The organism is Sporolactobacillus sp. BBK16-2 (genome assembly GCF_059878335.1).
Genome location: NZ_CM187611.1, coordinates 1,898,571 through 2,821,316, shown reverse-complemented (window position 1 = coordinate 2,821,316; position 922,746 = coordinate 1,898,571). Strand labels below are relative to the sequence as shown.

The window sequence follows — 922,746 nt, the reverse complement described above, 5'->3', positions numbered from 1 at the left end:
ATCTTTATTAAAGAAGAAACAGGATCATATTTTATACAAGTAATCCGCCTAGGAGTGACTTTCTATTTGTTTTGCAAAAAATTCGTATTTACCCGTTGTCACAAAATCACAATCTGGTGGCATTGGATTTTCTCTAAGAAGCAGTGCAAGTTTATTTAATAACTGAGAAAAAATGATGCGCTTCTTCTCTTCAATCAAAAGTTTGAACCCATACTGGAATACCTCGGATTTCAGTTCATTCACCCAAACGACGGAACCCAAAAGTGTAATTTTTTCTCCAAGAATGGTTGTTTCAATCTTTAAGACCAGGGATGAATCAATTCCAAAACGTAGGTCAGAAAGAAAGCGCAGTCCACCAGAACCAATATTTTCAATAAGGATGCGCGTGTTGCCCAGTTTAACATGCTGCCCATGAAATTGCACAAGGGTTATCATTGCGACTAGAGGATAATCAAGATCCACTCTGAAATGCTCTCTTCGGTTTTCATAGACTCCACGATTTCGTGAGACAGGTACAGCAGGAGCTCCCTCTTTTTCCTTTCGCAACAGCTTAGCGAACGTAGCGGCTGGAACCGGTTTGGAGAAAAAGTAGCCTTGTATGATATTGCAGTGATAATTTTGTAACAGCTGCAATTGTTCCTGAGTTTCTACCCCTTCAGCAACCACATTCATGTTTAAATAATGGGCCAATTCAATGATTGATTGGGTGATATATTTTGAGCTTTCATCGGTGGTGTCATCTAACGCATCAATAAAAGACTTATCAATTTTCAACGTATCAATTCGTCCTTTGAAACGCTTAAGGTAGGATAGTGATGAATAACCTGTTCCAAAATCATCCAAGTTAATCTTAATTCCTTTGCGTCTAAGACTGTCGATAATTGTAAAAATTGTTTTTTCATTCTCCAGAAGAGATGTTTCAACGATTTCGACCTCTAAGTATTTCGGATCCAAATGTGCCTGTTCCAACACATCCAAAAGATCCACAGTCAGATCATGATCCAAAAAACGGTTTGCAGAAAAATTGATTGAGATCGGAATCGCGGGCAGACCGTCATCTTGCCATGCTTTGTTTTGGAAACAAGCAGTGTGTTCGATCCATTGGTCGATTTTACGCATGATGCCGACTTCTTCGGCTAAAGGAATAAACTCTGCTGGTGAGACCAGTCCCCACTTCGGATGATTCCATCGAATCAGTGCTTCAGCGCCTATAATACGTTTGGTGCCGATGTCTACCTTAGGCTGATAGTATAATTCGAACTGATTTAATTCAAGCCAATTCTGTAAATCCGCCTCTAAAGTAAAACGCTTATAGCCGACGATATCCATTGTGGAGGTGTAGCGTTGATATTTGCTGTTCTTCTTCCCTTTTGCTTTATGAAGAGCTGAATCGGCATGCTTGATTAACGTCGCCGAATGATCACCGTTGTCCGGATAGATGCTGATGCCGATGCTGAGTGAAATCTGCAATCGGTAATTGCTAATAATAAATGGGTGATCGAATGCATTGATGATTGCTTCTGCTTGGCTGATTACGGTGTGATCAAAGACATTTGGGCAAAGAACCAGAAACTCGTCGGCACCAATTCGAGCAGCTAATTGATGAGGCCCAAGGACCTTAGTCAATTTTGTTGCGAACTGCTTCAACAGTTCATCGCCAACCAGATGACTTAGCGTATCGTTAATGTATTTAAAGCGATCTAAGTCCAAATACATGACGGCCAATTTCTGCCCTAAAGTGTTGCTGATAACCATTTCCTGTTCCAATTTTTCTCGAAAGAATCTGCTGTTCGGGAGACCGGTAAGTTCGTCGTGATTCGCAAGAAATTTTGTTAGCGACTGTGCTTTTTTATACTTGGTTACATCTTGGACCGAGCCAACAATCGTTAATTGGTTTTGGTAGATAATTTTTTTCATATGACATTCATAATAATGTGTGCCGTCCTCTTTAATGACTCGTAAGGGCACGTCTTTGCCGGCTCCACCAACGGTTAATTCATCCATTATTAATTGAGTTGTTGATTGATCATCAGGATGCAGAGTGTTTAGGAGACAGGTGCCATTCGTAAAATTCGGACCAACAGATGCATAAAAGTTAGGGTTTCCATAGATCAGCTTATCGCATTGAAGAATAAAAATGCCAAAGGATGCCTCATCTGCAAGACTCTTGAATATCAGTTCAGATTCGATTAAGGATTTTTGTAATCGATTTTTGTTTGTTAGATCCTGGAGAAGCCCAAATGCGCCAATAATTTGTCCCGCTGAACGTGCCGGCATTAGGGCTAATTGACACTCGATTTGTGTACCGTTTTTGTGTGTCAGTGTCGTGTTGATGTACTGTTTTTTGCCGCTCATCACTTTTTTAAACGTTTCTTTGTAGGATGGTACTTCCTTTTCCGTCAGGAACTTTTCAAATTTATTTAAAATGATTTCATCATTAATATAGCCAAAACATTCAGAAAAACGTTTATTTGGTAATACAATCACCCCGTTAACATCCATATAAAAAGTTACGTCCGGGTTTCCTTCAAATAATGATCGAAAAAACAGATCCGGATATTCGATTACATGGTCTGTTGAAGGATCTGTATTTTTTTTAGATTTATGATCAAGCATGGTTTATGCCTCCCTAATTCGAACTGGGGGAAATACAATCGATTCATGTGCGCAAAGACATCTTTGTGATATAAATAATAGTACATTCGTATGACTTTGACTATATGATTTTAAGTTGTGTTTGCATCATTAGCAAATCTTAATTTTGTTATTATGATTTGAAAAAAATTCCTTTAAAAATCACAAACTATTTAAAATATGGTTGATTCAGTAAAAACGTATTGTGCTAAGATAGACTTGGGATGTACATAATCAATAAAAGAGAAGGGTGGAGACAGATATGAGAAAGTACGCAATTATTGGTCTCGGTCACGTTGGCGCAGCCGTTGCGTTCACTTTGGTTTCAAAGGGAATTGCGGATGAACTGATATTAATTGATACGAATGAGGGCCTGGCACGCGCCGAACAACTCGACTTACAGGATATGCAAGGACGAATCGACACGCGAACGATTATTAAAATTAATGACTACAGTGAGCTTGCCGATACGGACATCTTGTTCATTACTGCCGGCAATATTCTCGCCTATAAAGAAAAACAGGCGGAAGGCAACCGCTGGGCTGAATTCAAATACACGAAGTATATTGTGCAGGACATAGCGCCGAAGGTCAAAGCATCCGGTTTTCACGGTGTAGCCATCGATACGATGAACCCATGTGATGCGATTACGCAATATTTCCAGGAAAATACCGGACTTAGCCGGCAGCAAGTCTTTGCGACGGGCACGTTCCTTGACACGGCCCGGATGCAAAAAGTAGTTTCAGATCAATTTGATTGTGATCCGAAAAACGTTTCCGGATATGTTTACGGCGAACATGGGGAATCCCAATTCAGTGCATGGTCAACGGTTCGTGTGAACGGATTGGACATCACTGAGCTTGCCAAAGAGCGGAACCTAAACCTGGATGATCTGGAAGAGGCAGCTCGTCGCGGCGGCTGGGAAGTCTATTCCGGCAAAGGCTATACGAGCTGGGCGATCTCAACTTGTGCTGTTAAGCTCAGTCAAGCAGTGCTTTCGGATGCCAAGGCTGCATACATTTGCTCTTGCTATAATGAAAAGTACGGCACCTATGTGGGTCAGCCGGCGATCATCGGTAAGAACGGAGTGGAAGAAGTCATCACCCTGCCGTTAACCGCTGAAGAGGAAGCAAAATTCAAACACTCTGCGGTTACGATTAAGGAGAAATTTCAGGCTTTTGATAAACAGCCTAATTGATTAGTAATGCAAAACTAAAACTTTTCATATACTCGGTGGTTAAGATCCGATACACTCGGAATTCGGCCACCGTTTTTCTATGAAATTCAAAAAAAGGAGTTCAATTAATGACAACTGAAAAAGAAAAAATGATTCATGGTGAGCTGTATGATGCGTCGGATCCGGTATTAAAAAGCGATCGTTTGAACGCGCGGAGGTTGACACGATTATATAATGAAACGCTTGAGACCGATCGCGAAAAAAGGGCTGAGTTATTAAAACAGCTCTTCGGTTCGACAGGAGAAAAGTTATACATTGAACCAATTTTTCACTGCGATTATGGGTACAACATTCATGTTGGCGAGCATTTTTATGCGAATTTTGATTGTGTGTTTTTAGATATTTGCGAGATTCACATAGGCGATAACTGCATGTTCGCTCCTGGTGTTCACATTTATACTGCGGCTCATCCGCTCAACGCGAAGCTGCGTATATCGGGTGCGGAATTTGGGAAACCGGTGACGATTGGCGACAATGTTTGGATCGGCGGGCGCGCGGTGATTAATCCTGGGGTTACGATTGGCAATAATGTCGTCATCGGTTCAGGTTCAGTCGTCACCAAGGATGTTCCGGATAACGTAGTTGTCGCTGGCAATCCTGCAAAAATTTTGAAGAAAATAGAAGAGTAAAAGGCCTGCTCCATTCATGGATACTTGGTCACTCAAAGGTAGCTCCTTATTTTGGCAAGTCGTCACTCCGACATAATGGTGCACGAATTGTCGGATTTGCTCACTCTGCTTTTGTTACATTTAGTTCAAGGAGGTCATGACTATGGATTCGCTGAGGCAGATGAATTGTGCCATGGATTATATTGAGTCGCATCTGACGGAATCCATCGATTACAAAGAAGCAGCAAAGCGCGCTTGCTGTTCGGAATATCATTTTAAGCGGATGTTTTCCTTTCTTGCCGGTGTTCCGCTTTCTGAGTATATCCGCCGCAGACGGCTGACTCTTGCGGCATTTGAACTCAAAGACAACCGCAAAGTGATTGATGTCGCCGTTAACTATGGATACAATTCTGCTGATGCATTTACTCGAGCTTTTCAGGCATTGCACGGCATCACGCCTTCAGAAGTAAGAAGCACGGCGAAAACACTTAAAGCGTTTCCCCCCATGACCTTCCAATTGACGATTCAAGGAGTTGGAGAAATGAACTATAGACTTGTCGAAAAAGAAGCCTTTCGAGTTGTCGGTTTGAAAAAAAGAGTGCCGATCATTTTCAGTGGTGTCAATCCGGAAATTGAGGCCATGTGGAAGCGTTTAGACGAACAAAAAATTAAGGAACTGAAGGCACTCACAAATGTCGAGCCATCCGGAATTATCAGTGCGTCGACCAACTTTTCTGAAGGCAGAATGGAAGAAAAGGGGGCTCTTGATCACTACATCGGAACAGCAACAACAAAGGAATGCCCAGATCAATTTGCAGTCCTTGAGGTTGCGGCATCTACATGGGCGGTTTTCGAGGCGGTTGGGCCGTTTCCAAGTGCGCTGCAAAACGTGTGGGGCCGCATTTATTCCGAATGGTTCCCTTCGTCCAATTATGAAGCGGTTGAAGGACCGGAGATACTGTGGAATGAAAACAAAGACACAACGTCACCAAATTTCAGAAGTGAAATCTGGATACCGGTAAAACGTATTTCCAAATGATTGCTGCAGCTTTATTGAAAATAAGGTATTCATTCAGCATCATTTCCCAGGGAGAACAGTTCGTGTTTTCACCTGGGATTTTGTTCATTGGAAATGATTCCAATGCTTGAAAGAAAAGGCAAATTGTGATGAAATGTTATGGAATGAGACGGAGCGGCATTTTCATCAGATGTTTGCATTATCATGTAAACGATTACAATTTTATATGTAAAACTGCCTGAAGCATTTAATGTTTTATTAGGCACTTTGCAGGATTTGAGACGTTCTGTTTTGAAAGATAAGGTAGGATGAACGAATTATGGAGGTGCACTATGTTTGGTGAAATCATCGGCTACGCACGGAAACAAAACCGAATAACGGTTGAATTTGAAAAGAATAAAGTCACGATTGCAGTGATCACGCCTTCGATCATTAACTTCTTTGCACCGATCGCAGGTGAGCGGCGTCCGTCAAAGGCGATTGAACATCTTGAAGAAGAGCCGGGAGCACTCATTGTTGATTTTACTGGGGAAACGCTGACCATTCGTACAGAACAATTAATTGTTAAAGTAACGAGCGACTTTAGAGTCAACATCTCGGATCCTTCCGGTACGATTCTCAGTGAGGACTATCGCGGAACGGGCACAGCCTTTATTCGGAGGGGGGCAGGAGAAGGAATTGCCATGGCGGCTGAGGAAGGTCATAAACTTGCTTCGGAAGAAGAGAAAATAAGCTATCGATTAAAAAAGAAATTGGATCCGAACACCTTCTTTTATGGACTTGGCGAGAAGACGGGTCACTTAAATAAAAAAGGGTACCATTACAAAATGTGGAATACAGATGATCCGTCCCCGCATGTTGAGAGCTTTGAAACTTTGTACAAATCAATTCCGTTTCTTATTGCATTGAAGGACAATCAAGCGTTCGGTTATTTCTTTGATACCACCTTTGAATCGCAATTTGATTTAGGTAAGGAGAACAGCGATTACTACAGTTTTGCATCAGCTGGCGGTAATCTTGATTACTTTTTTATTTACGGACCTTCGGTTAAAGAAGTCGTCACCGGCTATACAAAGCTAACCGGGACAACGCCGCTTCCGCAGCTTTGGACACTGGGCTATCAGCAAAGCCGCTGGGCCTATGCTCCTGAAGAGCGGCTTAATGAGGTTGCTGATACGTTCCGTGAAAAAGAGATTCCATGCGATGTCCTGCATCTCGACATTGATTACATGGACGGTTATCGTGTGTTCACATGGGATCACAAGAAGTTTCCCAATCCGGAAGAATTGCTGAAGAAATTGAAAGCAGAGGGGTTCAAGGTGGTTACCATTATTGATCCGGGGGTCAAGAAGGATCGAGGCTATGCCATTTATGATCAAGGGCTCGCCAATCACTACTTTGCGACGGATAAGGATCATCTCCCTTATGTGAATCAGGTTTGGCCTGGCGATGCTCTATTCCCAGACTTTTCAAATGGCAAGGTGAGGGCATGGTGGGCGGACAATCAGAAGATCATGACTGATCTCGGTGTTTCCGGTATTTGGAATGATATGAATGAGCCGGCTAGTTTTAAAGGACCGCTTCCGGATGATGTTCAATTCAACAATGATGGAATTCAAACCGATCATCGCGAAATTCATAACGTCTACGGACATTATATGGCGAAAGCAACGTATGAGGGGATCAAGCAGTCTACTGGTAAACGTCCGTTTGTCATTACACGTGCGTGCTATGCCGGAACTCAGAAGTATTCCACCGTTTGGACCGGGGACAATCAGAGCCTTTGGGAACATTTGCGGATGGCACTGCCGATGCTGATGAATCTCGGACTCAGCGGTGTTGCGTTTTGCGGGACGGATGTCGGCGGTTTCGGTTTTGACTGCACATCTGAACTGTTGTCGCGCTGGGTTCAGGTTGGCGCCTTTACACCGCTGTTCCGCAATCACTCCAGCATTTTCACGCGTGATCAGGAACCGTGGGCGTTTGATGAACAAACTGAATCCATTAATCGAAAATACATCGGTTTGAGGTATCAGCTGCTTCCTTATTTATACGATCTGCTGCATGATGAAGAGACAACCGGATTGCCGATCATGCGGCCGCTGCTGCTCGATTATCAAAACGATTCGGCAACCTATGAAATCAACGATCAGATTCTTTGCGGGGAAGCGATTCTTGTCGCGCCTGTAGTCGAGCAAGGTGCCAAAACGCGGCTTGTTTACTTGCCGAAAGGAAGCCGTTGGATTGATTTTTGGACGAAGGAAAGCTATGAAGGCGGTCAATACATTGTGAAGGCAGCGCCGCTTGATGTATGTCCGATCTATATAAAAGAGGGGAGCATCATCCCGCTCTATCCTGTTCAGAACTACGTTGGAGAAAAAGCCATTGACCAATTGACCTTGGATCTGTATCCGCCTGAAAATGGAGAAACAAGCAGCTATACGCATTATCAGGATGACGGAGAAAGCTTCGAGTACCGCAATGGCAGCTACAACCTTTACGAATTTTCCGCTCAATTGAGCGAGTCGAGCAAGGAACTTTATGTATCGATTAACGCGACACATCACGGTTACGAGAAAAGCTATGATTCCTTTAAACTTATTCTGAACAATATCAAAGCAACATCAGTGGCGCAGAATGATGCGCCAATACCTTTCAAAGTCATGGGGAACAAAACGGTCCTCGTTGTTAAAGAAGGAGAGCTGCACATTAAGCTGTGACCGGATCAGATGAATGACTAAAACAGAACTTAATCATTTTGCCGCGATCAGCACAGACGAAACCCCAGAGAAAGCTTTTTTCTCCGGGGTTTTCATTTTAGCAGCATGTTCGATCACGTTGACTTATTAGCAGCTTTCATAAGACAATAGATCAATACCGGAGGGAGATTAAATGAGTAAAGAACTAGAAAAAGCAATAAGTTTAAGGGAAAGTGGAAGCTATAAAGAATCTAATGATGTATTAAGGATGCTTGTAAAGAAGGAACCGCAAAACGCTTTGATTAACTATCATTGTGCATGGAGTTTTGATAATCTAGGCGAAGAAACAAAAGCGGTCCCCTATTATGAATGTGCGATTGAGTTAGGATTGCCTTCTGATGAAATGCAAGGAGCACTACTAGGATTAGGGAGTACCTATAGAACATTGGGCGAATACGAAAAATCAAAGCGCACCTTTCTTAAGGGGATTGAATTATTTCCTAATAATAGAGCGATTCAAGTGTTCTATGCGATGACCTTATACAACTTAAAAGAACATACAGAAGCTATGGAACGATTACTTAAATGTTTGATCGAAACCACTGCGGATACTGAAATTCTGAGTTATAAAAAAGCAATCGAATTTTATACCAATAAATTAGACGATGTATGGTGAACTGCTTTAACTTGATGTGGCGTACTTCTGACCTTGCTTCTTTTTATCTTACTTTTCGGACTTGGTTCTATATGTCTAAGGACAAATACATGGAGCAACAAACATGTTTAAAGGGAGCATCAAGTGAATCGAATTTCGATTGTAAAGCAATATGTAGCATACATCATTAACGACGGCATAAACAGATGGACTAAATATAAGGGTTGCCTGATAAGTCATTTTGACTTTGAGGCAGCTCTTTTTTTACACAAATAAGTATAAAGATTTAGAGAAACTTAGTATAAGTGGTCCGATAAGTTAAGGAGCTTCGGCTCATGACACTCATTTCCTGTGAGCGACGCCGAAGTCATCGCATCGTGCGGAAGTACGTCCTGTGGCGAACCGGACACTAGGTCATCCGTTAAGCGATTTGTGGAAATTGAACCATGGCAAAGATAACAAGTGAGACCAATGCATGAACATGGATCAGATAAATTTTGAAAAAATAGATGTTCATTTTTCGTATGTGCCATCATGAGATTGCAGATATAATTTGATTAATGATACAGCTAGAGAACTAAGACCTTTCTCCATATCGAAATGAGGTGCGTGGCAGTGATTAAAGATGAGTCGATGAAAAAAGAATATTATCACGCTCTGGTTGAGCGAAATTCAACATATGATGGGATCTTTTTTGCAGGTATTAAAACAACCGGTGTGTTTTGTCATGCGACTTGTCCCGCAAGAAAGCCGCATTATGAAAATTGTTTGTTTTATGAGACGGCGGAGGAAGCACTATTAGCGGGCTTTCGCCCATGCAAGCGATGCAATCCTTTATCGTTTCCACAAAAGCAATCGCCGCTCATTCAAAAAATGGTAGCTCTCGTTGAAGAAAATCCTGAAAAGAGATGGAAGGATTCTGATTTCAATGAACTGGGAATCCATGCTGCGACCGCTCGAAGACAGTTCAAGAAAAACTACAACATGACCTTTGTACAATATGCCAGGGCGAGAAGAATGGGGATTGCGATGAAATCAATACGCACAGGAGAAAAAGTGATCAATACGCAAATTGATATAGGCTACATATCGTCAAGCGGATTTCATGATGCGTTTTCCAAAATTATGGGCAGAACACCGAATCGATCTAAGCAGATAAAAATGCTCTACGCAGATTGGATTGATACGCCACTCGGTCCCATGGTAAGTATCGTGGACGAAAATTTTCTCTATCTACTCGAATTTGCCGACAGACGAGGGTTGGAACGAGAAATTGAACGATTAAGAAATCGATTAAATGCCTCGATTATACCAGGAAAGACTGATCGATCAGATCAAATAAGAAATGAACTTAATGACTATTTTAATAAAGGTCTTAACACGTTTAAAACGCCAATTATGTTCTTTGGATCCGATTTTCAGAAAAGCGTCTGGGAACAATTATTGAAGATACGGATGGGCGAGACGGCAACGTACAAGGATCTAGCCGGATTAATCGGGAACCCAAAAGCAGTTCGTGCAATCGGAAATGCGAACGGCGCAAATCAACTGGCAATCATTATCCCATGTCATCGTGTGATTCAATCGGATGGAGCACTTGGAGGATATGGCGGCGGATTGGAAAGAAAAAAATGGCTGCTGGAACATGAAAAGTCTATACAATAGGCGCGGTGATCAATTGGGTGGAGGCTAACCCATTGTCTGAGGCCCTTACCTTTGTTAAAATTAAATCAATGACAAAAGAGCTTGGAGGTTTTCCGTTTGACAGCATCAATAAGATTAAGAATTTCTGCTTTCAATCGCTAACTAAATACGTTTGAGAGCTCTGACTGCGCTTAGAGCAGCGGGATTGGTCTGTCTGTTTTTGGAAACCTTATAGTATAGGTGATGAAAAAGAGGGGATAGGTCTCCCCTCTTTTTTGCTGCCGGAAGGGGGAAATTTGCGCGTCAGCAATGCAGAGCTAATTTGAAAAATTAAAGAGAAATGAGTGATTCACTGTGACGACACTAAAGCCTCCTGCGAATGAAAATTGGCTAAGAACGATTATCCTCTTTTTAAGCAGCCAGACGGTATCACTTTTTGGATCATCCCTCGTTCAATATGCGATGATGTGGTATGTCACGCTGCGGACAGGATCCGGGTTGATGATGACGGTATACATTATTTGCGGGTTTATTCCGACTTTTCTTTTGTCCCCAGTTGCGGGCGTTTGGGCAGATCGATTTAATAGAAAGAACCTTATTATGTTATCAGATGGGCTTGTGGCCACGGCAACGCTCATTCTAGCCATTTTCTTTTTGGCCGGATTTGATTCGATTTGGCTGCTCTTTCTCATGGCGGCAATCCGCGCCTTTGGAACAGGGATCCAGACACCTGCGGTCGGTGCGGTCCTCCCACAAATTGTGCCCAAGGATAAATTGACAAAAGTGAACGGCACGAACGGCAGCATCCAAGCGGTGATCATGTTTGTCTCGCCGATTGTCAGTGCCGCTTTGCTGACCATGGCATCCATTGAAGTGATCTTTTTTATTGACGTCATTACAGCGGCAATCGCAATCAGCACAATGCTTGCCTTTGTTAAGATATCCATTCATAAAAAAGCAATGACGAAGCAGACAACAAGCTATCTCAGTGATTTTAAAGAAGGATTGCGCTACATTAATAACCATGGTTTTCTGAAAATTTTCTTCCTGTACTTTGCCGTCTTTTTTGTGCTGATGGCTCCGGCAGCTTTTCTGACTCCACTGCAGGTAACGCGTACATTCGGCAGCGACGTATGGCGCCTAACTGCGATTGAGATCGCTTTTTCCGTCGGCATGATGAGCGGAGGTGGGATTATCGCGTCATGGGGCGGCTTCCAAAATAAAGTGAAGACAATGACCTTTTCGGCTATATTGATGGGATTCTGTACCTTTGCGTTGGGGGCGTTTGTTTTCAACTTTTGGGTCTACCTTGCATTTATGGCTTTGTTCGGTGTGGCTATGCCGATCTTAAATACTCCGACGACCGTGCTTCTGCAGGAAAAAGTCGAAGAAGATTATTTGGGACGTGTTTTCGGGGTGATGGGAATGATTTCAACATCAATGATGCCGATTGGAATGCTGATTTTTGGGCCGATCGCAGACCTCATCCGGATCGAATGGCTGCTCCTCGGAACAGGTGCCATCATGCTGATGCTGGCTCTCGGCATGGGCAGGAATAAAGTACTGATCGAGGCGGGCAAACCTGCCGAATCTGAGAATGGATGAAGGTCATGCCTGTAATAAAAGCGCGCGATATCTTAGGATATTGTGCGCTTTTGCATTTCACTTATATCGTTGGGATGAACACAATCCGTTTCCCGGTTTCAGCGGGAGCATTCCAAACGTCTTTCAACTTGGAAAGCGGGACAGGTGCTGCGTTTACCTTCAGCTGACCAGCGGTAATTGCTTGAGTGAGTGCCGGAAGTTCGGAAAGATACCCGGCAGTCGTGACAGAGCCTTGACCGCTGCCGAGTACTTGAAAGTTGGCAGAGCGAAGGGCAACGGAAGGTACAGCGGCAGTAGGGCCGGCAACGGAACCAATTTGAATCCAGGACAACAGTTTGCTGCGATCTGACCGTTTCATCAGGATCGGGAGCATCGCAAGCTCAGCTGGCTTTCCCCAAAGATAGTCGATCACGAGATCAACCTCAGATGCAGCTTGACCAAGACGTTTGGCAGCTGCCTCCAGATCACCCGCCAGAGAGACAGTCTCATTTGCGCCTAACGCAGGCAGGGATTCGAGACGTTCCGGATCACGACCGGCACCGATGACCTGACTTGCACCGAGAAGCTTGGCAATTTGGACGGCCATCTGTCCGGAATTTCCGGTCGCGCCAAGGACCAGAACCTTTTGCCCCGGCTGAATAGCTACCCGTCGACGGAGTGCTACCCATGAAGACATTGCCGGGTTCATTGCTGCGGCGATTTCAACCGGATCGGCATCTTCAGACAAAGGGATACTGCGCCGCACATCTATGACTGCCTTTTCTGCGAATGTTCCCAGCGCTGTATCGGGTGCAATAAAATAGACCAACTGACCATCAGGCAGTCGTCCGACACCATCAATACCGGGGATTAGCGGCAGCTCATCAGTACTGGTATAGTGGGAACCGTTAGCCTGAGAACGTACTCGAGGATGTAATCCTGCGGCAAGAACATCGACAAGCACCTCATTTTTGCCTGAAGGTTGCGGTGTATCAAATATTTCATAATTTGGATCAGAATCAAACGAACGTACAACAGCAGCGTACATAATAGAGACCTCCATTCGTCAATTGCATAAATAATTAGTTTGCTTTACAAACAATATAGTTTGTAAAACAAACTAAGTCAAGCATGTGGTACACTATGAGAAGAAAATGTCCAAATTAAAAAGGTGAAAAACATGAACAATAATCCATTACAAAATCAGAACGATCTGTCAATCGTGGACGGCTTGGTTCAACTCTCGTTTCTTGTCCAGGAAATCCTCGGACGAGTCGGTGCAGAGCATGGACTCTCAATCATTCAGCTTCGACTGCTTGGAATCCTCCGCGATCGAGAGCCAAGCATGCTGCAGCTTGCAAAGCACCTCAACCTCGATAAATCCAGCATTACCGGACTTGTCGATCGAGCGGAACGTCGCGGTCTCGTCGAACGTAACGTTTCTCCAAACGACCGGCGCGGATACAATGTGAGTGTGACTTCAGCGGGACGGGAATTGATTCAGATAGGCAGTGAGGAGGTCGAGCGTCAACTGAGTGCTGCTGTCGAAGGGCTTTCCGAGACGGAGCGTTCACAACTGGCTGCCCTTGCTGCCAAAATTTTGGGGAGTTCTGTGTCTTCAAATGAATGACCAAGGGACTAAAATCTTGTTTCATCTTGTAAACAGTAAAACTGGCCATTGGACGATGCAAAAGAGCTCCCAACTGGAATAAAGTGTGGGAGCTCTTGCTTATTTAAGAGATTTCATATATCGCTTATTTACTTTTTGCTAGTTTCTCCAGCTTCCAGTAGTTCGGTTTTCCACTGCCAAGAAGTGGAATTTCATCAATGGTTTCGATGCTGGCCGGCATATAGAGCATTGACATTTTCTTACTCTTGATAAACTTTTTAAGATCTCGCGACGAAACCTTGGACTTCGTTGTGAACATGACGATTTGTTCGCCTTTTCGTTTGTCAGGAATACACACAGCATAGAAGTTAGACTCGCCAAAGCACTCCAGTGCCAATTCCTCGACCTTGTTCAGGGGAATCATTTCGCCGGCAATTTTTGCAAATCGCTTGAGTCGGCCGATGATGTGAATAAAGCCATCCTCATCAATCTCGGCGATATCGCCAGTGTTATACCACTCTCCGCATGGAATAAAGCCTTGTCCGTGAATGAGATAACCTTTCATTACATTCGGGCCTTTAAGCAGCAGGTTTCCACCTTCGTTCACCCCTTCAACCTTAGCAATCTTCGCTTCCATAAGGGGAATTAACGGACCAACCGTGCCTGCCTTATAACGCTCATGCGTATTCAGTGAGATAATCGGCGAGGTTTCCGTGGCCCCGTAACCCTCCAAGATGGTGATCCCAAACTTATCCTGGTAGGTTTTCCTGACATCATTTTGCAGTTTCTCCGCACCGGCAACCACAATTCGCAGTGTTTGGAATTGTTCCTTCGTCGCAAATTTGGCGTAGTTCTCAAAAAAGGTGTTTGTGGCGACAAAAAGCGTACTTTTATCTTTTTCAATTGCCTTTGGAATGTCTTTGTAGCGCAGCGGTGATGGATAAAGGTATGCTTTTACGTTAGTGACAAGCGGCAGAATGGAACCGACCGTCATTCCGAATGAATGAAAGAGCGGCAGCGGATTGAAAATGCGATCCGTTTCCCTGACTTCGATATGCGCAAAGGTCTGCTTGATATTTGCAAAAATGTTGCGATGGGTCAGGATAACTCCTTTTGGCTTCGACTCGGTTCCTGATGTGAAGAGAATCACTTCGCCAGGTGCCTTTTTCTTTAATCGGGATGTTCTTGATTCGATCAGACCAGTAATTTTATTAAAGGCAGTAATCCCGTGCGCTAAATCTTCGAGATAAATCACCTTAACCTGTTTCTCCATTTCTTCAACGACGAAACCGAGATCCGCCTTTTTAACAAATTCTCTTGATGTAATCACAGTTCCAAGGGAAGCTGTTTCGATACAGTCAATGATGTTTGTCGTGCCCATCGTAAAATTTAACAGGCAAGGCGTCTGTTCATTCTTAAACAGACCGAAGAGCACAATGACCTGACCGACCACATTAGGCAAATAGAGACCAACCCTTTGATCGTTTCCAACCGTCTGTTCTAGCTTCTTGCTCATGATATTAACTGCAATTAAGAACTTTTTGTAGGTGTAGGAACTGCTTGTATCCTCAATGATTACTTTCTTCGGATGTGCTTTCGCCTGTTTGACCATTTCATCAAATAAGTTCACATCTTCAGGTATTTGCAACGTCAAAATAGTCACTCCCATGTCAAAACATTCAGTTTCTGTTTCTATCACTAGATAATTACGAAAAGCAAGGCAGAATGTTTCAAATCACTGCCGGTACTCTTATTATGGACATAACTACTACTATATTAAAACTATTGTGCTTATCTATTTCCTAATTTTCCGATTGCAAAACAAATAAGTTAAAGAGTTTTCATTTCTTTCATGAGATCGAATGATTTACTTTTAATTACCCTATTCTGGGAAATTTCTTAGCAAATGATCATTGATTCAATAATGGAGGCACTTTCCCTGAATGATCAAGTACCATTGTACATCAGAAAATACCGTGTAACATAAAAGTAAAAACAAGTTTAAGTTTTGCCGACGTGTTTCACAGACGTCACATAAGGACTCTGGTGAATAAGAAGAAAATGAGTTCAAAATAAGTTGATCACAAAGAAGAACAGGGGATGACGACATGACACTTGGTTATATAGGTACTTATACCAATGGAGAAAGTAAGGGCATTTATTCTTTTTCTCTGGATGAGGACAAGGCACAGTTGAGCAAGCCGGATGTTGCAGCACAGTTAGACAATCCTACTTATCTAGCAATCAACAAGGATCAAACGCGATTGTACTCAGTGGTAAAAGAAGGAGACAAAGGTGGAGTTTGTTCTTTTACGCTTCATCAGGATGGAACACTGAAGAAAATAAACCAGCATCTCACAGAAGGTGCTCCTCCATGTTATCTCGATATGAACAGCGACGATACGATTCTAGTGGCAGCAAATTATCATAAAGGTGCGGCTGTCGCTTACCAATGGAATACAGAAAATGAATTAAATGAGATTACAGCTGTCTATCACAAAGGGAAGGGTGCAAATCCGGAGCGTCAAGAGCACACACATGTCCATTTTGCTGACTTCACCCCGGATCAGCGTTTTGTCGTGACTATAGATCTTGGAACAGATCAACTGATTACTTATGAATTGAAAAATGAACAATTCCAACAGCGCAGCGTTTGCACATTGGCTCCTGGAACCGGACCGAGACATCTTGTGTTTCATCCAAGTGCTCCGTTTACCTATGTATTGTCTGAACTAAGCTCAGAAATCATTGTACTTCAGTTTGATTCTGAAACAGGCAGCTTCACTCAAGTACAAACCGTTAGTTCATTGCCGGACAGCTTTCAAGGTCATAATCAAGGAGGCGCAATCAAAATTTCAGCAGACGGACGTTTTATTTACGTGTCCAATCGCGGTCATAACAGCATTGGTATTTATCAGGTGCATGAAGGAGGAGCGGCGTTAAAGCCGGTAGGATTCTGCTCATCAGGTGGTGAGTGGCCAAGGGATTTTGAATTGGATCCATCGGGGAACTTTGTAATTGCTGCCAATCAAAACTCAAGCAATCTTGTGCTCTTCAAGCGCAACACGGAAACCGGTTTATTAACGAATCTCCAGAGTTCGTTATCTGTTCCGAATCCGGTTTGTATAAAATGTTTAAACCATAGATGAGTCCTTGCTGATTGTGTATAGGAATCAGATCTAGATCTAAAATTGTCCTTCGTCTTGGGTTGTCTGCCAAAGATGGGGACATTTTTACTGCTTTAAAAGTTGAGAAGAAAAGTGAGTAGAAAATGAGCGCAATAAAAAAAGATCATTCACTGAGTCAGCGAATGATCTTTTTGACTATGAACTAGAATAGTTGCAGCTGATTTTTCAAGCTGTATGCGACGCCATTGTGATTGCAGTCGAGCGTGACATAGGAGCTTATTTCCTTGATCGAAGGAATGGCATTGCCCATGGCAACTTGTGTTGCGGCCGTGCGAAACATGGGCAGATCGTTATGGCCGTCGCCGATGACAATGGTATCTTTTTGATGGACACTGTAATGTTTGGCTAACTGACGGATTGCTTTACCTTTGTCGATTTTACTTGAGTTGAATTCCACTGTATAGCCTACTGAGTTGGTGCAAGTAATATCCGTTCGATCAGCGAAATGCTCCTTGAAATCAGCAAGGGTATGCATATTAAAAGAAAATATGAGCAGTTTGTATATGGCACGGCCGTTGCGGATGAGCGTACCTATCTCTGAACGAGGCAGCCAACCTGCCTGATTAAACTGGACTTCTGCGCGTTCCCAAGCCTTTTGCGCTGTTTCTTTTGTCAGATTATTTTCTAATTGGTCAAGTTCTTTCCGAAGAATGATCTTGCCGTCTGGCGGAGCAAGCAGATCATGCTCCACCGTTACCTCATAGTAGAGATGGTGGTATTCTGCGTATGCAATCAATTGTTCAGCAGCATCCTGTGGAATCGATTCTTTACTTAGAAGCTGACCGCTGCGATCAAAAATTGTCGCACCGTTTGAAGCGATCACAGGCAGCTGCACTTCGTTCCTAAGCATCGCTTGAACATCCATGATTGCCCGTCCTGTAGCAATCGCAACCAGATGATGCTTTGATGCTGCGGAAACTGCGTTCATATTTTCAGAACTGATTATATGATCCTTGTTCAATAGTGTTCCGTCCAGATCAATGGCGACTAGTTTCAAAGTCAACACTCCTCGTTACTTTGTCTGTGGAAGGGTTCAGTCCTTTTATTTAAGTGTTGATGTAAATAGTACGGATTCCCCGGCTTTGACTTGGGTCAATTCTGACCAATTAAAGGAAAATTTATCTTCCGCAGTATTCGTGATCACAATGGGGACAACGATGCCTTTCCCTTTTTCGCTAATGAAATCAAAATCCACCTTCATCACGGGTTGACCAGCTTTGACTTTATCGCCGACATGAACGAGGTTTTCAAAGCCTTCGCCTTTGAGCTCTACGGTATCCAGTCCGATATGGACGAGAATTTCTTCGCCTAATTTCGAACGGATGCCGAATGCATGCTTCGTAGAAGCGAGTTGAATCACTTCGCCATCCACGGGAGCAACGATGGTATGCGTCCGGATATCCGGTGTGATTGCCATTCCTTCACCCATCATTTTCTCAGAGAAAACCGGATCCGGAACATCTGTAACCATCAGCGATGTACCTGATATTGGTGCATAGACCTTTTCTTCTTTCAGTGCTTGTTTTTGAAATAGTTTGCCGAACATATCGATCGCCTCTTTCAATTTTTATTCACTCATTTTCAAGTAAAGAATGTCAGTCGTACTAATGCGAAGCTGCACAGCAATGAGAAAAGAACTAGGGCGGTTGCAATTGCTGAAAACAGACGATAGTGCAGCAAATGACGAATCGAAAAGCTGTCTTTCAATTGTGCGTCTGCGTGCATCATGACAAAAATCGACATGATAGCGGTTACAACATTACCTACTAAAAACTGACAAATAGACAGTAGGGCTAAGACGCCGTAGCTAAAATTTCTTCCTTCCGTGTTGTCAAGGTCATGAGATAATTGAAACAGAAGGTAGCCCCAAAACAAGTTCAGCATGACGCCCATGAACATAACGGAATAGAGTGGGTGCGAGAGCAGCAGTGTATGAAAATCGGTTTTTTCCCGCATCATGGTCAAAAAAAGATAGACAGCGTAAAGGAACGGGAGAATCAGTGTGAAAGCAGTCAGATATCCATATAGCTTTTTAAAAGAGATCTGAATCATAAGCAAGTTTCGGATTCGTTGTTTCATTGTCTATCACCTTCTCTATTTGAAATTTGTTTGATGTAGCCAAAAAAGAATGCTTCGCATAAGACGGATAATGCAGCCAGAGCTGTCGGATCTTCTGAGACGTGCATCGTCTTATGAATGGGGTATTCTGTTGCAAGAAAATAGAGATTGTACGGCACGAGATTGGCCAGCTCATTATGATCAAAACGTGTATTGGTAATCGAAAGTATGGGAACGTTCTTCATACTGAGAAAACGAATGTTATCAATAATATTTGAGATATCGCCGCTCAACGAAACAATAATCAAGAGGTCCTCTTCATTGAGATACGGAATGATCATCTCAAGTTCTCGTTTGGCAACCAGATTGTGAATCATTTTTCCGCTGTTAAGAAAATTACGTTCCAATTCATTAATGGCATTGCGCTGAGCCCAACCCGTTCCGTATGCGAAAATATTTTTTGCCGAATGTATTTTCTCATAAATCGGTGCAAGATCGGTTTTATGAAATAAATCCATCGTTTTGTTAATGTCTGCTATCGTCTGCTGAATATAGTCCATGCTGTGTTCCACTTCAGGTTCCAGGTCATTTTTCAGTGAATACTTAAACTCACTGAACCCGGAAAAGCCAAGTTTCTGAGCAGTACGCAAAATAGATGACTTTGAAATTTTGCAGCTTTTAGCCAATTCTGTAATGCTTTGCTCCGCGCACTCTTTTTTATGATCAATGATGTAATGCAGAGTGGACAGATCTGTTTCATTCAATTGGTCGTAATTTTTATTAATCAGCATCTCAAGTTTCATTAGGATGATCCTGTCTCCTTGAAACAATTAACTTTTTCAAGTTAAGTTTCGATTAATGAGCAGAAATTAAAGGGGCAGGTACTCAGATGTTAAACGTTTTCAGAAATGGAAAACATGAGAAGCCCTAATGCTCCAATACCCTGCTATAAAAAGCATAGCAGGGTATTAGAAAATTGGCAACGATCAATCAGCTTAAGCTGAGTTCCAACGCTTTTGCTTTATCGTCTTTTTTCAGTTCCGGCCAGAATTCTTTATTGGCTTCAACCAAGTCATCAAGGATCTTCTTGGCTACCGCTGCATCTGGAACTGTGTGCGACAAGGTCAGTGCCTGCCAAAGCTTGAGATAAGAATGTTCAACCCAAGCATCAACTGCCAATTTTTCCACAGCCACCTGTTGTTCCAACAAGCCTTTTTGGAAACGCGGAATGGTCCCCATAGCCAAACGTTCCGGACCGTTCGCTCCAACGATGCAAGGGACCTCGACCATAGCCGTTGGTTCGAAATTAGAGACAGCACCGTTATTTTCAACAATCACCAGCATGCGTTCGTGTGTGTTGTAAGCGATCGCACGGGAGAGATCAACGATGTAGTTCGAATGATCGTCCGGTTCGAATTTCAAGTCTTCAATTGATTGTGATGCTGCAATTCTTCGGCATTCACTGAATACGAATTTTTCACGACCGGCGCGAACTTCATCCGTACGTGTATGATGCGGATCCATGTGTTCTGCTTCATATTTGGTGTACAGATAGTATTGTAAATATGTGTTTGGAAAACGCTCCGGATCAAGAGCAAAGGTGTTCTTAGCCATGCCAAAGGTTGCTTCCCAGCTGGCTTCGGTACCCTGTTCATGTGGAAGAAGATAGCCGTGTTCTGCTACATAGTCGCGAATTTTCGGCATCAAATCGTTTCCTTGTTTGTCACAAACCGAGGTCCACCAGCCGAAGTGATTCAATCCGAAATAGCGAACTTCCAAATCGTTGTAGTATTTCAGACCGGCAACCTGAGCCATACGTTCTTGAATGCCGACTGGCATATCGCAGATATTGAGAATTTTCGAATTCGGTCTCAGACGGCGAGTAGCTTCGGCAACGATTGAAGCCGGGTTTGAGTAGTTGAGCATCCAAGCATTCGGTGAATATTTTTCCATGTAATCAGCGATTTCCAGCACACCGCCAATGGAGCGGAGGCCATAAGCAATACCACCAGGTCCACAAGTTTCTTGACCAATAACACCGTATTTCAGAGGAATTTTTTCATCTTTATCACGCATTGCATATTTTCCGACACGAATCTGAGCCATAACAAAGTCAACGTCTGTGAAACCTTCCTCTGGATCAGTTGTTGCAACAAAATTGATTTCAGGTGCCTTTTCTCTAAGGATAACTTCGCATGCATCGCCAATGACTTTCTGACGTTCGCCGTCATTATCGTAAAGTTTTAATTGACGGATCGGGAAGCGGTCCAAGTGTTTGAGTAGTGTCATGACAATGCCGGGAGTATAGGTACTTCCGCCGCCGGCAATAACAATGGAAAATTTCTTCATAATGAATCCCTCCATTTGAGTTTTTGACTGATTTTTTTATTTCGTTATCGTTTACACCCCTCATGTTACTCATTTTTGAAACGGTTACAATAGTTTCAAAAGCATTAGGGAAAGCGTTTTCTTTATTGGATAAAGTCACGTTTCTTGGGAATTTTCTCAAATACCAATCTAGAAGATGTCTTGCATTGGATAAAGAGTTGCGTACCTAACATGCATCATTTCTATAAAAATGCCACTACGAATACATCGTTTTTTTGGTTGATGTTTGAGAAAGATAGATGAGAGAGAATAATTTTGGTGCATTTCATTTTTTATAGTAAATCTAATAATGGATTGATTACCCGAAAGGATCGGTGCGAATGAAAAAACGAGCAGATATCGGTAAGAAAGCAGTAAGATGTTGCCTGAGTTGAATAGAAAAAATAAACAACAAGGTTAAATAAGAATTTTAGGTTTCTCTGAGCTCATTAGAAAGCTTGTGACAATTCCCAGTTCTTGAAACCTTTCTCTTTAGGCATGACTTATTCCCGTTTTATCACAAACGTATTGTAAACGCTTTTATTTAACATAAAATTAATACGTAAGCGTTTACATTACTATGTCGTTCAAATGGTTCATATCAGATATTATGTAGGAGGCGGTTCAGATGATGCAAAAGTTTCAACGCTTTGGCGGAGCAATGTTTACACCGGTTTTATTGTTTGCTTTTTCCGGATTAATTCTGGCAATATCCATTATGCTGACGAATCCATTGATTGTCGGCGGAATCGCGGATACCAGTACTTTTTGGTATAAGTTCTGGATGATTATTCAGAATGGCGGATGGACAGTGTTTAATCAAATGGAATTGCTGTTTGTCGTCGGTCTGCCTATTGGTCTCGCCAAAGAAGCCAATGGACGGGCGGCGATGGAATCCATTATTGTTTATCTTACGTTTAATTATTATGTGAATACGATCTTAGGATTCTGGGGAAAAACATTCGGCATCAATTTCAATGTTGATCCGACCCAGGTGCAGGGAACAGGCTTAAAGCTAATTGCCGGAATTAAGACGCTGGATACAAGCGTTCTCGGCGCAATCGTCCTTTCTGCAATTGTTGTCTGGCTGCACAACAAGTACTTTAATACAAAATTGCCAGAATGGCTTGGGGTTTTCCAAGGGTCAGCATTTGTCGTTATTCTTGGCTTTTTCACCATGCTGCCCGTTGCCTTTTTAGCTTGCTGGCTTTGGCCGATGGTGCAACATGGAATTTCGTCGTTGCAGGTGTTCATGGCTTCATCTGGAGTTCTCGGTGTGTTCATTTACAGTTTTCTTGAACGTGTACTGATTCCGACAGGACTTCATCATTTTATTTATCTTCCTTTCTTGTACGGACCGGCAGTGACTCCAGATGGCATTGTTAAGAGCTGGCTTGCCAATATGCAAAGCTTTTCCGAATCAACGAAATCGTTAAAAACGTTGTTCCCAGCTGGCGGATTTTCTTTATTTGGCAACGATAAAATTTGGCCGCCTATTGGCATTGCCGCCGCATTCTATGTGACAGCGAAACCCGAGAAAAGAAAAAAGCTACTCGCACTGCTCATTCCGGCTGTTCTGACAGCCGTTGCGGCAGGAATCACGGAGCCGTTTGAATTCACCTTTTTGTTTGCAGCTCCAGTGCTGTTTGTGGTTCACGCACTGCTTTGCGGCCTCATGGATGCGACGATGTACTTTTTCGGTGTTGTCGGCAGTATGGATAGCGGCATCATTGATATGGCGACCAAGAACTGGATTCCACTGTTTGCAAATCATTGGATGACCTATGTAGCTCAATGGATTATCGGAATAATTTTTATTGCTATCTATTTCTTCTTGTTCCGCTTCTTAATTCTGAAATTCAACTTTGCGACTCCTGGACGTGAAGCGGATGAGGAAGAGACTCAACTGTATACCAAAGCGGATTACAAAAATAAAGTAGCAGGCGGAAAAAATGGAGCATCAGGCAATCAATTTACGGAATCGGCAGCTGTGTACCTCGATGCACTTGGAGGCTATGACAACATTCAAGATGTCACTAACTGTGCAACACGACTTCGGGTCACGGTCAAAGACGATAGCATCGTTCTGCCTGACGGAGCGTTCAAAGCAGGAGGTGCTCACGGTGTTGTGCGGCGTGGTAAAGCATTCCAAGTCATTGTCGGGTTGTCTGTTCCTCAGGTTCGTGAAGAATTTGAGAAACTCATAAAAAAAGGTATTCAATAAAGAAAAAATAATCAAGTCGAGTCAGATCTATTATTCTTGTCAAACACCTTGCCGTGATTCATGGGTAAGGTGTTTTGGTTTGAAAATGAATAAGGAGGCAGCAAAAATGGAACATGAAGCTATGAAAAGCGTGCATTTGATGGTTTCCGGTCGCGTTCAAGGTGTGGGTTTTCGATATTTTATTAAACAAATCGCAAGTCAGTACCATATAAAAGGATGGATCAGAAACAGAGACGATGGACGAGTGGAACTAGCGGCCGAAGGAACAGATCGGCAAGTGGATTTATTTATTCGAAAGATGAGACGAGGGACCTTTCTTGCTCGAGTTGAAGGCGTTGAAATTCAACTTCGTGAACCCCAAAATTATTCTGCGTTTGATCTTAAAGCAACACTATAATGGTAGATTTATGCCATAAGCAGTTGTCTAGGATTTGTTATAATAATTATAAAAATTAGTGAAAAGTAAAATTAGAGATCAATACATGCAGCAAAAAATGATTTGAGGACGTGGAAGCGATGACCGCAAATAAACAATCAAACACAACAAAACGACTCGATGTACCTTTAATCAAACAAAGGCCGGAGCTGCCTACCGGATGTGAAGGCGTAGCCTTAACAATGGCGCTCCACTACTACGGAATAGACGTCGACAAGCAAACGATCGTTGACCAAATGCCGCTCGACACAACCCCAGCAACAAGAAATGCAGATGGCTCGATTAAATCATGGGGCGATCCGGAAGACGGTTTTGTCGGCGATCCCCGCGGTGATGGCATTACGATTAATCCTACCCCGTTAAAACAAGTGCTTGATCGATACCGTAGCGGAGGCATTGCCCTGTATGGAAAAGATTTCAGCGTCGTTCAGAATTATGTGGCGAGCGGCAAGCCCGTCCTCATCTGGTTCACCATTTCACATGAGATGCCCATTTTGAGATACTGGCATACACCGGCAGGCAAAGAAGTATTCGCTCCGAGACCGCTGCACTGCATCGTTATTACCGGCGCTGATGAGGACTATGTTTACTTCAATGATTGTGAATCCACCGAACTAAGCGGAAAAGATGTCAAAGTGGAGAGAGAAAAGTTTATCAAAATCTATGATGCGATGGGGAGAAGAGCATTGGTTGTAGGTTGAAACAGAGAATGTTGAGTGTGAACGCTCATTTTTTTCATCAATATTATATTATTTGATGAAGCATTTAACTTTTTTGATATAAATATGGAAAAATAAGTTAATTGAATTAGGGGTTATACCGATATAAAGAACAGAGAGGTGTATTATGAAAAAATCTGTTCTTTTTATTATTCTATTACTCTGTTCATTTAGCATTATTTTAACTGCGTGTGGAAATACTGTGGAGGCAGATTCATCATCTGCTTTACCCCCGAATCATAAATATGTAAGTGAAAAACAAGAAAATACTCAACCGATAGTGATCGAGAACGATTCATCAAGAAAATCTTCGTCATCAACAATGAACGCCAACTTAACTAAAACAACATCAAGCCACACGTTAAAGTTGCTTGATGTTCCTTTAATTAAACAAAGACCAGAGCTGCCCTCCGGATGTGAAGCGGTCGCTCTGACGATGGCGCTTCGCTATTATGGTATCAACATTGATAAGGCCAAGATTGCCAGCCAAATGCCGCGAGACAATACGCCCCTTACCAAAAATGCTGACGGCACCGTGAAAACCTGGGGCGATCCCGAAGTAGGCTTCATCGGTGATCCTTATGGCGCAGGCATCACGATCAATCCCAATCCATTAAAACAAGTCCTTGACCGCTACCGCAGCGACGGCCTAGCCTTATACGGAAAAGATTTCAGCGTCATTCAAGACTATGTAGCGAAAGGAAAACCCGTCCTCGTTTGGTTCACCATTACTCATGAACTACCGACACCCAGAGTTTGGGTAACGCCGGATGGGAAACGGATTAGCTCACCAAGACCATTGCACTGTATTGTGGTTACCGGAGCCGACAACGACTGGGTGTACTTTAATGATAGTGAATCTACTCCACTAAGTGGCAAAAATGTTAAAGTGAAAAAGGATAAATTCATCCAGATCTACAATGCGATGGGGCGGAGGGCATTGGTTGTGAACTAAGTTGGCGACAGGTTTGTTTTAGAAGCCCTTATTGAGAATTAGGATCTATCATGCTATGCTACGTTGAAGACGCTTCAATTCAGAGGTGAGGCTAATTGAAAAAGCCACTCGGTATCTCGTTAATTAGCTACTTTTATATTCTGGGCTCCCTTGTCCTGATATTCACGGCAATTTTTTATGATGCTGATGCCAACCCAATAAATATAACGATACGATTTGCGCTACCAAGTTCATATGATCGCCTATTCAGAGTAGTGCTTGCTCTTGCCACACTGATCATGATTTATGGATATATGAAGCTTAGAAAATGGGGCTTCTGGGCGATGATCAGCTATTCTTTTCTCTTCGGAGCAATAAGTCTGGCACTATCGCTGGCGCACTATCAACAGCCCTTCATTGGCAATATGATATGGTCAATTCTGGTTTTGCTTTATACGATTCATACTAGGGAAGCTTTTTTTCAAAAGCAGCTATTTAGCTGAGATACTATTGATGCTGGGAGGATGAACAATGCTCGAAAAAGAGAAGAAGCCCTTCAACGATGTCATTGATCACATTGACAAAATCTCCGGAAGACCAGAGAAAATCGAGATGAAAAAGCTCCCGAAGCCGATTAGGATTCTTGGCTATGTGCTGATCACCTGTGTTGTCGTTAGTACACTATTTATCATCTTTATGAGTTTATTGAGTAATTAATAAAGATAATGAAGGTAGGAAAAATCATGTCCACTAATGGGGATGATCTTTCGAATCATGATGTTAGACATAGCGCAGAACACCTTGAGGCTTGTGGCGCCATATATTGAAGATGTCTCTCGCTTCTTCTATTCGCCTCCATAGAATATATCTTCCGGCGATCTTTTTTAAACTTACAGACTCTTACCATGATATAATGATCTGATCTTAAAAAAGTTATGGCATATTTTGCAGTTAAGCTTTTTTTTCCGCGTTCCGATATAGAAACAAAGGGATTGATTAAGCGGTTACAATGTAGAGGATGAGTTAGTGATGAGGGCGCTATTGGCCAAAGAGGTTCAAAATGCTCACTCGAGTAGTAGTGATCGTGATCGGAAGTTTTCCATATTTTGCAATACTATGTTTATCTTTGCCTGTGTCGCACATATCCTGTTTATTCCGATTTTCTACTTCTTAGGAAATCCAATAACATTCATAAATAATTGTCTTGCTGTTGTTCTTGATCTCTTGTGTTTCGTGCTCAATCGTAGGGGCTATGCGCGCGTTGCGAGCTTTGTCTGGATTTGTGAGATCGCGCTTCATTCTGTTTTTTGTATTCTGGTTTTTGGCTGGGATCAAGGGTATTACTATTATTTTTTTGCTCTGGTGCCGATTGTTTTCTTCGCAAGATGGTCTATTTCACTACGCTTCATCGTCACGTTTTTTCTTTTCGCTGCCACGCTCTTTCTGTTTTATTATTCACATTTGTATCCGCCAATGACGAAAACAAACCTATATATGACGCAGTTTATGTACGTATCTAGTGTAGTGGCTAACTTTGTTGGCCTTGCGTACGCTGCCTTTTACTATCGAAGGCATTCGGAACAAATGGAAGCTAAACTGTCGATTCTTGCACATATCGATGTGCTGACAGGCATTTATAATCGAGGGGCCTTTGAACGTGCTGCTCAAAATGAACTGAAGAAACAGGGCACTTATAACGAAGCGCGTGCGTTACTATTTTTTGATATCGATCATTTTAAGAAAATCAATGATTTGTTTGGTCATACTGTCGGAGACATGGCTTTGCAGAAAGCCGCTGAGGCCGTCCGGTACGTGTTAAGCGACCATGATCTGTTTGGCCGTATTGGTGGCGAAGAGTTTGCGATCTTGCTTGTGAATACGAACAATGCAAAAGCGATGTGTATTGCGGAACAGATTCGAAGGTCTATTGAAGATGCGAAAATAATACTGAATGACGGATCAGAGGTACTGCTGACTGCAAGTATCGGAGTGACGCTGTCTCAATCAAACAGTGTTGCGCTTTCTCAGTTGATGATCCGTGCAGATCGGGCGCTTTATCAGGCGAAAGGTGAGGGACGGAATCAAGTGGCATGCGTGGACGCACAGGAAGAGGTTACTCAATGACAACGATCTATTTTGTACGTCATGCTGAATCGGATTTTCGGATCCATAACGATCGACTGCGTCCTTTAACAGAAAAGGGAATGCGCGACCGAGTAATGGTGACGAATTATCTGTGCAACCAACCTATTGATCAGGTCTTATCCAGTCCCTATAAGCGGGCGGTGGACACCGTGAAGCAACTTGCGAATCTGAAGAATCTTCCTATATATAAGGATGAAGATTTCCGTGAGCGGAGTGTAGGTGAATGGGTCGAAGATTTTCGTGCATATGCCGAGCGGCAGTGGAACGACTTTCGTTTTAAATTGGAAGGCGGCGAAAGTCTCAGCGAAGTTCAAGAACGCGTGACCCGCGCATTGAACCAGATCCTGAACGAACGCAATCATCAAGTGTTGGTCATTGGCTGCCATGGCACCGCACTCAGTATGATCATCAACTATTATGATTCTACCTATGAATTTGCGAATTTTGAGCAAATGAAGCAGCTCATGCCGTGGATCGTGAAAATGACGTTTGATGATCAAACATGCAAACAGATTGAGACGATTGATCTTTTTCAGAATAAGGTTGAATTACGATGGATTCACACAAGCACCTCGAATGGTGGTGTCTGAACACCGCCCTGCTTAAATTTTTGATTGCTGTACTTGCTCGATCCGGAAAACTGAACGATCCATCAATAAGGTAATGATCAACCATCTCGACGGGCAATACTGAGCTTTTGAATAACGAACTGTTGATGAATCGTACCTTGATGTTGAGGGTGGATACGTGAATGAATTGAATCAGGGAATGAATAATCGGGCGGATTGCAGCTTGTTTTTTTTGAATTTCTTTTGATTGGTTCGGTATGTTCGGCAGTAGAAAGAACGTGAATCGTGAAGCCGATATCCCGTGACGGGCATCGGACGATGAAAGATTTCGTTTCTCTAGGGTATACTACCGTCGGAAAGTGAAGAAGCGCAGAACGAAAGGGCAGAAATGAAGCACGTATTTTTTTGCTCCCGTTGCTTTTCGCAGAAACGAGTGAAACAAAGCGGCCTCCGACAACATCGCGGAACAGATTGACTAAAAGCCATGTGAGATACATTTGAACGTTTGGTTTCGTACAGTATTGGTCGTTCACAGAAAACCCTCCTTGTTTTAATCAAAATAAAAAGCCGCCCATTCGATTGTGAATGGGCGGCTTTGCCTGAACCCATCCAACGCGAAGCTGGGTCCAAGCATTCGTTAAGTTGTCAACGGATGCCGGGACCCTAGCTAATAATAATAATGGCTTTAACCATGCGTTGTAATGGGCGATTCATAGCAAATTGCTCCTTACCTGAATTGTCGAATTTTTTAGTACCGCAACTATAGCACTGCTGGAAATCGGTGTCAATAATAAATTTGCACAAATTACTGATTGTGCTGATTGCAGCCGGTTTGCCTGCAGTTCAAAAAATTTTTTTGAGTTATTTTCTTCCATAAGAGCGCTTGAAAAATGGTGGGAAAAATACAAAAAGAGGGGTTGACTGAATTTTTTAAAGTGATTAACATTTGTGCCAACCCAAAAATTTCCGCTTGCAGATATGAAAAATCGGAGGTGGATTTCGAGGGCTTGAGGCAGAAAAATACAGAAAAGGATGAAGTGCCTCAGAGACAAAGGCTTATACAGAAAAAGAGAGGAGGAACCTTAAGTGACCGAAAGAACGGAACAACGCACAGAAACAGGCGCAGATTTACTGATCCGTTTGATCAGACAATCGGGAGCGGAAGTGCTTTTTGGTTATCCGGGAGGTGCGGTATTGCCGCTCTATGATGCGGTTTATCGTCACCACATGCGCCATGTGCTTGCTCGGCATGAACAGGGGGCGGTGCATGCCGCCGAAGGCTATGCCCGCGTTTCGGGTAAGCCCGGTGTTGTGTTTGCAACGAGCGGTCCTGGTGCGACGAATCTTGTTACAGGATTGATGGATGCGCTGATCGATTCACTGCCGCTCGTTGTTTTTACCGGACAGGTGACGAGGCAGGCGATTAATACCGATGCGTTTCAGGAGGCGGATGTGATCGGAATTACCGGATCGGTAACGAAGCATAATTTCCGCGTCCGCAATGCGAACGAGCTTCCTGAGGTGGTTGCCAAAGCATTTTTCTTGGCGACAAGCGGGCGTCCGGGACCGGTTTTGGTTGATCTGCCGAAGGACATTTGCGCGGGACGGCTGGAAAATGCACCGGATTTAGTTCGTGATTTTCAGCTTCCCGGCTATTGTGTGCCGAACAAGGCAGATGCCCGTGTGGTGAATCAACTCGTTCAAGCGTTGAAGAAGGCTGAGCGGCCGGTGCTGCTTTCCGGAGCAGGTGTGCTTCATGCTCATGCAGCGAGAAAATTGCGGGTATTTGCTGAAACATGTCATTTGCCGGTGGTTACGACATTTCTAGGCCTCGGAAGTATGCCCGCATCGCACCCGCTGTTTCTTGGAATGGGCGGAATGCATGGAACGTTTGCTGCTAATATGGCACTTTCCGAATGCGATCTGCTGCTGAATATCGGTTCACGCTTTGATGACCGACTGACCGGGAATCTTGAAAAATTTGCCCCGAATGCTGAAGTGGCGCATGTCGATATTGATGCTTCAGAAATTGGAAAAGTGGTGCACACCGACTATGGTTTAGTTGGTGATGCTGGGGCGGTCCTTGATCAATTGCAGAGTGCTTTAAAAGAGCCGATGCCGGGGCACCGCGCCTGGTTGAATCATCTGTATGGCTATGCAGATGCGCATCCGATACATTACGATCACGTGCTGGCAAGCCGGGAATTGCTGCCGCAATACGTCATTGAACAGATTTGCCGCTTTGCCGGACCTGATGCTGTTGTAGCGACCGATGTCGGGCAGCACCAAATGTGGACGGCTCAGTATTATCATTTTGAACAGCCAAACCGCTTTGTTAGCTCGGGCGGACTGGGGACCATGGGCTTCGGTCTTCCGGCTGCCATTGGCGCTCAGATTGCTTGTCCGCAGAAAAAGGTTGTGGCGATTATAGGCGATGGCGGCTTTCAGATGACGCTTCAAGAACTTGCGGTCATTACAGAGCGCAAGCTTCCAGTAAAAATTTTTATTCTGAACAATCATACGTTAGGCATGGTTCGACAATGGCAGGAAGCGTTTTACGGGGAACGCTATGCCGAATCAATTCCCGAAATGCAGCCCGATTTCGTCCGGCTTGCGGAAAGCTATGGTATTGCTGCTCAGCGGCTGACTGATCCTTCCTGTGCAGCAGAGGTGATCGAATCAGTATTTGCAACCGATGGACCGTTTCTTGTCGACTGTACTGTCAAACAAATGGAAAATGTTGCGCCGATGGTTCCTCCCGGCAAGGGCCTTATGGAAATGACGGGGGTGTGAGTCAATGAAACGGACGGTAATGGTTGAAACCGCGGCGAGTCCTGATGTGCTTGCACGGGTAACTATGCTGCTTGCACGCGGAAATCTGTCGGTTGCTGATCTGCATGCTGAGCGAGAAGGGGATCGGTTTCAGATGGCGATGACACTGGCTGCGGATTGCGAACGTCAGTTGAATCGTTTTGTCAGGCAAGCAGAAAAGTTGGTTGATGTGTATTCAGTTGCCTCATCTGGTGAAAATGGATACGCGGCTGAACACGCTTAGTTAAAAATATTTCACTATTGGCAATAAATTAAAAATAGATAAGGGGATACGAAAATGACAGCGAAAGTTTACTATGACAAAGATATCAATGAAAATGTATTGCGCGGAAAGAACATAGCGGTTCTTGGTTACGGTTCACAAGGACATTCTCAGGCTCAGAACCTGCGCGACAGCGGCTTTTCTGTAACAATCGGCGTGAGGCCGGGCAAGTCTTGGGATAAGGCGCAGCGCGATGGTTTTCCGGTGAAAAGTGTCAAGGAGGCTGCTGCTGAGGCAGATATTGTCATGATGCTGCTCCCTGACGAACGTCAGCCGGAGGTCTATTACAGTGAAGTTCAAGAAGGGCTTGAACCAGGAAACGCACTCGCTTTCTCACATGGCTTCAACATCCATTTCACTCAGATCCTTCCTCCAAAAGACGTCGATGTATTCATGGTCGCTCCAAAAGGTCCAGGTCACTTCTGCCGTCGTGAATATCTGAATGGAGGCGGTGTTCCGGCTTTCTACGCTGTTGAGCAGAACCCGTCCGGTGAAGCAGAGGAACTCGCACTCGCTTGGGCCAAGGCTCTCGGCGCGGCTCGTGCCGGTGTACTGAAAACCACGTTCAAAGAAGAGACGGAGACAGATCTTTTTGGTGAACAAGCGGTACTGATGGGCGGATTGACACACTTGATTGAGGCTGCATTTGAGACGCTCGTTGAAGCGGGCTATCAGCCGGAAAATGCCTATTTTGAAACTTGTCACGAAATGAAAATGCTCACTGATCTGATCTATGAAAACGGCCTTACTGGTATGCGCTACTCCTGCTCCGATACTTCTAAATTCGGTGACTTCACCGTCGGACGTTATGTCATCGATGACGGTGTAAAAGCCCGTATGAAAAAAGTTCTGGAAAATATTCAGTCTGGTAAATTTGCCCGTGACTGGGTACTTGAAAACAAAGTCGGCCGTCCGATTTTCAACGCACTTCAGCAGAAAGAAAACAATTCGGAGCTTGAACGTGTTGGACGAGAATTGCGCAAACTGATGCCTTTTGTTAAAGAAGGTAAGCAGGACAGCGAAGATATCACAGCAAATGTTGCACAATAAACCGTCCTACCAATCCGAATCACAACAGATGAAGGGGTGAAGACCATTGGGGATTATGTGTCAGCAGCGGATATCGCAGAGGCCCGTGAAATACTGACGCCTGTTGTTCATCGGACACCGATGCTTGAGTCGGCAACCTTGAACCGAATCAGCGGAGCACATCTGCATTTGAAACTGGAAAATATGCAGCGGACCGGATCATTTAAGCTTCGTGGGGCGTTTAATAAAATGGCTCATTTACCAGTAAAAGAACTGGACCGCGGTATTGTGACCGCGTCTGCGGGCAACCATGCCCAAGGGATTGCTTATGCAGCATCCAAACGAGGTGCATTGGCAAAAATCTTTATGCCGGAGCGTACCCCGCAGGCGAAAATTCAAGCAACTGCCGCTTATGGTGCTGAGGTTGTGCTGGTGGGCGCATCTTATCAGGAAGCCTATGAAGCGGCGCTTGCCGAATGTCAAGCTAATCATTCTGTTTTTGTTCATGCTTTCGATGATAATCAAGTGATCGCCGGCCAAGGGACAGTCGCCGCAGAAATGTTCACACAATGTTCGGAGCTTGACACCGTTCTCGTACCGATAGGCGGCGGGGGACTGGCAGCCGGAACGGTCTGTTATTTAAAAAGTGCTAAGCCAAGCATACGTGTGATTGGCGTTCAATCCGATCATGCACCAGCGGCGTATAACCTTTTTCATCATGCTAAGAAACAGGCAAATCGCCAATCGCCAGGCATAGCCGAAGGGATTCTCGTTGATAAACCAGGCGAACGTACCGTTCCTGTCCTGAGACATTATCTTGATGATTTGGTAACCGTCACAGATTCGGAAATTGCCCAGGCAATGCTTCTGATGCTTGAACGAAGCAAGATGCTGGTCGAAGGTGCCGGGGCTGCTTCGCTTGCGGCAGTGCTTTTCGACCGTGTGCCTGTGAAAGAAAAGCACGTCGGCTTAATTGTCAGCGGCGGCAATGCTGATCTGGAAGAACTAGCCCTGCTCAAACAAATGGTTTCGGTTGAAAATCGGAATGTCTGCAATCTCTGAAAGGTGGGACTATTTATGATCATTGATGCTCGAAAGATCAGCTGGGTGCGTTCGGATCATACAGTTCTCAAGAACGTGGACTGGCAGGTCCGCACGGGTGAACACTGGTCGCTTGTCGGGCTGAATGGCTCGGGGAAAACGACTTTGCTGAAAATGATTAATGGTTATATCTGGCCGACGAACGGCACACTGTCTGTATTGAATCGGCCGTTCGGGACATGCGATCTGCGCGAATTGCGCAAGAAAATCGGCTGGGTCAGTTCTGCACTCTCTGAGAAATTCAGATCGGGCGAACGTCCGGAAGCGATTGTGCTCAGCGGCAAATTCGCCTCGATTGGTTTATACGAGCAAACGTCGCCCGCCGAACGAGAAAAGGCACACGCCTTGTTAAACCAACTCGGCTGTGAATCATTTGAAAACCGAGCGTTCGGGCTTCTGTCGCAAGGCGAAAAGCAAAGGGTGCTGATCGCCCGTGCGTTAATGGCGGATCCCGAGCTGCTGATTCTGGATGAACCTTGCAATGGGCTGGATCTGTTCGCAAGAGAACAGATGCTGTCGATGATTGCCGAACTGGCAAAATCGGCAGATACACCGTCTATGATTTTCGTGACGCACCATGTCGAAGAACTTCTGCCATGTTTTGACCATACGCTTCTGCTCAAAGCCGGAACTGTATTCAAATCCGGACATGCGAGCGAGGTCATGACGCCTGAAATCATGACCGCTTTCTACGATCACCGTGTTTCAGTTCAGCGGCGAGGCGGACGTCTTTCCGTTGAACTGAATGAAGACGCGGCTATGGAATCAAGATTTTAATTCTGTTTTTCATTCTTTAAAACTCCAATAATAGAACTTTGCTTTTCTGCTCTTCTACTGTCATTTGACACATAAGAGACGAGCAGGAGAGCTTTTTTAGCTTTTTTGAAGCTGCCCCATTTGTCTTGGGCCATTATATTTTTTGTAGGATTAACATGAAGCAAGCTCAAGATAATATCGAATTAAGCATGCCCCGATAAGTTATATTGCTGTTGTTCTTGATGTGTTATTTTACGTCAAATTAACGTATAATAAGAACAACTATTAAAGGAGTGAGCCAATGCCGAATATTAAACCTGTTTCGGATTTAAGAAACTACAATGAAGTGTTGCGTGATGTTGCTGAAGGTGAGCCGGTCTTTCTTACTAAGAATGGAAGAGGGAGATACGCGATCATTGATCTTGCCGATTACGAGAAAACGCAAGCAACCATGAAGTTGATGGCACAGCTCGCTGAAGGCGAAAAAGCCGGACGTGATAAAGGCTGGTTAACGCTTAATGAAGTAGAAAAGTCATTGGGATTGTAACATGATCATTTCTATATCTCCCATGGCGCAAGTCGATTTAAAAGAGATCAAGAAATATATTGAGTCGGAGCTTGAAAACTCAGAAGCAGCGATTAATACGATTACCAAAATCACAAAATCCATCCACAGACTTTCTGAATTTCCTGATTCAGGAGCTCTTTTATCTTCAAAAGCGAGCATACAAATTGATTGTCGTTTCTTAATAGTCGGAAGTTATTTTGTTTTTTATCGTCATGAGCATGATCATATCTATGTCTTGCGTGTGCTTTATGGTAGACGCGATTACATGAAAATTTTATTTGGAGATCCGAATAATAATAATAGCTGAAAAGTTGATCACACGTACCTATTTCTCCATATTGGAGATTTTTTTGCTAAGAATAACTTTATGAGGAGCAGCACATGAAGTCTGAACTTGATTTTCGCACGAAGCCTGTTTTAGAAGGCGTCAAGGTTATTTTAAGACCTTTTGAAGCAAATGATTGGGAAAAAATGATTGACATAATATCTGAGCCGGAGCTTAGGCGTTTGACTGGATCGGTTGACAGTGATGAGCAAGCGAATGCTCCTTTCCCTCCTGAAGAAGTGGAACGAATCAAAGAATGGTACAAATTGCGTAGCGAGCAGGCCGATCGTCTGGATCTTGGAATTGTTCGAAGAGACAATGGAGAATTAGTCGGAGAGGTTGTTTTCAACGAATTTGATGAAAGCACACTCAATGTGAATTTTCGCATCTTGATCGGCGCAGCGGGTTGCGATCAAGGATTTGGTACGGAAGCTATTAAACTGTTTTTGGATTACGGGTTCATAGTGCTTGGTCTTCATAAAGTAGAGCTAGGCGTTTACAGCTTTAACCCCCGGGCGGAAAAAGTCTACCGTAAGAATGGGTTTGTGCTTGAAGGGATTCAACGTGAGGCGATTTGCTACAATAACGACTATTTTGATACAAAGATTTTTGGCATGCTGAAAGAGGATTATCTTCGGGCAAAATCTACTGAGAGGATTTCCAAATGACCATTATTTATTTTGTGCGACATGCTGAATCGGATATCCGTGTGCATAATGACAAGCTCCGGCCGCTCACCGACAAAGGAATGAAGGACAGAGAATTGGTGACGGGCTATCTGCAAGATAAGAATGTGGATGTTGTCTTATCCAGCCCTTATAGGCGAGCGGTGGACACAGTCAAGCAATTCGCAGATCAACAAAACTTTCATGTACATCTTGTTAAAGATTTCCGTGAGCGAAAAGTGGGCGGTGAATGGATTGATGATTTTCATGCGTTTTCAAAGAGGCAATGGGAAGACTTTAGCTTTAAACTGCAGGATGGAGGGAGCCTGAGCGAGGTTCAGGAGCGAACGATTGGCAAGCTGAATCATTTGCTGAATGAACACAGTGGTAAAATTTTGGCTGTCGGAAGTCACGGTACGGCACTTAGCACGATCATCAATTATTATGATCCTACATACGGATTCGAGGATTTTGAACGAATGAAGCACTTAATGCCGTGGATTGTGAAATTTACTTTTGAAGGGCAAGTATGTCAGCAGATCGAGACAATTGATCTTTTTAAGAATGAGGTAGAAACACGTTGGTCTATAGTTGATGAATGAAGGGGAAAATAATGCCGGACAAAATGTTATACGTGCTCGCTCAATTTGACCGCGAAACACAGAGCAAAATGAATCACATTCAGCAATTGCTTAAGGAACAAGGGATTAGTGGACAACAAACCTCCAATCTACTCTATCATTTGACGTTAGCTTCCTTTGATTCGAATCAAGAATCAGAGATTAAGGAACGGTTGCAAACTGTATGTCATGAGACCAGCAGTTTTAATTTGACACTCAGTCATATTGGCTTATTTGGCTTAACTGTTTTGTTTCTTGCACCTAATGTGACTCATGACTTGCTTGATCTCCAAAGTCATTTTATTCAGGGCAACCGAGATGAGCATGAATGGGCGGCGCATGCCACGTTGTTAATCGATGAGTCTGAAGCAGTGCAGAAAGCACTTCCGATTGTTGCAGAACACTTTAAACCGTTTCGCGCAACCATCGATTCCATCAGTCTTTATGAATTCAGACCGGCGCGGTGTATTGAAAATCAATATTTGAGGTGAAGGACATGATCGATGAACAAGGGTTATGGGAACTGATTAAAGACTCTCTTTCCTATTGTAAGTACTTTTTCTTGTCAAGAGAGCAGAAAAGAGCATTCAATGTCCGTTCCGTTCAAGAGCGATACTGGTTTCAGCAATTGGTAAAGGAGCATCCTTCGATTAGCACGTTCATTGAAGAAGATCAAGAGTTCAGGGCTTACTTTTCATCACGGAAAAGGGTGAGAAAGCTACTGAGAAATAAAGACGAGCGAACGCGTTTCATTAAGCGGATCAAGTCGATATGCGGATAAATCTGCTGTTGCGAGAAAGGATAGGTCAGTGCGCCTTTTTGAACGAGGCGCTTCAACATTGTCTGGATGTCTTCCCTTTCCATTTGGTCGTCCGTTTCAATTTTTCTGTGCCTTCGTTGGTGCTGATAGGGGCATGGTTCCAGATCACTTTCATGACTTCATATTCGGCCGTGCAAATCTTAGGTAACTCCTTCATGAGCAACCTTCTTAATTCTTACACGTGTAGTACATAAGTTATAGCTGAATTTTCGATGATGGGGTAGAAACTGATCAATAATGATATATGATGAATTTGACGTTTATAGTATACTATTCATAAATGTGACGAAAATGTATAGTATGATATATAAATATGGAGGGATAATCATGATTTCATTTACTGATGAGAAATTACTGAATTTGTTAATTCAATATAATCCCTGGTGGAAAGGCATACCCGTCTCTGAGAAAACGGCACCGCCGCACCATCGGTTTGCTTATTATGAATCGAAAAAGCTGCTCTTTCATAGAGATGTGCGCAGATTTGTGATTTTATCAGGCGCAAGACGAGTTGGTAAGACAACCATTATGTATCAGCTCATTCAGGATCTCTTGGAAAAAGGAGTCTCCGCTAGAAATATCGTTTACTTATCTTTTGATAATCCGATCCTAAAGCTGGGTGGCTTTGACGGAGTACTAAGGGTATATGAGAATGCTTATCCTACAGAAGGAGAACTTTATTTTTTCTTTGATGAAGTTCAGTATGCGGAGGATTGGGAAGTATGGATCAAGACCTTATATGATACACATCTCAATTTGCGCCTTGTTGCAACAGGTTCGGCGAGCCCGGCTCTAGAAAAGGGTTCGGCCGATAGCGGCGTAGGCCGATGGAGTGTGCTCAAAATTCCTACCTTGTCTTTCTATGAATACTGCGATCTTTTACAGGTACCTTCAAGACCGCAACTCGGGTCAGGAATACGTCCAACGCAGCTTTATCGAATGCCTCAGACTGATTTAACTGATCTCATGACCAAACTCTCTCCATTGCAACAGCACTTTAGTCGTTATCTTACCGTAGGCGGGTTTCCAGAACTTGCTCTGTCGCATGATGATGCATTTTCACAAAGAATGCTTCGTGAAGATGTAGTCGATAAAGTAATCAAGCGAGATATTTTAACACTCTTTAATGTACGAAATCCCTTGCAGCTCGAAAAAGTCTTTTTGTACCTATGTATGAATTCATCAAATATCATCAATATATCAGCGATGGCTAAAGAGCTTGATAGCATGAACAAGATCACTTTATCAAATTATATACGCTTTTTGAAAGAAGCAAATTTAATCTATATAAGTGATCCAATAGGGGTTGACGGCAAAGGGATTTTAAAAGGCAGATCAAAAATCTATGTCGCTGATGCTGCCATACGTAATGCTGTACTGATGTTGGAAGATGTCATCACTGACCCGAATGAAATGGGCGTTATGGTTGAAACGACAGTATATAAGCATATTGCTGCTTTTTACTACACAACAAATGCGCAGGTGGGTTATTATCGTAAGCTTAAAGAGAACGAAAAAGAAGTCGATGTTGTGGTCGAACTTCCTGCCGCCAGAATTTTATGCGAAGTTAAGTATCGGGAAAATTCGCGTATTCCGGAAACAGATGCAATTATTGAGCTTGCTAATGATAACAGCAAGAAGACACAAGGTGCTCTTGTCATCACGAAGCGGGCGGAGGATTATGGTGTGACCGCCCATCATACAAGAATCCCAGTCGTGCGAATCCCTGCTCCGGCATTTTTATATCTGCTTGGTTATGCGGAAAAAGAGGGCTATGCAGCAAAAATGTAGGCAGTGTAAGGACCGAATCGGGGAACAATTGCAGCAGGTTACAGAAATTGAGTAAAGGATTAGGGAGTGCTATGAACCCAACCATCAAAATCATCGACTATGATCCGCGCTACGCCAAGAAAACTGTGACAATGTGGCGGAAAAGCAAGGAGCAGGCGATTGGTCGGAAGGAAGGCCATTCGTTTGAAAATCACGTCTATTTTCTTAATCACATGTTGAATAAAGACAACGACATTAAGCTTGCCATTGAGAGCCAATCAGATCGTGTTGCCGGGCTGCTTGCTTTTAATCGGCAGGAAATTAATCAACTGTACGTATATCCAGACTATCAAAATTGCGGGATTGGACGGACTTTTGTAGACCTGGCAAAAAAAGAATCCTGTGGGCGGCTTCGGCTGTATACATTCGAGGTCAATCATAAGGCGCAGCGTTTTTATGAACGGAATGGATTTGTGATTATTGCGCGGGGTCATGAAAATGAGGAGGGATTGGATGACCTTTTGTATGAATGGGTTGCATCACCGCCAAGGAATTGATGACATGGTTTTTCTGAGACAATTAGCTGCTAAATTGATCAAAGGCAGCTTCAAACGCATCCGCATGCTCAAGAAATACGTCAACCAGCTTCGGATCGAAATGTGAACTGCGGTATTCCTTAATAATCTGAGTAGCTTTTTCATGGGAATAAGCCGATTTATAGACGCGCTTGGATCGCAGTGCCTCATAGACATCAGCTATGGCAACGATTCGTGCGGAAAGCGGGATCTTTTCACCTTTCAGTCCGTCGGGATATCCGGTTCCATCCCATCTTTCATGGTGCCAACGTGTGAGCTCAATACCGAGCTCGAGAAATTTATTTCCCGAATACTTATCTTGCACTTGTGTGAGTGTATTTGCGCCAATCGTTGTATGTGTCTTCATCACCTCAAATTCCTCTACAGTAAGCTTACCTGGCTTAAGCAGAATTTTATCCGGTATGCCGACTTTTCCGATATCATGCAAGGGACTTGATTTATACAGGTTATCAATGAATACATCATTAATTATGGTTTTGTATTTAGGCAAACGCTGCAGATATTCAGCGAGCAGCTTGCACAGTGTGGAAACGCGTTCAACATGAAAACCGGATGTCACATCTCTTGATTCTAATAAGCGCACCAATGAGTAGATCGTAGCAATTTGAGATTCATAGAGTTCTTTTTCGTGTCTGAGGTTTCGATCAAATTCTTGTTTATAATAATCCGCAAAGAAGCCGATAACAAATGCAATAATCACATATAAGGTAAGGCGGATCATCCAGTTTTCGAGTGGCTGGCTTTGATGCAGGGAGACATCTAAGGGCATAAAGGGGCCGATGAGCAGCGCGCTGACAGCAGCATGAATCATGCCTGGCTTCTTGCCCTGTGATGCGGAAACAATGGCAATGGGCAAGTACATAAAATTGGAATAGACGTTCGACGTCCCATCTGTAAGATACACAATGAGCGTAATGAAGCAAGACAAGAAATAGCAGCTGATCAGAATAAGAGGAGGAATGCAGGCAGCATCATGATCAGCTGTTTTTAGGTTCGTGTCCATGGTTAGTCTTCCCTTTGATGTATTTTTAGCGCGCGAACATTCAATTTGTTTGCTATTCATAATATAACAAATTTTTTGCTAATAGAACAAAAATTGGCAAAAAAAATCACATAAAAAAAGCATCTCTCATGTCAAGCGACACGAGAAATGTTGGATTCACTCATTATTTTTAATGGCATCTTCATTAATATTGTGCGGTGGTACGTGTGTGAGCTGTTTTAATCGCTGCGTTCCCCACTCGTACATCAAATCAATGATCGGAATCAGGCTAAGTCCAAGCTCTGTAATTTGATAGTCAACACGTACCGGAACTTCAGGGTATACGGTGCGCGTGATCAGCTCGTCTTGTTCCAATTCGCGCAGCTGCTGTGTCAACACTTTATTGGAAGCATTCGGCAACAATTTTTTTAATTCACCGAAACGATAGATACCGTCTTTACCTAAATGATAGAGAATGACGATTTTCCATTTTCCGCTGAACATGGATAGTGTCAGTTCCTTCGCACAGCTGTAGTCTCCGGAGAGCAATTTTTCCTGGACATCTGTGCGTACTTCATCAGTCATTTTACTGCCCCATTTCAGATTCTTAGTTACCGTTAAGTTACCGAATAACAAAAAAGTGCGTACTTTAAGGAAATACAGCCCTAGTATATCATGATCTTGTAGGCATTAAAAAGAAACTAAGGAGGAACCGTTCGATGAGCAAGATTGCAATTATTGTTACCAATGATGTTGAGGACATTGAATTTACGTCACCAAAGCAAGCACTAGAAGCTGCAGGTCACGAAGTTACAGTGATCGAAAAAGAAGCCGGCAGCGAAGTGACAGGCAAGCATGGGACTAAGATTCATATTGATAAAAGTATTGACGAAGTAAAACCGGAAGACTTCGATGCTTTGTTTATTCCCGGCGGTTTTTCACCGGATCAATTACGCGTGGATCCTCGCTTCGTGGCATTCACAAAATATTTTTTGGGCTATGACAAGCCGCTTTTTGCCATCTGCCATGGTCCGCAACTCTTTATCCAGACCGGTTTGGTAAAGGGCCGTACGCTCACTGCTTATGAATCGATTCAGCCTGATCTGTATTACGCAGGAGCAGTAGTTAAGAACCAGCCGGTTGTCGTTGATCATGCATTGGTGACAAGTCGTGTTCCCGATGATCTGCCTGAATTTAATGAGGCGATTGTCAAAGCGCTTGATTGATCCGTTCTCTATGGACCAATCTGTATAAAATAAGTGCTAATACCTTTAGAGTGTCCGCTGACATCTAAAGGTGTTTTTTTTGTTATAGTGAAGGACAAGACGTCAAAACGAAAAGAACAGTTGCCTCAGCGAATTACTCAATGGCGACTGATGCATATGATCCGTTTCGAAAGGGTATGACAAGAGCAGAGTACATAGTTTTTAGAGGGGGCAATCTATGGAAACTAAATCGACTTACCAAACCATTGATGAATACATCGCGCAATTCCCTGCTGAGGTACAGGAAACACTTCAAACGTTACGAAAAGTGATCTGTGAGACAGCGCCGGAGGCAACTGAGAAGATCAGTTATCAAATGCCGACCTTCGTGCTGCACGGAAATTTGGTGCATTTTGCTGCATACGCGAATCATATTGGCTTTTATCCGACGCCGAGCGGAGTTGCCGCTTTTCAAAGTGAGCTCACCGGCCTCAAAACTTCAAAGGGAGCCATTCAGTTTCCCATTGATCAGCCGCTTCCCTATGAATTGATTCACCGTATCGTTGCGTTTCGCATGGACGAAAACGTGAAAAAGGCGGAAAGCAAAGTAAAAAGGAAGAAATGAAGCATGTGCTTCGATTACAGTTGCGGGAGGAATTTTGATGCAGAAAATTGTGCCATATCTATGGTTTGATCATCAGGCAGAAGAAGCAGCGATTTTTTACACGTCACTTTTTAAACAGTCAACGATCATGAACACATCTCGCTATGGTGATGCAGCTCCGGATTCCTCACAAAATGGGAAAATCATGAGCGTCACGTTCCAACTTGAAGGTCAGACCTTTATCGCTTTGAACGGCGGTCCGCATTTTACCTTCACACCTGCAATTTCCTTCTTCGTAAATTGTGATTCACCCGAAGAAGTGGACAGCTATTGGGCGAAACTCTCGGAAGGCGGAATCGTTCTGATGGAGCTTGGCAGCTATCCGTTCAGCAAGAAATTCGGTTGGATTCAGGATCAATTCGGTATCTCATGGCAGATGAATCTGGGTCATCGCGATCAGATGATCACCCCGTCGCTGATGTTCGTCGGGAAGCAGCATGGAAAAGCGGAACAAGCGATGAGTGACTATATCTCCCTTTTTGATCATTCGGCGATTGATCAAATCGAGCGTTATGGGTATGACGCAGGGGAGATGGCGGGAACCGTCCTGCACGCATTGTTTCACCTTGCCGGGCAGGAATTCAAGGCAATGGACAGCGGATTGGATCACGCATTTACTTTCAACGAAGCCATTTCATTGTTTGTGAACTGCGAGACTCAGGAAGAAGTCGACACCTTGTGGGACAAGCTGTCCGAGGGCGGTGTGATCGAGCAATGCGGCTGGCTCAAAGATAAATACGGCGTATCCTGGCAAATCATCCCGACTATTTTAGGTGAACTGTTGCAAGATCCTGATCCGGAAAAAGCACAACGTGTGATGCAGGCGATGCTTCAAATGAAAAAAATAGATATTGCCACTTTGAAACAAGATTAGTTTCTTTTTCTTTTCTTTCTTAGCGTTGAGGCGCTGATAAAAACGGGAATTAATGCAAGAGCACAGAATAATGCGAGATGACTAAAGCCGCGTATGATTGCCGTTTGAGCGATAGGTGCTGCGGCTGAATCTTTTACAACAATAAATTGTGTTGCCAATTCCTTTACCTTTAATAAGGTGCTTCCAGAGAATCCCCTGGAAAGAGCTGAAATCGTATGACCGGTATCAGATGTAAAGAGTTGCCCTAGAACAGCCACTCCCAATGAAGTGCCAACATTCTTACTCATGTTCAGTATTCCGGCGGCTAATCCGGATTTGTCGGGTGGAACAGAATTCATCATCATTAATGAGGTGGAAGAGACAAGAAAGGGAATACCAATTCCGCGAATCAACAAGGATGGCAGAAGCACGGTTGAGTATGAGCTTTCAGTATTTATACCGGCTGCATATATGAAACTTATACCGGTCATTAGCGCGCCAAACATGACGACAAAACGCAGTCTATCTCCGCTCTTCTGACCGATAATCCCGGCAATCGGTGTGAGGGCTGCAATTAAGCAGGTAGCAGGTAAAAAGGCAAGGCCGCCGTATAAAGGTGAGAAGCCCCAGAAATTTTGGAAGAACATGCTCCAATAGGGCTGAGAACCAAATAATGAGGCCGAAAAGAGCAGCATACTGATACAAGGCAGAGTAAAATGAATCGATTTAAATAGTGCAAAGTCAATCAACGGTTCACGTGTTCGACGTTCAAGCCGTATAAAGAAATACAAGATGACTAAGCCTGCTGTTAGGTAAAAGGCACTTTCCGACTGGAACCCTCTTTTTTCGGCTTGAGTAAAAGATAATAGGATAGAAAGTAATCCGATGGATAGAACGATGAGACCCTTCCAATCTATTTTTTTTGATGCCTTATTGTTCTGTTTCTCATGTACAAACAGAAGCGTTAAGAGGACGGTCGCAATTCCAAAGGGTACATTTATCAAGAATATCCATCGCCAATTATCTCCATGTACCAACAATCCTCCAAGCACCGGGCCGGCAACAATACCAATTCCGCCGATTCCACCGTTTAATCCTATAGCTAGACCGCGCTGCTTTTAGAAAAAGCCTACAAGAGTAAAAACAAGCACGGTACTTTTCGATGAGAAAAGTACCGTGCTTTTAATTTTCACGCCGATTAACGAGCTGTTTTCTGTTATTGAAAAACCCTCTGTAGGACAGATAACACGAAATGAATGAAGAAATCGCGGTTGTCGAGAGCAGCATGAAGGTAACCATAATTTGATATTTGATGGCTTCCATCGGTGATGTACCGGCAAGAATTAAACCGGTCATCATTCCGGGAAGCGATACGATGCCGAGTGTTTTGGCTGAATCAATGGTCGGAAGCATCCCGGTTTTTATTGAGTCGCGGATGATTTCTTTGGATGAAAGAAGAATATCTGCGCCGAGTGCGAGCTTTGTTTCGATTTCGTCTCGCTTATTTTTAAAATCGGATGCCATTTGTTTGTAGCATAGTCCAAGCGCAACCATTGAGTTGCTGATGATCATGCCGCCGATCGGAATCATCTGATAGGGCTCATAGCGGATGATTCCCGACAGAATCAGGATCAATAACGTCACAAGTGTGCCGACGGCGATGGACAAGAAGGAGATCAACAAACCTCTTTTGATGGCTCGGCCTCTTTTTGCGGCATTGTAGGAAGCATTAAAGGTCATGAACAGCAGCAAAAGAGTTGTAAATGCCGGGTTTTTATAACCGAATACAAAGTTTAAGACATAACCAACTGCGACGAGCTGGATGACCGCACGAACCACACTAATAATGGTTTCTTTTTCAAGCTTCAGCTTTTGCCAATAAGAGAAGAAAAGGGTGACAAAGACCAGTGATGAAGCGATCATCAGCGATGTGACATGGATAGTTGTTGAACCGTTCATTGGATCGCCTCCAAAGTGTGAATCTCGCCATTTTCAATAGTGAGCAGCTTATTGGCATGTTTCCTGCTTTGCTCCGTGTTATGTGTGATCCACAGAATGGTTGTCCCCTTTTGATTGAGTGATTTGACAGCCTGCTCAACGATTTCGGTATTTGCTGTATCTAAGGCAGAGGTCACTTCATCGAGAAGCAGAATTTCCGGCTTGAATAGCAAGCTGCGGATCAATGCAATCCGCTGCTTTTCGCCTCCTGAAAGGTTTTTCACTTCTTTATGTAAATAATCGTTTGCCATATGGAAGACGGAAAAAAGTTCATCGACTCGCTCTTGTTCAAAGGGAACATTTCTGACTACAAAAGGAAATTCAAGATTTTCCTTGACGTGATCACCGAATAAATAGGGCATTTGAAAGCAATAAGCAATCTGTTTCCTTAATTCCATCGGATTATAATCGTTCAGATTTTTCCCCTTAAATGAAATTGCTCCATCGGTCGGGCTGATTAAATGGCAGCAAAGCTTGAGGAAGGTACTTTTGCCGCTTCCTGACGGGCCAACAATTGAAAGAAAATCCCCAGCATCAATGCTGACGGATACGTCTTTAAGAATAGATTGATTGTCGTTGGTGAAGAACACATGAGAAAAGTCAAGAGATGACACAGAAATGCACCGCCGTTTCTAAAAGATAAATGCTTGTTTATGCACTTATCATTTTAAACTTTTTTTATGCGATGCGCTTATGCAATGTTCGGCTGTGATGCTCTAATTAGTCGCTGCCGTATCTTTCTGCGGCTTCTGCAATGGCTTTTGTTTCTTGAACGGTACCATATGGATGCTGAGGCGGTGCATAGATCGAATATAATTTGATTGGCCGATCACCAGTATTAATTAAGTTGTGCCATTTTCCGGCGGGAATAATGAACGCAAAGTCCTTGTATACTTGTCTTTGAAAATTAAGTTGATCTTGTTGATCGCCCATTGCGACAAGCCCTTGGCCATCTTCGATCCGTATGAACTGATCAAGGTGAGGATGAACTTCAAGACCGATGTCTTCGCCGACATTGATACTCATCAAGGTAAGCTGCAAATGGGATCCCGTCCATAAAGCTCTTCGAAAAGCAGTGTTTTGTTTCGTCGCTTGCTCAATATTAACGACAAACGGCTCCTGTCCGTAATCCTTCAGATTAATTGCAGTCGGTGATACATCAGATCGTGATTGATACCCCGCTCCATAGGGAAAAGGAACATACTGATTTGAAAAGTACGTATTTAGTCTCGGCACGTTTACGTAGTAAGGGTAGGGACAAGCATTGTACATGATGTTTCTTGGCGCATGTCTTAAATTAGGACTAAAGCATGTTTGATAAGGATACATCTAGGTCAATCCTTTCATAGGCTGATAACAATAATTTATGCGCTGCATGTAAAGATTGTGCGGATCAGAGGGATGCTCAATCATTTGGGCAAGATCCACAATCATTAGGTGACCCTTGATGGAGTTCGTGCGGGCACCCCTCTTCCATGGAGCATCGTAACAGGCACCCTCTACGTGCATTCCGAATGTACAAATCTACCATCTAGTTAACCCACTCGTTTTTCATGGTAATAAATTCCTAATATTTTTCTCCAAGAAGGCATAAACCGAGTGACAAAGGTGATGTAATGCTGATTTTGTTAAAAATTTAGAATTCTATAAATCTACTGAAAATAGGGAGCGAGACACAAGTCTCGTTCTTTTTTACGGGCTATGGTAGAGATTGTTGGTTGTCTATTGCTTTATTTAATAATCTATCAAATAATGGTTGGCAGGAAGCATCTCGTAAATATGTTTAGAGTGGCTATGGTTTTCGTGGCGGCCTTTATGCTGGCGATTGTGCCTGCACCGTCATTTCGGCACATGCCAAAGGTCAGGTTATGAGAAAGAGAGTGATCATACGTACATCACCAGCTCAGCGACAATCCGCGTGTGGCACCGACCGTTCGGCTGCTTGGTACTTCGACCGAACTGGGCTGGAACTCGACCAGCAAACATCCGAGCACGATCACGCTGAATAAAGATATTGATACACCTGCCTATTCGCAAATGATTCGTGATCCGAAGATTGCTAACTCGATCTGCAGTCTGACAACGATTACGATGGCGATGAATCGCATGGGAGAAAATTTACTGCTCGAAGAAACGGCTTATTATGACTATGACGGCTTTGACAAATGGGTATTCAGCTCAGCACTTGCAGGATGCTACGGCTATAAATCGTATTCCGTGTTCACCGACATCGATGGATTGAAGAAGAAAATTGCCAAAGGATATCCGGCGGCGGTCAGTGTTAAATATACAAATGATCCAACCAACACACGCTATCATTATGTGAAAGGTGCGCCTGGGACAATACCTGGTCATTTGATTCTCGTCAGAGGGCTTAGACGATTGACGGTCAGGACTATGTCATTGTCAACGATTCATTCGCATCATCCGATGATACAGCTGTTCGAAAATATAAGATCGATCAGTTCTAAAAAGCATGGGCAAACGGTGTCGCTTATATTGTTCATGACAAGGAAAAAGGTGCAGGGTACGCCGCAGCGAAACGTGTGCGTGCGTCTTCGCTGCTAACGAAACAGGAAAGCGAATACGCACTTTACGTTGGCAAGAAAAAGATCACTATTCCAGCAAACGTTACCGCAAATGTCAGCCCTCTGACTGAGCAATCTGGTACATTGGCTACACGATTTCCGATGGAAAAAAATACGAAACAGACGCGCAAAAGAAATTTTATTATACGCATGAAACAGTGGACGGCAACATTGCCCTCGATGTTAAAAAGCTGGAAGCAGATCTGAACGGAAAGCATGCGACGCTAACCTTTTATGTGCTCGGCACAGAAGGAAATAATTACGTTGCAAAAATTGAACTGAACAAAAAACATAATAGTCAATAAAACAGATGCATATCACGAATGTGTTGAACCCTCCCATTTTCAAAAAGGAGGGTTTTGTTTTTCTCAATAATTTATTCTTCCCAAGCTCAACCTGATATAACATAGGAGTCTCGAGCTAGACGAAGGGCAAATGATTATTTCAAATAACCGACAACGGTAAGTGATGAGAGCACAGACGTCCCATGTGGCGCACTCTCAATCGCCGCAGTTAGATCTTGTCCGGCTTGAACACCATGATGGCGGCCGTTATGCCAGCCGGGTGCATGCGTCACATCATAGACCTTCCCTTTGACGGCCACATAAGCAGGTTGCCCATTTTGTCCGTTGTATTTTTTCAATTCGGCTAATGTGAATGTTCGCTTATTACTCTGGTTGGAATTTGATTGACTGCTTTGATTTGTACTGTAATTTTTCTTTGTCGCAGTATTCTTATTTTTCGTCAGATAGCCAATGACCGGGACAGCAGATAAAACAGATGTCCCATGCGGCGCACTTTCAATCGCCGCAGTTAGATCCTGTCCGGCTTGAACACCGTGGTGGCGACCATTATGCCAGCCTGATGCGTGGGTTACATCGTAAACTTTTCCCTTAACGGCTACATAAGCAGGCTGCCCATTTTGTCCGTTATATTTCTTCAGCTCAACTAATGTGAATGTTCGTCTATTATTCTTGCTGGAATTCGATTGACTGCTATTCGTTGTGCTGTTATTTGTTTTTGTCACCGCGTTCTTATCTTTCGTCAAATAGCCAACTATTGGAACGGCTGCGAGAACGGATGCCCCATGCGGCGCGCTCTCAATCGCCGCAGTTAGATCCTGTCCGGCTTGAACACCATGGTGACTGCCGTTATGCCAGTCAGGTGCGTGGGTCACATCATAAACCATTCCCTTAACCGCGATGTAAGCGGGTCGTCCGTTTCTCCCGTTATATTTATTTAATTCTGTGAGTGTGAATTTCTGCTTTTTATTTAAACTGAGTTTTCCTGATTGTGACTTGTTCGCCGATTTATTCTGTGGCTGTGCGTCGAGATTTCCGCAGCCAGCTAATAAAAGCATGGCTGTGAGTAGTATATAAACTGTATATTTTTTAATAAATAGCATAATTAGAAACGCTCCTTTTACATTGAAAAATTTTCATAATGAATTTTCTTTTTTTGCACATTCAGCCTACGTAACGTTTCAATAGCCGAATCCATCATCTTCGACGGGCCGCAAATGATATAATGTGTCCGTTTCATTCGATAGTGATGGGCGGCTAAATAACGAATGATTTTTTCTCGATTCAGGTGCCCGGTTTCACCATAATCATTTGCTTCCCTTGATAAAATAGGAACAAAGGTGAAGTTAGGCATTTGTTCGGTTAAAGAAGTAAATAAATTTGGGGAAATCAGATCGCTTTTATTCGGAACGTTCCAAAAAAGAATAACGCGCCGCTTTCTGTTTCTATAGCTTAAGTCTTTTAATATGCTGAGCATAGGTGTAATGCCAATTCCTCCAGCGATGAGTACGAGATCGGATTTGGTGCGGTATGCGCTGTTTCCAAGTATCCCGTAAGGTCCCTCAATTGTCGCGTGCGTTCCAGGAGATAATTTTGGAATCGAAGAGGTGTAGTTTCCAATTGATTTGACCGTGACAGACAGATAACGCCGATCATTTGGATTGGAAGTAATAGAAAAAGGATGTTCTTCTTCTGAAATACCACCATCAAGAATTCGGATAAAAACAAACTGACCTGCTCTATATGGAGGTACATAACCTCGTTCGCGTTTGAAAACAAGAGTATGGATACTTGGCGACTCAGTTGTGATTTGTACAAGAGTATAGGGCTGACGTTTTGCAAGCTTGATTTTAATTATTTTATGGTATAGATAGCAGCCAAAGGCGATTAGAAAATAAACGGTATAAACGCCGCATATCCAGAAATTTTGCCGGTAAAAGGCACTGAATATGAAAACGTGAAGGAAAACTAAAATAATTGCGATGACGTTAGCATTGTGAATCCACACATTATATTTAAAATCAAGAATATGCTTTTTTTCAAGCCAATGTCGAATAAACCCGAGGATCCTAATTCGCCGAGTAATGAAACCGGTCATGAAAATCAGTGAGAGACCAGCGAGAACAAGGAATAGTGTGAGCGCCAGGTCGCCAAATTGACGTACCGTATGCAGATAACCGGACCATATGGCCTCCTCGAGCTGTTTGTGGAGCATCGAGAGCGTGATCGCCACAATTGCGGCGGCACCATGAAATTGGTAGAAATGATTCAACCCAAAAAATCGTTCAATAAATTTGGGACGAGCGCTGATGACAAGCTCAGCCAGCAGCCATGTGTAGGAGATGGATCCAAGGACCATAGGTAATAAATTTCTTAGTGTTTGATAGGCCGGCGGATTCGCTGCATAGACGATCCAAATTGCCGGGAGAGGGCTCAATAAATAGATAAGCAAAATCATCGCTCTCATTAGTTTTAACATGTCCTTTGTCCTCCAGTGCAGAAGGTTTGATAGATTACAATAGTAATTATAATAATTATTAAATGAAAAAATCTTTAAAGATAGATGAGAAGTTGCACAGAAAATAAAAGAAACAAGGATTAAGTTAGAAGTTTATTTTTGAGTGGGTTCAATAGAGGAAAAGATTTGTCTTTAAGTGAAAAGGAATAGATAAGAGAAACTTTGTGAGGTAAGAAGATGGGGGATGGCAGCGATGAAAGCATTATAGTTAAAAATAAAGGACAATGGAAAAAGATGAGTATTGAGGATGTTCCAAATCCTCAACCAAAACAGGGGGAAGTCTTGGTTCACACTGTTGGTTTGAATCCTGTAGACTATAAAAACTGCAACAGCAGGACATCTGCGATGGTCCTAAAGACCCTTTTGTTTCATTTTTCAATCTATGGACACATTTTCATCTTGTATCTCCATTGATGAGGGTTAATATACGTATTATTAAATAATAAGATGAAAATAAGCAGGTTCGAAGAGATGACGCTTGGTAGTGAAAGCTTGAACAGAACTGTATTTTTAACCGTCTTGTCAGGTAGCCTGCCGGAGCAAAAGTAAGTGGATGCTCTTTTGCTACGTTTCTTTGATCCAGCACAATAGGGAGATATATTAATAATATGAAGCCAAACGATAAAATCTATTGCGATTACTTGAAAATCCTGAAAGAAGAATTGATTCCTGCCACGGGTTGTACCGAGCCGATTGCTGTTGCCTATGCAGCGGCGAAAGCGCGGGAGCTGCTGGGAACTTTGCCTGAAAGCTGCACCATAACGGTGAGCGGAAATATCATTAAAAATGTTAAGAGCGTCGTTGTTCCCAATACGAATGGTTTGAGAGGCATCAGTGCGGCGGTTGCGGCCGGGGTTATCGCGGGTAACGCTTCGCGGAAGTTGGAAGTGCTGGCAGACATCAAAGAAACGGACAAAACACGTATGCTTGAATATATGGAGACCCATCCGATCACAGTTGTTCCTGCTGATAACGACATTGTTTTTTATATTGCTGCTACGCTCAAAAATGGTACGGATGAAGCAACCGTTGTGATCGAACAGTATCATACAAATATCGTCCATATGACACGAAGTGGAAAAACATTGTATGACTCGGGCTCTGGATCAAAGGAAAAGACCCGATTGACTGATCGAAGCTGTCTCAACGTTCAGGATATCGTTGATTTTTCCGACAGTGTGCGCATTGAAGACATATCAGAAGTGATTGGGCAGCAGATCGATTATAATGCTGCAATCTCTGTCGACGGTCTGAAAAATAATTGGGGGGCGAATATCGGCAAGGTGCTGCTGAGTGCTTATGGTAACGACGTGAGAACACGTGCCCGGGCTGCAGCGGCAGCAGGATCGGACGCTCGGATGGGCGGATGCGAAAAGCCAGTCGTTATCGTCTCAGGGAGCGGCAACCAGGGGATGACTGCGTCCCTTCCAGTGATTGAGTATGCAAAGGAGTTGCACGTATCCCGTGACAAGCTTTACCGTGCTGTTGTACTGTCCGATCTTGTCACAATCTATCAGAAGACGGGAATAGGCCGCCTCTCTGCTTTCTGCGGGGCGGTCAGTGCGGGCTGCGGAGCAGGTGCGGGAATCGCTTATCTTTATGGCGGAGATTATGATGTGATTGCTCACACCATCGTGAACACCCTCGCTATCACTTCGGGCATTGTCTGTGACGGGGCTAAGCCTTCGTGCGCAGCCAAAATATCAGCGGCGGTGGATGCAGGTATCCTCGGATATAATATGTACAAAAATGATCAGCAGTTTTTAAGCGGAGACGGCATCGTCACAAAAGGAGTCGACAACACAATCCATAATGTCGGCGTTCTGGCAAAAAAAGGGATGCGGCAGACCGATCGTGAAATTATAAAAATTATGCTTGGACAGACGCAGGAATGTACGAACGCGTCTGTTGATTGAAACACAAACAAAAACTTACTACACACATGAAACATCAGACGGCAACATTGCGCTTGATGTCAAGCAGCTGGAAACAGATTTGAACGGAAAAAGTGCAAAGCTAACCATTTATGTGCTTGGCACGGAAGGGAACAACTACATCGCAAAGCTTGAATTGAACAAAAATAATCACGGCCATTAAAATAAACGCATTTCACAATATTTTGCCCTCCTGGTTAAACTACCGGGAGGGTCTTGTTTTCCTTCAATACTGATTCAAGTTTTAGGGGATACAGATGCTAAAATAATAATTGAATACACTAGAGTTTGTGCAGCTTGTTCCCTAATTTCAATTAAATGATATATTAGATGTAGTAAGTAAAACAGAATGAAAGGAGCTGTTAAAATTGAAATGGGAGCAAATTCGTGAACACTATCCAGAACAATGGGTACTTGTTCAAGCAATCTCTGCCTACTCAAAAAATTCAATCCGCTATCTTGAAGAACTATCAGTCATAGCAAATTTCCCCGAATCCACTTTGGCCTGGAAAGCATACAAAAAACTACATTTAGCCGACCCTACTCAAGAATATTATATTTTTCATACAGATCATGAAACTCTAGAGGTAAAAGAACAGAAATTTATTGGAATTAGGAAACAGCTCCAATGAATATTCTTATAAAAGATGGACTGCCAATCGTATCTGTGTCACTTGCCTATAAGAGAGCTATGATTCAATTAGATGACGTACTTTTAGATACAGGATGTTCAAACACAATCTTTGATACGGATGAAGTTGAAAAAGTTGGACTTATCATAGACAGCAAAAATGGCAGACCGAAAAGAATGTATGGCGGTTGGTGGTGAAAGTGAATTGTGCTACGAGCAAATCGTAACAGATTTAGCTATCGAAAATTTTTCAATGGGTTCATTTCAGATTCAATTAGGATTGACCAAGGAGACGTATGGGTTTAAAGGAATTCTTGGAGTTGATTTTATGATGAAATCCGGCTTAATTATCGATTTTCATAAAAACGTGGCATTTAGAGAATAGAAAAAAATAGCTAACCTCACTTAGGTACGTAATGGTGAGCCTATAATAAATGACAATATCTAAACACGATGACAGGATACCAGCTTTTTTAGATGGTATTTTTTCTTTGTGAAATTGAACTAATGGTGATTATGTAAGGGGGCTTAAAAACTTTTGAACGATAGGAACTAAATTAAAAATAGTGGAAATGTCATCTGAACATTGTCGCTGTATCACAGCGTAAGTTCGTATGGTAAAATGGTTCTAAAAACCCTAAGGGGAGTTAGAACATGGGATCCGAATTAAACTCAAAATTATTTAGTGCTGCGGACCATTTACGTAGTAAGATGGATGCATCAGAGTACAAGGACTACTTATTAGGACTGATTTTCTATAAATATCTTTCGGATAAATTGCTAGAGAAAGTTGTTGAATTGGCAGATGAATCGTTAGAAAAATATGATACTCAGGATAAACAAACAGATTTGTATCATGAACTTCTGGCCGATAAAGACACGAAAAGTGATTTGATTGAAACTTTAGTTGATACGTTAGGTTATGATATTGAACCAAAATATCTATTTAACAAATTGACAGATCAAGCAAAACAAAATGTTTTTCAGTTGAATGACTTAAATAAAGCATTTATCGATTTGTCTACCAAATATGATCAGTTTAATGGTTTATTTGACGATGTCGATTTGAATTCAAAAAAACTAGGGTCAGATGATCAACAACGTAACATTACGATTACAGAGGTATTGAAGAAGCTTAATGATGTTGATGTAATTGGTCATAATGGTGACGTCATAGGTGATGCTTATGAGTTCCTCATCTCTCAGTTTGCTTCTGAAGCTGGGAAGAAGGCAGGGGAATTTTACACACCGCACGAAGTATCGGATATGATGGCTCGGATCGTGACCATTGGACAAGAATCTAAAAATTTGTTTAGTGTATTCGATCCAACCATGGGGTCAGGTTCCTTAATGTTAAATGTCCGGAATTATTTGAACTATCCGGACAGTGTGAAATATCATGGGCAGGAGCTTAATACAACTACATATAATCTAGCTAAGATGAACCTCATTCTGCATGGGGTTGATAAAGAAGATATGCGCTTGCGTAATGGCGATACGTTGAATAAAGATTGGCCAACGGATGAACCGTATACGTTTGACGCGGTTTTAATGAACCCGCCGTATTCTGCTAAATGGTCGGCGGATACAACATTCTTAGATGATTCTCGTTTTAACCGTTACGGACGATTAGCGCCAAAATCAAAAGCGGATTTTGCCTTCTTATTGCATGGATATTATCACTTAAAAGATTCCGGGACGATGGCGATTGTTTTGCCACATGGTGTGCTCTTCCGTGGTGCTGCCGAAGGAGTGATACGAAAGAAATTATTAGAGGATGGCAGTATTGACACTATTATTGGTATGCCTGCAAACCTTTTCTTCGGAACGTCCATTCCGACAACCGTCATCATCTTAAAGAAAAACCGTACAAGCCGAGACGTTTTATTTATCGATGCGAGTAAGGAGTTTACGAAGGGCAAGAACCAAAACAAACTTACAAAAGAAAATATAAATAAGATTGTTGATACATATAAAAAACGTGAAGATATTGAGAAATACGCCCATGTTGCTAGCTTTGATGAAATAAAAGAGAATGAATTCAATTTGAACATTCCTCGTTATGTCGATACATTTGAAGAAGAGGAACCTATTAACATTATTGAGTTGAGTAAAGAAATAGTCTCCTTAAATGAAGAAATTGCTCAGTCTGAAAAAGAATTTTTGAAACTACTGGACGAGTTAAAAGTAACAGACGAGTCCAAAGATATCATCGCAGCAACAAAGGCGGTGTTTCAATAATGGAGAAAAGGAGGGTAACACCTCAGATACGATTTGATGGCTTTTTTGACGATTGGGAACAGCGTAAGCTGGGGAATGTGACCGATGTTTTTGATGGAACGCATCAAACTCCTGATTATAAGGAGGAAGGAGTTATGTTTTTATCTGTTGAAAATATCAAGACATTACATTCCGAAAAATACATTTCCGAAGAAGCATTTGAAAAAGAATTTAAGTTTAGACCTGAAAAAGGTGACGTGCTTATGACTCGTATTGGGGATATCGGAACTGCAAATGTTGTTGAAACAGATGGACCAATTGCTTATTATGTAAGCCTTGCACTGCTAAAGCAGAAACAACTTAACCCATATTTTTTGCAAGCGAGTATTCATTCGCCATCAATGCAAAAAGAAATCTGGAGACGAACGTTGCACATTGCGTTCCCGAAAAAGATTAATAAAAACGAAGTAGCAAATGTGCCTATCAAAATTCCTAGTCATAAAGAACAAGAGGACATTGGCACTTTTTTTCAGAACCTCGACCACACTATCACCCTTCATCTGGAAAAGCTTTACAAGCTGAGGCGCATAAAAAAAGGCCTTCTGCAGCTCATGTTCCCGCAAAATGGTGAAACAGAGCCTCGGCTAAGATTTACTGGTTTTGTGTCGTCATGGGAGCAGCGTAAGTTGGGGGAACTGATAGAAGAACACGTTGAAGTTGTTCCAGGAACGACTGACATTCCTGTTGCTACATCATCACGAAAAGGGTTATTTTTGCAGAATGAGTATTTTAAAGGGGACAGAACAGGAATAGATGAATCAGTCGATTTTCATCTTGTACCTAAAGAATACATTACATATCGGCACATGTCAGACGACTCGATTTTCCACTTTAATCAAAATGACTTAGGGACTGATGTATTGGTCTCTCAAGAATACCCAGTGTTCAAGTCAAATGACTTATCGGATCAACGTTTTATTCTTGCTCATCTTAACAATGCACCATTATTTTTGAACTTCTCAAGAATGCAAAAGAAAGGTGGAACACGTGTCCGTTTGTATATCAAAGTATTGAAAGAATATGGGCTAAAGGTTCCGTCAATTGAAGAACAACAGAAAATTGGAACAATTTTCCAAAATATCGACCATCTCATTGCTCTTCATCATGAAAGAATTGACAAACTAAAAAAATTAAAAAAGGCCTATTTACAACTCATGTTCATATAAAAAATTATTGGCGGGAATTAGAAAACTTCTAAATAATTAAAGTGATGATTCATTCATCGACTATTATTTAGGAGGTTTTATTTTGGCAAGAAAGAAAAAATCAGATCAATTGTTTCATGAGTACTTCGAAGAATGGATTGAATTATACAAAGTTGGTGCCATTCGATCTGTTACACTCCAGAAATATTACATGAGTCAACAAAGGATTGTTGAATTAGCTCCCCATTTAAAAATTGGTGAACTAAATCGAAAACAGTACCAGCAATTATTGAATGATTATGCATTGACCCACGAAAAGCAAACAACTATGGATTTTCATCATCAATTGAAAGGCGCAATTCTCGATGCCGTGGATGAAGGCTTAATTGAGAAAAATCCAACCAGAAAAATAATCATAAAAGGAAAGAAGCCTGGCGAAAAGAAAATAAAATTTCTAAACCAGTTTGAGGTTCAGGCGCTACTAAGGCAATTGAATCTCACAGAAGAAATAAATTGGGATTGGTTTATCCTCCTGGTTACAAAAACAGGGCTACGATTTTCAGAAGCATTAGCGCTTACTCCGGATGACTTTGATTTCTCAAAGCAAAAAATAATAGTGAGCAAGACTTGGAACTATAAAGGAACAATGGGAGAGTTTCAACCTACTAAAAACGAATCGTCTAAGCGTAAGGTTCAAATTGATTGGCAAACAGCAATGCAATTTTCTCAACTAATAAAGAATGCGGACAAAAATAAACCGATTTTCGTGAAGAGCAGAGTTTTTAATTCTACCGTAAATAATCACTTAAGAACATTATGTATGAAAGCCGATATACCAATAATCACCATTCACGGACTACGGCATACGCATGCATCACTTCTGCTTTTTGCCGGTGTGTCAATTGCGAGCGTAGCAACAAGATTAGGTCATTCAAGCATGACAACCACACAAGAAACTTATCTTCACATTATTCACGAATTAGAAAATCAAGATAATGACAAAATCATGCGACATTTATCTCTGTTAATGTAAGTAAGCATTTAAAAAGGTACATTGTATGTGCCTTTTTAAATAAACATTTTTTGTAAGTAAGCTTTTTTAAGTGATTGTAGCTTTTCAAGCTTAGTTTGATGAAGAGCGATAGTGTGGTCGAGATCCTTGAAAAAAACACCTATTTTTGTTTGTTCTTCATGATTTAATGGTAGCCACACTTTCGTTTCATTTAGAATTTCTGTGTTAATTGATGGCATTGTCTGTCCAACAGCACGTGAAATTACGTCATTACGAACTCTTTCAGTTGATAACTCGTAGTGCATGTACTCACTGCTTAAATCATAATTCGTCCTCACACGCAAAACCCGACCGGAGAATAGCCAACCATGATGATATTCAGTCACAACTGCATTTATATCAACTGATCCCACTCGTGAAAAAACAATATCACCAGTGTGGAGCACGTATCCTTGAAGACGTATTACGTCTTCCTTGGAAACTTGCGGAATGGACACTTTGTTTGTTGGCAGTAACCCATTTTTAAAATGTTCAGTTGTAATGATTGGAGTACCATTTTCTACGTAGTCATCCGCATGCAACGTACTTCCGAATGGTCCGGTTCGAACTTCTGAGATATCCCCCAACTTACGCTGTTCCCATGGAGACACAAAGTTAGCGAATCTGAGCTGAGGCTCAGTTTCACCACTTTTGGGGAATATTAGCTGCAGAAAAGCTTTTTTTAAGCGCCGTAGCTTGTCTCGCTTCTCCTGATGAAGGGTGATAGTGTTGTCTAGCTGTTTGAAGAAAGAGCCGATTTTTGTTTGTTCTTGTTCTTTAGGTATACTGATAAGTGCTTCTTTTAAGTCATTTGAATTGATTGATTCAAATGTAGAACCTGTACTATATCTCGTCCAAAATCCATTAGATTTCATTTTATTTAACGTTTGAAAAACAAACTCATTCCCTTTAATCCCTGCAACACCTCGTCCAATAACCACATCGTATTGAGTTCTCCCAACATCTCCAACAGGTGCACGAACACTAAGGATGATATCTCCTTTATCCGCAGTTTTGGTAACTTGCTTAGTCCAAACACGTGGTACAACCCTACCATTTTTAATGTCTGCATTACCTTGAACTAAAATATGATCATCGGGATTTTCTGTATAATTTTCTCCATTAGGTGATTGTCCCATAGTAATATTAACAACTTCCCCCAACTTCCGCTGTTCCCATGTTTTAGAATCAGCTTAAAAACGCAACTGGGAGCACTGTCATGATATAATTTAATAGTGCTTATCCGAAAAACTTAGGTTGCAACGAAGATGGGGAAGTAATAATGAAAAATCCACTGTATGATGAAGCAGAAGTAGAGCGTTGGATGATTGTCATATTGAATGAAGGTCATAATAAGAGGAAGATACTGAATTAAAAAATTTCTTAGACTCAAAGATAATATACGAGGGTGAGTAAGATGCTGCAAAATAAATTAGGGATTACTAATTCAGTGGAGCTTGCGCGAGCGGAAGAAAAAATCAGTAAAACAAAGGCGATTGCGTTATTTGAAACAGGTGTTTTAAATCGTTTGACTCCAGGAACTTTTGCAACGTTGGCAAAAATTCACGCCTATCTTTTTGATGAGATTTATCATTTTGCGGGCAAGGTTCGTGATGTCAATATCGCCAAGGGAAATTTCCGCTTTGCATCTGTAATGTATTTAGATGCTGCACTAAAGCATATTGATGAGATGCCGCAGTTTACTTTTGATGAAATTATTGAAAAGTATGTGGAGATGAATATTGCTCACCCATTTCGTGAAGGAAACGGGCGAAGCACGCGCATCTGGCTTGATTTGATACTAAAAAAAGAGTTGAAACAGGTTGTGGACTGGAGTCAGGTTGATAAGGATGACTACTTGTTGGCAATGGAACGCAGTCCGATTAAGGATATTGAAATCAAACATTTGTTAAAAGAGGCTTTGACGAGCAAGGTGAATGACCGTGACGTGTATATGAAAGGCATTGACGCCAGTTATTATTACGAAGGGTATATCGTTTATAAAACAGATAAGTTAAGGGAGGGCAAAAATGATAAGTGAAAAGGCAGATATAATACAATGTTTGTTAATTGATCTGGAACAAATAGTTGTACACTTGAATGAGTACACGGCTAACTGCGTCATTCATTAATTACTTGTTCCCAGGTATCAACACTCGCTTAATGACACAACAGATAGCACTATCATGATATAATTTGGGAGAATTTATCTAGGAAAAATGCATGCTGTAACGAAGGTGGGGAAGTAATAATAATGAAAAATCCACTCCATGACGAAGCAGAAGTAGAGCGTCGGCTGATTGAAGTGCTCGGTGAAGGTCATAACCAATGGAATTATTGTCCGGATTTAAAGTCGGAAGACGACTTATGGCAGAACTTACGTAAAAAAATAACTCAAAATAATTTATCAGAACTTGGTGATTACCCAATTACTGATAAAGAATTTGATAGCATAAAGACTGAATTATTATTACATACTCAAACTCCTTTTGACGCTGCAAAATGGCTAAAAGGGGAGAATGGAATTGCTCGTATTCACATAGAACGGGAAGATGTTTCGCTTGGTTCGCTATCATTAATCTTGTATTCTAATCAAGACATAGGTGGAGGAATTTCTACCTATGAAGTGGTTCATCAAATTGCGAAACAAAAGATCGAGATGGAAGGTCGAAATCGACGTTTTGATGTCACCCTATTAATTAATGGGCTACCGATTGTTCAAATTGAATTGAAACAGGTTAGTGCAAAAGATGGGGTATTTCAGGCGTTCAATCAAATAAAAAAATATGCTGAAGAAGGAATGTTTCGAAATAATATATTTTCTACTTTGCAGCTGTTTGTCATTTCCAATGAACAGACAACGCGTTATTTTGCCAATGCCTCACCAAAAGATATGTATAAGAAGTCTGTCTTTAGTTGGCGAACTAAAGATAATCGTAAAGTAGACAATCTCTATGAATTTGTCAAACAAGTTCTGAATATTCCGGATGCTCATCGGTTGATTGCTAATTATATGATTGTCAGCGAAGACCAAGACAACAAAGCATTAATGGTTTTACATCCATATCAAATCCATGCGATTGAAGCTTTGTTTACCTCTGCGATGAAACATGAGTCAGGTTACGTTTGGCATGCGACAGGATCAGGGAAGACATTAACGAGCTTTGTTTCAACGAAGTTATTAGCACGTAAACCAGGCGTTGATCGCACGATTATGTTGATTGACCGAAAAGACTTGGACAATCAAACCACCACGGAATTCACAAAATTTGCTTCAGAATTCAATACGGGTATTTCTTCAGGCAGTGCAAAGTCGAATAGCCTGATTGTAGGTACAGGTAGTGCGAAGGAGTTAAGTGCAACGCTCTTAACTGATGCGAATTCCAATACGGTGATCATTACCACACGTCAAAAACTAGAAGCCGCGTTGCGCTATGCGCAAAGACAAGAAGAGCGAAATGGAACACAACGATTTAAGAAATTACTTGGCCGACATATTGTCTTTGTTGTTGATGAATGCCATCGAGCGTTAAGTGCGGAAGGTATGGAAGCCATTAAAAAATTTTTTCCCAATTCAACCTGGTTTGGCTTTACAGGCACGCCCATATTTGATGAAAACAAAAAACAAGCTCAAGGTCAATTGGCTCGAACAACCTGTGATCAATACGGCGAAGTGCTCCATACCTATACAATTAAAAATGCCTTAGATGATGGCGCTGTCTTAGGTTTTCAGGTCGAACATGAAGATACGATTGACTCTAATTCTTTGAATAATTACATTTATAAACAATTGAAAGTAAACGAAAAGTACGCGAGCTATAGTGTGGATGGAATTAATGATCTGATTGATCAAAAGGATGGGATCAAAAAAGAACAGTACCTGGAACCTACTGTTTTTGAACGTGACGAACATATTCAAAAGGTGTTGCATAAGATTTTCCGCCCGGATAATGCCTATATCAAATTTGATTTTCAAAATGGTCACCCGCAAAAATCTGCTATTTTGACGACCAGCTCGATTGATATGGCAAAACGTTATTATTATGCGATCAAGGAACTAACTAAAGATCCAGAGTGGTTAACTAAAGAATTTTCCGATCATCCCATGCGAACAGGACGTATCATTGAAGATCCTGACTTTCCACGAATCGCGATTACATATTCGGTTCAAGAAAATGAAGATCATGCGAAACAAATTCAAGATGAAATGGAAAAAATCATCAAACAATATAATACGTATTACCATACTGCTTGGTCTATAGAGGATCTTGAACGTTACAATGGCGACATCAATAATCGACTGGCTCGTAAGAAGGCAGAGTTTAAAGAATTTGGGAAACAAATTGATCTTGTGATTGTTGTGGACCGCTTACTGACTGGCTTTGATGCACCGACAATCCAAACGCTGTTTGTGGATCGCAACCTAAGTTATGCAAACCTGATCCAAGCGTTCTCTCGTACCAACCGAACCTATCCGGGAAAGAGCAAGGGATTGATTGTCACCTTCCGTAAGCCTTATACAATGGAGAAGAATGTGGCAGAAGCGATAAAGCTATACTCATCGGAACAAAAAGAAACTAACCTCGTGTATCCAACCTATGACGAATCGAAGAAGCGATTCATCAAAGCACATAAAGTATTAACATCAATACCTAACTTAGCAGATATTGACGAGCATTCGCCAGTTAATATGCGAATTGATTTTGTGAAAGCATTCCAGGAACTGAATCATTCTTATGAAGCGCTTGTCACCTATGATGACTATAATGATGAAATGGAAAAATCAAAAGTACTTCAAGAACAAGTCCAAACATTAGACGAATATAGGGGTGTCTATAATACGGTGAAAGGATCATTGCCAATTGGTCCGGTTGGTATAGGACCGGACTTATCAGAAATTGAATTCTTTGGAGAAAATGCGAAAAAGGCGTACGATATTGATTCTGCGTATATTGATCGACTATTAGACACTTATACTGCACATAATCAAGATATCCGTGATGAAATTGAAAAGGCACTTCAAAAATTGAATAAAGCGGAAAATGTCAAACAAATCTATCGGAAAATATTGAATGCGATTGATAACAAGGAGATTGATCCGGGTGAAGATGTTCTTGTTGTGAAGCGTCGGTATTTCACACAAGCTCGTAATCATGTGATCGAGGTGTTTGCGAATACCTGGTTTGTGGATAAAAATGAGCTCTATTCATCAGCAATTCAATATGTAGTGGGGGCAGACCCCATACCGAATATCGGAAGTATCATTGACAGTAAACGATTTGATCAATACAAAGTTGTTCATTCAGATGCCAAACCACTGAAATATGGTCCAGAGATGAAACGTCAATGGAGAAAAACACTGGATGAATTTGTTGTTCCGCTGGATGATGAATTGAAATAAAAATAATTTTTTCGATTACGTTATTTTATCTTCTCATGATCCTCATCAATTATCTTGAGTTGCTTACAGGGAGGGACTTACGTTGGCGGAATCTGTACAGGAACATGCGAGGCGGCTGCATGAGCAGTATATTGCGCTCGATGCTCATTTTGATCTTTTAATGGAAGTAGACCTGCGAAGGAAGCTCGGTTATCGAAAAGTCATTGAAACAGAGTTTCTGCCGATACTTCGTGCAGGCGGAGTGAGCGCTCTGGTGTGCTCATTGTTCATTTCCAGTGAGTATTTGCCGGAAATGGGGTTGAAAATGGCGCTTGATCAGGTGAGCGCTTTGTATTCGGAGATTGAGGAATCACCTGATGAAATTCAGCTATGTACGACTTATGATGACATTTTAGATGCGCATGCTCATCGTAAACTCGCAATCTTACTTTCTCTCGAAGGTGTGGATCCGTTAACGAATGATCTAGGACTCTTACAGATTTTTTATAAATTAGGTGTGCGTTTTGTCGGACTGACATGGAGCAGACGTAATTTTGCTGCTGACGGAAGCCATTTTCATGCTGTAGATGAGGGACATCAGGGTGGGTTGACAGAGTTCGGCATTCAGCTGGTTAAAGAGGCAGAGAAGCTGAATATGATTATTGATGTCAGTCATTTGAACGATGTCGGCCTGATCGATGTCCTGGAACGGACAAGTACGCCGATTATCGCCTCACATTCCAACGCGCGTTTTATTGCCTCATCGATGCGCAATCTGACCGATGAACAAATATGTGACTTGGCGATTAGGGGTGGCGTGATCGGTATGAACGGGTTTAATGCATTTGTATCCGATACTTATGAAGATGGCGATGTCGGTCATTTAATCGATCACCTTGATTACATTGTCAATCTTGTGGGGATCGAGCATGTTGGAATCGGCTTGGATATTTGCAACTTCCTGAGTGAAATTCCGCTTAAGCCTGCGGGGCACACGCGCGACTCATATGACGTGATTGCCAGCCATAAAGATCTTCCTCTTTTCACGGAAGAATTGATTCGCCGCGGCTACAGCGATAATGAAATCGGCTTGATAATCGGCGGCAATTTTTTGAACTTATATAAGAAAATTTTTAAATAATCACTAGGCGAGCGGCACGATTCTAGTACCATGCACTTCTTGAATTGGTAACTTTTTTGCCACTTCAACAATATTTTCTGTAGAAATGCCTCCGCCGGGCAAAAGGATTAATCGGCCGTCCGCATACTGAATGAGTTGCTGCAAATGATCAAAATGGCGCTCAATTGGTTCGTCCATCGTTCCTCCATGGGTCAGAATACGTTTAACACGATGGGCAGCCAGCCAATCAATGGCAGTATGCTGTGCCTTGTTATCTAATTGGTCGAACGCCATGTGAAAAGTGATGTCCAGATTGCCGGCTGCCTCAATCAATTTATTTGTTGCTGTTTTATCCAGTTGATACTGTTCGGTCAGGCAACCGAAGACAATGCCGTCGGCTTTAAGCCGACGCGCCTGCTCGATGTCCGCGCACATCATACGGACTTCATCATGAGAATAGACAAAATTTCCGCACCGCGGTCGGATCATCACCATCACCGGTACGTTGCGGGAGTGGCAGTAAGGAATAGTATGCGCCGCCACACCATAGCTGACAGTGGTGCCACCAACAGCCAGATTGTCACAAAGTTCAATGCGATCGGCACCATGATCAATGGCCGCAGGAATTTGTGTGAAGTTTTCTGCGCAAAACTCTTTTATAAGTATTGTCCGCACCCCGTTTCCTTATGAAGATAGAGTACCATGAATGAGGAAGTTGTGCTTCAAATAAAAGTGGTTAGGGAGATGGCATTGTGTATAGCAATTGGTCCGATTATGTACAAACTTCAGAAGAACTTTACCGATCCAGAGCATTGCGTTTTCATGATGGGAACAAAACAAAATGGTTGGACTTGTTGCGGATTCAAGACGGTATGTCCGTACTTGAAGTCGGGTGCGGCAGCGGTTTGTTCGCTCATCGAGTCAAAACCTATTTACCGCACACGACAGTCACCGGACTTGATTTTGACTCGGGGCATATTGCTTTTGCGAAAGCAAAATCTCATGAACTTGGACTGGATTGCATGTTTGCTAATGGCGATGCTACTGCTATGCCTTTCACTGATCAAACCTTTGATTTGTGCTATTCATTCACGGTCATGGAACATATTGAACCTAACGCTTTTTTACATGAACAATACCGTGTCTTAAAACCTGGGGGAACAATAGCCGTGCTTACAGTATTGCCAGGGCTGAATCTGAGTGGTGAAAATTGGCAACCGACCGCCGGAGAAGAACAAAAACTATTTGAGAAGGCATTCCAGGCCGCGCCCGAGGCACCAATTCAGATTCGGAAGTATCCGCTATCAGTGTCAGAGTATGCACCAATAATGGAGAAAAACGGATTTCGAGACATTAATGTCAACGTGATGTCACTGGTGAGCTATGCACCAGATAGTGCTGATGTGCCGGTTGAACGCGCAATTGAGTGCATCAATGTGAATCGTTTGTTCATGTTAAATAGCATGAGCAAGGCGCTTAATTTGAATCCTGCTGCATTAACCAAGCAAGAACGAAGCCGTTTGAACGAGTTAATCAATCACCGGTTTGATGAACGTATCCATTGCTATGAAAATGGGGAAAAAATGTGGGATATTGCAACGATAAATGTTGTGGCACTGACCGGAAGAAAAAACTGAACGTGTTTTTTTTATGAAGTATATAGGCTATATGTAACGAAAGGATGCGTTGACATGCTTGAAATTATGAAAGCGGTTTTGGCAAATGCTGAGGACCTCAGGTTCGTGCATGCGACATCATGGAAACAGGCATATCGAGGTATTGTCCCGCAAACGTTTCTAGATCAGTTGACGTCAGAATCGCGAGCGACTTTTTTTAGAAAAGCGATTTCCATCAGTCAACATGAATTTTATGGTGCCTATTTAAAAGGAAAGCCTGTAGGAATGATGTCGATTGGCCATTCAAGGGACAAAGATGCGTCTGAAGATACTGCGGAAATCAGTGCAATTTATTGCATTGCTGATGTATGGGGAACGGGTTGTGGCAGACAGCTTATGGATTTTGCCGTAAACCATTTGAAGAAGCACGCCTATCATACGATCTCTTTATGGGTGTTTGAAGAGAACCGACGGGCGAGAAAATTCTACGAAAAATACGGCTATACGTTTGATGGGACGAAGGAACAATCGGATATTAGCGGGAAGCAGATGACTGAAATGCGTTATATTTATCAGCTATAGGATCGAAAAGGATTTTCTGTTAATAGTCATTAAATTAAATGAGATTGTAGTTTATTGATAGAGCAGTTTTTTGCAGTATCCGTCTATATTTTAAAGAAACTAAGAGACAGTGGTTAAAATCATAGAAAGTGGGGGTGTGGTCATGAGTGATGACAAAGAAACACCTGAAAAAAGAAGAGAAAGACTGAGACAAGAAGAATTAAAAAGAAATCCAACCGGAACTTTGAACGATGCGTTTAATAGGGCAAAAAATGGCAGTCTTGTTGATTTAGTGGGCAGCTTAGGCTGGAAGGGGATTGGACTACTTATCCTTGTCATCACAATAGGTTTTATTGTCGTATCAATATTTTTAAAGTAAAGAGCCATTGCTCAATGAATGTGAGAAATGATTGAAGGATAAAAGGTATAATGAATACAATCGTATTCACATCCAGAAATGACGAAATGGAAGGCTTTTATCATTGCAGAGGTTTTCATTCAATTGATGGTATGGTCAAGATGTGAAAAAAACTTGAATCGAAGGTAATGAGAGAATGACTACTGCAAATGAAAAATGGTTAGCTATTCCTAAACAAACTCGAGAACAATTGAAGCGAAATGTCTTTTGCACAAATTGCGGCAAAGCAGTTGAAATTGTAGGTTATACGATTAATAGGGATCGTTTCGGTATTATCTTAAAGGGAAAATGTGCGGAATGTGGCCATGATGTTGCACGTGTAATTGAAAATGATTAACAGTGTTCTTGAGAACCTGTGCATTGTCGAAAGGAAAACACATATATGCTGAATTTAATCAAGCCACCGATGCTTAAGCCTGGTGACACGGTGGCAACGGTCAGCTCGTCGTGGGGCGGAGCTGGGGACGAAGCAATTAACTGGCGTTACTTGCAAGGGAAGCAACGCTTGGAACAAGTTTTCGGATTAAAAGTAGTTGAAATGCCAAACACTTTGAAAGGCACGGAGTATGTTTACAAACATCCGGAAAAACGGGCAGAGGATTTGATGCAGGCTTTTGCCGATTCATCGATTAAGGCTATTATTTCCTGCATTGGCGGCAGCGACAGCATCCGCATGCTCCCTTATATTGATTTTGATGTGATCCGCAACAATCCGAAAATCGTGACCGGCTATTCGGACAGTACAGTTACTCACTTTCTCTGTCTTAAAGCGGGGATCTCAAGTTTTTACGGCTTGTCGCTGCTGAATGATTTTGCTGAGAACGTCAAAATGTCCGACTATACTTTGGAGTGGGCGAATAAAGTGCTCTTCAGTAGTGCGCCAATTGGTGAGATTCCGGTTTCTAAGGAATATACAGCGCAGCGCCTTGAATGGGTGATCGGAAATAAAAATGTACTAAGAAAATTCGAGAAAAATACGGATTACGAACTCATACAGGGAACGGGAATAATAACCGGGCGCCTGATCGGAGGTTGTCTGGAAGTCATTGACATGATCAAAGGTACCTCACTTTTCCCGGAATTAAACGACTTCGATGATGCCATACTTTTTCTTGAAACATCTGAGGAAATGCCTCCGGTTTGGCTGCTTGAAGACAGTTTGAGAAGCTATGGCATGATGGGCATTTTTGATCGAATTAATGGCCTGGTTTTCGGCAAACCGTTCAGAGGAACGTTTTACGAAGAATATAAGGAAATTATTAAAAGAATTCTGGCGGAATTTAGCAAAGAAGAACTGCCGGTTTTATATAACGGCAGTTTCGGTCACAACGAACCAAAATGTCTCCTGCCATACGGAGCACTCGCTGAGATTCGTTGCGATGAACCCGGTTTTGCTATTTTGGAATCTGGTGTTGTTAAACTGTGAACCTATGTTCTGAGGTGAGTCGATGAATATAAGACAAATGGAGCTTGAGGACCTGCCACAACTCGCAATCTTGTATCGCCAGTTTTGGAATGAAGATTCCAATATCGATCAAATGAAGGCACAATTTAGAAAAATAAATCAGCGTAAGACACACATATTATTAAGTGCTGTTTCAGAGGATCGATTGGTCGGTTCTGTTATGGGTGTGGTGTGTGACGAGCTATACGGAGACTGTCTGCCTTTCTTGGTCATTGAGAACATGATTGTTGATCGTGGTGCTCGACGAATGGGTGTAGGCAAGGCTCTTCTCAATGAATTGGAAAAACGGGCACGGGAAAGACAGTGTTCGCAGATGATTCTTGTGACTGAAAGAAACAGAACGGATGCCTGCGGGTTTTATGAATCCTATGGATTTTTAAAAGATCACAAGGGTTATAAGAAAAAGCTATAGTCCGATATTCAGAAATGTGCTGTCAACCGGAGGAACCTTTTGAACTACTTACCGAATATTTTGAGCATAAGCCGGATCATTTTTGTAATCTTGCTTCTTTTTACATATAAAAACAGCTGGATATTTGTCGTGCTGTACGTATTGACAGGCCTGACCGATATCCTTGACGGCGTCATTGCACGGAAAACTAACAGTCAGAGCAGGTTTGGTACACGTCTGGATTCATTTGCGGATGTCATGATGTATGGCGTTCTATGTGTTTTATTCTTTTATTGGGCCGGGAATCTTCTTGTACCATTTGCTCTATTCATTGTCTTGATCGCCTCTGTCAGAATAATAAGCTTACTCATTGCGGCATATAAATACCATGCGTTTGTCAGCGTGCATACATGGGGAAATAAGCTGGCGGGTCTGCTTATTTTCATGGCTCCCGTTGTATATATTAGTGGATGCTGAATTAGGCTGGTAGAAATTCAGTCTCTTTCCGTATTTTGTAGCTAATCGTTAGGTAGGTATCCTTGATTTTTATGACCAGTAAAAGGGCCAAAGAAAAAAGGCGTAAGACCGTATCGATATTCGCCATCGTGATCCCCATATCAATGGTGACCGCAATCGTTTCAGCGGTTTTGGCGCGTACTAAACCTAGACCGCACTTTTGCTTGATAAAAGCAAAACGACGTTCAATTTCCCCTCGACGATTCTCAGCATCACGTGCTGCTGCGTTGTCGGCGCGCCGTTGCTTTTCATCAACGTTCTTGGGTTTGCGACCGAGCTTGGGTCCTATAATCGTAATGCCTCGCTCTTTGGCAAACGCGATGTTTTCACGATTGCGGTACAGTTTGTCGGCCAACACTTCGTCGGGGTAATGATCGTGCTGTTCTTTATAGCGCTCAATGGCCTTTTGGAAGTCGGTACTTTCATTAAACGCGTTGAAATCGACACGTTCGATTTCGATGATCCCGTCTTGAATCGAGACATCGATTTTCGGACCAAACTCAGTGTTTTGTTTCGCCTTGCCCCGCTTGATTGGGCGCACGTATGGCTGGGACAGACTGACAATCCGATGCTCCACTCGATGTGTCTTATTTCGGTACATGAACTCCTGCTGCGTAAACAGCTGCTGGATCGTGGTCAATCGGCTGCGTTGCTTCTCTGTTAATTCACCGCCTTTTGCGCGCAGCTCGTCGACATAACGCAAGTCACGTCGCACGTATTGCAGTTGCGCTTTGACTTGGTGGCGCGTTTCCTTAGCTGGGCGACAAGGCTTCTTGGTAAAGGTGACATAGGCTTTATGTGCTTCTCGTTTGTACGTCCGTGGAATGGGGACGTTGAGCTGATGAGCCAGTTCCGTAATCATTTTTTCAAGGAAGGTGCGGGCCTGATTGAGTAAGGAATGGTCTTGTGGAAAGCGGATGTTGACTGGCGTGACCGTGGCATCAAGGATCATCGTCCCATCGCTGCCCACACTGCCTTGAAGCCGGTCTTTACACCAAGCGCCCATGATTTGGCGCAACTGGGTACTGATGGGGGCGATCCGTTTTCGAAAATGCGTGAGGGCAGAAGGGTCAAAGGGTCGGCTGACCACGTAAGTGGGACAACCGATGAAGTACTGATAAGCGGGCGTATCCCGAATAGCCTTGACCACATCAGCATCAGAAAGGCCCGTGGACTGCTTAATGAGCTGGGCGCCAAAAAGAAGCCGAAAGGGTTTGCCCGCTCGGCCAAGTGAGGACGGAAAAACGACACGATAAACATCCTCCATCTGGGTCCACGGCAACTGATCCGCGAGCTGAACCCATTTATTCTCCGGGCTTAAGGAGACACCCAATTCCTGACCGAAAGACTCGATCGAAAGTTGAACCGTTTTTGTCCGATAAACCATTCCAAGCACCCCATCTATTAAAAAATGCACAGAAAATCGCATCACAGTGCGTTATTCCATGCATTTATTATACACCAAATAGGAGATTAATGCTTTAAATATAAAGCGTTTTATAATTATTCAGTATCCACTATATTACGTTCAAGAGCGTGGAATTTTTATGGATTGTCGGGTTGGTCGCATTGCTGAGCGCTGTTGAAGAAATGCTCATTCATTTAAAAAGCAAGTCAGCAAATGAAAATAGGCGCAGTATTTTTTTTAAATAGGTGTCTTCAACTTTGACGTAAGCATTGTGAGGGTATAGACTAAATATATTATAGCGCTTACAAAAATGGAGTGATGCACTTGGGTATTGCCTTGGGATTACTCGCGTTATTATTTTCTACGGCGGCTGCAGTCTATTGGTACAATGAGGCTAAAGGAAGAGAAAGTAAAAAATAACTGAATTCGTTTATACTGGCGCATGATGCCGTGACAAATAGGGATACTACTTACAATGAAAGCGCATGATCTTAATGTGCTGTTCACTCTAATCTTTACAGAAATGAGCGATGAATCATTGATGAAATCCGTTGTCATTGCCATGTGCTTTCTTTTGTTGCCCTTTTCCGCATCGGCTGCTGAGAGCAAGATCGATGACGGTACAGCGCCAAGAACTGAGTCGGGGACCTTGTTTATTGGTATGGATGGACAGTTTAAGCGATTTCCAGTTCATGTCCAAGGTACGCTGACTCCTGAAAAACAAATTCAGGAAATCGCACGTCTGACCGGATGGGATCTCTCCCTTGCCGAACCGGTATCAGTTGGACGATTGGGAATGACAGTCGTTTTCAGCGATCAAGCCTCATTTTTCAAATGGCCGCTGTATGATCAGAAAGCTGAATTTGCCGTTCCGGATCTGAGAACCTTGACGTACACAATTTTAGACAGTGTCAGGCATACCTTGCAGTATAATGACTTTTACAATCCCGAGGAGATGGATATCAGCAAACTGAACATTTACTTCGGCCTTTCCGGAGAACGACCGTTTGAAGTGCCGGCGGCCGGTATCAAGCTACCGCTTGATAAACCGTACCCCGGATCCTCAAAACTGCTACATCACTGATCACAAAAGGAGCACATCGCATGTGCTCCTTTTACTTGGTAAGCTGAATTTAAAACAAAAGTCAATTAAACTTCTTCGGTTTCTACTGATTTCTGCGTACTCATGTGAACCTTGCTCAACGTCAGTGAGCCAAAACCGACAGCAAAAATGATGAGCAGACTAAGAATGCCGAAGGATGACCTTCCGGTAAGAGCGGCGCTGAACGCATAAAGTGCCGGTCCGATTACAGCGGCGAATTTGCCGAAAATATCATAAAAACCAAAGAACTCGTTTGAGCGGTTAGCCGGGATCAACTTGGCGAAAAAGGAGCGGCTGAGCGCCTGAATGCCACCTTGGCTTGTACTCACAAGAATCGCAACGACCCAAAACAGCAGTGTCGAGAAGTGAAGCGCGTTTGTATATTCGCTTGATCGATTCGTGTCGGATAAAAAGCTGTCGACATCCGTTTTCATTTTCTGAAGCTCCGCTTTTTCTGTGCTGTTCATGGATTGTGAAAGTTCGTCCATTTGTTTATTAAATGCTTCTGTGCGGTCGGAACTCGCTAGAATGGAACGACCGTTTTTTTCTACAGTATTAATGGTTTGCTGATCCAGCTGAGCATTGGATTGATTAACGACATGAATAAACTCATTCTCATATGCTTTTTGATGCGGTTCTAAAGAAAAACCAAGATAAAAACCAAGCAGACAGATCAGCATGTAAATCAACACGCCTCCTTGAAGCATGCGATGCGTGCCGAAGTGTTCGGAAAGCCGACCGAACAGAATGGAAAAAGGGACGGCGAGAATCTGTGTCAGAAGCAGAGCCAGAATCATTAGACTGCTGCTTAGGCCCAGCGTGCTTCCATATGAAGTGGACATGGAAATCACTGTACCCACACCGTCGATATAGAAAAAGTAGGCAATCATAAAAAATAAAAGCTTTCGATTGTGAATAATTGCAAGAACAGTTTCCTTGATGTTTACAAAGGTGTTTCTGAACATTTTTGATTTCGGCATGCTGATGTAATGCGTCTGATGGACATGACGCAGGATAGGCAAGCTGAAGATGAGCCACCAAAGTACAGTCAGCACAACAGACAGTTTGACTGCAAGCGTTCCATCGACGCCGATTGAACTGCCGAACAGGATCAGTGCGATTGAGATGAGGAAAGGGATTGTGCTTCCGCCTAAATAACCCATGGCATAGCCATACGCCGACACTTTATTCATCCGATCTCGAGTGGTCACATCGGTCAGAAAGCTGTCATAAAAGAGCGAAGTGCCTTCAAAACCGATGAACGAAAAGCTGTAGCCGAGCAGCATAAGCAGTGGTTGATCCGTGAAGGCCATGAACGCGGTGAAAAATGCGCCGAAGAGGAGCGAACAAGTAAACAGCTTTTTTTTCATCCCTTTGAAGTCGCCAAGTGCACCAAGAAAGGGAGCAGTCAGTGCGATGAGCAGAGAAGAAGCTGATGTCGCATAGCCCCACCAGACGTCACCGGCAATACCGTTGGACCTGGCGATGGAAGCGAAATAGATGGGAAAGACCGCGGACATAATGATGGTCGCATATACCGAATTCGCCCAGTCATACATAATCCAGCTTTTTTCTGTTTTAGTGAATTTCGGCAAATTGATCGCTCCCTGACAATCTGTTTTTTCCATCCATCGACCATAGCGGTACTCCGAGTAAATCAGCGGCTAACGGGCATATGTCGATAATACATCCGCCTTCGGTCACCTTATTTTTACCGATTCTTGGTCCGACTGCAAGATAGAAAGGCTGATATTCATCGTGAGCCAGACTGTAGCCATGTGATCCTTTTACCGGTTCACCGAAACTGTATCCATCGGCGGCTTCTATGCCGCAGAGAAATTCTCGATCGAGACCGCTGATATCCATTTCTTCATCTGACAGCTTTCGTTTTACTGAAGAGTGGGACAGGTAATCGGAAAAATGCTGAAGCACCGTTTCTTTTACTGATGAATTCAAGATTTTCAGAAATGATGTACCGCCGCCGTTGTGGAAAAAGGCATCATAGTGTTCGATGCCGTCCTCTGTTCTGTGAATCAGCCCATTTTCTCTAAGCCAGTCATTAGGATCAACCGAGGTATGAACGTTGAGACATCCGTGATCACTGAATACGATAATGGCCGTGTGTTCTTCTCCCCATGCTTGAAATGCAGCATCCATTAATTGCCCTAGTCGATCATCAAGGCGAGTGAGTGCGTTAGCAGCCTCTTGACTTCTCGGTCCGAATCGATGCTTGTGATCATCCACATCAAGAAGATGAAGGAGCAGGAGGTCGGGCTTTTTCTGTATCAATGCATCAAGAGCAATATGGGTTGTAAATTCATCAAGGCAAGGCTCGGAGATTTTCTTCAAATAGTTTCTATTTCGCCATAGTGAGGAGAGGATGAACCACGAGCTTCCGCCTTTCAGCAGTGCAGAAGCACGTTCGAGGATTCCCATTTTTCCAGGTACTTCAGGGAAATTCCATTTTATTTTTGCTCCGCAAGTCACTGGATAGAAGATTGAACAGACGTCCAATCCAATCTCGGCAGCTTTATCATAAAGCTTAGGGGCTTTTACTAAATGAGCTTCCCGTCGCCAATCAGGTGCATCATTGCCCGGCTGGCTCATAATATTTTCAACCAAGCCATGTCTGTCGGGATGGACGCCTGTGATAATGGAACTATGGCAAGGATACGTATTCGAGATGAAAACGGATTGCACATTTCGAACAAGTGTGCCTTGAGATGAGAGCTGCGAAAAGTTGGGCAGCTTCATGAGCGTGTTGGTATCAGTTGTACTCACTGCGTCAAGTGAGATCATGAGCAAATGAGTGGTTTCATCCTTCATTGTAATCCCCTCCCGAAAAATGGGCTTTTGCTGTACATGGACTGCATAAGACGATTTAACTAAATGAGCAGTCTGCTTCTACCAATATATCAGTAGAGTTTGAAGTCGCCAGCAGGGTTTATGTAAAATATAAGTAAAAATAAGCAATGCTAAAATGATATATCTTGAGAGAAGGTAAGAAAATGATCTATATTGCACTGCTGCGCGGCATTAATGTCGGAGGAAGAAATAAGATCAAAATGGCAGATTTACGGGGAGCGCTTGAAATCGCCGGATTCCAAAAGGTACGCACATATATTCAGAGTGGTAACATACTGCTTGAGTCTGAGGAGACTGAGCATGAGCTCGAAGGACAGATTGAGCACATCATTGATGAACAGTTCGGTCTGACCGTTCATGTTGTTGTGAGAGACAAAAGTGAACTGGAAACGATCATTCGGAATTGTCCGTTTCGTAAAGATGAAATTGCCCGTGCACGGGAAACCGCAGTAGGTGAATGTCTCTACGTAACGATGCTCAGTACTGCACCTGATCCTGAAAAAGTACGGCTTCAATCAGAGTCTGACTTCGGCATGGATCGCTATCAAATTGCCGGTCGGAATGTCTATCTTCTCTTCCATCACAGTATCCGCAATTCGAAACTGGCACTGCGTGTCGAAAAATTGAGCCCTTATTGCACAACGCGAAATTGGAAAACAATTGACAAACTCTTTGTGCTCGCAAACCAATTTGAGTGATTATAATAGAGTTGATCCTCAAAAAGGATACATAATCGGAGGGATTCAAACGATGGAGAGCTACGATGCCGTATTAGCCTATTTTGAAAAAGCCGCAGAACCTGCAAACGCAGGCAAAGTTGCTGATGCAACTGGACTGGACAAAAAAGAAGTCAACAAAGTAATGACTAAGTTGAAGAAAGAAGAGAAAATCGTTTCACCAAAACGCTGCTATTGGGAAATTAAAAAATAAGTCTTTAAAAAACGGAATCAGTTAAAAACGGAGTAAGTGGTTTGCCACTTGCTCCGTTTTTTTTTACAGGTAATGAGAGTTTATCGCTTTTTGCCTTGCCAGTATGATGATAAGGTCATATAAGATTCGGTTAGGCGATCAGGTAAGCGCCAGATCTGAGAAATAAAAGAAAAAATTCCGCATAATTAGAAAATGAACGAAAAAAATGCTTAAATAGACGGAGAACTTCCCCTTATCGAATCGAAAAATGTGAAAATGATAGGTTTTTCTGTGCATAGGCGGAAAAATTACCCTTATGTACCTGTGAACCAAGCGCCATGATGCATATAACCGGAAAATCTCCGCTTATTTTACGGTATATGGTAATGAACTTTCGAATGTAATGAACTTTCGCTAATGACACATACGCTGTTTGCAACGCGAAAGTCACCGCATCCTGCGGAAGTACGTCATGTATGCAATGCGAAAGTCATCACATCCTGTGAAAGTAAGGACCGGGCACTTTTTGCTCCGCTTTGTTTTTTTTGTCGCTGCAAATGGGGTATAAGATTGTTCGCTGGTTGCCATCCTAATCCTGACTAAACTTTGTCTGGATGGTGATTGAAGTAATGGAAACGGTTACGAATTTTTTGGAACAATTGGAGTATCTCAATCGATTTAATCATCAACAAAAATTATGGCTGTACGCGATGGTGTCCTTTATGCGTGGTGCATTCCCGAATTGGGATGAGACGATTTTTTGTCGGATGCCTGCTTATCGATGGCACCAAAAATACATAGCTTTCTCTGCAACGAGGGATTACTTTTCGTTCCACACCAATGATACGGCACAAATACTTTATCTTAGGAAGCAGCTGGTGAATGCTTTATTTGGCAAACGCTGTGTTCGCGTATCACTCAATTGCACAGAAGATTTGCCTGCTTTTTTTGAAGCATGCCGGCGAGCGGCACACTGGGAACGTCAGGATAAATTGCAAACAGTCAGGTCAAGATCAACTAATAGTTTGAATAATGATTCTGTTGCTAAAAGATTATTACAGTGATATAATTTTTATTAAGAAAGATGTCGAAATAAATCGAATTACATACAATGTGAAACCATATAACTCTGCAAATAAGGTGTAGAAGTCTCTACGCGGCAACCGTAAATTGCCTGCACTATGGTGTTCTTGTTCCGTTTTAGCCTGACTGATCGGGTATTTTATGCTTTTTTACGGCATGATTGCTTTTTTTGTCATGGCGCACGGGACTTGTCGCAAGGCAGAGGACACCCGTTCCCTGCTTTTTTCTATTTCGAGCAGTGCATATAAATTTGAAAGAAATCAGGTGAACCGAATGGATGAATTTATACTCAAAGTCGCGGGAGTTGAACGAAAACTGCCGGTTGTCCGGATCGCAGATAATATTAAGATTGCAAGTTTTGTTATTTTAGGTGATACAGAGCTCGTTTCCGCGTCTGCCGAGGCACTCAAGGAACGCATACCCGAAGCCGACTATTTCATTACTGCGGAAGCGAAAGGAATTCCGTTGATCCATGAATTGTCACGGATATGTGGAAAGAAGCGTTACTTTGTTGCACGAAAAAGTATCAAACCTTATATGAGTGATCCGTTTGTTACAGAAGTCTACTCAATAACCACTCAAAGAAAACAGCTGCTCTGCATTGAAAAAGAAGAGAGCGAAATGATCAAAGGCAAGCGGATTCTGATTGTAGACGATGTGATCAGTACCGGTGAATCTGTACGGGCACTGGAAAAATTGATTAAGAGAGCCGGAGGTACCTTGGTCGGCAAGGCGGCAATTCTCGCCGAAGGTGATGACGCCATGAAACGTGATGATATTATCTATCTGGAAGAACTGCCATTATTCCCTATTGATCCGTCCGATGCAATCCAATAAAGCGGGGAGTCCATAACGTTGAGCTTCAAAATTGAGCATGTCAGCTATAAATATAGTGCGGATACACCGCAAATTTTAAAAAATATTAATATGGAAATCAGAGAAGCTGAGGTTACGGCGATTGTCGGACCGAGCGGATGCGGCAAGTCGACACTGGTCAGCATTCTTAGCGGAGTGATCCCAACCTTGATGAATAAAGGCGAACTGTCAGGCTCCTTTCAGGCAGGCGGAGAGGTCATGATCTCCGTAGTCAGTCAGACACCGGAGAATCAGCTGTTTGGTTATGGTGTTGAAGATGCACTTGCTTTTGGTGTGGAGAACATGGGGCTTGATAGCCGTGAGATCCATGAACGCGTCGAGTCCGTTCTTGATTTGCTGCATATTCAGCATTTGAGAAAACGGGCTGTGTCGACGCTTTCCGGCGGACAGAGGCAAGCCGTGTGCATTGCATCTGTTCTCGCCATGCGTCCGAATTTGGTGATCATGGACGAACCGGTCAGCTCACTGGATCCGCAGGGAAAGCATTTGATTCAGTCGGTGCTTAATCAGCTGCGCGCAACTGGGCAAACGACTGTTATTGTCGATAATAACCTGGATTGGTTTTCGGGAATCGTCGATCATGTTGTCGGAATCGACAACGGTGAAGTAGTTTTTGACGGGAGCAGGGATGAGTTCTTCGCCAAGTTTGATGTTCAGCATCAGCTCGGTGTCATCATTCCTCAAGAGGTTGAAATCTATCGAGAGCTTTCAAAAAGAATTAAAGGATTGCAGCCTTTTTCCACATTAGATGAAGCATATGATGCGCTTCATGATCGCTTCGAAAAACCGGAGGCGGCAGCTGCATTGGATCCATCTGAAGAACATGCAGAAAATGTGCTTGAGGTAACAGATCTCAGCAAGAGTTTTCAAGACGGGTTTCAGGCATTGAACCATATTGATGCCGGGTTTGAAAAAGGAAAAATCATATCCATATTGGGGCAAAACGGCTCTGGAAAAACAACCTTAGTGAAGCATCTGAATGGACTGTACCGCCCGACTGAAGGCAGGGTTGCCTACCTGGGTGCGGAAACCTCAGACAAATCTGTAGCCGAAATCAGTCGCGATATTATTCTCGTATTTCAGCATCCTGAACACATGCTTTTTGAAGAAAATGTTTATCAGGAATTAACCTTTTGTGCACGTGCTCAAGGCGTTCCATTCAGTGAAGAAGAGGCACTATCTGTTCTTGAAAAATATGATTTGCTCAAGGATAAGGAAGAGCTTCCGGTCAATCTGTCCATGGGCAAGAAGCATTTATTGACGATTCTGTCGGTCCTGTTTTCAAGTGCCAATGTGATCATACTGGATGAACCGACCTTAGGGATGGATCTTCATTTGCGCAATCAATTGGAGGGCATCATAAAGCATCTGAAGGACAAGGGCAAGACGGTAATCTTGATCAGCCATGAAATTCCGCTCGTCTTTAAACTGTCCGATGAATTACTCGTACTTGACCATGCTTCGAAGCTGGAAGAAGGCAGCGTGCAGCAGTTAGCGGACAATGAAGCGCTCTTTGAGAAGATCCATATTGATTTGCCTCCAGTGGTTCGTTTATCTAAGAAGCTTGGATTTAAAACCCTTGCTTGCGACGCGGAACGTTTCGCAGATGCCATTGCAGCAGGAATAAAGAATGACGGCTTTACAGGAGGTGCGAGCAATGGGTGACTTTTTGCAATACGTGGAATTGAATTCGTTTCTGCACCGACTTGATCCGAGAACAAAGTTTGTCTTTTTCATTATCATGTCCGTTCTGACTTCTTTTGTGAAAAGTGGCGTCGCGCTCTTGTTCCTGTTTCTCGTATTTCTGGCGATTTGGCTGATTGGCCGCATCGGCAAGTATATGCTTGTGCTGGCAAACAAAGTCAAGGTGCTTCTGTTATTTATCTTTTTGTTATGGCTGGTGCTCGGAGCGTTCACCATTAACGAGGGACCGACCATATACCGGGCAGCATTCACAATTTTCAGCAATCATTATGTATTCAGCTTGGATTGGTTCGACTTTTATAAAGGTGCCGTATATGCCTTGCGCATTTTCTTAATGATTTCGGCCTTTTACACAGTGATTCTGACGACGAACTTCAGCCAGATTATTCTCGGCTTGCAATCGTGGCGCGTACCCTATGCCGTCGCTTTCGGGGTCGGTCTCGTTTTTCAGATCATTCCAATGATTGTTCAGGAGTTTGCGACGATCATGGAAGCACAGAAATCACGTGGGCTTGAAGTCGATAAATGCAGTGCATTTGCGAAGATGAAAAATTATGTGATCATCTCACTGCCGCTGCTGTTCCGAGTGCTCAGTAAGGGCCATGCGATCTCGCTTGCCATGCATTACTACAAATTGAATTTTAAAGTGAAGCGTACCTCTTACAAAATGATCAAGGCAACGTATTCCGATGCACTCTTTGCATCGGTGACTGTTATTGCCACAGTGCTGACGATCATCTTGCAGATCAACTATTATATTCAGATTTAGTCAGGAACTGTTTATTTCCTTGACTGCAGTCAATAATATTTGAAGATTGTGAATTTATCACAAGGGACAGGGGGATTCATGCAATGATTTCAAAATGGGAAAACTTAACGAGAGATGAGATTGCGGCCATTGACAAAGATTCGGCGATTGTATTCCTGCCGACAGCGGCGACCGAGCAGCATGGTCCGCATCTGCCGGTTGGGACAGATGCTATTATTTTGTCCACACTCATTGACCATTTTATTGAGACACAGGAATTCGATGAAGGTTCGCTGCTTTTTGCTCCGCTGCTGAATGTTGGCAAGAGCAATGAACATATGGGTTTTGCCGGTACGCTCACTTATGGCACGCAGACTTATTATGCGGTGCTGCATGATATTGCCGGTGCCATCGCCAAAAGTGGATTTAAGAAGCTTGTGCTTTTTAACAGCCATGGCGGGAATACGGACATGCTCAACATGATCAGCCGCGACCTGAGAATTGATTTCGGCATGGATGTCTTTGTCTTCGATTGGTGGTTCACTTCATTCTGGGACAAGGGGCTCAAAGGGTTAAAGCAATCCGGGAAATACGGCGTTTTCCATGCTTGCGAGCTGGAAACCTCACTGATGCTGCACGCGGCACCGGAAACAGTGCACATGGAGCTTGCAGTCGATGAAGATCCGATTGAGGCCCTGCGTGACAACGATTTTGTGACCTTGTTCGGGCCATACAATGCCGGCTGGAAAACAAGTGATGTCACCAAAAGCGGCGTGATTGGTGCGCCAACCTATGCAACTGCTGAAAAAGGCAAAAGGCTGTTTGACTATGCGGTCAAAGAGCTCAAAGATATACTATCTACTTTTGCAAAAACAAATTATTGAGGAGGCGTTACGTAGTGAAAAAATTCACCTTTGTCAACATCATTTTCTTTGTTATCTTCGGTGTATTTACCGGCGTGCTTTGGGCTTACGGCAGTCCAATTCCGCTGATCCCGGGTGCCGTTCATTTCAGAACTTTTGCGTTTATTATTCCTGCTATTGGATTCCTTTTCGGCCCGGTTTCCGGATTTTTCGCCGGCTATATCGGCACCTTGGTTTGGTCACTTCTTGGCGGATATTTCATCGCGCCGCATACATTGATTGCCGATGGAATCACGGTAGCGCTCAGTGCCGCGCTTCCTGCTTATGTCATGACACGGAAAAAGTCGCTTGACGAATTGCTCGTGAACAAGACATCGTTTATTTGGAAATCATTGTTCTGGTCACTGTTGTTCGGTTGCCTGATGATTCTTGCAACCAGCCTGTCGCTTTCGTTCTTCACAGGTCTCGGCTACTGGTACTGCGTTGTATGGATCGGCATTGCAGACGTTGTTCCGATCGCGCTGACACCATTCGTGGTTGTTCTGCTCGCGCCAAGACTCAAACGCATTCAGACAATTATTCCACGTGTATAATACTAAAGCAACCAAACAAACCGCAGGCAAATGCCTGTGGTTTGTTTTTGAATATCTGGATCTAAACAAATTGTAATTCTATAATTTGTAGATTAGTAGAGGGATATGTTTCGGAAAAAGCCGGATGCACGAAAGGAGCAGGAGAAGTTGGCAGAACTATTTGATGTGCATATTGTGCCCATTTTGCCTTCTGATTGGGAAGAAGTACGTTCTGTTTACATTGAAGGAATCAAAACAGGAAGAGCAACCTTTCAGAATGAGGCCCCAAGTTGGGAGGATTGGAATGAGGCTCATTTAGAGACATGTCGATTTGCAGCAAAGGCAGATGGGCGTTTTTTTGGATGGATCGCTTTGAGTCCCGTTTCCAGCCGCTGCTGCTATAAGGGCGTTGCCGAGGTGAGTATATACATCCGTTCGGAGGGCAGAGGGCATGGCATAGGAACTGCTTTGATGAACGCGGTGATTGCGGCTTCTGAAAAACAAGGCTTTTGGACGCTTCAATCCGCGATTATTGCGGAAAATAAGGCTAGCCGCGCATTGCATAAAAAATGTGGGTTTCGCGAAATTGGTTACCGTGAGAAAATCGCACAGATGCCTGATGGAACTTGGCATGACACTATTCTTGTTGAGCGGAGAAGCACTGCTGCCGGTCGTTGATGGAAGGATCCATGCTGATCAGTAAAGAATCCGTAATACGTAAAAAAGTGAGCGAAATCATGTTAAGATTTCGCTCGCTTTTTTGAATTGCTTCATAAATTTCTTTTAGCGCAAAGTCACTTTTTTCTCTGTACTTTTTCAAATGCCATGAAAGACATTATCGAGATATTGTCAAACAAGAGGTTCAGAGGATCCTGCGGGATCAAATGTCCCGAGAATTCGGCCGACTCGGGTACTTGTCCCACTGATCAGCAGTTCGATCACCGGTCCGGCTGATTTTATTTTCTGTACCGTTCCTTTGGAGTCAGAGGAGAAATTGCTGTAGCTGATCACAACAAAGCGTCCGTTTTCTGCAGGAACGACGAGCCATGAGTAGACATACTGCTCGTTATTTTCCTGTCCGACATATGGATCGCCGGGTGATTTTTGCGTAATGACCAGCCCTGTTTTATTAAGTGGTACGTAGGGGCCAAACAGCTCGCTGGACACAAAACCAATCATAAAATCACGGTTGACTAAGTCGTTACCGTCAACAGTCATTTTATTTCCATGAGTTACGACAAACAAGTAATAGAGATCACCGCGAACGATGACATTAATCCGTTCAATTTCATCTGTGACTAGGTTAGAGGTGAGCAGCGGCGGCAGAAAATCTGCTTTTGTCCGTTCGCTGCTCAGCTTCAGCACGCCAACACATCCGTTTGCTTTTAGGTCGTCTGCAGACGGCTGATAGCCTTCCGGAAAAGCACCGATAAATTGATCACGGACCGTCCCTTCAGCATTCAATGCTTCGCCGGTGTTGGCTTCGAACAGAAGGTATTCGGTTCCGTCCGCCGGATCTTTAAAGTAATGCGGATCGCGGAATGTAAAATTATTCACCTGGTCGCTTCCGAGATCAGCGCGATGCTGTACGGGGAACCGCTGTTCTTGGCGCGACGCTTGCTCTACGCTCTGATACAAATAACCGTCCGGCTCGATCAGAAGTTCATGGTAGGTCGGGTCAAGCAGCTGTAATTTATCGCTGTCTGCCGCAACAGGAACTTTTGCAGTCGCAAAACGCTGGTTGGTTTGGTAGATTCCTGTTTCAGGATCTTGATAGGATGAGGCAATGGTATAGAAGAACTGCAAGTAGCCATCTTCGGTGAAAATGGTTGATCCTGACCATTCTTGAGTATCTTCAATTAATCGATCGGCGAATACATAGCCGCCCGGTGCCCAGCTGTTTTCATCTTGTTTAGAATAAAAATACATCAGTCGTGCCTGACTGAGATCTCCTACTGGCGCGCCTAGGGCAATCAGGATGTTGTATCCATTCACGTCAGCCGTTTTTCCTTCTTCATCCACAACAAGCCAGTTATCCCAGATATCGCGCTCCGGATCAAGCGACTTCACCTTGCTGATATCAAATACTGGAAATGTATTGCTGCTGTTATAACCCATCGATGATGCGTCTTCCCGTGTCCAACTGGTTACCTGCCAGTCTGCTGGGATATTTGGTTGATCATAAAACATAAAATCGAGCTCCTTTTCTTTGGTGAATTTGCAGATGATCTACTTCATCTACTTTGATACCTTATGAAAAAGTTGACTTGGGCGAGTAAGCGAACAGCATGAATGGAGAAAAAAGCAACATTTGTACGCGCCTTTCCTATTAAAAAATCGGTATCTTGTCTCAAAAATAAATTAAAGATTAGGGAAGGTATACGATTTGCTTTATAATGAATATATGGCAAAAATGTGAACACAAACAGAGAAGGGAAGTAAGCAAATTGGATCCGAAAACGAAAAAAACAGCACTTCGCAGTATCACCTATGGTTTGTACCTCATTGGGACAAAAGATGAAAGCGGTGTGAATGCTTTTGCAGGCAACTTTTTAACTCAGACCTCCTTCGAACCACCGCTAGTCACTATAGCCGTTAAAGCGGGTACTCGTTCGCAACAGCAAATCGCCTCAAGTGGAGTCTTCAGTGTGAATGTACTGGAAAGTGGACAAAAGGATATGGTCACCGCCTTTTTTCGACCGCTTGAAGTTGAAGATAATAAACTCGCAGGTTATGAATTCACTACAGAAGAGACCGGTTGTCCGATTTTTAAAGACGGGTTGAATTTTTTCGAATGTAAGGTTGTTGATCGATTAGAAATCGGTGACCACTATATTTATGTTGGTGAAGTAATCAACGTCGGCGTTCATCGCGAGGGTGATCCGCTCACGATGAAGGAAACCGGCTTTTATTATGGCGGTTAATGGAAATGGGTTCCGCTGTCCGCGTGACTGTGCTATAGTCCAAGTAATGAGTTGAAAAATCAGACAGCTGAGGTGATTCATCGCAATGTACAGCTTTAAAAATGATTATAGTGAAGGCGCGCATCCGCAAATCTTGAACGCGTTGATCGAAACGAATCTTGTTCAGGAAGAGGGCTACGGTGAAGATCAGTATTCATTGAAGGCCGCTGAACTGCTTAAGGAAAAAATGAATAATACAGACGTCGACATTCATTTCCTGACCGGCGGCACGCAGACCAATATGACGGCAATTGCCGCCTTCTTACGTCCTTATGAAGCGGCAGTCGCCGCTGTAACCGGACATATCAATGTTCATGAAACGGGTGCAATTGAAGCAACCGGTCATAAGGTTCTGGCTGTTCCATGTGCGAAAGACGGCAAGCTGACGCCTGAGGGGATCGAATCGATGCTTGACGCGCATCCCGATGAACATATGGTCAAGCCGAAACTCGTGTACATATCCGATACGACCGAAAATGGCGCTGTCTATACAAAAAGCGAGCTTGAAGCGATCCACGCATTTTGCAAGAGCCGTAAGCTTCTCCTCTATTTGGACGGCGCACGTCTCGGGTCTGCACTTACATCGAAGGCAAACGATCTGGAGCTCAGCGATCTGCCGCAACTTGTCGATGCCTTTTATGTCGGCGGTACAAAGAACGGCGCGCTGCTTGGTGAAGCACTCGTGATCTGCAATGACGTACTTAAGGAAAATTTCCGATATATGATGAAGCAGCGGGGAGCCATGCTTGCCAAAGGAAGGCTAACCGGCATTCAGTTTCTCGAATTATTCCGTGAAAACCTGTTCTTTGATCTCGCTGCCCATGCTAATGCGATGGCACTGAAACTCGCCGAAGCGATTAAAGAGGCCGGATATGAATTCTTGACACCGCCTGTTTCCAATCAGATTTTCCCAATCCTGCCTAATGAATTGCTTAACGAGCTTCACCAGCAGTTCCATTTTTTCGATTGGGAAAGAGTTGATGAACGCTATTCTGCCGCTCGTCTTGTTACCTCATGGGCGACAAAAGAAGAGGCAGTCGATGCTTTTATTAGCAGCTTGAAAGAGACGATTACTAAATAAAAAAATGCGAATTCTGTAGAGCCGGGTAATGATCCCCGGCTCTTTTGCATTTGTACGCAAAAAAGAAAGAGACTTTCCTTCCTGAACAGTAATATCTAAGGCGAAACAAGGTCTGATTTAAATCCGATCAAGTTCAACCGAAGAATAGAAGTTCTACCTAACAAATGAAAAGTTCAACCCAATTCCTAGAAAGTTCAACCCAATCTCCGGAAAATTCAACCGAACGGGGTAAAAGTTCAACCGAAGAATAGAAGTTTAACCAAACGAATGAAAAGTTCAACCCAATCTCTGGAAAGTTCAACCGAATTGTCAGAATCTGAACAGATGAAAATATATATACTTCGTAGTCCGTCTTTTATATGCACTCAACTTAAAATCCTAATCTTCTTGTAATTTTCAAAAAGAGCCGTAAAAGTGTCCGGCTCTGTCAATGATCATCCGATTGTGTGTGGGGCACATGGAGGGAAGGGGTTAATGTCTTGAATCATCTGTTCATCGTAGTGTTTGAGCGCAAATTGAGATTGGTAGAGATATTCGACCACAAAAATTTGTCCTCCGGATGCGCCGCATAAAATGCCTGATACGCCTTGCCCATTGGTCAAAGAAATACCCACAGGCTGACCGATCAAATTACTTAGTTTTTGCTGCCATGGCATTTGCCTCACTCCTTTTCATAGCAACGTATTCATCGACAAGTGATTGGTGAATGGGACGGCAAACAACTCACGATGAACCTGTGTTATATTAAATGAAACATGTGAAACAGCGGGGGAATGAGCATGGATAATTCAAGCATTCTAATCAGAGAAGCGAGAAGGCAGGATGCCGCAGATGTGATCGATTTTTTACAAAAAATTGCCGGCGAATCTGATTTTTTGACTTTTGGTTCTATTGAGGAACTGCATCTGACGATTGAAAAAGAAGAAGCAATCTTTGAGGATTATGCAAAAAGAGAAAATGCATTGTACTTGGTCGCCGAATATGGTGGACAAATTGCCGGAACCTTAAATTTTGCAGGGGGAACGAAGAAGCGAACGGCGCACACCGGCGAGTTCGGGATTAGTGTGCGTAAGGATTACTGGGGCAACGGAATTGGCAGAGCGCTCATTGCGAGATTGATTGAATGGAGCAAAGAAACCGGGATCATCCGTAAGATCAATCTGCGTGTACGTTCAGATAATGCGCGTGCCATCCATCTTTATCAATCATTTGGATTTGAAGAAGAAGGTGTCATTTCACGCGATTTTCTTATTGACGGCGTGTTCTATGACTCAATCCATATGGGTCTTTTCATTGATTGACAGATTAAGGAGAAAACACAATGACTGCTTTTCTTGGCATACCGGGATCAACGGATTGGGGACAGCTGCATCCGCTCAATGCGGGCTGGTCGCACGATCACAAATATACGTTTCGATTACAAAATCAGAATTATTTGCTGCGCTTGTCTGAAGGAGCACTCTATGAACGCAGAAAGAGAGAATTTAAGGCGTTAAATGGTTTAAACGATTTAACCTGCAACGTGACAAAGCCGATCGCCTTTGGATGGTGCGATGAACGAAGAAAATGTTATACGATCATGACGTGGATCGGTGGTGAGCAGGCTGCAATCGTTTTGCCGAAGCTGAACTTTGAAGAACAGTACAAGCTTGGCTATTCTGCGGGACAAATCATGAGACAGATTCATAGACTTGCCGCTCCTGCCACACGACCGTCATGGCCTGATTTTTATAATGAAAAAATTGACCGCAAGCTTGCCGCTTACAAGACTTGTGGAATCAGAGTTGATCATGACGAGTCGATCATAAATGTTATAGAAGCAAACAGAGCGCTTCTAAAGGATCGGCCACAAACCTTCCAGCATGGCGATTTTCATTGCGGGAATATGGTGATTTCAAAAGAACATGAAATCGGTGTAATTGATTTCGATCGAATGGATTACGGCGATCCCTGGGAAGAGTTTAACCGCATCACGTGGTGTGCCAATATAAGTCCTGCATTTGCAACCGGACGAATTAACGGATATTTTGAAAATAAAGTGCCGGATACTTTTTTCCCATTAATGGCAATGTACATAGCGACAAACATGCTGAGTTCAATTCCATGGGCGATCGACTATGGGGAGCATGAAGTGAAAGTCATGAAACGCGAAATTAAGCAAACGCTCGATGCATATGACCATTTTCAAACAATGATTCCAAAATGGTATCAGCCGCAAGAATAAGTTTTAGATAATCCTCCAAGCTGGATAATCTGTTGAAACACAATGACATACTGGGAGTGAAAACCATGGATCGTCTACAATGGACAGTTAAAAACTTTCATCAATTGACTGGAAAGGAAGTATATGAGATTTACAAAGCGCGGGTCGATGTCTTTGTGGTTGAGCAGGAATGTCCTTACCATGAAGTAGATCCTTATGACTTATTTAGTCTGCATGTCTTCACGACGGATGAGGACGGCGCAATCATAGCTTATGCTCGTATTTTTGAGATGGATGACGGGGTATCGTTCGGCCGGGTGCTTGTCCGCGAAGATTGCCGTGGCAAGGGTCTTGCCCAATTGCTTGTCGCCAAAGTACTAAGGGTAATTAAGAAACGATTTGCTAATATGCCGGTTGCCATTGAGGCACAGGAATATATTCAGTCTTTATATACTCCTTTTGGTTTTGAGCCAGCATCTGAAATTTTCGTGCTTGACGGTATTCCTCATGTCCGCATGGAAAAAAAGTGAAACTGTTGATGAAAATAGCAATCAAGGTGTTTCATGGAAATCAGCTCAGAGAATAAAAAAATGACCGCAATTCATTTATTTCTCTTTTAAAGTGCGTGCTTGCTGCGGCGATAGACCTCTTTTTTTCCTGAATACGCGACTAAAATAGTTTGCGTCGTTGAAACCGACCGAGAAGGCGATTTCTGTGATGGTCAACGGCGTGTTCTGCAGTAATTGTTCTGCTTTGTCGATGCGTAATTCATTCATATGGGCGATAACGGATCGACCATATAATTTTTTGAATGTGCGGCAAAAATGCGCTTCACTCATGTGCGCGCGTGCTGCCAGATCGTGAACAGTAATGGCCTCTTTATAATGGTCATTTAAATAGGTAAATGCTGATTTTAATTGGTTCAAACTGTTAAGCTTCAAGTCAAAACGTTTCTTCGTGTACACTTTTTGAATGTGATTGCGGATCAGAATGAGCAGAATTTGAAGCATATCCGATTTCACGGCGAGTTCGAACCCCGGCCGCCGAGCCGTTTGCTCGCGAATTAATCGGCGCAGTAAGGGAGTAATCGGTTCCTTTTTATCAATAAAACGGTTGAACACAATGCGCTGCTGCATAAGCAGTTCAACATAGTTTACCTTGTGCAGATCGGGCATGTCCTGAAACATAGACGTAAGATCAATGCGAATGGAATAGAAGGTTAATTTTGTTGAAAGACTCTCAATCACGTGCAGTTCATTGCAGTTGACGAGAAGTGTCTCATCTGCATGTAAATCAAATACGTCCGATTCGCATCGGATGCGTCCCTGACCGCTCACAACATAGTAAAACTGCATTTCCTCGTGCCAATTTTCCTGATATCTCCAACCATACCCCAATCCTTCTCTTAAATTTATGTCCAAGTAGGCATGACGGTTGCCATTTCGTTTCGGTGAATAATTCGTTTCATTTTTCATTGAGAAATCCCTTTCAGTCAAAATTGTGCTAAAGGTGAGCAGGATACTGCAGGCTTTATTGTCGTTTCCTTGTTAGTCTAAGAGTGTTCGAAAAAAATGTAAATGATTTTGCAGTGGTCAAGGAGGATGAACGTAATGAATCTTGCATTAAAAAATGAGAATCAGACGGCCGTCAAACCAAGGCTGGCAGCGAGGCGGGAATTGTTCAGTCTCAGCGGTGTCCATTTTATTAATGACTTAATGACGACCGGACTTGTGCCTGCACTTTTGCCTTTATACAAAGATGCCTTTAATCTGAACTATTTTCAAGCCGGCATTATTTTGTTCGTGTCCATGCTGACATCATCTGTGGCGCAACCCATATTCGGTGTCATCACAGATAAGAATCCGAAAACGTGGTTTATGCCGGTGGGGATTTGTTTAACGGGATTTGGTCTCACGGCTTCAGGTTATGCTCCTGCTTATTGGGTCCTTCTTATCCTCGTTGGATTATCCGGAATCGGTTCGGGAATTTTTCATCCGGAAGCGATGCGCGGCGCCTATATGGCGGCGGGCACAGCGAGAGGAACTGCACAAGCGATTATTCAGGTCGGCGGCAATTTCGGCCAATCCGTAGGACCGCTGCTTCTTCCCCTATTCCTGATTGCGACCGGGCTTCATGGACTGGGCTGGTTTGTTTTGGCCACGGTTGCCGGTTTAGCATTAGTGCTTTCCGTCATGCCATGGTATAAACGCAGTCTTGCAGAAAATAAAGCACGACAGAAAAAGATTAAAGGCCGCAATCATGTTGCCGGACTCTGTTTGCTGACCGTTGTTGTTATTCTCCGGTCATGGACACAGATTGGTGTCGCTGGATTTTTGCCGTTTCTTTATCTGCACCAGGGGATTGCGCTCAAATACGGTGATCTGTTGACCTTCCTGTTTCTTGGCGCCGGTGCACTCGGAACCTTCATCGGCGGCCGTGTTTCGGATCGGATCAGTCGTAAATGGCTGCTGTTTATTTCCATGGCCGTAACGGTTCCCTTTGCATGGCTGCTTCCGCATGTTCACGGTGTACTATCAATCATTGTTCTTTTTCTATTCGGTTTCTTTGTCCTCTCATCATTTGCCGTTACGGTTGTTTACGGGCAAATGATGTTCCCGAAGAATATCGGCTTGGTTTCCGGGCTGATGGTTGGATTCGGGATTGGTGCCGGCGGAATTGGTGCGACGATGATTGGCTGGCTGTCCGATCTCTATGGTGTCAATGCCATTTTTGCCTTTCTTGCGCTTTTACCGCTGGTCGCCGCCTTGCTCTCACTGTTGCTGCCGAGCGAGCGGAGCCTTCTCAGCGGTAGCGAAAAGGTTTGAGCTAGAAATTCAGATCCGTCACTACACCAATCGGTGCGGAAGAGAAGTATTCATTAATTTGGATGAATTGGATATCACAAAAAAGCCCCCTGCAAAAACATTTGCGAGGGGCTGCTGTGTTTCTTATTCTTGTGTTAATTTTTCCTGCTCCATCAATTCTTTTCTTTTTCGTGCGTTGTTTCTGCCGATAATTGCGGTCATAATCAGTGCGGCAACGGCCAAAATTAATGAAATGATATGAATGACTAGTTGAACGGGACTTGCTTGCGCTCCTGAGCGTGCGCTCATTCCGGATGGACGCTGTCCGCTTTTTTGCGATCCCGAACCGCCGCCGAACTGTGGAGCGCCGTTGGAACCACTGGAAGGACTTGCTGACCCGTTTCCTCCATTAAAATTCGGCATGTTTTGTGAAGCATTACTTTGAAAGGATTGTGCCTGCTGTTTACTTTGTATAAAGCTGTAAATCCCAAATGCGGACTCGAGCAGCAGCGCAGCGGCGATAACAATTCCTAACCAATAATTGATTTTGCTCATACGTTCCATAGACCATTCTCCCTTTAGTTGTTCAAAATTCCATACATCTACTGTAAAGATATTTTCTTAAGAAAAGCTTAATATGGAGGTAGAGGAAGAATAAGTAGGGGGAATTTGTTATTGATGACAGAAATTCAAGCCGTGTTTATTGATCGTGACGGAACGATTGGCGGAACGGGTCACTTTATTCATCCTTGTGATTTTCAACCGTATGCTTACAGCAAAGACGCAATTCATCTGCTGAAAGCTCAAGGAATCCCGCTCTTTGCTTGCACGAATCAGTGGAGGATCAGTAAAGGTCAGGCCACAATGGATGATTTTTACGAGGAATTCAAATCCGATGATCTTGATGATGCCTTCATCTGCCCACATGGTCCTGATGACGAGTGTACATGTCGAAAACCGAAGCCGGGCTTGCTGTTCGAAGCGGCGGAAAAATATCATTTAGATTTATCAAAAACCATGTTTATCGGGGATACGGGCACGGATATGCAGGCAGCTGATGCAGCCGGAGCCAAGAAAATTTTGGTTCGAACCGGATGAGGCGAGAGCTCACTGCATGACTATCGACATACATGGGCTGAGGTTGAACCTGATTATATCGCAGACAATTTTCTCACAGCGGCGCAATGGATTGTGGCGCAACTGTAACGTAAAAATGGAGGAAACCATGACAAACTATATATTTAGGCCAATGAATGATCAAGACGCACTGGTCATTGCGGATTGGCACTATGAGGAGCCGTATTCTTTCTATGATTTCAAAAATGACGAAGAAGATTTAGAAGAATTACTGGATTCAAAGGCGAGACAGGGCGTCTATTACTCTGTTTATGATGATCAAAATAGATTAATTGGCTTTTTTTGTTATTTTAATGATTCAGGAACAATTGAAATGGGTCTAGGGTTGAGACCGGACTTGACAGGAAAGGGACTAGGTCGGGCGTTTATCCAAGCAGGTTTGAACTTTGCTGAAGAAAAATTCAACCCATCTATGTTTTCATTGTCGGTAGCCGTTTTCAATGAACGAGCACTGAAAGTCTATGAACGTGTGGGATTCAAAATAGAAAAAACGATGATGGTCAAGTCAAATGGAAGCGTGTATCCCTTTTATTCAATGGTGTTAACAGAGGACAAGGTTTAATAGTCAATAATGTGAGGTGATGGTTCTGATTCGCGTTTGACGGAAGAGGCGCAGCAAGGGCTGATTTAAACCAGCTAAAAGTTTCAACCTAACGAACGAAAAGATGAACCGAATTTCTGGAAATTTCAACCGAAGAGAAGGAGTTAGACCGAACGCCCAAAAAGTTAGGTCGAATCCGATAAAAATTAGACCAAACCCGTGAAAAGTTAGTCCGAACCCGATAAAAGTTAGACCGAACCTGGTGAAAGTTAGACCGAATGAAGCAGAGTAACGCAATTGTCTCATACATTTTGTGAATTTAGTAATTTTGCTTTAACTTTTGGAGGATTGGCTTTAAGTTTTCCATTGTTGGCTTTCACTTTTCTCAAATTAGCTTTAACTTTTGAGGTTAGCTTTCACTTTTCACGGATTAGCTTTAACTTTTGTATTTCACCACTTTTCTCATTAACTTCACTGCATACTGCGCAGTACGTCTTTACTGCGTAGTAAAAGCATATGTATGAAACGAAAGCAGTACCGCCTTCAAATTGAAATTGTGTCGGCGGTTTTTTTTCAGGTTCAATGGACTTTAATCGAGCAGTACTTCAGAATTAAACGCAGGGTTTAATGGAACACTGATCAGGCTCGCTCATGCTTCATTCACTTGGGTTAATGCATGGTCATAGGCTTGTTTTGTGCCGGCATCGAAGCACACCATTTGGACCTGCTCAACAAATTTAGCGCTTTGTAAAAAATCATGAATGGACTGAATCGCGATCGGGGCGGCAAGTTCGAGCGGAAAATGGTAGACGCCTGTGCTGATCGAGGGAAAGGCAACTGTTCTGCAGTCATGGGCTTCCGCAAGCTTGAGACTGTTTACGTAGCTGTTTCTCAATAATTCCCGTTCATGATGAGTGCCGCCTTGCCAGATGGGACCTGGGGTGTGAATGACACACTTGGCTGGTAACCGATAACCTTTTGTGATTTTTGCTTCACCAGTTCGGCAGCCATTCAGCGTCCTGCATTCGGCCAGAAGCTGAGGACCTGCCGCACGGTGAATCGCGCCGTCGACGCCTCCGCCGCCAAGCAGGGAGGTGTTTGCCGCGTTGACAATGGCATCGACTTTCACCGTTGTAATGTCACCAAGTGTGATCGTTATTTCTTTCATAAAAATAACCTCCAGTGCGTATCATTGCCTCTATTATAACGCGAACAAGAGACTTTGATGACAACATTGAAGGTTATCCTCTTCTTACATTTTTCGGTCTAACAACGACTTGGTCAGCTTTTCAAGAGTTGATTTGTATATGCCGTCAGGAAGCTGCCGTAGTTCATTAAGTGCTTTTTGTGTAAATCTCTGAGCGACAAGCAAGGATTTTGTTACTCCATCGTGCTTCTGAATCAGTCCTAAAAGAGCATGAATATCATCGTCATTTAGTTCTTTTCCCTTATTCAGATACGGTCGAAGGGAGTCAGGATCAGCTTTGATGGCATAAATGAGTGGTAAGGTGTAAATTCCTTGCCGAATATCACTCATCACCGGTTTTCCAAGTGTTTGACTATTCCCCTGGTAGTCGAGCAAGTCGTCAATGATCTGAAAAGCCATGCCAATATGATGCCCCATTCGCCAGGCGTGTGCAGAAGCTTTTTCATCCGCTCTGCTTGCTAATGCACCGGCATAGCAGCTGATCGCAAATAATTGCGCCGTTTTTCCGGAAATCTGAGAAAGATACCGTTTGACAGAAACGGACGCGCGGTATTGTCCGTGTAATTGCGCCAGCTCACCGGCCAGAATTTTATCTGCTTCAAAGCCGCGGAAGTTCACCTGAGGAACGGAATCCGCGTATTTGGAAAGAATAGAAAAGGCGAGTGTAAGCAAATAATCTCCAGTATAAACGGCGAGTTTATTTCCATAATCCACATGCACGGTTGTCTGGCCGTGACGCGTGTCCGCTTTATCAATGACATCATCATGAACCAAGGTCGCCATGTGCAGACATTCGAGTGCTGCCGCCACTGCTTTGGGCCGCGCACGTTCCGATTCCGGGCCAATATGTGCGCATAAAAGCGAGTAAGCAGGGCGCAGCATCTTTCCTCCCGATCGAATCATGGCGAGTATTTTATCCTGAATAGCCGTGTCTCGTACACGAATATAGGATTCGATCAGTTTAAGCACATCCGCAAGCTCTTCATTAAGTTCCGGATACGATTTCCACATTTTATGAATGCCCATCTGTTTCACCACCAATCTTGCACCTTATTCATTCAATTCCCGCAAACTTCGGTAATTGTGTAATTTCTCGACATGATTTAACAAATAATTAGCCATGACACCGATCGCAATTCCTGCTAAAATGCCGGCAAAGGACAGTACCGGAAGATAAAGAAGCACCGTCCATGTTTGTGCGATCCAGCTTGCGACAATGAGTTGTCCGATATTATGCAAAATAGCTCCTGTCGCACTCACTCCTATCAAGCTGACACGATCAGGACCAAGTTTTTTGACAAGCCACATTCCTAAAAAACTCAGCACGATACCGGCTGCGCTGTACATGAATGTGGAAATTGTACCGCCGAGCAATGTTGCCAGAATCAGCCGAATGGTGAGTACTTTAAGTGTATCCTTCGTTGAAAGGGTATAGAGTGCCATACATGTTATGATGTTCGCAAGCCCAAGCTTAGCGCCGGGCGCCACAGCAAAAGGAAAAGGTATGGCGTTCTCGAACAAGCTGATGACCACCGCTTGGGCGGCAAGCAGCGCAATATAAGCATTCAACTGATTTTTTGTCATGAGTATCAGATTCCTTTGCCGCCTCATGAACTGACAATGATATCCTGTGACGGTTCATGATCGCTTTTAATCTCAATAACGAGACGATGAGGCAGGCAGACAATTGTTTGACCAGGTTTTTCAATAAAACCCGTCAGTACACAGTTTTGATCAGGACAGTTCGCGCTTTTAATCCGAATGCGCTCCTTCTTGACCTCAATGGTATTTTCGTCACCATCACCGCTGTACACCGTAAATTGAAAGGTACGATTGTTTCCGGTCAGTTTTATCGTTCGAATTTGTTTCTTATCTAAAGTGACAATCGCAACGCGGTCTTTTGTATTATCCTTCAAAGATTTTGCTTGGACAGCGCTGAAAATGGTGAAGGGAAGAAATGAGATCAGAACAAGTATCGTTACAATGATAATATCCCAGCGTTTGATCATTTTAAAGTAGCTGCTCACTGCTGATCTTCCCTCCTTTTGGTTTATTGATTTAAATGATTTGTATTTGACGCCTTAATGAGAGCGGGACTTTCATTGTCTGCGGCATCGTTATAGATTGCCTGTTCTTTGCCATACCACCATCTGCTCAATGTCTTTTGCAGGAAAGGGACAACCCAATAATCGAATCCGACGGATCGTCCGGAACCGTTCATTAAAGCAATTGAAGCAGGCAGTGCCCATAAATTATTCCAGCCGAGCATAGCACTTAGCGTAAACATAACGATAAATCCTGCGCTTGCTGCACTGCTAATCCACGTGAACAGGCCGGCAAGAAGTGCAAGACCAATGGCGAGCTCGATAAACACCATGCTTTTTTGCATAAATACGGCCACATCGGCGTTCGGGAGCATGAGCTTCATAATCCATTCAAACCAGAATGGCATCTTGCTCAGAATAGGTGTGGCATACTGACTTGCTGTGTCGCCTGCACCACTGCTGGACGCTTGGCTCGCACCGGTTGTCGCTGTCTGCAGCCAGTCAAATGGCATTTTTACAGATGATCCGACTAGCCAGGAATCCTTACCAAGTCCATTAAACAGCAGATGGAAATTCGACCAGTGTGACGTGACCTTGTTCCAAATACTCTCACCCCATATCTTGCCGAACGCTTCATTAAGCCAGAAACCGCCGACAAAAACGCGAAGAGGCAGGCTCCAGAGTACATTGCCGTACCGTGTGGAAAAGTTGCGGAAGATATTCCGTTTATCCTTCGTTTGGAAAAATTCATGCATAATGTAATGGAACATATAATGTGCGCTGCGAAGGCCAAAGAAATAGTACAGGTTGACCATATGCTTCATTAAAATGGCAAAAAATCCGCTTAAATGCATACTCCCTAAATGGGCAACTCCGTATCTGGCGCCGATCGAAACCATCACACCATGGTAATTGCCTTTAAATGTCGATTTTTCGCCACCGCTAATTGCAGATGCAATATTTTTAACTGCCGTTCCGGCTGTTTGCTCGGCCGCTTCGACAATTTGAGGTACGGGTTTTCCGCCGTCTTCATAATAGGAGAGATCACCAACGACGTAAACGTGATCCAAGCCCTCAGCTTCCATATATTTGTTGACCGTCAGACGTCCGGCACGTGCCGATTTCATGCCGAAACTGCTTGCTTGGGAATTCGCTTTTACTCCTGCTGTCCAAATCAAGGTGTGCGTTGGAAGTTCATCTCCCGATTTTAGGACGATACGGTCTGCTTTAACCTCTACAATGGGCGAACTGGTTAAGATAGTTACGCCTTTTTTGCGCATATAATTTTCTGCTTTGCCTGCATCCTTTCGCTCAAGCATATTTAAAATTGTTGGGACCGCTTCCACTAAATACAAAGAAATATCGTTTTCTGCCAATTTATTGACCTTGGCAAGCCGCGTTTTCCATTCGATCAGTTCGCCGATCATTTCAACACCTGTAAAGCCTGAGCCGCAGATAGCGAAGGTAAGCATTGCACGCCGCTTATCGGGGTCATGTTCCGTTGCTGCTTTGCGAACAATGTGTTCAATATGTTCACGCAGCTTCATTGCGTCTTCCCAAGACATAAGTGTAAAGCCATGCTCGCGTACCCCCGGCGTGCCGAAATCATTGGGTTCACCGCCCATACCGAGAATCAAATAATCATAGCTGTATGCAGCATGTTCAGTGGTCACTGTTTTATTCTCATGGTCGACGTTCTTGACCCGATCTGTGACTAGATTCACTTTTGTGTGTTTGAAGAGTTTACGTAAATCGAATTTGATGGCTTCAGGTTCCACGCGATGCGCGGCAACCTCATGAAGCTCTGTCATCATCGTATGGTATGAGTGCTGATCAATCAAAGTAATGGTGACAGAAGCATCTTTCTTATACTTTTTCGCCAATTTTTTCGCAGCATGGACGCCGGCGTACCCGGCTCCGATAATTACAATGTTCTTAATCCCCATTTTTCTTCCCCCTTCGAAAAAACGAATTAAAGCGCTGTCATAATTGTATGAAACAATTTGTGAAATAAATAACAATTACCTAAATTAAATTTTACACTCTGAATATCTATGTGTCTACAAGTGAGACTCGAACAACAGAATAAACAATGAAAACGTTCACAATTTTGATGTAGCAAATGAATCATAGACATGGTAAAATGAAAGAGCAAGATAATGTGATAGATTTCACAAATTGTCGATTTAAGGGGGAAGTGTTAGCTATGCATATTAAAAAATTATTGTTACCGTTGGGGTTGTTAATCATCATGATGCTTGCTGCCTGCGGATCAAATGAAAACGCTACCAAATCAAACACAGAAAAAAAGGCTTCCGGGTCAAGTGAACCTGCAACCGCAAAATTAATTGCAGGAGCACCTTTGAAAGATGGAACTTATTCATTAAAAGAAAAGGAATTGGACAGTCACGGATGGAAAGCTACAATGTCCATAACAGTTAAAGGCGGAAAAATTACTAAATCTGATTATAATTACGTGGATAAGGATGGAAAATTGAAGTCAGATAATGCAGCTTATGAAAAAGCGATGAAGGCGAAAAACGGAATCGGACCAAAGGAATACATCCCTAAGCTGAATAAAGCACTTGTTGCCAGTCAAGATGCACAGCAGGTCGAAGCCGTATCCGGCGCAACCGAATCATCCGATCATTTCATTAATTATGCGCAGCAATTGATTCAGGCGGCACAAAAAGGCGACACAACACCAATTGTCGTTGATGCACAAGCAAAACTGAAAGACGGCGTCTATAAGTTGGCAGAAAAGAATCTCACGACCAACGGCTGGAAAACATTTATCGATATGACAGTTAAAGGCGGTAAGATCACAAAAGTTAATTATGATTTTCTGGACAAAAATGGAAAACTAAAATCAGAAAATGCCGCATATGAAAAGGCGATGAAGGCAAAATCCGGCACAGGACCTAAAGAATATATTCCAGCGCTCAGCAAATCGTTACTTGACAAACAAAATGCTGAAGAATTGGATGTTGTCTCTGGCGCGACACACTCCAGTCATTCGTTCCGTATTTATGCGGCACAGTTGATTAACGCAGCTCAAAAGGGCGATACAACGCCAATCGAAGTCGATAATCTTGTTTTCCAAGAGAAATAATGAATGGAAGCAGTGCCATCAAAGGCTTTAGAGCACGGAATTGCTCTAAAGCCTTTCTTAAATAATAAGATAGGGATCATTTGATCGCTTGGAAGGATTGAGACTGATGAAAAAAACCGGCATTATGTTTATGGTCATCGTGTGCCTGCTGATTACGACAGGATGTGGGCATAAAGCGCAGCCTGTTAAGGCGGAGATTCTCAGCAGCCCATACAGCAGGACCGAATTTATAATGGGCACGGTAGTTACGGTGAAAATTTTTGATAAAGGGAAAGCAGATGTACTCAAGCCGGTTTTTAAACGGATCGAAGAGTTGGCGGACGCGACGACTGTTGAAGATAAGCATGATTCGTCTGAGATTGATCAGGTGAATGAAGAGGCAGGAATTAAGCCGGTTAAGGTATCTAATGACATTTACCGCATGATCAAGATTGGGAAGAAGTACAGCGGACGCTCAAATGGCGGTTTTGATCTGACCATTGGACCGCTCTCGAAGCTGTGGCATATCGGCTATTCCGATGCAAGAAAACCGAAGCAGAGCGAGATTGACCATGTGCTTCCGTTAATCGGATACAAACGAATGATCCTCAATGATTCAAAGCACACGATCTTTCTCAAAAATAAAGGCATGCGGTTGGACTTAGGCGCCATTGCTAAAGGTTTTATCACGGATGAAGTGGTAACTGTGTTGAAGAAATACCATGTTCAGTCTGCGATTGTTGACCTTGGCGGAAATATTTACGTACTGGGGAAGAATGCCTCAGATGAAAAGTGGAACGTTGGTATCCAGAATCCTTTTGAACCGCGCGGGGCGATTGTCGGGAAAATCGAGGAGTCCAATCAGTCCATTGTCACATCTGGAATCTATGAACGATTCATTAAGGTGAATGGTAAGACCTATCATCATTTGTTGAACCCATTTGACGGCTATCCATTTATGAATGACATTGCAGGGGTATCAGTAATTACAGATGCTTCGACTGACGGAGATGCGCTTTCCACCGTCCTGTTTGCGGGCGGGCTTAAAGGCGGAATGAGCGATGCGAAAAAATGGGGGATTAAGGCCGTATTTGTGACGCGCGATAAGAAAGTCTATATAACACCTAATCTAAAAAATAATTTTGTGCTGACGAATAAAGCTTTTAAACTTATAGAATAAAAAGGACTGTATTTTTTTCAGAAGGTGTCGAAGGGGTTAAATTGAAGAAGGGGTGAAAAAGATGTCGCTGGGCGCGTTCCTTAAACTCGTTGAAATTCAGACCAAATTAGCCAGTCTCTTTCCTTTTATTGTTGGCTGTCTCTTTGTTTCATACCGGTTCCATCTACTGGATCCAATCAACACAACGATTTTCTTTGCTTCCATGCTCTTTTTTGATATGACAGCAACGGCGATTAATAACTACATGGATTATCGAAAAGCAACGAGTGAGGAGTATCGCAGAAGAGAAAACATCATTGGACAGGAGCATATTTCGGAACCTTTGGTCGCGTTTACCATCGTCATCCTTTTGGCGATTGCGACGGTGCTGGGACTGGTACTTGTGGTACGTACTGATCTAATTGTTTTACTCGTAGGCATGGCTTGCTTTGGAATTGGCATCCTTTATTCGTTCGGACCAATTCCACTGTCACGAATGCCGATCGGTGAAATTTTTTCAGGGATCACGGAAGGGCTCGGTGTTTTATTTTTAACCGTTTATGTCAACGCAACGGACCAAGGCATTGTCCATTTGATTTGGGAAGGACGGACAATAACCGTGCAGGCCGATCTGCTCCTGCTCTTTGAAATCGTGCTCGTCTCGCTGCCGTGCATGTTCACCATAGCGAATATCATGCTGGCGAATAACATTTGCGATCTGGATGATGACATTAAGAATCATCGCTTTACGCTGCCCTATTACATTGGCAAACGTTACGCAATTTGGCTTTTTAATGGACTCTATGCTGCGACCTTTGCTGCAATTGTTGTCTGTGTCCTGTTTAAAATACTGCCGATGATTATGCTGCTTGCACTGCTGGCCATCATTCCTGTATCTAAACAGGTGAAACAGTTCAATCAAATTCAAGTCAAATCGAAAACCTTTGTGGTTGCTGTGAAAAATCTGGTGCTTGTGAATGGAACCGTTGCGTTATTACTGTTCGTTGCCGTTGTCTTGTGAAAAGAGGGTATGTCCGATGAACGAGCAAATAATCCAAGTTAAAGATCTGACATTTAAATATGAACCTGCAAAAAACAATACATTATCTTCTGTTTCCTTTGCCGTTAATAAAGGTGAATGGCTGTCTGTTATCGGTAATAATGGTGCGGGTAAGTCTACCTTGGCATTGCTGCTGATTGGGCTGTTGAAACCACAGAGCGGATCCGTTTTCGTATGCGGTATGCCCTTGAATGAGGAAACAAAGTGGACGATTCGTCGTCATGCAGGTATTGTTTTTCAAAATCCTGATAATCAATTCATCGGAGCAACCGTGCAGGATGATGTTGCATTCGGCATGGAAAACCTCAACATGCCGGTTGAAGACATGCGGCAGCGTGTAACAGAAGCCTTGGAGCTCGTCGGTATGCTGGAGCATCGTGAGGCAGATCCCTCCCGTTTATCTGGTGGTCAGAAACAGCGCGTCGCGATTGCCGGTGTGCTTGCCCTTCATCCTGATCTGCTTATTTTGGACGAAGCCTTTGTTATGCTGGATCCTCGAAGCAGGAGAGAGCTATTGGCAACTTTAAAACAGTTGAGGGCTGAACAAGGATTAACCATTTTGTCCATCACCCATGACATGAATGAGGCAGCAGCAAGTGACCGTATCCTTGTGTTGAAAAACGGCAGCGTGGCGAACAGTGGATTGCCTGCGGATATTTTTAGCGAGGAAATGGACGTAGAGGCACCGTTCAGCGAACGATTGCGGCGTCTGCTTATGAGCAAAGAGCGACGCACTCCGGAATCCTATCTGACGGAAAGTGAATGGATCCAATGGCTATGCAAATAAGACTGAATCAAGTGAGCGCAGATTATCAGCTTGGCCCGGTGCACAGCCCTCGTGTTCTTCAGGACGTCAGCCTGCAAATAGCTCCGGGAACGTTTACGGCAGTCGTTGGTCCTACTGGAGCCGGTAAGTCGAGTCTGCTAAAAGTGCTGAACGGCTTGCTGCTTCCAAAATCCGGTTGGGCAGAGGTTGGTGACATTAAGATTGACAGTAAAACGAGCAAAAAAGCGTTGAAAGCAGTCCGGAAGCATATCGGGATGGTGTTCCAATTTCCTGAATCGCAGCTGTTCGCTGAAACTGTGGAACAAGACATCAGCTTCGGTCCGCTGAACTTCGGTGCGAGTCCGGAAGCAGCACATGATCTGGCAATCAAGATGATTCGCCAAGTTGGGCTGGATGAATCTATTCTTCAACAGTCGCCGTTCTCACTTTCCGGCGGACAGAAAAGGAGAGTGGCGATTGCCGGCGTTCTCGCTCAGGAACCTGAAGTGATTGCACTGGACGAACCAACCGCAGGCCTTGACCCTTCAGGAAAAGCGGAATTGATGTCGCTGTTTAAGCAATGGAACAAATGTAAACGATTGACTGTTATTCTTGTTACTCATGATATGGAGACAGCGGCACGCTACGCAGATGATGCGGTCGTCATGGATCAAGGAAAAGTTGTCTATCATGGAAGCGTGCGCAGCCTATTTGCGGACAGCGAAAAGTTGAACAGATGGCAGCTGGATGTTCCTGAAGCGAGGCGGTTCCAGTTGGCATTTGAGACTTATTCAGGTATTCGATTGCCAAATGTCTGCCTGACAGAGGAAGAACTGGCAGAGGCTTTGATCGGGGTGGGACGTGTATGAATAAACTGATTCTCGGACGTTATTTTCCAGGTGATTCACCAATTCACAAGCTTGATCCACGTGCCAAAATGATCGCAGGTATTGCTTTTATTTTTATTTCTTTTATGGCGAAAAACGGACAGGGGCTCATTTTATTGTGGCTGTTTACTTTTTTTGTGATGAGCTTGACGAAAATCGGTTTCCGAGTTTTCTTTCGCGGCGTTCGGCCATTAATTTGGTTGATTTTATTCACGGTATTCCTTCAGATTCTTTTTACTGCCGGCGGAATCATTTATTTCACTTGGGGGCCAATCAAAATCTCCGAATTCGGTTTAATTAATGCACTGTTTATTTTTTCCCGTTTCGTAACAATCATTTTCGTTACGACTGCCGTTACCTTAACAACGAAGCCTATGGAACTTACGGACGGCTTGAACTTTCTTATGCGTCCGCTTCGTTTTCTGCATGTTCCGGTCGATGAATTATCGATCATGCTGTCCATCTCACTTCGTTTTATCCCTAATCTGCTCGATGAAACGCAACGGATTATGGATGCGCAAAAGGCGCGAGGTGCAGTGTTTGGTGAAGGTTCCCTTTTTCGCCAGATGAAGGCACTGGTTCCGATCTTCTTGCCGCTATTTTCGGGATCGTTGAATCGTGGGGAGGAGCTTGCCAACGTCATGGACGTTCGCGGCTATCGCTCCGAGCTGCCGCGTTCTTCGTTTCGTCAGTTGACTTGGAAAATAAAAGATACGGTCTGCATACTTGTCATTTTGCTGCTTATCGCTGCTTTTGCAGTTCTTAATCTTGTTATTGATTAACGTTGATCCATTCTCATCGGAGAGTGGATCATTTTTTTGAATAATAAAGGTACTGTAACGGTGAAGCGAATCGAATACTATTAAGTGAAATTGACTATGGATTTGCTGCCATGCGGAGGAACCATGAATGAGTGTTTTAGATCAATTACTGAATGAATACGGATATTTGACACTTTTTTTTGCGTTAATGCTTGAACTGGTTTGTGTTCCTATTCCAAATGAAGCCTTGCTGAGCTATGTGGGCATCTTATCCTTTCATGGACAGATGAATCTTTTCTTGTCTTTGTGCTCCTCGGGAGCTGGGGGCATGATCGGCGCGACGATCTCCTATTGGATCGGCTACAAGCTTGGCGTACCTTTCTTTCGTAAATATGGTCGGTACATTCATATGGGGCAGGAAAAGATGGAACACATATCTAAATGGTACCAAAAGTATGGGAAGGTTCTGCTCATTTTTTCGTTCTTCGTTCCCGGCATCAGGCATATCGCGAGCATTATATCCGGAGTGATCCGCTTGCCCTTTAAGTCCTTTAGTGTGTTTGCCTATATCGGTGTTTTTCTTTGGACCGGAACCTTTATATCACTTGGGTATGTATTAGGACCGGAATGGGACAAGTATCAGGTGGAAATCAAGAAATGGCTGGTGCTGGCAAGCGTTTTGCTTGCCCTCGTATTGCTATGTTATATCGTGATTAGAACGAATCGAAGATATATCAAGGAATCGCTTTTGCTCCTCTTTCAAGCAACCTTTAAACGGTATAAAAGCTTTTTGAAGATCAAACTATTTATTTTCTTGATTCTGGCTGCATTTATTTCACTCATCACTTTGATGGCAGGAATGATCCAGGATTTTCTCAGCAATGAATTTGTGCCGTTCGACAAGGTTTCCAGACGAATTGTTTCATTCATTGTGGATAATCAATGGCAGCAGGCGCTGCAGCATGTTTATGGATTGTCTTCCTGGTCAACACTCTCTGTAATCATCATTCTTACAGCGGTCACAATTCTTCTTAATAACAGGGACAAATGGCTTGAACTGCTTTTTCTTGGGCTGACATTATCCGGGGGATTTATCTTCGCAAACGGCGTGCGCTGGCTGTTTCACTTTATTCTGACTGGAACCTACATGAGTCTGGATTTTCCAAATAAGAAGTCGATGATGCTGCTGATTCTCTTAGGGTATTTTTTGATGATGCTGGTACGCCATCAAAAAAAGTACATGATCAGTATGTCCGAATTATTTTTCTTCTTAATCGTTTTGCTTGCTTACACAGCAAGCGCAATCAGCGCCTTCGGCATTACCCCAAGTGATCTCGTGGCAGGATATGTTTTCGGAGCAGTATGGGTCAGTGGTTTAATCCTTTCATTGGAACTGTTTCGTTTTCTGTCGCTATTAAAGAAAAATTTTAGCAATGACGAGGTGCATCATTAATGATCTAAAAGGCAGATGCCTTCAGTAGTGTGTTTAAAAACAATGCTAGGTGACTGTTTGAATGACAATGTTAGGGGCAGAATAGGCCATAAGCATTCTAATATAAAACGATCACTCGGAGAGACTTACGATGCCGTATATCAACACGACAAAGGACATTTGCTTGTATTACGAAAAAAGTGGAAAAGGGAGACCCATTATCTTCATTCATCCCCCTTTAATGGGCCATGTCGTTTTTCATTATCAAAAGATTTTATCCGAACATGCACAGATTATTTTATATGACCAAAGAGGACATGGACGGAGCAGTTATCAACCTTCTCGTTCCCTTGAACGTGTGATTCCGGATCATGTCGCTGATCTTAGAACACTCATTCAAGAACTTCAATTGAAGCAGCCAATCCTTTCCAGTTACTCAAGCGGCGGTTTAATAGCTCTTTCTTATGCACTGACTTTCCCCAATGAGGTTGGTGGAATGATTCTCTCCGGCGGATTTCCTTGTGTCGGCTCAGCAATGCTGTTCATGGAATATCAGCTCGGCGTTCTAATCATGAAAGCGAGCGGCGGTCAAAAGGCTTTGAGTAACCTATTAGCGAATGCCCATAAAATGACCCAAGAAGACAAAAAAATGTTTTACACATATTGTAAAAAAGCTAATGTTCACGCGGTGCTCGATCTATATAAAGCAGGACTGAAAACGGATTTTTCCGCTCAACTTAAGCAATTGGATTTGCTTCCCATGTGGATTGTTTATGGAACACGCGATAAATTTATCAGTAAACACAAAAAGTATTTTGATTTTCTTACAAAAACAGAAATTATTTTTATTGATAAAGCCTTCCATCAAATTCCGACGCACCAACATGAGCAGTTCAATCAGGTCATTCAGCGATTTTTGCTCGACATGAATCAGAAGGCGTGAAAAAGAACAAAGGCAAATCGAGCATTGAAAACGCAATGCAATAATTAGTGCTGCGCGTTTCCTTCGTCATCACTATCGATCCTTTTCTTGTGAGGAGGGATCAAGCAGAATTAAAATAGGTCGAGCTGACTGCTCGACCTATTATTGCTCAGCTTCTCGTTTTCTAAGGTTAAGGCAGCTTGTTGCCCGCCGCTTGATAAATATCGTACCATTCTTGACGAGTGAGCGTAATGTCCGCACCCTTTGCCGATGCAGCAATACGTGATACGTTCGTTGTTCCGAGGATGACTTGCATTTCTGCCGGATGGCGCAGGATCCAGGCAACCGCAATCGCATTGTTACTGACACCATACTTCGTTGCGACCTTATCAATTTCTTTGTTTAATTCAGGAAATTTTGGATTATCGAGGAACACGCCTTCGAAGAATCCATATTGGAATGGAGACCATGCCTGAATGGTTACGTCATTCAGCCGGCAATAATCGAGAATACTGCCATCGCGAACGGAAGCACCGCCAACTGTCATATTCACATTCAATCCCTCGTCTATCATTCCGGTGAACTTGATACTGAGCTGCAACTGGTTAATTTCCAGCGGCTGACGCACTGATTTTTTCAACAGTTCTATTTGATATGGATTCTGGTTGCTGACGCCAAAATGAAGAACTTTCCCTTCAGAGTGGAGCTGATCAAATGCAGCAGCCACTTCTTCAGGTTCAACTAGGGCATCAGGGCGGTGCAGAAGCAGATAATCCACATGATCCGTCTGCAGACGTTGCAGACTAGCGTTTACCGTCTCAAGCAAATGTTCTTTTGAGAAGTCAAACGCTTTATTGTGATCGCCATTGCCGCGAACAATGCCGCACTTCGTCTGCAAAGTGATTTTGTCGCGCAAGCCGGGCTGCTTTGCCAGTACCTTGCCAAACAATGCTTCACATGCGCCGTCCGTGTAAACATCCGCATGATCGAAGAATGTAACACCGTTCTCTAGGTCGGTCTTGATTAGGCGATCTACCGCTTCCTCAGGCATATCTGCGATGCGCATGCATCCCTGAACAACCGCCGATCCCAATTTCTTTTCAGATCCAATTGCGATTTGTTTCAAGATAATTCCCTCCACTATACCGATTATTGAAAAGCCTTTCGCTATTAATCATAGAACGGATAAGCGAGAATTTAAAGTAATAGGACTTGATGAATGAGGCATTGAATGAATCATGATAATTTACATGGCCAAGCTTACCCGGAAAATTGCCATGAAACACAGAAATGGCATGAAAAAAAGGTCGCGGCCTGATGGAGGATATACTGGATCAGACGGTGCAGGGAAAAATAATCCAGAAGAAAATACACGTGCAAAATGATTTACAAAGGATTTCGTGGCTAAAGAATGAAAGGCTCACCAAGCAAGACACAGCACCTTCATACCCAACAATCGATTTGCCATTGATCTTGGGTTAAGACTCAATATATAAATAGTGCTGATCTTTTTGCTTCTTAGATTTCTTTTTTAACTTCGCCAGCTTCTTTGTCAACTCAAATAAGTTCAAAAAATGATCACATGGGACACAGGTACCGGCTATGGATATGGAAACAATGGAAAACGCTTCAACGATTCCTAAACGATTTTCAGTGATGATAAAGCCCCGTTCTCGGTCTTGCTCATTATAATGGTAAAGTACTTTTTCTTGAAAACGTTCACTGACTTTTTCACAGTAATTATCAATAGCTCCTTTATCCATGATGGTGATAAAATCATCGCCGCCAACATGTCCGACGAACTGCCCGCGAGGCAAGTAGAGCATGAGAATGTCGGCAAGCAATTTAATGATCGAATCACCGTTTTCAAAGCCATAGACGTCGTTATATTCCTTGAAATGATTGATATCGATATATAAAACGTTGAACGTCTCGTTTTTTTCGAGTGTTTGCTTCATCTTCTGTTCAATCACCAGATTCCCGGGAAGACCGGTCAACGGGTTCTCGTATTTTGCTTTTATAACCTCTATTTCTGTTGATTTAAGCAGCAGATTTTTAATGGTCACCGTTCCGAAATAGCGATTTTCTTTAGTCACGACAATGAAATCATAGAGCTTGTCCTGAGGTCGCGACATGGCCAGCTTCGAGACTTCGTTAATTGGCGTTCGATAGTCAACCGAAATGAAATCTCGATCCATGAGAACTGAAATCGGCTGATTTTGATAAAGGCTGAATCCGAAGCGCCCGCTTACCTGCATCGTTAATTGAGATCGGGTAATAATACCGACCACTCTATGATTATCAATGACGCAGAGACCGGGAATCGTTCCATCCTTTTTGAATTTTTCCAGCACATGTTCAATCTTCATTTGCATGGTTATGGTTTCAGTGGGATTGCAAATATTTAAAATATAGCCATTGGCATTAGGTTGACCGAATACATTATTTTTCATCTTATGATGGTCAATAATTTCTTTTTTTATGGTTTCATCGATCTCCATAAGCCGTTCGGACGGTCTTTGAAGATAGAACCCTTGTCCATAAGAGACACCGAGATCAATTAAGCTTGTTAATTCAGATAAAGTCTCAATACCTTCGGCAACCAAATGAATGTTAGAAATTCTGCAAAATTCGACGAGTCCCTTGACGAGTGCAAAATTTATACGACCAAGATCAATGTTCTCAATGAGACGTCGATCAAGTTTAACATAGTGCGGGTGGGTGTCCGTAATCAAATTTAGTCCGGAATACATAGCTCCCGCGTCATCAATGGCAACCTGAAAGTGATGCGACTTAAGATCCTGTATCGAAACAGCGAACTGATCCGGATGATTAATGGAACTCCGTTCGGTGACCTCAAAGACAATTTGGCTCGGCTCGAAGGGATAGGAATTCAAAGAATGAGAACTAAATGTCTGAATGAACCGCGGGTCTTGAAGAATAACAGGACTGACGTTCAAAAACAGTTTCTTTATTGGTGGTGAGCCTGCGCATAGATCATAAAATGAGCGCAACGACGTGGAGCGGCACAACGAATCAAGTACGTGTAACCGATTGTGTTCTGCCGCTGCTAAAAACAGCTTTTCCGGATTCGCCAATTCTGTTTCATATGTCACGCGGCTTAATGCCTCATAGCCATGAATCTCACCATTACGCAGAGAGACGATTGGCTGAAAAACAGCTTTTATTTTCTGTTCATTGATAATCTTGTCCAAGTCAGTTACTACTGTATTGTTCATAGACCATCGTACCCGTTCTTTCCCAGTATCTTCTAAATAATTATAACTGAGCAGAAAAGGGATACGTAGGCCATAGAGGTAAAGAATTTGTAAATTTTGTTGTTGTGGTGGGCAGAAGATTTATGTACAGATCATTGCAGATCAAAGAAAAGAGGGATGCAGGTGCCATGGCGTGGAGGCAGATTTTTAGGGGGAAGTCTATATCTCAGAATCTTATGAGAAACGCAATAAAAACAAAAAGAAGCCAATAAGGGAACCAGAGCACGGCGTATAAAGCGATGCCCAGTGCCTCTTTCCAGTTTTTCGGTCTCTGACGGGCAAAGCGATTCATAAACATCATGTAGATTACTGCAGCCAAAATAGCGACCCAAAAGAATCCACCGGAGATTTCTTCCGGCGTAACATGCACAATAGCCGCGACCTGGTATGGACGGAATAACATCATAGTCAGGGCGAACAGCAGAAACCCGTACAGACAGCTGAAGAGATTGAGCTTCAAGAAAGAATGTTGATTCATAAGGTCGCCTCCTAGGTTTCAAGATATCTAATTCCTATTATAAGCAAATAAGATGGATTTACCGCTTGATGTGCTTATGATAGTTCGAAACTTTGATATATAACCTTTACTTGTTAACGTAGTAGCTTTCATGGCGTCACTAATTGGATTTAGGAGAAATAATTATACGAATCATATTGCGAACGCATGATCTTATTCGATATACTTTAATTATGGCAATAAGGCATATGAGCGGATGGCAGTGACACCTTCAGATTGGAGGTGCTGCCCATGACAGTGTATCAAGCACTAATGCTCGCAATTTCTTTTGCGGGACTTATTATAGCGATACTGTCGTTTAAAGAAAGAAAATGATCCGCCTCATATGCCATTGCAGTGGCTGAAGTGGATCAATTTTCATCTTTGATTTACTTATCATGCACTGCTGCCCGCTCAATGCGGACGTTGCCATGCTTGCCATCAGTGTAACAGCACTGACGGCTTTATTAGTGTATGCCAAGGGACACATCACTAAACCATTTAAATACATTATACAATGCAGTCAATTTTATGTCTATTTCCTGGTATAATGTTGTCAAAACAGTCTAATAGTTGCAAGGAAGATAGTCAATGACCCCCAAACTCATCACAAATTCAAATGGACAGACCTTTTTATATGAACTGCAGCAGGCGTTTTCAACCTGCGAGGAGTTCTACTTTAGTGTTGCCTTTATTAACTACAGCGGATTGCAACTGCTGCTTGATAATTTGAAAGAGCTGCGTGATCGTGGCGTTCGTGGAAAGATCATGACATCCACTTATTTGAATTTTACAGAACCCAAAGCACTCAAGAAGATTAAAGCCTTCAATAATATCGACCTGAGAGTTTTTGAGGCTGACAAGGTTCAAGGCTTTCATAGCAAGGTTTATATTTTTAAGAATAAAGATATGTATACAGTTATGATCGGCTCATCGAACATTACGCAGAGTGCTCTGAAGAGCAATGTTGAGTGGAATGTGTCGACAGTGTCCACGAGGCAGAACCCATTTCTGGAAAAAGCCATTAAGGAATACAAAGAGTTGTGGGCGCAATGTACCGTTGCAGATGATCTGTTCTTGCAGAAATACGAGAAGTTTATTGAAGGATTGAAAGCTCAGGTTGCGGTTGCTCGTGAGCCATCCTTTAACAGCTACGGGAATGCTGAGATGCAGCGGATCGTTCCGAATATGATGCAACAGCAGGCGATTGATAATCTTGAGCGGCTAAGAAGCCATGGCGAAACGCGAGCACTCGTCATTTCTGCGACGGGTACAGGGAAAACGTACATGTCAGCGTTTGACGTTCAAAAGGTTCAGCCCAAGACAATGCTTTTCATCGTGCACCGTGAAGAGATTCTAACGAAGGCAAAAGAGACTTTTGAACGACTGCTCGGTCGCGGCAATCAAATGGGCATGTACACTGGAAATAGCAAAGACTACCAAGAGAAGAATTATCTTTTTACAACGATCCAAACCATCAAGGATCATTATAGCGAGTTTCCTGCTGATTACTTCGACTATATTATTATTGACGAGGCGCACCATGCAACAGCTTCAACGTATACACGCGTACTGGATTATTTTGAACCGAAATTTTTACTGGGAATGACGGCTACTCCGGAACGCTGTGACCGTGGTGATATCTTCGGTTTATTTGATAACAATATTGCGCTTGAAGTTCGACTCAATGAAGCATTAGAGGAAGATTTGGTTCTGCCTTTTCATTACTTCGGCATTTCAGATGTGGATGGTGTGGATCTTTCTGATGTCTCCATCGATGATGTGGCGGAGGTTGCAAAGCGGCTCAAAGTGAATGAGCGCGTCGATTTTATTATCGACAAAATGAATTTTTACGGCTATGACGGAGAAAAGTGTAAGTGTCTGGGTTATTGTGTAACCAAGGATCATGCCCAATATATGGCCGATGAATTCAATAAACGCGGTATTGTCAGCACCTATTTAACTGGGGATGACAAGCAGTCTAAGCGCCAAGAAATGGTCCGCAGACTTGAAAATGATGACGATCCGTTGCAAGTCATTTTTACGGTCAACATTTTTAACGAAGGCATCGATATTCCGTCTGTAAATTTAGTTTTGATGCTACGCCCAACCAATTCACCGATTATCTTCATGCAGCAGCTTGGTCGTGGCTTGCGAAAATATGAAGGACAATCCTTTTTAACAGTTCTCGATTTTATCGGCAATCACAGCAAGACGTTTCTTATTGCGATTGCATTAAGCGGTAAACGCTTCTATGACAAGGACAGCTTAAAGGTTGCAGTTCATCGCGGTTTCCCGGATCTCCCAGGCGCGACTCATATTCAGATGGATCGAATTTCGCAGCAACGAATCATTGACCAATTAAATCAAGAGAATTTCCGTGCGATGAAATATTTGAAGGAAGAGTATCTTGAATTTAAGAAACAATTTGTTGCTGGGGCAGAAGATCGAACCATTCCCTACTACTTATTAGACTATGCAAAATTCGAAAATGCCCCTGATCCAATTAAGTTTATTAATAATAAGAAAACCTATCTTGCTTTTCTTGCGGCTGTTGAAAAAACGGATGAGCTAAAAAAATTGGCGAATGAAGAGCCATTCAACACTGTGCTGCGACAGCTATCTTCTGATCTTCCTATAAAACGTCCCTATGAATTTTGTATTTTACGTTCATTGATGACTCATAAAACCGTGTCGTGGGAACAGGCAAAAAATGAAGTTCAGAAATTATTAGAATCCATAAATGAAGAGACGCTTGATCATGCGTTTGAACATCTGAATCAAACCTATGATGATCAGGGGCAGAAATCACGAGAAGTAAAATTGGGAAGCTATGACCGCGAAGGTAAGTTTTTGAAACGGTCGGAAACTTTGGATAGGATCTGTGAAAATGAGGAGCACACGGCTTACATTCTTGATGTGCTTAATTATGGAATTTATCGTTATGAGAAGATGTTTGGACATGAGAATTATAAAATCCCATTTCTAAAACTATATGAGCAGTATTCAATGGTGGAATCTGCTTTACTATCTAATTATAGAAAAATACTCAGTTCATTCCGAGGATCCGGCACAATCAAAAATGGAAATGACTACTATCTGTTTATTGATCTTCACAAAGATGAGGGGATTAAGGAGAGCATCAACTATCAAGATCATTTTATTAGCCCCTCGCTTTTTCAGTGGGAGACGCCTAATACAAATAGTCAGGATACAACTCAAGGTCATCGAATTATAAATAATAAAAAATATGGAATAAATCTGTACCTATTTGTGCGGAAATTCAAGACTATAGAGAAAAATATCTCTGAACCCTATATTTATATCGGAACAGGAGATGTGGTTAAATATAGCGGGAACAAACCAATTACTACTGAGATTGCTTTGCATCATGAAGTGCCGATGCCGCTGTATCAAGAATTTACGACGAAGGTATAAAAGGATTCTATTAATCTGTTATAATTTGGTAAGGTAATAGATGAAGTATGTGAGTGGATCGGTGACGCCCTGATGATTGGGGGTGGCGCTTATGACAACATTTCAAGTACTGACACTCATGATTTCCTTTGGAATGTTAGTGCTGATGTTGTCAAGAAACAAAAAATGATCCGTCTCATATCTCTCCACAGATAGCTGAAACGGATCATTTCAATTGATTCAGTTCATGCACTGATTCCGCTCAATGCGGATATTGCCTAGCTCAAGCCGTCCGAGGTGATTGCGTCACTTCGGACGGTATTATTTTACGTATTTCCTGTCTTTATTATACACATTTTTCGAATAAAATAAAAAGACTATTACATGCTCTCTTTTACAAGTCGTTCCACTGTTGCGACATCGGCCGGTGCCCATTTTAGCGAATCAAGATTTTCTCTTTTTAACCAAATGAGCTTGGAATGTTCATGTGCGGTTGGGAACCCCTCTACAAGTTTGCATGTAATGGCAGTCAAATCAATGGAGAATGTATCGTAGTCGTGATGACTGGTGAGGAAAATTTCTTTAGCCTCGATGGAGCATTTCAGTTCTTCTCTGATTTCGCGTTCAATAGCTTCTGCAGGTGTTTCGCCATCTTGGATCTTGCCGCCGGGAAATTCCCAGTGGTTTGAGATCGACATTTTTGGCGAACGCAGAGCACACAGAATTTCCTTATTCGCGTTTTCTAGTATTGCGGCAACAACAGATAAAGTCTTGCGCATCAAATCACCTCAAATCAAATTCGTACATGTGCGATTATACACCTTTCTCATCATGAAAATGAATGGTGCAACGAAAAGCGATGCAACGTTACCCCGATTAAATGACGCATTTCTCATTGAACAGACGCAGTGATACTTTTCAAAATCGTACGGACGATTTCTGACGGCTCTTTATGATCGGTAGTCAACTTAATTGTTGATGACTGCTCATAGGCATTTTCTCTTTCGTGATGAAGCTCAATCAGCTTCTTCTGGTCCAGTGATTGAAAAAGCGGTCTGCTTTGATCCCCTTGTAGGCGATTGTTAATCACTTCTGGAGATGCTTTTAAATACACGACAGGGATGCATGAATTTATTAATAAACGGCGATTGATGGAGCGCACCGGAGTACCTCCGCCGGTGGAAAGAATGCCTTCACGTTTGAACGCTTCGGCAAGCATTTCCGATTCCAATGAACGAAAGTATGCTTCACCATGGTCCGCAAAAATTTGATTAATTGTTTTTCCCTCATGCGCGACAATGAGTGCATCTAAATCGAGATGGGGGCAGTTCAGACGCTCTGCCAAGAGTTGTCCGATGGTTGTTTTGCCGCTTCCCATAAAACCGACGAGTATGCTGTGTACCATTTCTTATTCACCCCTTACTACGGACAGTCCATGCTGCTTAAGTTCACATGTCGCATCCGCAAGATCATTTTGGTTGGAAAAGGACAACTGAAGAATGCCATTAATTTCTTCTCTGATTTCCAAAATATGAATGTTGATTAAGTTAATTTTTGCTTCTGCCAAAACCCGTGTCACTTCGGCGACTGAACCCACCCGGTCGGGAATGTTGACAAATAAATCATAGAAATTAGGTGCATAGCTGGAAGCTTGGGCATTGATGCTGTCTCTAGTAATTTTGGCACGTTGAAAGTAGTTTTGAATGGCATGGCGATCTGATGAATGGAGCGCTTCTTTGACATGTTTCAAAAGCTTGCTGAACGTGTCGATTTTGTCAATGAGTGTCTGACGATTGCTTAAGAGTATGTCTGTCCACATGTCCGGATCGGAGGACGCGATCCGTGTGATGCTTCGAAAACCGCCGGCAGCTAGTTTTAAAGATAAAGTTGAGCTGCTGAATTCCTTTTGCGCCATGTTGACTAATCCTGAAGCGATAATATGCGGCAAATGGCTGATCTGAGCGACAATTTGGTCATGCTGCTGCGCCGAAACAAGTTGCCATTTGACATTCAATTCTGAGAGTAATGCCTGCAGTTCACCCACTGCTTTTTGTGCATGTTGATCGGTGAGCGTATCGGAAATTAAGAAGTAGTAAGCGCTCTGAAAAAGATCAGCCCTCGCTGCCGTAATGTTTGTTTTATGTGAACCGGCCATTGGGTGTCCGCCGATAAAAAGAATACCCTGATCAACAAATACGGATGCTTTAGCCATGATCTTCTTTTTTGTACTGCCGACATCAGTAATGATGACTTCCGGCTTCAGCTGCATCTGTGCCAGCTGCTCCATGTGTTTTAGGATGATGGAGACCGGTGCTGCTAAAAGAATGATGTCTGCTTTTTCGGCACAGCCTTGCAGCTGTGTAAAGCCGTCATCAATGATCCCTTTTTCTTTTGCGTGCGTCAATGAACGGTGATTGATGTCGACACCGATGATTTTATGCTCCGGCCACTGCTGCCTAATCGCTAAGGCGATGGAGCCGCCGATGAGCCCCAAGCCGTCGATGACAATTGTTTTCATCATAAAGCAGCCCTGCTTGATGGAATGAGTTGATTCAGATCAGCGAAGAAATCGGGATAGGAGATATTGATTGCTGATTCATTGGCGAGGGTCAGATCGCTTTTAACAAGTAAGGCAGCTACTGCCAGCATCATGCCAATTCGATGATCTCCGTGCGAGTCCACCTGATCGGTTTCCTGCGGAGCAAGTCGTGTTCCGCCTTGAATGATCATCCCGTCAGGAAGTTCCGTAATTTCTGCGCCAAGCGTTCGTAGTTCGGCAGCCACAACGGTGATACGATCTGTTTCTTTAACGCGCAGTTCTTCAGCTCCGGTTATTTTCGTTGTTCCCTCAGCCTGAGTCGCCAAGAGAGCGATCAGAGGCAGTTCATCAATGACGCTTGGAATGTCATCGCTCGTAATCTCAATCGCACGCAGAGACGCACTCCGTATGTGCAGGTCACCTGAAGGTTCTGCATGAGTTGAACGATTCTGAATGGTGATATTCGCTCCCATTCGCTTCAGGACACGAAGAAAACCGGTACGGGTCGGGTTCAGTCCGACATTATGGAGCGTAATCGCACTGTGCGGCACGAGGGTGCCAGCAGCAATGAAAAATGCGGCCGATGACAGATCTCCAGGTACCCTAATGGGCTGACCGATAAGCTTCGGTTTTCCAGCTACCTTTAGTGTCAGCCCTTGCTTTTCAATTTGTCCGCCGAATGCGCTTAGCATAAGTTCGGTATGATCGCGAGTTTGCTGCTTTTCAATAATGGTTGATGTCTTGTTTGCACACAGTCCTGCTAAGATCAGCGCACTTTTTACCTGAGCGCTGGCGACCGGCAGGCGGTAGTCAACGGGATTGAGATTCGGTGAACCGTAAACCGTGATTGGCAATCTTCCGTCCTCCGTCACTTTGAACCGCGCGCCTAGTTGGCTGAGCGGTTCGGTGACCCGTTTCATGGGTCGCCTGCTTAGTGACTGGTCGCCAAATAATTCTGTGGTGAAGGGCTGCCCACTCAATAATCCGAGCATCAGCCGCGTTGTGGTTCCTGAGTTGCCCATATTCAACGCATGGTTTGGCTGCCGAAGTCCATTTAATCCGACGCCATGCACGAGAACATGATCTTTTGTCCGTTCAATCGATACGCCCATATCCCCAAATGCCTGCATGGTTCTCAGGCAGTCCTCAGAGGAAAGAAAATGAGTGATTTCCGTGTCGCCGGTGCTGATTGCACCGAAAATGATGCTTCGATGGGAAATACTTTTATCTCCCGGAACCTCAAGTGCGCCTTGAAGTCCTTGCTTCTGATTTGTTCTTAGGGTTTTCATATGATCACCTGTTTTTTTTCAAGATTTGATAGAGACACCAGACCATGTCCGGCGTGTAGGTGCGTTCAATACGTTCATCGTTGCCCAATTGGACATTTTTTTGGTTGGTAATGACATAGCGAGCCTGAGCAGTCCTGTAGTTCTGATACGCCAAATACTTACTGTCGGTATAATGAATCACAGCTTCATCTTGAATGGAGCATAAATAATTCTTCATCAAGGCTGCGGTTGACGGATGCGTATAGGCAGCATCCATAGTTGATCTTAAGCGCCGAATCAGGACGAGCGGATCAAGTGCATAACGAAAGCAGGTGACAAGCTTCATTTGATCCAAGTAGGTATAGTGAATGTCCGCCCAATCAAGATGTTCATGACATGACTTAAAAGCAGTGGGGATCATAAAATAATCGCCCTGATAGTCATTGAAATGTTCAATAATACGTTCGAAACAATCATGGAGTTCAATCCGGATGTCGCCAGGATGCGTGCTTTGATAGTGCTGCGCGGCACGGTAACTGTCCGTTGCTTCAGGTCCCAGAGTATGAATAATCACCGGCATGGTCTCCTCAATATTTTTTCAACTCATCGCAATAATCGCGATATTGTTTTTTTAAACGTTCCATGCTCGCGCAATCAAAGGTTTCCAAAATGATTTTGCACAGCTCGATTGCGACAACGGCTTCAATGACAAGCGATGCCGGAACAATGGCTGTAACATCAGAGCGTTCGATACTGGCTTTATGTTTTTCTTTTGTATCAATCGCGACACTGTGCAACGGCTTGTAAAGCGTAGGGATCGGCTTCATGGCTGCGTTAATAATCAGTGGCATTCCATTTGTCATACCGCCTTCAAATCCGCCGAGATGATCGCTGCTTCGGTACCAGCCTTGATCTTGATCCCAATAGATAGGATCCATCACTTGACTGCCTGGTTTTGTACCCAAGTCAAAACCGTCGCCAAAGCTCACATCTTTGAACGCATTAATACCGATAACTGCCGCCGCAATTTTGGCATCCAGTTTCTCGTTCCATGAAGTATAGCTCCCCAGTCCGGCCGGGACATTTTTGGCAATGACACGGACGATTCCTCCCAACGTGTCTCCTGCCTTTTTGGCTTGATCAATAAACGTATGAATCGGCTCAACCTTATCTTGATTGACGATACGAAGATCATTGCGGCTGATTTCCTGTTCAATTTGATCAGGAGTTAAAAGCTGGTCACTATCAGCTTCAATGGGACCAATTTGTCGAACATAACCGGCGATTTGGATGCCCAGCTCATTCAGAAGCTGCGTACAGACAGCGCCAATGGCAACGCGCATCGCTGTTTCGCGGGCGGATGAGCGCTCAAGCACATTGCGCAGATCCCGGTGTCCGTATTTCATGCCGCCAACCAGATCAGCATGACCGGGACGCGGGTTTTTCACTTCACGCAGGTTCGTTTCCGGATCGGGCTTATTGACCGGATTCATAATTTCACTCCAGTGTTTGTGATCAATGTTGGTTATGGTTAATGTGATCGGTGAACCCAAGGTGATACTGTGGCGCACGCCGGAGGTGATCTTGACTTGGTCTTTTTCGATCTTCTGGCGATAACCGCGCCCGTAGCCTTTTTGCCGTTCACTTAGTTTCTGATTAATCTTCTCAATGGATAAGTGAAGTCCGGCTGGGAACCCTTCAATAATTCCGGTTAATTGCGGACCATGCGACTCTCCTGCTGTAAAATAAATCATTTAACTCTTCCTTTCTCCTGCAAGTTCGTTTGACATTGCTTTGAATTTGTTAAGATGGTTTGGAAAATTTCCTGGTAATGGTCACGATTCTCATGATCTTTTACGCGCTGATCAATCCTCGAGATAATTTCTTTTTCCCGAAAAGGATCTAAGACTTGCTGGCCTTGATTCATCTTTTTCATTCCGATTGATTTGGCAAGTTTGAATCGCCATTGAAGTAGTTTAAGAATCCAGTAATCGATAAAATTGATTTGGCTGCGCTCCGTCTCATAACCCGTTTGGTCATTTGAAAGAGAGAGTAGTCGATGACCGATGATCCAGAGAACTAAAGAAAACGACGCGATCACAAGGTCGCTGCGCAAGGCGTAGGCTGTTCCACTCGTAGACAGCATGCCGGTAAAAATGGGCACTGTGAATGATGCGATACTTCCGAAAGAAAAAAAGATGGCCGTAACACGCCCTTTAGCGTGAGGAAACATGGAGCTGAATATAGTCAAACCGACCTGCATAATGCCTCCCGCTGCCGTGACACCGAAGAAAAAAGATGCGACGGTGACCGCTAAATGGTTGAGTGAAAAAGAAACGGTTAAAAGAAAGAGCAGCGAGAGACCGTTCATAATGACCATTAGTGTGCCCTCTTTGATCAGCGCGCTTTTTAAAATAGTGAAGACCAGCAAAACGCCGACAATCGATCCAATGCTGTAAAGCGACAGCAGAAAGTGCGCCTGCATATTGCTCATATGCAATACATCAATTCCGTAGAGCGTGATCCATTGGGTAAAGAGAATCATCAAGGCCATTGAGGTGTAACCATATAAAGATAAAATGGTGACTAAACCGATCTTTGCTTTTGACAGCTTCCCATTAGAAAATAAATGATGCTGTTCGGTTTTCTCAGGCTTTGCTTGCAGTGGAAATTGCGATTGGCTGATCAGCACGGCATTGATCAGTAGGAGTGCAGCCGCAAAGATAAAGCTTAATCCGTACCAGCCGCCCAGATTTTCATTCAGGCCGATGTATAGAGGCAGAACAAACTCTCCAATTGACATCGCAGCTTTAATGAGGATGCTCGCCGCTCCATTGTTGCGGTTCATTTCCAAGAAGGTTGGATAGGTTCCCGAATCGAGTGCCGAGTTCGCCACTCCGGCGAGGATTGCAAGCAGGTAAGCGACTTTAAAATCTTTGGTCAAAAGGATTCCGATGAAAAAGATGGAGTAGCTGATCATCCCGAAGAGAATAATTTTTTTTCGACCGTAGCGGTCTGACAAGCTGCCAAGAAAATAGTAGGCGAGCAGTCGACCAACTCCGACTCCGGAAATAACGTAGGATACGGTTGCGATCGATGTGCCCCATTCGCTGCTGAGCGGCCTCATATTTTGCGTTAAAATTAATAGTCCGATACCATGAACGAAATAGTTCAGGTACAAAGAAATACTTAGTCTGAGTTTGTTTGATTTCGTCATTGTGTTCATGCCCCATTTCCTCCCAAAAAAGTGTAAAAAAATAACCAGTCAGATGATTAATCTAACTGGTTACGAATTTCCGTCAGGAAAATAAAAAGGTCCGGATTGTAATGGCAACCAATTAGATTTAATCTTGCGCATCTAGTTGGTCAGACCAAAACAGCTTCCCAACTCTAGATACTTACGCGTTTGCGTTCGTATCCAGAGCGGATACGAACTATCTAAAGTAGTAATAGAAGCCATTAAAGTATGATTGAGCCAATTGCAACTTTTTCATTTTATTTTTCCTCTCGATTAGGTTAGATACCATTTAATCACTGTCATCTGCTTTTGTCAAATACTGTTTTTAATTGCTAAATCTTTTTTCAAATTGGGGATTGTGATTGACCACTTGTAAGAAATGAAAAGGTAATGTATTATCTAAATGGATAATACATTACCTTTTTTTGTATAGGAGAAGAAAAATGCAGTTTAAAAAAATTGATTCTATGCCTGATCAGCAGTTCTTGTTTGGCTTTATTTTTGTCGCGGCGAACCGGATTGATACGCTGCTTCAACATGAATTTAAACGATTTGATGTGACGACAAAGCAATGGTTTTTGTCCGTTGTCATTGACAACCTGTTTGACGAGGCGCCGACCATTAAAGAGGCGGCAAGGGGAATGGGAAGTTCACATCAAAATGTGAAACAGATTGCTCTGAAACTGGAGGAGAAGGGGCTGCTTGTTCTTGAAAAAGATCAAAATGACGCGCGCGTGACTCGTCTTAAGCTGACTAAGCACAGCATGGATTTTTGGAGTGATTTGAGAAATGAGGGACTCGTATTTACTCAAGCATTATTCAAAGGAGTAATTGATGAAGATATACACACAGCAAGAAGAGTCATGAGACAAGTATTCAAGAATTTGTTCGAGATGGAACAGGGGGAACAATAATGAAACAAACGGATAAAGGCATTTTGTTCTTCACAGTGCCTGTAGTTATTTTAATGGTGATCACCTCGTGCTTCGGCATCTTGCATTCAGCTACTTATGCAAAAGAGACCAGTGCTTGGTATGCGCAGACAATTGGCCAAGATTTTTCGAATCTGTTTGTTGTAGCTCCATTGTTATTCTTTTCCTCTTTTTTTGCTTCGAAAGGGAGCAGAGTCGGCATTCTTATCTGGCTTGGAGCAATGATTACCAATATTTATTCTTTTGTGATCTACTGCTTTGCGCTTCACTTTAATTCCTTGTTTCTTTTTTATTGTGTAATCCTTGGTTTGTCCATCTATTCTGTCTTGTATTTCTTTTACAGGAATATAAAGGTTTCTTTTAAGTCTTGGTTTGGAAAACTTGTCCCTGTAAAATCAGTTGGAATTTTTCTTATTATGATTGCTTTGGTATTTGCAATGGTGTGGCTGTCGGATGCACTGCCGGCAATACTGACGGACAAGACGCCTGAGAGTATCACAAAAGCAGGACTTTTATCAAATCCGGTGCACGCACTTGATTTTTCGTTTTATTTACCGCTTATGATTCTGGCCGGAGTCCTTCTCATTAAGAAGAGATCGATTGGGTACATCTTAGCTCCGCCAATGATTCTTTTCGCGGCAATGACGGCAATGAATATCGTTTCGCTTATGATTGTCTCCATGTGGTTTCTAAAAGTGAATACTTTGCCACCGATTATCATTTTCTCTGGCTTGACCTTGACTTGTCTCTTTTTCTTTTCGGCGATGCTGCGACAGTTAGAGAAGGAAGAACAGCGTACGCTTAGTTAGGCTGCAGGATCACCATATGCTGTCTAGGCATAAAGTTTCTGTAGCGTTACTTGTACCACTTCAAGGCTTGCTTGAATGCAGGCTTTCTTTTTCCAAGTGAACTTCTTTAGGGAGATGCGTGGAGGCGCTCGGTACTTTGCGCGGCGCGACATTGATCATGTCGGATGAATACAGCGCGAAGGAGATGCTGCCGCCATATTTATGTGCGCGGATCAGGATTGGCTGGTTGTATGTATTCTTAAAGCGAAAATCCGGCCCATACCAGCTGACAGTGGCGTCACGTCCGGATGGAACATATGGGACACGGCGGCTGTGGGAATAACGTTCCACAATCTTGAGCCTTGCACGATCGGCAGCATTAAAAAGGGTGGAGGATACTTGGCAGATCCCGCCACCTACTCCCTCGGAAAATTCCCCGCGGACGATGATCGGTGCGGAGCGATAGCCCTTCTGTTTTGTTCGCATGCCGACCGTCTGATTGAACGAGAATATCTCGTTAGGGAAGACGACATGGTTGTCGAGGGCCTTCGCTGCCAAATCAATATTGTGCGCACGACTTTCATTCCCTGCATTAAAAAAGGTGGCATAGCTGCTGATTCGCTGCACGCGAATGTGGGCGAGCAGTTCCGCATCTACCTTTGGATAATCCTTAATTAACGGGGCGTGCATTGTTGCATGGCCATGGCCATAATAATAGCGATAAAAATGGTTTTTGAATGCGGAACGATACAGCTTATGTCCATTTTTCCCCGGAACAATGGCACCTTGCTCATTAATTTTAGCGTTCACCGGTGCCTGATCGACCTTTTGAGCAATGTGATCGATTAAATGATCGTATTTGTCTTGATTTAGAAGAGAAGCAAATGGATAGGTAAACTCTGTTCGATTAACCGTGGCAATCGTGTCTCCGTGGTACATAATTGATAAATTGCCATTAATGTTTTGTGGTTGAGACAAGAGCAGAATACCCGCCAAGATCAGTAGTCGCATAGTGAACGCACCTCCCGAGGTTAGTATGAACGCTTTTCTGCTTTTTAGCCTCAATCATCTGCCGGAGAGGACTGCTTAATCGCTTTAATAAAGCGCAGGACTCCTTCGGTTATATTTTCCACTTGATTGCAGGCAAAGCTCAGGCGCACAAATCGAGGATGGGCACCATACACGGTTCTGGGCACAATGAGCACGCCTTCCTTGATACATGCCTCAAGAAGCTTTGTGTCGGAAATATGCGGCATGCAGCGACACCACAAATGATAACCGCCTTTTGGCACCGTGAAGTTGAGTATTTCCCCACAATGGGTAGACAAGACGTCAACCATTGCTCTTCTTCGCTGCTCAAGCAAATGCCTCAGCCGTTCAACCTGCCTCTCCCACGTGTTCGAGCACAGATAATGTTCAGCGATTTGTTGCGTTATGATGTCTGAACCATGATCCATTTGATACTTGGCTTCACGAAGCCGTTTCAGCACAGGTTCGGGTGCGACGATCCATCCGATACGCAGTCCTGGTGCAACGGTTTTTGACAAACTCCCGATATAGATAACACGTTCGTGTGAGACGTCTAGAGAAAATAATGGTTGCGGACTTTGAGTTTCATCACTCAGCTCGAGCGAACGATAAGCATCGTCTTCAACAATGGGCACACGCCACTTTTCACAAATGGCGAGCACTTCTTTTCTTCGGCTTTCAGTTAACGTTCGTCCGGTCGGATTTTGATACGTTGGATTTAAAAAAAGCATCTTAATCGAACGCTTACTGAGCAAATGCTCCAGTTCACCAGGAATGAGTCCCTCTTCATCCATCTGCACCCCGTACATACGTAGTCCGGCCGAATGGAACAGGGGCAATGAATAAAAATAAGAAGGACTTTCAACAGCGATTGCCTCGCCGGGATTTAAGAGGCATTGGGTAATGAGCAGCAGCGCCTGCTGCGCACCTGAAGTTACCAGGATACCATCCGGATCGGTGTTCATTTTAAATTGTGTGTCCATGAATTGATGAAGCGCTGTTCTAAGCGGTTCATAGCCGTTAGGATCGGGATAACCAAGCGAACCGTTGAATGGAAGCTCTTTGCAGATCTGTTTAAGTATTGAAATGGGGTAATCCTCTTGAGTCAGTTCGCTGGATGACAAATTGATCCCCAATTTTTGCTGCTTTGCTTCAGCGAGCCGTTGCACAATTGGCAGTGTCGGAAGAAAGGTTCCGCCATTCGCATAGTCCTGCCAGTTTGGGAGATGAAGTGGACGCACGCCCCATTGTTCCTGAGTGACACAAGTCCCGCTTCCCTTAATTGATGTCACAATGCCGCAAGAACGCAAAAGGTCGTAGGCATGAACCACTGTCGTACGATTGACACCGATCTGTATGGCCAACTTTCGTTCTGCAGGGAGTTTATCCCCTGGGCGAAGGATTCCTTTCAGTATGTCCTGCTCAAAATGACGGGCAATTTGCTGATAAACAGGCAGTCGATTTGTGTTGTCCGGATGAAAGGTCATAACAGTCTCCTCGTTAAATTGGATGGCCTTTTAAGGATCCAATTGGATGTTTTCATTAGAATAGCATAGTTCTATTCTTTCTGTAAGAGGTGATTGATGATGTATCGTCCAAAGCATTTTACGATGACTGATGAAAACGCTATGTTCTCAGTCGTTGAGAAAAACAGTTTTGCCACTTTGATTTCCGTGCAGGAAGGTGGGCTGTGCGCCACACATTTACCCTTGATTTTGGACCGGAAGGCAGGTGTGCTGTACGGACATTTTGCGCGAGCAAATACACAATGGAAAAGCATTGCCGCACAGGAGGCACTTGCCATATTTCATGGACCGCATTGCTACATATCTCCTTCATGGTATGAAACTGAGCAGGCGGTGCCGACTTGGAACTATGTGGCGGTGCACGTTTATGGGAAGGTAGAGATCATCAGTGATCCTACTGAAATCATGACTGTGATGAAACTAATGACGATGAACTATGAAGATGAGCACCGGCCATATCGTGTTGATGAAGTTTCACCTGCGATGATCAGCGGACTTTTAAGAGGAATCGTTGCTTTCAAAGTGTCTATTGATCGAATGGAAGGAAAATGCAAGCTGAGCCAAAATCATTCTCAAGAGAGGAGAAAACGAGTGGTCGACCACTTAAAAAAGAGTCCTCATGAAGCAGAACATTTGATTGCTGAGTTGATGGAAGAAGATTTGAACTAAGTCCCAGGTCTCAAATTATGTCTCAGGAACGTATTGACGAAGTCATAATGGTTCAAGAGACTAATTTTTTCACCCATGTGCTGTGCATATCGGGTGCTTTTTTTGTTTGGGCAGAAGTTGATCATGTTTTAATTTACATTAAATAAATTTTATCGTAAGCTTACTAATAAAATGAACTATTGCTATTTTCTGAAAATAACGGAATATACGTCATTAGATGTGCTGCTTATGCCTAGCATAGCGATCAACATGGAATGGATCAGGCGGTTGGTCCGATAGTTTCTCTCACATCATCCCATTAAAATGATAGTGTTCATCCTTTTGTGCGTGAAAGATTCACACGGCCCTGAATAGATCAACATGTGTACAGTTTAGCCAAAATTAAATGAAAAAGAGGAGACATTTATGGAAAACAAGTCTGAAAGCTCTATGGCAGTAGATGTCGCAATTGATGACGAATCAAGGCTGTCTATTTCGGTGCAGGTTGCAAGTACATTAACAAGCTGGAGACAAAGGCGTCATCGTGTGATTAACATTCAACTTTTTCAAAATCCGGGAAACCTGCCTTTGCACGCGGCTGATCAACCGGAAAGTTCGGAATTTCGAAATGAAGATGGGGAGCTGGACTTTTCCTTACCGCTTCGTCAAGAAAAGCAATCCATAAGTATTCCACAGGCGGCAATGCCATCATTCACGTATGGCGATTTGATCAATCTCAGAATTAGTTTGGAAAATAAAGTAACCGGAGAAGTGCTCAGTTATGAATCCGTAGATTTTCTGGTAACGAAAAGCGGTTTGCTTGATTTTTTTTCGCATCAGCGTATGCGTGATTATCTCAAAACCGAGCAGCGGACAGAGGTTCAATTGGCTAAAATTGATTATTGGATCAGCAGGAATGCGGATAATGATAAAGTGGTGAACATGGGAGTCGCTCTTCTAAAAGAGCTGGGAACGCACGGTTCCTATGAAGCGGCAGATAGGCTTGCAGAACTGTACAGCGACAGTCGCTTTACGATCCATAATAAAAGTGAAGCTGAAAAATGGAAGAATCATTCAATAAAAAACCTGCCAAAAAAAAGCGAGACGCAAGCACAGTCTGACACGACTAAGAAATTGCCTGCTCAAATCAGTGATGAGTCTTCGTTAAAAACATGTGAAAAATGGGCGGAAAACGGCGACAAGGAAGCTCAGTTTATGATTTATGCATACAGCTGCCTGCCTGAAGGATCTTCGTACAATGGCAGCCGTGCTTTTACCTATGTGAAAGCAGCAGCGGAAAGCGGATTTGATAAGGCGGTCAGAGCTTTGGCAGGCGCGTACGAGAAGAATTTGATCTTTATTTCAATTGAGGACGCGCAAGAATATTTAGGCATTCTGAAGATGGCAGCAAAGAAAAAGCAGTCTCTTGCGGAGTATTTACTTTTTCGTATTTCATACGAAGGCCAATGCTTAGGTCAACCGGTGGAGGGAAACAGAAAGGATGCTTATGCATGGCTGCTTTCCTCCGCGGAGCATGGCGGTATTAATGCTGCCTTTGATCTATGGCACTATTTTGAACAGGGAAATGAGTTTTTAATGGACCAAGAAAAAGCGCTAAAATGGCTGATCTTTGCCGCGGATCATGGCCTTGCAAAAGCAAAGACGCGACTTGGGGATCTTTACATAGATGGACATTATTTGGACAAGGATGATCATAAAGGAATTGCTTATCTAAAAGAAGCATCTGATCAGAAAGATTGGGAAGCTCAGATGAAGCAATATGAAGGCTTTTATGAGGGACGCTACAAAGATATTCTATGCGAAAAGAATCAGACAAAGGCACTTAAACTGTTAAAGTCCTTTGCTCAGTCAGGAAATCCAAGAGCATGTGTTTTGATTATGGATAAATATGAACAGGGCAATGAGATGATGATGGACCACCGTGAAGCAGTAACTTACTTAAGAGCTGCTGCTAAGAGTGGCGATGCACCAGCAATGTACAGGTACGCTAATGTGCTGCTCGACGGATTTTATGTTTCTGCTGATTTGGCCGAAGCAAAGCACTTAATTGAAACATCGGCAGCGCTGAATTATCCAGAAGCACAATTTGCGCTGTATCACTACTATTTTTCCGGATATAAGTCATTACGTAATGATAAAATCAATAAAGAACGCGCCTATCAATGGCTGTTAAAGGCTGCAAGAACATTGCCTTCTGCACAATACGAGCTATGGGTGCTCAGCAAAAAGGACAGTGCAGAAGATCGGATCATTACAGACAAGCGCGCAGTTGAATATCTCTTCCGCAGCGCCGCACAAAAATACAGCCCTGCTCTATTTCAGATTGGTATGGCATTCGGATCCGGTTCTGATATCGAACCCAATCCGGAGCGCGGCTTGTGTCTTATTGAAGAGGCAGCAGGTCTTCATCATCCGGAAGCAGTCTACGAACTTGCACAGATTCGTCTGCGCGGTTCGTTCGGTGGACAAGAAGTAGCAAAGGACGAAAATCAAGGCCTGCATCTTCTTTTATTATCCGCAGAACTCGGCTATCCGCTCGCTTGTAAACAAGTAGGAGAATGGTATGCGAAGGGACTGCTTTCAAACGAATCCGAATTGTGGGTTCGGCAGATTGTTCAAGCAGCGATTGATGCCGGACTTACTTTGGATGAGCACGCATCGCCTCTATTGAAGCAGGAGGCTGCGAGTACTGAATGAAACAGTGCGAAGATGCCATTAAAAAAGCCATTTAAACAGGTTTCCTATATGGGAACCTGTATTTTTTTGCAGTAAATGAAATCTTACTCACTGATCTTTGGTTAAGTGAAGGCAGGTTTGCACAAAATTGATAAGAGAAAAGGATATGGTTTCATTGATTTACTTTGATTGAAACATCAATAAATGAATTTTGTTGTCCGCTTTCTAGGGGTCAATTCACTTCTTTTTTTAAATTCCTGTCAATTTATATAATAATTCGACTAGATTTGATAAAATAAGTGCACAACCTTGATGCAACGGATGAGGATGATCGGTCGTGAATATATTGCTTGATATGAAAATGTATTTATCATTCATTATTAGTGGGAATTTAGTCACTGTGGCGTTGATTGGTGCCTATTTGTGGCACCATCGCGATGATGAGACGTTAAATACATTCTTCTTTGGAAAATGTATCCAATTGGTGGCGTGGATTGTTGCTGTTTTTCGCAGCGGCACATTTGACCTTGTCGCTATTTCACTTGCGAACAGTCTCTTGTTCGTCGGTTATGCACTGGACGCAGTTGCTTTACTCAAACTGACACGATCCTATGGAAAAAGTTCTTATCGAACTTGTCTTTGGATTACAATCTTAAGCATCCTTGGATTCAATTTGATCTTGATTTTTTATAATCAATTTAATCTGCGGGTAGTTTTTGCTTCCTTGAGTCTGGCAGCGTTACTCGTTCTCCCCATATATCGTATGGTTCAAGGTAAGAATCATTCACTGCTGATGCATTTGATGGGCTACCTTTATCTTGCACTTCTGGGCTCTTTTCTAGGAAGAGCAATGATGGTGCTATTTATGTATCATGCACTTGAACCAGGCACTTTAAGTGCGTCTTTTATTTACGGTTTCACTTTTATTATGCTTAATTTGTCAATGATTTTAGGCGGTACCGGTTTCATCTTACTCCTAAAGGAAATGACAGACAGAGAACTTGTGCGTCTCGCTAATTATGATGATTTGACACAGACGCTCAATCGTCGCGCTTTTTTTGCACGGACAAAACAGTATCTTGAACAATACACAAAGAAACAGCAGAAGCTTTCTTTCTTGCTATTTGATGTCGACCAATTTAAATGCATCAACGATACTCACGGGCATGATGTCGGTGACCGTGTACTTCGCGATCTGTCGCGACGTATTTATGGATTAATGGAGACGGACCAGCTGTTGAGCAGGTTTGGCGGCGATGAATTCGCCATATTAATGCCCGGAATGGATGAGGAACAGTCTGCAGTCTCGGCTGAGCGGATAAGGTCAGAAATCGCAAACGCTGAAATTGATCTTCTTGATAAAACGCTGCGCTATACTATCAGTATTGGTCTGCTTACGATTCGCCCCAATCGTTTTACAGACGTAGAAAATCTTTATATTTCCTGTGATAATGCTTTATATGACGCCAAGAAAAATGGGAAAAACAGTGTGCACCGTGGGCAATATCAGGATGAACTTTAATTAAATTTTACTTTTTTCCGAATGAAAAATTGCTGCACTTCTGATACTAGTCATAAATGTTTAGTTGAAGGAGTGTTTTTTCTATGTCTTTAATTTTGGGAAGATTGGATTTAGAGGCAAGAGGAGTGTGGTATCCAATTTCATTTTCAGCATTTGTCGTTCTATTTATTTTGTTCATGAAAAAAAGGCACGTAACCTGGAGGCAGATTTACGCGACATTTGGTGTAATTTGTTCTCTTTCTTGGATTATGGATATTACCTCAGCAATTTATTTTGATGCCTTTCGTTACGGGACGGATCATGGTATCGGTATTGCCGATCTAATATCAATAACATTCATTCCCTCGGGGCTCGCGATTATCTACCTTAATTATCGGACGCAGTCAAATAAATGGTTGTTGCTTATTCTGTTTACACTGTTGTCGCTAGGTATTGAGTTCATTACGATTCAAGTTAATTATTTTCATCTTATTCATTGGAAACTATATTATTCAGTAATCATGTACCTTATCGTTTACGGGTGTTTGCTGCCGTTACATAAACGCGTGATTGAAAATGGATTTTCTTCTTACCCGCATTTATGATCTTCTTTTTTTGATCCAATAAATAAGTACTGCTGCAACAGCAATTAAGATCAGCACATACGTCACGTGCGAATACACATCCATCCATTCAAGGACCTTGTCCCATGATTTTCCGAGCGAAGAGCCGAGCAGGACTAAGATGGTATTCCAAATAAGTGTACCGGATGCCGTGATCAGGAGGAAATACAGCAGATTCATTTTCGCCATACCAGCAGGAATGGAAATCAGACTTCGGATCAAGGGAATCATCCGACAAAAGAACACTGCCGGGTAGCCGTGACGCTCGAACCAGCTGCTCGCTTTTGTGAGATCCCCCGATTTAAGACGCAGAACATGCCCCCAACGTGCAACGATTCGTTCCAATCGCTCAATGCTCAAGAAACGTCCTATGGCATATAGTACGGCCGCACCGGTAACTGAACCAAGAGTCGCAAAAAAAATGACTAGAGGTGCGGTCAAGCGCGAATGAGTGGTCATAAAACCACCAAACGTAAGAATGACTTCTGAAGGGATTGGAGGAAAAACATTCTCCAAAAAAATCATAAAAAAGATTCCTGCATAGCCATGCTGTTCCATAAATTGTACGATCCAATCCTGCATGAATGCTCCTCACTTCCATTGATGGATGGGGTAATCTAAAAAAGTTAACATCTCTCAACACAATGCCCTAAACTGTGTGACACTATACCGTTTGCGGCGTTTCACCAAAACGCAATGAATCAAAGAATACTGCTATTTATCGGCAGTAATTTTATGATAACATACTGATAAGAACAACATTAATGATACGAGGTAACTATGAATCCGAAAACATTGAATTATAAAATGCCTGCGGAGTGGGCGACTCACGAGCGCACGTTTCTATCATGGCCGGTACGGGAGTCGATGTGCTTTCCAAACGACTACGAGCGTGTCTGCCTTGGCTATGCAGGCTTCATTGAGGCGATCGCTGATTTTGAACCGGTTACTGTACTGGTCAATCCCAATGAACAGAATTTCGTAAATACGTTTGTCAATCAATCTCGCTTTCAGTTCGAGCAATTTGTTTTGCCGCATAATGATTCGTGGCTGCGCGACAACGGTCCGACATTTGTTCAGGATACACAGGGGAATTTAGCAGGAATTAATTGGCATTTTAATGCCTGGGGTGAAAAATATCAGCCTTGGGACTTAGACGATAAGGTGGCTCATGTGCTCCTTGACGACTTACAGGTGCGTCGATTTGATGCACCGCTCGTCATGGAAGGCGGATCCTTCCATGTGGATGGGGAGGGAACCTTGCTGACGACGGAGCAATGCCTGCTCAATGCGAATCGAAATCCTGCGATGAATCGTGATCAGATTGAGCAGAGTCTGCAGGAGTATTTAAATATAAGTAAGGTCATTTGGTTGAAAAATGGTTTGTCCGGTGATGAGACGGATGGACATGTAGACAACATCGCTTGTTTTGCGGCACCAGGAAAAGTTCTGATCCAATGCTGCGATGATCCGGAAGATGATAATTATCTGATTACAAAAGAAAATATCGCACGTCTAGAAAAGGCGGTTGATGCCCAGGGAAGACGGCTTGAAATTATTCGCATACCGCAGCCGCCGGCTCGTTTTTACCAAGGTATGCGATTAACTCTGAGTTATCTTAACTTTTATTTTGTAAATAACGGCATTATCCTTCCTGTATTCGGAGGGAATGCGGATAAAACAGATAGACAGGCAGCATCGATTCTTGCGGAGATGTTTCCTGACCGAACCATCCGAACGGTTGACGGTATGGCGATTATCCGTGAAGGCGGCAATGTTCATTGCAGCACGCAGCAAATGCCGAAAACGAAAGAAGCAGGTGAAGTGAAGTTATGAGAAAAGTTAAGGTTGCAGCAACGCAAATGAGCTGCTCTTGGACGATTGATGAGAACCTCAGTAAGGCTGAAAAATTGGTACGCCGAGCAGCAGCACAAGGTGCGCAAGTCATTCTGCTTCAGGAGCTTTTTGAAACACCATACTTCTGCCAAAAAGAGAAGACTGAGTATTATTCGCTGGCGAAATCACTTGGCGAAAGCCGTGCAGTGGCACACTTCAAGAAGTTAGCTCAGGAACTCGGAGTGGTACTCCCGATCAGCTTTTATGAACGGAAAAATAATGCATTGTACAATGCGCTGGCAATGATCGATGCAGATGGAACCGTGCTCGGCACTTATCGAAAAAGTCATATTCCCGATGGACCGGGTTACGAAGAAAAGTTTTATTTTAATCCGGGCGATACCGGGTTCAAGGTGTGGGACACGCGTTTCGGAAAAATCGGTGTGGGTATTTGCTGGGATCAGTGGTTTCCGGAATCTGCACGTTGCATGACTTTAATGGGTGCGGAGCTGCTTTTTTATCCGACGGCAATCGGAACAGAGCCGTATGATGCGACTATTGATTCTAAGGATCATTGGCAAGCGTGTATGCTTGGCCACGCAGCGTCAAACCTGGTCCCGGTCATCGCATCCAATCGAGTTGGCACCGAAACAGATGAAGACTCCAAGATCACTTTTTACGGCTCCTCTTTTATTGCCGGACCGCAAGGCAACAAGATTTGTGAAGCAGATCGAGCAAGCGAAACGACCTTGGTCGCTGAATTTGATTTGGACAAGCTTCAGGAGCAAAGGTTTGAATGGGGCATTTTTCGTGATCGCAGACCGGAGCTGTACCGGATTCTGACATCGAATGACGGGGATCAGAGCATTTAGTGGAGATGAAGAGATAAACGAGGAAGGGTTCAAATGGCAGGCAAACTCTAAATAAAAGGCTTTCGAATCGACCATCATGCACCGGAATATGCAGACAGTTATCTATCGAAAATTGCAGCTTTGCGCCATCTTTATGACTTCTCTTTTCATCGCCCGGTAACCTTTTTTGTAGGGGAAAACGGATCGGGAAAATCAACAATTTTGGAAGCATTGGCCGTTAACTTGGGATTTAATGCTGAAGGCGGATCGAAGAATTTCACTTTTTCTACCAGCATGACACACTCAGATTTATATAAAGCCGTGCGTGTCATCAAGGGGCCGGATCATCCTAAGGACGGTTTTTTCTTGAGAGCGGAGAGCTTTTACAATCTTGCATCTAACGTTGATGAAATAGGTGATCCGATTTTTTTAGAACAGTACGGTGGGAAATCGTTGCATCAGCAATCCCATGGAGAAAGCTTTCTTTCACTCATGCTGCATCGATTTCGCGGTCACGGTGTTTATATACTAGACGAGCCTGAAGCGGCTTTATCTCCTACAAAATTGATGACAATGCTCGTAAGAATTAAGGAATTGGTGAATCAGCAATCACAGCTGATCATTGCCACTCATTCACCTATGTTGATGGCTTATCCCAATGCGGATATCTATTTTATATCAAATGAGGGTGTTAAGAAGACTCGTTATGAGGATACGGAGCACTATAATGTGATGCGTCATTTTTTGGAGGATCCGCAGAAAATGCTGCATTATTTGCTGGATTAGAAATGGAAAATTGAATCTTATTCAAGTTGGCCTGCTTAAAGGTTGAGCAGGCCCTTTTTAATTGCATTGACAACGGCGCCAACACGAGAATCAGCGCCTAATTTTTGGATTATAGATGATATATGGTATTCAACGGTCCGTTTGCTGACGGACAGTTTTTGACTGATTTCATTAGTTGTCATATCTTCAGCAATTAGTTTTAATATATCAAGCTCTTTGGAGGTTAACGATTCACATGGAGTTTCCGGCTTAAGCCTTGGAAATACCTTTTCCCCGTGAAAGACTTGGCGGATAACCTTTGCAAGTCGTGAATTCGATTCTTCTTTGGTGACATAGGCATCCGCTCCCGCCTGTTTTGCTGCTTCAATATACTCGTCATATTGATAACCGGAGAGGATGATAATCTTAAGCGGCGTACCCTTTTTCCTAATATTTTTCGTCACGTCAATGCCGTTCGTGTTCTTAAGACGTACATCAAGTACAAGAACATCGGACGGTTTTGTATTGATTGTCGCTATTAGATTCATCGGATCAGGCAGCGTGTCAACGACGTGAAAATCTGGCTCCTTCTCAAGTAATTCCTTGAGGCCCATAAGCATAAGCAGATGATCATCCACTAAGATGATGTTGATTGTCACGTTCATCATTCCAATCTAGGGGCAGTGTGATATTGATTGTTGTTCCATTTCCCGATGACGATTGTATGTCGAAAAGTCCATGCATCAAATCGACGCTTTTCTGTACCGAGAGCAATCCGATATGGCCGGAGGCAGTGCTTAACATGTTGGTCAGATTAAACCCTTTTCCATGGTCGCTTACTATGATCAGCAGGTAATAATCCGTACACTTAAGGGAAACTGAGACAACAGGAATCGACGCATGTTTGATCGAATTGTGGAGCAGCTCCTTAACCATGCGAAAGGCTGCAAGCTCAATTCTCTTCGGAATTATTTTCATTCCGAGATCAAAACTTGTATCAACGATTACATTATAGTTGTTTTGCAGTCTCTTTTTCAGCGCCTGAACACTTTGCTGCAATCCGAGATCTTCTACAATGAATGGATGCAATTCGCGCGACTTTTCCCTAATTTCATAAATGGTGTTTAAGAGTGATTCCTTGATTTCTCTGTAGGCAGCCTGATCAATTTTATGCGAATGATGCAGACCATCGATCCTATTTTCTAATAGTATAACATTTTGAAGAATCTCGTCGTGCAGAAAAATGGATAAATCCCGTCTGCTTTCGTCAATGGAATTCATGAGCAATTGATTAAAATGCTCATGAGAGTATGACAGACTTCTTGTTTTCTCAAGCTCAGTATCCATCTGAGAAAGCACTTCAGAGCTGTTTAACAGATTAAGAGCATCGGCACAAATTCCATCAATCAATGCAAACTCATTTTTTTCAAAGCGTGTTCCGTTCTTTTTCTGACCAAGAAAAATCCATCCTTTGATGCTTTCTTGATCCGATAACGAAAGGATGGTTACATCCATTTTTTTCTGAATCGTCTCTTTTGTATCTGAGTTTAGGCTGTTCAAAATTTTAAGTGTCAACGATCCTTTTGAAAAAATCCCGGTTTGATAATAAATCTTTGGAATTTGGTTTTGCTTCCACACGAGGCAGGCACCATTAATTACGATTGTTTGCTGAATGAGATTAACAATTAACCGTGCGCAGGAGGTTAGATGCTGCCCGTTTAAAACCTGCTGCATGATTCGATGCGTTTCTCTTTTAATTTCTTGGGTTTTATCAACCTTGTGACGATAGGAGCGTGAACTGAAAAATTGATTGAATCCAATGAAAATGATGATGGCAGCAGACATTAACAGATTGATGCGAAAAAATAGATCCAGATGATCCTGAAAAAATAAAAACAATAAGTTGTTTGTTAAAATTAAAGAAAGGATAATGATGCCTGTTTTCGATAGAAGCGTCATAAATTTTATACGAATATCGATGATCTCTTGACGCGTCAGCATGTAGGTAACTGAGATTGGGAAAATGATGACACTTATTAAACTATAATAAAAAGGAATATGATTTTCTGAAGCAAAGAAGATATACGGGATCAGACTCAAGAAAATAACCGGAAAAAAGGAAAGACAGAAAGAAGCAATGAGAATATAGAGCTGATTCTTGACCTTTGCAGAATTGGATTTCAGCATTAAGCTGATTAAAACAATACAGAGTACAAGTGATGTACAAATAACAAGGATAAATAAATATCGAGACAGTCTTGCAAATGAATTATGAAATTGCTGAAAAATTGTAGTGAAAAAATAGATTATTGAAAAGCAGAAAACAATATTTTTTAAAGTTACAAAAAGCAACCTGAACAGCTTAGGCTTTGTTGTTGAGGGGAAAAAAAGAAAAAATTGTAAGAGACAAATGGGCGTAAAGAGCCCGGAGATCACCTCTAGCGGCTGGGCAACCATGTTATTGACGCCGGAAGGAATTGCAGAAGTGACTGCAATTCCGGCCACATACATTAAATAGAAGAATTGCTTTGTAATGACTGAATGAGGTTTTAATCTATAACAATAGATACCGCTGCATACAAAAAAGAATCCAATAGAGGAAAGAATAATGAGCTGATCTAGTTGAGGAATCGGATCTGCATCAATTTTACTGAAATTAGTTTGGAATTGAAACGAATATACGTAATACACAGTGAGAAAAATGAATAACACAAATAATGAATAAGAAATTAGTTTCGCCTTAATGATCATCATCTCCGAGAAACTTTATCAGGTCTATATAGTGCATTTTATTAGTACTTGTTTCTTGTTTTTTCTTCAAAAGAAGTAAGGCTTTGTTTAAATAAAATTCAGAAAGAATATCGCAATATTTAATTGCGCCCGTCTTTTTTATATAGGAACGAATAATTGGCAGCAAATCTCGGCTTTCTCTTAAATTCTTGGTTGTCAGCATCATTAAAAGCCATCCGTCATCCTTTGTTTGACTAGCTTCAATCGCTTTAATCAAAGGTAATGTGGCTTTTTTATCCACAAGATCATTTTTCGTATCGTCAAAGAGATCTCGCGCGTCATTACTGATTTGTCCCGAAAACCCTATGCAATCTGCAATCTTAGTCCAAAATGCGAGTTCTTCATGTGGCACATTTAAATGAAAAACTAAACGAGTCAATGATACCGATTTGCGACTGATTTGCGCAAAGTATTCTTTCTCAGTCGGTACGTGTTTCCTGCTAATACAGAAGGACAAATCCCTGATCTGTCCTTGAGCCGCTTCTCGTAATTGCTCTACCACATTTAAAAATAATTGAGGATTTTTATACTGACTGACGATGTGCAATCCTTCCATTAAAAGCACGCTCGATAAGCTTACGGCTTGGGGAGCAGTAAGTTTTGTCAAAATCTCCCCATTGGAATCCTGGTCTGCTAAATCATCAAGAATATCGGTAGCAAGAACAATAAGTTCAATGGCAGCGGAACAAGCAATCTTGGAATCATTTTGCTTATCGGTTGATTCAAAAAGTGAGGCAGTATAATAATAGAACTCTGCCCAAGTGAAACTTGATCTAACATTAAAAATCTTCCCTTTTAGACGCAAAAGAGAAGAAATCAGATCCTTCGTGGCACTATTAAGTTCACACTCTGAGAAATGGTTGATTAAAAAATTTTTTATGCTTTCTCTGTTTTGCATTTTACATCCATTCAATCGGTCCGCTCGCAGGTAACTCGCTTATTTGACTCATATGCTTGGTAAAAATTGAGGATACATCCGAATCCAAATCTGCACCTGCAACTGCCAACTCTGCATTGCCTACATGCGCCTTATCGACAAATTCCTGTACTAATGCCCACAATTTTTCATTCATTGCTCAAACACCTCCAAAATTTGTCTTACATATAGTGATAATTCGACTTATGAAGCACAACTCCTTTAAAAAATTTAAAATAATAATTTGAAATAATTGCGGAAAATACGGATTCCAAAATAATATGAATTGGGTATATTAGGCATAGGGGAGAAATATATCAATGGGTATGTTCAAGTAGAAAAAGAACAATTTGGTAAAAAGAAAAAGAATTTACTTATTCGAGTTAATAATTAGGTTTCACATGCGGGGGGACATAAAATGAGTTCATATGATCAGTATTCAACCACTTATTTAACAGAATTATATTATGTGATCAAAAAGAATATTGAAAACGGTTTCCTGTCAAGCGCAATGCGACAGGAACTGGCACTCATTGCTGAAGCAGTAAGTAAACAGGGTGTTGCAATTATCGAGGATAAACGTATGATACAATTCCGTCATCAAATCTGCGATCAAAAATAAGTGAATCTAATTCCTAGGTGACAGTCGTCGGCTGTCACCTATTTGGCGTGCTTAAATTTATGATGGTAAATAATTGGAATCCAAAAAATAAATGTTGAAAAATTTGGAAAAACAAAAGAAAATAAACAATATATTGATAAAACAAAGAGAATCGGAGGTTAGTGATGGACACTGAATGGATTCATGACTACTGTTTAACGAAAATCGGCACGGAATGTGATTTTAAAGAGGAATGGCAAGCGACCAGATACATGATACGCGGCAAAATGTTTGCGATGCGCGGTGGAGACAAAAAGGGCAGCCCAATTATCACGGTTAAATTGTCTCCTGAATTTGGCGCACATTTGCGTGAAGAATACGATGCAATCGTTCCGGGGTATTACATGAACAAGACGCATTGGAATTCACTGTATCTTGAAGCGGATATTCCAGTGAGTGTATTAAAGACGATGTTGGATCAGGCACACATGCTTGTGCTGTCGTCGCTCAGCAAGAAGGTGCGTCAAGAAATAGAAAAAGAAGATGCATATTAAACATGTAATCTCAGTGATGTGATGCTACTGAAGCTTAAATATATACTTTTTACTCAAATATGTGCTTTTTGTGTCGGTTTAGAGAAAAGATGAACAGATTATAGAGGATTATTATTCTTGTCTTTTCTCCGCATCCATTTATAATTAATAGTAGTGATATCTATATTTTTTTTGGAATTTCAAAGGTAAAAAGACCTAGTCAATAGTGCTTATCGAATTGATGGATTGTTCGCACAATCCCTTTGTTGATGCTATGATCAGTGACCAAAACGGAGAAAGGGTGGTATTTTTGACAAAAATACTTATTGTGGATGATTCAAAGTTTTCACAGAAGATTACATATTCATTTTTAAACCAATACTTAAAAAATATAGAGTTTGTTTTTGCAAATGACGGACAGGAGGGCCTTGAGAAATTCACGGAGACTCAGCCTGATTTTATGATTGTTGATCTGTTAATGCCGAAATTGCGCGGACAGGATTTGATTGAAAAGGCGAAACAAATTGATCGAAATGCCAATGTTATTGTTTTGTCCGCTGATGTTCAGAATCGGGTACGTGATGTTGTAGAAAAAATGGGTGTGCTCTCTTTTATTAATAAGCCTTTAGATGAAAAAAAGGCGAAAGAGATCTGTGACATCATAGGGACGGGTAGCCGTGGCCGATAATATAAGCAGAGAAGATATCCTAACTGAATTGTTCAATGTTGGTGTGGGTCAGGCTGCAAGCACGCTTTCGGACATCATTGACAAACAAATTGGACTGACGATTCCTAATGTCCGTATTTTGGACGCTGCTAATGGGAAGATTGAACTTAACAAGTATCTTCAGAATGTTGCTGAGGGAGCAGTCATGGTCTCTTCTATTTCGTTTGACAGTCAGCTGGAAGGCAAAGTCAGCCTGCTCTTCCCAGCAGATAAAATGCATCATTTTATTGATCTCTGCCTTCATGAAACACGTAATGAATTTGAGAATAGTTTGGAATTCACGGATATTGATTTTGATACAATTAAAGAGATCGGCAATATTGTCATTAATTCAATTATTGGGGAACTGAGCAATACGGTAAACATACCGGTTGAATACACTTTGCCAGACATAGATGTGTTAAATGATGCCAATGCGGAACACTTTGTTGATTGTGAAGATTATCGGCTTGTACTGATGATGTTTCTTGCTTTTGACATTGAAGGAACTGAGATCGCCGGAGCGATTGTCATTAATATGACGTTGAATTCGCTCGACGATATCCTGAATAAGATCGATAAACTGTACAACGGAAGATGAGTGATTATGGATTCTATTATTCCTGGTATTCTAAACTGCATAAATGAGGGAATCGTTATGATTACTGAAGACCTCGAGATTACCTACTGGAATCCTTTTATGGAGCGATTATCAGGTAAGAAGAGCAGAGAGGTTCTCCGGAAAAAGGTGGATCAGGTGCTTCCTGCGCTTGAACGTCCGTTCTTTTATAGTGCAGTGAAGCGGTTGACTTCCGGAGGAAACCCTGTCTTCTTCTCAGCTGCCATGCATCGAAAATTGGTGAACCCGGATCATCGGGTGAACTTGAAAATGAATCGTGTGATGCTAGAAGGCCGAAGCGCTCTTCTCCTTGAATTTATCGATGTCACGAATCAGTTTCAAAGAATCAGTCAATTAAGGGATTATGTCAGTCAACTTTCCCATCTAAACAATCAGTTGAAACAGAAGGAAAAGGTGATCGAAAAGCTCGCCTATTATGACAAACTGACGGGTGTTGCAAATCGAGCATTGTTCGACAAATTCGCAGACAAATATTTAAGCATGGCCCGAGATCATGGCACAATGCTCGGCCTGATGTTTGTCGATGTTAATGAGTTTAAACTGATTAATGATACCTATGGGCATAATACAGGTGATAAAGTCATGACGCGCGTGGCAAGTCTACTGACAGAATCCACGCGTAAAAATGATATTGTTTGCAGATATGGAGGCGATGAATTCCTGGTTCTGCTCCCTGACATTCGAACCGTTCGAGATTATCAGGCGATCGCTGAACGCATTGAAGTGAATAAAAAAAGACATATCGTTCAGGACGGTTATGATATTTGGCTGTCTCTGAGCATCGGAATCAGTTTTTATCCCGATGACGGTACGACGATTGGTGATTTGATTGAAAAAGCTGATGAATACATGTATTTCAACAAGCATCGATTGAGAGCGCAGCAAAAAGATATGTTTTCAGAATAAACGTCGGGCGGATGAGTCATAAATCCGCTCGATTTTTGGTTAATCAGCCGCCATCTGCATGTTACGGAACAGGCTGATCATGTATTTATTTGCCGACTTCTGATTGAAATTCATCGAATGAAAAAAAGTGACGGTTGACATACCTGCCGGGCAATGGCATAAATAATAAAGCAGGAAGTTGGCGAAAAAGCCGAGAGGGAATGGTCATTGCGATGGATAAACAAGAAGTGCGCTCTAATTTATTGAACATCATGTCAAATGAAGAACAAGTAAAAATAGATGAAAATTTAAGTACATATACCTTTACTCACACTGGCGGAGAAGCTGATCTTTTTGTAAAGCCGCAAACGTATGAAGAAGTAGGAAAGACTGTTGCTTATGCCAATAAGCATCAGCTGCCGCTGACAATCCTCGGACGGGGATCCAATCTTATTATACGGGATGGCGGAATTAGAGGAATTGTCATTCACTGCGGCTGTCTAAATCAAATCAAATGCGAAGGTGAGACGCTGATCGCACAAAGCGGTGCATCGATCATTGATGTTTCTCGTTTCGCTTTGGCACATGCACTTACAGGTCTGGAGTTTGCTTGCGGCATTCCCGGATCAGTCGGTGGTGCATTATATATGAATGCCGGTGCCTATGGGGGAGAAACAGCCGATGTGCTGCGCGGAGCGGTTGTCGTCGACACAAATGGATCTATTTTGAAGCTTGAAGATCATGAACTTGAAATGGGCTATCGACACAGCGCATTTTCTCAAAAAGGTTATTTAGCCCTTGAAGGGACCTTTGTCCTTAAAAAGGGCAATCCAGTTGAAATAAAACAAGAGATGGACCGATTGACCGAATTGCGTGAGTTGAAGCAACCGTTGGAGTATCCATCATGCGGCAGCGTATTTAAAAGACCCACAGGTTATTTCGCCGGGAAACTGATTCAGGACAGTGGATTGCAAGGAACGAGAATTGGCGGCGTTGAAGTGTCGATGAAGCATGCCGGGTTCATGGTTAATGTTGATCACGGCACCGCTTCAGATTACATACGCCTTATCAGGCATGTACAGGAGACAGTCAAGAAGAAGTTTGGTGTGAATTTGGAAACAGAAGTAAAGATCATCGGTGAAGAACCGAAAAAATAACAGGCCGCGCAGCTGCGGCCTGTTATTTTTAAGTTATAGTGTTATTAAAAATTGACTTATTCTGCGATTCGCTTGCCCATGATGACTAAATCGCGTTCGATCCCATCCAATTCGGCGACTTTCGGAAACGTTCCCCAGCGCTCAAAATCGAAATGTTCAAATAGGCGAAGGCTTGGCATGTTTTGAGCAAAAATAAATGCGAGTATGGTCTTGATTCCAAATTCGCCACAGTGGTCAACAGCGTAACGAATGAGAAATGAACCGATTCCGTTTCCTCGAAAGCGTTCATCAAGATAAATACTGATTTCTGCAGTTGCACGATAAGCAGGTCGTCCGTAAAAACTGCTGAGGCTGAGCCATCCGCAAACTTCACCCTCATATTCAGCAATCCAAAGTGGTCGATTTGGATCTGACTGATGGGCATCAAACCACGGACGTCGGTCATTAATGGTGACTGGTTCCGTGTCAGCGGTGACCATGCGGCCGGGTATCGTTGAATTGTAAATCGACACAATAGCCTCCAAATCCGTCTCAACGGCGTCTCGGACACAAATTGAATGGCACATAATACTCCTCTATTCTTTCAATTTTTTGTTCTGAATCTTTGGCGATCAATCGGATAATAAATTGACCATTGCGTGCGCATCGGCTAAAAGGCTGGTGCGCACTTTTTCAGGAGCGGTCACTTTATAAATAAATGAGTTAATCAATTGAACATAGGTTTGCATGTAATAAACAGATGACGAAAGATTCCCACTCATATAAGCCGTTTGCGCTTTGTTCAACGTGTTAGAAAGTGACGCTGTTTCCGACTCATTCAAATTTTTCAACCCGAATTGATGGATGATCTCGTTGCGCATCGTATCAAAGCCGTCACGTATTCCTGAATAGCCAAGCAGCTGAAGCTCGCTGATCGACAGAGGGTTACTGCTGTTGTTTTTCGTTATGGTTATTTTGTAATAAGAGTATATCTTTGGATTTTTTATCGAGAACGCACGTGTCATGGAGCGCCATTTGAATTTCTGGTTAGTTCTTGTATCAAGAAGATCCCAGATTGTCCCATCATTTGATCCCCACACTGTCCAGCTCTCCGGATCGCTTGAATCCCGGCTGTTTGTCGAGGTTAAGGTATACATTTTTATCCTGCGATTCTCTGCTTTAAAATGAAAGATAACTGACGGATGATCTTTTTCGAATTTAACAGAAGTCTGCCACTTGTTGTCGACCAAATCGGTCAGACTGCCTTTCCCGTTTTGAGGATTGATTGTTGCTTTCTCAGTAAGATCATTCAACGCTTTCGGATAAAGAAATGAACCATTTGTCGATTGTGCGGTAAGTGATTCAGGTACAGTATCTGCGGATGTTCCCCAGCTGGATGGCTGAGCACCCATATTAAAGACGAGTGTTCCGCCGTTTGCCAGATCGCTTGCTGATAACGTCGTTTGTTGCAACGAACGGCCATTGAGTGAAACACTTTGGACGTATTTGTTCTTATTGCTTACCTTAGGAGCGCTGATGATCAGCTCTTTTCCGTTCTCCAAATGCAGCGTCATTTTCTTGAAATACGGAGCGCCGATTACATAATTCTGTGTTCCTTTCTGCAGCGGATAGATACCCGCTGCGCCAAATAGATAATAGCCTGAAAGCATCGCTCCTGTATCGGAGCCTAAATAGCCTTGACCGATTGATCCGCCTGTATAGAAACGGTTCAAGAGTGCCCGAGTCATGTTTTGTGTCTTCCAAGGAGCGGAAGCGAATAAATACATGTAGGGAAGTGAAGGCGATGAAGTATTGTCAAGGGTGAACATCCCCATCTTGCTGCCTAAAGCAAGACGCGCTTTTGCTTGTTTTTTAATTGATTGAGCAGAGGGCTCTGTGCTGAGATACTGATCGAGCTTATCAATCAGTCCAGCCTTTCCTCCATACAAATTAATAAGGCCTTGACCATCCTGGGGAACGTTAAAGGCGTTCGCCCAGTCCTCTACAGTTTGATTGCTCAACTGGCTGCTCTTCAATGAACTGATCGCCCATTTTCCGTTCTCTTTCCGCGGTGTGAAGGCATCGAGTGAGCGGTTAAAAAGATTAAGATAATCTTTCGAACGGCTTAAATAATAGCTGCTGTCCTCTGAAAGAGAAGAAGTATTCGGCTGTTTGTTTGCCAAAGTCTTGCCAAAATTCCCTAGGGCAAAATCGTTGATCGATCGGTTTAATGTTTGACTGATGCTGTTTTTTTGACTGGACGATGTATATCCGGTAAGTAACTGTTCCTGTTCATTTTCAGGTACAGAAGCGGCTTGCAGCATAGCAGTATACAGCAGCGACGTATTGATACCAGGAACTCCTTTTGCAACAGCATCAGCAAAGGCGGTCCCTGCATCAGCGTCGAAACGTCCGCCATTTTTATAAACCGTAAGAAATCCGTTTATTAAGCGGGCGGTCAGTTTCGGTTCAAGAAGTGCATAGGCAGGCCAAGCAGTTTGTGCACTATAAGCGAACGTGCTGTTGACATAAATATGCCCATTTTTGATTGACGCTCCCGTGTGATCGGCTGTATTCGCAGAACTCGCCGGAACGCTGAGGTCCGCATATCGGTACTTCGGGTTTTTCTTTGTTCCAATATTTTCAGAACCATCGTTCGGCGATTGATAGAGTCGATAGAGGTTCGAATACAGAGTCGCTTGCTGATCTGTTTCTGCACCATCGACCGTAATTCGGCTGAGTCGCTCATTCCATTCTTTTTTTGCTTTCTTTTCAACATCTTTAATGGAGGTCTTCTTGCCGATTTCCTGGTTCAAATTTTTCTTCGCCTGCCCTATGCTGATCAAAGAACTTCCCACTTTTAAGGTAACTGCGCGGTTCTTTGAGGTATCGAATTTGAAGAAGGCGGTCACAGAATCACGATCTTCTCCGGACAAATGCTGTGCATCGGTAACCGGCTGATCTACGGTTGCGTAGAAGAACATTCTGTTCATGTTGCCGGTGGTTTTATCTTTGATGTCGGAGTAACCTTCAATTGATTGTGTCTTGGGATGCAACGTCAGGCTGCCTTGCCGATCCAGATTGTCAAAGAGCAGATTGCCTTGGCTTCCCGTAAAGGTGTAACGCATGACTGCAGCGTGGCTGGTTGCGGCAAGCTCAGCGCTCATGCCATCAGTAAACGTGACTGAATAGCGATAAGGGCTGGCCGACTCGTCCGATCGATTGAACGCCTTGCTTCGTCCAAGCCGATTGGCGCTTGGTGTACCGGAAAAGCTTGAGGGCATCACCTGCAACGTTTGCCTAATGCCGCTCTGATCATTTGCTGATTGGCTGAGTGAAAAGGACTGAAGTTCAGGCAAATTACTCGGATCATTATTTTGGCTATATGGATAAATCTGTTTCTTCGCACTGCTGTCAATTGCCGGTGACCAATAATTGAATCCGTTGGGCACGCCAATTGCCGGAACCGTATCCCCACGCGCAAATTGTGAATCGGAAGCTGTGCCGCGGAGCACGTTTACCTGATCAACGGGCTGCACCTTTGCAGCAGATGCCGCGGAGACATTGCTGATGCGCAGGTCGTCAACTGCTCCTTTAAATGTGCTTTCTGTCCTTGATGATTTATAGGCGAGAAGAATGCGGACAATTGTTTTTCCTTTTGCAGCTTTACCGAGCGAGATCGTTTTATTATTCCATTGATTCATGAGCATCGTGCCGGATTTTCCCTGAGCTTCCGGGGTTATGGCCACACCATTCTGATCCACTGCTTTCAGCTGATGAAGATAGCTACCATCCGAAAACTTAAGATCGACGGATACATAGCTTGCTGTCTGTGCATTGGGATCCTTTTTTGTCGCTTCAGGAGCGATAAGATAGGAGAGCTGTGTATCTTTTGTTACCGGAATATGTACGTTGAAGAGCTTATTATAGGCATAACTGTCCTTCTTTTTGGCAGTTGAACCTGCATAAGTGAGGACATGACTGCCTGTCCATCCTAACTTTGAGGGAGCATTATACAAATCGCTTGGTCCGCGTGAGATATAAGTAGCCATAGTTTTGCCGCTGCCATCGAACGCCTTGACACCATTGGACGATATTTCTCCGTTTTTACCGTTTTCAGCTGTGTTCTTCCAAGTCAGTGCCGGATTGCCGTTCTCAAAGGAAGTGAAAAAGAGGTGCTGCTTAGTCTGTGCCTTTACTTCGTGACCAGGTAATAATGGAGCGGTCAAGCTCAGACAAATACAGCTGATGAAAATTTTAAAACTAGTACTTAAACTCATGATGCTGCCCCTCTTCTTTTTATACGGCGTACCCTGTCATTCATTATTCGCAAAGAAGTTGATAGCCGTGCCGGCCGATCAATTATTCTATGGTATGTAAAAAATTTCACAGCAAAATAACAGCCAGTAATTCAGTGACTTAATCATTTTATTATAACGGAACGCAGCTTATCTATAAAGAAGGCTCTGCAATGACATTGATTTTTTTACAGCACGTTGATGATGCGGATCAGACAGCATATTGCCCACAAAAAATGAACAGACGTCGCTCGAATCAAAGCTGAACGCAAAAAAAATATGCGACAAGAATGCCGGTCAGCATCTCATCGCAAAACGAGTAAATGATGGTTTCCTAAATCAAGATCAAACATCTTAACTTAAGGTTAACTGCAACAGAAGGTGTGTTAAAGCTTACAAGAACATAATAGCACCGTTTGACCACCATTCAATAAAACGTGTCATGAAATCTGACATATTATTTTGTTTTTATAAATTGTCGATACATCTGTGTTGCAAGATCTGACAGAACTTACTTTGTAAAAGGCGTGCTCATTTCCTTAGCACGTACGATTGCCTGATGAACACAGTCAATGACGTCTTGTTTTACATCTTGTTTGTCTAACGTGTCGATGCCTGCCTGAGTTGTTCCTCCGGGGGTTGCAACAGCCTTCAACAGGTCGGAGGCTGACTTTCCGGATTGATTCAGAAGATGTGTTGCGCCAAGTAGCGTCTGCATGACAAGCTGTGCTGATGAAGCCGCAGGGATTCCTTCACGCATTCCTGCTTCCTGCATTGCCTGAGCAAGATAGTATAAATAGGCGGGTCCGCTTCCTGCAAGCCCTGCGATGACATCAATCTCGCTTTCCTTAACGACGGTAACGGTGCCGACGGTTTCGAACAGCTGTTTGGCGAGTTTCAGCTGCGCATCCGTGACAAAAGAACCTGCTGCTATTCCGGTTGCAGAGAGACCTATGGATGCGGATGTGTTCGGCATCGCTCGAACTATCGAGAGATCGATTCCGGACGCCGATTGAATGAATGAGGTAGGTACGCCTACCATTAACGATATGACCAGTTGTTCCGGACGCAGATAGGCTTTCATTTCCTCCACTGCACTCTTTGTGTCTGCGGGTCTGAATGCAAAGATAACAATCTCAGCATTCTTCAGCGCCAATTCTTTATTCTGAGTTGTGTGGACATGAAACTCCTGTTCAAGTTCTACGAGGCGTTCCTTGTTTGCATGATTGTTCATCCAAACATGATCTGCTGTTACGAACTTTTTATTCAGAAAGCCTTTTAATAAAGATTCCGCTAATTCGCCGGAACCGATAAATGCTATTTTTTCAACCAAGCTCTTCACCCTTTCACTTTAAAGATGGGCACCTCGAGTCAAGGTGCCCACCAAAAAATATCAACGTTATCATATCATTAATTGATCTTACCTGCCAGATGCTCCTTTGAATGTCTGCAGCATCGCTGGTTTTTGCCGCCTTCTGTTTCCTAAGTGAACTCTATTGCCTAAAACCAGTTTTATGGTCTTGTGCAGGCGCGCGAATTGATTCATGCGTGCCGAATATCTTACCCAATAGGAGAGAAGCACAAGGACCATAATCATAACTTGAGGCGAGGACAAGGTGAAGTCCATAATGCCATACAGAATGATGGTCGGCAATGAAAAGAGAAACAGTGCTGCTGAATAGTTGGTCTTAGCACTCATTCGCTGCGCCTTGAACAGCTGGAACGCATTAATGACAATGACAGCGAGAAAAAACAGACCGCAGAAAATGCCCGATGAAGAAAGAACGGACAGAAACAGATCATGGGCATGCGGAATCATCTCACCATTAAGCGCTGCGTAATCTCTGCCGAAACCAAACGTAGTGGCACCGAAGAACGGATTGTCCGTAAAAATATGCCAGCTGTTCCCCCAAATTTCAATCCGTTTTGCCATTGATGATTCTGTACCGCCAGATCTTGGCATCCAATGGTAGAGAAATGGAGCACTGATCATAACAAGAGCAGCAACGGGAATGAATGCCCGAATGCTCAACTTATAAAGGAACAAAAGGTGAATCAAGAACATAATGGCGAATCCGGCTCTCGATCCCGTTTGATAGATACCTAGATCAAGAATCGGAAAAATCAAAAGTGACAGAACAATAATCTGTTTGTTTTTTAGCTGCAAGGCTCGCAACAGTTCAACAGAAAGAAAAGCGAGTGCGAGTATTAACAGGTAACAGGCATAGTTCGGATTAAATGTTGGTCCGTATAATCGCGGTATACCCCTGTAACCAAATAAAAAGTGTCCGGTCAGGAAGGAAACCGCTGTTCCGACAATGGAATCATGAGGAATCAGATTCAGTACTTTTTCCGAAAAGAAAATATAGACTCCGCCCCAGATAGTGATCCACACAAATTGTCTTATATGAAGATGTTCGGGATGACGCAGCCAATACATGTAGATCCCAAGGTAACCAATCAGAATGAGCGTGGAAAGAAGATCAGTGACTTGCCAGTTAATCAGTACAGAACCGATGGACGCCATGGCCATTAAGGCAAGCAATAGGCTGATCAGATCTGTAGGCAGCGCATGTTTTTTCGAAATTTGACTGCGCCATTCCAGGATGGCGCAGCCGACAAACCAAGCCATTCCGATAGGCGGGAGCACATATAATAGGATAAACCCTAAAATAAAAGGCTTTTGTTTGACTTTATCAAGTCCGTTCATCATAAATTCGTCCTCCGAATTGTGTTTTCGTTATCTATGCATCATTACTTATACTTTAAATTGATCATCTATATTAAGTTTGTGGGGAAATTTATATATTTGTGGGTTTATCGATGTAAGGGCTACCAAAATTATACATCGATCGTTATAATTAGTGTAATAAAAATGATCAAGCAGGGGGAAGACAATGAAACTTGCCACTATAGGAACAAGCAGCATTACGCAACAATTTGTGAAAGCGGTTAAGAAGACAGGGCGGTTCGATTACGTCGGTGCCTATTCCAGATCGGAGGAAAAAGCAAAGCAGTTTTCAGAAGAATTTGGTGGGAGCCGGTGGTTCACGACACTCGAAGACCTGGCTGCAAGTAATGAGGTGGACGCCATTTATTGCGCGTCTCCGAACGGGCTGCATTTTCAGCAAGTGTCAGTCCTGTTGCGCGGCGGAAAACATGTTATATGTGAGAAACCGATTTTTGCTAATTTAGAAGAATTTGATGAGGCAGTGAAACTTGCAGATGAGCATCACGTGTATTTATTTGAAGCCATCCGCAACATTCAGACGCCGGTTTTTAAAAAATTACAGCAGGAGCTTCCACGAGCGGGACAGCTTCGTTCCGCTGTTCTGCAGCTCATTCAATATTCCTCGCGCTATGATAAATTTCTGGACGGAGAGATTACAAACATCTTCTCACCGAAGTTTGCAGCGGGAGCACTGCAAGATCTTGGCGTTTACCCGACCTATGTAGCGGTCGCTCTTTTCGGCGAACCGGAGCGATCCGTCTATTATCCGGTCAAATTATCCAATGGAATTGACGGCGGAGGTACCTTGGTGCTCACCTATCCCGGCTTCGTCTGTACGATACTCTGCTCGAAGATCGCCTATTCCGATGCACCGTCGGAAATTCATGGTGAAAAAGGAACGTTCCGGATCAATAATTCATCCAATATCGCACGCCTTGAGTGGATTGATGCCCATAATAAAGAGGTACAGCCGATTGCAACCCATTTTGAAGAAGACGATAAGATCTATGAAATCAGCAATTTTGCGGATATCCTTGAACAGAACAATAAACAAGAGTATTTACGTCTACGCGCACTTAGTCGGAGCGTTGTCAAAACCATGAGTTCGGCACGGAAGCAGAGTGGAATCATTTTTCCAAATGATTAATGAGGCACGTTGTACGATCCGGACCTCGGAAGGTATTAAATTCAGACCTGCGACTGATCACGTCCACTTGATTAACAGCTAAAGTAAAGACATCAAAGATTTAATCGTTTGAAAGGCGTGAACAGTATGCGGAATGTATTGGAAGAAACTGTTGATATGGATGGAATTGATGATCTTATTGTCAACACCTCATCAACGGATGTTGAATTGATTCAGACGGAAGAGACGGTTTTAAAAGCTCAGGTTTGGACGGGAGATCTGGATGAGCAGAATTGCCCTGTTGAACTGGTGATGAATAAAAAAGATGACAAATTAGAAATTCATATTATCCGCAACAGACAGGATTGGCTGACTCGCCTCAAGACGTTAAGCTTTGCAAACGTAAAAGTCGTTATCGAGTTACCGACACGACTCTATGACCACATTGTGATTGACGGGCAATCAAGTGATATAAGTGCGTTTGAACTTGTAACCAATCGGATGAATTTCTCATGCCGCTCAGGTGATATTGAACTGATGCATTGCGCCGCAAATCAAGAACTAAATGCGACGACATCAAGCGGTGATCTGACTATTTGCGATACACATGTAAAGGAAAGATTGAATGCGAACACGTCGAGTGGTGATGTTCGTCTGAACAAATCGTCTGCAGATGATCTGAGACTGCTCACGCATTCGGGTAACATAACAGTAACGGACTGTTGCGGCGATCTGGATGCTTCGGCCAGTTCCGGTGATATTGACTTGACTTGTGACGAGCTTATCGGCAATTTGAACTTTGAAACAAGTAGTGGTGATGTCACGGTTACTTTCAGGGATGAGCCCGATTCAGTTTCCGTTTATTATCATGGAGCTTCAGGTGATGGTTCTGTACAGTTTAAAGATATGCTTTATGAAGAGAAAAGCGATCATCATATCATTGGTAAAAAGGGAGACGGCAAATATAAGATCAAGACTCGGACAAGTTCAGGAGATTTCAGTCTAAAATAAGCAATCAAAAGCTTCGACGGGTGATAGACCCGACGAAGCTTCTTTTGTAAGATAAGGAAGTTTATCGTTCTGTCTTGCTGGTACAATGATCAGCGCCTTAAGATTTGGTTGGGCGATCAGGTAACTGCCCAATCTGATAAATAAACGGAAAAATTACCCTTATTTACCCGCGAAACAAGCGTCATGATGCATATAACCAGAAAATTTCCGCTTATTTTACTCGTTACTTAATGAAGGACCAAAATACTTTATGAAATAGAAATGTCTGTTCAAGCACATGGTTGATGATTAAAAACCGTATTTGGAGCAAAGGAACTTTCGCTAACTACGCATACGTCCTGTATGCAACGCGAAAGCCATCACATCCTGTGAAAGTAAGGACCGGGCGCTTTTTGCCCGGTTTTTCTAACAAGTAAAGAAAGTATATCGTTCTGCCTTGCTGGTACAATGATCAGCGTCATAAGATTCAGGTGGACGATCAGGCAAGCGCCCAATCTGAGAAATAGACGGAAAAATTCCGCTTAAATTGAAAATGAATGGTAAAATCGCTTAAATAGACGGAGAAATTACCCTTATTGAATCGAAAAACGTAAAAATAGAGGTTTTTTCTCTGAATAAGCGGAAAAATTACCCTTATTTACAGGCAAAACTAACGCCATGGTGCATATAACCGGAAAATCTCCACTTATTTTACTCGTTACTTAATGAAGGACCGGGCGCTTTTTGCTCGGTTTTTCTTATGAACGGAACGGATACATTTAGTCATTAAGTACGATGATGTTCATGGAGCGATATCAAACATGATGTGTATTTGTGACTGATACGCATATTTTCTTGCACTTAGGAGAGAATGTCTTTGATGATTCTGAACGGAAAAAGAAAGGTGGATGATCCGCATGGAGCAGCAGAACAAGAATTTTTCAGACGACACCTCATCCTTGTGGCGGGATACGGTACATCTGCCGGTATTCAGCTCATTGAAAGAAAATAAAACAACCGACACACTGGTTGTCGGTGCCGGTATTACCGGAATTACAGCAGCGTACATGCTCGCAAAAAGCGGTGTTCCGGTTATGTTAATTGATGCTGATCGTATTGCCGGAGGTACAAGCGGCAATACGACCGCGAAGATCACAGCGCAGCATGGATTAATTTATGATCATCTCATTCGTACCATTGGCGAAGAAAAAGCGGGGCTCTATTACCAAGCAAATAAAGAGGCACTTCATTGGATGGGAAAGCATGTGAGCGACCGCGGTATTCAATGCGATTATGAAATCCAGCCGGCAGTTGTTTACGCGACGACAGAACAGGAAGAAAAACAAATTGAGAAAGAAAAGGAGGCTTACGATCGGCTTGGAATTTTGGGATCAATGGCGCATTCAATTGATCTCCCCTTAGAAATCAAAAACGCGATCATCATGCCTGGACAGGCGCAGTTTCATCCGCTGATGTATCTGCATGAACTGCTTGCAGATCTTGTGAAATTAAATGTACCCATTTTTGAAGAAACATTGGCAACGGATATACAAGACCCGAAATCTGAGCCGCTTGTAATGACCAAGCAAGGGTTCGGAATACGCTGTCAGCATGTGCTGACCTGCTCTCATTTTCCTTTCTACGACAACCGTTTTTATTTTTCTCGTATGTTCCCGGAACGCTCCTACTTGATTGCTTGCGAGACAGCCGGTGATCCTCCTGATGGAATGTATATTAGTGCTGGCGCGCCGAAGCGTTCCATTCGCGGCTTGCGTCTTAACCACAAGAACTATCTTTTAATCGGCGGTGAAAATCATAAAACAGGGCGCGGCGAATCAATGGCTGTCCATTACCAGCGACTAGCAGAGTTTGCCTCCGTGCATTTTGGATTGGAGACGGCGGCAGCACATTGGTCTGCCCAAGATTTCACGACATTGGATCAAGTCCCTTATATAGGAAGACTTGCAAATAATAATCCGCGTATTTTGGTTGCCGCAGGTTTTCATAAGTGGGGAATGACCACAGGTACGTTAGCTGCCCAACTCATGACCGACTTGGTTTTGGAACGTGTTAATTCCTATGCGGAGCTGTTCAGCCCCGCTCGGTTTGAAGCGGCTCCAATGCTCGCAAGCTTCCTCGTTGAAAATATGAAAACCGCCGGACAGTTGATTAAGGGAAAGGTCAGCAAACCTGCGCCTCTTGACGATCACTTGCAACGGGATTGTGGCATGATCGCATCGCTTCATGGACGAAAGGTCGGCGCGTACCGCGACAAGCACGGGGACTTAACTGTAGTTGATGCGACTTGCCCCCACATGGGCTGCGAAGTAAACTGGAATCAAGACGAGCGGACATGGGATTGCCCTTGCCACGGCTCGCGCTTCAAAGCCAATGGAGAAGTGCTCGACGGTCCGGCGAAAGAATCATTAGCATTGCTTTTTTCGGAGTCTGATCATCAAAGCAAAACACAGAATACCTAAAAATGGGAGTGTTAACTATGGGCATTATCGAAATCATGGCTGAAGAGAAAATTCAGGAAGGCTTAAAAGCAGGTGCGTTCGACCATCTTCCGGGTAAAGGAAAGCCGCTTGTGCTTGAAGATCTGTCGGCGGTGCCGAAAGATCTGCGTGCCGGTTACAAAGTGTTGAAAAATGCCGGCATGCTTCCTGAAGAATTGCAAATTAAAAAAGATATGGTCACACTGAATGACTTGCTCCAGTGCTGTGAAGATGATAAGGAGCGCGACCGCCTGAATAAGCAGCTGCGCTATAAACAATTAAAATTCAACCAATTGATGGAAAAACGTTCGATCGCCCATTCATCAGCTTTTCAGAGCTATCGTACGCGCATTTTCAATCGGCTTCATTTCTTCTGAAATACTTATTTTTTCTTCCAGATTGTCAGAAGCGGTCCACGATTCCCATAAACAGGATCCTGTTTTGGTTTTCCAACCTTGCTGATATTTTCCTTGAATGTCGGAGTTTCTTTAGTTTGTGTATCATAATCCTGTCCGTTCGGGTATCCGCCGGCAATGGAAAAATCGCTGCTTGCAGAGAGCCTTTTATGCCCAGTTCCTGCGGGAAGAACAAGTACATCACCAGCCGACACTTTGAGTTTTTTGCCCTTCTCTCCGCCAATCATCAGTGTTGCATGTCCTGAAATAACACCGAGTACTTCATGAGATGTGCTGTGAAAGTGATGAAAAGGAAAGACACCGTCGACCCAGTTATTGCCCCAATTGTTTTTCTTGAAAGTGTTCACAATCTGCCCGGTCCTTCCTTTAAATGCACCGGGATAAACCAAGACCTGAAAATACGGATTGTTGGGAATGGTTCCGTCATCTTTAAATGTGTAAGTTTTCACTTTGACGAAGTTGTTTTGTCCTTGTGGTTCGTGCTGCTCAGAAACTGATGTCTTCGCTTTGTCTGCTGAATGAGTGTTTGAGGCTGAATTGCTTCCGCAGGCGGAAAGAATCAGGAGCGGAGCAATACCGGCTATTTGAACCCATTTCTGCATGATGAATTCCTCCTTCGATAGGATTTACCAATTAGTATAACACCCCGAATATTTTGATAATAATGATCTGCTTGCAAGCACTTTTTAAATATCTTCAGTTTAGTAGCTTTCTAAGATTGGTGATAGATTGACGATTTTATTGGTCAGAGTGTGAATGTTTGCGTTCATCTCAGCGTCCATCAAAAAAAAACATGAACTTTTGTCAAGTATTCTATTAAAGAAGCAAATCTAATATTGTAATAAAAAATAGATTGCTGTATAGTTAAATTAACCTAATACTTTAGAAAGAAATCTTTTTTCTAAAGGGCAAAGCTACTGAAAAGTAGTGACGCAAAGTCACAGATCTAAGGCGAATATTCGCTAGGATGGCTGGGCCGCCGTATTTGATTATCAAACGTAAATGAGAGGAGATTTTTTTATTATGCGTTTTTTTAAGCATACTTTAGTAGGTTTATTGATTATTATTCTATCCCTGACAACCGCCTCCATATCAAACGCGGATCAGTCGAAGTCAACTGCCGGCTCAACGAAACAATCCCAACCAGTTGTTCAACAGAACGAGTCGATTACAAGCGGTGTTGAAGCAAAAACGGTCAAGAAGCATGCAAAGAAAAAGGCGAAAAAGCCTGCAGTTAAGAAAAGTATTAAAAAGAGCGTAAAGAAAAAATCGATAAAGAAGACCGTAAAGAAAGCAAAGAAGTCAGTTAAGAAGAAAAAGACGGTTAAAAAAGCAGTAAAGAAAGCAGTTAAGAAGACAGCAACGGTACATAAGGCTGCTGTAAAAAAAGCACCGAAAAAGACAGTAGCAAAAGCACCGGTTAAGGCTGCTGCGCCAAAGGCTCAGACAACTGCTCCCGGTCAATATAATGCATCAGTGGAACAACAGATTGTCTCGCTTGTAAATAATGTTCGCGCACAAAATGGACTGCAGGCACTTCAAGTAAAGCCGGAACTTCAAAGCTTTGCCCGTCAATGGAGTCAGCAGCAGTTTAGCAAAAGTGCAATGAGCCACGGCATGATGAATTTCTCACGGAATACAATAGCAGGACAGAACGTGGCCTATGCTAAAGGTGATGTAAACTATTTCGGATGGGATCAGATTTGGAGTGCTCAAGCGACGATGAATGATTGGATGAATTCTCCGGATCATCGTGCAAATATCCTAAAGCCTCAATATAAATATATTGGTGTCGGAGTTGTCTATGGACAAAAGAACGGCAGCTCAGACGGTTGGGCTTTCTTTACACAAGATTTCTCTGATTAAAGTTCATGAATAGAAAAAAGCTCTGACATTGTCAGGGCTCTTTTCGTTTCGGTTACGGTTTCGCAGTGTAGATCTGTATGGCATCACGGAGCATTTCCGCAGCTCCTTTTGCGACATTGTTTTCGTAATACTTTGTAAAACGCGGATCATCGACGTACATTTGGGCAAGTCCTGCATGGGCTTTTTTTGAATAGGTTCCCTTTGGCCAAAAGAAGCTGAGCCATTGCCGGTGAAGATCCGCTGCTTTCTGAGCACAACTGCTCTCCGGATCATTCAAACTGAGTGCTTCTCTTAGATTTTCAAACATCTCATTTTGGATCATTACCGTTTTTTCATAATCTTCCTTGCTTATATTGGCGAATTGTTGATTGGACTTCTTCACTGTTTCTTCTCCGTATTTTTCACGAATCTCTTTACCGTATTTCTGTTCATTCTGATCGAGCATCTTCTTTTTAAAGCCTACAAATTTTTCTTGATCACTCATAACGGTCTCTCCTTTTTGCGAAGCGAGCGTTTTTTCAATCGTCGCGATCAGTTGATCAAGGCGCTTTTTCTCCGCAATTAATTTCTTACGCTGTTCAGTCAGGGCGTCCACTCGATTAAAATCGTCCGCAGATAAAATGTCAGATATTTCTTTGAGGCTAAATTTTAATTCACGAAAAAAGAGAATCTGCTGCAGACGATCCACTTGTTTTGGTCCGTAAATCCGATATCCGGAAGTGTTAATGGACTCCGGTTTCAGCAAATTGATCTTGTCATAGAATCGCAGTGTGCGTCCGCTTACGCCGGCTAAATCACTGAGCTGTTTGATTGTATAGTTCATGGAACCCCTCCTGACACCTTTACTTTACACCTTGACGCAGCGTCAACCTCAAGACTTTTGTTAGAAATTAATCTGATATTCATTTTGAATTAAATCTTACAAAATAAAACATAGTTTTGTCATCATCAGCATGCAGTGGTAGACTTGGGAGTGTTTTTATTGATGCGTATAAAGGAAGGTATTGGTGACATTCTTCAATCAGTTCCCTTGAACGGAGTGATCTTAGTGTTCAGTCATTCATTTCTCCAATTAAACACAATCTTTATCAGTATTATTATTGAAGCAGTCCCCTTCATCATTATCGGGGTGTTTATTTCTGCAATCATTCAGATGTTTGTTACCGATTCTTTGCTTGCGCGCATTGTACCGAAGAACAGAATAGGATCGGTCGTTTTCGGAACATGCATGGGTTCTCTTTTTCCTGCTTGTGAGTGTGGGATTGTCCCAATCACCGAGCGACTAGTGAAGAAGAAGGTTCCGCTGCATGCAGCAATCGCATTCATGCTTGCCGGTCCGATTATTAATCCAGTGGTGCTGTTTGCGACGTATATCGCTTTCGGAAGCAGCTGGCAGATGGTATTCTACCGAGCTGGTCTGGCGATTGCGGTATCCATCGCCGTCGGAATTCTAGTTTCCTATTTATTTCCCGAAAATCAATTGAGAGACTATGTGGATAAAAAAATAGAAAAGTACCATCTTCACCATGATGAAGCCGCAGCTTCAGAACGAATTTCGTTTATAGAAAAATTCAAAGGTACAATGGATCATGCTATTGACGAATTTTTTTCCGTTGGTAAATATCTAGTATTTGGTGCATTTATAGCCGCAGCGATGCAGACCTATATCAAACAAAGTATTTTGCTCTCATTTGCCAATACACCCTTTACAGCTATTCTCGTCATGATGATACTTGCCTTTATTATGTCGCTTTGTTCTGAGGCTGATGCCTTTGTTGCCTCATCATTCCGAAGCACCTTTCCTCCGGGACCATTGACTGCATTTCTTGTGTTCGGTGCAATGGTTGATATTAAGAACTTGATTATGATGCTCTCGACATTTAAAAAGAAATTCGTCGCTGTGCTAATCACGCTGATTTTTGTCTGCGTGTTTGCAGGCGCGTTGCTCATTTAAGGAGGGGCCGGTCATGATTCGTTTTATCATTCTGTTTGGATTTGCCTACCTGTTTTTGCATCTGCATCTTACCGGAGACATCAGCAAATACATTAATATGCGCTATGGCTATCTTTCTTTTTCAATGATTTTCATCATTGGTTTTATGGCTGTCTATCAAATAGTGAAATGGAATGTCGAAGGTGGCAAGGCACATGCCGAAGTGGAAGAAAGGCTGTTTGGTCACGATCACAGTCATGAGAATAATACATGGTGGAAGAAAGGGTTAACCTATGCCTTAGTTATCTTTCCACTCATTACCGGGTTGTTTTTGCCGATCGCAACATTGGATTCAACGATTGTCCGCGCAAAGGGATTTCATTTCGCAGAAATCGACAATGACAAGGATCAGTATGCAAATCACCAAATTCTGAAACCGGACACAAGCCAATATTATGAGAGCAGCACGTACAAAAAAATGCTGAAGTCAGATATGGTAAAATACAGCAAGTCGGACTATTTGTATCTCAATGACGATAATTTTCTTCGTGCGCTTGAAGCGGTTTACAATTATCCTGGTGATTTTTCAAATAAGAAAATTTCCATAATGGGATTCGTCTACCATGGTGATTCATTGGAAAAGAATCAATTATTTCTTTTTCGCTTCGGCATTATTCATTGTATTGCTGATGCAGGGGTTTTCGGCTTGATGGTTCAATTCCCGCATAATGTTGATTACAAGGACGACACATGGATGCGCGCTGAGGGAACGTTGACCGAAACCTATTATCAACCGTTTAAACAGACCATTCCTGTAATTAAGGTGACCAAATGGAAGCAGGTTGAGAAGCCAAAATCACCTTATGCCTATCGGAAGTATTAATGGCTAAGCAGATTTCTTGAATGAACTGCCTAATATTACCTATAATAAAAGCTGTGAACTTGGAATTACCTGTTTGTTCGCTCCATATTTTGGACAGGTTCATTCCAAATGATAGTGAGGAGGATTTACATGGCAAAGAAAATTGCTGCAGTACTTGCAAATGATTTTGAGGATGTTGAATTCACGGGACCGGCAAAGGCATATGAGGAAGCAGGTCACACAGTCACTGTTATTGGAAAATCTAAAGGCGAGGTAATTACCGGCAAACACGGTGCGAAAGTGACAGCTGATGCTTCGATTGATGAAGTAAAGCCAAGCGATTTTGATGCTTTATTAATCGCCGGGGGCTATTCACCGGATAATCTGCGCGACGATGATCGCTTTGTTGCATTCACAAAGGCATTTATGAACGAAGATAAAGGTGTTTTCGCAATCTGTCACGGTCCGCAGCTGCTGATTACAGCAGAAGCCATTAAAGACCGCAACATTACCGGTTACAAATCAATTGCGGTTGATTTGAAGAATGCCGGTGCAAAGTACAAAGATGAGGAAGTCGTCGTTTGCCACAATCTTGTGACGAGCAGGACTCCTGATGACATTCCCGCATTTAATCGCGAAAGCTTGAAGGTTCTCGCATAATACGGGTGAATTAAAAACCGCTGCTTCTTCGATTTTTCTGAAGAGCAGCGGTTTTTTCATTACTAATTTTTATGAAAGATAGCGACTGTTAATCAATTAAATGACATGCTTCGATTGTTTTCCGCGATTTTGAACTTGACGCATAAATGCACGGGCGATACTTAGATTACTGTACTCATTTTTGCTGATCCAGGTTCGTGTTTGATGATCAAATTGTTGATGGAGCCGAATCGGCCACTCACCGCATACATCCAATCCTTCCACACATTTTTCTTCTATTAATACACCAAGTAGGGGTATGAGGCTGTCTATGGAAACGGTTCCTTGATTCCAATTTGTTTTCGCATCGTTTTCGGACAGAATATCCTTGTCGATACTGACATAAATATGATCGGTCGTAAGAGCGTTCAATAACTGTTCCGGTGTGGGAAATCGTTCTTCCGGGAAGATGACAATCCGAGATCGTTCGGTTATATGTCCCATCAATGCTTCGTTCGAATCGGGACCAATGATGACGACTTTTTGGAGATTTGCAAGCTGGGAAAGTGCATGGCGCACCCATGAGCCGCATGAGAGCAGTGAGCCGATTCGTCCTTCCTGCAGATCCGTGTGATGATCAAACAGAACCAGTGAGAAAGGACGACGGATATTCTTTAATAATGCGAGTGTTGCATAGTGATAGTTTCCGCTGCCCCAGAAGGTCAAACCATGATCAGGAACAGTGCTTAATTTGTCGCGGATGTGAGTAAATGCTTCGGGAGAGCAATAGAGATGCGTACCGCGAAGCTGAGTGAAATCAATCCAATGATGCGGCGATGCCGCAAGCAGCTGCGGTTGTGATTTATATGAGTTGTCAAAATTGCAGAATGTGATATCATGATGCAACAAAGTCATGCGCGAACACTTCTTTCTCGAATCAATTAAGATCACAATAAATAAAACGTTTCCATTTTCTATTTTAATGCAATCTATGAAAAAATGAAACTGAGAAAGGCAAGTGTTCCGCACGAAATGGTATAAGAAAAGACGGGGGCAAGAAAATGCGTGCGTTGCTGGTTATTGATGTTCAGCAAGGATTCGTTGATTCAGGAGACTTCGAGAAGGTTATTGACCGTATTGACTATTTGGTACATAGATTTAAACATAGTCATGAACCGATTTTCTTCATTCGTCATAAAGTTGAAAATACGCACAGTCTAATACAAGATGAATCGCCCGGCAGTGCCATTTGCCGCAAACTTGCTCCTTATGCTGCAGAAATCATTGAAAAAAGTCTGCCTAGTGCTTTTTATCACACAGATTTAAAGGAAAAATTGCAAAAAGCAGGTGTTGATGAAGTGGTGCTGTGCGGATTTAATGCGGAATATTGTATTTTCTTTAATTCTGCTGCAGCTTTTGAACATGGGTTCAAGGTGCGTGTGATTGAGGATGCGTGTGCCAGCGTTAATACAGGGAAAACTTATGAAATGAATGATCTCGATATTCCCGATTTCATCTGTACGGTTCTGTACAACTCTGGTGAGGTCACTGTGAATGAACTTCAGGAGTTTTTCGCTGAGATGGATGCAGAGCACAGTTAAAGGCAATTATTCACTAACAGTGCCTTCAATAAAATTTCGTTCGGTAAACCTGTTGTAGAAAAATTATAATTGACAAAAAGTTGGCAATTAGATAGATGTTCTTCCATTTTTTATCAATTTGATTTATTATGACAGATACAGGTCATATAGACCTGAGTAAGAAAACGCTTTGTGCCTGAGTTTAGGAACAAGCGGCTCTTTTTTGTTTTTCTTGGCAGTCACTAAATCTGATCGTCATCCACTTGGGATGCTGATCGGACATGTGACTGTTTTTTGTAATGATTTAATGCAGTAATAATGAAAATTAAGTTTATAGGCAGCAATCCATTTTAGCTCTTTTGAACGATAGGATTACAGGTTCATTTATTAGAAAACTTGGCTTCGCCAAGCCTCTGACGAAGGCGAAGACTTAGTTGCACTTATACTATTTTCCTTAAAATTTATATACTTTCTTATAGTACAAGGTAAAATTGTCGAATTATGAAGAAATTGTTATTTTTTTTGTTCAGAAAATTAATGCTTTTTTTTCGCCCATTCTTGCTATACTTAGTTCATTAGGAGGCGAATCATAATGAAAACTTTGTGGTCGGGAATCGCTGTCGCCTTTTTATTACTGCTTCTAGGCATTTTTACACCTTATCACAGTGCAATTTTAACAATAGCATTTAGTATTGCGGTTGTTTGCCTCATTCTATCCGGAATGTTTGTGGGTGCGATCATTAGCGGGGATCGCACCCAGGCAGATGTTGCAAGTGAAAATAAAGAGGATTCGAAACATCGGTTAAAGAGAGGCTGGCTGCTCTTTTCATTCGGCATACCACAGTTTGCAGTGTGCATTTTATTATTTTTTATTTTTCCTTAAAAGTCTGATTTAATAAATTGACACCGTGTGTCGCACTGCGATATCTTCCTTCATAGAATTGATCAGTTGATCCGCATCGATACGGAGAAGTACTGTTTTGGTTTTGCCACATTCAATGTTTGCTAATCCCTCGCCTTTTTTATCTTTTTGCCACATAGTCTTTTCTTAATCAAGAATATCTTTCATGTATATCAAGTGACCTTAGAAATTCCTTCATCTTACTGTCTGGTTTCAACAAACCTCATGGGCAAACCGATCGGCAGGGAGTGGGCATCTTCACCGTGACCAAGCAGCTTGGTCTTTGCTACCGGCAAGTGACAGGGTTCAGTGATTTCAAGCACGAGCTGTTCAATTGAAGGCTCAGATGATTTTGCCTGCATTGCAGAGAATGTGCCAAGTAATATGCCCGAGCATTTGGTAAAGAATGATAATTGATCGAGCTGAGCAAGAAGTGAAGCCATACGTGCAGAACCGCCTCCGAGCGCTTCCAGAAAAATGATTTTGCCGGCAGGGTCAGGAAGAAAGTTCGTACCTGCAAGCTTTAGAAAACAACGAATGTTGCCGCCAATAACAATGCCCGACATCTGATTGCCGCGCAGCCATCGCATGTTAAAGGTTGGAGCAGATGCATCACCCATAAAGGTGTGCTCAAAGATTGTGCGCTGCGTTTCGGCAAATCCGCCGGCAAGGTTTTTAATGCGATAATGATAGGCTGGCAATCCCGTTCTGGCATAAATCGCATTATTGATCACGGATAAATCGCTGATACCTACAAACGGAACAGCTGTTTCGCGAATGGTATCGAAATCAAGAAAGGGCAAAATCTGATTGGCACTGTCGCCTCCCGACACGTCAAATACAGCTTTGATTTCTGAATCGCGAAATAGGCGAAGAAGTTCAGAAGCACGAAGCTGAGGAGATCCGCTGAAGGGTGAATGTGCACCGCGATAAATAGTTTCAGCAATCTTGACTTTTAGACCCAGTTGATTCAATTGTTGTTCTATTTTGTTTAAGACTGAATGATCATCACGGCAGATTCCATCCGAACACGAAATCAAACCAACCGTATCTCCGCTTTTTAATACAGACAAATCGTTCAACCCCTTACACAGTTATTATTTCAATCCTCTTCGGCGCAAGCCTTTCGGGTAGAAATTTTTCAAGGTTCCTGCAGCTGCTTTTCCCCAGCCCAGTGGAAATCCGTCAATCGTTACAACAGTCCAGCCCTTGCGGCTGTCATTTAAGGGCAATGTTTCACCGCGAAGATATTGATCCCACTCTTTACCCGAATAAGTTAACGGCATTTGGTTGTTAAATGATTCTACAGACAGTGCGAGCGCAAGCGCGTGATTGGGCTCAAAACGATTCTTCTTCTGCTCGCCTAAATGCAGGCCAGCTCGAACAATTTTCAACTTGTCAATGTTTGGACAGCCATCAGGAAGTAAAAAGAGCTGGTTGCCGATAAAATGAAAAAGTCCGGTTAATTTCTTGGTCAACGTGCTGTTCTCGAATACTCGGTAGTCCTTTAACAAATTCTCTTTGACAGATGAGGCTGTCGACTGTTTGCACGTTGAAGCATCCCCACGCTTGCATAGCTTAGCGGCAAAATGACCTTCACCGCGCAGCTTATGCGGCCACAACCTGGCCGTTCTGGATAGTTCAGATCTTTTGGTATCCGACCATTCCGGACGGCCGTCAGCTACACCAGCTGTTTTATCAATCGGTAAAAGTTCAAGATCAGGATGCTTTTCAAGAAAGGCATCAATCATTTGTTCATCCTCTTCTGGTGAAAAGGTGCAGGTTGAATAAACGAGAATGCCATCAGTACGCAGCATGACATAGGCTTGTTCCAGAATCTGTGCTTGTAGACTCGCACATTCTGCGACATGCTGCGGACTCCAATACTGCATGGCTTCCGGATCTTTTCGAAACATTCCTTCACCGGAGCACGGAGCATCAACGAGAATTTTGTCAAAATAGCCCGGGAAATAATGAGCCAAACGCTCAGGCATTTCATTCGTAATTATGGCGTTGGCAACGCCCATTCGTTCAATATTCTCAGAAAGTATTCTTGCTCTCTTCGGATAGGGTTCATTCGAGATCAATAGACCCGTATTGTTCATTATGCCAGCCAGCTGCGTTGATTTTCCGCCGGGAGCGGCACATAGATCGAGCACACGTTCTCCGGGTTGGGGATTGAGTGTCTGTGCAACAAACATTGCACTTGGTTCCTGAATGTAGTAAACACCGGCTTGATGAAAGGGGTGCTTTCCGGGTGCGTCCGATTCTTTATAATAAAAACCATTCGGGCAAAACGGAATCTGCTCGAGCAGGAATGGTGTGCTTTTTGCTAGTACATTCGAACTGATTTTTAATGGGTTGGCGCGCAAGCCGAACGCTCGATGATGATTATAGGTTTCAAAAAAGGCGTGCGCTTCATTCGTTCCCAATAGCTCGCTCATTTTGTTTGTAAAATTTTCCGGTAAATCAATCAAGAAAAATCCTCCTTGTTAGAAACGTCTCTCCGTTATTCTGCAGATACGGGAATATGCTGAAACGAGCGCACATCAAACAATCCCGTATCTGTAAGCTTCAAATCCGGAATAACAGGCAGACTGAGAAATGAAAGGGTCAGAAAAGGGTTGAACGATTCGGAAACGCCAAGTGAGGTTGCTGCTTGTCTTAAGTTTTTTAAAGTCTGAGCTACCTTTGCTGCCGGCGTATCAGTCATTAATCCCGCGATCGGCAGGGCGAGTTCGGCAAGCACTTTGCCGTCATTTACGACGACCATACCTCCGTCTATTTCTCTCAATCGTTCCGCTGCAACAATCATGTCCGCGTCGCTGCATCCGGTGACGACTAAGTTATGTGAATCGTGTGCGATCGTTGTTGCCATGGCACCGGATTTCATCTCAAATCCTTTAACAATCGCCAAACCAATGGTACCTAGGCCATTGTGCCGTTCGATAACGGCCAATTTTAAATGATCGCTGTCCGGTGAACATGCGAAGCAGCCGTTTTTGACCGATACCTTTTCAACCAGATCGCGAGTCACAAGGCTGTTCGGAATAATCTCAATGACGTGCGCTTTTTGTGCAGATCCGAGTGGAATAGCAAAATTATTTGGTGAAAGCTTAGGCCATGTGAGCGGATGCTTCTCTGCTCCTATGGAAGAATTTGTATGTTCTTGAATAGTATGTCCTTGTTCAGCGACAAGCTTCCCATGGGCATAGACCTGCTGAATGGAAAACTGATTTAAGTCGTCAAGAAGCAGAAAATTAGCCTCATAACCTGGAGCAATGGCGCCTTTTTCACGGAATCCATAGCATTCGGCCGCGTTTAACGAGGCCATCTTGATACAGGTGATCGGGTCCAAGCCATGTTTAATTGCCAGACGCACATTATAATCAACGCTGCCTTCTTGTATCAGGTCGTCTGGATATTTATCATCCGTGCAGAAGAGGAAGCGGCGGCTGTTGGTTTCATTGACAAGCGAAATCAACTGCGGCAAGTCTTTGGCGACCGTGCCTTGGCGAATCATAACGTAAAGCCCGCGTGAGAGTCGATCCTTTGCCTCATCAACGTTGACACACTCATGATCGGTACGAATACCGGCGGCTTTATATACGTTAATGTCCTGCGCATTCAGACCTGCAGCGTGACCGTCTATGCGCCAGCTGTGTTTCTGCGTCATGGCAAGTTTAGCAACCATTCGCTCATCGGCATTCAAGACCGCAGGAAAATCCATGACTTCGGCAAGGCCAAGCACATTGTCATACTGAAAAAGCGGTTCCAGATCATCAGCTTCGAGTGTTGCACCGTTGTGTTCAAATGAGGTTGCCGGTACTGAAGAGGGCAGCATGAAGTAGAGATCAATGCTGCTTTCTTGCGCACGTTCCAGCATGAACCGGATGCCGTTTGCACCGAGTACGTTGGCAATTTCATGCGGATCAGTGATCGCGGCTGTGACGCCATGTGCGGCAAGAACATCGGAAAAAGCGCCCGGTGTCAGTAGTGATGACTCAATGTGTACATGAGCATCAATAAGAGCGGGGCTGATAAACCTTCCCTGGGCATCGATTATTTCTTTCCCTTCGTAGTCGCCAAGCCCGATAATCATTCCGTCTGTAATCGCAACATCTGTTTCTAATAGTTCGCCGCTGAATACATCAATCACTTTTCCATTTTTTATGACTAAATCCGCAGGTTCCTTCTTTGAGGCCGTACGGATCTGATGAATTAACTGATCTTTATTTAATTGCAACATTCATGATCCCCTCTCTATATGTTCCGTCCCGATATATATAGAACATTATAACTGAAATACTTAGAATCGGCGAAGCGGATTCCAGGTTCACACATTGATACCGGCCACATGGGGTAATGCGTTTCACAAAAGATTGCCGACAGTATAGGTGATGGCCATTGTCATTGCTCCGACTAAGATGTTTCGAATGACGGCCGGACGCTTCGGAGCACCGCCTAATTGTGCGCTGACAAAGCCGGTCAAGCCAAGTGCAAGAAGCACCGTGATAAACGTAAAGAGAACACGCACGGATTCAGGTAAGAGCAAAATAGACAATAAGGGAAGAAATGCACCGATGGAGAACGAAATCATCGATGAAAAAGCAGCCTGCCACGGATTGACATATTCATTCGGATTTACGCCAAGTTCGGCAGCGGCGTGGGCACCGATCGCATCCTTGGTCATGAGTTCAACAGCTACTTTCTTCGATAAATCGACAGACAATCCATTTTTTATATAGATTTGAGCGAGTTCATCGACTTCACCGTCATAGTTGTCCCTGATCTTGATTTTTTCGGCCTCGACCACTGCTTTTTCCGTATCCTTTTGCGTGCTTACCGAAACATACTCACCTCCGCCCATGGACAGCGCGCCGGCAACCATGCCTGCTAGTCCGGAGATCATTAGTGTCATGGTATCCGTCGTCGCGCCTGCGACACCGATGACGATGCCGGCGGTCGATACAATACCGTCATTCGCACCGAGAACACCGGCACGAAGCACATTCAATTTCTGATTCATTCCTTTTGCTGTATGATTCATCATTATAGCCCTCACCTCATGAAGTAAAATGAAAAAATTGATTGCAATTGAGAATAGTAATCATCTTCATAACCCTGAAAACGGAACATGCTGCCATCCGAAAGGGGATGACAGCATGCTTGAAAATTAAAATGATTATTATTTGTCGTTGCTTTTATTTTACATTCAAAAGGCTATTCTGTCTATGATTAACCTTTTATCAGCTGCTTGAGGGTGGGTGGCGATTATTTTGTCAGTTCCAAAAATTCATCAACATCGCGCATGAGGTAGTCCAGTGCTGATGACCAGAAGTCCGGTTCCGTTAAATCAACCCCAAGGTAGCGCTCGGCAAGCTGTTCCGTCGTCATTCTGCCGGTATCACGCAAAAGAGCATCATATTTTCCTGCGAATGACGGACCTTCCCGGAGTGCTTGAACATAGATTCCTGTACTGAATAGGAAGCCAAAGGTATATGGGAAATTGTAAAACGGCCAGTTGGTGATATAGAAGTGAAGCTTGGACGCCCAAAAAGTCGGATGGTAAACGTCCAATGTATCATGATAGGCTTCACGCTCTGCATCACTCATCAGCTGATTCAAGCGTTCCACTGAGACTGTTCCTTTTTTACGTTCATCATAAAATCGTGTTTCAAACAGAAAACGTGCATGGATATTCATGAGCAGCGCGACGCAGCGCTCTAATTTGTCGGATAAGAATGTAATTTTTTCTTCTTTTGTTTTGGCAGCAGCTTGTGCAGCGTCGCTGACGATCATTTCGGAAAAGGTGGAGGCTGTTTCGGCAACGTTCATTGCGTAGTCCTGTGACAAATAGGGCAGTTCATTCATTAAGGATTGATGGTAGGCATGCCCTAATTCGTGTGCGAGCGTCGATCGGTTTGAGGCGGTTCCGCTGAATGTCATGAAGATGCGCGACTGCCCTGCAATTGGAAAATTGGTGCAGAAACCGCCAGGACGCTTATTTGCTCGATTTTCTGCTTCAATCCAGCGATTTTCCAAGGCTTTTTTTGCGAACGATGCCATGTTCGGATTAAATGAGCCAAAATGCTTGATGATAAAATCCGCTGCATCCTCATAGGTCAATTTTTCACTATTTTTATTGAGCGGAGCGTCGACATCAAACCATGACAGCTTCTCAAGGTTAAGCAATTCGGCTTTGCGCTGCATAAATTGTGCAAGCTTCGGCTTATAGCGATCAATGACCGACCACATCGTTGACAGCGTCTGTGCCTGCATTCGATTGTAGTCGAGCGGTTCATCAAGAACGGATTCCCAGCCGCGCGCTTTATAAGCGGCAATCCGGAATCCTGCGATATGGTTTAAGGCGGCAGCGAAAAGATCGGCATGTTCAGACCATGCCGACTCCAATGCATTGAATGCCGCTTGTCTTACCGTTCGATCCGGATCATCCAGCAGATTGTTTGCCTGGCTGACGGACAAGGTTTCTTCTTTCCCATTGCGGATGAGCTTGATTTCCATTTTTCCAACCAGACTGTAATAGAGATCTTCCCATGCGTGATAGCCGTCAACGGCAAGGCCGCTAATCAGCTGCTCTTGATCTGATCCTAGCTTCTTCCGAGAAAGTTCACGTTTTTCCCGGAGTGCAAATTGCATTTCTTTTAGGACTCCATTTTCAATAAGTCCGTTAAAATTACTGTCTGAAATTTGGCGCAGCAAATTTTCCAGAATGCTGCTAGAGGCATCTAATTCAGCCCCGAGGCTTTGCATCCGATTATTTGCTTGGGCAGCCTTGGCATCTTTAATGTTTTGAGCAGTTAAACATTCTACATAAGCAGAACCTTCATTAAATTGTTTACACAATGTCTCGTATTTTTTGATCATTGCAGTGAATGCTTCGGCATCTTGAACCGTATAGGGTTCTTTTCTTGCCTCCAATTCATTTTTAAATGAAGAAATGGCTTGTTGAAGATCATCTAAAAAAGTGCGGAATGGAGCAGATGATGCACCGCCTTTAAAAATGGTGTCAAGCTCCCACTTTTGATTCAATGTGTTCATTTTTTCCCCTCTTTCTCATACTGCAACCAATTGTAGCATAATGATGTGCACTCAAATTTTGTTGTTTCCTGACTTTATTGATATGATTATAAATAGGAATTCATTAAGGAGAAAAGACCAATGCGTGTGCTCTTTGTTTGTCTTGGCAATATTTGCCGTTCACCAATGGCTGAAGCCATATTACGAATGAAGGTTAACAAAGCAGGATTGTCCGAAAAAATTAGCGTTGATTCTGCGGGAACCGGCAACTGGCATATTGGTGATCCGCCGCACCGCGGAACACAAAAACAATTGGAGGCAGCGGCCATTCCCTTTGATCAAATCAAGGCAAGGCAAATAAATCAAGCAGATTTTCAACGATTTGACCGAATTATCGCCATGGATCGAAATAATGAGCAGGATCTGATTCAAATGGCTGATTCTCGAAACAGATCTAAAGTGAGCCGATTTATGACCCTGCTTCATGATCAGCCTCAAGCGGATGTTCCAGATCCTTATTATACCGGCCGCTTTGATGAAGTATACGATCTGATTGATCGGGGAACGGATCAGTTAATTAAAGAGCTTGCCCGGCAAATCAGATAAAGCCCCACTATTTAGCAGCAGGCAATAAGCAATGCCCCTCATATTAATGAACAGGTGTGTGCAGACTATTCACGTGATCCTTTTAAGGATTACCTACTTTGAGGGGGCAGAATCTGATGAGTGTTTATGGCAAAAGCCAAATGGGCAAATTCATGCTGATCGGCGGCTTGGTCGGCTGCGGTTTGTCAATGATGAGCCGCGAGACACGATCGGTCTGGGGTCACCATCTATCGAATGCGGCGACCGGCGGAGGCAATTTGATTCGGACTATTTATCAGCATCCGGATCAAGTCGGCAAATATATGCAGGTTACAGGCACACGCCTTAAAGGCCTGGCACGAGAAGTTTCCGACGACTTCCAGCAAATGATCGACCGTGTGGAAAAGGCAAGAACGAGTACGAGCGACACCTACCAGTACGTGATGGAGATTGGAAGTGAGCTTGCCGAGATGGCTGGTAAAATCAAGCAATCCGGAAAAAACATGGCCAATTACCAAGAACCTGTACTGATTGATAATGAAGCAGATGCGCTGCAGAGATTGGAAAATGAAGCACCAGTACCAAATCCGGGTACAATGCCCAACAATCAGAGCAAATCGATTCATCAGTATGGTCAGAAGGACAAGACCGGAAGGAATACGCGTCCAAATCGGCATTCATAACAGAATTCCGTTGAGGACAGAGAGACCGGGGATGGGGAAAAGTGGGAAAAGTGAAGCTCAGAGATATTCTTCTCTTCGCCAAACTTCTGGGTAGACGTTTTATTGATGATCATACGGCGGATTTAGCGGCAACATTGGCATATTATTTCTTGTTGTCGCTTTTTCCGCTGTTTATTTTTTTATTTGCAATCATTCCGTATTTAGGTCTTGATCAGGACCAGCTGTTTTCTCTTTTTGGCGCTTATCTGCCCAAAGAGGTGCTTTCGCTGATCCATCAAAACTTAGACAGTGTATTTACGAAACGCGGCGGATTGCTCTCAGTCGGTGTCATTGCCACGCTTTGGCCTGCCTCGAGCGCAATTAACGCGCTCATGCGTACGTTGAATCGCGCTTATCAAGTTGAAGAAACACGTTCTTTTTTTCTCATCCGGCTGCTTGCCATGTGCTTTACCGTAGCGATGATTTTTGCAATAGCGATGACCCTAGCAGTCAACGTCATTTCTGCTGGGGTCGCGAGAACTTTATTTAACCATATCGGTCTTTCCCACACGTTTGCCGATATGTGGTCGGTCATCAGCACACTGGTCACGTTCTGCGTGATTATCATTATTTTTGCTTTTTTGTACCGGCTCGGACCGAATATGAAGCTGAAAATGGACGAAGTGATGATCGGCGCGGTGATTGCCGGAGTCAGCTGGCAAGTTGTTTCTTATGGCTTTTCCTTCTATGTTCGCTATTTCGGCAATTATGCCTCCACGTACGGTACCCTTGGAGGAATTATTGTTCTCATGCTTTGGTTTTATTTAACCGCAATTACGATTATTGTCGGCGGTCAAATTAATGCAATTATTCATGAACTAACGAAGACAGAAAAGAACGACCTTTTTGATTAGCACTTGTTCTGCTGCATGGTAATGACATTCTGTGTCTGCCCAAGAGAGCTTCGATCTGCAAATTATCCGCGCAAGAGTCTGAGACCGTTAAGAATAACCAGAATTGTGCTCCCTTCATGCCCGACGACACCAAAAGGCATGGTCAGAAACTGCAAAAAGTTGGTGGCGATGAGAAATGCAATCATAGCCATGGCAAAAATAATATTCATCTTAACAATCCGACTCATTCTTTTTGACAGTCGCACCGCTTCTGCTATTTTTGTCAGGTCGTTTTTCATCAGAACAATATCGGCAGTTTCAAGGGCTGCATCATTTCCCGCTCCCATCGCAATCCCGACTGAAGCTTGAGCAAGTGCAGGAGTATCGTTAATCCCATCGCCGCACATGGCAACATGGCCGTATTTCTGATTTAATCGCTTGATTTCCATTGCTTTGTTCTCAGGAAGGCAATTAGCAATGTAGCTGCTGACCCCGGAATCTCTCTGTACCGCGGCAGCGGTCTGCTCATTGTCACCGGTAATCATGACGGTTTTAATTCCGTACTTATTAAGTGAGCGGATTGCGTCTGCTGCTGAATCTCTGATTTGGTCCCTTAAGGCGAAGCGGCCGATTATTTTTTCCTCAGAAGCGATGTACACCAAGGTTTCATCACGGTTTGGACGGGCAAAATCGCTAATCTGCAGAAACTCATTTAATGCTTCGGGCTGCATCATCGCTTCTTTACCGATCATGTATTGCGTGTCACCAACAGAGCCGATGATACCAAATCCTGGCTTGACTTTAATTTTGCCTATCTTTGGCAAAGCGGCAGTTCCGCAAACCTCGTAGGCATACGTGACGATCGCTTTCCCAAGCGGATGCGACGATTGATTTTCGATTGCGGCCATGTAACTGAGAAGTGTGGCATCACTTAGTGTGCTGTTATTAATAAACTGCGTGACTTCAGGAGTTCCGTTTGTAATCGTTCCGGTTTTATCGAAAGCGATGATTTTAATCATAGCCAACTGTTCCAAATGAACGCCGCCTTTGATCAGTATGCCGTGACGGGCACCCGATGCAACGGCTGATAGAACGGCAGGTGTTGTTGAAGCAACCAGAGCACAAGGCGAGGCGACAACAAGCAAAACCATAGCTCGATAAATGGTTTCGCTCCACGACCAGCCTAATAGAACATGCGGCGCGAAGAGCATCAGTACGGTGGCAATCAGGACGACTTTGACATACGTGCGTTCAAAACGTTCAATAAATAGCTGAGTCGGAGCTTTCTCTTTTTGAGCTGATTGGACAAGGTCCAAGATCTTACTAAACAAAGAGTCATTGCTTCGCTTCGTGACACGTGCGAAGACACTGCCGTCCAAATTCATTGTGCCCGCCATCAAATCAGCACCGGATTTCTTGAAAACCGGTACGGATTCGCCGGTCATCGTCGCTTCATTAACCGTCGTTTCTCCATCGGTAATGACAGCGTCAGCAGGAATTCGTTCTCCCGGCTTAATAAGAATGATGTCGCCGGGGGTGATTTGCTTTACTGAGATCATCGTTTCGCAGCCATTTGTGACGAGACGAGCGACTTCAGGCTGCAGATCCATGAGTGCAGAAAGCGCATGGGTACTTTTGGCTGTTGAATAAGTCTCCAAAGCGCCGCTGAGTGCAAAAATAAAGATTAACACAGCCCCTTCGAGCCAATGGTTGATGCAGGCTGCGCCGATTGCAGCTGTAATCATTAAAAGTTCAACATTCAGCTCGCGTGTTCGAAACGTATCTGATAGTCCTTGCTTTGTTTTAAAATAACCGCCGATCAGGTAGGCAGCTGGGTAGAGAAGCCATGAGTATGGAATATGAGCGAGCCCGAGAAGATAGGCAATGAGCGTCAGTGCTCCCCCGGTAAGGGCGGCGATTAGCTCACCGTGCTGTTTCCATAGAGCACTGATCGGTTGATTGGGATTAGGATTACTTGGGAATTTGACGAGCTTTGCCTCTGGTATCATAAAAATCCGACCCTTCGTTTAATAAATTATTGATCAGTAAAAAGTTATAAAAGATAATAAATATAATTTAATATATATTATTATTAGAAAATTAGTGATTAGAAATAAATTCTTTAATTGAGAATAATAATCATCATCGAAACCCCTAAGAGCACTCAATGCTGCCGCTATAATAAGCGACAGCATTGATCAGATAAATTATAATTATTTTAATTTATGTTAGTTTTATAGTAATACACTTTTTCACATATGTCCATTCGATGGTCAATGCTTTATAAGTAAAAAAAGGCCAAGCATACATCTTTTTTGAAAAAAGCACATAGTTATCTACAAAGGAGGAGAGCGGTTATGCTCAAAAGATTGAACAAAAAACATATGGCCGCCGTGCTCTTTATTGGTTATCTTGCTATTCTCATTTTCGCAACCCTTCTAACGCATAATTACTATACATACGGAAAGTCAAGCAATCTTATCCTTTTCAGCAGCATACGGCTTATGCTGCGCAGTGGCAGTTTACTGCTTATATTAAAGAACATTGGCGGGAATGTGCTGCTGTTTTTCCCACTTGGCTTTTTATTACCAATACTCATTCAGCCTAAACGGCATTTTGTTATCCGGCAGCTGCTTGTCGGATGTTGTATCAGTTTGCTTATTGAGTTATGTCAATATTTTTTTGCTGAACGCATTTTTGATATTGATGATGTTTTATTAAATACGATCGGTGCGATGATGGGTTGGGGCTGCTATGTTATCATTCGATTCTGCAAACATAAGTTGATCATCTTTTATACTAGGTGAATATTCAAAGGCCTTCGCAAACCGATCTTATTTTTAATAAGGTGTGAAGTTTGAACTAGTTAATGAAAGAGAAGACGATCTGCTGCTTTGTGAATGCGCATCGCGCCGCGCTCTCCCATATGGTATTCGATCAGTTCGCCGCCGGCATTAAATAGATAATAGGCGGGGACAAAACGATTTCCGAACGCATCAGCCAGTCGATGAGTATTGTCGATGAGGACGGGCTCCGTAATTGAGTGCATTGCAGCAACTCGCGCAACTTCGTTTACGTCCAGATCAGCCTCAGACAACGGCATATGGATGGCGACGACATTGAGTTCCTCTTTGTATTTTTCACGAATGGATTGTACGACCGGCATTGCGTCCTTGCATTTTGAGCAGCTTATCGACCAGAAATGGATTAACGTTGGCGTGCCAAGAAGACGCTCGCGCGTGACTTTTTGATTCATCCAATGGGTCGCAACGCTTAGATCGGGCATAAATAATTTTTTCTTCACGAGCAATTCCCCCTATAAGGGCCTTCAACGCACTTGAAGGTCTTGTTGCACTGTTATGTTATGCTTTGTTGCGGCGGGTGGTTCTAGTGCTTCGATGAAATGAAAAAAGAGCCTCAATGATTTGAGACTCTTTGCTTCGGTGCTGAATAATTGAGAGAAGATTTTCGTGCAATAATGAATTGATGAATAAAGCAGCTCATTGAGGCAAGGAAAATAAAAACCGCTATTCCGTAAAATAACCCGCCTTTCGGTATCCAACTGATCAGCGAGCTTCCGGCTACCGGACCGACCATACATCCGGCACTGTAACATACGGTCATCAAGATGTTGCCGAGCGGTATTTGCTCTCTGTCGAGCAAATCGCTGACGTAGCCCATACTCATTGAATAAAGTGATCCGATCAGCATGCCGGCACCGAGTAGTGTGAAATAGATGCCGTAGAAATAAGCGGAGAGCAGGCCAGTGCATGCGATGAACATGGCTCCGAATAAGCAAATGAGCGGAAGAAGCCGCCTACGGCCGAATCGGTCTCCAAGCATACCAAGCGGTACCTGCGTCAGCAGAGCACCGGTAACAAAAGATGGAAGCAGAATTGAAATTTGGTCAAGATTATAGCCTTGCCGCACTGCAAAAATTGGGAAGCTATTGTTCAGTGAAGTTTCCAGATAACCGAAGGCAAGTGTTACTGCTAAACCGGACCAAGTTGCGGCAATGACTTTTTTATAGCGTGCAAAGACTTGTCGCAGAGTTGAACCACCGGAAGTGCTCAACTCGGGATATTCATTTTTAAGAAGAAATAAAAGCAGGAGGACTGCAAGGCAAAAGAAGCCGCTGGTAATGAACGGAACATTCGTACCGAATGCAATCAATCGGACAAGCAGTGGTCCCGCTGCTATGCCTAACCCAAAGGACAATCCGTAGAAGGCAATGTTTCGTCCACGCTTGTTCATCGGACTGTCAATCGTAATCCATGTTTGTGCGGCAAGATGCAGAATGCTGTCGCCAAAACCAACACACAGCCTGAGTGCAAACCAAAACCATAGATTCATCGAAATTGGAAAAAGAAACAGAGGTACTGTAATCAGGGCAAGTCCGATGATGAGAAAGAGCTTGTAGCCGAGCTTTCGCATCGGTTTCTCCAGAAGAGGAACAGAGATAAGCATACCTATGTAAAGTGAGGTAGATCCCAGCCCGTTTAAAAGAGCGGAGACACCGTTTTTTTCTAGAAGCAAAGCAACGAGCGGAAGCAGCATCCCCTCTGCGGCGCCGCAAATGAAAACTGAGCCGATTAACAATAAAAATTGGAAACGTTGATATGCCGCGCTGTTCATCGGAGATGTCCTTTCTGTGCTGTAAATTTAAGCTTTAATGCCCAGCAGAAACTAGTATACCTGTTTTTATTTATTTCGTCCTTAACAATTTGCGGAAGTAAGGACCGGGCGCTTTTTGCCCGGTTCTTCTAACAAGTAAAGTTTAAGATTTTGCCTCGCTGGTCCGACGATCAACATCATAAGATTTGGTTGGGTAATCAGGTAAGCGCCTAATCTGATAAATAGACGGAAAATTTCCGCTTAATTAGAAAATGAATGAAAAAATAGCTTGAATAGACGGAGAAATTCCGCTTATCGAATCGAAAAACGTGAAAATGGAGGGTTTTGCTTTGCATAACCGGAAAAATTACCCTTATGTGCCCGCGAAACAAGTGCCATGATACATATAACGGGAATATCTCCGCTTATTTTAGTAGTCTCACCGCATCCTGCCGAAGTGCGTATCGGGCTGTGGCCGGTTTTTCTAATAAAAATTCAGACTTCAGGCTAAGATTCCTTTACAAATGAGCACTTATCCACGAAAATATAGATACTGTCACGATAAATTAAAAACTAACTTATAGAGTTGGAAGTGGAATTGATGGTTAACTTTGCAAAATCAGACGCGCTGAATCGTTTGCCGAAACAGTTTTTCGCTGATCTCGTTGTTAAAACAAATGCGGAAATAGCCAAGGGGTACGACGTCATTAATTTAGGTCAGGGAAATCCGGATCAGCCGACTCCGCCGCATATTGTCAAAGCGCTGCAGGAAGCGGCAGCCAACCCGCTCTACCATAAGTACTCGCCGTTCAGAGGCTATGATTTTCTGAAAGAAGCGATTGCAACTTTTTACAAACGCGAATATGATGTTGATCTTGATCCGAAGACTGAAGTCGCTGTTTTGTTCGGATCAAAGACCGGACTGGTTGAGATCGGTGAGTGCTTACTGAACAGCGGTGATACGGTCCTTATGCCGGATCCCGGCTATCCGGATTATTTGTCCGGTTTTGCGCTTGCAAATCTAAAGATGGAAACGATGCCTCTCCTTGAAGAGAACGCGTTTCTTCCCGATTATGCAGTAATGCCGGAAGGACTTCTTGATAAGGCGAAACTAATGTTCTTAAATTATCCAAACAACCCGACATCGGCGACTGCTCCTGCTGATTTCTTTGAGGAAACGGTGAAGGTTGCGGAAGAACATAATATTTGTGTCTTGCATGATTTTGCCTATGGCGCGCTTGGTTTCGACGGTGAAAAACCGCGCAGCTTCCTCCAGACGCCAGGCGCTAAAGAGGTCGGCATCGAAACGTACACTTTATCAAAGACCTATAATATGGCTGGCTGGAGAGTCGGCTTCGCGCTCGGAAACAAGAGTGTTATTGAAGCGATCGAATTATTTCAGGATCACTATTTTGTCAGCTTATTCGGCGGAATACAGGAAGCAAGCGCGAAAGCATTGCTTGGCCCGCAAGACTGTGTCCGCGCACTTGTGCAACGCTACGAAGCACGACGCAATGCATTTTTTGATGCGGCTAGCAAAATCGGCTGGAATGCAACACCTTCCAAAGGATCCTTTTTCGGCTGGCTTCCAGTTCCTAAGGGCTATACTTCCGAATCATTCTTTGAATATGTTTTGGAAAAAGCACATGTCGTGCTGGCACCGGGAGTCGGATTCGGGTCCGGTGGCGAAAAATACGTGCGCATCGGCCTTCTGAGCGAACCGGAACGGCTGACCGAAGCAGTAGAGCGCATCGGCAAGCTTCACTTATTTGATTAACATCTATAATTAATGATGAAAGCCAGTTGCGGCGCTTCCATGCTGTAACTGGTTTTTTCTATGCCTTCTTTTGGATAATTTTGCAGTTCTGGGCAGAAGATAAGGAAAAAAGGAGTTTTCTGCCTTGAAAAAAATAATGTCTTTACTTGTGTGCGCTGCGTTGTTATTTTGTATATCCTCTGAGGCAGCTGCAAAAAGCGTGATGCCCAATGCATTGCCGAAATCAGTGATCGACATCTCTAAAGAAAATACCTATCCGAATCCGACACATGATGCTTCTGAACTTGTGCCGAGTCAACGCACCAAAGCCCTGCTCAAGACAGCGAACGTCCCAGTGGAAAATCCAGTGTTGATCAAACTGCTCAACGAATCATACATTCATCCGTCAAAATGGTCGATCGGTTATTCGGCACGTATTTATCTTGGAGAATGGCCGCTTAATTACAAGTCGAAAGAAACATCCGTCAACTGGGAGTATAAACGGATTAATGATAATGCCGCCGATGCTCGCGGCAGCAAGAGTGCTCAGCAAATCGGCTACCTTCAGAAAATCCAGGCAACTGTTAAGGGAGGATTGACCTCTGAAGTTCCGAAAAAAGAAGAAGCGAGCCAATTGATTTTGGCAAAAACAATGGAAAAAACACATCTATCAATTTCATTCTCAACAATTGTTGGGGCGGGAACAAAAATTGACCGCCCGTATCAAGTACCTTCCAAACAAGTCGGACATTTGTACGGTTATGTGCCGGCGGTTAATGAACGCGGAAAAATTACTTATGGTGAAGTTTTTCTTGTCTTAAAGGGAGGTAAAGCGCATCTTGATGTTAAAAATGTGATGCAGCAGGGCATCGGCGCATGGATGCCGATTACCGATCACCTTTCGCTTCGGTACATTGCTCAGTAAATCCATCTGCTCAACCTTTCACTCAGATCTGTGCTAAAGTGAAAGAAGAAGCTGTAATGGAGGTGCTGGAAATGGGAAGAGCGACGAATTCAAAAGCAGATCAAGTGATTTATTTAAAGAATCGATTTAAGCTGCTTGCTCAGGTTGCTTGCGCGCTTAACGAAGAGACTGCAGCTCATGAAGATCTGGAGAATATCTTAGCAATGATGGATAATCTTGAGGTGAAAATACGTAGATTTCGGGATGATTGGGCAGACGGGCTTGTAGAAAAATAAGGAAACATAATTCAAACGGAAACGGTCCACCCTAAAATCGGAGGGTGATCGTGTGAAAAAAATAGTGTTAGTACTCTTGATTGCCATGTGCGGAACTTTTGTCCATCCCTTTTCTTCATACGGAAAGGACTGGTATTTCAAACCCGCAAAGAATAACCAGCCGGCGACGACAGAGCCTGAATATGAAGCATTACTTAAGAAATATGACGGAATTTTTATCGGAGATACGTCAAAAAAAGAACTGTATCTGACCTTCGATAACGGATATGAGGCAGGATACACTTCAGGAATGCTTGATACCTTGAAAAAGGAAAAGGTTCCTGCCACATTTTTTATCACCGGACACTATATTTCGGATCAGCCGGAGCTTGTCAAAAGGATGGTTAAAGAAGGCCACATTGTCGGAAATCATTCGTGGAGCCATCCGGATCTATCGAAAATAAGTGACGCAAAGTATAAAAAAGAATTGGCAAAACTTAAAGGACGTTATATGAAACTGACCGGCGATAAACAAATGACCTATCTGCGCCCGCCAAGAGGTACGTTCAGCGAACGTTCATTGAAGTTGGGTCATGACGCTGGCTACACCAATGTATTCTGGTCGGCTGCGTATCGCGATTGGCTACGAGACGATCAACACGGCGCCGATTATGCGTACGATCATATCATGAAACGTATTCATCCAGGTGCAGTAATTCTGCTTCATACCGTTTCCAAGGATAATGCTCAAGCGCTGCCGCGTGTGATACATGATTTAAAGAAACAGGGCTATCAATTTCGCAGCTTGGACGATCTGATGGCGAAGCGTGTTCTGCCTTCTGAATTTTGGTGAGTTTTGTGCATACCTCAATCCTATTTGGGATCCGAGGTATTTTTTTTGAAAAAAAGCTCGAAAAAAGTTAAGAACAGTATCCACAAGTTTATCCACAGACTTGACAATAAAAAAACCACAATAGTAAGCATTTAAACATGATTGTCCACATAATCCACAAAAAAGAGGATAAATATTAACAAAATCATGCACATTTTTACTTAGCGTTAATAAAGGGTAAATTATAGTTATCCACATATCCACAAAGTTATTGACATTTTCACTTCTTGTGTTCTCACAAAGTCTGAAAAATAGAACTTAAACAGTCTTGATTTCGACAAATTACGATCTTCAAGAAATACATTGTATTTTTTTAGGAAACATTTATAATAAATTTGTTTTATTAAACTCAGTGTATATAAATAGTAAACTTACGAAAGTGGGGGCTGTCGGTGCTGATCGGCGGGAAGATCAAAAATCTGCGCCTTAAGAGCGGCCTGACGCAAGAAGAACTTGCGGAACGGACGGATCTGACGAAAGGCTACATATCACAAATTGAAAATGATTTAAGTTCACCTTCTATAGAAACCTTTTTTGATCTCTTGGAAGTGCTTGGTTGCGATCCGAAATCTTTTTTTGATGATCAGACCTTTGCGCAAAAAGTGATCTATCAGCAGCAGGATCAAACTGAATTTTCCGATGCACAACTGGGTTATCAGCTTCGCTGGCTTGTTCCCGAATCTAATGAGAAAGAGATGGAGCCGATCCTTTTGAGGTTGGAGAGACGCGGGGCATTTAAAACATTCGAGCCGTCTCCCGCAGAAACCTTTCTCTATGTACTGTCCGGGTCGATTATCGTCCGTCTTGGAAAGAAACGCTACCATGCGAAATCAGGCGATTCGGTTTATTATCATGCATCTGAAGAACATCAACTGATTAATGAAGGCGATAAGCCTGCAAAAGTGCTTTTGGTCGCGACTGAATCTTATTTATAAGAGGAGCCGAGTTAAGAGATCGTGCTGCTTAACAGCATGTAACATCAACATAAGAAAAAAGACATGGAGTGGGAAGGATGTGGCAAGGCAGGTGCCATAGCAGGTACAGCGCCGAAGATCCGATGACAGAAAAGACAATCATTCAGTTTGACCATGTTGCCAAACGATTTGACGGGGAAACCATTTTAAGAGACATTAATTTTGAAATTGAACGGGGTAAATTCTATACGTTGCTTGGTCCGTCCGGGTGTGGAAAAACAACCATTTTACGCTTAATTGCCGGATTTCTGGAGCCGAGTGAAGGAACCATTACCTTTGACGGGCAGTTGGTCAATAAAATTCCACCAAATAAGCGTCAAGTTAATACTGTATTTCAGGATTACGCACTGTTCCCGCATCTGAACGTTTTTGAAAATGTGGCGTTTGGCTTGCGAATAAATAAATTAGCAAATAAAGAAATTGAGCCGAGGGTGAAAGAAGCACTGCATTTCGTCAATCTGGATGGTTACCAGAATCGTGAGATTTCCGATTTGTCCGGCGGACAGAAACAACGGATTGCGATTGCACGTGCCATTGTCAATCGTCCTCAGGTGCTTCTGCTGGACGAGCCCTTGTCCGCTCTGGATTTAAAGCTGCGGACCGCGATGCAGGTTGAACTCCGCCAGCTGCAGCGTAGGCTTGGCATTACGTTTATTTTCGTAACCCATGATCAAGAGGAAGCGCTGGCCATGTCTGATGAGATCTTTGTCCTGAATCAGGGGAAAATTGAGCAGAGTGGTTCGCCGCGTTCGATTTATGACGAACCGATCAACCGTTTTGTTGCCGACTTTATCGGCGAATCCAACATCATTCCCGGCACGATGCTGAGGGACCGTGTCGTCTCCTTTGCAGGTAAAGCCTTTGATTGCGTCGATCAGGGCTTTGATGAAATGGAGTCTGTAGAAATCGTGATCCGACCTGAAGATTTGGAGCTGAAGCCTCAGGGAGAAGGGATGCTGCAGGTACGGGTAGAATCTCAGTTGTTCCGTGGTGTACATTATGAAATGATCGGCAAGGATGCGGATGGAAATTCGTGGATGATTCATTCGACGAAGAGCGCGCAAATCGGTGAAGCAATCGGTCTTTTTTTTGAACCTGAAGCGATTCACGTCATGCGTCATGGCGAGACCGAAGAGGACTTTGATCGACGCCTGGAAAGCTATGAGGGTGCCGATCATGACTAAAAAACTGACGAACACCTATCTTATCCCTTACGTTTTGTGGATCGGTCTTTTTGTCATTGCGCCTTTGGCGATGGTCTTATACTATTCTTTTTTTGACATACAGGGACATTTTTCTTTTGAAAATTATGTGCGGTTCTTTACACCAATTTATTTAAGGATGACAGTCAGCTCGATTGGCTATGCATGTTTAATCACCTTCTTTACTTTATTGATTGCCTATCCGACTGCTTATTTGCTAACAAAAATGAAAAATCGCAGGCTGTGGCTTATGCTCATCATCCTGCCCACTTGGATTAATGTCCTTTTGAAAGCATACGCCTTCATCGGATTGCTCAGTACCTATGGCCCCGTGGATACACTGCTGGCATTGTCAGGCATCGGGCGTAAGCAGATTCTGTTTACGGGCTTCAGTTTTGTTTTTGTTTCGGTGTATTTATTTATTCCTTTTATGATTCTGCCTATATACAACAGCCTCGAAAAGCTGAACAACAGCTTTGTTGAAGCAGCTTATGATTTAGGCGCATCTGCTTGGGCAACCTTTCGGCGTGTCATTTTTCCTCTTACACTTGAAGGCGTCAAATCCGGCGTCCAAGCTGTATTTATCCCTGCGCTGTCTCTGTTTATGCTGACGCGTCTGATTGCCGGTAATCGTGTGATTACACTTGGGACGGCGATTGAGGAACATTTTCTTGTCACGCAGGACTGGGGAATGGGCGCGACGATTGCTGTCTTTTTGATTCTAGCCATGATCGTCGTTATGGCACTGATGGGAAAGGGGTGGCTGAAGCGGTGGTGAAAAAAAGAACTTGGTCAACCATTTACCTCCTTTGCGTCTTTGCTGTGCTCTATCTGCCCATTTTTTATCTTATGTTTTACTCGTTCAATAAGGCCGGGAACATGACACATTTTACAGGCTTCACTTTTGATTGGTATAAAGAAGTGTTCTCCGATAAACGGTTAATTGTGATTGTCATCGATACGGTGATCGTAGCTCTGCTGTCCTCAGTGCTTTCGACCGTGCTCGGTGTTTTCGGTGCCTTGGCGATCTATTTGACGAAGCGACGTCAATACAAGAACATGCTGCTTTCATTAAATAATATTTTGATGGTGAGTCCGGACGTTATTATTGGCGCTTCATTCCTTATCCTTTTTACACTGATCGGCATCAAGCTTGGCTTTATCTCGGTGCTGCTCGCGCATATCGCCTTCAGTGTACCCATCGTTGTGCTGATGGTTCTACCTAAGCTTCAGGAAATGAGTCCCACACTGATTGATGCTGCGCGTGATCTCGGTGCGAAAAGGCTGGATGTGTTGTTAAAGGTGGTTATTCCGTTTATTACGCCGGGCATCTTCGCCGGATTCTTTATGGCACTCACGTATTCTCTCGATGATTTTGCCGTTACATTCTTTGTCACCGGCAATGGATTTTCAACATTGTCTGTTGAAATCTATTCACGAGCGCGTCAAGGCATCTCAATGTCGATCAATGCGCTCTCGACACTCATTTTTCTGATTACCCTTGCCATTGTGCTGGTTTATTATTTCTCAAGCCGCGGGATGGGAAAAGTGAAGCATCTTCCCGGAGGTGAGGACGCATGAAAAAGCTGGTTGTTATGCTTACCGCGGTCCTAGTCATGGTTCTCGCTCTGGCGCTTGTTTCTGCGCGGCTGACCGGGTCGACAACGAAGGCCGATTCCAAGACGTTGACGATCTATAACTGGGGCGATTATATTGATCCGACGCTGATCACGAAATTTGAAAAACAGTACGGCTATCGCGTCATCTATCAAACCTTTGATTCTAATGAAGCGATGCTGACGAAAATTCAACAAGGCGGCACTTCATTTGATCTTATTGTTCCGTCTGATTACATGATCAGCAAAATGCGTGATGAGCATCTACTTCTGCCGATTAATGCCAAAAATGTGCCGAATTTAAAAAATATTGATTCGCGTTTTTTAAATCTGTCTTTTGATCCAAACAATCATTATTCAGTCCCTTATTTCTGGGGTACGGTGGGGATTGTCTACAATCCCAAAATGCTTGGCGGCAGCAAGATCACGAGCTGGAACGATCTGTGGGATAAAAAGTATAAAAATCAAATTTTGCTCGTCGACAGCGCGCGGGAAATCGTGGGAATGGGATTAAACAGTCTGCATTATTCATTGAATGATACCAATAAAAAGCATTTGGAACAGACGTTGCAAAAGCTGAAAAAATTGAAGCCGAACATTAAAGCAATTGTCGGCGATGAGAATAAATTGCTTTTGCCGAGACGAGAAGCAGCCATCGGGGTCCTCTGGTCCGGAGATGCCGTAGAGATTATGGATGAAAATCCGGAATTGACCTATGTTATTCCAAAGGAAGGATCTAATGTATGGTTTGACAACATGGCCATTCCGAAGGGTGCGACGAATAAGAAGGGTGCCGAGCAGTTTATTAATTTCATGCTTGACCCCAAAAACGCTGCTAAGAATGCGGAATACGTCGGCTATGCCACCCCAAACCGTGCGGCAATGCGTTATCTTCCCAAAGAAATAAAGGATGATAAACGCTTCTACCCTGATAAGAAGCTGACGGACCGTCTTGAGGTGTATGAAAATTTCAGCAAGACGGTTAACGCGCGCTTCAACGAATTATTTCTTGAATTTAAAATGAGCCATTAAATATAATGGATCTAAGGATGCATCCTTCCATTTGCTTTTTAACGTGACCGTCGGTAAATTTTTAGAAGGTATGAGGCGATTTATATTGCACAGAAAGTTGTTTATGCTATTATTTTAATAAAAGTGCTGGAGGATTGATCGATCGATGGCGATTATCACCAGGATACGAACGAACGAAAAAGAGCGCGGCTTTTTTTCTGTGGATGTTGCAGAAGAGGACGGAAGCGAGAAAAGCCTGAACATTCATGAAGACGTACTCGTACGCGAGGAATTGCGCAAGGGGCTGGAATTAACGCCGGAGCAGTTGGGACGCCTTCATAGCGAGGCATCGGGTGTTCTAGCCTATAACGCAGCACTCCGCTACCTGTCTTATCGTATGCACAGTGTGTTTGAAATGAAGCAATACTTGGAGAAAAAGGAGTTTGGTGCGCCGCAGATCAACTATGCGGTTCAGCGTTTGAAAAATGAGAAGCTGCTTGACGATGAGGTTTTTGCTGCTTCATTTGTACGCACGCGCATTCAAACATCCACGAAGGGACCGCAGCTTATCTATAGGGAGCTGCTTCAGGCCGGGGTTCCGCAAGAGATTGCCTCGAGGTCTGAAGATCTGTTTCCGCTTGAAGATCAGGTCGAGCATGCGCGAAAATACTTGGCAAAGCAGACGTCTTCGGTCAAGAATAAGAAGTCGAAAGTGGAAGCACGTTTGGTACTTGCCAGACTGTTGATGCAGCGAGGCTATGCTCGAGAAATCAGCGATCAGGTGCTTAGTGAAATCACGGAATTTCTTGAGGAAAATGAAAAAAATGCCTTGGCTCATCAAGCGGAGAAAGCAATGCAGAAATACAAGAAATTCTCCGGAAGAGAGTTTGCTCAGAAAGTAAAGAACTATTTATATCATAAAGGCTATCCGCTTGACGCAATTAATTTGTTCTTAAGCGAACGTATCCATGGCATTAATGAGTAATAATGAAATGCAATAAAAAAAGGGCATCCTGTTATCGAGGATGTCCTTTTCGTTTCATTTGCTCAAATATAGATTTGAATTACGAATTCATACGTGCTAATACAAGCTTCTTACGCAGCTTTTGTTCGCTGAATACCCAACCTGTATATGAGCTTTGCACAGATAAATGTTTATCGAGCCATACCGTTGCAGTAAATGGGTACGTACCTTTTGAATAATATCTCAGATCAGTAAACTGAATGACGTATCTACCGTTTCTACGCGCCATTGACCAGTGATAGATCGGAGAGAAAGAAAGGAAAGCACGCACATTTTTATCTTCAGCTGCCGCTTTAATCATTTGATTGTCAAAGTCGATCGGCGTCCGTTCAAAGCGATCAATCAGATGCAGCTTTTTACCGTTCACTTTGCCGACATAAAAGTAATCTTCGCTTTCCGCCGCCAAATGATAATGAGACCAGCGCATGGTCGGCGATAAATAAACTTTAGTTAATCCGGGCAATTGGCTTTTCACATACTTAATGATGTGCTTGTGGTAAAAGCCTCGCAGGACATAGTAAACAGAGATCGTCGCGTATATGATCACGAACGTGATTCCCGGATGTCCAAGGGTCTGCCAAATGGCAAAACCGATGAGATGCATGATGAAAATGAATGGGTCAAATATGTTGATTGTTCCTAACGCTACCCATTTTTCCGTAAACGGCCGCGCCGCCTGAGTTCCATACGCATTGAAAATATCAACAAAGACGTGAATGGAAACTGCAGCAAGCGTCCATATCAGCAATTGGCTCGCGTTTGAACCGGGAACAAGTGCAAGGATAATGGCTGCTAAAATGAATGGCCAAAGCAATGTTGCTGGAAGCGAGTGTGTCATGCCGCGATGATTGCGAATATACGCAGCATTATCTTTTAATTTCAGAACCGTATCAATGTCGGGAATTACTGAACCTGCTACAACGCCGATCATTACCGCCTGATAAGTCAGCGGACTTTGGGCGACGAGCGAATCGAGTGTTGCCAATCCGGCTAACCCGAATCCCATAACAATATGTGTCGCTGTATCCATGAAAAAGATTGTCCTCCCTTTTGAACAAAGCTTCTTTTTTCAATGGCACCAAAGATCAAGTGAATCTGCTTTCATTGTCACACAAAATCAAGGATAATGAAAGGGATATTTATGGCAATTTTGATTGAAAATGACATAAGAAAGGTTGAACCATAGTGAATGCCCAAGAAATTAAGCACTTTAATCATGACTTGCTGGATTGGTTTCACAGTCAAGGGCGCAGGCTGCCCTGGCGAGAAACAAACAATCCTTACTATATTTGGATTTCAGAAGTGATGCTTCAACAAACACAGGTGAACACGGTCATTCCTTATTATAACCAATTTATCAGCCGTTTTCCGACGCCGGATGCACTTGCCGAAGCACCGGAGCAGGAGGTTCTGAAATGCTGGGAAGGACTTGGCTATTATTCACGTGCGCGCAATCTTCAGCACGGCGTCCGTGAGGTGGTTGAGAAATATAACGGCACGCTCCCAAACAAAAAAGACGAATTATTATCCATTACCGGTATCGGACCCTACACAGCCGCGGCTCTGCTCAGTATTGCATACAATGAACCTGAGCCCGCAATCGACGGAAATTTGATGCGTGTTCTTTCTCGAGTATTCTTAATTGATGATGATATCGCCAAGCAAAAGACAAGAAAGAAATTCGAAAAATTGGCGAGTGAATTAATTATTGAAACTGAGCCTGCGGCATTTAATCAAGCGCTTATGGATATTGGTGCAACGATCTGTCGGCCGAAAAACACGGATTGCCCCGAATGTCCGATTCACCGCTATTGTCTGGCTTATGATGAAGGTGCACAACTGGAATATCCGGTGAAAAGCGGAAAAGCCAAGCCAAGATTGCTGCATTATGCTGTTCTGCTGATTCAAGATGAGCAGGGACGCTACCTGATTGAACGCAGACCTGATAAAGGATTGCTGGCCGGTTTATGGCAATTTCCAATGATGGCGCTTGACGAGTATGAAGACAGCGAGCAGCAAGAAAGCTATGTTCAGGATCGATACGGCTGCGAGGTATCGCCTGCTGAACAGACTTTTTCATATATGCATCGTTTCTCACATCTAATATGGGATTTGACTCTTCGCATAGGAAAAAGTTCTGCTCATAATCAATTGAGGGAACGGCAGCGTTGGGCAGGCTTGGACGAGCTTGAAAGTTACCCGTTTCCGGTTTCTCACCAAAAAGTGATTGAGTGGATAAAAAATAATCGACACGTTCATACATAATATTTAACCTTTTTGGTTAGAGTAGTGTGGTGGAGGTGATACTCAATGGCTAAGAAGATGAATGCGGGCACAGATGCGGAACAAGTAAAGAAACAAAATGCCCAATCTCAAAACGGACAGTTCAGCGGTGAATATGGCAGTGAAACAAATGCACAAGAAGTTCGCCAGCAAAACCAGAAGTCGCAGCAAAATAAGCAGTAATCACCTTACGCACGGAAAACGCCTTGTCCAGACAATGGACAAGGCGTTTTGCTTTGCTGGTGCGACGATATGATCATAAGATGCAGATTCCCAATCCGCACTTATCGGTTGGGCGATCAGGTTAAGAGACTAATCTGATTAATAGACGGAAAATCTCCGCTTAATTGGAAAATGAACGAAAAAATAGCTTAAATAGACGGAGAAATTCCGCTTATCGAATCGAAAAAAGTGAAAATGAAGGGTTTTTCTTTACATAAGCGGATAAATTACCCTTATTTACCCGCCAAACAAGCCCCATGGTGCATATAAGCGGAAAAATTCCGCTTATTTTGCTCATTACTTAATGAAGGACCAGAATGTTTAATGAAACTGAAGTGAGATGAGGGAACCTTCGCACGTGTAAAGGAGCTTTCGCTAAATACGCATACGTCCTGTATGCAACGCGAAAGCCATCACGTCCTGCGGGAGTAATGAACGGGCGCTTTGCTCGGTTTTTCACGAATGAGCCAATCCATGTTATTGACACAGCTTATGCTGGAATGCATAAATAACTGCCTGCGTACGGTCCTGCACTTCAAGTTTGCTTAAAATATTGCTGACATGCACTTTGACGGTTTTCAAAGCAATAAAAAGGTCATCAGCAATTTCCTGATTGCTTTTACCACTGGCCATGAGCAGCAGAACTTCCATTTCACGGTTGGTTAAGTCGTCATGCAGTGCTTTATTTTGGTTCTTTTTCATCCGAGACATTACTTTCTCCGTAACCTCAGGTTCGAGTACGGAATGACCATTGTACGTTGAACGGATCGCTTTGGCGATGTCACTTGCTTTGGATGTTTTAAGAAGATAACTCGTAGCTCCGGCTTCAATCGCAGGATAGACCTTATCATCATCAAGGAAACTTGTAACAATGATAATTTTTGCCTCCGGCCATTTTTCCACAATCTGTTTTGTTGCTTCGATGCCGTCCATTTCCTCCATGACCAGATCCATCAAAATAATATCCGGCTTCAATTTCAAAACTAAGTCAATAGCTTCACGACCGTTATCAGCCTCTCCAACCACCTGGATATCCGGCTGTGCTGATAAATAAGCGGATACGCCGATGCGTACCATTTCATGATCATCAACAAAAACAACGTTAATCATTGTTTTCATCCCTTTCGATTATGGGCACTTTAATTTCCAAACTCGTTCCTTTATCGGGAACGCTCACTAATTTAATTTGACCGCCGATCTGTGCAGCACGCTCTTTCATATTCTGCAGACCGTATGAACCTGGTTTTGTCGCTTGTGCTTTAAAGCCGACCCCGTCATCAGTAACGCGCAGAATGACGAATCCTTCACGTCGAATGAACAGCACGTCCAGATTCTGTGCCTTGGCATGGCGCAGGGTATTCGACACCGTCTCCTGCAGAATACGGAACAGTTGATCTTCGATACCGCGTTCCAGTTTAATCGGTTCGATCGTTGCATTGATGTTGAGCAGAACTTTTTGCTTGAGTTCGAGAAGTAATTCCTCCACTCCTTGTTTAAATGCTTTTCCATGAAGTTGTACCGGCCGTAGATGGAGGAAGAGTGCCCTCATCTCGAGCTGGGACTGATGAATCGTCTGTTCAACTAGCTTCAATTGACGACTTTCCATATCATCCGATACTGGCCGCAACTCGTTAATTGTCGACATAAGCATCGATGCAGCAAACAATTGCTGACTCACAGAGTCGTGCAGTTCGCGGGCAAGACGATTGCGTTCTTCAGAAACAATTTTCTGGATCGCCTTCTCCTCAATTTCCGATTTATCATTTGCAGCCTGCTGCGCCAGCTGTGTCAATTCATTGATTTTGGAACTGATCTGCTGCGTACGGTTAATAATCGGCTGCACGTCACAGGAATAGACGTTGTCACCGCCTGCCTCTTTTCCTTGCATGGCGCCATCGAGTGTATCGCTGACAATGACGAGTTGCCTGCGCCAGTACAAACCGGAAATCAGGCCGGCGACACCTCCGATAAAGAGCGCCAGAATCGGCACGATAAAAGCAAAGGGCAGATGCCACACCTGCTGATTCCAGAGCAATGACCACTTAGAAGGAGGGAAGGCAATAAAGAATACTGAAGAAAAGAGGATTAAGCAAACAAGTGAAAAACAGATGCCGACGATCATTTGCCTTTTGACTGCGGTCATACGCGCAGCACCTCCAGACTTCCGGCAACTGCAGAAATCATCAGTTTAACTTTTTGCTCTGCTTGATCATAACCGTCAGATTGTATGATTCTCGATTCATGAATCAACTGACTTTCATGATGATCGAAGAAATCGACTTGCCCAAGCACAATTGAGTAGTGCATGGCAACCTCAACACCGTAAGGAACGAGGATACGCACTCTCCCTGCAAGATGGCGTATAAAGATAATCGATTCCTTTTTCGGGAGGATCGTTTGGCTGAGATCAATGATTGTGTCACCGGCACCAGTTTGGATGTTGATATCCTGCCATTCATAGCCTTGGTCAGGGGTTTCTTGGTGGCCGAACCATTTATTTTTGAGCAGCCCTGAGAGAATCGTTACTTTGTCTTCAAAAGCAGAAGGATGATCAAAGTCGGGTGTAATCTGCTTTGGACTTTTTTTCCTTTGAATGAAATCGATAACAAAGCAGATAAATAAAGCGATGATAATGAATTTAAAAACAAGCAGATTAAAAATGGTGAATACAAGTCCGATCACGCCGATCCAGAACAGAATTTTTCCTTTTCGCGAGTGCTTGTTGTTTCGTCCATAGTAAAGCATTGCACCGAATAGTACAGCAGGGAATAGGAAACCCCATCCGTCGAACAGCGTTTGGAGAATAATGAGAAACAGGCAGACAATAATGAGCCAGCTGTATTTATCATTTTTCAGTTGCTCAAACATGTTGGATCATCTGCCTTTCGTGTTGCAGTTCAGCTGAATTATGTAGATAAGAAAAAGGCGTTCATCGCACCTTTTTCCATTTTAGCATCGTTATGTGGGACAAGCTAGACCGTACTGTTTCCTCAATTGGTTTTGCCTTTTTCAAGTTCGCGCTCGATTTCGCGAATTCGGGCATCAATCGTATTCTGATGATAATTGGTGTTCACCTTTTGTTCAAGCTGTTCGAGATACATTTCGCTTTCCTCAAATTTGGAAAACGATTGCCCAAATGCCCGCTCTGGCTGAATGATTGAGTTCATGCGGTGATTCGCATTGGCAATGTTCTCACGGCTCATCAGCTCCATGCGTTTTAAATACATATCCTTTAATTTTCGTTTCATTTCTGCGTAATTCTGTTCCAGCTGATCAAGCTGTTTGACGGTCGTTTCGTAGGCATTTTTCAGTTGCTCTGTTTTCTGTGCATAATCCTCATGTTCTTTTAATGCAAAAGTGTACAATTCTGTCTCCGCGGCGCGTTCGGCGATGTCAGCCTGATGCTTTCTTTTCGCAGCCATCTCAGAGGCTTCATGATACTCCTTAATAAACTGATCCTTGAGCAGATACTGTCGGTCAATTAATTGGCGTACCCGCTTAACTTCAGCCTCACAGCGGCGCAAGTGCTGATTTAGTGTTGCAATTGGATTTTTTTGCTCTTTTTGGTCGAGCATGTCGTTCAGATCAGCAGAGATTGAGTCTTTCAGACGAGTAAATAGATTGCTCATTATGGGTTGCTCCTTTTATTTGATGTATTTGTTACACAATCACAAGCTAAGATCGTATAAAAATTTAGCGGAATTCCTTCCATTCTTTCTCGAAGTGATCAAATGGGTCGCGCGGTTCGACAATCACTGGTTTTTCATTCTTCCACGTTTTGTATACAAAGTAGAGACCGGCAAGTGCGATGATGCCGATGATGGCAGGAACATTGCCAATTGAGAAGCACAGGGCAATAATCCCCACGATCGCCCAAAGCACTTTTCCTCCGGTGGAAGCGGCTTTGTTGAACTTCTTAAATGCAAAGTACAGGACAGCCAGACTGACAATTAAACCAACCATGGATCCCAACTGAGTAAGCAGGACGATCAAGCTGACGGCTCCAAGCAGAAACAAGGCAAATTTTTTCATGTATGTGATCCTCCTTTCTATGTCCTAATCATATAAAAAAGGCGATGTGCAGATAATGAGCCGAAGCTGTATCTTGAGCTAAGTCTTTGGACTTAGTCATGCTACAACTTGAAAGCAAAACAAGGCTGCAACCCCATTTGCGCACTTGCGAACCGTTATTCCAGGCAAAGATCAGTAAATATCTGGAAAAAATCAATAGAATCTGAGAAAAGTTCAGACCAATCCAGGTGAATTAAAGTCCAATGTGAGAAAAGAAAAAGGAACGGTCCTTGGAGCCGTTCCTTTTTTGCATAATATGAGTATGAAGATTTAGATGAATTTATCGAATCTGATTCGACTTTTTATGAAACGACTGATAGCTGTTGACGAGAAGGTCGAGATGTTCAACATGCTGACTGTAATCAATGATTGTTGACAAAAGTGGAAGAATGTCGAGCCATTCATCGTTGTTAGTTTGCGAGAAGAAGGAAAAAAAGGAATTGGCAAGATCGATGCGATGCTGATAATCTTTTTTTGCCTGCTCCTCATGTCGTTTTCCCCTAATTTTGCCGTCAAATTTGAGCAGCACGCGCTCGTGAAACGTCATCAATCCGCTTAACTGAATTCTGAGTGTTTCCCGAAATTGATCCGGTAGGAGCCGAAAAGCATTTTCATTGCGGTCCAGCTCATTCAAGGCTTGATGGAGCAATCGCGTTGCGGTGATCATTTCACGAAAGATAACCGTACGCCGCAGTTTCACCGGCATCGCTTTTTTCCTGAAAACACGTTCTTCCTTATACCAGTGGTAATAATTTTCGATTTTCAGCTTTCTGCTGTCGAAAGCCGCTAGTTCGCTTTTGATCTTCGTATTATCTGAAGCACCTCCGCTGAGCAGCCGCGTCCATTTAAAAAGCTGCGTGGTTTGATCAAGAATCTGCTCATAGAGTGTCTTTTCATAATGAGGCGGGAAGATCAGCAAATTAACCAGTGTCGCAGAAACAACACCAATGCAAATCATGGAGAAACGGCGAACCCCTTCAAGAAGGAACTCGTTGCCGCCGCTCATACCGCTCGACATGATGAAAATGACCGTCACCATCGTCAAGGTGAGTGTCCGATGCAATCCGAACTTAAGATGGATCGCGATGACAAAGACGACGGTCAGTCCGACGACAATTGATGTGTCGCCGAAAATGATGACCGCGGCAACCGCAATGAGCGCACCGATGAAATTGCCGTAGATGTTCTGGACCATCGCCCGAATGGAGCGTTGGACCGATGGTCGTGTCGTCATGGCAGCAGCGACTCCGGCCATGATCGGTGGAGTCATCCCAAATGCTAAAGCGGTCATTAATGCAACAGTTACGGCAACGCCGGTTTTCAGACTGCGGGCACCCAGATGCATGGTGTTCCTCCTCCTTATCTTAAGAAAAAAAGAGCGGCTCAGGCCGCTCTCCTCTTATAAATACATTAAGACTTGGCGAGCTGAGCGAAAGCATAATCAACAGCTTCCAGTGTATCGTCAATATCTTGTTCACTGTGTTCGGTCGTCAAGAACCATGCTTCATATTTCGAAGGTGCTAAATTAATGCCCTTCTCCAGCATGTATTTGAAGAAACGTCCGAACATTTCGCTGTCGGTTGCTTTTGCTTCTTCGTAGTTTGTGATTTCATGATCGGAAAAATACAACGTCATCGCTCCGCCAATACGATTGATCGCAATTGGGAGACGGTATTTTTCGTTGATCGTGTGCATTCCGTCTTCCAGCTTCTTTCCGAGACGGTCCATTCGTTCATAAATCCCCGGTGTTTGAAGTACTTCCAAACATGCGATGCCACTCGCCATGGAAAGCGGATTTCCTGCCATAGTTCCTGCCTGATAGGCCGGACCAAGCGGTGCAACTTCATCCATAATTTCTTTTTTGCCGCCGTAAGCACCGATTGGCAGTCCGCCGCCGATAATCTTGCCCATTGCCGTGAGATCCGGGGTCACACCGAGATAGTTTTGTGCGCCGCCGTACATGAATCGGAAGTTCGTAATGACTTCATCGTAGATCACGACTGAACCGAACTGATGGGCGATTTCATTAACCGCTTCAAGGAAGCCTGGCTGAGGCATAACCATCCCGAAGTTGCCGACGATTGGTTCAACAAGCACGCCTGCGATATCCGAGCCCCATTTGTCGAACGCTTGCTGGAGTGTGTCCACATTATTAAATGGAACTGTGATGACTTCATGAGCCGTACTTTCCGTTACACCGGCCGAATCTGGAGAGCCAAGGGTGGAAGGGCCTGAGCCTGCTGCAACAAGAACGAGGTCAAAATGTCCGTGATAGCTTCCTGAAAATTTTAAAATAATCTTTCTTCCTGTGTATGCACGAGCCACACGGACAGTTGTCATCACCGATTCCGTACCTGAATTGGTGAAGCGCACCTTGTCTAAGGAAGGAATGGCCTTCTTCAGCATAACGGCAAGTTCAGTTTCCAATTTCGTCGGTGTGCCGTACAGAACGCCGAGTTCAGCTTGCTTTTTGATTGCTTCGGTGATGTGCGGGTGAGCGAATCCGGTAATAATTGGTCCGTAAGCAGCTAAATAGTCTATGTAACGATTCCCGTCTTCGTCCCAGAAATATGCACCTTTTCCTTTTTTCATGAACACCGCGGCACCCCCGCCGACCGCGGCATAAGAACGCGAAGGACTGTTAACGCCTCCGACAATATGCTCAAGCGCTTCTGCATAGAGTTTTTCTGAAGTAGTAATATTCATTGTACCGATCTCTCCTCTAACCAATAAAGTGACATTTCTCACTCAAGTATCCAATACAAGTAAATAAATGACAAGCAATGAACCTTAATGAGAAATTAATCAAACATGCGATGGTTCATCAAAAACACAAAATGTTCGAGGATGCGTGCGGTGAGTCCCCAAATTGTTTTTCCTTGATAGTCGTAAAAAGGTTCAGTAATTTGCATATTACGAAATGCATAATTTTTTCCTGATACAATCCGTTCGAACGGAAATTCTGCATTTTTATCCACGGAAAAAATGAGCGAGTGTTTTTCGGGGATCTGTTTCATGAGCCATGGGAGCGGTATTGTAAATAGTTCCTGAACCTCACCAGGGTTGGGATTAAGTGTTTCAGACGAGTCAATGACACCGACAAATGGATAAATGAATAATTCAGAGGTCGCGATGCATGTGCCCATTTGACCGATGACGTTAATGGATTCTTTTTGGATTCCTAATTCTTCGCATGTTTCACGTATGGCAGTAGCATGCATGGAACCATCAATTTTTTCACTGCGTCCTCCGGGAAAACAAATATCTCCAGGCTGCCGCTTTAATTGCGCAGCACGAATTTCCAAAAGAATATGCCATGTATTGTCCTTATGAATCAGTGGCAGAATGACCGCCGATTTTTTCGCCGTATCTTCGCCGATAATTGAACCGTCGTTTTCTATTCTCCGTGTAATACTTCTTATATCCATATGATCACCTACATTTAGACGATTTTACCTTCTTATTCTACCATTTTTAGTGAGTGACCGCCTGATTGCGGTGATTGCAGAAGCGCATAAGTTCACTTTACTGTCTGATCGGGGTATGATTTAACTGGTACAAGTATCTTCTCTATTGAAATAAAGCGGATCATTTCGTGCATCTTTAAGAAATGAACGGACTTTGACCTTCGCAAACGAATTGACTGAAAGGAATTGATCACAATGTTGGAAGCAGGAACGAAAGCACCTGACTTTACATTACAAGAGACAAATGGAATGGAAGTATCTCTATCTGATTTTAAGGGAAAAAATGTTGTCCTGTATTTTTATCCGAAAGACATGACTCCAGGGTGCACAACGGAAGCGTGTGATTTCCGTGATCAAAACAGCCGTTTTGAAAAACTCAATACCGTCGTTCTCGGAATCAGCCCTGATCCAATCGAAAAACACCAAAAATTTGCCGAAAAGCATATGCTGCCCTTCACACTTTTATCTGATCCTGATCATCAAATTGCCGAAACGTACGGAAGCTGGCAACTGAAGAACATGTTTGGGAAAAAAGCAATGGGGATTGTTCGTTCCACCTTTGTTATTGATAAAGAAGGGACCATCAGTAGAGTCTGGCCGAAGGTAAAAGTTGCGGGACATGTTGAAGAAGTGTATCAGTACATTAAAGAACAGCTCATATAATGAAGTAAAGTAATTCTCAAACAGAATACTTAAATGAAAAAATCAGGTGTTTCAAGATCCTGATTTTTTTGCTTAATATCGGCTGAATGGCGTGCGGTCATCAAAGCAGGTCATTCGAGCACTTTCAAACACCATTTAATCGGTAAATGTTCTTCCGTAATCTAGAAGCGGATCTCATTGCCCGCTTAATTTTTTCGATTAGATGCATGTAACAGAGTGAATGTGGCAAAATATAAGGTGAATGCTCTCTAGACTTTAGCAAGTACTGAACATTGACAGGACAAGCTTTAACCATGTAAACTAAAAATATAATTATAACCATTGTAATCTGATAATTGATTTTAATAATCACTATCTTTGAAAGTGAGGTGCATGACGATGAGCGATAATATGTTAAAAGTAGATCACGCGATTGAGATGCTAAAGAGCTCTGGTGTACGCATTACACCGCAGCGTCATGCGATTCTTGAATATCTAGTCTTTTCAGATTCACATCCTACAGCGGATGAAATCTATAAAGCGCTTGAACACAAATTTCCTAATATGAGTGTTGCGACTGTATATAATAATTTACGCGTATTTAAAAAAACCGGCTTAGTCAAAGAACTTACCTATGGCGATGCTTCCAGCCGCTTCGATTTTTCAACCAAGCGCCACTATCATGTGATCTGCAGTAAATGCGGGAAAATCGTCGATTTCTTTTACCCGGCACTTGATGAAGTAGAAGCACTGGCTGCACAGGTTACCGGATTCAAAGTGGACCATCATCGTCTTGAAATTTACGGCGTTTGTCCGGAGTGTCAAGCTAAAGAATCAGCTACTCCTTCAAAGCCACAGCAAGAATCAAGCATTAGCTGATTCAATCATTAAAAAAATATGTCTAAAAAAACCAGAAGCGAGCCGTTTTGTGTTGACGGATTCGCTTCTGGTTTTTTTTGCAAGTAAAGAAAGTATAAGAATTTGCCCCGTATTTAAACGAATAAACCAGTGTCTTGGCCGAGAATCAAAGCAGAGGTGCGAGACGCCTGCAGGATCAGGTGCCAGCGAGACCCCGCAGATTTCTGCTTGTCTGAGGAGGCTCGCGGTGCGCCCGCGGCAAGCGAGCAACCGAAGCGATGATTCAACACTGTAAAGACACAAACCAATCACACATGGCTGGAGATTAAAGACCGGGCGCTTTTTGCTCGGTTTTTCTTACAAGTAAAGAAAGTATAGAGCGACCGAGCAAGGTCGTGCCTTATAGCGGGTGGGAAGCCCGTCGGAAAAGAGCTAGCCACTCATCCGTAGCGAGTCTTGGAGAACGAAAGGCAACTTTGGTTTTTAAGCGTAGACAGCGAGCCAGTGGGCCGTAAGCCAAGTGGTTGAAGGGATTGAGCCTCGAAAACTTATGAAATGGGAATGCCGATGGCGTTATACTTCCAGAAGGCAACACGCCAGACATCGTTAAGGCAAGAGGTCTGGGGGTTCCCCGGGGTCAGAGACCATGGCACGCTGAGCATCAATAAGGTACGGCAACTCGGGAGATCCCAGCGGGTCTTTCGAAAGAAAGTATAGCGAACCAAGCAATCAAATGTAAGGACGTTAAATGTCTGCTGGGAAGTCGGAGGAAGCACATAGTACCCATGATATCGGGTAATGCCGGTTGAGGGAAGGTGTTTTCCCTTGTTTATGAATCTTATCTGGGACACATCGGCACACACAGAGGTGACAGTAGAGATGACTACAAAACAGGTAAGAATAGCAGAGCTAGCGAAGGAAAATCCGAAGATGGCCTTCACCTCTCTGGCTCATTTATTGAGCGTAGAGGAATTGAGGGTCTGTCACCGGGAACTGCAGGGAAACAAAGCAGCGGGCATCGATCAGATGACGAAGGCAAGCTATCAAGAACATCTTGATGAACACCTTGCCGATCTGGATAAGCGCCTGAAGCAGAAAAGCTATCGGCCGCTCCCTGTCCGGCGGACATATATTGATAAACCGGGAACAAAGAAGAAACGCCCACTGGGCATCCCTGCCTATGAGGATAAAATTGTTCAGCGGGGTCTGGCGAAGATCCTTAATGCCATCTATGAGCAAGACTTTCTTAACTGTTCCTTCGGTTTCCGCCCAAATAGGAACTGCCATGATGCACTTAAAGTCCTGAATGTCTTCATTGAAAAGAAGTACACGAACTACATTGTTGATGTGGACATCAGGGGCTTTTTCGATCATGTCGACCATCAATGGATGATGCGTTTTCTCAAGCTACGGATCAAGGATCCAAGCTTTCTGAGGCTCATTGCCCGTTTTCTAAAAGCGGGTTACATGGAGAAGGAAACTTGGCACGCAAGCGAACAAGGGACGCCGCAAGGCGGACTGATCTCGCCGATCCTAGCTAACGTCTATCTGCACTATGTGATTGACCTATGGTTTACGAAAGCGGTGAAGAAACAGTGCCAGGGACAGGCTTATCTGGTGCGCTATGCCGATGACTTTGTCTGTTGTTTTCAGTATAAACAGGAAGCCCAACGATTCTATTGCGATCTGAAGCGGCGCCTAGAAAAATTTAACTTGGCGCTTGCGGAGGAGAAAGCGAGGATCATCCCTTTCGGACGATTCGCTCAGGAAAATGCCAAGAGAAATGGAAACAGGAAGCCAAAGACTTTTGACTTCCTGGGATTCACCCATTATTGTGGGCAAAGTAAAAGCGGACATTTTCGAGTCAAGAGGAAAAGCAGCCGAAAGAAAGTGGGTGCCAAACTCAAAGCCTATTCGCAGTGGCTGAAAGGCCATCGGACCCAAGAGATTGACTTCATCATGGATCGGCTCAAGAGGTCATTGACCGGCTATTACAACTACTATTGTATCACCGATAACAGTCTAAGCGTGAGCGCTTTTCGATTGCAGGTGATTCGGTTGTTGTATAAATGGTTAAACAGAAGGAGCCAGAAACGATCGTTCACATGGGAAAAATTTAATCAATTTCTCAAACGCTTCCCTCTGCCGCAACCGCGAATCAAGGTCAATATTTATCAACTTCGGTCGGAGCTGAGCTACATTCTGTGAACCATGAACAAGAAGAGCCGTGTGCGTAAATAGCGCACGCACGGTTCCGTGAGGGGACAGAAGATGTGAATCGCTGTCCTACTCGACTCGTTTTGTCTTGCTGATACGACGATAAGGTCATAAGATGCTGAATTCCAATCCGCACTTATCGGTTGAGCGATCAGGGTAAGTGCCCGATCTGATAAATAGGCGGAAAAATTACCCTTATTTAGAAAATGAACGAAAAAATAGCTTAAATAGACGGAGAAATTCCCCTTATCGAATCGAAAAACGTGAGAGTGGTAGGGTTTTACTTTGCATAACCGGAAAAATTCCCCTTATTTACCGGCGAAGCACGTGCCATGATGCATATAACCGGAAAATTTCCGCTTATTTACTCGCTTGATTTAATGAAGCCAGAATGCTAGTGAAATAGAGGTGAGTGTAAGAACCGGGCTTGCCCGGTTTTTCTTACAAGGAAAGAAAGTATATGATTTTCGCCAAAGCCAAAGGTTGTGAGCCAAACGCGCAGGTGCGAGACTCCTGCGGGAGTGCAGGCCAGGGGAGACCCCGCAGGTATTAGTTTGCTTGAGGAGGCTCCCGGACTGCCCGCGGTCGCGCTCAGTTGATGCGAGCAACCGGAGCGTAATCAAAATCCGGCATGATTTAAGGACCGGGCGTTTTTTTGCCCGGTTTTTCTTATAGCTGCTGGAGAGTTTATGATCTAAATAAAACCTCTAATTAGTTTTAAATCTAACTTATGATTCAGTTAGGAGAATTTTAGGGAAGACTTGAATTATAAAAACCTGGATTATTCACAGTACTACACCTGAGAGGCGATAAACGCTGAGAGAACAAGGGTAACTTGCAACTTTACTGTTCACCCATTAGGTGAAAAAAGTTAATGAAAAAGGAACCATTCCTTTGTATGATAATAGGTGACCAAACCAACACCATACAAGGAGGTTCCTCATATGCTCAGTGTAGAGGAAAAGTCGTGTCAATTCAATAAGAAGATCAAGATCAATTTTACCGGTGGTGCACTTTCCTCAGATTCCGGCTTGCTTCTCTACCGTGAATTTGATGAAAAAATAGGCCTCAGTCAGCTTATTCATGAGCAACTGAACATTAACGATTCCGTTTCACATACACGTCATACCAATGCTGATGCGATTATTCAAAAAATCTACCAACATTTAGCCGGCTATCACACGGATGATCAAGCCGATGAACTCGGTACCGAGCCTATTTTTACGACACTTCTTGGGAAAGATCGTCTCGCTTCTCAACCGACTCTTTCCCGAGTTAATCAAAAAGTAGATGCGCAAACGGTTGCGTCCCTGAAAAGCATCAATCAAGCTTATCTGGATCGGCTTTTTTCCTTACGGAACTGCCAGCAGATGGTGCTTGACGTCGATTCAGCCAATTTCGAAACAGCCGGGAAACAAGAAGGATCTGCCTACAATGCCCATTACCAGGACAACGGATTCCACCCTCTATTCCTGTTTGACTCATTGACGGGTGCTTGCCTAAAAGCTGACCTGCGCTCCGGTAATGTCTATACGTCTCGCGGCGTGGTAGACTTTATCCGACCTGTGCTGGAGCATTATCGTTCGCTTGTCCCCGGACAGGATCTGGTACTCCGTGGCGACAGCGGATTCACCGTTCCTGGATTGTATACCTTGTGTGAGGAAAAAGCTGTTTTTTATGCGATTCGTCTGAAAGCCAATCACAGACTGAATGAAAAGGCGCAGAACTTGGCAGAAAAACTTCAAGAAAAGAAGCATTGTCCAGTCGGTACCTCCGCCATATTTTACACTGAGTTTTCGTATCAGGCCGCTTCCTGGGACACCTCCCGTCGGGTGGTGGTAAAACTGGAGCGCCCCGAAGGGGAACTGTTTTTTCAGCCAACATTTATTGTCACGAACATGAGCCTTTCGGCTAAACGTGTGGTCAAGTTCTATCAGAACCGGGGCACAATGGAGAACTTGATCAAGGAAGGTAAGCAAGGCTTTGCCTTTGACCAGTTGAGCAGCACTCGTTTTGAAGCGAACGCAACCAAACTGCAGATCCGGGTGCTCGCTAATAATTTTCAAGTCGGCTTCCATTTACTTTGCCTACCCAAGTCAATGAGGAAGAAAGTGCTGCGCATGGACACGGTCCGCCTTCGACTCGTCAAGATTGCCGGGAGGTTGATTCACTCCGGTCGCTACTTGATCTTTCGACTCTGCAGTCACTGTCTCTATCAAAAAGAGTTTTGGCAGATACTCGAACAGATCCGACAATTACCCGCACGGGTGTAATATCGTAAGAAAATCGAATTTAAGTCCATGTTTTACAGAAACACGGGATCAGTCTGTCTACGAAACAGGCAAATGGCTGTCTAACCGTTCTTGAGTAGGTATATTTTCCCTTAGATCATCAGAACGTCCGACTATTGACTCAAATTAAAAAGCGATAAAGGACAAATCACTCGATTCTTCAAATAATCGCCCCTTAAAAAGCGGTGAAATTATGCTTTATGAATAATTCAGGAAAAAGTATGTTGAGAAAACAAAATGTACTGCGGAAGATAAGACAATTGAAAGCAGCAGCCGCACCAAATCTTTTCATAGTTCATCATAGTTCAAAAAGCTTCAGTATATGTGAAAGGGCAAGTTAAAGATGAAGCATCTTTTTGAAGGTTTGAAGTTATTTAGCCATTATGTTGAAATAAGTATTGACGATTGTCTCCATCCATGATAAATTAGTTTACGTTGTCTTTTGCGACATTGTGTCATATTATGTCAGGTTGCTTATGATGAATTCATTATCATATGAATTGGCTATTGACATAAGATCATGTTGCATGTTAAGATACATCTTGTCTTTTTAATGAAAACTTAATTATTACACTCAGCAAAGTAAAGATTCGCTGAAACATTTTTAAAAAAGTTGTTGACACGACTTAGTGAAAATGTTATAATACTTGAGTTGCTGTTTGAAATGTTCCTTGAAAATTAAACAAAAGCCAAGCGTGATATAAGGGTTTTAAACCCCATAATCAATTCAATTTTGCTATGGATCTTATGAACGAAAAAGCAAGGCCGGATCTCGCATCCGACATCAAGTAACACTTTTTGGAGAGTTTGATCCTGGCTCAGGACGAACGCTGGCGGCGTGCCTAATACATGCAAGTCGAGCGCATAGAAGGGAGCTTGCTCCCGGAAGTGAGCGGCGGATGGGTGAGTAACACGTGGGTAACCTGCCTGTCAGACTGGGATAACTGTGGGAAACCGCAGCTAATACCGGATAATCCCCTGCACCGCATGGTGCAGGGCTGAAAGATGGTTTCGGCCATCACTGACAGATGGGCCCGCGGTGCATTAGTTAGTTGGCGGGGTAACGGCCCACCAAGACAGCGATGCATAGCCGACCTGAGAGGGTGATCGGCCACATTGGGACTGAGACACGGCCCAAACTCCTACGGGAGGCAGCAGTAGGGAATCTTCCACAATGGACGAAAGTCTGATGGAGCAACGCCGCGTGAGCGAAGAAGGTTTTCGGATCGTAAAGCTCTGTTGCCGGAGAAGAACGTGCGGGAGAGGAAATGCTCTTGCAGTGACGGTATCCGGCCAGAAAGCCACGGCTAACTACGTGCCAGCAGCCGCGGTAATACGTAGGTGGCAAGCGTTGTCCGGAATTATTGGGCGTAAAGCGCGCGCAGGCGGCTTCTTAAGTCTGATGTGAAATCTTGCGGCTCAACCGCAAACGGTCATTGGAAACTGGGAAGCTTGAGTACAGAAGAGGAGAGTAGAATTCCACGTGTAGCGGTGAAATGCGTAGATATGTGGAGGAATACCAGTGGCGAAGGCGGCTCTCTGGTCTGTAACTGACGCTGAGGCGCGAAAGCGTGGGGAGCAAACAGGATTAGATACCCTGGTAGTCCACGCCGTAAACGATGAATGCTAGGTGTTAGGGGGTCCAACCCTTAGTGCTGAAGTTAACACATTAAGCATTCCGCCTGGGGAGTACGACCGCAAGGTTGAAACTCAAAGGAATTGACGGGGGCCCGCACAAGCAGTGGAGCATGTGGTTTAATTCGAAGCAACGCGAAGAACCTTACCAGGTCTTGACATCCTCTGACAAGTCTAGAGATAGGCCGTTCCCCTTCGGGGGACAGAGTGACAGGTGGTGCATGGTTGTCGTCAGCTCGTGTCGTGAGATGTTGGGTTAAGTCCCGCAACGAGCGCAACCCTTGATCTTAGTTGCCAGCATTCAGTTGGGCACTCTAAGGTGACTGCCGGTGACAAACCGGAGGAAGGTGGGGATGACGTCAAATCATCATGCCCCTTATGATCTGGGCTACACACGTGCTACAATGGGTGGTACAAAGGGCAGCGAAACCGCGAGGTCGAGCTAATCCCATAAAGCCACCCCCAGTTCGGATTGCAGGCTGCAACTCGCCTGCATGAAGCCGGAATTGCTAGTAATCGCGGATCAGCATGCCGCGGTGAATCCGTTCCCGGGCCTTGTACACACCGCCCGTCACACCACGAGAGTTTGTAACACCCGAAGTCGGTGCGAGAACCTTTATGGACTCAGCCGCCGAAGGTGGGACAAATGATTGGGGTGAAGTCGTAACAAGGTAGCCGTATCGGAAGGTGCGGCTGGATCACCTCCTTTCTAAGGAAACGATCAATAGCAAAGCGCTTGGACTTTTGTTTGATTTTGAGGGATACATTCCTTCAGCATATTTTGGTGGGGGCCTATAGCTCAGCTGGTTAGAGCGCACGCCTGATAAGCGTGAGGTCGGTGGTTCGAGTCCACTTAGGCCCACCATTTATTGTGGGGCCTTAGCTCAGCTGGGAGAGCGCCTGCTTTGCACGCAGGAGGTCAGCGGTTCGATCCCGCTAGGCTCCACCATTATTATGTCAATTACGGCATTATGAACCTTGAAAACTGGATAACGAAAGCAACGAAAGAAAGTCAAGAAACATCCAAGACGATTGATGGATTATTCGTGATCTGTTGATCGTATGTGTGACGAATGAGGAGTAAGATTTTCATCGTCAGTGGTTAAGTTTTAAAGAGCGCACGGTGGATGCCTTGGCACTGGGAGCCGATGAAGGACGGAACGAACGCCGATACGCTTCGGGGAGCTGTAAGTAAGCTTTGATCCGAAGATTTCCGAATGGGGGAACCCTCTATCTTGAACAGATAGGATGCTCTGCTGAATCCATAGGCAGAGTAAGGCAGACCCGGGGAACTGAAACATCTCAGTACCCGGAGGAAGAGAAAGCAAATGCGATTTCCTGAGTAGTGGCGAGCGAAAGGGAAACAGCCCAAACCAAAGAGCTTGCTCTTTGGGGTTGTAGGACACTCCACATGGAGTCAGAAATGCACGTTTCAGGCGAACGACCTGGAAGGGTCGGCCAAAGAAGGCAAACGCCCTGTAGCCGACGGAACGTGCACTCCGGAGTGGATCCTGAGTACGGCGGGACACGAGAAACCCCGTCGGAATCCGGGAGGACCGTCTCCCAAGGCTAAATACTCCCCAGTGACCGATAGTGAACCAGTACCGTGAGGGAAAGGTGAAAAGCACCCCGGAAGGGGAGTGAAAGAGATCCTGAAACCGTGTGCTTACAAGTAGTTGGAGCCCCCTTCGGGGGGTGACAGCGTACCTTTTGTAGAATGGACCGGCGAGTGACGATTCTAAGCAAGGTTAAGCTGAAGAGGCGGAGCCGCAGCGAAAGCGAGTCTGAATAGGGCGAATGAGTTTAGGGTTGTCGACCCGAAACCGTGTGATCTACCCATGTCCAGGGTGAAGTTCAGGTAACACTGAATGGAGGCCCGAACCCACGCATGTTGAAAAATGCGGGGATGAGGTGTGGGTAGGGGTGAAATGCCAATCGAACACGGAGATAGCTGGTTCTCCCCGAAATAGCTTTAGGGCTAGCCTCGGATGAGTGAGACTTGGAGGTAGAGCACTGATTGAATAAGGGGTCCCCACAGGATTACCGAGTTCAGTCAAACTCCGAATGCCAAGCCCTTACGTCCGGGAGTCAGACGGCGAGTGATAAGATCCGTCGTCGAAAGGGAAACAGCCCAGACCGCCGACTAAGGTCCCTAAGTTTGTGCTAAGTGGGAAAGGATGTGACGTTGCCCAGACAACCAGGATGTTGGCTCAGAAGCAGCCACCATTTAAAGAGTGCGTAATAGCTCACTGGTCGAGTGGCGTCGCGCCGAAAATGTAACGGGGCTAAGCACAGCACCGAAGTCGCGGATGACCGTAAGGTCATGGTAGGGGAGCGTTCCAAGGGCATTGAAGATGTGCCGTGAGGCATGTTGGAGCGTTTGGAAGTGAGAATGCCGGTATGAGTAACGAAAAGAGAAGTGAGAATCTTCTCCGTCGAAAGCCTAAGGGTTCCTGAGGAAGGTTCGTCCGCTCAGGGTTAGTCGGGGCCTAAGCCGAGGCCGAAAGGCGTAGGCGATGGACAACAGGTTGATATTCCTGTACCAGCGTTTCACGTTTGAGTGATGGGGGGACGCAGGAAGGTAAGGCGAGCGCACGGATGGAAGTGTGCGTTCAAGCCGCGAGGCCGGCAGCGAGGCAAATCCCGCTGCTATCCGCCAAACGGTGATGAGGAGGGAACTTAAGTACCGAAGCGCCTGATCCTACACTGCCAAGAAAAGCCTCTAGCGAGTGAAACGGTGCCCGTACCCAAACCGACACAGGTGGGCAAGAAGAGAATTCTAAGACGCTCGGGAGAACTCTCGTTAAGGAACTCGGCAAAATCACCCCGTAACTTCGGGAGAAGGGGTGCTCGTCGGACCTACGGGTCCGATGAGCCGCAGTGAAAAGATCCAAGCGACTGTTTACCAAAAACACAGGTTTCTGCTAAACCGTAAGGTGATGTATAGGGGCTGACACCTGCCCGGTGCTGGAAGGTTAAAAGGAGAGGTTATCCTTCGGGAGAAGCTTTGAATTGAAGCCCCAGTAAACGGCGGCCGTAACTATAACGGTCCTAAGGTAGCGAAATTCCTTGTCGGGTAAGTTCCGACCCGCACGAAAGGTGTAACGATTTGGATACTGTCTCAACGAGAGACCCGGTGAAATTATAGTACCTGTGAAGATGCAGGTTACCCGCGACAGGACGGAAAGACCCCATGGAGCTTTACTGCAGCTTGATATTGGATGTGGGTATCGTTTGTACAGGATAGGCAGGAGCCTTGGAAACCGGACCGCTAGGTTCGGTGGAGGCATCGGTGGGATACTGCCCTGACGATATCGACATTCTAACCCTGAACCGTGATCCGGTTCGGAGACAGTGTCAGGCGGGCAGTTTGACTGGGGCGGTCGCCTCCTAAAAGGTAACGGAGGCGCCCAAAGGTTCCCTCAGAATGGTTGGAAATCATTCGCAGAGTGTAAAGGCACAAGGGAGCTTGACTGCGAGACCTACAAGTCGAGCAGGGACGAAAGTCGGGCTTAGTGATCCGGTGGCACCGCATGGAAGGGCCATCGCTCAACGGATAAAAGCTACCCTGGGGATAACAGGCTTATCTCCCCCAAGAGTTCACATCGACGGGGAGGTTTGGCACCTCGATGTCGGCTCATCGCATCCTGGGGCTGAAGTAGGTCCCAAGGGTTGGGCTGTTCGCCCATTAAAGCGGTACGCGAGCTGGGTTCAGAACGTCGTGAGACAGTTCGGTCCCTATCCGTCGCGGGCGTAGGAAATTTGAGAAGAGCTGTCCTTAGTACGAGAGGACCGGGATGGACACACCGCTGGTGTACCAGTTGTTCCGCCAGGAGCATACGCTGGGTAGCTATGTGTGGACGGGATAAGTGCTGAAAGCATCTAAGCATGAAGCCCCCTTCAAGATGAGATTTCCCATGATTTTAAATCAGTAAGACCCCTTAGAGATGATGAGGTTGATAGGTCTGAAGTGGAAGCACCGTGAGGTGTGCAGCGGACAGATACTAATCGGTCGAGGGCTTAACCCAGAATACCTTGGATTCACTTGTTTTGTTTCGATTGCTTTCGTTACCGGTTTTGAAGGCTCATGCGAGCCGGAAGTCTGGCGGTCATAGCGAAGAGGTCACACCCGTTCCCATCCCGAACACGGTCGTTAAGCTCTTCTGTGCCGATGGTAATTGGGGGCTGTCCCCCTGTGAGAGTAGGTCACTGCCAGGCAATATATAATATTGATTGTGCTTCACGACATTTGTCGGTAGATCACTCCATAGTGTTTGTATCGTGGTGGAGCTAGATGATCTGAATGATAAGTTGTTGTGAAGCCTTTTTTGGAGAGCTGTCCGAGTGGCCGAAGGAGCACGATTGGAAATCGTGTAGACGGTTATTGAGCCGTCTCGAGGGTTCGAATCCCTCGCTCTCCGCTAAGGCACTGTCATAAGTGCATCATAGAAACCTCGAAAACGTTGATAAACAAGCGTTTTCGAGGTTTTTTGTTTTTTATAAACATTTAATGATAAGAAGGATAATTTAAAATCAATGGGTTCATAGAACTTACCATTTGATCAGTGTTTAGTAAGAATTCTCGCATAAATGGTTACATCTGCTTTTGTGTTTTTTTTATATTAACTAAAACTTGAAAGTTAAAAAAGCGCACCCATCCCTTGCCTGCTCTATGATTACTATGAATAATTTAGGTCAGGCCGCCGCTTTTGTCAGCTGTTTCTGGTAGCTGGTAGGTAGCTTCTCTAGAAAATTTTCGATGATGTGATGGACTGCTTGCTCAGAAAGAACATACTCGTCTTTGAAAACTTCTTGAAATAAGTCGATCAACTGCTGAAGCGTTTCGACGAAGGTCACATCCGAAAGCTCATCGACCATCAAATAAAACAACTCACCCAAAGTGCGATCGTCCACCTGTTCACGGTGCTGAACCGCAAGAAGGGAATAACTGATAGCGACCAGGGCGGTGTGCGCAAAAATCCCGTCATAAGACAAACCCTGGTATTTAGCGAGTCGAAGATAGTGCTTGCACATCTTGAAGTACACTTCAATGGACCAGCGTTTTCCATAAAGCTGGATGATTTCATCTTCAGAAAGTTGGATATCGGTTGACGCTAAGACCAGATACTCTTTGCGTTTACGACGGTTGCGGACGTATACGAGTTTCAGGGGTAAGACCTCTCCCTCAACAACCGCTTCTACAACGGTAGAAAGTAGGTAGCGTGAGCGTCCACGACGTTTTTTCTGAGCGTTGAAGATCGCTTTCACGTCCATCATTTGACCATTGAACCGGTAATAAACCTTTTTCGACCGTTTCACCATAGCGACGGTATGAAGGCCAAGTTGACGCAGCTGCTGAAACATTTTAGGACTAGAGAACCAAGAATCAAACAAAACATAGGATGCTCGGACGCCATGCCTCAGGGCAGAAGAAAGCAGTTCTCGAACCACATCAGGCGCTTTACGCTGGGCCTGAAGCTTCCGCTTTCCAGAATGGGTGCGAGCATCAGCTTTTGTACCGCATACCTGATTCTGACCCGAAAGCAAGGAAAAGGTGACCGGCAAAAAAGTGTTGCCGTCACTCCAGCCTAGTTGAAGAAACCGAAAGCCGCGCACATGCCGATGGTTGGCGTGGTCGAATTGAAACGCCGCCAGCTCCACGCGTTTCGCATGGGCGCGTTCATACATGGAATCATCCACAATGAACACAGGCTTCCGTGCCGAATCCGTCAAGGGTTTAATGAACTGAATGATCCGGCAACAGAGCAGAATCAGAAACTTTTGCCAGTTAATCTTGCCGTTGTTGAGCAGGTTGCGAAAGGTCTTATCCGAGAAGTTCAGCTGATTTTGATGCTTCAAATAATCGCGATACGCTGACTTGTTTGAAAAGACCGTGCTAATGAGATAACAGAACAGTACCCGGAAGGGGACCCCCTTTGCCTTTGTGGCGTTTGAGGCTCTCGCAAGTTGACTCAAACGAAATCGTGTAAAAAATTCCTGGACTGAAGAAGAAATTCCAAGAGATGGATGGTCATTTCGTGATATACTTTTCATGGCATGAACACTCCTCGGTTAATTGGGATTCGACACTTCAATTATACCGAGTTATCGGTGTTCTTGCTTTTATTTTTGTGCTAATCCTTTACAGGATAAGCTGTGAAGCCCATTTTTGATGTTTCAAGTTTTAGTATATTAATTTTATTATATAAGGAGTTAAACAATTCTGAGACAGCTTTTATGATGCCATCTGATGATCCAGATGATTATGATGTTCACTTGCGCTTTTTCACACCAACAAGCGAAGTTCCGATTTGCGGCCATGCTACAATAGATGACGATAAAAATCAACATGCGAAAAAGTAGTTGACAATACATAGATCTGTTCAATCTGTGTATGGTTTTCTTTTTTACGGTTTTTATGCTTTTTAGTGAATATAGGTTCACCAATTGGCTATTTGTACCGATACTAATGGCATAGACTATTTGTCCTTAATGCAGTATTATGTAGACCAAGTTCATAATAAACTTAAGGTAGAGCGAAAAAGAATAGTTGACGCGTGATTTTTAGTGAAATGAATAATTAAAATAATGACGCCCGGTTGACTTGAATACATACGAATGTAATGTTTTGGTGACTGTGAAAGAAGGTTAGTAAATGGAAACGTCAAATCTGCATTTTTTCTCACTCTTATTTATGATTGTTTGCATAATCAGTGTGCTATTAGGTACTTATGTGATTTTGAAAAATGCGAAGGATCAATTAAATCGTATTTTCTTTACTGTTTGTATGTGTTTGTGCATCTGGTCATTTGGATTTTCAATTTCTGTGATTGCACCGAGCAGTACAATCTGTTTGTTTTGGAGAAGATTTTCAGCCATTGGCTGGGGCACTTTTTACGGAGCGCTTTTGCACTTTTGTTTTATATTGACAGGAAATCAACGGATTCTTAAAAAAGTGTGGATGTATCCGGCACTTTATCTGCCTGCTGCGCTTACGGTTTATGTATTTGGTCTTTCGGCCCCCATGGCCGCTGCGCAGTATCAATTTATTAAGCGTGACGGTCTATGGGTGAATCTCGCAGTAAACAATGGCTGGGACTTTTTTTTCTATAGCTATTTCACGGTATTTTTAGTAGCGGGTCTATTGATGCTTTGGAACTGGAGAAAACATGCAACAACAAAAGATGAACAGCATCAGGCAAAGGTTATTTTTGGGGGATATGTTGTCGTTAGTATATTGGGCACATTTACCGACTTGATCAATAATTCATTTGACTTTCTGCCTGTGCCACAAATGGCGCCAATCCTCTTCATGCTCTTCATTGCGTCCATCTGTTACTGTATCAGGAAATACAGATTGATGAGTAATCCAACCATAGATGAAGCAGAAATGATTCTTAATGAAGAAAATCGCACAAAAATGTATGATCTGTCGTCGATGGTTCTTGTACTGTGCGGAATCGTCTATTTTGTCTGTCAATTTTTACTTTCAAAAAATGAAAGCTTTGTCTCGAGTTTTGAAACAGGATTGTTACTTATTGGATTAGGTGTTTCCCTATTCATTTGTAATCGACGACATACGAATCGAAGTGATATGGAAGCAATTTACACCATTATCGCTTCTTTAATTATACCCATATTCATCATAAAATTAGCAGGAAACACGAGTTCTGTAATCTTTGCAATCCCATTTGTAACAATTATTGGCTCATTGGTGTTCAATCAGCGAATGATGCTTACAGCAATATCCTTATCTTCTTTTCTCACGCAGATCTATGTGTGGATTTCAGCCCAAAGTTTGCATCTTACGTTGAGAAGTGATGTCTATATAAGCAGACTTACAATCTTAGCCGCGGGCGTTATCTTTGCCTTTTATGTGAATCGAATTTATATTCTCAGATTGAAGCAGAATTCGGAGCAGATGCGTGTGCAAAAATTCGCATCAAAGATCTCAGCAAACTTTGTGACGGTAAGTCGTCTTAATGTCGAAGAAAAGATGGATAATATCCTTAAAGCGATCGGAGAATTCTTTGATATTGATCATGTCTCGCTCAACCTAAGTGTAGCAGAATATAATTTTATGGATCCGGAAAACAGCTCTTTTTGGAATAAGAAAAATCCAAATCAGATTGTTCATGGTTTCGCGACCTATTCACAAGAATGGGTAAAACAATTTGGTGAAAACAGCATCATCCACATTTCGGATCGTGAAAAGCTGCCTCGCGAGGCTGAGGTTATTCGGCAAGAACTTGAAAAGAAAGGAATTCAATCCGTACTGTCTGTTCCCATTACCGTTCATAACGTTGCGATTGGACATTTAAAGCTGGAATCGACAAAAACATCGAACGATTGGAACATTAACTGGATGAGTCTGCTCGAAATTGTAGCAAACATTTTTGCGGATGCGCTGGTCAAAGTAACTGCAGAGAAAAGGATTCATTTTATGGCCTATTTTGATGAACTCACAGGTCTTCCTAACCGCTTGTTATTTGGCGAGCGTGTAAAACGAGCAATGAGCCATGCAGAATCAACGGGCAACAAGATTGCGATCGTTTTCTTAGATCTAGATTCATTTAAAGATGTGAATGACACACTAGGACATGAAGCCGGAGATCTGCTGATTAAGAAGGTAACCGGCCAATTATCGCATTGCATCAGCCCGGCGGATACCGTTTCGCGATTTGGCGGTGATGAATTTCTGATCATGCTTAATCACATTTCAGAACCTGAAGAGGCAATCCGCACTATTGATAAAATCATGAAATTGTTTCACACATCATTCATGCTTCGTGAACAAGAAGTATTTGTTACAGCCAGTGCAGGTGTTGCTCTATATCCCGATGATGGAGATGATACCGAAACATTGGTTAAAAGCGCTGATACGGCTATGTATGAGGCGAAGAGCAAGGGGAAGAACCAATATGCTCTATGTACCAAAGAGATGAAAGACAGGCTGCAGATGAGGCTGAGATTAATGAGCAGTCTCTTTCATGCACTCCCAAGAAATGAATTGAGCATTGTCTATCAGCCTCAGGTTTGTCTAAAAACGGAACAGGTCGTTGGTGTTGAGGCACTGCTCAGATGGAAACATACGGAACTCGGGAACATATCGCCTGGTGTCTTCATCGAGCTGGCGGAACAGACCGGTTTAATTAACCCAATAGGCGAGTGGGTATTAAAATCGGCGTGCACTCAGCTGAAAAAATGGCTTGATAAAGGTATACCCGCTGTTCGTGTCGCTGTCAATTTATCAGTTGTTCAGCTTCGCAACCCGCTGCTTGTCAACCAGGTAAAAAAAGTACTTGATGAGACAGGCATTGATCCTGAGCTTCTTGAACTTGAAATAACTGAAAGTGCAACAACAAAGGATTTCGAGTACATCGTGCGTGTGCTTAACGATTTAAAAGCACTTGGCGTGTCACTGTCAATTGACGATTTTGGAACAAAGTACTCCTCATTAGGACGTTTAAAAAAATTGCCTGTTGATCGTCTGAAGATGGATATGCAATTTATTCAAGATATTGGTTATAGTGCCAAGGGAACCGGCATTACCAAAGCAATTATCAATTTAGCGAAGTACTTAGACCTTCAGTTGATTGCTGAAGGTGTTGAAAACCAAGTTCAACTTGAGTTTCTAAGAACATGGAGCTGCGATTTAGTTCAGGGCTATTATTATTATCGTCCGTTATCTTCCAGTGACCTTGAGAAGGTTATGCACAGTGATTCCCATTCAGGCAACAAACTGCTTTGAGAGTACTGAGAGGGGCGTAGAAGGGCATCCATTGTGGGTGGGCTCTTTTTATGCAGCAGCATGATGAGATAATCAAGAGAGGGGCAGCAGTGCAGCATGATAAAAATGTGCTGCCTATTTGTTGTTGTATTAATTGGCATATATCGGTTATACTGGAATAGTTGATTTTTAAAAATTAATTATAAAAACACTTGCAATTTGGTATGAATGATGGTAACATTTTAAAAGTCGGCGGCAAGATGTTACGACAATTGCTTTTCTGGCCCGTTCGTCAAGTGGTTAAGACACCACCCTTTCACGGTGGGTTCATGGGTTCGAATCCCGTACGGGTCATTGTTTTACTTGATTTTTTATGAGCCATGTATTAGAATGTAATGGTGTTTTTAATGGCTTGTTCAAAATTATATGGAGGATTAGCTCAGCTGGGAGAGCGTCTGCCTTACAAGCAGAGGGTCATAGGTTCGAGCCCTATATCCTCCACCATATCATCGCGGGGTGGAGCAGTCTGGTAGCTCGTCGGGCTCATAACCCGAAGGTCGTAGGTTCAAATCCTGCCCCCGCAATTGTGGATCCGTGGTGTAGGGGTTAACATGCCTGCCTGTCACGCAGGAGATCGGCGGTTCAAATCCGCTCGGATCCGCCATTTTATTTTGTTTTTTACAACATAGGCTGTTCATTTAATATTATCAGCATTTGTTTTTTACATAATGGCTCGGTAGCTCAGTCGGTAGAGCAGAGGACTGAAAATCCTCGTGTCGGTGGTTCGATTCCGCCTCGAGCCACCATTTGTTCGTGCCGATCTAGCTCAATTGGTAGAGCAACTGACTTGTAATCAGTAGGTTGGGGGTTCAAGTCCTCTGATCGGCACCATTATATTTTAAACAATAGATGCCAATATCTATTCCTTATATTTTATTTTTTACTATGGAGGGATAGCGAAGAGGCTAAACGCGACGGACTGTAAATCCGTTCCCTACGGGTTCGAAGGTTCGAATCCTTCTCCCTCCATTTACATATTATAGGGGTATAGTTTAAAGGTAGAACAGAGGTCTCCAAAACCTCCAGTGTGGGTTCAATTCCTACTACCCCTGTTTTTAATCATTATGGCGGTTATGGTGAAGTGGTTAACACACCGGATTGTGGTTCCGGCACGCGTGGGTTCGATCCCCACTAATCGCCCCATAAATTTTGGCCCATGGCCAAGCGGTAAGGCAACGGCTTTTGGTGCCGTGATGCGCTGGTTCGAATCCAGCTGGGCCAATTTAATGCGGAAGTAGTTCAGTGATAGAACATCACCTTGCCATGGTGGGGGTCGCGGGTTTGAATCCCGTCTTCCGCTCCATTATTATGGCGGCATAGCCAAGCGGTAAGGCACGGGTCTGCAAAACCCTTATCCCCGGTTCGATTCCGGGTGTCGCCTCCATTAATTACTTACTGCCATTATTTTTTATTGTGCCGGTGTGGCGGAATTGGCAGACGCGCATGACTCAAAATCATGTTCCTTCGGGAGTGTCGGTTCGACCCCGACCACCGGTATCAGTGTTTTCAACGAAAAAGACTTCTCAGGAACTTCTGAGAGGCCTTTTTGTTTTATTGGAAAACTAATTAAATTCCTCGTAAAAAGATTTCCAACTGCTCATTCCTTTTACCCCTGCTTGACCCTTAATTTTCGAACTTCAAGCCTCCATAAAATTCACGAAATTTCAGTTTAATTATGCGCTATATTGGGGCAGAAAACTCAATTTTTACATTTAGATTAAACTTGTGAATAGACCTTTCAAAATAAATGAATCGTGCTAAACTAAGCATTTGTGAGGCCATTTTAAAGGAAAATATTCCAGTATGGGTTGATCTCAAGTACAGATAGAAATGCTTAAGGGATGAAAGGTGATTGTTGATATGGTGTCAACTACTAAGCGGCGGATTACATGGGTAGATATAGCAAAGGCGCTGGGAATCATAGCGGTTGTATTCGGGCACGCCATTGATTCTGAGCGCGATATACGTTCTTTTGATCTCGTTTATGATGCCATTTATTGGTGGCATATGCCGCTCTTTTTTATTATCGGAGGATTCTTTTTAAAACCGCTTTCTCATAATTGGGAAGCGGTTCGTCACTTTTGGTCACGTCGCTGCAAACCATTAGTTGTTTCCTACTTCCTAATGGGAAGCATTTTAATTATGCTTAGCCATTTTGTCCGTAATCAGGACTGGTCGTACACCGCTTTCTATTTTGTCCGCCTGGTTTACGGTGGAAGGACGCTTAATAATTATTTAAGCATTTTTTGGTTCATTAATGTCTATATTCTCACACTGATCGTGGTTATCGTTTTGATCACTTGGGTGCGTCCTGTGGTCTTACAATGGATCATCAGTCTGACTCTGTTTGCCATTGGAACAGTTCATCAGCAACCAGAGTTCCTAGGACACCCTTATTTCCCATGGGATGTCCAAGTCGTATTAATTACCACCACATATATGCTGGCCGGCTATTACGGGTTCAAATTGCTTCAGACTATGTCTCATAAATATATAACCCTTTTGGCCATTGGTATCTTTTATTTATTTCTTATTCACGATCAATTCACCAAGAAAATCAATTTCACATTATATCTGAAATCGGATAATCTAAATCATACGGGGCTGGCGTTGATTACACCGCTCATTTTATGCTTAGGGATTATACTCATCTCGCAAATACTGAGTGAACTTAAATATTTTCATTGGCTTGTTCTCTGGGGGCGTCATACGGTGCTGATTATGTTTTGGCATCGAGCACTGTTTGACTTGCCGGAAATCATGGGGCTCCCTGACCACTGGCTGTTAAAATGTCTGATGGGCTTATTAATCCCTATTATAGTCATGCTGGTATGGAAACAATTTACGAACTTTCTGATGCACCATCGCCCAAGACAGTATGCGAGCAGCTGATCCGGATCGAGTGAAAACATATCAACTACTGTAAAAAGTCAGTGCTTTGCATCAGTCAAAGCGCTGACTTTTTTGCTGCAACGAGTTCCGAAGTATCTCTAGTTTACGGGTTCTTCAGTATCGACTTTTTTGTATGATCAACACCTAGCAAATGCCATATTTTAAGAAAGTGTCCTTCTATTGCTGCGCCTTCAATCTGTGTTATAGTTGCGGTAATTAGTCCTTTTTTTAATTTGATTCAGTCGAAATGACGAAAACGTCGCACGATAAATGAAGCGAACAGGTGTGTAGTGTAATCATGATTCAACTAACAGAAAAAATAATTAAAGACTATTTTTCCCCGACCATCTATCAACGCGGCTATAACTATTACCTTGAAGGACGTGTGGAAAGCCTCTATTATGACTCGAACACCGATTCTTGGGAAGCGGAAATTGAAGGGACAGAGCAATATGTGGTCGATGTGTGCTTTGAAGGGCGATCGCTTATCTATGACTGCGACTGTCCGGCCGCTGAGCAATTTTCAACCCCTTGTAAGCATGTGGCGGCTGTTCTTCTGGAAATAAAAGAAGAGCAAGAAGAGGGGATGCGCGTATCGGGATATCATATGATCGCTCGTCTCAACAAGGATTTAACGGGCCAATTAATCGATACGTTTTCGCGCGTTCAACAGAAAGAATATGATCGGCAGCATGCTGATCGGAAACAGGTGATGCAAACTGAATGGACGATTGGCCTTCATTCATCATGGATCACCTTGCAGATGAAGACCGGCACCAAAAGACTGTATGTTGTCAAGAATATCAGGGACTTTATCACTGCCGTACTTAACCAAGATTCGTATACATTTACGAAAAAGTTTTCATATAGTCCCTCGGAGCATGGGTACACGCCTGAAGATCAGGCGGTTATTGATATGCTTGGTCAGCAGATGAGCTATAGAAATTACAGGATGATGCAGAACGCGTATACCGGAAGTTACTCGGGTGCCGATGACCGTCAATTCATTATTCCTCCAATGCTGTTTCCGAAGCTCCTGGACAAACTCCAATCCTGCTCCATTAATTTTGATAATGGCTTGTTAGGCGGGAATCAGATCACTGTACATGAAAATGAACGTCCATTTGAACTTCGTTTGGATGAGCGTTCGCAAGGCGATTATGAGGTGGACCTGTCCGATCTGGACGATGCTGAGTATCTCGATCAATATGGTTATCTTTTAAAAAATGGAGAATTATATCATCTTTCTTCCGATCAACAAGGGTTGGTTGGCGAACTCTTCTCGATTGTCAGCCGCTCCGGAATCACTACGCTGCCGATTAGAAAAGATCAGATTGAATCGTTTCTTTCTCACGCGGCACCCGGTTTGAAGAAAATCAGCGAACTGAAGATTGCGGATACGGTTTCAGAGCGCATCGCATGGCATCCGCTGCATGCGAAACTGCTGGTTGATCGTGAAGATGACCAATTGACTGTTCAGCTTGAATACCATTATGGACATGCGGTCGTGAAGCCCTTCGAACAAGATGAAGGCGCCGGGGCGGATGATCAGATCTTTATTCGCGATGCGGAAAAAGAACAAGTGATTATGGATATTATTGACTCCTCTTCGCTAAAAATCAGCGGGAATCAGCTGTATGCCGAGGGAGAGGAAGCCATCTACGATTTTCTATACGAGGACCTCCCGCAACTGGAAAATGTTGCGGAAATTCTTCTGACCAGTTCAGTCAGAACGCTTTTGATGCCAGACCAAAAGACCCCGTTTGCGAAAATTGATATGGATGACAGCGAAAATTGGCTCGATGTCCACTTCCAGCTTGATGGGATTGAAGAAGATGAGATTCAGAACATCCTTCAATCACTTGTTGAAAAGAAACGCTACTATCGTCTCCCGAACGGCACCTTTGTCCCATTAGAGGATGAGACGTTCGCGTCCGTCAAACAGATGCTGGACGAACTGAACATATCAAGGAAAGAGCTTCAGGATAATCAACTGAACGTGCCGATTTATCGCGGCGGGCAAATTGACTCAATCCTCGGTGACCAGCATGCATCCGTTGGCTTTGGCAAGGGATTTCGACGCTTTTTGAACCGACTGAAAAACCCGGAACTGATTGAATTTGATTTGCCCGATTCGCTCCATGCCGATCTCAGAGACTATCAATATTACGGCTATCAATGGTTGAAAACACTGGGAAATTACGGACTTGGCGGCATTTTGGCCGACGAGATGGGGCTGGGCAAGACAGTACAAAGTGTTGCGTTTCTTTTATCGGAAAAAGAAACGAAGTCCGATGTTCAACCGGTATTGATTGTTACGCCGGCATCATTGATTTACAACTGGAAAAATGAACTGACAAAATTCGCACCTGACCTAAATGCTGTCGTTGCATCAGGGACAGTGCTGGAACGGCAGGCCTTGCTTCAGCAAGAGCAGAAACCTGATATCTGGATCACTTCATACCAAACGCTGCGGCAGGACATTGACACTTATGAGAATGAAAAATTCAGTACGTTGATCCTTGACGAAGCGCAGACAATCAAAAATTTCAATACGAAGACAGCCCAAGCCGTTCGCAAAATTAAGGCAAGGAACCGCTTCGCATTGAGCGGAACACCGATTGAGAATTCGATTGATGAGCTTTGGTCGATTTTCCAGACGCTTCTACCCGGATTCTTCCCGAAGCTTTCAGAGTTTAAAAAGATGGATCAGGAAAAAATTGCACGAATGATCCGGCCATTCCTGCTTCGCCGCGTGAAGAAGGATGTTTTATCGGAGCTTCCTGACAAAATCGAAACCATTCAAAGCTCCGAACTGACAAAGGATCAGAAGGGGCTTTATCTGGCCTACCTTGAAAAAATTCAGAAGGAAACAAAGGATTCCCTTGAAAAGGAAGGATTTCAGAAGAGCCGAATCAAGATCCTTGCCGGACTCACTCGGCTGCGGCAAATTTGCTGCCATCCTGCCCTCTTTGTGGAAGACTATCATGGAGAATCCGGCAAGCTGGAGCAGCTCCTTGAAATGATCTCCGATTATCTTGAGAACGGCCGCAGAATTTTAATTTTTTCACAATTTACCAGCATGCTGGCCATTATCCGTACAGCTTTAGAGGAAAAAGGCTTGTCCTTTTTTTACCTAGACGGGCAGACCCCGGCAAAAGAACGCGTCAATATGGTGGAACAATTCAACCGAGGGGAGAACGCTGTATTCCTGCTCTCGCTCAAAGCGGGCAACACAGGACTGAATCTGACCGGCGCCGATACCGTGATTCTTTATGACTTGTGGTGGAACCCGGCGGTTGAGGATCAGGCAATCGGCAGAGCGCACCGTATCGGCCAGCGCAACGTCGTACAGGTTGTCCGTATGCTCACTCAAGGTACAATTGAAGAAAAAATACATGAACTGCAACAAAAGAAAAAGGATCTCATTGAAACGGTGGTAGAATCCGGTGATCAATCCCTGTCACGGATGTCCGAACAAGAAATTAAGGAGATTCTGAGTATCTGAGCGTGGTTCGTATGCACGGGTAAAAAAGCGGGTAGCATCCAAATTTTACTATTGAGGAAAAGAATTGTCCTTTGAATTGGGTTAAAAAGATGAAGCACTCGAAACGAGACAGTTTTTCAACAATTATTTTTAACTTTGATATTACAATTCACGATATTCCGTTGCGTGATCTAATTTTATTAGACACAGTTTGTGCGATTTAATGCAATCATTCAAAAGTATCGTTCATCGTTAGATGATAAGCAAAGCTAAAATGCCTGCACGTATTCTTTAAAAATGCTGGTGTTTAGTGGAGCAGAAAAGTCATTAACATTGAGACCTATGTATTTTTGAAGCCTTTTCCTATCAATGAAATACAAGCCACAGTATGCGAGCAGCTGATTTGAGCGTAACAAAACCCCTCAGCCTAAATTAGGTTGAGGGGTTTACTTCTAAGATAATATTTTACAATGCTACCGGTTGAATTTCCTTTGCTTGTTTGTAAGCAGCCTTTGAAAGCTCGCACAGGTAATTCCATTGTTGATCAAACTCCGGCTGGAAGAAGAAATCGGCAAAAGCCAATTGTTGTGTTGTTTGTTTCGTTGCAATCGCCAGCGAAAGCGTATTGATTGCAGCTGTAATATCATGCTTTGACATCAATTGAGCACCGACAATCCGGTTCGTGCCTACTTCATAGGTCAGTTTCATATAAATTTTCTCCGTGCCGGGAACAAAAGCCGGACGATAATAATCCTCAATGTAAACGGAGCTGGTTTCAAGGCCGCTCTTAGCTGCTGTCGCATCCTTTATTCCTGTCGTTGCAAATTTATAATCAAATAGCGAGAGCGCCGAGGTTCCTGATACCCCTTCGATTTTCACGGTTGGTTTCTCAAGGTTGAGTGCAGCAGCGACACCTTGGCGTCGAGCATTGGTTGCTAAGGCAATATTTATTTCTTTACCCGTTGGATTATATTTAATCATGCATGCATCGCCTGCAGCAAAGACATCCGGTGCGCTTGTTTTCTGGTAAGCATCGACGACTATTGTGCCGTTAGGGTTGAGGTCCAACGTTCCTTTCAGCCAATTTGTATTCGGCACAACGCCTGCTGCTTCAACAACAAGATCCGCAGGATAAGTACCTTTATCGGTAATAACCGCAGATGCCTTGCCGTCCCGGCCTTGAATTTCCTGAACAAATTCGCCTGTGCGAACAGCAATGCCGCGTTTTTTAAGATCGGCCGTCAAAATATCTGTAAATTCAGGATCCAAGTAAGTCGGCAGAATACGTTCGGTTACATCAATAACCGTCACATGCTTTCCGGCCTTTGCATAGGCTTCAACTAATTCAATACCGATATATCCACTGCCAATGACGACAACATCGGAAACTGTCGGATCTTCAATTTTTGCTTTATTTTTAAGCGCCCATTCTCTGCCACGCAGGAAATAAACATTTTCGAGATCGTTTCCTTTAAAAGGCAGCTTCCGAGGCACCGCGCCAGGCGTCAGGATTAATTTGTCATAAGTTTCATTATAGGTTTCATTGGTATCAAGATTCTTCACACGAATTGTTTTCTGATCTGGATCTAGACCAATCACTTGATGACGGGTGTAGACGTCGACACCTTGATTACTATAGCCTTCCCTTGTTGCATAGTGAATATAATTGATATCCTGAACGGCCCCCTCCAAGTACAACTGGATGCCGCATGACAGGAAGGATACCTTATCAGACTGCTCGAACAATTTGATCTTAGCATCCGGATGATTTTCCAAGACTGTTTTTACCGCTTCATAACCGCCATGAGATGTTCCGACCACAACAATATTCAAGTGATTCATCCTCCTTATGGATACGAAATGATAAGAGATTTATATGGAGCAAAATAAAGAAAGATAGATAAATAAACGTATTTAGCCACTGTACCTGAACTTTCCTATTCTGCTTTACCTAGATAATAACGAATATCTATTTATAATGAAAATAATTTGCTCACGCAACTATTCAATATTTATTTGAAAAAAGTTATTGTTAATGATAATTAATGGCTTTTATTGATAAAATAAATACGGAGTAATGAACTGAAATTGAGGTGATGATGACGGTTGAATGAGCATGGATTAATTTGGTTGGCGGAATAATTCAATCAATGGGAGAACACTTAAAAATACTCATATGTGTGAGAATAAACCTATGTTAAAAATCGGGGAGCTTTCGAATTTTTCTATACTCATAATCCGGATGATGCACCCTTGTAAAAGGGTGGTGCGACCAATGAAAGTATTTCAAGTGACAGCACTTATGATTAGTTTTAGAGTGCTTATCTTGATGCTGTTAGATAGAAAGAAATAATCTGCCTCATATGCTCTAGCCGGAGTTGAGACGAATTATTCGTTGTGGTTATGAAATTTCAGCACCGTTCCGCTCTACGCAGATATTGCTAATCCGTCAGTGCTCTCAGCACTGGCGGATTTATTTTGCCTTGAATTACTTTTATTATAAACAGCTTGCGCCATTTAATGCAATCATTCGATTGAGTGATTAAAAGGCGCATCACGCATTATTTGAGTAATAGATTTTCCAATGCTGATTTTGGGGTTGGAAAGGTAAATGTGAATCCTGCTTTGGTTAGCACTTGAGGGAGGACACACTGACCGTCAAGAATCATCGTGCTTTTTTGGCCAAGCGCGAGCTTTAGCACAACGGAAGGAACGGGAAGCCAATAAGGACGATGAGTAACGGAAGCGATCATTCGACCCAGCATATCCATCCGTATCGGTTGCGGGGCGGTCACATTGACTGCTCCGCTGATTTGATCATGATCCATGACGAATCGGATCGCGCGAGCAACATCTGTAATGTGGATCCAGGATACCCATTGCTTTCCTGAACCTAACCGTCCTCCACCGAAAAATTTGATCGGGCGTTTGATCAACGGCAACGCACCGCCTTCTTGACCGAGAACGACGCCGAATCGCAGACAAATCGTACGGATATCAAGTGCTTCCGCCTTTTTTGCAGCAAGTTCCCAGTCGGAAGTGACCTTTCCGAGAAAGTCGTCGGCACGTTCGGATGATGCTTCTGTATAGGTGGCGGTTGACGAAGGTGGATAGATGCCGATGGCACTGGCATTGATCAGTGCGGCCGGCTTCTGTGCCCATGTGCTGATCAGGCGCAGTAATTCGCGTGTGGCGTTCAGACGGCTGCTGTAAATCCGACCGCGCTGCTTTGCAGTCCAACGCCCCTTGCTTAGAGAAGTACCGGAAAGATTAATGACATAGTCTGCTGAAGTGACCATTTTTTCCGGTGCTGAGTCATTCATCATCCAACGCACATAGGTGATGTTTTGAGCGCTCGAATAGACGCCTCTGGTAAGTAGAATAATCTGATGTCCTTCTTGAAGAAGAAACTGTGTCAGCTTTTTTCCTATAAATCCGGTTCCGCCGGCAATCACGATCTTCATTCGATCTCCTCCAAGGCTCTTATCACTATAATCATATGCGGAAGGGCACTACGAGACAAGTAAACGGACCTTGAAGAGGCACAAAAAATATTGGCAGCAGGCGAACAACTGCCTCAACTCGCATCATAAGCCAAGTTTATGAACCGTTTCGCATTTTCCAGATTCTCATCTTTCGAAACCGTTATTTATAAATCACCCGTGCCCATATGTTCAATATTACTCACATCACGTGTCAAGATAAATTATTGAGATACATAGAATTAAATAACTTGGAGGGAAAGCATATCGATCATTCAGTTGTCAAAGTGTATTATATCGCCCAACTTTTTAATACACGAAGAGAAAAAACGATGCACAAAATACATGATACACATCTAAGTGTGTCATGTGTTTTTTTTATTAGTGGAAAAATCCTGTTCTTTCAGCTCTTTTATACGATACACAAAAATTGGCATGTAATTTGCTTGTCTTGTAATGTGGCATAGGTATTCTCTGAGGAGTTTCAGTCTTTCGGGGACTGAAACACATTCTACTTCTTTTAACTATTCGATGGGAAATGGGGGAATTCGATTGCAGTCTAAAAAGCGATCGGTACAACGTATCTTTGTTATTCTAATGACGGTGATTCTTTCGATGTCTCTTTGGGCTTTTCAAGTACCAATAGCTCATGCAAGTGGTGTGAAGAGTGATTCTAATTATAAAGGGCATAATTCTTGGAACCAGCTGACAACCTCCAACGGTTTGGCAGCTGCTATTTATTCGGTTGGTCAGGGGAAAATGACTCGTTATCAGCGGCATATTTACAGCCATGTCGATGAAAACAGTACGACACCGAATTTCATGTGGGATTCTTATTTCGGTTATGGGGTGAACGGAGGCAAAGCCACTTGGTTGAACAGTGTACCTGTTGATTCGGCTGAATATGTAAACGGTACCAATATTGTTAAATCGACGCAACATAATGACGGCCTGAAATTTGACAGTTATTACTACACTCCTTTTTCCGGAAAAAATCAATATCAGTCTTCTCTATTAGTGATGTTGGTGCGCGTGACCAATAATTCGAACACGGATAAAAATGTTTCTGTCTTCTCTAACCAAAATATGCATCTCGGGACAGACTATGGAACGGCAAACGAACAAACCACATACAATCAAAAAGGCAAGTACATTAAAGAATTTAACAGCAAGAATGGTAGTCTTGCGATCTATAAAAACCTGAATCTGGCGGGGGAACATTGCGAAACCGGTTTAAGCGGATCGGAGAGCAATCCCTGGGCTGATGCCACAACTAACGGCAAACTGAATGATCAGATTGTCAGCCAGGGAAACGATATCACCACAGGATTTGAGAACCGGACGAATCAGCTGAGCGTCGGAAAGTCGAAATGGTACGGTGTGATTATCGGATTGAATGAAGATGGTAATGAAAGTCACTTAAGCAGTGATGTTCTTGCCAATGCACAGAATGCTTTAAGCAGTACTCCTGAGGCTTTGCTGAAGCAGGAAGAAGACTGGTGGACCAAGTGGCACAGAACCGAGAAAATGCCCGCGGGTCTTTCAGCACAGGAACAACAGGTATACCGGCAGTCTACGGCAGTTTTGAAGATGTCTCAGAGTCGCGAGACAGGAGCATCTTATGGCCAGGTTTTAGCCAGCTTGATACCAGGGGAATGGAGTATTGCCTGGGCCCGCGACGGAAATTACTCGATACAGGCACTAATCGCGTCCGGACATTATCAGGAGGCCCGTGCAGCACTTCAGTTCTTCTTTGATGCGCAGATGAAGAAGACGGAGGATGCTTCGGGAGAGAATTATTATCAAAAAAATTTCATAGAAAGTACAGATAAGAGCGCCCCAACTTATGGACTTGGTGTCAAACTAAGTAATAATTATCTGATTTCTGTATGTCGCTATTTTGGTAACGGCACGGAAGAATCAGACTGGAACAATAACGGGCCGAATATTGAATTTGACGGCTGGGGTTTGTTCTTATGGAGTGTTGATCAATATGTCCGGGCAACGGGTGATACACAATTCCTGAAAAGCAATCATCTCTCGAACTGGAACAAACTGACGAAGCAGGACGCAGACTTGCTGATTGAATTAATTAAGCCGGAAAATGGTCTGATTCAGCCGGACTCCTCAATCTGGGAGGAACACTGGACCCCGTTCAACGTCTTAAAAACAGCACCATCGCGTCAACAATTCGCCTATACGAATATTACAGCATACCAAGGCTTGAAGTCAGCAGCCAACCTGGCAAAATTAATGGGCAAGGATCAGCTTGAAAAGAAATACAGTAAAGCGGCTTCTTCGATTAAAGATGCTGTCAAGAAACAGCTTGTTGTCCGTGAGAACGGGTACCATACAATCGCTTCATCACTTGAGAGAAAAGGCGATCCGGCATATCAAAATGATGCGTCAACGGTTGAAGCGATCAACTTTGACATGGTCAACCCAAAATCAAGTCTGGCATCAGGCATGATCAAAGCGTACAACCAGAACCTGCGTATTCTAACGGGGGGCACTCCTGGGTATAAGCGGGACCAAGATGGCGACCTTTATGATTCCAGAGAATGGGGATTCATTGATTTAAGAATTGCAGGTGCCTTATCGAAAATGGGCAGAAAGAGTGAGGCAAAGACACTCCTTAACTGGATGACGAGCCAAGCAACAAACAATTATAATCTGATTCCGGAATTGCTAGACTACAACACGCAGGATTATGCCGGATCCGTTCCAATGGGCGGATTCGGATCAGGTTCCTATATCCTGGGAATCAATGATTATTACCATCAACAGAAGAAGTAGGTACTAGCGTTGATGGCGTTTGCGCCCAACTTATTAAGAATGTGAAAGACAAGGCGACATCTGTAACTCCGGGACCTTGGGCAACAAATGAAAAGATCGATGAATGGCTTTCATGGTTATCCAGTAGTGTAGACAGCAACAAAATGTTATCAAAAAATCTTGAATGTAGTCCACATCTTTCACCAGGTGTGGACTATTTGTCGCTTACATGTTATAAACACATAGATTAATCCCAATTTTTACTCTGCGAAAGATGAGTAATAATAGAAGCTCTGCACGTAGAGTAAGATCTTCCTGTTTCGCTTCTGCCCTCTGCCATATCCCTGCCAAATTCTGAACCATACTCTGGTTGACACGGGCTAACTCCAATTCATGATGACTGATTTCCCGGTCAAAAAATTGACCATGCTCAAGATTATTTCGCAACCAAAAGGCGACGATCCCGTAGGCATCCCTTTCGTAATTATCCATGTATCCCATACACACACCTCTTTTCATTATCTCACCGGATACGATTATATTCTGAGAAAATTTGAATATGCGAAGATGAAATGAGTATTTTACAATTAAATAAAAAAGAGGCTGTCCCACGAGATGCTGGTTGAAGCGGCAGTGAGCAGAATCAAACGGATACAGCCCTAAAAAAGTTGACATAATAGCTGACCACTTGAAGGCCCGAACATACATACTCTGTTATAATTACAGACAGGCAATAGATGATGCATATGAGCGGATGCGGTGACACCCTCAGAAAGGGGACACCCTCAGAAAGGGGGTGACGCCAATGACAGTATTTGAAGCGATAATACTTATGATTAGTTTCGGAGTGCTTATCTTGATGCTGTCAGACAACAAAATAATCCGCCTCATATGCTACTCACGATAGCTTGATGGACGGATCATTTGTTAAAATGTGAAGTTAATTCATTGCATCGCTCCGCTCAACGCGGATATTGCCATGCCGTCAGTGTTCGCAGCACTGGCGGATTTATTTTGCCTTATTCTAATTTTATTATACACAGTTCGTGCGATTTAATGCAATCATTCGGTTGTTTGGAGAGTGATTAATCAAAGCGCATTATTTCATTATTTGAGCTCTTAACTAAATGAGCCATCATAAAGTATATCAGCGATCTTATTCCCCTTAACTCGCATCGTAAGCCATATTTATGAAACGTTTTGCTTTTTCCAAATCCTCATCGTTCGAAACAGTTACTTCTAAGTCACCTGTGCCGAAATGTCCAATGTTGCTCACATCACGTGTAAAGCCTACTTCTAACGTTATTTCTTTAGGATTAACTTTTAAATACACTAATAGTTTTGCGGTTTGCGGATGTATTTCAACGCATGCAAAATTTTTGATACGCTTAAAAGCAATGTAATGCTTTAATATCTTCATTTGTACGTCATCACCATGCGCCATTAAATAAGCTTTCAATGCTTCAAATCGATCGGTTAATTCTGTGTTCGCTTGTTCTAGGTAGTCAGATACAGTTTTCACCCGTTGATTATGGTTTGTAGTAGGCGAAGGAGGGGTGGCCTCTTCACTAATATGTACCGTTTGTGAAGTCGCAGCATTAACCAGATCAAGCAAAACAAAGCCATCGTTATAATGCTTATATTGATAAAGTTCAATGTTCCTATTGATTTGTTGCACGGCATGCTCATCGTACTTAGTAAAACCGCCTGCAATGCACAACAAACGTGGGCTGCTCCAATCAATCGATTCAGCAACTTGTTCACCGTATTTATGTAAAGTCATGAGTTCGAATTCAGCTTTATGGTCAAGTAACCAGTCTAAGTAAAAGAGCCCTTGATTTATTACGTTTTCATTGACGGATCGCTTATATTCAATAATTACTGGTGAATGGTTTTCATCGATGCCTAAAGTATCAATACGCCCCGCATGACGCTTTCCTGTAATGTATTCCGAAGCTAAAAAACGAACACCTAAAAAAGTTTCCAAATGGAGCTCAAATAGGTTTTGTAATGATTTTTCAATGGCAACGGATTGCCCTTCTAATTCATTTACGGTATCACCGTTTAGACTAAATAGTTTAATATCCCCCACAATACAACCCTCCCAAGTAAACAAATTATATCATGATGAATGAATGTTTTTTTTGTAATTATTGAAGGGAAATCACCATTTATTGTCGAATGTTGATCATATAATCCGATAAGATATATAGAATTTAATAACTTGGAGGGAAAGCCTGTGGATGATAACGGTGCAAGAAACTATTTAGAGATTATTGATGAAAAAAAAGCAAATAAGATTTATTCAAAGGAAAAATTTTGGCAAAAACTAGGCAGACAAGCTAAAAAAGCAGGAATTAATGTTGTATACCTGGCACTTGTCTTATTTTTCATGGCAAAAAGCCCAAATTTTCCTACTAAAGACAAGGCAATGATTATTGCCGGTTTAGCCTACTTTATACTACCGATTGACGTAGTTCCTGATTTTATCCCGGTTGCAGGATATTCGGATGATTTGGCTGTTTTGATTTTCATCATTGGTAAAGTTGCTTATTCAGTAGATGATTACTCAAAAAACAAAGCAAAAGAAGCGCTGAAAAAATGGTTTGGCGAGGATGTTGATGTCTCAAAATTAGATGCGCTATTATAATCATTTCTTTGAATTTGACAGATCTATTTGCAGAGATATTTACTTGGAGATAAGCATATAGAAAATAGCCATCTATTATAGTAGATGAACTGACCCCCAAAGGTCGAATTTTGTCGTCCAACTCTAGGGGTCAGTTCACGTCCGCTGAAATGAGCGGGGCGCGATAATGACATTCTTTCAAGCATTGACACTAATGATTAGTTTTGGAATGCTTATCTTGATGCTGTCAGACAGAAAAAAATAATCCGCCTCATATGCTACTCGCAATAGCTTGATGGACGGATCATTTGTTAAAATGTGAAGTTAATTCATTGCATCGCTCCGCTCTACGCGAATATTGCCATGCCGTCAGTGTTCATAGCACTGGCGGATTTATTTTGCCTTGATTTAATATTATTATACACAGTTTGTGCGATTTAATGTAAGTATTTAAATCGTTATGCAGATTTACTATAAAGTGATTACCGAGAATCAGGGAGCAGTTGCTTAACTCAGTGTCCACTATGTACTGATTATCGTTTTTATGATTGCTCAATCAAGTTTCTATACCACATCATTAGTGGCCGTGCTATGCTAAATCAAGATAGTTAATTCGCTACTTCCCCACGTTGAACTCGCAAAAAAAACATACCCCATGGTAGGGTCATAGACCAAAAACAATGATTACTGGAGGTAACTCATGGCAGAAGAACAAGAGATGAAGAAAGTTCTTGAAGAAGCGTTAGAAAGTGTTCGAGACGAGTTTCATAAACTCAAGAAGGTCAATATTATGGTTGCGGGTAAAAGTGGCGTGGGGAAGTCAACGCTGATCAATGCAGTGTTCGGTGAACAAATGGCTAAAACCGGTATTGGAAAGCCCATCACAGATAAGATTCATCTGATCGAGAAGGCTGATTTTCCAGTCCGCATCTATGACACCGTGGGATTTGAACTAAATCCAGTGGCACTATGGAAGGCTACGATACATATCAAGTGGCTCATTCACCAAACCAAGAGGACACCAACCACAGAGGACGACATTCACTGTCTATGGTACTGTGTTGCAGCAAGCGGTTCGAAAATCGAGGAAAAAGAAATAAAGTTTATGAAATACTTCATGAAACACCACATTCCCGTCATCATGGTGCTGACGAAGACCTATTCAATTGAAGAGGCGGATGCACTAGCAACAGTAGCGAAACAGGATTTACCGGAGTTACGGACGGTCAAAGTATTGGCAAGTGATTCAGAGTGGGTGTCTGCCTTTGGCGTCGATGAACTCGTGAGGCAGACAGTGGAAGTATTACCGGAGACACTGCAGGATTCCTTTGCGAGTGCGCAGAAACCGGAACTGGTGATGAAACATCAGCAGGCAACGAAAGCTGTGATGAAATCAGCTGCGACAAATTTTGGAGCCGGCTTCATGCCACTATCGAATGCGCCAATCATGATTGACGTCCAACGCACAATGCTGGTGAAAATTACTTCAATCTATGAGGTTAGTTTAACCGGACATCAAGTGGAAACGGTTTTGGCAAGTGCGCTTGGCTTGTTCGGCGCAATGAAGATGGGTAAATTGGCGGCAAAAAAGCTGCTCAATTTAGTGCCTGGAATCAATTTAGTGACCAATACGGTTTCGGGAGCAATCGGCAGCGCCATCACGGGTGCTCTTGGTTTCGGCTACATCCAGTTGATGGAAATGGTGGCCGAAGGTAAGGTCAATTTGAGTGACCTTGCGCCGACTGAGCTGACGGATATATTGATCGGAATGATCAAGTCCAAAATGCCTGTAAATATAGGGAAAAGCAAAGTGTAAGAAATACGAAGACATCTGGCGACATCTCAGGGACTTGTAGGATGCCACCAGTTATTTTTTTTTACTTGAATTCGCAAAAAAAACAACCTCTATGGCAGGTCTCAATGACCGAATACTCATTGGAGGTAACAATAATGGTAGTCGTAGGATTTGGATTGATTGGTGGTGTGCTTGGACTGCTGGTAGGTGTGGTGTGGCTTGTGATTGGGCTGATCCTGCATCGACGAGTGGTAAAAGCGAACTGGCTCACCTTGGCAGGCGCGTTGGCGTTGATTGTTGTCAGCCTCAGCATAGGACTGGCGTTACCAAGCGCCGACTATACGGTTTCAGATGCAGCTGAAGGGCGTGCTTTCGTTAAGCAACTGGATGAAGGGGCGGACATTACTGACAAAACGCTGGAAGTAACCGTCGAGGAAGTCGGTTCTTCAAGCGCGATGGGCGTTGGCCTCGGTGCTCCCGGTGGCTTCTCGATTGTGTTACCTAACTCAAAAGCGACTCGGCTCATCAAGGTTGGTGATGAGGTGACGATGACATGCACTCAGGCTCGCCAGCTTTTCGGACTGTGGATCGTGACTGGACGCCTAATGGGACAGTAGTCGAGAACCGGTTCAAGTAAAAACAGGAAAATATGAAAAAACTGATCCGACCATGTGTGAAAGCACTTAGCCGGATCTTTTTTTATCGATGCCTTATCAGCGAGGTACCAAAAATGGTAAATAGATCAACGATCAGTGATTGTCTGATTAATGGTTGAACGGCAATAGCGGAATCTATATCGGTTACATCTTATTACAAATAGAACTATGAGAGGAGATATTTATGATAAAATTCTTTGTATTATATGTGCTTCTGTTTCCTATTTCAGTGCCACTTTTAATAATTAAGTGGTTGTTTGTATATGGTGGGAAGATACTTAAGTTCCTTTTGGTCTATGTGCTTTTGGGACCAATCACGATTCCACTGTACCTCATCACATGGGTGTTTAAAAGAAAATAAACTAAAAGAAAGGAAAATGAGACAAGCACATAAGAAGGGGATTGGCTATGCTTGCAGAAATTCATCATAAAATTGCTAAAAAAGATTGGCACAATAACTGACCACTTGAGGATGCGAACACACGTACTATGTTAAAATGACAACAGGCAATAGATGATGCATATGAGCGGATGCGGTGACACCCTCAGAAAGGGGGTGACGCCAATGACAGTATTTCAAGCGATAACACTTATGATTAGTTTTGGAGTGCTTATCTTGATGCTGTCAGACAGAAAGAAATAATCCGCCTCATATGCTCTTGCAGAAGCTGAGACGGATTACCGTGAACAAGTAATTCAGTTATAGGCACTGCATCCGCTCTGCGCGGATATTGTCATGCCGTCAGTGTTCGAAGCACTGGCGGATTTATTTTGCCTTGATCTACTATTATTATACACAGTTTGCAGGATTTAATGCAATCATGCGTTTTTATTGTTTGGAACGAAATTAGTCCCCAAAGTGTAGAACTTATCCTTCAAATTTATTCCAAAAGTCCTGAAATTTCTTTTTCCTCGCTAGGCAGCTCTTCAACTTCGCTTAAGTTATGCTGAATCACTCGTGTTCGAGTTGCCACTTTTTGTCCATATTGTTCGTAGCTTCTTGTAGTTTCTTTTTGGTTTTTTCAATAAATATCACCGAATTTACCAAACTCGGTTTTAACCTTACCCAGTGTTTCACAAACCTTACTTGAACCCTTCTGGATCGCTATGTACGGAATCCCATTTGAAGGCTGTTTAAAAAGGCGGCCATAGTCGTTGGACTGGTAACAGTTACTCTGTACGTATTCTGAAGAAATTCAACAAAGCCACATCATCAGTTGGGGAAAAGACCCGCATAATGCTCCTAATACCGATCCTACTTTAAGAACAATAATCAAACCACACCACTGCCATTATTGTAAAGATAACAGACGACTTAGAAGAGAGAATGATACTGTTCGATCCTTAGAAAGGGCATTACATTTGTTTCCTGCTACATTAGAAATGATATTCCATACGATCATGCCAACCCTTTCTTGAGATAAAAGGTTATGGAATAAAAAGAAAGAAGGATAAAAAGCAACAGTGATTCAGATCGGGAATTGCTGTTGTTTTTCATTATTTCTATTGGTGTTTTTGCGAATAATTCAATTTATTGAAGGAATTTTACCAGTTATTGTCGAATTATGGTTCTAAAGATACATAACAATTCAGCTTCTTTCAGCTCCCTATAAAGGCGATGATACCAATGAAAATGTACGTTGGGATTACGGACTTTGATTGGTTTAAGACTCTAAAACAAGCAAACTGTGATGAAGTGAATTTTTGGAAGCCTGGTGGGCGGACAAACTTTAAAGCTTTGAATGAAGGGGATTTGTTTTTATTCAAAACGCACAGTCCGCAGAATTATATTGTTGGTGGCGGCTTCTTCTTGAAATTTTCCATTCTCCCATCAACACTCGCCTGGGAAGCATTTGGAATCGCAAATGGTGCGAGCAGTTTGATGGCACTCAATGAACGGATTTATAAATACAGAAGAACAAACCGTTTCTCTGATCCTGATCCTCAAATTGGATGCATCATTCTCTCAATGCCCTTTTACTTTGAAGAAAAAGATTGGATTCCTCAACCCAAAGACTGGAACAGTAATATCGTACAAGGAAAAACTTATAAAACAACTGAACCTGTTGGTCTATCATTATTCGAACAAGTACGGGATCGACTGAGAAATAGAGAAGCTATTGAGTCATATATCGTCAAAGAAGATACTTCAACTAACCGGTATGGCAAGGAACAATTAATCAAACCACGTGTCGGTCAAGGCGCATTTAAAGTGATGATTGCAGATGCCTATCATAGAAGGTGTGCTATAACTGGCGAAAAAACGCTGCCTGTATTGGAGGCGGCACATATTAAACCATATAGTATGAACGGTCCGCATGAGATAAAAAATGGTTTGCTGCTGAGAAGCGACTTTCATACTTTATTTGACCGTGGCTATATCACCATTGATGATACTCTGACCGTAGAAGTGAGCCATCATATAAAAGAGGATTTCGGTAATGGCAAGGAGTATTATGCCTTTCATGGCAGCAAGTTGGCTGTTGTGCCTGAACGTGGAGATCAGCTCCCAGATCGGCAGTATTTGGAATGGCATAATGAGAATGTTTATTTGGGGTAGCAGGTAATATTCAAAAAAATTAGGGGGAGAAGAACATGTCACAATTAATAGTTGCAGATTTCTACTATGGAGCTGTTCTATCCATGCTTTTTAATCAGGGTATAATGGACCCGGCATTAATTGAAGGAAATGATGAACATGATCGTCAGGTTTATGACTTTACGACTAATTCTGGAAACGAGTACAGATTGTTTATGAAATATCGTGCAGAGCAACAGAATACAAAAACGCTTGATTACAATAGTTGGGTTTTTAATATTACGGGAGACTTCCAAGAACTTAGGAATTTTATTGAGAAAGGTAAGAATGTGGTTCTTGCTCTAGTATGTGGATCTAAAGATTTGGCAAATAGTGAACTCGCATTATTGAATAAAGAGAAAATTCTTCAGATTATTAATGCTGGTAAGATGTCATTCACAGTGAGCCGGAAGAAGAAAGAGAAATGTTATCGAATTCGAATAGAAGGTTCACGAGAATCGGCTTTAAAAGTGAAATATAATAGTTTTGAAGAATTATTTCGTTAAGCTTCATAGTATGATTTTTAATCTGTTAAAGCCATTCCTTCATGTTTACACGATCAGCTGAGCGTTTACTGATGTTAGGATAGTTTTATGGACACATTTCAGTTAAACTAAGGATTGACAAAAGGATATGTTCCTAGACTAATTGATCCAACGACAGTGATTGTACGAAGGTCATAGAAAATGATGAAGAGCCAAATCCTTTTACTAATCGATCGTATGTATCAACCAACACAAAAATATTTTGATAAACGGACAAGATCGGAAGTGCGGCTGTGGAGATATTTAATAATACAACAAGAGTGGTCAGAGATGATCTTGAAAAAATGATTGTTAAGGGTAGTCGTGTGTCTATCGCAGCCGCCTGCTTTTCAATTTATGCTTTTCAAGAGTTACGATCACAACTTAAGAATATTGACGAACTGCGCTTTATTTTCACCTCGCCAACATTTGTTGCTGAAAAAACGCCTAAAGAGAAACGTGAATTCTATATCCCTCGGCTGCATCGCGAAAAAAGTCTATATGGCACCGAATTTGAAGTAAAGCTACGGAACGAACTGACGCAAAAAGCAATTGCCAAAGAGTGTGCATCATGGATTCAAAGAAAAGCTACCTTTAAATCAAATGTTACAAAAGATGGTATGAACAATTTCATAAATGTTGAAACGAGTACTGAACAGTATACATACATGCCTGTAAACAGCTTTACAACAGTTGATCTAGGTTGTGAACGTGGCAATAACATTAGCAATATAGTCAGCCGCATGGAGTCGCCTGCGAGCACGGCATTCATTGAGCTTTTTAACAAAGTCTGGAGCGATGAGTCCAAATTGCAGGATGTTACAGACGAAGTCGTTGACAGTATCTCTTCCGTTTATCAAGAAAACCCGCCTGAATTGATCTATTTCATGGCACTTTATAATATTTTTAATGAATTTCTTGAAGACGTCTCGGAAGATGTGCTGCCTAACGAATCTACAGGATTCAAGCAAAGCGTTATTTGGAATAAGCTATATAATTTTCAACATGATGCAGCACTCGCCATCATTAATAAACTGGAACAGTACAACGGTTGTATTCTTGCTGACAGCGTAGGTCTCGGCAAAACTTTTACAGCATTAGCCGTCATAAAATATTATGAAGGCCGTAACAAAAATGTCCTCGTCCTGTGTCCGAAAAAACTCAAAGACAACTGGATGACCTATCGTGGTAACCTTATCAATAATCCACTTGCGAAAGACCGCCTGCGCTATGATATTTTATACCACACCGATCTGTCCCGTGACCATGGAGAGACGGCTACAGGTTTGCCCATTGACCGTATTAACTGGGGTAATTACGACCTTGTGGTCATCGACGAAAGTCACAACTTCCGTAACGGTGGCACGACTTCTGACGAGGATAATGAAAAAGAAAATCGTTACACCCGCCTGATGAACCGTGTTATCCGCTCTGGAGTTCAGACGAAGGTGCTGATGTTGTCAGCAACGCCTGTTAATAATCGTTTTTATGATCTGCGCAATCAGCTTGCACTGGCTTACGAAGGACATACGGATGTCATTAATGACAAACTTAACACCAAAACCGACATCGATACCATCTTTCGACAGGCGCAGAAGGTTTACAACGCATGGTCAAAAGAACCTCCAGAGCAACGTACCACTGCATCGCTGCTTAAACAGCTTGATTTTGACTTTTTCGAGGTATTGGACAGCGTGACCATTGCCCGCTCCCGCAAACACATCCAGCGGTACTATGATACCTCAGAAATTGGTAGCTTCCCGCATCGGAACAAGCCCGTTTCCTTACGTCCGAAGCTGACTGATAAGCCTGATGCCATTAATTATCAGGAGATATACGCTGAATTAATGCAATTGAACCTGTCTATATACACGCCTTCTGCATACATACTCGCAAGTAAGATTGACAAATACATTGATCCCAACTCAAAACACGCAAAGACCATTTCTCAAAGTGGTCGTGAGCGCGGGATCCAGAGATTGATGAATATCAACCTGCTCAAGCGCATGGAAAGCTCGGTTCATTCTTTCATGCTGACTGTTAAACGCATCTTTGACCAGTATCACGACACACTGGAGCAAATTGAAAATTTTCAGCCTGGTACTACAATTTCGGCTCAAGATGTCGGTGCTGATGATTTTGATCTCGACGATCAGAACACCGACATGTTCAATGTGGGTAAGAAATTCAAAATCGACCTAAGGGATATGGACTACGTCTCATGGCAACGTGATTTGAAGGCTGATCTTGACATCCTTGAGCTGTTACTGCTCATGGTAGAGGATATTACGCCGAAATATGACTTCAAGCTCAACGAATTAACTCGAATCGTGAGCGGAAAAATCGAGAACCCCATTAACCACGGCAACAAGAAAATTCTGATATTCACAGCATTTTCTGACACAGCGGAATATCTCTATGATAATGTCAGCGAATATATCAAGAAAAAGTACGGTTTGAATACTGCTCTTATTACCGGGAACATTGAAGGCAGGACAACGATTCCTCGTTTTCCATGCAATTTGAACAGTATTCTTACATGCTTTTCGCCTGTTTCAAAAGAAAAAATGTTGACCATGCCAAATGACCCTAACGAAATCGATATTTTAATTGCCACAGACTGTATTTCTGAAGGTCAGAACCTGCAGGACTGTGATTATCTAGTAAACTATGATATTCACTGGAACCCTGTACGCATCATTCAGCGCTTCGGTCGTATCGACCGTATCGGCAGCAGAAACAAGGTCATTCAACTCGTCAATTTCTGGCCAGATTTAACTCTGGATGAATACATCAACCTTAAGGCACGCGTCGAAGCACGAATGCGTATTTCCGTCATGACATCCACGGGCGATGATGACTACATCAATCAAAATGAAAACGGTGATCTTAGCTATCGCCGTCAGCAGCTTGAAAAGTTACAGAACGAAGTGGTCGATTTGGAGGAAATGAATAACGGTATCTCCATCATGGATTTGGGTCTCAACGAATTTCGGATGGATCTGATCGCCTATTTGAAAGATAATCCGAGCCTCGATCGTACACCCTTTGGTATCAATGCTGTAGTGCGCGGCGAAAAACCAGGTGTAATATTCGTGTTGAAAAACGTAAATCTTGACATGAAAATCGAAAGTCAAAACCAGCTACACCCGTTTTACATGGTATATATAGGTGATGACGGGAAGGTGATTTGCGACCATCTGGAGCCTAAAGAAATATTGGATCGTATCCGCCACCTGTGCCGCGGCAAAGGTGTACCCGATTTGGATCTCTGCCATCGTTTTAACATGGAAACCAATGATGGAAAGGACATGAAGCGGATATCTGAGTTGCTACGGGAAGCGGTTGCCTCCATTATTGATGTTAAAGAAGAGAGTGACATCGACAGCTTTTTCGGGAATGGACAGACGACTTTCCTTTCCGGTGATATTCGTGGAGTGGATGATTTTGAACTAATATGCTTCTTGGTGGTGATCGAATGAACGGATTTCCGACAGCCACGGCTGTTAATCGCGTTATACCAAAGGAGGCTTTTTATAAACGGCTGACCTTAAGCGCAGATTTGAAAGAGAAATTCGTCACAGACATCAGACACATCACTCTTTCAAACTTGCTCACCGCAAACACATTAAACCTTGAACCAGGAAAGAGAGTTAGTGAAATTCTGATACTTACAGTGGAATTGAAAAAGCAAAAATTCGACAGGCGCATTGTTGAAAACATTGCTCGACAGAATACGCACCAGCTTGTATTTTATCTAAGATATGGGAGCAAAGCACAACTTGCGATTTATTATGGCAAACTGTACCAAACCGAATGGAAGCTGGTTGACGATTTGTTTCTTTCGACAAACGGCTTTACGTTGGACGACGTGTGGAACGATTTCTTAGAGCGGATTGCTCTGCGGGACGACATCATGGGAAACAATGCCACCGATACTATTGAAGTCAGAATTCAAAAACAGGATGAGATTTTGAAATTACAAAAGGAAATTAATAGATTAGAAAAGCTGACGCGTAGCGAAAAACAACCGAGGAAGAAGTTTGAAATGTATCAGCAACTTCAGAATAGAAAAAGAGCAATGGAGGTGCTGATCAATTGAACAAGTATCTACAGCTATTAATGGACAAGAAGATTAACGAAGCAGAGTCACTGCGTAAATCTTTAGTACCAAAGAAACTTGTTAAATTTTACTCTCTCGGGTCAAATGATGAATTGGATAGTAAGAAATTTGAAACCTTGAAAGATCAGCAACTTTGGTTATCATCGGCATCAGAATTGAACGATCCTTATGAGTTTCAGTGTATGTATGTTGACCACGAAAAACTTAAAACCCAAGGATATAATGATTACATAATGTCAAAGTTTGATCATCTTGTATGTCAACAATGGAAGTATTGGGCCTTAGTTTCTCTATCTGCAAATTCTCCTGATTGCTTGCCGATGTGGGCGTACTACACCAATAATTATCATGGTTTTTGTGTAGAATACGATGTTTTAAGACCGGACGTTATTTTTTCTATTAGCTATGAGCCCAATAGAATACCATTAGCTTCAATTATTTCGAATTTCTATGCGGAATTTTCAACAATGATTGAAAAGAAGCAAAGCACAAATCCGAAAGTTGAGTTTTATGCTACTCTGTTAAGACAACAATTATTCATCAAGCATGATTCATGGAAAAGTGAAAGAGAATTCCGCATAATCCACCCATCATATGGTAAAAAGGGATTTCGAGTAAGTATAGAAAAAATTGGGCTTAAGACAAGCAGAATAGTAGCCGGATTGAACTGTACAGATAAACATAAGGCTATATTGAATAAAATATCAAATAACTTGAATTGTGGTAATGCTCTTCATTCCAAGATTAGTGGTACAAGTTATACGTTACTGGAGGTTTGATTACATGGACAAGCTTAAAATGCATAGCATAAACAAGGTGAACGAGAATGTTGAAAAGATCGGTAAACTGTTTCCTAACTGTGTCACCGAAACAATTATTGACGATAAACTCACGAAAGCAATTGATTTTGATAAGCTTAAGCAGGAGCTTTCAAATGTTGTAGTCGAAGGACGGGAAGAACGCTATCAGTTTACTTGGCCGGACAAGAAGAAGTCCATACTACTTGCCAATGCACCCATTGCTAAAACGTTGCGACCTTGTCGTGAAGAGAGCGTTGATTTTGACACAACCGAAAATCTCTACATTGAGGGCGATAACCTTGAGGTATTAAAGTTGTTACAAGAAACATATTTGGGTAAGGTCAAGATGATTTATATAGATCCCCCGTACAATACAGGAAACGACTTTGTTTATGAGGATGACTTTACGCAAAATACCGACGAATACCTTGCCAACAGCGGACAGTATGATGAAGAAGGCAACCGTCTTGTGCAAAATAACGAAAGAAATGGTCGCTTTCATACAGACTGGTTGAACATGATGTATCCCAGATTAAAATTATCAAGAGACTTGCTTTCTAATGATGGTGTTATTTTCATTTCAATTGATGAAAATGAAATTAACACGCTGAAAAATATATGTGATGAAATTTTTGGACAATTTAATTTTGTGGCCCAATTAGTATGGGCTGCTGGTCGCAAGAATGATTCAAAATATATCTCTATATCACACGAGTACATCTTATGCTATTTTCGCAATGCTAATTATATTAAAGAGAATAAAATCATATGGCGTGAGAGGAAGCAGGGGCTTGACGAAATTTATGCAAAATACGAAAACCTTAAATCTCAGTATAGAGATAATTGTAAATCTATTGAAAAAGGACTTAAAGCATGGTATAAATCTTTACCCGATGGACATCCATCCAAAGACCATGCGCACTACAATAAAGTTGACTCTAAGGGTATTTTCTTTGCTTCTGATATATCGTGGCCGGGTGGTGGTGGACCTAAATTTGAGCTGATTCATCCGACAACGAAAAAACCTGTAAAAATTCCGGCACGTGGTTGGTTAACCAACAAAGAAAACATGAATGAGTGGGTTAAGAATGGTAGAGTAAACTTTGGCGTAGATGAAACAAGTGTGCCAACAGTTAAATCATATTTAAAGGACCATGAGGATGGCGTCCCATATAGTGTATTTTATAAAGATGGACGTGCTGCATCAAAAAGGCTTGCAACACTTATGGGAGATAAAGTTTTTGAAAATCCAAAGGATGAAGACATAATTAAAAGAATTATTGAGTTTTGTGGTGCAAGTGAGGGAGACATTGTGCTGGATTTCTTTTCTGGATCTGCCACCACTGCACATGCGACATTCTTAGCAAATATTGACCAAAATGTCAAGCGGAAAATTATTCTTATTCAATTACCCGAAGAAATTAATCCCGATAAAGCATCATCTGAAAAAAGTAAAAAAGTTGCGAATAATGCAATTGAATTATTGGATTCTATTAAGGCATCTCATAACATCTGTGAAATAGGAAAAGAACGTATTCGTCGTGCAGGTGCACAAATCAAAGAAGAATTTGGGCTGACAGCGCAATTACTTGATATTGGTTTTCGTGTTCTGAAATGTGACACCACCAATATGAAGAATGTTTACTATAATCCGGCAGAGTATGAACCAAACTTTTTTAGCAAGTTGACAGATAATATCAAAGAAGATCGTACACCCGAAGATTTGTTGTTCCAGGTAATGCTTGATTTGGGTGTCCTTTTGTCGAGTAAAATTGAAGAAAACACTATTGCTGATAAGAAAGTCTTTTCGGTCATGGACGATTATCTGATCGCTTGCTTTGATGATAATGTTACCGAAGAAACTGTCAAAGCTATCGCACTAAGAAAGCCGTATTACGCCGTCTTCCGTGATAGTTCCATGGCAAATGATAGCGTAGCAACAAATTTCGAGCAGATATTCTCTACCTACAGCCCATCCACAGTTAGGAAGGTGCTGTAATGAGTTATTTTACTGAACGGAACAATATGAGAATGCCTATAGAAAAAACATCAACTATCAGTATTATAATGTACTCTTTAATTATGGATTGTTGTGATAAATATTTGGACAATCTGGCATGGCTTTACCCTCAACAATGTCCTGATGGAAGAGGAATATGTGGGTTAGACTATAAAAAATTTAGCAACATTCTCAAGTTTGAAATACCAAATTTGCATCGTGGTAACTATGATCGCATTGAAGCACCAAATGAATATGATGATTTTGACCAGTATTCCTTACTCGATTATGTTGAATATATTGCTCAAAATATTAAGGATATTACATCAAGGGATTACCATAGCTATTTTTGTCATGATGATTTGGGGTTTGAAACTAACCCTTCAATTAAAATATTTTTGCAATTTCAAAATGAAGTAAACAATATATTTCAAAAAACGGGATTGCTATATGCATTGACAAATAATAGAGAGGTTGAACGTATTGTTGAATTTGATGTTCTTACAGAGAATATAGAGAGTGCAGTTCAAACAGTACATGAAAAAGGGACAAAGGAACTTCTTCAAGAAGCAATCAGGTTTTATAAAAGCCCTCGGCAAGAAAATCAGCACTTAGCTACAGAGAAAGTTTGGGATGCATTGGAGAGACTTAAAACTTATTATTCCCCAACGCTTGATAAGAAGAAATCTGTTGAAAAGATTATGCAAGCAATGGGTAATAGTGACGAAAATTTCATAAATCTATTTAATACTGAGTTCAAAATGCTTACTGATATTGGAAACAATTTCAGGATACGTCATCATGAAACTACAAAAATAGATATTACTGATAGCAAGCACTTTGATTATTTCTTCAATCGTTGCTTATCACTTATTGCATTAGCCATACAGTACTTGAATTAAGGGGGCAGCATAATTGAAGTTTAACTTTAAGATACAGAGCTATCAAACCGATGCTGTTGAAAGTGTCGTTAATATATTTAACGGTCAACACCATTATGCCCGTACAAGTTATATTCGTGATTTAGGAAAACGTCATCTGGAGCAGGTTACTTTCGATACAACTGATGAATATAGTGAGCAAATCGAGCTTGAAAATGACGTGGGTTTTAAGAATGAGCAGATAGAACTGACCGATGAACAGCTTCTGCACAATATTCGTGAAATGCAAAGCCTGAACAACATCAAGCTTTCCAATGACCTTGTGAAACGCCTCGGAAAGTGTTCGCTTGACGTTGAAATGGAAACGGGTACAGGCAAAACGTATGTCTACATAAAAACTATTTTCGAGTTGAATAAACGTTACGGATGGAGCAAATTTATTGTAGTCGTACCGTCTATCGCGATCCGCGAGGGCGTGAAAAAGTCCTTTGAAATAACAGTAGATCATTTCATGGAGCACTACGGCAAAAAAGTCCGTTTCTTTGTATACAACAGTACCAACCTCAATCAACTTGATACTTATTCAAGCAGTAGCGGAATCAATGTCATGATCATCAACACGCAGGCTTTCGCAACTTCCATGAAAGAAGGCGGAAGAAGCAAGGAAGCTCGTATTATTTATTCAAAACGTGACGAGTTCGGATCTCGCCGCCCGATTGATGTGATCAGCGCAAACAGACCGATTATCATATTAGATGAACCGCAGAAAATGGGCCAAAAAGATTCAGTCACGCAAAAAGCGTTAAATAACTTCAATCCTTTGTTCAGTTTGAATTACTCGGCGACACACAAAGACCACCACAACCTTGTCTATGTTCTTGACGCATTGGATGCGTATAACAAGAGGCTCGTTAAAAAAATCGAGGTTAAGGGCTTTGAAGTAAAAAACTTCCGTGGCACAGATCAGTATCTATACCTTGAGAATATTGTGCTTTCCAGCAAGAAGCCGCCGATGGCAAGGCTTGAATATGAAGTTGCTTATAATAAGTCCATCAACCGCGAAACCCGACCACGGAGCGTCGGAGACAATCTCTACTACCTTTCAAAAAAGATGGAGCAGTATCAGGGTTATACGATATCTGAGATTGATCCGATAAACGGTACTGTTACTTTTACTAATGGCGAAATAATAAAAAAAGGTGATGTTATCGGAGATGTATCCGAAAAGGATATGCGGCGCATACAAATCAGAGAAACAATCATCTCGCATTTAAAAAAAGAGGAAATGCTGTTCAACAAAGGCATTAAAACCCTGTCTCTATTCTTTATTGACGAGGTTTCAAAGTATCGCCAATACGATGAAAATGGTGATGAAAATCTCGGTGAATACGGACAGATGTTCGAGCATGAATATATCAACGTCCTAAATGATTATATCAATCTATTCGATACACCATATCAGCAATATCTGAAAGGCATTGCTGTAGAGGACACGCATAAGGGCTATTTCAGCATTGACGGAAAAACAGGGCATTCCATAAACAGTAAGATAAAGCGTGGTAACGAGTTTTCAGATGACATTTCTGCATACGATTTGATTTTAAAGAATAAAGAGCAGCTTCTTAGTTTTGAGGAACCGACAAGATTTATTTTTTCCCACTCAGCCTTGCGAGAAGGTTGGGACAACCCGAACGTCTTTCAGATTTGTACCTTGAAGCATAGCGACAGTACAACTGCCAAGCGTCAGGAAGTCGGGCGTGGTATGCGTCTTTGCGTTGACCAGAGCGGTAACCGAATGGATGTAGAAACCTGCGGCGAAAACGTACACAATATCAATCTGTTGACCGTAATTGCCAGCGAAAGCTATGCACCATTTGTGTCTGACCTGCAAAAGCAGATAAAGGATGTTCTCTATGACAGGCCGTCGAAGGCAACGATGGATTACTTCTTTGGCAAAACTGTCAAAACCGGCGTACAGTCAACCACGATTAATAAGAAGCAGGCAAAAGACATCTATCGTTATCTGCTCAAAAACGATTATGTGGATGACGATGATCATGTCACCGATGCTTACCGTGCAGACCTTGCTAACAATGCACTTGCGCCGTTACCGGATGATTTGCAACCTATCGTGGACGGCGTGCATACCCTTATTCAAAGCGTATTCGACGACCGTGTTCTTGACAATATGATTGATGATGGAAACAAGACGAAAATTATTGAAAATGAGTTGAATGAGAACTTCTATAAAAAAGAATTCCAGACTCTTTGGGGCTATATCAATCACAAATACGCCTACACGGTAGAATTCGACACAAATGAACTTATTGAGAAATCTATCAAGCACATTGACGAAAACCTATTTATCTCGCAGCTTCAGTATACTGTTTCAACTGGTGAGCAAATGAAGGTCATGGAAGCTTCTGCTATTGATCACGGAGATGCGTTTATGACTGCCAAAACACGGACGAAGACCTTACAACACGCCGAAACCAGTCAAGTAAAGTATGATCTTATCGGCAAGGTTGCGGAAGGCACAATTTTGACACGTAGAACCGTCGCAACTATTTTGTCGGGACTTAATCCTGTAAAGTTGACGATGTTCAGGTACAACCCGGAAGAGTTCATCACTAAAGTCATTAGGCTAATCAAAGAGCAAAAGGCTACCATGATTGTGGAGCATATTTCTTATGACCTCATTGAGGGTAATTATGGTAGCACGATCTTTACCACAGAAAAGCACTCACAGAGTATTGATAAGGCGTTCAAAGCCGAAAAGCACATACAAGACTATGTCTTCACGGACGGTATAGCAGAGCAGAGCGTAGAGCGCAGATTTGCCCAAGATCTCGACGACGCAAATGAGGTGTGTGTCTATGCGAAGTTGCCCAAGGGCTTTAAGATACCTACGCCAGTTGGCAATTATTCCCCTGACTGGGCGATTGCTTTTTATGAAGGAACGGTAAAGCACATTTACTTCATTGCCGAAACCAAAGGCACAATGGAAAGCCTGCAACTAAAGCCTATCGAACAAGCCAAAATAAAATGCGCAAGAAAGCTGTTTAATGAAATTTCTACCGACAACGTTGTGTATCACGATGTTGATAGCTATAAGAGCTTATTAAACATTATGAACACGCTGTGATGGGACATGATTACCTTGCAGAATTTAAAACATATCATTTACCAAATCAATGCGTAATTTATCACTCTTGCTCAGTTGAGAGGAATAAAAAATAAAACATTACTATTTACAGCATTATTTATACTCACCTCGTAATTGAATGAGGTGAATTTTTCTATAAAATTTAGAATTATATGGTAAAATAAATATATAGGTAACATTAAGGCCTTATCCAACTAACGGGCAGGTTATTTAAGTACTTGTTTGAGCCTAATCTAATTTTACTTCAAGAGATTATAAAGCTGTCTATATAATAGATTCAATCCAGTGATTACTTGATTTACTATCAAAGCGCAGAAGATACTGTATTTAAGAATGAGGAGGAGTTAGAATGTTGAATTTGCAAAAAGAATTTATGGATTTCCATGACAACATAAAGCTAGACGGTGCGAACAAAAACTTGCGTGAAAAAAGAGATATTCTTCTTAAGAAACTAAAAGAAAAGATTTCTGATGATGCAGCGACATATACAACACTCAATCAAGGAAGCTATGCGATGGGAACAGGAATTTTGCCGGAAGGTAATGATTATGACATTGATGTAGGATTACGATTTGATATTGATAAAGCTGATTACGATGATCCGATTGTACCCAAAAAATGGGTAAGAGATGCACTAGAAGGTCATACAAACAGCGTGGAGATTCGGCGTTCTTGTGTAACTGTTACTTATCAAAGCGAAGATGAACCACTCTATCATATAGATTTTGCAGTATATGCGAATTCTAATCCTGATGGAAAAATGTATATTGCAAAAGGGAAAGAATTTTCGAGTGAAGAAAATAGGATGTGGGATATTTCAGACCCACAGGGGCTTATTGATACTATTAGCAATAAGTTTGATAGTGACGATGCGAAGCAATTTCGCAGAGTGATTCGATATATGAAAAAATGGAAGACACACAGTTTTTCTTCCGATGGTAATGGAGCGCCAACAGGCATCGGTATGACTGTATTGGCTTATAATAATTTTAATATCAATAAGACTCATGATTGGTCAACAGGAAAAGATGTGTACGATGATTTTTCCGCGCTTTATTCTTTAGTATTGGCCATTAAAAACCAGTTTACCTATTGTTGGAATACAGAGGATGAATGTTACTATCATAAGATTTCAATTGATCTTCCAGTTGAGCCAAAAAACAATCTTTTTTCAAAAATGACAGAAAAACAAATGGAAACATTCTATCAAAAAACGTCAACAATGCTGGAAAAACTTGATGAAGTAAAAGATAAAACTAAGAAGTCAGAAGCCTGTGAAATTCTTGTTAAACTCTTCGGAAAGGATTTTCCTGTAACAGTTGAAAAAAGCATGGTTGGTACTTCGGAATCTGCGTGAGGAACGGATATGGATAAGGATGACTTTTTGCAACTAATCGAGTATCTAAATTTGTGGCGGAGCGTAAATTTCTCCCCCTTTACTTTTGATAATAATAAATATGTGGCTCACTTTCAGGGATCAGTTTCACTAAGCAATGGAACAACTCTAGAACTTAGAATCTTATTTCCAAAACGCTTTCCATTAGACTTGCCAGAATTTTATATAATTCAGAATGATAAATTTCGAGTGCATGTAGGGCCAGATGGAAAAATATGTTTGTTTGATATGAGCTCCATGCTAATACGGCAAGAATTGGTAGATCAGATTTTGATAGATTGTTTTGACCAAGCTGTGGATATCTTGAATGTTTTACCGGGTACTCAGCAATACACCAACGAGTTTTGTAGGGAATTTAATGCATATTGGTTTTCAATTTCTAAGAAGAAAGTCTATTCTTGTGTTTCTACTGATAATGTTAACTATGAGAAATATTCGATTCTGTTCACTAGCAGTGTCCCAGTTGTAGCAAAAACAAAAACTGATGCAGAAGAGATGGCGTACAACAGTCTACGAATGATTCATGCTGAAACGGACTTTGACAGAGAATGTCTTGTCATAAAATTGCGCCGTGGTAGCAAAATGATTCCGTTAAATAGAGAATACAAGTGGAATCTGGTACGCAACTATATATTGAAAAATGTATCATCATCAATTAAAAGATTGTTTCGTAAATTTATTGATAGGAATGTTAGAAAATACACAAGGTACATCTTTCTCATATATCCGTCAGAAATCGGAGATATATTATTCGGCTTCCAATTGGAATTTAACAATAATAGATACCTTAAAATTGCAAACTCTGCTGCGGCTAAAGTATCTCCTCTTTATGTCAAGCGAGTTGACTATGAATATCTGACACTTAGAGGAGGCAGTTATTCCTATTTGAAAACGAAGCGTGTTTTATTGCTTGGGTGTGGCTCAGTTGGAGGCTTTCTAGCAAATAATATATGTCAATTGGGTGTACTCAAAGTCGATATTTTGGATAAGGATATTTTCATGGCAGAAAATGTTCACCGACATTTTTTAGGGCTTGATGCGTTATCTGGAAACGCTACCAGATACAAAGCAGATTTGATGAAAACCCGATTGGAAGCAATGTATCCCTATGTTGAAATTAATGCATTGAACTATCAGGATCGCACTGTAGAGGCATTTATTCTCAACGAAGACAGACTGACAGAATACGATTTGATTATTTCTGCTCTTGGGGAGCCAACAATTAATCTCGAAATAAACCGCATACTTTATGAGCGCAATTTAAAGGTACCATTTATTTGTTGCTTCAATGAGCCTTATGGAATTGGTGGTCATGCTGTTGCTGTAAATATTGACCATAAATCTTGCTTGCAGTGTTTATACACAGATGCTACATCATCCGAGGTCGTTTCATTCCGAGGAAGTTTAGTTGCTCCAAACCAGAACTTCAAAAAAAATATATCTGGCTGTAGTAGTGCGTTTGTACCATATAGCTGTCTGGATTCACAACAAACAGCACTTTTAACAGCTCGATTGGCTTTAGACGTGCTGAATAAAAAAATCGATCATAATGTATTTAAAACATGGCTGGGACCATCTGATGACCTGGTATCTCATGGTTATTCAGTCTCAGCCTATTATGATGCACACCGTAAATCAACTGCCACTTCATTTTTTAACTTTGAAAATGGTCACTGTAAAACTTGTGGAGGAATAGATTAAGGAGCTATCTCATGAATTTTGTTTATAAAAGTGAAAAAATAGCTTTTCTTATCAGTGATGAGGTGGTGGCGAAGTATTATTCCTATATTGAAACCTATGATTTCAGAATTGAAAGTGGAGGGATAATTGCCGGACAACTGAACCCGGCAGAAAACCAAATATTAGCAACAGATATAACAGAACCTTGTGAGAAAGATAAGTGTTCAGCCTTCTCATTCAAACGATCTGAGTGCGGACATCAGAAAATAATGAATGATTTATGGGAACGTTCTGGACATACAAAAACCTATTTAGGAGAATGGCACACACACAATCAAAAATCGCCACAGCCGTCTTACATTGATATACGGAATTGGATTCACATTTCAAAAAGACAGCAAAACTCCCGGTGGCTATTTTTTATCATTGTAGGTACTGAAGAGATTGGAGTGTGGAACGTTGAAAATGGTAAAGTTATAAAGATGGTTAATGATAACAAGCCAGCAGGAGGGTGTGCTTTTGAACAAACTTCGAGATAGTATATTAAAATTACCCAGAAAAATATATTGGATATTGTTCCTTCTGTTTTTGTTAATTGATGCAATTGCTTTTGATTTTTCATCATTGTTGCAGAAAATTGAAATATGGGACATTGCAGCAGCGTATAATTCGCTGGTTTCTATCTATCCACAAATTACGCAGTTGGCGCATAACCTGAAATATCTGCTTTTGTTACTAACTATCATTGATGCTTGTTTATTAATATATAAACCCCGACTAATTCTGCTGAGTCAAACATCATTTTCACCAGATCTCGCGGATATTGAAGTGGACTTACATAAAAAATATCATATTGATGAGATAAGGCTTGATCAGAGTGATAAGATTATAAACTTCATTCCATCAGAAACTGCCATCGAAGTGCAAGATGACAAAGTGGTCGATATATTAAAAAAACGAAAATCGACATTACTTTGCTATTATGGAATTGCACATACTCCGTTGGTATTTAGACTTGGGTTTAAAATCGGAGATCAAAGCAATATTAAATTGCTCCATAAACGTAGAACCAATGATTCTGTATTTATGGAATGGAGTCATGAATTGGGAACTCTTACTATTGATGTGGAGGAATCGAATAAGTCTATTAAGTCCAACGAAATGATTGTTGCGATTTCGACATCCCTCAAAATCATGAAGCAAAACCTAAAAGTACTTCATCCAGAAGATAAGCATATAGTATTTTTTGAAAGCAGCAATTTGGGTTTTGACTGTATAACCAGTTATGTTACCGCTGAATATGCAAGAAATTTTATAATGCAAAAACTCCGTGATCTTGTGAAGAAATATGATATTCAAAAAATTCATCTTGTTATTTCATCGTCGGTAGCCTTCACTTTTTTCTTGGCACAAGCCTTTAGCCCACAGCATGAACCGATTACGGTTGTTTATCATTATCAGAACGGTACTTATCCTTGGGGTGTCTGCATGAATGATAATGCTAGATCTGCACTTGTAAAGGCGCGTGAATACAAGACTTAATGATTTTTGAGTAATATGCATACTTTTGATTAAAAAATAGTGACTGCAAATCGTTTGCAAAATTAATAAAAAATTGGTATAAGCTCAAATATCATAACTATTAGAATGTTGATCTATTGCATGGTTTTAGTTATTAATAGTATTTGGTATATAGTATAGAGCCTTTGCGGCATATAGCCGCTGAAAACCACATGAAACTGAAAATATTCATTAAAATAGTTTAGGAGCATTTTGAATGAATTTTGGTAGATCAATTCGCGTTTTTCTAATCGAGGGAGATCCGAATGGCCGATGGGTATGTGAACTGTCCAACTGGACGGGCAAGGCTTATAAGATTCCCAGGACATTAGTAAAGAACAGTTCTGACAGACAAGAGCTGTCAAACACAGGCATATATTTTCTATTCGGGAAAAAGGATGAAGACGGAACGAACCAAGTTTACATTGGGGAGGCAGAGAACGTTTTTGAACGTTTGAATCAACATCTTTTAAGTAAAGAGTTCTGGACTGAATGCATCGTATTCATTAGCAAAGATAACAATTTGAATAAAGCTCATATAAAATATCTGGAGAATCGGATATACTCCTTAGCTAAAGATGCAAATAGATATCAATTGGTTAATGCGAATACCCCAACACAATCTTCATTGTCGGAATCGGATTGCGCAGAGATGGAGGAGTTCATTGAAAATGCAAAATTACTAATGAGCGTTTTGGGGCATAAAGTTCTTGAACCCGCAATTAGCAATCATAATAATCAAGAGAATAATGACTATTATTTTATTCATGCTGCACGTGGTGCAGATGCAAAGGGCAAACCGGTAGCTGATGGGTTTGCGGTAACAAAAGGATCGACGGTTGCGACTCATGTAACAAGTTCCATGCCTTCCTCCTTAAAAAAACTGCGTAATAAGCTCATATCCGAAGGTGCTATCAATGAAAATTATCGATTTACTGAGGATCGAATATTTTCTAGCCCTTCATTGGCAGCAGCAGTTGTCATGGGCCGTAATGCAAACGGCAGAACTGAATGGAAAAATAAAGAGGGACAAACTTTAAAATCCGTTGAAACGGAAACTTATAACGCCTAGAAACGACTAGATATGAGCGTTCATTTTGTGTGAGGTTAGCATCAAGTCTAGTTCCTATGATTCTAGTTGAATGGGAGATTAATCGAAATGCACGCATCTTCATCACTTGAACAACAAAATATCGAAAAGTATATTTTCCAAATCATATGCAATGAATTGGGTGTAAACCTTGCAGCCAATCCGGTCGTTCCATGCGGAGAAGCGACGATTCGGCCGGATTTTTATTCTGATGAACACAGGATTATTGGAGAAGTTTATGCACATATTGGTTCATTAAAGCCACCACAAAAGAAAAAGATGTTAGCTGACATTCTAAAGATGCTTCTTTTAGAAAAGGTAACAAACCGTACATATCGAAAAATTATTGTGATCTGCGATGATGCGGTGTTAAAAGCGATCACGGGCAAATCATGGGGATCTGCTTGTTTTAAAGCTTTTGATGTGGAGATCATGAACATTGATATAGGGGAAAATAATAGGGAATTATTAACAACAGCTCAAAAAAGGCAATATAGATGAGCACGTACATGATTATTACTTTAGCAGGAGTTACAGCACCTTGTTTCATAACTACTGCCGTACCAACAACGCCATCATTCTTACCACGAAACGCCAATGAATAGTACCAGCAAAAGACAAAGTTGTTTCCCATCTGGCCGCACCTATGATATGCTCACTCCTAAAGTTATTTTTTTGACAGCTTGTTCCCCGAAATTTGAACAGAAAGGTGCTCCCAGATGACTGATCACAAAACAAACCTTAAGGTTGATGAATTTTTAAAAAAACCGAGCAAGTGGACGGAATGCTATGAGCGGCTCAGAGCAATTGTTCTTGATTGCGGGTTGACTGAAGATTTTAAGTGGATGCATCCGTGCTACACGTTTGATGGGAAAAATGTTGTGCTGATTCACGGGTTTAAAGATTATTGCGCGCTGCTGTTTCAAAAAGGTGCGCTGTTGAAGGATGCGCAGGGGATTCTGGTACAGCAAACAGAGAATGTTCAGGCTGCGCGCCAAATTCGGTTTACTCATGTTAAGGAAATCGTTGAAATGGAAGCAATTTTGAAAGCTTATCTTCATGAAGCGGTTAACGTTGAAAAAGCAGGTTTAACCGTAAAAGTTAAAAAGCGTCCGGAAGTGGGTATTCCTGTAGAACTGCAAAGTAAATTTGAAGATGATCCGGATTTGAAAACAGCCTTTGAAGCGTTGACACCTGGCCGGCAAAAAGCTTATCTTCTTTATTTTTCGCAAGCGAAGCGATCGGCAACGCGCGTGTCACGGATTGAAAAGTCGATGGAGAGAATTCTCATGGGCAAAGGGTTAATGGATTGTGTTTGCGGTCATTCAAAGAAAATGCCTAACTGTGACGGCTCGCATAAGCATTTTCAATAAATAAAAAAAGGGCAGCCCTGTTGATCAGCGGCTGCCCTTCATGATATCGACTTATTTTTGTTTTGCGTTGATCTCCGGATTCAGCTGCAACGATGGGGTGCGGCGGACTAACACATACGCGGCAATGCCGAGGATGAAGCCGATAAGGGCAAAGGGGACCCAAGCAAAGCCGAGATTAAAGAGCGGAAGATAGTTGCCTGCAAAGTGGATCAGCGATTGAATCGGTGCAGTCTGTCTCAAGATCGGCGGCAGCGCGTTGATCGTGTCAAATAACGCCGGAATCAAGGTGAAGGCCGTGGTTATTCGGTAAACGATCGGCGATTTCTTGAATAATGGTGAAAGGATTGATAAGAGAATCACCGTGATCGCGAGCGGGTACAGGAGCATTAAGATCGGCAGAGACCAGGAGATAATTTGTGTTAAGCCGACATTGGCAATGATGAACGAAATGGCACAAGTAAAACGCAGGAACGTTAAATAACTGATCCGCGGAAACTGCTTATGGAAATCCTGGGCAAACGCGGTGACTAGCCTCATCGCGGTAGAGAGGCAGGTGATCGTTGCCAAAGTGGCCAAGATAGCGCTGCCTACTGCGCCCATGTAATGATTGGCAATTTGACCGAAAACGATTCCGCCGTTTTCCGAAAGCTTGAAGTTTGTCAGACTCATGGCTCCGATCACAATCAGGCCAAGATAAATGAGTGCTTCAAAACCGATGCAGATGATTCCGGATTTTGCTGTGGCCGCAGCGATGGATTTGGGGTTGCGCACGCCCATCAGCTTAATAGAGGTGATGATGGTGACACCGAAAGCAAGGCCGGCCAGCGCATCCATCGTGTTATAGCCCTCAAGAAAACCATTGGTCAGCGCATTGTGAACGTAGTCACCACTGATTGCCACCTGTCCGGCATTTCCCATCGGTCTGAGAAAAGCGAAAAAGAAAATAATGAATAGCAAGATTAAGAACAGCGGATTCAGCAGTTTACCGATGACGGCTAGAATATGCGACTCACATCGTGATAAGAAATAGGTCAGTGTGAAAAAGATGGCTGAGTAGACGAGCAGCCAGATCCATTTGTGATCTGCCGAAACATAAGGAGCGAAGCCAAGTTCAAACGGTACCGTGGCCGTACGCGGCGTGGCGAACATCGGCCCGAGTGTCGCGTGAACCAAAATGAGAAAGATCAGTGCGTAATGACGGCCAATTGGTCGCGCAACATCATAGATACCTTCACTTTGGGTGATGCTGATGGCGATGATCGAAAGCAGCGGCAGCAGTGTGCCAGAAAGCAGGAAACCGATCGCGGCGTGAAGCCAATTGCTGCCTGCCAGTTGTCCGAGGTGCAGAGGGAAAATTAAATTGCCGGCACCAAAAAACATACCGAAAAGCAGTGATCCGATGGTCAGATAATGAATGAATGTCAGCTTAGGTTGCTGATTCTCTGTGTTCATGTGTAAACTCCTCCTTGAAAATATAAAAAAATAAAAACGCCCCATAAAAGCATCATCATGCTTTTAAAGGACGTTGGATACGCGTTACCACCTTTGTATGCGACGCCATCACTGGCTGCCGCCTCACCACGTACTGCCGAGCATTCGCTTCGGCAAGACGCTGGCACTGTAACGGGTGCTGCCGTTGAACACTTCATTCCTCGAATGTCGCATTCACCGCTCAAGGGCTACTTTCACTTTTAGTTAAGCCTGCTTCCTTTGCACCGGACGAAGCTCGCTGAAAGGCTGAATAAAAGCTACTCTCCCTATCATTGCATTTATTTGTTCACGAAATTTGAAAGTGTTTTTACCTTATACTCTTTTTACACAACTGTCAATGGCAAAAATTTCAGATGATCATTCAAATAAAGGATAGCGGGACAGTGTAATTCGAAATAGGCACTCATACACCTTCATTCTTTCTCCCTCTTGATCATCACACTCGTCCCTTTATCAATCTCAGAAACAACATCAATACTCAGAGAGAGCCGATCGGCAACTTCCTTTGCTAGGAAGAAGCCGAGACCGGTTGCTTTTTTGTCACGGCGACCGTTGTAGCCGGTGAAGCCGTGCTCAAACAGGCGCGGCAGGTCTTCTTCTAAAATGCCGATGCCTGTGTCGCTGATTTGGATGGAGTCCGGTGCAATACGGATGCTGACTTTGCCTTTTTCGGTGTACTTAACGCTATTACTGATGATCTGTTCGAGAGCAAAGGAAAGCCACTTTTCGTCTGTGGTCCAGGTTGCGTCTCCTTCGACGGTGACGCTCAGCCCCTTTCGAATAAACAATGGGGCAAACTTGCGCACGACTGCCTGAACAAGCGGCTTCAGTTGCACGTTTGTAAAACGGTAATCCGTCTGTTCATGATTCAAGCGCAGGTAATGGAGCAGCATCTCTAGATAGTTTTCTAACTGAAAGGTTTGCTCGTTTAATTCCTCAACCGTAAAATCGCGTGTTTGGCCCATCAAATCAAGTGCAGACAGCGGTACCTTCATTTGGTGACTCCACATGCGCACCACGTCGGTTAAGTCCTCATCAAATTGCTTGATCCAAGTTATTTTATTTTCGTAGTATTCCTTTTGCTCATCAAGCAATTGCAGCAAATCTCTTTCAGCTTGAGACTCTGGTTTTAAATCAACCTGGGGAACGACTTGATTGAGGCGTTCCTTATGGCGGTGTTGAAATCGATAATAATCAAAGCTGCCGAAAATGACGAGGAAGGTTGCACCGAACAGTAGACTTGACCAGAAGGTGTGCATGGGCAAATCACGAAGATAGAAGGTCAGGCTGATGATGAAAACGAAGAAAAGGACAGCGAAAAGATAGTGCTTTCGCTCACGCCAATACATAGCCGACACCTCGCACCGTTCCGATGTAGTCAAAGCCAATCGTGTTCAGCTTCTTGCGCATACGTGCAATATTGACTTGCAGAGCATTGGCATCGATGTAGTCATCGGATTCCCAGAGTTTGGCGAGCAGCACATCTTTGGAAACGGTCTGGTTGGGCTGTTCGAATAATGTGCGAAGTAATTTGGCTTCAGTTGGTGTTAGGTCTGCTTTGTCCTGTTCCTTTTTCAACTCTGTTCCTTCCAGTATGAACCCATTGAAGGTCAATTTTGTTTGAGAAAAATTGTAGGTTCGGCGCAGCAGGGCATTGATTTTTGCCTTCAATAACTCTACTGAAAACGGCTTTGTGACATAATCGTCTGCGCCCATGTTCATTGCCATAACCTGATTCATTTCATCATCAGCTGAACTGAGAAAGAGGATTGGTGTTGTTGAGTCCTTGCGGATTTCGGTCGTCCAATAAAAACCGTTAAAATAGGGAAGAGTGATGTCCATTAAGATTAGATCCGGCATTGCTTCTTGAATTTCTTTGGTGACACAGCGGAAATTCTGTACGGAAACGACGGTGTACTCAGTCAGCGCTGATCTCAATTGCTTCACAATGGCTGTATCATCTTCCACAATAAATATTTTTGTCATTAAAAATTCTCCCGTAGTGATTGGCTATCTTCATTCTACTGATTTTCACGACGCGGGACAAATGCGAAAAGGGCACCTCATGTTTGAGATGCCCTTGGCAGTTACCGTTCAACGATTCGATAATACGCTCGACTGGTTTGTTTGTAGATGATGTAGTAGACGGCTGCAACGACGGCAATTGTTCCCATGCTTGTCAGCAGCAACAAACCGAAGCGTGTCGGACCAAATAAACTGATCAGTTTCTGAATCATGATGAAGGCAAAGCCGAAGTGGACGACTGCTACGCCAATCGGCATGAAAAAGACGAGCAGCACTTGTGAACGAATCGTTTGCCGTACCTCTTTGCCGCTTAAACCGACTTCCTGCAGGATTTCGAAGCTGCGTTTATCCTGTTCCCCTTCAGAAATTTGTTTGTAGTAAATGATTAATGCGGTACCGAGAATAAAGGTGAATCCTAAGATCAGGCCGATGAACAGGAACCCGCCGGCAAAAGAGACAAATTGCTGATGCGTGTCCTCATAGCTTTGTAGAGAAGGTTCGGTGCCGCTTATCGCCTGTTCTTTTTCTTTGTCAATCCGTTGAATGGGCTTATCTCCATCTGCGAGGTATTGAGATAATGCCAGTCTGAGTTTCTTCGCATCCTTTGCGGTCAGGTCTGCATTAATGGTTGTGTCAAAGCCTAATGCATAATGACCGCCCACTGCCTTGGATGCAGCGTCTAAGACCGGTTGAATTTGTTCCTTCGAATTTACAATCAAAATCAACCAGTTTGATGCCGTCATGCTGATCGATGGAAAGTTACGGATTTCGCTTATTTTTTCTTTGATTTTAAACGTATGGTCACCGAACTTCACCTGATTTTCATTGAAGCTGCCGACGGCCGGGAAAGCAATTGCTTGATTGCCGAGCAGGTGAACCGTGTTCCCGGTTAGTTGTTCATAAGTGTCTGCGGTCATGAAGTTAACAGCAGTCAGATTTGAAAGCTTTTGCTTGTTCTCAAATTTGCCATGGTTCATCGCTCCGATCATACTTTCCGACAGTTCATAGACAATTTTATTATTCAGTCGTACTCCGTTTTCTTTCGCCACCTGATCAATGAATGTAGTGCTTCGCTGCTGTGTCGAATTAACCTTGATGATCGTGTTGCGAACAAAATAGTCGTCTAAAAATCCATTGATACTGGAGTAGAGACCGACTGTTGTTGCTAAGGTGACAAAGGTCATCGTGACTAAAATCGTTATATTTGCCAGTCCAACTGCATTTTGTTTCATGCGGTAAAGCATACTGGAAACGGTAATAAAGTGTTTGGGCTGATAATAATAATCTTTATTTTTCTTCTGCCGTTTGAGCAGCCAGATGGTAAAGCTCATGTAGAACAGGAGCGTACCGAAGATGACAAACAGCACGGCGATAAAAAATTTCGTTAATGCGTCGAGTGGAGATGTTACCGTTACGGCAAGGTAATAACCGATCGCTAAGAAAATGATTCCTAGTAACGCTAGAATCCAACGCGACTTGGGTTCTTTTTCTCCTTTGCTCGCATTGTGAAGGAGCTCCAAACTTGATTGTCGACGGATTGAGAAACTGCTGATGATCATCAGCAGCAGGTAGATACATGCAAAAGCCACCGTAACGATTACAACCGCAAGCGGACTCCATTGCAGATCAAAATAATGTTCACCAACGAGTTGAATGAGGAAAAGATAGAGAAACTTGGCAAGAATAATGCCTAAAATGGTTCCGGCAACCACAGTCGCAACGAACATCATCAGCAGCTCCAAAATGGAAATGCGAACAATCTGCCGCTTTTTCAGACCAAGAATATTGTAAAGGCCAAATTCCTTCGTTCGTCTTTTAAGTAAAAATCGATAACTGTAAATCATAAAGATAGTCGCAAAGATGGTCAGGACGATCAACCCTAAACCCAGCAACATTCCAAAATTTCCCCAACCGGGCAGCTTTTTCAAACTCGGACTGAACAAAATCGTCGCGACCATAAGATTCATGAGAAACATCACAACACTCGAAAGGCCAAATGGAAGAAAATTGCTCATGGATTGACGAATATTGCGACTGGCTAATTTCATGTAAAACAACTTATCTCACCTCGGTCCCAAGAAGATTGGTCATCGTCATGCTGATTTCTTGCATGAATTTGGATGCTTCTCGTTTTGCGCGGTAGAGCTGATGAAAAATGCGACCGTCTTTAATAAACAACACACGTTTTGCATGACTTGCCGCAATCGCTGAGTGTGTGACCATCAGAATGGTTTGTCCGGTATCATTGATCTCTTCAAGCAGAGCGAGCAAGCCTTCGCTGTTCTTGAAGTCAAGTGCTGCGGTCGGTTCATCTGCGAGAACAAGTTCCGGCTCGGTGATCAGGGCGCGGGCGATGGCGACACGCTGTTTCTGACCACCGGATAATTCAAACGGCTGTTTGTTCAGCAGATCAGCAATATTTAATTTTGGCGCCAGCTTATCTAAACGTTGCTCCATCACGCGAACCTTCTGGCGGCCAAGAACGAGTGGTAAGAAAATATTGTCGCGAACCGACAGGGTGTCAAGCAGGTTAAAGTCCTGAAAAATGAATCCTAAATGCGCGCGGCGAAATTCTGCCAGCTTGTTTTCTTTAATTTTGGTTACATCCTGGCCATTCAGAATAACGGAGCCTGATGTCGGTTTATCGAGTGTAGCTAATGTGTTCAAAAGCGTTGTTTTCCCCGAGCCGCTCTCACCCATAATGGCAATGTATTCGCCGTCCTCGACACTAAAGGTTACGTCTTGTAAGGCAATGGTCTTTTCTTTACTGAACCGTGTTTGGAATATCTTTTGTAAGTGATTGACTTGTAATAACATCATGATTGCACCTCACTGATTATTTTTCCTGATGCATTTAGTATACAAGGTCTTGTGCGGAGGCATCTGACAGTTCCGGCATGCAATCTTACAGATCTGTCAGCATTGATGCAAGCGGTGAGGAAAAAATGAAGTATTTCGCAGTGCAGGTCGGAATTTTTCGCCTATGAAGTCATATGCAGGAATCATTTCTCTTTCTGAAGAATAAGGTAGAGGAGAGGTGTTGCGACTTGCAAGTGACGGAAATTCCACGCTTTAATTTTATTGAATTGCAAACGGACCGGAACCTCGGTCATACCGAACACATTTACTTTGTGACAACGGATGTGGATGAGGCGGTTGATCACTATCTTCATAAGGTTCGCGAACACAATCCGTTTTACATGACCATTAGTTCGGTTGACGGCCGGATCTGTGTAGCCAAATCACATGGACTCAGCAGTGACAAGACCAAGCCGCGGATTATTCGAATGAACTCTGATTTAAACCCAAAAGCATGCAACTATACATTGTTTACGAACAAATTTATTAAAACGGTAAAAAGAAAATTGAGCTGATATGACTCTTGAGGCATGCCAATCGGTGTGCCTCTTTTTTGCATATAACTATGTTTTTCAAATAGACGTGGCAGATTCCCAATCCACACTTATCGGTTTGACGATCAGGTAAGCACCTAATCGGATAAATAGGCGGAAAAAGTTCGCTTAATTAGAAAATGAACGAAAAAATAGCTTAAATAGATGGAAAAATTCCCCTTATCGAATCAAAAAAACGTGAAAATGGAGGGTTTTGCGGTGCATAACCAGAAAAATTCCCCTTATGTACCCGCAAAACCAGCTCCATGATGCATATAACCGGAAAATCTCCGCTTATTTTACTCGTTACTTAATGCAGAACTAGAATGCTTAATGAAACAGTAGTGAGATGGATGAAGAGACTTTCGTTAACTGTAAAGGAATTTTCGTATGTAAAGGATCTTTCACTAACTGCGCATATGTCCTGTATGTAACGCGAAAGCCATCACGTCCTGTGAAAGTACGTCCTGTATGCAATGCGAAACCACCGCATCCTGCGGAAGTAAGGATCTGGTTATGCCTGGTTTTTCAAAAAAATCCTGTAAGAAGGTCTGACTACGTTCTTGTGGGATCCGTTTGACAGCTGTTATGATAGGAGCTAAAGGGGGAGTTGAGTTATGGCTGAGGAATTGCAAATGATCTTGCAGGTAATTAATGAAATTGATGCCAATGTCAAAGATATGTGCGTTGAAATGAACGAGATGAAACAAGTTATTGTTGAGATGAAGCAAGATATTGTTGAAATAAAACAAGATATCGTTGAAATGAAACAAGACATCACAGATATTAAACGTGAACTGAAAAGAACGAATCGGCGAATTGATGAGATGAGTGAGGATTTGTCCGACCAGATTAAAATGGTTCATGATGAATATTGGGAAACCCGTAAAGAAGTTCAGAAGATCAAAAAGAAAATCGGCATGTAATACAGCATTCATCAATTCGAAAAAGCTGCCTTCAAAAAAGACAGTTCATGATCTCAAATCTACTTTTTAAGCCGAACTTACTATTTCTCACCTTTGTACTCCAAAATATCTCCGGGCTGACAGTTTAAAGCCTTGCAGATTCCTTCCAAAGTTGAAAAACGAATGGCTTTTGCCTTACCATTTTTTAATATTGAAAGATTAGCCATGGTCACGCCGACTTTTTCGGAGAGCTCGGTGACACTCATTTTCCTTTTTGCCAGCATGACATCCAAATGAATGATAATCGCCATGTCATTCACCTCAGATCGTTAAGTCATTTTCTGATTTTATATCGATGGCGTTTTTTAAGAGCTTTTGAAGAACAGCGGCAAAGACTGCAACCACCATGCAGCCGAAAATGATGATTAGCCCGATGATGATCATCCCAGGTGAATCGTCTGCATCTGCCATCAGATAGATAAGTGGCATAAACACCACATAGAGGGCACCAATAATCACAGCACAGCGTTTGATAATCTTTAACGAAGCTACAGACAGTTCCGAAAATGCCTCGTTGTTGTCAATATACCTTAAAAGTCTTAACGTCTGGAACAGTGCGACGAAAAATATAATAGCTGTTGCGTATAATCCGATTAAAAAGGGATATTGCAAATAAGCCAACTTTGGATTTAATTCTGCAAAGAATGCAGTGATCTTAGGCAATACAAAGATACATAAAGCAAGAATAGGCAACCCCATAAGAAAAACGGAACACTTGAGAAAGAGGGTTTCTCGTTTCATAAAAAGCACCTCACACTTTTATTTGCCATTTGATTTTACCTCTCTTTTTATCGTTTATCAATAAATGTTTGTTAAAAGGCAATATATTACATCTCAGAGCAACATAGTTTGTAACAGCGTGGTTTACCCTTAATGCTTTTGCATCCGTATTATGCTGAATATGGAAATGTATATCTTTCCTGTGGTGACGATCAATTAAGTGAAACACTAGGAACGATTAAAAAGGATTTTCAATGCAATTGATTGATGTGCAAAGAGAAACATATATCCTGTGCGAGGATGTTTGTGAATTATCCTCAAATTGAAAAAGAAAAGCCAACGATATATGAGAAGCGGAGTGACAATAAAATGTCGAAATATTCACTTGTATCGTGGAGTTTTATTCTATTTAATGAAATTAAGAGAATCTGTAATTATAAAAATAGTAGTGGGTGTGAAATCTAATATGAACTTATCAACGTTTGATTTTGCTATTATTCGAAATTGGATGTACCGCAATGCTCGCCCTCTGGATCTAGCGAGATGGAAGTATCATTTTGAAGATGGTACTCAAGAAGATGTCCTAAATAGTTTATCTGTATATCAAAATCAGGATGGTGGGTTTGGTCATGCATTGGAGGCTGATTCATGGAATCCCAATTCAACACCAATTCAGACATCCACGGCTATGGAAATTCTTAGAGAGATTAATTTTGATGATCGTAATCATCCATTAATTAATGGAATACTGAAGTATTTAGAACGTGGAACTGATTTTAAGGACGGCAAGTGGGAAAATACCGTTTTGTCGAATAACGACTACCCGCACGCTCCATGGTGGCACACGGATTCAGATCGTGTGAGCCGAAAAGAGTATAACCCGACTGCTATTATTGCTGGATTTATTCTAGAATATGCGAGCAAGGGCAGCAACCTTTATTTAAGTCTTGTGGTATTAAGTCAAGACCTAGTTGAGATTTATTTCCGTGCTTTTCAATGATGATTTAAAAATGAGACAACACTAACCTAGGCCTTCAATAATTACCAAAATTTTGAAGGCGGTAAGGAGGCGGATCTTTACTGATTATCGGCGATTTCACCTCCCTTCGGAGTGTAAATCAGGTGGTCGCGAAGCAGCACGTCCACCAACCGAACCAGTTTTCTTGCTGTCAGTACGAGTGCGCGTTTATGACGAAACTTAGGAACTTCGTTGAATTTCTTTTGGTAATAGGCCCGATAAACCGGGTCACATCGCTTTACTGAATTGGCAGCTTCAATCAAGTAGTAGCGAAGATACTCGTTACCGGTATGCGTTCGTGGCGTGCGTTCTGCCTGAAAATTTCCGGATTGGGAGACTTTCCAGTAGAGACCGGCATATTTAGCAAGCTGAGCCTCATTGTCAAATCGATCAATCTGACCGATCTCGGCAATCAGACCGGCTGTGTATACCGGACCGATTCCTGGAACACTCATGAGACTCTGCGCCTCCGGGATGATTGCGTACAGGGACTCAATACTCTTGTCCAGCGTCTGAATTTGTTTCTTCAACCCGTCGATAATGCGGGCGTAACTGGCGAGAACAACGTCAATAGAATCCTGAAGGACTTTGCCAATACGATAGGAGTCACGAATCGCTTTTTGAATGGCTTTGGCCAGCTTTTCCGGATCACTGAAACGTCCTTTTCCGGCCTTGTTTAGGTGTTCAGCGAGGTCTTCCAACTTCATCTGGGAAATCTCGTCTAAAGACAGTGCATCGCTTAGGATGTCCATGATCGACGCGCTGAACACAGAAGTCGGAATTTCCTGAGTCAGGGTGTTGCACTTGTAGTATAGATTTTCTAAGAAGTGCTGTTTACATTCGGTCATTTGATGAATCAGCTGATAACGAGTTCGTGTCAGGCGCTGGAGCGCGACATACTTCTCTTCTTTGATCACCGGTACTTGATAGCGTTCAATGCGCAGGAAATCCGCAATACGGAACGCATCGATCGTGTCGGTCTTGTCCTCGTCAAACAGCCCTTTATAACGATGAATCATCGTTGGGTTGAGGGTCACGACATCCAAAGGCAGCTCCTTCAAGCTCGCGTCTTCATGAAAAAACACCGCCGGGTGAAAGCTGTAGATGGACGTGGACTCCATGCCGATCACCACCCGTTGATAGTGAACGGCTGAGTGGAACTTTAACACAAGTTCCTTAATGGCAGCGGCACCGATAAGATTGTTCGCTAAGGATTTTTGGATCAGCTTATTTTGGTCACTATCCAAAAAGCAAACGTCCAGTTTTTGTGAACTCACATCAATACCAACAAACAGTTTCATTGGGAAGGACCTCCTTTCCTGATCAATTTTGGAATAAGCTCGGATACTCTGTGATGTCCCCTAATTACAACTGCATGAACGCGACCTCGCGATCAGTAGACACTGGCTGCGCCTTCAAAGCTGCCTCATCCTGCTTCTGATGAGTTGAGCCGCGGCCGCTACATCTTGTGCGTCAGCATATCTGGCAGTTGCCTGGGCGGCAGACTTGAAACGTAGTAAAACTACAGGGGGAAAAAGCCTAGTCCAGTTGGATCCATTCCAATGAACAACTAGAGGATATCACGCAGTACCCGAGCTGAACAGGGATGACTATTAACTTCGAAACTTATTATACGAGGGGGGGTAACATTGCACAAGAGCTGTCAAACTCTTTTTTGCAAAACCCACAACTAGAAATGCACCCACTTTTGTGTGTGACCCATATGCTTCGTTATATCGACAAAGCGAATCTAGAAAACCAATTTGACTATTCCAATTTGGTCGATGTGCTAAGTCGACAGATAACCGATTTGATAAAAAAAGACGTAAATAGCTGGAACGATTATGGTTGTAGACCCTCCGTGTTTATCAAATCACCTGAAAGTTCTTTCTATAAGGGTAACGAAGACATTCTAGATAAAGAACTAGATTATATTATAAACACGAGAAACGCGGAAGGTATTTGGAATATAACATGGAACTGGAATAATTATATTAAGGAATTTGCAATAAGTGAAAATTGGTGGAAAGCGAATGTAGTTATTAAAAACATGCTACTGCTCCAGTCTTTTGGACGAATCGTAGAATCATAAAAATTTACTATTTTTCTAAAGTAGCTATATCACCCAGTACAACAGAAGATCCAAGGCCATGATTCACATAGAGTACTGACATTTCTTAGTTAACGAGGCTTATTGCACAGGTGGTCATGGGGAAACAGCCCTCCCGTCAGAACATGATTTTGAGTCATGCGCACCTGGTTAAACAAAAACACGGGCTGGATTATTCCAGCCCGTGTTTGCTTTTCTTTTTTCTTATAAAATATCTTCTAACGCTTCGACAAGCTTGTCCATTTCTTCTTCGGTGCCGATTGTGATTCGCAAATAATTGGAAATGCGCGGTTGATTGAAGTAGCGCACCAGAACGCCATGTTCACGCATTGCGTGGAAGATGACTTCCGCAGCTACTATTTTATGGCTTGCAAAGATAAAGTTGGATTGTGACGGGACAATACTGAAGCCGATGGCCTGCAGCCGTGTGATCGTATGTTCACGTGTCGCAATAATCTTTTGAGCCATGTCAAGATAATAGGCGTCGTCATCAATCGCAGCGATGGCACCTGCCATCGCGAGACGATCGATCGTATAGGAGTTAAATGAATTCTTTACGGTATTAAGTCCGTTGATCAGATCCTTTTGCCCGAGAGCAAATCCGACGCGAATGCCTGCAAGCGAGGAATACTTTGACAGCGTCCGAACAACGAGGAGGTTCGGATAGTCGTTAATGAGCGGGACAACCGTGGTACCGCCAAAATCAATATAGGCTTCATCGATGATAACGACTTGATCTTTGTTCGCTTCCAAAATGTTCTTGATCGATTCAATCGGCAGACCACGACCGGTCGGTGCATTTGGATTTGGAATAACAGCGCCGCCGTTCGGCTCACAGAATGCATCCGTCGGCAACGTGAAATCGTCGTTCAGCGGAATAATTTTCGGACTCAAGGAGCACAGGTTCGCGTACACCTTATAAAAGCTATAGGTAATATCGGCAAACGCGACCGGATTTTCAGCGGAGAAGAACGTCATAAAGCTGAATGCAAGTACTTCGTCTGAGCCGTTTCCGATGAACACCTGATCGGCATCAAGCTGAAAATGGTCGGCAATTTTGCTCCTTAATGCATCGCAATTCGGATCCGGATATAACCGCAATTGATCATTTGCGGCTTCTTTGATTGCCGCCAATACGTTTGCTGATGGCGGATATGGGTTTTCATTTGTGTTTAGTTTGACATACTTTCGATCCTTAGGCTGTTCCCCCGGAACATACGGATCGAGATTCTGGGTAAATTGATTCCAATAATTACTCATGGCGCACCTCACTCAATTAATCAACTGCGTTAGTCAACACTTTTATTAAGACAGTTTTATTAGATTAGTGAACTTCTCTTTACTATTATGCCGTATTATTGAATAAAAGCAAAAAGAATTATTATAATTCCGACGAAGATCACAGGACGGACGCACGTGTTGCATTATAATAGAATTAAGTTTTTTTCGAAAAAGTCTAGTAATGAATTTAGGAGAATGGATAAATGGTACGTGCTATCTTTTTATTTCTCTGTGCCGGGTTGGCCGAAATTGGCGGCGGCTATTTAATCTGGCAGTGGCTAAGAGAAGGAAAATCAATATATTTTGGCCTTGCCGGCGGGGTCGTTTTGGCAGTCTATGGGGTCATCGCGACGTTACAGGCATTTCCCAATTTCGGCAGAGTATATGCAGCTTACGGCGGCGTGTTTATCGTTTTATCGCTCATTTGGGGCTGGGGTGTCGATCGTCATGCTCCGGATCTTTATGATTGGATCGGCGCATTTATATGTATCATCGGTGTCTCGGTGATTCTTCTTGGACCACGTCATTAATCACTTCAGGGCATTATTGTTCACTCTGAGCATGAGTTGTCGTACACTAATGATGAATTGCGGAGATTTAACATTCTGTGTCACTTTCCGATATACTTAATAATACTAGCGTTGCATAAAAATTAGTTCCTTAAATATACGAATATTCAGAATTAGATTGGATCTTCCTGAATCAAAAAACTCAATAACCACTCAAGAGGTGATCCTATCCATATTTACAATATTATCCAATTAATTCAGAGACAACAGCGACTGAACCTTTTTTCTAGGTAACCTTTGGTTTCTTTTGAAATTTAATACGCTGAATCAGTTTTTTGCCGGATTGCCAAAGCAATGCCTTTAACCATCGGTTAAGTTGAAGCAGTGAGTGCTTTGTCTCTGTTTCCTGTTGAATGAGTACCATCAAACAGTGATAAATCAGCGCAAGATAGATTTGGTTTTGAATCGCTTCTTTGCTTTTTCCATAAAACTTTTTGATACGCACATGTTGTTTGATCCATTTAAAGAACAGTTCAATAGCCCATCGGGCTTTATAGATTTCGCTAATCTCTGTTGAAGCAAGATCAAAACGATTCGTCACAATACGTATCATTTTTCCTTGATCATCTAGCACGGTAATTAAACGAAAAGCGTTGTCTGCCCTGTGTAATACGTCACCTAATCGGATCATTTGATCCGTGATGATGCCGCTATCTTCTGGAACATCATAAGAATGAAGCACTTGAGTCACTGCATTCTTTTTCAAACGAGAGACGAAAAACATTCCCTCTTCTGAGAAACGATCAAATGCCTGATAATCAATGTAGCCGCGGTCGAAAACATACATGGCATTCTTTTCATCTACAAGGACGTCTAACTGTGTTCGATCATGAACTTGAGCGGTTGTAATGACGGCTTTTTCAGGGAATATTTGTCCCTTACCCATAAATGCCAACCGAAGATGAAGTTTGACACCGCTTTTCGTTTTTCGAAAATGAGCCCATGGAAATTGATTTGAATTCAGCGTGACTGTAGTAGAATCCACTATTTTAAGAGAATTCGTGAGATCTGGTTTCTTTTTTTTCTTGATTTTAGCAACAAGTTCAAGAAAGATGTTCGCTAGAAGCTGTGAATCGACCGCATTATTTTTCCTGGATAACTGAGCCGCACTGATGGACGAAAAGCCGATTGCTTCTTGTAGCTTATCATCCAAAACACGAGTTGAGAGTGAATGCAGACTGTCTTCTTGGTGAAGATGTGCGTATAAGAAAAGCAAGATATAGGCTTTAGTTGTCAGCTTTTTTACGTATTTATCGCTTTGTTTTTCCTTGACCGTTTGGTCAAGTTGTTGAAAATTAATTGGATGTAACCATTGTTTAAATGAAGAGAATTGTGTATCCTTATCCATGCGTAGTCCTTTATTTTTGGATTTGGATAGGAATCACCTATTCTTCCATTATAAAGGATTATTTTGTTTGGAAACCACTATATTTTTGAACATTCATAGTATTATGAATGATTAGAAATAATTAACGCAACGCTAGTAACTTAATAACGACAATAGGATTAGATCGAAAGAACCACTTCATCTGAAAATTAACCTCCGAAGAGCATCCACAAAAGTACGGAAATTCTAAATAGATCGAGCAGAGACAGATAAAAGCAAAGGGTTATGGGGTTGAATAAATGACGACGATTGATGAAAAATTACCGATAGGCGTCGCATATCAAGAAATGATTCTTGATGCGGATGGTTATCCATATGATTTTGTTTTCTTAAAAACAAATGAGCAATTTAAGGAAATGCTCGGTTTGAAGCATGTGGAGATTTTGGGCAAACGTTTCTCTGAAGTCATGCCGCAAATTGGAAAAGATCAGTTTCATCATCTCCTTCAACAGCTTGCAGATGTGGCACTTCATGGTGGAACGAAGCTATTCGACATCACTTCAACGATTATGAGGCATCGCTATAAGATCTGTGAATATTCATTTGAAAAAAATAGATTTTGGACGAATATCGTTGATGCTTTTCCAAAACAAGAATCGTTTCTTGAATTGCAGAAACTTTCAGAAGTAAATAATGGAAATGACCAAGCATTTAGTCAAGCACTCGAACGTGTTCCGCTCGCAGTTACTATTGTCGCATTAAGCGGAAAGATTCTCTACTTAAATGATAAGGCTAAATCATTGTTTGATGTGGACGATTTTTTCATTCAGAACAAACAAGCGTACCATTTTTTTGCTAATGAGAAGGATAGTGAAACATTTATTAATCGGATTTCATTGCAAAAAGTTTCCCAGAGTGATGAAGTATTACTAAGAAAAAGTGATGGCACATTATTCTGGTCGAGATGCGATTCGATGCTGCTCACATACCATAGTGAACCGTGTATTTTATCTGTTCACCAGGACATTACAGAACAGAAGAATTTGGAGATGTCTGTTGTTAATAGTGAGGCCAATTACCATTTGCTCTTTGACAATGTGTCGGAAGCAATAGTTGTCGCACAAAACGGCTATGTGAAAATGTGTAATCACTATGTTCAAGAAATCACCAAATACAGCCAATCCTATCTCTTCTCCAGACCATTTGCAGACTTTATAGCGCCGCAAGATCGGGAACCTATAATGATCAATCATTATAAACAAATGAGTGGGAAACGAAACGGCTCGATCTCACGTTTTCGTATCTATACAGCTGATGGCGAGCTCCGGTGGATCGCGATGAAGTCGGTACGTATCGATTGGGAAGGCAAGCCGGCCAGCTTGAATTTTCTGAGTGACATCACGGATCAAAGGCAAATGGAAGAAGCTCTTAAATTAAGTGAGGAAAAATACAAGGTCATTTTTGAAAATTCTACTGAGGCTATATTTGTCATTCAAAACAATAGAATCCGGATTGCTAATCCAATGACAGTACGTACTTCCGGTTATTCATTAGAAGTACTCCTGAATACGGATTTTTCTCAGTTTATTTTGCCTGAGGACCGGAGTAAGTGTATTCTAGCTTACAAAAAAAGATTAGAAACCGATAACGAAAATTCAAAATTCAGATTGCGCATTGTAAAAAAAGACGGTTCCATTATTTGGACACAGGCAAGCGGCACAAGGATCAGTTGGGATGGGGAGCCGGCTGTGCAATACTTTGTTAACGACATTACGAATCAGGTTAAGGCGGAACAAGAACGAAAGAAAAGCGAAGAAAAGTATCGGTTGATTGCCGAATACGCATCCGATGTGATTTGGGTGTACAATTTTACCCATGAATTCTTCGAGTACATTAGCCCTTCGGTTAAAAATTTGCGGGGAATCACTCAGCGAGAAGCAGAAAATCTAAGCCTGGAGAAAACTTTTGCCCCGGACTCGCTACGCATTCTTAAGAATACAGTCAGAGAAAAGGCAGAAGCATTGCGTGAATATCAAGACAGGTCCAACACATTTATCAAAGAGCTGCAACAATATTGTGCCGATGGAAGCTTGATTTGGACGGAGGCATCCATTCGTCTGCGTTTTAACGAGAAACGAGAACTTGAAGTCATTGGTGTTTCACGCGAAATAGGGGAGAGAAAAAAATCAGAAGCGAATATTGCCTATTTAAGCTATCATGATCAATTGACGGGACTCTATAATCGACGATTCTATGATGAAGCGTTAAAGCGTTTGGAGCAGTCCGCAAATGATCCTTTAACCCTGGTGTTGGCTGATGTTAACGGGCTTAAGTTAACAAATGATGCATTCGGACATCAGGCAGGCGACGATCTTCTCATCCGCATTTCTCAAATTTTGAAAAAGGATAATGGAGCTGACGATATCATCGCACGCGTTGGCGGGGATGAATTTGTCATGCTTTGGCCGAATGTTGATGAGGCAGAAGCGGAACAGAGGATTGAGCGAATTCATCGTCATCTGCATGCAGCGAACAGTGTCCACCACACTGTTCTCTCTGTCTCATTTGGATGGGCGGTTCGCAAATCTGCCATAGAGACGATGACTTATATTTTTTCCGAGGCAGAGAATAACATGTATCAGCATAAACTGTTTGAAGGCAACAGTATGCGCAGCAGAACGATTAATATGATCACCAATACATTGTATGCGAAGCTCCCCTCAGAAGAGCGCCACGCGCAGAGGGTGAGCAGACTTTGCATGGAAATCGGCCGGAAATTGCACATGGATGCAAACGATTTGAATGAGTTGCGAACAGCGGGCCTGTTTCATGACATCGGGAAGATCACGATTGAAGATAGTTTGTTCAAAAAAGAACATCTGACCGAGTCAGAATGGGCACGTATTCGACTTCATCCGGAAAAAGGGTACCATATTTTAAAGTTATCCAATGAATTTATGAGCATATCCCAGTTTATCCTCTGCCACCATGAACGAATGGACGGGAAAGGCTACCCGCTTGGTTTAAAAGGCGAAGAGATTCCATTGCCTTCAAGAATTATCAGTGTTGTTGAGGCTTATGACTCTATGGTTACCGATCAGCCCTATCGACAAAAAATAGCGCAGCACAAAGCAATTGAAATTTTGAAAAAGAATGCGGGAACGCAATTTGATCCCGAGATCGTCGATTTGTTTGTTACAAAAGTGTTGGCTGCTGAGTAAAAATAGGTCTATAAAATCAGGACAGAGCTTGTTCAGTACTCAATTTTAAACGAAAAAAAGCCGAAGTATCGGAGCGGTTATCCGCACAATGCTTCGGCGTTAAGTATTCATAAATTCGGTTTAAATCAGAGAATTTCTTTGCCCTTTTTAAAGACGCGTTTTTCTTCTTGAACACTTTTGATATCGTCAAGCGGATTTCCATCGAGAACGATGAAGTCTGCAAATTTTCCCGCTTCAAGGGTGCCGAACTCATTGTCAATTTTCAGCAGTCGAGCACCATTGACGGTTGCCGCTTGCAGTGTCTGAAGCGGTGTGCAGCCTGCCTCGACCATGAGTTGGAGTTCGAATGCCGAGTCGTTCCTAAAATCATTGTTCGGTGTTCCGGCATCGGTCCCCATCGCCAGCTTGACTCCTGCCTTGGCAGCCTTACTGATACTCTCAATATGTGCTTTTTTCACTTCCCGCGCGACGTCAAGCATGAAATCGGGAACTTGTCCCTCGCCGCGATCAGAGATCCCGTAAACAGCAATTAATGTCGGAACGATAAATGCATCTTTCTCAAGAAACATTTGGATCGCCTCGTCATCAAGATAAAAAGCGTGTTCGACTGAATCAACACCTGCGCGCAGTGCATTTTTAATTCCTTCGGTTCCTTGGGCGTGTGCATTAGCGGTTCTGCCTTTGTGGTGTGCTTCAAGAACAGCGGCACGCATCTCTTCTTCGGTCAGCTGAACATCGTCAGGAGATTCGCCGCCGAATGAAACACCGCCGGTTGCCATCAATTTAATATTGTCGGCACCATTCTTCAAGGCACTGCGTGCTGCCTTCCGTGCCTCGTCAGGGCTGTCCACTTCGTAGCCGATGGTGCAAAAGTGGCCCCCGGTCATCGCAAGCGGGCGTCCTGATGCACAGATACCCGGTGACAGAATGTGGCCTCCCTTTTCCAGCTTCGAAAGTTCAATATCGACGTCAAAGTCTGCGCCTACATCGCGAATATAGGTGACGCCATGCTTCAAAAGATCTTGCAGATTATCAAGTGCGATCTTCGTTGCAAGAATCGGTGTCAATTTAGGCGATCCAAGCGGTTCGAGCTTTCCGGATACATCAGAAGTGATATGTGTATGAGCATTAATCAGACCTGGCATGACGAATTTATTTCCCAGGTCAACGGTCCGGTCTGCTTTGGATGGGGCATTTGTCCCCGTCTCGACAATTTTTCCGGTTTCATCATCGACGACAAAATACGCATTAGGTTCGAAGCGGTCTGTGATTCCGTCAAACAGCGCAAAATGATGATAAAGTGTTTTTGACATTGCAGTAGCCCCTCTCACTTAAGCATTAGATTAATTTCAAAAATATTGAAGCGATAATTACCGAAGCAATGGATACAGTAGCAAATCCGCCAACCAGCATTTTCGGAAGAATATTTTCAAGAAGATATTCTTCTTCATCCGACGTGCTTGAATTGTTTTTGCAAACTTCCGTAGTCAATATGTAGTCTGCAGGAAAACCAAATAGTGCGGTGAGTGAGCATGCGAATGCCATCGGTCTGCTCATTCCAAACGGTTTTGCGAGAATAAGAGATGCTAGATACATTCCTAGTATACCAAGAATAATTAAAACAACAATCTGAATAATGATCTGTGCCAACATGGATGGTGTTGTCAGATTTAGCTGTGAAAAGACATAGGCTAACAGTCCGTAAATCAACCAATTAAAAACGCCTGCACGATTTAACGCGTTGGTTTCAAGAATACCGAGTTGATGTGCGATCACACCGAAAATGAGACAAATGACAAATGAATTAATGATGCCGTGCATTAATTGAGCGACATACAGACTAAGGAGCGCGACCAGTGCGACACGGACAAGGATAAATGCAGAGGTTTGATAATCGTCCGGAAGCCCGAAAATACGTTTCTCCGATGCACTGTTCGTACCGTTCATTGTCATTTTTTGACGGTTCGGGTCTAGTGTGATTGATTCGGTACGGAACTTATTGATCAAACGCTGACTTTCTTTTTTCAGCATCATTGATGTAATTGGGTAGCCGATCAGACTGTGGGTGATGAACATGGAAACCGGAAGTGCGACCAGGGTAGTAATCCCGGCGGCTTTAAGCCCGTCGGTCATCAAGAGTGCAGCAACCAGGCCGCCGGTCAGTGGAGGAACAGCGGCAACGACTGTATGCCAATCGAAAATTAGAGTGCCGATGGTCAAGGTGAAAAGAATGGTTCCACAGACGCCTAGAAGGGCAATGGCTACGGCTTTCCACTGAGCAATAAGCTGTTTCAGGTTCATTAATGTGCCTAGATGTACTAATAGTAGTGCGATGCAGATTTGGACAAACTCTGTATTGTAAGATGCCTGTGTGACGACATCCTTAGGAATAAATGTCCAGAAGCCGATGATAAAAAGTACGGCTGTGACAAAAACGGATGGAATATAAGCTTTTGACGCTGTTGACACCCATTCTCCAATAAGCATGAAGAGCATGACTGCCAGAAAACAAAGTAAAAACGACATGATTGTGCCTCCCAAAGATGTAAAGTGTTTAATAAGCTAAAGTGTTAGTAAATGTTAACACCAGGTACCAAAAAAATCAATAATATATTTGTATGATAATAATTTATTTTAGTTAAAATTTTATGAAGCAAGTGAACAATTTGCTGATATTTATGGATACTTGCACTTCTTGATCGAAACGCATACAATAAGAGCATTAAAAGTACTAAAGTATACAAGCATTGAAAAGGACATGAGTTGTTGTGATCGTTCTCAGAGAGGGAAGCCTGCTGCGAACTTCCCAACGAAACACAATGAACTTACCACCTTGGAGCTTCAGCGATGAACGATGTAGTAGTCGCTGACGGCACAGCCGTTATCTGATCAAGTGTCGCGACCTCGCGCGGGTTGCGGAACAAGGGTGGAACCACGAGCTTAAACACTCGTCTCTTATTAGAGACGGGTGTTTTCTATTTTTCAAAGGAGTGAAAGTTATGTCATCCGTATCATTAACCTTTCCCGATCAATCGGTTCGGGAATTTCCAAAAGGCGTTACTGCGGAACAGGTCGCAGAATCAATCAGTTCAAGCCTCAAGAAAAAGGCAGTTGCAGGTAAAGTCAACGGCAATCTGTATGATTTGACCCGCCCGATTGAAGAAAATGCAACGCTTGAAATCGTCACACTGGACTCTGAAGATGGTCTGGAAATCATGCGTCACAGCTGTGCGCACCTTTTGGCACAAGCATTAAGGCGGATCTATCCGGATGTTAAGTTAGGCATTGGACCGGTAATCAAGAATGGCTTCTATTACGATGTTGATATGGAACATTCATTATCCAAGGAAGATTTCCCTAAGATCGAAAAAGAAATGAAAAAAATTGTAAGTGAAAATCTGCCGATCGTGCGTAAGGAAGTCAGCCGCTCAGAAGCCATCGATCTTTTCAAGAGGCTTGATGACCATCTGAAGCTTGAGTTAATTCGCGACCTCCCTGAAGACGCAACGATCACGATCTATTCTCAAGGCGAATATGTTGATCTTTGCCGCGGACCGCATCTTCCGTCAACCGGCAAGATTAAAGTGTTCAAATTGATGAACGTATCCGGTGCTTACTGGCGTGGCAACAGCGATAATGAAATGCTGCAGCGTATCTACGGAACCGCGTTCTTGAAGCAGAAGGATTTGGATGCACATCTTCATTTCCTTGAAGAAGCAGCAAAACGAGATCACCGCAAGCTGGGCAAACAGTTGGAACTGTTTATGTTCTCTGAAGAAGCACCTGGCATGCCGTTCTATCTGACCAATGGGCAAATCATCCGTACGGAACTGGAAAACTTCTCGCGTGAATTACAGCGCCAGGTGGATTACGACGAAGTGCGCACGCCATTGATGATGAATCAGAGGCTGTGGGAAAACTCCGGCCACTGGGATCACTATCATGAAAATATGTATTTCACGAAAGTGGACGATGTGAACTATGCACTCAAACCAATGAACTGCCCCGGCCACATGTTGATTTATAAGGATACCTTGCATTCCTATCGCGATCTGCCGATTCGTATTGCAGAATTCGGCCAGGTGCACCGTCACGAATTGAGTGGCGCGCTGAACGGCATGTTGCGTGTCCGCACGTTCTGTCAGGATGACGCACATATCTTTGTTCGCCCGGATCAGATCGAAAGTGAAATTAAGAATATTTTCCAATTGATCGGCAAGATCTATAAAACATTCGGATTTGAATATACGGTAGAGCTCTCAACCATGCCTGAAGATCACATGGGCAGCTTGGAATTGTGGCAGCAGGCAGAAGCAGGATTAAAGCATGTACTTGAAGCAATCAATCAGCCATATACGATCAATGCTGGCGACGGCGCGTTTTACGGTCCAAAGATTGACTTCCATATTAAGGATGCCATCGGACGTGAACATCAATGTGCAACGATTCAGCTCGATTATCAAATGCCTGAGAAATTCGATCTTACGTACATTGATGAGAACAATGAAAAGGTACGGCCGGTCGTTATCCACCGTGCCATTTATGGATCGCTTGACCGTTTCTTCGCCATCCTGATCGAACACTTCGCCGGTGCGTTCCCAACTTGGCTTGCGCCGACACAAGTGCAGTTTATTCCGGTCGCAGATGTGCATATTGACTATGTCAAGAAGCTTGTGACCGACATGAAAAAGGTCGGCATTCGTGCTCATGCCGATCTGCGCGGCGAGAAGCTTGGTTACAAGATTCGTGATGCTCAAACGCACAAGATTCCGTATATGCTGGTAATCGGTGATCAGGAAATCGAGCAAAACGCAGTGAATGTCCGTAAATACGGCGAACAGGATTCTAAGACGGTCGCCTATGATGTGTTCAAAGCGGATATTCTGAAGGAAATTAAGAACAGAGTTACTCCCGTTCCGAAGGCTTGATCAACGCAGATCAATTGAATAGAAGAGAGAAGCAGGTGGAGTGACTCCACCTGCTTTTTTTAGATGAAATTATTCAATGCACGAAAAGTAGGGATCAATGCACGAAAATCCCGGTTCAACGCATAAAAAAGAGTCCAGGCCAAGTCCATGCATGAAAACTGAAATTCAATGCACGAAAAGTAGGGATCAATGCACGAAAACCAAGGTTCAATGCACGAAAATTTCAGTTCAACGCATAAAAAAGAGTCCAGGCCAAATCCATGCATGAAAACTGAAATTCAATGCACGAAAAGTAGGGATCAATGCACGAAAATCAAGGTTCAATGCACGAAAATTTCAGTTCAACGCATAAAAAAGAGTCCGAGCCAAGTCCATGCATGAAAACTGAAATTCAATGCACGTAAAGTAGGGATCAATGCACGAAAATCAAGGTTCAATGCACGAAAATTTCAGTTCAACGTCCCAATCCAGTTCTGTTTGTACGATCAAAATAAAAAATCTCCGATGTCGCTCGGAGATTTTCATCATCTTGTTTTGTTATTGCTGCAGATGAGGCATCTGAACTTCAATAATCGGTTTGGTAAACAGTCTGACAGGGCGGCTGGCGAGAAAATAACAGAGCGCAAGCGATGCAGCAAACAGAAATGAATATTGATATAAGTCTTGAATGTTGTCATAAATCGGGAACAAGACAAACGTTTTGATAAAAAATCCGTGAAGCAGATAGATGTACAATGTATTTTTTCCGAGTGTTGTAAAGGAAAATCGTTTCTTCGGAATCAACGCCATAAAAGCGAAAATTGTAATAAAGGATACGGTGTATACAGCAAGACGTGTGAGCCCGCCTTCCACATTCGACAGTCCAAATGCGTGATACGACGAATCATGTAGAACCCAGTCCTGAAGGTCTTTAGGGAAAATGAAATGACAGGCAAGGTAAACGCCCATTAATACAAATAGAGAGCTGATTCGAATGGAAGTACGCGTCAACAACTCTGTGAAATGCTCCTTCTTCAATAAATAGCCCAGATAGAAGAAGGGGAAGAATGCAAGTGTACGGGAAATGCTGTAGTCTGTCCCAAATGAATCTATGAAACCGGCACCGATACCCATCATGACTGCAATGGGAAAGCCGAGTTTTCCAAGCTTTGAGAACGGTATGATCATCAGCTTCCAGCACAACATACTAATTAAAAACCAAAGTGTCCAGTGCGGGGACACTAAATCAATTTTAAAGGCTTTTGTATATCCGGTCACATAATAGAAATAGGAATAAATAATCTGGAAAATTAAGTATGGAGTAATCATCTTTATGATCGAGTTTTTCACATAACCTTGCTTGTTGAAATGCTTCGAAAAGAAGCCTGAGATAAGGATGAACGCAGGCATATGGAATAAAAAGATAAACGTGTACAGTGAATAAATCTCAGGTATATCGGATTTAAGATTCGTTAGGCTGTGTCCGAAAACGACAAGCAAGATTAAGAAGAATTTGGCGTTATCAAAATAACTGTCTCTGATTTTCGTCATCAGTTTCTTCTCTCCCTTTTGATTAATGATCATTAGAAAACTTGGCTTCGCCAAGCCTCTGACGAAGGCGAAGACTTAGTTGCACTTACACTAAATTCCTCTAAATCTTTATACTTTCTTATTTGTGTTAGAAAACTTGGCTTCGCCAAGCCTCTGACGAAGGCGAAGACTTAGTTGCACTTACACTAAATTCCTCTAAATCTTTATACTTTCTTATTTGTGTTAGAAAACTTGGCTTCGCCAAGCCTCTGACGAAGGCGAAGACTTAGTTGCACTTACACTAAATTCCTCTAAATCTTTATACTTTCTTATTTGTGTTAGAAAACTTGGCTTCGCCAAGCCTCTGGCGAAGCTGAAAACTTAGTTGCACTTACACTTCCCCTAATTCTTTATACCCTCTTAATGTAAAAAGTTCGTTTCCTTTTGCGTCAAAAATGCGGTTGTCATGAAGTGTTGATGCGAATGCAAAAAGGATGTAACACTGTAACATACGGTCAATGGATTCAACTGTTTCTACGGTTATTTTCACAATGAAACTTTAATATTTGATTAAAAAATGGGTGCCGTATAGACTAAAATTTCGCGCAAAAAAACTCCTTAAGTATCCCTTGCCTTTGCTCCGGATCAGTTCCGAAGCGAAGAGAAATTAAGAAGTAAGATATGCTATAGCACATTTAAATAATGGGTTCAATCCGCCTAAGCGCATTAAATCTAAATTGCATTTTTCACGAGAATAGCGGAGGGTTCTTAACCATTCAATGATGAATAACGAAAAAAACAGCCTCAGTGAGAGGCTGTTTTTGACTGAACGATTTTCAGATTTCGGATAGTTTTTTTAGGTGTTTCTCGGAAATAGCCTGAACCTTTTTAATCCGGTTCGTGTATTTCTCGATGCCGCTCAGTACATCGGTATGCATCCATACATTGACGATTTCCAGAGCGATTCCTGAACCGATGATTTTTCCACCAATGCATAGCACATTACTGTCAGTGTGCTGACGGGCAAGCTTTGCACAGAACGGATCTTGACAAACAGCGGCATTCAAACCATAGATTCGGTTTGCGATCAGTGCACTCCCATATCCGACGCCGTCGACAAAGATGCCACGGTCTGCTTCGCCTTTTGCGACTGCGAGCGATGCGGGATAGACGTAGTCGGACAGATCGCAGGATTCCTTGCTGTCTGTACCGAAATCAATCACTTCATGGCCTTCGTTTTCGAGCCAAGCTTTAATTTCGCCTTTTAATTCATAGCCGGCGTGGTCACTTGCCATTGCAATTTTCACATTCATACCTCCAAGGGATTAACGATCATATTTAGTCTTTCAATCCTTATTATAATATATGTTTTCGTGAAGTTAAGAAAAAGCAGACCTTATTATGAAAAGTTAGTCGAGAAGAATGCCGTTATCGTAAACATAAGGATGACTTGGTTCTTTAATTTGCGTTACCTGTGCATGAGCGAGTACGGGAATCGTGCTGCCTGATTGCTTCATTGTATTAATGGTACCGCGGACACGAATCCAATTATCCTTCTTTAAATCGGCAACATTTCCTTCTGTACGTATTCCATATACTGAGGCATCGGCAATGCAGCAAGAGATATCGAATCGTGCGGTGACGATCTCATGAGCAGGCACTTGTTTGTCACGATAGACAAACCCGGTCATAATGAACTGCTTTCCTTTAAAAGCATTCGGGTCCTGCTCAAGCATATTTAAAATATATGTGTAATGGGAATCGTCGACTGTAATGATTTTCTGCTTAAGCAGTTTCTTTTTTAACGCATTAAATTGTTTTTGGCTGATCGGATTTCTCAGTGCACCGGCGGGTTTGACAGATCCTGATTTTTTTGCTGTGCTCTGAACAGATGGCGCTTGTTTCATAGCTCGGTTTGCAGCCACATCACTGCCCAAGGTATGGTTCGGAAAAATGAACCCAGAGAGGACGGGTAAAAAAAACAGACAAAAGAAAATGAATGAATGCAGCCCTTTTTTGGGGAGGGCATGCGCGTGTTCATGCTCGCAGCCTTCACAATGGTTATGATCAGGGGGCAAGATAAAGTGCATGAAGCTGAGCAGAGCAAGAACAACGATGGCTATCTTTGTGTAGCCTTCAAGTTTCGGCGATAAATAATATTTAAGATCACCATAGAGTGCGAGCCGAAAGAGAAACAGTGCTATTCCTCCAAGCGCAATACCTCTTAAATAATGATGAAATGCAAGTCGCTGATCATCCAATATCCGTCACCTCACACGAAAAGATCCATAAGTCTGCTGAATATATAAACGACCGTTACAGAGAGAATCATAAAGACGATGACAAATCTGAACTTGAAAGCGCCAACCAGCATCATCGTGTTTTTAATATCCAGCATTGCGCCGAAAACGAGAAAAGCTGTAATGGCACCGGGTGAGAACATGCCGGAAAATGAAGAAGCAAGGAACGCATCGGATGTTGAACATACAGACAAAAGATAAGCCATCCCCATCATGGATGCCGGACCGATGGACGGATTCGCACCAACCGTGGAGAGCAGATGCTGGTTAAAGAATGTCTGAAATGAACTGGCGATGATTGCACCGAAAATGAAATATTTGGCTGTATCGAAAAATTCGCCGCTGATATGCAGAAAGATATCATGAAGTTCAGGTCGTTCGTTCTCGTGATGATGGTGCCGGTGATGTGCATCTTCATAAAAAGCCTGCCAACTGATTACGCCTGTCTCGCGCATGCTCGCGCTTTCCTTCAAGATCGATTGCTTTCGGAACAAAAAATAAACAGAACCGCCGATGAGAAGTGCCGCGAGAAGCGCAATCGTCATGCGTGCGTAAAGAATAACAGGATTGTTTTGAAAGGCGTAGAACGTGGACAAAAAAACAATCGGATTGATGATCGGAATGGATGCGATCATGACGACGCCAAGATGCTGCGGAAGGCCCTTTTTAATTAGACTGCGTATAACGGGGATGATCGCACACTCGCAGATCGGAAAAACGATGCCGGTCAATGCTGCCGGGATCATGGCAAGCAAACCTCTGCCGGAAAATAAGCGATGGATAAAATTTTCATGAACATAAGACTGGATCAGAACAGAAATTACAACGCCGATTAAAATAAAGGGCAGCGATTCAATGACCATACTTAAAAAGATAGTGTTAAAACTGTAGAACTGCGTTGGTATTTGCTTTGGGGCAATACCATTTGTTTTCTCTGAAAAGTAAATAAGCAGAAAGAGAAAGACGAAAAAGATAAGTGTCATGGGATGGCTGATGCGTTTAAGAGTCGATGTGTGCATGTATGCTTGTCTCCTTTTATGCGATAGCTGCTTCATCTTGGCAAATTAATAATCTGTTACTATCCCTATGAAATACATGCTGATTTAGAACATTTGTACAGGCTCCGACTTGCAATTGAAGACATTAGGTGCTTTAATAGAAAATGTAAAACGTAATTATTACGATTTAAAAAAGGAAGGATTATTTGAATGGCTAAAAAATCGAAAGTAGTCAAAGAACTGAAACGTAAAGCAATCGTTGCCAAATATGCTGAATTGAGACATGAATTGAAAGAGAAGAAAGATTATGCTGCCTTAGCACAACTTCCTCGTGATTCATCACCCACAAGGATGCACAATCGCTGTCCATTGACCGGGCGTCCGCATGGCTATATGCGCAAGTTCGATATGTCGCGTATTGCTTTTCGTGAATACGCGCATAAAGGTCAGATTCCAGGCGTGAGAAAAGCGAGCTGGTAATAGGAGAAGGCATCTTCAACATTGGCCAATCAACCTTTATCTCGACTCATTCAGGTGTGCGCTTGCCGATTAGATGAGTGTGGTCGGATACCTTCACGGGATCAATTGGAGATTAATCAGATTGGTACTTGACAGATTAAAACGTAATCATTACTATTTATATTTGTGGGTAAAACGTAATAATTACGTTTTATTGATACATAGCACAGAAGGGAATTAAAAAAGATGAACCACTTAAAAAAAATGAATTTCTTATTCCTCACCTTAGTTTTGTTAGTTGGTATTTTAGCAGGTTGCGGCAATAATTCGGCTTCAGGAGGACGTTCATCTTCCGATAAAATCAGCATTGTCGCTGCCGAAGATTTTTATGGGGAAGTCGCTAAAGCGGTTGGCGGCATCCATGTGGATGTGACCTCAATTATTAATAAACCAAGCATGGATCCGCATGACTATGAACCGACAACGGGAACCGCTAGAGCGGTCAGCCAAGCGAAGCTCGTAGTCTACAATGGGATCGGTTATGACGGTTGGATGAGCAACTTAGCAAAGAATTCAAAGGATCAAACGATTGTCCGCGTTGGTGAAGATGTTATGAACAAAAAGGATGGGGACAATGAGCATCTTTGGTATCAGCCGGAAACGATGCCAATGCTCGCTGATTATCTTGCTGGCAAACTAGCGAAAATAGATCCGAAGCATGCTGATGAATACAAGGAAAATGCGAAGACCTATATTGCAAGTATTAAGCCGGTTAAGGATGAAATTGCAAAACTCAGTAAAAATGCGAATCAAGGACTTGTCGATGTATCCGAACCTGTTTTTGACTATACGTTGGATGCACTCGGCTATAAAGTAGCTAATAATCATTTTGAAATTGCAGTCGAGCAGGAAACAGATCCATCGCCTAAGGACATTGCAGCCATGCAAAAGGATATTAAAGAAAAACGTATTGCCTTCTTTGTCAGCAATATACAGGAAATCAGCCCGACCGTGAAGAAAATGATGAAACTTGCAGACGAAAACAAGGTACCGGTCATCAAAGTGACTGAAACCCTGCCTGCAGGAAAAGATTATAAAAACTGGATGCTTGATCAACTGAAACAAATTGAAGAAGCGCAAAGCGCCAATTAATCAAATTACGGGATGAATTGGAGAGAAGCAGGCAATCAGTTTCTCTCCTTTTTATTTCAAACCTTGGCGGCAGCCAATGTCTTGACAAAACAAATCGAAATCATTACTATTTATCAGTGCGACATTTCTCTTAATCTGGAAAGTTACTACATTATTTGTTATCTATGAAAACATGAAAAAATTTATATAGGGGAGGGTTTTTCAATGCTTCGTCGCGTTCAGATCAATGATCTTCAAGTCAGTTTTAATGGAGAAGAAATCTTGAAGGATCTTTCGCTAGATGTTTCGCCAGGTCAAATGTATGCCATTATCGGACCAAACGGAGCGGGAAAATCAACCCTGTTAAAATCGATTCTTGGCTTGATTCATCCTCAACACGGCGAAATTGTGCTGAGCTGTGATCAGAAAAAACCGGTGATCGGTTATGTACCGCAATCACGGGTGATTGATGATGACATGCCGATTTGTGCCAGGGATTTTATTTCACTCGGACAAGTGAGTTCATTTTTTCCATGGCCGTCAAGGCGTGAAAAAAGAATCCTACATGAAATGATGATTTTTACCGACACGGATCGCTTAGCAAAAAAGCCAGTAGGCAAATTATCCGGAGGAGAGCGTCAGAGGGTTTTTCTGGCCCAGGCACTTGTGCGGCACCCGGATTTGCTCCTACTTGATGAATCAACAGCGAATCTCGATCCTGATGCTCAGACACGCATGATGGAACTTGTGAAGAAGGCCGTTCATGAATGGGGCGTAACTGTTCTTTTTATTTGTCATGACTTTCAAATGGTCAGAGCGTATGCGGATCATATCCTGCTCATGACTCGAGGGTACTATAAAACAGGGGATGTGCAGAGCATTCTTGATGATCAAGCGATGTTAAAAAATATTTTTCAATCGTCTTTCGATGAAGGCGTTACTCATCATGAGGGGTCCGCCTCCTCAGGACTGTCGGTTTCAGCTTCCTCTAGGTAACACCGGATGAGACTGACGATATATAGGAGAAGCAGTTCTTCGTAATGGTTAATATGGAGGGAAAAGGATGTTTCAGTACGACTTTATGCAGCACGCATTTATCGCGGGGACGCTCATTGCAATCATGTGCGGTGTGATCGGTGTTTTCATTATTGCACGTTCGCTCTCATTTGTTGCACACACCATTTCTCACATCGGCTTTGCCGGCGCTGCATTTGCGGCTTATGCCGGTATTGACCCGCTAGTGGGTTTGCTTGCTTTTACATTAGCCGGATCTGTTGGTGTCGGACAGATGGGGGTACGAATGTTTCGACGAGATGCATCGATCAGTGTCATTCTCAGCTTGGCACTTGGCCTGGGTATTTTATTTTTGTCGCTGGGGAACATTCAAGGAAATTATTCGCGCACCTTGCTGTTTGGAAGTGTTGTGGGCATTGATTTGCAGGACATTTGGCAGATTGTTGCCATTACCTTGTTTGTACTGATTGCTCTATGCGCAGGTTACCGCTGGCTCAAGTTCGATTCTTTTGATCAGGTCGGAGCTCAAGCTGCCGGATTGCCGATCCGCTGGATTTCGATTGGCTTTCTACTGCTTATGGCTGTAGCAACCAGTGTGACGATTCAAATCGTCGGCGCACTACTCGTCTTTTCGTTAATGACCGTGCCTGCTGCAGCCGCCAGACTTTATACTCAGTCCATATTTGGAATGATCCTTCTTTCTTCACTGATTGCTGTACTGAGCGTTTGGTTCGGTCTTGTTTCCGGTTATTATACCAATGCACCGGTCAGCTTCTTTATCGTCGCATTTGATGCGGTCAGTTATTTTCTTGGCATCATCTATCATCGGCTCATGGAACGTCGGCGTGCTGTGGCGTGACATGCAAAAAGGCCCGGTCAGGACAGATGTCCTGATCAGGCCTTTTTTTTATTCCTCTTGTTTTAAATAACTCCAGCCGTCTTTTTGGAACAGCTTGCCTTCTTTCATCAGCTGGCCAAGGGCTTTCTTGAAATCGCCTTTGCTGATACCGAATCTCTTTTTGATGTCTTCAGGAAGACTTTTATCCCAATAAGGCATGGCCCCATCGCGACTGTTCATATAAGCGATGATTTTCTCGGAGTTTCCTTCAATCATTTCGTAACTGCGCGGCTTCATGGAAAGGTTCAGGCTGCCGTTTTCCTTCACATCGATGACTCGGCAATCGAATGCTTGTCCCAATCTGATGGTTCCATTGACCTCTGCGTTATGAATGAATCCGATATATCCTTCATCGGTCAGTACATGGGCTCCGTCCAGAACAAGGCGGTAAATGGTGGCATGTACATTTTTATTCTGCAGTTTCTCGGGCGCCGGAATGGAAATTCTCCGGATCTCCGTTTCATCCGCTAATCTTGCGAAAAGGCGCTGTTTCTTATCCAGTTTCAAGCTGCAGTACACACGATCGCCGGGCTGCGGCCAGCTTTCCCATTCATACGTCATATCGTCCTTGGAAAGCAAAAGATCCTTGTTAATGCCAATGTCGAGAAAAGTGCCGTACTTTTTATGCAGAGAAACGGCGGTTGCCCAATCAAAGGCATCAAAACGAACCGTGGGAAGCGTCATCGTTGCTGCGATTCGTCCTTGATGATCCTGATAGAGAAATACGGAGATTTTTTCATGCTCGCCTAATGAGCGGGTCACGTCATTCTCATGGAGAAGGACTTCTTGATCTCCGCCGTCACTGAGAAAATAGCCAAAAGGTGCTTTATGTGAAACCTCTAGGGTTGTAATCATGCCGGCTGTTAATTCTGCCAAATTTGTTCCCTCTTTCTCACGTTGATCATAATCATAATCGACCCATTTTCTTTCATTATAACATGGTAATAGCCTTTCTTATTCAGATCCCATTCAAATAGTCGAAGAATGTCATGGATTAATACTTGATTAATCTGGTCAATAAGAAAAACCGGGCAAGCCCGGTCCTTACCTCTGCAGGACGTGATGGCTTTCGCGTTGCATACAGGACGTATGCATATTTAGCGAAAGTTCCTTTACTCCTTTACATACGAAAGTTCCTTTACTCCAAATGCAGCCTTGATCCATTAATCCTATAACTTGAGTGACACTTCAGCCGCTCGCTTGCCGCGGGCGCACCGCGAGCCTCCTCATACATAAATCCTATCTGCGGGGTCTCATTACTGGCACGCGATCAACAGAGCCGCACCCTCAGGAGTCTCGCGTTTTCGTGTCTAGTTTCCTACTTTGTTATTAATCCGAAAATTTTATGCTTTCTTTCTTTGTAAAAAAAATAGAAAGCGCATACTTCTTAAAAGCTGTATGATTTCCGTCACACTTTTCACGCTAAATTAAGAAAATCTCTTGTATAATGAAAGAAGAAAAGGCAGGAATTCTCGGAAAAAGCAATTTTGGTTTTTCTTGTTTCTAAGATAATTATTGATTATAGATGTTTGATAGTAAAAATAAGGGCGTGATATGATGGAAGAGCTCGCTTGTTTGAATCAGAATGGTCTGAACAATACATGCATGTTCTCGAAGCAAAGCATGCAGTCGCTGAAGTCAGTGATGACCGTGTCGACATTTAAAAAAGGCACGAATGTCTTCTGGGAGGGAGACCCTGCCGACAAACTCTATTATGTGCTTGAAGGACGCGTTAAATTATTTAAATCCGCGTACGATGGAAAAGATTTGGTGCTCCACTACTTTATGGAAGGCGATCTGTTTGGTGAGATCGGTTGCTTCGGTAGTGCCGAAAATTTGTTCACAGCTGCGGCGGTTACTGAATGCAAGATTGGAATCATTTCTGAGAAAGAGTTAGAGCCGCTGCTGCTCTCGAATGCAGGGATGTCGTTTGAATTTATGAAATGGATCGGTATGCTGGGCCAATTTACTCAAATTAAAATGCGCGACTTGATCTTCTATGGGAAGAACGGCGCACTTGCCTCTACCTTGCTGAGAATGATCCATGGCTACAGCCGTTCGGATGAAGACGGTATTCATTACACCATCAGTTTGACGAACACCGATTTGGCTCAGCTCATTGGCTCGACACGTGAGACTGTGAACCGGATGCTCCAAGCTTGGAAGAATGATGGAGCTATTGATTATTATCATGGATCTATTGTCATCAAAAACTTGGATTATATTAAGGCGATCTGTCATTGTGAAGATCGCTGCCCATTGAATATTTGCCGCTTGTGAGGCGGCAATCGTCCATTGAGCGGCCTCTTTTTACAGCGGCCGCTCAATTTATGCCCAAAAAGAATAGGTGAATGCAATGAAAAGAAATAGTTTAAGTTGGCGCGGAGTAAGCTATGTGCTCATGATGATGCTCCTGTCGCTGTTCCTTCTTTCCGGATGTGCGGAACTCAGCAACGGTGAAACGTCGAACAATGCAGGCTCAACAAGTACGGCTGCTGTATCAAGTTCGGATTCGGCGTATTCATCAAGTGAAACTGCCGCATCAGTCAACGATTCATCAGATATAGCAGTAAGTAACAGCGAAAAGCCTGAGCACGGTGTCACCGTAAAACTAACTAAAGTTGTCGATGGCGATACGTTTCAAGTGCTTTATCAAAAGAAAATAACCACAGTCAGGGTCCTGTTGATTGACACACCGGAAACCCATCATCCCAAGTTAGGGGTTCAGCCCTACGGACCGGAGGCAAGCGCACAGGCACATCGGCTGCTTGATGGGAAAACCGTGACGCTTGAACTTGCCAAGGATGGCGGTCGTGATAAGTACGGACGGCTGCTTGCTTATGTCTTTGTTGATGGTAAGTCGTTTGAAGAACTTCAGCTGGCCAGCGGACTGGCACGGGTCGCCTATGTCTATCCGCCAAACACCAAATATATTGACCAGTATCGATCGGTAGAGAATCAGGCACGAGCGAAGAACATCGGTATTTGGTCGGTAAACGGATATGCCGAAGCGAATGGCTTTCATCCGGAAGTTATGAAGGGAACGGCGGCATACGACGAAATACATAAGAATAGCAATCAATCGTCAAGCACAGCAGTGGCCGAAAATTCGGTAGAAGGTCAGAGTACGCCAAATCAAGCAGGCGATTGCGGCGGCTTGATTAAGGGCAATATCTCGTCTCGAGGGAAAATATATCACATGCCATCCGACCGATACTATAAGGTGACGAAGGCAGAGATTTGTTTTAAGAATCGAAATGACGCTGTGAAGGCAGGCTTTCGAGCAGCTAAATAAATAGTTGAAAAAAGATCGTCAAGCAATTTCCGATGCTTGGCGATCTTTTTTGCACAAATTGAGAAAAATTTACTGCTGCTGCATTTGCTGCTGCGCTGAGACTTCTTCTTTTACTTCCTTATAAGCCGCATCTAAATTGCGAATTCGACGCATCAATTCGAAGTTTTTATTAATCCGATCTTGAATGATTGCCGAAACAACGGTGTGATAGTAGCTGTTCATCGTTTGAACAGGTGTCTGTATATCACCATTTTTCTTTAGTTGCAGATGCAGTGCGTCTTTAAAGTAATCAACGCTGAATAAATCTGAATTCATTGTAGTCCCTCCTTGCGGGCAGTCACTAAAACTATATTCTATTGAATCAATTTTAATTCATGGGTACCGCCATGTACCTGCGTAAACATTTCCGCCATTTTTGTGATCAATTGACGCACTTCATCGCTGTCCATTGAGGGGCGCAGATAAACAATTTGCAAGGCTTGTTTTGTCTGTTCGGTCACACAGGTTCGTTTTGAATCGACGATCGGGCTTCCAAATGCCCCGACGATGTCCGCGGATACAATTTTATCTTTCATATGCATGGTCCGGCCGTTTAATCCGTCATAGTGATCTTCATCGGTACCAATCCTTATTTGAATAGGACTGTGAAGCTTTGCCATATCGTATAAGCCCATAGGAATACCGTACTGAACGCTGAAAAAGTTGAGCAGATCAACCGCTGAGTTTACAAAATGCGGTGCACCGTCTTTTTTTATTTTTCGCAGCAGCGCTTCCTGAGATGGTCGGTAACGCGACGGATCTGTACCCGCCTTTTTAAAGATTCCTCTCCATTCCTTGACGCCTGGAATCTCACTCACAGGATGTTCGTTTAAGGATAGTTGAATGTTTTCATAGTACAAGGGCAGACGATCGCCAATCAGCGGCGGCAAGTCGCTAACGACAATCGCCGGATAATAAATAACGCCGATCTTAAAATCGGTCACTGCCTCTTTCAATTGAGAAGAGATCGAAACATCAGACATGACGCGCCTCCTGAGTGACAATTTAATCTTAGTGTAGCATAAAAATCGTGAATTTCGCGTCAAAATGCTGTGTTATAATGGCGTTAATTAAAAATAAAGGGATGGATCCAATGGTAAAAATTAATCGTCACGATTCGGATTGTGACAGTGAAATTTGTCCTCCCAAATAAGTATGATCTGGGAATGACCAAGAGGTGTTCCATATGTTCCAATTTATTCACTACATTTCCCGAAAAACACTTTTCATCAATTTTATGGTTCTTATTCTTCATCGACTCGCTTTTCTTATGATACCGATCTTGACGATGCAAATGATTGACGCATTGGTCGAGAAAAATCTTCATAAGCTGCTTATCTATGTTGCATTATCAATTGTCTTCTATATCCTCACACAGCTATTGAACTATGCGGTTGATTTGGCGGAAGGCTTCGGAACAAGGGAAGCCTTTGTATCGATTTTCTCAACGCTTGATCGCGAAATAAAACAACTTAACCTCAGAGACAATCACGTCTCACAAGGCAGTCTGCAGCAATTTATGGGTCAGAACTATGAACTAGTGAAACGCTTTATTTTTCAAGTTCCACTTTCAATTGTCGTTAATGCACTCTACATTGTGGGGATAATCCTCTGTATGGTGTCACTGTCCTTTCCCGTTACCCTCGTTGTAACTTTAGCCATTCCTACTTTCCTGCTTTTGTCGCTTCGTTTTGCGCATACCATGAAAGAGAATACAGAACGAACGGTTCATGACATGGAGAAGCTTAAAGATTATGAATCTGATCAATACCGTTTAACGAAGGAAGAACGCTTCTTAGAGAACAAACAACTCAAGCCGATATCGGAATGGATCCGTTCGTACAAGATTCATATGAAAAAGAAGATCCAGACAGAGGCTGTCTTTGATAATCTTTTATCCTACGGTATGCTTAATGGAGTGATCCTACTGAGTACTTTATTGAGTGCCTATTTTGTTTATCATGGAAGCATGACAATCGGCGCTTTGTCAGCCATCGAGCTGTATACATCGCGCTTTTGGGACCCGGCAGAATTCTTTGCCACCATTCGCAAGGATTATTTAGCGACTAAGCCTGTGCTGACGAATTTTGCTCGATTTCTTGAGCTTCCAGTCGAGAAACGCTCAGATGTTTCCATCGATTCGGTTCAATTACGCAGTTATATTGGATTAAACGAGTATGGAGAAGCATTACATGCTCCTATTAATCAGATTTTTGTACCCGGCTCGCTTTATCTCATTCGCGGAGCAAACGGATGCGGGAAGACGACGATGATCGAATCGATCTTAGGCCTGAGCAGCCGTTATCATGGAGAGATTCAAATCAATGGGAAATCACGAAGCAGAGAAACTTCGGACTTTGTTTACGTACCCGCTGAGCCGATCATTAGTGAATACGGCCGCCTTTTGCTCAGTAACGGATCCTATGGCCAAAAGAAGCTTGCACAAATGAGCCATGATTTGAGCACGAATAAAAGTGTCTACCTGTTTGATGAACCGACCAATTTTCTAGATAAGAACAATAAACATATTGTTTGTCGCTTGATTAACGAGCTGGTTGAAAAAGGAAGAATTGTGCTGGTCATCTCACATGATGCTCTTTTTACGGAGCAGCCCAACCGATCACTCGTCGAACTTGTTCCGGCCGTTCAAAACGAGTGACCCAAAAATGAACAAAAGGAGATTCATACATGAATCAAAACGATTATCTCGCCGTTCATGAAATGGAAACGGCGATCGGAGCGCTGACATTATCTGTCTATGAAGATCAACTATGCCGCATTGATTTTGGATCGTTTGAAGAAAATGAATCCCGGCTAAGACAATGGGCAGAAAAGCATGAACTTCCATCAGTTCTCATAAAGGATCAAGAACAATGCGCGGAGGCAGCTCGGCAACTGGATGACTATTTTAATGGGAAAAGAAAAGTATTCACGTTAAAGCTGCTCATGAAAGGAACAGAATTTCAATGCAAGGTATGGAAAGCATTGTCGGAAATTCCTTTTGGAGAGACCCGGTCATATAAGGATATTGCGTGTGCTGTGCAAAATCCAAAAGGGGTGCGCGCAATTGGAATGGCGAATAATCGCAATCCGATTCCCATTGTTGTCCCATGTCACCGTGTGATTGGAGCAAACGGTTCGCTTGTCGGCTATGGCGGCGGAATCGAGGTAAAGCAGTTCTTATTAAATTTAGAAAGACCAGGGGTTGCAGTATCGGCTAAATGAAGCAGGCACGGCATGATTTCGTTACATTACGCATAAATAAATGATAACGAAATCATGTTGAAACGGGGAATTAGCGTGGACTGGAAAAATGCATTTCAGAACCATTTGACCATGCTTGGCGACTATTGGGTAGGCAATGCTGATCCACACAAGATGGCATTAGCGCCTGAAGAATTAAAGCGTCTGATGAATAAAACGAAAGCACTCAATGACCAGCAGGCTGAGATCGAGCATGCGGTTGTTCAAGCGCAAAATGTGCAAACGAAGGACAAGCGTGAGGATTTGGTTATTGACTATTCTTTGCATACTCAGTGGCTGATTAAAAAGCAGAATGATTTCTTTCTTGAAGAACGTTTGGAAGATCGGCAAGCTGTTGTTCGGAGCAGCCGTCTTGTCTCCGACACATTAGCACCTCTGGCAGCAGGAGAGGAGCAGCCGTTGCCGCGCGAATCGGGTGATTTGGCTCCTGCCGATGTCCGTTCGCGGAGCTATGATCGGCTGGCTGCTGTCCGCTATGCCGATTTATGGTGGAATCGCCGAAATCCACACTATCCGATAGTCAGCGATGATTGTACCAATTTTATTTCACAATGCCTACATGAAGGTGGCATCCGAATGTGGGGCAATCCGATCCGAAACAGGGGATGGTGGCAGGTACAGACGAACTGGAGTTTCAGCTGGACAGTGGCTAACAGTTTGTGTATGTATTTAAGCAAGCCGGACGGCGTGATTGGCGCAATTGAACGCGCTCAGGCAAGCGAATTGGTACCTGGCGATGTCATTTGTTATGATTTCGAAGGTGACGGTCGTTGGAACCATAACACGATGGTTACGGCAATGGATGCGTCCGGAGAACCACTGGTGAATGCGCATACTTATGATGCATATCACAGGCCTTGGCCATATACAGATTCACCTGCATATACTGCTAATATCCGTTATAAATTTTTCCATATTAAAGATCACGTGTAAATTCATGGTTCAAGATGTGCTATAATAAACCCTATTATAAGAGGTTATGAGGGTCGGTGCTCCCGGCCTTTTTTCAATGCAAAAATTTGATCTCACAAAGCGGCTGAGAAGTCGTCTGAACACGTATAGGAGTGTCTGAAATGGGTAATCATGTCGTTCTTTATCAACCGTTGATTCCGCCGAATACAGGAAATATCGCACGAACCTGTGCCGGAACACATAGCGGTCTCCATTTGATTCGTCCGCTGGGATTCTCTACGGACGACAAGCATTTGAAACGCGCCGGCCTTGATTATTGGGCATCGGTCGATCTTCATTATTATGATTCACTTGATGATTTCTTTTCTAAGCATCAGCAAGGTGAGTATTATCTTGTTGAAACCGACGGCAGCAGACCTTATGACGCTTTCGATTACAGCGATCCAAGTAAAGACTACTTTTTCTTCTTCGGCCGTGAAACAACCGGACTTCCAAAAGAATTTGTGGCAGCCTATCAAGATCGCTGTGTTCGGTTACCGATGACCGGAGCCATTCGTTCGCTCAATTTATCTAATTCTGCTGCAATTATTGTCTATGAAGCTCTGCGTCAGCAGCGATTTCCCGGATTATCCTGATTTAGAAAAAAAGGTTAATGACTATTTGAATTTTAAAAAATAAAGCTCTAATTTTTTACTTTTCTGTAGGCCTTTCCATACTCTTGTGACACGTTGTTTCTGTATCTGTTCGTAGTTTCCATGAAAGATTACCGACCGACCGCATACACTTAAATACATGGGTGGAAGCATTGGTGAATCTTTTCTAGGGGGGATACAATGAACTTTCTTGATAAACTGAAACAATTCCGCGACTATGAGGGACAGCTGAAGTGGGAAGGCACGTTTGCAGACTACTTGGAACTAGTGAAGAAGAATCCGATGATCGCACAATCCGCGCATTCCAGAGTTTATCAGATGATCATTTCTGCCGGTGTTTCGGAGAAGGATGGACATAAGCACTACCACTTCTTTGACGGACAGATATACGGCCTTGATGAAGCAATTGAACGTCTTGTCGAGGAGTACTTTCATCCGGCTGCGCGGCGCTTGGATGTTAAAAAGAGAATTTTGCTTCTGATGGGGCCGGTCAGCGGAGGTAAATCGACCATTGTGACAATGCTTAAGCGGGGACTGGAAAAATATTCATGGACGGATGAAGGAGCACTTTATGCCATTAAGGATTGCCCAATGCATGAGGACCCGCTTCATTTAATTCCGCCTCATCTGCGCGAGGATTTCTTTGAAGAGACGGGTATTCGTGTCGAAGGGAATCTTTCGCCGCTGAACGCTATGCGCCTTGAGAAGGAATACGGCGGTCAAATTGAAGATGTGCCGATTGAGCGAATTTTTCTCTCTGAGGATAAGCGCGTCGGTATCGGCACCTTTAGTCCTTCCGATCCGAAATCTCAAGATATTGCCGATCTGACAGGAAGCATTGATTTTTCAACGATTGCAGAATATGGATCGGAATCCGATCCACGTGCCTACCGCTTTGATGGAGAACTGAATAAAGCCAATCGCGGACTTATGGAATTTCAGGAAATGCTGAAATGCGATGAGAAATTCTTATGGCATTTGCTGTCGCTGACACAGGAAGGCAATTTCAAGGCCGGTCGGTTCGCGTTGATCTCCGCAGATGAACTGATCATTGCGCACACGAACGAGACCGAATACAGGACCTTTATCAGCAACAAGAAAAATGAAGCACTCCACTCACGTATGATTGTGATGCCGGTTCCTTATAATTTAAAGGTCAGTGACGAAGAAAAGATTTATGAAAAACTGATTTCCGAAAGTGATGTTGCGAATGTTCATATTGCGCCGCACGCTTTGCGGACGGCGGCTACATTTTCGATTCTGACTCGGTTGAAGGAATCCAAAAGCCGCGGGATTGATTTGATTAAGAAAATGCGTCTGTATGACGGCGAAATTGTTGAAGGCTATAATGCGGCAGATATTAAAGAACTGCAGCATGAATTTTCCGATGAAGGCATGAGCGGAATTGATCCGCGTTATGTCATTAACCGAATTTCTTCAGCAATTATTAAGAAAGGTGTTCCCTCCATTAACGCATTGGATATTCTTCGTTCGATTAAAGAAGGATTGGATCAGCATGCGTCGATCTCTGACGAGGATCGCGCACATTATACGGAATATATTGCGCTTGCACGGCGTGAATACGATGAATTGGCAAAGAGCGAAGTACAGAAGGCTTTCGTTTATTCATTCGAAGAGTCGGCGAAGACGCTTATGGACAATTATCTGGATAATGTCGAAGCGTACTGCAACAGCAACAAGATTTTTGACCCAATCACTGGTGATGAGGTCGATCCTGATGAGAAGTTGATGCGCTCTATAGAAGAACAAATCGGCATTTCTGAAAATGCGAAGAAGTCCTTCAGAGAAGAAATTCTGATTCGTATTTCCGCCTATGCGCGCAAAGGCAAGCGCTTCAACTATAAGTCACATGAGCGCTTAAAAGAAGCCATTCAGAAAAAACTGTTCGCAGATCTGAAAGATGTAGTAAAAATCACGACGTCAAGCAAGACACCGGATGAAGATCAGCTAAAAAGAGTTAATGAAGTTATTGCCAGACTTGTGGACGAATACGGCTATAATTCAACATCGGCGAACGAATTACTAAGATATGTAGGCAGTCTGCTTAATCGTTGAGAATCGTGATCAATGATTCATGAACTGGGATTGAGCGGCAAATCAAGAAGGGACACTCGCGAGTCAATGAGTAAAACAAAGAGAGAACTGTGGAGTTGGATTCGAGCGATTGCCATTGCGGTTCTAGTCGCATTGCTCGTTCGCCATTTTATTTTCAGCAATTATATTGTGCGGGGCGAATCAATGATGCCGACGTTGCAGGACGGCAACCGGCTGATTGTCAATAAAATCGGTTATTCCATTGGTGCGCCGCATCGCTTCGATATTATTGTTTTTCATGCGACAAGTACTGAAGATTATGTAAAACGAATCATTGGGCTGCCCGGAGATACAATCTCTTACAAGAACGATCAGCTTTATGTAAACGGCAAGGCGGTTGATGAGTCTTACCTTCAGCAATATAAGAGTGATCTCCCACAAGGACAGCAGCTTACAGAGAATTTCAGCCTAAAGTCCAAGACCGGCAAAGTCCATGTGCCGAAAGGAAAGCTTTGGGTCATGGGCGACAATCGCCAAAACAGCGAGGACAGCCGTTATTTCGGTTTTATAAATGAAAACTCTGTGGTTGGCAAAGTTTCTGTTCGTTACTGGCCGTTCGATAAGTGGTCGGTTTTGCAAGAAATTGCGATTCATTGATTCGAACCATAAGTTATCAAGCGCCGATCGGTTTATCGGCGCTTCTTTACTTATCCATTATTGGGACAAGCAGCACGGTTTCTTGTGATCGTTCATCGATTCGTGTACATTAGTTAAGAAAAGGTGTCAGTGCTCGGATAAAAAAGGTATGGTTAAAGGTTTTCTAGAGAATGATGATAGTCGGGAGTCGTTGCAGCTATGCGTCAAAGAAAAAAAAGAAGTGAAACATTTGCCTGGTTCAGGGCGATCGCGCTTTCTGTGCTGATCGTCATTATTGTACGGACATTTATATTGGGTAATTATATTGTGGACGGTCCGTCAATGGAGACGACTTTATATAATGGAGACCGATTAATTGTCAATAAAGTGAATTACCGAATAGCGCAGCCTAAACGGTTTGATGTGGTGATTTTTCATGCAACAAAGACGGATGATTATGTGAAACGTGTCATTGGTCTGCCGGGGGATACGATCCGCTATACGAATGATCAATTATATGTGAACGGCAAACCGGTTGACGAACCGTTTTTGAAGCAGAAGAAAAACAGTATGTTGGCCGGACAATTGACTTGGAATTTTTCTTTGAAAGAACTGACCGGCAAGGAACGAGTTCCTAAGGGAATGCTTTGGGTGATGGGTGACAATCGCCAAAACAGTACAGACAGTCGCGTGTTCCATTTTGTCAGTGAGAAAAAGGTCGTCGGCAAAGTGGATCTGCGTTATTGGCCGCTCAACCATTTTGGCGTCATTCATCGCAACTAGCGGCTTTGCTGCTCGAAATAATTTGCAAGATCGATCATGAGTGCGTTTATGAAAAAGCAAGAAACCAGCAGGTGAATGAGGACACTCGTTCCTCACGACCTGCTGGTTTTATTTCTGATCACTACTATTTAAATACCTTGCTTTGTTGCCATTTTCTGCGAACGCGCACTCAATGCAGAGGTTCCGTCCGATTCATTCTGATTCATGGTGAGCGCAATATAGATATACATGAGCAGCATTAAAGCAGGAATGGAGAACAATAATCCGTAGCTGTTGTTGCTCAAGTAAGGACCGTCAGCAACCTGGTATACCGCAAACTTAAGGTCTTTTTCCCCTTTTTTAACGCCATTTTGCATTAAGTATCCGCCTGGATAGGCATCGCGTTGTTCATAACCAAATCCGCTCATTGTCAAAATAAGTGCTGATCCTGGTTTTTTCTTTATTTGTGTAATGTCGATTCGGTTGTGGGTTCCAACCGATGCATGAGTTAGTTGAAACACCTGTTTGCGATCCTTGCCTGACGGTGCAAATGTTTTTGTGAAAAGGATCCGCTTAGAACTTGTATCTGTGACCGAGAGACGATACGCAGCGCTCCCCTTAACATCGCGTATGCCAAAGGAAATACGATTGTATTGGTCGGATGCAAAAAATGTCTGAGCGACAGAGTGATGCGCGTCCACAGCAATTCCCTTTTTGCCGGGTGAATAGCGCTGATCGACAATGTAACTGCGCTGCGGGGACTGAGCCTGAGTATAGGCATAGGAACCTGCAGATGCGCAAAGGTATACCGCTGCGAGAAGGCCTCCGGCAAGCATGATTCTGAACCCTTTTCCAATCCGTTTCTCACGATCAGTTTGACGGGCGCCACTTCTTAGCAAATACATAAGTTCATTAAATCCGTAAACGGCACCGAGGAGAATGTAGGGTGTAAAGAGCAGACTGTAACGCGGCTCTGCTTCCCAGAAAAAAACATAAAAGATAAAATTACCAAACAGGCAGATCTGGATCAATAAATACATGTCGGCTTTTTTTGTGCGAAAATAGCGCAACACCGAAAGAATCAGTAAGAAAATAGTGACAATGTAAAACACTTGAATGATATAAATCGTTACCTGATTTTTATGATTAAACAGATACTGGTACGCTTTTGTAGGATGACTGGAAAGATGTGTGTACCAATAATAACCGTGTGCACCTACTCCCCAAGTCCTTGCGGTTTTGACGGCCCAAAGGTAGATAAGTCCGCCGGTCCCATCTTTTTTTATCCGATCAGCAATCTGCTGACGATCCAGCTGTTTTTTCAGAGCAGGATCAGGCTGCTTCCGCGTGAGCTGATAATCATGCGCGTTATAGCCTCCGTCACGAGATAATCCAAGCATTACCCAGTGGATTGAAGGCATCGACAACGAAGGATCCTGGACATAGCCAAAATGACGTTCAACCCCTTGGAAAGCGAATCCGACTGAGCTGATCAAGATACCGATGACAGCAAGGTTGATCAATGCCTTTTTCCAGTTCAGAACAAGAAACATGTAAATACCTAAAGCAGGGAGAAAAAGAATTAGATTCGGCCGGATTAATTCACCGACTCCTAGTGCAATGCCTAATAAAAGAATATAGTGTATTTTCCATGAACGTGTATAGAGATGCCAAAGATAGAGCAGCAGGACAGGAAATGTGATTGCTGCCGTATCTGTATAGAAATACATTGTATAGAGAAATAACGGCAAACAGGTTAGCGTAATCACGAGAAATAGGCATGCAGTTTGATCATTGAATTTTTTTTGGATCAGTTTCCAAGATAGAAAGATGCCTGCATCCAAAGTCAAGGCACAAAACAAGCGATCGATAAACATGTAACTCGAAAAGTGAACAAAACTGAACATGCTGTACAGAAAGTAACGAAGCAGTGTGAACGGTATGTTGTTTGGATATATTTTAAAATAGATACTGCTTGAGGCATGCCCATGTGCAAGTAAATAGAGTGCTTCAGCATACGTATGTCCACCGTCAATGATCGGAGGAATGATCGTATGGAACGTGACGATCAGCACGCCTTCAAACAGCAGCATGAGAAGAAAAAGGATACCGCTTATTTTCTTCACGGTTCGGTCGGTCAAGCGACCGATCCAGCGGAAAAATGCGATAAAAAATAAAACGACGATGAATGCAAACAGAGCCAGCGACAGTGCCGTTGTCAAAAGCCCTTGATTATGATTGAAAATCAAAGGATAAAAAAAGCTAATCGCGAGCACTGCTAGAAAACAACTGGTAAACGCGATGCTGAACAAATAAATCAGACTTCGTTTTACACGTGAAATAGTCGCCACATCCCATCTCTTTTTGGACCAGGCATCCGCCGCATGTCCAAAGAAAGTCTTTCCGGTTTAATTATTGTTTGACTCAGAGCGCCTTCGTCACGAATGATTCATTCGACAACAAGCGCTTCTCAACAATGTAGCGAGGGCGGTGCTTCGTTTCCTTAAAAATTTTCCCAATATATTCTCCGATGACGCCGATTGCGATGAGCTGCATGCCGCCGATCGTCCAAAGCGAGATAATCATAGATGTCCAGCCAGTCACCACATGACCGAGAACATGTTGGATGATCGCATACAAACCGATCAGAAAACCGATTCCTGCGACCGTTCCGCCAAGATAAGTGACCATTCGGATCGGCGTGATCGAAAATGAGGTGATGCCGTCAATGGCAAAATTCAACATTTTCTTCAGCGGGTATTTTGATTCGCCAGCAAAGCGTTCCGCGCGGTTATAGTATACCTTGGTGCTCTTAAATCCAAGCAATGGAATCATTCCGCGTAAAAAAATATTTTCTTCCTGGTAGTTCACAAATTCATCAAGCACACGTCTGCTGAGGAGCCGATAGTCGGCATGGTTCGGTACCATTTTCACACCTAAGCGTTCCATGATTTTATAAAACAGCAGTGCTGTATTTTTTTTGAACATGGTATCGGTATCGCGCTTGTCGCGCACGCCGTAAACAACATCATAGCCGTTACGGAATTTGATGAGAAATTTTCTTATCGCATTGACGTCGTCCTGAAGGTCTGCATCAATGGTAATGACACAGTCTGAATAAGGTCTTGCCGTCTCCATGCCGGCAATGAGCGCATTTTGATGGCCGAAGTTCCGGCTTAATTTCAGTCCGGTAATTTCCTGATTCTCTTGTGCCGCGCTGTCAATGATTTCCCAAGTACGGTCGTTGCTTCCATCATCCACAAACAGAATTGTACTTCTAAAAGAAATGAGCTGATCTCGGCAAGCCTGCAGCAATACAGTGCGTAAACGTTTGGTTGTTTCGTCTAATACAGCTTCTTCGTTATAACAAGGGACCACAATGGTCAAAATAGGTTCTTCCATTTATTTTTCCTCCTAAATAATTGATTGTTAAAAAATAAAGCACGGTGGAGCGATTGAACGTTTGAACAACCGTGCTTTTTGGGGGATGCCATGAATTAAATGATCATCGTACAAGAACCATGTTAGTCTTGAATTGTTACCGGGTAACAAATTTAATGTGAAAAAATCATGAGAATTTTCTCATGTAAATCTCATTTCGTATTTCTTACGGCGGATGGTTTGAATCGCTATAATGAAAGTAATAATCGGTTTTGCCGGAGTTCGTACATTTTAAATTGGAAGAGATGGCTGCTAGCTATGGAAAAGGCGAAAATATTGCTCGTTGAGGATGAACAAAGTGTTGCTTCCTTTGTCTCTACAGAACTGAACTTTGAGAATTATCATGTGGAGGAAGCCTATGATGGGGAACAAGCGCTTGAGCAGTTCTTTAAAGAAGACTCGCAATGGGACCTTGTTCTGCTTGACTTGATGCTGCCCAAGCTAAATGGTTTGGAGGTTTGCCGTCGGATTCGGAGTAAAAGCCTTGTTCCGATTATTATTATGACTGCACGCGATTATGTCGGTGACAAAGTGGCAGGGTTGGATGGCGGCGCGGATGACTACATTACCAAGCCATTTGATATTGAGGAATTGCTGGCGAGAGTACGCGTGGCGATCAGGCGGAAAAACAGCTATGCATCCGCTCCGGTCTCCCATGTATGCAAAGTAGGCGATCTTACGCTGGATATTGAGAAGCGGACGGCTGAGCGCAACAGCAAGACCTTTAGCCTGACACAACGGGAATTTGATCTTCTTGAAGTGTTAATGAAAAATGAAGGGAAAGTGATGACCCGTGATGAATTGCTCTCGAAGGTCTGGGGGTTTGATTTCATGGGCCAAACCAATATTGTCGATGTGTATGTCCGCTATTTGCGAAATAAAATTGACCAAAATCAGCCGGTAAAATTAATCCACACGATTCGCGGTGTCGGCTATGCGTTGAGGATTGATCAATGAAGTCATTCTACAAAATCAATAAGCAAACGACACTTTTTCAGATGAATTTCTGGTATATTTTAATTCTTTTGCTCACTGTTTTATTCATCGGGCTGGCTGTTCTCTCGGTTGTGAGCTATCAACTGTACAAGGATACGGAGCATGAAGTTGAGTATGTAAAGAAACAATTGATTGTCGAGTCACGAGAGAAACATCCGGACTGGACGGATTCCATTGAGAATATTCTTTATGCGCAACATCCGGATTTCTATGTACATATCGAGACCCCAGACAAAACGATGATTTATTCCAAGGGTAGTGAAAGTATTACCGACAATAACAACTATTTAATCAAGCTGTCCGTTTTTTCTTCGGTTGCCTTTAAGAAAAAATTTGTACCGATCTATCATCACAATTTTTCCTATAATGGCTATACCTTTGATCTTTACGTCCGAATGATCAGCATTCAGAAGTTTATCGTGGTCATGATAAAAGTGCTTGCTGTCTGTACTTTATTAGGTGTGCTCATCGGTTCTTTAGCCATTTATCAATTGTCTCGGAAGCTAAACCGACCACTCATGAAGGTAACGGCATTAATCAATCAGATTACTGAAACAAATAATTTAAAAAAGCGCGTGCCAGTCCCCCCCCAGCCGCGAGAAGTGCACGATCTTGCTCTTTCTTTTAACCAGCTGATGGATCAGTTGGATCAGTTAATTGAAAGGGATCGGCGCTTTGTATCTGACGCGTCGCACGAACTGAGGACGCCGCTTTCGGCGATTCGTGGTCATGTAGAACTGATCCAGCGTCATGGCACCGGTCACCCTGAGGTCATCGAGAGGTCGATCCATTTTGTTGATCAAGAATCAAAACGCATGCAAAATCTGATTGAGCAGCTTCTGATGATCGCTCGGATGGGAAGACGATCAAAAGCGCTAGAAACAGTTAATTTGTCAATGATTGTGAACAATGTCATTAACGATTATGCGGGAGGCATCGTTCAAGAATTTTCTGCAGAGATTGAGAATGAAACGTATGCACTGGCGAATGAGGACTATGTTCACCAAATTGTGGTGTCATTATTAGGCAATGCAAGAAAATATACGCCGGTGGACGGGTGGATCAGAATAAAGGTCTGCGGCGATCACGATTTTTCATCTATTCATGTACAGAATTCCGGCCCGTCTATACCAAATGAGGAAAAAGAAAAGATTTTTACCCGGTTCTACCGCATTGATAAATCGCGATCAAGGGAACCGGGTGGATCGGGCCTGGGACTGGCGATTGTGAAGGAACTCGTTGAATTGGAGGAAGGGTCGATTCAGGTTGAGGATCTGAAGCCGTCCGGAAGTGAATTTATCGTCCGGCTGAGGGCGAAAAAGAGTGAACATTCATGAGCTTGAACGAAGGACGGAATCCATGCGGTCATAGAGATGATTGCAGGAAAAAAGCGCCTGAAATGGCGCTTTTTATTGTATCTAGGGTTAAATGACTTCGCTTTCCGGATCCTTTTGGAAGAAGTACTTCATCGCATGGTAGACATCGCTTTTTTGCTTTAAAATAAAGGAATGAAAGGCTTCATTTTTAATACTTCGGTAGGCACTCATCAAGGTGCTGGATCGGTGATAAGGGTTAATTTCGCCATATCCGAAGAAATCGGTAATGTCCATGATTTCATTGACCAGGCGCGTGCATTTCGGATTGTCTGACGATAAGTTGTCACCGTCGGAAAAATGAAAAGGATAGATGTTGTATTTTGACGGTGGATAGGATGAATGAATTAACTCCAGTGCTTTGATATAAGCGGAGGAGCAGATCGTTCCGCCACTTTCGCCTTTTGTGAAGAAGTCTTCTTCACTCACCACTGTCGCTTCGGTGTGGTGCGCGATGAACTGGATGGTTACTTTTTCATACTTGGTCCGCAAGAAACGATTCATCCAGAAGAAGAAGCTGCGTGCAATGTATTTCTCCCAAACCCCCATTGAACCGCTGGTGTCCATAAGTGCGAGTACGACCGCGCGGCTCTCCGGCTTAACAATCGTTTCCCAAGTCTTAAAACGCAAGTCCTCTTCACGGATGGGATGGATTTGTGCTTTTCCAGATCGGGCATTTCGCTTTATTGCGGATAGAATGGTTCGCCTTTTATCAATATTACCCATTAGCCCCTTACGGCGAATATCCCGATAATCAAGGCTGTTGACGGTTATATCCGCCTCCAGTTTCCTTTTGAGATGAGGCAGTTCCAGTTCCTTGAAAAAGAGGTTCTCGATTTCCATAATAGAGACATTGGCTTCGTAATAGTCGATGCCGGGGCGATCGCCGGCACCTTGACCTTTACCGGCACCCTGCTGTGCCTGCTGTTTTCCTGGTGCCTTGGCTATGACATCGCCTACTTTACTTTTGCCGTCTCCTTGACCGACATGTTTCGTTTTGTCATAGTTGTACCGTAATTTGTACTCGTCCAAAGACCGAATCGGAATCTGTGTCATTTTTTTGCCGTCTGAGAGGATAATATTTTCACTGCTGATCAGATCAGGAAGGTTCTTTTTGATTGCTTCCTTGACCTTTTCAGAATGCCTGCGCTGATCCTGTTCGCCTTTTTGGTTTAAATCCCAATCTTCTTCGGATATCAAGAAGTTACTCATTTTGAATCCCTCCTTTAATTTGCACAATGAGTCGTTCAATGCGTGACTGCTGCTTCGAGGGTTGATTAATTTAGTTTATGCGCGCTAATCAGAACTTTGACAGTTTTTCAGCAAAGACCGTTCAATTGACTATAATTTTCTGCTGGCGGTCGGGATACGAATAGGTTCCTATAAAACAAAATGAAAAAATAAAATCTTAAAAGATTAGCGGTATCTAGTATAAGAAAAGCTAAGGATCCGCCGGCGTCAAAAACTTGGCCACGCCAAGTTTTTCTTTACAAGTAAAGAAAGTATAAGATTTTACCCCATATTTAAACGAATAAACCAGTGTCTTGACCGAGAATCAAAGCGGAGGTGCGAGACGCCTGCGGGATCAGGTGCCAGCGAGACCCCGCAGATTTTTGCTTGTCTGAGGAGGCTCGCGGTGCGCCCGCGGTCGTGCTCTGTTGATGCGAGCAACCGAAGCGATGATTCAACACTGTAAAGACACAAACCAATCACACATGGCTGGAGATTAAAGACCGGGCGCTTTTGCTCGGTTTTTCTTATACTATAAGAAAGTATAGAGCGACCGAGCAAGGTCGTGCCTTATAGCGGGTGGGAAGCCCGTCGGAAAAGAGCTAGCCACTCATCCGTAGCGAGTCTTGGAGAACGAAAGGCAACTTTGGTTTTTAAGCGTAGACAGCGAGCCAGTGGGCCGTAAGCCAAGTGGTTGAAGGGATTGAGCCTCGAAAACTTATGAAATGGGAATGCCGATGGCGTTATACTTCCAGAAGGCAACACGCCAGACATCGTTAAGGCAAGAGGTCTGGGGGTTCCCCGGGGTCAGAGACCATGGCACGCTGAGCATCAATAAGGTACGGCAACTCGGGAGATCCCAGCGGGTCTTTCGAAAGAAAGTATAGCGAACCAAGCAATCAAATGTAAGGACGTTAAATGTCTGCTGGGAAGTCGGAGGAAGCACATAGTACCCATGATATCGGGTAATGCCGGTTGAGGGAAGGTGTTTTCCCTTGTTTATGAATCTTATCTGGGACACATCGGCACACACAGAGGTGACAGTAGAGATGACTACAAAACAGGTAAGAATAGCAGAGCTAGCGAAGGAAAATCCGAAGATGGCCTTCACCTCTCTGGCTCATTTATTGAGCGTAGAGGAATTGAGGGTCTGTCACCGGGAACTGCAGGGAAACAAAGCAGCGGGCATCGATCAGATGACGAAGGCAAGCTATCAAGAACATCTTGATGAACACCTTGCCGATCTGGATAAGCGCCTGAAGCAGAAAAGCTATCGGCCGCTCCCTGTCCGGCGGACATATATTGATAAACCGGGAACAAAGAAGAAACGCCCACTGGGCATCCCTGCCTATGAGGATAAAATTGTTCAGCGGGGTCTGGCGAAGATCCTTAATGCCATCTATGAGCAAGACTTTCTTAACTGTTCCTTCGGTTTCCGCCCAAATAGGAACTGCCATGATGCACTTAAAGTCCTGAATGTCTTCATTGAAAAGAAGTACACGAACTACATTGTTGATGTGGACATCAGGGGCTTTTTCGATCATGTCGACCATCAATGGATGATGCGTTTTCTCAAGCTACGGATCAAGGATCCAAGCTTTCTGAGGCTCATTGCCCGTTTTCTAAAAGCGGGTTACATGGAGAAGGAAACTTGGCACGCAAGCGAACAAGGGACGCCGCAAGGCGGACTGATCTCGCCGATCCTAGCTAACGTCTATCTGCACTATGTGATTGACCTATGGTTTACGAAAGCGGTGAAGAAACAGTGCCAGGGACAGGCTTATCTGGTGCGCTATGCCGATGACTTTGTCTGTTGTTTTCAGTATAAACAGGAAGCCCAACGATTCTATTGCGATCTGAAGCGGCGCCTAGAAAAATTTAACTTGGCGCTTGCGGAGGAGAAAGCGAGGATCATCCCTTTCGGACGATTCGCTCAGGAAAATGCCAAGAGAAATGGAAACAGGAAGCCAAAGACTTTTGACTTCCTGGGATTCACCCACTATTGTGGGCAAAGTAAAAGCGGACATTTTCGAGTCAAGAGGAAAAGCAGCCGAAAGAAAGTGGGTGCCAAACTCAAAGCCTATTCGCAGTGGCTGAAAGGCCATCGGACCCAAGAGATTGACTTCATCATGGATCGGCTCAAGAGGTCATTGACCGGCTATTACAACTACTATTGTATCACCGATAACAGTCTAAGCGTGAGCGCTTTTCGATTGCAGGTGATTCGGTTGTTGTATAAATGGTTAAACAGAAGGAGCCAGAAACGATCGTTCACATGGGAAAAATTTAATCAATTTCTCAAACGCTTCCCTCTGCCGCAACCGCGAATCAAGGTCAATATTTATCAACTTCGGTCGGAGCTGAGCTACATTCTGTGAACCATGAACAAGAAGAGCCGTGTGCGTAAATAGCGCACGCACGGTTCCGTGAGGGGACAGAAGATGTGAATCGCTGTCCTACTCGACTAGATTTTAAGGAAAATAGTATAAGTGCAACTAAGTCTTCGCCTTCGTCAGAGGCTAGGCGAAGCCAAGTTTTCTAATAAATATTTGTGACAAATATAGAAATAAACGGTGCACATGTTAAAATGGAAAACGAGACCACTGAGAAGGGTTGTATTTGATGATTAAAGCAATTGTGTTTGATTTTGACGGAGTGATTTTAGATAGTGAACGACTCATGTATTTGGTTATGCAGAACATGTTTCATCGATACAGAGTGGAGCTTCCGCTCAGCATTTGGAGCCAGGCAATCGGAACACAGCACGGGTTTGACTCCCTGGCCTACCTTGAAGAACATGCCCACGTGAAGATAGATAGGGAAGCTTTTCAAGAAGAACGTTACGCTTTATTTAATCAATTGGTGGACAGAGAAGAGGTGCTTCCCGGAGTTAAATCAGTACTGAATCAAGCGCAAGAGCTTGGTTTGAAAATCGGGCTTGCAACGAGTTCAAAGGGCGACTGGCCGCGTAAGCATCTCAGCCGGCTGGGGCTCTCCGATTATTTCATGAGCATTAAATCTTCGGATGATGTGCAAAAAGTGAAGCCGGACCCCGCATTATATAATAAATCTTTGACCAGCCTTGGCGTGAATCCGAAAGAAGCCATTGCGATTGAGGACTCCTTCAACGGCTCGCTTGCCGCAAAACGAGCCGGTATGTACTGCATTGTCGTCCCGAATGCCGTCACCAAGCAAATGCCATTCGGCCATGTCGACGGCAGCTTCAATTCACTCCAGGATGTTTCTTTGGAGAAACTTATTCGTTATTTTTCGCCTGAATTAAGAAAAAAAGCATAAAAATTTTTATACGGGAAGGCTCTGTTTTCCCGCTTAAAAGGTATGACAGCGTTTTTTTCTGTTTTGATATATAATGTAAGTGGAATTATTTATGATCAACTGAAAAGCTTTAACTTAAAATGGGGTGAACACATGGGTTGGAAAACGGTATATGAGAAATGGAATTCCGATGCGGCTTTGGATCAGGACTTGAGAAAACAACTGGATGTAATTGCTGAGGATTCTGCGAAGCTCGAGGATTGCTTTTATACAAATCTTGAATTTGGAACAGGCGGTATGCGTGGGGAAATCGGACCGGGCACAAACCGCTTAAATATCTATACGATCCGCAAAGCATCGGAAGGCTTGGCACGTTATATTCTTAATGCTGGGGAAGAAGCAGTAAAAAGAGGCGTTGTAATTGCACATGATCCGCGTCATTTTTCTGCTGAATTCACATTGGAAGCAGCGAGGACGCTTGGTGCTCATGGAATCAAGACATTTATATTTGATGCACTGCGCCCGACACCGGTTTTATCCTTTGCCGTGCGTTTCTTAAACGCTTTCTCAGGTATTGTGATTACGGCAAGCCATAATCCGCCTCAATACAATGGCTATAAAGTATACAATGAATTCGGCGGTCAGCTTCCGCCGGCTGAGGCTGATGAAGTGATCCGCTTTGTCGCATCCGTGGAGGATGAATTGGCGGTGCAAGTCGCGGATGTTGATGAACTGAAGAAAAACGGTGTTCTGGAAGTAGTCGGAGAGAGAGTTGATCAGGCTTACCAAGAAAAGGTAAAGACGCTGTCGCTTAATCCGGATGTCATTCAAAAGGTCGGCTCCGACTTGAAGATTGTCTACACGCCGCTTCATGGAACAAGCTATCATCCGATTGTTAATGGTTTAAAGAACTGGGGCTTTACCAATGTAACGGTTGTGAAGGAACAGGCAGAACCAGATCCGGAATTTTCAACGGTAAAATCACCGAATCCTGAAGAGCATGCAGCATTCAAAATCGCTATTGAATATGGCAAGAAACTGGATGCGGATCTTCTGATCGGTACTGATCCGGATTCCGACCGACTGGGTGTTGCAGTCAAAGATGATCAAGGTGAATACGTTGTTCTGACGGGTAACCAAACCGGTGCCGTCCTATTAAACTATTTGCTTACACAGAAGCAGGAAAAAGGATTGTTGCCGAAGAACGGCGTTGTTGTCAAGACGATTGTTACTTCTGAAATCGGGCGGACAATTGCGGAGGCTTTCGGCATTCCAACGATTGATACATTGACCGGATTCAAGTTCATCGGCGAGAAGATCCACGAGTACGAATTAAGCGGCAAATACAGTTTCTTGTTCGGCTATGAGGAAAGTTACGGTTATCTGATCGGCTCCTTTGTACGCGATAAAGATGCAGTTCAAGCGGCACTGTTTGCTTGCGAAGCTGCAGCCTATTTCAAGTCGCAAGGCAAGTCATTCTATGACGCGCTTCAAGATGTATTTAAGAAATACGGCTATTTTGAAGAAGGACTTGAATCGCTTACGCTAAAAGGAATCAGCGGTAAAGAAGAAATCAACTCGATCATGAATGATTTCCGCAATCAGCCGCCTGTTGAAGTGGCTGGTGTTCCGGTGGCAGTGATCGAGGATTATAAGAAATCCGAAGCGGTGGATGTGGTAGCAGGTACAACGTCGACGATTGAACTCCCCGTATCCAATGTTCTGAAATATAAACTGAGCGACGGTGCATGGTTCTGTCTGCGTCCGTCCGGAACAGAACCCAAAATTAAATTCTATTTTGGGGTCAAGGGCAGTGATGCCGCTGATCGTGACAAGAAATTTAATGCAGTGAAGAAGGCAGTTATGGACCGGGTACACAATCTGGTTGGATAATGTGTCTATTGAGATGAGCACTAAGGCATTTATGATTCACAAGAATTATGTATATAATTAACATAGAATGATTGAAAAGCATTCGCAGCAGAAGTGACGGAATAAAATGGTTAAAGCCATTTTATTCTGCATGCGAGTGCCTTTTTTACGGAGGGATTTCTTTTGCCTTAATTAATGATTCGAATGTTAAGAGTGAAATTTATAGGAGGAAAAAATGAATCAGTTACAGCAGGAATTAAAAAGGCGTCGTACATTCGCCATCATATCTCATCCAGATGCCGGTAAAACGACGCTGACTGAAAAGCTGCTGGTGCTTGGCGGTGCCATTCGAACGGCAGGCGCGGTCAAATCACGCAAAGCCGAAAAATTCGCGACTTCAGACTGGATGGAACTGGAGAAGAAGAGGGGCATCTCGGTGACCTCCAGTGTCATGCAATTTGAATACGGTGGCTACAAAATAAATATTCTTGATACGCCTGGGCACCAGGATTTCAGTGAAGATACGTACCGAACACTGATGGCTGTCGACAGTGTAGTTATGATTATCGATGCGGCAAAGGGTGTCGAACCACAGACCATCAAATTATTTAAGGTCTGCCGCGACCGGGGAATTCCGATTTTTACATTTATTAATAAGCTTGATCGACAGGGCAAAGAACCACTTGAGTTGTTCGAAGAGATCGAGAATGTGCTCGGTATTGATTCGTACCCGGTTAACTACCCAATTGGCATGGGCCAGTCATTCCGTGGAGTCTATGACAGGCAGGAACATAAAATTGAATGGTATAACGATAAGAGAGAACGTCAGGTTCAAGCGTTAAGTGAAGTGGATGAACTGTCTGAACTATTAAAGGACACGGTCGACGATTATACACTCAATCAGCTTGAAGAAAATTTGATGCTGTTGGATGAGGCAGGAAACGATTTTGATCTGGAAGCTGTCAAAGCAGGCAAGCAGACACCGGTATTTTTCGGGAGTGCGATTTCAAGTTTCGGTGTACCGACCTTTCTGGAACATTATTTGAAGCTGGCACCGCAACCGCAGCCGCGTCAGTCAAGTGAAGGCATTATTCAGCCGGACGATCCTAATTTTTCCGGATTCGTGTTTAAAATTCAAGCGAACATGAATCCGGCACACCGCGATCGAATTGCATTTTTGCGTATTGTTTCCGGTAAATTCGAAAAAGGGATGGGCGTATATCTCGATCGGACCGGCAAACAGTTAAAGCTTGCGCAGCCGCAGCAATTCTTTGCTGACAGTCGTGAATTGATTGATGATGCGTATCCGGGTGATATTGTCGGACTCTATGATACCGGATTTTATCAAATCGGTGACACCGTGTGCCGGTCGAAGGATACATTTAATTTCGGTGCACTCCCGCAATTCTCCCCTGAACACTTTGCTAAGGTGCGCGCGAAAAATGCGATGAAGCAAAAGCACTTCTTGAAAGGCGTCAGCCAGCTCGCTCAAGAAGGCGCTATTCAGGTGTATAAAACGCAATATGAAGAGACGATCCTAGGTGTGGTCGGGACACTGCAATTCGATGTTTTTGTCTATCGAATGCAGGCTGAATACGGCGTTGATCTTGATATTGAACGTATGCCGCATCAAGTGGCGAAATGGATTGCTAATCGAGAGGAAGCAGATGCGCTTCGTCGTAATTCCAATAATCTGGTCGTTTCTGATTATAAGGACCGCCCAGTTATCATTTTTGAAAATGACTTTTCTCTGCGCTGGTTTCAGCAGAAGCATCCGAAAATCGAGCTTCGCGATTCCAGTCATAATATGTAAGAAAAAAAGAGCCGTTGGGCTCTTTTAAATTATAGAAAAAGGAGGAAGAGCATGCTAAATCAAGAAGACTATTGGAACAGTATTGCAGACGAAAAACAATTTACGACTCCATTTCAAATTGATCTTTTTTCTAAATATGTAGATAAAGGCGCGAAGATACTTGACTATGGTTGTGGTTACGGTAGAACTTTGCTTGAGTTAAAGGAGCATCAGTTCACTCATTTATTTGGTGTTGATTTCTCGGAAGCAATGGTTAAACGTGCCCAATCAAATGGCAGCAATGATTTAAACGTCGCTTTAATTACAAGCGGTCAATTACCTTTCGAAGATCATACCTTTGATGCTGTGCTATTATTTGCTGTTCTTACTTGTGTTTATAAAAGTCAAGAACAGGATGCCATTCTAGATGAGATAAAGAGGGTTCTAAAGCCCAACGGTATCATTTATATTAATGACTTCCTATTAAATAATGATGAACGAAATTTATGCCGCTATAAGAACTATGAGAATAAATATCAAACCTATGGAGTGTTTGAACTCTCAGATGGTGCAGTCTTGAGACATCATAGTGATGAGCGTGTGAAAGAATGGAGCGATTCTTTTGAACGTCTGGAGTACGAGAAGGTCGTCTATACAACAATGAATGGACATCGTTCAAATGGATTGGTTTATATTGGAGAATTGGTGAATGACTGAACGATCAAACCTGTGTATGTCACGATTAATTTTTAGCAAGTAAAAAAAGAGGCCCCCTCTAAAGTCATTTTTCGACTTTGAGGTGAGCCTCTTTGATTATTTATAGCTTTTTATTTTCCTACTGTATTGCTGAGTTCTTTGCGAACCTCGTTGGCTGCTTCCACCATGTTCTTAAGCGCGGGGATCGTTTCTTCGGGACGGCGTGTTTTGAGGCCGCAGTCCGGGTTGATCCAGACGATTTTAGGATCAAGCACCTTAAGCGCGCGTTCTGCGTAGGACTTCATTTCTTCTACGCTAGGGATACGTGGGCTGTGAATGTCATAGACGCCTAGACCGATGCCTTTTTTGTATTCGAAATCTTCAAAGGCAGAAATGATTTCACCATGGCTGCGTGCTGCCTCAATTGAAATCACATCGGTATCCAGCGCGTCGATGGTGTCGATGATTTCATCAAATTCCGAGTAGCACATATGCGTATGAATTTGTGTGTCATTATTAACAAATGATGTTGCCAGCCGGAATGAATAGACGGCATCATGCAGATAGCCTGGTTTCTTATCTTCCTTAAGCGGAAGACCTTCTCGAAGTGCTGGTTCGTCAACTTGAATCATGCGGATATCCGCTTCTTCAAGTGCGTGCACTTCTTTCTTTAAAGCGAGCGCGATTTGGTTGAAAACAGCTCCTTGACTGATGTCGTCGCGGACGAACGACCAGTTGTAGATCGTGACCGGTCCGGTAAGCATACCTTTTACCGGCTTATTTGTCAGTGACTGAGCATAGGCGCTTTCCTTCACCGTCATTGGATCTTGCCATGATACATCTCCGAAGATCAGCGGTGGTTTAACACAACGTGAGCCATAGGACTGAACCCATCCGAAACGCGTAAAGGCAAATCCGTTCAGCTTTTCTCCGAAGTACTCAACCATGTCGTTTCGTTCGAATTCACCATGGACGAGGACATCAATTCCGAGATCTTCCTGAATTTCGATCCATTTCGCCGTTTCATCTTTAATAAATTGCTCATAGCGTTCTTCGGACCATTCGCCGCGTCTCCAATTACGTCGGGCCTGACGAACTTCTTTCGTCTGAGGGAAGCTCCCGATTGTTGTCGTCGGCAGTGGTGGCAGATTGAAGGCATCGGCTTGCACTTGCTGACGAAGTTTATAAGAGCCGGGGCGTGACGGCAGTTCCTCGTCTAATTGATCAATTTCTTTTTGAACTTCTTTATTGTTGCGGTGTTCGGATTGCTGTAGTGTCTGCAGATCTGCACTGTTTTTCTGAAGGGCACCATAGATGGCGGCTTCGCTTTCATTAAGCCCTTTCGTAAGGTAAACGACCTCGGTCAACTTTTCATCGGCGAAGGAAAGACCGTTCAGAAGCACAGGATCAAGATTGGTTTCATTTGAGATCGTGACCGGTACATGGAGCAGGCTTGATGACGGTGTGACCCACAGATTCTCGTGATACTTAACTGATGAGAGCAGTGTCTGCAGTTCAGTAAGTGTCGCCTTTAAATCTGTCTTCCAAATATTTCGACCGTCTACAACGCCTGCAGCCAGTACCTTGCCTTCAGGGAATCCATAGGCTTTGATCGATGCCAAATTTTCTTCTTTGCCGTAAACAAAATCAAGACCGATACCGTCAACGGGCAATTGAACGACAGCTTCGTAATCATCAATCGCCTCAAAGTAGGTTTGCAGAAGAAGCTTCAGTTCAGGCACACCATTTTTAATAAAATGGTAGGCTTTCGCGAACGCAGCAAGATCTTCTTTGCTCTGTTCCTTGACAAGAATAGGTTCATCGATCTGCACCCATTCAGCCCCGGCTTCTTTCAGTTCTTGAAACACCTGTACGTACAATGGAAGCAGTGCGTCAAGCAGTGTATTAAAATGATCTGGATCATAACCCTTTGACAGCTTTAACAGCGTCACCGGTCCGACAATAACGGGCTTGGCGACGATACCGAGCTCATTCTTTGCTTCATTAAACAAATTAAGAAGGCGGTTTTCCGTCAGATAAGGTTTGGTTTCATTGCTGATTTCCGGAACAATGTAGTGATAATTTGTATTAAACCATTTGGTCATTTCCGATGCTTCTGAATTTTTGTTTCCACGAGCAATTGAGAAGTATGTTTCAAGCGATAGTTCTTTTTCATTTGATTTAAAGCGGTCGGGAATTAAACCGAAAAGAACAGCCGTATCAAGGACATGATCATAAAGGCTGAAATCTCCAACGGGAATCAGATCAACTCCAATGTCTTTTTGTTTTTTCAAATAGCTTAAGCGCAGTGTTTTAACCGTATCTAGAAACGTTTCTTTCGAAATTTTACCGGCCCAAAATTGCTCAAGTGCCTTTTTCCATTCTCTTTTTTCGCCGATTCTCGGGTATCCGAGATTCGCACTTAATACTTTACCCATGTCTTCATCCTCCTGTAATCTGCATAACAAATTTTTCGAGGGGGAAAAACAAAAGGCCTCTCTATTTTAGAGAGGCCTGAATTATCATCCGCACCCTCTTATCTTCCAAGATTCTAAAATACCAATCTTGCTGGAATTAGCACCTTTTCATAAAATGAAAGGTTGCCGGGCTTCACAGGGCCAGTCCCTCCGCCGCTCTTAATAAGAGTTTAATTAAGTTAATTTGAATACTAACATGGAATTTGGGATTCGTCAATGCTTTACTTCGACAACGCAAGTGGATTGAATCATTTATAAATAGTTTAAAAACAGCAAGATCTGCACGCAAAACATATTCACATTTTCACTTCATGTGACGATAAAGAAAGTGAGTATGTCTCTCAAACATGAACGAACAGCAGCGAAGACACAATGAGGGTGGATACGAAATGAGTGAGCAATTTAATCGAGACAGATGGCTGAAGGAAGTGGAGAAGCAGATCACTGATCAATCGATCACAGATCATTCTGTTCTAAAACGGATTCGACTGGCACAAATTCATAAACTGGATCTGCAACTGTTGAAATGGATGCGTCCATATCTTATGAATTATTACGTTAACATTGTCAATCAAATGAGCCAACATGTACTCGATTTATATAAAATAAAGAGCACGGTTCCGTCTCAAAAGACAAAAGAATACTTGAAAAATATGTATGCAGAACAAACTCGGCTTCTTTTCAACGGGTCTCTTGATCGGAGCGTTTTAGTACATTGCGAGCAAAATGCAGTTTTTTTTCTTGACCATGAGCTAAGCATTGCAAATCAAATTGCTCTTTTTAGTTTGTACCGTCGAGCGCTTATTGAAGCGGTCGAACATGAGGTCAATCATCCTGAACAAGCTTTATTTCTATCCGAATCTTTAGATAAATTTCTAAGTCTAGAGCAGCAATTGATTCTGGAACGTTATCAGCAGCTGAAGCATGAACGTGAACTTGAAAAAGAAGAGGTTATTCGCTTCAGAGCCTATCATGATGCACTGACCGGGCTTCCCAATAATTTGGTTGCTGAAGAATCGGTTGTCGATTTGGTCAAAGGATATAAAAATAGCAATCGGTCGTTCTCATTACTGAAAATAAATGTCGACCGATTAAAAATAATTAATGAAATTTTCGGTCGACAGATAGGAAATGAACTGTTGATCGCTTTATCCGGGAGAATGAAGGGAGCTCTTAAAGACTTCAATGCAGAATTGTATCGGATCAGCAGTGATGAATTCATGATTATCTGCAGAGACTGCTTGAATAAGCGCGGCTTGACACATCTCATCGAAACATTATTGCGGACAACCGAACAGCCCTACCATATCGACGGAAAAGAGATCTATGCAACATTCAGTATCGGCATCTCACAATTTCCGTATGATGGACGTTCGAGCATTCAAATATTGGCGAGTGCGGAAGCAGCACTAAGAGAGGCAAAGAAAAGCAGCAGAGAAAGTTTTTTCTTTTATAATAATGAACTTCACCAGAAGCTGCTTATGAAGCTGAATACGGAAAATGAATTGCAATCCGCATTATATAATCATCAATTTGTGTTATATTACCAACCTCAGGTTGACGCATGTACCGGCGCACTGATTGGTGTAGAGGCTTTGGTTCGGTGGGAACATCCGGAACGCGGCATCGTTCCCCCAAGCGCTTTTATTTCGGTTGCTGAAGAAACAGGAATAATTCGTGACATTGGCTGGTGGGTGCTTGACGAGGCCTGCCGGCAAATGAAGAAGTGGCAGGATCGCGGTACTCCCAAAGTACCCATTTCTGTGAATCTCTCGTTTAATCAATTTCATGATGATTCGTTAGTCAAACGGGTATGCTTCGCGTTAGAAGCAAGCGGTCTTCAACCTGAATATCTTGAGCTGGAGATTACTGAATCAACGATGGCAGAGGATTTGGAACGATCCATCAGGCTATTAAAAGAAATTCGGGCACTGGGAGTAGGCGTCAGTCTTGACGACTTCGGTACTGGATACAGTTCGCTCAGCTATTTGAAGAGCCTGCCGATCAATCAGTTAAAGATTGATCGTTCTTTTGTGATGGATATTGCACAAAGTAATCAAGATCAAGCGATTGTAACCGCAATTGTTTCGATGGCTGAACATCTATGGATCGATGTTATTGTTGAGGGAATTGAGACTAAGGAGCAATTGCGTGCAATTGAATCGTGCCGATGTCGCGCAATTCAAGGCTACTATTACAGCCGTCCGCTCGATGAAAATGATTTTTCAAATAAATATTTGGCATGAAATGATTGACTAAAATGTGAACTTGCCCTTTTTAGAAGACAGAGTTGGTAAACTAGTTAAAGGGTTATTTCAATTAAAAGAGTTACTTAAAATGATTGAGATCGGTTTTTTTTCGTCGTGATTGAATCACGAGGGGGATTGGAGGGGCATGAATGCCTTTGTTAAAAAGAAGCGAGAATAAAGGGTCGTGGCTAAAGAAGGCGGAATCGGAAGATGTCCTCATCGACATCTCGGATGCGCATGTGGCTGAGAAGCTTGAGATGCTGGATATTAAAGAATATGACCTTCAAATTATGAAAATGATGAGGCCTTTTGTAGAAGAAGAAATTGATCGAATGGCCTATGAATTTTACTCCAGCTTTACCAAAATTGAGTCATTGAGGAAGATCATTGAAAAATATAGCACTGTAGAGAAACTGAGCAAAACACTTGCGACGCACGTCATGGAACTTTTTTCAGGTGTCATAGATGAAGCATTTCTTGATCGCAGGTATCGTGTCGGCATCATGCATTATCGCATTGGGTTGACCCCTCCCTATTACATGGGAACCTTTCAAAATCTGCTCTCGAATCTGATTACCATTGTCTTGACTCATGTCCCAGAGACAAAAGAAGCGGATCGTGTAATTCGTTCCATTAATAAAATGATCAGCTTTGAACAGCAAATTGTTCTCGAAGCCTACGATGAGGAATATGAAAAGACATTGAAGCGGGAATATGAAACCGGGCGTGAAGATCTGCGCACTGCGATCCTGCAGGTCAGCAACCAGCTGACTCATTTGTCTGAACAAAGTGATCAGTTGGTCCATCATTTGCTCGAACAGTTTGAAGTTGTCCGTGAGAACTCTAAAAAGCGGAATCAGATGTCCCAAGACGCAAAGAAGCATGCTTCTGAGGGACAGAATCAGTTAGAGCAACTTTTTGTTGAAGTGATGGCTGCGAGCAGCTCCGTTCAGGAAATGGGGAAAATGGTCGGTGAGCTGGAAAACTCGTCAAAGCAAATTGGTCAGGTAACCTTATTGGTTAAGGACATTTCCGAACAGACCCATATTTTGGCGATTAATTCAGCAATTGAAGCGGCACGGGCAGGTGAATACGGCAAAGGGTTCACTGTGGTTGCCCAGGAAATTCAAAAATTGGCGGAGGAAACGAATCACGCGATGGTTCAAATTTCCGAGTTAATTAAGAAATCAACGACGGTAACCGGTCAAGTTGTTGTTTCTCTCGATAAAACGACATCGATTATTAAAAAAAGCATGGAAGAATCCATGCATACTGGGGAGAAATTTGAATTTGTTATTGAATCTGCAGATCAAAACAATTCACTATCCGGAGTTACGGACAACAGCATTGACGAGCTTGCGTTAATTACAGAACAATTAAGTACAGGTGTGGAGACCTTGAGTGCTTCTGCCGAACAATTAAAAAGCCAGTTGTAACTCATAAAAATACAAGTTGATATCATAAAAGACTCAGAACAGACGAAACCTATCGTGTGTTCTTTTTTTCTAGGCTTTATTGGATTATTTATGAAAAACATAAGCTCTTTACGACTTAACTTTGGGGAAAGGTTTGCCTTGAAAATATAAGATTTAGGCCATTGTAATGCTGATTTTTGGAATTCGAAAATTATTTTCTGTACAATAGAATTAATGATTGAACAAATCGGAAAACTGTGGAATCGAGGTAACTTATGAATTCGAATAGTGAAGCACATCAAATGATTTCAGAACTCATTGACCATGTGGAAACAGTTGTTGTCGGAAAAAGAAAAATTGTAAAGTTGATGACGATTGCACTCGTTGCCGGTGGTCATGTATTAATTGAGGATATACCCGGGGTTGGAAAAACCGTGTTGGTTCGTGCCATTGCGAAATCAATCGGAGCAGATTTTAAACGAATTCAGTTCACACCGGATTTGCTGCCGTCGGATATCACTGGTTTATCTATTTACAATCAAAAAGAGGCACGGTTTGAATTTCGTCCGGGACCATTAATGGGTAACATCATTCTAGCTGATGAAATTAACCGCACATCGCCTAAGACCCAATCGGCATTGCTCGAAGGTATGGCAGAGAGACGTGTTACCGTTGATGGGATCACAAGGCAGCTCCCCAAACTCTTTTTTGTCATGGCAACACAAAATCCGATTGAATATGAAGGAACGTATGCATTACCGGAGGCTCAGCTGGATCGCTTCTTATTAAAATTATCCATTGGCTATCCTTCTCGAAGGGACGAGCTCTCGCTGTTGAATCGGACGCCCGATCAAAACCCGGTTAACAGTTTAACCCCAATTCTGACTGTGGACGAAGTTCTTCAACTGCGTCACCGTGCCGCTTCCGTCTATGTTTCCGAGGATATGAAAAATTACTTAATGGACATTGTTCAGACGACTCGCGAACACTCAATGATCGCACTCGGTGTGAGCCCTCGGGGAACCATCGGCTTGCTTCGGGCAGTTCAGGCCTGTGCATTTATTGAACAGCGTGATTATGCGATTCCTGACGATGTCAAGACAGTGGCACCTTATGTTCTCGCTCATCGCATCATTCTTAATCAAGAAGCTGTTTATGAAAATACGGATGCATTTTCAGTGATTCAAGAGATTGTCCGCAAAACGAAGGTTCCGGTGGATATAAAGGAATTCGTTAAATGATTGGTCTTTGGTTGAACAAAAGAATGTTGCGATCAATTTTGTCTGTAGCCGTTGGATCAATTATCGCTGTTTTCCTATTCCTGTTTGCATTCACACAGGGAGGGTTCCTTAGCTGGTTTCTTTTCTACACATATGTTCCCCTTGTCCTTTATCACTATTTGCTTTTCTTGTACCCATTTCAGTCAATTAAGACCGAACGCATAATTAACGACCAGCGCTTATTTGCTGGAGATACACTCTATTTGACTGTTCGTTTGAAAAGACGCTGGGCTGTTCCTTTTTTTCTCATGACTATTTACGAACGCTCGGATCAAACGTCCTCAATTATTTCAACGAATAAGGCAGAATTACTTACTTGGTTCACACGAGAGAAGAGCTTTCCACTTGCGGCAGAGCATATGCAGAGAGGAACGTATCATTTAAATACAATCATCTTGGAGCTTGGAGATCCTTTTGGATTATTCAGACGTACGGTTCTGCTTAAGAAGGCAACGGTCGTCTATGTCTACCCAAGGGTGCGGCAGCTTTCAATGGCGGAATTAGAAATGCCGCGACAAGGTGGATATGCCTCATCTCAAGAGACGGACTCGGCAAACTTTTCAGGCGTTCGTGCTTACCGGCCTAATGATCGTCCTTCTTGGCTGGACTGGAAGTCGGCGGCCAGAACCAATGCCCTTGTCACTAAACAGTTTGAACCCGAGCACGAACGAAAAGCTTCTGTTGTTTTGGTTTCGCAAAGGCAAGAGGATGATGAACGCTTTGAAACAGCAATTTCTTATACTGCATCTCTTGTTAAATCATTGCTTGGGCATGGATTTACCGTCCGGCTCACGTATCGTGCAGGAGAAGTGCCATTAGTCCTTCAAAGTAACACATCGCAGAGTTTGAATGCTGCCTATGCGGCTTTAGCAAAGCTTACCAAGGATCAGGCGCTGGAAATTGAAGATGTGCGTATGTCTGGAAAGAGACGTTATTTAGGCTATGCTGTCACTACCGATGCACGGCTTGCTGAAGCGATCGGTACCTTTGCGTCAAGCAACAAACAACAGCAAGTCATGTACTACATTTCTGATAAAACTGACGAAAGTGGCCTGAACCGTTTTAAATCCTCTTGGTTTAGGTTCAGAATCATTGAGGTAAATGAAGGCAGGTGAATACTTTGAGTGAGCGACTATTTATAAAATTGACAAATGCAATCATTTACGCGTTTGCTGGTTTTCTCTTGTGGCTGTGTGCGAAACCGCTCATCGAACTGACCATCCTGAATTCAAGAGCACTGCTCATTCTTTTTATCGCAGTGATGGTGCTGATGTTTTATCTGAAGCTTCCGGGATGGCTTTGCGCGTCGGTATGCGGGCTGATGATTCTGCATGCCGTGCACTTTTATTTCTTTCCTAATGATCCATTGCTGAGTTTCGATTGGCTTATTCAGCTTAGTACTGATATAGGGGCGAATATAGGGCATCTCTGGCAAGGTGAGATGGGGCAGTTGACGGATTTATTTAGTGCCTTTATGTTCTATATTCTTTTCGGCATGATAACCTTTGCTGTCAGGCATTGGCTGCGAAGAGGCAAGCTTGTTTTTTTTGTAATCCTTGCGATTATAAGCAGTGTGCTCATCGACACATTGACGTTTTATAATGGCAATAAGTCAATTGTAGCAATCCTTGCGACTGCACTTTCTATGCTCAGTATTTACAGATGGCAGCTTTTCTCATTAAATCATTTCGGAGAAAAAAAGCTGAAGAATACTTTGCCTTGGTTTGCTATATCGGGTGTTGCTATTGCTGTTCTGTTAATTGCGGGTTTACTTATTCCAAAGCCAAACAGCCAATGGACTGCTCCATCAAGCTATTTGAGCGGATTGGGATTTACGTTTTTTCAAAACGGCTCTTTTTTTTCGGGAAATCAACGAATCGGTTATGATGAAGATGACACAAGTCTCGGCGGATCCATTAGTATGGATCAAACCCCTCTGTTTACAGCGGCGGTGAGCGGAAATCCGGGCTATTGGCGAGTAGCGCACAAGGATCATTACACCGGCCGCGGCTGGAGTGACAGCGATCACTTTTATTTACCGGCATCTGATCGGACTGCATTTTCTACGATGCTGTCCTTGTATGGAACGCAAACGAAAACAAATAATCAGACGGCAGTTCTTCACTTTGAAAATTCGAGTCCGGCAATCTTGCCCTATACCGGTGAACCACAGTGGGTTGAAGTGCCCGGACAACGTCTGAAAGTCGAACAGCTGACCGGTCAGCTGCAGACTATCGATGAAAAAAAGGCGACTTCAGAAATCTTGGATTATGCAGAACCTGTTTATCAAACGGACGTTCTGAGGAGGACGACTACCGAACGTGATCCTGAGGTGATCCGGGATCGCTATCTTCAAGTACCACAGGATTTGCCGGTTCGCGTGCGCGAACTTGGACAACGTTTGACAGCGGGGAAAAGCAATCGGTACGATCAGGTGAAAGCGGTCGTTAATTATTTAAGGTCGTCACGATTCAGATATTCGACGGACAATATTCCTCGACCATCTCGTAATCAGGATTATGTTGACCAGTTTCTTTTCGAATCGAAGGTAGGATACTGCGATAATTTTTCAACGGCGATGGTTGTCCTGCTTCGATCGGCAGGAATTCCTGCCCGTTGGGTAAAAGGGTTTACTTCGGGCGATTATCAGCAACAGCTTCAAGAAAAAGTCAACGGCAAAACGGTCAATTTGACCCAATATCAAATTACCAACGCAGATGCACATTCGTGGGGAGAGGTTTATTTTCCAGGGAGTGGCTGGGTGACATTTGAGCCTACACCTTCATTCAATGATCCGAGTCAATTTGCCGCCAATTCGTCAAACAGCGGATCATCGCAATCAAATGCTGATCAGTCATCCGGAGAGTCGGAAACAACTGAAGATCAGCAAGATGCTTCATCACAGCAAGACGAACAAACAAATCAGCAGACAAAGAATAAGACGGATCAGCAAGCAGAGAATGCTCAGACGAAAAGTCATTCTGCGAAGAAAACATCCGGTCTCATGATTCACTGGCAGTACGTTGGCTGGATGACAATGATTGTCCTGCTTATCGGTGCCATTGCTGCCTGGTTGACACGAAAAAAGTGGCTTCGTGCCATTTATATAAGGAAAGTTCAAAAGAATCCGCTCAGCAGTACCCAGGATTTCCAGAAAATGTACCGGATGCTGCTCCTATTACTCCAGTTTGATGGGATGAAACGTTCAGAATCTGAAACTTTGCGTGAATATGCAGAACGTGTGGGAACGAATGCCGGAGCAGAACTGTTGCGGCTCACGGAGCGTTATGAACAAATCATTTATTCGAACGATCACCAATTAACATCGAATGATTCAGAACACATTCGCTCACTTTTAAATCGCTGGCTTCTCAGTCAATCAAAGAGAAAACATGCAACTTCAGTAGTCAAACGCAAAAAGGGATAAGTCAACCGGCTTATTCTTTTTTTACGTCACGCTTTTTCTGTATCATTCATTCGGTGATGCTTTTCTAGGCATTTGCCGGGTATAATCCGGCAGGCTAGGTTCATATGATGAAGAATAAAGTCATTGCGCCTAGCTAGCGGTTATGGCACAGAAAGGATGCTGCGATCCGATGAAAAAAGATGATCATAAAGAGCTTGAGCGATCGATTGATGAGATTACGGAGATTGCAGAAGGATTCGGACTTGACTTTTATCCAATGCGGTATGAAATTTGCCCCGCGGAAATTATTTATACATTTGGTGCCTATGGCATGCCGACTCGATTTTCTCACTGGAGTTTCGGTAAACAGTTTTACAAAATGAAGCTGCAATATGACTTGGGATTGAGCAAGATCTATGAATTAGTCATCAATTCCGATCCATGCTACGCTTTCCTGCTCAATACCAACAGCCTGGTTCAAAACAAAATGATTGTTGCCCATGTGCTGGCACATTGTGATTTCTTTAAAAATAATGTCCGATTCATCAACACGAGACGCGATATGGTTGAAAGTATGAGTGCAACTGCGGAACGAATTCATAACTATGAAGAGCAATACGGAAGCAAGAACGTAGAGAAATTTATTGATGCAGTACTGGCAATTCAGGAGCATGTGGACCCGCGTATTATACGTAAAGGCGACTGGCTGGACAGCAAACCGGGTAAGCCTGTGAAGAAGAGGAAAAAACCATTGTCACAGTATCAGGATCTGCTCAATTTGGATGACACGGATAATCGTGTTGAAGAAGAAACGGAAGACACCAAATTTCCAAATCGTCCGGAAAAGGATCTGTTGTTTTTTATTGAAGAATACAGCAAGGTGCTGGAGGACTGGCAGCGGGACATTTTGACGATGCTTCGAGAAGAGATGCTGTATTTCTGGCCACAGCTGGAGACAAAAATCATGAACGAAGGCTGGGCCTCCTATTGGCACGCGCGTATCATGCGAGAACTTGATCTGACATCCGACGAGGCCGTCGAGTTTGCCAAGTTGAACGCGCAGGTCGTTCAGCCTTCACAGCAAAGTCTGAATCCTTATTATCTCGGATTGAAAATTTTTGAGGATATTGAAGAACGTTATAATCATCCGAATGAAGAGATGGCTTCATTCGGCGTGCAGGAAGGCTCCGGTCGGGAGAAAATTTTTGAAGTAAGGGAACTTGAATCTGACCAGTCATTCATCCGAAATTATTTAACTAAAGGGCTCGTACAACGAGAAGACTTGTTTTTATTTGAGAAGAAAGGCGACAAATACGCCATAACAGACAAGGATTGGAAAAATGTTCGTGATCAGCTTGTATCCATGCGTATTAACGGCGGATTTCCTTATATCGTTGTTGAGAACGGCGATTACAGGAACAACGGTGAATTACTTCTAAAACATCGCTATGAGGGAACGGAGCTCGATGTTCGAGATCTTGAAGGCGTTCTCAAGTATCTTGTGCAGCTGTGGGGGCGTACCGTTCATCTGGAAACCTATATTGAAGATCATCCCGTCCTGTTCAGCTTTGAAAATGGTGAAATGAGACGAAAAAGATTAGATTCTTAAATACAATTTGATTGCACAGTTAAAAACAGTTTCCCCATAAAGAGGAAACTGTTTTTTGATGACTCAATCTTTATTACCGCTTAAAACCCTCTTCACATTTCTCTCCTAAACTTGATTATAGGAAGCCAATCATGCTAAGGAGCTGAGCGAATTGAGTTTCGTCCGAAAACACAGCATTAGATTAGTCAGTCTTCTTTTTATTGTATCCATGCTTTATATCCCAATGATGATCCATCCTCCGGTAACACCTCAAATAACGAAGAATGAAAAGCCATTGATTGCTAGTGAAAAACTGGATCAGGACTCAGACTTCAATGACAGCAACGTAATCATTCAAAGCGAACGAAAAAACTTTGTCTATGCTCCGATTATTAAATAGATGCAGAGAATATAAGCGTACAAAATGATTTATTGTCTTAATCTGCTTGTTAAATAATTTGATAGGAGTCTCTATCGAGACATCGATCTATGCAAGCCATTCAATTTGGAATTTTGCACCTCCACGGATAAATGGAAGCACTGGCAGGTCCTCGTCAATGATCTTGCCAACGACATTTACTTTTGGATCCGCAGGGAGGTCGCGTCTTGTGATCTGAATCTCGCCTTGATATCTTCCGTAAAGCTTGTTATCGATCGTAATCGAACCGAGGGCTCTTGGCGTGAAATGATGATTTGGAAGAACAGGTGTCTCTACAAGGTGCAATGTTCTGGATTCCTGCGATCGAATACAGTCTCGTGCTTCATCAGGACGGTTGGATTGAGGTGCAGCAATAGCCCGAAGTAAAGGAAGATCGTCCACTTGACGACGGGCATGCAACAGAAAAATACCGTTCTTCCATGCTGCGATTTGCTTAAGGCTGCAATTGCTCATGTCAGGATCACCAAGAATAAGATCATCCACTGATTCGTGATCTAAATCTAATAGAGAAGCAAATGGAGTCAGTGTACGATGATCTTCAAGTGTCGGCAATCCTTGATAAATCGGACCGCGTTTTTCTTTATCACCGGGGAAAAAAGCGGCAATAGACAGCCCGGCACTCCGCAGCACATGATTACATTCTCGAAAAGCACGACGCGAAAGTCCCGTCTCCGGACGCGGGTAAAAATTATGACAAGCTGTTACTTGTTCCACATTCATACCTTTATCTTTCATGGTTTGCAGCATGGAAGAAGTTAGGGTACTTGCATTCAATACGATTGGAATTTGCTTGGACAGTTGAGCGGTCGTTTGTTCACTAAATCCGTCATCTAAACGAAGCGCGCTTATGCCCAGTTCTTTTAATCGATAAACTTCATGGAGACTCAGCTGAAGAACGTTTAAAGAATCTGCGGCGACGTCAATCGTTAAATTCATCTTCAATTTTTTTGCGAGCGCACCTAGTTTATAGAGTCTCTCCCGATATACGTTCGCGTTTTCTTCGGGTATGTGCAGTGATGAAAAGATCATTTCAAAGCCATACGTGTTGTACCGTGTGATTTTTTCTTCCTGCTCTTTAATTGACTTGCTTAAATAAACGGAAAAACCGAGCATTCTGTTCACTTCCCATCGTTGATTTAATTAGAGAAATTGTTGTTCAGTCATTGTGCTAACTTATCTGTTAAGATGATAATTTGCCCGATCCTTCAATTATAATCTAAATAAAAAATGAAGCGTGCAGGTTAGCCGCTCCATTTCTCATATTATTGTACCGTTGGAATTATTTAATGTTTTCCGCCATTTTTTCGTTGTATCCGAACAAGTAGGTGAAGATAAAACCTGCGGCATAAGCAATCACAAGGCCGATAAAATAGTAAACGTATTTATTTTGAGCAATCAGTGGAATGAGTGACAGCCCTGATACACCGATGCCGACTGCTCCTGTATGCATGACTGCCTGGAATGCTCCGCCAAATGCAGCACCGATACATGCTGTTACAAACGGACGGCCAAGAGGCAACGTGACCCCGTATAAGAGTGGTTCGCCGATTCCCAGAAATCCAACTGGTAAACCGCCTTTGATGTTGTTGCGAAGCTTTTGATTTTTCGTTTTCACATAAATGGCAATCGCTGCACCAACCTGACCAGCTCCGGCCATTGCAAGCACTGGAAGAAGGCTAGTATATCCAAACTGGTGAATCAAATCGAGATGGATTGGTGTCAGCCCTTGGTGCAGTCCAACCATAACGAGAGGCAGGAAGAAACCGGCGAGAACGGCACCTGCAACAACACCGCCAACATTCAGTATTGCCTGAATACCATTTGTAATGCCGTCTGTAAAGACTCCGAATAATGGCTGAATGGCGTATAGAGAAAGAAGTCCGACAACAAGCAATGAAATCAAAGGAGTAATAATGATATCAACACTGTTTGGCACACCTTTACGTACCTGCTTTTCAACTACAGTGATTAGCCATGCAGCAAAGATGACTCCGAATAATCCTCCGCGCCCAGGTGTCAGTGCTTCTCCATAAATAGTAATGTTCGCGAGTGCAGGATTGAAGAGAATCATGCCCATTATTGCACCGAGTACAGGTGTTCCGTTAAATTCTTTTGCAGTATTCCAGCCAACGAGAATGGCGAGAAAGGTAAAGAGGCTGCTTCCTATTAAAACAAGAATAGACAACAATGTTGATTTAGGGTCAGCCCCTGCATTAATTGCAAAGTTTGCAATTCCATTAATTAATCCGGAAGCAACGAGTCCGGGAATGAGCGGAATAAAAATATTGCCGATCTTTCTTAGTAATTGCTTAATTGGTGTCTTTTTAGTTTTGCTTTTAATCTTTTGCTTATTAATTGCAGCCTGCTCTTCAAGTGTAAGATCATCTGGATTCTTTTCTTCGCCGATAGCAAGTCCTGTCAATGCACTGAGTTCATCCGCTACTTTGTTAACCGTTCCCGGTCCGACAACGATTTGCAACGTATCATCATCAACGACACCCATGACACCATTAATTTTTTTTAACTCTGCTAAGTCCGCATTGTCTTTCTTGTTTATTGAGAGGCGTAAACGTGTTTGGCAAAACATGATTTTCTGAAGATTATCTTTTCCTCCAATGTTTTCCAAAATAGAAGTGGCCATCTGCTGTTCCTTTTTCATACCGTTCATTCCTCCTTCAAAGTTGTGCGAACAAATCCCTTTGCACGATTCAGTCGATCTATGGCTTCATCATATGAACACTGAAGTAAAGTCATGACGATCGCTGTTTTAACATTGTGCTTTGCTTTTTCAAATTGTTTTTCAGCTGTTTCAAGATCAGCACCTGTTGCTTCCATGATGATCCGTTTGGCACGTGCAATCAGCTTTTGATTCGATGGTTGGACATCCACCATTAAATTCCCATACACTTTCCCGATCCGGACCATAGAAGCTGTCGAAATCATATTGAGGACCAGTTTCTGTGCAGTTCCCGCTTTCAGACGGGTTGATCCGGTCAGAACCTCTGGCCCGGTTGCAATTTCAATAGCAATATCGGCGTAACGACTGATTGCCGCGTTTGTATTGCATGAGAGACTAACCGTTTTCGCCCCTTTGCTTCGTGCATACTTAAGTCCTCCGATTACATAAGGGGTCCTTCCACTCGCTGCAATACCGATGATCGTGTCCGCCGGTCCAACCGATTGATTCTTAAGATCTTCACCTCCAAGTTGTTCACTATCTTCCGCACCCTCAACAGCTCTTGTCAGTGCTCTTTCTCCCCCGGCAATGAGGCCTTTCACCATGCTTGGGGAGACACTGAATGTTGGCAGGCATTCCGAAGCATCGAGGACTCCCAGTCTTCCGCTGGTTCCTGCACCCATGTAAATTAACCGCCCTCCAGACTCAAAAGAAGCAACGACAAGACCAACGGCTTCTTCAATCGGCGTCAGTGCATTCTTTATCGCGAGAGGAACTGTTTGATCTTCATGATTCATTAACGCTAAGAGTTCATGAAGTGACATGGTATCCAGGTTCATCGTGTTCTGATTGCGGCGTTCAGTCGTGAGTTTTTCAGTCACTGTATACACACCTTTTCTGTTCTCTTTATTATGTTTATTAATAATATTCTATTAAATTGAAACAAAAAGTCAATATAAATTAGAAAAAAAGTGAAATAAACTTTCAAACAATGTAAAAAAATATAACATTGAGGTCACCTGCGAAATCTGATAATGGCTTCACGGGCCTCCTTATATTGATTCACAAGCCGTTCGCTTGATAAGTGAAAAACACTCAGATAGAGTGCTCCGATTATATTCAGTTGGGTCATCGTGGAAGCAATGCTCCCAATACGGAAATCCTGCTCGACAGGCGGTGTGCACAATTGAATATCTGAAACTTTAAATAAGGGAGAATGGTCGGCGTTAGTAATAGCTATAACACTTGCACCTTTATTTTTTGTGAGTTGTGCAAGCTGAAGCACATCCTTCGTTTTTCCAGACATGCTGACAGCTACAAAAACGGAAGAAGAGGTAAGAAATGGGGTTGTTGCTGCGACTTGATGGAAATCTGAAATCATCGTTGACTGATATCCAAGACGAGAAAATTTGTAACTTCCATCCATTGCTGCAATTGACGAACCTCCAACACCATAAAAAATAATTCGATCAGCCGTTTTCAGACGAGTGACTGCTTTTTCAAAATTCTTACGGTCAAGTGACAGTAAAATGGATTCAATGGCTTGCTTGTTCAATTGTGTAACCTTGCAAAAAAGATCGTATGGAGCATCCGCTTTTTGAAGGCTTGAGAAATCTGTGAGATCTTCCCTTGAGACAGTAAGCTCCTTGGCAAGCTCTAATTTAAAAGTCTTGAAGTTTGCAGCACCAATTGATTTGCAAAAGCGAACGACGCTTGCCTCACTAACATTCGCTTTGATGGAAAGGTCCTTTGAAGTCATACTTGGTACTAGTTCAGGATATTGTGCGATGTAGCGGCCAACGCTTTTTTCGGCTTCTGATAAATGATCTAATCTGTTTTTTATTTGTTGTAATAATGTGCTCAAACAATCGTCCTCCAACGGATTTGCATTTGTCTATTCATCATATTTTCTTAATCATATTATTGATTTAGACGTGTTGCAAGAAACTTAGAGTGAATGAGTATTGATTCTTAATTGTGCATAAGCCCATCTTTCATTATGATATAGTGAACGTATATCATTTTTATAGTAGAAGGTGAACCCAAATGAAAAAAATAGCAATCTACTGCGGGGCAAGCAAGGGGACAAATCCTGTTTATGAAAAAAATGCGGTGAAACTGGCAAAGTGGATTGCCGATAATGGTTATGAACTTGTGTACGGCGGTGGAAAAGTTGGACTGATGGGCATTGTGGCCGATACGGTGCTGGAAAACGGTGGCAACGTGATCGGTGTAATTCCGCAATTTCTTGTGGATCGGGAAATTGCTCATGATCGTCTGAATCAGCTTATTGTGACTCATGACATGGATGAACGAAAGAAAAAAATGATGGATCTGGCTGATTGTTGTATCGCGCTTCCCGGCGGACCTGGAACACTTGAGGAGATTTCCGAGGCAGTTTCTTGGGCAAGGGTAGGGGAGAATGATTCTCCGTGCATCTTTTTCAATGTGAATGGTTATTACGATCTGATGCAGCGCTTTTTTGATCAGATGGTCGAAGAAGGTTTTCTGTCACAAGCGGATCGTTCAAAAGTACTCATTACGGATTCGATTGAAAAGATTCATTCATTTATAGCTGATTACGTTCCGCCGAAAATTAGGCAGTACACGAAACAGTGAAAATGTATGCAATAAAAAATGACCTTGCGGAACATTCTGCAAGGTCATTATTATTTTACTGGTCACTGAGGCATGGCAACGAGTTGTTTTGTCATGTTCTGTTGAATTAATTGCGCGGCACGTGTCACTTCTGCATCTGTTGGCGATTCAATGCCTTTGAGCGGATAGTCGATTCCCATTGCTTCCCATTTATAGACGCCCAATTGATGGTAGGGCAAGATTTCCACGCGCTCCACATTCTGCAATGTGTTGATAAACGTTCCGAGCTCTGTCAGATCCTCTTCGGAGTCGGTAATCGTTGGTACGAGCACATGCCGAATCCATACCGGAATCCGCTTTTCAGATAACAAACGGGCAAATGCCAAGATATGTTCGTTCGGCTGTCCGGTCAGCCATTTATGACGTTCGGAGTTTATCTCTTTGATATCAAGCAGCACGAGATCAGTGTATTTAGCTAGCTCATCGAACTTTTTATGAAAGAACGGAGCATCGACATAACAGCATCCGGATGTATCGAGCGCCGTGTGCACACCGATTGCTTTGCACGCCTTAAACAATTCAGTGAGGAACGGAATTTGAAGCATGGCTTCGCCTCCGCTGACGGTAATTCCTCCACCCGATGATTGAATAAACGGCAAGTAATCCTTCAGCTCATTAATGATTTCATCAACACATATTTGTTTGCCGGTGCCGATCGCTCGTGTATCGACATTATGACAATATTTGCATCGGAGCGGACATCCTTGGGTAAAAACGACAAACCGAATGCCGGGTCCGTCAACCGTACCGAACGATTCAATGGAGTGAATAGAGCCAAGAACCATGTACGGCACCTCCTTTCTTAAACAGGAACTGATCAGATCGACTTGTGGAAGGTCCGGTGAAGGACTTCCAATTGTTGTTCACGAGTCAGTTTAATAAAGTTGACCGCATATCCTGAAACGCGGATCGTCAGCTGAGGATATTTTTCAGGATGATCCATGGCATCAATCAGTGTTTCGCGGTTAAACACATTGATATTAATGTGATGACCCCCTTTGACTGCATATCCGTCTAGCATAGCGTCAAGGTTTGCTTCACGAGCGACATCATCTTTTCCAAGTGCTTGCGGCACAATGGAGAATGTGTTTGAAATGCCGTCAAGTGAGTAGCGGTAAGGCAGTTTTGCAACGGATGACAGGGAGGCAAGGGCGCCTTTGCTGTCACGTCCGTGCATCGGGTTCGCTCCTGGAGCAAATGCTTCGCCGCGTAAGCGTCCATCCGGAGTGCTGCCGGTTTTCTTGCCGTAAACGACATTTGATGTGATCGTAAGAATTGATAAGGTTGGAACAGAATCACGGTATGTGCCCACTTTTCTTAATTTATTCATGAAGCGTTCAACGAGATCCACAGCAATTGTATCAACACGATCATCGTTGTTGCCGTATTTAGGGAAATCTCCTTCAATGTTAAAGCCGACTGCCAAGCCGTCTTCATCGCGCTGTACGTGAACTTTTGCATATTTGATCGCACTAAGTGAATCTGCCGCAACACTGAGACCGGCGATACCTGTCGCCATCGTGCGCAGAATATGGGTATCGTGCAGGGCCATTTCGCTTCGTTCATAGGAATACTTGTCATGCATGAAGTGAATAACGTTCAGTGTATTGATATAAAGTTCCGAAAGCCAATCCATCATACGATCAAATTTTTGCATCACTTCATCGTAATCCAATACATCACTTGTAATCGGTGCGAGAGCAGGCGCTACCTGCACTTTTTTGATTTCATCAACGCCGCCGTTAATCGAATAGAGCAGTGTTTTTGCCAAATTGGCACGAGCACCGAAGAATTGCATTTGTTTCCCGATACGCATTGCCGATACGCAGCAGGCAATGCCATAATCATCGCCGTATTGTACGCGCATCAAATCATCATTTTCATACTGAATGGCACTTGTCTTGATTGATATTTTCGCACAATATTCTTTGAATTGCTTAGGCAGCTGCTTTGACCAAAGTACAGTCAGGTTTGGTTCCGGAGCAGGTCCGAGATTCTCCAGTGTATGAAGGAATCGGAATGAATTCTTCGTCACGAGTGTGCGCCCGTCAACCGACATGCCGCCAATTGATTCGGTAACCCAGGTCGGGTCGCCACTGAACAGTTCGTTATACTCAGGCGTACGGGCGAACTTAACGAGACGCAGCTTCATGACAAAGTGGTCAACCAGTTCTTGTGCCTCTTCTTCAGTAAGCACATCATTTGCAAGATCACGTTCAATGTAAATGTCAAGAAATGATGACGTTCTGCCTAGGCTCATTGCTGCGCCATTTTGTTCTTTAACAGCAGCCAGATAGCCGAAATACAGCCACTGGAATGCTTCACGTGCATTTGCTGCAGGTTTAGAAATATCAAACCCGTAGCTTGCAGCCATTTTCTTAATATCCTGCAACGCACGAATTTGTTCCGTCAGTTCCTCACGCAGACGAATGACTTCTTCACTCATTTTACCGCCAGTGCTTTGTTTATCAATTTTCTTTTGTTCAATCAGAAAATCAATGCCGTACAGAGCGATGCGGCGATAATCACCGATAATACGCCCACGGCCATAGGCATCCGGAAGTCCGGTGATAATACCGACATGGCGAGCCAACTTCATTTCGTCCGTGTATGCGTCGAAAACACCTTGATTATGCGTTTTTCTGTATTCGGTAAAGACATGATTTACTTCATCATTTAACTTATATCCATAAGATTCACAGGCTTGCTTCGCCATACGAATGCCGCCGAAAGGCATCAGCGCACGTTTGAACGGTGCGTCGGTCTGCACGCCAACGATTTTCTCCAACTGTTTGTTTAAGTATCCTGGTTGATGAGAGGTGATCGTTGAAACAATTTCGGTGTCCATGTCCAGAACACCACCATTTTTCCGTTCCTGTTCGGAAAGCTCCATTACCTGTTTCCATAGAAGTTCTGTATTCTTTGTTGGTCTTGCCAGAAAAGATTCATCATTTTTATATGCATGTATATTTTTCATGATGAAATCGCGTACATCAATCTCATTTTTCCAAATACCTTCAACAAATCCGTCCCACGCAGATCCGTACTTGCTTTCTTCTACTACTGCTTCCATGCCGTTCATCTCCTCATTTAAATGGTCGACTAATTGAACATATTATCCTTGAGCACATGTTAATTATATAATAACAGATGTAAACGCTTACACATTAGTTATGACTTTTTTGTTAACATTTATTCAAAAGATCGTGTCGATTCGGTGACTTAAATGAGGGCACGCAAAGAAGAAGTTTAGTGAGCGCGTTTTAATCAGATGTTTGATAAAATAATGATGAAGCCTAAAAGAGGAGTGAAGCCATGTTTTGTCCGGTATGCGATGATGTCCGCATGAAAGAAGTTGAAAAAGACGGTGTGCTGATAGACACTTGCCCAAATTGCAAAGGTGTTTGGCTGGATCGAGGAGAGTTAGATAAATTATCCACTCGAGTGAAGGAAGTACGTCGTCCATTCAATGACTGGTACGAACAAGATGATGACGAAAAGAAACAGAAAAGCTACAGAGACCGTGACTATAAGGAAGATTCATATTATGATAAGAGAAAAGGCAGAGATTATGAGCCGCGCAGAAAGAAAAAGAAATCAGTGATGGATATGCTCGGGGATCTTTTCGATTGACGTAAGATTATTTAAGTCCGGAAAGGGGAGAACGAACTCCTTTTCGGACTTTGTCGTATTTTCAACACGCGATCGCGTGCACAAATCGTATCGTAATGAGAGGATGGGCAAGATGCGTGTACATTTTTTTCAGCATGTTTCGTTTGAGAAACCGGGATTTATTTCTGAATGGTGCAGGCAGCGCCACTATGAATTGACAGGAACCTGTTTTTATGAAAATAACTTTGTCGAGCCTGATTTTGAAAAAATCGACTTGCTGATTGTTATGGGGGGACCCATGAATTGTGACGACGAACAGGTCTATCCGTGGCTTAAGCGAGAAAAGGAATGGACCAAAACAGCGATTCAGAAGAATATTCCTGTTTTGGGCATTTGTCTTGGCGCGCAACTTCTGGCCGAATGTCTCGGGGCGAATGTTTATCCTGGAAAAGAAAAAGAGATCGGCTGGTTTCCGATCTCGCTTGTGAATAAGCCGGAGCTGCCATTTTTAGGCATGCCCAAGCAGATAATAGTCTTTCATTGGCACGGAGATACCTTCGATCTTCCGCAAGGAGCGTCGCATGCGGCCTTCAGCAAAGGCTGCCGAAATCAGGCGTTTCTATACGGCAAACGGGTGGTGGGTCTGCAATTTCATTTGGAAGTTGGCGAGGAAAACATTCGTGAAATTATTGAACATTCGCGCAATGAACTGGTTGCCGGAAAGTATATCCAGGGGATTCCAGACTTATGCGGCCGATTCGGATTGATTCAGCAGAATAAATCGATCTTGTTTGACTTCTTGGATCGCTGGATGAATCAGCTTGCAAACGAATCGATTCAATAATTCAATGTAAGCACGCCTAATCGCTCAAGGGCAGCTTTAATACCGTCTTGATCATTAGAGAGCGTCACAAAATCAGCCGATCCTTTTACCTGTTCCGGGGCATTACCCATCGCTACACCGATCCCAGCGAATCGAAGCATGGGTACATCATTAAAGTTATCGCCAAAGGCGAGTGTATGTTCTTGAGCTATATGATAACGAATCATTATTTCGCGCATCGCGTTTGCCTTACTGACATCTTTTGCCATGATTTCCAGATAGGTCGGTTTTGATTTATAAAATACGGCATCAATAGTTGCTTCAGAAAGAACAGTCTGTAATTGGTCAATATCTTCCGGATCACCCATACACAATAGTTTATGAATCGGCGGCAGACTTTCCGGTACCTGATCTTGGAATGCATAAGTAGATGAAGGGGTGCGTGCAATGGCCTCTTCTTGAGCGATCCAAGCATCCGTTTTCTCTGGGACAAGCCATCGATTGAAACTGTATGCAGAAAAACTAATTTTAGGGAAACGGTTACAAATCTGCTGATAGACAAACTGTACACTTTGCGGATTCATTGTGACAGAGAGCAAAGGCTCACTTGAAGTATCATTCTGATCGACGATAAGCGCCCCGCTGTAACAAATAATTGGGTCAAGCGAGCCGAGCTGTCGTTGTAAGGGAATAATTCCGCTCGGCATTCGCGCTGAAATGAGAATAAAGGGAATGTCTTGGCTTGCACATTGTTTAATTGCCTGGACGGTTTTCTTCGTAATGACATGCTCTGAATTGATCAACGTACCATCGATATCACTGAAAATCAACTGAATCGGCATATAAATCCACTCCCTTTGAAAATAAATAAACGCCTTTCATTTTGTTTCATCGGTGAGAATGAGATGAACGCCTTGCGCTTCTAGTGAAGTTTGAAATCGTTCGGTAAGTGCACGATCGGTAATCAGAACATCTGCATGACTCCAATCGAATGCTTTAAATCTGCTTTTCTGATTGAATTTTTTATGATCTGTAAGGATAACCATCTGATTGGAATGCTCTGATATGATCCTGCTGATCCAGGCATCTTCTTCATCCTCATAATAGACCCCGTCATCGGCGACCGCCGCCGCCCCGAGAAATGCTGCATCAAAGTGGATACTCTCCATTTGCTTCATACTTTCCGCAGAAAAGAAGAATCGATTTTCGAGATTTAGCTTCCCGCCAAACACATGAACTGCTGCGCCTTCTTTCTGAGATGACAATTCAGCAACATCCAGCGATTGTGTAAAGACGTGAATGGGCATATCAATCTGACGCACCATACAGGAAATGGTTGTTGAAGCATTGAAAAAATAATAGCCATTAGGCTTCAGAAAGGTGAGCGCTTTTTTCCCTATGCGCATTTTGATGTCGGAATAGGCCTGCAAACGATCGCGGTACGCTAATATTTTGTTTTGAAAATCCTGTAGAGCGATGCCCCCGTGCGTTCGGATTGCGGCGCCTTGCTCTGTGAGCTTGACAATATCACGACGAGCCGTGTCACGTGAGACATTGTAAAGCCGGCAGATATCTGCCACAGATAGGCTGCGTGCTTCTTGCAGATTATCGAGGATTGCTGACAGTCGTTCTTCTTGATAAATGATACTCATCTCCTTTCTTTTTTTAGCATTCGTTTGTCTTCTTGTTCCGGTAATCAATACATTTGTGCATTATCCATGTTTTTACGTATAAAAGTTAAGAGAGATGTGCCCGTGATCGAAAATACAGGATTATAGTTAAATGGTATCCTTTTATAAGTAATTATAAGTAAAAATAATAAAATTACAAGTAGTTACAAGTAAATGAATGTGCTATGCAAAGGTTAATAAAAGGATACATACAGGATAGCTGATCATATTAAAAATCCTGTAGTTTAGACAATGAACTCGCTTACATTTGTGACTTGTGATACACTAGCGATACACAATTTAATAAAAAGGAGGGCAATAATGACTCGGCGTGAAAAAGTCTTAACTTATTTAGAAAAGTTTGCACTTGGTACGGCTCACGGTGTGACAACCAGCGAAATATCCGAAGCGATTGGTGTGCTTCGCCCGAATGTCAGCAAGGAGTTAAATCTGCTTGTCAGAGAGGGAAGGGTGAAGAAGACAAATGGTCGACCCGTTCACTATTTCGTGGATCATGCAGTCGGTAAACACAAAATAAAGATGCAGCAGAAACCCAACATCGGGTTTGCTGGGAATGCTCGTATCATTGATCATAACCTTGAAAAGGAAGATACTGCGAATAAGAACGAAACGGATGTTTTTGAGCACATGATCGGCAGCCGCGACAGCCTGAAGAATCAAGTCGAACAGGCCAAGGCAGCATTGCTTTATCCGCCGCACGGACTGAATACACTGATCATTGGACCAACGGGATCCGGTAAGACGTATTTTGCTCATAAAATGTACCGTTTTGCTTTGGATAAAGAGATCATTTCCCAAAAGGGATTTACCACATTTAATTGTGCGGATTATGCACACAATCCGCAGTTGTTGATGTCGCATCTGTTTGGCTACGTCAAGGGAGCTTTTACCGGCGCTAACGCTGATAAGGATGGTCTGATTCAGGAAGCAGACGGCGGAATGCTTTTTCTTGATGAAGTACATCGTCTGCCGCCTGAAGGGCAAGAAATGATTTTTTATTTTATGGATCATGGGACATACAGCCGTTTAGGTGAAACTGCCAAAATTCATCATGCGGACGTCCGGCTTGTTTATGCAACAACTGAAGACCCGAAAAGCTCATTATTGCAGACTTTTGTGCGTCGAATCCCTATCATCATTCAGCTGCCGGATTTCAACCAAAGAAGCGCACGTGAACGATTGCAACTATTAGAGCAATTATTAACGCTTGAAGCGAATCGGATTCATAAAAATATTCGTTTAAGCGAAGATGTTGTTCAAGCTTTGCTGGGAAGTGTAACCTACGGTAATGTTGGGCAGTTGAAATCTAATATTCAATTAGTGTGTGCCCAAGGCTTTCTGAACAGCATGCAAAATAAAAATGAAATAACCCTGCTTTTTAGCCGCTTGCCGCCTAATATCAAAGACGGACTTTCCAACTTGGCTAACAATCGGCAAGAATTGGGGAATCTGAGTCGATTGCTCGAACCGACGATGGTGATCAAGCCCGATGCAAAGCGCGGTCTTCCGGATAGTGACAGTTACGAATTGCCGTATAATTTGTATGAAATCATAGGCGATAAAGCTGCGCTGTTAAAAGACGAAGGATTGGATCAAGCGGCGATCAATAACTTCATTATGACCGATATCAATTTGCATTTGAAATCTTTTTATCGTCAGGGAAAGTTGGATAAAACAGTCAGTAGTCTGAATGAGATCGTTGATCAAGAAATTATTGATTTAACCATGCAGATCCAGCAGATGCTTCAGGAAAGAGAGAATTATCCAGCCAGGGATAATTTCATTTATGCGATGAGTTTACACATCAGTTCTTTTATTAAACGGGTTCAGTCAGGGAAACCGTTGCGAACTATTTCAGCAGATTTGATTTCAATGGTCCATGACTATCCAGATGAGCTCAAACTCGCTGAACGCGTTAAAGAGTTGATTGAGGATCATTATCATTTTCCTATACCTGAATCTGAAGTTTATTACATGGCCATTCTTTTGGTATCTTTAAAATCAGAACCTAAAACCGGAAAAGTTGGCATTGTTGTGGCAGCACATGGTAACAGTACTGCATCCTCAATGGTGCAAGTTGTTTCACAACTGCTGTCTGTCGACAACATCGCCGCATATGATATGCCGCTGGAAATGAGTCCTAAAATCGCATTGGATGGCATTGCCGCGCAAGTTAAAACGATCGATCAGGGCAACGGTGTTTTACTCTTGGTCGATATGGGGTCTCTTAGTACATTTAGCAGCAAACTGACAGAGAAAACAGATGTTCATGTCAAAACGATCGATATGGTCACTACAGCGATGGTGCTTGAAGCAGCTCGTAAAACAGCACTGATCGATAGTGACCTTGAAACGGTATACCGAGAATTACGTGAATTTGACGGCTATTCACGAACGATCGAAAAGGGCCATCAAAAGAAAAATAATGTTCAGAAAAGATCAGATCGAAGAGAGAAGGCTATTATTGCGATTTGTTCGACTGGTGAAGGGACAGCCAGCAAAATTAAGGACCTGTTGGATAAAATATTAGTTGACAACTTGATTGACGATATCACAGTGATCACAGTTTCAGTTGTGACTATGAAAGAACAAATTGCAAAGATCCAGCAAAACTATCTAATCGTAGCCACGACTGGCGTTGTGAAACCCCAAGTTGCTGCTCCATTTGTATCATTAGAGAATTTATTGCAGGGTGGCGGAGAGAGTTTTGTCAGCCTGGTTGAAGAAATAAACAATCATGCAGCAGATGAAGCAGAGGCTCTGGATGATTCGGAATTATTAACGGAAGAAATGAGTCAGAACTATTTGGAACAGTACTTTACATTCATTAATCCTGCGAAAATTGTGAAAATATTGTGGGACTATTGCAATTTTATTCAGTTGAGAAGTGAGTTTAAAATGTCCAATGCGTTCAAAATTAGTTTGATCATGCATATGGCAGGAGCGATTGAACGTTATTTAATACGCTCAGAAATGAGTGTTGATGAGCAAAGACTATCGAGCATCAAAATGGAAAAAATGTATCCGATCGTTAAACAAGCGAATGAGGTTCTGCGTGAAACACTTAATATTAATCTTTCAGATGCAGAAGTGTTTTATATCGTCGAATTATTTAATACAGAAAAAGAAAAAAATGATACACAAAATAATTGATACACAATTTAAATGTGTCAATTATTTTTTTGCTTTGGAAAAAAGCCTATGATAGCAACCCCTTTATGTGATACACAAAAAGTGGCATGTAAATTGCTTATACTGTTGTGTATGCATTCGTGGTCATGAATGTGGATTGTATACTCGGCAGAGGTGGGGGAGTGATCGTAGGTATTTTAGTCACACGAGAAATGATGGTGGATTGTCATGACGATGGATGTTCGTTTATTACGTATTGATAGTCGTTTGTTACATGGGCAAGTGACTACGAATTGGGCAAAAGCCATCAACGTTAATCGCATCTTAGTAGTGTCGGATCGTGTGGCATGCGATCGGACACGCAAGACACTGATTGTACACGCTGCACCTCCTGGGATCAGGACGCATGTCCTCACATTGGAGAAGATGGTAAGACTGTATCATGATCCGCGTTTTGGCGTTTTAAAGCCTATGATTCTGGTTGAAAACGCAGTTGACGCAAGATATATTGTCGAAGGCGGCATAAAGGTTGACTCTATCAATATTGGTGCAATTAGTTTTGACAACACGCGCGTCATGGTTACCGATGCGATTGCTGTTAGTGCAGCCGATGTAGAGGCTTTCAAGTGGTTTCACAATCATGGGATTAAGCTTGATGTCCGCAAGGTTTCCAATGATAGCTCGAAAAATCTTTGGAAGTCGCTTTCCGAAAAAGGTTTGGTGTAGAATAAATCATTTTTACATTTTCTGATTTACCTTATTGTGTCCTTCCCTATTCATGAAGGGGGGTGAGATGCGTCTCAGCACTGCAAATCGATCAGTTTATTGTTTTAAATTAATGAAAGCGATAACAGAGCTGGATGCGTGAGTAATGTGCAAAAGTAACAAAATTTATAAAGTAGGAGGTATAAAAGAATGGTAGGTATTATTCTGGCAAGCCACGGCAATTTTGCTGAAGGCATTTTCCAATCCGGCTCAATGATTTTTGGAGAGCAGGAGAATGTCAAAACGGTTACCTTAATGCCCAACGAAGGCCCTAATGACGTTAAGGCAAAAATGAAAAAAGCAATTGCATCATTAAATGATCAAGAAGAAGTACTGTTTTTAGTCGACCTTTGGGGCGGGACACCTTTTAATCAAGTCAACAGCTTGTTTGAAGAACACAAAGACAAATGGGCGATTGTTGCGGGTATGAACTTGCCGATGTTGATTGAGGCCTATGCTTCACGCTTATCCATGAACACCGCGCGTGAAGTCGCTGCGCATATTTCACGTACAGCTAAAGAAGGGGTCAAAATCAGACCTGAAGAATTAGAACCGGCAAAGGCAACTGGTGCAGCTCCTGCACAGCAGACAAAGAAAGGCATTCCCGGTAAATTTAAATACGTGCTGGCACGTGTCGACTCTCGTTTACTTCACGGTCAGGTCGCAACTGCTTGGGCTAAAACGACTCAACCGACACGGATTATTGTTGTATCCGATGCGGTAGCTCAGGATGATTTGCGAAAGAAATTGATCCAACAAGCTGCTCCGCCAGGCGTGAAAGCACACGTCGTTCCTGTCAGCCAAATGATCAAAATTGCGAAAGATGATCAACATTTCGGCGGTGAACGCGCGCTGCTTCTTTTCGAAAATCCTCAGGACGTGGTGAGAGCGGTTAAGGGCGGCGTTTCATTGACGACCATCAATGTGGGTTCTATGGCCCACTCACCGGGTAAAGTTCAACCGAACAAGGTGCTTGCCTTTAGCCAAGATGATATTGATGCTTTCGCTCAGTTAAAAGAAGCCGGTTTAAAATTCGATGTGCGCAAAGTGCCAAACGATTCAAAAGGTGACATGAACGAAATTCTCAGGAAAGCGCAAGAGGAATTAAACAGATTAAGATAATCTAAACGATCAGGAGAAAGGGAGGATTAACCATTATGGATTTGAACATTATTCAAATTATATTAGTTGTTATCGTCGCATTTTTAGCGGGTATGGAAGGAATCCTGGATGAATTTCATTTTCACCAACCAGTCATCGCCTGTACGTTAATCGGACTTGTGACAGGAAACTTAATCCCATGTCTTATCCTTGGCGGTACGCTGCAAATGATTGCTCTAGGCTGGGCGAATATCGGTGCCGCAGTAGCGCCTGATGCAGCGCTGGCATCCGTTGCCTCTGCCATTATTTTAGTTCTCAGTGGGCAAGGCAATGCCGGTGTATCGTCAGCCATCGCGATTGCCATCCCGCTTGCCGTTGCCGGTTTATTATTAACCATCATCTGCCGTACAATTGCAACCGCTTTCGTACACTTCATGGATGCTGCAGCTAATGAGGGAAACTTCAAAAAAGTTGAACTCTGGCACATCAGCGCGATCTGTATGCAAGGCGTACGTATCGCCATTCCGGCAGCATTAATTTTAGCTGTTGGTGCCGGTCCGGTGCGAGGTTTGCTTGCATCCATGCCAACTTGGCTGACAGCTGGTTTAGCCATCGGTGGCGGCATGGTCGTTGCCGTAGGTTATGCCATGGTTATCAACATGATGGCTACCAAAGAAGTATGGCCATTCTTCGCGATCGGTTTCGTACTCGCGACGGTGACACAGATCACTCTTATCGGTCTTGGTGCGATCGGTGTATCTCTTGCCCTTATCTATTTAGTGCTTTCCAAGCAAGGCGGCTCAGGTAATGGCGGAAACTCAAACACCGGTGATCCACTAGGCGACATTATTGATAATTACTAAAAAGGAGGGAGAAATAAAAATGGCACAAGAAGTGAGATTATCAAAAAAAGATCGTATTTCTGTTTGGTGGCGCTCAACGTTCCTTCAAGGCTCTTGGAACTATGAACGGATGCAAAATGGCGGTTGGGCGTATACAATGATTCCGGCAATCAAAAAATTATACAAATCTAAGGAAGATCGTGCGGCTGCACTCAAACGTCACTTGGAATTCTTTAATACGCACCCCTATGTCGCTTCACCAATTATCGGTGTGACCCTTGCTCTGGAAGAGGAGCGTGCGAATGGCGCACCTGTTGATGACGTCGCCATTCAAGGGGTTAAAATAGGCATGATGGGGCCGCTGGCAGGTATTGGTGATCCGGCTTTCTGGTTTACGGTAAAACCAATCCTTGGTGCGTTAGCAGCTTCTCTTGCGATGACCGGTAACATTTTGGGACCTATTCTGTATTTCTTTGGATGGAATATTATTCGTATGGCGTTCATGTGGTATACGCAGGAATTCGGCTATAAAGCGGGTTCTAAAATCACAGACGACTTATCCGGCGGATTACTTCAGGACATTACTAAAGGCGCATCCATTCTTGGTATGTTCATCCTGGGTTCATTAGTTAACCGTTGGGTATCGGTAAAGTTCACGCCTATTGTATCTTCAGTTAAACTGGATAAAGGCGCATTCATTGATTGGAGTCACTTACCTTCCGGAGCACAAGGAATCAAAGCTGCGTTGGAGCAGCAGGCAGCCGGTCTTTCATTAGACGCGCATAAAATAACAACGTTACAAAACAACTTGGACAGCTTAATTCCTGGTTTAGCCGGATTGGCATTAACGCTTCTTTGCATGTGGCTGCTTAAGAAGAAAGTTTCACCAATCATTATGATTCTTGGGTTGTTCGTGGTTGGTATCGTCTTGCACTTACTAAACGTGATGTAACAGTGAAAATTTAAATTATTGTTTATTCATTGAGTTATTAAGTTGAGTATCAATCCTGCATTCCAGGAGTTGTATACCAATAAATTGAGCCTGATTCCTCTTAAGTCAAGGATGTCAGGCTTTATTTACAAGTGTTTATTCTGCCCAAACCTACCCGATCAAAATTGTTTGATCACTGGGGAAAAAGTATAATAAACGAGTATAGCGAAAGGAAGTGAAGCAAGAAAATGGTTCAATCAATTAACACCAAAGTCGATTTTGTAACCGATGCCACTTCTTATATTGGGCTGACTGATTACGGTAAAATTATGATTGGAGACAAGGGGTTTGAGTTTTATAACGACCGAAATGCTCAAAAATACATTCGAATTCCTTGGGCTGACGTTGATTACGTCGTTGCCTCAGTGATGTTCAAGGGAAAGTGGATTCCGCGCTATGCAATACGAACGAAGAAAAATGGAACATACACTTTTTCTTCCAAGCATCCGAAGAATGCTTTGCGTGCGATACGAAAATACGTTAACCCGGAACAAATGGTTCGATCGCTGACGTTCTTTCAAGTTGTTAAACGTGGTCTGAAAGCCTTGTTTGGTCGAAAAAGAAGTAATTAATATCCTGTATTTTTGAATTATTTGCTTCTCACTTGAATCAACAGCCGCTTTGCAAACGGCTGTTTTTTTCTTTACATAGTCCTTAATGAAGCATACTCTGATGAAGAAGTAAAAGTTAATGATCAAAAATCATTGAGGATTATGCTCGTGAGTTAGAAAAAGGGAAAAATATAATTACTTTGCTTTCAAACACCTTCATGTTATTGCCACCGTTTGGGTGAGTTCAGCTGCCGGTAGCTATATCGTTCCATAAAAAGAGGGATAAAGTTTTATGTCTAAAAACAAGAATTTGAGTCGGAAAGAACAAGAAGAGGCAATTCTAGAAAAAGTCTACGATCTTATTCTTGATGAACAAATACAAGATGATGAACGCAACGTGTTCATCACTTTTAAAAATAATGTTGAAAAAGACAAAGATTTTGAAAGGCGAGTAATGTATTTAGCTGAAGGACTGCGGCAAATAGCAGTTAAACGATTAACCGTTCAATCGAAACTAAGCCCTCAGGTTGGTGGATTTTACATGGAAATTTCAGCCACGGGATTGCTTAAAAAAAATCTAGGTACTGGCCTCGCCGCAATGGGAATTACTTTTCGTTAAAGGAAAGGCTATTTTCTAAGCCGAACAAGCTGCGAAAATTGAGTTATATAGAAATTTTAAAGGATCGACTTACTGTTTTCTATTATGATCAACCGAACTAAGTTGGAAGCTGTCACGGCTATTTTTCAGTTTTATTATGATTAAAGAGCACATAGGCGTCTCATAAACCAGTTGAATGATTTAAAATGTACTTATTAATAGGTCGTGATTGAAAGAGGGGACTGCAGATGACACTTACCATTGTTGTTATGTATCTTATTTTCGCTGGGCTGTTGGCTTATATTCTTTATGATGACCTGCTCGTTCGCTTGCTGAAAGGAAAAACAATTTTATCTGTGCGCCTAAGAAAACGTAACTATTTGGATCAGCTTATTTTAGCGGCATTGCTTGTGATTATCTACGTTTCAAATACGGTCAGAGGTGATAACAGCATATTTCTCAATATTGCATTGATCCTCTTGGTGCTGACACTGCTGTACAATACATTTGTTAAAGCACCAATGGCACGATTTAAGAAAGATGGTTTCTTTTATGGATTGGGATTTATAAAGTATGATCAAGTAAAAAAAATGAATTTGTCCGAGGACGGCGTTCTGGTCGTCGATACCAATCGTCGCAGAATGCTGCTCTACGCACGTAAGATTGAGGACTTAGAAAAGATCCTAAACGTTTTTGTTGTTCATTAATAAACTGGCTGACACCTTTGTCATTCATTAATTAAGGTTTCGGCTTTTCATTAGTTGACATTTCTACTTTTGGGCTCTATACTAAAGTAGACCTAATGTGAATGACAAAATTACTGATTGTTTTTTTGAATATAGGATTGTGTTCTTGTCAATACTGTGCAACAGATTGTATGAAAAGCAGATTGATCTTGCGCTGAATCATACTGGCTCGGTCAGAGGAACCGTAAGGATGGAAGAGAGGTAGGGCTTTCGTTGTTTCGGCGTCGGAAAAGCCGATTGATGTTTTTGCTCTTTTTGTTAGGTCTAATTTTATGATTATGTATGTATGATAAAAGGTAACATTTATAATTCACGTGTTATAAAAGGATTATCAATGTGTTTGTACTTTTTTATTGATACTTTTTATAATATGTGAATTTTTTATTTTTGCGGGAAGACCCTTGTTGGTGAATGATTTAATATCTGCAGCTGCAAGGATAAGGTACGCCGGATAAAACATACGCATATATTAAATTTTTTAAAGTGCGTTCAAGTACATTGAACATCCACTTATTATTAGGAGGTTTTCTTTTTGAAAACAGGTACAGTTAAATGGTTTAACAGCGACAAAGGCTTCGGTTTCATCGAAGTTCCAGGCGAAAACGACGTATTCGTGCACTTCAGCGCGATCCAAACTGACGGATTCAAGACTCTTGACGAAGGTCAAGCCGTTGAATTCGAAGTTGTCGAAGGCAACCGTGGACCTCAAGCAGCTAACGTTACTAAGCTGTGATTAACCATTAAAAAAACCGTTTCCCATTGAGGGAGACGGTTTTTTTGCTTTTTCAAGTCACAATATTGGATTCATAGATCATTTTCTTTTATGATTAACTGTGACATTTATACTTGACTTGGGGGAAATGAATTATGTCGCAGCTGAAAGAAATGCTTGATTTTAACCAACAATTTGTTAAAGATGAAGCGTATCGGCCTTTTGAAGCACCGAGTCGCCCAATAAAGAAGATGACCATTGTGTCCTGCATGGATTGCAGGCTCATTGAATTGCTGCCAAAGGCGTTGAATGTGAAAAATGGCGATGCGATTATGCTGAAGTCTGCAGGCGGAATGGTGGAATCTCCATATAGCAATACAATGAAAAGCATCCTTGTTTCACTGTATGAGCTTGAATCGGAAGCTGTCTATATTATCGGACATACGGACTGCGGCATGCATGGCTTGCATGCAGAAAAGATGATTAACGATATCAAGCAGCGCGGAGTCGCTGATCAGAAATTTAATGAAGTTGCGATTGACTTAAATCAGTGGCTGAATGGTTTTCAATCCGTAGAAGATGAAGTGAAGAAGAGTGTATCGATTGTTAAGAATCATCCGCTCCTACCTGAACATACACCGGTTGTTGGCCTGGTCATGGACCCGAAGACCGGAAAACTGACTCAAGTCGTTTGATTTGTTCTGCGTGCTTCCTCATCACTTTATTTGCCTAAAAATTTCCATGCCGCTTTTCGAATATAGAAATCCATCGCAGAGCACAATAGGCTTATAAGGGAGGTGAAACACATGGCAAATTCAAATCAGTTAGTAGTGCCAGGTGTACAGCAAGCAGTTAATCAAATGAAAGAAGAAATTGCACGCGAATTCGGCGTAAACCTTGGACCAGACACAACATCAAGAGCAAATGGTTCCGTAGGTGGAGAAATTACAAAACGTTTGGTACAACAAGCCCAGTCTCAATTTGGCGGCTATCAAAAGTAATTTGAATGAAATGAATAGATGATAAAAAGGGAACGGCTTCTGCCGTTCTCTTTTCTTCGTTTGGTTAGCTTGACTTTGGCTTGTGCACGGTCTAATGCCTGGTTCTATTTTGTATTCTCCTTTCATAAGCTTTTCAAAGGAATAAGTACTGATTTGGATTCCGAAGAGGGGGATAACCTTGGTATATCGCTTACTTGCACTGGACATCGATGGTACCCTATTGAGCAGCAACAATAGGCTTGATCGTCAAACAAAGGATGCCATTCAGTATGCGCAAAAAAAAGGTGTTGTTGTCACGTTAGTATCTGAACGCCATTTTCATTCTGCAGCAAAAGTCGCAAGGGCATTGCGGCTCTCGCAGCCGATCATCACACATAACGGTGCTTTTGTATCGTCATCTATTGATGACCCGGTCTACACAAGTAAAATTGATCATAGTGTGCTGATGCAGCTCGCTGAATTTCTCGAAACCTACCCTTGTCAAATTCAGATGTCACATGAGCGATTATCGATCAGTAATCGTCCTAATCAAAAAAATTTGATCGCAAAAATGACAATTGGGATGAACGAACCGCTTTTTTATCCAGTAACTTATGTTGATTCGCTCAGTCAATATTTGCTTGAAAATTATGAAGGGGCGACAGACGTTAAAGTAAAATTGGATGATAAGAAGGTCATGGATGACCTTGAAAAGGCAATGAACGACTACTTCCCATCGCTGGAAGTGCAGAGAACTGAGCAGGACAGTCTGACACTGGTTCGACAAGGCACTTCCAAGTTTAATGGGCTTTTGTTCTTTGCCGGGCAGCTCGGTATTCCGCTTAATGAAATCGTCGCCGTGGGCGACGGTTTCGATGATGCCGAGATGATTGAGAAATGCGGTCTTGGCGTGGCGATGAGAAATGCACCGGCTGAAGTAAAGAATAAAGCAGATTGGGTTACCCGTTCGAACGACATGGACGGTGTGGCGTACATGGTAAAAGAAGTATTACGTAAACAAATTCGTGTCCATTAAAGTTTGCTTTGTGGACATTTGTGTTGCAATAAATGAACGAATAAACAACACTGAAGTTTCAACATACCTAAATTAACAAATGTTTTTTACAAAGCAGCCTGAATAGGCTGCTTTTTGATTTTTTTTTGATTTTTTGGCGCAATGTTCAATTGATCGTTCTGATGATTGAGAACGTGTGATCGGTTATGGTAAAATAAAATTAATAAACGTGTCTGGAAGGAGGAATCCTATGATTCGATTTATTCATGCGGCTGATTTGCATCTTGACCGCCCCTTCGACGGTTTAACGCAGCTCCCTGAGCCGCTTCGCCGTCGCTCAGCTGAGAGTACATTTACCGCGCTCAATCACCTCACGAGTACCGCACTCCATGAACGGCCTGACTTTATGATCATCGCCGGAGATATTTTCGATAACAGTCATCGCAGTATTAAAGCACAGCGTGCATTTGTACGTGAAATGAAACGATTAAATGAAGCATCGATTCCTGTTTACCTTATTTATGGCAATCACGATTTTGTTAATAAAGCATGGGGTCATCTGAGCCTTCCAGATAATGTGCATGTTTTTCCCGAGACTCCTTCCGCCATGTCGGTGACATGCGCAGGCGGACAAACGGTCAAACTGTACGGGTTCAGCTATCATCAGCGCTGGATTAAACAAGACATGATTCCGTATTATGAAAGAAGCGGGAATGCGGATTATCACATTGCTATTCTCCATGGAGAGCCGCACTCAGGGACGGATGAAAGCAACTACGCGCCTTTTTCAATAAGCGAGCTGGAAAAACAAGGATTTCAGTATTGGGCGCTTGGACATATTCATAAGAGGCAGCAATTATTATCCCCGGTACCGGCTTGGTATCCAGGCGATATCCAAGGACTATCCTTCAAAGAATCTGAACTTGGTCCTAAAGGCGCGTCAATGGTTGAATTGGATCCGCACGGTGTGCAGGTCCGATTTCTCCCCACTTCGGATATAGAATGGCGACGCAGTGAACTCAATTTTTCAGGAACAGTGACAGCCGATCAATTGGAAACGACCATAAATGCGCTCAAAGAAAAGGAACGAAAGAAGCAAGCAGGAGCGTTTATCCGTCTGCGTTTTTCTTTTACAGGTCCTGAAATGCAAAGCAGTGAGACAGAAGAACTGCTTCATGAGCTCATTGACGCACTTAACGAGGATGAGAAGGAATTAAGGGACTTTATCTGGCTCGTTCCGGATGCTTGTGAGTTCCGCAGTCATTGGGACAAGCAGCAGATTTTGAGCAGTCCTCACTTTCTTGGCGATTTATTTCGTTATATAGAAGAAGGGGACAGTGTACAGCAAGCGACCGAGGTACTTTACGGTCACCACTCAGGGCGACGTTATCTTGAACGCCTGTCTGAGGAAGATCAAGAATGGATTCGCAGAAAAAGTGAACAATTGCTTGCAGATGCATTAACGGGAGCAAGCTTGGAAAAAAACGAATGACGGCTCTGGGGGGAGGTGCGGCGAGTTTTCCAGAGAGATCTCGCCATGACGATGAAATTGAAGACGCTGACCGTTCATCACTTCGGCCGTTTTGAAGAAAAGAAAATAGAATTGCCGCAAGCACCGATTACGATGATTTATGGAGAAAATGAATCAGGAAAGTCAACGATTATGGCGTTTATTTTGAGCCAGTTATTTGGCTTTCCTTCAAAGAAGCTACTCGAGAAATGGAACGGAAAAAATCGTTCCGGATCGATCGGCGGTTCATTAGCATTTACGGCGGACAACGGCAAAACGTATCGGCTTGAACGGACCCTTGACGGTCAAGAAGAGCTGAGCTTTAGTACGGAAAACGGTGAGTCTGCGGATTTAAACGAATTTTTGCATAGCACAAACAGACTCCTTTACGAGAGTGTTTTTTGTTTTGATTTGGATGGACTCCGAAACATTGATAAGATGAATCCCGCAGATATGAATGATCTGCTGCTTGGAGCAGGGATGATTGGCAGCGGGACATTGGGAAAACTGGAACAAAAATTGGAAAAACAGTGCGCCGATTTGTTTAAGAAGAGCGGTAAAAAACCACAAATCAATCGCCTGTTCGCTGAATTGAATAATTGTTCCGCCCAGCTAAGGGAATGGGAGAAGAAGCTGGACAGCTATCAGCAGCTTCAAAACAGCGTGCATGATGGAAAAGAACAATTGAAGCAGTTGGAACTTAAAAAGAAAAAGGTGCAGCACGAATACCAATTGTGGACATCATTTTCGGCTGCTCTTCCGCTGATTAATACGTATCGTGCACTGAATCATGAGCGCCAATGCATGGGACCTGAGCAGTCTTTCCCGCAAAATGTGAAAGAACATTATGATGATTCGTGTAAACTGCTTCGATCACTTAAAAATGAGATTAGTGAGCTGGACGAACAACTCGGAAAGTTGGTTGAATCAGGCAAATTCATTCATGTGGATGAGCGGTGGAAGGAGCAAGAGCCGGCGCTTCAACGGTTATTTAGCAAAGCTGCCGATGATCAACAAAATGAAAAAGAAAGACATCGTATTGAAGACGAGATCGACCAGCAACGAGTTGCTATACGACGAATCTGTGACCTTCTGGGTGCGGGATGGACACTGGGCGTCATTCGCAAAGCATCGTCTGAAGCAACGCTTGGCGAACAATTAAAAGAAAAGCTCAGTATTTGGAAAAAGCTCGTAGATGAGCGTCGCGACTTGGCACGTGATTTGAAAGCAGCACTAGAGAAAAAAGAAACCTTGGAAAAACAGCTGAGAACAATTGATGTGAAACATGCTTTTTCAGAAAGAAAATCAAGCGCTAAGGTTGCGGCCCATCCCTTGCAATCGCGAGTGCTGATCATTGGATTAATCATTCTGTCCGTTATATTTGCTGTTTTTTCTTCAATTGCAATAACACCGTTTGCGGGAGTACCGGTACTTTTATTAGGGGCGATCGCCATTGGAAGCATTTTCTTTGCTCCTCGTATCCATGATGGGGAAGCAGATAGACGGACTTATGCAGAAGACGACAGACTCTCCGCTGAACGTGCATTGCTGGAACAACAACTCAGTCTGGCAAAAGCAGATGTTGGACAGTTAACCGATCAGCAGAAGGCATGTACGCAGTCATGTGATGTACAAGAGGACGGCATCAAGTCATGGTTACAGGAACGCGGCTATTTCGTGGATGATTTGACAGGCGTTGAGGATAAAGTCAGGCTGGTGAACACCGCACAAGAGCTTTGTCAAAAACTCGATGTGCTCGAAGCTAAACTGCAGCGATTGATTGTTCTTCACGAGGGCTTCGAACGGGAGACCGGACTGTTGGCAGAGAAAATGGGCAGTGCTGGTGCTGATGCAAATTATTTAGAGCATTGCTGCCAAGAGCAGATGGAGCAGAAGCGACGCTGGGAAGATTTAGAGAAACAGCGCCAGATTTATAAGAAGCAACGAGAACGCTATGTAAGCCGAATTACGGCACTCGAAAATGATCAAAAGGCATTGTTTACAGAGACACATGTTGACAATGAAAAACAGTTTTATGAGGCAGTAGAAAAAGAAGAACGCCGCAAGTCCATTAATAAACAGCTGGAGACGAGCAGAATGCAGTTGCTTGAGCTGACCGGTTCGGACGAGCAAATTGAGGTTTATGTGTCTTATGTGGAAAATCATAAATGGGAAGGATTGACCGAACAGGAGTTCAAAGATCGTATTGCTGCGTATGAATCCGAATTGAAACGTGTTCGCGACCAGCTGGCAGATGATCGAGCGCAATGTTTGGTCTTGGAAAGAAATGATTCCTATCGAGATACTCTTGATCGGTATCATGAACTTTTGACAGAAACCGGTATTAAAGCTAAGGAATGGTCAGCGTATCAAACGGCACTATGGGCGATTCGTGAGGCAAAGGAACAATATCGTGAACAACGTCTACCGCGCGTGCTCCGAGAGGCTGCGGACTATTTCTGTTCAGTAACCGCAGGGCGATATAAGAAAATTTTGCTCAGTGACGATGGATTCATCGTTGAAGACTCAGACGGTCTTACGCTTCTTGCCTCTCAGTTGAGCCGTGGAACAGCAGAACAGCTCTATCTTTCATTACGGCTTGCTCTGATGCGGATCTTTAGCGGTTATGAAACCTTGCCAATGATTATTGATGACGGATTTGTAAATTTTGATCGAAAGCGTTCAGAAACGGTGTACACTCTACTTAATAAAGTTGCCCAGGAACGACAGGTTATTGTGCTGACCTGTCATGACAGTGTCTATCTTCATAAGCATCCTGAAGCAGTACTTAATCTGTCGGATCAGCAGGAGCGGATATCTGCTTCGCAAAAATAATCAAACATTATGGAATTTGTTTCATTTATCTTTATGGCAATTCGTGCATGCTATAATTTAAGAGATACAATATGAATCGTATAAGGATGATTTCACAATGAATGAAACACTCTTTAAAATTAATCTTGTTGAAGATGAAGAAAGCTTAGCGTCCATTCTCAAAGCTTACATGGAAAATGAAGGCTGGAATGTATCTGTTTTCCATACGGCTGAAGAGGCATTGGACTATATGCATAACGGTGTCCATCTCTGGATTTTGGACATCATGCTGCCCGGTATGTCAGGGTATGATTTGATAAAAAAAATAAAAGAAAACCATTCGGAACAGCCGGTTATTTTTATTTCGGCAAGGGATCAGGATCTAGACAAAATTCTGGGACTGGAGCTTGGCAGCGACGACTATTTAGCAAAGCCATTTTTGCCAAAAGAACTGGTTATTCGTGTTAAAAAATTGCTGCATCGTGTGTACGGCGCAGGTATCCATGAGAATCGGATGGTGATCTCTAAATATCAGCTCGATGTTGTTCGTCGCAAAGTGTTTGATGAGGAGAATCAGATGATTGAGCTCACGACGAAAGAATTTGATGTGCTGCTCTATTTAGTGGAGAACGTCAATGTCGCCAAATCACGTCAAGATATTCTGACCGAGGTATGGGGCGGCGATTATGTCGGATCGGATCGTGCGGTAGATGATGTGGTACGCCGCATCCGCCGAAAGATGGGGCGTTTGTCACTTGAAACGGTCTATGGTTCCGGGTATAGGATTGTCTCATGAGATTGCCATTTAAAATGACGTTGACAAAACGGATCTGGCTCTCATTCGCGTTTCTTGAGTGCGTGATCGGACTGATTATTCTCAGTGTCTACCCCTATACCATACAAAATACGCTCAAGGAAAATACGTTCCGAACCATTGAAGTGCAGCAATTGCTTAATTTTCAAGGGATTGTCGGAGGCTATGGAGTAGATAATCCTGGCACAAGTATTCATAATTACGACTCGACAAGATCTGTTTGGACCGTGTTGGTCAATAAAAAATTTCAAACCTTGGTTGGAATTCTCCCATCTGACGGTAGCATTTTGAAGCAAATGAAAGGGCAAATTAGACATCAGAAAAGTGTGTTAGCCCGATATGAGTTGAAGCAAAATGATTCGACATTTTATATAGTCGTCAGACGATCATCTGACAGTTATCTAATTTCCTATATGCGAGATACCTACAACAATGAATTAAGAAACAATTTATGGAGCCGCTTGATCTTTACGTTCGCGATGGCGAGCATCCTTAGCCTATTTCTCGCATTTTGGCTGGCGCGTTATATCAAACGGCCGCTTGATATACTAGGAAGACGATTTAAAGAAATTTCACGTTTAAATTGGGAAAAGCCGTTCGAATGGAAAGGCGATGTAGAGTATGAACGTCTTTCTGCTCAATTTGAAGAAATGCGGCTCAACCTGATCAAGTATGATCAATCTCAGAAAATATTTCTTCAGCAGGCATCTCACGAATTGAAAACGCCGATCATGATTGTTCAAAGTTACGCGCAATCCGTTAAAGACGGTATTTACCCCAATGGCGGTCTCAATGATTCCATGGATATTATTATTAAAGAATCTCAGCAAATGGAAAAACGAGTGCGCAAGCTGCTCTATTTTACTCGATTTGATTCACTTGGAGATAAGCAAATGCGTTATTCCCTTATTCGCTTTGGCGATTTAGCAGACCTTGTGCGTGAGCGATTTATTACTCAACGGGCAGATATTGAAATCCATGTCGGCGGAGAGGATACACTGATTTACGCTGATCAAGAGCAAATGCAGACCGTACTGGAAAACTTAGTGGAAAATGCACTGCGTTATGCGAAGAATAATATATGGATTGATGCTGACGGAAGCAGCAGATACAGGTCTCTGATCAATGTTAAGAATGATGGGCCGGAAATTCCGGAGCATGAACGTAAGGCTATGTTCCAGCCTTTCCAAAAGGGAGAAAAAGGACAATTTGGATTAGGGCTGGCAATTGTTAAACGAATCATTCATAATCATCATGGAGTCATTCATGTTGCTAATACTGAGGACGGCGTCGTATTTGAAATGACTTTACCGGCTCCGCCTAAGGAAAAACCGGACAATGGATCAGATGCATTGAATGAAAAAGATTGATTGTTGTCTTATACTTACCTTATTTTAAAATGACATTTTAAACTAAGGTTATTTGAAGGGAAGGGTTCATGGTGAAGGGAATCGCGTTTTATAAAGAAGGCGAGCATGTTCATGAATTCCTGTTGATAAAGAGCGTGACCAAGGGATTGGCCAGCAATGGCAAGCCTTTTCTTACGATATACTTACAGGACAAAACAGGTGACATCGAATCCAAGCTGTGGGGCAGCACGGCGGAAGATGAAGCGAATTACGTTGCTGGCGCAGTGGTGCTTGCTGAAGGAGACATTACGACATTCAGAGGCAGAAATCAATTCAAAATCCGTACAATTCGTCCAGCTACAGAACATGATCAGGTGAACAAGGCGGAACTTGTGATGTCGGCTCCGTTATCAATTGAGGAACTTAATGAGAAGATTACACAATACTTATTTGAAATCAAGAATCCGGTAATACAACGCCTGACACGAGCTCTTTTAAAGAAACATCATCATGACTTTTTCGAATATCCTGCTGCAGTAAGTATCCATCATAATTTTCTTTCAGGACTGGCTTACCATGTGTGCTGCATGTTGGATATGGCGAAGGCAGTTGTCAATCTCTATCCTGAAATTGATAAAGATTTATTGTACGCGGGCATTATCATCCATGATATGGGGAAGCTTGAGGAGTTGTCCGGAGTGACTGCGACCAGCTACACACTCCCCGGAAATCTGCTTGGTCATATCTCGATTATGGTCGCCAATATTGGCGAAACAGCAGATGAACTCGGTATTGGTGATAAGGAAGAGGTTTTGCTTCTTAAGCATATGGTGCTGAGTCATCATGAAAATCCGGAATGGGGCAGTCCAAAACCGCCGATGTTCAAGGAAGCTGAAATTCTCCATATCCTTGATGACATGGACGCTAAAATAAACGTGATGACCCGTGCTGTACGTAAAACACGTCCTGGCGAATTTTCAGAACGTATCTTTGCTATGAACAATCGAACGCTTTACAGACCGTCATTTGATACCAGCGATACTGAAGATGAATTGCAGCCTCCATTTCAAGAGAACAGCTAAGGTCTAATTTTCCGTTTCTTCGCATAGGCTACATTGCAAGTAAAAATTGGGACAACGCTCGAGTAGCTAGCTGGGAGGCGGAAACATGAAGCAGGCTAAACGTTCATTATTTATCGTTGCTGCGCTATTCATCCTTTTTTTAATGCAGCAGTTCGGAATGATTGATCCCGTGATCAACATGCTGGAAAGCGTAGCTTGGTGGGTATATCTGGTTGTAGCCGGTATAATATTCAGCGGTTATCAAGCATTTAATTTATCCAAGCAGGATAAAGAAGTCGATGAAGAGTGGGTCGAAGAGCAAGGTAATGTGTACATGAAACGAATGGACGCCGAGAAAGAGCGGCGCCGCAACCGTAAAGATCCGAGAGCCATGTCTTGAACAGGCTTTCGGATTTTTTTTTGCATAACTAAGAATGCCTAAAATTACTCTGAACCGGCCAACCATAATAGAACAAAAAACTATTGGAAAAAAATGTGTGAATTACTTCCGTTATCGGTCCATGCAACGATACTGCAGAAAAATAGAATATAAGAGAGGCAGTAAACAGATAAGGAAGTGACTGATATGGATGATTCTAATAATAAGGGGGCAGGCTTCGGATCGGACAAAGATGGCGATAAAAAAAGAAGACAATACAAAAAACCGGATGCTGTTCCGTTTTGTGACGATCATGTGATTAGTGAACTTAGGGTGGACGGTACAACTGATGAAGAAACAGTTTGGCTTAATGCGGTTATTGAGTGGCGTCCTACAGGCACAATACCATTAAATAGGATGAGCAGTTTGTCCGCTTCTATTTCCATATGCGTACCTGCTCTTATTCAAATTTGGAGGAAAGACGCTTCGGGCAATACACTTATCACTGAGAAAGCAGATTCCAGTTCGGCTATTGTCATATGGAATGGTCCTGGAGGATTCATTTTATTTAATCGGGTGATCACCACAATTCTCATTGAAGATCATATTGCACCCAATAAGGAAAACGAATATGTCGTAACTTTTACAGCAAATCAAGAAACTCCTGCAGGAATTCATCTTGATCAATCAAAAGTGACCAGTTATCAATTATTTGCAACCTTATTGAAGATGGACAATTGATTTTCCTAGCTTCGATCCTTGAAAATTAGTGACTCAAGGCAAAAAAAACACGAATCGGATAGGTGCTCCGATTCGTGTTCTTCTCTGTTCGTGTTATTGCTGCGTTGTCGTTGAGGTTGAGGTTGAATTGAAAAGATCTTTGAAAGCCTTGTCCTTCACTTGAACATCAGCATTCTTAATCAAGTTCTTGATTACCGTATCTTGAGATTTTTCTTTGCTTGCAAGGTAAGCTTCTTTTACTGAGGATTTCAGATCGTTATACGAATCTTTTTTGCCCTCAAGCTTGATAATGTGATAGCCGCCGTCCGTGCTCGAATATACAAGCGGGCTGATTTCGCCGACTTTCAGTTTCATTGCTGCATTGCTGAATTCGGCAACCATGGTTGATTGTTTGAACCAGCCAAGCTCGCCGCCCTTATCTTTAGAGCCTGTATCCGTTGAATATTGTTTCGCCAATTTAGCAAAATCTGCTCCATCCTTTAATTTCTTTTGAATGGATTGTGCGGTTTTCTTTGATTTAACGAGAATGTGGCTCGCTTTAAGTTCTGTCAATGTTGTCTTGTTCTTATTATAGTAATCCTTAAGTGCTTTGTCTGTAACCTTGATGCCGTCCTGCTGAGCCTTCGTCATCATTAGGGAGTCTTTAATTTGGCGTCTGAACGTAGTTTCAGTCAGACTGTTCTGTGTTAGCGCCTGCTTGAATTGGTCTTCCGATGAGAACGTCTTGCGAACTTGATCATATTTCGCGTCAACAGCCTTCTTGGATACATTATATTTCTTTTCCAAGAGCTTTTCGTAAACCATATTTTGAAGGACAGCTTCTCCATTGGTCTTTTTCAATTCATTGTAAAATTCTTCTTTTGTAATATTACCGCTTTTCGTTTTCACTACTGCGGCGTTATCTCCGCCGTTCCCGCAGGCTGCGAGACTTGTGAGAACGATAACAGCGGCCAGAATCATCATTAATTTCTTCACTACGTCCACTCCTATTTTATATTGTTCCACATTACAACAGTATTTCGTAGTTGCGCGCGGTTATCCGTCGCAATCGGCAATTTTATCAAATACGGTTACCATCTGTTTGCGACACTGTTCATTCTAACTGAAACTTGCCCCCATTGTCGAGTTATTGATGATTCCTTCTACATGAATTCACTGGTTGCAGCGTGCCGAAATTATGTACTTGTTTCAGCATATTTCGCATGAGTCGAAAATTGCGTTATAATAAATAAACTATTGGCTTGTTTAAATAGGTAAAAAATCTTGCATGTACTGGTACCTATATAGGTGTGTAAAGGAGAGGGAAAAGAAACGTGAACGCTGCAACTTATCCCAAGAAAAAGAAAAATTTATGGAAAATCGCTTTATTATCATTACTTGTGATTGAATTAGCCTTGGTGATTGCTGTACTTGGCATGCTGACAAATGGTTTTTCTGCAACAGACAGTCCGACACCGCAAACGGATCGCACCGAAGGAAAAGCTATTTTTTCCGTGCAGGCGAACAAGCAGCAGCTGGAGAATATGATCAATGATCAAATTGATTCTAATGGAAATAACAGGCTCACCTATCATATTGATATTGGCGATCAGGTTGTTTTGAACGGTAAGTATAAGCTCTTATTTACTGCGATTCCGTTTTCCTTGACCTTCACACCTTCAGTATCTAATGGTGATATTGTGCTGAAAGAAACTGATGTTAAATTGGGCAGTATTCCTCTTCCGGACAAGCAGGTGCTCAGCTTTTTGAAAAGCGGATCAAAATTTCCAAAATGGGTAGCTATTCAACCGAACAAGCGGCAAATTTATATTAATTTAACGGATGTTCAAGTGCAGAAGGGTCTCTACCTGCGTGCACAGACGATTAATTTAGCTAAAAATGATGTAACATTCAGTGTTCACCAGATGAACTAAGAAAAGTTTTCTTCAATTATTGGTAACGTTTGCATTTATACCCTTGCCAAGTGTTAGAATAGACTTGGTAAGAAAAATTTGTTCATTGCAAATTAGACGGGGGGCACTCGATTTGAAAACCTTTGCTCAAAAACTCGAAAAATATGCGGAATTGGCTGTAAAAGTAGGCGCAAATGTTCAGAAAGGACAGGAAGTACTGATCAAGGCACCAATTGATGCAGGCGAGCTTGTACGCATTGTAACGGAAAAAGCATATGAGGCCGGAGCGAAACGCGTGTTCTTTAACTGGACGGACGATAAACTGGATCATTTGCGGCTCAAGCATGCATCGGAGACAGTGATCAGCGAATATCCGGTTTGGAAAGCCAACAAGCTTGAGGACTTGGTCAAGAGGGGGGCTGCTTGTATTGACATCCGGACAACAGGAATTGGTATGATGGACGGTATTGATCCGAAAAAGGCGGCGCTTGACCAAGAAACGATGTGGCGCGCATTAAACACCTATTATGATTATCGTATGTCCGACCGTGTCAGCTGGACCATTTTAATCTTTCCAACCGTTGAATGGGCGAAGAAACTGTTCCCCGGCAAAATCAGAGAGCTTGCGGTTGCCGACTTATGGGAAGTTATTTTCAAAATGACACGTGTGGATTGTGATGATCCGGTACAAGCTTGGGAGGATCACAAGAAGACACTTGCTAATAAGGTTTCTTTTCTAAATAAGAAAAAATATAAAAGGCTGCATTATAAAGCTCCAGGCACAGATTTAGAGATCGAGTTCGATCCTGATTATCACTGGGACGGGGGAGCAGCAGTGAACAGTTCGGGAACTCCTTTTGTTCCTAATATTCCAACTGAAGAAGTTTATACATTGCCTGTAAAAAATGGAGTTAATGGTACAGTTATGGCGACTCGTCCGCTTGTTTACGGCGGTAAATTGATTGAGAAGTTATCGGTCACTTTTGAGAATGGACGTATTACGCGCGTGAATGCCAAAGAGGGCGAGGAGCTGATCAATCACATGATTGACACAGATGAAGGCTCACATTTTTTAGGGGAAGTTGCGCTTGTTCCTAATGATTCGCCGATCTCAAAGTCAGGTCTTGTTTTCTTTACGACACTTTATGACGAAAATGCATCCTGCCATTTGGCAATTGGAAAAGCCTATCCGACTTGCCTCGATGGTGGAACGGAAATGTCGGCGGAAGAATTGAAAAAGCATGGAGCGAATGACAGCTTGATTCATGTTGATTTTATGGTCGGCTCCGATCAATTAGATATTGATGGCGAAAATGCAGAAGGCGAATGGGAGCCGGTTTTCCGAAATGGTGTCTGGGCGTTTTGACATACAAAAATTAATCTACAGATCAGAAAAAAGGCTGGTGCTATTTGCACCAGCCTTTTTAGCATTAATCCTCGTTTAGAGTTCAAAAATAAATGGCCATTACAGTGATGGCGGTGTCTCTTCTTCACCCGGTTTTTTCTCCGGAGAATGCTCCGTCAATTTGTTAGTCAGCTTTTCTTTTGCTGCTTCCAATTGAACGACGTTGTTCTTGATTTTCGTTAGATAAGGTTGGACATCGTCTTTCCATTCTTGCAAAAGATTGCCAATATCCGAGACTGCCGATTTAAGAACCGGAACGCTGTCATCCTTCAGAGCAATAACGCGATCTTTAACTAAGCTTAAGTTATTTGCCGCGTCTTTTAACGGCTGCTGAATAGAGGCTGCCTTTTCTTTTATGTCGCTTCGAATTTCTTCACCTTTTTTAGGCGTTGTCAGGAGAACAATCGTGCCGCCGACTACTCCACCGACAATTGCTCCAATCGTGTACGAGAAAAATTTTCCCATTTTATTCACCTCTTCAATTAAAGTATACGTTCGTGATTACTTCTATTATACCCCAGCTGTCGCTGCTTATCACTTGAAAGCATATATTCAAAGAACAAAAAAACTCCAATTCTAAACAGAATCGGAGTTTTCAATATTTTTTAGTGAAGCGTCGGTTTTGGTAACGTTTTTAGAAATCCGCTCCGTTCGCCAATTTTGACGATAATTGGATAGAGGACAGCGAACAGAACCAAGTTGGCAAGTGCAGTCGGGAGCACCATAGTGATAAACAATGCACCGAATGCTGCCGAATTCATACCTGCAACAAGAATAGCCATAGTCAAGAATATAGTTCCACTGAGCACAGTACCAAGACCTGCTAAGACGACACCAAAGACGTATTTGCTCTTTGCTTGAAAGTAATGAGCAAATAAATAAATGACTAAAAATACAACGGTTGAAGTCACTAATTTATCAATCACGTTTGGAAAGAATCCACCGGGCATTGAAGTAGTTAATCCGGCTAAAATACCGTCGACAAGTCCGATAATGACAAAGGTTTTGATATCGGCGAAAAGAAAAAGGGATAAGAAAAGCATCACGAGTCCAAAATCGGATTTCATAGGGAATCCAGGAACTACCGCATGCAATATAGTCCCAATGGCAAGTAATAGAGCAACAATAATCAAATTCTTAAGTTTCACGCTGATCTCTCCTCAACTGAGCTGATGTTTCCTTCAGCAGTGCCCCAACGGCCTGCTGCAAGGTGTATTCAATAATATACACGTAATGTCAGGAAAATGCAATTCAAATACTGAAATTTTTACATAAATTAATTAATTTCTTTTGCAATCGCTTGAGCAATCTCTGCGCGTGCTTCATTTGAATACTCATCCATGTGCGACTGGAAGCTGAATGAGAACGTATCGTCTTTGCCATAGCGCGGAATCAGATGCAGATGATAATGAAACACGCTTTGACCGGCAAGCTCGCTGTTATTATTCAATACATTCATACCGACCGGATGAAAGGCATTTTGAATGGCTTTAGCAATGACCGGTACTTTGCTGAATAACTTCTCAGCAATTTCAGGTTCCAAATGAAAAATATCCTTCCGATGTTCTTTAGGAATGATCAGCGTATGGCCCTTAGTTACTTGCCCCAAATCGAGGAATGCAAATACATCATCATCTTCGTATACCTTTGCGCTTGGAATTTCTCCATTAATGATTTTGCAGAAAATGCAATCTGATGCCTCACACATTAATATCATCCTTATCTATGTTTTTTTACTTATTTTAGCACATTTTTTAGCGGTTTCATAAAGGGATTAGGCAGCATCATGATGAATATAAAATCAGATATGGCATGTGGTCCTTTAAGTACGTTACAATAAATGTAACGAAGGGTCGCCGGTGAATGAGCGGTCGACTGATACAGATCAGAGACGGGGGAACTTATGATTTACTTATTTAGTTTACTTGCATTAACCTTAAATCCATTTGTGTGGAAGAAAAAAATTAAAAGCAAAGTATTTCTGTCTATTCAAGCGGCTCGGGTGATGGCCGGTTTGATCATTTTGTTCATTCTTTCCTACTTCGGGCTGATTGATCATACGTGGCAGGCATTCTTAAGCTACGGATCACTTTTTTGGGGACTATTTCTGGTTCTTGATCTTGTCTATTCAAAGGAGCGTCTGATCTCAATCAATGTATTTGCAGGAATACTGATGCTTTTGTTTTTCTGCTTCCTGCACTTTATTTATCCGTTCACCGTAACCAAGGCGAAATATGATTTTGCTGCTGCAAAAACAACGGTGGTAAACCACGCGGCGCCATCAATGAATGAGCAGCATATTCCTGTCGTTCCGGAAAAATATGCACGTTATAAAAGTGAAAAAGTGTTAGGCGAGCTCGCACATGTTTCCTATTATGAGCTCGGTCATACATCGTTGCAAAAAATAGACGGACATCTTTATTGGGTCACACCAATTGAGTACAGCGGATTTTTTAAATGGATGAAAAGTCATCGCGTTCCCGGATACATTCGGATGAGTGCTGAGGATGAAAATGCGAATGCCTCGCTGATTAAAAAAGAGATGAAATTTGTACCGTCCGCCTACTTTTCTGAGAATTTGAAGCGACTCGTGCGCAGAAAGTATGCAGAACCGATTTTATTCCGTCCAAGTTTCGAACCGGATGAAACAGGTAAACCTTATTATGTCGTTGCCTATGGCTATTATGAAAAATTGCGACAAATACCGGATATTAAAGGAGTCATTGTTGTTGATCCGAAAACAGGGAACATGCGTCACTATTCGATTGACAAACTGCCTTTGTTCATTGATCAGGCAATCCCTTCAAATGTTGCTGAACAATGGAACGACTGGTATGGAGAGAATGTGCATGGCTTCTGGAATAAGCTGTTTGCGCAGGAAGATATCAAGCGGCCGACAGAATGGTCGCATTCTGATGAAGTGAACGGCGTGTTCGATCATGCTCTTCAATTGAACTGGTTCACCGACTTTACGCGTCCCAAGTCCGGAAGCGGCGCGATGGTCGGTTATTCCATGCTGAATACACGAACAGGGAAAATTACTTATTATTCAAGTGCAAACGGCTTGCTAAATGGGAAATCTGCGATGAATGTTGCGGAGAAGACGTTTAAACAGAATAAGTATGAGGCGGGTATTCCAAATCTCTATACGATTTACGGACAGGAAACATGGGTGGTCCCTTTGATGGACAGCAACAATGTTCTGCGTGAACTGATGCTGATTCATGCGAAAAATGAGAATGTCTACAGTGCGGAGACCGATAAGCGCACCCTATTTGATAACTATAAATATGCTGTTGCTACAAAATTAGGCGGCGACAGCGCAACACCGACAAACAAAGCACTAATTAAGAAATTGAGTGGCGAAGTTACGCAAGTCTACAAATATCAGGATGATGATTCACATCAGACCGTGATCCAATTTATGATTGACGGCAGCCAAAAGATTTTCACTGTGACCTCTGGCCAAAATCCATACAGCGTCTTTATGAAGGTTGGGGACAAAGTTTCGGTAGACTATATTGAAACGGATGAAATCGTTTCTGCTGTGAAAACATTCGCTCTTGATGGCAAAAAATGAAAGAGGCTAGAATTATGAATCCAGTATTAACTGTAAAACAATTAAGCGGCGGCTACTCACGGCAGCGCCCGGTGCTCCATGATGTGTCATTTGAGATGAACGCGGGTGAACTGGTCGGTCTCGTCGGTTTGAATGGAGCCGGCAAGAGTACGACAATTAAACATATTCTCGGACTTTTACAACCTTTTTCCGGGGAGATACGTATAAACGGGAAAACACTTCGCGAGGACAAGAGTTCTTACAGAAAAAGTATTGCCTACGTCCCCGAGATGCCGGAGCTCTATGAACAGCTCACTTTAGAAGAACATTTACAGACGACGGCAATGGCATACCATCTGGATAAAAAAACTTATGAAGAACGAAGTGAGAAACTGCTGAAGCTTTTTCGTATGGAAAAGAAAAAGCACTGGTTTCCCATTCACTTCTCAAAAGGGATGCGCCAAAAAGTGATGATCATGTGTGCGTTCCTTATTCGACCTGATCTCTATATTGTCGACGAGCCGTTTGTCGGCTTGGACCCGATTGGCATTCAATCGCTGCTTGACTTAATGAGTGATATGAAACGCTCAGGAGCTTCCATTTTAATGTCCACACATATATTGTCGACTGCGGAGCAATACTGCGATCGGTTTATCATTCTGCATGAAGGGCATATCGCCGTGCAGGGCACTTTGGATAAGATACGCAATCAGTTCGGAGATCCAAAGGCAAGCCTTCATGAAATCTATCTGGCCGTAGCAAGGGGCGAGACACAATGGATGAAATGAATACGCTCTGGAAAAAGCGCTGTCGGGACAATTTTCAGATGCAGCTGCGCTATTGGAATCTGATCGGCCGCAACAGCGGATTAATGTTTTTTATTTATGCCATGATCCTGATCGGCGGTTTCTACTACAAAAAATGGCTGGATCTATTGCCGGAACACTTCCCTGGCACGCTTATCGTCAGTATAGTGTTAAGCCTTGTCTGCTCTCATGCACCGATTCGTACATTCATTCAACGCGCAGATTTGGTCTTTTTATTACCAGCTGAATCAGAACTTGACGGTTATTTTCGCAGAACCAAATGGTACAGCTTCTTGATCCAAAGCATCACTTTACTGCTTGTATTGATCATTAGCATACCGCTTTACACTCATGGATCAGCAGCTTATGGAGGCAGCTCGCTCTTGCTTGGAGCGGTTGTCTCGCTCGCTGCGAAAGCTTGGACTATTGATTGCAGCTGGCAGGAGCAATTTATTGAGGATACAGTTCCGCTCCGTTTCCTTAGGACTGTTCTTACCTTTTGTCTCTTCTATTTTGTACTCAGTCATCAGCCGCTTTATGTTATTGCGGCATGTGTTGCCATTATGCTGTTCACACTGTTTTTTTTGTTCCGCCGCCAAGCGTCTGGTGCGCTGCTGCGCTGGAACAGTATGCTTGAGAGCGATCATCGTCAAGCTATGGTCTTCCTTCGCTTTGCCAATCTGTTTACGGACGTGCCGCAATTGAGGAGACGTACCCGCCCTCGCCGAGTGCTCAGCAGATTATTCCCGATTCGACATTTCGAAGAAAAAGAGGTGTTTGAACAGCTATTTATTAAGACATTCCTTCGTTCTGATGAGTATTTAGGCATGTATATGCGTTTGACAGTCATTGGCGCGCTGCTTGGCTATTTTCTTAATATAGGCTGGTATTCTGTTTTCATTGTTGTGTCGGTCGTCTATTTAACCGGACTGCAGCTCTTGCCTATTTGGAGTCAACCTTTTCCACAGGCACTCGCTGGGTTATATCCGATTGGTGAGCGCCTGAAACAGGATCCGTTCGTTCAAATGATCGCACGTCTTCTCATTGGACAGGTTGTAGTACTCAGTGCTGCAGCGGGGGTTGGTGCACACTCGTTTATTGATTTTCTCTTTTTCCTTTGTATAGGCTTTGCTGTCAGCTTGATTTTCGCTTATGCCTACACAAAACATCGTATTCAGCTTGCAGAATAAATAAAAAACCGGAACGGGGAAGAAATCCCCCGTTCCGGTTTTTTAAATCTCTTTTTCAGGCAAAAACAGGATCGGTCAATGTTTTTGTCAATTTTTCCAAATGGTTTTGTTCATCAGCGATCATATCTTCCAGTTTAACAACCAGTTCGATCATGCCGAGTTCTTGTGCCTGACTGCGACGTTCGCGATAGTTTTCCAATGTGTCCGCTTCTGCCTGACGTGCTCCTTCGAGCATTGCTTTGGCATCACTCACCGTGGCAACCGGTGCAGGAACAGTCGTCGGTTCACCGCCGAGGTTCGCAATTTTTTCAGAAAGATAAGCGGCATGGCCTAATTCGTCAGGAATTTCTTCCTCAAAAAAAGGCTTGAGAATCTGGTAATTCAGCCCGGATACTGTTGTCGCGTAATAATTGTACTGAATCACTGCAGAATATTCACCTGCAAGATCTTTGTTCAAACCATCAATTAATGCTAGGACTTTCTTGTCCATATCATTCACCCTTTCACTTAACATATCTTCAAATTACCCTCACAGCCCTAATAATAAACCTATTCAGCAGAAAACGATGAACATAATGCTTATTGTCACGATCCGTTCACATTTTTAAATAGATTGTTCCGACCTGGGTCGGAGAAAAAAACCGTTCACAGTCTATGGAAAAGATGCGCGTCACTCTGTATAGTTAAACTATAAACTTTGTACAAGTGCCGTTGAGATACGGCTTGTGATAGAGAAGAAAGGATGAGGCAAATGTCTTTTGGAAAACTATTGGCTGCGCTTGCTGTCGTTTTGCTTGGTGTTTATTGGCTGCTTGACAGTCTTAATCTTATTTCCCAGGGAATGATGCCGATGTTTAGTGCTTATCTCCCATTCTTGGTCATGATATTCGGAGCACTGCTGCTCATCGTTCCGCTCTTTGACCGAAAAAGGCCGCATTTCTTCTGGGGATTTTTCTTTTTGATTTATGGCGGATTGCTGTATGCTGATCAGTCGGGGTTCATTGTCTTCAAATGGACAGATTTCTGGAAACTGTGGCCGTATCTGATTATTTACTGTGGGTTAGGCATGCTCTTCGGAAAAAATTTCATCACTGTTTCCGTAACGGGTGAACACAAGAAGCACAGAAAAGGGCATCACAATCATCATGTTGATTTCTCTTGGGATCATGAAGACAAAGATGGTGAGGCATCTTCAAAGAACGCGCGTGATTCTTATACCTTTGTGAATGATGCTACCTTCAAACACGATAATTGGATGGTTAAACCGATGAACGAACGTGTACGCATCGGAGATTACACATTTGACTTTACTAAAGCCTTTATTCCGGAAGAAACGATCCCGATTACCTTGAGCGGATGGGTGGGGAATATTCGAATTACCTTACCGGATGATCTTGCATACCGGATCCATCTCCGAGCAAAAGTAGGCGATGCGAAAATTGGAAAAAACAAACAGAGCGGCGTGCTGCGCAATGTCAGCTATCAGACACCGAACTACGATGAAGCAACGCGAAAATTAGACTTTAACTTTGATTTTCAAGTTATTGATTTAAGTATTGCGCAGGTGTAACCGATGCAAAATTATCGAATTCGTACGGCAAGATTTCAATTAATTATCAGCTTTTTTTCATCGCTCATGCTTTTTGCGGCAATGCAAATTTTCTTCTGGTTTGTGCCGTCAGATCATGCTCTGCTTATCAGTGCTTTGATCTTCTTCTTTAGCTTCCTAATCCAATTTATTTTAGAGACAAACGCTTTAACAAAGGATTATCGGCTGCTGCTTGATCATTTGGACAATGTTGATCTGTTTGTCAAGACACTGTCTTCCGGAAAACTTTCGGCTAGAATGAAGATCGAGAACGGCGGGGCGATCAGTCATGTGGCGCAATCTTTAAATGAACTTGCCGATAAAATCGACACACAAGTGAAATCACTGCAGCGTCTGGTCGATGAAAATGTACAAATGAATGTAAAAGTAAAAAACGAGGCGGTAACAGCAGAACGGCAGCGTTTGGCAAGAGATCTGCATGATGCGGTCAGTCAGCAGTTGTTTGCCTTGTCCATGCTTGCATCCGCCGCTGAAAAAACGATTCACAGCAATCCGGATCTTGCGGCTGAAAATATTGCCGATGTTTCGGATATTGCCCGTAAAGCTCAAGGTGAAATGAGAGCTCTACTGCTGCATCTTCGACCGGTACGTCTCAATAACGAATCACTTGATAAAGGGTTAGGGCGTTTGATCCATGAACTGGATGGCAAGACAACAATTCATTTTGAGGCAGCAATTGATCCGGTTCTCGGATTGACTAAAGGCGTGGAGAATCATTTGTTTCGACTCAGCCAAGAGGCACTTTCTAACGCACTTCGTCATTCTGAGGCAACAAGAGTCGTCTTGTCTCTTCATGAAAAGGACCAGCTCGTTACACTCACCATTTTTGACAACGGTCAGGGATTTGATCCGAAGCGAGAAAAAGTTGCTTCGTATGGGTTGAAGACGATGAAAGAACGCGCGGAAGAGATTGGCGGTCATTTTATGCTGACGACACATGAAGGAGAAGGTACATCCATCCATATCCGTGTGCCGATTCACAGGGAGGAAAAGGGAGTATGACAGATAAAATTAAGGTGATGATCGTCGACGATCACGATATGGTCAGAAAAGGGTTGAAGGCTTATCTTTCAACAGAAGAAGATATTGAACTTGTCGGAGAGGCATCGAATGGGGACGCGGCTGTCAAATCGTTTGAAGCGTTGAAGCCTGAAATCATTTTAATGGATTTGATTATGGAAGACGGTAATGGAATTGACGCAACGAAGCAAATCTTAGCCAAAGATCCTTCAAAGAAAATCATCATTCTCACGAGCTTCTATGATGATGAACAGGTATTTCCTGCGATTGAAGCAGGTGCAATGAGTTACTTGCTGAAAACATCGTCATCCGATGAAATCATTCAGGCGATCCATAAAGCACATCGCGGAAAAACGGTCATTGACGGTAAGGTCGCACAAAAACTTGTGGCGGGACTGCACAGGAGTCCGCAACCTTTTGATCAGCTGACTGCTCGAGAAAAGGAGGTCTTGCGGTTAATTGCGGACGGGAGAAATAACGCGGAGATCGCCGAAAAGCTATTTATCGGCATCAAGACAGTGAAAACACATGTCAGCAGTATTTTCAGCAAACTGGATGTCGCTGATCGCACTCAAGCAGCTGTCTATGCCTACCAAAATCATTTATTTACGAAATAATCGGGTGATCATCCGCGTTGACATATTTATAGCCTCATAATATAATTAATATAACAAGTGAATCAGCCTCGTAAAAGGGGAGTAGCCATCAGAGTAAAGTCGTCATTACGGGAGTGATCCCCGGCTTCTCTGGCAGCCGTTAGGCTGTTGGCGAGACCTTTGCCTCGGACGGATGAAAAAGGCAAAGGTTTTTTTCTGCACATGCAGCCTTTCTGATCAACGTCGGAGCGGCTGCTTTTTATTGTGCAAACAGATAAGAATTATTGAGGAGGATGAATGAATGGATTTTTTTTCGCTGGAATTCTTGACCGCGCTGCTGCTTATTGTAGGCATTGACTTGATTTTGGCTGGTGATAATGCCATTGTCATCGCCCTGGCAGCTGCACGACTTCAGGATCATCAACGAAAACGTGCAATTCTTTATGGAACACTTGGTGCGGTCGCCATTCGCGCGATTGCTACACTTGCTGTTGTTTGGCTGCTTAAGGTGCCAGGCCTGCATCTTGTCGGTGGCGTTCTGCTTGTCTGGATTGCCTACAGTCTGCTAAAGGATCACGGGCATGATAAGAAGATCGTGGCGAAGACCAGTCTTGGCGCGGCTATCCGCACCATAATTATGGCTGATGCGCTAATGGGTCTGGATAATGTGCTTGCCATCGGCGGAGCAGCTTCAGGAAACTACTTGCTCGTTATTATCGGTCTGCTGATCAGTATCCCGCTTGTTATGGGCGGCAGCGCACTATTTCTGAAGCTCGTTGACCGTTATGCATGGATTACCTACGCTGGCTCCGGAATTCTCGCGTTTACGGCGGGAAAGATGATCTTTGCCGATCATTTTGTGTATGATGCAGTTGCCGGCTTTTCCTGGATCAAGTGGCCGGTACTGCTTTTCATAATCCTAGGTGTGCTTTACTTCGGATGGAGGAGCCAGCACGGCAGCCAGCATGTGAAGAAAGCAGTCACCGCTGAAAAATCCGTTTAATGAAACCTTCAGCCTTGGCGTAGTCGGCCAAGGCTTTTTACGTTTTTAACATCTAAATCATAATGAATTTCGTTATATTAGGTTAATAGGAGGATGTTGATTCATGGAATTATTTACAACGGCATTTTGGTCGTCCTTAATTATTATTGTTGGTATTGATTTGTTCTTGGCGGGAGATAATGCAGTCGTTATTGCCCTGGCTGCACGCCGGCTTCCCAATCATCAGCGCGGACGCGCGATTCTTTATGGAACGGCTGGCGCGGTCGTTTTGCGCGCGATTTGCACGATTCTGGTTGTTTATCTGCTCATGGTTCCGGGTCTGCATTTTATCGGTGGGCTGCTGCTCATTTGGATCGCATATCGTTTGCTTAGTCCTGCCAATTCTTCGAAATCAAAGAAGGAAGTCAAAGCCAGCACGAGCCTTTGGGGAGCCGTTCAAACGATTGTCGTTGCCGACGCGTTAATGGGACTCGATAATGTACTTGCGGTTGCAGGCGCAGCGCAAAATGATCCGTTGCTTGTCATTTTCGGATTGTTAATCAGTATTCCGCTTTTAATGGGCGGGAGTGCAATTATATTAAAACTAATGGATCGCTTTTCCTGGCTTATTTATGTTGGTTCCGGAATTCTAGCGATGACGGCTGCAAGAATGCTGTTCGCCGAACCGCTCGTTCTCAAATGGCTTGGTGATGTTGCAGTATGGGCAGAATGGCCGGTTGTTGCTGTTACTATCGTTTCTGTCCTCTACCTTGGCTGGCACAACCAAAAAAAGAACACACATGAGCATCATCAAAATCAGGCTGTTTAAAATAATCTCAATTAGTCAATGAGTGGGGTATCCTGATCGAAGTGCTGGAAATAGTCGATGATGAATTGGTAGAAATCCGTGATGATTGATGAATGATAGCGATCCTCATTCCAGACGAGACTGATTGATCGATTGCAATGCGGATGGCTTATTCGGAGCGGAACGATGGAGCTGTCTCTTACCGTCCGCAATGTGAGTGAAGAGAAAAAAGCGACGCCTAAGCCTTCTGAAACCAGTCCGCGAATGGACAAGGAATCATCAACTTCAAAAGCGATATCCGGCTGAAATCCTGCCATACGGCAATAGGTGTCTGTTGTCTCACGAAAGGCTCCGTTTGCTTTAAGGACAAACGGTTCATGAGCGATATCGTGCAGATCGACACTTTTTTTAATTGCAAGCGGATGCGTTTTCGGAACGACAAGATAAATTTCATCATGCATGAGCAAGCGCGAATGAAGTGGTCTGTCTTGCTCCAATTGATAAGGAGTGATGCACAAATCGATTTCTCCGTTCTCGAGCTGATGCTGTATGGTTGCCCTTGAAATCTGTTTGACACGAAAACGAACAAAGGGATGCTCTTTACGAAAACTGCCAAGTAGATCAGGTACGATCGGCGTCCGCATCACAGCCATTGAAATGCTGTCTTCATTAATTTTTGCCAAGTCGATGACTTCCTGTTTACCTTCTTGGAGCACCGAAAAGGCGAGCTCGGCTTTCTCCAGAAAGATTTTTCCATAACGATTGAGCCTGATTCTTCTCCCTTTACGGTCAAAGAGGGGAACGCCGATTTCATCCTCAAGCCGTTTAATGGTTTGACTGAGCGAAGGCTGAGCAATGGACAATTCTTGAGCAGCCTTTGTCATGTGTTCGATTCGCGCAACGGTTTGAAAGTACTTTAATTGAAGAAGTTCCATAGCTACGACCTCCTAATGGGTGATGTTCGATCCATAAACTGACGGGTTATAATGATTCATTAATAGTTTCAAAACTATGCATTTATAATAATATATATATTGGTATTAATGAGCAATACAGATTATTATAGTAACTGTTAAGCAGGCGCCAACTTAAAGGCGCTTTTTCTATCGGAAATATACAAAAAAGTAAGGTGTAGTTGTTGTCTTTACCTTTATGGAAGAAAAATTTGTACGTTGTCTGGTTCGGTTCCTTCGCAACTGCTGCAGGTATGAGTCAGATTATCCCGTTTTTACCGCTTTATATTGAGAAGCTCGGTGTCACAGACACGGCTGGAATTGAGAGCTGGGCAGGTCTTATCTTTGGTGCAACATTTTTTGTGTCCGCTCTTGTCTCCCCGCTATGGGGGCGCTTAGCTGATAAATATGGCCGAAAACCGATGCTGCTTCGCGCAAGTCTGGGCATGTGCCTTGTCGTGTTCCTAATGTCCTTTGCTCAAAATGTTTATCAGCTCTTTGGTCTGCGACTTATAATGGGGCTTGTTTCCGGCTATATCCCGGCATCAATCATTCTTGTCGCGACACAAACACCGAAAACACACTCCGGCTGGGCACTCGGTATGCTCTCAACGGGAGGAATCAGCGGTTCACTCGTTGGGCCGCTTGTCGGCGGTTTGCTCTCAGAATACATGGGGATGCGTCTTGTTTTTATCGACACAAGTGTTTTGTTGTTCGGTGCTTTTCTCGCGTCTTATTTCTTGGTGAAAGAAAAAGTGGTTGTATCTGAAAAAAAAGCACCGTCAATCAAGCAAGTGTGCGCAATGACACCTCATGTAGGTTTATTTTTTGCCATGTTTATCACAACATTTATGGTGCAACTGGCGAATATGTCGATTCAGCCGATTATCACCATTTATGTAAAAATTCTATCGCCAGGTTCAGCACATCTCGAACTTATGTCGGGCATCGTCGTGGCGGCGGCAGGTTTGGCGAGCGTTATTGCCGCACCGTTTCTCGGAAAGTTGTCCGATCGGATCGGTCCCCGTCGTGTACTGCTTTATGCACTGCTTTTTACCGGAGTAATTTTTATACCGCAGGCATTCGTGACGAACGCTTGGCAACTGACTGTCCTGCGTTTCCTTCTCGGTCTTGCGACTGCAGGCATTCTGCCTTCGATTAATACCATTGTAAAGAAAATGGCGCCGTCGCAAATCACCGGTCAGCTCTTTGGCTATAATCAGTCCGCACAGTTTCTTGGAACGCTTGGAGGTTCCCTGCTTGGCGGACATATGGCAGCAGCATTCGGAATAAAATATGTCTTCTTTTCCACGAGCATGCTCCTGTTCATTAATGCCGGATGGGTTGTCGCTTCAGAGTTGTTGGTGAAAAAAAGGGAAAGAAAAATCGAAGCCGCGCGTAGCATGCTTCGATAATGGATAAAACCAAATAGATAAGGAGTGATGGCATCTACAATTAGTGGATGCTTCTTTTTTTGAATCGACCGCCCTTGACGTCATGAATATCACTGATTGCAAGAAATGCACTTTTGTCAATTGAATCCACAATGTTCTTTACTTTAGCTTCTTCAAGACGGCTAATGACTGTAAAAATAACATTTTTATTATTTCCGGTATATGCGCCTTCACCATTCAGATAAGTGACACCGCGTCCGAGCCGGTCATTGAGGGCATCGCCGATTTCTTCGTGCTGATCACTGATGATCCATACGGCTTTGGAGGACTCGAGACCTTCACTCGTAATATCAATCATCTTGAACGCTACGAAGTAAGCGATTAAAGAATACATAGCATAGTTCCAGCCAAATACGAATCCTGCAGATCCAAGAATAAAGATATTCATGAACAGAACGACTTCACCGACCGAAAAAGGAGTCTTTTGATTAAAAAGCACAGCCAAAATTTCCGTTCCGTCTGAGGAACCTCCATTTCGAATGACAAGTCCTACGCCGATCCCCATGATAATTCCGCCAAAAACTGCGGCAAGAAGCAAATCATTGGTAAACCGAGGTATCGGTGTAAATAAAGTTGTAAGAAATGCCAGAAGCGTGACGCCGCAAGCAGAAGTAATTGTGAATGTTTTGCCCATTTGCTTGTAGCCAATGATGAAGAAAGGTATGTTTATGATGATTAGAAATACACCGATCGGCCAGCCCGACAGATGCTCCATCATGATGGAGATACCGACAACCCCGCCATCGATAATTTTATTCGGTACGAGAAATGCTTCAAGTGCGATTGCTTCAAATGTGACACCAATTGCAATAAGTAAGGCACGAATAACGTATTGATAAAATCTTAATCCTTTATGCTTCTGCTTAGGTGGAATCCCGATTTGTTCTGCTGCTTCCAACGGCGCACCATCCCTTCGATTTATGTGCATTGAATTTCAATTATGTAGTCCGGCAAAGAACAAATGCCGGGCAAGATAAAAAGTAATTATATTTGATCACGAACAGGTGGTGCCATGAACTCAGTTCCAATTGGTTTCGGTATATGATGTTGCAGAATCTCGTCAATGTCTGTTAAGGTTTGCTGGTCCAAATGAAATCCGTCTATTTCGGAAACATCAGTGATTTGCTCCGGATGCCGCGCCCCCCAGAGTGCAATTCCATTCTCCGTTTGATCAAGGATCCAGCGTACAGCTAAGGCGCGAACTGATTTGCCAAAACGTTCCTTAGCCAGTTGCGCAAGCTCGTGAACCGCTTCAAGATAATGTGCGAAGTGCGGTGCCTGAAACTTAGGATCGGATAAACGCAGATCGTCACCGGTAAACTTACGTTCCAGACTCATCTTGCCGCCGAGGAGACCTCGGCAGAGACTTCCGTAACACAGCGGAACCATGTTATTTACTTTTGCGAATGGCAAGAGGTCGTGCTCAATATCGCGCTCAAACAAATTATAGGGCGGCTGAACAGCGTGAATCGGTGCAACGGTCATAAACGTTTTCATTTGCTCAACGGTAAAATTGCTGACCCCAATGGCTCTTATTTTTCCTTGCTTGTACAACTCTCCCAGTGCTTCAGCGGTTTCCTCGATAGGTACTAGCGGGTCGGGCCAATGGATTTGATAAAGATCAATATAATCAGTTTGAAGACGTTTAAGTGAGTCATCAATTTCTTTCATAATTCTTTTCTCAGAGCCATTTCGAAATACGTTTGTCCCAACCCAGTCCAAGCATACCTTTGTTGCCAATACCACATTTTCACGTTTGCCGTGTTCATGCAATGCCTCGCCAACAACAGTCTCAGCATGTCCCTGTCCATACGCCGGGGCGGTATCAATCGTATTTATACCACGATCAAGCGCCTGATGAATCGTGCGTATGGACTCTTGATCATCAGAACCTCCCCACATCCATCCGCCAATTGCCCATGTCCCAAGAGCGATTCGTGTTGGATTAATGGCTAATCCTTGAATATGTGTCACTTCCACAAAGTATCGCCTCGTATTCTTTTTTAGTACTGGTCTCTTTAATTATAAGAAACAGCAAGAAAGAAGCAAAAGATTTTGATTTGCAAAAGCAGAGCGAACCTTTAGTTGAACCAGAACCTACCATTCATTATTGAGCCTAATTCAATCATTTTGATTTTTTTTGACCATCTGTTTAGGTGCCGACCATCGAAATAATTTGTTCATTATGCTGAAAATATGTTTTGATTCCTTTGTCAGAATTGGACCAAGAATGGCAAGGATCAATACATACAAAGCAGAGAAGGGCTGCAAAATCGGCATAAGTGAACCGGCGATCCCAAGATTCGCCATGATGATGGAAAATTCGCCGCGTGAGACGATCGTTAAGCCAATGTTCGTTGATGCTTTGTGCGAAAGTCCGGCGAGCTTTCCTGCGACAAGCCCGGCAATAAAATTTCCAATGATGGTAATCAGAACAGCGCCAAGTGTCATCCACACTGCTCCTCCAAGCTTAGTCGGATCAATGCTGAGACCGAAACTGAAGAAAAAGATAGCACCGAAAAAATTACGGAAAGGAATGACGAGATGTTCCATTCGTTCCGCTTGATCCGTTTCTGAGTAGACAAGTCCCAGCAGAAGCGCTCCGATTGCTTCCGCTACATGAATGGTTTCTGAAAATCCTGCAACGAAAAACAATGAAGCAAAAACGACAATGATAAAAATTTCATCAGATGTAATTTTGAGAAGTTTGTTGAGCAGGGGTGCTGCCTTGCGTGCAATGATGAAAAACAGCAGCATGTAGCCGAGTGACAGTAAAATAGAGAGCAGGGTGCCCATCAAAGATTGCGACTTGCCAAGCACCAGTCCAGATACCGCTGATAAATAAACGGCAAGGAAAATATCTTCGAACATGATGATGCCGAGAATTAATTCCGTTTCCGAATTACCTGTTCTACGCAGATCAACCAAGACCTTTGCAACAATTGCGCTGGAAGATACGGTGATTATTCCGGCAATAATCAAAGTTTCTTTTAGAGGAAAACCGAGCAGAATTGGATAAAGAAGTCCAAGCGTCAAGTTGATTCCAATATACACAGACCCTCCGACAAGTATCGACTTTCCGGAACGAATCAGTTTGCTGGTCGAAAATTCCAATCCGAGGTAGAAAAGGAGAAACAGGATACCGATACGTCCGAGAAATTCAATAAGCTCCGCACTATGAATAAATTTCAAATTGATAACCCAAAAATGCGGTGCGTGCGGTCCGACGATCATACCGGCAAGGATGAGGAATGGAATAATGGAAAAGTTGAGCCTGTTTGCGATCAATGCCGCAATCGCAACAAGAACAAGAGCGGTACCGACTTCAAAGACTAAATGATCCATTTATTCCTCCTTTCCTCGAGTGAACAGTTCCTTGTACGCGCGTTTTAAATCAACACGTTCGCCCGATACAACAATGGTGTCTCCGGCACGAAACTCTGAGTCCACACCGGGATTTAATTGCTTGGTCTGATCTTTTCGGATGATCCCGATCACGTTAATTTTGTAATTATGTCGCATGCCAACTCCGCCAATCGTTTTTCCTATAATCGGCGCGTCAGCGGTGACTTTAAACCATTCGATAATCAAGTCACTTAAAGCAACCTCAACATTTTCCATTGCTTTTGGCTTATACGCCATGCCGCCAATAATTGAGGCAAACTGGCGAGCCTCTGAGTCCGTAAAGCTGACTGACGAAATACATTCATCCGGGTCAGATGCATCATAATGGTAAACATCTCTTCGTCCGTCATCGTGAAGGACGACAACAACACGCTCATCTTGATCCGTTGTCAGGACAAACTTTTTTCCGATTCCTGGAAGATCTGTTTCTTTAATGTTCATTTATTCGCTCCTCTTGCAATGTAGTTGGTTCCACTCTTCAGTGTGTCCAAGTAGCTGAACAACTAAAAAAGAAACCATTAAAAAACGTCCAATTCAGCAAGCGCTTAATTTAATTGTATCGAAACGAACACCTAATGGTCAATCTTCAGGCTTTTTCAAAAACTATTAAATTAGCAAAAAATAATGAAAAACGCCATTTTTCATTACGAATAACTTGTTTTAATCATGAAATTGATTCCATGAAAGGTTAAAATATGTAAAACATGCTTTTGCACGGATTATGAAATCAGGTTATGATTATTTTTGCAGAGAGAAGTCAGGCGCAACGGGGCTTGCTTAGGGAAGAATGTAAGCATTCATGTCGATTCATTGTCAGTCGCGCGCTTACAAATAAGTTAACGCTGTCTTTGTTTATAAAACAAATGATCCGTTAAGAGGACAAGATCTGATCTTAGTCTACAAACGATCGCACTGACAGTATTCGTTATGAACAGGCTTGTTTTCCGGACATCACAGGGTTTGAGTACAGTCCCAACGTGTGGCTGCTCCCTGCACCATGCAATCTAACCAATTCATGAATTGGCAGCTTTTTCCCATTCCCCCAACCTCCTCACAATCCGCAAAAAGCAGCAAATGCTGCTTTTTTGCGTGCTGTAAAAATGGAAGATTAGTATGGAGTGTACATAGGGAGCTATGGCGCGGAACTGCGATCAAGGAGAGGATTATTTTGGCACTTGAAGGTCAATTAGTAGTACCGGCGGCAAATAACATGAAAAGTTTTGAAAAATTATTGAGTCTCCCTTTTCGTCAGATCATTGTTTTGGACAGTCATATATCATTAATCAGCACAATGGTTCGGATGGGGAAACAGGCAAACAAGCAACTATTTGTTCACGCAGATTTAATTCAAGGGTTAAAAAATGATTTGGCGGCAGCTGAATTCGTCTGTCAACAGATTCGTCCCTACGGCATCATTTCAACACGGAGTAATATGCTCGAAATGGGGAAAAAACGTGGATTGATTACAATCCAGCGCATGTTTCTGCTTGATTCGCGTTCCATGGAGACCGGTTATCGTCTGTTCGAACACGTTAAGCCGGACATGGTAGAACTGTTGCCGGGCATCATTCCAGAATTAATCCACGAAGTCATTCAGAAGGTGCACGTGCCTGTCATTGCCGGCGGGCTGATCCGCACGGCTCAAGATGCACAGAGTGCATTTAAAGCGGGAGCTGCGGCGATTTCAACCTCAAGATCAGAACTGTGGCATTCCACGGAAATCAACAAAATACATTAATTGAATTATCATTTCACCAAGATAATTGTGAACAAAATTTATATTTTTTGTGACAATTTATTGACAGCGCTTACATTAGTGATTACCATAGAGCTATCAAGTTAATGTAAAGCCACGGATATGAGATTGGATCATCCACGCAGGAACGCGGGTTTTCGTTTGCCCGTAATTGCTTGTCGTGGATTTTTATTGTCTTATGGTGGCGGAAATCGTAACTTTTGACTTGAATTTCAGCTAAAAGGTGGTCGTTGGCATGTCCGGTTTTCTTGGCGAGTTAATTGGCACGATGATCTTAATTATTCTCGGGGACGGTGTCTGTGCAGGTGTCAATCTGACGAAATCTTATGCAAAAAATTCCGGGTGGATTGTCATCACATTCGGGTGGGGGCTTGCTGTTGCCATCGGCGCTTACTCGGTCGGTCAATTCAGCGGCGCACATTTGAATCCTGCACTGACACTTGGACTTGCGGCAATTGGCGAATTCCCATGGAAGGAAGTGCCTGTGTATATTAGCGCTCAGATGATCGGAGGTTTTCTCGGGGCATGTGTTGTTTATTTGCACTATTTGCCCCATTGGGGAGGAACGAAGGATCCGGCAGTTAAACTCGGAGTTTTTTGCACGGGTCCGGCAATCAGACAAAGTTGGGCAAACCTGCTTAGCGAAATCATCGGTACGTTTCTTCTTGTTGTCGCCATTCTATCGATTGGTGCGAATCAATTTGCGCATGGTTTGAATCCATTAATTGTTGGATTTCTGATTGTGGTTATTGGCATGGCACTTGGAGGCACGACCGGTTATGCTATTAATCCTGCCAGAGACTTTGCTCCGCGGCTTGCTCACGCGCTTCTTCCGATTCAAGGGAAAGGCGGATCAAATTGGGGATACGCATGGATACCGATTGTTGGTCCAGTAATCGGCGGTGTTTTCGGCGCGTTATTCTATCAAGCCTTCTTTCTTGGACATCAAACTCTTGCCTTTTGGATCGGTGCAGCTATCATCCTCGTCGTCATTGCCGGTTCGCTGATCGCTGAGAAGCGCCATCGACTGCTTAATTCGAATGAGATAATTAATACTTCATTAGAAAATAATTTCTAATGTTTATCATGATGGACCAACATTTAGCGGATAGATTTGCGACACATGACGGCCCATTAACAGAGAAGAATGATTAACAATTGAGAGGGGATTTCATTCATGGGAAAATATATTTTGGCACTTGATGAGGGAACAACGAGTGTACGTTCAATGATTTTTGACGAGCAGGCAAGGGTCGTGCAAGTAGCACAAAAGGAGTTTACTCAATTTTTTCCGCAGCCGGGCTGGGTTGAGCAGGATGCGAACGAAATCTGGGGATCCATTTTGTCGGTGATTGCTGATTCACTGCTTACAGGAGAAATTGACGCAAAGGATATTGCCGGAATCGGAATTACTAATCAACGCGAGACAACGGTCATTTGGGATCGCCACACCGGCCACCCGATTTATCATGCAATTGTTTGGCAGTCGAGACAAACTGCAGATATATGCCGAGCCCTTAAAGAAGCCGGTTATGAAGACACCTTCCGTAATAAGACAGGACTCGTCCTCGATCCGTATTTTGCCGGAACTAAGGTCAAATGGATACTGGATCATGTGGAAGGTGCACGCGAAAAGGCAGAAAAAGGTGATCTTCTGTTTGGAACGATTGATACCTGGCTTGTTTGGAAGCTGTCAGGAGGAAAGGTCCACGTCACAGACTACTCAAATGCTTCGCGAACGCTCATGTATAACATTTATGATTTGAAATGGGATGAAGAACTGCTCGATCTATTAGATATACCGAAATCAATGCTGCCGGAAGTTAAATCGTCTTCAGAGGTCTATGCAAAAACAATTGACTATCACTTTTTTGGTCAGGAGGTGCCGATTGCCGGGATCGCGGGTGACCAGCAGTCTGCGCTATTCGGTCAGGCATGCTACGAAACAGGAATGGTAAAGAATACGTACGGAACCGGCTGCTTCATGCTGATGAATACCGGTGAGCAGGCGGTACGCTCGAAAAGCGGCTTGCTGACAACCATTGCTTGGGGCATCAACGGTAAGATTACCTATGCACTTGAAGGAAGCGTTTTTGTTGCTGGCTCTGCTATTCAGTGGTTGCGTGACGGGCTACGTATGTTTCGTTATTCACAGGAAAGCGAAGAATATGCACGTCGTGTAGAATCAACGGACGGGATGTATTTTGTGCCGGCTTTCGTCGGGCTAGGCACACCATACTGGGATTCTGATGTTCGTGGAGCAGCTTTTGGGATTACGCGTGGCACGACCAAGGAACACTTTATTCGTGCGACGCTTGAATCACTGGCTTATCGAACGAAGGATGTACTGGACGCGATGAAAGAGGATTCCGGAATTGATCTGAAGAAGCTTCGTGTCGATGGCGGTGCGTCAATGAATAATTTTCTCATGCAGTTCCAAAGCGACATTCTCGGTGTTGAAGTGGAGCGGCCGACGAGCAGTGAAACAACAGCACTTGGCGCTGCATACCTTGCCGGACTCGCCGTCGGGATTTGGAAAAATGAATCTGAGCTTTCAGATGCCTGGAAAGTAGGCAAAAAGTTTGCTGTCAAGATGCAAGAAGTCAATCGGCATGATTTATACAATGGGTGGAAAAAAGCAGTAAACGCCGCGCGAGCATTCAAATAATTTTTGAGTACTGCATAATAAAAGTTAATAACAGGTCATGAAAAGGGCATAAGACCACAGTACACAGCCGAAGCATTAGTCGTGTTCAGATGATTTGGAGGTGTATTTGTGGTCTTTTCAATTACTTATAGCTCATCGGATTCATTGTGAGATAAAAAATTATAATTGGAGGGAATATAAAATGAAGTTATCATCATTTAACAGAAATGAAATCCTGGATCAAATGGCTGGTGAAGTTCTGGATCTGTTCATTATCGGCGGGGGGATTACAGGTGCAGGTATTGCGCTTGACGCAACGGTTCGCGGTTTAAAAGTAGGCTTAACCGATATGCAGGACTTTGCCGGCGGAACGTCCAGCCGTTCAACGAAGCTCGTGCACGGCGGACTGCGCTATTTAAAACAGTTTGAGGTAAAGATTGTTGCTGAAGTAGGAAAAGAACGGGCAATCGTTTATGAGAACGCCCCCCATGTGACTGCTCCGGAAAAGATGATGCTGCCAATCTATAAAAATGGGACATTCGGACGCTTTTCCACATCACTTGGTCTGAAGGTTTATGATTTTCTAGCCGGAGTGAAACGCGAAGAACGCCGCGTCATGCTCAGCCGTAATGAAACGTTGAAGAAAGAACCGCTTTTGAAAAAAGAGGGGTTAAAAGGGAGTGGCTACTATGTGGAATACCGTACCGATGACGCACGGCTGACGATTGAGACAATGAAGGAAGCATCAGAGCGCGGCGCGCTTGCCGTTAACTATGCGAAAGTAGAAAAGTTAATCTATGATCATGATAAGAAGCTGATCGGAGTTCGTATCGTTGATCAACTGACGAAGAAAGATTACCGCATTTTTGCAAAGAAAATCGTTAATGCGGCGGGTCCATGGGTGGATACCATTCGTGAACAGGATCATTCCAAGCAGGGCAAGCACCTGCATTTGACAAAAGGTGTTCATATCGTTATTGACGGCAAACGTTTTCCAATGAAACAGTCCGTGTATTTCGATACAACCAATGGCGATAAACGGATGATTTTTGTCATCCCTCGAGAAGGCAAAGTTTATGCGGGAACGACCGATACAACTTACTCACGTTGGCCAATTGATCCGAAACCAACAGCCGAGGATCGCGATTATATTCTTGCCGCCATTAACGGCATGTTCCCTTCCGTACATCTCACTGCAGACGATGTGGAATCCAGTTGGGCAGGGGTTCGCCCATTGATCCAGGAAGAGGGAAAGTCACCTTCGGAAATTTCGAGAAAAGACGAAATTTTTATTTCAGATTCAGGATTGATTTCGATTGCGGGAGGCAAATTGACCGGCTACCGTAAGATGGCTGAACGCGTGGTTGATGAAGTAACCAGCCAGCTACATCGCGAAAACGGAACAATTTATCCACAATGCCAGACCACTCATGTTGCGTTGTCCGGTGGTCATTTCGGCGGAGGCGCACACTACAAAAAGTATGCACAGGAACAAACAAAGAACGGAATCACCCTTGGTTTGACCGAACGAGAAGCAGAGAGACTTGCGAAAAAATACGGCACGAACATTGATACGATCTTTGATTATATACGGTCAAATCGGGATGCCGCCCTGCAATACGGAGTGAGTCCCGCACTTTTGGCAACGGTTCAATATGCGCTGCAATATGAAATGATCCTGTCACCCGTGGATTATTTCACAAGACGTTCCGGCATGACCCTATTTTCTATTAAAATGGCACAACAATTAGCCCAACCGATTATTAATTTTATGTCAGATCAGCTTAACTGGTCGGATGAACAAAAAAATGCGTATGCTCAAGAACTTAATAAATCTTTTAATGAAGCATCACAATATAATGTAACTGCTGATGGTTCCGAAACGAAGATCGTTTGAAGAATAAAAACACATGACAAAGGCGTCTCAAATCCTTTTGAATTTGAGGCGTCTTTTTACATAATGATTTGGCCGTTTAATACTCGAACATACATGACAACAGTTTGTTCGCTTTGAAGAAGTTAGCGAGTCAGATTGCCATTGCTCGGATTAATTTCTTGATTAAATACCCCCTAAGGGTATAATGGATTTTGGAGGGGATCTTTCATGGAAGAATATAAGAAACACTGTACATGCGCGGATGATTCCTTGAAACATGCAAACCATTCAGAAGAACGCGTACCGCTTGTTCCAAGAACCTCCGACGAGAAACGCAAGATTGCCAATCGACTGAAACGTGTGGAAGGGCAGGTACGCGGCATCGAAAAGATGGTAGAAGACGATCGGTATTGTGTCGACATTCTCATCCAACTTTCCGCAGTACAGGCTGCTCTGCAAAAAATCGGTTTTTCAATACTTGAGCGCCACACGAAATCATGTGTCGCCAAGGCTATTGAAGAAGGGCATGGCGATGAACAGATCAATGAATTGTTAAAAGTATTGAAGCATTTTAAATAAGTCATGTCGGAAGAAAGGGGAGACAGCGATGAAGAAAGTAGCACATATAGGAATTACGGTATGACATGTGCCGCCTGCGCCAACAGGATCGAGCGTGGTCTGAACCGGATGAACGGCGTTGCTGCAAATGTGAATTTAGCATTGGAGAAGGCGAAAGTTGATTATGATGATCAACAGATCAAACCGGTCGAAATCGCTGAGAAAATTGAGAAGCTTGGTTACGGGGTTGCGAGCGAGCGTGTTGATCTGGCGATTACGGGTATGACGTGTGCGGCTTGCGCAGCACGTATTGAGAAAGGCTTGAAACGTCTGCCGGGCATTATTTCTGCTGCGGTAAACCTGGCAACGGAATCCGCCACTGTTTACTATCAGCCCGGTTTTATTGAGCCTGAGAATATGTTTGAGAAGATTCGCAAGCTTGGTTATAAAGCGGTATTAAAACAAGAGGTTGAAAATGATGGGAAAGCTAAAGAAATACGAAGGAAAAGAAATCGGCTGATCTTGTCTTCGGTCTTGTCCTTGCCTTTGCTCTTGACGATGGTGAGCCACCTTCCGTTTTATCACGGACCGTTTCCGATGCTGTTTATGAATCCATGGACTCAATTTGTGCTTGCAAGTATCGTCCAATTTTACATTGGCTGGCCGTTTTATAACGGAGGAGCACGCGCGTTATTGAATCGAAGTGCGAATATGGATGTACTCGTTGTACTTGGAACCAGTGCCGCCTATTTTTACAGCGTTGTTCAGACGTTCCGCTATCAATTTGCGGGACTGCATCATCCGCAGCTCTACTTTGAGACAAGCGCTGTCCTTATAACGTTGGTACTGCTTGGCAAATACATGGAGACGCTCGCGAAGCGGCAGACGACTGCGGCGATTACGGAGCTGATGGATCTGCAGGCTAAGGATGCTGCGAAAATTGTGGACGGTGCGGAAGAACGTGTGCCAATTGATCAGGTTAAAAGCGGAGATTTGCTTCGCGTTCGACCGGGTGAAAAGATTCCGGTTGACGGAGTCCTTGTTGACGGAGAATCCGCGGTTGACGAATCAATGATTACCGGTGAATCTCTGCCAATCATGAAACGTTCCGGTGATCAATTAATCGGTGCTACAGTGAATACAACCGGTTCATTTGTCATGAAAGCTGAAAAAGTCGGCAAGGACACGGCACTTGCAGGAATCGTACGCATTGTCGAGGAGGCCCAGGGCTCTAAAGCACCGATTCAGCGGCTGGCCGACAATATTTCCGGTATTTTCGTACCGATTGTTCTGGTCATTGCCTTATTTGTTTTCGTTGTATGGATCGCTGCCATTCAGCCCGGTCAATGGGATACTGCACTGGCAGCTGCGATCAGTGTGCTTGTGATTGCTTGCCCGTGTGCTTTGGGACTTGCAACGCCAACGTCCATTATGGTCGGTACCGGAAAAGCTGCAGAACAGGGCATTCTTTTTAAGGGTGGCGAATATTTGGAAACCACGCAAAATTTGCAGTCTGTAATCTTTGATAAGACAGGAACGATCACAAAAGGAAAACCAGAGGTAACCGATGTTGTTCTTTTCGGTGACTTAGAAAAAGAAGACGTACTTATGCTTGCTGCAGCGGCCGAGAAAACAAGCGAGCATCCTTTAGCCAATGCAGTTGTCGCCGCTTATCAAAGTGAACAATGGCCGATCGTAACTCATTTTGAGGCACATACCGGATCCGGAGTCACTGCGTCAGCAGATGGCAAGTCGGTCGTAATTGGTACACGTCGTTTGATGAATCAAAATAAAATTGAGTATCACCAAGCTTTGGATGACACACTTCGATTAGAGTCGGACGGTAAGACAGTTATGTTCGTTGCGGTTGACGGAAAACTACAAGCATTGGTTGCTGTTGCAGATACCATTAAGGAATCATCAGTCTCGGCTATTCAAGGACTGAAGGCGCGCGGATTAAGCGTTTATATGGTTACCGGCGATAATCAGCGAACGGCTGAAGCGATCGCAAAGAAGGTTGGAATTGATCACGTATTCGCTGAAGTACTTCCCGAGGATAAGGCAAAAAAAGTGCGTGAACTGCAAAAACAAGGACTGCGTGTGGCAATGGTTGGCGACGGAATAAATGACGCACCTGCTCTTGCTTTAGCTGATATCGGCATGGCGATCGGGAGCGGTACGGATGTTGCCATTGAGGCAGCAGACATTACTTTGGTCGGCGGCGAATTGACTCACGTAGCAAAAGCGCTGGATCTGAGCAAGAAGACGATGCGCAATATCAGACAAAACCTATTCTGGGCGCTTTTCTACAATACAATCGGCATTCCGGTTGCCGCGCTCGGTCTGCTTGCTCCCTGGGTTGCCGGAGCAGCGATGGCGTTCAGTTCTGTATCAGTCGTGTCGAACAGCCTGCGCTTGAAACGGGTGAAAATCTGATTTGATACTTACTTTTTAAGGAGGTGAATACAGAATGGCAGAACGTGTATTGGAAGTTAAAGGAATGAGCTGCGGTCACTGTAAAATGGCAGTGACCGGTGCATTGAAGCAGCTCGATGGTGTTTCTGCAGTAGACGTAGATTTGACAAGCGGAAAAGTAGATGTCACTTATGACGAGGCAAAAGTCGGGTTCACGGAAATGAAAGATGCTGTTGAAGACCAGGGCTACGATGTTGCAAAATAATGTCATTTGGTGCATAAACTTCGAGAGATTACTTAATCAATAATTGAATAGCTGTATTAGCCAAAGACGGTTCGAAAGTTCAAATATGAATTTTCAAACTGTCTTTTTTTTCAGTACAAAGGCTGTGGCATAATTTTAAATGCTAATAATAGAATAATGTCCATTAAATAATTATAATAGATAATAAGAAAGCGTTTACTTTTTTGGACTGTGATTAATAGATCGGGGGTCGAAGATGACGTCAAAGCTAGAAAAGAAACTCAACAAATTAAAGGAACAGCTGATGGAAATTACGGGCAGTGAAAATGTGGATGATTCGACGAGCGGGAGACTGGTCTATTCTTATGATGCAACGCCTAATTTTCAAGCGCTTCCGGATTTTGTTGTTTCTCCGCGCACAGCTGAAGAAATTGCAGAGATTCTGAAACTCTGCAGTGAGACGTCGACACCCGTGTATACGCGTGGATCCGGGACGAATCTATGTGCCGATACCTGTCCGTTAAAAGGCGGAGTCGTCCTGCTCATGAAGTATCTGAATAACATTCTTGAACTTGATAAAGAAAATTTAACGATTACCGTTCAGCCGGGTACAATTACGAAAACGATATCCGATCTCGTCGAAAAAGAAGATCTTTTTTATCCGCCAGATCCGAGTTCAATGAAGATTTCGACGATTGGCGGTAACCTTGCAGAAAATTCCGGCGGACTGCGCGGCTTGAAGTACGGCGTTACAAAGGATTATGTCATGGCGCTCCAAGTTGCGCTTCCGAACGGAGAATTGATTCGCACGGGCGGTAAGCTGACCAAGGATGTAGCAGGCTATGATTTGACGCATCTGTTTGTCGGATCAGAAGGAACGCTGGGTGTCATCACGGAAGCAACGCTAAAATTGATTCCGAAGCCGGAGTCGCAAAAGACAATTCTGGCCTTGTATCAAGATATTGAAGCTGCCGGGCGATCTGTTTCAGCCATTATATCGAACAAGATGATTCCGGTGACTTTGGAATTTCTTGACCAGGATACCATTCGAGCTGTGGAGGAATTTGCTCACATTGGACTGCCGACGAATGTTAAAGCGATTTTACTTATTGTGCAAGACGGTCCAAAGGAAATTGTAGATCGTGATATTCATAAAATAGCAGAAATCTGCCGAGAAGAGCAAGCAGTCGATGTCCGGCTTGCTACTTCTGATGAAGAGGCGGAAGAGCTTGCGACGGCACGGCGTTCGGCATTAAGTGCACTTGCCCGATTAAAGCCGACAACAATTCTGGAGGATGCTACGGTTCCACGATCTGAGATCGCTGCAATGGTGCGTGCAATTACTGAAGTTGCTCAAAAGTATAGGGTGCGTATTTCAACATTCGGCCATGCCGGTGATGGAAATCTTCATCCGACTTGTCTTACCGATGCCCGAGATGAGGAAGAAATGAAGCGAGTGGAGGAGGCTTTTGCGGAGATCTTTGAGCGTGCAATTGAGCTGGGCGGAACCTTAACCGGCGAACATGGTGTTGGCGCGACCAAGGCTCCTTATTTGGAATGGAAACTTGGAAAAGCTGGTCTTGACGTGATGCGCGGAATCAAACAATCGATTGATCCTCAAGGAATCATGAATCCCGGGAAAGTATTCGCGGAAACGGGAAAGGAAAGGATGGTGACGGTCAAATGATGACACCGGCAGAAAAACAGCGGATTCAAAAGGAATTTAAAGAAGAAATGGACTACGATGAATTGCTGAATTGTATGCGTTGCGGTTTTTGTCTGCCTTCGTGCCCAACCTATATCGAAACGGGGCATCAAGAGAAGCATTCGCCTCGAGGACGAATCGCCTTGATGAAAGGCGTAACCGATGGCATTATCGAACCGGACGATGATTTTGCTCATTCGCTTGATTTGTGTTTAGGCTGCCGAGCCTGTGAACCTGTGTGTCCGTCGGGCGTGCAGTACGGACATCTTCTTGAGGATGCAAGGGCAATTCTTCAGCGTAATAAAAAACAAACCGTACGTGTCAAAATGATCCGTAAAGGTGTTTTCGAGCAGCTTTTTCCGCGACAGGATCGAATGGAGAAAGTGACCGGATTAATTGGTTTTTATCAGCGCAGCGGTTTGTCCAAGGTGGCTCGAAAAGTCGGATTTATGAATTTGTTCCCGGAGAGCATGGCTACCATGGAAAAGGTTTTGCCGGAAGTTCCGAGACGAAGCGAGATGAAACAGCGCCCACGTTACTTTGAACATGAAGGTGAGAAGAAGGCGACGGTTGCTCTGTTTGCCGGCTGTCTTATGGATACCATGTTTTTTGACACCAACAATGCGACTATAAAACTGCTTCGTAAAGCGGGATGCGATGTTGAGATTCCTGAAAATCAATTATGCTGCGGTGCACTTCATGGACATAATGGCGAACTGGAAAAATCGAAAGAGATGGCAAAACGAAATATTGAAGCCTTTGAGGCTGCAGAAGCAGATTATATTATTACCAATGCCGGAGGATGCAGCGCGTTTCTGATTGAATACGACCATTTGCTTAAAAACGAGCCGGAGTGGGCGGATCGGGCAAAGCATTTTGTTGCTAAGTTAAAGGATATTTCTGCTCTATTGGTTGACTTGGATTTTCAGAAAACACATCGTCTGCGTCTACCGGAACAAATCATTACGTATCAGGATTCTTGTCATCTGCGTAATGTAATGAAAACTTTCGATGAACCCAGAATTCTTCTTAACGCGATCGAAGGTGCGCAATTCGTAGAAATGGAAGGTGCTGATACGTGTTGCGGATCGGCAGGAGATTATAACATTGTGCAGCCGGATATGGCCATACAGATTCTCGACCACAAGATGGAGAAGGTTGCTGGTACACATGCTCAAACGATTGTGACAGCCAATCCCGGATGTCTTCTGGAAATGAAGCTTGGAGTTGAACGTGCTCATAGAACCGGCGAAGTGCGCGCCATGCACATTGCCGATATTCTGGTCGAAGCACTTGCTGATTAATGATCATCATAAGAAATTGGCAGCCGGGGAATGTTATCTCCGGCTGCCTTCTGTTTACTTATTTTTACGTGCGCGTTCTTCTAATTTAGAAACAGATGATTGATGGTCATCTTTGGCACGTCCGGCTGGAGAGACGCTTGACGCAGTCGCTCCTTTATTGGACCGGTACTCCTTTTTTCTTGCTTCAGACATGATCGCACACCTCCCGAAACTTAGTATGCGATTTCAAATCATTTGTTATGCAAGATTATAACCATTTGCTCATGTTAATATCTGTCGCTTGATATCCGAGTTTCTGATACACATGATAGGCGCGCGCGTTATGCGCAAACACATGAAGACTAATTTTTTTGAATCCGAGAGTGCGGCTGTAAGCAAAGAGTGTTTGCATGGCAAGCTGTCCTAATCCGTGGCCTCGGAACGATTCGAAAATTTCAAAATCATAAATAAAGATCTCTTTACGTTCGGGCGAAAGATGCAGCCAAAAGATACCCACTTTTCTTCCAGCTTCGTCAACGAGAGAAAGAAAGCGGTGATTTACTGTCTGATATCCTTGCGGGAGAAGACGACTGATCTCAGCACGTGCGTTCATTAACGCGCGCTCGGGAGTCCATGTGCCGGACTGCTGTTTTTCTTTGGCGTACTCCTTAGTTGAATACTCAAGATAAGGAGCGAAATCATTTTCCGACATATCGGTAATCAGGATGCTCATGACATCTTAGCCCCCTATAATTTAGTGTGGAAACGTGGCCCGGACTTCACGTACGAGTGCAAGAAAATGCTCAGGATCTTTTTTTATGAATTGCATCAGACGATGAGCGGTCCGCCACGCCTTTTCGTACATTTCAGGAGTGATAATATCGTTTTCAAGTGCTTCATTCAACTCATCTTCGTCGACTAAATAAAGTTTGTGATTTGGAAAAAGGATTAAATCGAGATACAGATCATCAAACCAGGGTGTTCCCTGTTCATCGCGGCCGACTTGATGAATGACATCAAAGTAACATTGAACGAGGCGATGTTTCGCGTTGAACATCGCCGTTAGAACGAATTGCGGCGTTTCCGCAGGAAAGAGTTGCAGCCAGGAATAATTTTGATCGACTGTCTTGGTGCGAACCCCGCCATAAACAACCGACAGCGGTGCTTTGATTTCATTGAATTGAATCAGAACGGCTTCGCCATGAAAATTTGGCCACATAAACTGTTTTTTTCGTGTGTGGCTTGAAATAATTCGACGCCATCCACGACGATCGGCATATTTTCTTTTCATTTTCGTAAGTTTCACATGTTCACCTTCTGTCCTACCTGTCTATTGTAACGTAAAACACCAAATAATGGAGATTTGGGTTAAATTATACGTGATCTACCACTAGGTTCCTCTATACAAACTATGTTTTTTTTGTATCTTTGAAAACTTATCCTAAGGATTTTCCATTCTTTTGTAACCATCATCTTTATCTTTTACGTTTCCGTCTTATCGATACCCCCTAAAAAAAGAAACACAGGACGATTTTTCTGAACCATGTCAGAAAAACCGTCCTGCTCTATAAACTATTCAAAGCTTAGTTATTAATTTTTTAAGGATTGTCTCGTCGATCAGTCTATGACCGGCAGCATTTTTGTTTCTTTTTTCATATCCGAATGGCAAAGTGGACACTTTGGCGTTTCATCGAAGGAAAATGCATCACGCATCCACCCAGAACACGAATCATTTGTACATGTCCAAATTGCTGTTTCTGCTTCAGGAACCGGTTCTTGCGGGCCTCGATTAAATCCCATTAATTAAAATCCCCTTTCCTGTTAATCCCTATATTATATGCTTTTTTCAGAAATTTATCAATACAGCGGACTATTTATCAATGATGAGTTGGATGCATGGTAACGCTCTGCCAATTAGTCTGAAATGCCGGTTTGAATAATATTCGTTTCAACGGTGCAATGGAACCGCGCGTTTGGATATCGGTCCGGCCATGACTTTCCGTCGAAACCACGTGTAAAACTGCGCACATGTTGTCCTAATTGAAGCGGATCAATTTGTTTTTTTTGCAGCATTTGAACCAATTTTTTTGCTTCACGAGACATATGTTTTTCAATTTTTTTCTCCATTCTCGGACCGGTATTTTTGCTGATACTCTTCGGATAGGCTTGTCTCACTTGAGCATTAATTGAAACATGAGCATAGATGTCCGGAGATGTGCTATTTCCGTTCTTAACTGTGTAGCGGACATTTGTATGCACGTTTTTTAAAGCAACATGCTTTTGCGGTGCAAATTCAAAATCATAAACCCCCTGATCAAATTTTTGAAACAGCATTTTAAAAATAAATACCTTTTTTGGTGGAAGCTTCATGATGTATTTATCCTTTTTAAACAGGGCGAGTCCGACCGTTTCAAGATGATCTCCGGATTTTCGTATCATGGGAAGAAAAGGATCCATATAAGCGCCATAGTAGGCATACAGAAACGTTTCCAAAGTGCTTTCCGGATAATTTTGATGATTGTTTTGTTCAATCATATCCTGAATATAGCGTGAGATTGGTATCTGTGTCTGATAATCAATGGCAGTCAGCAACTTTTTACAGCTTCCTTCCACGATCACAAAATTCATGTCTCGCGGTGCTTCAGGATCGCGATTTCGCAAATCAATTTGTTTCTTAAGGCCGTGTTTCGCTAAATCGGTATCAAAAAGCATAACTCTGAGTTTACCAACCCGAATTGCCCTTTGCCCATTCTCTTGAAAACGGTCGACCAATGATTTGCCATCGTAGGTGATGCCACTCAGATAGCGCATCATTGAGGCAGTTGTCGGCAGTCCAGCACCTGAACTGCCGGGGTTGGGATTTTGTACGTAATTAGGCATTGAGATTGTACCCATCACCTTGGTACCGCCAATATAATCTACGCCTTCTGCCTCTACGATGAGCACGTCATCAATAACGCTTGTCGGCAAGCATCCGCTAAGAGTAATCAGTGCAGTAATCGATGCAATAAGGTGCATGAAATGTTTCATGCAGATTGCCTCCCTATCTTTTTCTTAATCCATTGGCAAAAAAGCAGTAATGGTAGATACAAGTAGATGATAATAAAACCAAAACCATTGTAAATATTATTTATTGTTCGTACTTGAAGTCCGTTTTTAATCATGCATGTAATCGTAATCAATACCACTAATATGCCAATGAGTGAATGCTTCATTTTTATGGCAGGAAATGTGAACTTGATACCGCGGGCCAGGATCCAGGAGCAAAGGCAGATATTCGGAATGAGTACCCAAAGTAAAATGACAATCGCAATAATGTCAACATGTTCAAATAATGGAAATCGAACGCTTTTCCAATACGTTATGGTGGGCCAAATGGTGTTCTGCATCTCACCTTGGCTGAAATAGATGATTCCCAGCAGAAGAATCGTGGTGTAAATATAAATAGTCGTAAGAACCCCTCGAAATGCCCACTTTCTCGCTTTTTCTGGTTGACTGATAAACGGGTAGAAATACAAAATTAATTCAAAACCGAGATAGTCATGAGTTGTTTCATAGCAAGATCTCATGATCGATAGCGGTGTATGGTCAAAGAGAGGCATTAAATTTTCATAATGCCCAAGAGGGACAATAAAAATGCTTAGGATGAATAAAGGAATCAGATAAATAAAGCTGAGCAGACAAATACCGCTGATGTTGCGCAACCCCCCCATCACGATATACCAGACAATAAAGCAGAAGATAATTGAGAAAGTGAAACTATTAAGTTGAGGGAAAATCCATACTTGAAGAATTTCAATATAGCTGCGCAAGAATGCGAAGGAAAACAGCAGTACATGAGACATCAGAATAAAAGTGAGCACGTTTCCAATCCATGGACCAAAAATTCGGCGATGAATGGAAAAAATATCAGGACGTCCAAAATGACGCTCATTCTCAAGAAGACGCAAAATAATCCACATAACGAAGAGTGTTGATAAACCGGAAATCAGTGTAGCAAGCCATCCGTCTTGTTCGGAAAATTTTGTAATGATTTGCTGAAAGGACAGAAATCCAATACCGATTTGCATGACCTGCGGAAGGAAAAAGGCGGATAAAGGACCGATTGTGTGTGTTGGATTGATTTTATTGTACATACGCGTCAATTGCCTCCTCGCTAAAAAACGTGCTATTCATCAATATCAGGAGTGTGTTTGCCCTCCTTTTTACTTACACGCTGTGGATTAGAGCGATTTTTGTCACCGGTACGCAAGAATAGTGGCCGTTGGGTCTGTAGTGGTAATCGAATAAAACTATCTTTTAAATCAGTTACACGTAACGGGTAAATGGGTTCAATGTACGGATGTCCAAGAGAAGTCAGTTTAAGCAAATGGCAGACACAAATCATAAAACATAGTGCAATACCTAAAATTCCGAGCAGTTGCGCTGAAATAATAAAGGGAAATCGAATCAGACGAATAGTTGTAGCCATTCGGTAATTTGGTGTAATAAAGGCAGCAAGAGCTGACATCGCAATGATAATTAAAAGAATATTACTTGTAATACCCGCTTGAACAGAGGCAGTCCCAATAACAATACCACCCACAATACCAATGGTCTGGCCGACCTTTGTTGGAAGCCTGGCTCCTGCTTCTCGAAGCAATTCAATCATGATTTCCAGCAGCAGGACCTCAATAATCGGATCATAAGGCACTGAACTTCGTGAGACAATTAATGTCGCCAGTAGATCTTTGGGCACGAGTTGATAATGATACGTGAGCAAAGCGACATAAAGCGGTGATGAAATGACAGAAAATCCGATCGCGAATAACCGTAATAAGCGATATGCCGTTGAAAGCATCCAAACTAAGGAATAATCATCAAATGCTGAGAAAAATTCAACAATATTGCTTGGCAAAACCAGTGCATTCGGTGACCCATCAACAATAACCGCAATTTTTCCTTCGTATAACGCTCCGCTCACTCGATCCGGACGCTCTGTATCAATAAATTGCGGAAAGATCGAATGATTGTTATCAGCGATCATCAACGCAAGCATGTTCGAACTGATCAGACTAATGACTTCAAGATCAGAAATCCGCTGAATAATTGTATTTATATTTGCTTTATTGGCAAGTCCTTCAATGTAAAGGACAGAAACCCTTGTCCTAGATATTTTTCCAACACGCAGTTCATCAATCTTGAATTGCGGAATTGGGATCCGAGAACGTATAAGATTAATATTGGTATCCAATGACTCAACGAAAGAGTCGTGAGGACCGAGAATACTTGTTTCGGTTTCCGATTGTTCAACCGGACGTGCCTGCTTTTTCATACAGGGAATAAGCAGGCACTCCGATGAATGCGCCGATTCTTGAATGACTAATGAGCCGTCGAGAATTCCCGCTTGTATTTCAGATAGATCTTTAGTTCTGATTAGCTTATCGGCGGGAATAACAGTAGCAATATCGTTCATGCTGTGAACGCGATCCGAATAGAGTGCGGGCAGTAAATCACGATGAACATATTCAAGATCAACCAATGTGACGATAAATGAGACCCAGCAGGAAAAGAACGTTCCTTCATGATGAAAATGCCGGAAATCCGGATTGGTTTGCATCTGCGTCATAAAATCAGATAATGTTTTTTTTGTTTGTGCGGGATCATTATTTTTTCTTTTCCAGAACAAGCTTCTCAACCCAATCCAGTCTTAATTTGCATCCTTTTCCATCTTTTTCGCTTTTTTCTTTTCTGCTTTACTCTGTTCTATGTAAATGATGACAAAGGGCATGGTACCCGGATATAAGATCATCATATACATGCAAATATTTGCTCCGATCGTGATGCGGAGTGTAACAAAAATAAAAAAAATAACGAGCAGAACAAAATAGCTGAGATAAAGAAGTGTACTCATAGCAGACTCCTTTGGATAGGTGATTCGTATTATTGAGTATGTTCTCCAAGACAGCACTTCTTATTCCTAAAAAGAATTTCACTATCAAAATTTATAAATGATGAGTTTGGAGAGATTCATTCATACCCGGAAAGTCCAAAGGATTCATTTTCTTTTTTAAATAAGCTGTGTTAAAGTATGGATTGGAGTACTGTATCTTGATGATTATTGGAAGGAAATTGATATGAAATCGGCATGGAAGGTTATTCGGGAGCAATGTAAAAGCTTATATTTAATCAGAAGATTGTCCCTTTATGAGTTGAAAAGTGAGAATACGAATAATTATTTAGGCATGGCATGGGTCGTTATTAATCCGTTGATTCAGATCTTTATTTATTGGCTGGTTTTTGGCAAAATATTGGGCAGAAGCAATGATATTCCCGTTGACAATGGGGTCCCAGCTCCTTATATTATCTGGTTGATTTCAGGAATTATTGTTTGGTTTTTGATCCAACCAGCCATTATCCAAGGGTCGAAATCGATTTATTCACGGATTCGCTTTATCGCTAAAATGAATTTTCCAATGAGTGCGATTCCAAGCTACGTGATTCTTGAAAAATTTTATCAGCATTTAATGATCACTGGAATTGTTATTGTGATTCTGCAATTTACACAGTTTAAAATCAGTATTTATATGATCCAGCTTCCTTATTTTATGTTTGCTGCGCTGGCTTTTTTGTTTTCGGTATCGCTGATCACTTCTACATTTTCAACGATCGTTCGCGATGTGCATCAGGTCTTGATTTCGCTCATGCGTATGATGTTTTATCTGACTCCTTTCCTATGGGAGCCTGCGCGTCTTGCAGATGCGGGTCTGCCTGACTTTTTCCAAAAAATCTTATTGCTGAATCCGATGTATTATCTTGTACAAGGCTACCGTTCTACACTGCTAGGCGCTTCTTGGTACGGGATTGATCACATCGGTTATACGGCGTATTTTTGGGGTTTTGTTCTTGTTGCCCTTATTTTCGGTTCATTTGTGCATCTGAAGTTCAGAGATCATTTCGTAGATTATTTGTAAGGAGATCTCCATTCATGGAAAAATCAGTCATTGTAAAAAATGTATCGAAAAAATATAAAATGTACGCGAAAAATTCCGAAAAAATTTTAGATTTGATTTCTCCTAAAGGTTACGGAAAATCGTTTTATGCGCTTCACGATATCAGCTTTGAAGCGAATAAAGGCGACGTTATCGGAATCATCGGTGTGAACGGATCGGGAAAATCAACGCTGTCTAATATTATTGCCGGAATTATTCCTCCCACATCTGGATCGGTAGAAATTCATGGTGAAGCGGCACTGATCGCGATCCAGTCGGGCTTGAAGAAAGAGCTGACCGGCCGGGAAAATATTGAATTAAAATGTCTGATGCTTGGTTTTGATAAAAAGCAGATTGTGGAGTTGACGCCGCAGATTATTGAATTTGCTGATATCGGCGATTTTATAGATCAGCCGGTGAAGACCTATTCGAGCGGAATGCGTTCACGCCTCGGATTTGCGATTTCCATTCATATCGACCCGGATATTCTTGTTATTGACGAAGCATTATCTGTCGGAGATCAGACATTCGCGGACAAATGCCTGGATAAAATGAACGAATTTAAAGAAAAAGGAAAAACCATTTTCTTCATCAGCCACTCAATCAGCCAGATGAAGAAATTTTGTGAAAAGGCGCTCTGGGTTCAATACGGACATGTGGAACAATATGGTCTGATGTCAGAAGTAATGCCTGAATATGAGGCATTTATTAAGAAGTACAAAAAGATGACTAAGAAAGAAAAGAAAGCTTTTCAAGAAAATGTGCGAAAAAGCCGAATAGTGAATGCGTGAGTAGGAAAGGAAGCTGTGCTTTGCCGATACAACGACAAAGAGCAGCTTCTTTTAATACAGATTTTTATCGTTTCAAGCAAAAAAAATCCGCAAATCGATGCGGATTTAACTAAAAGTGAATTGGGGTTAGGGTTATTCATACTATTGCCATATTTTTCTGTTGCTAAACATTTTTTTGAAAAAATGATTGCAAGTACTCGATTAAATTTTTTTAGATACGTAAAGATATATTGTAAGCGCTTTTATTGTATAATAGTGTTTAAAAATATCAGTGCTGGGCATGATGAATGGGCTATGGATTAAATCAAACAAATCATTCGTCTGAAATAAGACGTGTTCACGTGGAAAGGGGGCAGAAATCATGATTGAACAAACAAAATGTAAACGCTTGCTTAATTGTGATTTCGTTCATTCATGAATCGTATCAATTTGTTGAGAAGGGCTGTTGAAAACCGAAAGCAATACTTGATTCGCGAGTTAAGAAAAAATTTCGTGACAAAAGAGTCCGATCAATTAAATGAATGGACACTGTCCGATCTGGAAAACGAATGGAAAAATTATAAAAAAAGATGCGAAGAAGAAATTGGTTAAAAATAAAAATCTTGTGGGGAATGTGAACCATTATTTGTTAAAATAGGTTTGAAGCTCGCAGAACGCAGGTGCGGAGGTAATGACCGAATGAATCAATATCCTAGTTTTCCGGATTTTTATGGAAATAAAGTAACCCTAGCTCTTTCATCAACTCCCTTTTCGGCCGATCCAAGACATGTTTGGGTTATTTGTAAATTTCACTGTCAATGGCTGCTTACCATGCATTCAAGGAGGGGACTTGAATTTCCCGGAGGCAAAGTAGAGTCTGGAGAACGCCCGGAGGAAGCGGCGAAAAGAGAGATCTTTGAAGAAACCGGCGCGCATGTAGCGAATCTCTATTTTATTGGACAATACCAAGTAGATGGGCGAGACGAACCAATAGTTAAGAATATCTACTTTGCGGAAATTGATCAAATAACCCTGAAAAAGGATTATTTAGAGACAGACGGACCGAGACTGATCAGCAATCTGCCTCACTCAATTAAGAATCGGAGACAGTATAGTTTTTTGATGAAAGACCAAGTGCTTGAGCTGTCGATGAAGGCAATCAGGCAGAAGCAATGGACGCTCGTGTCCGAAGTACACATTTAAGACTTTGGCACTAAAAAAGGCTCCCTCCAAAATTGGAGGGAGCCAGCTGTTTTTAGTGGACATTAGGCCCAGCGTTGCGGATGTTCTCAGGTGCTTGACGGAATTGCTGGAAGTTCGTTTGGAATTTTTGAGCCAGCTGTATTGCAGCATGCTCATACGCAGCTGGATTAGTCCATGTTTTCCATGGCATAAGCACCTGATCAGGTACACCAGGACATGTTTGCGGAATATGCAATCCGAAAATCGGATCCGTGACTATATTTTTCTTGTCAAGACGTTCATTTAAAGCTGCATAAACCATTTGCCTTGTATAACTGAGCTTCATTCGTTTACCGAGCTCGTAGGGTCCCCCAGTCCATCCGGTGTTAATCAGATAAGCGCTTACATTGTTTTGTTTTATAAATTTTCCCAAAAGTTCAGCATAGGTGACTGCCGGAAGCGGCATAAACGGGGCCCCGAAGCATGTGGAAAAAGTTGGTTCAGGAGTTACAATTCCGCGCTCGGTGCCGGCCAATTTACTCGTGTAACCTGAGAGGAACTGATACATTGCCTGATCCGGTGACAGTATACTAATTGGCGGGAGAACGCCGGATGCATCGGCTGTCAGAAAAATAATCGCGTTTGGATGCCCTCCGACGCTTGGAAGAACTGCATTTGCAACCTTTTGCAGTGAATAGGCAGCACGCGTGTTTTCCGTAAGTGCGGTACTGAAATAATCGGGTTTGCGCTGATCCTGAGAAATGACGACGTTTTCAAGTACTGTACCGAATTGGATGCTGTCATAAATTTGCGGTTCATTCTCTTGAGTCAGCCGAATCGTTTTTGCATAGCATCCTCCTTCAAAGTTAAACACACCGTTACTTGACCAGCCGTGTTCATCGTCCCCAATCAACTGTCGGTCAGGCACATTGGAGAGCGTTGTCTTTCCGGTGCCGGACAAACCGAAAAAAAGAGTTGTGTTGCCGTTTTCGTCTTGATTTGCAGAGCAATGCATCGGCATCACTCCTTTTTGCGGCAATAAATAATTCATTACAGTAAATACGGATTTCTTGATTTCTCCGCCATATTCGGTGCCCCCGATTAATACAATACGGTATTTCATGGAAATAATAATAAATGCTTCGGAACGCGTACCATCAGTCAATGGATTTGCTTTAAAACCGGGTGCAGATAAAACAGTGAATTCTGCTTGATGATGTCCAAGCTCCAAATCAGAGGGTTCAATAAACAATTGGCGGCAGAAGAGATTTTGCCAAGCATACTCATTAATAACTTGAATCGCCAGACGGTAATTTGGGTCAGCCCCGGCAAAACCTCGAAACACATATTTCTCTTGCTGTTTACTTAAATAGGTAGCAAGCTTTTCGTAAAGATTTAAAAAAGCGTTTTCATTTATGTGCTGACTTCTATCCCAGTCAACCGTGTCACGTGTAACATGATCTTTGACAATAAATCTGTCTTTTGGAGACCGTCCCGTATATTTCCCGGTCGTTACGGCTAGTGCTCCGTTATTTACTAAAATGCCTTCATTTTTTCTCAATGCATGTTCAATAAGTTCAGGAACAGATAAATTAATGAATGGAGTTCCGGTACTGAGCAATTCAGAGATTGGGGTTTCCAAAAAAGCACGATTCATGAGAACATCCCTTTCTTTGTGAAATTGATCACTCATTCTTTATTGTATAACACATTGTAAATATTGTTACCTACTAATATTGTAAAGATGGTTCAGATATTCCGCAATCATAAAGAGATAATAATTCGAAATTTCCATATGATTTTGTTTCGTTTTGAGTATCTTTAAATGAATTGATTTACACGCTTGAAAACAAAGGAACTTTCATTGACAATTTTAATTCCCTGCGTTAAGATGGGGATTATACACGGCTGCTCTTATTCCGAGTAGGCAGAGGGACAGGCCCGATGAAGCCCGGCAACCGGCCGAATAACGGTACGGTGCTAACCTGCAGAGAAAAGAGAGAATGATCTCTTTCCCCTGATAATAAGAGGCGCGCGATAAGAATCGGCCTATCCATAATTGGAGCGGGCTTTTTTCATGCCTTGAAAACAAAAGCAGAGGGATCGGGTACCGTTGACACCATTTTGTATATAATGTTTGAAAGGCAGGGTGAAGGAAAATGACGAAGAAGTATTCAAGAAGATTATTCACTTCTGAATCGGTAACTGAGGGTCATCCGGATAAAATTTGTGACCAGATTTCAGACGCGATTCTTGATGAACTGCTGAAGGGGGATCCTAACGCCAGGGTCGCATGCGAAACAGTCGTTAATACCGGACTTGTCCTTGTGACTGGTGAAATATCCACTTCCACCTACGTGGATATTCCGAAAGTCGTTCGTCAGACGATTAAAGAGATCGGCTATGACAACGCGAAATATGGTTTTGACGCATCGAACTGTGCGGTCATGACTTCAATCGAGGAACAGTCGGCTGATATTGCTCAAGGCGTCGATAAGGCGCTTGAAGCGCGTGAGGGAACGATGTCGGAAGATGAAATTGAAGCGATTGGTGCCGGGGATCAAGGACTGATGTTTGGATTTGCTGTCAATGAAACACCAGAACTGATGCCTCTTCCCGTATCACTTGCTCATAAATTAGCGAAGAGACTGGCTGATGTCCGGAAAGACAAAACGATCGGCTATCTTCGCCCGGATGGAAAGACCCAGGTCACGGTTGAATACGATGAAGAGGGCCATCCGGAGCGTATCGATACGATTGTGATTTCGGCACAGCACGATCCAGAAGCGACTGAAGCGCAAATCAAGAAGGACATTCATGAGTTTGTCATTGATCCGACTGTTCCGGAGAAATTGATTGACGAGAAGACGAAATTCTTTATCAATCCGACCGGACGCTTTGTCATCGGCGGGCCTCAAGGGGATGCCGGCTTGACCGGACGAAAAATTATTGTTGACACGTACGGCGGATACGCACGGCATGGAGGCGGCGCTTTCTCAGGAAAAGACGCAACGAAGGTCGACCGCTCCGCTTCTTACGCGGCAAGATATGTGGCGAAGAATATTGTCGCGGCAGGTCTCGCAGAAAAGTGCGAAGTGCAGTTTGCCTATGCCATCGGTGTTGCAGAGCCGGTATCTATTTCGGTTGATACGTTCGGTACAGGGCAGGCAACTGAAGAACAGCTCGTTCAGCTGATTCGCCGTAACTTTGATCTCCGCCCGGCAGGCATCATTAAAATGCTTGACTTGCGCAGGCCGATTTATCGCCAGACGGCGGCGTACGGACATTTTGGACGTACAGATGTCGAACTTCCTTGGGAGAAGACGGACAAAGCAGATTTGCTGAAAAAGCAGATTCTTTCAGATTTCCAGACTCATTGAGCATGTATACCCAAAAAACGTTTTTTACGCCTACCGGCTGTGAAAAGCGTTTTTTTTATAGACAAGATCGCATAAGCAGAATGATCGTTTGCTATAATAGATGGTAAGTAAGGAGATTGCCCGAACGAAATCAAGTAGAAGAGCGTCTCTACAGGGAGGCAAAACGATGACTGTACCGTCCAGACCGATTAAATTAATGGCACAAATATATAGAAAAGTGCTTCCCGAAGTACATCGCGATCTTGCAAAATGGAAGAAGCGAGCTGAAGAAATTCCCGATGCAGAATTGCGCAGACAGGCACTCGCAAGTATTGAAGCGAAAACATTTCACTGTGAAGGCGGATCCATTTACAGCCTTCTAGCTGAGGGACAAATGAAGGAGATCATTTCATTCATTGTCGCTTATCAAACGATCAGCGATTATTTGGACAACTTATGTGATCGAAGTATTTCGCTTGATCCGGTTGACTTTCGTTGTTTGCATCACTCAATGCTGAACGCATTGACTCCGGGTGCCGAGCCAGAGGACTATTATAAACACCGCGGCAGCTGCGATGATGGAGGGTATCTTCAAGGACTTGTGTCTGAATGCCAAAATGTACTTGGCCAATTATCGGCGCTGAAACTTATTCAGCCTGCGCTCCATGAGTTAGCCGGTTTTTATTGTGATCTTCAAGTGCATAAACACGTGAAAAAAGATCAGCGTGTCCCTCGGCTCGTCGAATGGTTTCAAAAAAATAAAGCCCATCTCCCTGAGATGAGCTGGTATGAATTCGCCGCGTGCTCCGGATCAACACTGGGCATCTTCTGCATCGTTTCCTATGCAGCATCACGCGGGAGTGAAATGGCGCAGCTTGTGGTTCGGATCAAGGACAGTTATTTTCCTTGGGTTCAAGGGCTCCATATTTTAATGGATTATTTTGTCGATCAAGAAGAAGACCGGATTGAAGGCGATTTGAATTTCTGCTCCTATTATTGCAGCAATGAGGAAATGATCAGTCGCTTCAAGCACTTCATTGAAGAAGCAGATACGGCAATTGAGAATATGCCGGATAAAAATTTTCACAAAATGATTAACCGCGGCTTGCTTGGTATCTATCTTGCTGATCGAAAAGTCGCACGGCAGCGTAATGTTCGCGTGCTTGCACGAAAACTGATCTGCAGATCAGGAGCCAGCGGCTTGTTCTTCTTTGTTAATGGGTGGCTTTATCGCAGAATCAGCCAGAGTATTTAGTCCCTAGCTGATTGTTCAGCAACTGAGTGGGCAAGTTTGCCTTGCCAGCTGTCTCGCCTTGCCAGCTCATCATCAATCGCGTCTAGAACTTCCCATTTATTCAGACTCCACATTGGTCCGACCATTAAATCAGCGGGTCCGTCGCCTGTTAATCTATGAATGATCATATCGGGCGGAAGAATTTCCAGCTGATCACAGACAAGATTGACGTACGTTTTAAAATCAAGGAATTGAAGCAAGCCTTTTTCATATTGCTTGACCATAGCTGTTTTTTTTAACAGATGGAGCAAATGTATTTTAATTCCTTGAACGTCAAGTCTTGCAACAGCTTTTGCTGTCTCAAGCATCATTTCCGGCGTTTCACGCGGCAGTCCGTCGATAATATGAACGCATACCGGAATATTGTGCTTACGGAGCTTCTCAACTCCTTCGACAAAACAGTCATAATCATGCGCTCGATTGATGAGGCGGCCGGTTTCATCGTGTACCGTTTGCAGTCCGAGTTCAAGCCATAGGAATGTGCGCTTGTTTAATTCGGCAAGATAGTCGACGACGTCATCAGGAAGGCAGTCCGGGCGAGTTGCAATTGAAAGTCCGACGACACCTTCTTGTTCCAAGATCACTTCATAGCTTTCGCGAAGCACGTCAACAGGTGCGTATGTGTTCGTAAAAGCTTGAAAATAGCCGATGTATTTGTCGGCGTGCGGCCACTTCTTTTTCATCTGTTCTTTAATCGTGGTGAATTGAGTCGTTAAGTCATCTCGGCGACTGCCTGCGAAATCGCCAGAGCCTTTCTGACTACAAAAGGTGCATCCGCCCCAGGCAACTTTGCCGTCTCGATTCGGACAGTCAAAGCCTCCGTCCAACGGAACCTTGAAGACCTTGCTCCCAAATGTATGCCTCAGGTAAGTATTCCAAGTATAGTAGCGTTTATCCGGTCCATAATGAACCGGCCATTTTTGTTCAGCCAAATCCCAGGCTCCTCTCGTTAACCTATCGCACATTTTAGCAAACATTTAGTGAAATATAAAGCAGATGACTGGGCACAGAGCAGTTGTTGAATAAACAGTAACTGTGTATCGTGCGTCATTTATGAATGAATTTGAGGCTATTAGAATGTTTTCCTTTATAAAAAATACATTGAAGTTGTCCTCTTGTATGTGAGAAGGACTTCAAGATGCAAATCAACCTGATTTCTGGCTTTCTTCATCATAAATCGCCTTTATATTTAAACCTGAGTTGACATCTCCTACTAATATCAATAAAATGGAAACACAACCTTATCAATGAAACGACAATGACGGAGAAAAGTAGCTTGTGATCCGCTTTCAGAGAGCCGACGTTTGGTGCAAGCCGGTACGGAAAAAAGTGAACTCGCTCCTGAGTTGCGAGTGCAGCCCTTAACTGGGCACCTCGCCGTAAACCTGCGTTATAGGCTAAACAAGCGAGCGAATGGCAATATGCCGTCGTTAATTTGGGTGGTACCGCGGGAATTTAATTCAGTAATCAACCTCTCGTCCCTAACAAACATGTTAAGGGCGGGAGGTTTTTATATTTTTTGAATAGTTTGCCCGTTTTTCAAAGAAATGCTTGGTGTGGTCAAGTCCTAGACGCCGGCCATTGCTTAGTATTTCTTATACCAGATAACCGCTAGTTTATTTGTATTATAAAGGAGGAACTCGCCATGGCAATGGCTTTTGATCATCAAAAAATTGAAGCGAAATGGCAAAAATATTGGGATGATCATCAAACATTCAAAACTGATGATCATTCCGACAAACCAAAATATTATGTGCTCGATATGTTCCCGTATCCCTCAGGAAAAGGGCTGCATGTCGGTCATCCTGAGGGCTATACGGCAACCGATATTATGGCGCGTATGAAACGGATGCAAGGCTTTGAAGTGCTTCATCCGATGGGCTGGGATGCGTTTGGGCTTCCTGCGGAACAATATGCACTTGATACCGGTCATGATCCGGCAGATTTCACGAAGCAAAATATTGCTACTTTCAAGAGACAGATTAAATCACTTGGCTTCTCATACGACTGGAATCGTGAAATCAATACAACGGACCCGGAATACTACAAATGGACACAATGGATCTTCCTTCAGCTCTACAAAAAGGGACTTGCGTATATCGCAGAAGTTCCGGTGAACTGGTGCCCGGCGCTTGGAACCGTTCTGGCAAATGAAGAAGTCATTGATGGAAAAAGCGAACGCGGCGGCCACCCGGTTATCCGCAGGCCGATGCGTCAGTGGATGCTGAAGATTACTGCATATGCGGATCGTCTGATTGATGATCTTGACGATGTGGACTGGCCGGAAAGCGTTAAAGAAATGCAGCGTCACTGGATCGGCCGTTCGGAAGGCGCCGAGGTTCAATTTAAGATTGACGGACATGAAGAACATGTTACCGTCTTTACCACACGCCCTGATACACTGTTCGGCGCGACCTATATGGTGCTCGCCCCGGAACATAAACTTGTTGATACAATTGTAACGCCTGAACAAAAGGCAGAGGTTGATCAATATCGCAAGGAAGTGGCGGCTAAAAGCGATCTCGAACGTACTGATCTCAACAAAACGAAAACCGGTGCATTTACCGGAGCTTATGCCGTCAATCCTGTTAATGGCAAGAAAGTACCTGTTTGGATTGCTGATTACGTCCTGATTACTTATGGATCAGGAGCAATCATGGCGGTTCCGGGCCATGATGATCGCGACTATGAATTTGCGACCAAATTTGATCTGCCGATTATCGAAGTTGTTGCAGGCGGCGACCTGTCGAAAGAAGCATATACCGGTGACGGCAAGCATGTAAACTCAGGCTTTCTTGACGGACTTGGCAAAAAAGAAGCAATGACTAAAATGATCGATTGGCTGGAGACGCACAAGGTCGGCAACCGCAAAATCACGTATCGGCTGCGTGATTGGCTGTTCAGTCGCCAGCGTTATTGGGGCGAACCGATTCCCATTATTCATATGGAAGACGGATCGCTTAAAGCGGTTCCTGAAGAAGAACTTCCGCTGCGTCTACCGAAAACGGAGAATATCAAACCGTCCGGTACCGGAGAATCGCCACTGGCAAATGACACAGACTGGATTAATATCGTTGATCCTGAGAGTGGTATGAAGGGTCGCCGTGAAACGAACACCATGCCTCAGTGGGCAGGCAGCAGCTGGTACTTCCTTCGTTATGTTGACCCGCATAATAAAGAAAATCTAGCGGATCCGGAGAAACTGAAACGCTGGATGTCAGTCGACCTGTACGTTGGCGGTGCCGAACACGCCGTGCTTCACCTGCTGTACGCACGGTTCTGGCATAAGGCACTTTATGATCTCGGTGTCGTGCCGACAAAAGAGCCGTTCCAAAAGCTGGTTAATCAAGGTATGATTCTCGGAACGAACCATGAGAAAATGAGTAAATCGAAAGGCAATGTGATCAATCCGGATGATATTGTTGCTTCTCACGGCGCGGATACACTTCGACTGTATGAAATGTTTATGGGACCAATTGATGCCGCAAAGCCTTGGTCCGAAAAAGGGATTGACGGATCACGACGGTTCCTCGATCGAGTTTGGAGGCTGTTTGTCACTGCAGAAGGAAGCCTTACCGCAGCGGTTACTGAGACAGCAACGGCAAGCGAAGCTTTTGAAAAGGTCTACCATCAGACTGTGAAGAAGGTAACCGAAGACTTTGCGATCATGCACTTTAATACCGGTATTGCTCAGATGATGACCTTCATCAATGAAGCTAATAAACAAGATCAAATTCCGACTTACATGGCAGAAGGTTTCATTCAACTGCTCTCGCCGGTTGCACCGCATATCAGTGAAGAGATCTGGTCGCTGCTCGGTCATGACCAATCCGTTGAAAAATCAGCATGGCCAACCTATGATGCACAAAAGCTCGTTGAAGATCAGATCGAAATCATCGTCCAGGTCAACGGCAAGATTCGTGCACGTTTCCAAGCTGAAAAAGGAACATCTAGAGAAGAACTCCAAAATAAGGCCATGAGCGATACGAACGTGAAAGCACAGCTTGATGGCAAAACGGTTAAGAAAGTCATAGCAGTTCCTGATAAACTTGTTAATATTGTTGCAAAGTAAATCACAGCACCAGCATAAAAACCGCTCTTGATGCGAAAGCATAGGAGCGGTTTTTTAACACCATTAGAGATTTTTCGAAAAGAGGGAAAACTAAGATTAGGAAGAATACCGCATGCTGCCGCGTGCTGAACACTAAGTCATCTATAAACTCTGCATTTGTCAGAGTATGCGAGAAACAAGATGCTCGAGCCTACAAGAATTAGTGGAAAATAGGCTGATAAATATTGTCCGTAGTTTCTTGGATTTGTGAAGTTCAAATTTTTTAATTAGATTTTCTCAATCAATAAGATTACATAGGTTGGACGCAGCGTCTTGGCTTCTCAACAAAATGTGACAAAACATGCAATAGATCGCCAAGTGATCTCGTATGAACGGCAGAATGTGGTAAAATACTAAGAGTTGTGGGCAGTTCGCCCAATTGAAGATTTAGGAGCGTTGACAGATGTCCGCATCAACTATGGTCCGTGGGGCTGTGATTCTTACAGTTGCCTCCTTTGTATCAAGATTGTTAGGTATTCTATTTGTTATTCCCTATAATGCGATGACCGGAACGGAAGGTGCGTTCCTTTATCAGTATGCTTATACACCCTATGGAATTATGCTGAGTATTTCGACCATGGGCTTGCCGCTTGCGGTTTCAAAATTTGTATCCAAGTATAATTCGCTTGGCGATTATGAATCCGGAAAACGTCTTTTCAAATCAGGAATTCTCTTGATGTCTGTGACAGGTCTCGTCGGCTTTCTCATCCTCTTTTTGGGAGCACCTCATATTGCAGCTACTTATGGCGTTCCGAAGAATGAACTAGCCAATGTGATCATGGTTACCCGTGTCGTCAGCATTGCCATTCTTGTCGTGCCTGTGATGAGCCTCATGCGTGGATATTTTCAAGGGTTTCAATCGATGGGGCCGACTGCTGTATCTCAGGTTGTCGAACAAATTATGCGTGTGGCCTTTATTTTAATTGGAGCTTTTCTAGTTATGAATGTCTTCAACGGCTCAGCCGTTACTGCGGCGGCACTCGCCACTTTTGCGGCATTTGTCGGTGCTGTTGCCGGTCTGTACGTTATGCTGCATTATTGGGTACGAAGACGGAAATATTTGGATAATATGCAGCAGCAGAGGGTGCAGCGTTACAGAATCTCCTATCTGTCCATGTATAAAGAGCTTGTGACGTACGCAGTTCCTTTTGTAGCTGTCGGAATCTCAATGCAGCTTTATCAGCTCATTGATCAGGTCATGGCGTACCATTATCTTGACTATTCTGATAAGATAACGAAGATCGTCATTACAGATTTAACCATGAATGATCAAAAAATGGTCATGATACCGGTCACTCTGGCAACTTCGCTTGCGGTCAGCGCAGTACCGGCGATAATAAAGTCCTATTCCAATGGAAAAATCGCGGAAGTCAATAGTAAAATTACTCAAGCATTTGAATTAGTCCTTTTCTTGACTGTTCCGGCAGCCATTGGGCTATCTATTTTAGGATATATGATCCACGGACTGCTTTTCGAAATGAGTCCGGAAGCGCTGCAAATTGGCGGAAGGGTGCTTCAGTGGTATGCGCCGACAGCCGTCTTCTTTGCACTGTTTCAAGTTTCCGCTTCTGTATTGCAAGGCATCAACCATCAACGAGTAACACTGATCAGCCTTGTGGCAGGGGTGATTGTCAAGATATTATTGAACCCTGCATTCATGAAATTTTTCGGTATGGTGGGACCTGTACTTGCGACAAATATCGGCTATACGGTTTGCATTTTAATTAATCTGATTGCGATAAAGAGAGCGACCGATTATCATTATTCACAAATCGTGCGGCAAACGATTCATATCGTTGGTTATACGATCATCATGTGTTTGGTAATTCAACTCATTTTCCTGCTCTTTGGCGGGAATGTACCAAGCAGACGCAGCATCGCGTTTATTGTGGTCATTCTAAGCGTTTTCTTAGGCGCTGCAGCATATTTAGTTCTTGCACGATGGACCGGTCTGCTCAGGCGGATTACCGGTGGATTCAGAAGACGAAAGGCTTAATCGAGTCACCGATGAATTCGTCGTCGCAACAGTCACGGATCATTAACGTTTAATTTCTCTAAATCTTGATAATTTCTTATTTGTGTAAAGTAAAAAAGGAAATTCGGAATCGACTCCGAATTTCCTTTTTTATTGTTGTCTCGGAGGGAATCCCGGAACGCCGATTGGCGGAATAGGAAATCCAAGCCTTCGTTCAATGGAACGAACCCTTCGATCAAGACTTTGGAGCTCGCGCTGGAAGAGATCCTGTTGCCGTTCAATCTGTCTAAGCCTGCGTTCGAATTGCTGAGGATTGAAAGGCGGCTGAGGCGGACGAGGGGGCTGCTGCATCTGCCTGCTGTTTTCAGAAGGACCATTCCATATAAAACCATTTTCGGCATAGGAATTTCCGGCTTGTTGACGTGCAGAGAGCGGGTAGCCGGGATTTAATTCAGGATGATTTTGGGGTATTGATGAAGTGTCTTGAAAGGCTTCTTGATTCTGGCTGTCAATCCGTCCTCTTGGCGCGGAAGAAGGCTGGAAAGCATTGGCGTCTTGTGGGAAAGTATTGCCGTTTGAAAACATAGATAGGTTCCTCCTTAATTTGATAAATCGTGTCATTCACCTATAGTCTATGTTTAAGAAAGGACTTTGTTATGGGTCCCAAATTTAAAAAAACAAATAAAAAAGAGCTGTTTTAAACAGCTCACGAAACCTTAACTCGCTTCTTTGTCACGGCCCATTGACCTTTTCGAGGACTTTGAACCAAATCGTTATAGGTTAAAATATTCAAGTCTCTTTGCATTGTTCTCTGTGTCATGTCAAATTCTTCAACCAGCTCTTTCGTCGTAACCACACCTTGTTTGCGAATGAACAAATATACGGATCTAACGCGATTTAGCATTCGATCAGTTGAAGGACTCAAATCATCACTCCCTAGATTATTTATCAATAAAAGACAGATCTCTTATTGAGCGAAATATTCAAGCAAGCTTCGACACAGAGTTTTGAAAATGCCGAAACGTCTCAAGTAAAATACGTTTGCCATTTGGTCGTTCGCGTTGCGAGCAAACAAAATAAATCACTGAGCAAATGGTTTCTTTTAAGTTGAGAAGTCACATAATTTTCTGTTAACAAATTAAATATAACTCATTCAATGAAAAAGTCAAATGCTTTTTTTATTATTTAGATAATGTTAAATTTAGATGTTCTTTAATCGTTCATTTAAGACGCCGGTTTGATAAATGACGCCGGAGCCATAACAATCATTAACTTAAACTTTAAAATCACAGTATGCGGAAATAAAAAAACCTCCGATTTTTATGCAAACGGAGGGGAATGATTCATTGAATTATCGTGGAAAAATATCTCCGGACAAATAGCGCTCACCGGTGTCATTAATGATACAGACCACCACATCACCTGGTTTATATCGCTTAGCGACCTGAAGGGCAACATAAACAGATGCGCCTGAAGAAGGACCGCACAGAATGCCTTCTTCGCTCGCTAATCTGCGTGTTAATTCATAAGCGTCTTCATCGCTGACTTCAATAACCTCATCAATGATTGACATATCCATTGTGTTCGGAATAAATCCGGGGCTCGTGCCGACGATTTTATGCCGCCCTGGTTTTCCGCCGGTATAGACCGGCGATCCTGCAGGCTCGCAAATATGTACAGTCAATTCAGGAAACGCCTCCTTCAAAGCTTTTCCAGCTCCAGAGACTGTGCCTCCTGTTCCGGCAGCTCCCACAAATGCACGAAACGGACGATTGAGTTGCTGAATATCTTTTATAATTTCTGTACCTGTAGTTTTTTGGTGTGCCTTGGGATTTGCCTGATTTTCAAATTGCATCGGCATATAGCTGTTTGGCATCATTTCGGCAAGTTGACGCGCTTTTTTTATTGCACCGGGCATCTTATCTTTACCCGGAGTCAGCACAACCTCCGCTCCCAGGGCTCTTAATAAATTAATTCGTTCTTGCGTCATCGTATCAGGCATCACTATAATTGCTTTATAGCCGCGGGCAACGGCGACCATCGCAAGACCGATGCCCATATTTCCTGATGTTGGTTCGATAATGGTTGCGCCATTCGCAATAATACCTCGGTTTTCAGCATCGAGGATCATATACAATGCTGCACGATCTTTTACACTTTTTGTGGGATTGAAGTATTCTAATTTTGCATAGATGTCTGCACCGTTCGGATCGGGCAGCCGATTCAATCGAACCATCGGTGTTTCGCCGACAAGTTCATCAATGGATTGGACAATTTTTGTCATAATGACCTCTCTTTTCTTTAATCGCTGTAAAACACTTTTTTAATGTATCTAAATCAAGAAAAAAACATGTGACCTAATGATCCGTGATGGTTTCACGGACAGGGATACAGTCAGCACGCACTATTCCAATTGAATTAGTTACATTATACAGGATTTACAGGGGTTGAGTCGACCGATGTTGTATGATTTTCCAGTTATAGAGATAATTTCAATAATACCGCATTGATTAATGAGTGATGATACGAAGTAATTGATTTTTAAAAAACATTACAGCAATGCTAACGATTAAAGAAAGAGTAATTTTATCATGTGAAGGCTTTTGCTCATATTGAGGTGTATATCTGATGACTGATCACTATTTTTTGGCGATTCCGCTTGCTGACGAATTAAGAATCATGACCTGTCAAACGGCCACGCCATTTATGAATAACATTCACTATAAACGGAGGATGAATCCGGCAGATCTTCACTGTACACTTCTATTCTTTGGTGCACTTGATGAAGAAAAAAGAGCAGCGGTCGTTCAGACTGTTTCTCAAATTTCGCGCCGGCATCATTCATTCCATTTGAAACTGTCAGGAATTGACGGATTTGGAGAGAAACATCGGCCGCGCGTTTTGTTTGCTTCGCTCTTTCCGAATCAGGAACTGCACCAGTTAAGAAGTGATCTTGGACAAGCGTTATCCATTATCGGTTTTAATATAGAAAAACGTCCGTTCCATCCACATATTACATTAGCAAAGCGATGGATTGACGGTGAAATGCGTGTGGATCTGCCAATAACTGATTGCGCCATAACAGGAAAATCATGGGAGGTATGCAGCATGATGCTTTTTAAAGTTCAGCCTGAGACTCTGCCGCATTATCTGCCGGTTTTTGAATTTCCTTTTTTAGGTGAATAAATACTTCGCCTAATTAGAGTTTTGAATTAAAATAATAGTTATGGTGAAGAAAAGATTAATGAAGTCAACTTTGAATGCCGACAGCGCTCAGACTTTCTCATACGCATCACTTCACATCTATTTTTAACAGCACGATTTGTTCAAGAGAAGGGGAACGAGTATGGCTCAACTCATTAAAATAAATCAATGTATTTCCCGCTATCAGATGAACTTCCGCAGTTACGCTAATCGTTATAATTGGCTGAAGAAAAGGCGGTTTGCGGAGTGGAAAGAAGACTGGGAACATGTTCATGGCATTCAACAATCAGATGATGGTGCCGATATATATAAAAACCAATTGAAACATGAATTTGAGGATTGGCTTTTTGACAAGCAATTGGAATGGTCGACGCGAACCGCATTTGAATGGTCATCCTTTCCAGACACGATTTATTCGGAGCATTGGTTAAGGCATTTAATTAAAGAAATAAACGATGTCTCATTTTTCATGTACCTGCCGGTGCTACTTACCCGGTCTGGCCCCGTTCAGCTCGATTCTCTGTTAATCGCGAATGATGTCATTTGTTGTGTTCATCCTCTATTGGGTAATCCCGGCGATGTGTTTCAACCCGTTTCACAAAGAAATTGGAATGTCATTACGAATGGAGCACAGCGTCCGCTCTTAAATCCTTTGATCTCACTGCGGCGGACCAAAGCAGTTGTTTCAGCCTTTCTGCAGAGCAAAGGGCTGCGGTCTATGGAAGTGGAAGCAGTTGTGTATGCCCCTGATGGTTACATTGAGTCTAAAGCAGGCGAGTTTGAGGCGCGTTTTATTGATTTGAGAAACGAAGCTGAATGGTTCCAAAAAATGGATCAGCATTCCTTACTTATGAAGCGGGGACAGATTGAATGTGCTGAAGCCCTGCTCAACAATAGTGAAACCGTATCTGAACCTAGGACAATCTGATTAAAATCATTTGGATTCTTCTCATCTTTTTGATTGTTGATTGAACGCGAACGTGGTATATTTTTAGGCATAGTCTGTTTTTTGCATAAAAAAAGCAGATCTGGAAAGGCAATGGTGGAATGCTTTGATTCGATTTTTCGATGGCGATAATTGGAAGATATCTCCCGCAGGAGGATTAACAGGAGAAGCCTTTATGGCAAGCTCAGGGGAAAATAAGCTTTTTATAAAGCGAAATTCTTCCCCATTTCTTGCTGTCCTATCTGCTGAGGGCATCGTCCCGAAACTGCTGTGGACGCGGCGCATGGATAACGGCGATGTGTTGACTGCACAGAAGTGGATGAAAGGGCGAGTGCTGCTGCCGAGAGAAATGTCCTCAGAGCAGGTTGCGGATCTGCTGAAAAAAATTCATACGTCTGAGCCTCTGCTGAATATGATGAGGCGTTTGGGCAAGAAGCCGATGACGACCACACAAATACTTAATCAATTGGAGAGCCGGGCACAGGGGCGGAATGAGACTCGGGCGCTTAGACAATCGCTTAATCTCTTGAAAGACATGGCTGAACTCGCTGAATTTCCAAACAAAATGGTATGCCACTCGGATATTAATCATAATAATTGGCTGCTTAGTCACGATGAAAAAAGTTTATATCTTGTCGATTGGGATCAGGCGGTAATCGCTGATCCGGCCATGGATTTGGCGATGCTGCTCTACTGGTACGTCGAAGAGGATCAGTGGGAAAACTGGCTTGGTCTCTATGGACTTAAGCTTACGCGGTCACTGCAGCTGCGGCTTGTATGGCATATGGTGGCTATGACCTTAAGATTTATGTTCTGGCACCAAGAGCATGCCGAAATGAAAAAAATGATCTTATTTGAGAAAGATTTGCTTTGGCTTAATGAGTATGCTGCAGATATCCTGCCTTAATTTTGTACCGCTTGTTTATTCGGATGCCCGCTGTAAAATAGTCGTATGAAGCATCTTCCCATAAAAGAGGGAGGATGCACTTTGTTGCGGACTTGAGCATTTGATTGAAACAGCCAATGTGGAATTAATGACTGCCATGGTAGAATAGAAAGAAAAGCAATAGAATAAGTTTACCGCAAGTCTTCAAGCGGTACTTTAATTAGTGATTCAAGTGAAAATAAGGGAGAGTTATTCATGAGAGTACGCCATAAACCTTGGGCAAAAGGAAAACTTGATCAGTATTCGGATATTGTGATTCAATCGCCTAAAGAGTATAACGGCGAATGGCGTGATTTATTTAAAAGGGATGCGCCGCTTCACGTAGAAATAGGATCCGGTAAAGGCCGTTTCATTACGGGAATGGCCAAAAAATACCCAATGATTAATTTTATTGGCATAGAACTGCATGAAAGCGTGATTGTCACTGCTCTTGATAATTGCTTGAATGAGAACCTTGAAAACGTACGGTTGATTAACGAGGACGCAAGAGGTTTAACGGAGTTCTTTGCTGAGGATGAAGTAGATGCACTTTACCTGAATTTCTGTGATCCTTGGCCTAAAAATCGTCATGAAAAAAGAAGACTGACCTATTCTGCTTTTCTCGCTCAATATGAGTATGTGTTAAAAAAAGGCGGAATCTTGAATTTCAAAACAGATAACCAAGGCTTATTCGAATATTCGCTTGAAAGCTTTTCTAAATATGGATTTGTCCTTCAGAATATCAGTCTTGATCTGCACCATTCAGGGACAAAGGATAATGTAGTGACTGAATATGAAGAAAAATTTTCTGGAAAGGGTCAAAGAATTTATCGCTGTGAAGCCATATCCAGTGAATAATAAAATCTCACTGCACGAGAAGCGGCAGTGAGATACACGTTGTTAGTGTTGTGCAGTTAATTCAAGGACCGTTCCACTATGTGCATCGGCAACAAAATCGAAATAGCGGCTGGTTCCATGTTCATTTGAGATCAAGCCCCCCTTGTAGACCATATAGTTCAAGTCGTCTCTTGACCAAATGTGCGGGGAAAGGTAAATCCAGGCACCTTCGATCGGCAACTGGTTATTTATCGCGGACTTGACGTGTTCCAGCACATGTTCCGAACTCAATGTTTCTTTTTTACTTATAAGGCGGCACGTGGCGATTCCGGCGAAATAACCGGTGATTGTTCCGACCACAAGAGCTGCAGCAAAGCGTCTGCTCATGCTATCTCCGCATCCCTTCTTACAGGAGTGTTCCAAGCAGCTCTGCCGGGCTGTGTGGGACTCCCTGTATTTTCTTTCTTATCTAAAAGTATAATGAATCCGAACGATTTTACCAAGAATAACCGTAAAGATTAGAAATGGGAAAGCGGTCCGGTGAATCTGGGGCAATACGATTCAATAGAATGAATCACGAAATAATTCAGTAAGGAAAGAAGGAAAGTTCATGACCATTATTGGGGTCGGGACCAAGAACCCGGCGAAAATAGATGCGGTAAGACAATTACTGCAAGACGGATCAATCGATGCAGAGATCCGTAGTTTTGATGTTCCATCAGGCGTTTCCGCAATGCCGATGTCCGACCTTGAAACAAGGCAGGGAGCGATCAACCGTGCAAAGACCGTATTGAGTCAAAATCCCGCAATTGATTTCGGTATCGGAATGGAAGGAGGGGTATCGGATATCGGAGGCGAGATGTATTTATGCAACTGGGCGGCAGGAGCTGATCGAGACGGCAAGGTGATCAGCGCAGGCGGCGCTCGAATTCTTCTCCCAGAAGAACTTGCTGAAGGTATTCGTTCCGGCAGCGAACTTGGCGACATTGCTGATGCGTATGCGCATCAAAAAGATGTGAGCACTCATGGCGGAACAATTGGTATTCTAACGGAAGGACGCATCACGCGTACCGAAATGTTTTTACATATTTTAAAACTGATTGAAGGCATGTACGCGTATAACAAGAACTAACTGTCTACCATCATGTATCCGGTCTATGCTAAACTAAGAGCATGTTCTTTCTATGACGGATGTACCGTTAGGTAGATGGTGAATGAAATTAATAAGGGGCTGATTGATTATGGATCGCGCCGAACTGATAAAGATTCTTGAGCAGAGATTTAATACGAAAGATCGAACGATTCGTTTTGATCATAAGAAAGAAACAGTGCGTATTGAGCAAGCAGCAAATGGCAAAGGCGTTACTTTGTCGCTTGCCGAGTTGCAGCGCCGGGTACAGGAAGATGGAAGTGAAGCACTGGAGCAGACATTGATCGCCATTGATCGTGGAATCGAAGCGATGGCTGTCTCGCCTCATTTAAAGGGAAAAGAAGATCGGATCTTTCCGGTCATCCGTTCTGCGTCTTTTCCGAACCATACGCATGACGGCCGTCTGTTGATTTCCAGAGAACATACGGCTGAAACGAAGATTTTTTATGCGCTGGATCTTGGAAATGCATGCCGACTCATCGACGAGCAGTTTCTTGCTCACGAAGGCCTGGACAAGCAAACGCTAACAGAACTTGCCATGTTTAATTTGAGCGCACTTCCGACGACATTTAAAAAGGATGTTGTCCGACACAATACGTTTTACTTTATCACGATGAATGATGGCTTTGACGCTAGCAGGATTCTGAATCGAAAACTGATTGATACGATGCGTTCCAAGGCGAAGGGCGATTTGACTGTGGCTGTGCCGCATCAGGATGTATTGATTTTCGGCGATATTGTTAATCCTGAGGGTTATGATATTCTTGCACAGATGACCATGAAATTTTATACGACAGGTAATCTAAGAATCACCATGCTGCCGTTCATTTTTGATGAAAAAGGTGATCTCGAACCGATATTCATCATGGCGAATAAACGGCCGATGACAGGCAGACCGAAAAAGTAACAGGAAAATGGTGCATACTCAGGGTCGTGTGCAGCAGCATAATGGGTTGGAAGGGGTTTAATTGAATGATTCTTTACTATAATCGTGAGGGCATTGGCGATATTTTAATCATTTATTTGAAAGATGGAGAGAAAGAAACGTTTCAGACAAAAGGCGACGTGACACGAATTTTCGATGAAACAACAAATGAGACATTGGGTTTTAATATTTCCCATGCTTCACATTTTGTAAAAAATGAATTGGCTGGAGAAGTCAAAGCAGATGCATCACTGATCGAGCACTTGAATCAGAAACTTGCAGATGAAAAACTGGATTATTCTCTACCCGAAACACCAAAACCATTGATCGTGACAGGATATGTGCGTGATTTGAAAGAACATCCGAATTCGGATCATATGCATGTGTGTCACGTGGAATGCGGGGAAGATACATTGCAGATTGTCTGCGGTGCGCCAAACATTGACCAAGGCCAGAAAGTGGTTGTTGCTAGACTTGGGGCTTTAATGCCGAACGGAACGATTATAAGGCCAACCGTGCTTCGAGGAGTAGCATCTGACGGAATGATTTGTTCTGCTCGAGAATTAGCACTGCCGAATGCGCCTCAAAAGAGGGGAATATTAGTACTCGATTCCGCCACTCAAATCGGGCAGGATTTTTATGCGCTCGTAGCAAAGAAAGTGCGCGTTTAATCATTAGAGAGCGTTGTGTGAAGGTGAGGTGAATGAAAATGGCTGATAAATGGTGGCGCCGATTGTTTAGTTCGGATAATGATGAAACACAGATTCAGGGCAGCGAGCATGAAGAGACGACTGCTGCGGCTCCGGTTGGGCGATTCAAGGATGCCAATAGGCATGTTGAAGTGAAGATGCTTGCCAAATATCCTGAGCATAGCCTGCAGCCCGAGAGAAAATCAGCGAAGGAAAAAAATGCAGATGAATTGATAGCTTATCAAGCGCAGCATGCGGCTCATTTGAGGAAAAAGGCTCCTTTTCGTCTAACTAAGGTGCCTTCCCCTGTTTTTGGCTACCGACAGCCTTCAGAAACAATCAAATCGAAGAAACCAGATCCATCTTTTTATCTAAATAACGATAAAGAGGAGCAAGAGAAACGGCAGATACATGATCGGAAAAAGGAAGAACAGTTGCATCCGGTTGAATTGCCTCATTCTGCAGATCAGCCGATGCTTGATCGGCAAATTACTGATCAACCGGCCATGACTAGGAAAAAAGAAGTACGCCGTGATGATTTTACTGAAAACATATCTTCAAATAAGAAAGCGATCGGTGAGGATGAACATGTACTGTCAAAGGAGAGTGCAGTTCACTCAACGTTGTCGGAAACAAGTCACACTGATCAAACAGAAGTTGTGAAAGATGAAGTTCGGGAAGAACACGGTTCATTTCAAGAGCTCAGACGAACCGAGCCAGATCAAAGTCGTCATGAAACACTTCGAGTGAGCAGCAGACTGCCTCGCTCACCGCATCGTCATGAATCACAATCAAAGGTTCCTTTCAATGTTCTGATGTTTCATTCGGATCGCAAACCGAAACAAACGCCTGTAGCTGTACCTGCCGGCGAGTCGCCGAAATCAGGTGAATTGCAGCTGCCCCTCAATCTACTCAATGATCCGAGCCATTCGGAAGAGGAGAGCAATTCATGGATTGAGGATAAACAAGAAACACTTACTGAAACCTTAGAAAATTTCCATGTCGACGCTGATGTCATTGGTTACGTCCAAGGACCGAGTGTGACACGATTTGACCTTCATCTGCAACCGGGTGTGAAAATCAACAAGGTGCTCAGTTTAAATGAAGATATTAAATTGAGTCTTGCTGCAAGACAAATCCGTATTGCGCCGGTTCCTGGTACAAGTGCAGTGGGTATTGAAATACCGAATAAGGTGCGCAAACCGGTATTGCTCAAAGAACTGCTTGCATCCACAGAATATATAAAAAGTCAGGCACCGTTGACGGCAGCGCTCGGTCAGGACGTTTCCGGCAATCAGGTGTTTACAGATCTGGCTAAAATGCCGCACGGTTTAATTGCAGGGGCGACGGGTTCGGGAAAAAGTGTCTGTATTCATTCCTTGATCTTAAGTTTGATCTATAGAACATCACCTGAAGATCTTCGCTTCTTACTGATCGATCCGAAGGTCGTAGAACTGGCGCCTTATCAAGAAATACCGCATTTAGCAGCTCCAGTGATTACAGAGCCGAAAGAAGCGGCAGCGGCACTTAAATGGGCTGTGGAAGAAATGGAGCAAAGATATCGGTTATTTGCTGAAAATGCTGTTCGTGACATGGAGGGCTATAATCGAAAAGTTCGTTCTGGGGATGCAAGCGGCGAGAAAATTCCTTACATAGTGATTATTATTGATGAACTCGCTGATTTAATGATGGTGGCACCGCAGGACGTTGAAGAGTCCGTTTGCCGCATCGCTCAAAAAGCAAGGGCAGCAGGTATTCATTTACTTGTCGCTACTCAGAGACCATCTGTGGATGTTATTACTGGATTAATTAAATCCAATATTCCAACCAGAATTGCCTTCAGCGTTTCCTCGCAAACAGATTCCAGAACCATTTTGGACTGTGGCGGTGCTGAACGATTACTGGGTCGCGGTGACTTGCTGTTTGCGGAAAACGGATCCAGAAGCTTGCGCAGGCTTCAGGCTTGTTATGTATCTGATGAAGAAATTAATCGGGTAGCTCATGCATTCCGGAATGATCCAAAGCCGGATTATCTCTTTTCACCGGAGACGGTTCGGACCGATTATGAGCGATCCGAACAGGAAGACGAACTGCTCGGTGAAGCTGCTGAGTTCGTTGTGGACCAGGGGCAGGCTTCAGTGTCTGCCATTCAACGCCATTTTCGAGTCGGCTACAATCGCGCGGCTCGTCTTGTCGATGAACTGGAACTGCGCAGCATTATATCTGCGAATAATGGCAGCAAACCACGTCAGGTTCTGGTCTCTAAGGAAGCACTCAAAGAACGTATGTCTGAAAACGAGTTGGAACAATTTTGAATGAATGCAGCAGGAACCATTTCTCAAATGGTGCATCCGGTGGAAAAATATACTTTTACAATACATTAAATAAAGGTTAAAATAAGTGTCGGGCATGGCGGGCATTCACATTGAACGCCTAAATCACGCCCGAATTTTGTGCATTCACTCTAAGGAGAATGATTGCACATCCGCACTTGTCGATCAGTTTCTGTTTTTATTGATGATGACGATCCTGCAGCACACAGAATAGTCAATAATTGAGTATACTATTCATATTGCAGCGATTTAGTCATGCACGAAGCAATTTATGGAGGTCATTGTATGACGAAATACCATTTTGTTGGCATAAAGGGTACTGGAATGAGCGCACTCGCTCAAATCCTTCAAGATCTGCATCATGAAGTTCAGGGATCGGATTATGACAAACGTTTTTTTACACAGAAAGCGCTTGAGGATAAAAAAATTAAGATATTGCCCTTTACTGAAAAGAATATTACTTCTGATGAAGTCGTAATTGCTGGGAATGCATTTCCAGATCAGCACGAAGAAATTGTCAAGGCAAAAGAAATCGGCGTACCTGTGTATCGCTACTACGACTTTTTGGGCGATTTAGCAAAGAAATATACGAGTGTCGCGGTTACCGGAACACATGGCAAAACATCAACGACAGGTTTGCTTTCTTTTGTCTTTGAAGCGTTCGCGCCGACCTCATACTTGATTGGCGATGGTACCGGTTCAGGCAATGATAAGAGTAAATATTTCATTTGGGAGTCTTGTGAATATAAACGGCATTTTCTCCATTCAGATCCGGACTATTGCTTGATCACCAATATTGAATTTGATCATTCGGATTATTACAGGGATTTGGATGATGTTGTCAGCGCTTTTCAGGAATTGGCCCTAAAGGTGAATAAAGCAGTCTTTGCATGTGGCGATAATGAAAAGTTGCAAATGATTAAATCAAATGTCCCGATTATTTATTATGGTTTCAATGAAGAAAATGATTTTCAGGCAAGAAATGTGACCTTCCTGCCTGATGACTCTGGAACTGAATTTGATGTCTATGTACGCAATGATCTCTATGGACATTTCAAAATCACCGGGTATGGCAACCATAATGTGCTCAACGCGCTGGGTGTTATTTCCTTCTGCAATTATATGAATGTGCCGATCGAACTTGTGAAGGAACGTCTTGCTCAATTTCACGGTGTTAAACGCAGATTTTCTGAAACGAAACTCGAACAAGAGGATCAAATACTAATTGACGATTATGCGCACCATCCGACTGAAATTCGTGTAACAATCGAAGCGGCTCGTGAAAAGTATCCGGACCGTAAGCTGGTTGCCATTTTCCAGCCACATACGTACTCCAGGACAATGACGTTTATGGATGAATTCGCTGCTTCTCTCGCAACAGCCGATGAAGTCTATCTTTGTGATATTTTCGGCTCTGCACGAGAGAAGAGCGGCAAAACGTCTATTCATGATCTTCAAGATCGCATTAATGGATCTCATATTTTGCATAACAGCAACATTGAAGACCTGAAGCAGTATCGACACAGTGTCCTGCTATTCATGGGTGCCGGTGACATTCAAAAATATCAGAACGCTTATAAAGAAACGTTGTAAATCCTTCTTGCCGAATACTTTCTGCCTTTTTTTACCGGTTTTTAAATGGTAAGATATAAGAGTGGACAAGTAATTCGTGATTTCAATCACGCACAGGTATAGAAATGCGATGATTCATCAAACTAATAAAGAATCGATTGAAAGGGAGGATCTACGGTGATCATTATCTTGTATTTAGCCGTTGCGGTTATAGCCGTTGCGTTTGCCGTTCTTGTTTATTTCCTGTCACAAACATTACGTGCTGCACAGAAAACGATGGAAGACGTTGCATCAACACTTGAAGATGTTCAAGTGCAAGTTAAGGGCTTGAGTGAAGAGACAACAGAACTTTTACACCGGACGAACCTGCTCGCGGTCGACCTTCAGAGGAAATCTAAAAGTTTGAATAGTGTATTTGATGCTGTTGAAGGGTTTGGAGAGTCTTTAGGTTCAATTAATACGTCGGTTAAGCGTGTTGCGAGCAATATTGAAAGTAAAGGCTTTGAAAATTCAGGCAAGATCGCACAAACCATGCAGTGGAGTAAAGCAGCCATTGATTTAATTCATCGCTGGCAAAGTGCTCGCAAATCGAATCAAGACTAAATTTAGGGGGCTTTCCAATGGGACAGGACAGAGCAGGCTGTTCTGGAAAAGGTATCGCCTTTTTCTCTGGGCTTGTCGCCGGAAGCGCGCTTAGCGCATTGGCTATTTATTTGTTTATGGCACCTTCGGGGAAAAAGGTTGTGCGTCAGCTGCAGCAAGAGAGCATTGTGCTGGGAGGTAAAAGCGCTGAGCTGCTTCAAACAGCAAAACGCAAATCGATTGATTTAACCCATAAAATTTCGGCTGTCAACAGCGAAAAAAGAGAAGAAAAGGAACAGATGATTCCGATTCCGAAGGATTACTGATTCGCTAAGCTCCAATGCACTACTGTTCCGAGCTCATGGTCTGCAATGAGACAATAGATTGCAGAAATCCCCACTTTTTCGCAGCTTGAACAAGAAATTATAGCGAAATAAGTAAAGTTTTGATAGTATTGGAAATAGGCATCAATAAGTAATTGATGCGTATTTTGGTTACGATAAAATGAAAACGGTATAGAGCGTGAACCGGTGTTCAAGCTGACTATAGAAAAATTGGTTGATTTTGAGGAGGAAAAGAGCATTGAGCGCAACGATTTATGATGTAGCCAGAGAAGCTGGCGTATCGATGGCGACCGTTTCTCGAGTAGTGAACGGTAATCCAAATGTGAAGCCAACAACTAGAAAAAAGGTTTCCGAAGCGATAAAAAGACTGGGGTATCGTCCAAATGCCGTTGCACGCGGGCTCGCAAGCAAAAAAACGACGACGGTAGGCGTAATTATTCCTGATATATCCAGTGTTTATTTTTCCGAGCTTGCACGAGGTATTGAGGATATTGCAACCATGTACAAGTACAATATTATCCTGTGCAACTCTGATCAAAATAAGGACAAGGAAATTCATCTGATCCAAACACTTCTCGGCAAGCAGGTTGACGGTATCGTTTTTATGGGCGGCAAAATCGATCCGGAGCATATTGAAGAATTTAAACAATCCAATGTACCTTTTGTTCTTGCATCGACAGTGGACGAGCAGCACGAAATCCCGTCGGTAAATATTGATTATGAACAGGCTGTTTTTGAAGTCATTTCAAAATTGATTGAATCAGGCAACCAGCATGTCGGTTTTATTAACGGACCGGTTGATGTACCGATTAACGGTAAGTATAAGCTGAATGGTTATAAGGCTGCCCTTAAATCACATCATATTCCGTTTGAAGAAACGCTTGTGACTGAGGGGGATTATACTTATGAATCCGGTAAGGAAGCAACGTCGCAGTTTCTGAGCCAGGAAATCAAACCAACGGCAATCTTCGTTGATTCAGACGAAATGGCGATTGGAGCGATTCACGAGATTCAGGATGAGGGTTTGAAGGTTCCGGAAGATATTGAGGTTGTCAGCAGTGAAAATACGCGTCTCGTCCAAATGGTGCGTCCGACGCTAACCAGCATTGCTGAACCGACATACGATATTGGTGCAGTTGCAATGCGCTTACTAACTAAATTAATGAATAATGAAAAAGTGGAATCGATTACGGTCGTTCTTCCACACCGAATTGATGAAAGAAAATCAACGAAGTAAAGAACGGATCAATAGTGAAGTATTAGAAACCACTAAATTTTTCTGATATATACGTTTTAATTGAGTAAGAAAAGCCCTCTGGCTAAGGTTATATACCTTAGCCAGAGGGCTTTTTGGATTGATTAAAGGTGCCTTTAAGGACGGATTTTGCCGAGAACTCCCGGATTAGCCGCACTTAAGTCTGTGTATGGGAAACGTGATTTTAAGAAATCCGGTTTAATTCTAAAGAGGCCGCTCTCATCCGTTTTATTTTCATCCTGCGGCTGGTTTTCATCAGGTTGATCTTGATCGACAACCGGCTGATCATTCTGCTGCTGCATCTGGTTGAAAGGCTCGAGCGCTTCAATTGCTTCCGTCGGTGTATATTTTTCATTGATTAAATCGTTAACCTCAAAGCCCGCAGCTTTGCAATAGGCGGTCGGCTTGCCATCTGTCAGTCCGCAATAGGTTTCCTTTTTTACCCCCTGGGGTTGCTTGAAGTGTTCCTTAGGAGCCATTAAATCTGGGTCTATATTATAAGCACTGTTGGCAAACCCGGCAAAGAGCTGTTTGCTCTGATTCGAATAGGTGCTCCGGTTAAGCTGTTGATTATGAGCGTAGCCGATCCAAACCCCCATAGTAATATTGGGATTAGATGCGACAAGCCAGCCGTCACGCCAGTCCTGTGACGTTCCCGTTTTTCCTGCCCAATCAGCCGAAAAATTGAGCATACGGGGCAGAGAAGCACCTGTTCCGTATTTAAAGACATCGCGCATCATGTCCAGCATGAGATAATTTGTTTGTTCTGAGAAAACTTTTACGGACTTTGTTTTGTGCTGATAAATGATCGTTCCACTGCTGTCTGTAATTTTATCAATCATGTAGGCATCAATAAATTTTCCGTCGTTTGCGAATGTTGTATACGCATTCGTGTTTTCCTCTATGGTTATGCCCTTTGTAATGCCGCCAAGCGCTGCAGAGACATTATATCCGTCTGATCCGACCAGCGAGGTGATGCCCATCTTTTTCAGATAGTCCGGCGCCTTGTTAGTAGCAGCACTTAATCGCGTAAAGACACTGACAGCTGGTACGTTGTGCGATGCTGCCAACGCCGCGCGAGCAGTCTCAAAGCCGTGAAACGACGAAGTCGACGTGGTTGAACCATAATCGGTAGGCTTATACGTTACGCCATTGACAATCCGCTTATAGGGAAGGTCGGGAACGATTGAGCCTGGTTGGATCAATCCTAGTTCCATTGCTGGTGCATAGACAAGCAATGGTTTCATAGTCGAGCCGTTCTGGCGAGGCACTTCAGTTGCATAATTTAACTGTGAGCTGTCAAAGCCGCGTCCTCCGACAAAGCTGACAATCTGTCCGGTTTTGTTATCAATAAGAACAGAACCGACCTGCATCGGATCTATGACTTTTTCCATTTTGCCATTCTTGTTTTTCACTTCCATGATTTGCCCATTGTTATTTTTTGCGTACTGGTCAGGACTGTAACCAGAATAATTACGGGCAAATGATTCCATATCGTCATAGATTGGTTTGTTAATGGTTGTGTAAATGCGGTAACCGCCGTTTTCTAAATCAAGTGATGCGTTTCTCATAAATTCAGTAAATAGCGAGTAATGATTTTTAATTGAAGTATAGTTATATTTATGCATTTTAGCAATTTCTTCCAGACTTCGCTTTGGATACACATGACTATGCTCGTAGACCACTTTTTTATAGTTTGTATAATCATCGTACAGCGTATCACTGCTGTAGCCTTGTTTTTGCGCCATTAGCTTTGCCAGGATAATGCTCGAACGGTTCTGCACTTCTTTTGACAGGTAGGGGTAATCGCTGTTAATTGATTTACCTGCTTTAGCAAAATGTTTTTTATAATCGTAGGTCAATGCCTTGTCCAATTGTTCTTTGTTAATGTAACCTGCGGCGTACATGCGGTTAAGTACCGTATGAGCCCGATTGATCCCGGCAGACAGATCTTTTTTTAAACCGCCGTGATTCTGAAATGGGGAGTATGTAAAGGGATTCTTTGGCATACCGGCGATAAACGCTGCTTGAGGGAGCGAAAGCTTATTTGGTTTGACACCGAAAATTCCTTCGGCAGCTGCCGAAGCACCGGCGACATTTTTACCGGAGGCATCCCGTCCGAATGAAGCCATGTTGAGATAGGATTCAAGAATTTCATCTTTTGTGAAAAATCGATCGACGCGCAACGCAAGCAATATTTCTTTAAACTTGCGGTCAAGTGACACTTCATTAGTCAGAATTTGATTCTTTACGAGCTGCTGAGTGATCGAGCTGCCGCCGGTAACTTGCGGCTTATTGAGTAACTCTTCAGCACTGGCACGAAGGACAGCTTTGGGCACAACGCCATGGTGCTGATAAAAAAGCTCGTCCTCTGTTGCGACTACAGCATGAATCAAATAAGGAGACATATCACTCAATTTTGTCTTTGTACGTACGAGATCACTGTTCATTTTACCTATGGGGATGTTTCCTGCAAAATAACTGACACTACTCTCTGAATAATTGGTAATATCTTTCTTTAGTGTCTTATAGCTGAGCACGGGCTGATCACGTACAAGTGCAGCGAAATAGCCAGAAACGGTGCCAGCCGCAAAAAATAATCCAATAATGACAATGGATAAGGTAAGCAGCAGTGAGTTCCAAATAATACCGGCTATGGATTGTAACGTTTGAATAATTGAGCTTGAAGCCCACTTTTCCGCCAATCGGTCGAAAAAATCGGAAATGTTTTTCAATGGGGCATGCATTCGCAAATCTCCTCTAAAAATCTAGAATATAATCGTTTTTAGGATGCAACATTCTGAAAAATTTAATTAAAGCTCCTTATATATTAGCGTAAATGGCAAAGGTTGAAAAGGAAAAAGCGAACAAACGACTCCCGCGTTGTGTAAAGGATGTGCACGCAGTGAGCAGAAGATCCATATATACGAAAGCCATTCATCAAAAGTTCATTATACTGTTTTCATTTTGTAAAATAAAAAACCTTTCTGCCGAAGCGGAAAGGTTCTTCACAACAAGATCGATTATTTTGAATAGAATTCGACGATCATCGCTTCTGTGATTTCCGCAGGGAGCTCTGAACGTTCTGGAAGTCGTGCATAGGTACCTTCCAGCGTTTTTTCGTCAAAAGTCAAGTATTCCGGAACGAATGTGTTCGTTTCCAAAGAATCCTTGATAATCACGAGGTTACGTGATTTTTCGCGAACGCCGATTGTTTCGCCTGGTTTTACACGATAAGACGGAATGTCAACGCGTTTGCCGTTAACGGTGATATGTCCGTGATTGACAAGCTGGCGTGACTGTCTGCGTGTTCTTGCAAGACCGAGACGATAAACAAGATTATCGAGACGAGATTCAAGCAGAATCATGAAGTTTTCACCGTGAACGCCTTTCATTTTTGCAGCATCGTCAAAAATGCGGCGGAATTGACGTTCGTTAATTCCATACATGAAACGCAGCTTCTGTTTTTCTTGTTGTTGACGACCATATTCAGACAACTTAATACGTTGAGTCGGACCGTGTTGTCCCGGAGCATATGGGCGCCTTTCAAGTTCTTTACCTGTGCCGCTGAGTGAAATACCCAAACGACGTGATTTTTTCCAAACCGGACCAGTATAGCGAGCCATTGAATGACTCCTCCTTCGTCATTTTATTCGAATGTGTTGCAAGACAGATCATTCCGCCATTAACACACTCTGGTCGGTATAAAATGACACCTCTGCATGCGAGCTAAAGATATTTTGCTATCTTGCACCTTCGCCCAGGCAGTCTAGGTTACGCAGTACACCTCTTTCTAACAAGAGGAACAAAATAGAAAGGCTTTAGACCCATACAGTGCTGCCTCATTTTACACGAACGCAATTATACCTTTTTCAAGAATGATTTGTCAAGCTTATAAATAAGCAACCAAGGTTTCCGCATATGCCTCAAGAAATTGCTGGTCGTCCTCGGAAAAACGGTCGCAAACCGGACTATCAATATCAAGCACGCCGAGCAGTTCACCGTCTTTGATTAGGGGAATCACAATTTCTGAGCGTGATGCCGCATCACAGGCAATGTGACCGGGAAATTCATGAACATCAGGTACGCGAAGAATTTCTCGTTTTTGGGCAGCAGTTCCGCATACACCTTTTCCCATGGTGATACGCACACAAGCTGTTTTCCCTTGAAAAGGACCGAGGACAAGCTCATTGTCCTCGGTAAGATAGAAGCCGACCCAATTTATTGTATCGAGGCATTCGTTCAGCCATGCTGAAGCATTCGCCAGGTTCGCTATTTGGTTTGATTCGTCCTTAATTAGTGATTCAAGCACTTGAATTCTTGTTATATTGACAGAATTCATTTCTTTTCACCCCGATCAAAAGAGAAAGTACCTTAATTTTAGCAGAATGAATCGAATTTTTCAGCATATATGTCGAATGGTTTTAAAAGGGTAGACGCCATTTAAGACGAACGTTTATAGTAAAGAGGTCAATGGAAGCCGGCCCAGTCAATAAAAGAGAGGGGATCACGGGATGCCGACTAAGAGCGTGGATCCAGCAAGCGGAAAAAAATCGAAAGACGCGGTCATTCACTCAGCGCTTAAATTATTTAATATGAGCGGCTATGACGGAGTATCTGTGCGTGCGATTGCATCGGATGCCGGGGTAAATATCGCGCTTGTCTCTTATTATTTTGGTGGAAAACAGGGGTTATTAGAACATTTAATGGCTGCGTTTTTTGAAGGTTATCTCAGCACGTTGGAAAAATCAGAACAAGATTCGAAGGAGCAGGCATCGCCTGCAGAACGATTGACCACCATCGCAGAACAATTAATCCGTTATCAGCAGCGTTATTTTTATCTTTCACGCTTTGTCCATCGTGAAATGACACTGGACAATCAACTGGTGCGGGAACTGATGTCCAGCTATTTAGTGAAGGAAAAGTTTCTTTTTGAACGCATTTTTAAGCAAGTATTAAGTGATAGCCGGACGAATCAATTGCAAGCGGAGTTTGTGGTCATTGAGTATCGAGACATGATCATCATGCCGTTTCTTCAGCCGCAATATTTAAGAGAAGTTTATTTCATGCAGCCAAGTGGGCGCAGCTTTCTTGAACAATATACCCGTCACATTCATGACTGGGCATACCGCCTGTTTAATCAATCGGAATAAGTCACTAATGGTGTTCTTGATAAGAAGCAGAAGAGTTATGATTCAATGTGCTTCTACACTTCTACATATGAAGAGTTTTGATTGTTTCCGTCCCGATTCCTTGAGTGTATTATTTATTGCGATGGCCATCAATCAGGAGAAATTTTATTGCTAACCGAAGATCATTTATACAGATGTCGAAATGTTAAAGCACTCGTCAGAGATCATTCGGAGCTGGCGAGTTTTATTTTACCTGCAATCTTATCACATTAAAATCGACAGTTTCTTTAATTTATTGACCTTAAATCACTTTATTTTGTTACAATATAATCATTACAACAATGTGTGCGTTCCATGCGAGAATGGGGGAAATTCCGTATGTTGTTTGTTTTAGTCGGTCTAATCTTAATTATTGTCTTTATTATTGCTTACGGCACTTGGATGAGAAAGAGAACATTTGGCGAAATTGATCAGTCGGAGAGGCGCCGAGTGGAGCTCATGAATCGTCCGATGGCTAAAGAGCTTTCGAAAATTAAACAGCTGAATATGGCTGGAGATACGGAAACAAAATTTGATAAATGGCATAAGGACTGGGACACGATTATGAGTCAGTCACTGCCCGGGATCGAAGAGACACTTTTCAATGCGGAAGAACTGACGGAAAAGTATCGTTTTCATAAAGCAGAGCTTCTTATAAAAGACGTGAACAAAAAGATGGACACGATTGAGAAGCATATTGAGGAAATCTTAAACGAGCTCAATATCATTGTGGAGAGTGAAACGAAAAATCGCGAAGACGTTACACCGATTAAAGAGATTGTTCATCAGATAAAGAAGGACATTATCACAAAACGAAGCCAATTTGGCCGGACACTCCCCGCACTCGAAAGTTCCATTAAAGAAACTGAAGACAAACTGAAGAAATATGAGTCGGAGACAGAGAACGGAAATTATTTAGACGCACGGCAAATATTAATCAGTGTCAGGCAATATGCCGATCAGCTTGGTGATCAAATCAAACGTGTTCCGGAATTGTATCACGATCTTGAAAAGAACATTCCGGATCAGATGCGCGAGCTTCGTCAAGGCGAGCAAGAGATGACTGAACAAGGCTACTTATTGGCACATCTGCAAATGGACAGTCAGCTGGAAGAGGCTGAGAAACACCGCCAACTGCTTGTAACAGCAGTTGACCATCTTGAGCTAGATGAAACAAGCGAAGGATTGAAAGGTGTTCATGAGCAGCTGGACTGGCTCTATACACAGCTTGAAAAAGAAGTGGTCAGCAGGCGCAGACTTAAAGAAATAACGCCGCCTCTTGAAGATAATTTGAATCGTGTCGAGGAAAAAATTAAGCAGCTGAATGATGAGACCGAAAACATCAGGGACAGCTATCATATAACCGATGATGATTTGAAAATGCAGCGTGATCTGAGCAAATCGTTTCAAAAGCTGGAAAGTGTATTCACTGAAACGCAGGAAGATGGCAACGAGGAGGCATTCAGTTCAATCTTTGTTAAGCTTGAACGCTTAAAAACGGAATTGACGGACATGGAGACGGTGGCAGACGAATTCAATGAAAAAATTAAAGCACTGCGCAAAGATGAAATGAATGCGCGCAATCAGATTCAACAGTTAAAACGCCATTTATTTGAAACAAAACAAGTAGTCCTTAAGAGCAATCTGCCGGGAGTACCCGGCTCGTTCGCAACAGCATTGCAAAAGGCTGGTGAACAGCTTAAGTCTGTGTATCAGAAGCTGGATGAAAAGCCATTAAATATGTCAACCGTTCAGACATTGCTTGCCCAAGCAGGCGAAGACATCGATGACGTATTCCAACAAGCGGAAAAACTGGTTGATACGGCAAACTTTGCTGAGGAAATGATTCAATATGGCAACCGTTATCGAACAGATAATCCTGAAATTGAACAGGCATTAAAAACAGCAGAACAGTATTTTAGAAATTACGACTATCAAGCGTCGGTAGAAACTGCAGTCCGTGCAATCGAAAAGAAAGAACCGAAGATATTAAAGCGTGCTGAACTATTTGCCGGCCGCCAAGCCTGAATGATGACAAAAATGAAAAACTCATGTTAAGATTCAGGCAAGGTGGGCAGTAATGAATAAAAGTCTTTATGCCGAACCTTGAGATTTTCTGAAAGGAGTCACCTATTTTCATGATTTATTTAGACAACAGTGCAACAACGAAACCGTATCCGGAAGTTATGGACACCTATCAAACGGTTTCTGAACAATATTTTGCTAATCCGTCCTCGCTCCATAGCTTAGGCGGAAAGAGCGAGCATCTCCTCACGCGCTCACGCGAGCAGGCAGCTGCACTGCTTGGTATCGAACCGAATGAAATCGTGTTTACTTCCGGAGGTACGGAGGGAAACAATCTTGCGATTAAAGGTGCAGCATTCGCCTATCGGAACCGGGGCAGGCATTTAATCACAACTGCTATTGAGCATGCCTCGGCTGGCAATGCATTTGCTCAATTGGAAGAGCTTGGGTTTGAAGTCACTTATTTGCCGGTTAACACCGATGGTCGGGTATCATTTAATGAATTTGTAAATGCATATCGCGAGGATACAATTCTAGTGTCCATGATGCATGTAAATAACGAAGTGGGCACGATTCAGCCGATTAAACAAATCGGTGAATTTTTGAAGCAGAAGCCGAAGACTGTCTTTCATGTTGATAATGTTCAAGGCTTTTCAAAGGTTCCGCTGCATTTAATGGAAAGCGGTATTGATCTGTGTACGATTTCCGGACATAAAATTCATGGACCAAAAGGTACCGGGATACTTTACGTACGTAAAGGGACACAGCTTTCTCCATTGTTCGCAGGCGGCGGTCAAGAGCATCAGCTCCGGTCAGGTACTGAAAATTTGCCAGGCATTTGCGGGATGGTCAAGGCACTTCGCATGACATTGGAGAATGAACGCGAAGGTATCGATCATTTAACGAAGCTGCAAAAGCAATTGTTTGATGGATTGGCGCATATCGATGGGGCCGTTATTCATACACCGCAACAATTGTCTGCTCCGAGTATTGTCAATGTGTCGCTTCTTGGAATTAAATCCGAAGTGCTGGTGCATGCCTTAGAAAAGAATGAAATTTATGTGTCGACCAAATCTGCTTGCTCATCAAAAGAAAGCGGTGCAAGTGGGATACTAACGGCTATGGGCATATCAGATCAGGAAGCCGAACAGGCAATACGAATCAGTATGGCTTACGAGACAACAGAATCGGACCTTGATGTATTTTTACAAACGCTGACCGAAAAAGTTGGTCAGTTAAAGACGGTAATGAGGTGAACTGAGTGATTTATGACTATTTGGTGGTTCGTTTCGGAGAAATCACCTTGAAGGGCAAGAACAAAAAACAATTTGTTGTCAAGTTGGAAAATGATGTACGTGAAAAGCTGCGCCGATTTCCTCAGGCTGAGATTAAACGCCATTTTGATGATTTGGAAATTAAACTAAATAATGAAAAATCGGCTGATGTGCTTGCTGTTCTGAAGAAGGTTTTTGGCATTCAGAATATCTCGCCGGCGATTAAAGTAGGTACTGATCTTAATGAGATCCGTGCAGGCGTTCTTAGAGTAGCTGAGCAGGAAAAAGGTGCTCAAACATTTAAAATTGCCGCGCGTCGAAAAGATAAGCGTTATCCAATTCATGGAAGCGAGTTAAATCAGGAACTGGGCGGAGATGTTTTAAAGCATTGCGATTGGCTGAGTGTTGATGTGCACAATCCTGACTTAATGATACGCGTTGAAGTGGGCTACCATGAAGCACGTATCTATGGTAAAGAAGTCATCGGTGTCGGCGGTCTTCCGGTAGGCACCAGTGGAAAGGTCATGCTGCTCTTGTCCGGTGGAATTGACAGCCCGGTTGCCGCCTATTTAACAGCGAAACGAGGAGCTTTGATTGAAGCCATTCATTTTCAAAGTCCTCCTTATACAAGTGATCGTGCCAAACAAAAAGTGATGGATTTATCAAATAAACTGCGTGAGTTCGGTGGCAAGTTTGTTTTGCATCTTGTACCTTTCACGAATGCTCAAGTCGCGATTCGCGATGCGGTACCTGAGGATTATCGAATTACGATTATGCGTCGTCTGATGTTTCGTATTGCAGAAAAAACGGCTGTTAAACGGGGAGCTTTGGCTCTCGCAACTGGAGAAAGCTTGGGACAGGTGGCAAGTCAGACTCTGGAGAGCATGAATACAATCAATGCTGTAACCAATCTTCCGATCCTTCGTCCGTTAATTACAATGGATAAGATTGATATTGCTAAGATCGCAAAACAGATTGATACGTATGAAATTTCCATTCGTCCGTACGAAGATTGCTGTACCATTTTTCTGCCTAAGGCACCGAGAACGCGCCCGGATCGAATTCATGCGGAGCGTTTTGAACGCAAGCTTGCAGTTGATGCATTAGTAAATGAAGCAGTAGAAGGTATTGAAACGATTGTGATTGATAACGATTCAAATCAGGATGCTGTGAGCGAGCTCTTATAATCGGAGAATTTTTGATCTGATCATTGAATTGCAATAATTACCATTCCTCCTTGTGCATGTAGAACTTAGACTCTGCACAATATAATGGCACAAGGAGGTGAGAGACATGGCAGAAAATAATAGCAATCAGATCCTTGTTCCAGGTGCAGAAAAAGCACTTGAACAAATGAAAACGGAAATCGCTTCTGAATTTGGTGTACAACTTGGCCCTGATACAACTTCACGTGCCAACGGTTCTGTTGGTGGTGAAATTACGAAACGCCTCGTAGCAACTGCATTGAGCAGCGGCAAGTTCTAATCTTGAATGAACCTTCAAAAAAGATCTTTAAAGAGCGGCTTCGGCCGCTCTTTTTCAATTTGTTCTGTTATTGGATTGTATGGGTGTCAAAATGTACACGCACTTATGCAGCGATGGGGCTGCAGAAACAGGTACCTTTATTATATTTATACGACTGAATGAATTCGGAAAAAGAATAGAACCTATTGACTATTTCCAGTATTTCCTCTAAAATACACATTACATGCTTTACTATGCTAATGAGATAAAGTAACGGGATTTTCTTTTATTATCCATTTCATACATAATAAAATAAAGAGAATGAATTTTGAGAGGGAGAAAAGATTGATGTCACAACCCTATATGTTTGAAAAGCCGCTCGGACTGCGTGATACATTACCGCGAGCACAACAGGAAATTTCACGATTAGAACTTATCTTTCAGCGTGAGCTGCAGCGCTGGGGGTACGATTTTATTAAGACTCCCGCTTTGGAATATGCGGAAACGATTGGTCGGGCATCGGCAATTGCCGACAATCGTCTCTTTAAATTTCTAGATGCTGAAGGGCATCCTGTGGTTTTGCGGCCCGATATGACGACGCCGATTGCCAGAATAGCGGCATCGAGCTTGAGAAATGCACCGCTTCCTCTTCGCCTGTCGTACACGGCAGATCTTTATCGTAGTCAGCGTAAGGAAGGCGGCCACCCAAGCGAATTCGAACAGACGGGGGCAGAACTCATTGGCGATGCAACGCCATATGCAGATGTAGAAGTGATTTCATTAATGATGAGCCTTCTTGAGAAAAGCGGACTTGCGTCAGTGAGGCTTGCCGTTGGTCATGTCGGTTTTGTGAACGCCTTTTTCTATGATCTTGTTAAGGATAAAGAAATTGTAAAACAGCTGCGAAACCTGCTGTACAATAAAAACGATGTCGGCTTTCATGAATATGTAGCATCACTGAATCTGCCGATCGATGCAGCAAAACGACTGAACGCATTTGTTGACTCCAGAAGAATGAACAATGAAGAAACATTGGCGTACATTGAAACCTTGGTGTCGGGTTCCGCAACTCCGGTGCATTCTTATTATCGAAATATTTTAGAATTGATTCACTTGCTCAAACTGGATCATTTAGAATCGCAGATCGATTTGGATATCACTCTTGTACCTCATTTAAGTTATTACACCGGATTCGTTTTTCAAGGATTCGGTGGTAATCTCGGATTTCCGGTTGCGAGCGGAGGAAGATATGATGATCTGCTTGCGAAATTTAACCGCCCATGTCCTGCCACCGGATTCGGAATTCGGCTTGACCGGCTGATGAGCGCCATTAAAATTCCTGATGATAAAAGATCCAAGCGCAAAAGTGCAGTCATTTATAACCGCGAAAACGCAGGAATTGCGATGCGATTTGCTGCTGAAGAACGAGAAAAAGGCCACGCCGTTGTTCTGCAACACGCGGATGGGATCGATAACCCGGATACATTCGAACAACAATTCGAATCGGTCAACTATTTTTTGGATAGAACGGAGACTGGAGAATGAATCAATCAGTAATAACAATAGCAATGCCTAAGGGACGAATTTTCGGTGATGCATGCAAGCTCCTAAGAAATGCCGGGTTTCGGCTGCCGGATACCTTCGAAACAACACGGAAGCTGATTCTTGATTTGGAATCCGAACCGTTTCGCTTTATTCTCGCAAAGCCGGTTGATGTTCCGACCTACGTTGAGTACGGGGCAGCAGACCTTGGCATTTCCGGAAAAGATGTATTGCTTGAAAGTGGAAGAGATGTGTATGAAATGGTTGACTTGGGAATCAGCAAATGTCACATGGCGGTCGCAGGGCTGCCGGGTCATCAAAGCCGTAATCCTTTTCTTAAGATCGCAACAAAGTATCCGAACATCGCATCTGATTTTTACCGCAGGCGCGGAGAACAGGTGGATTTGATCGCATTGAACGGTTCCATTGAATTGGCGCCAATTGTAGGACTTGCCGATGCCATCGTTGATATCGTTTCTTCGGGACAGACACTGAAAGAAAACGGACTTGTAGAGTATGACCGGCTCCTCGATATCAGTTCAAGGTTGATTGTTAATCCGGTCAGCTATCGATTGAAAAAAACACAGATCGATCAAATTGTGGAAAAAATGATCAGAGCAACGGAGGGGACCAAGATTGGAATGGATTAAGGATGGAAATTTGGATTTCTTAAACAAAAGAAAAGTGGAAGCCAAGGAAGAGGCACAAAAATCCGTCGCATCCATCATCGCAACCGTGAAATCTGATGGAGACAATGCATTGAAGAGCTACACGAAACAGTTTGACGGGATTGATCTAGAATCCATTCGTGTGACTGAGGAAGAGAAACATGAGGCCGCATCTCGTGTTCCGGAACAGGTGTTAGAAGCAATCAAACAAGCAGCAAGGAACATTCGCGCTTTTCACGAAAAACAAGTACCGAAGTCTTGGACAGAAACCGTGGATATGGGAGTCGTACTTGGTCAAAAAGTAACCGCACTTGATTCGGTCGGAGTATACGTTCCCGGCGGTACGGCCTGCTACCCATCATCAGTTCTTATGGGCGCTATTCCGGCACTTGTGGCAGGAGTAAAACGTGTTGTACTCGTTTCTCCTCCTCAAAAAAACGGACGGATTGCGGATGGTGTACTTGCTGCGGCACGTGAGATCGGCATTCATGAAATTTACCAAGTTGGCGGTGCGCAGGCCATAGCGGCGCTTGCTTACGGAACCGAATCAATAAAACCAGTGGACAAGATTGTCGGACCCGGCAACCTCTATGTTATGCTCGCAAAAAAGCATGTGTTTGGCGATGTTGCGATTGACAGTCTTGCAGGACCAAGTGAAATTGCTGTTGTGGCCGATGAGACGGCTGATGCTGCATGGATTGCAGCGGATCTCTTGTCCCAGGCTGAACACGACCGTCTCTCGATGCCGGTGCTCGTGACGACTTCCGAATCATTCGGAATGGATGTAGAAAAAGAAATTGAAAAACAGCTTCAGGATCTGCCACGTGTTGACATCGCCTCCGCTTCGGTGAACAAACAGGGGAAAATTATTTTGGTAAAGGATATTCGAGGAGCAGCGACAGTCATTAACAGGATTGCACCTGAACATCTGGAGCTTGCGACGCATGATCCGCATGTAATTCTTGAATTGATCCATAATGCAGGCGCTATTTTCTTGGGCAAGTACAGTTCGGAACCGGTTGGCGATTATTTCGCGGGTCCGAATCATATTATCCCAACCAATGGTTCGGCACGCTATGCCAGTCCTCTTGGCGTTGAAAGCTTTATCAAGCATTCAAGTATCATTGAATACAGTGATGAGGCGCTTCAGGCGAACGGACAGGCAATTGCCGCATTTGCCCGATTTGAAGGACTGGAAGGGCACGCACGTGCGGTAGAAAAAAGAATGAAAGGTGCGGTCATTCATGGATAAACGAACGGGTTACGTGGAACGTGATACTTTTGAGACACAAATTAAACTAAAATTTTCCATTGACGGAAATGGCGAATCACATCTTGAGACGGGTGTGCCTTTTCTGACTCATATGCTTACGTTGTTTACCAAGCACGGGCTGTTTTCACTTGATGTGGATGCGCAAGGCGATACTGAGGTCGATGATCACCATACGACTGAAGATATCGGAATTTGCCTCGGAAAAGCGATTCGTGAGGCAATTGGCGATAAAAAGGGCATCAATCGCTACGGCTATGCGGTTGTTCCGATGGATGAGGCACTGTCAGAGGTCGCCATTGATTTAAGCGGGAGACCCTATTTTGTTTTTAACGGAGAGCTTCCTTCGCAGAGGGTCGGGACATTCGATACAGAGCTTGTAAAAGAATTCCTTGATAAACTATGTATCGAGGCACAGATGAATCTTCATGTCACCATCCGTTATGGAGAAAATACCCACCACATGATTGAATCGGTATTTAAGGCACTCGGTCGTGCCCTTGACGCGGCGACTGTTCAAAATCCAAGAATTCAAGGGGTTCTGTCGACGAAAGGAACGCTGGGATGATCGGAATTGTAGATTATGGCATGGGCAACCTGTATAGTCTCAGTCAGGCATTGAAAAGGCTCGAACAATCTTATATCATCAGTGATGACCCGAGTGAACTGGACACGACAGATGGATTGATTCTGCCGGGGGTCGGCGCTTTTAAGGATGCCATGGGCTTACTTAATGAGAAGCATTTAAGTGACTATTTGAGACGTTACGCACAAACAAAACCACTACTCGGTATCTGTCTCGGCATGCAGCTTCTGTTTGATGAAAGTGAAGAAGGTGTTCTAACGGGAGGGCTTGGTCTGATACCCGGTCGTGTCGTTCGTTTCGCCGGTGTATCCGATAACGGAGTTCGCTATAAAGTGCCCCACATGGGCTGGAATACGTTGACTTTTGTCGATGCCCAATCACCTTTGCTGCTTGGGTTAAAACCGGATTATGCGTACTTTGTTCATTCTTACTATGCAGAACTGAAAAACCGCGATACATTGATTGCTGCCGCAGATTACTACGGTGAAGTACCTGCCATTGTCGGCATGGGACATGTGTTCGGGACCCAGTTCCACCCGGAAAAAAGTGGTACGTTCGGTCAGGCCTTGTTAAAAAATTATTTGCGACTGGTGTCTCAAAAAGGCGATACCTGTTCATGCGGAGAGGAGAAGTGCTGATGTTCACAATATATCCTGCGATTGATTTAATCGATGGCAAATGTGTGCGGCTGTTTCAAGGTGATTATGATCAATCCACGATTTATGGTGACGATCCAGTCGCTATTGCGCGCTCTTTTTTTGAACAAGGCGCCAAATGGCTTCATGTCGTCGATCTTGACGGAGCTAAAGCCGGACGTCCGATCAATCAAGGTTTAATCGCTCGAATGGCTGCAGAGGTGCCGATCAATATCGAGGTCGGAGGCGGTATCCGTTCAATTGAGACGGTGGAAAGCTATTTAAATCAAGGGATTAAACGTGTCATTTTGGGCAGTTCGGCAATCAGTGATCCGGAATTTTGCAAACTAGCGTTAAACTGTTACCCGGAAGCTGTCGCTATCGGACTGGATGTGAAGAATGGTAAGGTTGCGGTTCGAGGCTGGCTTGATGTTTCTGATTTGAGCGCTGCCGAACTCGCCAATCGATTGATTCAAGAGGGTGCCGAGCAATTCATTTATACGGATATCTCAAGGGACGGCGCGCTCCAAGGCGCCAATGTTGCAGCTGCCGAACAGCTTGCCGATGAAATTGGCAAGCCTGTTGTTGTATCCGGGGGCGTGACGACACTTGAAGAAGTCAAGCAGATGATTAATAATCGAAGAGTAAGCGGCGCGATTATTGGCAAAGCACTCTATACGAAACAAATCGAGCTCAGCGATGTGATCAAGGCGGTGAAACACTGATGCTTGCAAAACGAATCATTCCCTGCTTGGATGTGAAAGACGGGCGTGTCGTTAAAGGAAAACAATTTGTTCAATTACGCGACGCCGGCGATCCCGTGGAACTTGCCATGTTCTACAATCATGAAGGTGCGGATGAGCTTGTTTTTCTTGATATATCGGCATCGAATGAAGGACGAAATACAATGGTTGAAGTCGTGAAGCAGGTTGCGGCAAAACTCAACATTCCATTCACAGTTGGCGGGGGCATCCATTCACTGGAGAATATTAAAACACTGTTGCGCGCAGGTGCTGATAAGGTATCTCTGAACAGCTCAGCAGTGGCAAATCCCCAGCTGATTGCAGAAGGTGCCGACTTTTTCGGTAATCAATGCATCGTGTGTGCCATAGATGCCAAATGGAGCCCGAAAACAGGTACATATAAGGTTTATACCCATGGCGGACAAAAAGAGACGCCGCTTGATGCCGTTGAGTGGGCGAAGAAGGCGGTTGCGCTCGGCGCAGGAGAAATATTGCTGACGAGTATGGATCAGGATGGGGAAAAGAAGGGCTTTGAACTGAATCTGACAAAGAAGATAAGCGAAGCGGTTGATGTTCCTGTTATTGCTTCAGGAGGCGCCGGGAAAGCTGCTGATTTTCTCAATGCTTTTGAAGAAGGCAAAGCCGATGCTGCGCTTGCTGCCTCAATTTTTCATTACAAAGAAACGTCAGTCGCAAGTGTAAAGACGTTTTTAAAACAAAAAGGAGTGGCCATTCGATGAATGTTGAAACACTAAAATTTGATAATAACGGACTCATTCCTGCAATTATTCAGGATGCGCAAAGTAAGGAAATCCTCATGATGGCTTATATGAACAAAGAATCGATTGCAAAATCGCAGGAGAGCGGTGAGACGTGGTTCTTTAGCCGCGAGCGCCAGGAACTGTGGCACAAAGGTGCGACTTCAGGAAATACGCAAACAATTGTAGACTGGTCGGTGGATTGCGATGCTGATACTTTGCTTATCAAAGTAAACCCAGCCGGTCCGGCATGTCATACAGGAAAATACAGCTGCTTTGTTCCGGAAAAGAGCGACAAGCAGGAAGCTGTTGCTGCTGGAGCAGACCGATTTGAAATTCTTGCCGAATTGGAGCATGTGATAGCCGAGCGTGAAGCAGAACGTCCGGAAGGTACGTATACGACCTACTTGTTCAACGAAGGAATTGACAAGATCCTTAAGAAAATTGGAGAAGAAACTTCCGAAGTGATTATCGCTGCCAAGAATCGATCCGTTGCTGAATTGGAGTGGGAAGTTTCCGATGTGATCTATCACACCTTAGTCATGTTGCGCGAGCAAGGAGTAGGTTTTGATCGTGTGTTGCGCGTTCTTGAAAAGCGCCACCGCGATAAAAGTGAATTTCAGCGTGAAAAAGCGAAAGATGTTGACTAACTATTAATTCCCGGGAGGCTTGTCCTCTCGGGTTTTTGTATTTTTTTGGCTTATTTACCGGATACTATTTACAAAAGCATGAAAAAGGAGCGTTTGTGGTGCGCCTGTTCATCATTTTGTCGGGACTATTTGCGAGTATCTTGTTGCTGATTTATTTTATCGCTGTGAGAAGCACGCTCACGATACGCGTCAAATTCCTGATCGGAGCGCATCATTTTCATTGGAGTGCAGAAGTTTATTTATGGGGAAGGCAAGTTTGGACGATTAAGTCGAGGAAAAGGTCAGAAGCGAAGAAAAAGACAACAGGCGGGAAAGCGGGGGGTAACGATTCAGACAATGATCAGGAAGACAGTCTCAAATTATGGAATGAGCGTTTGGACAATGGACTCAAATTGCTGCGTTCATTGAATCTTGGGGAGTGCGTAGTGGTCAGACATATGGTTTGGGTGACGACATGCGGGACTGGTGATGCTGTGGAAACAGCGTTGCTTAGCGGAATCATTTGGTCTATTAAGGCATCCATTTTGCCATGGGTTTCACGATTCTGCAGTGATCGTCCGAGAATAAATGTTGTACCGACTTTTCAAAGAAAAACTCTGAATTCAGATCTGTCGTGCATGTTTCAAGTCAAGATCGGAGACGCTATAGCTATGATCAAGAAAATCAGACGCCATTGGAAAGAAGGTTAAACATATGGCTGATCATCCAATACAGGGATTAATGAAAACAGCACTTGAGAGCTTGCAGGCTATGGTCGATGTCGGCACAATTGTCGGGGATCCGATTGAAACTGAAGATGGGCATACAATAATTACTTTGTCAAAAGTAGGCTTTGGTTTTGTTGCCGGAGGCAGCGAGTTCACAACAAAAAATGAAAATCAGGATGAAGATCCGGCTGAAGATACCGAGGCTTATTTGCCTTTTGGTGGAGGAACGGGCGGAGGCGTTTCCATTACGCCGATTGCCTTTCTTATTATCGGGCGTGAAGGTGTTAAGACCATTCATTTGGACAACAATACCCATTTATACGAACGATTAATTGATCTTGCCCCGCAAACGATTGAAAAGATTAAAGAAGTTATTGAGAAGAACGGAGGGGCCAGTACTTCAAGAAGGAAAAAACGCAGAAGCGATTGGCAGGACGATGATGATTAAATCAAATAGCTTTTTCTGATGCAGAATGACCTTCAACGATCATTCTGTTTTTTTATTTTTGGCGAATGGATTCTCCAGTCGAAATGCGCTGTCCAATAACTATTAAAATGAGAAGGTTTGAGATCCAAATTAATAGGTTCATCGTAAAAGTTTGGGTTATAATAAAGCTGTACGAAAAACTTTTTCACCGTTAAATGAAACAGATGGATCAATCTTTACGTAAATAGTTGATGGTTTTCGTAAATTTGTCGCTTTTGTGCGACAATTGCTCTGTGTACGTTTTTAGGCTATAGTGAACCTAGGAGTGAGTGTGATCATGACTGGAGATAGAAGAATGAAAGTCGGACAGGTGTGCATGTTTCAGGTATTTACGTTAAGAGATATGGGCAACCTATCATTAAAAAGTATACATAATTTCTATCAAACAAGTCAGCATTCGCCATTTTATGGACAAATTTATGTAATGATTTCAAGAATTAAGCGGGTAATCTTTTCAGCTTAGCTGTATAATATACATTGTAAGCGCTTTATACATTTGGAGGATATCGTTTTGCAGACAACAACAGTTAGTGAACTTTTTTCAGTATACGACCAAGCAGCACTTTTCATTAAAAAGAATAAGCAAACGGATTATTTAACAGGTTTATGTGATGCAGCTGAAGGATTGGCTCAAGACGTGATCCATGATGATGAATTAACGGATAAATTAAAGCCGTTATATGATCGCTATTACAGCCAGACAATGACTTCTGAAGACGTCAGACGTGCTCTGCAGCTTGCTATTCTAAAGGGAATGAAAGCTTCACCGCAGCCGAATCATGAACTGACTCCGGATACTTTGGTGCTTTTAATGGGCCATATGATTGCCATGCTAGAAGGAAAAAAGCCATTTTCAATTCTCGATCCGGCAGTTGGTGCGGCAAATCTATTGACCGGCATTATGAATCAGTCGGAAACCGACGATATAAATGCTTTTGGTATTGATGCGGATCCCTTATTAATCCGCCTTGCAGCTGCAAACGCAAATTTGCAGCAAAAAGAAATACAGCTTTTTCATCAAGATGGATTGAAACCAATACTGATTGATCCTGTTGACGTTGTCGTTTGCGATGTTCCTGTCGGTATTTACCCTGATCAAGACTCAGCAGAAGCATATGCACTCAAAGAGGTCGCTGAAAAACCACTGACTCATTTTTTATTTATGGAGCAGGGGCTGCGCAAGCTGAAGCCGGAAGGTTATTTTCTTTCGCTTGTTCCGAATCATCTCTTTTCTAATGATCGCAATCATGTTTTTCATGATTTTCTTCAAAAAAATGCAACCATCCTTGCATTGATCCAACTTCCTGCTTCTTTATTTGCGAAGTCGGATCAAGCGAAGAGCATTCTTTTGATGCAGAAGAAATCAGGAAGCGCGGCACTCGCAAAACAAGCGCTTCTCGGTGAGATGCCTGATTTCTCAAACGAAGTAAAGATGCGCAAGTTCATGCAGCAACTAGATCATTGGTTTCTGCACCGTTCGGTTTAAGAAGACGAGAGGGTGATCTACAATGGCATTAATTCTCGCGATCAACGCTGGCAGCTCATCACTGAAGTTTCAACTTCTTGATATGCCTGCTGAGCATTTGGTAACCAAGGGTTCTGTTGAACGTATTGGTTTGTCGGATTCCATTTTTACAATTAGTGTCAATGGTGAGAAGAAGCAGGAAATCGCCTCGATTTCAGATCATGAAGTGGCGGTACGGATTTTGCTTGATCGATTGACTGAATTGAAAATTGTCCATTCCTTGAAGGAAATTGAAGGAATCGGCCATCGTGTCGTCCATGGCGGAGAAGAGTTTGATGATTCTGCACTGGTGACCGACGATGTGATTAAGAAAATAGAAGATCTTTCTGATCTTGCACCATTGCACAACCCGGCTAACTTAGTCGGCATACGTGCGTTTCGAGAAGTGCTCCCCGATGTTCCTGAAGTTGTCGTATTCGATACGGCCTTTCATCAAAGCATGGGCAGTGAAGCGTATTTGTACAGCCTTCCCTATGACTACTACAAACAATTCGGCATTCGAAAATACGGTTTTCATGGTACGAGTCACAAATATGTTGCCTATCGGGCGGCAGAGCTGCTTAAGCGCCCCATTGAGAATCTTCGCTTGATTTCCTGTCACTTAGGAAACGGTGCCAGTATCACCGCTGTCAAGGGCGGCAAATCCATTGATACATCGATGGGTTTTACGCCGCTTGCCGGCTTGACGATGGGTACGCGTTCAGGCGACATTGATCCGGCACTGATTCCTTTTATTATGGATAAAACTGGCATGAATGCAAATGAAGTGATCAACGTGCTTAATAAAAAGAGCGGATTGCTTGGACTGTCCGGATTTTCAAGCGATTTAAGAGATATTGAGAAGGAAGCAAAAAGAGGGAACAAACGCGCAAAGCTCGCAATTGAGGTATTCGTTGAACGGATTCAAAAGTATATCGGATCATTTGCGGCGAAGATGAACGGTGTTGATGCAATTGTATTTACTGCGGGCATTGGTGAACATAGTTCGATGGTTCGCGCGCATGTACTTGATGGACTCGGATTTATGGGTATTGACTGGGATGCAGAAAAAAACAAGATTAACGGCAAGGAAATCTCGATCAGTACGGATCAATCGAAAATTAATATTCTTGTCATCCCGACCAACGAAGAAGTGATGATCGCGCGTGACACGGTCCGTCTTTCGAAGAAACATCAGGAAATCTGAAGTTATGTTCTAAGAAAACTTAGTTTCGGCAAATCTTAGTTGTGATGATCATAAGCAGCCGGATTTCTCTTGAACTGTTGATTGCGGTATTTTGCCAAGGCCGTCCACACTAACTACTCTTCAATTCTATATCATTACTTGTACAAAAAATGCGCTGCAGGTTCAAACCTGCAACGCATTTTTGAGTCAAAGACCGGATGAAATCTATCAAAATGTGTTCGGACAGAATCACATCTCTGACCTGTCTAATTGCTTTAAAATCAATCGATAATTTGGAGCTTCTTTGGATAATGCGTCAATGTTTCCGGACCGTTCTCGCTTAGGTAAACATCGTCTTCAATCCGGACTCCGCCGACTTCAGGGACGTAAATGCCTGGTTCAATCGTGAACACCATGCCGGTAGTCAAGGTTCTATTATTCGCAGCGCTCATTGATGGCTGTTCATGTTCACCGAGGCCCAAACCATGTCCAAGACGGTGGGTAAAATAGTCACCGTAACCGGCATCAGCAATGACTTTTCGGGCTACTCCGTCAAGATCACCGATTCTGAGTCCCTGGCGGACTGCTTTGATCGCGGCCAAATTTGCTTGCAGCGTTGTTTCATAAATTTTGTACTGCTCGTCGGATATATGCTTGTAACATACGGTCCGTGTGATATCGGAGCAATAACCGTCAATCACGACACCAAGATCGAAAAGAACGAAATCACCTTCACGGATCTGACGTGTTCCCGGATAGCCATGAGGTTTTGCGGTATTCTCTCCGGCAAGGACCATCGTATCAAATGCCATCTCTGAGTAGCCTTGTTTGGCTAGTTCGTGCTCAATTTCAGCAATGATTGCCGTTTCTGTTCGGCCCTTTTTAATTGCATCAATGCCTAATTTAACGGCATAATCTGCGATTTCACCTGCTTTTTTCATTGCAGCAAGCTCGCCTGCATCTTTAATATTACGCATGTCGGCGAGATAATCTTCAATGGATTGAAACACAATCTGCGCGTCAATAGCTGTTAAAGCCAAAGCTTTGTTGTATGGCAGAGTGCTTGGTTCAATAAATACTTTACTGAACTCAGCATGTCGGCCGCTCAATGCTTTTTTAACAGAATCCCACGGATCTTGATCATCGCGATAGCCGATTACTTCATGGCCGAAAGCAGAAGCTCGTGCTTGACCAACTTCGAGTTCAGGGCAAATTAAGAAAGGTTCATCATCTGGGAAGAGAAATAAACCAAGAAAACGTTCATGAGGATCACATTTAAAATGAGTAAGATAGAAGACGTTGGTCGGATCTGCGATATAGGCGAACCTGCCTTCTTGCTCACGCAGCCACTTTTCAATTTGCTTCATTTTCTCTGACAATTAGGGTCACTCCAGTTTCATTCGTAATATGTATAATGTATCACAAAATAGAAGCATCGGGGCCGTTCGTCATAATTTCATTGGAAATTTAAAAACGTGTTTGGATCTGCTTTCTGTACCCGCCTGTTTCATGCGAACCTAGTCCTATGTAGTGTATAATAAATTTTAAACCAATCAGTACGGATGAATGGAGAGTCAAAAAGTTTACATTGTCAAAAAGCGAACTAACGTTCTATAATAAGGAGTGAAATGAATGAGAATTACATATGTCGGTCATTCAACGGTTCTAATTGAAACGGTGAAAGGTAATTTATTAATTGATCCTTTCATCACTGGAAATCAAAACACACCTTTAAGTATTGATGATTTGCCGAAAATCGATGCGATCCTTTTGACACATGGTCATGGTGATCATATTGAGGATACTCAGCCGATAGCTGAACGCGATGGCTCTCTGATTGTTGCCATTGCTGAACTTGCTACCTATTTTAAATGGAAAGGATTGAACGTCCACGGGATGTCCATCGGCGGCGCTCATGAATTTTCATTTGGAACGATCAAGATGACACAGGCATTTCACGGATCGAGCATTACGGATAGCGCACGTCGACAGATTATTTATGCGGGCATGCCTGCCGGACTTTTATTAACTATTGAAGGCAAGACGATCTATCATGCAGGAGATACCGCGCTTTTTTCTGACATGAAATTAATTGGCGAACAAAATAATCTTGATCTCGCATTTTTGCCAATCGGTGATAATTTTACAATGGGACCGGCCGATGCGCTGCAGGCAGCAAAATGGCTTAAGGCGAAGGCTGTGGTTCCGATTCATTACAATACATTTCCTGTCATCACTCAGGATGCTAAGAAGTTTGTAGATCAGCTTGATGGACATGGATATGTCTTGTCGCCTGGTCAAACACTAAACCTGTAAGAGCCGTTTGGAGCGATTGAGATGGAGACAAAACATGACCAAATCTTAAAATACATCGCTGATCTTGAGATCGGAAGCAAGATCTCTGTTCGGCAGACTGCTAAAGTGCTTCAAGTGAGCGAAGGAACAGCATATCGGGCAATTAAAGATGCGGAGATCCAAGGAATGGTCAGCACAGTTGAACGTGTCGGGACAATTCGGATTGAGCAGAAAACACAAGAAAGCATCGAAAAGCTGACATTCGACTCGGTCGTCAATATCGTAGACGGACAAGTACTTGGGGGCAAAGCGGGTCTTTCGCGAATGCTGAATCACTTTGTCATCGGCGCGATGGAAATGGACGCAATGAAACGCTACATTGGCGCAAATGACCTGATGATTGTCGGAAATCGCGAGTCCGTCCACGAATATGCGCTTAGAGAAGGGGCAGCGGTATTGATTACCGGCGGTTTCAATACAAGCGAATGGGTTAAGCAACTTGCGGATCAAACACAGCTTCCGGTGATTTCAACATCATATGATACCTTTACCGTAGCTGCCAAAATTAATCGTGCGATCTATGATCAATTGATTAAAAAAGAGATCGTTCATGTTTCGGATATTATGATTCCCTTTGCTCAGACGCAGTTTGTTTTCACTTATGATTCGCCGAAACGGTGGTATGAATTAAATCATCGAACATCACATAGTGGTTTCCCGGTTGTGGATCAGCAGATGAAAGTGGTCGGCATTGTGGCCATGAAGGACATTTTGAAGGATCAAAAAGTTCGGACCATTGAAGAAGTGATGACTCCGATGCCGCTTATTGTCAACCCAACGACCTCTGTTGCGGCAGCTGCACATCGTATGATTTGGGAAGGAATCGACGGTCTGCCGGTTGTTGATACAGAGCATCATCTCTTGGGAATGATCACGCGTCGTGATGTGCTTAAGGCACTGCAGATGATTCAGCAGCAGCCGCAGATGGGGGAGACGATTGAAGATATTGTATCGTCTCAGCTCAAGGATTATTCAGAGGATAATCACTATATGTTTCAATTCAATGTCACACCGCAAATGAGCGATTACTTGGGTTCTGTGTCACACGGCGTTATGACTTCGATGGTAACGACAGTATCCCGTCGCGTACTGAATCATCTGCGTCGAAGCGATTTAGTCGTGGACAACCTCTCGTTTTACTTTTTCAAACCGGTACAATTGGAGCAGACCGTAACGGTACGTCCGAAAATTCTCGAAATGACGAGAAGAAACGGAAAAATGGATATTGAATTGTTTGTTGAGGGTCAGCTTTGCGGGAAGGCATTGTTGAATGCTCAATTTATTGACCGTTACTAACTCTGATTAATGCAGTGCGGATAAGTGGATTGCTTGTCCGATTAAAAAGGAGGATTTTCATTGATTGACAAAATAGTGGATTTGATTAGACAGTACGACACAATCATTATACATAGACATGTCCGACCTGATCCGGATGCATTGGGCTCTCAGGGAGGTTTGGCTTGTCTGATCAGAGATAATTTTCCCGGAAAAAACGTTTATAGTGTAGGCGAAGAATCCGAATCGCTGCAGTTCCTTATAAAAATGGATCAAATTGATGACTCGATTTATAGAAATGCTTTGGTAATTGTCTGTGACACAGCAAATCGGGAGCGTATTTCCGATGAGCGATACAATAACGGTGCACATCTGATAAAGATTGACCATCATCCGGTTGTTGATTCTTATGGAGATCCGGAATGGGTCAATACAGAATCGAGTTCAACAAGCGAAATGCTTTGCTCCATTTTTCGAAGTCATCCGGAACTGACGCTGTCAACAGAGGCAGCACGTTTGCTTTATGCAGGCATTGTCGGAGACACCGGACGATTCCAATACAGTAACGTTACTTCGGAAACCTTTCTCGCAGCGTCAGAACTTGTCAAGCGGCCATTTAATCGTCAAGCGTTCTTTGATCAGCTGTATGAACGCAGTTTGGAGCAGGCCCGCTTAAACGGCTATGTGTTGGAACATTTCACATTGACTGAAGAAGGCGTGGGTTATGTGAAGCTGACGCAAGAGGTTATTCGCTCCTATCATTTGACTTCGTCCGATGCATCTGCACTTGTTAATTGCTTTTCAAATGTTGCGCATCTCAAAGCATGGGTTCTGTTTTCGGAAGAAGACGAGGTTATTCGAGCACGAGTCAGATCAAAAGCCCCCGTCATCAATCAATTGGCCGCAAAATACCATGGTGGGGGACATCCGATGGCTTCCGGTGCAACGGTCGGAAGCTGGGAAGAGGCCGATCAGCTCATTGCAGACTTACGCGCGCTTTGTACACAATGAACAGAGTGCAGGATACTTAAATGAAAAACTGAGGAATATGTTAAAAAAGGGGTAAAGGCGCATGCCGTTTGTGCATCTTCATGTACATAGTGAATACAGTCTTCTGGACAGCACCTGCCGGATCAACGATTTAGTTGATCTGGCTAAACGTGCCGGACAAAAGGCGCTCGCGCTGACTGATCGAAATGTGATGTACGGCGTCATCCCCTTTTACCGTGCATGTGAACGGGAAGGCATTCATCCGCTGATTGGCATGGAGCTGGTGATTGATGAGAAAGCAAATGGAGAAAATGCGACACGTTCAAAACACTCAGAAGAGATGCCGGCAATCATCCTATTGGCACAAAACAATTCGGGCTATCAGCATCTCGTCAAACTGGCTTCACTTGTACAGTTCAGTAATGTCGGAAGTATTTCTTTACCGCAGTTAAAAAAATACACAGAAGGTTTGATCGCTTTATCCGGGGGACCAAGCGGACCGATTGACCGTTTCCTTGTTTCAGGGGACGTGACGCGTGCAAACCAGCTTGCGGAAAATCTGCATGCTCTTTTTGGCAACCGTTTTTTTCTTGAAATTCAGCGAAACGGAAATTTAAATGAACAACAAAAAATCGAACGGCAGCTCCGTGAACTTGGAAAACGATATTCGATTCGTCTGATTGCCGCCAACAGTATTCACTATCTCAATAAGGAAGACGAGAGAGCACATGCTTGTCTCACATGCATACGAGATGGTATGAAGTTAGCGGACCGCAAGCAAAGCAGTTATGATTTTGATTTCAAGTCAACGGATGAAATGACGCGCAGGTTTAAGGATTTGCCAGAGGCGGTTTCATTGACGGGAGAAATTGCTGCAGCATGCAACGTTACCTTTTCATTTAATCAAGCCCGCTTTCCGGACTTCCCGCTTCCCAGTGGCCAGTCCGCTGAACAACGGTTGCGTTCATTATGCGAAAATGGATTGAAGGAACGATATAGGAGCATATCAGAACAGACTAAGCAGCGTCTTTACTATGAATTATCCGTCATTAATGAAATGGGATTTAATGATTACTTTCTCATTGTCGCCGACCTTGTCGCGCATGCCCGATCAGCGGGATATATGCCGGGACCTGGTCGCGGCTCTGCTGCAGGTTCACTGGTGGCTTATGTATTGAAAATTACAGAAGTTGATCCCATTAAGTATCAACTTCTGTTTGAACGCTTTTTAAATCCAGAACGGGTAACCATGCCGGATATTGATTTGGATTTTCCAGACGTCGATCGTGACAAAATGATTGACTATGCATGTGAAAAGTATGGACGTGCGCATGTCGCGCAGATCATCACGTTTGGCACATTGGCTGCGCGTGCGGCGATCCGCGACGTTGGCAGGGTGCTCGGGAGCGAACCGCGGCTTGTCGATCGTATCGCACGTCTTATCCCCGGTGTTCCGAAAATGACATTGGAAAAGGCACTTAAGGATTCGGATAAATTGCGAAGCCTTGTACAGTCATCCGCTGCGGCAGGCGATCTTTTTGCGCTTGCACGTCGCATTGAGGGGCTGCCTCGACACTCGTCCATTCATGCTGCGGGTGTCATCTTCAGCAATCAGCCTTTGACGGACACTGTCCCGGTTCAAAGAGGTCATGATAATGTCTCTGTGACGCAATACCCGATGGATGTTTTGGAAGCTTTAGGGTTATTGAAGATCGACTTCCTTGGTTTGCGCAACCTGACATTTATGAGAGAAATTCTTCAAAGGACGGCTGCATACAGAGACGGAGCCCTTGCAATTAATTCAATCCCTTTGGATGACTCTGAAACATTCCGATTACTAAGCAGTGGCGATACAATGGGTATCTTTCAATTGGAGTCGGATGGTATGAGGCAAGTGCTCCGCAAACTTCAGCCCACTGAATTTGAAGATATTGTTGCTGTTAACTCGCTTTATCGTCCGGGACCATCTCAATTTATTGACCATTATGTGCGGCGGAAACATGGAGAGGAAAAAGTGGTTTATCCACATCCTGATCTGGAACCGATCCTCCGTCAAACATACGGTGTGCTTGTTTATCAAGAGCAAATCATGCAAATTGCCGTTAAAATGGCAGGCTACTCACTTGGTCAGGCAGACATTCTCCGGCGTGCGGTTGGAAAGAAGAAGCTTGGACTTCTGGAGAATCAAAAAAAGAGCTTTATGTCCGGATGCGTGCAGAATCACTACTCGGAAGCGGCAGCTAATCAAATTTTTGATTTAATTGTCCGATTTGCGAACTATGGATTTAATCGATCACACGCTGTTGCCTACAGCTATGTTTCGTATCGGCTCGCCTATTTGAAGGCACATTATCCCCAGGCATTTATGGCTGCGCATCTTACCGGAATTGTTGGCAACCCTGATAAGACTGAAGCGACGATCCGTGAGTTGCGAAATCGCGGCATCAGTCTGCTTCCGCCTTCAATAAATGAAAGTATGAACAGTTTTGAACCGTCAGGAGATGCCATACGTTTCGGTTTGGCCGGGATTAAAAATGTCGGCAACGGAGCGGTTGATGTAATCATAGCCGAGCGAAATCAAAGCGGAGCCTATAAAAGTCTGTACGATTTTTGCCGCCGTGTGCCGACACGAAAAGTAAATCGAAAGGCAATTGAATCAATGATTTTTGCAGGAGCGTTTGATTCATTCGGCATTGATCGCGCCGTATTGCTTGCAACATTGGATCGTGCAATCAGTTTAGGCGAAGAAGAGCAGAAACTGGCTGGAGGACAGGCTTCTTTTCCTATCTCCGTGGAGAATGAAGCGGATTATATCGATGTGCCGCCGCTGAGTGCAGCGGAAAAAATGCACTATGAAAGCGAAGCGCTCGGCTTTTATCTATCTGCTCACCCGATCAGTGAATACAAATCCCGTCTGCCCAAATCATTTGTGACGGTCAGTGCGGCAGAAATTGCACCTGAAGGGCAAATCATAAACTTAGCTGTTATGATTGAACAAGTGAAACGCATTCGTACCAAGTCAGGACAGCCAATGGCATTTTTTTCTGCCGGCGATGAAACGGGATTGATTGACACCGTTTGTTTCCCCGCATCGTATGAAAAGGTTGAGGGGATCCTGCGTGATGGGCAAATGGCTGTGATCCGTGCAAAACATTCGAAAGGAAAAAATGATAAGCCGCAACTGGTACTTATGCGGGCTCTGCGTTTGCAAGACTATCTCTCTGACCTTCAGAAAGTGCTTTTCTTGAGAATAGATCATGCGCATTATCATCCGCAGTTACTTGAACAAGTAAAATCATCAATTGCCAAGCAGCCTGGTGAGCATCGTATCTTTCTCTATTATGAGTCCAATAAAAAAACAGTTGCACTTGATCCAAAATACGCGGTTCAATTAGACAGTTCGTTTGTTAAAACGATGCGGTTGCTTCTTGGAGAGAAAAATGTGATGATTAAAAGCGGTACAATTCCGGATTAATTCATCATGGATGAGAAAGAAAGAAAAAATACATGCTGTCATGTTCAAATACAGTCAGGAGCCTGCTCCTTCTGCATGTTGCTTATTTTTTTGCCGAACCTTTGTTATAATGATGAAGTTTAGGATTTTTTTCACGGATATCCGAAAGATCATGGAATACGTCACTATTTATTTTTTTTATTTACTTATATCTTCATTTTTCATTGTTCCGCAATCCGTTTTCTGTAAGTAATCGACGATTTCATGAATTATGCGTGAAGAAAAAGTGACATGTTGTATTGTAAGATGAAATTTCAGCTTTGACAAAGTAAGAGGGTGATATACTTGATGAAGGACTTTTTTACCAAGAAAAAAAAGTATGCAACAGTCCCATCCGCAAAGGCAAGGCAGGATGTTCCAGAGGGCATTGTCCGTAAATGTCCAAAATGTAAAAAGATCATGTATGTCAAAGAGTTGAGCAAGCATTTGTTTGTTTGCCAATCTTGCGGGTATCATTATCCAATAGGTGCCCATGATCGTGCAGAAATGCTCTTCGACCAAGATTCATATGTAGAGTTCGATGAGAAGATGGTGTCATTGAATCCTCTCCAGTTTCCAAATTATATGAACAAGCTGGAGTCTGATCGAAAGAAAACCGGACTGAACGAGGCTGTTTGGACCGGTAAAGGTACGATTGAAGGTTTCGAGGCAGCTGTTGCCATTATGGACAAGGGATTTCGAATGGGGAGCATGGGATCGGTCGTCGGTGAGAAAATTACTCGTTTGATTGAATATGCCGGTAAGAATGGTATTCCTGTCATTATCTTTTCTGCATCAGGCGGCGCTCGCATGCAGGAAGGCGTTCTCAGCCTAATGCAGATGGCTAAGACAAGCGGTGCATTGAAGGCTTTCAGTGAGAACGGCGGGCTTTATATTTCCATTATGACCCACCCGACAACCGGTGGGGTTTCGGCAAGCTTTGCTTCCCTTGGCGATTACAATTTTGCTGAACCCGGTGCTTTAATTGGATTTGCCGGGCGACGCATTATTGAACAGACGATTGGCGAGGAACTGCCGGATGACTTCCAAACTGCGGAATTTTTGCTGAAACACGGGCAGCTTGACCAAGTCATCCCTCGTTCCGAATTGAGAACTGTTCTTGGGCAGGTCTTGTCGATCCACGCTGAAGGAGGTGCCGAATAATGGGACCGGAATTAGATTTTGAAAAACCGATTCTTGAGCTCCAAGAAAAGATTTCGGAATTAAAGAAGTTCATGAATGAGAAAGGCATTGATCTTTCTGACGAGCTGAATCATCTGCAGGAGCGCCTTGCGGATCTTGAAAAAGATACTTATGGCAGCATGACCCCTTGGGAACGTGTTCGCGTCGCGAGAAAGCTTAATCGCCCGACGACGTTAGATTACATTCCGCTCTTATTCACAGATTTCATTGAATGTCATGGTGACCGCCTATATGGAGATGATTCTGCGATCGTCTCCGGGATTGCAAAGTTTCATGGGCGTCCTGTTACGGTGATCGGAGAGCAGCGCGGACGAGATACAAAAGAAAACATTATGCGCAATTTTGGAAGTCCGCATCCGGAGGGCTACCGCAAAGCATTGCGTCTGATGAAACAAGCGGACAAGTTTCACCGCCCGATTATTACGTTTATTGACACAAAAGGTGCTTTTCCCGGTAAAGCTGCCGAAGAACGAGGACAAAGCGAAGCTATCGCTCGAAATCTTTTTGAAATGTCCGGACTTTCAGTTCCGGTTATTAGTGTGGTGATTGGCGAAGGTGCAAGCGGCGGCGCTCTCGCAATCGGAGTTGGCAACCAAATTTTAATGTTGGAGAATGCTTGGTATTCGGTCATATCGCCTGAAGGAGCTGCCGCATTATTGTGGAAAGATGCGGGCAAAGCAGAAGAAGCAGCGAAAACGATGAAAATTACCGGATACGATTTGAAAAAACTTGGTATTATTGATAAACTGATTCCGGAGGTTTTGGGCGGTGCTCATCATGATCCGAAGAAGCAGGCAGCATTCATTGATCAAGCGCTTATTGAGTCCTTTGAGGAATTAAGCCAGTTAACCGCTGACCAGATTCGCAACCAGCGCTTAGCCAAGTACCGGGCAATCGGCAATTATGAGACAGTCCAGGAAAATCAAACCAATCATTCAATTTTTTCTTATTCATCAGATAGGCAATAGCATTGACACTAAAATGAGGTGATTGTTGTGATGAAAAAGATTGGCGTTCTGACAAGCGGCGGCGATGCGCCGGGGATGAACGCAGCAGTCCGAGCAGTTGTAAGGTCTGCTATTTATCGCGGTGTTGAGGTTTACGGTATTTATCATGGTTACAAAGGCTTGATTACAGGGAATATCAAGAAGCTTGAAGTCTCCGATGTTGGCGATATTGTACAGCGAGGAGGAACCGTTCTCTATACTGCGCGATGTGAAGAATTTAAAACAGAAGAAGGCCGTGCCATTGCCATTGAACAATTGAAAAAGTTTGGCATTGAGGGCTTGGTTGTTATCGGCGGCGATGGTTCTTTTATGGGCGGAGTTAAATTGACTCAGCTCGGCTTTCCTACGATCGGGATCCCCGGAACGATTGACAATGATATTCCGGGAACGGACTTCACCCTTGGTTTTGATACGGCATTGAACACGATTATCGATGCCATTGATAAAATTCGCGATACAGCGACATCGCACGAGCGCCGCTTTATCATTGAAGTTATGGGTCGCGGCTGCGGTGATCTTGCTATGTGGTCAGGTCTTGCCGATGGAGCTGAATCAATTCTGATTCCGGAAACAAAAGAAGATCTTGATAACATCGTTGAACGATTAAATCGTGGTATTGAACGCGGCAAGAAACACAGTATTATTATTGTAGCTGAAGGTGTAGGCAGTGCGGACGAAGTAGCCAAGGCAATCAAAGCCAAAACGAATATGGATACCAGGGTTACGGTTCTTGGTCATGTTCAACGCGGCGGTGCGCCGACTGCTTTTGACCGTGTATTGGCAGCACGAATGGGCAATAAGGCTGTCGATCTGCTTCTGAGCGGCGATAAAGGAAAGATGATCGCCATTCAGAATAATCAAATCGTAGCTCATGACATACTTGATCTACTTACAAAAAAACATGAGTTTAACGAAGATCTGTATAAGTTAGCAAAAGTACTATCCATATAAATTGTTGGAGGGAATTAATTAATGAAAAAGACAAAGATTGTTTGTACACTGGGACCATCAAGCGATACGGTTGAAACACTTGTAAAGATGATCAACGCCGGCATGAACGTTGCGCGTTTCAATTTTTCACACGGTGATCATGAAGAACACCATCAAAAAGTACTTAACCTTAGAAAGGCAATGCAGATTACTGGTAAGACGATCGGTATTCTGCTTGATACAAAGGGTCCTGAAATCAGAACTCATGATATGGCTACTAAGGAAGTTCTTCTTGAAGAAGGCAAATCCGTTGATATTTCAACGACCGAAGTTGCCGGAACTGCCGACAAATTCTCCATTACTTATGCAGAATTGATCGATGATGTTAATGTAGGTTCTAAAATTTTGATTGATGACGGCTTGGTTGAACTCGAAGTTACAGGTATCGATAAAGAAGCCGGACTTATTCATAACAAGATTTTAAACACAGGTGTTTTGAAGAGCAAAAAAGGTATCATCGTACCTAATGTCAGCATCAACCTTCCTGGTATGACTGAAAAAGATGCAGACGATATTGTCTTTGGCATCGGCGAAGGTATCGATTTCATTGCAGCTTCATTTGTTCGGCATGCTTCAGATGTTAATGACATCCGTAATCTGTGTAAAGAACACGGTGCTGATGACGTGCACATCTTCCCTAAAATCGAAAGCCAAGAAGCAGTCGACAATATTGAAGAAATTCTTGAAGTGTCTGACGGCCTCATGATCGCACGTGGCGACCTTGGCGTTGAAATTCCGCCGGAAGATGTTCCGCTCGTTCAAAAACGACTCATTAAAATGTGCAACAAAGTCGGTAAGACGGTTATCACTGCAACACAGATGCTTGATTCTATGATCCGCAACCCGCGTTGTACACGCGCTGAAGCCAGCGACGTTGCAAACGCAATTTTTGACGGAACAGATGCAATCATGCTTTCTGGTGAGTCTGCATCCGGTAAATGGCCGGTAGAAGCCGTTACAACGATGAATAACATTGCGTTGAAGGCTGAATCTGCTTTAGACTATAAGAGCATTCTCAAGAAATTGAGTGATTCAAGCGAACCGACTGTCACCGCTGCAATTGGTGAAGCAGTTGCTCATACGGCACTGAACCTTAATGTTGGCGCAATTATTACAGCAACGGTGAGCGGCTATACTGCACGTGTTGTTTCTCACTACCGTCCAAAAGCTCCAGTTATTGCGGTAACAAGCTCTGAACGTGTTGCTCACAAAATGTGCCTTGCTTGGGGCGTAACTCCAGTATTGAGCGAAATTGCAAAAACGACCGATCAAATGTTTGAAATTGCTGTTGACAGCGGCAAGAAAACTGATCTTGTAAAAGACGGCGATCTTGTTGTCATCACTGCAGGACTTCCAGTTGCAGCATCAGGCAAAACAAACGTTATGCGTGTGCACACTGTTGGAGAAAATCTGACACAAGCATAATTTAATGGCTATGGGGACGGTCAATGATCAAACCCAGCAACGTTTCATTTTTATTCGTACCACCAATCATTTATGATAAGAGAAGGCACATTTATGTGCCTTCTCTTAAATTTTTTACAAAACTAAGAAAGCATAAAGATTTAAGTGTAAGCGGCCCAGGAAAAAAGTGCTTTGATTAACAGCGGCTCACTTCTGTGAGCAAAGCGAAAGCCACCGCATCCTGCGGAAGTTATGAGGGTAAAGCAAATTTTGAAACAGGAGTGTTTTTATTATGAACGGAAATGAGACAAAAATCGTCGTTCGGTATAACGAAACGGACAAAATGGGTATTGTTCATCACAGTCAATATGTGAATTATTTTGAAATTGCACGAACAGATTTTATTCAGCAGTTAGGCATTTCGTATCGAGAAATTGAGGAAAAGGGCTTTATGATGCCGGTTCTTGGCGTTGAGGTACACTATCATAAGCCGGCTCAATATGACGATACACTCCTTGTCGAAACAACAATTGGCGCTTACGACAGTATTAAATTAACGTTTGATTATAAAATCTACAGAGAAAAAGACCGAAAATTGCTCGTTGACGGATCGAGTTCCCACTGCTGGACAGATCTATCTCTGCGTCCCGTTTCGATACGACGAAAAAATCCGGATCTTCATGCGTTAATTGTCAAAGCTTCAAAGCAAGCATAAAACTAAAGGAGTCTTGTTGGTGCTGAAAAAAATACTGCTTGTCTTAATGCTTTATGCACTTGCTGAGGTATGCGTGCTAATTTATGTCGGACAGCTGATCGGCGGATTCAACTTAATTATGATTCTTATATTGTCCATTATGCTTGGTGTCTGGACTGTAAGAAGACAAGGTTTTATCATTTTGCAGAAGATCAGCGATGATATAAATCAGAGACGGATGCCCAATGAACCGCTGCTGGATGGTGCTTGCCTGCTCTTCGGCGGTATACTGTTGTGCGCGCCAGGTCTCATTAGTGATGTCACAGGTCTTTTACTCCTGATTCCTGCATTTAGAATCCTATTGATCAAGCGTTTAAAAAGATGGATTCGCGAACGGATCAATCAGGGGGGCATTACGTTCATCTCATTTAGAAAACGATAATTTACTCATGCTTTCTTGCCAAGAATGTATCTCCATATTGCCTGCCAGGTACCGGCATAATATAATGTTTTAATCACGACGAGGACAAGCGGTCCAATAATAATGCCGGCAATACCGACCCAACGAAAGCCGAAGTAAATAGAAACGAGTGAAGCAAGCGGATCGATACCGATGTTCACTGACAATATTTTGGGTTCCACGAGTTGTCTCTGAATGATGGCGGCAATGTAAAGACTAGTCAGGCTGATCGTGAAAAAGTAATGGTGCATGAAAAACTGATAAAGAATCCATGGGATAAAGACTGCGCCGGTTCCTAGATAGGGAATGAGATCGACGATGCCGGTGATTAACGCAATGGTCAGTGGGTGAGGTACTCTTAGAATAAGAAGTCCCGCATAGACAATAACAACGGTCATGAACACGAGTAAAAATTGGGCTCGTACAAAACCAATGCATGTTTTTTTTAACTCAGTCAAAACTTTGTCAATAGGCCTTCCAATTGAAGAATGAGCACTGAATGCATGGAAACGTACCTTGATCCGTTCAGAATCCTTTGATAAGAAAAATGAAGCGAGAAAGATAAAAACAGCAGAAATGATTGTATCTGGAATCGTCGCAACAAATTGTGTCAGATTCGCGAGTAATTGTCCTGCAAGATCATTAAGCATCTCGACAAGTGTTCCCGCCATACTCTCTACATTAAGCTGTATCGCTTTTTGCTGCACGCTTGGTAGTCCAGAAAAAATATGCAGCGCCTGTTCCCATGAGGGAAGCAGATTAGAGAAAAAAAATGTCTGCATATCTCCGATGAGCACTTGAATTTCATTTGGGACTGAACGAGAAAATGAAGATACGCCTTTGATCAGAGCAATTGCAAAAAACAATAGGACACCAATAGATAGCGAAAAGAAGAGAAAAAGAACAACAAATGAGGCTGCTCCCCTGGGCAGCCCCGTTTTTTTTTCGATGAATACCACTATAGGATTGATTAAGAATGCAAGCGCACATGCGATGAGAAAGGGCAATGCATAGCGGAAGGCGAGCATCAAGACCGCGACAGTTACTGCGGTTGCGGCTGCGACAACAAGGGTACGTAAAATTATGAATAGACCGGCTATGAACGGTTGTGATTCCCGAGAGTTCATGTCTCATCCCCACCTCAATTTTATACATATGCGGACAAGCGGCTAATATACACTTGAAAAAAGGTGTGCGTAAAGATTTATCGTGGTTATTGTTCACAAAGTCTGCTTAAGCAGATATAATCAAGATAACAATTTTGCATAAGAACCATAACATTCAGTGATATTTAATTGAAAAATCATATTTTTCATCATTATTTTTGCATCTGTTCATGAAGAGTTCAGAAAACTGTACTACTATTAAATAATAGGTTGCAATGAAGTGCTGATTTTTTGACTCTAGATATTTATCAAATAAAGGAAGCAACAATAGATTCATTGTTCGCATTCCGAGAGCTAGGTGCTACATTCAAGGAGGGGATTAATTTGGTGATGACAAGAGGTTTGGAAGGTATTGTTGCAACAACTTCAGCAATTAGTTCAATTAAAGATGATGTGCTCATGTATCGAGGGTACAGTATTCAGGATTTAGCTGAATTGTCTACTTTTGAAGAAGTCGTTTATATGCTTTGGAATGGCGAACTCCCTACTGCTGAACAGCTCAGTCAATTCAAATTAGCCCTTGCAGAGAATGCAGCGGTGCCAGATGACTTGTTTACGATCATGAAGATGTATCCGTTTGACCATGTACACCCTATGGCCGTCTTAAGAACTGCAGTTTCGAATTTGGCCATGTATGATCCTGATGCTGAGTTGATGGATCAGCAATCGAATAAGAATAAAGCACTACGCATTCAGGCGAAAATTGCGACACTTGTTGCCGGATTTTCCAGAATCAGGAAAGGACTCGATCCTATAGCTCCAAATAAGTCATTGGGGTTCGCAGCCAACTTTCTCTATATGCTTAAAGACCAAGTGCCATCTGAGACTGAGGCGAAGATGTTCGATAAAGCGCTGATTCTTCATGCCGATCATGAACTGAATGCCTCAACGTTTACGGCACGTGTATGTGTGGCGACACTATCAGATATGTACTCTGGAATTACATCGGCGATTGGTGCCTTGAAGGGACCGCTTCATGGTGGTGCGAATGAACAGGTTATGCATATGTTGGAGAAAATCGGTTCCATTGAGTGGGTAAATGATTACATTTCGAATGCACTTCAAAATAAGAAAAAAATAATGGGGTTCGGTCACCGTGTTTATAAAAACGGCGATCCTCGTGCCAAAATATTGAAAACAATGGCGAAAAAAGTGAGTGATCTTAAAGGAGACTCGCGGCTATATGATATGTCGGTTAAAATTGAGAATCTAATCAAAGAGAAAAAAGGGTTACTACCGAATACCGACTTTTATTCAGCGACCCTCTACCATGACTTGGGTATTGATCACGACTTGTTTACACCGGTCTTTGCGATTAGCAGAACATCCGGGTGGGCGGCGCACATTATGGAACAATACAATGACAACCGGCTCATCCGACCGCGTGCCGAATATAATGGTGAGCATCTAAGAAAAGTTGTGCCGATTGATCAGCGCTAAATAGGTGTTGATGATGGAGAACTCATAAAGTCTAGAAGAAAATGTGGCTTTAACAGACAATGACAAAAATGTATGGAGGTACATACTGTGACACATGAACAACAAATTTTCGTACAAAACGGCATATTGAACGTACCAAATAATCCGCTTATTCCTTATGTGGAAGGTGACGGTATTGGCCCGGAAATCTGGGCGGCGGCATCGCGCGTTTTTAACGCTGCTGTAGAAAAGGCTTATCAAGGCGATCGAAAAATAATTTGGAAGGAAGTGCTGGCCGGTCAGAAAGCGTTCGATCAAACAGGCGAATGGCTTCCTCAGGAAACAGTTGACGCAATGAAAAAGTATGTCGTTGCGATTAAAGGCCCACTTACAACACCAGTAGGCGGCGGCATTCGCTCACTAAACGTCACATTGCGCCAGCAGCTTGATCTATTCACCTGTCTGCGTCCGGTACGTCACTTTGAAGGTGTTCCTTCACCAGTAAAGCATCCGGAACGTGTTGACATGGTAATTTTTCGAGAAAATACAGAAGACATTTATGCCGGAATTGAATTTGAATCTGAATCTCCTAAGGCAAAGAAGATCATCCAGTTCCTCCAAAATGAAATGGATGTAACAAATATTCGTTTCCCAAAGACATCGGGAATCGGCGTTAAGCCTGTATCTAAAGAAGGAACTGAGCGTCTGGTCCGTGCGGCAATCCGCTATGCAATCAAAGAAGGACGAAAGAGTGTAACACTTGTCCATAAAGGAAATATCATGAAATTTACGGAAGGTGCGTTCAAAAATTGGGGCTATGCGCTTGCGGAACGTGAATTTTCGGAACAGACCTTTACGTGGAAGCAATATGGAGCAATTTCTGCAGAACAAGGTAAAGAAGCAGCAGATAAAGCCCAGAGAGATGCACTAAGCAGCGGACGTATTTTAATTAAAGATGCAATTGCTGACAATTTTCTGCAACAGATCTTGCTGCATCCGAGTGAATATGATGTCGTTGCGACCATGAATTTGGATGGCGACTACATTTCTGATGCACTTGCAGCACAAGTCGGCGGTATCGGAATTGCCCCCGGTGCGAATATTAATTATGAGACAGGCACGGCTTTATTTGAAGCGACTCATGGTACTGCACCGACATTTGCGGGCCAGGATAAAGTCAATCCATCATCTGTGATTCTCTCCGGGGTCATGATGTTTGAGTATCTGGGCTGGTATGAGCCGGCTGAATTAATTGTCAGTGCAATTGAAAAGACGATTGCAAGCAGAATTGTAACCTTTGATTTTGCTCAGCTTATGGAAAATGCGACTGAAGTAAAGTGCTCGCAGTTTGCCGATGCATTAATCAATCATTTATAAAAAGCAATATATAGCTTCATTTAACTTAGGTAAAGAGAGAAGGCAAACGTCTTCTCTCTTTTTTAGTGTGAATTTGTATCATAATAAACCTATTTCTCGTGCATTATTGATCTGGTGCTGGCCATGCTATAGACAAAGGATTTTGTTCGACATTATTCGTCTTTACAAAACCTTTACAATTCGTTTATATTCGTTTAAAAGTCAAGCCTTATTATAAGAAGTGCAATAAGGTGACTCAACATTCTGAGGGGGAAATATTCAAATGAAAAAGAAAAACTTGCTCGCGATTGCACTGGTTTTCGTTCTTTCTTTAACACTCATTCTTAGTGGTTGCGGAAACGGAAGCGGAAGCAGTTCGTCAGACAGCAGCAGTTCTTCTAAAGATTCAAGTTCTTCATCTGCAGCACTATCAGGTAAAATCACAATCGGCGGTTCAACAGCTCTTCAACCGCTGGCAGCACAAGTTGCTAAGGAATTCATGGAAAAAAATCCTGATGTTCAGATCGAAGTGCAAGGCGGAGGCAGTGGTACAGGCCTAAGCGAAGCACAAGATGGCAACTTTGACATTGGTATGTCTGATGTGTTCGCAGAAAGCAAATCAAACATCGATGCAAAAGCTCTCAAAGATTATCAAGTTGCAGTAGTTGGTATGACAGCAGCAGTAAATCCTAAAGCTGGCGTTAAGAACCTGTCAAAAGCAGATCTCCAAAAAGTATTTACTGGCCAAGTTAAGAACTGGAAAGAAGTCGGCGGAAAAGATCTGAAGATCACATTGGTTAACCGTCCTGACGGTTCTGGTACTCGCGCAACATTCGACCAATTTGCTCTTGATAACAAGACTCCTGCTGAAGGTATTACTCAGGACTCAACAAACACTGTGAAGAAAATTATCTCTGAAACTCCTGGCGCAGTCGGCTACATGGCACTCTCATATTTCACAGCAAATGATACTTCAGTAACGAAGCTTTCTATTGACGGCGTTGAAGCTTCTGATGACAATGTTGCTTCTGGCAAATTCCCTGTATGGGCTTATGAACATATGTACACAAAAGGCGAACCATCGAAATTGGTTAAAGCGTTCCTTGACTTCATGATGAGCGATGCTGTACAGACAAAAGATGTTCCGGCTCAAGGTTATCTCTCCGTTAAGAATATGAAAGTACAGCGCGATGCTGAAGGTAAACAAACAGATAAATAATTGTCCAAGATATTGCAGGACAAATTAAATACAAAGTAAAGTCCAATGGCGGCTTAAGCGGGAAGGTCTGTGACGTCCCGCTTGTCGTCATATGGGCGTCTCTTGAATAATTGTAAATGAGGTGTGAGGATGAAAATCGGCAAAATGGTTACGGATGCGGCACCTGCATCTAGCAGCAGATCAAAGCTGATTAATGAAAAAGGTTTTTTTTCACGGTTGACCGACCGCACGAGCGAGAGCAGGGGAAAACTGCTCATTTATGGCAGTGCATTGCTTATGATCGTTGCGGTAACAGCAATCACATTGTTTTTAACAGTACAAGGTCTTCGTTCTTTTGTTGTTGATCGCCTTAATTTTTGGACGTTTATTACGGGAACAGAATGGTTTCCAGATCGCGCAGAAAACCCCTCCTTCGGCGCGTTTCCTTTCATTTTCGGATCAATGGCTGTAACATTTTTGGCTGCGCTCATTGCGACACCGATTGCGATCGGTACTGCTATATTTATGGCTGAAATTGCAAAAAAATGGGGCGCAAAAATTATGCAGCCCGTTATTGAAATATTAGTTGGCATACCTTCTGTTGTCTATGGTTTAATTGGCTTGTCGATCATAGTTCCGTTTATGCGTCAGCATTTCGGCGGAACCGGATTTAATCTGATCACCGGAGCAATTGTTGTCGGCATCATGATTTTACCGACTGTAGCGAGTATAGCGGCAGACAGCATCCGTGCAGTACCTGATTCCCTGCGCCAAGCTTCTTACGCCATCGGTGCAACAAAATGGCAGACAATCTGGCGTGTCGTGATACCTGCAGCGGGATCTAGTTTGCTTACTGCGATTATCTTAGGCATGTCACGAGCCTTCGGTGAAGCACTTGCCGTACAGATGGTTATTGGTAACGTGGGAAAAATTCCTACGTCGATTCTTGATCCATCAGCAACGCTAACGACAATTATTACTTTAAGTATGGGTCATACAACGACAGGAAGTTTGCTCAATGATGCACTATGGTCACTTGGATTAATCCTGCTGCTGATTTCCTATGTGTTTATCGTCATCATTCGTTTCATAGGAAAGAGGGGAGAAAAACGATGAACAGTAAAATGACGAATCGAATTGCCCTCTCTGTTATTATTGCATGTGCTGCGGCAATGGCAGCCATACTGGTTTCGATGCTGGGTTATATTTTAGTACAGGGTGTCTCAAGCATTTCTTGGCATTTTCTTACGACATCCGCAAGCCCGTTTTTAGCTGGAGGCGGTATTAAAGATCAACTCTGGAACTCATTTTACGTGTTAGTTATTACGATGCTGCTGACCGTTCCTATTGGCGTGTGCGGGGGAATCTATCTTGCTGAATATGCCAAACCGGGCAGATTAACATCTTTTATCAGAACATGCGTTGAAGTACTGGCTTCTCTTCCATCAATCGTTGTAGGTATGTTCGGTATGCTAGTATTCGTTAATTATTTTGGATTTAAATATTCGGTCTTCTCCGGTGCACTCGCATTGACTGTTTTCAACCTTCCAGTCATTGTACGTGTTACGGAAGACGGCTTTCATGCACTATCACGTCATCAAAAAGAAGGTGGGCTGGCACTTGGACTGACTCACTGGCACACAATTAAAACAATTCTTCTTCCTGCAGCTTTTCCAAGTATTTTGACTGGCATCATTCTGTCAGCAGGACGCGTTTTTGGGGAATCAGCAGCATTACTGTTTACCGCTGGTCTTTCGACGCCGGATCTTGATTTTGGTAATTGGAACCCTGCATCACCAAACTCGCCTCTGAATCTGTTTCGTTCAGCAGAGACGCTTTCGGTTCATATTTGGTCTGTAAATACAGGGGGAATCATGCCGGACGTACAGACGATTGCCAATGGATCGGCTGCGGTTCTAGTTATCTGTGTTCTGCTCTTTAACTTATTTGCACGTATGCTCGGAAAAGTAATTAATCAAAAATTTTCAGGAAAATAAGCGGGAGGAATGGATATGATTCAAATGGAGAAAAATATTGTTTCTTTTACAAATAATACAGTGACTAAGGAACTTCCGATTCAGATCAAAGTGGAGAATGTCAATATTTTTTATGGTGATAATCATGCAGTTAAAGATGTCAATCTTCCCATTCATGAGAAATCAATCACTGCTTTGATTGGACCGTCCGGATGCGGAAAATCAACATTTCTCCGAACGATTAATCGAATGAATGATTTGATTCCTTCTGCGCGATGTGAAGGAACGATCGGTTATAAGGACGTCAATATTCTCAATCCTAAGATAGATGTTGTTCAGTTGCGCAAAGAAATAGGCATGGTGTTTCAGCAGCCTAACCCGTTCCCAAAATCGATCAGCGAGAATATTCAGCTTCCGCTTCGATTTGCCGGAGTACGCAGTAAGAAAATATTGAAGGAAGCTACGGAAGATTGCCTGAAACAGGTTGGACTTTGGGATGAGGTAAAGGATCGGTTGGATCGTTCAGCAACGAGTCTTTCGGGTGGTCAGCAGCAGCGTCTCTGTATTGCACGGGCACTCGCACTTAAACCAGATGTCATTTTGCTCGACGAACCAACATCTGCGCTGGACCCAGTTTCCAGTTCGAAAATTGAAGAACTACTGCTTGAACTTAAGAACAGCTATACAATTATTATCGTGACACATAATATGCAGCAGGCTGCTCGTATTGCGGACTATACGGCATTCTTCTACCAAGGCGAGCTGATTGAATTCGGTCAAACGAGAACTTTATTTACCAATCCGGAAAAACAGAGCACGTCCGACTATATTTCCGGACGCTTTGGTTGATTCGTCAAGCTCATTGCTGAATCTTTCGTTCAAAATTGTTATGATAAAGAGAGTAGCAAGGAGTGGTGTGTTTGGCAAAGAAAATTATGGTTGTGGATGATGAGCCGTCAATTGTGACGCTTCTATCCTTTAATCTGAAAAAATCAGGATATGATGTTCTTACTGCAACAAACGGTACGGATGCTTTGCAGCTTGCAAGAGATACACGACCGGATTTGATCGTGCTTGACTTGATGCTTCCAGGTATGGACGGTATGGATGTGTGCAAACAGCTACGCCAAGAGAAACAATTTATTCCGATACTGATGCTAACTGCCAAAGACGATGAATTTGATAAAATACTTGGTTTGGAATTAGGTGCCGATGACTATATGACCAAACCATTCAGCCCGCGTGAAGTAGTGGCTCGTGTTAAGGCCATCTTAAGGCGTACTGAACTTGGCAAGCAAGAACAAAATGAAGTACTTGCAATCGGTGACTTAAAAGTATATCCGAATAATTTTGAAGCGGTTTTTAAGGGCGATGAAATGGTTCTGACACCTAAGGAGTTTGAACTCTTGGTCTATATGATGGAGCATAAAGGCAGAGTTCTGACGCGTGAACAATTACTTAATGCAGTATGGAACTATGATTTTGCTGGTGATACCCGGATTGTTGATGTTCATGTCAGCCATCTCCGCGAAAAAATTGAAGATGTAACGCGAAAACCGCTATATATTAAAACAGTTCGAGGGTTGGGTTATAAATTTGAAGAGCCAAAGATTTGATACAAGAATTTGGATGCGGTGGGGATTTGTTCTCGCTTGTTTGTTTTTTATCGTCTATGTTTCAAACGAAGTCATACAAGTGGCTCTTCTTCACGACGATCAGCGAACAATGAACGCCCGCGCCAATTCGATCGAATCGATCGCTGTTCTTCGTGGGCAGGTTCCGCCGGCTGAATATGAATCGGCTATTTCTCAATTTGCCAAAAAGGAACAGATAAAGATTTCACTTTATAACGAAGACCGGAAGCTGATCTTTGCTACAGCAGGCAAAGAGAAGAATACGCTTGATCTGATGGATGGTATGCATCAATCGGGCGATTCTTTAGTGTACATAAAAAAAATGAAATCAGATAGTGAAGCTATCGGTTATTTAAAAATTACCGGACTTAAAACTGTGATCGTCGGTCTTGATTTAGTCTATTTCTTTTTTGTTGTGGCCGGTATCGCGGTACTTGCCTATCGAGATCATTTAGTGCGATCTTATTCAATGCCAATACGGTTTGCCGCCAGAATGGCTGAGAACCTTCTCGAAGGTTCTTATAATATGATTGCTTCGGATCAAGCAAAACGTGAAAGTATACTTCGTCTTAACTTAGCAATGAATCGTATCTCAGATGCGATGCACGAGCTTAATCGATCCTATACTCGCCAACAAGACAGTATGTCCACTTTGATTGAAAATATAGGAAACGGTTTGCTATTCATTGACGGTGTCGGGCGTATAAATTATGTCAACCAAACATTTAAAGAAGACTTTCAGACGAGTGCATCACATTGGGAACTCGCCGATTATCATGAGGTGGTTCCTTATGAGGAAGTTCGGGAACTTATCGATGAGGCTTTCGAGACAAAAGAAAAGTTAAAGCGTCAGCTGCATCTTTCCGTCCACATCGAACGGAAACATTTTGATGTTTCATGTGCACCTGTTCTGAATAAGCACAATAAGGTAAGAGGAATCGTAGTTGTTTTTCACGACATCACTGCGATCAAAAAACTGGAGAATACGCGTAAAGATTTTGTTGCCAATGTCTCTCATGAACTAAGAACACCAGTCACATCGCTGATCGGGTTTGCAGAAACGCTGATTGACGGAGCAAGAGACGATAAGGAATTGGAAGACCAATTTTTGCATATTATGCTCCATGAAGGACGGCGCCTGCAGAGCTTGATCACTGATTTACTTGAACTGTCGAAGATTGAGCGAGAACATTTCAAGCTTCAAATGAGTCAAGTTTCATTAAGTAATGTGCTGGATAGTGTGTTGTTCATGCTTAAAGAAAAGGCGGACGCTAAAGATATTCACCTGAGACATGAGCAAGGCGATGAAGGTATTATTATGGGCGACTCATTTCGTATTCGTGAGATTATGATTAACCTCATTTCCAACGCGATTTCATATACACCGGAAAATGGCGATGTTTCCGTTTCGATTCACGAACGTGATCAGGAGACAGATTTCATCGTCGCTGATACAGGAATGGGAATCGAAAAAGATCAGATACCTCGTATTTTTGAACGCTTTTATCGTGTAGATAAAGCTAGGAGCAGAGACTCGGGAGGTACAGGTCTGGGACTTGCGATAGTCAAGCATCTCGTTGAGGCACATGGAGGACAAATCCATGTGGACAGCGAACTTGGGAAAGGGTCGACGTTCACGATCACCTTTAAAAAATCCCCATATCTAATTGGATAAATAACCTGTGTTGCTTTAGAATATAAGAATAAGCAACACAGGTTTTCTTTTGCTTTCAGGAGGAACATGATGAAAAAATTAGTTTTAATTGACGGAAATAATGTTGTATACCGCGCTTTTTTTGCTTTGCCGCTGCTTAGCAATAATCAAGGCATGTACACCAACGCAGTCTACGGTTTCACGATGATGTTAATGAAAGTTATTGAGGAAGAACAGCCCACTCATTTGCTTGTTGCTTTTGACGCAGGCAAGACGACGTTCCGTCATGAAACCTATAAAGAATATAAAGGCGGTCGTCAGAAGACGCCACCGGAATTATCACAGCAATTTCCGCTTGTACATCAATTGCTCGACGCAATGGCAATCAAACGCTATGAACTTGACAATTACGAAGCAGATGATATTGTCGGGACGCTTGCCAGAAAAGCCCATCATGATGGATTCGAAGTTCGAATTGTGACAGGGGACAAAGACTACCTTCAGCTTGTTGATGAAGATGTTCGGGTGTCATTGATACGCAAAGGTATTACTGATACCGTTGATTATGATGCAGACAAAGTACGCGAACGCTATGGAATCGACCCGCGGGAAGTTATTGACCTAAAGGGGCTCATGGGCGATGCATCAGACAATATTCCCGGTGTTCCCGGTGTCGGAGAAAAAACAGCAATCAAACTTCTTAAGCAGTTTAAAACCGTTGAGGGCGTTTATGATCATATTGATGAAGTGTCAGGTAAAAAGCTAAAAGAAAAGTTGGAATTAAATAAAGATCAGGCATTGCTGAGTAAACGAATTGCAACGATTGACAATGATTCGCCTATAGAAGTGACGACCGATTCATGCGCATATACACATGAATTTAACGATCAATTGAAAGATTTATTCCGTGAGTTAGGCTTCCAATCTCTTCTTGATAAATTAGATGCAAATGGATCGGATCAAAGTGAAACAGAGGCTGTGGCTATTTCTGTTCACACCGTGACCGAATTTTCATCAGAGCAACTTGTTTCACCAAGTGCGCTGATCGTTCAAATGCTTGAGGAAAACTATCATTACGGCGAAATCAATGGTTTTGCTGTCGCAAACGACACAGGTACATATTTTATTGATACCGAAGACGCACTGAAAGACGAATGCTTCCGCAAGTGGCTGGAAGATCCCAAACAGAAAAAGGTGCTTCTTGACAGCAAACAGGCCGAAGTTGCCTTGAAATGGCGCGGTATTTCGCTAAAGGGCATTGCTTTTGATGTCCGTTTAGCCACCTATTTGATTGATTCATCAGAAGCAGGACAAGACTTGGCACTTCTTGCCACAAAACGCGGTATTTCTAATATTGAAACCGACGATGCTTTCTATGGAAAAGGTGCGAAAAGAAAGATACCTGAAGGAGATGGGCAAGCGCAGCATCTTGGCAGAAAGGCAGCGGCGCTGCTGCAGTTGGAACCGAAATTGATTCAGGAACTGAATGAGAATAAGCAGAAAAAATTGCTTTTTGATCTAGAGCTGCCGCTTGCACGAGTACTTGCACAGATGGAATTTACAGGGATCCGAGCAAGCAGTGAAACCTTGAAAGCTATGGGCGATGAGCTTGACCGAACGCTGAATATTATTGAACAGGATATCTATTCGATGGCAGGTGTAACCTTCAATATTAATTCACCGAAACAGCTGGGTGAAATTTTATTTGAGAAACTGATGCTTCCGCCGGTCAAGAAAACGAAAACAGGCTATTCAACTGCAGCAGATGTTCTTGAAAAGCTGCGCGGCCGACATGAAATTATTGACAAAATTCTGGATTTTCGTCAGTTAGGCAAATTAAAATCAACGTATGTAGTGGGCCTGCTCAAGGTCATCAATCCGGAAACGGGACGAGTGCACACGTGTTATAACCAGGCGTTAACACAAACCGGAAGACTCAGTTCGACCGATCCGAACTTGCAGAACATCCCGATTCGACTTGAGGAAGGCAGAAAAATCCGCAAAGCATTTCTTCCAAGCGAAGACGGCTGGCAGATTTTCTCTGCAGACTATTCACAAATTGAACTGCGCGTCTTGGCACATATTGCTGATGACGAAAACTTGAAACAGGCATTTATTGATGGTATGGATATCCATACGAAAACGGCGATGGACGTATTCGGCGTCGAAAAGGACGAGGTTACCTCACTAATGCGCCGTCATGCGAAAGCAGTCAACTTCGGCATTATTTACGGAATCAGCGATTATGGGCTTTCGCAAAACCTTGGAATCACTCGAAAAGATGCTGCTCGATTTATTGAAAAATACCTGCAAAGCTATCCGGGTGTTCACCAATATATGGAGAATATTGTGAAGCAGGCGAGATCAGAAGGATATGTGACAACACTGCTCAACCGTCGTCGCTATTTGCCCGACATCAACAGTCGCAATTTTAACAGCCGAAGCTTTGCTGAACGCACAGCGATGAACACGCCGATTCAGGGCAGCGCGGCCGATGTAATTAAGAAGGCAATGATCGTCATGGATCAACGGCTTAAAGAAGAAAAACTCAAATCGCGAATGCTGCTTCAGGTACACGATGAGTTGATCTTTGAGGTGCCAGAGCAAGAACTAGAAACGATGAGCAAACTTGTGCCCGAAGTCATGGAACATGCGATTCAATTGAGCGTTCCGCTAAAGGTTGAGCGTTCCTATGGACCAACTTGGTATGATGCAAAATAAAGTCGCAGCACAGGTGTTGAGGGGGAAGTCGTTTGCCGGAATTACCAGAAGTGGAAACTGTGAAGAGAACGTTGAATGAGCTTGTTATTGGAAAAACGGTGAAAAGTGTTGACGTACGCTGGCCGAATATTATCCGTCGACCAATAGACATTAATCAATTCAAAGCTCAATTGATTGGGGAAACGCTGACGGATGTGCAGCGTCGCGGAAAATTTTTGCTGCTTGATTTCGATGATCTTGTCCTTGTATCACATCTGAGGATGGAAGGGCGATATCGCTTGGATCCGGAAAGTGAGCCACTTGATGCTTATACTCATGTGATCTTTCACTTTACCGATAATACTGCACTTCGTTATCGGGATGTTCGCAAATTCGGCACCATGCATCTTTTTGATAAAGGTGATGAATGGAATCATCTGCCGCTTTCAAAGCTTGGTCCCGAGCCGCTGTCCTCAGATCTGACCGAAGAATATCTTGCGGCTGCCTGCCGAAATACAAAGAGAACGATAAAACAAGTGCTACTTGATCAGACCGTTCTTGTCGGACTTGGGAATATTTATGTTGATGAATCCTTATTTAAGGCTGGTGTTCACCCGACGACTGTCGCTTGCACACTAACTGGCGATCAATTGAGTCGAATTATAAAGGCAATTGTTGAGACATTGAGTGAAGCCGTTAAGCAGGGCGGCAGCACAATCCGCACGTTTGTGAACAGTCAAGGTCATATGGGACTTTTTCAACAGCAATTAAATGTGTACGGAAGAACGGGTGAGCCTTGCATACGTTGCGGCACGCCAATTGAAAAAATAAAAGTTGGCGGACGCGGGACACATTTTTGCCCGGTTTGCCAACCAAGAGGTTCGAAAAAATGAAGAAAATCGGAGTGACAGGCGGGATCGCAAGCGGGAAAAGCACCATTTCACACTGGCTGATACAACACGGCTACCCGGTTATTGATGCCGATAAAATCTCGCGTGAGATCGTTGTTCCGGGAGAACCAGCGCTTGCAAAAATCGCTGAACATTTTGGAGAAACGATGATTTTGCCGACAGGTGAACTGGATCGGAGAAAATTGGGTGCTCTTGTCTTTCAGGACAGCATTAAACGTCATCAATTAGATGAACTTCTACATCCCATCATTCGTTGTCGGATGAACGAAACACTGGATCAACTTGAGAAACAAGGTGCCCGTGTTGTTTTTTTGGATATTCCGCTCCTGTATGAAAACGGCTTGGAATCTTGGGTTGATCAGACTTTGGTTGTAGCTGTGACTGAAGAAAATCAGTTGCATCGGCTCATGTCCAGAAATAAATTGACTGAGCATCAGGCGCGTGCACGTATCGCTTCGCAAATCCCGCTGCTTGATAAAGTGAAAAGAGCAGATGCAGTGATTGACAATAATGGTTCGATTCAGGAGTCTGAAGCTCAGCTTCGCCGTTTGCTGCGCCGCTGGTCTATTTTGGATGAGACATGAGCATAACTTGCCTGCCTTTTCATAAGTTGCCATGTAGGATACAATAGATTTATCGAAAACAGCGAATGGAGTGAAAAGAAAAATGCGCTGTCCAAGCTGTAAACAAATGGCGACGAAAGTGCTTGACTCCCGTCCCGTTGACAATGGACGGGCGATACGCAGACGTAGAGAATGTGAGCTATGTCATCACCGTTTTACGACCTTTGAAAAGGTGGAGGAAACTCCTTTAGTGGTCGTAAAAAAGGGAGAAACGAGAGAAGCCTTCAGTCATGAAAAAATGCTGCGCGGACTTATAAAAGCCTGCGAAAAACGCCCGGTTCCCCTTGAACGGCTCGAACAGCTCGCAAATCATGTGGAAAAGAAGCTTCGCGATGATGGACGTTCGGAAGTGAACAGCCATGAGATCGGCGAACTTGTGATGAATGAATTAGCAAAAGTGGACGAGGTTGCTTATGTCCGGTTTGCTTCAGTGTATAGACAGTTTACGGATATTAATGTATTCGCCAAGAAGATCCAGGAATTGAAAGATCAATTAGAGAAAGAAAAGAAAAGCAAGAAGTAAGAGATTGAGGAAGGCCGACGAAGAACGGATCCTTGATTTCTGCGCAACAGACGCAGAATGGGGGAATGAACATGATGCAGTCATGGAAAGAAGTGCTGCCCGGAGATCATTATCATGTACTGACGAATGGACTGCTTCATCCTTTTGACCAGAGGATTATTACATGCCTTTACCAGCCTCTGATCGGCATCGATGCGGCGAGTATGTACTTTACATTTTGGCAGGAAATTGATGATACGGAGGAATTTTTGACGCATCATCATCTCATGGGATCGATGAACCTGCCATTGGATCGAATACTTAAAGCAAGAAAAAAATTAGAGGCCGTCGGGCTGCTGCAAACCTTGAAGAAAAAGGGAGCAACCCCCGGCCGATTTGCCTATTATCTTGAGCCGCCTCTGACACCGGATTTATTTTTTAAAGACGGTTTTTTAAATTTATTTTTATATCGTCAGGTTGGTCCGAGAGAGTATAAACGATTGAGCAGCCTTTTTGAAAGTAAATCGATCAGCACGGATGACTATGAAGATGTATCCGCTCATTTTGACGAAGTGTTTCAGTCATTGCCGTCTGCAGAAACAACAGATGAAAGGCTAAATACGGCCTCAAACGGATCTTGGGTCATGCGGTCGGAAACCCCTAAGGTCCGTTTCAGCAATCACTTTGATTTTAAGAAAATGCTGACGTATCTCTCTGATGCGATCCTTAGCGAAGATGCGCTGACTGATGAGGTGCGGCTCGCCATTGATAAGCTGGCGTTCGTCTATCAGACTGAGCCCTATGATATGAGCCGTGCGGTGCAGTCCGCAGCACTGCATACAGGCACGGTTGACATCTCCGCATTGCGAAAAGAAGTACGCGACTTTTATTTGCTTGAGCATGGCTCGGACGAGATGCCTGCTCTTTATGAGCGAACACAGCCACATGAAGAGCGGAAGATTGTGGACAGAGAGCCGCAGAACGCAGAGGAACAGCTGATTGCATGGTATGAACGGAACTCGCCCTATCAATTGCTTGAAGCGCTTGGACAGGGAAGCAAGCCGGCAGCACCCGATTTACGTTTAATTGAAAACCTGATGTTCGATACAAAACTGAATCCCGGAGTAATCAATGTATTAATTGACTACATTTCTCAGGTGAACGATCATAATCTTAATAAATCATTTGTGGAGAAGGTTGCTGCGCAATGGGCAAGGGCAAATGTGCGGACGGTGCCCGAGGCAATGGCTTACGCACGCGAAGAGCAAAGGAAACGAGAGCAACAGAAGAAAGGCAAGGCATCAGGGCAAGCGCAAAGTACACGACGGACAAGAAAATCATCTCAGAATGAGCATCATGAGGTCGTTCCAGAATGGATGAAGAATCCGAAACAACCGGAACAACAATCCAAGGATGACGACGAAGCTGTAAAACAGAGAGCAAAATGGCTTGAGGATTACTTAAATAATATATGAACATGTAGATAAGGGAGGAGCGTTTGGATGGAACCGATTCATTCTTTTTTCAAAGATTTAGCCGCTCAGCAGGCGATGCAAGAAAAATGGGATCAGCTTTCGGGTGCGCTTAAGAATAATCCGGCTATCCGTCAATTCGCTGAAAAAAATCCGGAGATCAGTTCGGCTGCGTGGACAAGAAGCTTGTCGCGACTTTATCAATTTGTCTCGGAACAGAAGCATTGTGCGCATTGTCCCGGACTGGACCAATGTCCAAATATGATGAAGGGATATCGGCCGCAATTAGTAAATGATAAGGGCACACCTTCGCTGACCTTCTCACCTTGTCCTCTGCTTCACGAACGCGAATCAAAAGAGCATCAGAGCGAATTAATTCGAAGCTATTACGTGCCTAAAGATATTTTAAGCGCCACATTTGCTACGCTTGACAAGGGAGAAGGCGGACGCCAAGAGGCTATTCTTGCAGCGGGCGAGTTCGTTAAGGACTATTTAGCTGATCCTGCCGAGACTAAGGGACTTTATCTATGCGGACAGTTCGGGATCGGGAAAACATATCTAATGGGTGCAATCATGAATCGATTGGCCGAACGGCGCCATATTGCTTCGCTTATTGTCTATGTTCCCGACTTTTTCAGAGAAATAAAAAGTGCGATACAAGATAATACGGTTGATGCTAAGCTTGACGTTCTGAAAAAAACTCCGGTTCTGATTCTTGATGATATCGGAGCTGAAACCATTACGCCATGGGTGCGCGATGAGGTGCTCGGCAGCATTCTTCAATACCGAATGATGGATCATTTGCCGACACTATACACGTCCAACTTTAATTATGATGAATTGGAAGACCATTTTTCTTATTCACAGAAAAGCGGCATTGAGAACGTCAAAGCGAAGCGGCTGATGGAACGGATTCGCCATTTTACGAAGCTTGTCAAAATGGAAGGCTCTAATCGTCGATAAAAATTATGTTCAGGGTTCAGAACAATTGCTTTGAAAAAACAGCACTAAGATTTAGATATTAAAAATAATTTTTCAGTTGAAAGCATGAATGAGGACTTCCCCCCATATAGTCATAATATAAGTTGGGACGGGGAGGATGAACCATTGGAGATTGTTTTTGATACCCAGCAGGAGGCGGCAGATTTTTATCGCAGATTGCCTTCTTCCTTCAGACAAGTAACCGGTGTGCTGCTGATTAACAGCCGTTTAGCCGTTTTTCCGGAGAAAACGGTAGATTATAAAGAGTTTGCCCAGTTAATTACGCGTTATATTATCGAAGAACATGAAAAAGATTGGATCATGACCATTATTAAACGCTATTATTATTTCACCGAGCCGGAAGAACAGGTGGCTATTTTAAATATTGTTTCGGCTATTTTTGCCGGTGAGAAGAATGACTTGCCTCAGATGGATGCCCTTCAGGATCGGCGCGAAACGATTATGGAATCATTGGAAGGTATTCTGAAGGAACACAATTCTTTTTCCTTCGAATCCATTATTCGTTTTCGTTTGACTGCCTATAAAAAAGCATTGCGCCAATATGTCGAAATTGCGATTGATGAATATAAGCTGGAGCAAGAATATCAGGTTTTTATAGACAAGCTGAGACGCATTATCAGAGCATACAAACCGCTCTGTGAAAAAATTGAAGTTTATGATGAACATCCGTTTCGGTTGTTTGACGATCACCATCGACTGATTCGCAATGTACAATCGGTACGCTCTTTTTATCCGCTGTTGAAGCAATGGGGCATCGAGGCTGAGCCTTCCATCGTGCTATCCTTAATTGCGCTTGCACCGAAACAGGTGATTGTTTATACGGACCGACCGGAGCATGGGATGATGAAGACATTGCACCGTGTGTTCGAGGATCGTGTCTGTTTTGTTCACTCAACGCTGCATCTGAGCAGTGAAAATCGAGTGTCCCAATAATGAGAATGAGTATTGATTAAAGAATTAGTTTGCCTATTCTTCATTTTCAGGTTTACAATGAAACATTTACCATATATAATGAAAGAGCAAAAAACGAATTGAAAGGAGGTCATCAAGACATGATGACACTTGGAATGAACGTTGCCGTATCATCAATTGAATATACTGTCCGGGTGACCTTAACGAATTCCTTATTGCGCTAACAATGATGAGTATATGATTAGTATAAAATAAGAACGGATCCGCAGGTCTCGAATGACTGCGGTCTTTTTATGCTCTTTTTTGACCGTACCGGCATTGTCGTTACGGTCTTTTTTTTGCCTTTTGGGTGTAAAGCTCAGCGCTTAGCGCTCCGCTTTTATATAAACCATTCTTGCCCTCGGGCATGCGCAGCATGGCTCCGAGCGGTTAAACCAACAACTAAAATGAAAGGATGAAGACTATGTCAACAGCAACTGCACATTTAAGTATGCCGATTGAAGCAAAGGAATTTTTCAATGAAAGACCAATAAATAGGGAGGGAGGTCATACCATGATGAAATTCAATTTATTTGCATTGACCTTTACGATTACGGTCAGAAGACCAAGACCGTTGCGTGAACGCTATGAAGATCGTAGGCGTATTGACGCGCTGAGAAATAAGATGCTTGACAAACGTTTTGAATATGAACGATACATCCGATAATCAATCAAAAAAATAATGAGGAGGAGATTTAAATGATGATCAACATGACTTCAGCAGTTCGCGGACGTTTCGGAAAGGGTACACAATTCCTTTGACTGCGCTCTGCTTTGATTGGTCGAATTGATGTGGTACGATGAAAGAAAAAGGGAGCGCGTGTTGATGAAGAAATTTCTCGTATTGCTTGCAGAAGGATTTGAAGAGACGGAAGCAGTAACAGCGGTCGATGTACTTCGTCGAGGCGGAGTTAAGGTTGTTCTTTGTTCACTTGCCCCGACCTTGCTCGTTGAAGGTTCAAGAAATATTGTCGTCAAAGCAGATGTGAGCATTGATAGTGATGGTTTGCACAATTTTGATGGGATCTACCTTCCGGGTGGCGTTAAGGGTGCGACGACTTTGCGCGACGATGAACGTGCTCAGAAGCTGATTCGTTCCTACAAAAAGAATGGGAAACTCGTTGCTGCTATTTGCGCCGCTCCGATTGCTTTGGAACGTGCCGGAGTGCTGAAAGGCGAAACGGCAACAAGCAATCCGGACTTCAAGGACCATATTAAAGATGCGACATATAGCGAGGATCCTGTGGTTGTTTCGGGAAAAGTTATTACATCTCGAGCTGCAGGAACAACGCTGCCAATCGGTCTTGAAATACTGCGTCAGCTTGGATTGGAGAAAGAAGCAGAGAAAGTCAGCCATGACATGCTGTTCGATTTTCTAATGAAAAATTGTGAAAAAGTTCATTCTTAAAGCAAAGTAAAACTTGCAATAAGGATTCAGACATGATATAGTAATTGAGGAATTGACAATGAGTAAAGCAGAGGCGCCCGGCTTCTCACCTGTTCGACGCAGAAATGCTGTTGCCAGGTATGAATTAAGGAATAAATAGTCAATACGGGCGTTTTCACGCCCGTATTTTTGTTTGCTCACTTAGCCAGCGATTTGCTCAAATTTATTTGGAGGTGGCTCAATATTAGCAAAGATATGATTGTCAACGAAGGTATTCGTGCGCAGCAGGTTCGTCTGATTGGTCAGAACGGAGAACAGGTCGGCATTAAGTCGAAAGCAGAAGCACTAGCTATGGCTCACAATGTGAATCTTGACTTGGTGATGGTTGCTCCCGGCGCTAAGCCTCCGGTTTGCCGAATCATGGATTACGGCAAATTCCGGTTCGAACAACAGAAAAAAGAACGTGAAGCGCGAAAGAACCAGAAAGTCATCAGTTTGAAAGAAATTCGGCTTAGTCCGAGTATTGAAGAACATGACTTTAATACGAAAATGCGCAATGCCAAGAAATTTCTTGAAAAAGGCGATAAAGTAAAAGCTTCCGTACGATTCAGGGGTCGTGCAATCACGCACTCTAATCTTGGACGGCAGGTGCTGGAAAAACTCGCTGAGGAATGTGCAGATATCAGTGTTGTCGAGGCAAAGCCGAAAATGGAAGGACGCAGCATGTTTCTTGTGCTTGCGCCAAAAGCCGAGAAGTAATACAGCAATTTAACGGAACAGCTCTATTAGCGATTTCGGCTGCTATTAGATGCTGATCTTACTAGGAGGATTCTTTTTATGCCAAAAATGAAAACACACAAAGGTGCCGCAAAGCGTTTCAAGAAGACAGGTACCGGCAAGTTCAAACGGGAACACGGCTTCACGAGTCATATGTTCAGCCACAAGTCGAATAAGCAGAAACGCAACCTCGACAAGAGCACGATTGCAACATCAACTCTAGCTAAGAAGCTCAAGAAAATCATCAACAACTGATTCTAAACAATGTACTAAGATTTATTTTCTATGCCGTCACGGTACAGCCGGGCGGTTTATTCCAGGAGGTTTTTACAATGGCAAGAGTTAAAGGCGGATATGTGACTCGTCGCAGACGCAAAAGAGTACTTAAATTAGCAAAAGGTTATTTCGGCGCAAAACATAAATTATTCAAAGTTGCACAACAACAGGTCTTCAAATCCCTGTCTTATGCATACCGTGACCGCCGTCAAACGAAGCGTAACTTCCGCAGACTGTGGATTGCGCGTATCAACGCTGCGGCACGTATCAACGGCTTGTCTTACAGCAAGCTGATCAATGGCTTGAAGGTAGCAGGCATTGAAGTAAACCGCAAGATGCTGGCTGATCTCGCCATTCATGACGAAGCAGCATTTGCAACACTCGCAGAAAAAGCTAAAGCAGTCGCTAAATAAGAGCGATTGAATGAATAAACACCCCCGCATGCCTATTGGTGCATGCGGGGGTGTTGTTTGTTGTATAGGAAATAGGTACGAGAGATTGATCTAATCTGTTGAGCGATGAGAAAAAACCAGAATGCTCGATAAACTTATGAGAGCGTTCAATAATGGGAATAAGCTTACCCAAGTAATCTCGATTTCCGAGGATCTTCTCGGTAATACTGCGCCTGGGCATTCCACAGCTTATAATACTGACCGTTTATGTCTTGAATCAGTTGGTCATGGCTGCCGTTTTGGATCAGTTCGCCTTGATCGAAGACAAGAATATGATCGCAGAAGCGGCATGAAGAGAGCCGATGTGAGATATAGATCGCAGTTTTATCACTGGCAATTTCCTTGAATTTTGAATAGACTTCAAACTCAGCAACAGGGTCCAATGCTGCAGTTGGCTCATCAAGAATAACGAACGGGGCGTCTTTATAGAGTGCGCGAGCAATGGCAATTTTCTGAGCTTCTCCACCGGAAATCTCAACACCGTCAGCGTCTATTTTATAGAGTGGTGTATCCAGACCTTTGCTCATTTTACGGATTCGATCGCCAACGCCCGCCTTGTCAAGACATTCCATTGCGCGTTCTTTGTCGTAATGCACGTCTGCTGCAACGTTTTGCCCGGCGGAAAAAGCAAACAGTTTAAAGTCTTGGAAGACCACAGAGAAAAGCCGAAGATATTCGATGTAGTCGTATTTCTGAATGTTAATGCCGTTGAGCAGAATCTCGCCTTCCTGCGGATCATAGAGTCGGGTAAGCAGCTTGATAAAAGTTGTTTTTCCTGAACCGTTGCGACCAACCACAGCGAAATGCTCGCCTATTTTCAGTTTGAGTGACAGATTTTTCAAAGCGTAGGTTTCAGAGCCCGGATATTTAAAGGACACATTGCGGAATTCAATCTCATATTCATTATCATTGCGCTTCTCAACAGGTAGGCTGCCTTGGTACTTTGGGTTCGGCGTATCAAGAAAATTGAAATAGAGCTCAACGTAATCAATATCCTGCCAAATGTCGGTTGCCGAAGTAATCAGTTCAGAAAAGCCAGTAGTGAATTGACTGATCGCGCCGACATACTGTACAACCGAACCAATACTGATTAGTCCAACCAGCGCTTTCATACCGACGAAAAGATAGACAAATCCGCTGATCAGTGAAGAAATAGCAGCGCTGATTCCCCAGAAACGGCTTTGACGCTTAGACATCTCAATACCGAAGAGACGCATACTTTGCTGTCTAAAATCAGCATAGGCTTTTCCAATCAATTTTTGTTCTTGATAAATTCTTATATCCTTCCCTAATTGATGATCGCGCATTAGATTGCCGTAAAAGCTAAACGCGCGATTAATGATCATCATGCCGTCCATTTTATGAAATACCCATTTGCTGAAGCGAGCGTTTGATATGACAGAATAGATGGACGAAGCAAAGACTAGCCCAAGAAACAGCAAAGACAGCCAAGGTGAATCCAACAAAGAATCCGAGTGCGTTGAAAAGGCCCAGAACAGCGGAAAGGAAAGAATAACAGCAAAAACAACGATGCAAAGGTTAGAAATAAACAAGCTCGTCAATTCAGGAAGCTGCCAGATTCCTCGCATATTCATGTTGGCACCTTCATCAATTTTCTGCTTCTTCAAGTGAAAATCGGGTTTTTCTACATTTTCAAAATCGGTGTTCAGAATCAATTGATCCATCTCAAATACACCGAAGTAATTCAAACGAAATTCGCCCGTATCCTTTATGTGTTCCATCGCTTTTTGCAGCAGATAAACGATTAAGTTCAATACAATTGCTGCTCCGGTCAGCCATGCAAGATGAATCACGGAGCGCGAGCCAAACAATTCATCAATAATCCGGGCGGTTAAATAAATGGTGATGAATGGACTGAACGCTTTGAGCAGCGCGCCAAAAGCAACGGCTGGCAGCAGGGAAGGCACCTTGGATTGAATAAATCCCATCCCACGCCATAAATAATGCCATTTCGTTTTGAATTTTGATTGCTGAGTGCTGGTTTTCAAAGCTGCTCGCCTCCTATCACTTCTCCGTGAAGCTGATCTTGATAATAATGACTTTGAATCGCAAAAAGCTGCGCATATTTTCCGCCTTGTCTCATTAGTTCGTCATGTGTGCCGATTTCAGTAATTTTTCCGTCAGAAAGAAAAATAATCCGATCGCAAAAGCGTGTGCTCGACAGACGATGGGAGATAAACAGAGAGGTCCGTCCTTTAGTTAACGTCCCATAACGCTCGTAAAGATCATTTTCGGAGATGGGGTCAAGCGCCGCAGTCGGTTCATCGAGAATTAGGATCGGCGACTCTTTATACAGAGCGCGTGCCAGCAGCATTTTTTGTAGTTCACCGCCGGAGAACTGTACTGCGTGTTCATGGACCTCTTTAACCATCATTGAGTCTAAGCCTTGTTCGAGGCTGTCCATTTTCTCTTTGAAACCCGCTAATTGCAGACAACGCTCCATTTTCTCCTCATCAATTGCTTCATCAAGCTTTGGCGCGATATTACGTGCAATCGAAACCGGCAAAATATGAATGTCCTGAAAAACAGCCGTAAACAGTTTGTAGTAATCATCACGATTAAAGGAAGTCATATCTTTTCCGTTGATCAAAATGTGACCGGATGTCGGCTGGTAGAATCCGCACAATAATTTAATGCAGGTTGTTTTTCCGGCGCCGTTCAAGCCGACAAGCGCCATTTTTTCTCCTGCATCGATATGAAGACTGACATCATCGAGAATTTTCCGATCATTTCCAGGATAGGAAAAGGATACATGGTCGAAGGTGATCGAGCAGGGCCAGCTGTTTTTAGGCGGAAGCGGCAGCCCCTCATCACGGTTGGATGTATCCTCCATATTCAGATAATTGCGGACATCACAGATTTCTAGACTCATATGCTGTACTTTTGCCAGTTGTTCGGTCAAACTGGTCAGCCAAGTGGAAAAACCGGCGATCGTTCCAAAATAAAGAGTGAAATTGGCAACCGTCAAATGTCCATTCAGCACGAGATAAATCAGATAAGCGTAAGCAACACCATCGCGGCAAAGTGCCATGACGCCGACGGCACCATCTGAAAAATAGTGGCGCAGCGCGATACGTTTATGCCAAATGGTTCGGTCGTTCATCAGTGTGTCAAATCGTTCACTGAACCAGTGTGTGATTTGGTAAAGACGTAGATCTTTACCGGTCGAATAGTCGTCGCATTCCCGAATCAGATAGTCCAGTTTGTTTTCAACGGGTGTCCAGTCGTCTTTATGTACATGTTCATAGACTTGTGCATGACGAGAGAAAAGGAATCCAACAATTGCGGTGAACAGCAGAAAAGCAATGACTAACGGATTCAACGTGGCGAGTACCCCGCCATAAAGGATTATTCCGAAAATATTGGCGGCAAGTGTTACTAAAGCCATAATGATCGCTTCTGTTCCCTTACGATTACCATTTGTAGCCTGATGTGCCTTTTCCAGCTTGTTCTGTCCTTCAGGGCTCTCAAGGTTGCCATAATCCGTATCCATCATCTTCCGCTGCATGAGTACGATGTAATTGATTCGATTATGGTTGACGTTCCATTGTAGCCAAGCATCAAGTGAACGTCCAACAACATTGCAAATCATGATGGCAAGTGTCATGAAAGCGATCACTGTGGCAAAATGCAAAGGGCTTACTTTTTCGGTCAAACTGTCAATCACGAGCTTTGGCATCAAGATACCGAGAAAAGGCAGAAGTACCAGAAAAGGAACGCGCGCAACCGAAGCGAAAAACAGCTTTTTATTCCAACGCCACATATTTTTCAAAACGAAGCCGACATTTTGTATTGTCGAATAACTCGGGTTTTGCTCTGTTTTTTTCACAACACATCAACTCCTTCATGGCTATAAACTAGCACAGAAATCGTTTCAAAAATAAAATCGTGCACGAATGGCACGAAATGAGACACGAATGGTTAAAAACTATTGCATGAAACGAACACATTAGATCTTACTGCGATCCCTCCCTAGTTATAGGGGAGCACAACTTAGTTCTATCTGCTTCCTCTCCCTTGTTACAAAGGAAGCACAACATAGTTCCATCTGCGACCCCTCCATAGCTAAAGGGGGAGCATGATCTCTGTGGCAAACACACCGGGCTCGTTTTGGCGATTTAGGTAGCCGTCATATTTTTTAACTAAAGTGTCGATGCGCATCAGACCGAATCCATGGCCGTCGCCTTTAGTGGTTAGGTAGCGCCCAATGCTTATTTTCTTAAGCATTTCCGGGGCCGAGTTTGTAACGGAAAGGTAGAGCTGCTTTTTAAACACACCGATATAGATGCGGATAAACGGTTGATCTTCGTTGTGCAGCTCTCGACAACCTTCAAGCGCGTTATCGAGCAAATTGCCGATGATGATGCACAGATCGACTTCGTTTACAGAGAGCTTTTCCGGAACTTGGGCTTTAGCATTTACTTTAATATTACTGCTTGCAATCAGTGAAAGCTTGCTGTTCAGAATCGCGTCTAGCTTAATGTTGCCGGTCTTAATCACTGTATCAACAGTTTCTAGATCATTGTCCAGCATGTCTAAATAGGATTTGAGTTCATCCATTTGATCAAGAGCAAGATGGGCTTTCATCGTTTGGATGTGGCTGTGGTAGTCATGGCGCCAGCCGCGCATTTTGTGGTAGATATTCTGGACTTCATCATAGTGTTTGGCAAGCAGATCTTTCTGGTAGGTATCAAGCTGGCGTTCGCCTGCGCGCAGGGTTTGGCGGTGTGTGATGATTGCAGTTAGAACGATCAGAACAAGAGTAATCAGTCCGTAAATGAGATAATCGGTCACTGCTCGGTACCTCCTCTGAAAAAGCGGATAAACGCCTGGTTCACTGCTTGATAACGGCGTCTGCTAACCGGAATTTTCTTGCCGGTGTCCAAGGTAAGGCCTGTTTTGCGAAGCTGACTGATGTATTTTAATCCAACAAGATAGGAGCGATGCGGACGCACAAAGAGATGGGGATCAAGCTGTCGTTCGAACTGATCGATGCTCACTTTGACTTGATAGTGCTGCTCCGCCGTCGTCACGTCAATCGTATGAGCAAAAGCCTCAAGACAAAGGATGTCTTCTTGATTCACTCGGATCATCTCTCCGTTTTGTTCAATCAGCAGCGTTTTTTTCTGCTTAGTGACTTTTTTTGAAGCGCGATCGAGAACAGTAAAGAGTCTTTCCTCTTTCACTGGCTTGATCAGATAGTGCAATGCGGAGACTTCATAGCCTTCATCCATATAATCAGAGAAGCCGGTAATGAAGATAATCGCCAGCAGTTCATCACGCTCGCGAATTTTCCTGGCGAGTTCCATTCCATTTAAAACGGGCATTTGAATGTCCAGAAGCAGCGCGTCATAGCTCTGATCGGTACTCCAAGAGAAGAGAAATCCCTGTGCGTTTTCAAAGAGTTCGAGCATAAGAATCTTGTTGTTCTTTCTCGCCCATTCTTTTACGAGAGTTGCCAAGTATTCTCTTTGCGTTTTGTCATCATCACAGATTGCGATTTTCATTTTTTTCGACTCCGGAATCATCAATTAACTTGATTATACAGTACTATATTTTAATCAGCCAAGAGGCGTGGGAAGCAAATGAGATCCGCCTTGAGATGGAGTAGTCAGATTAACGCTTGACTGCCTAAAATGAAGGCTTTACCTTGAGCGTTTCCAATCAGTTGAAGGCAGGTTTAAAAAACAATGTAATAAACTTGGAAATTCTATTGTGCTCATTCTTGTTTCCCCAATATAATTAATTTATGTTGCAATAATTCATAAAGCAAAGATCTTACAGTTTACGTCAAAGGATGAAGCACAAGATCAATAAGAAATTACCAACACCTTGATTGGAGTGTTGATTTTGATTTTAAAAATTATCGGGATGCCATTGATGCAGCACGCGCATTGCACTATTTAATGAATAAGAAAAAGGATAATTTCTAGAAGAAAAAGAGCACAATAGTTGAAATGAATGGGTTAGTTAAAAAAGTTAATCTTGATCAAATAACAAGTATTTTTGAAACATAATTAAGCAGCGGCGGGGCGGTGATTTTACTATGGACACAATCGAAATTAGGCAGATTCATGACGATCATGAATGGCAAGAAGCGCTTGACTTATGGGTGAACGTTTTCCCGAAAAATCGGGCATTTTTTGAAGAAAGAATCCGGCTTGACCCAAATTGTCAGTCGTATCATACGTGGATTGCTAAGGTGAACGGACAAATGGCCGGAGCTGTTCAGATTTTCCCTTTTCCTCTTTCTTATCATGGGATGGAGCTTAAATGCGGAGGGATTGGAAACGTTGCGGCTTTGCCTAAGTATCGCGGGAGACATTTGATTCGCACCATTCTGAACCACCAGACGAAGTGGATGGCTGAACATGGCTACGATTTGTCTCTTTTATTTACCGGAATCAATTCGTTCTATGAAAAAGAAGGCTGGCAAACGCTGCCTATGGACGAACTGGTCATGGATGTTAGCCAGATTCCTGAGATGGCTGAGCGGCGGGAATGTCATATTCGACCTATTAACGAATGTGACTTTAATGCTGTACAAGAGATGTATCGGCACTTTATTGGGCCGCTTTGTGGTTCTAGAATTCGAACAGATGCGTACTGGAAAGGGCAGCTGGCATGGAATAAGAATCGCAAAGGCGCATTTTTGAATGCTTTTGACCATGATGAACTGGTTGCTTATCTCAGGTGGGAAGCATTCGGTGAAAATAAAATCGGATTGGTTGAATGCTGTTATTTGCCGGAGCATGAGGCGGCAGTTGCGTCGCTCGTGTATCATTTAAAAGAACATCTGGCACCGGAATGCAGTCTGATGGTGCAGATGCCGGAACACCATGCGCTCTGGAAGTTATTTCAAGAGTGTGGTGCTCGTATCGAGAACTATAACGGTGCAATGTGGAAAATTCTGCGTTTCCATAATTTTTTTCAGAAGATTGAACCGGTTCTTTCAGAGCGACTGATTCATTACACTGGGAACAAGACGTCACTATTGCTCAGAAGCGGAGACAATGAGCTGCTCGTTCATCTCATGAATGGGAAAGCGGAGATTGAAGTTCCGGGAGATTCAGTTACATACCAAACGTCAATTGAGCGGAGGCCAAGCGAATTGGTGAGCGATGTGCTGCTTGGCACCTCTGTGCAATCGGAAACCTATGCAGCACTGTTTCCTAAGAATGACTACGCTTTTTGGAAAACGGATCGATTTTAAGTAGTGTTCTATGCAAGAAAGTCCACTATAAAGGAATTGCCGCATGAAAAATCGGGAGCCAGAAGCCCCCGATTATTTCTTTACACCCCTTGTTCAAGTCGCGTGAGCATCTGATCGCGGAAGGCATTGTCCGATTTGTTCCAAAGAACTTCGAATAGAACGCCTAGTCCGGGAAGCATCTTTTCTTGACCGTCCTGAATAGCGTCAACGACTGTGTCTTGAAGCTGTTTCTTGTCGTTACCGGACAGATTGTGCAGGACTGCGCGGCGAATGTCTAAATCCATGAATAGGAGACCCCTTTCTGTGAGCATTTAAAGCTGGTGATATGGTATAGTATGGGTAGTAAACGGACAAATATGTACCGATTTTAAAGGGGCTCTTATGTGTGAGACGAATGGTGTCATTGCAAAATGAAAAAGTAAAACTATGGAAAAAGTTAAAAATAAGAAAGTGGCGTGATCGTGAGCAAAAATATTTGCTTGAAGGGCCGCATCTAGTGCAGGAAGCGGTTTTTTCCGCAAAACAGCAGATTAACGCGATCTTGATTGATGAAGCGTTTCATTTGCCGACGGATTGGCCGCTTGATTCGATTGAAGTTTTTCAGGTCACACATAAAATATTTACGGAACTGTCACAAACAGAGACACCTCAAGGCATTATCGCCGTGTGCGACATGAGTCAGGCAGCAGTTTCCCTGCGGTCCGGCCGCTACTTGCTCGTTGACGGTGTGCAGGATCCAGGAAATCTTGGAACGTTGATTCGAACTGCAGATGCTTTTGGCTTGGATGCTATCTATCTTGGCGACGGTTGTGTTGACGGATACAATGCAAAGACTCTGCGCTCTGCTCAAGGTTCCCATTTTCACCTGCCGGTCATTCACAAAAATTTATTCAGTCTTGCCGATGAGATGAAAGCACTGAATATTCCTTTATATGGTTCTTCACTGCACGGCGATGAACTTCATAAAGTTAAAGTAGCCAGCTCTCATTATGGCTTGGTCGTTGGCAATGAAGGCAATGGCGCATCACCCGAATTACTCGCACAGATGGATCAACAGGTGAAAATTCCGATGGCAGGTCGTGCGGAATCGCTGAATGTCGCTGTGGCATCAGGTATTTTACTGTATTGGTTGGAGTCGGGAGGACTTGCATAACGGATTGCAATTGACTATACTAGGAAAAGACTTAAAGAATGATTAGATTCATGGGTAATATGAATCCAAATAGATGTAAAAACCGTGATGGAGAATAGTAATTCGGTATCCGCCGTTCAGGGAGAGTGCGTCGTCGACTGAAAGCGTGCTTATGATACGGACTGAACGAATTCACTCTTGAGTTGCCGTTTGAACGCCGGCGGGCAGCCGGCCTAGGATTGGCCGGCATTCGCCGTTAAATGTTTTCGAGTGGGCTATTTGTTTTTTTTGAATGGTCAACAAGGGTGGTAACGCGACGCTTCGTCCCTTTTTAGGGGCGGGGCTTTTTTGGTTTTTTTAGAGGATGTTCAAAAAGTCCGGGAAAAAAGTAAGGAGGATCTTCTGCTAATGACGTGCACGTCATGTGCACAACGCAGAAGTCACCACATCCTGTGGAAGTTCTGTGTCAGCTGGTTTCTTTGCTCCTCACGTATTACAGGAGATCTTCGACTAATTACACTCACGTCCTGTGAGTAACGTCGAAGTCACTACATCCTGTAGCAGTACGTTCCGGTGCTCGAAACTGCACTTCCTTGATCTTCTCGGCCCTTTTTGTCCTCCTTTTTGAAAAGCTTCATTTAAAAAAGTTTGTGAAGGGATGAAGAACATGTTAAAAGAGAAACTGCTTGAGCTGCGCGAACAGGCTTTATCGAACATTGGTTCAGCAGATGGTCTGAAGGCGCTCCAGGAAGCACAGATCCGTTTTTTAGGCAAAAAAGGACTGATCACAGAAGTTATGAAAAGCATGGGCAAGCTTTCTGCTGAAGAACGCCCGATTGTCGGACAACTGGCGAATGAAGTACGTAAACTCATTGCCGCAAAAATTGAAGAAAAGAAAGCGGACTTGGAAGCAAAGCTGCTTGAGCTGAAGCTTGAGCATGAGAAAATTGATGTAACGCTTCCGGGAAGAAAAATAGCGACAGGCAGTCCCCATCTGCTCGCTTCAATTATTCAGGAGGTTGAGGATCTGTTTATCGGTCTTGGCTTTTCCATTGAAGAAGGCCCTGAAGTCGAACAGGATTACTACAACTTTGAAGCGTTAAATCTTCCGAAGGATCATCCTGCTCGTGATATGCAGGATTCGTTCTATATAACTGATGAAATACTGATGCGTACGCATACATCTCCTGTACAGGCGCACACCTTGGAAAAGCATAAGGGTGTCGGTCCGGTTAAGGTTATCTGCCCTGGAAAAGTGTACCGCCGCGATAATGATGACGCGACTCATTCGCATCAATTCATGCAGATCGAAGGTCTTTATGTCGATCACAATGTACGATTGAGCGACTTGAAGGGGATTCTGACCGTATTCGCGAAGCATATGTTCGGTGCGGACCGTGAAATTCGTCTTCGCCCAAGCTTCTTCCCTTTTACCGAACCGTCAGTAGAAATGGACATTTCTTGTTTTAGGTGCGGCGGTCATGGTTGCAATGTCTGCAAGGGCACAGGTTGGATTGAAATTCTTGGTGCCGGCATGGTTCATCCGAATGTGCTGCGCATGTCCGGCTTTGATCCAAGCGAGTACACAGGCTTTGCATTCGGCATGGGGCCGGAACGTATTGCGATGTTGAAGTACGGCATCGAAGACATTCGTCATTTTTATACAGATGATATTCGTTTCTTGAAACAATTTGATCGGGCATAAGGAGGAGAATGAACGATGCTGGTTTCCTATAATTGGTTGCAGGACTATATAGATTTAGGCGGTGTCACGCCGGAAGAATTAGCGGATAAAATAACAAATTCGGGAATTGAAGTGGAGCACATTGTTTATCCGGGAGAGGGATTGAAGGGTATTGTGGTCGGCAAGGTTGAGTCTTGCGCGCAGCATCCGGAAGCGGAAAAGCTTCATTTGTGTCAAGTTAATCTGGGAACAGAAACCGTTCAGATTGTATGCGGTGCACCAAATGTTGCCGCCGGACAAAAGGTACCGGTTGCGACTGTCGGTGCAAGAATCGCGAATAATGTGAAAATCAAGCGAGCAAAACTGCGTGGTGAGATTTCAAACGGCATGATCTGTTCACTTGATGAACTGGGCTTCGATCATAATTTTGTACCTAAGGAATATGCGGACGGCATTTATGTCTTTGATGATGAGGTGCCGGTCGGTGCAGATGCACTCCCTTATTTGAATCTTGACGACGCTATTCTTGATTTGGATATTTTGGTGAACAGTGCGCATTGCATGAATATGATCGGCGTCGCTTATGAAGTCGGTGCGATTCTTGATCGTCCGATCCAACTGAAAAAGCCGGTAGTAGCTGAATCAGACCAGTTGGCAAGCGAAAAAATAAGTGTCTCCGTTGATGCCGAGCAAATGGTTCCTTATTATGGCGCACGCGTTATGAACGGCATTAAAGTCGCTCCGGCACCACGCTGGATGCAGCTGCGTCTGATTGCGGCCGGTGTTCGCCCGATCAGCAATGTCGTTGATGTTTCAAATTACGTGATGCTCGAATACGGACAGCCGCTCCATACATTTGATTTTGATCAATTCGGTTCGAATCATGTACTCGTTCGTTTTGCCGGAGATCATGAAGAAATCACTACGCTTGACGGCCAGCTTCGAAAATTGACAGATGAGGATCTGCTCATAACAAATGGCAAAAAGGGTGTCGCTGTTGCAGGCGTTATGGGTGGTGAAAATACAGAGGTTTCAAGTGATACGGAAAATGTTCTGCTTGAAGCAGCAGTCTTCGATCCAATTTCAATCCGCAAAACAGCGGCGAGGCTCCAATTGCGCTCGGATGCCAGCAGCCGCTATGAGAAAGGGCTTGATCGTAATCGAGTCGCTCTGGCCGCTGATCGAGCAGCTGAACTGTTAATACAGTACGCCCATGCGACGGTACTTAAAGGTATTGTCGAAGCCGGTGAACGAACGGTAGCAGAGCATCAGATTATGATGCCTTGGCAAAAAATCAATCAAGTTTTAGGATCGGAATTCGCACGCGAACAGATCGTCGGGATACTTGAACGGCTGAATTTTAAAGTTAACGTGGAAGGCGAAATAATGCAGGTATCCGTACCTGCCAGACGCTTCGATGTGACCATTCCTGAGGATCTCGTCGAAGAAGTCGGACGTATTTATGGGTACAATCATATTCCGGCAACGCTGCCTGAGGGCACGTCCTCACATGCATCGTTGACACCTTATCAAAAGATCCGCAGAAGAGTAGAAGGCTTGATGAACGGCATGGGCTTGAGCCAAGCTTATACTTATTCGCTTACATCGAAGGAAAGTGCTTCTTCCTACGCGGTAAGCAATAAAGGAATAGAACCGACACAAGTCATTTGGCCGATGAGCGAAGAGCATGCAGCATTGCGTCAGAGTATTGTTCCTCAACTCATTAACGTTGCTCAATATCACTTGAACAGACAGATGCCGGATATTAAATTCTATGAAATCGGCAAGGTGTTCCTTCCGGTTAAAGGAGAAGCGAGACCGGCTGAGGAAGAGCATTTAGCGGGAATCATTACCGGGAAGCGTACGGAAAGAAATTGGGAAGGCGATCCGGATACAGTCGACTTTTTCTCAGTGAAAGGAATTGTTGAAGCGCTGTTCGATTCCCTGGGTGTCGCTAATCATATCACTTATTCTCCTTCGAAACGGGAGGGGATGCATCCGGGACAAACCGCAGATATTTTATTAAACGGTGAAGTCATTGGTTATATCGGTGCACTCCACCCTAGAGTTCAGAAGAACTGCGGGTTAAATGAAACGTTTGTATTCGAAGTTGCCATTGAGTCGCTGCTCCGTCACGGAGAGGCTGCTATTGAGTATCATGGCTTGCCGCGATTCCCATCGACAACACGTGATATTGCGCTTGTTGTGAAACGGACTGTAGCTGCGGCTGATCTTGATCGGGTCATCCGCGAGAATGGCACTCCGCTTCTTAAATCGGTACAGCTCTTTGATGTCTATGAAGGCAGTCATGTAGCGGCGGATGAGAAGTCTATGGCATTCTCACTTGTCTATTTTGATCCGGAGCGGACCTTGACCGATGATGAAGTGAACGTCGTTCATGAAAAGATTGTCAGTGCCTGTGCGGAGCAGTTAGGCGCGGAGCTTCGTGGATAACGACTAAATATATATAAGTAAAAAGCCAATGTGATTCGTCACATTGGCTTTTTACTTATTACAGCTGAAAATAAATTGTTGCGAGGACGTGGATTAAAAAGATCCATTCAGTTTGACCGCGATTCCCGCTTCGTTCAATACTTTTTTAAAATCTAGGAGATCTTCCGCATGTAATTGACGGACATCTTTCATTTCGTATTCCCGCCCCAATTCTGTGTACTTGTTCAAGCCGAATTGATGGAAAGGGAGCAGTTCAACCATTGTGACACCGATACGTTTAAACAATTGACCGAAATGCGCGGCATCGCTCAAGGCGTCATTAAAGCAAGGAATAATCGGAATTCTGACCATAAGCTTCTTCTGTGCTTTTAATGCGGACTCAAGGTTATGGATAATTAATTCATTATCCACGCCGGTGGCGGCGCGATGTGCTTCGCCGTTCCAATGCTTTACATCATAGAACATAAAATCCATGTACTTAATGAATTCTCGAAAGACAGCAGGCCTGGTAAATCCGGTTGTCTCACAAATGATGTGAATGTTTTCTTTTTTAATTGCTTTCGCAAGTTCAATCACAAAGGGTGCTTGATTAAGCACTTCTCCGCCTGAAAAGGTGACACCTCCATTTGATTCCTCATAGTAATCACGATCCTGTAAAATCACTTTGATAATTTCCGCGATACTCTTGAATTCACCAACAAGCGTAGTATTGCCGTTAGCATGATCGTGCATCTTTTCTGGACACGCTCGTTGAGATTCTGGATTAGCACACCAAGGACATCGTAGCGGGCAGCCCTTAAAAAAGATGACCGTTCGTATTCCGGGTCCGTCGTTAATACTGAACTTCTGAATATTAAAGATGAGTCCTTTTGAATGGCTCGTTTCATCATTAGTAAGCGTTTTCAATTAAGACCGCCTCAATTCCTTTTCATCTTTTTTATTTTAGCATATTATTTACGTAAGAAATGTTAATAAGCTGTGAAAGAAATAAGATGATCAATCAATTGTGATAAACTGAAGAAAACAATGTATAGGAGGCCGTCATTTTGACATCAGAATTAACGACACGTGAAAATGATTTGTTAACGATTGTTACTGATCGAACGAAAATAGATGTTAATGAATTAGCAGAGCTGTTAAGCGTATCCAAGGTGACGATTAGGAAAGACTTAGATCGCTTGGAAGCGAAAGGTCTGTTGCAACGGAAACATGGCTACGCAATGATGAATAATGTTGATGATATCAGCTATCGGCTAGCAAATCATTACGAGGTGAAAAAGAAAATCGCACAACTTGCAGTTCAGTCAATACAAGATAATGAAACAATTATGATCGAATCAGGTTCAACTTGTGCCCTGCTGGCAGAAGAAATTGCCATGGTTAAAGAAAATGTCACAATCATAACGAATTCATTTTTCATTGCGTCTCTTGTGGGTAAATATAACAGCGTTCGCATTGAACTGCTTGGCGGGTCCTATCAAAGTGAGTCGCAAGTAACGGTCGGGCCCATTGCAAAACAGAATTTAGCTGATTTTTTTGTTGACAAACTGTTTATTGGTACGGATGGATTTGATCGAGATGCCGGCTTTTTTGGAAATGACATTATGAGAGCCGAGATGGTTCAGACCATGGCAAAATCAAGCAAGCATGTCGTTATTCTTACGGATTCCAGTAAGTTTAATGAGAAAAGCTTTGTGAAGCAGTTTAATGTCCGAGACATTCACGAGATCTACACGGACAGTGGGTTGGATGAAGAAACAAGCGCCTTTCTCTCTGGTCATGGCATATGTGTGCATATCGCGTAAAAAAGTCGAAAATGCACAAATGACCATTATTTTTTAAAGATTAATGGAATCACAAAATCATATTGTTTGCGCTTACATTAGATGCTATTATGATTACGAAAGAAAGCTTATATTGATTCTTATGAAAATGATCAGGAGGGCTTAATTATGACAGCAGACTCAATGATTCAAGCGCAAACAAAAAGATCGGCGCATTTCGGAGAATTAACACCGAAAATGGAACGATTCCGTAATTCAATCCTTGATGCCAAACCGTTTATTGATGCTGAACGTGCAGTTCTTGTGACACAGAGTTATAAAGAACATGCAGATAAACAGCTGGATCTTAAGCGTGCTTATATGCTTGAGAATATATTGGAACACATGACGATCTACATCGAAGACGACACTTTGATTGCAGGAAATCAGGCACGAAAAAATCGCTGGGCACCTGTTTTTCCGGAATACTCAATGAACTGGGTGATTGATGAACTGGACCGGTTTGAAAAACGTCCGGGTGACGTCTTCTATATTACTGAAGAAACAAAGAAACAATTAAAAGAGATTGCGCCTTTCTGGAAACATAATACACTAGAAGATCGCGGACTGGCAGCCTTTCCGCCGCATAGCAAAATTTTTTATGATCTGGGCATCATCGGAGCAGACGGCAACATTACTTCAGGTGACGGTCATCTTGCCGTCGACTATAAAAATGTGATCAATTACGGGCTGAAATCGTACGAAAAACGTGTCAAAGACGCATTGGATCATTTGAATCTGACTGATATTGAAGATCAAAAGAAATTGTATTTTTATGAAGCGAGTCTGAACGTAATTAAGGCAGTACGGGATTTTGCAAAGCGCTATGCAAATTTGGCAGCAGAGAAAGCTGAGACGGAAAAGGACCCGCAGCGTCAAACAGAATTAAGGAATATGGCTCAGATATTGAATAAGGTTCCTTACGAACCGGCTGATACTTTCTATGAAGCTGTGCAGTCGATTTGGCTCATTCATCTTGTCCTTCAGATTGAATCAAATGGTCATTCGGTATCTTACGGACGGATGGATCAGTACCTGTTTCCTTTCTATCAGCGTGATGTTGATCGCAGAATTCTGACAGATGAACAGGCGACGGAATTGCTGACTAACCTGTGGATGAAGACGCTGACCATTAACAAAGTACGTTCATGGGGACACACAGAATTCAGTGCGGGAAGTCCATTGTATCAAAACGTTACCATTGGCGGTCAGACTCCGGATAAGAAGGATGCGATAAACGGTCTGTCCTATCTTATTTTGCGGAGTGTCGCTCAGGCACATTTGACGCAGCCGAATTTAACCGTTCGCTATCACCGCGGTTTAAGTGACGCATTCATGCGTGAGTGCATCGAGGTCATTAAGCTGGGGATGGGCATGCCCGCGTTTAACAACGATGAAATCATTATTTCATCGTTTATCAAACGCGGGGTAAAAGAAGAGGATGCGTACAATTACAGTGCGATCGGCTGTGTGGAGACGGCAGTACCGGGAAAATGGGGTTATCGTTGCACGGGTATGAGCTTCATTAACTTTCCACGTACACTGCTCATTATCATGAACAACGGCGTTGATCCGGAAACGGGAAAGAAGCTGCTCGAAGGCAGTGGTCACTTTGTCGATATGAAATCCTATGAGGAGCTTGAAAAAGCTTGGGACAAAGGGCTTCGCGAAATTACAAGGCAGAGTGTAATCATTGAAAATTCATGCGATCTGGTGCTTGAACAGGATTGTCCGGATATTCTCTGCTCCACGCTGACCGATGATTGCGTCGGACGCGGAAAAACAATTAAAGAGGGCGGTGCCGTCTACGATTTTATCAGCGGCTTGCAGGTTGGAATCGCTAATCTTGCCGATTCGCTGAGTGCCGTTAAAAAACTGGTCTATGATGAAAAGAAGATCAGCCGCAAGGAGCTTTGGGATGCGCTTACCAATGATTTTGCCGGTGAAAAAGGGGAAAAAATCCGTCAGACACTGCTCAATGACGCACCAAAATACGGCAATGATGTTGATTATGTAGATGAACTGATTCAGAATGCTTATCAGCCGTATATTGATGAGATTTCAAAATATAAAAATACACGTTACGGGCGCGGACCAATCGGCGGACTTCGCTATGCCGGCACATCCTCTATTTCTGCGAATGTCGGGCAAGGTCACAGCACACTCGCCACTCCGGATGGCCGTCATGCCCGAACGGCACTTGCTGAAGGATGCTCGCCGGAGCATTCGATGGATCATGACGGACCGACAGCCGTTTTTAAATCCGTATCAAAATTGCCGACAGCAGATATTACAGGCGGCGTGCTACTGAACCAAAAAATGTCGCCGCAGATTCTGCAGAATGAAGAAAACTGCATGAAGCTGGTATTGCTAATTAGAACCTTTTTCAACAGATTGCATGGGTACCATGTTCAATATAATATCGTCTCTCGTGAAACGCTAATTGATGCGCAAAAACATCCGGAAAACTATCGTGATCTAATTGTACGCGTCGCCGGTTATTCTGCATTCTTCACCGGTCTTTCAAAAGAAACACAGGATGATATTATCGCTCGAACGGAGCAGGCCTTGTAACAGCAGAGATGAACAAAATTTAAAATTTTGGAAACTCATATTAAATAAAATAAAAGACATGAATCCTGCCCGAAAATAGGATTCATGTCTTTTAATTATTGTCATTGTCGATACATTTTTTTACTCCAAGCCGCTGACAACTGTTTTGATCTGAGCACTTTCAAAGAAGGCTTTAACTGTGTTGACTTCTTCCTGCTTGAGGAGTGGTGTGTCCTTCAAGCGATAGCTGCGCTTCAAATACTCATATTTGCCGCTTCCATATTGATGGAAGGGCAAAATATGAATCTCTTTAATTCCGAGGCCGGTCACGTAATCTCTGATCTGCCTCAAGTTTTCCGGCGGTGTCGTATATCCGGGAATCAGCGGAATTCTGGGAATAACGTGCGCTGGTGAATTCAATGCTTCTTCAAAATTTTGTTTGATCGTGCTGATCTTTTCACCGATGATCTGTCTGGCTTTGTCCGGATCCATAATTTTTAAGTCAAATAGGACTTGGTCGGTGTAGGGCAGCACTTTGCGGATTTGTTTCAGAGGAAGCGCGCCAGTGGTTTCAATCGCTGTGCTAATCCCGAGCGCTTTTACCTCCTTTAAGAGTTCCGCCGCAAAATCGGCTTGCATCAGAACTTCACCACCGGACAAGGTCACGCCACCATTTGACGTGCGGTAAAAAATCTCATCTTTTTCCACTTCATGGAGTACCTCATCGACTGACATCCACTTGCCTAAAGGTTCTTCCGCACCGTCTTTCATCCAGACAGATGGGCGAACAGGACCTTGTGATTCAGGTTTTGAACACCAGGGACATTTGAGCGGACAGCCCTTGAGAAAGACAATCGTGCGTATGCCGGTTCCGTCGTGAATCGAGTAGCGCTGGATGTTGAATACAAGGCCTCGTGTCATAACGCATTTCCTTCCTTATAGGACATGCTCGCAGCGAGCAATAATATCGTCCTGAATCTTTTTGTTCAGATCAACGAAGAACGCTGAATAACCGGCCACGCGGACGATTAGCCCGGCATAGTTTTCCGGATGCTTCTGTGCGTCGAGCAGTGTATCCCGTGATTGAACGTTAAACTGGACATGTCTGATTTTCAATTTGGTAAAAGCCATGAGAAAATCGGCAAATTTATGAATTCCCGATGAACCCTGCAGCGTGCTTGGCTGAAATTTAAGATTGAGCAGACTGCCGTTAACGCAGAGCACATTGTCAATCTTGCTGACCGATTTTAGGACGGCTGTCGGACCAAGTCTGTCGCGTCCGACCATTGGCGAGAGTCCCCCGTCAGCCAGCTGATCATGAGCCTTTCTTCCATCCGGCGTTGCTCCGACATCTTCGCCGAGCGGGATATGTGCGGAAACGGTGTATGCGCCTGCGTTGAATTCACCACCTCGAATATTCCGGTATTTTCCAAGCTCAAGTGCATAATGACGGAAAATTTTTGCGGCGATCATATCAATTTCAGGATTATCGTTGCCGTATTTATCGAAATCATGGATCACATGGTTTTGCAGATTCTTGTATTTCCCCTCAAAGTCAGCCTCCAGTGCATCCACTAATTCACTGAATTTCATTTCGTGCTGTTCAAAAACAAGCTTCTTAATGACAAAAAGTGAGTCTGCCAGATTTGCTTCGCCGATGCCTTGAACTCCGGAAAAATTGTAGCGCGCGCCGCCCTCGGTAATATCTTTACCGTTGTCGATGCAATCTTCAACAAGCGCTGAAAGAAAGGGAATCGGTGCGAATTCGCGGTGAGCAAGGTCAACAATGTCAGATCCGATGGTGACATCTTTTACGTAACCGTCAATTCGTTTTAAGAGATACGCAACAAGCTGGTCAAAGGTCAAGTCATCACGATCGCGTAATTCGTAAAGGCTGATTTCCATGATGCGCAAGAAGTTAAATAGGGCAATGTCGTGCAAGCCGTAGGTTTTCCCAGGAATCGTTGTTTCCACGCAACCGACAACCGCATAATCGCGAGCATCATCCAGAGAAACACCTTTGCTGAGGAACCCAGGAATAATGACCTCATCATTGAAAATTTGCGGAATGCCGGTGCCGAGACGAATGGTTTCGCACGTCTTGTTCAGGAATCGACGCGGAATCAACTCATTGATTCGGACAGACAGATTCGGCTGCGGCAAGCGGATGCTATGATACAGATCCAGCATCAGGTAAGAGAGCTCATTTACCGATGACTGACCGTATTGATCGAGACCGCCCAGTGCCACCGTATAACCGGTTGGAAACCCGGCGAAGCATTTGGCACTTTCGCGACTTCTTAAAAGCACGACATCATTGGTTTTAACATAGAAATCCCCAAGCACTTCACGAATGAAAGCTCCCGGAACACCTTCCTCAACGGATTTTTTATAAAAAGGATAGAGGTATTGGTCCATCCGCCCGAGTGAAAGGGAAGAAGCGTTCGATTCGTATTGACCGACGATGCTGGTCATCCAGAGCAGCTGCAGCGCCTCATAGAAGCTTTGCGGCTTCTGACTGCTCAGTCGCTTGCACATGTCAGCCATTTCCAGCAGTTCCACTTTCCGTGCTTCAGTAATTTCGGCGCTCTTGGCTTCTCGAAATGCCTCATTGCGGTAGCGTAAGAAGTGACGGGCCATTGCTTCAAAAATAACCTTAGCGGCTATGAAAAAGTTATTTTCAGGCTGCGCCGCGCTTTTTCTGCTTAATAAATCAATATAGTAACTGACACCATGGTTCAAGATGGCTTGAAAATCCATAATAATATGTCCTTGCCCCTTGTCGGTTTGGTTCAGTTTAATCACAAGATCGTCTACGGCCTTTTGGGCATTCTTCGGGATTTTTCCATTTATAAAGTCCTTCATGGAACGTCCGGACCAATAGGGCAGTAATTGTTCACGATAGACACGTTTGTCCGCTTCGGTAAAATAGAATGCATCTTGCGGACGGTCATGGATGGTGTCCATTTCCTTCATAATCCAATAGGGATCCATCTCAGGAGACAAAATGCCGCTTCTCGGTCTGACGGTTCGATTGCCGACCAATAGTTCACCGGGACGAATGCTGATTTTTACATGGTCAAGGATATAAGCCGTTGCTTTTGCACGTCGAATGATCTGCGGCTCTCCCTCCGTTTGCTTATGGCTTTTCGTAAAAAGAATTGCCCGTTCAAGAGAAATACGCCGTTCGTTTTGAAACAGGAAGGTTTTCATGTCATCAAGAAGACTTTTTTTTCTTATATTCATGAAGTTATTATTTGAAATCGCATACATTTCAGCCATTGATGTTCGCCCCTTCATAATCGAATTTGAAGATCGTGTTTAATTGAGTATTTTGTGCAGAGTTTTAAGACCCGTTGCAACCTTTTTCACAAGAAAAGAAAGTATAAGATTTTACCCCATATTTAAACGAATAAACCAGTGTCTTGACCGAGAATCAAAGCGGAGGTGCGAGACGCCTGCGGGATCAGCGTGCCAGCGAGACCCCGCAGATTTCTGCTTGTCTGAGGAGGCTCGCGGTGCGCCCGCGGCAAGCGAGCAACCGAAGCGATGATTCAACACTGTAAAGACACAAACCAATCACACATGGCTGGAGATTAAGGACCGGGCGCTTTTTGCTCGGTTTTTCTTATCTATCTACATCCCCTATTATAAAGAATATAAAGAAACATTCAATGAAAAACTTGGATTTTATAGCATATAACACATAAGTGCCAAATTTTATAATGAATTATAACGATTTCATGGTATAATTGGTTCAGTTAAAAGATCGGGGCGTTTACATGTGAAGGCATCAGAAATTCAGCAACGGCGCGAACAGATGACGCAACTACTCATCGAAAATAAAAAAATAAAGGTTAGGCAACTGGTTGAACACTTCCATGTGTCTGATGAGACAATTAGAAAAGATCTGAAATACTTGGAAGAACAAGGAATTTCTAAAACGGTTTATGGAGGAGCAGTGCTTGATCAATCGGATGCAATCGAACCGGTAATCAATCGAACGACCACATTTCTGGATGACAAGACAAAAATTGTGAAAGCTGCGCTTGAATTTTTACCTGAAACCTCTTGTGTCATCGGACTTGATCAAGGGAGTACGGTTGCTCTTCTCGCACGATATCTTAATCATTATCAGGGAAAGACTGTTCTCACCAGTTCTTTGACCGCAATCATGGAGTTAATGAATGGAAGCAATGACTTTTACTGTGTCGGCGGTCATTACAGTAAGGCAGATATGTCATTTCAAGGAAACTTTACAAGTCAGGCACTCAATGATATCCGCATTGATATCGGATTTTTCGGATCCAGCGGTGTCATGAACCGAGATGGTTTTTGTACATCGAGTTTTGCAGATGCCGAAATGAAGCGTGCACTGCTTGCAAAATGTCAGACGAAAATTGTTCTGCTTGATCACTCGAAATTTTCTAAAAGTTCATTTGTAAAGGCAGCCGATTGGGGAAGCGTTGATTGTGTGATTACGGATAAGCGGGCACCTGAAGAAGTGCTTGAACCAATCGCAACAAAGACAAAAGTCATCATTGCAAATTGAGATGGGCAAATCGGCGAATACTGGTATAGTCCAAATCAGTTGGCATTACGTTGATCTGTGATTTGAGGGTGAGGTACTGTGGAAAATAATAAAAAGCGTCTGTTAACTAAAATCGCTTATCTTTATTATATTAAGAGCAAGACGCAGAGCGAGATTTCGAAGGAACTGAACATTTACCGGACGAGCATCAGCCGCATGTTGACTCAGGCGAGAGCCGAGGGCATTGTCGCTATTCAGATCCACGATTTTGATCCTGAAATTTATGAACTCGAGTCTCAACTGCAAAAGATTTTTCACATGAAAGAGGTTGTGGTCATTTCAACGAGCCGGAATGATACGGAAACCGAAAAGGATGAAAAACTGGCTGAAGAAGCGGCTTTTTATTTAAAGCAGCTGATCAAAGGTGGAGAAACGGTCGGATTGAGTTGGGGTTCCTCACTTGCAAGCATGATCGGCAAGCTGAAAGGAGTCAAAAAAACAAATGCGACGTTTGTCCCTGTTGTTGGTGGGCCGAGCCATGTGAATTCACGCTATCATGTGAACGCAATTATTTATGATCTTGCCAGGCATTTTGGTGGAGAAAGCATTTTTATTAATGCGGGAGCCATTCAAGATTCCAAAATGCTGCGCGATGCGATCATGAATGGACATGATTTTCAGGAGATTAAGTCCTATTGGGAGCAACTGGACATCGCTATGTTTGGCATTGGCGGACCATTGAACAGTAAAGAAAGCAGCTGGCGTGATTATTTAACGGTTGTGGATAATCATAACTTGGCAAATCATCAAGCAATTGGCGACTTTTGCTGCAGATTCTTTGATGAGGATGGACACATTCTGAAGGAGAGCATCTATAATCGTACGATCGGAATTGATCCGGAATTGTTGGCAAAAGTACCTTACTCAATTGGTGTGGCACGTTCGTTAAACAAAGTGCCGTCTATTCATGCTTTGCTAAAGACTCCCTATATGAACACGCTTATAACGGATAGTGAAACTGCCCAAGCGATTATAAAAATAGCACGATTATGATTGACTTGTGCACATATGTGCATGAATATCTGCTTTTTATTCCAAAAAATCGCTTATTATCAGGATTTATTATGCACAGAAGAATATTAAATATGTGAGAGTATGTATTCATAATTCATTTCATGCTACGATGAAAGCGTAATCATTAGAGATGGATAATAAGATCACAAATGTGCAAATACTGAAAAGGGAGTGTTCGATATGGAGTTTCTACTTGATACGATTCATTTGGACGCAATTAAGAGATATGTTAAGGTGATTCCACTTGCCGGGGTGACCTCTAATCCGTCAATTGTTAAAAAAGAAGGCAAAATTGATCTGTTCACGCACTTAAAAACGGTTCGGTCGATCATTGGCGATCAGGCAACACTTCATGTACAGGTTGTCTCGGAAGATACGGAAGACATGATCAAGGATGCACATACCGTGTTAGAAAATGTGGATCGCAATGTGTACATCAAGGTTCCGGTAACCGAGGCGGGTTTGGCTGCCATCAAACGTTTGAAACAAGAAAATGTAAACGTTACCGCAACAGCAATCTATACGAAATTTCAAGGCTATCTGGCTATCCAGGCAGGTGCTGATTATATTGCCCCTTATTTCAACCGGATGGAAAACATGAACATTGATGCCAAAGCATCAATAGCAGAACTGGCTAAAGCCATTGAACGAACAGGCAGCCGCACAAAAATTCTTGCCGCCAGCTTTAAAAATGTCGGTCAGGTCAATACAGCGTTTGAAGTGGGTGCTCAGGCAGCGACCATGAGCGCGGATATTTTGGCTTCCGCTTTAGGCATGCCGGCCATCAATAAAGCGGTCACTGATTTCACTGCCGATTGGGAATCCGTTTTCGGAAAAGGGGAAACGATTTATACCTTGGCAAAGGATACGATTACTACGGGTAAATAAGTTGTGAAATAAACAAGGTTATATGGCATTAAAAAGGATGACAATTTTGTCATCCTTTTTGGTTACTTACAGGAGATATTTGATTGGTGCAAAGACAGGCTGATCATTGATCATGAATGGAATCATTGTGATGAATACCTGATGGTCTGTAATCAAGAACAATGAAACCTCACAAAAACGGTTCTTAGTATCGGCGAATCGACAGATACTCACATTTTTCATCTGCCGCCGTTTCTGATATGATAAGACTAAAAAGTGTCAACGTTTGCCTTGTTTTATTGGGACGGCGCTCATTTTACATAGGAAAGAAAGTTGGGATCGATCTTATGCTTCTCACACTCATTATATTGATCATACTCGCATCCGGATTCTTTAATGGATTTCGTCGCGGTCTGATTTTGCAATTGGTGCATCTTGCGGGCTTTGTCGTTGCCTATATCATTGCGATGATTTATTTTAAGCCGCTTGCGGGAACGTTGAAATTTTGGATTCCATTCCCTTCGTCGGCTTCTCAAAGTGATCTGTTTCAATTCCTCGGAAATATGGATTTGCAGACTGCTTATTATCGGGCGATCGCTTTTATTATATTATTTATCGCCACAAAGATTGTATTGACAATCCTAGGTTCAATGCTGAATTTCCTTGCTGAACTGCCGATTCTTCGTTCTGTCAATCATTTGAGCGGAGCGCTGATTGGTTTCGTTGAAGCCTATTTGATTATTTTCTTCTTGCTGTACGCCGGTTCACTGACACCGGTCGGCGGAATTCAATCGGCGATTGATCAATCAACGCTGGCACAATCAATGATTACGAGCACCCCCTACTTTTCAGATATGTTAAAAGAGATGTGGGTCGCATTCGCAGGTTGGGTGGGCTAAGAAAACAGGGCTTTCATTTGCACGATATAAAAGGTGAAGATTGTGAATAAAAAGCAAATTATAAATCAGCTGGATACCATTGCACTGTATCTGGAAATAAAGGGTGAAAACCCATTTAAAGTCGCTGCTTATCATCGCGCAGGTCTTGCCTTGGAGAATGATCCGCGTTCGATGGCAGGAATGAGTGATTTAAGTAAAATTAAAGGAATCGGTAAATCAACGGCGCAGGTCATTGAGGAATTAATGGCGCAAGGCGAGTCGTCTGTCTTGTTGGCACTTGAAAAAGACATACCTCATAGTTTGCTCGATCTTCTTCGCTTGCCTGGACTCGGCGGGAAAAAGATTGGGAAAATGTATCGAGAGCTCGGCGTTGTTGATCGTGATACATTGAAAGATGCCTGCGAGCAGGGGAAAGTCAGCCAATTGGCAGGATTCGGGAAAAAAACGGAAGAACATCTGTTGCAATCACTGAATGAACAGCTTCATCGGCCGAAAGAACTGCCAATCCCTTATATGCTTGATCTGGCTGAAAAAGTCGAGCGTGTATTGTGTTCAATCGAAACGGTAAGCCGTTTTGCGCACGCAGGCAGCCTCAGACGAGCAAAAGAGAAAATGAAGGATCTGGATTTTGTGATTGAGACTGCTGATCCTGAGGCTGTGTCGCGACAGCTTATTGAGAAACTGCCGATTCATGAGGTTGTCGGGCAAGGTGATGCAAAAATGACGGTGCAACTTGATGATCCGAATCAAGTATCCATCGACTTTCGCTTTGCGACACAGGAAATCTATGCATCGATGCTGCTACACTTTACCGGATCCAAGGAGCACAATGTTCTTTTACGTAGATTGGCAAAGGAACGCAACGAAAAAATCAGCGAATATGGGATTGAACGGGAAGACGGTTCCGTGCAAACTTTTAAAAGCGAAGAAGATATCTACCGCTACTTTGGCATGTCTTTTATTCCTCCACAAGCGCGAGAAGGAAAATCTGAATTGGATCTTGCGAAAAAGGGACCGTTGAACTTAATAAAGTTATCGGATATCAAAGGCGATCTTCATATGCACTCAACGTGGAGCGACGGATCGCATACGATCTCTGAAATGGCCGAAGCAATGCGCTCAAGAGGTTATCTCTACGCATGTCTGACCGATCATTCTCAGTCGCTTCGTGTTGCAAATGGGCTAAGTTCAGAACGTTTATTAGAACAAAATGAAAAAGTAAAGAAGATTAATGAGCATTATGATGATTTTACACTTTTCTCGGGCATTGAGATGGATATTTTGCCTGACGGATCACTGGATTATCCAAATGAAGTTCTGAGCAGACTGGACTTTGTGATTGCATCCATCCATTCTTCTTTCTCGCAGGATAAGAAGCAAATTATGAAGCGTTTGGAGAACGCCTGTCGAAATCCTTATGTTCGTCTGATTGCACACCCGACCGGACGAATGCTCGGAAAACGTCACGGATATGCTGTTGATGTGAGTCGGTTGATTGAATTAGCTAAGGAAACCGGAACGGCTCTTGAACTGAATGCCAGTCGGTTCCGATTGGATTTATCTTCAGAGTGGCTCAGCAAGGTGCAAGAGGCAGGCGTGAAAATCGCGATTAATACGGACAGCCACTCGCTGAAAATGATGGAAGACATGAAATTGGGTGTTGAGACGGCTATTCGTGCCGGCATCGAGCCGCAGAACGTTATTAATACTTGGCCGACAGATCGGCTTATGGACTTTTTTAAGAATAAAAAGGCCTTTTGAATGATGACCATCCTCAGATAGAGGGAGATGTTATTTGTGAATGAACATGCACTGAGAATTCTAGAATATGAAAAAATCAAACAGCAATTAATGCATTATACAGCTTCTTCATTAGGAAAAAACCGAATTGCGGATCTGACGCCTGCAGACAGCTTGAATGAAGTTAAACGAATGCAGGAGGAAACTGATGAAGGAGCAACGGTACTCCGATTAAGGGGATCTGTACCTTTTGGCGGTATTACTGATGTGCGTCAAGCGCTGAAACGTTCCAAAATAGGCGGTATTCTTCAGGCAAAAGAACTGATTGATATTGCCGACACCATTCGCGGCGCCCGTCTGATGAAAAATTTTATTACGGATTTGATCGAGGAAAGAGAACTTGAACTTCCAATTTTGATGGAACTCGCAGATTCGATTGATCCTCCGGGCAGCCTGGAACGGAAAATCCGTAGCACAATTGACGATCAAGGCGGTGTTATGGACTCGGCAAGTCCGGCTTTGCGTCATATTCGCAGCCAGATCCGAACCTGTGACAGCAGGGTGAAGCAGAAACTGGAGAGTATCGTCCGTTCGAGTGGAACAGCAAAAATGCTTTCCGAACAGATTATTACAATTCGTAATGATCGTCAGGTAATTCCGGTCAAACAGGAATATCGCGGATCGTTCGGCGGTATTGTCCATGATCAGTCTGCTTCAGGTGCAACCTTATTTATTGAACCACAAGCGATCGTTGACTTAAATAATCAGCTCAGTGAAGCACGGGCAAAAGAACGGCATGAAATTGAGCGGATCTTGCGTGTCCTTTCGGAAGAAACAGCAGAATTTGCCGAACCGATGTTGGAAAACGTTGAGGGATTGGCACAGCTCGACTTTATTTTTGCCAAAGCCGCATACGGACACCAGATGAAAGCGACACGTCCAAAGCTGAATGACAGCGGCATTATCCGTCTGAAGAAAGCACGTCATCCATTGATTAATCAGGACCAAGTTGTCCCGATTGATGTTGTATTTGACGAGCACACACATGCACTAATTGTCACAGGACCGAATACCGGAGGCAAAACGGTATCGTTGAAAACGATTGGTTTGCTTACGCTCATGGCACAATCCGGGCTTCAAATACCGGTTGACGAAGAATCGGAAGCGAGTGTATTCCGCGAAGTCTTTGCTGATATTGGTGATGAACAATCGATTGAGCAGAGTCTCAGTACCTTTTCGTCACACATGACGAACATTGTTAAAATCTTGAAGATGGTCGATTTTAACAGCCTTGTTCTCTTCGATGAGCTGGGTGCAGGAACTGACCCTCAGGAAGGTGCAGCTTTGTCTATGTCGATTCTCGATGCCGTTTATGGTAAAGGAGCCACAATTGTCTGTACGACCCATTACAGCGAGCTAAAAGCATATGCATATGAACGGCCGGGTGTCATGAACGCTAGTGTTGAATTCGATGTGGAAACACTGAGCCCGACTTATCGCTTGCTTCTCGGTGTTCCGGGACGAAGCAACGCGTTTGAAATTTCACGGAAATTAGGCTTACCGGCCGATATTATTGACGGCGCCAGACTCCAGATCAGCCGCGAGACCAACCAGGTCGATAAGATGATCGCTTCATTGGAAAAGAATCGGAAAGCTGCCGAGATGGAGGAAGAAAAAGCACGTCATCTGAAGCTTGAAGTAGAAGCAAAAGAAGCAGATTTGTCTAAGCGCTTGAATGAATTGGAACGCTCAAAAGAGGACATTCTGAAGAAAGCGCGCGAGAAAGCGGAGCAGGCGCTTAAAGATGCACGGCGCGAGGCAGAGGAAATTATAAATGAGCTGCACCAATTTAAAAATAACGGCTTGGTCAAGGAGCATCAACTCATTGACGCAAAGACCAAATTGGCGCATGCGCTGGATTCTCTTGAACAAAAAGATTCGTCCAATACGTCGAAGCCTGTTCAAAAAGTGGTATCTGGGTTTCAGCCTGGCGACGCAGTAAAGATTATCAGTTTCGGTCAGACCGGATACATTGTCAATAAAATCGGTGATCAAGAATATCTGGTACAAGCCGGTATCTTGAAAATGAATGTCAAAGCAAGCGATTTGAAAAAAGTTAAAGAAGAGAAGAAGGTTAAACCGGTCGTTAATGTGCGTACTTCAGGACAAACGGTGCGTCCGGAACTTGACCTCCGCGGCGAACGCTATGAAGATGCGATGCTGAAGGTTGAGAAATACTTGGATGAAGCGCTGCTTGCAGGCTATGCACGCGTCTCGATCATTCATGGTAAGGGTACCGGTGCACTGCGCAAGGGTGTCACTCAATTAATCGATCGCCACCCGCGTGTGAAGGCGTCGCGTCTCGGTGCCCAGGGTGAAGGCGGCAGCGGCGTGACGGTCGTTGAATTCAAGTAATGTGTGCGCCAAGCTGAATAATGGAATCTCGTGTTGGCACATGCTATACTGTGTGACATAGAGCATATTGAACTATTTGAGGAGGTCTTTCTGTAATGGCAATTAGTCAGGTAAACGATGCAAATTTTGCGGATGAAACTTCAAAGGGACTTGTTTTAGCCGATTTTTGGGCTACTTGGTGCGGACCATGCAAAATGATGGCACCTGTTTTGGAAGAAGTGAATTCCGAATTAGCAGATAATCTTAAAATCGTAAAGCTGGATGTTGATGAAAATCAAGCGACAGCAAGCAAGTACGGAGTTATGAGTATTCCTACCATGTTCTTGTTCAAAGACGGCGAAGTGGTTGACAAAGTTGTCGGCTTCCAACCGAAAGAAGCCCTTGCTGAACGCATCAAACAGCATATCGGCTGATTGATTAGTAAAAAATATAGTGAAATCCATGGAAAACCGGGACGTATCGCATTTATATGCGGCGACGCCCGGTTTTTTCGTGCGCTGATCAGCATGCCGGCTTGTAAAGCATTGACAATATACTGTCACAAATTATTGTTTTAATTTTTAAAATAGTTATTGACTATGATTCTGGCTAAGAGGTATGCTCATTGATACAAGAAAGTAAAAAATGACAGTGAATAGTTGACGCATGTCAGTTGTGGAGGCACTCAGGTGGGCACCTTTTTTCAAGGCATTCAAGGGATTTTAGTCATAATTATAATGATCAGCGTGGGTTATGTATTGGCTCATCGCGGCTGGTTTGATAAAAAAACAAGTAAATTAATTGCTAAATTGGTAACGCAAATTGCGCTTCCTGCTTATATGATTAGCACAATTACCAACCATTTTACAAGTAAAGAATTAATTGAATTACTGCCGAATCTGCGCTTTCCGATTCTGTCGATGCTGATTTTGTTCGCCATCTCATTTTGGGCAGTTAAGATCTTTTCTGTTCAGAAAAATCATAGCGGATTGTTCAAATCAATGTTTTGCAACTCGAATACGGTTTTCATCGGTCTGCCTGTTAATCTTGCTCTGTTCGGTGAGCAAAGTCTTCCCTATGTTCTTGTATTTTATATGGCCAATACGACTTTTTTCTGGACACTGGGTGTCTACCTGATTCAACGTGATGGAAACTATCTAAGCAAAATCAGTTGGAAGCAAACGCTCGGTAAAATTTTTTCACCGCCGCTGCTTGGCTTTATAGTAGGTGTTATTCTGGTTCTTCTGCATGTGAAACTGCCCGCTTTTTTAATGTCCGATTTTAACTATATCGGCGGGCTCACCATTCCGTTATCGATGATTTTTATTGGTATTGCGATTCATCAGGCGGGTCTGAGCAAACTCCGTCTTAATAAGGACAATATTGGTGTCCTGATCGGCCGTTTTGTTGCAGCACCTGCAATTATGACCCTGTTGGTGCTGCCGGCACCGATGCCCGCACTCATGAAGGAGGTCTTTATTTTGCAGTCGGCGATGCCGGTCATGACGAATGCCCCGGTTGTCTCAGAATTGTATCATGCAGATTCGGACTATGCGGCCGTAATGGTGACGGAAACAACGCTCCTCAGTATGATTGAAATTCCTATTCTGATGACTATTTTTTAAACGAATAGATCTAAGCTTGGACAGAGGCGCTTATTTTTTCGCCACTGTCCTTTTTTGTTCCGGACTCTAAAAAGTTGAATGTTTTTCTGATCTCTTAGATAATAAAAGATAGTATGCAAGAATCAAGAAACAAAGGATGATCGATAACTGATGGTCAATCAGAAAATAAAAGAAAAGCTGAGCTTGCTTCCGAAGCAGCCTGGCTGCTATCAAATGAAGAACACTCAAGGAGAGATTATATATGTAGGGAAAGCGAAGAATCTGTTCAATCGCGTCCATTCCTACTTCAGCGGTTCCCATGATGCGAAGACGCAGCGGCTCGTTGCGGATATCGCTGATTTTGAGTATATTGTTGTTTCATCAGAAATCGAGTCACTGCTGCTCGAGATCAATTTAATCAAGAAGTATGAGCCGAGATACAACATCATGCTGAAGGATGATAAGAGCTATCCATTTATTAAGCTGACGACTGAGAAGTACCCACGGCTGATTATTACGCGCAAGGTGAATCGAAAGAGCGGCAAGTATTTCGGTCCCTATCCAAACGTTACTGCCGCAAACGAGACGAAGCGGCTGCTCGATCATCTCTATCCATTGCGCAAATGCCGCACTTTGCCAAACCGAGTCTGCTTGTACTATCATATCGGGCAGTGTTTGGCACCATGCGTTTACGATATTCCGAAAGAAACCTATGAGTCAATGGCCGATGACATTACGCGTTTTCTCAATGGCGGTTACCAGGATGTGAAAAAACGCCTGAAAGAAGAAATGCTTGAAGCCTCCGAACAGCTCAATTTTGAAAAGGCGAAGGAACTGCGTGACCAGATTAGCAATATTGAAACGGTAATGGAGAAACAAAAAATTATTTTTAATGATTTGGATGATCGCGACGTCTTTGGCTACGCCTTTGACAAAGGATGGATGTGTGTCCAGGTGTTCTTCATGCGCCAAGGAAAATTGATTGAGCGTAAGGTGTCACTGTTCCCATTTTATCAAGAGCCTGAGGAAGACTTCCTGACTTTTATCGGTCAATTTTATAGCCATCAAAATCACATTAAGCCGAAAGAAGTTCTGATCCCGAATTCGGTCGATAAGAGCCTGATTGAACAGATGTTGGAAACCGAAGTCCTTCAACCTCAGCGCGGACGAAAAAAAGATCTTGTTGCGATGGCGGTCAAAAATGCCGGCATCGCACTTAAGGAAAAATTTGCCCTGATCGAGCGTGATGAGAAGCGGACGATCGGAGCAGTTGAACAGCTTGGAGAAGCCTTGGACATGCCGGCACCGCGCCGCATTGAAACGTTCGATAACTCGAATATCCAAGGGGCCGATCCGGTTTCAGCAATGGTTGTGTTCGAGGATGGGCGCCCAAAGAAAAATGACTACCGGAAATATCGTGTGAAGACAGTAAATGGACCGGACGATTATGCGACGATGCGCGAGGTTGTGCGCAGGCGTTACGCACGCATTTTGAAAGAAGGCAAACCGCTGCCCGATTTGATTCTGATTGACGGGGGTAAAGGGCAGCTTTCCGCAGCGATTGACGTGCTCGAAAATGAGTTTGGCCTCTATGTTCCTGTTGCCGGACTTGTGAAGGACGATAAGCATCGAACATCACAGCTTGTCATCGGCGAACCTCCTCAGCTCGTCTCACTGGCGCGAAACAGTCAAGCATTTTACTTGTTGCAGCGTATCCAAGATGAGGTGCATCGATTCGCTATTACTTTCCATCGACAGGTCCGCGCGAAATCGATGATTCACTCTCTGCTGGACGACATTCCGGGAATCGGCAGGCAGCGTAAGCAAATGCTGCTACGCAAATTCGGTTCGATGAAAAAAATACGCGAAGCAAGCCGAGAAGAATTGCAAGAAGCCGGATTACCTGAAAAAGTGGCTGAATCAATGAGAAACTATTTGGACACGGAGCAATAAAGGGTATTGTCTCGGTTCGCTAGGTTTGTTATAATTTCCGTAACTTAATTTTCAAATATCTGAAGTGATAGAGGAGCAGTCTTCATTAGTAAGCCGCGCGAGAAAGATGGAATTCATTGACCGCGGCGGAAAGGGAAACCTGCCGAAGCCGGAACGACTTCATCATCGTTCCGGGCTGGATCTGCACTGAACAAGTGCAGGGCTGTCATACTTTTTTAAAATTACTTTTAAAAGTGTGGAGAACTATCTCAGCATGTTGAAAAACGATTGACTGTTCAACAGCGGGGATCTCTCGCTGTTCTTTTTGTCACTGACGATAACGAATAATGAGGAGCACGTTCTTATCAAGTGATCCCGTGTCTTCATTACAGAGGATCCGGAAAGAGCGAAGATAATAATGCCGGTCATAGTTTAAAGGAGCGAGTGCAGTGGCTTTAACGGTAATGAAGTTTGGCGGAACATCAGTTGCGTCAGTGGAACGGTTGCAGAAGGTAGCGGATAAAGTTATTAAGAAAAAAGAGGCCGGTAATCAAGTAATTGTGGTTGTTTCAGCAATGGGGAAAACAACGGACACACTTGTTTCAATGGCCGGAGAGATTTCCGATCGGCCGTCAAAGAGGGAAATGGATGTGCTTTTGTCGACAGGAGAGCAGGTAACCATCGCATTGCTGTCCATGGTTCTGAACGAACGCGGCTATCATGCAATATCATTTACCGGTTGGCAAGCCGGGATCAAAACGGAAGCAGTTCACGAAAGTGCGAAGATCTCGTCAATTGACACCTCATTGATCCGTCCACAGTTGAAGAAAGGATCGATTGTGATTGTGGCCGGATTCCAAGGTGTGACAGAGGACGGCGAAATCACAACGCTGGGCAGAGGCGGTTCGGATACTTCAGCTGTGGCGATTGCAGCGGCATTCGGTGCGAAGCGATGTGAGATCCACACGGATGTGACCGGGGTCTTTACAACAGATCCGCGCTACGTGAAAAAGGCGCGAAAGCTGAAGGAAATCAGTTATGACGAAATGCTTGAAATGGCCTATCTTGGAGCTGGTGTGCTACATCCGCGCGCTGTTGAGTATGCGAAGAACAGCCATCTTGAGCTGGTCGTATGCTCATCATTCTCCGAAGAAGAGGGTACGGTAATTAAGGAGGAAGTGTCAATGGAGAAGACAAAGTCGGTTAGAGGACTTGCTTTTGAGAAAAATGTGACGAAGGTGACGCTGCTTGGACTTCCAAATAATGTAGCAGCGGTATCGCGCGTGTTCGATGCAATTGCGGCGAAACATATTAACATTGACGTCATTGTTCAGAACGTCCTCGATGAAGCAAGAACAAGTCTTTCGTTCACTGTTGATCATGATGTACTCAATGAAACACTTGACGTGCTGCGCGCTCAGGAAGCAGAACTTGAATATCATAAAATGATCTTTGAGTCCGAACTTGCCAAGGTTTCGATTGTCGGATCGGGTATGGCATCAAATCCAGGTGTCGCGGCAGAAATGTTTCATGCCTTAGCTGAAAAAGATATTAAGGTCAAGATGATCAGTACGTCGGAAATCAAAGTCTCAACGATTATTGATGAAAATAAACTGATGCTGGCGCTCGATACCCTTCATGAAACCTTTCATTTGGCAGAAGAGGAATCCATGAGTTTATAAAAATTACGGCTTTTAAAAGCAGGCAGCCCGCCTGCTTTTTTTACAAGTAAAGAAAGTATAAGATTTTACCCCATATTTAAACGAATAAACCAGTGCCTTGACCGAGAATCAAAGCGGAGGTGCGAGACGCCTGCGGGTGCGGCCCTGTTGATCGCGTGCCAGCGAGACCCCGCAGATTTCTGCTTGTCTGAGGAGGCTCGCGGTGCGCCCGCGGTCGCGCTCAGTTGATGCGAGCAACCGAAGCGATGATTCAACACTGTAATGACACAAACCAATCACACATGGCTGGAGATTAAAGACCGGGCGCTTTTCGCCCGGTTTTTCTTAGATACTTTCGTTTGAAGATGTGGACTGCATATAAGTAAACTGTTTTGCTAGAAGTTAATCAAACAGCACCTCAAGGGTTTCATTCCCTGAGGTGCTGTTTATTTGAGATCATTGCCAACCATTAATTTTCTGTACCAACCGGATCCTTTACATCCCATTTAATGAGAAAGATTACCTTCTTTTGACGTCCGGTCTTTGTTTCCATATAACTCTCAGCAACGCAGCCGGTCTGCCGCTGTATCTGTTCGGCAATAAACCCTGATTCTAATGCAAAACTGCTTGAATCCGAATAATCTTTGATTCTCGATTCAACGAGCGGAGAACTACATTCAAAAGTCATTTTATTTTTTTCCTTATTCACTTGCTCCAAAACGCCCCATCCGGCTTGATCAAAAAAGTCAATAATCTGCTGCTCATTGTCGAGCGGATATTGACGTGCTATTTTACGTCCCGACCAATACAGGATCGATGCCGTTTCCTTGCCGAGCAGTTCGGGAATTAGTAAATTTCTTATGAGTTCATAACCGAAAGCCGGTACGGTCGCGTCTCCATAGTGTTCCGGCTGCGGACAGGTATTGTTTCTCGTCATCTTCATCCCTCCATTGACTATTATAACTGTCTTTTCTCTGTTTCACTACGACAGATAAACGTAATATGTGTTTTATTTTTTCGATACTGCTTTACTTACTGGAGAGTGAAAAGTTCTGTGTAAATAAAACAAAAGGATAACCCTTAAATGGGATTTTATGGTATCCTCTAATTCACCACAAATAGAGAGGAAAAATCGCCAAGGGTTATCGTTCTTCTAGTTTATCCTGTTCCTTCGCGATTGACTAGTGCCATGTTAAAATTTATCGATTCTATACTTCTGTTATTCCGTTCTTGTTTCCATAGATTCGCCGCATTCAAATGGTTTGTTGTGATCATTACCGGTTTGATGATTCGCTCCGATTCTCTTGGGGTCACTTCCGTGATTCGTGACTTGACCCTCAATCCTAGAGGTTATGAATCGATGATTCATTTTTTTCGCTCCTCTGCTTGGTCACTGGATGATTTACGTCAGAAATGGCTGCACATTGTGCTCCAGTTTGCGCCACTTAAGCGTGAAGGAGAAGCCGTGATTCTCGTTGGCGATGGGGTCAAACAGGCGAAAGAAGCGCGACACATGCCGGGCGTAAAGAAGCTTTATCAAGAGTCCGAGGATGTGTCCAAATCTGCTTTCATCTTTGGTCATCTCTGGGGCGCCGTCGGCGTCCTGATGGGAACCACAGGCAAAGTCCTTTGCCTACCTCTATTCCTTAACCTTCAAGACGGGGTCAAAAGCATCTTTAGCTGGGAGGACGGTCACAAAGCGTGTGACGATTCGCATGTGGTTCAGATGATCGATCAAGGCTATGCCGCAGCTAAAGTTCTGGGGCATGCGCTGTTTCTCCTTGATCGTTATTTTTTATCGGTGCCGGCGCTTCAACGACTCGATCTGCGGAATCAGGAAGGGACGGTGAAACTGGATCTGGTAACCCGAGCCAAAGCTTCCGCAGCGGCCTATGAGTATCCCGTTCAAACGGGGCGAAGGGGGCGGCCAAGAAAGAAAGGGGCGAAGGTCAAGCTGAACACCCTGTTTGCTTCCCGAAGCGACGCGTTTCAGGCGGTCACACTTCCGTTGTATGGTAAAGAAGAACCCGTGTCGTATCTCTGTCGGGATCTGCTTTGGGGTACGGGGATGTATCACGAACTGCGCTTTGTACTGGTTAAGATGTGCGGGCGGCAGGACATTCTGGTAAGCACGGATCTGACCTTGTCTCCCGAAGCGATCATACGTCTCTATGCTCGGCGTTTTACCATCGAAACCACCTTTCGGACAATGAAACAGTCCTTGGGAGCCTTCACGTATCATTTTTGGAGTCGATCCATGCCGAAACTGAAACGTTACCTTAAAAAGGATGAATCTCAGCCGGTGGATCAGGTGGTCGACCGGAACGCCCGGAAACAAATCCTACAAGCGGTGAACGCCATGGAAGGATACATGATGTGCAGTTGTATCGCGCTGGGACTTCTTCAGATGGTGGCCTTACGCTACTCAAAGAGAGTGCCACAACTGTTTTTTCGTTATTTGCGCACGCCATCGAAAGGTATTGTCTCTGAAGCGACCGTTATGGTCTATTTGCGCCGTTCGATTTTTTGCCTGTTTGCCCGAAACCCACGTTTAACCATAACGCAAATAATTAGAGAAAAGCAGGAAACACCTGAAGTACAGGACGAATTACGAATTTCTTAGCAGCTTAGAACTTTTGACTGTCGAGTTTACTTAATGAACAGAAATGTGAATGATTAATAATTGGTATTTCACAAATCAGGTAATTTATGTGACACTGAGTATAGAATTAATGGAAGGGAAGAGACAAATTCATGGAATATAGACTGGAGCATGACACACTCGGCGAAGTTAAGGTGCCGGCTGATCGCTTATGGGCAGCTCAGACACAAAGAAGTAAGGATAATTTTAAAATAGGCTGGGAAAGGATGCCATTGGAAATTGTTCATGCGTTCGCAATTTTAAAAAAAAGTGCAGCATTGGCAAATCAAAAACTGGGAACATTGAATACAGCGAAAGCAGAGGCAATTGCAGCTGCCGCTGATGAAGTAATTGCAGGACAATGGAATGATGAGTTTCCTCTTGTCGTTTGGCAAACCGGTAGCGGCACGCAATCAAATATGAATATGAATGAAGTGCTTGCCAATCGCGCAAATCAACTGTTGAAGGATAAAGACAGTGACCTACGCGTTCATCCCAATGACGATGTTAATAAAGCGCAAAGCTCAAACGACACGTTCCCTACTGCGCTCCATATTGCTGCCGTACAAGCGATTGAAAATCAACTGTTGCCGGCATTGGACGAGCTGAAGGCTACACTTGACGCAAAATCGCAGGAGTTCGCCGAGGTGGTTAAAATCGGTCGTACACATTTGCAGGATGCGGTTCCGCTCACCGTAGGTCAAGAGATCAGCGGATGGGCGTTCATGCTTAAAGAATCGAAGGCACTCATCGAAGGAACCCTAAATCATTTAAAGAGCTTAGCAATCGGCGGGACTGCTGTTGGAACCGGCTTAAATGCACCTGCGGAATTTGGTGATCAGGCCGCGAAAGAAATCAGCATTATGACTGGCAAAGAGTTTTATGCATCGGATAATAAGTTTCATGCGCTGACCAGCCATGACGCGTTGGTGGCGGCACATGGTGCATTAAAGGCACTCGCGGCAGATCTAATGAAAATTGCCAACGATGTGCGCTGGCTTGCGAGCGGACCGCGCTGCGGATTCGGCGAATTAGAGATCCCGGCAAATGAACCGGGCAGCTCCATTATGCCCGGCAAGGTAAATCCTACCCAGGCCGAGGCCGTTACAATGGTTGCCGTCCAGGTTATGGGGAATGATGCAGCGATTGGATTTGCAGCGAGCCAGGGTAATTTTGAATTAAACGTATTCAAGCCCGTTATCGGGTACAATTTTCTTCAATCTGCCAAGTTATTGACTGATGTCATGCAGTCGTTTACGATTCATTGTACTGTAGGGATGAAAGTAAATCAGGAAAAAATCGACTATTTCCTTCATCATTCATTGATGCTGGTTACTGCCTTGAATCCCAAAATTGGCTATGAAAAATCAGCGGAAATATCAAAGCTCGCCCATCAGGAGGGCATCAGCTTAAAAGAAGCAGCTCTGAAACTTGGCCTGCTCACCAGTGAAGAGTTCGATGCCTATGTTAAGCCTGAAGAAATGGTGCACCCGCATCAATAAATACACTGATTGTTAAATCGACCGTTTATTCGCAGTAATTCGCGGATGAACGGTCTTTTTGTCACAAAATGTTCTGTGATACCCTGCCTAGCAGAATCACTCAGAAAGCTTTAAATGATTGGAATTACATTCGACATCGAGCAGTTGAATGCGGTTTCGAACGCTATATATCTTCAATGTGCAATCATTGTACGGGCGTTTGCGTAAAATACTTATTCTTGGCACGCATCGACCTTGTTTTCATAAAATGTAAATGACTAAAAGCCTTCCCCAACCGTTCTTTTGCTGAGCAAGGAGGGGGAATTTTTGAAGGAAGAATATCACCGTCCAAAGCCTTTGCTGACGAAGAGGGAAAGAGAAGTTTTCGAACTGCTTGTCCAAGACAAGACGACCCGAGACATAGCTAAAGAACTCTTCATAAGTGAAAAGACTGTTCGTAATCACATTTCAAACACCATGCAAAAATTAGGTGTGAAAGGACGCTCCCAGGCAGTCGTTGAACTGCTCAGGCTCGGAGAACTCAAATTATAGCATCAGCCGGTTCCTGTTAAAGGGCCGGCTGTTGTTTTTTTATCGTAATTCGAGAAAGTTAAAAATTCCTCTGAAAAAAGATGGTTTACCTATTAAATGTAGCCGTTAGGCCGGCTGTTCTGTAAGAGCCGTGCAGTCTTTTTAGAACGTTTTTGTTTGACGAATTCTATCAAACGAGATTTATCCCGCATCGCCTGATTTTCCTTGTTGTTGTTTTTTCAAATTCTTTTTCTAGAATTTCGAACACACGGATGTGTTTATAATCCGGTATTTTGTTGTTTACTTCATCAATAATTGATTTGATCATGGCTTGAAGTTCTTCTTTTGCAGGCAGATGACCGATTAGTTCGGTCATGGAATCTAAATTCGGGAATATCTTGGCCTTCACACAGATGCTTCCATTATGGTCATTTCCAGAAAGAATAAGCGCTTCGCTAATCGTCTCTTTTTCCAAGAGCCGCGCTTCTAATTCCTCAGGATAAATATTTTTGCCATTAGCTGTTACAATCACATTCTTCATGCGTCCTTTGATATATAAAGCCCCGTCCTTATCAATGCATCCCAAATCACCTGTCCGAAAATAGCCGTTGCGGAATGTGTTTGCCGTGGCCACCGGATCGTTATAGTAACCAAGCATGATGTTATCGCCTTTGGCCAAAATTTCGCCGACACCGGCATCATTGGGGCTGTCGATCATCAATTCGACGCCGGGAACAGCAACGCCTGTCGATTTGGCATTGAAATAAAAATCATTGTTTCCTGCCAAAAGAGGTGCGGTTTCAGTGAGCCCATAGCCTTGCAACGCTTGAATACCAAACGCCAGAAAATCTTCGACCACAGCAGAGGGAAGATCTGCTCCGCCGACAATGCATGTATGAATTTTTCCCCCAAGTGATTTCTTCACTTTTCGCCGGATCGCCATCCTTACAAGCGCAGGCAAATTGGGAAGCGTCATCGAGATTGAAGATGCTTTGAGCATGGTTTGATATTTTACCGGACTATTCTTTACAATAGCCGCTTGAATGCGCTTGTCTAAAAGCTGAAGCAGCGCGGGAACGACGACGAGAATCGTTGGGCTGTATTCAAGAATGTTGCGGCGTATGGCATTCAGACTGTCGGCGTAAGCAATGCAGGCTCCGCGTGACAGAATAAGCAAGCAATCCAAAGTGCATTCGTACGTATGACAAAGGGGCAGAATGGAAAGCGTTTTGTCGCGCGACGTGATCTTTACGATTTGCGAAGTCGCAAAAATATTAGCGCAAATATTCTTTTGAGAAAGGCACACACCTTTTGGATTTCCGGACGTGCCTGAAGTGAAAATAAGCACACTCATTTCATTTTCATCAATCGGAATCGTGTCAATTCGCGTGTCATCCGCAGGGATCGGTGACATGGTGTCCTGCAAAGGCAGAAGTAATCGTTTGCTGCTGATGATCGGTTGCAATTGCTCGAGTATCTCTTTGTCCGCACATACCGCGGCACAATCAGCACTGACAATGAATTGATGCATATCTTCCGGCGACAGTTCGCGATCGATTGGAACTGCCACACCGACTGAAGCGGCGCACGCATAGTGCAGCACCCATGCATAGCTGTTTTTACCGATGACTGCGATTCGCTTACCGGACAAGCCAAGATCTAGAAAAAGCGTGCCTACTGCCCTGTACCCCTCTTTAAATTGAGAATAACTCACATATCGGTAGCTCCCGCTCCCAATCTTTATCTGGAAGGCAGACTTTTTCCTGAACTTCTTTGCGCTTGCGTAAATCATTTCCCGAAAATCAGTATACCGTGTGGCTTTGTTGAACTGTTTTGTTCTCAAATTATTGCCCCTTCGCCTGTTTGTCATGTATGAATATTCAGCAATTTATCTAAGTCAATTTTTCATCCAGTTGCCAAATGGCAATGGATTGAGAGCATAATTTTTTAGTTTTTAATATCCCTTCTAAATACGTTATTTTTTGCGGATAGTTTCAATTTATTACAAGAGGAATTACTGATTATTTTCACAGGTGCTTCTGTTGATTCATTTGAATTAAGTCAGTGAAGTATCGTGATTCGGCAGTGAAAAGTTTAGCTTTAGAAAACAGGCAGTTTTGCGGCTTTATTTTGTTCTGAAATGCGATAAGATGAGGTTATCCTAATTATTAAGTTTACCAGTAAATTGTTGCTGTGACCTATGGAAAATGTCAAAGTTATTGCGATAAAAGGTTATCTACATCTGTCATATATATATAATCCTTGTCTCATAGTCAATGAAAGATTCAGGGAACAAAAGGCGGTGTTTTGGTGGATGTTTCTCGGAAGCTAGCGATTGAAGCGTTGCAGGATCAAATTTCGGATCAGTTTGATCAGAGCATATTGAATATCTTAAACGGCGAAATGATGTATAAAGAATTTTCTACACAAGGGTTAATGGGCAGTGGTGATTTTGCTCCCTTCAATGAAGCCATGTGTTCAAACGACACACATCAAACAATTTTTAGTGAACCTTTTAATAAAATGAGAGCGTTCGGACATCAAGTATCATTAGCAAAATATGAGAAGCTCACAATTGCTCCTTTAAAACCTCTTTTTGAAAAACATTATGAGTGTATTGTTTTGTGGTTCGGGGATGACATGTTTTGTCAAATGAATTTTTTAACTGTATTGGCCTATTTGGATCAAATCGAGTACAAAGGAAAGGTATTCTTCCAGAAAGTGAACGAAACGACTTATGAGGTTGAAGAAACGGAACTTGTTCCGGATGGTTATAAAAAAATTTATGTGCAGGTATTAATCCATCATTGTTTGCCAAATCTTCAATTAATGCCTGTTATGTACCAGGGAATCAAGCTCTATTTAGAGTATCTAAAGAAAGATAACGAGATCACGGCGTTTATAAAAAAAAATAGAGATCGTTCTCAAGATGAACTCGTAAACGAATTATTTCGTGTTTTTCCTCAATATGGTTTGGGAGATCTGCAATACATAAAAATCATAAACACGATAAAAAATGCCTAATAAAAAGGAGCTTCTCAATTGTTAATTAGAGAATACCAGACAGATGATGAAGAAGGCTGGCTGCGCTGCCGCGTTCTGTCCTTTTTACATACAGCCTATTATGATAATGTTTTACAGGAAAAGGAAACTTATGATCACCCCTCAATTGAACTTGTTGCGGTTGAAGATGGAAAGATTGTCGGCCTGATTGACATCGAATGTGAAAAAGCAAGCAAGACAGTTTGCACAGAATGCTCATCATTAGGCGGGATGATCTGGAACTTGGCTGTCCATCCCGATTTTCAGCGTCTAGGAATTGGGCAGCAATTGCTGCATGAAGCAGAAAAAAGACTCAAAGCACGGAATATTGATCAGCTGGAAGCCTATACACGTGATGATGAATGGGTGAATCACTGGTATCGGAAAAACGGTTTTCACCAAGTGAATCACGATCTGCATGTCATTATGGAGAACAATGAGTTGAATGGTGTTATTAAATCATCTTTAAAAAAAGTGAGACCCATTAGTTGTTTTGCGCATTATGCAGGAGAAGAAGAGGAAATGATTAAAGACAAATTCAACCGGGTCCATGAATGCCGATGTTATCGAAAAAACATATGAGTCATGGTTGAAATTAAAAAATGAGGTGTCTTAATGATTGTTGTAAGTTCCTGCCTTGCAGGACTCGCGGTAAGGTACAATGGATCGCATTGTTTGGATAATCGAATCATGCAGCTGATTGATCGTGGAGAGGCTGTTTCTGTATGTCCAGAATTGCTTGGAGGATTTTTAATTCCCAGGGAACCGGCAGAAATTGTAGGCGGTGACGGGAAGGATGTCCTTAACGGAACTGCCCGAGTAGTCACCAAATCGGGTACGGATGTAACAGAGCAGTATATTAAAGGTGCCAATCTGACTTTGAAAAAAGTCACGGAGCTTCATGCGACGACGGTTGTTCTCAAGGAAAATAGTCCTTCGTGCGGGAGCAAAAAAATATATAATGGTGCATTTAATGGACAAAAAATTGAAGGCAGCGGTGTTACAGCTGCCCTGTTAGAAAAGAATGGGATAAAGGTTGTTTCGGAAGAAAAGTTAGCTGAGATTTTCTAATAACTGCCCATTTAAAAAGTAAATAAAACAAAACGGGCATCCCCTAAAGGATGCTCGCTGTTTCATTTCACTCATTCACTTTGTGCAAGACTGTTTTGACTAATCGTCAGCTGATCGCCGTCCTGTGACTGCTCGGAAACAGCAGCGCCGGCTTCAATTTGATTTGAAGCAACCTGCGACTGTGCCTGCGCGCCGCTTGTATTCCCATTTTGTGAAGAACGGGATTTTAACTGCTGGATCTGCGCCTCAATTTGTTGAATTTGTGCTTGAATCACTTGAACTTGTTTTTGTTGATCCTCTTGATCCGATTTCTGGGATTCCAATTGCTTTAATTGAGTTTCTAATGTTTCTTCTTGCTTTTCAAGCGCTTCAATTTTTGTGCTTGAATCGGAGGTTCCTCCGGTTTGATATGTACTGCTTGAAGACCCAATGGATTGAATGTTCATACAGAGTCGCTTCCCTTCATTTATTGAACAAAGATACACATTTTTAATAATAGTAGTTAATTATTAATAAATCCTTAATTTTTGATTCTATCTTTCTTTTGACGGCGTGATGCTCCTAAATAATACTGCAATGTCATGTGTTTTCAGCAATAATGCGTCTGACAATCTCTGTATCAACGGTTGCTGTTTTTTTATCGATGATGTCAGCGACTCTTTCATTGTTTTGCGCAAGTTCTATATTTTCCAGAATCCGGATGAGATTGGACAGAGTTGGTACAGGAAAATGGAACAAACTATCTAGTTCATTATGAATACACCACAAAATGAGAACAAATAGGAGAAAACAGATGAAAGAAAGAACGAGATAAAGAAAAGCGTCAGGGACACGATTAGCGACAATATGATCAAAAAACCAAAAATTGAACGAAAGCCAGATGCAGGTAAAAAGAATGAACACGCTTAACGATAAGTGATAAAAAGCTTTTTTCTTAAATGACTTTGTCATTTCCTTTTTTTGTTCATTGAAATCCTTGATTAAAAAAAATAAATCTTTAATGGAATTATTCGTTTTCAAAAAATCTTTGACGGCTGCATAAATAAGAACACGCCATTCCTCTAAATGAAAAGATGTGTGATATAACTGTTTGCTTTTTTTCACAGCTAGAGGAAATAAGAAATAGTTGAGATTTATCAAGAAGGCGATTTCAAAAGTGACAAGACAAAAAAGAGAATTGACAAACCAGGAAAGCTGTACAAAAATTGGGACGATGTAAGCTGCAATAAGTGATACGCCAATCGTAGGGCAAAAGGTTAATCCCAAAAAGATGCAGAGATGGCTTTTCATATGCCGAAATACGAGATTCCAGACTGAAAGTTTCTTATAAAATAATGTCAACCGGTACTCAAAGTTCAAAATAGTCATTCCTTTAGCAATTTTTTCACCTCTTATTATCGTTGATTTTAATAAAAACTGATATGTGACTAAAGTATTATTCGTTCGACAAATTACTCGAATAGGTTGATCCAGCCTGTCTTTTCTTGTTCACGTAATGTTCAAAAAATGGCCGCCGAAATTGCATATTTGAATGTGCACATGTAAAATCAATAAATGTAAGCGCTTTATTTATTTTTCCTGATCAAGCTAATTTAACGTGCGGAAGGGGAATGAATCAATGCAATGGGCCCAGAATTACAACCCAATGGGTAATATGTTTCTGTCGTTTGTGGCAGCCTGTATTCCACTTGTCTTCTTTTTCTGGTGTTTAGCAATTAAGAAGATGAAGGGGTATAAGGCGGGCTTATTAACGGTTGCAATTGCTGTGGTCGAAGCAATTGTAGTCTATAAGATGCCGGTCCATTTAGCCATTGAAGCAACTGCATTAGGCGGATTGCAGGGTCTATGGCCGATTGGATGGATTATTGTCACGGCAGTGTTTCTGTATGAATTAACAGTGGCATCAGGCAAGTTCCAAATTATTAGTGATTCGATTGCATCGATCACTCAGGATCGCCGTCTTCAGGCATTATTGATTGCATTTTCATTCGGCGCATTTCTTGAAGGAACGGCGGGCTATGGCACGCCGGTAGCGATTGCAGGGGGATTGCTTGCCGGACTTGGCTTCAATCCCTTTTATGCAGCAGGGTTGTGCTTAATTGCCAACACGGCGCCGGTTGCGTTTGGCGGTGTCGGTATTCCGATTCTTACCTCCGGGCAAGTCACTGGCATTGATGTACTTTCAATCAGCCAAATGGTTGGTCGGCAGGTCCCTTTTTTATCCTTGTTTGTTCCATTCTGGCTGGTGTTTATTATGGCAGGTTGGAAACGGACAATTGAAGTGCTGCCGGCAATTCTTGTATGCGGGATTTCCTTTGCCGGTACGCAATACGTAACATCGAACTTCTTAGGACCGGAATTACCGGATGTGACTTCATCAATTGTCAGTATGGTATGTCTTATCCTTCTGCTTAAATTCTGGCAACCGAAATCCATTTTCCGATTCAAGGATGAAAAAGAAGAGCCAATTCCGGCACAACTGCAAAATAAAAACAGTTTTTCTTTTGGCAGAATCGTGCAAGCATGGTCACCATTCGTTTTGCTCGTTGTTGTCATTTGTGTATGGGGCGGATCCGCAAGCATTAAGGCGCTTCTGAGCAAAGCAACGTTAATGATTCCAATACCCGGACTGGATCAGATGATCGAACAAGTGAAGCCAATTGTTGCCAAGACGACGGCTTATGGTGCCATTTATAAATTTGATGTGATTGCAGCTACCGGAACGGCTATTTTAGTGACCTGTATACTAAGTAAATTCTTAATTGGTATCAGTTGGAAGAAGTGGGCACTAACCTTTGGCCTAACATTAAAAAAGCTGGCTCTTCCCTTGGTAATGATTGTATCTGTTCTCGGCTTTGCTTACATTGAGAACTATTCGGGCATGAGCGCGACACTTGGACTTGGGCTCGCCTCGACGGGCACCATTTTCCCATTCTTGTCACCGTTTATCGGCTGGATCGGCGTATTTCTCACCGGTTCGGATACTTCGTCAAATGCATTGTTTTCTAATCTGCAGAAGGTGTCCGCACAGCAAATTGGTGTCGATCCGACTTTGCTTGTCGCGGCCAACTCAACCGGCGGTGTTGCTGCAAAAATGATTTCACCACAATCCATTGCTGTTGCGACAGCGGCAACCGGATTGGTCGGTAAGGAAGGCAGCTTATTCCGATTTACAATTAAGCATAGTCTGCTTTTCGTCGCGATTACCGGCATCATTACACTTATTCAGGCTTACGTGCTGAAGTGGATGATTCCATAAATAAGTTCCTCGTGAGATTAATTAAGAAAGAGATGCGGGTGCGCCCACGTCTCTTTCTTTTTGCTTTTTTTCCTGCGATTACTCGTAATATATGACCTTCGTCATACAAAAAAGGTACCTTTCCGCACCGTAAAACTTGTAGCTAAAGTACGTCGTTAAGGATTAACAGGTGCATTAAACTTTTCCTATAGCAAAAAAAGGAGGCGCTCGGATGCTTGATTTAAAGCATGTATCGAAGAGCTATGGAAGTTTTCAAGCCGTAAAGGATCTTTCTATATCAATCGAAGATGGAGAATTGTTCGGATTACTTGGCCCAAATGGTGCTGGAAAATCGACGACTGTGTCAATGTTGAGCACAGTAGTGACGCCAAGTAGCGGGGAGATATTTATTCAAAACCAGTCTCTCAGGCGGAATCCGCGTGCTGCTAAGGCAATCATGGGGATTGTACCGCAGGATCTGGCACTCTATCAATCATTGAGCGCAAAGGATAATTTATCGTTTTTCGGCAGTCTTTACGGACTGAAGGGTAAAGAACTCAGGCGCAGAGTGGATGAGGTATTGGAGATCATTGAACTACGCGATAAGCAAAATCAGGATGTTGCTGAATTCTCAGGGGGCATGAAGCGACGTGTGAATATCGGTGTTGCGCTGATGAATCACCCGAAGCTGCTCGTTCTTGATGAGCCGACGGTCGGCATTGATCCACAGTCACGCAACCATATTCTTGAAACGGTTCGGCGACTGAACAGTGATCGGGGAATGACGGTCATTTACACAAGCCATTACATGGAGGAAGTTGAATATCTCTGCACGCGGGTCGCAATTATCGATCATGGTCAATTAATCGCCATCGGAACAAAGGATGAGTTGAAAAAAACGACGGAAGCCTATGATACGCTGACCGTCACGTACACATCGGCTCCGGCGCATGCGGATGAGCAAGTGAAACAATTGTCCGGTGTGGCACGCGTCACCAACAGTGGATTACAAATGAAACTATTAATCAATCCGAGGGCAGGCAGTAATGCGCTGACACTGATTGAAGCATTGAAGAATATTGGCTTTCAATTGACCGGATTCAACTATGTGGAGGCGAATCTAGAAAGTATTTTTCTAAAATTAACGGGGAAGACACTTAGAGAGTAATGAGGGAGGCGAGTGCATGAGCAAATTACTGAAACTCTTTTTTCTGGACATTAAATTATTGGTGAAAAATAAAACGATATGGCGACTCATCTTGCTGCCGCCTTTGTTTATTTTGATTTTGGGGACTATTTTTGGCAAGACAGCAACACCGATAAAAAAATTCCCGGTTGCGTTTGTCAGTGCGGATCAGACCGTATCACAAGGTCACATGCAGCTCAATCTTGGACAAATACTTGAAAATCAGGTGTTTTCGAGCGCTAAGTTGAAAAAGCTGGTCAACGTCAAAAAAGCGGCAAGTCTTGCGCAGGCGAAGCGTTGGGTTAGAAAGGGTAGAGTAGCTGCTGTGATCTCTGTCCCTAAGTCATTCACCACAGCTTATGTTGGGGATAAGAATGTTCACATTACCTTGATTGGCAATAAGGATAAGTTAACTGAGAAGAAAATCGTCCAATCAGTTTTAGAAGGATTCACTAATAATTTGAACACGATTCGTGAGGAACGACAGTCCTTAACTTCTTACGCAAAAAGTCATGTCATCGATGCGGCACATATTCAGTCAGCCATCAGCGAGTTTTCCAGTGTTTCAGTTCAAACACCGATGATTGAAAAACGCTCACCCAATCTCTCATCCAAACCGGTCAGAGCGATGCAGTATTATGCAATTGGCATGGCGGTCATGTTTTCGATAAGTACGGCCTTTGCGATTATCCACAATGTGGTTGAGGAACGGCTGAATCATACATTATATCGCATTCGCGCGATGCCTGTTCGATCCTTGCACTATGCGCTTGGCAAGCTTGGCGGCATTATTGTTGCTGTACTTCTGCAAATGTCTGCGGTTATTCTGATCAGCCGGGCGCTCTACGGTGTCGTCTGGGGCAGTTTGCCGGAGATTCTGCTGATCACATGTGTCTATGCCTTTGCGGTCGGATCGATTGTTCTGCTCTGCGGCTTTCTAGCAAAGAATCAGACCACTGTCTCCAGCCTTGGCGCGCCGATTTTATATATTTTTAGCTTTCTTGGAGGAAGTATGGTGAACACTGACAGCTTTCCGCAAGCGATGAAAGTTATTCATCAGCTGTTGCCCAATGGGCAGGCGATAAACGCTTATTTAGCGATCGGGCAGGGCGAGCAATTAATGAAAATCCTTCCCGAACTTTTACAACTGCTTGTCACCGGTCTTGTATTTCTTGTTCTCGCACTAGTGGCTTTCAACAGAAAGGGGGCATCCGGTCATGCAGCTGCTGCTCATGATTAAGTATCAATTGAAATTGCTGTTTCGAAATCGGCTGGCTATTTTTATGATGATTGCAGCTCCTGTAGTGTTGACTCTGCTTTTCTCAATAGTGGGGTCCGGTGATGGGAAAGCACAACTTGGAGTGCTTGATCAGGATCACAGCGTATCTTCCAAACAACTCATTCGATTGCTTGAGAATCAGGAAAATGTGCAGCTCATTCATTTAAGCAGAGCGGCAATGCAACATGATGTTGGCAATCAATCGATTTCGGAAGGTCTCATAATCGGCAATCATTATGAGCGCACCCTGCTTTCAAATCAAAAGACTGATCTGAGCTTAATTCAAAGTCAATCAAGTGGCAGCAGCGCGTTGATCGATCAGGTCGTCGCAGAAACCGTGGGCACGCAGAAGAGGATGGTGGTGGACGCAGCAACCGTCTCGCGTTACATTCATTCTGTCAAAACGACTCTTCTGTCTCAATTTTACAGACATAGCTTAAAATCTGCGACCATATCTGTTATCGATCATTCTCCAAGTAGGCAAAACGAAATGCGACAACAGAACCTTCGCACACTGATCGGATTCCTCGTCATGTTTGTCTGGTTTGTTGTTTTTCAAGGATTAAGAACGATGATTGAAGAGAAGGAGAATCACGCCTTTGACCGAATGATCAGTGCGCCAGCGCGTTATCGTCAAATCGTACTGTCGAAAATAGTTGCTACGTTTCTTTTTTCTGCTTTTCATGTTGCAGTGATCGTGCTTGTCGCCGGCTATTTTTTTAAACTTCATTTGCTTGCTCATTTCGTTACCCTTTGCGTGCTATTTGCTGCTTACCTGTTTGCATTGATTGGTGTGTCATTAGTCTTTGTACCATTCTTCAGAAAACAGCAGCAGTTCACTATTCTATCAACGATGATTGTTGTTTTAACAGGAATGCTTGGCGGTTCTTTTTTCTCGATTGAAACATTTGCGCCACGGTTTATTGTATGGCTTTCCCATCTGACTCCGGAGTCTTGGGCGATTCGAGCAATGAATGGAGTAACTCTTGACGGACAGCTGCTGAGCGCTCAGCTGACACCTTTACTAGTTCTCGTAGGTGCCGGATGCATTGGGACCGTGCTTTCTCTATTGTCGATGCGCGTATCAGTTCGGATGCAAAATAAGTAGGGAAAGGGGGCTATTGATTCGTAATGGATATTATTTTTGTCCTGCTGATTATCGTTTTATTGCAACTTCGGGAACGGGCATTGAATCGGAATAAATTATGGCTGCTGCCGATGCTCATGCTTTATATCAGCCTGTCAGCGTTCGAGAAAGTAAATCATTTTCAAATGATTGATTTGCTTACAATAGTTGCGTTGACTTTTTTAGGCCTGATTATTGGTGGAATACGCGGTTCACTCTATAGGATCAGATTCGATGATCAGTCGCAACAATTGATGAAAAAAGGAAGTGTACTCACTGTTGTACTATTACTTGCTTTAATTTTCGCGAAAGTTGTGATTGAAAAAATGACCATTTCAGGAAGCGCTGAGCATCTATTTTCAGTAGTCCAGGCAGGTTTTTTCTTTGAACTGTTCGGATCCTTCTCCGGCAGAAATCTGGCATTATGGCTGCGGAGTGGGAGACTAGTAAAAAATGATTCTGTGGGGGAGTAAAAATGTCATTAATAACAATGAATTTGATTGAACTGATTGCAGGGCTGCTGATTAATCTTTTTATCGGTAAACTGCAAGTTCTGCTGTTTCGAAAAAAAACGCAGACTTCTCGGATTATCATTCGTATTATCGGTGTTTATCTCTTGATCGACGGACTGTTAGGTATTCTGCATATTCATCTTTTCTAAAAAACGAGCGGCAGTGAAGAGCACTTATTCACTGTTGCTTTGCCTTGTTGTAAAATAAAAGGATTAATGGAGCAGATGAATGCTGCTAAAGAATGTATGAGGTATTTCATCAGCGAAAGGTGCCGTTACCATGTCCAACCATTTCTATAGTAAATTCATTCGCTATATAGCGCTGGTGATGATTATCTATTCACTTATTCCACTTGCCCAGCGCAATACCGGACTATTTATTGGACTCATGACAGCTGTAGTTGTTTTAAATGTTAATGATCTGATCCGATATCGGTTCCTAACCATGCAAACCGTTGCACATCAGGTTTCTTTCCTGTTCAGTCTGCTCTGTATCGTGTTAATTGTAACATTACAAGATTCCACGGGTGCAGAAGTCTATGTCATCTATTTGCTGGTTGAGTTAATTGTCATCCATAAAAAATTGCCCATTTTCCTTATTGCAGCCCACTTTACGATGGCTTTTTCTGTTGACATGCTGCAATTTGACTTTTTACATGCGCTCCGTCATGAATTGATTTCCTATGGCCTGACGCTTCTTACGATCCTATTGTTTCGTAATCTGATGATTGAAAAGCGTCGCGTTGAAGGCTTGAATCTGGAACTGCGGAAATCGAACCGTAAACTTGAAGAGTACACGAAGAAAATTGAAAGGCTGACGATTATAAAGGAACGGACGAGAATCGCACAGGAGCTGCATGATTCGATGGGCCATGCACTTGTTGCACTGAATATGAATCTTGAGTATGCTGAAAAAGTGGTTGATCATAGGCCTGTAGAAATAAAGGCAGTACTTGGTAAAACACGTGAATTGACCAAACAGTCGATGACAAATTTAAGACAAGTGGTCAAACTGCTTAAAGACGATGCTGTTCCTGATTTGAGTGAAGCATTACATGCGCTTGTTGATGCTTTTAGAGAAAACAATCAGGTTCATTTTGATTTGAACTTGAATGTTCTTGATGAAATAATAGATCCCAAAATAAAAAACTGTCTTTATAAGACGGTACGTGAAGGAATTACCAATGGATGCAGGCATGGCAGTGCTACACTATTCACCATTGATATCGCTTCCCATGAAGACAAAATAATCCTGAATATGACGAACAATGGAGTCACAGATTCTGAGATTATTAAGTCCAATGGTTTAAAGGGAATTGAAAATAGATTCAGAGATCTTGGTGGAATGGTTCATTTTGTCTCATCTAAAGAAGCTGGCTTTACAATAGAGGGTTCACTTCCGATGAAGGGCAGCTCTGAAGGGAAATGAGAATATGATTCGCGTTATGATTTGTGATGATCAGAAGATTGTCAGAGAAGGGCTGAAAATGATCTTAAGCATGCATAAAGAAATCCAAATTGTTGCTGAAGCTGAAAATGGACAGAAGCTGCTCGACATGCTGCAAAACATGTGTGTGGACGTTATCCTTATGGATGTCCGCATGCCGGTCATGGATGGCATTGAAGCGACCAAACAAATTAAATCACTTTACCCTCAAATAAAGATTATTATTCTGACAACGTTCGATGAAGACGACTATATTTTCGGTGGTCTGAAGAATGGAGCAGATGGCTATATTTTAAAAGATTCCGGCTCAGAGGAGATTGTCGGTGCGATTAAAGCGGCAAACGCCAACAGCATGTTGCTTAATGAAAAGATCGCGTTGAAAGTTGTTTCCGCACTGCACACAAAAGCGACTACGGAACGTGCAGCTGATAAGGAAAAGCTGTCTCTTCTGACTCAGCGGGAAATCGACGTGGCGAATGAAGTGAAGCTTGGGAAAAGTAATCGAGCGATTGGGCAAACATTATTCATTACAGAAGGAACCGTAAAAAATTATGTGTCACGAATTCTTGATAAACTTGAACTGTACAATCGTTCAGAGCTAGTGATCTATATGCGACAGATGAACACTTAAAATGAAGAGTATCTAGACGAATGAGCTTGAGTTGCAACACTTTTTGCATCTGCGTTGAGAATGTGATATATACCTTGTGCAAAAGCGTGAGGGGATCATCCGATGTTAATACATTGTTAGCAGCTTCCGAACTGTACATCCGTTTTTTTAATTTGCATAAAAAAAACCTGCCAATTAAGGCAGGCTTTTTGCAGCGATTAATGAGTTTCATTAATCACAATCACAGCTGTTTTTTTTCACATTCTCGCTAATTTCCATGGCATTAAAACTGAAGTTGCGGACATCGTCTTTAGTAAGCTGCGGCGGAGCGGCAGAAACGCCAAGGATATTCGTTAAGAATGATCCTGGAATGACTGAAGTATCCAAATCAATTGTTAGAAAATATTGATTTTTACCACATGTTGGTTTCGCATCAACGGCATGAATCGGGGTCGTCGCGAAAGCAAAGTCAACAAAACCAATCTCATCATCAGGTGTTGTGTTAAACAAGTCACCAATTGTAGAGAGCAACTGACTCGCGTCACGACTTTCACCGATCACTTTGCGTCCGTTGTCATTTTTCTTCCATACCCGAACAACTGCCGGGATGCCGAAAATAATACCTGCATTAATGATTCCAATAATGCTTTCCAGCAACGAGATGCTTTCCGGTTTCCATGTAACGGTGCCATCAAGTACGACACGCGCACATGGGTCCTGAACATTGACACTGACCTCGGCAAATTTATTGCTGATTTTCGGTCTCGGACTGTCAGAATTAGAAGCTAATTGGTCTGATGCAAAATCATTCAGCAAACCCGAATGACTTGAACCTTTACCACCTTTACATTTGTTGCAACCGCAATTTACACTGTGAGTATCTTCTTCAAAGAAATCATAACCCACTGCTTATCAACTCCTTTGTTTTGATACTATATCTTATTGCACAGGGACAATATTGCATGGACAGTTCACGCAGTCGTTTCGCACATTTTCACTTCTTCCTTGTGAATTAACGCAAATGACTACTCAGTTTGTCTATGCATCACTTACTTAAATACATAAACATGTAGTATCAAAACTGAAAGGATGATCATTAATATGACATTAAGTAGATTGAGCGCTTTAAGCAGCTTGAGCAGTTTGTCAGGGTTGAACAATTCAAAACTTCAGTCGGTGCTGGCAAAATTGGATCCTGGTGAAGTACTGGGTTCGGTTGTTCCCGATAACGGCACTGCTTTGGCAGCTCCAACTTTTTTGAATTATGACAAACTGACAGGGGTCGTAACCTTCTCTGTAGCAGGAGCAACAACATATGTTAACGCATCGGATATTCAAGTGATTACTTTAGCTACACCTTAACAAAATGAAAATGGCAAGCTCTGAAATCATCGGAGCTTGCTTTTTTTTGTATGCTGATAAATAGATGATTGTTTTCTAACACAATGTAACTAATCCGATCAATTATTAAAAAAAGATCGGCCCCTGCCACCCATTTGCTGGCTAGAGTTAAGAATTCCTTAATGTTTGTCATCTATGATCAGGTTGGAAAACGGAAGGGATGTGTGGGATACGATGAAAGGATTGAATAAGCAATTCGCTGCAAGTCTTATTTTAGTCATGATTGTCGTCGTTGCTGCAGCGGTTTTTTCAATTACGAGCAGCTTATCATCCTCACATTCGGCGAGAAACAGTCAGGGAATGGGACAGACCCACGCCATTTCCGATACAGGAACAGGAAGAGGCACCGGAGCGCGAATGCCTGCAAAGAAGCAGGAGAAAAAATCGATGAATAGCAAATCTGCGACGCATAATTTGCCGAACGTGAACGGTCAAAATGCTCCGCCGAATGGAAAGCGTTCTAAAAATGGCCGCCCATCAGGGAATACTGTGGGTGGGCAAACGGTTAAGAATGGTGCTAATCATTCAAATGGTCCACCTCATTCGGTCACTTCCGGATCTGGCGGTTCAATGCCAGACCAGCAAACCGGAGCGCAAAGCGTTATAACCAAGAGTTTAATTGCTGTTTACTCGATTTTATTTCTGATCACGATCATCACATGCTTTGTTTTGAACAGGAAAAGAAAATTTAGGATGGATAAACAAACGATAAGCGCATCAATGGGTACGCTCTTAGTAGTCGCACTCTGCGCTAAATTAGCATTGGCACCATGGATTTCCGGGCATATGGATTTAATGCTGTTCCAGAACTGGGCTCAATCTGCGGCTTCCGGATTAACGAATTTTTATCAAAACAGCAATGCTGATTATCCTCCCCTTTATATTTATGTTCTTTATGGAATTGGAAAAGCAGTCACTTTACCTGGATTGAGTGGCGGGTATACGTTATTACTCAAACTTCCTTCAATCCTTGCCGATGTGCTGACCGCCTGGCTGATCTACCGTATCGCACGAAAAAAGGGGCATGAATGGCTTGGGTTGGCTGCAGGAGCTTTTTATCTCTTTAATCCTGCTATTTGGATGGATTCAGTGATTTGGGGACAGGTGGATTCATTTTTCACATTAATTATTGTTCTTGCACTGAATTTCTTAATTAAACGCAACTATTTTCTCTCAACGGCGCTCTTTGCGGCATCAGTCATGATGAAGCCTCAAGGAATTATTTTTCTGCCACTGCTCGCTTATGTGTTTATTAAGGATCGAAGGATAGGCAAAGGTTTTCTCGCGCTTGGCTGGTACGCATTGATTACAGCGCTTATTGCACTTCCGTTTTCTTTTCTTGCAAGCGGTGGTGTATTATGGCTTGTTCAGCTGATGAAACGAACGATCAGCGAATATCCTTACGCGTCGGTAAACGCCTTTAATTTTTTCAGCTTAATCGGAGGTAATTTTCAATCGGACAGCGCGAAACTCTTTATCTTCAGCTATCACACATGGGGTATGCTTGCTATTGTTCTTATTTCTCTTGTGTCCTTATGGCTGGTACTGCGCAAGCATTCGATCCAGATGGTGATGATTGCAGGCTTAATACAAATTGCCGGCGTCTTTACCTTTGCATCAGGAATGCATGAACGCTATTTGTATCCTGCAATGGCGCTTGCACTCATCTGCTCGCTTATCAATGAAGATCATCGATTCGCTGTGCTTGCGATCGGCTATAGCTTCACGAACTTTATGAATCTTTATTTCATTTATTTTTTATCTGGAACTATGGCAGCTTCGTACAGTGTGTCGCTTGTTGTCACTTCGTTAGTCAATGTATTGCTGTTTGGGTATCTTGTCTGGACAGCATTCACTGTAAAACAAAAAAGTGAATTAAGTTAAGCATTCTTTAAGATTGGCTTGTCATAATATTGTTAAGCAAAAAGCTCGTGCTGACGAGTACAGGTGTTTATTTCAGATCTATTGTTGCCTGAGGAGGAGTTCAAGATGAACTTATTTAAAAGTAAACGAATTGATTTTTATTTAATCGGTGTCATTCTTTTTTCAGGATTCATGAATTTCTTTCTGCTTAATAAAGCAGATACAAATGAGTACTACACAGTAGCTGTAAAGAGTATGATGAAAAGTTTCCATAACTTTTTCTATGCATCATTCGACCCTGCAGGTTTTATTACGGTTGACAAGCCCCCCGTTGCGCTTTGGTTGCAAACAATAAGCGCCAAATTATTCGGATTCAGCAATTTCAGTGTTCTGCTTCCCGGAGCCGCTGCGGCGGTTGTGTCCACAGTGATTGTATACCAAATGGTGAAGCATAAGGCTGGCAAACTTGCTGCATTTATTTCAGGTATTGTCATGTCGGTCACGCCGATCTTTATAGCCGTAACACGAACAAATAACATGGACAGTATTCTGATTCTTTGTCTGGTCATTGCGGCATGGGCAGTGGTGAAAGCGGCATCGACGACTAAATTTCGCTGGCTCTTACTCAGTGTTGCCATGATCGGCGTTGGTTTTAATGTAAAAATGTTTGAAGCATTTATGATTGTTCCTGCGATTTATCTTTTTTATTGGATGGCTATGAAGATCAATTGGAAGAAAAAAATACTCCATCTTCTCGCTGCAACCGTTGTTTTGGCAGGAGTCTCTCTTTCGTGGGCGATTGTTGTTGATTCTACTCCAGCCAGTAAGCGTCCTTACGTCGGCGGGAGTCAGACCAATTCGGTTCTTGAACTAGCCCTCGGCTATAACGGCGTATCACGATTGACCGGTCAACAGGGTGCCGGAGGGCAAAAAACGGGAACAATGCCAAGTGGAGCGAGAACGCAAACCGGAACGAATGCATCAGAGAATTTACAGAATCCAAATTCTTCTTCCGGAGAAAATAGTTTCGGAGGCGAGATGGGCGGAACACCGCCAGGCGGAATGGGTGGCAATCGCGGCGGAAATCAGGGGTCGATGTTCGGCACCGGGAGCGCAGGACCGTTGCGCCTCTTTTCAAAAGAATTATCCGGACAAGCAAGCTGGCTTCTACCTTTTGCCCTCTTCGGAGTTATTGCGATTGTGGCTGACTGGTTCCGTCGCAGAAAGCTGAATGAAAAACATAGTTTTGCAATTTTCTGGCTTGCATGGCTTGCTCCGGCAATGGTCTTCTTCAGCATCGCCGGTTTCTTCCACCAATATTATTTAAGTTTGATGGCACCACCGATTGCGGCGTTGGTCGGTATCGGATTTTCGTATCTGTGGCGAGACTTCAGTGATGCAAAGAGCTCTTGGCGCGGTTATCTTCTCCCGATCGCTTTTGGTGTAACGCTTCTTTTTGAGGCAATTATCTTTTACCAGAATAGTATTGAAACGATCTGGACTGTGTTGCTTATTGTAGCCGGTATACTAGCAATTGGTTTTGGAATTGTCTGGCGAACGGCCGATCGGAAAGTTCAAGGAGCAATTGCCGGATCAAGTGTACTATTAATGCTGTTTGCTCCATTGTATTGGACACTTCCATCAACGTTTAATCAGACGGATAGTTCGACTCCTATTGCCGGGCCGAGTTCAACACAGTCAGGTATGGGCGGCCAACGTTCAGATGGGAAAGGCTTCCCTGGAGGCGGAACCGGAGGACCTGGCGGCAGTCAAGGAGAGGCACCATCGATCGATGGCGAATCTGGTGCCTCAGGGGCTTCACAAGGTCCAAATGAATGGTCACAAAATCAAACCGACCAATCGTCAACCAGCACTTCGGATCGAAGCATGAATCGCGGTGGCGGAATGCGTCAACAAGTCAGTACTAAACTGCTTACTTATCTGCGCAAGCATTACACGGGTGAAAAGTTTATTCTTGCCGTGCCAAGCGCTCAATCCGCATATTCCATCATGATGAAAACAAACTATGCGGTTATGGCAATGGGCGGATTCGCAGGCAGTGATCCTGCATTAACCGTAAGCAAATTGGAAAAGATGGTGAAGGCTGGAGAGATTAAATACTTCCTGATCTCAGGAAATCAAGGCGGTGCACAGAACGCATCCGTAACCAACTGGATTAAGAAGAACTGCACAGAGGTCAAGGCAAGTGAATGGTCGAGTTCGGATTCGAGTTCAAGCAGTCAAAACGGATCAGGAGGGCAATCGACGCTCTATGTCTATAACAAATAAAAAATGGTGCAGTGCGGTATAAAAGAAAAAGGAGGCATGGCCATGACAGTTAAATATTCAATAGTGGTGCCGGTATTCAATGAAGAAAAAGTGATCTACGAATCCTATAAGCGATTGAAAACAGTCATGGATCGAACTTATGAATCCTATGAGTTGCTGTTTGTCAATGATGGAAGCCGTGACCGAACTTCGGAGCTGCTGAATTATATTTCCGAAGGAGACACGAACGTAAAAGTTATCGAGTTCTCACGTAATTTCGGACATCAAATTGCGATAACGGCAGGCATGGATTACGCGACTGGCCAGGCTGTCGTTGTCATCGATGCGGATCTTCAAGATCCACCTGAATTGATCCTGAAAATGATTGAAAAATGGGAGGAAGGTTATGATGTTGTTTACGGAAAGCGAGTAGAACGAAAAGGTGAAACCTTTTTTAAGAAACTCACGGCATCGCTTTTCTACCGAACACTGAAAATGTCAACAGACATCGATATTCCTCTTGATACAGGTGACTTCCGCTTGATTGATCGGCGCGTATGTGATGAAATGAAGCGCATACCCGAGAAAAATCGGTTTATACGCGGGCTTGTCAGCTGGGTCGGGTTTAAGCAAACGGCGATTGAGTATGTTCGTGATGAACGGCTGGCCGGCGAGACAAAGTATCCATTGAAGAAAATGCTGAAGCTTTCAATCGATGGTTTGACTTCGTTCTCATATAAACCACTGAAATTAGCCACTTATGGCGGCGCATTTCTTTCTTTGGCAGGATTTGTCTATATGATCGTTGCCTTATCGTTAAAGCTGTTCACATCAAGCACCGTGCCTGGATGGACCTCGCTCATCGTTATTCAACTCTTGTTTAGCGGGTTCACATTGTTCATTCTAGGCGTGATCGGAGAGTATATCGGTCGAATTTATGACGAAACAAAAGATCGTCCGTTGTATATTATTAAAGAAGCCAAAGGATTCGGTGCCGCCAATCGCGTGCGTTCCATATCCAGTGTCAAGCATGGCTGACCATTACCAATGTATAGAAATAAAAAGTCCGAATAGACGCATAGTCTGTTCGGACTTTTTGCACAAATAAGATATAAAGATCTAGAGGACTTTAGTGTAAGTGCAACTAAGGCTTCGCACCTTCCAGAGGCTTGGCGAAGCCGAGTTTTCTAACAAGTAAAGAAAGTATAAGAATTTGCCCCGTATTTAAACGAATAAACCAGTGTCTTGGCCGAGAATCAAAGCAAAGGTGCGAGACGCCTGCAGGATCAGGTGCCAGCGAGACCCCGCAGATTTCTGCTTGTCTGAGGAGGCTCGCGGTGCGCCCGCGGTCGCGCTCAGTTGATGCGAGCAACCGGAGCGATGATTCAGCACCGTAAAGACACAAACCAATCACACATGGCTGGAGATTAAAGACCGGGCGCTTTTTGCTCGGTTTTTCTTATGTTACACCATTTCAATGAACCGTTAAATCTGTTCCAAAAACACCGATTACTTGTCCGGATTGGAAAATAGGAAAGGACAACGTAACGCAAGGCTGCTTTGTAATCGCAGAATAATAAGGTTTTGACACATATGGCGAACCCTTCATTGCCTCCACAAACCAAGTTCGCGCACCTGCGTTTGCAAGAGCAGCTGCCGGCTCTGAATAAACAAACGAACCGTCGGGAAAATTCGACCAGACCGCTTCAAGTTCGGGATAACTTTCCTTAAGAATGCTCAGGATCCTTTTATGCTGTGCAGGTTCAATAGGCGCGAGCGGGTGTTCCTCACTGAATTGCAGGATTGACTGCTTCATCGATTTCAGTTGATTTGCGTTGATTTGAATGGCCATACGTTCATCCTGTTGAATCGAGTTATGAAGCTCATTTGAGGTGCCAATTAGCAGTTTGTTCAATGCCAGCATTTGATCAATGCTGGTGAATTGGTTCGACACGTCTTGTTCAACTGTTTCTGCAAGCGCTTGATTCGTCTGTGTCATTGCTGAAATTTGATTAATTAGATCAGAAATTGTGGAGATGCTTCCTGTTTGTTCATTAACAGAAGCTGCAGATTCCTTGCTGCCGAGCATGATCGTCTCCAATTTTTCTTTAAAGTCGCTTAAGTTTGCGACAATGTGCTGCAATTTTTCTGATCCTTTGTCAATTTCGGCTGTTTCCTTATTGACACGTTCAGTCGATCGACTGATTTCCTTCTGTATCAGTTGTGTGGTCTGTTTTGTGTCGTGCACCGCTTGCTGCGTTTCAGAAGAAAGTTTGCGAATTTCAGACGCGACAACGGAAAATCCTTTTCCTGCTTCGCCTGCCCGGGCAGCCTCAATAGCAGCGTTTAGCGAAAGAATATTCGTTTCTTCGGAGATGGAACCGATCAATTGGAAGACTTGGTCTATTTTTCTTGAATGTGCGACAAGCTCATTCATTTGACTCATAAGCTCGCGATGACCATTTAAGATGCCTGACATGGTCTTTTCTAATCCGCTGACCGCTTCTAAAGAAGAACCAAGATCTTGATAAGCCTGCTCGCTGTCTGCTTGCACACTGCTCACAATTGAAAGTATTGTTTGTGCGGAGTTTTGAATTACATGCATTTGTTCATTAACTTGCGCTGCGCTTTCAGCAGTATGCGTTGTATGTCTTTTGAACTCTGAAACACTGGTTTGGCTTGAACTAGAGGACTCGTTCAAAGCCTCTGCAGCGAGCTTCAGCTGTTCGACAACGCCTTTCAGCTGATCGGCAGCCACTTGTATTCTGCCCATTGAATTACGGTTGTTTGAATGATTTTGTGAATGGATTTCATTGTGCTGCTGCTTTCTTTTAAAAAGGATCAGGGGAAACACCTCCACGTGATACAAGCAGGTATGTAAAAAAATCACTATTTTATACAAAAGTATATCATTATTTGGTGTAATTTTCTCATTGTTTAAATAATAAGAATGAAACCTTAGTTTCAGAATTAAGAAAAACAGCTTTTCAAAAAAACAAAGGTCTATTCGATTGGATGGCTCGTATACATGTTAGTACAACCCATAGGGATTTACGAGGAGGGTACATTATGTATCGTCGAACATCATTCGTTTTGGCTGGCGCTTGTCTTGCAGTATCGATGGCGCTGCTTGCAGGTTGCGGCGGCATGGCTGATCGTGAACCGGATAGCGTTAAGTATGTAAACAGCAAGTCCGATTTGGTTAAAACCAGCAAGCATCAGGAATTTACTGAAAGAGTCTTGTATTTAACTGATGCCAATGGATTTGTTGTCCCACAAATGGTCGGTTTGCCGAAAACAAATGCGGTGACAAAGCAGGTATTAAACTATTTGGTTGCTGACGGACCGGTCTCCAACTTGTTACCAAACGGATTTCAGGCAACACTGCCTTCGGGGACGGAAGTAAAGAATGTATCTACAGATCAAAGGGGTAATGCAACAGCTGATTTTTCTAAGGACCTGCTTGATACACCCGCAGCGAGTCAGAGGCAAGCCATTCAGTCTATTGTCTGGACGCTCACTCAATTTCAGGCTGTAAAATCAGTGACAATCACAGTTGACGGCAAAGCAATGGAAGCATGGCCGTCAACTAAAAATGTAGTTGGCAGAGGACTTACACGTGCGGACGGGATTAATCAAGTCACCGGCGATGTGGCTGATGTCAGCGGCAGTGAACCGCTTACGGTCTATTATATGGCTGCCAACAAAGGAAAAACCTACGATGTTCCGGTAACAGTTCGTGGGACTGTCGGTTCGGATCGCGTAACCGGCCTCGTCAATGCACTCATTCACGAACCGGCGGCAGGGGCACTCATTTCACCGATGAACCCCGATATTCAGTTGACTGAAAAACCGCAAATCAAGAATGGAACGGTATATCTCCATTTTAACAGTGCTATTTATGATAATAAAAAGGCGAAGACAATCAATGATCAAGTCGTTCGCAGTCTTGTTCTCACACTTACAGGGGACCCAGCGATTCAAAAGGTGTCGATACAAGTAGGGCATGCGACAAAGATGACTTTGGAATCCGGGAAAACATTATCCGGAGCGGTTTCTCGCGATTGGGTTGATGCGACCGGCCTGTAATTTAATTAATGAAAATATGGTATAGTAAGAGGAGCAGACAGGGCTTCTCTTCTTTTTTGCACTAGGTGATTAAACGATGAGGTTGTTTATTGGCTCATTTGCACTGAATGAGTCAATAATAGTATGAACAACGAGATCCTTTAACAAAGCTGATTGCTAAAAAAGGAGCCCTAATAATGGACACGGGGGCAATTGAAGTAATGAGACCAGACGGCAGAGCAAGCGACGAACTAAGGTCTATTCAAATTCAACCGGATTTTATTATTCATCCAGAAGGTTCGGTACTTATTTCGGTAGGCAAAACAAAAGTGATTTGCAATGCGAGCATTGAAGACCGCGTGCCGCCTTTTTTGCGTGGGCATAAAAAAGGGTGGGTTACCGCAGAGTATGCGATGCTTCCTCGCGCCACGCCTGAGCGCAATATGCGTGAATCTACTAAAGGAAAAGTGACCGGCAGAACCATGGAAATTCAGCGTTTGATTGGCCGCGCGCTGCGTTCCGTTGTCGATCTTGAGGCGATGGGCGAACGCACATTGTGGATTGATTGCGATGTCATCCAAGCGGACGGAGGTACGCGTACCGCGTCCATTACAGGTGCTTTTGTCGCGGCGGTACTGGCATTCAGACATGCACTTGAACGGAAGCAGATCAGCCATATGCCGATCAGATCCTATCTTGCAGCGACCTCGGTGGGCATCCATCCGATCTATGGTCCGTTATTGGATCTCTGTTATAAAGAAGATTCGACTACTGATGTTGATATGAACATTGTCATGAACGGTCGCGACGAATTTATTGAAATTCAAGGAACCGGCGAGGAAGCGACCTTTAGTGAAGAGGAATTGGCGAAACTGCTTTCACTTGCAAAAAAAGGAATCCATGAATTGATTGAAGCAGAAAAAACCATTCTTGGCGATTTAGTTGTCGAACAAAAGGTGGGAACAAATAAGTGATTAAAGTATTGATTGCCTCAAATAATCCAGGAAAAATAAAAGAATTTAAAGCACTGCTTGCTGAATTCGATGCAGAAGTTTTTTCTTTAAAAGATATGGATATTCACACGGATGTACCGGAAACTGGAACAACATTTCGTGAGAATGCTGCATTAAAAGCGGAAGCATTATCTCAAGAGACAGGCATGATCACCTTGGCAGATGATTCAGGGCTGTGTGTCGATGCGTTAAACGGCGAACCGGGGATTTTTTCCGCACGCTACGCAGGTCTGGATAAGAACAGTGAGCATAATATTGATCTGTTGTTGAAAAAACTTGCAGGCGTGCCTGAAAGCGAGCGAACAGCACATTTTGTCTGTGTACTCGCAATCAGCAAGCCCGGCCAACCGACTCACTTTGCCGAAGGCCGCTGTGACGGATTCATCACAATGGAACGACGCGGAGAAGATGGGTTCGGTTATGATCCGCTATTCCTGATTCCGGAACGGCAATTGACCTTTGCACAAATGGGCGATGATGAGAAGAACAAGATCAGCCATCGTGCTCGTGCATTGAAGCAGTTGCAAGAACGATGGACAAGCTGGGTTGGTGACACTGAATGAAGTGTTTAATTGTCAGTGATACCCACGGTTTTACTCATGAATTAGCTGAGTTGAAGCAACGCTATGCAAGCAAGGTCGATTTTATGATCCATTGCGGCGATTCCGAACTGCAGCCGGATTGTCCGGAAATGGAAGGCTTTGCAGCAGCTGTTGAAGGAAACTGTGATTATCCTGGTGCTTATCCTAATGAATGTGTGAAAAAGATTGGTGGATTGACCTTTCTTGTTGCGCATGGGCATTTGCTCGGCGTCCGCCAATCTCCCGCACGACTATGCTACCGTGGACTTGAAGTGAAGGCGAATGTTGTTTGTTTTGGTCACACACATTTTGCCGGTGCATTCCAAAAGGACGGTATGATTGTGATTAATCCCGGAAGTTTGCGGCTTCCGCGTAATTATCAAGAAGGAACATTCGTTATTTTTGATTATGATAATGAACAAAAGACTGCTCAAGCCACTTATTATACGTTTGACGGCAAGCCGGTTGACGCATTTTCCCAATCGTTTAAGCTGAAGAAATAAATGTGATCAATAGAAAAGAGAGTCGGATATCCAGTCCGGCTCTCTTTTTGTCGCGGAAGCGACACCGCTGCGTTTAGGGAGTGATGAGGAGGGGCACTCATATGGCGGTTATCAGACATCATGAACTTTTTGCCTGATAATACATATTATGTTGGTTCAAGTCTTTTGAATGGGGATATGAACGAGCCAAATCGCCTTTTTTGCACCTTTTGAATAAATTGGGTAAAATCGTATCTCATGTTGTCGTTACGGACATACTGCCGATGAAGGTCATTCTTGATTCGGAGTAACGAGGTGATGGACATGGAGGGTAATTTTTTTAAAGGTGCGTTATGGGCAATGGTGATCTGCATACCATTTTGGGTCATTGTCATCAGCCTGATGATTGCGTTCTGGTAAGCTCTATTTGTTTGATTGTAACAATTAGAGAAAAGGCAGGAGTGCAGCAAGAGCTACAGCATTGGGAAAAAACAAATAATAAACTCAACTTTCGCAGTGTAAAAGTCTGGGAGAATCCTTGATGTAACCTGTTTTGTGAGCTATTCATTAGGGATCTTGACAAAATAGAAAGACACCTTCCTTTTTGGTATAGTGAATTTGACGAAAACACTACCAAAAGAAGAGGTGTCCTCTATATGATAGCGAAAAAGGGTCTGAATATAATGGACCCAAGAATTAAGACACGAAATAAGGATGTGTTAAGGTAGATCTATGAAACGGAAATCTTACTCTCAAACATTCAAAGTCAAAGTCGTGCTCGAAATTCTGAAAGAGGAAAAGACGTTAAGCGAATTGTCCTCTACGTACGGTGTTCATGTCAATCAGCTTCGGCAATGGAAAAAGACAGCCCTAGACCAGCTCCCACAGCTCTTTGATCGTAAGCAGAATGATCAGAGCCGGATGCAGGAGGAATACGAAGAAAAAATTGACCGACTCTATGGCGAAGTTGGACGTTTAACCACGGAACTCTCGTGGCTTAAAAAAAAATCTGGCTACGACGATGTCACGCGATGAACGCTTAATTTTAGTCGACTGGGAAGATCCGGAGCTGTCCATTAAGAAACAGGCAGAACTTCTCTCTCTGAATCGTTCAGGCCTCTACTACAAGCCCGTTCCGCTTGCGCCTAGAGAGTTTATGGTCAAGCATCGTATTGATGAGTTGTACACCAAATACCCGTTTTATGGTTCTCGTCGGGTGACGTATCTGCTTAATCGGGAAGGAGTGATGATCAATCGCAAAGCAGTTCAGCGTCATATGCGCGAGATGGGGATTCAAGGCATTCATCCTGGACCTAATCTGAGTAAGCGAAACCGAAATCAGTATGTTTATCCTTATCTGCTGCGGAATTTGGCCATTACCCATCCCAATCATGTTTGGGGTATTGACATCACTTACATTCGGTTAAGACACGGTTGGATGTATCTGGCCGCCATTATCGACTGGTACTCACGCTACGTCATCAGTTGGTCCTTGGAGCAGACGCTGGAGATTGAGCTGATCACGCAAACCGTTAGCGATGCACTCACGCAGGCAAGACCGGAGATCATGAACAGTGATCAGGGCAGTCATTTCACGAGTCCACACTATCTGAATCTTCTCAAGGAGCAATCCGTTAAAATTAGTATGGACGGGAAGAACCGTGCCCTGGATAATATTATTACCGAGCGATTGTGGCGTTCGGTCAAGTACGAGGAAGTCTATCTCAAAGACTACGCAAGTCCAAGAGATGCTCGCAGAGGCATTGACAACTATCTGAATCTTTATAACCATGAACGGCCACACCAGTCGCTCGGTTATCAAACACCGGCTTCTGTTTATCACCAGGGGTAGGCGTGTCCCTCCCCATCCTTGAGAAAGTGTCTGTTTCTTTGAGAACCTGTCAAGGGGTATCGGCTTCGCCCTCCCTGCGGTCGCCCTGGACAGAACCCCAAAGAAAACAGGTCACATGGTTAGGATGGGGAAGGCCACCAAATACCCACCTTAAATTTTTCAAATACGTGTCTTGACAATGGGGTCCACTTTAGAATAATCAACTGCCAAAAGAAATAAAAGTGACTTTTGATGAGTTGGGTGTGCTCAAACATTTACGTCATGCAGGTATTACGAAAGCGTTTGGCTTTACGTGTGCCTATCTATTTCAACTGGTGTTCTGTCTCATCTTTGAACAGAAAAATTGGTATCGCCTTTTGGAGAGTAAGAAAACAACCCATTATCCTGGAAAAGATGCCGTTTATCGTTTTCTGAATCATTCTCAGTTTGCTTGGCGTCGGTTTCTTCTTTTTTTGAGTACGAGCACGATTCAAAAGGTAAGTACACTGACGGATCATCATCGTCCGAAAGTACTCATCGTTGATGATTCCTCTTTCTATCGACAACGGAGTAAAACAGTTGAACTGCTTGCCCGATGTTTTGATCATGCCTCTCAAAAAATGCGGTACTATAAGGGATTCCGGATGTTAACTTTAGGCTGGTCTGATGGAGCTACCTTTATGCCTATTGATTTCTCATTGCTGAGTTCAAAGAAGGCACAAATTAACGGCATTTCTCAGAAGATTGATAAACGCTGTTCCGGCTATAAACGGCGGATGGAAGCTCTTCAAACAGCGCCTGAGCAGATTCCTGCTATGATTGAGCGTGCATTAAAGAGCGGAATCGAAGCCTCTTATGTGCTCATGGATACCTGGTTTACCCAACAGCCTTTGATTCAAGCCATCCGGACAAAAGGAATGGACGTCATCGGTATGGTCAAGGACACTAATCAACGTTATCAGGTGAAGAACAAGCTGGTTGGGTTAAAATCGTTATACCATGCCGCCCCGCCGGTCACTGGTCATCGAACCCTTTTGCGTTCCATCCAAACCACCATGGCCAATGGGATCAGCGTAAAGGTTGTTTTCGTGTCGAACCGCAATAAGAAAAGCGAATGGTTGGCCATTTTGAGTACGGATTGTACGCTAAGCGAACAAGAGATCATTCGTATTTATGGCATGCGATGGGATATAGAAGTGTTTTTCAAAACCACAAAATCCCTGCTGAAGCTTCAAAAAGAGTTTCAAGGCCGATCTTATGATTTGATGATCAGCCATACCACCATTGTCTTTTCTCGTTTTATCCTCTTATCTTGGCAAAATCGCTGCCATACCGATCACCGCACACTCGGAGGCATGTTCTATGAACTCTGCGATGAGGTGAACGAATTAGATTGGGCCGCAGCGCTTGCAGATCTATTCAAAATTTTTGATGATGTGCTTCAGCAGACAAATAAGAGGCTCAACAAATTAATTAAAAGTCAACTCGTACAATGGATGGCTGGTTTACCTAACTATATCAAGGTTTATCTACCTAAATTGGGGTGCGAAAGTTGAGTAATAAAGAAAAAACATTATTATAATAAAATATTTGCAAATTTGTAGAATTTTTGTTCATTCTCTGTTATGCTAAACTTGTAACTCGTGAAAGTAATAACCCCCCTTTTAGGATCTTGAGAAAGATCCTTTTTTTTGTTTCTGCACTTGGTTGCTGTTCATTTAAAAATTTTTGGGTGATTTTTTAAAAACAAAAAACTTGTGCTTATTTTATTCCAAGTTATATAATATGAATTGCCTTCTGTTTCTGATATGTAACATCCTTTTTTCGCTTCTCAATAATTTGAGAGGCTTTTTTTCTGCCCTTTTTCTGTAAAAATAATGAAAATAGTCAGTTCGCAGTTATTGGATTGCTCACGCGCACATACTAATGCCGAGGTGAACAAGATGCGAACAATGTGGAAAGGCTCCATACAGTTTGGGCTCGTCTATATTCCCGTCAAATTATATACAGCGACCGAAAATAAAGACGTTCGCTTACGAATGCTGCATAAGGAGTGTATGGCACCGATTAATTATACACGTACCTGTTCGAAATGCGGAAAAGCAGTCGAGAATGAAGCAATAATTAAAGGATACGAATATTCGCCGGGGCAGTTTGTACCAATCAGCGAACAGGAACTAAATGATCTCCAAGAGGACGGAGACAAGCATGTAGAAATAATTAATTTTGTGAAATTAGATGAAATTGACCCCATATATTACGAAAAATCCTATTTCATTGGTCCGGACAGTGGTAATGGTTTGCGCGCGTTTTCTTTATTGAAGCAGGCTATTCAGGATTCAAATAAAATCGCGATTGCTAATATTATCATTCGCTCAAAACAGCATCTTGCTGCAATCCGCAGCTTTGAGAACGGAATGCTGCTTGAAACATTGTATTACCCGGATGAGGTCCGCAGTGTCAGTGAGGTTCCCGGCCTCGGTGACCTGAAGACAGATAATGCACCGAAAGAAATGATGATTGCGAATCGGTTGATTGATCAGCTGACAACTGTTTTTCAACCGGAGCATTATAAAGACGACTACCGATTAAAGCTGGAAAAATTAATTGAAGACAAGGTTTCAGGGATGCCTGCAAAACAGAAGAAAGGTCGTGCGCAACAACCGAATGTCGTCGACTTGCTTTCCGCACTTGAAGCAAGTGTAAAGGAAACCAAACCAAAAAGAAAAACAACCGCACGCCGGAAAAAGACGGTCTAAACGATGAATCTTCAACCAATTGTACCCTTCGAACCGATTCGTGAAACGGAAATTCCAACCGGAGTGAATTGGATTCATCAAGTGAAATGGGACGGCATACGCATCTTAACTTATTACGATGGACATGAACTGCGACTGTTTAACCGAAGAAAAAATGAACGAACGAAAAACTATCCTGAACTTGATATCATTCGTCAAAACACGAAGGCGAATTCATTCATCCTGGATGGGGAAGTTATTGCGTTGGATTCTCATGGAAAGCCATCTTTTCACGAGGTCATGAAGAGGGACAGCGTGCACAATCAGTCACGTATTCCAATGCTGATGCATGCCGTTCCTGTCTTTTATATGGTCTTCGATTTGATTTTCTGTAATGGAGAATGGGTTAATGAGCGATCACTTTGTGAACGCATAGAACTGTTGAAGAAATGGCTGCCGGTGAGTGATCAAGTTCAACTTGTGCCGATGTTTAAAGATGGTGAGTCACTGTTTGCATCTGTAAAGGCGCGGCACATGGAAGGCATTGTTTCAAAAGAACAAAACAGCACATACCTTATTAACGGTAAAAATGAAAATTGGCGAAAAATTAAAGTGACACGTGATTTAATCGCAATTGTTGGAGGAGTAACCAAAAGATCGGGTACAGTTAATGCTCTGCTTCTCGGATTGTATGATTCAGGAAGACATTTTGTTTGTATTGGACATGTGGGGACAGGTAAATTAACAGAAGAAGATTGGAAATTGGTTACTGTGCTCGCCAACCGATTGAGACGAGAAGAGAATCCGTTTGTTAATCGAGTGGACCGAAGTGCGGAAGCACAATGGATGCAGCCTCAGCTTACTGTCAAGGTTGCGTATCAGGAATGGACAGCTAGCGGGGTACTCAGACAGCCGAGCATACAGGCTTTTGTTCATGTGAGTCCCGAACAATGCAGGATTGAGGAGATGAATGAATGAAAACAGCGGAATCGATTTTGTTGGATCGTAGCATCCAGATTACCCATCCGGAGAAGCCGATATGGCAGCATCCATTAATAAATAAACAACAATTCATCGACTATTTAAATAGAGCGGCACCGATGATGCTGCCGTTTTTATCTGATCGTGCGTTAACCGTTATCCGCTTTCCGCATGGTGTTCCCGGAACGTCTTTTTTTCAAAAGAATTGTCCGGATTATGCACCCGAATTCATTCGTACTTATGAAGAGGACGGGACTCGCTACATTGTGTGTCACGACGCGACAACTCTGGTCTGGCTTGGCAATCAACTTGCTGTTGAATATCATATTCCTTTTCAACAGGTAGGAGAGGAACAACCGAAAGAAATTATTTTTGACCTAGACCCACCTGATCGCTCGGCGTTCCCGCTGGCAATTAAGGCAGCAGTAGCGATGTCCGTGCTTTTCGAGCGTCTTTCCATTGTCAGCTTCCCAAAATTGTCAGGAAGCAGAGGGATTCAGATCCATATCCCCATTTCAGGACTTGGGCTCAGCTATTCAGACACGCGATTATTCACTAAATTCATTTCCGATCTTCTCGTGAGTCAGTCACCGGAACACTTTACAACCGAGCGATTGAAAAAGTATCGGGGCGGTCGGCTTTATATCGATTATGTTCAGCATGCAGAAGGAAAGACAATCATCTGTCCCTACTCTCCCAGAGGCAAGGAAGGCGCAACCGTAGCAGCTCCATTGTTTTGGGATGAAGTAAATGATGCGCTCCGTATTGAATTATTTACGATTGCGACGGTACTGGAACGTATTTCTAAAGGGATCAATCCGATGCGTGGTTATTTTGAACAAAGAAATGAGTCGTTGCTTCCGATCATTAAGCATCTGAAAAGTGTTAGATGATAGGATTTCAAGGTTCCCAAATGACCATAATGGTATGCTATACTGAAAAAATCAATAGCATTGTGAGGGGGAGCTTGAAATGTGTACAAGTTTGACACTTGAAACAACGGATGGGCATCACCTGTTTGGCAGAACGATGGACTTTGCAATGGATCTGGGTCAGACGGTCACCATTATGCCGAGAAATTATTCTTGGATGTCTGCAGCTTCTGGAAATCGTATAAAAACTAAGTACGGAATAATCGGAATGGCATCGGTTTCAGACGATTTTGTTGTGTACGCAGACGGTATGAATGAGGCCGGCTTGACTTGCGCAACACTCTATTTCTCGGGTTTTGCATCTTACAATGCTGTGCGTGGTCAGGGAATGGAGGCAGTTGCCCCTCATGATTTTGTGCTCTGGAGCTTGTCCCAATTCGGCAGCATTACAGAACTAAAAGAGGCACTTGCTCATGTCACATTTGTAGACTTTTTGGTTGAACAGATGGGTGTTATCCCGCCGCTTCACTGGATTCTATCTGACAAGACGGGCAAAAGTATTGTTGTCGAGCCACTGGAAAAGACGATTAAAGTCTATGACAATCCGGCTGGTGTCATGACAAACAGTCCTGATTTTTCGTGGCATTTAACAAATCTGAGACAATATATCGGATTACAGACGAACCAGCTGCAACCTGTTCGATGGGAAGGATTGGAATTGTCTGCATTCGGCCAAGGTTCTGGATCAGTCGGTTTGCCCGGAGATTTCACACCACCGTCTCGATTTGTGCGTGCCGCCTACTGGAAAAATAATATTACTGGTATCGAAACGGAACGTGATGGTATCAACGGACTCTTTCACATTTTATCAACATGCGATCTTCCAAAGGGAGCTGTTGTGACTCCGGACGGTTTAGAGGATGTGACCATCTATACTTCTGCAATGTGCATTGAATCGGGTACTTTCTATTATCATGGATATGATAACCGGCAGATTACAGCCATTCATTTGTTTCATGAAGACTTGGACGCTCATTCGATTAAAACCTATCCATTCATACGTGAGCAAGCCTTCCATTACGAAAATTAATCACATCGTTTCGTTCATTAATATAAACTGAAAGCTCTAGAATGAACTGACCTCCAAAAGTTGGACCACAATGCTAACTTTTGGAGGCTTTGGTTTATCTAATGATTGAAAGAATATTTTTTTCATTTTCGAACAGACAGAGATGCGAGATGCGGTTCACAGTGTACTGATGCCGCGAGCAAATCGCCCGATGAAAAGGACATCAGCAAAATCAAGCACGTCACAATTAATGTCTTCATTATCCCTTAAAATCAATGAACGATCGGTCAGAAGTTTCGACTTTCCGGCAAAAAGACGTCGATCTTTCATTTGTACGATGACACGGTCTCCCTCGATAAACATGCGGCGCGGTTCGATAATCCATATGTTGAAGTTCTTAATGCCAATGTAATCGACAAGAGCAACGTCACGGTTATTGAGAGCGAACGTTCCTGAAAAAATACGTTCGTTATCATGAATGGCATAGGGATAAAAATGATTTCGATCATTTATTTTTGAGGGAATTAATTGATCACACTTCAAGTCAGTGACAAAAGGGAGCCTTACAATACGTGTTGGTTCCAGTTGAATTTTAAAAACCTCCAAATAATCAATCACAGAAGATAAACAAAATGCTGCCGTATCTTTAAGATTGGCAGCTCGGCAAAAATAATTGGACTAATAACAGCTTGCCAATCAGCAAAAGTTTCCAGCAGATCATGTTGTTAATTATTATGAACCAAGCAAGCGCAGGAAGCAACCTTCGCTCATTTAAGACACTGTTTGCTTGTTTGTGCAAATTACGTTAAATCATCATCTAATGAAATAGGGAGAATAAGTAGTAAACAGCTACAGAAATAATGATAATGCCGAAAAGAATTATGTACAGCTTATGGTAATTCGCAGGAGGTGCTGTACGATCCAGCTCTTCAACATCACTGACCTCAAGAACACTGTCGAACTCCCCGTCATCTTTATACAGATTAAATTCAATGACATAGGTAATTCCGGATTTTGTTTGATAGGACATATTTTCCAAGCCAACAATATCTTCCCAATATAAGCGTCGAAATTCTCGCTGTCCACCGGTTATCCGTGCACAAAGTTCATCAAGCTCATGCGGTTTAAATGTGTTGCCTACCAGTTTCTCAAGTTGAGTCAACATGTTCATGCCTCCCATGATTCCCATAAGGAGAGTATATGACTATATCGCCGTTTTTCTGACAGCTATCAGTAAGTAAACAGAATTTGTTATATACCTTCCTAAAAAGAGCAATCAATTTGTTATGTGACTGTAATCAAATGAGAACAGTTATGATACATGGCTGTTATATAAAATTGGTAAATTTATAGTCAGACGGAAAACAAAGGATGTTGAACATGAAAAAAATCATTTTGTTAATCGCCATAATCGCTGTTCTGTTGGCCGGAATTCCGGAGAATGCTGCGACAGCAAAATCAAAATATAAAAATATTACAGTCAGCGCGACTTCATACTGTGAGCTTGGACGAACCGCAACAGGTTTTAATTATAAAAAATATCCGACGGCAAAAGCAATTGCCGTTGATCCTCGCGTCATTCCGCTTGGATCAAAAGTATATGTACCAGGCTATGGATATGCGATCGCAAGAGATGTAGGCGGACGAATTAAAGGAAAAGTCATCGATGTTCACTATAAAACAAGAAAACAAGCGATTAAGTGGGGAAGAAAGAAGATCAAGGTTAGGGTTTATCACAATTAATTGAACCAATAAACAACACATTTGCTCGAATAAATAAAAGCTCATGTCTGCAGGAAGCAGGCATGAGCGATTCGTTTTTATTGGGGAAAAATCTCTATCTGGTTTGGGATAACCCATTTTTATTGAACACGGGTATGATAGCGATCCCAAATTACAGCACCAACGACCGGAATAATAACGCAAACCGTTCCAAACACACCTAGTATCATCATATCTCTGTCACGCTCCCTAAGTTAAGATGTTAGCGCTTTCATATATATAGTTTACACCCTTTATTTTGTCCAATGCAAGCCGGAAGGCGTCCATTTTTTCAATCAAACCTTGCTTATCTTTGCAGATAATCGTGTTTAAATGAAGCTGCTCAGCGTTTGTTTTCGTAAATAGAACGTTGGAACACAGAATAGCCCACAGGGGTGATCATTATGAAAATGCTCGTTGCGATGACAAGGCGACTGACAGGTTTGAATGCAACGATTGTAAGATTTCCGATAACCTTTCTGCTGCTTATTGTTCTTGCAGTGATGCAGTGCATGACCATTGAGTCCGGTCATGAATATGGTAGCGTGATTGTTACGTTGATTTTTGCTGCGCTTGCATTTAGTGCAGCTCAAGTATCTGTCGAGCGATATGCGCATTCATGGCGGACATGCATATTGCCAATGGCAGGAGCAGCGTTGCTCACTTTTCTTAATTTTCTTTTGATTCGCCATGATCCGGCTTTCAGCACAATCGTGATTACGCGAACGAGTATCGTTGTTTTTGGACTTTTTATTGCTTTTGCTTGGCTTCCCTCACTTAGAGGAGGCAGTTCTTACTATGCAAACTTTATGATTTTATTTAAATCCGTATTTATTTCACTCTTTTTCTCCACAATCCTTTATGGCGGCATCTTGCTGATTCTTGTTGCCGTGGATACGCTGCTCGTTCAAATCGGATCACGACCGTATTCATATACGGGGGTCATTCTGTGGACGGTGGGGGCACCAACACTCTTTCTATCTCTGCTTCCCGTATTTCGTGAGAACTCAGCGGAAATCGAACGTGCAGCAAAAGTTCCCAAATTCCTTGATGTGCTGATTTCTTATGTCATGATCCCAGTAGCGGCAATATACAGTCTTGTACTGCTCATCTATATGATTAAAACCATGGTGCTCAGCGATTGGAATGAAAATTTGCTCGAACCGCTCATTTTGTCTTACTGTATCGCGGTGCTGATGATCTATATTTTATCGAATAGCTTACTGAATCGGTTTACAGTGCTTTTTCGCAACTTGGCCCCTAAACTACTGATCCCTGTAGCCCTTTTCCAGTTTGTGTCGACTTTGATCATTGTTTTAAATCAAGGAATGACGCATACGCGTTACCTTGTCTTGTTTTTCTGTCTTTATGCGGCAGTAAGCGGCGTCCTTTTAAGTATCTCATCGCTGAAAAATAAGGGATATATCGCCGTTCTCGCGATTGTTTGCTCCGTAATCGCAGTGACGCCGCCAATTGACGCGTTTACGGTCAGCCGGATCAGTCAGACTTCTCAACTTTACACGGTTCTTGATCACAATCAAATGATTCGGAATCAACAAATTCATTCGAATCCAAATATAGATCGAAAGGATCAGGAAGCCATTGCTCGTTCGATCAACTATCTTGATCAGATTGGCGCACTCCAACGCTTGTCCTATTTACCGAAGAACTTCGACTTCTCAACTGATTTTGAAAAAACCTTTGGATTCTCGCCCTATGCTAAGAGCGATTACCAAAGCTATGACATCGGCACGAATCATGCAGTGGGTATTACCGGTTATGATCATTTAGCGAGTCTTTCAATCAGTAAATCGGGGAGAAAGAGCGACTTTTCGATAAGCAGGATGTCGGTAGGCGGATCGACCTATCAGGTGTCCTTTGATCCTAATGCGAAATACGGTGCCATTCAAATTACTGATTCGAAAGAACGAGTTATTCTATCCGCACCGCTTGCCCCAATGATTAATCACGTAGAAAAAAGTAAAAAAATTGAGGGAACAGATACGGTAGCTGTTGATCAGATGTCTTTCGAAAAAGAGAACGATAAGGCAAAAATAAAGGTGGTTTTTCAAAATCTCACAATTGAGGGAGCATCAGCTAATACCTCATTTGATGCCACTATTTATGTTCTCATTACAATAAAATAATCATGAATTTCGATCGGTGCGAACTTTAGCTGCACCGTTTTTTTTGTGCCTAAGTTGTGTTAGTTATCTTTAAACGGAAATTAATTATCGAAAAACAATAAATAAATGCTGTTATTCAATAATTTTTATGCTATAATCATTTTGGAAATCAGATGAGAGGTGAATGAGAATGGTTATTCTTGATGAAAAAGGGCTTTCGGGTTATGTCAAGCACATGCTTGATCTGATTTTTCTTGGAGGGATCGGCATACTCTTAAGTCTTCCATGGTCGGTCAATTGGTATATGAATCAATTGAGCTATGAGACGAACCGCAATTATTGGTTTTTACTTATTTTTCTTTATGTCACGGGTATTTTTGCTCTGCAGATTGTGTATGAAGTCGGACGGATTTTTAAGACATTAAACAGACACAATCCGTTCATGATGGATAATGTACACAGCCTGAGACGAATCGCGATGGCTTCTTTTATTATTTCATTCTGCTATGTGGTTAAGGTTGTGTGCTTCAATTCTTTTTTCACAATTATCATTGCAATGATTTTTATTATCGCGGGATTCTTCTCCATCATCCTTGCAGAGGTTTTCAGGCAGGCCGTGGTTGTCAAAGAAGAAAATGATTTAACAGTATAGAGGTGCGAAGGATGGCTATAGTTGTAAATCTTGATGTCGTTATGGCAAAGAAAAAAATGAGCGCGACCGAACTTGCAGCAAAGGTACAGATCACACCTGCAAATCTATCTATTTTGAAAAACAATAAAGCAAAGGCGATCCGTTTTTCCACGCTTGAGGCGATCTGCAAAGCGCTCGACTGTCAGCCCGGCGAGCTGCTGGCTTATGAAGCGGACGAAACGTAAAAAAAGACGTATCGCGCGTAACAGCTTTGATTACTAATTAAAAGAGGTGTCAGGTAATGGAAGACTTTTCAACAGCAAATAGACTATATGAACGAAGTGATCGTCCCATGCTACATAATAGGAGCAGCAGACTTTTACTTTGTACTGTGCTGCTAGGCATTTTGGCCAACTGGTTCTTCTTTGAACAGCTTCCCGGTATTTCAATTCCATTATTCGTTTTTGCATTTTACAGCGTATTTCTATGGAATACGCGCAACCTTGTGACGGTACGCAGGGATTTCGCCTGGTTCTTAATGATACCGATTATTCTACTGTCACTAACTTACTTGATTTTCTCAAATATGGTTTTCAATGCATTAAATATTTTGGCGATATCGGTATTGATTGTAATGCAAACCACTCTCGCCGCAGGACGCTCCAAATTCGCTTGGGACTCTGCTAAGTTCATCGGCGATGTATTTCTTGGATTCTTTTATCGGCCGTTTGCTTTTCTTTTTCTGCCGTTCCGCTTGGTTGCGAGACGTTTGAACAGAGGATTGTCCGCTAGGAAAAGCAGTCCGTTGACCAAAGTATTTATCGGGGTGCTGATTGCGGTTCCGCTCGTTGTTATCGTTGTTACTCTGCTTGCTTCTGCAGATGAGGTATTCAGCTATTTTCTAGGGTCGATTCCAGAGGTATTCGCAGCGATTAATCTTGATCAATTTATGCCTCGATTTATTTTTGCGACAGTGATCGCATTGTGTTCATTCAGCTATATTTGGAGCTTAATCACGAAACAAAGGCCGTTAACCACGTTCCGGCAACCCGAGGACTATGTAAGTTTAACAAATAGTTTTGACCAAGTTATTGCTGCCACAATCTTGAGCATTATTAACGCAATCTATGTATTTTTCACGTTGATTCAATTTTCATATCTGTTCGGCGGCTTTTCGCTTGAACTCCCCAAACCATTTACCTATGCGGAATACGCGCGCCGCGGATTCTTTGAGCTTGTCCTTGTAACATTGATCAATTTCAGCATCTTACTCGCACTCGTTTATTGGACGAAAAAAAGTGGCAAAATCATGGATCAAACGCTTCAGGCTCTTGAATCATTGCTTGTCGGCTGTACGTTGATTATGCTCGGCTCTGCGTTTATCCGCATGTATTTATATGAGCAGATGTATGGATTTACTTATCTTCGCGTACTGACTCATGCGTTTATGATAGTACTCTTTATCCTGTTCATTTTTACGCTGTACAGAATCTGGAATACGCGCGTCAAGCTGTTTAAATACTATTTGCTTACTGCGATTGCCGCTTTCGTATTGATCAACTACATCAATAGTGACGTGCTGATCACTAAATGGAACATAGAACGCTATGAGCAGACAGGAAAAATTGATGTGGGTTACTTATCTTCACTTTCTGACAGTGCTATTCCTCAGCTTACCGGATTGCTTCAGGCAAAGGATGAGGCGGTGCGTGCTAAGACAGAAAACTATTTATACGAACGCAAAAAGGAATTGAACGAGGATCGTTCATGGCAAGCGTTCAACCTGTCCAGCTTGCATGCGAAAAAGGTGCTCGCAAATTTTGAACTGCACCTTAATAAAGCTTATGATTTTTACACACAGGATCCATCCAGTGACTAAATCGAAGGAATGATTCAGAAAAAGTACGACTAAAGTTCCACCTAACGGATGGAAAGTTCAACCTAAGAGAGCGAAAGTTGAACCGAAGAAAAGAAGTTCTACCTAACGAATAAAAAGTTCAACCGAACAGAGCAAATGTTTTAACATAACTTTCAAAATTCAAAAGGACGAAAATAGAGATAATGTGCGGTTCATATAGTACTGCGCATCAAAAAAATAAAACGGCCGAGTCCTAAGCACAGGATCCGACCGTTTTTTAACAATATATCAACTTATTTTACATGTAGTGTGACGCTGCCAAGGTTATGGTCGAACGTCGCAACATAAGTTCCTTTTTCCAATTTCTTCGGCAAACAGAAGGTGCCGGTTGAAACGGTCGTGCCTTTAGTTATCTTCTTACTTTCTTGATCTAATTTCTGCACCAGCCATTTCAAAGCGTGCAGCGGATTACCCAGCACTTCTGAGGAAACGCCTGACGTCAATGGTTTTCCGTTCAAGGTAACTGTCGATTTTACATCTGCCAATGCTTCAACGGACGGTTTCGATGCAGCTTTGCCAACAACAACCCGACCGCAAACGGCGCTGTCTGAGATAACGAGTTCGAGAGGCAATACAGGAAACCAATCTTTGAAGCGTGAATCGGGGACTTCGATACCAGGCGCAACTTCGGTTTTATCGAGCAAGGCTTGCTCATCATCTTCAGGAGACAAATCGTCCAGAGCGGTGAATTCCAATTCAAGTTCGAGCAACGGTTCATTCAATGTACTAAGATCAACCTCTGCACCATCCTTCAAGACGCTGGAGGCAACGATTTGTCCATAGAGCGGAGAGTCCGAATGGAACATATCTTGTGTCTGTTTGCTTGTCAAGCTGATTTTGTACCCCTTGACCGGCTCACCTTTTTTTTCGTTAAATGCGTGCTGCACGTCATAGGCGCGCTCAAGCGTCAAATCGGAATGATCGACATCCTTCCACGCAAGCGGTTGATTTTTGCTCAATGCATTGTACAGCTTTTCTGATAAATCATCTTTCGTAAACAACATCCTAAACGCCTTCTTTTCTGTTTTGTTTGTATCTCTATCTTTTTTGTAATGCCCATTATAATACCAACAGGAAGAGAGTCAACCCATATTGATGAAAAAATCAGAAAAAGAAAAAGTGAATTATTTTGGACACAAACGGACAAATCGTTATTCGGAAATTGAATGAGTTGTAGGTGTCTTATGTGTGACGGACAAAATACCGGCGATGAGAAATAAAACACCAGAAACAAAGAATGGAGAGAAGATAAAAATTGAACCGCCGACTATTAAATAAATGCTCCACCCGGATGAGGCCTCTCTTACTTTAAATGTAGATAACCAGGCAAAAACAATTATAGGTAAGCTAATGATATTGCCTATTAAAAAAATGGTAATTGACGCATCATCATCTGCTGAGCCGGTATAAGCCGCTGCTGTTGCGATAATAACAATGCACAGAAAGAGCCAAACAATGGTTGACAGTATTGAACCAATTAAAGATAGAATAAACTCAGCATTCCGTTTCACTCTAAAACGCTCCTTTAAATTTTACTTTTTTGCAGGTGATTCAAAAAATGGTAAACTGATAAACAGTAGAAAAGTCGAGTTTTAATTATTTTTCATCAGCCATTGACAGATCCTGTCATATTCTCTAAAATAATATAGGTCGTCATTAAAAAAACTTAATTTTGTCCCAGTAGCTCAGCTGGATAGAGCAACGGCCTTCTAAGCCGTGGGTCATGGGTTCGAATCCCTTCTGGGACATACCGAAAAGTCTTGATAGTTAAGGCTTTTTTTTGTATATTTTTAATTTTATAATGCAGACATTCAGACTCAAATTCACTTTGTGTGCTGACAAAAAGACCTCTCAATAGCTTAATATTATCTCAAATAATCTTATCCTGCTTATCCCAAACGCTCGCCTGCTGATAATGTGTAAAAGAAAAGCCGCTGAAGCGGCTTTTCAACAAATTATTTTCTAACTAGGGCAAGTATGCCGGCGATAATAATCAATAGGCCGCTCAGAATGCCAAACATGCTGACGAATATGATATTCAAAATTCCACAAACCAAAATAAGCACACCAAATAGGATGCGATTTTTGTTGATGATACATGAAAATATAATTGCAAGAACGGAAACAAACATACATCCAAGACCCAATCCAATAACATCGGATCCACCTTGTCCAAATGCTCCTGCTAATGAACCTATAGACATGGCTAATATACCAGCGATAATTCCAAATACACCCCCGATAATCCCCAAGACCATCTCCGGTACACGTCCGGTAGTGCTTTTTATTGCCATAATAAATTCCCCCAGTAACTTTTTTATATGTAAACTCAAAAATGAGTAAACATCTTACTTTAATCCTGCTTGCGCCTTATTAATTAGTTTTCCACCTTGAAACATGAATGTGGCATTGCTTCCTAAATTAGATCCTTGAAAGCTGTAAATAACCGTATAATCAGCAGATCCCTCTGTACCACTTTCAGAATCTTTTGCCCCGTCCCCACCAATAATTGATTTAATTTGATCGTATGTCATACCATTTTTTACTTGATCAAATTTTTTCATTGTTATTTTTGCACTGGATCCGGAATCGACACCAAATTGCGCTTTGTTTATTACTTTATTGTTTTGAAAAGTTACATTGGCATTGGCACCCCATCCTTTATCTCCGTTCCATGAGTAAATGACTGTATGTGCAGGATCACCTTTTTCTCCAGCTTCACTCATGACTTCACCATTGCTGCCTACAATGGTGGCGACCTCTTTATAAGTCATCCCATCTTTAATTTTATTGAATTCTGTTTTTGTAATTGATGACCGATCAGAGCTTTTTTGTGAGTGTGAAGCACCTGTCGATGTCGAAGTGGATGATAAATCTTTTGAGATGTTTGAACTGGTAGAACCTCCATCTGAACACGCACTTAAAAAACCCGCAATCAGCATAACAGCAGCTAATAGTGAACATATCATTCCTTTTTTCACATTAAACTCCTCCTGTTTGATTTAAATTGGTCATTCCCTAATAGAAAGAAATCAGCCTATGACATGAAATATACAGTCCAATTTAAGGTGTAAACGTATGTCTTGCCAATTTGTGCATAAAGGGTACTTTTGGAATTAAAACGGCACTTGAGGTATTGATTCACTTGTCTCGATATGTGCCTTAGAAATGTAGTTGTTCATGGTGGGTTTATTCTATGTTGAACTTAATAAACTATATTCTCATTCAAAAACGACAAAACCTTACACGGAATATAGTACATTGTATTTTTCGTTAGGAATAAAAATAGGATAGCTCAGATTAAAAGATTAGATTGTAGTACCTATACATTGCGTATACAGTATGGTCTGTGGAAACTCAGGGCTGTCATCATAGATTCATTAAAGATGTATTGAGAACCATGCCATTGTGTTTATTTTAAAGTGATCGGTACAATTTATCAATATCAATAGTTCTTTTATTCCATTTATTGTATAAATAAATCGTTAAAATTTTGTTTTTTTCGAGGCTTTTCCCAACGTACTCCCATTAACTGTCATTGATTCCGGATTATTAATAATAACTATTATTTAACGGTAAATAATTATAGGCCTTTTATCCTAATAAAGTGAATATAATGGACATAATAGGTCCTTTGGACGCATGAATGTTACGATTGGATTATCGAATAAGGAAAAAAGACTAGTTCTCAATACGGGAAAAATATTATGGCAGAGGAGCGGTTAACTCATGAGTCAGGAGTATCGTTCATTTATCGAATTGCTGAAGGATGCACATGATCGGTTGGATCGGGTAGAGCGGGACTTAATTCATGTCAATGAAGTCTGTGAACAGATTGAGCGTCGGAAACCTATGGAATGTATAAAATAATCATTATTTTTTTCATCTTTCTTCCTTTTCAATGTCAAACATCACAGTAAAGTTAATTTTCTTTTTGTATACTGAAAAAAGTAGGTTTTCACTGACTTTTGATTGTGAACGTTGATGATGTGGAAACCGTGCTGTGGCGACTAGATCGGGTAATGATGCAAGCAGAAACTCATGGATCCGGGTTATTTAAAAGACAACGAAAAGGGGTCATTTATGATGAAAAGAATCGTAACGTTGAACACGATGAATCTGAGAGAATCAGCAAATCATGGCGGACACGGCGAATGCCAAACTTCTTGCCAATCCGCATGTAAAACATCTTGCGGTGTTGCAAATCAGCAATGTGCTGAACCGTCTAATCGATAAGTAAGAAAACTGTGTACCGCCCAACTGCTCTATGCAGATGGGCGGCAATTTTTTGCAAGAAGGAGTCTGATTGCATGATTCATCAATATAAATTAAATGGATACAATATTGTCCTTGACACATACAGTGGATCGGTGCATGTTGTCGATGATCTGGCTTACGATGTGATTGCACTTTATGAGGATACGAAACCTGAAACCATAGTTGCTCGGATGCTGAATAAGTATGCAGATCATGATGATGTAACGGAAGACAGCATTCGCGAAACAATCAGTGATGTTGCGAAGCTCAAAAAAGATGGTCAGCTATACTCTGAAGATGAGTTTAAGGATCTGTCCTTTAATTTAAAGAAGAGAAAAACCTATGTCAAAGCGTTGTGCTTAAACGTTGCACACACCTGCAATCTGACTTGTGAATATTGCTTCGCAAGCCAGGGAAAGTATCATGGTGCACGGGCAATCATGAGTTATGAAGTCGGTAAACGGGCGATTGATTTTCTGCTTGAGAATTGCGGCTTTCACCGCAATCTGGACGTGGATTTCTTCGGCGGCGAACCCCTGATGAACTGGAAAGTTGTGAAACAGATTGTCGCATACGCGCGCAGTAAAGAAGAGGAATGCAACAAGCATTTCCGTTTCACGCTGACTACGAACGGCTTGCTGCTCAAAGATGAAGTCATTGACTTTCTGAATAAGGAAATGCACAATGTCGTTCTCAGCCTTGACGGACGCAAAGAAGTACATGACCGGCTGCGCAAAACGATCACTGGAAAAGGAAGCTATGATTATATCGTGCCTAAATTCCAGAATTTCGTCAAGAAACGCGGGGATAAGGAATATTATGTGCGTGGAACGTTTACACATAATAACATTGATTTCACTAATGATCTTTTCCATATGGCGGATCTTGGGTTTGATCGTCTGTCGATGGAACCGGTGATTTGTGATCCGAAAGAACCCTATGCGCTTAAAGAAGAGGATCTCCCAGTCATCTATGATCAATATGAACTTCTCGCAAAAGAAATGCTTAAACGCGAAGAAGAGGGCAGAGGCTTCATATTCTACCATTACATGCTTGATCTGTCAGAAGGGCCATGTATCCATAAGCGTATTTCAGGTTGCGGTTCAGGTACGGAATACATGGCAGTCACGCCATGGGGCGAATTGTTCCCTTGTCATCAATTTGTTGGCGATGAATCCTACAGTATGGGCAACATCTGGGATGGCGTGAAGGCACCGGAAATTCAAGATGAATTTAAGGAAACAAATTGCTATTCCAAACCGGAATGCCAAGACTGTTGGGCGAAGCTCTATTGCAGTGGCGGATGCCCGGCAAACTCACTTCACGCGACGGGATCACTGACCGGAAATTTCGAGTTCAGCTGCGACATTTTCCGCAAACGTATTGAATGCGCGATGATGATCAAGGTTGCTCAATCAATGAGAGCGACGGATCAAGATAAAGAAGCGGTCAATAATTAAGTGACAATGTAGGAAAAGCTGCCCATCAATTCGATGGACAGCTTTTTTTGATCCGTTTTTTTAAACGACTGAATCCGCACTTGTCGATTATTTATTGATTTGCACAACAGCCTTAGTGATTTTTTCCTGGATACGGCCGCTTAGGACATCCGGGATATCTTTAAGCTCCATGTCATGGGTAATCAGAGATTCAACATCAAGTTGCCCACTTGCCATAAGTTCAATCGCGTCCTGCATGGCGTGAGGATTGATAAAAGCACCCTTAATGGTCAATTCCTTAAAAAAGATGTCATAGGAGTTAACGTTGATGGTATCGTCGGGTCCGGAAACACCAAACATAAGAACCTGACCACCGCGGTTTGCAGAAGCAATTGCTTGTTCCTGTGTTTTCGGCAAACCGACACATTCGATCACAACATCATAGGTTTCAGTGTGCTCCACTTTTTCCGGATTAAAAACTTCGTCGGCGCCGATCCGTTTCAGCAATTCTACTTTTTTGGGGTTGCGGCCGCTGACTGCAATTTTCTTCAAACCTTTTGCTGCCAGCATCGCAGTGAAAATCTGACCAATAAAGCCGTCGCCAATAACCAGTGCGGTTTGATGAGACTTGATCTCCAGTTCATCGAGTCCGTGCACAGCGCAGCTGACCGGCTCAACCATTGCTGCAGCCTTCAAGCTGAGACTGTCCGGAATTTGGTAGACATTCGTTTCCGGTACATTCACGAATTCGGCCATGCCACCGTGGCGTGTCACGCCGACTGCTTGATTATGTTCACAAAGCTGCGGACGGCCTTCGTGACAATAGTGACAGAATCCGCAAGGAATATTCGGATCAATGGCAACTCTGTCGCCAATTTTCAGCGCGCTGTGCACCTCTGGACCTAAATCAGCGACCACACCGGAAATCTCATGGCCAAGCACGACCGGCATATTTGCATCCCCGGATCCTGGGAGTCCTTTATAAAGGTGCTTGTCAGTACCGCAAATGCCGACATAGCTTACCTTAACTTTGATTTCATGATTTTTGAGCGGAACATCGGGAAGATTTTGAAGCTCCAGACATTCTTTTTCCGTTAAAACGAGTGCGTTCATTAAAAGCAAACTCCTTTCTTAATCAAAAACGAAAAAAAATAATTCGTTAGAGCAAACATGCGTGTCGTCAATTACTTTTCATGTTCACTGCTTTTTTCCTCTTGTTTTCGTCGATGCTGTTCTTTTCTCAGAAGACCTAACTGAATAACAGAATCCTTCAGAATGCTTCGCGCTTGACTGACGGTTTGTCGCACTTGTTTTTGTTTCTGTTCCAGTTCCTGGTCGGAGTAGTGCGAAAGCTTCTTTTGAATTTCCACCGTATGGAAATAGCTGTCTTTAACAAAGTTATAGGTGGATTTTCCGGCAACATCGAACCCATGTCCAATTTTCTTGCTGGACGGCTCCCTGCTGAAATCAGCAACTGAATCAATCAATTTTTCGCTGAATTTGTGGTCCCAGAACGTAATCAGCGGACCGGCGAAGAATGAAATGATGATGGTTGCGAGACCAATCGGTCCAGCCATGATTAAAGCTGCAATCATGAATGCAAGGTCCTGAACAATTCGGCAGTATTTATATTTAATATGCAAACGAGTTGAAGCGATCGGCGCCAACGCATCATAGGGAGCAACACCAAGATCTGCAGTCATATAAAGTGATGTTCCAAGTGTAAATAAAAGCAACCCGAGCAGTCCATTGACAATTGCGGTCAGAAGGGTTGGCTGGTAGTGGAAGAGTGTTCCGTAGAGTGTTGAAAACCAATCAATCATAAAACCGGCAAAAACCATGTTAAAAACAGTACCAATACCGATTTTCTTTCGGTCAAGCAAGAGTACGAAGATGATGATAACGATATTCGTGAGCAGCTGATATAAGCCCAGACTCATATGTAATTTGTTTGATACCCCAATATTAAGTGCTGTGAACGGATCGAGGCCGACATTACCCATTTTGCATAATGTTGCACCGGCGGCAAGGATTGCGACGCCAATAAGCGAAACCATTGATTTAATTACGAGTTCAAATTTTCGATGCGGATTAGTTCCATCTTCATTCACAAGTTAATCCCCCAATTCTTCTTTTAGTACGCTGAATTCATGACAACAGCGGACTAATTAATTGAATATACGACTGGCAGAAGCTGTCGTTTATTCTCCCTATTAAGAAAACAATTTTCACATAATTAACTTTATATTTATTGTTTCAATAACTTTTTCCTTTGTCAAGGCGCTATTAGTTCCTTCGTTACAGCATTTGTATTTTTGGTGGGTGAAAAAATTTTTCAAAATGATTGTGTTTCATTTTTCATTGAATTAGGATGCTCTTTTTACTGAATATCATCCACGATGGTTCGGCGGCAAATTTACCTTGATCATCTTAATGAAAGCGCATTCTGAAATTGATGATTGGTTGGTATTCTTTAGAAGTAAAACTGGAAGAAGTGACAAAAATGAGTTATTTATTTGAAATGTTTAATAGTATGTAATATATGATTGAATAAAATGTCATATTGATCGGAATTCAAACTAATATGTTATACTATAAACTGTGATTTAATGGATTTATTTAAGTTGAAATCAGGCTGAAATCTAAAAAATAGCATCAATTGCAATGTGAACGATCACTCATTATTCATAGGGTTAAGGGGATATCGATGGAGACAAAGTATCTGGATTTACTCGCTGAGAAGTATGATTGTGAAGAGAAAGTGGCGACAGAAATTATTAACCTGGAAGCAATCTTGAACTTGCCGAAGGGAACAGAACATTTTGTCAGTGATCTGCATGGGGAGTACTACGCGTTTCAGCATGTTCTGCGAAATGGTTCGGGAAATGTGAAGCAGAAAATTCACGATTTATTTAAGGACGAACTTTCTACAGAAGAAGTGAATTCATTCGCAGTGCTCGTGTATTATCCTGAAGATAAGCTGCAATTGATAAAAAGATCACTCACTGTTGAACAATTGAACCACTGGTATGTAACGACAATCGGCCGAATGATCAAATTAGCAGCTTTTGCTTCATCAAAATATACACGTTCCAAGCTGAGAAAGGCTTTGCCTGAGCAGTTTGTGTACATCATTGAAGAACTTTTATATAAAACAGATGAATTTGCCAACAAAAAAGAGTACTACTCAAAAATAATTAATCGTATTATCGCATTGGGTCAGGCGAGCAAACTGATTATCGGGATTGCTTACACGATTCAGAGGCTGGTTGTTGATCACCTCCATGTCGTTGGTGATATTTATGATCGTGGACCGCATCCGGAGCGCATTATGGATACTTTAATGAATTATCATTCTGTAGACATTCAATGGGGAAATCATGACGTCTTGTGGATCGGCGCCTATGCGGGATCAAAGGTTTGTCTTGCCAATATCATCCGAATTTGCGCGCGTTATAACAATCTCGATATTATTGAAGATATCTATGGCATTAATCTCATTCCGCTTCTTAATCTTGCGGAAAAATACTACGATGATAACCCTGCATTCCGTCCGAAGATGGGCACTGATTGTCAAATTTCAGAGAGTGAGCGGTTGCAAATTACGAAGATGCATCAAGCGATCTCAATGATTCAATTCAAACTTGAAATGCCAATAATTAAAAGGCGACCAGAATTCCAAATGGAGCACCGCTTGCTCCTTGATAAAATTGACTATGACAATCAGACCATTCGACTTAACGGTAAGGTGTACAAACTGTCGAATACATGTTTTGCGACGGTAAATTCTGATCATCCGGAGCAGTTGCTGCCTGAGGAAGAACAGGTTATTGAGAAGCTGTTGTTTTCCATTCGCCATTCTGAAAAATTAGCGAGACATATGAATTTTCTGATTGGGAAAGGCAGTCTCTATTTAAAATACAATGGTAATTTGCTGATTCATGGCTGCCTGCCGCTTAATGAAGACGGAAGTATGAAGCATATGGTCATTAAGGGCAAGGATTATTCGGGAAAGCAGCTTCTCGATGTATTTGAATATTATCTGCGGTACAGCTGTGCACACCGTCCGGAAACCGATGACTTTGCGACGGATATGGTTTGGTATCTATGGACCGGAGAAAATTCATCTTTATTCGGAAAGAAGGATATGACGACCTTCGAACGCTATTTTATTAAGGATAAGGAAACTCATGCAGAACAGAAAAACCCATATTACAAGCTTCGTGAAAAAGAGGAAATATGTCGCCGAATGCTCACAGAATTTGATCTGGATGCTGAAGAAGGACACATCATTAACGGACACACGCCGGTAGAAGAAATTAATGGAGAGAATCCGATTAAAGCGAACGGCAAAATGATTGTCATTGACGGCGGATTTTCAAAGGCATATCAGTCGAAAACGGGCATTGCAGGCTATACACTCTTATACAATTCCTATGGTATGCAGCTCGTGGCGCATCAACGGTTTCATTCTAAGGAGGATGTCCTGGAAAATGGAACGGATGTGCTCTCCGTTCGCCGACTTGTGGATCGTGAACTGCGAAGAAAAAAGGTACGCGAGACGAACATCGGTAAAAATATATTAGAGCAGATTGCGGTTTTGAATGATCTGTTGACCTATAAATATCGAAACGGTTTGTCTGGCTGATCATGCGAATATGTTCCGGAAAAGAACCGGGAATCGAATGATTGATTCGTTTCCCGGTTCTTCTTTATCCATCAACAAGATTCAGAACGTTTCTTTTAATTGATTTTTGTGTGTTAGTGATATCTTACTGAGCCGCCATTAACGGCAAATTCAGCGCCATTAACATACGATGCTTTTTCTGATGCAAGAAAAAGTACTGTCTGCGCAATTTCATCCGGCTTTCCAATCTCGCCGCGCGGTATTTGACGAACATTTGCAGCAAAATGCTTAACTGCATCCTCGCCGTCCATTGAAAATTTTTCGGCAAGCATATCAATCATCCCGCCAGGCTGCTCCCACATGTTTGTTCGCGTTGGTCCGGGTGAGACACAATTTACACGGATGCCGTCATTGCCGAATTCATGAGCTAAAGCACTTGTCAGATTGATCACACCTGCTTTACTGACACTGTAGTCGATAGCGAATTCATCCGGAACATGTCCGCTTTCAGAACCGATTGAAATAATCGCCGAATGGCTCTGCTTTTTCAAGTGCGGCAACGCGGCTCGTGAGGTTCGAATCATCGCATACAGGTTTGTCTGCAGCGTTCGATTCCAATCGTCGTCAGTCAAATCCAGAAAGCTGCTTTTATAGTTCGCAATACCAACATTGTTCACCAGAATATCAATCTTGCCAAAATGATCAACACATTCCTGAACAAGTTTTTCAGTGCCTTCCTTTGTGCTTAGGTCAGCAATTATGGGGTAGATCGAATCTGCAGGTTCAAGGTCCTTTAAGTGTTCACCACTTAAGTCCCCTCCCGCTACCTTTGCTCCCTCATCTAGAAAAGCTTTTGAAATCGCAAGTCCCATTCCATTGTTGGCGCCGGTAACAAGTACTACTTTATCTTCCAAGCCTAAATCCATATAAAAAAATGCCTCCTTGATGTCGTGCTCTTTATTCTTATTCCTTTTTTGAGGAATTTGAAACATGAGCGGCTGTCGCTCTGGGACATGAGACGAAGAATAAGTACGTATCCGATCCGTGTCAATGGAAAATGGAGAAGTGGGATTTCGTGCTGAAACAGCGATCAGATCCAAAGATTTAGCTGTTTACTGCCAGTCTTCGATTGATTAAAACCATTGCCGTAATGCAAATCGCGATAATACCAAGAATAAGCAGGGCTGCGTGTAGAAAGAATGTTTCCGGAAGGATGTTAATGATCGGGTCTGTACTTGGATCGAAAATCCAATAATTGTTCCTAAAAAATAGTTTATGGAACATGATGAATGTACGATTGAAATCGATAGCGAACATGAGCAGCGGTATGATGGTAAATAAAGTGAGCACGATAGCCGCCGGCTTTAAAAAAGAATAGTCGCGATATCTTATATTCTTTCTGATACCGATGGCACTGATGACTGCCGATAAAACAAACAGGACTTCGATTGCCGTAAAAATTCTTTTCACATCCTGAAAATGAATGCGCCCGCCAGTCGAAGAGGCAAGTGAGGGAAGGTCAAATGACTGTGAAAACGGATTTAACAAATATAAAATCGTGTAATTATAATTTTCAGCAATACGTGCATTGCCGATGCCGGTTTGTTCGGCAATATTTAAATGCCGGACATCAAAATAATACAGCGGTGTAAAGCCGAGCGTAGCGATAATGGCAAAGCAAATAACGAATACGGCGACACTGATTGCAATACTCCATTGGAGAAATCGATAGTTGGTCAAAAACAAGCAGAAACACATCCTTAAGCTTATGTTCATTAATTGTCACTATTTTGTACAATCATTATCCGCCTTTGGGAACAAGAATTCAAAAATCAGGGTACGGATGTTTGAAAAATTGTGACAGGATGATGACTTTAAATCACATATAAGCAGAATATTTAGTCAATAAAAAATTTACTGTTATAATTAATGTTAAAGTCAGAATGAAGGAGACTTTTTCATGAAGCAGTTAGCCATAGCAATGCTCTTATTTTTTTTGCTCCTTTCTGCATGCGGATCAAACACTTCCTCGAGTCCAAAATCGGATACGGAGCATTCAACGGTATCGGCGAAAAGTGACACCAGCACTAGTACAACCCAAAAACGGAGTGGAAAAACGGCCATTGTGACTATTGACGGCAAAACGTTTGAAATGGATCTCTATGACAACCCCTCGGCACAGGCGCTAATCAAGACGATGCCAATGAAAATCAAAGCCAGCCGTTGGGGTGAAGGTGAATACTATGGTGAAATTCCAAAATCCATTCCTTCTGAAGGCAAGAAAACAGATCAATTTGATGTTGGCGAAGTCGGACTATGGCCGGAAGGAAATTCCTTCTGCGTTTTCTTCGGCCCGACACCGGTTAGCAAAGGTAATCAGCCGAAGATGGACTCCCCAGGTATACCTCTCGGAAAAATAACCTCCGATGTTTCTGCTCTCAGTTCAATGGACGGATCGGTCGATGTAACTGTAAAGTTGAAGTAATCTTAGCTCAAAGCATGGGCTTCCATGGTGCGATTCGATCAGTTTTGCGTATATAATAGAAACGTAACTGCACATTTCTTCGTGTGTACATTGAACAGTGAGGCGGTAGAATCATGGATAACTTTATTTTTCACAATCCGACGAAATTGATCTTTGGTAAGGGTCAACTGGAAAAATTAAAGGACGAGCTGCCTAAATACGGAACGCGCGTTTTGCTTGTTTATGGCGGAGGCAGCATTAAACGCTCAGGTTTATATGACCAAGTCAAGGACATCTTGAATGGAATTGATGCGGAGGTTTATGAGCTGCAAGGTGTAGAACCGAATCCACGGCTTTCCACGGTTAAGAAGGGAATTGCTCTATGCGCAGATAATGGAATTGAATTTCTGCTTGCTGTCGGCGGCGGGAGCGTCATTGATTGTACCAAAGCGATTGCTGTTGGTGCAAAGTTTGACGGTGACCCATGGCAATTTATTACCCGTAAGAAACTGCCTACAGATGCACTGCCGTTTGGTACAGTCCTAACATTGGCCGCAACGGGATCGGAAATGAATCCTAGCTCAGTGATTACTAACTGGGAAACACATGAAAAGTATGGGTGGAGCTGTGCCAATTCGTATCCGGCTTTCTCAATCTTGGATCCGACGTTTACCTTTTCTGTGCCTAAAAATCAAACAATTTATGGCATGGTGGATATGATGGCACATGTCTTTGAACATTATTTTCATCCGACAGAACATACGCCGCTGCAAGACAGGCTGTGCGAATCCATCCTTCAAACCGTTATAGAGGCTGCTCCGAAACTTGTCGATGATCTTGAAAATTATGATCTTCGCGAAACGATCCTTTACTGCGGGACGATGGCACTGAACGGTATGGTCTCGATGGGATTCAATGGAGATTGGGCTTCACACAATTTGGAGCATGCTGTTTCTGCAGTGTATGACATCCCTCATGGCGGCGGATTAGCTATTTTATTTCCAAATTGGATGAAACATAATCTTGATGTCAATGTCGGCCGTTTCAAACAGATGGCTGAGCGTGTTTTCCATGTTCAATCGGAAGGTAAGACGGATCGCGAGGTTGCACTTGAGGGTATTGAGTCACTGCGTTCGTTCTGGTCGAAGATCGGTGCACCAAGCAGGCTAGCAGATTACGAAATTGATGACAGCAAACTGGACCTGCTTGCAGATCGCGCGATGGCCAGAGGTATATTTGGTCAGTTCAAGAAATTAAATCGTGAGGATGTACTTGCTATTTACAAGGCATCTCTTTAATACTAAATAACAAGATCAAAAAGTCCGCCCGCTCAAGATGAACGGCGGATTTTTTTTGACTTGTATGTGTCACATAGTTCTAAAAGACGGCTTAGTTCATGTGGCAGCTCTAAAGAAAGAGTTTACAGGTAAAGCCAGGGCGGCGTTTCAGAATCAATAGCAATAAGCAGCACCGATGATGACAAGCAAGATAAATAGAACAATCAGCAGCGCAAAACCGTTGCCATAGCCCCATCCGCTCGTTTCGCAACCCATGGCAGACACCTCCTCATCACTTGATAATTTATTATATGAAGAGATGGGTTTTCGTGATTGAGCGGATGCCCATTTACCGATGTAGCCTTACATCTTCTTGATAAGGTAAGGCGCATTGTTGCGCACTGCATTTACATCTTGCGAGACTTCATAGGATTGCATGTGTTCAGGATCGAAGGGCTTAAGCATGCGCATCAGTTCTTTTGTTTCCGTATCGGGGTTCAGCCATTTGTCTTCGTCCTCTTTGGTTAAAATAACCGGCATACGGTCATGAATGGGTTGCATTAATGCATTTGCTTCTGTAGTAATAATTGTGCAACTGTAAACCAATTGATGGTCCTTTGTCGTCCATGAATCCCATAAGCCCGCCATAGCAAAGAGTTCGTTGGACTTCATGGTAAACCGGTAGGGAATTCTTTGCTTTGAAGCATGATGGTCCCATTCATAGAACGAATCGGCGATAATAAGGCAGCGCTTTCTGAGAAAAGGCTCTCGAAAGCTTGGCTTCTGCAAGAGGCTCTCGGCTCGAGCGTTAATCAGCTTATAGCCGATTTTGTCATCCATCGCCCAGGATGGAATCAACCCCCAGTGAAGATAGCCCATGCGGTTTCCTTTACTCCCTTTAACAACAGAAAGAATCTTTTGACCAGGTGCAATATTATAATTAGCTGTATAGTCTTCTTTTTCAGCAGCATGTTGTATTTGAAAACGATGAACAATGTATTCATAGGGCGCAATCAGCGTAAATCGACCGCACATGGAATCACCTCACCTTGTTCTAAGTATAACAAATCCATTGATGTGAATTGAAACCTTTCATTACGGAAATACTATTCTTTAATCGTAAGTGAATCGTGCAGATCCTTGCTGAGGAGAAAACAAAATGAATACGATTGTGAAAAATCTGGATTTAACATCTAAAGGTTCATGGTTTCCAATTACACTTTCAATTTTGCTCCTTTTGTTTGCGCTTTTTATGAAAAAAAAGCAATTGACGTGGAGAGAAATTTATTTGACCTATGGTGTATTCGGGTTCATTACATGGATGCTGGATACGATCACCGGGAATGTGCTCGATTTCTACGATGTAGGCAGTGCACATATTACAGGCTTGGGCGACTTCATGGCTTTTTCTTTTATTCCTTCTTCATTAGCCGTTATCTTCTCGAATTTTAGAACGGAGAAGAATAGATGGCTTATGGTTGTTCTGTTCACAATGATTTCAATGCTTTCCTACTGGGGCATTGAATGGGTCGGCTATTTTAGAGATAAAGGATGGAGCGGCATTGGCTCGCTCATTGTCTTCGTACTCGTATATTGGCTGGTCATTCCGCTCCATTTGCGAATGATGCGTCACCGCGACCGCAACAATTGAATGTCTGTTTAAACCGGCAATTCATGTATGCCGGTTTTTTTAGTTGAACCGAATGTCGATGATATCACGAGGAGATATGTTATGGAGCATACCCCATTGATCGCTGATATGAAGACATCGCTTATTTTCATCAATCGATAAGTGGCATTGGGGGATCTTTTGAATGACTCCGTTATGAAAGGAGTCGATATTCACTGACTTTTTGGTGAGAGCTGCTTCACGAACAATCTGCTCGATCTCCTCGAGTCTCTGTTCATCTAAGTAAGGACGTTCTCTTTTTGACTCTTCACGTGCTAATTCGCGGAGCGCTTGTACATGCTCGGGCAGCATCATGCGGCTTGATTCCCAGCGCATGTTCGATCCGTTTGTCAGTTTATTATTTTTCATACCTTGCCTTCCCTTTCCGTAATCATTTGTTTTCTATTGCGGTACAGCAAGATTCCTTACGATTATTATACACGAATATACGTTCTTGTCATGCTGTACTGGCCACCTTTAGTGTCCAATGTTTTCCATACGCGGCAAGTTCGCTATAATAAAACAATAGAAGCGGAGGTAATGACATGGATCAATTCAAGGAAGCATTAGAAAAATTTGCGAAATTGGCAATTAAAACAGGTGTTAATCTGCAACCGGGGCAAGGACTTTATCTTACTTGTCCGATTGAAGCAGCTCCATTTGCACATCTTGTGGCTGAAGAAGCATATAAAGCGGGCGCAAAAGACGTGACATTGCGGTGGGGTGATGACGAAATCGAACGTCTTCGTTTGGAATATGCACCGGAAGAGGCCCTGAAACAAATTCCTGAATGGAAATTCGTTGCGCAGAATTCAGCGGTTAAGGATAACTATGCGGTATTGCATATTTACGGACCAAATCCCGATTTGCTGGATCAAATGGACGGAGCGCGTGTCGGCGCATTTATGAAAGCGACCAGCAACGGACTCAAATCATATATGGCATGCATTATGAAGGATGAGACACAGTGGTCAATCATCGCTTATCCGACAAAGGCATGGGCAAAAAAGGTTTTCCCTGATAAAGCGCTGGCGGAAGCACAGACACTTCTAATGGAAGAAATTCTTCGCATCAGCAGAGTGAGCGGAAATGACGATCCTATTGCTGCATGGGATACTCATAATGAAACCATACATAAGGCGAGCGATTTTATGAACAGCAAAAGGTTCAAACAATTGATCTATCATGCACCGGGTACTGACCTGACCATCAACTTGCCGGTCGGACATATTTGGAGCGGCGGTTCAGGTCCTTCAACATCAGGAATTCCTTTTAATGCTAATATTCCAACTGAAGAGGTTTTTACCCTGCCTGATAAGCGAGGCGTAAACGGCACGGTTTCCAGCACAATGCCGCTGAATGCTGATGGACGTGTCATTGATCATTTTTCATTGACTTTTAAAGATGGCGAAGTTGTTGATTTCAAGGCAGAAAAAGGTGAAGAAGCACTGAAGCATTTGCTGGATTCAGATCCGAATGCGCGGCGTCTCGGCGAGGTTGCACTTGTACCGCATCACTCCCCGGTATCTGAGTCGGGGCTCGTGTTTTACAATACACTATTTGATGAAAATGCATCCTGTCATTTAGCTCTTGGGAAGGCATATCCAACCTGTATCGAAGGCGGAAATGACTTAGACGAAGAAGGCTTGGATAAGGCAGGCGTCAATGACAGTTTGATCCATGAAGACTTCATGGTTGGGTCAGGTGAACTCGATATTGATGGAATAATGGAAGATGGTTCCCGAGTGCCGGTATTCCGAAAAGGTGCATGGGCATTTTCATTTGAATGAAAAGAGACGGATCGCTTCCAAGTTACTCATTGCTAAGCTGAAAGGAAACTGATATTCTAAAAAAAAGGTAATGGAAGCGGGACGGGCAAGATGAAAAATAAAGGTAAGCGAAACGGCGACAATAATAAGCTGATCATGTTTCCTAATTTGGAGGATCATTTGCTCAGTAAGGCGATGTCACTGGTTGAAGAGAAAAAATACGGCAATGCGCGCGAGCTGTTTGGGGAATTGCTTGATCAAGACATCCATGACATTCGTGCACTGTACGGATGGGCTGTGTGCTCCGTTGAACTTGGCGATTACCGTGAAGCAGAAGAAGCGGTCATTATGCTGCTGGAAGAGAATACACCTTACTATTATGACGTGTTTCGTCTCTACTTGACGATTCTTATTGAACGTAAAGATTATACAACTGCACTCCATAAAATTATGGCCGTGAGCAAAAAGAGACCGATTCCTCCGGAACTTAAGGAATTTCTTCGTCACATGAAGAAATTCTGTCAAATTCGTCTTCATGAACCTGAATGGAGCAATGATGATTTGGGCGATCAGGTGGAAGATGAGCCAAATCGGGAGTACTCGGAACATGATGAAGTACAATCGGTGGATTGGCCAGCACTTGAAAAAGCAGATTCAAAAAATCAGATGCTGCTGCTTCATAATTTGGCAAACCAATTAAGAGCATCTCACCTTCCGGAAATCAAACGATTTCTTCTTGATGAGAAGCAGCACTCTGAAATAAAGACAATGCTTCTCTGCGCGATTAAAGAAGGCGATCTTGCAAAGGAGATTTCGGTTCGAAAGTTTGGACACATTTATAAAGCTAAATTGGAGAGCGAAGAATTTCTTCATAAGAAGTTTGCCGATCAAATCGAAAAAGAAATCAGGATGGAAATGGATTCGGATAATCCAACACTTGCGGATCTGGCGGTTGAAATGGAACGGACGTTTACTATGAATCTCTATCCGAAGCCGCTCAGACCGGATTCGTCAAAGGTTTGGGCAGCGTTGTTCTGCATACGTGCAATGGCTGCAGAATCAAAACGTGAGATAAGCAGGGTGCTTGAACGTTTTCAAGTGAATGATGATGACTATCAGCTGGCTGAGCAATTACTGCGCGAGGCGGAGGCGCATGGCATTTGGTCCTAAGGTATTGAAACGGGCACTTATGTCGATAATTTGTTACAAATAAGTTTTTCATAGGAAACTCTTATGTTATAATAACAGGGTTGTCATTGCTTTGCTGAAGAGCACTGCTTGCGGCGCTCTCGAGTCGGCATAACAAATGGCGGATGTTTGCGCGCAATTCAGGCAGAAAGCCAATATGCTGAAAAAGCATGAAGATAGATGTTGGAGGTAAAAAATAAATGACTGTAGAAGCAAAATGGGAAAAAAAAGAAGGCAATGTCGGCACTCTGACTTTTGAAGTGGATGCCGAAAGTTTTAACCAAGCATTGGATAAAGCCTTCAAAAAGGTAGTTAAGAAAGTTAATGTACCCGGGTTCCGTAAGGGCAGAGTACCGCGTGTGCTCTTTGAACAACGGTTCGGTGTAGAAGCTCTTTATGAGGACGCCATTGATTTTGTCCTTCCAGACGCATATTCTGAAGCGATTGACAAAACGGGTATCGAACCTGTAGACAAGCCGCAAGTTGATGTCGAAGAAATCGGCAAAGGCAAGAAATTAGTGCTTAAGGCAGACGTAACGGTTAAGCCTGAAGTAAAGCTCGGCGACTACAAAGGGCTTGAAGTTGAGGAAAAAAGCGCAGAAGTGACCGACGAAGACGTTGACCACGAAATCAAGCATCTTCAAGAACGCTATGCAGAACTCGTTGTTAAAGAAGACGGTGAAGTAGAAAAAGGCGATACAGTTGTTATTGATTTTGACGGCTATGTCGACGGAAAGCAATTTGAAGGCGGAAAAGCAGAAAACTATTCGCTCGAAATCGGCTCCGGATCTTTTATCCCAGGTTTTGAAGACCAACTGATCGGTGTTAAAGCCGGCGCGGAAAAAGATGTTGTTGTAACCTTCCCGGAAGATTATCACGCTGAAGAATTGAAAGGCAAAGAAGCGACCTTCAAAGTGACCGTTCATGAAATCAAGCAGAAACAATTGCCTGAACTTGACGATGAATTCGCCAAAGATGTCGATGAAGAAGTTGAAACGCTTGCCGCACTGAAGGAAAAAATCAAGAATCATGAAAAAGAGCATAAAGAAGCAGATGCAGTGAACAGCAAACGTGACAGCGTTGTTCAACAAGCTGCCGAAAATGCTGAAATTGATATTCCTGAAATTATGATTTCCAATGAACAGGACAATATCCTTAAGGAATTCGAACAGCGTCTGAAGGGTCAAGGCATGACGCTCGATATGTATACTTCGTTTTCCGGTAATGACAAAGACGCACTTCGCGATCAGATGAAGGACGATGCAGAAAAACGTGTACGTGCCAATCTGACACTTGAAGCCATTGCCAAAGCGGAATCAATCGAAGCAACGGACGAAGAAGTTGAAGAAGAACTGAAGAAGATGGCTGAACAATACAAGATCAGTGCTGATCAGATTAAAGCAGCAATGGGCGGCACCGATTTCATTAAGGGTGATCTTCAACTACGTAAAGCAGTTGATTTCCTTGTTGAAAACAGCAAGCCGAAAGCAGCAGCTGAAGAAAAATAAGGCAAGACATAATAAATCGTTGGCGGGCGACCGGTCTCGTCCCCAATGATTATTTTTTTACAGACAAAGAAACCAATGCTTTTTTCTTTGCACAAAAAGAACATATATAAGATAAGGGATTAGCGGTATTAGTATAAGAAAAACTAAAGCTTGGCCGGCGTCGAAGACTTGGCCTCGCTAAGTTTTTCTTTATCATACATAATTTACAGGATAAGGCATATGGCTTATCGGAAGCATTTTTTTATGTTACAATGCCTACATAGAAAACTTGCTGATTGGCGAGAAGTCAGGTGCATGAACGATCGGCATTTTGACAGGGTTGTGAAAACTTACCATGGTCTGATTGCTCGTTTTTTTGGTCGGCTGGTTAGCCTTAAACTAATGTTGAAGGCGGCTGAGACGACATTTGCTTCGGCATGAAATGCTTTTCCATCGGTAATACGATTTGTGAGAAAGAGGGAAAGCTATAGAATACGGCTTTCGATGGCTGATTGGTTCAATTGGTCAAGGTTTCGCTCTTGTCTGAAACTTCGGTAATGAAAGCATGAATAGGGGTGAAAGAATGTTTAAATTTAATGAAGAAAAAGGGCAATTAAAGTGCTCATTTTGTGGAAAAACCCAGGATCAGGTACGCAAGCTTGTAGCCGGACCGGGCGTCTATATTTGTGATGAATGTATTGAACTGTGCACGGAAATCGTGGAAGAAGAATTAGGCACGGACGAAGAAGTTGAATTTAAAGATATTCCGAAGCCGCAGGAAATTTGCTCCATCTTGGAAGATTATGTGATCGGCCAAAATGACGCGAAGAAGAGTTTGTCTGTAGCCGTATATAATCATTACAAACGTATCAACAGCAAACAGAAGCCGGATGATGTCGAACTGTCAAAAAGTAACATTATGATGATCGGACCGACCGGCAGCGGGAAAACGTTGCTCGCGCAAACCTTGGCACGCATTTTGAACGTACCGTTCGCAATTGCGGACGCGACTTCACTCACTGAAGCCGGCTATGTCGGTGAAGATGTGGAAAATATCCTGCTGAAATTAATTCAAGCGGCTGATTATGATGTCGAGAAGGCAGAAAAAGGTATTATCTACATTGATGAAATTGATAAAATTGCGCGTAAGTCGGAAAACCCTTCAATTACGCGTGATGTTTCCGGCGAAGGCGTGCAGCAGGCTCTGCTTAAGATTCTTGAAGGAACAGTGGCGAGTGTTCCGCCTCAAGGTGGCCGCAAGCATCCGCATCAGGAATTTATTCAAATCGATACAACGAATATCCTGTTCATCTGCGGCGGCGCGTTTGACGGTGTAGAACAGATCATCAAACGCCGTCTCGGCAAGAAGGTCATCGGATTTGGAGCGGGCAGCAAGAGTCAAGAAATGCATCGCGATGATGCACTGAAAAATGTGCTTCCTGAAGACTTGTTGAAATTCGGCTTGATTCCTGAATTCATTGGGCGTCTTCCGGTAATCAGCACATTGAAACAGCTCGATGAAAAGGCGCTTGTTGATATTTTAACCAAGCCGAAGAACGCATTGGTAAAGCAGTATAAGAAATTGCTTGAACTTGACGATGTCGATCTGGAATTTACAGACGATGCGCTTGAATCCATTGCTAAACTGGCCATTGAGCGCAAGACCGGTGCTCGTGGTTTGCGTTCGATCATTGAAGGTATGATGCTCGACGTGATGTATGAACTCCCTTCACGTGATGATATTGAAAAGTGTGTCATTACAAAAGAGACTGTTGAAGGCAAAGCGCGACCGACCTTGATTTTGACGGATGGAACTGAGGTCAACGTTGAAACGCCGAAGGAAAGTGCTTAAGCCAATTGAATCATTGAAAACACAAGCGTCCCTAAATTAGGGGCGCTTTTTTGCAAGAAAAGAAACATTCATGACCCACTTGAATGAAAATACCATTGTTAGAAAGTGTGATGTATTTACGTACAGAAGTATAAGATATTGCCCCATAATTATACAAATAAACCAGTGTCTTGGCCGAGAATCAAAGCAGAGGTGCGAGACGCCTGCGGGATCAGGTGCCAGCGAGACCCCGCAGATTTCTGCTTGTCTGAGGAGGCTCGCGGTGCGCCCGCAGTCGCGCTCAGTTGATGCGAGCAACCGAAGCGATGATTCAACACTGTAAAGACACAAACCAATCACACATGGCTGGAGATTAAAGACCGGGCGCTTTTTGCTCGGTTTTTCTTACACAAATAAGAAAGTATAGAGCGACCGAGCAAGGTCGTGCCTTATAGCGGGTGAGAATCCCGTCGGAAAAGAGTTAGCCACTCATCCGTAGCGAGTCTTGGAGAACTAAGGGCAACGTTAGTTTTTAAGCGTAGACAGCGAGTCAGTGGGCCGTAAGCCATGTGGTTGAAGGGAATGAGCCTCGAAAACTTATGAAAACGGGAACGCCGATGGCGTTATACTTCCAGAAGGCAACACTCCAATCATCGATAGGGTAAGAGGATTGGGGGTTCCCCGGGGTCTGAGACCATGGCACGCTGAGCATTGATAAGGGACGGCAACTCGGGAGATCCCAGCGGATCTTTCGAATGAAAGTATAGTGAACCAAGCAATCAAATGTGAGGACGCTAAATGTCTACTGGGAAGTCGGAGGAAACACATAGTACTAATGACGCTGGGTAATGCCAGTCGAGGAAAGGTGTTTCTCTTGTTCATGAATCTTATCGGGGACACATCGGCACACACGGAGGTGCAGTAAAGATGAACACAAAACAGGTAAGAATAGCAGAATTAGCGAAGGCGAATCCGGGGATGGCGTTCACGTCACTGGCGCACTTAATGGATGAAGAGGAATTGAGACAGTGTCATCGGGAGTTACAAGGCAACAAAGCAACAGGCATTGACCAAGTAACAAAAGTTGCCTATCAAGAAAACGTGGCGGATAACCTCTCCCACCTAGTCATGCGACTGAAGCAGAAAAGCTATCGGCCGCTTCCGGTGCGTCGCGTGTACATTGATAAGCCGGGTTCAACGAAGAAAAGACCGTTGGGCATTCCGGCTTATGAAGATAAAATTGTACAGCGAGGACTTGCGAAAATCCTTAATGCCATCTATGAACAGGATTTTCTTGACTGTTCCTTTGGCTTTCGTCCAAATAGAAGTTGTCATGATGCGCTCAAAGTGCTCAATGTCTCCATCGAAAAACGGTATACAAACTACATCGTTGATGTAGACATCAAAGGTTTCTTTGATCATGTTGATCACCAATGGATGATGCGTTTCTTAAATCATCGCATTAATGATCCAAGTCTACTCAGACTCATTGCGCGTTTTCTGAAGGCTGGATACATGGAGAAGGGGACGTGGTACGCAAGCGAACAAGGGACGCCGCAAGGTGGACTGATCTCGCCGATTCTAGCCAACATCTATCTTCACTATGTGATTGATCTATGGTTTATGAAAGTGGTGAAGAAGCAGTGTCAGGGACAGGCCTACTTGGTGCGCTACGCTGATGACTTTGTCTGTTGCTTTCAGTACAAACAGGAAGCGGAGCAATTCTATAGTGAACTCAAGCAGCGAATCGGTAAATTTAACTTGGCGCTTGCGGAGGAGAAAGCGAGGATCATCCCTTTCGGACGATTCGCTCAGGAAAATGCCAAGAGAAATGGAAACAGGAAGCCAAAGACTTTTGACTTCCTGGGATTCACCCATTATTGTGGGCAAAGTAAAAGCGGACATTTTCGAGTCAAGAGGAAAAGCAGCCGAAAGAAAGTGGGTGCCAAACTCAAAGCCTATTCGCAGTGGCTGAAAGGCCATCGGACCCAAGAGATTGACTTCATCATGGATCGGCTCAAGAGGTCATTGACCGGCTATTACAACTACTATTGTATCACCGATAACAGTCTAAGCGTGAGCGCTTTTCGATTGCAGGTGATTCGGTTGTTGTATAAATGGTTAAACAGAAGGAGCCAGAAACGATCTTATACATGGGAAAAGTTCAATCAATTTCTAAAACGATGCCCATTGCCTCAACCACGAATCAAGGTCAATATCTATCAACTTCGCCCAGAACTTAGCTATATTCTGTGAACCATGAACAAGAAGAGCCGTGTGCGTAAATAGCGCACGCACGGTTCTGTGAGGGGGACAGAGGATGTGAATCACTGCCCTACTCGACAAGATTTAGAGGAATTTAGTGTAAGTGCAACTAAGTCTTCGCCTTCGTCAGAGGCTTGGCTAAGCCAAGTTTTCTAATGTGTAAATGAAAAGAAGTGACAGTCCTTACCTAATTGGAGCTCGGATCTGTTACGAAACATGAAGAAAAGGTACAAAAACATGGTTAGCGGAAACGTATTACTCGGAAATGGTAAACGATTTATAAACACATAATTGAAGAGAGCAGTTGGATTTTTTTCTTATTGCCTTCTGTTTAACTCGCTTCAGCCTTGGAAATAATGCCTTATAAGAATGATGATACGGCAAGCAGGCGTTAAAGCGCAGCTGAAATGGGAGGCAGAAGTTTATGAATTGGATGGTATTGCTGATTTTCACACAAATATTTTTTGGCGCGATTATTGGTCTGTATTTTTGGAGTTTACTGCGCAATCAGCATGTGCAAAAAATTTCAATTGATAAGGAATCAAAAAAGGAAATGGATGAATTGAATAGGATGCGTCGTCAATCACTGTCTGAACCGCTCTCTGAGCGTATTCGCCCAAAAAAGCTTGAAGATGTGATCGGACAGCACGACGGAATTATCGCTTTACGAGCTGCTTTATGCGGCAAAAACCCGCAGCATGTGATTATTTACGGGCCGCCAGGTATCGGCAAGACAGCGGCAGCACGACTTGTTCTTGAAGAGGCGAAAAAGAATACGGAATCGCCGTTTAAGCCGTCGGCACCATTTGTGGAATTGGATGGAGCAACTGCGCGTTTTGACGAACGCGGAATTGCTGATCCATTGATTGGCTCCGTTCATGATCCAATCTACCAAGGGGCAGGAGCAATGGGCCAGGCAGGTATTCCGCAGCCGAAAGAAGGCGCTGTGACACATGCGCATGGCGGTGTTCTTTTTATTGACGAAATTGGTGAATTACATCCGATTCAATTAAACAAGCTTTTGAAAGTATTGGAGGATCGCAAAGTATTCCTGGAGAGTGCTTATTACAATGAAGAAAATCGTCAAATTCCGGCCTACATCCATGATATTTTTAAGAATGGATTACCTGCGGATTTTCGCTTAATTGGCGCGACAACGCGTCGCCCCGAAGAAATTCCTCCGGCTATCCGCTCACGCTGTCTTGAAATTTTCTTCTCTGATTTGAGCCGCTCGGATATTCGTATGATTGCTAAGCGAGCTGCAACGAAATTAAATCTTGATGTGGCAGATGGATGCTTAGAGAAAATTGCTGATTACGCGAAGAGCGGGAGAGAGGCCGTGAACATGATTCAGATTGCTGCAGGTGTAGCCGCATCGAAAAATTCCAAGCCGGGCACTATTGGTCTGGAACAAATCGAATGGGTCGTGCGTTCCAGCAGGCTCACGCCGAAGCCAAATCGCAAGGTCCCTTCTGCACCTGAAATCGGTCTCGTTAATGGACTGGCTGTTTACGGGCCGGGATTAGGCGTCCTGCTTGAGGTTGAAGCGTCTGCGGTGAAAAGCCGGCATGAAGGCAGTCTGACAATTACCGGAATTGCAGAAGAGGAGTCACTCGGCTCTTCATCACGAACAATTACGAGAAAAAGCATGGCACGGGCATCAGTGGAGAATGTGCTTACGGTGCTCAACCGAATGGGTTTGGCGGCGTACCGCTATCATATTCATGTGAACTTCCCCGGAGGTGCACTTGTTGATGGACCGTCTGCAGGAATCTCTATGGCGGTAGCCATCAGTTCAGCAATTCTGCGTCGAAAAGTCTACCCGGACATCGCAATGACGGGCGAGCTCGGTCTTCATGGACAAGTTAAGCCGATTGGCGGTGTGATGGCCAAGATTGATGCGGCAGTAGAGGCAGGGGCAAAGCGTGTGATCATACCGGTCGAGAATATGCAGGAGACCTTAAAGCAATACGACAAGGCGGAAATCATTCCGGTTAATTCGCTGCACCAAGTACTCGAACTTTGTCTGCACCCTGAAGAAGTGCCAATCAAAAAAGATGTGCACACCACGCTTACTGACATGCTGGGAAATCATCCACTCTCTGCGCGACCAATCGACGCGGGAGTGGAGAAGCAAGGGTAACTAAACGCATTATAAAAACTGCCGACTTTAAAAGCCGGCAGTTTTTTTCTGAAGCAATTTGCTAATGGCACGTTGAATTTTACTCATGCATTAAATTAATTTTTCATGCATGATTACTAGGATCTATGCGTAGATCAGGAATTTCACGCAGGACCCAAACGTTTTCAAAAATGGATGATATCCATGATTGATTTGCGAACTTGAATCGTCTCATATTGGACAGCACCAATAAAATTAAGATAGAATGTGTATACATGAGCAGATCACCTGAATGGTGACCTGAGGAGAGATGACGTTGAAAATTATACAAGCAGATTACTTGATTAGTGCCGTAGGACCGGCACAGTATCCGACGAACGGCTTGCCTGAAATAGCACTTGCCGGGCGTTCGAATGTCGGCAAATCATCGTTTATTAATAAAATGTTGAACAGAAGGAATCTTGTCCGAACCTCTGAGAAGCCCGGCAAAACTCAGAAGCTGAACTATTTTATTATCAACAATGAATTTTATTTTGTCGACGTGCCCGGTTATGGATACGCGAAGGTATCGAAAAAGGACAAAGAGGCATGGGGCCGGATGCTTGAGGCTTACTTTGCAGAACGCGAGGCATTGAGTGCTGTCGTCCACCTGGTGGATTTGCGCCATCCGCCATCCAAAGAAGATATTCAAATGCATGAATTTCTCTCTTATTATGGACATCCGGTGATCACCGTTGCAACAAAGGCGGACAAGATTCCCAAAAGCAAATTTCAAAAGCATAAACAAATCATTGTGCGTGATCTGGGACTGAAAGCAGATGATCCGCTCATCCTGTTCTCTTCATTTAATGGAACCGGAAAAGAAGAGGCTTGGCGTGCACTTGATCCTTTTTTGAATTAAAATAAACGTGGTAAAGTTGTATGCGGCGCATTTTGATGAATGAATCGGAATTTTTGTAGTCAATATGAATGACATCGAGCGTGCATCCAGGTTTTGATGCACGCTTTTTTAATCAGATTAAGTTTGAAAGAGCAGTTGTTGATCAATACAGGCGTTTTTTCGAATAAACAGTTCATCATTCAGCGCTTTTTGTCTGTTAGGGGAATGTGATCAGAAGATACGGAAGTGTGAAATGATTGGGAGGAGAAAAGAACATGAACTTTAGTAAATCGATTGCCGCTTATGAAAAGGCGAAACCGCTTATGCCCGGCGGAGTCAACAGTCCGGTGCGTTCCTTTCCGTCTGTTGATTTGAGTCCGATTTTCATGGACCACGGGAAAGGATCGAAAATTTATGATATAGATGGGAATGAATACATTGACTATGTATTAAGCTGGGGACCGCTCATTCTCGGCCATGCTGATGAGAAAGTGATTGATTATATCAAAGAAACTGTTGAAAAAGGGACGAGTTTCGGTTCACCAACACTGCTCGAAACCAAACTTGCCGAGCTTGTCGTTGATCGCGTTCCATCAGTAGAAAAAGTGCGTTTTGTCAACTCAGGAACAGAGGCGACGATGAGCGCAATTCGGCTTGCACGCGGGTACACGGGCCGTGATAAGATCTTAAAATTTGAAGGCAGCTATCACGGCAGTGCCGACTCGCTGCTTATAAAGGCAGGCTCTGGGGTTGCAACACTTGGACTTCCCGACAGTCCCGGTGTTCCGGCACAGCTAGCCAAAGACACCTTAACCGTTCCTTATAACGATGCTGAACGGGTCACTGAGGTCTTTAAACAATATGGCCATGAGATTGCTTGTGTGATTGTCGAACCGGTCGCAGGAAATATGGGTGTTGTTCCGCCGGTCGAGGGATTTTTGCAGGCACTTAGAGAAATAACACAGGAATACGGATCTTTACTGATTTTTGATGAGGTGATGACCGGTTTTCGAGTTGCTTATGACTGCGCACAAGGCTATTTTGGAATTACACCAGATTTGACGACGCTTGGGAAAGTAATCGGAGGCGGAATGCCTGTGGGTGCTTATGGCGGCCGTATGGATATTATGAGCCAGATTGCTCCGGAAGGACCGGTATATCAGGCGGGGACTCTGTCGGGCAATCCGATTGCGATTGCGGCCGGATATATGACACTCAGTCAGCTGACACCGGAAGACTATCCGGAATTCCGCAAGAAAGCGGACCGACTGGCGGAGGGCTATAAAGCTGCTGCCGCAAAATACGGCATTCCTCTTACTGTTAATCAGGCAGGCGCAATGATGGGGATTTTCTTTACAGATCAAAAGGTCATTAATTATCAACGTTCGAAATCGTCGAATCTTGAACATTTTAAAACGTATTTTGCGGAAATGATCGAACAGGGAATTTCACTGCCTCCGTCTCAGTTCGAAGGCATTTTCTTGTCAACAAAACATTCCATGGAAGACATTGATAAAACGGTTCGTGCCGCAGAGTATGCATTCAAGAAGATTGCAGAATTAAACTAAACAGATGAGTGGCCGGAATGCATGTATTCCGGCTTTTTTCTTATTTAGAGCTAATAAAAAGTAAAAACCTGAGAAACACTATGCATGAGTTTGAGATCGTACGATTTGAGGGTGGTCGAGTCATGCATTTTGTTCGTATTGCGATTGAGTTGGTCGTTGGGTTCACAGCTCTTTTTTTCATGACCAAAATATTGGGGAAGGCAACGCTTGCCCAGATCACAGCTTTTGATTTTATTTCCGCAATCGTTCTTGGCGAATTAGTCGGAAATGCTCTGTATGACAAGCAGATCGGAATAGGCTCCATTTTATTTGCGGTTGCTTTGTGGGGGCTGCTGATCTATGTCGTTGAATGGTGCACGCAAAAGTTTCGCGGCTCACGCGGATTTCTTGAAGGACAGCCATCGATAATCATTCGAAATGGCCATTTGGATCGAGAGATGATGAAGAAAGAAAAACTGGATATTGACATGCTTCAGAATCTTTTAAGAAGGAAAGATGTCTTCTCCATTCGTGAAGTGGAATATGCGGTTCTGGAGACCGACGGAACGGTGAGTGTATTGAAAAAGTCGCAATATGCCACGCCGACAATGGAGGATTTGCAAAAGCCGAGAAAACCGGTTTATTTGCCTGTGACCATTATTGATGACGGCGAAGTAGACTGGGGTAATTTGAAGGCAGCGGGCCTTAATGAGGATTGGTTATTGAAGAACCTTCGATCACACCACATTCACAGCTACAAAGAAATCTTTTATTGTGAATGGAAAAAGGATGAAGGGGTATACATTGAAAAAATGTGAGAAGCCTTTTTTTGTGGCTTGAAAAGGGGATCATGATTTTTATTCCGTAAATTACTGAGTTGATGAGAATTGGCTTTACTTTATGCAATCTTGCCTGTTACATTTCAACGAGCACAATAAAAGCGAAAAATGGTCCTCAAGGAAGCTTAGGCACTTTTGCCCGGCTTTCTTTTTTTAAATTCATGGTTTTGTATGTCTTAAGACGATAGGCGACTGCCGTCATTTGTTTGAACAAACCCCATCGGTCCTATATATGATCAGAAATGATTGGGCATATTTCCATACTTCACGCATAGAACAGTATTAAGAACGGATGAGAGGGTGGAAGGGATGTCTCAATCTTCGAATGATCGCTTGCAATTTTCAATAAATGAATCGGTGTGGCTAAGAAATGACGCACCTGCTGAAGAAATATTATCCATGGCTCTAGAGCCGGACATCACAGTGGAAGAAAATTGGAATGATGTTACCATTAAAGGTTTTCTCCGTCTTACGGGGGAATACAAACCGGCTGAGGTCTCGAATACGACCGGTGATGCAGATCATAATTCAGCACCTTTTCGAACCATTGACGAAATTATGGATACGGGTAATGGCACCGATACGCTGGAACACCATTTTCCAATAGACATTACCATCCCGGCAGATCGCGTGCCGAACCTGGAGGATTTGTTTGTCGTCATTGATTCGTTTGATTACGAACTGTCCGAGCATCGGCATATTCAGCTCCAAGCGGATATCGCAATCACCGGTTTAACGAACACGAACCCGGGCGATCGTACTGAGAAACCAAAGGCACAAGCACCGATCGAGCAGCCTGTTGCCCCTCAGCCTGAAGCGCCGAAGGAAACGGTGCCAACGAAAAAGCCTGAAGCGAAAGCACCGACGAAAAAGCCCGAAGCAAAGGCTCCTGCAAAAAAAGAAGAAAAACCTGCTAAAGCAGAAAAGAAAGCAGCAGAAACAAAGCCTGAGACGAAAAAATCTGCAGCTGACAAAACACCATCATCTAAAGCCGAGGAAAAGCCTGCTCAGAAAGATGCTGCGAAAAAACCTTTGAATCCGGCAACTAAGAGTAAAAGAACACTGGGTGATGATCTGACCGGTGAATTTGAGGAAATGCCGACAGATCAATTGAATGATGAAGCAGATGCGGATTTTCAATATGAGGCCTTTAGAAAACCGGAAGACGAACCTCAAGAAAGCGGTGCACCGCTTGTTGCTTTTAAAGGACAGTCCTCAGGCCGGTCAGAAGCAGCCGCTCCAAGTGCGCAACCAGCTTCACCAGCCCCGACTCCTGCAGCTCAAAATGAAGAAAAGATTTCTGAGACAGAAAGTGCGCAGGATGAGAGCACAGGTAAAGAGAAGAAGGCTGACGCGACCAGTCTCTTTTTGACCAAAATGCTGGCTGGTGATGAAGCAGAGCAAAAGACTCGGGTGAAAATCTGTATTGTCCAGTCCGGTGATTCGTTAGAAAAAATTTCGGAACGGTACCATGTTCCGGTGACTAGTCTGCTGCGGAAAAATGATTTGACTTCAGGAGACATTGAAGCGGGCGAACTTCTTTATATTCCAAAGACTGCTAAGGCGGCACAGGATGACAAATGAGCAAGGTGTCCTTTTGTCTGCCTTACAAGCTAATTATTATTTTGGACAATTAAGAGTCGTGCAAGAGCGGCCGCTTCTTGTAGAAACAGAAAGAGGCAGAAAGAAGATAAGAATTTGGCAGAATGAAGCCTTGTTGAAGCTGCATCTGAAGTGGCGTGAGCGCTTGATCAATGACGACTTTTTCATTGACCGTATGTATGTGACTCGTTCAGGACTGCCATCGGTCCGCATGGGCAGCCTTTCAGTAACATGTCATGACGCACCTTTAGAACCAGTCCAATTGGATGGAAATGAAGCACTCTTGGCAACTGCATTGACTCGACTTGTCCAATATAGTCGTGATGTTCCAGCTGAAGAAGTGCCGAACTCTGCTTCAGTCCGTGTGCGCAGCTTGTATGAGCAGGCGAAACAGATCGGATTTCAAGATCACGATACTTGGAAAATGGTATCTTCCTGCTTTTCATCGGCCTGTGCACGTGCTGAGGAAGCAGATCGATTGAGAGAGCCATATCAAAATCGACGTTCGGCATTCATTCTGCCGGAGGACTTTTCCCTTCAGTCATGTACAGCCATTTTTGATACCTTATTCCTTGAACTCGGTCAGTCACGGCCCGTTGACGGGTGCAGATTATTAGCACGCTTCTTTTTGGCAGAGAGCATGGATCATAGGAAGCAATCCATGAACAACCTCTTTCAGGCATTGAAGGATCAAAAGCTTTTTGATCGTGAAACCGCCGATTTGTTGCAGGCAGAGTGGCTTGAACCCGGTGAATGGATGCGACTGCTTGAATCTGGAATCAATAGGGAACAAATGCAAAGCGATCCATTTTCAATCGAGGAGTTTAAGCAAATATGGGATCAGAAAATTAAGCTGATCCATTTATTCAAATCCGTTTTTGCGCAATCCGGAGATGCGGGTGGGGGTGCGGCACGTGGAGCAGACGGACAACAATCGGATTAATCGAATACTTTTTCATTATGATCTCGTGCCTTACAATCTTGCCGTTCGAGGCAGTTTGATCCGTGTCGACACTCCGGTCGGTTCATTTGCGTTAAAGCAGAAAGTATTGAACGATCAGCAAATCCGCAGTCTTCAAACTGTTTATACGTTGACACGCCGCATGGTTATCGATGCGGTTTGTCCGCTTCCGTCTAAATATGGCGACTTGGTGATTCGCGGAACGGAAACGAGTTATTATTTGCTGCCCTGGTTCACTGAAACCGTTGATCCTTCGAATCTTCAGGAACGATACCGCCACCTTTTTATCAAGGCGGGTCAGCTACATCGAAAAACACTTGAAAAAAAAGCGGACAGTACCAGTCTCTATCAGGGTATGGTGCGTGTGCTGAACCAGCGGCAAATGATCTGGGAGCAATTTCTTTACAAAGCGGAGCATCATGTCTATCCGTCCCCGTTTGAGCAAGCTGTGCTCAAGTCTGCGTTTATTTATCTCGAGAATATGCAGCGTGCGCGCGATTTCTTTTCGCATGAGAAAGATGAGGAAGGCAAAAACAAGACGATGCGGCGTGCACTCTGCCATGGGCGCCTGAGTCCGCTTCATTTGCTGATTGAAAATGAAAGAAGCTGTCTGACGAATTTCGAAAATAGCGAAGACGGCTTTTTTGTTGTGGAAACCGCCATGCTTTTTGAACAGGCAAATGCCATGCTTGGATCGGAACAAACGGATTGGCAAGGATTTTATGAATCGTATCGTGCTGCTTGTCCGTTGAACGATGAAGAGAAAAATTTTCTTACTCATTTTCTTTTATTTCCGAGCGCGCATGCTGAATTACTCAGCAGATATCTCTATTCAGGACAAATCGATGAGCAATGGTTTGTTAAGCGCTGGATCGATCTTTGCCGAACGCACATGAACATGTTCACATCGATAAAAGAGAGAATGGATGAGGAACAAAAAAGAGAAGAAGAGCGAAAAGCGAAAGAAAAGGCTGCGAATGAAAAGGATGAAAAAGAACATCAATGATGTGTCAAAGCCACTTTTTTAAATAACCGACGTAAAGAAAAAAAAGAAGAGCGGTAAGCATCACATCCATGGATGTCGGCAGAAAAATGGTACGAATGAGTTGGAAAAGGGCAAGTGGAAGCACAACAACACTGAGTCCTTCACGACATTTTTTTAAAAAGGGTTGAAATCGATTATTTTTGAACATATGCATAGCTCCTTTCGTTTATAAAGAATCCAGACTGGCTATGCTATAGTTTATGAAAACTGTTTTGCCTATGTGATCGAATTTTTTTCCAATGAGCATTGACGAGCAGAACAGTAACTATATATAATAAATACAAAACACATCAAGTTCTGTGTCAGAGTGAAAATGCTGGGACAGGGAGTAGTACACATTGTTAAGCTAGAAGAGGAATGCAGAGTTTTTGAACTTCCTCTATAAGAGAGAGAAGCTGTTGCGCTGAAAAGCTTCTTTAGCCAAAGATGTGGAAGTAGCCCTTGAGCAGTCTTTCTGAACGACTCTAATGGGTCAATTAGGAAATTCCGGGAATCCGTTATCGAATGAATGAGACGCGACATGTACGCGTGAATATAGGTGGTACCACGGAGTTTTCTTCGTCCTTGTGACGAAGAAAACTCTTTTTTGCGTTCATCCGGCTCATTGAAGTGAGCATGAAAATAGAGATTCAAGGGAGCGGTAAATGATGGATAAAGAATTGGCAACGAAATATGATCCGAGCCTGACTGAGGAAAAGTGGTATAAGACTTGGCTGGAAAAAGATTATTTTAAAGCGGAAGGAGATCCGGAAAAGAAGCCGTATTCGATTGTTATTCCGCCTCCGAATGTAACGGGCAAGCTGCACCTTGGCCACGCTTGGGATACGACGATGCAGGATTTGCTGATCCGTTTTAAAAGAATGCAGGGTTATGACGCACTTTATCTACCGGGTATGGATCATGCCGGTATTGCAACTCAGGCTAAGGTCGATGCAAAGCTGCGCGAGGAAGGAAAATCGCGTTATGATTTAGGACGTGAGAAGTTTCTTGAAGTCGCTTGGGAATGGAAAAAAGAGTATTCGACGTTTATCAGGAAGCAGTGGGCAAAGCTTGGTTTGTCCCTCGATTATTCAAGAGAACGCTTTACCCTTGATGAGGGATTGTCCAAAGCGGTACGCAAAGTCTTTGTTCAGCTTTATGAAAAAGGACTGATTTACCGCGGCGCGTATATTATCAACTGGGATCCGGCTGCGCGCACCGCATTGTCTGATATTGAGGTAATTTATAAAGAAGTACCGGGCTTCCTGTGGCACGTAAATTACCCGCTTGCCGATGGTTCAGGGTCAATCCAAATTGCGACGACTCGTCCGGAAACGATGCTGGGCGATACGGCCATTGCCGTACACCCTGACGATGAACGCTATAAAGACATCGTCGGCAAAAAGGCGATTCTGCCGCTTGTGGGACGCGAAATTCCGATTGTTGCCGACAGCTATGTGGATCAATCATTTGGAACCGGTGCTGTAAAAATTACACCGGCACATGACCCGAATGACTTCGAAGTCGGCAAAAGACATGATCTGCCACGAATTCTGGTTATCGATGAAACCGGAAAAATGAATGAATTTGCTGGTAAATATCAGGGCCTCGATCGTGACGAATGCCGTAAGCAGATTGTGAAGGATCTTGAGGCATCCGGTGACCTTGCCTATGTTGAAGAGCATACACATGCTGTCGGACATTCCGAGCGGACCGGTGTTGTTGTCGAGCCGATTTTGTCAACACAATGGTTTGTCAAAATGAAGCCGCTCGCTGAGGCGTCGCTGAAGATGCAAGAGACTGATGATCAAGTGAATTTTGTTCCTGAACGTTTCGAAGGTACCTATAGGCACTGGATGGAAAACATTCGTGACTGGTGTATCTCCAGACAGCTGTGGTGGGGCCACCGCATTCCGGCGTGGTATAACAAACAAACGGGAGAAGTTTATGTCGGCTTGGAAGCGCCAAAGGATATTGAAAACTGGAAACAGGATGAAGATGTGCTGGATACTTGGTTCAGCTCGGCACTCTGGCCATTTTCAACAATGGGCTGGCCGGATGAAAAGGCAGCGGATTTTAAACGCTATTTTCCAACAAACGCACTTGTGACCGGGTATGATATAATCTTTTTCTGGGTCGCACGTATGATGTTCCAGTCAACAGAATTTACCGGTAAGAGTCCTTTTAGAGATGTTCTCATACATGGCCTTGTACGTGATGAACAAGGACGGAAGATGAGCAAATCGCTCGGCAACGGCATCGATCCGATGGATGTCATTGCAAAATACGGTGCTGATGCACTTCGCTATACTTTGGCGACAGGCACGACCCCGGGCCAGGATCTGACTTTCCAATGGTCGAAGGTCGAAGCGAATTGGAACTTTGCAAATAAAATTTGGAACGCTTCGCGGTTCGTCATTATGAACCTTGAAGGATTCTCTCTAAACGATATCGATTTGTCCGGAGAACAGTCTGTTGCCGACCGCTGGATTTTGACTCGTTTGAATGAAACCATTGAAAAAGTCACAGCGCTTTATGAAAGCTACGATTTTGGTGAAGCTGGACACTACCTCTACCAGTTCATTTGGGATGATTTCTGTGATTGGTACATTGAAATGGCGAAGCTGCCACTCTATGGCGAGGACGAAGCTGCAAAGCAAACTACAAAGTCGATCTTGACTTATGTGTTGGATAAGATTCTTAAAATGCTTCACCCAATCATGCCATTTGTTACTGAAGAAATTTGGCAGCATATTCCCCATGAAGGCGAAACGATTATGCACAGTGACTGGCCGACGGTGAAATCGGAATGGAATGATGCTGAAGCTGACAGAGAAATGAGTGCTCTGCAAACGGTCATTCGTTCTGTTCGCAACATTCGTGCGGAAATGAACGTCGCACCAAAGAAACCAGTCGATATGCTGATCAAAACGGCTTCAGAGCGAGAAACGAAAATTTATGAAGTAAATAAGAACTATATTGAACGATTCTGTAACCCTGCGACTCTGCAGATTGGAACGGATGTTCAAGCTCCGGATAAATCGGTTTCCGCCGTTATTTCCGGCGCTGATATTTATCTGCCGCTGTCCGGTCTGATTAATATTGAAGATGAGATTAGCCGTTTGAATAAAGAACTGGACAAGATGAACGCCGAAGTTGAGCGTGTTGAGAAAAAATTGGGCAATTCACGATTCGTTGACAAGGCACCGGAACAAGTTGTTGCCAAAGAACGCGAAAAGCAAGCAGATTATATGCAGAAACGTGATAAATTACAAGCAAGAATTGCTGAATTGAACGCCTGATTAGGATAAAATAGAGATTACTATCACTGAGATGCGACGGTGGCGGGATTCGACTGATCCGCCGCCGTTTTCTTAATTATTTTTAAGGTTCAGAATTGCTATTCGGAGGGTTGGAAAATGTTTGAAACATGTAACGAAGCCTTGCAATGGATTCGAAGTCTTATTCCTTTTGGAATCAAGCCGGGCATTGAGAGGATGGAATGGATGCTGGACAAGCTGGGAAATCCGGAACGCCGAATCCAAGCAGTTCACGTAGGCGGTACGAACGGAAAGGGCTCAACTGTTTGTTTCCTTTGGCACATTTACGAGGCTGCCGGTATGAAAGTCGGGACCTACACATCCCCTTACATCACTTCTTTTAATGAGCGGATGATGGTGAACGGTCAGCCGATCAGCGACGAAGACCTAATTAAAGCGGCAAACATGGTGTACCCCTTGACGATTGCCGTAGACCATGAGACTGATTTTGGCAGCCCAACTGAATTTGAAGCGGTGACAATGATTAGTTTCGTTTATTTCGGCTTGCTCAATCCATGTGATCTCGTCATTTATGAGGTCGGTCTAGGCGGACGCTTGGATTCGACAAATGTCATTCACCCGCTTGTATCTGTGATTACGAATGTCGCCATGGATCATATGAAGGTTCTTGGTAATACAATTAAGCAGATTGCCTTCGAAAAAGCGGGCATCATCAAGCAGAATACCGGTATTGTGACAACGGCGGAACATCCTGATGCCATTGAAGTAATTCGTAAGAAAGCATTGGAAAAAGAATCAAAATTATTTATTTTGAACGATGCATTTACTTTTCGTCCACTTGGTCATGACAGCGAAGGGGAACATTTCAATTTTGATGCAGGTTTGAGGCAATTTTGCCAACTGACGATACATATGAAAGGCGAGCATCAGCTGAAAAATGCTTCCGCGGCTTTAATGACCGTCTGCTATCTATCGACGTATTGCGGCATTGCTGTGAGTGTGGAGGCGATCCGCATCGGGTTGAAAAGGGCGGCATGGCCGGGGAGGTTTGAACGGATGATGAATCATCCGCAGATTGTCATTGACGGCGCTCATAACGTTCAAGGGACAGAGGCACTAGTTCGAACCGTGAAAAGGTATTACGAAGGTAAAACCATTCACCTTCTGTATGCTGCACTTCAGGATAAGGAATATAAGAAAATGGTTCAGTTGATTGAAAAAGCAGCTGACGACATTACGTTCACTACATTTGATTTTCCTCGTGCTGCAAGCAGTGATTTGCTGTATAACGCTTCACTGCATGCGAAAAAAAGACAGAATTCGAATTGGAAAGCGGCACTTCATCGAATGATTGGTGAGACTGGTGAAGACGAACTTTTACTGATTTGCGGCTCACTTTATTTTATTGCGGTTGTCCGCGACGAATTACTCACAGGCGAACGGTTGCGCTAAGGAGTTGAATTTTACGAAACCGGTTCTTAAATAGTACATTATTACAAAAAGTTGAGAAGGTTTTGAAAAACCATTTTCAACTTGTTTTTGTTTTGCTACAATTAACATTATTATTAGTAGTAAAATAGTATTAGGATAATAGATGATCAATCTCCAAAATCGCACAGGCTAGCATAAAGGAGGAAGTGCGATTGTCCATAATAAAACAACGGGTAATTACTGCTATTTGGATCCTGACATTCTTTTTTTCTCTGCCGATCATTTATACGATCGATCCGCCGCGGAACATTACGCCTGCTTCTTTATTAACTGTGACGATTGTTTTTGTACTTACCGGGTTCTTTAGTTTTAAAGTAAAAGGAACGGATATTATTGTTCTCCAAGGTATTGGACTCGCCACATTCTTGATTTTCGGATTCTTTGTTGAAACGTTAATGACGCAATTTTGTATTATTGTTTATTTGCTCACTCAGAAAATCGGAAAAACGGATGCCTACCGCATTCCAATTAATTTGACTATGTTTCTATTTGTCTCCATTTCATCTGGTTCAACTTATTTTGCCCTGGGTGGAAAAGCGACGGAAGTTACAGTTAATGTGCTTGAACTGAGTTTGCTCCCGATTTTCGGTTTTTATTTCTCAGCATATTTGGCAAATACGGTTGCACTTATGTTCATTCGCAAATGGCTTTTAAGTACGCCTATTAAGGTTAAGATGTTTGACCGAGATTCTGTGTGGGAAATCACAATTACCTTATTGATGATGCCGCTGGGTATTGCTTTTTACCTGATGTATGCGTCCTGGGCCTGGCTGGGGATGCTGATGATTGCGATACCAATGGTTACACTTTCAATTATCATGCGTCAAATCAACAATAACCAAGAATTAATTCGTTTCTTGCAAAGTGTCAATCATTTTGGCCAGCAACTAACAGAAGAACTGTCTGTCAGTCACGTCTTCGATCTGCTTTTTGAAAAAATGCCGACCATGCTTCCAGTTGATTATCTCTATGTGGTTTTGTACACTCAGCCTGAACGGCCGAAGCTTGTCCGGATGTACAGAAAGGACCAAGGTGAATTCTTTGTACCCTTTCAGCAAGAAGCAGATATCAGCCTGAGTGTTTTCAGGCAAGCAAAGGCGATTATCGGATCAGGGAATGCGGGTGATCTGTACCCTTTTCTCGATGCGCTTTCGAATGGACAAGCAAAATCATATCTTTCTGTCCCCATGATGCATCGCGGGCAGGTGATCGGTGTGATGACACTGGCATCCCACATGTCGAAATCTTATACGAACACCAGCAGAATTGGTATCGAGATTGTCGGCGATTTCCTCGCAATCAGCCTTGAAAACGCGAAGAATTTTGAAATTCGCAAGAAAGAAAGCGAGCGCTGTCCGCTCACCGACTTGTTTAACTATCGATATATGATGAAAGCAATCAATAAAATGTATAATAATCCATCATTAGAGGTCTTTTCGATTATTATGATGGACATTGACAATTTTAAACAGATTAACGATACGTACGGACATCAGAACGGCAATGCTATTTTGATCGGTGTCGCCAATCGTCTGCGAAAAACAGTCGGTCATAAGGGCACGGTTGCCCGGTATGGAGGCGAAGAGTTCACAGTACTTTTACCGGGAATGGATCGAAATATGTGCTTTGCAATTGCAGAAACGATTCGACTGGCAGTTGCTGCAGAAGCATTTATGATTTTCAACGAATCGGAGAACCGCTATGACAAGATTCTTGTCACCATAAGTTTGGGTACATCGACTGCGCCGGTTGATGCGACAGATCCTTCTGAACTGATTTACAATGCGGATCACGCTATGTATAAAGGAGCCAAGCAGCAAGGGAAAAACCGCGTTGCTCGTTATATTTAATTGAAAGGATCTTGTACTGATTCCGCCTGATCGCTTAAATACATGAATTTGTGAAAAAAACAGCGAAAAAAATTGTGGACGAGACGACAAATGTCTCGTCCTTTTTTATTTCTGCTATGCTAAGCTATTCGGAAGCAGAGTTTCGTTTCGTGTAAGGGGGATCGATGGTCGATATGCCCGAAAAAAACAAAAAAATGCCTCAAGTAACGATTACATTCAATGGGAAAAAGCACACGATGGAAGAATGGACAAGGCGTGAGACAGCGGCAGATAAGGATAAGTCTTTGGACTGGAATGCCGCGTTCTCCGAAGAGCATGTACCAACGGACCGTCAAACGCAAACGATTGTCGATGAGGATGCATTTGTTAAACCGAAGCATTTTATTTTAAATCGAAGAAAGAAATGGCCCTCGTCTTCGAGCAAATCATTCGGTCCGTTAGCGACAATTCGGTTCATTTGGCTTCCGGCAGCTGCTGCTTTAGTTGTCGGCCTCGCGATTGGTCTGACGATGCTTATGATTTTCAATGAGCAGAATCCGAAATCTAATGATACATGGACGAGTAACAATGAGTCAGCTGAATCGGGTAAAGAAAGCTCAGAAGCGGTGTCGAAAAACGATCTGAATTTGTCCGTTTATGTCATTCAGGCAGGACTTTTTGGTTCAACTGACAAAGCGGATCAGATCGCAAGTGAGCTTCGCAACCATGGACCGGCTGCAGTGATGCCGGTTACAGGAGGAACAGCAATTTTTGTCGGTGTTGCCCAGACGGATGCAGGAGCGACTCAATTGCTCGCCCATTTTAAAGGCCTAGGAATGACTGTGTTCAAAAAGAAAATACCTATTAAGGCTAGTCAGACGATCTTAAAGAAACAAGCACAGTCCGATGCAGCACTGGACAATAAAAAATTGATTCAGGAATTACTTTCATTAATGGAACAATCGAAGAACGGCACGCGTGCGGCAAATGCCAATTCATTGAAAACGGTGGACAAGCTTTATCAGAATGCGGCAAAAAGTGCTGAAAATACAAAAGCGAAATCTTTACTAAATCATGCGAGGATGGCACGCCAAGCGATCGGAAAAGTGTCGAATGAGAATTATAGTGCTCAATTTCTTGCTCTGCAGCAGGAACTTTTGAATACACTTGCTGATTATAATGATCTCGTCCATCCATAATGTTAGAAAAATTTAATTTAGCCGGATTTTCTATTTTTGTGACATAAACATGAGATCTATGTCGAAAATAATGAGCAACAGCCTGCAAAACCTTCACGTTTTCACTGTTTTCCATTCTGCAGAGTTTTCTGAAACAAGATATGCTGTATTTTAACAGGTATTGCCATGCAGAATGGAGGAATTGAAAATGGTCAAGAATATTATGATGAAGGATGTACCCCAGGAGGATCGCCCGAGAGAACGTTTGATTCGCGAAGGTGCATCTGCTCTTTCCAGTCAGGAGCTGCTGGCTATTCTTTTACATTCGGGCACCAGAAATGAATCTGTTATGCAGCTTGCCGAACGCCTTGTCTGCCGTTTTGAGGGACTGGATCTCCTCAAGGAAGCGAGTATCGAAGAATTGAAACAGGTCAAGGGTATTGGCACAGCAAAGGCAGTTCAGCTTCTGGCGGGATTCGAAATTGGGCAGCGGATGGCGAGAATGGTTCATGATTCCCGCTACGCGATCCGCTCACCTGAAGACGGGGCAGACTATGTCATGGAAGAGCTGCGTGTCTTGAAGCAGGAACACTTTGTCGTGTTGTTCCTGAATACAAAGAATCAAGTGCTGCACAAGAAAACAATCTTTGTCGGAAGTTTGAATGCGTCCATTGTTCATCCGCGTGAGGTATTCAAGGAAGCGGTCAGGCAATCTGCTGCGTCCATTATTTGTTTTCATAATCACCCAAGCGGTGATCCGACGCCCAGCCGAGAAGATATCGACGTTACCAAGCGTCTTGCTTCATGCGGGAAGATGCTCGGTGTTGATGTTTTGGACCATATTGTGATTGGTGATCGGCGTTTTATCAGTTTGAAGCAGAAAGGCTTACTTTAATGAGTGGGACTAGGCAGAGATTTTACGGTCATTTCGCTCAGCCCCTATAAATTCAAGATCAATTAAGATATAATCAAGTGTATGAGTTTTGCAACCTGAAGGGAGATTACATAGATGTTTGGCGGATTTTCTAGAGATATGGGCATAGACCTTGGTACGGCGAACACTTTAGTGTACGTAAAAGGAAAAGGTGTTGTCGTCAGAGAACCATCTGTCGTTGCTCTGCACACGGATACCGGCTTGATTGAAGCGGTAGGAACTCCGGCTAAGAATATGATCGGACGTACGCCTGGCAATATCGTAGCCGTTCGGCCAATGAAAAATGGTGTCATTGCGGATTTTGAAACAACAGCGACCATGATGAAATATTTTATAAATCAAGCGCAAAAGCAGCGCTCAATATTTTCACGCAAACCTAATGTGATGGTCTGTGTTCCATCCGGAATTACGGCCGTTGAAAAACGTGCGGTTGAAGACGCAACAAAGCAGGCTGGTGCACGCGAAGCATATACGATTGAGGAACCTTTTGCAGCTGCTGTCGGAGCAGATCTTCCGGTCTGGGAACCGACAGGAAGCATGGTAGTCGATATAGGCGGAGGAACAACTGAGGTTGCTATTATTTCGCTTGGCGGAATTGTAACCAGTCAGTCCATCCGAATTGCCGGAGACGATATGGATGAAGCGATCATTCAGTACGTAAAGAAAACCTACAATCTGATGATTGGCGAACGTTCGGCGGAATCGTTAAAAATTGAAATTGGTTCTGCCGGAGGATCGGAAGAAATGGAAAATGCAAAGATGGAAGTGCGCGGCAGGGATCTTCTGTCTGGTCTTCCTAAAACGATCGAAGTGTCGGGTAAGGAAATAGCCTCAGCACTGCATGACTCAGTCAATCAAATTGTTGAAGCAGTAAAGGTAACCCTTGAAAAAACGCCGCCAGAACTTGCAGCGGATATTATGGATCGGGGAATTGTGCTGACCGGAGGCGGAGCGCTTCTGAATAATTTGGATCATGTGCTCAGCGATGAGACTAAAATGCCGGTTATTGTAGCGGAAAGTCCACTCGATTGCGTCGCAATCGGTACGGGCCGTTCATTAGAAAATTTGCCTTTAATTCGTTCAAAGGCGAATTCGATTTCCGCTGCCAAAAGAAAATAATTCAGTTCAAAGTTAATAATTAAGCAGGTGTCCGTATGCCTTCATTCTTTTCAAATAAAAAATTAATTGTCCTCTTGACCAGTCTGATTGTTCTTATTGCGCTTATCAGCTATTCATTAAAAGAAGGTACGCGCGCAACATGGACCGAACAATTCGTTCAGGACGTTGTTGGAGGGTTTCAATATGTTGTCAATGTGCCCGCTCGCTATGTAGCGGGTTTCTTTGAGAATGTCAGCGATATTGAAAATGCCTATAAAGAAAATAAACGTTTAAAAGAAAATTTAACAAATTATGCAAGTGTCGAACAAGAGAATAGAGATCTGACTTCGCAAAATAAGGAACTGAAGGCACAGCTGGGTATGAAGAATGATCCTTCTCTCTCTGAGTACACAAAGTATTCGGCGACATTAATCAGTCGTTCGTATGATCAGTGGAACCAGCTTCTTACGCTTGATAAAGGAAAAGTAAATGGAATAAAGAATGGAATGCCGGTCATTACTTCGGGGAAGCGCTTGGTTGGAAGTGTGACTAAGGTTGGCAACTTTACAAGTAAAGTTTCGCTTATTTCCGATGATCAAAATGTTAACCAGATATCCGCCATGATTGAACCGAAGAATGGTGACACCATCTATGGCATGATTGAAGGTTATAACCAGAACAAAGGAACACTTCTTTTTGGCAAAATACCAATTAAGGCAAAAGTTAAAAAGGGACAGACGGTTACCACTTCGGGCTTGAGCGGTAAATATTCAAAGGGGCTCGTGATTGGCACCGTAACAAGTGTGTCAACGGACCAGTACGGACTCACAAAAGCGGCTCAGATAAAACCGGCGGCTGATTTGAATCATTTAAACTACGTGCTTGTTATTGAGAAAAAGAAGCAAGTGGGGGGGAAGGGAAATTGAAGCAGAGTAAAATCTTCATCCTTCTCTTCTTTCTCTTTCTCATTCAGGGCACAGTGATGCCGCTTATCCCCTTTTATTCTGTTGGAAACAACGTTCAGATCATTTCTGAATTTGTTTTAGTAGCGTTGCTCATGCTTGCTTTCTTCGGATCACTGAGTTGGGGATTGAAGTATGCTATTTTGTTTGGGTTTTTAATTGATATTATTTATGCATCTGTTCTAGGTGTTTATGCTTTTTCTCTGACACTTACTGTATATTTGGTGTATTCGATATCCAAATGGGTGAACATGAACACCGCTATGACCATTCTGCTTGTTGCGGTTGGTGTCTGTATGCAGCAGTTTGAGGTTTATGTGATTTATCTGATGATCGGCGTGACCGATCAGCAACTCGGGTTTTTCTTTCAATTTCGTCTTCTACCTACAGTATGCTTAAATGCGGTTTTTACTATGCTTATTTACTATCCGTTCAGACGTTTTTTTGAAAGGCTCTCGGACGGGATTGAAAAATAAATCCGATCAAGCCGATAAATGTATCGTTGGAGCTTTTACACTTTTTGTTTCAAATGTTTTGAATCTGTTTCGTTTCTATGAAGGATTTTTCCCTTCTCATATTGAATATCAAACATATCGAGGTGAAAATCCCGATGTCAGCCACTCAGCCACTTGTAACGATGAAAGGCAGGAAGGACGGCCTTGTACTCGTTATGGACGAAGCTTGTGCTTATCGTGATTTGGTGCGTGAACTTAAAGAAAAACTAGCGGCGAATACTAACCTATATAAAGAGGGTCCCGTTATCTCAGTTAAAGTTCAAGCGGGAAACCGCTATATAAGCGAGGTTCAACGCGATCAGCTAAAAGAAATTATCCATTCTTTTGATCATTTGAAAGTTGAAGATATTCAATCGAACGTGATGACTCTTGAAGATATTGCAAAGAAAAAGGCACAGGAGAAGATTGTACCGATCGCTCGAATCATTCGTTCCGGACAGGTGCTCTCAGTTGAAGGTGATTTGCTTCTTGTCGGTGACGTTAACCCGGGAGGAACGGTTTCGGCAACCGGAAACATCTATATATTTGGAGCGCTTCGAGGTGTTGCTGCGGCAGGTTCAGACGGCGACGGTAAAGATGCGGTGATTGTCGCTTCAATAATGAAACCGACACAGCTCAAAATCGGACAAGTCATCAGTCGAAATGAGAATGGCTCGGTGGAAGAAATGAAAGAAGATCACTTACTTGAATGTGCCTATTTGGATGAAAAAATCGGAAAGATTGTTATCGATCGAGTGCATGCAGCATTAAAGAAACGGAATCTGTCACTAGTGCTTGAGAAGTTGTAAGATTTATGGAAAAGGGGTGTAAACGATGGGGGAAGCAATCGTTGTGACTTCAGGCAAAGGCGGTGTCGGAAAAACGACGACGTCCGCGAATGTCGGCACGGTACTGGCCTTACAGGGGAAGAAAGTCTGTCTGGTGGATACGGACATCGGTTTGCGTAATTTAGACGTTGTTATGGGGCTGGAGAACCGTATTATTTATGATCTTGTGGATGTGGCACAAGGTCGGTGCAAGCTGAATCAGGCGCTGGTTAAAGATAAACGCTTCGAGTGTCTCAGCATGCTTCCTGCAGCACAGACAACGGACAAAACAGCTGTCAAGCCTTCTGAGATGAAGAAAATGGTTGACGAATTGAAATCAGACTTTGATTATGTGATTATTGATTGCCCGGCAGGAATCGAACGCGGATTCAGAAACGCAGTTGCGGGTGCAGATCACGCAATCGTTGTGACAACACCGGAAATATCTTCAGTGCGTGATGCAGACCGAATTATCGGGTTGCTGGAGCAGGAGAAACAAATTACGCCGCCTCGATTAATCATCAATCGCATACGGCAGCATTTGCTGAAAAGCGGAGAAATGCTGGAAATTGATGAGATCATGAATATCCTGGCGATCGATCTGCTCGGAATTGTTGTCGATGACGATGGTGTGATCTCATCTTCAAATAAAGGTGAGCCGGTTGCACTCAATCCATCATCAAAGGCTGCCCAAGCTTACCGAAACATCGGCAGGCGCATCCTGGGCGAGACGGTACCGCTGATGGTACTTGATGAGAAAAACGGATTTTTCCATCGTTTTAAGTCGTTGCTCGGCATGCGATAAATTGGTTTAAAAAGGCGGCTGCACGCGGATGTATATCTGCGCGGCAGCCGCTTTTTTTAACAGGGTAAAGAAACATTCATGACCCGCTTGAGGGGCGCGGAACACCGTTTGAATGAAAACACCATTGTGATAAAGTGCCATGTATTTACATCGCTTTTCCTTGCTGGTACGACGATATGGTTATAAGATGCTGAGTTTTAATCTGCACTTATCGGTTGAGCGATCAGGGAAATCGCCCAATCTGATAAATAGACGGAGAAATTCCCCCTATTTAGAAAATGAATAAAAATATAGCTTAAATAGACGGATAAATTCCGCTTATCGAGTCGAAAAACATGGAAAATAGAAGGTTTTGCTTTGCATAACTGGAGAAATTCCCCTTATATACCCATGAAAAAATCTCCATGATGCATATAACCGGAAAATTTCCGCTTATTTTACTCATTACATATTTAGGACCAGAATGCTTTATGAACAGAAGTGAAATGGAAGAACTTTCGCTAAATGCGCATGTGTTCTGAACGCAACGCGAGAGCCACCGCATCCTGCGGAAGTAAGAACCGGGCGTTTTTGTGCCCGGTTTTTCTTACAAGGAAAGAAAGTATATGATTTTCGCCAAAGCCAAAGGTTGTGAGCCAAACGCGCAGGTGCGAGACTCCTGCGGAGCGGCTCTGTTGATCGCAGGCCAGGGGAGACCCCGCAGGTATTAGTTTGCTTGAGGAGGCTCCCGGACTGCCCGCGGTCGCGCTCAGTTGATGCGAGCAACCGGAGCGTAATCAAAATCCGGCATGATTTAAGAACCGGGCGTTTTTGTGCCCTGTTTTTCTTATCTCTCATAATTTTCGCTTTGTCGGCATACAGTCCTTTTAGAAGGCAAGTCCAAAGAATTGAAATTTATTGACCTGCACATAGCCGTACCCGAACGTATGGATTAAAAGAAAAACGGACAAGGGCAGAAAGGAAGCCGACGATGAGGGACTTTATGGATTATAAACGAAGACATGAGCAACGAAAACAAAGAAAATTAATGATGCTGCAGACCTCGCCTAAGCCTTTTATGGAATATAAGCATGGTAGCGGAGGCAGGCGTGATTTCCAATCTCCCTACTTTGAACCGTTTGATGAACAAAGACAGCCGCCCGTGCATCATGGGCGTCGATTCTTGCTTCAATGTGTTCTTTCTGCATTACTTGTTGGGTCTGCTTATTGGGTAAATAATGCTGCAGGAAGTCAATTTCAGGCCATCAAAAGCTCAATTAATACGGCGATGACACAAGAATTCCAATTTGCTGCCGTTTCGAGTTGGTATGAGAAGAATTTAGGTGATCCGATCAGCTTTCTGCCTAGTTTCAAAAGTGACTCAGTCAACACCGCAAATGGAGGAAGCACGAGTACGAAAGAGAAAAGTAAGACGTCTTCTTTTGCTGACCCGGTCGTCGGCGAAGTGAAATTACCCTACAGCAGTCAATCCAAGGGTGTTACCGTCGAAACCACGTCACATTCTGAAGTCAAGGCAGCAAAAGACGGTCTTGTTGTGTTTGTCGGAAAAAAGAAAAACATTGGCGAGACGGTCGTCATTCAGCATAAAGACAGTGATGAATCATGGTATGGAAAACTAGACAAGGCAAATGTAAAGGTGTATCAGGAGGTGAAAAAAGGTCAGAAAATCGGCATTACCTCCGAAAAAAACAAAAAAGGAACTTTCTATTTCGCATTGAAAAAGGGTGAAAAATTTATCGACCCCATTCAGGTGATGTCCTTTGACTAGTTTACTGCCGAAAATTAGAATACATCCTGTATTTTGGTTGGTTATCGCCGCTGGAACGCTGACCGGCCATTTATGGGAGACGGCGATCGCATTTCTGATTGTCCTTATTCATGAACTCGGCCACGCCATTGCGGCAAAAGGATTCGGCTGGAATGTCATTGAAATCGAGCTGCTGCCTTTCGGCGGTGTTGCAAAACTGGATGAGCATGAAGCACATCCTTTTTATCAAGAAATTATCGTCCTTCTTGCTGGACCGCTCCAAAATGTTTGGCTGCCGCTGCTTTCCTATGCAATGCTTGGCTTGCCGTTCTGGGGAACAGACCAGCATCATCTGTTTTTGGCACAAAACAGTGCATTGCTTCTTTTTAACCTGTTGCCCATTTGGCCTTTAGACGGCGGGCGCCTTTTGCATGTGCTGTTGGAAATTGTCTATCCATTTAAACCTGCATATAAAAAAATGCTGTATTTTTCTGCGGCTGCCTTACTGCTCTTCAGTATCCTGACATTTTGGCGCTATCCTTTTTCGATTAATCTTTGGGTGATCGTACTCTTTATTCTTATTGCACTCTATAAAGAGCGGCGTGTCTTGCCGCTTCGATTTATTCGCTTCCTGCTTGCTCTTTCAAATACTAAGTATCGATTTGTTCGATTAAAACGGCTGAAAGTAACGGGGGATGCACCACTTTCCGCAGTTTTCTCTCTATATTACAAAAATGCGGAGCACCGCATTCATATTGTTGGAGAAAAGAATTCTGATATCGATGGAAGAAGGCTTGCAAACGACTATTTCAAAGGTAGCTGTGAAGGTGATACAATCAATGACTGCCGCTGAATGGCGCGTGATTTGCACCGTTTGTCCGCATTTGCGATAATGGAAACGAATGTGGAAAGCTGGTGATGTTGTGTCCAAAGAGCCTGTGACTGTAGTATTGGAAAAAGAAAACAAAGGTGTGCGTGCTGCTCTTCTTGAGAATGGGTCGGTTGTTTCTTTTTATTATCAATCAGATGCAAACGACGTCCGGGTCGGCGATCTTTTCATCGGACGGATTCTGAAAAATCGTTTTAGCCAAGTAGGCTGGTTCGTTGACCTTGGCGACGGACAAAGCGGCTTTCTGCCGAACCATAAACAGCGTCCGGATCACACAGTGAAACCAGATGAGCGGATTATTGTACAAGTAGATAAGGAAGAACGGGATGGAAAGGTTCCGGAGCTGACGGAGCAAGTCCAAATCAAAGGAAAAAACTTGATTTTTCTACCTTTTAGTCCCTATGTTGCCGTCTCAAGACGTCTACCGGAAAATCTGCGCGAGCATTTAAAAAAAAAGGTGTCGGAGTGGTGCGCTCCGGGTGAAGGCGCTATAATTCGTACGCAAGCTGGCGAACAGGATCTTGCCGCAATTCTAGAGGAATTTAAGTCCTTAAAAGGCATCGCGTCCACTTTAATTTGCACTGCAAAAAATGTTTCTTCAGAGAAAAGAGTCCTGCGCCAATTTTCATTTGCCACGGCACTTTTGAATGAAAATCATTTTCCGCAAACGAGCACGGTAATCGCTAATTTTTTAATCAATCAAGATGCACTCCCGCCAAATACGAAATTCATATATAAAGAACATCAAGATCTTTTCAGTTACCTTAATCTTGAATCAGCCTATAAGGCTGCACTGCGGCCCTATGTGCCCCTTGAATCCGGAGCATCATTAATGATCGAATATACAGAGGCACTCACAGCAATTGATGTGAACTCAGGTTCGACAGCTATTCATAACAATTGGGAGGAGACAGCTTTTCGTATTAATCAGTCAGCAGCTAAAGAAATTGCTAAGCAACTGCGGCTGCGACAAATCGGCGGTATGGTCGTCATCGATTTTCTTCGTATGGAAAAGGATGAAAATCGGTATCAATTGCTCCATGAACTTGACTGTTTAACGAAAAATGATCCGAATGCTGTACAAGTATTCGGATTTACTCGATTGGGACTAGTTGAATTGGTTCGCAGAAGACAGCGCTGCGGTCTTCGTGATCGATTCATTCAGGAAGAGAATTAAGTGGGATGGTTTATTGACAGGTAAACCAGCGTTGTGTTATCATACTCCTGTTATTGTGTTGTTAGAGGACTTAGGAGCATCTCGCTCCAACCGCTCAGAACTGGCCTTAATGTCTATGATAGGACAGCCTTTCTCTGGCGAGTCTGAGAATGACAGGTTCGGACAATCTTTTTCCGAACACGATCCTAAAGGAGGTGCATCAGAATGTATGCAATTATTGAAACCGGAGGCAAGCAGCTGAAGGTAGAAGAAGGAAAGTCGATTGTTGTTGAAAAGCTTGCTGCAGAAGCAGGCGATACGGTTACTTTCGACAAGGTGCTTTTTGTTGGCGGTGAAGACGTTAAGGTCGGTGCTCCGACTGTTGAAGGCGCTAGTGTTACTGCGAAGGTCGTTGAACAAGGACGCGACAAGAAAATTGTCGTTTTCAAGTTTAAGAAGAGAAAGAATTATCGTCGTAAACAAGGGCACAGACAACCGTTCACGAAAGTTGTGATTGAAAAGATCAATGCTTGAGGTGAACTCCGGTGGTTGTTTTAACTGTTCGGCGCGATCATTATGGAAAAATCTTTGCTTTTAAATTAACCGGTCATGCGGACAGCGGTCCTCATGGGCAAGACTTGGTTTGTGCGGCGGTTTCGGCTGTTGCATTTGGATCAGTCAATGCCGTGGAATCACTTGCCAACCTGAAAATGGATGTACGGCAAAAGAATGACGGCGGTTATCTTGAATGCGGAATTTCCGATTGCCCAGCCGATGCCAATCTGGAAAAAGCTCAATTGATTTTGGAAGCGATGCTGGTCTCAATGCGAACGATTGAAAAGTCCTACGGGCAATATATCCGAATTAGCGATTAAGGAGGTGCTTCGGCATGTTGAAATTAGATCTTCAGTTTTTCTCATCGAAAAAAGGTGTAGGTAGTACAAAAAACGGCCGTGATTCCATTTCGAAACGTCTGGGTGCTAAAAGAGCAGACGGACAATTGGTGACAGGCGGCTCGATTCTGTACCGTCAACGCGGAACGAAGATTTATCCTGGAACGAACGTTGGCCGCGGCGGCGATGATACGCTGTTCGCAAAAGCTGATGGTGTTGTTAAGTTTGAAAAGTTCGGTCACAACCGCAAAAGAGTAAGTGTCTATCCGGTAGATGCAGTTAAAGAAGCTTAATGATTCTTTCATTGCGATGAACGAACTGAGGCGGCGGATGATTTTTTGCGCAAGCAAAAAATAGCATCTGCCGCTTCTTTTTATACTATAAGAGAGTTTATAATTTTAAGGAAAATAGTATAAGTGCAACTAAGGCTTCACCTTCGGCAGAGGCTTGGCGAAGCCAAGTTTTCTAATATCGAAAATTATGAAGAACGGATTCCGGCAGCCAAAGACCAAATTAAAGATAATAAAGGTGTAGTACTGTAAGTCATTGTTCACAATCCGATCATGTGTATCTGTTATACTTGAGATGTAGATGATTGGGAAAGGATGGCAATGATGTTCAATACGGAAAAAAGTATCGAATTACTGAATTCGGCGCGACATGAGTATTTGAACGACCTTCAGTTGATCAAAGGATATCTTTTCTTAAATAAAAAGCAAAAAGTCGAGCAGATTATTGACCGAGTGACAGAAAAGCTGAACAATCAATCGCGGCTTGCTCATCTGCATATTCCGGAGTGTGCTGCTTTTTTGATGCAGTTCAGATGGTCGTCTCATGCGTTCAGTCTGATTTTCGAGGTGGACGGACCTGAGAGGGATCTGTCAGTTTATGATACAGAACTGATGGAGACTTTCCGTGAATATTTCACGATTATCGAACGCTATTCTGCTCCGATTGTAGATAATACGCTTCGCGTCGTTATTGAAACTGAGCCTGTACTACGGATTCATCTCTATTTTGAAGGTGAAATGGTTAACCAAAGGACTGCGACGGAACAATTAAACAAGCAGAATGTGAATCGTTCTTTTCAATGGGTTGAACACTATAAGATAAATAATGAATGTGATACAAGATGAGGTGGTCTATTTGTTTGTTGATCAAGTGAAAGTATTTGTCAAAGGCGGCGATGGCGGTAACGGCATGGTTGCCTTCAGACGTGAAAAATATGTGCCTGACGGCGGCCCAGCTGGAGGGGACGGCGGTAAAGGTTCAGATGTCATTTTTGAAGTGAACGAAGGTCTTCGGACATTGATGGATTTTCGCTACAAACGGCATTTTAAGGGCCAAAAAGGCGAAAATGGCAAAACCAAGAATCAGCATGGGAAAAGCGCGCAACCGCTCGTTGTTCAGGTTCCGCCGGGAACGGTGGTTAAGGATAATGCGACCGGACGAGTGATTGCTGATCTAACGGAGAACAATCAAAGAGCAGTGATTGCTGCCGGCGGACGCGGCGGACGCGGGAACACCCGCTTCTCAACACCTGCAAACCCGGCTCCCTATATTTCCGAAAATGGAGAACCAGGTCAAGAACTTGAGGTTCAACTTGAGTTGAAGCTACTTGCCGATGCCGGCCTCGTCGGATTTCCGAGTGTAGGAAAGTCAACACTCCTATCTGTTGTGACGTCGGCTAAGCCTAAAATTGCCGAGTACCACTTTACGACACTGGCTCCGAACCTTGGAGTAGTGGCTGTGGACGAAGGCCGAAGCTTTGTGCTTGCCGATCTTCCCGGATTGATCGAAGGCGCGAGCAGCGGAGCGGGACTTGGTTATCAATTTTTGCGCCATATTGAACGGACACGTGTCATTATTCACGTCGTAGATATGTCCGGGAGTGAGGGAAGAGATCCCTTTGATGATTATACCAAGATTAATGAAGAGCTAAAAAGCTATCAACTGCGTCTTCTTGAGCGTCCGCAAATCATTGCAGCTTCCAAAATGGATATGCCGGACGCCGAGAAGAATCTAGAGGCATTTAAGAAAAAAATTGATCCAAGTATAAAGATATTCCCAATTTCCTCATTGACGCAAGCCGGACTGAAAGAGTTAGTCGGGGAAGCCTATGAACTAATACTGACGACACCTGAATTTCCGATGGAACAACCAGAACAAGAGGACGGCAAGGCGTTGTACACATTTGAAAAAGAGGAAATTCCATTTACGATCACTGAAGATGAAGATGGAATCTTTAATGTGTCCGGGCCGAAAGTGGAACTATTATTCAAAATGACTAATTTTCAGCATGATGAAGCGATTCGGCGGTTTGCACGCCAACTGCGAGGCATGGGTGTTGATGACGCATTGCGCGCAAAAGGTGTGACCGAAGGCGATACTGTACGGATCATGGATTTTGAATTTGAATACACGGATTAAACAGGCAGGTTACAGCAGATAACCTGCCTGTTTTAATGCATGAACAGCATGCTCAATCTTTTCTGAAGTATCCGCTTCAAGCTCATGCAAATGAACACCGTCGGTCAATGAAGAAAGCAGAGAAGCACCTGTTTTTTCAAGATTTTCAACAAATTTAGTGACATCGGAGCGATTCCGTATCATTAAAGAGCGCGTAATCTCTCCGTACAATGGATGCTCCACCGTTACATTAAGCACGGTCACACCGCATGTGACAATGCGTGTAAGTTCATCTTCGGTTTCGCTGATCGTGTGATTACACGCGACGATTCTTTTTATTGTGTTAGACTGAGCCTTTTGTAGCAGAAGATAGCCTTGGGATGTGGCAATGATCTGCTTACCTTCAGCTTTGAGCAGTGAGATATCCTGAACAATAACCTGCCTGCTCACCTGCATTTCATCAGCAAGATCGTTACCTTTGATTGGATCCGCAGCCTTCTTAAGCCGTTCCATAATTGACGTTCTGCGTTCAACAGCGGATCTTCGTTTCTCTTTCTTCTGCTTCATCGTTAACACTCCATTGTTTATTTTGCGTCGGCCATTTAAATCTTCCGAGCAGCAGCTTGGTTCGCAAATTTTGATGTTTTAAGTATAAAACAAAAATAGGTGCCTGTGCATTATTAGCCATTTCGCTCGAAAAAAATTGGGACAGCAGCAAAGCAAGTTTCCTGTGCAAAGAGTGGCAAAAAGCCCAATGCAGCCATATATATAAAATGACTTTCACAGGAGGGATGGAGAACCGTGAAACTATATGTTGTCCAAAATGGCGATACTATGGAAAATATCGCAAGTAAACACGGAATGACTATTGACGAATTCAGGAAGATGAATACAAATTTAGACGAAAATTCATTAACCCAGGGAATGAAGGTGAAGGTAGCGATCGGCAAGCAGCCATTGAAGAGGGCCCTTTCAACAAATCAGCGTTCTGAAATTGTCCATCACCAAGCACCGCAGGCACCTGTCCATCAGGCTCCGGCCCAACCGGCACCTGTACAGCAAGCGCCCGTACAGCAAGCGCCCGTACAGCAAGCACCGGTACAACAGACAGCACCTGTACCTGCTCAACCGAAGGTAAAGATCGAAGCCGCTGAACAAAAACCAAATGCATCGGCCGGTACACAAACAGCAGGACAATCAACTTCTGATTACGCAAAAGTAATGTATCCAAAAAATCCCGAGTCGACGAGCTGGGCACCGACAGGTTCTGGATCGTATCCAAACTTTTCAACACCACAAGCCCCAACAGCAGTCAGCCCTGCTTCGCAAGGAAATGCGGGAACCGCAATGAGCCCGGCAAGCCAAGGAACAATGCCTTACTTTCCAATGGGAAACCAAGGGAATGTGACAAGTCCATGGACGCAGGGACCAAATCAGGGAAGTATGGTAAGTCCATGGACACAAGGGTCAAATCAAGGAAATGTGACGAGCCCGTGGACACAGGGCCCGAATGCCGGTAGCACCATCAGTCCGTCAACTCAAGGTTCGAATCAAGGAAGTATGGTAAGTCCGTGGACACAAGGTCCGAATGCTGGCAGTGTAGTCAGTCCGGAAGCGCAAGGTTCAAACCAAGGAAGTATGGTAAGCCCATGGATGCAGGGACCGAATGCCGGGAGCGCAATAAGTCCAGCAACCCAAGGATCGAATCAAGGAAGTATGGTAAGCCCATGGATGCAGGGACCGAATGCCGGGAGCGCAATAAGTCCGTCAACCCAAGGATCGAATCAAGGAATGACTAGTCCATCCGTTCAGGGAAGCGGTGCCAATCCTTATTATCCAAATGCAGTAGGCGGTGCTGCTTCTCAGAAGCCGGTTTATCATCCAAACGATCAGATGGGGGCAAAGAGTCCATATTATCCGCAACTGCAGCCTTGGGCCGGTCAGCAACCGCAATTTCCGATTGGTCATGGAAAAGTGCAGCTTGATAAAGCTTATGTAGGCGGTCAAACAGCAGGCAGTAAGAAAACGATGCCGTGGACGAATCCACAAGTAGCGGGTACTGCGGCTAAACCACAGCAACCGCAAACCGCACCTGCCGGCAGCGGCAAAATGGCTCCAGTGCAGACGGATCCAATGGGAGGCTATCCATATCCGTTTGTGCCAAATAAATCACAAACAGGTAAACCATGTAATTGCGGTGGCCCCGCACCCTATTCGCCATATGGGAATGCACCAGTTGCCGGGTATTACGGCGGAAATCAACCGCCGCGTCCTCAGCCGATGCCGTATTGGGCAATGCCCAATGCATCCGCGCCGATTTACCAAGGAGGACAATCCGGAACGTCTAAAAAATAAAAAGTTTTATGGGTAAATGCTGATCTTCAGCATGGATGCAGTCCCTGCATACGTCTTCTATTTTTTGCTAATTTAACGGTAAAAATTCTTAAGCGTAAAATGCTCCTTCTTCACACATGATAAGTGCGAAAGGGGGAGTAAAAGTGAAAAAAGCAATAGCAAAATTAGGGACAGTATTAACGTTAAGCGCCTTGTTGGCAGGTTGTCAGGCGGACAACGCTGCGTATAACCGTCCCAATGCGCCGCGTGATGTAAATTACCGCACCGGCTACAATAATCCAAACTCAAATGCGGTTCCGCCGACTTCACCTGATTACAGCAATCTGAGCGGTGACACCAATAATCAGGTAAACCAATTGAGTTATGGAGATCAGAAGAAATTAGCAAACCGTATTGCAGATCGAGCAGCTTCTGTTGATGGAGTGGATGAGGCTCATGTACTGGTTTCGGGGAATAGCGTTGCCATTGGCGCTGTTCCAGATAAAGGACAAAATGATCGTGCAAATTTAAGAAAGAAAATCAGGCTTGCAGTTCTTCCGCTTGCAGGCGGTCGTGAAGTGCTGGTATCAACCGACAGCCGTTATGTGAAACGAATTACGGCAACAGAAGCCACGTTTAATGCTGGCAAGGCGACTCGAGAAGTTCGCTCAGATATTGTTGGTATTATCGACGATTTAACCAATGCTGTTAAACGTCCGTTTGAAAACAACAGCAAATAAAAAGAATTATTCTGAGAGAAAGAGCAAGGGCATTAAGCCTTTGCTCTTTTTTTCGGGATAAAAAATGGGTATAATGGGAACGGAATGAAATTTGCGGAGTACATTAAAGCAGCGTGTGAAGAACTTAGGGTCAGAAAAACATTAGTAAGTAGAGAACGGCTTTGGCTAGTTCTTTTTTTGACCTTATGTTTATCAGACGGACGCATTAATCTTTTGTTTACCGCATTTTTTGGGGAGGAGAAGAATTATGTCTGGACATTCAAAATGGAATAACATACAGCATAAGAAAAATGCGTTGGATGCCGTACGTGGTAAAATGTTTATGAAGCTATCCAAGGATATTTTCCTTGAAGCGCGTCACGGTGGCGGTGATCCAAGTATGAATGCCGGATTAAGGCATGCGATCGAAAAAGCAAAAGCTGCCAATATGCCAAATGACAATATTTCCCGGGCAATCAAGAAAGCGACCGGAAATTTGGACGGCGTGACCTATGAAGAAATTACTTATGAAGGATACGGTCCAGGCGGTGTTGCAGTCATGGTTGATGTTCTGACCGACAATCGTAACCGATCAGCTTCTGATATCCGTCACGCATTTACAAAGAGCGGCGGCAATTTAGGTGAATCGGGAAGTGTCGGCTTCCTGTTCGAAAAGCAGGGCATCATTGAAATTGAAAAAAAAGACGGCCTGGATGAGGACACGGTTATGATGGATGCCATCGACGCAGGGGCAGATGATATGAGAACTGAGGAAGATCGGTTTATTATCGTGACGACACCTGACGTTTTTGAGGATGTCCGAAAAACGTTGGACGAAGAAAAAGACTATGAAATTGATCGTGCTGAGGTCGCTATGATCCCGACGACTAAAACTCCGTTGAGCGGAACAGACCTCGAAAAAATGGAAGCATTGATCGAGGCTTTGGAAGACAACGACGATGTACAGGATATTTACAGCAACCTTGAAGAAGCATGATTTCAGATGAGTGTGAATGAGGGGACATTCGACATGAATGTCTCCTCATTTTTTACTGTGCTCAGTCCCTTACTTGCATGTGAAGCGCCTATGAGCAGCATAATGGTACCTATTAGCTTTTCTTGGGACAAATGCTTGCCATGTGATATGATAGACAAAGATCTTAGCTTAGAAACGATGGACGAGGAGCAAGCTTAGTGTTTGATTATATTAAAGGAATTTTGACCTATCTGTCCGGCAGCGGTATTGTCATTGAGCAGGGCGGATTCGGCTACAAGATCATATGTCCGAATCCGTTCAGCTATCAACCGCAGCTGAATAAAGAAACGAAGATTTATCTTTACCAGTATGTGCGCGAGGAAGCGAACGTTTTATATGGATTTCAGACGAGAGAGGAACGGGAATTGTTTGTCCGGTTGCTCTCTGTTTCCGGGATTGGACCGAAAAATGCGCTTGCCATTCTTGCTTCGGGGGATCCTGATGAGGTTATTCAAGCAATTGAGGCGGAGGACGATAAGTTTCTCACCCGTTTTCCGGGAATCGGCAAAAAAACAGCGGGACAAATAGTTCTTGATTTGAAGGGCAAGCTGCAAGAATTTGCTGTACGGCCTGCGGACATGCAATTAGAAGGAAATGCAGACAGCAGGCTGGAAAACGCGCTGGCGGAAGCGACGGATGTTCTGTCGATGCTTGGTTATTCAGAAAGAGAAATCCGTAAAGTTGTGCCGCAGTTAAGCAAACTTGACTTAAGTGCGGAGAACTATGTGAAAGAAGCTTTGAAACGATTATCCAAAGTGTAAAAGGAGGGCGCCCGATTTGGAAGAGGATCATTTGCTGTCTAGTGACTCGACACTTGAGGATCAAGGGCTGGACCAATCCATTCGCCCTTCTGATTTAGACCACTACATTGGTCAAGAAGAAATAAAGCAGAACCTGAAAATTTTTATTTGTGCAGCAAAGGCACGTCATGAACCGCTCGATCATGTGCTTCTTTACGGCCCACCCGGACTAGGCAAAACAACTTTATCGATGATTATCGCATCGGAAATGGGCGCAAATATTCGAACAACATCCGGACCGGCACTTGAGCGGCCGGGCGATCTTGCTGCTGTGCTCTCATCACTTGAACCTGGCGATGTGCTTTTTATTGACGAGATTCACCGCCTTCCTCGCCATGTTGAAGAAATTCTTTATCCGGCAATGGAAGATTTCTGCATGGATATTGTGATCGGAAAGGACGAAACCGCACATTCGGTACGGATCAATCTGCCGCCGTTTACGCTCGTCGGTGCAACCACGAGGGCCGGTTATTTGTCTCCTCCGCTTCGTGACCGTTTCGGCGTGATCAGCCGTCTTCAGTTTTACAGCCCGGAAGAGTTGTCAATGATTATAAAAAGAACGGCATCCGTACTGCAAACAGAAATTGAAGAGGATGCCTGCTTTGAAATCGCACGACGCTCACGGGGAACGCCTCGAATCGCGAACCGCCTGCTCAAGCGCATTCGCGACTTTGCCCAGGTAGAGAGCAATGGCCTTATTGACCGCGCAACGGCGAGGAACGGGCTGAGCCGTCTCCATGTTGACGAAGCGGGGTTAGATCGTGTCGATCATCAGCTGCTGATGGGAATCATTGACCAGTTTCACGGTGGTCCGGTAGGATTAGATACCCTAGCAGCTGCTATTGGCGAAGAACGGCATACAATTGAAGACGTGCATGAGCCGTATTTGCTTCAAATCGGTTATATTCAGCGCACGCCGCGCGGACGGATGGTTACCGATCAGGTATACAGCCACTTTAATCTTGAACGAGGAGATCGGAAGTCTTGAGCGGTATAAGCAGAACACTCATGATTGCCGGTGCCGTTCTGTTTTTAGTCGGCCTGTGCTGGCCTCTGATAGGACGGCTTCCTGGAGATATAATGTTTAAAAAGGGGAATACCACTTTTTTCTTCCCTATTGTGACTTGTATTATAATAAGCTTAGTTTTATCACTAATAATGTATGTAATAAATCACTTCTTTCACAGGATGTGATGATTTCAACGTTGCTCACAGGACGTACTTCCGCAGGATGCGGTGGCCTCGATGTTACTCACAAGATGTGAGTAACATCGAGGATCCCTTGCAATGAGTTGAAGTTCCTATAAAAAGAAAGAGAGTGCTGAAATGGAATTATCTGATTTTGATTATGAATTACCAGAAGAATTGATTGCGCAGACCCCACTGAAGGATCGCGCGGCATCGCGGCTTATGGTGCTGAATCCGAACAAGGATCGAATTGCACACCATACGTTTAGCGAAATTATCGATTATCTAAATCCGGGCGACTGCCTTGTTCTGAATGACACGAAGGTGCTCCCGGCACGGTTGATCGGCCATAAAGAAGAGACCGGCGCAAAAATTGAATTGCTGCTTCTGAAACAAAAAGAAGGAGATACATGGGAATGCTTAGCCAAGCCGGCAAAGCGCGTGCATCAAGGGGCACGCATTTCATTCGGCGACGGGATGCTGGTCGGAGAGTGTACTGAAGAGCTGGATGAGGGACGCCGACTTGTGACCTTTCACTACCAGGGAATTTTTTATGAAGTCTTGGACGCACTTGGCAAAATGCCGCTGCCGCCTTACATAAAAGAGCAGCTCGATGATCCTGATCTGTATCAAACTGTCTATGCAAAGCATCGCGGATCTGCGGCAGCACCGACTGCGGGACTGCATTTCACGAAGGAATTGCTTGCAGAAATTGAAAAAAAAGGGATACACATCGTTTTTATTACCTTACATGTCGGACTAGGCACATTTCGCCCGGTTAAGGTGGACAAGATTGAGGAACACACCATGCATTCGGAATTCTATCAGATGTCTGCCCAGGCCGCTGAACGGCTGACGAAAACACGCGCCGAAGGCAAACGGATTATTGCGTGCGGCACAACGGTTATCCGTACATTAGAGACAATAACAGCGAAATTTGACGGCAAGTTTGAAGAAGCATCCGGCTGGACTGATATTTTTATTTATCCAGGATTTAAATATCGCGCTATTGACGGAATGATCACCAATTTTCATTTACCTAAGTCGACACTCATCATGCTGGTCAGCGCATTCACAGGCCGTGAGTTCATTATGAAAGCCTATCGCGAAGCGGTAAAGGAACGGTATCGTTTCTTCAGCTTTGGCGATGCTATGTTTATTGAGGAAGGAATTAACCATTAATGAATCAAGCTGCAGTTACCTATGAATTAATTAAGACAGATAAGAAAACGGGAGCGCGACTTGGGAAGCTCCATACGCCACACGGAACGTTTGATACGCCAATGTTCATGCCGGTCGGAACACAAGCAACGGTCAAGACGATGAGCCCGGAAGAACTAAAGGAGATGGGTGCAGGAGTCATCCTGAGTAATACCTATCATCTCTGGCTTCGCCCGGGTGAAGATATAGTACAGGAAGCCGGCGGTCTCCATCATTTTATGAATTGGGATCAGGGAATATTGACTGATTCCGGTGGTTACCAGGTATTCAGTCTAAGCAAGCTTCGTGATATCTCTGAGGAAGGTGTGCATTTTCGCAACCACCTGAATGGTGAGAAACTTTTTCTGTCTCCCGAAAAGTCAATAGCGATCCAAAATGCGCTTGGTTCGGATATTATCATGGCGTTTGACGAGTGTCCTCCGTTTGATTCAACCTATGAGTACATGAGGACATCCGTAGAACGTACGAGCCGTTGGGCGGAGCGTTGTCTGGCAGCTAACGTCAATCCCGATCGTCAAGCGCTGTTCGGCATCGTGCAAGGCGGCGGCTATAAAGAGCTCCGCGAACTGTCGGCGCGTGCACTGACTTCGCTTGATTTTCCAGGCTACGCAATTGGCGGGCTGTCGGTTGGCGAACCGAAGGATAAAATGAATGAAATGCTTACCTATACGACTCCGCTGCTCCCTGCTGATAAGCCACGCTATCTAATGGGCGTCGGTTCGCCTGATTCACTGATTGACGGTGCCATTCGTGGCATCGACATGTTCGATTGCGTGCTTCCGACTCGGATTGCGCGCAATGGTACATGCATGACCGAGCATGGGCGGCTTGTTATTCGCAATGCGAAATTTGCCCATGACTTTGGTCCGATCGATGAATCATGCGACTGCAAGGTATGCCGAAATTATTCGCGCGCGTACATCCGTCATCTGGTAAAAGCAAATGAAACATTCGGATTTCGCTTAACTACTTACCATAACCTTTATTTTCTGATAAAATTAATGAAGCGTGTCCGATCTGCGATCAAAGAAGACCGGCTGCTTGAATTCAGAGAGGAATTCTTTGAATCGTATGGTTTTAATAAACCGGGTGCTAAAAACTTTTGAGTATAGAAGGGAAGAAGTTCATTGAATCTAATGCAGTTGTTACCATTGTTGGTGTTTGTAGCGATTTTTTATTTTTTGCTCATTCGCCCGCAACAAAAGAGATCTAAAGAAACAAGAGCAATGCAATCTGCTCTGTCCAAGGGCGACAAGGTGATTACGGTCGGCGGACTTCAAGGAACGATCGATTCGATCGACGATCAGGCAGCAGTGCTTCGCTGCGGCGGTACGAAACTGACTTTTGAACGCAATGCGATCCGTGCGGTCCTTAAAAAGGCCAATGCACCGGAACCTGCTGCTGAAGAAAGTACAGAAAAATAATAAATCAAAAAAAGCGGCCGCTTATGGCCGCTTTTTTTAAATCCGCAAATTAATGCTTTCCGGCAAAAAGGTTGACGCCAATTGCGCCTCCAAGCGAAGCAGAGACAATATTAGCGACAAAGAATAAGTACTGATTCAGGCTTGGGCTCTGATTAAGACCAAGATACTGAAAGAAGAGACTGAACAAACAGTAAGCGAGTCCGGTAATGGCACCGATCAAAAGTCCTTTTTCTTTTGTCTTTGATCCGGAAATCACGCCGCCGATAAAAAGCGCGACAATTGAGATCACGATGGGAAGAATGGAGCCATTCGATTCTGCAAACGTTGTGAAACGCAGCAGTGAAGCAAGCAGAAACGCGGAAGCAAGGACGATGAGGATCGCAGCAATCATTCCGTATGTGACAGCACTAAGCCAATTTCGGGACATTTTACCACCTCCGACATAATAAGTGAATTTATGGATAAAGGATTTGGGATTGCCGCATGAAACCCGACAAATCGAGATTCCTGATAGTCCATCTTATTCGGACAAGATCAAAAACATGACACCTGTCCCATTCATGAAATCGTTCAGTTTGCTCATACTAAATACAGAGAGGAGGAGCAGAATGGGAACATCGATGATTCGAATGCTTTGCTTGGCGCTGCTCATGTTTATGGGATTCAGAAAGTCATTGAATGAAAAAGTTTCAGATCAATCGGGTTTTGAAATCGCGCTTGTATTCTCTGCGGTCGAATTAATCGTTGCGGCTGTAATTATGCCGAAAAAGCCGCTGCTTCCGCTGCTCATGCCCTTTCTGATTTTGATCCTCATTTATCGATCACGCTTTTGGCTCTATCGGTTCGCCGCTAAATGGTCGATTCATGAACATCTCATTCAATATTTTAAGGCTGCTGATTTCCGCTTACCGAAAAAGAAACCGGATCATTCGTTGCAATCCGATCATGAACATCCTCGCCCCGGGCTCTCACTCATTGAAAATGGAAAAGTACGGAGCGATAATCTGGAACAAATCGGAAAGACACAGCTCTGGCTTAGACAGGAGCTGAGAAAATTCGGCTATCGCAATATTCGCCAAGTCAACTATTTAAGAATGGATCCTCTGGGAAATTTCTACATGGATCTTAACAAATACATGCGTAATGATTAACTGAGCCACTTTCCGATGATCGGGAGCTGGCTCAGTTGTTCTTTTTGCAGCAAACCGAGAAAAGACGCGAGTACTAGATAGAGTGCGGCTACCAATGAGATCAACATCAACGTTCTCGGGAAAAGCGACCAGGCAGTAAATGTACGCTGAATAAGCAGATGTGCGACGAAACCTGAGAATGCGATTAAGAGAAAGGTGCGGATGTAGTCCCGAATAATCAACGAAAATCCGATGGCTTTAAACATGACTGCGGCGTGCAGGACGGTGACGAGAACAACATTAGTGCAGATAGCAAGTGCAGTACCTTTAATACCGAATTCCGGCCGGCAGGTGAGTACAAACAACATAATGGTTTTGACAACCGCTCCTGTTAAAGTGTTATACATGGCCGCCTTTGCTAAATCCAGTGCCTGAAGAACGGCATGCATGGGTGCTTGAAAATAAAAGATCATGAAAAACGGCGTCATAATGTAGAGAAATTGAGCTGACTCGGGTGAGTCGTAAATAATGCTCATCAACGGCTTGGCGAATGAGTAGGTGACAACAATGGAAAGACCACCGGTGAGCATAGCAATGCGCAATGCTTGATTCAAACGATAGTGAATCAGATTAAAGGATTTCCGCGCATAGGCTTCGCTGATCGCAGGAACAAGCGAAACATGCAGGGCATGCGTGATGAAGCTTGGCAGCAGCAGAAGTGTCATCGCGTATCCGGTCAGCTGTCCGTAAAGTTGTGTGGACGAGGCAATGGAGTAACCGGCGATGACGAGCGCATGTGAGACGATCATTGGTTCGAAGAAATTACCGAGCGATGAGATGAGCCGGCTGCCCATCGTCGGCAAACCGATTCGGAGCAAGTCGCGCAGAACTTCACGAGTTCCCTTTAATGATTTTCGCTTCGGCCCTTTCATCTTTATTCCTTCGCCGTGTTTGAAGACATAGAGCATATAAAGAAGCGAGGCACATTCTCCTGCCGATCCGGCAATCATTGCACCGGCTGCGGCATAGGCGACTCCGTAAGGCATTAACAGGTTGGCTAGTGTCGCGACGAGCGAAATACGAACCACTTGCTCAACTATTCCAGAATAGGCATACGGCTTCATGTTGCGAATTCCTTGGAAATAGCCGCGCAGAACCGAGCTTACGGCGACGATTGGGATCACCGGTGTTATGGCAAGCAGAGGGTAGATAACGCGCATATCAGCAAATAAGTAGTTTGCCGACAGCGGAATGATGATCAGCATAATTGCGGTGAGTACGATGCTGACGAATCCGACAATGGCAAGCGACCAGGCAAGTACCAATTTAACTTTGCGGAAGTTGCCGAATGTCTGCGCCTCTGCAACAAGTTTCGATATAGCAACCGGCAAACCAAGTTCGGTAAGCGTTACGACCAAGAGCATGGCCGGAAACGCCATCATAAAGAGGCCGACCCCTTCGTCACCAATTACACGAGCAAGAACCATTCCGTTAATCATACCGAGAATGCGGGTAATCAAACCCGCTGTCATTAATATAAAAGAGCCTTTTAAAAAAGATTGTCGTGTCATGAGCGGCCCGCCTTTGTTTGCAAATTAATAAATAAGTAAATGATGTGGCTAGAGACCACGGCTGGAAAGGAAAGTTCGCGGCCATAGTGGAGTATATGCATCAAAAGGGTCCAAGCATGACAAGCCATGCTCATTTAATAAGCATCATGACCGAACTATTAGAGAAGGGGCATGGCCTCATTTGTTTTTTTGTGTTTCGTATTCAATCACAAATATGCTATTATAGGCTTTATGGGAGGAATCGAAATGCCGGATGAATTGAATGATATGGATAAGTGGCGGACGATCATTGAGCCGTTTCTGCAAAGTAAATTAAATGAGTTTCAATTGCTCGGTCTTAATCACTTGAAAATGGATGAATTCTGGCAATTTGTTAAAGAATCTCTGGAAAAAAAGAAAGAGGACAAACCCGAACGACGAATACATGAAGTGGTGGCTGCGGTCATGGCGCTGACTGTGAATGATTACATGAACAAGTTGCGCTTGGATCTATTTAAAAACAGCTCAAATGAAATGGACAGCTCACTGTTCAGATAAATGCGATTCGCAAGCGGGGGGAGCTTTCGTAGTTAACGAGAGTCGATAAAGAGAAGGGAGCAGGCTTAGAACATGGTAAAAAAAGGACCGATTTTTTCCTTTTTTGCGCTTTTAATTGTGCTGGGAATTATCATTGGTTTTGCAGTAAATCCCATCATACATAGGGTGAATTTGGGACTTGACCTTAAAGGCGGGTTTGAAGTGCTGTATCAGGTCGAACCGCTGAAGGCAGGTCAAAAAATTGACAGTGACACAATGAGCAACGCGGTTGCTGCAATCAATAAACGAATCAACGTGCTCGGCGTCAGTGAACCGAATATTTCGATTGAAAACGGACATCGAATTCGTGTTCAACTTCCAGGCGTGAAAAATGAGCAACGCGCGCGCCAGCTGCTGTCAACAACGGCGAAGCTGGAATTCCGCGATTATAAAGACAGGCTGATGTTGGACGGATCGGATTTGAAACCGGGCAAGGCGAAGGTCGCTTTCGATGAAATGAACAAGCCGATGGTTACTTTGCAGCTGAAGGATCCGAAGAAATTTGCCAGTGTGACGAAGAAAATCGCTGGTTACGCTCCGAACAATCAACTGGTCATCTGGATGGATTATCAAAAAGGTGATTCATACGCAAAAGAAGCGAAGAAAAGCAAACCGAAGTTCATTTCAGCTCCTAGTGTGTCTCAAGAACTAAATACTTCTGATGTTGAAATCACCGGGAGCTTTACAGCTAAAGAGGCTACGAATCTGAAGGATCTATTGAACTCTGGATCACTTCCGGTTCGGATGGTTGAGAAATATTCGACCTCTGTCGGTGCACAATTCGGACAAGACTCCATGAAAGAAACAATTTATGCCGGAGCACTTGCCGTTGCGGCCATCATGCTGTTCATGCTTTTGTTCTACCGTTTAGGCGGACTGATTGCGGATTTAACTCTGATTTTCTACAGTGTCATTGTTATGGCTGTGTTCGTCGGACTGCAAGCAGTGCTCACGCTGCCGGGCATTGCCGCGATGATCCTCGGCGTAGGAATGGCAGTCGATGCCAACATCATCACGCTTGAACGAATTAAAGACGAGCTGCGCGGCGGAAAATCCATACTCTCCGCATTTAAAGCCGGGAACCAACGTGCGTTGCCGACTGTTGTCGATGCCAACCTGACGACGATCATTGCCGCAGCTGTGCTGTTCGCCTTAGGAACCAGCGCAGTCAAAGGATTTGCCGTCATGCTACTGATCAGTAACGTGGTTACCTTCCTGACGTCGGTTTACGGTGCCCGTCTGCTGCTCGGTCTCTTGGTTCATAGCCGTGCACTAAATGATCATCCGTGGCTGTTTGGCGTAAAGAGGAGTGATATTCGTGGAATTAAATGAGAAAATGAATTACAAGCATTACAATAAATTTTACGATCACTTTGATTTTATGAAGCATAGAAATGTATTCTTTATCATTTCTTCTGCGTTGATTATAGTAGGTATCCTTTCACTCTTTGTCTTTAAGCTTAATTTGGGTATTGATTTTTCGAGCGGAACGCGAGTCGATGTTCAAAGTACACAGGCGATATCGATTGAAAAAGTTGATCAGGCATTTCGCGCGATGAACTATGATCCGGAACGTCCGGTCGTTTCAGGAACGCATAAGAATATCGCGACCGTTCGAATTAATAAAGAACTGAATCAGCACCAGATTGCGGAAATAAAAAGTAAAATCAAATCGCAATTCGGTATTGAGCCGAACGTCAGCTCAGTATCTCCACAGGTCGGACGCGATCTTGCGAAGAACGGTTTGTTTGCGTTGATTTTGGCTTCTATCGGTATCATCATCTATGTGTGGATCCGCTTTGAATTTCTTCAGGGTCTGACGGCGGTGCTCGCGCTGATCCATGATGCCTTTTTCATCGTGACCGTATTCAGCCTGTTTCACCTCGAAGTCGATATCTTGATCATTCCTGCTATACTGACGATTGTCGGTTATTCGATCAACGATACTATTGTGACGTTTGACCGTGTCCGTGAAAACATCAAGTTAAGCAGAAAAAGGCTCACAACAATTGAAGAATATTCGTCGATTGTTAACTTGAGTATTCGCGAAACGCTGACGCGATCATTAAATACGGTTCTGACTGTGTTAATTCCGGTTGTTCTGTTGCTGATCTTCGGCAGCGAATCGATCCGCAACTTTACGATGGCACTCTTCGTCGGACTGATTTGCGGCGTCTATTCGTCAATCTGTATTGCATGTCCACTATGGGCAGTGATGAAGGTTAAGTATCTTGATCAACGAAAGAAAAAGAGAACCGTACAAACTCAGGCGTAATTTTCAGTGGAGAAATGGAGGTACCGGTAAATGAAAAAACAGTGGAGAATACTCCTCGTACTCATTTTCACATTGATCATTGTTCTTTTTTCAATTGCTAATGTGGAGACCGTGGGGTTCAGCTTTCTGTTCGGCGTTGTCCGGCTGCCACTTATTCTTGTGATCATCGGATCGGTGTTGATCGGGGCGCTTCTCATTGGTCTGTTCACTTATTCCACAATTTACAAACAGCGGCATCGAATCGGCAAGCTGGAACGTGAGTTGCGAAGAATGATTGAACTGCACCCTGAGGATACCGATCGTTTGAAAGTAGATATAGGCAGTGAAACGTCATCAAGTGAATCACGGACTGCGAGGCGTCGGTCGAAAAAATAAAATCCGGCCTAAGCGGGGAACCGGTTGTTGAGGGAGCGCGAAGGCGGATGCTGAAATCGAAAAATCATTGGAAAATAAAAAAAGTGGATGAAGAAAAGGTGCAGCGGCTCTCAGAGTCGCTGCATATTTCTGTGATTACAGCTCGTTTACTGGTTGCCAGAGGATTTGACGATGCTGAACGCGCAAAGCGCTTTTTGCATTGTGAGCGCATGAAATTCTATGATTCTATGAAAATGAAAGGCATGAATGACGCCGCTGCCCGTATTACCGAAGCGGTCGCTCATGGTGAACAGATCCGCGTCTTTGGCGACTATGATGCAGACGGAGTCACATCGACAGCGATTCTGATTCGTGCGCTGACAGCAATCGGTGCACAGGTTTCATTTTATATTCCGAATCGGTTCAGAGATGGTTACGGACCTAATGTAGGCGCGGTTGAACAGGCAAAGAAGGACGGCGTAACACTCATTATAACTGTTGATTCCGGCATCGCAGCAAGCGATCCAGCCGAATGCGCGAAGCGTATGGGGATTGATTATGTGATCACCGATCATCATGAGCCGCCGGAACAGCTTCCGGAAGCTTTTGCGATTCTCAATCCAAAGCAGAAAGACTGTCCTTATCCCTTTAAAGGGTTGTCCGGTGCAGGAGTCGCACTTAAACTTGCCCAAGAGATCTGTCCGGCGGATGCATTTAATGAGAAACTGATTGCATTAGCAGCCATCGGAACCATTGCCGACCTTGTACCTCTCGTTGATGAGAATCGTTTGATTGCTTATCTTGGATTAAAAACGATGAATGAGGGATCGCTGCCGGGAATTGACGCACTCAAGATGAAAGCATCCGGAGCGAGCGCGGTTGACAGTGATGTGATCGGCTTTCAAATGGCGCCAAGGCTGAATGCCGCGGGACGCATGGATGATGCACGGGTTGCGCTTGAACTGCTGCTGACTGATGATAAGAGCGAAGCGGTGGCGCTTGCCGAACAGCTTGATTCATTAAATCAGGACCGGCGCGCAATCGTAGATAGAATAGCCAAAGAGGCTGATGCACAGGCAGCCGAATATATCAGTCGTGGCGATAAAGCCCTTGTCCTTGCCGGAACAAACTGGCATCAAGGTGTCATCGGCATTGCGGCATCGAAAATTGTCGGCAAATATTACCGCCCTGTGATCATCCTCAGTATTGATAAAGAAACCGGTATTGCTAAAGGATCAGGGCGCAGTATCGATGGTTTCGATCTTTATCAGGGATTGAAGGACACATCGAGTCACCTGATTCAATTTGGCGGGCATCAGTTGGCGGCGGGTATGACGGTTGCGAAAAGCGAGATTGGAGCGTTTCGGCAGGCTTTTGCCGCTGTGGCAGATCAAGTGCTTCAGCCCGAAGACCTTGTACCTCAATTGACCATAGACGGTATTTCCACAGTCGACGATCTGTCTGTAGAGCTGATTGAGGAATTGGCGAAGCTTGCTCCATTCGGTACGGACAATCCACGTCCGCTGTTTCAAATTGAGCAGGCACCGTTGGCGAAGATGGGCGCTGTTGGACGTAATAATAATCATTTGAAAGTGACGCTTAAGGGCAACGAAAAAGAGCTTGAGGCAATCGGATTCGGATTTGGCAACTGGCTTCCGCGTCTATCACCGAACGATCACTTAGCTGCAGTCGGCGAGTTAGGGATTAATGAATGGAACGGTTTTAGAAAAGCACAGCTGCTGATTCGTGATCTTCGTGTAGAGGGTATTCAAGTGTATGATTGGCGTTCCGTCCGCGACATTCATGAAAAAATGGCACAGCTTGCTGATGATTCTGTAACACTGCTTGCCTTTCAGCCGGAAACCGCTGCACATTTTCAGCTTGAAGGTGTAGCAAAGATATACGAACCCGGCATATCCATTTCAACGGATGCTGTTGCACTTCTTGATCTTCCAAACGAGGAAGCTCAACTTGAAGAAGTGATCGGAGAAAATCCGCAGCTTAATCGCTTTTATTGCATCTTTTATCATTCGGAAGATCACTACTTTTCAGTATTTCCGGAACGCGATCACTTTGTGTGGTATTACGCGTTGATCCGCAAAAGACATTCTTTTGATGTTCGGGCGATGATGCGACAGATCGCAGGATATAAAGGTTGGAGCGAGCAGTCGATTTCTTTGATGACCCAGGTGTTTTTTGAACTTGGTTTTGTTAAAATAGAGAAGGGTTTCCTAACCGAGAATCCTTCTCCGGTTAAAGCACCGCTGACGTCCTCCGAAACGTATTGTAAAGAGAGGATGCAACGTGAACTGGAGGCTCGCTTCTGCTATTCGCCGATCGGCGAGCTGAAGCAGTGGATCACCGGCCAGTTTAAACATGAGCGAGTTTTGAAATGATTCAATGATATTTTTTCAGATAGGTATTGGTCAATTAATAGAAAGACCTTATTCTTTGAAATGGAGAGAGCGCACAGAATGGATTATGCTAAGTATATTAAGTCGGTTATGGATTTTCCAACCGCAGGTATTAATTTCAGAGATATTACGTCGTTGCTTGAGGAAGGGCCGGTCTATCGATCTGCCATTGATGAACTAGCAGTCTTCGCGAAAAGCAAGAATGCCGAAGTCATTGTCGGGCCGGAAGCGCGCGGATTCGTTATTGGAGGACCGCTTGCCTATTCTTTAGGACTCGGCTTTGTACCTGTCCGCAAACCGGGCAAATTGCCGCGCGCGGTTGCGACTGTTTCCTATGAAAAGGAGTATGGTGTCGATACTTTATGCGTGCATAAGGATTCGATTAAACCGGGTCAGCGTGTGCTCGTTACCGATGATTTGCTTGCGACCGGCGGTACGATTGAAGCAACAATTAAATTGGTTAAACAATTGGGCGGTGTCGTTGCCGGTGTGGCCTTCTTAATTGAATTAACCGAGCTCAATGGCTCCAAGCTGCTTAAAGATTATGATGTCCTGTCCTTAATTAAATACTAAATAGATGATCCGGAGTGCCTGGAATCAGGCACTCTCTTTTTCTCACTGTGTTTTGTCCGCTGTCAGGATGGACAGAATGGATGTAAACTCTTTACTTTAATCCTTTTATCTTTGATAATAGTCCTAATAGGTGCCAATTGTGCGGGACCATAGTCTCCGGCGAATGGCTGCCTTACTTCTTTTTTTACTTATTCGTCTGAAATTACTAAATTTAGTGGTTGAAAGATTCAGATCGCAGAACCGGCAATGGTCCTGCATACGGGTGATGATATGATGACGATGGAAGAACTTATACAGCAGGCTTCAACCTACTTAGATAAAAAAGATATTGAATTAATTCGCGAGGCTTATCATTTTGCCGATCGCGCGCATAAGGGACAAGTCCGCCGGTCGGGCGAACCCTATATTATGCATCCGATCGAGGTTGCTGGTATTCTTGTGCAATTAAATATGGATGTCACAACCATAATCAGCGGCTTTCTTCACGACGTCGTAGAAGATACGCCGGTCACGCTGGAGGACATCCGTGAAGCATTCGGAGATAACGTAGCCGAGCTTGTAGACGGAGTAACAAAGTTAAGAAATTTTGAATATACCTCAAAAGAAGATCAGCAGGCGGAGAACCACCGCAAAATGTTCGTTGCTATGGCACGTGATTTGCGCTGCGTCATCGTGAAGCTTGCCGACCGGCTGCACAATATGCGTACATTGAAATATATGAGCCCAGAGAAGCAAATTCAAAAAGCGAATGAAACCTTGGAGATCTATGCGCCGCTCGCCAATCGACTCGGTATTTCCGCAATTAAATGGGAGCTTGAGGATATTTCGCTTCGTTATTTGAAACCGCAGCAATATTATAAAATTGTTAATTTGATGAAACAAAAACGCGAAGAACGGGAAGCCTATATCGCTCAGGTCGTTGAAGGATTGAGATCGTATGTAAAATCTGTACATATTGATGCTGAGGTATCCGGCCGCCCGAAACATATTTACAGCATCTATCGCAAAATGGTCAATCAACATAAACAGTTTAATGAAATTTATGATCTGTTTGCGGTTCGGATCATTGTCAAAAGCATTAAAGACTGCTACGCGATCCTTGGCATTATCCACACCCATTGGAAGCCGATGCCCGGTCGCTTCAAGGATTATATAGCCATGCCGAAAACCAATATGTATCAGTCGCTCCATACGACCGTAATCGGGCCTAAAGGTGATCCGCTTGAGGTTCAGATCCGAACTGAGGAAATGCACGACGTTGCGGAATACGGAATTGCGGCGCACTGGGCGTATAAAGAGGGCAAGGTTCGAAACATCAATAACAAGTTTGAGGACAAGCTCACTTGGTTCCGTGAAATACTCGAATACCAGAATGAAACCGATGATGCTAAGGAATTTATGGAGTCTCTGAAAATGGACTTATTTTCAGACACTGTATTTGTGTTCACACCTAAGGGTGATGTGATCGAGCTTCCGGTTGGGTCGGTGCCGATTGATTTCGCATATCGAATTCATACTGAGATTGGGAACAAAACGGTTGGCGCGCGTGTCAATGGCAAGATGGTTCCGCTGGATTACAGACTGAAAACCGGTGATATTGTCGAAGTCATGACTTCGAATCATTCCTACGGACCAAGCCGCGATTGGCTGAAGATCGCTCAAAGCTCCGCTGTAAAGAATAAGATCAGACAGTGGTTCAAGCGTCAGCAACGCCAGGAAAATGTGGCGAAGGGACGTGAGATGCTTGAAAAAGAATGCCGCAGTCAGAATGTCAGCATAAAGGATAATCTGACTGAAGATAAAATCACTGCTGTGGCGAAAAAGTTTAATTTTTCGCATGAAAACGAGCTGTTTGCCGCGATCGGCTACAACGGGATTACAGCGAAACAGGTCGTTACTCGTCTCACAGAGGATGAGCACAAGGCTCCCGAATCAACAGACGCAGAGGAACGGATGAAACAGCTGTCCGAACAAAAGCCGAACACGAATCAACACCGGAAGACGTCGCTTGGTGTGCGTGTTAAAGGTGTCGATAATTTGCTTGTACGCCTCGCACGCTGTTGCAATCCGGTGCCGGGTGACGCCATTGTCGGCTATATTACACGTGGCCGAGGTGTTACCATTCATCGGGTAGACTGTCCGAATATCAAAAATGAAGAGGAACAGCGCCTGATGAAAGTCGAATGGGAGAGCAATGAATCACGATCGAAGGAATACAATGTCGATATTGAGGTAACCGCCTTTGACCGGAACGGCCTGCTCAATGAAGTGTTGCAATGCGTTTCCGATTCACATACGGCCATTAATGGTATTTCCGGGCGTGCCGATAAAAACAAGGTCGCAACGATTAACATGACGATCGCGATCACGAATATCGATCATTTATATCGAGTGGTTGAGAAAATCAAGCGAATTCCCGATATCTATTCGGTTCGCCGTGTGATGCAATAGAAAAGGACGGATTCCAAATGAGAGTTGTTTTGCAGCGGGTAAAATGTGCTAAGGTGGACATCAATGGGAAAACGGTAGGGAAAATAGACGCCGGTCTGCTCCTCTTAGTAGGCATTAAAACCGGCGATACAGAAGATGATCTTCAGTACGTTACTGATAAACTGTCCGCTTTGCGCATCTTTGAGGACGACGGAGGCAAAATGAACCGGTCGATCATGGACACTGAAGGAGCTGTTCTGTCTGTCTCTCAATTCACGCTCTACGGTGACGTATCGAAGGGCAGACGTCCGAGCTTCATCGAAGCGGCCCGTCCGGAGATTGCTGAGCCTCTCTATGAGGCGTTTAATGATAAGCTGAGAGCACATGGACTTCATGTTGAAACAGGCATTTTCGGTGCGGACATGGCGGTCTCGCTCGTGAACGATGGTCCGGTTACGCTGATTGTTGAAAGTAAAAACCATTAATCAAATCAGTGTGCAAAAGTTTTCGCTAAACCTTGACATTTTTTGTGAAGATACGTAGTATAGAAGAACGAACAAAGCCAGTGATGGAGAGGTTTCGGGATAAATCAGCCAATAAGAGAAGGCATTCACAGGCTGGAAGATGCCGGCAGATATTCCTGGAAACAGACACTCCTGAGGCGTTTTTCTGAACGTCGGTAATTTATGCGATTAGTAGGAAGAGCCGTAACCCGGGCGTTAACCGGCATTCAGAGGAAGCATGTTTATGCTTCAAATGAGGGTGGCACCACGAAGCTCATTCGTCCCTTGTCTGTCGGCTTACCGATGGACAAGGGCTTTTATTTTATCAGCAATCATTTAATGTTAATGTGTGAAGAGAGAAATTAAGGATGAACCGGATCCTGCGATGATTGTTGCAGCGATCGCGATAACTGTTGAAGGAGGAACTCTTGTGACGATTAAAATTCCCCGCGGAACATACGATGTTCTGCCGGAAGACGCTTTTAAGTGGCAGAAAATCGAAGCTGTTGCACGAGATGTCTGCGCATTATTCAATTATAGGGAAATGAGAACCCCGATCTTTGAGTCTACAGATCTTTTCCAGCGCGGCGTTGGCGATACAACCGACATTGTGCAGAAAGAAATGTACAGCTTTAAGGATCGCGGTGATCGTGATTTAACGTTAAGGCCGGAGGGAACGGCATCATTTGTGCGCGCTTATGTCGAACACAAACTGTTTGGAATGCCGAGCCAGCCGCAAAAATTGTATTATATCGGGCCAATGTTCCGCTACGAACGTCCGCAGGCGGGGCGCAACCGTCAATTTACTCAGTTTGGCTGTGAAGCGCTTGGATCAGCGGATCCGTCAATTGATGCTGAAATCATTGCACTTGCTCTGACTTTTTACCGGAAGCTCGGATTGAAGAATTTGAAGCTTGTTCTGAATAGTTTAGGCGATCCGGAAAGCCGTGCCGCCCACCATGAAGCACTGATTGCTCACTTTAAGCCGTCAATCGGCGAGTTTTGCGAGGATTGCCAGAAACGCTTAGAGAAGAATCCGCTGCGTATTCTTGACTGTAAAGCGGATCACAATCATCCGCTGATGGCGACTGCACCATCGATCATTGATTATTTGAATGATGCTTCTCGTGATTATTTTTCCAAGGTCAAGACGATTCTTGATGAGATGGGTATTGAGTATGAACTGGATCCGACACTTGTCCGTGGTCTTGATTATTACAACCATACGACGTTCGAGATCATGGGTGCGAGTCAGGGTGCCATTACGACGCTCATGGGCGGCGGTCGTTATAATGGGCTCGTCAGTGAGCTTGGTGGTCCGGAAACACCGGGAATCGGTTTTGCACTGAGTATCGAACGACTATTACTGGCACTCGAGGTCGAAGGTGTGTCGCTTGACTCCGATCCGTCGCTTGACTGTTTCGTCGTCGCTATTGGCGAGAAAGCCGAACAAAAGTCGCCGGTTCTACTGAATCAGCTGCGTCAGGCAGGTTTGCAGGCCGACAAAGACTATATGGAGCGCAAGGTCAAAGGCCAATTCAAACAGGCGGACCGCGACAAAGCAAAATTTGTTGTCGTTATCGGCGATGAAGAGCTGGATGCGCAAAAGGCCGTCGTCAAGAATATGGCCGACGGATCTCAGGATGAAGTCGCATTCGCCGCTTTAACTGATTATCTAAAGGAAAAAATCTGATTCATAGTGATGGAGGTCATACCATGTATCGCAACGCAAATTGCGGTGAATTAACCGAAGCATCTGCTGGAAAAACGGTCACACTGGCCGGATGGGTGCAAAAACGAAGGGACTTAGGCGGCGTCATTTTTATCGATCTGCGTGACAGATCCGGCTTTGTCCAAATTGTGTTCAATCCTCAAGTGGACCAAGAAGCCTGGAAAAAGGGGGATAAGCTGCGCAGCGAATATTGCGTCACCGTCACAGGTGAAGTTGTTAAGCGTGATCCTGAAGCGGTCAATGAAAAAATCAAGACCGGAACGATCGAAGTTATGATCAGTGAAATCACGCTGCTGAACAAATCAAAGACGCCGCCTTTTCCAATCGAAGACAACATTGAAGCTTCCGAAGATATTCGCCTGAAATACCGCTACTTAGATCTCAGACGTCCGGAAATGCTGGAAACGTTTAAAATGCGTAATAAAATTACACATACTTTGCGTGATTTTCTTGATAAAAAGGAATTTATGGATATGGAAACACCAATCCTGACTAAGAGCACTCCGGAAGGCGCACGCGACTACCTTGTACCAAGCCGTGTCCATCCGGGCGAATTCTACGCGCTTCCGCAATCGCCTCAGCTGTTCAAACAGCTGCTGATGGCTTCAGGTATTGAAAAATACTACCAAATTGCCCGTTGCTTCCGCGATGAGGATTTGCGCGCCGACCGCCAGCCTGAATTTACTCAGGTTGACATGGAAATGTCGTTCTTTGAAGTCGAAACGTTCCAAAATATGGTCGAAGAAATGCTTGTCCGCGTGATGAAAGATGTTAAAGGCATTGATATTCCGCAGCCATTCAAACGCCTGACCTATGCAGAAGCCATCGATCAATACGGCAGCGACAAGCCGGATACACGCTTCGATATGAAGCTGATCGATCTGACCGACATTGCTGCCGACAGCACGCTGAAGGTATTCAAGGAAGTTCAGGAAAAAGGCGGCCTGGTCAAAGCAATTAACGCAAAAGGTGTAGCTTCCCAGTTCTCACGCAAGCAAGTCGATGAGGATCTGCGCGGTATCGTTTCGCCATATGGCGCCAAAGGCCTTGCTTGGCTGAAGGTAGAAGAAGGCGGTATGAAAGGTCCAATTGCGAAATTCTTTGACGAAGCATTAAACGCACGAATCATCGAACGCACGAATGCAGAACCAGGGGACTTGCTGTTGTTCGTTGCTGACAAGAAAAAAATTGTTGCCGACAGCCTTGGAGCATTGCGTCTGCATCTCGGCAAGACGCTCGGCTTGATTGACGAATCGGCATTCAACTTCCTGTGGGTCACACACTTCCCGCTGCTTGCATACAGCGAAGAAGAGCATCGTTATGTAGCAGAACACCATCCGTTTACAATGCCAGTCATTGAGGATCTCGACCGCATTGACAGTGATCCGGGCAGCGTACGTGCCCAGTCCTTCGATATGGTCTTGAACGGATTCGAACTCGGCAGTGGTTCGCAGCGTATCAGCGACCCTGAGATGCAGGAACGTATGTTTAAGCTGCTCGGCTTCACTGAGGAACGCGCGAGAAAGCAATTCGGCTTCTTGCTCGATGCCTTCGAATACGGCGTTCCGCCACATGGCGGCATGGCGCTCGGCATCGACCGTATTGTTATGCTGCTCGCCGGCCGTACAAGTCTGCGCGATACCATTGCGTTCCCTAAAACGGCGAGCGCAAGCGACGTGCTGACCAAAGCACCAAGCGAAGTCAGCCAGGCGCAATTGAGTGAGCTGCACCTTGATGTTGCGGCAATTCTTAAATAAGCTGCCAACACGATCCAGGCTAATTTGCCTTGATAAGCGCTTACAGATATGCTACAATGATTACACAGGTTAAGAAAAGATCCTGAAGTGTTAGTCTTATGTCGTTATGTTTTGACCGAACATATTTTGATCGGGAGTCCGATGTTTTCACTCGGAGCGCATGCCCTAGTTAGGGACTCGCAAACTGTGGAACAGGGCACCCACCTGCCTATAAGTGCGGGTTTCAAAACTGCGGCTTTGCAACGGCACGTTTGGGATTTTTTTTATTTAATGAGAAAATAAAGCCGAAACCGCGGGCAGCAATGTCTAGGTTTCGGCTTTTTTGCTGTTTTAAATAACTTAAAAAGGGATATTCATAAATCGATGAGAAACCATGATAGAACAGGGAAAATTGAACCAGAAAGAAGGAGTTAGATCGAACGCCGAAAAGTTAGACCCAATTCCTGCAAAGTTCAACCGAAGTGAGAAGAAGTTCAACCCAATGGACAAAAAGTTAAACCGAAGAATAGAAGTTCAACCTAACGAATGAAAAGTTGAACCCAATCTCAGGAAAGTTCAACCTAAGAGAGGAAAAGTTAAACCGAAGAATAGAAGTTAAACCTAATGAATGAAAAGTTGAACCTAATCCCAGGAAAGTTCAACCTAAGAGAGAGAAAACATTACCGAACAATACGCTAAAAGTTGCTGTGCAGTGCGTCACTATGATGCAGTAATCTGATATATAGCTGCAATTGGATGCTAATAAATAGAAGGAAGGCTAAATATTTATATTTAGCCTTCCTTCCGTATTAAATCTGGTTAATTTTATTTCTTTGCAGAGTAGATCGTAATTGATAGTACCATTTGATAGTTTGCTTCGATGGTTGGGATACTGGAACTGCTGCTGTCGGACTGTGCTGATGATGCATCCGTCTGACTGCTTGCATCAGCACTGCTTGTTTGATCATCTGAACCATCAGTGCTCGCCTGTACGTTTGTTTGGCTGTCAATTGAAGACGAAGCATCACTTGAGCTGCTGTCATTGTTAATGCGACTGGAGGTTACCTTATTAATAACGACTAATCGCTTCTGTGTCTCCAAATAGCCGACAAAGACGTAGAGCTGGAAGTCGCTTAGTGATTGTAAGCTCACTTGGTATGTATTCGACTTTAATAGTTTATCCGGATCAATTTTATCATTGGACTCTTTTTCTGTACTGCTTTTACTGTCGCTACTTGCAGCAGCGCTACTGCTGTTGTCTGAGCTGCTTGATTGATCTGAAGAAGAGGAGCTGTCCGAAGAACCATCTCCTGTATCATCATTGCTTTTCTCAACAGATATGAAGGTAACTCCCATAGAAGCTGCTTTTTTTTGCGCTGTTGTAAAGAAGGGCTCTACATCCGGATTCTTCGGAAGAATGGAGTTATCGACTTTTTGGCCAAGCTTCTCCTCTTTTTCCGCCTGCTTCTTTTTATCTGCTAATGCTTTTTTTTGCTCGGCAAGCTTCTTCTGATTGGCCGCAACCGTCTCCTGGTACATATGGATGTTGGTTTTTGCGAAGCTGATTTTGTCCTGAGCAGGCATTATTTTCAAGAAATAAAAGAAGGTAAAACCGCTTAGGACAATGATTACCGATAGGATGCTGATGAACGCTGTTTTATTCATAGTCATTGATCCTTTTTCTGGTTAATTGAAAGATTTGCATCCGTACGCATGGTAAACGTGAGCTGATAGGCATCACGCTGTGTGTAAACCAAAACATTGCTTGATGAATCCAATTGATTGATTTTGGTCGTTACAACATTTGAGAAGTAGTTTTGTTTCCTGAGCTTCTCAATAAACGGCTGAATATCAGCAAAATGAGCAAATTCACCGGTAATCTCCATGTTCCCGGTTGAATCATAGTCAATGTTGGTAATCGTACCGTTCTTGGGAAGCTGTTTTTCCATCAATACCCAGGATGGAAAAACGGCAAATCTGCTCAATTGAATCTCATTGACCGCATCTGCAGGAGTCGGCTTGGTGCTTACTTCGGTTTCTTTAAGTGCAGCTTTCTTTTCCGCACGTGCCTTCCAGGTGGCTTCCTGTTTCTGGACATTCTGAAGCTCGCCATTGAGCTGCCAGCTGTACACACCTAATGTGATCAGTCCGGCAAGGCAGAAGGTTCCGAAAGTGACGGCGAACCAGATCATGCTTTTGGAGGCTTTTTGTTCATAGGGTAGGAGATTAATGTCGATCATCTCATGCCCTCCTTCATGGCAAGGCCAATCGCAGGGATACATGCGGCATCCATATTCTCCGGATAATTAAACTTTTCACGGTCAAAATGAAGGGACTTCACCTCTTGAGACACCATCCCCGATAACACGGACTGCAGCTTGTCGGTGCGCTCACTGTCACCAAGCAGATAAATGAACGCGACTTCGTCCTCGCCTTTACGGACGCTATATTGATAGAAATTCAGCATACGTTCGATTTCGGTTGCCGCATTAAGATAGAAGCTGTCATCAACAGACTGGTTGTCCGGACCTTTTAGGCTGACCTGACGGACGAACATTGGGATATCCTCTTGAAAAATCGACACATAAAGTGCCTCCTTTTCCAGCTGTACATACATCCGCTGCTTCTCAGCAATTTGCGGGGAGTAGTGCTGGATCCAACGATCAGTTCCGAGCGCACTGAATTCGGCATTCACCGGATTCAATCCGGCATTCGCTTGAAGCTTGCGATACTGCAAGACCACAGCTTCAGGAGCCGCAATGAGCAAAACCTTCGTTCCCGTTGCCGCTCGGCTGATGACATGGAAGTCGAAGACCGCTTGCTCAAAGGGGAGCTGAATCTTGTTGCCGATTTCAATAAAAAAGTGATTCTGCAACTCGGAATCCGATTTAATCCCTGGGAAATCGAGCTGTCTCAGGATAAGTTGAGAGGAAGGAATCGCGAAGTACGTTCTCCTCCCTTTAGCTTTAAGCGCATGAACGATATCTTTGAGCTGGTCCGTGAACGCTTGTTCATCCTTCACGCGGCCGTTTTCAACAACGCCGGGCTGAAGCCACTCTTCCCAGTAATCAAGACGAGAGGGATCATCCGTTGAGCCGCGAAAAACGACCATTCGGATCGAGTAATCCGTGATCGTCAATCCGACGCTGGAGTGAGATTGGAATAGTTGCAACCATTTTTCAAACACAGACATCATTCCTAATGTTAGAAGATTAAATTCAGATAAAAGGCGATCAACTGATCACCAAAGAAAAAGCTTGTCACCATGCCTAAGACGATAAAAGGAACAAAAGGTACCGGTTGGCGTCGCTTAATGAAGCCAAGAAGCAGACCGCCGATCCCGATTACCGCACCGAAAAAGGTGGAAAGGAAGAAGCCAAGAATTACGAGCTTCATGCCGACGAGTAGCCCCATGACTGCAAAGAGCTTCACATCGCCGCCGCCCATTCCGCCTCGGCTGATTAAAGCGATCAGCGCGAGCAGGGCGAATCCGGCGCCCATTCCGGCAAGCGCATCCCACCATGGATCTGTGTGGTAAAGGATACGGAATGCCGCAAACAACGGCAGGAAAAACATCAGGATCTTATCCGGAATCAACATGTATTCCAGATCGGATACGAGCACGATCATCAGCAATGAGACAAGCAGCCAACCGCAAAGCATTTCTTCGATCGAGGTCGCTCGAAGAAAGCTGAACAGGAACAAAAAGCCTGTCGCTGCCTCGATAATCGGATAGATCGGCGAAATTTTGCTATGGCATGTCCGGCATTTTCCTCCTAAAAAGATGTAGGAAAACACAGGAACCAAATCCAGGATAGTCAAACGCCGCCCACACGACGGACAGTGCGAAGGCGGCGTAATGATTGACTGGTTTGCGGGAACGCGCAAACCGACGACGTTGTAGAAAGAGCCTAGGACGAGGCCTAGGAGGAAAATATACACATTAGAAAGTATTAACATCTTGATCAACTTATTTATTAAAATTAATCAAAGTGTTTTCTTCAACGCTAGATCCATCAGAAATACCATCTATGTTAGCAAGTTCGCCATCATCAATAGTGTATTTTTGGGTGGCTGGCGTATAATGAACAACAATTTCATCCGACAGTTCTTCCGTAGATTTGCTCGCATAATCTCCCCAGCCTTCGGAAGCAGAGATATTTGAAGCCGCCTCGTCTGTTCCGGCAGTGGCTTTTTTAATAGTAACAACTGCTGTCCCATCAACATTATGATCAGCTACAAATAATTTCGCAGCATGTATAACTGTAATTGCATCCTGAACCTTTGCTTTATCATTCTGTTTGCTAATTATAGACACGATACTAGGAATTGCAATCGCAGCTAAAATAGCAAGAATAACGATAACGGCCAAGAGTTCGATCAAGGTGAAGCCTTTCTGGTCTTTCTTTTTTGCGTTTGCTTTCTGCATAATCTTTTTGAGCATGGTTTTTCCCCCTATTAAGTTAAACGTTTTGATAGATTTGGAACATAGGTATGATAATCGCAAGGACGATGAAGCCAACGACAACGGCAAGGAATAGGATCACAAGAGGTTCGATGAGCACTTTCATACGCTCGGTCAGCTGTTCTACATCGTCCTCGTAATACTTGGCGACGCTGTTCAGCATTTGATCGAGCATACCGGTTTTTTCGCCGATGGCGGTCATGTGATGAACCATGGAAGGAAAGATCTTTTCTTCCTGAAAAGATTCCGACAATGGCCGACCGAAATCGAGTGCCTGAGCGACATTATGTATCGCCTGCCGAATGGCAAGATTCGATGTGATCTTCTCGATTGAGTGTAATGCATCGATGACAGGGACTGAGCTTGAAAGCAGCAGAGCCAGCATCCACAGCAACCGCGAAAGCTCACCTTTATAGACTATAGTACCTATTAAAGGCAGTTTGATTATAGCATAATCTAGTCTTAATTTACTAGATTTATTTTTAAATGCAGCTATGACAAATATCACCAATCCGACGACTAAAACGAACAACACATACCAATAGGAGCGAAGCCAGTCACTTATTGTCAAAATGACACGTGTGATGAGCGGCAGCTCGGTGTGCAGACTGGCGAACATCGAACGAAACATCGGAATAATCGACGTTAAGAGAAAGAGAACGACGCCAATCGACATCATGAAAACAAACGCAGGGTAAACCATTGCTGTTGACATTTTCTGCTTCGATTTGTGCTGACGTTCATAGTAAGTGGCAAGATGATCCAAACTTTCCTCCAAACGGCCGCTGCCTTCACCGGCACGAATCATATGGATGATCATTGGGCTGAAAATTTTCGATTGATTTTCAAACGCTTGAGAAAGCGTCTGGCCTTCACGCAAATTAGTGGCCATTTCCATGATCACTTGTTTAAAGTATTTGTTCTTCTCTTCCTGGTCAGTCAGAATATCAAGCGCATCGGATACGGTAACACCGGCTTTGATAATCGTCGCAAATTGTCTCAGAAACACAACTTTATCCTGCAGCTTGACGCGCTGACCAACCGACAGTTCTTTGTACCAAATGGAGTCGTTGTGTTCATGAATGGAACGGATCACCAAACCCTGTTTGGCAATTTCAAGCAGAGCATCCTGCCTTGTTGATGCTGTGATGCGTCCTTTTTTTGATTTGCCTTGCGAATTCGAACCGACATAATCAAAGAGCGGCATGTGCTCACCCCCTTAATAGAAATGTTTCCACAGATTCACTTGCGATTTCGCGTCGTGTCAGCATATCTTGAACACAGGAAGCCATCGTTTGCATACCCTGCGCGCGGTTGACCTGAATCACACTCGGAATCTGATAGATTTTCTTTTCACGAATCAAATGACTGATCGCTTTATTATTGATCATTACTTCGGTTGCGACACGCCGCCCGCTATGATCCGGTGTTGGGAACAGACGCTGTGAAACGACAGATACGAGTTCAGCTGCGAGCTGGATACGAATCTGTCCTTGCTGCTCGGCAGGGAAGACGTCAATGATTCGGTCGATTGTGGACACTGCGTCATTTGTATGCAGGGTCGCGAGTACTAGGTGACCGGTTTCTGCCGCTGTCAATGCTGTGCGAATGGTTTCGAGATCACGCATTTCGCCGACTAGAATGACGTCTGGATCTTCACGCAATGCGGAGCGTAACCCAAGAGCAAACGAATGCGTGTCATTACCGATTTCCCGTTGCTGAATGATGCAGCGATCATGTCGGTGTAAATACTCAATCGGATCTTCCAAGGTGATGATGTGACGCCGCATGGTGCGGTTCATATCATCGACAAGCGCGGCCAGCGTTGTTGATTTCCCGCTGCCGGTCGGTCCGGTGACCAAGAACAAACCATGCGGACGTTGACACAGCGAGGTCAGCACTTCAGGAAGCTGTAAGGATGCTAGATTCGGCACTGTCTGCGGGATCACACGGAATGCGAGACTGTAACATGAACGCTGTCTGAACGCATTGACTCTGAAACGAGATAATCTCGGAATGCTGAACGAAAAATCGAGTTCACCATGTTCCTCAAGCTTGTCCATTTGCGGCTTGGATAGGATGGCACGCACCATTTCTTCCGTATCGGCCGGTTTGACATTGGGTTTATCAAGTGCCATTAATTCACCGTTCAGGCGGATGGTCGGCGGAATGCCGACGGAAATATGCAAATCTGAGGCACCGCGTGTGCAGGCGATGGAAAGACATTCCTTTAGAAAATCGATCATGATCCAATACCTCTTCTACTAGAAATTGTTAACTGATAATCTTAAGTAGTTCATCAACTGTGGTAATGCCTCCGGAAACTTTTGCTAGACCATTTTCAAGCATGGACACACCGCCGGAGTCTTTGACAAGGTTTTGAATGTCTTTGAACGAGTGGTGTGTAATCAGCATTTCAGCTGTTTCTTCCGACAATTCAAGAATTTCATGAACCGCCGTTCGGCCTAAATAGCCGGTTTGGTGACAGGATTTGCAGCCGATCCCCTTAGACAGCATCGGGGGACATTCAAGCCCGGCTTTTTCAAACAATCCCTGCTCAATTGCCGTCGGTTTAAAACTATGCGCGCAGTCACGGCAGACACGGCGCACTAACCGCTGGGCAACGACTCCGGTGAGTGCCGCCGCAACAAGAAATGGATCGACGCCCATATCAATCAAACGGTAAATCGTTGTCGGCACATCATTTGTGTGCAAGGTACTCAGGACTAGGTGCCCCGTAAGTGACGCACGTATGGCGATTTCCGCAGTTTCCGAGTCACGAATCTCTCCGACCATGATCACGTTCGGATCCTGCCGCAAGATGGCACGGAGTCCGGCAGCAAAGGTTAGTCCAACCGGTGCGTTTGTTTGAATCTGGTTGATTCCTTCTATTTGGTATTCAACCGGATCCTCAATGGTAATGATGTTCTGCGTTTCGTTGTTCAAATAATTTAGGGCCGCATAGAGTGTTGATGTCTTACCAGAACCTGTTGGCCCAGTGATCAGCATAAGTCCGGTTGGCTTGGTAATCATTTTTGTGAATGATTTCTGCTGCGATTCGGTAAAGCCGACATTAGGAATTTTTAGCAGCAAATCCTTTGTATTTAAGAGCCGAAGCACAATTCGTTCACCGAACAAGGTTGGGAGCGTCGACACGCGCAGATCAAGCCGATCTTTTCCAATTGTCACCTTTACACGACCATCTTGCGGCAGCCTCTTTTCAGTAATATCGAGCTGACTCATGACTTTAATACGCGTGACTAGAACGCTAAGAATCTCTCTTGGAAAAGTCCGATATGTGTGCAGTTCTCCGTCGATACGGAAGCGGACGACAACGCTGAATTCATGAGGATCAATATGAATGTCACTGGCACGTTCCTCGACAGCGCTGAGCAAACATTTATTAATAATTTTTAAAATTGGCGTGTCTTCCGACGTCGTTAGATCGCCTTCATCAACGGGTAGACTATTCATTGATGTCAGAATTTCATTGACGGAATCCTCTTCGTTATAAAGTCGGTTGATTGTACTCGTAATCTCACTCGGGAGTGCAAGCGCAACTTTCACCTGAAATCCGGTCATCATCTGTAGATCATCAATGGCGTAAAAGTTAAGCGGGTTCGACATCGCAACGAAGAGCGTGTTGTCTACTTTTTTATAGCAAATTAATTCATTTTGTCTCGAAAAGGACTGGTCAACGAGATTTACGGTCTGGTGATCGATTACAATATTTGCCAAATGCACTTGTGGGATGCTTAGTTGAATGGAAAGAGCATCGATTAATTGCTGCTCGGAAATATAGCCGCGCTCAATCAGAGCATGGCCTAGTTTTTGCGATGATTCTTTCTGTTCAAGGGTTGAAGCAAGCTGTTCTTGAGTAATCATTCCTGAATCAACGAGCAAGTCGCCTAATCTTCGATGTGTACGCTGCATGTGACTTCCTCCTGATATTGATCAATTTCATCAAAAAACGACACTTTCATTCTATCAGAAAACCAATTAGAATAGACATAGAGACAGATGCGAAAGGACTGCGACTGATGAACCGAAAACAAGACGGCATGACATTGATTGAAGTCATCGCGGCAATCACTTTACTGAGTATTGTCATTCTATCCTTTGCCTATGTCTTTATTCAAGCCCAGCAGGTGACCACCGGCAACGGCAGCAAGCTGACCGCGTTGCAACTGGCACAGAAAAAATTATCAGATATATTGGATGGCAGCAGTCTTCCGGCAGATCCGGGTTCTTCACAATCATCGCCGACAGCTGTGCCAAGCAATACAAAATATACAATTCATAGTTTGAGCAGCACAGTCGGCAACGCAACGTATGAAACCTATGTCTATGTATTAAATAAAGATAGCGACGAAAACCAGCCGATTGTTGTCAGAACGTACTACAACAATACGAACTATGTAGAACTTTACAACTATTATACGACATCCAGCAATTGAGAGGTACAGGAAGATGATACATAATTCGAGAGGTGTGACGCTGGTTGAGATGCTTGCGGTGATCGTTATCGCAACGATTTGTTTTACATTAATCTTCAGCATCTGGCTCTCCGGAGAAAAATCAGCTCAGAATACAATGACACAAAATGATCTCCAGGCGGACGCACATCTCGTACAGGCAAGAATCACGAGAGCATTTTATGATCAAACAGATAAACCTTTTTCGCTCGCGCTTAACGATGGAAAAGTTGAGCTTACTTATGATAGCGATACTTCACAGCATGAAGTGATTTCTGATCCAGATTTGTTTTATAGCAAAAACGGATCCGGAGATACGACTTCTGAACCGGTAAAAAATGGATCAAGCCTTGAGGTCGATTTTGATATTGCGGTACGGACATCTTCAGGAGCGAGTAGCGATGGACCAAATTTCCATCTGAACACAACATTAAATTACCCATGGGATGAGGGGAGCAGCAGCCAATGATTCGAAACAAACAATTATTGAAAAAAAAGGAACAAGGCTATGCGCTCATCATCGTTTTGCTCGTGATCACTGTATTCTCTATTCTCGGTCTCACCGTCATATCAGTATCCTTTAACAATACAAAGCAATTCAGCAAAGAAACCACACAAACCCAGGCACTGAACATCGCTGAGATGGGATTGAAGGCTTACAATAAAGAACTTGGAACGAAGATTGCAACTGTTTCTGGAGTTACAGAGTCTAATTTCAAACAAAAATTGAATGACGATGTATTACCTGAACCGCTTAATTCAAGTTCAGATTCGTCATTGAATTCAATGCAAGGAAACCCAAGCTATACAGTAACACATGGAGAAGTCGGTGATCCAATAGATAATAAAATTACTGTCACCATAACCAGCCAAGGAAATTCTAGTGGAGATACTCAGACGATTACACAATCAAAAACTTTTGAATATCAGGGTGGTTCATCTGACGAGAACGGCGAGGGTAATTCAAATGATGATAATGTATTGAATTTGCCATATATGGATGGAGCATTAATTATGGGAAGTAGTGATTATCAACAAATAACCAATCCAACGTATGGAAGTAAATTTAATATCTATATATCACCATACACTGATCAGAGATGCGTTGGATGGAAATATAAAACGGAAATTAATGATTTTGATTCCAAATTAAACCAAATTGAATCATCGTTTGAAAAAAATACAAATTACAGCAATGATATTGCTCAACTACCGACTCAGATTCCAACAATTTCTTTAGATGTACCAAGTAGCCCACAAAGTTGGACTATCACTAATGCTGTTTCAAGCAGTACTTATCAAACCAGTCAAGATAAATCCTTGATTAAAAAGGGCTCTACCTATACAGATAATGTTCAATTTACTAATAGTATTAATGTTGATGACTCTAATGGAGTATCTTTTGAGCATAGTGTGGCGGTCAATGGTGATATGAATGTCTCGAAAAGCACCGTGATTAAAGGTGATTTATACGTAAAAGGGAAATTGAACTTAGACGCGCCTCTTACAGTTATGGGAAATGTTTATGTTCAAAATGATTTTCAAATCAATAGTACTAATGCAGTTGCCAATATAAGTCAGAATGTTTATGTTGGTCAGACGTTTAATCTTAATGCAAAAGCTACTATTGGCGGTAGTGTGTATGTAAAGAATACCTTTAGAGTAAATGGTACAAATGCTGATACTGATATTACGGGAAGTGTATATGCAGGAGACGGAGTAGACTTAAGTGCAAAAACAACGATACATAGATCCATGTATACAAGTGGATCGTTGACTGTCAAATCACAAGCACCTACAGAAATATTTGGTGAACTTTATACAGGGGGAGTGATAGATCTAAGCAAAACTACAACAGTCCATCAAAAAGTATACTCAGTAAAGTCCATAACTGTAAAATCTGGTGCGATTACAGACTTTCAATCGGATGTTTACTCAGGTGGGGAAATAACGCTTAGCGACAAAACAAATATGCATGGAAATGTTTATTCAGCAGGAAAAATGACAATAAATTCGGGAGCTGTAACAACCAATATTGGTGGGGACTTTTATACGGGCAGCGAGTTAATTATTAATAAAAATACAACTTTTGGTGGCAATGTTTATTCAACCAATTCTATGACTTTGAATAGTGGTGCGATAACTAGTGTAGCAGGCAATCTTTATGTTGGTGGAGCATTGACGGTTAACGACACCTTAACTCTTCCGAAAATTACTAATGCTTCTGATGGGCCAGAACAGAATGCAAATCCTGGGAATGTGTATGTAAAAGGTAATGTTACAGTAAACAGTGCAGGAAAGGTTGATTTTAATGGGTATTTTTTTGATGCAGGTGACTTAACCTTTTCAAATTCCAGTGGCAAACCGGCTTCTCACTTTGCTGGTACTGTCTATATAAAAGGAACTGCTGATGTAAAACAGGACCCAGCATCGAACCCAAATTCACTGAATTTTGATCAAGGCTTAGTCGTTAATAATAAAGCTAACCTTTTAACGAATAGCAATGGGATTATTCGCATAGGTTATCAACAAAATAACGATGGTAATAGCGACAATTCTGGAGAAGATTCTGGAGGTTCTGGACAATTACCTATAGTGTTAATTAATACTGAAACAAAATACAATTAATTAGATAATGAGGTTGACACTTTCAACTTTACTGATGCAAATTGCAAATTGTTTCAATATAAACTATGCCCCCGAGCCATCGTTCCTCGGGGGCATATGTATTTTCTTTTGTGTTTATTTCGCAATCTTCTCTAGGTTTCCGTTCTCGTCCATCTTGAAGGCGGGTGCGGAGCTGTCGGTTTGATCTTGGAAAGCGACCATGCGGCGCGCGCGGTCCATGATGCCGATGAGGGCTTGGTAGTCATCTTCAACGCTTTGCTGCCGCTTGGTGAGTGTGACGACTTCTTGTTCAAGCTCTTTCACGCGTGTCTGCAGCTTGCTGTTTTCTTCCTTGAGATGTGTGTTCTCTTGGTCAAGCCGGTCGCTGGTTGCACTGCCTTTTTGCATACTCTGCAAGTAGTGGATGACATCGGTCATGCTGAATGTCTGCTTTGCGGCGGGAGCTTCTACTGTAACGTTTTGCTCGGGCTGTGCAGGCTGCGTCGCATAGGTGAGTTCGGAAGGATCCGGGAGTGAAGCAGTTTCCATCACAGGGAATGCGGTAGCAGCCACGGGACGTATGATCCGTCCGTGCTGCTCGGCACGTTTCTTCTGCTTGCGCTGTTTCTTGGCGATTTCAATTGCCTGTTCATATTTTCTACGGACAATCGCGTTCCAGCGGAATCCACACGCCGCTCCTGTCCGATTCAGCCGGTCGCCCACCTCTTCAAAGGCATCAAGCTGTGTACTTCCTTCTCTGATATGGCGCAGGACGGTTTCTGCGAGCAGAAGATCGTCTTCGTGCGACCATGCATCTTGTCTCACTTTTGTCATGGTATATGCTCCTTCTTGCATTCTTGTTGATTTGTAAAAAGGATTGACAACTTGCGAGACTTTTATACACGATCGCCATTTTATGGTAAAGATACCAATTGACTGAAGTTGCTCACTGTTTCTCTTGATCTCGCTCGGCGAAGTAGTCGAGCCGTTTCTGTACGGTCCGCTCGTAGCCTCGCGGTGACGGATGATAGAAGACTTTATCGCGCAGTGACTCGGGCAGATAATTCTGCGTGACATAGCCGCCTTCAAAGTCATGGGGATAGAGATAGTCTTTCCCGTGACCGAGCTTGGCGGCTCCTTTATAATGGGCGTCACGCAGATGAATTGGTACTTCGCCGGTTTTCTCGTTTTTAACCGTATTGAGTGCTTGGTCGATACCGACGACCGCAGCGTTGCTTTTCGGCGCGGTAGCAACGTAGAGTGCCGCTTCGGCGAGCGGAATGCGCGCTTCCGGCAAGCCAATGAAAGTTACGGCGGTAACCGCAGCATTGGCGACAAGAATAGCATTGGGATCAGCGAGGCCGACGTCTTCGGCCGCATGAATGAAAATACGCCGAGCAATGAATTTCGGATCTTCACCTGCAGCGATCATTTTCGCCAGCCAGTAAAGGGTAGCGTTCGGATCGGAGCCGCGCATGCTTTTGATGAATGCAGAGACCGTGTCATAATGGTTGTCGCCGTTCTTGTCATACTGCAGCACTTTTTCCTGAATGGATTCCTCAGCGACGCCGCGGTCGATGTGAATGACACCGCTCTTATCAGGATCGGTTGTCAGTGCGGCGAGCTCCAAAGCATGCAGGGCCGTGCGGCTGTCACCACTTGCAACGCGGACGAGATGATCAAGTGCGTCAGCATCAAGCTTTATGTTCACTTCGCCGTACCCGCGCTGCTTATCTTGTAAAGCATTCTTGATAATTGTTCGAATCGCATCATCAGACAAAGGTTCGAATCGAAATAGCCGCGACCGTGATAAAAGCGCGGCGTTGATCTCAAACATCGGACTCTCAGTTGTTGCGCCGATCAAGATGATGGTTCCTTTTTCAACAGAAGGCAGGAGCGCATCCTGTTGTCCTTTATTAAAACGATGGATTTCATCAATAAAAAGTATGGTTCTTTGCTGATCAAATTTAAGTCGCTCTTCGGCGGCAGCGATTATTTTCCGCAAATCGCCGACACCGGAAGTCACGGCGTTCAGTTGTTCATAATACGCCGATGTAGTACGGGCAATGATGTGAGCAAGCGTCGTTTTTCCTGTTCCCGGAGGGCCAAAGAAAATCATCGGTGTCAGCTTGTCCGCCTGAATGGCACGACGGAGCAATCGTCCTTTGCCGACAATCTGTTCTTGCCCGACAAACTCATCTAATGTCTGCGGACGCATGCGGTCGGCAAGCGGTCTTCCGTTTAAATTGGATTGGTCATCGGTTGGAAAATCAAAAAGATCCATCCCGATCATCCTCTCGTTTATAAGTATTTGCATGAATCGTTCTCGATTACGTGCAACGTCAATCATTTTCGTCTATAATGATTGAAGGTCTGAACTTAGTTTACCATAGATCGGTGCCTATGTTCGCATGGAGTCATTCACCAAAATGCGATATAGCATGCAGAGGCAGGCACGGACAGGCAGACTTTGTTTTTTGAAATCGTGGGAACAAATGATTGACTATAAATGTACTAGAATACTCAGTTGTTTTAGGATGAATGAAGAGGTGTGAACGTTATGAAAATCTCAACGAAAGGCCGCTATGGTCTAACGATTATGATGGCGCTTGCGAAAAATAAAGGTCGCGGCCCGCTCTCCTTAAAAGCGATCGCTAATGAACACGATCTGTCGGAACATTATTTGGAACAGCTGATTGCCCCGCTTCGCAATGCCGGACTGGTCAGCAGTATTCGCGGCGCGTATGGCGGCTATGTTCTGTCGAAGACGCCGAGTGAAATCACGGCGGCAGATGTGATCCGCGTCTTGGAGGGACCGATTCAGCCGGTCGAAGTCATGGATGATGACGATCCAGCAAAGCGTGAGCTTTGGGTGAAGATCCGTGATGCGGTCCGCGATGTCCTTCAAGGGACAACACTGGACGATTTGATTCATTATGATTCTGATCCGCAGGTCCAAGACCCGGATATGTTCTATATTTAAAGGATTAATGGGTACAACTTAATTAATCCGACCTGAACTTGGTTTCAGGATATTAAAAGGAGTGTTTAGGGTGGATCCGATTTATCTTGATCATGCCGCGACGACGCCTATTGATCCGGAAGTTTTGCAGATCATGGTGGACATATACCAAAATGTAGTGGGCAATCCGTCGAGCATCCACTCGTTCGGAAGACAGGCGCGCAAGATCGTTGACGATTCCCGTCATGAGATTGCGAAGTACATTGGCGCGCGCAGTCGAGAAATTGTGTTTACAAGCGGCGGTACCGAAGGCGATAATATTGCTATTCTCGGTACGGCGCTTGCCAATAGTCATAAAGGGAAACATATCATTACAACGAAAATTGAACATCACGGCGTACTCAAAACATGCGCTTATTTGGAAAGTCAGGGATTTGAGGTCGACTATTTGGATGTCGACCGAACGGGAAGGATTTCCTTCGACGATTTGAAAAGTAAGTTAAGAGACGACACGATTCTTGTGACCATCATGTTCGGCAATAATGAAGTGGGAACGATTCAGCCGATACGGGAAATCGCCCATCTCTTAGCCAATCATCAGGCTTATTTTCATACTGATGTCGTGCAGGCGTTCGGCACCGCTGATATGGATGTCAAGGATACACCGATTGATCTGCTCTCAATGGCGGGCCACAAGATCGGCGGCCCCAAAGGAATCGGCTTCATTTATGTACGCGACGGGCTTTCGCTTCAAGCCTACACACATGGCGGCGATCAGGAGCGCAAGCGCCGGGCAGGTACGGAAAATGTGCCGGCAATCGCCGGCCTTGCACGTGCGGTTGAAAAAGTTGGCGAACATCTCCATGAGCGAATTCAGGAGAGTCTGCGCGCTCGTCAGATCATTCTTGAGACACTTGACGCGGAACAAGTCGATTATAAAGTCAACGGCAATTCAGAACATTTTCTGCCCCAGGTCTTAAACCTCTATTTTCCAGGCACACGTGTGGAGACGTTATTGACGAAACTTGATTTAGCCGGTGTCGCCGTGTCAAGCGGATCTGCTTGTACGGCGGGCTCTGTTGAACCGTCGCATGTGTTGACGGCGATGTTTGGAAAAGATGCTCCGGAGACGGGAAGCTCAATCCGTATTAGTTTCGGTGAAGGCATGCAGGAAGAGAGGCTTCGGGAAGCGGGGAAGATTATCGCGGCATCAGTCCGCGATCTCGTAAGCCTAGGAAAGGCGAGTGAATTAAAGTGACGAAGAAATCCCCCAGTCAGACCAGAGTGGTTGTCGGTATGTCCGGAGGCGTGGATTCAACCGTTGCCGCATTGCTGCTGAAGCAGCAGGGCTATGATGTGGTTGGCATTTTTATGAAAAATTGGGACGATACCGATGAAAACGGAGTCTGCACGGCTACCGAAGATTACGAGGATGTTGTTCGTGTCTCCAATCAAATCGGCATTCCGTATTATGCGGTGAATTTTGAAAAACAGTACTGGGATCGCGTGTTTACGTACTTCCTGGATGAATATAAATTAGGTCGCACGCCGAATCCGGATGTTATGTGTAATAAAGAGATCAAATTCAAAGCATTCCTTGATCATGCCATGGCACTCGGAGCGGATTATGTGGCGACCGGGCACTATGCGCGCGTTGAAGAACGCGACGGAAAAACAGCGATGATTCGTGCTCAGGATCAGAATAAGGATCAGACTTATTTTCTGAATCAACTGTCTCAGGAACAGATTTCAAAGGTAATGTTCCCACTTGGCGATCTGGAAAAGCCGGAAGTCCGCGAAATTGCGCGTGAGCACCATTTGGCAACGGCCGAGAAAAAGGACAGCACGGGCATCTGTTTTATTGGTGAACGGAATTTCAAGCAGTTCTTAAGCAATTATCTTCCTGCTAACCGCGGTGAGATTCGAACAATTGACGGTGAGTTAAAAGGTTACCATGACGGATTAATGTACTATACCAACGGTCAGCGTCAAGGACTCGGCATTGGCGGGCCGGGCGGACCATGGTTTGTGTGCGGCAAGGATTTGAAAAAAAATATCCTGTATGTGGCACCGGGTGCTGATCATCCTGCCCTTTACTCGCAGGGCTTGATTGCCGACCATGTGAATTGGATCTCAGGCAGTCCCGAGGAGCGTGTATTCCACTGCACGGCCAAGTTCCGTTATCGTCAAAAGGATCGTCCGGTCACGGTACATGTGCTTGACGACGGTCGGATCGAAGTTGTTTTTGACGAGCTTGAGTGGGCCGTAACACCGGGGCAGTCCGTTGTTCTTTATGACTTTGACGAATGTCTCGGTGGAGGAACGATTGCAACGATTTTGAACCAAGGAACAGATACAGCACTTGATTTTACGGACTCGGCTTCGCTTTGAAGCCCGAGTCTTTTTCCTCTTATTATGGTGGTGAATGATATGGCAGATACAATGGAACAGGTGCAGCACTTAATTGCTGCAAGAAAATATGAACAAGCAGCAAAGGCACTTGATGAGGCAATCTCTGCACATCCGGATGATCCGACAGGGTATACGAATTTCGGCAACCTGTTGATTGCGATGGGCGACAGCGGACGCGCAATCAACTTTTTTAAAAAAGCATTGTCTTTGGACGCATCTAATGGGCCTGCCGCCTTTGGCTGTGGAAATGCCTTGTTTGAACTTGGAAACTATCAGGAAGCGATGACTTGCTATTCGGATGCGCAGCAAGCAGGAATTAATGACAGTGATCTTTTCTATATGATCGGACGTTCTGCGCTTGAATTAGGGCATAGCGGTCAGGCGCTCGCTGCTTTTCAGCGTGCTGTTGAATTGAACGGCGCCGATGTTGAGGCTCGTTTTCAATACGCGCTTACGTTGGCGAAGCTAGGCGATTTGGATCATGCTGAAAAACAATTTTTAACCGTCGTTGACGCTAATTCGTCACATGCGGATGCTTATTATAATCTTGGTGTGATTGCGGCGTTCAGAGATCAGACAGAAAGCGCGCGCCAATCATTCGAACGGGCGCTGGAGCTGAATCCTCATCATATTCTTGCTTCAAACGCGTTGAAAACCCTAGACAAGAAACGGTAAAAATGGAGAGAAAGGACGACGGGAACGATGGAACAAAGCACGATGGATCTCTTTCCAGATCACGAGACCTCAGTTAAAGGCGAACCAGTTCGTATTGTTTTCCAAAACAGTGAGAACGGCTACACAGTGATGATTGTCAAAATTGATGAAACGAATGAGCCCATCAATGAAAAAGAGATTACGATGGTTGGTTTCTTTCCCGCCGTCCACCTCTATGAAACCTATCAATTTGCTGGAAAGCTGAAAACGCATCCGCGCTACGGGCAGCAGTACGAAGTAGAAAATTACCGCAAACTGCTGCCTAAATCCAAGTCGGGTGTGATCAGCTACCTCTCTGGTGATCTATTCCCCGGCATTGGCAAGAAGACTGCGGAAGCGATTGTCGGCGAGCTCGGGGAGAATGCCATTTCCGAGATTCTTAATGATCCTTCCTGTCTCAGTCGTGTACCGAAGCTTGATGAAGAGAAAAGTACGATGATTACAGATACTTTATTGAAGAATGAAGGCTTGGAAAAAATATTGATCGGTCTGTCGGATCTGGGTTTCGGTTCGCAGCTGGCAATGAAAATCTATCAGGCATATGGTAATGAAAGTTTAGAAGTAATTCAGGACAATCCGTATCAGCTGATTCAAGATATCGAGGGCATTGGTTTTCAGCGTGCCGACGAGCTTGCCGCCGGGCTCGGCATATCGGGTAATCACCCTGATCGTATTCAGGCCGCATATTTGTATTGGTTGAATGAGCGGGCAATGAACGATGGTCATGTGTTCATGCCTGAGGAAGAAACGATTGCTGAGGTACATAAATTATTGACTTCAACAGAAGAGATCAGCGAGGATGACTTGACTCGGGAGCTGGATACGCTTGAAGAGGATGGAAAATTGGTGCGTGACGGTGACCATCTCTATTTACCACAGTTGTTTTTTGCGGAAAAGGGGATTGTCACGGGCATTCAGAAGCTGATTGAACAAGAGGCTGATGATGAATACTCGGAGAGCGAGTTTCTCGAGGCGCTTGGAAAAGTGGAGGACAAGCTGACGATGCAGTATGCGGAGAGTCAGCAGGTCGCCATTCGTGAAGCAATCAAATCCTCGATCATGATTTTGACAGGCGGGCCGGGTACCGGAAAGACGACGGTCATTCGAGGTATTGTTGAGGTTTACGCAGAGCTGAACAGCTATTCGCTTGACCCAAAGGATTATGATGAAGATCATCCGTATCCGATTCTGCTGGTGGCTCCGACCGGGCGAGCGGCGAAGCGGATGAAGGAATCGACCGGTCTTCCTGCCGTAACGATTCATCGCTTGCTTGGATGGAACGGCGGTGCGGGCTACGCGCATGATGAGGATAATCCGATTGAGGGCAAGCTGCTTATTGTAGATGAAATGTCGATGGTTGATATCTGGCTCGCCAATCAGCTGCTGAAGTCATTGCCGGAAGAAATGAAAATGGTGATTGTCGGTGATGAAGACCAACTGCCGTCGGTCGGACCCGGCCAAGTGCTGAGCGATTTGATCCAGTCCGAAGCAATCCCGGTGATCCGTCTGACCGATATTTTTCGGCAGGCACAAGGTTCGTCGATTATTGAACTTGCACACGAAATTAAGGAAGGAAAGCTCTCGGACGTAACGGATCCGAAAAACGATCGTCGATTCTTCAAGTGCCACCAGAATCAGGTTGTCGATCTTATCTGCAAAGTCTCGGCAGGCGCGGAAAAGAAGGGCTATCATCCGAAGGACATCCAGGTGCTCGCACCGATTTATCGTGGCAATGCCGGAATTGAGCGGATCAACGTGGCGCTTCAGGAACTTTTCAATCCTGCGGATGAACAGAAACGCGAGCTCACCTATGGTGATCACTTGTTTCGCGTCCATGATAAGGTGCTTCAACTAGTGAATAATCCCGATGAACAGGTCTTTAATGGTGACATTGGCGAAATTTCTGCTATTTTTAAAGCAAAAGAAACAACGGACAAGGAAGATACCGTCATCGTGACGTTTGATTCAATCGAGGTCAAATATCTGAAGCATGATTTGAATCAGCTGACTCTGGCGTATTGCTGTTCGATTCATAAAGCGCAAGGCAGTGAATTCCCAATCGTGATTTTGCCGATCGTCAAGGGCTACCATCGGATGTTGAAGCGTAATCTGATTTATACTGCTGTGACGCGAAGCAAGGACTCACTCGTTTTGTGCGGCGACGAACAGGCGTTTAACCAAGCAGTCAGCCGCAATGATGTCGACCGGCGCAATTCCAGCTTGGCGGAGAAAATACGCGAACGGCTTCATCTCATTTCGGATCCGGCAGAGGATCCGGAAACGACTAATGATGATAAAGTAGAAAAGTAAGAAAATGCATGTGCGTAAAAATATGAAACACAGCCGATTGGATTTTTGATCGGCTGTGTTTTTTCTAAGTACGATGATATGGTCATAAGATTTGGTTTGGCGCGATCAGGTAAGCGCCTAATCTGAGAAATAGACGGAAAAATTACCCTTATCGAATCGAAAAACATGAAAATGGAGGGCTTTGCTTTGCATAAGCGGAGAAATTACCCTTATTTACCGGCGAAATTAGCTCCACGGTGCATATAAGCGGAAAATTTCCGCTTATTTTGCTCGATACTTAATGAAGGACCAAATGATTAACTTTTAGTATATTGGCTTTAAGTTTTCCATAGTTCGCTGTCACTTTTCTCAAATTAGCTTTAACCTCCGTAGTTCACTTTCATTTTTGATACATTGGCTTTAAGTTTTCCACAGTTCGCTGTCACTTTTCTCAAATTAGTTTTAACGTTTCTGCTTCACATTTTTCACATTAGGTATACTTTTTTGGAAAAGTGGGCATTGATGCGAGTAGCACTGGCAGAGCAGTTGCTCCGCTGAATTTTGAGGTGAAAACAAATGAAATGTCCGAATTGTTCAAGTAAGAACATTGGAAAAATTGGCGTCAACCAATATTATTGCTGGGATTGCTTTATTGAATTGACCCTTGAAGATGGTAAATTATCGCTGAGCCAGGTGGAAGAAGATGGAAGTTTAACCGGATTGGATGACTTGTTTCAGTCTTCGGATCTTGAGGCGAAGGCAAACGGATTCTGATGATCCGCTCATTAGGGATTCCCAAAAAGCATCATGTTTTGTCTGTAATTGGGCAATGCTAGGCTTGGAGGGATCATGATGCGGAAATGGACTGCTTTGCAGTGGATGAAGGGCTTATCAATTGCGTTGCTGCTTTTTTTGAATGGTTATTTATTTTACAGGCTGCTGCCGCTCATTGGTACGGTGGCGCATTTTCTGCTGCATGTAGCTGTTCCGTTCTTTGCTGCAGCAATTATTGCCTATTTGCTTCATCCGCTCGTCGGCCGTGTTCAGCGGATGGGACTTCCGCGAACAGTCGCAATCCTTGCCATTTATGCGATCTTTTTTGGAGTGGTTGGCTTAACAATTTACAAAGGCGGACCGGTTTTGCTGCATGAACTCAGAGGTCTTGATGATGACATTTCAAACTACGAAAAGTTGTATCAAACGAATCTGGATCATGTATATGGATCAACGCCTGAAGCAGTGCATGATCAGGTGAATGAGGCTCTGTCGCGAATACGAAGCAGTCTGACGCATACCGGAGAGCGGATTATGGATTGGTGTTCAGGTGTTGTTCAGTCTTTCTTCACCCTTTTAATCATTCCGTTTCTCTCTTTCTATATTTTAAAAGACGCGGGATCGATCAAAAAGCATGCATTGCTGCTTGTACCGCGTAAATGGCGACGGCAAACCGCGGAAATATGCGGAGAAATGGATCAATCAATCGGCAAGTATATACGAGGACAGCTGACCGTATGTGCGATTTTGGCGGTGATGGCGACGATCGGATTGTGGATTCTTAAGGTTCCGTATCCGATTGTGTTCGGATTGTTTATCGGTTCGACGGATCTGATTCCCTATTTCGGACCGTTTATCGGTGCTGCTCCGGCCGTTCTTGTCGCCGCAACGAAGTCCTTTTATTCGATGGCAGGCGTCGTACTGATGATCATTTTGATTCAGTTTCTTGAGGGAAGTGTCATTGAGCCGCTTGTTGTTGGCAAGAGCGCGGAGATTCATCCACTCTACATTATGCTTGCAGTCGGGGTCGGCGGTGAGCTTGCAGGAATTGTTGGCATGCTCCTTGCCATTCCTTGTTTTATCATTATCCGTACCTGCCTGCGCCACGTGAACGAACGGTTCCGAATCATTGACAAATAAGGGCAGACTCATCTATAATTACGGCAGAATAGTGAAACCGAGACGAAAAGAATAGCGACAGCGCAAGCAGCCAAATGACCGGTCGAATCTTGCGGGAACGGCTTTTCCGCAGTTTAACCGCGGCTGCGGCAGTTCACTTGGGCAATCGCCCGGCGGATTGTTGTACCGAGTGCTGTGATACATATGCCGCGGAGTTTCTTTTCATTTTGCGGCGCAGAGTAAGCTTGAAAGCTTTCGTCCTTCCTGGTGATGGGATGAGAGCTTTTTTCGTTGAGCGCCCTCGTGGTTTACATAATGAATGATGCAGTAAATTGAGTGGAGGTTCTTGTGATGAAACAGCTTAGTTCATCGGAAGTCAGGCAAATGTTTTTGGACTTTTTTAAAGGAAAGGGACACACGGTCGAGCCGAGTGCGTCATTGATTCCGGTTGATGACCCGTCTCTGCTTTGGATCAACAGTGGTGTTGCAACACTGAAGAAATATTTTGACGGACGTGTTGTGCCGAAAAATCCGCGTATCTGTAACGCACAGAAGGCGATTCGGACCAACGATATTGAAAATGTCGGGTACACCGCACGCCACCATACATTTTTCGAAATGCTGGGCAACTTTTCCGTCGGTGATTACTTCAAGGAAGATGCAATCACTTGGGCATGGGAATTCCTGACGAGTCCGGAATGGATCGCCTTTGATCCGGACAAGCTTTCCGTGACCATTTATCCGGATGATCAAGATGCTTATAAACTATGGCATGAGAAGATTGGGCTTCCTGAAAATCGGATCATTAAACTGGAACACAATTTCTGGGACATCGGCGAAGGCCCGAGCGGTCCGAATACGGAAATATTCTATGATCGCGGCGAAGCATTCGGCAATGATCCGAACGATCCCGAACTTTTTCCGGGCGGGGAAAATGAACGTTATTTGGAAGTCTGGAATCTCGTGTTCTCGCAATTTAATCATAACCCGGACGGCACGCATACACCGCTTCCGAAGAAAAACATTGATACCGGTATGGGACTGGAACGAATGGTCAGCGTGATTCAAGATGCTGAGACCAACTTCGACACCGATTTGTTCCTACCGATCATTCATAAAATCGAAGAACTTTCCGGCGCTAAATATCAAGCTGGCAAGAAGAATACGGCATTCAAAGTAATCGCAGATCATGCACGAACGGTCACATTTGCAATAGCTGATGGAGCGCTTCCATCAAATGAAGGCCGCGGTTATGTGCTTCGCCGACTGATTCGCCGTGCGGTACGCTATGCGATGGATCTCGGGCTTGACAAGCCGTTCCTATTTGAATTAGTACCGGTTGTTGCCGATATAATGAAGGACTACTACAAAGAAGTTTTGGAGAAAGCGCCGTTTGTTCAAAAAGTCATTCGCGGTGAGGAAGAACGCTTTCAGGAAACTATCCATGAAGGTGTGTCGATTCTTAAAGAACAGATTGCAGAAGCAAAGGCGCAAGGCAAAAAAGAACTGTCAGGCAAGAATGTGTTCAAGCTCTATGATACATTCGGTTTTCCTGTTGAATTGACAGAGGAATATGCACAGCAGGAAGGGTTGGCAATTGATCAGGCGGGCTTTGAAGAAGAACTTGACGCTCAGAGAGACCGCGCACGGTCGGCCAGAAAAGATCAAAAGTCGATGCAGGTTCAGAGCGGCACGCTCCGTAATATTACCGATCCGAGCGAATTTATCGGCTATGACCAATTCACTGTTGACGGTGTCAAGGTGATTGCACTTGTCAAAGATAATGAAGCGGTTGACAGTGCTTCTGAAGGGGACACTGTTCAATTGATCTTGGACCGCACGCCTTTCTATGCGGAAATGGGCGGTCAAGTCGCCGATCAAGGGACTCTGACGAACGCGGCGGCTGTGCTCGAGGTTAATGATGTGCAGAAAGCGCCGAATGGTCAAAACCTGCATACATGTATTGTTAAAAGCGGCAAGATTGCAGTCGGCGATGCATTGAACGCTGCGATCGACGAGAAGGCGCGACTGGCTATTCAAAAGAACCACACAGCAACTCACCTTTTGGATCAAGCACTCAAGGATGTACTTGGTACGCATGTAAACCAAGCAGGATCCTATGTATCTGCCGATCGGCTTCGTTTTGACTTCTCACATTTTGGTCAGGTGACTGAGGAAGAACTGCAGCAGGTTGAAAAGATTGTGAATGAAAAGATTTGGCAACAGCTTCCGGTCACAACGAAAGAGATGCCGATTGACGATGCGAAAAAACTAGGCGCGATCGCGCTTTTCGGCGAAAAATACGGCAAGGTCGTGCGTGTCGTCAGCGCCGGAGACTACAGCATTGAACTGTGCGGCGGCTGCCATGTGAGCAATACGGCTGAACTCGGGCTGTTCACACTTGTCAGCGAAGGCGGCATCGGTGCCGGAACGCGCCGAATCGAAGCATTAACCGGGGAAAAGGCATTTGAAAAATTGAATCAAGTCAAGCTTCAGGTCAAGACCATTTCTGCTTCGCTTAAGGTTGCGCCGGAACAGCTCGCCGAACGCATCGATACCCTGCAGCAGCAGATTAAGGCGCTGGAAAAAGAAAATACTGCCTTGATGAATAAACTGGGAAGCGCAAAGTCCGGCGAGCTAGAACAGTCTGTGAAAAAGAGCGGCGATGTCGCTTATATTGCTGCAAAAGTTGATACGATGGACATGAACCAGCTACGTTCAATGGCCGACGAACTGAAAAACAAACTTAAGTCGGTTGTTGTTGTGCTCGCGTCCGTTGACGGTGAAAAGGTCCATCTTGTTGCCGGTGTGACAAAGGATTTGATTCAGAAAGGTTTCCATGCCGGGAAAATTGTCAAGGAAGTGGCGACCATCTGTGGCGGAGGCGGAGGCGGACGTCCGGATATGGCTCAAGCCGGTGGCAAACGTCCGGAAAAAGTACGTGACGCATTGAACGCAGTTACCGATTTAATTGAAAAGGCGGCAGTTCGCTGAGTATCAGTAACGAGCACGAGATTATTCCTGTTGGGGGATGAGTATCATGGATAAGACAATGAAATTCAGTTTCGGTGATCAAGGGGATCATAATCCGCGTGAAGTCTTGTTTCAAGTCTATGATGCGCTTGATGAGAAGGGGTACAACCCGATTAATCAGATCGTTGGCTATCTATTATCGGGGGACCCCGCCTATATCCCGAGACATAAGGATGCACGAAAACTTATTCGCAGGCTCGAACGTGATGAAATTATTGAAGCACTGGTTACTGCATATCTCAAAGAGAAATGGGACAAAGAATGAGAATTATGGGTCTGGATTTCGGTTCGGTTACGGTCGGCGTCGCAATCAGCGATCCGCTCGGCTGGACTGCTCAAGGTATTGAAACTGTGCATTATGTCGAACATAAGAAAAATCTTCTGTTTGACCGCATCGGCGAATTAATCAAAGAATATGAAGTTGAACTGGCTGTGGTCGGTCTCCCGAAGGATTTGATCGGGACGGAAACGCAGCGTGCTGAAGCTTCCCGTGGGTTCGCAAAAAGTGTTCGGCGCAAGTTCAAGATCCCGGTGGAACTGTGGGATGAACGGCTGACGACCGTGGCAGCAGAGCGAATCTTGATTGCTGCCGATCTCAGCCGCAAGAAACGAAAACAAGTGATTGATAAGGAAGCAGCGGTTCTTATTCTGCAGAGCTACCTTGATAAAAAACGATTGGAGCAAAAAAACGATGAGTGAACACGAACACAATCATTATCCGATTTTCCTTCCGGATTCCGAAGAGAAAGAACGCATTGTCATTCCCGAAGAAAACGGTGATGAAAATCTATTTGACGTCCTGTTCTATTTTGATGTTCCGGAAACGGACAAGTCTTATGTTGTTGTTGTACCGGCAGAACAGGATCAAGAGGATGATGAAGAACAGGAAGTATTTGCTTTCCGTTATGAAGGCGACGATGATGATTTCAGGCTGTTCCCGATCGAGACCGACGAAGAATGGGACATCGTTGAAGAAATGATCAATACGTTCAGTGATGAAAGCGAAGAATAAATGAGCCCCCGAACAGGGGCTTTTTCAATGCATCGCTACTGATGGAAAATCATGGCGAATCATGTCTTTTATTGAAAGAAAAAAGTATCTTTTAGTGTATAATTGGTGAGTACTCTTGAAGGGAGCGGCTCATTTTTATGATAAAAAAACACTGGCGGCTGCTGACTGCCATCACAATTATTCTGATTGCGATGATTGCAGGGGCTGCATGGGGATTCAATCGTTATTATGCAAGTCTTTTGTCACCGGTTAATCAGAAGAACAATCAACCAATTTCGGTAAATATACCGTCCGGAGCTTCTGTTAAGGATATTGGACATATTTTAGAAAACAAAGGCTTGGTTCGAAAGGCATGGGCATTTGAATTTTACGCACGATGGAATCATCTGAATAACTACCGATCCGGCACCTACGTGTTTAATCAAACCATGTCAACCGGTCAATTAATGAGCGATCTGGAAAATGGCAAACGCCACGAGCGGATTTTACTCGTAGACGTTCGTCAGGGAATGTGGGTCAGCGAGATTGCCCAGCAAATGGCTACTGTTGCTAATTTAGATAAAACGGACATTTTGAAAAAGCTGAGCGACCATGCGTATGTCAAGACGCACTATGCCGGAAAATACACGTTCCTTACGGATGAAGTGTTCGCAAAGGGGATCAAATACCCATTGGAGGGTTATCTGGCTCCGGGAAACTACCGCTTCAAGGTAACCAAGAAGGATCCTTTGACACTTGACCGAATGATCGATCAAATGCTCGATCAAACAGAACATACATTCAAATCTTATGAAACTCAGATCAAGGCGAACAAGCTTGGCTCATTTCATAAAATCCTGGCAATGGCTTCTCTTGTTGAACAGGAAGCCCCAAAGGATAAGGATCGTCGGCTGATTGCCGGTGTATTCTATAACAGGCTAGAACAAAAGAAACGGCTTGAATCGGACACTACGGTTATTTACAGCAGGCAAAAAAGGAATCGCGATTATACACTGAAAGATATCCGCAAGGACACGCCATACAACACGTATACACGGACAGGCTTGCCGATAGGACCGATAGGGGCTCCTGCAAAGGATGCGATTCAATCGGTATTGAACCCGACAGCATCGAAGAACTTGTTTTTCTATGCAAGACCAAACGGTAAAATTTATTATTCGAAAACCTATCAAGAGCACCAGGCAATTGTAGCGAAGTATCGACATGAGTGGTCTGAAAAATCGTAAACTGTTTTCACACGTTACAGAAAGGAAGATCAGGTTGGTTGATTTTAAAGTGCTGTCGGATTACGCAGCTGCTTTTACCCATTCGGAAAATGATCTGCTTCGCCAAATGGAGAAGAAAGCTGCGGAAATTTACATTCCGATCATGCAGCCTTCAGCAATGGCGTTTCTGCAACAGTTAATTCGCTGGAGAAATGCGCGGAAAATTCTTGAACTCGGTACGGCGATCGGTTACTCGTCGATTCGGATGGCCTTGGCAGCCGGGAATGATGCGATGATTGTAACGATCGAGCGGGATGAGGCAATGATTGAAGAAGCCTCGCAAAATATTGAGACCCTCAATCTTCAAAGTAAGATTCATATCGTTGATGGTGATGCGACTGATGACTTGCCGGAAGTTGCAGCCGCGGCTCCATATGACCTTATATTAATTGACGCTGCGAAAGCTCAATATGAACATCTTTTTGAAAAGTGCTCCGAACTGCTGACCGATCAAGGAGTAATCGTTACTGACAACGTCTTTTTTCACGGACTGGTTTGTGATATTGACGCAGTGCACAAGAAACAACTGCACCGACTTGTTAAAAAGGTTGATGAGTTTAATCATTTTCTGAGTGAACGCGATGATTTTGACACTATTTTTCTTACAGTAGGAGACGGCATGGCTGTAAGTACAAAAAAATCACGTGCGAAGGGGGAGCGTTGAAAATGGAAAGAAACAAGCCTATTGTCATTGGTGTCGCCGGAGGTTCCGGATCGGGGAAAACCACGGTTACGCGGGAGATCTATCGCAGCTTTCCGGACAAATCAATTGCAGTCATCCAACAGGATTCTTACTATAAGGCTCAGGATGACAAACCATTTGAAAAAAGACTGCTGACGAACTATGATCATCCGCTCGCGTTCGATACCGACTTGTTAATTTCTCAAATCAGTGAGCTGCTTCAGTTCCACCCGATAAAAAAACCGGTGTATGACTATACAGTACATACAAGATCTGCTAAAATTGTACCCGTCGAACCAAAAGACGTAATTATTCTGGAAGGCATTTTGATTCTAGAGGATGAACGTCTTCGCGATTTAATGGACATTAAAGTTTTTGTGGATACAGATTCCGATCTTCGTATTATTCGCAGATTGCTTCGAGATACCGAGGAGCGTGGCAGAAGTGTTGAATCGGTGATCAATCAATATTTGACAGCGGTTCGGCCGATGCATCTTCAATTCGTCGAACCAACGAAGCGCTATGCGGATATTATCATTCCCGAAGGCGGAAAGAATTCGGTAGCGATCGATTTGATGGCGACGAAGATCCGTACCGTTCTGGAAGGAAAGAATAAATCACTGTGACTTGAACGCGTAAACGCAATCCCAATTCAGCCGAATGGGTAAAAATGAACAGTTGATCATAAATCTATTCAGGAGTGTGGCAAATAATGGCAGAAAAACTTCACTATATGACCGCTGAAGGTAAAGAAAAGCTCGAACATGAACTGGACTACTTGAAGACAGAAAAAAGAAAAGAAGTTGTTGAAAGAATTAAGATCGCTCGAGGTTTCGGCGACCTCTCTGAAAACTCGGAATATGACGCAGCGAAAGATGAGCAAGCATTTGTCGAGGCACGTATTCAACAATTGGAACTCATGATTCGTAATTCCGTGATCATTGAAGACGATGAAACAACTGATGTTGTCAAAATCGGTAAATCGGTAACCTTCCGTGAGCTTCCTGACGGTGATGAAGAAACCTATCAGATCGTCGGCAGTGCCGAATCCGATCCTTTTAAAGGCAAAATTTCAAATGATTCTCCAATGGCTAAGGGACTGATTGGTCTTTCTGTCGGTGAAGAAGTCAGCGTCAGCACGCCTGGCGGTGACATTCGTGTCAAAATTTTAAAGGTTGAGTAAATTCACTTTTTATGAAGATGCAATTCTGCTCGGATGCGGTGCATTCCGGCAGTTTTGCGTTTTTTTTTGAATCGATGAAACAAATTGCTGGTGCTTTGCTTCCAAATGACATAGTTTATAGGTGTGTGCATACGTTTATCAGTGAATCATTTGATACAGCTTTTTGTTGAGACAGACAGTAAGGACATGCCCTATTCGAATTTATTAATACAGATTTTGTGAAAAATAGCTTAAATCACAGGTTTCGGGCCCATGTTTCTTGAATTAGTGACATACCCATTCATTTGTATCTGAGATGAATGAAACAAACAAATGATCGGTCCAGTAAAGATCGCTTATTCATAAGTTATTGTCGTCGGTCAAAAGGAGGATGTCTTATGAGAAGTCAGAGAGGGAATGGTTATTCGTCGTCTCGCATTGAACAGCGCAAAAGCAAGACGGATCGGCTGCTGAGTTGGACGATCGGAATTGTCTCACTGCTTATTTTAGCAATAGGCTGTATCATTCTCATTTCAGTTTTTCACACATCGCCGGATTCAAAGCCAGCGGCGTCATCATCGCAATCAAGCAGCAGCACTCAATCTCAAGAAAGCAAAGAGGACCAGTCTTCATCTTCCGAATCGAGTCAGGCTTCGAACGATGAATCAAGCAGCACTGAATCTGAATCATCAAGCTCAAGTGCTGAATCACCGACTGAGTCGGATGAGAACCATCAAGCATCATATGAAATGGGTTCAGCGGATTGGAACGCACAGGTTCAGGCGATTTCCGAAGCAACGGGAATTGATGAAGCAAACATGACTGTTCGTTGGCTCGGAAATGGCGGAACGCCGAACAGTTCCCTTGCCCGGGTTGCTCCGAAGAATAATCAGAGTGCAATCTACGTTGTTCACCTCATCTATAAGGGCGGTCATTGGCAAGCGGATAATGTAAAAAAACCATGAATTCATTAAAACAGAGGATGTCTCAAAAGTCCGTTTCTGACTTTGAGACATCCTTTTTTTTAGAAACATTAAATGGGAATCAAGCGGGCAGGTTTGAGATCCCTGCGATAGAAGTCCTGTTGATTCAATCAACAGATTGCCTTGTTATATAATGTTTTATTGTTGAAGATTTTAACGATTTGTGCTAGTTTAGTGACATTGACTTTTATAATCCATACTAATGTTATATGAATATAATGTTTTCAAACAGTATGGGAGGTAATAGCGCATGGGACGCGAATTTATTCATACATTTGAGGATTGGGCAGATGATTACGATCGTTCTGTTTCAGGAGGAGATCTAGAGTACCAGGAAGTTTTCAAAGATTATGATCGGATTCTTGAAGAGGTCGCTGAGCATGCCCGTGGTTCAGTACTTGAATTTGGCGTTGGTACCGGTAATTTAACACAGAAATTAATAAAACGAGGATTGGACGTGACTGGAATTGAACCTTCTGAGAAGATGCGGCAAAAGGCCATTGAAAAGATTCCACAGCTTAATGTATCAGATGGTGACTTTCTCGATTTTCCAATTCCAAAGCATACGATTAATACGATTGTAAGTTCATTTGCATTTCATCACTTGACCGATGACGAGAAAGATCAGGCCATTGAGAGCTATAGCCGTCTGCTCCCGTTTAATGGTAGAATAGTGTTTGCAGATACACTTTTTGACAGTGAACTTGAGAAGAAAAAGGTGCATCGCTGGGCAAATATGAATGGATATACCCACCTGCTTAAGGATTTGCGCACAGAATATTATCCGCTGCGCGGAACGCTCTACACTGCATTTCGCAAGCACCACTTTGTGCCCTGTTTTAAGCAATTAAACCGATTCGCATGGCTGATTGTCGCCGAAAAAAAAGAATGAGTCTCAGGAGGATCCAGTTGTGACATTAGGAATCATCGGAGCGATGGAAGAAGAAGTCGCACTACTTAAAGAACGCATGGACGGAGTCGAGCAGAATGAAATTGCCGGCTGTCGTTTTTATAAAGGACTACTTAACGGAACGGAGGCAGTTCTGCTGCAGTCCGGTATTGGCAAGGTGAGTGCAGCACTCGGCACAACACTGCTCATTGATCACTATCATCCGACCGCAGTCATCAATACAGGATCGGCGGGCGGAACGGATATTAACCTTAACATTGGCGATGTCGTGATCTCCTCATCAGTCGTTCATCATGATGCTGATGCAACTGCCTTCGGCTATGCGGCGGGACAAATTCCAGGCATGCCGCCTGAATTTCAACCGAATAGTAAATTAGTCAAGGCAGCGCTTGCCGCTTCTGCTGCTGTTCGTTTAGGGCATCAGATTGTTGAGGGGCAGATCGGTTCTGGAGACTCATTTATGGCTGATCCTGAGCGCATTCACAATGTTAAAGCAACCTTTCCGCAATTAAAAGCTGTCGAGATGGAGGCAGCAGCAATTGCTCAAGTGTGCTATCAGTTCGGTGTACCGTTTCTAATCATTCGATCACTCTCGGATATTGCCGGCAAGGATTCTAATCTCTCGTTTGACCAATTTTTAAAGACCGCCGCGAAGCATTCGGCTGAATTCACGCTTTCAATTATTAAGGAGCTGGCATAATATGACTGTTAGCAAGAAGATAAATGCACAGAGCATTCACTCTTGGCCTACCGAAGTAAATACATCATATGCTCCGGCTGCCAACTGTTGTCCGTGCGGCTGGGATGTAAAGAACGACCGTGTCGAAGCAAAGAAAATGGTAAAAAAAATGTTGGTTTACAAGGCTGGTTGAAAGAAATCTGTGCTTGATCCTGACCTTGTGACCCGAAGATAGGGAGAGTAGGTTATGGCAGTGTTCGAAAGTGTTCATGAACTGGTAGGCAAGACGCCGCTGGTCGGACTGCATGCATTTCCGTTACCGGACGGGGTGCGGCTCTATGCAAAATGCGAGTATTTTAATCCCGGGGGCAGCGTGAAGGATCGTTTAGGCGAAAAGCTGATCCGAGAAGCGTTACGGACCGGGAAACTTAAACCGGGCGGAACCTTGATTGAACCTACGGCAGGAAATACAGGTATCGGTCTGGCGCTTGCTGCTGTGGGGAAAGGAATTAACGTCATTTTCTGCGTTCCTGAAAAGTTCAGTGCGGAAAAACAGATTCTGATGAAAGCGCTCGGTGCGCGTATTGTTCAGACACCGACCGATCAGGGAATGACCGGTGCTGTCGCAAAGGCACGTGAGCTTGAGCGCTCAATTGCAGGAGGCTATTGCCCAAATCAGTTTGCCAATCCAGACAACCCGAGTGCTTACTTCGAAACGCTTGGACCTGAGATTTGGAACGACCTGAATGGGAAAGTGGATGTGCTTGTTGCCGGAGCAGGAACCGGTGGGACATTTACAGGAACAGCGGACTATTTGAAAATGAAAAATCCTGATGTGAAAACAATCGTCGTCGAACCCGAGGGATCCATTTTGAACGGAGGCAAGCCTGCAGCGCATCGTACGGAGGGCATTGGAATGGAGTTTATTCCTTCTTTCGTTAAAACCAAGTATTTTGATGAAATTTATACAGTTAGCGATGAGGATGCTTTTCGACGACTTAAGGAAGCGGCACAACTGGAAGGTTTACTGATTGGAAGTTCCTCAGGATCAGCATTACACGCAGCTTTGCTGGAGGCCGAAAAATCAGAATCAGGAACAAACATTGTCGTCATTTTTCCCGACTCCAGCGAACGTTATTTCAGCGAACACATTTACGATTAATCATATACTTAGAAAAGAAACCGGAGGGTTTACGTATGAGACCAAAGACACAAGTGATTCACGCAGGCATTTTTGGAGATGAGTCTACGGGCAGTGTTACTGTCCCGATTTACCAAACAAGTACTTATAAACAAGAAGAAGTAGGAAAAACAAAAGGTTATGATTATTCGCGTTCCGGAAACCCGACACGGCATGCACTTGAAGTCTTGATTCAAGAGTTGGAGCATGGGAAAGCAGGATTTGCGTTCGGATCAGGTATGGCAGCTATATCTTCAGTACTCATGCTTTTAAACAGCGGTGACCATCTCATAATTACGGATGATGTATATGGCGGGACATTCCGCGTCATTGATAAGGTATTTAAAAGGTTAGGTATTTCTGCAACATTCGTTGATACGAGCATCCCGGAAAACATTGAAAAAGCAATTACTGATAAGACAAAAGCCCTTTATCTTGAAACGCCTACTAATCCATTGCTGAAGGTGACGGATATTCGCAAAGCAGCGGAAATCGCTCATCAGCATGATCTGTTATTAATTGTTGACAATACCTTTGCAACACCCTATTGGCAGCATCCTTTGGACCTCGGAGCCGATGTTGTTCTGCACAGCGCTACAAAATACATTGGCGGTCATAGTGATGTTGTTGCGGGATTGGTTGCAGTGGCGTCTGACGAACTGGCTGAACGACTCTATTTTGTTCAAAACTCAGTTGGTGCTGTACCCGGTCCACAAGATGCCTGGCTGCTCGTAAGAGGGATTAAAACACTTGGCCTGAGGATGGAGCAGATTGAAAAGAATGCAAATCAGATTGCAAAGTTTCTTCAATCACATCCGAAAGTCAAAAAGGTTTATTATCCGGGACTTGAGACTCATCCGGGTCATGCACTTGCTGCAAAGCAGGCGTCAGGGTTTGGTGGCATGATTTCATTTGATGTTGGAGATGAGGCAGCGGTAAATCAAATACTTGCTAAAACGCATTACTTTACATTGGCGGAAAGTTTAGGCGCGGTCGAAAGCTTAATTTCTGTTCCGGCAAAAATGACGCACGCTTCGATTCCTAAGCCGCGTCGTGATGAACTGGGTATTACCGATGGATTAATCCGTCTCTCCGTCGGCATCGAGGATATTGAGGATCTGATCGAGGATTTAGAGCAAGCACTAAACTGAGAGCACATTTGCTCCAAAGCAATGCTCTCTATTCTTCGCAGAACATTGTCTTGCTTTTGTCAGAAACTACCTGAACTTCTCGTTTTCATCTCATGTTATAGTAATCTAGTGACGGAGGGATGAACATGGAAGAACAGCAGAAAATGATTCAAGACAAAATGATCGATTGCCGGAGGATCGGCATGCTGTGCTTGTTTCTCAGCACGTTTCTCTATAGCGGAACATTGATTCCGAGCTACAGCGAGATTGAATGGAAGCTTGAACTTCTCGCCGGCTCTAGTTTTCTATTCTTGGTATTCTCATTCTTTTTCTACTGGAGATCGTCTAAACTGAAAGAACAATTATAATGCAGTGCACTATCCGAACTGCTGAACGATCTAATTTGATCGCTCAGCGGTTTTTTCTTATAGGGAGTCAGGAGGAGTTTTACGTTCAGACTGAGATAAATTCAGACCTTGGCAGGAGACAGATACCATTCAGCAGTCTGGCGAAACGGATCAAAGTAAAAGATAAAATAAGGTTATTGATAAGAAATGCTTAGGGGGGCAATGAAATGATCCGTTTTCATATTCATAAATTGGCTGTAACTCTGGAATGGAAGTCGCTGAAGGTTGATCATGCGGTGAAGGCAGCAAGACATTGTCTGCGTATGGACAAAGCACACGAGATCATTCTGGATCGGCAGTGCGGCGGCACCTTTCTACTCTGAGGATTCTAAATGACCTGCTGGCGATAAAAAAACAGCAAGGAGAGGACGCAGGATGATCTCCTTACTGCTGATTTGATTGATGATTGGATTTATCAATCGGAATTTTTAATTTCAAATTGCATGTAATTTTTCGGTGTTTCATATTCATATATGTCCACGTCTTTAATACGTGAGAAAGGACTTCCCTTTTTTATCGTTTTCACAAATTGCTGAATATCTGATTTTTCACCTTCAGCAGCAATTTCGACACTGCCATCGTCACGATTGCGCACCCAACCGGATATTCGATAAACATTGGCAGTCTGCCACGTGAAATAGCGGAAGCCGACAGCTTGTACTCTTCCCTTGACCATCATGTGTACGCTTTTGATTTCTTCCGGCTCGCCCATCAGGTGCAAGCCTCTTGTTTTATGCGATTCGTTCATCATAATTCCTCGATTCTGATCCTTATTCTGAACTATCCTAGTTTAAGTGTACCATTGAATCGAGTATTCGTGTGTGTGAATGCTCTTTGTTTATTTGTTTTGTGTTGAGTCAATGGTTCGGGTTTCGATAGATTTCGTGGAACAGCTTCATTAACGCACGTTTTTCTATACGTGATACATAGCTGCGGGAGATCGCTAATTTTTTTGCAATTTCCCTTTGCGTCAGTTCATCCTGGTTATTAAGTCCAAATCGATCAATGATGACTTCGCGTTCACGAGGATCGAGAATATGCAAAGCCCCATAGATCTTTTTCGTTTCAAGATTAAGTGATATTTCATCAACAACATCTTTATTTCTGGATTTCAAAATATCAATTAAGCTGATTGTGTTTCCTTCCTTGTCTTGCCCAATCGGATCATTTAACGATACATCTTTTTTCGTCTTCTTTAATCCTCGAAGATGCATGAGTATCTGATTTTCGATACAGCGGGCGGCGTATGTTGCCAATTTGGTTCCTTTACCGCTTGAATAGCTATTGATGGCTTTTATTAATCCAATCGAACCAATGGATATCAAGTCATCTGTGTCTTCTTTGGTATTATCAAATTTTTTTACAATATGTGCGACAAGCCGTAGATTGTGCTCAATCAGCTTATTGCGTGCCTCCTCATCACCTTGGGCCATCAGCTCAAGGCATTTGGCCTCCTCTTCCTCAGAAAGCGGTTGTGGAAAGGCATTGTTTTTTACATAAGATACGAGCAACCAGACATTCTTAAATAAATAGGCAACGCCACCGACAATTGACAGCATGACTTTTCACTCCTCCGGGAGATGTGATTTTTCTTCGCTGTCTTTTAGTCTATGGGCAGTTGCCATGTCCTGTGTCTGTCCGACTGGAAAAAAGGCCAAAGGAATTTTTCATTTCGTTAATAAATATGGGGCCAAATTAAAAGATTGTGCAGATCATGGCTATCACGAGCTCAGCTTGTCTGCTTCGTATGTTTGCTCAAGCTGCGGCGATCGATCTCTGCCTCAATTAATTGAATAAAATCCTCGCTTAATTTATATTGCTTTGCCTTTGTATAAGATTCAATAAGTAAAGCATCAGAAAGTTTGTCCATTGTCAACCGTTACCGGTTTCTCATCTCCTTTCCGTTCGACCATTAGTCTCATAAGATTTAACTCAAATCATTGATAAATAAGGGATTATGTTTCGGTATTGATTGTCGGTTATCAAATGACCGAGATCAACAGCTCACCGCAAACTTAATCTGTATGTCAACCGTTACCAGATCATTTGATGGCTTTAATGAGTCGATTAAAATTCATAAGTTCACTCTAACATGTTCCTTGTTCCGTAACAATTCGATCTTTATCCACAACAATAGTGGATAAGCTGTGCATTTCGTGTGGGTAACATGATGAAAATGTAGGCATTAGTCGGTGAATAATGTGGACAAAATTATCCACAAAATAATTGTTGTCAGCTTTTGTCGAAATATTTAGGATCTAATTTGCCGATGTTAGTCATAGAATGATCAATTATCCTATTTTTATTAGAATAATATTCCAAATGATAGGTGAGTGAATGGAAAACACATGAATAAGTTGCTTATGAATGGAACATTTATGATTTAGGACTTGGTAAAATCGGCAACTTGTGGGAAAATGAGATCAGAATATGAGGTGGCTAATTCAGTGTTGAGAAAATTTTTGCCTGAGGAACATGTAGAAACAATTTTAGATATCAAGCCGGATAAGCTGAAACAGAGAGGAATCAAAGCACTAGTCACGGATCTGGACAATACACTTATTGCCTGGAATGAAAGCGACGTAACTCCGCAACTGGTACGTTGGTTTTCATCACTGGAAAAAGCGGGAATTTCGGTTATGATTCTGTCAAACAATAGTGAGAAACGGGTCAAGCTGTTCTCAAATTCCGCCGGCGTTTCGTATATTTACAGGGCGCGAAAACCGCTCCCTTTTGCATTCAGACGCGCGATGAAAATCATGAATGTGACAAGAGACCAGATGGTTGTTGTCGGGGATCAATTGATGACGGATGTTTGGGGCGGCAATCAAGTGGGTGCACACACAATTTTAGTAACGCCTATTGCTTCTACTGATGGTTGGGCAACCAAAATGAATCGTCATTTGGAGCGCTTTATTTTTTCGCTAATGAGGCGCAAAGGCTGGCTCAAATGGGAGGAATGAGACGTGAGTGAACTTTTTTGTGCAGGCTGCGGTGTGAAGATTCAAACAACAGAGCCAGATGAACTCGGCTATGCACCGAGCAGTGCACTTCAGCATGAACCAGTTGTCTGTCAGCGCTGCTTTCGGTTAACTCATTATAATGAAATTCAAGATGTTTCATTGAATGGAGACGACTTTTTGAACATGCTTTCTCGCATTGCTGAGAAGGATGCACTTGTCGTTTATTTGGTTGATCTCTTCGATATTGCCGGAAGCTGGGTCACTGGTCTGCAGCGCTTTGTCGGCCATAATCCGGTACTTCTTGTCGGAAATAAGCATGATTTATTTCCAAAATCAACGAATCCGAATAAATTAACCAGCTGGATGCGGCGTTCTGCGCATGAGCAAGGATTAAAGCCGGTGGATGTACTTTTAATGAGCGCAGGAAAGAATCATGGACTGGACGAAGTCGCTTCAAACATTGACTACTATCGCAACGGGCGTGACGTTTACGTTGTCGGTGCGACAAATGTAGGCAAGTCGACTTTTATTAATCACTTGATTCAAAATCTTGGTTCCGGGGATTCGGCGATTACGACATCGAGATTTCCTGGAACAACCTTGGACTTTATAGAGATTCCGCTGGATGACGGCTGCAGTCTCTACGATACCCCTGGAGTTGTTAACGATCATCAAGTCGCACATTTTGTGGACGCGCGTGATTATAAGAATGTGATGCCGGCTAAAGAAGTGAAGCCGAAGGTCTATCAGCTCAACGAAAATCAGACCCTATTCCTAGGCGGCATTGCGCGTATTGATTACATTGCTCCGGGCAGAAGATCTCTGATTGTCTATTGCGCCGGTTCACTTCCTATCCATCGGACAAAGACAGAGCAAGCAGATGATTTATATGAAAGACAATTTGGACATCTGCTGGCTCCGCCTAGTGAGGGAACAGAGCTTCCAGCCATGACACGTTATGATTTTCGTACCGACGACTTTGATTCCGATGTCGTTTTTTCCGGACTAGGGTGGATCACGATTAAGGGCAAAGGAGCCAGAGTCTCTGCCTACGCTCCGAAAGGGATTGGCGTATCCTTGCGTGAGTCGGTCATAAAGGGGTAAGCGAAAATGAATGATACGTATGGTCTGATCGGAGCACCGGTTACGCACAGCCTTTCACCGGCCATGCATAACTATTGGTTCAAGCAATATGATATTTCCGCGCATTATCAGACACATTTGGTTGAACTGGAAAACTTGGATCAGGCGGTTTCTCGACTAAAAAAATCAGGTATTAAGGGATTTAACGTCACATACCCGTTAAAAACAGCGATTCTGCCTCTGCTTGACACTGTGGATGAGGCTGCCAAGGAGATCGGGGCGGTGAACACCGTTGTTTGCTCAGATGATCGGCTAATCGGGTATAATACAGATGGAGCCGGTTTTCTTGAGGGATTGAAACAGCACTTTCCGGAATTGTCCGGTCAGCATCCGTCCATTCTCATAATTGGTGCTGGAGGAGCTGCACGGTCAGTCGCTTTGACACTAGCAAGGGCAATCGGCACGCGTGTTGATATCGCTAATCGAACATTTGATAAGGCGGTTAAGCTGAGCACTGCGTGTAGCGTATATGCGCAATCCGTGCCGCTGACCTTTAAACAGGCTGAGCTGCAACTGGATCGCTATAAAGTGGTGATCAATACAACACCGATTGGTTTCGATATACATGAGAATCATCCGTTCATTTGCTTAGATGGAGCACGAAGCGATACGCTTTTCGCGGATCTCATCTATCAGCCGAGAAGGACAGCGTTTCTTCAAGATGCAGAACACCACGGCTACTCTGTGATGAACGGCTTGCCAATGCTGGTCTATCAAGGTGCACTTGCCTTTGAAAAATGGAACGGATTCGTCCCTGAGACGAAAAAAATGGAAGAACATCTCATTCATAAGTATTTGAATTGAGTGAATAATGGAGGAATAAAAAAAGTATGCTGAGCAATAATCAACGAAAGTTTTTAAAAAAGCTTGCCCACCCGCTTAAACCGATTTTTCAAGTTGGGAAAACTGGTGTACATGATCAATTCATAGATGAAATTGATCATGTACTTGAGAAACGCGAACTCATTAAAGTACAATTTTTGCAAAATACATTTGAAGATCCTGCTGAAGCAGGCAGCGAAATAAGCCAGCGCACCGATTCAGAACTTGTTCAGGTGATCGGCCATACGGCGGTTCTTTATCGGCCGTCTAAAGAGCACAAGCGGATCGACATTCCGAACAAGTAGGATGCCGCCCAGATGAATAAAAGAATTGGTATATTCGGCGGCACATTCGATCCGCCGCATCTAATGCACTTATTGATTGCCGAGGAGGCACTCGAAGCATGCGAACTGGATCAGGTTTGGTTTTTACCAAGCTATCAACCGCCGCATGTTCATGAGAAAAAGGCGCGTGCCAGTGCTAAGCAGCGGGCAGATATGGTGCGGCTGTCAATCATGGATAACGAACAATTTGCTGTTTGCACAGCAGAACTTGAGCGAAAGGGAAAGTCTTATACCGTGGATACATTTCGCGGTTTGAAGAAAACTTATCCTGATGATGATTTTTACTTCATTCTCGGTGCAGATATGGTGGATGATCTTCCGACGTGGCATCAAGTTGATGAATTGTGCAGACTGACCTCTTTTATTGCTTTTAAGCGGCCAGGCTATCCTGAGGCCCATCCTGATTTTGCCGATGTACACTACATTGATATGCCGAAAGTGGACTTATCCTCGAGTTTCTTACGCGAACGATTGAAGTCAGGGCGGTCATGCCGCTACTTTATTAAGGATGCAGTCATAAACTACATAAAGGAGCGAGGACTTTATGAAGATTGATGAGGCAAAGAAGACAATTAAAGAGATTCTTCCCGAAAAACGCTATATACATTCCGTTGGTGTTTCGCAAACAGCAGGAGAACTTGCAAAAAAATACGGCGGTGATGAGGAGAAAGCGCGTTTAGCCGGAATGTTGCACGACATTGTCAAATATTTCTCGGATGATGAATTGAAATCAATGATTTTGCGCAAACCAGGAACGTGGAGCGATTGTCTCAAGTATTCGGACAAATTGTGGCACGCGCCAGCCGGAGCCATTTATGTACAAGAACAGTATGGCGTTAACGATTCCGATCTTTTAAATGCGATGATTTATCATACGACGGGGCGCAAGCAGATGACCCTTTTGGAGAAAATTATCTTTCTGGCCGATTACATTGAACCGAATCGTGATTTTCCAGGAGTTGATGAGGTTAGGGAAGCTGCAAAACAAGACTTGGATCATGCTGTTCTCCTGGAATTACAGAAGACCATTACACATCTACTGAGTAAACAGCAAAGTGTCTATCCGAAGACCTTTGAAGCATATAATGATCTCGTACAGGAACAAATAAACTAAAAATCAATGAGGTGACTGAATGAATAGTGAAGAATGGGTTAAATATCTCGCGGAAACAGCGGATGACAAAAAGGCTCAGGATCTTGTCATTTTAAAAATGCAGGGAATCTCAATTATGGCGGATTACTTTATTATCTGTCATGGTGATTCTGACAAACAAGTACAAGCCATTTCAATGGCGCTTCGAAAAGCTGCACTGGAAAACGGCATTGAGGTTCACCGAATGGAGGGTTATGATCAGGCTCGATGGGTACTGATTGATCTTGGTGACGTCATTGCTCATGTCTTCCATAGAGATGAACGCGATTACTATCAATTGGAAAAATTATGGGGAGACGCCCCGTTATATACATTAGAAAAAAAGCCTTCGTAAACTAAAATTAACGTGGAGATACTGTCTCCACATTTTCTTTTACATAATTATTTAAAGAAGCATGTTGTTCAAAGCTAAAATGACCACATGAATTGGAATGAGGAGGAGAGCATTGAAAGCGATACTGCTCGGCGTGTCTGCTGCTTTTTTCTTCGCAGCCGCCTTTATTTTCAACCATTCGATGGAGCTGTCCGGGGGAAGCTGGATATGGAGCGGCGCCTTGCGTTATTTTTTCATGCTTCCATTCCTTGCACTGCTTGTCCTTTTGCGCGGCAACTTTATGCAAGTGCTGCGTGAGATGAAATCAGATTGGGTGCGCTGGGTCGTATGGAGCTCTGTTGGTTTTGGTATGTTTTATGCACCGCTTTGTTTTTCGGCAAGCTTTGCGCCAGGATGGCTGATCGCCGGAACCTGGCAGTTTACGATTATTGCCGGTTCTTTGCTTGCTCCTTTGTTTTATGAGACGGTACAGACGACAGCAGGAGTGATCCGTGTAAGAGGACGCATTCCGATTAAAGGTCTTTTTTTGTCTCTGATTATTTTAATTGGTATTATGCTTCTTCAAGTGGAGCAGACGAGCGGTCTTTCTGCAAGTACTGCGCTTTTGGCTGTTGTTCCGGTTGTCATTGCTGCTTTTGCTTATCCTCTTGGCAATCGAAAAATGATGGATGTGTGCGGCGATCGGCTTGATACTTATCAGCGTGTTTTCGGTATGACACTGGCGAGCATGCCGTTTTGGCTGATCCTTGCGGTATATGGCGCGGTATCAGTTGGCAGACCAAGCCAAACTCAAGTTATTCAATCATTAATTGTTGCGATCAGTTCAGGAGTTATCGCGACGATCCTTTTCTTTTCAGCAACTGATCTTGTACGCGGGAACATGCAGCAATTAGCGGCCGTTGAAGCGACACAATCAATGGAGGTATTGTTTACCGTACTCGGTGAACTTGTCCTTTTATCAGCACCTTTGCCGTCGCTTATTTCATGGCTTGGTATGCTGGTTATTATGGCAGGTATGATCCTGCACAGCCTATTTTCAAGGCCTTCGGATGTGCCGATGCAGGCGGCAGAGGCACATGAATAAACGAAAAGATCTGAACCGATCATTCATCGCTGAACGTTGGTTTGGATCTTTTTTGCTGTGACTGCTGATGAATCAAAGAGCTGCTCAAAAGTACGGAACATGTTGGCCTAACTTAATTTTTTTTAAAAGAAGGAAATGTGATCGCAGTGGAGAAGTAATTATTATTGGTCTCAAGTTAGCTCTTCTCTCCCTCAAATGTTTCATTCACTGCTGCTTTATCTTCAATAAATTTTTTCTGCGTTTCTGTGAACAGCTTTTCAAAAACATCCTGATACCCTTGTTCTAAAATATCTAAGCCAACACCCGTTACACCACCTTTTACCGTCACTTTTTTCTGCAATTCTTCAAGCGTATAGGTTTGCTCCTCAAAAAGTTTGCCCAGCCCTTCAATCATTTCTGTCGTTAGCTGCGTCGCCTGCTTTCTGGAGAGTGATGTCGCACTTACGGCTCCGTCGATCATTTTTTGCAGTAAAAAAGAAAGAAACGCAGGTCCGCAGCTGGACAGGTCTGAAGCAGCTCGTATATTCTCTTCATCAATTTCGATCGGATGAGAAAATTGAGAGAGAATAGCCCAAAGTTTGTTTTTCGAAAGATCGGTCATACTTGATCCGAACGTGACAAGTGAACTGCCCGAAAGGCTTTGATTGACAATGCTGGGAATAACACGTGCTACTTGGCAGGGAATCATCTGTTCGAGCTGATTCACGGAAATCGGGCTCGTGATTGAGACGGCGATCTGACCCGGATGCCAAGATCCGCGTAATGATTCCAGTAAGGTGTAAAACTGGCCGGGTTTTACACAAAGGAACACAATATCTGCATTTTGGAGAACGTTAATTGGCGATTCGCTGACCGACAATCGGTGGTGCTTTTCTGCCAGATCTAAGGCTTTCTTTTTTGTTCGATTCATCACGGTAATAAATTTAGGCTTTATCGCCTTGCTTTTTACCAGCGCGTCGACAAGCAGCGCGCCCATATTCCCTGTTCCAATCATGCCGATCCTCATTTTTCTCCACCCCAATATCTCTTCAGTGTATCCTTATTGAACCTATGTATTGAGCCGACGGAATATGACTGACACCAACTATAACTGGGAGGAATTGGTTTGAGTATACGATGGATGAAAAAGAAAATAGGACTGATCGTCTTAGCCGTTGCGGTACTGCTTGTACTTTGGTTTTTTTACCAGCACCAAGCAAAAAACGAAACTGAAGCGGAGCTAGAGAAAAGCGAACAATTATTATCCGGATCGGCGGATTCAAAGAGTCAGGCCGTCGAAAAAACCAAGCAAGAGCCTGAACGGGTTGAAGAATTCATTATTGATGTAAAAGGGGCAGTGCGCGAACCAGGCATCTACCATGTCCAAACGACGGACCGAGTGATCGATGCAATTGAGCAGGCAGGAGGATTCAGTAAGCAGGCGGACCGTGACAAAGTTAATCTGGCTCAGAAGCTCACTGACGAGATGGTCATTTATGTTCCGAAGCAAGGAGAAAAAGAGCCGAATGTCTTGGTGGAATCGACCGGGAATGTGACGGAAAAGCAGGAAAGCGGGGAAATGGTTCATGTGAATACAGCTGATGAACAGACGATGCAGAATCTCCCGGGAGTGGGACCAGCAAAAGCTAAAGCAATTATTCACTATCGCGAGGAACATGGTCCTTTTAAGAGTGTTGATGAATTGACCAATGTTTCCGGTATTGGCGACAAGTCGCTTGAAAAAATGAAACCGAATATATCGCTTCAATGAACAAACATTTGATAAATGTCTCAGCGGAGAATGGGCAGATTCTGATACAATAGGGACAGGCTATTAATTCAGGAGGATGTTAACGGATGGAGAGACTTTCTTGGGATCAATATTTTATGGCACAAAGCCATTTGCTTGCGTCGCGGAGTACATGCACGAGGCTGGTTGTCGGAGCGACCATTGTACGCGACAAGAGAATTATTGCCGGCGGTTATAATGGCTCGATTGCCGGCGGCGCGCATTGTACGGATGAGGGATGTTATATGATCGACGGGCATTGTGCACGTACCATTCACGCGGAAATGAACGCGATTTTACAGTGCGCGAAATTCGGTGAACGGACAGAAGATGCGGAAATTTATGTGACGCATTATCCATGTGTCCAGTGCTGTAAAGCGATTATTCAAGCAGGAATAAAAAGCGTTTACTTTGCAAAGGATTACAAAAATCATCCTTATGCGAAGGAACTGTTTGAGGCAGCTCATGTAACGGTTAAAAAAGTGCCTTTTGACAATTTTATTGAACTGAAGGTGGCAAAGAAAGAAGAAATCCGATGATCGGAGGGATCTGACTTTGTTCAGTGTTGAACTTTATATCGTAATCTTGAGAAAGCTGGGTCGAGATGCCGGTTTCCGGTAAATGGCATTTACTTGCGGTGTCGGGATGTCTGGCAGCATGGACATTTCTAAGTGCGAATCCAATCGTTCCAGCAGCTCTGTTTATCGCATATGAACTTTACCTAATTGCTTTGAGAAAGTATCAACTTTTCGGTATTCTTCTGCTCATCTTTTTGATCATAAAAATTGATCTCGTCTTTTTTCAAAAGAATGATACCGTTTTGTCGGATCGCCAGCAAGTTTTGCATGGCAGGATTACTGACCTTCCTCAATTTGATGGTGATCGCCTTCATTTCAAGATGAAGACGAATCAAGGCGAGTCTATTATGGTTGATGTAAGGCTTGCGACGAAGGAACAAAAGCGTTTATTGATACGTGAATTGAAAACCGGCATGAAGTGCCGAGTGACGGGAAAACTTGAAAGACCTGAACAGCCCAGTAATTTTCATGCCTTTAATCAGCGTTTGTACCTTGAGAGGCATCACATTTTTTGGCGGATGAAGGCTGCTCAGATTCCCAGCTACAGTGATACTGATCTGTCGATTCTCGATTGGCTTCGACGCATTCGCCAAAATCAGGTCACATTTATTTCTGCACACTTTACATCAACAACTGCAGAGATGATGAATGCCTTGCTGCTGGGAACAGATGATCAGATGGATGCCGATTTGTCGGATGCTTATAGGATGTTTGGCCTCGTTCATCTGCTTGTTGTTTCAGGTATGCATGTCGCTGTGGTGTTCGGCACTTTATTCTATCTGCTCAGGCGAATAGGCATGGTACGCGAACATGCTTCATTGCTGATTCTTATACTGCTTCCCATGTATGTTGTGATCACAGGCGCTGAGCCGTCAATCGTGCGTTCCGGAATAACGGCTGGCTGTGTACTGCTTTTCACATTAATGAAGAAGCGGAAACTGCCCGTTTCCGACTCGATCTCCATTGCATGTTTGCTGATGGTTTTTTATGATCCAAGTGTCGTGTATGATTTAGGCTTTCAGCTTTCTTTCACAGTTACCTTTGTCGTTTTAATTGCCGGTCCAATGGTTATCCGATCGTATCAATCGCCTATGCTGCGCATGATTGTTCTCTCGTTGATTTGCGAACTCGCGACTTTTCCGATTATTGTGCCGAACTTCTATCAGCTTTCTCTTGCGGGCATTCTGCTCAGCATCTTTTTCGTTCCATTCATTACCTTTGTTATTTTGCCTCTCTGTGCCGTTGGTTATTTCATCACATTATTGTTCTCCGATCTTTCCGGATTTTTTTCATATACTGTAGATACTCTTCTTTTTGTTCCTCACCAATTTTTACTCTATTTGTCACGTCATATGCCTATGCAATTAACCTATGGCGCATTATCCGGCTGGCAAATCGGAATATCCGTGGTTTTAATTTTCATAACCCTCATTGTCTGGGAGTATTTCCGCTCGATTCAATCGGTTTTCGCACTGCTTGTTCCATTTTTTCTTATTTATGGAATGGTATGGACTACCGATCAGCTGGATACCCGCGGTTCCGTCACCTTTCTTGATGTCGGGCAAGGGGATAGTATTTTGATTCGATTGCCTCATAACGGAGGCAATGTACTGATTGATACCGGAGGAACGATTGAATTTGGACAAGAAAAATGGCGTGAGCGCAACCGACCGTTCGAAGTCGGAAGAGATGTCGTTTTGCGCGAACTGCTCGCTTTGAGAGCCACTCACCTTGAGGCTCTCGTATTAACACATCGCGATGCCGACCATGTCGAAGGATTGAAAGGAATCGCTGGGAAAATAGCGATTCATCAATTGCTGATCAGTCCGTATCATAACCCAAACGCCAAGGATCGTGCCCTTTTCGAATTGATGGTACATGATGGGACGACGATTAATGATCTTCATTCGGGTATGACAATGAAAATGGGGAATGCCGCGTTTCATGTGCTTTCGCCAAGTAGACAATCAAAGGAGAGCAATGATAATTCAGTTGTTTTTCATGTAACGTTAGGAGGCAAGGAGTGGATATTTACCGGTGACCTAAGCCAAACTGGTGAAAAAGAGCTGCTTGAACGTTATCCGCATATAGATGCTGATGTGCTCAAGCTCGGTCATCATGGCAGCCGAACGTCGACATCTGAGGAATGGCTCACTCATCTTAGTCCGACGGTCGGAATTATTTCAAGCGGAAAAGGGAATCGTTATGGACATCCTCACCAAGAGGTCATTGAGAAGCTGAGTGAACACAGTGTCCGTGTACTGCGTACAGATCAATTGGGGGCAATCCGGTTCTGGTTTAATCAACAACAAGTGATCATTTGGGAACATGCCGGTTCACCATAATTTACCCTGATTACCACCTTTTTTATTTGAAAGTTGTCCGCTGTCACCCATACTTTTTTCGCTCATAGGATAACCTAGAGAGAGTAATGTATATCGCCTGACAAGCGTTGTCCTAGGTTTCGTTTGTCGGCGTTCATATATATTTAGAAAGCGGCTTTCAGCCGCTTTCTTTTTACGTTCGGAAAGAAAACAATGCGTATCGCGGTCTTTCAATCAAAGGCCGTGTAAAAGAAGAAGCTTGTCAATAGGGCAACCGGACGGTAAAGTAAAGATATGCGAGCGTCACTTCTCAAGCTCCGGATAATTCGCAGACAAAGGATGATTACATAGATGGCAGTGCCTAAATCAGCAAACTTATCAATCAGCAAGCCCCTTGCACCGGTATATCTGTTGTTCGGGACACAGGATTTTCTCATCCAATTGATGAAGAGCAACATTACAAAAGAGGCACTAAACGACGAGGAACGTGATTTCAACTATTCAAGATATGATATGACTGAGGTCCCGCTTGAACATGCAGTAGAAGATGCGGAAACGATTCCGTTTTTCGGCGAAAAGAAAGTTGTAATCATGGATAATGCCTACTTTTTGACCGGTGAACGAACAAAAACGAAGATGGAACAAAAAATTGACCGTTTGGAACAATACATGGAACATCCCGCTGAAAGTACGGTGTTGATGGTTATCGCCCCTTATGAAAAATTGGACCGGCGAAAAAAAATTGTAAAGAAGCTTGAAAAAACAGCAGTTGTTTATGAACTGTCTCACTTAACGGATACGACGCTCTTCGCCATTCTTGAAAATGTTGCCGCTCAACATGGTGCAAGGTATACGAAGGCAGGACATGAACAGTTAATGGCTGCGATTGGTCCGCACCTTGGCCAGCTTGCTAATGAGGTTGGCAAATGCGCGCTTTATTGCGGCGCAGATCGACCGATTGATGCACAGGTGGTTGAGGAGATTGGGTCAAAATCGCTTGAAACAAATGTCTTTCTGCTTGTAAATCAAGTCATGCATAGAAAAACGGCCGAAGCATTGCAATTGCTTCATGAGCTTGTGCGAATGAAAGAGGAACCCTTGAAGCTGCTTGCCCTTTTGGAACGGCAGTTTCGTATTGTCTATCAGGCAGGATATTATCAGAAAGCAGGTTATACTCAGAATAATATTGCTGGTAAAATCGGTGTTCATCCCTACGCAGTAAAATTGGCATTGGAGCAGACACGGCTTTTTGATGCCCTAGTGCTGCAGCATGCGCTCGAAAAATGCTCGGAAACGGACTTTAAGATCAAGACAGGACAAGCAGATAAAGTGCTGGCGCTTGAGCTGTTAATCGTCGATATCTCTACGAAAACAGCTTAATAAACAACAAAAACGGCCTGCTTTTTCAAGCAAGCCGTTTTAATAAATAAAGAGACAGAAGAATTGGCGCAGGTGCACCTGCGCCAATTCTTCTGTCTGCACTAAAGTCTTGCTGAGCAAGAGTTTTAATAATCAGGCGTCTAAACCGTTCAATTTCTTGGACAGTCTTGATTTTTCATGAGCAGCTTTATTTTTATGGATCAAGCCTTTAGTTGCTGCTTTGTCGACCTTCTTCGTTGCAGCAACAAAAGCGACCTTTGCGCCTTCAACATCTTTTTCTTCAACCTTAGTGTTGAATGATTTAATCGCTGTGCGCATTGCGGATCTGTATTGCACATTGTGCTGACGGTTCGCTTCGCTCGTTTTTACACGTTTAATTGCTGATTTAATATTTGGCATTCGATTCACCTCCAAATCATGAATTCCCGGTCATCATACTAACTCCGCCGAAATAATCACGTTCCTATATAAATAAACGATAGGCTGATAAAGCCTCTATTCCTATGAGCAGAGATTCATTCTGACAAACTGTATTGTATCAAAGGCTACAGCCTTTTGCAATGAATGAATGAAAAAAGCACAAATGAACATCCTTTTAAAAGATATTAAATGTCGATCTACGCGACTTCATCATCTGCTCGTTAATTTTAGCAAAAGTAAAGGAGACTTTAACCTATGGGTAATTTGGACGTCAAACAGTTTGCGGTCCGTACTGACCTGGCGATTGAAGAAAGCGAGAAAAGGCCGGCAATACAAGGTCTGCACAGCGAAGAAAAAAAGGAATCCGGTATAAAAGTTACTTCGATGACTATTGATCGGCAGGCTGCTGCGGCAATGAATAAAAAACCGGGAACTTACTTGACCTTTGAGGCCCAGGAGCTTCGCTCGGCGGATACGGAAATTGAGGGGAAGATGGAGCGAGTGTTCGCTAAGTACTTTGCTCAATTTCTGAAGCAACTGTCTATCGCGGACGATGCAAGCTGTCTCCTTGTCGGCTTAGGAAATGGGAAGGTCACCCCTGATGCACTGGGGCCGAGTGTCGTGCAGAATGTCCTTGTTACTAAGCATCTGTTTGATCTTCAGCCGGAAAATGTCCAGCCCGGCTATCGTCCTGTCAGCGCCTTAACTCCTGGGGTAATGGGCGTGACCGGTATCGAGACAAGCGATATTATTCTTGGCGTCATTGAGAAAACAAAACCCGACTTTGTGATCGCAGTTGATGCGTTGGCGGCACGCGCGATTGAGCGGGTAAATACGACGATTCAAGTTGCTGACAGCGGAATTCATCCTGGTTCGGGAGTCGGCAACAATCGTAAAGAATTGAGTATGCAGACTTTAGGAATTCCGGTGATCGCAATTGGCGTACCGACTGTCGTTGATGCGGTAACGATAACGAGCGATTCACTTGATCTGCTTCTTCGCCACTTTGAACGGGAAATGAGCGATACAAAGCCATCTAAGTCGCTTGCGCCTTCTTGGATGTCTTTTGGAGAAAAAGTAGATTACAAAAAATTAAATTTGCCAAGTAAGGAGAAGCGTGCGGCATTCCTTGGCATGGTCGGCACGCTGAGCGAAGAAGAAAAAGCACAATTGATTCGCGAAGCGCTTGGGGCGAGCGGAACTCAGATGATGGTGACACCAAAAGAAGTTGACTTTTTTATTGAAAAAATGGGCAATGTGATCGCTGAAGGATTGAACGCAGCCCTGCATCATCAGGTGAATCAAAAGAATGTTGGACATTTTACACATTAATACATGATTTGCTGCGATCCGGCATAAGATGAAGCAACGAACAAAGGACAAGCCCTAAGGCGAAGGGAGCGGCGAACAAATGAAACGCTTTGTTATTGAATGTTTTGTCGTATTGTTGGTGCTTCTCATATGCGGACTTTACGGTGCGGTAACCGTTCGCGACGCGCAGCAGCCCCAGACGGCTGAAACAACGAGTACGGCTAGCCATGAACAACAAATTGTGATTCCTCAAAATAAATTGGATTCTTTACCAAATCCTGCGAAAAGTGAAGAGGTCAATGGTATCTCTGAACAAAAAGGATATTCGTTGTCCGATAAAGTGCAGCGGTTTTTCTTGTGGGGAGTCAGTGCGCTTGCAGCGTTTGTTGACGGCTTGATCCAAATCTTTGTTTCATGATAATAATCTGCATGCCGAACCGGTCGGGAATCCTGACCGGTTTTTCATTTTATCAGAAGCTTTGCCTCAAGAGAAACTCAGCTGATGTAAGCTTTTGGGTTCTTCATTGAAACGTTCCTTCGGGATTGATATAATCGAGATTAAGTGATGTTTTTTGGAAGCAGGAGGAACAATTATGTCAGAGAAACAAGGAACGCGTCAATCGCGGATCCGTAATTTTTCAATCATCGCTCATATCGATCATGGCAAGTCAACATTGGCCGATCGTATATTGGAAGCGACACAAGCGCTTACGCAAAGAGAAATGAAGGCGCAGACGCTAGACGCGATGGATCTTGAACGTGAACGCGGAATTACAATCAAGCTGAACGCGGTTGAATTAAATTATACAGCGCCAGACGGCGAGACGTACATCTTTCATTTAATCGACACGCCAGGGCATGTCGACTTTTCTTATGAAGTCTCACGAAGCCTTGCCGCATGCGAAGGTGCGCTGCTTGTTGTGGATGCAGCGCAAGGCGTTGAGGCGCAGACCTTGGCGAATGTCTATCTTGCTTTAGAAAACAACCTGGAGATTATCCCGGTTATTAATAAAATTGATCTGCCGAATGCCGACCCTGACCGAGTGAAACAGGAAATAGAAGATGTGATTGGTCTCGATGCATCCGATGCGGTCCTTGCGTCAGCAAAAACCGGGATTGGAACAGATGAAATTCTCGCTCAAATTATTGAAAAAATTCCTGCGCCGGCCGGTGATCCGGATGCGCCGCTTCAAGCGCTGATCTTTGACTCGCTCTATGATGCGTATCGCGGTGTTGTCGTGTATATCCGTGTCGTCGAAGGAACCGTTCGTGTCGGCGATCAAATTAAAATGATGGCGAACGGAAAAACATTCGAGGTACTGGAGGTCGGTGTTTCGACGCCGAAGATTGAAAATCGCGAAGAATTATCCGTTGGAGACGTTGGCTTCCTTACAGCTTCTATAAAGTCCGTTCATGATACGCAAGTGGGCGATACGGTGACGCATGCTGAGCACCCCGCGGACAAGCCACTGCCAGGCTATCGTAAGATGAACCCAATGGTGTACTGCGGACTGTATCCGATTGATACGGCTCGATATGAAGATCTGAGAGAGGCGCTCGGTCGACTTGAATTGAACGACTCCGCGTTGCAGTACGAACCGGAAACATCAGAAGCACTCGGTTTTGGCTTCCGTTGCGGATTTCTCGGATTGCTGCATATGGATATTGTTCAGGAACGATTGGAACGCGAATTCAACATTGATTTGATCGCGACAGCACCAAGTGTTATTTATAATGTTAAATTAACTGATGGCTCTAGTGTACGCGTGGGTAATCCATCGGAAATGCCGGAGCGCAAATACATAGCTGAGGTTGAAGAACCTTATGTCAAGGCAACAATAATGACACCGAATGACTACGTTGGTGCCATTATGGAGCTTTGTCAAAGAAAACGTGGGGAATTCCAAACAATGGAATATCTCGATGCCAATCGAACGAATGTGATTTATGATCTGCCGCTTTCTGAGATTATGTACGACTTTTTTGATATCCTTAAATCAAGCACGAAAGGCTACGCCTCGCTGGATTACGAGATGGACGGCTATCGCGTGAGTGATTTGTTGAAAATGGATATTTTGCTCAACGGTGAAAAAGTGGATGCGCTCTCGGTTGTCGTGCATCAAGAATTCGCTTATGACCGCGGCAAAACGATTGTTGAAAAGTTGAAAGAATTGATTCCGCGCCAGCAATTTGAAGTGCCGATTCAGGCGGCGATTGGTCAGAAGATCATTTCTCGATCAACGATCAAAGCCCTTCGAAAAAATGTGCTCGCTAAGTGCTACGGCGGCGATGTGTCACGTAAGCGCAAGCTGCTTGAGAAACAAAAAGCAGGCAAGAAACGGATGAAAGCGGTCGGCAGTGTCGAAGTACCGCAGGAAGCGTTCATGTCTGTGTTCCGGATGAGTCATGATGATTAACCGCCAGGTGCGACGCGGGGCATATATCCATATCCCCTTTTGCGACCACATTTGTTATTACTGCGATTTTAATAAGGTGTTTATGAAAAATCAGCCGGTTGACGATTACTTGGACGCACTCGCTTTGGAAATGCGGAGCTATGGAGCGGACGGGCTGCCTGAGACCATCTATATTGGCGGTGGCACACCGACCGCACTTAATGAAAAACAATTTGAACGGCTTTTTATTGATATTAAACACTATTTAATGAGTCCGTCGATTAAAGAATTTACGGTTGAAGCGAATCCGGAGAGCTTAAATGAAGCGAAACTGGAGATTATGAAACGATTTGGTGTCACTCGGCTCAGTGTCGGTGTCCAAACCTTTGACAATCACCTGCTGAAGAAAATCGGCAGGGCGCATGAAGCAAAAGATGCGGAGAATGCAATTCGGCTTGCACAAGAACATGGATTTGATAATATTACACTTGACTTGATGTTTGCACTGCCGGGACAGACTGAAACCGTTCTGCATGAGTCACTGGAACGCGCTTTAAGCCTTGGAACACCGCATATATCGATTTATTCGCTCCAGCTTGAGCCGAAAACTATTTTTTATAATCGAATGAAAAGCGGAAGTCTGAAGCTGCCCGGAGAAGATATTGAAGCCGACATGTACGGTCAAATTATCTTGGAGCTTGAGAAACATGGACTTCATCATTATGAGATCAGTAATTTTGCAAAGCCGGGTTATGAAGGTATTCATAATTCAATGTACTGGCACAATGAAGAATATTACGGTATTGGAGCGGGTGCACATGGGTATTGGAAGGGTGTTCGCTATGCCAATGCCGGCCCGGTGAAAAAGTATATTGAGCATGTTCGTGAACAAGGGAACGCGAGAGTCTCCGAGCATGAAGTAACAGTTACTGAGAAAATGGAGGAAGAAATGTTTCTCGGACTTCGTCTTATGAGAGGCGTCAGTATCGAACACTTCAATGAAAAATTCGGTCGACCGATTGAGCAAATATATGGCAAAGAAATAGAACAATTAAAGGCACAGGGCCTGCTTCATGAGCGGGACGACCGGCTCGCATTGACTCAAAAAGGTGTTTTTTTAGGAAACAATGTTTTTGAAGCCTTTTTAATTTCTTAAGAATGTCCTAAAACATTTGACAAACAGGAACGAAGTTGGTAAATTTTAATGTAGAATTAGCACTCAGGAAGAACGAGTGCTAACAGAGGTGATCCATGAGATGTTAACTGATCGTCAATTGTTTTTGCTGCAATTATTGGTTAATGACTATGTTGTCTCTGCAGAGCCGGTCGGTTCGCGATCCATTGCTAAGAGGGAAGATGTCACATTCAGCCCGGCAACGATCAGAAACGAACTGGCAGATCTGGAAGAGATGGGTTATCTTGAGAAAACACATCTCTCCTCCGGGAGAGTGCCGTCGGAAAAGGGTTATCGTTTTTATGTTGATCATTTGTTGTCGCCGGTCTTGCTTTCCGATGACGAGCTTGGAAATATACGTCATGCCTATCATGAGAGACTTTCCGAGACCGAGGAACTGATTCGTGTGACGGCTAAGATTCTTTCCGAATTCACGAATTACACGGCGATCATGCTTGGTCCCGAACTTTTGGAAATGAAGCTGAAACACATTCAGATGGTTAAGCTCAATCAGAATCAAGCTGTTCTGATTATCGTAACCGATACCGGCCATGTGGAAAATCGAGTCGTTGCAATCCCCAAATCAATCAATGCGGATGATATTGAAAAAATAGTCAATATTTTGAATGACAAGCTGAACATGGTGCCGCTATATCAACTCCAAAGCCGTTTGAATGCTGAGATTTCCGGTGTGCTTCGCGAGCATGTTCGTGATTACAAGCGCGTCATGACTTTGTTGAATAACAGTCTTACGATTAGTGATCCGGAGCAGATTTTTTATAGCGGAAAAAACAATATGCTGGCTCAGCCGGAATTTCAGGATGTTGATAAAATCATACCGCTTCTAGACGTGCTTGAAGGAAAAGAGCTCATTCGCGAATTAATGAGTATGCCGTCCAATGGCTTGCATATTCGCATAGGACGCGAGAATAAACTGAATGGCATTGAGGACTGCAGCTTGATTACGACTACCTATTCGGTCGGAGGCGAGCACCTAGGAACGGTCGCGGTGATCGGCCCGAAACGAATGGCATATCCGCGTGTTATCACACTGATTGACATGGTTTCCAAATTGCTGACCGAGAATCTTAATAAACAAGAGCGGCATGATCGCTAGTTCTTTCATTACTTTCAGGAGGTGAGCCTATGACAGAGCAGGCAAATAAAGAAACAAACAAAACAAACGAAGAAACAGAAGAAATGAAAAAAAAGCAGACTGAGGGTGAAACCGCCGAAGCTGCGGCGGCCAATTCCGCAGGTGATCCGAAAAGTGCTGACGCCGAGAGTACTGACAAAGCCACTCCGGATACTGATGTGCTCTTGAAGAAAATTGCTGAGCAGACAGCGGAAATTGATAAGCTGAAAAAGCAAGCAGACGAAGCGACGAATCAGCGGCTCAGAACGCAAGCAGACTTTGATAATTTTCGTAAACGCACGAGCAAAGAAAAAGCAGATGCACGCAAGTTCAGGGCTCAGGAACTTGTCTCTGATATGCTTGAGACGCTTGATAATTTTCAACGTGCACTTGCAGTCGAAGCTGTGTCTGAAGATGCTCAGGCTTTAAAAAAGGGAATGGAAATGGTTTTGTCGAAATTGGAAAGCGCGCTTAAAAAAGAAGGCGTTGAAGAAATTCCTTCTTTGCATCACCCGTTTGATCCCAACGTACATCAAGCAGTGATGCAGGAAGAAAGCGGCGAGCATGAATCAGGCACAGTTATACAGGTGCTTCAAGCGGGCTATACACTTAATGGCCGAGTGATACGTCCGGCAATGGTGAAGGTCAGCTCTTGATTTAGACGGTTCAAACTTAATGTTTTTTAAATATTAGGAGGAAATGAACATGAGTAAAATTATTGGTATTGACTTAGGAACAACAAACTCTTGTGTGGCAGTTATGGAAGGCGGCGAACCGGTCGTTATTCCTAACCCGGAAGGTGCGCGTACTACTCCTTCTGCCGTTGCTTTTAAGAATGGCGAACGTCAGGTCGGTGAAGTGGCAAAACGCCAAGCAGTAACCAACCCGAATACGATTCTTTCGATCAAACGTCATATGGGTACGGACTATAAGGTTGAGGCGGAAGGTAAAAAATATACACCGCAGGAAATCTCAGCAATTATTCTTCAAAAATTGAAATCAGACGCTGAGGCATATCTTGGCGAAAAAGTAGAAAAGGCAGTTATCACGGTACCGGCTTACTTTAATGACGCTCAACGTCAGGCAACTAAAGATGCCGGTAAGATTGCCGGACTCGAAGTTCTGAGAATTATCAACGAACCAACGGCAGCATCGCTTGCTTATGGTCTTGACAAAGGCGAAGATCAGACGATTCTTGTTTTCGACCTTGGCGGTGGTACGTTTGACGTATCCATTCTTGAACTAGGCGACGGCATTTTCGAAGTTAAAGCAACTGCCGGAAACAACAGACTTGGCGGCGACGATTTCGACGAACGCATTATCAATTATTTAGTCAGTGAATTTAAGAAGGAAACCGGTATTGACCTCTCCGGTGATAAAATGGCGCTGCAACGTTTGAAAGATGCGTCTGAAAAAGCAAAGAAAGAGCTTTCCGGTGTTTCACAGGCTCAAATCTCACTGCCATTTATCTCTGCTGACGCAACCGGTCCGAAACACTTGGAAATGAATCTCTCACGTGCGAAATTCGATGAATTGACTGCAGACCTCGTTGAATCGACGATGGGTCCTGTTCGTCAGGCATTGTCCGACGCAGATATGACGATGGACGATATTCACAAAATCGTTCTCGTCGGTGGATCAACTCGTATTCCTGCTGTTCAAGCAGCAATCAAGAACCTGACAGGCAAGGAACCAAGCAAGGGTGTAAACCCTGACGAGGTTGTTGCCGTCGGAGCGGCAATTCAAGGCGGCGTTCTCACCGGCGATGTTAAGGATGTCGTACTGCTTGACGTTACTCCGCTTTCACTTGGTATTGAAACAATGGGCGGTGTGTTCACGAAATTGATCGATCGCAACACAACGATTCCGACAAGCAAATCGCAAGTGTTCTCAACGGCAGCGGACAACCAGACGGCCGTGGACATCCATGTGCTTCAAGGTGAACGCCAGATGGCCGCGGATAATAAAACGCTTGGACGTTTCCAATTGACTGATATTCCGCCGGCTCCACGCGGCATTCCGCAGATTGAAGTAACGTTCGAAATTGATGCAAACGGTATTGTAAATGTTAAAGCAAAAGACAAAGGTACGAATAAGGAACAATCCATCACGATTCAATCGTCTTCAGGTCTAAGTGACGAAGAAATTGATAAGATGGTTAAGGATGCTGAAGCAAATGCCGATGCAGATAAGCAGCGTAAAGAGGAAGTTGATCTCCGTAATGAAGCAGACCAATTAATTTTTGCAACGGAAAAGACACTGAAAGACCTTGGCGATAAGGTTGATGCTTCTGAGAAATCAAAAGCAGAGGCAGCTAAGGATAAGCTGAAAAAAGCATTGGACGGCAAAGATAATGAAGCGATCAAGGCTGCAAAAGATGAACTGAATGAAATCGTTCAACAGCTCTCAGTTAAGTTGTACCAACAGGCACAGCAAGCACAACAAGCTCAAGGTGCTCAAGGCTCAGCTAGCGGTAAAAAGGACGACGACAATGTTGTTGATGCTGACTACAAAGAAGTCGATGATGAGGACAAAGACAAGAACAAAAAGAACTGATCAGTCATACGCTAGTTATTGATCTGTTCAACGGAGCGCTTTGCAGCTTCCATGATTAAGCCTGAAAGCAATTTTTTGTGAGAAAGTCGAAGTCGGACATGGTTTCTGGCTTTGGCTTTTTCTTGCTTAAGCAGTCAAGCGAATGATATGATAAACTCTATGTGAAATCATTTCGGGAGTGATTTGATGAGTAAGCGGGATTATTACGAAATCCTAGGCGTAAATAAAGACGCCTCGAAGGATGAAATTAAAAAAGCGTTTCGAAAACTGGCACGAAAATACCATCCCGATGTAAATAAAGATGCGGATGCGCCGGAAAAATTTAAAGAGGTCACAAAGGCCTACGAGACTTTAAGTGACCCTCAAAAAAGAGCGCAGTATGATCAATTTGGCGAGGCAGACCCGAATCAAGGAGGCTTTGGCGGAGCTCAAGGGTTCAGCGGTGCCGACTTTGGCGGGTTCGGCGATATTTTTGATCAAATTTTTAATGGCGGCGGTTCGAGACGCCGTGATCCTAATGCTCCGCGTCAGGGATCGGATCTGCAATACGAAATGTCGATTACCTTCGAAGAGGCCGCGTTCGGCAAAACTACCGATATCCGGATACCGAAGGAAGAAACATGTACGACTTGTCACGGAACCGGTGCGAAGCCGGGTACTAAGCCGGCACAATGTTCTCATTGTCACGGTACCGGGCAATTGAATCAGGAACAGAATACACCGTTTGGACGTATTGTGAATCGCCGCGTTTGTCCGTACTGCCACGGCACCGGCAAGATTATTAAGAATCCATGCGGAACTTGTGCAGGCACAGGCAAGATGAAAGTGAACAAAAAGATCGAAGTCAAGATTCCTGCGGGTATTGACGACGGCCAGCAGATTCGTTTATCCGGTCATGGTGAACCAGGAGTGAACGGAGGACCGTCAGGAGATCTGTACATTGTATTCAGTGTCAAGCCGCATAAATATTACCAACGAGCCGGTGATGATGTCTTATTGGATGTTCCTTTGAATTTTGCCCAAGCAGCACTTGGCGATGAAATCGAAGTACCGACTCTGTATGGAAACGTGAAGCTGCGTATTCCTGCAGGAACTCAGACCGGCACTAAATTTCGCCTGAGAGGCAAGGGAATCAAGAATGTCAGAGGCTATGGTCAAGGCGATGAACATGTCACCGTTAAGGTTGTCACACCGAAGCATCTGTCCACTGAAGAAAAAGCAGTTTTCAAGAAACTTGCTGAACTTAGTGGAAATAAATTAAGTGAAGATGATGAAGGCATCCTTGGCAAGATGAAAAAAGTATTTAAGGCTGATTGATCACTCTTTTTAAGCAATGAATAAAAAATGAAACATCTACAAGGAGCGAATCCACTTACGCGATGAGATGGTCGGAAATTTGTATTCATACAACTGAAGAAGCGATCGAGCCGGTGACTAATGTTCTCTATGAAGCCGGCGCAGGCGGTGTCGTTATTGAAGATTCTCAGGATCTGCAAAAAACATTTCAATCCGATGACGGTGCGGAATATTCACTTGATCCCGCTGACTATCCGATTGAAGGCGTAAACGTAAAAGCGTATTTGCCTGTCAACAGCTTTCTTGGAGAAACGGTTGAAGAAATTAAGCAATCGCTGAACAACCTTCTTTTGTATGATATCGACATGGGTGATGGGCGTCTTACGTTCAGCGAGCATAATGAGGAAGAGTGGGCAACCGCTTGGAAAAAGTATTATAAACCGGTGCGTGTAGGTGAACATTTTTATATCGCTCCTACATGGGAAGAATTTCAACCGGATGATCCGAATCGAAAGGTGATTGAGCTTGACCCCGGAATGGCATTCGGTACAGGGACACATCCGACAACCGTGCTCTGTATTGAGGCACTTGAAAAATATTTGTCTGAACATGCCGAGGTGCTTGATGTCGGAACCGGCACCGGTGTATTGTCCATTGCGGCGGCAAAGTTGGGGGCAGCGAGGGTCACTGCAGTGGATTTGGATCAAGTAGCTGTTCAATCTGCCAAAATTAATGTCAAATTGAATAAAGTTCAAGATGTTGTTTCGGTCAGCCGCAACAACCTTTCTGACAATGTCGAAGGCAAGTATACCATTGTTGTTGCCAATCTTCTTGCCGAACTTGTGATCCGGTTGGCAGAAGGCGGAGTCGCAAATCTATTGCAAAAAGATGGCAAACTTATTGCTTCAGGCATCATCAGACCGAAAAAAGATCAAGTGGAAGAAGCACTTATTAAATCCGGATTGCGCGTGATCGAAGAATTGGACTCCGGTGACTGGGTTGCTCTCGTCGCTGAGAAGGCGAATTGAAATGCAGCGTTACTTTATTCCTGAGGATCATTTTACTGAAAATAAAGTTGTCATTACCGGTGATGATGCTCGTCATATTCAAAAGGTGATGCGCATGAAGCCTTCTGATCCGCTTATTTGTGCCAATAACAAAGGGGAAGCTTATCTTTGTTCTATTGAGAGCACTGACGAAGGACAGGTCTGCGCAATCATTAAGCAAAAAATGACGAACAATCCTGAGCTTCCCATTCAGGTGACCGTTGCTCAAGGCATACCCAAGGCCGATAAATTTGATACAATCATTCAAAAGGGGACGGAATGCGGCGCCTCCCTTTTTATCCCTTTTCAAGCCCAGCGATCAATAGCGCTTTGGAAAAAAGATAAAAAGGACAAAAAACGGCTTCGTCTGGAGAAAATCAGCAAGGAAGCCGCAGAACAATCGCATCGCCTGTATATTCCTAAGCTGAGCGAACCAATGGGCCTTGATCAATTGATCGCCCTTGGGACCTCCTACCCCTTTAAAATGGTTGCTTTTGAGGAGACGGCTAAATCCGGTGCACAGGCTGGATTTCCCACTCTATTGAAAAAGATGAGTAAAGGTGACCGACTGCTGGCAGTTATCGGCCCGGAAGGCGGTATTACTGTCGATGAGGCAAAGAAACTTGAAGATCATGGCTTTTTACTTTGCGGACTTGGTCCAAGAATATTGAGAACCGAGACGGCAGCAATCTATCTGTTGTCAGCAATTTCCTATCATTTTGAATTACTAAATTGTGAGGTGGATGATTAAAAATGCCCTCTGTTGCTTTTCACACTTTAGGATGCAAAGTCAATCATTACGAAACCGAAGCGATCTGGCAGCTTTTTAAGAAGAGCGGCTATGATCGTGCTGAATTTGAAAGACATGCAGATGTTTATGTCATTAATACATGCACGGTAACAAATACGGGCGACCAAAAAAGCCGACAGACGATTCGTCGTGCCATTCGCAACAATCCGGATGCTGTTATTTGCGTGACGGGCTGTTATGCTCAGACCTCACCTGCTGAAGTTATGTCTATACCCGGAGTAGATATTGTTGTCGGTACGCAAGACCGTAATCGCTTGCTTGGGTTCGTTGATCAGTACCGAAAAGATCGGGAACCGATTAACGGTGTAAGTGATATTATGAAAGCGAAAATTTACGAAGAATTGGATGTTCCTGAGTTTACGGATCGAACACGGGCATCACTGAAGATTCAAGAAGGATGCAATAACTTTTGCACATTTTGCGTGATTCCTTGGGCACGTGGACTTTTACGCTCCCGCGAACCTGAGAATGTGTTGAAGCAGGCACAGCAGCTGGTCGACGCCGGCTATAAGGAAATTGTTCTGACCGGAATACATACGGCAGGCTATGGCGAAGACATGGACAATTACAATTTCGCGCAGCTGCTGCGTGATTTAGAGAAGAATGTGCGCGGGTTGAAGCGTTTGAGAATCTCTTCAATTGAAGCCAGTCAAATTACTGATGAAGTGATCGATGTTGTGGGCAAATCAAAGATTCTGGCCAGACATCTTCATATTCCGCTTCAAGCAGGTTCGGACAGTGTGCTCGAGCGCATGCACCGCAAATACAAAACAGGTTTTTTTGCGGAGAAAATTGCGCGCTTGCGTGAAGCACTGCCTGATTTTGCTCTGACGTCGGATGTCATTGTCGGTTTTCCGGGAGAGACAGATGAAGAGTTTCAGGAAACCTATGATTTCATTCGGGATCTTCATTTCTCAGAACTCCATGTTTTTCCATATTCGCAGAGAACGGGTACGCCGGCAGCAGGCATGCCGGATCAAGTCCCTGATGAAGTCAAGCATGATCGTGTTAACCGCTTGATTGAATTGTCAACCAAACTTTCAGCGGACTATGCAGAAAAGTATCTTAATCAAGTGCTGGAAGTCATTCCGGAGGAACCCTTGAATCACCGCGAACCTGATGGTTATTTTGTAGGATTTACTGATAACTATCTAAAAGTGAAATTTAAATATCCATCTAAGGATATTGTCGGAAAATTGGTCCGTGTTAAGCTCATAAAAACAGGCTATCCAATAAATGAAGGTGTATATGTGCGCATTGCGGAAAATGAACCCTCAGAAGCAATGGGTTTAAGCTGACTTTTAAGCACATCTATTTACCTGCTGTAATCAAAACTTGCCAATCGGCAGGTTTTTTTCTTACAAGAAAAGAAAGTATATCGTTCTTCCTTGCTGGTACGATGATCAACGTCATAGGATACGGGTGGGCGATCAGGCAAGCAAGCACCCAATCTGAGAAATAGACGGAAAAATTCTGCTTATTTTACTCGTTAACTTAATGAAGGACCAAAATAATTTATGAAAATAGAACGGTCTTTTCAAGCACAAGGTTAATGATCAAAAACAATATTTGCAAAGGAGCTTTCAATAAAGGAGCTTTCGCTAAATACGCATGCGTCCTGTATGCAACGCGAAAGCCATCACGTCCTGTGAAAGTAAGGACCGGGCGCTTTTGCGCGGTTTTCTTATAATCGGGTGCGCTCCACCCAGCGACCGAACGGACCTGCCAGAGGCACAGCAATAAAACCAGTGATTAGGTTGAAAAGAACGGAGGCGTGAGCGAGGGCTGCTCGTCCGGTGCCGCCGATCATCATGGAATAGTCGGACATAAAGTGAATGAACGGAAAGAAGACGATAACGCTCAGGACATTGAAAAGAATATGAGTATATGCGGTCCATCGTCCTTCCCTTCCGGTTCCGAGACTTGCAATATAAGTTGTGAGACATGTGCCTACATTCGAGCCGAGCATGATTGCAATTGCAGCAGGAAGTGACAAAATATTGTGGTCTAAAAAGCCCATGCAAACAAGCAGGGTTGCGGAACTGGATTGTATGATCGCCGAAAATAGTGTGCCGACAATGACTGCGTAAATCATACTCTCGTTGGCATCGACAAGTAGATCGCGAATAAACGGCGATTGAACAAGAGTTTCAGATAAAGAACTGAAGCCGTTCATTGATGCAAACAGACAGCCGATGCCGAATAGGAAGGATCCAATCGAAAAAAAGCGGCGAAACGGCAGACACATGGTGAGCAATCCTGCTCCTAAAAAAACATAATGAATGGAACCAACAGGCAAAGCAGCAATTTCTCCGGTCAAGGTTGTGCCGATATTGGCGCCAAGAATAATACCGACACTTTGCGAAAAGCGCATCGCCTGTGCGCCGATTAAGCCGACAGTAATGATTGTCACGGCAGAGCTGCTCTGCAGCAGCATAGACGCAAATGTGCCGATCACAAGCCCCTTTAATGGCGTACTTGCGGCACGCTCAAGTGTTCGACGCATTCGGTTTCCTACCAATGCATGCATTCCGCCTGTCATGACACCCATACCGAATAAAAAAAGTAAAATATATAAAATAAAAAGAATAACCTGCTGATCCACGGTCGATCACCTCGTCCTATTGTATGGACAAGGGTAATCAGGAATGACAAAAAAATTTCTATGCAAAATAATTGACCTGAAAAAAGAATTGCTGGTTAGACCGACTGGCAAAAATAAATGAACAGCCTCAATTATTGATTAGATCAATGTATAATTTTAGAGAAGTATGGAAAAAACGCTTTCCTAAATTTGATAATTTGTTTTTTATCGTATATAATGGCAATTGACATAAAAGATGTCAGTTGAGTTGTTTTCGTTTTTGGAGGGAGGGAAACAAAGATGGTCGAGACAAGAGTTCGGAAGAATGAATCGATTGAAGATGCGCTGCGACGCTTTAAACGGTCGGTCTCTAAATCCGGTACATTAGCAGAAGTTAAGAAACGGAGAAATTACGAGAAACCAAGTGTTAAGCGTAAGAAGAAATCTGAGGCTGCGCGTAAAAAACGCCGCAGATATTAAGAGATTTGTTCAACAAAGGGAATTTGCTTATAAATGATTGCGATTTTCCCTGCGATTTGGACACTATCGAAAAAGGAGCACTACAAATGAGCCTTGTTGATCGTTTGACTACAGATATGAAACAAGCGATGAAAGCGAGGGAGAAAGCTCGTCTCTCGGTTATTCGCATGATCAAGACATCGCTGCAGAACGAATCGATCAAGCTTGGTAAACCATTGTCCGATGACGAGGCACTGGCGGTTCTGGCCCGAGAACTTAAGCAGAGGAAAGACTCCCTCCAAGAGTTTAAGAATGCAGGGCGACAGGATCTAGTTGATGAAGTCACCAATGAAATTGCAATTGTCCAATCTTATATGCCTGAACAGCTTTCTGAAGAGAAAGTTGCGGCGATTATAGATGAAACAATTTCGGAAGTCGGCGCTGCCTCCAAGGCAGATATCGGCAAAGTGATGAAAGCAGTCATGCCGAAAGTCAAAGGCCGGGCGGATGGCAGCATGATCAATAAAATCGTGCGCAGTAAATTAAGTTAAAAGAAAAAAGGAAGCTCTGTTTGTTAAAAATGCAAACAGAGCTTTGTTTACATAAGCTCTTCTTTTTTGAAGCGCTTTGTATGGTGAACACAGGTAAAGACTGGCTGTGCCAGATTATGAATAGTTAGGGGATGAGTACATGCAATTAGATGCTTCAACAGTTGGGATATTAATTATTGCGGCACTTATCATTATCGCGATTGTCATTCTTTTCACTTTTGTACCGGTGATGCTGTGGATCTCGGCTTTGTCATCAGGGGTTCGTATCAGCATCTTTACATTGATCGGTATGAGGCTGAGGCGAGTTGTTCCAAGACGCGTCATCGATCCGCTGATCAAAGCGACCAAAGCAGGCCTTGATTTGCATACCAATCAACTGGAAAGTCATTATCTAGCCGGCGGCAACGTTGACCGTGTCGTCAACGCACTGATTGCTGCACATCGTGCGAATATTGCGCTTACCTTTGAACGTGCGGCGGCAATTGATCTGGCCGGACGAAATGTTCTTGAAGCGGTGCAGATGAGCGTCAACCCAAAAGTTATCGAAACACCGTATATTGCCGGCGTCGCCATTAACGGTATTGAAGTTAAAGTCAAGGCGCGAATTACCGTTCGTGCCAATATTGACCGTCTAGTCGGCGGTGCAGGCGAGGAAACGGTTGTTGCCCGTGTCGGCGAAGGCGTTGTCAGCACAATTGGTGCATCACATACTCATAAAGACGTTTTAAAAAATCCGGATACGATTTCAAAGACCGTGCTTGAAAAGGGTCTTGACGCAGGAACTGCTTTTGAAATTTTATCAATCGATATTGCCGATGTTGATGTCGGCAAGAATATTGGTGCTTTTCTGCAGACCGAACAAGCTGAAGCAGACAAAAACATTGCCCAAGCAAAGGCTGAAGAACGTCGCGCGATGGCTGTTGCCAATGAACAGGAAATGCGCGCGCGTGTCGAAGAGATGCGTGCTAAAGTTGTTGAGGCTGAGTCTGAGGTACCGCTTGCCATGGCATCTGCGCTAAAATCGGGAAAATTAGGCGTCATGGATTACATGAATTACAATAATATCAAAGCAGATACGGAAATGCGTCACTCGTTTGGCAAAGAGAACAACAGCGACAATACATCAGGCGATGAGTATAAGTAACCGTTGCGATTCGTAAAGGAGGCGAGGCAATGGTTTGGGTTATCGGACTCGTCATATTGTTAGTTTTTTATGTAGCGAAGTCTGTTGAAAAGCAAAATGCTGAAGAACAAAAACGTCGTCAGGAACGCGGAAGGTCAGGAACTGCACGGCCTCAGGTTCAACGGACCGTACGACAACGTTCTGAACCCGGCAGAACAGCACAGCGGAAATCTGATTCGGTAACTGAACAGGCATCTGCTGATATTCCCGCAGAAAATGAATTCATGAAGCAATATTATGAAACTAAGAAACGCATCGACCAGTCTTCTAGCAAAAAAGCAGCAGGCGGGATGCGAGATACACCGAGAACTTCTATATCTGGAAATTCTGGAACGGGATGGAGCCGGAATCAAGATGCGCTGCGCCAAGCCTTTATTTTTTCAGAATGCATTGGGAAACCGCGAGCCGTTCAACCGCATCCTTTTTTTGTGAAAAAACGAATACGTTAACCCATAACGATAAGATCCGCAGCCGAAATGGCTGACGGATCTTTTTAGTTATACAAGCTAAGAAAATATAAAGATCAAAAAAATAATATAAGGCGTAGCCAGGTCACACTCTCATCAGACTTTCTCGGCAATTTGGCAGATTCATAGTGCTAGCCGCCATTCTTTGCTCATAAGGTTGTAAAGAGGTGGAGAGAGATCATGAGAAAATGGAGCGCTCAGTTTAAAAAATGGTTTGCCGAAGTGTCCGACATTCCTGAAGATGTTGTATTGGGTGTGCCTCGTCTAACCTTAATCGGCCAGTTCCGTCTCTCCATAGAAAACTACGAAAGTGTTCTCGCGTTTTCAAAAACTGAACTGAGACTCGCACTGAGCAAAGGCGAGCTTCATATTGCGGGTGATGATTTTGTTCTGGAGACTATTTTAGAGAAAGAAATCGTTCTTCAAGGACAGGTGAATGATGTTCGATTTGTGGATAACTGAAGGGAGGCTGGCAGGTTGAAGCATACTTTTCATCGTGCAGAGGGCTATTTAAAAGCAGAGATCATTGGTAAAGATCCCGAAAAATTTATCCGCCTATGTATGCGCGAACACGTGAAAATATGGCATATTGTGCGCAAAAATGAGACAACCCTCATTTGTTTTATAGAACTTGCCGACTCGAATACTTTAAAGAAGTGGCTCAAGGCCTCGGATTGCCGAATTCGTATTCTTAGAAAAGCAGGCCTGCCCTTTTTTATGAAGAAAATAAAGCTGCGGTTGGGAATTACAGTGGGTTTTATATTCTTTATTCTGCTGCTGCTCATCCTTTCGAACATGGTGTGGTCGATCCGAATTGACGGCGCAGATGTTAAATTGGAGACGCAAATCCGCAGCATTCTGAAACAGAATCATTTATATGAGGGATCACTTGACCTGTTTATTCCAGATACCGGTCATCTTGAAAGCGCCTTGTCGACAAAATTGACTAAAGTGACATGGATCGGCGTTTCAAAGGAGGGTACCACCTATAAGGTCAGCGTTGTACAAAAGAAATATCCGAAGCCGAAATCGGTTGCAGGGCCAAGAAATCTTGTCGCAACCAAGCAAGCGGTTGTTCAGCGTTTATTTGTTGAAACCGGACAACCTGTTGTTGAAAGCGACCAATTTGTGAAAAAAGGCCAAGTATTAGTCAGCGGCAAGATTGGAAATGAGAAATTCTCTCGATTTGTTTCCGCAAAAGGAAAAGTAGTCGGGGAAACTTGGTATCATTCAGAAGCACAAATTCCGCTTGTCAGCCATTATACGCTTTATTCCGGCAACGTTTATTTTAAATATAAAGTAAAGATGTGGCAGGCACAGATACCGCTATGGGGAATCAAGTCTAAGCCCTTCAAGCAGTACGATCGTGAAACCACTAAAAAGCCGATTCGTTTTCTGATCTGGAAGACCCCCTTTGCGTTTATTCGGGAAGACTACAGACAAAAGAAGACAGTCGAACGTAAACTAACGCAGAAACAGGCAATCAAGGATGCTATTGAGTCTTCCGATAAAAAATTACTGGACAGCCTTCCAAAAGAATCGAAAATAATAACTTCTGCAGTCGATTATAAAAAAGTCGTGAATAACAGTCTTTATATCCGAACGCACCAAGTCGTGAATGAGAACATTGCCGAATCTAAAGCAATTGATGTAAAAAAAGAGACGAAAAAAATGAAGCAGAAAACGGATTGACAAACGTGCATCCGTTTTTCTTTTGCGAGCCTTCGGAGATGTACATCAAAACGGATTGGAATTTAAACATCGAGATATGGTAAAATGATGGAAACGCTACTGATTTTTGAGGAGGACACATAGAGCTTGCCAGAACGCCATTTATATAAAATTACACTGGATTTTGAAAATGGAAACGAAGCGCTGATGCTTTTCGGACCAGGAGATGCACATTTAAAAATAATTGAACAGACACTTGGTATTTCAATTGTAACGCGAGGCGGATCAGTTAGTGTCTCAGCAGAGAGCGAGGCAGATGCACGTAAAGTTGAACAAGTGCTGAGTGCGCTTCTGAGCCTGATAAGAAGAGGAATCTCCATTACAGGGCGAGATGCGGTCTATGCGCTCAAAATGGCTGATAACGGCCAGTTGGAAGCCTTTGGCGGCTTATATGAGAATGAAATCACGACCAACAGCAAAGGAAAACCTATTCGTGTCAAAACACTTGGTCAAAAGCAATATGTTGAGGCAATCAGAAAACACGACATGGTGTTTGCTATTGGTCCAGCAGGAACAGGAAAAACATATTTGGCGGTCGTTATGGCGGTGACCGCAATGAAAGCGGGAAAAATCAAACGTCTCGTTTTAACAAGGCCGGCAGTGGAAGCCGGAGAAAGTCTTGGATTCCTTCCCGGAGATTTAAAAGAGAAGGTCGATCCGTATCTGCGGCCTCTGTACGATGCGCTTCACGACGTGCTGGGTTCGGAACACACACTCCGCTTAATTGAACGTGGGACAATTGAAGTAGCACCGCTTGCTTATATGCGAGGGCGGACCTTGGAAGATGCCTATGTCATCTTGGATGAGGCACAGAATACAACTCAGGAGCAAATGAAAATGTTCCTGACACGTCTTGGATTCGGCTCGAAAATGATTATTACAGGTGATGTGACCCAAGTGGACCTACCGAAGGGAAAAAAGTCAGGACTGAAGACGGCTAAAGAATTACTGGAACATGTCGATGGTATATCTTTTATTAATTTAAATCGCACTGATGTTGTAAGGCATCCGCTTGTGCAAAAAATTATTGAAGCATATGGCGACTGACTGTTGAAAGGACGTCTGATTCGCAATTGAGAAAGGCTCGTCCGGTTTGTTTGCCGGCTAAGCAGTGGAAACAAGTTGCGGAGGCGCAGCAATGACATCACAAATCCAATTCAAACAAAAAATAAAACGATTTGCTCTAACGTATCTAGCTGATTGGAGTATTCTGCTCATTGTCGGTCTCATTTTGTACGGGCTGATGATCGGCAGTGTCCTGCCCAAAAATCCGAATGTGAAGCTTCATGAAATAGCAACCACCGATATACAGTCGCCAATTGATACAGTAGATACTCAAGCAACGCATGCGAAACGGCAGGAAGCGATCGGATCAACACCGTCCGCCTACGCTTATAATAAAAATCTCGGGCTTATGCAGGTTGAAAAAGTCGGCGATCTGTTTGACACAATTGCGTCAGTAAAAAAGGAGCAAAAGATATCTGCTGATTCGGATCAGGATCAGATCAATACAGCGATTAAAATGATATCGGAACGTCTTTCAGATTCAGCTGATTCCCATTTATCAGACAATACACTGACTGCTCTGCTTACGGCATCGGACCATAATCTGCAAATTGCTGAGGATATTGCAAGCACCGGTATCTATGAAGCAATGAACGATAAAGTCGGTTGGAATGATCTGGAACGTGTTCAGGACAAAGCATCGGCCTCCTTGCCGTCCTCGGTATTGAACGACAGTATACGAGGTGCTTTGAACGATGTGCTGCATTCTTACATCACGGCTAATTATTCTTTTGATGCTAACGCGACAAAACAGAATAAACAGGAAGCTGCAAGAAACGTTGACAACGTGGTGATTCACCAAGGCGAGGTTATCGTAAAAAAGGGTGAACTGATTACAAATGATATGATACGTCAGCTTAAGCTGGTCGGCTTGCTTGATGATCATTTTAATATCATTCCTTTTGTCGGACTTCTCCTTTTCACCGGCTTTATTATGTTTATTTTTTGGTTCGAATATTATCGTTTTAAAGAGAAGCATCCGCAGTATTCAGTGAAATTTTTATATATCTATGCAATCATTTTTTCAGGAGCTGCCGCGCTCATAAAGCTTTGCAGCTATCTTAAACTCACCAATTTAACGGGGATCAGCTTTCTTGTGCCACTGGCCATGGCGTCACTGATGATACGAATTCTGCTCAATGAACGAATAGCCATTGTCTCAGGCTTTCTTCTTTCAGTGGTCGGCAGTGTCTTGTTCGGAATCAGTGCAAAGGCAGCAATTTTTGATTCGACATTAGGTATTTATTTATTCTTTTCTTCGCTGGCAGGTGCAATGGTTTTGCGGAAGCGCCAGGCCCGCCCGAAAATTATCCAAACCGGCGGGCTCATAGCCCTCGTGAATGTGCTCGTTGTTCTTTCATTATTAATGTTCCAAAACACACCGTTCTCACCGCTAAACACCGGCCTCAGCCTTGGTTTTGCTGCATTATCTGGTTTTCTATCGGCAATCCTTACGAATGGTTTGATGCCTCTATTTGAAACAGGATTCAGCATTCTCTCGCCGATTCGTTTGATCGAGTTGTCAAATCCGAATCATCCGCTGCTCAGAAAGATATTGATTGAAGCACCGGGAACTTATCATCACAGTCTCATGGTAGCTAATTTAGCGGAACGTGCGTGCGAAGTCATTGGAGCAAATGGTTTGCTTGCCCGTGTTGCAGCGTATTATCATGATGTAGGCAAAACGAAACGGCCGAAATTTTTCGTTGAAAATCAGATGGACGGGGTCAATCCCCATGACAAAATTTCGCCGCAACTCAGCCGCACGATTATTATTTCTCATCCCTATGATGGGGCTGATATTTTGCGCCAATATCGTATGCCAAAAGAAATCATCGACATTGCTGAGCAGCATCACGGAACCACTTTGCTGAAATATTTTTATGTGAAAGCGCAGGAACAAAGTGATAAGCCGATAGATGAAAGTGAATTTCGATATCCGGGTCCTAAAGTACAGACGAAGGAAGCTGCAGTTGTCGAACTTGCCGACAGTATAGAGGCTGCTGTTCGTGCCATGAAAAAACCAAATCCGGTTAAGGTAAACAATCTTGTGAAAAGCATTTTTAATGATCGATTGAGCGACGGTCAGTTTGATGAATGCAAAATTACATTGAAAGAGCTGAAAAGTGTGGAGAAATCGATCGATGAAACACTGAGAGGTGTTTACCATTCCCGTATTGAATATCCCAAAGACCTCAAAATGAAAAAGGTGAACACAAAATGACAATGACAATTGATATGCATGATGAAACTGGAGAAATTAATGAAAAAGTACAAGAAAGTGTGATCGGTCTTCTTGATCACGCAGCAGATTATTTGGATTTAGAGGGCGAAATTGAGTGTTCGCTCACGTTTGTTGATAATGAACGAATTCAGGTTATTAACCGCGACTATCGCGGAATTGACCGTCCAACCGATGTGATCTCATTTGCACTTGAAGAAATGGGAGAGGATGAGGTGCCGATTCTGCCTGAAGAAGGAGAACCAAGAGTACTTGGAGATATTATTATTTCGGTTGAGCGCACTCATGAACAGGCAGCTGAATATAATCATTCATTTGAACGTGAACTTGGCTTTCTCGTGATTCATGGCTTGCTTCACTTACTCGGCTATGATCATCAAACTAAGGAACAGGAGAAAGAAATGTTTGGCATTCAGGAAACTATTCTCTCCTCGTTCGGATTAAGCAGGAATTAAGATGAACGGCCATCATCCTCGGAGACACAAACATCTTGTTGAGAGTTTTAAGGATGCAATATCCGGTTTCATTCTTGCATTTGTGCAGGAACGGAATATTCATATTCAGATTTTCGCTGCGGTTGCTGTTGTTATCTTTTCGATCATCATTCATGTGTCGCCAATTGAATTAATGATTGTGTTTCTCTTAATTGGCGGAGTGATCAGCCTGGAGCTTGTTAACACGGCTATTGAGCGGGTTGTCGACTTGGTTACGCAAGAGCAGCATCCGATGGCTAAGGCTGCTAAGGACGCGGCAGCCGCTGCTGTCTGGTGGTTCTCGGTTGTTTCAGTAGCCGTATTTATCGTTATTGTTGTGAATAAGTTAACGTAAAAATAATAGGAGTGTGTAAATAGATGGATGACAAAAAGCTTGTTTCACTTGCCCGCGGGGCGATGCAAATGGCTTATGTGCCATATTCTCATTATCAAGTTGGCGCCGCTCTGCTCACAAAATCGGGTAGAGTGTTTACTGGATGCAATATTGAAAATGCTGCATATTCGGTATGCAATTGCGCCGAACGAACAGCAATCTTTAAAGCATTTTCAGAGGGGGAACATGATTATACGGCTATTGCAGTGATTGCTGAAAGTCGCCGCCCTGTGCCTCCGTGCGGCGCGTGCAGACAAGTCATGAGTGAATTGTGTCCAGCTGACATGCGTGTTATTTTGGCGAACACAGAAGGTATTACAGAAATCACCACGGTTGCTCAGCTGCTGCCAGGTGCATTCGTATCGGAGGACATGAAATGAGTAAGGTATTTAAATCAGGATTTGCAGCCATTGTCGGTCGGCCGAACGTAGGGAAATCAACCTTGCTGAACCGTGTACTCGGACAGAAAATTGCAATTATGAGTGATAAAGCGCAGACAACACGAAATAAGATTCACGGTATTTACACGACCGATGACGAGCAAGTTGTATTTATCGACACACCGGGTATACATAAACCGAAGCACAAGCTTGGACAGATGATGACCTCGCTTGCACTTGCTACATTGAATGAAGTAGATCTTGTACTATTTCTTATTGATGCTGAGCAAGGCTATGGGCGAGGCGATCAGTTTATTATTGATTTTTTGAAAAAGACAGATGCACCTGTATTTCTAATTGTCAATAAAATTGATAAAGTGCACCCGGACGAGTTGCTGCCCCTTATTGATCGTTATTGTCAGCTCTATTCTTTTAAAGAAATTATACCGATCTCAGCGCTTCAAGGCCAAAATGTCACAACACTCATGGATCAAATCAGCCATTATCTTCCAGAAGGTCCAAAGTATTATCCCGATGATCAGGTTACCGATCATCCGGAACGTTTTATTGTCGCGGAATTAATACGTGAGAAGATTCTGCATCTGACCCGTGATGAAGTGCCGCATGCCATCGCTGTTGTCATTGACAAAATGAAAGTGGATGAGAAGCGGCATCTTACAGAAATTCAAGCAACAATTATGGTTGAACGATCTTCTCAAAAAGGGATTATTATTGGAAGGTCAGGCAGTATGCTAAAGGAAATCGGAACGTTGGCACGTAAGGAGATTGAAGCCTTAATTGGATCCAAAGTTTTCCTGGAGCTGTGGGTAAAGGTGGATAAGAATTGGCGCGATAAAGAAGAGGAACTCAAGAACTTCGGCTACACAATTCAAGATGATTAATGGGTACCCACTCATCCATAACTTAATTGACAATCATTTCTTCACATGTTTCTGCGCTTTTCGTCCACGCTATTAGTGAGGAGAAAAGATGGGAAGGATGAGAAACATGTTGGATCTCAGTTGGAAGTTATTTTGTATGACAGGAACGATTGGATCTTACCTTTTGATTAAAGAAATAGAAAAGGACAAAGGCGAAGAGCAAACTCAGCCGGACTGCAGGATGGATGAAATGAAGGAACATGCCGGGGCTTAAGCAGGCAATCGGCCAGTAATAGGGAAGATGTGATCACGATGATGTCCAAAGCGGAAGGCATTATCATTCGTACTACCGATTATGGAGAAACCAATAAAATAGTAACGCTATACACAAAAGAGTTCGGCAAAATCGGGTTAATGGCGAGAGGAGCCAAAAAACCGAAAAATCCGCTTTCCGCGGTGAGTCAAGTTCTCTTCTACGGCCTCTGCCTTTTTAGTAAAAGCAGAGGCCTTGGCGTGCTTTATCAAGCTGAAACGCTGAATCCGTTCCGATCAATAAGAGAGAATATTGAGAAGATGGGACATGCTGCAGTGATTTTAGAACTCACAGACCGGCTCACAGAAGACGGCCGCCCTTCACAAGGCCATTATCATCTACTGCGTGATACACTACTTCTGATGGAAAAAGGTACTGATCCCGCTGTGCTGTCATCGATGTATGCATTGAAAATGATGCCTCTTGCCGGAATTGATCCTGAGTTAGGGCGTTGCATACATTGCGGCAATAAAAAAGAACATTATCTTTTTTCTATTTCTGAAGGCGGTTTTCTGTGTGCAGATTGTGCGAAATTGGATGAATACGCTCTTGTTATGAGCCGGACCGTTCAAAAATTATTGCCGTTAATACGCGCCGTGCCTCTCGACAGATTAGGAAAAGTCTCTTTAAAAGCAAAAACTATTGGCGAGATCGTATCAATCATATATGCTTATTATGAGCAAAACGCAGGCATTAAACTTCGTTCGAGACGTTTTATCGAACAATTATCTAAATTTGACCAGATGAATGATTAACGATTAAACAGAGGTTCGAAAACAATTGGGGAGGGGACTGTTTTGGATCTATCTGATCGACAACATAAAATTATAGACATTGTCAAAAATCAGGCACCAATTACTGGAGAACAAATTGCAGAACATTTAAAAGTAACACGTGCAACGCTTAGACCGGATTTGGCTATTCTTACGATGTCCGGATTTCTTGAAGCACGTCCGAGAGTAGGTTACTTTTACACAGGCCAAACGTCAGAAACCATTCTTTCTGAAGAAATTGCCAAGCTTAAAGTCAAGGATTTTTATTCCTCCCCCGTTGTCATAACTGAAAATGCATCTGCATACAGAGCAGTGTGTGAGATGTTTGTTGAGGACGTCGGATCATTGTTTGTGGTTAATGATGACGGATTATTAGCAGGGGTCCTATCAAGAAAGGATTTACTGAGAACTGCAATTGGTTCGCAGGACATGAATCAGGTTCCGGTCAGTGTCATTATGTCGCGAATGCCGAACATTGCCTACTGTAAACATACCGATACAGTCTTGGATGTTGCTTTGCTGCTGATTACGAAAGAAATTGATGCTGTTCCTGTTGTGCGTCCAAAAGCGAATGGATTTGAGGTTATCGGCCGCATGACGAAAACAAATATCACAAAGGCTTTTGTAAGCCTTGCGAATAATGGCAATCTCAAAAAATAAATAAAAAAAACTCGCCGATTGGCGGGCTAAATTTTTGACGCCGGTTCATGTTTAAACTTTCTTTTTGAAGATTAAATGCTGTTTCGTTACACTATCCTCACTCAATTTTTGCCGCGTGAGGAAGAATTAATTACATAGTTATTCAAGGTTTTCTGAGCAATTGATTAATAGTCCGCCGCCTTGTCTATTATAATGAAATTTATTAATAAGAAAAAAAGAAAATGGTTTTCTCTGTCTTAATAATCAAATTTAGTTTATAATAATATCTTGTTGTCCTCTACTTTATTCGACAATTTGTGACATTATTTAAAAAATAAAAACATAAAAGTACATGCAGGATTTTTGGCAGGAAATAGAGAATGCTTAATATGATGAAAAAAATCATGTTATTTGTCGATGCAGATGCATGTCCTGTAAAAAAAGAAACAATAATGATTGCGCGCTCGTTTGGTTTGGAACCCGTTTTTGTCGCTTCCTATGCCAGTTATTCACTGGACAGGGAGGGAACATGGGTATTTGTCGATCAAGAAAAGGAAGCTGCCGATCTATATATTGTGAATCATGTATCTGCTAATGATGTTGTCATAACCCAAGATATGGGGCTTGCCGGATTGCTTACCAAACGCCGTGTTTTTGTTCTGAACATACGCGGTCTATTGATTGATGAGCGCAACGTGAATATGCTGCTTGAACGCAGGTATCAGGCATATCAAGCATTAAATGCCGGAAAAAAAGTGAGGGGACCTCGACCATTTACGAGTCAAAACCGGAAATATTTTTCCGAAGCTTTAACAAAACTGTTATGCCAACTCGATCATTAGGATATAAATAAGTAAGAATGCTGGTGGTGCATGCCTTTTGCAACTTCAGGAACATGTAATTGAAAAGATTAGGAAATCTCTGGATATTGTTGATGTAATTGGCAGCTATGTGCAGTTAAAAAAGCAAGGAACGAATTATACCGGTCTTTGCCCATTCCATTCTGAACGTACACCTTCTTTTTCCGTATCGCCGGATAAGCAGCTTTATCACTGTTTCGGGTGCGGAGCCGGAGGCAATTTGTTCACATTCATTATGGAAATCGAAGGTATGTCTTTCTCGGAAGCCGCCCAATCTCTTGCGGATCGTGCGAATATTGATTTAGGGCCCTCTTTTGCGAAAAATGATCGTCCGAATCCAAACGATCAAAAGAAGAAACAAATCACCGAAGGATTGGAACTGTTAACAAAATTTTATCATTATTTACTTACAACTGCAAAGTATGGCTCGCCGGGAATTAAATATCTTAAGGAACGTGGATTTACGTCTGAAATGATCGAACGATTCCGTATTGGCTACGCAGTTGAAAGTTGGGATGCTGTTACGAAACTGCTTCAGAAGAGAGGCATCCGCCTTGAATTGATGGAGCATGTTGGTTTGATTAAGAAACGCGGTTTCGACAACAAATATTTTGATCGGTTTCGAAACCGAATTATTTTTCCGATTTTCAATATGAGAGGCAAAACGGTTGCCTTTGGTGGGCGGACACTCGGAGAGGATAAACCCAAATATTTGAATTCGCCTGAATCTGATGTCTTTCATAAAGGCAATATACTTTATGGCTATCATTTGGCTAGGCAGGAAATTCGTAAAAACAGTCTGGCAGTGCTTCTTGAAGGCTATGTTGATGTTGTGCGCGCACATCAAGCAGGGGTAACCTGCAGCGTTGCATCGATGGGGACTTCTCTAACGGAGGCACAAGCAGCGGCACTGACGCGAATGGCTGATACAATCATTATCTGCTATGACTCAGATACTGCAGGTATTGAAGCCAGCTTTCGAGCAGCCGAGATGCTTCAGAAAAATGGTAAAGTCATAAAAATAGCGACGATGCCGGAAGGTATGGACCCCGATGACTACATTCGCAAGTTTGGCGGCGATCGATTTAAAAGTGATGTAATAGGGGCAAGTCAAACACTGATGACTTTCAAAATGAACTATCTCCGGAGAAAAAGGAATCTAAGTGATGAAGGAGATCGCCTCCTCTATATTGAAGATGTATTGAGAGAATTGACTGCTCAGCATCGTGCAGTCGAACGCGATCACTATCTTAGATTGCTTTCGGAGGAATTTTCAATTTCTCTTGATTCCTTGAAAAAACAGCTGCACCAGATGAGCGTCATGGTACAAAGGCGGGAAAAGAAAATTGCGCATACCGCACCGCTTGTCCGGAGCAATCGGATCCCACCTGCCTATGAGATGGCGGAGCGAAGACTGCTCGCAAGAATGATGAGAAGCAGGGAGATTTCCGATCAAGTTCAGGATACAATAGGCGGTTCTTTTACCAATGATATCCATCAAGCCCTGGCTGCGTATCTTTATGCTTACTATGCACAAGGAAATCCACCGGATGAAGGACTTTTTTTGCAAAAGCTGGAAGATCCGGCGCTGCAACGCAAGGTTACGGAGCTGTCCTTGATGCCGATGAGTGATCAGGTGGATGAGAGGGAAATTGAAGATTGTATTCGTCAAGTCATCAGGCATTCTAAATCGTCACTGGTTGCGGATAAGGAAGAGCAGAGAAAAAAAGCCGAGCAAAGCGGAAATTATGAACTTGCTGCCCGGTTGCTGTCCGAGATGATCAGTGTGAAGAAAAAGTTAGGCCATTATCAAGCGGAAGATGATTAGGATTTGGAAGGAGGGGGTCAAATGGCTGGAAAAGTCAGCAAGACGGATCAAGAATTAACAGTGGACCAGGAGAAAGAACAACTACTTGAACTTGGCAAAAAAAGAGGTTCTCTCACCTACCAGGAAATCACGACCCGACTTGCTCCATTTGATCAGGAACCGGAACAAATGGATGAATTTTATGAGGCTCTTGCCGATCAAGGTATTGATGTCTCGGATGAATCTGAAGGACCGGCTTCCGGTGAAAAGCATAAAGAAGAGGAATTTGATCTGAACGATCTCAGCGTTCCCCCGGGTGTCAAAATTAACGACCCCGTTAGAATGTATCTAAAAGAAATCGGGCGTGTTGATCTTTTGTCTGCGGATGAGGAGATTACGCTGGCAAAACGTATCAATGACGGCGACGAAAGCGCAAAGCGGAGACTAGCTGAAGCAAATCTTCGACTTGTAGTCAGTATTGCAAAACGCTATGTCGGCCGAGGAATGCTTTTTCTCGATCTTATTCAAGAAGGCAATATGGGCTTAATGAAAGCCGTTGAAAAATTTGATTATACAAAGGGTTTTAAATTCAGTACGTATGCTACATGGTGGATTCGTCAAGCAATTACTCGGGCGATCGCTGATCAAGCGCGAACCATTCGTATTCCGGTGCATATGGTGGAAACCATTAATAAACTGATTCGGGTTCAGAGGCAGCAGCTTCAGGATCTGGGGCGCGAACCAACACCTGAAGAAATTGGCAAAGAAATGGAACTGTCACCGGATAAAGTGCGAGAAATTTTGAAAATTGCGCAGGAGCCGGTTTCGCTTGAAACGCCGATCGGCGAAGAAGACGACTCGCATTTAGGTGATTTTATTGAAGACCAGGATGCGAAAGCACCTTCTGACGCGGCTGCTTATGAGCTGTTAAAAGAACAATTAGAAGACGTTCTCGATACACTCACAGATCGCGAGGAAAATGTACTGCGGCTGCGATTCGGTCTTGATGACGGACGAACACGGACATTGGAAGAAGTCGGCAAGGTGTTCGGAGTCACAAGGGAACGTATCCGTCAGATCGAAGCTAAAGCATTGCGCAAGCTCCGCCATCCAAGCAGAAGCAAACAATTGAAGGATTTTCTTGACTGAGCGGTTGCTCCCATCGGGGGGCATTTTTTTTAAGCCTAGATCACGAATTTCAACGATCTCTTTGTCATTTATTTTAAAGAGTTTAACAGGAAGATGCAAATAGTAATTGGATTAATTTGGAAAAGGTAGCGGTTAAATATACCTTTTTCTTTTATTTTAATATAAAATGAAAACGTTATCAAATTTTATTCAACATCATATTTTCTTTTCATGTGGACTTGAATTGGGGTTTTTAAGCGTTTGTGATACGATAACTGTTGGTATAGTGATGAAAAATATAAGGATTGTGATTATGGATACGATACATTTATCTCCTCGATTGGAAGCAGTACTTCAATTTATTTCTAAGTCTTCATGCTTAGCAGATATCGGATCGGATCACGCACATTTACCTTGCCGAGCCATTCAAGATGGCCGAGCGGCAAAAGCCATTGCCGGCGAGGTGCGTTCAGGACCGCTTCATCAATCGACATCAAATATCGCGGCTCTTGGTTTTCAAAAGTACATTGATGTCCGACTTGGAGACGGTCTTGATGTCATCCGTGAACCTGGCGAAGCAGATACAATTGTCATTGCCGGAATGGGCGGCGAACTGATTACGGATATTTTGGAACGCGGTAAAGAGAAAATCGGTAAAGAAACCGTCTTAATTTTGCAGCCTAATATTCGGGAAGCACGCGTCCGAAAATGGTTGAATGAAAATGGATGGACAATTGTAAATGAAACGATTGTTGATGAATCGCCGCATATCTATGAAATCATTAAGGCAAGGCAAGAGACGGCTGTACGAAAGCTTTCCGAGCTTGAATTGAAAATGGGCCCGATTCTGTCCTCAAGAAAAGAATCAGTTTTTCTTAAGAAATGGAAAAAACGGGAGCAACGGTTAATCGGAATTTTACAGGCACTCAGCCAGGCAGAACAAACGGCTGAACTTGCTCGAAAAAAGAAAGAAAGCGAATGCGAGCTGCATTTAATCCGAATGTGTCTGAGCGAGAATTAGACTTTTTTGAAAAAGGAGCGGTTGAGTTGGAAAAATGGATATCCGGAGAGCGGCTGATTCAGCGTTTTGAAGAATGGGCACCTAAAAAGCTAGCCTATGAAAAAGATAAAATTGGTGTCTTGGTCGGCGGCTTGCATAAAAAAGTAAAACGTGTCATGGTTACGCTCGACGTACTAGAGAATGTTGCGGATGAAGCGGCTGAAAAACATGTCGATCTGATCATTGCTCATCACCCGCTCATCTTTCATCCGCTTAACTATGTTCGTTCTGACGAAGGACAGGGAAAAATTGTCACCAAATGTGTAAAACACGATATTGCTGTTTATGCAGCACACACCAATCTCGATATTGCAGAGGGAGGAGTGAACGATATGTTAGCTGCTCAGCTTGGACTGACGGATACAGAGATACTTCAGCCTACTTATCATGAGCCTCTTTATCAAATCACTGTATACGCACCGGAAAGCCATGCTGAAGCGATTCGGCAAGTTCTGGGCGATGCGGGTGCCGGAGAGATCGGCTGTTACAGCAGCTGCAGCTTCAGTGTGAAGGGAACAGGCACATTTCTGCCCCAATCAGGCGCACAGCCTTTTCTAGGGAAGATAGGACAAGCTGAGAAGGCGGAGGAAGAACGAATTGAAGCAATCGCACCAGATCATTTGCTGCAATCAATCATTTCTAAAATGATCAAAGCACATCCATATGAGGAGCCGGTCTATCAGGCCATTCCATTAAAAAATGAAGGGAAAGCATATGGACTTGGAAGAATTGGAAAGCTTCCTGAAGCTTTGCCTTTTGAAACCTATTGCCAAATTGTGAAAAAGCAGCTTGGCCTCGAAGGTCTCCGGGCAATCGGACCTGCAGATGCTAAGGTAAGAACCATTGCAATTTCTGGAGGCGATGGAAACAGCTTGATTCCCTATGCCAAGTATCGCGGAGCAGATGTTTTGATTACAGGTGACATCTATTACCATACGGCCCATGACGCGCTGCTGTGCGGCTTGAACGTCATTGATGCCGGACATTATATTGAATCTGTAATGAAGCAAGGTGTTCATGACTATTTAACTAAAGTGATTGCAGAAGAAAAATGCGACACAGAGGTACTTGTTTCAGAATCGGTCACCAACCCGTTTCATTTTGTTGTATAAGCAGCAATAAAAGAACTGAGAGATAGAATCTGAGTTGAAACTGCAAAAAAAAGCAGGGAGATCCGTTTAAAAACGGAATTCCCTGCTTTTCGAATTTATCTTTTTTTTAAGTGTTTCACTTTGACTTTTGGTAAAATATTTTTGTTTTTTGCTGCTTGGCTGTCTGTCGACCATGTATCGGGATTATCCGGATCGTACTGATCGAGAAAGAGGATGACTTCTTTTGTCAACTGTGTCGGTGTTGATGCACCGGCAGTTACCGCAACTGTTTCTACGCCTTTCAGCCAGTCGAGCTGAAGTTCTGAGAGATCGGCAATACGGAATGCACGTGTATGAGCAATTTCTTTGGAAACTTGTGCAAGTCGATTTGAATTATTGCTGCGTGGATCGCCAACGACAATCAGCAAATCTGCTTCCTTTGCTTGAGAGGCAACCGCTTCCTGACGTGTTTGTGTTGCTCGGCAGATCTCGTTGCAATTTTCCGCCTGCGGATATTTCGTTTTGATATAATTCATGATATCCATTACGTCCCATTGGCTCATAGTTGTTTGATTTGTGATCAGGATCTTGTCCGTATTCAGGTGAAGCTGATCGACATCCTCGAGCGTTTCAACGAGATGAACAGAGTCAGGAGCAACACCAATCGCTCCCTCCGGCTCCGGATGTCCTTTTTTCCCGATATAAATCACATGATATCCATCTTTTTTCTTTTCTTCGATCAAATCATGTGTCTTTGTAACATCAGGGCATGTTGCATCGATTGATGTAAGACCTTTTTTTTCTGCTACCTGCCGTACTTCCGGTGAAACTCCATGAGCCGTAAAAATGACCGTACCATGATCGATTTCATCCAGTAGTTCAATTCGTTTCTTCCCACGGACATCCAGCGTGATCACTCCGTCTTCTTTCAACGCCTCGGTAACATGATGATTATGGACAATCATCCCAAGTATATATATCGGCCTCGGCAGGTCTGGATTCATCGCAGCTTGTCTCGCAATGACCAGAGCGTCGACAACGCCGTAACAATAGCCTCGCGGCGAGACTTTTATAACGTTCATGCCATTCTCCCCGTTCTGCAATACATGCAATAATTGGATTTACTCAATTATTATAAATGAGGTGGGATGCGAACACAATGAATCCGCAGTCGCTAGATATACATCCGCGGTACGGACGGCTTGGTTGGCAGGCTTTCACTATTCAATAAAGAATCAGGGGCATTGGTTTTGACTGAACCGGCCGCTGTCTGCTCATTTGTTGTGTTTTCATGATTTAATTGTTCTGTTTTATGAATGGTGCTGTTCGAATGATTATCTAATTTCGTATCGGAAGCAGCAGTTGGCGTATCCAATTGTTCTGTTGTGTCTGATTTGTCCGTTTCGGTGCTTGCTGTGTCTCCCTGCATTCCCTTCAACGCGCTTAAGATGGCTGGAGCGTTCTTAACGAGCGGCCCGAACTGTTGAATCATTGGCAGAACGGTTTGGGCGGTCTGAATCGCTTTTTGAGCATTTGTGATCATTCCCAGCAAATTCAGACTTCCCGTTGTACCGGCAGCGCTGGGGGAAAGAAATGAAGCGATTAATCCGCTTAGACCACCGGTTCCTTGAGGTGCAGGTACGGGAACCGGCGGTGCCTGTGCGGGCATTCTTGGAAAAATTGGCGGGAAACCGCGGGTAGGAGTCATGGGTGGAGTGCTGGTTGTTGGGGAATTCCAGTAGAATGGCTGCTCGTGCCCATGCTCAAACGGTGGCATATTGATTCCTTCCTTTCTTTAGTAGGTATTAAGTGTTCCGATAGCTCAAAAAATTTGTGGTGTTTCAAACATCTGTCCATTTAATGTAATGATAAAAGACGAGATACTAGCTGATATTTAGTTTATGTTGTGCCGCCTATTCGGTGACAGCCTCTACAGCGGATCCTTTGCAAAGCATTCGAATCGCCATATGTGGTAAAATAGCGAAGGAAAAAGGAGGGGTTGTCTGTGCTGAAAATTGGATCGCATGTTCATATGTCCGGTGCTAAGATGCTTCTTGGTGCCAGTGAAGAGGCAGTGTCATTCGGAGAAAATGTAATGATGATTTATACAGGTGCACCACAGAATACAGTGAGAAAGCCGATCGAGAAATTAAATATTGAGGCGGGGAGAAAACATATGGAGGAAAACGGCGTGGAAGAAGTCGTCGTTCATGCTCCGTATATCATTAATATAGCGAATACGGTAAAGCCGGAAACATTCGCACTAGGGGTTTCATTCCTGCGCAAAGAAATTGATCGGGCGGAAGCGCTTGGTGCAAAACAAATTGTTCTGCATCCTGGCGCACATGTTGGAGCTGGTGTGGATGCGGGAATTAATAAAATTGTTGAAGGTTTGAACGAAGTTCTTGAAGCACGAGACACCGTGCAAATCGCTTTAGAAACAATGGCAGGCAAAGGCAGCGAATGTGGATTTCGATTTGAACATCTTGCTCGAATCATCGATGAAGTCCGTTTGAACGAGAAACTCTCCATTTGCTTTGATACATGCCATACCAATGATGCAGGTTATCCGGTTGCAGAGGATTTTGACGGCGTTCTTAGCGAGTTTGATCAGATCATCGGTGTTAACCGGATTAAAGTCGTACATGTGAATGACAGCAAAAATGCTGAGGGATCGCATAAGGACCGTCATGAAAATATCGGTCTAGGTACCATCGGTTTTAATACACTCAATTATATTGTGCACCACCCACAGCTTGAAGCATTGCCGAAAATTTTGGAAACACCTTATGTGGGTGTGGATAAGAAAAGCAAAAAACCGCCTTATAAATATGAAATCGACATGTTTAAAAACCAGAAATTTAATGAATCATTGATACAGGATATTGAAGCAGGAAACTAATGATCTCCAACCTTTTAGAAACAATTCCGGAGTCCTTACTAAGGAACTCCGGAATTTTTTTAATAAACAGGTTATAAATTTTTTGCCAGTTGCTCGAACTGCTTCTCTAAGCGCGCCGCCAGTGCGACACCGATTTCTTCATCTAAAATTTTTCTAAGCTTCTTTTGTCCTTGCGGCTGAAATGGATTAATGTTTTGATTTTGGACACGACGAGCAATATTCTCCGTTTGCTGCTTGGTTACCGCAATACCATATTGCACAGCATATCTATAAAGTTCTTCGGAAGTCAAATGATTCATCTTTTGAATGACAAGCTGCTCAATAAAAGGATTCAAATGTTTCACTCCTGTTCTCGTGGATTGGATTTACTGAATAGATTATGAATCGAAACGTTAATTGATGCTGATGATTTATGGTTGACTTTTCTGAAAAATGTCGGAACTTGTCTAACAATAATTGCCAATAAATGTGTCACAATGTAAGTGATTAAAGTATAATTAAGGACATTAAGAAGGATAAAAATATAGAAAAGTGTCCGTATAATTTTATTCTCATAACAGTGAGAAGCAGACTTACCGAGTCGAAAAGGGCACGATACATTATCGTATGCTTTCATTTGGGGGAATGGTGAAACGTTGTTACTATTGCAGAGGGAGTGATAACCATTATTTACCGAGATTCCTTACTTTCTGTTTCCGAAAAGTATCAATTTGAAGAACAATTATCCTTGGAAATGCGTTTCTGTATTGAACCTGACGGGCGAATTATAGAATGCAATAAAAAGGGACAACTGTTGGTTGATCAATTTGGCCCGAATTTTCTCCGCTTTTTTACAGAACAAATTGCAGGCGAGGCAAAAGTTTATTTGAATACAATTATTGAAAGCAACGATATCGTTTCTGCTTTGCTTACTGATAAATTAAGCGACAGAGATTTAGGTATCTTATATAATGGTTTTTTTAAAGATGGAAAAATAATATTGGTCGGTTATCGAACACAAATGATGTCACGTCTTGCCGGTGAATTTGTCCATGAATTAAGAAATCCGTTGACCATAATTAAAGGTTTTATGCAATTATGCGATCATACGAAAGAGTACGACAAATTCCAGCCGATTATTTTATCAGAAGTGGAACGAATGTATACGATTTTAGAAAATTTCCTAACCATGTCTTTGAGAAAAAATGTATATCGCAGCATGAATCCTGATGAACTCTGCAAAAAGCTCGTGTCGTTTCTGTCATCAGAATGTGCTGTCCATAAAGTCGCTTTTGATTATGATATTTCCTATTCTGAGAACGTTTGCAAAGTTGATCTTGATAAGATCAAACAAGTCTTGATTAATTTGCTTCGCAATGCATTGGAGGCCCTTGAAGGACATCTTCACGAAAAAAAGATCATGTTTCGTGGCAGTGTTGAAGATAAAGGTTACCGCTTTTCGCTGATTGATAATGGTCCGGGTGTTGAAACCGATGTTTTAAAAAATATGGGACAGCCTTTATATACAACGAAATCGAAAGGGACAGGAATAGGCTTATCCCTTTGCAAAAAAATTATCGCTGATCATCGCGGTACATTTTGTGTGAGCAGTGTCGTGGGAAAAGGGACAACCGTCAGTTTTTTTCTTCCATTTATCTCGCCATAATTTTTTCCATAATGTGCATCTGTGAAAATGCTCATTCTGAGTCACACTATATCTGATCCTAAAATGAAAGCGAGGGGTCATTGTGGCTGATAAGGATCATTATCACAATGAAGACTCATTATACGATAAGCAAAGTGCATATCATAATGAGGAGTACGCAAGAGAATTGGCTGCCGATCAATATGATCCGGAGGCGGAAAGAGCGCGTGCAGATGGTGATCACTCGTCCCATCGACGTATCGTTGAAGGCGGCAAGGGTGTGGGCTGGCTTGCACTGATTTGTTCTGTGATTGCCCTGTTCTTTTTGCCGGTCGTTTTGGGTATAGCCGGAATCATTATCGGTTATATTGCACTTAGAGAAGGCGCCCGTACTTTAGGCGGATGGGCAATTGGTATCGGATGCCTAGCAGTATTGATTCAGTTGCTCTCACCGCTCTTTTGGTAAAAAAACAAGAGAATCCTTACTTAGGTAAGGGTTCTTTTGTTTGTAAGCATATTTATGGAGATATGTATGTGATGCATGATACACTTATCATTAGGGAAATTGACTTTTTTAAAAAAGGAATGAGTGCGATGGATACAATTGAAGCAATCAAGACAAGGCGATCGGTACGTAAAGTGTCAGACAGAGAACCATCTAAAGAATTAATTGAACAAATTCTTGATGCGGCGCGAAGAGCGCCTAATCATATGAATACAGAACCATGGCACTTTATCGTGCTAACCGGTGAGGGACGGAATAAACTTGGCGAAGTCTATGGCAAGGTGAATCAGAAAAATCTTGAAAATGCTGACCAAGCCGCCTTGGAAGCTGCATATGAAAAAGGGCTATCAAGCGCTAAGCGCGCACCGGTTATCATTGTTGTTACGATGGAACCGAGTGATAATCCACGTGCGTTTGAAATTGAAGACATCGAAGCGACTGCCATTGCAACTCAGAATTTGATGCTGGCTGCACACGCGCTTGGTCTTGGATCCATTCTGAGAACCGGCGGGGCAGCTTATACTAAAGAAGCGAAAGAACAGTTCGGTGTATCTGAAAAAGGACACATTATCGGCTTTGTTTATCTCGGCTATCCGGCTGAAGGAGTTGTTCCTAAAGTTCCGGAACGTCAATCAGTGGCAGAAATTACTGAATGGGTGGACGCATAAGGGATATAGAAAATAAGCTTAAAAACACCAGACCGGATACTCCCGGTCTTTTTTGTGTTTCAAAATTAACTCAATTATTAATGGGTCAATGGTCATAAACGAATGCTCGTGTTCATAGCATGGTAACAAACAGCTTGTACATGTAAAGAGAAAGGATTCGATCGATGACGGATACTCATGTGGTCACATATGACGATGCAGTTAATAATCGTCTTTTTACTACCGGTCATTTTACCTCGAGAATTGTCGTGATGATTCCTGCACACAATGAGGAGGACTCAATTGCTGATGTCCTCAAAAGTTTGTCTGAACAGTCGGTTCCCAAAGGTTTAAAAATGGACATTTACATTGCGCTGGATCACTGTACTGATAATACGGAGAAAGTTGTTGTGCGCTGTAATGAGGACTATCATTTATCCATCTATCTCCTGAACACGGTCAAGAATAGGCAGAGAAAAGTTGGTGCTCTGAATCAGCTTTACCAGCTCTTCTGGGGTAATCCGAACGATCCAGACAACAAAGAAGTAGGAAAGCAGCAGAAATCCTACGCTAAAAGCATTGTCGCCTTTGTCGGAATTGATGCGGATGTTTATCTTGATAAGGACTGTATACGAACGTTATGGTCTGAGCTCAGCCACAATCATAAAGTGGGGGCGGTTTCAGCCAACTACACTTGTCTGATGCCGGAAAGCGTCCGGCACATATTAAGAAACGATCCGAATCGAGAACGCTTGGTCAGAAAAGGAAAATTCGGCAATGCATTGAATCGTTGGTGGGTCGCACAGCAGAATCGTGAGTTCGCTCAATGGACCATGAAACAAAAATATTGCGGACATTTTGCTGAGATTGCCGGAGGACAATGCAGCATCTTTCGCCCGGAAGCGGCTATTGAGGTCCGAAATGATTACAAATTAAACGGGCTCTATGATGATAAGTCAGATACCGAAGATCTGTTACTAACGCAATATATTAGAGCATGCGGATGGGTATGCCTGATCAGTAAGAGTGCGCGTTGCTATGTAGACAGCATGAAGACTCTTCACACTTACTCAAGCCAACGAAATAAATGGGTGTCCGGAACAACCGATTATATGCTTCAGGATGGACTCAAAACAAAATATTCCAGGAGATTATGGATACAAGAGGCCGGGCTCTTTATTAATTTGATCATTCGTTTATTTTTTGTTCTCTTAGTCGGTTTATCCTTGCTGACCGATCAGTTCTATTGGAACTGGATCTGGATTACACCTGTTATTGTTGCATCGCTTCTCAATTTAGTGCTGACACTGAAAACACCGAATAGTCGTTTCCTAGATGTTGTCTTGGCGACGTTACTCATCAGCCCGGAAATCTATCTCTGGATTACAATCAGCATTCATATTAATGTATGGCTTTCTAAGATCAGAATCAACAAACAGGATGGATGGGAAAATCAATATCGAGCAGAAACCGGACAAACACATTCTCACGCATTAATGTATTTTGTTTTATTTTTTTTGTTTGCCGCAGCTGCAATCTATTTTGCAAAAGTAAATTACGGTTTATTGACCAGTCCAACAATTCAACAGGCACTCAATCCATATTTGATGCAGGGATTTGTACTTCTTACCATTTTAACGATTTTTGAATTTGCGGTGATGCTGAATCAATTATGGAAGCTCAGAGGACCTTATAAAGCGTAAAGAAAAACCGGACAAAAAATAAAATATACGTTGCATACATGAATACGCGTACTTAGCGAAAATTCCCTCACGGTTAGCCGAAGTTCCTTTTGAGCGACACCTCAGTTACTTGCTTGTCGCTGGCGCACCGCGAGCCTCTTCAGTCAGGCAGGAATCTGAGGGGCCACGGTGGTATGCTGAGTCCACAGGCGTCTTACACTTTCGTGTTTGGTTTATAACTTTTTATTCGTCAGAAAATTTTATACTTTTTTCTTGTAATGAAAAGCCCGTCAAAGCTGCTTTTAACAGTTCTGACGGGCTTTTTACTAGCAACAAGTTAATTTTGACTTAAATATTGACCTCTTCTTGCTCAGCTTTCTTTTTTGCAAAATACTCTTCTGCCAGTTTATCAATTTCAATTTTCAATTCTTCGACCATGCGATCCTCAGGAACCTTCCGAATCACTTCGCCATGGCGGAATAAAAGGCCTTCACCTTTACCGCCGGCGATGCCGATATCGGCTTCACGCGCTTCGCCCGGACCGTTGACTGCGCATCCGAGTACAGAAACTTTGATTGGAGCATTAATCTTAGAAATATACTGTTCCACCTGATTTGCGATTTTGATTAAGTCGATTTGAATTCGTCCGCATGTCGGGCAGGAGATTAACGTGGCAGCATTAGTCAGCCCGAATGTCTTCAATAATTCACGGCATACCTTAATTTCCTCTACGGGATCCGCGGAAAGGGAAATACGCATCGTATTGCCAATCCCTTTGTTCAGCAAGATACCGAGTCCTGCCGCACTTTTGATTGTCCCAGAAAATAATGTACCTGATTCGGTAATACCTAAATGAAGCGGGTAATCAAATGTACGCGCTGCTTTTTCGTAGGCTTGAACTGCCAGATCAATGTTCGATGCCTTAAGGGAAACAATAATATCGTGAAAATCAAGATCCTCAAGGATTTTGATATGATGAAGGGCACTCTCAACCATTCCGTCCGCGGTAGGGTAGCCGTACTTATCCAAAATATGTTTCTCAAGCGAACCGGCATTCACACCGATACGGATCGGAATATGCTTCTCTTTTGCTGCACGTACAACGGCTTCAACATTTTCTTGTTTGCCGATATTGCCCGGATTGATCCGGATCTTATCCGCGCCGCCTTCGATCGCTTTTAATGCCAATCTATAGTTAAAATGAATGTCCACAACAAGCGGGATATGAATCTGTTTTTTTATTTCCGGAATTGCGAGTGCATCTTCCATGTTTGGACATGCAACGCGAACCATTTGGCAGCCGGCATCTTCCAAACGGTGAATTTGTGCGACCGTTGCCGCAACATCTCTTGTTTTCGTTGTCGTCATACTCTGTATAATGACTTCGTTGGATCCGCCAATGGTCAGGTTGCCAACCTTGACTTTTCTCGTTTTCGTACGATGTGTAATTTCAGACACGAGCGATTCGCTCCTTTATAAATAAGTGAATGATTTGTGAATCTTTCAGTATGGTCAGTATACCATGAATCTGCTCGGTTTGCCTGAAATAATACCCGTATGAAAGACTTTACACAACTGATTCCCATTCATTAAGGAGTTGATGCTGCCGATGAATCATCTGTCTGGTCATAACTAGGAAAAGCATAAGTTTTTCCGATCTGAAGATGGTTGGGATCAACAGAGGGGTTAAGTACAGCGAAATCTTTCAGCACTTTTTCTATTGATTGCTGATTTTCATTGATTCGCTCAGTAATTGAGAGCAATGTATCTCCGGGAGCAACAGTGACTCTTTGATAGGCGATCGCTGCTTTCTCAGATGCCGCGGGCCTTGCCGGCTCAGCTGCTGCTTGCCCTGCAGGAAGAGAGCCCGAGCTCAGATCTGCATAGCTTGTCCAACACATCATAATAAACAGGATGGTGAAGAATCTTTTTTTTATCACTTTTTTGCTCCGTTCAAAACGTATTTACGCCAAAGAAGGCGTTATTAACATCTATATGCCGGGCTGCTGTTTAATATGCTTGTTTTTTGAAATAAATCCAACATTTTTTTTAAAACCTTTTCCTCAATCATGGTGTATGGTTTAATTGATAATAGAAGAAAAAGACATATGTGCATAACATAGATAAGAGAGAAAAATGGTTTGTTTCTATAAAAGAGGAGGAACGCAATGGAACTGCTCACATACCCAGCGGGAGGGTTTATTGTCATTTTGCTTGCTGCGTGCTTTTTATTCGCAGAATTGCTTGTCAAGGCAAAAGGGCTGCTTGCACTGACCGGTAGCGGACTTTTTATTTTCTATTTTTTACATTTTCTTACGGATCAAGCATCGCCTTGGATCTTTTTATTGCTCGTAGGCGGTCTGCTCCTCATTATCATTGACGGCAAGTTGTTTACAACCGGAATCATAGGTATATTTGGTTTTATACTCATGGTGCTTGGATGTGCGCTTCCGACCCCATCGCTTCTTTATGGCATGCTGGTTGGAATTGCCTTTGTTATTGGATCCTGCGGCTCGCTTTTCTTTCGAAAAATATTGCCTCAACGCGATTATTTAGGCAAATTGATGCTGCATGACAAGCTTTCCAGCGATAAAGGCTATAATTCCATAAACAGTGATTATCACGAACTGATTGGTAAGGAAGGGAAGACAATGACTCCTTTCCACCCGGTTGGCACGGTGAAAATTGATGGAAAAAATTATAGTGCAATTACTGATGGTATCTTTTTGGAGAAGGATATTGCCGTTAAGGTGATCTCTGTTGATGGAACACGTATATTTATTGATCAGGTTGACAGGGAGAGCTAAGGCATTATGACCGTGATTGAACAGTATGGATTTTTTATAAAAAAAGATGTTGTCATTTACAACCAATTATGGTATATTATTTCTTGTCGTTGGGACAGGCATTAATGATTAAAAGATTTTATTGACAAGCCTCAGCGCTTGTGATAAATTAATTCTTGTTCTGATTTTGTTCCACAGTAGCTCAGTGGTAGAGCAATCGGCTGTTAACCGATCGGTCGTAGGTTCGAATCCTACCTGTGGAGCCATGGCGGTGTAGCTCAGCTGGCTAGAGCGTACGGTTCATACCCGTGAGGTCGAGGGTTCGATCCCCCCCGCCGCTATTTTTTTACCTCACTTCACAATGGCGGTTATGGTGAAGTGGTTAACACACCGGATTGTGGTTCCGGCATGCGTGGGTTCGATCCCCACTAACCGCCCGTGGACCCTTAGCTCAATTGGTTAGAGCTGACGGCTCATAACCGTCCGGTTGTAGGTTCGAGTCCTACAGGGTCCACCACTTAACATGGAGGAATACCCAAGTTTGGCTGAAGGGATCGGTCTTGAAAACCGACAGGGGCTTCACGGCTCGCGGGGGTTCGAATCCCTCTTCCTCCGTTGGTTATACATAAGTATTATCCTGCAAACACCTGGAAGTAGCCATTTAAAGGCACTTCCGGGTGTTTTATTATTTTCCGATTGTCAAAGAAAAGCAGAGAAAATTAAATCATTTTGCGCAGATTTTGCATTTTTTTATCATGATAAAAGTCATCCGTCATATCATTGAACACGTTCAGCTAAATGGTTATAGGGAATGCGGTATCGTGATCATGTTTTCATGTCTGGTGGACAGGTCTCAGTTTCTATTCACCTTGAAGATGGTAAATACGTAAATAATACGATTTCACGTCAGAATACAGGCGATATTTCTTTGACAGGATTTCGGTGCGACTTTAAAATAAAACATAGGTTTGCCATGAACTATTGAAACATTGGATTTTTATTGATGAACAGAAATCACTGTGTTTTTTTCCGAATGATCTTAGTTTCGTGTTCTAAAAATAGGAATGAGTAACGAATACATATGGCTGGTACATGACACATCAAAAAGAGATGATGTACTTGGGACTTGCCGCCAAGGAGGGGAAGAAGTGGCTAAGGAAACAGTGAAAAATAAAGGAACAAAGCACAATTTGCCAATGAGGCTGAATATACTCTTTCTTGTCGTGTTTGTGGCGTTTGCCGGATTAATTCTCCGACTTGGCTACATTCAAATTGTCAGAGGAGATTATTACAAAGCACTTGCAAAAGATAACAATACGCAATCGGCACGAATTGAATCGGCACGAGGAAAGATTTTTGATACGAACGGGGTGACGCTCGCGGATAATAAAGCTGAACTGGCGGTTGTGTATATACGCAATGCCGGAATCAGTGCGGAAAAGGGGTTGAAACTTGCTCGAAAGCTTTCCAACTATTTAACTTTGGATGGAAAAGCGATTTCCCGCATTTCAACGAGGGATAAGCGCGAGTATTATATCCTTACCAAATTCAAGAAGTTAAGTGATGCGTATAATAAATACTTGACGCCTGCAGAACAGAAAAAATACGCAAAGAAGCAAGGTCAATTGTACAAGCTGCTTCTATCCAAAGTCCCAAAGTCCGAACTAAAGGGCTATTCAAAAAAAGACGTTCAAATTATGGCGATCCAGCATGAATTTAATCAAGCATCCAATTTGAATCCTTACATTATTAAAAGAGGCTTGAATGTTGCTGATAAGGAATATATCGATGTAGTGGATCACCTGAACGATTTTAATGGAACGATTCAGACCGCTGATGTTTCCTCAAGAACGTATGTCAAAGACAAACCGTTCTACGTCGGCAAGATGGGGCCGATACCTGAGGATAAGATTACCGGTTATTTGGCTCAAGGATACAGCCGTAACACGGATGTTGGTATCAGCTATCTTGAAAACCAATATGAAAATTATTTGCGTGGCGTTCCGATGACGCTGACTTATAAGACTGAAAAAGGGCTTCCGGTCGGGAATCCTACGGTTAAGGAAGGCCAGCGTGGTGATGACTTACAGCTGACCATTGATATAAGGCTGCAAAATAAGCTCGATCAAGTATTGGAACAGAAAATATCAGAAGCCCGATCAATGGCTGGAAATAGTCAGAACAACAGTGCCTACGCGGTCATGATGAATCCGAAAACAGGCGCGATTTTGGCCATTGGTGGAAAGAAGTATGTCAACGGAAAGTTTGAAGATGTTTCAAGTGATGCAATCACCTCACAGTTTGAAATGGGTTCTGCGGTCAAAGGGGCAACTGAACTCATTGGCTTTCAGCATCACGCCGTTCCGGAACATTTTTACGACATGCAGATTGACTATCCAGGAAGCGGCAATCATTCCTTTTCTTCATGGGAACAAGGCGGACTGGGGATGCAGACTCCGGAAACGGCGCTGCAGCACTCATCGAACATATTTATGGCAGCAATTGTTTCGAATATGGCAGGTATTTCTTTAACCTCGGCAGGAGGACATTATAATGCGAGATTTCCTTCGCCGTATAGTTCAAAGTTTGTAAAAGCAATTAATGATTTGAGAAATGGATACAGTCAATTTGGAATGGGCGTTAAAACCGGAGTCGATCTGCCAACCGAAGGCACCGGATATAATGGCGGAATGCCGGATAACTCAGGGCTAATTCATCAGTTTGCGATCGGTCAGTATGATACGTACACACCGATTGAAATGGCTCAATATATTTCGACCATTGCCAATGGCGGCTATCGGATGCAGCCGCATTTGCTTGAATCGGTTCATGAACCGGGCAGCGATCCTGATAAGCTTGGCAATACAGTGTACAGCTTTACACCAAACGTGCTAAATACGATCGGTAATAATAAACATGACTTAGCTCGTGTTCAACATGGATTATATCTTGTTACTCACGGAACCGGTGGGACAGGTAGTGTTTTTTATACACAAGGACAAAAGTATAAAGTCGCGGCAAAAACCGGTACGGCTCAGATTAATGAAAATGATAAAAGTCTCTATAACGAAACCTTAGTTTCGTACGCACCGTATGATGATCCGCAAGTCGCAATTTCGGTTGTTGTGCCAAAGGTACGAACAGGTCATCAAAACCAGGAAATTGCTCTTGAGATGTATAAGGAATATGACAAGTATTATCATTACACAAGTAAATAAAAATAGAAGGACCGCTTCGCTGCAGTAACAGCAAAGCGGTTTCTTTTTACAAGGAAAGAAAGTATATGATTTTCGCCAAAGCCAAAGGTTGTGAGCCAAACGCGCAGGTGCGAGACTCCTGCGGAGCGGCTCTGTTGATCGCAGGCCAGGGGAGACCCCGCAGATATTAGTTTGCTTGAGGAGGCTCCCGGACTGCCCGCGGTCGCGTTCAGTTGATGCGAGCAACCGGAGCGTAGTCAAAATCCGGCATGATTTAAGGACCGGGCGCTTTTTGCCCGGTTCTTCTTATTTGTTTTGGTTAACTGTTGTGATGTTCTGGTACAACTTTTGAAATTGTGACACTTCCTATATGTACGCAAAAAGGCAGGTTGATCATTTATTGATCAACCTGCCTTGCAATGTCTATTCAATTAATTGCTATGGTTCTTCGTAATTACTTGAGCGAGCTTTTGTATGGACATATCGCTTGAAACGCTGAAAGAGCCAAGCTGTACATATTTTTCAAGCTTATTTTTATGGAGATAGGAGTCAAAATTCTGTTTTTGATTCGACTTAAGAATCTTCGCACGAACGAGCTCACTTGAAATATCTCCAGGAGTCATGCCACTTTTAATTTGAAGCTTATACGTTGTTTTCTTAGCCTTTGATGAAGAGTTATCGCTGCTTTTCTTGCTGCTGTCACTGTCCGTCTTCGGTTTTTCTTTGCTTGCTTGCTCCGTAGCTTTCTGGGTATCACTCAGCCATTGATTGTAGGCATCAAGATCAATCGCTTTACGGTGATGGCTGGCAAGATATTGAGTTACGGTTGCTTCTGTCAACGGCGTTTGCTTTGCTACGTCCTTTACCGGTTTCTGCTCTCCCTGATTGAAAATCAGGTAATAGAAGAAAGCAAAAACGGCGCATGTCAGCAAGATGCCGGCGGCAAAACCGCGTATTTCATTTTTTGTCAATGCGTTCACCCTTTAGAATGATCTTGGTCCCCGAGCATGATTTCCTCTTCGAGCACACGAATTTTTTTCTTTACCTTGTACAGTTCTTGCATCATTGTTATGGAATTTTCTTCAAGCTGACCTTCTACCTGTTTAATACTGTCCTGCTTATAGTAAGAAACAGCAAGTGCGGTCAACCCAACAATCATGAGTATCAAGATGACAAACCCCAATTCATTACCCCCCTCACCATTGTCTGAGGTTCATGCGATGTAACGATCACATGACAATCACCATAGTTATTTATAACACATCTCCTATGGTTACGGAAGAATTATGGCGAAAAAGAAAGAAGATTGTAAAATAAATAGTAAAAATTGGGGGAAACTGAGAAGAACGGCTATAAACAATTTAAAAATAAAAGGGAACATGCGTTTATAAAAGGTTGAAGCATTCGATATTTTTTGTTAAGATAAAGTGTATGTTTTTGTACACGATGATTTTTAGTGCAATGGAGGGATAAATATGCGAGTTAAGGTTATTTTGGAAAATACCGAAACCGGTGATCGCGATTACATCACGTCGAAGAACAAACAAAAGAACCCAGAACGTCTTGAGCTGAAAAAGTACAGCCCAAAACTGAGAAGATATGTGACTTATCGCGAAACAAAGTAAGATGGATTGAATAAAGAGCCGTGAAGGACCTCTTATGGGTTTTTTGCGGCTTTTTGTATGGACGACTTGAATTGTCCCATTGTACTTGAGAAACGCAGTCTTTGAACAATCGCTCTAAATTCATCAGATCTCAACTATGGAGGACAGAATGAACAAACAAAAAAAAGCAGTACGCAACCGAATACTCCATGAGATGGATAGAATAGATGAATATGTATTTACGGAAAAATGTAAGCAGATCAGAAATCGTTTGTTTGCAACATCGTTGTGGCATGGAGCAGGGACGATTGGGGTAACCTTATCGATTGGCCGAGAAATAGAAACGATGGCAATTATCACAAAGGCCTGGACTGAAGCAAAACGTGTAGCTGTCCCAAAGTGTAATCCGAACAACCGCACTTTGTCGTTTTATGAATTGCAAACCTTCAGCCAGCTGGAATTCGGTTTTTTCGGTTTAATGGAACCGAATACATCAAAAACAGAGGCAATTACTCAGGACTCACTTGATTTACTTATTGTGCCTGGGATTGTGTTTAATCATCAAGGGTATCGAATCGGCTATGGCGGAGGTTATTATGATCGGCTTCTCTCTGACTATGAGGGGGTCACGGTATCCTTATTACTTGAAAGTCAAATGATTGGTGACATACCGATTGAACCACATGATCAGCGTGTGGATTGGATGATCACCGAGAAGAATATTTATGATACGAGCAAAGAAACGGAATGAAAGCCAAGCTCATAAGCCACACTAAGCAGAGTAAGTTGAGAGCGGGGTGCTTAGTGTGGCAAAAAGAAATGTGATCATCGAGACTATTCTATGGGCATTCACAGCCTTATTTCTTATGAAGCGAAGGCAAATTTTGTTTGAGTTCGCCCTGTTGGCTGCCGGACATCTTCTTTTCTTTAAGCATATTCAGAAACAGCACGAATCTGAATGATGAGATCAAGAAAAATTTTGTTTCAGTAGAACGATTTGCTGATTTGCTGTTTCAAATATAATCAGCATATGATCTTGCGCAACTAATAAAAGCGGCATCGTACTCCCGAGCGGGGATTCAGCCTGCGTTTGAGTAAGTTGAATGCCGCGTACATAATTTTTATAAAGGCCTTCCCATAATTGACCGGTGATTCGTTCAGCTTTTTCCTTTCCAAAAGGGAAAATATGTGTGAGCGAATCGCCGGTTAATGCGTCCAAAGGGATAACTCGATAATCGGATACTTGAAAGCCATACTGTGCGGCCGCACGACGAAGCATTTGCTCTCTACTTACGCCAAGTTCACGTGTATACTTACTAAGTCGATTCGCTTCCTCCGGCGTTCTCGGTTCGCGATAAAGATGGAATGATCCATTTGTTTTAATGGCCATGAGATAATCTTGGGAGAGCTGTTCCTTACCGAAAATCGATTGATCAATGTGCTGTTCGGCTTGGTGAACAGTTAGTCCAACATAAAATCCCGGCAGCATGTCCAATTCTTTGGAAGAAGACAATTGCCGCACATTTTTTTGCCAGCGGTTTACGATGGCAACCAATTGATTATTACGATACAATAAAGAAAAATCCTGCATTAGATCGTTGCGTTCTTTCGTTTCAGATGCAGTTCGCATACGTAAAAGCTGATTCTCGGGAATAAATTCCAGATGCGTCGCTGCTGTTACAAAGCTGATGCGCGGATTATCAGGGAAATAAGTAATGGTTGGACGATCTAGAAGCAGAAATGGAAAAACAAGCAATGAAAATACAGCAGCTGCCGTGATAAGCAGGGTAAGGATTTGTACTTTTTTAGGGCGCATAATCAGACAACCTCCGGACAAGACCTATAGTCTACTCTATTCAAAACTTGTCCGTTTCATGACCAAGACAGGACTGATTTCGTTGATTGGATTCAGCAAGTACTATTTTTCTATAAATCTTAACAAGTTACATATTGGCAAACATCGATTTTTGCGAGAAAATGAAAAGATGAATTTATTCTGATAGGCGGTGCGTTTATATGATTAATATTGGTGTGGATTTAGGCGGTACAACAATAAAAATGGCTCTGATTGATGATCATGGGAAAATGATCGACAAATGGGCAATCGCTACGAATACGATTGATAATGGGAGACACATTGCTTCCGACATTAGTGAAAGCGTTCTTAAAAAAATGCAGCAATTTAATTTAGAACGTTCAACAGTTAGAGGCGTTGGAATTGGTGCTCCAGGCTTTATCAATATGGACACTGGTTTTATTTATCAAGCTGTTAATATAGGCTGGAAGGATTATCCGCTTAAAGAAGAGCTGGAGCAGTCAATAGGACTGCCGGTTGTGATTGATAACGACGCAAACATGGCAGCACTTGGAGAAATGTGGCTCGGCGCCGGACAAGGCGCTAAAAACCTGATTTGTGTGACACTGGGTACAGGCGTTGGCGGGGGCATTATCTGTGATGGTGAGATTCTGCACGGTGTGAGCGGCATGGCGGGTGAAATCGGACATATCACGGTTATGCCAACTGATGGCGCATCATGCAACTGCGGGAAAACAGGCTGTCTTGAAACAGTATCTTCAGCGACTGGCATTCGAAGACTGGCTTTAGACGCTCTTGACTATAATGACTCAGTGAGTATTCTTCGCGATATTTTTGAAAGTAAAGGAGACATTACTGCTGAAGATGTTTTTAACTGTGCTGCAAAGAAGGATCCTCTCTCCTCAACGGTCGCCGAAAAAGCAGCTTATTATCTCGGATTTGCCCTTGGATCAATTGCTGTGACCATCAATCCGGAAAAAATTGTTATTGGTGGCGGGGTGTCACATGCAGGGGATACACTTATTGATCCGCTGACTAATTATTTTAAGCGCTTTTCATTGCCGCGAGTGTTTGACGCATGCACGATCAACCTTGCCAAATTAGGCAATGATGCAGGTGTCATCGGTGCAGCTTGGCTCTGCATTCAGAAAATCAAGCAGAATGCCATAAACTAAATTAAATGATCTGCGTTACTGAATAGAAAGGTCGGTTTCTATGAAATGGATTGTATGTCCCGTTGGTCCGATTCAAGCAAATTGTTATTTGGTGTTTGATCAGACAACAAGAGAATGTTTGATCATAGATCCTGGAGGAGAATTTGAGAAGATTAAGTCCATCATTGGACGAGAACAGTTGCATCCTATTGCCATTCTACTGACGCATGCACATTTTGATCATATTGGCGCGCTGGATGATGTACGGGATCATTGGAACCTCTCTGTTTCCGTTCATGAGAATGAAGCGGATTGGCTGCAAGATCCGAAAAAGAATGGATCCGCTTATTTTCCTGTGACTGGTTCAATTACGGCACGTAAGGCGGATCATTTGCTGACGGATCATCAAAAAATAATCATTGGTCCGTTCTCATTCACCGTTCTGCATACTCCGGGTCATTCCCCTGGTGGCGTATCTTTTTATTTTGAAAAAGATCAAGTTGTTTTTTGCGGTGATGCACTTTTTAAAGGAAGTATTGGGCGCACAGATCAATATGGCGGAGATTATGACCAACTACTGACGAGCCTCCGAATGCAACTCATGACGCTGCCTGATGAAATTGTAGTCTGTCCTGGTCACGGACCATCGACAACAATCGAAGACGAAGCGGAGAACAATCCATTTTTGACATAAATATAAACATACAAAAAACAGCGACTCAGCCATAATAATTGGCTGGGCCGTTGTTTTTCTTTCATAGTGCAGGCGCACCTAACCATTGCTTTTCATAAGATAGGCAGTATGAGAAGCAGCGAAGGAGGTATGTAGTGTGCCAAACCATCGATATATTGATTTCCTTGCGAAATTGGCTGTCGATAATGCACATCCAGGAGGTCATGGCCTGACCGAAGCGATTATTGAGCAGCTGTCAATAAGGAAGAATAGCAGCCTGCTTGATGTAGGATGCGGTACCGGTGCGACCACGGTATTCATCGCCGAGAAATTGCATGCTGATGTAACAGGTATTGATCTGCATCCGGGTATGGTGAAACGCGCAAAGGCTCGTGCGGCAGTGAGTACTTCCGCTCCAAAAATTGTTCTAGCCTCTGCTGAACAACTGCCGTTTGAATCCAACTATTTTGATTATTTATTGTCAGAATCCGTAACAGCATTTACCGATGTATCGCTTTCAGTGCCTGAATATTATCGAGTATTGAAGCCTGAGGGTCAGCTTGCTGCAATAGAAATGACTGTCGAGAAGCAGCCTAATGAGCAAGATAAACGGTTGATCGAATCTGTATACGGTGTGAGCGATGTTCGGACTGAAAACGAGTGGCTGTCTATTTGGAAGAGTGCAGGATTCATTAACCTGAAATCCTTTCATGCCAATGAAATTAAAACACATTCAGGGGACGTACTTCCAACCTATAATTTGACAAGCATCATTGATGAAGGAGCAATTGAAGTTTGGCTTGAACATATGCAAATGATGCAGAAATTTAAAGATGTGCTTACGTACCGCGTATTCACGATGAGCAAGCCAAGTGACTAAATAGAACGGAAAATGCCCGGCATACGAACAAAACGTATCCGGGTCATTTTTTTCTTTTTTTTAAGTGTTCGCTGATCTGCTCCGTGTAACTCTCAATCGCATTGGGAATTTGTCCGAAAAGCTGGTTGCGTAATGGCGGGCGTTTCGCCTTATGTTCCATGCGCGCCTTCTCTCTTTCTTCACGAGGCGTTTCCATATAGCGAACAAACTGCTCGGTTAAAAAACGAACATAATCTTCGGATTTCATGAGCACTTGCCCCTTCTCTTTTTTAGTTTCATTTTGCCCAAAAAGAGAACGGATGATTCATGATCGACAAGCATAATTACTTTTTGACGTTCGAAGACAGGAGTTCATTGGTTTAATTGTTCCGACCACTTGATTGGTTTTCCACTTTTTTTGGAATAAGTGATTTGATCGATCTCTTTACGATCGTCAGTAATAACTTTAAATTTAATGATCACTGTTTCTTCATTTTCTGTAACATTAAACGCGACAGTGCCGTTGCGATAAATGAGTGTTCCTTGTCCGGATAACGATCGCTGCTCTAGTTCGTGTTCAAAATCAATAAGCGCGCATTCACGTATTTGTTGAAGCTGAAATTGAGCATATGAATGCTGATAAAATTTCCGATCGCTTGTCAGCACCAGCAGTGCATGGAATACAAAAGCGAGCAGTATGAGCGACAAGACCATCGTTAATGGTAAAACAAATCCGTTCTGATCACTTTGACGTCCTTTAATCACCGGCATCATCCTTGACATAGAGTCGATCATCCCAATAATAATTTCGGTTTGCTTTATCTGTTACGCGAATTGAAACAAATTCACCGTCAGAATGAAACGCTGCATGTTTGACCTGCTGAAGAACAATTTCATAACCCGCGCCGTTCACCTGACGGATGATACGTCCGTTTGACAAAGATGTGTAACTTACACGGTCTGTACCTTTTTTCATAGTCAGCGTCTGATGATCAGTTGAACAAGATACGTGTTGAGAGAAATGTAATTCTGTTGCCGTTTGCATGAAAAATATGCGTGTTTCCTTTTGTGTATCCAGTCGTAGTTGAAATCGCTGATTCATAAATTGAGTCACACCAATTGCAAGGCTAATAATAATTAGGAAAATAGAGAGGGCCAGCATCATAGACAGCAAAGTATATCCCGCTTGATTCTTCATCGTTTGGCTTCCCCAGTGATCTTATGCTTGCGTCCTTCGTAATCCCAACTGATGCTCAAATATGCTGAGTGTTCGTTTTGTTCGATCCACTCAATGTGGAAATCTAGTGAGGTTTCCGGTTCAGCAGACAGCGCTCCATTCGATTTCCACGACATTAAGTGATAGCTTAGCAAACTGATCGCTTCATGGCTCTGTTTGATGAGCTGCCGTTCTTGATCTACGCGTACTAATAAAGGAACGGCAGTAAGGATCAGTATAGTGAAAATGGCGAGTGCGGTCATCGCTTCGGGGAGAAAAAGTCCACGTTCATTACATTGTCTTTTCATAGTAATATCTTCCCTGACCAAGAAGCAATACGAGTCGATAACGAATGCTTCCCAATGTTATAGTGAATGTCTTTATATTTGTAAAATGCCCCAACTGATTAATCATGATCGAATTCTCTTGATAGCCGCTGTAGATCGTAATTCGAGGGTTCATTTGTATGCGTTCGATTCGGTTCTTAAACGAAACATAATAAAAATGTTCAGGGTTATTAAAGACAATCCGAGGGACGTCAGATTCACTTATTGCGGCAATCTGTGTATCATGAATTTTTTCGTCAAGTTCACTCATAAAATGTTTGAGCGTGACTTCATCAGATAGATGGGAAAAAGCAAGAAAAGATATAGGGGTAATGATGCAGGCAATTGATAGGACAATCAATACCTCAATCAGCGTGTATCCAAAATCTTGTGTCAAGGATGCTTTATGGTACACTGACTTCACCGGTCGACGCATCATAATTCAGTGGTGTACCATCTGAGGACTTGATACTGTTGACGTAGTCGGGCATGAGGTCATCAAGACTTTCAGGCAGAGCTCCATCATGGTCCATTTGATAGGCGGCGATTTGGCTTTGAACAAGCTTAACCGTTGCATCAGTACTTTTATTCATCACAACATCATTTGATTTGGTCATATTCGGAACCGCAATTAAAAGCAAGATGGATATGATAAACAATACGATCATCATTTCAATTAGTGTGAATCCGCGTTGTGACATAAAAATGAATTTACGGAAAATTTTTAGCATGCGAAGAACTCCTTTATAGTGGGATGTAAAGTGGAGTGTATATGAAAATCTCTATGGAAGCTCATTGGAACGTTGAAATTGTTTTACAGATGTGCTTGATGCAGCAGCAACAGTTACCTATTTTTGGACTTTAAATGTGGAATTTTTTTCAAGTGAGAGCGTTGCAAAAGTGGTTGGGTGAAAAGCAGAAGCAGAGAAGAAAGAAATGATGGTATTCGCAAAGTGAGAATCTGAACGTTGTATCAACTCCTTCACTAATTTGGAATATGAATGCTAAGGATGGGAACACCTCCATAATATTTATTTGATTTCAAAAAAGATAGTTTACTATGTAAAATATTCGACACCATCTGACAATTACCTTTTCCATAAACAGAAATTATGTGGCAAATAGTTGAACAATGTCATGGTAACTGAGTGACCTAATTAAGATAAAAATTATGAATTAGATCACATTGTAAACGTATACATTAATGCTATGCTAAATAGGGAAATTAATATTTTGAGAGGATGAGAGAAATGGCAGAAGTAAAAGCAGCTTTTCTTTTTATCGGACCAAAAATTGATACAGCACAAGCGAAAGCACTGATTGACACGCCGGTGATCAAACTGAACGTTGTCGGAGTAAAATCGTATGATGAAGCGGTAAAAGCGGCGGTTGAATTAGCAGATATAGGAGTAGAGGCAATCGAACTTTGCGGTGGATTTGGCAATGAAGGCGTTGGCAGGGTTGCTGCAGCAGTAAGGGGAAGGGCTTCAGTTGGCGTTGTGCGTTTTGATCACCATCCTGGCCTTGGATTTAAGAACGGTGACGAGATATTCAGTTAATATTAGAAAACTTGGCTTTGCCAAACCTCTGGCGAAGTCGCCGTCGCACTTACACTATTCCTCTAACTCTTTATAAAAAAACGACTGACGAGCATAAAGCCCATTCAGTCGTTCTTTTGAAATTCATTAAAATTCTTCATAGCGAGCGGGATCTTGATCAAAGGTTCGTCCATCCGGATGACTTAGTCTGCCGATGGTTTGCATCTCTTCATCGCTGAGTGAGAAATCAAATAAAGAAAGATTTTCCAATTGGCGTTTTGGTGAAGACGATTTTGGCAACGGCAACGCATCGAGTTGTAAATGCCAGCGCAGAATAATTTGTGGCACGGATTTTTCGTGTGTATCCGCAATTGCTTTAATGCTTGGATCTTGAAGCAACTTATTTGCCCGCCCCAATGGACTCCAGGATTCAGTTACAATTCCGTGTTCCTTGTCATAGGCTCTCTGCTTTTCCTGTGAAAAATAAGGGTGCAGTTCGACCTGGTTGACGCTTGGGGTGACACCCGTTTCTTTAATGAGTCGATCCAAGTGCTCAGGCAAGAAGTTGCAGACACCGATTGAGCGGATCAAGCCCCATTTCTGTGCATCAATTAATGCCTGCCATGCTTCCACATACAAGTCCTTGCTTGGATTCGGCCAGTGGACCAGATACAGATCGTAGTAGTCCAGCCCTGCACGAAAGAGAGATTCTTGGATTGTCGTTATTGCTTCATCATATTTATGATGACGTCCGGGTAATTTGGAGGTAATGATCAATTCTTCACGTGATACGGAGCTGCGGCGTACAGCTTCACCAAGCGCACCTTCATTTTCATAATTAAATGCTGAATCAAGTAAACGGTAACCTGTGTCAATTGCGCTTAATATGGAATTAATGCCTGATGCGCCGTTGAGTTGGTATGTACCGAAACCAACAGCGGGCAATACTAATCCATCGTTAAGTGTTCTTTGTGGAATGGTTGTCATTGAATAGTTCTCCTCCTTCATCACATTAAGTTTAACATCCTCATTTTTCCAAGTCTAACAAAGTGCATATTAAATGACCTTCTGTCAAACGAATGAGCAGGATGATACAATAACTATATCTGTGCATTTGAAAGGTGCTGATTCGGATCGCAATCAATCCAATGATACGAGCGATGCTGAAGGTGATCTCTCGTATGGAGTTAAATGTTAAAAAATATTACCGGGTTGACCGGATGATTAATAATCTCCTGCATTTATCGTTTAACCCGCGATTTAAAATGTGGGATCATAAAATAACGATTGATGGCTATGATTTACCGGTTCGACTCTTTGCACCTAAAGTACTCCAGACAGAAGAAATGATCCTTTTTTTTCATGGCGGCGGATGGGTGAGCGGAACGATAGACAGCTATACTAAAATTTGTGCTCATATTGCTGATAGGACGGGTCGTCGGGTGCTCTCGGTGGATTATCGGCGCGCGCCTGAGTACCCTTTTCCTTACGCTGTTGAGGATTGCTACCAGGCTGCCCGAGAACTTTTTTTATACGACAAGCCGCTCGAAGCATCTGGTGAAAAGGTCGTACTGATGGGTGACAGTGCCGGCGCGTCGCTCGCTGCGGCGGTCAGTCTCATGGCGGCCGATCGAGAGGAGTTTCAGGTTGAGAAGCAAATATTGCTTTATCCGTCTACCTATAATGATCATAGCGAGGTTTCTCCATTTCCTTCGATCACCGAAAACGGTACAGATTATTTGTTGACATCCAAGAAGATACAGGATTATCAAGATCTGTATGTTCAAAATAAGGAGGATCGGAACAGTCCGTATTTCGCACCGCTGTTATCTGATCACCTGAAAGGTCAGCCTAAGACATTAATAATTACTGCTGAACTGGATCCGCTTCGGGACGAAGGAGAAGCTTATGCAGAGAAATTAAAAGAGTTTGGCAATGATGTTGCTGTTTATCGAATAAAAGACGCTCTGCATGGTTTTTTTTCTTTTTCACTGCAAACCGCTCAAGTGGAACAGTGTTATCAACTGATCAATGTATTTCTTAAGGAGTGAATGAATACGGACCATAATTGGAGCAGTCTGGATAATGCGGCACTTATTTTTCCTGCCGCCGCACAAAAAGCGGACACGCAGGTTTTCCGAATCTCCTGCGAATTATACGAACAAATTGATCCGGTGAGCTTGCAGAGTGCGCTCGATGAAACCATACAAATTTTTCGTGTTTATCAGTCGGTATTGAAACGCGGCTTCTTTTGGTATTATCTTGAAAATACGAATAGAAAGCCGGTTGTTCATGAGGAAAATACGCAACCATGTGCGGCACTGTACAGAAAAAACAGCAAAAATCTGCTTTTTGATGTGAGCTACTTTAAAAATCGAATCAATTTGGAGGTTTACCATGTGCTCTCGGATGGAACGGGAGCGATGCACTTTCTTCGGACGCTGATTACCAAGTATTTGTCTCAATACCATCAAATAGATGAACCGAGCCTAGACTTCGATGCCTCAGCAACGCAGATGAGTGACGATAGTTTTCGCAAATACTATCGGGGTTCTTCAAGAAAGAAACAGACAAGACGAGTATTTGCTTGTCGTCTGCGCGGTCACAAATACCCTGAGGATCGGTTGAAAATCATGACTGGCTTGATCAAAATTCAGCCATTGCTTGATGCGGCACATCGTCATCACACGACACTTACTGTTTTTCTAGCTGCTTGCCTGATGAATGCCATTAGTGAAACGGTTCCCGAACGGGCAAAGAAAAGGCCGATTGTTCTTGATATTCCTGTTAATCTGCGCAGCCATTTCCCTTCCGCTTCAGCACGGAATTTTTTCAGTGTCCTGTTAATCGGATACGATTACTGGCACCATGACGGGACATTTGAGGATGTTGTGAAGAAGATCAGTGATGACTTGCGTGTTGGGTTATCCAAAGAGAAGCTTTCTCAGGTGATTGAAACGTATTCGGCGGTGGAACATAATATTTTTGCTCGTATCACACCACTTATCGTGAAGGATCCTGCATTAAAAGTGGCTTATCACTACGCGGCACGCAGGAAGACGGCCGGTTTTTCAAATCTTGGCATTGTTTCTATGCCAAAGGAGTTGGAGGCCTTTATCCGATCCTTTGACATTTGTTACGGGAGCAATCAACTTCAAGTCTGCATGTGCTCTTTTCAAGATCGCTTGAGTATCAGTTTTTCATCACCTTTTGTCAGTTCGGAGATTCAGAGACGATTTTTTCGAACCTTAACGAGTATGGGCGCTGAAGTTGAAATCACAACGAGTCCCACGGGTAATATGAAGGAAGGGGAAAGCTAAGACATGAAATATTGCGGAAAATGCAAAGTAAGCATTCGTGGAAAAGACGCAAATTGTCCTTTGTGTCAAAGCAGGCTGTCAGGAACTGATGAAGAAGAGCTTTATCCTTTCGTTCCCACCATTTACAGACAGTACGAACTGTTTTTTAAACTGCTGATTTTCGTGACTATTATGATTGGCGTCCTATGTGTTGCTGTCAACCTTATTCTTCCTGATAGCGGTTTTTGGTCGCTGTTTGTCGCCGTGGGAATCGGATGTTTCTGGATCAGCTTGATTTATGCACTGCAAAAAAAAGACAATATCCCAAATAACATCACTGCTCAGGTCTTTATTCTATCAGCCTTAAGCCTCGGATGGGACTGGTTTACCAGTTGGCGAGGATGGTCGCTGAATTATGTGATACCTATTGCCTGCAGCGTTGCGATGATTTCACTTGCAATTATTGCTAAGGTCACGAAAATGCCGGCTGAGGATTACATCGTCTATTTTATCATTGACATTGTATTTGGAATTGTACCGCTTATCCTCTACTTCACGGGGCAAGTCGGATTTATCATTCCATCCGTTATTTGTATTTCGCTAAGTGTACTGTCTCTATCGGCACTCATTTTGTTTGAAGGTAAGAACGTACTACAGGAGATTGCGAAAAATTTTCATGTATAAGGATTGATTCAATGAGGAAAAAGTTCTTATCAGTTCCCGCATTGGTTACAGTCGCATGTATCATGTGCTTGCGGTCTCATTAGAAATGGTTGTGATCTCCTTTTGATGGATTAATGATTTCAAATCCTGGTTCAGGGACATAAAAAAATTGAATCCAAACGCCATCAAGGAGCGCCTCACGTTTATCTAATAGGACATCGATTCCTTTGTCTGTAGAAACAATTTCATCGTGTTCAGTCGGTACCCCATAAGTCAATGCATAATGGGCATGATCTCCATGATTCTCTGTCACGATCACACGCAGCATTTGTCCTTGCGCATCCTCATTCTCAAGCATTGTTTTCATTACTTTTGCTGCATTTCGATTGACTTTGCATTTCATTATCGATTCGCCTCTTTTATTTTCTAGATCACTGTCTTATTATGCCATAATTGGAAAGAAAAAGTCGTGCAAAAAGGCCATATTTTCCAATGGATGCTGAAATATCATTTGTTTATCTGAAACTTCTCTATTAATAAATTCTTGTTAAATTGCTTCCACTCATATATCTTATAGATAACGAATATCTTGTGAAACCAAAACATAACATGGAACGTTAATTGTTAAATTGATACTTTTTGAGGTGAGCGATCATTCTGAAGCGTAATGTCATTATTATAAGTAGCAGTGTCGTGATTATCGCGGCATTAGTTTTTGGAATTATGGGTTACTATCAGGCGACACATTTTAATGCGAATGTAACGATAAATGGTGTCAAAGTCGGACATCTGAAGCCCGAACAGGTAGTGAGTAAATTGGCTTCGCAAACCCTAAAAAATGATGTCTTTATTGGAGATGAGAAGATCATCAACGGTAAGAACACAGTAGCTAAATTTACGAAACAAGATTTATCAGCCGTAAATCGAGTTTTTAAAAAGCAACAGACATGGGTACCATCATTCAAGACAAATAATTATGCACTAAATCCAGCAGAAAAAGACGATTATCGATCAAGCACACTGAAGAAACAAGTGGAAGACCGGCTAAAACAATTAAATAAAAAATTGAAAGCACCTAAAGACGCCTATGCTTACATAGAAGATGGTGATCTAAAGGTATCTAAAAGTGAAGCCGGCGAGCAATATGATATAGAAAAAATCATGAGCGATTATGACAAACAGGAGTATAACAGTGAAATCCATCTAACGTTATCGCGTCTGCACCCAATTAAGGAAGATAGCAAAATAGTTAAAGATGAAACTAAAGTACTTAAGTCGCTCATGAATCAGAGTGTAAATTATTCGGTTCAAAATAAAGTCTACGCTTTAAATGCAAGTGAGTTGATCAAAAATGCAAAAGCAACATCAAAGATGAAAGTGACGATTGATCCAAGTGAGCTGAAAAATAAGATCGAAGAAATCAATAATAATCAATCGACCTTAAATAAGAAATTTCAATTTAAGACGCATACAGGCAAAATTATCTCTGTTCAGGGCCAATCCTATGGATGGGCGCTGAACGTAAGTAAAGAAACCGACCGGATTCAGAAGGCGTTTGAAAATGGAACAACGTCACTGAAAGCCTACAATGTCTATGGTGTTGGGTACAGCACCTACGGCATCGGTTACCATAACACGACGAATAACGGAATTGGAACAAGCTATGCAGAAGTATCTATTGCCGAACAAAAAATATGGATCTATAAAAATGGCAAACTCGTCATTACTACAGATGTAGTGACCGGTCGACATGATACAAATGAAGATACACCAAAGGGTCTTTGGTACGTCATGTACAAAGAATCTCCTTCTACTTTGGAAGGAAGCGAAGCCGGCAACGCACATTATTCGGTAAAAGTTGACTATTGGGCACCGTTTACACTCAGCGGTTGTGGCTTTCATGATGCCAGCTGGAGAAGAAACTGGAAAAAGGATGCATACTTAACACAGGGATCAGGCGGCTGTGTCAATACACCTCCGTCCGTAATGAAAACCGTCTATGATAATCTCGAACAAAACGAGCCGGTAATTATCTATTAATCTTGAATCTGAAGAGACTGTCTCATCAATCTATCTTTTTGATGAGGCGGTCTCTGTTTCATTTTGCTTATGTTCTGCATAACATCCTTTTTAAGAGATGATAGCGCTTTACTGAATTAGTCAATAGAGAGATAATAAAATGGTTACAACGACACGGTTAGGGGGAACATATCTTGTCAAATCAGACTGTGCTCATTATTAATGGTATGGACACTCGTTACAATGATGTTGCAAAAGGTGACTTAAACACGTTTCTTTCAGACACTGCTGCCGGTTATTTGAAGGATAAGGGATTCACTATACTGGCAACTACTGTTGCGGACGGATATGATGTAAACGAAGAAGAGAATAAATGGAAGAAGGCCGACTTTATTCTTTTTCAATTTCCGATTTATTGGTTTGCTGCTCCTGCTGTCTTGAAGCGGTATATCGAAGATGTTTACACTTATGGTGTTTTCTACTCCAGCACATTCGAATATGGAAGAGGCGGTTTGCTGAAAGGCAAAAGCTATTCCGTATCCACGACATGGAATGCACCGAACGATGTATTTGATACACCAGGGACATTTTTTAATGGTCGCACTGTCGATGACGCGCTCTCAGCATTTCATGATACTCAAGATTTCGTTGGCTTAACGAAATTGCCAAGTATATCTTTTCATGATGTTATAAAGAATCCCAACGCATCAGTCTATGCGGACCAGCTTAAAAAGCACTTGATCCAAATTTTCAAAGGGTAAACTCGATCGGTGAAAAATCACTGTTCCTTTCTTATGTTCTAAGATTTGGCAAGGTTTGCTGAACGACACGTTGGCAATTGTTTGTATCATAAAAATCAAAATGGTTTTTCTGATTGACCTTGTTTTGATAATAATCTGAGTGTTTGCTGAGTGAGAGGATTTCACCCAGCATTTTTACTGTATCGTCAGCGTTATACGTGACACTGCCAAACAGATCCTTTGAAAAATCCAAGTAGGATCCCCGTTTTTCCAAATACTCGGATTGATCGAATTGATAGAAGAGCACAGGCTTGTCCAAGTAGTAGAAGTCCCATGAGACACTGGAATAATCAGTGATCAGCACATCACTTCTGAGTATCAATTTCTGAATCTCTTCATCAGGATTGCAAAAATACACGGAATGAAGACGATGATTTTGCTCCATAAACTTTTTAAATACAGAATGGAGGAAAGGATGCAGCATAACTTTTAAGTGATAGCCGTAGTGCAGCAGCGTTTGTTCTAACAGTTGGTTATTTAGCAATGCAGACACATGTTTATAGAAATCGCTGAAGAAAAAGCTTTGATCGGCATTCAACCATTCTCTCCACGTCGGCATGTAAAGAATAGTCCGTGTCGATGGTTGATCATGTTTGAGATACAGTTCATCGTATCTCGGCAGTCCTGTGACGATTAACTTATTTTCCGGAATTCCCCATTCATTTTTCTTGATCAGTTTTTCCTGCTTTGAGGAGCAGACAAAATAATTACTGTGTCGGGTATCGAAAATAAACAGGTTACGTTTTAGACCATCGATTCCGTGCCCTAAATACACTTTAATCAATTTTGTACGGGCGAAAGGAGTGAAATCAATCTCCGGAGCTACATCAGACTCAAGTGAATGCGAATAATAGCAGATGACGGCATAGCCATAAAGAAGATAATTCCATACAGAACCCAACTGATAAGTCGGTCCTCCGATGGTACGCATAAGCGTATCATTACGATCAGTCAAACCAAAGTAAACCGTGTACTCCGGGTGATTTTTGATTAGAAAGCGATGTAATGCGGCTGCGTTATCCGCGTATTTTTCACCACAATGTCCGCCAATCAACACGATTTTTTTCTTTTTAAAGTAAATGAAGAATAATGGCTTCAGCAGTACCGCCAAGAGCATAGCCGGCAAGTAGCGTAAGAACCCTTTTCTACGTGATAAAAATGATTTTTTGGCAAGCATCGTTTTGGATTCCGTCCTTTTAGGATTGCAGATAATAGATATTCGTTTTAATTCAGTATGGGCATTACGAGGAACTCAGGTCAATCAGATTGCTCATGATGATTGATTTTTAAGCTGTGAAAAAGTTAATCGGAAAAGGGATTAAACGAGGAATTTTCAGCAATACGGGCAGTTTATAAAGTGACAGTAGTTAGATAAAAATAACATTTATTAAATTTATGCCTGCTTCTTTTTCATTAGAAAGATCGCGATACCTGCAAGTATGGTGGTGATGCCAATGGCTTGCTGCAAGGTGACGCTTTGCCTTAAGAAGAAGTAAGCAAGGATACAGGTTCCAACCGGTTCGCCAACGATACTCATAGATATTGTAGATGTGCTGAGCCATCTCAGCAGCCAATTGAAAATTGTCTGTCCGAGAATAGTTGAAATGAGAGCGAGACATACAAACCATAACCAATTGTTTGCAGAATAGTCAGTAAGTGAGAATCCACTGATCACGGAATAAGTGAAGAGAAAGAGTGCACTGCTGCCATAGCCAATAATCGCATAGGGAAGCAGGGACAGTTTTTTGCGAAGTTCTTGGCCGAGAAAAAAGTATCCGGTAATCAATCCGGCGGCAATAAATGCGAGTAAGTCACCGAAAAGAGCGACACCGCTTATCTGAAAGTCTTGCCAACCAATGATTACACTGCCTGTGATCGCTAGAAGCCCACCAAATAGTGATTGGCGAGTTAGTTTTTCCCCGAAAAGAAAATAGCCTCCGATAAAAGCGAACAAAGGCTGCAGGGTGACAAGCACAGTTGAGCTTGCGACAGAAGTGAATCTGAGCGATTCAAACCACAGGGCATAGTGAGCAGCAAGAAAGAATCCGGAAAGCATGCCGAGAGACCATTGCTTTTTGGACAGTTTTCGTAATGCTGAGCGATTTGATTTATTGAATAGGAGAAAGGGCAAAAGTACGACTGTTGAGATAAGCATGCGATAACCGGCAATAATCGTCGACGGGGCGTCAGATAATTTTACGAAAATAGCTGATGTAGAAAGCGAGAAAGCGGCAAAGAAAAGAATAATATATAGGTACTTGCGGTTCATTGTTTCCAAAAAAAATCACTTCCGTTCTTGATGTTTGGACAAAAGATGCATAAATTGATTCTATCATAAAAATTTAGCAAACCATTGAGTTTTTGTTACAAAAAATATCAAGTAATGGTATACTGGTTGACCTGATGCACATTTTCTAAAAATGAACAGTATGATCAATACAAACCATGCATCTAAGAGAAAAGAGGCATAATTTGCGATTCCGTGACTTCCACAAAAATATTAAAATAAGAATCATTGAAACATTTACCAGCCGGTTTGTAGGCGGGATGATTTTTCCTTTTATGACCATATATTTAGCACAACATTTTGGTGCAAAAACGACGGGTTTATTGTTGCTCATTAACATTTTTATTGGTATCACAAATTCGTTCATTGGTGGTTATTTATCGGATCAATTCGGTCGAAAAAAAGTAATGTTTTATGCAGAATGCGCTCGTTTTGCAGCATTTGCCGTTATGATGGTCAGTAATTCACCTTTTTTTGAATCGGCAGGACTTACCTTCATGATGATGATTGTTAATAGCATTTCTTGGGGACTTGCCGGACCGGCTAATGATGCGATGCTGATCGACGTCAGCACACCGGAGCAGCGTAAATTGATGTATTCAATTACGTATTGGGCGAACAATTTGTCCATTGCCATTGGCGGAATTCTAGGCGCTTTACTGTTCCAGCACTATTTATTCGAACTCTTTGTTGCTCTGTGTATTGTGGAACTAGGGGTTGTTTTTCTCGTTGCGTTCTTTATTCAAGAGAGCCATGTTCATCATCAATCTAGTCAAATGTCGTTAAATAAGCATCTATTACATATTTTTTCCAGCTATCACAGGGTATTTCAGGACCGGCTTTTCATCGTTTTTGTCATTGCCGGAGTTCTCGTTTTTTCAATGGAACTGCAGCTGACCAATTATATCGGAATTCGTCTAAGTGAGGAGATGCCGACACAGTCATTTCTTTTCTGGAGGGTCAACGGATTAACGATGCTTGGCTTTTTACGCAGTGAAAATACGATACTTGTTGCACTGCTCATGTTATTTGTGTCGGGTGTGAGTAAACGTCTGAATGATAAAACAGCATTAATTGGCAGCTGTGCACTTTTTTCGATTGGTTATGGCGTGCTTGCCTACACGGATAATATTTGGCTTTTGGTCACATTCATGCTTATCCTAACAGTAGGCGAAGTCTTTCGAGTGCCGGTAGAACAATCCTATGCCGCGGCCATTCCGCCGGAAAATGCACGGAGCATATATATGGCTATTAACGGTTTGAAATATAATCTTGCTATGCTGATCGCGTCTGCAACAATCATGATTGGCACCTATTTATCAACCTTTGCAACAGCACTGATCATCACTGTTATTGGACTTACCGGAACCGTACTTTACATGGGCATTTTGTCAGGTGTTGATAAACGGACTATTTCGCGGCGGGTTGAACCAAAAAATGCTGAAATGTAAAATTAAGTGCTAATGAATAAATGAACGATTGGGAGGACTATATAATGTATAATGAAATCACTGCTGAGAAAGTGGAACAATTGCGCTTACAAGGTAAAATCGCCAGCATCATTGATGTACGCGAACCTGATGAATTTAATGAGGGGCACATTCCCGGCGCAGTTAATATATCGGTTAACATTATTCAGTCGCGGATGAATCAAATTGATAAAACGAAAGAACATGTTCTCGTTTGTCATGCAGGTGTGAGAAGTGCGTTTGCTGCTGAGCTGCTATCCGCAAACGGCTATAACGTGAAAAATATGATCGGCGGAATGGTCGCTTGGGATGGCCAAGTTACCTATTAATTGATCCAGAAAAATTCAGCTAACCGATTGACTAGCTAAAAAAATCGTTATCCGGTTAAATCACTAGTTGTAACTTTTCATTTTATAAATGAGTACAAGCCATAATATAAAGACGGCTCAAATTCACTTTGAATTTGTGAGCCGTCTTTGTTCGTTTCGATGTAACTTCCATAGATAGGGGCAGAGCAATGCGGGATTATCCGGAGAAACCTCTCTGCAGATTCGGTTTGCCTCCGTTTTGCTAATTTTTCGATTAGAATAAGCGGTGAGCCATTTTTCCAAATGCGAGTCGAACAAAGCTTCACTCTGCTCCTTGTTAATAAACGGATAATCAAAATCGAGAGAAAGAATCAAAAATAAGAAATTTGCCTTTTTATCACTAATTCCGGATACCTCTTTAATCGCCGCAACAAATGTGCGATAATCTGATGAATGATGCAGCAGCTGGTCTGCTGAATGATAGTGGTCATTAATGACAAACGATAAAGATAAGATATAATCAGAAATTTTCTTCGGAAAGCGATGCAAAGCCGGTTTTTGAGCAATAGCGCTTTGGACGGCTGAGTTATTTTCAATCATCCATTGCGGATTGAAGTGATCAGCACCAATTCGCTTACTTAAATTATTAGGAAGATTCCAAGCGATTTCTGACTTTACCGATTGATCGGCGATGACAGCCATCAGCAATGCGAACCCGTTGTTTTCAATAAGGGTTCTGCTGCTGGGCAGCATGCGGATTCGATCCAGAATAGATTGCGGTTTGTTCTGTTCAAAATCACATCTTAGGTTTCTCAACTTTTCTTCATATAAATCGTCAACAGCCATGAGTGGCAGCCTCCAAGATCATATTAGGCAAGATAAACCAATTATAGCTGCAAGGAAGCAGTAGGTCATCTTTTAGAAATTCATGATTATTTCATTGATACGGCAATTGCTAGAAGCGCCAATGGATCGTTGCCGGTTAGTTCATAAATTGAGCTTCGATCTTGCCATCGGATCATACTCTGGCGATTATCTGTATATGTCTGAACTCTGCCGTATTGATGAGGAACAGGCAGAGAATGAACTTCTAAATAGTCAACGATAGACCGCGCTAATTGTTCTCCTTTTGCGGATTCAGAAGTCGGCGATAAAGATGCAAGTGTCCATCGTCCTTCATTCCAAGAGATTCCTGCAGTGCCTGCCCCAGCATCGGCATACCCTGTAATCTGATGTCCGAGAGGAACAGCTTCACCATCAGAACTTCCATATTTATGATACGTCATCTGTTTGGCAGCTTGAGCCTCATTTGAATAGGTGTGTCTAGTAATCACTGCGATTGTTTTTGCAGTTGACAGTCTCTTATCATTGACCTTTAAAGGGGTGCTGGTTTGTTTAAATGTGACCGTATACCCACTTGCTTGATTTTTCACGACAGCTGAAATATAGCTTCCATTTTCAATTGGCAATTTTTGCGGAAGGAGCGGTTGGGCCTGACCTTTTAATAGAGATTTAACGTCCATTATCGTCTTTTGCAGTGTGCCTGTTTTCTCGGATACTTGCTTTTTTTCTGGTTTATTTTTCGTCGCGGTGCTGCTGTTCGCGTTATCTTGCACACTAGAGCTGCTGCTTGCTTTTGACGAAGAACTGTCTGCCTGACTTGATGAAGATTGATGCACTGATGCACTTCCGTCTCCAGTGTCTTGCGTACAACCGGCTATCAATGAAACTGTGAGCAGGAATGCAGCAATAAACGTCAGCTTTTTCATGTTTATCCCTTCTTTCCTTTAATTAATTCCCTAAATGGATAAGTTAAAAACAATGGATTCAAATCTTGAAAATAATAAAATTGATTATTGTTTGCCAGAGAACGTGTCGAAATGAAAAATAAGGAATTTTAGCTTATCAAGTCTATTCGTGCTATTATGCTATTATAAAATCATTAATGGAAAAATCAGGTGATTTGATGAAAAAAGGAACAACAATTATAACGCTCGACAATGGTTACCATTTATGGACCAATACCCAAGGAAGCGGCGATATTCATTTACTCTGTTTGCATGGAGGACCAGGCGGCAATCATGAGTACTATGAAAATTTTGCAGAGAAGCTTGCAGAGCAAGGGTTGAGCATTCAGGTTCATATGTACGATCAGCTTGGCTCCTTGTATTCGGATCAACCGGATTACTCGAATCCTAAGATTGCTGAGAAGTATTTAACCTATGACTATTTTCTTGATGAAGTTGAAGAGGTACGGCAAAAATTGGGATTGGATCATTTCTATTTGATTGGTCAGAGCTGGGGTGGCGCGCTTGTCCAAATGTACGCGTTGAAATACGGTAAGCACTTAAAAGGAGCCATCATTTCCTCCATGACGGATAATATCGATGAATATGTTGCCAATATCAATAAAATCCGCGAGGACACGCTGCCTGCAGACGCAGTTGCTTTTATGAAACAGTGTGAAGCAACTAATGACTACGATAATGATCGTTATCAAAGCTATGTGGATATTTTAAACGACGGCTACGTTGATCGCAAGCAGCCGAAGGCCATTTCGCATCTGTCCCCAACGATGGCGGTTCCTGTCTATAACGCGTTCCAAGGAGACAATGAATTTGTTGTTACCGGGAAGCTAAAGGAATGGGATGTACGTGATCAATTGAAGAACATTACCGTGCCAACGCTAATTACGTTTGGCGAACATGAAACAATGCCGCTGGCAGCTGCAAGGCGCATGGCGAAAACGATTCCGCATGCACGACTTGCGACTACACCAGAAGGCGGACACCATCATATGATTGATAACGCCCCGGTTTATTTCGATCATCTCGCCACCTTTATTAAAGATGTTGAGAACGATCATTTTCATGATTGAGAGATAAACATTTTGATCCGCCAGTAAAAGGGCGGATCAATTTTTTTGCAACATATGCAATGTTTTTATGTTATTATTTTCCAAAAGGAGGAGAAAACGTGAAAAAGAAAATCAATTGGTTCATTTTTTTTCTCGTCAGCAGTTTATTAATTACCGGCTGTTCCGATCAAGGCAAACCTGTGAAGGTAACAAAACCGATGGATCAAGTTATATCAGATTACATCCTAGCTCATAACAAAACGCTTTTTGAAAAAACCGAGCAGCAATTTGAAGCACATAAACTATACGGAGCGAGAAAAAAAGATAGCGGAATCATCGACGTTTACCTCTACTATCTTTATGAGGGATTCAATCGAGATACAAAGACTGAAAGTTTAAGCGGCGGCTCAGTTCCTGTACGACTCAAATTAAAAAAAGTAGAGGGCGGTTATAAAGCTGTTGGTTATAAAGAGGCTGAAGACGGCAGCAAATACACAGACTCAATTAAGGAAATGTTTCCAAAAGAGTACGCGGATCAAGTGCTGAATGTCAACAACCGACAGGCGGCCGCCCAAGCATTACAAAAAAAAATCAATAAACAAGTTGTCAAATGGTTGAACCAGTGACATGATTAATGCATAATTTTGTGTTTCTTAAGGAGCGACCTGTATGTCTCTTATCACCGGCAGACTGATGATTATCGCACTGCTTTTACTTGTGGTTACAATGATCGAAACGCTTGCTTACTCGATACGAATTTCTGGCGTACGAGTTAAACTGATGGCGACTGCCATTTCACTCTTCAGCACGATCGTTCTGATTTCCCGGTTTTCAACTATGTTTCAACAACCGCTCACGGCAAAGCTAATTGCTGATGCGCCGGCTGCAACAAAGCTGATGTTTATCGAGGAACAATATCGTATTCTCCTCATTGTTGTCTCTATTGGTGTCATATTAGGGATTGTTCTGTTTCCGACATTTATCGGTGTCTTTTCCCGAGCAATTATTCAGTTGGCAAATGAAAGAGGATCGATCGTCTCATTGTTTGCGAAGTGGAGCAATGTCAAAGGCATGAAGAGACTCATTAGTTATGTACGTCTGCCTCATTTTAAAGATTTAAAAGGGATCACTTATCAAACAATCCCGAAACGACTTTTTGTCATTAATGTTGTGATCACAGCTGTCTATTCGGTAGGTATTCTTGCCTCTTTATATGCGTCATTACTCGTTCCTAAAGATTACGGGCAGGCAGCAGTTCTGTCTTCAGGAATTATTAACGGCATTGCAACCATTTTGCTCACTTTGTTTATTGATCCTAAAGCTTCTGTACTGGCTGATCGCGTTGCTAAGAAAGAGAGCAGATACATCTATTTAAAAAGCTATTCATTGACGATGATCAGTTCAAAATTGATTGGAACCTTGGCAGCTCAGGCAATCTTTATTCCGGCCGCATACTATGTCGCCTGGTTTGCGAGGTTAATGTAACTGAATTCGAAACAAACAGGTAAAAATAGATAGAAAAGTGCAGATGATCAAAATCATTAAAAAGTAGTGTCTAAGATTTAATAATAAATGGTTTGAAATCGTGTCGACAGGTATGCGATAATGCTACAAGAGATTTAAAAAGGAGTGGCTCACGGAAAAATGAGTGCATTGATCGACGAAATTAATCAACTGGCGCGTCTCTCAAGAGAGAGGCCGTTAACCATACAAGAAAAAAAACGACAGACGGAGCTTCGGCAACAGTATTTGAAAAATTTTCGTCAACGGTTTAAAAAGCAACTTTCTCAAATTAAGGTGGTTGATCCAAAAGGAAAGGACATCACACCGAAAAAAGCGAGAGCGTTGCGTGAATCATTTGATCAAGAGTAAGCACCCGTGTTTAATTTTCGGACGTTATTCTTTGAATGATGTAAGCGCTTATGCTATGATAAAATCAATTAAATAAGTGATCCACTAGGGGAGCGTTAAGCTGAGATTGACTTCGTCAAGACCCTTTGAACCTGATCCGGGTGATGCCGGCGTAGGGAAGTGGCTGATCGAAATCCAGCTTTTCACTCAGGGTGATCAACCGCTTTCATTACGAAAGCGGTTTTAATTTTGTCTTTATTAAGGAGTGTGATGGTATGGAGGGTATCTCAAATGCTGCAAGAAAGTTTAGCGATGATTTATGGAATAGGAGTTTCAATCATCCGTTTGTGCAGGGGATTAAGAATGGAACGTTAGCTTCTGATCAATTTCGCTTTTACATCAAACAAGATGCGTACTATGTGCGCGAGTTTGCCAAGCTTCACGGTAGGGCAGCAGCACAGACGGATGATGCACAAAGTGTTGCAAAGCTGCTTAAAATCGGACTGGGTTTGGCTGAAGGAGAACTGCAGCTTCATCAAAGTGTATTTCAGAAACTTGGAATCAGTGACCAGGAATGGAGGGCGTTTCAGCCTGCTCCAGATGCTTACGCCTATATCAGCCATCTCTATCATGTGGTAAGCAAAGGAAAGTTAGGGTATACGCTTGCCGCATTGATGCCTTGCCCTTGGCTCTACTATGAAATCGGACTGCAATTAAAAGATGCACGACCACAGGCAAAGATTTTTCAAGAATGGATTGCTGAATATAGCAGTGAGGACATAGAAAAAAATGTAGGCATTGAGCGGGAACTATGGGATGAGGTAAGTAAGAATGCAACGGAGTCCGAACGTCATGATATGATTCATATTTTCATGCAAAGCAGCTACTATGAACTTAAATTCTGGGAAATGGGTGCATCGTTAAATGATTGGTTGAAACAAGAAGGGGAGGAACGTGCCAATGATCTCAATTCAGCGATTCATTGATTTGATGCAGAAAGTAAGAGAACAAAAACCTTTATTACATGTTATTACCAACCGTGTGGCTATTAATGATTCAGCAAACGGTGCCCTTGCCGTTGGTGCATCGCCGATCATGGCCGAAGCCCATGAAGAAGTAGAATCGATTGCATCAATCAGCGGAGCTCTCGAACTGAATATAGGGAACCTCACTCCGTACTCCATTAAGAGTATGCTTCTTTCCGGACATGCCGCAAATCAGGCGGGTGTTCCTGTCGTTCTTGATCCGGTTGGAGCCGGTGCAACTGATTTTAGACTTCAAACGGTACAAAAGCTGCTAACTGAGCTGGACATTGCAATTATCCGCGGTAATGCTGGAGAAATCGCCGCACTTGCCGGTGAAAAGTGGGGAGCAAAAGGGGTCGATGCCGGTGAAGGGGATGGTGATCTATTGGCGATAGCAGAACGCGTTGCAAGCAAATGGTCCACCGTTGTAGCGGTATCTGGAGCTGTAGATACAATCACAGATGGGCAACAGACGTATTGTATACAAAACGGTCATCCGCTGTTTCCCTATATGACCGGTTCAGGCTGTTTAAATGGTGTTATTCAAGCTGCCTATGCTGCCGTTTCGTCAGATTATCTAGAGGCATCGGTTGCCGCCTCAATTAACTACGCAATTGCGGGTCAACTCGCCGGTGAAAAATGTGTCGGCCCCGGCTCGTTCCGTCAGCAATTAATGGATGAACTGTATTTGTTAAACGAAGATAAAATTCTTCACTATGCCGCTTTTGAAGAAGTGATGCATTCATGAGACCGCAGGTAGTAACAATTGCCGGAACAGACAGTGGTGGAGGAGCAGGCATTCAGGCTGACTTAAAAACATTTGAAGAACGGAACGTGTTTGGCATGTCGGTGGTGGTGGCGGTCACGGCGCAAAATACTAAGGGTGTTCAGGGGGTCTACCCCTTGCCTGTTGAAGCAATTGCTCAGCAAATGGAATCATTAGCCGATGATTTTAGCATATCTGCTGTTAAAACAGGCATGCTTGTCGATGCAGAACGGATTGAGATTGTTGCAGAGGGGATTTGCCGTTATGGCTGGCATCCTCTTGTTGTTGATCCAGTCATGGTCGCAAAGGGCGGAGCCTATCTTGTCGCTCCTGAAGCCATTGAAACACTCAGCCAAAAATTGCTGCCGCTTGCAGATTTAATTACACCGAATACTCCGGAAGCTGAAGTCTTGTCCGAGCTGACGATTCATTCGAATTTAGACCGTGAACATGCAGCAAAACAAATCATCAAACGCGGAGCAAAAGCGGTGCTGCTGAAAGGCGGCCATGACGAGGCAAATCCGGATACGGCACGTGATTGTCTTGTAACAAAGGATCAGACGATTTGGCTTGAAGCAAAGCGCATTCATACACCGCATACCCATGGCACCGGTTGCACGCTATCCTCTTTAATTACGGCAGAATTGGCTAAAGGCAATAGTTTAGAGGCAAGCATCCGCACTGCAAAACAGCTTCTGACACGTGCAATTGCTCAAGCACCCGAAATCGGCCATGGTCATGGGCCGGTTGCGCATTGGTCATTACGGGAGGACGGTGGCAAAAATGAGTGATGATTCACATTTAAATCAAGCACTAAAGCTATATTTTGTCATGGGATCGCAGGATGTGGGTCTTTATGATCCATTGACGACGCTGGAAATAGCACTGAAATCCGGAATCAGCTGCTATCAATGGCGAGAAAAAGGACCTCATTCATTGAAAGGAATGAAACGGATAGCGTTTGCTCATGATGCGCGTCAGCTCTGTGATCATTATCATGTTCCTTTTTTTATTGATGACGACGTGGAACTGGCCTTGGAGCTTGAAGCCGATGGCGTGCATGTTGGGCAAAAGGACGAGGGTGCACAATCAGTCCGGGACAGAATTGGAGCAGATATGTGGCTGGGTGTTTCTGCCCATTCTTTTGAGGAGGCTGAGCGTGCACGCGCCGACGGTGCTGATTATATTGGTATCGGTCCTTATAAGCCGACACAATCAAAAGCCGACGCGGAGTCGCCTGTAGGCAGTGAACTGTTCAAAGAGCTCACAAAAGGAGGCTACCCGTTGCCTATGGTTGCAATCGGGGGTGTAACACCAGATGATGTGCCCACCATTCTTTCAGCAGGTGCAGCAGGAGTCGCCGTGATATCAGCCATCTCAAAAAGTGCCGATCCTGCTAAAGCAGTGGACCGCTTTTTATCGGAATTGAATGTGTTTTGATTCTAATTGAAGCGTCAATTTGAGCAGAGCATTCGTTTTAGAAGAATGTTCTGCTTTTATTATTACTGTGTGACGCTAGGAGAAACCAAGGACTCTATCCACGAATTCAAGAATGAGCATGAGTTGATGCATGTAGAGAGCCCGTGTTGAGTGGCAGACTTAAATTAAAAAAACCTCCTAATTAGGAGGTGGAAGATTATTATCTCATTATTGAGCGACTTCTTGTTCTTTTTCGTAAGCAGTGATCTCATTTTCATAGGTCATGGTGATTGCGATCTCGTCCAAGCCCTTCAGCAACAGTTCTTTTTGATAAGGATCAACAGTAAAGGATTCATCGAAGCCCGGTGCTGATAGTTTCTGTTGCTTCAAGTCCACTGTGAGCCTGAATGTTTCTTGAGTCGCATGTTGAATAAGTTTGTTCACAAGATCAGCGCCAAGCCGAATGGCAAGAATACCGTTCTTTTGACAGTTATTATAAAAAATGTCAGCGAAGCTTGGCGCGATGATCACTCGGAATCCATAATCTTGAAGTGCCCATGGCGCATGTTCCCGCGACGAACCGCAACCGAAATTGTCACGAGCAACAAGAATGGATGATTGAGTATACTTTGGCTGATTGAGAACAAAATCTGTTTTTTTGTTTCCATTTTCATCGAAGCGCCAATTATAGAAAAGACAGGAGCCGAAGCCTTTTCGTTCGACACGTTTCAGAAATTGTTTCGGAATAATTTGATCTGTATCTACATTCGTACGATCAAGTGGACAGACGAGTCCTTCAAACGTTTGAAAGGGTTCCATTTTTAGTTCCTCCAAATCTATTTTTCATTATTTTATTGGGCAACAGCAAACGAACGGATATCAGCAAAATGGCCACTGATTGCTGCTGCTGCTGCCATAGCCGGACTTACAAGATGTGTGCGTGATCCGGTACCCTGACGTCCTTCAAAATTACGATTCGATGTCGATGCACAGCGCTTTCCTGCCGGTACAATGTCATCGTTCATTGCCAGGCACATGCTGCATCCGGCTTGACGCCATTCAAAACCGGCGGATTTAAAAATTTGATCTAAACCTTCAGATTCAGCCTGTTTTTTAATTGCATAGGAACCCGGTACAATCAATGCACGTACACCTTCATGGACATGCTTTCCTCGCGCGACTTCTGCAGCCTGGCGCAGATCGCTGATCCGGCTATTGGTACAGGAGCCGATAAATACAACATCAATTGGAATAGCGTGTATTGGTGTTCCCGGCTTGAGATCCATATAAGCGAGCGCTTTTTTTGCCGCCTGCCTTTTGTCTTCCGTGTCAAAGCTTTCCGGATCCGGAACCGTATCATTAACTGAAGCGCCCATTGAGGGGTTGGTTCCCCATGTGACTTGAGGCTCGATTTCAGCAGCATTGATTTCAATGGTACGATCGTAGGCTGCATCGTCATCGCTTGCGAGCGCCAGCCATTTCTGAGCAGCTTTATCAAACTTGGCTCCTTTTGGTGAGAAACGTCTGCCACGTAAATAGTCAATCGTGGTCTGGTCGGGACTGATTAAACCAGCTTTTGCGCCTGCTTCAATAGACATATTGCAAACGGTCATACGTTCCTCCATTGACAGATCCCGAATTGCTTCTCCCGTATATTCGACGATATGTCCGGTTCCCACTGAAATACCGTATTTAGCAATAATCGCGAGAATCAAATCTTTGGCACCTACACCGATTCCCAATTTACCATTGACCTTGATCTGCATCGTTTTCGGACGTTTCTGCCATAAGGTCTGAGTCGCAAGAACATGCTCCACTTCACTCGTGCCGATCCCAAAGGCGATGGCACCGAATGCGCCATGAGTTGAGGTATGGCTGTCTCCGCAGACAATGGTTTTCCCAGGCTGCGTCAGACCGAGTTGCGGACCGATGACATGAACAATGCCTTGATAAGGACTGTATATATCAGCCAGTTCAACCCCAAATTCCTTGCAGTTTTTTTGCAGCGTTTCAATTTGAATCTTTGAAACTGAATCTTTTGTTTCTCTGTTTTCTGATGTCGGGACATTATGATCGACGGTTGCAAATGTTCGATCCGGGCGTCTAACGGTTCGATGATTCATACGAAGACCTTCAAACGCTTGCGGAGACGTGACCTCGTGAACAAGATGAAGATCGATATAAAGTAAATCCGGTTTTCCGGCTTCTTTATGAATCAGATGCTGATCCCATATTTTTTCAATAATATTGCGGGGCTGCATATGTTGTTCCTCCTCGTAAAATGTTGGTTTATTAAGCAATCGTTGCCTTATTTATCTCGTTAATCACTCGATCAGTCATTTCCTCTGTATTTAACACTTTCTCATCCTGTTGCCCTGTCTGCAGATCACACGTACGGTAGCCCTGGTTCAGAACATCACGAACAGCCTCCTCAATTCGCGCTGCTTCTTGCTCCATGTCTAACGAATAGCGAAGGAGTAAGGCTGCCGACAAAATGGTTGCCAGTGGATTCGCTTTTCCTTGTCCGGCAATATCCGGTGCTGATCCATGAGCCGGTTCGTACAAACCGACTTTATCGGATCTGAGACTGGCAGAAGGCATCATGCCTAAGGAGCCGGTAATCACGGATGCTTCGTCGCTTAATATATCGCCGAACATATTCTCGGTGACGAGTACATCAAATTGGGCCGGATTGGTGATCAGCTGCATCGCCATTGAATCAACGAGCTGATGATAGACTTCTACTTCCGGGTAGCATTTTGCCGTTTCATTTACGACTTCACGCCACATTCGGCTGGATTCCAATACATTTGCTTTATCAATCGAAGTTAGCTTTTTACGTCTTTTCATCGCCAATTGAAAAGCCTTTTCGACAACCCTCTCAATCTCGAATTGGCTGTAGGCGAGTGTATCAACAACTTGTTCTTTATTTGTCCCTCGACGTTCGCTTGGACGACCGAAATAGAGACCGCCGGTTAATTCGCGTACGATGACTAAATCGACATTTTCAACGAATGAACGTTTGATCGGTGAGGAATGAATCAATGCCTGAAAGGCCTTTACCGGACGAAGATTGGCAAATAAGCCCATTGTTTTCCGGATGCCAAGCAGGCCTTGCTCCGGTCTCAACTTCATAGACTGCTGATTCCATTTTGGTCCTCCGACGGCCCCCAACAGGATCGCATCACACTGCTTGCATTGATCAATAGTGTCTTGAGGAAGCGGTGTTCCATAAGCATCAATGGCAGCTCCGCCTATTTTCTTTTCCACGAATCGGATCTTATTCCTGCTCTTGTCCAAGACGGAACGAAGGACGCGTACTGCAGATCCAGTAACTTCCGGACCAATGCCGTCACCGGGCAGAACAGTAATAGTTTTTGTCATTTGAATCAACTCTCTCTATCTTGAAATTGTTGGCTGTATTAACGCGCCATCGTTTTCTCATATTTGGAAAAAAGTGATCGAAAGTCATGATCTGTGAGTTGTTTTTTTTGATCTGCGAGGTTTTTAAACTCTCGAAAAGATTGATCAATCTGCTGATCTGTTAAATGAACACCCATTTCGATCGCCTTGTTTCTGAAAGCGTGGCGTCCGGAATGTTTGCCGAGCACGAGCGTTCCGGAATCAAGGCCGATCAGGGACGGTGAAATGATTTCGTAGGTTTTGGGATTCTTTAATACGCCGTCTTGATGGATCCCAGCTTCATGAGCAAAGGCATTGGCACCGACAACTGCTTTGGTGGCTGATACAGGGCTATTCATTAATTGACTGACCATTCTGCTCGTTTTTGCAATTTCATCAAGTTTCAGTTGGGTCTTCACTTTGTAAAAGTCTTGGCGAACATGAAGCGCGACACCGATTTCTTCAAGTGCAACATTACCGGCGCGTTCACCGACACCATTGACGGTGCATTCAATTTGTCGCACGCCTGCGTTAACAGAGGCAAGCGTATTTGCTGTGGCCATACCTAAGTCATTATGGCAATGGCAGGAAAGACGAACTTCATCGATGTTCGGCACATGCTTTTTAACATATTGAAACATTGTTGCGTATTCCTGAGGAGAGCAGTAGCCCACCGTATCCGGTAGATTAATAATTGAAGCACCTGCCTCAATTGCCGCTTGGACGACTCGTGACATAAAGGCATAATCACTGCGGGTGGCATCCTCACAAGAAAACTCAACCTGTGGAAAGTATTGGCGTGCATATCTGACCGATGCGGCTGCCGTTTCCATAACTTCTTCAGGCTTCATGCGCAGTTTATAGGTCATGTGTACCGGTGATGTTGCTATAAACACGTGAATGCGTGGATTTGCGGTCTGTTTCAGGGCTTCCCATGCCGCATCAATATCAGCCTTTTTTGATCGGGCAAGACCGGTAACAGTACTGTTTTTAACGATATTCGAGATGTTATGAACTGCTTTGAAGTCATCAGGCGATGCTGCAGGAAACCCGGCTTCAATGACATCCACATTCAGGCGTTCCAATTGCTGAGCCACCTGCACTTTTTCATGTTCATTCAGGCTGCAGCCTGGGGATTGCTCTCCGTCACGGAGTGTTGTGTCGTAAATTTCAACCTTTTCCATTTTCGTTCTCCTTTCCTTGAATTGTTTCTGTTTTGGTTTTGCGCATTTTTTTATAGTCAGAGAATCCGAAAATGCTGAATTCTCGGCGCATCGAAATAAATAAAAAAGTCCCTTCACTCCACGCACTAATCGCAAAAAACGATCAGATGCAGGGGTGAAAGGACTTGTATGGACTCATTTCACGGTACCACCCGGCTTTTCGATATTCTCATGAATATCGACTCAACGGCAATCCGATGATTCGGAATGTCTGTTTTGATAACAAGTGCGGTCACACTTGGCCGATTCTACTAAGATGCATTTCAAATCGGCGCTCAAAGGCGAGTACGCAATCAGCGAGGCTGCCGGATTCCACCATACTCCGGCTCTCTGCAAGCTTCTCATCTGATCGCTTTTTCCTTTTCATTGCTTTACTCATTCGTTTAAGTTGTCGTAAAAAATGTTTGTGCTCCCAATAATACAGAGATATATTTTTTTGTCAACAGTCTCTTTAGAAAAATAGAGCGTGCTTAATCATGAACGTTGGTTGTAACTGTTGACATGAATGCATTTCAATTCAAATGTAAAATTAAATAAAAGATTAATTGTTCTTGTGTTAAAAAATATTAACCACTTGTTTTTCAGAATGCTGTTGACAAATGTAAATTGCAAGGAGTAGACTGACACTACTCGAAAAAACGTTGTGAAAGGAAGCCTACCAATGAGCATGTTCCGTCGATTGCAAAACCTGCTAACTGAATTGTTGCAAGGGCTAGTTGATTTGCCGCAGCCTAACTTCATTCATTAGTAGGACACAGCAACCGTACGGAACGCAGCGGGAGGATTCGTGTCCTGTTCATGTTCTGTGTGGGACAAAAGATTAGTAGTTACTACCCATTCATTCATGAATGGGTTATTTTTTTACACTTTTTTTGTCTTTTATATGCAGAGAGGGGAGATATGCGGCAGAAAAACCGCAAATAGGAAGACTCATTTAGTTTTATTGAACAATTCAGAGAGAATCAGAGAGAGAATGATCGCTTAACAGGATGATCAAAAAAGAGAGGATGTTTGGTTATGAATTCGGAAGGTGCAGTAATCAGTCAAAAGGTACGAAGCAAACAAAAGACTAATGAAATGGAACAGGATCATTATTCAGAGCAGCAGAGACAGGAACTAGAAGCGCGCATTAATAATCTTCCCGTGACCAAAACGATGTATCGCATTTTCACATTAATCACCTTAGGAATGGTGCTTGATGGTTTTGACGTTTACCTGGCAGGAGGTGTTCTTGGGCAGCTCGTGCAAACCGGGTGGTCGTCGCTTGCACTGAACGCGACTTTTATTTCGACAACATTTATCGGCTTGTTTATTGGATCAATAATTACAGGTTTTATCGGAGACTGGAAAGGACGCCAGTTTGCCTATCAAATCAATCTATTAATCTTTGGATTGGCTTCGCTCGCAAGCTTTTTCGCACCGAATATGACCACACTCATCGTGCTTCGAGGAATCAGCGGCATAGGTCTTGGTGCTGAAATCGTCACGGGATTCGCTTTACTAGCAGAATTTGTGCCTGCCGGTTCACGTGGAAAATGGGTTGGCGGATTATCTGTATTTGCTAATTGTTCCGCCCCGATCGCTACCTTTCTCGGGTTCATGATTATTCCATCAATTGGGTGGCGATGGATGTTTGCAATCGCCGGTGTTCTCTCAATTATTGTCTGGTATTTCAGACGCAGTCTCCCTGAGTCTCCGAGATGGTATTTTTCTCAAGGAAAATTTAGAAAGGCGGAACAGATTGTCGAATTATTTGAGAAGGAGGCTGCGGAAAAAGGAATATGTGCTGCGCATTCAGATACAAATTCAGTTAATCAGATTGTTACAAAGCAGGGACGATATCGTGAACTATTTGGTAAAACAATGATCAGGCGTACCATTCTCGGATGTCTGATCTTGGCTGCGATCAACACCGCAGCGTATACTTTCGTCACATGGGTGCCGACGCTGCTCGTAAACAGTGGTATTACCGTTTCAAAATCGCTCGGCTATACAGCACTCATGATGATTGGTGCTCCAATCGGTGCGCTGATTGGCCGTATGATGGTTGATCGAATTGGTCGGAAATGGATAATTGTCTGCGCATTTGTTATGACGGCCGTTTTAGGTTACATTTACGCCTTCCAGCATCAACCGATTGCAATCATGACGGTTGGATTTCTTATGACGGTATGTCTCTATATTCTCATGGCTGTCGGACTTTCAATTTATGTGCCTGAACTGTTTTCAACGCAGATTCGTATGCGTGGGAATGGAACTGCTCAGGCTGTCGGACGACTTTTTACCATCGTGACGCCTTATGCAGTTGCTTGGCTGCTCATTAACCAAGGCGTTCTCTCTGTATTTATTCTTATCGGTATTTTTCTTGCAATCGTTGCATTTTTAACAGTTATGTGGGGCCCAGAAACAAAGCAGCAAATTCTTAAATAACATGGAATCAGTAATGATTCGTTGTAATTATGAGCATTCATCGTTTAAGTTTTAAGCGGTGGATGCTTATTTGTGTTTAATAATGAAAGGAAAATCAAAAAAATTGAAGTTACTATTAATATTGTGTACAATTTAATTGTGAAAAATTAATAAGGCGGGATGTCATTGGAACCAGTGTTTTCTCTTCAAGATCATTTATGCTTTTCCATATATGCTTGCTCACGTGCAATCTCACGCATGTACCAGCCACTTTTAAAGAAGTTAGGAATTACTTATCCTCAATATCTTGTTTTACTCGTACTATGGGAAAACAGTGAACGTACTGTGAAACAATTGGGTGAGAAACTGGAACTCGATTCCGGGACTTTAACACCGCTGCTCAAACGAATGGAAGGGAAAGGACTTATTCTACGGGAGCGTACTCAAGAAGATGAGCGAGTGGTGAACATCCATTTGACGAACCAGGGTACCGCACTCCAAAAAGAGGCTGTGTGCATCCCTTTAGCACTGGCACAATCAAGTGGAATGACGATGGAAGAGATACAAAAACTAAACGAGAAGATCAAAATATTGACCAACCACGTTGCTAATTTTAGTGAAAACAGACCAAGTGAATAATTTTTTTAACATAAAAATTTCGCGAAATTATATTTCGCAAAATTTAAGGAGGTGCTGCCCGCTAAAAATTAAGTACAAAAGGATTGAAAGCAACAAAAAAACATACATTGGAGGTTTTTTACATGAGTGAAGAACGTACCGGAGTTGCAACAGTTGGCGGAAACCCTATTACATTAATCGGACCTGAGTTGAAGGCAGGAGATAAAGCACCGGAGTTTACTGTTAATAAAGATCTTATGGAAGAAGCAAGCCTCTCAGATTATGGAGATAAGATCAAACTCATATCTGTTGTACCTTCATTAGATACAAAGGTTTGTGATGCGCAGACTCGACGTTTTAATGAAGCTGCCGCAGAATTAGGCGATCAAGTTGCTGTACTTACAATTTCTGTAGACTTGCCATTCGCGCAGAGTCGTTTCTGTACGGTAGCAGGGATTGAAAATCTGGATACACTCTCGGATTATAAGCTCCATTCTTTTGGAAAAAGCTACGGTGTCCTGATCAAGGAATTGCAGCTTGATATGCGTTCGATTTTCATCCTCGATAAAAACAATACGATTCGTTATGTACAGTACTTAAAAGAGATGACTGAGCATCCGGATTACGACGCTGCTCTTAGCGCTGTAAAAACACTTCTGTAAAATTTCTTAAAGAACTGCATAGAATCATGTCAATGTGGAAAATACATGAAAAAGATAAGTGATAACAAATCGCGTGCTGATAAAGCACGTTTTTTTCTGCATGTAAACGTACTTAATTTATGTAACATTTTGAGTAATTGTTCATAATCCGTTATAATGTTTTTTATAACTCAAAAAGTGCGTGTGACTTCTCAAGTGATCTTAGCAAACAAATGAATTATTTTTATCAGTGGTCAGTCGATTTGCACTACTATGGTAACGGATAAAAGTTTTTTGTGAAAAAAGGAACAAAAAACCCACGATCGGGCTTCAGATATCTCATTTGATCCTGAGAAACAAATTGTGTGTTTTAAGATAAACTGAACATGGAATTTGTCTTTTTTCGAAAACCGATTTCGTTCAAAACGGTAGTATTTGCTTATCAACAAGAAAGCAGAGTCAGCAATTAAATGAGGACCATTTCATTTCTAGTAAAGTTTAGGAAAGCGATGAGAGTCACACACATAGTGCTATTCAGATAGAGAAAAAACAGAAGGTGTGTGTACATTATGAAAAACAGCATGCGTCGCGAAATGCGTACATTTGCGCTCACGATGACAGGACTGGGATCAATTATTGGTTCCGGATGGCTCTTTGGCTCATGGAAAGCGGCTAGTGTTGCAGGACCTGCAGCTATTTATTCCTGGATCATAGGCATGGTACTAATTCTATTTATCGGGCTCACTTTTGCGGAACTTGGATCGATGTTTCCGGCTGCCGGCGGAATGGTTCGTTATGGACAATTTTCTCACGGATCACTGGTCGGCTTTATCACCGGATGGGCAAACTGGATTGCTATAGTTTCCGTTATCCCTGTTGAAGCGGTCGCTTCAACACAATACTTAAGTTCGTGGAACTTTGAATGGGCACATCACTTATATGACGGAGCGGAGCTGACCGGATCCGGCCTTTTAGTTGCTGCATTGCTTGTTTTTGTCTACTTTCTATTAAACTATTTCACCATTCAATTATTTGCGAAGGTCAATTCAGTAATTACCGTTTTTAAATTCATTATCCCATCGGCAGCGATTATTGGTGTTGTACTTGCCGGTTTTCACACACATAATTTTGTTAATACTCAATATGGCGGATTTATGCCAAACGGCTGGTCAGGTGTTTTGACTGCTGTCGCAACCTCTGGTATCGTATTCGCATTTAACGGATTTCAGAGTCCGATCAACTTAGCCGGCGAAGCGAAAAATCCGGGACGAGCGATTCCGATTGCGGTGATCAGCTCCATACTGATTGCCGGGGTGATTTATGTGGCGCTTCAAGTCGCGTTTATCGGTGGAGTGACTCCTGGGATGCTCACCCATGGGTGGGCACATCTTAATCTCAGCTCGCCATTTGCCGATTTAGCGATGGCTCTTGGCCTTAATTGGCTTGTTCTTCTGTTGTTTGCAGATGCGTTCATTTCGCCATCTGGAACAGGAATCACTTATACGGCAACAACTGCTCGGATGATTTACGGCATGGAACGTAATGGGTTTTTTCCACATATTTTCGGCAAGGTGAATAGTGCGTTCGGCGTGCCTCGCGCAGCAATGTGGCTCAACCTTGGCGTTTCCTACCTCTTTTTATTCTTGTTTCGCGGTTGGGGTTCGCTTGCCAGTGTCATCTCAGTCGCCACATTGATTTCTTACGTTACCGGACCGATTTGCGTCATGGTATTTCGAAAATTCGGTCGAGATATGAGCAGTCCGCTTCGAATCAAGGGTATGCATATTATTGCTCCAATTGCTTTTATTGCGGCTTCAATGATTTATTATTGGGCAACTTGGCCGTTGACAGGAAAAGTTACTTTTATTATTTTGATCGGATTGCCTATTTATTTTTATTATCAAGCGAAGTACCACTTTGAAGGCTTCATGAAGGATCTTAAAGCGGGAATATGGCTGTTGGTTTACCTTGGATTTATGGTTTTAATTTCTTGGCTTGGCAGCAGCAAATTTGGCGGAATTGACCTTATACCGTTTGGCTGTGATTTCCTTGTCATTTCCTTGTTTAGTTATCTTTTCTATATTTGGGGAATTAAAAGCGGCTGGCAGACTGAACAATTGAAAAAACGTGAGGATGCTATGCGTAAGCAGAACGTTTAGATTATAAAATCAATTTGCTATGAATAAAGGAAAAGGCATCACTTCGATTAGAGAAGATGATGCCTTTTTAAGTTCAACGACCTGTCTTTAATCCTTAACAGAAAAATCTTAAGAAATAAATAAGAATTTTTTCAACAGAAAGCTCCTTTTTGAATGCTTTAATAGTGTTCAGAAAGGAGTTATTCCATGTGCAGTGGATTTCATCACACTAATTGATTCCATACGCATAAAATGGACATCTATGTACATTTTTTCAAAAAACAGGGAATAACTCTATTATTACTGACAAGAACGAAATCTGAGTTGATAGTGAAAGTGCAAACTTATTATGTAATCAAGGAGCATATTCAGCACATGGATGAAAAGGAAGGGAAAGCAAAATGATTCATAGATTGAAAGTCAATGATTGGGCTAAAGCAAGAAAATGGATGGATTTGCATCTCTTCTTTAAATTCATGTTATGGTTGCTGTTTCTTATATACTTGTATTTTCTGCTAAAAGTTAATCTATTTGAGCATGGTCTGGATTGGAGAAACTCTCGTTCTATTAATTGGGTTCCGATGAATCGGATCAATACTCTGTTTTACTTATCAGATCATCGTGATCCCGGTTATCAAACCGCTTTGCTGCGTACATTCCAGTCGTTTGCATTCTTTATACCTATGGGCTTTCTTGTGCCGACACTAAGAAAAAAGTCGATGGAATTTGAGCAATTTATCTTCATTTCCTTTGCTATCTCATTTACAATTGAATTGGTCAAATATGCATCAATGACCGGACGCAGTGATGTGGATGATCTGATTCTACATGTCTTGGGAAGTATACTTGGTTTCTCGCTTTGGCATCTTTTATGTGAATGGTTTTCCATGCATCACATAAATCGGAACACGCGTATTTTTTTAATGACTCTTTTAATTAGCCTTTGCCTGTTTTTATTTAATAATGATGGAATGACGCTTGCCGGATCAGCAAATATCAACAGAGACATGATCGGTGTCACTCTTGGTATTCCTGAATACACTGGATCATTTCTTCGTGGGAATACGCATGATTTAATTATGAAAACAGATCCTGATCAGGGGAGTATGCAGGTAACCATTTCGATTGATAAATCGACAAAATTGTATTTGGAGAAGGAGACAGACCATAGTAATTTATCTAAAATCACTTTAAAGAAAATATCGTTGAACCGAATGCGGCAATTCAATGAACATGAGAAGATTCGTGTTTGGGGAAAACAACTTCCTACCACATTTATTGCAGACATTGTTATTGTTCGTTAAAGTTGCAATGTATTTACGAAATATAATGTGAAAAAAGAACCAATACTTAGTACTCTTAACTAATATCGTAAAAAATTATACGATACAATAGTACTAGCGTTGCATAAAAATTAGTTCCTTAAATATACGAATATTCAGAATTAGATTGGATCTTCCTGAATCAAAAAACTCAATAACCACTCAAGAGGTGATCCTATCCATATTTACAATATTATCCAATTAATTCAGAGACAACAGCGACTGAACCTTTTTTCTAGGTAACCTTTGGTTTCTTTTGAAATTTAATACGCTGAATCAGTTTTTTGCCGGATTGCCAAAGCAATGCCTTTAACCATCGGTTAAGTTGAAGCAGTGAGTGCTTTGTCTCTGTTTCCTGTTGAATGAGTACCATCAAACAGTGATAAATCAGCGCAAGATAGATTTGGTTTTGAATCGCTTCTTTGCTTTTTCCATAAAACTTTTTGATACGCACATGTTGTTTGATCCATTTAAAGAACAGTTCAATAGCCCATCGGGCTTTATAGATTTCGCTAATCTCTGTTGAAGCAAGATCAAAACGATTCGTCACAATACGTATCGTTTTTCCTTGATCATCTAGCACGGTAATTAAACGAAAAGCGTTGTCTGCCCTGTGTAATACGTCACCTAATCGGATCATTTGATCCGTGATGATGCCGCTATCTTCTGGAACATCATAAGAATGAAGCACTTGAGTCACTGCATTCTTTTTCAAACGAGAGACGAAAAACATTCCCTCTTCTGAGAAACGATCAAATGCCTGATAATCAATGTAGCCGCGGTCGAAAACATACATGGCATTCTTTTCATCTACAAGGACGTCTAACTGTGTTCGATCATGAACTTGAGCGGTTGTAATGACGGCTTTTTCAGGGAATATTTGTCCCTTACCCATAAATGCCAACCGAAGATGAAGTTTGACACCGCTTTTCGTTTTTCGAAAATGAGCCCATGGAAATTGATTTGAATTCAGCGTGACTGTAGTAGAATCCACTATTTTAAGAGAATTCGTGAGATCTGGTTTCTTTTTTTTCTTGATTTTAGCAACAAGTTCAAGAAAGATGTTCGCTAGAAGCTGTGAATCGACCGCATTATTTTTCCTGGATAACTGAGCCGCACTGATGGACGAAAAGCCGATTGCTTCTTGTAGCTTATCATCCAAAACACGAGTTGAGAGTGAATGCAGACTGTCTTCTTGGTGAAGATGTGCGTATAAGAAAAGCAAGATATAGGCTTTAGTTGTCAGCTTTTTTACGTATTTATCGCTTTGTTTTTCCTTGACCGTTTGGTCAAGTTGTTGAAAATTAATTGGATGTAACCATTGTTTAAATGAAGAGAATTGTGTATCCTTATCCATGCGTAGTCCTTTATTTTTGGATTTGGATAGGAATCACCTATTCTTCCATTATAAAGGATTATTTTGTTTGGAAACCACTATATTTTTGAACATTCATAGTATTATGAATGATTAGAAATAATTAACGCAACGCTAGTAATACAATAGTATTAAAAATTGATAATTATTACCAATTGAATAACTGACAAAAGCAAACTAACCGAAAGATTAGGACGCAAAGCCACGGGTCTAATGCGAAAGCAAAGACAGCCGGGTTACCATTGGACATAGAAGCTGTGATCAACATGTCACGGCTTTTTTTGTTAATAAATAGTGGGGGTTTATATGATGGGGAAATACAGTGTAGTGACAACAGGTAACGACATCAGTGTCATGTGTGAAGGCGTTTTTACAATGGAGGATGCATCTGGGTATATTGAAGAATTCAAAAAAGCCGCTGCCCAAGTAAATCCACCAACATGTAATCTAATGCTGGATGGTTCCAAACTAAGAGTATCATCGCAAGAAATGGTTGGTATGCTCACTAATATTATTGCAATGTACAAGGACATGGGTTTCCAGAACATAACCATGGACTTGGGAAAGAGCGCAGTTGTTAAGATGCAAATTAAACGGTTAGCCAAAGAAGCAGGGCTTACCCAATTCAAATTGCTTTGATAGAAAGATAGATGTTTAGGTGCTGCAATAAAAATCTTATCTCGATCAATGAATCATCTTTGGCTCATGGAGGAGTGCACTTGTGATCAATGTGAACTTATTAGGGATTGAAATGTATCACGGAGAAAGAGTTGTTTCCAATGATACATACATCAACCATTTTAAGCAAAAAGGAAAAGACTATACTCATTTTTTCAGAGATATTATTGGAATGGATAAGCGGTATTTGATTGACTCAGAAAAAGAGAACAGTCTGACCATGGCGATAACCGCAGCTAACAAAGTATTGAATAAAACTGGAATCAGTGGTGCTGATCTTGATCTGATCGTTCTTGCCAGCTTTTTTCCGGAAAATACTGTGCCGCCAAGCTCCATTCATCTTCACCAGGCTATCGGTGGTAAACCTGAATGCGTCTGTCTTGATCTTAATGGAAATTGCGCCGGAATGATTTTATCATTTGAGAATGCAGCAAAATATATGGCACTCTCACCAAACGTTAATCGTGCCTTAATTGTTGGATCAGATTACATTAATTCAGTCGTTAATCCGGATAATGAACTTTGTTATGGGCATTTTGGCGATGCTGCATGTGCCATAATATTAGAGAAGACAAAAGAAGATCGAGGATTTCTTGGCGCAAGATGCCGGATTAATTCGAGTGAACATAATAATATTCTGTTTCCCAGTGGCGGAGCATCTAGAATTCGTGAAGCATCAAAGAATGAAAGACTGCTTGAATGGAAGCCCTTTGAAAATGTCTCGCTTGATTCAGCTGCAAGGAACATGCGCGAACTGCTTATGGAAAACCAACTCTCACCAAATGATGTGAGTATGTTCTGTTTCTCTCAGTATGCATATGCCAATATTGTTGATCTTCGAAAATTACTCGGCATTGATGAATCACGCTCACTCTTTATTGGCAATGAATATGGCTATACGGGAGCGAGCAGTCCGTTTATTGCTTTTTACGAAGCACTGAGCCAAGGAAGTGTGAAGAGAGGTGACTATGTCATGTTCTGGACGATTGGTGCCGGATCACAAAACATAGCCGTTCTTATACGTTATTGAATAATCCTTTATAGATGCACGAACAAGTCTGAGCTAAATGATATTAGTGGCTCGGATTTTTTTGTCGTTATAGAAATCTTGAAGTACCTTTACCTAGAATAATCATTCTGGGTATTTAACATGAGGAACAAAAATGGTATCATTTTAATGAAAATGAAATTCATTATCAATTAAAATCAAGGCTTGAAAGAAGGTTCGTATATAATGGCAGATATTCTAATTGTCTATGCCAGTGAGACAGGTAACACTGAAGAAATGGCGCAAAAAATAGCTGAGGGTGTTAAGCGTGTGGGGATTGATCCGGCCGTTAAAGACGTTTTAAACTTATCAGCGTCAGAATTGAATGATTACAATGGGATTATGTTTGGCAGCTTCACTGATGGAATGGGCGATCTTCCATACTCAGTTGAAGATTTTCTTGACACAATTAGCGAGAATGATCTTAAAGGAAAAGCTGCCGCTTGTTTCGGCTCCGGTGACAGCAGCTATGGGCTCTTTGCTGCTGCTGTAGATACCATTCAAGAAGCACTTGAACACTGTGGAGCGGAAATTATTGAGGACAACTTCAAAGTTGAGCTTTCGATGACTAAAGAAGAGCAGGGCAAGGCAATACAATTAGGTGAATCTTTTGCGAGAAAGATTCTCGCAAAAAGAGAAAAAGATTGAATATAAAAAAGTAAGCGAAAGGCAGATCAAATGGTCTGCTTTTTTTCTGCATCGTAAACTATTGTAAATAACGTCCTTTTCTAATTTATACTCCGTTTAACAATAACTTTCTTGCAAATTGCCAGTTAACCAATGTAAATTAAAAAAGGGAGATAGATGAAGCTGAGAATTGTTGTGATGGTAACGATTAGTGAAGCAAGCTCTGAGTCCCCATCAAATTTCTCGATCAGCATGACACTGTTTACTGCAGCAGGCATGCTGATTTCTACAAAGAGGACAGAAGCGAGCATGCCATGAATTCCGAGTGAAAACAAAACTAATTTAGCAATGATCGGGACGATAAGCAGACGGAGAAAGACGCCGATCCATACCTCGCGGCGCCAAACGCCTGAAAATTTTGTGCTGCCCAGCTTTACGCCTAAAATTAGCAGTACCAGAACCGGATATGCCGTACCGAGCATTTGAACAGCGGTTGCGGTTCCGATGGGTAAATGCAAATGAGTGACTGCCAACAGTGCACCAACAAGACAGGCATAGATGAGCGGCGATTTAAGAATATGGAGTATTGATTGTTTGCCGCTCATCGCAGCTCGTGATGCAATATACATACCGAGAATATTAACAAGAATAATTTGCCCGATAACATATACTGCTCCGAGAGAAAATCCAGTTTGACCGAATGCCAGCAGCAACACGGGAAGTCCGTAATTATTCGCATTACTGAAGACGACAGTTAAGGTAAGTGCTCTGGCACTTGGTTCTGGGAAGCGGAATAGCTTAGCAGTTAGCATCGCAACCAACCATAAAACAGCTGTCATGATGACCGAGAACAAAAAAATGTGAATGACATTGGTGCCCTTTAAATGTGATTCGGACAATGCATTTAAAATAAGTGCGGGTGCGAGTATGTATAAACTAATATCGGCGAGCAGTTTGGTGTCAACGCTGTTTCGCTTCTTCTGAAGAATGGCTCCGCATACACAAATAATTAAAATTGGAACACTGATAGATGTGAGAAGATTTATATAAGCGGTCATTAAGATACCTCCGAATCAGCAAGAACGATATGATCATGGTTCATGAACTTTCGCCGATTTTTTTCCTAAACAAGGTGTGAAACGTGAAACTATTTTCTCTATCATAGCACGAGATACGCTAGAAATGACTTATTTTGTGCGATTAGCAGATTTCAACGAGAACAGCGGTTAAAATTATAATAATGTAAGATGTGAAGCAAGTTTAAAGATGGCGGGTGATGATCATTTTTCATGAACATAAAAATATGATTTGGGGAACATTTTGCAGCAAATGCGGCGCTGAATGCAGCGTTTTGCAAAGTGCCCATCATCCATGGGATCAAACGACGTTTGGAAGAATAATTAGATGTTCAAAATGCGGCAGTGAAAATCATGTGAATCAGCAAGCTGCAGCCTATTTCTATAATCAACGTATCTATAGTTATTTCAATGAATTGTCGGGCGTAATTCTTGATTTGGGTTGTGGGGGAGGATTTATTAGCAGCTATTTGTTGAACCAGCAGAAGATCAATCTAGTTTTTGGTCTGGACCAAGATAAAAATTGTGCATTAGAATTAACCAAACTTTTAAGCAACCACAAGTTCACCTTTATCCATGCGGATATCTGTAAGCTTCATGATTTATTTGCGAAACAGAGTATTGACTATTTAGTGAGTCGGGATGTTTTTATGTTTATTGAGGATACTGACCGCTATTTTGATGATATCAGTTTGCTCGTTAAATCCGGAATACGACAGATGGGGTGGTACATGAAAAACAACCCAAGAATGAGAAACAGTCTTGAACCTGATCAGATTTTAGGGGAGTACCGAAAAAGAGGGTGGCATGCAAATCTGAAGGATCTTGAATGGTATAAAAGCGGCTATATGATTCAGGCGGATCGACAATGAGCGATCAGAAAACTTATGACTCAGAGAGGACGACCATGTGGACAAATATAGATAGCAAAAACCTAACAGATTTGAGCATTTTTTCAGCGATTTATATGAGCGGCGGATCGGCAGAAAAACTGCTTTACCATTTCAACAACGGATTCGGCGAATTGCTGCAGCGTTATTTTCATCATGGCGGTATTATCTACGGTCAAAGCGCAGGGGCTATTGTCCTTGGTAAAACAATTGACACCTTCCAGCAACTAAATGATGATCTAAATGGATTAAATCTCATCTCCGGATTCTCAATGGCATGCCATTTTCAGGAAGATAATGGAAAAAATTTCTAAATATGTTCAGTACAATCAACAACCTGTTATTGCTTTGCCAGAAGGAACAGCTCTGTATCAAAAAGATGATCTTCTCTTCCATATAATAGGATTAAATCCGGCCTTTTTCTTTTTAAGCGATTCGCAGAAACCTTTAAGAATTATGCCGTAATTTTTATCGTGTATATCAAGCGTGCAGTGATTGGCAAAATGAGCGTATTCGATTCTCATAAAACTCAGCGTTACTGTTGCTGTCACCTTTGACCTTGCGCATGATTAACTTATCAATTAGTTTCATTTTTTCAAAATTAATAACGTAACCGAGAATTGCCTTCACTGCTGCTTTACGGTTTAATGAATCGGGAAATGCTTGTTGCAGTTCAATTTGGCGTTTTCTTTCTTCAGGATGAGCGGCGCAAATATAAAGGCCAATTGTCTTCCCTTCAAGCTCATGAATATGTTCTTTCATATACTTAGTAAGTTGCTTTTGAATTCTGCCCATATAAATGGATCCGCCGAGAATTACCGTGTCGTAAAGCTCAAGGCTTGGTGCAGGTTCAATCATTATATTGACTAAATCAACAACTCCGTCTAGTTCCTTGGATAACTTTTGTGCAACCACTTCTGCTGTTCCGTATTTCGTTGCGTACAGGATGAGTGTTTTCATAAAATCCGCTCCTTAGTGAATTATCCTGAATATAAATTTTTATAAACGAATTGTCAATGACCCTAATTCTTTTGCATAAGTTAATGATCAAACAGGTCTTGATGTGTGGCATAGTACGAATTTAATTCATATGCTATTAACAGATACTCAGATCCTTGGGAGTGTGATGATGGCCAGGCAACTTGAATCAGAGTGAGGCGATCAGCCATGGAAGTTGGACAGTGGGTTCACACAAAATATATGGGGAAACATGATTGCATTGGATTTATCACTTCAATTTATCCGGATTTTCAGAGGTGCAAGCTGCGTGTCACTCAGTGTGCCAATCATCCGCGAATGAAATGGTTGGAAATTTCTTTTGAGGATGTCATTCACGACAACGACGATTTAACGCGAGCGGAATTAGACAGCTTGATTGATTTAGCGCTCGCAACTTATGACAAGGATTGGTTCGAGAAATTAACTGCGCTGAGTGAATAATCAAAAATAGTTTGGCTAATTATGTGTAAGCCCTTACATATTTAATTAAGCCAAACTATTATTTTTGACTTTTGATCTGAAAATCTGAATAAAGCGGATGCCTATACAATAATTTTATTTTTTAATTTCAATAAAGATTATGAATTAATAAGCGTCCAGCAAAGATATAATGCAACACCCCAGATCATCACTGCGGAGCATTTATTGATCAGTGGCAAAAGCGGTCCGTTTTTGGCGGCTCGTCCGGTTAAATGACCAGCAAATGCAAGACTGAAAAACCATATCCATGAAACGGAGACGCAGGCGAGTGCGAAGAGCCATTGATTCACACCGTGGTAGTGAATCGCATTGGTTCCAATCACGCCGACTGTATCCAGGATAGCATGCGGATTGAGCAAAGATACGGAGAGAGCGAATAAGACTTGTCTTTTTGCAGACAGTCGACCACTTAGTTGATCATCGTTCATGGGGGTATCGTTCCAGATTTTCCAGCCAATGAACAGGAGAAATAGAATGCCAACAAGAAATAGAGACGTGACCAGCCATGGAAAAGTTAAAATTAATAATGATACGCCGCCGACAGCCAAGCAGATAAGCAGGGTGTCCGATAACGAGGCGGCAAGAATGGCTGCCAGCGCTTCAGTAAGATGTGTTGAACGAGCCCCTTGATTAAAGATAAATACATTCTGAGCACCAAGCGGTAAAATCAAACTGAAGGATAAAAGAAAACCGTGAATGAGTGCAGTCAACATGAAAAATCCCCCCGAAAAAAAATCACATTACTATTATTTATCAAAAGCAAGCGAGAGTCGCCAGCCAAATGATAAATAATAGACCAACCAAATTGAAAGTTGCTACTTCCTCAGTTCCTCGGATCTCTTCATGCTATAATTACATTTAACTTATTGACCGAAGATAATGAAAAAGTAATTGACTCAACTTTCGCACCCCAATTTAGGTAGATAAACCTTGATATAGTTAGGTAAACCAGCCATCCATTGTACGAGTTGACTTTTAATTAATTTGTTGAGCCTCTTATTTGTCTGCTGAAGCACATCATCAAAAATTTTGAATAGATCTGCAAGCGCTGCGGCCCAATCTAATTCGTTCACCTCATCGCAGAGTTCATAGAACATGCCTCCGAGTGTGCGGTGATCGGTATGGCAGCGATTTTGCCAAGATAAGAGGATAAAACGAGAAAAGACAATGGTGGTATGGCTGATCATCAAATCATAAGATCGGCCTTGAAACTCTTTTTGAAGCTTCAGCAGGGATTTTGTGGTTTTGAAAAACACTTCTATATCCCATCGCATGCCATAAATACGAATGATCTCTTGTTCGCTTAGCGTACAATCCGTACTCAAAATGGCCAACCATTCGCTTTTCTTATTGCGGTTCGACACGAAAACAACCTTTACGCTGATCCCATTGGCCATGGTGGTTTGGATGGAACGCAAAAGGGTTCGATGACCAGTGACCGGCGGGGCGGCATGGTATAACGATTTTAACCCAACCAGCTTGTTCTTCACCTGATAACGTTGATTAGTGTCCTTGACCATACCGATGACGTCCATTCCTTTTGTCCGGATGGCTTGAATCAAAGGCTGTTGGGTAAACCAGGTATCCATGAGCACATAAGAGGCTTCGATTCCGCTCTTTAATGCACGCTCAATCATAGCAGGAATCTGCTCAGGCGCTGTTTGAAGAGCTTCCATCCGCCGTTTATAGCCGGAACAGCGTTTATCAATCTTCTGAGAAATGCCGTTAATTTGTGCCTTCTTTGAACTCAGCAATGAGAAATCAATAGGCATAAATGTAGCTCCATCAGACCAGCCTAAAGTTAACATTCGGAATCCCTTATAGTACCGCATTTTTTGAGAGGCATGATCAAAACATCGGGCAAGCAGTTCAACTGTTTTACTCCGTTGTCGATAGAAAGAGGAATCATCAACGATGAGTACTTTCGGACGATGATGATCCGTCAGTGTACTTACCTTTTGAATCGTGCTCGTACTCAAAAAAAGAAGAAACCGACGCCAAGCAAACTGAGAATGATTCAGAAAACGATAAACGGCATCTTTTCCAGGATAATGGGTTGTTTTCTTACTCTCCAAAAGGCGATACCAATTTTTCTGTTCAAAGATGAGACAGAACACCAGTTGAAATAGATAGGCACACGTAAAGCCAAACGCTTTCGTAATACCTGCATGACGTAAATGTTTGAGCACACCCAACTCATCAAAAGTCACTTTTATTTCTTTTGGCAGTTGATTATTCAGACCCTTTTTCGCTATCATATAGAGGACACCTCTTCTTTTGGTAGTGTTTTCGTCAAATTCACTATACCAAAAAGGAAGGTGTCTTTCTATTTTGTCAAGATCCCTAATGAATAGCTCACAAAACAGGTTACATCAAGGATTCTCCCAGACTTTTACACTGCGAAAGTTGAGTAATTGATAAATAAATAATCAAAGGAGACTATTCTTTGAAATTAAATCGCAAATCGCCAGTACCACTTCGAAAACAAGTAGAAGAGTACATAACAAATCAGATCGCTGCAGGAGAATGGGCAACCGGTTCACGCCTCCCGTCGCAAAGAACTTTAGCCGAACGGTTAAAGGTTAATCGAAGCACAGTGACTGCGGCCTTCGAGGAGCTGACGGCTCAAGGACTGATTGCAGGCAACCGTGGAGGCGGTACCAAAGTGATTAACAATACATGGGGATTGATGGCGAAACAAAAACCTGCCGATTGGGGTGCTTATGTTGAGGCAGGTCAATTCAAGCCGAATCTCCCAATGATTCGCACCATTAACCAAGCTGAATTTATTCCAGATATCATTCGGCTTGGTACTGGGGAGCTAAGTCCGGATTTGATTCCAAGTGATGAGTTGGCAAAACTATTTTTGAATGCGCCAATACATAGTCTATCTTTAGGATACTCGGAGCCAAAGGGAAATCTTCGACTTCGAGAAGAAGTATCAAAATTCCTGAAGCTAAAAGGAATTGCGGCTGACCCCGAATCTATACTTATTGTCTCTGGTGCTCTGCAGGCACTCCAGCTTATTTCAATTGGATTACTAGATCGAGGATCAACGATTGTACTTGAAAAGCCCTCTTATCTCTATTCGGTACATGTTTTTCAATCTTCAGGCATGCGCTTCTATGGTTTGCCAATGGATTCCGAGGGACTAATGGTTGATCGTTTATCACACATAAAAAAGGAATGGGGCAAGACTATTGTCTACTCCATTCCATCGTTTCATAATCCTACCGGGAAGGTAATGACTGCAGCTCGCAGAAAATCCATAGTAAATGCCTGCGAATATATGAGGCTGCCGATCATAGAAGATGACGTTTATCGAGACCTCTGGATTGACGCGCCGCCTCCACCATCGCTGAAGAGTATGGATCGCTCTGGTAATGTCCTTTATATTGGCAGCTTGTCCAAAGTGTTAAGTCCCGGATTAAGGATTGGCTGGATTGTTGGTGAACGTTCAGTAATCAATCGCTTAGCCGACATTAAGATGCAAAACGATTACGGCTCAAGTGCTTTATCACAATGGGCAGCAGAAGAGTACATGAGTTCCGATATGCATGAGGCGCATGAATCTTATATACGCGATCAGTTACGAATCCGGCGCGACCGTATGCTCGATTTGTTGTCTGTGTATTTTAGCGATCTTGCCGAATGGAGCAAGCCTAGCGGAGGATTTTATATTTGGCTGAAATTGATTCCCAATATTGATCCTAATGCACTGTTTGAGTGTGCTTTGGCAAGCGGCATTCTTTTAAATCCTGGTGTCCTCTATGATCGCGGTGCAAGTCACCATTTACGTTTATCGTACGCATATGTATCAAAACGAGAAATGGAGCAAGCAATCCCTGCTTTGAGAAAAATAATAGTGAATTTAGTTGACTAAATTCAATTCAGAAACGGTATTCTAAGAGAAAATCCTAATTTATTTTAACGATTGGATTGCCTGAACAATCAGTTCCGAATATTTTTTTGCCCCGGTCACAGACAGATGAACACCGTCATCGCCAATGTAATTGCTCTGTCCTTCACTTGCTTGATGCCAATCGACAGAGGTAACATTCTCATGATCTTTATCCGTTTTTTGAATAACTTGGTTGACAATCGATTCCCATTGACGCGGTACACGGGTATTAATAAGAACTATATTTTTATCCGGTCCGATTAACTTGATTAATTCATCCATTTGCTCTTGAGTAAACGGGCCATTTGTTCCGAGCTCAATCACAACATTTTGATTTAATTTACCTTGTTGTTTCATTTGATTAATCGTGTTGAATGCTTCCTGAAACTGTCTGCCAACCTTGCAATCAATCGTTAGGTTTTTGATTTCTTCTTTTAGATAGGGTTCGGCACCAAGCATTACCGAGTCGCCGATCGCCGTTACCTGCTTATCGGAAACTTTAGACTGCGTTTTCGCTGTTTTCTCTTTTGCAGCTGCTTTATTCTGTTTTTCCTGATTCACTTTTTCTGCCGCTTTTTTTAACGGTTGTTTTTTGGATGGTTGAATTTTTTTGTTTGATTTTTTCTCCTTCGTCTTTTTTGAATGGTTAGATATGGTTGATCCGTTTACTTTGCTCGCAGAAGTTTTCTCATCCTTCATAGATACCGTCGACTTTTTCTCGTCTGAATCATTTTTGGACAGTGCTTTCTCGCTTACTTTTTGTTTAGCTGCCGGTTTTGCATTCGTATGCTGTGCAAGAAATGAAGACCCATAAAAGATTAAGAAAAGTGTGCAGAGTCCAATACCGGTATTTCGAATGATCAACTGCCAACTGCCGCCCTTACCTAATCGGCGAATAGGCCGTTCAATAAAATGGTAGGAGAGTGCAGAGACGGCAAAAATTAGAACGAGCTGCAGTACGATACGTAAAGGATGTACCTCATTAGCCTGACTTGCCGGTGTCGTGAGCTGAATAATCGGATAATGCCACAAATACATACCGTAAGAACGCAAGCCGATCCAGCGCAGCGGTCTTACTCCGATCCATTTTCCGAGCAAAGTTGCAGGATGGGCGAGTGCGGTAATAAGCACAACACTAACTAAAGAAAACAGTGCCAACCCGCCGGTATAGAGAAATTCTTCGTACTGATTGACATAGATAACACATAAGAACAAGAAAATCAAAGCAAATGTGCCAATGCCATCTAAGAAAATGCCAAGTGCTTTGCTGCCTGATCCGGAAAGCTGCCGACTTGGCCACACGCAAGCCAGAATTGCGCCGAAAAGCAAGGCAAAGGCGCGGGAATCGGTGCCATAATAGACTCGGCTCGGATCAGTACCTGTATGGTAAATCAAGCCCATGCAGAGAATGGAGCTTGCAGCCAGTAATAAAGTTATGCCATAAAGAACCTTCGTTCCTTTGCCGATACGTAAAGCAGCGGTCACAATTAATGGCCAGATGAGGTAAAATTGTTCCTCAACAGCAAGCGACCAAAAATGCTTCAGAAGCGATGGATTTGCAAAACTGTCAAAATAGGACTGTTGGTGAAAAACAGACCACCAATTGCTGAAATAAAAGAGTGCGGCGACAGCGTCCATACGGGTTTCCTGGAGCAGAGCAGGTTGAAAGAAAAAGACATAACCTAAGATGACAACTAAAACGGAAATCATAGCAGGCAGCAGCCTTTTTGCTCGCCTGACCCAGAAGTTTTTTAGATTAATGGAGTTTGTATCTTCCCATTCTTGAATGAGAAGATCCGTAATTAAGTAGCCCGAGAGGACAAAGAAAATGCCGACGCCTAAAAATCCACCGCCGGCAAAGGTTAAATTCATATGGTAGGCAATAACCGCAAGAACGGACAATGCACGTAATCCGTCCAAACCGCCCATATAGCGATGTTTTAGTTTATTTTTCACGAAAACCACCCGCCTTTTAGAAACGTTGTGTGTTATCAAGATGCTGACCGGCAGGCGAGACTATGTATTTTAGGGGTTTATTTTTTTCGGAAACCGTTCAAGTCAAGCAAATAACCATATATCTATTTTAACGCATTCCGTATGAAAAAAGTTTTTCAATCTATTTAAAAATGGATTGTAATTATTGCCAATGTTTTAATCGGATTGGAATAATCCAGAATATTAAGTAGTCGTTGCATATAAGATGATATACTCCTTAACGATCATGTTAAAATGGTTAAAAGGCAGGGGACACAGACGTATGGGAAATGTAGTAAAGCAATATCAGAATTCTTCAAACCTGGCGATCAGGACAAAGATTCATGAACGCTATAGTACCAATAAAAAGGATTGGCACGAATGGCTTTTTGATCATTATAAAATAGAATCTGGCAGTACGATTCTTGAACTTGGAGCTGGTGACGGAACATTTTGGATGAAAAACAAGGACCGTATACCAGAAGATTGGAAAATCACGCTGTCCGACTTTTCAAACGGAATGCTGAAGGATGCACAAAGAAAAATAGGCAACAACTTAAGTATCACTTTCAAGGCTATTGATATTCAGGACATTCCATTTGAGGACAATAGCTTCGATACGGTTATTGCGAATCATATGCTTTATCATGTTCCGAACAGATTGCAGGTTATTAAGGAAGTGCGCAGAGTTTTAAAGCCGGGCGGTGTTTTTTACTCATCAACCATCGGAAAACAGCATATGGTTGAATTTAATGAACTCTTAAAAGGCTTTGATCCTAATCTTGGTTTTGATCTGACCAATGTACAAGCTGACGCCTTTGGCTTAGAAAATGGGACGGAGCAGCTTGAAAACTTTTTTGATCAGGTACAGCTCACGTGCTTTCCAGGAGGACTTCTGATCGATGATGTTCGGGCAATTGCTGACTATATTTGGTCTTCAAGCGCCAAAGCAAAAGAGGTACTGTCCGGAGCAATACGTGAACATTTCATAGACTATCTAAATGAAGAGAAAAAGAAAAACGGAGGCTTTATTGAAATAACGAAGGCTACCGGACTCTTTGAATCAAGATAGCTTCATGCGTCCGATCAATTTTTTCCTATTCATGTTGGTTCTCCTTCTTTACTATGAGTGTGAAGGAAAAAGGAGGACACAAAATGTACGATTCAACAAAAAAATGTGTGATGGTCATTGATTATGAGCAACCGCTTGGTGTGATGGCCAATACGGCGGCAATTCTAGGCTGTACTTTGGGCAAGGATTTTGGTGAAGTGATTGGCAACAGTATCGAGGATGGCAACGGTTTTTTACATAAAGGTATTGTCAATCTGCCCATCCCGGTTTTATCGTCGACTCGTGAAGATCTAACGAAATTACATCGAGAAGTCAGTGAAAGCTTTTCCGAAAAAATTGAGTTGATCGGGTTTACAACGACCGCACAGAGGAGCAGAGACTACGAAGATTACACATTGAAATTATCCGCTACGCAGACTTATGATCTTAAGTTCTTAGGTATTTGTCTCTATGGAGAAAAAAAGGCAGTGAATCATCTCACTGGGAGTCTCCCAACGCTTAAATAAAGAAAAGACCGTTTGTCTGCTTGAACGAGGCGAACGGTTTTTTACTGAATGTAATGCATCGGTGTAACGCCGGTATACGCCTTGAAATATTTAGAAAAGTGACTCTGATCGTAAAAGCCGGAGGTGACAGCGACATCTGCGATCGGCAGTCCGTTTTGAAGCATTTTCTTTGCCTTATTGATACGTAAATTAATCAAATATTTCTGCGGTGTTAATCCCATGTATCGATAAAAGCGACGAATCAACTGGTATTTATCAACGCCTACATGATCGGCCAACTCGTCTAATAATAATTTCTTTAAACAGTTTTTCTTAATAAAATGCTTCATATCTTGAATATCCTGCGGAACTGATTGTGTTAAATGGGTACTGGCAGCATTATTTTCCTGAAAATCCATCATATTTACTAGATCGTCTAATGCGTGTGTTTCCACTTTTCTATGAGAGAAATTTTGTTCCAGTCGTTTGAACTCATCTATGAACTCATGAAAGGTGCTCGAGGGTAGGTCTGAATAAATCCGGCCGTCGCGGAACTGATCAAAAGTAAACTTGGAAAACCAAGCATGATGAACATAGAGCATTCGAAACTTCCAGTTACCGACATCCTGCGGTTGGCAGCGATGTGTTGATTTAGCTGGGATAATGAGCAGTGTTCCTGCATTGAGAGCGAAAGATTTCTGATTGATGATAGTCTGACAGCAGCCTTGTTCAATTAGTCCGATGGAAAGTTCATTATGGAAATGGGTTCTTGACGTATGAATTGTATTTGTGCATTTCTTTAACTCAAGCAAAAGCGATTGATCGACTTGATATGAAACCTGTGTCATTTTTCTCATCCCAACCTATCTGAAGTGAACGAATATCCGCCCAAAAAGGCGACCAATTGACTTAATGGATCTGTATAAGTCAAGCATTGATTAATTCACATTCCAAAGCTCCGGCGGATTCATTTCGTATAATCCGTCTTTCCGATACATGAATTGATAAATGATGAGTTCTCTGCGAAGTGTTGCATAATCCGGATGAAAATTTCTCAAATAATCACTGATTTCCTTTTCAGAATAGACTTTTCCGAACTCGAGTCCTTTGACAAGACGTGAAAGAACAACTAATCGCTTTTTTCTTTGTGCAGGAATCGTCTTCAGCTTTCCGTCAGCAGTAAAAAAGTTGTTTAAAATGGCTGCACGTTCTGATTCTGATATGGACATATCCATGTTTTCATCTCCATTTCCGACTGATAGGATAGCGGCCGCACAGCTTTCAAGTACCTTTTCATTCAGCGAAAAATAAATGGTATTTTTATCACGGCGTTCTTTAATTAATCCCACGTCGCGAAGCTTGCTCATGTGGTGCGTGATTGTCGGCGGGCTTAAAGAGAGCTTTCCGGCAATAGCCTGACCATGAAGCGGTCCTTGCTTCAGGAGCGCAATAATTCGGATACGTGTTAGATCGGCAAGTGCTTTGTGGAATTCAACGATACGAGTAAGCTGCATCAAAAACACCTTCTAATTTGTTTATCATCTAATTAGATGATAAACAAATTAGTTTAAAAAATCAACAGTAATAAAAAGATTCCCTAATGCACGTGCATTAGGGAATTTTATCGGAGCAGTCTTAATCCGCTTAAAATGACCAATATCGTACTACCTTAGTGGCTGATCACGCCGGAAGGCAAATTGATGTCGCCAATACTCGAATCAATTTTAAATCTTCTTTATAAAATTTCGAAGTTAAATTGCGGAAGAAGTATTCTGCGTTCCTTTTACTGTTTTCAATCGATGCAGCTCCCATACAAGGATCATGGCAATGACAACGCCGATAGTTCCATACCAGGATAAAGAATCTAGGGAAAACATGCTTATCATATACCCGCCTAGAACAGCCCCAATTGCCATCGAAATTTGACTAATTGATTGGTTCAAACTAAGCATTATACCTGATTGAGAGGGTACAATTGTGGCTAGATTATACAGTTGCGCAGGCTGGGTACTCCATACAGAGGCTGACCACAGAAAAAGAAAAACAAATATGATGATTGGATGATGAGCAGATAATGAAAGAAAAATAAGTGAAATAATATTTAGGCACATGCTGACAAGTAGTGTGACGGTAATTCCATATTTATCTGCACAGTATCCGCCAACTTTTGAACCAACTAAGCATGCAATGCCAAAAACGAGCAATGCAGGACTCAGTAAAACTCCGGATAAGCCTAATCCTTTTAGCAAATAGGGGGCGATATAAATATACACAAGTGCATAGCCGCTTAACCAGAAGAGCGTAATAAATAACCCGAGCAGTACTTTTGGATTTTTTAACAAAGCCAGCTGTTTAATGAGCGGAATCGGCTTGTCTCCTTGCACTTTGGGTATCACAGCAACGATAACAATTGTTGCAATAACACCAAATAAGGAAATATCTAAGAAAACGCTTCTCCACCCAAAGGCAGAGGACAATAATCGACCAACAGGGACGCCAATAATGAGCGCCATAGTAAAGCCAATTGTAACCGTAGCAATGGAACTTGCCTGTTTCCCAGCAGGCGCAATTTTAGCTGCAAGTGTAAGTGCGGTGACAATAACCACTCCTGCACCTAGAGCAACAATCATTCGCGAAAAAGTAAAGAGTGCGAAACTTGGGAAAAAGTATGACAGTAAGTTTCCAATGATAAAAATACCGAGCGCGTAAAGTGTGAGTTTACGCCGATCTATTTTTCCTGTAAGTGATATGAGAATAGGCGTACCTATTGCATAGGTTAGTGCATAGACTGTCGTAAATTGGCCGGCCTCAGAAACAGTAATCCCCATTGACGAAGCGATCTGATCGAGAAATCCTGATGTAACAAATTGTGATGTACCAATGAGAAAACTGATAAGCGCTAAAACGTATACTTTCCACATGCTTTTCAATCATTCCTTCCCCATAAAAAAATTGGCCAAGTAAATGTAAATCTTGTGTTTTCGTAAATCAGTGTATATATTAGTGGCAAGAAAATGAAGTATGCACTTTAAAGTAAGATACTATATGAAAGGAAAGTAAAGATGAAAAAGTGGTCGATAGATGAAGGAAATTGTTCCATCTCATACACGCTGTCCGTGGCGGGGGGAAGATGGAAATGGCTTGTTCTTTATAAGTTGTTTAAGAACAATGTCATGAGATATGGAGAAATCAAAAAAAGTTTGCCGTCAATTACTCATAAAATGCTCAGTCAAGTATTGAGTGAGCTGCGGGATGACGATTTGATTGAACGGATTGACTATGCACAGATTCCTCCAAAGGTCGAATATCGATTGAACGAGCGAGGGAAAAGCCTAATTCCCATTCTCGAGTTAATGGCCGAATGGGGAAAAGAAAATCGCCTTTGTAAAAAGGATAATGAACAAAAAACGAATCTTAAGTAGCATAATATTGCTGTAGCATATACTCGAGTTTCAGGTGTTACACTTATATTCCGTTTAAGAAAAACTGTGCTTAGATTATTGTCATTTGCTTGAGAGATTTTCTATTAATCCCATCTGATGTTTTGTATAATGAATTTGTTTTCATGTTTCATCGTTTTATGAATATGAGAATAAATATCATGAGAAAGTGGAGATAAAATGGGGACAGCTGAGAAACAACAGATGAAAGCCCAACGCACATTCTATGGTGTGCTATTCGCAATTGGCTGCGGCCATTTTTTCAATGATTCCATTCAGGCTGTTATTCCAGCCATGAATCCAATCCTTGAGCAAACCTTAAATTTGAACTATGCGCAAATTGGCTGGATTGCTTTTGTCGCCAATATGACTGCATCGGTTATTCAGCCTTTTTTTGGTTATTACGCAGATATTAAATCAAAACCATTTTTGTTGCCAATCGGCATTTTAACCAGCTTGGTCGGTTTAATAGTTTTTGCACTGGCACCGAGTTATATATGGGCACTGTTTGCCGTGTTCTTCATTGGTATCGGTTCGTCAATTTTTCACCCGGAAGGCTCGCGGGTGGCACATATGGCTGCTGGGGCAAAACGAGGCTTAGCACAATCGATTTTCCAAGTAGGAGGCAACTTTGGGCAATCGATGGCTCCTGTTCTAACTGCACTCATTTTTCTTCCGTTTGGACAGAAAGGGGTTTTATCTTTTTCAGGCTTTGCATTTATTGGGATGGTTGTCCTATTTTTTGTCTCAGTTTGGTATAAAAACCATCAGCCAATTCGCACTCCGCGTGACAAGCAGGCACATCATCAGGAACGGAGTAAACGCGAAGCATTTGTACATAAAAGGATTGTTGCGGCGATGGTACTGCTCATTTTCATCATTTTCGCTCGTTCCTGGTATTCAACCTGTATCTCAAATTTTTATCAATTCTATTTGATTCATGATTATGGACTCTCCATTCAAGCGGCACAAATTTTCATTTTTATTTTCATGATCTCCGGTGTGGTCGGCACATTCTTAGGGGGCCCGCTGGCTGATCGATTCGGCAAAAAAACAGTTATTCTCAGCTCTTTTATCGGTGCAGTGCCATTGACAGTTATGCTGCCTTATTTGCCGCTTTATTTAATTGCCCCGGTTTTTTTATTAATTGGTTTAATTATTACATCAAGCTTCAGTGTCACTGTCATTTATGCCCAAGAATTAATGCCGGGACGACTAGGTATGGTCTCGGGATTAACGATTGGCTTTGCTTTTGGAATGGGCGCGATCGGTGCCGTGCTGTTCGGCAACCTTGCAGATTTGTTCAGTATCCGATTTGTGATGATCCTGTGCAGCCTGTTCCCACTTGTCGGCTTACTTTCAGCGTTACTGCCAGGCGACATGAAAATACGGCGATGGAACAAAGAGATGGATTGAAAGTCCATAAGATAGTCAATTGTCTCTTAAGTTGGTCATTCGATGAATGGACATAGCGTAAACGGTTACAGCGAATAATTAATGGAAGAAGTTGCAAATGAGTAAGGAGCGGATCAAGAATGAACGCTGCATTTCTAATCACGCCAAAAAGTGAAGTGAAATTTGTCTATGAACATTGGACAATCAGGCAGGCATTAGAGAAAATGGAACACTATCGCTATTCGGCAATTCCAATATTAAATAAAAAAGGCATTTATGTTGGGACCTTAACTGAAGGTAATATTCTGTGGAATCTGAAAAAAAATGAAGATCTAGACTTCAGAGATACTGAAAACATCGCGTTGAAAGACGTGCCGCGATACAGGGATATCAAAGCGATTTCAATTGATGTTGAAATTGAAGATATTATGGAGACATCCTTAACGCAGAACTTTGTTCCGATTGTGGATGACAGCGGCGTATTTATCGGGATGATTCGAAGACGTGAAATTATTGCTTACTTGCTTAAATTGCGGGCGGGCTCAATAAACCATTTATAACACTCAAACCTTCTTTGACGACTCTAATCAGGGAAGGTTTTTTGGATTTTAAAGAAGTTACGCGTCCATCAATATTGAAATACATGAGGGCGTAGCAGAGAATAATTCTTTGAAGAAATCGAATCTTTCCTTTTGAAAATGGTTTATCAAGGAGATCGTAATCCTCATTTAAATTAAAAGAGCCATATCAATCCAAACCATCCTGACCGTCCTGAATCGTAACGCGGATTTTTTCAATCCGATTGTCTTTGACAGATTCAACTTTAAACACCATATTTTCATAAGAAACGATTACCTGCTCGTTCTCATCGGGAATGGATCCGAATTGGCTCAAAATAAATCCCGCCACCGTATCGATATCCGCGCCCTGAATAGAGGTCCCAAAGCGTTCATTGAATTCATCAATCTCAAGCAAGCCACTGATGAGGTACGTGCGATCATCAATTCGAGTGATTTTACGCTCAACTTCATCATGCTCGTCATCGATTTCACCGACAATTTCTTCAATCAAATCCTCCATGGTAACAATACCGGAGAAGCCGCCATACTCATCAATCAAAATGGACAAATGATTATGCGTTTTTTGCATTTCATGAAGCAGGTCGTCGATATATTTTGTTTCAGGAACAAATAACGGTTCGCGTAATATGGAGGTCAGATCAACCTGATCAAAACCAACATCACGAGCAGCTTTGAAATAGTCCTTCATATTGAGTACACCGACAATCTTATCGCTATCTGTCTGGTATATGGGAATACGTGAGTAATTTTCATTTAAAATCATTTGTGCAAGGTCATGAGGTGACGTGTCTACACTGACTGCAAATGTCTCCGTCCTTGGAGTCATAATTTCCCGAGCCTTTTTAACGTCCAGTTCAAAAACACCTCTGATCATGCCAAGCTCATCATGATTGATTGATCCATCGTCTTCGCCTGTCTGAGCGAGCAGTTGAATTTCTTCACGCGAGGTAATCTCATTTGCTTTGTCTCGATCAACTCGTGAAAGTTTTGCCAATAAATTAGTTGAGAGTGAAAGAAGCTTAACAAAGGGCAGCGCAGCTTTACTGAAATAAAGAATTGGTGTTACCGCAAAGCGGGCCATTTTTTCAGTGTTTTGCAGGGCTAAACGTTTCGGAAACAGCTCGCCGAATACAAGAGTGACATACGACAACAGAATGGTAATGGTCGCAATCGATATCTCTCGGGCATATGGGATAGGCAGCATGTCCGCAAATCGGCTCGCAAGCCCGGTAGCGGCAGAGGCACTCGAAAATAGGTTGGCAAAGGTGATACCCACTTGAATGGTTGCAAGAAATTTACCCGGGTCACCGATTAATTTTTCTAGTAGAATGGCTTTGCGATCGCCTTGATCGGCTTTGTGCGCAACTTGCTTCTTATTCAATGAAACAAAGGCAATTTCAGCAGCTGCAAAAAAAGCATTAATTAATGTTAAAATGGCGATAAGTACGAGCTGGAAGAAGATTGAACTTCCACCATCTCCCATAGGCGTATCCAAGTAATCGCTCCTTATTATGTAAAAAATTCGTTTGGCTTTATCTGTACTATACCCACTTTATATAAAATGTAAAAACGAGTCAGTGAATTAAGTGGCCTTTATAACTCATTGAGAACACACAGCTATTAATAAAGAAATGTGATAAAATAAAGCAATATGATGAAAGTCGGAGGGCGGACAAATGGACAAGAAAGAAGCAAAGCCAAGTGCTGAAAAGACAAAAAGAAGCAAGGTGGTAACGATTATCGCGGTTGTGTGTGCAATCGACGTGATTGCGACATTAATTTACTACTATGCGTCAGGCGCATTTAAGTTTTGATTTTATTTAATGCTGGAGGAATTTTGAGTGGAAATTAAGAAAGCCGATTATGATGAAATCAAGGATTGGGTCGATCATGAATTGCAAGTGAATACGGAAGAGAAACGGCCTGCCTTCGCAGACAGGAAGCTCCGAAAAATTAGTTATGCAATGTATGATGATCAGGGACAAGTGATAGGCGGAGCGGCGGCTGAATTTCATTGGAACGCACTTCACGTCAGCCTGCTGGCAGTGAGTGAAGTGTATCGGATAAAAGGAGTCGGGACAAAGCTGATTGAACGAATCGAGCAGGAGGCACGCGAGCACCATTGCGATATGGTTCTGCTGGAGACAATGAGCTATCAGGCACCGCTGTTTTATCAAAAACTTGGTTTTCAAGTGATTGGAAGAATAGGGGATTATCCAGGTAAAGGCGAATGCCAGTACATATTGCAAAAAATGCTCAATTACTAAAAAAAGCCTCGTACAGTTTATGATCACTGTATGAGGCCTTATTTTTTTATTTATATTGAATGTGAATCGTTTGAATCAATCAACTTTGTTTTATTCGGTATAAAAGGCCACCAATTGCCGCGTCCGAACAATTTGACCATTACCGGAACAAACAATGGGATAATCACCACTGCATAAAGGATCAAGCCAATAATGACGACGCTGGCAATTTCAACAAGTGAGAGCATCCCGGAAGGCATCATTGCTGCGAAGGTTCCGCTCAGAATGAGGACTGCTGAGAAGATTACGCTGCCCATATGCCACAACGTCAGCAGCATGCGTTCTCGTATTGCCCGATTTGCATACTCGTTGAATCGCTCCATGACAAAGATTGAGTAATCAATGCCAAGTGCGACGAGTACAATAAATCCAAAAAATTGAGTTGTCCATGTTAACCCGGAGAAATGGAACAGTTTTGAGAAAATTAATTCCGAAAAACCCATTGCCGAGAAGTAGGTCAAAAGGAGAGATGCCATTAAATAAATCGGCATAGTCAATGACCGCAAGACAATGACGAGTGCGATGAACACACCAATGATGACAAAGGTAACGGCTTTTTGATAATCTGAACTTGAGAGCTGCTTTAAGTCACTATTAAAACTAGAGATGCCGCTGATCCCCACATGTGCATTTTCGAGCTTCGTTCCTTTCAAAATAGACGGAAGTTCCTTTTTGAATTCTTGAAAATGAGCAATCCCTTTATTTGAGTAAGGATCATCTTTCAAAGTCACTTGAATGCTTGTGATTTTGCCATCTTTACTCATATATTGATCAAGGGCATCTTTAAAACTCTTATTTGTGAAGATTTGATCCGGCACATAGATCCCTGACTGTTCATAGGAAACCTTGGTCCAGTTGCCAATAAAATCATTCGCTGAATTAACACCGTTCTTAATTTTCTTTGCACCATCTGCTCCTTTTGCAAGCCCGCCGGACAGTGTCTGCATTTGATCTTGCACATCACTGAAGCCGCTCCTTAACTGCTTTTGCCCGGAAGCAATTTGTGTGAGTGCATTGGTCAACTGTGGTGTGTTTTGGATGACTTGGTCTTGACCGCTGCTTGCCTGATTTAATCCGTTTTCCAATTTGCCAAGACCGTCGTTTAGTTGAGTGAGCCCGGATTGAAAGCTGCTGATTCCCTGCGACACTTTTGCGGACTGAGCGTTCAATTGCTTCATCGCATCAGCCAATTGTTGAATGCTGCTGTTCAGCTGAGTGATTTGCGCTTTAGCTGTTTTCGTTTGATTGGTAATCTCAGTTTGGATATTGTTCTGAAGATTTTCCATGACGGTCGGTAACTGCTTTAATCCGGTTGCTAATTGAACAAAATTCGGATCCTGCATCGCTTCCGGATGGGATTTGATGTACGCCTGCAAATTTATTTGAATCTGACCAAGTGTCTTTTCCAAATCGCTTGTGTCGATTGCTGGCTGGCTGCCGGATCCTGATGATGAGAATTGGCCAAGTTGGTCTGAGACTTTTTGCAAGTTGTCAGCCACCTGTTGATAGCCATTCTGAATTTGTTCTTGACCGGTTTGGAGCTGTTTCAGCTGTTTCTGAGCATCTTGAACATTTTTTCTGATTTCCGCTGTTCCGGCTGAACCGGACTTAATTCCATCCGAGATCTGCGCCAGTACGGTTTGTATTTTCTGAACTCCGTCTTTTGTAGCGGATGTTCCGTTTTGCAGTTTGTCGATGCCGGTTATTGCAGAATTCAATTGTGGCTGAGACTTATCAATTTTCTTACTTGCTGTTTGTAGACTGTTTTGCAAGGTTCCTAATCCGCCGGAGGCACTTTTCAGCCCCTTATGAACGGTATCCGATTGTTTGGTTACATAGATGTCATTCAGTCGTTTTCCGAGCGGACGTGAAACGCTCATCACTTTATCAACATTCGGATCTTTTTTTATTGCCAGGGAGATGCGTTCAATCAGCGCAACATAATCCGATGAGCGCATGTTGTCATCATTTTGCAAATAGATTGTCGCCGGAGACATATTACCGGCACCGAAATCTTTGGAAATGACATTAAAGCCTGCTTTTGCTCCATAGGAATTTGGCAATTCTTCAGGTGAATTAAAGGAAAGCTGCCCACTATAAGTAATGATCGGCGGTATCGTAAATAAAGCAACGATTAGCAGGGCAACGATCGGGCGTGCAAAAGCAAGCTTGCCGGCAGCTGCCCAAAGATCGCTTTTTGGTTCCTTTATTTTTCCACTCATCGGCCAGAAAAGGTGTTTTCCAAGTGTGGTCATGAAAAGAGGGAGCAGCGTAAAGAGGGCAAGCAACAGGAAGATGACACCAACCCCGACAGCAATCGCGCTTCGGTAGAGGTTAAATTCAACGAATGCAAGTGAGAGAAAGGCGATAAAAACAGGAATTCCGCTTTTCAGTACAGTCAGCCCGGCCGTTCGAAACGTTGCCAGTGTCGCCTGATATTTATCATTTCCCTTTGCAAGTTCCTCTCTAAATCGGCTTAAAAGGAGAATACAGTAATCGGTTCCGATACCGAACAGGACAGCGATCATAAATGTTTGCGTAAAGTTTGAAATTGGGAAATTGAAATAGTTTACAAGAAATGAAACCACAAATTGTGCAACGATATAGCTGATGCCAACGGTAATGAGTGGCACAAACGGTGCGACAACAGAACGAAAGACAAGGAAAAGAACAACGAGGATGAAGATGAGTGTAAGACCCTCTGTTCTCTTTACGCCTGCCTCAGCTGCTGAATTCATGTCATCATTAATCAATTCTTGACCTGTTAAGTAGGTTTTGACACCGTCTGTTTTAATTTCAGCATCGATTTTATTTCGAAGTGAGTGAACGGCTGTCGGATTTACGTTCTGTACTTGAAAGGCAGCCATTAACGTTTTATTGTTTTTTGAAACCAGCTGATCTTTTAAATCTTTATGATCAAAGACATCGATGACGCTCTCAATTTTGAGATCCTTTTTGTTGTCTTTAACACGGTTTAACGTCTTTTCAATCGCATTTAAGTCTTTTCGAGAAAAGCCCTTGTTGGAATGGAAAGCAGCGATATAAGCGGTTGTATCTTTATTTTCGCTGAATTTTTTCTCTAGTTTACTGGCTTGCTGTGTCGAATAATTATCGGGCAATGAGTAACCGCCTTTATCACGAACAAGCGCATTAAAATTCGGAGCCGTAAACATAAGGACTGCAAGGCCAAGTACCCAAATACCAAGCAGTACCCACCGCAATGTGATCATTTTTTTCATTTGTCCGCCTTCTGTCTCATAATGATTTCGTTGATCTTCAAATAGATACGAACAAATTCCTTGCTGTCCTGTTCGCCGACTTCTTCGATCCATTTACCTACAAGCTCATGAATCTTACGTTCTCCTTCAAGAAAAATAGCCTTTCCTGTGTTTGTGTTGTACAATCCGAAGCTGCGATTATCAATCATCCGCTTTTCAATATAACCTTTATCCACTAACCGACTGACGCGAATACTAACGCCGCTTTTATTTATATCGAGCAGATTCGCAATTTGAATCGGGCTGAGTCCCGGCTTCTTCTCTAGCATCCGGAGCAAGCAAAGCTGTTCAAATGTGATGCCATGGGCTTTAATGAGATCTTCAACAGCTTCGTGAACGATATTTGATGTATAAATAGAGACATCTTCATAAGCACTAATCAAGGATTTAACCGAATCTAATTCCAATTGAGCACTTCCTCCTTAAATAGATAACTGTGTTAACCATTTTTTATGATAACAACATTTGGTTTATACAGTCAACTAAAATTGATAATTTTTCTATAATCACATTCAACTAATAAATATATTTTTTTATTCGTCTAAAATCACTTCTCGTCCGTCTAATAAATGAAGAATCAAAAAGGAGGGAGTAAAGGATTAAAATGATCAGGAGCGCAGATCCTTTATTTTAAAAATGCATTACTACGACAACTGATCAATAACAAATCGGCTGAGGTATCGAAAGCGACTATATTGATGAAAAAGCAGCGAATCCATTTTTTAATGGCTCACTGCTTTTCGTTCTTCTTATTCATTTATGTTCACAATGATTCTTCCGACAGTACTTCCTTCCAGTAATTTTGGCAGAATATCCGGCAGTGCTTGAAACGCTATTTCTTTTTTTATCATAGAAAGCTTTTGACTGTCTTTTAATTCGCTTGCCATTCGTTTCCAGATTGTTTTTCTCAGTGGCATCGGACAATACACTGAGTCAATGCCTAGTAGATTAATTCCACGAAGGATAAACGGGAAAACTGTGGTCGGAATCTTACTGCCTCCGGTTAATCCGCAGACAGCGACGGTACCACCATAAGCAATTTTACTGATAAGTGAGGCGAGCTGCGCTCCTCCCACAGGGTCAATGGCAGCAGCAAATTGTGTTTTATCTAATGCTTTAATCTTTCCATCGTAAATAGCACTTCGTGGTTTGACGGCAGTTGCGCCTAGTTGTTTCAGATACTCTGTTTGCGAGGATTTACCTGTACTTGCAGTAACATCGTAACCTAGCTTAGAAAGCATGGCTACAGCTGTTGTTCCGACACCACCGGTTGCTCCGGTAACAAGCACGGGTCCCTTTTCTGGTGTCATACCATTTTGTTCAAGCTTGTTTATGGCGAGTGCGGCCGTAAATCCGGCGGTTCCATAAATCATTGCTTCTTTAAAGGTAAGCTCATCGGGCAGTGGTACAATCCAGTCACCAGGAATTGATGCGTACTCGCAAAAACCGCCGTAATGATTGACGCCGATACCATAGCCGGTTGCAATGACTTGGTCTCCTTGCTTGAATCGATCATCTGCAGATGTTACAACGACACCAGCCAAATCAATGCCTGGAATAAAAGGGTATGTGTTCACGATCTTTCCGTCAGGCATGCACGCAAGCGCATCCTTATAATTTATACTGGAGTAATGCACTTTAACAACCACATCGTCCTTAGGCAGTTGATCCATAGTAATGTTTTTCATTGCGACTGAAAAATGTTCTTTGTTTTTATTGACCACTAAAGCTCGAAGTATTGATTCCACAGCAATTCCTCCTTACCTTTATCTATTGTAAATGTAAACGGTTAAAATGAACACTGAAAAAATCAATGCATTTTGCGGAATTTTTAAGACTAGACAGTAGTAATGAATTATATTATAATAATTATAGTTAAGTAATTAATATAAATAAAGGAGAGATTGTTATGGCAGTTGCGCAAGGCACAACAACCAAAACTTTTCTAAATCAGCAGGTAGCAAATTTCGGTTTGTTCTACACAAAGATTCATCAACTACATTGGTACGTGAAAGGTCCAAGTTTCTTCACATTGCATATTAAATTTGAAGAATTATATGATCAAGTAACTGCGATTCTTGATGAAGTGGCAGAACGACTGATTCAAATCGATGGTCAACCCTATTCGACACTTCAGGAATTCTTAGAGCATGCGACGATTAAAGAAAAACCATACACGAATCCATTGAATGAGAACGAAATGGTACAGGTCGCTATTGATGATCTGGTACAGTTGCGTGACGAATTGGCAGAAGGCATTGTCTTATCAGATCAAGAAGGCGATGCCGTAACCAATGATATGCTGATTGCTGTAAAAAATAAAATTGACAAAGACATTTGGTTTTATTCTTCGTTCCTGGGTAAAGACCCGGTACCTCAGAACAACCCTAAATGAGAATAATTATTCAAAGATGAAAACCGAATTATTTCGGTTTTCATTTTTTTATTTAAATATTAGCACCTAGTACTAATATCTGATATAATATAAAGGCTAGAAATAAGGAGGACGGATATCGATTGGAATCAAAAGCGACAATAACGGCCATTGGGGCATATGTTCCGGAACGCCGAATGACGAATCACGATTTAGAACAACTTGTCGATACATCGGATGAATGGATCGTTCGACGGACTGGGATGAAAGAACGCCGAATTGCAGGTCCTGAAGAATTTTCCAGTGATTTGGCCTGCGGAGCGGTACGTAATCTCGTTTACCGTTATGAAAGTGACCTTACTGATGTGGATTTGGTCATTATTTCGACCACCACACCGGATTATGGATTTCCAAGTGTCTCCGCGAGAGTTCAAGCAGCCTTTCAACTCAAACATGCAGGTGTGATTGATTTAAGTTCCGCTTGTTCGGGTTTTGAATATGCACTGCACGTTGCGAACGGTCTTGTTACAAGCGGATTGAATAAGAAAGTGCTCGTGGTTGCTGCTGAAACAATGTCAAAGGTAACGGATTATACGGATCGAACCACATGCATTCTTCTTGGTGATGGAGCAGGTGCCGCGCTTGTTGAACATACGGATGAAAGAGGCAATTTTCTCGGCTCTTATATGGGTGCTGACGGAAGTCTTGGTAAAGCCCTTTATCGTACAGGATTATCGTCAACTATGGATGGAGAAAAGCTCATTGATACAGGAAAAATGATTCAGAACGGCCGTGAAGTGTTCAAATGGGCAGTTAAGACAGTAACCGCCGGAATCCCGGCACTGCTGGAAAACAGCGGATTACAAATTTCGGATATTGATTGGTTCATTCCGCATAGCGCAAACTTGCGATTAATTGAAGCCATATTTGAACGATTAGCGATTCCGATGGATAAAGTTCTTTACAGCTTAGAGTATTACGGCAACACTTCATCGGCTTCGATTGCTCTGGCGATATCAGAAGCCGTCAAGACAGGAAAAATTAAGAAAAATGATCGTTTACTTTTATACGGATTTGGCGGGGGACTTTGCCACTGCGGTCAAATTATTGAATGGAGCATCTAAAAAGATGTTCTAAAAATTATGGATCAGGAAGAAAACATCTTTGTTTTCTTCCTGATCCATTTTTCTATACGGTTAGTGGCAATCAAGCTGCCATATTGAACTGTTCACCTTATACCTGCCAAACCGCAAAAGCTGCGTGCAGAACTCATCAAGATTTTTCACATCCGGAAAGCAGACTTTCAACAGATAACATCCGTCACCGGAAATATTATGGGCCTCAATGCAACTCGGATTTTCAGCGATCATCTGTTCGAATCCTCTGTAATCGGACGAAGACATATAAATGGTTATAAACTGAATGGAATCATAGTGCTGGTCAATAGTAAAACGGCGAATGATTCCTTGGTCGATTAATTTCTGAACGCGCTGACCTGTTGCTTGTCCCGTCATATGAATGTTCTCACCAAGTTGTTTCCAAGTTAGCCGGCTGTTTTTAGTTAATAATCGGGTCGAGTTCGTCCATCGTTGATTTCCTTTCACATTGAAAAAATGGAAGAGTGATTTCATTCATCAGCTACTGTAAAACACTACTTCCATTCATGTACAATCACCATATCAGATCTTTTGGAGGGTGACAATCATGACTGAAGCTTTACTTATTATTGATGTCCAGAATGATTATTTTGCTGGGGGAAAGATGCAGCTTGAAAAACCCGAGGTTGCGCTCAATCAGATTGAGCGAGTACTCAACCGTTTTCGTAAGACAGAAAAAACCATTGTATTTATTCAGCATGTCGCAAAAATTGCGAACGCCACTTTTTTTCTTGAAAATACATTTGGGGCAGCGATACATTCTGCACTCACTCCCAAAAATCATGGAAATGAATTTATTGTACAGAAAAATTTTCCAAATAGTTTTCTTCAGACGCGTTTGCAGGAGGTACTAAAAAGTAATCAAATCGATTCGTTAGTAATCTGCGGCATGATGACCCATATGTGTGTGGATTCAACAACACGGCAAGCGGCTGAACTTAGTTATCGCTGTACGCTGCTTGGTGATGCCTGTGCAACAAAAGATTTGGTCATAGAAGATGACACCATACAAGCGGATCAAGTACAAACTTCATTTCTTGCCGCTTTGCAAAGCTTTGCTAAGGTGAGAACGACGAGTGACTATCTACAGGAACAATGAAGTGAATCGTACAAAAATCTTTGATATGGCTGGAAATTCGATAATAGGATTTCCAGCCATTTTTACAAGATGCATCTTGCCTTTCGCCGAAACAACTATATAATTATGGTAATTAAATCAATATTAACAATATGAATATGAAGGTGATAACTATGAAGGGCAGAGATGTTATTCTTGGACTGCTACTGGATATGCCGCGAACAGGCTATGACATCAATGAGATGTTTCAAACAGTTTTTTCACATTTTTTCTCCGGAGGATATGGGATGATTTACCCTACCTTGAAGAAACTTGAGATTGAGGGAAAGGTGAGAAAAGAAATTGTCACTCAAGAAGGGAAGCCCAATAAGCATGTGTTCTACATTACCCAAGAAGGAGAAATGGAATTCCAGAATTACTTGCGGTCGGAAGTTCAAACGGATGTGTTTCAATCCGATTTCTTGGTTCGTCTCTATTTTGGAAGGCATGTTTCTGAAGATGAATTGAAGGGATGGTTAAAGGAAGAAAAACAGCGCATCGCAGTGCTTGCCGACAGGCTTGACCAAACGAACGCGAAGTGGAAAAACAACATGAGTGATACACAAAAAATAGCGTATGCATTTGGTGCGGAAATGTACAAAGCGCAGATGAAAGTTGTTGAACGCTATTTGAAAGAAGACAACACGCATGTCAAATAAATTAAATCTAATGGGACGATTGAATAATTTATTTAATCATTTTGAAAAAAATGTTCACATTCGCTTTTGCGTTGATTTTCTGATGAATGCATCGTTTACCATGGTTGTGCCTTATTTACCAATCTATTTCTCTCAGAGAGTGGGTACATCCTTAACAGGAATCATGTTTGCCGGCGTGATTCTTGCTGGAATCATTGGCGGTATTACCGGAGGAATGCTTGCTGATCGTATCGGAAGACGAAAGATCATGTTAATCGCCGAGGGTACGACAATTGTAACGTACACGTTAATCGCTTTTTGCAATTCACCGTGGTGGAATAATGTTTATCTGACCTTCCTTCTTTACGTAATCAGTATGCTTTTTTTCGGTATGTTATCGCCTGCAGTCTCTGCACTTCTCATTGATTCGAGTCAGCCTGAATATAGAAAATATATGTACCAGTTTCAGTATTGGCTAGTCAATCTTGCATTAGCTTCAGGTTCATTAATTGGCGGTTTTTTCTTTCAAAAGTATTATTTTGTTCTCTTTCTGCTCGTCGCGCTATCTGATGTTATCGCTTTTTTGTCGACGCTTTTATTAATCACCGATGATTTTGAACCTGTTCGGAAGTCAAAGGATGGAGAGGACAATGAAGATCCAGCAATAAAAAAGGTTGGAATGATGCAAACCCTTTTCGGATTAATTAAAGATCGCTTATTTGTCATGTATTTTCTTGCTTCTTTTAGTTTGGCAACTATTTCGTGTCAAATGACGAACTATATAGCGATTCATATGACTGAAGCGATACCTCGTCAACAATTGATTGGCAGCTTTTATCTGAATGGGATGAACTTGCTTGGCATGCTTCAATCTGAAAATACACTTTTAGTCATTTGCTGTACATTCATGGTCACTTTTTTAGTCCAAAAGATTAGTCAGCGAGTCACGGTTGTTGCAGGAGTTATGTTGTTCGCTTTAGGCTATGTTTATATGATGGTTGGTACGGTCCCATTGCTTTTCTTTTTAGCGATGCTGATTACGACAGTAGGCGAACTATTATATGTTCCGATTGGGCAGAATTTTCTTGCCGATCTTGCCCCTGATCGTCAAAGAGGGTTATACATGGGAATCGCTGGTTTGAGTGGTTCTTTTGGGATGATCTTAGCTAGTTTGATGATCACATTCGTCAACATTTTGCCATCAGCAGTGATTGTAGTGATTGTCAGCCTTTTCGGTATCTTAGCAGCTTTCTTGTATGCTCGTCTTGATATCGGAATTAAAGAAAAATTAAAGATACCTGCTGAATCATCGCCTAAATTCAAGACACGGTGAACGATTTGTAACGAAATGCTGCTTAAATTCGTTCTATTTAATAAAGTGGGGTGAGAGATACATGAATCTATTAATTTTAGGTGGTACTGTCTTTTTAGGAAGACATCTTGCAGAGCTTGCACTCAAAAGGGGTCATTCTGTTACGTTATTCAATCGAGGCAGTCATTCTGATGTTTTGCCTGACATAGAACAGTTACATGGTGAACGCGATGGTGATCTGGAGGTTTTGAAAGGCAGAAAATGGGACGCAGTGATTGATACATCAGGCTACGTCCCAAGAGTTGTCCGTAAGTCGGCAAGCCTGCTCGCTCATTTGACCGATCACTATACATTCATATCGAGTATTTCTGTTTATGAAGATTTCAGCAAGCAAAATCTAGACGAGGAGGCGGTCAGAGGCAAGTTGAAGGATGAAAGCGTCGAGGATATTGGCGATGGAAACTATGGTCCTCTCAAAGCACTTTGTGAATCGGCAGTTCAAGAGAAGTTTCCAGGTCATTCACTTATTGTTCGGCCAGGGTTAATCGTAGGTCCTTATGATCCGACCGACCGCTTCTCCTATTGGCCTTGGCGTATGAAAAAAGGTGGCAACGTGCTTGCACCAGGAAATCCGCAGGCGCACGTTCAATGGATTGATGTGCGAGATTTAGCTTCATTTGTTCTTGATCTTGTGGAGAAAAAACAAACCGGTGTGTATCATGCGACCGGTCCGAGCTCACCACTCACCATGAAGCAGTTCCTTGAAGCATGTAGAGACACTTTAAATCCGGCAGCACGTCTTCAATGGATTCCTGAGGAATTTTTGCTGAATCAAGGCGTTGCGTATTGGTCGGAGGTGCCGCTTTGGATCCCAAAAGAAGCGAATATGGATGGATTCCTAGCTGTAGATAATAGGAAAGCAATCAAAGCAGGACTTACATTTCGACCGATTCAGGAAACTATCCGAGATACTGCTGAATGGCTTAAGACACGTCCAACAAATCATGAATGGAAAGCGGGAATGGACGCGAATCGTGAAAAGGAACTTTTGACACTACATTGCGATAAGAATGAGTAGTTTAAGATGATTGTATTCAATGAATCAATGAAATAAATAGTTTTTGCAAAGTTGCAATTCATTGTATAATAAAGATTAATTCTGATCTCATTTTAAGCATTAGGGCGGTGTTCTGGTGAGTAAGTGGCAGACGAAAGAAGCATTAACTGAACTATTGAGTGACCTGGTTCATGTTCCGAGTGTTTCCGGTTCACAAGCCGAAAAGAAGTTTCCTAAGCTGGTTTTACATAAGCTATCTGAGCTGAATTATTTTCAAACACATCCTGAATGCTTAAATGAAATACCTACAGATGATGGACGATCATTTATATCTGCACTTGTTCGTGCACCGAAGCCTACTGCTAAAACGGTTATACTGTTCAGCCATTTTGATGTCGTCGATGTGCAGGATTACGGACAATGGAAAAAATTTGCTTTTGATATTAATAAATTGACCGATCTTTTTTATGCGAAGAAGGATGATCTTCCAAATGAGGTTCGCAATGATCTCGGTTCTGGCAATTGGCTGTTCGGCAGAGGAGCGATGGACATGAAGAGCGGACTTGCACTTCATATGTCTTTGATCGAGTCAGCATGCGAGGGCGTGTTTGACGGTAACCTCTTACTTATTTCTGTGCCAGACGAGGAAGTGAATTCCGTCGGCATGCGTGCAGCAGTACCTCATTTACTACACTTACAAAAGCAGCATAAACTGGACTACTGCACAGCTCTCAATTCCGAACCAATGTTTTCACTCTATCCTGGAGATCACAATAATTATATCTATACCGGATCAATAGGCAAGGTTATGCCCGGTTTTTTGTGCTATGGAAAAGAAACGCATGTTGGCGAGCCTTTTTCCGGTTTAAACGGCAATTTGATGGCCTCGCTGATAACAGAGGAGATCGAATTAAGCACTGAATTGTGTGATGAAGATGAAGGCAAAGCTGCTCCACCACCTACGAATTTAATCCAAAAAGGACTGAAGGATTCTTATTCTGTTCAAATTCCACATCGGTCTGTGACCTTGTTCAATCTGTTTTTATTGGAGCGATCGATTGAAGATATAACCGAAATGTTGCTCAAAAAAGCAAACCGAGCGGCGAGAAAAATCGAAGCGCTGTATCAAAAGGAAGCAGAGCAGTATGCACATTTTACCGGCTCCACCGCAGCAGAACGGAAGGTGCGTGTGCTCACATTTGAAGAATTAATTCATGAAGCACGACTGTCATTGGGAGACAAACACGTTGATACGCTTATTGATGCTTTGGTTGCCGAACGCGGTGATAAAGATGATCGGGAAATTTCCATTCAGATTGTAGATCAACTGGCCATCCGTTGCAAAGCGCTGGCACCAATGATTGTACTGTTCTATGCGCCTCCTTTTTATCCGGCAGTCCAATCGCATCATCGCCGGCTGATTCAAGAGACGGTTGAAAAAATTCAGTATCGCGCCTATACAGATTATCAAGTCGAGTTAAAGGAACAACATTATTTTAGCGGAATTTCGGATCTAAGTTATATCGGTATGCCTGCCAAACAGTCGTCAATGAATCAACTGATTCACAATATGCCGATCTGGAATCGCGGTTATTCTATTCCTTTTGAAGCGATGGAGCAGCTATCTGTACCCGTCTTGAATCTCGGTCCGATCGGGCGCGACGCGCATCAATGGACCGAGCGCCTTGATGCGGACTTTGCATTTGGTCCATTAAAGGATCTGTTGACTTATGCTATTTGTGAACTATTAACTTTTTAAAGTGTTTGAGAATAATTTTGTATTTTGGTCTAAATTAAATTAACAAATGACGAAAAATGCCAAAATTCAGTCTTCTATGGTTGGGGAAATAACATAGGGGAGATGAGAAAGAGAAGGGTCCATTTTTTTGTGAGATCAAATTTTTAGTTCAATATCAATTGAGGTTAATTCATGAACTTCTTGTGTAAGCGCATTAAGCATTGAGGCTAGATCGAGAACTTGGCAAATGGATAATCCTTTTTTAATTAATACAAGCCCATCTTTTTGTTGTTCCATTTTGACCAAGATCATTCCTTTTCTTGCATAAGCTACAGCTAAAGCTTCAAATCTTTTGATTCGCATGCATTCATCGATAGATTTATTGGCATATAGATAGGCTTGATCATATTTGTTGTTTTTAATCAGAAGAATAGTTAGGTTTAGTAAATATGATGATTTTAGTTCATCGCTTCTAATAATATAGGAACAACGATCAATTTCTTTTAGTGCACGTTTTCCTATGGATATACCAGTTTCTAAGGGAAAGAAGAAGAAAATATTATTAATTAGTTTCAATTCTACTGAGTACCAATTGTCCAGTTTGGACAAACGTTCCCATACTTTTTTGGCATATGGAAATGCATGATCAAAGGTCTTTTCAAAATGAATGGAAGAAATTGCACTACATACATAATGAATGTCTTGAACGACACTATCAGAATACTGTTTTAAATACTTTTCGCACTTTGCATTGAGATTAATGACTTTTTGTATGTCTTCACTGGAGGTAAGTTTAAAAAAATCATGAACGATTTCATCCTTGCCGTTAAGACTATAAGAATTCTGTATGTAAGTTAATTCCTCATAGGATATATCAAGTTTTTTTAAAATGTGCATAAATTTACCTACTGTTGGCTGCATGTCACAAGCCTCTATTTTAGCATAGGTTGCGCGGGACATTTGGTCACCGGCGATATATTTTTGTGTGTAGCGTTTCGATTGCCGAACTCTTTTTAAAACCTCTCCTAATTGATATTCCATAAGTCGTTCCTCCTATATATGTGAGTATATGATACATTTTAATACATTTATGTCGAATCATGCTACGATTAATCCATCAAGAGGAGGTGTCGACCATGTTCAGACCTGATATTATATGGTTTTGCTCAATTGCGTAGTAAGTTGTGTTGCTTAGCTATTATTGATGCTCCCCTTAATGATAGCATACCTATTTGGACTGCCTTGCAGTCTTCCAATGCCGTTTTTTTATCGCATTGTGAATTATACACTTGCGAAAAAGAGGTATTGGTGGCAGTTGAGGATTGATCGTTGGGCGGATGTGGCTCGATCAGATTCTCAGCTCATTTTTTAACATTAAATTTACATTATTTGTATAAAAAGATAAAAAATAGCAATGTACGGGACCTTTTTATCAAATGATGGGCAAACGAAACACCGAAAAAGACAGAATATTAGGATAAAAAGGAGACAGAGAAATGACAATTCAAACAACCTTAAAAAAAGCGACGGTTGCAGTCGCAGCTGCAGCACTTTTTCTAGGAGTAGGCACAACTCAAACTTATGCAAAGCATGCAAGTCAAAACTATCAAGACTATGGATTTTCGCATATCACACGTTATGATATGCTGAAAGTTGCGAAACAGCAGGGAAGCAGCCAATTTGAAGTTCCTGCATTTAATTCTTCAACGGTTAAAAATTTGGACTCCGTCGCAGGATTGGATGTATGGGACAGCTGGCCTCTACAGAATGCTGATGGCACGACAGCAAACTATCATGGCTATCATGTCGTTTTCGCACTTGCTGGCGCCCCGAATGATGGAAATGATACGACCATCTATCTCTTCTATCAAAAGATTGGTGACAACTCGATTGATAGTTGGAAGAGCGCGGGTCGCGTGTTCAAAAACAGCGACAAGAATGTGCCTAATGACCCGTATTTAAGCCACCAAACACAAGAATGGTCGGGATCTGCGACACTGACTAATGATGGTAAAGTGCGATTGTTCTATACAGACTTCTCCGGAGCGCCGGAAGTCGGGGGAACAGGGGACAGCAATCAGGTGCTCACAACCGCGCAAATTAATGTCAGTCAAGTAGGACAAGATAACCTTAAAGTGGACGGCATTCAAGATTATAAGTCGATCTTTGACGGCGGCGATGGCACAATCTATCAAAATATTCAACAGTTCCATGATGAAGGCTTGTTTGGATCAGGAGACAATCACACACTGCGCGACCCTCACTACGTTGAAGACAACGGTCATAAGTATCTTGTTTTCGAATCGAATACAGGAACGGAAACCGGATATCAAGGCGATGATCAATTTGACAACCCTGCTTATTATGGCGGGAGCTATGAATTCTACAAAATTGAAAAAGAGAGTCTTTTGAACAGTTCGAAAAAACAGCTGGCGTCGCTGGCAAATGGCGCACTCGGCATCATCGAATTGAATAATGACTTTACATTAAAGAAGGTCTTGAAGCCGCTGATCGCCTCTAACACTGTTACCGATGAAATCGAACGAGCTAATGTTTTCAAAATGAATGGTAAATGGTATCTGTTCACCGATTCACGCGGTGCTAAAATGACGATTAACGGGATTGCCGATAAAGATATTTACATGCTTGGATTTGTGTCAAATTCATTGACCGGACCATATAAGCCACTCAATAAGAGCGGACTTGTGCTTCACACGGACCTTGATCCACAAGATCTGACCTTTACTTATTCGCATTTTGCGGTTCCTCAAAATAAAGGAAACAAAGTGGTTATTACAAGTTATATGACAAATAGAGGATTCTTTACGGATCATCAATCAACATTTGCACCAAGTTTCTTGCTTAGCATTGATGGTTCAAACACCTCAGTTGTGAAAAACAGCATTCTTGAACAAGGGCAGTTAACAATCGGCAAACATTGATAAATGCAACAGCTGTATCATTGATGAATAACAAGCAAGATTCCAAAGAGAAATAACTCTGAGGAGTCTTGTTTTTCTTTACGAAAATTTAAAACAATATCAAGATAGAAACTTCGTGAACGAGCGTGAAAATTAGTGTATAGTTTTAGTGAGGTACAATTTTCCATTTTGAAGAGGTGTAGATGCTTGGATTTACGCTATCAGCTGACAAAGGAAGACTACATTGCTTTTAATCTGAAAGCTTACGAACATTCACAGGCAATGAGCCGATCGTTATGGACAGCACGTCTTTGTTCACTTATTTTTGTTCTCTTTCCACTGATCGTTCCCATGGTAGGCGGTGATTTTATGTCGGGATTATTTATCTTCTTCTGTATTCTCGCTATTGTGTGGTTCTTCATTACCCCTAAGTTCTTTTTCCGAAGCGTTCGACGCAACCTTTCAAAAATGATTGATGAAAAAATGGGGGATCAATTGCCCCTTGATGAGCGGCTTGAATTGACAGAAGAAGGTCTTCTCGAAGGTGCAGGTTCGGATCGAGAATACAGGACTTCATGGGCAGGTATTGTCAAGATCACGGAAACGTCAGACTATCTTTTCTTTTATATCAATCCAATGGCAGCGATCATTTTGCCGAAAAAAGTGATTGGAGAACGTGAACTAGATAAACTTTTTGAAAAAATTGTTCCTAATTCTGTTTTAAAAGAATAAACGGGATTAACGACGACTTCGAGGAGGGTCTATTTTGAGAAGAACTGGTGAAATTGCTTTAACGATTATTGGCGGATGCATCAACCTTTTATTTTTACTAATCGGAATACGCCTGCTTACAGCAGACTATTCGGCATTTCAGATGCAGTTGAAAGCGGCAAGTGAAGAGCAAAATTTAACGCCGCAACAGATTAATGAAATTGTGCATTTTGCACAAATCTTCGGTAATATGATTTTGGTGTTTACAATCATTATCTTTTTGTTGACGGCCATTGGATTATTTTTATTATTAAAGCTAAAAATGGCGAAAACTGCTGGTGTACTCATTCTTATAGCAGGCGTGCTTAGTCTTCCGGAATTGCTGATTCCGGGCATCTTGTTGATTATTGCAGGTGTTATGGCACTTGTAAGAAAGTCGAAGCAGCCTATTGATTCTTATTAATTTTTCGATCTAAGCCATATGAGTCTATTACAAAAGCCGTCCGGGGCAATTTCTCGGACGGCTTTTGTATTACCGGTTAAGTACGCTGTCTTCTAGATAATCCTTTGTGGTTCCGTATGTTTTTTCAATGTGGTGTTCGCCCCATTTACAGAGTGAACTAAGAATCTCTCTCAGTGAATCTCCATATTCGCTTAACTCATATTCGACTTTTGGGGGCACTTGATTATAGACAATTCGATTTATAATGCCATCATGTTCCAGTTCACGCAGTTGTTGCGTGAGCATCTTTTGAGTAATATTTGGTATTAATCGTTTCAGTTCACCGGTTCTTTTCTTCCCGTGGATCAAATGACAAAGGATCACCGGTTTCCATTTCCCACCAATCACTTCAAGTGTCGCTTCAACGGATATGTTATATTTTTTCGTCATTATAAACCTCCATTTGTTACTAAAAAGTACCTACCATACAAAAAAGTGCGTACTTGTCGAAATGGGATGCACCTTCCATAATAGCATATGCACTCAGTAATGAACATTATTTTTGGAAGGAGATCTCTTATGTCTTCAAAAGGTAGTTTGTTTTCACTAATCTCATTAGCGATTAGCGCGTTCGCAATTGGAACGACTGAATTTATCAGCGTGGGGCTTCTCCCACTCATTATGAATGAATTTCATGTGTCCTATTCGCTTGCAGGTTTGACTGTAACGCTCTACGCACTGGGGGTTACAGTAGGCGCTCCGGTACTGACTTCTCTAACCATAAAAATACCAAAAAAGCAATTGCTGATGCTGATCATGATCGTGTTTCTCATTGCAAACTCACTTGCAGCAGGAGCAACATCGATCTTTGTACTTCTTGCAGCCAGAATTCTTTCTTCATTTTCACATGGAGTTTTTATGTCGATTGGTTCGACAATAGCAGCAGATATCGTTGCACCGAACAAAAGAGCGAGTGCAATTGCGATTATGTTTACAGGTGTCACGCTTGCGACTGTAACCGGGGTTCCGATCGGCACGTTTATAGGGCAGATCCTTGGCTGGCGGGCAGCATTTGTAATTATCGTTGCTATTGGGCTGATCGCATTGATTGCGAACAGCATTCTTATTCCATCAAATCTTAAAAAGTCGACTAAGATAAAGTTTACAGATCAATTCAAGTTAATTAAAACTGGTCCATTGCTTCTCGTATTCGTAATCACGGCTCTTGGATATGGCGGTACATTTGTCGTATTTACTTATTTATCGCCTTTGTTGGAGAAAATCTCTGGATATTCACCGAGTGCAGTTGCCCTTATTTTGTTTATTTACGGAATAGCGATTGCGGTTGGGAATACAGTCGGGGGAAAGGTATCAAATGCTAATCCGATGAAAGCTCTAATTTATATGTTTTTATTTCAAACAGCTTCAATTTTCTTGTTGTATTTTACAGCCTCTAACAAATGGATTGGATTATTAACAGTAGTATTTATGGGATTATTCGCATTTATGAATGTGCCAGGATTGCAGCTTTACGCGGTTCTGCTTGCCGAGCGCTTTGTTCCGGAAGGCGTAGCGGTTGCATCAGCAGTGAATATTGCGGCATTTAATGGCGGCGTGGCATTAGGATCGTTCATCGGCGGTCTCGTTGTCGAACATATTGGACTCATCAACACAACTTGGATTGGGGCATTGATGGTTCTCTCGGCTGCCTTCCTCAGCATTTGGAGTTACAAATTGGAGCGACTATACAGTGAGCGAGTTGCATGTTCAGAGTAATATAATCAGTAAACGATGTCATATAAAAAACGTTCCCCGTTTCTGGCGAACGTTTTTTATTACGTGACCTACTTGTTGGCGCAAATAAATGATGAAAAAAGAGGTTCTCAAAAGGTAAACCACCGTAACCGAATCATTTAGAATAGGTTTTAATTAAGAACAAATTTTTCAATGGCGTACGCGACGCCGTCTTCTCGGTTTGTTTTGGTCACAAACTGCGCTTCATTTTTTAATTGCTCAATAGCATTTCCCATTGCAACGCCGAGTCCGGCATATTTAATCATGGCCAGATCGTTCGCTTCATCACCCAGCGTCATCATTTCTTCAGGGGCAATGTCAAGGAAGTTTCCAAGTGCTTGCAGTCCTTTACCCTTGTCTACCTCTTTATTTAGAATCTCAAGTAAAAAGGGTCTTGATTTCATCATGGTAAAATTTTCAAAATAGCGCTTCGGTATTTTTTCTATAGCGGGATCTAGTAGATTCTGGCTGATACAGAAAATCGCTTTGTTCGCCTTAAATGATTCTGGAATTTGCTCCATATTGGTTTGTTCAAAAGGAAGCGCCTTCATAATTTGACTGTATAATGAAGGCATTCCCTCAGGATAAGGGGGGCAGTAAACACGATGTAAATCGATAAAATTCATCGGTACTTCGAGTGCTTGACTGAGCTCATAAATTGAAAGAAGCTGGTCACGAGTCAATACTTTTTCCGAGATCACATCGCCTGTATCCGCATGCTGCACAAGTCCGCCATTATACGTAATTGCGTAGTCTCCCTGATCAGTCAAGCCGAGAAGATTTAAAAATTCTTTGATCCCAAGGAGTGGGCGACCCGTGCATAAAACCACCTTAACTCCTTGATCTTTAGCCGTTTTTAACACTTTTTGCGTTCGCATCGATATTTGCTTATTTTCATTCAGCAGTGTTCCGTCCATGTCAATGGCAATTAGTTTTATCACAGTTTTCCCTCCGTTACTTGGTCTTTTTTTAGTATACAGCGAATGTTGCACGAAAAGAATGTTTTATGAATCAGGCAATAATTTTTTTCTGATGGAGAACAGCGTTTATTCAGCATTAATTTGGAATTAAAGTGGGTGCAGGTTCCTAAACGTTGTTGTAAATTCGGTTATAGTGAGTATGGTTTAATAAATGATCATCCAAAGGGATTCAGCCAGCATTTTTTTCAAAAAAGAATATGAAATATTAGAAAACATGGCTTCGCCAAGCCTCTGGCAAAGGCGAAGACTTGGTTGCGACGGCCATGGACGGCCTAGCGTCCGGTGAGCCGCAGGACGCGGCGTTTTGCCGGACCGCATTACTATACTCCACTGAATTTTAAACTTTTTTATAGTACAAAAAAAACAGCCGATTGATTTATCGACTGCTTTTTCCGCAGAATTAGAAGGGAATGACGATTTTTAAAAAGCAAACATATCCTGTGACGCTGCCAAGCAGCATACCGGCCAAGACGTCTGACGGATAATGTAGTCCAAGAAATATCCGTGAAACAGCGACACTGAAACCAACAGGAAGCAAAATAAGACTGAGTGTCGGATGAAATAAAATAAGCGGTATAATAACTGAGAAAATGGCAGTAGTATGACCTGACGGGAATGAATGATCCTGCAAGGGATTGATTGGATGATTCGTCCCATCAAGAATTAAATAAGGGCGTTTTCTTGGGAAACACAGCTTAAATACTTGGACAACAATATGGCTGATCGTCAAGGATACAGCGCATGCTAATGCGGTCAAGCGCAATTGCCCGTGTGCAAAGATGAGTAGAAAAAGGACAAGCAGAATCTCCAATACAGCGCCACCGATATTGGTGATTGTGCGAAAATAAGCATTCCAAAGTTTACGTTCAAAGTGACGGTTTATTTTTTTGAATAGACGGCATTCCATTTCGTAAAGTACATTAAAGGGCAGCAATCGACTTCACCTCCCAATAGCGCATCATGCTGATTTTATAGAGGGTCAACTTTGAAATATACTATTCGGGGAAGCTCCTCATTTTCTGATCAGTATGTGCACCTAATCTTATTATATAATAAATGAACGATATTGAGAAAACTTTAACCTATATTTAAGGCTTTGTGAACACTCGTTTTTAATACAGTGAAGAAACGAGCAAATTTTATTATATGCTGCAGTGCTCGAATGATTTGAATTAAGTCACAGTTTACAAGATTGTTTCCCAATAGTATACTCGATTCAACATCTACCTTTAAACTACATAAATGATATATTGGAGGAAATTAGACGATGGAATCCAGGTTTGACGTGAGGAATGACAGAGATCTCACGATGCTGGTTGATTTTTACGAACTAACGATGGGGAACAGCTATCTCGCTGAAGGGGTAGGTGACCAGATTGTTTATTTCGACATGTATTTTCGCAGGGTTCCGGATGGCGGAGGCTATTGTATCATGTCCGGTGTGGAACAACTGATTGAATATCTCGAAAATCTTCGGTTTACAGAAGATGATATTAACTATTTGCGTTCAACCAAGGCTTTCTCGGAAAAATTTCTTGATTATCTTTCAACATTCACATTTTCTTGTGATGTTTGGGCAATTCCTGAAGGCTATCCGGTGTTCCCTAACGAACCGCTCGTAACAGTTCGAGGACCTGCAATTCAAGCGCAGCTTCTTGAGACGATGATTCTTGTCACAATTAATCACCAGACCTTAATCGCCACAAAAGCAAGCCGTATCTGCCGTGTTGCCGGCAATCGTCCTGTTATGGAATTCGGTTCGAGACGTGCACAAGGTTATGACGGTGCAATTTATGGTGCACGTGCAGCAGTGATTGGCGGATGCTCGGCGACTGCCAACACATTGGCTGGAATGATGTTTGATATCCCCGTATCCGGTACGATGGCTCACAGCTGGGTCCAATTGTTTGACAGTGAATTGGAAGCGTTTCGAGCATGGGCAAATGCTTATCCGGATCAATGTCTGGTGCTGATTGACACGTTCAATGTTCTGAAATCTGGACTTCCGAATGCCATTAAAGTCTTCAAAGAATTGCGTGCGAAAGGTCATGAACCGTTGGGGATACGAATTGATTCCGGCGATATTACTTACTTAACAAAAAAAGTGAGAAAAGCGTTAGATGATGCAGGATTTCCTAAAGCGATCATTGTCATTTCCAATTCCCTTGATGAACATATAATAAAAGATGTACTTGCCGAAGGTGCGCAAATTAATTCGTTCGGCGTTGGCGAACGGTTGATTACCGCACGTTCAGAACCAGTGTTCGGCGGTGTATACAAACTTGTTGCTGTTGAAAAAAATGGGGAAGTTGTCCCAAGAATTAAGATTAGTGAAAATGAAGAAAAAATAACGAACCCGGGTTTTAAGAAAATTTATCGTATTTATGATAAAGATGCAGATAAGGCGATTGCAGATCTCATTTGTGACGAATCGGAGACGATCGATGAATCAAAGCCGTTGACGTTGTTTGATCCGGTGTTTACATGGAAGAAGAAAAAATTAAAACGCTACAAGGCTGAGTTGCTACGCAAACAGATCTTTAAAGGCGGGACGCTTTGCTATAAGAGTCCTTCTGTAAAGGAAATTCGCAAATTTGCCCAAGAGCAGGTTCAGCGCCAGTGGGCTGAAGTGCTCCGATTTGAAAATCCGCATAATTATTTTGTGGATCTGTCGTGGAAGGTTTGGAATGCAAAACATGATCTCTTAAACAGCTATTCAGAGGAATTCAGCGGTAAATAATGAGTAAAGTCAATAAAGAACCGAGAGACAGCAAACTGTCTTTCGGTTCTTTTACGTTTCAGTTCTGCATTAACTCTCGGTTTCAGATGCAGGTATATCAAATCTTTGATGCGAATCATTAAAGAAGCGCAAACCATTTTTATAAATGGAATGTCTGCTTTATTTTTAAGGCGACTTGCTCGGCGTTTAAATAAGTATTATTAATCCGTAAATAATTTTTTTCTTTTATTTCACCTTGACGTGAGTTCAGACGATCCGTTTTCACTGATTCAAGCAAGTTTTGCTCGGATTGTTCAATGTTTCTTTTCGTTGGTTTTTCAGCGAGTCGATGCGGGGTTCGATTTCGCTGAAGCCGAATATCGGTACATGCCTCTAATTCGACAAAATAGATATCTGCCCCTTTTGCTCTAAAAAGTTGGCAAATTTCATTTATATTCATCCAATCCTCTTTCTTGTTAAAAGCCCATACGGTTGTGAAAATAATGCCGTACATATTACTGCAGACTGCTGATTTGAATATCTCTTTTCGGAACATATGACACAGTCGCCACATTTCAGGTGTAAAACCGAATAAAGGCACAAGTGGATCAATAGTCATGTGATTATGGAGCAATTTCAAATCGGTTATCTTAGCAAGTTCTTGCCCAACGGTCATCTTTCCAACCGCTTGCGGTCCGAATATGAGTACGAATCTCATAGGCAGTTCCTCCATGTTTTTTAATTTATGTGTTTATCATTTTACTGATGATTTTCTGTTGCTTCATGTGGATTGACCAGTAAAAGCAATAGATACCGGCACAACTGAGTAGCGTAAAAAGAATAGCCATCCCGAACGATGGAAGAAAAGCACCAATAATGACACCAAGCGACCCAATGATTTTTGCACCTTGGAAAACAAGTCCGTACACAGCCATGTATGCACCGCGTACATGTTCCTGTGCCATGGAGGCGAGCATCGTTTGGCAATTTGGAACATACATCAGCTCCCCCAATGAAGATACAATAATCATGAAGAACAGAAGCAGCCAGTGATTACTAAACGCGAGTATTACATAGCCGGAACTATAAAGGACGAGTCCGGTAAAAAGAACATAATGAGGACGATAATGCTTCATCCATTGGTTGACAAGTAATGTAAATAAAACGATGAGTACAGTGTTCTCAACACGCAGCCAACTCAGTAAGGTCAAGCCGTCTACACTTCTGTTCCAGATCAATGAATGAAACTCGCGCGACAGGCGTATCGCTATATAGTTGTTCATTTGAAATTCGAGTGAAAGAATCAGTAAATGAGCGAGACAAAAAACGAGAAAGCGATGGTCGGTCATGACTGTTTGGTAGCTCTTGCTCATATCTCGAATGAACCGATTGATGTTCGCCGTTTGATCCTTTGAAGTACTCTGTGTGTTACTTTCATTCATAAAGAATGCGAGTAGACTGAAAACAAATAGCGAGGTTACAGTCAGAATGATAAAAAGCGTGAACCGATGGCTGTTAAAATACAAGCCTCCGATAATGGTCCCGGCAGCAATTGAAAGATTCACCGACCAGTAATTGACACTGTACATAAATTGCCGATTCTCTTTTGTGCTTACATCAATCAACATTGCTTCAGCGGCGGGATTCATGAAACCGCTGCTGATACTTTGAAGGAGCATCATCACAAACGTAATTTCCGGTGACAAGAACCAAGGAGAATTTGCTGCTGCCATTAATGAAAAAGCGACGATTTGTATCAGTTGAGCGATGATCATAATTCGTTTTCTGCCGAAGCGGTCGGAAGTATAACCTCCGAAGAAACTTACGCTCAATGAAGCCATCACATTGAGTAAAAGAAGAAAGCCAGTTGTCGCGGTACCGAACTCTTTTGCAAAGTATATGGCCATAAATGGGAAAACCATATTCCCGACAAATCGTGAAATAAAGGAAGTGAGCAGTCGAATTTTAATATTCCTGTGCAAACTTAGAAATGTGTTCATGCGTTCAGCCCCTGTCGTTGTTGCAATTGGTATACTTCATTGTTGTATAAACGTAACAATGAAAAAAGTGTAAAATGAAATAAATCATTTCCCCTTTTTTGCAGAGGAAATCGCGTACAATGAAATGAGGAAGGGAAAGGGAAGCGGGGAATTGGATGAATGCATTTGATTATTACACAGAATTCTATTTGGCTAAAGCTCATGCATCTCATAAACAAGTGGAGACAAGTATCAGTGAGTGTGCACGGATTTTTTATTGCTCCGAGCGCAATGCAAAACTGATTATTCATAAACTAGAAAATAACCATTGGATTCATTGGGTGAGCGGGCGAGGGAGGGGCAATAAATCGCAGGTAGCTTTTCTCAAACCTTTGAGTTCATTCGTTGAGGAGCAGATTGATCAATTTATTAAGTCGCATCAATTAGACAAGGCACTCGCTTTTATTCAATCGCATTCACTGCCTGATTCCTTATCAGAGAAATGCTATAAAACAATGAAACAAGAATTCGGCTATCGAACGGAAAATAAGAAGTCTAAGGAAATGGATATTTTACGTATTCCAATGAGACGTCAGCTCGCGACATTGGATCCCGCGTTTGCCGCAATAACGAGTGAATCGCATATTGCCCGGCAGCTGTTTGATTGTTTAATAAACTATAATATAGATTCAGATACTTTCGTACCTCATCTGGCTCATTCTTGGGAAGCATCATCAGATCAGAAGAAGTGGACATTCTATCTGCGAAAAGGAGTCACCTTTCACCATGGGAGAGAGTTGACTTCAGAGGATGTTCTGTTCACCATTAGGCGTATATGCGACCCGTCGAATCAGGTACCGTGCCGTTGGTTTTTTCAATCATTGAGTCATGTTTCTGCTCATCATCCCTATGCGCTAACGTTAATCTTTACCAAACCAACACCAGCTCTGCTTTTTTTCAGTTCCTTAAATCTAGCCATTCTTTCTGCCGATGTTGGATTCAATCCGAGTCACATTATTGGAACAGGTCCCTTTAGAATCGTAAAATACAATAGTAAACAACTTGTACTCGAACGTTTCGGAGATTATTTCAGCCTGTGTGCATTACTGAATCGAGTGGAACTCTATTATGCGCCGAATCTGATCAGCCAGCAGAAAATTTATGATGTACCTAACACACAGCGTCAATCTTCCGCTCATGAAGAGATTCATGAGGAAATCGGCAGCAATTATATTATGTTCAATTTTAAGAAAGCCGGACCGCAACAGGATTACTGGTTTAGAAAAACGATAGATTTGATTATTGATCGTCAAGCGATGATTTGTGAACTCGGAGGAGATCGCATTCGAATCTCAAATAGTTTTCTTGAAACGCAATCTGGAGATTCACTGCAAGTTTCTGTTACGGATGGTCAAATGAAACACTACCTTTCTTTAAGTAATTATGGTGGACAAAAGCTTAAATTCTATTATTTTGATCACCCGCCAGTGAAAGCAGATGCACAGTGGATTCAGGAACGAGCGAAACAAATAGGAATGAACCTTGAACTCTATCCATTGTCGATGAGCGATTTCTATAATGAGAAGCTAACCCATGAAGCGGATATGGTACTTGGCGGAGAAGTGATGGAAGAAAATCTCGAACTTGGTATTGCTCATCTATTTCGAGATGAAAGCAGCTTAATTCGACGATTGATCAATCAAAAACAGGCATGTAGGATTGACCTTTTAATCGACCAATTTCTTCAAGCAGGGAACAGGGCTGCAAGATACCGAGTCTTCCATCTGATTGAAAATTATGTGAGAAATGAAAGACTACTCATCTATACATATCACAGCCGCCGAGAAGTAACCTTTCATTCGGCTCTAGAAGGTATTAAACTAAATGCGTTTGGTTGGGCTGATTTCAGCAAATTATGGATTAAACCTGACTTATCCGCGGAAACATGACTAATTAAGGAGAATATGATGAAATTTATCTCATGGAATGTAAATGGTTTTCGCGCCTTGCAGCGGAAAATGGATGTTTACGCTTGGCTACAAGAAACCGGAGTTGACGCACTATGCATTCAAGAAACGAAAATGCATCGAGATCAAGTTCAATTTGAAACGCCGGGATATTTTCAATATTGGAATGATGCTGTGCGCAAAGGTTACTCCGGAACGGCAATTTTCACTAAAAAAGAACCCATTAATGTTACCTATGGAATGGGTATCGAAGCACATGATCAAGAGGGAAGACTGATTACACTTGAGTATGAAAGCTACTATTTGATGACGGTTTATACACCTAATGCAAAACGTGATTTAACTCGACTAAACTATCGGCTTCAGTGGGGTGCGGCATTTACAAACTATATTAAAAAATTAGATCGGATTAAGCCGGTCATCTTTTGCGGAGACTTGAATGTTGCTCATCAGGAAATAGACCTGACATATCCGCGGAATAACAGTGGAAACTCAGGCTTTACTCAGGAAGAACGTGCAGATTTTTCTGCTTTGCTGAGCAATGGATTTATTGACACCTATCGGACGCTTTATCCGGATCAGACCGGTGCTTATTCATGGTGGTCGTTCCAATTTAACGCAAGACAAAGGAATATCGGTTGGCGTATTGACTATTTTGTCACATCACAACGATTGAAAGAACACATCATTGATGCCAAAATTCTCCGAGATGTAATCGGATCTGATCATTGCCCTGTCGAACTTGAACTTACTGAATAAGATGGTTGGCGCGGAGCTCTTGTCGAAGTAGTGAGACTATTAATTCATACTTTTGTGATGACGTGCAGTTATATAGAAAGGATGTTTATTAAAGTGAATAATTATGATCCTTTGTTCCAACCTTTAACATTACCGAATGGTATAAAATTGAAAAACCGGCTTGCGATTGCTCCAATGACGACTTGGTCGGGAAATATAAATGGTACGGTGTCTGACCAGGAGATTGCTTATTATGAACGGCGGGCGCGACTAGCTGGTTTATTTATATCTGCTTGCATTGCTGTCTCACCTACTGGTGTGGCTTTTGACCGACAATTTATTGCCTTTGACGATGCCGTTTTGCCTCGGTTGAAGAAGATGGCTGATGCGATGAAATCTGGCGGGGCCAAGGCTATTCTCCAAATTCATCATGGGGGAAGCGAAGCAAAAAGAGCGTACACGTTATTCGGTCAACTATATAGTGCAAGTGCCGTTCCTTCCTATTCCGAACCGAATGAAGTTCCGGTGGCTATGAGCGATGAGCAGATCGAAACAGTCATTCGGGAATATGGAATCGCAGTTCGTCAGGCAATCAGAGCTGGATTTGATGGTGTAGAAATTCATGGCGCAAATCATTATTTGATCCAACAATTTGTTTCGGCACATTTCAATAGAAGAAATGATCAATGGGGCGGTAGCTTAGAACACCGCTTGAAATTCCCACTTTCAGTTCTTGAAGAAGTAAACGCTATTGCTAAGAAGTATGGAGATGATTCATTCATTGTCGGGTATCGTCTGTCTCCGGAAGAAATGTTCCATGATCGAGGATATGACCTAAATGATACGCTTCAATTAATAGATGAACTCATGAAACGAGGTATTCATTACATTCATGTGTCTCAAGGTGATAGTTCTTCTCGACCTAATGGGAGCGAAGAAGATGCACCAACAATTATTCATCGAATTGCGCAGCATATAGATGGAAAAGTTCCTTTGATCGCGGTAGGAGGTATTCATTTTCCTGAGCAAGCTGTAGCCGGATTACGTGATGGTGCTGATCTGATTGCATTGGGACGTCAAGCAATCATGGACCCAGACTGGTCGGATAAGGTGAGAAACGGTAAGACGAATCAAATTAAAACTGCCCTTAATTTAGATCAACAAAGCGAACTGGTTGTTCCGGACTGCCTATGGTCGATTATCACGAAACGGAAAGGCTGGTTTCCAATTACTCAAAGAGAATAAAAAATAGGAGTGAATCACTAATAGTGGTTCACTCCTATTTCGTTTATATACAATAAACAGGGATTCGTGAAAGCTACCGCTTTGCCGAAGCAAATTCTGTGGTGAACACGAAGCCTTTTAAATTACTTTACAGCATTTTGTGCTGACCATTTTTCCAGTTCGATCATCGCGTTATACACGGTATCAACTGTGCACTTCATCGGATGCATATGGATCAGTGAAGTCGGTTTTAGAACAGAGACAGCAATCTCTCGAATTTCATTGTTGGTTAAATTACCTAATGAGAGATCGGCTAGAGACAGAGGGAGTCCGAGCGCACGGTAAAAGGGCAACAGACGCTGCATTTCTTTCGGCTTGTTCTCAATAACCAATTCCACTAAAAGACCATAAGATACCTTTATTCCATGGAGCAGATGATGTGTTTCCGGCCTGATGGTGAGTGCATCATGAACTGCGTGAGCCGCCGTTGCTCTGCCGTATTCATCACCGAATCCTGCAACCAATCCGCTTGCCATAATATTTGTTTCCATGACTTGAGTCCAATCGTCGGTAAGCTTGCCGTCTCGCATATCCTGAATAGCTTTTTCTGCGTGATTCAGAGGAATTTCAAGACATTGACGTGCAGCTTCTCGAGCGAAGAAGAGTGCGAGGCTTCTTCGAGTTGCTTGCTGAAGCAACAGATCAGATTCATACCATTTCGCAATGGTATCTGCCACACCGGCGATAAAATAATCAATTGGCGAGTCCAAGATCACTCGTGGTTCAACAAGAACGAGACTGGTTTGTGACGGATAGATTTCATGACCGATACATTCGCCGTTGTCTTTATAGAGCACAGAAAGACAGGACCACGCGGCACAATTGCTGGCCATTGTTGGGAGCAGGATGACTGGGACCGATCCGGCTTTATATCCGGCAGCTTTCGCTGTATCTAATACCTTTCCACCGCCAAGTCCGATGATTGCGTCAATTTTATCGTTTTTGACCAAATCAATTATTCTCTGAATTTCATTGTTCGAGCACTCGCCATTAAATTGAACATCGATGACCTGGAAACCTTTTTTCGTTAGATCCGGCAGATAGCTAGACGCCTTTTTCAGAGATTTTGTGCCATGAAGAAAAAGTACACGTTTGATAAAACGTGCTTCGAGTGCCGACGCTAGCCGATCGTAAGCACCAACTTCCGAAATATATTCTTGCGGGGCAATTCTTGAGATTAATTGCAATGTCATGTGTCTTCTCTCCTTAAAAAGATCCTGTTCATTTGTTTTGATTTTTGTTTGTGCTCTCTTGTGTCATTCAAAATGAAGGTAATGAGCTGATAAAAATATTGAATACAAAATGGTACATCGCTTATGATTTATGGATAAAACCAACAGTGTGAACTTTATACTAGTCGCTTGCTAATGAAGCGTCAATCCAAAAGCGTTTGAAAAACCAATCTTTTTTATTGTACTTTATAATGCAAATATAGCATAATTTTAATTCGATAGCCCATAGAGCCTTTTTATGGCTTCATCACGCCGATTTTACTATACTTATGAATGAAATGATTAGTTTAGAAAGATGAGTTTTCTATAAAGTGCTCAAGACTTTGGAAACAGAAAGACGGGTGAACAAGTTGGAGAAGATCCTATTTGGTTTTGATGAAGAATTCAATTTGCCTGAAATTGACGTTGAAGAATTGAAAAAAGAGTACGCGGATCGATTTGAGTTTATCACTGTATGGAATGAAGAGGTTCCTAGCGATGTCTCTATCGAGGATGCTGTGGCATTTATCGGCGGTCCCTCAGCTAAATTGCTCCGAGCAATGCCTTCGCTGCGCTGGCTGCAGTTGCCGAGTGCAGGCGCAAATCAAATGGCGCAGCATCCGGATCTGGCACGAGATGTGACGCTCACCAATGCCAGCGGTGTGTTCGGGGTGTTAGGGGCGGAACATACGATGGCGCTTCTTCTTGCACTCACAAGAGAAATTCCACTTTATGTAAAGCAAACGGAGAGGCGAATCTGGAACTCAGGAAATCAGTGTCTGCAGATTGACGGTTCAACGGTCGCAATCATCGGTTACGGCGACATAGGGTCGGAAATTGCTCATCGGTTAAAAGCATTCGGCGCTCAAATTCTTGCTGTAAAAAGAACGGCAGGAAAGGTTCCGGAGGATGCAGATGAAGTTTTCACAATGGACGATCTTAATAAGGTGCTTGCTGCTTCGGATTTTGTTATCAATGTACTTCCTTTAACTAAGGAAACCGAGCATGTATTCAACAACAAAAGCTTTGAGTCAATGAAGAACGGCGCAATTTTCATCAATGTTGGGCGAGGGGGCACCGTTGACGAACGTGCTTTGATTCATGCGCTGAGTTCGGGAGAAATTGGTGGTGCAGGTCTTGATGTGACCGAAAATGAGCCGCTGCCCGAGAATAACCAACTGTGGGATCTCCCTAATTTGCTGATCACCTCTCACTCATTGGGAGTAGGACCTGGCAAGTATAGTAAAAGGGCATCATTGATTAAGAGAAATATAGATAAATTCAGCAAGAACAAACCCCTGGAAAATATTGTGAATCGTAATCTCGGCTATTAATGCTTTGATTGCATCATACTAATTGACGAATAGGCTTAACAAAGGGATCTCCAAATTAAAGGGGATCCCTTTATTACATTAACAAGTAAGGATAAAGATTTAGAGAACTTCAGTGTTGATGCAACAAATGGTTTGCCAGCGGATTGGCGAAGCCGAGTTTTCTAATATGACTTACAATCTATTAATCTTTTTTTATCAATCGAAACAAAGATGTAATCAAATTTTGTCGGAAAAACGCGCAATGTGTTGTTATAATAGAACTAGGCAAATAAGTTTCTAGTAAGATAATCTCATAGCAAGCAGAGCAGGCTTTTTCAAATAAGATAAATTGTACGTGCTTTCTTGATGTGCGTAAGGAGTAGAGTTATGTTCAAACCAACGAAAATTAAAATGATAACGACGATATGTCTTTCTTGCTCCTTGATATTGGGAATTAACAGTGGAACTGTATTCGCGGATACGCAAACGAAACTTAACAATAAGCTAAATGATATTCAAAATCAAAAACAACAAAATAAGGATAAACTAGCTGCTTCGAAAAAGAATCTTTCTGAGAATCAGAAGAAGCAAGATACAGTGATCAAAAATATTAAAGAATCAGATAAAAAGATTGCCTCCATGAGTAACAAAATCGACAATACCAAAGAAAGAGTTCGTCAAAACAAAGCAAGTGTGGTTCAACTAAAGAAAGAAATAAAAAAAATTGATGCACGTATTGATACACGTACCGAGCTGCTTAAAGGCAGATTGCGATCCATTTATATAAGCGGTGGCGCGGTCAGCTATCTAGATGTTTTAATGGGCTCGAAGAGTTTCGGTAATTTTCTTGATCGGCTGCTTGTTTTGAAAATGATTACCGATCAAGATAATAAAATAATTAATGATCAGAAACAAGATAAGCAGGCACAGGTTACAAAACGCAAAAGGCTTCAAACGGTTCTCGATCAAACAACGAACGATCTACATAATCTTCAAACAATGAATACTAGTCTTAAGCAAGAAAATGAACATAAGCAGAATTTGCTTGGAGAATTGAAAAATCAGGCATCAGATATTGAAAAGACAGTGATGTCGTCCAATGAGCAAACAGGTATTTTGAGTGCTCAAGAATCGGTCATTAAGCAGCAATTAGCGAATTTTGCCGCACAGCAGGCAAAGGCGAAAGAGCGGGCGGCTGCTGAAGCGAAAGCGAAGCAAGAGGCACAGGAAAAACAGAACGAGAAGGCGAAGACAGAGACAGCTTCAGCAAAATCGGTTACTGTTTCGAATAACACCCAGACGGCTGCTGAGACGGTTACTTCTACGTCTTCAAGTGATTCAGAAGAAAAAAGCAGCAGTCAGTTCATTATGCCGGCAGCGGGTTATATTTCTTCCGGTTTTGGCTATCGATCATTTGACGGTGAATTTCATCCTGGAATCGACATTGCGAACAGCACCGGTACTCCGATTCACGCCGCTGCAGACGGCACGGTGTTCAAGGCATATACTTCGTCAAGTTACGGAAATTGTGTCATGATCTCACATGTCATCAATGGACAGCTTTATACTACTGTTTATGCACATTTGTCAGCAATTTACGTTTCCGATGGTCAAAGTGTGTCACAGGGTCAGTCAATCGGAGCAATGGGCAATACAGGCGAATCATTTGGTACGCATCTTCATTTTGAACTTTACAATGGCCGCTGGACTCCGCCACCGCACAATGGAGCTGTTAATCCATTGAATTTTATCCACTGATGTAAATTCTTTAGTGTAAAAAAACAAATAAATAGAAAATGCAGAATGCCGGAGTGAACCAACCACTTCGGTTTTTCTAATATAAAATTGTTTGGTATTGCTCATTCGTATTGCAAGGTCGGAGAAGAATTTCCCATATTCAAAGCGGGTTATATTATTCTGACAGGAGGTGCTGAAGGTTCGGTCATCTGCCTTATGATATTGTGAAACATACTGTATTCATTTATGAATATATTTATCTATATCATAAGAGGCACATGTGCGGGGGTGACCACAATGAATCACTATAAAATTTGCGGTATCTTAAATCTGTCCGAATCGAAACAGTTAACGAATCCGCTTACTAGGTATCGACCAGTTGCTGGATTGCCATTTTGCAGCAGATATCGACTCATCGATTTTCCCTTATCCAATCTTGTATCTGCTGGTGTAGAATCAATTGGTATCTTTATGAATGGGCAATATCGATCCATTTATGACCATGTTTTAAGCGGCAGTGATTGGGATCTGGACAGCCTCAATGGAGGAATATTCTTTTTTGATTCAGGTACTGAGCAGGTCAATGGACTGATTCGCGATAATCTTGAGGCTTTCCATAATAATTTGGAATTTATTGAAAAATCAAGATCTGATTTTGTTGTGATTATGGGTTCACGTGCTTTATGCACAATTGATATTCAAGCGATTTTGCGTCATCATTTAGAACAAAAAGCTGAAATCACATTAGTCTACAAAACGGTTTCTGGTTTTGACACAGACGATCAACCAGTGACTTGCATTGAATTGGATGAAAATAACTGCGTTCGTAAAATGAAATCCTGTTTGCTTAACCAGGATGGCCCATCTGCAGTGAATATGGAAATCTATGTCATGAGGTGTTCGCTTTTTACGAAACTAATTAGACGGTTCATGGCATGGAATGAGGTTTACAGTTTGCGCGATGCGCTCCATCAATCCGTAAAAAAAATTAAGACAAATGGTTACGAATATACCGGCTATCTTAAAAACATTCATTCGATCAAATCCTATTATGATGCCCACATGGATATGATTGAAGAGTCAAATCGGAGTGCACTTTTTGGAGGTGAGTATCGAATTCATACAAAGATAAAAAATGAAGTGCCTTCATATTATGGAAAAAACGCTGCTGTATCGAATTCACTTGTAGCCAATGGTTGCATGATTAACGGAATGATCAGCCATTCACTTCTTTCACGCAATGTTACTATTGATATGGAATCGAAAATCATTGGATCAATTCTTATGAAAGGTTGCGTTGTTGGTAAAGGCGTTTATTTGAGAAATGTAATTATGGACAAAGAAGTTCATATTGAACCGGGATCAAGAATCATTGGCTCGGTTGAGCATCCAATCGTCATTGAAAAGAAATCAACGATCTATTTAGGAACATAACGAGTGTCGGATAAACAATCTTCTAAAACCACAAAAAATAATTAATAAAATTTCGTGTCGTATGGTGATGATTAATGGTTTCAATTCGTTAAAAAAGGGTAATAGATTAATAAGGGCTAAATTAATTCAAGGAGGGAAGCTAATGAGCAAACTGATTTTCTACACATACCCAAGTTGTACATCTTGCAGAAAAACAAAAGGATGGTTTAAGGATCATCATGTGAGCTATGAAGAACGCCATCTTTTTCGCAATCGACCTGATGCAAACGAGTTGATGGAGCTGATCAAATTATCAAAATCGGGAATTGATGATTTACTCGCAACACGTAGCGAAACGTATAAGCGATTGAATGTAAATTTGAATGATTTGCCGCTGAGTAAGGCTCTTCAACTTCTCTCTGATGAGCCAAAACTATTAAAACGACCAATCATTACCGATGGGAAGCATCTGATCGTGGGTTACCATCAAGAGGATCTGCAACGGCTTGCATTTAATAAGACGCTCCAAAAGGAAAAATCAATTGGATAGGATTGTTTGCGGTCGGCATCTGTGATGCCGGCCGCTTGAATGATTAATTTTCTTATGGAAAAGAAGGAAAATCAGGGCTGATTGTGGAATATTTAATTACCCCTGAAAACCGGAAACGAGCCTGTTTTTATTTCACAATGAAAGCAGGTGGTGCTATGGATCAATTGGAAAAGAATACAGTAAAACAAAGCCGGCAATTGCTGAATGAAGCATGCAGTGTCGGTGCCTCAGATATTCATTTTACCCCGAGAATTGACAACACGTTGGTAGAGTTCAGGATTAATGGATATCTTTTTGAACATGAAGTTTTTGATGCATTGTCAGCAGAGCGCATCATCAACCACTTTAAGTTTTGTTCGGGAATGGATATTGGCGAACATCGTCTTCCTCAAAGCGGAGCGATGCAAATGGTCATCAATCGTGTCCCTGTTTCATTACGTATGTCTGTGTTGCCTACCCCGAACAATGAAAGTCTTGTGATTCGAATCCTTCCTCATAGAAATGAACTTACTATTGAAGAATTAACCGTCTTTGATGAAGCGAAACGTGGACTTGCTTCCTTGCTTGCTTATGAAAACGGACTAATTCTCATATCGGGTCCCACAGGTTCCGGGAAGACGACAACTCTCTATGCATTGCTTTCTACGTTGCAAAGAAGATACCACGCACGAGTGATTACCATTGAAGATCCCATTGAAAAGAAGAATGACTCATTTATCCAAATGGAAGTGAATGAAAAGGCAAATTTTACTTATGCCAAAGGATTTCGCGCGATTCTAAGGCATGATCCAGATATTATTATGATCGGGGAAATTCGTGATGAAGAAACGGCAAAAATTGCGGTGCGTGCGTCGTTAACTGGGCATCTGGTACTTTCGACCGTTCATGCTTCAAATGCGTTGTCAACATTACAGAGAATGTTTGAATTGGGAATACCTAAATTTGACTTGAAGGAGACCCTTACGGCGGTTATTGCTGAGAGGCTGGTGACCATTCAATGCCCTGACTGCGGAAAAGCCTGTGATCGTAATTGTCCGCATCGTCATCATCCGAAACGAACAGGAGTTTACGAAATTCTCGCAGGTATGCCGCTTCACGATTATTTGTCGGGGCAGCTGTCGCGCCCTGCAGCGTCATCTTATAAAACAATTGAGGACTATCTGGAAGAAGGTATTGAAACAGGCTGGATTCCCAAAAATACAGCAGGGAGGAATTCAGATGGCTTTTCAAAAAAATTGGACTAAGAAAGAGCAGGCACAGTTGTTAGTTGATCTAGGTGAAAGCTTGAAAAACGGCTATCCATTGAATATCGCATTGGCATTACAGGCGGGTCGGAAGCAGAAATTTTTTCGTTTAAAGATAGAAAGGATGATTGATCGTTTGAAAGCAGGAAGTAAGCTGCATGAGATCCTTCGCGATGATAAATTTCCACAAGATGTAGCGAGTGTCATTTATTTTGCGGAAGCGACCGGTGCATTACCGGAGGCGCTGATTGAGAACGGCACGATGATCCTGCGCCGCGAGCTCTATGCTCAGACTTTGCGTCGTTTAATGCGCTATCCGCTTTTTCTCCTATGGTTTCTCTCACTTGTTCTGTATGTAGTCGGTAAGTTTCTTCTCCCTAACTTTATTCAGCTCTATCAGTCGCTCTCGCTCGAACTTCCTGCCATCACTCGAATGATGCTCTATCTTGCGGCCCACATGATGACCATACTGGTGATCATTGCCTGTTTGATCTTTGCCATCCTATTAGGCTTGTATGTATATCGGCGCTGCGCACTTTTGAAGAGAATCTCATTTGCAGCGCGGGTTCCGTTTCTTAACGAGTTTGTTCGGATACATTTTACCCATCAATTAGCCTTTCAATTAAGCGGACTGCTTCGTTCAGGGCTGACAATAAAACAGGGTATCGACATTCTCTCTAAAAAAGGGGCTTCACCATTTTTGAAATTAGAATCCAAAAGAATCGAAGAACTATTAATCCAAGGTCATCCCTTTGAATCGTCGATCGAAGGCATTATTTACTATTTGCCTGAATTTCAAATGATAATCAAACAAGGCTGTGAACAAGGTTCTTTTGGAAATGCACTGTATCGTCTAAGCGGCGAGCTTATGAAACGAATGGAACAAAAGACACAATGGCTGCTTTCGATCACTCAGCCCATCGTTCTGATCATTATCGGCGGATTTGTACTCGTTTTATTTCTTTCTATTTTGTTGCCGGTTTTTCAAATGATTAACGGTCTTTAATAAATTGAGGCATGAACGTTGATGATTGCAAATAGAAAAGACCGGCGTTGATCAATCTGACGTTTATTCTCGGTTTATATTGCTCCTCTAATGCTTTTTTTTCCTGATTATATCGTTCCGGTTTTTTCTCTGCCTGTTCATAAAAAGCATCAAGCAAATCTTCATCTTTCTTCCATCGTTCGCTCGCCTGATTCGCCCATTCAAACGGTTCCGTTTCCAATTCAGATGCGATAAATCGTTCAATTCGCTGAATGCCGCTTTTGACAGTGATCAACGGACTCAAAGTGTAGCAATAATCCGGGAGTCTCGCAATGAGTTCAAGTTTGCCTAGCATGGATTGAAAGCCTTCAATGAGTGTTCCGTTTACCATTTGAAGGCCAATAGAAATCAAACGATCTTTTTTTAAATCGCATTGATAACTGATTTTCATATTTATTCCAAGCCAAGGTTCCAAAGCGGGAGAGGCTTGTGAAGAGACAACTTGATAAAGACGGATATAGCGTCCCATTTGTTCCGCTGTATTGAAAATTTGATGGAGGCGCGGGGAACCGAAATGGATGAATTCTCCTTCATCGCTTTGATCATTGAACCTGAAAGTAAGGGTCGCTGTTTCCGCATCGGCACCGATTTGTTCAATGTAATGCCAGTAAAAGGGTCGATTCATTAGCAATTTGTCCATTTGTTTTGTTAATTTGACCTTAAGTTGAGATTGGTTTTGGACAGGAAGCAACGAACAGTCCGAACTTGAGAAAAAACGGATGAGAAAATCACGAATTTCCGCTTGCTGCATGGTGATCCCCCGTTTCTAATTGATTCTGTTCAAAATTTATGACACTGCTGAGATTATCTAACTTTACCTTTATTTCCCCATCAGACTCAGATTCTTCGAAAATACGGCTGACCTGTTGATCGACATTTTTTAAATCAATGTGAGATAGAATTTTATCCAGGTCACCGATCACTTGCTCAAACAAGTGAATTTTGTTATATAACAAATGTAGAATGTGGCTTTCAACAGTTCCACGAGTAGCAAAATTATAAATATGTACATCGTTTTCTTGACCAAGTCGATGAATTCGCCCGATTCTCTGTTCAATGCGCATCGGGTTCCAAGGCAGATCATAATTAATCAAGTGACTTGCAAATTGCAAATTAATGCCCTCTCCGCCTGCTTCTGTCGCAACCAATACTTGAACTTTGTTTTGAAAGAGCATGCGCATCCAATCTTTTTTGTTTCTCCTGAAGCCTCCGCTAAAAGGAACGGAAGAAATATCGTTTTTTTTCAGAAACCATTGCAGGTAAAGCTGAGTAGCACGATATTCCGTAAAAATAATAACTTTATCGTTAATCTGCTTGATTAATTCCAGAGCCTTATTTGCTTTAGCATTTTGATTCACACGGTTTAATTTATCAAAAAGATTGTGCCACAACCGTTCGTTCATCGGCGTGGCTGTAGATTTGTATATTTTATTCAAAGTGACAAAAGCGGCTTCACGACTGCTGCATGCTTCCCGTTGAAGAGTAAGCAGTGAAAAGGGCTGAATGACACTGTTTTCTTTTAGATCGCTTAAACTTTCATAGAAAGTTTGTTCGGCTTCTGAGAAAGGGATGTCAAAGGATTTAATAATGCGCTTCGGCCAGTGAAGTCCTGTATCCTCTCTGCGATTGCGTACCATGACCTGATTAACGAGTGCTTTCAGTTTGTCTTCATTTTTTACAGAACGAATTCCCAATTTGTAGTTTTTCGAGAAGCTCTCAGCATCTCCAAGGTATCCGGGTTTCAAAAGTGACACAAGATAAAAAATTTCACTTAAACGGTTTTGGATCGGTGTTGCCGTAAGCAATAGACAAAACTTTTTCTTTAGCGATTGGACAAATTGGTAGTTTTTTGTTTTATGGTTTTTCAGTTTATGCGCTTCATCAATAATAATTAAGTCATAATCCTGCTCCATAATGATGTCGTGATGCGGTTGCCTTTTTGCTGTATCAATTGATGAGACAACAATATCACACTGACTCCAGACATAGGCTTTGCGCTGGGGGACAGCGGGTATGTAGAATTTTGTATTTAGCTCGGTTACCCATTGAAGGACTAAGGAAGCGGGGACTAGAATTAGCACCTTTTTAACGAGTCCACGTATCATATATTCTTTAATGATTAATCCTGCTTCAATGGTTTTGCCAAGTCCGACTTCATCCGCGAGAATGGCTTTGCCATGCATTTCTTCAATGACAATTCGCGCTGTCTCGATTTGGTGAGGATGCAATTTGAGCTGAGGAAGTCGTCCGGGAGCAATCAGCCCATGGAATGAGGGGACATTGCGCTCTTCTTCAGCTAGATAAGCAAGTGAAAAGAGGTCTGATTTCGCCCAGGGTCCGTCTTCATTTATTCGTTTGAAGAATGAGTCGTGCCAGGTTCTGTCAAATTGGATAAGAGGCTTCATCGAAAACACCTTTATATGTTAAAATTTTGTGAACAAAGTATTGCTAACTTCACTGATAAAATGGTAGGATAACATTGTTAGTATGTACGACATTGCCTTGAGTTAAACGATTTTTATTCAATTGAATGGATTGCGGATGACGTTGTGGGGAGAGATCGCTTCAATGCGGTCGCCGAAGGAGCAAACGAACAGTGAATCTCTCAGGCAAACAGGACTTACAATGGACGCACCTCTGGAGAGTGCCACGGGGCTACCAAAGGGGATACCGCTTTTGTGAGCGATAAACTTTCAGGTATAAGGACAGGGGAAGACATGCATAGTGTCTTCTGCTGTCCTTTTTTGCTTTCATTCATTTTATTTCTATTTATCGATTAATTCACAAATTTACCTTATCGGGAGGAATAACGGAATGCCGGAATTGAAAACAACGCCATTGTATGATTATTACAAAAGCCATGATGTAAAACTGATTGACTTCGGCGGCTTTCTGTTGCCTGTACAAATTACGGGAATCAAGAACGAGCATAATGCAGTACGAAAAGCAGCAGGTATTTTCGATGTGTCCCATATGGGCGAATTTTTGGTTTGCGGCGAAGAAGCTGAACAATTTCTTCAAAAGATGGTCACGAATGACGTTTCCAAGGCGCAACCGGGTGACGCACTCTACACTGCGATGTGTTATGAGAATGGCGGAACTGTCGATGACTTATTGATCTACTGCTTGGATCAAAACAAATACCAACTCGTTGTCAATGCGGCGAACATAGAAAAGGATTTCAACTGGCTCTCCGAACATGCTCCGGAAAAATTAAAAGTGATCAATCAATCAGATAAAATAGCGTTGCTTGCTGTGCAAGGACCGCTCGCCATATCAATTGTTCAAAAAATTACCAATTATGACTTATCAACCATTAAACATTTTAAATTTGCCACCCAAGTTCCGCTACAGGACGTACCTTGCTTGGTCTCAAGAACAGGCTACACTGGTGAGGATGGCCTTGAAATCTACTGCCCTTGGGAAAAAGCATCTATGCTTTGGGATCTGCTGCTTGCTGCAGGTGATGCGGATGGATTGATTCCCTGTGGATTAGGCGCACGCGATACATTGCGTTTCGAAGCGCGACTGCCATTATATGGTCAAGAATTAAGCTCATCTATAACTCCGCTGGAAGCCGGAATAGGCTTTGCTGTAAAAACAGGAAAGACTGGAGAGTTTATAGGGAAGGCAGCATTGAAACAGCAAAAAGACGAAGGATTGACACGTAAAGTCATCGGTCTTGAAATGATTGACCGCGCAATCCCGCGTACACATTACAGTGTTTACGCAGGTGATACTAAAGTTGGCGAAGTAACGACAGGAACACAATCTCCAACCCTTGGCAAGAACTTAGGGCTTGCTTTAGTCGCTGTTGAATGGACTCAATTAGGAACCTTGCTTGATGTAGATATTCGAGGAAAACGGAAAAAGGCAAAGGTTGTTAAAGCACCTTTCTATAAAAGATCCTGAGGAGGAAATCAAATGTCAGAGTTTCGCTATCTTCCGGTAACGGAGGATGATCGCCGGGAGATGCTTGATGTCATTGGCGTTCAATCAGACGAAGATTTATTTTCAGATGTACCGGAAAAGATCCGCTTTAAAGGGGAATTAAAACTTGAACCGAAGCTCTCCGAACCTGAACTGGTTCGCTTTCTTACAGGACTTGCAAAGAAAAATGTGAGCTCAAGTGATTATCCGTCTTTTTTAGGCGCCGGTATCTATGACCACTATATTCCATCCGTTGTGGACAGCGTTATTTCGCGGGGGGAATTTTATACGGCGTACACACCTTATCAAGCGGAAGTGTCGCAGGGCGAATTACAAGCAATTTTTGAATTCCAAACACTTATTTGTGAATTGACTGGTATGGAGGCTGCAAACTCTTCGATGTATGACGGTTCAACCTCACTTGCTGAAGCGGCGCTGCTCTCAAGCGGTGTAACACGCAACAAAAAGATCGTTGTATCGGAAACCGTTCATCCTGAATACCGTCAGGTTCTGGCGACCTATGCACATGGACGAAGATTAGACGTTGTTACCATTCCTGAAAAAGATGGTGGTACGGATTTGCAGGCATTAGAAGCAGCAGTTGATGACAGCACAGCATGTGTCATCGTACAGTATCCGAATTTCTTTGGACAGATTGAGCCGCTGAAAGAAATTGAGACTATTGCTCATGGTGTGAAGAAAACTCAACTCATTGTTGCAAGCAATCCACTGTCGCTTGGCTTGCTTACTCCTCCTGGAGAATTCAACGCGGACATTGTGGTCGGTGATTGCCAAACTCTAGGTATATCCGAATCGTTTGGCGGACCGCATTGCGGCTATTTCGCGGTTTCTAAGAAATTGATCCGTAAAGTACCGGGCCGTTTGGTTGGCGAAACAGTCGATGAGAAAGGCCAGCGCGGCTACGTTCTGACGTTGCAGGCACGTGAGCAGCATATCCGTCGAGAAAAAGCGACATCCAACATCTGTTCCAACCAAGCATTAAATGCCTTGGCATCTTCTGTCGCCATGAATGCTTTTGGTAAGAAAGGAATTCGTGAATTGGCTGAACAGAACATTCAAAAGGCGCATTACGCTGTAACGCAATTGAAAGGAAATGGTATTAACGTCAGTTCTGACCATTCGTATTTCAATGAATTTGTCATCGAATGCGGAAAACCTGTGTCAGAGGTCAACAATGCGCTCTTGGAAAAAGGGATCATTGGCGGATATGACTTAGGCAAGTCCTATGCTCAATGTAAAAATAAAATGCTTGTTGCGGTCACTGAGATGCGATCGAAAAGTGAAATCGATCAATTTGCAGAAGCGCTAGGAGGGATTATAGGTGGATAATCAAAATCAGCCGCTCATTTTCGAGCAAAGCAAACAAGGAAGAACTGCTTACAGTCTGCCTGTGCTTGACGTTCCAGCAGTACCATTGGCTGAAATGGTAGGCAAGGATTATTTACGTGAAAAAGAACCAAACTGGCCAGAAGTTTCGGAGCTGGAGTTAGTTCGGCATTATATGGCTTTATCACGTAGAAATTTCGGCGTTGACAATGGTTTCTATCCGCTAGGATCCTGTACCATGAAATATAATCCAAAAGTTAATGAAGTCGTTGCCCGCCTGGACGGATTGACTCACATCCATCCTTATCAGGATGAAAAATCAGTACAAGGCGCTCTCGAACTGCTCTATCGTCTCCAAGAAAACCTACAAGAAATAACGGGCATGGACGCAGTCACGTTGCAGCCTGCGGCTGGTGCACATGGTGAATGGACAGGTTTGATGATTATTCGTGCGTTCCATGAAGCGAATGGCGACCTGAAACGTACCAAGGTCATTGTTCCGGATACTGCTCACGGAACGAACCCTGCTTCAGCAGCTGTAGCAGGATTTGATGCTGTCACTGTTAAGTCTGATGAAAACGGACTTGTTGATTTGGAGGATTTGAAACGCGTTGCCGATGAAACAACTGCCGCGCTGATGCTTACGAATCCCAATACTTTAGGTCTGTTTGAAACGCACATTCAGGAAATTGCAGAAATCATTCATGCAGCAGGCGGAAAAGTCTATTATGACGGAGCAAATATGAACGCCATCATGGGTGTGACGCGTCCTGGAGACATGGGTTATGATGTGGTTCATCTTAATTTGCATAAAACATTTACCGGTCCTCACGGAGGCGGCGGACCAGGATCAGGTCCTGTAGGCGTTAAAGCAGAACTGGAACCGTTTCTGCCTAAGCCGCTGATTGTGAAAAAAGAAGACGGTACCTTTGGATTCGATAATGACCGACCGCAATCCATTGGCCGTGTCAAGGCATTTTACGGAAACTTCGGGATTAATGTACGCGCTTATGCCTACATCCGTACAATGGGCAGCAAAGGGCTGTTCCAGGTATCCAAAGATGCTGTCCTGAATGCAAACTATTTGTTGAAACGGCTTTCTGATCATTTTGAAACACCTTTTAAACAGCTGTGTAAGCATGAATTTGTGCTCTCGGGAAGCAGACAGAAGGAGTTAGGGGTGCGTACGCTTGATATGGCAAAGCGCCTGCTTGATTTTGGCTATTATCCACCAACGATTTATTTCCCACTCCTCGTTGACGAAGCTTTGATGATTGAACCTACAGAGACAGAGTCAAAGGAAACTCTGGATGCGTTTGCGGATCATTTGATTGAGATTACAAAAGAAGCAATAAACACACCTGAACTCGTTCAAGAAGCGCCGCATCAAACAGTGATCGGCAGACTTGATGAAACACAGGCAGCCCGCCATCCGGTTCTGCGTTATGTAAATCAATAACAGTCATATGAATGATAAAAAGCACCTTCAGAGAAGGTGCTTTTTTGTGCGATGAAATTCTACAAATGAAGTGCTTGTCTTATCCTTTTTTAATTCGCCCGTTCCATTTTTTGAATCCGCCGTCAAGATGATACAAATTAGTGTATTTCATTCGTTTCAGAACTGCAGCCGCGCGAGCGCTGCGTGTGCCATTGCTGTCGTACAGGTAGATCGGCATATCATGCCGAACTTCCGTATGGCGCATTTTTAATTGTGTTAATGGGATGTTTCTTGCGCCAAGAATGTGACCGTTTTTAAATTCGTCGGGTTCTCGCACATCGATCAATTGTGCTTTGCGGTAACCTGCCCGAAAATCAACTTCTGATAGTGTGGTAAGATAGCGCCGCTGCAAATATCTGGCAATAAAAAAATAACCAAAATATGCGGCAACCATCGCAAGTAAAAAGATCCAGCCCATGACTCGTTGTCCTCCTAATTCATTTCAATTCTCATTATAACGATTTGTGCCATTTTATGAAAGGCTTGGAATCGCTTTAATTATTGAATTGCAGAATAGGCTATGTTGATAATAAAAGGTATTTCCTTGTTTTTTAAGCGCTGTTATAGTAACATGAGGTAGTGAAAATGGGAAGTTGTTAGGGGGAGACACGATGTCGCCTACTCCGAGTATGGAAGACTACATTGAGCGAATTTACTGGTTAATTCAAGATAAAGGCTATGCACGCGTTTCTGATATTGCCGAGGCATTGGACGTTCACTCGTCATCGGTTACGAAAATGGTGCAAAAATTAGACAAAGACCAGTACTTAATTTATGAAAAATACCGTGGATTTATTTTAACCCCAAAAGGAAAGAAAATGGGCAAGCGGCTGGTATATAGACATGAACTGCTGGAGGATTTTCTGAAACTGATTGGCGTTCATGAAGAAAATGTCTATAAAGATGTTGAGGGGATTGAGCATCATCTCAGTTGGGATTCCATTGACCGAATTGGTGATGTTGTCCAGTACTTTGAAGAAGACCCGAAACGAGTAAGCCAATTGTTTGAAATAAAAGAACGAAGCGACGAAGAAGAATAATTAAAAGAGATCGGAAGAATAAAACTTCCGGTCTCTTTTTTATATTATAAGAAAGTTTAAAATTCAGCTGAGTATAGTATAAGTACAACTAAGTCTTCGCCTTCGTCAGAAGCTTGGCGAAGCCAAGTTTTCTAACAAGATAAGAAAGTATAGAGCGACCGAGCAAGGTCGTGCCTTATAGCGGGTGAGAATCCCGTCGGAAAAGAGTTAGCCACTCATCCGTAGCGAGTCTTGGAGAACTAAGGGCAACGTTAGTTTTTAAGCGTAGACAGCGAGTCAGTGGGCCGTAAGCCATGTGGTTGAAGGGAATGAGCCTCGAAAACTTATGAAAACGGGAACGCCGATGGCGTTATACTTCCAGAAGGCAACACTCCAATCATCGATAGGGTAAGAGGATTGGGGGTTCCCCGGGGTCTGAGACCATGGCACGCTGAGCATTGATAAGGGACGGCAACTCGGGAGATCCCAGCGGATCTTTCGAATGAAAGTATAGTGAACCAAGCAATCAAATGTGAGGACGCTAAATGTCTACTGGGAAGTCGGAGGAAACACATAGTACTAATGACGCTGGGTAATGCCAGTCGAGGAAAGGTGTTTCTCTTGTTCATGAATCTTATCGGGGACACATCGGCACACACGGAGGTGCAGTAAAGATGAACACAAAACAGGTAAGAATAGCAGAATTAGCGAAGGCGAATCCGGGGATGGCGTTCACGTCACTGGCGCACTTAATGGATGAAGAGGAATTGAGACAGTGTCATCGGGAGTTACAAGGCAACAAAGCAACAGGCATTGACCAAGTAACAAAAGTTGCCTATCAAGAAAACGTGGCGGATAACCTCTCCCACCTAGTCATGCGACTGAAGCAGAAAAGCTATCGGCCGCTTCCGGTGCGTCGCGTGTACATTGATAAGCCGGGTTCAACGAAGAAAAGACCGTTGGGCATTCCGGCTTATGAAGATAAAATTGTACAGCGAGGACTTGCGAAAATCCTTAATGCCATCTATGAACAGGATTTTCTTGACTGTTCCTTTGGCTTTCGTCCAAATAGAAGTTGTCATGATGCGCTCAAAGTGCTCAATGTCTCCATCGAAAAACGGTATACAAACTACATCGTTGATGTAGACATCAAAGGTTTCTTTGATCATGTTGATCACCAATGGATGATGCGTTTCTTAAATCATCGCATTAATGATCCAAGTCTACTCAGACTCATTGCGCGTTTTCTGAAGGCTGGATACATGGAGAAGGGGACGTGGTACGCAAGCGAACAAGGGACGCCGCAAGGTGGACTGATCTCGCCGATTCTAGCCAACATCTATCTTCACTATGTGATTGATCTATGGTTTATGAAAGTGGTGAAGAAGCAGTGTCAGGGACAGGCCTACTTGGTGCGCTACGCTGATGACTTTGTCTGTTGCTTTCAGTACAAACAGGAAGCGGAGCAATTCTATAGTGAACTCAAGCAGCGAATCGGTAAATTTAATTTGACGCTAGCAGAGGAAAAAGCGAGGATCATTCCTTTTGGACGTTTTGCTTGGGAAAATGCCAGACGAATTGAAAACAGGAAGCCAAAGACCTTTGACTTCCTGGGGTTCACCCACTACTGTGGGTGGAGTAAAAGTGGACACTTTCGAGTAAAACGAAAAAGCAGTCGAAAGAAAGTCTGCGCCAAGCTCAAAGCCCACGGGCAGTGGCTTAAAGCTCATCGAACGAAAGAGATAGACTCCATCATGGATCGGATCAAGCGCTCGCTGATCGGCTATTACAACTACTATTGTGTCACCGACAACATTCCAAGTGTGAATGCGTTTCGATTACAGGTGATTCGGCTGTTGTATAAATGGTTAAACAGAAGAAGCCAAAAACGATCTTATACATGGGAAAAGTTCAATCAATTTCTAAAACGATGCCCATTGCCTCAACCACGAATCAAGGTCAATATCTATCAACTTCGCCCAGAACTTAGCTATATTCTGTGAACCATGAACAAGAAGAGCCGTGTGCGTAAATAGCGCACGCACGGTTCTGTGAGGGGGACAGAGGATGTGAATCACTGCCCTACTCGACATATTTTGCCCCGTATTTAAACGAATAAACCAGTGTCTTAGCCGAGAATCAAAGCAGAGGTGCGAGATGCCTGCGGGTGCGGCCCTGTTGATCGCGTGCCAGCGAGACCCTGCAGATTTCTGCTTATCTGAGGAGGCTCGCGGTGCGCCCGCGGTCGCGCTCAGTTGATGTGAGCAACCGAAGTGATGATTCAGCACCGTAAAGACACAAACCAATGACACATGACTGGAGATTAGGGACCGGGCTTGTGACCGGTTTTTCTAATGCTATGTTCATTTAATGATAAATGAGGGGGGAGCGGTGTGATTATTGATATTGTATTTTCCGGTGGAGGTGTCAAAGGATTTGCATTTGCCGGAGCGCTGCAAGTACTTGAAAAAGCAGGGTATACATTTAAGCGAACAGCGGGTACAAGTGCAGGCTCTATCGTCGCAGCATTAATTGCTGCAGGATACACTTCTAAAGATTTGAAAAAAATAATGAGCGAAATGGATACAAATAAACTACTTGAGCCTTCAGTGCGTATGCGCTTTCCACTATTTAAATGGTTTCGTCTGTATTTCAAGATGGGTCTTTTTAAAGGGGATTACCTTGAACATTGGATTGCTGGTCTTCTCAAGGCCAAGGGAATAGAAGAGTTTGCTGATTTACCTAAAGACCGATTGAAAATTATTGTTTCTGATGTTACGAAAGCAAGGCTTGTCGTGATTCCCGATGATTTAAAGGATTATGGATTAGATCCGGATCACTTCTCAGTCGCACATGCTGTGAGAATGAGCTGCTGTTTGCCGTTCTTTTTTGAACCAGTGCCCCTTTATGATGCAAGTGGAGTAAAGTCGCTAATCGTTGACGGGGGCATCTTGAGTAATTTTCCATTATGGATTTACAATAAGGAGGATGAATTGCCTGCCAGACCATTTTTAGGATTACAGATCGCAGACAAAGATTCGGATTTCAAAGAAGCGTTAAAGATTCGAAATGCAGCAGAACTCTTCCGTGGCCTTTTTAAAGCGATGCGTGAAGCTCATGATGAGCGAGTCATTGAAAAATTAAAAGGTACGAATATTATTTGCCTGCCGGTGGATAAAGTGAAAACGAAAGATTTTCAAATATCCGAACAGGAACGGGAGCGTTTGTTTAAAATTGGCGCAGATTATGCACAAAAATTTCTTGAACAGTGGTCTTATTAACAAAAGCTGAAGTAAAGGGATCGGCAGAATTCAGCCGGTCCCTTTTAAAAAATAAAAATGTGATTATTCAAGCCTTATTTAAAAAAGCAGTCTTTTCTTCTTCTTATTCTTGCGACCTTCGATTACGGTTAAATGTCCATGATCTTTCGCCGATTGATGTGTCAGTGTTTTAAGTGAATGGGACCCGTTCTTTATTACTTTAAATTTTGACGCAGGATGAATGCTTCGCGTCCTGCGACCGTTTGAAGCCGTTTTCTTTCTTTTGCGTGACTGACGCAGAGCTCTATTATAACGTGCCTGATCTCCGTTTCCCGTCCATTCGGCGAGACGTCTGAAAAAGAACAAGCCTATAATGATAATTAACGTGATAATAATCAACTGCGTAACGATCACGCTTTTTTGACTAGGTAAGAACATGGAGAGCAGGCCGAAAAGTCCGAGACCCCCAATTACAAGGAAGGTTAAGGAATAGAAAAATGTTCTCACGGACACTCACCTCCGTTTTTTTTAAAGCACCTGCCGCACGAGTGCTTGTTGTTTTTCAATGACTGATTCTCTGCGACGCATCTCTTCAAAGGCATGAATACCGATTTCAATCTGATCATCATCTGGTTCTTTTGTTGTTAGCAACTGAACCCACAGCCCTGGATAGCCGAGCCATTTTAACACAGGTATGTGACGCACTTTATTTGTAAGTCTAAGAATTTCATAGGCGAGCCCAAGGTCAAGAGGGATTAGCGCTATTCGATAAACAAGTCTGAGCCATAACGGTTCTGTCGGAACAAAAAAGTAAAGAAAGATACTGATTATCGCAGTAAACAGGATAAAGCTTGAACCGCATCTGTAATGAAGTCTTGAGTGATTGCGCACATTAACAACAGTCAGTTCATCTCCACTTTCAAATGTATTAATTACTTTATGCTCAGCTCCGTGATATTGAAACAGCCTTTTCATAATAGGCGTTAATGAAACAAAATAAACATAGCCGATAAGGAGCAGAATTTTGAAGAAACCTTCAAGCAGTACTTGAGCAACGGTACCAGAGATAATCGGTTCGAATAAACTCGCAATGAATGCAGGAACAAGTGTGAAAATAAATTTGGCAAAAAGAAATGAAATGATGCCTATTGCGGTAAGTCCGATTACGGCTTCTAAATGAAACCCTTTTTTTGGTTCTTCGGTTGTCTCGACCTTCGCACCAGGTTCTTCATCGAAGACTTCAGAAGCATAATTCAGATGCTTTGTGCCGATTGCACTTGCCTCAATAATTGCCACAATTCCTCGAAGGACCGGAATCTTTCGGAAAAATGCAAGGGAATGAAATTCTTTTTTTGGTGCCTCAAAATAAGTGACTGATTGATCTTTTCGACGCACAGCCGTAACTGTCGTGTATTTGCCGCCCATCATCACACCTTCAATGACTGCCTGCCCACCATATATAGGAAGAATTTTTTCCATTAACTAATCAGCCCGATTCTCATCAATAATTTAATATCTCTATACTTATTCTTATTCTACCCGAATTTACTTAAAACCTCTAGGATTGTATTCGTGATCTATTCATAGTTTTCTAGTTGGAAGCGTATTTCCGTCGGTAGCATGGACCTTTTTTACCACTTAGTATATGAATAATATTGAAATGGGCATAATGAAGCACATGAATCAGGCTTAAAAGGGGAACGATCATGGCTAGACAAAAAAAATCGGTAAAGGGAAAGAAAAAAAATCAGTTATCAAAATCAATCGGACGCACGGCGGTCACCGGCTTGTTTGGTGGATTATTTTGGTCTGGGATGGGGCTCATCTGCCATTTGTTAAACTTCAGCAAAGTTGGTCCATCCTTATTATTTGCACCGCTTACCTTTTGGGGATGGAGAAATGAAATAGGCGGTCAATTACTTGCTATTGCCGGCTGCAGTATCCTCTCTATTTTTGCTGCTTTAATTTATATGCTGATCTTTAGCAAAATAAAATCAATTTGGTTTTCAATCGGGTTTGGTCTCTTCTTATGGGGATGCGTCTTTTTTCTATTCCGCCCATTCCTTAACGGCTTACCGTTTGTGACAAGATTGGATATGAACACATTGATAACGACACTTTGCTTGTATGCACTGTATGGATTATTTATCGGCTACTCTATTTCTTTTGATTTTGAAGAAAATTCAAAGGGAAGCAACTATTCAAATCAGTGATGCTGTGGTAAAATGGCTAAAGTGAATTTTGTCTGCGCACCGTTCATCGATGCGAGCGGGAATATCCTTGTTAGAGCGCTTTTCGATGCATTATTTCCCGAACAGGGGAATGAATGCTTTTTTCATGGGTGTGGGCATGAGCGTTTTCAGACATTGTTTTCCATTATTTAAAATGAGTGACGGGGACGGTCCCCATAGCAACAAGCGGCGCATTTAAAGGAGGAAGCTTATGATTTCTGTAAATGATTTTAAAACAGGTCTGACGATTGAGGTAGACGGAGATATCCTCTCTGTTATCGAATTCCAGCATGTAAAGCCGGGTAAAGGTGCTGCATTTGTGCGTTCGAAATTAAGAAACCTCCGTACAGGAGCGATTCAGGAAAAAACATTCCGCGGCGGCGAAAAAGTGAATCCGGCGAGAATTGAAAATCGTAAAATGCAATACCTCTATTCCAGTGGTTCTACCTATACATTTATGGATATGGAAACGTATGAACAGCTTGATTTGGACGCAAGTCAAATCACAGAACAACTGAATTTCCTAAAAGAAAACATGGAATGCAACATTCAATCCTATCAAGGTGAAACGCTTGGCGTTGCACTTCCTAACACCGTTGAGCTCGAAGTAACAGCGACGGAACCAGGTATTAAAGGTGATACAGCGTCCGGCGGATCGAAACCGGCAACACTTGAAACAGGGTACGTTGTCAGCGTTCCATTCTTTGTTAACGAAGGGGACAAACTAGTCATTGACACTCGCTCAGGACTCTATGTTTCCCGAGCATAACTAACTTAGATAAATATTCAATAGCAAACAGCTTCTTCGGAAGCTGTTTTTTTATATGCTCAAAATGTTTGTCAATAAGCAGCTGCTGCTCTAAGAACAGTAAATTCCTTTATCTTACATCCACATTTTCTATATTTCCCAAATCGAGTCATTGCATATTTTCCTTGTAATGTTCTTATCAATCCGCATTGAAGCAAGCATATTGTGTACAAGCCGGCATATATTTTGAGAAGAACTAAAGAACTGTTCAGCAGTCTTTATCCGAGGTGATTCTATTGAACGAGATTCTGCCCTACCTCCCTGAACCATTCCAGCAAATCATTCTTCGGATGCCTGAAAAAGAACGCAGTATGCTTGAGGAAATACGCTGCCGCACGGGTCGGCCATTAGAGTTAATCGTATCCGGAAATCAATGGCTGCCAAGCGACAATTCAAGGATGCCGATTTTCAGCAGGGAGCAGGCACGGGAACTGCTTCAGAAAATAGGAAAATACTCATTGTACACACTTGAAGAGGAACTGAAACGGGGCTACGTAACCATTCAAGGTGGGCATCGAATCGGATTGGCCGGACGCGTGATCACGGAGCGTGGCCATGTGCTGCGCTTGCGTGATGTAACCTTTTTTAATATTCGACTTGCCAAACAAAAGATTGGTGCCGCACTTCCGTTGGTTCCTTTTCTTTACAATCGTCGACGCTGGTTTAATACGCTGTTAATCGGAGCACCTCAGACGGGTAAAACAACGATGCTCAGAGACTTAGCTCGTCTTGTAAGTGAAGGCATTGCGGAACGCTATATTGTTTCTCGTAAGACCGCCATTGTTGATGAACGCTCTGAAATTGCAGGTTGCGTGAACGGAGTTCCCCAGAATCGGTTGGGGGCACGTACCGATGTGATGGATGCATGTCCAAAGGCCGAAGGAATGATGATGATGATTCGATCAATGAGTCCGGAAGTGCTCATTGTGGATGAAATCGGCGGATTAGAGGATACAGCAGCTCTGTTTGAGGCGCTAAATGCCGGTGTGACCGTTATGGCTACTGCTCACGGATTCACATTTGATCAGTTGACCCAGCGGCCGTCCATTCGGCCGTTAATCGACGCCAAACTATTTGATCGTTTTGTTGTTTTATCCCGTAGAAGTTATTCAAATCAAGCGGGGTGTCGGTTAACGATCCTTGATCAACTCGGGCGAAAAATGTCTGCAACAGAGGGGGTCTGGCAGTGATGAAAATTATCGGATCACTTTTTATCTTATTTGCGTCTACCGCAGCCGGATTGATTCTTGCCAGACGATTCCGAGACCGGCCAAGAGAAATTAGACAATGGCGTTCCGCACTTCAGTCCATTGAAGCAGAAATCATTTATGGGCGTGTTCCGGTTGATCAATTAGCTGAAGATCTTTCCAAGCAGATACCATCTCCGTTGAACTATTTCTTTACATTATTGAGCACTCAGCTCCGCAAAAAAGGTCTGCCGCTGCAGGAAGCTTGGCTCAATTCGGTGGAACAATTTTGGCCGAGAACAGCTATGAAGATTCCGGAAAAAGAAATTATTCTTCAATTTGGCACGACACTTGGAACTGAGGACGCGGAAAACCAAAAGAAACATATTCAACTTGCTTTAGCACATTTAGAGCGTGAGGAATCGGATGCGCGTCAGTCTCAAAAATCAAATGAAAAGATGATGCGGAGTTTGGGCTTTTTAACAGGCGTACTGGTTATTCTCTTATTCATATAAATATGATTTTGTTATTGGTCGAGGGGAGAGGAGGGAGTTCCCGGTGTCACTGGATGTGAATACAATCTTTCAGATAGCAGGTATCGGTATTATCGTTGCCATGATTCAAACGGTTTTGAAGCAGATGGGCAAAGATGATTGGGCGCAATGGGTCACTCTAATTGGATTTATCGTCATTCTCTACATGGCTGCGACACTCATTGATGATCTTTTTGAAAAAATACGTCAAGTATTTCTCTATATGTAGAGAGGAACTGGCCAATGGATATTCTTCAGATCGTCGGCTTGGGACTGGCTGTCACCTTTCTTGCACTCATTTTAAAAGAAAAAAATCAAGCATTTGCGTTAATCGTATCGCTTGTCGCCGGTGTATTTATTCTGCTTATGATGGTTGATCAGATCCGTCTAGTCATGGATATGTTGAACAATATGGCGCAAAACGCACACCTGAATAATGTTTATGTAGCCACAATACTAAAGATTATTGGGATTGCTTATATTTCCGAATTCGGCGCGCAAATCGCCAAAGATGCTGGACAAAATTCGATTGCAGGTAAAATTGAATTAGCCGGTAAACTGATTATTCTTGTCATGGCGATCCCAATATTGACGGCTATTGTCGATACGGTTATGCATCTAATGCCGCAAATGGGGGGTGGTTGAGTTGTCACTTGTCGTGAAAAAGAGAGGTGGTTATATTCTTTTTATCATGGTGACTGCCTTTTTTCTCGTGCTTTGTGCGGACAAGCCTGCATATGCCGACCAACCCAATCAAGTTATTAATAAATGGTCAGATCAGCAGATGGATAAAATTGATACAAGTCAGATCGAAGAATACTGGGATAAGGTTGTAACCGATTATGGGGGGTTCTTGCCAGAAACGGAGCCTAATTTTAAAGACTTTGTGCATTCAAACAAGCAAAGTTTTTTTAAGAAGCTCATTGATGGCATTGTGGACTATTTTCTGCATGAGCTTGTGGTAAGCAGTAAATTGCTTGGTACATTAATTCTGCTTACCGTTTTCTCCACATTGTTGCAAACCATTCAATCAGCGTTTGAACATAAAGCGGTCTCAAAGGTTGCCTATCTTGTTGTTACATTGGTTCTGATAATCTTGCTTCTTAACAGTTTCCGACTTGCTATAGGTTATACGACTGACACAGTGAACGCGATGAGTCAATTTCTGGTCGCACTCATTCCGCTCATCTTTGCCTTAACCGCCGCAACCGGCGGGCTTGCATCGGTCGCTTTTTTTCACCCGCTCATCATTTTTCTTGTGAATGCGTCCGGTTGGCTGATTTCATCGTTTGTCCTCCCGCTGCTTGTTATGTCTGCGCTGCTCGCGATTGTGAGCACTTTGTCGGATCACTATAAGCTCACAAGGTTGAGTGAATTGTTCAAAAATGTGGCGCTCTTTACTTTGGCAGGCTTTTTTGCCATATTTCTAGGCGTTATATCGGTTCAAGGTGCGGCAACCTCCATATCTGATGGATTAATGGTGAAATCCGCCAAATTTTTCACGGGAAATTTTATTCCGGTTGTCGGCAGGATGTTTACAGAAGCTGCCGACACAGTGATGGGCGCATCAGTACTGCTCAAGAATACAATCGGTATTGCAGGATTGTTGATCCTAATTTGTATTACCATTTTTCCACTTTTAAAAATATTGTCGCTTGCCTTTATTTATAATTTAGCAGCAGCAGTTCTGCAGCCGCTCGGCGGCGGTCCCGTTATTGACTGTTTGGTTATCATGGCGAAAAGCGTCTTTTACTTATTTGCATCGCTCGCTGTTGTCTCCCTCATGTTCTTTCTTGCGATTACGATCATTGTTGCTTCAGGAAATCTCTCGCTGATGGTGCGATAGGAGGCGCAATTGTGAGTTATCTCATTAACTGGGTATCGGAAATAGTTTTGATTGTCCTTTTCGCTGTAATTCTCGAATTACTTGTTCCGTCGGGAGTCTTTCAAAAATATATCAAATTTGTCATTGGACTTGTACTCATTGTTGCACTTATGGATCCGGTCATTCGTTTATTTCAAGTGGATCCGAGCAGCCTTCTCCAAGGTCTTAAATCAGAGCAAAATGATTCATCGATAAAAAGTGAGACAGCTCGTCAAAAAAATGAAATACAAAAGGCACAAGCCGCATATATTCAAGAACAAGTGGCTGTCCGTATGAAAAATCAAGTAAAGGAGGAGTTGAATGAGAAATACGGATTGCAGATCACAGATATTGCATTATCTGGCCAAAAAGTTGTTGGACAAGAACTGTCATTGGGTAAGGTTACAGTCACCATCGGGAAATCGGAACAAAACCATCGTAGTCAAGAATCCGGAATTCGGACCATTCAACCCGTTAAAAATGTATCCATCGACTTAGGAAAAAACGAATCTGAAAAAAACAAGGTACATGAATCCAATGAGGTGAAAAGCGTCCGCTCCTTCCTTGCCAAACGATGGGAACTCAGTCAGAGCCTCATCAAAGTAAATCGTGAAGGAGGGAAGAAAAGCCCTTGAAAAGATGGATTGAGCGTATAGCCCGTTTGTTCCTTGGTGGAAAGGATACAGACGGGAAGCCTGTTAAAAATACAAAAGGAGCTTTTATAAAATTGACCATGCTCGCACTGGTCGGCATGGCACTTTTAGCGGCTAATCACTATTTCTCAGGAAGTCAGACAAGTCAAAAACATGAAGTCAAACAGGCGTTCAGCACGAAGGAATCAAAGACGCTTTCGAACATTAAGACAAGCAGCCAGCAAGGTTCTATGACATCAATTGAAAAATATGAAACCTATGTGAATCAAAATCTAAAAAATATATTAGAACAGATTCGCGGCGTATCAAATGTGTCCGTCATGGTGAACTTCTCTTCAACAGAAAAAAAAATCTATCAAAACAATATCAAGACACAGGACAATCAAACGAGTGAGACGGATCAAAAAGGTGGAAAACGTGTGGTCAGTCAGCGGGATGAGGATACGGAGGTGGTTATGATTGATCAAAATGGCAGTAAAATTCCTGTAGTTATTGGTAAAGAACAACCGACTGTCCGCGGCGTCATCGTTGTTGCTCAAGGTGCGCAGCAACCTACTGTCAAGGTGCAAATTATGGATGCAGTTGCAACTGTATTGGACATTCCTTCTTACAAGGTAAAAGTGTTGGAGAAAAATGAATGAGGGGGCAGTAAACATGATCAAGAAACAAACTGTTTGGCTACTGACTATGCTAAGTTTAATCGTTGTATTATCGGTGTACGCGTTGTCCGCACCAGGGAACATCTCTGGTCAAGATGCGCAATCTGCCGCCGAAAAGGCCAAGCCTGCCACAGCCGATGTGAAAACAGGAAAAACAGTAACCGCTACTGCTGCAGCGACAAAATTGGCAGATATAGAATTGAGTAAAAATGATGAACGTGCACAATTAGAAAAAAAGTACGAAAATGTGATTGCATCTAAAAACAGCTCAGCAAAAGAAGTGAGCTCGGCATACGACGCCATGGCGAATCTGAAAACATTGGCAGATAATGAAACGATGCTTGAAGATGTTGTTCAATCAAAAGGATTTAAAAACAGTGTGGTAAAAACGAGTGGAAGCCAAGTGCAAATTTTTGTGGATTCAAAAAAATTAACAGATAAACAAGCAAATCAGCTTATTCAACTAGCTAATGAATATCTAGGCACAGGCAGAGTAGTGAGTGTCACCTATGCCCTTAATGAGAAGTAAAAAGAAAATCAAATTATTGAAGATTTTTTGAACAAAATTAGGTAGAATAGAAACTGTTGCAATTTCCTGCGACAGTTTTTTTGTGCGATCCGGAACATTTTATACAAGTTCTTCGTAGGACTTAATGGCTATCATTTCCGGAAAATGAGTAAAATAAAAATACATTTCCCAAACAAATTACCTTGAGTTCAGTCATTGAAACAGGAATGATATGGATGATATGCTATAATTGAGAACAAAGGTACGGGACAAAGGAGTGCTGGATTTGTTAAGTATTGAAGACATTAAAGCATTAATAAAGGAGATGGATTCATCTTCAATCAGCGAGTTGAAATTTGAAGCAGAGGATGCAAAGATCACCTTGAAAAAGGCCGAAGCATTCGCAGGAAAGGCAGTCCTTCAAGCTGTGCCACAGATCGCAAATATACAGCCTGCTGCAGTTCAGCCGGAAGCTGCTGCGAGTGCGCCAGCAGAAAATACAACAGCAGATGAGACAACGGATGATTCATCACTGCATAAAATTACGGCTCCGATGGTCGGAACCTTTTACTCTTCTTCATCTCCGGATTCAGGCGCTTTTGTTAAAAAGGGTTCAAAAGTAGACAAGAAAACAGTCGTCTGCATTGTTGAAGCAATGAAACTCTTCAATGAGATTGAAGCGGAATGCAGCGGAACAATTGTTGACGTTCTTGCGGAGGACGGACAACTTGTTGAATACGGTCAGCCATTATTTCTGGTCAAGGAAGATTAAGGAGTTTATTATTCATGATAAAAAAAGTTTTAGTTGCCAATAGAGGAGAGATCGCGGTTAGAATTATCCGCGCATGTAAAGAATTAAACGTAGAAACGGTCGCAATTTATTCGCAAGCCGATAAGGAGGCACTTCATGTCCAGTTGGCTGACGAAGCCTATTGCATCGGACCGAATGCGCCTAAGGACAGTTATCTGAGCTATACGAACATGATCAGTGTTGCGATGCTGACAGGCTGCGACGCTGTTCATCCCGGCTATGGCTTTCTTTCCGAAAATGCTGACTTTGCTGAGATGTGCGAGGAGTGCAACCTTTTGTTCATTGGCCCTTCCTCTGAAGCAATCAGTAAAATGGGCATCAAGGATATTGCCAAACAAACCATGAAAAATGCCGGGGTACCTGTTGTTCCAGGTTCAAATGGGGTTATCAGCAGCGTTGAGGACGGAGTGAAGATCGCCAATGATATTGGTTATCCGGTCCTGATTAAAGCAACAGCCGGCGGCGGTGGAAAAGGTATCCGTGTCGCCCAGAATGAAAAAGAATTACGGCATGGCATTACCATTACACAGCAAGAAGCGGACACTTCCTTCGGCAACTCAGGAGTTTATATTGAAAAATATATTGAGGATTTTCGTCATGTGGAAATCCAGGTACTTGCTGACACCCAGGGGAATGTAATCCATTTGGGCGAACGTGATTGTACCATCCAAAGGCGTCTGCAAAAATTGCTGGAGGAATCACCGTCACCCGCACTTAATGAAGCAAAACGTCAGGAGATGGGAATGGCTGCTGTTCGTGCTGCTCGTGCCGTTCACTACCGTAGTGCCGGTACGATTGAATTTATTTATGAACCAAACGGCTCTTTTTACTTCATGGAAATGAATACGAGAATACAGGTGGAGCATGGCGTCACGGAAGCGGTAACTGGTTTGGATCTTGTGAAGGAACAAATTCGGATTGCTTCAGGTGAACCCTTATCGGTAAAACAAGATGATATTCACCTGAATGGTCACGCAATTGAATGCCGTATCAACGCTGAAGACTCTGAAAAGAATTTCATGCCGTCTTGCGGACGCGTGGAAACCTACCTTGCTCCCGGAGGACCCGGAGTGCGCGTGGACTCAGCAGTATATCAAGGCTATTTTATTCCGCCATATTATGATTCAATGGTATCGAAGGTCATTGCGTATGGAAAGACAAGAGAGGATGCAATCGCAATTATGCGACGTGCACTTGGAGAATATGTGATTGAAGGAATTAAAACAACGATTCCCTTCCATCTGCAATTGTTGCAGCATCCGGTTTTTGAAAGTGGAGCCTTCAATACTAAATTTTTGAAAAAGTACCCGCTTAACGAACAAAGCTAATTATGGAGGTGTGACATTCATGCCCGAAAACGAAAATCGCACAATAGAAGTTGAGGAACAACAAGAGGATCTAGGCAGAATCGAGATTTCTCCTGAGGTCATTGAGGTCATTGCAAGTCTTGCCGCTGTTGAAATAGTCGGTGTCAGTGATTTACATGGTAATTTTGCTTCAGGAATGGTCGAGAAACTGAGCGGACGCAATTATCGAAAAGGCGTTAAAGTCGACTTGACCGATGACGGCATAACTATTGATGTTCAATTGACGATGAACTACGGTGTCTCCATTCCTGATGTTGCTGAGAAGGTACAGGACAACATCGTACAGACGCTGAAACGGATGACTGCGCTTGATGTTCACGAAATTAACATTCATGTTGTGGGTGTCCGTTTTGACCACAAAGAAAAGACCGGTTCCGAGATTGATTAAGAAGCAAAGGGTAGAAGCTTTCCCTTTGCTTCTTTACATGTCTTGTGAACGAATGGAATCAGCGACAACATAATATGTTTTGTTAAGTTAATATTAATGAGAGTATGAAATTGAAAGGAAGTCAGTAATGAACCGAAGAGAAGCACGTAAAATGGCGCTCCAGGCCTTATTCCAGATGACGCTCAGTAAGACGGATCGAGCGATGGCGCTCGAAGCTGTCAATGACAGCGGAAAACCAATTGATTCATTTGTCGATCGTTTATTGGATCAAACCTTGAAAAATGAAGAGGATATAGACCAACTGATCAGCAAACATTTGCAAAACTGGTCACTGGATCGCATAGGGAATATCGATAAAACAATTTTACGAATTGCGGTATGCGAAATTCTCTATTTTGATGATATACCGATCACCGTCTCCGTAAATGAAGCGATTGAGTTATGCAAAATTTATAGCGATGAACAAACAAGAAAGTTCGTGAACGGCGTTTTATCAGGTATTTCCAAGGAAATTGAAACGAAAAGTCTATAATGCAAAAGGATGGTTGACTGATGGGTGCACAACGAATTGATGGGAAATTGATCGCTACTAAAAAAAGACAAGCGATGAAATCTCAAATTGAGTCGATGAAACAACAAGGATATGTCCCCGGACTAGCTGTTATTCTTGTGGGAGAAGACCCTGCATCCATTTCCTATGTTAAAGGCAAAATTCGCGACTGCAAAGAGGTTGGCATTTATTCTGAATTAATTCAATTTGACGTAACGGTATCGGAAAAGCAAGTGCTTGAGCAGATAGAAATACTTAATGCGAATGACAAGATACATGGACTTTTAGTCCAATTGCCGCTTCCTGATCATATTTCCGAGCAAAAAGTCATTCAAGCGATCAGTCCTGAAAAAGATGTTGACGGTTTTCATCCGATCAATGTCGGCAGACTGGTGACGAAACAGGAAGGCTTTGTTTCGTGTACACCAGCTGGAATTATTGAAATGCTAAAAGCAATTGATGTGCCGATATCCGGGAAACATGTCGTTATTGTCGGTCGAAGCAATATAGTCGGGAAGCCTGCCGCTCTTCTTTTCCTAAATCTTGATGCAACGGTTACGGTTTGTCATTCAAAGACAAAGCCTCTTTCAAAGTATACGAAGCAGGCAGACATCTTGGTTGCCGCAGCGGGAAGCGAAGCACTTATTCACGCCAATGATATTAAGCCGGGTGCAATTGTTATTGATGTCGGTATGAATCGCAGCGCTTCCGGAAGGCTTGTCGGTGACGTAGCATTCGAAGAAGTAAAGGAAAAAGCAGATTACATCACACCGGTTCCCGGCGGTGTCGGACCGATGACCCGAGTGATGCTCCTCGAAAATACATTAATTGCTGCAATGCGTCAACATGAAAAGGCGGGTAAGCAATAATGGAAAATGATCGATATATTAGCGTTACCAAGCTGACTCGATATATAAAACAATTAATGGAGACCGATGGAAATCTGCAAAATATTTGGTTGCGCGGTGAGATATCAAATTTTAAACGACACTCTCGGGGTCATCTTTATTTAACAATTAAAGACAAGAATTCAAGAATACGCGCAGTCATGTTTGCAGGTAATGCGCGTCAACTAACCTTTGAACCGCAAGACGGCATGAAGGTTCTCATTCAAGGTTCTGTTGCTCTTTACGAACCTTATGGGGAATATCAAATTTATATTCGCGATATGGAGCAAGATGGATTGGGCAAGCTTTATCTTGCCTATGAGGCGTTGAAAAAAAAGCTTCAGGAGAATGGGATGTTCGATCCTTCATTAAAGAAGCTCATCCCTGAAGTTCCATATGAAGTGGGCATTATTACCTCAACGACCGGAGCTGCTATTCGTGATTTATTCACAACGATTAAGCGAAGGTTTCCCGCAGCAAGGATTACCGTATTTCCTGTACTCGTTCAAGGCGCAGAAGCTGCTCCTTCAATAGCGTCGGCTATTAATCAGGCAAATCAAATGCTTGATCTTGATGTACTGATTGTCGGCCGCGGCGGCGGATCAATTGAAGATCTGTGGGCATTCAATGAGGAGATCGTTGCCGAAGCAATTTTCAAATCGCGGATTCCGATCATTTCTGCAGTCGGGCATGAAACGGATTTTACCATTGCCGACTTTGTCGCTGATAAACGTGCACCTACACCTACGGCAGCAGGTGAATTTGCGGTTCCGAATCGCGTTGATTTGGAGCGGAGAATCGATCAATCGTCTACACGATTAGTGCAGGCGATAACCGGCAAGCTTCGTGAAGAAAAGCTGCGTCTGCATCGTATGCAGCAGTCATACGCATTTCGCTATCCGGGACAGCTTATTCTGCAAAAGGAGCAAGAGTGCGACAGACTGGTTGAACGGTTGAATAATGCGGCAAATGCGCAGCTTCTTCGAAAACGCGAACGGATTGCGATGATTGACCGCTTATTAGGTCAGAGCGGACCGCAGCAGCTAGTCACGAGAGCAAAACGTTCCTTAGCTGATCAGCAACAGCAATTAATACGGGCTCTTAAGATCTTTTGTAAAGAGCGGGAAGCTCGTTTTGATAAGCTCGTTACTCACCTGAATGGTTTAAGCCCGCTTAAGATCATGAGCCGAGGTTATGGACTTGCCTTTAATGAAAAAGAGCAATTAATCAAGTCGGTGCGTGAGGTTGCACCTGGCGATATGTTTAATCTTAAGCTGCACGATGGAAAAATAGACTGCCAGGTTTGGGGTATTGAGGAGGCGGATGAACATGTGTGATTCAATGAATAACAATCAAAAAGAACCTGTATTTGAGGAAGCAATGGACCAACTGGAACAAATTGTGAAGCAATTGGAAGAAAATGATGTGCCTCTTGAAAAGGCGATCGGGCTTTTTCAAGAAGGTATGGCACTTTCAAAGCTGTGTCATGATAAGCTTGAAACGGTCGAAAAAAAGATGGATCAGCTCATAGGACCGAATGGCGAAACAAAACCATTCTCGGTCCAGGGAGATGACGAACAATGACTAAGTTGCTGAAGACTTATATGGCGGATAAAAAGGCATGGTTTGAAGCACAGCTTCCCATGCTTTTTCAAAATGCGGTCATTACTCCGAAATTGGAACAATCGATGCTCTATTCATTAGGAGCAGGGGGAAAAAGAATTCGTCCAATATTGCTCTTTGCTACCTTGCATTCATTGGGAAAAGCAGAAGAGACTGGCTTAAGTACTGCACTTGGTTTGGAAATGATACATACCTATTCATTAATTCATGATGATCTCCCGGCAATGGATGATGATGATCTGCGGCGCGGGAAGCCGACAAATCATTGTGCTTTTGGTGAAGGGACAGCCATTTTAGCCGGTGACGGTTTATTAACCGCAGCCTTTCAATTGATCGCAAACGATCAAATTATTGATGAAAAGACAAAAAATATGCTTGTTTATCTGCTTGCAAAGGCTGCCGGACCTGAAGGAATGGTTGGCGGTCAGGAAGACGATCTCGAAGCAGAGGATAAAAAGCTTAATCTAAATGAACTCATGTCCATTCACAGAAGAAAAACAGGACAACTCATACGTTTTCCGGTAGAAGCCGCAGCTGTGATTGCAAAAGTTAACGAATCGGAAAAACAGGCACTCATCCGCTATTCGGAACACCTTGGACTCGCCTTTCAGATCGGCGATGACATTCTTGATATTATTGGTGATGAAAAAGCGCTTGGGAAGCCGATTGGCAGTGATGTCGCCAACCATAAAAACACATATGTCAGCCTTCTCGGTATGAATGGTGCTAAGGAAAAGCTCGAGCATGAAGTAAATGCTTCACTTGCTGAATTAAGAGAAATAGAGCTCAAGAATGGTTTGCTTTCCGATCTTGCAAGCTATTTGCTTCATCGTACCTATTGACATCAATACGACAATGTTTGAGCCAATGTCGAATTTATGATAAACTTAAGCGTAATAAATTGATGGTGCAGTATTCTAGTCACTCTACTTTACTTGAAGACGGGGCTAAAAATCCGTCAAAGGGCACATCGATGAAGTTCCTGGTACCGGCTTAAGGCGCCCAGCTTTGGGCTCGTGCTGGGAGTAAAGGGCGTAGGGCGATCCGCAACGGCATGTGGGCGAAGACCCTGCGCCCGTGGAGACACGTACGTTGTTTGCTTGAAATGGCAATGACTATGTGGAAAACCTGTTTCGTAAAGCGAACAGCGTAGCCTGCCTTGAGTGGGAAAGAGGGGATGGTCGGCGCATAACTTTGAACTACTTGGCCGGTACGAGAAGGGGCGCCTTCCTGAAATCAATTCTGCAAAAGAGGCTAGAGTAAAGTTTCAAGAGTGCTTGAGGAAATCTCCTAGACTGTCTGCAAATCTGCAGCATTTGAAAAGGATTATAGTGCGGTCTGAGTGGCGTTCCAGTTCGGTGCGCGGCGACGACATCGGCCGAGTTTTAATAGGAAACTGCCTGCTTGGCAACAACAGGTAACTCGGCGGGAAAACCTACTGGACCTAAGCCGCAATGTTTACTTTTCAAATGACCTCGCTACATAATTCAGACCAAATAGAAATAAGATATTTTTTAAGGATGTGAAACGTCCGTTCTGCGATCGATTGAATGAGGATGGAATACTCATGAAAAACGAGCTTAAAAAAGCATTAAAATGGGCGGTGCCTTTAGCTGTTATCACGTTTGTGCTAGCGGCTATTTTTTCAATTGTATCAACTGCGGTACTCAGTAATGCCAACGTAATTAGTGGAACTATTGTCGTTCTTGTCATTATTCTTATTGCTCTCTTTTTTGATATAATCGGTGTTGCTTCTACAGCTTCCAGCGAAGCACCTTTTCATGCAATAGCATCAAAGGGGATGAAAGGTGCAAAATATTCGGTTTGGCTGACAAAAAATGCTGACCGTGTTAATACATTTTGCACCGATGTTATTGGCGATGCAAGTGCAATAATCAGCGGTACAGCTGCGTCAGTCGTTGTAGTAGAAATGATGGCGCTGCTCGTTTACAATAAAAGCGGGGTTGTTGAATATGTCATATCCGTGATCGTGACAAGTTGTGTCGCAGCTCTGACTGTTTTTGTGAAGGCACTGGGCAAGGGATTTGCAATTAAAAATTCAACGAAAATCATTTATAAAGTCGGATATGTCATGTATTTTGCTGAAGATCATCTGCATATTCCGATACTTATGATTCTTGATACGAAGAAAAAAAAGAGCAAGAAGAGAAAATCGGCAAAAAAGGATGTGTGACATTCATGGATGTTTCAAAAATTAAGAATCCAAAACTTCTTAAAAAAATGTCCGTCAATCAGATGAACGATCTCGCCGGCGATATTCGCTCTTTTCTTATCAAAAAGCTGTCAAAAACCGGAGGACATCTTGCGCCGAATCTTGGCGTGGTTGAGTTAACGCTTGCACTTCATAAAGTATTTAACAGTCCAAAAGATAAATTAGTTTGGGACGTCGGCCACCAATCCTATGTGCATAAGATCTTAACAGGAAGAGGAGACCGTTTTGACTCGCTAAGACAATATAAAGGTCTGTGCGGATTTCCAAAACGCAGTGAGAGTGAGCATGATGTTTGGGAAGCAGGACATAGTTCGACATCTCTTTCTGCTGCACTTGGCATGGCGGTTGCGCGCGACCTGAAACACGAAAACTTTGAAGTCGTTGCAGTTATTGGCGACGGTGCATTAACAGGCGGGATGGCGCTTGAGGCGCTGAACGATATTGGACATCAGAACAGGAATATGATCATTATTCTGAACGATAATGAGATGTCGATAGCACCTAATGTCGGTGCACTTCATAACATGCTGAATCGGATTCGCTCGGCGAATAAATATAATAAGGCGAAAGAAGATCTTGAGTATCTTATGAAGAAGATTCCCGCGTTTGGCGGCAAGATTGCTTCTGTTGCTGAGCGTTTAAAAGATCGGCTGAAATATTTGCTCGTATCCGGAGTGTTCTTTGAAGAATTGGGGATTACTTATCTCGGTCCGGTTGACGGACATAATTTGAATGCACTCATGGATAGTTTCAACTATGCAAGAAAGAAAAAAGGTCCGGTCATTATTCATGTTTTGACCCAAAAGGGCAAAGGCTACAAGCCTGCAGAATTAGACGAAATCGGCACATGGCATGGGACCGGCCCATATAAAATAGAATCGGGAGCATTTATCAAACCGATTGCGGAAGCTCCGGCGTACAGCAAGGTCGTCAATGACACCTTGCAGGAGCTTGCCCGTGCAGATGAACGAATTGTTGTTATTTCTCCCGCTATGGTTGTCGGCTCGAAACTTGAGGGCTTTGGTAAAGAATTCCCTGATCGGTTGTTTGATGTAGGCATCGCCGAGCAGCATGCGGCAACTTTTGCTGCCGGCTTAGCAACACAGAAAATGAAACCTGTATTAGCTATCTACTCAACATTTATGCAACGTGCCTATGATCAGATTTTACATGATATTTGCAGGCAAGACTTGAATGTTGTGATTGCTGTGGATCGTGCCGGCTTGGTCGGCGCTGATGGAGAAACGCATCAAGGTATTTTTGATATCGGCTTTTTGCGCAGCTTGCCTAATTTAACCATTATGATGGGCAAGGATGAGAATGAACTGAGAAACATGGTTTACACGGCAATGAACTATAATCAAGGGCCAATTGCTCTTCGTTACCCACGAGGAAACGGTATTGGGGTCGCGATGAACGAACCTTTACATGAGATTCCAATCGGTACTTGGGAAATAATGCGCAACGGGTGCGACGCAACAGTGCTGGCGTTCGGACCGATGCTGCAGACGGCATTAACTGCAGCTAAGCAGCTTGAGGCGGATGGTATTCAAGTACAAGTTGTAAATGCGCGGTTTATAAAGCCGCTTGACACTCAGATGCTGTCTGAGCTTGCTGAGAATGGCGGACCGATTTTAACTGTTGAGGAAGGCATACTTGCCGGAGGATTCGGTTCAAGCATATTGGAATATTTCCATGATCAAGGCTTTTACGATTTAGTCATTGAACGAATGGGCATTGATGATTGTTTTGTTGAGCATGGCAGCGTTAACGAATTATTACACGAACTAGGGTTAACCAGTGAGCAGATCAGCATTCGAGTGAAACAAATAATAAAGGATCAGACGAGAACAAATAGAATTAGGAAGGTCATTACTTCATGAAAGATCGGGAACGGATCGACGTCCTTCTTGTTAAAAAAGGATTGTTTGAATCGCGGGAGAAGGCACAACGAGCAGTTATGGCAGGCATGGTTTATCACGGCGATTTGCGAATTGATAAACCGGGCAGCAAAGTTGACAGTACACTTGAGTTAAACATTAAAGGTAATCCGCTTCCATATGTTGGGCGCGGCGGACTGAAACTTGAAAAAGCGCTTAAGGTGTTTGATTTGGATCTCAATGGAGTTCTAATGCTCGACATCGGGGCATCAACAGGCGGTTTCACAGACTGTGCACTCCAAAATGGTGCAAAAAAAGTCTATGCACTTGATGTCGGATATAATCAATTAGCTTGGAAATTACGCAGTGATCCGCGTGTTATTGTTATGGAAAAAACAAATTTTCGTTATTGCACTCCTGAAAATTTTCAAGAAGGTCTTCCGGAATTCGCATCGATTGATGTATCATTTATCTCGTTGAAAAAAATTCTGCCTCCATTAGTCGATATTTTGAAGCAAAATGGAGAAGTCGTTGCACTGATCAAACCGCAATTTGAGGCGGGGAGAGATGAGGTTGGAAAAAAAGGGATTGTCCATGATCCGAAAGTGCATTTATCGGTTGTGAATGAGATCCTTCAATTCGCACTCGATTGCGGCTTTTCACTGCTTGACCTCAGTTATTCGCCAATTACAGGAGGAGATGGAAATATAGAATTTTTGGCCCATCTCCGCTCGAATAAAGGGCAAGCTGTCAATTTGCTGCAGGAATCGCCCGAGGAAGTTGTCCGCTTGGCTCACCAGAATTTTAACCACAAAGATAATAAGGCATAAACCTGATAATGGGTATGCTTTGTTATCTTTTTTATATGATCTCCAAAATTTTACGCTAATATATTGACGGTTTGAGTTGAACAAGAGACAATAGATGTGAGAACGAGTGTTCGAATCAGAGGGGTGAATCCTTGATGTTAGCAGAACTTCAAATCATAAATTTTGCAATTATAGACAAACTTAATGTGTCGTTCGATAATGGATTGACAGTGTTTACCGGAGAAACAGGTGCCGGAAAGTCGATTATTATTGACGCCATTGCATTACTTGCAGGCGGACGCGGGTCAGCAGAATATGTGCGGCATGGTACGCAAAAAGCAGAACTTGAGGCGTTGTTTGATATAGAGGGTCAGGAAGCTGTTTCACACTTGCTTGATCAATTAGGAATGGATCAGACAGACGGGCAGCTCATTATAAGAAGAGAAATTTCTCGAACGGGAAAAAGCGTCTGCCGAATAAATGGCAAGCTGGTCACCTTATCCATTCTTCAGCAATTTGGGGAACGACTCGTTGATATTCATGGTCAGCATGAGCATCAGCGGCTTTTGGATGTCTCCAATCATATTAGCTTTGTTGATCAATATGGTGGCGCAGTAATCTCTAAACTTAAGCATGCTTATTCTGATGACTATAAACATGTTGCAAAACTTGCGGAAGAGTGCAGTAAATACAATCGTGACGAGAAAGAAATTGCTCAGAGAATCGATCTGCTTCAATATCAAATCGGCGAAATCCAATCGGCAGAGTTAAAATCCGGTGAAGAAGAACGAATTCTTGAAGAAAAAAGAAAATTAATGAATTTCGAAAAGGTGTTCCACGCATTAGAAGTAAGCTATCAGGCGTTAGGCGGAGAAAATGCCGGATTGGATATGCTTCGACTTGCTTCGGGCAGTTTGGATTCAATTCGGGACTTGGATCCGGAGCTTGCTCATTTTTCCGAATCGGTATCCAATTGCTATTATCTTTTGGAAGAACAGACCTCAACGATCCGATCATATTTAGAACAAATGGAATACAATCCGAAACGTCTGGATGAGATCGAGACGCGATTGAATGAAATTCATTTTTTAAAAAGAAAGTATGGCAACACCGTTGAAGAGATTTTGAGTTATTTTGAACAAATAAAAAAAGAACTTAACGAACTAAATTCACGAGATCAAAATTTTGATGCGCTGAATGAAGAGTTGAAAGCCGCTCTAAGCTCGCTTAGAGAAAAGGCAGTGCAATTATCGACAGCAAGAAAAAAAACGAGCGGAAGACTTGCTCAGGCTGTTAACCGCGAATTTAAAGACTTGTGCATGGAGCACGCATTAATTGAAATCCATATTAAGATGAACAACAGTCTTGAGTCTTTTGCAGGATTTGATGTGAACGGAATTGATCAGGTTTCTTTTTATATAACAACCAATCCGGGAGAACCGTTCAAGCCGTTGGCAAAAATTGCTTCTGGCGGTGAATTATCCCGAATTATGCTGGCACTTAAAACCGTATTCAAGAAAATTATCGGCTCGGTTACCATAATATTTGATGAAGTCGATACAGGCGTCAGCGGAAAGGCTGCACAAGCAATGGCTGAAAAGATCAGCAGCTTGGCCCAGAATGCACAAGTTTTCTGTATCACTCATTTGCCGCAGGTGGCGGCGATGGCAGATCGTCATGTTCTGATTGAAAAATATATGACCAAAGATCATCGGACCGGTACTCATGTGAAAAAGCTGAGTGACACGGATAAGGTTCGTGAAATCAGCAGGATGATTTCAGGACCGGAGATGACTGACCTTTCTCGCCAACATGCCCAAGAATTGATTCGGATGGCGGATAAGGTCAAGCAATAAAAAAGGTTGGGATACTCATCCTTTACTGGAATTAATCGTTTTGTCGGATAGCTCATAATTCTTCTTTGCTCAGGCAACTTTAATAAATGCACAAAACAAGGTGCGGGTTCGGAGCGAGGAGAGTGAGTTATGACAAATAGGAAAAAAATGGGCATTGTGATCGCGATTATTCTGCTCAGTTGTTTAATCATTAGTTCAGGTGTCAAAACAGAGCAATTTGTTTTCCATGCATGGCAGAGTGCAGGATCAATAAATTCTGAGCACTTTCAGTCGGATACTCAACTGACAAGTGGATCGCCGATCACGATGCTGGTCAAAAAGAAAAAAGTTCGTGCTATTCGTAGATCTAAGGAAATGAGAAATGCGATTGCCGTATCGAACCATACGGCATTGCCCGCCAATGTATCTGATAAAGACATACGGTTGATACCAGGCGGGCAGTCTATAGGCGTACAGCTCAGCACCAAGGGAGTGCTTGTTGTCGGTTATCATCTTGTTACAACAACAGGCGGTGAGGAGTCTCCTGGAGAATCAGCAGGCATTCGAGTCGGTGATGTCATTACAAAAATAAATGGTAAATCAATGCAGTCCATCACAGATGTGCGTCGGCTGATGAGGGCTGCTAAAAGCGGGGATCAGCTTCAAGTCACTTTAATTCGCCAACGAACGATGGTGAAGAAGCATTTGATACCGATCATGGATGCACAAAATCGTCACTGTCAAATGGGGCTTTTCATTCGAGACTCCGCCTCAGGAATCGGCACGATGACCTTTTACGACCCGAATACCGGTTCATATGGCGCGCTTGGACACGTGATCTCTGATCGGGATACAGGGCAGCCGATTATGGTTAAAGACGGACGAATTGTCCGCTCGATTGTCCAGGCTATTGATCGGGGCAGAGAAGGAAAACCTGGAGAAAAGATTGCTTTCTTTCCGGAAAATGCGGTCAGCATCGGATCCGTTTCCAAAAATACTCCATTTGGCATTTTCGGAAAAATGGAGAAAAATTACATGATGCGTTCGGAAATGATGAACGCAGCGCTTCCGATTGCAAAGGCAGAACAAGTCAAGGAAGGACCGGCAAAAATTCTTACAGTCCTTAACGGTAATAAGGTCGAAGCTTTTGACATTCGAATTCTGAATTCAATCCCGCAAAAGCATCCGGCTACAAAAGGTTTAGTCATAAAAATTACCGATCCGAGATTGCTTAAAGCAACCGGCGGTATTATTCAAGGAATGAGCGGGAGTCCGATCATTCAAAATGGAAAATTAGTCGGCGCTGTCACACATGTTTTTGTCAATGATCCGACAAGCGGTTATGGTGTGCATATCGAATGGATGATTGACGAAACAAATGTGAATCATGGTCATCAAGTAATACGTAAAGAGATGGCAAGCTAATCATAAAAAAGTATTCGACAATCGCTTGTCATTATTTGTTGAAAAAGTGCGAAATGAGTAGCATAGCCTGCTTTCAGAAAGAAAATGCAAGAAAAAAATAGATTGAAGTGAAAAAGAATAAAAAGGAAACTCTTCCCTCTTGTCGAAAAGGATACATATAGAAATTCGACAAGGGGGATTTTGTGTTGCAAAAGATTAAAGTTTGCTTAACTGACGATAACCAAGAATTAATTATGTTGATTACTGAATACTTAAAAACTCAAGATGACATTGAAGTTATTGGCACTGCGAGCAATGGTCAGGATTGTCTTGAAATGCTGAAAACCATTTCACCCGACGTCCTTTTATTAGATATTATCATGCCGCATCTTGACGGAATTGGAGTTCTAGAACGTATTCATTCGGATTCTGAACTTTCGAAACCAGGTATAATTATGCTCACGGCGTTTGGTCAAGAAGATGTCACGAAGAAGGCTGTAGATTTAGGTGTATCTTATTTTATCCTTAAGCCATTTGATATGGAGAATCTAGCCAATCATATTCGTCAAGTTGCCGGGAAAAAAGCACTCAATCCAGTTTTTTCGCCGCAAACGAGCACGCTCCAACGCCCCTCTGCATCAGATAAAAAACACGATCTTAATGCCAGCATTACCGACATTATTCACGAAATCGGAGTACCTGCGCATATAAAGGGTTATATGTATCTTCGCGAAGCCATTTCGATGGTTTACCATGATATCGAGCTTCTGGGCTCAATTACGAAAGTCCTCTATCCTGATATTGCCAAAAAATATAAAACAACGCCAAGTCGCGTTGAAAGAGCGATTCGTCATGCAATTGAAGTTGCTTGGAGCAGGGGAAATGTTGAATCCATTTCAAAGCTGTTCGGCTACACAGTATCTATGTCTAAAGCAAAACCGACAAACAGCGAGTTCATCGCCATGGTCGCCGATAAATTGAGGATCGAAAACCGTGCCGAAGAATCCATGCGGATTTTGTGAAGTAAAGGATTATTTTAGAATTCTAAAAGTCAATGTAAAGCACTTCATTTGTTTAATTTACAAGTGGAGTGCTTTATTTTGTTTTTAAACTAATGATGGTGAATGTAAATAAAAGTGTGGTATGAGTCCGTGGACATTTCTTAAGGAGGATAATTATAATGTTTTATTCAAATGCAACCATTTTAATTTGCTGAATCGTGTGGCTAATTAATGACTCTTAAATTGTTTGAAAAGAAAATGAGACAAGAAATTAATTTTTATGGTATAGTTTACTTTGTCAAAAAAATTGCTAACCGTTTTCATTTTGTGACGTACATAGAAGTCAACTGTTGAAAACAAACATGATCAATAGGCACACGTTTGCTTTCATTTGATCATTGTGAAGCTTTGGAAGGTGTGGAAGATTTGACAGGTCTCATGATTTCGCTTATTCCGGCACTCCTTTGGGGAACGCTTCCGCTTGTCAGCGCAAAAGTGGGAGGAACACCGCATCATCAGGTGTTTGGAATGACGATCGGTGCATTATTTTTTTCAATTGCTCTTTTTTTCTTTATGCCGCCGCAGCTCAATGCTACGGTCATTACGGTGAGTCTGTTATCAGGACTTTTTTGGGCTGTTGGACAATTTTATCAGTTTGCGGCAATGAAAATTCTCGGTGTCTCGAAAACGATGCCACTTTCTACTGGAATGCAGCTTGCGGGAGCAGCATTATGTGGAATTTTTATTTTCCATGAATGGGATAGCGCTTTTCGAATGATAATAGGTATATCTGCATTAATGCTGATTGTTATTGGTGTTTTGCTCACATCGAGAGAGCGGCGGTCCAAAGGGCAGTACATTAATTCAATGTTTAAAGGACTTGTGTTTCTAGTTATATCTACCCTTGGGTATATATCTTATCTCGTCATTCTCCGCTCGTTTCAGATTGATGGATGGTCGGCAATACTTCCTCAATCAATTGGTATGATTATCGGGGCGGTCATTCTGTCAGGCAAAAAAGTGAAAATGCTTCACAATCGGCACACCGCATTTAATATTATTTCAGGATTGATGTGGGCCGGAGGCAATCTTGCCCTTCTTATTGCCACAAAGCTAGAAGGGGTCGCCATCAGTTTTTCAATGTCACAAATTGGAACGGTGCTTTCTACATTAGGCGGGATCTTTATTCTCGGTGAAAAAAAGTCAAGAAATCAGATGGTACTTCTACTTATAGGATGTGCTATGATCATTTTTGGCGGCGTTCTTTTAGGAATGACAAAAAATTAAATCACTTGGAGAGTTAAATTGATTTCAATTTTTTAGCTGTTAGGCCATGACATGAGTGGAAATGAATGATAAAATATAACTAAGCTTTTTGAAGAATCTTGTCATCTGAAGAGATGAAAACGGTTCTTTAAAGATATTGCAGGTCAATATATTATTGGATCCTGTTCAATTCAAATATTAAGCAAATGAATGGAGCGAGTAGAAAAATGGAAAAAACGTATGTAGTCACTGATGAAACGGGTATTCACGCACGTCCGGCAACCGTGCTTGTAAGTGAAGCAAGCAAGTTTGAATCGAATATCAACATCGAATATAATGGCAAGAAAGCCAACCTGAAGAGTATTATGGGTGTTATGGCTCTTGGCATTATGCAAGGTGCAGAATTCAAAATTGTTACGGACGGCTCAGACGCTGACGAAGCATCTGCTGCAATCGGCAATGTTATTTCAGCTCAGGGCATTGGTAAAGAAAAATAATGCTCACCAGATAAAAAGAAGCGGATTTGAGGATTTCCTCAAATTCGCTTCTTTTTTTACGCCTTTGAAACGGCGGGTGTTTGTTTCTTAATTCTTTGGAGCAACATGTGTGAGAAATAGGTTTGTACAATTAAAAAGAGCCCGCCTACAACCCAATAAAGCGGCAGTGCAGCTGATGTCGACAAAGATGCAAATATGATCATGATCGGAGACATTAATCCAATCCACTGAAGTGAAGATTGCTGCTCAGCACCGCCAACGTTTGGCATCATTTTTTGACTGATTTTAAACTGCAAGAAATAAACAACACCGGCGATAATCGTAAGTACTAAATCTGTGTGTCCCAAATTAAACCAGAGAAAATGATGCGTTGCAATCTCATGTGAACTTCTGATGGCATAATAAAATCCCATCAATATCGGCATCTGCACAATAATCGGCAGACATCCGACCGCTGAAAACGGGTTAACATTATGCTTTTTATAGAGTCCCATCATTTCCATTTGAATTTTTTGTTTTTCTGCAGCGTCTTTGGTTTCCGACATTCTTTTTTGAATGTCGTTTAATTCGGGTTTCAACTTGTCCATTTTCTGCTTAACGTCAAATTGCCGGACATATTGCCGGATCATCAATGGAGCCAACAGTAAACGGATCAAGAGTGTCAGAACGATAATGGCCACACCATAACTATTTCCAAAAAAAGATGCGGTACTTTGGATCATCAATGTAAAAGGTTCAATGAGCGTATTCATAGATTCGGTTCCCCCCAGCATTTTTAAGAAGCAATTAACTGAATGCTAGGAGGGAACAGTGGTCCTTCGAATCTGATTGTTTGGAATCTCTGCGTCTGACCGTTCGAACGAGACAGAACATAACATGTCTCATTTCCGCATTCAAAGAACTGAAAACCAATGCAATTGGCGTACATGCGCCGGAAGGCACGCCTTTCTGCATGTACTTATTGAACTGAGTGCGTTCGGTCCGGAATGAGTGTTGAATGATGTAAAATGAGAGTTCCAAGGCGATCAGAAGCGTGGGGAACACTGGATCATTTAATAAATAAGCACAAAAATCCAGCGTAGCGGTCACCTGCCTCTCTAAAGATTCTATAAAACATCATACCATGAATGACTGGCGCGTAGAACCTTAAGTAAAAGCAAAAAATGCCCTCTGTCATAGTGACAGAGGGCATTGATCATGTTAAATATAAGAATTGCTTATAAAAGAATTAACGGAGTCAGAATTGGGGCAAATACAAGGGTGAAAATCGCTGCAAGTACCATAGCAAGACTTGCGGCTGCGCCTTCTTCGCTGCCAAATTCAAGCGCTTTTGAGGTGCCGGCACCATGAGCTCCCATGCCTAAGAGCAATCCCTTTGCCAATTTTTCTCTGATATGCAAAGATCGGATGATCATTGGGCCCAGAATCAAACCCGTAATTCCGGTAACGATGACAAAGATAGCTGTCATCGTCGGCATGCCGCCAATATCAACGGACACTGCCATTGCGATCGGCGTAGTTATCGAACGAGGCAGCAGACTAAGTAAATAGTTGTCATTTAATTTTACGAGATGACTAAATACACCAGAACTCAGTATTGCAATTGTAACACCTGAGCTCATGCTGATTGCAATGATCTTCGCATATTTTTTCATGACCTTGCGGAATTTATAGAGCGGTATGGCAAAACCAACTACAGCAGGCTGAAGCATATTGCTTAACCAACGTCCACCGCTGTCATAATCTGAATAATCTATATGAAACCCAACCAACATGGATGAAAGGATGCATGGGGCAATAAGCAATGGTGAAAGGAGTGCAAATCTGATTTTTTTGTACAATTGTTTTGATAAGAGATAAACAAGAACCGTGAGCAGGATGCAAATGAATGCAATCATTTTTCAATCTCTCCCTTTTTATTTGCCAGCCTGCGAATAGAAAATTGGGCGACTAGACCTGTGACAATCATGACTGTAATTGTGCTTAACAAAATCACAAACAGAAACTGTGAACCATGCTGAAGAATTTCATCTTTGTACTGAATAATTGCGACTGCAGAAGGAACAAAAAAAAGGAGCATTTCAGACATTAAAAAACCAGCTCCGAGTTCTATTGCAGACAACTTCAAAATTTTGAAGTGTAGTAGGGCAAGAACGATAAAAAGCCCAATAATACTGCCGGATACCGGCAAATGCAGCCACCTGACCAAAATGTTACCAAGCAAAGCAAATAAATATAGATAGCAAACCTGGAAAGCCACGCGAAAAAGCTTTAACAAATTACAGACACTTCCTTATTTATGAACAAACGAATGTGATCTATGTCACAGTGTATTATACAAAAGTTAAATTTACAGGTACAATAGATTTCGAGAATACTTGTATTCCTTTCACCTATAGCTTGGAGGCGGTGACCACGGATATTAAACATCTTCACTACTTTTTAGAAGTAGCTGTAAGAAAAAGTTTCACAAAGGCAGCACATCACCTTTATGTAACACAGCCGACGATTAGTAAAATGGTAAGAGATATAGAGGATGAACTTGGTATGGTGTTGCTTGATCGTACCGGAAAAGAAATTGAATTAACTGATGCAGGAAAGATTGTTTTTGAACAAGCGCAGCAAATTGTTCAATCCTTTGCTCATTTGTCTGACGAATTAAGCGATTTGACTCATGCTAAAAGAGGAAAACTGACAGTCGGACTTCCACCGATGATCGGAATTCATTTTTTTCCCTCGATTCTCAGTCAATTTCGCAAGGATTTTCCTGGGATCAGCCTTCATATTGCAGAATATGGTGCTAAAAGGGTTGCTGATTGTGTAACTGAGGGATTGTTAGAAGTGGGGGTCACAGTTGGAACTGTTAATGAAGAATTTTTTAACTCATTTGTTTTTTTTGATGACTGTTTGCGTCTTGTCGTGAATGCATCGAATCCGCTGGCTAATAGGTCCCAAGTGGCCCTGGAAGATCTTCGTGATGAACATTTTATTTTATTTCCAGAAGATTTTGCTTTGCGTGGAATGATTATCAATTGTTGTAATAAAGCTGGTTATCAACCAAAAATTGTATTCGAAAGTTCACAGTGGGAGTTTATTGTGAAGATGGTTTCTGAAGGATTCGGCATTGCATTTTTGCCAGAGCGTATTATTAAAAAATTAGAACAGGAAACAGCGTCAATTGTTACACTTCCGATAGAAGATTCTGAGCTTAATTGGCGACTGTCAATGATATGGAAGAAAAACCACTATTTATCTTATGCGGCACGAACATGGGTATCAGAAACGCGAGCTGCCTTAGATTGTATTAATTGAATGAAGTATTGTGCTCCTAATAAAACGTTGAAATTAATCGTTGACAGTTTGATTCAACGATGGTATATTATAAAAGTTGTTCCCATCGATGTTATGCTTTTTTGTTGACTTTTGATAGGACAAACAATATAATTATTTATAAGCCATCGAAATTGTCTGTTGACAAGAAACAGTCGATATGTTAGACTGTTCAAGTTGTCTCTTAAAAGTAGATGACTGAGAATGTTCCTTGAAAACTGAACAAAAGCCAAGCGTGATATAAGGGTTTTAAACCCCATAATCAATTCAATTTTGCTATGGATCTTATGAGCTTCCACAGGATGTGGTGACTTCTGCGTTGTGTACAGGACGTGCACGACTTTAGCAGAAGTTCCAATCTTTGGAAGTACGACAATAAGTATTAATAAGTAACACTTTTTGGAGAGTTTGATCCTGGCTCAGGACGAACGCTGGCGGCGTGCCTAATACATGCAAGTCGAGCGCATAGAAGGGAGCTTGCTCCCGGAAGTGAGCGGCGGATGGGTGAGTAACACGTGGGTAACCTGCCTGTCAGACTGGGATAACTGTGGGAAACCGCAGCTAATACCGGATAATCCCCTGCACCGCATGGTGCAGGGCTGAAAGATGGTTTCGGCCATCACTGACAGATGGGCCCGCGGTGCATTAGTTAGTTGGCGGGGTAACGGCCCACCAAGACAGCGATGCATAGCCGACCTGAGAGGGTGATCGGCCACATTGGGACTGAGACACGGCCCAAACTCCTACGGGAGGCAGCAGTAGGGAATCTTCCACAATGGACGAAAGTCTGATGGAGCAACGCCGCGTGAGCGAAGAAGGTTTTCGGATCGTAAAGCTCTGTTGCCGGAGAAGAACGTGCGGGAGAGGAAATGCTCTTGCAGTGACGGTATCCGGCCAGAAAGCCACGGCTAACTACGTGCCAGCAGCCGCGGTAATACGTAGGTGGCAAGCGTTGTCCGGAATTATTGGGCGTAAAGCGCGCGCAGGCGGCTTCTTAAGTCTGATGTGAAATCTTGCGGCTCAACCGCAAACGGTCATTGGAAACTGGGAAGCTTGAGTACAGAAGAGGAGAGTAGAATTCCACGTGTAGCGGTGAAATGCGTAGATATGTGGAGGAATACCAGTGGCGAAGGCGGCTCTCTGGTCTGTAACTGACGCTGAGGCGCGAAAGCGTGGGGAGCAAACAGGATTAGATACCCTGGTAGTCCACGCCGTAAACGATGAATGCTAGGTGTTAGGGGGTCCAACCCTTAGTGCTGAAGTTAACACATTAAGCATTCCGCCTGGGGAGTACGACCGCAAGGTTGAAACTCAAAGGAATTGACGGGGGCCCGCACAAGCAGTGGAGCATGTGGTTTAATTCGAAGCAACGCGAAGAACCTTACCAGGTCTTGACATCCTCTGACAAGTCTAGAGATAGGCCGTTCCCCTTCGGGGGACAGAGTGACAGGTGGTGCATGGTTGTCGTCAGCTCGTGTCGTGAGATGTTGGGTTAAGTCCCGCAACGAGCGCAACCCTTGATCTTAGTTGCCAGCATTCAGTTGGGCACTCTAAGGTGACTGCCGGTGACAAACCGGAGGAAGGTGGGGATGACGTCAAATCATCATGCCCCTTATGATCTGGGCTACACACGTGCTACAATGGGTGGTACAAAGGGCAGCGAAACCGCGAGGTCGAGCTAATCCCATAAAGCCACCCCCAGTTCGGATTGCAGGCTGCAACTCGCCTGCATGAAGCCGGAATTGCTAGTAATCGCGGATCAGCATGCCGCGGTGAATCCGTTCCCGGGCCTTGTACACACCGCCCGTCACACCACGAGAGTTTGTAACACCCGAAGTCGGTGCGAGAACCTTTATGGACTCAGCCGCCGAAGGTGGGACAAATGATTGGGGTGAAGTCGTAACAAGGTAGCCGTATCGGAAGGTGCGGCTGGATCACCTCCTTTCTAAGGAAACGATCAATAGCGAAGCGCTTGGACTTTTGTTTGGTTTTGAAGGAATCATTCCTTCACCGGCGTGCCGAAAGGCAGCCTTGAACCTTGAAAACTGGATAACGAAAGCAACGAAAGAAAGTCAAGAAACATCCAAGAAGATTATTGAATTGATCTTACGATCAAGAAACTAATCATGAATGTGGCGGATGAGGAGCAATATTTTCATCGTCAGTGGTTAAGTTTTAAAGAGCGCACGGTGGATGCCTTGGCACTGGGAGCCGATGAAGGACGGAACGAACGCCGATACGCTTCGGGGAGCTGTAAGTAAGCTTTGATCCGAAGATTTCCGAATGGGGGAACCCCCTATCTTGAACAGATAGGATGCTCTGCTGAATCCATAGGCAGAGTAAGGCAGACCCGGGGAACTGAAACATCTCAGTACCCGGAGGAAGAGAAAGCAAATGCGATTTCCTGAGTAGTGGCGAGCGAAAGGGAAACAGCCCAAACCAAAGAGCTTGCTCTTTGGGGTTGTAGGACACTCCACATGGAGTCAGAAATGCACGTTTCAGGCGAACGACCTGGAAGGGTCGGCCAAAGAAGGCAAACGCCCTGTAGCCGACGGAACGTGCACTCCGGAGTGGATCCTGAGTACGGCGGGACACGAGAAACCCCGTCGGAATCCGGGAGGACCGTCTCCCAAGGCTAAATACTCCCCAGTGACCGATAGTGAACCAGTACCGTGAGGGAAAGGTGAAAAGCACCCCGGAAGGGGAGTGAAAGAGATCCTGAAACCGTGTGCTTACAAGTAGTTGGAGCCCCCTTCGGGGGGTGACAGCGTACCTTTTGTAGAATGGACCGGCGAGTGACGATTCTAAGCAAGGTTAAGCTGAAGAGGCGGAGCCGCAGCGAAAGCGAGTCTGAATAGGGCGAATGAGTTTAGGGTTGTCGACCCGAAACCGTGTGATCTACCCATGTCCAGGGTGAAGTTCAGGTAACACTGAATGGAGGCCCGAACCCACGCATGTTGAAAAATGCGGGGATGAGGTGTGGGTAGGGGTGAAATGCCAATCGAACACGGAGATAGCTGGTTCTCCCCGAAATAGCTTTAGGGCTAGCCTCGGATGAGTGAGACTTGGAGGTAGAGCACTGATTGAATAAGGGGTCCCCACAGGATTACCGAGTTCAGTCAAACTCCGAATGCCAAGCCCTTACGTCCGGGAGTCAGACGGCGAGTGATAAGATCCGTCGTCGAAAGGGAAACAGCCCAGACCGCCGACTAAGGTCCCTAAGTTTGTGCTAAGTGGGAAAGGATGTGACGTTGCCCAGACAACCAGGATGTTGGCTCAGAAGCAGCCACCATTTAAAGAGTGCGTAATAGCTCACTGGTCGAGTGGCGTCGCGCCGAAAATGTAACGGGGCTAAGCACAGCACCGAAGTCGCGGATGACCGTAAGGTCATGGTAGGGGAGCGTTCCAAGGGCATTGAAGATGTGCCGTGAGGCATGTTGGAGCGTTTGGAAGTGAGAATGCCGGTATGAGTAACGAAAAGAGAAGTGAGAATCTTCTCCGTCGAAAGCCTAAGGGTTCCTGAGGAAGGTTCGTCCGCTCAGGGTTAGTCGGGGCCTAAGCCGAGGCCGAAAGGCGTAGGCGATGGACAACAGGTTGATATTCCTGTACCAGCGTTTCACGTTTGAGTGATGGGGGGACGCAGGAAGGTAAGGCGAGCGCACGGATGGAAGTGTGCGTTCAAGCCGCGAGGCCGGCAGCGAGGCAAATCCCGCTGCTATCCGCCAAACGGTGATGAGGAGGGAACTTAAGTACCGAAGCGCCTGATCCTACACTGCCAAGAAAAGCCTCTAGCGAGTGAAACGGTGCCCGTACCCAAACCGACACAGGTGGGCAAGAAGAGAATTCTAAGACGCTCGGGAGAACTCTCGTTAAGGAACTCGGCAAAATCACCCCGTAACTTCGGGAGAAGGGGTGCTCGTCGGACCTACGGGTCCGATGAGCCGCAGTGAAAAGATCCAAGCGACTGTTTACCAAAAACACAGGTTTCTGCTAAACCGTAAGGTGATGTATAGGGGCTGACACCTGCCCGGTGCTGGAAGGTTAAAAGGAGAGGTTATCCTTCGGGAGAAGCTTTGAATTGAAGCCCCAGTAAACGGCGGCCGTAACTATAACGGTCCTAAGGTAGCGAAATTCCTTGTCGGGTAAGTTCCGACCCGCACGAAAGGTGTAACGATTTGGATACTGTCTCAACGAGAGACCCGGTGAAATTATAGTACCTGTGAAGATGCAGGTTACCCGCGACAGGACGGAAAGACCCCATGGAGCTTTACTGCAGCTTGATATTGGATGTGGGTATCGTTTGTACAGGATAGGCAGGAGCCTTGGAAACCGGACCGCTAGGTTCGGTGGAGGCATCGGTGGGATACTGCCCTGACGATATCGACATTCTAACCCTGAACCGTGATCCGGTTCGGAGACAGTGTCAGGCGGGCAGTTTGACTGGGGCGGTCGCCTCCTAAAAGGTAACGGAGGCGCCCAAAGGTTCCCTCAGAATGGTTGGAAATCATTCGCAGAGTGTAAAGGCACAAGGGAGCTTGACTGCGAGACCTACAAGTCGAGCAGGGACGAAAGTCGGGCTTAGTGATCCGGTGGCACCGCATGGAAGGGCCATCGCTCAACGGATAAAAGCTACCCTGGGGATAACAGGCTTATCTCCCCCAAGAGTTCACATCGACGGGGAGGTTTGGCACCTCGATGTCGGCTCATCGCATCCTGGGGCTGAAGTAGGTCCCAAGGGTTGGGCTGTTCGCCCATTAAAGCGGTACGCGAGCTGGGTTCAGAACGTCGTGAGACAGTTCGGTCCCTATCCGTTTATTATACCCGTTAACTAATGAAGGACCAGAATGCTTAATGAAACAGAGGTAGGATGAAGGAACTTTCGTATGTAAGGGAACCTTCGCAGGTGTAAAGGAGCTTTCGCTAAAGACGCATACGTCCCCTGTATGCAACGCGGAAGCCACTGCGTCCTGCGGAAATAAGAACCTGGCGTTTTTGCTTATTAAAATTAAAGGATTACATAAAGCCAGCATTTTTGCGTCTTATCACGAATGCTCCAGACATATTTAAATATGTTAAAGAATTAGAATAATTATTAGATAGAAAAAAGGCATATCTGTTATAACTAATTGATCATCTCAATTCGCTTAATTGGGTTGATCTTTTTTTTTATATGTATAAAATGTGAGTGAAGAGTGATGAAATTGTGACGAATTAAAACGATGAAAACGGATGCATCGTATCACTTAAGAGAATGTCACAATCAAAAAGAAAGAAGCTGAGATTAGTGAAAGTTTCTCTTTTTACAACATGTTTGGGAGACTTGTTTTACGTTGATGTATTAAAAGATGTAACAGAGGTTCTTGAGAGGCTAGGGTGTGAAGTGGATGTCCCTGAGGGTCAGGTCTGCTGCGGACAACCGGCATATAATAGCGGTTACGCGAAAGATACAAAAGGCCCGGCAAAGAACATGATTCGAGCATTCGAACATTCAGATTATATTGTGTGTCCGTCCGGATCATGTGCGACCATGTTTCATGAATATCCTAATTTTTTTGCGGATGAACCGGAATGGCAAGAAAAAGCCAAGAATATTGCGGACAAAACCTATGAATTTACGCAGTTTATTGTGCGTGTCTTGGGTGTTGTTGATGTAGGCGCGGAATATCATGCAAGAGCGACGTTGCATACTTCGTGTCATATGACGCGGCTGCTTGGGGAACGTGAAGCTCACTATACTCTACTGAAACACGTTAAAGGTCTTGACTTGGTTCCGCTTCCGAACAATTATGACTGCTGCGGTTTTGGCGGTACGTTCTCGGTGAAGATGTTTCCCATATCAGAACAAATGGTTGATGAAAAGATCCGCCATATTGAAGAAACAGATGCTGAAGTGGTTGTTGGCGCCGATGCAAGCTGTCTTATGAATATAGGCGGACGAATGAAGCGGCTTGGAAGGCCGATAAAGGTATTACATATTGCACAAATTTTAAATAGCCATCAAACTGAAGGAGCTGAGCGCCATGCCGATGAAAGTCGGAAATCGACCATTCTTTGAAGGAGTTGACAAAGCTATCCATGACTCTTTTATGGTAAACGCCGTTTCTTCAGCACAAGATGGTCTGCGCGGGAGAAAACTTAGCGCTACAATCGGAGACAAAGCACTGGGTGATTGGGAAGAATGGCGAAGTGCCGGTGAAGAAATCAGGGCACATACACTAAATAACCTGGATTATTATCTGAAACAGTTGAGCGATAACTTTGCAGCTCGCGGAGGACATGTATTCTTCGCAGAAACAGCGGAAGAAGCACGCGACTATGTTAAAAAAGTATGTAAAGAAAAAAACGCAAAGCATGTGGTTAAAGCGAAATCAATGGTCACTGAAGAGATCAGTCTGAACGAAGCACTTGAAGAAGAAGGTTGCGAAGTGCTCGAAACAGACCTTGCTGAATTTATCCTTCAGGTTGATCATGATCAGCCATCTCATATTGTCGTCCCATCTGTTCATAAAAACCGTCAGCAAATTCGTGATGCCTTCAAGAAATTGGGCTATGAAGGAAGCGATGATCCTAAAGAGCTCGCAGGATTTGCACGTAAGACACTACGCAGCAAGTTTTTGAATGCTGACGTCGGGATAACCGGTTGCAACTTCGCGGTCGCTGATACCGGCAGTATCTGTCTTGTAACGAATGAAGGCAATGCAAACATGGTGACGAGCTTTCCGGAAACTCAGATCACGGTAATGGGTATGGAACGCCTTGTTCCAACCTGGAAAGAGCTTGATGTTGTCGTATCTCTGCTTTGTCGAAGCTCGGTTGGTCAACGCCTAACAACCTATGTTACAGATATAACTCCAAAGGCAGATCAGGATGCTGTTGACAGTCCAAAAGATTATCATTTGGTTATTGTTGATGCAGGACGTTCTAATGCTCTTGGAACCGATTTTCAATCAGCATTGCACTGTATCCGCTGTGCAGCTTGTATCAATGTCTGTCCTGTTTACAGACATATTGGGGGACATGCCTACGGTTCTATTTATCCGGGACCGATCGGTGCAGTTCTTTCGCCGATTTTAGGAGGATACGAAGAGTATGGAAAATTGCCGTATGCATCCAGTCTTTGCGCGGCGTGTTCAGAAGCTTGTCCAGTAAAAATACCACTGCACAAACTATTGATTCGTCATCGTGAAAAATATGTGGAAGGCGGCGGTCATCCACCTGTTATGGAACGAGCAGCAATGAAGGGATTCAGTATTGGTGCATCCTCTCCAATGATTTTCCGGGCAGGTACCAAAATGGCACCGATCATGTTAAAGCCGCTTGTTCATGATGGATCCATTTCAAAAGGTCCGGGACCGATGAAACCATGGACTCATGGCAGAGACCTTCCGGCACCAAGCAAAGAAAATTTCAGAGATTGGTTTAAGAAGCATAAGCAGCAATCAGCAACGATCCAGGCGAAAGGTACAGGTGAATCATTATGAGAGGAACGATTGAAAATCGAGATTCGTTTCTTGAAAAGATAGCTGGAAAATTGAATCGGACAGCAGGTGAAGTACCTGAGATGCCTGTCTGGGCGCATAAGCCCCAGGAACGCGTTTATGAGGACTATTCTGAAGACCAGCTTACAGCTATGATGAAAAAAGCATGCGAGTCGATTCATACAGCTGTTTATGAAACAAATTCGGATGGACTTGCAGAACAATTGAGACAATTAATTGATAAATATGGTGCGGGTAAAATTGTTGCGACCAAAGATGAACGATTTACAGCATTCGGTCTTAGTAATGTTTTAGAAAATTATCAAGCTTATACATGGAATTATAAAGAAGGTCACCAGAATATTGATAAAGCAGCAGAGGCAAATATTGGTTTATCAATTTGTGATGTTATGCTTGCTGAATCAGCGACTGCCGGCCTTTTCAATGATAAAGACAAGGCAAGAAGTGTCAGCCTTCTTCCGGAAACATCGATTGTTATTGTTCCAAAAAGCAGTATTGTTCCGCGGTTGACACAGGCTATGAATCTTATTGAGAATAAGGTTGAGAATGGAGAAGATGTGTCCTCCTACATCAATTTCATCTCCGGGCCAAGCAATAGCGCGGATATTGAAATGAGGCTTGTTGTCGGAGTTCACGGACCAATTAAAGTTGCCTATATTATTGTTTCTGATCTATAATCCACATTTTCAATGAAAACAAAAAGCAGACGCCTTTAGCAGCGTCTGCTTTTTAATTTTGCTTTTCAATTAATTGCGAATTTGTCCGTTTCCTTCGATGAGGTATTTGATACTCGTTAATGCATTAAGTCCCATTGGACCTCGTGCGTGAAGCTTTTGTGTGCTGATGCCTATCTCAGCGCCGAAACCAAATTCTTCGCCATCCGTGAATCGTGTTGAGGCATTATGATACAAGGTTGAGGCATCAACAAATTTGAAAAAGGTTGAGACATGATCTGTATTTTCTGTAATGATGGATTCTGAATGCTTTGTACCATATTTGTTAATATGTGCAATTGCTTCGTCCAAGCTAGCAACGATCTTTACAGCAATTATCTTGTCTAGATATTCAGTTGCCCAATCATCTTCGGTTGCGATCTTCAAAGCAGGAAATTGTCCCGCAATTACCGGATCAATTCGGCAAGAAACATTTGCCGTCTGCAAAGCATCAATCAAATCAGGACCGAACTTTTCGAACCATTTTTGATGAACGATGACTGTTTCTATTGTATTGCAAACAGATGGACGCTGCGTTTTTGCATTCAGTACAATGCTGATCGCCATTTCAGGCTTTGCCGTTTCATCAATGAACACATGACAGTTGCCTGCTCCTGTTTCCAAAACAGGAATACTGGCTTGTTTAATCACGGTTTGAATGAGTCTGCTGCTTCCGCGTGGGATGAGAACATCGATCAATCCATTCAATCGGAAAAATTGATCTGCCGTCTCATGGCGTGTGTCTTCGAGTAGCTGAACACTGTCGACAGGAAGCGTTGACGTTTTGAGTGCTTCGCGAATGACAGCAACGATTGCTTTATTCGTATTAAGCGCAGAAGCACTTCCGCGCAGATAGACAGAGTTTCCTGTTTTCAAGCACAGACCTGCCGCATCAACCGTGACATTAGGTCGTGCTTCATAAACCATTCCAATGACACCGATTGGAACACGAATTTTTTTTATATTCAATCCATTGGGACGATCCCAGTTTTCCAGTTCATCACCAATTGGATCCGGTAAATCTGCGAGATGCTCTAAAGCATGTGCCATCGCATCAATACGATCGCTGTTCAGCATTAAACGATCGAGCAAAGAATTCGTCATACCGTTTTGTTGTGCCTGCGCCATGTCTTGTTGGTTGGCCGCTATGATTTCTGCGGCATGCATTCGTAAAGAAACGGCAATGTGATTTAAGGCATCATTTTTTTCTTCTGTCGATTTTGCCGCAATTATTTGAGAAGCTTCATGTGCTGATCTTGCCTTATAAATGAGTTCATTGTCTTTAGTGTCATTCATTAGTATTTCTCCTTTCGTAAACGGCAGGTTTGAGAACTGCGGTCCACGGAACCCAATTGTCACGGTGTACAACCTCCGGATGTCCGCCGTTGACCGTGATCATGGCACGACTGCTTGGCATTCGTTTAATTTCCTCAAGCTGCTCCGATGAATAGTTTACTTGACCTTTGCCTAATACATGGCTTTTTCGATCTACAATTTGAATCACTTCTCCAGCAAGAAAATGCCCGTCGATTCTTTTGATCCCAGCGGGAAGCAGGCTCTTGCCTTCCTTCATCAATGCTCTGACGGCCCCGTCATCAATTTCAATTTTACCGGATACTGGTGAGTGAAGGGCAATCCATTGCTCGGAAACCTTAAGCGACGGTTTCAGACAATCGGATCCGATGTAGGTGCCGTCACCATTTCCGTTGATAATGGCAACCAGCTTATCAGGTCCTTCTCCCTTGCCGATGAATGTTCGGACACCAAGCGACAGCGCCATGCGTGCGGCACGCAGCTTTGATTTCATGCCCCCGGTCCCAACCTTTGAGCCGGCAACATCACTTGTTTCGTCAAGTAGATGTTCCGGGAGATTGTCGAGAAAATGGTAGCGGACTGCATCATCATATACATTTGGATTTTTATTATATAAGCCGTTAACATCAGTCAGTATGGCTAGAAAGTCTGCATGGATCAAGCCGCTCACAAGGGCGGATAACATGTCGTTGTCTCCAAAAGTCAGCTCGGCAAGTGAAACCGAATCGTTTTCATTAATAATCGGTATCACAGAACGCTTCAGCAGTTCCGAAAGTGCCGAATAAGCATGACTCATTTGTTCACGCCGTTCAAAGTCTTGGCGGGCGAGCAGCAGCTGCCCAATGGTCATTCCGTATTTGTGAAAATTTTCTGCATAACTGTTCAGCAACATGACTTGACCGACAGCTGCTGCTGCTTGTTTTCCGGCGATGGTCACCGGCCGTGCCGGATAGCCTAATCCGCCATAACCGGCTGCAACAGCACCGGATGATACGAGAACGACCTCATGACCGTTCGTTTTTAACCGTGCAATAGCATCGACATGATCTCGCAGCTTGGCGTGATCGAGTTGCCCACGAGCATCCGTTAAAGAACTGCTGCCGATTTTTACAACCACTCGTTTTGTTTCCATAAGTTGTTGCGTCCCTTCGTAAAAAAGCCTCTCTCCATCCTAAATTAAAAGGACGGGGAGAGGCTTTGCCCGCGGTACCACCTTTGTTAGTACGGTGCAAGTCCGTACTCTCTCGGATCTTCGTATCGTGAAGAAGACGGCCCAGTTTTCATCCGGACTGCTCAAGGGCAGGTTCAACACGAATGATGCGAGGCATCTCGCAGCCGATGGATGCCACTCTCTTACGCTTTGTTCATTGTTTACTAATCCCTGTCAACGCCGTTTTATAATTGATATTATTATATTCAGCTATTGAATAGAAGTCAAGAGAACATACCTTCAAGCAAATTTTTTTCCTCACAAAAATAGTGATGGTACAATAGAAATGAATATAAACAAGGAGGTTTTTGTTGTGGCGTTCACTTTGCAAATCGGCGAAAAAGCACCAAAATTTTCGTTGCCGGCGACTGACGGAAAAACATATGGTTTAAATGATTTTTCAGATGCAGATGTACTGGTCGTATTCTTTACGTGCAATCACTGTCCCTTTGTTCTTGGTTCAAACGAAACCACGAGAAAAGTTGCTGAACATTATCAGGATAAAGGTGTTCAGTTCGTCGCCATTAACTCAAACAGCGAAGAAACGCATCCAAAGGATTCCTTCAAATATATGGTAGAACAGATGAATGAAGAAAAATTTCCTTGGATTTATTTGCGCGATCAATCTCAAGATGCAGCGCGTGCATACGGCGCCTTGAGAACACCTCACTTCTTCGTTTTCGATAAAGAAAGGAAACTGGTTTATACGGGACGCGAGCTTGATAACCCGAGACAGCCGGAGAAGGCGACAGTGAACGACTTGGATCGTGCGCTGGACCAACTCACTAATAGAAAATCAGTGACAACACCGCTGACTAATCCGATCGGATGCAATGTCAAGTGGAACGGTCAAGATGCGCATTGGATGCCCGGCGAAGCTTGCGATTTAGTATAATATAATTGATGCCCTTCTTCGACCGACGGCTGGGGAAGGGCATTTTTTTTAATCAGCCTTTGCTTCATTGTAAAATGACAATGATGATAAATAACGATGTCGTGATGGCAAGGTGCACCGGGTGTACATGATGAAAAATAAAAAAACCGTTTACGATCCTTGTCATGAGGCAGAGCAGAAGAATAATGATCGACTGGTACACGGCCGTGTGATACATAAAAAGATAGAACGAAAGAATGAGACTCGCTAGATGTGCAGTGATAAAGATGCTGATTACTATGGGGCGACCTTTTTTCATAAAATAAATACATCCTGCAATGAGACATGAGAGTGAATAAACGAATAAAAGAAAACTTGCGATCATTATAAAATACCCCCTATATTCTTAATAAGGTAATTAAAAACGATGGGGTTAACACCATGTCAAGAGATCGAGAAAGGAGGTAGCATGTGAAAATCGGGGAATTTGTGAAGCAGTGCGGGACAACAAAGGATACAGTTCGTTATTATGAGGAACTGATGTTGATACAGCCGGACGCGTCCAATCAATATAAAGAGTACAGTCAAAAAAATATAGAAGATTTTAGGGTTATCAAAGAAATGCAGAATTTGGGACTGTCTCTGAAAATCATTCAAAGTGTCTTTAAAATGAAAAAGAAGAGCGGTTGCGGTTCCCAAAAATTAATTTGCGATGTAACCATAGCGCTTGAAAAACAAGAAACATTTTTAATGAATGAAGAGATTAAAATTCGTAATCAACGGAAACAGTTGCGATTATTGAGTGCCAAGCTTCAATCATTAATCGTTTAAAAATAAGAGGGAGATGAATGCCAGTGATACAAAGTTATGATTTCGACCAAGTGATCAATCGAAACGGAACTGCTTCAATAAAATGGGATGAGGCAGATCGCCTGTTTGGAGGAGATCATTTAATTCCTCTATGGGTAGCAGATATGGATTTTCAAGTGCCGGTTGAGGTTACAGTAGCTCTTTCTAAGCGAGTTGATCATGCCATTTATGGGTACACCACTGAAACAGAAGGGTATCTGGAGTCTGTTCAAAAGTGGATGGAGGAGCGGCACCATTGGTCCATTGAGAAGGATTGGATATGCCACAGCCCAGGAGTTGTAACTGCGTTAAATCTTATTGTGGACGGATTTACACATGAGGGGGACAGAGTGCTTATACAGTCTCCGGTTTATCCGCCGTTCGCTAAGTCGGCTTTGAATCAAGGTCGAGAGTTGGTGACAAATCCTTTAATCAATGACAATGGTGAATATCGCATGGACTTCGTTGATTTAGAGCATAAGCTGTCCGACCCAAAGGTCAAACTTATGATCCTGTGTTCGCCGCATAATCCGGTTGGAAGAGTTTGGACGAAGAAAGAATTAACGAAAGTAGCGGAACTGGCGAGTCAATACGATGTCTTGGTGGTTGCCGATGAAATTCATAATGATCTCGTATTTGTTGGACATCATCATACGCCATATGCACAGATATCTGAAGAGGCAAGTGCCCACTCAATCATTTGCACGGCACCTAGCAAAACTTTTAATCTTGCAGGACTGCAAATATCAAATATTATTATTCCAAATCCAACACTCAGAAGGAATTATTTAAAACAGGTGCGGCGTTTCAGTTTGAGTGAACCGAATACATTAGGAGTCACAGCTGCAGAAGCTGCTTATCGGTTTGGTGCAAATTGGCTCGATCAATGTCTTGCTTATATTAAAAAGAATGCCGATTTTGTCACCAATTTCTTAAAACAGAACTTGCCGAATTTGGAAATGACGCCAATTGAAGGTACCTATCTTGGCTGGATTGACTGTCGCAAGCTTGGCTGGGATAAACTGCACTTGCAGAATTTTCTAAGAAAAGAAGCGGGGCTGGCCCTTAATCAGGGCTATGCGTTCGGTGCTGAGGGAGAAGGGTTCGTCCGGATTAATCTAGCATGTCCGCAAAGCCTGCTCAAGCAAGCAATGAATCAGCTGCAGTTTGCTTTTCAACAAAATTTATGAGTCTGGTCTTGAATCGCTTACTTTGAAACCTTTTGCAAAATAAAACGTATAACATAGTACACAAAAGTACAGGAGGAATTGATACATTCGATGAAGAAGATTATGGCCGCATTTCTTGCATTAACGCTTATTTTTACGCCTGTCGGTAATTTTGTTTTTCATAGTTCGGATCAACAAGTGAGTGCGCGAGGATATCGATCCGGTGTTAAAAGCTTTCAATCGAATCGAGGCACGGGCACGACTTCATTTTTTAAGAGCAACCGCAGTCAAAATGCACGTACGGGAACCTCAGCAAAGAATTTTACAGGTGGGAGTTTTATGCGCGGGATGATCTTCGGCGGATTGTCAGGTTTGTTATTCGGCAGCTTGTTCTCGCATCTTGGTGGATTTGGTATGATGGCAGGATTTCTGATCAATTTGATTGCGATTCTTGTGGTTATTTCACTTATCCGATACATCATAACGAGTTTTTCAAGGCGAAAAAAGCCTGAGGATTCCAATCCATGGAAACGTTGACGATTTCAGAGCAAGATATTGTCAATGCATTATGCCTCCATCTCGCAACCAAAAAAGGTATTAATCCTCAAAAAATCCAAATCGAGCTTCTCTACGATGATGACTATGGATTTTCTGCGGAGGCTTACGTTGGTGATCGCAAGCAGATATTAATTGAAGCAAATATTGTTGAGGCTCTCCGTTCATGGGTTGAGATCGAATTAAAAGAAAATCCATACGGATCCCTGCGATTGGAACTTGATGAAGAAGCAGGAATTATTGCGCATTATCAAAATTAAAATAGAAAAAACTCCCAAGACTGCTCGGGCAGGTCTAAGGGAGTTTTTAATTTATATAGATAAAGAGAGCATTGCAAAAAGTTAAAAGCTGATTTAGATTTACTTAGTTGTCACTTTGGGAAAGCTCAGATGAAATGTTGTGCCGCAATGCTCCTTGCTTGTTACGTTTACTGTTCCTTTATGATTTTTTACAATAGTGTACGTAACCATGAGACCAAGCCCGGTACCAGTTTCTTTTGTTGTAAAAAAGGATTTTCCTAAATTATTGAAAATGTGCTGCGGGATTCCCGATCCAGTATCTTGAATAAGGACTTTTTCGTATTGTTCAGAAGAAGTTAGTCGTATTGTGATCGTGCCGTGACCATGAATGGCTTCAAGAGCATTTTTAATAAGGTTGACGAATACTTGTTTGAGTTGGGTCTTATCACCAAGAATAAAATGAGAGGCACCGTCTGAATCAAGAATCATTTGTGTGTTAAGGTTTACAGCCTGTGATTCGAACAGTTGGAGTGTTTCGTTTACAATGTTCGAAAGATCCACTTGGGAAAAATGCTCACTTTTTGGTTTTGTGAAGTATAAAAGTTCACTTGTGATTTTCTCGATTTGCTCGATCTCTCGCATTATAATGTCGAGGTAATCCTGATTGAGCTTTTCAGTGGTCTGCATTAACTGTAAAAAACCTTTGATCGATGTGAGCGGATTTCTAATCTCATGAAGTATCCCTGCTGATAGTTCACCAATCACCGAGAGCTTTTCAGATTGGATCATGCTTTCCTCAGCCTCTTTGCGGTTGCTGACGTCACGAATGGTTAATTGAACGAGAGACTGATCTTCATCGGGAAAATAAAACAGCGCTATTTCCACGGGAATCTGCACATTATTACTTGAATGTATGGAAAGTTGAACGGATTCCGTATCACTTTGACGGCAACAGATCTTATTAAGTGAGGCATGAATTAAGGGCATATCCAATGGATCGACGAACATGCCTATGGGCAAACCACAGAGTGACGTATGTTCATCAAAAGAGAGCAGACGATTTGCCGCCCGATTTGAATAAACAATTTCATCTCCAGAAAGGATCAGGATCGCGTCCATGACCAAGTCAATCATTTTTTTAAAATCGAATTCAGTAGAATTACTGTTACTAGACATACCGTTGCCTCCTAAGAAGATGATAGGTTGAACAAATCTATTTGTAAATATATATGAAGCACTTTTAGCAAATATTTCTTCTTATTGTTTTATATTGTTGAAAAACAATATGAAAAGTCGAAATAAGCGAATGCTTGTTCCGTATTTCGCAGGTGTCACGATAAGTTCACAATTGAGGATTGTTAAACAAGTAGGATTCCATTAAAATTTAATTGAAAACAATTATCATTATCAAAGAAATTTCCGAACAGTCGAGATAGGTTTTCATGATTGCCTTGTTAGTAATCCCGACTGTTGCTTTACGGAAGGAGAACATATATGAAAAATATGAATCAATCAATACTTGATGAAATGAAATGCCACCGGATCGTGTCAGAGTCTCGATGCAAACCTGCAATACCACTGAGCCTGGCTCGTGCTGGTGCGCAAGTACATGTGGCATGTGTTTGCGGTAAAGATGAGACACGTCGTCTTCTCGGGAACCTTGGATTTGTGGAGAATACAGAGGTTACGATCATTGCCGAAATGGATGGTAATGTTATCGTGTCAATAAAAGGAACTAGATTGGCTGTCAGCAAAGCGATGGCCAGACGTGTTATGACCGTTTAAACGTTGGGAGAGGGTTTGTGACTATGAAAACTTTAAAAGAAATGCAACCGGGTGAAACGGTGACTGTAGCCAAAATCCATGGAGAAGGCGCATTAAAAAGACGGATTATGGATATGGGAATTACAAAGGGGACAAAGCTCTTTATTCGAAAGATTGCACCACTTGGAGATCCGATCGAGATTCAAGTACGCGGTTATGAACTGTCCATTCGTAAAGTGGAGGCTGAAAATATCGAACTTATCTAAATGAAAGCCATAATCAATGATTAAATTGGAAAGGACAATGACAATGAAAATTGCTTTAGTCGGGAATCCGAACTGCGGGAAGACTACAATGTTTAATGATCTAACTGGCAGCAGTCAATATGTCGGTAATTGGCCAGGTGTAACGGTTGAGAAAAAGGAAGGCCGTCTTAAAGGTCATAAAGATGTGATTATTACCGATCTCCCGGGTATTTATTCACTTTCACCCTATACACTTGAGGAAGTGGTCAGCCGTAACTATCTGATTCATGAGTGTCCGGATGCAATTATTAATCTGGTTGACGGCACAAATTTGGAACGTAATTTGTATTTGACGACTCAAGTCGTTGAATTAGGCATACCAGTGATCATTGCTTTAAACATGATCGATATCATTAAGAAATCCGGCGATAAAATAAATGTGAAGAAACTCGCAGATAAACTCGGCTGTCCCGTGGTTGAAACCTCAGCAGTTAAGGGGATAGGGTCAATGACGGCTGCGGAAAAAGCTATTGAATTGGCAACTTCCAAGACAGCCATTCCTGCAAAACCAGTATTCAGTAAAGAAGTTGAGGCATCGATTGCATCAATTTCTGAACTTGTAAAGGAACATGCAGAACCGGAACGTTTGCGTTGGTACTCAGTTAAGTTTTTTGAACGCGATGAGAAAGTGCTGGCATCAGTAACATTATCCGAACAACTGCGAACAAAGCTGAACACAGTCGTAGCTCGGGTCGAAAAAGAATTTGAGGATGATAGTGAATCGATTATTACGAATGAACGTTATGATTATATTGAGAACGTTCTTGAAGATACATTACATAAAAAAGGTAGAAAGTTGACTGCTTCTGACAAGATTGATCGGATTGTTACAAATCGCTTTCTTTCACTGCCTATTTTTGCGGGTATTATATGGCTCGTTTACTATATTTCGGTAACAACGCTTGGAACGTTAGTGACCGATTGGACAAATGATACCTTATTTGGCGGCTGGATAACAGAAGCCGCAACGCATTTTCTTGAAACAATCGGTACAGCAGATTGGCTGAATGGTTTGATTGTTGACGGCATTATCGGAGGCGTAGGTACAGTTCTTGGTTTTGTTCCGCAGATGCTGATTCTCTTTTTCTTCCTCTCTATTTTAGAGGATTCTGGGTATATGGCTCGCGTCGCTTTTATAATGGATCGAATTTTCCGTCGCTTCGGCTTATCAGGAAAGTCATTCATTCCAATACTGATCAGTTCTGGATGTGGTGTTCCAGGCATTATGGCAACACGGACAATTGAAAACGAGAAAGACCGGAAAATGACAATTATGCTTACGACATTTATTCCCTGTGGTGCGAAGCTGACAATTATTACGATGATTGTCACAACTTTCTTTCCTGGTTCCACCTGGATCGCACCGGCAATGTATTTTCTAGGACTGACGATGATCGCTGTCTCCGGAATCATCTTAAAGAAAACAAGACTGTTTGCTGGGGAGCCGGCACCGTTCGTTATGGAACTTCCGTCTTACCGGTTGCCTTCACTCAAAGGCGTTCTGATTCACATGTGGGAGCGCGGCAAACATTTTATTGTGAAGGCTGGTACAATAATTTTTATTGCTTGCGGATTGATTTGGTTCCTCTCCTCATTTGGATGGAATATGCGAATGGTTGACGACATTGATCGGAGTATACTCGCTACTCTTGGTCAATTGATCAGTTGGATCTTTATTCCGTTAGGCTTCGGTACATGGAAAGGTGCAGTGGCGACAATCAGTGCGCTTGTTGCGAAAGAAAATGCGATAGGCACTTTGGCAGTTTTAAGTGGTGTTTCCGATGAAGCGAATACGCAAGCGCTTATTGCTGGTGTTGGTTCAATGTTCACAGGTGTCAGTGCCTTATCTTTCATGCTATTTAATCTCTTCAATCCACCTTGCTTTGCTGCGATCGGGGCGACGAGCAGAGAGATGGGCAGTAGTAAATGGACGTTTATTGCGCTTGGTTATCAAACGTTGCTCGGTTATAGTATTGCCTTTGTTGTTTATCAGCTCGGCAGTGTATTCTTCCTTGGGAAGAACTTTGGGCTTGGGCCGATTCTCGCCTTGATTATTATTGCATTTGTCCTATATCTGCTCCTGCGGCCCGCTCCGCGGTCACATACCGTCGATTTGCGAAGCACAAGTGCGCGAGCTTGAACGACTAAAGCGACCTAATGAGGGGGGACCTGATTTTGAATCTGTCAACACTTCTTATTTTTGTTCTTGTCAGTTCAATGTATTTCTTGGCGTTGCGTTATGTAAAGAGAAACAAAAGCGTGTGTACGGACTGTGGTTTGAGTGGATCATGTCCCATTGAAAATCTGAAGCGGAATGCTCACCAAAAGCCATGTTCGATTGCAGCCGCATCGATCCAAAAGCCGACAGCAACTGAATTGCGTGCGATGATTCGTAAGTAAGCCATATTATTAATTTTGTGGAAGGACCTGATTAAATGGCGACGTTTCTCATTTTTGCACTACTCGTCATACTTGCTGGATTTGCTTTACAAAGTACAAGGAAGAAAATGCGTTCAGGATGCTGCGGATCCAGTGAAGCGCCTGAAAAGAAAATAAAAGTTCATGATCGAGATATGGCACATTATCCTTATGTAGCGACGTTGCTAATCGATGGAATGACTTGTCATAACTGTGTCATCCACATTGAAAATGCTTTTAATAGATTGGATGGTATCTTGGCCAAGGCTAGTTTGGATACGCGGACGGCTACGGTTCACATGCGACAACCTCTGCCGGAAAAGGATCTGCGACGTATCGTATCTGAGGCAGGTTATACAGTCATGAGGATTATAGGGAATCATACACCATCAGGTGACCAATTAAATAATATCAACTAAAATAGGTCTTATTATAAAAAATGAATCATGCACTGTAAAAAGAATGACAGCCTTTACATTTTTGAAGAAAGGGTTTACAATATCTTTGTTATGAGTTGTTAAATGCCCATCATAATACTTTGCACCTTGCATGGTTACCCAGTTATTTTATATGGATGCGTTAAATTCTTATATTGGTCGGATTGCCCATCACGATCAATGCATCAGGATTTGAACGGATTTTATCCATAATTAATCCCTTGAATTTTCAAGGGATTTTTTTTTATTTTATATCTGTCTCCATCAAAATTGGTATAAAAAAGCACTCCGTACGGAGTGCTTTTCAAAGTTAAATTATTTTGTTTCTGCAGAAGGAAGTACTTCTTTATCGCTAGGACCGTCAGCGGTCAAGTAGTAGCGATTGAGCGGCTTCAGATTATCGTCTAATTCATAAACAAGCGGTGTGCCTGTAGGAATGTTCAGACCAACAATTGTACCTGCATCCACGTTGTCAAGGTGTTTAACAAGCGCACGCAGTGAGTTGCCGTGTGCTGCGATAATAACCTTTTTGCCTTCCTTGATTTGCGGAGCAATTTCATTGTTCCAATAAACAAGTACGCGGTCAACCGTATCAAGAAGGTCTTCCGTAAGCGGTTGTTCCGATTCAGGAAGATTAGCGTATCTCGGATCATTCAGCTGAGCAACAAAACGTTCGTCGTCTTTTTCAAGAGCCGGCGGCTTAATGTCAGCGGAACGTCTCCAGATATGTACCTGTTCAGCACCGTATTTTTCAGCAGTTTTTGCCTTGTTCAATCCTTGAAGAGCACCATAATGGCGTTCATTCAAGCGCCATGAATGTTCTACAGGAATCCAAGTAAGGTTGAGTTCGTGGAGCACATTCCATAAGGTGTGGTTTGCTCTTGTGAGCACGGAAGTATAGGCTTGGTCAAATGTGTAGCCGTTTTTCTTCAGAATTTCTCCTGCTTCTGTTGCTTCTTGTTCACCTTTTTCCGTAAGGTCTACGTCAGTCCAACCAGTAAAACGGTTTTCAAGGTTCCAAGCACTTTGACCGTGCCTGATCAATACGAGTTTGATCATTAGTGTGAAACACTCCTCTCAAATTTGCACATTCGATAATTAATGCTTACCCGAATCGTGAACGATGGTGTATCAGTCACGTTTTATGCACGGGCAGCATGCATTAAAAGTATCGACGTGATGAAGCCATTTTACTCAAATCACTCGCGTCAAGCGGCATAGAATGACGAAACAGTGATTTTTCATCAATTAATTATAACATGCTTTTTTATCTTTGACATTTTCATCTTTTAAAACAATGTGAAAGTATTGTTATCAGCCAATGCTCATATTATAATGATCTTACTCAAAAAAAGAGAGAGAAGTCGTGAAAATGAATGGTTTCTTAGGGTCATATAAGAGGAAGGACAGCAAGGAAGGATTTGTGCATGAAGTTGCGGCTGTTTGCGTATTAACGGGAAAAATTCTGCTGCAGAACGGGGCAGAGACATATCGGGTTGAGGATACAATGAATCGAATCGCTAACAGCTTTTCTGTGCATGATGCGCAGAGTTTTGTTACGCCAACCGGAATCATCTTCTCCATTGAAGACCACGATGTCACGCAGCTTGTGAGAATCAAGAATCGAGGAACTAATCTGCGTAAGGTCACGCAAGTAAACACCTTGTCAAGAAGAGTTGCTCATGGCGAAGTCAGTCTGAAGGATCTGCACCGTGATTTAATCCAGATCGATCGTTCTACAGTCATGTATTCGAACAGCTTGCAGATTCTTGCAGCTGCGATTGCCAGCAGCTGTTTTTTACTCATGTTCTTGGGTAAATGGCAAGATTTGCTGCCGGCATTTATCGCAGGCGGTGCTGGTCAAGCCGGAATGATTTATCTGCATCGGCTCGCGAAAGTTAAGTTCTTTTCTGAATTTATGTCATCGATTTTTATCGGAATGATTGCATTAGTCAGTGTAAAGTTGGGATTCGGTGTCGAAATGAATAAAATTATCATCGGTGCTGTGATGCCGCTCGTTCCCGGAGTGCCAATCACAAACGCTGTGAGAGATATCATGGCCGGCGACTTGGTCGCCGGACTATCGAAAAGCGCAGAAGCAGGCCTGACAGCCTTTGCCATTGGCATTGGCGTGACGGCCGCAATTGTGCTCGGTTGAGGTGAGTTCATGCACTTATTTGTCGTCATTACCATTCAATCGATTACTAGTTATCTTGCCACATGTGCGTTTGGTATTATATTCAATATTCCATTTAAACCGCTGATCCATGGTGGTTTGATTGGAATGATTGCTTGGCTGATCTACTTCTTCCTGTTTCACTATAGCGGCAATGATTTTGTTGCCACCTTTGCCGCATCATTTGTCATTGCGCTCATGAGTCAGATCTTTGCACGGCTATGCAAAAATCCGGTCATTCTATATAGTGTATCGGGTATTATTCCACTTGTTCCCGGAGGGCTCACTTATTCGGTAATGAGCCGTGCGGTGGATAACAATTATGATGTTGCTATTTATTTTGCTGAGAAGGTATTTGTTTTGTCCGGAGCGATTGCAATGGGATTGATTTTGGCAGAAGTGTTTTATCAAATTTTCGAAAAAATGAAGCATCATGCATCAAATAAAATGGCAGCTGGACTTTTTCTTTCAAAAAAAGTGAAACATTTCTCGAAATAAACTGTAAATTAATTAGGTAATTTGTTACTATAAATGCAAATGAAACAGACCGAATGAAAGAATTATGTACATCCGGTTATTTTGAGAGGTGAGCGGTTATGAAATTGATCTGTTTTGGCGATAGTGTGACACGGGGTATTACATTTGTACGCGGAAGATTTAAGATCATTCGTGAAAATTATCCTGCATTACTGCAACGCTTCCTTGGCGATGGGGATGAGGTCATCAACAAAGGCGTCTTTAACGACAACTCAGATCTTCTTGTACAAAGACTTGATCATGATGTGCTAGACGAGCATCCGGATCTTGTGCTCATTAATGTAGGCGGAAATGATTGCAATTTTCCTTGGGATCAAGTTGCAAAGCTTCCGGATTCGGAACATGTACCGATTGTTCCGATCGATCGCTATTTGTCCAACATAAAGCTTATGATTGATCGTATTTCGGCGACAGGAGCTCTGCCCGTAATCTTAAGTTTGCTGCCGCTTGATCCTGCCAGATATTATCAGTCGCTGATGAGTCACTACAGTCACTCGATTGGTCATTGGATCGGTATGTGCGGCGGTATTGAGCATTGGCACGGGATGTACAATCGCGCACTCAAAGATCTGTGTAAAAAGAGTGGTGCAACGCTTATTGATGTCCGTTCCGCGTTTAAACTGAAAGGCGATTTGAAGGCGTTGATTAATGAAGACGGCTTGCATCCGACAGCCCAGGGATATAAAGCGTTAGCTGAGATTGTGTCTGGGTTCGTGCCTGAACTCAGAAAAAGTGTCACGGAAATGCATGCTGTGTAACAAAAGTACTAAAAAATGAGTAAGTAAAGCCAAAAGGCTTTTCTTACTCATTTTTTTCTTTTATCGCTGCTTTTAAGGCATCTGCAAGACTGTTTCCGATCGGGTCACTGTTGTTATTCAGTTTATTGAGCAGCCTCCGAGTTTCTTTTTTATCCGCTTTTTTCTTAATTTGATCTGCCTTTTCAATGATTCCACAAGTGCGGCACTGAAAATACAATCCCGCTTTTCCTTTATGCATTTCCATCTTTTTATGGCAGGTCGGACAGCGCTTATTCGATAATTTCGGATCTTTACGCTTTCGTAGTCCACAGGCACGATTAATGCAAACAAGAACCCGTCCGCCATCACGGTCTCTAACTTCTTTCATTGGCGAGCCGCATTCCGGACATTTAGATCCGGTTAAATTCTGAATTTTATAGTCTTGCTGACTGTTTCTGACTTCGCGCACCAGTTCTAAGGTGCGTTTGCGAATTTCTGCCATAAACTGATTCGCATTCCCACTGCCTTTTGCGATATTTTCTAATTGCCGTTCCCATTCTGCAGTAAGCTTTGGAGATTTCAGATCCGTGCTTACAAGGTCAATCAATTGTTTGCCTTTGCCGGTAGGGCGCAAACGCCCATTTACACGCTCAACAGATTCGGCGAGCAGTATTTTCTCAATAATATCTGCTCGGGTGGCTGGTGTTCCTAAACCAAATGTCTCCATTTTTGTTAATAAGTCAGCTTCTGAGAAACGTGCAGGCGGCTCTGTCATTTTTTCATCCAGCAGAACCTGATGTACTGGCAATTTTTGCCCTTTTGTCACATTAAGGCTGTCCTCACTCACTTGTTTGCCGGATGATTCGTTCAAACGTTTAAATCCCAAATCCAGTTCTTTTGTTTCTTTCAATACGAACGTTTCCCCATTAATTTCTAACTCCGCACGCATGCTCTGGAATGTGTACTCAGGGTAGAAGAGGGCTAAAAATCTTCGAACGATTAAATCGTACAGTCGACGTTCATCATCGGACAAATCATGAATATAGACAGGTTCTTCCGTTGGAATCAAGGCGTGGTGATCACTAACCTTTAAGTCATTATATACATAAGCAGCTTTTACCTTGCCATTTTGCTTGTGCAGAATCGCACGAACTTCATCACCGTAGACGGAAGAAATGGCGCGAAGCCGCTCGGGCATCGTCGCAGCAATATCCTTGGTGAGGTAACGCGAATCCGTACGCGGGTACGTAACAATTTTATAACGCTCATAAAGGTTCTGAAGAACATTGAGTGTTTTTTTTGCTGAGAAGCCAAGCTTTCTATTCGCATCACGTTGCAGTTCGGTCAAATCATAGGGAAGCGGCTGCTTCTCCCGCTTTTCTTTAATGACGACACTGCGAACCACAGCTTGATGGCCAGACACCTTGTTCTTCAACGCAGCGGCTTCATCTCTTGTTGCAATGCGTGTTCGATCACCGTTTTTCCAAGAAGCGGTACCGCCATTTAAATCAACAGAAAGATTCCAGTAGGGCTTGGGCTGGAAGGATTGAATGGTTTGTTCACGTTCTAAAATCATGGCAAGCGTCGGTGTTTGTACACGTCCGGCAGAGAGCGAATCATTGTATTTTGTCGTAAGGGCCCGTGAAATGTTGAGCCCAATCAGCCAGTCTGCTTCTGAGCGGCAAACAGCAGATTGAAACAGGTCGTCATATTCTTTCGAAGGTTTAAGTTGTTTGAAGCCGGTACGAATGGCTTTGTCAGTTTGCGATGAAATCCAAAGTCTTTTGACTGGCTTGCGCCAATTGATTTTTTCAAGGATCCACCGCGCCACTAGTTCACCTTCGCGTCCCGCATCAGTCGCGATAATCAATTCACTGATATCCGATCGCTTAGCTAGCTTGGCAATCGCTTGAAATTGTGCACGCGTTTGTTTAATCGGCTTAGTTTCCATCTGTTTTGGAATAATCGGGAGATCTTCAAGCCGCCAGGTTTTGTATTTATTATCGTACTCTTCAGGCATTTTTAATTCGATAAGATGACCAAGTGCCCAGGTAACAATATAGCGTTCTCCTTCAATGAAGCTGCGGTTCGTCTTCTTGCAGTCCAGAACACGCGCAATTTCACGAGCAACGCTGGGTTTTTCAGCTAAAACGAGTGATTTTGACATATACGGAAATTCCTTTCTCTTATAAAACCTATTGACTGATACAGCCTATTATAACGGAATACACGCATAATTTCAGGTTCTTGAAAAAAGATCAGTAAAGGTCAAAAACATTTGACCTTTACTGACCAAACGGTTATAATACAGTTGTAAGGGTTAGAAGAGATGAAATTCAAACCCCGAATTAAAAAATCAAACACGTTTAAAAGGAGCGAGCAGTCATGTAATTTCATAGTTCTTAGACATTACGTGTCAAAGCAACGTGAAAAGACAGACGTAACTTTTGGACAGCCTTAAATTAATGAGGAGGAATTTATGATGGCAAATCTTTATCCAACGAAAAAAGACCGTGACGGATTCTTTGATTTCTTGCCTTCCTGGTTTGATGAATGGGGGCACAACTTCTTTCACAATAGTGGATTGCAGACATTCGCTGCAGATGTTCAAGAACGTGATGATGCTTACAGTGTAAAACTGGATCTGCCTGGCTTCAGTAAAGACAGTATCCATCTTGATTTTGATCGCGGTGTTCTGACTGTTGATGCAACACGTGATCAGCAAACAAGTGAAAAAGCAGAAGACGGCAGCTTCATTAGAAAAGAGCGTGCGTCCGGTTCTTATACACGTCATTTTATGTTTGACAACGTTAAAGAGGATGGAATTAAAGCCGCGTTTAAGGACGGAGTGCTTCAAATTACCTTGCCTAAAAAGGAAGAAAGCAAACGTGATCGTAAGGAAATTACTATAAATTAAATGAATATCAGCTCTAAATGAGTGAGAAGCTGACAAAACTAGAATGTTAGAAATTTGAACAATAAAACGAAAAAGGATGTCTCTAAGTTAAGAAATTAACTTTTCATGAGACATCCTTTTTTATACATATAGTTTTCAGGTTTACTTTAATTATGTTTTGCCGGTAACATGTCGGTTGAATGATCCGCCAAGAATTGACCATTATTTAACAGAGCAATTATAATAAATACTTTAAATTGATGGTTTACTTCATTTGGAAAAAATTATATAATTGCTACATTGATTCAAATAGGGAAGGAGGTGAGCGTCATGAAGAATACTCAGAAGATGGTAAATGGAGTTAAGTATTCATTTGTACATTCTGTTGTTGATTTTGTGACACTTACCTCTTTCCTTCGGTATTGTTGACATAATAATCGGTATTTTTTACGGTTTTTGTCTATGAAGCCACAGGAGAAAGGAACTCTGTTCTCTTGTGGCTTTTTTGTGTTTTTAAAGATAAGGTTGTTTGACGAGGGGGTTGTCTGGTGCGTATTTTTATTGATTTATGGTGGTTTTTTAAGCAAGAACGATTGAAATATTCTTTTGGTGTCATCTTTCTCATGCTTTCAAGTTTTTTATCGATGATTCCTCCTTATGTTGTCGGTATTTTAGTTGACGATATCAGAACAAGAAGTTTAACTCCGTTAACTTTAGGAAAATGGATTGCATTTCTAGTAATCATTGGGATCATTTATTATTTTACAGGCTATATTTGGCGCCAATTAATTTTTGGATCGTCCATTATTTTAGCGAATCAGTTAAGAAATGATTTATATAAACACTTCACGAAACTGTCACCCAACTTTTTTCAAAAAAGACGGATCGGCGACTTAATGGCGCATGCGACCAATGATATTAATGCAGTTCAAGGTGCTGCTGGTGAAGGTATTCTCACTTTATTTGATTCAATAACACTCGGCGGCATGGTTATCGTGACCATGTCCGTGTTTATCAGCTGGAAACTGACTTTAATTACGCTGCTGCCTATGCCAATTATGGTTATACTCACCATGTATTATGGATCACTATTGCATAAACGTTTTGGAAAAGCACAAGCCGCTTTTTCCGATCTCAATGATAAAGTGCAGGAAAACGTATCCGGCGTTCGAGTGATCAAGGCGTTTGGTGAAGAAGACGCACAGATCACTATGTTTCGAAAGGCATCACAAGATGTGGTCAATAAAAATATTGCGGTTGCAAAAGTAGACTCATTGTTTGATCCAACCATAACGTTCATCGTTGCCTTTTGTTATTTTCTTGCACTCATCTTCGGATCAGTTTATGTGGTTGGCGGGTCAATGACGCTTGGCGGATTAACAAGTTTTACTCTGTATCTCGGTCAGCTTGTTTGGCCAATGCTCGCATTCGGTTTTCTATTCAATATTGTCGAACGTGGCAGTGCTTCCTATGATCGGATTCGGCGGCTATTAGCAATAAAACCGGAAATTACAGATCAGAAGGGTGCTTCTGATCAAGTGCCGAGCGGATCGATTGATTTTTCAATACGGAGTTTCCGCTATCCGGGAAGTGATTCTGATGCGTTGACTGATATCCGTTTTCAAGTTAACCAAGGACAAACATTAGGTATTGTGGGGAAAACGGGTGCAGGAAAAACCACATTGCTGCGGTTGCTTCTGCGTGAATTTGACATCAAGGATGGTCAGATAAGTATAGGCGGAACCGCAATACAGGCAGTCACACTTGATGCGCTTCGAAGTGCCATTGGCTATGTCCCACAGGATCATATCTTATTTTCAGCAACCATTGCTGAGAATATTGCGTTTGCAAAACCGGAAGCATCCCAAGAAGAAGTTGAACGCGTTGCTAAGTTAGCAAGTATTCATGAAGATATTCTTCATTTTAAAGAAGGGTACGAGACGGTTGTCGGGGAACGAGGCGTTACATTATCAGGGGGGCAGAAACAACGTATTTCAATTGCCCGGGCGCTGCTTGCCGATCCTGAACTGTTGATTTTCGATGATTCGCTTTCTGCAGTTGATGCTCGTACTGAGGTTTCCATACTTCATGCGCTCAAACATGAACGTCGAAATAAAACAACGCTGATATCTGCACATCGTTTAAGTGCAGTTGAACACGCCGACCTCATCATTGTCATGGGCGATGGCAAAATTATCGAACGGGGAACGCATGAAGATCTTATTCAAGCAGAAGGATGGTACGCGGAGATGTACGCGCACCAACAACTTGAATCGCTTGTTTCGGAAGGAGGCACAAAGGCGTGAACGAGGAACAGAATCTCGCGCAGCTCTCAGGACGTCGAGTTATGAGACGGCTGCTGTCTTATCTTAAATACTTTAAGAAAAAAGTAATCATTACATTCATTGTGTTATTGATTGCTACCGGCGCGGATGTTCTTGGACCGATCGTGATGAAGGTGTTTATTGATGATTATCTGACACCGCGTGTATTTCCGGTTCAGCCGCTGATTTTGCTTGGCGCTTTATTCATCGGTTTGTATGCAATTTCTGCTTTATTTAATTATTATCAAGTCATATCGTTTCAGAAAATTGCACTGAACATTATCCAAATCATGCGGGTAGAAGTGTTTTCTAAGGTACAGCATCTCGGTTTACGCTTTTTTGACCAGACGCCGGGAGGAAGTCTGGTGTCTCGAATCACAAATGATACCGAAACCATCAAGGATCTGTATGTCACGGTATTGTCGACAATTGTGAACAGCACAATTATGATGATCGGTATTTTCGCGGGCATGTTTTTCCTTGATTCTCGTCTGGCACTTATTTGTTTCATTCTGATGCCTTTTCTTCTGGTTCTGATGTGGGTGTATCGTACATTGAGCTCGAAAGTATACCGGGTTACACGAGTGAAACTCAGCCAGCTAAATGCGAAACTGAACGAGTCGCTGCAAGGAATGTCAATGATTCAGGCAATGCGGCAACAGAAACGGTTGAGGCGGGAATTTGGCAAAATCAATAATGATCATAAAAAGGCACTGCTAAAAAGTGTACGGTTAAACAGTCTCATGCTCCGTTCGGCCGTTTACTCTGTTTACCTCATTGGTTTAATGATGATCTTGAGCTTTTTTGGTATCCAGTCATTTGACAATGCAGTCAAAATTGGTGTTTTGTATGCGTTTATCAATTATCTTGACCGATTTTTTGATCCGATCAACCAAATTATGCAGCAGTTGACCATCTTCCAGCAGGCGATGGTTTCCGCTGAACGGGTATTCGGGTTGCTTGATGATCAGCGCATGGCACCTGTTCAGCAGGGCGATGTGAATCCGGCAGTACAGGAAGGACGAGTGGAATTTCGCAATGTCACGTTCGCTTACGATGGCAAGAACCCGGTTTTGAAGAATATTTCTTTCACAGCAAATCCGGGCGAAACCATTGCGCTTGTTGGTCATACAGGGAGCGGAAAGAGTTCGATTATTAATCTGCTCATGCGTTTCTATCCGATTGAACAAGGCACTGTCTTCATTGACGGACAGCCGCTAACCGCATTTTCTGATGGCGAACTACGAAAACGTATCGGTCTGGTTCTCCAAGACTCCTTTATGTTTGTGGGCGATGTAGCTGATAATATTCGACTGAGTCACGAGAAGCTAACTGATGAACAGGTAAGGAAAGCGGCAGAATTTGTCCAGGCGGATCACTTCATAACGAAGCTACCGAAACAATACCATGAGCCAGTTGGGGAGCGCGGAGCGACCTTCTCAAGCGGTCAGAGGCAGTTGCTGTCCTTCGCTCGAACGATGGCTCAAGACCCGAAAATACTTGTCCTTGATGAAGCGACAGCGAGCGTAGACACAGAGACAGAGGAAGCAATTCAAACAGCCTTGTCTAAAATGAGAAAGGGCAGAACGACAATTGCGATTGCCCATCGACTGTCAACAATTCAGGACGCTGATCAAATCTTGGTGCTCCATAGAGGCGAAATTGTTGAACGCGGAACACATCAAGAACTGCTTCAAAAAGGTGGTCTGTACTTTAATATGTACCAATTACAGCATGGAAAAGGCGCAGGTGAAGTGTCTTCAGCACAGTGAAAAAACGATTTTTATTTAATGATCATTAATGAGGAGTCCTTTAATATCGGGCTTCTTTTTTCATATTCAACCAAGCAGCATGCCTATTGTTTCGAAAGTGTGGAAAGATGACATATAATAATAGATGTAGCTGGAGTGTCCGAGAAATGGATTTAGAGGTGATTTTTAATCATGGAAAAACAAATTGTTTCAATTAAAATTCCGCTTACTCCAGGTGGCGGCATTACCTTAAAACGTGCGATCAGGCTGTTTGAGACCATAAGAAAGTGCCGTTGCAAAGCATACTTTTCGAACAATGGCTCAACTTTCCCGATGAAAAATTTACCACAAACGATGACCTATCTTTCGTCCGTGCAAAAAAAAGAGATTTTACTTGTACTTGAAGGCGAGGATGCACAATCGTTGCATCAGAAAATCATGGATACTATTCAGCTTGCTCGAGAGAATGCGCGAGTAAATCCTGGCTTGTATCGACATGGCTAAGTTATGATAAACCGTCTGAAGTTAATTGATAAATAAATGGTGTATCAAAGAGGAGCAGGACGACAAAACCTTGATCGTCCTGCTCCTCTTTGTAAGCAAAAAACCAAAGACCATGCATCTCGCGTGTTGGCCAAGCATACTATTGAATCAAGATCATTGATTCGGACATATGAGGAGCGAGGGTTATGTTTAGGCGTATTACCGCTTGTGTAGCAGGTATACTAGGAACAATCTTGACGGTGATCCAATTTATTTTTGGAGGATTTTCATATATAGCGGCCCACTTCGACAGCGGAATGATTGATGAATTGCGGCTGAATACCGATCAAATAACTTCCGCGGGTGCCATTTACAGTTTAAACGCATTCAGCATTCATGCCTTTTTCGCAGGTTTATTATGTTCTATCATTTCAGGTACAGCCTTATACTTTTTTATTAAAAAACGCTGGCACACAATTCCAGGCCTATGTTTTCTCATTTCAGGAAGTTTGAACAGCTTAATACTCTTTGGTACAGGGCTTCCGGCCGGTATCATTCTTGTCATTACAGGAATTGCTGCCATGGCAGGCAAGTCAGACAGTATTACACCAAAGCCGCCGATTGTTCAAAAGAAAGAAATGTCGGACTGAGTTTCGAAAAATAACGTTAAATGCTTGCAACTATTCACGCGAGCGAGATCTTTGTTCACGTTCAGTTTGATTTTTGTCATCTCTGTGTGTATCAGGCTGTTCTTGATTATTTTGTGACGGAACAACCATTAGAGAGCGCGTTGTTGCCAGTTCTACCCCTTCGTTTTGCAGAATCTCTAATATTGCATACGTATATTTTTCCTTCTCCTTCAGCCATTCCTCTGCATCGATCGACTTGATATAGAAATCAACGAGCAGATTCATGCTGCTTGACGTAATTTTATCGAGATAAATCAGTTTGCGATCTTCATACACCTCAGAATCGTTTAGCAGCATTTGTCTGATTTGTCCAAGGCATCGCTTAATTTGTTCATTCGTTGTTTCAAGATCGAGCGGTAAATTAAATGATATCCGCCGTTTATCCATTTTAGACAAATTGGTAATCGGTGAATTAGCAAGTGTAGAATTTGGAACCGTGACAATTGCCTGATCCATTGTTCGAATTCGGGTTGATCTGAAATTAATATCTTCAACAAATCCTTCGATTGAACCCATTTGAATTAAATCGCCGATTGTGAATGGGGCATCGGTGATGATCACAAATCCTCCGAATAAATTGCTTAATGTATCTTTTGCTGCCATGGCGATCGCGAGTCCACCGATTCCAAGGCCGGTGATCAACCCGGTTACATGATAATTCCACTGATCAAGAATCATTACAATCGTGAAGACAACGACAATGAATTTCATGATTTTGGCAAGAAATGGAATGACAATTGTATTGAACTGAAGATCATAGCGATCTCCCATATGATGGAAGAAGATCCCAATCGCATCTGAAAAAATGAAAAAGCCCCAGCCAATCGAAAAGATTGCCGATGACTTAAAAAGCAGTGTAGCAATGGATTTCCATTGATGCGGCATCGGCAAGTACATAAGTGCCAAATAAATACCAGCAAAGAAAAGAATAAAAGCAACGGGCCTGCGGAATGCGCCGATCAGTGCATCGTCAACGGGGGTTTTGCTCAATTTTGAGAGCCGCGTAACGAGTTTAAGAAAATATTTAGAAAAAAGCTCGCGGGCAAAGAAGAAGACAAGAAAAATCCCTATTGAAATGAGCCCGTCCAGCCATGTTATTTTAAGTATCCAGTTCAGTTGTTCCACTTTATTCACTCCGAAAATCTTTTTTATTTCTATCATAGCATGGAATTTATCATCTACGTTCATTCAAAATTAAGAAATGACGAAAAAATGTGACCAAGTTTATACAGCATGTTCTAAAAGATTATTGAGGGGATTGTATCAATCGAAAAGCCATAACATGATGTTCATTATAAAAATATGGTACCATATATGTACTGTTAAATGTGTACTGGAGCGTGATGAAATGAATCTGATGCTTGACGATAAATTAAACCTGCTCGAAAAAAATATGGATTTACTGACAAAACAGTTAAAAATGACTTCGGCGAATACGCGGCTAATCCTCGCATCGATTTATACGGCTTCAGGTGTTCGTTTTGATACGGCGGCATTTTACCGTGTCGATGAACAAATGAAAGGTGCGACCGGGTGGTTCACCGTGCTTAGTCGTGAAATTCGTTATTGTATTAATGCCATGCTCATTCAAAAACAAGCAGAACCTGATTTTGTTCGGGTAATTTATGGCTATCTCGTTAAAGCAGGATTTACTCGTCAGCAACAGACTTACATAGCGGCAGCCATACTTGCCGGAATGGATCCCTCCAAGGCGTTTCAAATTTCGGAAAAGGCTTTTTCATTGTACAAATTATTAAAGAAAAAGCATCCGTTCTTAACAAATAAAAATGATGTATCACTTATTGTGCTTCTTGCCCAGCTTGAAGAGGACACGAATGAACTTGTTGAAAAAGAGGAACGGATTTATACCCATTTGAATGAGAATGGATTTAGAAAATGCGATGACCTCCAGACGCTCGCTTGTCTCCTTGCCTATATTTCTGAGGGAAGCAGCTTAAGACTCGCTCGGAAAGCTGCACAAATCAAGTCGGCAATGGAAGATCAAGGCATGCGTCTTAGAGCCAGCTGTTTTCCGATGTATGGTGTGCTTGCTTTGCTTGCCAATGAAAACGAAGCAGCTGGACAAGTGATTGAATTCTATCAACAAATAAGAAACAAGAAGCTTACTCTGTTTGTCGGCAAAGATCTTTACTTTCAAACAGCGGCTAGTCTATTTGTAAATGAAGTGTTGAACGGTGAGGAAAAACAAAAATCAATTGATCCAAGTTTGCTTGTCATGACCGAGATGGTGATTCGTGCTCAACAAGCGGCTAGCGCCGCAGCTATTGCCGCATCTACAAGTGCAGCCGCCGCATCAAACAGCGGAAATTAATTATAAAAATGTCTGGAGTACTTGAGAAACGCCAATGGCATCTTTGCTGTTTCTTGGGGAGACTATTTAATTCCTCAATATCGTATTATTTGTACCTATCTTGAAACAAGAGTAAAATAATCGTTAGAAAAGAAAGTACATGCAAGTTGCTGTCACTGTTTTTATAAAGTCATGATGAATGAAACCTTTTTAAAATCTGAACGTAGATAGGTCATGCAAGAATAAGGAGTGACTTTTTTTATGGCCCAAAATTATGACCTGGTCCTATTAGGTGGTGGAACAGGCGGCTATGTTGCGGCGATCCGCGCCAGCCAGCTTGGATTAAAAACCGCCATTGTCGAAAAAGATGCACTTGGCGGCACATGCCTCCATAAAGGATGCATCCCGACGAAGGCGCTGCTCAGAAGCGCTGAAGTGTACGATGAAATCAAGAAAAGCAGTTCATTCGGTATTGATGTTTCTGAAGTTGCACTCCGTTTCGAAAAAATTCAAGAACGAAAGCAAGCAATTGTAGAAAAGCTGCACCACGGCATTCAGCATTTGATGAAAAAGGGGAAAATTGATGTCTATAACGGACTGGGGCGGATGCTTGGACCCTCGATTTTTTCACCACTTCCCGGTTCAATATCTGTTGAATTTGCCGATGGAAAGGAAAATGAAATTTTAACGTCGAAAAATGTAATTATTGCAACGGGATCAAGGCCCCGCTCATTAAAAGGACTAGACATTGACGGAAAACAAATACTGACATCGGATGAAGCGTTGCAGCTGCAGGCATGTCCAGCCTCAATCTTGATAGTCGGCGGCGGGGTCATCGGAGTTGAGTGGGCTTCAATGCTGGCAGACTTCGGCGCAGAGGTGACGATCGTTGAGTACAGCGACCGAATCATTCCTACAGAAGACAAAACACTTTCAATCACGCTTGCACGAGGCTTGAAGAAGCGTGGCATTAAGGTTGTGACTGCAGCAAAGGTACTTCCTGAAACATTGAAGAAAACGGATAGAGTAACAATCAGTGCAGAAATTGGCGACCAACTCGAAACCTTTACAGCTGAGAAAATGCTCGTGTCTGTAGGCAGGATGCCAAATACCGAGGATATTGGTCTAGCGAATACATCAATTGAAACGGATCATGGTTATATTAAGACAAATGCCTTCGGCCAAACGAAGGAATCGCATATCTATGCCATCGGTGATGTGATCGGCGGACTGCAGCTTGCACACGTTGCTTCACATGAGGGTATAAAGGCTGTTGAACATTTAGCAGGACTTTCAGTTGAGCCGCTTCATCCGGAACTTGTACCGCGTTGCATTTACACGCATCCGGAAATTGCTTCGATCGGATTGACAGAGGCACAAGCGAAGAAGGAACACGTTGTCAAGGTTGGAAAGGTACCGTTCGGAGCAATTGGAAAAGCGCTTGTTTACGGTGAATCCGATGGCTTTGCAAAAATTATTGCCGACAAAACGACTAATGATCTTTTAGGTATTCATATTTACGGGCCGCATGCGACGGACTTGATCGGAGAAGCTGCTGTAGCAAAATTACTTGATGCGACACCATGGGAATTATCAGAAGCGATCCATCCGCACCCAACATTAACAGAAGTGATCGGAGAAGCCGCATTAGCGGTAGACGGGAGGGCGATTCATATATGATTAAAGCAAAAAGTGGAGATACGTTAGTGAAAAACCGTCATCAAAATTTAGGACTATCCGATGAAGTTGTTTTGTCAATGTATGAGAGTATGCTGAAAGCAAGAAGAGTGGACGAACGGCTTTGGCTGCTTAATCGAGCCGGGAAGATTCCGTTTGTTGTGTCATGCCAAGGACAGGAAGCGGCCCAGGTTGGCGCTGCATTCGGCTTGAACCGTGAGAAGGATTATGTTGCACCGTATTATCGTGATTTTGGTTTTGTTTTTGCTTGGGGAATGACGGTCAAAGAAATGATGCTCAATAACTTTGCCAAAGCAGAAGATCCGAGTTCTGCAGGACGCCAGATGCCGGGTCATTTCAGCTATCGAAAGCTGCGGATGCTCAGTCATTCGTCACCGGTGACAACTCAGAATCCTCACGCAGTCGGAATAGCACTCGCGGCTAAAATTAAAGGAGACGATCTTGTCAGCTTTGTTGATTTTGGTGAAGGCTCATCAAACCAAGGTGATTTTCATGAAGCAGCTAATTTTGCGGCCGTTCATAAACTGCCGGTTATTTTCATGTGTGAAAATAATCAATATGCGATTTCTGTGGGGTTAAAGCATCAATTGGCATGTGCTCATGTCTCTGATCGCGCGGTCGGTTATGGCATGTTTGGAAAGTCGTTTGATGGCAATGACCCGCTCGCTGCATACGCGGCGGTCAAAGAAGCAGCTGATCGCGCTCACCGTGGAGAAGGACCGACTCTGCTTGAAGCAAACTGCTATCGTTTAATGCCGCATACCAGTGATGATAATGACATGACCTATCGGACGAAGCAAGAAGTTGATGAAGCAAAGAAACATGACGGTGTTCTTACTTTTGCCGCTTATTTGCGATCTGTCGGTGTCCTTACAGAAGAACGAGAAAAACAAATGGAAGATCAGGTACGCAAGGAAATTGACGAAGCGACTGATTATGCAGAAAATGCGCCGTTCGCTGATCCTGATTCTGTTTTGCGGTACGTATATGAGGAAAAGAACTGAAGGGAAGAGAGCATATGCCTGTACTTTCGTATATTGAAGCCGTGACTCAGGCGTTAGATGAAGAAATGAGTCGAGATGAAAATGTGTTCGTTCTTGGTGAGGACGTTGGAAAACGCGGCGGAGTGTTCCAAGCTACGAAGGGTTTATATGACAAATATGGAGAGAATCGCGTGATCGATACACCGCTTGCCGAATCAGCAATTGCCGGGGTCGGAATCGGAGCAGCAATGTATGGTATGCGTCCTGTTGCTGAAATGCAGTTTTCCGACTTTATGCTCCCGGCAGCGAATCAAATCATTTCCGAAGCGGCGAAAACGCGCTATCGTTCAAACAATGATTGGTCTGTTCCGATGACGATTCGTGCTCCATTTGGCGGCGGTGTGCATGGCGGTCTTTATCATTCACAATCAATGGAAGCGATTTTTGCCAATGTTCCGGGACTTAAAATTGTGATTCCGTCAACACCTTATGATGTCAAAGGACTCCTGAAGGCATCGATTCGTGATAATGATCCGGTGATCTTCTTTGAACATAAACGTGCATATCGGCTGATTAAAGGCGAGGTTCCGGTTGATGATTATACGATTCCGCTTGGTAAGGCAGATGTAAAACGCGACGGTACCGATGTCACGGTGATCACCTATGGCCTGATGGTGCATTATGCAATGCAGGCTGCTGATAAGCTTGCTGTTGAAGGTATTTCAACACATATCCTGGATCTTCGTACTGTCTATCCTTTGGATAAGGAAGCAATCATTGATGCAGCGCGAAAAACCGGTAAAGTATTGCTTCTTACTGAAGACACAAAGGAAGGCAGTGTGATCAGCGAGGCAGCGGCAATTATTGCTGAAAACTGCTTGTTCGACTTAGATGCGCCGATCAGACGACTGGCTGCCCCAGATGCACCGGCCATGCCTTATGCCGGACCTTTGGAACAAGCATTTATGGTTAAACCTGAACAAGTGGAAAATGAAATCCGAGATTTAGCTGAATTTTAACAGGATGGGGGCAGCAGAATGAGTGTCGAACAAATGGCGATGCCTCAGTTAGGAGAAAGTGTGACTGAAGGTACGATTAGCCAATGGCTGATTTCAGTCGGAGATACGGTAAACAAGTATGATCCGATTGCAGAAGTAACAACAGACAAAGTCAATGCGGAAATTCCATCAAGTTTTTCCGGGAAAATTACGGAGCTTCTTGTGGGTGAAGGAGATACATTGCCCGTTGGCGAGCCAATTTGTACCATCGAAGTCGAAGGAGCAGAACCGGCCGTTGAAAAGCTGGTCAAGAATACGGCAGGAAAAGCTGCTCAAAAAGAGGAACAACAGGATACATCAATGAAGAGACGTTATTCACCTGCTGTTTTGAGACTCGCTCAGGAACATGATCTGGATTTGGATCAGATAGCCGGAACGGGCAGAAGCGGACGAATTACACGTAAGGATGTTGAACTCTATATCGCATCCGTCCCTGAAGAACACACAAGTGAATCTCCATCTGATATGCATGTTCCTCAGCCGTCTGCAGCAGGGTGTTTTTCCGAAGCAGTCGCTAAGGAAGCTGCAAAACCTGCAGTTCATGCTCCAAAAACTTTTGAAAACGAAGCGGGAGATCATGTTGTCGCTTTGACAGGCGTTCGCCGAGCAATTGCATCGAACATGCTTCGAAGCAAGCACGAAATTCCGCATGCATGGACGATGATTGAAGTGGATGTTACGAATTTGGTGAACTACCGAAATCAGATCAAAGGTGCTTTTCTTAAGAAAGAGGGTCATAAATTGACCTATCTGCCCTTTTTTATCAAAGCAATCGTCGCTGCACTGAAAGAATTCCCACGCATTAACAGTACATGGGCCGGCGACAAGATTATAGAAAAAAAGGCAGTAAATATTTCACTTGCCGTTGCAGCAGATGAGGCGCTCTATGTGCCTGTGATTAAGAATGCCGATGAAAAAAGTATTAAAGGCCTTGCATTTGCGGTAGATGAACTTGCTGCTAATGTTCGTGAAAATCGATTATCTCCTGATGACATGCAAGGAGGAACATTTACGGTCAATAATACGGGATCATTTGGTTCAATTCAGTCACAGCCGATTATTAATTATCCGCAGGCAGCGATTCTCTCGATTGAATCCATCGTCAAACGACCGGTTGTTGTCAATAACATGATCGCGATCCGAGACATGGTCAATCTCTGTATTTCCATCGATCATCGCGTACTGGATGGACTGATTACCGGCCGTTTCCTTGCACGAGTGAAAGAATTGCTGGAAAATATTAACCCAGAGAACACACCTATATATTGATAATTAAAATAAATATGTATTGAAAATCCCCTTGTCTTTGTTTCGGAACAAAGACAAGGGGATTTTACTTATTTTATTTTTTTATTTGCTTTTGTAGTTTGATAAATGTTTTCTGGTAATCTCGGCTGAGTGTCATCAACTGTTTGAAAAAAAGTTCCTGATAGGGCTTTAGTTCATCACACGCACTTCGTTCACATGCTTTGTGAATAATTTCATTTTCACGCTCCGTATCAAGTACGCAGCAATTATGATCTATTTTATATTGAGCAACGGATCGTGCAATCATCATACGCCGATTAAGGAGACAGCTTAACTGTTCGTCGATTTTATCAATTTCCTGGCGAAGTCTTTGCATATCGGTCATAGCCAGTGCTCCAATCCTCTGTTTTGAATCATTGTGTCGAGTAAGGCAAAGGCAGTTGCCGCTTCGACAACTGGGACCGCACGCGGGACAATGCATGGATCATGTCTGCCTTTGATGTTCAATTCGGTTTGTTCCCCGTTGTCCATGTTAATTGATTGTTGCGGTTTGGCAATCGAAGCGGTGGGTTTCACCGCTACATTCAGCAATAAAGGCATACCGCTCGTAATGCCGCCTAATATTCCTCCGTTGTGATTACTGCTTGTAACAAGTTTACCGTCCTTGTTCATCTTCTCGTATGGATCATTTGCTTCACTGCCACGCAGGTTGCTGATTCCGAAACCGTCTCCGAAAGAGACACCCTTCACTGCGGGAATGGCAAACAGAATTGAGGAAAGTACACTTTCCAGTGCATCAAAGATCGGTGAGCCGATACCTGCGGGGACTCCGCTTGCTGCTGCTTCAATTACACCGCCGACAGAATCACAATCCATTCGAGCCTTTTCAATCAGTGCTTTCATTTTCTCTCCTGAAGAATCATTAATGACTGGAAACTGTTTTTTCGCCACTTCCTTCATCAACTCGCTTGAAGGATGAATCGGATCAAAAGGAGAGTCATTTATTTTGCCAATTGAACGAATATGAGCACCGATATGAATTCCTTGATTTTCCAACAACTGACGAGCAATAGATCCCGCAAAGACCAAAGGGGCAGTCAGTCGACCGGAAAAATGACCGCCGCCTCGATAATCTTGGAAGCCGTGATAGCGTACGTTTCCTGTATAATCTGCATGACTTGGACGCGGAATAATATTTAATTCCGCGTACGCTTTAGACTTTTGGTCATGATTGCGAATGAGAAAGGCGAGCGGGGTACCTGTTGTCCGACCCTGAAACATACCACTGAGTATTTCCCAAGTGTCCGTTTCATGTCGCTGTGTTGACCACCGATGAAGGCCCGGTGCACGGCGCTTCATATGGAAATTTACTTGATCAAAATCAATTGATATTCCAGAGGGGAGGCCATCAATCACACCGCCGATAGCAGGTCCGTGTGATTCACCGAAAATAGTTAATTTCATTAGATTTCCCCAACAACTACTCATTACAGCACCCTCCAATTGTTTGAAATACGTGATAAAAATCCGGCCATGATTTTGCGACGGCATGTGCTTCTTGCAAATGAATCCGACCGTGTACGATCACTGAAAGAGATGTAAGAAGCATGGCAAGTCGATGATCGTTGTGAGATGAAACGGATCCTCCCCGAAGGAAGGGAACACCGCGAATAATCATACCGTCTTCAGTCTCCGTGACATCTGCTCCCAACGAATTCAATGCATTTGCTACACTAGTGATTCGATCCGATTCTTTGTCGCGAAGACGTTTTCCGCCTTTTATGACACTTTTTCCATCGGCTAATGCCATAGCTCCTGCTATTACTGGTGCAAGATCAGGACATTGTGCGACGTCCACTGTTGTTGCTGTTAATTTTGATTTCTCAGCAATTAATTCATCGTCGTTCCAATAAATCTGTCCATTCATTGACGTGAGGATCGACTTAATGGCGCGGTCCCCTTGCTTACTGTCCCGGTTTAAGCCGCGTATGGTAATCCGACCGCCAAGCACGCCCATTAGCAGAAGAAAAGCAGCCTGAGACCAGTCTCCTTCAATAGTATAGGTGTTCGATCGGTAGGGTTCTGAATTTATTAAAAAGGAACGTCCGTCTTCTTTAATTGCTATGCCGAATTGACTGAGTACATCCCGAGTGATGGTCACATACCCGCTTGATTCCAATGAGTCGGTAATACGAATTACTGATGGGTGATCAAGTAAGGGAAGTGCGAACATTAATCCCGAAATAAGCTGAGAACTGACACTTCCTGAGATGGGAAAGTCGCCTGGATGCAATGCTCCTTTTAAATGTATTGGAAACTGCTTGGGTATCTGCTGCCATCGTATTTTTTTCTCAGCGAAGAGCGATTGATAGGGCGTCAGTGAACGTTGTGCTAATCGATCGCTGCCTGTAACAAGTGCTTCTCCGCATAACGCAAGCGCTACAGGAAGAACAAAGCGTAACGTTGATCCTGATTCATGACAATCAATTGTGGGAACCGTGCCATTAAATTGAGATGAAATTCCGGTAATTGTCAGTGAAGTTCTTTCCTTATACAAAGGGGGGGAACTGATTCGTGCCCCAAAAGCCTGCATTGCATTTATAGTAGCCGTAATATCTTCGGATAGTCCGACATTTTGAATCAAACTTGTGCCTTGAGCCAGTGAGGCTGCCATGATTGCTCGGTGTGCGTAGCTTTTCGAAGGTGGGACAACAACAGTACCATTGAGTGAATCTGCTGAAATATGCATCAATGTTTATCTCCCTAACTATTTTCATTGATCATTGGGGCCGGCGATAATCGCTTTTAATTCTTTAAAAACAAAAAAGAGAGGTAACTCTCTTTAAAGGATAAGTGTTCATTCTTTATTTGAATGAGAATCAATTAAAATAAATTTTAAGTGCTTCAAAAATATCTGTCAATAAAGACTTGTTTTCATGTAATGTTTTATTCTATCGATTTGCAGATTCATTGTCTTTTATGACTTCAAGGACAATATCTGCGAAACATTTGGCAGCTGGTGATGTGGGAACTCGAGAAGCAAGCCTGATTGTTCGAAAACTGTCAACAGTAAATGGAATTGCTCGAAGCGGCTCAATGTTTTCTGGAAGAACAAGTTCCGGAAGGATACTAATCCCGAGATGATGTGCGACCATGGCGAGTATTGCATTCTCTTCCATAAGTTCAAACCGAACATTAGGTGAGCAATGGTGCTCAGATAACAAACGTTTAATTTCGTGATATCCACCGTACGCCGGCATGATAAAGGGTTCGTCTTCAATCTGCTTAAAAGCGACTGTCTTTTGATTATAGAGCGGACTTTTCGGCGACACAATGCAAAGTATACGATCTTTTTTAATTGGTGTGACCCGGACAGATTTAATTTCCATTTTTGTTACAAATCCGCAGTCAAGTTCACCGCGTAACAGTGCCTGTTCAATTTCTTCATAATTCCCATCGAAAAGGCGGATTTTTATTAATGGATAATGCGTCTCCATCTGCTGAATCACTTGTGGCAGGATATGAATGGAGACACTATTGAAACTGCCCACAGACACAGTTCCCTTTATGACACCGAGAATGGATGAAGCTTCCTGGCGAACACCTTCATCCAACTGCAATACGGCATTGATATTCGGAAGCATCAGGTTGCCTTCGCGAGTTAAGGTGATGGCAGAACGCCCTCTATGGATCAATGAAAAACCAAAGGTCTGCTCAAGCCCGGAAATGGCGTGGCTAACCGCTGATTGCGTCAATCCGAGCTGTTCAGCCGCTCGCGTAAAACTGTGCAGCTGAGCCACTTTGGAAAAAATTTGATATTTAATGAGACTCATTCGTGCTCCTCCTCATGTTTGTTTATAAACCATGTGAGACATCACCTCATGATGAAAATATTTCATTTGTTATATTATAAAGATTCATTTTATTAATGACAATACGTCCTTTATACTGATGAAGAAAATGATCGAATCGAGGTGAAGAGGCATGAATCAAAAAAAAGCAGACTGGATGCTTGTCCTTGTTACCGTTCTTTGGGGCACTTCTTATTTGTTTATGAAAACCGGGCTGGATGATTTGGGGGTCTTTACTTTTATTGCACTGCGTTTTTTCATTGCTTTTGTCATCATGGCTTTATTTTTCCATCGTGCACTTTTTCATACAGATTTCAGAACACTGGTTTATAGCTTGCTGCAAAGTCTGATGCTTCTCGGCGTTTTTGCATTTCTCATGTTCGGAATGCTAACAACATCCGCGTCAAAGGCGGGATTCTTGAATAGTCTTACGGTCATCTTTGTTCCGATTCTTCATGCGCTGATCACGCGACATCTGCCACCAAGACGCGTGATGACGGGAGCAGGTGTCTCGTTAATTGGTATTTTTCTTTTAACAGGTACCTCCTCACTCATGCTCAGCAGTGGTGATTTGTTCTGTATTATTGGTGCGTTATTCAATGCAGGCTATATTATTCTTGCCGGACATGTCGGTAAGCAAGTGCCCGCACTTGCGTTCAGTATCTGGCAGATGGGGTTCACCGGCGTTCTGTCCTTACTGCTTGCCCTGATCTTAGAGCCGTTTCAGCTGCCTGCAACCCTGGCGGCATGGACTTCTGTTCTTGGTCTGGCCATTCTATGCAGTGCAGTCGGTTATTTGCTGCAAAACATAGCACAAAAGTTTACTTCGGATCTCCACGCAGGGCTTATTTTTTCATTAGAGCCCGTATTTGCGGCGCTGTTTGCCTATTTGTTTGTCGGAGAACGGTTATCTGTTCAGGCATCTATCGGAGCCGTGCTTGTTTTACTTAGTATCGTCATCATGGAAATCAAAATTGGTAATGATCGCAAAATGCCTCGTGCATGGTTTGCTGTCTCTCTGTTTAAAAAGCACAGCCGTCCTGATAAGTAATTGTTTAGGCAAAATAGGCAGGCGCACGATTTGCGGGATGCATTTGGAACAACTATGCATTATAATTTTTATCATCGTACATATCAATCGATTCATTTTCTGTTCATAGTTCACATGCACACTATTTGAGAAGAATGTTGTGTGAAAAGGAGTCGAAAAACCAATGAACAAAATTCTCGTTATTGATGACGATCCGCATATTCGCGAGCTAGTGACTGTGTTTCTTGAAAGTGAAAATTTGCCCTGCATTGAAGCAGAAAATGGAAGAGAAGCGCTAAGAATACTTGATGATGATTCTGTTGTGCTCATTATATTGGATATTATGATGCCTGAGATGGACGGATGGGCATTCTGCCGTGAAGTGCGCAAGTCCAAAAAAACTCCGATTTTAATGCTTACAGCAAAGGGAGAGACAATGCAGAAAGTTAAGGGTTTTGAGCTTGGAGCTGATGATTATCTCGTAAAACCATTTGAACCGATTGAGCTTGTTATGCGTGTGAAAGCTTTGCTGAGGCGCTATCAGGTATCCGTCTCGCAAACCCTGCGCATAGGAAAACTGGTTTTAGATCGAAAATCGTATACCATTATTAATGGAAACGATTCAATTATGATCCCAATGAAGGAATTTGAATTGCTGTTTATGCTTGCTGGAGCGCCAGGTCGAACGTTCACTCGAGATGACCTCATTGAAAATATTTGGGGTTATGATTACGAGGGGGATGAACGCACGATTGATGTTCATGTGAAACGACTTCGTGAACGTTTTGTCACTGATAAATGCGGATTTGAAATAAAAACAGTACGTGGACTCGGATATCGATTGGAAGAGTTATTATGAAAAGATACCCTTGGAATAAATTCAAAGTGCACTGTTTTGGCATTTTGTTCTTATTAGTACTGAGTCTGTTCTGGATTCTTTTTTATCTGTTGATTGATTCGGTGACGAATCATTTTGAAATTCATGTCCATCCGCTTCTTATTCATGTTGTGAGCGGACTCCTTGGTGTCGTTTTAATGGGCTTTGTGATGACTCAGGTTGGAAAGTACATTAAGCCAAAAAGATTTAATTACTTTCAGACGATTTCCCAAGCGATCAGACAGATGGCGAAGGGAAATTTCGAAATAGAGCTTAACATTCCGCTTCCTACGGAAGAAAAAAATCGACATAATCCTTTTGTCCAGCTTGTAGACAGCGTTCATTATATGGCGAAGGAACTGGGACAGCTGGAACGTGTGCGGCAAGAGTTTATTTCAAATGTCTCCCACGAGATTCAATCGCCGCTGACCTCGATTAAAGGATTCGCACGTGCATTGGAGAATGATCAGCTGCCGAAGGAAAAGAAAGATCATTACTTAAAGATCATTCAAACAGAAACAGATCGTCTCTCGAAATTAAGCGATAATTTATTAAAATTGACAGCACTTGAAAATGAGAAGCACCCGATGTACATGACTGATTATCATCCGGATCGACAAATAAGATCATGCCTGCTCGCACTTGAACCTCAATGGAGCAGTAAGAAATTGAATCTAGATATTAAATTAGAACCGGTTATGATTCATGCAGATAGTGAACTAATGAATCAGGTTTGGATGAATTTAATTCAAAATAGTATTAAATTCACTCCCATTGAAGGGAAGATCAGTGTTTTATTAAAAGAGCAGAGTGGTCGTATTCTCTTCCAATTGTCAGACACAGGAATGGGCATTAAAAAAGAGGATTTTGTTCATCTTTTCGAACGATTCTATAAAGGAAACCGCTCGCGAACCAGTCGTGAAGGCGGCAGTGGTTTAGGCCTTTCTATCGTGAAAAAAATTATAGATGTTCATCAAGGAGAAATTCGTGTAAGCAGCGACTATGGAAAGGGGACTACTTTTTCTATATGGTTGGAAAAGGCAGAAACAAAGTCCCAAAGCACTAATTAATTGACAAGTGCAATGATAAAAACGGAAATGCTTGATAGGACGAGTGCGCCGATCATGAGATAGACAACGACTTTAAATAATTTCTTCGACATAGATATGACCGTTCCTTTCCTAGTGAGTTCTTGTCCATTATAGTTGATCATAAGCAGACTTTTCAATCGACTGAGCAAAATTGAATGAACAGTATGTTATTATAACAAAAGAGAAACAGGCAAAACGAAATAAAGGTAATTTTTACAGAAATAATGATGAAATGAGTGAGTGGATTGATTAATGAAGAACGTCTGATCACGAATTTTTGTGAATTAGTCAGCATTGATTCGGAAACTGGATTTGAAGGGAAAATCTATGAGGTTCTGAAAAAAAAACTTCTTGAACTCGGACTCGATGTTAAGGAAGACCAGGCACAAAAGACAACGGGTCATGGAGCAAATAATCTCATTTGCACGTTGCATGGAACGAAAACAGGTACTCCCATTTTCATTGGTACACATATGGATACGGTTCTTCCGGGAAAAGGTGTTAAACCATTAATTGAAAATGGTTACATCACCTCAGATGGGACAACGATTCTCGGATCGGATGATAAAGCCGGTATAGCAGCGATTCTGGAGGCAATTCAAGTAATGATCGAGGAGCAGCACGAACATGCCGATGTTCAGTTCATCATTACGATTGGCGAGGAATCCGGCTTGCTCGGAGCAAAAGCGCTTGACATGTCTCTGGTCCATGCTGATTATGGCTTTGCATTGGACAGTGACGGACCGGTAGGAGATGTGGTAGTGGCAGCTCCATTTCAAACGAAATTCATCGTTGATTTATATGGGAAGACTGCACACGCCGGCATTGAACCTGAAAAAGGAGTATCGGCAATTACATTGGCAGCTAAAGCCATTGCTAAAATGCCGCTCGGTCGGATCGACAATGACACAACAGCGAATATCGGCAGTTTTGAAGGCGGTAAAGCGACAAATATTGTCTGTGATTACGTGAAGGTGATTGCAGAAACTCGATCACTTGTCAAAGAAAAAATGGATAATCAGATTATAAAAATGACTGAGGCTTTCAAAGATACCGCCATGAAAATGGGAGGAAAAGCAGAGGTTCATGCTGAATTCATGTATCCGGGATACAAATTCGGCAGTGAGGATGCAGTGGTCCAGCTCGCATCAAAGGCGATTGAAGCAGTTGGCAGAACACCGCATATGCTCCAAAGCGGCGGAGGAAGCGATGCTAATGTACTTTGCGGTAAAGGAATACCAACGATAAACTTGGGTGTCGGCTATGAAAACATTCACACAGTCAAAGAGAAAATAGCAATTAAGGAACTCATAAAGACAGCTGAGCTTGTCATTGCTCTAGTTGATCAAGCAATTGAAAAAGATTAATCTTAAGAAAGAATGACGTACGAAGAGGCGATAAATGGCGATGGCAAGTGCAAGGATTATCTTTCATATCGATATGAACAGTTTTTATGCCTCAGTTGAAATTGCCAACCATCCGGAACTTAAAAAAAAGCCGCTCGCCATCGCCGGTAAAACGGAGGAGCGGCATGGTATCATTGTAACGAGCAGCTATGAGGCAAGAAAAAGAGGGGTGCGGACGACCATGACAGTTCGTGAAGCACGAAAGCTGTGTCCTGACCTCATTGTACGTCATCCTGATTTTTCCTTGTATCGACGAACTTCGGATCAATTATTCGAAATGCTTAAAGAATATACTCCATTAGTTGAAAAAGCATCCATTGATGAAGGTTACCTTGATGTGAGTGCTTTGAATAAAATACATCCATTGAAGCTTGCCGGCACGATTCAAAACAGGATTGGCGATGAGCTTCGTTTGCCATGCAGTATTGGTATTGCACCTAATAAATTTCTCGCAAAAATGGCGTCTAATATGAAGAAACCCATGGGCATAACAGTTATCAGAAAGCGACAGTTGGCGGATCTATTATGGCCGTTGCCTATTGGTAAAATGCATGGTGTCGGACCGAAAACAGAACAAAAATTTAACTCAGAAGGCATACTGACAATTGGTGATCTTGCAAATCATGATTCGGTTCTAGTTGAACGGCATTTTGGAACGAATGGACGCAGACTTTTTGAATTAGCAAATGGACAAGACGATCGTCTTGTCGATCCAGAAGCTTGGGATCGTTATAAAAGCATCGGACATTCTGTCACGCTGTCTCAGGACACACGATCAATGAAAATTATTCAAGATACCTTGCATCAGCTTTCGACTAAGCTAGCGCTTCAATTAAAAAAAGAGCATGTGGCAAGCTATGAACTTATTTTGATGATACGTTATCATGATTGGACAACGGTTACGCGACATAAAACAACAGTACAACCGTTGAGGAGCTTGGAAGAAATTGAGAACCTTGCGTTCTCAGTCTTTCGTTCAAATTGGAAAGGCAATGATGTTCGACTGCTTGGTATCACGCTTGCTTCTTTTCAGTCAGTCAGTGACTCAACGAAACAACTTGATCTGTTTTCATACCAGAAAGATGCCCAATCAGAGCAGCTTGTCAATTTAATTGATCAAATCAACGACCAATTTGGAGAAGAAACGTTGCTGCCGGCAACGCGCCTACTTGATAAGAAACGAATGGGAGATTCATTTGGAAATTAAGAGTATTATCGTTGGAAAATTTAGTGTAGTAAGGGTATAAAAGGTGGATTGGATAGAATGAGGTTTACATTTTTAGGAACAGGTGCGGGAATGCCGGCGAAAGAACGAAATGTTACGTCGCTCGCTGTCAGTTTTCCAGAATATGATGGAGATTTATGGCTTTTTGATTGTGGTGAGGGGACCCAGCGGCAAATTCTTTATACCTCTGTTAAATTAACAAAGCTGTCAGTTATCTTCGTCACCCACTTGCATGGAGATCATCTCTTCGGGTTGCCGGGAATTCTTGGCAGTCGGTCTTTTCAGGGAGCGCTTACGCCGTTGACACTCATCGGTCCGAAGGGATTGAAGGAATATGTTGAAACATCACTTCGTGTTTCCGGAACGCATCTCTATTATCCGGTTACTGTACATGAAATTAATTCAGAAAACATAGTGTATGAAAATGATCATTTTATTGTGGATGCAGGCGAACTGGATCACGGCATCAAAACATACGGTTATCGGATCACTGAAAAAGATCAGCCCGGAGAGTTGCTGGTGGACAAGCTGATCGATATAGGCGTGCGTCCGGGTCCTATTTATAAGCAGATAAAGGAACAAGAGAATGTTATGCTACCGGATGGAAAAGTTCTAGATACAGCTGATTTCATCGGAAAACAACGTAAAGGGCGAACGATTACCATCTTAGGCGACACGAGGCCCTGTGAGACGTCTTTGCTTCTTGCGAAAAATGCTGATTTGCTTATTCATGAAGCGACGTTTAGTGGAGATTGTGATCAGCTTGCTCATGATTATCACCATTCTACGTCACTGCAAGCTGCTGAAACGGCAAATAAAGCGGAGGCAAAAGCTCTGATTCTCTCTCATTTAAGTTCAAGATATCAAAAAAGGGAACAATCAGCACTGCTTAATGAAGCAAAAGCAGTTTTTCCATTAACTTTTCTCGCTCATGATTTGTGGACTTATGAATTAAAGCACCCATCACGGCATTGATCATTCAAAAATCTTACTCGATGTGTTGAAGAATTTCACACAAGTCGGTGAGGTTGAGGATATAATGATGACATCCGTTTTCATTGCTGCGTTTGTTATTTGTTTCTTGTCCTTTTTTATAAGCAAAAATAAGGCTCCCAAATATGGGAGCCTTATTTTTCATGTACGTTGATCGTTCATTAAGTAAACAGATTACTTTGCTTCTGTTTCACCGTAACCATATGCACCGTGTTCGCTGATATCAAGACCTGCTTTTTCAGCCTCAGCAGATACGCGGAGACCCATGGTTGCTTTCATGATTGAGAGTACAATCAGCGAAGCAACAGCAACAAAAGCGAATGCTGCGATAACGCCGAGTGCTTGAACGCCTAATTGGTGGAAACCGCCGCCATAGAAGAGTCCGGCTTTACCAACACCAGCGAGTGCAACAAGCTTAGGAGCTGCGAAGAAACCAGTTGAAAGAGTACCGATAACACCAGAGATGCCGTGTACAGAGAAGGCATAGATCGGATCATCAAGACCTTTGCTTTCAAGGAAGATTGAAGTCCAGTAAGTGAATGCACCGGCAACTGCGCCAATGACAATTGCTGCCCAAGGCTCAACAAACGCACAAGATGCTGTGATCGCAACGAGTGCGGCAAGAACACCGTTGCACATTGCACCGATATCTGCCTTTTTAGAAATAAGCATTGCTGCGAACAGAGCACCAAGTGCGCCAGCTGCTGCTGCTAGGTTCGTTGTCAAAGCTACATAACCGAAGAATTGACCATAACCAGATGTTGCTACACCTGTTGAAACGGTACTGCCGGCGTTGAATCCAAACCAGCCAATCCAAAGAATAAATGTACCAAGATATACAAATGGAATACTGTGTGCCGGAATTGTTTTTGCTTTTCCATCGACAAACTTGCCGATTCTAGGTCCGAGAAGCAATGTACCAACTAATGCTGCCGTTGCACCTTGAAGGTGAACGACTGTTGATCCAGCGAAATCCTGCATGCCAAGAGTGGACAGCCAGCCGCCGCCCCATACCCAGTGACCAACTACCGGATAAATGATCGCAACGAAAATCGTTCCGAATACGAAGTACACAGACAACTTGGCACGTTCTGCAAAACCGCCCCAAGCAATTGCCAGCGATACAGCGGCGAATGCGAGCTGGAAGAGGAAGAAAATTGAATCAGCGCCGCTCGGGATGCCGCTCAAGAAAAATTTAGAAGTACCGATAAATGCATTACCATCGCCAAAAGCGACCCCATAACCTACTGCCCAGAAAACAATTGAGGAAACGCCGAGTGTAATAATCTGCTTTCCTGTAATGTGGCCCGCATTCTTGCTTCGCAGTGATCCTGCTTCAAGAAATGCGAATCCGGCTTGCATAAGGAGAACTAAAATTGCTGCAACCATTACCCATAAAGAATCCAAACTTACTGTTATAGCATCTGTTGCTTTCATTAAGTTGATGCCCCCTTTTTTATGATGAAGTAATTATAACATATCATGTCAGTAAAAGTTACAACTAAATATTAAAAATATTCATTTATTTATGTAAGCCTTTTCAATTTCGGCATTTTTGTTACTATTTTGCAAGCCCTTTTTCCTATAATTCTGCGAAGTTCGACATATTTTGCTTCACTTTAGGTGATTTATAATGATTAAATTGATCTAGGCGATAAGACGGGGCTAACATTTGTTATCTATTGAATGTACTATTATTTATAATAGTATTTGTAATAAATGAGGATTCGACATTAAGGGAGTATTCATCATGTTTCAAAAGAAAATAATTGTTATTACTGGTGCTTCAAGTGGGGTTGGACGTGAACTTGCCTGTTTATTTGCTTCAAAGGGAGCTCAGGTTGTGCTGCTTGCTCGCAATGTAGAAAAACTAGCTGAATTGCAGAGACAAATTAATATTGAAGGCGGTTCGGCTGATTACTATTCATTGGATATAACTGACATCAATTCGATTCGCTTGATTTTTGAAAAAATTGTTTTGCGTTTCCAACATATTGACATACTGATTAACTGCGCCGGAGTTGGAAAATTTCAATTTTTTTCGGAAATGGGAAGCGACGTGATTGATCAAATGCTTGCGGTCAATGTACATGGACTCATTCACTGTACACAGGCTGCTCTTCCATCAATGGTTCGGCAAAAACACGGATGTATCGTTAATATTGCATCACTTGCAGGAATCATTACGACATCAAAATCGGTCGTCTATGGTGCAACAAAGCATGCGGTCATCGGTTTCTCAAATGGATTGAGGATGGAATCAGCGAAAGAAGGCATACGCGTAATTGTTGTGAATCCCGGACCGATTCGTACGCCGTTTTTAAATATTGCGGATCCTTCAGGACATTATTTGAAAAATGCAGGATGTTTTATGCTTGATGCACGTACCGTAGCGGAAAAAGTGATTAGAGGAATTGAAAAAAATAAGCGGGAAATTAATCTTCCTTGGTATATGGGTATAGGTGCAAAGCTGTATCAGTTAATGCCCGGAGTATTTGAGAAGATTTTCGGACGTATTATTAATATGAAGTAGGCATTTTTTTCAGTGACAATCTATATATTTTGCATATTACGTGCAAAAAGTGTATTATTGATTTGTAAGAAAACGCTTACATTATTGCGCGTTCAATTTTGTAAGCGCTAAATGACGGGAGGAGTCAGAATGCAAACTGAAACACAAGCATCCGCTAAAGACATGACCGTTGAGAAAGCAAAATGGATTTATACGAAAATGCAAGAGATTCGCCAATTTGAAACTGCTGTACATGAAATCTTCGCTAAGGGTGAGATACCGGGTTTTGTTCACTTGTATGCAGGCGAAGAAGCCGTTGCTGTCGGAGTCTGTGCTCACCTGACAGACAATGACAGTATCACAAGTACCCACCGCGGACATGGACATTGTATCGCAAAAGGTTGTGATTTGAACGGAATGATGGCTGAGATCTACGGACGAGCAACCGGTCTCTGCAAGGGTAAGGGAGGTTCCATGCATATTGCGGACGTATCAAAAGGCATGCTCGGTGCCAATGGTATTGTAGGCGCGGGACTGCCGCTGGCGGTCGGTGCGGGACTAACAGCCAAAGTAAAGAAAACGAATGATGTTGCCGTCTGCTTCTTCGGCGATGGAGCAAGCAACCACGGAACGTTCCACGAAGCAGTGAATATGGCTGCCATCTGGAAACTTCCCGTTATTTTCGTATGCGAAAATAACGGATTCGGTGAAGCTTCTACATTTGAATACGCAGCAGCAGCTGATTCAATTGCAAATTTTGCCAAGGTATATAAAATTGCAGGAGAAACGGTGGACGGAAAAGATCTGACTGCCGTGTATGACGCTGCAGGAAAGGCAGTTGCACGCGCACGCAAAGGTGAAGGCCCGACGATTCTTGAATGCATGACCTATCGCGATTTCGGACATTTTGAAGGCGATACGCAATCATATAAAGATAAAGAAAAACAACAAAAGGCAGTTACTGATGACGACGCTATTCTCAGATTTCAGGGCTACTTAAAGAAAAACAAAATTTTGTCGGCTGAAGAAATCAAGGGACTTGATGATTCAGTCAAGGCAGCCATCGATGAGGCGGTTCGATTTAGTGAGGAAAGTCCATTCCCTGATGATAAAGAAGTCACCACCGATGTCTATGTCTCATATTAAATCGATTGGATAAATCTGGAGGTGCTCGCAATGGCAGTTAAAATGAGTTATTCAGAAGCAATTAATGACGCAATTCGAGTTGCAATGCGTAAAGATGATGATGTTATCTTAATCGGCGAAGATGTCGCAGGCGGTGCGGAAGTTGATCATTTGCAGGATCAAGGCGCATGGGGCGGTGTTTTCGGAGTTACAAAAGGAATTGTAGAGGAATTCGGCCGTGATCGTGTAATTGATACGCCAATTGCTGAATCCGGATATATGGGCGCGGCTGTTTCCGCAGCGGCAACTGGATTACGACCTATTTCAGAACTGATGTTCAATGACTTTATCGGCAGCTGTCTAGATGAAGTCATGAATCAAGCGGCAAAATTTCATTATATGTTCGGAGGAAAAGCAAAGGTACCGCTGACCATTCGAACCATTGACGGCGCCGGATTCAACGCTGCGGCTCAGCACTCGCAAAGCCTCTACGCATTGTTCACACATATTCCGGGTATCAAAGTAGTCATACCAAGCAATCCATATGATATGAAGGGACTGCTGCTCAGCGCAATCTTTGATGACGACCCTGTCGTGGTATTTGAAGATAAGACTCTTTATGGAATGAAAGGCGAGGTCGGCGAGGGTTTCTATACAATTCCATTCGGAAAAGCTGAAATCAAACGTGCTGGGAATGATTTGACGATTGTCGGCCTCGGAAAACAAGTATATACCGCTTTAAAAGCTGCAGACAAATTGGCGAAGAAAGGTTTCGAAGCAGAAGTTATTGATCCTAGAACTTTATCACCTCTTGATGAAGATACGATTATCAATTCGGTGAAGAAGACGGGACGACTAATTATTGTAGATGAAGCTTATCCTCGTTGCAGTGCAGCTACGGATATCGCAGCGATCGTCGGTGATAAAGCCTTTGATTATCTGGATGCGCCAATTAAGCGTGTGACTGCTCCTCATGCACCAGTACCATTTTCTCCGCCGCTTGAGAAGTTGTATATGCCGACACCTGAGAAAATTATCGATGCATTCAGTGTTATGGTAGGCGATAAAGTTTTCTCAGCTGTGTAAAGTAATCAGCAATTATAGTAATGGGATGCTCCGTAATTGATCTCAGTATCCCTTCTGAGTTTATCCGAAAGGAGCGAGGAAAAAATGGCGGTAGAAATCATTATGCCGAAAATGGGCATGGGCATGGAAGAAGGAACGGTTGTCGAATGGTTGAAACAAAAAGGGGATTCGGTAAAAAAAGGCGAATCTGTTGTCTCAATTAGTTCAGATAAGATTGAAAAAGAACTGGAAGCGCCGGAAGAAGGCGTCCTTATTGATATTGAAGCAGATGTTGACGATGTTGTTCCAATTGGTCACCCGTTAGGATATATTGGTGCTCCAGGGGAAACAGTTAATTCAGAAGAAGCATCTGCACCAGCACCGGAAAAGAAACAAGATGTTCCAGTTGCTGCTGAAGCCCCTGCACCTGCAGCAGAATCTGCTCCAGAACCGGCGAAGGGTGAAGAACCGAGACTTCGTGTTTCTCCTGCGGCTCGCCGTTTAGCAAAAATCGAAAATATAGATTTAGCTACCGTTACCGGCACGGGGCCAATGGGACGAATTACAAAAGCCGATGTTGCTGCGGCTCAGACAAAAAAAGCTCAGCAGCCGGCTGAAGCATCTAAGCCTGCTCCAACACCTGCACCATCATCACTTAGTATAGGAACGGCAAAGAAAGTTACTGGAATGCGTAAAGTGATCTCAGATCGAATGTTCAACAGTTTGCAGACAACAGCACAATTGACTCTGCAGACCACTGTCGATGTCACAGAACTGATAGCTTTCCAGAAAAAAGCGCGTGAAGCGTATCAAATTAATGATGAAGTGCGTTTAACGATCACTGATTTCATTGCCAAGGCAGCAATTAACGCCTTGCTTGAACACAAAGCGATGAACAGCATCTATGAAGGGGATACGATTACAACTTTTGATGCCGTTCACCTTGGCGTGGCGGTAGCGCTTAATGAAGGACTCGTTGTACCGGTCATTCAAGACGCGGACAAAAAATCATTGAGTTCTATATCACGCGAGATTCGCAAAGCGAGCAAGCAAGCACGCGGTTCGGAATTGAATCAGCTTCAGTTAAGCGGATCAACGTTTACCATTACTTCACTAGGAACCTATGGCGTCGGCTTCTTCACACCGGTGATCAATCCTCCTGAAGTAGGTATACTTGGTGTAGGTACGATAAGTGAACAGCCTGTTTACTTTGGCGATGAACTAAAGAAACGCAGTATGATGCCGCTCAGTTTGACCTTTGATCATCGAGCAGTTGACGGAGCGCCGGCAGCCGCATTTTTAGCTACGGTTAAACAAAATCTAGAAGCACCATTCAAATTGGTACTCTAAATTTTTGCGTAAAGAGATTTTTATTAAATAAGATAAGTTTAATAGAATAAACGAGTCATGTTATGCAGGAAACAGATCCGGGTAAACGACGGCTGCTTCCTTTTTTTTTGCAGAACTCACAAGGAAGAGGATCATTTAGTACAAATTTTTTAAAGTCAATGGTGCTCGAGTTTGATGTTAGATTTGGATTATATTGGATTAGTGATTGTGAAATAGGGTACAATGGAATAGTGAATGTTAGCCGTATTATCGGCATTTTTGAAAGATTGGGGAATGGTCATGCCGAAATCTAAATACTTTCGATTTGCAGTTTGGGTGCTTCTGATATTAATAATACTTATGGTAGGTTCGAAACTTACCTTTATTTTACAGCCGATTGGTGTTCTATTTACATCACTTGCGGCTCCTCTCATTATTTCCGGATTGCTCTTTTATTTATTGCGTCCTCTTGTTCGTGGATTAGTAAGGCTTAAAATTCCAAGAGTTGTTGCTATAATCATTATTTATCTCGTTGTCATCGGATTAATCACCTTGCTTCTCTTTAATTTTGGCCCGCTCTTATATAATCAGTTTCTTTCCTTAATTACAAGCATGCCGGGCTTGGTACAGCAGCTTGGCGAACAACTGGTCAACTTTCAACAGAGTGAAATTTTTTCAAAGATGCATTTGGATGAAATTCCATATCTTGATTTCGCCAACCGTTTTTCAAAATCTCTATCTGCAATGGCGACTACATTTGGAAATAATATTCTATCCATTATCCAATCGATTACAGGTACTGTGCTCATTATTGCCATCGTTCCCTTTATCCTTTTCTATCTTTTAAAAGATGGTGATCGCATGTCTCAAGGAATTATAAAATTCATTCCTGCCGAGCATCGCGAAAAAGCGGGAGAGATACTTAGGGACATGGATCAAACGTTGAGCGGATATATTCAGGGGCAGATGATTGTTTTACTCTTTGATTTTGTCTTCATTTATATTTGGTATCTGATTATCGGACTCCACTACTCGCTGGTACTCGCCTTAGTCATTTTGTTTACAAATGTCATCCCGTTTATCGGCTCATTTATTGCAACCATACCGGCTGTCATTGTTGCGTTTATTCAATCACCGATTCTCGCACTTTATGTTATCATCGGAGTTACCGTCGTTCAGCAAATTGAAGGCAATGTGATCTCACCGCTTGTCATGGGAAGAAAATTAGATATTCACCCGCTGACGATCATCTGTATTCTGCTTGTTGCAGGAAACTTGGCCGGTATTATCGGCATGCTGCTTGCCATTCCCTTCTATGCTGTGTGCAAGGTAATTGTGACGCGTGTGTACCAATTAATCCAATTGCGCAAGCAATAAAATTAGTTGAGGGAGAGATTAGTATGGGGTACATAGAGAATCTGAGGAGCAAGATTGGACACGAGCCAATTATTCTGGTTGGCGCAGTCGCAATCATTCATGACCACCGAGGAGCAGTGCTCCTTCAGAAACGCAAATATCCAGAAGGAAGCTGGGGACTTCCGGGTGGCCTGATGGAGCTTGGCGAAACGGCAGAGGAAACGGCGAGTCGAGAAATTCGTGAAGAGACCGGCTTAATGGTTCATGGGCTTCATCTGTTTCAGGTATATTCTGGCGTGAAGACGCCAGCTGTAGCGGAAAACGGAGATCAATATTATCCCGTAACAATTGCCTATGAGGCAGATATGTTTGAAGGCGATTGGCGAATTGATAAAACAGAGTCAGAGCGGTTTGAGTTCCGAACACAAGAAGATCTTCCGGATTTTATTCTGAAGAACCAGAAAAGAATTCTTGATGAATATTTTGCGCTACAAAAGCAAAAGCATGTATAAAGAAAAGCACTGATCCAATACTCCTTGGATCAGTGCTTTTCTACCTAAGGGAATATAATATGGGATTCATTCGCTAATTACGGTATCAAGGGCAATGTTAATCATGTCGTTGAATGTTGTCTGACGTTCGGCGGCTGTCGTATCCGGCTCGTCTGAGAAAATGTGATCACTGACCGTCAGAACAGTTAATGCTTGGGCTCCATATTTGGCCGCTAATGTGTATAGCGCTGAAGTCTCCATTTCTACTGCTAATACACCATACTCACCTAATTTTTTCACGATATCCATACTGTCACGATAGAAAACATCGGCAGATAAAACGTTGCCGGCTCTTAATGAAACGCCTAACTTTGTGCCGATATTATATGCCTTTTGGAGAAGCCTAAAGTCAGCGGTAGGTGCATAATCAATAGTTGGAAAAACACCGTGATTAACGGAGGAATCCGTTGTTGCAGACATAGCCAATATAACATCTCGAACATGAATTCCGTTTTGAACGCCGCCGCAGGTACCGACACGAATCAATTTCTTGACACCGTAGTCACGAATCAATTCATTAACATAGATCGATATTGAGGGAATTCCCATTCCAGTACCTTGAACCGAAATGCGTTCCCCTTTATATGTACCCGTAAATCCAAGCATTCCACGCACATTATTGTACTGGGTAACTTCTTTTAAGTAGGTCTCGGCAATATATTTCGCACGTAATGGATCACCAGGGAGCAAAATGCGTTCCGCAATTTCACCTGGTTTTGCTTCAATATGAATACTCATTTTATAGTTCCTCCCTCAAATTGAACAAGTCTTACCTATTTTATCACGCAAACATTGAGCTGGTTAAATTAATTTTGGTAGAGCTCAAGCGGCAGATCATCAGGATCCCTGAAGAACGTGAATTTTTTTCCCGTAATCGGATCTACACGTATGGGTTCTGTCTCTATCTCTTTGTCGTTTAGTTCAGTAACAGTTTTCTCCAAGTCATCAACAGATAAGGCGAGATGCCTGAGTCCACATGCCTCTGGATGTGTTGATCGCTGAGGAGGATTTGTAAATGAAAAAAGTTCGATTTGGCCGCAGTTGCCATTTCCGATTGCAAGATCCAGTTTATAGGAGTTTCGGTCTTCCCTGTAGATTTCGTTAATAACGGAAAGTCCTAACAGATCTACATAGAAATGTTTTGAACGTTCATAATTGGAACAGATGATTGCACAGTGATGAATGCCTTTAAAATCCATAGTTTCCCACCTTTTTTCATTGGCCTTATTTTATATAAATGCTGCTCGCTGTTCACGTCAGAACGGCGTAATTTGCATGATCTGTACACTGGAACAGCAAACTTGCTAGAAGCAAAGTATTCAAAAAAACGATTTACTTATTTTAAAGTATATCAAAAATACAACGTGAGCAGGTTTGAGAGCATAAACAAGAGACCATTGACAGTTAATTAAAAAAAACGGATACTATACATATGAACGGTTAGTCATATGTTTTTGGCCCTTATCGAGGAAAGAAGTGAACAAAATTTGGCAAATCATTCAATGCATAATCATGAAGTTGCGCACGGTCACACGCATCACCACCATACAGCGAATCAAAAGGCACTGCTTATCAGTTTTTTGATTATTTTCGGATTCATGATCGTTGAAGCCGTCGGCGGTTATTTAAGCGGAAGCTTAACGCTGATGTCGGATGCAGGACATATGCTTAGTGATGCTGTTTCTCTGGGCTTGAGTTTTACTGCAATGGTGATTGGAAGCAAAATTTCTGTAAATAATCGGAAAACGTTCGGATACAAGCGATTTGAGATATTGGCAGCTCTATTTAATGGAATTCTGCTTCTCCTTATTTCAATTTGGATTATCATAGAGGCGATCACAAGAATTGCGCAGCCTGTCACCATTGCGAGCGGCGAAATGATGATGATTGCATTCATAGGACTTCTCGTAAATATTATTGTGGCAAAAATTCTAATGCAAGGCGAAAAAGATGACAATTTGAATGTACGAAGTGCATTTTTACATGTGCTTGGCGATTTGCTTGGCTCTGTTGGGGCTGTTACCGCATCGGCACTAATTATGTTTTTCGGTTGGGGACTTGCCGATCCGATTGCCAGCATGATTGTATCTGTAATTATATTGAAAAGCGGATGGAGTGTCACACGCGACTCGATTAACGTCTTAATGGAAGCTAAGCCCGATAATCTTGATCTGGATGAAATTCGCAGTCGGATTACAGCATTGGAAGGTGTTAACGGAATCCATGATCTCCACATTTGGACGATCACTTCGGGATTTTTTTCGTTAAGCTGTCATCTGACAGTCGAAGAGGGTATCAACCATGATGACATGCTGAGACAAGTCGAACAAGTGCTTGATGGCTATCATCTGGAACACTCAACGATTCAAATCGAAAGTGTCAATTTTCAAAGCTGTCATTCTGATTGCGCACATCAACGGCATGGATAATGTGTCGGTATCAAACAGAGCGGAAGCAGGCGTAGGTAACACGAATACGCGGCTTCCGCTTTTTCAATGTGCACGATTGTTGCAAGCAATTGTTGCCATGCCAAAGTGATGAATGAATTACTTATTTATAGTTAAATGAAAACAAATGTTCTATAATTAATTTAAAGCTGTCTTTTCTTTTGGAAGAGAACGGGGGGACACAGCTGGATGGTCACATTTCAATTGATTGAGTTGTGATCAATATGAGCGAACAGACTTAAAGATAAGATTATGAGACCCATTAAAAATCGGTGTCTACAGCAGATTGGAGGATGTTCAGATGGGTAATGAAGCTCTTCTAGTTATTGATATGAGCAATGATTTCGTTGATGATCGAGGTGGACTGACAGCGGGGAAACCAGCGCAGAGCATTGTTCCTTATATTGTGAAACTTGCTGACAGGTTTTTAAGCGAGAAGAAACCAATTTTTTTCTGTATGGACGCACATGAACCGAATGATCCACATTTCCAGCTTTGGCCGCCGCATAATGTAAAAGGTACATGGGGCGCTCAATTGTATGGACGGCTCGGAGAATGGTTTCAAACACATGAGAAGGACTCAAATGTCATCTTCATTCCTAAGTCTGAGTATGATGCTTTTATCCGAACGGACCTTGATCAGCAGCTAAAAGAGCATCGCATCGACACGGTCCACTTAACAGGAGTATGCACGGATATCTGTGACTTTCTGACTGCATATGGTGCGTATTCAAGAGGATACAAGACGGTCGCGCATCGAAAAGGAATGGCGACCTTCACAAATCAGCATGACTTATTTCTTGACCATATGAAGGCGATATTCAAAACAACACTTACGGATTAGGGGAGGAAAAGCGAGTTGGAAAACATACATGACCAGAAGATCAGGCGTTGCGCTTGGAACACAACAGACCCTGTCTATTTAGCTTATCATGATCATGAGTGGGGGCGTCCCCAGTATGATTCACTCAAATTGTTCGAGATGCTCTGCTTAGAAGGAATGCAGGCCGGATTGAGCTGGATTACGATTTTAAAACGACGTGAAGCATATCGGGAGGCATTTGATGGTTTCGATCCTCAATCCATCTCGGCTTTTTCTGATGATAAAATTGAACAGTTAATGAACAACTCAGGGATTATCAGGAACAAGCTCAAGATTAATGCCATTGTTACAAATGCACGCAATTTTTTTGAAGTTGAAAAAGAACAACCCTTTAACAAGTACCTATGGTCCTTTGTAGAAGGACAGCCAATTATTCATCATTATAAGGAAGCAAAAACCATCCCCGCATTAACTGAAGAATCAATTCTGATGAGTAAAGATCTGAAAAAAAGAGGTTTCAAATTTGTTGGCCCGACAATCTGTTACGCGTTTATGCAAGCGACAGGAATGGTTAATGACCATTTAACTGATTGTTTCTGTTTCCGAGAATTAACGGGCACAGCTAAGAGTGAATTGATCGAATCAGGAAATAGCAATGAATAACTAATCGAAATTTCGAATGGCCGGAATACACAGGCTCAGTGCGATCAGCAGAAGTGTCAGCGAGCTGAGCACGAGCATTGCAGAAACGCCTCCAAGTACATTGGCAAACCAGCCTGTGAACATATAACCGACCGGAATAAGTGCAAATGATCCGAGCATGTCAATACTCGCGACGCGCCCAAACGCTTCAGGAGCGACAAGATCTTGAAGACTTGTTTCCCAGATTAATCCGAAAGCCATGCTCCCTAAACCTTCAAAAATCATGAGTACGATGAGAAGGACGATATTATATACG

At 43.1% G+C, this 922,746-nt stretch carries 859 protein-coding genes, 22 tRNA genes, 5 rRNA genes, 1 other RNA gene, 6 pseudogenes, 8 riboswitches and 6 other annotated features (1 of these 907 cut by a window edge); of the genes and pseudogenes, 637 read left to right on the top strand and 256 right to left on the bottom strand.

Going from position 1 to position 922,746, the window contains the following annotated elements:
* Positions 1 to 48 precede the first annotated feature (48 nt).
* A complete protein-coding gene (locus AC6F33_RS13965) occupies positions 49 to 2,616 on the bottom strand; it encodes an EAL domain-containing protein (protein ID WP_500777288.1) in 2,568 nt (855 codons plus the stop codon).
* Between the two features lie 280 nt (positions 2,617 to 2,896).
* Between AC6F33_RS13965 and AC6F33_RS13960 the strand changes: the two genes are divergently transcribed.
* From AC6F33_RS13960 to AC6F33_RS13930, 7 genes are all read left to right on the top strand, one after another.
* Positions 2,897 to 3,832 carry an L-lactate dehydrogenase gene (locus AC6F33_RS13960; RefSeq protein WP_500777287.1) on the top strand — a complete coding sequence of 312 codons (936 nt, stop codon included), beginning with the start codon at positions 2,897 to 2,899 and terminating at the stop codon, positions 3,830 to 3,832.
* A 107-nt stretch (positions 3,833 to 3,939) separates the two neighbouring features.
* On the top strand, positions 3,940 to 4,500 hold the full coding sequence (locus tag AC6F33_RS13955; protein ID WP_255748946.1) for a sugar O-acetyltransferase: 561 nt from the start codon (positions 3,940 to 3,942) through the stop codon (positions 4,498 to 4,500).
* 142 nt (positions 4,501 to 4,642) lie between these two features.
* Complete coding sequence (locus AC6F33_RS13950; protein ID WP_480948665.1) at positions 4,643 to 5,518, top strand: AraC family transcriptional regulator; 876 nt, start codon at positions 4,643 to 4,645, stop codon at positions 5,516 to 5,518.
* A 311-nt stretch (positions 5,519 to 5,829) separates the two neighbouring features.
* Complete coding sequence (locus tag AC6F33_RS13945) at positions 5,830 to 8,217, top strand: glycoside hydrolase family 31 protein (RefSeq protein ID WP_500777286.1); 2,388 nt, start codon at positions 5,830 to 5,832, stop codon at positions 8,215 to 8,217.
* A 172-nt stretch (positions 8,218 to 8,389) separates the two neighbouring features.
* On the top strand, positions 8,390 to 8,872 hold the full coding sequence (locus tag AC6F33_RS13940) for a tetratricopeptide repeat protein (protein ID WP_480948663.1): 483 nt from the start codon (positions 8,390 to 8,392) through the stop codon (positions 8,870 to 8,872).
* Between the two features lie 597 nt (positions 8,873 to 9,469).
* Positions 9,470 to 10,516, top strand: a complete 1,047-nt coding sequence (locus AC6F33_RS13935) for a bifunctional transcriptional activator/DNA repair enzyme AdaA (RefSeq protein ID WP_255748998.1) — start codon at positions 9,470 to 9,472, stop codon at positions 10,514 to 10,516.
* A gap of 333 nt (positions 10,517 to 10,849) precedes the next feature.
* Positions 10,850 to 12,100 (top strand): MFS transporter, encoded by a 1,251-nt coding sequence (locus AC6F33_RS13930; protein ID WP_255748950.1) that lies wholly within the window; start codon positions 10,850 to 10,852, stop codon positions 12,098 to 12,100.
* Between the two features lie 61 nt (positions 12,101 to 12,161).
* Here the strand turns inward: AC6F33_RS13930 and AC6F33_RS13925 are convergent, their stop codons facing one another.
* Positions 12,162 to 13,127 carry a quinone oxidoreductase family protein gene (locus AC6F33_RS13925; RefSeq protein WP_255748951.1) on the bottom strand — a complete coding sequence of 322 codons (966 nt, stop codon included), beginning with the start codon at positions 13,125 to 13,127 and terminating at the stop codon, positions 12,162 to 12,164.
* A gap of 132 nt (positions 13,128 to 13,259) precedes the next feature.
* Between AC6F33_RS13925 and AC6F33_RS13920 the strand changes: the two genes are divergently transcribed.
* On the top strand, positions 13,260 to 13,709 hold the full coding sequence (locus AC6F33_RS13920; RefSeq protein ID WP_255748952.1) for a MarR family winged helix-turn-helix transcriptional regulator: 450 nt from the start codon (positions 13,260 to 13,262) through the stop codon (positions 13,707 to 13,709).
* Positions 13,710 to 13,833: 124 nt separating this feature from the next.
* On the opposite strand, the gene AC6F33_RS13915 is transcribed toward AC6F33_RS13920, so the two are convergent.
* The gene (locus AC6F33_RS13915) at positions 13,834 to 15,351 is read right to left on the bottom strand and encodes an AMP-binding protein (RefSeq protein ID WP_480952916.1); all 1,518 of its coding nucleotides are present in this window, start codon (positions 15,349 to 15,351) and stop codon (positions 13,834 to 13,836) included.
* 445 nt (positions 15,352 to 15,796) lie between these two features.
* On the opposite strand from AC6F33_RS13915, the gene AC6F33_RS13910 reads away from it, so the two are divergent.
* A complete protein-coding gene (locus tag AC6F33_RS13910; RefSeq protein WP_480948661.1) occupies positions 15,797 to 16,837 on the top strand; it encodes a lactonase family protein in 1,041 nt (346 codons plus the stop codon).
* Positions 16,838 to 17,018: 181 nt separating this feature from the next.
* On the opposite strand, the gene AC6F33_RS13905 is transcribed toward AC6F33_RS13910, so the two are convergent.
* The 5 genes from AC6F33_RS13905 to AC6F33_RS13885 form a co-directional block, all read right to left on the bottom strand.
* On the bottom strand, positions 17,019 to 17,873 hold the full coding sequence (locus AC6F33_RS13905) for a Cof-type HAD-IIB family hydrolase (protein ID WP_480948660.1): 855 nt from the start codon (positions 17,871 to 17,873) through the stop codon (positions 17,019 to 17,021).
* A 45-nt stretch (positions 17,874 to 17,918) separates the two neighbouring features.
* Entirely contained in the window at positions 17,919 to 18,422 is a 504-nt protein-coding gene (locus AC6F33_RS13900; RefSeq protein ID WP_480948794.1) for a PTS sugar transporter subunit IIA, read from the bottom strand.
* Positions 18,423 to 18,457: 35 nt separating this feature from the next.
* Positions 18,458 to 18,955: a hypothetical protein gene (locus tag AC6F33_RS13895; RefSeq protein WP_480948659.1), complete on the bottom strand. Its 498-nt coding sequence runs from the start codon at positions 18,953 to 18,955 to the stop codon at positions 18,458 to 18,460.
* The gene (locus AC6F33_RS13890; protein WP_480948658.1) at positions 18,952 to 19,737 is read right to left on the bottom strand and encodes a MurR/RpiR family transcriptional regulator; all 786 of its coding nucleotides are present in this window, start codon (positions 19,735 to 19,737) and stop codon (positions 18,952 to 18,954) included. Before AC6F33_RS13890 ends, AC6F33_RS13895 begins: the two co-directional genes overlap by 4 nt.
* A 187-nt stretch (positions 19,738 to 19,924) precedes the next feature.
* A complete protein-coding gene (locus tag AC6F33_RS13885) occupies positions 19,925 to 21,283 on the bottom strand; it encodes a 6-phospho-alpha-glucosidase (protein WP_480948657.1) in 1,359 nt (452 codons plus the stop codon).
* A 646-nt stretch (positions 21,284 to 21,929) separates the two neighbouring features.
* Between AC6F33_RS13885 and AC6F33_RS13880 the strand changes: the two genes are divergently transcribed.
* The 8 genes from AC6F33_RS13880 to AC6F33_RS13845 all read left to right on the top strand — a co-directional run bounded on the left by AC6F33_RS13880 (position 21,930) and on the right by AC6F33_RS13845 (position 28,349).
* Positions 21,930 to 23,525: an alpha-glucoside-specific PTS transporter subunit IIBC gene (locus AC6F33_RS13880; RefSeq protein ID WP_480948656.1), complete on the top strand. Its 1,596-nt coding sequence runs from the start codon at positions 21,930 to 21,932 to the stop codon at positions 23,523 to 23,525.
* A gap of 106 nt (positions 23,526 to 23,631) precedes the next feature.
* Positions 23,632 to 23,922 carry an acylphosphatase gene (locus AC6F33_RS13875; protein ID WP_480948655.1) on the top strand — a complete coding sequence of 97 codons (291 nt, stop codon included), beginning with the start codon at positions 23,632 to 23,634 and terminating at the stop codon, positions 23,920 to 23,922.
* A gap of 119 nt (positions 23,923 to 24,041) precedes the next feature.
* Positions 24,042 to 24,662 carry a C39 family peptidase gene (locus tag AC6F33_RS13870; protein ID WP_480948654.1) on the top strand — a complete coding sequence of 207 codons (621 nt, stop codon included), beginning with the start codon at positions 24,042 to 24,044 and terminating at the stop codon, positions 24,660 to 24,662.
* A 145-nt stretch (positions 24,663 to 24,807) separates the two neighbouring features.
* Positions 24,808 to 25,635 carry a C39 family peptidase gene (locus tag AC6F33_RS13865; protein ID WP_480948653.1) on the top strand — a complete coding sequence of 276 codons (828 nt, stop codon included), beginning with the start codon at positions 24,808 to 24,810 and terminating at the stop codon, positions 25,633 to 25,635.
* Positions 25,636 to 25,730: 95 nt separating this feature from the next.
* Positions 25,731 to 26,117, top strand: coding sequence for a hypothetical protein (locus tag AC6F33_RS13860; protein WP_480948652.1), 387 nt, complete (start codon positions 25,731 to 25,733; stop codon positions 26,115 to 26,117).
* Positions 26,118 to 26,145: 28 nt separating this feature from the next.
* On the top strand, positions 26,146 to 26,331 hold the full coding sequence (locus AC6F33_RS13855; RefSeq protein WP_480948651.1) for an amino acid transporter: 186 nt from the start codon (positions 26,146 to 26,148) through the stop codon (positions 26,329 to 26,331).
* Positions 26,332 to 26,643: 312 nt separating this feature from the next.
* Positions 26,644 to 27,738: a GGDEF domain-containing protein gene (locus AC6F33_RS13850; RefSeq protein ID WP_480948650.1), complete on the top strand. Its 1,095-nt coding sequence runs from the start codon at positions 26,644 to 26,646 to the stop codon at positions 27,736 to 27,738.
* Positions 27,735 to 28,349: a histidine phosphatase family protein gene (locus AC6F33_RS13845; protein WP_480948649.1), complete on the top strand. Its 615-nt coding sequence runs from the start codon at positions 27,735 to 27,737 to the stop codon at positions 28,347 to 28,349. Before AC6F33_RS13850 ends, AC6F33_RS13845 begins: the two co-directional genes overlap by 4 nt.
* Before the next feature lie 77 nt (positions 28,350 to 28,426).
* On the opposite strand, the gene AC6F33_RS13840 is transcribed toward AC6F33_RS13845, so the two are convergent.
* Entirely contained in the window at positions 28,427 to 28,861 is a 435-nt protein-coding gene (locus tag AC6F33_RS13840; RefSeq protein WP_480948648.1) for a hypothetical protein, read from the bottom strand.
* A gap of 553 nt (positions 28,862 to 29,414) precedes the next feature.
* Between AC6F33_RS13840 and ilvB the strand changes: the two genes are divergently transcribed.
* From ilvB to AC6F33_RS13790, 10 genes are all read left to right on the top strand, one after another.
* Positions 29,415 to 31,121, top strand: a complete 1,707-nt coding sequence (gene ilvB / locus AC6F33_RS13835) for a biosynthetic-type acetolactate synthase large subunit (protein WP_500777285.1) — start codon at positions 29,415 to 29,417, stop codon at positions 31,119 to 31,121.
* A gap of 4 nt (positions 31,122 to 31,125) precedes the next feature.
* The gene (locus tag AC6F33_RS13830) at positions 31,126 to 31,383 is read left to right on the top strand and encodes an ACT domain-containing protein (protein WP_255748965.1); all 258 of its coding nucleotides are present in this window, start codon (positions 31,126 to 31,128) and stop codon (positions 31,381 to 31,383) included.
* A 54-nt stretch (positions 31,384 to 31,437) separates the two neighbouring features.
* Positions 31,438 to 32,472 (top strand): ketol-acid reductoisomerase, encoded by a 1,035-nt coding sequence (gene ilvC / locus AC6F33_RS13825; RefSeq protein WP_500777284.1) that lies wholly within the window; start codon positions 31,438 to 31,440, stop codon positions 32,470 to 32,472.
* A gap of 36 nt (positions 32,473 to 32,508) precedes the next feature.
* Positions 32,509 to 33,513: a threonine ammonia-lyase gene (locus tag AC6F33_RS13820; protein WP_255748967.1), complete on the top strand. Its 1,005-nt coding sequence runs from the start codon at positions 32,509 to 32,511 to the stop codon at positions 33,511 to 33,513.
* A gap of 15 nt (positions 33,514 to 33,528) precedes the next feature.
* On the top strand, positions 33,529 to 34,329 hold the full coding sequence (locus AC6F33_RS13815) for an ABC transporter ATP-binding protein (RefSeq protein WP_255748968.1): 801 nt from the start codon (positions 33,529 to 33,531) through the stop codon (positions 34,327 to 34,329).
* A 280-nt stretch (positions 34,330 to 34,609) separates the two neighbouring features.
* Entirely contained in the window at positions 34,610 to 34,855 is a 246-nt protein-coding gene (locus AC6F33_RS13810) for a type II toxin-antitoxin system prevent-host-death family antitoxin (protein WP_255748976.1), read from the top strand.
* A 1-nt stretch (position 34,856) separates the two neighbouring features.
* Positions 34,857 to 35,183, top strand: coding sequence for a type II toxin-antitoxin system RelE/ParE family toxin (locus AC6F33_RS13805; RefSeq protein ID WP_480948635.1), 327 nt, complete (start codon positions 34,857 to 34,859; stop codon positions 35,181 to 35,183).
* Between the two features lie 74 nt (positions 35,184 to 35,257).
* Complete coding sequence (locus AC6F33_RS13800) at positions 35,258 to 35,869, top strand: GNAT family N-acetyltransferase (RefSeq protein WP_480948634.1); 612 nt, start codon at positions 35,258 to 35,260, stop codon at positions 35,867 to 35,869.
* Entirely contained in the window at positions 35,866 to 36,468 is a 603-nt protein-coding gene (locus AC6F33_RS13795; protein ID WP_480948633.1) for a histidine phosphatase family protein, read from the top strand. Before AC6F33_RS13800 ends, AC6F33_RS13795 begins: the two co-directional genes overlap by 4 nt.
* 11 nt (positions 36,469 to 36,479) lie before the next feature.
* On the top strand, positions 36,480 to 36,977 hold the full coding sequence (locus tag AC6F33_RS13790) for a 2'-5' RNA ligase family protein (RefSeq protein WP_480948632.1): 498 nt from the start codon (positions 36,480 to 36,482) through the stop codon (positions 36,975 to 36,977).
* Between the two features lie 196 nt (positions 36,978 to 37,173).
* Here AC6F33_RS13790 and AC6F33_RS13785 read toward each other — a convergent pair whose 3' ends face one another.
* Both AC6F33_RS13785 and AC6F33_RS13780 read right to left on the bottom strand, forming a co-directional pair.
* Complete coding sequence (locus AC6F33_RS13785; protein ID WP_480952911.1) at positions 37,174 to 37,326, bottom strand: hypothetical protein; 153 nt, start codon at positions 37,324 to 37,326, stop codon at positions 37,174 to 37,176.
* Positions 37,320 to 37,463 (bottom strand): BlaI/MecI/CopY family transcriptional regulator, encoded by a 144-nt coding sequence (locus tag AC6F33_RS13780; protein WP_480952910.1) that lies wholly within the window; start codon positions 37,461 to 37,463, stop codon positions 37,320 to 37,322. The genes AC6F33_RS13785 and AC6F33_RS13780 overlap by 7 nt, the downstream gene beginning before the upstream one ends.
* 170 nt (positions 37,464 to 37,633) lie before the next feature.
* Between AC6F33_RS13780 and AC6F33_RS13775 the strand changes: the two genes are divergently transcribed.
* Entirely contained in the window at positions 37,634 to 39,097 is a 1,464-nt protein-coding gene (locus tag AC6F33_RS13775; protein ID WP_480948630.1) for an ATP-binding protein, read from the top strand.
* Between the two features lie 71 nt (positions 39,098 to 39,168).
* A complete protein-coding gene (locus AC6F33_RS13770; RefSeq protein ID WP_480948792.1) occupies positions 39,169 to 39,633 on the top strand; it encodes a GNAT family N-acetyltransferase in 465 nt (154 codons plus the stop codon).
* 22 nt (positions 39,634 to 39,655) lie between these two features.
* On the opposite strand, the gene AC6F33_RS13765 is transcribed toward AC6F33_RS13770, so the two are convergent.
* Positions 39,656 to 40,675, bottom strand: coding sequence for an HD-GYP domain-containing protein (locus AC6F33_RS13765; RefSeq protein ID WP_255748980.1), 1,020 nt, complete (start codon positions 40,673 to 40,675; stop codon positions 39,656 to 39,658).
* Between the two features lie 156 nt (positions 40,676 to 40,831).
* Positions 40,832 to 41,239 (bottom strand): winged helix-turn-helix transcriptional regulator, encoded by a 408-nt coding sequence (locus tag AC6F33_RS13760; RefSeq protein ID WP_255748981.1) that lies wholly within the window; start codon positions 41,237 to 41,239, stop codon positions 40,832 to 40,834.
* Between the two features lie 134 nt (positions 41,240 to 41,373).
* On the opposite strand from AC6F33_RS13760, the gene AC6F33_RS13755 reads away from it, so the two are divergent.
* The 3 genes from AC6F33_RS13755 to AC6F33_RS13745 all read left to right on the top strand — a co-directional run bounded on the left by AC6F33_RS13755 (position 41,374) and on the right by AC6F33_RS13745 (position 43,397).
* Complete coding sequence (locus tag AC6F33_RS13755; protein ID WP_255748982.1) at positions 41,374 to 41,880, top strand: type 1 glutamine amidotransferase domain-containing protein; 507 nt, start codon at positions 41,374 to 41,376, stop codon at positions 41,878 to 41,880.
* A 217-nt stretch (positions 41,881 to 42,097) separates the two neighbouring features.
* On the top strand, positions 42,098 to 42,484 hold the full coding sequence (locus AC6F33_RS13750; RefSeq protein ID WP_255748983.1) for an iron chaperone: 387 nt from the start codon (positions 42,098 to 42,100) through the stop codon (positions 42,482 to 42,484).
* A gap of 37 nt (positions 42,485 to 42,521) precedes the next feature.
* A complete protein-coding gene (locus tag AC6F33_RS13745; RefSeq protein WP_255748984.1) occupies positions 42,522 to 43,397 on the top strand; it encodes a VOC family protein in 876 nt (291 codons plus the stop codon).
* Here the strand turns inward: AC6F33_RS13745 and AC6F33_RS13740 are convergent.
* The 4 genes and pseudogenes from AC6F33_RS13740 to AC6F33_RS13725 form a co-directional block, all read right to left on the bottom strand.
* A pseudogene (locus tag AC6F33_RS13740) lies at positions 43,394 to 44,482 on the bottom strand (MFS transporter); the annotation flags it as partial. The gene AC6F33_RS13745 and the pseudogene AC6F33_RS13740 sit on opposite strands and share 4 nt — an antisense overlap.
* Before the next feature lie 76 nt (positions 44,483 to 44,558).
* Positions 44,559 to 45,335 carry an ABC transporter permease gene (locus AC6F33_RS13735; RefSeq protein ID WP_255748985.1) on the bottom strand — a complete coding sequence of 259 codons (777 nt, stop codon included), beginning with the start codon at positions 45,333 to 45,335 and terminating at the stop codon, positions 44,559 to 44,561.
* Positions 45,332 to 45,988 carry an ABC transporter ATP-binding protein gene (locus AC6F33_RS13730; protein WP_255748986.1) on the bottom strand — a complete coding sequence of 219 codons (657 nt, stop codon included), beginning with the start codon at positions 45,986 to 45,988 and terminating at the stop codon, positions 45,332 to 45,334. Before AC6F33_RS13730 ends, AC6F33_RS13735 begins: the two co-directional genes overlap by 4 nt.
* Before the next feature lie 106 nt (positions 45,989 to 46,094).
* Positions 46,095 to 46,703, bottom strand: coding sequence for a cupin domain-containing protein (locus AC6F33_RS13725; RefSeq protein ID WP_480948629.1), 609 nt, complete (start codon positions 46,701 to 46,703; stop codon positions 46,095 to 46,097).
* Between the two features lie 591 nt (positions 46,704 to 47,294).
* Between AC6F33_RS13725 and AC6F33_RS13720 the strand changes: the two genes are divergently transcribed.
* Both AC6F33_RS13720 and AC6F33_RS13715 read left to right on the top strand, forming a co-directional pair.
* Entirely contained in the window at positions 47,295 to 47,942 is a 648-nt protein-coding gene (locus AC6F33_RS13720; protein WP_255748988.1) for a C39 family peptidase, read from the top strand.
* Positions 47,921 to 48,169, top strand: a complete 249-nt coding sequence (locus AC6F33_RS13715; RefSeq protein WP_255748989.1) for a hypothetical protein — start codon at positions 47,921 to 47,923, stop codon at positions 48,167 to 48,169. Before AC6F33_RS13720 ends, AC6F33_RS13715 begins: the two co-directional genes overlap by 22 nt.
* A gap of 232 nt (positions 48,170 to 48,401) precedes the next feature.
* On the opposite strand, the gene AC6F33_RS13710 is transcribed toward AC6F33_RS13715, so the two are convergent.
* Both AC6F33_RS13710 and AC6F33_RS13705 read right to left on the bottom strand, forming a co-directional pair.
* Positions 48,402 to 49,367: a cytochrome b5 domain-containing protein gene (locus AC6F33_RS13710; protein WP_255748990.1), complete on the bottom strand. Its 966-nt coding sequence runs from the start codon at positions 49,365 to 49,367 to the stop codon at positions 48,402 to 48,404.
* Positions 49,368 to 49,384: 17 nt separating this feature from the next.
* A complete protein-coding gene (locus tag AC6F33_RS13705) occupies positions 49,385 to 50,743 on the bottom strand; it encodes a ferredoxin reductase family protein (protein ID WP_255748991.1) in 1,359 nt (452 codons plus the stop codon).
* Between the two features lie 647 nt (positions 50,744 to 51,390).
* On the opposite strand from AC6F33_RS13705, the gene AC6F33_RS13700 reads away from it, so the two are divergent.
* The 8 genes from AC6F33_RS13700 (at position 51,391) to AC6F33_RS13665 (ending at position 57,805) form a co-directional block, all read left to right on the top strand.
* On the top strand, positions 51,391 to 52,698 hold the full coding sequence (locus AC6F33_RS13700; protein WP_255748993.1) for an L-cysteine desulfidase family protein: 1,308 nt from the start codon (positions 51,391 to 51,393) through the stop codon (positions 52,696 to 52,698).
* Positions 52,691 to 52,879, top strand: coding sequence for a hypothetical protein (locus tag AC6F33_RS13695; protein WP_255748994.1), 189 nt, complete (start codon positions 52,691 to 52,693; stop codon positions 52,877 to 52,879). The genes AC6F33_RS13700 and AC6F33_RS13695 overlap by 8 nt, the downstream gene beginning before the upstream one ends.
* Before the next feature lie 205 nt (positions 52,880 to 53,084).
* On the top strand, positions 53,085 to 53,348 hold the full coding sequence (locus tag AC6F33_RS13690; protein ID WP_255748995.1) for a hypothetical protein: 264 nt from the start codon (positions 53,085 to 53,087) through the stop codon (positions 53,346 to 53,348).
* Positions 53,345 to 53,545, top strand: coding sequence for a hypothetical protein (locus AC6F33_RS13685; protein WP_255748996.1), 201 nt, complete (start codon positions 53,345 to 53,347; stop codon positions 53,543 to 53,545). The genes AC6F33_RS13690 and AC6F33_RS13685 overlap by 4 nt, the downstream gene beginning before the upstream one ends.
* On the top strand, positions 53,508 to 53,732 hold the full coding sequence (locus tag AC6F33_RS13680; protein WP_480948627.1) for a hypothetical protein: 225 nt from the start codon (positions 53,508 to 53,510) through the stop codon (positions 53,730 to 53,732). The genes AC6F33_RS13685 and AC6F33_RS13680 overlap by 38 nt, the downstream gene beginning before the upstream one ends.
* Positions 53,733 to 54,001: 269 nt before the next feature.
* The gene (locus AC6F33_RS13675) at positions 54,002 to 55,588 is read left to right on the top strand and encodes a type I restriction-modification system subunit M (RefSeq protein WP_480948626.1); all 1,587 of its coding nucleotides are present in this window, start codon (positions 54,002 to 54,004) and stop codon (positions 55,586 to 55,588) included.
* A complete protein-coding gene (locus tag AC6F33_RS13670; RefSeq protein ID WP_255749178.1) occupies positions 55,588 to 56,793 on the top strand; it encodes a restriction endonuclease subunit S in 1,206 nt (401 codons plus the stop codon). The genes AC6F33_RS13675 and AC6F33_RS13670 overlap by 1 nt, the downstream gene beginning before the upstream one ends.
* Before the next feature lie 82 nt (positions 56,794 to 56,875).
* Complete coding sequence (locus AC6F33_RS13665) at positions 56,876 to 57,805, top strand: site-specific integrase (protein ID WP_255749177.1); 930 nt, start codon at positions 56,876 to 56,878, stop codon at positions 57,803 to 57,805.
* 35 nt (positions 57,806 to 57,840) lie between these two features.
* Here the strand turns inward: AC6F33_RS13665 and AC6F33_RS13660 are convergent.
* Positions 57,841 to 58,995, bottom strand: a pseudogene (locus AC6F33_RS13660) (restriction endonuclease subunit S); the annotation flags it as partial.
* Between the two features lie 245 nt (positions 58,996 to 59,240).
* Between AC6F33_RS13660 and fic the strand changes: the two are divergent.
* The 3 genes from fic to AC6F33_RS13645 all read left to right on the top strand — a co-directional run bounded on the left by fic (position 59,241) and on the right by AC6F33_RS13645 (position 64,344).
* Positions 59,241 to 59,864, top strand: coding sequence for a protein adenylyltransferase Fic (fic, locus tag AC6F33_RS13655; RefSeq protein WP_255749175.1), 624 nt, complete (start codon positions 59,241 to 59,243; stop codon positions 59,862 to 59,864).
* A gap of 213 nt (positions 59,865 to 60,077) precedes the next feature.
* Positions 60,078 to 63,224 (top strand): type I restriction endonuclease subunit R, encoded by a 3,147-nt coding sequence (locus AC6F33_RS13650; protein WP_480948624.1) that lies wholly within the window; start codon positions 60,078 to 60,080, stop codon positions 63,222 to 63,224.
* Positions 63,225 to 63,306: 82 nt separating this feature from the next.
* Positions 63,307 to 64,344 (top strand): dipeptidase, encoded by a 1,038-nt coding sequence (locus tag AC6F33_RS13645; RefSeq protein ID WP_480948623.1) that lies wholly within the window; start codon positions 63,307 to 63,309, stop codon positions 64,342 to 64,344.
* 3 nt (positions 64,345 to 64,347) lie between these two features.
* Here the strand turns inward: AC6F33_RS13645 and AC6F33_RS13640 are convergent, their stop codons facing one another.
* Positions 64,348 to 64,989, bottom strand: coding sequence for a copper homeostasis protein CutC (locus AC6F33_RS13640; RefSeq protein WP_480948791.1), 642 nt, complete (start codon positions 64,987 to 64,989; stop codon positions 64,348 to 64,350).
* A gap of 86 nt (positions 64,990 to 65,075) precedes the next feature.
* Between AC6F33_RS13640 and AC6F33_RS13635 the strand changes: the two genes are divergently transcribed.
* The 7 genes from AC6F33_RS13635 (at position 65,076) to AC6F33_RS13605 (ending at position 69,251) form a co-directional block, all read left to right on the top strand.
* Complete coding sequence (locus AC6F33_RS13635) at positions 65,076 to 65,960, top strand: class I SAM-dependent methyltransferase (protein ID WP_255749172.1); 885 nt, start codon at positions 65,076 to 65,078, stop codon at positions 65,958 to 65,960.
* A gap of 54 nt (positions 65,961 to 66,014) precedes the next feature.
* On the top strand, positions 66,015 to 66,521 hold the full coding sequence (locus AC6F33_RS13630) for a GNAT family N-acetyltransferase (RefSeq protein WP_500777283.1): 507 nt from the start codon (positions 66,015 to 66,017) through the stop codon (positions 66,519 to 66,521).
* 142 nt (positions 66,522 to 66,663) lie between these two features.
* Positions 66,664 to 66,879 carry a DUF6366 family protein gene (locus tag AC6F33_RS13625; protein WP_255749169.1) on the top strand — a complete coding sequence of 72 codons (216 nt, stop codon included), beginning with the start codon at positions 66,664 to 66,666 and terminating at the stop codon, positions 66,877 to 66,879.
* A 175-nt stretch (positions 66,880 to 67,054) separates the two neighbouring features.
* Positions 67,055 to 67,255 carry a hypothetical protein gene (locus tag AC6F33_RS13620; RefSeq protein WP_255749168.1) on the top strand — a complete coding sequence of 67 codons (201 nt, stop codon included), beginning with the start codon at positions 67,055 to 67,057 and terminating at the stop codon, positions 67,253 to 67,255.
* Positions 67,256 to 67,300: 45 nt separating this feature from the next.
* Positions 67,301 to 68,344, top strand: a complete 1,044-nt coding sequence (locus AC6F33_RS13615; protein WP_255749167.1) for a S66 family peptidase — start codon at positions 67,301 to 67,303, stop codon at positions 68,342 to 68,344.
* A gap of 22 nt (positions 68,345 to 68,366) precedes the next feature.
* Positions 68,367 to 68,795: a GNAT family N-acetyltransferase gene (locus tag AC6F33_RS13610; protein ID WP_255749166.1), complete on the top strand. Its 429-nt coding sequence runs from the start codon at positions 68,367 to 68,369 to the stop codon at positions 68,793 to 68,795.
* Between the two features lie 39 nt (positions 68,796 to 68,834).
* Positions 68,835 to 69,251: a CDP-alcohol phosphatidyltransferase family protein gene (locus AC6F33_RS13605; protein WP_500777282.1), complete on the top strand. Its 417-nt coding sequence runs from the start codon at positions 68,835 to 68,837 to the stop codon at positions 69,249 to 69,251.
* A 1-nt stretch (position 69,252) separates the two neighbouring features.
* On the opposite strand, the gene AC6F33_RS13600 is transcribed toward AC6F33_RS13605, so the two are convergent.
* Entirely contained in the window at positions 69,253 to 70,677 is a 1,425-nt protein-coding gene (locus AC6F33_RS13600) for an IS5 family transposase (RefSeq protein ID WP_249104284.1), read from the bottom strand.
* 496 nt (positions 70,678 to 71,173) lie between these two features.
* Between AC6F33_RS13600 and AC6F33_RS13595 the strand changes: the two genes are divergently transcribed.
* Complete coding sequence (locus tag AC6F33_RS13595) at positions 71,174 to 71,782, top strand: hypothetical protein (protein WP_480948622.1); 609 nt, start codon at positions 71,174 to 71,176, stop codon at positions 71,780 to 71,782.
* A 65-nt stretch (positions 71,783 to 71,847) separates the two neighbouring features.
* Here AC6F33_RS13595 and AC6F33_RS13590 read toward each other — a convergent pair whose 3' ends face one another.
* Complete coding sequence (locus AC6F33_RS13590) at positions 71,848 to 73,320, bottom strand: MFS transporter (protein ID WP_480948790.1); 1,473 nt, start codon at positions 73,318 to 73,320, stop codon at positions 71,848 to 71,850.
* Between the two features lie 58 nt (positions 73,321 to 73,378).
* On the bottom strand, positions 73,379 to 74,626 hold the full coding sequence (locus tag AC6F33_RS13585; RefSeq protein WP_255749162.1) for an alkaline phosphatase family protein: 1,248 nt from the start codon (positions 74,624 to 74,626) through the stop codon (positions 73,379 to 73,381).
* A 182-nt stretch (positions 74,627 to 74,808) separates the two neighbouring features.
* Between AC6F33_RS13585 and AC6F33_RS13580 the strand changes: the two genes are divergently transcribed.
* From AC6F33_RS13580 to AC6F33_RS13540, 9 genes are all read left to right on the top strand, one after another.
* Positions 74,809 to 75,363 carry a DUF1697 domain-containing protein gene (locus tag AC6F33_RS13580; protein ID WP_255749161.1) on the top strand — a complete coding sequence of 185 codons (555 nt, stop codon included), beginning with the start codon at positions 74,809 to 74,811 and terminating at the stop codon, positions 75,361 to 75,363.
* A 52-nt stretch (positions 75,364 to 75,415) separates the two neighbouring features.
* Positions 75,416 to 75,595, top strand: a complete 180-nt coding sequence (locus AC6F33_RS13575) for a MarR family transcriptional regulator (protein WP_255749160.1) — start codon at positions 75,416 to 75,418, stop codon at positions 75,593 to 75,595.
* 593 nt (positions 75,596 to 76,188) lie between these two features.
* The gene (locus AC6F33_RS13570; RefSeq protein WP_500777281.1) at positions 76,189 to 76,638 is read left to right on the top strand and encodes a hypothetical protein; all 450 of its coding nucleotides are present in this window, start codon (positions 76,189 to 76,191) and stop codon (positions 76,636 to 76,638) included.
* 35 nt (positions 76,639 to 76,673) lie between these two features.
* Positions 76,674 to 76,776: riboswitch (purine riboswitch) on the top strand.
* A 154-nt stretch (positions 76,777 to 76,930) separates the two neighbouring features.
* Complete coding sequence (locus AC6F33_RS13565) at positions 76,931 to 77,494, top strand: phosphoribosyltransferase family protein (RefSeq protein WP_500777280.1); 564 nt, start codon at positions 76,931 to 76,933, stop codon at positions 77,492 to 77,494.
* A gap of 18 nt (positions 77,495 to 77,512) precedes the next feature.
* Positions 77,513 to 79,198 (top strand): ABC transporter ATP-binding protein, encoded by a 1,686-nt coding sequence (locus AC6F33_RS13560; RefSeq protein WP_500777279.1) that lies wholly within the window; start codon positions 77,513 to 77,515, stop codon positions 79,196 to 79,198.
* Positions 79,191 to 80,006, top strand: a complete 816-nt coding sequence (locus AC6F33_RS13555; protein ID WP_255749157.1) for an energy-coupling factor transporter transmembrane component T family protein — start codon at positions 79,191 to 79,193, stop codon at positions 80,004 to 80,006. Before AC6F33_RS13560 ends, AC6F33_RS13555 begins: the two co-directional genes overlap by 8 nt.
* An 83-nt stretch (positions 80,007 to 80,089) precedes the next feature.
* On the top strand, positions 80,090 to 80,869 hold the full coding sequence (locus AC6F33_RS13550; RefSeq protein WP_500777278.1) for a creatininase family protein: 780 nt from the start codon (positions 80,090 to 80,092) through the stop codon (positions 80,867 to 80,869).
* 14 nt (positions 80,870 to 80,883) lie between these two features.
* Positions 80,884 to 81,441 carry an aminotriazole resistance protein gene (locus AC6F33_RS13545; RefSeq protein WP_255749155.1) on the top strand — a complete coding sequence of 186 codons (558 nt, stop codon included), beginning with the start codon at positions 80,884 to 80,886 and terminating at the stop codon, positions 81,439 to 81,441.
* Between the two features lie 147 nt (positions 81,442 to 81,588).
* Positions 81,589 to 82,098 (top strand): GNAT family N-acetyltransferase, encoded by a 510-nt coding sequence (locus AC6F33_RS13540; RefSeq protein WP_500777277.1) that lies wholly within the window; start codon positions 81,589 to 81,591, stop codon positions 82,096 to 82,098.
* Between the two features lie 171 nt (positions 82,099 to 82,269).
* On the opposite strand, the gene AC6F33_RS13535 is transcribed toward AC6F33_RS13540, so the two are convergent.
* Positions 82,270 to 83,610 carry a glycoside hydrolase family 68 protein gene (locus AC6F33_RS13535; RefSeq protein ID WP_255749153.1) on the bottom strand — a complete coding sequence of 447 codons (1,341 nt, stop codon included), beginning with the start codon at positions 83,608 to 83,610 and terminating at the stop codon, positions 82,270 to 82,272.
* Positions 83,611 to 83,867: 257 nt separating this feature from the next.
* On the opposite strand from AC6F33_RS13535, the gene AC6F33_RS13530 reads away from it, so the two are divergent.
* Both AC6F33_RS13530 and AC6F33_RS13525 read left to right on the top strand, forming a co-directional pair.
* Entirely contained in the window at positions 83,868 to 84,344 is a 477-nt protein-coding gene (locus tag AC6F33_RS13530; RefSeq protein ID WP_255749152.1) for a flavin reductase family protein, read from the top strand.
* 85 nt (positions 84,345 to 84,429) lie between these two features.
* A complete protein-coding gene (locus tag AC6F33_RS13525; RefSeq protein ID WP_500777276.1) occupies positions 84,430 to 85,464 on the top strand; it encodes a threonine aldolase family protein in 1,035 nt (344 codons plus the stop codon).
* Positions 85,465 to 85,898: 434 nt separating this feature from the next.
* Here the strand turns inward: AC6F33_RS13525 and AC6F33_RS13520 are convergent, their stop codons facing one another.
* A complete protein-coding gene (locus AC6F33_RS13520) occupies positions 85,899 to 86,120 on the bottom strand; it encodes a hypothetical protein (protein ID WP_255749150.1) in 222 nt (73 codons plus the stop codon).
* A 123-nt stretch (positions 86,121 to 86,243) separates the two neighbouring features.
* On the opposite strand from AC6F33_RS13520, the gene AC6F33_RS13515 reads away from it, so the two are divergent.
* The 3 genes from AC6F33_RS13515 to AC6F33_RS13505 all read left to right on the top strand — a co-directional run bounded on the left by AC6F33_RS13515 (position 86,244) and on the right by AC6F33_RS13505 (position 88,197).
* A complete protein-coding gene (locus AC6F33_RS13515; RefSeq protein WP_500777275.1) occupies positions 86,244 to 86,765 on the top strand; it encodes a GNAT family N-acetyltransferase in 522 nt (173 codons plus the stop codon).
* A 20-nt stretch (positions 86,766 to 86,785) separates the two neighbouring features.
* Positions 86,786 to 87,688 carry an aminoglycoside phosphotransferase family protein gene (locus AC6F33_RS13510; RefSeq protein WP_500777274.1) on the top strand — a complete coding sequence of 301 codons (903 nt, stop codon included), beginning with the start codon at positions 86,786 to 86,788 and terminating at the stop codon, positions 87,686 to 87,688.
* Between the two features lie 65 nt (positions 87,689 to 87,753).
* Positions 87,754 to 88,197 (top strand): GNAT family N-acetyltransferase, encoded by a 444-nt coding sequence (locus tag AC6F33_RS13505; RefSeq protein ID WP_255749147.1) that lies wholly within the window; start codon positions 87,754 to 87,756, stop codon positions 88,195 to 88,197.
* Positions 88,198 to 88,272: 75 nt separating this feature from the next.
* On the opposite strand, the gene AC6F33_RS13500 is transcribed toward AC6F33_RS13505, so the two are convergent.
* Entirely contained in the window at positions 88,273 to 89,142 is an 870-nt protein-coding gene (locus AC6F33_RS13500) for a helix-turn-helix transcriptional regulator (RefSeq protein ID WP_255749146.1), read from the bottom strand.
* 135 nt (positions 89,143 to 89,277) lie between these two features.
* On the opposite strand from AC6F33_RS13500, the gene AC6F33_RS13495 reads away from it, so the two are divergent.
* Positions 89,278 to 90,492 (top strand): MFS transporter, encoded by a 1,215-nt coding sequence (locus tag AC6F33_RS13495; protein ID WP_480948614.1) that lies wholly within the window; start codon positions 89,278 to 89,280, stop codon positions 90,490 to 90,492.
* Between the two features lie 123 nt (positions 90,493 to 90,615).
* Here the strand turns inward: AC6F33_RS13495 and AC6F33_RS13490 are convergent, their stop codons facing one another.
* Positions 90,616 to 91,035: a hypothetical protein gene (locus tag AC6F33_RS13490; RefSeq protein WP_255749143.1), complete on the bottom strand. Its 420-nt coding sequence runs from the start codon at positions 91,033 to 91,035 to the stop codon at positions 90,616 to 90,618.
* Positions 91,036 to 91,149: 114 nt separating this feature from the next.
* Here AC6F33_RS13490 and AC6F33_RS13485 point away from each other — a divergent pair, with 114 nt between their 5' ends.
* Both AC6F33_RS13485 and AC6F33_RS13480 read left to right on the top strand, forming a co-directional pair.
* Entirely contained in the window at positions 91,150 to 91,569 is a 420-nt protein-coding gene (locus AC6F33_RS13485) for an HAD-IIIA family hydrolase (RefSeq protein ID WP_255749142.1), read from the top strand.
* A gap of 127 nt (positions 91,570 to 91,696) precedes the next feature.
* Positions 91,697 to 92,170 carry a GNAT family N-acetyltransferase gene (locus AC6F33_RS13480; protein ID WP_500777273.1) on the top strand — a complete coding sequence of 158 codons (474 nt, stop codon included), beginning with the start codon at positions 91,697 to 91,699 and terminating at the stop codon, positions 92,168 to 92,170.
* Positions 92,171 to 92,798: 628 nt separating this feature from the next.
* On the opposite strand, the gene AC6F33_RS13475 is transcribed toward AC6F33_RS13480, so the two are convergent.
* From AC6F33_RS13475 to AC6F33_RS13455, 5 genes are all read right to left on the bottom strand, one after another.
* Positions 92,799 to 93,317, bottom strand: a complete 519-nt coding sequence (locus AC6F33_RS13475) for an O-acetyl-ADP-ribose deacetylase (RefSeq protein ID WP_500777272.1) — start codon at positions 93,315 to 93,317, stop codon at positions 92,799 to 92,801.
* Positions 93,318 to 93,401: 84 nt separating this feature from the next.
* A complete protein-coding gene (locus AC6F33_RS13470; RefSeq protein ID WP_500777271.1) occupies positions 93,402 to 94,382 on the bottom strand; it encodes a polyprenyl synthetase family protein in 981 nt (326 codons plus the stop codon).
* A 24-nt stretch (positions 94,383 to 94,406) separates the two neighbouring features.
* A complete protein-coding gene (locus tag AC6F33_RS13465; protein WP_500777270.1) occupies positions 94,407 to 94,940 on the bottom strand; it encodes a Gx transporter family protein in 534 nt (177 codons plus the stop codon).
* A gap of 23 nt (positions 94,941 to 94,963) precedes the next feature.
* Positions 94,964 to 95,383, bottom strand: coding sequence for a NusG domain II-containing protein (locus tag AC6F33_RS13460; RefSeq protein ID WP_500777269.1), 420 nt, complete (start codon positions 95,381 to 95,383; stop codon positions 94,964 to 94,966).
* A gap of 23 nt (positions 95,384 to 95,406) precedes the next feature.
* The gene (locus tag AC6F33_RS13455; protein ID WP_500777268.1) at positions 95,407 to 97,347 is read right to left on the bottom strand and encodes an FAD-dependent oxidoreductase; all 1,941 of its coding nucleotides are present in this window, start codon (positions 97,345 to 97,347) and stop codon (positions 95,407 to 95,409) included.
* Positions 97,348 to 97,607: 260 nt separating this feature from the next.
* Here AC6F33_RS13455 and pplA point away from each other — a divergent pair, with 260 nt between their 5' ends.
* The 8 genes from pplA to AC6F33_RS13415 all read left to right on the top strand — a co-directional run bounded on the left by pplA (position 97,608) and on the right by AC6F33_RS13415 (position 105,500).
* A complete protein-coding gene (gene pplA / locus AC6F33_RS13450) occupies positions 97,608 to 98,513 on the top strand; it encodes an extracellular electron transfer flavoprotein PplA (RefSeq protein WP_500777267.1) in 906 nt (301 codons plus the stop codon).
* 106 nt (positions 98,514 to 98,619) lie between these two features.
* Positions 98,620 to 99,672, top strand: coding sequence for an FAD:protein FMN transferase (locus tag AC6F33_RS13445; RefSeq protein WP_500777266.1), 1,053 nt, complete (start codon positions 98,620 to 98,622; stop codon positions 99,670 to 99,672).
* A gap of 61 nt (positions 99,673 to 99,733) precedes the next feature.
* A complete protein-coding gene (gene menA / locus AC6F33_RS13440) occupies positions 99,734 to 100,672 on the top strand; it encodes a 1,4-dihydroxy-2-naphthoate polyprenyltransferase (protein ID WP_500778166.1) in 939 nt (312 codons plus the stop codon).
* A 16-nt stretch (positions 100,673 to 100,688) separates the two neighbouring features.
* Entirely contained in the window at positions 100,689 to 101,498 is an 810-nt protein-coding gene (locus tag AC6F33_RS13435; protein WP_255749133.1) for an energy-coupling factor transporter ATPase, read from the top strand.
* Entirely contained in the window at positions 101,483 to 102,346 is an 864-nt protein-coding gene (locus AC6F33_RS13430) for an energy-coupling factor transporter ATPase (RefSeq protein ID WP_370646134.1), read from the top strand. The genes AC6F33_RS13435 and AC6F33_RS13430 overlap by 16 nt, the downstream gene beginning before the upstream one ends.
* Positions 102,343 to 103,146, top strand: a complete 804-nt coding sequence (locus AC6F33_RS13425; protein WP_255749132.1) for an energy-coupling factor transporter transmembrane component T family protein — start codon at positions 102,343 to 102,345, stop codon at positions 103,144 to 103,146. Before AC6F33_RS13430 ends, AC6F33_RS13425 begins: the two co-directional genes overlap by 4 nt.
* Before the next feature lie 127 nt (positions 103,147 to 103,273).
* Positions 103,274 to 104,578 (top strand): DedA family protein, encoded by a 1,305-nt coding sequence (locus AC6F33_RS13420; RefSeq protein WP_255749131.1) that lies wholly within the window; start codon positions 103,274 to 103,276, stop codon positions 104,576 to 104,578.
* Between the two features lie 130 nt (positions 104,579 to 104,708).
* Positions 104,709 to 105,500, top strand: coding sequence for an alpha/beta fold hydrolase (locus tag AC6F33_RS13415; protein ID WP_255749130.1), 792 nt, complete (start codon positions 104,709 to 104,711; stop codon positions 105,498 to 105,500).
* Between the two features lie 169 nt (positions 105,501 to 105,669).
* On the opposite strand, the gene AC6F33_RS13410 is transcribed toward AC6F33_RS13415, so the two are convergent.
* The 3 genes from AC6F33_RS13410 to AC6F33_RS13400 form a co-directional block, all read right to left on the bottom strand.
* Complete coding sequence (locus AC6F33_RS13410) at positions 105,670 to 106,605, bottom strand: aldo/keto reductase (RefSeq protein ID WP_255749129.1); 936 nt, start codon at positions 106,603 to 106,605, stop codon at positions 105,670 to 105,672.
* A gap of 352 nt (positions 106,606 to 106,957) precedes the next feature.
* Positions 106,958 to 108,718 carry a GGDEF domain-containing protein gene (locus AC6F33_RS13405; RefSeq protein ID WP_480948607.1) on the bottom strand — a complete coding sequence of 587 codons (1,761 nt, stop codon included), beginning with the start codon at positions 108,716 to 108,718 and terminating at the stop codon, positions 106,958 to 106,960.
* 205 nt (positions 108,719 to 108,923) lie between these two features.
* Positions 108,924 to 109,235, bottom strand: coding sequence for a hypothetical protein (locus AC6F33_RS13400; RefSeq protein WP_255749127.1), 312 nt, complete (start codon positions 109,233 to 109,235; stop codon positions 108,924 to 108,926).
* Between the two features lie 270 nt (positions 109,236 to 109,505).
* Between AC6F33_RS13400 and AC6F33_RS13395 the strand changes: the two genes are divergently transcribed.
* The 3 genes from AC6F33_RS13395 to AC6F33_RS13385 all read left to right on the top strand — a co-directional run bounded on the left by AC6F33_RS13395 (position 109,506) and on the right by AC6F33_RS13385 (position 112,860).
* The gene (locus AC6F33_RS13395; protein ID WP_353958626.1) at positions 109,506 to 109,589 is read left to right on the top strand and encodes a putative holin-like toxin; all 84 of its coding nucleotides are present in this window, start codon (positions 109,506 to 109,508) and stop codon (positions 109,587 to 109,589) included.
* A 255-nt stretch (positions 109,590 to 109,844) separates the two neighbouring features.
* On the top strand, positions 109,845 to 112,691 hold the full coding sequence (locus tag AC6F33_RS13390; RefSeq protein ID WP_500777265.1) for a DEAD/DEAH box helicase: 2,847 nt from the start codon (positions 109,845 to 109,847) through the stop codon (positions 112,689 to 112,691).
* A 91-nt stretch (positions 112,692 to 112,782) separates the two neighbouring features.
* Positions 112,783 to 112,860 carry a putative holin-like toxin gene (locus AC6F33_RS13385; protein WP_370646115.1) on the top strand — a complete coding sequence of 26 codons (78 nt, stop codon included), beginning with the start codon at positions 112,783 to 112,785 and terminating at the stop codon, positions 112,858 to 112,860.
* Between the two features lie 190 nt (positions 112,861 to 113,050).
* Here AC6F33_RS13385 and AC6F33_RS13380 read toward each other — a convergent pair whose 3' ends face one another.
* From AC6F33_RS13380 to AC6F33_RS13350, 7 genes are all read right to left on the bottom strand, one after another.
* Positions 113,051 to 113,449, bottom strand: a complete 399-nt coding sequence (locus tag AC6F33_RS13380; RefSeq protein ID WP_500777264.1) for a (deoxy)nucleoside triphosphate pyrophosphohydrolase — start codon at positions 113,447 to 113,449, stop codon at positions 113,051 to 113,053.
* 113 nt (positions 113,450 to 113,562) lie between these two features.
* On the bottom strand, positions 113,563 to 114,075 hold the full coding sequence (locus AC6F33_RS13375; protein ID WP_255748914.1) for a shikimate kinase: 513 nt from the start codon (positions 114,073 to 114,075) through the stop codon (positions 113,563 to 113,565).
* 3 nt (positions 114,076 to 114,078) lie between these two features.
* Positions 114,079 to 115,191: a prephenate dehydrogenase gene (locus AC6F33_RS13370; RefSeq protein WP_255748912.1), complete on the bottom strand. Its 1,113-nt coding sequence runs from the start codon at positions 115,189 to 115,191 to the stop codon at positions 114,079 to 114,081.
* Positions 115,188 to 116,498, bottom strand: coding sequence for a 3-phosphoshikimate 1-carboxyvinyltransferase (aroA, locus tag AC6F33_RS13365; RefSeq protein WP_500777263.1), 1,311 nt, complete (start codon positions 116,496 to 116,498; stop codon positions 115,188 to 115,190). Before aroA (AC6F33_RS13365) ends, AC6F33_RS13370 begins: the two co-directional genes overlap by 4 nt.
* 4 nt (positions 116,499 to 116,502) lie before the next feature.
* Positions 116,503 to 117,057 (bottom strand): hypothetical protein, encoded by a 555-nt coding sequence (locus AC6F33_RS13360; RefSeq protein ID WP_500777262.1) that lies wholly within the window; start codon positions 117,055 to 117,057, stop codon positions 116,503 to 116,505.
* A 7-nt stretch (positions 117,058 to 117,064) separates the two neighbouring features.
* A complete protein-coding gene (gene aroC, locus AC6F33_RS13355) occupies positions 117,065 to 118,231 on the bottom strand; it encodes a chorismate synthase (protein WP_500777261.1) in 1,167 nt (388 codons plus the stop codon).
* Complete coding sequence (locus AC6F33_RS13350) at positions 118,228 to 119,703, bottom strand: MFS transporter (RefSeq protein ID WP_500777260.1); 1,476 nt, start codon at positions 119,701 to 119,703, stop codon at positions 118,228 to 118,230. The genes aroC (AC6F33_RS13355) and AC6F33_RS13350 overlap by 4 nt, the downstream gene beginning before the upstream one ends.
* 455 nt (positions 119,704 to 120,158) lie before the next feature.
* Here AC6F33_RS13350 and AC6F33_RS13345 point away from each other — a divergent pair, with 455 nt between their 5' ends.
* Positions 120,159 to 120,629: a MarR family winged helix-turn-helix transcriptional regulator gene (locus AC6F33_RS13345; protein ID WP_500777259.1), complete on the top strand. Its 471-nt coding sequence runs from the start codon at positions 120,159 to 120,161 to the stop codon at positions 120,627 to 120,629.
* A complete protein-coding gene (locus AC6F33_RS13340) occupies positions 120,629 to 121,456 on the top strand; it encodes a hypothetical protein (RefSeq protein ID WP_500777258.1) in 828 nt (275 codons plus the stop codon). The genes AC6F33_RS13345 and AC6F33_RS13340 overlap by 1 nt, the downstream gene beginning before the upstream one ends.
* A gap of 60 nt (positions 121,457 to 121,516) precedes the next feature.
* On the opposite strand, the gene AC6F33_RS13335 is transcribed toward AC6F33_RS13340, so the two are convergent.
* Together AC6F33_RS13335 and AC6F33_RS13330 are read right to left on the bottom strand one after the other, a co-directional pair.
* Positions 121,517 to 122,446: a VanW family protein gene (locus AC6F33_RS13335; RefSeq protein WP_500777257.1), complete on the bottom strand. Its 930-nt coding sequence runs from the start codon at positions 122,444 to 122,446 to the stop codon at positions 121,517 to 121,519.
* 50 nt (positions 122,447 to 122,496) lie between these two features.
* A complete protein-coding gene (locus tag AC6F33_RS13330) occupies positions 122,497 to 123,951 on the bottom strand; it encodes an aminotransferase-like domain-containing protein (protein ID WP_500777256.1) in 1,455 nt (484 codons plus the stop codon).
* 99 nt (positions 123,952 to 124,050) lie between these two features.
* Here AC6F33_RS13330 and AC6F33_RS13325 point away from each other — a divergent pair, with 99 nt between their 5' ends.
* The 4 genes from AC6F33_RS13325 to AC6F33_RS13310 all read left to right on the top strand — a co-directional run bounded on the left by AC6F33_RS13325 (position 124,051) and on the right by AC6F33_RS13310 (position 129,441).
* On the top strand, positions 124,051 to 124,659 hold the full coding sequence (locus AC6F33_RS13325; RefSeq protein WP_500778165.1) for an FMN-binding negative transcriptional regulator: 609 nt from the start codon (positions 124,051 to 124,053) through the stop codon (positions 124,657 to 124,659).
* 405 nt (positions 124,660 to 125,064) lie between these two features.
* The gene (locus AC6F33_RS13320; protein ID WP_500777255.1) at positions 125,065 to 127,356 is read left to right on the top strand and encodes a tetratricopeptide repeat protein; all 2,292 of its coding nucleotides are present in this window, start codon (positions 125,065 to 125,067) and stop codon (positions 127,354 to 127,356) included.
* A 316-nt stretch (positions 127,357 to 127,672) separates the two neighbouring features.
* Positions 127,673 to 128,857, top strand: coding sequence for a GGDEF domain-containing protein (locus AC6F33_RS13315; protein WP_500777254.1), 1,185 nt, complete (start codon positions 127,673 to 127,675; stop codon positions 128,855 to 128,857).
* Between the two features lie 83 nt (positions 128,858 to 128,940).
* Positions 128,941 to 129,441 (top strand): hypothetical protein, encoded by a 501-nt coding sequence (locus tag AC6F33_RS13310; RefSeq protein ID WP_500777253.1) that lies wholly within the window; start codon positions 128,941 to 128,943, stop codon positions 129,439 to 129,441.
* Here AC6F33_RS13310 and AC6F33_RS13305 read toward each other — a convergent pair.
* Positions 129,436 to 130,041, bottom strand: a complete 606-nt coding sequence (locus tag AC6F33_RS13305) for a DedA family protein (protein ID WP_500777252.1) — start codon at positions 130,039 to 130,041, stop codon at positions 129,436 to 129,438. The genes AC6F33_RS13310 and AC6F33_RS13305 overlap by 6 nt on opposite strands.
* Positions 130,042 to 130,239: 198 nt before the next feature.
* Here AC6F33_RS13305 and AC6F33_RS13300 point away from each other — a divergent pair, with 198 nt between their 5' ends.
* The 3 genes from AC6F33_RS13300 to AC6F33_RS13290 all read left to right on the top strand — a co-directional run bounded on the left by AC6F33_RS13300 (position 130,240) and on the right by AC6F33_RS13290 (position 132,932).
* Positions 130,240 to 131,295, top strand: a complete 1,056-nt coding sequence (locus AC6F33_RS13300) for an agmatine deiminase family protein (protein ID WP_500777251.1) — start codon at positions 130,240 to 130,242, stop codon at positions 131,293 to 131,295.
* On the top strand, positions 131,292 to 132,167 hold the full coding sequence (aguB, locus tag AC6F33_RS13295; RefSeq protein WP_500777250.1) for an N-carbamoylputrescine amidase: 876 nt from the start codon (positions 131,292 to 131,294) through the stop codon (positions 132,165 to 132,167). Before AC6F33_RS13300 ends, aguB begins: the two co-directional genes overlap by 4 nt.
* Before the next feature lie 120 nt (positions 132,168 to 132,287).
* Entirely contained in the window at positions 132,288 to 132,932 is a 645-nt protein-coding gene (locus AC6F33_RS13290; RefSeq protein ID WP_500777249.1) for an AAA family ATPase, read from the top strand.
* Positions 132,933 to 132,967: 35 nt separating this feature from the next.
* On the opposite strand, the gene AC6F33_RS13285 is transcribed toward AC6F33_RS13290, so the two are convergent.
* From AC6F33_RS13285 to AC6F33_RS13270, 4 genes are read right to left on the bottom strand one after another with little or no spacing between them, the layout of a single operon-like run.
* Positions 132,968 to 133,570 (bottom strand): response regulator transcription factor, encoded by a 603-nt coding sequence (locus tag AC6F33_RS13285; RefSeq protein ID WP_500777248.1) that lies wholly within the window; start codon positions 133,568 to 133,570, stop codon positions 132,968 to 132,970.
* Positions 133,542 to 135,665, bottom strand: coding sequence for a sensor histidine kinase (locus AC6F33_RS13280; RefSeq protein ID WP_500777247.1), 2,124 nt, complete (start codon positions 135,663 to 135,665; stop codon positions 133,542 to 133,544). The genes AC6F33_RS13285 and AC6F33_RS13280 overlap by 29 nt, the downstream gene beginning before the upstream one ends.
* Positions 135,652 to 136,599: a polyprenyl synthetase family protein gene (locus AC6F33_RS13275; protein WP_500777246.1), complete on the bottom strand. Its 948-nt coding sequence runs from the start codon at positions 136,597 to 136,599 to the stop codon at positions 135,652 to 135,654. The genes AC6F33_RS13280 and AC6F33_RS13275 overlap by 14 nt, the downstream gene beginning before the upstream one ends.
* Before the next feature lies 1 nt (position 136,600).
* Complete coding sequence (locus tag AC6F33_RS13270) at positions 136,601 to 136,774, bottom strand: hypothetical protein (protein WP_500777245.1); 174 nt, start codon at positions 136,772 to 136,774, stop codon at positions 136,601 to 136,603.
* Positions 136,775 to 137,035: 261 nt separating this feature from the next.
* On the opposite strand from AC6F33_RS13270, the gene AC6F33_RS13265 reads away from it, so the two are divergent.
* From AC6F33_RS13265 to murB, 6 genes are all read left to right on the top strand, one after another.
* Entirely contained in the window at positions 137,036 to 137,239 is a 204-nt protein-coding gene (locus AC6F33_RS13265; RefSeq protein WP_255748891.1) for a hypothetical protein, read from the top strand.
* A gap of 164 nt (positions 137,240 to 137,403) precedes the next feature.
* A complete protein-coding gene (locus AC6F33_RS13260; protein ID WP_500777244.1) occupies positions 137,404 to 137,772 on the top strand; it encodes an MmcQ/YjbR family DNA-binding protein in 369 nt (122 codons plus the stop codon).
* Between the two features lie 289 nt (positions 137,773 to 138,061).
* Positions 138,062 to 138,439 (top strand): response regulator transcription factor, encoded by a 378-nt coding sequence (locus AC6F33_RS13255; RefSeq protein WP_500777243.1) that lies wholly within the window; start codon positions 138,062 to 138,064, stop codon positions 138,437 to 138,439.
* Positions 138,429 to 139,058 (top strand): chemotaxis protein CheC, encoded by a 630-nt coding sequence (locus tag AC6F33_RS13250; protein ID WP_500777242.1) that lies wholly within the window; start codon positions 138,429 to 138,431, stop codon positions 139,056 to 139,058. The genes AC6F33_RS13255 and AC6F33_RS13250 overlap by 11 nt, the downstream gene beginning before the upstream one ends.
* Positions 139,059 to 139,064: 6 nt before the next feature.
* Positions 139,065 to 140,003, top strand: coding sequence for a sensor domain-containing diguanylate cyclase (locus AC6F33_RS13245; RefSeq protein ID WP_500777241.1), 939 nt, complete (start codon positions 139,065 to 139,067; stop codon positions 140,001 to 140,003).
* Between the two features lie 212 nt (positions 140,004 to 140,215).
* Positions 140,216 to 141,139 (top strand): UDP-N-acetylmuramate dehydrogenase, encoded by a 924-nt coding sequence (murB, locus tag AC6F33_RS13240; RefSeq protein ID WP_500777240.1) that lies wholly within the window; start codon positions 140,216 to 140,218, stop codon positions 141,137 to 141,139.
* A 56-nt stretch (positions 141,140 to 141,195) separates the two neighbouring features.
* Here the strand turns inward: murB and AC6F33_RS13235 are convergent, their stop codons facing one another.
* The 4 genes from AC6F33_RS13235 to AC6F33_RS13220 all read right to left on the bottom strand — a co-directional run bounded on the left by AC6F33_RS13235 (position 141,196) and on the right by AC6F33_RS13220 (position 148,129).
* Complete coding sequence (locus tag AC6F33_RS13235) at positions 141,196 to 141,705, bottom strand: GNAT family N-acetyltransferase (protein ID WP_500777239.1); 510 nt, start codon at positions 141,703 to 141,705, stop codon at positions 141,196 to 141,198.
* A gap of 45 nt (positions 141,706 to 141,750) precedes the next feature.
* Positions 141,751 to 145,398: a GH92 family glycosyl hydrolase gene (locus tag AC6F33_RS13230; RefSeq protein WP_255748884.1), complete on the bottom strand. Its 3,648-nt coding sequence runs from the start codon at positions 145,396 to 145,398 to the stop codon at positions 141,751 to 141,753.
* A 529-nt stretch (positions 145,399 to 145,927) separates the two neighbouring features.
* A complete protein-coding gene (gene proC / locus AC6F33_RS13225; protein ID WP_255748883.1) occupies positions 145,928 to 146,749 on the bottom strand; it encodes a pyrroline-5-carboxylate reductase in 822 nt (273 codons plus the stop codon).
* An 87-nt stretch (positions 146,750 to 146,836) separates the two neighbouring features.
* Positions 146,837 to 148,129, bottom strand: coding sequence for an O-antigen ligase family protein (locus AC6F33_RS13220; protein ID WP_500777238.1), 1,293 nt, complete (start codon positions 148,127 to 148,129; stop codon positions 146,837 to 146,839).
* A 184-nt stretch (positions 148,130 to 148,313) separates the two neighbouring features.
* Between AC6F33_RS13220 and AC6F33_RS13215 the strand changes: the two genes are divergently transcribed.
* The 4 genes from AC6F33_RS13215 to AC6F33_RS13200 all read left to right on the top strand — a co-directional run bounded on the left by AC6F33_RS13215 (position 148,314) and on the right by AC6F33_RS13200 (position 153,138).
* A complete protein-coding gene (locus tag AC6F33_RS13215) occupies positions 148,314 to 149,294 on the top strand; it encodes a Gfo/Idh/MocA family protein (RefSeq protein ID WP_255748881.1) in 981 nt (326 codons plus the stop codon).
* 126 nt (positions 149,295 to 149,420) lie between these two features.
* On the top strand, positions 149,421 to 150,284 hold the full coding sequence (locus AC6F33_RS13210) for a DUF4097 family beta strand repeat-containing protein (protein ID WP_500777237.1): 864 nt from the start codon (positions 149,421 to 149,423) through the stop codon (positions 150,282 to 150,284).
* 896 nt (positions 150,285 to 151,180) lie between these two features.
* Positions 151,181 to 152,743 carry an FAD-dependent oxidoreductase gene (locus AC6F33_RS13205; protein ID WP_255748879.1) on the top strand — a complete coding sequence of 521 codons (1,563 nt, stop codon included), beginning with the start codon at positions 151,181 to 151,183 and terminating at the stop codon, positions 152,741 to 152,743.
* 17 nt (positions 152,744 to 152,760) lie between these two features.
* Positions 152,761 to 153,138 (top strand): DnaJ family domain-containing protein, encoded by a 378-nt coding sequence (locus tag AC6F33_RS13200; protein ID WP_255748878.1) that lies wholly within the window; start codon positions 152,761 to 152,763, stop codon positions 153,136 to 153,138.
* 5 nt (positions 153,139 to 153,143) lie between these two features.
* Here AC6F33_RS13200 and AC6F33_RS13195 read toward each other — a convergent pair whose 3' ends face one another.
* A complete protein-coding gene (locus AC6F33_RS13195; protein ID WP_500777236.1) occupies positions 153,144 to 153,779 on the bottom strand; it encodes a cupin domain-containing protein in 636 nt (211 codons plus the stop codon).
* A gap of 295 nt (positions 153,780 to 154,074) precedes the next feature.
* A riboswitch (cyclic di-GMP riboswitch) is annotated at positions 154,075 to 154,161 on the top strand.
* A 39-nt stretch (positions 154,162 to 154,200) separates the two neighbouring features.
* Between AC6F33_RS13195 and AC6F33_RS13190 the strand changes: the two genes are divergently transcribed.
* On the top strand, positions 154,201 to 155,043 hold the full coding sequence (locus AC6F33_RS13190; protein ID WP_500777235.1) for a CAP domain-containing protein: 843 nt from the start codon (positions 154,201 to 154,203) through the stop codon (positions 155,041 to 155,043).
* A gap of 52 nt (positions 155,044 to 155,095) precedes the next feature.
* Here the strand turns inward: AC6F33_RS13190 and AC6F33_RS13185 are convergent, their stop codons facing one another.
* Positions 155,096 to 155,866: a MerR family transcriptional regulator gene (locus AC6F33_RS13185; RefSeq protein ID WP_255748875.1), complete on the bottom strand. Its 771-nt coding sequence runs from the start codon at positions 155,864 to 155,866 to the stop codon at positions 155,096 to 155,098.
* A 162-nt stretch (positions 155,867 to 156,028) separates the two neighbouring features.
* Here AC6F33_RS13185 and AC6F33_RS13180 point away from each other — a divergent pair, with 162 nt between their 5' ends.
* From AC6F33_RS13180 to AC6F33_RS13170, 3 genes are all read left to right on the top strand, one after another.
* Positions 156,029 to 156,997 carry a permease gene (locus AC6F33_RS13180; protein WP_304654883.1) on the top strand — a complete coding sequence of 323 codons (969 nt, stop codon included), beginning with the start codon at positions 156,029 to 156,031 and terminating at the stop codon, positions 156,995 to 156,997.
* A gap of 13 nt (positions 156,998 to 157,010) precedes the next feature.
* The gene (locus AC6F33_RS13175; protein ID WP_500777234.1) at positions 157,011 to 157,859 is read left to right on the top strand and encodes a TIGR03943 family putative permease subunit; all 849 of its coding nucleotides are present in this window, start codon (positions 157,011 to 157,013) and stop codon (positions 157,857 to 157,859) included.
* A 129-nt stretch (positions 157,860 to 157,988) separates the two neighbouring features.
* Positions 157,989 to 158,498, top strand: coding sequence for a type 1 glutamine amidotransferase domain-containing protein (locus AC6F33_RS13170; protein ID WP_255748872.1), 510 nt, complete (start codon positions 157,989 to 157,991; stop codon positions 158,496 to 158,498).
* Positions 158,499 to 158,594: 96 nt separating this feature from the next.
* On the opposite strand, the gene AC6F33_RS13165 is transcribed toward AC6F33_RS13170, so the two are convergent.
* Entirely contained in the window at positions 158,595 to 159,392 is a 798-nt protein-coding gene (locus AC6F33_RS13165; RefSeq protein WP_500777233.1) for an arginase family protein, read from the bottom strand.
* Positions 159,393 to 159,538: 146 nt separating this feature from the next.
* Here AC6F33_RS13165 and AC6F33_RS13160 point away from each other — a divergent pair, with 146 nt between their 5' ends.
* Positions 159,539 to 160,078, top strand: coding sequence for an isochorismatase family protein (locus tag AC6F33_RS13160; RefSeq protein WP_500777232.1), 540 nt, complete (start codon positions 159,539 to 159,541; stop codon positions 160,076 to 160,078).
* A gap of 571 nt (positions 160,079 to 160,649) precedes the next feature.
* A complete protein-coding gene (locus AC6F33_RS13155) occupies positions 160,650 to 160,940 on the top strand; it encodes a DUF5316 family protein (RefSeq protein ID WP_480948577.1) in 291 nt (96 codons plus the stop codon).
* Between the two features lie 218 nt (positions 160,941 to 161,158).
* Here the strand turns inward: AC6F33_RS13155 and AC6F33_RS13150 are convergent, their stop codons facing one another.
* The 5 genes from AC6F33_RS13150 to AC6F33_RS13130 form a co-directional block, all read right to left on the bottom strand.
* Positions 161,159 to 162,031 carry a S66 family peptidase gene (locus tag AC6F33_RS13150; RefSeq protein WP_500777231.1) on the bottom strand — a complete coding sequence of 291 codons (873 nt, stop codon included), beginning with the start codon at positions 162,029 to 162,031 and terminating at the stop codon, positions 161,159 to 161,161.
* Between the two features lie 24 nt (positions 162,032 to 162,055).
* Positions 162,056 to 163,432, bottom strand: coding sequence for an RsmB/NOP family class I SAM-dependent RNA methyltransferase (locus tag AC6F33_RS13145; protein WP_255748920.1), 1,377 nt, complete (start codon positions 163,430 to 163,432; stop codon positions 162,056 to 162,058).
* A gap of 35 nt (positions 163,433 to 163,467) precedes the next feature.
* A complete protein-coding gene (ade, locus tag AC6F33_RS13140; protein ID WP_500777230.1) occupies positions 163,468 to 165,207 on the bottom strand; it encodes an adenine deaminase in 1,740 nt (579 codons plus the stop codon).
* A 123-nt stretch (positions 165,208 to 165,330) separates the two neighbouring features.
* Positions 165,331 to 166,011 (bottom strand): VIT1/CCC1 transporter family protein, encoded by a 681-nt coding sequence (locus AC6F33_RS13135; protein ID WP_500777229.1) that lies wholly within the window; start codon positions 166,009 to 166,011, stop codon positions 165,331 to 165,333.
* 221 nt (positions 166,012 to 166,232) lie between these two features.
* Positions 166,233 to 168,020, bottom strand: a complete 1,788-nt coding sequence (locus tag AC6F33_RS13130) for a M3 family oligoendopeptidase (RefSeq protein WP_500777228.1) — start codon at positions 168,018 to 168,020, stop codon at positions 166,233 to 166,235.
* Positions 168,021 to 168,140: 120 nt separating this feature from the next.
* Between AC6F33_RS13130 and AC6F33_RS13125 the strand changes: the two genes are divergently transcribed.
* From AC6F33_RS13125 to AC6F33_RS13115, 3 genes are all read left to right on the top strand, one after another.
* Positions 168,141 to 168,605: a low molecular weight protein-tyrosine-phosphatase gene (locus AC6F33_RS13125; RefSeq protein ID WP_255748863.1), complete on the top strand. Its 465-nt coding sequence runs from the start codon at positions 168,141 to 168,143 to the stop codon at positions 168,603 to 168,605.
* 116 nt (positions 168,606 to 168,721) lie between these two features.
* Entirely contained in the window at positions 168,722 to 169,267 is a 546-nt protein-coding gene (locus tag AC6F33_RS13120; RefSeq protein WP_255748862.1) for a hypothetical protein, read from the top strand.
* A gap of 41 nt (positions 169,268 to 169,308) precedes the next feature.
* Positions 169,309 to 170,160 carry a YihY/virulence factor BrkB family protein gene (locus tag AC6F33_RS13115; protein ID WP_255748861.1) on the top strand — a complete coding sequence of 284 codons (852 nt, stop codon included), beginning with the start codon at positions 169,309 to 169,311 and terminating at the stop codon, positions 170,158 to 170,160.
* A 62-nt stretch (positions 170,161 to 170,222) separates the two neighbouring features.
* Here the strand turns inward: AC6F33_RS13115 and AC6F33_RS13110 are convergent, their stop codons facing one another.
* Positions 170,223 to 172,148 (bottom strand): heavy metal translocating P-type ATPase, encoded by a 1,926-nt coding sequence (locus tag AC6F33_RS13110; protein ID WP_500777227.1) that lies wholly within the window; start codon positions 172,146 to 172,148, stop codon positions 170,223 to 170,225.
* A 348-nt stretch (positions 172,149 to 172,496) separates the two neighbouring features.
* Between AC6F33_RS13110 and AC6F33_RS13105 the strand changes: the two genes are divergently transcribed.
* A complete protein-coding gene (locus tag AC6F33_RS13105; protein WP_255748859.1) occupies positions 172,497 to 172,946 on the top strand; it encodes a VanZ family protein in 450 nt (149 codons plus the stop codon).
* Positions 172,947 to 173,005: 59 nt separating this feature from the next.
* Here AC6F33_RS13105 and AC6F33_RS13100 read toward each other — a convergent pair whose 3' ends face one another.
* Positions 173,006 to 173,443, bottom strand: a complete 438-nt coding sequence (locus AC6F33_RS13100) for a TlpA disulfide reductase family protein (RefSeq protein ID WP_255748858.1) — start codon at positions 173,441 to 173,443, stop codon at positions 173,006 to 173,008.
* A gap of 113 nt (positions 173,444 to 173,556) precedes the next feature.
* Positions 173,557 to 174,774, bottom strand: a complete 1,218-nt coding sequence (locus AC6F33_RS13095; protein WP_500777226.1) for an MFS transporter — start codon at positions 174,772 to 174,774, stop codon at positions 173,557 to 173,559.
* 580 nt (positions 174,775 to 175,354) lie between these two features.
* Here AC6F33_RS13095 and AC6F33_RS13090 point away from each other — a divergent pair.
* The 10 genes from AC6F33_RS13090 (at position 175,355) to AC6F33_RS13045 (ending at position 184,368) form a co-directional block, all read left to right on the top strand.
* Positions 175,355 to 176,530 carry a pyridoxal phosphate-dependent aminotransferase gene (locus tag AC6F33_RS13090; RefSeq protein WP_500777225.1) on the top strand — a complete coding sequence of 392 codons (1,176 nt, stop codon included), beginning with the start codon at positions 175,355 to 175,357 and terminating at the stop codon, positions 176,528 to 176,530.
* A gap of 124 nt (positions 176,531 to 176,654) precedes the next feature.
* Positions 176,655 to 177,434 carry a YfkD family protein gene (locus AC6F33_RS13085; protein WP_255748855.1) on the top strand — a complete coding sequence of 260 codons (780 nt, stop codon included), beginning with the start codon at positions 176,655 to 176,657 and terminating at the stop codon, positions 177,432 to 177,434.
* A gap of 71 nt (positions 177,435 to 177,505) precedes the next feature.
* Positions 177,506 to 177,709: an SE1561 family protein gene (locus AC6F33_RS13080; RefSeq protein ID WP_255748854.1), complete on the top strand. Its 204-nt coding sequence runs from the start codon at positions 177,506 to 177,508 to the stop codon at positions 177,707 to 177,709.
* Positions 177,710 to 177,761: 52 nt separating this feature from the next.
* Positions 177,762 to 178,541, top strand: coding sequence for a delta-lactam-biosynthetic de-N-acetylase (gene pdaA / locus AC6F33_RS13075; protein ID WP_370646111.1), 780 nt, complete (start codon positions 177,762 to 177,764; stop codon positions 178,539 to 178,541).
* 431 nt (positions 178,542 to 178,972) lie between these two features.
* The gene (locus AC6F33_RS13070) at positions 178,973 to 179,515 is read left to right on the top strand and encodes a helix-turn-helix domain-containing protein (protein WP_500777224.1); all 543 of its coding nucleotides are present in this window, start codon (positions 178,973 to 178,975) and stop codon (positions 179,513 to 179,515) included.
* Between the two features lie 122 nt (positions 179,516 to 179,637).
* A complete protein-coding gene (locus AC6F33_RS13065) occupies positions 179,638 to 180,738 on the top strand; it encodes an ABC transporter ATP-binding protein (protein WP_500778164.1) in 1,101 nt (366 codons plus the stop codon).
* Positions 180,731 to 181,534, top strand: a complete 804-nt coding sequence (locus tag AC6F33_RS13060; protein WP_255748852.1) for an ABC transporter permease — start codon at positions 180,731 to 180,733, stop codon at positions 181,532 to 181,534. Before AC6F33_RS13065 ends, AC6F33_RS13060 begins: the two co-directional genes overlap by 8 nt.
* Positions 181,528 to 182,337, top strand: coding sequence for an ABC transporter permease (locus tag AC6F33_RS13055; RefSeq protein ID WP_255748851.1), 810 nt, complete (start codon positions 181,528 to 181,530; stop codon positions 182,335 to 182,337). Before AC6F33_RS13060 ends, AC6F33_RS13055 begins: the two co-directional genes overlap by 7 nt.
* Complete coding sequence (locus AC6F33_RS13050) at positions 182,334 to 183,404, top strand: ABC transporter substrate-binding protein (RefSeq protein ID WP_500777223.1); 1,071 nt, start codon at positions 182,334 to 182,336, stop codon at positions 183,402 to 183,404. Before AC6F33_RS13055 ends, AC6F33_RS13050 begins: the two co-directional genes overlap by 4 nt.
* Positions 183,405 to 183,549: 145 nt before the next feature.
* Positions 183,550 to 184,368: a RecX family transcriptional regulator gene (locus AC6F33_RS13045; RefSeq protein WP_500777222.1), complete on the top strand. Its 819-nt coding sequence runs from the start codon at positions 183,550 to 183,552 to the stop codon at positions 184,366 to 184,368.
* Between the two features lie 79 nt (positions 184,369 to 184,447).
* On the opposite strand, the gene AC6F33_RS13040 is transcribed toward AC6F33_RS13045, so the two are convergent.
* Complete coding sequence (locus tag AC6F33_RS13040) at positions 184,448 to 185,437, bottom strand: metal-dependent hydrolase (RefSeq protein WP_500777221.1); 990 nt, start codon at positions 185,435 to 185,437, stop codon at positions 184,448 to 184,450.
* A gap of 155 nt (positions 185,438 to 185,592) precedes the next feature.
* On the opposite strand from AC6F33_RS13040, the gene mutY reads away from it, so the two are divergent.
* Positions 185,593 to 186,672: an A/G-specific adenine glycosylase gene (mutY, locus tag AC6F33_RS13035; protein ID WP_255748846.1), complete on the top strand. Its 1,080-nt coding sequence runs from the start codon at positions 185,593 to 185,595 to the stop codon at positions 186,670 to 186,672.
* A gap of 45 nt (positions 186,673 to 186,717) precedes the next feature.
* Entirely contained in the window at positions 186,718 to 186,873 is a 156-nt protein-coding gene (locus AC6F33_RS13030; protein ID WP_255748845.1) for a gamma-type small acid-soluble spore protein, read from the top strand.
* 516 nt (positions 186,874 to 187,389) lie between these two features.
* On the opposite strand, the gene AC6F33_RS13025 is transcribed toward AC6F33_RS13030, so the two are convergent.
* The 8 genes from AC6F33_RS13025 to AC6F33_RS12990 form a co-directional block, all read right to left on the bottom strand.
* On the bottom strand, positions 187,390 to 188,022 hold the full coding sequence (locus AC6F33_RS13025; RefSeq protein ID WP_255748844.1) for a response regulator transcription factor: 633 nt from the start codon (positions 188,020 to 188,022) through the stop codon (positions 187,390 to 187,392).
* A complete protein-coding gene (locus tag AC6F33_RS13020) occupies positions 188,015 to 189,055 on the bottom strand; it encodes a sensor histidine kinase (RefSeq protein WP_255748843.1) in 1,041 nt (346 codons plus the stop codon). The genes AC6F33_RS13025 and AC6F33_RS13020 overlap by 8 nt, the downstream gene beginning before the upstream one ends.
* Entirely contained in the window at positions 189,052 to 189,780 is a 729-nt protein-coding gene (gene liaF, locus AC6F33_RS13015) for a cell wall-active antibiotics response protein LiaF (RefSeq protein WP_255748842.1), read from the bottom strand. Before liaF (AC6F33_RS13015) ends, AC6F33_RS13020 begins: the two co-directional genes overlap by 4 nt.
* A gap of 122 nt (positions 189,781 to 189,902) precedes the next feature.
* The gene (locus tag AC6F33_RS13010) at positions 189,903 to 190,541 is read right to left on the bottom strand and encodes a PspA/IM30 family protein (protein ID WP_255748841.1); all 639 of its coding nucleotides are present in this window, start codon (positions 190,539 to 190,541) and stop codon (positions 189,903 to 189,905) included.
* 64 nt (positions 190,542 to 190,605) lie between these two features.
* Positions 190,606 to 190,944, bottom strand: coding sequence for a lmo0954 family membrane protein (locus AC6F33_RS13005; protein ID WP_255748840.1), 339 nt, complete (start codon positions 190,942 to 190,944; stop codon positions 190,606 to 190,608).
* A 319-nt stretch (positions 190,945 to 191,263) separates the two neighbouring features.
* On the bottom strand, positions 191,264 to 192,328 hold the full coding sequence (locus AC6F33_RS13000; protein ID WP_500777220.1) for an FUSC family protein: 1,065 nt from the start codon (positions 192,326 to 192,328) through the stop codon (positions 191,264 to 191,266).
* A 65-nt stretch (positions 192,329 to 192,393) separates the two neighbouring features.
* Positions 192,394 to 193,689, bottom strand: coding sequence for a glutamate-1-semialdehyde 2,1-aminomutase (locus AC6F33_RS12995; protein ID WP_255748838.1), 1,296 nt, complete (start codon positions 193,687 to 193,689; stop codon positions 192,394 to 192,396).
* Between the two features lie 95 nt (positions 193,690 to 193,784).
* The gene (locus AC6F33_RS12990) at positions 193,785 to 194,411 is read right to left on the bottom strand and encodes an NUDIX hydrolase (RefSeq protein ID WP_255748837.1); all 627 of its coding nucleotides are present in this window, start codon (positions 194,409 to 194,411) and stop codon (positions 193,785 to 193,787) included.
* Positions 194,412 to 194,645: 234 nt separating this feature from the next.
* On the opposite strand from AC6F33_RS12990, the gene bcp reads away from it, so the two are divergent.
* From bcp to AC6F33_RS12940, 10 genes are all read left to right on the top strand, one after another.
* A complete protein-coding gene (gene bcp, locus AC6F33_RS12985) occupies positions 194,646 to 195,113 on the top strand; it encodes a thioredoxin-dependent thiol peroxidase (RefSeq protein ID WP_255748836.1) in 468 nt (155 codons plus the stop codon).
* 378 nt (positions 195,114 to 195,491) lie between these two features.
* Positions 195,492 to 195,971: a peroxide-responsive transcriptional repressor PerR gene (gene perR, locus AC6F33_RS12980; RefSeq protein WP_255748835.1), complete on the top strand. Its 480-nt coding sequence runs from the start codon at positions 195,492 to 195,494 to the stop codon at positions 195,969 to 195,971.
* A gap of 810 nt (positions 195,972 to 196,781) precedes the next feature.
* Positions 196,782 to 198,158, top strand: a complete 1,377-nt coding sequence (gene ltrA / locus AC6F33_RS12975) for a group II intron reverse transcriptase/maturase (protein ID WP_480947509.1) — start codon at positions 196,782 to 196,784, stop codon at positions 198,156 to 198,158.
* A gap of 953 nt (positions 198,159 to 199,111) precedes the next feature.
* The gene (locus AC6F33_RS12970) at positions 199,112 to 200,440 is read left to right on the top strand and encodes an IS1380 family transposase (protein ID WP_255745324.1); all 1,329 of its coding nucleotides are present in this window, start codon (positions 199,112 to 199,114) and stop codon (positions 200,438 to 200,440) included.
* Between the two features lie 813 nt (positions 200,441 to 201,253).
* Positions 201,254 to 202,802 (top strand): 16S ribosomal RNA (locus AC6F33_RS12965).
* Positions 202,803 to 202,881: 79 nt separating this feature from the next.
* Positions 202,882 to 202,958: transfer RNA gene (locus AC6F33_RS12960), tRNA-Ile, on the top strand.
* 8 nt (positions 202,959 to 202,966) lie between these two features.
* Positions 202,967 to 203,042: transfer RNA gene (locus AC6F33_RS12955), tRNA-Ala, on the top strand.
* Positions 203,043 to 203,193: 151 nt separating this feature from the next.
* Positions 203,194 to 206,121, top strand: a 23S ribosomal RNA gene (locus tag AC6F33_RS12950).
* Positions 206,122 to 206,194: 73 nt separating this feature from the next.
* A 5S ribosomal RNA gene (gene rrf, locus AC6F33_RS12945) occupies positions 206,195 to 206,311 on the top strand.
* Together the 16S, 23S and 5S rRNA genes with 3 tRNA genes alongside form the textbook arrangement of a ribosomal RNA operon.
* Before the next feature lie 112 nt (positions 206,312 to 206,423).
* Positions 206,424 to 206,514 (top strand) — tRNA-Ser (locus tag AC6F33_RS12940).
* A 274-nt stretch (positions 206,515 to 206,788) separates the two neighbouring features.
* Here AC6F33_RS12940 and AC6F33_RS12935 read toward each other — a convergent pair.
* Positions 206,789 to 208,147, bottom strand: coding sequence for an IS4 family transposase (locus tag AC6F33_RS12935; protein WP_255749780.1), 1,359 nt, complete (start codon positions 208,145 to 208,147; stop codon positions 206,789 to 206,791).
* A 153-nt stretch (positions 208,148 to 208,300) separates the two neighbouring features.
* On the opposite strand from AC6F33_RS12935, the pseudogene AC6F33_RS12930 reads away from it, so the two are divergent.
* The 17 genes and pseudogenes from AC6F33_RS12930 to AC6F33_RS12850 form a co-directional block, all read left to right on the top strand.
* A pseudogene (locus AC6F33_RS12930) lies at positions 208,301 to 208,423 on the top strand (PhzF family phenazine biosynthesis protein); the annotation flags it as partial.
* A gap of 325 nt (positions 208,424 to 208,748) precedes the next feature.
* Positions 208,749 to 211,844, top strand: a complete 3,096-nt coding sequence (locus AC6F33_RS12925; RefSeq protein WP_500777219.1) for an EAL domain-containing protein — start codon at positions 208,749 to 208,751, stop codon at positions 211,842 to 211,844.
* A gap of 261 nt (positions 211,845 to 212,105) precedes the next feature.
* Positions 212,106 to 212,177 (top strand) — tRNA-Glu (locus tag AC6F33_RS12920).
* A gap of 74 nt (positions 212,178 to 212,251) precedes the next feature.
* Positions 212,252 to 212,327: transfer RNA gene (locus AC6F33_RS12915), tRNA-Val, on the top strand.
* Between the two features lie 6 nt (positions 212,328 to 212,333).
* A tRNA-Met gene (locus AC6F33_RS12910) sits at positions 212,334 to 212,407 on the top strand.
* Positions 212,408 to 212,411: 4 nt separating this feature from the next.
* Positions 212,412 to 212,487 (top strand) — tRNA-Asp (locus AC6F33_RS12905).
* Between the two features lie 66 nt (positions 212,488 to 212,553).
* Positions 212,554 to 212,629, top strand: a tRNA-Phe gene (locus AC6F33_RS12900).
* Positions 212,630 to 212,638: 9 nt separating this feature from the next.
* Positions 212,639 to 212,714 (top strand) — tRNA-Thr (locus AC6F33_RS12895).
* Positions 212,715 to 212,770: 56 nt separating this feature from the next.
* Positions 212,771 to 212,852, top strand: a tRNA-Tyr gene (locus AC6F33_RS12890).
* 12 nt (positions 212,853 to 212,864) lie between these two features.
* Positions 212,865 to 212,935 (top strand) — tRNA-Trp (locus tag AC6F33_RS12885).
* Between the two features lie 15 nt (positions 212,936 to 212,950).
* Positions 212,951 to 213,026, top strand: a tRNA-His gene (locus AC6F33_RS12880).
* A gap of 7 nt (positions 213,027 to 213,033) precedes the next feature.
* Positions 213,034 to 213,105: transfer RNA gene (locus AC6F33_RS12875), tRNA-Gln, on the top strand.
* A 6-nt stretch (positions 213,106 to 213,111) separates the two neighbouring features.
* A tRNA-Gly gene (locus tag AC6F33_RS12870) sits at positions 213,112 to 213,186 on the top strand.
* Positions 213,187 to 213,193: 7 nt separating this feature from the next.
* Positions 213,194 to 213,267, top strand: a tRNA-Cys gene (locus AC6F33_RS12865).
* Between the two features lie 31 nt (positions 213,268 to 213,298).
* A tRNA-Leu gene (locus AC6F33_RS12860) sits at positions 213,299 to 213,380 on the top strand.
* Between the two features lie 363 nt (positions 213,381 to 213,743).
* Positions 213,744 to 214,775: an acyltransferase family protein gene (locus AC6F33_RS12855; protein ID WP_480948557.1), complete on the top strand. Its 1,032-nt coding sequence runs from the start codon at positions 213,744 to 213,746 to the stop codon at positions 214,773 to 214,775.
* 298 nt (positions 214,776 to 215,073) lie between these two features.
* A complete protein-coding gene (locus AC6F33_RS12850) occupies positions 215,074 to 218,283 on the top strand; it encodes a DEAD/DEAH box helicase (RefSeq protein ID WP_255749189.1) in 3,210 nt (1,069 codons plus the stop codon).
* A gap of 444 nt (positions 218,284 to 218,727) precedes the next feature.
* Here AC6F33_RS12850 and AC6F33_RS12845 read toward each other — a convergent pair whose 3' ends face one another.
* Positions 218,728 to 220,104, bottom strand: a complete 1,377-nt coding sequence (locus AC6F33_RS12845; protein WP_500777218.1) for an FAD-dependent oxidoreductase — start codon at positions 220,102 to 220,104, stop codon at positions 218,728 to 218,730.
* Between the two features lie 719 nt (positions 220,105 to 220,823).
* The gene (locus tag AC6F33_RS12840) at positions 220,824 to 221,726 is read right to left on the bottom strand and encodes a TIGR01777 family oxidoreductase (protein WP_500777217.1); all 903 of its coding nucleotides are present in this window, start codon (positions 221,724 to 221,726) and stop codon (positions 220,824 to 220,826) included.
* A gap of 570 nt (positions 221,727 to 222,296) precedes the next feature.
* On the opposite strand from AC6F33_RS12840, the gene AC6F33_RS12835 reads away from it, so the two are divergent.
* Entirely contained in the window at positions 222,297 to 224,540 is a 2,244-nt protein-coding gene (locus tag AC6F33_RS12835; protein ID WP_500777216.1) for a glycoside hydrolase family 15 protein, read from the top strand.
* 204 nt (positions 224,541 to 224,744) lie between these two features.
* On the opposite strand, the gene AC6F33_RS12830 is transcribed toward AC6F33_RS12835, so the two are convergent.
* Complete coding sequence (locus AC6F33_RS12830; RefSeq protein WP_480952934.1) at positions 224,745 to 225,020, bottom strand: hypothetical protein; 276 nt, start codon at positions 225,018 to 225,020, stop codon at positions 224,745 to 224,747.
* A 664-nt stretch (positions 225,021 to 225,684) separates the two neighbouring features.
* A complete protein-coding gene (locus AC6F33_RS12825; protein ID WP_480948550.1) occupies positions 225,685 to 226,611 on the bottom strand; it encodes a DUF5655 domain-containing protein in 927 nt (308 codons plus the stop codon).
* A gap of 147 nt (positions 226,612 to 226,758) precedes the next feature.
* Here AC6F33_RS12825 and AC6F33_RS12820 point away from each other — a divergent pair, with 147 nt between their 5' ends.
* The 20 genes from AC6F33_RS12820 to AC6F33_RS12725 all read left to right on the top strand — a co-directional run bounded on the left by AC6F33_RS12820 (position 226,759) and on the right by AC6F33_RS12725 (position 250,769).
* On the top strand, positions 226,759 to 227,169 hold the full coding sequence (locus tag AC6F33_RS12820) for a YkvA family protein (protein WP_480948549.1): 411 nt from the start codon (positions 226,759 to 226,761) through the stop codon (positions 227,167 to 227,169).
* A gap of 166 nt (positions 227,170 to 227,335) precedes the next feature.
* On the top strand, positions 227,336 to 227,413 hold the full coding sequence (locus AC6F33_RS12815) for a putative holin-like toxin (protein ID WP_480948786.1): 78 nt from the start codon (positions 227,336 to 227,338) through the stop codon (positions 227,411 to 227,413).
* A gap of 435 nt (positions 227,414 to 227,848) precedes the next feature.
* Positions 227,849 to 228,964: a GTPase gene (locus AC6F33_RS12810; RefSeq protein ID WP_480948548.1), complete on the top strand. Its 1,116-nt coding sequence runs from the start codon at positions 227,849 to 227,851 to the stop codon at positions 228,962 to 228,964.
* 134 nt (positions 228,965 to 229,098) lie between these two features.
* On the top strand, positions 229,099 to 229,560 hold the full coding sequence (locus tag AC6F33_RS12805; protein WP_480948547.1) for a hypothetical protein: 462 nt from the start codon (positions 229,099 to 229,101) through the stop codon (positions 229,558 to 229,560).
* A 553-nt stretch (positions 229,561 to 230,113) separates the two neighbouring features.
* Entirely contained in the window at positions 230,114 to 230,242 is a 129-nt protein-coding gene (locus AC6F33_RS12800) for a putative holin-like toxin (RefSeq protein WP_480948546.1), read from the top strand.
* Between the two features lie 984 nt (positions 230,243 to 231,226).
* Complete coding sequence (locus AC6F33_RS12795; RefSeq protein ID WP_500777215.1) at positions 231,227 to 232,159, top strand: HNH endonuclease; 933 nt, start codon at positions 231,227 to 231,229, stop codon at positions 232,157 to 232,159.
* 35 nt (positions 232,160 to 232,194) lie between these two features.
* Positions 232,195 to 232,683 carry a hypothetical protein gene (locus tag AC6F33_RS12790; protein WP_500777214.1) on the top strand — a complete coding sequence of 163 codons (489 nt, stop codon included), beginning with the start codon at positions 232,195 to 232,197 and terminating at the stop codon, positions 232,681 to 232,683.
* 272 nt (positions 232,684 to 232,955) lie between these two features.
* Complete coding sequence (locus AC6F33_RS12785) at positions 232,956 to 236,183, top strand: helicase-related protein (RefSeq protein WP_500777213.1); 3,228 nt, start codon at positions 232,956 to 232,958, stop codon at positions 236,181 to 236,183.
* The gene (locus AC6F33_RS12780) at positions 236,180 to 236,803 is read left to right on the top strand and encodes a DUF4391 domain-containing protein (protein WP_500777212.1); all 624 of its coding nucleotides are present in this window, start codon (positions 236,180 to 236,182) and stop codon (positions 236,801 to 236,803) included. The genes AC6F33_RS12785 and AC6F33_RS12780 overlap by 4 nt, the downstream gene beginning before the upstream one ends.
* On the top strand, positions 236,800 to 237,603 hold the full coding sequence (locus tag AC6F33_RS12775; RefSeq protein WP_500777211.1) for a DUF2971 domain-containing protein: 804 nt from the start codon (positions 236,800 to 236,802) through the stop codon (positions 237,601 to 237,603). Before AC6F33_RS12780 ends, AC6F33_RS12775 begins: the two co-directional genes overlap by 4 nt.
* A gap of 4 nt (positions 237,604 to 237,607) precedes the next feature.
* Positions 237,608 to 239,623 (top strand): site-specific DNA-methyltransferase, encoded by a 2,016-nt coding sequence (locus AC6F33_RS12770; protein ID WP_500777210.1) that lies wholly within the window; start codon positions 237,608 to 237,610, stop codon positions 239,621 to 239,623.
* Entirely contained in the window at positions 239,623 to 240,525 is a 903-nt protein-coding gene (locus AC6F33_RS12765) for an AbiJ-NTD4 domain-containing protein (protein WP_500777209.1), read from the top strand. Before AC6F33_RS12770 ends, AC6F33_RS12765 begins: the two co-directional genes overlap by 1 nt.
* 13 nt (positions 240,526 to 240,538) lie before the next feature.
* A complete protein-coding gene (locus AC6F33_RS12760; RefSeq protein WP_500777208.1) occupies positions 240,539 to 243,649 on the top strand; it encodes a type III restriction-modification system endonuclease in 3,111 nt (1,036 codons plus the stop codon).
* A 370-nt stretch (positions 243,650 to 244,019) separates the two neighbouring features.
* A complete protein-coding gene (locus AC6F33_RS12755) occupies positions 244,020 to 245,027 on the top strand; it encodes a nucleotidyltransferase domain-containing protein (RefSeq protein ID WP_500777207.1) in 1,008 nt (335 codons plus the stop codon).
* A 9-nt stretch (positions 245,028 to 245,036) separates the two neighbouring features.
* Positions 245,037 to 246,767 carry a ThiF family adenylyltransferase gene (locus AC6F33_RS12750; protein WP_500777206.1) on the top strand — a complete coding sequence of 577 codons (1,731 nt, stop codon included), beginning with the start codon at positions 245,037 to 245,039 and terminating at the stop codon, positions 246,765 to 246,767.
* 11 nt (positions 246,768 to 246,778) lie between these two features.
* Positions 246,779 to 247,285 (top strand): Mov34/MPN/PAD-1 family protein, encoded by a 507-nt coding sequence (locus tag AC6F33_RS12745; protein WP_500777205.1) that lies wholly within the window; start codon positions 246,779 to 246,781, stop codon positions 247,283 to 247,285.
* Entirely contained in the window at positions 247,266 to 248,288 is a 1,023-nt protein-coding gene (locus tag AC6F33_RS12740) for an SAVED domain-containing protein (protein ID WP_500777204.1), read from the top strand. The genes AC6F33_RS12745 and AC6F33_RS12740 overlap by 20 nt, the downstream gene beginning before the upstream one ends.
* Positions 248,289 to 248,523: 235 nt before the next feature.
* Positions 248,524 to 249,378, top strand: a complete 855-nt coding sequence (locus AC6F33_RS12735) for a GIY-YIG nuclease family protein (RefSeq protein ID WP_500777203.1) — start codon at positions 248,524 to 248,526, stop codon at positions 249,376 to 249,378.
* An 87-nt stretch (positions 249,379 to 249,465) separates the two neighbouring features.
* Positions 249,466 to 249,897, top strand: coding sequence for a hypothetical protein (locus AC6F33_RS12730; protein WP_500777202.1), 432 nt, complete (start codon positions 249,466 to 249,468; stop codon positions 249,895 to 249,897).
* Positions 249,898 to 250,115: 218 nt separating this feature from the next.
* Positions 250,116 to 250,769, top strand: a complete 654-nt coding sequence (locus AC6F33_RS12725) for a DUF1801 domain-containing protein (RefSeq protein WP_500777201.1) — start codon at positions 250,116 to 250,118, stop codon at positions 250,767 to 250,769.
* Positions 250,770 to 250,820: 51 nt separating this feature from the next.
* On the opposite strand, the gene brnQ is transcribed toward AC6F33_RS12725, so the two are convergent.
* From brnQ to AC6F33_RS12700, 5 genes are all read right to left on the bottom strand, one after another.
* Positions 250,821 to 252,221 carry a branched-chain amino acid transport system II carrier protein gene (brnQ, locus tag AC6F33_RS12720; protein ID WP_500777200.1) on the bottom strand — a complete coding sequence of 467 codons (1,401 nt, stop codon included), beginning with the start codon at positions 252,219 to 252,221 and terminating at the stop codon, positions 250,821 to 250,823.
* Positions 252,222 to 252,284: 63 nt separating this feature from the next.
* Positions 252,285 to 252,542, bottom strand: a binding site (T-box leader).
* 131 nt (positions 252,543 to 252,673) lie between these two features.
* Entirely contained in the window at positions 252,674 to 253,609 is a 936-nt protein-coding gene (locus tag AC6F33_RS12715) for a sensor histidine kinase (protein ID WP_500777199.1), read from the bottom strand.
* Positions 253,596 to 254,246, bottom strand: coding sequence for a response regulator transcription factor (locus AC6F33_RS12710; protein ID WP_500777198.1), 651 nt, complete (start codon positions 254,244 to 254,246; stop codon positions 253,596 to 253,598). Before AC6F33_RS12710 ends, AC6F33_RS12715 begins: the two co-directional genes overlap by 14 nt.
* A 101-nt stretch (positions 254,247 to 254,347) precedes the next feature.
* Positions 254,348 to 256,333, bottom strand: a complete 1,986-nt coding sequence (locus AC6F33_RS12705) for an FtsX-like permease family protein (protein ID WP_500777197.1) — start codon at positions 256,331 to 256,333, stop codon at positions 254,348 to 254,350.
* 10 nt (positions 256,334 to 256,343) lie between these two features.
* A complete protein-coding gene (locus AC6F33_RS12700) occupies positions 256,344 to 257,102 on the bottom strand; it encodes an ABC transporter ATP-binding protein (protein ID WP_500778163.1) in 759 nt (252 codons plus the stop codon).
* A 236-nt stretch (positions 257,103 to 257,338) separates the two neighbouring features.
* Between AC6F33_RS12700 and AC6F33_RS12695 the strand changes: the two genes are divergently transcribed.
* Together AC6F33_RS12695 and AC6F33_RS12690 are read left to right on the top strand one after the other, a co-directional pair.
* On the top strand, positions 257,339 to 257,659 hold the full coding sequence (locus tag AC6F33_RS12695; protein ID WP_500778162.1) for a hypothetical protein: 321 nt from the start codon (positions 257,339 to 257,341) through the stop codon (positions 257,657 to 257,659).
* Positions 257,660 to 258,294: 635 nt separating this feature from the next.
* Positions 258,295 to 258,603: a hypothetical protein gene (locus AC6F33_RS12690; RefSeq protein WP_500777196.1), complete on the top strand. Its 309-nt coding sequence runs from the start codon at positions 258,295 to 258,297 to the stop codon at positions 258,601 to 258,603.
* Positions 258,604 to 258,683: 80 nt separating this feature from the next.
* On the opposite strand, the gene AC6F33_RS12685 is transcribed toward AC6F33_RS12690, so the two are convergent.
* On the bottom strand, positions 258,684 to 258,893 hold the full coding sequence (locus AC6F33_RS12685) for a helix-turn-helix domain-containing protein (protein ID WP_500777195.1): 210 nt from the start codon (positions 258,891 to 258,893) through the stop codon (positions 258,684 to 258,686).
* 10 nt (positions 258,894 to 258,903) lie between these two features.
* Positions 258,904 to 259,383: a DUF2975 domain-containing protein gene (locus tag AC6F33_RS12680; protein WP_255749228.1), complete on the bottom strand. Its 480-nt coding sequence runs from the start codon at positions 259,381 to 259,383 to the stop codon at positions 258,904 to 258,906.
* 391 nt (positions 259,384 to 259,774) lie between these two features.
* On the opposite strand from AC6F33_RS12680, the gene AC6F33_RS12675 reads away from it, so the two are divergent.
* The gene (locus AC6F33_RS12675) at positions 259,775 to 260,362 is read left to right on the top strand and encodes a hypothetical protein (RefSeq protein WP_500777194.1); all 588 of its coding nucleotides are present in this window, start codon (positions 259,775 to 259,777) and stop codon (positions 260,360 to 260,362) included.
* Between the two features lie 77 nt (positions 260,363 to 260,439).
* Here the strand turns inward: AC6F33_RS12675 and AC6F33_RS12670 are convergent, their stop codons facing one another.
* Together AC6F33_RS12670 and hisC are read right to left on the bottom strand one after the other, a co-directional pair.
* Positions 260,440 to 261,681 carry an IS110 family RNA-guided transposase gene (locus tag AC6F33_RS12670; protein ID WP_500777193.1) on the bottom strand — a complete coding sequence of 414 codons (1,242 nt, stop codon included), beginning with the start codon at positions 261,679 to 261,681 and terminating at the stop codon, positions 260,440 to 260,442.
* Positions 261,682 to 262,694: 1,013 nt separating this feature from the next.
* Entirely contained in the window at positions 262,695 to 263,750 is a 1,056-nt protein-coding gene (gene hisC / locus AC6F33_RS12665; protein WP_500777192.1) for a histidinol-phosphate transaminase, read from the bottom strand.
* 224 nt (positions 263,751 to 263,974) lie between these two features.
* Here hisC and AC6F33_RS12660 point away from each other — a divergent pair, with 224 nt between their 5' ends.
* Positions 263,975 to 264,301, top strand: a complete 327-nt coding sequence (locus AC6F33_RS12660; RefSeq protein WP_480948508.1) for a YnfA family protein — start codon at positions 263,975 to 263,977, stop codon at positions 264,299 to 264,301.
* A gap of 265 nt (positions 264,302 to 264,566) precedes the next feature.
* Here AC6F33_RS12660 and AC6F33_RS12655 read toward each other — a convergent pair whose 3' ends face one another.
* Complete coding sequence (locus AC6F33_RS12655) at positions 264,567 to 265,688, bottom strand: IS4 family transposase (protein ID WP_500777191.1); 1,122 nt, start codon at positions 265,686 to 265,688, stop codon at positions 264,567 to 264,569.
* Between the two features lie 278 nt (positions 265,689 to 265,966).
* Here AC6F33_RS12655 and AC6F33_RS12650 point away from each other — a divergent pair, with 278 nt between their 5' ends.
* Positions 265,967 to 268,888 carry a PAS domain S-box protein gene (locus AC6F33_RS12650; RefSeq protein ID WP_480948507.1) on the top strand — a complete coding sequence of 974 codons (2,922 nt, stop codon included), beginning with the start codon at positions 265,967 to 265,969 and terminating at the stop codon, positions 268,886 to 268,888.
* A 125-nt stretch (positions 268,889 to 269,013) separates the two neighbouring features.
* Here the strand turns inward: AC6F33_RS12650 and AC6F33_RS12645 are convergent, their stop codons facing one another.
* Positions 269,014 to 270,201: a metal-dependent hydrolase family protein gene (locus AC6F33_RS12645; RefSeq protein ID WP_500777190.1), complete on the bottom strand. Its 1,188-nt coding sequence runs from the start codon at positions 270,199 to 270,201 to the stop codon at positions 269,014 to 269,016.
* A gap of 25 nt (positions 270,202 to 270,226) precedes the next feature.
* Positions 270,227 to 271,414, bottom strand: a complete 1,188-nt coding sequence (locus tag AC6F33_RS12640; RefSeq protein ID WP_255749710.1) for a hypothetical protein — start codon at positions 271,412 to 271,414, stop codon at positions 270,227 to 270,229.
* Positions 271,415 to 271,626: 212 nt separating this feature from the next.
* Positions 271,627 to 271,847, top strand: a binding site (T-box leader).
* A 40-nt stretch (positions 271,848 to 271,887) separates the two neighbouring features.
* Between AC6F33_RS12640 and thrS the strand changes: the two genes are divergently transcribed.
* On the top strand, positions 271,888 to 273,816 hold the full coding sequence (gene thrS, locus AC6F33_RS12635) for a threonine--tRNA ligase (protein ID WP_500777189.1): 1,929 nt from the start codon (positions 271,888 to 271,890) through the stop codon (positions 273,814 to 273,816).
* A gap of 537 nt (positions 273,817 to 274,353) precedes the next feature.
* Here thrS and AC6F33_RS12630 read toward each other — a convergent pair.
* The 4 genes from AC6F33_RS12630 to AC6F33_RS12615 all read right to left on the bottom strand — a co-directional run bounded on the left by AC6F33_RS12630 (position 274,354) and on the right by AC6F33_RS12615 (position 278,644).
* Positions 274,354 to 275,346 (bottom strand): acyltransferase family protein, encoded by a 993-nt coding sequence (locus AC6F33_RS12630; RefSeq protein WP_480948504.1) that lies wholly within the window; start codon positions 275,344 to 275,346, stop codon positions 274,354 to 274,356.
* 815 nt (positions 275,347 to 276,161) lie between these two features.
* Positions 276,162 to 276,638 (bottom strand): RpiB/LacA/LacB family sugar-phosphate isomerase, encoded by a 477-nt coding sequence (locus AC6F33_RS12625; RefSeq protein WP_480948503.1) that lies wholly within the window; start codon positions 276,636 to 276,638, stop codon positions 276,162 to 276,164.
* A 96-nt stretch (positions 276,639 to 276,734) separates the two neighbouring features.
* Entirely contained in the window at positions 276,735 to 277,586 is an 852-nt protein-coding gene (locus AC6F33_RS12620; protein ID WP_255749714.1) for a TIGR03943 family putative permease subunit, read from the bottom strand.
* 11 nt (positions 277,587 to 277,597) lie between these two features.
* On the bottom strand, positions 277,598 to 278,644 hold the full coding sequence (locus AC6F33_RS12615) for a permease (protein ID WP_255749715.1): 1,047 nt from the start codon (positions 278,642 to 278,644) through the stop codon (positions 277,598 to 277,600).
* A 189-nt stretch (positions 278,645 to 278,833) separates the two neighbouring features.
* Here AC6F33_RS12615 and rpsN point away from each other — a divergent pair, with 189 nt between their 5' ends.
* The 4 genes from rpsN to AC6F33_RS12595 all read left to right on the top strand — a co-directional run bounded on the left by rpsN (position 278,834) and on the right by AC6F33_RS12595 (position 282,086).
* Positions 278,834 to 279,103 (top strand): 30S ribosomal protein S14, encoded by a 270-nt coding sequence (gene rpsN / locus AC6F33_RS12610; RefSeq protein ID WP_500777188.1) that lies wholly within the window; start codon positions 278,834 to 278,836, stop codon positions 279,101 to 279,103.
* A 225-nt stretch (positions 279,104 to 279,328) separates the two neighbouring features.
* Positions 279,329 to 280,234 (top strand): metal ABC transporter solute-binding protein, encoded by a 906-nt coding sequence (locus AC6F33_RS12605; RefSeq protein ID WP_500777187.1) that lies wholly within the window; start codon positions 279,329 to 279,331, stop codon positions 280,232 to 280,234.
* A gap of 204 nt (positions 280,235 to 280,438) precedes the next feature.
* Complete coding sequence (locus AC6F33_RS12600) at positions 280,439 to 281,209, top strand: metal ABC transporter ATP-binding protein (RefSeq protein WP_500777186.1); 771 nt, start codon at positions 280,439 to 280,441, stop codon at positions 281,207 to 281,209.
* 67 nt (positions 281,210 to 281,276) lie between these two features.
* Positions 281,277 to 282,086, top strand: a complete 810-nt coding sequence (locus tag AC6F33_RS12595; RefSeq protein WP_255749719.1) for a metal ABC transporter permease — start codon at positions 281,277 to 281,279, stop codon at positions 282,084 to 282,086.
* Positions 282,087 to 282,134: 48 nt separating this feature from the next.
* Here the strand turns inward: AC6F33_RS12595 and AC6F33_RS12590 are convergent, their stop codons facing one another.
* On the bottom strand, positions 282,135 to 283,001 hold the full coding sequence (locus AC6F33_RS12590; RefSeq protein WP_255749720.1) for a CvfB family protein: 867 nt from the start codon (positions 282,999 to 283,001) through the stop codon (positions 282,135 to 282,137).
* 678 nt (positions 283,002 to 283,679) lie between these two features.
* On the opposite strand from AC6F33_RS12590, the gene AC6F33_RS12585 reads away from it, so the two are divergent.
* Positions 283,680 to 284,405, top strand: a complete 726-nt coding sequence (locus AC6F33_RS12585) for a Crp/Fnr family transcriptional regulator (RefSeq protein WP_500777185.1) — start codon at positions 283,680 to 283,682, stop codon at positions 284,403 to 284,405.
* 76 nt (positions 284,406 to 284,481) lie between these two features.
* A complete protein-coding gene (locus AC6F33_RS12580; RefSeq protein WP_255749669.1) occupies positions 284,482 to 285,420 on the top strand; it encodes a thermonuclease family protein in 939 nt (312 codons plus the stop codon).
* 69 nt (positions 285,421 to 285,489) lie between these two features.
* Here the strand turns inward: AC6F33_RS12580 and yvfG are convergent, their stop codons facing one another.
* Together yvfG and AC6F33_RS12570 are read right to left on the bottom strand one after the other, a co-directional pair.
* On the bottom strand, positions 285,490 to 285,735 hold the full coding sequence (gene yvfG / locus AC6F33_RS12575; RefSeq protein WP_255749670.1) for a protein YvfG: 246 nt from the start codon (positions 285,733 to 285,735) through the stop codon (positions 285,490 to 285,492).
* Between the two features lie 38 nt (positions 285,736 to 285,773).
* Positions 285,774 to 286,442, bottom strand: a complete 669-nt coding sequence (locus tag AC6F33_RS12570; RefSeq protein ID WP_500777184.1) for a B3/B4 domain-containing protein — start codon at positions 286,440 to 286,442, stop codon at positions 285,774 to 285,776.
* 203 nt (positions 286,443 to 286,645) lie between these two features.
* Between AC6F33_RS12570 and AC6F33_RS12565 the strand changes: the two genes are divergently transcribed.
* The 7 genes from AC6F33_RS12565 (at position 286,646) to lepB (AC6F33_RS12535) (ending at position 293,762) form a co-directional block, all read left to right on the top strand.
* Positions 286,646 to 288,118 (top strand): ATP-binding cassette domain-containing protein, encoded by a 1,473-nt coding sequence (locus AC6F33_RS12565; protein WP_255749672.1) that lies wholly within the window; start codon positions 286,646 to 286,648, stop codon positions 288,116 to 288,118.
* Positions 288,119 to 288,147: 29 nt separating this feature from the next.
* Positions 288,148 to 288,684 carry a methylated-DNA--[protein]-cysteine S-methyltransferase gene (locus tag AC6F33_RS12560; RefSeq protein WP_255749673.1) on the top strand — a complete coding sequence of 179 codons (537 nt, stop codon included), beginning with the start codon at positions 288,148 to 288,150 and terminating at the stop codon, positions 288,682 to 288,684.
* A 75-nt stretch (positions 288,685 to 288,759) separates the two neighbouring features.
* Complete coding sequence (locus AC6F33_RS12555) at positions 288,760 to 289,656, top strand: amidase domain-containing protein (RefSeq protein WP_255749674.1); 897 nt, start codon at positions 288,760 to 288,762, stop codon at positions 289,654 to 289,656.
* A 140-nt stretch (positions 289,657 to 289,796) separates the two neighbouring features.
* The gene (locus AC6F33_RS12550) at positions 289,797 to 290,270 is read left to right on the top strand and encodes a tRNA (cytidine(34)-2'-O)-methyltransferase (protein ID WP_255749675.1); all 474 of its coding nucleotides are present in this window, start codon (positions 289,797 to 289,799) and stop codon (positions 290,268 to 290,270) included.
* A gap of 198 nt (positions 290,271 to 290,468) precedes the next feature.
* Positions 290,469 to 292,364 carry a PrkA family serine protein kinase gene (locus AC6F33_RS12545; protein ID WP_255749676.1) on the top strand — a complete coding sequence of 632 codons (1,896 nt, stop codon included), beginning with the start codon at positions 290,469 to 290,471 and terminating at the stop codon, positions 292,362 to 292,364.
* A 66-nt stretch (positions 292,365 to 292,430) separates the two neighbouring features.
* Positions 292,431 to 293,000, top strand: coding sequence for a signal peptidase I (gene lepB, locus AC6F33_RS12540; protein ID WP_480948494.1), 570 nt, complete (start codon positions 292,431 to 292,433; stop codon positions 292,998 to 293,000).
* 198 nt (positions 293,001 to 293,198) lie between these two features.
* Positions 293,199 to 293,762 (top strand): signal peptidase I, encoded by a 564-nt coding sequence (lepB, locus tag AC6F33_RS12535; RefSeq protein WP_500777183.1) that lies wholly within the window; start codon positions 293,199 to 293,201, stop codon positions 293,760 to 293,762.
* Between the two features lie 128 nt (positions 293,763 to 293,890).
* On the opposite strand, the gene AC6F33_RS12530 is transcribed toward lepB (AC6F33_RS12535), so the two are convergent.
* Together AC6F33_RS12530 and AC6F33_RS12525 are read right to left on the bottom strand one after the other, a co-directional pair.
* The gene (locus tag AC6F33_RS12530; RefSeq protein WP_255749678.1) at positions 293,891 to 296,092 is read right to left on the bottom strand and encodes a glycosyltransferase-like membrane protein; all 2,202 of its coding nucleotides are present in this window, start codon (positions 296,090 to 296,092) and stop codon (positions 293,891 to 293,893) included.
* 73 nt (positions 296,093 to 296,165) lie between these two features.
* Positions 296,166 to 297,143 carry a glycosyltransferase family 2 protein gene (locus AC6F33_RS12525; RefSeq protein WP_255749679.1) on the bottom strand — a complete coding sequence of 326 codons (978 nt, stop codon included), beginning with the start codon at positions 297,141 to 297,143 and terminating at the stop codon, positions 296,166 to 296,168.
* A 297-nt stretch (positions 297,144 to 297,440) separates the two neighbouring features.
* Here AC6F33_RS12525 and AC6F33_RS12520 point away from each other — a divergent pair, with 297 nt between their 5' ends.
* Positions 297,441 to 298,139: a response regulator transcription factor gene (locus tag AC6F33_RS12520; RefSeq protein WP_255749680.1), complete on the top strand. Its 699-nt coding sequence runs from the start codon at positions 297,441 to 297,443 to the stop codon at positions 298,137 to 298,139.
* Positions 298,136 to 299,515, top strand: a complete 1,380-nt coding sequence (locus AC6F33_RS12515; RefSeq protein ID WP_500777182.1) for a sensor histidine kinase — start codon at positions 298,136 to 298,138, stop codon at positions 299,513 to 299,515. The genes AC6F33_RS12520 and AC6F33_RS12515 overlap by 4 nt, the downstream gene beginning before the upstream one ends.
* A gap of 87 nt (positions 299,516 to 299,602) precedes the next feature.
* Here the strand turns inward: AC6F33_RS12515 and yhbH are convergent, their stop codons facing one another.
* Positions 299,603 to 300,763 (bottom strand): sporulation protein YhbH, encoded by a 1,161-nt coding sequence (gene yhbH, locus AC6F33_RS12510; protein ID WP_500777181.1) that lies wholly within the window; start codon positions 300,761 to 300,763, stop codon positions 299,603 to 299,605.
* A 1,019-nt stretch (positions 300,764 to 301,782) separates the two neighbouring features.
* Between yhbH and ltrA (AC6F33_RS12505) the strand changes: the two genes are divergently transcribed.
* The 5 genes from ltrA (AC6F33_RS12505) to AC6F33_RS12485 all read left to right on the top strand — a co-directional run bounded on the left by ltrA (AC6F33_RS12505) (position 301,783) and on the right by AC6F33_RS12485 (position 308,438).
* Positions 301,783 to 303,159: a group II intron reverse transcriptase/maturase gene (ltrA, locus tag AC6F33_RS12505; RefSeq protein WP_480947509.1), complete on the top strand. Its 1,377-nt coding sequence runs from the start codon at positions 301,783 to 301,785 to the stop codon at positions 303,157 to 303,159.
* Between the two features lie 244 nt (positions 303,160 to 303,403).
* Positions 303,404 to 304,078: an HAD family hydrolase gene (locus AC6F33_RS12500; protein WP_480948491.1), complete on the top strand. Its 675-nt coding sequence runs from the start codon at positions 303,404 to 303,406 to the stop codon at positions 304,076 to 304,078.
* Positions 304,079 to 304,210: 132 nt separating this feature from the next.
* Positions 304,211 to 305,950 carry a phospho-sugar mutase gene (locus tag AC6F33_RS12495; RefSeq protein WP_500777180.1) on the top strand — a complete coding sequence of 580 codons (1,740 nt, stop codon included), beginning with the start codon at positions 304,211 to 304,213 and terminating at the stop codon, positions 305,948 to 305,950.
* 214 nt (positions 305,951 to 306,164) lie between these two features.
* Complete coding sequence (locus AC6F33_RS12490) at positions 306,165 to 307,742, top strand: peptide chain release factor 3 (protein WP_480948489.1); 1,578 nt, start codon at positions 306,165 to 306,167, stop codon at positions 307,740 to 307,742.
* 51 nt (positions 307,743 to 307,793) lie between these two features.
* Complete coding sequence (locus AC6F33_RS12485) at positions 307,794 to 308,438, top strand: class I SAM-dependent methyltransferase (protein ID WP_480948488.1); 645 nt, start codon at positions 307,794 to 307,796, stop codon at positions 308,436 to 308,438.
* Positions 308,439 to 308,548: 110 nt separating this feature from the next.
* On the opposite strand, the gene metE is transcribed toward AC6F33_RS12485, so the two are convergent.
* Entirely contained in the window at positions 308,549 to 310,855 is a 2,307-nt protein-coding gene (metE, locus tag AC6F33_RS12480; RefSeq protein WP_255745984.1) for a 5-methyltetrahydropteroyltriglutamate--homocysteine S-methyltransferase, read from the bottom strand.
* A 95-nt stretch (positions 310,856 to 310,950) separates the two neighbouring features.
* A riboswitch (SAM riboswitch) is annotated at positions 310,951 to 311,063 on the bottom strand.
* Between the two features lie 220 nt (positions 311,064 to 311,283).
* On the opposite strand from metE, the gene AC6F33_RS12475 reads away from it, so the two are divergent.
* The 7 genes from AC6F33_RS12475 (at position 311,284) to AC6F33_RS12445 (ending at position 321,232) form a co-directional block, all read left to right on the top strand.
* Positions 311,284 to 313,140 carry a putative bifunctional diguanylate cyclase/phosphodiesterase gene (locus AC6F33_RS12475; RefSeq protein ID WP_500777179.1) on the top strand — a complete coding sequence of 619 codons (1,857 nt, stop codon included), beginning with the start codon at positions 311,284 to 311,286 and terminating at the stop codon, positions 313,138 to 313,140.
* A gap of 152 nt (positions 313,141 to 313,292) precedes the next feature.
* Entirely contained in the window at positions 313,293 to 314,579 is a 1,287-nt protein-coding gene (locus AC6F33_RS12470; RefSeq protein WP_480948485.1) for a protoglobin domain-containing protein, read from the top strand.
* 254 nt (positions 314,580 to 314,833) lie between these two features.
* Positions 314,834 to 315,799, top strand: coding sequence for an AAA family ATPase (locus tag AC6F33_RS12465; RefSeq protein ID WP_255745980.1), 966 nt, complete (start codon positions 314,834 to 314,836; stop codon positions 315,797 to 315,799).
* A gap of 23 nt (positions 315,800 to 315,822) precedes the next feature.
* Positions 315,823 to 316,953, top strand: a complete 1,131-nt coding sequence (locus AC6F33_RS12460) for a DUF58 domain-containing protein (RefSeq protein WP_255745978.1) — start codon at positions 315,823 to 315,825, stop codon at positions 316,951 to 316,953.
* Positions 316,954 to 316,958: 5 nt separating this feature from the next.
* Entirely contained in the window at positions 316,959 to 319,265 is a 2,307-nt protein-coding gene (locus tag AC6F33_RS12455; RefSeq protein ID WP_255745977.1) for a transglutaminase TgpA family protein, read from the top strand.
* 169 nt (positions 319,266 to 319,434) lie between these two features.
* Positions 319,435 to 320,853, top strand: coding sequence for a SpoVR family protein (locus AC6F33_RS12450; protein WP_255745976.1), 1,419 nt, complete (start codon positions 319,435 to 319,437; stop codon positions 320,851 to 320,853).
* A gap of 151 nt (positions 320,854 to 321,004) precedes the next feature.
* Complete coding sequence (locus AC6F33_RS12445) at positions 321,005 to 321,232, top strand: hypothetical protein (protein ID WP_255745974.1); 228 nt, start codon at positions 321,005 to 321,007, stop codon at positions 321,230 to 321,232.
* Between the two features lie 87 nt (positions 321,233 to 321,319).
* Here the strand turns inward: AC6F33_RS12445 and AC6F33_RS12440 are convergent, their stop codons facing one another.
* The 4 genes from AC6F33_RS12440 to AC6F33_RS12425 form a co-directional block, all read right to left on the bottom strand.
* On the bottom strand, positions 321,320 to 322,384 hold the full coding sequence (locus tag AC6F33_RS12440) for a DUF871 domain-containing protein (protein WP_255745972.1): 1,065 nt from the start codon (positions 322,382 to 322,384) through the stop codon (positions 321,320 to 321,322).
* Positions 322,385 to 322,550: 166 nt separating this feature from the next.
* Positions 322,551 to 323,930 (bottom strand): PTS transporter subunit EIIC, encoded by a 1,380-nt coding sequence (locus AC6F33_RS12435; RefSeq protein WP_255745970.1) that lies wholly within the window; start codon positions 323,928 to 323,930, stop codon positions 322,551 to 322,553.
* Positions 323,931 to 323,935: 5 nt separating this feature from the next.
* Complete coding sequence (gene murQ, locus AC6F33_RS12430) at positions 323,936 to 324,829, bottom strand: N-acetylmuramic acid 6-phosphate etherase (RefSeq protein ID WP_255745968.1); 894 nt, start codon at positions 324,827 to 324,829, stop codon at positions 323,936 to 323,938.
* Between the two features lie 134 nt (positions 324,830 to 324,963).
* Positions 324,964 to 325,812 carry a MurR/RpiR family transcriptional regulator gene (locus AC6F33_RS12425; RefSeq protein ID WP_255745967.1) on the bottom strand — a complete coding sequence of 283 codons (849 nt, stop codon included), beginning with the start codon at positions 325,810 to 325,812 and terminating at the stop codon, positions 324,964 to 324,966.
* Positions 325,813 to 325,994: 182 nt separating this feature from the next.
* On the opposite strand from AC6F33_RS12425, the gene AC6F33_RS12420 reads away from it, so the two are divergent.
* The gene (locus tag AC6F33_RS12420; RefSeq protein WP_500777178.1) at positions 325,995 to 326,567 is read left to right on the top strand and encodes an LOG family protein; all 573 of its coding nucleotides are present in this window, start codon (positions 325,995 to 325,997) and stop codon (positions 326,565 to 326,567) included.
* Between the two features lie 62 nt (positions 326,568 to 326,629).
* Here the strand turns inward: AC6F33_RS12420 and pflA are convergent, their stop codons facing one another.
* Both pflA and pflB read right to left on the bottom strand, forming a co-directional pair.
* Entirely contained in the window at positions 326,630 to 327,391 is a 762-nt protein-coding gene (gene pflA / locus AC6F33_RS12415) for a pyruvate formate-lyase-activating protein (RefSeq protein WP_500777177.1), read from the bottom strand.
* 32 nt (positions 327,392 to 327,423) lie between these two features.
* Positions 327,424 to 329,679, bottom strand: coding sequence for a formate C-acetyltransferase (pflB, locus tag AC6F33_RS12410; protein WP_500777176.1), 2,256 nt, complete (start codon positions 329,677 to 329,679; stop codon positions 327,424 to 327,426).
* Between the two features lie 242 nt (positions 329,680 to 329,921).
* Between pflB and AC6F33_RS12405 the strand changes: the two genes are divergently transcribed.
* Positions 329,922 to 330,239 (top strand): TFIIB-type zinc ribbon-containing protein, encoded by a 318-nt coding sequence (locus AC6F33_RS12405; protein ID WP_255745962.1) that lies wholly within the window; start codon positions 329,922 to 329,924, stop codon positions 330,237 to 330,239.
* 112 nt (positions 330,240 to 330,351) lie between these two features.
* Positions 330,352 to 331,062, top strand: coding sequence for a type 1 glutamine amidotransferase (locus AC6F33_RS12400; protein WP_255745961.1), 711 nt, complete (start codon positions 330,352 to 330,354; stop codon positions 331,060 to 331,062).
* Here AC6F33_RS12400 and AC6F33_RS12395 read toward each other — a convergent pair.
* Together AC6F33_RS12395 and AC6F33_RS12390 are read right to left on the bottom strand one after the other, a co-directional pair.
* Positions 331,056 to 331,883, bottom strand: coding sequence for a Cof-type HAD-IIB family hydrolase (locus AC6F33_RS12395; protein ID WP_255745960.1), 828 nt, complete (start codon positions 331,881 to 331,883; stop codon positions 331,056 to 331,058). The two genes, AC6F33_RS12400 and AC6F33_RS12395, sit on opposite strands and share 7 nt — an antisense overlap.
* Positions 331,884 to 331,919: 36 nt before the next feature.
* Positions 331,920 to 332,693, bottom strand: coding sequence for a DeoR/GlpR family DNA-binding transcription regulator (locus AC6F33_RS12390; protein ID WP_255745958.1), 774 nt, complete (start codon positions 332,691 to 332,693; stop codon positions 331,920 to 331,922).
* Positions 332,694 to 333,032: 339 nt separating this feature from the next.
* Here AC6F33_RS12390 and AC6F33_RS12385 point away from each other — a divergent pair, with 339 nt between their 5' ends.
* The 19 genes from AC6F33_RS12385 to AC6F33_RS12295 all read left to right on the top strand — a co-directional run bounded on the left by AC6F33_RS12385 (position 333,033) and on the right by AC6F33_RS12295 (position 352,833).
* The gene (locus AC6F33_RS12385) at positions 333,033 to 335,885 is read left to right on the top strand and encodes a sigma-54-dependent transcriptional regulator (RefSeq protein ID WP_500777175.1); all 2,853 of its coding nucleotides are present in this window, start codon (positions 333,033 to 333,035) and stop codon (positions 335,883 to 335,885) included.
* Between the two features lie 207 nt (positions 335,886 to 336,092).
* Positions 336,093 to 336,590: a PTS sugar transporter subunit IIB gene (locus tag AC6F33_RS12380; RefSeq protein WP_500777174.1), complete on the top strand. Its 498-nt coding sequence runs from the start codon at positions 336,093 to 336,095 to the stop codon at positions 336,588 to 336,590.
* 189 nt (positions 336,591 to 336,779) lie between these two features.
* Complete coding sequence (locus AC6F33_RS12375) at positions 336,780 to 337,751, top strand: mannose/fructose/sorbose PTS transporter subunit IIA (RefSeq protein WP_255745953.1); 972 nt, start codon at positions 336,780 to 336,782, stop codon at positions 337,749 to 337,751.
* Between the two features lie 35 nt (positions 337,752 to 337,786).
* Positions 337,787 to 338,593 carry a PTS mannose/fructose/sorbose transporter subunit IIC gene (locus AC6F33_RS12370; protein ID WP_255745952.1) on the top strand — a complete coding sequence of 269 codons (807 nt, stop codon included), beginning with the start codon at positions 337,787 to 337,789 and terminating at the stop codon, positions 338,591 to 338,593.
* A gap of 19 nt (positions 338,594 to 338,612) precedes the next feature.
* Positions 338,613 to 339,524: a PTS system mannose/fructose/sorbose family transporter subunit IID gene (locus tag AC6F33_RS12365; protein ID WP_480948478.1), complete on the top strand. Its 912-nt coding sequence runs from the start codon at positions 338,613 to 338,615 to the stop codon at positions 339,522 to 339,524.
* A gap of 227 nt (positions 339,525 to 339,751) precedes the next feature.
* Positions 339,752 to 340,135, top strand: a complete 384-nt coding sequence (locus AC6F33_RS12360) for a DUF956 family protein (RefSeq protein WP_255745948.1) — start codon at positions 339,752 to 339,754, stop codon at positions 340,133 to 340,135.
* A gap of 271 nt (positions 340,136 to 340,406) precedes the next feature.
* A complete protein-coding gene (locus AC6F33_RS12355; RefSeq protein ID WP_500777173.1) occupies positions 340,407 to 340,733 on the top strand; it encodes a bacteriocin immunity family protein in 327 nt (108 codons plus the stop codon).
* Positions 340,734 to 340,960: 227 nt separating this feature from the next.
* Positions 340,961 to 341,419: a DUF986 family protein gene (locus AC6F33_RS12350; protein WP_255745944.1), complete on the top strand. Its 459-nt coding sequence runs from the start codon at positions 340,961 to 340,963 to the stop codon at positions 341,417 to 341,419.
* Between the two features lie 571 nt (positions 341,420 to 341,990).
* The gene (locus AC6F33_RS12345; protein ID WP_023511572.1) at positions 341,991 to 342,191 is read left to right on the top strand and encodes a cold-shock protein; all 201 of its coding nucleotides are present in this window, start codon (positions 341,991 to 341,993) and stop codon (positions 342,189 to 342,191) included.
* 134 nt (positions 342,192 to 342,325) lie between these two features.
* Positions 342,326 to 342,865 carry a beta-class carbonic anhydrase gene (locus tag AC6F33_RS12340; RefSeq protein WP_255745939.1) on the top strand — a complete coding sequence of 180 codons (540 nt, stop codon included), beginning with the start codon at positions 342,326 to 342,328 and terminating at the stop codon, positions 342,863 to 342,865.
* 111 nt (positions 342,866 to 342,976) lie between these two features.
* The gene (locus AC6F33_RS12335) at positions 342,977 to 343,171 is read left to right on the top strand and encodes an alpha/beta-type small acid-soluble spore protein (protein ID WP_253059171.1); all 195 of its coding nucleotides are present in this window, start codon (positions 342,977 to 342,979) and stop codon (positions 343,169 to 343,171) included.
* 178 nt (positions 343,172 to 343,349) lie between these two features.
* Entirely contained in the window at positions 343,350 to 344,186 is an 837-nt protein-coding gene (locus AC6F33_RS12330) for an HAD family hydrolase (RefSeq protein ID WP_255745936.1), read from the top strand.
* Positions 344,187 to 344,415: 229 nt separating this feature from the next.
* Positions 344,416 to 345,657: a metallophosphoesterase family protein gene (locus AC6F33_RS12325; protein WP_500777172.1), complete on the top strand. Its 1,242-nt coding sequence runs from the start codon at positions 344,416 to 344,418 to the stop codon at positions 345,655 to 345,657.
* 45 nt (positions 345,658 to 345,702) lie between these two features.
* The gene (locus AC6F33_RS12320) at positions 345,703 to 348,510 is read left to right on the top strand and encodes an ATP-binding protein (protein ID WP_500777171.1); all 2,808 of its coding nucleotides are present in this window, start codon (positions 345,703 to 345,705) and stop codon (positions 348,508 to 348,510) included.
* Positions 348,511 to 348,607: 97 nt separating this feature from the next.
* The gene (locus tag AC6F33_RS12315) at positions 348,608 to 349,285 is read left to right on the top strand and encodes a response regulator transcription factor (RefSeq protein ID WP_255745931.1); all 678 of its coding nucleotides are present in this window, start codon (positions 348,608 to 348,610) and stop codon (positions 349,283 to 349,285) included.
* Positions 349,286 to 349,299: 14 nt separating this feature from the next.
* The gene (locus tag AC6F33_RS12310; protein WP_500777170.1) at positions 349,300 to 350,673 is read left to right on the top strand and encodes a sensor histidine kinase; all 1,374 of its coding nucleotides are present in this window, start codon (positions 349,300 to 349,302) and stop codon (positions 350,671 to 350,673) included.
* A 68-nt stretch (positions 350,674 to 350,741) separates the two neighbouring features.
* Positions 350,742 to 351,734: a 3'-5' exoribonuclease YhaM gene (gene yhaM, locus AC6F33_RS12305; RefSeq protein WP_480948475.1), complete on the top strand. Its 993-nt coding sequence runs from the start codon at positions 350,742 to 350,744 to the stop codon at positions 351,732 to 351,734.
* Positions 351,735 to 351,819: 85 nt separating this feature from the next.
* Complete coding sequence (locus tag AC6F33_RS12300; RefSeq protein WP_370645899.1) at positions 351,820 to 352,113, top strand: sporulation YhaL family protein; 294 nt, start codon at positions 351,820 to 351,822, stop codon at positions 352,111 to 352,113.
* A 186-nt stretch (positions 352,114 to 352,299) separates the two neighbouring features.
* The gene (locus tag AC6F33_RS12295) at positions 352,300 to 352,833 is read left to right on the top strand and encodes a hypothetical protein (protein WP_255745925.1); all 534 of its coding nucleotides are present in this window, start codon (positions 352,300 to 352,302) and stop codon (positions 352,831 to 352,833) included.
* A gap of 93 nt (positions 352,834 to 352,926) precedes the next feature.
* Here AC6F33_RS12295 and AC6F33_RS12290 read toward each other — a convergent pair whose 3' ends face one another.
* The gene (locus AC6F33_RS12290; protein WP_500777169.1) at positions 352,927 to 353,808 is read right to left on the bottom strand and encodes a peptidylprolyl isomerase; all 882 of its coding nucleotides are present in this window, start codon (positions 353,806 to 353,808) and stop codon (positions 352,927 to 352,929) included.
* 338 nt (positions 353,809 to 354,146) lie between these two features.
* Here AC6F33_RS12290 and AC6F33_RS12285 point away from each other — a divergent pair, with 338 nt between their 5' ends.
* Both AC6F33_RS12285 and AC6F33_RS12280 read left to right on the top strand, forming a co-directional pair.
* Positions 354,147 to 354,746, top strand: coding sequence for a YpmS family protein (locus AC6F33_RS12285; RefSeq protein ID WP_255745921.1), 600 nt, complete (start codon positions 354,147 to 354,149; stop codon positions 354,744 to 354,746).
* Between the two features lie 112 nt (positions 354,747 to 354,858).
* Complete coding sequence (locus AC6F33_RS12280; RefSeq protein ID WP_255745919.1) at positions 354,859 to 356,091, top strand: aminopeptidase; 1,233 nt, start codon at positions 354,859 to 354,861, stop codon at positions 356,089 to 356,091.
* Positions 356,092 to 356,190: 99 nt separating this feature from the next.
* Here AC6F33_RS12280 and AC6F33_RS12275 read toward each other — a convergent pair whose 3' ends face one another.
* The 3 genes from AC6F33_RS12275 to AC6F33_RS12265 all read right to left on the bottom strand — a co-directional run bounded on the left by AC6F33_RS12275 (position 356,191) and on the right by AC6F33_RS12265 (position 357,838).
* The gene (locus AC6F33_RS12275; protein WP_255745917.1) at positions 356,191 to 356,595 is read right to left on the bottom strand and encodes a YtxH domain-containing protein; all 405 of its coding nucleotides are present in this window, start codon (positions 356,593 to 356,595) and stop codon (positions 356,191 to 356,193) included.
* A gap of 140 nt (positions 356,596 to 356,735) precedes the next feature.
* Entirely contained in the window at positions 356,736 to 357,278 is a 543-nt protein-coding gene (locus AC6F33_RS12270; protein WP_500777168.1) for a tryptophan transporter, read from the bottom strand.
* A gap of 128 nt (positions 357,279 to 357,406) precedes the next feature.
* The gene (locus AC6F33_RS12265) at positions 357,407 to 357,838 is read right to left on the bottom strand and encodes an HIT family protein (RefSeq protein WP_480948471.1); all 432 of its coding nucleotides are present in this window, start codon (positions 357,836 to 357,838) and stop codon (positions 357,407 to 357,409) included.
* Positions 357,839 to 358,033: 195 nt separating this feature from the next.
* Here AC6F33_RS12265 and AC6F33_RS12260 point away from each other — a divergent pair, with 195 nt between their 5' ends.
* Genes AC6F33_RS12260 through AC6F33_RS12250 form a run of 3 tightly spaced genes read left to right on the top strand, consistent with a single transcriptional unit; the run spans position 358,034 to position 361,685 of the window.
* A complete protein-coding gene (locus AC6F33_RS12260) occupies positions 358,034 to 359,710 on the top strand; it encodes a hypothetical protein (RefSeq protein ID WP_500777167.1) in 1,677 nt (558 codons plus the stop codon).
* Positions 359,711 to 359,724: 14 nt separating this feature from the next.
* Positions 359,725 to 360,477 carry an ABC transporter ATP-binding protein gene (locus AC6F33_RS12255; RefSeq protein ID WP_480948469.1) on the top strand — a complete coding sequence of 251 codons (753 nt, stop codon included), beginning with the start codon at positions 359,725 to 359,727 and terminating at the stop codon, positions 360,475 to 360,477.
* Positions 360,465 to 361,685, top strand: coding sequence for an ABC transporter permease (locus AC6F33_RS12250; RefSeq protein ID WP_500777166.1), 1,221 nt, complete (start codon positions 360,465 to 360,467; stop codon positions 361,683 to 361,685). Before AC6F33_RS12255 ends, AC6F33_RS12250 begins: the two co-directional genes overlap by 13 nt.
* A 55-nt stretch (positions 361,686 to 361,740) precedes the next feature.
* Here the strand turns inward: AC6F33_RS12250 and AC6F33_RS12245 are convergent, their stop codons facing one another.
* Complete coding sequence (locus tag AC6F33_RS12245; RefSeq protein ID WP_255745907.1) at positions 361,741 to 362,175, bottom strand: ferritin-like domain-containing protein; 435 nt, start codon at positions 362,173 to 362,175, stop codon at positions 361,741 to 361,743.
* A 261-nt stretch (positions 362,176 to 362,436) separates the two neighbouring features.
* On the opposite strand from AC6F33_RS12245, the gene liaF (AC6F33_RS12240) reads away from it, so the two are divergent.
* The 5 genes from liaF (AC6F33_RS12240) to AC6F33_RS12220 all read left to right on the top strand — a co-directional run bounded on the left by liaF (AC6F33_RS12240) (position 362,437) and on the right by AC6F33_RS12220 (position 366,721).
* On the top strand, positions 362,437 to 363,255 hold the full coding sequence (gene liaF / locus AC6F33_RS12240) for a cell wall-active antibiotics response protein LiaF (protein WP_255745905.1): 819 nt from the start codon (positions 362,437 to 362,439) through the stop codon (positions 363,253 to 363,255).
* 3 nt (positions 363,256 to 363,258) lie between these two features.
* Complete coding sequence (locus AC6F33_RS12235; RefSeq protein ID WP_255745904.1) at positions 363,259 to 364,296, top strand: sensor histidine kinase; 1,038 nt, start codon at positions 363,259 to 363,261, stop codon at positions 364,294 to 364,296.
* Entirely contained in the window at positions 364,293 to 364,931 is a 639-nt protein-coding gene (locus tag AC6F33_RS12230) for a response regulator (protein WP_255745902.1), read from the top strand. The genes AC6F33_RS12235 and AC6F33_RS12230 overlap by 4 nt, the downstream gene beginning before the upstream one ends.
* Positions 364,932 to 365,211: 280 nt before the next feature.
* Positions 365,212 to 365,913, top strand: a complete 702-nt coding sequence (locus AC6F33_RS12225; RefSeq protein WP_500777165.1) for a TerC family protein — start codon at positions 365,212 to 365,214, stop codon at positions 365,911 to 365,913.
* A 103-nt stretch (positions 365,914 to 366,016) separates the two neighbouring features.
* Positions 366,017 to 366,721 (top strand): TerC family protein, encoded by a 705-nt coding sequence (locus tag AC6F33_RS12220; RefSeq protein WP_500777164.1) that lies wholly within the window; start codon positions 366,017 to 366,019, stop codon positions 366,719 to 366,721.
* An 11-nt stretch (positions 366,722 to 366,732) separates the two neighbouring features.
* Here AC6F33_RS12220 and AC6F33_RS12215 read toward each other — a convergent pair whose 3' ends face one another.
* Positions 366,733 to 367,635, bottom strand: a complete 903-nt coding sequence (locus tag AC6F33_RS12215) for a LysR family transcriptional regulator (RefSeq protein WP_500777163.1) — start codon at positions 367,633 to 367,635, stop codon at positions 366,733 to 366,735.
* Positions 367,636 to 367,838: 203 nt separating this feature from the next.
* Here AC6F33_RS12215 and AC6F33_RS12210 point away from each other — a divergent pair, with 203 nt between their 5' ends.
* Positions 367,839 to 369,068, top strand: coding sequence for a multidrug efflux MFS transporter (locus tag AC6F33_RS12210; RefSeq protein WP_500777162.1), 1,230 nt, complete (start codon positions 367,839 to 367,841; stop codon positions 369,066 to 369,068).
* Between the two features lie 40 nt (positions 369,069 to 369,108).
* Here the strand turns inward: AC6F33_RS12210 and AC6F33_RS12205 are convergent, their stop codons facing one another.
* The 4 genes from AC6F33_RS12205 to AC6F33_RS12190 form a co-directional block, all read right to left on the bottom strand.
* Entirely contained in the window at positions 369,109 to 370,005 is an 897-nt protein-coding gene (locus AC6F33_RS12205) for a YitT family protein (protein ID WP_255745892.1), read from the bottom strand.
* A gap of 86 nt (positions 370,006 to 370,091) precedes the next feature.
* Complete coding sequence (locus AC6F33_RS12200; protein ID WP_255745890.1) at positions 370,092 to 371,087, bottom strand: aldo/keto reductase; 996 nt, start codon at positions 371,085 to 371,087, stop codon at positions 370,092 to 370,094.
* 141 nt (positions 371,088 to 371,228) lie between these two features.
* On the bottom strand, positions 371,229 to 372,452 hold the full coding sequence (locus AC6F33_RS12195; RefSeq protein WP_500777161.1) for a cation:proton antiporter: 1,224 nt from the start codon (positions 372,450 to 372,452) through the stop codon (positions 371,229 to 371,231).
* Positions 372,453 to 372,953: a cation:proton antiporter regulatory subunit gene (locus AC6F33_RS12190; protein WP_255745886.1), complete on the bottom strand. Its 501-nt coding sequence runs from the start codon at positions 372,951 to 372,953 to the stop codon at positions 372,453 to 372,455.
* A 727-nt stretch (positions 372,954 to 373,680) separates the two neighbouring features.
* Here AC6F33_RS12190 and AC6F33_RS12185 point away from each other — a divergent pair.
* From AC6F33_RS12185 to AC6F33_RS12145, 9 genes are all read left to right on the top strand, one after another.
* Positions 373,681 to 374,250: a glycerol-3-phosphate responsive antiterminator gene (locus AC6F33_RS12185; RefSeq protein WP_500777160.1), complete on the top strand. Its 570-nt coding sequence runs from the start codon at positions 373,681 to 373,683 to the stop codon at positions 374,248 to 374,250.
* A 253-nt stretch (positions 374,251 to 374,503) separates the two neighbouring features.
* Positions 374,504 to 375,346: an MIP/aquaporin family protein gene (locus AC6F33_RS12180; protein WP_255745883.1), complete on the top strand. Its 843-nt coding sequence runs from the start codon at positions 374,504 to 374,506 to the stop codon at positions 375,344 to 375,346.
* Between the two features lie 99 nt (positions 375,347 to 375,445).
* A complete protein-coding gene (glpK, locus tag AC6F33_RS12175; protein ID WP_255745882.1) occupies positions 375,446 to 376,936 on the top strand; it encodes a glycerol kinase GlpK in 1,491 nt (496 codons plus the stop codon).
* Between the two features lie 181 nt (positions 376,937 to 377,117).
* Positions 377,118 to 378,812, top strand: coding sequence for a glycerol-3-phosphate dehydrogenase/oxidase (locus AC6F33_RS12170; RefSeq protein WP_255745880.1), 1,695 nt, complete (start codon positions 377,118 to 377,120; stop codon positions 378,810 to 378,812).
* A gap of 207 nt (positions 378,813 to 379,019) precedes the next feature.
* Positions 379,020 to 379,370, top strand: a complete 351-nt coding sequence (locus AC6F33_RS12165; protein WP_255745878.1) for a metal-sensitive transcriptional regulator — start codon at positions 379,020 to 379,022, stop codon at positions 379,368 to 379,370.
* 3 nt (positions 379,371 to 379,373) lie between these two features.
* Positions 379,374 to 381,785, top strand: coding sequence for a heavy metal translocating P-type ATPase (locus tag AC6F33_RS12160; protein WP_255745877.1), 2,412 nt, complete (start codon positions 379,374 to 379,376; stop codon positions 381,783 to 381,785).
* Positions 381,786 to 381,819: 34 nt separating this feature from the next.
* A complete protein-coding gene (gene copZ, locus AC6F33_RS12155; RefSeq protein WP_255745876.1) occupies positions 381,820 to 382,029 on the top strand; it encodes a copper chaperone CopZ in 210 nt (69 codons plus the stop codon).
* A gap of 235 nt (positions 382,030 to 382,264) precedes the next feature.
* On the top strand, positions 382,265 to 383,695 hold the full coding sequence (glcD, locus tag AC6F33_RS12150) for a glycolate oxidase subunit GlcD (protein ID WP_255745874.1): 1,431 nt from the start codon (positions 382,265 to 382,267) through the stop codon (positions 383,693 to 383,695).
* Positions 383,692 to 385,017 (top strand): (Fe-S)-binding protein, encoded by a 1,326-nt coding sequence (locus tag AC6F33_RS12145; RefSeq protein WP_255745872.1) that lies wholly within the window; start codon positions 383,692 to 383,694, stop codon positions 385,015 to 385,017. Before glcD ends, AC6F33_RS12145 begins: the two co-directional genes overlap by 4 nt.
* A 54-nt stretch (positions 385,018 to 385,071) precedes the next feature.
* Here AC6F33_RS12145 and AC6F33_RS12140 read toward each other — a convergent pair whose 3' ends face one another.
* The 8 genes from AC6F33_RS12140 to AC6F33_RS12105 form a co-directional block, all read right to left on the bottom strand.
* Positions 385,072 to 385,209, bottom strand: coding sequence for a hypothetical protein (locus tag AC6F33_RS12140; protein ID WP_255745870.1), 138 nt, complete (start codon positions 385,207 to 385,209; stop codon positions 385,072 to 385,074).
* 55 nt (positions 385,210 to 385,264) lie between these two features.
* The gene (locus AC6F33_RS12135; protein ID WP_255745868.1) at positions 385,265 to 385,729 is read right to left on the bottom strand and encodes a GNAT family N-acetyltransferase; all 465 of its coding nucleotides are present in this window, start codon (positions 385,727 to 385,729) and stop codon (positions 385,265 to 385,267) included.
* Between the two features lie 21 nt (positions 385,730 to 385,750).
* On the bottom strand, positions 385,751 to 386,302 hold the full coding sequence (locus tag AC6F33_RS12130) for a ribonuclease FAU-1 family protein (protein WP_255745866.1): 552 nt from the start codon (positions 386,300 to 386,302) through the stop codon (positions 385,751 to 385,753).
* A gap of 311 nt (positions 386,303 to 386,613) precedes the next feature.
* A complete protein-coding gene (locus AC6F33_RS12125) occupies positions 386,614 to 386,796 on the bottom strand; it encodes a cold-shock protein (RefSeq protein WP_253059030.1) in 183 nt (60 codons plus the stop codon).
* Positions 386,797 to 386,910: 114 nt separating this feature from the next.
* Complete coding sequence (locus AC6F33_RS12120; protein WP_500777159.1) at positions 386,911 to 388,026, bottom strand: Ger(x)C family spore germination protein; 1,116 nt, start codon at positions 388,024 to 388,026, stop codon at positions 386,911 to 386,913.
* A complete protein-coding gene (locus tag AC6F33_RS12115) occupies positions 388,023 to 389,132 on the bottom strand; it encodes a GerAB/ArcD/ProY family transporter (protein WP_500777158.1) in 1,110 nt (369 codons plus the stop codon). The genes AC6F33_RS12120 and AC6F33_RS12115 overlap by 4 nt, the downstream gene beginning before the upstream one ends.
* 32 nt (positions 389,133 to 389,164) lie before the next feature.
* Positions 389,165 to 390,664 carry a spore germination protein gene (locus AC6F33_RS12110; protein WP_500777157.1) on the bottom strand — a complete coding sequence of 500 codons (1,500 nt, stop codon included), beginning with the start codon at positions 390,662 to 390,664 and terminating at the stop codon, positions 389,165 to 389,167.
* Between the two features lie 21 nt (positions 390,665 to 390,685).
* Positions 390,686 to 390,889: a hypothetical protein gene (locus AC6F33_RS12105; RefSeq protein WP_480948461.1), complete on the bottom strand. Its 204-nt coding sequence runs from the start codon at positions 390,887 to 390,889 to the stop codon at positions 390,686 to 390,688.
* Positions 390,890 to 391,112: 223 nt separating this feature from the next.
* Here AC6F33_RS12105 and AC6F33_RS12100 point away from each other — a divergent pair, with 223 nt between their 5' ends.
* The 4 genes from AC6F33_RS12100 to ytkD all read left to right on the top strand — a co-directional run bounded on the left by AC6F33_RS12100 (position 391,113) and on the right by ytkD (position 393,940).
* Complete coding sequence (locus AC6F33_RS12100; protein WP_480948460.1) at positions 391,113 to 391,949, top strand: ABC transporter permease; 837 nt, start codon at positions 391,113 to 391,115, stop codon at positions 391,947 to 391,949.
* Positions 391,950 to 391,963: 14 nt separating this feature from the next.
* Positions 391,964 to 392,758, top strand: coding sequence for a teichoic acids export ABC transporter ATP-binding subunit TagH (tagH, locus tag AC6F33_RS12095; protein ID WP_480948459.1), 795 nt, complete (start codon positions 391,964 to 391,966; stop codon positions 392,756 to 392,758).
* Between the two features lie 414 nt (positions 392,759 to 393,172).
* A complete protein-coding gene (gene fbpA / locus AC6F33_RS12090) occupies positions 393,173 to 393,349 on the top strand; it encodes a Fur-regulated basic protein FbpA (protein WP_255745857.1) in 177 nt (58 codons plus the stop codon).
* Positions 393,350 to 393,436: 87 nt separating this feature from the next.
* Entirely contained in the window at positions 393,437 to 393,940 is a 504-nt protein-coding gene (gene ytkD / locus AC6F33_RS12085; RefSeq protein WP_480948458.1) for an RNA deprotection pyrophosphohydrolase, read from the top strand.
* 52 nt (positions 393,941 to 393,992) lie between these two features.
* Here ytkD and pckA read toward each other — a convergent pair whose 3' ends face one another.
* Positions 393,993 to 395,576 carry a phosphoenolpyruvate carboxykinase (ATP) gene (gene pckA, locus AC6F33_RS12080; RefSeq protein WP_500777156.1) on the bottom strand — a complete coding sequence of 528 codons (1,584 nt, stop codon included), beginning with the start codon at positions 395,574 to 395,576 and terminating at the stop codon, positions 393,993 to 393,995.
* Between the two features lie 254 nt (positions 395,577 to 395,830).
* Positions 395,831 to 395,949, top strand: a riboswitch (SAM riboswitch).
* Positions 395,950 to 396,078: 129 nt separating this feature from the next.
* Between pckA and metK the strand changes: the two genes are divergently transcribed.
* Positions 396,079 to 397,299, top strand: coding sequence for a methionine adenosyltransferase (gene metK, locus AC6F33_RS12075; protein ID WP_480948456.1), 1,221 nt, complete (start codon positions 396,079 to 396,081; stop codon positions 397,297 to 397,299).
* A 166-nt stretch (positions 397,300 to 397,465) separates the two neighbouring features.
* Positions 397,466 to 398,533, top strand: coding sequence for a tetraprenyl-beta-curcumene synthase (gene tbcS, locus AC6F33_RS12070; RefSeq protein ID WP_480948455.1), 1,068 nt, complete (start codon positions 397,466 to 397,468; stop codon positions 398,531 to 398,533).
* Here tbcS and mnmL read toward each other — a convergent pair.
* A complete protein-coding gene (mnmL, locus tag AC6F33_RS12065) occupies positions 398,530 to 399,504 on the bottom strand; it encodes a tRNA modification radical SAM protein MnmL/YtqA (RefSeq protein WP_255745852.1) in 975 nt (324 codons plus the stop codon). The two genes, tbcS and mnmL, sit on opposite strands and share 4 nt — an antisense overlap.
* Positions 399,505 to 399,821: 317 nt before the next feature.
* Positions 399,822 to 400,058 (top strand) — a binding site (T-box leader).
* Positions 400,059 to 400,223: 165 nt separating this feature from the next.
* Between mnmL and leuS the strand changes: the two genes are divergently transcribed.
* Together leuS and AC6F33_RS12055 are read left to right on the top strand one after the other, a co-directional pair.
* Positions 400,224 to 402,644 (top strand): leucine--tRNA ligase, encoded by a 2,421-nt coding sequence (gene leuS, locus AC6F33_RS12060; protein WP_255746008.1) that lies wholly within the window; start codon positions 400,224 to 400,226, stop codon positions 402,642 to 402,644.
* Between the two features lie 442 nt (positions 402,645 to 403,086).
* Positions 403,087 to 404,679, top strand: coding sequence for a putative polysaccharide biosynthesis protein (locus AC6F33_RS12055; protein WP_255745851.1), 1,593 nt, complete (start codon positions 403,087 to 403,089; stop codon positions 404,677 to 404,679).
* Between the two features lie 129 nt (positions 404,680 to 404,808).
* Here AC6F33_RS12055 and AC6F33_RS12050 read toward each other — a convergent pair whose 3' ends face one another.
* The 3 genes from AC6F33_RS12050 to cysK all read right to left on the bottom strand — a co-directional run bounded on the left by AC6F33_RS12050 (position 404,809) and on the right by cysK (position 406,942).
* Positions 404,809 to 405,243 carry a hypothetical protein gene (locus tag AC6F33_RS12050; protein WP_480948453.1) on the bottom strand — a complete coding sequence of 145 codons (435 nt, stop codon included), beginning with the start codon at positions 405,241 to 405,243 and terminating at the stop codon, positions 404,809 to 404,811.
* Positions 405,244 to 405,364: 121 nt separating this feature from the next.
* Entirely contained in the window at positions 405,365 to 405,583 is a 219-nt protein-coding gene (locus tag AC6F33_RS12045; protein ID WP_253058988.1) for a DeoR family transcriptional regulator, read from the bottom strand.
* Between the two features lie 426 nt (positions 405,584 to 406,009).
* Positions 406,010 to 406,942, bottom strand: coding sequence for a cysteine synthase A (cysK, locus tag AC6F33_RS12040; protein WP_500777155.1), 933 nt, complete (start codon positions 406,940 to 406,942; stop codon positions 406,010 to 406,012).
* A 344-nt stretch (positions 406,943 to 407,286) separates the two neighbouring features.
* Here cysK and thpR point away from each other — a divergent pair, with 344 nt between their 5' ends.
* From thpR to trmB, 4 genes are all read left to right on the top strand, one after another.
* The gene (gene thpR / locus AC6F33_RS12035; protein ID WP_480948452.1) at positions 407,287 to 407,844 is read left to right on the top strand and encodes an RNA 2',3'-cyclic phosphodiesterase; all 558 of its coding nucleotides are present in this window, start codon (positions 407,287 to 407,289) and stop codon (positions 407,842 to 407,844) included.
* A gap of 160 nt (positions 407,845 to 408,004) precedes the next feature.
* A complete protein-coding gene (locus AC6F33_RS12030; protein WP_255745844.1) occupies positions 408,005 to 408,790 on the top strand; it encodes a hypothetical protein in 786 nt (261 codons plus the stop codon).
* Between the two features lie 193 nt (positions 408,791 to 408,983).
* Positions 408,984 to 409,715: a phosphotransferase family protein gene (locus AC6F33_RS12025; protein WP_255745843.1), complete on the top strand. Its 732-nt coding sequence runs from the start codon at positions 408,984 to 408,986 to the stop codon at positions 409,713 to 409,715.
* 234 nt (positions 409,716 to 409,949) lie between these two features.
* Positions 409,950 to 410,591 (top strand): tRNA (guanosine(46)-N7)-methyltransferase TrmB, encoded by a 642-nt coding sequence (trmB, locus tag AC6F33_RS12020; RefSeq protein ID WP_255745842.1) that lies wholly within the window; start codon positions 409,950 to 409,952, stop codon positions 410,589 to 410,591.
* A gap of 42 nt (positions 410,592 to 410,633) precedes the next feature.
* On the opposite strand, the gene AC6F33_RS12015 is transcribed toward trmB, so the two are convergent.
* Positions 410,634 to 410,957 carry a hypothetical protein gene (locus AC6F33_RS12015; RefSeq protein ID WP_255745840.1) on the bottom strand — a complete coding sequence of 108 codons (324 nt, stop codon included), beginning with the start codon at positions 410,955 to 410,957 and terminating at the stop codon, positions 410,634 to 410,636.
* Positions 410,958 to 411,180: 223 nt separating this feature from the next.
* Between AC6F33_RS12015 and AC6F33_RS12010 the strand changes: the two genes are divergently transcribed.
* The 8 genes from AC6F33_RS12010 to ccpA all read left to right on the top strand — a co-directional run bounded on the left by AC6F33_RS12010 (position 411,181) and on the right by ccpA (position 419,402).
* Positions 411,181 to 411,702: a DUF84 family protein gene (locus tag AC6F33_RS12010; protein WP_500777154.1), complete on the top strand. Its 522-nt coding sequence runs from the start codon at positions 411,181 to 411,183 to the stop codon at positions 411,700 to 411,702.
* 109 nt (positions 411,703 to 411,811) lie between these two features.
* A complete protein-coding gene (locus AC6F33_RS12005) occupies positions 411,812 to 412,627 on the top strand; it encodes a DUF1444 family protein (RefSeq protein WP_500777153.1) in 816 nt (271 codons plus the stop codon).
* A 65-nt stretch (positions 412,628 to 412,692) separates the two neighbouring features.
* Positions 412,693 to 413,316: a YtpR family tRNA-binding protein gene (gene ytpR, locus AC6F33_RS12000; protein WP_255745834.1), complete on the top strand. Its 624-nt coding sequence runs from the start codon at positions 412,693 to 412,695 to the stop codon at positions 413,314 to 413,316.
* Between the two features lie 38 nt (positions 413,317 to 413,354).
* Complete coding sequence (locus AC6F33_RS11995; RefSeq protein WP_500777152.1) at positions 413,355 to 415,649, top strand: DNA translocase FtsK; 2,295 nt, start codon at positions 413,355 to 413,357, stop codon at positions 415,647 to 415,649.
* A 303-nt stretch (positions 415,650 to 415,952) separates the two neighbouring features.
* A complete protein-coding gene (gene murC / locus AC6F33_RS11990) occupies positions 415,953 to 417,260 on the top strand; it encodes a UDP-N-acetylmuramate--L-alanine ligase (RefSeq protein WP_255745832.1) in 1,308 nt (435 codons plus the stop codon).
* 156 nt (positions 417,261 to 417,416) lie between these two features.
* Positions 417,417 to 417,842 carry a DUF948 domain-containing protein gene (locus AC6F33_RS11985; protein ID WP_255745830.1) on the top strand — a complete coding sequence of 142 codons (426 nt, stop codon included), beginning with the start codon at positions 417,417 to 417,419 and terminating at the stop codon, positions 417,840 to 417,842.
* A 17-nt stretch (positions 417,843 to 417,859) separates the two neighbouring features.
* Complete coding sequence (locus tag AC6F33_RS11980; protein WP_255745828.1) at positions 417,860 to 418,147, top strand: YtxH domain-containing protein; 288 nt, start codon at positions 417,860 to 417,862, stop codon at positions 418,145 to 418,147.
* A 256-nt stretch (positions 418,148 to 418,403) separates the two neighbouring features.
* Positions 418,404 to 419,402 carry a catabolite control protein A gene (gene ccpA, locus AC6F33_RS11975; RefSeq protein WP_255745825.1) on the top strand — a complete coding sequence of 333 codons (999 nt, stop codon included), beginning with the start codon at positions 418,404 to 418,406 and terminating at the stop codon, positions 419,400 to 419,402.
* 134 nt (positions 419,403 to 419,536) lie between these two features.
* On the opposite strand, the gene AC6F33_RS11970 is transcribed toward ccpA, so the two are convergent.
* From AC6F33_RS11970 to AC6F33_RS11960, 3 genes are all read right to left on the bottom strand, one after another.
* Positions 419,537 to 422,167: a transglycosylase domain-containing protein gene (locus tag AC6F33_RS11970; protein ID WP_500777151.1), complete on the bottom strand. Its 2,631-nt coding sequence runs from the start codon at positions 422,165 to 422,167 to the stop codon at positions 419,537 to 419,539.
* A 276-nt stretch (positions 422,168 to 422,443) separates the two neighbouring features.
* On the bottom strand, positions 422,444 to 423,046 hold the full coding sequence (gene rpsD, locus AC6F33_RS11965) for a 30S ribosomal protein S4 (protein ID WP_255745821.1): 603 nt from the start codon (positions 423,044 to 423,046) through the stop codon (positions 422,444 to 422,446).
* A 266-nt stretch (positions 423,047 to 423,312) separates the two neighbouring features.
* Positions 423,313 to 423,762 (bottom strand): GAF domain-containing protein, encoded by a 450-nt coding sequence (locus AC6F33_RS11960; RefSeq protein ID WP_500777150.1) that lies wholly within the window; start codon positions 423,760 to 423,762, stop codon positions 423,313 to 423,315.
* 172 nt (positions 423,763 to 423,934) lie between these two features.
* Here AC6F33_RS11960 and refZ point away from each other — a divergent pair, with 172 nt between their 5' ends.
* The 17 genes from refZ to AC6F33_RS11875 all read left to right on the top strand — a co-directional run bounded on the left by refZ (position 423,935) and on the right by AC6F33_RS11875 (position 440,111).
* Positions 423,935 to 424,573 (top strand): forespore capture DNA-binding protein RefZ, encoded by a 639-nt coding sequence (gene refZ / locus AC6F33_RS11955; protein WP_255745817.1) that lies wholly within the window; start codon positions 423,935 to 423,937, stop codon positions 424,571 to 424,573.
* Positions 424,574 to 424,930: 357 nt separating this feature from the next.
* On the top strand, positions 424,931 to 426,619 hold the full coding sequence (locus tag AC6F33_RS11950; RefSeq protein WP_255745815.1) for a septation ring formation regulator EzrA: 1,689 nt from the start codon (positions 424,931 to 424,933) through the stop codon (positions 426,617 to 426,619).
* A gap of 110 nt (positions 426,620 to 426,729) precedes the next feature.
* Entirely contained in the window at positions 426,730 to 427,872 is a 1,143-nt protein-coding gene (locus AC6F33_RS11945) for a cysteine desulfurase family protein (protein ID WP_255745813.1), read from the top strand.
* A 5-nt stretch (positions 427,873 to 427,877) separates the two neighbouring features.
* Positions 427,878 to 429,077 (top strand): tRNA uracil 4-sulfurtransferase ThiI, encoded by a 1,200-nt coding sequence (gene thiI / locus AC6F33_RS11940; RefSeq protein WP_255745811.1) that lies wholly within the window; start codon positions 427,878 to 427,880, stop codon positions 429,075 to 429,077.
* A 106-nt stretch (positions 429,078 to 429,183) separates the two neighbouring features.
* Positions 429,184 to 429,375, top strand: coding sequence for an alpha/beta-type small acid-soluble spore protein (locus tag AC6F33_RS11935; RefSeq protein ID WP_093671926.1), 192 nt, complete (start codon positions 429,184 to 429,186; stop codon positions 429,373 to 429,375).
* A 327-nt stretch (positions 429,376 to 429,702) separates the two neighbouring features.
* Positions 429,703 to 430,899, top strand: coding sequence for an ATP phosphoribosyltransferase regulatory subunit (locus AC6F33_RS11930; RefSeq protein ID WP_480948444.1), 1,197 nt, complete (start codon positions 429,703 to 429,705; stop codon positions 430,897 to 430,899).
* Positions 430,896 to 431,546 (top strand): ATP phosphoribosyltransferase, encoded by a 651-nt coding sequence (hisG, locus tag AC6F33_RS11925; RefSeq protein ID WP_480948443.1) that lies wholly within the window; start codon positions 430,896 to 430,898, stop codon positions 431,544 to 431,546. The genes AC6F33_RS11930 and hisG overlap by 4 nt, the downstream gene beginning before the upstream one ends.
* On the top strand, positions 431,533 to 432,816 hold the full coding sequence (gene hisD / locus AC6F33_RS11920; RefSeq protein ID WP_480948442.1) for a histidinol dehydrogenase: 1,284 nt from the start codon (positions 431,533 to 431,535) through the stop codon (positions 432,814 to 432,816). Before hisG ends, hisD begins: the two co-directional genes overlap by 14 nt.
* Positions 432,809 to 433,402, top strand: coding sequence for an imidazoleglycerol-phosphate dehydratase HisB (gene hisB / locus AC6F33_RS11915; RefSeq protein ID WP_255745801.1), 594 nt, complete (start codon positions 432,809 to 432,811; stop codon positions 433,400 to 433,402). Before hisD ends, hisB begins: the two co-directional genes overlap by 8 nt.
* Complete coding sequence (gene hisH, locus AC6F33_RS11910) at positions 433,399 to 434,058, top strand: imidazole glycerol phosphate synthase subunit HisH (protein WP_500777149.1); 660 nt, start codon at positions 433,399 to 433,401, stop codon at positions 434,056 to 434,058. The genes hisB and hisH overlap by 4 nt, the downstream gene beginning before the upstream one ends.
* Complete coding sequence (hisA, locus tag AC6F33_RS11905; protein ID WP_500777148.1) at positions 434,058 to 434,780, top strand: 1-(5-phosphoribosyl)-5-[(5-phosphoribosylamino)methylideneamino]imidazole-4-carboxamide isomerase; 723 nt, start codon at positions 434,058 to 434,060, stop codon at positions 434,778 to 434,780. The genes hisH and hisA overlap by 1 nt, the downstream gene beginning before the upstream one ends.
* The gene (gene hisF, locus AC6F33_RS11900) at positions 434,780 to 435,538 is read left to right on the top strand and encodes an imidazole glycerol phosphate synthase subunit HisF (protein ID WP_255745795.1); all 759 of its coding nucleotides are present in this window, start codon (positions 434,780 to 434,782) and stop codon (positions 435,536 to 435,538) included. Before hisA ends, hisF begins: the two co-directional genes overlap by 1 nt.
* Complete coding sequence (hisIE, locus tag AC6F33_RS11895; RefSeq protein WP_255745793.1) at positions 435,535 to 436,206, top strand: bifunctional phosphoribosyl-AMP cyclohydrolase/phosphoribosyl-ATP diphosphatase HisIE; 672 nt, start codon at positions 435,535 to 435,537, stop codon at positions 436,204 to 436,206. Before hisF ends, hisIE begins: the two co-directional genes overlap by 4 nt.
* A 98-nt stretch (positions 436,207 to 436,304) precedes the next feature.
* Positions 436,305 to 436,895, top strand: a complete 591-nt coding sequence (locus AC6F33_RS11890; protein ID WP_500777147.1) for a DUF2953 domain-containing protein — start codon at positions 436,305 to 436,307, stop codon at positions 436,893 to 436,895.
* A 4-nt stretch (positions 436,896 to 436,899) separates the two neighbouring features.
* A complete protein-coding gene (gene ytfJ, locus AC6F33_RS11885; RefSeq protein ID WP_255745789.1) occupies positions 436,900 to 437,361 on the top strand; it encodes a GerW family sporulation protein in 462 nt (153 codons plus the stop codon).
* Positions 437,362 to 437,911: 550 nt separating this feature from the next.
* A complete protein-coding gene (locus AC6F33_RS11880) occupies positions 437,912 to 438,886 on the top strand; it encodes a class I SAM-dependent methyltransferase (protein WP_255745788.1) in 975 nt (324 codons plus the stop codon).
* A 22-nt stretch (positions 438,887 to 438,908) separates the two neighbouring features.
* Positions 438,909 to 440,111: an acetate/propionate family kinase gene (locus AC6F33_RS11875; RefSeq protein WP_255745786.1), complete on the top strand. Its 1,203-nt coding sequence runs from the start codon at positions 438,909 to 438,911 to the stop codon at positions 440,109 to 440,111.
* Between the two features lie 260 nt (positions 440,112 to 440,371).
* Here the strand turns inward: AC6F33_RS11875 and AC6F33_RS11870 are convergent, their stop codons facing one another.
* Entirely contained in the window at positions 440,372 to 441,469 is a 1,098-nt protein-coding gene (locus AC6F33_RS11870) for a M24 family metallopeptidase (RefSeq protein ID WP_255745784.1), read from the bottom strand.
* 253 nt (positions 441,470 to 441,722) lie between these two features.
* On the opposite strand from AC6F33_RS11870, the gene AC6F33_RS11865 reads away from it, so the two are divergent.
* From AC6F33_RS11865 to AC6F33_RS11820, 10 genes and pseudogenes are all read left to right on the top strand, one after another.
* Positions 441,723 to 442,406 carry a metal-dependent hydrolase gene (locus tag AC6F33_RS11865; protein WP_480948438.1) on the top strand — a complete coding sequence of 228 codons (684 nt, stop codon included), beginning with the start codon at positions 441,723 to 441,725 and terminating at the stop codon, positions 442,404 to 442,406.
* Positions 442,407 to 442,427: 21 nt separating this feature from the next.
* Positions 442,428 to 443,741, top strand: a complete 1,314-nt coding sequence (locus tag AC6F33_RS11860) for a DRTGG domain-containing protein (protein WP_255745780.1) — start codon at positions 442,428 to 442,430, stop codon at positions 443,739 to 443,741.
* A 60-nt stretch (positions 443,742 to 443,801) separates the two neighbouring features.
* On the top strand, positions 443,802 to 444,731 hold the full coding sequence (locus AC6F33_RS11855) for a DHH family phosphoesterase (RefSeq protein ID WP_255745778.1): 930 nt from the start codon (positions 443,802 to 443,804) through the stop codon (positions 444,729 to 444,731).
* A 61-nt stretch (positions 444,732 to 444,792) separates the two neighbouring features.
* Positions 444,793 to 448,185: a DNA polymerase III subunit alpha gene (gene dnaE / locus AC6F33_RS11850; RefSeq protein WP_500777146.1), complete on the top strand. Its 3,393-nt coding sequence runs from the start codon at positions 444,793 to 444,795 to the stop codon at positions 448,183 to 448,185.
* A 324-nt stretch (positions 448,186 to 448,509) separates the two neighbouring features.
* Positions 448,510 to 449,367, top strand: coding sequence for an acetyl-CoA carboxylase, carboxyltransferase subunit beta (accD, locus tag AC6F33_RS11845; protein ID WP_500777145.1), 858 nt, complete (start codon positions 448,510 to 448,512; stop codon positions 449,365 to 449,367).
* Positions 449,367 to 450,374 (top strand): acetyl-CoA carboxylase carboxyltransferase subunit alpha, encoded by a 1,008-nt coding sequence (locus AC6F33_RS11840; protein ID WP_500777144.1) that lies wholly within the window; start codon positions 449,367 to 449,369, stop codon positions 450,372 to 450,374. Before accD ends, AC6F33_RS11840 begins: the two co-directional genes overlap by 1 nt.
* A gap of 30 nt (positions 450,375 to 450,404) precedes the next feature.
* Positions 450,405 to 451,364 carry a 6-phosphofructokinase gene (gene pfkA / locus AC6F33_RS11835; RefSeq protein WP_255746003.1) on the top strand — a complete coding sequence of 320 codons (960 nt, stop codon included), beginning with the start codon at positions 450,405 to 450,407 and terminating at the stop codon, positions 451,362 to 451,364.
* Positions 451,365 to 451,385: 21 nt separating this feature from the next.
* Positions 451,386 to 452,822: pseudogene (gene pyk / locus AC6F33_RS11830) on the top strand (pyruvate kinase); the annotation flags it as partial.
* A 277-nt stretch (positions 452,823 to 453,099) separates the two neighbouring features.
* Positions 453,100 to 453,522, top strand: a complete 423-nt coding sequence (locus AC6F33_RS11825) for an acyl-CoA thioesterase (RefSeq protein ID WP_255745769.1) — start codon at positions 453,100 to 453,102, stop codon at positions 453,520 to 453,522.
* A gap of 19 nt (positions 453,523 to 453,541) precedes the next feature.
* Positions 453,542 to 453,943, top strand: a complete 402-nt coding sequence (locus AC6F33_RS11820; protein ID WP_255745767.1) for an FxsA family protein — start codon at positions 453,542 to 453,544, stop codon at positions 453,941 to 453,943.
* Positions 453,944 to 453,948: 5 nt separating this feature from the next.
* Here AC6F33_RS11820 and ytvI read toward each other — a convergent pair whose 3' ends face one another.
* The gene (gene ytvI / locus AC6F33_RS11815; RefSeq protein WP_255745765.1) at positions 453,949 to 455,088 is read right to left on the bottom strand and encodes a sporulation integral membrane protein YtvI; all 1,140 of its coding nucleotides are present in this window, start codon (positions 455,086 to 455,088) and stop codon (positions 453,949 to 453,951) included.
* A 363-nt stretch (positions 455,089 to 455,451) separates the two neighbouring features.
* Between ytvI and citZ the strand changes: the two genes are divergently transcribed.
* From citZ to rplT, 20 genes are all read left to right on the top strand, one after another.
* The gene (gene citZ, locus AC6F33_RS11810; RefSeq protein WP_304654715.1) at positions 455,452 to 456,567 is read left to right on the top strand and encodes a citrate synthase; all 1,116 of its coding nucleotides are present in this window, start codon (positions 455,452 to 455,454) and stop codon (positions 456,565 to 456,567) included.
* 72 nt (positions 456,568 to 456,639) lie between these two features.
* Positions 456,640 to 457,923 (top strand): NADP-dependent isocitrate dehydrogenase, encoded by a 1,284-nt coding sequence (icd, locus tag AC6F33_RS11805; protein ID WP_255745762.1) that lies wholly within the window; start codon positions 456,640 to 456,642, stop codon positions 457,921 to 457,923.
* 262 nt (positions 457,924 to 458,185) lie between these two features.
* Positions 458,186 to 459,121, top strand: a complete 936-nt coding sequence (locus AC6F33_RS11800; RefSeq protein ID WP_255745760.1) for a phosphate ABC transporter substrate-binding protein — start codon at positions 458,186 to 458,188, stop codon at positions 459,119 to 459,121.
* Positions 459,122 to 459,250: 129 nt separating this feature from the next.
* Positions 459,251 to 460,216, top strand: a complete 966-nt coding sequence (gene pstC / locus AC6F33_RS11795) for a phosphate ABC transporter permease subunit PstC (RefSeq protein ID WP_255745758.1) — start codon at positions 459,251 to 459,253, stop codon at positions 460,214 to 460,216.
* Entirely contained in the window at positions 460,213 to 461,097 is an 885-nt protein-coding gene (gene pstA / locus AC6F33_RS11790; protein ID WP_255745756.1) for a phosphate ABC transporter permease PstA, read from the top strand. Before pstC ends, pstA begins: the two co-directional genes overlap by 4 nt.
* 24 nt (positions 461,098 to 461,121) lie before the next feature.
* Positions 461,122 to 461,925 (top strand): phosphate ABC transporter ATP-binding protein PstB, encoded by an 804-nt coding sequence (pstB, locus tag AC6F33_RS11785; RefSeq protein ID WP_255746000.1) that lies wholly within the window; start codon positions 461,122 to 461,124, stop codon positions 461,923 to 461,925.
* A gap of 71 nt (positions 461,926 to 461,996) precedes the next feature.
* Positions 461,997 to 462,692: a response regulator transcription factor gene (locus AC6F33_RS11780; RefSeq protein ID WP_255745755.1), complete on the top strand. Its 696-nt coding sequence runs from the start codon at positions 461,997 to 461,999 to the stop codon at positions 462,690 to 462,692.
* Positions 462,673 to 464,385, top strand: a complete 1,713-nt coding sequence (gene pnpS / locus AC6F33_RS11775; protein WP_255745754.1) for a two-component system histidine kinase PnpS — start codon at positions 462,673 to 462,675, stop codon at positions 464,383 to 464,385. Before AC6F33_RS11780 ends, pnpS begins: the two co-directional genes overlap by 20 nt.
* A 69-nt stretch (positions 464,386 to 464,454) precedes the next feature.
* Positions 464,455 to 467,085 carry a DNA polymerase I gene (polA, locus tag AC6F33_RS11770; protein WP_255745753.1) on the top strand — a complete coding sequence of 877 codons (2,631 nt, stop codon included), beginning with the start codon at positions 464,455 to 464,457 and terminating at the stop codon, positions 467,083 to 467,085.
* Positions 467,086 to 467,117: 32 nt separating this feature from the next.
* Entirely contained in the window at positions 467,118 to 467,957 is an 840-nt protein-coding gene (gene mutM / locus AC6F33_RS11765) for a DNA-formamidopyrimidine glycosylase (protein WP_255745752.1), read from the top strand.
* Entirely contained in the window at positions 467,954 to 468,559 is a 606-nt protein-coding gene (gene coaE, locus AC6F33_RS11760) for a dephospho-CoA kinase (protein ID WP_255745751.1), read from the top strand. The genes mutM and coaE overlap by 4 nt, the downstream gene beginning before the upstream one ends.
* A gap of 82 nt (positions 468,560 to 468,641) precedes the next feature.
* Complete coding sequence (gene nrdR / locus AC6F33_RS11755; RefSeq protein WP_255745750.1) at positions 468,642 to 469,121, top strand: transcriptional regulator NrdR; 480 nt, start codon at positions 468,642 to 468,644, stop codon at positions 469,119 to 469,121.
* 71 nt (positions 469,122 to 469,192) lie between these two features.
* A complete protein-coding gene (locus AC6F33_RS11750; protein ID WP_255745749.1) occupies positions 469,193 to 470,575 on the top strand; it encodes a replication initiation and membrane attachment family protein in 1,383 nt (460 codons plus the stop codon).
* A 27-nt stretch (positions 470,576 to 470,602) separates the two neighbouring features.
* Positions 470,603 to 471,535: a primosomal protein DnaI gene (gene dnaI, locus AC6F33_RS11745; protein ID WP_255745748.1), complete on the top strand. Its 933-nt coding sequence runs from the start codon at positions 470,603 to 470,605 to the stop codon at positions 471,533 to 471,535.
* Positions 471,536 to 471,679: 144 nt separating this feature from the next.
* A complete protein-coding gene (locus AC6F33_RS11740) occupies positions 471,680 to 472,507 on the top strand; it encodes a putative sporulation protein YtxC (RefSeq protein WP_255745747.1) in 828 nt (275 codons plus the stop codon).
* A gap of 532 nt (positions 472,508 to 473,039) precedes the next feature.
* The gene (locus AC6F33_RS11735; RefSeq protein WP_255745746.1) at positions 473,040 to 473,192 is read left to right on the top strand and encodes a YrzI family small protein; all 153 of its coding nucleotides are present in this window, start codon (positions 473,040 to 473,042) and stop codon (positions 473,190 to 473,192) included.
* A gap of 159 nt (positions 473,193 to 473,351) precedes the next feature.
* Positions 473,352 to 473,933, top strand: coding sequence for a DJ-1 family glyoxalase III (locus tag AC6F33_RS11730; RefSeq protein WP_255745745.1), 582 nt, complete (start codon positions 473,352 to 473,354; stop codon positions 473,931 to 473,933).
* A 59-nt stretch (positions 473,934 to 473,992) separates the two neighbouring features.
* Positions 473,993 to 474,111 (top strand) — a sequence feature (ribosomal protein L20 leader region).
* Positions 474,112 to 474,167: 56 nt separating this feature from the next.
* Entirely contained in the window at positions 474,168 to 474,671 is a 504-nt protein-coding gene (gene infC, locus AC6F33_RS11725) for a translation initiation factor IF-3 (RefSeq protein ID WP_255745744.1), read from the top strand.
* 78 nt (positions 474,672 to 474,749) lie between these two features.
* Positions 474,750 to 474,944: a 50S ribosomal protein L35 gene (gene rpmI / locus AC6F33_RS11720; RefSeq protein ID WP_255745741.1), complete on the top strand. Its 195-nt coding sequence runs from the start codon at positions 474,750 to 474,752 to the stop codon at positions 474,942 to 474,944.
* Between the two features lie 77 nt (positions 474,945 to 475,021).
* Positions 475,022 to 475,378, top strand: coding sequence for a 50S ribosomal protein L20 (gene rplT / locus AC6F33_RS11715; RefSeq protein ID WP_255745739.1), 357 nt, complete (start codon positions 475,022 to 475,024; stop codon positions 475,376 to 475,378).
* Positions 475,379 to 475,542: 164 nt separating this feature from the next.
* On the opposite strand, the gene AC6F33_RS11710 is transcribed toward rplT, so the two are convergent.
* From AC6F33_RS11710 to AC6F33_RS11695, 4 genes are all read right to left on the bottom strand, one after another.
* On the bottom strand, positions 475,543 to 477,426 hold the full coding sequence (locus AC6F33_RS11710) for an ABC transporter ATP-binding protein (protein WP_480948435.1): 1,884 nt from the start codon (positions 477,424 to 477,426) through the stop codon (positions 475,543 to 475,545).
* Positions 477,423 to 479,267 (bottom strand): ABC transporter ATP-binding protein, encoded by a 1,845-nt coding sequence (locus AC6F33_RS11705; RefSeq protein ID WP_480948434.1) that lies wholly within the window; start codon positions 479,265 to 479,267, stop codon positions 477,423 to 477,425. Before AC6F33_RS11705 ends, AC6F33_RS11710 begins: the two co-directional genes overlap by 4 nt.
* 236 nt (positions 479,268 to 479,503) lie before the next feature.
* Positions 479,504 to 480,232, bottom strand: a complete 729-nt coding sequence (locus tag AC6F33_RS11700; RefSeq protein WP_255745734.1) for a sensor histidine kinase — start codon at positions 480,230 to 480,232, stop codon at positions 479,504 to 479,506.
* Positions 480,229 to 480,945, bottom strand: coding sequence for a LytR/AlgR family response regulator transcription factor (locus AC6F33_RS11695; protein ID WP_255745732.1), 717 nt, complete (start codon positions 480,943 to 480,945; stop codon positions 480,229 to 480,231). Before AC6F33_RS11695 ends, AC6F33_RS11700 begins: the two co-directional genes overlap by 4 nt.
* Before the next feature lie 539 nt (positions 480,946 to 481,484).
* Between AC6F33_RS11695 and AC6F33_RS11690 the strand changes: the two genes are divergently transcribed.
* Positions 481,485 to 482,651, top strand: a complete 1,167-nt coding sequence (locus AC6F33_RS11690; protein WP_500777143.1) for a GNAT family N-acetyltransferase — start codon at positions 481,485 to 481,487, stop codon at positions 482,649 to 482,651.
* An 80-nt stretch (positions 482,652 to 482,731) separates the two neighbouring features.
* On the opposite strand, the gene sspI is transcribed toward AC6F33_RS11690, so the two are convergent.
* A complete protein-coding gene (sspI, locus tag AC6F33_RS11685; protein WP_253058754.1) occupies positions 482,732 to 482,935 on the bottom strand; it encodes a small acid-soluble spore protein SspI in 204 nt (67 codons plus the stop codon).
* A 110-nt stretch (positions 482,936 to 483,045) separates the two neighbouring features.
* Between sspI and AC6F33_RS11680 the strand changes: the two genes are divergently transcribed.
* The 3 genes from AC6F33_RS11680 (at position 483,046) to pheT (ending at position 487,921) form a co-directional block, all read left to right on the top strand.
* On the top strand, positions 483,046 to 483,804 hold the full coding sequence (locus AC6F33_RS11680; protein WP_500778161.1) for a TrmH family RNA methyltransferase: 759 nt from the start codon (positions 483,046 to 483,048) through the stop codon (positions 483,802 to 483,804).
* 646 nt (positions 483,805 to 484,450) lie between these two features.
* Complete coding sequence (gene pheS, locus AC6F33_RS11675; protein ID WP_500777142.1) at positions 484,451 to 485,488, top strand: phenylalanine--tRNA ligase subunit alpha; 1,038 nt, start codon at positions 484,451 to 484,453, stop codon at positions 485,486 to 485,488.
* A 15-nt stretch (positions 485,489 to 485,503) separates the two neighbouring features.
* Positions 485,504 to 487,921, top strand: a complete 2,418-nt coding sequence (gene pheT, locus AC6F33_RS11670; RefSeq protein WP_480948433.1) for a phenylalanine--tRNA ligase subunit beta — start codon at positions 485,504 to 485,506, stop codon at positions 487,919 to 487,921.
* 93 nt (positions 487,922 to 488,014) lie between these two features.
* Here the strand turns inward: pheT and AC6F33_RS11665 are convergent, their stop codons facing one another.
* A complete protein-coding gene (locus AC6F33_RS11665) occupies positions 488,015 to 488,827 on the bottom strand; it encodes a glycyl-radical enzyme activating protein (RefSeq protein WP_480948432.1) in 813 nt (270 codons plus the stop codon).
* 140 nt (positions 488,828 to 488,967) lie between these two features.
* Between AC6F33_RS11665 and AC6F33_RS11660 the strand changes: the two genes are divergently transcribed.
* Both AC6F33_RS11660 and AC6F33_RS11655 read left to right on the top strand, forming a co-directional pair.
* A complete protein-coding gene (locus tag AC6F33_RS11660; RefSeq protein ID WP_480948431.1) occupies positions 488,968 to 489,726 on the top strand; it encodes a DeoR/GlpR family DNA-binding transcription regulator in 759 nt (252 codons plus the stop codon).
* A 147-nt stretch (positions 489,727 to 489,873) separates the two neighbouring features.
* Entirely contained in the window at positions 489,874 to 492,318 is a 2,445-nt protein-coding gene (locus tag AC6F33_RS11655; protein ID WP_480948430.1) for a glycyl radical protein, read from the top strand.
* A gap of 120 nt (positions 492,319 to 492,438) precedes the next feature.
* Here AC6F33_RS11655 and AC6F33_RS11650 read toward each other — a convergent pair whose 3' ends face one another.
* Complete coding sequence (locus AC6F33_RS11650; protein WP_500777141.1) at positions 492,439 to 493,218, bottom strand: glycyl-radical enzyme activating protein; 780 nt, start codon at positions 493,216 to 493,218, stop codon at positions 492,439 to 492,441.
* A 15-nt stretch (positions 493,219 to 493,233) separates the two neighbouring features.
* Positions 493,234 to 495,579 carry a formate C-acetyltransferase gene (locus AC6F33_RS11645; protein ID WP_500777140.1) on the bottom strand — a complete coding sequence of 782 codons (2,346 nt, stop codon included), beginning with the start codon at positions 495,577 to 495,579 and terminating at the stop codon, positions 493,234 to 493,236.
* Positions 495,580 to 496,081: 502 nt separating this feature from the next.
* On the opposite strand from AC6F33_RS11645, the gene AC6F33_RS11640 reads away from it, so the two are divergent.
* The 10 genes from AC6F33_RS11640 (at position 496,082) to AC6F33_RS11595 (ending at position 509,020) form a co-directional block, all read left to right on the top strand.
* Positions 496,082 to 496,849, top strand: a complete 768-nt coding sequence (locus AC6F33_RS11640; protein ID WP_255745712.1) for a DeoR/GlpR family DNA-binding transcription regulator — start codon at positions 496,082 to 496,084, stop codon at positions 496,847 to 496,849.
* Between the two features lie 78 nt (positions 496,850 to 496,927).
* Positions 496,928 to 497,881, top strand: a complete 954-nt coding sequence (locus AC6F33_RS11635) for a sugar-binding transcriptional regulator (protein WP_255745709.1) — start codon at positions 496,928 to 496,930, stop codon at positions 497,879 to 497,881.
* 201 nt (positions 497,882 to 498,082) lie between these two features.
* Positions 498,083 to 498,790: a fructose-6-phosphate aldolase gene (locus AC6F33_RS11630; RefSeq protein WP_255745706.1), complete on the top strand. Its 708-nt coding sequence runs from the start codon at positions 498,083 to 498,085 to the stop codon at positions 498,788 to 498,790.
* A 326-nt stretch (positions 498,791 to 499,116) separates the two neighbouring features.
* Positions 499,117 to 499,668 carry a CvpA family protein gene (locus AC6F33_RS11625; protein ID WP_480948427.1) on the top strand — a complete coding sequence of 184 codons (552 nt, stop codon included), beginning with the start codon at positions 499,117 to 499,119 and terminating at the stop codon, positions 499,666 to 499,668.
* Positions 499,669 to 499,701: 33 nt separating this feature from the next.
* On the top strand, positions 499,702 to 501,429 hold the full coding sequence (polX, locus tag AC6F33_RS11620; protein WP_480948426.1) for a DNA polymerase/3'-5' exonuclease PolX: 1,728 nt from the start codon (positions 499,702 to 499,704) through the stop codon (positions 501,427 to 501,429).
* A 36-nt stretch (positions 501,430 to 501,465) separates the two neighbouring features.
* Positions 501,466 to 503,823 carry an endonuclease MutS2 gene (locus AC6F33_RS11615; protein ID WP_255745698.1) on the top strand — a complete coding sequence of 786 codons (2,358 nt, stop codon included), beginning with the start codon at positions 501,466 to 501,468 and terminating at the stop codon, positions 503,821 to 503,823.
* A gap of 95 nt (positions 503,824 to 503,918) precedes the next feature.
* The gene (gene trxA, locus AC6F33_RS11610) at positions 503,919 to 504,236 is read left to right on the top strand and encodes a thioredoxin (RefSeq protein WP_253058713.1); all 318 of its coding nucleotides are present in this window, start codon (positions 503,919 to 503,921) and stop codon (positions 504,234 to 504,236) included.
* A gap of 255 nt (positions 504,237 to 504,491) precedes the next feature.
* On the top strand, positions 504,492 to 505,427 hold the full coding sequence (locus AC6F33_RS11605) for an AEC family transporter (protein WP_255745696.1): 936 nt from the start codon (positions 504,492 to 504,494) through the stop codon (positions 505,425 to 505,427).
* A gap of 150 nt (positions 505,428 to 505,577) precedes the next feature.
* Positions 505,578 to 507,359 carry an excinuclease ABC subunit UvrC gene (uvrC, locus tag AC6F33_RS11600; RefSeq protein WP_480948425.1) on the top strand — a complete coding sequence of 594 codons (1,782 nt, stop codon included), beginning with the start codon at positions 505,578 to 505,580 and terminating at the stop codon, positions 507,357 to 507,359.
* A gap of 60 nt (positions 507,360 to 507,419) precedes the next feature.
* Positions 507,420 to 507,613: riboswitch (Lysine riboswitch) on the top strand.
* A 174-nt stretch (positions 507,614 to 507,787) separates the two neighbouring features.
* Positions 507,788 to 509,020: an aspartate kinase gene (locus AC6F33_RS11595; protein ID WP_255745690.1), complete on the top strand. Its 1,233-nt coding sequence runs from the start codon at positions 507,788 to 507,790 to the stop codon at positions 509,018 to 509,020.
* A 448-nt stretch (positions 509,021 to 509,468) separates the two neighbouring features.
* Here AC6F33_RS11595 and AC6F33_RS11590 read toward each other — a convergent pair whose 3' ends face one another.
* Positions 509,469 to 509,936 carry a YslB family protein gene (locus tag AC6F33_RS11590; RefSeq protein WP_255745687.1) on the bottom strand — a complete coding sequence of 156 codons (468 nt, stop codon included), beginning with the start codon at positions 509,934 to 509,936 and terminating at the stop codon, positions 509,469 to 509,471.
* A 252-nt stretch (positions 509,937 to 510,188) separates the two neighbouring features.
* Between AC6F33_RS11590 and AC6F33_RS11585 the strand changes: the two genes are divergently transcribed.
* From AC6F33_RS11585 to AC6F33_RS11575, 3 genes are all read left to right on the top strand, one after another.
* Entirely contained in the window at positions 510,189 to 511,622 is a 1,434-nt protein-coding gene (locus AC6F33_RS11585) for a transposase (protein ID WP_255749378.1), read from the top strand.
* A gap of 131 nt (positions 511,623 to 511,753) precedes the next feature.
* On the top strand, positions 511,754 to 513,142 hold the full coding sequence (fumC, locus tag AC6F33_RS11580; RefSeq protein WP_500777139.1) for a class II fumarate hydratase: 1,389 nt from the start codon (positions 511,754 to 511,756) through the stop codon (positions 513,140 to 513,142).
* A gap of 306 nt (positions 513,143 to 513,448) precedes the next feature.
* Positions 513,449 to 513,673, top strand: a complete 225-nt coding sequence (locus tag AC6F33_RS11575; protein ID WP_010026148.1) for a helix-turn-helix domain-containing protein — start codon at positions 513,449 to 513,451, stop codon at positions 513,671 to 513,673.
* Between the two features lie 169 nt (positions 513,674 to 513,842).
* On the opposite strand, the gene AC6F33_RS11570 is transcribed toward AC6F33_RS11575, so the two are convergent.
* A complete protein-coding gene (locus tag AC6F33_RS11570; protein WP_500778160.1) occupies positions 513,843 to 515,444 on the bottom strand; it encodes an AMP-binding protein in 1,602 nt (533 codons plus the stop codon).
* A gap of 518 nt (positions 515,445 to 515,962) precedes the next feature.
* Here AC6F33_RS11570 and AC6F33_RS11565 point away from each other — a divergent pair.
* Genes AC6F33_RS11565 through AC6F33_RS11555 form a run of 3 tightly spaced genes read left to right on the top strand, consistent with a single transcriptional unit; the run spans position 515,963 to position 517,765 of the window.
* The gene (locus tag AC6F33_RS11565) at positions 515,963 to 516,676 is read left to right on the top strand and encodes an AraC family transcriptional regulator (protein ID WP_500777138.1); all 714 of its coding nucleotides are present in this window, start codon (positions 515,963 to 515,965) and stop codon (positions 516,674 to 516,676) included.
* An 18-nt stretch (positions 516,677 to 516,694) separates the two neighbouring features.
* Positions 516,695 to 517,276, top strand: coding sequence for a GNAT family N-acetyltransferase (locus AC6F33_RS11560; protein ID WP_500777137.1), 582 nt, complete (start codon positions 516,695 to 516,697; stop codon positions 517,274 to 517,276).
* Positions 517,277 to 517,309: 33 nt separating this feature from the next.
* Complete coding sequence (locus AC6F33_RS11555) at positions 517,310 to 517,765, top strand: 2-thiouracil desulfurase family protein (protein ID WP_255745674.1); 456 nt, start codon at positions 517,310 to 517,312, stop codon at positions 517,763 to 517,765.
* A gap of 71 nt (positions 517,766 to 517,836) precedes the next feature.
* Here AC6F33_RS11555 and AC6F33_RS11550 read toward each other — a convergent pair whose 3' ends face one another.
* Complete coding sequence (locus AC6F33_RS11550) at positions 517,837 to 518,211, bottom strand: FlxA-like family protein (protein ID WP_255745673.1); 375 nt, start codon at positions 518,209 to 518,211, stop codon at positions 517,837 to 517,839.
* A 133-nt stretch (positions 518,212 to 518,344) separates the two neighbouring features.
* Positions 518,345 to 518,716 (bottom strand): hypothetical protein, encoded by a 372-nt coding sequence (locus tag AC6F33_RS11545; protein WP_255745671.1) that lies wholly within the window; start codon positions 518,714 to 518,716, stop codon positions 518,345 to 518,347.
* A 667-nt stretch (positions 518,717 to 519,383) separates the two neighbouring features.
* Between AC6F33_RS11545 and AC6F33_RS11540 the strand changes: the two genes are divergently transcribed.
* The 8 genes from AC6F33_RS11540 (at position 519,384) to AC6F33_RS11505 (ending at position 527,183) form a co-directional block, all read left to right on the top strand.
* Entirely contained in the window at positions 519,384 to 521,024 is a 1,641-nt protein-coding gene (locus AC6F33_RS11540) for an L-lactate permease (protein ID WP_480948419.1), read from the top strand.
* 211 nt (positions 521,025 to 521,235) lie between these two features.
* Entirely contained in the window at positions 521,236 to 522,171 is a 936-nt protein-coding gene (locus AC6F33_RS11535; protein ID WP_480948418.1) for an ABC transporter ATP-binding protein, read from the top strand.
* Between the two features lie 16 nt (positions 522,172 to 522,187).
* Entirely contained in the window at positions 522,188 to 523,429 is a 1,242-nt protein-coding gene (locus AC6F33_RS11530; RefSeq protein WP_480948417.1) for an ABC transporter permease, read from the top strand.
* Complete coding sequence (locus tag AC6F33_RS11525) at positions 523,407 to 524,576, top strand: ABC transporter permease (protein WP_480948416.1); 1,170 nt, start codon at positions 523,407 to 523,409, stop codon at positions 524,574 to 524,576. The genes AC6F33_RS11530 and AC6F33_RS11525 overlap by 23 nt, the downstream gene beginning before the upstream one ends.
* Positions 524,577 to 524,599: 23 nt before the next feature.
* On the top strand, positions 524,600 to 525,067 hold the full coding sequence (locus AC6F33_RS11520) for a hypothetical protein (protein ID WP_480948415.1): 468 nt from the start codon (positions 524,600 to 524,602) through the stop codon (positions 525,065 to 525,067).
* A gap of 2 nt (positions 525,068 to 525,069) precedes the next feature.
* Complete coding sequence (locus AC6F33_RS11515; RefSeq protein WP_480948414.1) at positions 525,070 to 525,255, top strand: hypothetical protein; 186 nt, start codon at positions 525,070 to 525,072, stop codon at positions 525,253 to 525,255.
* A gap of 130 nt (positions 525,256 to 525,385) precedes the next feature.
* Positions 525,386 to 526,534, top strand: a complete 1,149-nt coding sequence (locus AC6F33_RS11510) for a sensor histidine kinase (protein WP_480948413.1) — start codon at positions 525,386 to 525,388, stop codon at positions 526,532 to 526,534.
* A gap of 7 nt (positions 526,535 to 526,541) precedes the next feature.
* On the top strand, positions 526,542 to 527,183 hold the full coding sequence (locus AC6F33_RS11505) for a response regulator transcription factor (protein ID WP_480948785.1): 642 nt from the start codon (positions 526,542 to 526,544) through the stop codon (positions 527,181 to 527,183).
* Between the two features lie 210 nt (positions 527,184 to 527,393).
* On the opposite strand, the gene AC6F33_RS11500 is transcribed toward AC6F33_RS11505, so the two are convergent.
* Positions 527,394 to 528,068: a hypothetical protein gene (locus AC6F33_RS11500; protein ID WP_480948412.1), complete on the bottom strand. Its 675-nt coding sequence runs from the start codon at positions 528,066 to 528,068 to the stop codon at positions 527,394 to 527,396.
* 195 nt (positions 528,069 to 528,263) lie between these two features.
* Between AC6F33_RS11500 and AC6F33_RS11495 the strand changes: the two genes are divergently transcribed.
* The 4 genes from AC6F33_RS11495 (at position 528,264) to AC6F33_RS11480 (ending at position 533,732) form a co-directional block, all read left to right on the top strand.
* The gene (locus AC6F33_RS11495) at positions 528,264 to 528,524 is read left to right on the top strand and encodes a hypothetical protein (RefSeq protein WP_480948411.1); all 261 of its coding nucleotides are present in this window, start codon (positions 528,264 to 528,266) and stop codon (positions 528,522 to 528,524) included.
* Between the two features lie 213 nt (positions 528,525 to 528,737).
* The gene (locus AC6F33_RS11490) at positions 528,738 to 530,447 is read left to right on the top strand and encodes a glycosyltransferase family 39 protein (RefSeq protein ID WP_480952865.1); all 1,710 of its coding nucleotides are present in this window, start codon (positions 528,738 to 528,740) and stop codon (positions 530,445 to 530,447) included.
* A 105-nt stretch (positions 530,448 to 530,552) separates the two neighbouring features.
* Positions 530,553 to 532,715 (top strand): ArnT family glycosyltransferase, encoded by a 2,163-nt coding sequence (locus AC6F33_RS11485; protein ID WP_255745661.1) that lies wholly within the window; start codon positions 530,553 to 530,555, stop codon positions 532,713 to 532,715.
* 36 nt (positions 532,716 to 532,751) lie between these two features.
* Complete coding sequence (locus AC6F33_RS11480) at positions 532,752 to 533,732, top strand: glycosyltransferase family 2 protein (protein WP_255745660.1); 981 nt, start codon at positions 532,752 to 532,754, stop codon at positions 533,730 to 533,732.
* Positions 533,733 to 534,168: 436 nt separating this feature from the next.
* On the opposite strand, the gene AC6F33_RS11475 is transcribed toward AC6F33_RS11480, so the two are convergent.
* Positions 534,169 to 535,548, bottom strand: coding sequence for a methyl-accepting chemotaxis protein (locus AC6F33_RS11475; protein WP_500777136.1), 1,380 nt, complete (start codon positions 535,546 to 535,548; stop codon positions 534,169 to 534,171).
* 215 nt (positions 535,549 to 535,763) lie between these two features.
* On the opposite strand from AC6F33_RS11475, the gene AC6F33_RS11470 reads away from it, so the two are divergent.
* From AC6F33_RS11470 to bsh, 10 genes are all read left to right on the top strand, one after another.
* Entirely contained in the window at positions 535,764 to 536,783 is a 1,020-nt protein-coding gene (locus AC6F33_RS11470; RefSeq protein ID WP_255745656.1) for a GerMN domain-containing protein, read from the top strand.
* Between the two features lie 200 nt (positions 536,784 to 536,983).
* Complete coding sequence (gene rph / locus AC6F33_RS11465) at positions 536,984 to 537,736, top strand: ribonuclease PH (protein WP_255745997.1); 753 nt, start codon at positions 536,984 to 536,986, stop codon at positions 537,734 to 537,736.
* Positions 537,733 to 538,338, top strand: coding sequence for an XTP/dITP diphosphatase (locus tag AC6F33_RS11460; RefSeq protein ID WP_480948408.1), 606 nt, complete (start codon positions 537,733 to 537,735; stop codon positions 538,336 to 538,338). Before rph ends, AC6F33_RS11460 begins: the two co-directional genes overlap by 4 nt.
* Positions 538,335 to 538,859, top strand: a complete 525-nt coding sequence (locus AC6F33_RS11455; RefSeq protein WP_480948407.1) for a metallophosphoesterase family protein — start codon at positions 538,335 to 538,337, stop codon at positions 538,857 to 538,859. Before AC6F33_RS11460 ends, AC6F33_RS11455 begins: the two co-directional genes overlap by 4 nt.
* A 711-nt stretch (positions 538,860 to 539,570) precedes the next feature.
* A protein-coding gene (locus AC6F33_RS11450; protein WP_500777135.1) for an IS3 family transposase occupies positions 539,571 to 540,690 on the top strand; the annotation gives its coding sequence in 2 pieces (ribosomal slippage) (positions 539,571 to 539,839 and positions 539,838 to 540,690; 1,122 coding nt in all).
* Between the two features lie 203 nt (positions 540,691 to 540,893).
* The gene (locus AC6F33_RS11445; protein WP_500778159.1) at positions 540,894 to 542,225 is read left to right on the top strand and encodes an IS4 family transposase; all 1,332 of its coding nucleotides are present in this window, start codon (positions 540,894 to 540,896) and stop codon (positions 542,223 to 542,225) included.
* A 387-nt stretch (positions 542,226 to 542,612) separates the two neighbouring features.
* Entirely contained in the window at positions 542,613 to 543,428 is an 816-nt protein-coding gene (gene ku / locus AC6F33_RS11440; RefSeq protein WP_500777134.1) for a non-homologous end joining protein Ku, read from the top strand.
* Positions 543,429 to 543,431: 3 nt separating this feature from the next.
* The gene (locus tag AC6F33_RS11435; RefSeq protein WP_500777133.1) at positions 543,432 to 544,385 is read left to right on the top strand and encodes an ATP-dependent DNA ligase; all 954 of its coding nucleotides are present in this window, start codon (positions 543,432 to 543,434) and stop codon (positions 544,383 to 544,385) included.
* Positions 544,382 to 545,281 carry a non-homologous end-joining DNA ligase gene (gene ligD, locus AC6F33_RS11430; RefSeq protein WP_500777132.1) on the top strand — a complete coding sequence of 300 codons (900 nt, stop codon included), beginning with the start codon at positions 544,382 to 544,384 and terminating at the stop codon, positions 545,279 to 545,281. The genes AC6F33_RS11435 and ligD overlap by 4 nt, the downstream gene beginning before the upstream one ends.
* Before the next feature lie 79 nt (positions 545,282 to 545,360).
* Entirely contained in the window at positions 545,361 to 546,350 is a 990-nt protein-coding gene (bsh, locus tag AC6F33_RS11425) for a choloylglycine hydrolase (protein WP_255745649.1), read from the top strand.
* A 156-nt stretch (positions 546,351 to 546,506) separates the two neighbouring features.
* On the opposite strand, the gene AC6F33_RS11420 is transcribed toward bsh, so the two are convergent.
* Both AC6F33_RS11420 and AC6F33_RS11415 read right to left on the bottom strand, forming a co-directional pair.
* Positions 546,507 to 546,935 carry a hypothetical protein gene (locus tag AC6F33_RS11420; protein WP_500777131.1) on the bottom strand — a complete coding sequence of 143 codons (429 nt, stop codon included), beginning with the start codon at positions 546,933 to 546,935 and terminating at the stop codon, positions 546,507 to 546,509.
* A gap of 211 nt (positions 546,936 to 547,146) precedes the next feature.
* Entirely contained in the window at positions 547,147 to 547,494 is a 348-nt protein-coding gene (locus AC6F33_RS11415) for a hypothetical protein (protein WP_480948403.1), read from the bottom strand.
* Between the two features lie 215 nt (positions 547,495 to 547,709).
* Between AC6F33_RS11415 and AC6F33_RS11410 the strand changes: the two genes are divergently transcribed.
* From AC6F33_RS11410 to AC6F33_RS11390, 5 genes are all read left to right on the top strand, one after another.
* A complete protein-coding gene (locus AC6F33_RS11410) occupies positions 547,710 to 548,072 on the top strand; it encodes a 3D domain-containing protein (RefSeq protein ID WP_500777130.1) in 363 nt (120 codons plus the stop codon).
* Positions 548,073 to 548,494: 422 nt separating this feature from the next.
* A complete protein-coding gene (locus tag AC6F33_RS11405) occupies positions 548,495 to 550,237 on the top strand; it encodes a DUF4153 domain-containing protein (RefSeq protein WP_500777129.1) in 1,743 nt (580 codons plus the stop codon).
* A gap of 169 nt (positions 550,238 to 550,406) precedes the next feature.
* Entirely contained in the window at positions 550,407 to 550,868 is a 462-nt protein-coding gene (locus AC6F33_RS11400; protein WP_480952863.1) for a DUF2975 domain-containing protein, read from the top strand.
* An 11-nt stretch (positions 550,869 to 550,879) separates the two neighbouring features.
* Entirely contained in the window at positions 550,880 to 551,092 is a 213-nt protein-coding gene (locus AC6F33_RS11395; protein WP_255745642.1) for a helix-turn-helix domain-containing protein, read from the top strand.
* Between the two features lie 56 nt (positions 551,093 to 551,148).
* A complete protein-coding gene (locus tag AC6F33_RS11390) occupies positions 551,149 to 552,726 on the top strand; it encodes a DUF4153 domain-containing protein (RefSeq protein ID WP_500777128.1) in 1,578 nt (525 codons plus the stop codon).
* Positions 552,727 to 552,998: 272 nt separating this feature from the next.
* On the opposite strand, the gene AC6F33_RS11385 is transcribed toward AC6F33_RS11390, so the two are convergent.
* Both AC6F33_RS11385 and AC6F33_RS11380 read right to left on the bottom strand, forming a co-directional pair.
* A complete protein-coding gene (locus tag AC6F33_RS11385) occupies positions 552,999 to 553,769 on the bottom strand; it encodes a 2-keto-4-pentenoate hydratase (protein ID WP_255745639.1) in 771 nt (256 codons plus the stop codon).
* Positions 553,770 to 553,916: 147 nt separating this feature from the next.
* Positions 553,917 to 554,276 carry a hypothetical protein gene (locus AC6F33_RS11380; protein ID WP_255745637.1) on the bottom strand — a complete coding sequence of 120 codons (360 nt, stop codon included), beginning with the start codon at positions 554,274 to 554,276 and terminating at the stop codon, positions 553,917 to 553,919.
* Between the two features lie 163 nt (positions 554,277 to 554,439).
* Here AC6F33_RS11380 and AC6F33_RS11375 point away from each other — a divergent pair.
* Positions 554,440 to 554,513 (top strand) — tRNA-Arg (locus AC6F33_RS11375).
* A 207-nt stretch (positions 554,514 to 554,720) separates the two neighbouring features.
* Here the strand turns inward: AC6F33_RS11375 and AC6F33_RS11370 are convergent.
* Both AC6F33_RS11370 and AC6F33_RS11365 read right to left on the bottom strand, forming a co-directional pair.
* On the bottom strand, positions 554,721 to 555,059 hold the full coding sequence (locus tag AC6F33_RS11370; protein ID WP_255745634.1) for a DUF4064 domain-containing protein: 339 nt from the start codon (positions 555,057 to 555,059) through the stop codon (positions 554,721 to 554,723).
* A 54-nt stretch (positions 555,060 to 555,113) separates the two neighbouring features.
* A complete protein-coding gene (locus AC6F33_RS11365; protein ID WP_255745632.1) occupies positions 555,114 to 555,746 on the bottom strand; it encodes a DUF3862 domain-containing protein in 633 nt (210 codons plus the stop codon).
* A 748-nt stretch (positions 555,747 to 556,494) separates the two neighbouring features.
* Here AC6F33_RS11365 and AC6F33_RS11360 point away from each other — a divergent pair.
* The 3 genes from AC6F33_RS11360 to scfB all read left to right on the top strand — a co-directional run bounded on the left by AC6F33_RS11360 (position 556,495) and on the right by scfB (position 558,482).
* Positions 556,495 to 556,635 carry a hypothetical protein gene (locus AC6F33_RS11360; protein ID WP_255745630.1) on the top strand — a complete coding sequence of 47 codons (141 nt, stop codon included), beginning with the start codon at positions 556,495 to 556,497 and terminating at the stop codon, positions 556,633 to 556,635.
* Between the two features lie 216 nt (positions 556,636 to 556,851).
* Complete coding sequence (gene scfA / locus AC6F33_RS11355) at positions 556,852 to 557,001, top strand: six-cysteine ranthipeptide SCIFF (RefSeq protein ID WP_255745628.1); 150 nt, start codon at positions 556,852 to 556,854, stop codon at positions 556,999 to 557,001.
* Positions 557,002 to 557,075: 74 nt separating this feature from the next.
* On the top strand, positions 557,076 to 558,482 hold the full coding sequence (gene scfB, locus AC6F33_RS11350; RefSeq protein WP_500777127.1) for a thioether cross-link-forming SCIFF peptide maturase: 1,407 nt from the start codon (positions 557,076 to 557,078) through the stop codon (positions 558,480 to 558,482).
* Between the two features lie 87 nt (positions 558,483 to 558,569).
* On the opposite strand, the gene AC6F33_RS11345 is transcribed toward scfB, so the two are convergent.
* Together AC6F33_RS11345 and AC6F33_RS11340 are read right to left on the bottom strand one after the other, a co-directional pair.
* A complete protein-coding gene (locus AC6F33_RS11345; RefSeq protein WP_255745625.1) occupies positions 558,570 to 559,574 on the bottom strand; it encodes a zinc-dependent alcohol dehydrogenase family protein in 1,005 nt (334 codons plus the stop codon).
* A gap of 71 nt (positions 559,575 to 559,645) precedes the next feature.
* Complete coding sequence (locus tag AC6F33_RS11340) at positions 559,646 to 560,572, bottom strand: YczE/YyaS/YitT family protein (protein WP_255745623.1); 927 nt, start codon at positions 560,570 to 560,572, stop codon at positions 559,646 to 559,648.
* Positions 560,573 to 561,168: 596 nt separating this feature from the next.
* Between AC6F33_RS11340 and AC6F33_RS11335 the strand changes: the two genes are divergently transcribed.
* On the top strand, positions 561,169 to 563,109 hold the full coding sequence (locus tag AC6F33_RS11335; RefSeq protein WP_255745621.1) for a fructose-1,6-bisphosphatase: 1,941 nt from the start codon (positions 561,169 to 561,171) through the stop codon (positions 563,107 to 563,109).
* A gap of 113 nt (positions 563,110 to 563,222) precedes the next feature.
* Here AC6F33_RS11335 and AC6F33_RS11330 read toward each other — a convergent pair whose 3' ends face one another.
* Positions 563,223 to 564,014 (bottom strand): SDR family NAD(P)-dependent oxidoreductase, encoded by a 792-nt coding sequence (locus AC6F33_RS11330; protein WP_500777126.1) that lies wholly within the window; start codon positions 564,012 to 564,014, stop codon positions 563,223 to 563,225.
* A 178-nt stretch (positions 564,015 to 564,192) separates the two neighbouring features.
* The gene (locus AC6F33_RS11325; RefSeq protein WP_500777125.1) at positions 564,193 to 564,834 is read right to left on the bottom strand and encodes a TIGR01906 family membrane protein; all 642 of its coding nucleotides are present in this window, start codon (positions 564,832 to 564,834) and stop codon (positions 564,193 to 564,195) included.
* A gap of 214 nt (positions 564,835 to 565,048) precedes the next feature.
* Between AC6F33_RS11325 and AC6F33_RS11320 the strand changes: the two genes are divergently transcribed.
* Together AC6F33_RS11320 and AC6F33_RS11315 are read left to right on the top strand one after the other, a co-directional pair.
* Positions 565,049 to 565,573, top strand: coding sequence for a cyclophilin-like fold protein (locus AC6F33_RS11320; RefSeq protein WP_255745617.1), 525 nt, complete (start codon positions 565,049 to 565,051; stop codon positions 565,571 to 565,573).
* A gap of 113 nt (positions 565,574 to 565,686) precedes the next feature.
* Positions 565,687 to 566,850 (top strand): iron-containing alcohol dehydrogenase, encoded by a 1,164-nt coding sequence (locus AC6F33_RS11315; RefSeq protein WP_255745615.1) that lies wholly within the window; start codon positions 565,687 to 565,689, stop codon positions 566,848 to 566,850.
* A 153-nt stretch (positions 566,851 to 567,003) separates the two neighbouring features.
* Here AC6F33_RS11315 and AC6F33_RS11310 read toward each other — a convergent pair whose 3' ends face one another.
* Both AC6F33_RS11310 and AC6F33_RS11305 read right to left on the bottom strand, forming a co-directional pair.
* On the bottom strand, positions 567,004 to 567,105 hold the full coding sequence (locus AC6F33_RS11310) for a YjcZ family sporulation protein (protein WP_253064976.1): 102 nt from the start codon (positions 567,103 to 567,105) through the stop codon (positions 567,004 to 567,006).
* A gap of 87 nt (positions 567,106 to 567,192) precedes the next feature.
* The gene (locus AC6F33_RS11305; protein ID WP_255745612.1) at positions 567,193 to 567,864 is read right to left on the bottom strand and encodes an SOS response-associated peptidase; all 672 of its coding nucleotides are present in this window, start codon (positions 567,862 to 567,864) and stop codon (positions 567,193 to 567,195) included.
* Between the two features lie 124 nt (positions 567,865 to 567,988).
* On the opposite strand from AC6F33_RS11305, the gene AC6F33_RS11300 reads away from it, so the two are divergent.
* A complete protein-coding gene (locus tag AC6F33_RS11300) occupies positions 567,989 to 568,480 on the top strand; it encodes a hypothetical protein (RefSeq protein ID WP_255745611.1) in 492 nt (163 codons plus the stop codon).
* A 39-nt stretch (positions 568,481 to 568,519) separates the two neighbouring features.
* On the opposite strand, the gene AC6F33_RS11295 is transcribed toward AC6F33_RS11300, so the two are convergent.
* On the bottom strand, positions 568,520 to 568,867 hold the full coding sequence (locus AC6F33_RS11295) for a YolD-like family protein (RefSeq protein WP_255745610.1): 348 nt from the start codon (positions 568,865 to 568,867) through the stop codon (positions 568,520 to 568,522).
* Positions 568,868 to 569,043: 176 nt separating this feature from the next.
* Here AC6F33_RS11295 and AC6F33_RS11290 point away from each other — a divergent pair, with 176 nt between their 5' ends.
* The 12 genes from AC6F33_RS11290 (at position 569,044) to AC6F33_RS11235 (ending at position 585,995) form a co-directional block, all read left to right on the top strand.
* A complete protein-coding gene (locus AC6F33_RS11290) occupies positions 569,044 to 570,288 on the top strand; it encodes an aminopeptidase (RefSeq protein WP_255745608.1) in 1,245 nt (414 codons plus the stop codon).
* A 90-nt stretch (positions 570,289 to 570,378) separates the two neighbouring features.
* Positions 570,379 to 571,437 carry a tetratricopeptide repeat protein gene (locus AC6F33_RS11285; RefSeq protein WP_500777124.1) on the top strand — a complete coding sequence of 353 codons (1,059 nt, stop codon included), beginning with the start codon at positions 570,379 to 570,381 and terminating at the stop codon, positions 571,435 to 571,437.
* 218 nt (positions 571,438 to 571,655) lie between these two features.
* Positions 571,656 to 572,963, top strand: a complete 1,308-nt coding sequence (gene tig, locus AC6F33_RS11280; protein WP_255745606.1) for a trigger factor — start codon at positions 571,656 to 571,658, stop codon at positions 572,961 to 572,963.
* Between the two features lie 562 nt (positions 572,964 to 573,525).
* Positions 573,526 to 574,794, top strand: a complete 1,269-nt coding sequence (clpX, locus tag AC6F33_RS11275) for an ATP-dependent protease ATP-binding subunit ClpX (protein WP_255745604.1) — start codon at positions 573,526 to 573,528, stop codon at positions 574,792 to 574,794.
* A 906-nt stretch (positions 574,795 to 575,700) separates the two neighbouring features.
* Complete coding sequence (ltrA, locus tag AC6F33_RS11270) at positions 575,701 to 577,029, top strand: group II intron reverse transcriptase/maturase (protein ID WP_500777123.1); 1,329 nt, start codon at positions 575,701 to 575,703, stop codon at positions 577,027 to 577,029.
* Positions 577,030 to 577,462: 433 nt separating this feature from the next.
* Positions 577,463 to 579,181, top strand: a complete 1,719-nt coding sequence (gene lonB / locus AC6F33_RS11265) for an ATP-dependent protease LonB (protein WP_255745603.1) — start codon at positions 577,463 to 577,465, stop codon at positions 579,179 to 579,181.
* A gap of 289 nt (positions 579,182 to 579,470) precedes the next feature.
* Entirely contained in the window at positions 579,471 to 580,061 is a 591-nt protein-coding gene (gene yihA, locus AC6F33_RS11260; RefSeq protein WP_370645888.1) for a ribosome biogenesis GTP-binding protein YihA/YsxC, read from the top strand.
* A gap of 254 nt (positions 580,062 to 580,315) precedes the next feature.
* On the top strand, positions 580,316 to 581,608 hold the full coding sequence (gene hemL / locus AC6F33_RS11255) for a glutamate-1-semialdehyde 2,1-aminomutase (RefSeq protein ID WP_500777122.1): 1,293 nt from the start codon (positions 580,316 to 580,318) through the stop codon (positions 581,606 to 581,608).
* A 122-nt stretch (positions 581,609 to 581,730) separates the two neighbouring features.
* On the top strand, positions 581,731 to 582,405 hold the full coding sequence (locus AC6F33_RS11250) for a DUF421 domain-containing protein (protein ID WP_255745599.1): 675 nt from the start codon (positions 581,731 to 581,733) through the stop codon (positions 582,403 to 582,405).
* A gap of 330 nt (positions 582,406 to 582,735) precedes the next feature.
* The gene (locus tag AC6F33_RS11245) at positions 582,736 to 584,010 is read left to right on the top strand and encodes a LysM peptidoglycan-binding domain-containing protein (protein WP_255745598.1); all 1,275 of its coding nucleotides are present in this window, start codon (positions 582,736 to 582,738) and stop codon (positions 584,008 to 584,010) included.
* Entirely contained in the window at positions 584,000 to 584,971 is a 972-nt protein-coding gene (locus AC6F33_RS11240) for a hypothetical protein (protein ID WP_255745596.1), read from the top strand. The genes AC6F33_RS11245 and AC6F33_RS11240 overlap by 11 nt, the downstream gene beginning before the upstream one ends.
* Positions 584,943 to 585,995 (top strand): protein kinase family protein, encoded by a 1,053-nt coding sequence (locus AC6F33_RS11235; RefSeq protein ID WP_255745594.1) that lies wholly within the window; start codon positions 584,943 to 584,945, stop codon positions 585,993 to 585,995. Before AC6F33_RS11240 ends, AC6F33_RS11235 begins: the two co-directional genes overlap by 29 nt.
* 4 nt (positions 585,996 to 585,999) lie before the next feature.
* On the opposite strand, the gene AC6F33_RS11230 is transcribed toward AC6F33_RS11235, so the two are convergent.
* The gene (locus tag AC6F33_RS11230; protein WP_255745592.1) at positions 586,000 to 586,182 is read right to left on the bottom strand and encodes a YszA family small membrane protein; all 183 of its coding nucleotides are present in this window, start codon (positions 586,180 to 586,182) and stop codon (positions 586,000 to 586,002) included.
* Between the two features lie 499 nt (positions 586,183 to 586,681).
* Between AC6F33_RS11230 and AC6F33_RS11225 the strand changes: the two genes are divergently transcribed.
* The 18 genes from AC6F33_RS11225 (at position 586,682) to obgE (ending at position 606,027) form a co-directional block, all read left to right on the top strand.
* The gene (locus AC6F33_RS11225) at positions 586,682 to 589,315 is read left to right on the top strand and encodes a valine--tRNA ligase (RefSeq protein ID WP_500778158.1); all 2,634 of its coding nucleotides are present in this window, start codon (positions 586,682 to 586,684) and stop codon (positions 589,313 to 589,315) included.
* Positions 589,316 to 589,432: 117 nt separating this feature from the next.
* Entirely contained in the window at positions 589,433 to 590,746 is a 1,314-nt protein-coding gene (locus tag AC6F33_RS11220; protein ID WP_500777121.1) for a bifunctional folylpolyglutamate synthase/dihydrofolate synthase, read from the top strand.
* Positions 590,747 to 590,937: 191 nt separating this feature from the next.
* Positions 590,938 to 592,635: a sensor domain-containing diguanylate cyclase gene (locus AC6F33_RS11215; protein ID WP_500777120.1), complete on the top strand. Its 1,698-nt coding sequence runs from the start codon at positions 590,938 to 590,940 to the stop codon at positions 592,633 to 592,635.
* Positions 592,636 to 592,799: 164 nt separating this feature from the next.
* Positions 592,800 to 593,813 carry an SPOR domain-containing protein gene (locus AC6F33_RS11210; protein ID WP_500777119.1) on the top strand — a complete coding sequence of 338 codons (1,014 nt, stop codon included), beginning with the start codon at positions 592,800 to 592,802 and terminating at the stop codon, positions 593,811 to 593,813.
* Positions 593,814 to 594,000: 187 nt separating this feature from the next.
* A complete protein-coding gene (gene radC, locus AC6F33_RS11205; RefSeq protein ID WP_304654712.1) occupies positions 594,001 to 594,687 on the top strand; it encodes a RadC family protein in 687 nt (228 codons plus the stop codon).
* 114 nt (positions 594,688 to 594,801) lie between these two features.
* Entirely contained in the window at positions 594,802 to 595,845 is a 1,044-nt protein-coding gene (locus AC6F33_RS11200; RefSeq protein ID WP_255745582.1) for a rod shape-determining protein, read from the top strand.
* A gap of 35 nt (positions 595,846 to 595,880) precedes the next feature.
* Positions 595,881 to 596,750 (top strand): rod shape-determining protein MreC, encoded by an 870-nt coding sequence (gene mreC / locus AC6F33_RS11195; protein WP_255745581.1) that lies wholly within the window; start codon positions 595,881 to 595,883, stop codon positions 596,748 to 596,750.
* Positions 596,747 to 597,262 (top strand): rod shape-determining protein MreD, encoded by a 516-nt coding sequence (mreD, locus tag AC6F33_RS11190; RefSeq protein WP_255745579.1) that lies wholly within the window; start codon positions 596,747 to 596,749, stop codon positions 597,260 to 597,262. The genes mreC and mreD overlap by 4 nt, the downstream gene beginning before the upstream one ends.
* 134 nt (positions 597,263 to 597,396) lie before the next feature.
* Complete coding sequence (minC, locus tag AC6F33_RS11185; RefSeq protein ID WP_255745578.1) at positions 597,397 to 598,089, top strand: septum site-determining protein MinC; 693 nt, start codon at positions 597,397 to 597,399, stop codon at positions 598,087 to 598,089.
* A gap of 25 nt (positions 598,090 to 598,114) precedes the next feature.
* Complete coding sequence (minD, locus tag AC6F33_RS11180; RefSeq protein WP_255745577.1) at positions 598,115 to 598,912, top strand: septum site-determining protein MinD; 798 nt, start codon at positions 598,115 to 598,117, stop codon at positions 598,910 to 598,912.
* A gap of 982 nt (positions 598,913 to 599,894) precedes the next feature.
* Positions 599,895 to 600,680 (top strand): peptidoglycan DD-metalloendopeptidase family protein, encoded by a 786-nt coding sequence (locus AC6F33_RS11175; protein WP_500777118.1) that lies wholly within the window; start codon positions 599,895 to 599,897, stop codon positions 600,678 to 600,680.
* The gene (locus AC6F33_RS11170; protein WP_255745575.1) at positions 600,673 to 601,512 is read left to right on the top strand and encodes a M50 family metallopeptidase; all 840 of its coding nucleotides are present in this window, start codon (positions 600,673 to 600,675) and stop codon (positions 601,510 to 601,512) included. The genes AC6F33_RS11175 and AC6F33_RS11170 overlap by 8 nt, the downstream gene beginning before the upstream one ends.
* A 70-nt stretch (positions 601,513 to 601,582) precedes the next feature.
* The gene (locus AC6F33_RS11165; protein ID WP_500777117.1) at positions 601,583 to 602,725 is read left to right on the top strand and encodes a ribonuclease E/G; all 1,143 of its coding nucleotides are present in this window, start codon (positions 601,583 to 601,585) and stop codon (positions 602,723 to 602,725) included.
* Positions 602,726 to 602,803: 78 nt separating this feature from the next.
* Positions 602,804 to 602,880 (top strand) — a sequence feature (ribosomal protein L21 leader region).
* 49 nt (positions 602,881 to 602,929) lie between these two features.
* Positions 602,930 to 603,238, top strand: a complete 309-nt coding sequence (gene rplU / locus AC6F33_RS11160) for a 50S ribosomal protein L21 (RefSeq protein ID WP_255745572.1) — start codon at positions 602,930 to 602,932, stop codon at positions 603,236 to 603,238.
* Positions 603,239 to 603,249: 11 nt separating this feature from the next.
* Positions 603,250 to 603,579, top strand: a complete 330-nt coding sequence (locus AC6F33_RS11155; protein ID WP_255745570.1) for a ribosomal-processing cysteine protease Prp — start codon at positions 603,250 to 603,252, stop codon at positions 603,577 to 603,579.
* Between the two features lie 14 nt (positions 603,580 to 603,593).
* Positions 603,594 to 603,890 (top strand): 50S ribosomal protein L27, encoded by a 297-nt coding sequence (gene rpmA / locus AC6F33_RS11150; RefSeq protein WP_255745568.1) that lies wholly within the window; start codon positions 603,594 to 603,596, stop codon positions 603,888 to 603,890.
* A 318-nt stretch (positions 603,891 to 604,208) separates the two neighbouring features.
* Positions 604,209 to 604,733, top strand: coding sequence for a Spo0B domain-containing protein (locus AC6F33_RS11145; RefSeq protein ID WP_500777116.1), 525 nt, complete (start codon positions 604,209 to 604,211; stop codon positions 604,731 to 604,733).
* Between the two features lie 10 nt (positions 604,734 to 604,743).
* Positions 604,744 to 606,027, top strand: coding sequence for a GTPase ObgE (gene obgE / locus AC6F33_RS11140; protein WP_480948784.1), 1,284 nt, complete (start codon positions 604,744 to 604,746; stop codon positions 606,025 to 606,027).
* A 9-nt stretch (positions 606,028 to 606,036) separates the two neighbouring features.
* On the opposite strand, the gene AC6F33_RS11135 is transcribed toward obgE, so the two are convergent.
* Positions 606,037 to 606,573: a transcription repressor NadR gene (locus AC6F33_RS11135; protein ID WP_255745564.1), complete on the bottom strand. Its 537-nt coding sequence runs from the start codon at positions 606,571 to 606,573 to the stop codon at positions 606,037 to 606,039.
* Positions 606,574 to 606,807: 234 nt separating this feature from the next.
* Here AC6F33_RS11135 and AC6F33_RS11130 point away from each other — a divergent pair, with 234 nt between their 5' ends.
* The 9 genes from AC6F33_RS11130 to yajC all read left to right on the top strand — a co-directional run bounded on the left by AC6F33_RS11130 (position 606,808) and on the right by yajC (position 614,728).
* A complete protein-coding gene (locus tag AC6F33_RS11130) occupies positions 606,808 to 608,361 on the top strand; it encodes a LysM peptidoglycan-binding domain-containing protein (RefSeq protein WP_500777115.1) in 1,554 nt (517 codons plus the stop codon).
* Positions 608,362 to 608,504: 143 nt separating this feature from the next.
* The gene (locus AC6F33_RS11125; protein ID WP_255745560.1) at positions 608,505 to 609,080 is read left to right on the top strand and encodes a YhcN/YlaJ family sporulation lipoprotein; all 576 of its coding nucleotides are present in this window, start codon (positions 608,505 to 608,507) and stop codon (positions 609,078 to 609,080) included.
* Positions 609,081 to 609,327: 247 nt separating this feature from the next.
* On the top strand, positions 609,328 to 610,056 hold the full coding sequence (locus AC6F33_RS11120; RefSeq protein ID WP_500777114.1) for a YebC/PmpR family DNA-binding transcriptional regulator: 729 nt from the start codon (positions 609,328 to 609,330) through the stop codon (positions 610,054 to 610,056).
* 197 nt (positions 610,057 to 610,253) lie between these two features.
* Entirely contained in the window at positions 610,254 to 610,856 is a 603-nt protein-coding gene (gene ruvA / locus AC6F33_RS11115) for a Holliday junction branch migration protein RuvA (RefSeq protein ID WP_500777113.1), read from the top strand.
* A gap of 16 nt (positions 610,857 to 610,872) precedes the next feature.
* Positions 610,873 to 611,883 (top strand): Holliday junction branch migration DNA helicase RuvB, encoded by a 1,011-nt coding sequence (gene ruvB / locus AC6F33_RS11110; protein ID WP_255745556.1) that lies wholly within the window; start codon positions 610,873 to 610,875, stop codon positions 611,881 to 611,883.
* Positions 611,884 to 611,903: 20 nt separating this feature from the next.
* Positions 611,904 to 612,089: a DUF2905 domain-containing protein gene (locus AC6F33_RS11105; RefSeq protein WP_480948783.1), complete on the top strand. Its 186-nt coding sequence runs from the start codon at positions 611,904 to 611,906 to the stop codon at positions 612,087 to 612,089.
* 132 nt (positions 612,090 to 612,221) lie between these two features.
* Positions 612,222 to 613,265: a tRNA preQ1(34) S-adenosylmethionine ribosyltransferase-isomerase QueA gene (gene queA, locus AC6F33_RS11100; RefSeq protein ID WP_255745551.1), complete on the top strand. Its 1,044-nt coding sequence runs from the start codon at positions 612,222 to 612,224 to the stop codon at positions 613,263 to 613,265.
* Positions 613,265 to 614,410: a tRNA guanosine(34) transglycosylase Tgt gene (gene tgt, locus AC6F33_RS11095; protein ID WP_255745549.1), complete on the top strand. Its 1,146-nt coding sequence runs from the start codon at positions 613,265 to 613,267 to the stop codon at positions 614,408 to 614,410. The genes queA and tgt overlap by 1 nt, the downstream gene beginning before the upstream one ends.
* Positions 614,411 to 614,440: 30 nt before the next feature.
* Positions 614,441 to 614,728 (top strand): preprotein translocase subunit YajC, encoded by a 288-nt coding sequence (yajC, locus tag AC6F33_RS11090; RefSeq protein WP_500778157.1) that lies wholly within the window; start codon positions 614,441 to 614,443, stop codon positions 614,726 to 614,728.
* 49 nt (positions 614,729 to 614,777) lie between these two features.
* Here the strand turns inward: yajC and AC6F33_RS11085 are convergent, their stop codons facing one another.
* The gene (locus AC6F33_RS11085; RefSeq protein WP_500777112.1) at positions 614,778 to 615,155 is read right to left on the bottom strand and encodes a TIGR04086 family membrane protein; all 378 of its coding nucleotides are present in this window, start codon (positions 615,153 to 615,155) and stop codon (positions 614,778 to 614,780) included.
* A 181-nt stretch (positions 615,156 to 615,336) separates the two neighbouring features.
* On the opposite strand from AC6F33_RS11085, the gene AC6F33_RS11080 reads away from it, so the two are divergent.
* Positions 615,337 to 615,879 carry a YetF domain-containing protein gene (locus AC6F33_RS11080; RefSeq protein WP_500777111.1) on the top strand — a complete coding sequence of 181 codons (543 nt, stop codon included), beginning with the start codon at positions 615,337 to 615,339 and terminating at the stop codon, positions 615,877 to 615,879.
* On the opposite strand, the gene spoVB is transcribed toward AC6F33_RS11080, so the two are convergent.
* Positions 615,876 to 617,429 (bottom strand): stage V sporulation protein B, encoded by a 1,554-nt coding sequence (spoVB, locus tag AC6F33_RS11075; RefSeq protein WP_500777110.1) that lies wholly within the window; start codon positions 617,427 to 617,429, stop codon positions 615,876 to 615,878. The genes AC6F33_RS11080 and spoVB overlap by 4 nt on opposite strands.
* A gap of 246 nt (positions 617,430 to 617,675) precedes the next feature.
* Between spoVB and AC6F33_RS11070 the strand changes: the two genes are divergently transcribed.
* The 10 genes and pseudogenes from AC6F33_RS11070 (at position 617,676) to ssrS (ending at position 630,305) form a co-directional block, all read left to right on the top strand.
* Positions 617,676 to 617,966 (top strand): post-transcriptional regulator, encoded by a 291-nt coding sequence (locus AC6F33_RS11070; protein ID WP_500777109.1) that lies wholly within the window; start codon positions 617,676 to 617,678, stop codon positions 617,964 to 617,966.
* A 72-nt stretch (positions 617,967 to 618,038) separates the two neighbouring features.
* Positions 618,039 to 620,280, top strand: a pseudogene (secD, locus tag AC6F33_RS11065) (protein translocase subunit SecD).
* 30 nt (positions 620,281 to 620,310) lie between these two features.
* Entirely contained in the window at positions 620,311 to 620,655 is a 345-nt protein-coding gene (locus tag AC6F33_RS11060; RefSeq protein WP_255745540.1) for a LapA family protein, read from the top strand.
* Positions 620,656 to 620,702: 47 nt separating this feature from the next.
* On the top strand, positions 620,703 to 623,030 hold the full coding sequence (recJ, locus tag AC6F33_RS11055; RefSeq protein ID WP_500777108.1) for a single-stranded-DNA-specific exonuclease RecJ: 2,328 nt from the start codon (positions 620,703 to 620,705) through the stop codon (positions 623,028 to 623,030).
* 78 nt (positions 623,031 to 623,108) lie between these two features.
* On the top strand, positions 623,109 to 623,621 hold the full coding sequence (locus AC6F33_RS11050) for an adenine phosphoribosyltransferase (RefSeq protein ID WP_480948385.1): 513 nt from the start codon (positions 623,109 to 623,111) through the stop codon (positions 623,619 to 623,621).
* 246 nt (positions 623,622 to 623,867) lie between these two features.
* Entirely contained in the window at positions 623,868 to 626,072 is a 2,205-nt protein-coding gene (locus AC6F33_RS11045; RefSeq protein ID WP_500777107.1) for a RelA/SpoT family protein, read from the top strand.
* 17 nt (positions 626,073 to 626,089) lie between these two features.
* A complete protein-coding gene (gene dtd / locus AC6F33_RS11040; RefSeq protein ID WP_500777106.1) occupies positions 626,090 to 626,536 on the top strand; it encodes a D-aminoacyl-tRNA deacylase in 447 nt (148 codons plus the stop codon).
* A gap of 448 nt (positions 626,537 to 626,984) precedes the next feature.
* Positions 626,985 to 628,247, top strand: a complete 1,263-nt coding sequence (gene hisS / locus AC6F33_RS11035; protein WP_480948382.1) for a histidine--tRNA ligase — start codon at positions 626,985 to 626,987, stop codon at positions 628,245 to 628,247.
* Between the two features lie 23 nt (positions 628,248 to 628,270).
* Positions 628,271 to 630,043, top strand: a complete 1,773-nt coding sequence (gene aspS / locus AC6F33_RS11030; protein ID WP_480948381.1) for an aspartate--tRNA ligase — start codon at positions 628,271 to 628,273, stop codon at positions 630,041 to 630,043.
* A 76-nt stretch (positions 630,044 to 630,119) separates the two neighbouring features.
* Positions 630,120 to 630,305, top strand: a non-coding RNA gene (gene ssrS / locus AC6F33_RS11025) — 6S RNA.
* 542 nt (positions 630,306 to 630,847) lie between these two features.
* On the opposite strand, the gene AC6F33_RS11020 is transcribed toward ssrS, so the two are convergent.
* The 8 genes from AC6F33_RS11020 to AC6F33_RS10985 are packed head-to-tail and all read right to left on the bottom strand — an operon-like array spanning position 630,848 to position 638,420.
* Positions 630,848 to 631,687, bottom strand: a complete 840-nt coding sequence (locus AC6F33_RS11020; protein WP_500777105.1) for a hypothetical protein — start codon at positions 631,685 to 631,687, stop codon at positions 630,848 to 630,850.
* A gap of 2 nt (positions 631,688 to 631,689) precedes the next feature.
* On the bottom strand, positions 631,690 to 632,262 hold the full coding sequence (locus AC6F33_RS11015) for a PilN domain-containing protein (RefSeq protein WP_500777104.1): 573 nt from the start codon (positions 632,260 to 632,262) through the stop codon (positions 631,690 to 631,692).
* Positions 632,259 to 633,209, bottom strand: a complete 951-nt coding sequence (pilM, locus tag AC6F33_RS11010) for a type IV pilus biogenesis protein PilM (RefSeq protein WP_500777103.1) — start codon at positions 633,207 to 633,209, stop codon at positions 632,259 to 632,261. The genes AC6F33_RS11015 and pilM overlap by 4 nt, the downstream gene beginning before the upstream one ends.
* A 17-nt stretch (positions 633,210 to 633,226) precedes the next feature.
* On the bottom strand, positions 633,227 to 633,982 hold the full coding sequence (locus AC6F33_RS11005) for a prepilin peptidase (protein ID WP_500777102.1): 756 nt from the start codon (positions 633,980 to 633,982) through the stop codon (positions 633,227 to 633,229).
* A 10-nt stretch (positions 633,983 to 633,992) separates the two neighbouring features.
* Positions 633,993 to 634,466: a prepilin-type N-terminal cleavage/methylation domain-containing protein gene (locus AC6F33_RS11000; RefSeq protein WP_500777101.1), complete on the bottom strand. Its 474-nt coding sequence runs from the start codon at positions 634,464 to 634,466 to the stop codon at positions 633,993 to 633,995.
* A 19-nt stretch (positions 634,467 to 634,485) separates the two neighbouring features.
* Positions 634,486 to 635,694: a type II secretion system F family protein gene (locus tag AC6F33_RS10995; protein WP_500777100.1), complete on the bottom strand. Its 1,209-nt coding sequence runs from the start codon at positions 635,692 to 635,694 to the stop codon at positions 634,486 to 634,488.
* A 4-nt stretch (positions 635,695 to 635,698) separates the two neighbouring features.
* Complete coding sequence (locus AC6F33_RS10990; protein WP_255745518.1) at positions 635,699 to 636,733, bottom strand: type IV pilus twitching motility protein PilT; 1,035 nt, start codon at positions 636,731 to 636,733, stop codon at positions 635,699 to 635,701.
* A gap of 28 nt (positions 636,734 to 636,761) precedes the next feature.
* Positions 636,762 to 638,420 carry a GspE/PulE family protein gene (locus tag AC6F33_RS10985; protein WP_500777099.1) on the bottom strand — a complete coding sequence of 553 codons (1,659 nt, stop codon included), beginning with the start codon at positions 638,418 to 638,420 and terminating at the stop codon, positions 636,762 to 636,764.
* A gap of 107 nt (positions 638,421 to 638,527) precedes the next feature.
* Between AC6F33_RS10985 and AC6F33_RS10980 the strand changes: the two genes are divergently transcribed.
* From AC6F33_RS10980 to AC6F33_RS10970, 3 genes are read left to right on the top strand one after another with little or no spacing between them, the layout of a single operon-like run.
* Positions 638,528 to 638,944: a type IV pilus modification PilV family protein gene (locus AC6F33_RS10980; protein WP_500777098.1), complete on the top strand. Its 417-nt coding sequence runs from the start codon at positions 638,528 to 638,530 to the stop codon at positions 638,942 to 638,944.
* Positions 638,945 to 638,957: 13 nt separating this feature from the next.
* Positions 638,958 to 639,431: a type II secretion system protein gene (locus tag AC6F33_RS10975; protein ID WP_500777097.1), complete on the top strand. Its 474-nt coding sequence runs from the start codon at positions 638,958 to 638,960 to the stop codon at positions 639,429 to 639,431.
* The gene (locus AC6F33_RS10970) at positions 639,428 to 641,590 is read left to right on the top strand and encodes a type IV pilus modification PilV family protein (RefSeq protein WP_500777096.1); all 2,163 of its coding nucleotides are present in this window, start codon (positions 639,428 to 639,430) and stop codon (positions 641,588 to 641,590) included. The genes AC6F33_RS10975 and AC6F33_RS10970 overlap by 4 nt, the downstream gene beginning before the upstream one ends.
* A 114-nt stretch (positions 641,591 to 641,704) precedes the next feature.
* On the opposite strand, the gene AC6F33_RS10965 is transcribed toward AC6F33_RS10970, so the two are convergent.
* Both AC6F33_RS10965 and AC6F33_RS10960 read right to left on the bottom strand, forming a co-directional pair.
* Entirely contained in the window at positions 641,705 to 642,403 is a 699-nt protein-coding gene (locus AC6F33_RS10965; protein ID WP_480948369.1) for an RsfA family transcriptional regulator, read from the bottom strand.
* A 112-nt stretch (positions 642,404 to 642,515) separates the two neighbouring features.
* Entirely contained in the window at positions 642,516 to 643,853 is a 1,338-nt protein-coding gene (locus AC6F33_RS10960) for a replication-associated recombination protein A (RefSeq protein WP_480948368.1), read from the bottom strand.
* A 276-nt stretch (positions 643,854 to 644,129) separates the two neighbouring features.
* On the opposite strand from AC6F33_RS10960, the gene cymR reads away from it, so the two are divergent.
* From cymR to AC6F33_RS10850, 22 genes are all read left to right on the top strand, one after another.
* Positions 644,130 to 644,552 carry a cysteine metabolism transcriptional regulator CymR gene (gene cymR, locus AC6F33_RS10955; protein ID WP_255745505.1) on the top strand — a complete coding sequence of 141 codons (423 nt, stop codon included), beginning with the start codon at positions 644,130 to 644,132 and terminating at the stop codon, positions 644,550 to 644,552.
* Between the two features lie 70 nt (positions 644,553 to 644,622).
* Complete coding sequence (locus AC6F33_RS10950; protein WP_500777095.1) at positions 644,623 to 645,789, top strand: cysteine desulfurase family protein; 1,167 nt, start codon at positions 644,623 to 644,625, stop codon at positions 645,787 to 645,789.
* Entirely contained in the window at positions 645,786 to 646,922 is a 1,137-nt protein-coding gene (mnmA, locus tag AC6F33_RS10945; protein ID WP_255745502.1) for a tRNA 2-thiouridine(34) synthase MnmA, read from the top strand. Before AC6F33_RS10950 ends, mnmA begins: the two co-directional genes overlap by 4 nt.
* Positions 646,923 to 646,961: 39 nt before the next feature.
* Positions 646,962 to 647,618 carry a tetratricopeptide repeat protein gene (locus AC6F33_RS10940; RefSeq protein ID WP_500777094.1) on the top strand — a complete coding sequence of 219 codons (657 nt, stop codon included), beginning with the start codon at positions 646,962 to 646,964 and terminating at the stop codon, positions 647,616 to 647,618.
* 27 nt (positions 647,619 to 647,645) lie between these two features.
* Positions 647,646 to 649,967 carry an SF1B family DNA helicase RecD2 gene (gene recD2, locus AC6F33_RS10935; protein ID WP_500777093.1) on the top strand — a complete coding sequence of 774 codons (2,322 nt, stop codon included), beginning with the start codon at positions 647,646 to 647,648 and terminating at the stop codon, positions 649,965 to 649,967.
* Between the two features lie 555 nt (positions 649,968 to 650,522).
* A complete protein-coding gene (locus tag AC6F33_RS10930) occupies positions 650,523 to 650,720 on the top strand; it encodes a YrzR-like zinc ribbon domain (protein WP_255745496.1) in 198 nt (65 codons plus the stop codon).
* 75 nt (positions 650,721 to 650,795) lie between these two features.
* Positions 650,796 to 651,860 carry an AI-2E family transporter gene (locus tag AC6F33_RS10925; protein WP_500777092.1) on the top strand — a complete coding sequence of 355 codons (1,065 nt, stop codon included), beginning with the start codon at positions 650,796 to 650,798 and terminating at the stop codon, positions 651,858 to 651,860.
* A gap of 330 nt (positions 651,861 to 652,190) precedes the next feature.
* Entirely contained in the window at positions 652,191 to 654,833 is a 2,643-nt protein-coding gene (gene alaS, locus AC6F33_RS10920) for an alanine--tRNA ligase (protein ID WP_500777091.1), read from the top strand.
* A 37-nt stretch (positions 654,834 to 654,870) separates the two neighbouring features.
* Positions 654,871 to 655,137 carry an IreB family regulatory phosphoprotein gene (locus AC6F33_RS10915; RefSeq protein WP_255745491.1) on the top strand — a complete coding sequence of 89 codons (267 nt, stop codon included), beginning with the start codon at positions 654,871 to 654,873 and terminating at the stop codon, positions 655,135 to 655,137.
* The gene (gene ruvX / locus AC6F33_RS10910) at positions 655,134 to 655,571 is read left to right on the top strand and encodes a Holliday junction resolvase RuvX (protein ID WP_255745490.1); all 438 of its coding nucleotides are present in this window, start codon (positions 655,134 to 655,136) and stop codon (positions 655,569 to 655,571) included. The genes AC6F33_RS10915 and ruvX overlap by 4 nt, the downstream gene beginning before the upstream one ends.
* On the top strand, positions 655,564 to 655,884 hold the full coding sequence (locus AC6F33_RS10905; protein ID WP_255745487.1) for a DUF1292 domain-containing protein: 321 nt from the start codon (positions 655,564 to 655,566) through the stop codon (positions 655,882 to 655,884). Before ruvX ends, AC6F33_RS10905 begins: the two co-directional genes overlap by 8 nt.
* A 137-nt stretch (positions 655,885 to 656,021) precedes the next feature.
* Entirely contained in the window at positions 656,022 to 657,110 is a 1,089-nt protein-coding gene (gene mltG / locus AC6F33_RS10900) for an endolytic transglycosylase MltG (protein ID WP_255745485.1), read from the top strand.
* 34 nt (positions 657,111 to 657,144) lie between these two features.
* Positions 657,145 to 657,813 (top strand): O-methyltransferase, encoded by a 669-nt coding sequence (locus AC6F33_RS10895; RefSeq protein WP_500777090.1) that lies wholly within the window; start codon positions 657,145 to 657,147, stop codon positions 657,811 to 657,813.
* A 2-nt stretch (positions 657,814 to 657,815) separates the two neighbouring features.
* A complete protein-coding gene (udk, locus tag AC6F33_RS10890; RefSeq protein WP_255745481.1) occupies positions 657,816 to 658,457 on the top strand; it encodes a uridine kinase in 642 nt (213 codons plus the stop codon).
* A gap of 86 nt (positions 658,458 to 658,543) precedes the next feature.
* A complete protein-coding gene (greA, locus tag AC6F33_RS10885; protein ID WP_304654708.1) occupies positions 658,544 to 659,014 on the top strand; it encodes a transcription elongation factor GreA in 471 nt (156 codons plus the stop codon).
* Positions 659,015 to 659,391: 377 nt separating this feature from the next.
* On the top strand, positions 659,392 to 659,958 hold the full coding sequence (locus AC6F33_RS10880) for a YrrS family protein (RefSeq protein ID WP_255745479.1): 567 nt from the start codon (positions 659,392 to 659,394) through the stop codon (positions 659,956 to 659,958).
* Positions 659,959 to 660,226: 268 nt separating this feature from the next.
* On the top strand, positions 660,227 to 660,868 hold the full coding sequence (locus AC6F33_RS10875) for a class I SAM-dependent DNA methyltransferase (protein WP_500777089.1): 642 nt from the start codon (positions 660,227 to 660,229) through the stop codon (positions 660,866 to 660,868).
* Positions 660,869 to 660,887: 19 nt separating this feature from the next.
* Positions 660,888 to 661,586, top strand: a complete 699-nt coding sequence (gene mtnN / locus AC6F33_RS10870; protein WP_255745476.1) for a 5'-methylthioadenosine/S-adenosylhomocysteine nucleosidase — start codon at positions 660,888 to 660,890, stop codon at positions 661,584 to 661,586.
* Positions 661,587 to 661,812: 226 nt separating this feature from the next.
* Entirely contained in the window at positions 661,813 to 662,727 is a 915-nt protein-coding gene (locus tag AC6F33_RS10865) for a PLP-dependent cysteine synthase family protein (protein ID WP_255745473.1), read from the top strand.
* A gap of 35 nt (positions 662,728 to 662,762) precedes the next feature.
* Positions 662,763 to 663,896, top strand: a complete 1,134-nt coding sequence (locus tag AC6F33_RS10860; RefSeq protein ID WP_255745471.1) for a bifunctional cystathionine gamma-lyase/homocysteine desulfhydrase — start codon at positions 662,763 to 662,765, stop codon at positions 663,894 to 663,896.
* Between the two features lie 125 nt (positions 663,897 to 664,021).
* A complete protein-coding gene (locus tag AC6F33_RS10855; protein WP_255745469.1) occupies positions 664,022 to 664,243 on the top strand; it encodes a YrhC family protein in 222 nt (73 codons plus the stop codon).
* 206 nt (positions 664,244 to 664,449) lie between these two features.
* The gene (locus tag AC6F33_RS10850) at positions 664,450 to 664,605 is read left to right on the top strand and encodes a hypothetical protein (protein ID WP_255745468.1); all 156 of its coding nucleotides are present in this window, start codon (positions 664,450 to 664,452) and stop codon (positions 664,603 to 664,605) included.
* 92 nt (positions 664,606 to 664,697) lie between these two features.
* Here the strand turns inward: AC6F33_RS10850 and AC6F33_RS10845 are convergent, their stop codons facing one another.
* The 3 genes from AC6F33_RS10845 to AC6F33_RS10835 all read right to left on the bottom strand — a co-directional run bounded on the left by AC6F33_RS10845 (position 664,698) and on the right by AC6F33_RS10835 (position 666,152).
* Complete coding sequence (locus AC6F33_RS10845) at positions 664,698 to 664,994, bottom strand: acylphosphatase (RefSeq protein ID WP_255745466.1); 297 nt, start codon at positions 664,992 to 664,994, stop codon at positions 664,698 to 664,700.
* A 145-nt stretch (positions 664,995 to 665,139) separates the two neighbouring features.
* Positions 665,140 to 665,841, bottom strand: a complete 702-nt coding sequence (gene sigK, locus AC6F33_RS10840; protein ID WP_255745463.1) for an RNA polymerase sporulation sigma factor SigK — start codon at positions 665,839 to 665,841, stop codon at positions 665,140 to 665,142.
* A 170-nt stretch (positions 665,842 to 666,011) separates the two neighbouring features.
* The gene (locus AC6F33_RS10835; protein ID WP_255745992.1) at positions 666,012 to 666,152 is read right to left on the bottom strand and encodes a sporulation histidine kinase inhibitor Sda; all 141 of its coding nucleotides are present in this window, start codon (positions 666,150 to 666,152) and stop codon (positions 666,012 to 666,014) included.
* 547 nt (positions 666,153 to 666,699) lie between these two features.
* Between AC6F33_RS10835 and AC6F33_RS10830 the strand changes: the two genes are divergently transcribed.
* The 8 genes from AC6F33_RS10830 to AC6F33_RS10795 all read left to right on the top strand — a co-directional run bounded on the left by AC6F33_RS10830 (position 666,700) and on the right by AC6F33_RS10795 (position 672,125).
* Positions 666,700 to 667,245, top strand: a complete 546-nt coding sequence (locus tag AC6F33_RS10830; RefSeq protein ID WP_255745461.1) for a YqeG family HAD IIIA-type phosphatase — start codon at positions 666,700 to 666,702, stop codon at positions 667,243 to 667,245.
* 3 nt (positions 667,246 to 667,248) lie between these two features.
* A complete protein-coding gene (gene yqeH, locus AC6F33_RS10825; RefSeq protein WP_500777088.1) occupies positions 667,249 to 668,349 on the top strand; it encodes a ribosome biogenesis GTPase YqeH in 1,101 nt (366 codons plus the stop codon).
* A 6-nt stretch (positions 668,350 to 668,355) separates the two neighbouring features.
* Positions 668,356 to 669,192, top strand: coding sequence for a shikimate dehydrogenase (aroE, locus tag AC6F33_RS10820; protein WP_500777087.1), 837 nt, complete (start codon positions 668,356 to 668,358; stop codon positions 669,190 to 669,192).
* Between the two features lie 26 nt (positions 669,193 to 669,218).
* Entirely contained in the window at positions 669,219 to 669,515 is a 297-nt protein-coding gene (gene yhbY / locus AC6F33_RS10815; RefSeq protein WP_480948362.1) for a ribosome assembly RNA-binding protein YhbY, read from the top strand.
* Positions 669,516 to 669,527: 12 nt separating this feature from the next.
* Positions 669,528 to 670,109, top strand: a complete 582-nt coding sequence (locus tag AC6F33_RS10810) for a nicotinate-nucleotide adenylyltransferase (protein ID WP_255745454.1) — start codon at positions 669,528 to 669,530, stop codon at positions 670,107 to 670,109.
* Positions 670,099 to 670,668, top strand: a complete 570-nt coding sequence (gene yqeK / locus AC6F33_RS10805) for a bis(5'-nucleosyl)-tetraphosphatase (symmetrical) YqeK (RefSeq protein WP_255745452.1) — start codon at positions 670,099 to 670,101, stop codon at positions 670,666 to 670,668. Before AC6F33_RS10810 ends, yqeK begins: the two co-directional genes overlap by 11 nt.
* A gap of 19 nt (positions 670,669 to 670,687) precedes the next feature.
* Positions 670,688 to 671,041: a ribosome silencing factor gene (rsfS, locus tag AC6F33_RS10800; RefSeq protein ID WP_255745451.1), complete on the top strand. Its 354-nt coding sequence runs from the start codon at positions 670,688 to 670,690 to the stop codon at positions 671,039 to 671,041.
* Positions 671,042 to 671,153: 112 nt separating this feature from the next.
* Positions 671,154 to 672,125 (top strand): DMT family transporter, encoded by a 972-nt coding sequence (locus tag AC6F33_RS10795; protein WP_255745449.1) that lies wholly within the window; start codon positions 671,154 to 671,156, stop codon positions 672,123 to 672,125.
* A 175-nt stretch (positions 672,126 to 672,300) separates the two neighbouring features.
* Here AC6F33_RS10795 and comER read toward each other — a convergent pair whose 3' ends face one another.
* The gene (gene comER, locus AC6F33_RS10790) at positions 672,301 to 673,131 is read right to left on the bottom strand and encodes a late competence protein ComER (protein ID WP_255745448.1); all 831 of its coding nucleotides are present in this window, start codon (positions 673,129 to 673,131) and stop codon (positions 672,301 to 672,303) included.
* Positions 673,132 to 673,230: 99 nt separating this feature from the next.
* On the opposite strand from comER, the gene AC6F33_RS10785 reads away from it, so the two are divergent.
* The 4 genes and pseudogenes from AC6F33_RS10785 to holA all read left to right on the top strand — a co-directional run bounded on the left by AC6F33_RS10785 (position 673,231) and on the right by holA (position 678,175).
* Positions 673,231 to 673,875, top strand: coding sequence for a helix-hairpin-helix domain-containing protein (locus tag AC6F33_RS10785; protein ID WP_255745447.1), 645 nt, complete (start codon positions 673,231 to 673,233; stop codon positions 673,873 to 673,875).
* Between the two features lie 86 nt (positions 673,876 to 673,961).
* Positions 673,962 to 674,423 (top strand): annotated as a pseudogene (locus tag AC6F33_RS10780) (ComE operon protein 2); the annotation flags it as partial.
* Positions 674,424 to 674,497: 74 nt separating this feature from the next.
* Positions 674,498 to 676,816 carry a DNA internalization-related competence protein ComEC/Rec2 gene (locus AC6F33_RS10775; RefSeq protein WP_500777086.1) on the top strand — a complete coding sequence of 773 codons (2,319 nt, stop codon included), beginning with the start codon at positions 674,498 to 674,500 and terminating at the stop codon, positions 676,814 to 676,816.
* A gap of 330 nt (positions 676,817 to 677,146) precedes the next feature.
* The gene (gene holA / locus AC6F33_RS10770; RefSeq protein ID WP_255745444.1) at positions 677,147 to 678,175 is read left to right on the top strand and encodes a DNA polymerase III subunit delta; all 1,029 of its coding nucleotides are present in this window, start codon (positions 677,147 to 677,149) and stop codon (positions 678,173 to 678,175) included.
* 132 nt (positions 678,176 to 678,307) lie between these two features.
* On the opposite strand, the gene rpsT is transcribed toward holA, so the two are convergent.
* Positions 678,308 to 678,574 (bottom strand): 30S ribosomal protein S20, encoded by a 267-nt coding sequence (gene rpsT, locus AC6F33_RS10765; protein ID WP_480948360.1) that lies wholly within the window; start codon positions 678,572 to 678,574, stop codon positions 678,308 to 678,310.
* Positions 678,575 to 678,850: 276 nt separating this feature from the next.
* Here rpsT and gpr point away from each other — a divergent pair, with 276 nt between their 5' ends.
* The 11 genes from gpr (at position 678,851) to mtaB (ending at position 691,618) form a co-directional block, all read left to right on the top strand.
* On the top strand, positions 678,851 to 679,927 hold the full coding sequence (gene gpr, locus AC6F33_RS10760; RefSeq protein ID WP_500777085.1) for a GPR endopeptidase: 1,077 nt from the start codon (positions 678,851 to 678,853) through the stop codon (positions 679,925 to 679,927).
* 79 nt (positions 679,928 to 680,006) lie between these two features.
* Positions 680,007 to 680,324 carry a hypothetical protein gene (locus tag AC6F33_RS10755; RefSeq protein ID WP_255745440.1) on the top strand — a complete coding sequence of 106 codons (318 nt, stop codon included), beginning with the start codon at positions 680,007 to 680,009 and terminating at the stop codon, positions 680,322 to 680,324.
* A gap of 175 nt (positions 680,325 to 680,499) precedes the next feature.
* Positions 680,500 to 682,323 (top strand): translation elongation factor 4, encoded by a 1,824-nt coding sequence (gene lepA, locus AC6F33_RS10750; RefSeq protein WP_500777084.1) that lies wholly within the window; start codon positions 680,500 to 680,502, stop codon positions 682,321 to 682,323.
* Complete coding sequence (gene hemW / locus AC6F33_RS10745) at positions 682,313 to 683,458, top strand: radical SAM family heme chaperone HemW (protein WP_255745436.1); 1,146 nt, start codon at positions 682,313 to 682,315, stop codon at positions 683,456 to 683,458. Before lepA ends, hemW begins: the two co-directional genes overlap by 11 nt.
* Before the next feature lie 100 nt (positions 683,459 to 683,558).
* Positions 683,559 to 684,593 carry a heat-inducible transcriptional repressor HrcA gene (gene hrcA / locus AC6F33_RS10740; protein ID WP_480948357.1) on the top strand — a complete coding sequence of 345 codons (1,035 nt, stop codon included), beginning with the start codon at positions 683,559 to 683,561 and terminating at the stop codon, positions 684,591 to 684,593.
* Positions 684,594 to 684,622: 29 nt separating this feature from the next.
* Entirely contained in the window at positions 684,623 to 685,267 is a 645-nt protein-coding gene (grpE, locus tag AC6F33_RS10735) for a nucleotide exchange factor GrpE (RefSeq protein ID WP_255745432.1), read from the top strand.
* 49 nt (positions 685,268 to 685,316) lie between these two features.
* Positions 685,317 to 687,167 (top strand): molecular chaperone DnaK, encoded by a 1,851-nt coding sequence (dnaK, locus tag AC6F33_RS10730; RefSeq protein WP_255745430.1) that lies wholly within the window; start codon positions 685,317 to 685,319, stop codon positions 687,165 to 687,167.
* Positions 687,168 to 687,353: 186 nt separating this feature from the next.
* Complete coding sequence (gene dnaJ, locus AC6F33_RS10725) at positions 687,354 to 688,484, top strand: molecular chaperone DnaJ (RefSeq protein ID WP_255745428.1); 1,131 nt, start codon at positions 687,354 to 687,356, stop codon at positions 688,482 to 688,484.
* A gap of 62 nt (positions 688,485 to 688,546) precedes the next feature.
* Positions 688,547 to 689,491 (top strand): 50S ribosomal protein L11 methyltransferase, encoded by a 945-nt coding sequence (gene prmA, locus AC6F33_RS10720; protein WP_480948354.1) that lies wholly within the window; start codon positions 688,547 to 688,549, stop codon positions 689,489 to 689,491.
* 1 nt (position 689,492) lies between these two features.
* Positions 689,493 to 690,260: a 16S rRNA (uracil(1498)-N(3))-methyltransferase gene (locus tag AC6F33_RS10715; protein ID WP_255745426.1), complete on the top strand. Its 768-nt coding sequence runs from the start codon at positions 689,493 to 689,495 to the stop codon at positions 690,258 to 690,260.
* A 2-nt stretch (positions 690,261 to 690,262) separates the two neighbouring features.
* Positions 690,263 to 691,618, top strand: coding sequence for a tRNA (N(6)-L-threonylcarbamoyladenosine(37)-C(2))-methylthiotransferase MtaB (gene mtaB, locus AC6F33_RS10710; protein WP_255745424.1), 1,356 nt, complete (start codon positions 690,263 to 690,265; stop codon positions 691,616 to 691,618).
* A gap of 386 nt (positions 691,619 to 692,004) precedes the next feature.
* Here mtaB and AC6F33_RS10705 read toward each other — a convergent pair whose 3' ends face one another.
* The gene (locus AC6F33_RS10705) at positions 692,005 to 692,925 is read right to left on the bottom strand and encodes a Na/Pi symporter (protein ID WP_255745422.1); all 921 of its coding nucleotides are present in this window, start codon (positions 692,923 to 692,925) and stop codon (positions 692,005 to 692,007) included.
* Between the two features lie 279 nt (positions 692,926 to 693,204).
* On the opposite strand from AC6F33_RS10705, the gene rpsU reads away from it, so the two are divergent.
* The 20 genes from rpsU (at position 693,205) to AC6F33_RS10605 (ending at position 710,422) form a co-directional block, all read left to right on the top strand.
* Complete coding sequence (gene rpsU, locus AC6F33_RS10700) at positions 693,205 to 693,384, top strand: 30S ribosomal protein S21 (protein ID WP_010025726.1); 180 nt, start codon at positions 693,205 to 693,207, stop codon at positions 693,382 to 693,384.
* 86 nt (positions 693,385 to 693,470) lie between these two features.
* Positions 693,471 to 693,914, top strand: coding sequence for a GatB/YqeY domain-containing protein (locus AC6F33_RS10695; RefSeq protein ID WP_255745420.1), 444 nt, complete (start codon positions 693,471 to 693,473; stop codon positions 693,912 to 693,914).
* 139 nt (positions 693,915 to 694,053) lie between these two features.
* Complete coding sequence (floA, locus tag AC6F33_RS10690; RefSeq protein ID WP_255745419.1) at positions 694,054 to 695,058, top strand: flotillin-like protein FloA; 1,005 nt, start codon at positions 694,054 to 694,056, stop codon at positions 695,056 to 695,058.
* Between the two features lie 29 nt (positions 695,059 to 695,087).
* Positions 695,088 to 695,546, top strand: a complete 459-nt coding sequence (locus AC6F33_RS10685) for a hypothetical protein (RefSeq protein ID WP_500777083.1) — start codon at positions 695,088 to 695,090, stop codon at positions 695,544 to 695,546.
* Positions 695,547 to 695,744: 198 nt separating this feature from the next.
* Entirely contained in the window at positions 695,745 to 696,026 is a 282-nt protein-coding gene (gene yqfC, locus AC6F33_RS10680; RefSeq protein WP_255745416.1) for a sporulation protein YqfC, read from the top strand.
* 15 nt (positions 696,027 to 696,041) lie between these two features.
* Positions 696,042 to 697,256, top strand: a complete 1,215-nt coding sequence (yqfD, locus tag AC6F33_RS10675) for a sporulation protein YqfD (protein ID WP_500777082.1) — start codon at positions 696,042 to 696,044, stop codon at positions 697,254 to 697,256.
* 126 nt (positions 697,257 to 697,382) lie between these two features.
* Positions 697,383 to 698,342, top strand: a complete 960-nt coding sequence (locus AC6F33_RS10670; RefSeq protein WP_255745414.1) for a PhoH family protein — start codon at positions 697,383 to 697,385, stop codon at positions 698,340 to 698,342.
* A 91-nt stretch (positions 698,343 to 698,433) separates the two neighbouring features.
* Complete coding sequence (locus AC6F33_RS10665; protein WP_255745412.1) at positions 698,434 to 700,584, top strand: HD family phosphohydrolase; 2,151 nt, start codon at positions 698,434 to 698,436, stop codon at positions 700,582 to 700,584.
* Positions 700,581 to 701,057: an rRNA maturation RNase YbeY gene (ybeY, locus tag AC6F33_RS10660; protein WP_255745411.1), complete on the top strand. Its 477-nt coding sequence runs from the start codon at positions 700,581 to 700,583 to the stop codon at positions 701,055 to 701,057. The genes AC6F33_RS10665 and ybeY overlap by 4 nt, the downstream gene beginning before the upstream one ends.
* 1 nt (position 701,058) lies before the next feature.
* Positions 701,059 to 701,430, top strand: a complete 372-nt coding sequence (locus AC6F33_RS10655; protein WP_255745410.1) for a diacylglycerol kinase family protein — start codon at positions 701,059 to 701,061, stop codon at positions 701,428 to 701,430.
* A gap of 23 nt (positions 701,431 to 701,453) precedes the next feature.
* A complete protein-coding gene (locus tag AC6F33_RS10650; RefSeq protein ID WP_255745408.1) occupies positions 701,454 to 701,849 on the top strand; it encodes a cytidine deaminase in 396 nt (131 codons plus the stop codon).
* Positions 701,846 to 702,751, top strand: a complete 906-nt coding sequence (era, locus tag AC6F33_RS10645) for a GTPase Era (protein WP_500777081.1) — start codon at positions 701,846 to 701,848, stop codon at positions 702,749 to 702,751. Before AC6F33_RS10650 ends, era begins: the two co-directional genes overlap by 4 nt.
* A gap of 106 nt (positions 702,752 to 702,857) precedes the next feature.
* On the top strand, positions 702,858 to 703,004 hold the full coding sequence (locus AC6F33_RS10640; protein WP_255745404.1) for a YqzL family protein: 147 nt from the start codon (positions 702,858 to 702,860) through the stop codon (positions 703,002 to 703,004).
* Positions 703,005 to 703,042: 38 nt separating this feature from the next.
* Entirely contained in the window at positions 703,043 to 703,798 is a 756-nt protein-coding gene (gene recO / locus AC6F33_RS10635; RefSeq protein WP_255745402.1) for a DNA repair protein RecO, read from the top strand.
* A gap of 42 nt (positions 703,799 to 703,840) precedes the next feature.
* Positions 703,841 to 704,476, top strand: a complete 636-nt coding sequence (gene ccpN / locus AC6F33_RS10630; RefSeq protein WP_500777080.1) for a transcriptional regulator CcpN — start codon at positions 703,841 to 703,843, stop codon at positions 704,474 to 704,476.
* Between the two features lie 368 nt (positions 704,477 to 704,844).
* Positions 704,845 to 705,297 (top strand): YaiI/YqxD family protein, encoded by a 453-nt coding sequence (locus AC6F33_RS10625; RefSeq protein ID WP_500777079.1) that lies wholly within the window; start codon positions 704,845 to 704,847, stop codon positions 705,295 to 705,297.
* Between the two features lie 37 nt (positions 705,298 to 705,334).
* Positions 705,335 to 707,143 (top strand): DNA primase, encoded by a 1,809-nt coding sequence (gene dnaG, locus AC6F33_RS10620; protein ID WP_255745396.1) that lies wholly within the window; start codon positions 705,335 to 705,337, stop codon positions 707,141 to 707,143.
* Positions 707,144 to 707,164: 21 nt separating this feature from the next.
* The gene (gene rpoD, locus AC6F33_RS10615; RefSeq protein ID WP_255745394.1) at positions 707,165 to 708,271 is read left to right on the top strand and encodes an RNA polymerase sigma factor RpoD; all 1,107 of its coding nucleotides are present in this window, start codon (positions 707,165 to 707,167) and stop codon (positions 708,269 to 708,271) included.
* A gap of 292 nt (positions 708,272 to 708,563) precedes the next feature.
* Positions 708,564 to 709,271 (top strand): tRNA (adenine(22)-N(1))-methyltransferase, encoded by a 708-nt coding sequence (locus tag AC6F33_RS10610; RefSeq protein WP_500777078.1) that lies wholly within the window; start codon positions 708,564 to 708,566, stop codon positions 709,269 to 709,271.
* Between the two features lie 26 nt (positions 709,272 to 709,297).
* Entirely contained in the window at positions 709,298 to 710,422 is a 1,125-nt protein-coding gene (locus tag AC6F33_RS10605; RefSeq protein WP_480948781.1) for a Nif3-like dinuclear metal center hexameric protein, read from the top strand.
* 95 nt (positions 710,423 to 710,517) lie between these two features.
* Here the strand turns inward: AC6F33_RS10605 and AC6F33_RS10600 are convergent, their stop codons facing one another.
* Together AC6F33_RS10600 and vrrA are read right to left on the bottom strand one after the other, a co-directional pair.
* Complete coding sequence (locus AC6F33_RS10600) at positions 710,518 to 711,483, bottom strand: 4-hydroxy-3-methylbut-2-enyl diphosphate reductase (RefSeq protein ID WP_255745388.1); 966 nt, start codon at positions 711,481 to 711,483, stop codon at positions 710,518 to 710,520.
* Between the two features lie 92 nt (positions 711,484 to 711,575).
* Positions 711,576 to 712,178 carry a VrrA/YqfQ family protein gene (vrrA, locus tag AC6F33_RS10595; protein ID WP_255745387.1) on the bottom strand — a complete coding sequence of 201 codons (603 nt, stop codon included), beginning with the start codon at positions 712,176 to 712,178 and terminating at the stop codon, positions 711,576 to 711,578.
* 228 nt (positions 712,179 to 712,406) lie between these two features.
* Between vrrA and AC6F33_RS10590 the strand changes: the two genes are divergently transcribed.
* Complete coding sequence (locus tag AC6F33_RS10590) at positions 712,407 to 713,303, top strand: deoxyribonuclease IV (protein WP_255745386.1); 897 nt, start codon at positions 712,407 to 712,409, stop codon at positions 713,301 to 713,303.
* A 71-nt stretch (positions 713,304 to 713,374) separates the two neighbouring features.
* Here AC6F33_RS10590 and AC6F33_RS10585 read toward each other — a convergent pair whose 3' ends face one another.
* Positions 713,375 to 713,638, bottom strand: a complete 264-nt coding sequence (locus AC6F33_RS10585; protein WP_255745385.1) for a DUF2624 family protein — start codon at positions 713,636 to 713,638, stop codon at positions 713,375 to 713,377.
* Between the two features lie 320 nt (positions 713,639 to 713,958).
* Here AC6F33_RS10585 and AC6F33_RS10580 point away from each other — a divergent pair, with 320 nt between their 5' ends.
* From AC6F33_RS10580 to AC6F33_RS10565, 4 genes are all read left to right on the top strand, one after another.
* On the top strand, positions 713,959 to 714,948 hold the full coding sequence (locus tag AC6F33_RS10580) for an ATP-binding protein (protein WP_255745384.1): 990 nt from the start codon (positions 713,959 to 713,961) through the stop codon (positions 714,946 to 714,948).
* Between the two features lie 82 nt (positions 714,949 to 715,030).
* Positions 715,031 to 715,393 carry a hypothetical protein gene (locus AC6F33_RS10575; RefSeq protein ID WP_255745383.1) on the top strand — a complete coding sequence of 121 codons (363 nt, stop codon included), beginning with the start codon at positions 715,031 to 715,033 and terminating at the stop codon, positions 715,391 to 715,393.
* Between the two features lie 71 nt (positions 715,394 to 715,464).
* Positions 715,465 to 716,100 (top strand): nitroreductase family protein, encoded by a 636-nt coding sequence (locus AC6F33_RS10570; protein WP_255745382.1) that lies wholly within the window; start codon positions 715,465 to 715,467, stop codon positions 716,098 to 716,100.
* A 164-nt stretch (positions 716,101 to 716,264) separates the two neighbouring features.
* Complete coding sequence (locus AC6F33_RS10565; RefSeq protein ID WP_500777077.1) at positions 716,265 to 717,782, top strand: glycosyltransferase family 2 protein; 1,518 nt, start codon at positions 716,265 to 716,267, stop codon at positions 717,780 to 717,782.
* A 327-nt stretch (positions 717,783 to 718,109) separates the two neighbouring features.
* Here AC6F33_RS10565 and ispG read toward each other — a convergent pair whose 3' ends face one another.
* Both ispG and yqfZ read right to left on the bottom strand, forming a co-directional pair.
* Positions 718,110 to 719,219, bottom strand: a complete 1,110-nt coding sequence (gene ispG / locus AC6F33_RS10560) for a flavodoxin-dependent (E)-4-hydroxy-3-methylbut-2-enyl-diphosphate synthase (protein WP_370645884.1) — start codon at positions 719,217 to 719,219, stop codon at positions 718,110 to 718,112.
* 131 nt (positions 719,220 to 719,350) lie between these two features.
* Positions 719,351 to 719,701 carry a protein YqfZ gene (yqfZ, locus tag AC6F33_RS10555; RefSeq protein WP_500777076.1) on the bottom strand — a complete coding sequence of 117 codons (351 nt, stop codon included), beginning with the start codon at positions 719,699 to 719,701 and terminating at the stop codon, positions 719,351 to 719,353.
* A 228-nt stretch (positions 719,702 to 719,929) separates the two neighbouring features.
* Between yqfZ and AC6F33_RS10550 the strand changes: the two genes are divergently transcribed.
* From AC6F33_RS10550 to AC6F33_RS10520, 7 genes are all read left to right on the top strand, one after another.
* Positions 719,930 to 720,568, top strand: coding sequence for an NfeD family protein (locus AC6F33_RS10550; protein WP_255745379.1), 639 nt, complete (start codon positions 719,930 to 719,932; stop codon positions 720,566 to 720,568).
* A gap of 170 nt (positions 720,569 to 720,738) precedes the next feature.
* Positions 720,739 to 720,813 (top strand) — tRNA-Asn (locus AC6F33_RS10545).
* A 1-nt stretch (position 720,814) separates the two neighbouring features.
* Positions 720,815 to 720,888 (top strand) — tRNA-Met (locus tag AC6F33_RS10540).
* 23 nt (positions 720,889 to 720,911) lie between these two features.
* Positions 720,912 to 720,984, top strand: a tRNA-His gene (locus AC6F33_RS10535).
* Positions 720,985 to 720,987: 3 nt separating this feature from the next.
* Positions 720,988 to 721,064 (top strand) — tRNA-Ile (locus AC6F33_RS10530).
* 8 nt (positions 721,065 to 721,072) lie between these two features.
* Positions 721,073 to 721,162: transfer RNA gene (locus AC6F33_RS10525), tRNA-Ser, on the top strand.
* Between the two features lie 533 nt (positions 721,163 to 721,695).
* Positions 721,696 to 723,765 carry a peptidoglycan D,D-transpeptidase FtsI family protein gene (locus AC6F33_RS10520; protein WP_255745377.1) on the top strand — a complete coding sequence of 690 codons (2,070 nt, stop codon included), beginning with the start codon at positions 721,696 to 721,698 and terminating at the stop codon, positions 723,763 to 723,765.
* A 410-nt stretch (positions 723,766 to 724,175) separates the two neighbouring features.
* Here the strand turns inward: AC6F33_RS10520 and AC6F33_RS10515 are convergent, their stop codons facing one another.
* Positions 724,176 to 724,715, bottom strand: coding sequence for a hypothetical protein (locus AC6F33_RS10515; RefSeq protein ID WP_480952861.1), 540 nt, complete (start codon positions 724,713 to 724,715; stop codon positions 724,176 to 724,178).
* Positions 724,716 to 724,720: 5 nt separating this feature from the next.
* Complete coding sequence (locus AC6F33_RS10510; RefSeq protein WP_253065607.1) at positions 724,721 to 724,927, bottom strand: hypothetical protein; 207 nt, start codon at positions 724,925 to 724,927, stop codon at positions 724,721 to 724,723.
* A 292-nt stretch (positions 724,928 to 725,219) separates the two neighbouring features.
* On the opposite strand from AC6F33_RS10510, the gene rpmG reads away from it, so the two are divergent.
* From rpmG to AC6F33_RS10495, 3 genes are all read left to right on the top strand, one after another.
* A complete protein-coding gene (rpmG, locus tag AC6F33_RS10505; protein ID WP_255745372.1) occupies positions 725,220 to 725,369 on the top strand; it encodes a 50S ribosomal protein L33 in 150 nt (49 codons plus the stop codon).
* Between the two features lie 148 nt (positions 725,370 to 725,517).
* A complete protein-coding gene (locus AC6F33_RS10500; RefSeq protein WP_500777075.1) occupies positions 725,518 to 726,099 on the top strand; it encodes a 5-formyltetrahydrofolate cyclo-ligase in 582 nt (193 codons plus the stop codon).
* 55 nt (positions 726,100 to 726,154) lie between these two features.
* Complete coding sequence (locus AC6F33_RS10495) at positions 726,155 to 726,310, top strand: hypothetical protein (RefSeq protein WP_255745369.1); 156 nt, start codon at positions 726,155 to 726,157, stop codon at positions 726,308 to 726,310.
* Positions 726,311 to 726,315: 5 nt separating this feature from the next.
* Here AC6F33_RS10495 and AC6F33_RS10490 read toward each other — a convergent pair whose 3' ends face one another.
* A complete protein-coding gene (locus tag AC6F33_RS10490; RefSeq protein WP_480948348.1) occupies positions 726,316 to 727,164 on the bottom strand; it encodes a hypothetical protein in 849 nt (282 codons plus the stop codon).
* 200 nt (positions 727,165 to 727,364) lie between these two features.
* On the opposite strand from AC6F33_RS10490, the gene AC6F33_RS10485 reads away from it, so the two are divergent.
* The 3 genes from AC6F33_RS10485 to AC6F33_RS10475 all read left to right on the top strand — a co-directional run bounded on the left by AC6F33_RS10485 (position 727,365) and on the right by AC6F33_RS10475 (position 729,871).
* Entirely contained in the window at positions 727,365 to 728,339 is a 975-nt protein-coding gene (locus tag AC6F33_RS10485) for an ROK family glucokinase (RefSeq protein WP_480948347.1), read from the top strand.
* Positions 728,340 to 728,379: 40 nt separating this feature from the next.
* Positions 728,380 to 729,012, top strand: coding sequence for an MBL fold metallo-hydrolase (locus AC6F33_RS10480; RefSeq protein WP_255745363.1), 633 nt, complete (start codon positions 728,380 to 728,382; stop codon positions 729,010 to 729,012).
* A 136-nt stretch (positions 729,013 to 729,148) separates the two neighbouring features.
* Complete coding sequence (locus AC6F33_RS10475) at positions 729,149 to 729,871, top strand: class I SAM-dependent methyltransferase (RefSeq protein ID WP_255745362.1); 723 nt, start codon at positions 729,149 to 729,151, stop codon at positions 729,869 to 729,871.
* 43 nt (positions 729,872 to 729,914) lie between these two features.
* Here the strand turns inward: AC6F33_RS10475 and AC6F33_RS10470 are convergent, their stop codons facing one another.
* The 6 genes from AC6F33_RS10470 to comGC all read right to left on the bottom strand — a co-directional run bounded on the left by AC6F33_RS10470 (position 729,915) and on the right by comGC (position 732,123).
* Entirely contained in the window at positions 729,915 to 730,118 is a 204-nt protein-coding gene (locus AC6F33_RS10470; protein WP_480948345.1) for a YqzE family protein, read from the bottom strand.
* Between the two features lie 104 nt (positions 730,119 to 730,222).
* On the bottom strand, positions 730,223 to 730,633 hold the full coding sequence (gene comGG, locus AC6F33_RS10465) for a competence type IV pilus minor pilin ComGG (protein WP_480948344.1): 411 nt from the start codon (positions 730,631 to 730,633) through the stop codon (positions 730,223 to 730,225).
* The gene (gene comGF / locus AC6F33_RS10460; RefSeq protein WP_480948343.1) at positions 730,608 to 731,048 is read right to left on the bottom strand and encodes a competence type IV pilus minor pilin ComGF; all 441 of its coding nucleotides are present in this window, start codon (positions 731,046 to 731,048) and stop codon (positions 730,608 to 730,610) included. Before comGF ends, comGG begins: the two co-directional genes overlap by 26 nt.
* Positions 731,045 to 731,374 (bottom strand): hypothetical protein, encoded by a 330-nt coding sequence (locus AC6F33_RS10455; RefSeq protein ID WP_480948342.1) that lies wholly within the window; start codon positions 731,372 to 731,374, stop codon positions 731,045 to 731,047. The genes comGF and AC6F33_RS10455 overlap by 4 nt, the downstream gene beginning before the upstream one ends.
* On the bottom strand, positions 731,358 to 731,816 hold the full coding sequence (gene comGD / locus AC6F33_RS10450; protein ID WP_480948341.1) for a competence type IV pilus minor pilin ComGD: 459 nt from the start codon (positions 731,814 to 731,816) through the stop codon (positions 731,358 to 731,360). The genes AC6F33_RS10455 and comGD overlap by 17 nt, the downstream gene beginning before the upstream one ends.
* Positions 731,797 to 732,123 carry a competence type IV pilus major pilin ComGC gene (gene comGC / locus AC6F33_RS10445; RefSeq protein ID WP_255745352.1) on the bottom strand — a complete coding sequence of 109 codons (327 nt, stop codon included), beginning with the start codon at positions 732,121 to 732,123 and terminating at the stop codon, positions 731,797 to 731,799. The genes comGD and comGC overlap by 20 nt, the downstream gene beginning before the upstream one ends.
* Positions 732,124 to 732,642: 519 nt before the next feature.
* On the opposite strand from comGC, the gene AC6F33_RS10440 reads away from it, so the two are divergent.
* The gene (locus tag AC6F33_RS10440; protein ID WP_255745351.1) at positions 732,643 to 732,951 is read left to right on the top strand and encodes a DUF6506 family protein; all 309 of its coding nucleotides are present in this window, start codon (positions 732,643 to 732,645) and stop codon (positions 732,949 to 732,951) included.
* A gap of 126 nt (positions 732,952 to 733,077) precedes the next feature.
* Here AC6F33_RS10440 and AC6F33_RS10435 read toward each other — a convergent pair whose 3' ends face one another.
* Positions 733,078 to 733,917 carry an aldo/keto reductase gene (locus AC6F33_RS10435; protein WP_255745349.1) on the bottom strand — a complete coding sequence of 280 codons (840 nt, stop codon included), beginning with the start codon at positions 733,915 to 733,917 and terminating at the stop codon, positions 733,078 to 733,080.
* A 194-nt stretch (positions 733,918 to 734,111) separates the two neighbouring features.
* Between AC6F33_RS10435 and AC6F33_RS10430 the strand changes: the two genes are divergently transcribed.
* Genes AC6F33_RS10430 through AC6F33_RS10420 form a run of 3 tightly spaced genes read left to right on the top strand, consistent with a single transcriptional unit; the run spans position 734,112 to position 736,913 of the window.
* The gene (locus tag AC6F33_RS10430; protein ID WP_255745347.1) at positions 734,112 to 734,981 is read left to right on the top strand and encodes an alpha/beta hydrolase; all 870 of its coding nucleotides are present in this window, start codon (positions 734,112 to 734,114) and stop codon (positions 734,979 to 734,981) included.
* Positions 734,982 to 736,250 carry a condensation domain-containing protein gene (locus AC6F33_RS10425; protein ID WP_255745346.1) on the top strand — a complete coding sequence of 423 codons (1,269 nt, stop codon included), beginning with the start codon at positions 734,982 to 734,984 and terminating at the stop codon, positions 736,248 to 736,250.
* A gap of 3 nt (positions 736,251 to 736,253) precedes the next feature.
* Positions 736,254 to 736,913: a DUF6320 domain-containing protein gene (locus AC6F33_RS10420; protein ID WP_255745344.1), complete on the top strand. Its 660-nt coding sequence runs from the start codon at positions 736,254 to 736,256 to the stop codon at positions 736,911 to 736,913.
* 79 nt (positions 736,914 to 736,992) lie between these two features.
* Here AC6F33_RS10420 and AC6F33_RS10415 read toward each other — a convergent pair whose 3' ends face one another.
* Positions 736,993 to 737,295, bottom strand: coding sequence for an iron-sulfur cluster assembly accessory protein (locus AC6F33_RS10415; RefSeq protein WP_480948339.1), 303 nt, complete (start codon positions 737,293 to 737,295; stop codon positions 736,993 to 736,995).
* Between the two features lie 386 nt (positions 737,296 to 737,681).
* Between AC6F33_RS10415 and AC6F33_RS10410 the strand changes: the two genes are divergently transcribed.
* Both AC6F33_RS10410 and AC6F33_RS10405 read left to right on the top strand, forming a co-directional pair.
* Positions 737,682 to 738,932: a L,D-transpeptidase gene (locus tag AC6F33_RS10410; protein WP_480948780.1), complete on the top strand. Its 1,251-nt coding sequence runs from the start codon at positions 737,682 to 737,684 to the stop codon at positions 738,930 to 738,932.
* A gap of 173 nt (positions 738,933 to 739,105) precedes the next feature.
* Complete coding sequence (locus AC6F33_RS10405; protein WP_255745340.1) at positions 739,106 to 739,672, top strand: NAD(P)H-dependent oxidoreductase; 567 nt, start codon at positions 739,106 to 739,108, stop codon at positions 739,670 to 739,672.
* Positions 739,673 to 739,703: 31 nt separating this feature from the next.
* On the opposite strand, the gene AC6F33_RS10400 is transcribed toward AC6F33_RS10405, so the two are convergent.
* Together AC6F33_RS10400 and AC6F33_RS10395 are read right to left on the bottom strand one after the other, a co-directional pair.
* Entirely contained in the window at positions 739,704 to 740,888 is a 1,185-nt protein-coding gene (locus tag AC6F33_RS10400) for a CDP-glycerol glycerophosphotransferase family protein (protein ID WP_255745338.1), read from the bottom strand.
* Positions 740,889 to 741,104: 216 nt separating this feature from the next.
* Complete coding sequence (locus tag AC6F33_RS10395; protein WP_255745989.1) at positions 741,105 to 741,980, bottom strand: DMT family transporter; 876 nt, start codon at positions 741,978 to 741,980, stop codon at positions 741,105 to 741,107.
* Between the two features lie 176 nt (positions 741,981 to 742,156).
* Here AC6F33_RS10395 and AC6F33_RS10390 point away from each other — a divergent pair, with 176 nt between their 5' ends.
* The gene (locus tag AC6F33_RS10390) at positions 742,157 to 743,449 is read left to right on the top strand and encodes an MDR family MFS transporter (protein WP_500777074.1); all 1,293 of its coding nucleotides are present in this window, start codon (positions 742,157 to 742,159) and stop codon (positions 743,447 to 743,449) included.
* Between the two features lie 44 nt (positions 743,450 to 743,493).
* Positions 743,494 to 743,796: a rhodanese-like domain-containing protein gene (locus AC6F33_RS10385; RefSeq protein ID WP_255745336.1), complete on the top strand. Its 303-nt coding sequence runs from the start codon at positions 743,494 to 743,496 to the stop codon at positions 743,794 to 743,796.
* Between the two features lie 123 nt (positions 743,797 to 743,919).
* On the opposite strand, the gene AC6F33_RS10380 is transcribed toward AC6F33_RS10385, so the two are convergent.
* Both AC6F33_RS10380 and AC6F33_RS10375 read right to left on the bottom strand, forming a co-directional pair.
* A complete protein-coding gene (locus tag AC6F33_RS10380) occupies positions 743,920 to 744,621 on the bottom strand; it encodes a hypothetical protein (protein WP_500777073.1) in 702 nt (233 codons plus the stop codon).
* Between the two features lie 86 nt (positions 744,622 to 744,707).
* On the bottom strand, positions 744,708 to 745,544 hold the full coding sequence (locus tag AC6F33_RS10375) for a hypothetical protein (protein ID WP_255745331.1): 837 nt from the start codon (positions 745,542 to 745,544) through the stop codon (positions 744,708 to 744,710).
* A 197-nt stretch (positions 745,545 to 745,741) separates the two neighbouring features.
* Between AC6F33_RS10375 and AC6F33_RS10370 the strand changes: the two genes are divergently transcribed.
* The 8 genes from AC6F33_RS10370 to thiE all read left to right on the top strand — a co-directional run bounded on the left by AC6F33_RS10370 (position 745,742) and on the right by thiE (position 751,714).
* Positions 745,742 to 746,653, top strand: coding sequence for a proline-specific peptidase family protein (locus AC6F33_RS10370; protein ID WP_255745330.1), 912 nt, complete (start codon positions 745,742 to 745,744; stop codon positions 746,651 to 746,653).
* A 98-nt stretch (positions 746,654 to 746,751) separates the two neighbouring features.
* Entirely contained in the window at positions 746,752 to 747,258 is a 507-nt protein-coding gene (locus AC6F33_RS10365; RefSeq protein ID WP_500777072.1) for a hypothetical protein, read from the top strand.
* 43 nt (positions 747,259 to 747,301) lie between these two features.
* The gene (locus AC6F33_RS10360) at positions 747,302 to 748,117 is read left to right on the top strand and encodes a lipid II flippase Amj family protein (RefSeq protein ID WP_255745327.1); all 816 of its coding nucleotides are present in this window, start codon (positions 747,302 to 747,304) and stop codon (positions 748,115 to 748,117) included.
* 159 nt (positions 748,118 to 748,276) lie between these two features.
* Positions 748,277 to 748,504, top strand: a complete 228-nt coding sequence (locus tag AC6F33_RS10355; protein ID WP_255745323.1) for a DUF896 domain-containing protein — start codon at positions 748,277 to 748,279, stop codon at positions 748,502 to 748,504.
* A gap of 76 nt (positions 748,505 to 748,580) precedes the next feature.
* A riboswitch (TPP riboswitch) is annotated at positions 748,581 to 748,679 on the top strand.
* 79 nt (positions 748,680 to 748,758) lie between these two features.
* Entirely contained in the window at positions 748,759 to 749,469 is a 711-nt protein-coding gene (gene tenA, locus AC6F33_RS10350) for a thiaminase II (RefSeq protein WP_255745321.1), read from the top strand.
* Positions 749,444 to 750,256: a hydroxyethylthiazole kinase gene (thiM, locus tag AC6F33_RS10345; RefSeq protein WP_255745319.1), complete on the top strand. Its 813-nt coding sequence runs from the start codon at positions 749,444 to 749,446 to the stop codon at positions 750,254 to 750,256. Before tenA ends, thiM begins: the two co-directional genes overlap by 26 nt.
* Positions 750,253 to 751,065, top strand: a complete 813-nt coding sequence (thiD, locus tag AC6F33_RS10340; protein WP_255745317.1) for a bifunctional hydroxymethylpyrimidine kinase/phosphomethylpyrimidine kinase — start codon at positions 750,253 to 750,255, stop codon at positions 751,063 to 751,065. Before thiM ends, thiD begins: the two co-directional genes overlap by 4 nt.
* Positions 751,058 to 751,714, top strand: a complete 657-nt coding sequence (gene thiE / locus AC6F33_RS10335; RefSeq protein WP_255745316.1) for a thiamine phosphate synthase — start codon at positions 751,058 to 751,060, stop codon at positions 751,712 to 751,714. The genes thiD and thiE overlap by 8 nt, the downstream gene beginning before the upstream one ends.
* Before the next feature lie 207 nt (positions 751,715 to 751,921).
* Here the strand turns inward: thiE and leuD are convergent, their stop codons facing one another.
* From leuD to AC6F33_RS10310, 5 genes are all read right to left on the bottom strand, one after another.
* Positions 751,922 to 752,512, bottom strand: a complete 591-nt coding sequence (gene leuD, locus AC6F33_RS10330; RefSeq protein WP_255745314.1) for a 3-isopropylmalate dehydratase small subunit — start codon at positions 752,510 to 752,512, stop codon at positions 751,922 to 751,924.
* 32 nt (positions 752,513 to 752,544) lie between these two features.
* A complete protein-coding gene (gene leuC, locus AC6F33_RS10325) occupies positions 752,545 to 753,954 on the bottom strand; it encodes a 3-isopropylmalate dehydratase large subunit (RefSeq protein WP_255745312.1) in 1,410 nt (469 codons plus the stop codon).
* Positions 753,955 to 753,985: 31 nt separating this feature from the next.
* On the bottom strand, positions 753,986 to 755,077 hold the full coding sequence (gene leuB, locus AC6F33_RS10320; RefSeq protein ID WP_255745311.1) for a 3-isopropylmalate dehydrogenase: 1,092 nt from the start codon (positions 755,075 to 755,077) through the stop codon (positions 753,986 to 753,988).
* Positions 755,078 to 755,115: 38 nt separating this feature from the next.
* Positions 755,116 to 756,279: a 2-isopropylmalate synthase gene (locus tag AC6F33_RS10315; protein ID WP_255745310.1), complete on the bottom strand. Its 1,164-nt coding sequence runs from the start codon at positions 756,277 to 756,279 to the stop codon at positions 755,116 to 755,118.
* A 271-nt stretch (positions 756,280 to 756,550) separates the two neighbouring features.
* Positions 756,551 to 756,685: a hypothetical protein gene (locus AC6F33_RS10310; protein ID WP_255745308.1), complete on the bottom strand. Its 135-nt coding sequence runs from the start codon at positions 756,683 to 756,685 to the stop codon at positions 756,551 to 756,553.
* A gap of 650 nt (positions 756,686 to 757,335) precedes the next feature.
* Between AC6F33_RS10310 and AC6F33_RS10305 the strand changes: the two genes are divergently transcribed.
* The 5 genes from AC6F33_RS10305 to AC6F33_RS10285 all read left to right on the top strand — a co-directional run bounded on the left by AC6F33_RS10305 (position 757,336) and on the right by AC6F33_RS10285 (position 763,428).
* Positions 757,336 to 758,748, top strand: coding sequence for an MFS transporter (locus AC6F33_RS10305; protein WP_500777071.1), 1,413 nt, complete (start codon positions 757,336 to 757,338; stop codon positions 758,746 to 758,748).
* Positions 758,749 to 758,907: 159 nt separating this feature from the next.
* Entirely contained in the window at positions 758,908 to 759,366 is a 459-nt protein-coding gene (locus AC6F33_RS10300) for a MarR family winged helix-turn-helix transcriptional regulator (RefSeq protein ID WP_500777070.1), read from the top strand.
* 122 nt (positions 759,367 to 759,488) lie between these two features.
* Positions 759,489 to 760,007: a thiol peroxidase gene (gene tpx, locus AC6F33_RS10295; protein WP_255749686.1), complete on the top strand. Its 519-nt coding sequence runs from the start codon at positions 759,489 to 759,491 to the stop codon at positions 760,005 to 760,007.
* A gap of 548 nt (positions 760,008 to 760,555) precedes the next feature.
* Complete coding sequence (locus tag AC6F33_RS10290) at positions 760,556 to 762,145, top strand: APC family permease (protein WP_480948334.1); 1,590 nt, start codon at positions 760,556 to 760,558, stop codon at positions 762,143 to 762,145.
* 380 nt (positions 762,146 to 762,525) lie between these two features.
* Positions 762,526 to 763,428 carry a VanZ family protein gene (locus AC6F33_RS10285; RefSeq protein WP_480948333.1) on the top strand — a complete coding sequence of 301 codons (903 nt, stop codon included), beginning with the start codon at positions 762,526 to 762,528 and terminating at the stop codon, positions 763,426 to 763,428.
* A 253-nt stretch (positions 763,429 to 763,681) separates the two neighbouring features.
* On the opposite strand, the gene AC6F33_RS10280 is transcribed toward AC6F33_RS10285, so the two are convergent.
* Positions 763,682 to 764,803 carry an IS4 family transposase gene (locus AC6F33_RS10280; RefSeq protein WP_093669713.1) on the bottom strand — a complete coding sequence of 374 codons (1,122 nt, stop codon included), beginning with the start codon at positions 764,801 to 764,803 and terminating at the stop codon, positions 763,682 to 763,684.
* A 179-nt stretch (positions 764,804 to 764,982) separates the two neighbouring features.
* Positions 764,983 to 765,065, top strand: a riboswitch (cyclic di-GMP riboswitch).
* Positions 765,066 to 765,127: 62 nt separating this feature from the next.
* On the opposite strand from AC6F33_RS10280, the gene AC6F33_RS10275 reads away from it, so the two are divergent.
* The 3 genes from AC6F33_RS10275 to AC6F33_RS10265 all read left to right on the top strand — a co-directional run bounded on the left by AC6F33_RS10275 (position 765,128) and on the right by AC6F33_RS10265 (position 767,195).
* A complete protein-coding gene (locus tag AC6F33_RS10275; protein WP_500777069.1) occupies positions 765,128 to 765,460 on the top strand; it encodes a hypothetical protein in 333 nt (110 codons plus the stop codon).
* A gap of 82 nt (positions 765,461 to 765,542) precedes the next feature.
* The gene (locus tag AC6F33_RS10270) at positions 765,543 to 766,529 is read left to right on the top strand and encodes a 3-oxoacyl-[acyl-carrier-protein] synthase III C-terminal domain-containing protein (RefSeq protein ID WP_480948331.1); all 987 of its coding nucleotides are present in this window, start codon (positions 765,543 to 765,545) and stop codon (positions 766,527 to 766,529) included.
* Between the two features lie 204 nt (positions 766,530 to 766,733).
* Entirely contained in the window at positions 766,734 to 767,195 is a 462-nt protein-coding gene (locus tag AC6F33_RS10265; protein ID WP_255749688.1) for a flavodoxin, read from the top strand.
* A 125-nt stretch (positions 767,196 to 767,320) separates the two neighbouring features.
* Here AC6F33_RS10265 and AC6F33_RS10260 read toward each other — a convergent pair whose 3' ends face one another.
* Entirely contained in the window at positions 767,321 to 768,232 is a 912-nt protein-coding gene (locus AC6F33_RS10260; RefSeq protein ID WP_255749689.1) for an AEC family transporter, read from the bottom strand.
* A gap of 218 nt (positions 768,233 to 768,450) precedes the next feature.
* Between AC6F33_RS10260 and AC6F33_RS10255 the strand changes: the two genes are divergently transcribed.
* Both AC6F33_RS10255 and AC6F33_RS10250 read left to right on the top strand, forming a co-directional pair.
* Positions 768,451 to 769,122 carry a class I SAM-dependent methyltransferase gene (locus AC6F33_RS10255; protein ID WP_500777068.1) on the top strand — a complete coding sequence of 224 codons (672 nt, stop codon included), beginning with the start codon at positions 768,451 to 768,453 and terminating at the stop codon, positions 769,120 to 769,122.
* Positions 769,119 to 769,454: a Type 1 glutamine amidotransferase-like domain-containing protein gene (locus AC6F33_RS10250; protein WP_500777067.1), complete on the top strand. Its 336-nt coding sequence runs from the start codon at positions 769,119 to 769,121 to the stop codon at positions 769,452 to 769,454. Before AC6F33_RS10255 ends, AC6F33_RS10250 begins: the two co-directional genes overlap by 4 nt.
* 166 nt (positions 769,455 to 769,620) lie before the next feature.
* On the opposite strand, the gene AC6F33_RS10245 is transcribed toward AC6F33_RS10250, so the two are convergent.
* Complete coding sequence (locus AC6F33_RS10245) at positions 769,621 to 770,100, bottom strand: flavodoxin domain-containing protein (RefSeq protein WP_255749692.1); 480 nt, start codon at positions 770,098 to 770,100, stop codon at positions 769,621 to 769,623.
* Positions 770,101 to 770,307: 207 nt separating this feature from the next.
* On the opposite strand from AC6F33_RS10245, the gene AC6F33_RS10240 reads away from it, so the two are divergent.
* Complete coding sequence (locus AC6F33_RS10240; protein WP_255749693.1) at positions 770,308 to 770,580, top strand: IDEAL domain-containing protein; 273 nt, start codon at positions 770,308 to 770,310, stop codon at positions 770,578 to 770,580.
* Between the two features lie 137 nt (positions 770,581 to 770,717).
* On the opposite strand, the gene AC6F33_RS10235 is transcribed toward AC6F33_RS10240, so the two are convergent.
* Both AC6F33_RS10235 and AC6F33_RS10230 read right to left on the bottom strand, forming a co-directional pair.
* Positions 770,718 to 771,332: a LysE/ArgO family amino acid transporter gene (locus AC6F33_RS10235; RefSeq protein ID WP_500777066.1), complete on the bottom strand. Its 615-nt coding sequence runs from the start codon at positions 771,330 to 771,332 to the stop codon at positions 770,718 to 770,720.
* Positions 771,333 to 771,515: 183 nt separating this feature from the next.
* On the bottom strand, positions 771,516 to 772,877 hold the full coding sequence (locus AC6F33_RS10230) for an IS4 family transposase (protein WP_500777065.1): 1,362 nt from the start codon (positions 772,875 to 772,877) through the stop codon (positions 771,516 to 771,518).
* A 188-nt stretch (positions 772,878 to 773,065) separates the two neighbouring features.
* Between AC6F33_RS10230 and AC6F33_RS10225 the strand changes: the two genes are divergently transcribed.
* On the top strand, positions 773,066 to 774,502 hold the full coding sequence (locus AC6F33_RS10225) for an aminotransferase-like domain-containing protein (RefSeq protein ID WP_480948328.1): 1,437 nt from the start codon (positions 773,066 to 773,068) through the stop codon (positions 774,500 to 774,502).
* 39 nt (positions 774,503 to 774,541) lie between these two features.
* Here the strand turns inward: AC6F33_RS10225 and AC6F33_RS10220 are convergent, their stop codons facing one another.
* Positions 774,542 to 776,476 carry an acyltransferase family protein gene (locus AC6F33_RS10220; protein ID WP_480948327.1) on the bottom strand — a complete coding sequence of 645 codons (1,935 nt, stop codon included), beginning with the start codon at positions 776,474 to 776,476 and terminating at the stop codon, positions 774,542 to 774,544.
* Positions 776,477 to 776,777: 301 nt separating this feature from the next.
* Between AC6F33_RS10220 and AC6F33_RS10215 the strand changes: the two genes are divergently transcribed.
* Positions 776,778 to 777,566, top strand: a complete 789-nt coding sequence (locus AC6F33_RS10215; RefSeq protein WP_500777064.1) for a class I SAM-dependent methyltransferase — start codon at positions 776,778 to 776,780, stop codon at positions 777,564 to 777,566.
* Between the two features lie 83 nt (positions 777,567 to 777,649).
* Positions 777,650 to 778,072 (top strand): DUF2000 domain-containing protein, encoded by a 423-nt coding sequence (locus AC6F33_RS10210; RefSeq protein ID WP_500777063.1) that lies wholly within the window; start codon positions 777,650 to 777,652, stop codon positions 778,070 to 778,072.
* 41 nt (positions 778,073 to 778,113) lie between these two features.
* Here the strand turns inward: AC6F33_RS10210 and AC6F33_RS10205 are convergent, their stop codons facing one another.
* The 3 genes from AC6F33_RS10205 to AC6F33_RS10195 form a co-directional block, all read right to left on the bottom strand.
* Positions 778,114 to 778,899 (bottom strand): helix-turn-helix transcriptional regulator, encoded by a 786-nt coding sequence (locus tag AC6F33_RS10205; protein WP_255749699.1) that lies wholly within the window; start codon positions 778,897 to 778,899, stop codon positions 778,114 to 778,116.
* Between the two features lie 90 nt (positions 778,900 to 778,989).
* The gene (locus tag AC6F33_RS10200) at positions 778,990 to 779,565 is read right to left on the bottom strand and encodes a DUF2087 domain-containing protein (protein ID WP_500777062.1); all 576 of its coding nucleotides are present in this window, start codon (positions 779,563 to 779,565) and stop codon (positions 778,990 to 778,992) included.
* 237 nt (positions 779,566 to 779,802) lie between these two features.
* On the bottom strand, positions 779,803 to 780,981 hold the full coding sequence (locus AC6F33_RS10195; RefSeq protein ID WP_500777061.1) for an MFS transporter: 1,179 nt from the start codon (positions 780,979 to 780,981) through the stop codon (positions 779,803 to 779,805).
* A 132-nt stretch (positions 780,982 to 781,113) separates the two neighbouring features.
* Between AC6F33_RS10195 and AC6F33_RS10190 the strand changes: the two genes are divergently transcribed.
* The 3 genes from AC6F33_RS10190 to AC6F33_RS10180 all read left to right on the top strand — a co-directional run bounded on the left by AC6F33_RS10190 (position 781,114) and on the right by AC6F33_RS10180 (position 783,446).
* A complete protein-coding gene (locus AC6F33_RS10190) occupies positions 781,114 to 781,473 on the top strand; it encodes a winged helix-turn-helix transcriptional regulator (protein ID WP_480948325.1) in 360 nt (119 codons plus the stop codon).
* Positions 781,474 to 781,671: 198 nt separating this feature from the next.
* Positions 781,672 to 782,907, top strand: a complete 1,236-nt coding sequence (locus tag AC6F33_RS10185) for an MFS transporter (RefSeq protein WP_500777060.1) — start codon at positions 781,672 to 781,674, stop codon at positions 782,905 to 782,907.
* A gap of 119 nt (positions 782,908 to 783,026) precedes the next feature.
* A complete protein-coding gene (locus AC6F33_RS10180; RefSeq protein WP_500777059.1) occupies positions 783,027 to 783,446 on the top strand; it encodes a CBS domain-containing protein in 420 nt (139 codons plus the stop codon).
* A gap of 187 nt (positions 783,447 to 783,633) precedes the next feature.
* Here the strand turns inward: AC6F33_RS10180 and AC6F33_RS10175 are convergent, their stop codons facing one another.
* Positions 783,634 to 784,950 (bottom strand): hemolysin family protein, encoded by a 1,317-nt coding sequence (locus tag AC6F33_RS10175; protein ID WP_255749705.1) that lies wholly within the window; start codon positions 784,948 to 784,950, stop codon positions 783,634 to 783,636.
* A gap of 193 nt (positions 784,951 to 785,143) precedes the next feature.
* On the opposite strand from AC6F33_RS10175, the gene AC6F33_RS10170 reads away from it, so the two are divergent.
* Entirely contained in the window at positions 785,144 to 785,281 is a 138-nt protein-coding gene (locus AC6F33_RS10170) for a hypothetical protein (protein WP_255749415.1), read from the top strand.
* A gap of 27 nt (positions 785,282 to 785,308) precedes the next feature.
* The gene (locus tag AC6F33_RS10165) at positions 785,309 to 785,734 is read left to right on the top strand and encodes a GNAT family N-acetyltransferase (RefSeq protein ID WP_255749413.1); all 426 of its coding nucleotides are present in this window, start codon (positions 785,309 to 785,311) and stop codon (positions 785,732 to 785,734) included.
* 50 nt (positions 785,735 to 785,784) lie between these two features.
* On the opposite strand, the gene AC6F33_RS10160 is transcribed toward AC6F33_RS10165, so the two are convergent.
* From AC6F33_RS10160 to AC6F33_RS10150, 3 genes are all read right to left on the bottom strand, one after another.
* Positions 785,785 to 789,012 (bottom strand): MMPL family transporter, encoded by a 3,228-nt coding sequence (locus AC6F33_RS10160; RefSeq protein ID WP_500777058.1) that lies wholly within the window; start codon positions 789,010 to 789,012, stop codon positions 785,785 to 785,787.
* A complete protein-coding gene (locus tag AC6F33_RS10155; RefSeq protein ID WP_255749409.1) occupies positions 789,009 to 789,458 on the bottom strand; it encodes a MarR family winged helix-turn-helix transcriptional regulator in 450 nt (149 codons plus the stop codon). Before AC6F33_RS10155 ends, AC6F33_RS10160 begins: the two co-directional genes overlap by 4 nt.
* A gap of 342 nt (positions 789,459 to 789,800) precedes the next feature.
* Positions 789,801 to 790,799, bottom strand: coding sequence for an acrylyl-CoA reductase family protein (locus AC6F33_RS10150; RefSeq protein WP_480948318.1), 999 nt, complete (start codon positions 790,797 to 790,799; stop codon positions 789,801 to 789,803).
* Between the two features lie 161 nt (positions 790,800 to 790,960).
* Here AC6F33_RS10150 and AC6F33_RS10145 point away from each other — a divergent pair, with 161 nt between their 5' ends.
* On the top strand, positions 790,961 to 791,446 hold the full coding sequence (locus tag AC6F33_RS10145) for a Dps family protein (RefSeq protein ID WP_255749406.1): 486 nt from the start codon (positions 790,961 to 790,963) through the stop codon (positions 791,444 to 791,446).
* Between the two features lie 122 nt (positions 791,447 to 791,568).
* Positions 791,569 to 792,549 carry a ketoacyl-ACP synthase III gene (locus tag AC6F33_RS10140; RefSeq protein ID WP_480948317.1) on the top strand — a complete coding sequence of 327 codons (981 nt, stop codon included), beginning with the start codon at positions 791,569 to 791,571 and terminating at the stop codon, positions 792,547 to 792,549.
* A gap of 72 nt (positions 792,550 to 792,621) precedes the next feature.
* On the opposite strand, the gene AC6F33_RS10135 is transcribed toward AC6F33_RS10140, so the two are convergent.
* Positions 792,622 to 793,056: an Lrp/AsnC family transcriptional regulator gene (locus AC6F33_RS10135; RefSeq protein ID WP_500777057.1), complete on the bottom strand. Its 435-nt coding sequence runs from the start codon at positions 793,054 to 793,056 to the stop codon at positions 792,622 to 792,624.
* A 73-nt stretch (positions 793,057 to 793,129) separates the two neighbouring features.
* On the opposite strand from AC6F33_RS10135, the gene AC6F33_RS10130 reads away from it, so the two are divergent.
* The 5 genes from AC6F33_RS10130 (at position 793,130) to AC6F33_RS10110 (ending at position 798,465) form a co-directional block, all read left to right on the top strand.
* Entirely contained in the window at positions 793,130 to 793,681 is a 552-nt protein-coding gene (locus AC6F33_RS10130; protein ID WP_500777056.1) for a cysteine hydrolase family protein, read from the top strand.
* Positions 793,682 to 793,833: 152 nt separating this feature from the next.
* Positions 793,834 to 794,358, top strand: a complete 525-nt coding sequence (locus AC6F33_RS10125; protein ID WP_500777055.1) for a PadR family transcriptional regulator — start codon at positions 793,834 to 793,836, stop codon at positions 794,356 to 794,358.
* Positions 794,348 to 795,670 carry an MFS transporter gene (locus AC6F33_RS10120; protein ID WP_500777054.1) on the top strand — a complete coding sequence of 441 codons (1,323 nt, stop codon included), beginning with the start codon at positions 794,348 to 794,350 and terminating at the stop codon, positions 795,668 to 795,670. Before AC6F33_RS10125 ends, AC6F33_RS10120 begins: the two co-directional genes overlap by 11 nt.
* A 61-nt stretch (positions 795,671 to 795,731) precedes the next feature.
* Positions 795,732 to 796,727 carry an NAD-dependent epimerase/dehydratase family protein gene (locus AC6F33_RS10115; protein ID WP_255749394.1) on the top strand — a complete coding sequence of 332 codons (996 nt, stop codon included), beginning with the start codon at positions 795,732 to 795,734 and terminating at the stop codon, positions 796,725 to 796,727.
* 115 nt (positions 796,728 to 796,842) lie between these two features.
* Positions 796,843 to 798,465: a M20/M25/M40 family metallo-hydrolase gene (locus AC6F33_RS10110; protein ID WP_255749391.1), complete on the top strand. Its 1,623-nt coding sequence runs from the start codon at positions 796,843 to 796,845 to the stop codon at positions 798,463 to 798,465.
* A 135-nt stretch (positions 798,466 to 798,600) separates the two neighbouring features.
* Here the strand turns inward: AC6F33_RS10110 and AC6F33_RS10105 are convergent, their stop codons facing one another.
* Positions 798,601 to 799,485: a helix-turn-helix domain-containing protein gene (locus AC6F33_RS10105; RefSeq protein ID WP_255749389.1), complete on the bottom strand. Its 885-nt coding sequence runs from the start codon at positions 799,483 to 799,485 to the stop codon at positions 798,601 to 798,603.
* A gap of 455 nt (positions 799,486 to 799,940) precedes the next feature.
* Between AC6F33_RS10105 and sacB the strand changes: the two genes are divergently transcribed.
* The 3 genes from sacB (at position 799,941) to AC6F33_RS10090 (ending at position 802,539) form a co-directional block, all read left to right on the top strand.
* Positions 799,941 to 801,386 (top strand): levansucrase, encoded by a 1,446-nt coding sequence (gene sacB / locus AC6F33_RS10100; protein ID WP_255749387.1) that lies wholly within the window; start codon positions 799,941 to 799,943, stop codon positions 801,384 to 801,386.
* Positions 801,387 to 801,572: 186 nt separating this feature from the next.
* Positions 801,573 to 802,097, top strand: coding sequence for a YcxB family protein (locus tag AC6F33_RS10095; protein WP_500777053.1), 525 nt, complete (start codon positions 801,573 to 801,575; stop codon positions 802,095 to 802,097).
* Positions 802,098 to 802,131: 34 nt separating this feature from the next.
* Positions 802,132 to 802,539, top strand: coding sequence for a DUF4064 domain-containing protein (locus AC6F33_RS10090; RefSeq protein ID WP_255749383.1), 408 nt, complete (start codon positions 802,132 to 802,134; stop codon positions 802,537 to 802,539).
* A 69-nt stretch (positions 802,540 to 802,608) separates the two neighbouring features.
* Here AC6F33_RS10090 and AC6F33_RS10085 read toward each other — a convergent pair whose 3' ends face one another.
* On the bottom strand, positions 802,609 to 802,971 hold the full coding sequence (locus AC6F33_RS10085) for a winged helix-turn-helix transcriptional regulator (RefSeq protein ID WP_370646163.1): 363 nt from the start codon (positions 802,969 to 802,971) through the stop codon (positions 802,609 to 802,611).
* 96 nt (positions 802,972 to 803,067) lie between these two features.
* Between AC6F33_RS10085 and AC6F33_RS10080 the strand changes: the two genes are divergently transcribed.
* Positions 803,068 to 804,294, top strand: a complete 1,227-nt coding sequence (locus tag AC6F33_RS10080; RefSeq protein ID WP_480948307.1) for an MFS transporter — start codon at positions 803,068 to 803,070, stop codon at positions 804,292 to 804,294.
* Positions 804,295 to 804,443: 149 nt separating this feature from the next.
* Here AC6F33_RS10080 and yidA read toward each other — a convergent pair whose 3' ends face one another.
* Together yidA and AC6F33_RS10070 are read right to left on the bottom strand one after the other, a co-directional pair.
* The gene (yidA, locus tag AC6F33_RS10075; protein ID WP_500777052.1) at positions 804,444 to 805,253 is read right to left on the bottom strand and encodes a sugar-phosphatase; all 810 of its coding nucleotides are present in this window, start codon (positions 805,251 to 805,253) and stop codon (positions 804,444 to 804,446) included.
* Positions 805,254 to 805,692: 439 nt separating this feature from the next.
* Positions 805,693 to 806,223, bottom strand: coding sequence for a phosphatase PAP2 family protein (locus tag AC6F33_RS10070; protein WP_480948777.1), 531 nt, complete (start codon positions 806,221 to 806,223; stop codon positions 805,693 to 805,695).
* Positions 806,224 to 806,559: 336 nt separating this feature from the next.
* Between AC6F33_RS10070 and AC6F33_RS10065 the strand changes: the two genes are divergently transcribed.
* On the top strand, positions 806,560 to 808,032 hold the full coding sequence (locus AC6F33_RS10065; protein WP_255749375.1) for a nicotinate phosphoribosyltransferase: 1,473 nt from the start codon (positions 806,560 to 806,562) through the stop codon (positions 808,030 to 808,032).
* A 139-nt stretch (positions 808,033 to 808,171) separates the two neighbouring features.
* Here AC6F33_RS10065 and AC6F33_RS10060 read toward each other — a convergent pair whose 3' ends face one another.
* Both AC6F33_RS10060 and AC6F33_RS10055 read right to left on the bottom strand, forming a co-directional pair.
* Positions 808,172 to 808,729: a DEAD/DEAH box helicase family protein gene (locus AC6F33_RS10060; RefSeq protein ID WP_480948306.1), complete on the bottom strand. Its 558-nt coding sequence runs from the start codon at positions 808,727 to 808,729 to the stop codon at positions 808,172 to 808,174.
* Positions 808,730 to 808,754: 25 nt separating this feature from the next.
* A complete protein-coding gene (locus tag AC6F33_RS10055; protein ID WP_500777051.1) occupies positions 808,755 to 810,011 on the bottom strand; it encodes an MDR family MFS transporter in 1,257 nt (418 codons plus the stop codon).
* Between the two features lie 155 nt (positions 810,012 to 810,166).
* Between AC6F33_RS10055 and AC6F33_RS10050 the strand changes: the two genes are divergently transcribed.
* From AC6F33_RS10050 to AC6F33_RS10040, 3 genes are all read left to right on the top strand, one after another.
* Positions 810,167 to 811,939, top strand: coding sequence for an ABC transporter substrate-binding protein (locus AC6F33_RS10050; RefSeq protein ID WP_255749369.1), 1,773 nt, complete (start codon positions 810,167 to 810,169; stop codon positions 811,937 to 811,939).
* An 18-nt stretch (positions 811,940 to 811,957) separates the two neighbouring features.
* Positions 811,958 to 812,716 (top strand): exodeoxyribonuclease III, encoded by a 759-nt coding sequence (locus AC6F33_RS10045; RefSeq protein WP_500778156.1) that lies wholly within the window; start codon positions 811,958 to 811,960, stop codon positions 812,714 to 812,716.
* A gap of 93 nt (positions 812,717 to 812,809) precedes the next feature.
* Positions 812,810 to 813,940: an NADH-dependent flavin oxidoreductase gene (locus AC6F33_RS10040; RefSeq protein WP_255749366.1), complete on the top strand. Its 1,131-nt coding sequence runs from the start codon at positions 812,810 to 812,812 to the stop codon at positions 813,938 to 813,940.
* Positions 813,941 to 814,062: 122 nt separating this feature from the next.
* On the opposite strand, the gene AC6F33_RS10035 is transcribed toward AC6F33_RS10040, so the two are convergent.
* Positions 814,063 to 815,172, bottom strand: a complete 1,110-nt coding sequence (locus AC6F33_RS10035) for an iron-containing alcohol dehydrogenase family protein (RefSeq protein WP_255749365.1) — start codon at positions 815,170 to 815,172, stop codon at positions 814,063 to 814,065.
* A 350-nt stretch (positions 815,173 to 815,522) separates the two neighbouring features.
* Here AC6F33_RS10035 and AC6F33_RS10030 point away from each other — a divergent pair, with 350 nt between their 5' ends.
* The 6 genes from AC6F33_RS10030 (at position 815,523) to comGB (ending at position 822,453) form a co-directional block, all read left to right on the top strand.
* Entirely contained in the window at positions 815,523 to 816,524 is a 1,002-nt protein-coding gene (locus tag AC6F33_RS10030; RefSeq protein ID WP_500777050.1) for a D-2-hydroxyacid dehydrogenase, read from the top strand.
* Positions 816,525 to 816,890: 366 nt separating this feature from the next.
* The gene (locus AC6F33_RS10025) at positions 816,891 to 818,261 is read left to right on the top strand and encodes a murein hydrolase activator EnvC family protein (RefSeq protein ID WP_500777049.1); all 1,371 of its coding nucleotides are present in this window, start codon (positions 816,891 to 816,893) and stop codon (positions 818,259 to 818,261) included.
* Positions 818,262 to 818,537: 276 nt separating this feature from the next.
* The gene (gene glgD, locus AC6F33_RS10020) at positions 818,538 to 819,674 is read left to right on the top strand and encodes a glucose-1-phosphate adenylyltransferase subunit GlgD (RefSeq protein ID WP_255749359.1); all 1,137 of its coding nucleotides are present in this window, start codon (positions 818,538 to 818,540) and stop codon (positions 819,672 to 819,674) included.
* A gap of 142 nt (positions 819,675 to 819,816) precedes the next feature.
* Positions 819,817 to 820,203, top strand: a complete 387-nt coding sequence (locus tag AC6F33_RS10015; RefSeq protein ID WP_255749358.1) for a Spx/MgsR family RNA polymerase-binding regulatory protein — start codon at positions 819,817 to 819,819, stop codon at positions 820,201 to 820,203.
* Between the two features lie 155 nt (positions 820,204 to 820,358).
* Complete coding sequence (gene comGA / locus AC6F33_RS10010) at positions 820,359 to 821,447, top strand: competence type IV pilus ATPase ComGA (protein ID WP_500777048.1); 1,089 nt, start codon at positions 820,359 to 820,361, stop codon at positions 821,445 to 821,447.
* Positions 821,422 to 822,453, top strand: coding sequence for a competence type IV pilus assembly protein ComGB (comGB, locus tag AC6F33_RS10005; RefSeq protein ID WP_255749356.1), 1,032 nt, complete (start codon positions 821,422 to 821,424; stop codon positions 822,451 to 822,453). Before comGA ends, comGB begins: the two co-directional genes overlap by 26 nt.
* Here the strand turns inward: comGB and AC6F33_RS10000 are convergent.
* Both AC6F33_RS10000 and AC6F33_RS09995 read right to left on the bottom strand, forming a co-directional pair.
* Positions 822,440 to 823,243 carry a YqhG family protein gene (locus AC6F33_RS10000; RefSeq protein ID WP_500777047.1) on the bottom strand — a complete coding sequence of 268 codons (804 nt, stop codon included), beginning with the start codon at positions 823,241 to 823,243 and terminating at the stop codon, positions 822,440 to 822,442. The genes comGB and AC6F33_RS10000 overlap by 14 nt on opposite strands.
* Complete coding sequence (locus AC6F33_RS09995) at positions 823,221 to 824,897, bottom strand: DEAD/DEAH box helicase (RefSeq protein ID WP_500777046.1); 1,677 nt, start codon at positions 824,895 to 824,897, stop codon at positions 823,221 to 823,223. The genes AC6F33_RS10000 and AC6F33_RS09995 overlap by 23 nt, the downstream gene beginning before the upstream one ends.
* 136 nt (positions 824,898 to 825,033) lie before the next feature.
* Positions 825,034 to 825,124, top strand: a riboswitch (glycine riboswitch).
* Positions 825,125 to 825,306: 182 nt separating this feature from the next.
* Here AC6F33_RS09995 and gcvT point away from each other — a divergent pair.
* From gcvT to gcvPB, 3 genes are read left to right on the top strand one after another with little or no spacing between them, the layout of a single operon-like run.
* Positions 825,307 to 826,404 carry a glycine cleavage system aminomethyltransferase GcvT gene (gcvT, locus tag AC6F33_RS09990; protein WP_480948296.1) on the top strand — a complete coding sequence of 366 codons (1,098 nt, stop codon included), beginning with the start codon at positions 825,307 to 825,309 and terminating at the stop codon, positions 826,402 to 826,404.
* A gap of 12 nt (positions 826,405 to 826,416) precedes the next feature.
* Complete coding sequence (gene gcvPA / locus AC6F33_RS09985; protein WP_500777045.1) at positions 826,417 to 827,772, top strand: aminomethyl-transferring glycine dehydrogenase subunit GcvPA; 1,356 nt, start codon at positions 826,417 to 826,419, stop codon at positions 827,770 to 827,772.
* Complete coding sequence (gene gcvPB, locus AC6F33_RS09980; RefSeq protein ID WP_480948294.1) at positions 827,765 to 829,228, top strand: aminomethyl-transferring glycine dehydrogenase subunit GcvPB; 1,464 nt, start codon at positions 827,765 to 827,767, stop codon at positions 829,226 to 829,228. The genes gcvPA and gcvPB overlap by 8 nt, the downstream gene beginning before the upstream one ends.
* Positions 829,229 to 829,307: 79 nt before the next feature.
* Here gcvPB and AC6F33_RS09975 read toward each other — a convergent pair whose 3' ends face one another.
* Positions 829,308 to 829,685 carry a rhodanese-like domain-containing protein gene (locus AC6F33_RS09975; RefSeq protein WP_255749349.1) on the bottom strand — a complete coding sequence of 126 codons (378 nt, stop codon included), beginning with the start codon at positions 829,683 to 829,685 and terminating at the stop codon, positions 829,308 to 829,310.
* Positions 829,686 to 829,878: 193 nt separating this feature from the next.
* Here AC6F33_RS09975 and mntR point away from each other — a divergent pair, with 193 nt between their 5' ends.
* The 3 genes from mntR (at position 829,879) to AC6F33_RS09960 (ending at position 833,567) form a co-directional block, all read left to right on the top strand.
* On the top strand, positions 829,879 to 830,307 hold the full coding sequence (gene mntR, locus AC6F33_RS09970) for a transcriptional regulator MntR (protein ID WP_255749348.1): 429 nt from the start codon (positions 829,879 to 829,881) through the stop codon (positions 830,305 to 830,307).
* A 653-nt stretch (positions 830,308 to 830,960) separates the two neighbouring features.
* Positions 830,961 to 832,289, top strand: coding sequence for a group II intron reverse transcriptase/maturase (gene ltrA, locus AC6F33_RS09965; RefSeq protein WP_255749773.1), 1,329 nt, complete (start codon positions 830,961 to 830,963; stop codon positions 832,287 to 832,289).
* A gap of 390 nt (positions 832,290 to 832,679) precedes the next feature.
* Positions 832,680 to 833,567 carry a patatin-like phospholipase family protein gene (locus AC6F33_RS09960; protein WP_500777044.1) on the top strand — a complete coding sequence of 296 codons (888 nt, stop codon included), beginning with the start codon at positions 832,680 to 832,682 and terminating at the stop codon, positions 833,565 to 833,567.
* Positions 833,568 to 833,645: 78 nt separating this feature from the next.
* Here the strand turns inward: AC6F33_RS09960 and AC6F33_RS09955 are convergent, their stop codons facing one another.
* Positions 833,646 to 834,053 carry a hypothetical protein gene (locus AC6F33_RS09955; RefSeq protein WP_255749590.1) on the bottom strand — a complete coding sequence of 136 codons (408 nt, stop codon included), beginning with the start codon at positions 834,051 to 834,053 and terminating at the stop codon, positions 833,646 to 833,648.
* A 21-nt stretch (positions 834,054 to 834,074) separates the two neighbouring features.
* Positions 834,075 to 835,025: a DUF1385 domain-containing protein gene (locus AC6F33_RS09950; RefSeq protein ID WP_255749589.1), complete on the bottom strand. Its 951-nt coding sequence runs from the start codon at positions 835,023 to 835,025 to the stop codon at positions 834,075 to 834,077.
* Positions 835,026 to 835,252: 227 nt separating this feature from the next.
* Here AC6F33_RS09950 and AC6F33_RS09945 point away from each other — a divergent pair, with 227 nt between their 5' ends.
* The 26 genes from AC6F33_RS09945 to AC6F33_RS09820 all read left to right on the top strand — a co-directional run bounded on the left by AC6F33_RS09945 (position 835,253) and on the right by AC6F33_RS09820 (position 858,540).
* A complete protein-coding gene (locus AC6F33_RS09945; protein WP_255749588.1) occupies positions 835,253 to 835,759 on the top strand; it encodes a YqhR family membrane protein in 507 nt (168 codons plus the stop codon).
* A 229-nt stretch (positions 835,760 to 835,988) separates the two neighbouring features.
* Positions 835,989 to 836,546, top strand: coding sequence for an elongation factor P (gene efp, locus AC6F33_RS09940; protein ID WP_255749587.1), 558 nt, complete (start codon positions 835,989 to 835,991; stop codon positions 836,544 to 836,546).
* Between the two features lie 275 nt (positions 836,547 to 836,821).
* Positions 836,822 to 837,775: a stage III sporulation protein AA gene (gene spoIIIAA, locus AC6F33_RS09935; RefSeq protein WP_370646185.1), complete on the top strand. Its 954-nt coding sequence runs from the start codon at positions 836,822 to 836,824 to the stop codon at positions 837,773 to 837,775.
* Positions 837,775 to 838,287: a stage III sporulation protein SpoIIIAB gene (spoIIIAB, locus tag AC6F33_RS09930; RefSeq protein WP_255749592.1), complete on the top strand. Its 513-nt coding sequence runs from the start codon at positions 837,775 to 837,777 to the stop codon at positions 838,285 to 838,287. Before spoIIIAA ends, spoIIIAB begins: the two co-directional genes overlap by 1 nt.
* Before the next feature lie 43 nt (positions 838,288 to 838,330).
* Entirely contained in the window at positions 838,331 to 838,534 is a 204-nt protein-coding gene (spoIIIAC, locus tag AC6F33_RS09925; RefSeq protein ID WP_023511026.1) for a stage III sporulation protein AC, read from the top strand.
* Between the two features lie 14 nt (positions 838,535 to 838,548).
* Complete coding sequence (spoIIIAD, locus tag AC6F33_RS09920; protein ID WP_255749585.1) at positions 838,549 to 838,950, top strand: stage III sporulation protein AD; 402 nt, start codon at positions 838,549 to 838,551, stop codon at positions 838,948 to 838,950.
* A 46-nt stretch (positions 838,951 to 838,996) separates the two neighbouring features.
* Positions 838,997 to 840,151, top strand: coding sequence for a stage III sporulation protein AE (spoIIIAE, locus tag AC6F33_RS09915; protein ID WP_370646186.1), 1,155 nt, complete (start codon positions 838,997 to 838,999; stop codon positions 840,149 to 840,151).
* An 11-nt stretch (positions 840,152 to 840,162) separates the two neighbouring features.
* On the top strand, positions 840,163 to 840,804 hold the full coding sequence (gene spoIIIAF / locus AC6F33_RS09910) for a stage III sporulation protein AF (RefSeq protein WP_480948290.1): 642 nt from the start codon (positions 840,163 to 840,165) through the stop codon (positions 840,802 to 840,804).
* Complete coding sequence (gene spoIIIAG, locus AC6F33_RS09905) at positions 840,801 to 841,463, top strand: stage III sporulation protein AG (protein WP_480948289.1); 663 nt, start codon at positions 840,801 to 840,803, stop codon at positions 841,461 to 841,463. The genes spoIIIAF and spoIIIAG overlap by 4 nt, the downstream gene beginning before the upstream one ends.
* Positions 841,464 to 841,476: 13 nt before the next feature.
* Positions 841,477 to 842,010 (top strand): SpoIIIAH-like family protein, encoded by a 534-nt coding sequence (locus AC6F33_RS09900; RefSeq protein WP_500777043.1) that lies wholly within the window; start codon positions 841,477 to 841,479, stop codon positions 842,008 to 842,010.
* A 265-nt stretch (positions 842,011 to 842,275) separates the two neighbouring features.
* Positions 842,276 to 842,761: an acetyl-CoA carboxylase biotin carboxyl carrier protein gene (gene accB / locus AC6F33_RS09895; protein WP_255749580.1), complete on the top strand. Its 486-nt coding sequence runs from the start codon at positions 842,276 to 842,278 to the stop codon at positions 842,759 to 842,761.
* 14 nt (positions 842,762 to 842,775) lie between these two features.
* Positions 842,776 to 844,128, top strand: a complete 1,353-nt coding sequence (accC, locus tag AC6F33_RS09890) for an acetyl-CoA carboxylase biotin carboxylase subunit (RefSeq protein ID WP_255749579.1) — start codon at positions 842,776 to 842,778, stop codon at positions 844,126 to 844,128.
* A 19-nt stretch (positions 844,129 to 844,147) separates the two neighbouring features.
* Positions 844,148 to 844,555, top strand: a complete 408-nt coding sequence (locus AC6F33_RS09885) for an Asp23/Gls24 family envelope stress response protein (RefSeq protein ID WP_255749578.1) — start codon at positions 844,148 to 844,150, stop codon at positions 844,553 to 844,555.
* A gap of 127 nt (positions 844,556 to 844,682) precedes the next feature.
* Positions 844,683 to 845,087, top strand: coding sequence for a transcription antitermination factor NusB (nusB, locus tag AC6F33_RS09880; protein WP_255749577.1), 405 nt, complete (start codon positions 844,683 to 844,685; stop codon positions 845,085 to 845,087).
* 20 nt (positions 845,088 to 845,107) lie between these two features.
* Positions 845,108 to 845,974, top strand: a complete 867-nt coding sequence (gene folD / locus AC6F33_RS09875) for a bifunctional methylenetetrahydrofolate dehydrogenase/methenyltetrahydrofolate cyclohydrolase FolD (protein ID WP_480948288.1) — start codon at positions 845,108 to 845,110, stop codon at positions 845,972 to 845,974.
* Complete coding sequence (gene xseA, locus AC6F33_RS09870; protein ID WP_255749575.1) at positions 845,974 to 847,329, top strand: exodeoxyribonuclease VII large subunit; 1,356 nt, start codon at positions 845,974 to 845,976, stop codon at positions 847,327 to 847,329. The genes folD and xseA overlap by 1 nt, the downstream gene beginning before the upstream one ends.
* On the top strand, positions 847,322 to 847,576 hold the full coding sequence (gene xseB / locus AC6F33_RS09865) for an exodeoxyribonuclease VII small subunit (protein WP_480952857.1): 255 nt from the start codon (positions 847,322 to 847,324) through the stop codon (positions 847,574 to 847,576). Before xseA ends, xseB begins: the two co-directional genes overlap by 8 nt.
* Positions 847,573 to 848,457 (top strand): polyprenyl synthetase family protein, encoded by an 885-nt coding sequence (locus AC6F33_RS09860; protein WP_255749573.1) that lies wholly within the window; start codon positions 847,573 to 847,575, stop codon positions 848,455 to 848,457. Before xseB ends, AC6F33_RS09860 begins: the two co-directional genes overlap by 4 nt.
* Positions 848,458 to 849,182: 725 nt before the next feature.
* Positions 849,183 to 849,809, top strand: coding sequence for a hypothetical protein (locus AC6F33_RS09855; RefSeq protein ID WP_255749572.1), 627 nt, complete (start codon positions 849,183 to 849,185; stop codon positions 849,807 to 849,809).
* A 5-nt stretch (positions 849,810 to 849,814) separates the two neighbouring features.
* Positions 849,815 to 851,731 (top strand): 1-deoxy-D-xylulose-5-phosphate synthase, encoded by a 1,917-nt coding sequence (gene dxs, locus AC6F33_RS09850; protein ID WP_480948286.1) that lies wholly within the window; start codon positions 849,815 to 849,817, stop codon positions 851,729 to 851,731.
* Complete coding sequence (locus AC6F33_RS09845; RefSeq protein WP_255749570.1) at positions 851,728 to 852,558, top strand: TlyA family RNA methyltransferase; 831 nt, start codon at positions 851,728 to 851,730, stop codon at positions 852,556 to 852,558. The genes dxs and AC6F33_RS09845 overlap by 4 nt, the downstream gene beginning before the upstream one ends.
* A 134-nt stretch (positions 852,559 to 852,692) precedes the next feature.
* Positions 852,693 to 854,393, top strand: a complete 1,701-nt coding sequence (recN, locus tag AC6F33_RS09840) for a DNA repair protein RecN (protein ID WP_255749569.1) — start codon at positions 852,693 to 852,695, stop codon at positions 854,391 to 854,393.
* Positions 854,394 to 854,522: 129 nt separating this feature from the next.
* Positions 854,523 to 855,797, top strand: a complete 1,275-nt coding sequence (gene spoIVB, locus AC6F33_RS09835; RefSeq protein ID WP_255749568.1) for a SpoIVB peptidase — start codon at positions 854,523 to 854,525, stop codon at positions 855,795 to 855,797.
* Between the two features lie 185 nt (positions 855,798 to 855,982).
* Entirely contained in the window at positions 855,983 to 856,798 is an 816-nt protein-coding gene (gene spo0A, locus AC6F33_RS09830) for a sporulation transcription factor Spo0A (protein WP_255749567.1), read from the top strand.
* Between the two features lie 396 nt (positions 856,799 to 857,194).
* Positions 857,195 to 858,064 (top strand): GRP family sugar transporter, encoded by an 870-nt coding sequence (locus AC6F33_RS09825; RefSeq protein ID WP_370646181.1) that lies wholly within the window; start codon positions 857,195 to 857,197, stop codon positions 858,062 to 858,064.
* Between the two features lie 206 nt (positions 858,065 to 858,270).
* On the top strand, positions 858,271 to 858,540 hold the full coding sequence (locus tag AC6F33_RS09820; RefSeq protein ID WP_255749565.1) for a phosphocarrier protein HPr: 270 nt from the start codon (positions 858,271 to 858,273) through the stop codon (positions 858,538 to 858,540).
* Positions 858,541 to 858,596: 56 nt separating this feature from the next.
* Here the strand turns inward: AC6F33_RS09820 and yidC are convergent, their stop codons facing one another.
* The 3 genes from yidC to AC6F33_RS09805 all read right to left on the bottom strand — a co-directional run bounded on the left by yidC (position 858,597) and on the right by AC6F33_RS09805 (position 860,800).
* Positions 858,597 to 859,292 (bottom strand): membrane protein insertase YidC, encoded by a 696-nt coding sequence (gene yidC / locus AC6F33_RS09815; protein ID WP_500777042.1) that lies wholly within the window; start codon positions 859,290 to 859,292, stop codon positions 858,597 to 858,599.
* A 465-nt stretch (positions 859,293 to 859,757) separates the two neighbouring features.
* A complete protein-coding gene (locus tag AC6F33_RS09810) occupies positions 859,758 to 860,438 on the bottom strand; it encodes an LrgB family protein (RefSeq protein ID WP_255749563.1) in 681 nt (226 codons plus the stop codon).
* Positions 860,435 to 860,800 carry a CidA/LrgA family protein gene (locus AC6F33_RS09805; RefSeq protein ID WP_500778155.1) on the bottom strand — a complete coding sequence of 122 codons (366 nt, stop codon included), beginning with the start codon at positions 860,798 to 860,800 and terminating at the stop codon, positions 860,435 to 860,437. Before AC6F33_RS09805 ends, AC6F33_RS09810 begins: the two co-directional genes overlap by 4 nt.
* Before the next feature lie 149 nt (positions 860,801 to 860,949).
* On the opposite strand from AC6F33_RS09805, the gene AC6F33_RS09800 reads away from it, so the two are divergent.
* From AC6F33_RS09800 to AC6F33_RS09775, 6 genes are all read left to right on the top strand, one after another.
* Positions 860,950 to 861,852, top strand: a complete 903-nt coding sequence (locus AC6F33_RS09800; protein WP_255749561.1) for a LysR family transcriptional regulator — start codon at positions 860,950 to 860,952, stop codon at positions 861,850 to 861,852.
* A 414-nt stretch (positions 861,853 to 862,266) separates the two neighbouring features.
* Positions 862,267 to 863,815, top strand: a 16S ribosomal RNA gene (locus tag AC6F33_RS09795).
* Positions 863,816 to 864,036: 221 nt separating this feature from the next.
* Positions 864,037 to 866,726 (top strand): 23S ribosomal RNA (locus tag AC6F33_RS09790).
* Between the two features lie 428 nt (positions 866,727 to 867,154).
* Entirely contained in the window at positions 867,155 to 867,925 is a 771-nt protein-coding gene (locus tag AC6F33_RS09785; RefSeq protein WP_255747947.1) for a (Fe-S)-binding protein, read from the top strand.
* Entirely contained in the window at positions 867,891 to 869,351 is a 1,461-nt protein-coding gene (locus AC6F33_RS09780; RefSeq protein ID WP_500777041.1) for a LutB/LldF family L-lactate oxidation iron-sulfur protein, read from the top strand. Before AC6F33_RS09785 ends, AC6F33_RS09780 begins: the two co-directional genes overlap by 35 nt.
* Entirely contained in the window at positions 869,348 to 870,046 is a 699-nt protein-coding gene (locus AC6F33_RS09775; RefSeq protein ID WP_500777040.1) for a LutC/YkgG family protein, read from the top strand. Before AC6F33_RS09780 ends, AC6F33_RS09775 begins: the two co-directional genes overlap by 4 nt.
* Before the next feature lie 69 nt (positions 870,047 to 870,115).
* Here AC6F33_RS09775 and AC6F33_RS09770 read toward each other — a convergent pair whose 3' ends face one another.
* Both AC6F33_RS09770 and proB read right to left on the bottom strand, forming a co-directional pair.
* On the bottom strand, positions 870,116 to 871,378 hold the full coding sequence (locus AC6F33_RS09770) for a glutamate-5-semialdehyde dehydrogenase (protein ID WP_255747951.1): 1,263 nt from the start codon (positions 871,376 to 871,378) through the stop codon (positions 870,116 to 870,118).
* Positions 871,371 to 872,528, bottom strand: a complete 1,158-nt coding sequence (proB, locus tag AC6F33_RS09765; protein WP_500777039.1) for a glutamate 5-kinase — start codon at positions 872,526 to 872,528, stop codon at positions 871,371 to 871,373. Before proB ends, AC6F33_RS09770 begins: the two co-directional genes overlap by 8 nt.
* 45 nt (positions 872,529 to 872,573) lie before the next feature.
* Positions 872,574 to 872,793 (bottom strand) — a binding site (T-box leader).
* 126 nt (positions 872,794 to 872,919) lie between these two features.
* Between proB and AC6F33_RS09760 the strand changes: the two genes are divergently transcribed.
* Positions 872,920 to 873,501 carry a thioredoxin family protein gene (locus AC6F33_RS09760; RefSeq protein WP_480947289.1) on the top strand — a complete coding sequence of 194 codons (582 nt, stop codon included), beginning with the start codon at positions 872,920 to 872,922 and terminating at the stop codon, positions 873,499 to 873,501.
* A gap of 64 nt (positions 873,502 to 873,565) precedes the next feature.
* Here AC6F33_RS09760 and AC6F33_RS09755 read toward each other — a convergent pair whose 3' ends face one another.
* On the bottom strand, positions 873,566 to 873,799 hold the full coding sequence (locus tag AC6F33_RS09755; RefSeq protein WP_500777038.1) for a hypothetical protein: 234 nt from the start codon (positions 873,797 to 873,799) through the stop codon (positions 873,566 to 873,568).
* A gap of 152 nt (positions 873,800 to 873,951) precedes the next feature.
* Here AC6F33_RS09755 and AC6F33_RS09750 point away from each other — a divergent pair, with 152 nt between their 5' ends.
* From AC6F33_RS09750 to AC6F33_RS09735, 4 genes are all read left to right on the top strand, one after another.
* Positions 873,952 to 874,311: a MerR family transcriptional regulator gene (locus AC6F33_RS09750; protein ID WP_500777037.1), complete on the top strand. Its 360-nt coding sequence runs from the start codon at positions 873,952 to 873,954 to the stop codon at positions 874,309 to 874,311.
* Positions 874,312 to 874,328: 17 nt separating this feature from the next.
* Entirely contained in the window at positions 874,329 to 875,519 is a 1,191-nt protein-coding gene (locus tag AC6F33_RS09745) for a MalY/PatB family protein (RefSeq protein WP_500777036.1), read from the top strand.
* 90 nt (positions 875,520 to 875,609) lie between these two features.
* Positions 875,610 to 876,035 carry a hypothetical protein gene (locus AC6F33_RS09740; protein ID WP_480947291.1) on the top strand — a complete coding sequence of 142 codons (426 nt, stop codon included), beginning with the start codon at positions 875,610 to 875,612 and terminating at the stop codon, positions 876,033 to 876,035.
* Positions 876,023 to 876,313 (top strand): DUF2653 family protein, encoded by a 291-nt coding sequence (locus AC6F33_RS09735; RefSeq protein ID WP_255747958.1) that lies wholly within the window; start codon positions 876,023 to 876,025, stop codon positions 876,311 to 876,313. Before AC6F33_RS09740 ends, AC6F33_RS09735 begins: the two co-directional genes overlap by 13 nt.
* A 99-nt stretch (positions 876,314 to 876,412) precedes the next feature.
* Here AC6F33_RS09735 and AC6F33_RS09730 read toward each other — a convergent pair whose 3' ends face one another.
* A complete protein-coding gene (locus AC6F33_RS09730; RefSeq protein ID WP_255747959.1) occupies positions 876,413 to 877,468 on the bottom strand; it encodes an ATP-binding protein in 1,056 nt (351 codons plus the stop codon).
* Positions 877,469 to 877,786: 318 nt separating this feature from the next.
* Between AC6F33_RS09730 and AC6F33_RS09725 the strand changes: the two genes are divergently transcribed.
* Genes AC6F33_RS09725 through AC6F33_RS09705 form a run of 5 tightly spaced genes read left to right on the top strand, consistent with a single transcriptional unit; the run spans position 877,787 to position 881,198 of the window.
* Entirely contained in the window at positions 877,787 to 878,077 is a 291-nt protein-coding gene (locus AC6F33_RS09725) for a FeoA family protein (protein ID WP_255747960.1), read from the top strand.
* Between the two features lie 23 nt (positions 878,078 to 878,100).
* Complete coding sequence (locus AC6F33_RS09720; RefSeq protein ID WP_255747961.1) at positions 878,101 to 878,322, top strand: FeoA family protein; 222 nt, start codon at positions 878,101 to 878,103, stop codon at positions 878,320 to 878,322.
* A gap of 43 nt (positions 878,323 to 878,365) precedes the next feature.
* Positions 878,366 to 880,501, top strand: coding sequence for a ferrous iron transport protein B (gene feoB / locus AC6F33_RS09715; RefSeq protein ID WP_500777035.1), 2,136 nt, complete (start codon positions 878,366 to 878,368; stop codon positions 880,499 to 880,501).
* Positions 880,502 to 880,536: 35 nt separating this feature from the next.
* Positions 880,537 to 880,761, top strand: a complete 225-nt coding sequence (locus AC6F33_RS09710; protein WP_500777034.1) for a hypothetical protein — start codon at positions 880,537 to 880,539, stop codon at positions 880,759 to 880,761.
* Between the two features lie 35 nt (positions 880,762 to 880,796).
* Positions 880,797 to 881,198 (top strand): heavy-metal-associated domain-containing protein, encoded by a 402-nt coding sequence (locus AC6F33_RS09705; RefSeq protein ID WP_500777033.1) that lies wholly within the window; start codon positions 880,797 to 880,799, stop codon positions 881,196 to 881,198.
* Positions 881,199 to 881,531: 333 nt separating this feature from the next.
* On the opposite strand, the gene gpmA is transcribed toward AC6F33_RS09705, so the two are convergent.
* On the bottom strand, positions 881,532 to 882,275 hold the full coding sequence (gpmA, locus tag AC6F33_RS09700; protein WP_255747965.1) for a 2,3-diphosphoglycerate-dependent phosphoglycerate mutase: 744 nt from the start codon (positions 882,273 to 882,275) through the stop codon (positions 881,532 to 881,534).
* A gap of 313 nt (positions 882,276 to 882,588) precedes the next feature.
* Here gpmA and AC6F33_RS09695 point away from each other — a divergent pair, with 313 nt between their 5' ends.
* The 3 genes from AC6F33_RS09695 (at position 882,589) to AC6F33_RS09685 (ending at position 884,687) form a co-directional block, all read left to right on the top strand.
* Entirely contained in the window at positions 882,589 to 883,374 is a 786-nt protein-coding gene (locus AC6F33_RS09695; protein WP_255747966.1) for a threonine/serine exporter family protein, read from the top strand.
* A gap of 9 nt (positions 883,375 to 883,383) precedes the next feature.
* Positions 883,384 to 883,890, top strand: coding sequence for a threonine/serine exporter family protein (locus AC6F33_RS09690; protein ID WP_255747967.1), 507 nt, complete (start codon positions 883,384 to 883,386; stop codon positions 883,888 to 883,890).
* A gap of 98 nt (positions 883,891 to 883,988) precedes the next feature.
* The gene (locus AC6F33_RS09685) at positions 883,989 to 884,687 is read left to right on the top strand and encodes an SGNH/GDSL hydrolase family protein (RefSeq protein ID WP_255747968.1); all 699 of its coding nucleotides are present in this window, start codon (positions 883,989 to 883,991) and stop codon (positions 884,685 to 884,687) included.
* A 43-nt stretch (positions 884,688 to 884,730) separates the two neighbouring features.
* Here the strand turns inward: AC6F33_RS09685 and AC6F33_RS09680 are convergent, their stop codons facing one another.
* A complete protein-coding gene (locus AC6F33_RS09680) occupies positions 884,731 to 886,833 on the bottom strand; it encodes a DNA topoisomerase III (protein ID WP_500777032.1) in 2,103 nt (700 codons plus the stop codon).
* 312 nt (positions 886,834 to 887,145) lie between these two features.
* On the opposite strand from AC6F33_RS09680, the gene AC6F33_RS09675 reads away from it, so the two are divergent.
* The 5 genes from AC6F33_RS09675 (at position 887,146) to AC6F33_RS09655 (ending at position 892,770) form a co-directional block, all read left to right on the top strand.
* Positions 887,146 to 887,583, top strand: a complete 438-nt coding sequence (locus AC6F33_RS09675; RefSeq protein WP_500777031.1) for an Hsp20/alpha crystallin family protein — start codon at positions 887,146 to 887,148, stop codon at positions 887,581 to 887,583.
* 527 nt (positions 887,584 to 888,110) lie between these two features.
* Positions 888,111 to 889,868, top strand: a complete 1,758-nt coding sequence (locus tag AC6F33_RS09670; RefSeq protein ID WP_255747972.1) for an ABC transporter transmembrane domain-containing protein — start codon at positions 888,111 to 888,113, stop codon at positions 889,866 to 889,868.
* Between the two features lie 41 nt (positions 889,869 to 889,909).
* A complete protein-coding gene (locus AC6F33_RS09665; protein ID WP_500778154.1) occupies positions 889,910 to 891,658 on the top strand; it encodes an ABC transporter ATP-binding protein in 1,749 nt (582 codons plus the stop codon).
* A gap of 171 nt (positions 891,659 to 891,829) precedes the next feature.
* A complete protein-coding gene (locus AC6F33_RS09660; RefSeq protein WP_480947298.1) occupies positions 891,830 to 892,141 on the top strand; it encodes a hypothetical protein in 312 nt (103 codons plus the stop codon).
* Between the two features lie 185 nt (positions 892,142 to 892,326).
* On the top strand, positions 892,327 to 892,770 hold the full coding sequence (locus tag AC6F33_RS09655) for a hypothetical protein (RefSeq protein ID WP_255747974.1): 444 nt from the start codon (positions 892,327 to 892,329) through the stop codon (positions 892,768 to 892,770).
* A 30-nt stretch (positions 892,771 to 892,800) separates the two neighbouring features.
* Here the strand turns inward: AC6F33_RS09655 and AC6F33_RS09650 are convergent, their stop codons facing one another.
* Complete coding sequence (locus AC6F33_RS09650) at positions 892,801 to 893,934, bottom strand: mechanosensitive ion channel family protein (protein ID WP_255747976.1); 1,134 nt, start codon at positions 893,932 to 893,934, stop codon at positions 892,801 to 892,803.
* Positions 893,935 to 894,157: 223 nt separating this feature from the next.
* On the opposite strand from AC6F33_RS09650, the gene AC6F33_RS09645 reads away from it, so the two are divergent.
* The 5 genes from AC6F33_RS09645 (at position 894,158) to AC6F33_RS09625 (ending at position 900,128) form a co-directional block, all read left to right on the top strand.
* Complete coding sequence (locus AC6F33_RS09645) at positions 894,158 to 895,141, top strand: DUF4003 family protein (protein WP_480947300.1); 984 nt, start codon at positions 894,158 to 894,160, stop codon at positions 895,139 to 895,141.
* A 240-nt stretch (positions 895,142 to 895,381) separates the two neighbouring features.
* Positions 895,382 to 896,800 (top strand): dihydrolipoyl dehydrogenase, encoded by a 1,419-nt coding sequence (gene lpdA, locus AC6F33_RS09640; protein ID WP_255747980.1) that lies wholly within the window; start codon positions 895,382 to 895,384, stop codon positions 896,798 to 896,800.
* Positions 896,797 to 897,822, top strand: coding sequence for a thiamine pyrophosphate-dependent dehydrogenase E1 component subunit alpha (locus tag AC6F33_RS09635; protein WP_255747982.1), 1,026 nt, complete (start codon positions 896,797 to 896,799; stop codon positions 897,820 to 897,822). The genes lpdA and AC6F33_RS09635 overlap by 4 nt, the downstream gene beginning before the upstream one ends.
* Before the next feature lie 14 nt (positions 897,823 to 897,836).
* Entirely contained in the window at positions 897,837 to 898,820 is a 984-nt protein-coding gene (locus AC6F33_RS09630; protein WP_255747984.1) for an alpha-ketoacid dehydrogenase subunit beta, read from the top strand.
* A gap of 18 nt (positions 898,821 to 898,838) precedes the next feature.
* Positions 898,839 to 900,128, top strand: coding sequence for a dihydrolipoamide acetyltransferase family protein (locus AC6F33_RS09625; protein ID WP_255747985.1), 1,290 nt, complete (start codon positions 898,839 to 898,841; stop codon positions 900,126 to 900,128).
* Between the two features lie 73 nt (positions 900,129 to 900,201).
* Here AC6F33_RS09625 and AC6F33_RS09620 read toward each other — a convergent pair whose 3' ends face one another.
* The 4 genes from AC6F33_RS09620 to AC6F33_RS09605 all read right to left on the bottom strand — a co-directional run bounded on the left by AC6F33_RS09620 (position 900,202) and on the right by AC6F33_RS09605 (position 903,940).
* Complete coding sequence (locus tag AC6F33_RS09620; protein WP_255747986.1) at positions 900,202 to 900,492, bottom strand: chorismate mutase; 291 nt, start codon at positions 900,490 to 900,492, stop codon at positions 900,202 to 900,204.
* Positions 900,489 to 901,595, bottom strand: a complete 1,107-nt coding sequence (gene aroC / locus AC6F33_RS09615; RefSeq protein WP_255747987.1) for a chorismate synthase — start codon at positions 901,593 to 901,595, stop codon at positions 900,489 to 900,491. The genes AC6F33_RS09620 and aroC (AC6F33_RS09615) overlap by 4 nt, the downstream gene beginning before the upstream one ends.
* A complete protein-coding gene (gene aroA, locus AC6F33_RS09610; protein WP_255747988.1) occupies positions 901,588 to 902,856 on the bottom strand; it encodes a 3-phosphoshikimate 1-carboxyvinyltransferase in 1,269 nt (422 codons plus the stop codon). Before aroA (AC6F33_RS09610) ends, aroC (AC6F33_RS09615) begins: the two co-directional genes overlap by 8 nt.
* A 202-nt stretch (positions 902,857 to 903,058) precedes the next feature.
* On the bottom strand, positions 903,059 to 903,940 hold the full coding sequence (locus AC6F33_RS09605; RefSeq protein ID WP_480947301.1) for a LysR family transcriptional regulator: 882 nt from the start codon (positions 903,938 to 903,940) through the stop codon (positions 903,059 to 903,061).
* 151 nt (positions 903,941 to 904,091) lie between these two features.
* On the opposite strand from AC6F33_RS09605, the gene AC6F33_RS09600 reads away from it, so the two are divergent.
* The 3 genes from AC6F33_RS09600 (at position 904,092) to AC6F33_RS09590 (ending at position 906,935) form a co-directional block, all read left to right on the top strand.
* Positions 904,092 to 905,009, top strand: a complete 918-nt coding sequence (locus AC6F33_RS09600) for a DMT family transporter (protein WP_480947302.1) — start codon at positions 904,092 to 904,094, stop codon at positions 905,007 to 905,009.
* A 163-nt stretch (positions 905,010 to 905,172) separates the two neighbouring features.
* Positions 905,173 to 905,847: a response regulator transcription factor gene (locus AC6F33_RS09595; protein ID WP_255747993.1), complete on the top strand. Its 675-nt coding sequence runs from the start codon at positions 905,173 to 905,175 to the stop codon at positions 905,845 to 905,847.
* A complete protein-coding gene (locus AC6F33_RS09590; RefSeq protein WP_255747995.1) occupies positions 905,844 to 906,935 on the top strand; it encodes a sensor histidine kinase in 1,092 nt (363 codons plus the stop codon). Before AC6F33_RS09595 ends, AC6F33_RS09590 begins: the two co-directional genes overlap by 4 nt.
* On the opposite strand, the gene prli42 is transcribed toward AC6F33_RS09590, so the two are convergent.
* Complete coding sequence (gene prli42 / locus AC6F33_RS09585) at positions 906,932 to 907,078, bottom strand: stressosome-associated protein Prli42 (protein WP_255747997.1); 147 nt, start codon at positions 907,076 to 907,078, stop codon at positions 906,932 to 906,934. The two genes, AC6F33_RS09590 and prli42, sit on opposite strands and share 4 nt — an antisense overlap.
* Positions 907,079 to 907,201: 123 nt before the next feature.
* Between prli42 and AC6F33_RS09580 the strand changes: the two genes are divergently transcribed.
* From AC6F33_RS09580 to rnz, 3 genes are read left to right on the top strand one after another with little or no spacing between them, the layout of a single operon-like run.
* Positions 907,202 to 908,323 (top strand): M20/M25/M40 family metallo-hydrolase, encoded by a 1,122-nt coding sequence (locus tag AC6F33_RS09580; RefSeq protein ID WP_255748176.1) that lies wholly within the window; start codon positions 907,202 to 907,204, stop codon positions 908,321 to 908,323.
* Between the two features lie 34 nt (positions 908,324 to 908,357).
* Positions 908,358 to 909,569, top strand: a complete 1,212-nt coding sequence (locus tag AC6F33_RS09575; RefSeq protein ID WP_500777030.1) for a DNA polymerase IV — start codon at positions 908,358 to 908,360, stop codon at positions 909,567 to 909,569.
* Between the two features lie 57 nt (positions 909,570 to 909,626).
* On the top strand, positions 909,627 to 910,562 hold the full coding sequence (gene rnz, locus AC6F33_RS09570) for a ribonuclease Z (protein WP_255748001.1): 936 nt from the start codon (positions 909,627 to 909,629) through the stop codon (positions 910,560 to 910,562).
* Between the two features lie 192 nt (positions 910,563 to 910,754).
* Here rnz and AC6F33_RS09565 read toward each other — a convergent pair whose 3' ends face one another.
* Positions 910,755 to 912,017, bottom strand: a complete 1,263-nt coding sequence (locus AC6F33_RS09565; RefSeq protein WP_255748003.1) for an ammonium transporter — start codon at positions 912,015 to 912,017, stop codon at positions 910,755 to 910,757.
* Between the two features lie 313 nt (positions 912,018 to 912,330).
* Between AC6F33_RS09565 and AC6F33_RS09560 the strand changes: the two genes are divergently transcribed.
* The 6 genes from AC6F33_RS09560 to AC6F33_RS09535 all read left to right on the top strand — a co-directional run bounded on the left by AC6F33_RS09560 (position 912,331) and on the right by AC6F33_RS09535 (position 918,479).
* Positions 912,331 to 913,113, top strand: coding sequence for an SDR family NAD(P)-dependent oxidoreductase (locus tag AC6F33_RS09560; RefSeq protein WP_500777029.1), 783 nt, complete (start codon positions 912,331 to 912,333; stop codon positions 913,111 to 913,113).
* Positions 913,114 to 913,242: 129 nt separating this feature from the next.
* Positions 913,243 to 914,238 carry a thiamine pyrophosphate-dependent dehydrogenase E1 component subunit alpha gene (locus AC6F33_RS09555; RefSeq protein ID WP_255748006.1) on the top strand — a complete coding sequence of 332 codons (996 nt, stop codon included), beginning with the start codon at positions 913,243 to 913,245 and terminating at the stop codon, positions 914,236 to 914,238.
* A gap of 30 nt (positions 914,239 to 914,268) precedes the next feature.
* Positions 914,269 to 915,303, top strand: a complete 1,035-nt coding sequence (locus AC6F33_RS09550; protein WP_480947307.1) for an alpha-ketoacid dehydrogenase subunit beta — start codon at positions 914,269 to 914,271, stop codon at positions 915,301 to 915,303.
* A gap of 84 nt (positions 915,304 to 915,387) precedes the next feature.
* Complete coding sequence (locus AC6F33_RS09545) at positions 915,388 to 916,632, top strand: dihydrolipoamide acetyltransferase family protein (RefSeq protein WP_255748008.1); 1,245 nt, start codon at positions 915,388 to 915,390, stop codon at positions 916,630 to 916,632.
* Between the two features lie 279 nt (positions 916,633 to 916,911).
* A complete protein-coding gene (locus AC6F33_RS09540; protein ID WP_255748010.1) occupies positions 916,912 to 917,988 on the top strand; it encodes an AI-2E family transporter in 1,077 nt (358 codons plus the stop codon).
* Between the two features lie 23 nt (positions 917,989 to 918,011).
* Positions 918,012 to 918,479, top strand: coding sequence for an NUDIX hydrolase (locus tag AC6F33_RS09535; RefSeq protein ID WP_500777028.1), 468 nt, complete (start codon positions 918,012 to 918,014; stop codon positions 918,477 to 918,479).
* Positions 918,480 to 918,545: 66 nt separating this feature from the next.
* Here AC6F33_RS09535 and deoD read toward each other — a convergent pair whose 3' ends face one another.
* Together deoD and gloA2 are read right to left on the bottom strand one after the other, a co-directional pair.
* Positions 918,546 to 919,256 carry a purine-nucleoside phosphorylase gene (deoD, locus tag AC6F33_RS09530; protein WP_500777027.1) on the bottom strand — a complete coding sequence of 237 codons (711 nt, stop codon included), beginning with the start codon at positions 919,254 to 919,256 and terminating at the stop codon, positions 918,546 to 918,548.
* A gap of 68 nt (positions 919,257 to 919,324) precedes the next feature.
* Positions 919,325 to 919,717 carry an SMU1112c/YaeR family gloxylase I-like metalloprotein gene (gene gloA2 / locus AC6F33_RS09525; RefSeq protein ID WP_255748014.1) on the bottom strand — a complete coding sequence of 131 codons (393 nt, stop codon included), beginning with the start codon at positions 919,715 to 919,717 and terminating at the stop codon, positions 919,325 to 919,327.
* A 303-nt stretch (positions 919,718 to 920,020) separates the two neighbouring features.
* On the opposite strand from gloA2, the gene AC6F33_RS09520 reads away from it, so the two are divergent.
* The 3 genes from AC6F33_RS09520 (at position 920,021) to AC6F33_RS09510 (ending at position 922,451) form a co-directional block, all read left to right on the top strand.
* Complete coding sequence (locus AC6F33_RS09520; protein ID WP_255748177.1) at positions 920,021 to 920,947, top strand: cation diffusion facilitator family transporter; 927 nt, start codon at positions 920,021 to 920,023, stop codon at positions 920,945 to 920,947.
* A 319-nt stretch (positions 920,948 to 921,266) separates the two neighbouring features.
* Positions 921,267 to 921,809 carry a cysteine hydrolase family protein gene (locus tag AC6F33_RS09515; RefSeq protein WP_255748015.1) on the top strand — a complete coding sequence of 181 codons (543 nt, stop codon included), beginning with the start codon at positions 921,267 to 921,269 and terminating at the stop codon, positions 921,807 to 921,809.
* 15 nt (positions 921,810 to 921,824) lie between these two features.
* The gene (locus tag AC6F33_RS09510; RefSeq protein WP_255748016.1) at positions 921,825 to 922,451 is read left to right on the top strand and encodes a DNA-3-methyladenine glycosylase I; all 627 of its coding nucleotides are present in this window, start codon (positions 921,825 to 921,827) and stop codon (positions 922,449 to 922,451) included.
* Here the strand turns inward: AC6F33_RS09510 and AC6F33_RS09505 are convergent, their stop codons facing one another.
* A protein-coding gene (locus tag AC6F33_RS09505; protein WP_480947314.1) for an MFS transporter crosses the window boundary here: on the bottom strand, positions 922,452 to 922,746 show its 3' end. Its footprint extends 968 nt past the window's final position; only the last 295 of its 1,263 coding nucleotides appear in the window; its start codon lies off the right edge, out of view — the gene reads right to left on this strand; it ends in the stop codon at positions 922,452 to 922,454. It lies immediately after the preceding gene.

Excerpts from the sequence above, each read along its gene's own strand:
- AC6F33_RS12300 (WP_370645899.1), top strand. The coding sequence starts at position 351,820 with ATGAAGCAGGCTAAACGTTCATTATTTATCGTTGCTGCGCTATTCATC.
- AC6F33_RS12615 (WP_255749715.1), bottom strand. The coding sequence starts at position 278,644 with ATGCACACATCGACTCTTAAACGCATCAGCCATCCCATGACACTTATC.
- AC6F33_RS11650 (WP_500777141.1), bottom strand. The coding sequence starts at position 493,218 with ATGACACGAGGCCTTGTATTCAACATCCAGCGCTACTCGATTCACGAC.
- aroA (WP_255747988.1), bottom strand. The coding sequence starts at position 902,856 with ATGCATATTTCAGCAGATTCACTCAATGGTACTGTTGTTGTCCCACCT.
- AC6F33_RS12385 (WP_500777175.1), top strand. The coding sequence starts at position 333,033 with ATGACTCGGCGTGAAAAAGTCTTAACTTATTTAGAAAAGTTTGCACTT.
- AC6F33_RS09780 (WP_500777041.1), top strand. The coding sequence starts at position 867,891 with ATGCCGATGAAAGTCGGAAATCGACCATTCTTTGAAGGAGTTGACAAA.
- AC6F33_RS10175 (WP_255749705.1), bottom strand. The coding sequence starts at position 784,950 with ATGGGAGATGGTGGAAGTTCAATCTTCTTCCAGCTCGTACTTATCGCC.
- AC6F33_RS13500 (WP_255749146.1), bottom strand. The coding sequence starts at position 89,142 with ATGAAAAATGAAACGAATTATTCACCGAAACGAAATGGCAACCGTCAT.
- thpR (WP_480948452.1), top strand. The coding sequence starts at position 407,287 with ATGACTGATCACTATTTTTTGGCGATTCCGCTTGCTGACGAATTAAGA.
- AC6F33_RS11210 (WP_500777119.1), top strand. The coding sequence starts at position 592,800 with ATGGTCGATATGCCCGAAAAAAACAAAAAAATGCCTCAAGTAACGATT.
- ltrA (WP_480947509.1), top strand. The coding sequence starts at position 301,783 with ATGAATCTTATCTGGGACACATCGGCACACACAGAGGTGACAGTAGAG.
- AC6F33_RS12735 (WP_500777203.1), top strand. The coding sequence starts at position 248,524 with ATGAATTTTGGTAGATCAATTCGCGTTTTTCTAATCGAGGGAGATCCG.
- AC6F33_RS12845 (WP_500777218.1), bottom strand. The coding sequence starts at position 220,104 with ATGAATCACTTGAATATTGTTGTGGTCGGAACATCTCATGGCGGTTAT.
- AC6F33_RS09680 (WP_500777032.1), bottom strand. The coding sequence starts at position 886,833 with ATGTCAAAATCACTCGTTTTAGCTGAAAAACCCAGCGTTGCTCGTGAA.
- AC6F33_RS10925 (WP_500777092.1), top strand. The coding sequence starts at position 650,796 with ATGATGCGGAAATGGACTGCTTTGCAGTGGATGAAGGGCTTATCAATT.
- AC6F33_RS09860 (WP_255749573.1), top strand. The coding sequence starts at position 847,573 with ATGACTAAGTTGCTGAAGACTTATATGGCGGATAAAAAGGCATGGTTT.
- AC6F33_RS11545 (WP_255745671.1), bottom strand. The coding sequence starts at position 518,716 with ATGACAAAGTCATTTAAGAAAAAAGCTTTTTATCACTTATCGTTAAGC.
- AC6F33_RS13010 (WP_255748841.1), bottom strand. The coding sequence starts at position 190,541 with ATGAGCAATCTATTTACTCGTCTGAAAGACTCAATCTCTGCTGATCTG.
- AC6F33_RS13490 (WP_255749143.1), bottom strand. The coding sequence starts at position 91,035 with ATGGAACGTATGAGCAAAATCAATTATTGGTTAGGAATTGTTATCGCC.
- AC6F33_RS10980 (WP_500777098.1), top strand. The coding sequence starts at position 638,528 with ATGAACCGAAAACAAGACGGCATGACATTGATTGAAGTCATCGCGGCA.
- AC6F33_RS12465 (WP_255745980.1), top strand. The coding sequence starts at position 314,834 with ATGAATTCGAATAGTGAAGCACATCAAATGATTTCAGAACTCATTGAC.
- infC (WP_255745744.1), top strand. The coding sequence starts at position 474,168 with ATGATTGTCAACGAAGGTATTCGTGCGCAGCAGGTTCGTCTGATTGGT.
- AC6F33_RS11120 (WP_500777114.1), top strand. The coding sequence starts at position 609,328 with ATGTCTGGACATTCAAAATGGAATAACATACAGCATAAGAAAAATGCG.
- AC6F33_RS13595 (WP_480948622.1), top strand. The coding sequence starts at position 71,174 with ATGAAAGCGCATGATCTTAATGTGCTGTTCACTCTAATCTTTACAGAA.
- tenA (WP_255745321.1), top strand. The coding sequence starts at position 748,759 with ATGGAGGGTATCTCAAATGCTGCAAGAAAGTTTAGCGATGATTTATGG.
- AC6F33_RS11960 (WP_500777150.1), bottom strand. The coding sequence starts at position 423,762 with ATGAATTCTGTCAATATAACAAGAATTCAAGTGCTTGAATCACTAATT.
- AC6F33_RS11305 (WP_255745612.1), bottom strand. The coding sequence starts at position 567,864 with ATGTGCGGTCGATTTACGCTGATTGCGCCCTATGAATACATTGTTCAT.
- AC6F33_RS11515 (WP_480948414.1), top strand. The coding sequence starts at position 525,070 with ATGTCATTAATAACAATGAATTTGATTGAACTGATTGCAGGGCTGCTG.
- glcD (WP_255745874.1), top strand. The coding sequence starts at position 382,265 with ATGACGTCAAAGCTAGAAAAGAAACTCAACAAATTAAAGGAACAGCTG.
- pplA (WP_500777267.1), top strand. The coding sequence starts at position 97,608 with ATGCATATTAAAAAATTATTGTTACCGTTGGGGTTGTTAATCATCATG.
- AC6F33_RS11070 (WP_500777109.1), top strand. The coding sequence starts at position 617,676 with ATGCCGGATGAATTGAATGATATGGATAAGTGGCGGACGATCATTGAG.
- AC6F33_RS13130 (WP_500777228.1), bottom strand. The coding sequence starts at position 168,020 with ATGAACACATTGAATCAAAAGTGGGAGCTTGACACCATTTTTAAAGGC.
- AC6F33_RS13810 (WP_255748976.1), top strand. The coding sequence starts at position 34,610 with ATGCCGAATATTAAACCTGTTTCGGATTTAAGAAACTACAATGAAGTG.
- AC6F33_RS13940 (WP_480948663.1), top strand. The coding sequence starts at position 8,390 with ATGAGTAAAGAACTAGAAAAAGCAATAAGTTTAAGGGAAAGTGGAAGC.
- AC6F33_RS13190 (WP_500777235.1), top strand. The coding sequence starts at position 154,201 with ATGCGTTTTTTTAAGCATACTTTAGTAGGTTTATTGATTATTATTCTA.
- AC6F33_RS11525 (WP_480948416.1), top strand. The coding sequence starts at position 523,407 with ATGCAGCTGCTGCTCATGATTAAGTATCAATTGAAATTGCTGTTTCGA.
- AC6F33_RS10875 (WP_500777089.1), top strand. The coding sequence starts at position 660,227 with ATGGGACGCGAATTTATTCATACATTTGAGGATTGGGCAGATGATTAC.
- AC6F33_RS10385 (WP_255745336.1), top strand. The coding sequence starts at position 743,494 with ATGTATAATGAAATCACTGCTGAGAAAGTGGAACAATTGCGCTTACAA.
- AC6F33_RS10435 (WP_255745349.1), bottom strand. The coding sequence starts at position 733,917 with ATGACAACCATTCCACAAAGAACACTTAACGATGGATTAGTATTGCCC.
- AC6F33_RS12165 (WP_255745878.1), top strand. The coding sequence starts at position 379,020 with ATGGAAGAATATAAGAAACACTGTACATGCGCGGATGATTCCTTGAAA.
- AC6F33_RS12105 (WP_480948461.1), bottom strand. The coding sequence starts at position 390,889 with ATGAGTACACTTCTTTATCTCAGCTATTTTGTTCTGCTCGTTATTTTT.
- AC6F33_RS10170 (WP_255749415.1), top strand. The coding sequence starts at position 785,144 with ATGGACAAGAAAGAAGCAAAGCCAAGTGCTGAAAAGACAAAAAGAAGC.
- AC6F33_RS13615 (WP_255749167.1), top strand. The coding sequence starts at position 67,301 with ATGCTGAATTTAATCAAGCCACCGATGCTTAAGCCTGGTGACACGGTG.
- AC6F33_RS09515 (WP_255748015.1), top strand. The coding sequence starts at position 921,267 with ATGGGTAATGAAGCTCTTCTAGTTATTGATATGAGCAATGATTTCGTT.
- AC6F33_RS10845 (WP_255745466.1), bottom strand. The coding sequence starts at position 664,994 with ATGGGCGAGCCGGAAGAAATCAAAAGCGTACACATGATGGTCAAGGGA.
- AC6F33_RS12450 (WP_255745976.1), top strand. The coding sequence starts at position 319,435 with ATGAAAAAAGATGATCATAAAGAGCTTGAGCGATCGATTGATGAGATT.
- hisB (WP_255745801.1), top strand. The coding sequence starts at position 432,809 with ATGGATAAACGAACGGGTTACGTGGAACGTGATACTTTTGAGACACAA.
- AC6F33_RS13360 (WP_500777262.1), bottom strand. The coding sequence starts at position 117,057 with ATGCCGGTGATTATTCATACTCTGGGACCTGAAGCAACGGACAGTTAC.
- udk (WP_255745481.1), top strand. The coding sequence starts at position 657,816 with ATGGAAAGAAACAAGCCTATTGTCATTGGTGTCGCCGGAGGTTCCGGA.
- AC6F33_RS10985 (WP_500777099.1), bottom strand. The coding sequence starts at position 638,420 with ATGCAGCGTACACATCGAAGATTAGGCGACTTGCTCGTTGATTCAGGA.
- AC6F33_RS09730 (WP_255747959.1), bottom strand. The coding sequence starts at position 877,468 with ATGTCTAGTAACAGTAATTCTACTGAATTCGATTTTAAAAAAATGATT.
- AC6F33_RS13480 (WP_500777273.1), top strand. The coding sequence starts at position 91,697 with ATGACAAACTATATATTTAGGCCAATGAATGATCAAGACGCACTGGTC.
- AC6F33_RS10215 (WP_500777064.1), top strand. The coding sequence starts at position 776,778 with ATGGGAAATGTAGTAAAGCAATATCAGAATTCTTCAAACCTGGCGATC.
- rsfS (WP_255745451.1), top strand. The coding sequence starts at position 670,688 with ATGAATAGTGAAGAATGGGTTAAATATCTCGCGGAAACAGCGGATGAC.
- AC6F33_RS11220 (WP_500777121.1), top strand. The coding sequence starts at position 589,433 with ATGTTTGAAACATGTAACGAAGCCTTGCAATGGATTCGAAGTCTTATT.
- rpsD (WP_255745821.1), bottom strand. The coding sequence starts at position 423,046 with ATGGCTCGCTATACTGGTCCGGTTTGGAAAAAATCACGTCGTTTGGGT.
- AC6F33_RS12700 (WP_500778163.1), bottom strand. The coding sequence starts at position 257,102 with ATGTTATTACAAGTCAATCACTTACAAAAGATATTCCAAACACGGTTC.
- AC6F33_RS13650 (WP_480948624.1), top strand. The coding sequence starts at position 60,078 with ATGAAAAATCCACTCCATGACGAAGCAGAAGTAGAGCGTCGGCTGATT.
- AC6F33_RS13270 (WP_500777245.1), bottom strand. The coding sequence starts at position 136,774 with ATGAATGAAAAATTGTGGGCATTAGTACAGGAATTTGTCGATAAGGCG.
- AC6F33_RS10000 (WP_500777047.1), bottom strand. The coding sequence starts at position 823,243 with ATGCAGCAAGCGGAAATTCGTGATTTTCTCATCCGTTTTTTCTCAAGT.
- AC6F33_RS10290 (WP_480948334.1), top strand. The coding sequence starts at position 760,556 with ATGAAAAACAGCATGCGTCGCGAAATGCGTACATTTGCGCTCACGATG.
- ligD (WP_500777132.1), top strand. The coding sequence starts at position 544,382 with ATGAAAACAGCGGAATCGATTTTGTTGGATCGTAGCATCCAGATTACC.
- AC6F33_RS13880 (WP_480948656.1), top strand. The coding sequence starts at position 21,930 with ATGATGCAAAAGTTTCAACGCTTTGGCGGAGCAATGTTTACACCGGTT.
- AC6F33_RS13680 (WP_480948627.1), top strand. The coding sequence starts at position 53,508 with ATGGCAGACCGAAAAGAATGTATGGCGGTTGGTGGTGAAAGTGAATTG.
- dxs (WP_480948286.1), top strand. The coding sequence starts at position 849,815 with ATGGATGTTTCAAAAATTAAGAATCCAAAACTTCTTAAAAAAATGTCC.
- AC6F33_RS10430 (WP_255745347.1), top strand. The coding sequence starts at position 734,112 with ATGGAGTTAAATGTTAAAAAATATTACCGGGTTGACCGGATGATTAAT.
- AC6F33_RS12400 (WP_255745961.1), top strand. The coding sequence starts at position 330,352 with ATGCGTGTACATTTTTTTCAGCATGTTTCGTTTGAGAAACCGGGATTT.
- pstB (WP_255746000.1), top strand. The coding sequence starts at position 461,122 with ATGGAGAAAAATATTGTTTCTTTTACAAATAATACAGTGACTAAGGAA.
- AC6F33_RS10850 (WP_255745468.1), top strand. The coding sequence starts at position 664,450 with ATGATCCGTTTTCATATTCATAAATTGGCTGTAACTCTGGAATGGAAG.
- AC6F33_RS13955 (WP_255748946.1), top strand. The coding sequence starts at position 3,940 with ATGACAACTGAAAAAGAAAAAATGATTCATGGTGAGCTGTATGATGCG.
- AC6F33_RS13265 (WP_255748891.1), top strand. The coding sequence starts at position 137,036 with ATGAGTTCATATGATCAGTATTCAACCACTTATTTAACAGAATTATAT.
- AC6F33_RS12795 (WP_500777215.1), top strand. The coding sequence starts at position 231,227 with ATGAAAATGTACGTTGGGATTACGGACTTTGATTGGTTTAAGACTCTA.
- AC6F33_RS13180 (WP_304654883.1), top strand. The coding sequence starts at position 156,029 with ATGCGTATAAAGGAAGGTATTGGTGACATTCTTCAATCAGTTCCCTTG.
- murC (WP_255745832.1), top strand. The coding sequence starts at position 415,953 with ATGACGAAATACCATTTTGTTGGCATAAAGGGTACTGGAATGAGCGCA.
- AC6F33_RS10305 (WP_500777071.1), top strand. The coding sequence starts at position 757,336 with ATGAATTCGGAAGGTGCAGTAATCAGTCAAAAGGTACGAAGCAAACAA.
- AC6F33_RS10210 (WP_500777063.1), top strand. The coding sequence starts at position 777,650 with ATGTACGATTCAACAAAAAAATGTGTGATGGTCATTGATTATGAGCAA.
- AC6F33_RS11865 (WP_480948438.1), top strand. The coding sequence starts at position 441,723 with ATGAGAATTACATATGTCGGTCATTCAACGGTTCTAATTGAAACGGTG.
- AC6F33_RS10180 (WP_500777059.1), top strand. The coding sequence starts at position 783,027 with ATGAACGCTGCATTTCTAATCACGCCAAAAAGTGAAGTGAAATTTGTC.
- pstC (WP_255745758.1), top strand. The coding sequence starts at position 459,251 with ATGAAAATCGGCAAAATGGTTACGGATGCGGCACCTGCATCTAGCAGC.
- AC6F33_RS13580 (WP_255749161.1), top strand. The coding sequence starts at position 74,809 with ATGATCTATATTGCACTGCTGCGCGGCATTAATGTCGGAGGAAGAAAT.
- lepB (WP_480948494.1), top strand. The coding sequence starts at position 292,431 with ATGAGTAAAACAAAGAGAGAACTGTGGAGTTGGATTCGAGCGATTGCC.
- AC6F33_RS11680 (WP_500778161.1), top strand. The coding sequence starts at position 483,046 with ATGGTGTCATTGCAAAATGAAAAAGTAAAACTATGGAAAAAGTTAAAA.
- pflA (WP_500777177.1), bottom strand. The coding sequence starts at position 327,391 with ATGGTTCTTGGCTCTATTCACTCCATTGAATCGTTCGGTACGGTTGAC.
- AC6F33_RS11470 (WP_255745656.1), top strand. The coding sequence starts at position 535,764 with ATGTATCGTCGAACATCATTCGTTTTGGCTGGCGCTTGTCTTGCAGTA.
- AC6F33_RS11405 (WP_500777129.1), top strand. The coding sequence starts at position 548,495 with ATGAAAATGCTCGTTGCGATGACAAGGCGACTGACAGGTTTGAATGCA.
- AC6F33_RS10835 (WP_255745992.1), bottom strand. The coding sequence starts at position 666,152 with ATGGACAAACTTTCTGATGCTTTACTTATTGAATCTTATACAAAGGCA.
- AC6F33_RS11480 (WP_255745660.1), top strand. The coding sequence starts at position 532,752 with ATGGCCATGACAGTTAAATATTCAATAGTGGTGCCGGTATTCAATGAA.
- thiM (WP_255745319.1), top strand. The coding sequence starts at position 749,444 with ATGATCTCAATTCAGCGATTCATTGATTTGATGCAGAAAGTAAGAGAA.
- AC6F33_RS11385 (WP_255745639.1), bottom strand. The coding sequence starts at position 553,769 with ATGTTGTTTACGAAAGATGATTTATCAGAAAAGCTGTACAATGCATTG.
- AC6F33_RS12380 (WP_500777174.1), top strand. The coding sequence starts at position 336,093 with ATGACGATGGATGTTCGTTTATTACGTATTGATAGTCGTTTGTTACAT.
- rplT (WP_255745739.1), top strand. The coding sequence starts at position 475,022 with ATGGCAAGAGTTAAAGGCGGATATGTGACTCGTCGCAGACGCAAAAGA.
- leuD (WP_255745314.1), bottom strand. The coding sequence starts at position 752,512 with ATGGAACCCTTTCAAACGTTTGAAGGACTCGTCTGTCCACTTGATCGT.
- AC6F33_RS13920 (WP_255748952.1), top strand. The coding sequence starts at position 13,260 with ATGAACAATAATCCATTACAAAATCAGAACGATCTGTCAATCGTGGAC.
- AC6F33_RS13850 (WP_480948650.1), top strand. The coding sequence starts at position 26,644 with ATGAGGGCGCTATTGGCCAAAGAGGTTCAAAATGCTCACTCGAGTAGT.
- murB (WP_500777240.1), top strand. The coding sequence starts at position 140,216 with ATGGATAAACAAGAAGTGCGCTCTAATTTATTGAACATCATGTCAAAT.
- AC6F33_RS13525 (WP_500777276.1), top strand. The coding sequence starts at position 84,430 with ATGTACAGCTTTAAAAATGATTATAGTGAAGGCGCGCATCCGCAAATC.
- yhbY (WP_480948362.1), top strand. The coding sequence starts at position 669,219 with ATGCTGAGCAATAATCAACGAAAGTTTTTAAAAAAGCTTGCCCACCCG.
- AC6F33_RS11510 (WP_480948413.1), top strand. The coding sequence starts at position 525,386 with ATGTCCAACCATTTCTATAGTAAATTCATTCGCTATATAGCGCTGGTG.
- AC6F33_RS10130 (WP_500777056.1), top strand. The coding sequence starts at position 793,130 with ATGACTGAAGCTTTACTTATTATTGATGTCCAGAATGATTATTTTGCT.
- AC6F33_RS13090 (WP_500777225.1), top strand. The coding sequence starts at position 175,355 with ATGGTTAACTTTGCAAAATCAGACGCGCTGAATCGTTTGCCGAAACAG.
- AC6F33_RS11050 (WP_480948385.1), top strand. The coding sequence starts at position 623,109 with ATGGATTATGCTAAGTATATTAAGTCGGTTATGGATTTTCCAACCGCA.
- AC6F33_RS13965 (WP_500777288.1), bottom strand. The coding sequence starts at position 2,616 with ATGCTTGATCATAAATCTAAAAAAAATACAGATCCTTCAACAGACCAT.
- AC6F33_RS10695 (WP_255745420.1), top strand. The coding sequence starts at position 693,471 with ATGAGCCTTGTTGATCGTTTGACTACAGATATGAAACAAGCGATGAAA.
- AC6F33_RS09755 (WP_500777038.1), bottom strand. The coding sequence starts at position 873,799 with ATGAAAAAAGGTCGCCCCATAGTAATCAGCATCTTTATCACTGCACAT.
- AC6F33_RS13425 (WP_255749132.1), top strand. The coding sequence starts at position 102,343 with ATGAATAAACTGATTCTCGGACGTTATTTTCCAGGTGATTCACCAATT.
- AC6F33_RS13520 (WP_255749150.1), bottom strand. The coding sequence starts at position 86,120 with ATGCCATGGCAGCAAAAACTAAGTAATTTGATCGGTCAGCCTGTGGGT.
- AC6F33_RS11735 (WP_255745746.1), top strand. The coding sequence starts at position 473,040 with ATGATGAAATTCAATTTATTTGCATTGACCTTTACGATTACGGTCAGA.
- AC6F33_RS10500 (WP_500777075.1), top strand. The coding sequence starts at position 725,518 with ATGAACAAACAAAAAAAAGCAGTACGCAACCGAATACTCCATGAGATG.
- AC6F33_RS12100 (WP_480948460.1), top strand. The coding sequence starts at position 391,113 with ATGAAATCGGCATGGAAGGTTATTCGGGAGCAATGTAAAAGCTTATAT.
- recJ (WP_500777108.1), top strand. The coding sequence starts at position 620,703 with ATGCTGAAATCGAAAAATCATTGGAAAATAAAAAAAGTGGATGAAGAA.
- AC6F33_RS13375 (WP_255748914.1), bottom strand. The coding sequence starts at position 114,075 with ATGGTACACAGCATACTCGTCGGTTTTATGGGAAGCGGCAAAACAACC.
- AC6F33_RS09945 (WP_255749588.1), top strand. The coding sequence starts at position 835,253 with ATGGCTAGACAAAAAAAATCGGTAAAGGGAAAGAAAAAAAATCAGTTA.
- spoIVB (WP_255749568.1), top strand. The coding sequence starts at position 854,523 with ATGACAAATAGGAAAAAAATGGGCATTGTGATCGCGATTATTCTGCTC.
- AC6F33_RS13430 (WP_370646134.1), top strand. The coding sequence starts at position 101,483 with ATGGCTATGCAAATAAGACTGAATCAAGTGAGCGCAGATTATCAGCTT.
- AC6F33_RS11015 (WP_500777104.1), bottom strand. The coding sequence starts at position 632,262 with ATGATCGACATTAATCTCCTACCCTATGAACAAAAAGCCTCCAAAAGC.
- glgD (WP_255749359.1), top strand. The coding sequence starts at position 818,538 with ATGAATCACTATAAAATTTGCGGTATCTTAAATCTGTCCGAATCGAAA.
- AC6F33_RS11485 (WP_255745661.1), top strand. The coding sequence starts at position 530,553 with ATGAACTTATTTAAAAGTAAACGAATTGATTTTTATTTAATCGGTGTC.
- xseB (WP_480952857.1), top strand. The coding sequence starts at position 847,322 with ATGTGTGATTCAATGAATAACAATCAAAAAGAACCTGTATTTGAGGAA.
- AC6F33_RS12315 (WP_255745931.1), top strand. The coding sequence starts at position 348,608 with ATGAATGAAACACTCTTTAAAATTAATCTTGTTGAAGATGAAGAAAGC.
- AC6F33_RS12645 (WP_500777190.1), bottom strand. The coding sequence starts at position 270,201 with ATGTCAAAAACACTTTATCATCATTTTGCGCTGTTTGACGGAATCACA.
- AC6F33_RS13705 (WP_255748991.1), bottom strand. The coding sequence starts at position 50,743 with ATGTTAAAACTAATGAGAGCGATGATTTTGCTTATCTATTTATTGAGC.
- AC6F33_RS13735 (WP_255748985.1), bottom strand. The coding sequence starts at position 45,335 with ATGAACGGTTCAACAACTATCCATGTCACATCGCTGATGATCGCTTCA.
- hemW (WP_255745436.1), top strand. The coding sequence starts at position 682,313 with ATGATGATTAACCGCCAGGTGCGACGCGGGGCATATATCCATATCCCC.
- AC6F33_RS13815 (WP_255748968.1), top strand. The coding sequence starts at position 33,529 with ATGATCATTGATGCTCGAAAGATCAGCTGGGTGCGTTCGGATCATACA.
- AC6F33_RS13945 (WP_500777286.1), top strand. The coding sequence starts at position 5,830 with ATGTTTGGTGAAATCATCGGCTACGCACGGAAACAAAACCGAATAACG.
- AC6F33_RS09845 (WP_255749570.1), top strand. The coding sequence starts at position 851,728 with ATGAAAGATCGGGAACGGATCGACGTCCTTCTTGTTAAAAAAGGATTG.
- AC6F33_RS10880 (WP_255745479.1), top strand. The coding sequence starts at position 659,392 with ATGAGAAGTCAGAGAGGGAATGGTTATTCGTCGTCTCGCATTGAACAG.
- AC6F33_RS12335 (WP_253059171.1), top strand. The coding sequence starts at position 342,977 with ATGGCAAATTCAAATCAGTTAGTAGTGCCAGGTGTACAGCAAGCAGTT.
- AC6F33_RS13435 (WP_255749133.1), top strand. The coding sequence starts at position 100,689 with ATGAACGAGCAAATAATCCAAGTTAAAGATCTGACATTTAAATATGAA.
- spoIIIAD (WP_255749585.1), top strand. The coding sequence starts at position 838,549 with ATGGATATTCTTCAGATCGTCGGCTTGGGACTGGCTGTCACCTTTCTT.
- AC6F33_RS12365 (WP_480948478.1), top strand. The coding sequence starts at position 338,613 with ATGGCACAAGAAGTGAGATTATCAAAAAAAGATCGTATTTCTGTTTGG.
- AC6F33_RS11730 (WP_255745745.1), top strand. The coding sequence starts at position 473,352 with ATGAAGAAATTTCTCGTATTGCTTGCAGAAGGATTTGAAGAGACGGAA.
- AC6F33_RS10775 (WP_500777086.1), top strand. The coding sequence starts at position 674,498 with ATGCCGGTTTCCGGTAAATGGCATTTACTTGCGGTGTCGGGATGTCTG.
- AC6F33_RS13170 (WP_255748872.1), top strand. The coding sequence starts at position 157,989 with ATGGCAAAGAAAATTGCTGCAGTACTTGCAAATGATTTTGAGGATGTT.
- ltrA (WP_480947509.1), top strand. The coding sequence starts at position 196,782 with ATGAATCTTATCTGGGACACATCGGCACACACAGAGGTGACAGTAGAG.
- AC6F33_RS10205 (WP_255749699.1), bottom strand. The coding sequence starts at position 778,899 with ATGACACAGGTTTCATATCAAGTCGATCAATCGCTTTTGCTTGAGTTA.
- AC6F33_RS11625 (WP_480948427.1), top strand. The coding sequence starts at position 499,117 with ATGCTTCTCACACTCATTATATTGATCATACTCGCATCCGGATTCTTT.
- AC6F33_RS13400 (WP_255749127.1), bottom strand. The coding sequence starts at position 109,235 with ATGAATCAACATTCTTTCTTGAAGCTCAATCTCTTCAGCTGTCTGTAC.
- AC6F33_RS11390 (WP_500777128.1), top strand. The coding sequence starts at position 551,149 with ATGGAAGACTTTTCAACAGCAAATAGACTATATGAACGAAGTGATCGT.
- AC6F33_RS11455 (WP_480948407.1), top strand. The coding sequence starts at position 538,335 with ATGAAGTGTTTAATTGTCAGTGATACCCACGGTTTTACTCATGAATTA.
- thiE (WP_255745316.1), top strand. The coding sequence starts at position 751,058 with ATGAGTGATGATTCACATTTAAATCAAGCACTAAAGCTATATTTTGTC.
- AC6F33_RS10855 (WP_255745469.1), top strand. The coding sequence starts at position 664,022 with ATGGAAGAACAGCAGAAAATGATTCAAGACAAAATGATCGATTGCCGG.
- AC6F33_RS11935 (WP_093671926.1), top strand. The coding sequence starts at position 429,184 with ATGGCAGAAAATAATAGCAATCAGATCCTTGTTCCAGGTGCAGAAAAA.
- AC6F33_RS10055 (WP_500777051.1), bottom strand. The coding sequence starts at position 810,011 with ATGAACACATTTCTAAGTTTGCACAGGAATATTAAAATTCGACTGCTC.
- AC6F33_RS11250 (WP_255745599.1), top strand. The coding sequence starts at position 581,731 with ATGCATTTTGTTCGTATTGCGATTGAGTTGGTCGTTGGGTTCACAGCT.
- perR (WP_255748835.1), top strand. The coding sequence starts at position 195,492 with ATGAGCGATAATATGTTAAAAGTAGATCACGCGATTGAGATGCTAAAG.
- AC6F33_RS13205 (WP_255748879.1), top strand. The coding sequence starts at position 151,181 with ATGGAGCAGCAGAACAAGAATTTTTCAGACGACACCTCATCCTTGTGG.
- AC6F33_RS12050 (WP_480948453.1), bottom strand. The coding sequence starts at position 405,243 with ATGTTTTCAAACGGCAATACTTTCCCACAAGACGCCAATGCTTTCCAG.
- AC6F33_RS13320 (WP_500777255.1), top strand. The coding sequence starts at position 125,065 with ATGGAAAACAAGTCTGAAAGCTCTATGGCAGTAGATGTCGCAATTGAT.
- AC6F33_RS10570 (WP_255745382.1), top strand. The coding sequence starts at position 715,465 with ATGCATGATACACTTATCATTAGGGAAATTGACTTTTTTAAAAAAGGA.
- AC6F33_RS13310 (WP_500777253.1), top strand. The coding sequence starts at position 128,941 with ATGTCTTTAATTTTGGGAAGATTGGATTTAGAGGCAAGAGGAGTGTGG.
- AC6F33_RS11995 (WP_500777152.1), top strand. The coding sequence starts at position 413,355 with ATGGCTGATAAATGGTGGCGCCGATTGTTTAGTTCGGATAATGATGAA.
- AC6F33_RS13465 (WP_500777270.1), bottom strand. The coding sequence starts at position 94,940 with ATGACAAAAAATCAGTTGAATGCTTATATTGCGCTGCTTGCCGCCCAA.
- grpE (WP_255745432.1), top strand. The coding sequence starts at position 684,623 with ATGACAGAGCAGGCAAATAAAGAAACAAACAAAACAAACGAAGAAACA.
- minD (WP_255745577.1), top strand. The coding sequence starts at position 598,115 with ATGGGGGAAGCAATCGTTGTGACTTCAGGCAAAGGCGGTGTCGGAAAA.
- AC6F33_RS10865 (WP_255745473.1), top strand. The coding sequence starts at position 661,813 with ATGGCAGTGTTCGAAAGTGTTCATGAACTGGTAGGCAAGACGCCGCTG.
- rplU (WP_255745572.1), top strand. The coding sequence starts at position 602,930 with ATGTATGCAATTATTGAAACCGGAGGCAAGCAGCTGAAGGTAGAAGAA.
- AC6F33_RS13260 (WP_500777244.1), top strand. The coding sequence starts at position 137,404 with ATGGACACTGAATGGATTCATGACTACTGTTTAACGAAAATCGGCACG.
- AC6F33_RS09745 (WP_500777036.1), top strand. The coding sequence starts at position 874,329 with ATGCCAGTGATACAAAGTTATGATTTCGACCAAGTGATCAATCGAAAC.
- AC6F33_RS11240 (WP_255745596.1), top strand. The coding sequence starts at position 584,000 with ATGACAAATGAGCAAGGTGTCCTTTTGTCTGCCTTACAAGCTAATTAT.
- AC6F33_RS10125 (WP_500777055.1), top strand. The coding sequence starts at position 793,834 with ATGAAGGGCAGAGATGTTATTCTTGGACTGCTACTGGATATGCCGCGA.
- AC6F33_RS12815 (WP_480948786.1), top strand. The coding sequence starts at position 227,336 with ATGACATTCTTTCAAGCATTGACACTAATGATTAGTTTTGGAATGCTT.
- AC6F33_RS09605 (WP_480947301.1), bottom strand. The coding sequence starts at position 903,940 with ATGAGTCTCATTAAATATCAAATTTTTTCCAAAGTGGCTCAGCTGCAC.
- AC6F33_RS12685 (WP_500777195.1), bottom strand. The coding sequence starts at position 258,893 with ATGGCGATTATCATTCATTTGGATGTCATGCTGGCAAAAAGGAAAATG.
- AC6F33_RS12010 (WP_500777154.1), top strand. The coding sequence starts at position 411,181 with ATGACCATTATTGGGGTCGGGACCAAGAACCCGGCGAAAATAGATGCG.
- ruvX (WP_255745490.1), top strand. The coding sequence starts at position 655,134 with ATGAGAATTATGGGTCTGGATTTCGGTTCGGTTACGGTCGGCGTCGCA.
- AC6F33_RS13565 (WP_500777280.1), top strand. The coding sequence starts at position 76,931 with ATGGATGAATTTATACTCAAAGTCGCGGGAGTTGAACGAAAACTGCCG.
- AC6F33_RS09705 (WP_500777033.1), top strand. The coding sequence starts at position 880,797 with ATGGCGACGTTTCTCATTTTTGCACTACTCGTCATACTTGCTGGATTT.
- AC6F33_RS09555 (WP_255748006.1), top strand. The coding sequence starts at position 913,243 with ATGCAAACTGAAACACAAGCATCCGCTAAAGACATGACCGTTGAGAAA.
- AC6F33_RS12160 (WP_255745877.1), top strand. The coding sequence starts at position 379,374 with ATGTCGGAAGAAAGGGGAGACAGCGATGAAGAAAGTAGCACATATAGG.
- AC6F33_RS13775 (WP_480948630.1), top strand. The coding sequence starts at position 37,634 with ATGATTTCATTTACTGATGAGAAATTACTGAATTTGTTAATTCAATAT.
- AC6F33_RS12705 (WP_500777197.1), bottom strand. The coding sequence starts at position 256,333 with ATGAAATTAGCCAGTCGCAATATTCGTCAATCCATGAGCAATTTTCTT.
- AC6F33_RS13220 (WP_500777238.1), bottom strand. The coding sequence starts at position 148,129 with ATGATGAACGGACTTGATAAAGTCAAACAAAAGCCTTTTATTTTAGGG.
- AC6F33_RS10310 (WP_255745308.1), bottom strand. The coding sequence starts at position 756,685 with ATGAAAAGGAAAAAGCGATCAGATGAGAAGCTTGCAGAGAGCCGGAGT.
- AC6F33_RS13925 (WP_255748951.1), bottom strand. The coding sequence starts at position 13,127 with ATGTACGCTGCTGTTGTACGTTCGTTTGATTCTGATCCAAATTATGAA.
- mntR (WP_255749348.1), top strand. The coding sequence starts at position 829,879 with ATGTCGCCTACTCCGAGTATGGAAGACTACATTGAGCGAATTTACTGG.
- AC6F33_RS12790 (WP_500777214.1), top strand. The coding sequence starts at position 232,195 with ATGTCACAATTAATAGTTGCAGATTTCTACTATGGAGCTGTTCTATCC.
- dtd (WP_500777106.1), top strand. The coding sequence starts at position 626,090 with ATGAGAGTTGTTTTGCAGCGGGTAAAATGTGCTAAGGTGGACATCAAT.
- yhaM (WP_480948475.1), top strand. The coding sequence starts at position 350,742 with ATGGTGAAGGGAATCGCGTTTTATAAAGAAGGCGAGCATGTTCATGAA.
- AC6F33_RS12755 (WP_500777207.1), top strand. The coding sequence starts at position 244,020 with ATGTTGAATTTGCAAAAAGAATTTATGGATTTCCATGACAACATAAAG.
- pckA (WP_500777156.1), bottom strand. The coding sequence starts at position 395,576 with ATGAATCGTGCTTTTTTGGAAACCCCAATCTCTGAATTGCTCAGTACC.
- AC6F33_RS11320 (WP_255745617.1), top strand. The coding sequence starts at position 565,049 with ATGAAGCAGTTAGCCATAGCAATGCTCTTATTTTTTTTGCTCCTTTCT.
- AC6F33_RS13390 (WP_500777265.1), top strand. The coding sequence starts at position 109,845 with ATGACCCCCAAACTCATCACAAATTCAAATGGACAGACCTTTTTATAT.
- AC6F33_RS12310 (WP_500777170.1), top strand. The coding sequence starts at position 349,300 with ATGACGTTGACAAAACGGATCTGGCTCTCATTCGCGTTTCTTGAGTGC.
- AC6F33_RS11005 (WP_500777102.1), bottom strand. The coding sequence starts at position 633,982 with ATGTTAATACTTTCTAATGTGTATATTTTCCTCCTAGGCCTCGTCCTA.
- AC6F33_RS12190 (WP_255745886.1), bottom strand. The coding sequence starts at position 372,953 with ATGAACATTAAAGAAACAGATCTTCCAGGAATCGGAAAAAAGTTTGTC.
- AC6F33_RS11230 (WP_255745592.1), bottom strand. The coding sequence starts at position 586,182 with ATGTTCAAAAATAATCGATTTCAACCCTTTTTAAAAAAATGTCGTGAA.
- trmB (WP_255745842.1), top strand. The coding sequence starts at position 409,950 with ATGAGAGTACGCCATAAACCTTGGGCAAAAGGAAAACTTGATCAGTAT.
- leuS (WP_255746008.1), top strand. The coding sequence starts at position 400,224 with ATGGCTTTTGATCATCAAAAAATTGAAGCGAAATGGCAAAAATATTGG.
- spoVB (WP_500777110.1), bottom strand. The coding sequence starts at position 617,429 with ATGACACGACAATCTTTTTTAAAAGGCTCTTTTATATTAATGACAGCG.
- AC6F33_RS10060 (WP_480948306.1), bottom strand. The coding sequence starts at position 808,729 with ATGAGATTCGTACTCATATTCGGACCGCAAGCGGTTGGAAAGATGACC.
- AC6F33_RS13445 (WP_500777266.1), top strand. The coding sequence starts at position 98,620 with ATGAAAAAAACCGGCATTATGTTTATGGTCATCGTGTGCCTGCTGATT.
- sspI (WP_253058754.1), bottom strand. The coding sequence starts at position 482,935 with ATGGATTTAGACATTCGCCGCGCAGTCCTGCACAATCTGTCCGGTAAC.
- AC6F33_RS10755 (WP_255745440.1), top strand. The coding sequence starts at position 680,007 with ATGAAACGCTTTGTTATTGAATGTTTTGTCGTATTGTTGGTGCTTCTC.
- AC6F33_RS11825 (WP_255745769.1), top strand. The coding sequence starts at position 453,100 with ATGAACGGAAATGAGACAAAAATCGTCGTTCGGTATAACGAAACGGAC.
- dnaE (WP_500777146.1), top strand. The coding sequence starts at position 444,793 with ATGCCGTTTGTGCATCTTCATGTACATAGTGAATACAGTCTTCTGGAC.
- dnaJ (WP_255745428.1), top strand. The coding sequence starts at position 687,354 with ATGAGTAAGCGGGATTATTACGAAATCCTAGGCGTAAATAAAGACGCC.
- AC6F33_RS13370 (WP_255748912.1), bottom strand. The coding sequence starts at position 115,191 with ATGATGAAAACAATTGTCATCGACGGCTTGGGGCTCATCGGCGGCTCC.
- AC6F33_RS11535 (WP_480948418.1), top strand. The coding sequence starts at position 521,236 with ATGCTTGATTTAAAGCATGTATCGAAGAGCTATGGAAGTTTTCAAGCC.
- AC6F33_RS11875 (WP_255745786.1), top strand. The coding sequence starts at position 438,909 with ATGGCATTAATTCTCGCGATCAACGCTGGCAGCTCATCACTGAAGTTT.
- AC6F33_RS10490 (WP_480948348.1), bottom strand. The coding sequence starts at position 727,164 with ATGCGCCCTAAAAAAGTACAAATCCTTACCCTGCTTATCACGGCAGCT.
- AC6F33_RS13960 (WP_500777287.1), top strand. The coding sequence starts at position 2,897 with ATGAGAAAGTACGCAATTATTGGTCTCGGTCACGTTGGCGCAGCCGTT.
- AC6F33_RS13160 (WP_500777232.1), top strand. The coding sequence starts at position 159,539 with ATGCGTGCGTTGCTGGTTATTGATGTTCAGCAAGGATTCGTTGATTCA.
- AC6F33_RS09690 (WP_255747967.1), top strand. The coding sequence starts at position 883,384 with ATGCACTTATTTGTCGTCATTACCATTCAATCGATTACTAGTTATCTT.
- AC6F33_RS09595 (WP_255747993.1), top strand. The coding sequence starts at position 905,173 with ATGAACAAAATTCTCGTTATTGATGACGATCCGCATATTCGCGAGCTA.
- AC6F33_RS12475 (WP_500777179.1), top strand. The coding sequence starts at position 311,284 with ATGAGTGAGCAATTTAATCGAGACAGATGGCTGAAGGAAGTGGAGAAG.
- AC6F33_RS09950 (WP_255749589.1), bottom strand. The coding sequence starts at position 835,025 with ATGGAAAAAATTCTTCCTATATATGGTGGGCAGGCAGTCATTGAAGGT.
- AC6F33_RS11590 (WP_255745687.1), bottom strand. The coding sequence starts at position 509,936 with ATGACGAGAAACAATACCTGTCCGCAGCCGGAACACTATGGAGACGCG.
- AC6F33_RS09810 (WP_255749563.1), bottom strand. The coding sequence starts at position 860,438 with ATGATTGCATTCATTTGCATCCTGCTCACGGTTCTTGTTTATCTCTTA.
- yajC (WP_500778157.1), top strand. The coding sequence starts at position 614,441 with ATGCAGTTGTTACCATTGTTGGTGTTTGTAGCGATTTTTTATTTTTTG.
- AC6F33_RS13625 (WP_255749169.1), top strand. The coding sequence starts at position 66,664 with ATGAGTGATGACAAAGAAACACCTGAAAAAAGAAGAGAAAGACTGAGA.
- AC6F33_RS13405 (WP_480948607.1), bottom strand. The coding sequence starts at position 108,718 with ATGAACAATACAGTAGTAACTGACTTGGACAAGATTATCAATGAACAG.
- AC6F33_RS12495 (WP_500777180.1), top strand. The coding sequence starts at position 304,211 with ATGGGTTGGAAAACGGTATATGAGAAATGGAATTCCGATGCGGCTTTG.
- AC6F33_RS12855 (WP_480948557.1), top strand. The coding sequence starts at position 213,744 with ATGGTGTCAACTACTAAGCGGCGGATTACATGGGTAGATATAGCAAAG.
- AC6F33_RS09575 (WP_500777030.1), top strand. The coding sequence starts at position 908,358 with ATGGCGATGGCAAGTGCAAGGATTATCTTTCATATCGATATGAACAGT.
- liaF (WP_255745905.1), top strand. The coding sequence starts at position 362,437 with ATGTCTTTTGGAAAACTATTGGCTGCGCTTGCTGTCGTTTTGCTTGGT.
- AC6F33_RS12660 (WP_480948508.1), top strand. The coding sequence starts at position 263,975 with ATGGTACGTGCTATCTTTTTATTTCTCTGTGCCGGGTTGGCCGAAATT.
- AC6F33_RS12360 (WP_255745948.1), top strand. The coding sequence starts at position 339,752 with ATGGTTCAATCAATTAACACCAAAGTCGATTTTGTAACCGATGCCACT.
- AC6F33_RS10685 (WP_500777083.1), top strand. The coding sequence starts at position 695,088 with ATGGTTTGGGTTATCGGACTCGTCATATTGTTAGTTTTTTATGTAGCG.
- AC6F33_RS13670 (WP_255749178.1), top strand. The coding sequence starts at position 55,588 with ATGGAGAAAAGGAGGGTAACACCTCAGATACGATTTGATGGCTTTTTT.
- AC6F33_RS13385 (WP_370646115.1), top strand. The coding sequence starts at position 112,783 with ATGACAACATTTCAAGTACTGACACTCATGATTTCCTTTGGAATGTTA.
- AC6F33_RS12800 (WP_480948546.1), top strand. The coding sequence starts at position 230,114 with ATGATGCATATGAGCGGATGCGGTGACACCCTCAGAAAGGGGGTGACG.
- copZ (WP_255745876.1), top strand. The coding sequence starts at position 381,820 with ATGGCAGAACGTGTATTGGAAGTTAAAGGAATGAGCTGCGGTCACTGT.
- AC6F33_RS13215 (WP_255748881.1), top strand. The coding sequence starts at position 148,314 with ATGAAACTTGCCACTATAGGAACAAGCAGCATTACGCAACAATTTGTG.
- AC6F33_RS12250 (WP_500777166.1), top strand. The coding sequence starts at position 360,465 with ATGGATGAAATGAATACGCTCTGGAAAAAGCGCTGTCGGGACAATTTT.
- AC6F33_RS12730 (WP_500777202.1), top strand. The coding sequence starts at position 249,466 with ATGCACGCATCTTCATCACTTGAACAACAAAATATCGAAAAGTATATT.
- AC6F33_RS09975 (WP_255749349.1), bottom strand. The coding sequence starts at position 829,685 with ATGGGCTGGATCTTTTTACTTGCGATGGTTGCCGCATATTTTGGTTAT.
- AC6F33_RS09735 (WP_255747958.1), top strand. The coding sequence starts at position 876,023 with ATGGAAACGTTGACGATTTCAGAGCAAGATATTGTCAATGCATTATGC.
- AC6F33_RS13305 (WP_500777252.1), bottom strand. The coding sequence starts at position 130,041 with ATGCAGGATTGGATCGTACAATTTATGGAACAGCATGGCTATGCAGGA.
- AC6F33_RS12780 (WP_500777212.1), top strand. The coding sequence starts at position 236,180 with ATGAACGGATTTCCGACAGCCACGGCTGTTAATCGCGTTATACCAAAG.
- AC6F33_RS10860 (WP_255745471.1), top strand. The coding sequence starts at position 662,763 with ATGAGACCAAAGACACAAGTGATTCACGCAGGCATTTTTGGAGATGAG.
- bsh (WP_255745649.1), top strand. The coding sequence starts at position 545,361 with ATGTGTACAAGTTTGACACTTGAAACAACGGATGGGCATCACCTGTTT.
- AC6F33_RS13470 (WP_500777271.1), bottom strand. The coding sequence starts at position 94,382 with ATGGGCATTCATAAAATGTGGAAATCGTATCCGGAACTTAATGAAGAG.
- AC6F33_RS12375 (WP_255745953.1), top strand. The coding sequence starts at position 336,780 with ATGGTAGGTATTATTCTGGCAAGCCACGGCAATTTTGCTGAAGGCATT.
- polA (WP_255745753.1), top strand. The coding sequence starts at position 464,455 with ATGAAAAAATTAGTTTTAATTGACGGAAATAATGTTGTATACCGCGCT.
- AC6F33_RS13235 (WP_500777239.1), bottom strand. The coding sequence starts at position 141,705 with ATGTGCCATTCAATTTGTGTCCGAGACGCCGTTGAGACGGATTTGGAG.
- AC6F33_RS09740 (WP_480947291.1), top strand. The coding sequence starts at position 875,610 with ATGAAGAAGATTATGGCCGCATTTCTTGCATTAACGCTTATTTTTACG.
- AC6F33_RS13910 (WP_480948661.1), top strand. The coding sequence starts at position 15,797 with ATGACACTTGGTTATATAGGTACTTATACCAATGGAGAAAGTAAGGGC.
- AC6F33_RS13095 (WP_500777226.1), bottom strand. The coding sequence starts at position 174,774 with ATGAACAGCGCGGCATATCAACGTTTCCAATTTTTATTGTTAATCGGC.
- AC6F33_RS13110 (WP_500777227.1), bottom strand. The coding sequence starts at position 172,148 with ATGATACCAGAGGCAAAGCTCGTCAAATTCCCAAGTAATCCTAATCCC.
- cysK (WP_500777155.1), bottom strand. The coding sequence starts at position 406,942 with ATGACAAAAATTGTCCAATCCATTGATGAACTTGTCGGCGAAACACCG.
- AC6F33_RS11080 (WP_500777111.1), top strand. The coding sequence starts at position 615,337 with ATGGGAACATCGATGATTCGAATGCTTTGCTTGGCGCTGCTCATGTTT.
- AC6F33_RS10265 (WP_255749688.1), top strand. The coding sequence starts at position 766,734 with ATGGCAGATATTCTAATTGTCTATGCCAGTGAGACAGGTAACACTGAA.
- AC6F33_RS12030 (WP_255745844.1), top strand. The coding sequence starts at position 408,005 with ATGGCTCAACTCATTAAAATAAATCAATGTATTTCCCGCTATCAGATG.
- AC6F33_RS10250 (WP_500777067.1), top strand. The coding sequence starts at position 769,119 with ATGAGCGATCAGAAAACTTATGACTCAGAGAGGACGACCATGTGGACA.
- AC6F33_RS13895 (WP_480948659.1), bottom strand. The coding sequence starts at position 18,955 with ATGAAACAACGAATCCGAAACTTGCTTATGATTCAGATCTCTTTTAAA.
- AC6F33_RS10280 (WP_093669713.1), bottom strand. The coding sequence starts at position 764,803 with ATGGATAAGGATACACAATTCTCTTCATTTAAACAATGGTTACATCCA.
- yihA (WP_370645888.1), top strand. The coding sequence starts at position 579,471 with ATGACGTTGAAAATTATACAAGCAGATTACTTGATTAGTGCCGTAGGA.
- AC6F33_RS10810 (WP_255745454.1), top strand. The coding sequence starts at position 669,528 with ATGAATAAAAGAATTGGTATATTCGGCGGCACATTCGATCCGCCGCAT.
- AC6F33_RS10245 (WP_255749692.1), bottom strand. The coding sequence starts at position 770,100 with ATGAAAACACTCATCCTGTACGCAACGAAATACGGAACAGCAGAAGTG.
- AC6F33_RS11800 (WP_255745760.1), top strand. The coding sequence starts at position 458,186 with ATGAAAAAGAAAAACTTGCTCGCGATTGCACTGGTTTTCGTTCTTTCT.
- lonB (WP_255745603.1), top strand. The coding sequence starts at position 577,463 with ATGAATTGGATGGTATTGCTGATTTTCACACAAATATTTTTTGGCGCG.
- AC6F33_RS13210 (WP_500777237.1), top strand. The coding sequence starts at position 149,421 with ATGCGGAATGTATTGGAAGAAACTGTTGATATGGATGGAATTGATGAT.
- comGB (WP_255749356.1), top strand. The coding sequence starts at position 821,422 with ATGGCTTTTCAAAAAAATTGGACTAAGAAAGAGCAGGCACAGTTGTTA.
- deoD (WP_500777027.1), bottom strand. The coding sequence starts at position 919,256 with ATGAGTATTCATATTGAAGCAAAACCAGGTGAAATTGCGGAACGCATT.
- AC6F33_RS13000 (WP_500777220.1), bottom strand. The coding sequence starts at position 192,328 with ATGCATCTGGGTGCCCGCAGTCTGAAAACCGGCGTTGCCGTAACTGTT.
- AC6F33_RS13045 (WP_500777222.1), top strand. The coding sequence starts at position 183,550 with ATGGCGATTATCACCAGGATACGAACGAACGAAAAAGAGCGCGGCTTT.
- AC6F33_RS12670 (WP_500777193.1), bottom strand. The coding sequence starts at position 261,681 with ATGAAACTGTTTGTTGGTATTGATGTGAGTTCACAAAAACTGGACGTT.
- AC6F33_RS10995 (WP_500777100.1), bottom strand. The coding sequence starts at position 635,694 with ATGCCGCTCTTTGATTATGTCGGTTCGAATTCGCAAGGCAAATCAAAA.
- ytpR (WP_255745834.1), top strand. The coding sequence starts at position 412,693 with ATGATTCTTTACTATAATCGTGAGGGCATTGGCGATATTTTAATCATT.
- icd (WP_255745762.1), top strand. The coding sequence starts at position 456,640 with ATGGAGGTACATACTGTGACACATGAACAACAAATTTTCGTACAAAAC.
- AC6F33_RS12195 (WP_500777161.1), bottom strand. The coding sequence starts at position 372,452 with ATGGATCATTTAGTCTTTGAAGTCGGTACCGCTCTTGTTCTTGTTGCG.
- recD2 (WP_500777093.1), top strand. The coding sequence starts at position 647,646 with ATGGAACAAAGCACGATGGATCTCTTTCCAGATCACGAGACCTCAGTT.
- accC (WP_255749579.1), top strand. The coding sequence starts at position 842,776 with ATGATAAAAAAAGTTTTAGTTGCCAATAGAGGAGAGATCGCGGTTAGA.
- AC6F33_RS12570 (WP_500777184.1), bottom strand. The coding sequence starts at position 286,442 with ATGTCTGATGTTTCGATCTCTTCTCAATTGAAAGAGGCAGTGACCGAT.
- AC6F33_RS12840 (WP_500777217.1), bottom strand. The coding sequence starts at position 221,726 with ATGAAGATCGTGATTGCCGGCGGAACCGGATTTATAGGAAAAAAGCTG.
- AC6F33_RS12440 (WP_255745972.1), bottom strand. The coding sequence starts at position 322,384 with ATGCTCGGTTTTTCCGTTTATTTAAGCAAGTCAATTAAAGAGCAGGAA.
- AC6F33_RS12995 (WP_255748838.1), bottom strand. The coding sequence starts at position 193,689 with ATGAATATTACTACTTCAGAAAAACTCTATGCAGAAGCGCTTGAGCAT.
- AC6F33_RS11630 (WP_255745706.1), top strand. The coding sequence starts at position 498,083 with ATGGAGTTTCTACTTGATACGATTCATTTGGACGCAATTAAGAGATAT.
- AC6F33_RS12115 (WP_500777158.1), bottom strand. The coding sequence starts at position 389,132 with ATGTACAATAAAATCAATCCAACACACACAATCGGTCCTTTATCCGCC.
- AC6F33_RS12325 (WP_500777172.1), top strand. The coding sequence starts at position 344,416 with ATGATTCGATTTATTCATGCGGCTGATTTGCATCTTGACCGCCCCTTC.
- AC6F33_RS09600 (WP_480947302.1), top strand. The coding sequence starts at position 904,092 with ATGAATCAAAAAAAAGCAGACTGGATGCTTGTCCTTGTTACCGTTCTT.
- AC6F33_RS13685 (WP_255748996.1), top strand. The coding sequence starts at position 53,345 with ATGAATATTCTTATAAAAGATGGACTGCCAATCGTATCTGTGTCACTT.
- AC6F33_RS13475 (WP_500777272.1), bottom strand. The coding sequence starts at position 93,317 with ATGAAAGAAATAACGATCACACTTGGTGACATTACAACGGTGAAAGTC.
- AC6F33_RS09725 (WP_255747960.1), top strand. The coding sequence starts at position 877,787 with ATGAAAAATATGAATCAATCAATACTTGATGAAATGAAATGCCACCGG.
- AC6F33_RS11530 (WP_480948417.1), top strand. The coding sequence starts at position 522,188 with ATGAGCAAATTACTGAAACTCTTTTTTCTGGACATTAAATTATTGGTG.
- AC6F33_RS13585 (WP_255749162.1), bottom strand. The coding sequence starts at position 74,626 with ATGAAGGATGAAACCACTCATTTGCTCATGATCTCACTTGACGCAGTG.
- yqfC (WP_255745416.1), top strand. The coding sequence starts at position 695,745 with ATGAGAAAATGGAGCGCTCAGTTTAAAAAATGGTTTGCCGAAGTGTCC.
- AC6F33_RS09645 (WP_480947300.1), top strand. The coding sequence starts at position 894,158 with ATGAATCTGATGCTTGACGATAAATTAAACCTGCTCGAAAAAAATATG.
- AC6F33_RS12850 (WP_255749189.1), top strand. The coding sequence starts at position 215,074 with ATGATTCAACTAACAGAAAAAATAATTAAAGACTATTTTTCCCCGACC.
- AC6F33_RS12655 (WP_500777191.1), bottom strand. The coding sequence starts at position 265,688 with ATGGATAAGGATACACAATTCTCTTCATTTAAACAATGGTTACATCCA.
- AC6F33_RS13710 (WP_255748990.1), bottom strand. The coding sequence starts at position 49,367 with ATGCTATTTATTAAAAAATATACAGTTTATATACTACTCACAGCCATG.
- AC6F33_RS13495 (WP_480948614.1), top strand. The coding sequence starts at position 89,278 with ATGAATCTTGCATTAAAAAATGAGAATCAGACGGCCGTCAAACCAAGG.
- AC6F33_RS12565 (WP_255749672.1), top strand. The coding sequence starts at position 286,646 with ATGTTCCAATTTATTCACTACATTTCCCGAAAAACACTTTTCATCAAT.
- AC6F33_RS10285 (WP_480948333.1), top strand. The coding sequence starts at position 762,526 with ATGATTCATAGATTGAAAGTCAATGATTGGGCTAAAGCAAGAAAATGG.
- AC6F33_RS12170 (WP_255745880.1), top strand. The coding sequence starts at position 377,118 with ATGAAGTTATCATCATTTAACAGAAATGAAATCCTGGATCAAATGGCT.
- AC6F33_RS13380 (WP_500777264.1), bottom strand. The coding sequence starts at position 113,449 with ATGCGCAAGACTTTATCTGTTGTTGCCGCAATACTAGAAAACGCGAAT.
- ltrA (WP_255749773.1), top strand. The coding sequence starts at position 830,961 with ATGAACACAAAACAGGTAAGAATAGCAGAATTAGCGAAGGCGAATCCG.
- AC6F33_RS13340 (WP_500777258.1), top strand. The coding sequence starts at position 120,629 with ATGAAACAAACGGATAAAGGCATTTTGTTCTTCACAGTGCCTGTAGTT.
- AC6F33_RS11225 (WP_500778158.1), top strand. The coding sequence starts at position 586,682 with ATGGATAAAGAATTGGCAACGAAATATGATCCGAGCCTGACTGAGGAA.
- AC6F33_RS13600 (WP_249104284.1), bottom strand. The coding sequence starts at position 70,677 with ATGGTTTATCGGACAAAAACGGTTCAACTTTCGATCGAGTCTTTCGGT.
- AC6F33_RS13555 (WP_255749157.1), top strand. The coding sequence starts at position 79,191 with ATGGGTGACTTTTTGCAATACGTGGAATTGAATTCGTTTCTGCACCGA.
- nrdR (WP_255745750.1), top strand. The coding sequence starts at position 468,642 with ATGCGCTGTCCAAGCTGTAAACAAATGGCGACGAAAGTGCTTGACTCC.
- AC6F33_RS09655 (WP_255747974.1), top strand. The coding sequence starts at position 892,327 with ATGTTTAGGCGTATTACCGCTTGTGTAGCAGGTATACTAGGAACAATC.
- AC6F33_RS12725 (WP_500777201.1), top strand. The coding sequence starts at position 250,116 with ATGACTGATCACAAAACAAACCTTAAGGTTGATGAATTTTTAAAAAAA.
- AC6F33_RS12265 (WP_480948471.1), bottom strand. The coding sequence starts at position 357,838 with ATGTGTGAGGCATCAGATTGCATTTTCTGCAAAATCATTAATGGAGAA.
- pheS (WP_500777142.1), top strand. The coding sequence starts at position 484,451 with ATGTTAAAAGAGAAACTGCTTGAGCTGCGCGAACAGGCTTTATCGAAC.
- AC6F33_RS13535 (WP_255749153.1), bottom strand. The coding sequence starts at position 83,610 with ATGTTTTATGATCAACCAAATATCCCAGCAGACTGGCAGGTAACCAGT.
- AC6F33_RS11645 (WP_500777140.1), bottom strand. The coding sequence starts at position 495,579 with ATGGCTGAAATGTATGCGATTTCAAATAATAACTTCATGAATATAAGA.
- AC6F33_RS12395 (WP_255745960.1), bottom strand. The coding sequence starts at position 331,883 with ATGCCGATTCAGTTGATTTTCAGTGATATCGATGGTACGTTGATCAAT.
- metK (WP_480948456.1), top strand. The coding sequence starts at position 396,079 with ATGACGAAGAAGTATTCAAGAAGATTATTCACTTCTGAATCGGTAACT.
- AC6F33_RS09665 (WP_500778154.1), top strand. The coding sequence starts at position 889,910 with ATGAGACGGCTGCTGTCTTATCTTAAATACTTTAAGAAAAAAGTAATC.
- mreC (WP_255745581.1), top strand. The coding sequence starts at position 595,881 with ATGCCTTCATTCTTTTCAAATAAAAAATTAATTGTCCTCTTGACCAGT.
- AC6F33_RS10640 (WP_255745404.1), top strand. The coding sequence starts at position 702,858 with ATGTTGGATCTCAGTTGGAAGTTATTTTGTATGACAGGAACGATTGGA.
- yhbH (WP_500777181.1), bottom strand. The coding sequence starts at position 300,763 with ATGAGTAACTTCTTGATATCCGAAGAAGATTGGGATTTAAACCAAAAA.
- AC6F33_RS10120 (WP_500777054.1), top strand. The coding sequence starts at position 794,348 with ATGTCAAATAAATTAAATCTAATGGGACGATTGAATAATTTATTTAAT.
- AC6F33_RS13780 (WP_480952910.1), bottom strand. The coding sequence starts at position 37,463 with ATGAAGGAGTTACCTAAGATTTGCACGGCCGAATATGAAGTCATGAAA.
- fbpA (WP_255745857.1), top strand. The coding sequence starts at position 393,173 with ATGAATCGTATCAATTTGTTGAGAAGGGCTGTTGAAAACCGAAAGCAA.
- AC6F33_RS12350 (WP_255745944.1), top strand. The coding sequence starts at position 340,961 with ATGACACTTACCATTGTTGTTATGTATCTTATTTTCGCTGGGCTGTTG.
- comGG (WP_480948344.1), bottom strand. The coding sequence starts at position 730,633 with ATGTCAAGGATGATGCCGGTGATTAAAGGACGTCAAAGTGATCAGAAC.
- lepA (WP_500777084.1), top strand. The coding sequence starts at position 680,500 with ATGTCAGAGAAACAAGGAACGCGTCAATCGCGGATCCGTAATTTTTCA.
- AC6F33_RS11020 (WP_500777105.1), bottom strand. The coding sequence starts at position 631,687 with ATGAATAAAACAGCGTTCATCAGCATCCTATCGGTAATCATTGTCCTA.
- AC6F33_RS11285 (WP_500777124.1), top strand. The coding sequence starts at position 570,379 with ATGAAAAATAAAGGTAAGCGAAACGGCGACAATAATAAGCTGATCATG.
- AC6F33_RS12355 (WP_500777173.1), top strand. The coding sequence starts at position 340,407 with ATGTCTAAAAACAAGAATTTGAGTCGGAAAGAACAAGAAGAGGCAATT.
- aroA (WP_500777263.1), bottom strand. The coding sequence starts at position 116,498 with ATGAAAACCCTAAGAACAAATCAGAAGCAAGGACTTCAAGGCGCACTT.
- AC6F33_RS13005 (WP_255748840.1), bottom strand. The coding sequence starts at position 190,944 with ATGAAAAAATTTGCCTTGTTTCTGCTTGGAGCCGTCAGCTTGATCGTC.
- AC6F33_RS12390 (WP_255745958.1), bottom strand. The coding sequence starts at position 332,693 with ATGAGTATCATTTATCAAGAAGAACGACTGTCAGCAATCCTCGATAAT.
- AC6F33_RS13135 (WP_500777229.1), bottom strand. The coding sequence starts at position 166,011 with ATGATGAATCATACAGCAAAAGGAATGAATCAGAAATTGAATGTGCTT.
- AC6F33_RS10480 (WP_255745363.1), top strand. The coding sequence starts at position 728,380 with ATGAAATGGATTGTATGTCCCGTTGGTCCGATTCAAGCAAATTGTTAT.
- AC6F33_RS10185 (WP_500777060.1), top strand. The coding sequence starts at position 781,672 with ATGGGGACAGCTGAGAAACAACAGATGAAAGCCCAACGCACATTCTAT.
- AC6F33_RS11540 (WP_480948419.1), top strand. The coding sequence starts at position 519,384 with ATGCAATGGGCCCAGAATTACAACCCAATGGGTAATATGTTTCTGTCG.
- AC6F33_RS13700 (WP_255748993.1), top strand. The coding sequence starts at position 51,391 with ATGAAGCCAAACGATAAAATCTATTGCGATTACTTGAAAATCCTGAAA.
- AC6F33_RS12470 (WP_480948485.1), top strand. The coding sequence starts at position 313,293 with ATGCCTTTGTTAAAAAGAAGCGAGAATAAAGGGTCGTGGCTAAAGAAG.
- tgt (WP_255745549.1), top strand. The coding sequence starts at position 613,265 with ATGAATCAAGCTGCAGTTACCTATGAATTAATTAAGACAGATAAGAAA.
- thrS (WP_500777189.1), top strand. The coding sequence starts at position 271,888 with ATGTCATCCGTATCATTAACCTTTCCCGATCAATCGGTTCGGGAATTT.
- AC6F33_RS10065 (WP_255749375.1), top strand. The coding sequence starts at position 806,560 with ATGGAATCCAGGTTTGACGTGAGGAATGACAGAGATCTCACGATGCTG.
- AC6F33_RS12260 (WP_500777167.1), top strand. The coding sequence starts at position 358,034 with ATGATTTACTTATTTAGTTTACTTGCATTAACCTTAAATCCATTTGTG.
- AC6F33_RS10565 (WP_500777077.1), top strand. The coding sequence starts at position 716,265 with ATGACGGATACTCATGTGGTCACATATGACGATGCAGTTAATAATCGT.
- AC6F33_RS10275 (WP_500777069.1), top strand. The coding sequence starts at position 765,128 with ATGATGGGGAAATACAGTGTAGTGACAACAGGTAACGACATCAGTGTC.
- vrrA (WP_255745387.1), bottom strand. The coding sequence starts at position 712,178 with ATGCCACCGTTTGAGCATGGGCACGAGCAGCCATTCTACTGGAATTCC.
- AC6F33_RS12690 (WP_500777196.1), top strand. The coding sequence starts at position 258,295 with ATGGCTGAGGAATTGCAAATGATCTTGCAGGTAATTAATGAAATTGAT.
- AC6F33_RS12990 (WP_255748837.1), bottom strand. The coding sequence starts at position 194,411 with ATGGATATAAGAAGTATTACACGGAGAATAGAAAACGACGGTTCAATT.
- recN (WP_255749569.1), top strand. The coding sequence starts at position 852,693 with ATGTTAGCAGAACTTCAAATCATAAATTTTGCAATTATAGACAAACTT.
- AC6F33_RS12255 (WP_480948469.1), top strand. The coding sequence starts at position 359,725 with ATGAATCCAGTATTAACTGTAAAACAATTAAGCGGCGGCTACTCACGG.
- AC6F33_RS12810 (WP_480948548.1), top strand. The coding sequence starts at position 227,849 with ATGGCAGAAGAACAAGAGATGAAGAAAGTTCTTGAAGAAGCGTTAGAA.
- AC6F33_RS10940 (WP_500777094.1), top strand. The coding sequence starts at position 646,962 with ATGGCAGATACAATGGAACAGGTGCAGCACTTAATTGCTGCAAGAAAA.
- AC6F33_RS10600 (WP_255745388.1), bottom strand. The coding sequence starts at position 711,483 with ATGAACGTTATAAAAGTCTCGCCGCGAGGCTATTGTTACGGCGTTGTC.
- prmA (WP_480948354.1), top strand. The coding sequence starts at position 688,547 with ATGAGATGGTCGGAAATTTGTATTCATACAACTGAAGAAGCGATCGAG.
- aroE (WP_500777087.1), top strand. The coding sequence starts at position 668,356 with ATGAATGATACGTATGGTCTGATCGGAGCACCGGTTACGCACAGCCTT.
- tig (WP_255745606.1), top strand. The coding sequence starts at position 571,656 with ATGACTGTAGAAGCAAAATGGGAAAAAAAAGAAGGCAATGTCGGCACT.
- AC6F33_RS12970 (WP_255745324.1), top strand. The coding sequence starts at position 199,112 with ATGCTCAGTGTAGAGGAAAAGTCGTGTCAATTCAATAAGAAGATCAAG.
- rnz (WP_255748001.1), top strand. The coding sequence starts at position 909,627 with ATGAGGTTTACATTTTTAGGAACAGGTGCGGGAATGCCGGCGAAAGAA.
- AC6F33_RS13335 (WP_500777257.1), bottom strand. The coding sequence starts at position 122,446 with ATGCGACTACTGATCTTGGCGGGTATTCTGCTCTTGTCTCAACCACAA.
- AC6F33_RS09535 (WP_500777028.1), top strand. The coding sequence starts at position 918,012 with ATGGGGTACATAGAGAATCTGAGGAGCAAGATTGGACACGAGCCAATT.
- pflB (WP_500777176.1), bottom strand. The coding sequence starts at position 329,679 with ATGGAAGCAGTAGTAGAAGAAAGCAAGTACGGATCTGCGTGGGACGGA.
- AC6F33_RS11335 (WP_255745621.1), top strand. The coding sequence starts at position 561,169 with ATGGAGACAAAGTATCTGGATTTACTCGCTGAGAAGTATGATTGTGAA.
- AC6F33_RS12585 (WP_500777185.1), top strand. The coding sequence starts at position 283,680 with ATGATGGAAGAGCTCGCTTGTTTGAATCAGAATGGTCTGAACAATACA.
- AC6F33_RS11860 (WP_255745780.1), top strand. The coding sequence starts at position 442,428 with ATGGAGACAAAACATGACCAAATCTTAAAATACATCGCTGATCTTGAG.
- AC6F33_RS12500 (WP_480948491.1), top strand. The coding sequence starts at position 303,404 with ATGATTAAAGCAATTGTGTTTGATTTTGACGGAGTGATTTTAGATAGT.
- AC6F33_RS13050 (WP_500777223.1), top strand. The coding sequence starts at position 182,334 with ATGAAAAAGCTGGTTGTTATGCTTACCGCGGTCCTAGTCATGGTTCTC.
- AC6F33_RS12515 (WP_500777182.1), top strand. The coding sequence starts at position 298,136 with ATGAAGTCATTCTACAAAATCAATAAGCAAACGACACTTTTTCAGATG.
- AC6F33_RS09560 (WP_500777029.1), top strand. The coding sequence starts at position 912,331 with ATGTTTCAAAAGAAAATAATTGTTATTACTGGTGCTTCAAGTGGGGTT.
- AC6F33_RS10400 (WP_255745338.1), bottom strand. The coding sequence starts at position 740,888 with ATGCTTGCCAAAAAATCATTTTTATCACGTAGAAAAGGGTTCTTACGC.
- AC6F33_RS11105 (WP_480948783.1), top strand. The coding sequence starts at position 611,904 with ATGATTGCCGGTGCCGTTCTGTTTTTAGTCGGCCTGTGCTGGCCTCTG.
- AC6F33_RS11060 (WP_255745540.1), top strand. The coding sequence starts at position 620,311 with ATGAAAAAACAGTGGAGAATACTCCTCGTACTCATTTTCACATTGATC.
- aroC (WP_255747987.1), bottom strand. The coding sequence starts at position 901,595 with ATGAGTAGTTGTTGGGGAAATCTAATGAAATTAACTATTTTCGGTGAA.
- greA (WP_304654708.1), top strand. The coding sequence starts at position 658,544 with ATGGCAGAAAAACTTCACTATATGACCGCTGAAGGTAAAGAAAAGCTC.
- gloA2 (WP_255748014.1), bottom strand. The coding sequence starts at position 919,717 with ATGGATTTTAAAGGCATTCATCACTGTGCAATCATCTGTTCCAATTAT.
- AC6F33_RS11840 (WP_500777144.1), top strand. The coding sequence starts at position 449,367 with ATGGGACCGGAATTAGATTTTGAAAAACCGATTCTTGAGCTCCAAGAA.
- thiD (WP_255745317.1), top strand. The coding sequence starts at position 750,253 with ATGAGACCGCAGGTAGTAACAATTGCCGGAACAGACAGTGGTGGAGGA.
- AC6F33_RS12550 (WP_255749675.1), top strand. The coding sequence starts at position 289,797 with ATGGGTAATCATGTCGTTCTTTATCAACCGTTGATTCCGCCGAATACA.
- AC6F33_RS12675 (WP_500777194.1), top strand. The coding sequence starts at position 259,775 with ATGAAATTAAGAGAATCTGTAATTATAAAAATAGTAGTGGGTGTGAAA.
- AC6F33_RS10375 (WP_255745331.1), bottom strand. The coding sequence starts at position 745,544 with ATGAAAAAGCTGACGTTTATTGCTGCATTCCTGCTCACAGTTTCATTG.
- AC6F33_RS13805 (WP_480948635.1), top strand. The coding sequence starts at position 34,857 with ATGATCATTTCTATATCTCCCATGGCGCAAGTCGATTTAAAAGAGATC.
- AC6F33_RS12595 (WP_255749719.1), top strand. The coding sequence starts at position 281,277 with ATGTTTCAGTACGACTTTATGCAGCACGCATTTATCGCGGGGACGCTC.
- coaE (WP_255745751.1), top strand. The coding sequence starts at position 467,954 with ATGAAGAAAATCGGAGTGACAGGCGGGATCGCAAGCGGGAAAAGCACC.
- liaF (WP_255748842.1), bottom strand. The coding sequence starts at position 189,780 with ATGTTTGAGCAACTGAAAAATGATAAATACAGCTGGCTCATTATTGTC.
- AC6F33_RS11175 (WP_500777118.1), top strand. The coding sequence starts at position 599,895 with ATGGATTATAAACGAAGACATGAGCAACGAAAACAAAGAAAATTAATG.
- rpsN (WP_500777188.1), top strand. The coding sequence starts at position 278,834 with ATGGCTAAAAAATCGAAAGTAGTCAAAGAACTGAAACGTAAAGCAATC.
- AC6F33_RS12340 (WP_255745939.1), top strand. The coding sequence starts at position 342,326 with ATGTCGCAGCTGAAAGAAATGCTTGATTTTAACCAACAATTTGTTAAA.
- AC6F33_RS10015 (WP_255749358.1), top strand. The coding sequence starts at position 819,817 with ATGAGCAAACTGATTTTCTACACATACCCAAGTTGTACATCTTGCAGA.
- AC6F33_RS12025 (WP_255745843.1), top strand. The coding sequence starts at position 408,984 with ATGGCAAGCTCAGGGGAAAATAAGCTTTTTATAAAGCGAAATTCTTCC.
- fumC (WP_500777139.1), top strand. The coding sequence starts at position 511,754 with ATGGAATATAGACTGGAGCATGACACACTCGGCGAAGTTAAGGTGCCG.
- AC6F33_RS11135 (WP_255745564.1), bottom strand. The coding sequence starts at position 606,573 with ATGAAGCAGAAGAAAGAGAAACGAAGATCCGCTGTTGAACGCAGAACG.
- AC6F33_RS10665 (WP_255745412.1), top strand. The coding sequence starts at position 698,434 with ATGACATCACAAATCCAATTCAAACAAAAAATAAAACGATTTGCTCTA.
- AC6F33_RS09685 (WP_255747968.1), top strand. The coding sequence starts at position 883,989 with ATGAAATTGATCTGTTTTGGCGATAGTGTGACACGGGGTATTACATTT.
- AC6F33_RS13505 (WP_255749147.1), top strand. The coding sequence starts at position 87,754 with ATGGATCGTCTACAATGGACAGTTAAAAACTTTCATCAATTGACTGGA.
- ku (WP_500777134.1), top strand. The coding sequence starts at position 542,613 with ATGCGAACAATGTGGAAAGGCTCCATACAGTTTGGGCTCGTCTATATT.
- AC6F33_RS11435 (WP_500777133.1), top strand. The coding sequence starts at position 543,432 with ATGAATCTTCAACCAATTGTACCCTTCGAACCGATTCGTGAAACGGAA.
- AC6F33_RS09675 (WP_500777031.1), top strand. The coding sequence starts at position 887,146 with ATGATGGCAAATCTTTATCCAACGAAAAAAGACCGTGACGGATTCTTT.
- AC6F33_RS13105 (WP_255748859.1), top strand. The coding sequence starts at position 172,497 with ATGCTCAAAAGATTGAACAAAAAACATATGGCCGCCGTGCTCTTTATT.
- hrcA (WP_480948357.1), top strand. The coding sequence starts at position 683,559 with ATGTTAACTGATCGTCAATTGTTTTTGCTGCAATTATTGGTTAATGAC.
- AC6F33_RS09660 (WP_480947298.1), top strand. The coding sequence starts at position 891,830 with ATGGAAAAACAAATTGTTTCAATTAAAATTCCGCTTACTCCAGGTGGC.
- AC6F33_RS09550 (WP_480947307.1), top strand. The coding sequence starts at position 914,269 with ATGGCAGTTAAAATGAGTTATTCAGAAGCAATTAATGACGCAATTCGA.
- prli42 (WP_255747997.1), bottom strand. The coding sequence starts at position 907,078 with ATGATCAACTATAATGGACAAGAACTCACTAGGAAAGGAACGGTCATA.
- AC6F33_RS13885 (WP_480948657.1), bottom strand. The coding sequence starts at position 21,283 with ATGAAGAAATTTTCCATTGTTATTGCCGGCGGCGGAAGTACCTATACT.
- AC6F33_RS11585 (WP_255749378.1), top strand. The coding sequence starts at position 510,189 with ATGTTAAAATTTATCGATTCTATACTTCTGTTATTCCGTTCTTGTTTC.
- AC6F33_RS11300 (WP_255745611.1), top strand. The coding sequence starts at position 567,989 with ATGAATACGATTGTGAAAAATCTGGATTTAACATCTAAAGGTTCATGG.
- AC6F33_RS13795 (WP_480948633.1), top strand. The coding sequence starts at position 35,866 with ATGACCATTATTTATTTTGTGCGACATGCTGAATCGGATATCCGTGTG.
- AC6F33_RS12405 (WP_255745962.1), top strand. The coding sequence starts at position 329,922 with ATGTTTTGTCCGGTATGCGATGATGTCCGCATGAAAGAAGTTGAAAAA.
- AC6F33_RS11655 (WP_480948430.1), top strand. The coding sequence starts at position 489,874 with ATGACAGCAGACTCAATGATTCAAGCGCAAACAAAAAGATCGGCGCAT.
- rpoD (WP_255745394.1), top strand. The coding sequence starts at position 707,165 with ATGGCTGGAAAAGTCAGCAAGACGGATCAAGAATTAACAGTGGACCAG.
- AC6F33_RS09625 (WP_255747985.1), top strand. The coding sequence starts at position 898,839 with ATGAGTGTCGAACAAATGGCGATGCCTCAGTTAGGAGAAAGTGTGACT.
- yvfG (WP_255749670.1), bottom strand. The coding sequence starts at position 285,735 with ATGAATTCAGATTTATTCAGCGTTGATTACTTTAAAGACGCACTGCAT.
- leuB (WP_255745311.1), bottom strand. The coding sequence starts at position 755,077 with ATGACAAAAACTATTACTGTTCTGCCCGGTGACGGCATTGGTCCGGAA.
- AC6F33_RS13120 (WP_255748862.1), top strand. The coding sequence starts at position 168,722 with ATGAGTGTTTATGGCAAAAGCCAAATGGGCAAATTCATGCTGATCGGC.
- AC6F33_RS13345 (WP_500777259.1), top strand. The coding sequence starts at position 120,159 with ATGCAGTTTAAAAAAATTGATTCTATGCCTGATCAGCAGTTCTTGTTT.
- AC6F33_RS12435 (WP_255745970.1), bottom strand. The coding sequence starts at position 323,930 with ATGAAAAAGGAACAGCAGATGGCCACTTCTATTTTGGAAAACATTGGA.
- AC6F33_RS11045 (WP_500777107.1), top strand. The coding sequence starts at position 623,868 with ATGGTCCTGCATACGGGTGATGATATGATGACGATGGAAGAACTTATA.
- AC6F33_RS12715 (WP_500777199.1), bottom strand. The coding sequence starts at position 253,609 with ATGTATTGGCGTGAGCGAAAGCACTATCTTTTCGCTGTCCTTTTCTTC.
- AC6F33_RS13485 (WP_255749142.1), top strand. The coding sequence starts at position 91,150 with ATGACAGAAATTCAAGCCGTGTTTATTGATCGTGACGGAACGATTGGC.
- minC (WP_255745578.1), top strand. The coding sequence starts at position 597,397 with ATGTCAGCCACTCAGCCACTTGTAACGATGAAAGGCAGGAAGGACGGC.
- ltrA (WP_500777123.1), top strand. The coding sequence starts at position 575,701 with ATGAACACAAAACAGGTAAGAATAGCAGAATTAGCGAAGGCGAATCCG.
- uvrC (WP_480948425.1), top strand. The coding sequence starts at position 505,578 with ATGGTCAATCAGAAAATAAAAGAAAAGCTGAGCTTGCTTCCGAAGCAG.
- lepB (WP_500777183.1), top strand. The coding sequence starts at position 293,199 with ATGCGTCAAAGAAAAAAAAGAAGTGAAACATTTGCCTGGTTCAGGGCG.
- proB (WP_500777039.1), bottom strand. The coding sequence starts at position 872,528 with ATGGAAACAAAACGAGTGGTTGTAAAAATCGGCAGCAGTTCTTTAACG.
- comGC (WP_255745352.1), bottom strand. The coding sequence starts at position 732,123 with ATGCTAAAAATTTTCCGTAAATTCATTTTTATGTCACAACGCGGATTC.
- dnaI (WP_255745748.1), top strand. The coding sequence starts at position 470,603 with ATGGAACCGATTCATTCTTTTTTCAAAGATTTAGCCGCTCAGCAGGCG.
- AC6F33_RS13750 (WP_255748983.1), top strand. The coding sequence starts at position 42,098 with ATGGAAACTAAATCGACTTACCAAACCATTGATGAATACATCGCGCAA.
- floA (WP_255745419.1), top strand. The coding sequence starts at position 694,054 with ATGCAATTAGATGCTTCAACAGTTGGGATATTAATTATTGCGGCACTT.
- AC6F33_RS10650 (WP_255745408.1), top strand. The coding sequence starts at position 701,454 with ATGGATGACAAAAAGCTTGTTTCACTTGCCCGCGGGGCGATGCAAATG.
- refZ (WP_255745817.1), top strand. The coding sequence starts at position 423,935 with ATGCCGACTAAGAGCGTGGATCCAGCAAGCGGAAAAAAATCGAAAGAC.
- AC6F33_RS12600 (WP_500777186.1), top strand. The coding sequence starts at position 280,439 with ATGCTTCGTCGCGTTCAGATCAATGATCTTCAAGTCAGTTTTAATGGA.
- AC6F33_RS13155 (WP_480948577.1), top strand. The coding sequence starts at position 160,650 with ATGAAAACTTTGTGGTCGGGAATCGCTGTCGCCTTTTTATTACTGCTT.
- comGF (WP_480948343.1), bottom strand. The coding sequence starts at position 731,048 with ATGAAGAATCAAGCGGGATATACTTTGCTGTCTATGATGCTGGCCCTC.
- AC6F33_RS10915 (WP_255745491.1), top strand. The coding sequence starts at position 654,871 with ATGAGTATCATGGATAAGACAATGAAATTCAGTTTCGGTGATCAAGGG.
- queA (WP_255745551.1), top strand. The coding sequence starts at position 612,222 with ATGGAATTATCTGATTTTGATTATGAATTACCAGAAGAATTGATTGCG.
- gcvPA (WP_500777045.1), top strand. The coding sequence starts at position 826,417 with ATGTCAGAGTTTCGCTATCTTCCGGTAACGGAGGATGATCGCCGGGAG.
- AC6F33_RS13870 (WP_480948654.1), top strand. The coding sequence starts at position 24,042 with ATGACCGCAAATAAACAATCAAACACAACAAAACGACTCGATGTACCT.
- AC6F33_RS12650 (WP_480948507.1), top strand. The coding sequence starts at position 265,967 with ATGACGACGATTGATGAAAAATTACCGATAGGCGTCGCATATCAAGAA.
- AC6F33_RS13025 (WP_255748844.1), bottom strand. The coding sequence starts at position 188,022 with ATGATTAACGTTGTTTTTGTTGATGATCATGAAATGGTACGCATCGGC.
- AC6F33_RS12370 (WP_255745952.1), top strand. The coding sequence starts at position 337,787 with ATGGATTTGAACATTATTCAAATTATATTAGTTGTTATCGTCGCATTT.
- trxA (WP_253058713.1), top strand. The coding sequence starts at position 503,919 with ATGGCAATTAGTCAGGTAAACGATGCAAATTTTGCGGATGAAACTTCA.
- AC6F33_RS13175 (WP_500777234.1), top strand. The coding sequence starts at position 157,011 with ATGATTCGTTTTATCATTCTGTTTGGATTTGCCTACCTGTTTTTGCAT.
- AC6F33_RS12520 (WP_255749680.1), top strand. The coding sequence starts at position 297,441 with ATGGAAAAGGCGAAAATATTGCTCGTTGAGGATGAACAAAGTGTTGCT.
- AC6F33_RS11950 (WP_255745815.1), top strand. The coding sequence starts at position 424,931 with ATGTTGTTTGTTTTAGTCGGTCTAATCTTAATTATTGTCTTTATTATT.
- AC6F33_RS13950 (WP_480948665.1), top strand. The coding sequence starts at position 4,643 with ATGGATTCGCTGAGGCAGATGAATTGTGCCATGGATTATATTGAGTCG.
- AC6F33_RS12580 (WP_255749669.1), top strand. The coding sequence starts at position 284,482 with ATGAAAAGAAATAGTTTAAGTTGGCGCGGAGTAAGCTATGTGCTCATG.
- glpK (WP_255745882.1), top strand. The coding sequence starts at position 375,446 with ATGGGAAAATATATTTTGGCACTTGATGAGGGAACAACGAGTGTACGT.
- AC6F33_RS10930 (WP_255745496.1), top strand. The coding sequence starts at position 650,523 with ATGAAATGTCCGAATTGTTCAAGTAAGAACATTGGAAAAATTGGCGTC.
- alaS (WP_500777091.1), top strand. The coding sequence starts at position 652,191 with ATGAAACAGCTTAGTTCATCGGAAGTCAGGCAAATGTTTTTGGACTTT.
- fic (WP_255749175.1), top strand. The coding sequence starts at position 59,241 with ATGCTGCAAAATAAATTAGGGATTACTAATTCAGTGGAGCTTGCGCGA.
- AC6F33_RS11945 (WP_255745813.1), top strand. The coding sequence starts at position 426,730 with ATGATTTATTTAGACAACAGTGCAACAACGAAACCGTATCCGGAAGTT.
- AC6F33_RS10255 (WP_500777068.1), top strand. The coding sequence starts at position 768,451 with ATGATCATTTTTCATGAACATAAAAATATGATTTGGGGAACATTTTGC.
- AC6F33_RS12745 (WP_500777205.1), top strand. The coding sequence starts at position 246,779 with ATGAATTTTGTTTATAAAAGTGAAAAAATAGCTTTTCTTATCAGTGAT.
- scfA (WP_255745628.1), top strand. The coding sequence starts at position 556,852 with ATGAAAAGAATCGTAACGTTGAACACGATGAATCTGAGAGAATCAGCA.
- holA (WP_255745444.1), top strand. The coding sequence starts at position 677,147 with ATGGCAGTGCCTAAATCAGCAAACTTATCAATCAGCAAGCCCCTTGCA.
- AC6F33_RS12640 (WP_255749710.1), bottom strand. The coding sequence starts at position 271,414 with ATGTCGTTTTTACTTTGTTTTCTGGCAGTCATGCTCTTCATGCTTATT.
- AC6F33_RS13350 (WP_500777260.1), bottom strand. The coding sequence starts at position 119,703 with ATGAACACAATGACGAAATCAAACAAACTCAGACTAAGTATTTCTTTG.
- brnQ (WP_500777200.1), bottom strand. The coding sequence starts at position 252,221 with ATGAACACAGAGAATCAGCAACCTAAGCTGACATTCATTCATTATCTG.
- spoIIIAB (WP_255749592.1), top strand. The coding sequence starts at position 837,775 with ATGAAAATTATCGGATCACTTTTTATCTTATTTGCGTCTACCGCAGCC.
- spoIIIAE (WP_370646186.1), top strand. The coding sequence starts at position 838,997 with ATGGTGACTGCCTTTTTTCTCGTGCTTTGTGCGGACAAGCCTGCATAT.
- AC6F33_RS10625 (WP_500777079.1), top strand. The coding sequence starts at position 704,845 with ATGATGAAAAAAATCATGTTATTTGTCGATGCAGATGCATGTCCTGTA.
- hisA (WP_500777148.1), top strand. The coding sequence starts at position 434,058 with ATGTTCACAATATATCCTGCGATTGATTTAATCGATGGCAAATGTGTG.
- AC6F33_RS11400 (WP_480952863.1), top strand. The coding sequence starts at position 550,407 with ATGGTTATTCTTGATGAAAAAGGGCTTTCGGGTTATGTCAAGCACATG.
- AC6F33_RS11295 (WP_255745610.1), bottom strand. The coding sequence starts at position 568,867 with ATGAAAAATAATAAACTGACAAACGGATCGAACATGCGCTGGGAATCA.
- ytfJ (WP_255745789.1), top strand. The coding sequence starts at position 436,900 with ATGGCTGATCATCCAATACAGGGATTAATGAAAACAGCACTTGAGAGC.
- AC6F33_RS11360 (WP_255745630.1), top strand. The coding sequence starts at position 556,495 with ATGAGTCAGGAGTATCGTTCATTTATCGAATTGCTGAAGGATGCACAT.
- AC6F33_RS11395 (WP_255745642.1), top strand. The coding sequence starts at position 550,880 with ATGGCTATAGTTGTAAATCTTGATGTCGTTATGGCAAAGAAAAAAATG.
- AC6F33_RS12245 (WP_255745907.1), bottom strand. The coding sequence starts at position 362,175 with ATGGACAAGAAAGTCCTAGCATTAATTGATGGTTTGAACAAAGATCTT.
- AC6F33_RS13755 (WP_255748982.1), top strand. The coding sequence starts at position 41,374 with ATGAGCAAGATTGCAATTATTGTTACCAATGATGTTGAGGACATTGAA.
- AC6F33_RS10390 (WP_500777074.1), top strand. The coding sequence starts at position 742,157 with ATGCATCTAAGAGAAAAGAGGCATAATTTGCGATTCCGTGACTTCCAC.
- AC6F33_RS12140 (WP_255745870.1), bottom strand. The coding sequence starts at position 385,209 with ATGTCTGAAGCAAGAAAAAAGGAGTACCGGTCCAATAAAGGAGCGACT.
- menA (WP_500778166.1), top strand. The coding sequence starts at position 99,734 with ATGTCGCTGGGCGCGTTCCTTAAACTCGTTGAAATTCAGACCAAATTA.
- AC6F33_RS12135 (WP_255745868.1), bottom strand. The coding sequence starts at position 385,729 with ATGAGCATCCTGATTACCGATATGTCGGAAAATGATTTCGCTCCTTAT.
- lpdA (WP_255747980.1), top strand. The coding sequence starts at position 895,382 with ATGGCCCAAAATTATGACCTGGTCCTATTAGGTGGTGGAACAGGCGGC.
- rpmG (WP_255745372.1), top strand. The coding sequence starts at position 725,220 with ATGCGAGTTAAGGTTATTTTGGAAAATACCGAAACCGGTGATCGCGAT.
- AC6F33_RS13900 (WP_480948794.1), bottom strand. The coding sequence starts at position 18,422 with ATGTTCGGCAAACTATTTCAAAAACAAGCACTGAAAGAAGAAAAGGTC.
- AC6F33_RS11750 (WP_255745749.1), top strand. The coding sequence starts at position 469,193 with ATGATGCAGTCATGGAAAGAAGTGCTGCCCGGAGATCATTATCATGTA.
- AC6F33_RS13165 (WP_500777233.1), bottom strand. The coding sequence starts at position 159,392 with ATGACTTTGTTGCATCATGATATCACATTCTGCAATTTTGACAACTCA.
- hisH (WP_500777149.1), top strand. The coding sequence starts at position 433,399 with ATGATCGGAATTGTAGATTATGGCATGGGCAACCTGTATAGTCTCAGT.
- AC6F33_RS10830 (WP_255745461.1), top strand. The coding sequence starts at position 666,700 with ATGAGATCAGAATATGAGGTGGCTAATTCAGTGTTGAGAAAATTTTTG.
- AC6F33_RS13415 (WP_255749130.1), top strand. The coding sequence starts at position 104,709 with ATGCCGTATATCAACACGACAAAGGACATTTGCTTGTATTACGAAAAA.
- rpmI (WP_255745741.1), top strand. The coding sequence starts at position 474,750 with ATGCCAAAAATGAAAACACACAAAGGTGCCGCAAAGCGTTTCAAGAAG.
- gpmA (WP_255747965.1), bottom strand. The coding sequence starts at position 882,275 with ATGATCAAACTCGTATTGATCAGGCACGGTCAAAGTGCTTGGAACCTT.
- AC6F33_RS09695 (WP_255747966.1), top strand. The coding sequence starts at position 882,589 with ATGAATGGTTTCTTAGGGTCATATAAGAGGAAGGACAGCAAGGAAGGA.
- AC6F33_RS10160 (WP_500777058.1), bottom strand. The coding sequence starts at position 789,012 with ATGAAAAAAATGATCACATTGCGGTGGGTACTGCTTGGTATTTGGGTA.
- AC6F33_RS10240 (WP_255749693.1), top strand. The coding sequence starts at position 770,308 with ATGGAAGTTGGACAGTGGGTTCACACAAAATATATGGGGAAACATGAT.
- AC6F33_RS10050 (WP_255749369.1), top strand. The coding sequence starts at position 810,167 with ATGAATGCATTTGATTATTACACAGAATTCTATTTGGCTAAAGCTCAT.
- AC6F33_RS13675 (WP_480948626.1), top strand. The coding sequence starts at position 54,002 with ATGGGATCCGAATTAAACTCAAAATTATTTAGTGCTGCGGACCATTTA.
- AC6F33_RS12320 (WP_500777171.1), top strand. The coding sequence starts at position 345,703 with ATGACGATGAAATTGAAGACGCTGACCGTTCATCACTTCGGCCGTTTT.
- AC6F33_RS12145 (WP_255745872.1), top strand. The coding sequence starts at position 383,692 with ATGATGACACCGGCAGAAAAACAGCGGATTCAAAAGGAATTTAAAGAA.
- rpmA (WP_255745568.1), top strand. The coding sequence starts at position 603,594 with ATGTTGAAATTAGATCTTCAGTTTTTCTCATCGAAAAAAGGTGTAGGT.
- AC6F33_RS11930 (WP_480948444.1), top strand. The coding sequence starts at position 429,703 with ATGTCACAACCCTATATGTTTGAAAAGCCGCTCGGACTGCGTGATACA.
- AC6F33_RS13590 (WP_480948790.1), bottom strand. The coding sequence starts at position 73,320 with ATGTCCGCGGTCTTTCCCATCTATTTCGCTTCCATCGCCAGGTCCAAC.
- comGA (WP_500777048.1), top strand. The coding sequence starts at position 820,359 with ATGGATCAATTGGAAAAGAATACAGTAAAACAAAGCCGGCAATTGCTG.
- AC6F33_RS12005 (WP_500777153.1), top strand. The coding sequence starts at position 411,812 with ATGGATCGCGCCGAACTGATAAAGATTCTTGAGCAGAGATTTAATACG.
- yqeK (WP_255745452.1), top strand. The coding sequence starts at position 670,099 with ATGAAGATTGATGAGGCAAAGAAGACAATTAAAGAGATTCTTCCCGAA.
- AC6F33_RS09770 (WP_255747951.1), bottom strand. The coding sequence starts at position 871,378 with ATGAATGACACTAAAGACAATGAACTCATTTATAAGGCAAGATCAGCA.
- AC6F33_RS12180 (WP_255745883.1), top strand. The coding sequence starts at position 374,504 with ATGTCCGGTTTTCTTGGCGAGTTAATTGGCACGATGATCTTAATTATT.
- leuC (WP_255745312.1), bottom strand. The coding sequence starts at position 753,954 with ATGCAGCCCCGCAATATTATTGAAAAAATATGGGATCAGCATCTGATT.
- AC6F33_RS13060 (WP_255748852.1), top strand. The coding sequence starts at position 180,731 with ATGACTAAAAAACTGACGAACACCTATCTTATCCCTTACGTTTTGTGG.
- AC6F33_RS13845 (WP_480948649.1), top strand. The coding sequence starts at position 27,735 with ATGACAACGATCTATTTTGTACGTCATGCTGAATCGGATTTTCGGATC.
- AC6F33_RS13770 (WP_480948792.1), top strand. The coding sequence starts at position 39,169 with ATGAACCCAACCATCAAAATCATCGACTATGATCCGCGCTACGCCAAG.
- ade (WP_500777230.1), bottom strand. The coding sequence starts at position 165,207 with ATGTTGCAATTAAATAAAGATCAGTTAATTCATCAGATCCGTACGGCC.
- AC6F33_RS10965 (WP_480948369.1), bottom strand. The coding sequence starts at position 642,403 with ATGACAAAAGTGAGACAAGATGCATGGTCGCACGAAGACGATCTTCTG.
- sacB (WP_255749387.1), top strand. The coding sequence starts at position 799,941 with ATGACAATTCAAACAACCTTAAAAAAAGCGACGGTTGCAGTCGCAGCT.
- ybeY (WP_255745411.1), top strand. The coding sequence starts at position 700,581 with ATGACAATGACAATTGATATGCATGATGAAACTGGAGAAATTAATGAA.
- AC6F33_RS10080 (WP_480948307.1), top strand. The coding sequence starts at position 803,068 with ATGAACATTATTTTTGGAAGGAGATCTCTTATGTCTTCAAAAGGTAGT.
- AC6F33_RS10105 (WP_255749389.1), bottom strand. The coding sequence starts at position 799,485 with ATGGAATATCAATTAGGAGAGGTTTTAAAAAGAGTTCGGCAATCGAAA.
- gcvT (WP_480948296.1), top strand. The coding sequence starts at position 825,307 with ATGCCGGAATTGAAAACAACGCCATTGTATGATTATTACAAAAGCCAT.
- AC6F33_RS10190 (WP_480948325.1), top strand. The coding sequence starts at position 781,114 with ATGAAAAAGTGGTCGATAGATGAAGGAAATTGTTCCATCTCATACACG.
- era (WP_500777081.1), top strand. The coding sequence starts at position 701,846 with ATGAGTAAGGTATTTAAATCAGGATTTGCAGCCATTGTCGGTCGGCCG.
- AC6F33_RS10370 (WP_255745330.1), top strand. The coding sequence starts at position 745,742 with ATGAAAAAAGGAACAACAATTATAACGCTCGACAATGGTTACCATTTA.
- folD (WP_480948288.1), top strand. The coding sequence starts at position 845,108 with ATGGGTGCACAACGAATTGATGGGAAATTGATCGCTACTAAAAAAAGA.
- recO (WP_255745402.1), top strand. The coding sequence starts at position 703,043 with ATGATGTCCAAAGCGGAAGGCATTATCATTCGTACTACCGATTATGGA.
- AC6F33_RS13575 (WP_255749160.1), top strand. The coding sequence starts at position 75,416 with ATGGAGAGCTACGATGCCGTATTAGCCTATTTTGAAAAAGCCGCAGAA.
- AC6F33_RS13830 (WP_255748965.1), top strand. The coding sequence starts at position 31,126 with ATGAAACGGACGGTAATGGTTGAAACCGCGGCGAGTCCTGATGTGCTT.
- nusB (WP_255749577.1), top strand. The coding sequence starts at position 844,683 with ATGAACCGAAGAGAAGCACGTAAAATGGCGCTCCAGGCCTTATTCCAG.
- AC6F33_RS13330 (WP_500777256.1), bottom strand. The coding sequence starts at position 123,951 with ATGACCTTTCATCCGGACAACACAAATCGACTGCCTGTTTATCAGCAA.
- AC6F33_RS10300 (WP_500777070.1), top strand. The coding sequence starts at position 758,908 with ATGTCATTGGAACCAGTGTTTTCTCTTCAAGATCATTTATGCTTTTCC.
- AC6F33_RS12215 (WP_500777163.1), bottom strand. The coding sequence starts at position 367,635 with ATGGAACTTCTTCAATTAAAGTACTTTCAAACCGTTGCGCGAATCGAA.
- AC6F33_RS12295 (WP_255745925.1), top strand. The coding sequence starts at position 352,300 with ATGGATGATTCTAATAATAAGGGGGCAGGCTTCGGATCGGACAAAGAT.
- AC6F33_RS13765 (WP_255748980.1), bottom strand. The coding sequence starts at position 40,675 with ATGGACACGAACCTAAAAACAGCTGATCATGATGCTGCCTGCATTCCT.
- hisF (WP_255745795.1), top strand. The coding sequence starts at position 434,780 with ATGCTTGCAAAACGAATCATTCCCTGCTTGGATGTGAAAGACGGGCGT.
- AC6F33_RS13760 (WP_255748981.1), bottom strand. The coding sequence starts at position 41,239 with ATGACTGATGAAGTACGCACAGATGTCCAGGAAAAATTGCTCTCCGGA.
- AC6F33_RS10260 (WP_255749689.1), bottom strand. The coding sequence starts at position 768,232 with ATGACCGCTTATATAAATCTTCTCACATCTATCAGTGTTCCAATTTTA.
- AC6F33_RS09885 (WP_255749578.1), top strand. The coding sequence starts at position 844,148 with ATGCCCGAAAACGAAAATCGCACAATAGAAGTTGAGGAACAACAAGAG.
- tpx (WP_255749686.1), top strand. The coding sequence starts at position 759,489 with ATGAGTGAAGAACGTACCGGAGTTGCAACAGTTGGCGGAAACCCTATT.
- AC6F33_RS13195 (WP_500777236.1), bottom strand. The coding sequence starts at position 153,779 with ATGCAGAAATGGGTTCAAATAGCCGGTATTGCTCCGCTCCTGATTCTT.
- AC6F33_RS10970 (WP_500777096.1), top strand. The coding sequence starts at position 639,428 with ATGATTCGAAACAAACAATTATTGAAAAAAAAGGAACAAGGCTATGCG.
- AC6F33_RS10360 (WP_255745327.1), top strand. The coding sequence starts at position 747,302 with ATGTCTCTTATCACCGGCAGACTGATGATTATCGCACTGCTTTTACTT.
- efp (WP_255749587.1), top strand. The coding sequence starts at position 835,989 with ATGATTTCTGTAAATGATTTTAAAACAGGTCTGACGATTGAGGTAGAC.
- AC6F33_RS11245 (WP_255745598.1), top strand. The coding sequence starts at position 582,736 with ATGTCTCAATCTTCGAATGATCGCTTGCAATTTTCAATAAATGAATCG.
- AC6F33_RS13890 (WP_480948658.1), bottom strand. The coding sequence starts at position 19,737 with ATGAAACTTGAGATGCTGATTAATAAAAATTACGACCAATTGAATGAA.
- hemL (WP_500777122.1), top strand. The coding sequence starts at position 580,316 with ATGAACTTTAGTAAATCGATTGCCGCTTATGAAAAGGCGAAACCGCTT.
- comER (WP_255745448.1), bottom strand. The coding sequence starts at position 673,131 with ATGAGGATCGGCATGATTGGAACAGGGAATATGGGCGCGCTGCTTGTC.
- sigK (WP_255745463.1), bottom strand. The coding sequence starts at position 665,841 with ATGCTGTCAATTGTCGGTGGCGTTGCCTATTTATTTAAGAATGTCTGG.
- AC6F33_RS10485 (WP_480948347.1), top strand. The coding sequence starts at position 727,365 with ATGATTAATATTGGTGTGGATTTAGGCGGTACAACAATAAAAATGGCT.
- AC6F33_RS11330 (WP_500777126.1), bottom strand. The coding sequence starts at position 564,014 with ATGGATTTAGGCTTGGAAGATAAAGTAGTACTTGTTACCGGCGCCAAC.
- AC6F33_RS10200 (WP_500777062.1), bottom strand. The coding sequence starts at position 779,565 with ATGCAGCTTACTCGTATCGTTGAATTCCACAAAGCACTTGCCGATCTA.
- rpsT (WP_480948360.1), bottom strand. The coding sequence starts at position 678,574 with ATGCCAAATATTAAATCAGCAATTAAACGTGTAAAAACGAGCGAAGCG.
- feoB (WP_500777035.1), top strand. The coding sequence starts at position 878,366 with ATGAAAATTGCTTTAGTCGGGAATCCGAACTGCGGGAAGACTACAATG.
- AC6F33_RS10045 (WP_500778156.1), top strand. The coding sequence starts at position 811,958 with ATGAAATTTATCTCATGGAATGTAAATGGTTTTCGCGCCTTGCAGCGG.
- AC6F33_RS11550 (WP_255745673.1), bottom strand. The coding sequence starts at position 518,211 with ATGAACATTCAATCCATTGGGTCTTCAAGCAGTACATATCAAACCGGA.
- AC6F33_RS12750 (WP_500777206.1), top strand. The coding sequence starts at position 245,037 with ATGGATAAGGATGACTTTTTGCAACTAATCGAGTATCTAAATTTGTGG.
- AC6F33_RS13515 (WP_500777275.1), top strand. The coding sequence starts at position 86,244 with ATGGATAATTCAAGCATTCTAATCAGAGAAGCGAGAAGGCAGGATGCC.
- AC6F33_RS11145 (WP_500777116.1), top strand. The coding sequence starts at position 604,209 with ATGATGTTCAATACGGAAAAAAGTATCGAATTACTGAATTCGGCGCGA.
- AC6F33_RS09545 (WP_255748008.1), top strand. The coding sequence starts at position 915,388 with ATGGCGGTAGAAATCATTATGCCGAAAATGGGCATGGGCATGGAAGAA.
- AC6F33_RS11370 (WP_255745634.1), bottom strand. The coding sequence starts at position 555,059 with ATGGCAATAAAAAGCACTACCGGACGTGTACCGGAGATGGTCTTGGGG.
- AC6F33_RS13200 (WP_255748878.1), top strand. The coding sequence starts at position 152,761 with ATGGGCATTATCGAAATCATGGCTGAAGAGAAAATTCAGGAAGGCTTA.
- AC6F33_RS11315 (WP_255745615.1), top strand. The coding sequence starts at position 565,687 with ATGGATAACTTTATTTTTCACAATCCGACGAAATTGATCTTTGGTAAG.
- AC6F33_RS13080 (WP_255748854.1), top strand. The coding sequence starts at position 177,506 with ATGGGAAGAGCGACGAATTCAAAAGCAGATCAAGTGATTTATTTAAAG.
- clpX (WP_255745604.1), top strand. The coding sequence starts at position 573,526 with ATGTTTAAATTTAATGAAGAAAAAGGGCAATTAAAGTGCTCATTTTGT.
- AC6F33_RS12015 (WP_255745840.1), bottom strand. The coding sequence starts at position 410,957 with ATGAGCAGACGCTTTGCTGCAGCTCTTGTGGTCGGAACAATCACCGGT.
- AC6F33_RS12220 (WP_500777164.1), top strand. The coding sequence starts at position 366,017 with ATGGAATTATTTACAACGGCATTTTGGTCGTCCTTAATTATTATTGTT.
- AC6F33_RS12125 (WP_253059030.1), bottom strand. The coding sequence starts at position 386,796 with ATGGGATTTAATCGAGGCCCGCAAGAACCGGTTCCTGAAGCAGAAACA.
- AC6F33_RS12935 (WP_255749780.1), bottom strand. The coding sequence starts at position 208,147 with ATGAAAAGTATATCACGAAATGACCATCCATCTCTTGGAATTTCTTCT.
- AC6F33_RS09590 (WP_255747995.1), top strand. The coding sequence starts at position 905,844 with ATGAAAAGATACCCTTGGAATAAATTCAAAGTGCACTGTTTTGGCATT.
- AC6F33_RS09720 (WP_255747961.1), top strand. The coding sequence starts at position 878,101 with ATGAAAACTTTAAAAGAAATGCAACCGGGTGAAACGGTGACTGTAGCC.
- AC6F33_RS10960 (WP_480948368.1), bottom strand. The coding sequence starts at position 643,853 with ATGGATCTTTTTGATTTTCCAACCGATGACCAATCCAATTTAAACGGA.
- tbcS (WP_480948455.1), top strand. The coding sequence starts at position 397,466 with ATGACTGTACCGTCCAGACCGATTAAATTAATGGCACAAATATATAGA.
- AC6F33_RS13620 (WP_255749168.1), top strand. The coding sequence starts at position 67,055 with ATGACTACTGCAAATGAAAAATGGTTAGCTATTCCTAAACAAACTCGA.
- radC (WP_304654712.1), top strand. The coding sequence starts at position 594,001 with ATGGTCAAGAATATTATGATGAAGGATGTACCCCAGGAGGATCGCCCG.
- AC6F33_RS12525 (WP_255749679.1), bottom strand. The coding sequence starts at position 297,143 with ATGGAAGAACCTATTTTGACCATTGTGGTCCCTTGTTATAACGAAGAA.
- AC6F33_RS13550 (WP_500777278.1), top strand. The coding sequence starts at position 80,090 with ATGATTTCAAAATGGGAAAACTTAACGAGAGATGAGATTGCGGCCATT.
- AC6F33_RS13725 (WP_480948629.1), bottom strand. The coding sequence starts at position 46,703 with ATGTATCCTTATCAAACATGCTTTAGTCCTAATTTAAGACATGCGCCA.
- ilvC (WP_500777284.1), top strand. The coding sequence starts at position 31,438 with ATGACAGCGAAAGTTTACTATGACAAAGATATCAATGAAAATGTATTG.
- AC6F33_RS11695 (WP_255745732.1), bottom strand. The coding sequence starts at position 480,945 with ATGAAAATCGCAATCTGTGATGATGACAAAACGCAAAGAGAATACTTG.
- dnaK (WP_255745430.1), top strand. The coding sequence starts at position 685,317 with ATGAGTAAAATTATTGGTATTGACTTAGGAACAACAAACTCTTGTGTG.
- AC6F33_RS09900 (WP_500777043.1), top strand. The coding sequence starts at position 841,477 with ATGATCAAGAAACAAACTGTTTGGCTACTGACTATGCTAAGTTTAATC.
- AC6F33_RS13785 (WP_480952911.1), bottom strand. The coding sequence starts at position 37,326 with ATGTTGAAGCGCCTCGTTCAAAAAGGCGCACTGACCTATCCTTTCTCG.
- AC6F33_RS13510 (WP_500777274.1), top strand. The coding sequence starts at position 86,786 with ATGACTGCTTTTCTTGGCATACCGGGATCAACGGATTGGGGACAGCTG.
- AC6F33_RS09520 (WP_255748177.1), top strand. The coding sequence starts at position 920,021 with ATGCATAATCATGAAGTTGCGCACGGTCACACGCATCACCACCATACA.
- AC6F33_RS12545 (WP_255749676.1), top strand. The coding sequence starts at position 290,469 with ATGAACTTTCTTGATAAACTGAAACAATTCCGCGACTATGAGGGACAG.
- AC6F33_RS10035 (WP_255749365.1), bottom strand. The coding sequence starts at position 815,172 with ATGACATTGCAATTAATCTCAAGAATTGCCCCGCAAGAATATATTTCG.
- AC6F33_RS10470 (WP_480948345.1), bottom strand. The coding sequence starts at position 730,118 with ATGAAATCCGAAGATTATGTTCGTTTTTTAACCGAGCAGTTTGTTCGC.
- AC6F33_RS10905 (WP_255745487.1), top strand. The coding sequence starts at position 655,564 with ATGAGTGAACACGAACACAATCATTATCCGATTTTCCTTCCGGATTCC.
- AC6F33_RS11290 (WP_255745608.1), top strand. The coding sequence starts at position 569,044 with ATGGATCAATTCAAGGAAGCATTAGAAAAATTTGCGAAATTGGCAATT.
- AC6F33_RS11555 (WP_255745674.1), top strand. The coding sequence starts at position 517,310 with ATGATTGTTGTAAGTTCCTGCCTTGCAGGACTCGCGGTAAGGTACAAT.
- AC6F33_RS12925 (WP_500777219.1), top strand. The coding sequence starts at position 208,749 with ATGGAAACGTCAAATCTGCATTTTTTCTCACTCTTATTTATGATTGTT.
- AC6F33_RS11085 (WP_500777112.1), bottom strand. The coding sequence starts at position 615,155 with ATGTCCCGAAATTGGCTTAGTGCTGTCACATACGGAATGATTGCTGCG.
- AC6F33_RS09540 (WP_255748010.1), top strand. The coding sequence starts at position 916,912 with ATGCCGAAATCTAAATACTTTCGATTTGCAGTTTGGGTGCTTCTGATA.
- AC6F33_RS10415 (WP_480948339.1), bottom strand. The coding sequence starts at position 737,295 with ATGAAATGCAAAGTCAATCGAAATGCAGCAAAAGTAATGAAAACAATG.
- AC6F33_RS09630 (WP_255747984.1), top strand. The coding sequence starts at position 897,837 with ATGCCTGTACTTTCGTATATTGAAGCCGTGACTCAGGCGTTAGATGAA.
- AC6F33_RS10380 (WP_500777073.1), bottom strand. The coding sequence starts at position 744,621 with ATGGCTGTTGACGATTTATATGAAGAAAAGTTGAGAAACCTAAGATGT.
- AC6F33_RS12230 (WP_255745902.1), top strand. The coding sequence starts at position 364,293 with ATGACAGATAAAATTAAGGTGATGATCGTCGACGATCACGATATGGTC.
- rpsU (WP_010025726.1), top strand. The coding sequence starts at position 693,205 with ATGGTCGAGACAAGAGTTCGGAAGAATGAATCGATTGAAGATGCGCTG.
- AC6F33_RS12120 (WP_500777159.1), bottom strand. The coding sequence starts at position 388,026 with ATGAAACATTTCATGCACCTTATTGCATCGATTACTGCACTGATTACT.
- AC6F33_RS10715 (WP_255745426.1), top strand. The coding sequence starts at position 689,493 with ATGCAGCGTTACTTTATTCCTGAGGATCATTTTACTGAAAATAAAGTT.
- AC6F33_RS10230 (WP_500777065.1), bottom strand. The coding sequence starts at position 772,877 with ATGATAGCGAAAAAGGGTCTGAATAATCAACTGCCAAAAGAAATAAAA.
- AC6F33_RS13065 (WP_500778164.1), top strand. The coding sequence starts at position 179,638 with ATGACAGAAAAGACAATCATTCAGTTTGACCATGTTGCCAAACGATTT.
- AC6F33_RS12625 (WP_480948503.1), bottom strand. The coding sequence starts at position 276,638 with ATGAATGTGAAAATTGCAATGGCAAGTGACCACGCCGGCTATGAATTA.
- AC6F33_RS13630 (WP_500777283.1), top strand. The coding sequence starts at position 66,015 with ATGCTTGAAATTATGAAAGCGGTTTTGGCAAATGCTGAGGACCTCAGG.
- AC6F33_RS13610 (WP_255749166.1), top strand. The coding sequence starts at position 68,367 with ATGAATATAAGACAAATGGAGCTTGAGGACCTGCCACAACTCGCAATC.
- AC6F33_RS11690 (WP_500777143.1), top strand. The coding sequence starts at position 481,485 with ATGGACACAATCGAAATTAGGCAGATTCATGACGATCATGAATGGCAA.
- AC6F33_RS13040 (WP_500777221.1), bottom strand. The coding sequence starts at position 185,437 with ATGGATACAGCGACACATATTGTTATGGGATTCGGGTTAGCCGGATTG.
- AC6F33_RS11345 (WP_255745625.1), bottom strand. The coding sequence starts at position 559,574 with ATGAACGCACTCGTTTTAACGGAAAAAGAATGTCTGGAGCTTCAAAAT.
- AC6F33_RS13185 (WP_255748875.1), bottom strand. The coding sequence starts at position 155,866 with ATGAACTATACAATCAAACAGCTCAGTGATTTAGCCGGCGTAAGCGGA.
- bcp (WP_255748836.1), top strand. The coding sequence starts at position 194,646 with ATGTTGGAAGCAGGAACGAAAGCACCTGACTTTACATTACAAGAGACA.
- mltG (WP_255745485.1), top strand. The coding sequence starts at position 656,022 with ATGATAAAAAAACACTGGCGGCTGCTGACTGCCATCACAATTATTCTG.
- hisG (WP_480948443.1), top strand. The coding sequence starts at position 430,896 with ATGAATCAATCAGTAATAACAATAGCAATGCCTAAGGGACGAATTTTC.
- AC6F33_RS13325 (WP_500778165.1), top strand. The coding sequence starts at position 124,051 with ATGTATCGTCCAAAGCATTTTACGATGACTGATGAAAACGCTATGTTC.
- pfkA (WP_255746003.1), top strand. The coding sequence starts at position 450,405 with ATGAAAAAGATTGGCGTTCTGACAAGCGGCGGCGATGCGCCGGGGATG.
- rph (WP_255745997.1), top strand. The coding sequence starts at position 536,984 with ATGAGACCAGACGGCAGAGCAAGCGACGAACTAAGGTCTATTCAAATT.
- hisIE (WP_255745793.1), top strand. The coding sequence starts at position 435,535 with ATGAATGTTGAAACACTAAAATTTGATAATAACGGACTCATTCCTGCA.
- AC6F33_RS13020 (WP_255748843.1), bottom strand. The coding sequence starts at position 189,055 with ATGACCGCAGTCAAAAGGCAAATGATCGTCGGCATCTGTTTTTCACTT.
- AC6F33_RS10440 (WP_255745351.1), top strand. The coding sequence starts at position 732,643 with ATGGCAGAAGTAAAAGCAGCTTTTCTTTTTATCGGACCAAAAATTGAT.
- AC6F33_RS12490 (WP_480948489.1), top strand. The coding sequence starts at position 306,165 with ATGAATCAGTTACAGCAGGAATTAAAAAGGCGTCGTACATTCGCCATC.
- AC6F33_RS11490 (WP_480952865.1), top strand. The coding sequence starts at position 528,738 with ATGAAAGGATTGAATAAGCAATTCGCTGCAAGTCTTATTTTAGTCATG.
- AC6F33_RS09855 (WP_255749572.1), top strand. The coding sequence starts at position 849,183 with ATGAAAAACGAGCTTAAAAAAGCATTAAAATGGGCGGTGCCTTTAGCT.
- AC6F33_RS10355 (WP_255745323.1), top strand. The coding sequence starts at position 748,277 with ATGAGTGCATTGATCGACGAAATTAATCAACTGGCGCGTCTCTCAAGA.
- AC6F33_RS11000 (WP_500777101.1), bottom strand. The coding sequence starts at position 634,466 with ATGCTCAAAAAGATTATGCAGAAAGCAAACGCAAAAAAGAAAGACCAG.
- AC6F33_RS12420 (WP_500777178.1), top strand. The coding sequence starts at position 325,995 with ATGAAAAAAATAGCAATCTACTGCGGGGCAAGCAAGGGGACAAATCCT.
- AC6F33_RS12275 (WP_255745917.1), bottom strand. The coding sequence starts at position 356,595 with ATGGGAAAATTTTTCTCGTACACGATTGGAGCAATTGTCGGTGGAGTA.
- ytkD (WP_480948458.1), top strand. The coding sequence starts at position 393,437 with ATGAATCAATATCCTAGTTTTCCGGATTTTTATGGAAATAAAGTAACC.
- AC6F33_RS10395 (WP_255745989.1), bottom strand. The coding sequence starts at position 741,980 with ATGAACCGCAAGTACCTATATATTATTCTTTTCTTTGCCGCTTTCTCG.
- AC6F33_RS10420 (WP_255745344.1), top strand. The coding sequence starts at position 736,254 with ATGAAATATTGCGGAAAATGCAAAGTAAGCATTCGTGGAAAAGACGCA.
- AC6F33_RS12605 (WP_500777187.1), top strand. The coding sequence starts at position 279,329 with ATGAACCACTTAAAAAAAATGAATTTCTTATTCCTCACCTTAGTTTTG.
- AC6F33_RS09775 (WP_500777040.1), top strand. The coding sequence starts at position 869,348 with ATGAGAGGAACGATTGAAAATCGAGATTCGTTTCTTGAAAAGATAGCT.
- AC6F33_RS09820 (WP_255749565.1), top strand. The coding sequence starts at position 858,271 with ATGGAAAAAACGTATGTAGTCACTGATGAAACGGGTATTCACGCACGT.
- hisC (WP_500777192.1), bottom strand. The coding sequence starts at position 263,750 with ATGAGTAATTATTGGAATCAATTTACCCAGAATCTCGATCCGTATGTT.
- AC6F33_RS10425 (WP_255745346.1), top strand. The coding sequence starts at position 734,982 with ATGAATACGGACCATAATTGGAGCAGTCTGGATAATGCGGCACTTATT.
- AC6F33_RS12560 (WP_255749673.1), top strand. The coding sequence starts at position 288,148 with ATGAATCAAAACGATTATCTCGCCGTTCATGAAATGGAAACGGCGATC.
- AC6F33_RS12055 (WP_255745851.1), top strand. The coding sequence starts at position 403,087 with ATGTCCGCATCAACTATGGTCCGTGGGGCTGTGATTCTTACAGTTGCC.
- aguB (WP_500777250.1), top strand. The coding sequence starts at position 131,292 with ATGAGAAAAGTTAAGGTTGCAGCAACGCAAATGAGCTGCTCTTGGACG.
- AC6F33_RS09620 (WP_255747986.1), bottom strand. The coding sequence starts at position 900,492 with ATGACCGATATGCAAAGACTTCGCCAGGAAATTGATAAAATCGACGAA.
- AC6F33_RS10235 (WP_500777066.1), bottom strand. The coding sequence starts at position 771,332 with ATGTTGACTGCACTCATTCACGGTTTTCTTTTATCCTTCAGTTTGATT.
- AC6F33_RS11495 (WP_480948411.1), top strand. The coding sequence starts at position 528,264 with ATGACATTAAGTAGATTGAGCGCTTTAAGCAGCTTGAGCAGTTTGTCA.
- AC6F33_RS11980 (WP_255745828.1), top strand. The coding sequence starts at position 417,860 with ATGGGACAGGACAGAGCAGGCTGTTCTGGAAAAGGTATCGCCTTTTTC.
- AC6F33_RS12765 (WP_500777209.1), top strand. The coding sequence starts at position 239,623 with ATGAGTTATTTTACTGAACGGAACAATATGAGAATGCCTATAGAAAAA.
- AC6F33_RS13800 (WP_480948634.1), top strand. The coding sequence starts at position 35,258 with ATGAAGTCTGAACTTGATTTTCGCACGAAGCCTGTTTTAGAAGGCGTC.
- AC6F33_RS10455 (WP_480948342.1), bottom strand. The coding sequence starts at position 731,374 with ATGAAAAGACAATGTAATGAACGTGGACTTTTTCTCCCCGAAGCGATG.
- pheT (WP_480948433.1), top strand. The coding sequence starts at position 485,504 with ATGCTGGTTTCCTATAATTGGTTGCAGGACTATATAGATTTAGGCGGT.
- AC6F33_RS12235 (WP_255745904.1), top strand. The coding sequence starts at position 363,259 with ATGCAAAATTATCGAATTCGTACGGCAAGATTTCAATTAATTATCAGC.
- AC6F33_RS10135 (WP_500777057.1), bottom strand. The coding sequence starts at position 793,056 with ATGAAATCACTCTTCCATTTTTTCAATGTGAAAGGAAATCAACGATGG.
- AC6F33_RS12680 (WP_255749228.1), bottom strand. The coding sequence starts at position 259,383 with ATGAAACGAGAAACCCTCTTTCTCAAGTGTTCCGTTTTTCTTATGGGG.
- AC6F33_RS13230 (WP_255748884.1), bottom strand. The coding sequence starts at position 145,398 with ATGAGTTTAAGTACTAGTTTTAAAATTTTCATCAGCTGTATTTGTCTG.
- AC6F33_RS10550 (WP_255745379.1), top strand. The coding sequence starts at position 719,930 with ATGGAACTGCTCACATACCCAGCGGGAGGGTTTATTGTCATTTTGCTT.
- AC6F33_RS11410 (WP_500777130.1), top strand. The coding sequence starts at position 547,710 with ATGAAAAAAATCATTTTGTTAATCGCCATAATCGCTGTTCTGTTGGCC.
- tagH (WP_480948459.1), top strand. The coding sequence starts at position 391,964 with ATGGAAAAATCAGTCATTGTAAAAAATGTATCGAAAAAATATAAAATG.
- mtaB (WP_255745424.1), top strand. The coding sequence starts at position 690,263 with ATGCCCTCTGTTGCTTTTCACACTTTAGGATGCAAAGTCAATCATTAC.
- AC6F33_RS13875 (WP_480948655.1), top strand. The coding sequence starts at position 23,632 with ATGGAACATGAAGCTATGAAAAGCGTGCATTTGATGGTTTCCGGTCGC.
- AC6F33_RS09635 (WP_255747982.1), top strand. The coding sequence starts at position 896,797 with ATGATTAAAGCAAAAAGTGGAGATACGTTAGTGAAAAACCGTCATCAA.
- AC6F33_RS12830 (WP_480952934.1), bottom strand. The coding sequence starts at position 225,020 with ATGGGATACATGGATAATTACGAAAGGGATGCCTACGGGATCGTCGCC.
- pstA (WP_255745756.1), top strand. The coding sequence starts at position 460,213 with ATGAACAGTAAAATGACGAATCGAATTGCCCTCTCTGTTATTATTGCA.
- AC6F33_RS09995 (WP_500777046.1), bottom strand. The coding sequence starts at position 824,897 with ATGAAGCCTCTTATCCAATTTGACAGAACCTGGCACGACTCATTCTTC.
- AC6F33_RS11310 (WP_253064976.1), bottom strand. The coding sequence starts at position 567,105 with ATGGGTTGCGAAACGAGCGGATGGGGCTATGGCAACGGTTTTGCGCTG.
- AC6F33_RS13300 (WP_500777251.1), top strand. The coding sequence starts at position 130,240 with ATGAATCCGAAAACATTGAATTATAAAATGCCTGCGGAGTGGGCGACT.
- AC6F33_RS12805 (WP_480948547.1), top strand. The coding sequence starts at position 229,099 with ATGGTAGTCGTAGGATTTGGATTGATTGGTGGTGTGCTTGGACTGCTG.
- AC6F33_RS11520 (WP_480948415.1), top strand. The coding sequence starts at position 524,600 with ATGGATATTATTTTTGTCCTGCTGATTATCGTTTTATTGCAACTTCGG.
- AC6F33_RS13570 (WP_500777281.1), top strand. The coding sequence starts at position 76,189 with ATGGTGATTGAAGTAATGGAAACGGTTACGAATTTTTTGGAACAATTG.
- AC6F33_RS13030 (WP_255748845.1), top strand. The coding sequence starts at position 186,718 with ATGGCTAAGAAGATGAATGCGGGCACAGATGCGGAACAAGTAAAGAAA.
- AC6F33_RS10655 (WP_255745410.1), top strand. The coding sequence starts at position 701,059 with ATGAACGGCCATCATCCTCGGAGACACAAACATCTTGTTGAGAGTTTT.
- AC6F33_RS13790 (WP_480948632.1), top strand. The coding sequence starts at position 36,480 with ATGCCGGACAAAATGTTATACGTGCTCGCTCAATTTGACCGCGAAACA.
- AC6F33_RS10975 (WP_500777097.1), top strand. The coding sequence starts at position 638,958 with ATGATACATAATTCGAGAGGTGTGACGCTGGTTGAGATGCTTGCGGTG.
- ytvI (WP_255745765.1), bottom strand. The coding sequence starts at position 455,088 with ATGAACTCTCGGGAATCACAACCGTTCATAGCCGGTCTATTCATAATT.
- aroC (WP_500777261.1), bottom strand. The coding sequence starts at position 118,231 with ATGATTTATTTTACAGCAGGAGAGTCGCATGGTCCGCAATTAACCGGA.
- gpr (WP_500777085.1), top strand. The coding sequence starts at position 678,851 with ATGGGTAATTTGGACGTCAAACAGTTTGCGGTCCGTACTGACCTGGCG.
- metE (WP_255745984.1), bottom strand. The coding sequence starts at position 310,855 with ATGGGTAAAGTATTAAGTGCGAATCTCGGATACCCGAGAATCGGCGAA.
- AC6F33_RS10315 (WP_255745310.1), bottom strand. The coding sequence starts at position 756,279 with ATGGAAAAGGTTGAAATTTACGACACAACACTCCGTGACGGAGAGCAA.
- AC6F33_RS10145 (WP_255749406.1), top strand. The coding sequence starts at position 790,961 with ATGGCAGTTGCGCAAGGCACAACAACCAAAACTTTTCTAAATCAGCAG.
- AC6F33_RS13855 (WP_480948651.1), top strand. The coding sequence starts at position 26,146 with ATGCTCGAAAAAGAGAAGAAGCCCTTCAACGATGTCATTGATCACATT.
- yidC (WP_500777042.1), bottom strand. The coding sequence starts at position 859,292 with ATGAATACGCTCATTGAACCTTTTACATTGATGATCCAAAGTACCGCA.
- AC6F33_RS13125 (WP_255748863.1), top strand. The coding sequence starts at position 168,141 with ATGCGTGTGCTCTTTGTTTGTCTTGGCAATATTTGCCGTTCACCAATG.
- AC6F33_RS12630 (WP_480948504.1), bottom strand. The coding sequence starts at position 275,346 with ATGACGAAAATCAGAGACAGTTATTTTGATAACGCCAAATTCTTCTTA.
- AC6F33_RS12460 (WP_255745978.1), top strand. The coding sequence starts at position 315,823 with ATGTTGCGATCAATTTTGTCTGTAGCCGTTGGATCAATTATCGCTGTT.
- AC6F33_RS10990 (WP_255745518.1), bottom strand. The coding sequence starts at position 636,733 with ATGATCGATTTTCTAAAGGAATGTCTTTCCATCGCCTGCACACGCGGT.
- AC6F33_RS13280 (WP_500777247.1), bottom strand. The coding sequence starts at position 135,665 with ATGATGATCATTAAGGCGAAACTAATTTCTTATTCATTATTTGTGTTA.
- AC6F33_RS13420 (WP_255749131.1), top strand. The coding sequence starts at position 103,274 with ATGAGTGTTTTAGATCAATTACTGAATGAATACGGATATTTGACACTT.
- AC6F33_RS10610 (WP_500777078.1), top strand. The coding sequence starts at position 708,564 with ATGGATACGATACATTTATCTCCTCGATTGGAAGCAGTACTTCAATTT.
- AC6F33_RS10025 (WP_500777049.1), top strand. The coding sequence starts at position 816,891 with ATGTTCAAACCAACGAAAATTAAAATGATAACGACGATATGTCTTTCT.
- AC6F33_RS13275 (WP_500777246.1), bottom strand. The coding sequence starts at position 136,599 with ATGCAAAACAGAGAAAGCATAAAAAATTTTTTAATCAACCATTTCTCA.
- AC6F33_RS13395 (WP_353958626.1), top strand. The coding sequence starts at position 109,506 with ATGACAGTGTATCAAGCACTAATGCTCGCAATTTCTTTTGCGGGACTT.
- AC6F33_RS13865 (WP_480948653.1), top strand. The coding sequence starts at position 24,808 with ATGAAAAAATCTGTTCTTTTTATTATTCTATTACTCTGTTCATTTAGC.
- AC6F33_RS11200 (WP_255745582.1), top strand. The coding sequence starts at position 594,802 with ATGTTTGGCGGATTTTCTAGAGATATGGGCATAGACCTTGGTACGGCG.
- AC6F33_RS11970 (WP_500777151.1), bottom strand. The coding sequence starts at position 422,167 with ATGCATGCCCCATTGAAAAACATTTCCGATTTTTTCGACCGATTGGCG.
- AC6F33_RS11570 (WP_500778160.1), bottom strand. The coding sequence starts at position 515,444 with ATGATTTACGCAAGCGCAAAGAAGTTCAGGAAAAAGTCTGCCTTCCAG.
- AC6F33_RS11415 (WP_480948403.1), bottom strand. The coding sequence starts at position 547,494 with ATGTTGACTCAACTTGAGAAACTGGTAGGCAACACATTTAAACCGCAT.
- xseA (WP_255749575.1), top strand. The coding sequence starts at position 845,974 with ATGGAAAATGATCGATATATTAGCGTTACCAAGCTGACTCGATATATA.
- AC6F33_RS12710 (WP_500777198.1), bottom strand. The coding sequence starts at position 254,246 with ATGACAAAAATATTTATTGTGGAAGATGATACAGCCATTGTGAAGCAA.
- cymR (WP_255745505.1), top strand. The coding sequence starts at position 644,130 with ATGAAAATCTCAACGAAAGGCCGCTATGGTCTAACGATTATGATGGCG.
- AC6F33_RS12770 (WP_500777210.1), top strand. The coding sequence starts at position 237,608 with ATGGACAAGCTTAAAATGCATAGCATAAACAAGGTGAACGAGAATGTT.
- aspS (WP_480948381.1), top strand. The coding sequence starts at position 628,271 with ATGTATCGCAACGCAAATTGCGGTGAATTAACCGAAGCATCTGCTGGA.
- scfB (WP_500777127.1), top strand. The coding sequence starts at position 557,076 with ATGATTCATCAATATAAATTAAATGGATACAATATTGTCCTTGACACA.
- AC6F33_RS09565 (WP_255748003.1), bottom strand. The coding sequence starts at position 912,017 with ATGAAAGCAACAGATGCTATAACAGTAAGTTTGGATTCTTTATGGGTA.
- AC6F33_RS13455 (WP_500777268.1), bottom strand. The coding sequence starts at position 97,347 with ATGGGGATTAAGAACATTGTAATTATCGGAGCCGGGTACGCCGGCGTC.
- AC6F33_RS13745 (WP_255748984.1), top strand. The coding sequence starts at position 42,522 with ATGCAGAAAATTGTGCCATATCTATGGTTTGATCATCAGGCAGAAGAA.
- AC6F33_RS13245 (WP_500777241.1), top strand. The coding sequence starts at position 139,065 with ATGGATTCTATTATTCCTGGTATTCTAAACTGCATAAATGAGGGAATC.
- AC6F33_RS12225 (WP_500777165.1), top strand. The coding sequence starts at position 365,212 with ATGGATTTTTTTTCGCTGGAATTCTTGACCGCGCTGCTGCTTATTGTA.
- AC6F33_RS12485 (WP_480948488.1), top strand. The coding sequence starts at position 307,794 with ATGCTAAATCAAGAAGACTATTGGAACAGTATTGCAGACGAAAAACAA.
- AC6F33_RS10115 (WP_255749394.1), top strand. The coding sequence starts at position 795,732 with ATGAATCTATTAATTTTAGGTGGTACTGTCTTTTTAGGAAGACATCTT.